This is a genomic window from Streptomyces sp. BBFR2, assembly GCF_044497305.1.
Taxonomy (GTDB): Bacteria; Actinomycetota; Actinomycetes; order Streptomycetales; family Streptomycetaceae; genus Streptomyces.
The window spans coordinates 858591-1781336 of the sequence record NZ_CP172415.1; the positions used below are offsets into that span (position 1 = coordinate 858591).

Sequence of the window (922746 nt, forward strand, 5' to 3'; positions counted from 1 at the left end):
GGTCGAGCGGTGTCAGGTCCGGCCGCTCGAAGCCGAACGCATGGGCGTACAGGGCGAGTTCGGACTCCAGGGCGCGGATCATGGTGTCGGCGCGGCGGAAGCCGTGGCCCTCCCCCTCGAAGGCGAGGTAGGCGTGCGGGACGCCGCGCCCGGCGACCTCGGCGAGGAAGCGGTCGCACTGCGCGGGCGGGCAGATGACGTCGTCCAACCCCTGGAGCAGCAGGAACGGTGCCCGGACGCGGTCGGCGTGGTGCAGCGGCGAGCGCTCGCGGTAGCGGTCGGGGACCTCGGCGAGCGGGCCGACGAGGGATTCCAGGTACCGCGATTCGAAGTCGTGGGTCTCGCCGGTGGCCCAGCCCGCGAGGTCCAGGATCGGGTAGCTGATGGTGCCGCAGGCGTACAGGTCCGTCGAGGTGAGGGAGGCGGCGGTGGTCCAGCCGCCGGCGCTGCCGCCGCGGATGGCGAGCCGGGCGCGGTCGGCGGTGCCTTCGTCGGCCAGCGCCCGGGCGACGGCGGCGCAGTCCTCGACGTCGACCACGCCCCACTGCCCGCGCAGCCGCTCCCGGTATTCGCGGCCGTAGCCGGTGGAGCCGCCGTAGTTGACCTCGGCGACGCCGATGCCGCGGGAGGTGAAGTAGGCGATCTCCAGGTCGAGGACGAGCGGGGCGTGGCCGGTGGGACCGCCGTGGGCCCAGACGACGTACGGCGGGAGTTCCCCGTCGGGCGCGGTGTGGTCCGGGTTGTGCGGCGGATAGAGGTGGGCGTGGACGTCGCGCCCGCCGGGCCCGGTGAAGGTACGGGCCTCGGGCCGCGGGTAGTGGGCCGGGTCGACGGCGTCGGTGTGGCGGTGGGCCAGGACGCGGGCGCGGCCGGTGCAGGTGTCCAGTTCGACGATCTCGTAGCCGGTGCGGTGTCCGGCGGCGACGCCGATGACGCGGCTGCCGTGGACGGCGAGGGCGGGCGCCCACTCCGTCCAGGGTCCTGCGGTGTCGACGAGGTCGCCGCTGACCGGGTCGAGGATGCCGAGGGCGGTGGTGCCGTGGCCGTGGAGGGTGGCGACGGTGCCGCTCTCCAGGGGCAGGAACCACCGTGAGCCGATGTTCCACAGCGGCCCGCCGAACTCCTCCTGCCGGGCGCCGCACAGCCGCCGGGGCTCCTTGGCCCGGTCGCCGTCGATCTCGGTGCGGTACAGCTCCCACCAGCCCTCGCGGTCGGAGGCGAAGAGCAGCGCGCCGTCCGGGGCCCATTCGATCTGCGCGACGGACTCCCCGCGCCTGCCGGGCGCGGGCACGTCGGGGCCGAGGTCGCCGAGGAGCGGGCGGACGGCGGTGAACTCCCCGTCCGTGACGTCCGCGAGCATCACGAGGGTGCCGTCCCACGGCATCCGGGGGTGGTCCCAGGCGAGCCAGGCGGCGTGGCGGCCGTCGGGCGACAAGCGGGGGCCGGTCACGAAGCGGTGCCGGTCGTCGCTCAGCTCCCGGACGGCCGCGCGGTCGTCGGCGGCGGAGCCGTCGAGGGGGACGGCGGCGACGAGGCGGCGGACGTCGGTGGGGCCGCCGCCGGTGAACTCCTCCAGGACGCACCACACCTCGTCACCGACGAGCACCGGATCGGCCCAGCGCAGTCCGTCGCCGACGGGTGAGAGCGGGGTGAGGGGCCGGGGCGCCGTGTCGTGGTCGGGGGCGTAGGCGTAGAGGCGCTGATCGGCGAAGTCGCTGAAGACGACGAGCGGCCCGTGGTCGGTGACGGTCCCGGCCCAGGGCTGACCGCCGTACTCGTGGACGCGGCTGCGGACGTTCCAGGGCGCGGGGAGGACGGATTCCTCCGTACCGTCGGCGCGGTGGCGGACGAGCGCCCGGCGGCCGCCCTCGGCGGGGCGCGGCGCGGTCCACCAGATCTCGTCGCCGATCACGCCGATGAAGGCGGGGCGTCCGTCGTGGGCGGCGACGGCCTCGGCGTCCACGGGGGACGTCCAGGTTCCGTAGGGGGCCGTGGTCACCATGCGGGGTCTTCCTCCTTGTGCACCGGCGGGGCCGGATCGTGGGGTGCGCGGACGACGGGGCGTGGCGGGGGCGCGGCCGGCCCCGGGCGGGTGCCGGCCGCGCGGGCGGTCAGGCGCGGAGCAGGAAGCGGTCCAGGACGCGGACGCCGAAGTGCAGGGCGTCGACGGGGACGCGTTCGTCCACGCCGTGGAAGAGCGCCTGGTAGTCGAAGCCCGGCGGGAGCTTGAGCGGCGAGAAGCCGTAGCCGGTGATGCCGAGCCGGGAGAACTGCTTGGCGTCGGTCCCGCCGGACATGCAGTACGGGACGACGTGGGCGTCCGGGTCGAAGTGCTCCAGGGCGGCGCGCATCCCGGCGAAGGCGGGCGAGTCGACGGGTGCCTGGAGGGCGACCTCGCCGTGGTCGACCGTCCAGTCGACGCCGGGTCCGGTGAGCCGGTCCAAGGTGGCGCGGAACTCGTCCTCGCCGCCGGGCACGATCCGGCCGTCCACCTGGGCGGCGGCGCTGCCGGGGATGACGTTCACCTTGTAACCGGCGTCCAGCATCGTCGGGTTGGCGCTGTTGCGGACGGTCGGCTCGACCAGCTCGGCGGCGGTGCCGAGGCGGGCGAGGAGGGCGTCGACGTCGAAGTCCGGTGCGTCCGGGTCGGCGTCGATGCCCTGCAGGGCGGCGAGTTCGCGGAGCGCGGCGCGGACGGTGGGGGTGAGCCGGACCGGCCAGCGGTGCTCGCCGATGCGGGTGACGGCGGCGGCGAGGCGGGTGACGGCGTTGTCGCGGTTGACCTTCGAGCCGTGTCCGGCGCGGCCGTGGGCGGTCAGCTTCAGCCAGGCGGTGCCGCGCTCCCCCGCGGCGACGGGGTAGAGGTGCAGCCCGGTGTCGGTGTGGAAGGAAAAGGCGCCGGATTCGCTGATGCCCTCGGTGCAGCCCTCGAAGAGCGCGGCGTGCCGGTCGGCGAGGAAGCCGGAGCCGTCGTCGGCGCTGGCCTCCTCGTCGGCGGTGAAGGCGAGGACGATGTCGCGGCGCGGCCGGACGCCGTCGCGGGCCCAGCGGCGGACGGTGGCGAGCACCATCGCGTCCATGTTCTTCATGTCGATGGCGCCGCGCCCCCAGACGACGCCGTCGCGGACCTCGCCGGAGAAGGGGTGCACGCTCCAGTCGGCGGGCTCGGCGGGGACGACGTCGAGGTGGCCGTGGACGAGGAGGGCGTCGGCCGACGGGTCGGTGCCCTCGATCCGGGCGACGACGTTGGTACGGCCCTCGGTCCGCTCCAGCAGCGCCGGTTCGAGCCCGGTCTCCGCGAGGGCTTCGGCGACGTACTCGGCGGCCGGGCGCTCCCGGCAGGCGCCGTCGCCGTGGTTGGTGGTGTCGATGCGGATCAGGTCGGAGGTGAAGCGGACGACCTCGTCGAGGGCCTTGTCGTCGACGGCTCCGAAGTGCTGCTCAGCCATACTGTTCCTCCACGGCGGACGAGGCGAGAGTGGTGACCGCCTTGAAGCAGCGGATCCCTTCGTACATGTCGTCGCTGGTGTAGGCGACGCGGCGCTCCCCGCAGCGTTCGACGCCGGGGACGCAGGAGGCGGCGCCGACGAGGTGCTCGGCGTCGAACTCCATCTCCACCCGGAACGGTCCGCCGCGCGCGGGCTCGTGGCGGACCGCCAGCGCGGTGGCCTCGCGGGCCGCCTCGCGGATGTCGGCGGCGGTACGGGCCGGGGGCCGGCAGACGGCGGCGTAGCGGGAGACGTAGTCCTTGACGGCGACGGTGCGGGCGCCGGGGGCGTAGCCGCGGGCGTCGGCGCAGGTGCGGTCGTCGCCGGTGACGAGGACGACGGGGACGCCGTACTCGGCGACGACGAGGGCGTTGAGGTAGCCCTCGCTGGCGCGGGTGCCGTTGACCCAGACGCCGGTGAGGGAGTTGGCGAGGTAGGTGTGGGCGAGGACGCCTTCGGTGCCGGCGCCGGTGTGGTAGCCGACGAAGGCGATGCCGTCGACGTCGCCGTGCTGGACGCCCTCGACCATGCTCAGGGACTTGTGGCGGCCGGTGAGCATCTGGACGCGTTCGTCGAGCTGTTCCAGCAGGAGGTTCCGCATCGTCCAGTGCGCCTCGTTGATCAGCACCTCGTCGGCGCCGCCGGCGAAGAACCCGGCGGCCGCGGCGTTGACGTCGGAGGTGAACATATGGCGGCAGCGCTCCCATTGGGGCGTGCCCGGCAGCACGTCGGCGGGCCAGGTGACGCCGGTGGCGCCCTCCATGTCCGCGCTGATGAGGATCTTCACAGGTCGCGCCCTCTCACCGGTCAGAAGCTGTCCGTACCGTCGTGACCACGGGCTCCGGCGGCCGTTCCCCCTGCGGGGGCGCGCCAGCTCCCGTGTTCGACCGGCCCATCCAAGCATCCTCCGCCCGGGCCGCGCCGCCCCTCCCCCGGTCGGCGGCGGGCGGGCGTGCCGCCGGTCCGGGCGGGCGCGGGGGCGACGGCGGTCCCGGTGGGCGCCGGTCCTCCGCGGGCGCCGGTCCGCCTCGCGTCCGGCCTCTTCCCCCGCGGCGCGTCCCCTCGCGCCCGAACACCTCGGTGCGGCGCGGGACTTGACCGGATCGCCGCGGGCCTCCCGGCGCCACCACCCGCCGACGCCACCCCGGCGCACCCCCGCACACCCCCACGCAAGCAAGGTTAGCCTTACCTAATAATCCAGGAGGCGTGTGTGCGCATCTTCAGCTCCCCCGGGGGACGGCCGACCAGCGCCGAACAGGTCCGTACGATCCTGGCCTCGGCGCAGTCGATGTCCCTGCTGACCGGCGGAGACCGCACGGAGATCTCCCGTACGGGCGCCGACGGGACGGCGAGCCCGCTCCACCTCCATCCGGCACCCGACGGTCACACCGGGACGGAGCGGGAACTTTCCACCACCACTCTCGAATTCACCGATATCGCCCCGCTCCCGGCCCGGAGCCGGGTACGCGCCCGTCTCACCCTGACCGGCCGGCCGCTGCCCCCGAACGGGCCGGGGACGGAGACCGGCCGGTGCCTGGAGTTCGGCCGCGCCGTCCTCACCACGCCCACCGGCCGCACCTCCGTCCCCCTGGACGAACTGCTGGCCGCCGCGCCGGACCCGCTCGCCACCCGCGAGGCGGGCCTGCTCACCCACCTCGCCGACGGGCACGAACACCTCGTCCCCCTGCTGCTGCGCCTGGTCGAGCCGCGCCTGCGCCGCCATGTCCGGCGGGCGCTCCCGCTGGCCCTCGACCGGTACGGCCTCACCCTGCGCCTGGAGTACCCGCTCGGCCACCACGACGTCCGCCTCCCCTTCCACCGGCGACTCCACCACGCCGACCAGTTCGGCCCCCAGCTCCAGGCGCTCCTCGCCACCGCCCGCCGCGCCTCCCACCGCAGCCGCCTCTTCCACGGCTCCTGACGGCGCGACGTATCGGCACGTCGGACACCCGGTGGACCGGCATCCGGAGCCGAGGGGCGATTGTCGGCCACGGGCGTGACGGGTCCGGTGGGCACGGGTGTGACGGGCGGGGCGGTGAACTTCATATGAACACGGCGCAGTTCCACCGACGGCGTCGCAGGCCGAAGGCGCGTCAGCGCGCCCGCGACGCTCCGCGACGGCCGGATCGGCACGGATCATGGCTGCACACTTCACGTATTCTGTGAGAAGTTCAGAGGGTCCCTTGAGGTTGCCGGGCCGGACTTTGCGTCAAGCTCGCGAAGTATCCGGCGCGCTCCCGGGATGACCACCCGGGGCGGGAGCGGCGCACCCCCGACCAGGATCGGGGAGCCCCACGGACTCCATCACCCCCCGCGCCCCGCGCCGAGAAAACGCCACGTACCGGCTGGCACGAGAGAGCCTTTCCCGGTTCGTGCCCTGTCCGAGGAGGAGTGCCCGTTTTGCACACGGCCCACCCGTCGACACCTCGTGCAGACGGCAGCCGCTCCGGCGGGATACGCCCGCCCGCCTCCGCGGACGCGCTGCTGCGCGGCGCGATGGAGCGGCACCGTCCCGCGCTGCTGCGCTATGCCGCCCGGCTGACCTCCGGCGACCCCTACCGCGCCGAGGACATCGTGCAGGAGACCTTCCTGCGCGCCTGGCTCGCCGCCGACCGCCTCGACCTCGCCGAGGAGGACCTCCACGAACTCCGCGCCACCGAACCCCCCTACGGGTCCGGCGCGCTCCGGGAGGCCGCGGAGGAGGACGGATACGACGGAGGGGAGGAAGAGCGGGAAAGCTGCCCGGCCAGGGGGAAATCACCGCAAGGCACCCCTGGACCGCCGAACGGCCAGGAATGTCAGAAGGCCGATGAATCCCGGACGTTGCGGGAAGACGGGATGCCCCGGGCGGATGAGACCGCGTCCGTGCCGCCCCCGGGCCCCCGGGCCACCGGTTCCTGTACGGGGCCTGAGGACGGTCACCGCCGGCGGAACGTGGGCAGGGGCGAAGGGCCGGGGCGCGCGGACACCGGGCGGGGCACTCCCCGGCTCGGATCCTGGCTGTTCACCGTGGCGCACAACCTCGCCGTGGACGCGCACCGCCGCGAACGGGCCGTCCCGGTGGGCCCGACGCCCGCCGAGGCCCTGACCCGTCCCGCCGGGGCGGACATGGCCGACGCCGTCGTGGACCGCTGCGTGATCACCCAGGCGCTGTGCCGGCTGAGCCCCGAACACCGTGACGCCCTCGTCCACATCCATCTGATGGACCGCACGGGAGCCGATGCCGCCCAGGCCATGGGCATACCGCGTGGCACCGTCAAGTCCCGTACGCACTACGCTCTGCTCGCAATGCGGCGTGAACTCGCCGCCCCTTCCCGGCCCACCGTCCCGCGCCCCCGGCTGCGGAACACGACCACGAGGACCGCCACGAACGCGACGCCCCCGCACCCCGCCGACCGTACGACCGCGACGCCCCCTCCCTCCCCCGCCGAAAGCGCCGCCGCATGAGCCGTTCCGGCGATCCGTTCGCCTTCATCAGCGCCCACCAGAACCTCATCTTCACCATCCTCGGCGTGCTCGGGATGGTCCTGCTGCTCTTCCTGCTGCTGCGGATCCCCGTGAAGCGGGCGGGCGGCTGGAAGGCGTCCAAGGACGCCGTACGCCGTGAGGCCACCGCCACCGCCTACGCCTTCGGCGCACCGCTGCGCGCCCTGCGCGCACACCGCAAGGCGCTGCGGCTGCTGGTGCGCCATCTGAAGTCCCCGCACACCTGGCGCGACGCCGAGCGCGCCGTGACCGCCGCCCGGCAGGCGGCCGCACCCGGCTCCGCCGCCGACCGTGCCCCGCGCCCGTACGCGGCGCTGGCCGACGGCGCCACCGTCACCGTGCTGTTCGCCGGCACCCCCGCCGACGCGCCCGGCGCCCCCTGGTCGGAGGACCCGGACGATCCGCGCCGCTGGACGGTGCGGCGTGAGGACCTGCCCGCCGTCGCGCCGTCCGCGGAGGACGGCCCGCCGCTGCTCGTCGCCATCGGTGTCGGGGAGGGCCGCTGCGCCTTCCTCGACCTGGCGTCGGGGCCCGCCCTCACGGCGGTGGAGGGCGATGCCCGCACCGCCCCCGCCATGGTCCGGGCGCTCGCCGCGCAGCTCGACGCGCGGCTCCCGGAGGGGCTGGTGACCGTCGCCGAGGGCGTCCACCCGCGGCACCCGGGCGCACCGGTCCGCGAGGCGTACCGCGCCGCCCGGGAGACGGAGCCGAAGCACGGCATCGCGCCGGTGCTCGCCGCCGCCGAGCTGCCCGATCCGCTCCCCGACGACTTCGGGCGCAGCCCCGGCGGCCCGCCCCGGCTGCGGATCGTGGTGCCCGGTCGGCCCCGCGGCCACGCCCGGCGGCTGCTGACGGACCGCCACGGCCAGCTCCTGTTCGCCGGAACCCCGCTGCTGACCTCGGCGAACGCGCTGGGCCGGGCCCTTTCCCGGGTGCTGACCGACCTGCCGCCGGTGCTGCCGCCGCCGCCCGCCGCGGGCATGGCCGACGGCCACCCGGACGCGCTGTTCGACGAGGACGCCGCGGTGGAGACGGCGACCGCCGGCGGCCGTGCCCCGGCGCCCGCCGAGCGCCGCCCGGTGTCCACCGCGAAGAGCGCCGCCGCGACGGCCGAGCCGCCCGCTCCGGGTGCCTCCGCCCGGAGCGGCGCCGCCGGTGCGCCCGGCGTCTCGGCGCGCGCGGGCTCGGCTCAGACCGCGCAGGACGCCGCCGACGGGTTCCCCGGCCAGGCCGCACCCGCCGACCAGGAGCAGGAGACGCCCGGCGCCGCCGCCCGGCCCGCCGCGCGTTCCTGACCCGACCCGCCGCACCGCGAGCGGCCGCCGCCCGGCGGCCGCTCGCCCCGTACCGCCCCTTTGACGGCACCGATCAGTGGGACCCCCGTGAAACTGACGCTCACCACCTCCGACGCCGGACGCCTGACGGACCATCTGCTCGATGTGCCCGAGCAGGCGACCGTCGCCGACCTCGCCGCCTCCCTGGCCCCGCCGCCGCCGGACACCGGCGAGCCCTCCGCCACGCCCCCGCCGCCCCCGCAGGTCTACCTCGGTGACCGCGCGCTGGACGGCGCGCTGCCGCTGCGCGGCTCCGGTATCCGGGACGGCGCCGTCCTCGGTCTGGGCGCGCCGTGCGCCACGGACCACCCGTCGCGGGCGTGGTCCCCGGCGCCGGGCGACCCCGTCCTCATCGAGGTGCGGCACGTCGGCGGGCCCGGCGCGGGCCGGGTCTGGCGGCTCGGCGCGGGCAGCCACGAGATCGGCACCGCCCGCGGCTGCGCGCTGCGGCTGTCCGGCGGCGGCGCCCCCGACCACGGTGTCTGGCTCACCGTCGGCCCGGACGGCGAGGTGACCTACCTGCTGCCGGAGGACGCCGACGAGGAGAGCTGCGGGCTGCGCAGTCTGACGCCCCCGCCGCCGGTGGACCCGGAGACCGGCACCCCGCTGACGGCGGAGGAGCCCGCCGGGGTCCGCGACGGCGGCACCGGCGGACACTCCGTGGCGCCCGGTCCCGACGGGCTGCCGCCGGCCGAGCCGGAGCGGCCGCCGGGCCACCGGCCGCCGCCGGACGACGGCTCCGCCGAGTGGCCGGCCTTCGCCGACCTCTCCCTGGGCGAGCATCTGCTGCGGCTGACGGCGCCGTTCCAGCCGGACGCGGCGGTGAACCCGTCGTCGGACGGCATGGCGGTGGAGTACAACCGTCCGCCGCGGATCGCGCCGCACCTGGACGCCGAGACGATGCGGATGCAGGGCCCGCCGTCGCGTCCCGGGCCGCGGGCGTTCCCGCTGCTGTTCGTGCTGGCGCCGCTGATGATGGGCCTGATCATGATGGGCCTCTTCCGGTCCTTCTACTTCATGATCTTCATCTTCTTCAGCCCGATGATGGCGGTCAGCAACTGGATCATCGGCCGCCGCACCGGCCGCAAGCAGTACGAGGAGTCGCTGCGCGTCTACCGGCTGCGCCGCGCCTCCCTCGAACTGGAGCTGCGCGAGGCGGCCGTCGAGGAGCGGGAGCTGCGCAACACCACGTTTCCCGACCCGGCGTCGGTGCTGCTGACCGCCACCGGCCCGTCCGGTGCCCTCTGGGCGCGGCGCCGCCGCGACCCGGACCGGCTCACGGTGCGGCTGGGCACGCTGACCCGCCCGTCGCTGCGGCGGATCGAGGACCAGGCCCGCGACGCCAACCACCGCTCGGTGCACTGGCGGCTCGCCGACGTGCCGTACGGCCTGGAGATGGCCGACCTCGGCGTCGTCGGTCTGGTCGGGCCCGGCGCGACCACCCGGTCCGTCGCCGCCTGGACGGTCGCGCAGAGCGCGGTGCTGCACAGCCCGCGGGATCTGCGGATCGTGGTGCTCACCAGCGACGAGAACGCCGAGGCGTGGTCGTGGGTGCGGTGGCTGCCGCATCTGGACACCGGCCGCGGCACCAGCGTCGTGGCACTCGGCAACGACCCCGAGAGCACCGCGCACCGCATCAACGAACTCGTCGCCGACATCCAGGCGCGTACCGCGGCCGCCGGCTCCGCACTCGGCCGGACCCTGCTGGACGAGCCGGACGTCCTGGTCATCGCCGACGGTGCGCGGCGGCTGCGCGACGTACCGGGCATGGTGCAGGTCCTCAAGGCCGGACCGCCGGTGCACATCTACAGCCTCTGCGTGGACGAGCAGGAGCGGCTGCTGCCGGAGGAGTGCACCTCCGTCATCACCGCGACCGGCAACCACCTCGCCGTCCGCGTCACCGGCACGCCCAAGGTCAGCGGGGTGCGCGCGGATCTGGTGGACACCGCCTGGTGCGAGGAGGTCGCGCGGGCGCTCGCCCCGGTCCGTGACGTCACCCTCGACGGCGACTCGGGCCTGCCGGACGGCGTCAAGCTGCTCGGGCTGATCGGCCAGGAGCCCCCGAGTGTCGAGGCGCTGCTGCGGTCGTGGGAGAAGCGCCCCGCCTCCACGACGTTCGTGCTGGGCGCCGGGTACGACGGGCCGCTCCGCCTGGACCTGGTGCGCGACGGGCCGCACGGGCTGGTCGCCGGTACCACCGGCTCCGGCAAGTCCGAGCTGCTCCAGACGTTGATCGCCTCGCTCGCCGCCGCCAACCGGCCCGACGAGCTGGCCTTCGTCCTCATCGACTACAAGGGCGGCAGCGCGTTCCGCGAGTGCGCGGAACTGCCGCACACCCTCGGTATGGTCACCGACCTCGACGGCCACCTCGTGCAGCGGGCGCTGGCCTCGCTCGACGCGGAGCTGCGCCGCCGTGAGCAGTTGCTCGCGGACGTCGAGGCCAAGGACCACGCCGACTACCGTGCCAAGCGGTCCCGCAACCGCGAACTGCCCGCACTGCCGCGGCTGCTGATCGTCATCGACGAGTTCGCGACGCTGGTGCGCGAGGTGCCGGACTTCGTTCCGGGCCTGATCAGCCTGGCGCAGCGCGGCCGTTCGCTCGGTCTGCACCTGATCCTCGCGACCCAGCGGCCCGGTGGTTCGGTCTCCACCGACATCAAGGCCAACACCAACCTCCGGATCGCGCTGCGGGTCACCGACAAGAGCGAGAGCCAGGACATCATCGACTCCGGCGACGCGGTGAGCATCTCCTCCGCGACGCCGGGCCGTGCCCTGGTCCGCCGCGGCGACCACGCGCCGACGCCGTTCCAGACCGCCTGGGTGGGCGCCGCCCGCGCCGGGGCGGAGCCCGGCGAGGACGAGGCACCCGCGCAGCCGGGCTCGGTCACCGCCGCCGCCCGCAACGTCCGCGGGGTGGAGCTGTCCTGGAACCGGCTGGGCCGCCCCGTCGAGCTGTTCGACGACGAGGAGGTGGAGGAGGTCGCCGCCCCGGAGACCGCGACCGACCTGCTGGCGCTCGTCGAGACGATCCGGAAGGCGACCGCGGCGCTGGAGGACCACAGCGAGCAGGCCAGCCCGTGGCTGCCGGCGCTGCCGGACGTCGTCACCCTCGACGACCTGCCCAAGGCCCCGCCGACCCCGCCGGGCCGCCCCGCCGCCGTGCCGTACGCCCTCCTCGACCTGCCGAGCCTCCAGGAACGCCGGGTCTGCTGCCTGGACTTCTCGACGTTCGGCCACCTCTACGTCGTGGGCGCGCCGCGCTCGGGCCGTACGCAGGTGCTGCGGACGCTGGCCGGTTCGGCGGCGCGGACGCTGTCCACCGCCGATCTGCACCTGTACGCGATCGACGCGGCGGGCGGCGGTCTGTCGGCGCTGGAGGCGCTGCCGCACTGCGGTGCGGTGGTCTCCCGGTTCGACACCGAGCGGCTGGCGCGGCTGCTGGGCCGCCTCATCCGCGAGCTGACCATGCGTCAGGAGAAGATGGCGGCGCACGACTGCGCGAGCCTGACCGAGCTGCGCGCCGCCCTGCCGGCCGCCGAGCGCCCGGCCCATCTGATGCTGCTGATCGACGGCTGGGACGGCATCTCGCAGATGCTCGACGAGTACGACGGCGGGCGGCTGTTCGAGGAGGTCACGCGGTTGCTGCGGGAGGGTGCCGCGGCCGGTATCCACCTGGTCGCCTCGTCCGAGCGCGGACTGCTCGGCGGACGGCTCTCCGCGCACAACGACTTCCGGCTGCTGCTGCGCCAGTCGGACAAGGGCGACTACTACCTCGCGGGAATGTCGCCGAACCGGGTGCCGAGCCACATCCCGGCGGGCCGCGGCTGGCACACCCCCGCGTCCGTCGAGACGCAGATCGCGCTGCTGCCGACCACCGGTGACGGCGTGCCGGGCCAGGGCAGCGCCGACCAGGCCGACGCGCTGCGGGAGATCGGGCGCGTCGCCACCGAACGGGACGCCGGGCTCCGCGCCGAGCGCCGGCCGTTCCGGGTGGCGGAGATGCCGAAGTCCATCGGCTTCCAGGAGGCGATGGAGCAGGTTCCCGAGTCGGCGCGCCGCCCGATGTGGGCGCTGCTGGGCATCGGCGGGGACGAGGTGCGGCCGCTGGGCTTCGACTTCCTCTCCGGCGGCGGCAGCTTCGCGGTCGTCGGCCCGCCCGGGTCGGGCCGCTCCACGGCGCTGGCGGCGATGTCCGTCTCGCTGATCACCGGCGGTACGTCGCTGGTGGTGCTCGCCCCGCGCGAGTCGCCGCTGCGCAAGCTCGCCGACCACGGTCTGGCGCAGGTCATCACGGACACCGACCCGTCGGCGAACACCGTCGAGGAGGCGCTGCGCGCCGTCGGCGACAAGCCGGTGGTCGTGGTCGCCGACGACAGCGATCTGCTCTCCAGTTGCGGTGCGGACAAGGTGCTGCGGCGGATCGCCTCGTCGGGCCGGGACCGCAACCAGGGCATCCTGATCGGCGGCCCGTCCGAGGGCATGAGCTCCATGGGCTGGATCGGCATGGTCCGCCGCTCGCGGCGCGGTCTGCTGCTCGGGGCGCGGACGATCGGTGACGGCGACATCATCGGCGCGCGCATCACCGCCGAGCACATCCGCACCCGGATGGTCCCGGGCCGCGCCTGGACGGCGGGCCCGTCCGGCACCGTGGTGCCGGTCCAGGTCCCGCTGACGGTCCTGGAGAGCTGACGCGGACGCCGCCCCCGGGAGCATGTCCCGGGGGCGGGCCAGACGCGAAACGGGCCCGGCACCCACGGTGGGTGCCGGGCCCGTTCGCGCGGGGCGGGTCAGCCCTTGGAGCTGTTGCGGACGCCCGCGGCGATCTGGCTGTCGGAGTCCGTCATGGACTTGACGATGTCGGTGAAGGACTGCGCGAACACCTTGATGTTCGCGGAGGACTCCTTCATCTGCTTGCTGAACGCCTGGTACGCCTCTTCCAGCGCCGGGCTGGACTGCTCGAAGACGAGACCGTCCTTGAGCAGCGTGCTGACCGTGTTCTCCAGATCGCCCAGTTCGTTGGCGATGTCGGTGAACTTGTTCTCCATGGTGTTGGCGACACGCTTGATGTCGTCGTAGTCGAGAAAGACGTCCTGCGCCATGTATGCCTCCGGTGAATGCGGTCGGGTGGTACGGGATGCCGCCGGGCGGCGGGGGCGTCAGCCGCTGGAGCGGATCTTGTTCGCCATCTCGTCGTCCATGTCCCGCATCGACTGCACGATCTTCTCGAACTGCTCCGCGAAGTCCTTGATGCTCTGCGTCGCGTCGGTCAGCGACTGCGTGAGCTTCTCGTAGGACTGCTGGAGGGCGGGGCTGGAGTTGTTGAACTTCAGCGTGGAGTTGAGCATCGTGTCGACCTCGTTCTTGGCCTCCGTCATGCGGGGCACAAGGGTGTTGTCGGCACTGTTCTTGAGGAGGTTCGAGACGCGCTCGATCTCCGCGAAGTCGAGGCTGATGTTGGCGGCCAAGATCTCTCCTTGGTTACGGGTTTCCGACGGGGGTCGAGGGTCCGGGGCGGGCCCCGGGGAGCGGACGGCCGGTGCGCGGGGCGCGGCTCAGTCGTCCTCCTTCTCCTTCCATTCGGCGCCGTCGCCGAACGGGGAGGAGCGGGTGTAGGTGGTGGTCTCGTCGTCCGTGGTGACGGTCATGGTGCCGCTGCCGTCGTCGTTGATGACGTAGCGGCTGGTGGTCTCGGAACCGTCCGGACCGGTCGTCACCGTGGTGTAGTCACGGGCGTCGAAGGTCTTGCCGTCCTTGAGGGTGATGGGCTGCGGTGACGAGTCGTACGTCGTCTTGTTCGTGTACTTCTGCTCGTCGGCGCCGGAGCCGATCGTGACGGTGGACTCCTCGGTCATGACGTTGTTGTCGTCGTCGAGGGTCACCTTGACGTGGGTGCTGCCCGATTCCGTGGTGATCGTCTTCTCGGTGGGCGGGGTGTCGCCGGGCCGCTCGCCCTCGGGGTGGTCACCGGGCTGCGACGGCACGTCCTTGTCGTTGTTGTACCGGTCGCACCAGCCGGGGGCGCCGTCGGCGGAGCACACCTCGTTGATGTCGGCGTCCGGATGCTCCTTGAAGTAGCCGGACGCACCGATCTTGTCCAGGTAGTCGTTCCACGCCTTGGTGTCCTCGTCCCACTGGTCCCAGGCGGCCTTCTTGTGCTTCCAGTCGTCGAGACCGAGGCTGGCGCCCATCACCCCGGCGCTGTCGGCCATGCCCGCGTCGACCTGGAAGTAGTTGTCGGAGACCGACTCGAAGATGTCGGCGAGCTTGTTGAGGCCGTCCTTCGCGTCCTTCGCGCGCTGGCTGGAGCGCTGCGAGAAGCTCCACATCGCGGTGCCGAGGTCGCTGAAGCCCATGACGCTCTTCGCGGCGCTCGTCGATTCCGACAGGTCCTTCAGCGCACCCTTGGCGCCGCCGGAGTCGGCGGTGTCGGCGAGCTGACGCATCCGCGTCTGCACCTGGTTGAGCAGCTCGTAGTCGATGGAGAAGTCGGGCATGGGCACCTCTCGGGCCTGCGGCCGGGCGGCGTGGAAGCAATACCTTGCACCCCTCTCACGCACGGACGCGCCGGATGGTTCACCCGGAAGCGGAATTCGTGCCGGGGAACGGTGAACCTCCTGGCCCCGTGGTGCGTGTTATGCGTACGGGTGCTCCTCCGCACCGGCCGCCGCGCCGCCGGAAGAGCCGCCCGCACCCGCCCGAACTGCCCGTACCCGCCCGCACCGCACCCCACCCGCACCGCCCTGCCGCACCGCCCGTGGCAGCCGATCATGGAAGGCCGGTACCGTCGTTGCCCCGCGAAACGGACTGGAGCGCCCTGGGCCTGGACTCGGACCCCACCCCGGGGGACGCGGCCAAGATCCGGGAGGTCATCGCCTCCCAGCAGGACCTGGTCGACCTCGCCGACAAGATCGACGACGGGCTCACCGAGGTGAAGAACACCACGGACGGCGCGTTCGTCGGGAAGACCGGGGACGCGCTGCGCGAGGTCATCGACGGCAAACTGCGCAACTTCGTCTCGACGTTCCGCGAGGCGCAGGAGGACGTGCAGAGCGCGCTGCGGACGTACAAAGCGGTCATGGAGGAGCAGCAGGGCCGGGCGGACGCCGCGCTCCAGCAGGCCAAGGAGCTGTCCGAGGACGACGAGGACGGCCGCGACTCGCTGAAGTCGACGGCCAAGGACGCCGGGGACATCCAGAAAGAGGCGTCGGCGACGGCGGCGAGCGCGGTGCGGGCGGCCCGCGACAAGATCGCCTCGCCGATCGACGCCTGCGACGAGATCATGAAGGCGCTCAGCTGGCTGGCGATCATCCTGATCATCCCCGCCATCATCTTCGGCGGTCCGGTGGCGCTGTTCGCCGTCGCGCTGAACGTCGCCATCTTCATCAAGACCGCGGTGGACTTCGCCAACGGCGACGCCAGCGCGCTGGACCTGCTGCTGGCCGGGCTCGGCATGATCGCCCCGAGCACCAAGGGCCTCAACGTCATGAAGGCGCTCAAGGGCCTGCGGGGGCTGGGCGCCAAGGGCATCGGCGGCATCAAGACGGCGTTCACCTCGTTCAAGAACGTCTTCACCGGCCGCAACATCCTCAACATGTCGTTCCACCTGTTCTTCGGCACGAAGGACTTCGCGCGGGGCGCGGCGAGTTGGAGCCGGGGCCTGAACGGCCTGTGGACGCACACCCCGTTCAGCAAGATCCCCGGGTTCGGCGGCCGGATCTTCACCGGTATGAACGGCTCGTTCCACATCGTCACGCCGTTCAAGGCGCTGCCGTTCATGCTGCCGGCGGGCATCAACGGCCTGCACATCGCCGGGGCGCTGGCATACGGCGGGATGAAGGGCATCGGCAACGCCGCCAAATGGATCGGCTCCGGGCTGGTCGCCGGCGGGAAGTCCGTCATCAACGGACTGTCAGGCTTCAAGGCGCTGCGGCTGATCCTGCCGGTGGACGCCGCCGAGATCCAGGCGCTGGGCATCGGCAAGGCGCTCCGGATCGGCTTCATCGACCGCGGTGTGTTCGGCAAGTACCGCTTCGGCGCGGTCGGCGCGGGCGGACGGCTGCTGGGCGGCGCCGGGCCGATCAACCACCTGGTGGGCGCGGGCGGCGGCGGTATCCCGTCGGTGCACATCGATCCGATCGGTGACCTCGCGGTGATGCGGACCGGCAACTTCGCCGGGCCCGGGTCGTTCTCGCCGTCGCTGTCGACGCACGGCGTGGTCACCCCGCCGTCGATGCACTTCGACGGGTCGATGGGCGGGCTGAGCACCCCGCATCTGTCCATGCCGTCGCTCCAGGGCATGGGCGAGGGGCTGCACGGCGGCATCTCGATGCCGTCTATCCAGGGCATCGGCGGCGGGCTGCACGGCGGGATCTCGATGCCGTCCGTCCAGGGCATCGGCGGCGGACTGCACGGCGGCATCTCCATGCCGTCGCTCCAGGGCGTCGGCGGGCTGCACGGCGGACTGAACCTGCCGTCCATGCAGGGGCTGGGCGGGATCGATTCCTCGCTCGGCGGACTGTCGAACCTCGGCCACTCCGGGATGCTCGGCGATCTGCCGACCGCGGGCCCCGTCTCGCACCTCTCGCCGCAGGGCGGGCTGTCCGGGGTGACGGCACCGGGCGGCGTGTCCGGGCTGGGCTCGCACGGGCTGGGTTCCGTCGCCGGCGGGCACTTCAACTTCTCCGGCAATCTGGGCGATCTGGGCAACATCAGCTCGGGCGCGCGCATCGCGGACGTCCCCGCGCTCCGCTCCTTCGACCTGCCCGCCCCCTCGACGGCGGCGCCGCACGGCTCGGGCGCGGGCCTGGTCGACCTCGGCCACGTCGAGGCGCCGGGCGTCCCCGCCGCCGGCACCTTCGACCTGCACACCGGCTCCCTCACACCGGGGTCGATGCCCACCGTCGGGCACCTCGACGTCCCGGCGACCGGGGCGCACACGCCGGTCTCGACGCCGTCCGTCGGCCGGATCGACCTGCCCGCGACGGGCACCGCGGCCCCCGGCGTGACCGCGCCGGGCGGGGTGCACCTGCCGGCCACCGGTTCGGTGACGCCGGGGCCGGTGCAGGGGCTGGTCCACACCGATGTGCCCGGTGCCGCCGTCAACGCGGGCGCCGGGAAGATCGCCGACGTCGGCGCGGGCCGTGGCCTCGGCTCCGGCGTGGACGTCTCCGGCATCACCCCGCCGACCGCCGTCACCCACGGGATCACCCCGCCGACGGTCACCACCCACGGCATCACGCCCCCGGCGTCCGCCACCCACGGCATCACCCCGCCCGGCACCGTGACGCACGGCGTCGACGTACCCGCGACCGGGACCACCGGCGTCACGCCGCCCGCCACCCGGGGCATCACCCCGCCGGCCGCCGGGGAGCACGGCATCACCCCGCCGGCCGTCACACCGGGCGCCGCCGCGCACGGCATCACCCCGCCGCCCGCCGCCGCGGCCCACACCGATGTGCCCGTGGTGGGCGGTCCGGTGCGGATGCCGCAGGGCGGGGCCGGTGGCGACCTCGCCGGGCTGGGCGAGCGCGCCGTACCGGCGCCCGCTCCCGGCCGCGGGTTCGACGGACCCGGCGCCGTGCCGGGTCACCCGGTGGAGACCCCGGCGACCGGCGCCGGTGCGCACCCCGCCGTACCGGAGCCGAAGCTGCCGCAGACGCCCGGTGCCGGCGTGCCCGGGCACGGCGTCACCGCGCTGGACGGCGCGCACACCCCGGTGGTCCCGCACGCCGCGGGCGGTATCGACGTACCGGGCGCCGGAGCCGTCCGCCCGGCCACCGGGCACGTGCCCGCGCCGGCCGCCCCGCACGGGCGCCCCGACGGCGTCGACCTCGGCGGCGGTTCCGGGGCCGGCGGCAAGGGCAAGGGCAAGGCGCCCGACCCGTTCGCGGACTGGAAGAACGAATCGCTCGCCAAGGTGGACGTGTTCCGCAAGCCGGGCGACCTCCCCGGCGACCTGGAAGCCCGGCTGGGCGCGTGGAACCGGGTGCAGCAGGCGCGGATCGACCACCAGGCGGCCGGGGCGCACCTGGACGCGGTCGGCGGGCGGATCGACGGCCCGTCGTCCGGTCCGTCCGTCGGTGAGCAGGCGCTGGCCGACTTCCGGGCCACCGAGAAGGCGCTCGGCGACGCCGAGGACGCGTTCCGGGTCCACGGTATGGACCCGCACGATGTGACCCGGAAGCTGGACGCGCTGGACGCCGCGTCGCTGAAGGAGCGGCCGCGGCTGCTGGGCGGTGCGGCGCCGAGCGGTCCGGCCCAGAGGGAACTGCCCGGCATCGAGGGCGCGGTGGTGAGCGCGCCGCGCGGCCAGGCACCGGAGATCCTCGACGCCGGTGCCCTCGGGGACCGGCTGGTGGTCCACGGCGGCGCGGGCGACCGGCAGTTCAGCGTCCAACTGCTGGACGCGCCGGGCGGCAGCCCCGTCCGCACCTGGCACTACCAGCGCGGTCTCGGGCCCCTCCGCATCACCGGCGAGGACTTCGTCCTGCGCGGCGGTGTCTTCGACGGCAACGCGCTCACCACCGTCCTGAAGAAGGCGGGCCCCCTCCAGGTGGACGGGCACTCCTGGCCCGTCAAGATCGACGGGGACGAGATCACCATCGCCTCGCCGACCGGACCGCAGCGCTACGTCAACGGCGTGTTCCAGGAGGGCCCGCCGCTCCCCGCGCCGCACACCGACCCGCCGCCGGCCGCCGCGGGCCTGACCGGCGACGCCGCCGCCAACTGGGGCAAGCTCGTCGACCTGGCCCATGTGCACCTGGGCGAGGCGGTGGGCAACAAGGCGCTCGACTCCATGATGCGCAAGGTCTACGGAGGCGGGTTCACCGGCAAGCGCGGCTACGGCGGTTTCGTCGACCCCGAGGCGCTGGGGCGCGGCGACCTGGTCGGCCAGTCGAAGGACTTCCACAACCTCGCCCAGGACCTGCTGCTCAAGGGCGCCAACGAGCGGATCACCGTCTACCGGGGCGTGACGATGGAACCGGCCGCCCACGCGGACAACACCTTCGTCGAACGGCTGCCGGTCTCCACGTCCAACACCTTCGAGTTCCAGCCCCAGTGGGCGAAGAACGGGGTGGTGAGCAACCGCGTCGTCTTCGAGATCGACGTCCCCGCCGACCACGGCAAGATCGCCATGACGTACCCGCCGCACTACGACCACGCCGGTGCGGGCGCGCCCAAGCCCATCAGCGACCAGTGGGAGATCACCCTCTCCCCGACGACGCTGAAGCGCACCGGGCCCAACCGGATCGACCCGGACAGCGGCCTGACGATCGTGCCGGTACGCGCCGAGGCGATCTCCCCGGACGACTTCGCCAAGGTCATCCAGGAGGAGTGGTCCGGCTTCCCGTCGAGCACCGCCTTCGACGACTTCGGCAAGGCCTTCGACCCCGGCACGATCGGCCGCTGGGAGGGGCTGGAGGGCGCCGCCGCCCGCGCCGAGCTGAGCGGCGACGGTCTGGTGCGGACGGTCACCGTCACCAAGCCCGGCCACTCCGGCGAGCTGACCATCGGCATCACCCACGTACCGGAGAAGGACTCCGTCCGCCTCACCTTCACCGACGGGGACGGCAAGCTTCTCGCCGACCGGACCTTCGACCAGCAGAAGTTCCGCGGTCTCGGCCAGGACCTGCGGGGCGACGTCCTCCACAACAACGAGGTGCTGAAGCCGCTGCCGCTGCCCGAGGGCTGGCACAGCACGGCACCCGATGACGTCCCGCACTCCCCCGGCGCCGGTGCGGGCGCCGACGCCCTGCCGGGCCCGGCCGGCGGCGCCACCGGCAAGCTCCCCGAGGGCACCGGTGCGCTCGATGTGCGCACCGGCGGCCACGGCGCCCCGTCCCGGCCCTCCGGTGCGGAGCTGGACGCGATCTGGGCCCGGGAGTCCGACGCCCGCCTCGACGTCTTCCGCGGCCAGGACGCCTCGGACGACCTGGTGGACGCGCGGGTCGGCGCCTGGCGGGAAATCCAGCGCGCCCAGCGGGAGTTCGACCAGGCGGAGCACACCTTCAACCGCGACGGCATCCGTACGGACGGCAGTTCCGGCGGGCCGGCCGTCGGCGAGCAGGCGCGGATCGATCTGGACGCGGCGGCCAACCGCCTCGGCCACGCCCGTGACAGCTTCCGGCAGCTCGGGATGGACCCGGACACCGTCGCGCACGAACTGCGCGCCCTGGACGACCTCTCGCTCAACGAGCGTCCGCGGCTGCTGGGCGGCGCCTCGGCCCAGAACCGTTTCGAGAAGGACCTCCCGGGACTGGACGGTGTGGTGCTCCAGGCGCCGCGCCGGCAGGTGCCGACGCTCGCGGACGCCGGGGCGTTCGGGGACCGGCTCGTCGTCCACGGCGGCGCCGCCGACGCGCGGATCGACGTCCAGTTGCTGGACGCGCCGGGCGGCAGCCCCGTCCGCACCTGGCACTACCAGCGCGGCTTCGCCGGGCTGACGCTGACCGGTGAGGACATCGCGCTGCGCGGCGGTCCGCTCGACGGCATCACGGTCGCCACGACGTCCAAGCTGGGCGAGTCGACGGCGGCGCCGGTGCTGGACACGGCGGGCGGCCACGCCTGGCCGGTGAAGATCGAGGACGGCCACATCACCGTCGCCTCGGCGTCCGGTCCGCAGCGCTACACCTGGTCCGACGGCGCGTTCCACGACGCCCCGCCGGTCCCGGCGCCGCACACCGGCACGCCGCCCGCCGCGTCGGGGCTCAGCGGCGCGTCCGCGGAGAACTGGAACTCCCTCATCGACGTCGCCCGCCTGCATCTGGGGCGCGCGGACACCGACGGCAAGGTCGCCGCGCTGATGCGGGACGTCATCGGCGGCTCGTTCACCTCCAAGCGCGGCTACGGCGGTTTCGTCATCCCCTCCAAGCTGGAGGACGGGGCGCTGGTCGCGAAGGTGGAGGACTTCCACCGGGTCACGCAGGACCTGCTGTTCGAGGGGCCCAACAAGGAGCTGACGGTCTACCGGGGCGTCTCGATGGAGCCGTCCGCCCAGACGGCGGACGTCTTCACCGAGCGGCTGCCGATCTCGACCTCCAACACCTTCGACTTCCAGCCCGAGTGGGCGAAGAACGGGGTGGTGAGCAACCGCGTCGTCTTCGAGATCCAGGTGCCCGCCGACCACGGCAAGCTGGCGATGGCGTACCCGCCGCACTTCGACCACACCGGGAACCCGGCGCCGCGCAGCCCCGACCAGTGGGAGATCACCCTCTCCCCGACGAAGCTGGTCCGCACCGGCGCGACGCGGACCGATCCGGGCAGTGGCCTGACGATCGTGCCGGTGCGCGCCGAGGCGATCTCCCCGGACGACTTCGCCAAGGTCATCCAGGAGGAGTGGCCGGGTCTGCCGTCGGGCACCGCCTTCGACGACTTCGGCAAGGCCTTCGACCAGTCCTCGATCGTGCGCTGGCGCGGTTTCGAGGACGTCACCGTCCGCCCGTCGGACAGCGCGGACGGGCTGGTCAAGACGTTCACCGTCACCAAGCCCGGCTCGCCCGACCGCCTCACCATCACCGTCACCCACCACCCCGGCGACAACAGCGTCGAGGTGGCCTTCACCGGTCCCGGCGGCGAGAAGCTGCTCGGCAAGAGCTGGAGCGGTACCGGCTTCACCCATATCGCCGCCGATCTGCGCGGCGGGGTGCTGCACAACGCGGAGGAGTTCAGCAGCCTGCCGAAGCCCGGCAGTTGGGACACCCCGCACACCCCGGCGAGCGGCGTGGACGACCTCACCGCGTCCACCGGCGGTCTCCGCGTCGGCGACGCCCCCGCCTCCGGCCTCAGCGCCAAGGCGACGGGCAAGCTGCCCGAGGGCTCCGTCCCCGCGCCCCACGGCTCCCGTCCCACCGGCGCGGAGCTGGAGAGGATCCACGCCCAGGAGAGCGCGGCCCGCCTCGACGTCTTCCGCCGCCCCGGCGACTCCGACGGCGTCGTCAACGCCCGGCTCGACGCCTGGGGAGAGGTCGTACGGGCCCAGCGGCAGGTGGACCACGCACAGGTCCGTCTCGACGCCGAGGGCGGCAGCGGCGCCGGCGGCTCCGACGGCCTCACCGTCGGCGACCACGCCCGGATCAGCCACGCGGAGGCGGTCGCCCGCCTCGACCTCGCCCGGGACGCCTTCCGCGCCCACGGCATGGACCCGGACGTCGTCGGCGCCCGCCTCGACGAGTTGACCGCCGACTCGCTCAAGGAACGCCCCCGCCTGCTCGGCGGCAGCGGCGACGAACTCGGCCCCCACCAGCAGCCGCTGCCCTTCGGTAACGGCACCGTCGTCGAGGCGCCGCGCGGCGGAGCGCCGCAGTTCCGCGGCGGGGACGACGCGGACGGTCTGCTCGTGATGCGCGCCGAGGACTTCGGTCCGCGCAACAAGGTCTTCCACGTCGACATGCTGGACGCACCGGGCGGCGCCACCGTCCGCACCTGGCACTACAAGGTCGGCCTCGGCAACCGGCTCACCCTCTCCGGTGAGGACGTCGTCCTGCGCGGCGGGGCGCTCGACGACGTCACCATCACCACCAGGGCGGACCTGGACAAACGCCACGCGGCACCGATGGCGGACCCGAACGGTGGCCACAGTTGGCCGGTGAAGGTCGAGGACGGCCATATCGTCGTCGCCTCGCCCTCCGGTCCCCAGCGCTATCTGTGGTCCAACGGCGCCTTCCACGACGCGCCGCCGGTCCCGGCGCCCCGTACCGACACGCCGCCCGCCTCCGCGGGGCTCGACGGGAAGGCCGCCGAGAACTGGAACGCCCTCGTCGACGTCGGCCACCGCCACCTCGGGCGCGCGGCGGGCGACAGCAAGATCTCCGCGCTGATGACGGATGTCAGGTCGGGTTCGGCGTTCACGTCCAAGCGCGGCTACGGCGGCTTCCTCAAGCCCGGGGCGGCGGACGACAAGCTCCTGAACAACGTGCGGTACTTCCACCAGGTCACCCAGGACCTGCTGTTCGAGGGGGCCAACAAGGACATCACGGTCTACCGCGGCGTCTCCATGGATCCGGCGAGCCAGTCGGCGAACGACTTCATGGAGCGGCTGCCGATCTCCACCTCCAACAACTTCGAATTCCAGCACGAATGGGCCAAGGGTCTGGAGCTGAGCAACCGCGCCGTCTTCGAGATCCACGTCCCGGCGGGCCACGGCAAGCTCGCGATGGCGTACCCGCCGCACTTCGACCACGTCGCCACCGGCTCCCCGGTGCCGCGCAGCCCCGACCAGTGGGAGATCACCCTCCCCCCGACGAAGCTCGTCCGCACCGGCCCCACGCGCGTCGAGGGCGGGCTGAACGTCGTGCCGGTGCGGGCCGAGGCGATCTCCCCGGACGACTTCGCCAAGGTCATCAAGGAGGAGTGGCCGGGTCTGCCGTCGGGCACCGCCTTCGACGACTTCGGCAAGGCTTTCGACCAGTCCTCCATCGTCCGCTGGAAGGGCTTCGACGACGTCACCGTGCACCCGTCGACCAGTGAGGACGGGCTGGTCAAGACGTTCACCGTCACCAAGCCCGGCTCGCCCGACCACCTGACCATCACCGTCACCCACCAGCCCGGCGACAACCGCGTCGGCATCGCCTTCGCGGACTCGGACGGGTTGCTGGCGACGCCGAAGAGCTGGAGCGGTACGGACTTCCGCAACATCGCCGCGGACCTGCGCGGCGGGGTGCTGCACAACGCGGACGAGTTCACCAACCTGCCGAAGCCCGGCAGTTGGGAGGAGCCGCACACCCCGGCGGGCGGCGCCGTGGACGACCTCACCGTGTCCACCGGCGACCTCCGCGTCGGCGACGCCCCCGCCTCCGGCCTCGGCGCCAAGGCGGCGGGCAAGCTTCCCGAGGGCAGCGTGCCCGCCCCGCACTCCTCCCGCCTCACCGGTGCGGAGCTGGAGAAGATCCACGCCCGGGAGAGCGCGGCCCGCCTCGACGTCTTCCGCCGCCCCGGCGACTCCGACGGCATCGTCAACGCCCGCGCCGAGGCCTGGGGCGAGGTACAGCTCGCGCGGAACGACCTCGCGGACGCGCGGGCCCGTGTGGAGAGCGAGGGCGGCCGCGTCGACGGCCCCTCGCGCGGTCTCGACGTCGGCGAGCGGGCCCGTGCCGAACTGCACCTCGCGCAGACCCGGCTCGACGAGGCGCGGGAGGCGTTCCGGGCGCACGGCATGGACCCGGACGCGGTCGGCGCCCGGATGGACGAGCTGACCGCCGACTCGCTCAAGGAACGCCCCCGGCTGCTCGGCGGCTCCGGACGGCCGGGCCGGGCCTCGGGCGAATGGCACGAGATGCGGGAGCTGGAACTGGAGCTGGCCCACTTCCGGGCCACCCGCGCCAGGCTGGACACACCCCCCGCGGACCTGCCCCCGGCGCACACCCCCGGGGCACGGCCCACCCCGCCGCCGCCCGTCGACGACGTGGCGGCCACCCACGGCGCGCCGCCGCCCGCGGCGGCGGGCACCGGCGGCACCGGCGCGGTGCAGTTGCACTCCCCGGAGGGCCTGTCGCACTTCCGTCAGGTGGTGCACACCCCCGACGGGCCGGTCCTGCGCTTCACCGGAGCGAACGGCGCCCCGGTGCCGGGCGCCCGCGTCGAGGCGTACGGAGAACACCTCCGCGTCTCCACTCCCCAGATGCATCAGGTCTTCGCCACGGACGGCACCCACCTCCACGACCTGGTGGAACTGACCGGCGCGGACGGTCTGACGTACTTCGCCCACCGCCCGCTCACCCGGCACGGCGGCACGACGCCCCTCCCGTCCGGGGAGCTGCACCGGGCGGACGGCGTGCCGGTCGACGGCACCGAGGTCACCGTGCACGGTGAGGGCTTCCGGTCGACGAGCGGCACCACCGTGCACGTCTTCGACTCCTCCGGCACCTTCGAGTTCCGGGCGCTGCGGCTCCCGGACGCCCCCGGCGCCACCGGACAGCTCCTGCGGACGTACGAACACGGCGCCCTGGAGGTCCTCGGCGACGGCACCCGGGCCGAAGGGTTCACCGCCCACACCCGGCCCGGCGGCGGTTTCCGTATCGAGGACGGCGACGGCGGCTTCCGGCTCGTCGGCGAGGACGGCACCGCCACCCACGTCGTCACCGTCGAGGGCAGCACGTTCCACGTCGCGGACGGCGCCGGGAGCCACCTCTACGACGCCGTGCGGCTGGCCGACGCGCCCGACGGCCGGTTCCTGCGGACCGGCTCCGACGAACTGCTCGACGCCAACCTGGAGGGCACCGGCGTCCGCGTCACCCGGGAGGACGGCGGCGGCTTCCGCACCGACGGCACCGGGCCGCTGCGCCAGGGCGAGTTCACCCGCTACCGGGCCGACGGCAGCCTGGAGAAGATGCGGATCAACGTCATCCACCACGGGACGCCGCGGCCCGGCCACCACTTCGAGGTGGACTTCCCCGCGAAACCCGCCGACGGCACCGACGCCGCGAAGGCCACCTGGAAGCGGGTCACGCCCGGCGCCACGGAGCGGCCGGACGCCACCGCGAAGTGGTTCGACTCCGGCACCGTCGGTGAGAAGGGGATCGCGGGCGGCCGGGTGCAGTTGCTCAGCCACAGCGGCGCCGAGGTCTTCGAGCGGCGCCCGCTGCCCGGCGGCGGCTTCCTGGACGCCCAGCGGCCCACCGCCTCCACCGGCTTCGCCCGCTTCGGCCACCAGCGCAGCGACTGGCAGGAGATCGCGGCCGACGGCTCCGCCGGACGCCACGGCAAGCGCCACTTCGGCACCAGCGGCCGCAGCTGGTACGACATGGACGGCGCCACCCGCGTACGGCACTGGCGGGAGAACCCCGACGGCGGCCACGTCCTCGCCCAACTGGACCGTGACCCGCTCACCCAGGGCCTGACCAACCGCCCCACCACCTGGCACCGCTACGACGAGGAGTACACGCACCTCGCCCAGGGCGAGCGGACATGGAGCCCGGGGCGCGGCTGGACCGACACCATGACCGATACGCGGACGGGGCTGACCGAGACCGTCCACGAGCGGTTCGGGCGACTGCACGCCGACGACAACCGCCGGTACTTCCAGCGGGAGATGGAGGCGGACGGCTCCCTCAAGAAGGACTGGATCTCGCACTCCGCGCACGGCAAGGAGAACGCCGCGGGCAAGACCCTCAAGGACGGCGGGTTCCTTCAGACGCACCGCGTCATGGAGCAGCGGCCCCCGTCGTGGGTCCGCAACCTGCTGTCCTCCGTCGAGCACCGCACCTTCGCCGGTAAGCCGTGGCTCACCGCCGACAACGGCTTCCAGGTGCACACCTGGAAGTACACCCCCGCCGGCGCCGAGGCGCCCGCGACGACCGGGGTGCGGCTGGTGGGCCGGGACAGCTCGACGCTCGACATCGCCTCCGACGGCACCGTCGTCCGCGCCACCACCACGCTCTCCGACGGCTCCAAGCTGACCGTCGGCGATGTGGAGATGCCGGCCGGCGCCACCCGCCAGGACGGTTATCTGCCCTGGTCGGCGGGGGACGACGGGCTCAAGGGCCACCGCACCTTCCACCCCGACGACTTCACCGGCGGCGGCGACCGCGGCCACGGCGATCTCGTCTGGCAGGACCGCCACCGTCCCGGCGCCGGGGAGGGCGACTGGTTCACGCCGGGCGACGGCGAGTGGCGCGTGGCCCGGGAGGGCTTCGCCGACGGCACCGTGGTGGAGTACCGCACCCCGCCGCGCGCCGCCGGCGGTGACACCGTGCACGCCGGACCGGGCGACGACTGGGTCCGTACCAACCAGCACGGTGAGGTCGTGGCGCGCCGCGACACCTGGCCGGGCGGCGACGGCGGCGCGGGCATCGAGGTCACCGCGACCGGCCGCCCCGGCGCCGCCAGGGTCACCTGGGAGGCGGGCGGTGAGTCCGGCGTCCGGGTGCAGTCGGCGGGCGGCGGCACCGGACGGTACTGGGACAACGCCTCCTACCAGGACTTCGACAGCGCGGGCCGGCTGGTCCGCGACCACCGGGTGCTCGACGACGGCACGACCGTCGACGCCTGGCGGGTCGCCGGCGGCGAGGGCGAACCGCCGGTCTGGCACTGGAACAAGACCGACAAGGAAGGCCACATCCTGGAGTTCGGCGACGGCGCCGGGCGGGTCCGCACCTGGACCGACGCCCGGGGCAACGCGCTGGACGACTGGCGCGAGGGCGCGCTGTGGCGCGACCACTCCGGCGGCGACCTGGTCCAGGAGATCCCGCCGGTGCCGCGCTCCGGCTCGCTCTTCCAGGACCACTTCAGCGACCCGTCGCTCCGGGTCCGCGAGCACCGCGCCACCCCGGACGCCGAGTACAAGCCCGGCGAGTGGCGGGAGTTCGACAACGGCGCGGTGGTGCGCACGCGGACCGCGCTGGACGACGGGACGTTCCTGGAGTCCGACGAGTGGAACAAGCAGTGGCGGCGCTACGGCGGCGCGGACGGCACCACGCTGCTGTCCGAGCGGACGATGGCCGGGTACGTCTGGGAGAAGGACAGCTTCGGCCGGATGACGCTGGTCGGCCGGGAGAACGACTTCCGGGGCTGGGCCGCCGAGTTCCGCGGCGGCAGCCGGATGATGCGCGAGCCGAACCGCTTCGAGTGGTCGAAGAACGTGAACGGCGAATCGCTGTACACGCCGTTCGTGCAGAAGGCCGCCAACCAGGCGCTGGTGGAGTTCATCCAGGAGTTCACGCTGGACTTCACCGTCGGCCTGATCGTCAACGCCATCGCGGCGGAGATCTCCGGCCGGGAGTTCAGCTGGACGGACGTGGCGAAGGCGGCGTTCGGCGCGGCGGTCGGCTCGACCGTGAAGATCGGCGTGAGCGGACTGCACAACGCGGCGGGCCGCGGCGGCACCGTCAAGACCGGGATGAGCAACGTCGATTCCGGCAAGCCGTACGCCCGGCCCCCGGCCTCCGACGACACCTGGTCGACGGAGTGGGCGGGCAACGAGAAGGTCACCCGCTGGCGCGCCGGTACGTACGACTTCAGCGTCGGCATCTCCTCCGGTCTGGTGTCCGGCTTCATCACCGGTGCCGCCAGCTCGGCGATCTTCGGGGTGTACGACTCCAACGGCAACGTCGTCCACCTCTCGGGCACCGACGCACTGCGCGAGGGCGCCCTCGGCATGGCCTCGGGCCTGGCCGGCGGCCTCAGCTTCGGGGCGGCCAAGACGGTGCTGCAGCAGACCGCGGCGGGCAGGTTCTACCATCGGCAGGGTCTGGTGGACCTGTTCCTGGTGGGTGGCATCAGCAAGTTCGCCGACAAGATGTTCGGCGGGCTGATCCTCACCCCCGAGCTGCGTAAGGCCGATCCGCCGTGGTGGCAGCAGCAGCCCGCACCGGAGCCGTCCGAGGACGACCCGCACGACCCGCAGGAGAGCACGTCATGACCAACCCCGTGTACCGCGTCGCCGCCCGGGGGCGCGGTGCCCACCGGACGATCTCCGACGCGGTGGCGGCCGTCCCCGCGGGCGCGGTGGTCGCCGTCGCGCCGGGCGTCTACCCGGAGAACGTCCGGCTGGAACGCCGGGTGGTGCTCGTCCCCGAACAGGGCCCCGGCACCGTCGAGATCCGTCCGGCGCGCGGCCCGGCGCTGAGCGTCGCCGCCCCGGACTGCGCGGTGCGGCAGTTGACGCTCCAGGGCACCGATCCGGCGGAGGCGCTGGTACGGGTCGAGGACGCGGCCGGTCTGGTGCTGGAGGAGTGCGCGCTCAGCCACGGCCGGATCGAGGTGCTGGGGCGGCCCGACGCGCCGGACGCCCCGCAGAACGGCGAACCGCCCGAGGAGGGCGCCCGGTTGGCGGCGCTGCACGGCGCGCTCGCCGCGGATCTGGTGGAGGAGCTGCAGGATCCGACGACGGGCGGGGTGCTGCTGCTGCGCCACACCCGGCTGCACGGTGCCCGCCATGCCGCGCTGCACGTCAGCGGCGACGGCCGGGCGCGGATCGAGGACACCGTGATCACCTCGGTCGACGGCATCGGCGTGGTGCTGTCGGGCACCGCGCGGGTGGTCGCCGACGGGCTGCGGATCACCGGGAGTTCGGGCTCCGCGCTGCGGGCCCGGGGCGCGACCCGGCTGGCGGTGCGCGCCGCCCGGCTGACAGGGCCGGGCCGCCACGGGCTGCTGGCGCAGGACACCGCGCAGGTACTCCTGGACGACTGTCTGGTGGAGGGCGCCGCGGGCTCCGGTGTCCAGGCCGAGCACGAGGCGCGGGTCGATCTGACCGGCTGCCGGATCGTGTCGCCGGGCGGCAGCGGTCTGGTCACCGGTGGCGCCGCCCGTCTGGGCGCGCGGGATTGCCGGGTGGTGACGCCGGTGGCCAACGGTGCGCTGGCGCTGGGCGACAGCGCGCTGGAGCTGACGGACTGCGCGGTCTCCGGCAGCGGTTTCAGCTCCCTGCACCTGGGCGAGCGGGCCCGCGGTGAGCTGACCGGCTGCCGGGTGACGGACAGTGAGGAGCACGCGCTGGTCGTGACGGACGAGGCCCGGGTGCGCGCCCAGGACACCGCGCTGCGGGACGCCGCGATGTGCGGGGTGCAGGTGGCGATGGCCGGTGCGGTGGCGCTGGCCGGGTGCCGGGTCACCGGCGGCGAGAGCGGTGTACGGCTGCTGTCGGACGAGGAGTCGGTGCTGCTGGAGACGGTGGTCGCCGGGCAGCGCAAGGCCGGTGTGGAGCTGGGTCCGGGCGCGCGGGCGCAGTTGACCGGCACCCGGATCGCGGACGTGGGGAGCGCGGGCGTGACGGTGGCGGGCGGTGCCCGGCTGCGGATGGACGGCGGCGGGGTGTTCCGGGCCGGCGGCACGGCACTGGTGCTGTGGAAGGACACCGACTGCGCGGTGAGCGGCGTCCGGATCGACACCACGGGCAAGAACGGCATCCTCGTCGGCGACGACGCGTCCGGCACCTTCGAGTTCTGCGACATCCGGGCCACCGCCTTCCCCGCGCTGCACGTCGGGGAGCGGGCCGAGCCGCGGTTCGTCCGCTGCCGGATCTTCGACTGCGCGCAGGACCTGGGCACCGCCGAGGGCGCGTCTCCGGTGTTCGAGGACTGCACGGCACACGGTGTGGAGCAGTCGGTGCTGCCGGCCACGACGGCGACGGGGCCGGGCCCGGCGGCGCCCGCCCGGCCCGGCGCGTCCGGTCAGCCGTCCGGCCCGTCGTCCGCCGCCGGGACCTCCGAGGAGGAGGGCCAGGACGCGGAGCTGGCCGACGAGGGCGCGCCCGAGGCGGAGCCGGAGTCGCTGGAGGACCTGCTGACCGAGCTGGGCGAACTGGTCGGCCTGGAGCGGGTCAAGAGCGATGTCGGCGGCATGGTCAAGCTGATGCAGACGGTGCGGCGCCGCCGCGAGGCCGGGCTGCCCGCGCCGCCCCTCAGCCGCCATCTGGTCTTCGCGGGCAACCCCGGCACCGGCAAGACGACGGTGGCGCGGCTCTACGGCCGGCTGCTGAAGGCGCTGGGCCTGCTGGCCGTCGGGCACCTGGTGGAGGTGGACCGCTCCGCGCTGGTCGGCGAGTACGTCGGCCACACCGGTCCGAAGACCACCGAGGCGTTCAACCGGGCGCGCGGCGGGGTGCTCTTCATCGACGAGGCGTACTCGCTGGCCCCGGCCATCGCCGGGAACGACTTCGGTACGGAGGCCATCGCCACGCTGGTGAAGCTGATGGAGGACCAGCGTGACGAGGTCGTCGTCATCGCGGCGGGCTACCCGGACGACATGGACCGCTTCATCGGCTCCAACCCCGGTCTGTCGTCGCGTTTCTCCCGCACCCTGCTGTTCGAGGACTACAGCTCCGACGAGCTGGTGCACATCGTGGAGCACCACGCCGAGCGGCACGCGTACAAGCTGACCGCCGAGGCGCGCGAGGCGCTGTCCGGCCACTTCGCGGCGATCCCGCGGACCGTCCGCTTCGGCAACGGCCGTACCGCGCGCCAGGTGTTCCAGGAGATGACCGAGCGGCAGGCGATGCGCGTCTCCGAGCTGGAGGCGCCGGACGCCGACGCGCTGATGCAGCTGTCACCGCTCGACCTGCCGGAGAACGCCCTCACCCTCTGACCTTCTTTCCTCCCCATCCGTTCCGACTCGGAGGTCCCCGTGCCACCGGACAATTCCCGTTCCCCCGACTCCCCGCCGAAGGACCCCGCCGGCGGTTTCTCCCGTACGTTCGCCCGTGATCCGGGCCGGCCGCGGATCGGGCTGCTGCCCGAGCGCCGGGTGTGGATCGCGCTCGGCTCGACCGTCGCGCTGGTCACCGGTGCCGTGGTGCTCGGGCCGCTGGCCCAGCGTGGGCTGCGGATGAGCGCCGACGACACCCGGGTGGCCGCCGCCTCGGTGGCCAGCCCGTCGCCGGAGGCGTCGAAGAAGGCCGACCCGTCGCCGAGCCCGACGAAGAAGGCCGAGCCCACCGAGACGCCCGGCAAGAAGAAGGCCGACGACGCGCCGCCGGCCGGCAAGCCCGCGCGCGACGTGCCCCCGCCGCGCACCCAGGACTCGCCGCCGTCGCAAGGCGTGAACGGCGGTGCGGTGGCGGACAACCCGCCCAGCACCGGCACCACGCAGCACAAGCCGGCGAAGCCGAAGGTCACCGGCCCGACCGGCACCATCACCGGCATGAACGGCATCTGCCTGGACGTCGCCAACGGCAAACGCGCCAACGGCACGCCCATCCAGGTCCACGACTGCAACGGTATGCCCGCGCAGCGCTGGACGATGGCGTCGGACGGCACGGTGCGCGCGTACGGCAAGTGCATGGATGTCGCGAACAACGCCACGTCGGACGGTTCGCTGATCCACCTGTGGGACTGCAACGGCCGCGCCTCGCAGCAGTGGGTCTTCGCCGGTGCCCCGCACGACCTGGTGAACCTCCCGGCCAACAAGTGCCTGGACATCCGCGCCGCCAACGCCTCGAACGGCACCCGCGTGCAGATCGCCAACTGCTCCGGCAACCCGGCGCAGAAGTGGAGCGTGCCGACCTGATCCGGCCACCGGACGGCGACACCTGAACCGCGACGGGCGCGGGGGGTTTCCCCCGCGCCCGTCGCCGTACCCGGTGTCCGTGCGCCTGCCTCAGCCGCCGTCCGGCCAGGGCTCCACGAAGGCACCGGCGCCCGCGGCGAGGGCCGCGGTCCTGGCCGCGCGGGCGGGCAGCAGCGGATCGGCGGGGGCGCGCAGGAGCAGGAGCTGGTGGTAGAGGGGCGCGGTGGCGGCCAGGAGCAGTTGCCGGGCATCGGTGTGCGGCGGGAGTTCACCGCGGCGCGCGGCCCGTTCGACGACGATCCCGCAGCGGGTGTACCGGTCCTCCCAGAGCCGCAGTTGGGCGTCGGCGGCCTTCTCGGAGCGGAACGAGGCGGCGATCAGCGCGGCCACGACCGGCGGCTCGGCACTCAGCGCGTCCTGGATCTCCTGGTTCAGCGCGGTCAGGTCGCCTTGCAGCGAGCCGGTGTCCGGCGGCTGCCAGTCGTCGTCACCCGCCGCGTCGAGGACGTCGCCGAGCAGCCCGCCGACGTCTCCCCAGCGCCGGTAGACCGTGGTGCGGTGCACGCCCGCGCGGGCGGCGACGGCGTCGGTGGTGAGCCCGTCGTAGCCGTGTTCGCCCAGCTCGGCGAGGACCGCGTCGAGGACCTGCCGGCGGATGCGGGCGGTGCGGCCCCCGGGGCGGCGGCGGGGTGGTGACGGCGCGGTGCCGTCCGGTCGCGGCACCGGCTCCGGTGCGGGCTCTGCGGAAGGCGGCACAGGGAATCCGATTGATCGGGGGACGGTGGTGTGTCACCATCTTAAAGCATCAGTTGTCGCACTAGTGGAGTGATCGATGGTTCACCGGAGCGTTCGCCCGGCCACGCGGCCCACGAGGACCGCCCCCTTCCCGAATGCCCTGGAGACCCCGTATGCCCACACAGATCACCGCCCTCGACGTCAGCAAGTCCTTCCACGGCAGGCCCGTCCTCACCTCCGTGAGCTGCTCGCTCGCCGCGGGTGAACGCACCGGCATCATCGGGGAGAACGGCTCCGGCAAGAGCACCCTGCTGCGGCTGCTCGCCGGCTGCGAACGGCCCGACCAGGGCGAGATCGTCGTCCAGGCCACCGGCGGCGTCGGCTATCTGGCCCAGGACGAGCGGATGGCGCCGCGGGCGACCGTCCAGCAGATCATCGACCGGGCCCTGGGCGAGCTGCGCGCCGTCGAGCGGCGGATGCGCCGTCTGGAGGCCGCGATGGCCACCGGCGACGAATCCGGTATGGCCGAGTACGGCGAGCTGCTGACCGTCTTCGAACTCCGCGGCGGCTACGACGCCGACGCCCGGGTGGAGCGCGCCCTGCACGGTCTCGGTCTGGGCCTGGTGGGCCGCGACCGCACCGTCGGCAGCCTGTCCGGCGGGGAGCGGGTCAGGCTCCGGCTGGCGGCCGTCCTGGCGTCCGCGCCGGAGGTACTGCTGCTGGACGAGCCGACCAACCACCTCGACGACACCGCCCTGACCTGGCTGGAGGACCATCTGCGCGCCCGCCGCGGCACCACGGTGGCCGTCTCCCACGACCGGGTCTTCCTCGACCGCGTCGCCACCACCCTGCTGGAGGTGGACGGCGACCGGCACCACGTCGTCCGGTACGGCAACGGCTACCCCGGCTACCTCGCCGGGAAGGCCGCCGCCCGGCAGCGCTGGACCCAGGCGTACGAGGAGTGGCGGGCCGACATCGGCCGGCTCCGCGAGTCCGCGGCGACCACCGCCCGCCAGGTGGCCCCGGGCCGCCCGATGAAGGACGGCAACAAGATGGCCTACGACCGGGCGGGCGGCCGGGTGCAGCAGTCGCTGGCCGCCCGGGTGCGCAACGCCGAGGAGAGGCTGCGCCGCCTCCTCGCCGACCCGGTCCCGGCCCCGCCGGAGCCGCTGCGCTTCACGCCCGTCCTGCGGGCCGGGCGGCTGGAGGGCGCCGTCCTCGACGCCGCCGGCGTCGCCGTCACGGACCGGCTCGGCCGCACCGACCTCACCGTCACGGCGGGCGAACGGCTGCTGATCACGGGCCCGAACGGCGCGGGCAAGAGCACCCTCCTGCGCGTCCTGGCCGGCGAGATCACCCCCGACCACGGGAGCGTCACCCGCCGCGGCAGGATCGGCCACCTGCCCCAGGACCCGCGCCCCGGTGAGCCGCACGAGACCATATTGGCTGCCTTCGCCCGGGGACGGACGGGGGAGCCGGACGACCACGCCGAACGGCTGCTCTCCCTCGGCCTGTTCGACCGCGAACGGCTCACGGTGCCGGTCGGCCGCCTCTCCACCGGTCAGCTCCAGCGCCTCGCCCTGGCGCGGCTGCTCGACGCACCGTCGGACGTCCTGCTCCTCGACGAGCCCACCAACCACCTCTCCCCCGCCCTCGTCGAGGAGTTGGAGACCGCGCTGGCCGGGTACGGCGGCACCCTCGTCATCGTCAGCCACGACCGCCGGCTGCGGCGGCGCTGGCAGGGCGCCCGGCTGGACCTCGCGGGCGCCGCGCTGTCCACCGCCCGCGCCTGAGACCACGGCCACCCCCGATCGTCCCGCACAGTGAGGAAACCCTCCGCCATGCCGCCCGCTCCCCCCGACCCGACCGTGCTGCACCCGATGCCCGGCCAGCCGCGGGTGGTGCTGCTCAAACCGCTGGTCACCTCCCCGCTGATCGAGGTCGGGGAGTTCTCCTACTACGACGACCCCGACGACCCGACCGCCTTCGAGAGCCGCAACGTGCTGTACCACTACGGGCCGGAGAGGCTGGTCATCGGGAAGTTCTGCGCCCTGGGCGCGGGCGTGCGGTTCCTGATGAACGGCGCCAACCACCGTATGGACGGCCCCTCGACGTTCCCCTTCCCCATCATGGGCGGCGCCTGGGCCGAGCACACCGACCTCATCACCGGGCTGGCCGGGCGGGGGGACACCGTGGTGGGCCATGACGTGTGGTTCGGCCACCGGGCCACGGTGATGCCCGGCGTCCGCATCGGCCACGGAGCGATCATCGCCGCCGGTTCCGTCGTCGTCGACGACGTCCCCGACTACGGCATCGTCGGCGGCAACCCCGCTCGCCTCATCCGCCGCCGCCACAGCGACGCCGACATCGACCGCCTCCTGGCCCTGGCCTGGTGGGACTGGCCGCTCCCGTACCTCACGGAGCATCTGCGCACGGTCATGTCCGGCGGCGTCGACGCACTGGAGCGGGCCGCGGCCGGACTCCCCCGGCCACCCGCCGCACGGTGACCGTCCCGCGCCCGGCCGGCCGGGCGCCGGTACGTCTCCCGCGTACGGGCGCCCGGCGCGGCACACGCCCCGGGCCGCGACTCCCGGGACGGTCCGCACCGAACGGCCCCAACTCCCGTATCTTTACGCCCTCTTGGCCGGACGATGGTGGCCTTCTGGCCGGAGGACGGGTCTTGCGGCGGTTCGTAGGGTGAGGGCGTGCCCAGACGCAGCGAACAGTCACGGCCGGCGCGCGGCGGCCGCGCGGCGGGTCCCGCACCCGATGTCTTCGTCCCGCGCGGCGGGGTCAACGACGGCCCCCGCAACGACGATCCGGTGCCCCTGCACCGCCTCGACGTGCCCACGCCGCATCTGCTCCCCTTCGCGATCGGCTCGTTCGACACGATCGGCCCGCTCTCCCGGGCGAACTTCCCGCACCGCCACTCGTTCCACGAGATCGTCTACGTCACCGCGGGCCACGGCGCCCACGTCGTGGACCAGGCCCGGCGCCCGCTGCGGCCGCCGCAGCTCAGCGTGATCGTGCCGGGCCAGGTCCACCACTGGGAGCAGGCCACGCAGTTGCACGGCTGGGTCATCCTCTTCACCGACGACTTCCTGCTGGCGCACCCCGGCGACCGGGACGCGCTGGCGGCGCTCGGCGGCTGCCCGGGGCGGCGGGTGACGCCCGCGGCGGCGCCGCGGTTCACGTCGCTGGTGGCGGAGATGGTCCGGGAGTACGGCGAACGGGCCGAGGGGTTCACCTCGGTGCTCCAGGCCCAGTTGCACATCCTGATCGCCCAGGCGCTGCGGCTGCCCGGCACGCCCGGACCGGCGCCCGCCACCGGCCGGATGCCGCCGCTGGCCCGCGAGTTCACCGCACTGCTGGCCCGCCCCGGCGCCGCGGGCCGCACCGTCCGCTCGTACGCCGACGAGCTGGGCGTCTCGGTCGGGCACCTGGCCGAGGTGGTCAAGCGGAGCACCGGCCGGACCCCGGGCGGTCTGATCCGGCACGCGCAGACCGTGGAGGCGAAACGCCTGCTGTCCGGCAGCCCCTTGAGCATCGCCCGGATCGCCGCTCGCCTGGGCTTCGCCGACCCCGCGTACTTCTCCCGCTTCTTCCGCCGCGAGACGGGCGTGAGCCCCGGCGACTTCCGCCGGTCGGCGAACGGGACGGGCGCGACGGACGGAACGGCCGGCACCGCCGGGCCGCGGACCACCGGGGAGACAGCGGCGCGGGAGGGCGCGGGGGCGTAGGGGTGGAGCGGGACCGAACCGAGCGCCGGTCCCGGGCCCTGACAGCGGGAGGCCACAACCCCCGGGCGGTGCGGCCCTCACGCCCGACGGGCCTCGGCCCAGCGCCCCGGGCTTCAGCGCGTCCGGCCCGCCAAAGCCGCGCCCGGCCCGCCAAAGCCCCACCGGCAGGCGGCTGGGCGGCCACGCGGGAGGTCGCGGGAGCACGGCGGACGGGACGGGAGGCGGCGGGACGGCGGCGAGCGGCGAGTCCCGGGCCGCCCCGGCCACCCGAGCCGCGGAATTCACCATGACCCCCGCGTCCAGTCCCTCGAACGGCCCGCGCCGCCTGCCCTACCGTCTGTCGTCATCGGCCCGCACCACATGGTCCGGACCATGTGGCGGGGCGGCGGGGACGCCCGCCGCCCGGGTGAGCCGTTCCCGTACGGGTTCCCCGAAGGGGGTGCCTTCCCGCTCGGAAAGCACCCTCCGCCCGTCACCCCCCGCCCCGAACTCCCCTCTCTCCCCACAGGAGCGCGCGATGGAAGACGACCGCAGCCCGGATCTGACGCCGCACGCGGCGCCGGACGGCCCGGCCGCCCGGCCCCCGCGGCTGATCAGCCGGAAGAACGTGCTCAGGGCCGCCGCCGCGGCCGTACCGGCGACGATGCTGCTCGGCGGCGTCGCCCTGGCCCGTGACCGCAAGCCGTCCGACGGGCCCCTGACCCCGACGCCCTACTGCGACGACGGGGACGACCCGACGCCCCCGCAGATCGAGGGCCCGTACTTCAAGCCCAACTCCCCGCTGCGGGACTCGCTCGTCGAGCCCGGCACCCAGGGCACGCCGCTGACGGTGAGCGGTTTCGTCTTCGGGCTGAGCTGCACCCCGCTCTCCCAGGTCCTGCTGGACTGGTGGCAGGCGGACGACGACGGCGCGTACGACAACACCGGATTCCGTTTCCGCGGCCACCAGTTCACCGACGAGCGCGGCGCGTTCAAGCTGACGACGATCGTGCCGGGGCTCTACCCGGGACGCACCCGGCACCTCCATGTGAAGGTCCAGGCGCCCGGCGGCCCGATCCTCACCACGCAGCTCTACTTCCCGGGCGAGCCGCGCAACAACACCGACCCGATCTTCGACCCGGCGCTGCTGATGAACGTGCGGGACGCGGGCGGCGGCAAGGAGGCGACGTTCGACTTCGCGCTCCAGGTGTCCGGGGCCACGCCCCGACGGCGCGGCTGACCCCGCGGGCGTCCGGACGGCCGGACGCCGGAAAACCCCGGACAGCCCCGGACAGCCCCGGACAGCCCCGGAAGACAAGACCGGAAGACAAGACCGGAAGACAAGACCGGCGGTGGGCTCCCGCGCCCTGCACGAGGCGCGGGAGCCCACCGCCGGAGTGGTGTGTCCGGACGGGCCCGTGCGGTCCCGCCGGATCAGCGGCAGCGTACGCCGCCGGACGCCGTACGGCTCACTTCTCCGTCTCGGCGGCGAGATTGGCGAGAATCGCGTCGTAGATCCGGCCGAGGCCCTTGGGTGCGAAGGTCCGCTCGAAGAAGCCGCCGATACCGCCGGCGCCCTGCCAGGTGGTGGTGACGACGACCTTGGCGCGCTTCTCGCCCGCCGGGGTGACCACCCAGGTGGTGACCATGGAGGAGTTGCGGTCCTTCTCGACGAGCTGTCCGTCGGTCGGCTCGTCCACCTCCAGCAGGCAGTCGCGGACCCGCTTGCTGGTCGCCTGGAGCTTCCAGTGCACCAGCGTGCCCTTGCCGTCGCCGCCCTCGCGGACCTCGTACTCGCTGAACTGCTCGGGCAGCAGCTTGCCGCGGGTGCCGGTGTAATCGGCGAGCGCGTCGAACACGTCCTCCGGGTCCGCAGCGATCTCCCGTTCGGTGACGGCCTCGACCTGACCCATGTGTGCTGTCCTCCAGTTTTCGGCGCGGTCCAACTCAGCGCGGTCCTGCGATGCGCGCCAAGCCAACCATCCCGGCACCGCCCGCCCAAAATCCGATGCGGCCCCTTTGAACGAACAGATGTTCTATTCTGGTGTGCGGGGGAACGGAAGGACAGGCAAGGAGGCACGATGCGCTGGGACCATCTGGGCGACGGCCCGTCGGCACTGTTCGGCACGGAGGTCGTCAGCCGGACGTTCGACACCCCGGAATTCCGGGGGATCACCTTTCACGAGGTCCGCGCCCGCTCGCTCGTCAACCGCGTCCCCGGCGGCTCCCGGATGCCGTTCGCCTGGACGGTGAACCCGTACCGCGGCTGCAGTCACGCCTGCGTCTACTGCTTCGCCCGCAAGACCCACAGCTATCTGGACCTCGACACCGGCCACGGCTTCGACTCGCAGATCGTGGTGAAGGTCAACGCCCCCGAACTCCTCCGCCGCGAGCTGGCCCGCCCCGCCTGGCGGGGCGAGCACATCGCGATGGGCACCAACGTCGACTGCTACCAGCGGGCGGAGGGCCGGTACGCGCTGATGCCCGGCATCCTGACCGCGCTGCGCGACCGCGCCAACCCGTTCTCGGTGCTCACCAAGGGCACGCTGATCCTCCGCGATCTGGAGCTGCTGCGGCAGGCGGCCGAGGTCACCGACGTCGGCGTCTCGGTCTCCGTCGGCTTCCTCGACCGCGAGCTGTGGCGCACCGTCGAGCCCGGCACCCCCGCCCCGGAGCGCCGGCTGGACGTGGTGCGCACCCTGCGCGCGCACGGCATCGGCTGCGGCGTGCTGATGGCCCCGGTGATCCCGTTCCTCGGCGACGCCCCCGAGCAGCTACGCGCCACGGTCCGCGCCCTCGCCGAGGCGGGCGCCGAATCCGTCACCCCGCTCGCCCTCCATCTGCGGCCCGGCGCCCGCGAATGGTTCCTCTCCTGGCTCGCCCACCACCACCCCCACCTGGTCCCGCGCTACGAGCGGATGTACGCGGACGGCGCCTACGCCCCCACCTGGTACCAACGCCGCATCACCCGCCAGGTCCACGAGTTCGCCACCGAGTTCGGCATCGGCCCGGCCCGCTCCGGCGAGGCCCGCCGCATACGCCCGAAACGCCCGGGGACCACACCCGACGGCCCTCCCGAGCGCCCCGCGGAGCCGACGCAACTGACGCTGATGTGAGCCGGGCGCCCCCGGAAAATCACATGCCCGCCACGGCCGGCGCCCCCTACCGTCCCCGCATGACAAGAACGGACAGGCCGCCGGTACGCATCCGGGAGATGGCCGAGGACGACGCCGAGGCGGTGGCCGCGGTGCGGGTGCGCGGCTGGCGGGCGGCGTACCACGGGCTGATGCCGAGGGCGTATCTGAACGCGCTGAACGTACCGGAACAGACGGCGGCGCAGCGGGCCCGACTACGGCGACGGCCGCCCGAGGTCCGCGATCTGGTGGCGGAGCGGTCGGGCACGGTCGTCGGCTGGGCGTGCGTGGGCCCCGCGCCGGACACCGCAGCCGGCCCCACACCGGGCACCCCGGACGACCCCACGAACACCGCGCCCGCACCGGGTGCCACACCGGGCCCCGCCCGCCCGGCACCGGACACCGCCGGTCACTCGGCACCCGCCCCGGCACCGGCCGCCCCGGCGCCCGCCCTCGTAGCCGAACTGTTCGCCCTGTACGTCACCCCGGAGCTGAGCGGCACGGGAATCGGCCGCGCCCTCATGGCCGCCGCGCTGGAGCACGCCCGGCAGGCCGGCTTCGGCGAACTGTGCCTGTGGGTGGTACGCGGCAACACCCGCGCCCGGGGGTTCTACGCCCGCGCGGGTTTCGCCCCGGACGGCACGGAACAGACGGACGAGGTGGACGGCGTCCCCGTCCCCGAGCTGCGGTACCGGCGGGCGGTGGGGTGAGGGCGGGGGCGCGGCTCCGGCACCCGTCCCGTACGGGGCCGCCCCGCACGGACACCCGCCCCCAGATGCGGCACCGACTGCCGCATCTAGCGACCCGGCTCCCCCGGCGCCCCCAGCCGCGCCAGCGCCGCCGCCGCGGCGGCCGCCAGCCTCGGGTGGCCGGAGGCGGCGGTCAGGGCGGGGACGGCGCGGCGGTCGCCGAGGGCGCCGAGGCCCTCCACGCAGGCCAGGGCGACGCGCCAGTACGGGGTGTGGAGGGCGGTCAGCCGTTCCAGGGTGGTGATCAGGGCCGGTACGGACTGCGGGGCCCGTAGTTCGGCCAGGAGCCGGACGGGGTGCAGGGCGTAGGCGGTGCGCAGCGGGTTGGTGGCGAGGGCGGCGGCGGCGCGGGCGGTGCGCGGGTCGCCGAGCCGGGCCAGGGCGTGTGCGGCCGTGGCGCAGCGCACGGGGTCGCGGTAGTTGAGCAGCAGGACCAGCGTCTCGAAGGCGCGGGTGTCGCCCGCGCAGCCGAGGGCGAAGGCGGCGATCTCCCGGGCCCAGAGGGGACGTTCCACCGCGACCAGTACGGCGGCCAGTTCGTCGCGTCCGGCGGGGCTGCCGCGGCGGGCGAGGCCGAGGAGCCGCTCGTAGGCCGCCAGATCGTCCGCGGTGCGCAGTTCGGCGCGCACCCGGTCCGTCAAATCGTGGAATTCTTCTTCCATTTGCCGCCTTCTCTCCCGCCGACCGGCCCATCACCTGCCGGGCCCGCCCACTGTGGCCCGCGCCATGTCTCAAGCCCCGCCCTACCCCTGGACCCGGCGTTACCCACCGGTTAACCTCGGGGAACGAGCAGCACCCCTGCTCCGGCGGCCTGGTGACGCAGCCGCCCGCAGTACGTCGGTCCGGTGAGCCCGGCCCGGTCCGGTCCGCACGTCCGGCCCGGTATTCCACGCGACACCGTTAGGAAGAGCACGGCACGGCCCCGGGACAGGGCCCGCCGCCCGCCTCTTCGCGCACCCGCACCTTCCGCACCGCCCGCGGCGTTCGGCCTTCCCCGGCGCACGCCTGCCGCGACGGCCGCCGCACGGCGGTGCGCCCCACCCTCAGTCGTCACCTCTCCCCTGCGCGTAGGGGAACACTCCCTGGAGCCCTCGATGGACCGTCAGTCCACCCCAGATCTCTCCTCCGACCCCGCCGGCACCGCACCGGCCCTGTCGACCGTGGCCGTGATCGGCCTCGGCACGATGGGCACCCAGATCGCCGGGCTCCTCGCCCGTGCCGGGCGGGAGGTCATCGGCGTCGACACCGATGACGCCGCCGCCCGTACCGCCGTGGACACCCTCGCCGCCGCCACCGCCCGCTCCGTCGCGCGCGGCCGGCTCACCGAACGGGAGCGGCAGTCGGTGCTGGCGCGGTTTCGGACCTTCCCGGACGTGCGGGCCGCCGCCGACGCCGATCTCGTCATCGAGGTGGTGCCCGAGGACCCCGCGCTCAAGCGGGAGGTGCTGGCCGCGCTGGACGCGGTGGTGCGGCCGGAGGCGATCATCGCGACCGGCACCAATGCGCTGTCGGTGACACGGCTCGCCGCCGACTCCCGGCGCCCCGAGCGGGTGCTCGGGCTGCACTTCTTCAACCCGGCGCCGGCGATGAAGCTGGTCGAGGTGGTCTCCTCGGTGCTGACCGCGCCGACCGCCGTCGCCGCCGTCACCCAGCTCGCCCGGGAGCTGGGCAAGGACCCGATCGCGGTGGGCGACCGGCCCGGTTTCGTCGCCGACGGCCTGCTGTTCGGCTACCTCAACCAGGCGGCCGCGATGTACGAGTCGCGGTACGCCGGGCGGGAGGACATCGACGCCGCGATGCGGCTGGGCTGCGGTCTGCCGATGGGCCCGCTGGCGCTGCTCGACCTGATCGGCGTGGACACCGCCCGTACCGTCCTGGAGGCGATGTACGCCGCCTCCGGCGACCGGCTGCACGCGCCCGCGCCGATTCTCGGCCAGCTCGCCGAGGCGGGACTGACCGGCCGGAAGGCGGGCCGCGGCTTCTACACGTACCAGGAGCCGGGCTCGGCCACCGTCGTGCCGGACGCGCAGACCCCGGCGGACGGCGGCGGACGCGGCGCCGGGCGTCCGGTGCGCGCCGTCGGTGTCGCCGGGTCGGGGACGATGGCGTCCGGGATCGCCGAGGTCTTCGCGAAGGCGGGCTTCGACGTGGTGCTGGCCGCCCGCACCCTTGAGAAGGCGGAGCGGGCGGTGGCGCGGATCGCGAAGTCGCTGGACCGCTCGGTGGCGAAGGGCCGGCTGACCGCCGGGGAGCGGGACGCCGCGCTGGCCGCGATCACCCCGGCGGGCTCCCTGGACGCGCTGGCCGGGGTGGATCTCGCGGTCGAGGCGGTGGCCGAGGACCTGGCCGTCAAGCAGGAGCTGTTCGCGGCGCTGGACGCGGTCTGCAAGCCGGGCGCGGTCCTGGCGACCACCACCTCGTCGCTGCCGGTCATCGCGTGCGCCCGGGCCACCTCCCGGCCGCAGGACGTCATCGGGATGCACTTCTTCAACCCGGCACCGGCGATGAAGCTGGTCGAGGTGGTGCGGACGGTGCTGACCGCGGACGAGGCGCACGCCACCGTCCGCGAGGTGTGCGGGCGGGCCCGCAAGCACGCGGTGGACTGCGGCGACCGCGCCGGTTTCATCGTGAACGCGCTGCTGTTCCCGTACCTGAACAACGCGGTGAAGATGGTCCAGGAGCACTACGCGACGCCGGACGACATCGATACGGCGATGAAGCTGGGCGGCGGCTACCCGATGGGCCCGTTCGAGCTGCTGGACGTCGTCGGGCTCGATGTCTCGCTGGCGATCGAGAAGGTGCTGCACGAGGCGTTCCGCGATCCGGGGCTGGCCCCGGCGCCGCTGCTGGAGCATCTCGTCGCCGCGGGCTGCCTGGGCCGCAAGACCGGCCGCGGCTTCCGTGAGTACGCCCGGCGCTGACCGGGGCCGGTGGGGCGGGCTGCTGGCGCCTTCGGGCGGTCCGCCCCAGGTCAGCGGGGCGCGGGTGGCACCGCATGCCACGGGCCGCGGGAATATGAAGTACCGTCCCCACATGTCCCAGCCCGCTCGTTCCCCGTCCCCCGACACCCCGGACACCGCCACTCCCGGCGCCCGCCGCGCGGCGGCCCAGCGCCTCAAGATGCGCCGCGAACTCTCGGCCGCGGCCATGGAGTTGTTCGCGACCAAGGGCTACGAGGCGACCACGGTCGACGAGATCGCTGCGGCCGCCGGTGTCGCCCGGCGGACGTTCTTCCGCCACTTCCGCTCCAAGGAAGAGGCGATCTTCCCCGACCATGACGACACCCTGGTCCGCGCCGAGGCGGTCCTCGACGCGGCGCCGGCGCACGAGAACCCGCTCGACACGGTCTGCCGCGGCATCAAGGAAGTCATGCGGATGTACGCGGCGTCCCCCGCGGTGTCCGTGGCCCGCTACCGCCTGACCCGTGAGGTACCCACCCTCCGGGAGGCCGAGATCGCGTCGGTGGCCCGCTACGAGCGGCTGTTCACCCGCTATCTCCTGGGCCACTTCGACGAGGGCGCGCACCGCGAGGGCGACGACGATCCGCTGCTCGCCGAGGTCGCCGCCTCCGCGGTGGTCACCGCGCACAACCACGTCCTGCGGCGGTGGCTGCGGGCGGACGCCCAGGGTGATGTGGAGAGCCAGTTGGACCGCGCCTTCGAGATCGTCCGGGAGACCTTCGGCAAGGGCATCGGCGCGGGCCACGGCACCGCCGGGGAGCCGGCGCCCGCGGCGGTCTCCCGCGAGGGCGAGGTGCTGGTCGCGGTGGCGCGGACGGACGCTCCGCTGGACGAGGTCATGAAGACGATCGAGCGGGCGCTGAAGAAGCGCTGACACCCCGGGCCACCGCCCGTCACTCCTCCGCCCGCACCACGGGCTCGTACCCCTCGGCCCCCGGCAGCCCGGCGCACCGCGCGTCCGGCCTCCGGGGGCCGTGGCATGTCCGGATCCCGGTGCCGCCGGCCCCGGATCGCGGCCCCTGTTCCGCGCGATGATCGTTCATTCGCGGGCCTTTGAACGATCATCGTTCGCCCAGCGCACCCCTTTGAACGATCATCGCTCAGATGTGAAGACTTTCTTTCATCTGAGAGAAATTCATGGCACTCAGTGTCTTGTTCACTGGCACGCGGTGTCATACGTTGAGGGGGTCCGAGCGGCCGGCACGCGCCCCTCAGCGCCTGCCGGATGTCCCAACGGCCGTACCCCGTCCGTCCGTTCGGCGCCTGCGTCACAGGCACACCGCGCTCACCGGCGCCGCCCGCGGATCCCTCATCCGCACCCCGCACCACCCCCGACGTTCCCTCAAGCCGTTCCCGAACGAGCTTCGCCGGAGGCACACCGTGAACGAAATCCTGGACGCGATCCTCGCGCCCGACACCACCCGCGACGACTTCGCCGCCCTGCCGCTGCCCGAGTCCTACCGCGCGGTCACCGTCCACAAGGACGAGACCGAGATGTTCGCCGGACTCGCCACCCACGAGAAGGACCCGCGCAAGTCCCTGCACGTCGAGGACGTCCCGCTGCCCGAACTGGGCCCCGGCGAGGCGCTGGTCGCCGTGATGGCGTCCTCCGTGAACTACAACAGCGTCTGGACCTCGATCTTCGAGCCGCTGTCGACCTTCGGCTTCCTGGAGCGCTACGGCAAGCTCTCCCCGCTCGCCAAGCGCCACGACCTGCCGTACCACGTCATCGGCTCCGACCTGGCGGGCGTGGTGCTGCGCACCGGCCCCGGCGTCAACTCCTGGCACCCCGGCGACGAGGTCGTCGCGCACTGCCTCTCCGTGGAGCTGGAGTCCTCCGACGGGCACAACGACACGATGCTCGACCCCGAGCAGCGCATCTGGGGCTTCGAGACCAACTTCGGCGGGCTCGCCGAGATCGCGCTCGTCAAGTCCAACCAGCTCATGCCGAAGCCGGACCACCTGAGCTGGGAGGAGGCCGCCGCCCCCGGTCTGGTGAACTCCACCGCCTACCGCCAGTTGGTCTCCCGCAACGGCGCCGGGATGAAGCAGGGCGACAACGTCCTGATCTGGGGCGCCAGCGGCGGGCTCGGCAGCTACGCGACCCAGTTCGCGCTGGCCGGCGGCGCCAACCCGATCTGCGTGGTGAGCAGCGAGGACAAGGCCGAGATCTGCCGGAGGATGGGCGCCGAGGCGATCATCGACCGCAAGGCCGAGGGCTACAAGTTCTGGAAGGACGAGCACGAGCAGGACCCGCGCGAGTGGAAGCGGTTCGGCAAGCGGATCCGCGAGCTGACCGGCGGCGAGGACGTCGACATCGTCTTCGAGCACCCGGGCCGCGAGACCTTCGGCGCCTCCGTCTACGTCACCCGCAAGGGCGGCACCATCGTCACCTGCGCGTCGACGTCCGGCTACCACCACGAGTACGACAACCGCTATCTGTGGATGTCGCTCAAGCGGATCGTCGGCTCGCACTTCGCGAACTACCGCGAGGCGTGGGAGGCCAACCGCCTCATCGCCAAGGGCAAGATCCACCCGACGCTCTCCAAGGTGTACGCCCTCGACGACACCGGCCAGGCCGCGTACGACGTCCACCGCAACCTCCACCAGGGCAAGGTCGGCGTCCTCGCGCTCGCCCCCGAGGAAGGGCTCGGCGTCCGCGACACGGAGATGCGCGCGAAGCACCTCGACGCGATCAACCTCTTCCGCGACGCATGACCGCACGCGACCGGCGGGCCCCGCGGCCGCGGGGCCTCCGGGCCACCCCGTCGCAACGTCCGAACCGATAGGCGGCTGCAAAACTATGACTGAGCGTCAGAAGGATCGTCCGTGGCTGATGCGGACCTACGCCGGGCACTCCACGGCCGAGGCGTCCAACGAGCTGTACCGGCGCAACCTCGCCAAGGGCCAGACCGGACTGTCGGTCGCGTTCGACCTCCCGACGCAGACCGGGTACGACCCCGACCACGTCCTCGCCCGCGGTGAGGTCGGCCGGGTCGGGGTCCCCGTCTCCCACCTCGGCGACATGCGGCGGCTGTTCCAGGACATCCCGCTGGAGCGGATGAACACCTCGATGACCATCAACGCCACCGCTATGTGGCTGCTGGCGCTCTACCAGGTGGTCGCCGAGGAACAGGGTGCGGACATCGCGAAGCTCCAGGGGACGACGCAGAACGACATCGTCAAGGAGTACCTCTCGCGCGGCACCCACGTCTTCCCGCCGGGCCCGTCCCTCCGGCTGACCACCGACATGATCACGTACACGGTCAACCACATCCCCAAGTGGAACCCGATCAACATCTGCAGCTACCACCTCCAGGAGGCGGGCGCCACGCCCGTCCAGGAGATCGCGTACGCGCTGTCCACCGCCATCGCCGTCCTGGACGCGGTGTTCGCCTCCGGGCAGGTGCCCGAGGAGCGCAAGGGCGATGTCGTCGCGCGGATCTCCTTCTTCGTGAACGCGGGCGTCCGCTTCGTCGAGGAGATGTGCAAGATGCGGGCGTTCGGCCGCCTGTGGGATGCGATCACCCGCGAGCGGTACGGCATCGAGAACCCCAAGCAGCGCCGCTTCCGCTACGGCGTGCAGGTCAACTCGCTGGGTCTGACCGAGGCGCAGCCGGAGAACAACGTCCAGCGGATCGTCCTGGAGATGCTGGCGGTCACCCTGTCGAAGGACGCCCGCGCGCGGGCCGTCCAGCTCCCGGCGTGGAACGAGGCACTGGGCCTGCCCCGCCCCTGGGACCAGCAGTGGTCCCTGCGCATCCAGCAGGTCCTCGCCCACGAGAGCGATCTGCTGGAGTACGAGGACCTCTTCGCCGGCTCGCACGTCGTCGAGGCCAAGGTGGACGCGCTCGTCTCGGAGTGCCGGGCGGAGATCGACCGCATCCAGGAGATGGGCGGCGCGATGGCCGCCGTCGAGTCCGGCTACCTCAAGGCGCAGCTCGTCGCCTCGCACGCCGAGCGGCGCGGGCGGATCGAGTCCGGCGAGGAGAAGATCATCGGCGTCAACTGCTACGAGTCCACCGAACCGAACCCGCTCACCGCCGACCTCGACACCGCGATCATGACGGTCGACCCGGCCAACGAGGCACGCGTGGTGAACGCCCTGCACTCCTGGCGGGACGAGCGGGACGAGACGCGGGCCCAGGACGCGCTGGCCGCCCTGAAGAAGACCGCGGCGGGCGACGCCAACCTCTTCCCCGCCACCTTGGAGTGCGCCCGCGCCGGGGTGACGACCGGCGAATGGGCTTGGGCGCTGCGCGACGTCTTCGGGGAGTTCCGGGCGCCGACCGGGGTGTCGGGCGCGCCGCTCGCGGTCGCCGCCGAGGCCGGTACGCCGCTCGCCGCCGTCCGCGAGAAGGTCGCGCGGACCGCCGCGGAGCTGGGCACCGGCAAACTGCGGCTGCTGGTCGGCAAGCCCGGTCTGGACGGGCACAGCAACGGCGCCGAGCAGATCGCGGTGCGCGCCCGGGACGCCGGTTTCGAGGTGGTCTACCAGGGCATCCGGCTGACGCCCGAGCAGATCGTCGCGGCGGCGGTCGCCGAGGACGTGCACTGTGTGGGCCTGTCGATCCTGTCCGGTTCGCACGCCGAGCTGGTTCCGGACGTGCTGGCCCGGCTGGAACGCGCCGGGGCCGAGGAGCTGCCGGTGATCGTCGGCGGGATCATCCCGTCCGCCGACGCGGCGGCGCTGCGTGCGGCCGGGGTGGCCGCGGTGTTCACGCCGAAGGACTTCGGTATCACCGAGATCATCGGCCGTATCGTCGACGAGATCCGCACGGCGCACCGGCTCGCCCCTCTGGAGGTCCCCGCATGACCCCGGCGCCGGTCCGCGCGCCCCGTACGTCCCCGTCCGAAGCCCCCGAGGAGTGACCACGATGCAGTTCGGCCGTACCTATGAAGAGTTCACCGTCGGCGATGTCTACAAGCACTGGCCGGGCAAGACGGTCACCGAATACGACGACCACCTCTTCTGCCTGCTGACGATGAACCACCACCCGCTGCACCTGGACGCCCACTACGCCGGGGAGACCACCGACTTCGGCCGGAACGTCGTCGTCGGCAATTACGTCTACTCCCTGCTGCTGGGCATGTCGGTGCCGGACGTCTCCGGGAAGGCGCTCGCCAACCTGGAGGTGGAATCGCTGCGGCACGTGGCGCCGACGTTCCACGGCGACACGCTCTACGGCGAGACGACGGTGCTCGACAAGACGCCGTCGCGCTCGAAGTCGGACCGGGGCATCGTCCAGGTCGAGACGAAGGGCTACAACCAGGACGGCACCCTGGTCTGCGTCTTCCGGCGCAAGGTCATGGTGCCGACCGCCCAGTACATCGCGGAGCGCGGCGGCGAACAGCCCGGCCGCCCCGAGCTGAAGGCCCCGGCGGCCCGGAAGGAGAAGTAGACATGTCCCGTCTCGCGCAGACCGAGGGCCTGACCGACATCCAGCGGGAGATCCTCGCCACCGTCCGCGACTTCGTGGACAAGGAGATCATCCCCGTCGCCACGGAGCTGGAGCACCGCGACGAGTACCCGACGCGGATCGTCGAGGGCCTCAAGGAGCTGGGCGTCTTCGGGCTGATGATCCCCGAGGAGTACGGCGGTCTCGGCGAGTCCCTGCTGACGTACGCGCTGACCGTGGAGGAGATCGCCCGCGGCTGGATGAGCGTGTCGGGCATCATCAACACCCACTTCATCGTCGCGTACATGCTCAAGCAGCACGGCACGCGGGAACAGAAGGAGTACTTCCTGCCCAAGATGGCGGCGGGCGAGATCCGCGCCGCCTTCTCGATGTCGGAGCCGGCGCTCGGCTCGGACGTCGCCGCGATCTCCTCCAAGGGGGTGCGCGACGGCGACGACTATCTGCTCACCGGCCAGAAGATGTGGCTGACCAACGGCGGCTCGTCGACGCTGGTCGCGGTGCTCTGCCGGACCGACGAGGGGCACCCCGAGGGCACCGCCCCGCACAAGTCGATGACGACCTTCCTCGTGGAGAAGGAGGCCGGTTTCGGTGAGGTGCGTCCCGGTCTGACCATTCCCGGCAAGATCGAGAAGATGGGGTACAAGGGGGTCGACACCACCGAGCTGATCATGGACGGTCTGCGCGTCCCGGCCGACCGGGTGCTCGGCGGAGAGACCGGACGTGGCTTCTCTCACATGATGGACGGCGTCGAGGTCGGCCGGGTCAATGTCGCCGCGCGCGGCTGCGGCGTCGCGCGGCGCGCCTTCGAGCTGGGCATCGACTACGCCCAGCAGCGTCACACCTTCGGCAAGCCGATCGCACAGCACCAGGCGATCCAGTTCAAATTGGCCGAAATGGCAACAAAGGTCGAAGCCGCCCATGCAATGATGGTGAATGCCGCACGCAAAAAGGACTCAGGGCAACGAAACGACCTTGAGGCGGGCATGGCGAAGTACCTGGCCTCCGAATACTGCAAGGAGGTGGTGGAGGACGCGTTCCGCATCCACGGTGGCTACGGCTTCTCGAAGGAGTACGAGATCGAGCGCCTCTACCGCGAGGCCCCGATGCTGCTGATCGGTGAAGGTACCGCCGAGATCCAGAAAATGATCATCGGCCGGCGGCTACTGGAGGAGTACCGAATCCAGGGGTGAAATTCCCCTTTGCCCGGATTTCACCTAGACGAAGATCACACCGCGTCATCCTTGTTCGGCCACGGATTGGCTCTGGCTCTTGGCCAGTTGCCGCTCGTAACCGATAGCATCCCCGGAAAGCCGCCGTCCCCCGTAACCGCTACGCGGCATCCTCCGCTACGAAGGTCATCCATGCCCCACAGCCAATCCTCTGCACCACGCGGTCGCGTCCGCCTCGCGCGCGGAGCGTCGCCGTGGCTCCTCCCGACCGTGGCAACGGCAGCGGTCAGCCTGGCCCGTTCCCGTCGCTCGGGACGCTGGGCCGCCGTCGCCGTGCCCACCACCGCTCTCGCGGCGGGCATGCTGTGGTTCTTCCGCGACCCCGAGCGCGAGATCGCGCCGGGCCGCGTGATCAGCCCGGCCGACGGTGTGGTGCAGAGCATCATGCCGTGGAAGGACGGACGCACCCGCGTCGCGATCTTCATGAGCCCGCTGAACGTCCACGTCAACCGTGCGCCGCTGGCCGGCACGGTGACGTCCGTGGAGCACATCCCCGGCGGGTTCGTCCCGGCGTTCAACAAGGAGAGCGAGAACAACGAACGCGTCGTCTGGCATTTCGACACCGAGATCGGTGACGTCGAGATGGTCCAGATCGCCGGTGCGGTGGCCCGCCGCATCGTCCCTTACGTGCCGCAGGGCACCAAGGTGGAGCAGGGCGAACGCATCGGTCTGATCCGCTTCGGCTCCCGCGTCGACGTCTACCTCCCGGAAGGCGTCGAAGCGGCGGTCGAGGTCGGACAGGCCACCACCGCGGGGGTGACTCGTCTTGACCGTGATTGATCCCGAAACCCAGGCCGGCTGGGCTCCCGAGAACGAGGAGGAGGGGGACGTCGACATGCCGCTGTCCACGCGGCTGTCGATAGCGGACACCCTCACCCTCGGCAATGCCATCTGCGGCTTCATGGCCGTCTACTTCACCACCACCGGCGTCCTCATCCCGCACCTGACGGGCATGGACGACGGCGGTATGGCGCGGCACAGCGCGGCGATGGCCGTGATCTTGATGCTGCTCGCGTCGGTCTTCGACCTCTTCGACGGACTCGTGGCGCGCAAGCTGCGGGCCTCCGCGATGGGCGCCGAACTCGACAACCTCTCCGACCTGATCAGCTTCGGTCTCGCCCCCGCCTACTTCGTCGTCACCTGGGGCATGGTCGCCCAGGACGCGAACCAGCAGGTGTCGGTGGTGGCCGCGGTCGTGGTCCTGCTCGCCGTGGTGCTGCGGCTCGCGCGTTTCTCCTGCGTACCGATGCGGGACGGGATCTTCCAGGGGATGCCCGGACCGTTCGGCGCGCTGACCGTCGTCGCCATCGTCCTGCTGGAGCTGCCGTTCCTGCCGACGCTGCTGGCGATCATCGGGGTGGCCTGGCTGATGGTGAGCCGGGTCGAGTACCCGAAGCCGCGCGGCCGCCTCGCCGTGGCGATGCTCGGCTGGATCGTGCTCAGCATGGGCATGCTCGCCGCCTGGGCGCTGGACGCCCCCGCCGGCCAGCGGCTGCTGCAGACCGGCTGCGCCCTGCAGATCGTCCTCGGTGCGATGATCCCGCTCTTCGCGACGGCCCGGCGGGTGAACACCTTCCGCGACAACCGCCGCGAGGCCCGCGCCGCGCAACTGCCGTAACGGCACGTACGAACTCCTCCGAGAGCCCCGAGCGAATCAATCGCTCGGGGCTCTCGACGTGTGTGGGGCCGGGGCTCCCTGGCAGGGCGGGCCGGGAGCCGGTGGCCCGGCGCCCCCGGGCACTCGCCGGGTGGCCAGGGACTCCTCGGGGCGGGTGCGGTCGAGGGGGACGGGCCGGGCCGGGGCCTGGTCCGAGGCTCGCCGGTGGCCGGGGGTTCCCCGGTAGCGCTGGTCCCGCGCCGGTGGCCAGGCGGCCCGTACGGGGGGCTCATGGTGTACCCGGCCCGTACGGGTGGTCCGCCGTGTGCTGTCCCGGCCGCCCGGGGCTCAGCTCAGCAGGTCGCGGGCGAGCTGTTCCGCGGCGCGTTCCAGGAGGGGGCCCGCCTGGGCCATACAGCGCTCCGGGTCGCTCTCCAGGGCCGTCAGCGGGTACGCGCGGCGGATACCGGCGGCGGCGAGCGCCTCGGGGGTCAGGCGCAGCCGTCCGCAGACCGCGGCGACCTCCAGGCCGGCGGCGCGGGCCGCCGCGGCGACGCCGGCGGGCGCCTTGCCGTGCAGCGTCTGCTCGTCGAGGGAGCCCTCGCCGGTGATCACGAAGGTCGCCCCGGCCAGCGCGGGCGCGAAGCCCAGCACCTCCAGCATCACGTCGATACCGGGCCGGAACGTGGCGCCCAGGCCGACCAGCGCGCCGTAGCCGATACCGCCCGCCGCGCCCGCGCCGGGCGCCTGGGCGCACTCCGCGGCCCAGGAGCCGAGTGTCCGCTCCAGGACGGTGGCGTAGTGCGCGAGCGCCGCGTCCAGCTCCGCGACGTCCGCCTCGCTCGCGCCCTTCTGCGGGCCGTAGACCGCGGGCGCGCCCTTGGGGCCGGTGAGCGGGTTGTCGACGTCGCTGGCGAGGACGAGGTCCGTGGTGGCCAGCCGCGGGTCGAGGCCGGTCAGGTCGGCCGTGGCCAGCGCGTGCAGGGCGCCGCCGCCGGGGCCCACCGGCGCGCCGTCCGCGTCGAGGAGGCGGGCGCCGAGTGCGGCCAGCATGCCCGCGCCGCCGTCGGTGGTGGCGCTGCCGCCGACCCCGAAGACGATCGAGACGGCCCCGGCGTCCAGCGCCGCCCGCAGCAGCTCGCCGGTGCCGTACGTGGTCGCCGTCAGCGGGGCGAAGACGCCGGACGGCAGGTGCTGGAGGCCGGACGCCTCGGCCATCTCGACGACCGCGGTGCCGTCGTCGCGCAGCGCGAAGGTCGCGGTGACCGGGGCGCCGGTGGGGCCGGTGACCCGTGCCTCGTGCCGGGTGAAACCGGCCGCGAGCGCGGCGGCGACGGTGCCGTCACCGCCGTCCGCGACCGGCACGGCCGTCACGCCGAGGTCCGGGACGGCGCGGCGCAGGCCCGCCGTGACGTGCGCGGCGACCTCGACGGCCGTGAGGGAGCCCTTGAACTTGTCCGCGGCGATCAGCACATGTGCCGCGCGTGTCCTTGCTGCGTCCGCCATCGTGTTTCCCCTTGCTTTCGAACTGGCAGTCGCGCCGCTGCGACCCTATCCGGCGAAAGCCACCGCGAACAGGGCTTCCCCGGGCGATGGCGGGCCGCGCGGGGCCCCGGCTCTCCTATGCTCGCCGCCATGACGACCATGGATGAGGCGACCTACATCGCGAGCCTGCCGCGGGTGCTCTCCGGCGCCGGAACCGTCCTGCGGGACGCGGCGGGCCGGATCCTGCTGGTGGAGCCGGACTACCGGGACTGCTGGCTGCTGCCCGGCGGCACCGTCGAATCGGACACCGGGGAATCCCCCCGCGAGGCCGCGCGCCGCGAGACGGCGGAGGAGATCGGCCTGGACCTCCCGCTCGGCCCGCTGCTCGCCGTCGACTGGGTCCGCAGCCCCGGCTGGCCCCCCGTCGTCTCGTACCTCTTCGACGGCGGCGTCCTGGACGAAGCCGCACTCGCCTCGATCCGCCTCCAGGAGGACGAACTGCTCTCCTGGCGCATGGCCCCCTGGGAGGAGGCCGCCCGCCTGCTGGACCCCCAACTGGCGCTACGGGTGCGGGCCGCGCTCGACGCGCTGGAGAGGGGGACGGGGACTGTGGAGCTGGAGGATGGGCGGGTGCCGGGGAGCTGGGCGGAGGGCTGAAGCCGGGACCGGGCCGAAGTGGTCGGAAACGGTGGGGCGGTCGGGTGTATGGGCAGGTCGGGGAGGGGGAGCCCCGCGAATGCGGGGGTGGTCCGCCGAACGGGAAATCCTCACCACCGGCTCGATCGTGAGCCCCGCGGGTGCGGGGGTGGTCCCGGAAAGTTCGACTCGCTGATGAACACCTTCAAGTGAGCCCCGCGGGTGCGGGGTGGCCCCGGGACGAACAACGGTCCGGACGGCAAGCCGTTGTAGGCCCCGCAGATGCGGGGACCCCCGGCCCCACTCCGCGGCAACTGCTCTCCGACGAGTGAATCCGGGCGCCAGGAAATCCCGTTGAGCACCCCCGCCCCCGCCCGTACCGTGCCCCGCATGGTGCGATCTCCCCGGCTGGTGCCGGTCACCCACGAGAACGTCGAGGCCGCCTGTGAGCTGCGGGTGCGGGCCGAGCAGGAAGGGTTCGTGCGGCCGGTGGCGGTGTCGTTGGCGGAGGCTTATGTGCGGCCGGAGCGGGCCTGGCCTCGGGTGATCGTGGATGAGGGGCGGGCCGTCGGGTTCGTGATGGCGTTCTTGGATGTGCGGTTCCGGCCGGACGAGCCCGGGGACCGGCCGCGTAGCGGGTTGTGGCGGCTGAACATCGCGGCGGGTGAGCAGGGCAAGGGGTACGGGACGTTCGCCGTGCGGGCCGTCGGGGGGATGTTGCGGGAGCGTGGGGCGGAGACGATGACGGTGACCTGGGGCGTCGGGGAAGGCGGGCCCGAGCCGTTCTATCTGAAGCTCGGGTTCCGGCCCACCGGGGAGCTGAGTGGGGATCAGATCGTCGCGGAGCGCCCACTGGGCGGGGATCAGAGCGGCGCACAGGGGCCGCTGCGCGCCGACGGCTGACGTCCGGCCTGCCCTTCCCCCGTACCCGTGAGCGAGGAGCTGCTGTGGAAGAGACGGAAAAGATGGAAGAGATCGCCGTACGTCTGGCCGGGGTGCCGGGGGTGGTCGGGGTGATGCTCGGCGGGAGCCGGGCGCGGGGGACGGAGCGGGCGGACTCCGACTGGGATCTGGGGGTGTATTACCGGGGCGAGGTGGATGTACCGGCGCTGGAGGCGCTGGCCGCCGAGGTCGCCGGCGGGCCCGTCGAGGTGTTTCCGCCGGGGGCGTGGGGGGCGTGGGTCAACGGCGGGGCGTGGCTGACGCCGGCCGGTGGCGGGGCGTCGGTGGACTGGATTCTGCGGGACGTGGACCGGGTGCGGCGGGTGTGGCAGGAGTGCCGGGAGGGGCGGTACGAGATCGGGGAGCAGCTCGGGCATCCGCTCGGGTTCTGGTCCCCCGCGTATCCGGGTGAGGTCGCGCTGGGGCGCGTACTGGCCGATCCCGGCGGGGAGTTGACGGAGCTGCGGCGCGCGGCGCGGGTGTATCCGGAGGCGCTGCGGACGGCGCTGTGCGGGCGGGCCGTGTGGGACGCGGAGTTCTCGGTGGCGATGGCCGCGAAGGCGCCCGGGCGCGGGGACGTGCTGCATGCGTCGCTCTGTCTGTCGCGGGCGGTCGGCGCCCTCGTCCAGGCGCTGCACGCGCACCACCGGGTCTGGTGCGTCAACGAGAAGGGCGCGCTCGCGGCGGTCGCGGCGCTGCCCGGCACGCCGCCGGAGTTCGCCCGCGACGCCGCCGCGCTGCTCGGCGGCCTCGGCACGGAGGAGGAGCCGCTGCGCCGGTCGCTGGAGCGGGCGCGGCGGTTGGTGGCGGCGGTGCGGGAGGTCGTGGACGGGTAGCGGCTGCCCCGTACGGCGACGGGTGGGGCGGGGGGCCCGCCGGGCGAACGCGGCCTCGCACTGACCGGACGCGGCCTCGCGCAGGCGGGGCACGGCCTCGCGCTGGCGGGGCACGGCCTCGCGCGGACCGGGCCGCCGGGCCGGGCCCGCCCGGAGATCCGGGCCGCCGCGCAGGCCCGTCGCCATACAGCCGTACGGGCCCGCTCGCCCTACGGACCCGGTCGCCCTACGGACCCGCTCACCGTACAGACCTGGCCGCCGTACATCCGGTCGCCGTAAAGATCCGCCCCCTGCGCAAGGATGGTCGCCCGCAGCGGGTCCGGACGGGCCTTGGCGGATGCGGCTCGCGGTGGACCCGCCTCCGGTGGGGCGCGCCGGCCCGCGCCTGACGGCCCGCCCTCGGGTGGGAACGGCCCCGGCCCCGGCGGCGGGCACCGGTCTCCTGCGGGTCGTTCACCCCACCTCCGCCGCCGGGAACAGTGTTCCGTCGCCGTCCTTCCCCGCCGTTTCCAGGGCGAGGAGGCGGCGCTTGTTGGCGAGGCCGCCGCCGTAGCCGGTGAGGCTGCCGCTCGCGCCGATGACGCGGTGGCAGGGGACGATGATGCTGACCGGGTTGCGGCCGTTGGCGAGGCCGACGGCGCGGGCGGCGGAGGGGGTGCCGAGGCGGTCGGCGAGTTGCCCGTAGGTGAGGGTCGTGCCGTACGGGATGGTGAGCAGTGCGGCCCAGACGCGGCGTTGGAACGGGGTGCCGCCGAGGTCCAGCGGGAGGTCGAAGACGGTCAGGTCGCCGCGGAAGTAGGCGGCCAGTTGCGCAGCGGTGGCGGCGAAGGGCGCTTCGCCGGGGTCGGTGCGGCGGCCGAAGGTCTCCAGCGGCGGGCGGTGACGGTGGTCGGTCATGTAGACACCGCAGAGGGCGGGCCCGGCGGCGACGAGGGTGAGCGGGCCGACGGGGGTGGGCCCGAGGACGGTGTGCGTGCGGTCGGCGGGCGGCTCGGGTGCGGTACCCGAGGGCGGGGGCGTGGTCATGGTGTGCCGTCTCGGTCGGAGGGGTGGGGCGTACGGGGTACGGGGCGGGCGGTCGGCAGGGTGGTGCGGGGCGGTGGCCGAGGCCGTGGGGTGCGGGGGCGGGTCGGGGTCAGCCGGACGGGAGGACGTTGATCGGGTGGTCCTCCGTCGCCCAGAGGTACTGGACGGCGTAGGCGCGCCAGGGGCTCCAGGCGGTGGCGTGGCGGATGAGGGCGGCGGGGGTGCCGGGGAGGCCGAGGGCGGTGGCGGCGCGGCGCAGCCCGAGGTCGGTGGGGGTGAAGGCGTCCGGGTCGCCCAGGGCGCGCATGGCGACGCATTCGACGGTCCACGGGCCGATGCCGGGCAGACCGGCGAGGCGGGCGCGGGCCTCGGCGCGGTCGCTGCCGGGGCCGAGGCGGAGGGTGCCGTCGGCGAGGGCGGCGATCAGCCCGGTGAGGGTGGTGCGGCGGGTGCGGGGCATCGCCAGTTTCTCCGGGTCGAGTCCGGCGAGCGCCCGCGGGGTCGGGAAGAGGTGGGTGAGGCCGCCCTCGGGGTCGTCGATCGCGTCGCCGTGGGCGAGGACGAGCCGTCCGGCGTGGGTGCGGGCGGCGGCGGTGGAGACCTGCTGGCCGAGGACGGCGCGGACGGCGAACTCGTCGGCGTCGGCGGTGCGCGGGACGCGCCGTCCGGGCGCCGCGTCGACCAGCGGGGCCAGCACCGGATCGCGGCGCAACTGGCCGTCGACGGCCTCCGGGTCGGCGTCCAGGTCGAGCATCCGGCGGCAGCGGGCGATGGCGCCGGTCAGGTCCCGCAGGTCGGTGAGGGAGAGGCGGCAGTCGATGTGGCCGGGGCGCGGGGTCAGCGCGGCGATGCCGTGGCCGTACGGGAGGCGGAGGGTGCGGCGGTAGGCGCCGTCGCGCCACTCCTCGACGCCGGGGACGGCGGTGGCCGCGAGGTGGCCGAAGAGGTTGTCGGGGCAGAGCGGGCGGCGGAACGGCAGCCGGAGGGTGAGAGTGCCGGGCAGTGCGGGGCGCGGGCCGGGGGCGGCGCGTTGCCGCAGTTCGCCGGGGGCGAGCGCGAAGACCTCCCGGACCGTCTCGTTGAACGTGCGGATGCTGGCGAACCCGGCGGCGAACGCCACCTCGGCCATCGGCAGCGCGGTCGTCTCGATCAGCAGCCGGGCGGTCTGGGCGCGCTGGGCGCGGGCCAGGGCGAGCGGTCCGGCGCCCAGTTCGGCGCGGAGCTGCCGCTCGATCTGGCGGGTGCTGTAGCCGAGGTGCGCGGCGAGTCCGGGGACGCCCTCGCGGTCGACGACGCCGTCCGCGATCAGCCGCATCGCGCGGGCGGTGAGGTCGGCGCGTTCGTCCCACTGCGGGGAGCCCGGCGCGGCGTCGGGGCGGCACCGTTTGCAGGCGCGGAAACCGGCCTGCTGGGCCGCGGCGGCGCTCGGGTAGAAGCGCATGTTCCGCGGTTTGGGCGGCACCGCGGGGCAGCTGGGACGGCAGTAGATCCGGGTGGTGAGCACGGCGGTGAAGAACCGGCCGTCGAAGCGGGCGTCCCGGGACCGTACGGCGCGCAGACAGCTCTGGGTGTCGGTGTGCATGGTTCAAGGATTGTCCGCCGGGCCGCACGGCGCTGGCGGAAATCCGACATGGGGGTGGGCGGCCCCGGAGCCGGACGTCCGCGGCCACCGCCCGGCCCCGTTCACCCCCGGTCGCCGGCCCCCGCGAAGCGGTCCAGCGCGCCGAGAACCGCGTCGCGGGTGGCCAGGCTGCCCTTGTGGCCGGCGTCGTCGATGATCGTCAGCTCCGCGCCGGGCCAGGCGCGGGCCAGTTCCCAGGCGGTCTCCAGGGGCGTGCTGAGGTCGAGCCGTCCGTGGATGAGGACGCCGGGGATGCCCGCGAGGCGGCCCGCGTCGCGCAGCAGGGCGCCTTCCGCCAGCCAGGCGCCGTGCGAGAAGTAGTGGGCGCAGATCCGTACCAGCGCCCGCCGGGCGGCGGAGGGGCGGCCGCCGTACACGTCGGGCGCGCCGTGCGGTTCCAGGGAGAGGACCGTGTCCTCCCAGGCGCACCAGTCGGCCGCGGCCCGCTCCCGTACCTCCGCATCGGGGTGGGACATCAGCGCGGCGTACGCGGTGAGGAGGTTTCCGTCGCGGTCGGCGGCGGGGACTCCGGCGCGGAACCGCTGCCACTGCTCGGGGAAGAAGCGGCCGGCGCCGCCGTAGAGCCAGTCGATCTCGCGGCGGCGGGTGGTGGTGACGCTCGGGATGACGATCTCCGAGACGCGGTCGGGGTGCTGCTCGGCGTAGGCGAGGATCAGCGTGGAGCCCCAGGAGCCGCCGAAGAGGAGCCAGCGGTCGATGGCGAGGTGGGCGCGGAGGCGTTCCATGTCGGCGACGAGGTGCGCGGTGGTGTTGTGGCGCATGTCGGTCGCCGGGTCGGCGGCGTGCGGGGTGGAGCGGCCGCAGCCGCGCTGGTCGAAGAGGACGACGCGGTAGCGGGCCGGGTCGAAGTTCCGGCGGGCGCGTTCCGTGCAGCCGGAGCCCGGTCCGCCGTGCACGACGAGGGCGGGCTTGCCGTGCGGGTTGCCGCAGACCTCCCAGTACACGAGGTTGCCGTCGCCGACGTCCAGCATGCCGTGGTCGTACGGTTCGATCGGCGGGTACGGCTCGGCCATGGGGTCCCTCTCGTCGTCCGGTCGGTGCCCGGGTGGGCGGGTCAGGCGTCGGCGGCGCCGGGGCCCTTGTACGCGGTGTAGGCGGTGCCCAGTTCGGTGACGTCCACCGAGGCGTGGACCACCGTGCCGGGCGGCACCGCGGCGGTGTGGCGGCGCAGGACGTCCAGGGCGGCCGAGCCCAGCGTCCGCTTGGCGACCTCCGTACGGCCCGGCAGGATCGCGAACTCCAGGTGGACCAGCGCCTGTCCGGGCTCGTCATCGCCGATGACGGTCTCCTCGACGCGCTGGAAACGGGTCCGGCAGCCGCCCACGGTGATGCCCTCGTCGGTCGCCGCCGCCACCGCGTGCAGTTCCCGGGCGAAGGCCCTGCGGTCGAGGACACCGTCCAGGGACGCGTCGTAGGAGACGAGGATCTGCGGCATGAGGACACTCCTGATCGCGGTACGGGCCGGGTGGACGGCCAGGTAGACACTGCCATACGAGGGTGGCGGGGCGGTATCGCGGAGGTGGGTGGGCGGCCCGGCCGGGCGGGGCGGCGGGGCCCCGGGTGATGCGGCGTCACCTCGTCCGGGGGCGGCTCCTCGGCGTGCGCGACGCGGGGGGGGGGCGGGGCGCTCGGAGCGGAGGCGGCGGGGCCCGGCCACTCGGGGCGGGAGGCAGGACGGGCCGCTCGGCGGAGGGGCAGGGGCCGACCGCTCGGCGTCGGCGTTCCGTGTGGAAGGCGGGCATCGCCCCGGGAGGCGTGGTGTCACCCCGGCCGGAGCAGTCCCGGGGCGCGGCCGGGCGGGGCGGCGGGGCCCGGCCGAGCTCCCGGCCGGCCAGCTCCGGCGCGCGGCCGGGCCCGGGGGCGGGCTCCCGGTGCGGGCCCCCGGACAGGCGGAGCCAGGTGTACGGGCGAGGCTTCCGGCCGCCGTATGGCCGGGGCGTCCGGACCGGCCGGGTTCCGGAGTGGGGCCCGGTCCGGCTTTCCCCGGCAGGGAGCTGAGGGCGCGCGCGGTCCGGCCGCCCGGGGCGTCAGGTCAGCGCTGCGGCGAACGCCTCGTACGCCTGGTCGTCGAAGAGGACGAAGGTGATCTCCTCGACCGCCGTCCGTGTGGCCCGTACCGTCTCGACCGCGATCCGTGCGGCGTCCGCCATCGGCCAGCCGTAGATCCCGGCGGACACCGCGGGGAACGCGACCGTCCGCGCGCCCAGTTCATCGGCGACGCGCAGCGACTCCCGGTAGCAGGAGGCGAGCAGCGCGGACCGGTCCTCGTCCCGCGCGTAGCGGGGGCCGACCGTGTGGATCACCCAGCGCGCGGGCAGCCGGCCCGCCGTGGTCGCGACCGCCCGGCCCGTCGGCAGCCCCCGCCCGTACCGCGAGGCCCGCAGGTCACGGCAGGCGGCCAGCACCTCGGGACCGCCCCGCCGGTGGATCGCGCCGTCCACTCCCCCGCCGCCCAGCAACGAGGAGTTGGCGGCGTTCACCACCGCGTCCACGCGTTGCTCGGTGATGTCCCCCCGTACGAGCGCGAGCCGGGGGCCGGAGGCGGAGGGGGCCTGGGAGTCATCGGGTGCGGCGTTCATGAACGGGAGCCTAGGGGGTGTCCCGTAACCCCTGATGGATCAGCGTGCGGCGTCGGATTCGGATGCGGTGCACCGCGAGGCGGAGGGGCGTCCGGATACCGGGCGTATCCGGATGTTCCGGCGGCGCGGCGAGGTGCCGTGGCTGCCGTCGCACGTTACGGGGCGGGGCGGCCACCGGGCCGCTGACGCGGTAGGGCGGCCCGGGCCGACGCGGGACCCCGGGTGGCGGCGAGACGCGGCCGCACCGGGGCGCCGGCGCCCGGCTCACGCCGCGGCCAGCAGGCGCGCCTCCTCCTGCGGGGACAGGCCGTGATCCAGCGGTGGTTCACCGCGCCCGCGGTCCCAGGCGAGAACGTCGGCGAGGGTCGTCGCCAGCGGGGTCGCGGGCATCCCGGCGGCCCGCGCCCGCGCCGGGTCGCGCTGCTGGGTGGGCTACTGCGGTCCGGGCCGGACGAGCGGCAGCGGCGCCGCCGGGTCGGCGGGCGCCGGGACGAGGTCGACGGCGCTGCCCGCGACCCGCGCGCAGGTGTGGATCAGCCCGGCCAGGGTGGTCGGCTCGGCGGGGCCGACCGCGTGGAACGCGCCGGGGCGGCCGTCCGTCAGCAGGCGCACCATCAGCCGGGCGAGATCCCGCGCGTCGATCACCTGGACCGGCTGTTCCGGGCGGCCCGGCAGCGCCACCCGCCCGCCGCGCGCGGCCCGGCGCAGCCAGTAGGTGACCGCGTCCTGCGCGTCGTGCGGCCCCACGACCTTCCCCGGCCGCACCACGGTCGCCCGCGCGCCGTACCGGGCGAACACGTCGTCCTCGCACGCCACTTCGAGAGGCCCGTACGTCTCCTCCGTCAGCTCCTCGGTGTCCCGGACGGGCGGTCGGCGCGGGGTGTCCTCGTCCGCCCCGGCGGCCACCCCCGTCCGGACGTACACGGCCTGGCTGGAGACGAAGAGGTACCGGCCGACGCGGTCGCCGAGCGCGTCCATGGCCTGGCCGACATGGCGCGGCACATAGCCGCTGACATCGGCGACCGCGTCCCACCTGCCCTTCCGCAGGGCCGTGTAGTCGCCGGTGTCGCGGTCGCCGATCCGCCGGGGCACCCCCGGGAACAGTTCGGGCCCCGTCCGGCCCCGGCCGAACAGCGTCACCTCGGCGCCCGCCCGGAGGGCGTCCGCCACGAGGGCACGGCCGACGAATGAGGTACCGCCGAGAACGAGAAGGCGCATGGCGCCCGACGGTAGCGGCACCCGGGCGCCGCCACCACGGCCCCGGGCGGGCCCGGCCGGTCAGCGGCGGGCGCCGCCCGGGGCGGCGATCCGCTCAGCGCCGCCCGCCGCGCAGATGGCGCCAGACGTAGCGGGCGGCGTGGTGGCCGGACATGCCGTGGACCCCCGGGCCCGGCGGGGTGGCCTGGGAGCAGAGGAAGACGGCGGGGTGCGCGGTGGCGTACGGGACGCGGGCGAGCTTGGGGCGGATCAGCAGGCGCAGACCGGCGGCGGAGCCGGTGGCGGTGTCGCCGCCGACGTAGTTGGCGTTGCGGGCGGCGAGTTGGGGCGGTCCGGCGACGGCGCGGGCCAGCACCAGATCGCGGAAGCCGGGGGCGAACCGCTCGATCTGCCGCTCGACGGCCTCGGTCGCGTCGCCCTCCCAGCCGTTGGGGACATGGCCGTACGCCCAGAAGGTGTGCTTGCCCTCGGGGGCGCGGGTGGGGTCGACGATGCTGGGCTGGGTGGTGATGAGGAACGGGACGGTGGGGCCCTCGCCCCGGGACGCGGCGTGAAGGGCCGCGGCGATCTCGCCGCTGGTCGGGCCGATGTGGACGGTGCCGGCCCGGCGGGCCTCCTCGGCGGTCCAGGGCACCGGCCCGGAGAGCGCGTAGTCGATCTTGAAGACGCCGGCTCCGTACTTCACGTCACGGTAGGCGTTGCCGAGTCCGGCGATCCGGGCGAGCGCGGTGGGTGAGGTGTCGAAGACGTACGCGCGGGCCGGCGGCAGGTCATCCAGCCGCTTGACCTCGAAATCGGTGTGGACGGTGCCGCCGTGGTCGCCCAGCAGTCCGGCGAGCGCGTCGGAGATCGCCTGGGAGCCGCCGCGCGCCACCGGCCAGCCGCGCTCATGCCCGGCGAGGGCGAACATCAGGGCCAGACCGCTGGTGCCGAAGCCGCCGAGCGGGGCCATGGCGTGCGCGGCGAGACCGGCGAGCAGACCACGGGCCTTCTCCCCGCGGAAGCGGCGCTCCAGCAGGGTGACCGGCTGCATCGCGGTCAGCCCGAAGCGGGCGTACGTCACCGGATCGCGCGGCAGGCCCAGCCACTGGGTGCGCAGGAAGTCCTGCGCCATCGTGTCCCACCTGCCGAGGAACGGGGCGACGAGCCTGCGGTACGTACCGGCGTCGCGGGCGCCGAAGGAGCGGGCGGTCTCGGCGGCGGAGCGGGCGAGCACCGCGGCCGTACCGTCCGGGAAGGGGTGTGCCATCGGCAGGTCGGCGTGGAGCCACTCCAGGCCGTACCGGGCGAGCGGCATCGCGCCGAACGCCGGGGATCCGATGCCGAAGGGGTGCGCCGCCGAGCAGGGGTCGTGGTGGAAGCCGGGGAGGGTCAGCTCCTCGGTACGGGCTCCACCGCCGACGGTGTCGCGGGCCTCGAACACCTCCACGGCGAGCCCGCGGCGGGCCAGTTCGACCGCCGCCGTCAGGCCGTTGGGCCCCGCCCCGATCACCACGGCGTCCAGCATTCTCGGCACCTGCGCCACTCCCTCGTGTGCGGCCCCCGCCGCCGCGGGGGGTCAGTTGGCGGCTGCCAGCAGTCCGAGGATACGCCGGGCCACCTCGCCGTCCCGGGCCGCGGTGAAGGGCAGGGCGTTGCCCCCGGCCAGGGCGAACGGCGCTCCGGCGACGGTGGCGGAAGCGCCGCCCGTCTCCTGGACGAGCAGCAGCCCGGCGGCGTGGTCCCAGGCGTTCTCCCAACTGAAGGCCGTCGCCGCTATCTCGCCGCGGGCGATGCGCAGATACTCCAGACCGGCCGAGCCGCAGGGGCGCGGGGCGACGCCTTCGGCGTCGAGGGCGCCGAGCACCCGCTTCTGGTCGTCGGTGGTGAAGTCGTAGTGGGAGATGGCGACTTCGAGGGCGGCGCCGGGCACCGCGGGATGCGGGACGAGCGGGGCGCCGTTGAGCGTGGCGCCGTGGCCGCGGCGGGCGACCGCCATCAGGCCGAGGGCGGGCGCGTACGTCCAGGACGCCAGGAGTTCGCCGTGGTGGGCGAGGGCGACGAGGGTGGCGAAGCCGGGGTCGCCATGGACGAACTGGCGGGTGCCGTCGACCGGGTCGACGATCCAGACGGGGGCGTCGCCGCGCAGCGCGTCGAGTACGGACGGGTCGGCGTGGACGGCCTCCTCGCCGACCACCACGGAGCCGGGCAGCAGGGCGGTGAGGGCGGCGGTGAGCTGCTCCTCGGCGCGGCGGTCGGCGACGGTGACGAGGTCGTGCGGGCCGTTCTTCTCCACGACGTCCTCGGCGGCGAGCTGCCGGAAGCGCGGCAGGATCTCCTCGGCCGCGGCGCGGCGGATCGCCTCCTCGACGGCGGCGGCCTCCTCGGGCGTCGGGACGGCGGCCAAGGGCCGGGTGGCCGCGGCGGTGCGGTGTGCGTTTTCTCCCGGATGGCGGTTATCGACTGCTTCGATCATGTGTCCATCGAACCACGCCCCACTGACACGGCAGCCGGACCACAGGTGAATTCCGGGCGCCCGGCAGACCACGGGCGGGTGCCGCGGCCCGCCCGGCACCCGCCGCTGACCTGCGGAAAGATCAACGTCCGACGGCGTAGCCCTGCATACCGCGCGGGTTCGCGGCGGCCGAGAGGACGCCGGTCTCCGGGTCGCGGGCCACCGCGCAGAGCCGGCCCTCGGACCAGGGGCCGCCGACGGTGACGTGGTGGCCTCGGCGGCGCAGTCCGGCGATGACGTCCGGGCCGATGCGGGATTCGACGGTGACGGCGCCGGGACGCATGGTGCGCGGGTGGAAGGAGCCGGGGAAGGAGTCGTTGTGCCAGTTCGGGGCGTCGATGGCGCCCTGGAGGTCGAGACCGGCGCGGACCTGTGCGCGCAGCGCCACGGCGAGGAAGAAGTGGACCTGCCACTGGTCCTGCTGATCGCCGCCCGGGGTGCCGAACGCCATGACGGGCACGCCGTCGCGGAGCGCCATCGACGGGGTGAGCGTGGTCCGGGGGCGGCGCCCCGGGGTGAGGCTGCCCGGCAGGCCCTCCTCCAGCCACGTCATCTGGAGGCGGGTACCGAGCGGGAAGCCCAGGCCGGGGACGACCGGGTTGGACTGGAGCCAGCCTCCGGAGGGGGTGGCGGAGACGAGGTTGCCCCAGCGGTCGGCGATGTCGAGGTGGCAGGTGTCCCCCCGGGTGGCGCCGTCGGGGCCGGTCACCGGGTCGGCGGGCCCGGGGAGGCCGGTGCCGGGGAGACGCGCGGCGGGGAGGCCGGTGCCGACGGTCGGTTCGCCGGCGCCCGGGGACCAGGCCGCCCCGGTGGCGCCGGCGGCGGCCGCGAGGGCGTGCCGGGCGAGCCGCGGGGCGCGGCCGTCGGGGCTGCCGGGGCGCAGCTCATGGCTGGCGGTGTCGGTGATCAGGGTGCGGCGGGCGGTGTTGTAGGCGTCGCCCAGCAGCGTGGCGACGGGGACGTCGGCGGCGTCGCCGTACCACGCCTCACGGTCGGCCATGGCGAGTTTGCAGCCCTCGATGAGGGTGTGGACGTACTCGGCGCTCCCGTAGGGCGGCAGGGTGCCGGGCAGCAGGGCGAGCTGCTGGAGGAAGGCGGGCCCCTGCGACCAGGGGCCCGCCTTGGCGACGGTCCAGCCGTTCCAGCCGTGGGTGACCGGGTCCTCGTAACCGGCGGCGTAGGCGGCGAGGTCGTCGCCGGTGAGGGTGCCGGCGTGGCGCTCCCCGGAGGTGTCCATGGCCGGGCGGGCGGCGAAGCCGGCGAGGGCGTCGGCGATGAAGCCCTCGCGCCAGACGCGGCGGGCTGCCTCGATCTGCGTCTCGCGGCCGGGCCCGGCGGCCTCCGCCTCGGCGATGAGGCGCTGCCAGGTCGCGGCGAGCGGGCGGTTGCGCAGCAGCCCGCCCGGGGCGACGGGGCGGCCGCCGGGCAGGTAGAGCGCGGCGGAGGTGGTCCACTCGGTGGTGAACAGCTCCTGGACTGCGGCGATGGTCTCGCCGATCCGCTCGACGGCGGGGTGGCCGTGCTCGGCGTACCCGATGGCGTACCGCAGGACGTCGGCGAGGCGTTTGGTGCCGTGGTCGCGCAGGAGCAGCATCCAGGCGTCGAAGGCGCCGGGCACGGCGGCGGCGAGAGGTCCGGTGCCGGGCACCAGATCGAGGCCGAGGCCGGTGTAGTGGGCGATGCTCGCCCCGGCGGGCGCGGGGCCCTGGCCGCACAGGACGCGCACGGGGCCGCCCGCCGGGGCGAGGAGGATCGGCACCTCACCGGCCGGTCCGTTGAGGTGCGGTTCGACGACGTGCAGCACGAAACCGGCGGCGACGGCCGCGTCGAAGGCGTTACCGCCGTCCTCCAGCACCGCCATCGCGGACTGCGACGCCAGCCAGTGCGTGGTGGCGGCCATCCCGAAGGTGCCTTGGAGAGTGGGGCGGGTGGTGAACACGGGCGGGCTCCTCGGGACGCGGGCGGCCGCCGCCCGGGGCGCACCCCGGGCCCGGCGGGACGGTCGACGGAGCCAGCAGAACGCACGGGGCGCGCCGGGCGCAATGAGGGGGCGCGGCTCGGGCGGTGGTGCGCCCCGGGGCGGGGCCGCCGCGGGCCCCGGGGCCAGGCTGCGTCCGGGCCCGGAGCGGCCGTAGCCCCGGGCCTGGACGTGGCCCCCGCGCAGGCCCGGGGCGTGGAAGTCAGGCCCCGGGCCGGGGCCGCACGGGAGCCTCTGTCCTACCCGGTCGTCCCGGTGCGGCGCTCTCCCCTCGGGGAGGCTTCCCGGGCCACGGCCATCGAGGGCCCGTGCTGTGCCTGCCGGGGCCGGCAGGCACAGCGCGATGGCGTCTCCTTCCCTTGCTCAGCCCCTCCCTCCACTCAGGTCGTCACCTCCGCGGCTGCCTGTGTCTGCTGGAGGTAGGTGAGGACGTCGTGGAGGGTGGGGTACCGCCACAGCAGGGTGGCGGGGAGTTTGATGTCGAGGGTTTTCTCCAGGTGGACGCGGAGGGAGAGCGTCATGCGGGAGTCGAGGCCCATGTCGAGGAGGGGGCGCCTGCGGTCGATCTCGTCGGGCGCCATCTGGAGTTCCCGGGCGAGGTGCTGGGCGACCGCGTGGTCCAGGTAGGCACGCTGCTCCGCACCCGGCAGCGTCTTCCAGTCGGTGGCCTCGTGCTCCTCCTCCCGGGGAGCAGGGACGGACGCGCGGAGTGCGGTCAGGTCGCGGAGGAGGGCCAGGGGCGTACCCGTCGGCTCGGCGGTGAGGGGCAGGACCGCCGCGTACGGCACCCCGGACCGCTCGGCGTGTTCCCAGCACCGGAACGCGGTGACGGCCGAGATGTCGCCGGTGCCCGACGCGGCCATCTCCTGGCTGAAGACGCCGGTCGCCGTGGCGTAGAGGCCGAGCCCCTGCCAGCCCGGCCAGGCCAGGGTGAGTGTGCCGGAGCAGCCCTGGGCGCGGCGGTAGCGGGCGAAGCCGTCGAGGAAGGCGTTGGCCGCGGCGTACCCGGCCTGTCCGGTGTTGCGGATGAGCTGGCCGGTGGAGGAGAACAGGACGAGGAAATCCAGGCTGCCGGGGGGAAACAGCTCGTGGAGCACGAGCGTGCCGTCGGTCTTGGGAGCCAGGACACGGTGCAGGGCGGGCGCGTCGAACCGGGCGATCAGCCGGTTCTCGCTGAGGCCGGCGGCGTGGACGACACCGCGGACGGGAGGCAGGTGCTCCATGGCGTCGGCCAGTGCGCGGCGGGTCGCCTCGCGGTCGGCGACGTCGGCCACCGCGGTGTGCACGGTGACCCCGCGCTCCTCCAGCCGGCGGATGGCGTCGATACGGTCCCGCACCACCGCGGGGTGCTCGTCCCCCCAGGTGGCACGGGGCGGGAGCGGGGTGCGGCCCAGGAGCAGGAGGCGGCGGGCGCCGCGGTGGGCGAGCCGGCGGGCGGTTTCGAGGCCGAGCGCTCCCAGCCCGCCCGTGATGAGGTAGGTGCCGTCCGGCCGGCACGGCGCCGGAAGCCGGGGCGCCGTCTCGGGCAGCGGGGCGAGGCGGGCGACGCCCACGCCGTCGCCGTGGATCAGATAGATGTCCTCGTCGGCCGTATCGCCCAGTACGGACAGCAAGGTGGCGTCGTCCAGGCCGGCGGGGTCGGCGACATCGATGTGCCCGCCCCACAGTTCCGGGTGTTCGCCGGCGACGGCGCGGCCGGCACCGAGCAGCGCGGCCTGCGCCAGGCCGTCGAGGGTGTGCGCGGTGGCCGCGTCCTCGGTCAGGCACCACAGGCGCGGCCGGTGGCCGGGGGGAAGATCGGCGAGACACTGCGCGGTGCGCAGGAGGGACCAGGTGCGTTCCTCGGCCGCCCGGCCGACCTGGCGTGCGTCCGGCGTGGCGGCGGCGACCACGACGGCGGCGCGGCCACCCACGGCGGGTATCAGGGCCGTGAGGGCGTCGGGGCTGTCGGCGAGCGTATACGGAAGGGGGGCCGCGGTCAGGATCTTGTCGAGCCACGGGGGCACCGCGCCGTCGGGGGCGACGACGATCAGATGCGAAGGGTCCTCCCTCGTCCCGGAGGGTGTCCAGGGGCGCCGTACGACGTGGTGGGTGATGCGGCGGGGATCGGGGAGCCTGCCGGTGCCGTCGCCGTCGAGCGCCCGGAAGGAGAGGCCGCCGACGACGGCGACCGGCGTACCGTCGACGCCGGTGACCTGGATGTCGATGCCGCCGCCGTCCGGAGTCCTCCGCGCATGGACCACGAACTCGGCCGGGGGGCTTCCCTGGACGCCTACGTGGCGTACGTGGGCGGGCATACGGGGCCCGTCCTCGTCCAGGAGCAGCACGGTGGTGATCGTCATCGCGGCGTCGAGGAGCGGTGCCCAGTCGGTCTCGGGGTTCACGAGGGGGGCGGGCGTCCGGAAACGGGCCTGGATGTCGTGCGTACCCCGCCGCACGTCGCCGACCTCCCAGTCGAAGCCGAATCCCGCCACTCCGAGCGGGGCGAGCGTCTCCAGCAGCCGGGCGGGATCCAGCGGGATGTCACAGGGCGACCGGAGACGCGGGGCCGCGTGGTGCTGCTCCCCGCCGCTCGTGTCCAGGCACGCCGTGGTGTGGGTGAGCCAGCTCTCCGGGGTCGCGGTGCCGCTGGGGCAGGAGTGCAGGGCGAGCATGCCTTCGCCCAGCGTGACCTGCACGTTTCGGGCCGGGTCGACCGCTATCGGGGTACGCAGCGCGATATCGCGCAGGGCCAGGGGGTGACCGGCGTGATGGGCGGCGTTCAGGAACGTGTTGATCAGTACGGCGGCGGGGACGATGTCGACGCCGTGCACCGTGTGCTCGTTGGGGTAGGGGCGCCGATGGCGGTCCACCAGCGTCTCCCACAGGTACTGGGTGGCCTGCCCCGCGAGCGCGGTGACGGAGCCCAGCAGGGTGTGTGCCTCCGGGTCGTGTCCCCCGCGGCGGAGCGAGGTGTCGCACCAGTAGCGGGTGTGCTGCCAGACCATGCCCGGGAGGTCGGTCAGCTCGCCGTCGTACCGGGGGACGGACCGGTCCACGCGCATACCGGCGCAGTGCAGCTCCGCCAGGTTCGCGACCACGGCTTCGGGTCCCGTGCCGCGGCGCAGGGAGTGGGCGACGGTGAACTCGTCGAGGTCCCAGCCGTCGGCCACCGTCTCGGTGAGGGAGTGGGTGACGATGGGGTGGCTGGAGATCTCCAGGAACACCCGGTGCCCGTCCTGAGCCGCCGCTTCGACGGCCTGACGGAACCTGACCGCGTTGCGCAGGTTCGCCTGCCAGTAGCGGCCGTCCCTCGGGGCGTCCGACCGGGGGTCGTCGAGGGCGGTGCTGTACAGGGGCACCGACGGCTCATGGACCGTGAGGTCGCGTACGGCGTCGGCGATGCCGGAGAGCATCGGGTCCATGTGCGCGCTGTGGGAGGCGATATCGCTCTTGACCCGCCGGACGAAGACGTCCTCGGCCTCCCACCGCCGGCACCACCGGTCGACGGCGGAGGTGTCACCGCTGATGACCGCGGAGACCGGGGAGGAGTACACGGCGAGCGAGACCGCCGGGTCGTCCGCCAGTTGTGCGGCGATCCGGTCCGGCGCCAGTCCCACCAGGGCCATGGCCCCCTTGCCCTGGGCGGCGCGCATCAACCGCGCCCGTCGGCAGGCCAGTCGGGCACCGTCCTCTCGGGACAGCACCCCGGCGGCGACAGCCGCGGCGATTTCCCCCAGGGAGTGCCCCACCACGGCGGCGGGCCTGGCGCCATGTGACGTCCACAGCGCGGCCAGGGCGGTGTGCATCAGGAAGGTGAGCGCCTGGACATGGGCGACATCTTCGAGCGGGCCGCCGGTCAGGGCCGACCTGGGGTCGATGCCCAGCTCCTCCTGGAACACGGGTGCCAGTGCGTCCACGACCTCGGCGAACACCGGTTCCGTGGCCAGGAGTTGCTCGCCCATGGCCGGCCAGTGCGCGCCCTGTCCGGAGAACACCCAGACGGCGTCGGCGTCCTCGTGCCGCACGCGGCGCAGCGCGACGCCCTCCGCCTGGCCGCCCTCGGCCGCCCGCGCCAGGCGGTCGGCCAGTTGCGCGTGATCGGCGGCGACGACGGCCCCGCGCCACGGCAGCGCGGACCGGCGCCTGGTGAGCGTGTGGGCGACCGAGGGCAGCGGCGCTTCCGGGTGGCCGTCGAGCCATTCCTTGAGGGCGGACGCATTGGCGGCCACCCCTTCGCGGGACATGGAGGAGAACGGGAACAGGCGCGGCGTCCGCCGCTGCGTACCGTCGGCCCCTGCCGGGGAGAGCGGATAGAGCGCGTTCGCGTGCCGCGCCGCACGCTCGGGTGCGGCCGGTTCCGGGGCCTGTTCCAGGATGAGATGGCCGATGGTGCCGCCGGCTCCGAAGCTGGAGATGCCCGCTCGCCGCGGATGACCGCGGTCCGGCCACGCCATGGGCTCCCGCACCACGCTCAGCCCCGAAGCCGCCCAGTCCACCGCCGGGTTGAGCGCTCCCGAGAACCCGGGGGTCGCCGGAATGGTTCCGGCCCGTATCGCCAGCACCGTCTTGATGACACCGGCCACCCCGGAAGCGGATTCCAGATGCCCGATGTGGGGCTTGACCGAACCGATCAGGCAGGGATCGTCCAGGGTCCGGCCGCGGCCGAAGACCTCTCCGAGGGCCGCGGCCTCCAGCGGGTCACCGACCGCGGTGCCGGTGCCGTGCGCCTCCACGTAATCGACCGCCGACGGCGTGATCCCCGCCCGTTCGTACAGCGTCCGCAACATGTGGGCCTGGGCCGTATCGCTGGGTGCCATGAATCCGGGTGTCCAGCCGTCCTGGTTGACGGCGCTGCCCGCGATCACCGCCAGCACCCGGTCACCCGCGTGCCGGGCGTCCGCCAGCCGCTTCAGGACGAGCATGCCCACGCCCTCGCCGCGCCCGTATCCGTCGGCGGCGGCGTCGAAGGGCTTGCTCACCCCGTCCGGGGACGTCGTGCCCGCGTCGGTGAGTCCCAGCAGCGGAGCCGGGCCGATCATCAGGTGGGAGCCGCCGGCCAGCGCCAGCGGAATCTCACCGGACTGCAGGCTCCGCACCGCGAGATGTATCGCCGCCATGCTGGACGAGCAGGCCGTGTCCACCGAGATGCTGGGGCCGAGAAGGTCGTAGAGGTGGGAGATCCGGTTGGGTACGCCGTAGTGCATCCCGCCCGAGATCCGCAGGGCGTCGACACCGGGGATGTCGCTCAGGAGGCGCCGGCCGTAGTCGCTGTCCGCCACCCCCATGAACACGCCGGTGTCGCTGCCCGCGAGGGCGCGGGGCGGGATCCCCGCATGCTCCAGGGCCCGCCAGCAGACCTCCAGAGCGATCCTCTGCTGCGGGTCCATCACGTGGGCCTCGCGCGGGGGGATGCCGAAGAAATTCGCGTCGAACCCCGCGATGTCGTCCAGGAACGACCCGTACTGCACCGTCCGCCGCAGCAGCCCGGCGACCTCCGGGCTGTCCGACAGATACGGCTCCCACCGCTCCCGGGGGACCGGGCCCGCCGTCCGCTCTCCCGACGTCAGCAGATGCCACAGCGCTTCGGGGGAATCGGCGGCTGACGGGAACCGCAGCGCCATCCCCACCACCGCGATCGGCTCAAGATCCCCGCTACCAGACTTTGTCGCCATTTAACCGCCCACTTTCGCTTAAGTCCACCCACGGCCATTCGGCTCATTTCCGCCTGATGATGCGGAACGCCCGTATGACAGGAACTCCCCGAACAGGGACACCCGCCATGCCCCACCCGACTCCGACCTGCGGTTATGCTCGCCGACCTCGCGAACCGATAACCATATGAAGCAGAAGATCGGCAGAGCGTGATGATCATGTCGACCAATATCGCGCCCGCGCCACAAAGAATCAGCCAAATAATTCTCCCGGCCCGGGCAGGGTCAGGAAGCCGCACGAGCCCGGCGGCAGACGCCACCGCGGCACCGCGCCGGAACGGCGGGGAAGCGGCACGGCAAGGCCGGAGAAGCCACCCGCGCGCAGAACGTCGGGCGGGCAGCACGGCAAGGCCGGAGCGGCGGGCAGGCAGCACGGCGAGGCCGGAGAAGCCGCGCGCAGAACGACGGGCGGGCACGACGAAGCGGGGGGCGCCGGTCCGACGCCCCCTCACTTTTCCTTTCCGCTCCTTTTCCGCTCCTGAGGTCGCGGAACGCCGGGGCCCGGACCGCCATCGGCGCCCGGACCCCGCCCCCTCACAACTCCGCGTCGAGCGGCAGCCGGTGGACGCCCGGCAGATATTCGTCCAGTTCGCCGGGGGTGAAGCGGGCCATGCCGACGACGTGCCAGAACTCGCCGGTGACCTCGCCCTCGTACTTGTAGCCGCCCTCGGGGGTCAGCGCCGCCCAGCCGCCGGAGACGCCGATGAGCGTGGCGTGCGGGGTGGGCGGGCAGTCCGGCGCGGGGATGTTCCACAGGCGGACGGTGCCGTCCTCACCCGCGCTGGCCAGGCGGGTGCCGTCGGGGCTGAAGGCGAGGGAGAAGATCCGTCCGGTGTGGCCGGTGAGGCGGGCGGTGCGGGTGCCGGTGCGGGCGTCCCAGAGGCAGATGACGCGGTCGTCGCCGGCGGTGGCGAGCAGCGGCAGCCGGGGGTGGGCGACCGCCGCCCAGAGCCTGCCGTGGTGGCCGGTCAGGACGTGGCGGGGCGCGCCGTCCCGCCAGATCAGGGCGGTACCGTCCCAGGAGGCGCTGGCCAGCCAGTCGCTGTCGGCGCCGAAGGCGACGGCGTAGACGCGGTCGGCGTGGCCGTCGAGTTCGGCGGTCATCCGGCCGCTCTCCTGGTCCCAGAGGCGGACCCGGCCGTCGTCGCAGCCGGTGGCCAGCGCCGCGCCGTCGCCGCGGAAGGCGATGGACCGCACCCGCCCGCGGTGGTCGGCGAGGGTGGCGACATGGGCGCCGGTGGCGCGCCACCACAGGCGGACGGAGTCGTCGTCGTTGGCGGTGGCGAGCAGGGTGCCGTCAGAGCTGAACGCCTCCGCCCAGGTGTGGTCGGTCTCCACGTCGATCTCGCGCAGGTACTCGCCGGTGACGGCGTTCCAGAGATAGACGTCGCCGTCGTTGCTGGCGGTGCCCAGTATCGGGCCCGCGGGGCTGAAGACCGCGGAGATCAACCGGTCGCCGCGGCCGGTGAGTTCGGCGGTACGGCGGCCGGTGCGAGCGTCCCAGAGGCGGACGACGCCGTCGTTGCCGCTGGTGGCGAGGCGGGCGCCGTCGGCGCTGAACGCGACGGTGTTGACCCGGCGGCCGTGCCCGCGCAGGATCCGCTGGCCCTGGCCGGTGTCGGCGTCCCAGATCTGCGCGCCGCCGTCGTTGCCGACGGTCACCAACTGGCTGCCCTGCGGGCGGAACCGGCAGGCCCAGGCGGAGCCGCGGTGCTCGACGGGCTGCTGCCGCAGCAGGCTGATGGCGCGGTGCCCGCCGCTCAGCGCGACCCGCCACAGCCGGACGGTGCCGTCGCTGTCGCAGGCGGCGAGGAGCCGTCCGCCGTTGCCGAACATCACCTGGTAGACCGCGCCGGTGCACCGCTCCAGGGCGCCCGCGGGCGCCCCGACGACCGGGTCCCACAGCCGTACCTGGCCGTCAGTGTCGCCGCTGACGAGGAGGTTGCCGTCGGGGTGGAAGTCGAGGGTGTAGACGCGGCCGGTGTGACCGGTGAAGGTGTGCAGCAACCGGCGTTCGGCCAGGTCCCAGACGCGGACCGTGCCGTGGCCGTCGGCGCCGTGGTCGCCGGTGGCCAGCAGCGTCCCGTCGGGGCTGAACCGGGCGCGGAACACGGCGTGTTCATGGCCGTCGAGGGTGCCGGTGCACTCTCCCGTACGGGTGTCCCAGATACGGAGGTTCGCGGCGGCGTCGCCGGTGACGAGGGTGTGGCCGTCGGCGCTGAAGACCGCGGTGTAGACGGGAGCGGCGTGGCCGGGCAGTTGCTGGAGCGGCTCGCCGGTGGCGGTGTCCCAGAGGGTGACCAGGCCGTCCGCGTCGCCGGTGGCCAGCAGCGTGCCGGCGTCGTCGAGGGAGACCGGCCAGACGCCGCCCGGATGGATGTCCAGGCGGTGCAGTTGCCGTCCGGAGACCGGGTCCCACAGCCGGACGGTGCCGTCGGCGCCGCCGGTCGCCAGGACCCGGGAGCGGAACTTCACCGCGTACACGCGGCCCTCGTGCCCGTGCAGGGTGCGCAGCGCGCGGCCGGTGTCGGCGGCGCAGACCAGCACCCCGCCGTCCTCGCTGCCCACCGCGAGGAGTTCCCCCTCGGGGCTGTACGAGAGCGGCTCGGGCAGCCGGCTGGTGCGCATGTCGAAGCCGTACGGGACGCCGACGGCGGCCGGGCGGAAGCCGACCTCGACGGGCATGCCGGGGGCGACGGCGGCGGTGCGCAGTTCCGGCGCGGCGCGCACCTGCGGGTCGAGGAGCGGGTCGATGAGGGCGGCGCGGTGCCAGCGGCTGCGGGTCAGGACGGCGCCGCGCAGATCGGCGCGGGTCAGGCGGGCGCCGCGCAGGTCGGCGCCGGTGACATCGGCGCCGGAGAGGTCGGCGTGGTCGAGGCGGGCACCGTTGAGGCGGGCGTCGCGCAGTACGGCGCCGGAGAGGTTGGCGCCGATCAGGCGGGTGTCGGTGAGGTCGGCGCCGGTGAGGTCGACGCCGGAGAAGTCGCGTCCGGAGAGGTCCTCGCCGGAGAGGCGGGCGGCGCGCAGGTCGGCGCCGGCGGGGACGCGGAGCCGGTCGATGACGCGGACGGCGTTGGCGCGGGCGGCGTCGCTGACGCCGGGACCGGGGGCGTTGAGGACGGTGCGCACCCAGGCGGTGGACAGGTCGTGGTCGGCGAGGTCGCAGAAGAACTCGACGGCCAGGGCGCTCAGCGGGCGGGCGGCGAGCAGGGCGCTGTCGCCGTCGGCGAGGCGGTCGGCGGCGTCGCGGGCGACGAGCCATTCGACGACGGAGCCGTGGATGAACTGGAACAGCCCGTCGTCGGTGCGGATCAGCAGCGATCCGGCACCGACCGCCTGGGCGCTCTCCTGGGTGGTGAGGGTCGTCCCGGCGAGCCCGGCGAGGGCGGTGGCGACGGTGTCGGTCAGCTCGTCGAGGTGGAGGGCGCTGCGGCCGGTCTCCCACAGGCGGCGGGCGAGGGCGGTGACGGCGGCCCAGAGGTGGTCGAGGGTGAGGCCGGGGGCGGCGCCGGGGCCGCCCTGACCGCGGCGTTCCTCGTGGGCGAGCCAGGCGGTGAAGACGTCCTCGTAGAGCCGGGCGGGGCTCAGGGCGCGGCCGGCGCCGGCGACGGCGCGCAGTTGGTCGGGGTCGAGGTCGGCGACGAAGCTCAGCAGCCGGGGGTTGGCACACAGGGCGAGCAGGTCGGGGATGGCGGCGAGCAGTTCGAAGCGGCGGGCGGCGGTCTCCTCGTCGCCGTAGCGGCCGACGAGGTAGGCGCGGATCTGCTCGGGGACGAAGCCCTCGACGGCGAGGATGCGGCGCTGGGAGAGGAGTCCGACGCGTTCGCCGAGCGCGGTGAGGACCTGGTCCTGCGACTTGAAGTGCTGGGTGCGGCTGCTGACGACGATCTTGGCGTTGTCGACGGCGGCGTTGAGGAGGACCTGGAGGTGGTCGGCGGCGCGGTCGTAGCTGACGCGGTTGACGAGTTCGTCGAAGCCGTCGAAGAGCAGGACGACGCGGCCCTGGCCGAGCATGTAGCGCAGGGCGCGCAGGTCGATGGTGTCGACGTCGTGGCCGGCGAGGTGGGCGGCGACGAGCCCTTCGAGGCTGTGGGCGCGGTCGAGGGTGTGCAGCGGGATGAGGATCGGGGTGAGGTGCGGGAGGCGTTCGGGGATGCGGCGGGCCAGCTCGCGCAGGGCGAAGGTCTTGCCGTGGCCGAAGTCGCCGAGGAGCAGCAGGAAGCGGCCGTGGTCGGTCTCCAGGAGCTGGAGCATCTCCTCGACGAGGTGGTCGCGTACGTCGGCGTCGGGGCGTTCGGCGTCGCGGAAGCGCTGCGGGAGGTAGAGGTCGGGGGCGTAGCGGTCGTCGTTGCTGAGCCGGGCGGTCTGGGCGGTGACGTAGGTGCGCAGGTCCAGCAGGCCCTGGAATTCGAGGAAGCTGCGGACGCGGATGCCGCGGCGCCCGGCGCGCTCGCGCAGCGCCTGCTCGGGCGGCGGGCCGTCGTGGACCAGCTCGGCCTCGGAGGTGGTGTCGGTGGCGTGGACCTGGGCGAGGAAGCGGTCGAGTTCGGCATCGGTGGGGGTGCCGGGGTGGACGGCGACGCGCTGCTGGCGGATGACGCCCTCGTCGCTCCAGGTGACCATGATCTGGGTGAGGTCGTCGGGGCCGGTGCGGGGCACGTCGCGCAGGCGGACGCCTTCCTGGCGGGCGCGGCAGACCTCCTTGACGCGTTCGGCGAGGGAGTCGGCGGGCTCGGCGACGGCGCGGTGGTCGGCGGGCGGGGCGGCGGCCTCGACGCCCGGTGCGGCGGGCTCGCCGGGCGGGGCGAAGAGACGGCCGGCGCCCTGCCAGCTCACCGGGAAGACGGCCGGTTCGGTGCCGCCCTCGCCCGTCCAGCGGGTGACGCCGTCGGCGGTGACGTGCAGCAGCTCGAACCCGGCGGGAGCGGCCGAACCGTACAGCGGCAACGCGCCGTTCTGGAGCGGGAGGTGGTCGTGGGAGGGCTCGCCACCGGCGGTGCGGGGGCCGCCGCTGGGGCCGTGCAGGACGAAGTGGAGGCGGGGCGCGGCGAGCCGGGTGAAGGTGTCGACGTCGCGGAGGATGCCGGGGCCGCCGGGGGCGTCCTGGGGGCGGCGGCGGCCGGTGAGCGGGTGGCGGAGCGCGCCGATGCGCAGCCAGCCCTCCTCCTCGTAGCCGCGCAGCGCCTCGGCGAACCAGGTGGCCTGGTCCCGGCCGAGGAAGCCGTACTGGTCGTCGGGGCGGTGGCTGGAGGCGATGGAGGAGTTGAACCCGGCGACGACGGTGTGGAGTTCGGGGACCGGGAAGAGGGTCCAGGGCTGGTCGCTGTCGAAGACGGTGTCCAGGCCCTCGTAGAGGCCGCGGAAGAGGCGGGTGTAGTGGCGCCACTTGGGCCAGTACGGGGGCTGCGGCGGGATCTCGTCGGCCTCGCAGGTGTGGAAGTAGCCGCGGCAGGCGGCCTGGCTGACGTCCTGGTTACCGGGGACGACGATGACGCGCTGCGGCGGCAGGTCGAGCTGGGAGCGCAGACCGGTGAGGAAGCTGAGGGCCTGGTCGCACTCGCGGGGGCTGCCGGAGGCGGTGAGATCGCCGGTGACGACGAGGAGGTCGGGCGAGGGCGCCCCGGCGTCCTTCAGCTCGACGAGGTCGCCGCGGATCTCCCGGCGCAGCGCGTCCGGTTCGCGGCCGCGGCCGAAGTCGGGCCCGGCGAGGTGGAGCACCGTCAGCGCACCCTGGTCGCGGGCGGGCCCGGGGGCCTGCGGGTACTGCGGGGCGCGGGCGGGGCGGCGGCGGCCGGACCAGCCGGTGCGGCCGAGCGGGCGCTGCCGGTCGTCGGGGGCGGGGGCGGGCGCGGGCAGCCGGAAGGAGCCGGTGGCGGTGAGGGAGCCGGGGTAGCCGGGGCTGTGGCCGGGCCGGGCGTGGCCCTCGACGGCCTGGCCGACGCGGGTGAGGAGCATGCCCCGGGCGGTCGCGGGGTCGGTGACGCCGACGAGGTCGACGTAGGTGATGGTGGCGAGCAGGCCCTCGATCGGGATGTCCTCGACGCGGACGGTCAGCAGCTTGCGTTCGGGCTGCTCCGGTTCGGCGCGGAGGGCGGCCTGCCACTCCATGCGGCCGTAGGTGGAGCGGCCGTAGTGGCCGGAGAGGACGGCGATGACGGCGACGGATTCGCTGACGCCGCGGTCCATGAAGTCGATGAAATTGGTCCCGGCGACGAAGTCCCACGCCTGGATGACGGTGCGGTACCCGGCCTCCTCCAGGGTCCACGCGATCCAGGACGCCCATTGTTCGTCGGCGGGCGAATAGCTGATGAAGAAGTCCAAGTCACGCGTCCGGCCGAGCAGTTCCCCGTCAGTCACCATGCGCCCATCGTAGGAGGTCGCGGTGGGCGGGGCAGGCGGTTGAGGGGATCATGTGTACGGGCTCGTTCCGGGGCCGGGCGCGGGCGGCGGGCCGTCCGGGCGGCGCCGGGCTCCGGCGCGTGGAGGCGGGCGGCGGGCGCCGGAGCCTTCCGCCGGCGCCCTTGATCCGCACCTCTCCCCCGCCCGGTCCGGGCGTGTGTGCGACGCTGTCGGGCGTGCGCTTCCTCAAACGTCTGCATCCTCTGGACTGGCTCGCCGCCGGGCTGCTCGGCTGCGGTCTGCTGTGTGTGGTCACGGGGCTGCTGCCGACCGCGCCCGCCGGGGAGGCGATGGCGCGCATCGGGCCGCTGCTGGCGTTCCTCGCCACGGTGATCGTGATGGCCGAACTGACCGGCCGGGCCGAGGTGTTCGACGCGGTGGCGTCCTGGGTGGCGCGGACCGGCCGGGGCAGCTATCCGCGGCTGTTCGGGCTGTGTGTGCTCTTCGCCTCCGTCACCACCATCGCGCTGAACCTCGACACCACGGCGGTGCTGCTGACGCCGGTGATGCTGGCGCTGGCCGGGCGGGTCGGTATCGCGCCGGTGCCGCTGGCGATGACGACGGTCTGGCTGGCGAACACCGCGAGCCTGCTGCTGCCGGTGTCGAACCTGACGAACCTGCTGGCGTCGGACCGGGTCGGCCTCTCCCCCACGCAGATGGCGGCGACGATGGGCCTGCCCCAACTGGCCGCCATCGCCGTGACGACGGTGTGCCTGTGGGGCTTCCACTGGCGGCGCGGGCGGCGGGGCGCGGATACGTACGTGCCTCCGGAGCGGACGGCGCCGGCCGATCCGGTGCTGTTCCGGGTGTGCGCGCTGGCGTGTGCCGGGTTCCTGGTGGCGATCCTCGTGGCGGACGTACCGCTGTGGTCGGCGTCGCTGACGACGATGCTGGTCGTGGTGGTGGCGTTCGTGGTGCGGCGCCCCGCCGAGCTGCGCTGGTCGCTGGTGCCGTGGCGGCTGCTGGTGCTGGTGCCGGGGATGTTCCTGGTCGTCGAGACGGTGAACGCGCACGGGCTGCACGCGCTGCTGACGGCCGCGGTCGGGCCGGACGGCGGGCTGCTGGGCATGTTCCGCTCGGCGGGCGTCGGCGCGGGTCTGTCCAACGTCCTCAACAATCTGCCGGTCTACATGGCGGGCGAGGCGGCGGTCCCGGTCGGCAACCACGACCAGTTGCTGGCGCTGCTGATCGGCACCAACGTCGGCCCGCTGGTCACGCCGTGGGCGTCGCTGGCGACGCTGCTGTGGTTCGAGCGGTGCCGCGGCCAGGGCACCGTCATCCCGCTGCGGCGCTTCGTGGGCACCGGTCTCGTCCTGGCCGTGACGGCGACACTGGCGGCGACGGCGGCGCTGGCGGTGGGGTGAGCGGGACGCCCCGGAGCGGCCGGTGACGGACGACGGCCCCGCCGGGAGCGGGCCGCCTGCCGGAGCGGGCCGCCCGGTGACCGCCCGGCCCGCCCGGTGGCCTCCCCCATCGTCCGTACCTCTTCGGTCCGTACCTCTTCAGGCCGCCCGCGCCCCGGCGACCACGTCGAGCAGGTAGGTCAGGGTGTCCGCGCGGGCGGCGACGAAACTGCGGTCAGTGTCCGGGCCGGCCGAGCCCACCGTGAAGGGGCCACCGCTCAGGGTGCGGAACTCCACGCCCGTCTCGGCGGCCAGCAGCGCGCCCGCGGGGAAGTCGATGCCCTCCGCGCGGTAGCCGACGAAACCGTCGATCGCGCCGCGCGCCAGCATCGACCAGCCCAGCAGCGGCGCCCAGAGCTGGAGCACCCGCCGGGCCCGGCGCTCCAGTTGACCACGGAGCCCCGCGGCGACCGGGTCGGCCCGGCCCACCGCGTGTCCCTGCGTCCAGGCCACCACCGGGCCGCTGCGCGGCACCGCCCCGGACGGTCCGGGCAGCCGGTCCGGGCCGCGGGTGGCGCCCTGCCCGCGGACCGCCTGCCAGGTGCAGCCGGTGACCGGTTCGTGCACCACGCCGACGACCGGCGCGCCGTCCACGCACAACCCGATGCCGACGGCGTACGCGGTCAGGCCGATCGCGACGTTGTTGCTGCCGTCGAGCGGGTCCACCAGCCAGGTGCGGGCGCCGGCGGCGTCGAGCAGGCCCGCCTCCTCGGAGAGGATCCGGTCGTGCGGGAAGTGGGTCCGGAGGCGGGCGAGGATGATCTTCTCGGCGGCGAGGTCGAGATCGGTGACGACATCGCCCTCGGCGTCCTTCACCCCCACCGCCCGTGCCGCGCCGAACCGGCCGCGCAGCAGCGCCCCGGCCTCCTCGGCGGCGGCGACGGCCACCCGCGTCTCGTGCGCGTACGGTGCGGCGTCCCGGTCATGCGCGCTGCTCGGCATGGATCCTCCTCAGTGCTGTGCGGACGGTCCGTTCGGTGTGTTCCGCGCCGCACAGCCGGCGCACCGTACGGTGGCCGCGGCCGTGCAGGGGCCCCAGGGAGAGGTCGGTGTGGCCGGGCAGCGACCGGCCGAGCACCAGCGTGGCGGCGGGCTCGTCGCGCGTGACGACGGTGGCGTGGAACTCACCGGCCGGCAGGCGGTACGTCTCCCCGCTGCCACTGGCGGCGGCGGGGCCCGGCTCGCAGCGCACCAGGCGGGAGGTGGGCCGCAGCTCGTCGACGCCGGAGGGGGCGCTCGCGACCTCGAAGACGCGGTGGGTGGGGGCGTGCGCGGCATCCGTCACGGTCACCGGGAGGTTGCCGACCCGGCCGTAGAGGACGTAGCTGTGCAGCTCCCAACTGTGGGCGTGCATGGGGGCGGCGGTGGGGTCGGGCCGGGCGCCGGTGCCGAAGAGGTGGACGCAGACGCCGCGGGCGCCGTCGCGGTCCAGCGGCAGGCACAGGAAGCCCAGCGGATGGTGGACGGCGCGGATCTCCCGCCGGCCGTGGGCGATGTCCTCCAGGACACCGGTGACCCCGGCGCGGGGCGCCTCCCGTGGTGTGCCGGGCCGGAGCAGTCGTTCGAGCGTGTCGTAGTCCATGAGCCGCGCCCGAGGCGTCTCACCTCCGGTAGGGGTCCTCAGCGTGCAGGGCTTTGTCGATGATCTCCGCGACGTCGGTGTCGCCGAACACCGAGGGCAGCGGCAGCGCGACGTCGTCGAAGACCGCGCGGACCTCGTCGACGGTGGGCTCGTCGCCGAGCGGGGCGATACCGCGCAGGTCGAGGCGGACGGCCTGCTCGCGGCTCTGGTGCAGCTCGGTGACGTAGTAGTCGTAGAGCGGCCGGCCGCGGGGGACGAGGAGGTTGACGCGGTTGGGGTCGTCCTGGGTGATGATCAGGCAGGACTCGGAGAGGTCGAAGCGGAGGGTGGGGACGCCCGAGGAGAGGTGGACGCTGATCTCCAGGGTGTCGAGCCGCTGGCGGTACCAGCAGGCGGCCAGGACCGTGGCGTACGCCTCCTTGCGGGTGCGGTCGGCGGTCCAGGCGTACGCCGCGTCGTCGTTGCGGCGGCGGGCGAAGGTCTGGCGGAAGCGGGCGTAGGCGGCGCAGGTCCGTTCGTCCGCCGGGTTGATGATGTCGATCTTGACGCTGAGCTGGGCACGCTGGCGGGTGGCGCTCGCCACGCAGCGCGGCAGGGTGACGGCGCGCAGATAGGTGCCGGTGCCGCCCTTGAAGTACCAGCGGTTGGTCTGGGCGCGGGCCTCCTCCAGGGCGTCGCCGACCTCGTCGCCCGACAGGGAGCGGACCATCGCGAGGTCCTCCAGGGCGCGGCGGGTGTCCGCGGACGCCTCCTCGATGTCGGACTTGCGGCGCAGCCGCTCCGTCATCGAGCCGACCGCGAGGGTGCCGAGCACCAGCAACGTCGCGCCGGACGACACGTCGTCGCTGATGACGTCGCCGAAGACGTCCATCATGCCGATGGTCAGGCCGAGCCCGACCGCGATGACCACGTCCAGGTTTCTGATCACCCAGGCGACGCCGGACTCCACCCGTCCCACTCGCTGCACCACGTCGAGCCCCCTCCCCGTTCCCCCGCATCGTAGGAGTTCGGGGAGGGCTCTGGCCAGGGCCGCCAAGATCCCTGACGGGCCGGGGAGTTGCCGCGGCGCGCCCCTGACGTGGTGCGGAGCGGCGCTCCCGGGGCGCGTGCGCGGGCGGGGCCGGGCTGTCGGTGGCCTCGGTTACGGTGGGACGAATCAGGACGGATCTCGGCCGGCGCGGCCGACGGCGGGCGTGGAGGCGGCACGGTGCACGGCGAGTACAAGGTTCCCGGCGGCAAGCTCGTCGTGGTCGATCTGGACGTGGTCGGCGGCGTGCTGCGGCACGTCCGGGTGGCCGGGGACTTCTTCCTGGAGCCGGACGAGGCGATCGGCGCGATCGACAACGCGCTGGAGGGCGCCCCCGCCACCACCGACGCGGCGGGGCTCGCCGCCCGGATCACGGCGGCGCTGCCGGCGGGCACGGTGATGTTCGGGCTGACGGCGGAGGGCGTCGCGATCGCGGTGCGGCGGGCGCTGGCGCAGGCCACCGAGTGGGGCGACTACGACTGGCAGCTCATCCACGACCAACCGCAGCCGCCCGCCCTGCACATGGCGCTCGACGAGGTCATCACGGCCGAGGTGGCGGCGGGCCGCCGTCCGCCGACGCTGCGGGTCTGGGAGTGGGACGCCCCCGCAGTGATCATCGGCAGCTTCCAGTCGCTGCGCAACGAGGTCGACGCCGAGGGCACCGCCCGGCACGGCGTCACGGTCGTCCGGCGGATCTCCGGCGGCGGCGCGATGTTCGCCGAGCCGCGGAGCACCATCACCTACTCCCTGGCCGTCCCCGAGGCGCTGGTCTCCGGTCTGTCGTTCGCGGACAGCTACGCCTATCTGGACGACTGGGTCCTCGGCGCCCTCGGCGACATGGGCATCAAGGCGTGGTACCAGCCGCTCAACGACATCGCCACCGAGATCGGCAAGGTCGCCGGCGCCGCGCAGAAGCGGATGGTCGGCCCGGACGGCGGGCCCGGCGCCGTGCTGCACCACGTCACCATGTCGTACGACATCGACGCCGCGAAGATGCTCGACGTGCTGCGCATCGGCAAGGAGAAGCTGTCGGACAAGGGCACGAAGAGCGCCAAGAAGCGCGTCGATCCGCTGCGGCGGCAGACGGGGCTGCCGCGCGAGGAGGTCATCACGCGGATGATCGGCTCGTTCCGCGACCGGTACGGCCTGACGCGCGGCGCGGTCACCGACGCGGAGCTGGCGCGCGCCGAGGAGCTGGTGCGGACGAAGTTCGCGAACGAGGAGTGGACGGCGCGGGTGCCGTAACCGCCGGGCGGGGCCCGGCCCTTCGGTTACGGGCCGCCCCGGCGGATTTCCGGCGGGAGCGGGCGCGGGGTCCGGCTGGGCGGCGGGTCCCGGCCGGGCGGGCGCGGGCCCGTCCGGCGGGCCGCGTCCGGTATCTGACGGGCCGTTTTGTTCTGGCGGTGAATCCTCCATACGATCCGTCGATGATCATAAGAAAGCGGCTGGCGGCCGGGGTGTGCGGCCTGCTCGCCACGGTGGCCGTCGGCCTGCTCCCCACACCCGCCGCGGCCGGTGAGCCGGACGCGAAGCCCGTCCCGAAGGTCGAGCTGGTCCTCGACGTCAGCGGCTCCATGCGCGCCCGCGACCTCGACGGACAGAGCCGGATGGCTGCGGCGAAGACCGCGTTCAACGAGGTCCTGGACGCGGTGCCGGCCGATGTCGAGCTGGGTATCCGCACCCTCGGCGCCACCTACCCGGGCGAGGACCGCAAGGTCGGCTGCAAGGACACCAAGCTGCTCTACCCGGTCGGGCCGCTCGACCGGAACGACGCGAAGACGGCGGTCGCCACGCTGGCCCCCACGGGCTGGACGCCGATCGGCCCGTCGCTGCTGGCCGCCGCCGACGACCTCAAGGGCGGTGACTCGGCCCGGATCGTCCTGATCACCGACGGCGAGGACACCTGCCAGCCGCTCGACCCCTGCGAGGTGGCGCGCGACATCGCCGCCCGGGGCATCCACCTCACCGTCGACACCCTCGGCCTGCTGCCGGACGCGAAGACCCGTAAGCAGTTGAGCTGCATCGCGGAGGCCACCGGCGGTACGTACACCTCCATCCACCACACCGAGCAGCTCGGCAAGCGGGTGCACCAGTTGGTGGACCGGGCGGCCGATCCGGTGGTGACGCCGGTGGCGACCGAGGGCGCCGCGCAGTGCGCGAAGGCGCCCGAGCTGAAGCCCGGTCTCTACAGCGACCGGGAGCGCTTCGCCGAGCACCGCTGGTACCGCGTCGCGGTCCGGCCCGGCCAGGAGCTGCGGGCGTCGGTCAGCGTCGCCGCGGACCGGGCCGTCGACAACGACTACGGCGTGCTGCTGCGGGCGGTGACCGTCCACGGCCGGGAGATCGTCCGCGGTTCCGAGGCCGGAGACGGGCGCACCGACGTCCTCTCCACCGGGCTGCGCTACCCCAAGCCGGACGAGGACGCGCCGGACGGCAGCGACACCCCGCCCGCCGAGAAGGTCTGCCTCCAGGTCAGCAACTCCTTCTCCGCACCGGCGTCGGTCAAGCGGGAGCCGGGGCTGCCCGTCGAGCTGGCCGTCGATCTGGTGGACGCGCCGCGTACCGCCGCCGATCCGGCCGCCTTCGGGCTGGGCCGGGGCTGGTGGCTGCTGGTCACCCTCGCCCTGGCCGGTCTGGTGGGCGGCCTCGTGTGGGGCTGGATCTCCCGCTGGCGCATCTCCGTCTGGAGGACCAACTGATGCGGATCCCGCGCACCGTGACGGCGGCGCTGCTCGCCGCCGCGGCCCTGCTCACCGCGGCCGCCCCGGCGCTCGCGGACGACTCGGCGCCCACGGCTTCCGGCGGCTCCCCGAGCCCCGGTTCCGACGGCGAGGCGCCCGCGCCGACCGAGGCGGGCACCTCGTTCCGTACGGCCGCCCTGATGCTGCCCGGCCAGCGGGCCACCGCCGACGCCTCCACGGGCGACTACCTGTACTGGGCGGTCCCCCTCGACGGGGGTCAGGACGCGACGGTACGGGCGAAGGTGAAGCTGCCTGATTCGGCCCGGCACGCCGCGGCCACCTGGCGTCTGGACGTGTACGACGGGCTGCGGCGCCGTCAGGCGTGCCGCTACGGCATGCAGGCGCGGACGGCGACCGCCGACGCCGCGTCGGTGGAGCTGGCCTGCACCCTGCGGACCGTCCGCGCCTGGGCCGAGCCGTGGTCCGACGACCCGCTGCCGGGCCGCTACTACCTGCGGCTGACCACCACCGAACTGTCCCAGGAGGACCTGGGCCTGCCGGTGCGCGCCGAGGTGACCGCCGACGTCAAGGACGCGGGCGGCGCCCACGCCGTGGACGGGGCGCTGGCCGCGCCGCTCGTCCCGGGGGCGACCGGTTCCGACACGCAGGACCGGCCCGGTGACGAGGGGACGGACGGCGCCTCGGCGAGCCCGTCGGCCTCCGCGGCGCCCGCGGCCACGGCGGCCGAACCGGACGGCGGCTGGGCCTCCGGCTGGTGGTCCGACCGCTGGATCTGGACCGCGGCGGGCGGCGTCGCCGCGGCCCTGACCGGCATCGCCGGCTACCGCCTCACCGCCGGCCGCGGCCGCCCGTCCCGGGTGCCGCCCGGGGTCTGACGGGAGACCGACGGAGCGGACGTTCCGCGTACGTGCCACGGGCCCGGCCGCCATGGCCGGGCCCGTGGTGTGTCCGGGGGGGGCGGGGCGGACCTCTTGGGGTACGGCGGTGGCGCGGGGCCCGGGGTGCGGAACGGGTGCCGTGGGCGTGGGGCGGGTGTGGGCCGGGAGCCCGCAGACGTGGCGGACGGGCGCGGGCCGGGGTCCGGCCCGTGCGCTTCCGGCCCGTGCGCTTCCGGCCCGTGCGGGACGGTGCGCGGGGCACCGGAACGGGCACTTCGAGCGGGCCCGTGGCACGGACGGGCGCGGGCCGGACCGTGTGGCGCGTTTCCGGCCCGGGCGGGGCGGGCGCCCGGGGCGCCTCGGGCGGCGCGCGCTCCCGGGCCGCGCGCCCCGTCCCGGTACCCCGGCCCCGGGCGGCCCGTTCAGCCGTTCAGCGCCGGGATGACCCGTTCCCCGTACGCGTCGATGACGGCTTCCTTCGCGTCGTGCATGGCGTACAGCGCGAACTGGTCGACGCCCAGGTCCCGCAGGTGCCGCAGCTTCTCGATGTGGGCCTCGGCCGGGCCGAGGAGGCAGAAGCGGTCGACGACGGCGTCCGGCACGAAGGCGGTGTCGGGGTTGCCGGTCCGGCCGTGGTGGGCGTAGTCGTATCCGGCGCGCTTGTCGATGTACGCCGTCAGCTCCTCCGGGACGGCCCCGGAGTGCGCGCCGTACCGGGCGACGAGGTCGGCGACGTGGTTGCCGACCATTCCGCCGAACCAGCGGCACTGCTCCCGGGCGTGTGCGAGATCGTCACCGAGGTAGGCGGGCGCGGCCACGCAGACCGTCACCTCGGCCGGGTCGCGCCCCGCGTCCGCCGCCGCGTCACGGACCGCCTTGACCATCCGTTCGGTGAGGAACGGGTCGGCGAGCTGGAGGATGAAGCCGTCGGCCAGCCGCCCGGCCATGGCCAGCGCCTTCGGGCCGTACGCGCCCATCCAGACGGGCAGCCGGCCGTCGCGCACCCAGGGGATGCGCAGCCGGTGGCCGCCGATATCGGCCTCGCGGCCCTCGGCGAGGTCACGGATGACGCCGATCGCCTCGCCCAGCCGGGCCAGGGTGTTGGGCGGCCGTCCCGCGACCCGCATCGCGGAGTCACCGCGGCCGATGCCGCAGACGGTGCGGTTGCCGTACATGTCGTTGAGGGTGGCGAAGGTGGAGGCGGTGACCTCCGGGGTGCGGGTCGAGGGGTTGGTGACCATGGGGCCCACGATGAGCCGTTCGGTGTGCTCCAGGATGCGGCTGTGGATGACGAACGGCTCCTGCCACAGGACGGCGGAGTCGAAGGTCCAGCCGTAGCGGAACCCCCTCCGCTCGGCCCGGCGCATCAGCTCCACCACGGACGAGGCGGGCGGATCGGTCTGCAGAACGACTCCGAAGTCCACGCTGCACTCCTTCTGTTCGGCGTACGGGCGGCCTGTTCGGCGTGCGGGCGGCTCCGGGAGCACCGGCCGGGCGGGGCCGGCGGCCGTGCCTCGGCACCGGCCGGAGCGGTCCGCCGGGCCGCCCGACGCCGACGGTGCCGGAATCCTTCCACAACGGGGCGTACCGAACCTCGTACGACGCCACCCGTCGCACCTGGCCTCGGACCTGCGAAGACGTCCCCACGGACCCGCCGAATCCCGCCCCGCGCAAGGACGTTGGACCTCCTGCGGGGGTTGTCCACAGGGCTTGCGGCGGCCGGTGCGGGCGTGGGGTAGTGGGCTCATGAACGGGAACACCGACGCCCCGGCCCAGCGGCCCTTCCCGCCGCTCGGCACCCCGCTGCGCAGGCAGCGCAGGCTGTGGGGCCTGCTGCTGCGCCTGACCGGCTCGGCGCTGAACGTCGTCGCCGTCCTCGGCTTCATCGCCGCCGTCACCCAGATGGGCCGGGCGCGTTTCCCCGAGGATCTGCTCGGCACGCCGGGGTGGCAGCGGCTGCTCATCGCCGCCGTGGCGTTCCTCGCGAGCACCGGCGCCACGGTGGCCGGGCCCTGGCTGCGGCGCCACGGCCGGCGCCACTGCGCCCGGGTGCTGCGGACGGTCGATGAGGCCCGCGCCATGCCGTACGTGCTGTATCTGCGGCCGTTCGCGGCGGACCGGCCCGCGGCGTCCCTGCCCTCCCCGGGCGCCTGGCCGCAGTTCGTCAACCGCAGCGGGGAGCAGTTGACGACGGAGGAGAATCTGACGCGGATGTTCCGGGCATTCGGCCGGGTCATAGCCGTAGGACAGCCGGACGAGCGGCTGCCGCAGCCCGGGGCCGACCGCCTCTACCTCCCCTGGGACGACTGGCAGCCGGTGGTCGCGGCGCTCATCGACGACGCGCGGGTCGTGGTGCTGGGCACCGGCGTCGCCGAAGGCACCCTCTGGGAGCTGGAACAGCTCATCCGCCGTCGCGCCCCGCACCACGTCCTGCTGCTGGTCTACTCGGACGAGGAGGAGTACGCGGCCTTCCGGACCCGGGGCGACGCGATCCTCGCCCGGACCGCGGGCGGTACGGACGGGGCGCGCCCTGGCGCGGGGACGGATGCGGTGGGTGCTGTGAGTGCCACGGACAACGCGGGCAGTGCGGGGACCACGGACGCCGCGGACCCCGCGAGCGTCGCAGGTACCGCCGGCGCCGTGGACGCCACCGGCGCCGTGGACGCTGCGGGCACCGGCACCGCGGGCACCACCGGCGTCGGCGGCGGCGCAGATCCCGGCCCGCCGCCCGTCTTCCCGGACCATCCGCCGCTGCGCCGTCCGGAGCGGGCCGGGGAGCCGCCGCTGGTGCGGGGCGTCATCCACTTCGGTCCCGGCTGGGTCCCGCACTTCACCCGCATCGACCTGACCGCCTTCGAGGGCCGGCGCAAGCAGCGGGTCAAGCAGGCGGTCGCGGCGCAGTGGCTGCCCGCCTACCGCCACGTCCTCGACGGCGTCAGCGCCGAGGAGGACGCCGCCGACCGCCGGGACGCGACCGGCTGCCCGACCCTCGCCGCCCTGGAGGAACTGCTGCGGACCGCGGCAGGGCAGGGCGCGACGGAGACCGCGGCCGCCCCGGGCCCGGCCACCGCGCCGGAGGGCCCCGGTGCGGGAGCGGAAGGGACGCTGTTCCGGGTGGAGTTCACGCCCGGGGGCCGCATCCGCTCCGTCGCCCCCGCCGGTCCCAACGCACCGGCCCTCGACCCGCGCGGCCGGCTGGTCTCCCTCGCCGGGGCGGCCCGCGTCCCCGGCGAGGAACGGCCCGAGGGCCCCGAGGCCGCGGACGACGGCCCCTTGGCGCTCGACATCCCGTACGAATGGCTCCGCGCGCGACTCCGTGCGGTGCGCCGCCGGGGCGCGGCCGATACGGACACCGTCCGCCTCGACCTCGGACCGACGGGCCGGCTGCACGGCCTGGCCGCCGCACCGGCGCCGAAGCCCCCGCCGCCACCCGGCCCGGAGATACGCCCCGAGCCCTGACCACCACCCGGCTGTCCCACCACCGGCCCGTCCGCCCGCCCCTGGCGCACACGCCTTCGCGTCCCTCCGCGCGCCCGCCCGACCTCCCGACCGTGCGGAACTCTCCCTTCCATGGCTGGAGTTCGGCCACCATGAGCGCATGACCGGTATCGACGAAAGCCTCTGGAACGCGGACATCGGACCGTCGCACTACTCCGGCAGCGAGCAGACCTATCAGGGGGCGGTACTGGAGCAGTACAAGCTGTGTGTCGAGATGGCCGACCGGGTCAGTTCGCGGCGCAACCTCACCAACACCTTCTTCCTGACGCTCAACACCGCGGTCGTCGCCGCCGCGGCGGCGGGCGGCGGTGTGACGGGCGGTCACTTCTCGGTGTGGGTGCGGCTGGCCGGGCTGGTGATCCTGTTGACGCAGTGCCTGGCGTGGTTCGTGACCATGCGCTCCTACCGCCAGCTCAACGCGGCGAAGTTCGCGGTGATCGGCGCGCTGGAGCGGAAGCTCCCGGCCCTGGCCTACTCCGACGCGGAGTGGGGCGCCCTGGGCGAGGGCCGCGACTGGCGGCGGTACCTGCCGCTGACCTATGTGGAGCAGTGGGTGCCGTCGATCTTCGCCGTGGCCTACGTAGTAGGGTTCCTCGCCACCGTGGCGTGAGGCGCCCGGGACCGACACACGGGCCGAGGGGCGAGGTGGGAATGCGGACGATCGCCGTGACCGGCCACATGGATCTGGCCGAGGGGACGGAGAAGCTGCTGCGGGACGCGCTGCCCGCGCTGCTGCGTGAACTGTCCGCCGGAGCCGGGGAATTGACGGGCGTTTCCTGCCTGGCCCCCGGCGCCGACTCGGTCTTCGCCGAGGCGGTGCTCGACGCCGGGGGCGCCCTGGCGGTGGTCCTGCCCTTCCACGACTACCGGCGCTCCCTCACCGACCCGGCCGTACGGGAGAGGTTCGACCGGCTGGTGGCGGCGGCGTCCGAGGTGACGGTGCTGCCCTACCCCGAGGCGAGCCTGGCCGCGTTCGAGGCCGCCAACTCCGCGTTGCTGAGGCGGGCGGACGCCCTGGTCGCCGTGTGGGACGGGCAGCCGCCCGCGAAGGGCGGCGGTACGGCCACCACCGTCGCCGAGGCGCGCGAGGCGGGGCTGCCAGTCCGGGTGCTCTGGCCCGAGGGCGCCCACCGCGGCGCCGCACGGTAGCCGGGGCCGCGGGTCCCCCGTACCGCCCGTCGCCGGATCGCGTGCGGTGAGCTGGACGGCGACGGGCCGCAGGGCACGGCCGAGGGCGCCCACGGGGCCGGTCCGCCAGGGGCGGCGGCCACCGCAGCGGCACGGACCGCGGCCGGCCGTCGGGGCGGGACGGACGATGCCCCGCACCCGGGAAGTGACCCGGCCGCGCACGGAGCGCGGCCGGGTGACGAGCCCCCGCCCGGCGGCGAGCGTCCGGAACCCCGACGCGTACGCCGGTCCCCGGACCGCGGCCAGCACGGCCGCCGCGGCCACCACGGCCGGACGCCGGGCCCTCCGAGGTGTCAGCTCAGCCGGGCGTCGGCGTACGCCTCCATCGCGGCGCGCTGGTAGGCGGCCAGGCCCTCCGCGATCCGGTCGAAGTTGGCGCGGAAGCGGGGGTCGTCGGTGTAGGTCGCCGCCAGGCCCCGGTACGCCTGCGCGTTCGGGGTCCAGAAGCGGCAGACGCCGCGGTAGTGGATGTCGGTCTCTGCCAGGACCTCGGGGTCGGTGACGGGTGTTCCGGCCACCATGAACTCCGCCACGCGGATCATCTGGGCCGTCACCTCCCGCTGCCACCGCTCGCTCTCCTCACCCGTCATCGCCTCGGTGGCGCGCCGGGACTCCTCCCACGCCGCCGGCCAGCGCTCGCGTACCTCGGCCTCCATCTCCGGGTCGTGCTCGAAGCCGTCGAAGAGGTTCTCGGGGCGGTTGATGCCGTTCATGTCGGGGTGTTCCCTGCCTTCCTCCAGTGCGGCGAGGGTGCGGCCGACCGTCCGGGCCAGCGTCGTCAGCCGGTCCCGCTCCGCCAGCAGCCGGGTGTGGTGCTCGCGGAGTACGGCGATCCGGTCGGCGCGGCGCTCCAGCACCTCGTGGATCTCCCGCAGGGAGAGGCCCAGCTCCCGCATGAGCAGGATCTGCTGGAGCCGCAGGAGTTCCGGCTCGCCGTAGCGGCGGTGACCGTTGCCCCCGATGCCGGCCGGTGGCAGCAGACCGATTGCGTCGTAGTGCCGCAGCGTCCGGGCCGTCACCCCGCTCATCCGGGCGACCTCGGCGATCGACCAGGTCATCGCGGTGTCCTTCCTCGCCGGGCCGGTCTCTCCGGCCCTGTTGGAGACCGTAGAAGTTGACGTAACGGCAACCGCAAGCGGCGGTCAGCCCGCGTAGTGGCCCAGGCCCCGGGGGACGTAGACGCCGTGTCCGGCGCGGCCGGTGTGGCGGCGGTTCTCGATCACCGGTACGCCGCGGGAGAGGACCGTCTCGACGCGGCCGGTGATCCGGCGGCCCTCGTAGGCGGAGTAGTCGACGTTCATGTGGTGGGTGGCGGCCGACAGGGTCTGCTCGGCGTGCGGGTCGTAGATGACGATGTCGGCGTCGGAGCCGGGGGCGAGGGTGCCCTTCTTGGGGTGGAGGCCGAACATCCGGGCCGGGGCGGTGCAGGCGATCTCGATCCAGCGGCGGCGGCCGAGGTGCCCGTCGACGACGGCCTGGTGGAGCAGGTCCATGCGGTTCTCGACGCCGGGCATCCCGTTGGGGATCTTCGAGAAGTCGCCGCGGCCCAGCTCCTTCTGGCCCGTGAAGCAGAACGGGCAGTGGTCGGTGGAGACCACCTGGAGGTCGTTGGTCCGCAGGGCGCGCCAGAGGGTTTCCTGGTGCTCGGCCGGGCGCAGCGGGGTGGAGCAGACGTACTTGGCGCCCTCGAAGTCCGGTTCGGCGAGGTTGTCCGTCGACAGGAAGAGGTACTGCGGGCAGGTCTCGCCGAAGACCGGCAGCCCCTCGTCGCGGGCGCGGACGATCTCCGCGACGGCTTCGCGCGCGGAGACGTGCACGACGTAGACGGGGGCGCCCGCCACCTGCGCGAGCTTGATGACGCGGTGGGTCGCCTCGGCCTCCAGGAGCGCCTTGCGGACCTCGCCGTGGTACCGCGGGTCGCGTTCGCCGCGGGCCAGGGCCTGTTCGACGAGGACGTCGATGGCGAGGCCGTTCTCCGCGTGGGTCATCACCAGCGCGCCGTTGTCCGCGGCGCGCTGCATGGCGCGGAGGATCTGTCCGTCGTCGGAGAGGAAGACCCCGGGGTAGGCGGTGAAGAGTTTGACGGAGCTGACGCCGGATTCGACGAGGCGGTCCATCTCCTTCAGGGAGGAGGCGTTCACATCGGACATGATCATGTGGAAGGCGTAGTCGACCGCGCAGACGCCGTCCGCCTTGGCGTGCCAGGTGTCGAGCCCCTCCTGGAGGGAGCCGCCCCTGGGCTGGATGGCGAAGTCGACGATCGTGGTGGTGCCGCCCCACGCGGCGGCGAGGGTGCCGGTTTCGAAGGTGTCGGACGCCTGGGTGCCGCCGAAGGGCATCTCCATGTGGGTATGGGCGTCGACGCCGCCGGGGATGACGTACTTCTGCGCGGCGTCGATGACGCGCTCGGCCTGCCAGTCGTGGCTGCCGGGGGTGGCGAGGGCCGCCACCCGGCCGCCCTCGACGAGGACGTCGGCGTGGAGTTCGTCGGCAGCGGTGATCACCAGGCCACCGGTGATGAGAGTGCGTGTCACGTCCGGTCTCCCTCACTGCGCCACGGGTGCGTGCCGTGCGGCGGGCGGCCCGGCGCGGACGGCCGCCCGTGCCGCGGGCGGTGACCTGCGCGAGGCCGCCGTCCGCTTCCTTCCGTACGGGTGCCCGCGCGCGGCGGGCGGGCCCGTGCGGCGCCGGTTCCCGGGCGGGAAGGAGACCGTAGAAGCATGGCAGCCGCGGGGGCAATACCGTGTCCGCCGCCCGCGCGGGGCGGCCGTGTGGCGGCGCCGGTCATCCGGCCGGTTGAACGGGGCGGCGTGCGGTGCGCCCGGGGCGGTACGGGCCGGAAGGGGTGCGGGGTACGCGGATTGGGCAGGTAACCGACGCCGCCGGGGAGCGCCCCTCACCGTCCGCGGGACGGGAGCCGGGCCGGGCGACGCCGGGACGCGGCGCGGGCGGCGGGAGCGGGACCGACACCGGGCAGAGAGGCGACACGTCATGCAGCGGAGCACGCCGTGGGAGTTCTCCGACGACCGCGGGCGACTGGCGGTGGCCGGCGAACGGCCGTCGCGGATCATCGCGTACATACAGGCCGGGGCGACGCTGTGGGATCACGGCGTCCGCCCCGTGGGGCTCTTCGGGTCGCAGCACGACGGGGCGGTTCCGGACCGGACGAAGAGCGGGGAGCTGCCCCGGGAGGGCATCCCGTATCTCGGCGCGGGGGCGGCGCTGCACCCGGACACCGTGCTGGGGGCGGCGCCGGATCTGGTGGTGGCCGTCACCTACGACGGCGAGGCGGTGTACGGCCTGACGGCGAAGACGGCGCGGGAGCTGGAGGCGCACGTCCCGGTGGTGGCGCTGGGCGTGGGGCCGGGCCGGGGGCTGGCCGTGGTGCGGGAGCGGTTCGCGGCGCTCGCCGGGTCGCTCGGCGCGGGCGAGCCGGCGAGCGCCGCGGTGGCGCTGGACGACGCGGAGGACGCGTTGCGGACGGCGGCGGGCGACGGCCGCCGCCCCCGGGTGCTGGCGCTCTCCGCGGCCGGTCCCGAGCAGGCGTATCTGGCACGGCCCGGCGCCTGGCCCGATCTGCGGACGCTGCGGGAGCACGGCGTGGAGCTGCTGGAGCCGGCCGCCGGCCCGGGGGCGAACTGGGCGACCGCCACCTGGGCCGATGTCGCGGCGCTCGCCCCCGACATCGTGCTGAGCGACGTACGGGCCAACGCCGCGCCGCCGCAGGCGCTGCGCGGCGGCGCGCACTGGCGGGCGGTGGCGGCCTCGGCGCGGCTGGTCGGCTGGAATCCGGAGGCGCCGTGCAGCCGCCGGGCGCACGCGCGGTTCTTCCACGAGGTGGCGGCGGCGGTCCGCGGCGCGGCCGGGCGGTGACCGGGCGCGGGCCGCGGCCGCCGGGTCACTCCGGCGGGGTCGGGGTGTCGTGGCTGCGGTACATCGCCTGGACGTCCAGCTCCAGCTTGACGGTGGGGCCGACGACGGCGATGCCGCGGGCGAGCATGGTGCGCCAGTTCAGCGTGTAGTCCTCGCGGTGCAGTTCGGCCTTGGCCAGGGCCGCGCAGCGCAGCTCCTGGCCGTAGCCGCCGTTGACGACGCCGAGGTAGGAGGTGTCGAGGGCGACGGAGCGGCTGACGCCGTGCATGCTCAGCGAGCCCTGGAGCTGCCACTGCGAGCCGCCGCGGTGCACGAAGCGGTTGCTGGAGAAGTGGATGTACGGGTAGTTCTCGACGTCCAGGAAGTCCGCGGAGCGCAGGTGATTGTCGCGGGTCTTGTTGCCGGTGGTGATGCTCGACGCGTCGATCCGCACCTCGACGTGGGAGTGGGCCATGTCGGCGCCGACGCGGATACCGCCCTCGAAGCGGGTGAACCGGCCGTGCACGTTGGCCATGCCGACATGGCGGGCGATGAAGCGGATCGCGGTGTGCGGCGGGTCGAAGAGCCAGGTCCCGGCGGTGGGCAGCTCCAGCCGCCGGGCCTCGGACAGCCGTACCGGCCCGGGCTCCGCGCCGTGCCCGGCCGTGACCTCGACCGTCTCCTGATGGGGCTGGAGGGACTCGGCGGACACCATCACGCTGTAGCGGCCGGGCGGCAGCGCCACGGCGAACAGCCCGAACGGGTCGGTGGCGCCCTTGAAGATCACCTTGCGGCTGGTGACGGCGGTGACCGTGACGTCCGCGCCGTCGACCGGCTGCCCGTAGGGGTCGGTGACCGTACGGGCGAGACCGCCGGCGCCGACCGGCAGGGTCAGCCGGATGCCCGCTCCGCCGCGGGCGGACCGGCCACGCTGGAGGAAAGCGAGAGCCATCGTGTGTGCAACCTTTCATCGGCGTGCGGTGCGTGGCGCCGGACGGCGCGGCCGCGGGCCCCGTGCGGCGGCGGGACGCGCCGCGCCGGGCCGGTACCGCCACCCATGATCTTGGAACGTCCGGCGGGCGTCCGGGTGTCTCGAAATGAGACACCCGGACCCCGAGCGGGCCGTGTCCCGGGGCGCCGTGCGATGCCACCTCCCGGCCGCCGCCGTGCGCCGCCCCGGTACGGTGAGGCGGTCGTGAGCAGCACAGATTCCTTCCGCCCGGCGCCGGAGCAGGCGCTGATCCGCCAGGCGCGGGACCGGTTCCTCGCCGGGCTCCCGCTGCCGGACGGCGTCCCCGAGCCACTGGTGTCCGCCTGGCGCCGGGCCGCGTTCTTCGGCGTCCCCAGCGATCTGCCCGCCGCCGGTACGCCCCGGCCGGCGGGCGACGGCGCGCTGGCCGGGGCCGCCCGGCCGGTGCTGGAGCGGCTGGCCGGGGCGCTGGACGACGCAGAGCGCCGGGTGATCGTCGCCGACGGGCGGTGCCGGGTGGTGTGCCGGGGCGGTACGCCGTCGCCGGGCACGCTCCGTGACGATCTGTCGGAGGAGGTCGTCGGCCACAACAGCGCCGCGCTGGCGCTGCGGTACGGGCAGCGGTCCGAGTCGCACGGGCCCGAGCACGTCCTCGATCTGTGGCAGGAGGTTTCGGCGGTCAGTGTGCCGGTGCGGCGGCCGGGCGGGGTGCGGGCCCTGGGCACCGTCACCCTCGCGCGCGGGCTGTGCGCGCCGGGCGGCGGGCATCCGGACGCGGCGCTGGCGGAGGCGGTGGCCGCCGCGGTCGAGGCGGAGCTGGCGGCGCGGGGGCCGCGGGAGCCGGAGCGGCGGTTGCTGGACGCGTTCGCGCGGGAGCGGGCGGCCGGACGCGCGGTGCTCGCCTTCGACGGCCGCAGCCGGCTGGTGAGCGAGGCGGCGGCCGGACTGCTGTCGCCGGAGGCGGTGGCCGGGCTGGAGCGGCAGGCGGTGGCGCTGCTGGGCGCGGACGGGACGGCGGGCCGCTGGGACGGTGAGCCGGTGGTGCGGTGGGGCGGCGCGGTCGCCGCGCGGCTGCTGCCGGTGCGGGAGGCGGGGGCGGTGACCGGGGCGCTCGCGGTGGTCGAGGAGGATCCGGCCGGTACGGGGCCGGAGCCCGGTGCCGGGGCGGGCGCCGCGTCCTGTCTGCCGCCGGGGAGTTCGGCGGCCTGGCGGCGTGCCGTGGAGCGCGCGGTGGAGCTGTTCTCCTGTCCGCGGCCGCTGCTGCTGGCCGGGGAGCGTGGTACGGGCAAGACCACGCTGGGCCGGGCGCTGCTGCGCGGCCCGGACGGCGCGACGGAGCCGCTGACCGTCGACGCGGCGTCCGCGCCGGAGGGTGAACTGGCGGCGCTGCGGCCGTATCTGACGGCGGACGGCGGTGCCGGTCCGGCGCCGGTGGCGCGGCCGGTGCTGCTGCGCCACGCCGAACGGCTGGGCCAGCGGGACGTGGCGGCGCTGGTGGCACTGCTCGACGAACGGCCGCGGCTGCCGCTGATCGTCACGCACACCCCGGGCACCGAGGTCGGGCCGTGTCTGGCGCGGCTGCTGGACACCCTCGGGGCGCGGTCGGTGACGCTGCCGCCGCTGCGGGAGCGGCCGGAGGACCTGCACATCCTGCTGGCCCGGCTGTCCCCACCGCCGCCGCCCGGCCGTCCGCCGCTGACCTGGACCCTGGAGGCGGTACGGGCGCTGGAGGCGCAGCCCTGGCCGGGCAATGTCACCGAACTCGCCGCGCTGGTACGGGAGGTGGCGCGGGGGCGGCGGTCCGGCGGGCCGGTGCGCCGCGACGAGCTGCCGCGGTCGGTACGGCAGCGGGCCGCGCCGCCCCGTCCGGGCACCATCGAGCGGGCCGAGCGGGAGACGATCCTGGCGGCCCTGCGCAGCCACGGCGGCAACAAGGCACGTACCGCCGCGTCCCTGGGCATCGCCCGCGCGACGCTGTACCGGAAGCTGCGCGGGTACGAGTGACGGACGCGGCGGGCCGGGTGGGGCCGCCCGCGCCCGCCGCCGTGCGGGGCGCGCCGCCCGGCCCCGGCGCCGGTCCCCGCAGGTGCGTGCCCGGGGCGCCGTGCCCGCCGCCGGTGCCGCGAGTCCGAGCCGTCCGGCCGCGGCGCCGGTGGCGTCGGCACGAACTGTCCGCCCGTACCGCCGCCGGGCCACGTCGCGGGCGCGGGTCCGTCCCGCCCCGGGGCTCCGGAACAGGCCGCCCGCTGCCGCCGGTGCGGTGCGCGCCGCCCGGACGCGGCGCCGGTACCCCCAGGTGCGAGCCCGATGCGGCCGGGCCGGCGCCCGCTCCGGCCGCACGGCGCGCCCGTCGCACTCCGCCGCGCGTTTCCCGCGCGCCCTTGCCGCGCCTCTTGACGATTACTGGCAACAAACCTAACTTTCACGCGTCCCTCCCACCCCCCACATTCGGGAGATCCCATGAGAAGCACCTCAACTCGGCCTGCACGGTGGTTAGTTGCTCCGCTGGCCGGGCTGGCGCTGGTCGGCTTCTGGGCCGTCGCGAACGCCGAGGGCGGCACCCCCGCGCACACCCCCCGGCCCGCGGCCGACGGCGCCGCCCCGCCGCCCGCCCACCGCGCCACGCCCCTCTGGCGGGCCGATCCGGCCACCGGCACCAAGGCGTTCGAGGGCGTGGAGACCAAGCCGGGACAGGTCACCGTCGTCGACGACCCGGCCGGGCGGTACGGGAAGACGTACGCGCTGCACACCTCCGGGCACAAGGTCGACGACGCCACGCGGGTGCGGGTCGAGACGCGCGGGCACCGCGCCTCGGGCGGTCCGCTGCGGTTCTCGAAGGAGGGGGACGTCTTCTACATCGGCTGGCGGTCGATGTGGGGGCCGTTGCCCACCAAGAAGGGCGACTGGGTGACGCTGTGGCAGCTCAAGGACTACGGCTCCGGCGCCGCCACCCCGCCGCTGTCGCTGCGCGCCCGCGGTGACGGCACCGTCGATCTGGAGTACTCCGACCCGGAGATGAAGACCACCTACCTGTGGCGCTCCGGTCTGAAGCTCAACTCCTGGCACTCGTTCGTCGTCGGTCTGAAGATCTCCAAGGACCCGGCGAAGGGGTGGGTGAAGCTGTGGCACGACGGCGCCGCCCAGAAGCTGGCGGGCGGCGCCACGCAGTACCGGGCGGCCACACTGCGGGCCGACTGGGTCACCGACAAGTGGGGCGTCTACCGCTCCGACGGTGTCACCGGCGCGGCCACCGCGTACCTCAACGGTGCCGCGGTGGGCCGCGCCTACGGCGACGTCGCGCCCTGACGTTGCGTCAGGTGAGGTGGGCGCGCGCGTCGGCCAGCGCTCCGGCCAGCAGCTCCGCGCCCTCCTCCGCCTCGGCGACGTTCAGCGTCATCGGCGGGGCGATGCGCAGACACGCACCGCCCCGTCCGCCCTTGCCGACGAGCAGTCCGCGCTCCCGGGCCGCCTCCACGACCAGGGAGGCGGCCTCGGCGGACGGCTCGTCGGTGCCGGGCGTGACGAGTTCGACGCCGATCATCAGGCCCCGCCCGCGCACCTCGCGGACCAGGTCGCTCCCGGCGGTGACGGCCCGCAGCCGTTCGATGAGCAGTCCGCCGACGCGCCGGGCGTTGCCCTGGAGGTCGTGGTCGATGAGGTAGGTGAGGTTGGCGAGACCGGCGGCGGTGGTGACGGGGCTGCCGCCGAACGTCGAGATGGAGTGGGCGTCCAGCGCGTCCATCACCTCGGCGCGGGCGACGACACCGCCCAGGGACATGCCGTTGCCGATGCCCTTGGCGAAGGTCAGCAGGTCGGGCGGGCCGTTCCGGGCGTGCGCCTGCCAGCCCCAGAAGTGGTCCCCGGTACGGCCCCAGCCGGTCTGCACCTCGTCGCTGATCCAGAGGATGCCGCGGGCGGCGAGCACCTCGCGGAACGCGGCGTAGAGCCCGTCCGGCGGGGAGGTGAAACCGCCGACGCCCTGGACCGGTTCGGCGATCAGCGCGGCGACGCCCCCGGCGGTCTGGCCGAGGACGTCCTCCAGGTCGGCGACGCACGCCGCGATGAAGTCGGCGTCATCGAGCGAGGCGTACGGTCCGCGGGTGCGCACGCCGCCGTGGACGTAGAACGTCTGGAACGGGGAGAGGCTCGTCGGGGACCAGCTCGCGTTGCCGGTGACGGCGACGGTGGAGAAGGAGCGGCCGTGGTAGCTGTTGCGCATCGCCAGGATCTGGTGGGAGCGGCGGTAGGCGGTGGCGAACAGCAGCGCCGCGTCGTTGGCCTCGGTGCCCGAGGTGGTGAAGAAGACCCGGGCGTCGGGGATGCCGGAGAGCGCGGCGATGCGCTCGGCCAGCTCCACCATGGGGCGGGAGAGGTAGAGCGTCGAGGTGTGCAGGATCCGCCCGGCCTGTTCGGTGACGGCGGCGGTGACCTCCGGCAGGGCGTGCGCCGTCATGGTGGTGAGGATGCCGCCGAAGAAGTCGAGGTAGCGGTTGCCCTCGGCGTCCCATACGTGGCGTCCGGCGCCGTGGGTGAGTTCGAGCGGCCGCTCGTAGTAGAGGTCGAGCCAGGAGGGCAGCACCGCGCGGTGGCGGGCGAGCAGCGCCCCGGGGGCGCCGTCGGCCGTCACGGGCGCACCAGCCCCTCGTAGGCGTCGGGCCGCCGGTCGCGGTAGAACGCCCACTGCTGCCGGACCTCGTCGATCAGTCCGAAGTCGAGGTCGCGGACGAGGAGTTCCTCCGTGCCGTCGGCGGCGGTATCGCCGACGAACTGCCCGCGGGGGTCGACGAAGTAGCTGGTGCCGTAGAAGTCGTTGTCGCCGTACTCCTCGGTGCCGACGCGGTTGATGGCGGCGACGAAGTATTCGTTGGCGACGGCGGCTGCGGGCTGTTCCAGCCGCCAGAGGTAGGCGGAGAGGCCGCGGGAGGTGGCGGACGGGTTGTAGACGAGCTGGGCGCCGCCGAGCCCGAGCTGCCGCCAGCCCTCGGGGAAGTGCCGGTCGTAGCAGATGTAGACGCCGACCTTGCCGACGGCGGTGTCGAAGACCGGCCATCCGGCGTTGCCCGGCTTGAAGTAGTACTTCTCCCAGAAGCCTTTGACCTGCGGGATGTGGTGCTTGCGGTAGCTGCCGAGCACGGTGCCGTCGGCGTCGATGACGGCGGCGGTGTTGTAGTACACACCGGACTGCTCGACCTCGAAGACGGGGGCGACGACGACCATGCCGGTCTCGCGGGCGAGGGCCCGCATCCGGGTGATCGTCGGACCGTCGGGGACCGGCTCGGCCCAGCGGTAGTGCTCCGGCTCCTGCACCTGGCAGAAGTACGGGGCGTTGAAGACCTCCTGGAAGCCGATGATCCTCGCCCCCTGCCCGGCCGCCTCCCGGGCGTGGGCCTCATGCTTCGCGATCATCGATTCGGTGTCGCCCGTCCAGGTCGCCTGGACCAGTGCGGCTCGCACAACATCGGCCATGAACAGCTCCTTCGCCGTCGCGTCAGGCTGCGGGCCCACGCGGTCTCGGGCGGGCCCTGCGCGCGTGGAGGCGACCGTAGGCCCCGCCGCGCACCGGGGCAAGCCCCTCTCCGGTGCGTCGCCGGGCGCGCCCGGCACGGACGCGGCCGCACCGTGCCGCCCACCGGATATCGACAGGGAAACTTGCAAGTTTCCCTGTCGTCCTTCTACGGTGGCGGCATGGACGACGCGCAGAGCCCGGAGCCCGGACGGCTCGCCTCCGATCTCGCGGCGACGGTGGGCCTGCTGATGCGCCGCCTGCGGGCCGCCTCACCGCTCGGCGGGGTCACCCCGACCCAGCGCGCGGTCCTCGCCCGCCTGGAGCGGGACGGCCCGGCGACCACCGCGGAGCTGGCCCGCGCCGAGCTGGTCCGCCCGCAGTCGATGCGGCTGACCCTCGCGGCGCTGGAGGACCACGGCGTCGTGGCGCGCAGCCCGCATCCGACCGACGGCCGGCAGGTCGTCCTCTCCCTCACCGACGAGGGCCGGCGGCTGATCGGCGAGGCGCGCCGGGCCAAGCGGGACTGGCTGACCGAGGCGCTCGCCGAGCACCTGACCGCCGAGGAGCGGCAGACCCTCGCCGAGGCGACGGCACTCCTGCGGCGCGTCGCCGGACCGTGAGCCCGGCCGACCCCAACTCCCTTATCGCATACGCCTGTTGATGCCACCGTCCCTGGAGACCCCGTGTCCGTGACCACGCTCGACCCCGCCTGCGCCCTCGTCGTGATCGACCTTCAGAAGGGCATCACCGGGCTGCCCACCGCCCACCCGTCGGACGAGGTCGTCGCCCGCTCCGCGCGGCTGGCCGCCGCGTTCCGCGCGCGGGAGCTGCCCGTGGTGCTGGTCAACGTCACCGGTGGCGCGCCGGGCCGCACCGAGACCTCCCGCGCGGGTGGCACACCGCCCGCCGACCGGGCGGAGCTGGTGCCCGAGCTGGACCGGCGCCCCGGCGACATCCTCGTCACCAAGCAGCGGTGGGGCGCCTTCCACGGCACCGCCCTCGATCCGGAGCTGCGCCGCCGGGGCGTGACGCAGGTGGTGCTGGCCGGCATCGCCACCAGCATCGGTGTGGAGTCCACCGCGCGCGCCGCGCACGAGCACGGCTACCACGTCACGGTCGCCACCGACGCGGTGACCGACCTGGACGAGGCGGCGCACCGCAACAGCGTCGAGAAGATCTTCCCGCGGCTCGGTGAGACCGGCACCACGGACGAGATCATCGCCCTGCTGGGCTGACCTCCCCCGGCCCCGCGCCGCCCGCCGCCTCCGTGGCCGGGCGGCGCTCGTGCCAGCGCAGCGCGGACTGGAGCTGCGCGGTCAGCGACAGCAGCCGGGCGTCGCCGTCGGCGGGCCCGAGCAACTGCGCGCCGAGCGGCAGTCCGCCGCCGGTGAACCCGGCGGGGACGTTCACCGCCGGCCACCCCAGGACGTTCCACGGCCAGGCGTACGGGCAGGCGGCGGTCATGGCCTGGTCCGTACGGCGGCCGCCGAGCCCGGCGAGGGCGCCGATCCGCAGCGGCGGGGTGGCGGTGGTCGGCGTCAGCAGCACGTCGTAGCGGCCGAACAGGGCGCCGATCCGGCGGTGTTGGCGGGGTTCGGCGGCGCGCGCCCGGCGCAGCACGGGGCCGCCCAGCAGCCGCCCCAGACGGACCGCGCCGCGGGTGCGCCGGTCCAGCAGCGCCGGGTCGGGCACCCGCGCCGCCCACTCCCGCACGCCGTTGGTGGCGCGCGGCACGAACGCCAGGCCGATCAGCCCGTAGTCCGGGTCGGCCTCCTCGACGAAGTGGCCGAGCCCGGCGAGGGTGCGCGCCACCGCCGTCACCGCGCGCCGGACCTCCGGGTCGAGCGGGGCGGCGGTGAGGGTGAACGGCGGCGTGAAGGACAGCGCGATCCGCAGCCGGCCGGGGTCGCGGCGGACCGCCTCGGAGGCGGCGAGCGGTGGCGGGCGGTGCAGGTCGCCGGGGTGGCTGCCGCTCGCCGCGTCCAGCAGCAGCGCCGCGTCCTCGACGGTGCGGGCGAGCGGTCCGATGCCCGTGATGCCCTGGAACGATTCGGCGTCCGGCCAGGTGGAGAGGGTGCCGCGGCGCGGTTTGACGCCGACCAGATGCGTCCAGGCGGCGGGGATACGGACCGAGCCGGCGCCGTCGGTGCCGAGCGCGGCGGGCACCAGACCCGCGGCGACGGCGGCGGCGCTGCCGCCGGAGGAGCCGCCCGGGGTGTGGCCGAGGTGCCAGGGGTTGCGGGTGTCGCCGAAGGCGGGGCCCTCGGTGAACGGCCACTGGCCCAGTTCGCAGGCGTTGGTCTTGCCGACGACGATCGCCCCGGCGGCGCGCAGCCGCCGCACCACCTCGGCGTCGCGCGCCTTGGCGGGGAACTCCCCGGCGCAGCCGAACGCGGTGGGCTCGCCCGCCACATCGATGTCGTCCTTGACCGCCACCGGCACACCGAGCAGCGGCAGCCGCTCCCCCGCCGCGAGCCGGCGGTCGGCGTCCGCCGCCTCCGCCTCGGCGGCCTCGGCCCGTACCCGGCGGAAGGCGTTGACGGTGGTGGCGCGGGCGGCGATGCGCTCCAGACAGCGGCGGACGAGGGCGGCGGAGGTGGTCTCGCCGCGGGCCAGAGCGGCGGCCTGCTCGGCGAGTCCTTCCGGTGGTCCCTGGGTGCCGGGCGGGGACGGGCGGCGCTCGCGGCTCTCGTCGATGCTCACGGCGTGCGCCTCCCGGAGTGCGGTTGCGGACCGGCGGTCCCCGGGAGGCTATGCGGCAGGCGCCCGCCCGGCAACGACGCGCCGTGGCGGGGCGCGTCGTCGCCGGACGGGCGCGGGCGGGCCGGGCGGACGGGCCCGGTCCGGTGGAGGGTTACTTCTCGCTGACGACCATCGCCGAGCCGCCGCCGCGCCGTACCTTCTCGGCCGCGGCCAGCCAGCGGCCACCGGGCAGCGGCTGCACACCGGTGGCCGCGCCGATCTCCTCGACCTGCGTGAACCGGTGCCCGATGCCTTCCAGCCGCGCGCGGAGCGGGCTGTTCCACAGCGCCGGCTCCAGCTCCGTCTTCGCCGCGTTGCGCTGGCTGGCGCGGGGTGCGGCGATGGCGTCGACCAGCGGCATGCCCCGGTCGAGGTGGTTGACGAGGGACTGCAGGACGGTGGTGATGATGGTCGCGCCGCCGGGCGAGCCGAGCGCCACGACGGGCCGGCCGTGCTTCAGCACGATCGTCGGCGAGATGGACGACCGCGGCCGCTTACCGGGGCCGGGCAGGTTCGGGTCGTGGACGCCCGGGGTGATGGGCGCGAACGAGAAGTCGGTCAGCTCGTTGTTGAGCAGGAAGCCGCGCCCGGGGACGACGATGCCGCTGCCGCCGGTCTGCTCGATGGTGAGGGTGTAGGCGACGATGTTGCCCCACTTGTCGGCGACGGTGAGGTGGGTGGTGTTCTCCCCCTCGTACGTCGTCGGGGACGCCTTGCCGTAGGTGCGGCAGGGCTTCGGGTGGCGCGGGTCACCGGGCGCGAGGGGGCTGGTGAGGACCGCGTCGTCCTTGATGAGGCAGCCGCGCGCGTCGGCGAAGCGCTGCGAGGTCAGGCCGCGGACCGGCACGTTCTCGAACTTCGGGTCGCCGACCCAGCGGCCCCGGTCGGCGAAGGCGACCCGGCTGGCCTCGATGTAGCGGTGCAGGTACCGCGCCTCGCTGAGGTGCTTGACGTCGCTGCGCTCCAGGATGTTCAGCGCCTCGCCGACGGTGGTGCCGCCGCCGGACGAGGGGCCCATGCCGTAGACGTCGAGCCCGCGGTAGCGGGTACGGGTCGGGGCCTCGCCGAGCGCCTTGTAGTCCTTCAGGTCGCGCAGGGTGAGGTCACCGGGGCGGACCTTGCGGTCGGCGCCGGGGCGCACCGGGGGCTTGCGGACGGTGTTGACGACATCGCGGCCCAGGTCACCGCGGTAGAGCGCGTCGACACCGCGGCGGCTCAACTCGTCGTAGGTGCGGGCGAGATCGGGGTTCTTCATCGTCGAGCCGACGACCGGCAGTTTGCCACCGGGCAGGAAGAGATCGGCGGTGGCGGGGAAGTCCCGGAACCGCGCCTCGTTCTGGGCGGTCTGCTTGCGGAACGTCTCGTCCACGGTGAAGCCGCGTGCCGCGAGGTCGCGGGCGGGCCGCAGCACCTGACCCAGCGACCGGCTGCCCCACTTGCGCAGGGCGGTGTCCCAGGTGGCGGGCGTGCCGGGGGTGCCGACGCTCAGGCCGCTGGTGACGACGTCGTCGAACGGCAGCGGCTTGCCGTTCTCCTGGAAGAGGTCTTCCCCGGCGGTGCGCGGGGCGGTCTCGCGGCCGTCCAGGGTGCGCACGGTGCGGGACTTGGCGTCGTAGTAGACGAAGTAGCCGCCACCGCCGACGCCGGCGGAGTACGGCTCGGTGACGCCGAGGGCGGCGGCGGTGGCGACGGCGGCGTCCACCGCGTTGCCGCCCCGCTTGAGCACCGCGATACCGGCGGCCGAGGCGTTCTGGTCGACGCTGGAGACGGCGCCGCCGGAGCCGACGGCGACGGGCGTCTTGACCGGTTCGGGCGCGGGGTGCGGGGCGGCGGGGCCCGCCGGTGCGGGCTGGGCGACGGCCGGAACCGCCACCAGTGAACCGGCCAGGGCGGCCACGGCCCCCAGGACGGTGAGACGTCGGGCACGGGACATGAGGGGACTTCCTCCAGGCGCAGGGGAAACGCAGGTGGCGGGAGCCTACTCGTGGTGCTCATGCCGTGACAGCGGGGTCCAGCAGGCGGTCTCCCCGCGTCACCGCGATGCCTCATCCGCCCGTAATGACCGGGATGTTGAGGCGATGTCATGGAGCGCGTCCGGCCGTATTACGTCCGTAATCCGAGGTTTCCGGGCGGAGTGCTCGCGAGGAGGGTCGGCGGCGCGGCGGAGTGGTGGCGCGCGCCTGTCGCGGGGCGTCTCCCGACCGTTTCCCCAGCGCCCGGCCACCGCCTCCAAACAGGTGACGATACGTCAGGTACGCGCCGCACGGGCCTCCCCGGCCCGCTCCCGGAGGAGTGACAGCGCGTCGGGCTCGCCCCGCGTCTCGCCCGCACCTCGCCCTGGCACACGGCGGCGGCGTCGCTTCCCGGCCAACCGCGGCGCACGAACCGGGACGAGCCCCGACATCCGCCCCCGTCCGCTCGAACACACACCCGGACAGCGGTTACGCTCCCCCGCCATGAACGACACCCTGTTCGTCCTGATCGCCGCCGCCGTGGCGCTCGTCGTGGGGGCGGCGGCCGGCTGGGCCGCCTTCTCCGCGGCCGCACGCCGGAAGCTGACCCGCACGCAGCGCTTCTTCGGCTTGCCGGAGGGCTCGGAGTGCGTCCTGGTCACCCACCGGGACAGCGCCTCGGCCCACGGCAGCATCCCGCGCCATGACGCGCTGGCGCTGCTCGGCCTCGCCGCGGTCGTCGAGAACTGCCGGGCCCACCCGGAGGTCGCCCCGCACGACACCGGGCTCCAGGGTTTCGGCGCCCGGACGGAGTTCTGCGTCGGCGACCCGACGGCCCACCGCCGCCTGGCCGCGCACCTCGCGACGCTGCTGCCGGGCGTCGCCGTGCACCCGGGCGACGCGACCGGCGCCGACCGCGGGACGTTCACCATCGGCTCGACCGCGTACCGCATGGAGCCGGGCACCGTCGAGTACGTCCCGCTGGCCCGGCTGACGGCCGGGGAGGGCGGCCGCCCGGTGTTCCTCGCGGCCGGCCAGCGCCCGGTCACCCACCGGGCGGCCGTCCGCCATCTGGTCCGCAACCATTCCCGGCTGGCCCGCACGTACGGCACCGACGGCCAGTTCTGCGTCCTGCTGAAGGTGGTCAACTCCCAGGCGTACGGGCCGGACGTGATCGAACTCGTCGCGGACGTGACCCGCGCGGCCACCGCACCGGCCGAGCCCCGGGGGCACCGGGCGACGGCCTGAGCCCGCTGCGGACCGGGCGGCGGGGGGGGGCGGTACGGCCGACCGCCGGAGGGGGCGGGCGGGGCTCGCGCCCGAAGCGGAGCGGGCCGGTGCGTACCTGGTGCGGCGGGCTCCCGGCCGAAGCCGCCCGGCCCGAACGGTCCGCCCCGGCGTGCTCACGAGGGCGTACCCCGCGCCCCCGCACGGCGGTCCCTCAGGGCGGGCCCGCCACCCGGCGGGCGGTCGTCGGCGCGCGGGTCCGGGCGGGATCTGCCAGGCTCGTCAGCATGATCGCCCGGCTCCGTTCGACCGCCCAGCACTGGACCCGGGCGGTGCCCGTTCTCGGCGTCGTCCTGCTGATCCTGGTCTGGGGGAGGTCGCTGCCGGGCGCGCTCGTCGCCGTGGTGACGCTCTTCCTGGCGGGGTCGGTACTGGCCGCCGTGCACCACGCGGAGGTGATCGCCCACCGGGTCGGGGAACCGTTCGGCTCCCTGGTGCTCGCGGTCGCGGTGACCATCATCGAGGTGGCGCTGATCGTCACCCTGATGGCCGACGGCGGCGACAAGAGCGCCGCGCTGGCCCGGGACACCGTCTTCGCCGCCGTCATGATCACCTGCAACGGCATCGTCGGACTCTGTCTGCTGGTCGGCGCGTTGCGGCGGCGCGTCGCGATCTTCAACCCGGAGGGCACCGGCGCGGCGCTGGCCACCGTCTCGACACTGGCCGGGCTGAGCCTCGTCCTGCCCAGCTTCACCACCAGCGGCACCGGCGCACAGTTCTCCACCCCGCAACTGATCTTCGCCGCGCTGGCCTCCCTGGTGCTGTACGGCCTGTTCGTGACGACACAGACGGTGCGGCACCGCGACTACTTCCTCGCCCCGGTGACCCCGGCGGGCGATGTGCTCGACGACGACCACGCCGATCCGCCGTCGAAGCGGACGGCGATGATCAGCCTGGCCCATCTGGGACTGGCCCTGATCGCGGTGGTGGGACTCGCGAAGGCGGTGTCGCCGGCGATCGAGTCGGGGGTGGCCGCGGCGGGGCTGCCGTCGTCCGTCGTCGGGGTGGTGATCGCGCTGCTGGTGCTGTTGCCGGAGACCATCGCGGCGGTCCGCGCGGCCCGCCGCGGCCGGATCCAGACCAGCCTCAACCTCGGCCTCGGCTCGGCGATGGCCAGCATCGGCCTGACCATCCCCGCGGTCGCCGCCGCCTCCGTCTGGCTGGCGGGCCCCCTGGAACTGGGCCTCGGCCCGACCCATATGGTGCTGCTCGCCCTGACCGTCGCCGCGGGCACCCTCACCGTCATCCCGGGCCGCGCCACACCGCTCCAGGGCGGTCTCCATCTGACCCTTTTCGCGGGGTACATCGTGCTGGCGATCAGTCCGTGAGGGGGCGGAGAGCGGGCGCGGGGCGACGGTGAACCGTGGCCGACGGCGCCCTCGGAGCCATGCGATGCCTTGCGGCGCCTTGCGGTGCCTTGACCGGCGCGTCCGCGCCCCCGGCCGAGTACCGGTGGCCGGGCCCTCGCCGCCCCCTGACCGGTACCCCATGAAGCGCACCTCAACGACCGGCGCCCGATAGCCGTTGATCAGCGCATTCCCACCCCGACCCGCGCCCCGGCGCCGGCCCCCGCCCTCCCCGCCGATGCCCGGCGTCACTTCGACCGGCTCGCCCACCCCGGCACCGACGGCCCTCCGCCCCGCCCGGACGGCCCGAAGGTCCCGGCGCGCGCACGCCCCGGGCCTTCCGCCCCGGCCACTCGCCCCGCCGCCGCCATGACCTATGCCCCGAGTTCACCCCTCTTTTCCCTGCTCGCCCCTTTCACCCCGCGTCTCCGCCCTACGCTGTGAAACGTCGCCCCGCGGACACCCGGGGCTCCGCGCACCGAGGCACGGAAGGAGTCCTCATGACCGCCACCCCCGTGACCACCGCTCCCGTGACCGCCGCGGGCGAGGCCGTCGTCGCCCTCGACGGTGAGCTGGACGTCCTCACCGCACCCGGCGCAGCCGTACGGCTCGCCGCGGCCGCCGCGCACCACGACCGGCTCCATGTCGATCTGCGCCGGGTGACCTTCATGGACACCACCGGCCTCGCCCCGCTGACCCGCACCGCCCGTACGCTGCGCGGCCGAGGCGGCGGCGTCACGCTCACGCTCGCCGCCCCGTGCCTCCTCCGGCTGCTCCGGCTGACCGGCGCCGCGCCCCTCTTCGACCGGATCGACGCACCGGCCGCGCCCTGAGACGCACCGGCCCCGGGCTCCGGGCCGCACCGTGACACGTGCCACGGTCCGCGAAGCCCTCTTCGGACGGATACACCCACCCCAGTGGTTTATCGTTCAATTGGAAGCGGGTGTCGCAGTGCCGCCCGGGCCGCCGTCCCCCCGGCCGCCCGGAAGCTCCGGCCGACGACCCCGTGAGCCGGGCGCCACGCGTAACCGGCCGCCCCGGCCGGATTCCCCCGTCCGGCCGGGGCTTCCCCTCCCCCGCGAAGCCCGCCGCAGGCCACGCCCGGCGGCTCACCCCCGGCGCCGGAAGCGCGCCTCACCGCAGATACGACGCCCCGTTCACGTCCAGCACCGTGCCCGAACTCCAGACGGCCTCCGGCGAGGCGAGATGGAGGACCGCCGCGGCGATCTCCGCGGGCTCGGCGACCCGCCCGAAGGGGCTCTGGTTCCGTACGTCCTCGGTGAGCCGGTCGGCGACCCGTTCGGTGGCGACGAAGCCCGGCGCGACCGAGGCGACCGCGATGCCGTACGGCGCCAGATGGACGGCGAGCGACTGCCCGAGGGCGTGCAGTGCGGCCTTGGAGGCGCCGTACGCCGGGTGATCGGGCTCACCCCGGTAGGCGCCGCGGGAGCCGATGTTGACGATGCGGCCGGACACCGCCCGGTCGATCATGTTCCGCGCGGCGCAGTGGCTGACGTGCGCGGCGCCGAGCAGATTCACGTCCACGATCTCCCGCCAGGCATCCCGCCACTCGTCGAACGGGGTGGTGGCCGCCGGGTGCGGGCGGTTCACCGCCGCGTTGTTGACCAGGACGTCCACGCCGCCGAGCCCGTCGACGGCGGCGGCGACCACCGCCGCGGCGCCCTCCGGCGTGGCGAGGTCGCCCCGGACCAGCACATGTCCGCTGCCGTGCAGCGCGCCGAGCGCCTCCCGGGCCGCCGCCTCCCGCGAGGCGTAGTGCAGCGCGACCCGGTCACCCTGGGCGGCGAACCGCTCGGCGACCGCCCGCCCGATACCACGCGAGGCACCGGTCACCAGCACCGCGCGGCTCACCGGACACCCCCCGCGACCGCGCCGCGACGGGACGACAGCCGGGCAAGGCCCCCGTACCGCCACCGGGAAAGCTGACCGGACCGCTGCATGGACACGCTCCACCTCGCCGTTTCCCCCGCCGGACGCACGGGGGTTGACCGTCAGCGATCGTAAAGGATCACTTCCGCCCCGAGGTGAACGCACGGAGGTGCCGACGAGGAGGAACGGCAAGGGCACGGCCGCTCCGGCACACGCCCCGACCTGCCCCTTCGCCCCTCCGGAGAGAGCGGGGAAGCCCCCATGGGGGAGGGCAACCGGTAGGGCCACCGCCGGACCCGCGCACGGCAACGGGCCCGGCGGCACGCTCCGTTCAGCGCGGCTGCTGCACCAGCTTCTCCAGGTCCGCGGCTGCCTGGCCGACCTCCGGCAGGGCGAGTGCCGCGCGCTGCGCCCGGCGGACCCGGGTGGCGACGTCGCGGTCCGCCAGCAGCTCGCGGCAGGCGGCGGCGACGGCGTCCGGCGTGACCTCGGTGACGTGCCGGCCCAGGCCCAGTTCGGCGACGCGTTCGGCGTTCTGCGTCTGGTCGCCGAAGTTCGGCAGCACCGCCATCGGCGTCCCCGTACGCACCGCCTCGCGAACGCTGTTGTAGCCGCCGTGGGTGATGAAGAGGTCGGCACACTCCAGCAGCAGCGGCTGGGCGAGACGGTCGACGAGCCGGACGTGCGGGGCGGGCTCGACGCCGTCGAGCGGAACGCCGCCGGTCGCCACGATCGCCGAACACTCCAGTTGCGACAGCGCCTCGACGGTCGCCCGCAGCATCTCCGCCGGGTGCGTCATCCCGACCGGCAGCGGAATGCCGCTCTCCATCATCGTGAGGATCATGGGCAGCGCGGTGCCGCACGCCGCGAACACCAGCGGCCGGTCCGCGGGGAGTCCGGCGACCCACTCCGGCAGCCCGTCCGTACGGTCCACCAGCGTGGTCTGCCGGTAGGCCCGCACCTGCGCGGGGAACCGGCCGAACGTGTACTCCTGCGGCAGGTAGTCGAACCTGCCGTACGGGTAGAGCGACCCGGCGTCCTCCCGCTCGGGCAGGCCCAGCTCCCGGCGCATCGCATTGAGGTTGGGCAGCAGCTCCGCCGGATCGACCATGTTGACCAGCCCGGACGGGATCGGGAGCTGCGGGATGCCGAGCTTCTCGGCGAGCAGCACACCGGCCATGTCCATCCCGTCCCGGAGGATCACATCGGGGCGGATCGCGGCCGCCCGCTCCGCCAGCACCTCGTACATCGCGCGGGCGTGGGCGCCGGTCAACTGGTCGAGCATCCGCGCCAGGTGGTCGCGGGCCGCGGTCTCCGCATCGGCCTCGGCCCCGTCGGCGGGCGGCGGGGGCGGGGTCATCCGCGGCAGGCAGGGGTCCAGGGTGACCGCGTCGGCGCGGAAGACGGGCGCCGTCTCGGGGGTGGCGGTCACGGTGACCGCGTGCCCGGCCCCGGCCAGCGCGCGGGCCAGCGGAAGCATGGCCCGGCCGTGGGACGGCGAGCCTATCGAGGTGCACAGAACACGCATGGGGTCCTCATTCTCTTGACGGTGGCCGTGACAACCGCCGGTCGCCGTGGCTCGCCGTCGCGTCGGGCAGCACCGTGAACCGCGTCACGCGCATCCCCCCGCCGCGGTCCGCACCCCACCGACCGACTCATGATCGACGGTAAGGAGGCCCTGTTCAGCGCGTCAAAGCAGCGCCGCACGGCCCGCCGGGATCGAGCCATACCTTCCGTCGCGGCCACACTTCTCGAAATTGGTATCGGAGATGCCATTTATGTACGGTGAGGCCGTGCGCCTCACCAAAAGCACCGACATCGCCCTGCGGATCGCCATGCGACTGGCGGTCATCGAGGACGGCGGCGACGCCCCGACCACCCGCGAGGTGGCCGCCGCGGTCGACGTCCCCTACACCCACGCGGCCAAGGTGGTCAGCAAACTCCAGCGCCTCGGCGCGGTCGAGGCGCGACGCGGCCGGGGCGGCGGCCTGACGCTGACCGACGCGGGACGCACGGCCTCCCTCGGACACCTGGTCCGGGAGCTGGAGGGCGTCCATGACGTCGTCGGCTGCGAGGACGGTACGGGCTGCCCACTGCGCGCCGGCTGCCGGCTGCGCGCCGCCCTGCGCACCGCCCAGGAAGCGTTCTACGCCTCCCTCGACCCCCTCTCGGTCAACGACCTGATCGAGGCCCCGACCGGCCCCCTGCTCCTCGGCCTCTCCCCCCGGCCACCCGGCTGACCTCGCACGACCGGCCGCGAGGGACCGGAACCACCGGAGCGGGCCGACCGGCCGCCCCGGCCCCGGAGCCACCACCCGGCCCCCCGCACACACCCCGCCCCTCCACCGCCACGGCGCGCCCCCACCCCTCCCGTCGCCCAAAAATACGCATCTCACATGCCTATTTGACGGTGCCGAGGTACCCCATCCCCCTCCCTCCCCTCCCGAACCGCAGGAGTCCGCCATGTTGTCGCCGAAATCGGCCGAGACCGTACGTACCACCCTGCCCGCCGTGGCCGCTTCCCTCGGCGAGGTCACCCCGCTCTTCTACGAGAAGCTGTTCGCCGCCCACCCGGAGCTGCAGCGCGATCTGTTCAACCGCGCCCACCAGGCCGACGGCGCGCAGCGCGAGGCACTCGCCGGATCCATCGCGGCGTTCGCCACGTATCTCTTGGACCATCCCGGCGAGCGGCCGGACGCCCTCCTCGGCCGGATCGCGCACAAGCACGCCTCCCTCGGCGTCCGCGAGGACCAGTACCCGATCGTCCGCACCCACCTCTTCGCCGTCCTGGCGGAGGTGTTGGGCGACGTGGTCACCGATGAGGTCGCCGCCGCATGGGACGAGGTGTACTGGCTGATGGCGAACGGCCTGATCGCCGCCGAACGGCGCCTGTACGCGGCGTCCGGCGCGCCGGACGGCGACACCTGGCGCACCTACCGGGTCGCCGGGCGGGTGGCGGAGACCAACGACGTCGCGACGTTCTCCGTCCGGCCCGCCGACGGCCGGCCCGTACCGCCGTCCCGCCCCGGGCAGTACGTCTCCGTCCAGGTCGAACTGGCCGACGGCGCCCGCCAGATACGCCAGTACAGCCTCTCCGGACAGCAGGACGGCGCGCTCCAGTTCTCCGTGAAACGGGTACCCGCCGGAACGGACGCCGCCGCGCACCCCGCGGGCGAAGTCTCCGGCCATCTGCACGACCACCTCCACGAAGGCGACACGCTGCGGCTGAGCGCGCCCTTCGGCGAGGTGACCCTCGACGAGAGCGACGCCCCACTGCTCTTCGCGACCGCCGGCATCGGCTGCACCCCCGCCATCGGCATGCTCTCCCACCTGGCCGCCACCGCCTCCTCCCGCCGCGTCATCGCCGCCCACGCCGACCGCACCCCCACCACCCACGCCTTCCGCGACGACCTCCGCCACCTCATCGGCAAACTCCCGAACGCCACGGCGGAGGTCTGGTACGAGCACCCGGAGGCCGCCGCCGGGGCGGACACCACGGCGGACGCCGGGGCCGGCGCCACCGGGCCGGTCAGCGCCGGGCCGGTCAGCGCCGGGGCGGCCGACGCCGATGCGGGCGGCCCCGAGCCGCTCGACTCGGACACCACAGGGTTCGGCGGGGCGGCCCCCTCCGGCGCCCGGCAGGAGCCGACCGTCCGACAGGGACTGATGGACCTCGGCGTACTGGAGATCCCGCCCGGCACGATCGCCTACCTGTGCGGCCCGGTGCCGTTCATGAAGGCGGCCCGCGCACAACTGCTGGCCGCGGGGGTACGCCCGGCAGACCTGCACTACGAGGTCTTCGGACCGGACGTGGGGCTGTGAACGGACGGGGTTGACCCCGGAGGGGAGAACTTGCTCCGAAACAGGCCGACTTGGAGCGTTGCCCGGGGCGGCGGCCCTGAGTCGGGGGCCGTCCCGACCAGGGGGCAGCCTGGGCCAGGGCCGTCCCGACCCAGGGCGGCCCTGACCTGAGACCGTGCACCTCTCCCCCTCGGCCCGGGGCGCCCCTGAGCCGGGGCTGTCCCAACTCGGGGGCGACCCCGACCTGAGACCGTGCGGCTGCCCCTCCCCCGACCCGGGGGCGACCCCGACCTGAGACCGTGCGCCTCCCTCCCCCGACCCGGGGCACCCGCGACCGCCCCTCGCCCGAGCCACGCGCAGCCCCGCCGGCCACCTCGCCCTCGTCACCGCCCCCATTCCCACTCCCGCTTGCCCTCCCGGCAACCCCCGAAGGGGCCCGGCATGTTGGCTGTCGGACCCGGCGAACAGCGCCGCCCTCGCTCGCATCCCCTCCGGGCGTTACCCACACGTAACCTACTCACGGGTTACCACCGGTAATTCCCGCGTCGTACCCTCCTGACCACCTCGTACGTCGGGTGCCGCGTCTTTCGGCGGGCGCCCGGGGCCGCCCGCTCCTCCGCTTCGGAGGTGGCCGGGCCCCGCCGGGCGGGGCACGTCCGGCGGCACCTCATGGTCTGGAGCAGAAGATGACGTCCTCCCGCACGGCCCTGCGCGCCGCGACCGCCGCCGTCTGCGCCGCGGCGCTCGCCACCACGACGCTCACCGCGGCACCGGCGGCGGGGGCGGTCACCACCGGACAGAGCCGCGCCGCGGCGCCCGCCGTGCGGTTCACCGACATCACCGGCGACGGCGGCGTCACACTGAAGGCCAACGTCGCCCTGCCCGCGGACGCGGACGGCTCCCGGCGGTATCCGCTCGTGGTGCTGCCGACGAGCTGGGCGATGCCGCAGGTCGAGTATCTGGCGCAGGCGCAAAAACTGGCCGCGTCGGGCTATGTCGTCATCGGCTACAACGTGCGCGGATTCTGGCAGTCGGGCGGGGAGATCGAGACGGCGGGGCCGCGCGACATCGCGGACGCCTCCAAGGTGATCGACTGGGCGCTCGCGCACACCCCCGCCGACCCGGCGAAGGTCGGGATGGGCGGGGTCTCCTACGGCGCGGGCATCAGCCTGCTGACCGCGGCGCACGACAAGCGGGTCCGCGCGGTCACGGCGCTCAGCGGCTGGGGCGACCTCATCGACTCCATCTACAGCGGTCGCACCCAGCACCTCCAGGCGGCGGCGATGCTCGGCGCCAGCGGCGCGCTGACCGGACGGCCCGGGCCGGAACTCCGTACCGTCCTCGCGGACTTCCTCGGCTCGAACCTCGCCAAGGAGAAGGACATGATCGCCTGGGGGAAGAAGCGCTCCCCCGCGACCTACCTCGACCGGATCAACGCCAACGGCGCCGCGATCATGCTCGGTAACGCCTGGGGCGACTCGCTCTTCCCGCCGAATCAGTACGCCGACTTCTTCGAGAAGCTGAAGGGGCCCAAGCGACTGGAGTTCCGCCCCGGCGACCACGCCACGGCCGAGGGGCTCGGACTCTTCGGGCTGCCCAACGACACCTGGTCGCACGCCCGGTCGTGGTTCGACCACTACCTCAAGGACGCGGACAACGGCGTCGACCGCGCGGCACCGGTGCAGCTCAAGTCCCGCTCGACGGGCTCCTACGAGGGCTACCGCAGTTGGCGGGAGGTGTCCTCGGGGCAGCGGCGGATCGCGCTCGACGGCACCCGCACGCTCCGTACCGGCATCGACTCCGGCGCCGACGGCGGGCTGATCTTCCTCTCCAGCATGCTGGATCAGTTCCTCCGCCTGCCGCCCACCGCCTCGATCCCGCTGCTGCCCCGCTCGCTCGCCGCCGTCTGGCAGTCCGCGCCCTACCGCACCACCCAGCACATCCGCGGCACCGCGACCCTGCACACCACACTGACCGGCACCGCGGAGAGCGGCACCGCCGTCGCCTACCTCTACGACGTCGACGCGCTCGGCATCGGCCGGCTCGTCACGCACGCGCCGTACACCTTCCACGGCAAGGCGCCCGGCGTCTCCTTCGGCGTGGATCTGGACCTCGTCTCCACCGCGTACGACGTGCCCGCCGGGCACCGGCTCGCGGTGGTCGTGGACACCGCCGATCCGCTCTACATCGCGCACAATCCGCGCGGTGCGAAGCTCACCCTCTCCTCGCCGGACTCCGACCCGTCGTCCCTCTCGGTACCCGTCCGCGACTGATCCGCCCATCGCTCCGCTCCCCCCGCAGCGCCCGACCACGCCCCGGCGGCGCGTCACTACAGAACGTTACAAGCGCCCACTGACAACGCCCTCGCGCGTCCAACAAGTCAGGCATGGCCGGAAGTTGACTGTCCGGACGGAGAAGGCCGCCGTACTTTTGACGCCGTGACCAGAATGGAAATCTGGTCACGGCTCGGGACGGAGGCAGTGATGGAACAGTCGGGGCGCGGGGAGCGGATCCTCCGGGCGGCGGGGGAACTCCTGGTGGCCTGGGGCTACCGGCGGGTGACAACCGACGAGATCGCCCGCCGCGCCGGCGTCGGCAAAGGCACCGTCTACCTGCACTGGAAGACCAAGGACGCACTGCTGCTCGCGGTCCTCCTGGACAGCAAGAACGCCGCGCTCCAGCGGCAGTTGGAGCGGCAGCGGGAGTGCCCGCTGGAGGTGCTGCCGAGCCGGATGGCGCGCGGCTACTTCCGCGACTTCCTGACCAGCCCGGTCCTGCGCGCCCTGCACACCGACGACACCAATGTCCTGGGCCGTCTCAACGACATCGCCGCCACCGAACTCGCCGAGCTGACCGCCCACACCAACCGGGCCCTCCTCGATCATCTGGAGATCCTGCGCACCCACGGTCTGGTCCGCGACGATCTCGCCACCACCGACCAGCTCCACACGTTCACGGCGGTCCTCAGCGGTTTCTTCACCACCGAGGTGCTGCTCGACGGGCGCGTCCCGGAGACCACCGGGAGCCGCGCCGACCTGCTCGCCCGCACCCTGCGAGCCGCACTGGAGACCCCCGCCGGCTCCGCCGCCGACCCGGGCGACCTGCCCGGCGTCCGGTCGGCCGCCGCCCTGGCCGCACCCGCGGTCACCGCGCTGTACGAACGCATCGCCCAGCTCAGCGCCGAGGAAATGCGCCGCCGGCTGCGCGACTGACTCCGACCGGAGGAGACCACGATGTCAGCGAAGACGTCCACTGACCGGCTCACGGCGCCCGCAGCGCTCACCGCCCACGTCGGCAAGCACCCGGGCGAGCCCAACGTCATGGAACCCGCCCTGCTGTACGACCCGTTCGGCGGCTACGGCGCACTGCGCGAGAAGGGGCCGGTGCTCCCCGGCCGGTTCCTCGACGACTCACCGATCTGGTTCGTCCTCCGCTTCGACGAGGTCCGCGAGGTGCTGCGGGACCCGCGGTTCGCCAACAACCGCGCGCACGCCCGGGGCAGCGCCGAGGACGACGACCCGATGGCGAGGACGATGGACACCTTCGGCGTCCCGCCGGAGCTGAACCGGTACTTCGCCGACTCCATCCTCAACAAGGACGCGCCGGACCACTCCCGGCTGCGCCGCCTGGTCTCCCGCGCCTTCACCGCGCGCCGGATCAACGCGCTGCGGCCCCGGGTGGAGGAGATCGCGGACGATCTGCTGCGGCGGCTGCCCGAGCACGCCGAGGACGGCGTCGTCGACCTCGTCGAGCACTTCGCCTACCCGCTCCCGATCACCGTGATCTGCGAACTCGTCGGCATCCCGGAGGAGGACCGGCCGCAGTGGCGCTCCTGGGGCACCGACCTGGCGTCGCTGGAGCCGGGGCGGCTGGGCCGCTCGATGCCGCAGATGATCGAGCACATCCACGATCTGATCCGGCGGCGCCGCGAGGCGCTCACCGACGATCTGCTCAGCGATCTGATCCGGGCGCACGACGAGGACGGCGACCGGCTCAGCGACGTCGAGATGGTCACCATGGTGCTCACGCTGGTCCTGGCCGGCCACGAGACCACCGCCCACCTCATCACCAACGGCACCGCCGCCCTGCTCACCCACCCCGACCAGTTGCGGCTGCTGCGCGAGGACCCGGATCTGGCGCCCCGCGCGGTGCATGAGCTGATGCGCTGGTGCGGCCCCGTCCAGGGCACCCAACTGCGGTACGCCACCGAGGACGTGGAGCTGGGCGGGGTGCGGATCGCCAAGGGGGACGCGGTCCAGTTGATGCTGGTCTCCGCCAACTTCGATCCGCGCCACTACGACGACCCCGACCGGCTGGACCTGACCCGCCACCCGGCGGGCCAGGCCGAGAACCACGTCGGTTTCGGCCACGGTATGCACTACTGCCTCGGCGCGGCGCTGGCCCGCCAGGAGGGCGAGGTGGCGTTCGCCAAGCTGCTGGCGCACTATCCGGACGTGGCGCTGGCCGTCGCGCCCGAGGAGTTGCGGCGCATCCCGCTGCCTTCGAGCTGGCGGCTGACGGCGCTCCCGCTCCGGCTGCGCTGACCTGCGGTTTCCCGGCGCCGTCGCGGTCACTCCCGCGGCGGCGCCGGGTGCTGTCCGGCGCCGGGCAGCAGCGTGCCCGGCTCCGTCGGCCCGACCTCGGCCGCCTCCACCTTGGGGTTGCGGCGCTGCCGCCGGGAGACCCAGGTGGCGAGCGCGGAGAGCAGCATGCACAGGCCGATGTAGATCGGCGAGATGATCATGACGACGGGGATGAACGGCAGGTCGTAGTCGAGGTTGGACGCGATCAGCTTGCCCGCGTGCAGGAACTCCTCGTACGTGATGAGGAAGCCCAGCGAGGTGTCCTTCAGCGCGACCACGAGCTGGCTGATGATCGTCGGCAGCATCGCCCGGACCGCCTGCGGGACCAGGACGTGCGTCATGACCTGCGTCTTGCGCATCCCGAGCGCGTGCGCCGCCTCGCCCTGGCCGCGTTCGACGGCGTTCACCCCCGTACGGAAGACCTCGGCGAGCACCGAACCGTTGTAGAGGGTCAGGCCCGTGACCAGCGCGACCAGCGGTTCGGCCTTCAGCGCCACGTACACGAAGAAGATCATGACGAGGACCGGCATGGCGCGGAAGAACTCCACCAGGAGGGTGGACACCCAGCGCACCGCGCGGTGGTCGGAGAGCCGCCCGGACGCCAGCACCGCGCCGAGGACCAGCGACAACGCCGCCGCGTAGACGAACGCCTTGAGGGTGTTGCCCAAGCCCTTGAGCAGCAGTTCCTGGATTCCCTTGTAGACGAAGGGCGTCCACTTCGCGGCGGTGAACTGGCCGGTGTCGAAGAGGAGATACAGGATCCAGCCGACCAGGGCGAGCAGGACGGCGGTGGCGGCGATGCCGTAGGTGCGGTGGCGGCGCCGGGTGCGCGGCCCGGGGACGTCGTAGAGGGCGGTGGTCATCGGGCGACTCCCCAGCGCTTCTCCAGCACGTTGAAGAGCGCGCTGATGGTCAGGGTCACGAGCAGGTAGCCGACGGCGATCCAGACGAACGACCAGACGATGCTGTAGCCCAGCTCGTTGAGGGTCTTGTAGGTGCCGAGCAGTTCGACGACGCTGAACGACCCGGCGATGGCGGAGTTCTTGGCGAGCGCGATGAGCGTCGAGCCGATCGGCGGGATCACCGAGCGGAACGCCTGCGGCAACACCACGTCCCCGAGGGTCTGCGGGAAGGTCATGCCCAGGCTGCGGGCCGCCTCGCCCTGCCCCCTGGGCACGGTGTTGATGCCGGCGCGCACCGCCTCGCAGATGAACGCCGAGGTGTAGCAGCCCAGGGCGAGGACGGCGAAGAGCTGGAACGGCAGCACCAGCCCGAACCGCGGCAGCCCCAGCACCACCGCGAAGAACAGCAAGGTCAGCGGGGTGTTGCGCAGCACCGTGACCCACACCGTGCCGAAGACGCGGAGCGAGGCGACCGGCGCGACCCGGAACCCGGCCATGACGATGCCGAGGACGAGCGCCAGCAACGAGGCGTAGACGGTGAGTTCGACGGTGCCGAGGAGGCCCTTGCCGTAGAGCGAGAAGTTGTCGAGGAGAACGTTCATCGGTCGGTTCCTTCTCAGCCCGGGTAGCGGTCGATCGGCGGCGGCTTCGGCGCCGGCGCGCCGGACAGGCCCAAGGTCGCCTCGAACGCCTTCTTCCAGTCGCCGTTCCGCTCCCGGGCGGCGAGCGCGTCGTTCAGGGCCATCCGCAGCGCGGTGTCCCGGCGCGGGACGCCGATGCCGTACGGCTCCTTCGAGAAGGGTCGGCCGACGACCTTCAGCTCGTCGGGCGCCTTCGCCGCGTAGCCCAGCAGGATCGCGTCGTCCGTGGTGACCGCGTCGACCTGGAAGGTGAGGAGGTTGTCGACGCAGATGGAGTAGGTGTCGTACGCGACGAGGACCGCCCGGGGGTACTCGGACTGGATGCGCTGGTAGGGCGTGGAGCCGGCGGCCGAGCAGACGCGCCGGCCGGCCAGGTCGTCGGGGCCGTGGATGTCCTTCTCGTCGGCGCGGACCAGCAGTCCCTGCCCGGCCATGTAGTACGGCCCGGCGAAGCCGACCTGCTTCTTGCGCATCGCGTTGATGGTGTACGTGCCGACGTAGAGGTCGATCTGGCCGTTCTGGAGCGCGGTCTCGCGGTTGGCGGAGGAGATGGTGCGGAAGGCGATGGTGGCCGGGTCGAAGCCCAGGGAGGCGGACATCATCCGGGCGATCTCGATGTCGAAGCCGGAGTAGCGGCCGCTGGAGGGGTCGCGTTCGCCCAGGTAGGGCTGGTCCTCCTTGACGCCGATGACGAGGTGGCCGCGGCGTTCGGCCCGTCGCCAGGTGGGTGATGCGGGCAGCCGGAAGCCGGTGGCGACGGCGTAGTGCGGCAGTTGTCCGGCGCTCGGGCCCTTGGCGGGCGGGCTGCCCTCCCGGCCGCAGGCGGCGACGGTGAGGGCGAGTACGGCGAGCAGCAGGGCGACGGCGGTGCGGTGCGGGCGCCGCCGGTGGGAAAGCTCCATCTTCGCGCCCCCGTTCAGTGCTTGAGGATCTTGGAGAGGAAGTCGCGGGCGCGTTCGCTGCGCGGCGCGGTGAAGAAGTCCTCGGGTGCGCGGTCCTCGACGATGCGGCCGTCGGCCATGAAGACCACGCGGTTGGCGGCGGAGCGGGCGAAGCCCATCTCGTGGGTGACCACGACCATCGTCATGCCGTCCCGGGCGAGCTGCTGCATGACCTCCAGGACCTCGTTGATCATCTCCGGGTCCAGCGCCGACGTCGGCTCGTCGAACAGCATCACCTTGGGGTCCATCGCCAGGGCGCGGGCGATGGCCACACGCTGCTGCTGACCGCCGGAGAGCTGGGCGGGGTATTTGTCGGCGTGCGCGGCGAGGCCGACGCGGTCGAGGAGTTCGCGGGCGCGCCGGGCGGCCTCGTCCTTCTTCTGCTTGCGGACCTTGATCGGTGCCAGCGTGATGTTGTCGAGGACGGTCTTGTGCGCGAAGAGGTTGAAGGACTGGAAGACCATGCCGACTTCGGCGCGGAGTCCGGCGAGCGCCCGGCCCTCCTCGGGCAGCGGGGTGCCGTCCAGGGTGATGGTGCCCGATTCGATGGTCTCCAGGCGGTTGAGGGTCCGGCAGAGCGTGGATTTGCCGGAACCCGAGGGGCCGATGACGACCACCACCTCGCCGCGGCCGACGGTGAGGTCGATGTCCTGGAGGACATGGAGTTTTCCGTAGTGCTTGTTGACCCCGCGCAGTTCGATCAGCGCCTCACCGGCCATGCAGTCTGCTCACTCTCATCATCCGTACAGCGGAGAGTGTGCAACTTACCGGGACATATCCGGCAGTTTTCCGCTGACACGCACGGTGGCGGTGAGGAGAGTGGAATCGGCGGGACGGTGCCGGACCGGGCCCGGGTGCCACGGCCCGGGGGCGCGACGGGGCCGTGGCGGAAGGCGCGGCGGGGCCGTGTCCGGGGCCCGTCCGCCGTCGGGGCGCGGTCGCTCCGGGAGCGTCCGTCCGCGGTCAGCGCTCCGCGACCTCCGCGTAGAGCTGCGAGAGTTCCGGCGCCCCGTCGTCGGCCCATTCGTGTCCGGCGGCCACCACATCGATCTCCCGGCCGGATGCCAGGGCCACCACCGGCTGCCCGTCCGGCCGGATCCGCCACCGTGTGCCGGGCACCGTACGCACCAGGACCGTGCCGAGGTAGAGGCCCGCGTCGTTGCCGAGCCAGGGCAGCACCTCCGGGTCGTCCCGCCACACCGGCTGGAGTTGGTCGAGGGCGGCCAACGACGCGGCGGAGTCGTCGAGTTCGACGCCCGCCCGGCCGGCCTCGGCACGCAGCAGCTCGCATTCGGACAGCAGCTCGGCGACGGCGCCGGGCTCCTCGCGCACCGCCTCCGCGAGCGGGGCCGCCGTACGCCGCTCGCCCGAGCCCTTGCGCCACTTGTCCAGAAAATGCAGGTTCATGGGGTGCAGGGTCCCACCCGCCCGCCGGGCCCGGCCACAGGCGCGCGGCGAACCGCCGGCCACCGCCCGCCCTCCCGGCGCCCTCTCCTTCTCCCCTCTTTCACGGCGCTCCGGTCCGGGCTGCGGATCCCCCGGCCCTCGTCTCACGCCGGAACGACCGCTTCAGCAGGGGGAGTCCGGGGCGGTCCGGTGCCGTGGCAGACCGCGCGGGCATCTCTCGTATCCACGCTTCACGGGGAGGGCAGCAGCCGATGCGCGTACGGCATCCGCGTACCGGCCGGGCGCCGCTCACCAGCACGGCGACGCCGCCCACGGCCACGGCGAGCGCCGCCCCGGCCCGCCGCACCCGGCCCGCACCGGCCCCGTATCCGCCGGTCAACGGGGCCCGCGCGCCCGGCCGTTGAACGCCGCCACGGCACCAGCGCGGTGGGCGGCGGCTCTCTCTCAGAGGTCCAGATCGACCACGACCGGCGCGTGGTCGGACGCGCCCTTGCCCTTGCGCTCCTCGCGGTCGACGTAGGAGTCCGACACCGCTGCGGCGAACGCGGCGTTGCCGTAGACGAGGTCGATGCGCATACCGCGGTTCTTCGGGAAGCCGAGGGCGCGGTAGTCCCAGAAGGTGAAGGGGCGGTCGTACTTGAGGGCACGGGGCAGCACATCGCTCAGGCCCGTGGAGCGCAGGGCGGCCAGCGCCTCGCGCTCAGCGGGGGTGATGTGCGTCTGGCCGACGAACGCCGCCGGGTCCCAGAGGTCGTCATCGGTCGGGGCGACGTTGAAATCGCCGAGGACGGCGAACGGGCGGCCGCCCGCCGCGTCCTCGGCGACCGCCGTCCGCAGCGCCGCCAGCCACTGGAGCTTGTAGGCGTAGTGCGCGTGGTCGACCTCGCGGCCGTTGGGCACGTAGACCGACCAGACACGGACCGGACCGCAGGTGGCGGAGACGGCGCGGGGCTCCTCGGTGCCGTCGTACGCCGGGCCGCCCGGCAGACCGGAGACGACGTCTTCCAGGCCCACCCGGGAGACCAGGGCCACGCCGTTCCACCGGCCGGTGGCGGTGACCGCGGACTCGTACCCCAGCTCCCGCAACTGATCGGCGGGGAACTGCTCCGGGGAGCACTTGGTCTCCTGGACGCACAGCACGTCCGTGCCGGTGCTCTCCAGCCAGGCCAGCAGCCTCGGGAGGCGGGCGGTGATCGAGTTGACGTTCCAGGTCGCGATGCGCATGTCCGCAAACCTACCGCGCACCACCGACAACCGGCCGGGCCGTCAGCCGACGGTGGTGCTCGCCCCCGGGGTGAGGCGGGCGTGTCCGGCACCGCCGAGGTTCTCGATCATGCCGTCGTAGACCGGGCGCGCGTGATCCTGGAGCAGACTGTCGTGGATGTCGAGGGAGCGGGCCGGGGCGACCGCGCGGACGTAGTCGATGACCTCGGAGACCTTGTTCCACGGCGCGTGGACGGGCAGCAGCAGCGTCTCCACGGTGCGGCCCTCGGGGACGGTGAGCGCGTCACCCGGGTGGAAGACCGCGCCGCCGTCGATGAGGAACCCGACATTGGTGATACGGGGGATGTCGGGGTGGATGACGGCGTGCAACTGGCCGTGGACCTCGATGTCGAATCCGGCGGCCGTGAAGGTGTCGCCCTCGCCGACGGTGTGCACCCGGCCCGGGAACGCCGCCGACAACTGCTCGGCGACGGCGGCCAGGGTCCAGATCTCAGCGGCCGGATTGGCCTCCATCCCGGCGCGCAGGCGGCCCTCGTCGAAGTGGTCCATGTGCTCATGGGTCACCAGGAGGGCGTCGGCGCCGACGGCGGCGTCCGCCTCGCTGAACAGTCCGGGGTCGATGACGAGCGTGCGGCCGTCCTTCTCCAGGCGGACACAGGCATGGGTCTTCTTCGTCAGTTCCATACCTGCCATCCTGCCGTCCCCGCGCCGGGTACGCGCCGTCACCCCGGGCCCGCGCGCGGCTCAGTCCTCCGGGGTGGTCTCCTCGCGGATCACCCGCTGGGCGACGGTGAACGCGGCGTTCGCCGCGGGGATGCCGCAGTAGACGGCGGTGTGCAGCAGGATGTCCTTGATCTCGGTGGGCGTCAGGCCGTTGCGGAGCGCGGCGCGGGTGTGCGCGGCGAGGTCGCCGTGGTGGCCCCCGGCGACCAGCGCGGTCAGCGTGATGATGCTGCGGGTGCGCCGGTCCAGGCCCGGCCGGGTCCAGCTCTCGCCCCACTCGTAGCGGGTCACCAGGTCCTGGAACTCGCCGGAGAACGCGTCGGTGGCCTCCTCGACCGCGTCGACGTGGGCGTCCCCCAGCACCTCGCGGCGGATCTTGGCCCCGCGCTCGTAGGCGCTGCCGCGGACCGCCTCCGGCTGGGCGAGCCCCGCCTCGATGGCGGCGGGCGCCGCCTGCGCGGCGGCGGCGAGCTGCGGTTTGGGCGTCGCCGCGCCGATCGCGGCCTGCCCGCCCGCGGACGGCTTGTCGTGCCAGGCGGTGGTGAAGTGCCGGATGAGGAGTTCGGTGACGGCCGCGGGCTGCTCGACGGGGGCGAGGTGGGAGGTGCCGGGCACCAGCGCCAGGCTCGCGTCGGGGATCCCGGCGACCAGGCTGCGGGCGTCGGTGGTCGGGGTGGCCTGGTCCTCGGAACCGGCGACGACGAGGGTCGGCACACCCACTCTGCCCAGCGACGATCTGACGTCGTACGAGGCCAGCGCCTCACAGGCGGCGATGTAGCAGCCCGGGTCGGTGGTCCGCACCATCTGCACGGCCCATTCGACGATGGCGGGCTGGGCGGCGGCGAACCCCGGGGTGAACCAGCGCTCGGGCGCGGTCCGGGCGATCGGGTCGAGGCCGTTGGTCCGGATGACCACACCGCGCTGCCGCCAGGAGTCGGCGGTGCCGTAGCGCGGCGAGGAGGAGACCAGCGCGAGCGAGGTGACGCGCTGCGGGCGGGTGAGCGCGAGCTGGGTGCCGATGGCGCCGCCCAGGGCGCAGCCGCCGTAGCCGAAGCGGTCCACGCCGAGCGCGTCGAGGGTGGCGGCGACCCGGTCGGCCAGTTCGGCGACCGAGGAGGCGGGGTAGGCGGGCGAGCCGCCGTGGCCGGGCAGGTCGAAGCGGATGACCCGCCAGTGGCGGGTCAGCTCGGGGATCTGCCGATCCCACATGTGCCACGTCGTCCCGAGCGAGGCGCCCAGGACGAGGACAGGGGCGTCGGCGGGGCCGTCGATGCGGTGCTGCAGGGTCTTCTCGCTCACCCGCGCCACGCTACCCAGCCCTGACGCGGTCCTGACACCCGGGTCAGGAACTCTGTGACGGAACCGGTGCACTCGGGCCGGGGACCGTGGACCGGTGCGTACGGACCGGTCCACGGCGCGACGCGGCCCGTCCTGCCGCCCCCGGATGTGCGAACGGAAACGCGACCGGCCCACGGCCCCCGGCGCCGGCGTCCGGGACGCGTCGCGCGGGCGGACGGCGCGGGCGGACGCCGGGTGAGGGGTACGGCGGACGTGCCCGTCCGGCCGGAGCGTCGGCGGGCTCTCCGGCCGGGGTGCTGTCCGGATCGCCCGCACGTCGGCATGGCGGGCGGGGGCCGAACTGTCATCGCACCGGGGCGCGGGTGGCCCCGCCGGGCGGCCGGGCCGTGTGGTGGGGCCACCCGCGTCCCGGGCGGTCAGTTCCGTTCGAGCAGTGCGGAACGGGCACGGCCCTGGCCCGGGGTGGCCAGCGGCGCCATTCCGCCCGCGCCGACCCGCGGGTGCGGATCGCGCAGCAGGCCCAGCTCGATGGCGGTACGGGTGAGGTCGGCCTTGTTGCCGACGTTGAGCTTGGCCCGGACGCGCTTGATGTACGTACTGACCGTGGCCTCGGACAGGCCCATCCGGCGCCCTATCTGACCGTGCGTCAGCCCTTGGGCGAGCAGCCGGAGCGCCTCCAGTTCGCGGCGGGCGAGCGAGCGCGGCTCGATGCCGCCGGGCTGCTCCAGCTCACTGCGCAGCCGCGGCACGAGCGTGGCGGAGAGGTGGAAGCCGCCGGTGACGACGGTGTCGACGGCGCGCAGCAGCTCCTCGTCGTCCACCTCGTCGGTGACGCAGCCCAGCACCCCGGCGCGGACGGCGCCCAGCAGGCGGTAGGGCTGGATGAAGCCCGACACCAGGAGCACCGGGGCGCAGGCGACGAGGCGGTCCAGGATCTGCGCCGGGGACTCCGCCCCCATGCCGTGGTCGTACGCGGGCGGGCTGTAGAGGATGGCGTCGGGGGCGCCGTCGCCCGGGGCGAACGGGAAGTCCTGCACGCGCTCCACCGTGGCCATCACCTCGACCCACGGAGCCCGGGAAAGCGCCCTTTCCAGACCGTACCGGACGAGATTCTGGCGCTCGACAATGACAATGCGCGCACAAGTGGACATGCGTATTCCTGTCGTCAGATCAACGCGTCGTTCCCCGATCCCCCGGACGGAAGACTAGCGGAGGACCGATGCGGTGAGACCCAACGTACCGCACCGATCGATCGTTTCCGAAAATCACGGTGAGACGAAACGGAACACAAGAACTCAGGCCGGCACGGAAAGTCCCGAACAGACGTTCCGCATAGCGAACGCGACGGGGGACATCGGCGCCCCGCGAGCCTCCGTCCCACGGTCGCACAATGGTCCGCCGAGCCCCGCACAATCGCCCTCACTCACCCCGGGACGGCAAACCCGCTCAGGGCGATTCGATTTCCTCCGGGGGACTTTTCCGATTGCCGGTGAGCGGTATTCTGCCGCTGTCCCTTACGGCAAGACAATTGGAGAGTACGTACGTGGCTGACCAGGAAAAGTCCCCGCAGCCCGCTGCCGGGGCGTCGGGGCGCCTGCCGGAGGAGGACCGGCACGGCTTCGTCTCCGCGTTCGTGGGCGGTGTCCGCCCCGAAGGCGAGCAGGGCAAGCCCGGCAAGCGGCTGCTGGCGATCGGCATCGCGGTCGTCGCGGCACTGGGGCTGGGTGCCCTCGCCATCGGCGCGCTCAGCAGCTCGGGCGAGAAGAAGGCCCAGGCCGGCAAGGTCGCGCCCGCCGGCGCCACCGCCAAGGCCGACCACCATCAGGACGGCAAGGAGTCCCGCACCGGGAGCACCGGCGGCACCGGGAGCACCGGCAGTACCGGCGGCGGCTTCGGCGGCACCGGAAATCTCGGCGGCACCGGCGGCGCGGGCAACCAGGACTTCCCCCTCGACGGGCGGCAGAACATACCCGGAGCGCCCATCACGGGCTCCTCGCACACGCCGCCGAGCCCGAGGGCGTCCGCCTCCGCCAAGGGCGGTCAGGGCACGTTCGGCACCCGGAGCGCCACACCGGCGTTCACCGCGCTGACCGGCTACGGCTGCCCGTCCACCCCCACCGCGGGGGTCTGGCTGAAGGACGCCAACTTCAACAAGAAGCGGGAGGGCTGGGTCAAGTCCGGCACCGGTGGCTACACCGGCTCCGGCTGCAACGGCCGCTACGTCTCCGTGCCGATGTCCGGCTCGGCGACGCAGTACGACCCGGCGCAGTACGTGCTGTGGAAGTTCAACTACACGGCCAAGATCAAGGGCGCCGCCGTCTGCCGGCTCTCCGTCTACATCCCCAACAACCCCAAGACCCTCTACGTCGGCGGCCACCCGGCCCACTACGCGATCTACGACTCCGACCGCAGCGGTGGCAAGGTGACCGCCTCGTTCGGCATCGACCAGATCAACAACCGCGGCAGGTGGCTGTCCCCCGGGACGTTCAAGGCCACCAGTGGCCATGTGACGCTGCGGATGTTCAACACGGGCGTCGACTACACGGCGGCGACCAAGTACGCGCACGACGTCGCCGGGCCGGTCCAGATCAACTGCGTACCGGCGTGACCTGGCACTCCGTCGCCGGGCCGCGGTGACGGCGGGGGGCGGGACGGGCGCCGTACGGTGCGCCCGTCCCGCCCCCGGGCAGGGCGTCCGGCCGTTCCCGGGGCGGGACGCCGACGGGCCGGGTCCCGGCCGTTCCGTGGGGGAACGGCCGGGACCCGGCCCGTTGTGGCCGGTGGACCGGGGATCAGTCCGTGATCGACTTACCGGTCGGCTCGGGGAAGGCGGACTGATGGTCGGCGTGGGCGTAGTAGCTGCCGGTGCGGTCCATCAGGACCATGTACCGGCCGACCAGTTCGATGGCGTTGGCGCACTCCATCAGCACGTTCTTCATGCCGGGGTACATCATCGGGCCGAATTTCTCCGCCGCTCCCCGTACGCCGTCGTCCGGCTTGATGAGGGGCTCCGGGTCGGGCTGGGCGAAGGTGGCTTCGTGCGGGTTGCGCTTGTCGATGTTCTGGTTCGGGCGCGGCCTGGGGATGGTGTCCTTGTAGGTCGCCTGCTCACCGAAGACCGTGTGGGCGGCGTCGGCCTGGAGGACGAGCGTCTTGAGCGCCTCGTACTGCGTCACCATGTCGGCGGAGGAGGTCCGCAGGAAGTCCATGCTGTCGGCGAGACCGCCGACGTTGACGACGAAGGCCGGGTGGGTGGGTGCCTTCTCGGTCTTCTTGTCCCCGCCGCCGTTGCCGCCGGACGCCGGCAGCTCGGTGGTGATGATCGGAGTCTCTCCCCAGAGCATGGAGAGGGTGGGCGGCGCCGCCGCGGTGGGCGGCGGTGTCTCATCGGTGCTCGACGCCTGCGTCGTGTCGTCGTTCATCGGGATGGGCACCCGGTGGGGACCGTATCGGGAGTCTTTCGGTTCCACTGCCACAGTTGCCCTTCCGCCATGATCATCCCGGGTGGAAACCGGTTCTGCCCATCTCATCGAATGCGGACCCTCCCGGGACAGGTCCCCGTTCGGTGACACCGTGACGCCCCGGAACAGTGACATGACCGGCATCGGAAGAGGGACCTGCATCGGGGTCACGCGTGCACTTAAAGTCACCGCGTGGCCTCTCGTACCCTCACCCTCACCGAGTTCCGGATCGAGCTGCACCGGCTCCACGACACCATCGGCACGGTGGCCGGATGCATCACCGCCATCGAGGCGGACACCAACGCCGTGAAGGAAGCCTTCCGCCGCGCGGAGAGCGTCTGGACCTCCCCCTCCAGCGCGACCTTCACCGGCCTCCAGACCGAGTTCAGCACCCACATGACGACGCTGGTCACGCTCCTGTACGAGATGAAGCGGCGGCTGAAGGCGGCGTACGACATGTACCACGAGGTCGAGGAGAAGAACACCAGGAACTTCAGCAAGAAGCACTGAGGGCGGCGCCCCGGTCCCGGCAGGGACCGGACGGCGCCCCCGCGTATCCCAGGTGTCCGCCGTGCCCCGGTCGCGCGGCGGACGTCGGCGTCCCGCCACCCCTCGAAAAGCCCGCCCCTGCGGCGGGCTTCCCCATACCGCCCAGGAGCAACGGTGAGCCCCAGCAAGGAAGAGCCCAAGTCCGACCCGCCCGTCACCTACGGCCAGGTCGGCGGCGCGCACCTGTCGATCAGCGTCGACGGTGAGGCGCTGCGGACCTACGGGGAGCAGATCGGCGGACCCGACGGCGGCGGTGGCCTCGTCGAAGACCTCGGTGACCAGGTGTCGACGATCTTCAAGGCGCTCGACGACCTCCAGCTCGGCTGGGCGGGCAAGACCCAGCAGGAGGCCGGGGTCTTCTTCGAGCGTCTGGACGCCTGCCTGACCCACCTCTTCGGGAAGGGCGGCGACACCGAGAGCCAGGCGAACAGCGTGCTGGCGCGGGTCGCCTTCTCACTGACGCTGGCGGGCAACAATTACCTGTCCGCGGAGGAGGCCTCGTTTCAGGAGTTCGGCGACTTCGCCTCGCAGCTCCTCTCGTGGTCGTGGGGGCAGAGCGGTGGCGGAAGTCCGGAGAACGTCACCGACAGCACGAAGTCCGCCATCGGCGAGATATTCTGACCCGTGAATTCGCATCATCCCGCTTTTCCCCGCTGACGCTCCGCTTGCGTTTTTCTTGCGTTTCGCTGACGTCTCGCTGATATTCCCAGCTCGGGCCTTGTCCGGGCGCACCTCTCCCCTTTTCCATTCCGCTCCTCCCCCTCAGGTGATGTCGCCATGTATGAGCCCGACCCGACCATTGCCGACGAGATCTACGTCCTCGGCAACGCATGGATCGATTTCGGCGACATGATGTGGGAGAAGATGCTCGCCATGGACTCCTCGGTCCAAGGCGTGCAGTGGACCGGCGACGCCCACGAGATAGCCGTCACCTGGGCCTGGGGCGCACTGCGGGAGGCCAAGTTCAAGCCCGCCGCCCAGCACGCCTGGGACGTCGGCAACGCGATCAACGCGTACGGCGACTTCATCAAGAACGTGCAGGCCAAGGAGTTGCACGCGGCGAAGATGCAGGCGATCAAGATGCTCTTGATCACCCTGCTCTCGGTCCTCGCCGTCGTGGCACTGGCAGTGCTGCTGCCGCTGAGCACGATCCTGGCCGCGCTCACCTCCGTACTGGAGGCCATGGGCGTCGTCATGGAGGGCATCGCGCTCGCCGCCACCTACGCCGGCGCCGTCGCGCTCGACGTCATCTTGAACATCGTGGTGCAGATCGGCGCCGACATGGCCGCCGAGGCCTTCGCCTCCGCCGTCACCCACACCGACATGCCGGACTTCGGCAGCAAGGAGTGGTGGAAGCACGAGGCCCTGAACATCGGTCTCGCGGGCGGGGGCGCTCTCCTCGGCCCCCTGGCGAAGGGCCTCGGCGCACTGCGGCGGGGAGTGGGCGATATGGCGCACGCTCCGAATCTGGCGCCGCCGAAGTTCGACCCGAAGATGGAGACGCCGCCGCTCGGGGGCGGCAGGGGGGCCTCCGGGTTCGACGCGCCGAAGGGCTCGTTCGCCCCGCCGTCGGGTATCGGCAACTTCGACCGCAACCTCGTCAACAAGCTGCCGGACGGACCGGGCGGCCTGCCGAACCGCAACATCAACCCCCCGAAGACGGACCCGTTCCGCCCCGGCGGGGAGGTGCCCCTGGCCAAGGGCCCGCTGAACCCCGACCCGCACGCGCCGGTGAACCCGACGCGCGAGGCCGGCGGGAACGTCGCGCCCCACAACGAGCTCGCGCCGCCGACCGGTGGCCGGCAGCAGGGCGCTCCGCCGCTCCAGGCGCGGCCCGACCTCGACGGCGCCGCCGCGCCGCACGCGAACCCGGTGGAGGGCGGCGGCGCGCACGTCCCGACGGGCAAGGGCACCACGTCCCCGGCGGGAGCGCCCCTCACCCACGAGCGGCCCGGCGGTACGGGGGCGCACCCCGAGCACCAGACCGGGCCGGGGAAGACGCCGCCGAAGGAGGAGACGCCCACCTCGTCGCGGAACAGGGACGAGGACGTCGAGGCGCCTCCCGTGACGAAGGTGTCCGAGCACGGCGCGGGGAACAACGTCGGCGCGCCGGGGAGCAGGACCGGCCAGAACGTGGGGCACGAAGGCCCGCGGAACAGCACGAAGCTGAACCTGGAACCCACACCGTCCGGCAACCCCGGCGGCGCACCGCACCCGTCGGCGGGCGACGCACCGCACCCGTCGGCCCGCGACACCCGCACCGGCGACCTCTCAGCGAACGCCAAGCCACAGGAGCTGAACGGCAACGCGGGCGCCAAGCCGCAGGATGCCGGCGGCAACCCGGGCACGAAGACCGCGGACCTCGGCGGCAACGCCAAGGCCCACGAGCCCAACGGCAACGTCAAGCCGCAGGACAGCAGCACATCCGGGACGAAGGACGCCAAGCTCGGCGCGGAGCCCGGAAAGCCGCAGCCCAACGAGGCGAAGGCCCCGGGGGACAAGACCCCGTCGACGCCGCACAACGAGCAGAAGACGCCGGGCGGGGAGAAGCCGGCCGGTGACCGCACCACCGGCAACCCGTCGAAGGAACTGCCGACCAAAAGCGAGCCCAACGCCACCACCAGGAACAACGCCCGCGCCGAGGGCGGGAACACACCGACCAAGGCGTCGGCGGAGCACCCGGAGAACACCTCGGTGTCCTCCAGCGACAAGAACCAGGCCCACGACGCCGCGGCCGACAGCACCCAATCCGGCGAGCACACCTCCGTCACGCGCTCCGCGGACGACGCCCTCCACCCCGCCCCCATCGAGGGCGCCGGTCCGCCCCACACGGGCAACGGCCACACCGCAGGAACCGCGAGCGGGTCCGGTCACACCGGTGCCGCCGCGCTGAAGGAGGCGGAAGCCGCCAAGGCAAAGGCGTGGGCCGCCGAGAGCGACAACCTGAAGAAGAACACCGCCGAGAAGCTGGACACCGCCGAGCGGGTCCAGAAGCTCACCTCGGACGCGCACTTCGCCGAGGGCGGCCGCAAGCTCCAGGACACGTTCACGGAGACCACCGGGAAGTCCAAGGCGCTCCGGTCGCTGGACGACGTCGAGCGGCAGAAGGTCTTCGACGACCTGGTGGGCGACGCCCGCACGAAGTTCGACGACCTCTTCGGACCGTTCCGGGAAGGGCGCGACGTCCGTCCTGAGGCCCTCGCCAAGGCCGAGCAGCAGTGGCAGAAGGAGCTGGACAAGCTCGGCGACACCATCCGCGGCCGGGCCCAGCTCCACAAGCTCCAGGTGAAGCTGGACGCCCGGATCGAGACGAAGGTCTCCGAGGCCACCAAGCAGTGGCGCGCCGCGGGTCACGAGGCAGGCGTCATCGAGCGGTCCGCCGCGGAGTACGAGAAGAGCCTCGGCCACGCCGTGGACGCCACCTACGGCGAGCTGAAGTCGAAGCCGCACTGGCAGGTCAGCGAGAAGGGCCGGCGGTTCGACCAGATGGCCGACCACCTGCGCAAGGGGCTGCCCGAACGGGTGGGCCGGGACATCGAGTTCAGCGGCAGGCTCGACAAGAGCCTGGACGTCTGGCAGGAATTCGGCTCCGGGCTGAGCGCGCAGGAGCGTGCCGCGCTGCACGACCGCTACGCGCACGGCGCCCAGCAGGCGTTCGACGACCTGGTGGACAAGGAGGCCGCCAAGCTGCTCGCCGCCAAGCAGCGTCTGCGGCCGTTCGCCCAGCTCTCCCGGTCGGAACAGCAGCTCGCCCACGACCTCGCGGTGAAGAAGTGGCCCCAGCGGGAGCAGGAGCTGATCCGGCGGCTGGACGCCGAACTCCAGGCGGGCCAGGACTTCCGCCGCTTCCTCGACGACCTGCCCTCCCGTCTGGACAAGGACCTGACGGACGGGCTCCGCGGCACCGGCAGCAGGGTGGAGCTGTCCGACAGCGTCCACGCCTCGCTGAAGCGCGACGCCGAGACGTTCCTGGACGACCTGCGGAACAAGCCGGTCGACGCCGGCGCCCGGGACATCGAGAAGTTCACCCAGGACGGGCTGGTGAAGCTCAACCGCAGCCTGGACGAGCGGTTCCGCTTCGAGAGCGGCATCCAGGAGCGGTGGAACAGCCACCAGCGCCCCGGCGGCGACCTCGGCCCGCACGGCGAGCAGGTGCGCGCCTGGCAGAACGACCTGCGCCACCACGCTCTCACCGACATCCGTAAGGATCTGGGCACCGACTACTCCCCCACCCACGTCGACGACGCGCTGACGAAGCTCGACAAGTCCTTCGCCGACATCGACAAGGCGGCACCTGACCTGCGGGCGGGCGCCGAGCGGCTGCCGGAGGCGACCGCCGGCGCGAAGGCCGCGTGGGACGAGCTGACCGCCGGACGCCCGGGGCTGCACGCGCCCGTCGCGGACCGTATGTGGTCGGAGTTCCACCACGACTGGATGTCCGGGCACGGCAAGATCTGGTCGGACAGCCGGATGGACGGTATCCACTGGCACGCCCCCGAGCGGGCCCCCGACGTCCCCTACGACGCCGCCCGCGCCGCGGAGCACCAGCAGGCCAAGAACCATCTCCTGGACCACTACGAGACCCTCGTCGACCTGGCCGGGACGCAGGAGCGGCAGCTGTCGCAGCTCGCCGACGACGTGGAGCACGCGGCCCGGGAGTGGCAGCCGCCGCACGAGCGGTTCGCCGGCGCGGCCCAGACCGCGGACCAGGCCGCCAAGACCGCCGGGGACGCGGCCACGGCGGCGCGGACCGCGGCCGCCGAGGCGAAGAACGCCGCCGAGGCTCTGGAACGGCTCGCCGGGAAGGGCGGCCGGGGCGACGCGCTGCCCCCGAAGTCCCTCACCGCCGAGGAGCGGGCCGCCGCGTCCCGCAGGGACACCCTCCCCGCCGCGGACGAGTTCGGCGAGACGCTGCACGGCGATGTCGCCAAGGTCAAGGAGACGCAGACCGCGACCCGCGGCGCCGAGGACGCCGCGACCGCGGCGCGGGACGCGGCCGCGCGTGCCAAGAGCGCCAAGGAGATGGCGCAGAAGGCCACGGAGCGGCTGCAGCAGAGCGGCAAGAACGCCGCGCCGTCGGCGGAGGCGCTGACCGCCGCGCGGGACGCCGCCGCGGAGGCGCGCGAGGCCGCCGCGGCGGCGGAGAAGGCCGCCACGCAGGCCGCGGACGCGGCCAGGGACGCGGGCTCGGCCGCCGCGAACGCCCGGCGCGCCGCCGCGGGCGCGGAGAACTCGGGAGCCCACCACCTGCGCGACCTGATCGGCCGCGACCGGGCGTACCGGCCGAGCGCCGACGACATCAAGGCGGTGGTGGACGACGTCGCCGCCGACCTCCGGCGCGAGTTCGACAAGCTCACCGAGCTGCCCGAGCCGGGCCTGGTGAAGAACGCCGACCGCGACGCGCTGCACAGCTCCTGGTCCCGGTACCACCAGAAGGTCATCGACGAACTGCCCGTCCGCTTCGACCAGCGCTACGCCGACGACCGGTACCCGGCCGCCGACAAGGCCGTCGACGAGGTACTGGCGACCCCGGAATTCCGCCGGGACCCGCTCCCCGACGACCTCGTCCGCTCGGTCAAGCACCGCTACGCCCAGGACCTGACCTCGGCCCGGAAGGCCGGGCCGGACGGCGACGCGGTCGGCTCCGCCCGTGAGCGGCTCGACTTCGCCCGGCGGGCGGAGCAGCAGGTCGACGACCTGATGAAGCGGTACGACATCGGCGGCGACACCGACCTCGCCGGCCGCGACGTCACCCGCGACGAGTGGCGGCGCACCACCCGCGAGGAGCTGCTGAACTCCTACCGCGACATGCGGGAGCTGCGCGCGACGGGCATGGACGCCGGTAAGGCGTCCGACCTCGCGCTGCACGGCGCCTCCCGAAGGCTCGGGGAGCACCTGCGGATCGAGAAGCTGCTGCCCGATCTGAAGAACGAACTGCGAGAAGCGGGTCTGCGGCACGACTCCGACTTCGCGGCCACCGACGCGGCCGTGACGAGCCTGGAGAAGGACCTCAAGGCCGCGGTGGACGACGCGTTCGACACCCTCCACGCCGGCGCCAAGACCGACCCGCACAGTGCCGAACTCGCGGCGACCCACGCCCGCAAGACCATGGCGACGCTGACGGGTGAGCGCGGGCTCGCCGGCCGGCTGCGCTACCACGAGGAGCTCGACGCCCAGCTACGGGACCTGCGCTCGCAGGCCGACCGCAAGGAACTGCTCCTCGACCCGGTGACCGTCGAGCGGGTCCACGACAAGCTCGCCGCGGAGCTGGAGAAGATCGCCGACACCCACCTGGGTGGCATGCGCACCGGCCGCGACCCGCTGACGGGCGGCGAGCGGGACCCGCGCTTCCAGCAGTGGCGCAAGGATTCCCGGACAGCCCTGGACCGTTTCGACGCCGAGGCGAAGCTGGACGAGAACCGGCAGTCCGCCACCCGGGAGGCCGGCGAGGTCTTCGAGGCGAAGTTCGGCGACGGTCTGATCCACCACGTCCCGGCGAACGGCAAGTGGTCCGGCGGCGACGGTGTGGCCTCCTCCTTCCGGCGCGACTGGGTCGCCCTGGACGATCACTTCCGCAACCCCGGCGCGAGCGACCTCCAGAAGTGGCTGGACGTCGAGAAGAACGGCGTCGACGACTTCCAGAAGGGCCTCGATCGGGCGCGGGCACAGCGGGAGCAGCCGCGCCCGGCGCCGGACCCGAAGGGGCAGCAGCCGAAGGAGAACGCGCCCGCCGGCACCCGCGACTCCGCGGACCTCACCACCGGCGAGGACGCCCCGCACGGCCCCGGCCGGGACCTGACCGGGGAGCGCGAGACCCCGGAGCCCGTCTCCCGGGACGACGCCCGTACGCAGGACGGTGCCGGAGCACAGCAGCAGGTCACCGAGGTCGAGCCGCAGGAGCGGCACACCGACAAGCCCACCCGCGAGCAGGACGTCCAGGAGCAGGCCGGCCAGGAGAGGTCCGCGCAGGGCCCCGGCCGCATCCGCGAGCAGCAGGTACCGGCGAACGCCCACGAGGCGGCGCAGCCCCGCACGGCCGGGGCGCAGGGCTCCGGGCACGCCCAGCAGCAGACGTTCGTCCCGGAGCACACCCGGCAGCCGGCGCCGGACCGGGCGGAGGAACTGCGCAAGCAGTCCTGGAACTACCTCGACTCCCACCTCGGCACCGACGGCCCGCACCGCGGGTTCGACGCCACCCGGCAGGCCGATCGCCTCCGTGAGGAGTTCAGCGGCCACTTCGCCCGCGGCGTCGAGGACGGACTGTCCGAGTCCGCCGCCGCCGACGCCGCCGCGCGCAAGGTCGGCCCCGCCTACCGGCAGGCCCGCGCCGAGTGGACGGAGCGGGCCGAGCTGCGGCAGGAGTTCCGCGCGGCACTCCGGCAGGGCCCCCTCACAGCCCGCACCGGCCTGGTCGACGGCCTGATGGTGGAGAACGACCTCAACCGTCACCAGCCGCACTGGGACGAGAAGGTCTGGACCTGGTACGACACCCAGCTCGCGCGGCTGGAGAACGAGTACATCGAGGCGCGCACCGCGCAGCCCGTGGACGGTCAGGCGCCGCGGACGGTGCAGGAGTGGGACCGCACGGTCCGCGCCGCCGCACAGCGGCTGACCACCGTCGCCGCCCCCATGGCCCACTTCGTCGCCCGCTTCACCGCGTACAGCAACTCCTACGACTTCGCGCCGCACTCCGAGTGGAGCGCGGAGACCGACCGCTGGTTCCGGGCCGAGCAGGATCTCTACCGCACGCAGGCGATCGAGGCCCTGGAGCGTGATCCGGGGACGCTGGCCGACGTCCAGAAGAAGTACGCGGAGCGGGTGGCGGTGCTGCGGCGCGGCGCCGAACTCCGCGAGCACCCGGAACTCCTCGACGGGGCGCCCGCCGCGTCCGTGCCGGTGCCCGCGCACGTCGAGTCCGGTGACTGGCGGACGGCCGTCATGCACGAGGCCGAGCACAAGCTCCGTACCGCGTACGAGAAGCTGCTCGCCCAGGAGAGCGCGGAAGCCGCACACCGGCAGCAGCTGCGCGAGAGCGTCGAGGAGTGGGCGCAGGACGGCGGCCACCCGCTGACGCCGCAGCAGGCGGAGGAGCTGGCCGACGAGGCGTCCCGTCTCCGTGAGGACGGCGCGAGCGCCGAGGAACTGCGGCAGTCCGCCCAGGACCGGATCGCCCTGGACACCGCGCGCACGGCCGCCCGTACGCGAGGCCGTGCCGCCTTCGACCGCGCCGTGCGGGCCTGGAGCCAGGCGCTGCGCGCCCCCGGTACCGTGCCCGCCGCGCACACCCTCGACCAGGAGCTGACCGCGCGGGTCGCGGCGGCGGAGTGGGAGCTGTTCGAGAAGCGGCTCGACGCCCACATCCGGGCGACGTTCGCCTCGCCCGCGGACGCTCAGGGCACCCGTCTGTCCATCAACGTACGGGCCGGCGTCCGGCAGTTGCGCGACCTCCTCGCCGACCTCCCCGACGCGCTGGACCTGCGGGCCCTGCGGGTGTCGGAACTCGCCCGCGCAGGGCGGGAGTTCGACGCGGCCGTTCTGTCGTTCACCGAGAACCCGACCGAGGAGCAGCAGGAGCTGCTCGCCTCGTTCGGGGCGCAGGGCACCGCTCTGTCGCAAGCCGGGCTCGACGCCCTGCGTGAGCGCCACCTTTCCGAGCTGGACTCGGCGTTCTCCCGGAACCTGCGGCCGGAGACCGTCGCGGCGGCACGCGGCGAGGACCCCGAGGCGCTGGCGCGCTGGCAGCAGGTGTACGAGGAGACGACGGCGGGGCTGCCTCAGCAACTGGCGCGGCAGGCGGCCCGGGAGGCCGTCCTGGCGCGGGTGCTCACGGACGTCACGGACACCGCTACGGCGCTGGGCGAGGAGTCGGAGGCCGCGCAGGCGTTCCTCCGTCACTTCCCCGCGCTGACGCCGCAGCGGGCGCTCGCCGCCGCCGTGGCGACGGTGCAGCACGCCACCGCCACCGCCGTCGACGCGGCGTTCGAGAAGGCCGTCACCGGCGGCGCGGACGCCCTCGCCAACTGGGAGAAGACGTATACCGAGCTGACCGGCGCAAAGGCGGTGCAGCCGCGGCTCGTGGCGGTCGCCGCCAAGGTGTCGGCGCTCGCCGGGGCCCGGACGGCGTTCGCGCAGGCGCTCACGGAGTGGCAGGCCCAGAACCCCGGGCGCGCTCTGTCGGACGAGGCGGCCGTACGTGCCGCGGACGGCTTCCGCGAGCGCGCGGCGGCCGACTTCGACGCGTCCTTCGCCGGGGCCCACTCCGGTCTCACGGAGCTGACCGGCGGTCTCGTGGACTGGCGGCTGCGGTTCGCGCAGCTGGAGGAGAGCCTTCCGGACCACCTCCGCTTCGAGGCGGAGGTGCCTGCCGCGGTGCGCGCCGCCGACGCGGCGTTCGACACCCTCGCCGACCGTCACCCGCTCGACGGGGACACCCCTGCCCTCCTCAAGGAGCGGTTCACCGATGCCCTGATGACCGCCTACCGCCAGGTGTGGGCGCCGCACGACCTCGCGTCGTCCTGGCAGCGCGACGACGCCGTTCAGACGGAGAGCGTGCAGGCCGACGTCCCCGTCGTGGACGGTTTCACGATGGACTCCTCGGCGTTCGGCAAGGACCTGAGCGCCGAGGAGTTGGACACCGCGTCCGACATGGCGCAGGAGACGGCTCTCCCGCACGCGGTGGCACCGGTGTCCGGCCTGGCACGGCCGCTGACCCGGTCCCAGGCCGCCCAGGAGGAGCTGGCGGCGGCCGTGGCCGCGGTGCGGCAGGCCCGGACGGAGCACGAAAACTCCGTTTCCCCCGAGGAGTTGGCGCAGGCGAAGCGGCGCTTCACCACGGCGCGGGCGGAGTGGCGGGCGGCGCTGACCGCCGAGGCGCTCACCGTGCTGCCGGCGCTCCGGAAGACGGCCGAGGAAGCCGCGGCGGAGCTGCGGCAGGCGGCCACGGCGCACGACGCGGCGCAGAGCGCCCTCGGGGCGGCCGACCGGGCACACGATCAGGCGCGGATCCTGCTGCGACGCGCATTCGGCGCCTACGTGACGCTGCTGGTCGCCGTGGAGAACGCGCGGACGGCGGACGGGGCCGCCGGTAGGCGGCAGCCGAAGCCGACCGCCACGGAGCTGGCGAAGGCGAAGGCACACCTGACGCAGGCGTGGACGGCCGAGCAGAAGACCGCGGCAGCGCTGTCGGAGGCCGAGCAGGAGGCGCAGCGAACCCACCAGGTGAAGGCCACGGCCGAGAAGAGGTCGACGGCGGCCCAGAAGCGGCTGGACACCGCGATGCGGCGCGCCGGACTGTCCCCGGCGCAGACGGACGCCCCGGCCACGGAGCTGGTGGACGCCTCGGCCGCTGTGGGCGTGTGGCTGCTCGAAACGCCGGTGGCGCAGTGGTCGGCTCTCCCGAAGACCGCCCAGGTGCCGCCCGCCGTGGTGGAAGGCGCGCTGGAGAACGCGGCGGACCATCTCGACGCCGAGCTCGGCACGGACGAGGCGTACGCGCAGGCACAGTTGGACCTGGAGGCGCGGCTTCGGGAATACGACGCGGTCACCAAGTCCGACGCGGCGGCCCGCAGTGGTGCGCGCCCCGTCGACCAGGACACCCTGAACGGCCTCGACAAGGCCCTCACCGAAGCACAGGCCCGGCTCGAGGCGGCCAGGGCCGTCCTGCGGGACGCCTGGATGCGCCGGGACCAGGCGGAGCGGGCGGCGTTCGCCCAGCTCACGCCCGCGAAGGAAATGCTGACGGTCAGCGGCATAACACCACAGGCCAAGGAACCGCGGACCACCAAACGGCCCACCACGGACTCCTTCATCAACTCCCTCAACACACTCCTGAACCGGCCGCGGAACAACGGGAGCAACCGAGCACAGAGCCTGCGCAATCTGATGGAGCGCTATCCCCGCCCCACTGACAGCCTCGCCCGCGGCCCCCTCGACCGCGAGTTCTACTACGAGACCGGCTCCACGATCCCCGCCGCCCTCGCCACCGCCGTGGAGAACGGCCTCACCCCGGCAGACGCCCTCATCGTTCTCGGCCACCTCTACGGACCGGCGGAACCGGGCGGGCGGTGGGACATCGACCTGAACCAGGTCATCTGGGGAACCCTGCCCTCGGGACAGCCTCAGGTCGCCGCGTTCGCCCTACGCCTCCGCTACCTCAGGCGCACCCCCCAGGCCCAGGACATGCTCCAGGGCCTGGACGGGGACCAGGCCAAGATCAAGGCCGTCGAGGACGCCTACAAGACGCTGACCGGACGCGACCTGCAGGACCACCTCGACACAGCCGACGTCGACATGGCCGCCCGCGACACAGCCGAGCAGAGTTTCATCAGCGACCTCAAAAAGCTCCTGGACGGGCCGGCGCTCGGCCAAGGACAGAACCTGAGCAATCTGGCGAAGCGCTATGCCCGCTCCGCTGACAGCCTCGACCGCGACGCCCTCGACCTCGCGTTCTACAACAAGTTCGGCTCCACGATCCCCACCGCCCTCGCCACTGCCGCCCCGGCAGGCGCCCTCGCCGTTCTCAACAGCCTCTACGGACCGGCAGAACCGGACGGCCGGTGGGACATCGACCTGAACCATGCCGTCGAGGGAATCCCACACGAGAATCAGCCGCAGACTCAGGTCTCCGCGTTCGCCCTGCGGCTCGATTTCCTCATGAACAATCCCCTCGTCCAGGACAACCCCCAGGCCCTGGACATGCTCTGGGGGCTGGGCGGGGACCAGGCCAAGATCCAGGCCGCCGAGAACGCCTACGAGAAGCTGACCGGACGCGACCTGCAGGACGACCTCGACATGGCCGCCCGCGACACAGCCGAGCAGAGTTTCATCAGCGACCTCAAAAAGCGCCTGGACGGGCCGGCGCACGGCCAAGGACAGAACCTGAGCAATCTGGCGAAGCGCTATGCCCGCTCCGCTGACAGCCTCGACCGCGACGCCCTCGACCTCGCGTTCTACAACAAGTTCGGCTCCACGATCCCCACCGCCCTCGCCACTGCCGCCCCGGCAGGCGCCCTCGCCGTTCTCAACAGCCTCTACGGACCGGCAGAACCGGACGGCCGGTGGGACATCGACCTGAACCATGCCGTCGAGGGAATCCCACACGAGAATCAGCCGCAGACTCAGGTCTCCGCGTTCGCCCTACGCCTCCGCTACCTCAGGCGCACCCCCCAGGCCCAGGACATGCTCCAGGGCCTGGACGGGGACCAGGCCAAGATCAAGGCCGTCGAGGACGCCTACAAGACGCTGACCGGACGCGACCTGCAGGACGCCCTCGACACAGCCGACGTCGACATGGCCGCCCGCGACACAGCCGAGCAGAGTTTCATCAGCGACCTCAAAAAGCTCCTGGACGGGCCGGCGCTCAACCGAGTACAGAACCTGAGCAATCTGGCGAAGCGCTATGCCCGCTCCGCTGGCAGCCTCGACCGCGACGCCCTCGACCTCGCGTTCTACAACAAGTTCGGCTCCACGATCCCCACCGCCCTCGCCACTGCCGCCCCGGCAGGCGCCCTCGCCGTTCTCAACAGCCTCTACGGACCGGCAGAACCGGGCGGCCGGTGGGACATCGACCTGAACCATGCCGTCGAGGGAATCCCGCTCCTGGAGCAGCCGCAGGTTGCCGCGTTCGCCCTACGCCTCCACCTCCACCTCCTCAAGCGCAAGGGCACCACCCTCGAGGACAGGGCAGTGGCCCAGGGCATGCTCCAGGGCCTGGACGGGGACCAGGACAAGATCAAGGCCGTCGAGGACGCCTACAAGACGCTGACCGGACGCGACCTGCAGGACGACCTCAACACGGACGGCGTCCCCCTCACCGTCGAGCAGCAGTTCATCAGCGACCTCAAAAAGTTCCTGGACAGGCCGTCGCGCGGCCAAGGAGTGAACCTGAGCAATCTGGCGAAGCGCTATGCCCGCTCCGCTGGCAGCCTCGACCGCGACGCCCTCGACCTCGCGTTCTACAACAAGTTCGGCTCCACGATCCCCACCGCCCTCGCCACTGCCGCCCCGGCAGGCGCCCTCGCCGTTCTCAACAGCCTCTACGGACCGGCAGAACCGGGCGGCCGGTGGGACATCGACCTGAACCATGCCGTCGAGGGAATCCCGCTCCTGGAGCAGCCGCAGGTTGCCGCGTTCGCCCTACGCCTCCACCTCCACCTCCTCAAGCGCAAGGGCACCACCCTCGAGGACAGGGCAGTGGCCCAGGGCATGCTCCAGGGCCTGGACGGGGACCAGGACAAGATCAAGGCCGTCGAGGACGCCTACAAGACGCTGACCGGACGCGACCTGCAGGACGACCTCAACACGGACGGCGTCCCCCTCACCGTCGAGCAGCAGTTCATCAGCGACCTCAAAAAGCTCCTGGACGGGCCGGCGCTCAACCGAGGACAGAACCTGAGCGTTCTGGCGAAGCGCTATGCCCGCTCCGCTGACAGCCTCGACCGCGACGCCCTCGACCTCGCGTTCTACAACAAGTTCGGCTCCACGATCCCCACCGCCCTCGCCACTGCCGCCCCGGCAGGCATCCTCGCCGTTCTCAACAGCCTCTACGGACCGGCAGAACCGGACGGCCGGTGGGACATCGACCTGAACCATGCCGTCGAGGGAATCCCACACGAGAATCAGCCGCAGACTCAAGTCGCCGCGTTCGCCCTACGCCTCCGCTACCTCAGGCGCACCCCCCAGGCCCAGGACATGCTCCAGGGCCTGGACGGGGACCAGGCCAAGATCAAGGCCGTCGAGGACGCCTACAAGACGCTGACCGGACGCGACCTGCAGGACGACCTCGACACAGCCGACGTCGACACAGCCGACGTCGACATGGCCGCCCGCGACACAGCCGAGCAGAGTTTCATCAGCGACCTCAAAAAGCGCCTGGACGGGCCGGCGCGCGGCCAAGGAAAGTACCTGAGCGCTCTGGCGAAGCGCTATGCCCGCTCCGCTGACAGCCTCGACCGCGACGCCCTCGACCTCGCGTTCTACAACAAGTTCGGCTCCACGATCCCCACCGCCCTCGCCACTGCCGCCCCGGCAGGCGCCCTCGCCGTTCTCAACAGCCTCTACGGACCGGCAGAACCGGACGGCCGGTGGGACATCGACCTGAACCATGCCGTCGAGGGAATCCCACACGAGAATCAGCCGCAGACTCAAGTCGCCGCGTTCGCCCTACGCCTCCGCTACCTCAGGCGCACCCCCCAGGCCCAGGACATGCTCCAGGGCCTGGACGGGGACCAGGCCAAGATCAAGGCCGTCGAGGACGCCTACAAGACGCTGACCGGACGCGACCTGCAGGACGCCCTCGACACAGCCGAGCAGAGTTTCATCAGCGACCTCAAAAAGCTCCTGGACGGGCCGGCGCGCAGCCAAGGACGGAACCTGAGCGCTCTGGCGAAGCGCTATGCCCGCTCCGCTGACAGCCTCGACCGCGACGCCCTCGACCTCGCGTTCTACAACAAGTTCGGCTCCACGATCCCCACCGCCCTCGCCACTGCCGCCCCGGCAGGCGCCCTCGCCGTTCTCGACAGCCTCTACGGACCGGCAGAACCGGGCGGCCGGTGGGACATCGACCTGCACCATGTCGTCGAGGGAATCCCGCTCCTGGAGCAGCCGCAGACTCAGGTCGCCGCGTTCGCCCTACGCCTCCGCTACCTCAGGCGCACCCCCCAGGCCCAGGACATGCTCCAGGGCCTGGACGGGGACCAGGACAAGATCAAGGCCGTCAAGGACGCCTACAAGACGCTGACCGGACACGACCTGCAGGACGCCCTCGACACAGCCGACGTCGACATGGCCGCCCTCGACGTGGTCGGCGCTGATACCCACATGGCGTCCGCCTCCCTCGCAGACGAGGAGTTCATCAGCAGCTTCACCCGTCTGCTGGACGCAGAGGACGTCGACGCGCAGGCTCTGCTCTCGCTGGCGGTCGGCTACCCCCGCCCCGCTGACAGCCTCGATCGCGATGCCCTGGACATGGCGTTCCATGCCCGGACCGGTTCCACGGTCTCCGCTGCTCTCGCCGCCGTTGTGCAGAGCCGCAAGCTCACCCCGGAAAACGCTCTCAGCGTTCTCGCAGACCTCTACGGACCAGCGGCACCGGACCACATGGCCGGTGTGCGCCCCTCCGAGGCTGTGCATCTTCAGCAGCAGATCACCGAGACGCTCAGCGACGGCACCCACGTGGTTGACGTCGCCACCGAGGCGTTCGTCGACAGCTTCGCCGGTTACTTGAACGCGCGGTACATAGAGGCAGAGGCGCTGCTCTCGCTGGTGGCCGGCCACCCCCGTCCCGCCGATAGTTTTGCCCGCGACGCCCTCGACCGCGCGTTCCACGGCAAGACCAGCGGCTCCACGATCCCTGCTGCTCTCGCCGCCGTTGTGCAGAGCCTCAAGCTTCCCTTCGCGGATGCCGTGAAGATCCTTGAGCACCTCTACGGACCGGCGGCGTCGGGCGGTCGGTGGGACATCGATCCGGACCATGTCACCGCGGGAATCCCGGAGCAGCCGCAGGTCGCCGCGTTCGCCCTGTGCCTCCATCTCCTCATCGCCAACCAGCGTCTCCTCCCGGCCCTGAACATGCTCCGGGGGCTGCGCGGGGACCAGGCCAAGATCCAGGCCGTCAAGGACGCCTACCAGAAGCTGACCAAGCGCGACCTGCAGAACGCCCTCGCCACGGCCGGCGGGCGCCACCCCGAGGCCGTGCACCTCCGGCCGCAGATCACCGAGGTGCTCAGCGCCGGCACCCACACGGCTGGCGTCGCCACCGAGGAGTTCGTCAGCAGCTTCGCCCGCCTCCTGCGAACAGGAAAAACCACTGAACGGCAGCTGAATGGGCTGATGGACGGCTATGGCCGCCCCGCCGACAGCCTCGCCCTCGACGCCCTCGACCGCGCGTTCCACGGCGAGACCAGCGGTTCCACGATCTCCGCTGCGCTCGCCACCGCGGTGAAGAACGACAACCTCACCCCGGCACACGCCCTCAAAGCCCTCGAGCGCTTCTACGGGCCGGCGGTGTCGGGTGGTCTGTGGGACATCGATCCGGACCATGTCGTCGAGGGAATCGAGCTCGAGGAGCAGCCACAGCCGCAGCCGCGGGTCGCCGCGTTCGCCCTGCGGCTCGATTTCCTCATGAACAATCCCCTCGTCCAGGACATCCCCCAGGCCCTGGACATGCTCTGGGGGCTGGGCGGGGACCAGGCCAAGATCCGGGCCGCCGAGAACGCCTACGAGAAGCTGACCGGACGCGGCCTGCAGGACGACCTCGACATGGCCGGCGTGCGCCATCCCGAGGCCGTGGGCCTCCGGTGGCAGGTCATCGAGGCAGTCAGCGCCGACACCCACATGGCGTCCCTCTCCACCGAACAAACACCGGCCTTCCCTCCGGAGCCCCCTGCCCCCCTCACTGACGACCAGTTCATCTCCGCCTTCAAAAATCATCTGCTCGCCGTACCCATCGACGCGCACGCTCTGCTCTCGCTGGTGACCGGCCGGCCCCGCCCCTCCGACAGCTTCGTCCGCGACGCCTTCGACCGCGAGTTCCACCGTCAGACCGGCTCCACGATCCCCGCCGGCCTCAGCTTCATCGTGCAGCAAGGTGCCCTCCACCGGGCGGACGCCCTGGTGATCCTTCAGCACCTGTACGGACCGGCGGTACCCGACGGTCTGTGGGACATCGATCTGCGCCATGTCGCCGAGGGGGTGAGGCTCCCGCGCCTGCCGCAGGTCGAGGCGTTCGCGCTGCTGCTCGACCTCCTCCTGACCGACCGCCTCTTCTTCCAGGCCCTGGCCATGATCCGGGGCCTGGACCGGAACCTGCGGAAGATCTGGTCCGTCGAGGACGCCTACGAGACGCTGATCCAGAGGGCTCTACGGGGCGACCTCAACGCCGCCGTGGACGCCGCCGCGGACACCGACACTCAGCACGTTCAGCTCCGGCAGGAGATCGCCACGGCGCTCGGCGACGTCACCCGCACGGCGCCCGTCTCCGAGGAGCAGGCGCGGCAGTGGTACGAGCAGTTGGCGACGCTGCAGTACCAGCATCCGGATCAGGGGCAAGGACTGCTCCCCGTGCCGCACCGGCACGTGGAGGACGGGTGCCACATCCGCGCCCACATGATCACGATGCGGCTCCAGCAGTGGAACACCCGCGTCCGCAAGGTCATCGCCGCCCGCTCCGACCCGAAGCTGGGGGTCCAGTCCGTGCACGCCGAGGGCGCCGCCGTACGGCTCGAAGCCCGGCCTGTGGAGTGGGGATACCACATCGCCGCGGCGGTCCCCGTCCAGGAGGCGAACGGCACGGAGACGCTGAGGGTGCTGGACCCCGCCCTGGAACTCGGACCGCTGACCGTCGACGCGTGGCTGAGGGCGATCGGGATCGACACACAGAACCCGCAGACCCCGCTGGAGCGGTTCAGCGGACCGCTCATCAATGTGTGCGCTGCGATCGGCGAGCACATCGACGAGCACAAGCACCGGTGGATCTGGCCCGACGACGGCAGCAACGAGGCGCGCCCGGCCGCCCGCCGCACCATCGTGGTGGAAACCGAGGCACACGCCTACCACTACGGGTCCATCCTGCAGGGCTACACGACGCAGTCCACGCTGCGGCAGGCGGACGAGTTCCACCGACAGGACGGTGTGGGCGAGCTCGAAGGCCACACGGCCCAGCACATCGAGCGCACCCGCCTGCACGAGGCCCGGCAGGGCGTGCAGCGCACCGGTAACAACGCGCCGTCAGCGGAGTGGGCCGAGAGGATCTACATCGACCTGACGGGGGACAAGCTGCTGCCCCGGATGAGCCCTCTGGCACGAAAGCTCCGCGAGATGCTCCCGCCCGAGCACCCCCTCGTCCGAAGTGACGGGTTGAGCGCCCTCTCCGGCGACGTCACCGAAGACGAATTCTCGGACACCGAGTCCATGGCCGACGCCGAGGTCTCCCACGTCCAGCCCGCTCCCGTCGCGGTCCCCCATTTCCAGCCCGCCCCCGGTGCCGAGGTCACCGACACCGACGACTCCGACACCGAGTCCTCCGACACCGAGTCCACCTCCGATTTCGACATGGAGGACTATGTCGACTTCGAACCGGACCAGTCGGCACCCCCTCAGAACCAGCAGCCCCCGCTCGCCCTGGCCCCCCACGCCTTCGATGCCGACATGAACGGCCTCGACCTCGACCTCGACTTCATCGACCCGATCCTCTCGGCGCCACTGAACCCCCCGACCGGCACCAGGTCCTCCAACTCCACCCCCAATGCCGACGTGATGAACGCCCTCGGCCTCGACCCCAACTTCTTCGACCTCACCCCGAGCCCCTCAGCTCCCCTGAACCAGCAATCCTCGCTCCCCCCGGCCGGCACCGGGTCCTCCGGCGCCAACCTCGATGCCGACATGAACGGCCTCGACCTCGACCTCGACTTCATCGACCCGATCCTCTCGGCGCCCCTCAACCCCCTGACCGGCACCGAGCCCTCCAACTCCACCCCCAATGCCGACGTGATGAACGCCCTCGGCCTCGACCCCAACTTCTTCGACCTCACCCCGAGCCCCTCAGCGTCCGGTGTCACCTGGCCCTGGGACCTCCCTTCCCCCCACCCCCAGCACGCGATCGCCCCGCCCCGCACGATCGGTGGCTGGCTGCGGAACGCCGGTGCGGGTGCGCGGGAGGCGGAACTGACCCGCCGGTTCGGCACTCTCATCGGTGCCGGAACGAAGGACGGCTACCACTTCGGGCACACGATGCTGGACCGGATCGAGCAGGTCCTCGGCTCCCTGCCGCGCCGCGATGTCGAGGAGAACCCGCAGCTCACGGCGGTCACCGGCAACGCGACCGGCACGATGGGCAGCGGCTACCGGTCCGACGACCGGACCCTCCGTCTCGGCCACCCGTTCACCATGCCGTCGTGGCTGGGCGTCGGGTCCGGCAAGGACGACACCGCGCTGCGCTGGGTGCGGGACCTCCTCACGGCCGGTGACCACCAGGAGCTGACCGGCACCGGTCTGCTCGCTCCCGCCGGGTCGCCGCGCGGCAACCTCGTCGAGTGGGTGCTGCGGCACGAGGTGGGCCGCTCCGTCGACGCCCGGACCGGGTGGTCCCAGGAGCACTCCCACAAGCCGGAGTTCGGCGGCTGGCGGACGTACACCGGTGAGGGGATCACCGAGGTCGCCACGGCCTTCCTCGCCCTCGCGGGCCTCACCGCCGCCACCTTCGCCCCGGTCGCCCCCGGTGCCCGGACCTTCGACGACCTCGTCGCGGAGGTGACGTCCCGGATCACGCCGGTGTCCCAGACCAAGGGCCCGGACGCGCGGCGGATCGCGCGGATCCCCGGGGAGCTGGCCGACGGCGACGCCGAGCGGTTCGCGCGGCTGACGGCCATGGTCACGCTGCTGCGGGACGCCATGGCGCAGCCGTGGACGCGGGACGGTGGCGGTGCGGACCTGCTGGAGCACGACGGGCGCGTCTTCCAGACGCACCCGGAGACCGGCGCGTGGATCAGTTACCTCGCGGCCGCCCGCGCGCACGCGGTCTCGCCCTACCAGTTCGCCGCGCCCGGCGCGTGGTTCGCGGAGGCGTACGCGGCGTACCACGCCCCGCAGGCGGCAGGCACGCTGCGGGAGCGGCTGCACCCGGATGCCCGGGAGTGGTTCCGTGGCGAGGCGGAGCTGCCGGAGCTGGAACTCGACAAGGGCGCTGAGGAGAGCGCCGCGGAGTCGGAGCTGGAGCTGACGACGTCGGACGGCGTCCAGGTCAAGGCGTCCGACATCGACAATCTCCTCATCGTCGCCCCCGGCTCCCTGCGGCCCGTCGGCCGGTCCTTCCACACCCCCGAGGACACCCGGGAGCGGCTGCTCAGCCACACCGATCTCGACCTGAACAAGCGGCACTTCGCGCACTTCGATCCGGAGCGGCAGGTCCACGCCGAGGACGGCACCGGGAAGCGGATCACCCGGCACACGGTGTCCGGGAGCGACCTCGACACCGTGCCGTGGCAGGCGGGCGACGAGCTGTACCTGGCGCTGCTGCACGGTGAGAAGGGCTGGCTGACCGTTCCGGTGAACGGCCACCCCGTCCGGATGTCGGGCGCGGAGTTCGGCCCGCAGCTGCGGCGGCGCGGCAGCGTCATCGCGCTGAAGGAGCGCGCCGGGAACAAGGCGTGGATTCTGCTGGCCGCTTGCGAGGCGGCCGCCACCGACGAGGCGGGCAACTCCGTCGCGCAGCAGATCGCGGACACCACCGGGATGAACGTCGTGGCGCCGACCACGAAGGTGGCCGCCACCCCGCACGTCAAGGAATTCAGCTTCCTCCTCTACCACGACGCCGAAGGCAACCGCGGCGAGTGGCGGACGTTCACCCCGCGGAACGCGGCGGCCGGGGCCCTCGTGCCGCCCGCCGTCATCGACGCGCCTCGGCCGGCACCGCTGTCCGAGCAGGCGCTGCCGCAGGACACCGACGAGAACACCGTGCCGTCCGACGCGTCCGTGCTCCCCGCGGAGCACGACGGAGCTGCCCCGGTGGCCGAGAACCTCACGGCCACCGCGCCCCGGCAGCCGCACTACGCCTGGCTGGGCGACCGGATGACGCGCAGCGCCCTGGCGCCGCTGCGCGACGCCGAGCTGACGGAGCTGTACGACTCGCTCCACCCTGCGGAACGGTTCGGCCCCGGCCGTTCCGTCTCCCGGCTCATCGCCCTGCGCAAGCTGGTCGAACTGGCCGCGCAGGAGTCCGGGCACACTCCGGAGCGCCTGACGCCCGAGGTGCTCGACGACCTCGTCCGGCAGGTCTTCCCCGGCACCACGGCTGACGAGGCGAGCCGGCTGCTGCTCGTCACCACGGCCCAGGGCGTCAAGCGGCAGTCCTTCACCGTGCCGGGCCTGCGGCAAGCCGGTACCCGGCACCGGGCGGCCCGCCTCATCGACATCGGCACACCGCAGGCACAGTCGCCGGCCGCACCGGGCCAGGAGTCGAGCACCTCGACGACCCGCCCGGTGCAGCCGTCGGACCTCCTCGGCCAGTGGCACACGGAGCGGTACGAGCAGGCCGCCATGCGGCGCGGCAGTGTGCCCTCGGCCGCCGTCTCGGCCATCACCACGCAACTGCGGGAAGCCGGCCCCGGCGCCGCCTCGCTGCTGCGCTTCAGCACCGCACGTACCCCGCTGCGTGCCGTCAACGTCGACGGCCGGGTGCTGTGGTCCGAAGCCGGCAGCTCGCTGTGGTCCGACACTCCCGCCATGCTGCCCGCCGTCGGTTCGGTCACCATCGACTCCATCGACGTCGACGGCCGCGGCCGGCTGCTGGTGCCACTGCCCGAACCGCTCGCCGAGGGCGCGGACCTCTTCCCCGAGCTGCTGACCGACCTCTCCGCGCTCCGCACCCTCAGCCCCGCGGCCATCTCATCGAACGGCGTCCTCCAGGACGCCCGCGACCTCCTGCCCGCGGCGAACGAGGCGGAGGAGGACGACGAGAGCGGCATCTTCGAGGACAGCTTCGAGTTCTCCGTGCCCGTCCCCGACTCCCTCCCGGTCAGGAAGATGTTCGAGATCACCTTCCCGGTGGTCGAGGAGGTCCTGCCCTACGAAGAGCTGCACGTGACCTTCCCGGAGGCCCTTGTGCCGCCGGTCGGGTTCGGCGTGGAGCGGGCCGCCGGGCAGCCGGCGCAGTTCCCGCTCGGTCTGTTCGGCTCCGTCGTCGCCTTCGGCGACATCCGGTTCGACGGCACCGTCCTGCCCGGCGGCGCGGTCTCCGGCGTCCTCGGTGACCTGGTCGCCTCGCTGCTGCCGGCCGCGGACGTGATCGGCCCGGAGCTGCACGGCCGTCTGACGTCCTCGGTCCGCGCCCAACTCGGCGCGCATTTGGACCGGTTGGGTGCGAACAACCTCTCCCGCCGTCTCGTCGACGGCGGACTGAAGCTCACCGTGTCCGGCGGTTCCCCCCGCGCCGAACACACCGTCCGCGTCCGGCTGACCGGTATCCAGCGCAACCGCGCCACCCACACGCCCTCGCCCTACGCGCCGTACGGCGAGAAGCTGATCGGCCCGCAGGAGGCGACCACCAACCGCTCGACGGGCAGTTCGGAGAGCGCCGGTTCCTCCATCGGCCTGAGCGCCGCCGTCAAGGTGCCGCTGGCGCCGGGCAACGTCCCCTTCACCCCCAAGGTGAGCGTCGGCCTGTCGTCGTCCCGCTCGTACGACCAGAGCCGGAGCACCAACGCGTACACCAACCCGTCGCTGGGCTACAGCGGCGAGCTGGCGCACTTCACCTTCGACGGGGTCCGGCTGGAGGTCAGCACGTCGGGTCCTGGGGTGCCGGTGCTGGAGCAGGTGCCCGCGGCGGAGGGCGAGCTCCTCGTCGCCTTCCCCGTCGAGCTGGTGGAGCCGGCCACGCAGGGCACCGTCACGCCGTGGCACGCCACCCTGCCCGTCGGCGCGCCCGACGCGCTGCGCCGCCGTTTCACTCAGGAGATGCTGCGGTTCTTCTCCGTCGGGCAGCACATCGGCGGCCTCGAGCGTCTGCGCGATCAGCTCATCGACGCCTACCCGACCGACGCCCGGCCCGGCAGCCCGCTCCACGAGTACCTGCACAACCGGCTCGGCGAGCTGAGCATCCTCAACGACCTCCCCCGCATCCTGGACGGCGGGATGACCCTGCCGCCGGTGCCGCTCAGCGACGGTAAGACGCTGCAGGGCGAGCTCTCGGGGCAGGTGACCGGCGTCGAGCGGATCGGCGACGCGAGCGCCCTGCCGACCGTCCTCAACCTGCGCTGGCTGGAGCTGCAGGGCGCCTCCGCCACCACCGGCGGCGGCTTCTCCTTCACCCTCGGCGGGACCACCGGTCCGGACAGCTCCCCGCTCACCTTCCAGTTCCCGGTGACGCTCGACGCCGGCACCTCCACGTCGTTCAGCTCCGCGGGCGACACCGGTGGCGGGCGCTGGCACAGTGCCCGCTTCAACGGCAGGAGTGTGCCGTTCCTGCTGACCGTCCGGCTGGAGGCCGGGGTGCGGTCGCTCGGTGACGCCTTCGGCCGGGAGTTCGGCGAATCCGTCGCGGTCGCCGTCCGGGTGCCAGAGGAGCTGGCCGACGCCTTCCAGGACGCGCTGCACCGCATCGTGGCGGACGAGAGCCAGGGCCTCCTGCCCTCCGTCCCGCAACCTCTCGCCCACACCCCGCAGCAGGACGCCCCGGAGGCGGCGATCCCGCACGAGCTGACGCAGCCGACGGGCAGTTCGGGCCTGTACGGCCCGGTCGGGCTGTCCAACCTGTGGCGCGGTTCCGGCAACGGGACCGGGCATCACACGGACGTCCGGAACGAACTGCGCGAGCAGCTCATGCACGCGCGGAAGTCCCTCGGCGCACCGGAGTGGACGCCGGCGGAACTGCTCGCCCTGAACACGTTCCTGGACACCCACTTCCACACGCAGTCGCTGAGTGCCCGCTTCACCGAGCTGTTCGGCGACCGGGACGCGACGGTTGCCCCCGACGATCAGGGGCTGCGCCGTACCTTCGTCCGGCCGCTGGCCGACGGGGAGACCGAGACGGTCCACTTCCAGGTACGTGCCGTGCGGGTGCCTGTCGCCCCCGGGCAGGGCATCGCACCGCTGTCCGCCGTCCATCTGCCGAACGCCGGGTTCGACCTGTGGCCCAGTGCCATGCGGGACTTCGCCAACTCCCAGTCGCACAGCTCCAAGCTGGCCCTGGGCGTGGGCGTGGCGAGCGGCTGGGGCACCCACGCCGGCCACGGCAGCGACCTCACGCTCTTCTCGCGCGGCCTCACCTCCAAGCAGGGCCTGACGTCCTACGCGTATCTGCTCTCGGGACTCAACTACGCGGGTCCCGCACACCAGTTGACGTACAAGGTGCGGCTGGTCACGTCCGTGACGGTGGAGAAGGTCCCGGCATCCGGTCTGACCGGCGCGGTGAACCGTCTGGTGCGCGCGGTGCGCCCGGCGGGATCCCGTGGCACGGCGCAGCCCCGCCATGCCACCGCCCGGCCGCGGGTGATCGAGGCCGAGGCGCGCTGGCTGGTCCCGGTGGCCACACCTGCACCGCAGGTGCCCACCGTCCAGGCTCCGGCGACCGAGGGCCCCGTCACCCTCACCCAGCACGACCGGGTGCTCGGCGTCTCCGGCACCGCCCGGCTGCGCGAGCGCGCCCTGGAGCTGCTGACCGCGCACGGCGTCCCGCTCCACCAGGCGCGGGCCCATCTGGAGACGGCCCTCACCCACGACCAGTTGGTCGCGGCGCTGCACACCGGCGCCGGTTCGGCGACCACCCAGGTGATCCTGGGCGGAGCCCTCACCGATCGCCGGGTCCGGCTGCTCCTCCGCGCGGAGATCACCGACGTGGTGGACGCCGAGGAGACGGTCACGCTGTCGACGATGGACCTCGCGGAGTACTCCGCGGGCTTCTCCGACGTCCGCAGCGTCACCACCAACCACCTCAACCACGCCCACTCCGCCACCTTCACCGGTGGTACGGGCACCAGCACGGGCGGGCTCGGGTTCGGGCGGTCCTCCTCGCCGGGCAAGGGCCACAGCCTCGCGGAGGTCACCAACGTCTGCCCGGGCAGCTTCGTGGCCCGCGGCGCGCTGCCGCACCGCTCCCGCACGGGGCGTGTGGTGTGGCATCTGACGGTCCAGACCAAGAACACCAACGTGATCGGCGACTGGTCGCCGACCCAGACGCCGGACACGGTGGACATCGCCCAGGGCATCACCTTCCTCACCCCGCAGTGGCCGGCCACCGACCCCGCCGAGGAGCGGACGGTACCGGAGACCCTGCCGGTCACCGCGCTGCCGCCGGCGTCGGTCAGCGAACGTTTCCTGCCTGCCGCCTCCGAGGACAACCTGACGGTGGCCGAGGAGAACGGGGATGACCTGGAGAGCCCCGCCACCCTCACCGAGTCGGTCATGGCGGAGGTCGGGACGCTCCTGACCACCCACGCCAAGGCCGCCCTGGACTCCCAGTGGACGCCGCAGACACCGGGCACGGCGCTGCCCGGCACCCTGGACACCGTCCTCACCCCGCGTACCCTGCACGCGATGGCCGACGCCATGGCGGGAGCCGGGATGGTGCTGCACACCACCGTCCCCGGAGCCGGCCACACCACCCATCTCCAGCTGGTGTTCCGCCTCCACCGCGACCCCGCCGGACGGGGCGCCCACTTCACCCACCGCCTCACACCCGGCACCGTCAGCCGCTACACCCAGTGGAACACCCGCCAGGAACTCGGCAGGAGCCGCGGCACAGGGACGGGATACTCACTCACCCCGATGTTCTCTGGCGGCTCGGCATCGCTGAGCCACTCGGCGGGCACCTCGCAGAGCCTCAGCACGAGCGTGCTGACCCGCCGCCACGACGGGTACACCGTCTCCGGCACGCTGGCCACCTTCCGGCTGGACGGTGTGCTGGAGATCAGCCTCCGCCGGTCGGTGGTACCGGCCCGAGGCGTCAACACCCTCAGCCTCGACCTGGCCCGCCAGAGCGCCCGCCTCCTCCAGGCGATGAGCCGGGGGCCCGTCCCCGCCAGGCGGGTCCAGCTGCGCGAGGAGATCACCGTCCCGGTGAACCAGTTGCCGGACAGCGTTCCGGCCGCGCGGGCGCTGCCCACCGTCACCCGGCTGATCGCCCCGAATCCCGACACCGCGCTGGCGCGCGCCGGCCGGTATGCCATCAGCGCGAACGAGCTGTCCCGCAAGTCCGTGAGCGTGGTCTTCAACCCGACCGCGGTACGGCAGCTGTTCGACCAGGTGACGGCGGCGCTGCGGAGCTACGGCGCGGAGCTGGGCGAGCTGGTCCGCGCCGGGCAGTTCTCGCAGGACGGCCTGCACCGCTACTTCGACCCGCACGTCCTGGCCCGCCATGTGCTGCTCCACGGTCTCACCGGCACCCCGGCGACCGTCGGCCCGGCGCTGCGCAGCCTGGGCGGTCCCCTGACCGACACCACCGGTGTGCTCGGCATCGCGGTGCTCCCCGCCGCGCAGGGCCGCTCCCTCGGCTGGCGTCCGGGGACCTCCGAGCGCAGCGACTACGGCTCCCAGAACAACGGGATGTCCATCGGCACCAGCCAGGGGCAGAGCCTCTCGGCCGGCTGGGGCCAGGGCGTCCCGCTGGGCGAGAACGAAGAGGCGCCGGTCGCCACGGTGAGCGGCGCGCTGACGTTCGGCCGCTCCGTCGGCCGCTCCGTCAACAGCTCCGGCTGGGCGATGAGCCGCGTCGACGGCACGGCGCAGACCACGCTCTGGCACACCCATGACTTCGCGGACGCCTACGTCAAGGTGACGGTGCGCGGCGCCAACGAGCGCGGCGCGCTCCGCTACGGCGGCGAAAGCCTCAGCGTCGTCTTCCAGGTCCGGGACCTGCTGGCCCTGCGGTACTCGCCGGAGGCCACCCTGCTGGGCCTCGGCGACATGGAGCGCACCGCGATCCACACCCCGTCCGGCCGTTTCGTCCCGCCGCGCACCGCGGCGGACCGCCAGGACCCCCTCCTCGTCGACCTGGTCAGGGCCCAGCAGATCCCGGCCTCCCCGGGCGTTCTGCTGTGGCGTGTCCAGGCGGCCGGTGACACGACCGTCCTCGCGTACGGCGAGACCCGGACGCGTGAGCAGTTCGAAGCGGAGTACATCCGCGCCGAGTTGGCCGCGGACCCGGTGACGGCGAACTACACCGTGACGTGGGGCGAGCGTGATGCGGACGGTTACCTCCACGCCATCGTGCAGGTGCTCCCGGCCGACGCGGGAGAGAACGCCGACGACGAGGACCTGAGCGCGCCGGCGCAGGCCGAGTCCCCGCAGGTGAACGTCGCGTTGCCGGTGAGCAACCTCGCCGGCGCCCTGGCCCTGCCGGACAGCGCGCTGCCGGACCTCGTGGCGCTCACCGAGCGACTGGGCGAGGTGCCGAACACTCTGCTGAACCTGGGCGTCACCGGCTGGTCGGCGGCCGAACTGGTGCGACTGGCGAACGAGTTGGGAACCATCCCGCCGGCACTGTCCGAGGTCGCGGCGGCCTACCACGTCACCCCGCAGGAACTGCTGGCGTCCCGCGCACAGGTCACCGGGCTCGTGTCCGGGATTCTGCGATGGCCCCCGATCATCGGCACCCACTCCGAGGCCGATCGCCGCCGGGCGGCCCGGGACCACGCGATGAAGCGCGTGACGAGGACGCTGTTCCTGGGGGGACGCACAGCGGCACACGCGGTGGCGGCAGCCATCTCCGCGGCACAGCGCGCGGAAGACCTCGCCGCCCTCCCCCAGCAGGTGCGGGACCAGCTCACCGGCGAGCAGCGCGCCGCGTTCCTCGCGGGCGAAACGGTGACGCTCACCCGCGATCAGCTCGCCCTCCTGCCGCGCAGCACGCCGCGCACCGTCGCGTCCTGGATCGGCACGGAAACCCGGCGTATGCAGCGCGTGGTGGGCGGAGCGCCCGCAGACCGGCGCGACCTTCACACCCCGTCCTCTCAGCAGGCCGGCGGCTCCAGCTCCGGCTCCGGCTCCGGCTCCGGCTCCGGCTCCGGCTCCGGCTCCGGCTCCGGCTCCGGCTCCGGCTCCGGCAGCCACAACGCCTCCGCACCGCACCACGGCCTCACCCCGGGGGAGAGCTCTACCTCCGCCCAGGTACCGCAGGAGAACTCCGCCCACGAACTGGGACTCACCCGGGAACGGTTCGACGAGCTCAACGACGCGGCCCGCCACCCCTGGTTCCGCCCCCAGGAACTGGTGCGCCTCGCCCATGACCTCAACCTGCCCCAGGCATCGCGGCCCCATCTGGTGGACCTCGCCGAACAGCTCGGCGCCGTGCCCCACGACCTGCTCGCCCTCCGCCTGACCGGCTGGGCGGCAGCGCACCTCGTGACCATGGCCCAGGAACTGGGCGCAGTGCCCCGGGCGCTGCTCCAGGTCGCGGAGATGCACCGCATCGCTCCGCAGAGGTTGGTGGCGGCGGGCACGCAGGGGCACATCTGGCTGGCGTTCCGGTCTCTGATGTGGCCCTCGGGCCACGGTGCCACCACCGGCCACCGCCGGGCGGCGCTGGGCCACGCGGTCGACCAGGTGGTCAGGGCACTCCTCCTGGAAGGCCCCGAGGCCGCAGAGGCAGTGGCGGAAGCCGCTTCCCGCCACCAGCGCGAGGAAGACCTCGCCGCCCTCCCCCAGCAGGTACAGGACCAGCTCACCGGCGAGCAGCGCGATGCGTTCCTCGCCGGCATACCCGTGACCCTCACCATCCAGGGCACACCGCACACCATCGCGTCCTGGATCGGCACGGAAACCCAGCGCCAACAGCGCCACAACGGCGACGTCAACGCACTCGCCGAAGAGCTGCGCGTCACGCCGGAGCTGGCGTACAGCCTGCTGCACGCCGCCGATCTGCTCGGCCTGCAAGGCGAACAGCGCGCCCTCCTCCACGTGTTCGGGGGCCACTTCCGGAATCTCCCGAGGCAGGACAGCGCCTTCCTCCACTGGAGGGACCGGGACCTCGGCGTGCTGCTGGCGCAGCACGGCATCAACCTCTCCGCCCTGCTCACGGACGGCGGAACCGAAGCGTCCCGTGTCCTCTCGCTGCTGACCACGCTCCGCACCTGGTACGCCGGCATCGAGGAACTTCCGGCGCTCATCGAGGAACTCCCGACGCTCGGCGACGACGTGGTGGCCCAGGACGCACAGGCACCCGTGCCGCAGGTGGACAGCTACACGGAGGCAACACCCGAGCAGCGCCGCGCGCTGTGGCAGTACGCCGTCGCCCACCGCGACGCCCTCACCCCGGCCGTCGCCGCCTGGCAACTGGGACTGACCCAGGAACGGTTCAACCCGCTCAACGACACCGCCCGCCACCCCTGGTTCCGCCCCCAGGAACTGGTGTACCTCGCCCGCGCTCTCCACCTGCCCCCGGAGGCGCGGCCCCACCTGGTCGACCTCGCCGAACAACTCCGCGCCGTACCGCACGACCTGCTCGCCTTCCACCTCACCGGCCAGGCGGCAGCACACCTCGTGACCCTGGCCCAGACAGTGGGCGGAATTCCCTGGGGACTGCCCCGGGTCGTCGCGAGCCACGTCATCACCACGCAGGAGCTGCTGGCCTCCGGCGAGCAGGGGCGGTTCTGGGTGGTGTCCCAGTACCTGCGGTGGCCCTCGGTCCTCGGCCCCTACAACAACGTCGAAACCATCCGCCGCCGGGAGGCGCTGGGCCACGCGGTCCGCCAGGTGGAGAGGGCGCTGTTCCTCAACGGTCCGGCAGCAGCACGCGTGGCAGCCGAAGCCGCGTCGCGGGCCCAGCGTGAGCAGGACTTCGCCGCCCTCCCCCAGCAGGTACGGAACCGGTTCACCGAAGAGCAGCACGCCGCCTTCCTGGCGGGCGACGAGGTGACGCTCACCGACGAGCAGCACACCGCCTTGCTCGCCGCCGAACCCGTAAGGCTCGCCGGCGAACAGAGCGCCGCGCTCCTCGCCCGCCAACTCGTCACACTCACCGACGAGCAGCGCACCGCGTTCCTCGCCGGCGCACCCGTCGCCTTCACCCCCGTCCAACTCCGCGTGCTCCTCGCCGGCGGGCCCCTGCCCCTCACCTCCGGACAGCGCATCGCGCTGTCCCGCGGCGAATCCGTCACCTTCACCGAGGAACAGCGCACCGCCTTCCTCGACGCCGAACCCACCGTGCTCACCCCCGAGCAGCGCACCGCCTTCAGCACCGGCCGGCCCACCACCCTCACCGACCAGCAGCTCACCGCCTTCCTCCACAACGGACTCATCACCCTCACCGAAGACCAGCGCACCGCGTTCTTCGACGGCGAGCCCCTACGACTCATCGACGCACGACGCGCCGGCCCGACCCGGGACACGACGCACACCATCGCCTCCTGGGTCGACACCGAAGAGCGGCGCACCGAGCGCCCCATGGACTTCCGCTGGGCCCTCAGCCAGATCGACCGGGAAGGACAGCAGTTCTCCCGGGCGGCGGGAGCCGAAACCGGCACCCTCCCGCCGGTCTACGACGTCGTCTCCGGACTGCCCGGCTACACCCACGTCTCCGAACCGCCCGCATACGGCCGCCGGTCGCCCCAGGCCATCGCGGACGCCCTGACCGGGGAACACGGTGACCTCCTCACGGGCTTCACCACCGAGCAGATCGTGCGCCTGGACACCCTGCGCCGCATACTCGATGTCTCGATGGCCGAACTCGTCGCCCTCGTCCGGGCGACAGGTGACATCCCGTCTCCCGAAGCCCTCCAGGAATCCCTCGACTCCCTCGGGCTGCGCCACAACCCCCGCGCCTACTACCAGGTACTCCGGCGCTTCCCCCTCCGGCTCGACATCCTCCACTCCCTCGGCAGGCCGGAAGTCCTTCAGGACCTGTTCGTTCCCCTGCGCGACCCGCAGGTCCGGGCGTCCGGCCAGATGGTCGAGTTGGTCACCGATGCACTCGAAGAACTCGCCGAGGCCCCGGCTCAACAGGGAGCGCTCGTCGGCGTCCACTGGTCGCTGCAGCCAGGGCTCCTGGACGATGAGCAGGCCGCCCTCGAGCACTTCTGCAACGTCTTCGGCATCGGGGACTCCGAGGACTACTGGCAAATCCTCCGGGACGCCACCGCCCTCGCGGGAGCCCACACCCCGCAGGACCGCGCCTGGCTGCTCCGGGCCCTGTCCGACCCCGCGTTCACCGGCCCCGGCGATGCCTTCCAGTGGCAGCGGGCCGAACGGTGGTTCTCGCCACAGCACGTGCTCTTCCTCATGGCCGAGCGCCCGTTCGACCAGATGCGCCGCGAGGGCTTCGGCCGGATGCGTGACGAGGGCTTCATCAGCTTCGTGGAGCGGGTCGACGACACCGCGGCCATCCGGGCGCTCCACATCGGGGAAGGCATCACACGCGAATTCGTGATCGCCGGCGACGGGCACGGGCTCATGACGGTGATGAAGGATCAGGTCGCCCGCCGGGCAGGCCGTATCGGCAACACCGGGGGCAACCGGAACGCCGATGAGCACGCGAGTGTTTCCGACAACGGCATCACGTTCGTGGACATCGCCGAATACGTCCATGAAGCCGGCGCGCACACCGACCTGATGCACGCCCTCTACGAGTACAGCGCGACCGCCGAACGGCCCGTGGTGGACGAGGTCCGCGCACTCGCCGAAAGGATGCGCGTCACCCCGGTCCTGGCGTTCAACTTCCTGCGCGTCTCCGACGCGCTCGGCCTACAGGAAGAAAATCACCACCTGCTCCACGCGTTCACCAACTACCTCCAGGACCGCGCGGAGCAGGGCGACACCCTCCTCGACTGGGCGGCTGAGGACTTCGAACCGCTACTGGAGGAATACGGCGTCGCCGTCCAGAACCTCAGGGGGGACGGCGGCATCGAAACCGGCTACCTCATCTCCCTGCTCACCGCGCTCCGGGCCTGGGACGCCGGCATCGAGGAGCTGCCGGAATTCGCAGAGTTCCTGACGCGCCTCCATCCGCAGACCACCCCCGGGCTGAACGGTAGCTACGACAACACGGCGTTCCCGCAGCGCCGCGCACTCTGGCAGCTCGCCATCGCCCACCCCGACGGTCTGCTCCCGGACGTCGCCGCCTGGCGCGCCCAGGGACTGGGACTGGCCCCGGAACACTTCCACGCACTCAACGACGCGGCCCGCCACCCCTGGTTCCACGCCCGGGGACTGGTGACCCTCGCCCGCAATCTCGAACTGCCCCCCGCCGCGCGGCCCCACCTGGTGGGCCTCGCCGAGCAGCTCCGCACCGTGCCCCGCTCCCTGCTCACCCAGGGCCTGACCGGCCAGGCGGCGGCGCACCTCGTGACCCTGGCCCGGGAAGTGGGCGGCATTCCGCTGGCATTGACCAAGGTCGCCACGGCCAACCGCCTGACTCCGCGGGAGCTGCTGGCGTCCGGCCCGGAGGGGTGGGCCGGGCTCGTGTCCGGGGTCCTGAAGTGGCCCCCGATCATCGGCACCGACGCCGAGGCCGAGCGCCGCCGGTCGGGCCTGCACCGGGCGACCCAGCGCGTGATGCAGGCACTGTTCCTGGAAGGACCCGCAGCGGCACAGGAGGCGGCGGAAGCCGCCTCCCTGACACAGCGCGAGGCGGACCTCGACGCCCTCCCCCATCGGGTGCGGAGCCTGCTCACCCTCGAGCAGCGCACCGCGTTCCTCGCCGGTGAGACGGTGACGCTGGCCCCCGGCCAGCTCAGCCGCCTGCCCCACGGCACGCCGGACACCGTCACGTCCTGGCTCGGCACGGAACACCGGCGCAAGCGGCGCCGCGTGGGCGGCGCGCCCACCAGCTGGCACGGCCTCTCCACCCCGGAGGAGTCAGCCGACCAGGCCGGCAGCTCCAGCTCCAGCTCCAGCTCCAGCTCCAGCTCCAGCTCCAGCTCCAGCTCCAGCTCCAGCTCCAGCAGCCACAACGCCTCCGCACCGCACCACGACATCACCCCGGGGGAGAGCTCTGCCTCCGTCCAGATGCCGCAGGAGAACTCCGCCCAAGAACTGGACCTGACCCAGGAACTGGACCTGACCCAGGAACTGGGCCTGACCCAGGAACGGTTCGACGAACTCGGCGACCCGGCCCGCCACCCCTGGTTCCACGCCCAGGAACTGGTGGACCTCGCCCATGACCTCGCCCTGCCCCCGGAGGCCCGGCCCGATCTGATCAACCTCGCCGAACGTCTCCAGGCCGTGCCGCACATCCTGCGCGACCTGGGCCTGACCGGCCAGCCGGCAGCCGACCTGGTGAAGTCGGCCCTCGTACCCGGCACACAGGAGCGGACCCAGCTGGTGTCCGCGATCCTGCGGTGGCCCTCGGTCCTCGGCCCCTACAACCACCCGGAGACCGTCCGCCGCCGGCAGGACCTGGACCACGCGCTCGGCCAGGTGGAGCAGGAACTGTTCCTCAACGGCCTGACAGCGGCGCGCGCGGCGGCGGAAACCGTCTCACGGGCACAGCGTGCGGCGGACCTCGACGCCCTGCTCCAGCAGGTGCGGCCCTACCTCACCGAAGCGCAGCGCGCCACGTTCTTCACCGACCAGCAACGCACCACCTACCTCAACGGCGATCCGGTACTCCTGACCGCCCCGCAGCACGACAGGCTCCTCGACAGCGGACGTCCCGAGGGCACACCGGGCACCGTGGCGTCCTGGATCGGCACGGAGGCCCGCCGCGATCAGCGCCGTATGGACCGCTCCGCGGCCAACGGCCTGATCAGCTCCGAGGACTTGGTGATCAGCACGGCATCGGCAGCCGGCACCGGAGCCCGTCCCCCGGCCTACGCCGACGCCACCGGCCTGCCCGAATACAGCGAAGGTCCGGCAAGCGGAGGTCCGGCACACGAAGACCTCGCACCGCTGCTGGACCGCGACATGGCCGCGGCCACGCTGCTCGAAGAACACGGCGACATCCTCACGGACTTCACCACCGAGGAGATCCTGCGCCTGGGCGCCCTGCACCGCGGGCTGCGCATCTCGATGGACGAACTCATCGCCCTGGTCTGGGCGACGGGCGAGGTCCCGGACCCCGAAACCCTCCAGGACTCGCTCGACGCCCTCGGCCTGAGCGACAACCCCCGCGCCCTCTACCACGTCCTCACCCGCCGCCCCCTGCGGCTGGACACGCTCCACTCGGCCGCGGAACCGCAGGTGCTGCAGGACCTGTTCGCGCCACTGGCCCACCGGGAGACCGAGCAGTTCGACCCGGAGGTGCACCGGATCGTCGCCGTACTCGACGAACTGGCCGAAGCCCCGGCACGCCAGGGGCTCCTCCCCGGCACCCACTGGTCGCTCCGGCCCGGACTGCTGGACGACGAACAGGGCGCCATCGAGCACTTCCGCCGTGTCTTCGGCTTCCCGGACACCGAGCAGACCAGGGCTCTGCTCCAGGATTTCGCCACCGTCGTGGGAGCCCGCGGACCCCAGGACCGTGCCTGGCTGCTCCGTACCCTGTCCGACCCCGCGCTCACCGGCCCCGGCGGCACCGCCCCGCGGGTCTGGACCGGACGATGGCTCTCGCCGATGCATGTGGTCTTCCTGATGTCCAGGATCGACTGCACGTTCGACGAGATGCGCAATGAGGACTTCGTCAGCTTCCTGGAGCGGATCGACGACTCCGCGGCCCGCTATGCGGCCATCACGGAGAGCGACGTCGTCTACGAGATCGTGCTGCGCTCCGACCAGAACTCCGGCCGCGACCCGCTCCTGGAGGCCATGGAGAAGAAGGTCGCCGAGGAGGCAGGCCGTACCAAGGTCGCGGGCGCGGCAGGAGGTACCGACATCACCGGGGGCGGGCGGAGCGCCGAGGAGTACCGGCGGCTGGCCGGGAACGGCGTCACGCTCGCGGCCGTGGCCGACCACCTCCGCGAGACCGGCTTGCCCGACGACCTGCTGCACACGCTCTACGAGTACAGCGCGAAGACCGAACGGCCCCTGGTGGACACCGCCCGCACACTCGCCTCGACGCTGCACGTCGATGCGGAGCTGGCGCTCAACCTCGCGTACCTCGCTCACGTCATCGGCCTGCGGGACACGCAGTACGACCTGCTCCACGTGTTCACGGGCTACCTCCGGGGCCGCGCGGGCCAGGGCGACGCCCTCCTCCACTGGCGGAGGCCGTACCTCGCCGGGCTGCTGGTGGAGCACGGCGTCGACATGCCGGCGGATTCCGGGCTCGGCGAAGCCGAAGCCGCCTACGCCGTCTCGCTGCTCACCACGCTCCGCACGGCGGGCGTCGGGATCGAGGATCTGCCGGCACTCGCCGAGTTCCTGACGGAGCACGACCAGGAGGCACCCGGGCTGAGGTTGGGCAGCTACGACGACTCCTCGGACTGGCAGCGCCGCAATCTGTGGGAGTACGCCGCCGAGCACCACGACACCCTCGCCCCGGCCATCGCCACCTGGCGCGCCCAGGAACTGGGGCTCACCCAGGAACGGTTCGACGAGCTCAACGACCCGGCCCGCCACCCCTGGTTCCACGCCCGGGAACTGGTGAACCTCGCCCGTGACCTCGAACTCCCCGACGGCCTGGTACACCACCTGGTCGACCTCGCCGTACAGCTCCGTGAGGTGCCGCGTACCCTGCCCGGCCTGGGCCTGACCGGCCAGTCGGCGGCACACCTCGTGGCCATGGCCCAGGCGGTGGGCGGCGTGCCCGCCATGCTGCCCCAGGTCGCGGTGAGGTACGAAACGACGCCGGAGGCGTTGGCGGCGGCCGGCCCGCAGGGGCGGATCTGGCTGGCGTTCCAGTTCCTGAAGTGGCCCCCGATCTTCGGCGCCGACGCCGAGGCCGACCGCCGCCGGGTGGGCCTGGCCCACGCGGTCGACCAGGTGGTCAAGGCACTTCTCCTGGAAGGCCCCGAGGCGGCACACACAGCGGCGGAGGCCGCGTCCCAGGCTCAGCGCGAGGAGGACTTCAACGCCCTTCCGCCGAGCGTGCGGGAGCGGCTCACCGCAGTACAGCGCGACGCGTTCCGCAGGGGCGAACCGGTGGCCCTGACCGGTCCGCACCGCGCCGGACTGCCCGAGAACACCCCCTACACCCTCAGCTCCTGGGTCGGCACAGAGGCCCAGCGCCGGGCGAGCGACGTTCGCGACAGCGACATCGACGACACCATGCTCGTCACCGTGCCGACGGCCGCTTCCGGCGCTCTCCCGCCGTCCTACGCCGACACCTTCGAAGTGCCCGCATACAGCGCCCACCCCCCTGCGGACGGGGGAGACCTCAACCTGGACACCCTGCAGCACATGCTGGGCGTCGCGAAGGACGATCTCGCCATCCTGGTCTGGAAAATGGGCCAGGTACCGCGTGCGGAGGCGCTCCAGGCATCGCTCGACGCCCTCGGGCTCAGCGACCACGGCCACTCCTTCTACCGGGTGCTCAGCCTCCGCCCCCGGCTGCTGGACATGCTCCACTCGCTCGCCGGACCGCAGGCGCTACGGGACCTGTTCGCGCCGCTGGCGCAGCAGGAGACGGCTCCCGACGCGGCGGTGGAGCAGGTCGTCGAAGTCCTCGACGGGCTCGCCCAGCTCCCCTCCCGGCAAGGAACGTTCTCCGGCGTCCACTGGTCGCTGCAGCCCGGCCTGCTCGACGACGAGCAGGCCGCCCTCGACCACTTCCTCCGCGTCTTCGGCTTCCCGGACACCGCGGCGTCCCTCACGCGGTACGGACAGCTCCTGCGGGACACCGCCGCCCTGGCGGGAGCCCACACCCCGCAGGACCGGGCCTGGCTGTTCCGGACCCTGTCCGACCCCGCGTTCACCGGCCCCGGCGGCGCGGCCGGACGCGAGTGGACCGGGCAGTGGCTCTCGCCGCTGCATGTCATCAACCTGATGGCTGATCATCCGTTCGACGAGATGCGCCACGAAGACTTCCTCCGCTTCCTGACGCGGATCGACGCGGCAGTTCGGGAGCGCGACACAGGGGCCGACATCCGGGAGGGGGCCGCAGTGGAGCCCGGCGGCGCCGGGGTCATGACGGCGCTGGAGCTGTGGGTCGCCCGCCGGGCAGGCGTCCATGCCGGCGGCGGCCGGGAACTGGAGGCCGAGGACTACCGGTTCCTGGCCGGCGAGGGCGTCACTTTCGCGGAAGGCGCCACATACGTCCACGAGACCGGCGCGCACCCGGACCTGGCGCACGCCCTCTACGAGCAGAGCGCGCTCGCCCGCCAGTCCGTGGTGAGCCGTGTCCGCGCCCTCGCCGAGCAGCTGGACATCGCCCCGGCTCTGGCGTTCAACCTCCGGTACGTCGCCGATGTCCTTTACCTGGAAAGCAACCAGCTCGACCTGCTCAAGGCGTTCACAGGCCACCTCCAGGACATGGCGGAGCAGGGCGACCTCCTGATCGGCTGGAGGGACGAGGGCCTCGAACCGCTGCTGCAGCAGCACGGCCTCAACGGCAGCGTCGCGGACCTGCTCGACCTCCCCGGGACCGAAACCGACTACGTCGTCTCGCTGCTCACCACCCTCCACACATGGGGCGTGGGCATCGAGGAACTGCCTCAACTCGCGAAGTTCCTGGCGGCCCACGACGCGCAGACGCCCGAACTGCCGGGGAACAGCTACGACGAAGCGACGCCTGAGCAGCGCCGTGCACTGTGGGAGTACGCCGCCGCGCACCGCGACGCCCTCGCACCGGCCATCGACGTCTGGCGCGCCCGGCAACTGGGGCTGACCCAGGAGCGGTTCGACGCACTCGCCATCGCGGGCCACTCCTGGTTCGACGCCCGGCAACTGGTGGGCCTCGCCCAGCACCTGGAACTGCCCCACGAGTCGGTACCCCACCTGGTCGACCTCGCCGACCAGCTCGGCGCCGTGCCGCACTCCCTGCGCGCCCTGGACGTGAGGGGCCAGGCGGCGGCAGACCTCGTGGTCCTGACCCAGGACCTGCTGGCGTCCGGCGCGGAACAGCGGATCGGGCAGGCTTCCCGGATTCTGCGGTGGCCCCCGGTCATCGGCACCGATGAGGAGTCCGAGCGCCGCCGGACCGCGCTGAACGACGCGGTCAAGCAGGTGGCGGGGGCGCTGTTCCTCAACGGCCCGGCAGCGGCTCCCGCGACGGCGGCAGCTCACGCGGCGGCGGCAGCCCTCTCACGGGCCCAGCGCGCGGCGGACCTCGCCGCCCTCCCCCAGCAGGTACAGGACCAGCTCACCGCCGACCAGCGCACCGCGTTCCTCGCGGGCGAAACGGTGACACTCACCGACTCCCAGGGCACACCGCACACCGTCGGCTCCTGGATCGGCACGGAAACCCGGCGCACGCAGCGCGTGCCGGGCGGCGCACCCACCAGCCAGGACGACTTCTCCACCCCGGAGGAGTCGACCGACCAGGCCGGCAGCTCCAGCTCCAGCAACCGCTATGCCTTGGTACCGCGCCACGGGGAGAGCTCTGCCTCCACCCAGATGCCGGAGGAGAGCTCCGCCTTCCAGGACCCGGAAGAGAACTCCGCCTTCCAGGATTTCGTCACCGTCCTCGGTCTGCCGAACACCGCGCAGACGGCACGGCTCCTCCGGGACGTCGCCGCCGTGGCCGGTGCCCACGGTCCGCAGGACCGTGCCTGGCTCCTGCGGACCCTGGTTGCACCCGCGTTCATCGGCCACGGCAGCGCCACCAGGCGGGTATGGGCCGGGTGGCACCTGTCACCGCTGCACGTGATCGCGCTGATGGACGGACACCCGTTCGACGAGATGCGCCACGAGAGCTTCGTCAGCTTCATTACGCGGATCAAGAGCTCCGCGGCGGCCCGGGACGGTGACATCCGGCACGAGATCGAGGTGGCTCCCGGTGGCCTCGCGCTCAAGAGGGCGCTGGAGGAGTGGCTCGCCCGCCGGGCGGGCCGGCACGGCGGCGCCGGGCACGACCGGAGCGTCGAGGAGTACCAGCGGCTGGCCGGTCTCGGCATCACGCTGGGAGCGATGGCCGACTACGTCCACGAGACCGGCGCGGACAGCAGCCTGATGTACGCGCTCTACGAGCACAGCGCGGCCAACGAGGCATCCGTGCTGGGCGACACCCGCACGATGAGCGAGGACCTGAACATCGACGTGGTGTCGGCGTTCAGCCTCGTCCACGCCGCCGGCCTGATCGGCCTCCGGAAAGAGCAGTGGGGCCTGCTCCGCGTGCTCCGCGACGACCTGCTGACCCACACGGAGAAGAGCAAGACTCTCCTCATCTGGAAAGACACACGCTTCGAACAGCTGCTGGAGCGGCACGGCGTCGACGTCCGGGAACTGACCGGGCAGGGCGGGGCCGAAACCGCCTACACCATCTCGCTGCTCACCACGCTCCAGGCATGGAACGCCGGGGTCCGGGAACTCACGGCGCTCGCGGAACACGTGACCGCACAGGACACACAGGCGGCCAGGCTGCTGCCGGGGGACGGCTACAACGCGGCAACGCCCGAGCAGCGCCGTGCGCTGTGGGAGTACGCCGCCGCGCACCACGACGCCCTCATCCCGACCTTCGCCACCTGGCGCGCCCGCCAACTGGGGCTGGACCAGGAACGGTTCGACAGGCTCAACGACGCGGCCGAGCACCCCTGGTTCCACCTCCAGGAACTGGCGGACCTCGCCCACGCTCTCGACCTGCCCCATGGGTCGTGGCCCCACCTGATGGACCTCGCCGAACAGCTCGGCGCCGTACCCCACGATCTGCTCGCCCTCGGCCTGACCCGCCGACCGGCAGCACACCTCGTGACCATGGCCCGGAATCTGGGCGGAGTGCCCCGCACCCTGATCGACATCGCCGCGGCCTACGGCTTCACCCCGCAGGAGCTGGTGGAACCGGAAAGCCAGGCACGGCTCCGGCTGGTGTCCCAGTTCCTGCGGTGGCCCATGGTCTTCCGCCGCCCCTACGACGATGTCGAGATCGGGCGTCGCCAGGCCGGGCTGAACCACGCGGTCCGGCTGGTGGAGAGGGCACTGTTCCTCAACCCGGCGGAGCAGGCGGAAGCAGCAGCGGTCGCGGCGGCGGCAGAGGCTTCGCACCGCCAGCGTGCGGCAGACCTCGCCGCCCTGCCTCCGCAGGTGCGGGACCTGTTCACCGCCGGCCAGCGCGACGCGTTCCTCACCGGCGAGGAGGTGGAACTGACGGAGGAACAGCACGCCGCGCTCCTCAACAGCCAGCCCCCCGTCCTCACCTACGCCCAGCGCACCGCGCTCTTCTCCAACGACCCCATCGCGCTCACCGGCGCCCAACACGCGGCGCTCGTGACCGGCGAAACCTTCACACTCACCGCCGAACAGCGCACCGCATTCCTCACCAGCACCCCCCCGACGCTCACCGACGTCCAGCGCGCCGTGTTCCTCGCCAACGAGACCGTGCAGCTGCGGACCGGCTCGGCTCAGGACGTGCCGAACACCGTCGCGTCCTGGATCGGCACGGAAATCCAGCGCAGGGATCGGGAAACGGACTACTCCGGGCCCCTCGGCGAGGTCGACACCGAGGGCCTGGAAATCCCCGAGCTGCCGTCGGCCGACACCTGGCGCCCGCCGGCCTACGACATCGCCGATCTGCCCGCCTACGAGGCCCCGCCTGCGGTGCAGGAAGACGGTGTGCAGGAAAACGGCGTGCAGTTGCCGGTCGCCCCCATGGTCGCCGCCCTGCGCCGCGAACACGGCCGCCTGCTCTCGGGCTTCACCCCCGAACAGGTCCTGAGCCTGGACGCCCTGCGCCGCCTGCTCGACGTCTCGATGGACGAACTCGTCCCCCTCACCCGGGCGACCGGCGAGATCCCGGACCCCGAAACCCTCCAGGACTCGCTCGACGCCCTCGGCCTGAGCGACAACCCCCGCGCCCTCTACCACGTCCTCACCCACCGCCCCCTGCGGCTGGACACGCTCCACTCCCTCGCCGAACCGGACGTCCTGCGCCAGATGTTCGAGCCGCTGGAAGACCTCGAGGAGGATGACCTCGACTCGGACCACTTCCTGGAGCTCATCGAAAAGCTCGACATCGAAAAGGCCGCCGCCGAGCACTTCCTCAACGCCCTCGGCCTGCCGGTCACCGAGGGGCACCTCAAGCTGATCCAGGACTTCGCCACCTTGGCGGAGGCCTACACCCCGCAGGACCGTGCCTGGCTGTTCCGCACCCTGTCCCACCCCGCGTTGATCGGCCCCGGCAGCGCCATCGACCGGGACTGGACCGGACGATGGCTCTCGCCGCTGCACGTGTTCCATCTGATGGGCTGGCACCGGTTCGACCGGATGCGGAACGAGGACTTCCTCGACTTCCTCGACCGGATCGACAGCACGGTCATCCACCGGGCGCACATGATGGACGAGTTCGATATCCGGCAGGAGCTGCCGCTGGAACCCGGCGGACACAAGCTCATGGCGGCTGTGGAGCGCCACGTCGCCGAGCACGCAGGCCGTATCGGCAACGTCGGAGGCATGCGGAGCGCCGAGGAGCACCGGCAGCTGGCCGCGATCGGCGTCACGCTCATGAGCACCGTCGACTACGTCCGTCAGACCGGCGCGCCGAACGACCTGATGCACGCGCTCTACGAGTTCAGCGCGAACGTCGAACGGCCCGTGGTGGACGAGGTCCGCCGCCTCACCGATGAGCTGCGCATCGATCCGATGACGGCGCTCAGCCTTGTGCAGATCTCCACATTCCTCAGTCTGGAGGACGGACATCACCACACGGTCCTCCAGGTGTTCGGGGACTACCTCCACCACCTCGCGGAGCAGGGCAATGCCTTCTTCCGCTGGGGCCACCGGGACCTCTTCAGGCTGCTGACGCACCACGGCGTCGACATCACGGCCCTGAGCGACCCCGACCACAACCCCGACCGCGACGAGGCCTCCTACCTCGACTCCCTCCTCCGCGCGCTCCAGACATGGGACGTCGGTATCGAGGAACTGCCGGCGCTCGCGGACTTCCTGACGGCTCGCGGCCCGCAGGAACTCAGGCTGAACGGCAGGTACAGCGCCACGGAACTCCCGCAGCGCCACGATCTGTGGGAGCAGGCCACCGAGGACCCCGACGCCCTCACCCCGACCGTCAACGCCTGGCGCGCCTGGGAACTGGGACTGTCCGAGGAACGGTTCGACGCACTCACCGACACGAGCCGCCACCCCTGGTTCCACGCCCGACGGCTGGTGAACCTCGCCCGCAGGCTCCACCTGCCCCACGAGTCGGCACCCCGCCTGGTGGCCCTCGCCCAACAGCTCGGTACGGTGCCCCACGCCCTGCGTGCCCTGGGCCTGACCGGCCAGGCGGCAGCGCGCCTCGTGGCCATGTCCCAGGGGCTGGGCGGAATGCCCCACGCCCTGCTCCGGGTCGCGGACATCCACCGCACGACCCCCCAGGAGTTGGTGGCGGCCGGCGAAGGGGGCGGTGTCTGGCTGGCGCTCCAGGTCCTGAAGTGGCCCCGGATCCACGGTGCCGAGACCGGCAGCCGCCGGGCGGCCCGGACCCACGCGATCGAGCAGGTGCTGAAGGCCCTGCTCCTGGAAGGCCCGGAGGCCGCGCGTGCGGCGGCGGAGGCCGCGGCACGGGCACAGCGTGCGGAAGAGCTCGCCGCCCTCCCCCAGCAGGTGCGAAGCCGGCTCACCGGCGGCCAGCGCGACGCGTTCCGCAGGGGCGAGCCCGTCACGCTGACCGACGAGCAGCACGCCGGCCTGCCCCAGGACACGCCCCGCACCCTCACGCCCTGGATCGGCACGGAGGGCCGGCGCGAGCAGCGCCACACGGCCGACGTCCACGCGCTCGCCGAAGAGCTGCACATCGCTCCGGCGGCGGCGCTCAGCCTGCTGCACGTCGCCGACGTCATCGGCCTGCACGACGCCCAGCGCCACCTGCTCCACGTGTTCGCCGGCTGCCCCCAGGCCCGCACGGAGCGCGACGAGACCCTCCTGCGCTGGGGGGACCGGGACTTCGGGGTGCTGCTGGCACAGCACGGCATCAGCGTCCCCGACCTGCTCACGCACGGCGGAACCGAAGCGTCCCGTGTCCTCTCGCTGCTCACCGCGCTCCACACCTGGAACGTCGGCGTCGAGGAGCTGCCGGCGTTCGCCACCTCCATGGCGGTCCACCACCCGCAGGCACCCGAGCTGCCGGAGGCCGGGTACGACGCGGCAACGCCCGAGCAGCGCCGCGCGCTGTGGGAGTACGCCGCCGCGCACCACGACGCCCTCATCCCGACCGTCAACGCCTGGCGCGCCCACCAACTGGGGCTGGACCAGGAACGGTTCGACAGGCTCAACGATGCGGCCGAGCACCCCTGGTTCAACGCCCGGAAACTGGTGGACCTCGCCCGTGACCTCGGCCTTCCCCAGCGGTCGTGGCCGCACCTGGTCGACCTCGCCGTACTGCTCGGTGAAGTGCCGCACTCCCTGCGCACCCTGGGCCTGACCGGCCGGGCGGCGGCACGTCTCGTGACCAAGGCCCAGGAACTGGGCGCGATCCCGCAGGCGCTGGACGAGGTCGCCACGGCCTTCGGCCTCACCCGGCAGGAGATGATGGCGGCCGGCGAGCAGGAGTGGGCCTGGCTGATCTCCCAGTTCCTGCGGTGGCCCACGCTCCTCGGCCCCGATGACGATGCCGAGATCGGCCGTCGCCTGGCCGGGGTGAACCACGCGGTCAGCCAGGTGGAGCGGGCACTGCTCCTCAACGGCCCGGCAGCGGCGCGCACGGCGGCGGTTGCCGTGACGGAGGCCCAGCGTGCGGCGGACCTCGCCGCCCTCCCGCAGGTGCAGGACCTGCTCACCGAGGACCAGCGACTCGCGTTCCTCGCCGGCGAGGAGGTGGAGCTGACCGATTCGCGGCACGCCGGCCCTCCCGTGAGCCTGGGCACCGTCGCGTCCTGGATCGGTACGGAAGCCGAGCGCGGCCAACGCCGTATGGGCTACTCCGGGCTCCTCGGCGAAGAGTCGGCCGCGGGACGGGAAGACCTCGCGGCGTCGCCGGCCAACGGCCTGATCGCGTCCGCCCTGCGGGAGCACGGCAACCTGTTCCCGGGCTTCACCGCCGGTGAGGTCCTGCGGCTGGGCACCCTGCAGTACATGCTGGGCGTCCGGATGAACGATCTCGTCCGCTTCGTCGCCACCACGGGCGAGGTCCCGGCGCCCGAAGCCGTCCAGGAAACGCTCGACGCCCTCGGGCTGAGCGAGGCCCCCCACGCCCTCTTCGAGGTGCTCAGGCGCTTCCCCCTCCGGCTGGACACGCTCCGCTCCCTCGCCGGACCGGACGACCTGCGGGAGCTGTTCGAGCCGCTGGCCCAGCAGGAGACCGACGACCTCGATCCGGAGGACCTCGACCCGGAGGCGGAGCAGGTCGCCGATACGCTCGACGACCTGGCCCGGCGAGGAGCGGTACCGGGTACCCACTGGTCGCTCCGGCCTGAGCTGCTCGGCGACGAGCAGGCCGCCCTCACGCACTTCCGCCAGGTCTTCGACCTCCCGGACAGCGCATCGTTCCTCACGAGGTGCGAATCACTCCTGCGGGACGTCGCAGCCCTGGCCGGGGCCCACACCCCGCAGGACCGGGCCTGGCTGTACCGGGCCCTGTCCGACCCCGCATTCACCGGCCCCGGCGGCGCCATCGGCCGTGAGTGGACCGGACGATGGCTCTCGCCGCTGCACGTGATCCTCCTGATGGCCGGTCAACCGTTCGAGGAGATGCGGGACGAGGACTTCCTCGACTTCCTGGCCCGGATCGACAGCGCCGCGGACGCCAGGGCGGCCCGCACCGGTCTCGACGTCCGGCGCGAGTTCGTGATGGCCCCCGGCGGGGGCCAGGTCATGGAGACGCTGGAGAGGTGGGTCGCCCACCGCCTGCCCGGCCTCACCGACGGCTCCGGGAACCACAGCAACGTCGAGAGGTACCGGCAGCTGGCCGCGCACGGCATCACGTTCGCGGACATCGCCGATTACGTCCACACGGCCGGCGCGCCCCACGCTCTGGCGCACATCCTCTACGACCACAGTGTGAGCACCGAACGCCTCGCGGTGAGCGATGTCCGCACACTCACCGAACAGCTGGACGTCGACCCGGTCCTGGCGTTCAACCTCCTGTACATCGCCGATGTCTTCGGCCTGGAACCCGAACAGCACGGTCTGCTCGCTGTGTTCAAGGGCTACCTCCGAGGCCGCGCGGCACAGCGGAGCAACACCCTCTTCCACTGGCGGAATGAGGACTTCGAGCTGCTGCTGAACCAGCTCGGTATCGATGTCGAGGACCCGCAGCACCCGACCCGGCTCGACGAGGACGAAGCCTTCTTCCTCCTCTCGCTGCTCACCACACTCCACACCTGGAGCGTGGGGATCGAGGAGCTTCCCGCCCTCGCGGAGTCCCTGCCGCAGCCGGGCAGGGAGACGCCCTACCTGCCGCACGGCAGCTACGACCGGATGTCGCTCGAACAGCGCCGTGCGCTGTGGGAGCACGCCACCGCGCACCGCGACGCCCTCACCCCGGCCATCGCCACCTGGCGCGCACGGCAGCTGGGGATGAGCCAGGAGCGGTTCGCGGCGCTCAACGACACGCACCGGCACCCGTGGTTCCACGCCCGGGAGCTGGTGGACCTCGCCCGCAGCCTCAACCTCCTCCCCGGAGAGTGGCGGCTCCGCCTGGTGGAAATGGCCCAGGCCCTGGGCGGTATCCCGCTGGCGTTGCACGAGGTCGCGGCGGCCGTCAGGGTCACTCCGCAGGTTCTGCTGGAGGGCGGCGAAGGAACGCGTGTCCGGTTCGCCTCCAGCATCCTGCGGTGGCCCCCGGTCATCGGCACCGACGCCGAGTCCGACCGCCGCCGCGAGGCGCTGGGCGACGCGGTCGAGCAGGTGGCCAGGGCACTGTTCCTCAAGGGCCGGAAAGCGGCGGACGCGGCGGCGGCAGCCGCGTCGCAGGCCCAGCGCACGGCGGACCTCGCCGCCCTCCCCCCGCAGGTACAGGACCGGCTCACCGACGCCCAACACGACGCGTTCCTCGCCGGCGAAACAGTGACGCTCACCGACGAGCAGCGCACCGGCCTGCCCGAGGACACCCCGCACACCATCAGCTCCTGGATCGGCACGGAAACCCAGCGCAGGCAACGCCGCGTAGGCGGCACACCCAGCAGCCGACACGGCCTCACCACCCCGGAGGAGTCGACCGACCAGGCCGGCGGCTCCAGCTCCAGCAACCGCTATGCCTCCGCACCGCACCCCTTCGACAACTCCGGGGAGAGCTCTGCCTCCGCCCACCTGGCAGGAGACATCCCCTCCTTCGTCGAGGACGAGGAGAGCACCAGGAGCACGGCGAGCGGCAAGGGCAAGGCGGTCGCGAAGGGCGTCGGCAAGGGCGAGCAGAAGGTCTCCGAAGCGCACAAGGAGATCAGCAGCGACGACGAGACCGCCGAGCGGTTGCGCCGGTCCACCCAGGTGCCGCACGGCTTCGCGGAGGGGGGCTCGTTCCCGCTCGGTACGTTCGGCACCGTGGTCTCGTTCCACGACATCCGCTTCGACGGTCTGGAGACGCCGCGGAACGCCGACGGGACGGAGCACGCCCCGGTCGCCCCGGGCACCACCGTCGCCGACGTCATCGTGGGTCTGGTGCCCGCGGGGCTGCGGGACGTCGCCCGCGCCGAGGTCGACCGTACGCTGGCCACGCTGGGTCCGCGGGACTTCGCCCAGCGTCTGCTCGACGGCGGACTGACGCTGCACGAGCCGCACACCCGCCGTACGGTCTCCGCGGCCACCTTCCGGATCACGCTCACCGGCGTCGACCGGAACACGGCGCGGGCGCTCGGCCCGCAGTACCGGCCGCACGGCGAGGTGAACATCGGTCTTCAGGAGGCCGGCTCCAGCCGTAACACGTCGCTGTCCACCTCCCTGTCGGCCTCGCGCGGGCTCAGCGCCTCGGACGCGGCCAAGCTGGTCTCCGCCGCCAACGGCGCGGTCGTTCCCGGCCCCAAGGTCACGGCCGGCGCGAAGGCCACGCGGAGCGAGGGCGGCAGCCGGACCGACCTGGTGTACGCCAACCCGTCGCTGGGCCTCAGCGGCGAGCTGACGCACTTCTCGTTCCCCGGGGTCCAGCTCACCGTCACCACGACGGCGGGCACCGGCCGGCGCACCTCCGCCACCACCAGCGGCGGCCTCGTCGTGGCCTTCTCGGCCGAACTGTCCGCCCTGGCGGCCAACCGTCCGACCCTGCCGTGGCGGATCGACCCGCTGCCCGCCGGCGTGACGGACTCCGCATACGGTCTCCTCACCGAGCAGGCACTGCGCTTCCCCATGGTGCCGCAGCAGGTCGGTGGTCTCGGGCGGCTGCGCAGCCAGCTGTTCGCCAACTATTCGGACACCCGTGCGGGCTCCCCGCTGCACGAATTCGTCCACAGCCGGCTGGGCGAGCTGAACGTGATGACGGACCTCACGCGGATTCTCAGCGGGGAGACGCATCTGCCGCCGGTCCACATGAGCGACGGCGGTCTGCTGCTCATCTCGCTGCTGGGCCGGATCACCGCGGTCGAGCAGGTGGGCGACCCCACCCCGGTCCCCGCCAGCCGGAACACCCGCCGGCTCAGCCTGCACGGCGCCAGTACCGGTGCCGGCAGCAGCCGTTCGCTCAGCGCCGGGGTGTCCCTGGCGCCCGGGTCGGACCTGGGAGCGGTCTCGGCCAGCGCGTCGCCGCTCACCGTGAGCGCGTCCACCTCCAGCGGCACGAGCACCGCGTACGACATCGGTGGCGGCCGGTGGCAGACGCTCCGCTTCGGCGGCGACACCGTGCCGTTCCTGCTGTCCGTCCATCTCAAGGTCGGCGCCCGCCAGCTCGGCCGCCCCTCCGGGAAGCCGCTCGGCACCGACATCTCCGTCATCGTCCGGGTGCCCGCCGCGCTGGCCGACGGATTCCGTACGGCGCTGGACCGGGCGGCCCTCCGTGCTGCCCCCGGGCGCGCACTGCCCGACCCGTTCACGTACCAGCCCGCCGCCCTTCTGGAAGGGGAGACGGACGACCTGCCGGAGCCGCCGGAGGAGCTGTCGGCGGCGACCGGGCCCACCGGCCTGTTCGCGCCCGCCGGGCTGTCCGGCGCCAAGGACGTCCGCAGTGAGCTGATCACCGCGCTGCGGAGGGCGGAACAGAAGACGGGCATCGGTACCTGGAGCGAACTCGAACTGGTCGCCCGGAACGGGTTCCTCGACACCCACTTCCACCCCGAGTCGCTGAACTACCAGATGGCGGAGTTGTTCTCGCCCGACGGCGTCTCGCACACGATGACGCGTCAGCTCCCGGACAACGTCCAGGAAGTGATCGTCTTCTCGGTGCACGCCGAGCGGCTGCCCGTGGACGAGTTCTCCCAGGACGTCGCGCCCGTCTCCCGGCAGTTGCTGCCGCGGACCGGGTTCGACCACTGGCCCGCCGCCATGCGCGACACGGCCAACTCCGACTCCCACAGCACCACGTTCGGGCTGAGCAGCGGCGTCTCGGCCGGTCTGGGCACCGCCCCCGCCGTCGGGTACTCCCCCGGCTTCTCGATGTCGTACACGACCGGCCGGCAGCACTCGAACGCGTACTACACCTACCAACTCCACGGTTACGCACGGCCCGCGTCCCCGGAGAACGCCAATGTGCTGCACACCTACCGGGTGCGGCTGCGGCCGTCGGTCACCGTCCACCGGCTCGCGCCGCGGGGCCTGCTCAGCAAGGCGGAGAAGGCGCTGCTCAGGACCTGGGAGCTGTGGAAGGGCGGGCAGACCCCGGCGACGCAGAAGCAGCACACCGTCACCGGCCGGACGTTGTCCGGTGAGGCGGGGTGGCTGGTGCCCGTCGAGCCGCCGGAGCAGGACACCGCACCGGTGGCGAACCCCACCGGTGCGTTCACCCAGCGGGACCGGGTGATCGACGTGCAGGGGGCCGGCAAGGTCCGCGAGCTGGTGGTCGGCGCGCTCCGGGGTCTGGGTGTGCCGGAGGCGGCGGCCCTCCTCCAGGCGCAGGCGATGGTCCTGCCCGACCAGCTCGTCGCGGCGCTGCACAGTGCGTCCGACGCGGCACCGGGGCAGCTCGTCCTGGACGGGACGTTCACCGACCGCCGGATCCGTCTGGTGCTCCAGGCAGAGGTCGGCGAGGTCCGACAGGTCCGGGGCGCGCTGCCGCTGAACACGATGGACCTCAACGAGTACTCGGCCGGATTCACCGGCACCCGGTCCACCACCACCGGTAACTTCTTCCGCAACCACAGCCACACCCTCGGGCTCGACGGCGAGAAGGGCGGTGCGTCCCTCGGTCACGCCGCGTCGGACAGCCGTGGCCGCAGCGTCTCGCGGATCCTCAACGTCAACTCGGGCAGCTTCAGCATCCTGACCGGTGTGCCGCACTCCCTGCACGCCGCGGACATCACCTGGACGGTCACCGCCGTCGCCGAGGACTTCACGCAGCTGCTCACCGTCAAGACGCAGAAGCCCGAGCCGGTGGCCGTCGAGATCCCGAGCGGTGTCCGCTTCCTGCGGCCGCAGTCCACGGCCCGGACGCCGCAGATCACCCCGCCGGTCGCCGTGCCGCAGCAGTTGCCGGTACGCACGCTGCCGCTCACCACCGTGACCGAGCGGCTGGTCGCCGGCCCCGGCACCGAGGGGACGCTGTCCCGGCAGATCATGCGGGGCGTCAACGAGCTGCTGGGCCACGAAGCGGCGCGCGGCGGCAAGAACGCCCTGTGGCGGCTGGAGACCCCGGGCACCGCCCTGACCGGCACCCTGGACATGCTGCTCGCGCCGGGCTCTCTGGTCGCCATGACCGACGCGCTGCGCGGCGCCGGAGTGGTCCTGCACGCCCTGTCCCCGGACAGGCCCGGCTTCCGCTCGCACACCCAGCTCGTGCTCCGCCTCAACCGGGGCGAGGGCGAGGGCACCCTCCTGGAGGCCACGCACAGCGGCGAGATCGTCGAGGGGACGATCAGCCGGTACGTGCAGTCCAACATCCGTACGGACGAGGGGCGTTCGAAGAGCAAGAGCCTGAGCAGCACGCTCGGCGGCTCCGCCGGCACCTGGTCGTCGTCCTTCAGCCGCTCGCGTTCGCAGGCGCAGTCCGGCTCGAACGGCACGATGACCCGCCGGCACGACGGCTTCACGCTCAGCGGCACACTGGCCGGCTACACCGTGCCGGGCACGCTGGAGATCACCGTCCAGGAGACCGTCCGCGTCTCGCAGGCCGCGACCGCCCTCACCTTCGGGATGGGCCGGCTGCTGGCGCGGGTGCTCCAGCCGGAGCACCACACGCCGAAGTCCGTTCAGGTGCCGCTGGCCGAAGAGGTCCTGATCGCGGTCACGGAGCTGGCGGACACGGCCACTCAGGAGCTGACGGCGGAGAACAAGCAGGCCGAGGCCCAGGCCCTCCCCCCGGCGAAGCGTCTGCTCAAGATGCCGGAGCTCGGCACGCACCACGGCATCGACGCCGCGGAACTGGCCCGGAAGGCGGCGCTGGTCGAGCTGGCCCCGGAGGCCGTCCGCGGACTGTTCGACGCGCTGAAGCGGGATCTGCTGCGGTTCAGCGCCTCGCTGCGCGACCTCGCCGGCCGGGGCCGCCTCGCGCAGGACACGCTGCGCAAGCTGATCGACCCGAACGTCCTGGCCCGGCACGTCATCCAGCACGGCCTGACCGGCTCACTCCATGAGTTGCAGGCAGACCTGCTGACCGTTGATCAGCTGCTGGCGGACACCCAGGGCACGATCCAGCTCGCGATCGTGCCGGTCCGTCCGGGTGCCTTCCGGACCACCCGGCCCGGCACGAGCGAGCGCAGCGACTACGGCTCGCAGAACACCGGCTTCTCCGCCACCACCGGCCGCTCCAACGGCGTCAGCCTGTCCGGCTCGCGCCCGTACCCGCTGAGCGAGAACGGGACCGACACCGGCACGGTCAACGGCGGTACGTCCACCGGCCACTCCCTGAGCCTGTCGCACGGCACCGCCGGCTGGGCCATGAACCGCGTCGAGGGCGCGGCGACGGACACGTTCTGGGGTGTCTACGACTCCACGGACGCCTACGTCCGGGTCACGATCCGCACGCACAGTTCCCTGGGCCTGGTGAGCTGGAAGAGTGACGTCTTCGACGCCACCTTCCTCGTCCCCGGTCTGCTGTCCATGCGGCTGTCCCCGGAGGGGACGCTGCTCGGCCTCGGCAACACCGGTGCGCGGGCGATCCGTACCCCGTCCGGCTGGTACGTGCCGCCGCGCACCGCGCAGGACCGGCGTGATCCGCTCCTGCTCGACCTGCTGCGCGCACAGCAGGTTCCGGCGCCGGAGAACGGGCTGCTCTGGCAGGTCGAGGCGGGTCCCGAGGGCCATGTCACGGCGCTCGGCGAGTACCTGACGCACGAGGAGTTCGAGGACCGGTTCATCCGGCCGGAGCTGGACCGCACGCCGCTCACCCGCGGCCACCGGGTCACCTGGGAGCCGCCCGTCGACGGCGTCGTACGGATCACGGCAGCCCCGCCGGTGACGACGGAGAAGCGCGAGGGGGCGGAGGAACGGAACAACACCGCCGTAACACAGCGCGCCGTCGCGCCGCGGCGGGAAGCCGCCGGACACAGGAAGCGGGAAGACGCTCAGCGGCAGAAGCAGCGGCAGGACGCCCTCGCGCGGCGGGAACAGGAGCGGCAGGCCCGGCGCCGGGCGTGGGAAGCGCTCCGGGTGGACCAGCAGCAGACGGCTGTCCTGGAGGCGTCGGATCTGGAGCCCCGGTCCGTCGAAGCCAACGGCGACTGCTTCTTCCACGCCGTCCTGCACTCGCTCCGCGCCCAGGGACAGAACCCGGCCTCCTTCGGTCTGGCCGAGGACATCGCGGCGCTGCGTGCCCCGCTCGTCATCGCCTTCCAGGAGCTGGTCGCCGACAGCGACCCGGTGTTCTGGGACCAGCTCGTCGCGGCACTGGCCGAGGCGTTCCGGGGCCGGGACGACCTCGACCGGTACGCCGACCGCGCCGCCCACGTAAGGCGGATCCAGGAATATCTCGCGGCTCCGCAACTGGCGAACCGGCAGGACCTGACGGAGCGGCTGGACGAACCGGCCCTCGACATCGACGCCTGGCGCACGGTGCTCGAAGCCACCGGCATCCTCCAGGAGATCGTCACCGACATCGCGACCCCGGGCCATTACAACGGCATCGGCGGCGATCTGGTCCCGCTGCTGTTCACCCGGGTCCACCCCGCGCTCCGGTTGTCGGTGCTGAACAGGGGCGGCACCAGGTGGAACGCCCTCACCGACGGCGGCCACCCCGTCCATGTGGTCCGCACCCTGACCGACAGCAATCAGGAGCACTACCTCTCCACCGCGCCCGCCCCGGCCGGCACGACGAACGTCCTGAGCCCGGCGGGTACCGTCCCCCGCCCCAAGGCGGCGTCCGCCACCCGCCGGCAGTCCGCCGCCCCGGGCCAGGAGCAGGGCAGGCACGGGGACCAGGAGAAGGCCAAGGACGAGAAGAAGGCCGGGGAGGAGAAGGCCGGAGAGGAGAAGACGTCCGACGCGCCGCTGCCGGCGCCGCCCGTGCGGCTGGCGCAGGGGCAGCTCGGCGCCGGAGATCACGTCTCCGTTCTCGGGGACCGTCCGGAGGAGCTGGTCGATGCGTTGCTGCCGGTGCTGCGCAGGACGCTCGGCAGCGAGGCGGCCGAGGCGGCACAGCGCCAGCTCCTGGACCACCTCGGCACGGAGCAGATCAAGCCGTGGCTGTCCGGGCTGAGCCGGGGCGGCAAGCGCTGGGTGCCCATCGAGGTGCCGGGCTGGTCCGGTGAGATCGAGATCGGGGGATCGCTGCGGGACGCGGTGACCGCCGAGGTCCTGCCCAAGGTCGAGTTCGAGACCGGCACGGACACCAGCTCGGGCACCGGCCACACCGTGGAAGGGGGACACAACGTCGTCTACGGCGGCGCAGCGCGCGGTTCGGTCACCAAGGTGCGCGCCGACCTCTCGGTGACCGGGCAGCACCACACCGCCGGCGGCGGTGGCAGCGAGCAGGTGGACCGGGTCACCGCCCGGGCCAAGACCTCGTCCAAGGCTCTGCGTGTACGGGCCGTCGCCGATCTGACCCTCGACTTCTCCGGCATCCGCGCCACCGACGGGAGCGGCAAACCGCTGTCCCTGGAGGACCCGCGCCCGGACGGCCTGCCCGCCGGCTCGCAGCGGATCACCGTCACCCTGCCCACGGAGGTGCTGGTCCCCGAGTGGGAATCGGCGGACCACACCGGCGGACCGGCCGTCCACCGGCTGCCCGCCCCCCGGGTGCGGGAACTGCTGGCCATCGGCTTCACCGACATCGTGCAGGACGTCTACGCCTGTGACCTCGACGGCAACCGGCTCGCCGGCGTGGCGGAGCTGCTCGCGCAGCGGGTCGCCGGCGGCCCGTCGGTCGACGATGTCGGACAGGCGGAGTTCGGTGACGCCTGGCCGCAGGTGCGGGGACAGTTGCTCGCCCGCATCGACTTCGGGCTGCTGCACGAGCAGTTCACCGCGACGATGAACGGTGAGCCGCTGGAGATCGTGCTGCCGGACGGTCTCGGCTCGGTGCTCTTCTCCACCGAGGTCGCCTCGATCGGCCATGTGCACGACACCAAGCTGACGGAGTTCACCGTCGGCAGCGAGGTGTCCCGTACGGTCAGCGAGATCTCGTCGGACGGCTTCCATGCCTCCGTCACCGCCGGCGGGCAAGCCGCCTCGGTCGGCGGGGCGCCGTTCAAGGGGGCCGCCCAGCGCCGCGAGCAGGACGGCAGCGACCGCGTCACCCTCGCGTCGCGCTCCGCCCGCACCGGCACGGCCGTCAAGAACAAGACGCCCGGTTCGGTCTTCGACGGTGTGGCCCTGGTCCGGGTCCAGTTCATCCACCCGGACAGCGGCCCGAAGCCGCTTCCGGCGGCGTGCACCACGATCGGGTTCCGCACTCTGTCCGAGACCGCGGAGACCGAACGGGCCGACGCGGCCACGGTCTTCACCGCTGCCTGGTTGCAGGAGCTGCGGACGGCCGGCGGGGACCGGCAGGTCCTGCCGCCGCCGCGGCGGCAGGTGCGGCAGCTGGCGCCGCGGACGTTCTCCGGTACGGAGACCGTGCACCGGCCACCGTTCTCGGTGTGGAACGGTGGGCTGCCGGACTCGTCCGTCATCTTCGACCTGTTCCCCGGCGGCGGCTTCGAGCTGTTCCCCGAACACCCCGCCCCGGGCCGGGAGTCCGGTGCGTGGCAGGTGTGGATCCGGCAGCGGATCGACACCATCGGCCGGTCGGTCTTCACCAAGGAGGAGTGGGAGCGCCTCGGCGCGTACTACCGCAGCAGCTTCCGCCGGGAGCACTTCGCGGCGGAGATCAGCGGTCTCACCCGCGGCAACCGGCTGGCCAGCGCACCTCTGGCCGGCGCCGCCGGCAGGAAACTCACCATCTCGGCGGGCGCCGGCCTGCGAGCCCTGCGGTACCTGCGGACGATCGACAGCGCCGACCTCAACGTCCTCAGCGAGACCGGCAGCGGCCACGCGTTGCGCCACCTGGTCTGGCACGAGGGCGGCTGGCAGCTGCTCGGCGGCACCGACCACGCCCTGCCGAAGGAGGGCTACCTCCAGCCGACGGGCGGCGTGGGCCGCACCACCCGGGCCCGTACCGGCACCCGCGCCGCGGAGCAGGCCAAGAGCATGGCCAACGCCCGGTTCGCGGAGCCGATGGTGGTGTTCGCCGCGGAGGCGACCGTCGATTTCGACGTCACCGACGACAATGGGCAGCGCATCCCGACACCGGCCGCCGAGCAGGGTGCCGTCCTGCCGTTCATCGTGGCCATCCCGAAGTCCCTGTGCACACCGAGCTCCGACGGCGTACACGTCTTCACCCGCGACCAGGAGCTGACGGCCGCCGCGCACCACAAGCGCACGGCCGCCCAGCACCCGCCGCAGGCCACAACGGTGCAGCCACCGCTGCGGGTCACCCAGGGGCGCCGGCTCGCCCTCACCGACCACGTACTGAGCATCAGCGACCGCCGGGGCCCGCTGGCGGCCCTCCGCGAGGCGCTGCAGCCGGTGTTCGGTCCGCACTGGCCGCAGGCCGAGACCCAGCTCGCGGCCGTCCTCGACCCGCGGGCGCTGCGACCGCGCATCCCCCAGCTCAGCCGGCAGCCCGGCACCTTCGGAACGCTCACGGTGCGGGCCGGCAACATCACCGCCGAGGTGTCGCTGGCCGGGCTGACCGCCCACACGATGCGCCACCGCCGCACCGTGCCCGCCTTCGAGTCGGAGACCGGCACCGAACGGACCGCCACCACCGGTGTGATGCGGGACCGGCGTGAGCGGACCCAGGTCATCGGGGACGCGGTCGCCAAGATCCCGTCCGTGGTCACCGCGCAGTACACCCGTACCAGCAACACCGACACCACCACGGGCCACGCCCTGGACACCGGTGGCGTCTCGGTGGCCAAGGGCAAGACCGTCGAGCCGTACGAACTGTTCGACGGGACGCTCTCGTTCGCCTTCACCGTCGTGGTCGAGCGGCCCGCGACACCGGATCCGGCGCAGCTGCGGGAGAAGCTCCTGGTGGACGGCGCCGCGGCGCTCGCACCGCAGCAGGAGCGGAAGATCCTTACGGCCGCGAGCCATCTCTCGGCACTTTTCGCCTTCCCCTCCCGTGAGGCCATCGGCAGCGGCCACGAGCAGACCCCGGACATCCCGGCGCCCGAGCGGATCACCCGTACCGGCCGCCTCGGAGACAGCGACATCGTCCAGCACGTCACGCTGCCGGACTCCGTCGCGGACCTCGTCACGCTGCTCGGCGCGCTGGATGAGCGGGGGCGGCGGGTCTTCGGCTCGGCACGGCGCTGGCAGCGGGTCAAGGAGGACCTCGCGGACGCACTGTCCGCCGAAGAGCTCACGCAGAAGCTGCGCAGCATGTCGGCGGACCAGCCGCTGTTCATCGATGTGCGCGGGGGCGTCGTCTCCGTCACCGCCTCGGTGACGGACATCGGGAAGGGGGTACGGGCCGGCGTCACCGAGTTCACCGTCGGCGCCGAGCGGACGTTCGGCGAAGGCGGCACGGACGGGGTGACCGCACTGGCCGGCGGGGCGTCCACGAGCCACAGCCTGTCGGTCACGGCCGCCGCCCCGATCGCACCCGGCGTCAAGCTCGTGGGCGGCGTCAACGTCTCCACGGTGACCGGCAGCGACACCGTCTCGATCGCCGGTACGACGGGCAAGACCGCCCGGACCACCAAGAGCAAGGTCGACTCGGCGCTCCACCACGGCCGGATCCTGCTCCACTTCGCGATGGAGGCGCGGGGCGACGGCATACCGCGCGCTGTGCGCCGCGCGGTGGCCCGCCAGGGCGCCCGCGCGGTGCAGGCGGCCCTGGGCACCCTGCACACGAAGAGCGAACAGTTGGCGGCACGACCGGTGCCCCCGGTCGCCATCGTGCCCTCGGGCGCCGCACGCCTCGCAGCGGCCACGGGCTTCCACGGTGTGGCGCGCGTCCTGCGGCACGGGCGGACGCTGAAGACGTTGACGCTGCTGCGCGCCGCCGACCGGCTGCGCCACCGGCTGACGCCCCTCTCGGCGTCACTGACCCGCAGCGGCGCCGGCCGGGCGGTCGGCACCGTGCCCGCCGGCTTCGCCGTCCTGGTGGAGAACGCGGCGCCGGGCACGGCTTCGCCGGCCGCCGTGGTGCCCGACAGCTCATGGGTCATCCGCAGCCTCGACTCCGTCGGCGGCCTCCACCAGATGTTGTCGGTGGGCGCCACCCGGCATCTCGGCTCCGGCCGGTGGGACGCCCTGCCCGTCAGCAGCCGCCGGACCTGGCGTCAGCAGGCGGAGTACGCCTTCAGCCGCGAAACGCTCAAGGCGTGGCTGGTGCACATGGCGACCGTGCAGGTGCCGGTGGACGGCTATCTGCCGCCCAGTGCCTCGCTCGGCTTCGACCTGTGGCAGGAGGCCGGCGAGCAGGTCCGCGTCACGGCCACCGTCGACCTGCCGGAGGAGCTGGAGCTGGTCCGGACCGACACGGCCGCCGAGGCGGTGCAGGCCGTCCAGGCCGGGCACCGTTACGGCGTGGCCCAGCACGACTCGACACAGCGCTCGGCCCGGCTACAGCTCGGCGCCGAGGGCGACGTGGGCGCGTCCACACTGCGGGGCACCGTCTCCGTCGGCGGCGGCAGCCAGTCGCGGGACGGCGGCACGCTGATCGAGAGCGGCAGCGTACTCACCGGTACCAAGACGCCCCAGCCGCACGAGATCCGCACCGGCCAGGTGAGGGTGACGTTCCGCTACTACCGCGGCGGTGAGTTCCTGGGCAAGGTCTCGGGTCTGACGCCGGTGACGGTCGGCATCCCGGTGAAGCCGGACGCCCCGGTGACGAAGCCGACGACGGAGCAGCAGGACGCTTCCGCCTCGCAGGGCATGCCGGTGCAGGACGGCACCGAGACACGGCAGATGCCCGCGCCGCGGACGGGACCGGCGGCGCGACACCTCGCGGGAGGTAGGAAGCTTCCGGCCATCGCCGAAGAGACGGATGAAGAGAAGGAGGCCGGGGAAGAGGAGGCTTCCGAGGATCTCGGGTACTTCGGGGACAGGGAGGACACCGACACCTCGGACGACGAGAGCTCCGTGCACGAGGGCACGGTCGTCGTGCCGGAGCCGACGCCGATCGGGATGCCGCCGGTGCTGCGAGAATTCTCCCGCGTCCTGCCGCACAATGGCGGCGTGCCAGTGTTGAAGGCGGCCGCACCGCAGGCCCTGGCACCGCAGGCCCAGAAGCCCATGGCGGAGCAGACGCCGAAGGCCCCGGCGCCGCTGCCCTTCGCCAACCTGGATGCCTCCCCGGCACGCACCCCCGACACCCCCCAGGTCACCGCCGCCCCGGCTCTCCCCGCTCCCCCGGTGCCGCTCGTCACCGACCAGGAGCTGGTCCAGGGACGGCTCCAGGCCATCGTGTGGGACGCCACCACACAGGCACGTACCGGTACGGCGGTCGGCCAGGTCCGCTACCGGATGGGCGCGGTGGACACCACGGCGCTGACGGCCAAGGCACCTCTGACGCCCCTGCTCGCGACGGGCGGCCGGGGCGGGGCGCAGCCACCGCGCATCCTGCACCTGAACGGGGCGATGTTCGGGGAGGGCCCCGAAGACCCGCGGGAGGTCGTCAAGGCGCTGCTGCGACGGGCCGTGGATCTCTCCCGGGGCGGCGACTTCACCCCCGGTGCCGACCTGGTACTCGTCGAGACCAACGGGGTGCTGACCCCCGAAATGCTCGCGGAGTACGCGTTCGAACGCCTCGGTGACAGCACGCTGTGGCACCTCACCCGCGCCGAACTGATCGCCGGGCTGAAGGAGCACGGCGCGCCGAAGGGGCTGGTGGTCGACAACTGCGAGTGACCGACCACCCGGCCGGGGCGTTCCGCGGAGGACGCCCCGGCCACGCTCTCCGCCGCTGTACCAGGGCGAAGACCCCCAGAACAGGGACATGGGCAGGGCCCGGCCCGGCCCGCAGGATGGCCATGGACCGCTGCCGTTCCCGCACCTGGCCGCCGGGCGGCCCGGTCCGCGCCCGTCCCGTACCCCCGAGGAGCACCGCCCATGGCCGACAGTTCGTCCTTCGACATCGCCGCGATCACGGAGCGGATGCGCGCTCTCCAGGGGAACCTGGCCGGGCTCGGTGGGCTGAAGGACAGTCAGATGACCGGGCACGCGCGTGGCGGTCTGGTCACCGCGAAGGTGGACTCGGACGGGACGCTGACCTCGCTGCGGGTGGACCCGTCGGTCATCGACCCGGACGATCCGCAGTCGCTGGAGGATGCCGTCGTCACCGCGGTCGCGGCCGCGCAGGCGGCACTGCGGGACATGCGGTCGAAGCAGATCGGCGAGTTCACCGAAGGCATGCTGGGGCTGGCCAACGGCCTGCGCGCCGAGAACCGGCAGTACAGCGACGGCTCCCCGCACGTCGATCCGTCCGCCGCCCAAGCCGTCGCCCAGGCCGCTCCGCCGGCCCCCAAGGACGGCCCCGGACCCCGCTGAGGGACGAGCCGGGCCGACTTGCCGTGCGGGGCCCGCTCCCGGCCCTGCACGGCGCCCCGGCCGTCCCCTTGTCGGGCGCCCACGCCCGCCCGGCTCAGGAACCACCGATCCCTACCCACGCCCGTCTCCGCCCCGCGGGACCGCCGTCCCCGGCCCACACACGCCGTCTCCGGCCCAAGGTACGCCCAGAACCCGGCAGGCACCGGTCCGTCGCTCCGGCACCCGCGCCCCCGCCGACCCGCCCCGGCGCCATAACCCGGCCCCGCACAACGTCGGCGCCGTACCCCGGCCCCGTCGCCGGCCTCCACGCCCGTACGCCACCTCACCGTACGAGGCGCCGGACCGCATGGCCGGCAAGGCGCCACGGCCTCGCGGAAGCGGCCGCCCCTCAGAACTCCACCGTCGACACCGTATGCACCACCGGATGCCCCGGCTCGTCGAAGCTCACCGTGATCTGCTGCGAGGGCTGCGGTTTCGCGCGGTGTTCGCGCAGGCCGGCGAACTGGCCGTCGCCGGTGAAGTCCCAGCCGACCTGTGCCGACTGCCGGGGCGTGATGGTGACCTCGCCCTTCTTGAGGGCGTCGGTGCTGGTGCCGATCGCCTTCAGGTAGCGGGCCAGGCCCACCTCGTTCGTGCGGAACTGGACGAAGAGCGAGCTGGTGTCCCAGGAGTTCGTCTCGTAGTAGTAGACCGGCGTCGAACCGATCGGCACCGGCACGTTGTAGATCCGCTGCTGCACCTTGGTGGGGAAGGCGTTGGTCAGGCCCGTCGCGGCGGCCTCGGCGTCCTTCGTGCCGCCGCTGTCGCGGCTCTGCTCCGCGGAGATGACGATGTAGCCGGCGGGGATGGTGACCAGCAGGAAGACGATCACAGCCATCAGCCAGCGGGGCGTCTCCCGGCGCGGCGCGGCGGCGGGCGGCGGGGCGGCGGCGCCCGTGAGGTCCTGGGTGGTCATCGGCGCCCGGTCCGTTCGTAGCGTTCGTAGCGCTCCACCCGGCGGCGGTTGGCGCGCCGGAAGCGGCGGGCGACCAGCCGGGCGAGGTCCGCGGCGCCGACCATCCCGGCCTCGGGGCCGAGCTGTGCCTTGGCGATCCGTGCCTCGGGACGGTAGCCGCGGCCGGTCAGGGTGCGGCGGAAGGCGTCGGTGGCGGGGCCGATCAGCAGGTCGTCGGCGGCGCTGACGCCGCCGCCGATGACGAAGCAGGACGGGTCGAGGGCGGCGGCGAGGTTGGCGATGCCGACGCCGAGCCACTGGCCGATCTCGGCGAGCAGCTCGACGCACATCGCGTCGCCCTCCCGCGCCAGCTCGGTGATGAGCGGCCCGGTGATGTCGGGGACGTTGCCGCCGACCCGCTCGATGATGTTGTACGCGACCGGGGAGTCGGCGGCGGCCAGCTCCCGGGCCTCGCGGACCAGCGCGTTGCCGGAGCTGTACTGCTCCCAGCAGCCGCGGTTGCCGCACGGGCAGCGGTGTCCGCCGGGCACCACCTGCATATGGCCGAACTCGCCGGCCACCCCGTACTTACCGCGTTTGACCTGGCCGTCCTCCAGGATGGCGCCGCCGATACCGGTGCCCAGCGTGATCATGACGAGGTGGTCCTCGCCGCGTCCGGCGCCGAAGCGCCACTCCGCCCAGGCGGCGGTGTTGGCGTCGTTGTCGACCATGACGGGGACGGCGAGGCGGCCCGCGAGGCGGTCGCGGAGCGGTTCGTTGCGCCAGTTCAGATGGGGGGCGAAGAGGACGTTGGAGCGGTCCGCGTCGACCCAGCCGGCGGCGCCGATGCCGACCGCGTGCACATCGTGCCGGTCGGAGAGGTCGAGGACCAGCTCGGTGATGGTGTCCTCGACGACCTTCGGGCTCTTGGACTTGTCCGGCGTCTCGGTCCGCACCTGCTCCAGGATCGCGCCGTCGGCGTCGACGACGCCCGCCATGACCTTGGTGCCGCCGATGTCGATGCCGACGGTCGGCACGCGCGGCGCCGTCAGGTGGGAGCGGCGCTCGCGGGTCCCGGCGGTGCGCAGCACGGTGGCCCGGGCGGGCCCCTTCGGGACGCGTTCACGGTACGTACTCATCGGCCCGCCTCGCCGTGGCTGCGGCGGTGGCCCGGTCGGCTGTGTGCGCGCAAGAGTCGTCTCGTCCCTGCGGGTCGGGAGGCCGGTGGGGCCTCGGTGTGCGGGCGGGGGTTCCGCCGGGGCTGCGGTGCGCGGGCCGTCCGGTCGTCGGGAGCCCGGGTGCACGGGTTTGGTGCGATTGTGCATCACCGGCCAGGTCCGGCGCACCGCGGCGTGGGGGCGCGGGCGCGAGCGCCCCCCGCGCCCCCGGGCGGCGTCAGCTCGGGCGGTGGCCGCCGGGGAATTCCCCGGGGGCCGCGCGGGCCAGCTCGTGGCTGAGCTGTTCCAGCTCGCTGCCGCCCGCCATTTGGCGGGTCAGCTCCTCCAGCGAGATCTCCGACCGGGCGTGGCTGCCCGCCATCGCCCCGCGCTTGAGGAGGACGAAGCGGTCGCCGACGAGGTAGGCGTGGTGCGGGTTGTGGGTGATCAACACCACGCCGAGCCCGGCGTCCCGGGCGGCGGCGACGTACTTCAGGACGACGCCGGACTGTTTGACGCCGAGCGCCGCCGTCGGCTCGTCGAGGACGAGGACCTTGGCGCCGAAGTAGACGGCGCGGGCGATGGCGACGCACTGCCGCTCACCGCCGGAGAGGGTGCCGATGGGCTGGTCCACGTCGCGCAGGTCGATGCCCATCCGCAGCAGCTCACTGCGGGTGGTCTCGCGCATGGTGCGCACGTCGAGGCGGCGGAACGGGCCGCGGCCCAGGGTCGGCTCGGAGCCGAGGAAGAAGTTGCGCCACACCGGCATCAGCGGGACGACGGCGAGGTCCTGGTAGACCGTGGCGATACCCCGGTCGAGGGCGTCGCGCGGGTTGACCAGGCGGGTGGTCTCCCCGTCGATGGTGAAGGTGCCCGCGTCGTGCTGGTGCAGCCCCGCGATGATCTTGATGAGGGTGGATTTCCCGGCGCCGTTGTCGCCGAGTACGCAGGTGATCTCCCCGGCGTGCACCTCCAGCGAGACACCCTCCAACGCCTTGACGTTGCCGTAGAACTTGCTGACGTCGGCCAGCTCGACCAGGGCCGTCATGCCTTCTCCTCCGCCCGTTTGCGCACCCACGCGTTCAGCAGTGTGGCGAGCAGCAGCATCGCCCCGAGGAAGAACTTGAACCAGTCCGGGTTCCACTGCGCGTAGACGATGCCCTTGCTGGTCATGCCGAAGATGAACGCGCCGACCGCGGAGCCGATCGCCGAGCCGTAGCCGCCGGTCATCAGACAGCCGCCGACGACCGCCGCGATGATGTAGAGGAACTCGTTGCCGACGCCGTCGCCGGACTGGATCGCGTCGTACGAGAACAGCAGGTGCTGGCCGGAGATCCAGGCGGCGAGGGCGACGCCCATGTACAGCCCGATCTTGGTCTTGACGACCGGGACGCCGACGGCGCGGGCCGCGTCGTCGCCGCCGCCCACCGCGAAGATCCAGTTGCCGACGCGGGTGCGCAGCAGGATCCAGGTGGCGACGGCGACCAGGACCAGCCACCACACGATGGTGATCTGGATGTCGACGCCGCCGAGCGTCAGATGCGAGGCGAAGAGCGCGCGGGCCGAGTCGAAGCCCTCCATGTCGGCGATGGTCTTCGTGGAGACGGTGCCGCTGATCAGCTTGGTGAAGCCGAGGTTGAGGCCGGTCAGCATGAAGAACGTGCCGAGCGTGATGATGAAGCTGGGCAGCTTCGTCCGGGTCAGCAGGAAGCCGTTGAAGAACCCGATGGCCAGGGTGACCAGCAAGGACACCCCGACACCGACCCAGGTGTCGGCGGTCATCTGATAGCTGAACATCGACGAGATCAGCGCCGAGCTGACCACCATCACCCCGGCCGACAGATCGAACTCCCCGCCGATCATCAGCAGCGCGACGGGGACCGCCATGATCCCGATCGTCGACGAGGCGTACAGGACGGTGGAGAGGCTGGACGCGCGCAGGAAGGGTTCGGCGACACAGGCGAAGAAGAGGAAGACGGCGACGGCGCCGACGACGGAGCCCAGCTCGGGGCGGCCCATCAGACGGTGCACCGGCGAGCGGCGCAGCAGCCGTTCGTCGCCGGACGCCGTCTTCGCGAGCGGTGGGGCGTCCTTTCCGGCCGGGCTCATCGGGTGCCCCGCTTGGTGTACTCCTGGAGCGCCGCGGCGTCCTTCTTGGTGATCACCTGCGGTCCGGTGAGGACGGGCTTGCCGCCGCCGAGCATGTCGGAGTTGTACTTGTACAGCCACAGCAGGTCGATCGCCTCGTACCCCTGGAGGTAGGGCTGCTGGTCGACGGCGAAGCCGAGGGAGCCGTCCTTCAGGCCGTCGGCGACCTGCGCGTTGAGGTCGAAGGTGTCGATCTCGGCCTTGCTGCCGGCCTGCTCCTTGGCCTTGACGGCGGTGGGCGCGAACGGCGCGCCGAGGGTGACGACCGCGTCGATGGACGGGTCCGCCTGGAGCTTGGACTCGATGGACGACTGGACGTCGGGCATGTTGGTGCCCTCGACGTACAGCTTCTCCAGCTCGCCCTTGAACGCCTTCTCGGTACCGTCGCAGCGCTGCTCGTGGCCGACGTTGCCCTGTTCGTGCAGGACGCAGAGGGCCTTCTTGCGGCCGCGGTGGTTCAGCTCCTCGCCGACCGCCTCACCGGCGACCGTCTCGTCCTGCCCGATGTGGCTGAGCGCGCCGAACCTCTTCGACTCCTCGGCGCCGGAGTTCACCGTGATCACCGGGATGCCGGCCTTCTCGGCCTTGGCCACGACGTCCTTCATGGCGTCGGGCTTGGCGAGGGTGACGATCAGCCCGTCGACCTTCTGGTCGATGTAGGACTGCACCAACTGGCTCTGCCGCTGGGCCTCCTTGTCGTGGCCGTAGACGAACTTGATGTTGTCCTTGGCCGCGGCCTGCTGGGCGCCGTTCTGGACGATGTCCCAGAAGGTGTCGCCGTCCCCGGAGTGGGTGACCATCGCAAAGGTCCACCTGGGGGTGTTCACCGCCGCCCTGCCGCCGGCGGCCTGTGCCGCCCGCGCGTCCTCGGCACGTTTGCCTCCGGTACTGCTGCACCCCGCGAGGGAGGCGCCGAGCACCGCCGCCAGCACGGCGCCCATGACGCGTACGCCTCTTCGAACCCTTGCCACGAGGTCTTGCCCTTCCGCCGATTGTCACGCTCTGTCGGGTGCCCGCCGCGCACCGTTCCCGGAACGCCGGCCCCAACCGACCAAGTATCCGATACCTGCGATCTGTACCGGTTCGTGGGGTCTGCCACCGGGCCGACGGCGGTGGCTCCGGCCCGGGAGCGTAGCCCAGGGGCGGGCGGGCGGCGGGAGAACGCGGGAAGAAGGAGGGACATACCCTCACTCTCCGTACACCCTCCTCACCGCTCCCCTCCCCCGTCACTTCATCCAGGCGTCCTCGTACGCCCGGTACGTCCCGTCGTGCGTCGCCAGGTGGACCCACTGGTCGACGTACGCGGTGAACTCGGCGTCGCCGCGGGGCAGGGCGTACGCCTTCTCGGAGAAGGTGAACGGCTTGTCCGGGTGGAGCGCGCACAGCTCGGGGTGGATCTTCGCCTGGTAGAGCGTCTCCCCCGCGTCGGTCATCATCACATCGGCGCGACCGGCGATGATCTCGTCGAAGATCGTGGTGTTGTCCGGGTGCACGGTGATCTCCGCCCGCTTCAGCCGCGCCCGCGCGAACTCCTCGTTCGTCCCGCCGGGATTGACGACCACCCGCGTCCCCGGCCGGTCGATCCGCTCCAGCGTCCCGTACTTCTCCTTGTCCGCGCACCGCACGATCGGTGTCTTGCCGTCCTCGCGGGTCGGCTCACTGAACGCCACCTTCCGGGCCCGCGGCAACGTGATCGAGACCCCGCCCATGGCGACGTCGCACCGCCCCGCGGTGAGATCTCCGACCAGCGACGCCCACGTACTCGCGACGTACCGGGGCTTCGCGTCCAGGCTCTTCGCCAGATCCTTCGCCATGTCGATGTCGATCCCGGAGTACGCACCGGTCTTCGGGTCGCGGTAGGTGTACGGCCGGTAGTCCCCGGTGGTGCAGACCCGCAGCGTGCCGCGGCGGGGGACGGTGTCGAGCAGGGAGCTGCCCGGGTGCGGCCGGTGCTTCCCCGCCGCGACCGGCGCCGCACCGGGAGCCGGGGCGGGCGTGGCCCCGGCGGGCGCGGCGGCGGTGGCGGCGAGGAGAACGGCCAGGGCGGAGAGGGCGAGGCGCTTCATCGGCGGGCTCCGGACGAGATCGACGGGGCGGGGGGGGGCGGTGCACAGCGTGGCAGAGGGGGTGCGGGGGGTGAAGGGGGTGGTCGGTGGGTGGGACGGGGACGGCTGGCTCCGGTGGCGGAGCCGGACCGCGCCTCCGCTCCGCCTTCCCGGGTGTCCGGCGCCTGCCGGTGGAAAGCTGGTCTACTCCCCCGGCTCTCCGGGGTCGGGCTCCATCGGTTCAGAGCCGTGCGCGGCCGCCCTGAGCAGCTCCGGATACCGCGCCAGGTAGTGGTAGAAAACCTGCGCGCCGGAGCGCTTGCGGCTCTGCTGACTCCCCGCCAGCGGCCCGGCGGTGGCCGACGACGTCGGTTCCTGGAGATGCAGGTCGAAGCCGCGGTCCGTCTCAGGGCTGTGTACGGCCGACAGCGGGTCCAATCCTGCCCGCCGTGCGTAGGCGATCCAGGTGAACAGCCCGTCCGCCAGGTTCAACCGGACCCCGGGCAGCAGGGTCCGCCCGGTCCGCCTGCCTACGGGCAGCAGGATCCGCCCGGTCCCGCTGGCCTCGGGCAGCTGCTTCGACCCGAGGAGATACTCCTCGACCACTTCCGCAAGGCGGGCGTCCGATTTCCGGAGCTTACCGAGCCGGGTGGCCAACTCGCCGGTGGGAGTGGCGCGGGTCCCGATGGTGATCTCCTGGTGGGCGTCTTCCCCCGCTGCGGCATGGCCGTCCAGCAGCGATGCGGCGAACAACGAGGACTCGCCGGCGCGCCCGAGACTCCTGTAGAAGCTCCGCACCGCCAAGGTCCACCGCTGCGCACGCTGCTCCCCTCGTACGCCGCGCTGCGCCTCCTCCGTCACCTTGGGCCGGAAGGACGCGAATGCCTCGGCCGAGGGGGAGAGCAGCTCATCGCTGTCTCCCGTGCCCCGCGTGCAGACGTGGCGCCACCAGAACAACAGGCTCTGGGCCTGCTCCTCCCGCCTCTCGCCGTCGCGGTAAGCAGCCAGCCAGTCGTACACCGCGCGGGCGGCCGGGTTCCCCAGTCTGTGCGGGGGCTGCAGGTCATGGAGCAGCTGCCGCCCCGCCATCCATCCGTAACGGAGCGGCGCTTCGATGCGCGCCTCCGGGCGCCCGGTGTCCGCGAGGTACAGGGCGGTGGCACCTGCCGGGCCTGCGGCGTACGAGGCGGCGACGGACGGCTCGCCGAGCAAGGCGAAGGGGTCGTTGTGCGTGACGGGCGGCGGCTGAGGTGCGTCGTCGATCCAGGTCTCCCCGGCGTTCCGGGCCCACTGCGACAGCGCTCGGGCCGCCGCCAGCGCGGCGTCCCGGCCATCGGAGAGCAGGAGGGCGCTGACGGTGTCCACCGCGTCGCCTGCCAGCTGCCAGCGCCGCAGGGACTCGTCGTCGCCACCCCATTGCGGTGGCCAGCCCAGCAGGTCCGACGCCTCGGAGTAGGCCTGGAGCAGACCGTCCGGAACGCTGTCCGGGGTGAGCTGCCGGCCCCCGGCACCGGCCAGCAGGTCACCATCCGGTTCACCCAGCAGGTCAGCGTCCGGTTCACCCAGCAGGTCCTCCGCGACGAGCACCAGTCGCCTGGTCCCGTCCGCTTCGGTCTGCTCCGTCAGCACCTCGAACCGGGTACCGGCGGGGATCGTCACCACAGCGGAGTTCCCCGAGGAATCCGACGAGCCGGCGTAGAGCCACAGGTGCGTCCCGTGGCCGTGCGGGGGCAGCTCCCGGTGTGCCGTGAACGCTCCGTCCCACACGACGCTGCTCCCCACGCCGTACTGGGCGGCCGCCGCGTCGTCCAGCCACAGATGGGCCTGTGCCGCATGCGGATGAGACGCAGTCAGGGCTGTGAGGAGGGTGTCCGTCGGCATCAGCCCCCCGGACGCCTCCGGGGACAGGCCGTGGAGAGCGCCCCTGACCGCTTCGGTCGGCACCTCGCTCAGCACGTCGTCCGCCCCCATACCGTGCGGTTGCGCTGCCGTCGCCATCAGCGTCTCCGTGCTGCGGAGCAGCTCCGGGTGTTCGGCGAGGTAGACGTAGAGGGCCGCCGCTCCGGCCTTGAGCCGGCCCGGCTTCACGGCATAGACACCGCTTTCACGCTGGTAGCCGCCGAGGACCCGGGCGAACTCGTCGTCCTCCTCTGGGGCATAGAAGCCTTCCAGCGGATCCATATCCCTTCGCGCGAGGTAGTCGAGCCAGAGCTTGATCCCCTGCATCTTGCGCCAGACCGGCCCGGTCACCGGATCGTTGAAGCATCCGGTAACCGCTCTGGCGAGGTTCTCCTTTCCGAGGACTTCGAGGGCGAGGACCATGTCATGGCCGGTGACGGGCCACGCGTCGGGCTGCGTCCTGGGGACCTGCGGCACCGGGGCAGAGGTACGGGAAAAGGTCGAGAAGCTCTGCTCCACCGGGGCGGGGGGCCGGGTGTCACGCGACTCCGGCACGTCCAGCTGGAAGGTCCGTGTCATGGACGCCGCGTTCCTCCGCCACGCCTGTCCGGATGTGCGGGTGGCCCGTGCGGGCTGCGCACTCCTCGGCCGGCTCCCTGGAGGCCTCTCGGTGAGCCTGCTGAGACCACCTGCCGCCGCTTCCCGTCGGACGGAGCCGGGTGCCGGCGTCTGGCTGCGGGACCGGTCGGCCCGCTCACGGTCAGAGCCGATCCAGGTCGCCCCCGCCTCATGCGCCTGCACCGACACTTGCCGCGCCCGGTCCGCGGCAGCTTCAGGCCCCCCGGCGCCATACGCCTGATTCACCTGCTGCAACGCCTCGTTGAACAACTCCGTACGATGCAGCATTTCACCGTCCGGAAGCTGCTCCTCACCCTCATTCCGCATACCGGCCGGCCAACCAAGCAGATCCGCGACGAAAAGGTAATGCTGCACACTGTCCGCGACAGAAGCAGGAGTGGCCTCCCTCCTCGGCAATGGAGACTCCGGCTCACCATGAACGTCCACGTCCATGAGAAAAGCCTCAAGGGTATCGGGGTCACCATCCCAAAGCCTGCCGGAATCGAATTGCTGCGGGAGAGGGCCGTCATACGCGAAGTCCATGACGTCCGTGAACTGCGGGAACTCCTGAGAGAACTCCTGCGTGAGCGGCCCCTCGATCCCGGCCCGCTCCGGCAGCAGCCACACCCGCCTCCCGCCGTCCGGCACCAGATCCACCTGGGCGATCTTGAACGTGACCGCCTCGGGCAGCGACAACGCTCCCCCGGGGAACTGCTGGTGGTACTCGGGCCAGTCGTCCGGGAGCAGCCGCCCGCCCGCCCCCTCGACGCACAGCTCGATGGTCTGCCCCGAAAGCGGCGGCAGCGGCTGCCGCGACAGCACCGTCAACGCACTGAGCGACAACACCTCACCGGCCACGAGTTCGAGCCCACCGATATCGACCGGAAATATCCACAGGAACGCCGTCCCCCGGTACTCCGGCAAACCCCTGGCCGCCGCCGTGACCACGCCCTGCAGCGCGAGGGCGTCCGGATGCCCCGCCTGGAGCAGGACCTGCGCCCGCATCCGGAGGACGGGGTCGGCCAGCAGCCGGGTCACCGTCAGGCCCTCACCGGCCGCCACCAACTGACGCACTTCCGGCGGCAACTGCGTGTCCCCGCCGGCGAAGGACATGGCCTGCCCCCGCTCCTCGGCGACCGGCGGCGTTTCTTCGGCGCCGTCGGCACCGAAGGGCTCCGCACCGTGCTCGTCCCGGATCCGCGAACCGGCCGAGGAGAACCCGTCCGTCTCCCCGAATTCCACGTCCTGCGGCTCGACGTCCTCCTGGAGCACGGTCATCGCGGAGTCGTCGTACGGCTCGTGCTGGGCCATGAGGTCCGGGGCCGCGGCATCCCTCGCGTTCGCGGGGGCCGGCTCGCGCGAACCGGTCCGCGTCCGGCCGGAATTTGCCAGGTAGGCGATCAGCTCACGCACATGGACAGGAGTGGCTGTGCGCACTTCCTCGGAGAGGGGTTCCCCTTCCGTCCGGACAGACGCGAGATGGTCGCCGAACGACACGAAGTGCTGATGGAACGCCGGGCTCTGATGGCGCTCCCGCGGATCGTACGTGGCCACCACGTCATGGACGCTCCGCTCGTGGAGGGCGAGATACTCCCCCCACCGGGCGAGCGCCAACTCCGCCTGCACGCGCATCTCGGGGCCGGGATACCTCTCCTTCAGCCACGCCTCCGCGCGGCTCGGCAGTTCATCTCCCTCATACCGCGAGACCATGGCCGCCCAGGAGGCTCGCACCGGCCCGAGGGACGTGGCCGGTCCAGGTACCTCCTGCCCCGATACCGTCGCCGGCCCGAGGGTCACGCTCCTAGGCGCCTCTCCCGCCGAATGATGTATCTCCGGCGGTAGCTGCGCTGTGGCACGCCTTCCGCCGGCACGCCTCGGCGCCGATCCCCCCACCTGGCCCGCAAGAAAAGAACGCACATATGCGCGGGTAATTGTGCGCACCTTGTCCGAAAGGAACCTGCCCCCTCCCCCCTCTATCCCGGCGAGGTACCGATCAAAACCCTTGTACTCATAAGGAACCTGGTACCGGCGGCAGTGGTCCACCACGGACTGGACGGTCTGTTCGCTCCGCGCGAGATGAGCAACCCAGCGTTTGAACGCCAGCTCCACCTTCTCGCGTGTTCCACGGTTCGGATAATTATTCCGCGCCCAATTCCGCAGGAGATCGGGCAGGGTATCGTCACTCCGCCGCTCTTCCGTCGCCCCCTCCGGCTGGTTCACCTCCCTCCGCTCGGACCTCCCCATCAGGAAATCGACCAGTGACTTCGCATATTTATGAGCCGCTTTCCGCGACGCGACAGAGGGAACTCCCTCACCCCGGATCCGAAGAGACGTGATGTATTCATCGAAACCGCTGGGTACGCTGCTTTGCTCCCAGATGTTCAGGCCCTCCCCGTCGAGGTATGCCTCCCACCGCAGAAACGTCAGCCATGCTTTGCGCTTTTCACTGTCCGGGTAGGTCGCCAGCCATTCCTTGGCACAGGCGGACAATCCGTCCCAACCGTGCCGCTCCGCCATCACCGGCTCCATGTGCTTCGCGGTCTGCTGCGGCTGCCGCGCCGCCTTTTTCAACAGCTTGTTCAAACGCCGGGTCAGGTCAACCCGCATCTCCTCCGGCACATAAACCCCCACACCCTCCAACCACAAATCCCGACGGAACCGCCGCGCGAACGGCACGCCCAACGACGGCACACCACCAGTCCCCGCATGCACCTCCATCGACGCGACAAAAGCCACCACCTTCCCCAACCAAACAGCCCAGCCCGACGCGCCAACCCCACCGCCCGGCAACGAACTCCCCGACAACCCCTTACCGGCAGAAGGCTCCAGCTCCGTCAACAACCTCCGCACCAGCTCCTCGCGCGCGCCCTCACCGGACTCCACCAGAACATCCCACCCCCCCTCCAACCGCCTCATCGCCTCGCCCTGCCCCCCGGCACGCTCCGCAAGCGCCCCCTGCCGAGATGTGGACGGCTCCTGCCCACCACCCGCACGTGGCTGACCACGGCGCACCGGGGCACCTCCAGGCAGGCCACCTCGCTCGTCCTCGGCGCGGAGCCGCGCCCCGATGGCGCGCGGCAGTCCCGTCGTCAGCGACTCCATCTGCTCCCGTGTCAGTACCGATGCCTGATGGGGCATCAACTGCACTCGGCGTCCTTCCAGGTACTGCTCCCGCTGCTTCTGCGACAGCTGGTTCCGCAGCTCCTCCGGGAGCCCGTCGAACTCGGTCTTCCGCTCCTGCCGGGACAGCTCCGCCACCAGGCGGCGTGCCTCGTCCGGCCCCCCGAGGAACAGTTCCTTCTCCACCGCTTCCTGCGCGGCCTCCCGGACCTTCCGGCGCCGTACCGACTCGGCGTGATCCGCCTCCACCGGCGGCATCGGCCACCGCAGGTACCGCGACGCCAGCCCGGCAGACCACTCCCCACCGGGGGACAACAACTGCTCAGCGGTAAAAACGTCACCGTGCCGCTCCAGGACGGCGGGGAGCCCCGACGGAACGCCGCCCAACTTCTCCGCGAGAGCGATGAGCCGCTCCGCGGTCAGGCCCGTCATCCCCATGTCACGCAGCCCGTCCGGCACCTCTTGCAGCTGCTCGGCCAGGCGCACCAACCGTGCGGTCGCCCCGGCCGGCAGCTCCAGGTCCGCGGCGAGGGCGGCGAGCCTCGGTCCGTCGAACCACGGGTGCCGCTCCGTGTCGCTCAGCTCCTCGAACCGCTCCCGCTCCAGCCCCAGCACCCGGGACATGTCATCGACGCCGGTGGCCCCGGCCCCGTTCCCCCGCACCGGTCCGCCGGGCTGTTGCGCCCCACCGCCCGGCCCCGCTTCGGCACCCACATCCTCCACACCGGCGTCAGGCAGACCGGAGTCCAGGGCGTCCTGGTACCCTCCCGCCGCCGGACTGTCGCTCCCGGGCCCGGCGGGCTCCAGGTACAACCGCAGGTGGCCCGCCACCTGCTCCTGGCGGACGACCTGGAAGAGGGACGGGAAGGGGACCAGCACCGACCCTTCGGGGAACTGCTCCCACGCGCGCGCGGCCCGCCAACCGCCCGCACCGACGAGGTGCAGTTCGACGTCGCCCGCCGTCCGCGAAGGCGACGGCCGACGCGTCAACACCGTCAACGGCTCCAGGAGAACCTCAGAGCCGATGGTGTGGTGTGCCGCGGTGTTCCCGTCCATCCATGAGAACGCCGGTTCCTGGTGCGGCTGCCACGCCGCGGACGCGGCGAGCACCTCGGTGACGCTCCGGCACAGTTCGAGGGCCTGGGGGTCCCTGGCCGCGGCCAGTTGCCGTATCCGGGAGCGGGCTTCGGGATTGTCCAGCAGCCACACCACCGTCTCGTCGTCGGGCGCTGCCCCGCCCGGCCCCGGGGACGGTGCGCCCCCGTCGCCTTCGGGCTCCGTCAGCGGGTGGCCGCCGGACAGGGCGGTGTAGACCTCCTCCTCGGCGCTGAGCACGGTGGGCGGCCCGGTGTGGTCGGTGGCCGCCTCCCCGCCGTCGAGCCTCCGGGCGGTGGTGGAGGGGATGCCGTCACGATCGCCGTTCACGAAGTCCGCGAAGTCCACGTCCTCGTCGTCGTCCGGGAACGTCCCGTCGCCCGCGCGGTCTCCGCCGGGTGTGTCCTGCGACGGTCCGGTGGGGCCGGTGGGCGCCCCGGGACCGCGACTCTCCGCTACCTGGCTCAGCCAGTAATCACGGACGATGCCGCCTGAGTCGGTTTTGACGTGCAACTCCAGGTCGGGGTGGCCCGGCAGTGGTCCGGTGTGGCGGGTCCTGCTCTCGTCGCCGGCCAGGCTCTGCCGGGCCGTGCGGAAGGCGAGCAGGCGCAGTTGCTCCTCCGTCATCTCCAGCGGGCGGTGCGGCGTTTGCTCCCGCTCCCATGCCTGGTCCGAGAAGCCCGGCCGGACCCGGGCGAGCAGTTCCTCGACGGTGCCCCGCACAGTGGCGTGGGGCGCCGTGCGCTTCGCGTCATAGGCGCGGAGCAGGTGCTGCGCCCCCTGGTCCCGGAGGAAGCCGAGCGGGGTGCGGGCCTCCAGCAGTTCCGTGACGACCGGGTTGGCCTCCTCGGGGAGCCACTGCCCGGGCTCGGGCAGCGGCATGGCTTGAAGCATCCCGGAGAGAAGGTCACCGAGGTCACTTTCGGTGGGCTTGAGCCCCAGCCACATCTCCGCCAGTTCCCGGTCCTCGGATTCCTCGATGTTCCGGAAGAACATGTCGGCCGACGTCACGCTCGGATCGCCGGGCTCCGGCTGCCGGAATTCCAGGTCGAAGCGGACCAGGGGATCGCCGTCGAAGCGCTTGAGGGAGTTGTACGTCTCATCGATGAATCCCTGGATTTCCTGCCGGAGCGACTCAAGGTCCTCCGCCTCATCGGGCGACAGGGGTGACGGTGCCTTGACCTTCCGCACCAGGCGCAGGCCCAGGTCACCGTCGGTGAGGACGAAATACGACACCTCGTAGAGCTTCTTCCCGCCGCTGGGCATGGAGACGTTCCACTCGTCTCCGCCGGCCACCGCGAGAAGCTCCTCCACCTTCCAGTGGCGCCACGCGGGCCTGGGCTGCACCTTGGCGGGGAAGGCGCACACATGCCGTCCTTCCAGAACGTATCCGTGGATCCGGACGCCCTCGTGTTCACCGGTCCAGAGGTAGCCGGCCCGGAGCTGACCGTGGTCGCCCGCGCCGGGCCAGATGATGCGGCCACTCCTCAGGGCCTCGTCATGGGCGCCGTTGATGGCGTCCCACAGGGCGTCCCCGTCCCAGCCCTCCGGGAAGATCAGGTGGCGGCCGAGAGCGTCGCTGTCGAGGGCGGGAGACCAGTCACTGTCGGCCTTGTCCTTCGCGAGCGGTGACACCGTGACGTTCAGCAACTTCACCTCTGCCGACCGGACCCCGTTCGGCAGGGTCGAATCCGGGACCACGTGGTACTTGATGCCCCAGTTCTCCTGATTCTGCGACTTCAAGCTGTGAAAGCCGCCGACACGGTCGCCCAGGTTGCCGTAGAGCGTCACTCGTACCGTCTCCTGAGTGACCCGCGGAGGAGCACCGGCGGTGAGGACCGGAAGTTCGTTACGGAACAGAGGGGCCTGGAGCAGCGCGCCGGTCTCGGGGTGGATCTGCTCCTCGTGCGGGACGAAGTCGAGGATGGTGCCGGTGGCGTCGATCTCGCCACGGATGCGCAGGCCCTGGTGGACGCCGTCGAACTCGGTCCGGCCGGTGGCCGTGTCCAGGGTGCCGCCCCGCTCACGCCAGTCGAGGAAGGCGTGGCGGGCCGCTTGGACGACCTCGTCCTCGGTCATGTTGTCGGGGAACATCATTACCGGCTGGTCCGGTGCAACCGGAGGAACCGCGAGGTCACCGGCCATGTCCCGGTGGCGGATGCCGTCCCCGCCGGGCGTCGGCCTGCTCGGGAACCTCGCCAGGTACGTCTGGTTGGGCAGCATCGGACCGATGACTCGCTGCGGAGTTTCACGGAGCGTCGAGTGGTTACGGGGTGCCATCCGGCCCGGCCGTCCGGTGCCGGGGTCGCCCCACAGGGCCTTGCGTCGCACCTCCAGAGGGACGGTGACCCGGTCGTCCACCGAGGGCAGCGGGTTCGATACCTCCGGTGTCGCGGCCCACACCTGGTTGTTTCCCTTCTCCGTAGAGAGCAGCAGTTGGTCCATCGACACCCTCCCCTCGGCCGTCACAGCGTCCTTCAGGGAGTCCGTCCAGCCCTGCGTGGAGCTTCCTTCCCCGGCGGCGAGCAGTGCCCGCTCGATGGAGGACAGGAGCATCGCCAGGTCGTGGGGCAGCCACCGCTGGTTGGGAACCTCGGAGGTGACTGACACCCGCAGATCGGAGTCGAGGGGGAGAAGGCCCCGCTTGTCGACGTACTGCACGGCCATCACGGAACCGTCTTCGTCCAAGGGGCGCGGAGCGCGCTCCCGGTACCAGTCCACTCCTCCGAAAAGGTGGCTCACCTCGTGGAGCAGGACGAGCACGAGTGTCGTGACGTACCACTTGGAGGCATTCGCTCGGCCATGCCCCGGCAGCAGATCGACGTCGTGATGGCAGTTGTCCGGATCGTCGGTGAACTCCACCTCGAACTGCACAAGGTCGCCGTTGGAGAAGCGGTGTCCCAGGTTGTGGTACTCACGTACGACCTTGACGGCCGCCTCCTTGATCGCGGCTATCTCCTCGTGCTTCACCCCCTCCTGGGGACGCAGGTGGACGGCCGTGACCAGCCGGGCCAGTACCGTTCCGTCACCGAGCCGGTGGCGCCGGACCTCGAATGCCTGGATCAGCACCGGGCCGAGCGAGTTGATCCAGCGCCCGAACTCCACGGTCGGCGGGCGCACCTGGATCGTCCGCCCGATCTGCGGCCCCATCTCGACGACCTGCACGCGGTAGCCGGGGCCATCCTTCGTGCTCAGTTCCGGTGCGCTCTCGACGGCGGTGACGACGCCCCGGGTGCCGGGCGGGAAGATCACCGGGGCCGGCGGGGCCTCCGGATTCTTCGGGTCCTTCGGGAAGAGCGGTGTGGTCGTGACGGACGTCAGTGTCTTGTAGACGATCTCGACGTTGCCCTCACTGGTCGGCGTGTCGCCCGGCGTACCGACGGTGAAGCCGAGGTCGATCTCGTGCCCGACGGTGTACGGAAGGCCGGTGGAGGCCGTGCGCTGCCGCACCGTGCCGGTGTACGGCTCCAGCCGCTTCAGACCGGCGGCGGTGACGGCGGCGGTGACCATCGCGGGCAGGGTGCGGTCGGCGAGCCCCTGCGTGAAGCCGGGCAGGGGCTTCCCGTCGGCCAGCGTGTACACCGCGAACAGCTCGCGGGCCGCTTCGGTGACCTGCTGGACGAGCGGGGTGGCGCCCTTCGCCGGGACGGGCGGGGTGGCGCCCTTCGCCGGGACGGGCGGGGTCTCGCCCGCGACCTGGTGCAGGAGGTCCCAGACCTCGCCGCTCTCCTTGAACACGTCGCGGTGCTGTGCCCGGAGCATGTCGAAGTAGTCGTGGTCCATCTCCGCGAGGTGATGGTTCGGCCGGCTGAGGTCGTGCAGCGGGTCGTCGGCGAGCAGCCATCCGTCGCGCCAGTAGATCTCGTTCCGCAGCCGGGTCAGGGTCCGGGTGTGCTCCGCGGCGAGGCGCTCGGGCGTCGCGAACAGCTCGGCGAGGCGGACCAGCCGGTCGTGGTACGCGCCCTCGTACCGGAGCCCTGACGGGGAGCCGCTCATCCGGGCCAGCGTCTGATGGGTGCCCCTCTCGGTGCGGAAGGCGAAGAGCGGGCCCTGCGGATGTGTCGTCTCCCCCGTACGTCCCTCACCCGCCAGGTAGGGGACCGAGTCCTCGGCCTGGAGGAGCGGGAGGATCTCGCCGAACAGCTTCTGGACCGTGCCGTCCGTCAGCTCGTCGGGATCGGTGAGCCGGCTCGCCGCATCCACCAGGGCGCCGAACGCCTCCTCCACCGTCAGGTCCCCGGCGAGGTACTCACGGACACGGTCACGTGCCTCGCTGACCTCGATGGCCTTCATCAGCTCGTCGTCCCCGTCGAACAGACCGTGGTGACGCTCGAACACCTCGGCGTCGAAGTACGCCATCGGCCCGAGGCCCCCGGAGATCGGCAGACCGCCCAGCAGCAGCATCTTGACCATGGTCGCCACCGGTACGAACCGGCCGGAGCCGGATTCGGGCTCCCAGGCCAGCCGCAGGTACTGCCGCACCTTGCGTTCGGCGTGCGTCCGGAACGCATCCGTGCGGCCGGAGGCGTCGTCCGCGCCGGGCAGCAGCGTCTGCTCCAGGCCGGGCCACGGTCCGGTCAGCCGGCGCAGGGTCCCGGTGTTCCAGGAGCCTCCGTGGCGCAGCTCGCGTATCAGGTCGGACACCGCGGCGCGGGCGTCCGCGATCTCCGCGGTGTCCTGCTGGAGCGGCGGCGCGGAGCCGGTGGCCGCGGCCCCCTCGGCCTGATCGGTGAGGCTCTTGGTCCACGACCACACCGTCTCCTCCATGAAGCGGGCCACCGCTGTCGCGTGGTCGGGCTCCCCCATCCTGCCGATCTGCCACCCGTGCTCGTCGAGGAACCTGTCCAGCCACTGCTTGCGCAGGTGGTACGGCTGCTCCGGCCCGCTGCCGAGCAGCGTCAGTGGCGTCCGCGCGCTCGGCCACTGACGCGACTGCTGCCACGTCATGAGGTGCGAGCGCAGCAACCGCAGCGCCCCGCGCGACCGGCTCAGGTCCCCGGCGGCCCACTCCTCCGGCGTGGGCCGGGGGTCGAGTGCGGGGTCCAGCGGAAAGCCGGAGACGGGCGAGGCGCCGGGCAGGGGCGGGGGGCCGGTCGGCCCGGTGGGCGTGGCCTGCGTCGGCTGTGCCTCGCCGGTGGTGTTGCCGGTGCCGTCGGAAGCCGCCGCGTGGGGCGGTTCCCCTCCGGTGGCGGGCCCCGCGGCAGCCCGCCGCACCGGCCCGCCCGGGGAGGAGAGCGGCCCGTTCCGGGGCGAGGACGGCCCGTCCCGCAACGAGGACTCCGCCTCCGCCAGGAACTTCTGGAAGTCGTCCGTGCTGAACGGCATCCGCCGGTTCCGGGGAACGGCACCTGGTCCGGCGGATCCGGCCCCGCCCTGACCTCCCATGAGCTGCCCCGACGCCCCGACCTGCGGGAAGCCCGTTCCCTCGCCGGAGGGCCCGAAGTCCTGCCGGTGCGGGAAGGAGTGCGTGTCCGGAGTGTCGCCGCCCCCTCCGGCGGGCCACAGGTACAGCTTCGGATAGCCCTCGTCCGTCATTCCCATCGGAATGACCAGGAAGTCGGGAGAGGACGGCAACAGCACCGCGCCTTCGGGGAATTCCGCCGAGAACGACGGGAGGTCCGTCCGCTTCGGCAGCGGGTATCCGCCTGCCCCGTCGACGATGAGCTGAACGCTCTTCCCTTCCGGCCGGGGCAGCTCTTCCTGCGACAGCATCGTCAGCGGTCCCAGGTTCATCTGCGTGCCCCGCAGATGCTGGTGAAGGAATGCCTCATCCACCCACAGGAACATGCGGCGGGTATGCGGCGTGGACATCGCCAGGGTCGTGTGGAGCAGGTTCAGCAGTTCCAGACCCTCCGGGTGCCGGACGTCGATCGCCCCGCGCACGACGTCGCGAAGGTTCGTGGCGGTGAGTTCCCACGCCACCGCCGGGCCGTTGCCGCTGTCCCCGCCGCGCCGCCCTTCGCTGACAGCGGTCGGCTGCGAGGGTCCGGCCTGGGACGTCGCGGACGGTGCCTGCTCCGGGAGCGAAGCCTGTGAGGGGCCCGCCACCGTCCCGTCGTTGCCGGTGTTCACCGCTTCCGCGGCGAGCATGTACTGCTGGTAGATGTCGTTGGCGACCGAACGGATGCGGTCCACCGCGTCTTCGTCCGTCGCCCCGGGCAGGTCCTCCGGCCTCAGCCCCTGAAGGACATCAGGCCCGAGCCCCTCCAGATGCCTCGTGAACTCCCCGTACAACCCGGGCGACATCGGCGGAATGTTCCCGTCGAACACGGCCAGGAAGGCAGTGGTCGCATGAGCGTGCCACTCCGCTTGTTGCCCCCCTTGTTGCCCCCCGGTCCGGTGCCACAAGCGCGATGCCACCTCGGCGAACAGCTCCAGGTCAACCGGCCCGCCACCAGCCCGCGACGAGGACTGCCCGCCACGCCTCGGACCGATCGGGTCCGCCGCGTCCCTGCCTGCGTTCCGCCGTTCGGGACGCTGTTTCGGCATGCCCCCGGGCAGCCCTTGCGGCTGCGCCGGAATCTTCGACACCAGCGTCGCCGGTTCGAACCCGGACGTGAGGGCCTTCGCCTCCTCCGACAGCGCCCGGTACGCCTCGCCCCGGAACTCGACCGGACGGCCTGCCAGGAACGCCTCGCGCTGCCGTCCCGCCGTAAGCGCCACCCGCAGCTCCTGCGGCAGCGCGTCGAACTCCCGCTCCCGCTCCTCCCGGTTCAGCCGTTCCGCCAGCTCACGTGCGGCCTGCGTGCCCTCCAGGAACAGCGTCCGCTGCACGGCGTCCTCGGCCGACCGCGCGCGCTGGGCCGCTTCGCCCTCCCTGATCGACACCGGCCGGCGCAGGTACGACCAGGCCACCTTCGTGCGCCTGCCCGGTTCCGTCACCAGTTCCTGAAGCGGGATGTCGTGCTGCGTGGCGATCTCGTCCAGCGCGTACGCGTCCGGCACCGCGCCCCACTGCTGCGCCATGGCCACCAGGTGCGCCGCCGCGTCGCCCGTCAGGCCCGGCGCACGCAACGCGTACGGTACGGCGCCGAGTTGCTCGGCGAGGTCCACCAGGTGCGATGCCTGACCGGCCGTCAGGCCGAGGTCGCGGGCGAGCCCCACCAGGCCCTGGGCGTCGAACCACGGATGGCGGTCCTGGTCGTTCAGCTCGCGGAACCGCTTCCGGTCCAGCCCCAGCGCGTCCGCGCGCCATGCCGAGACGTGCGGCCTCAGGTCGTCGCGGTGCCCGGCGGCGTACTCCCACAGCTCACGGCGCTGTGCGGGCGTCGCGTCGTCATACCCTCCGGGGATCAGGTCGGCCACCTGCGGGTCCCGGAGCAGGTACGCGACGAGACCAGGGAGTTCCTCGATTCCGGCGCCCCAGGCGTGGAGCGTGGTGAGCAGCGAGATCACGTGGTCGGCCTCGGGTTCGCCGGCCGCGGGGCGGCGGGGGGCGACGACGCCGTTGCGCTCCAGCAGCTCATCGAAGCGCTGCTCCCTCCAGTCGAGGATGTCCACGCCCTGGTACACCCGGTCCAGCAGGTCGCGCCGGAGCGGGAGGAGCAGGTTCCGCCGCTCCGGGGCCAGGCCGATGGCGTCGGCGACGTACAGCAGGTTGAGGGACGACTCCGGGTCGACGTCCAGCTCCTCGCCCAGCGCGCGGACGTCGTCCACCATGGGCCATCCCCTGACCGCGCTGTACTCGTAGAGCGCGTGCATCAGGTCGTCGGACCCGCCGACGGCGTGGACGTAGTCGGCCATGGCGGCGAGGGTGACGCCGCGGGCGGCGAGGCGTGCGTACTGCGTGACGTCGCGGTTGCCCCCGATGTGCTCGCGCCGGCCCGCCTGGAAGGCGACCTGGTCCTCCAGGGCCGCCATTACTCCGTCACCGCCCGGGGCGACGTGGACCTCGTGCTGGACCGCGCCTCCGCGGGCGGCCGCGGTGCTGTCGACCGTGGCCAGGAAGTGTGCGAAGGGCATGTTCCGCAGCTCGCCGAACGAGTGCCTGCTCATCAGCAGGATCACGTGCAGCGGTGACAGCCACACACCGCCCCACTCCTGGTCGGCGCCACCTTGCGGGCCCGTGAACGCCGGATCGGACAAGGCCCGGTACAGCCAGGCGCGGTCCTGCACGTTGCGGGCGCCGGCCAGGGCGGCGAGGTCCCTGAGGATGCGGGCGTTCTCCGCGGTGTCCGGGAGGCCGAACACGCCGCGGAAGTGCGCGAGGGCCGCTTGTTCGTCATTCAGCAGACCGGGCTGGACGGACCAGTGGGTGCCCGGCAGTTCACCTTGCTGGAAGGGAATCTCGCCCAGTGCCGTGAGCTCGTCGGCGACCCGCTGGACCGCCGCCTCTTCGTATCCCTCGGTCAGTTCCCCGGCACCCAGGCTGAACAGCTCCCGCAACTCCTCCGGGTGCGCGAGCGAGTGGAGCGTGTCCAGCCGCATGCCCGCGCGCCTGAGCACCCGGTGGAGGAAGTGCGGGGAATCGTTGAGCCCGAGTGTGTCCAGGGATGCCCGTAGGGTCTCCGGGACCGGCACCTCGCCCGTTTCCCGAACCAGGGCTACGAGGTCCTCCATGGGGACGTTCAGCATTTCGCGCAGCGTGCCCAGCCGCCGGACCTGCTCCGGCGTGAAGCCCGCGAGGAGCTCCCCGTGTTCCTCGGCCAGCGCGGACGCGTCCCGGTCCGGAACGGGCCGGGGGACGGCGCCCTCCCATGTCCCAGGGGGGCTGTACTCGGGCAGTTCGAAGAGCTCGTCGTAGGGGATCGGGGGCGCGCCGGTACCGGCCTCCGTGAGCGGGACGCTCTCGGCGGCGTCACCGGTGTTCTCGGTTCCGGGGTCCTCGGGCGGCCGGGTGAGCACTTCTTCCCGGGCCCAGTCCAGCCAGTCGGCCTGCTCCGAAGCCGGGCCCCCCACCTCCTGCGGGGTGGCCGGCTCCCGCTCGCCGCCCTCCGAGGTTCCCCGGACATCCCGCTCCTCCTGCGAGGAGGGCGGGCCGGAGTCCACCGATGCGTCATCCTGCGGAAGTTCTTCCGTCAGGGGAGCTTCGCGGACCATCCGCCAGATGCCGAGCTGCCGGCCGACCTCCGCGGCTCCGGCACCGCGCAGAGCCGCCACGGACGTGCCCCGGGAGGCCAGATGGTCCCGGAACGCGGCGAGGCGGGCGACGTCGAAGTACTGGTTCTGGCTCACGAGGAGAGCCAGATCCCGCGGCTCGAAACCGGCCTGTGCCAGGTTGCTCCGCACGGCGGCGGCGAGCGTCTCCACCGTCGTGTCCGGCGTGCGGGCGGGCAACAGGCCCTGCGGGTCGAGGTCCTCCAGATGCTCCGGCCGCACGCCGAGCTGCCGCACCAGCCCGGCCATCTCCGGGACGCTCAGCTCCCAGCGTCCCGCCAGCCTCTGGACGTCGCTGTCGTGGAGGAGGACGTCCTCGTCCCGCGGTTGCGGAGTGCCGTCGTGCGGTGCGCCGTCCAGCGCCTCGGAGCCGTACGGGGCGTACCCGTCGTCCGACGGATCATCCTCGTACCACGACTCCTCGTCCTGGTGGTCACGCGCGCGGTGGGCGGACAGCCCGAAAACGTCGTCCCACACGGCGTCGTGGCGTCCGGAGTTGCCACGCACCCCGAAGTCGCCCTGCGCCCCGAAGTCGTCGTCCGAGAAGGAGTCGTCCTCGCTGTCGCTCCGGAGGTGATCGTCGAAGTAGCCGCCGCCGAACTCCTCGGTCGGGGTGAGTGCGCCTCCCAGGCCCTGGATCGGCGTGGCTGCAGGGGAGGACATGGCTCCACCCGAGGTGCTCGGACCGTTCGGGCCGGGGCTCAGCCGGCCGCCCGGGTAGGACGAGGAACCGGCCCGCAGGCCGGATTCGGGGACATCGATCCCCCGCTCCCGCAGCTTCTTCCTGGCCTCCTTCGCGGCCTCCTCATTCGAGGCGAACTCGCCACGCATCGCGGCGATCTCCGCGGCCACCTGCCGCACCGCCGGGCCCTGCGGGTTCTCCGTCCCGCCGGTCTCGGAGATGTAGGTGTGGAGCGGCAGCAGGCCCAGTGCCCACCGCATGTCCTCCGGGACGGCCGCGTGGTCGTCGCCCGCACCGCCGGAACTCTCCGCGTCGTCGGCGCTCGTGGCCTTCGCGGAGACCGGCTCCTTCCCCTTGTCGGGGGACGGCCGGGAGCCGGGAGCCGTGGCATCGCCGGTTCCGGAGCCGCTCGCGTTGGTCAGTAGCTTGAAGATGTCGTCGGAGACCGTGGGGGCGGTGGGAGAGCGCGGTTCGGTGTCGGAATCCGGCAGGGCGTCCTCGTGAACGGGCTCCACCGGGCCGTCGTCCAGGAATCCCTCCGCATAAGCCTCCGCGTCCCCGATACCGCGCGACTCCGTATCGGAATCCGACCAGGCGGCTTCCTCATCACCGGAATTCTCCGGTTCCTCGGAGTTCCCGCCGAAGAACCTCTGCGCGTGATACTCCGCGTCCTCGATGTCGCTCGGACCGCCGTGGCTGCCGTCCTCGTCCGCGTTCACTTCGCCGGCCGTCCACGGCGGCACGGGGGAGGAATCCGACGCGCTGAAGCTGAAGGCGTCGTCGTCTTCCGAATCGGAGGCGTCAGGCAGGGTATCGGCGTCCTCTTCCTGGTACAGCGCGCCGAAATCGTCATCGGAGTCATCGAAAACGGAGGACCCGTCGGAATCGGTCGCGTCGGGTTCGGTGTCGGAAGTGCCCAACGCACCGTCCGGGAACGCGTGACCGGACGCCGGAAGGTACGGCGCGCCGTGGCCCTCACCCGGCAAGCCGCCGAGGGACTCGTCATCCGTGTCGGTTTCCTCGGCGTCGGAGTCGTCGCGGAACCACTCGTCCTCGGTCTCCGGGCCGGTCAGCCGTTCTTCGTTCCCGGCGGCCTCGCGGCCCGGCCGGAGGGCGGGCCCATCCAGCCCGGCGGTCCGGGCCTGCTGCCCGGACGCCTCATGGGAGAAGACTGAATCGGAATCGGAATCGGAATCGGAATCGATTCTCTCCTCATCGGTGGTGTTGTCATAGAGCCGGGCCACCGGGCCACCGGGCTCTTCGTCTCCGCCGGTCTGCCGGCCCGGGTAGACGTATTGGTTGAGCAGGGCCTGGAGGTCGTCGCCGTCGCCGTCGGAGATGAGGGAATCGGCCTCGTCTCCGGAATCGGTGAATTCTCCGCCGTCGTCACCGATCGGATCGTGGACAGAAGCGCCGTCCCGGTCCGCCACCCAGTACCGCAGCGCTTCCACGGCCTCGAGGCCGCCGGTCATCACCGGGAACCGCTCGTGTACGAGGATGAGGTTTCCGTCCCGGCCCTGATAGTTGTTGCTCAGGGTCTCCAGTGCCTCCAGCAGGTCGAGGATGGGCAGACTGCCCAGCTTCCGGTACGTGTTGCGGCCCCTGTGGTGCGTCATGAGTTCGAGCAGATGCACAGGGGACAGGAACGGGGCCTTCCAGACACGGCTCGCCGCACCGCCGAAGCCCGTCAGCGCGGGGTCGGACATGACGCGGTACAGCCAGGCGCGGCTCGCCGGCTCGTCGGCGCCGACGAGTGCCGCCGCCCTGCGCAGCAGCGGCTCGATGTTCTCGCTCTCCGGGAGGCCGAAGACGGTACGGAAGTGCGCGACGGCGGCGCCTTCGTCCAGCTCGCTCCGCGGCACGTCGGACCAGTGCACACCGAAGACGTCTTCCCGCCGGATGCCGGACCCGGCCAGAACGGCGAGACGGTTGGCGACCTGCCGCACCCTCTCCCGGTGCGGTCGGTCGTCCTGCCCGGCCAGCGGCCGGAACACGTCGGTCAGCTCGGACGGCGGGGCGAGGACGTGGAGCACGTCCAACCGCAGGGGGAACCGCCGAAGCACGTGGTAGAGATCCACCGGGTTGCCGGAGAGCCCCAGGGCCCGCGCCGACTCCAGGAACGCGGTGCGCGTCGGCACCTCGCCGGTCTCCTGGACCAGCCGCACCAGATCCGGCAGCGGTTGCCCGTCGAGTTCCCCGTGCAGGTCGTCCAGCCGCAGGATGTCCTGCTCCGTGAAGTCGTCGAGCAGGTCGCCGTAGGCCGTCAGCAACTCGGCCACACGCGAGCTCCGCGCCTCCGCGGTGTCCCCGGTCAGGTGCCCGGACGCCGAGGGTGCGGAGACGCCCCCCTGCGAGCCGGAGCTGATGAGGGGTGTCGTACCGGCTTCGTCGTAGGAGGGCCGCAGCAGATTCGCGCGGGCGGCCGACGATTCGGCGGTGGGGTTCAGCGCCGGGACCTGTGTCTCTGTACTCTCACGGGCCGCGTCCGCGTCGGCGAGAAGGGGCCGGGCGATCTCCAGGGTCAGCCACGTCTCGACCGCTTCCCGCACGCCCTTCCCGGTGTACCCGCCCTCCGGAGCCTTGGCGTTGAGCCAGCCGCCGAGGTGGGCGAGTGCCGGGGCGTAGGTCAGCAGCGCGGGCCGGGCCCGCTCCAACTCCTCGAAGAGGGCGTTGTAGTACTCGATGCGGTACCTGACGGTCTCGGGAGACATACCGGCCAGTGCCAGGATCGACGGTGTGCCGAGGGCCCGCAGGAAGGGTGTGGCCCGCAGGTACTGCTTCGTGCCGCGTTCCTCGGGCGGGAGGTTCCCCTCCGCCGGGGCGCCCCACTCCTTCCGGGTCACGGGCACGAGCTGCGCACTCACCTCGGCGAACGCCTGCCAGTCCGCGTCCCTGCTCAGACCGAGGGTCTTCAGGTTTGCTTTCAGGAACTTGACCCAGAGCGGTCCTGGCCGCCAAGCGCTCCCCGTGACCGGGCCGGTGAGGCGGTTGCCGTGCAGCTCGGCGATGTCCTGAGACATCACCCGGGCGAGAGACAGGGCGTCGACGTCCAGTTCCCGGGCAGCGGCCACCACGGTGTCACGGCGGAGATCGTCCCGCACCGCCTGTTCCAGCTCCTGGGGGGCGGTGGTGGCCTGTTGCCTCCGTTCAGCCAGCCACTCGGTGACGTGTTCGCCGACCGTGCCGGCCCCGGCGTCCCGCAGCGCGAGGAGAGTCGTCCCCCGGACCTCCAGGTGGTTGCGGAAGGACTGGAGGGCGGCGAAATCGAGACCGCGGACACGGCCGGTGAACCAGGCGAGGTCCGAAGGGCTGAAGTCCGCGGCCGCCAGCCATCGGCGCAGCACCGTGGCGGGCTGGGCGGGCCGTTCGGTGACGTCGTTCTCCGCCACCCGCCACTCCTCCGGCGGCGCGAGCACGGACAGGTCTTCCACGGTGATGCTCATCTGGTTCGCCAGCTTGAGCACGTCCGCGGTCTCCAGGCCCCACGCCTCGGCCAGTTCGCGTGTCTCCTCACCCGGTAGCCGCTGCCAGTTCGCGGCGTAGGCGAAGGCGGCGGACAGTGCGTCCCCGCGCAGGTCCCAGTCCTTCGCCAACTGCGCGAGGGCCACCACGGTCTTGGCGTGGCCCTGGGGATCCCGCTCCCTCAACTGCTCGGCGCGGCGCAGCAGTTCCTCCGTAACGGAACGGTCGGCCCGCTCCGCCCACACCAGCTCCAGCAGGGCGATGCGGGCCGCCCTCTGGAGCTGGGACGCGGCGTGGACGAGCGCGACGGCTTCCAGGTCGCCGGTCGGGGCGGCGCTGTGGCCGGTGCCGGGCCGGCCGTCGGTCGCGGCGGCGTTCTCGCCGGTCAGCGGAGGGTTCTCGGCGTTCGCGGCGCCGTTCGCGTCGTGGACGGGCGCGTCGTCGCGGACGTTGACGGATGCCTCGTCCCAGCCCTGGACGGACTCCTGCTGTCCGTCGTGAACAGCGGTCTCGTCGCCATCGCCGTCGGATGCCTCGGATGCCTCGGACGACGATGTGTCGCCGTCCTGCGCCCCGTCGACGCTCTCACCGCTGCTGTCGTACTGCTGCGTCCCTCCGCCAGCCCCGTTCTGCGATGAAACCGGCGACACCGCACCGCCGCCGGTTTCATCGGCGCCGCGAAGACTCTCGTCGGCGCCACCGGACGTGGTGGAGTCGCTGTCAGCACCGGCGGGGTCGTCTGCCGCCGGCTGCGCGGTGTCCGTGGCGGGGGCGGTCGCCGCCTCACGGAGCGCCTCGTTGAGGTGCTGCGTCAGGTCGGCGCGCTCCTGGAGCGGCGCACCGGATTCCGGACGCCACAGCTCCTTGCGGAGGTACCGTGCCGCCGCCGGCGCCCGGAAAGTCTCCCCGTCCCGCAGCAGGGTGCCGAGGGCCACAACGGTGTTCCTCCACGCCCGCGCCGTCCTCGAAACCGGTAGAAACGCCGAGTTCCGAACATCCTCGGCCCCCTCCTCCGTGTGCGGCAGAAGCTCCTCCAGCAGCAAGTTCCGCTGCTGCTCCGCCGAGTCGCGGACCTCCCGGCCCGTCGCCTCGTCGCGCGTCAGCCGTTCCAGCCCGGCGACGAGATGCCAGCCGTCCTCCGGGTTCGGGACGGGAGTGTTCCTGGGCCGCTTCTCCCAGCGGCGCAACAGGGACTTCGCCTCCTTGACGGGGTCCGCGGGAGTGTCGTGGACGAGTTCGGCGGGGGCCTCGTGGAGGGCCGGTGCCGTCCGGGAGGGAGCCGGGGCCCGGGGGCCGGGGGCTGCCTGGAGCGACGAGGGCTGCGCCGAACCGGAGGTCGAGGCGTCCGTCGCGGAGGCTTCAGTCCCGGAGTCGACCGGGCGAGCGCCGCCGCTCAGGCCTGGCTTGAGCCACGACTCGACGACCGCCCCGTGGCCCGGAGGGAGGCTCATCAACTGCGCGGCCTTCAACACCGTCCGTCCGGTCGCGACGAACTGCTCCTTCTGGCCATGGTCGAGGGGGAACCCGAGCCGCGCGGACACCTCCTCCGCCAGTTCCCTGGCCCGCTCCTTCCGGACCGCCTCCTTCGCCACCTCTTGTGCCTTGTTCCGCCTGGTCGCGGGCGGCAGACCGGGTTCATCGAGGGCCCGCACCACCCTCTCCTGCGCCTCTTCACGCCGCGCCCGATCCAGCGGGTGCTCGGGCAACCGGCGGAACGGCCAGTTCAGGATCCCGGACGCTTCCACGTAGAGATCGAGCAATGTCCCGTCACCGATGTCCCGCCCGGTGCCGGAGCCGGACTGCTGGGGGCTGCCAGCGACATCGTCGACCTCCATGACGTCGCCCTGCGTACCGGCGTCGTCCTGCGGCGTCGTGACCGGCTCCTGGGCGGAGCGGCTTTCGGGCACCTGGCCGGGCTGGGGCGCCGGCGCCGTCGGAGCCTGCCGCTGCGGCTGCGCCCTCAGCAGCGCCGCCAGTTCCTTCTTCAGGTCCGCCGCCTCGAAGCCGGTCTCGACGAAGCCCAGGCCGAACCCGTCGGTCCGGCTCGCGATCACATCGAGCCGGTCCATCAGTTCCCGGTACTGCTGCTGCATCGCGTCCGACAGAGGCCGGTGTGCGTACCCCAGGTACTCGCGCGCCATGGCGATGACACCGTCATCGCTCATCCCGCTGAGCGGATGCGAGTCGGTTCCGCCCCCATCCTCCGTCTCCGAGGTGTGCGGCCCCGCGGTTCCGTCCTCCGGCGGGCCGCTCTCCTCGCCGGACTGCGGAGAGGGCGACGGAACGTCCGGGCTCATCGCCTGATGGGGCGTGCCCGTGGTCGGCGTCCCGCTCCTGACATGGTCGAGGAACTCCTGCGCGAAGCCGGTCCGGAGAGTCCGGTAGTCCAGCTCAAGAGGGCTGTCGGGGTGAGGTTGCCCGGTGAGTACCTGGAGGAAATGCTGTCGCAACGCGTCGTCGTGCGCCGCCGCCAGCGGATCCGCGCCCATGTGCAACGCGTAGTCCACCCACGCCAACGCGGCCTCGGCCTTGCTCATCCTGGTCACAGCGGCCGGCTCACCGCCGTCGAGGAACGCGGTGATCGCGTCGGCCAGATCGTCACGCCCCACCCGCCGGAGTTCGGCGATCCGGCCCGGAAGCCAGCTCGGGCCGCCGTCCTGGGAGGTGTTCCGGGGCCCCGGCTGTCCGCCACCCTGGTCGGCCGCGGGGAACGTACGGACGGTGACGCCCGTCTCTCCCACCGCGCTCGACAGCAAGGTCGACTCGAACAGCGCCAGTTGGCTGCTTCCGTCCTCCGTGGTGTAGTCCAGCACCTCGAAGCGGGTACCGGCGGGGAACGTGACCAGGGCGGGCACGATACCCGTGGTCGGCACCTCGGACGAGCCGGCGAAGAACACCGGCAGCTGCACGCCCTGTGTGGGCGCCGTCTGCCCGGTGGGGAACGCGGTCAGCGGCCTGTCCAGTCCGAAGACGCTGCCCGGCCCGGACCGCTCCGCGGTCTCGCTGTCGAGCCACAGGTACGCCTGCTCGACCTGGTGTCCCGAATTGACGAGCGCCTGGCGGATGTCGGCCTGCGGCGTCTCGTCCCAGTTGCCACGGGAAAGGGACCCGTACGCCTCCTCCACAAGGTCCATCGGCACCTCGGACGGCGCAGCCTCGTTCCCGTTCCCGTTGCCGTTCCCGGGGAGGGGCGGTGCGTGTGTCTCCTCCGTGAGGTCCGTCAACGTTTCGGTGGCTGTGTGGCTCTCCTGTTCCCGGGCGCCGCTCCGAGGCTCGTGCATGACCTCGTCGTCGTGGTCGAGGTCGAAGTCGATGAGGATCTCGTCGTCGTGTGCGGGTTCGACGGGCGCTTCCTGATCGCTCCCGGACTCGTACAGGGAGGACCGGGACCACTCGGAGAGCGAAGGCGTCCGCTCCGGCACCGGCGCGCCGACGGCCTGGCCGCCGCGCGCGCCCGGCCCTTGCCGCACGGTGGCCGACGGCGCGTTCTCCGCAGCCGTGGCCGGGCCCGTGGTGCTGAAACGCACCGGGCGTCCCCGGTCCTCCATGAACAGGTGGAGACGGTCGAGGTGGCCCTTACCGATCGGCCTCCGTGTCACGAAGTCCTCGTACAACGCCCGGGGCGGGGAGAACAACGAGGCACCCTGCCGCTGCAGCGCCTCCCACCACCAGCGCAGAATGCGGACGCTCCCCGAGCCCCGGTCGCCCTCCACCTGGTCGAGCCAGGCAGCGAGCATCACCGCCTCTTCGTTTCCCGGCTGGTCCCCCTCGGCCATCCGTACCAGCGCCCGGGCGCCCTCCTCCCACGATTCCGGCACGACGATCCGCCCGTCCACGTCCAGAGGCACCCGGATCGCGGGTCCCGGAGAGAACTCCCGGTCCCCGATCCCGGAACCGCCGGCCTCAGGTGCCTGGACCTGCTGCGGCGCGAAGCCGGACGCGTCGTCCTGCCCTGCCTCGGCCATCGCCTCGTCGTCCCCGGAACCGCCAAGGCTCTCCTGGTAACCGGCGGACGGGGGCTGCCCGCTCCCCTCGGACAGCGAAGAGTTCTCACGGGAAGCTGGCGTGTGGAGGGACTCGTCGGCCCCCTCCGTCGACGCCCGCGACTCCAGCATCCGGAGCGCTTCCGGGTGTTCGTCGAGGAAGGTGTAAAGGGACTGCGCCGTCTTCTGCAGATGCTCTACCTGGGTGGGGTTGGGCGGTTCACCGGTGCTGCTCACATAGTTGTCGACAAGGAACTCGCCGAAGTGGCCATTGCCCAGCGGCCGGCTGGCCGTGTCCAACGCGGCAACCCCGTCTCGCCGTGTGTACCGCAGCCACAGGTCGATACCCGCAACCATGTACCGGGGGATCCTCGTCAGGCGCCGGACCGCGTCGTTGAGGCAACCTGTGACCCAACGTGCGTGGTGCGGTTCACCCAGGGTGTTGTCCAGAACCTGCACCAAGTTCCGCGCCGTGAGCGTCCATCCGTCCAGGGGTGTTTCCAGCATCGCCTCGGAAACCAGGAAGGTGGAATCCGCTCCCGGACGCGTCACCGCCCCGCTCTGGGCTCCCCCACCGGACGGATCGGAGTCCGCCCCGGAGGGGGCATCTATCTGGAAGGTGAACTCCCGTCCTGCGGGCGGAGCCTGGCCACTGCGAGAACCGGCTCCGCCCGTCGCCCCCTGCCACACGAACAGTCCGGAAGCCACGCCGGATCCCCGGCCTCGCCGAGGCGCACCGCCCCGGGCCTTCCCCCGCCGCTCGTCATCCGTACCGATCGACGACTTGACGCTGTCCTTCCCGAACAGGCGGGCCTGTTCGTCGGTCAGCCTGACCCGCTCGCCCCTCAGGAAGACGTCCCGCTGAAGCTCCTGGGCACCCGGCTGGAGCTGCTCGAACTCCTCCCGCAACTGCTGCGGAAGAGCGTCGTACTCGGCCTGCCGCTGCTGGACGTACGCCCGCGCCACCGCGCGTTCCGCCGCCTCGAACCCCTTCCGGAACAGCACCCCTTCCACCTGCGTGAAGGCCCGCTCCCGAGCGGCCCTGCTCCGTACGGACGCCTCGTCGTTCCCGATCACCGGCGGCCAGGTCAGGATGCGGGAGACCGCCTTGACGCGCTGCTCCTTGTCGGCCACCAGATGGGACGCGGAGATCCCCGTCTTCTTCGCCACCTCGTGCAACGCGGCCGGCACACCGCCCAGCTCCTCGGTCAGCCGCACCAGGTCGGCCGCATCCTGTCCCGTCAGACCCAGCATCTCGGCCCGGTACACCGGGGGTGCCTGGTCGTCGTACGGAGCCGGCCGGGTGAAGGTGTCCCGCCACTCGGCCAGCCGGCTCGCCAGGTGATCCCCCTGGCCCCGGACCAGGTACAGCGTCTCCAGCTCCTCGGCACCACCGATGAACCGGAGGAAGCCCTGGAGGGACTGCGGCCACTGATCCGACGGCCCGGTCTCCCAGAACTGCCCTTCCCGCACGGCAAGCTCGAACAGCCAGTTGTAGTGCTGGGGGCGCAAGGCGCCGAGGGCGGACAGTTCCTGCTTCACCTCGTGTACCAAACGCTGGTGGGGACGCGGCGACGACAGCAGCCCCGTTCCCTGACGCAGCGAGCTCAGCCGACCGGGGAACAGGTGCACGAGGTACCGGGGGTCCGCGCCCAGATCGCGCGCCACCCGGTAGAGGTCCTTGGCGTTCGGCATGCCGAGGCGGAACGCGAGTGAGGGAATGTCGGTCGGCACCCGGCCGATGGCCCGGCTGAGCCGGATCAGGTTACGGATCTCGTGGACGCCCAGCGCGGCCCGCAGGCTCTCCAGACGCTGCGGGTCGAACCATGAGGTCCGGGCCAGCCCGCGGACATACCCCTGCTCCACACTCCAATGCCGGGCCCAGTCGGAGATTTCCCAGTCCGACAGCACGAGCCGTTCGCGGGCACCGTCGGTACCCGCAGGAACGGCGACGGATTCGTCGTACGAGGGGAGCCCCCGCCGGTTGTACTCGCCCGAGTCCCGGTACTGGGTGAGCAGCAGATACAGGTCCTCCGGATGCTCGGCCTTCAGAGCGCCCGTCACCTGCTGCAGCGCCAGTTCCTGCACCAGCTTCCGCTCCGCCGCCGAAGCGTGCTGCCGCGGAAGCTTCCCTGCCCGTACCTGCGCCTGAACCTGAGCGTGTGCCTGTGCCTGAACCTGCGCCTGAGGCACGAGCTTCTTCTGGGCGTAGTCGAGGAAGTGCTGCATCGTGCCGTGGACGATCCTGCGGTCACCGCGCTCGATCGCCGTGTCCCCGTCCGGCCAGGGCAGCTGCTCGCGGTGGGCCAGCTCCAGCAGCCAGCGCACGGCGTCGAGGTCGGCCTCGGCCCGGCCGCGCGGGACGACGGGCGCGCCGAAGCGTGCCAACTGGCGGTCCAGCATGAGCCGGAAGTGCTGCGCCGTCCGGGTCGGCACGTCCTCGTTCACCCGACGCAGCGAGTGGGGGAAGGCGTGCGCCAGGTGCCGCGGGTCGATGCCCAGGTCACGCGCCACCCGGTAGAGGTCCTTGGCCGATGCCATGCCCAGTTCCCCGGCGAGCGCCGGGATGTCGGACGGCACCCGCCCGATGGACCGGCTCAGCTCCGCCAGGGGCGCCATGTTCCGCACACCCAGAGCGCGACCGAGCTGCGTCAGCTGCTCGGGATCGAACCATGCATACGGGCTGTACTTCTCGAAATCGGCTACGGAGAGGCCGATTTCCCGGGCCAGTTGGCGGCTCTCCTGCGGGGAGTAGGTGGGGTGCTGGTAACCGGGCAGCTGCTCGTCGGACTCCTCGTTCCGGCCGAGGACGGGCTCCTCCTCCCGGCTGTCGGTGGGCGCTCCGGTCTCGGCCCCCTCGACGGGCGGGGCCGGCAGGGGCGGGGAATCCGCGCCCCCGGACAGCTCCTCGGACGGCAGCATCGCCAGCAGGTCGTCCCGTCGGGCTTGTGCGGTCTCCCGCAGGTCCTCGTCGGCCGCCTCGCTCCGCACCAACCGGTCCAGCTCGGCCAGAAGCCGCCGGCCTTCCTCGTGCCACTCCTGCGGCTCGCCGGTCACCTGCTTCTTGCCCCATCGGCGGATCAGGGTGTGGGCGTCATCCAGGAATTGACCGTGGGCGGGCGGGTTCTCGGCGGCGGATGCCGCAGTCGCCTGCGAGGACTGTTCCATCACCGTTCGCCGCTCGTGGGCGGGGTCGGTGGACTGCTGTCCGGTTGACCTTCCGGTGTCATCGCCCTTGAGGCCGAGGCGCTCCCACTCATCGACCTGTGCGTCGATCAGGCGGATCAGCCGGGACATCTGCTGCTGGACGTGTGCCGGCGTCGGCGTCAGCCCCATGAGGTCGCCCGGCATCTCACTGAGCAGGTGCTGCAGCTCGCTGACCTCATCGCGGGCCCACAGAGCGAGGTTCCGCGTGCGCGCCACACCCATCGGGTCGAGTTCCTCGGAGGGGTCCGCGATGAGCGAACGTGGCCGGTTGCCCTTGAGTGCCGCGTAATTCGGGTCCCTGAGCTGCACCTCCACCGACTGCCCCAGCTCCGCCCAACGGGATACGAAGTCAGTCCAGGTGGGCCTGCTCGCTTCCCCGGAAAATCCGACGACGACAGCGTCGCGAAGCTTCCTCACAAGCTCTTTTTGCACGCTGTACGCGGGGTGCGCATTCTTCTGCGTCAGTTCACTGCTGTCGGCGGCGCTCTGCTGTGCGGCACCGAGCTGGACATGCCCCTGCTGGGCCACCACGGTCACCAGCGACGGGTGGAACAGGTCCTTGGCGGGGGCGTTGTCCGTTGCGGTAGCGACCTCGTCGTCGGCGAAGAACCACTTCCAGACTCCCGGGTCTCCGTTCTTGTCCGGGCGCAGCCCGAGGGTGAACCGCTCATCGAAGTCGTTGGGCTGAGCGAGAACTTCAGCGTTGGCCGCGAGGACGTCGATGCCGGTCTCGTCCGCGAAGCCCTGAGCGACCACGTGGCCGTTCCGGGATGCTCCGCCGTAGCACATGAGGAGGAGAAGCTGCGGGCGCTTCCCCGCCCTCTTCGCCTCTTCCACCAACGCCTCTTTGCTCGGGCGTCGAGCGATGACCTTACCGGCTGTTTTGCCCTCTACATGATGCTTGATCGCCTCTTCACCCTTTGTCGTGAACAAGAGCGCGCGACCGGGTTTCCCATGCATCACGACGACGTATGTCGGCCGACTGGGGTCCCACTGCGTCTCCTGCAGCCCGATGAGCCTCGGAACGCCGTGGACGTCCGTGTCCTCATCCGCGTAGTGGGCGAAGTACGGCTTCGTGAGGTCGAGGTTCTGGAAGGAGGCGAATACGTCTGCTTCGTTGCTGCCCGTGAAGATCCGGCCGATCTTCTTCCCGTCGGTGCTCAGAGCCGGCGCATGGTCGATGTCACCGAGACGGAGCGGGTCCCCGTGCGAGTTCTTCCCGGGGACGAGCGTCTCCAGCATCACGTCCTCGTCGATGAACTGGCTGCTTCGCTCCTCACCCTTCGGCTGATGCGTGGACACGATGTCCCGCCTGGGAGGCGCGGGCTGGACGGTAGCTGCCCTCAGCTGCTGCCCTCGGGGCGGCACGATGACGATGTCGGCGCGGCGGCGCTCCTGCGCCGTCCCGCGAGTGAGCTCCTCGCTTCCCGGCACCTCCTCCTCGAACTCGAACTGCTCGGCGGTCAGCCCACCGTGGTCGTCCTTGAGCCGCTCACGGAGCTCCTGCCGCAACGCGTCCGTGACGTGGCGGCTTCGCTCCTTGCCGGTGCTCCGCGCCTGTCCTTCCGAGTCGCGCCACGGCATACGTGTCCCGTTGCCGTAACCCGTCACCCGGACCGTGGGAAGTCCCTTGCCCTCCCGCGCGAGCGCGATGAGGCGGCGGACCACGTCGTGGAGCACCTTTTGATGGTGGGGGCTGACCTGCTTCTCCCCTTCCCCGAACGGAACCGTGTACCGCTCTTCGGCACCCGCGCCGCGTCCCGGGCCCTCATCGGAGAGGCCCACCCACTGACTGCCGCTCGTGGCGTTCCCGCCCTCCTCCGCGGGGGTCGCCGGTTCCTGGGAGAGCTGAGCCTGCTCGGTGTCCTGGCCCCCGTCGTGCTCCTGCGTCGGCTCCGGTCCGAGTTCTCGCGACATCCGGGCCAGTCGGTCCTTCAGCGCGTCCAGCGGGGACAGCTCCGGCAGAGCCTTCCCGGTCATCTCGTCGCGGGAACCGGACCCGGTCAGCTTCTCCACGGCACCGGCCAGGTCGCCGGTGGTCAACTGCTCCGCCAATGCCTCCAGCGGCGACTTCGCGGGCAGGCCCGTCAAGGGATCCTTGCCACGGGACAGCGCCTGTGCCGCGTCGGTCAGGTCGTCGCCGGGAGCCATGCGGCCCACCGGAGCATCCAGCTGCGAGGTCCTCCCCAGGGCTTCCTGCCCATCCCGCTCCGACGTCAGGCTCTCGGTGGCTTCGCCACCGTCGTCCCCCTGCCTCTGGGCAGTTTCCTCCCCTGCCACCTGGTGGGGGGCGGGCTTCTCCCCCGTCAACGGGCTCTGAGCGGGGCCGTCCCCCGTCACCTGGTTCCCGGGGGTCTTTGCGGAGTCCTGTCCCTGGGCTTCCTCGGACGCCAGCTTGTCGTGGAGCCGAACGGCCCGCTCCAGGAGCTGGTCCGTCGTCAGCTCCGCGTCCGGGTCGTGCCGCTTCCCCGACAGGACGGAGTACATGTCGTCTCCGAGTTGGGCGTCGCCCTGCGCCTGGGGAGCCCGCGCCCCCGTGGCCTGCGTTGTCTCCTCATCGGTCACCGTGACCGGTGCCGGACGCCTCGGCCGGAGGAACTTGACGGTGTCGTCCTCCACCAGGATCGTGATCTTGGGCCGGGTGGGTGCCTCCGGGTCGGGCGGGCCGAACGGGCTGTTGCTGTGGAACTCCTCGACCGGCACCTCGGGGCGTACCACGTGGACGTCGACCCCGTAGAGGCTCTGGAACAGGAGCGGGACCGGGTAGGAGTCGGTCGCCTCGCGCGTCTCGTGGCCGGCACGGCGGTCCTCGCTGTGCGCCGGGAACCGCAGTTGACGGGAGATCAGCGTCACCCGGGCCGCGTGCGGCACCTCGACGTTGGTGTGGAGGACGCCTTCCTGGTCGAATTCGAGCTGATGCTCCGGCCGGAGCGACAGTCCGGCCGCTTCGAGGTCGTCCTTGGTGAAGACGTCGCGACGCGGGTCCCACTGGAGCAGGGTGTTGGCGGTGTCGTTGCTGTAGTTGATCCAGGACCCGGGGTCGTCGGCATCCCTGACCAGCTTGTCGGCCAGCTCCTTGCGCATACCGTGCGCGACGGCGGAGAGATTCCCCGTCTCGCCGTCGGCGAGCAGCTTCGCCATCGGCTCGCCGGTCGGCGTCATTCCGCCGTCGGCGAGGTCCTTGACGCCCTGGTAGAGCGCGAGGAACAGCCCCTCGCCCTTGGTGGCATCGGGGGCCGCCGGATCGTGAGGGTCGACGACGTCGTAGACGGTGCCGTCGGGTCCGGTGTACGTGAGCGAGGCATGGGGGTCGGTCTGTTCGTCCTTCGTGAACAGCCGGGGCTTGTCCTGTTCCGCCAGATGGTCGACGGCGCGCCGGACGGCGTCGCCGTGTGTTCCGGTGAACTCCTTGACCAACGGCGGTTCCGGGAAGGACGAGGGCTGCTGCTCCTTGGCGAAGGCGTGGACGGCCGGTTCCACCGCGGCGACGTGCTGCAGATGCTTGATGGTCGCCAGGTGCCGCTTGTGCTCCGCCAGCGCCGCCTGCCGGGCATCGGCGGTGGTGGACGTCTCCAGGGCCTTCCGGGCCGTGTCCAGCGCGGCGCGGGCATCGGCCAGCCGGCCGGGTACGTCGTCGGTGAGGAAGACCGGTGCGCCGCTGAGCAGGTGCGTGGCCTGCTGCTCGATGAGGTCCTGGCTCTCGCCCTCGCCGGGCTGCCGGTGGGCGAACTCCTGGAGCGCCTGGGTGAGGCGTTCGGCGGCCTCGGCGGCGCGCTGCCGGGCCTGCGCCAGGTAGGCCAGCTCGGCGCGGCGCAGCTCCACCAGGTCCTGAGCGGTCTTCTTCTCCTCCTCGGAGGCGGTGGCCGCGTCCTTCGCCACGGCCTCCTCCGCCTCGTCGAGGGCGGTGACCTTGTCCCGCAGCGCCTCGTCGAGGGCGTGGGCCTTGAGCTGTTCGCGCAGGGCGAGGTGGGCTGGCGGGACGGCGCCGCCGGGCCAGAGCCCGCCCTGGGAGCGGGCGGCGGCGACGAGCCGGGTGGCCCGCTCGTCGGTGAGGAGTGAGGTGGGCCGCGACGCGGCGGGGCCGGGGGTCTCGCCGGTCGGCTGTGCCAGCGGGCGGCGGGTGGCCTGCTCCTCCTTGTCCCAGGTGTAGGGCTCCGGCGCACTGCCCTGCCGGTCCTTCGCGTCCTTCTGGTACCAGGAGCACTGCTGCGCCGCGCTCAGTTCGGCCTTGCGCAGTTCACGGCGGAGCCGGTCGACCTCGGCGCCCAGGGAGGTGCGCTCGATCTCCTGGTCCACCAGGCGCAGTTGGGTCGAGCGGTAGCTCTTCTCCAGCTCCTCCAGGGTGTGGTGGCCTTCTCCGGCGGTGCCCTCCCGCATCTCGTGGGCCTCGCGGAGGATGCCGTACAGCTCCTCGTAGCGCCGCTCGACGCGGATGACCGCTTCCTCGTACTGCCCGATCGTCTCCTCGGTCTTCTCCCGGATGTCCTTGACGTGGTCGTACGCCTCGCCGAGGGCGACGGGGAAGTTGTCGTCATCGAGCAGGCCCAGCTCGCGCAGGACCCGTTCGGGCACGAGGAGCGTGACGCTCTCGCCGGTGGACAGGACGGTGGTGGCCGAGTTCTCGGACGTGGTGAAGGCGTTGTCCAGCAGGTCGCGGGCGGCCGCCTCGGGGTCGTCGCTGCGCTTCATGGCCGTCTTGACCGTGTGGGCCAGCTCGGTGAGTGCCTTGCCCGTGGCGTCGGCGCCCTTCTTGAGCGTCTGCTTGGTGACCTGCGCCTCGACGAGGAAGTCCAGTGACGTGGTGACCTTGACGTACCGCTCCGCCTTCGGCGACAGCGTGGCGTTGAAGGCGTTGGCGGTGCCCTGCTGGGTGCTGGTCGTATCGCCCTGCGTGGGAAGCGAGCTGGCGGCACGGGAGTTGAGCGGGACAGTCTGGGTGTATGTCGGCGCGGCCGCCGGGACGATGCTGGCGCTGACGGTGGAGCCCGCACTGTGCTGTTCGGTGTCGGTGACGCGACGGTCGGAGGCGACGGTGATGCCGTCGACGACCCCGGCGATCTGCGGCCGGGCCCGTCCGGCGCGCCCGTGGACGGTGACCGCGCCCTTGGCGGTGCCCAGGAACGTGCCGCTGATGACGGGCGGTTGCTGCCAGCCACCGGAGACGAAGAGCTGCGGGAAGACCGCGCGCAGCGCCGCCGAGGAGTTCTGCTCGGCGACCTGCCGCGCCGCCGCGGTGCCCGGCCGGGTGAGGCTGCTGCTGCCCAGGACGGACGGCTGGTGCGGTGTGCCGGAGCCGGTGTCCTGCGACCGGGTGAGCCCGGTCTTCTCGCCATGGGCGAGGTCCAGGGCGACGATGACATGCTCCTGGAGGCGCCCGGCGCCGAGGGTGCCGTCGAGGACGATGACGTCCTTGTGCGCGAGGGCCTGGGTGAGCTTGGTGTGCTCGGCCTGCCACTGCTGCGGGGAGACATGGCCGGTGAGCTGCGGCACGGTGGGCACAGAGCCCTCGGTGGTGACCGTGCCGTCCGTCGCGGCGGGGGTGGTGTCCGGCTCGGTGCTCGGCCCGGCCATGTCCTGCCCGGTGGTAGCGCTCTCCTTCGCGGGGGTCAGCAGCAGCTCGGGATGGAGGTGCGTCAGACTGCCGACGGGCTCCAGGACGGTGATCTGCTTGCCGTCGGTGTCGGTGTGGGTGAGTTCGAGGTGATAGTCGGTCAGGAAGGCGGCGAAGGTACCGCTCACCGACAGCGAGGTCGTGACATCGGTCGTCTGGGAGCGGGTCTGCCCGCGGCTCGCCGTGGCGGCGGCCATGCCGGTGACGGCGCCGCCCATGCCTGCCGTCTGCTTCGGAGCGGTGCCGCTCACCGGGTCGTTCTGCTCGGTGAGGGCCGCGTCCGTGGTGGTGAGGGCGACACTCTGGGTGACAGAGGTGGAGATGCCGCTGGCCTGCGTGTAGGAGAGGCTGCGGTCCTCGTCCAGCGTGACACCGCTGCGCAGTCCCTGGAAGGCGGGCTTACCAGGTACCAGACGGATGAGCAGGTCACCCCGGGAGGTGGTGATCCGCATGCCCTCGCGGACCAGCTGGTAGTGGAGGCCGCCGTTGACCGCGTCCGACGTGAGCAGGGTCCGGACCTGGAGGCGCGTCTCGCCCTCCCGGGTCAGCGCGTCGTCCGTCAGGACCTTGCCGCCGAGCTTCCCGGCGAGGATGTCCAGTGCCCGCTCCGGGTCGAGCGTGCCCCGGATCGAGACGAACGAGGAGGTAACCGACGGCGGCTGCCACAGCTCCGGCTCCGGCAGCCCGGGCAGGCCGTTGGTGATCAGGCCGAGTCGTTCGGTGTCGGCGAGGTCGGCGAAGGTCTCCGCGCCACCGCGCACCACCGCGCCGCCGTGTGCCGTTTTGGCCGCGGCGGACGCCAGCCTGCGGGCCGGGTCGAGCGATTTGACGCCGGCGGTCATGTCGAAGCCGACCGCGTCGAAGCCGAGGCGGGCCTTACGGCCCGTACGGGTCTCGCTGAGTCCGGAGCTGAGGGCGAGGGTCTGGGAGACGCTCCGGGTGGTACCGCGGTTGAACAGCGTCAGAAGCGCGACCACTCCCTGGTTCACCTGGAACGCGCCGGGCTGGCCCACGTGGTAGGCGGTCGCGCCGACGATCTGGCCCTGGATGTTGATGGTCGTGGTGGAGGAGGAGCCGTGGCCGATGGTGAGGCTGCTGGGCACACCGTGCTTGAGGTCCAGCCCGGTGTCCACGACGTCGATGACGTACGGGCCGCGGACGCCGGTGCGCACCGCGAGCTGTAGCTGGTCACCGAAGACACCGTTGTGCGGCAGGGCGAGGACGACGATGCCGGTGGCAGGTGAGAGGTTCTCCAGCTGCCGGGTGAGCAGTTGGTGGGTGTGGGTGCCGGAGGTGGCCAGCCCCTTCCTCAGGGAGCCGCTCATCGGGGTGAGGATGTTCCGCGCGACCTCGACGAGGTCACCGGTATGCAGCAGCGGGCGCAGCGGCACCTGGAAGGTGGCCGCCAGTTGCTGTTGCTGCTGCCGGACGTGATCGATCCACTGCTGAGCGGTTTCGGACGGCAGCGTCCTGATCTCGCGTGCGGCCTGCTGGAAGGCGGGGCCCTCCTCCTGCCCCGGGGGCCTCTGGTCGAGCGGGGGCAGCTGCTCGGTGGACGGCTGGTGGACGGGCCGCAGGTTGGCTGGCATCAGGCTGTCCGGGTGGTGGACGTCCGCCTGTACGTCGATGACGAGAGCGCCGTCCTCGCGGCTGCTCAACTTCACCTGGGACGGCGGGATGTTGAGCAGCGCACCGGCGAACGGCCGCAACCACCGTCGGGGGACACCGAAGTACTCGGCACCGAACGTCAGCGTGCCCCGGTAGCGGTAGATGTGGGTGCGCTTCTCCGGGGAGGCACCGTATTCGGTCCCGGTGCCCCAGCCGGTCTCCGACCTGCCGGTGTGGGTCCTGCCGTAGGAGCCGACCACGCCGAGGGAGAGGACGTTGTACTTCTCGAGGATCTTGGCGCCGCCGTCGACGGTGGCGCCCAGCTGCCAGCCCTGCTGGGTCTCGGTGCTCGCGGAGATGTCCCGGGAGGTGGACACGGAGCCGCTGGTGCCGGAGCCGGTCACCAGCCCCAGGTACTCGCTCTGTGCCATCTCCAGCTTCACCGTCAACGGCAGCGTGTCGTCACGCAGCCGGCTCTTTCGGCGGAGGCTGAAGATGAGCGTCTCGGCGGAGAGAACCCACTTGCCGTCGACGAAGCGGGGGCCGCTCTCCAGGAGTTCGGGGATGCGGGTGTCCATCGCGTCCCCGTACAGGTGCAGCCGCTGCTGGTTCTCCTTGGCCTGGAGCAGCGTCTTGCCGGGGGTGGGGAACCGCGCGTCCTTGACCGGCAGTCCGAACGCCCGCCCCACGGGAGGCACCAGGCGGCGGAGTCCGTAGCCCACCCGCTGGTGCAGGGTGCGCTCGGCGACGACCATCTTCCGCACCCGGGACGACGCGTTCGTGACCAGCGCGTTCTCCACGTTCCGCGCGACCTGCTCCGGCAGGCGGACCCGTGGTACGGAGTCCCGGATCTGCGCGTCCCGGTCCGGGAGCGGCAGCGGCAGCACCCCGCCGCCCGTCAGGGCGTGGACGCCGGGGGATTCCGCGAGGGAGTCGGCGGGCGTGCTCGGCGGGGTGTGCGCCGGCGAGGGGTGGCGGTGCTGGGACAGGTCCGGCAGGGAGTGCGTCGAGGCGACGGAGGGGCTGGAGGGCGGCAGGAACTGCGTGGCGGTCCGCCGGAGCGCTGCACGGCGTCCCACTCCGCGCAGTGCGCGCGTGCGCAGCAGTTTGCGCCCGGGCCGCGCAGGCGCCTCGGTGAGGGGGGTGCTTCCCGTGATGCTGACGAAGTTCGGCATGGACAGGGACAGTTGTCCCGGCGCCAGCTCCTTCGGCCGCTGCGGTTCGGACGTCTCACCCGTGAGCTTCGGGTGCGGGGTGCGCAGCGCGGAGGGATCGGACGGCTTGATCCGCAGGTTGTTGTCCCAGCCGGTCAACGTGCGGGTGTCGTGCTCGGACAGGCGCAGCAGCGCATGGGCGGTCACCGTGTGCTCCAGCGGCGTCCCGTGCCCGCCGGAGCCGTCGCCGGTCCGCGCGGCGGCGCCGTGGAACACCTCGGAACTTCGGAAGCCGGCCTTCACGTAGCCGGGCTCGAAGGTGGCCTTCACCTTCAGCTGCACGTCGTACAGACCATGCAGCGCCTTGTTGCTCACCCCGAACTGGTTCTGCACCTTGTCGGACACAGCCACCGTCTTGGTCCGCCCGGTGGTGAGAACCCCGGTGCCAACGGCCCGGACCTGGTAGCCCGCCTGGTTGATCGACGGGCCCAGGGCCACATTGCCCGTGAGCTGGGTGGTCACCGCGCGGGTGTTGCCGACACCGATCGCGGTGTTCCGCTGGACCTTGCTCTCGCCCTCGACCTGCCGGACGAGCGTGACCGGCTTGCCGGGATCGATCTCGACGGAGTACGAGAGGCTGCCGACGACCCGGTTGTGGTCATCGTGGAGCTGGACGGTCTGCCGCCCTCCCTTGAGCGCCGGCATGAGCGTCTCGTGGACATTGGCCGCGGCGGTGTGCTCATGGAGCGAGTCCATGCCCGGCATCTTCGGCTTCAACTGTCCGTGGAAGCCCGCGACTTCACGGGCCCACTCGGTCAGCTCCGAGGTGAGGGCGAGGTGGTCGGCCACGGCCAGGTCGAGGTGGTGGCCCGGACTCGGGGTGAAGGACCGGGGAAAGGCCAGCGGTTTGTCGGACTGCTTCTCCGTCAGAGAGTCCGGCACCCGCCACCGGAAGCCGCCCTCGACGGTGAGGCGCACCGGTGCCCCGGCAGGGACCAGCCGCCCGCTCTCGCCGTAGGTGTACGGCTGCGCCTCGAAGTCCACGTTGTTGACGTAGGTGTGCGAGCCGCCGCTCGCGCCGACGGCGCGCTTGTCGGTGACCTTGGTCTGGAGCGTGGTGCTGTGGTTGGACTGGTTGATGGCCGCCGTGGCACCGGCGGTGATCAGGCTCCCGAACGGCGAGCCCGTCGTGATCCCGAAGGTGGCCCCGACCTGCACCGAAGCCGGCGTGTTGTAGACGCTGCCGACCGTGTCACTGCTGTTGGTGCCGGTCGTGACCTTGACTTCCTGCGGGTCCGCGTAGCGGCTGTGCTCGCCGAAGGTGTCGGCGGCGATGGCCAGCCCCATCGGTGTCCCGTCGAGGGCGGGGTACGTCAGCAGCACACCGTCGCCGAGCGAAGTACGAGCGGGCCTGGTCGCCCCCGTGCCGCTCCCCGTCTCCTGCCCACCGAGGTTCAGGAGGGTGTGCGGACGGCCCTCCATGACGCTGATGAGTTCTTTTTTCAGCCCGGCACGGGTTTCGGGAGAGATGTTCGTGAGACCGTCGATCAGCCGGTCCGCGATCTTCCTGGCCTCACGCAGGACGATTGTTGTACTGCCGACGAAAGCGACCTTCTGCTCCAGGCTGCTGCCGTCCTCGAAGACGTCGGTGCCGCCCTTGCGTCCGGCCGGCCGGACGCCGTCCGGCAGTTGGTGAATGATGACCGGCCGGTCCGCGTCGAGGTGTTCGACCGGCAGAGGCTTCACCTCGTTGTCGGCCACCGACTTCGGCGGGGCGCCGCCGTCCTCACGCGGGGCGAACACCACATGGCGCTGGAGCGCGCGCAGGTACTCCAGGCGCCGGGCGGCGACCTGCCGGGACCACTCCTCCTTGTTCAGGTACGGCTCCTGGTTCCCCAGGGCCCTCCACACCGCGATGTCCTCGCCGTACCTCTGCGCGGAGGTCTCCTCCGCCAGCCACTGATGGATCTCGTCGTGGGTGAGCGTGCGCGGCGGCTCGCCCGTGGTGACCGCGCCGGTCGTGGGCACGGTGTGCCTGACGGGCAGCCCCCCGGCACCGAGGCCCGGGGTCCAGACCAGGTCATCGACCTTCCGGGCAGGGAGGTCGTGGGCCGCGGCGAGCTGGTCGTACGCGTCCTCCAGCGCTGCGACCGTGCGCTGGATGTGACGGATGGCGGAGAGCGCCGCGCCCTGGAAGGCGCCGTTCACGTGCCGGATGACCACCTGGGGCCCGGCGCTGCCCAGGGTCGTGTGCGTGCCGTGCTCGTCGACGAGCGTCAGACGCAGTTTCAGCTCCTTGGCGACGGCCTCGACCGCCACCGCCACCGGTACGGCGCTCCAGTCGTCGCTCTGCACCAGGTGCTTGACCAGCACGCTGTAGTGATCTGGGGAGAGTCCGGACGGCTTACGGTCCTTCTTCAGAAAGGCTTCGTGGAACTGTTCGTCCAGGACGATCCCGGCGGCGTCCAACATCTCGTCGCTGACAAGCCTCTCCTCCAGCTTCACCTCGTGGGCGAGGGCACCCGAGACCGTCGCGGTGATCAGCTCGGACAGCGTGGTCGTCCCCTGCCCGCCGTCCGGGGAGCGGTACTGGTACGGCGACACCGTCCTCAGCACATGCGCGAGCGCCCTGACGAAGCCCGTACCGCCCGGCCGAGCCGTGTTGAGGAGGTAGGTCTCCCCGTCGGGGCCCTGGAGCTGCCTGCCGTCGCGTGTCACCTCGTAGGACGTGGCGTTCACGGAGGCGGGGGAGGTTTCCGCGGCGGTACCGGGCGTAGGGGCCGGCTGCTGCGTGACGGTGCCGGAGGGGCCCGTCTCCTGTGTCACCGCGCCGTTCCCCCGGTCGTCCTCCGAGGCGAAGGACACCTTCTTCGACCCCTGCCCGAGGCCGGTGGACGACGTGCCCGGGCTGTGCAGGATGGAGGTGGTGAGCGGGATCACAGACGGGTGCGGCAACAGGTGCGTGAAGTTGTCCGCACCCCTGCCGCCGGGCATGTCGAGCAGTTGCTGCACGCCGATGGTGGGGCGCACCATCCGCCCGTCGGGCCGCAGATCGATCGAGCTGTAGCGGGCCTCGCCGGTGGTCGGGACGGCCCCGGAAGCGGTCCCAGTCCCGGTACCGGGCAGCCGGCCGCCCATCCTGGGCTCGGCGATCTCGTTCCCCGCGGAGTCGTACCAGGTCACCTTGTTGTTCTGGTTGACGGCGTAGAGCTTCTGCACCGTCCCGCCCTGCTCGCCGAGGACGTACGACACCGCGCCCGGCCCCGCTTGGAGGAGGGTGTCCCTGACATCCGGCACGAAGGTGTCGGCGGTCTTCTTCGGCCCCTGCGCCAGCTTGTGACGGCGAGCCTGCCACTCGGCGTCGTCCGCGCGGACCTTCAGTCCATCGGACGGGTCCTGGGACATCGGGCCCGGGGAATCCTGATCCGACAGTTGGAACGACGTGGCCGCGCCCGGCTTCCGTACCGTACCGCCCCCGCCGAGGACGGAGTTCTCCCCCACCTGGTTGAGCAACCCCGGGTGGTTCTCCTCCACGAACTGCGTCAGCCCGGCGTCCGTTTCCTCGGAAGGTGTACGCACAGGCTGACCAGCAGTGGTGGGGCCGCGTAGCGTGAGTGCCGGCCCATTTTCCGGCAGCGGTGCGGTGGTACCGGAGAACGTGGCGGTCCGAGAGGCCGACGAGATGGAGTCCTCGTCCACCGGAAAAGAATCGAGCTGCGTGGAGCTCTGAGTTTCGGTGAGCGAATCACCCAGTTGCTTGTTCCACTCGGGAATCAGATCCGCATCGATCCGCCGGGCCAATGTGGTCATTTCCTGCTGGATGATGTCCCGCTCGGACGCCGACCCCACAGACTCAGCCGATAGGTTGCGCACCAAATCACCCAGCTCGGCGATTTCTTCACCGACCCACACCGCCAGCTCACGGGTGCGCCGCAAGGCGGGCTTTGTGGTCTCATATTTAACTTTTTCGAGCTGCCCGTCCTGCGGGATCTTCGCATGTTCCAAAGGCGCATCGAAGAGCTGCTTCTCGAGTTGCTTCTTCAGCCCCTCCCACTGGCTGGCCACCATTTCCCAGCGGGTTGGCGCATCCAGCCCCTGAAGGCTGGCACCGCTTTCGGGGCCACTGCCCAGCATTTCCTTCAGCAGGGCGAAACGCTGATTATTCTCGTCGTACCCAGGGTGCGCCGTTTTCTTCCACGAAGACGGCCGGAAAACCTTGAACTCACCGCGCCGCCCGGTCTCTTTGTCCGCCTCCAGGCCGAGCGCAGCGCCCTGGAACCCCTCCATTCCCTCAGGGATCTGCACGACATTCGTGGTACCTGCCCAGAACTCGTACCCCGCCCGGTCCGCGGTCTGCTGCGCCAATGTGACACCGGGCAGCACCTCGGCTCCCGCTCGGCACGTGATCAGGAGGCCCTGCGGTAGCTCCGATCCGGCCTGTGTAGCTGCCTCCCGGAGGTCATCGAAACTCTTGCGGCCACTCACCACGTCGCCGAGAGCCTGCCCCGAACCAACGTATTCGATGGTGACACCGTTCTGCGTCACCGCCATATGCGCCTTACCCGGCTCTCCATGCGTGACAACCAGGTAGAGGTAACGAGTCGCCTTCCACGGCACGGAACCCCATCGAAGAATCTTCAGAGGTTCATCAGCGACACTGTTCCCGGATTCACTGTCCGAACCTTCCTCGAACGGCTCCAGGTGCGCAAAACGTCGACTCGTCAGATCGAGCCCGGTATGGTTCCAGGCGGTGCTGCTGGCCTCGGGCGAAGCGTCGAGAACTCGCCCCTTGTACCGTCCGCCACCAGATTTGACCAGAACCGCCCTCTGGTCGAGAAGGCCGAGCTTCACAGGAATCGGCCGGCTCTCCCCGCGAGGAGTCAACCACACCTCATGTTCCGGGTTGATAAATTCATCGTTCTTACGGAATGCCCGCAAGGAAATCTCCGCACGGAAATGCCCGTCCGACGATGATGTCTTTACCTTGATCCGAAAATCCTTCTCGGTCAGCGAGGAGTTCCCTCCTCCCCCTGCCTTCTTGAGCTCGCCCTCCAGCGCCCTTCGTAGGATCTTAGAGACCTGGTCCCCCAGAGTTTTCCGGGTGTGCATCTTGCCGTCGGCAGCACCCGACGCCAAAGGCCCCTTTCCGGTGACCCGGATCTCGACTTCAGGCATGCGCAGGCCCTGCTGCTCGGCCTCCCTCGCCAAGTACGCCAGACGCAGGGCGGCCATCCGGAGATTCCCTCCGGCCTGCCGCATACCGCCCTCGGTGGGGAAGCTCGCAATGAACAACTCCGGCTTCGCTTCCGAAGACGCATCGCGACCGGTGCGGTCGTTGACGAAGATCTGGCGGAGGCGCTGCGCCAGGAAGCCGGAACCCTTACGATCCGTCCCCGACTTGACGTCCACGGCACGGGAGACCTCTGAGGGCCCCCGAAGGAACATCGTGGCTGCCGATTTCGAAAGCGTCGTCAGCAGGCTCTTGTTCTCTGCCTCCGATGGCTTCGGTGCTTCCTGGGCCACTCCACGGAGGGCGGGCCGCTCACTCGCGTGCTCCGGAACCGACATAGCGGTATCAGGGAGCTTGGTCTGTGTATCGGGCCATTGGCCGATGTGCTCGTCCGGCTGTGAGCTTGCCGGGGGGCCAGGTGTGCCTTCCGTGTTGTGGTCGCCCTGGTTCGGAGCACCGTCTTCTCCCCCTTCCTTCCCCTGCGGAGCGGAAGCGGGAGAAGTGGCCTCGCTTCGCTGCCGCTCCGGGACGGATTGGCCGCCCTTGTTCCCGGCGGGCTCCACGAACTGCGTCAGCCCGGTGTCCGCCTCCCCCGAGAGTTCATGGAGGACGGACTGCTCACCGAGGTGCTGCGCCCCCGGCTCACCGGTGGCGGGCAGCTTGGCCTGCATGTCCTGGAGCTGACCGATGAGCAGGTCCAGCGGCGACGCCGTGGGGAGGTTGGACGTGCCACCCGCGCCGTTGCCCAGGTGGTGCGTACCGGCTTCGTCCCCGTCCTTCGCCTTCGGAGCGGAGCCCTCCGCAGTGACCTGGTGCTCCTCCGGACCAAAGGAGACGTCCTCATCCCCCCGCGGCCCGTCCGAGCGCTTCGCCGGTGCCTCATGCCCAGCCCGCACGGGGGACGTTCCCGATCCGGTCTCGGAACCGGCTTCGGTGGATGTCCCCGTGTGCCGCGGTTGCGTGGTGGCGTCGGCGGTGAGGTGTCCGGAGGGCATCGGCTCATCCGGGTGCGCACCCTGCTGGACGAGCGCTCCCTCGCCGCGCCCGGCGGGCGCGTCGGCGTCCGGTTCCGGGGCGTGCTTCGTACCGTTCTCTCGCTGGTGGCGGACCCAGTTGTCGGCGTCGAGGTCCTCGGGGCCCCACAGCCCCTTGTAGGTCTCGAACCACTCCTCGCGGCCTTCGAGCCGTTCCAGTTCCGCCCGGTCGATGCCCCGGCCGGCGGCTGCTTCGTACAGGTTCTTCAGCCAGCCGTCCATCCCTGCGGTGGCACCCAGCTCGAAACCGAAGCGGTACGGAAGGTCGTTCCGCATGCTGTCCAGGCCGTCCCGCCAGGCGGGGAGCTGGTCGGCGTGGGCGGAGGGGGCGGGGTCCTCGTCGATGGCGTTCCCGGAGGGCTCGTCCGATCCGTTGTCCTGGGCTTCCCCGGGCTCACCGTCCTGCGGTTGCCGCTCCTGGTTCGTGCCGTCCGGGCGGTCGGCCCCGCCGGTCGGCTCCGCCCCGGCCTCCTGCGCCTCCTGTCCGCCCTCGGCGGGCTGTTCGGAGTGTGGGTCGGGCTGTGTCTGCGTGCCGGTCCCGGCGGGGGCCGCCGTCCCGCCGGGTTCGGCGCCCGACGCCCCCACGGGCTTGAACATCGCGTCGAACTGCGCCGTCACGCGCTCGACGTGGTCGCTGACGAACCGGTCCACGGCGTCGCGCGGCGCGGCCGGCATCTGGTCCTTGGCGAGGCTTTCCGCCTCGTAGCGGGCGGTCTCCGCCGCGACGTTCCGGGCGAGGGAGAGCGCCATCCGCTCATGGACGACCTCGGGGCGGGTCAGCTCGGCGATGAGGCTGTCGGCTCCGGCGGGGTCCCGGTCCGGGGTGTGGGCCCAGCTGTCCAGACGCTGGCGCAGCTCGCCTGCGAGGGAGAAGACGGCGGTGCGCTGCGCCGCCGCGTCGAGGCCGCGGATACCGAGCTGGAACTCTTCCTTGAATTCCGGGCTGAACTTGCCCAGGGCCTGCTTCCAGGCCCCCGCCGCGGCCTCCTGAACGGCCGCGATGATGTCCTTCGCTCCCGTCTCCTTGGCGATCTGGAGTTTGATCAGGTCGGTCAGGCCGTTCTCGTGGCCGGCGCGCGTCCTCTCCCAGATCTTCTCGCGCTGCGACAGCTCGGTGTCGCGCTGCTGCCGCCACTCCTGCTTGGCCGTCTCCAGACCGGCCTTGCTCTCCTCCTCCCATGCGGTGACCAGCGGCTCTCGCTTGGCGTCGCGTGCCGCCCGCCACTCACGGACCAGCTGCGCGGTGCGCTCGGAGTCGCGGGGCGGCCCCTCCCTGCGGAGCTTGTCCAGCTCCGCCTCGCCACGGTTCCGCTGTGCCTCCGCCAGCTGCGCCAGCTCGGGGGAGCCCTTGTGCTGCGCGGTCAGGTCCGCAAGCTCCTCCGCGTTCTTCGCCCTCTGCTCACCGAGCAGTTTCGTCAGCTCACCGCGCCACCCCTTCACCAGCTTCTTCGCGGTCCCGGCTTCGCCCTGCTCCTTCCACACCTGGAACTGGTCCCTCAGCCCCTTGGCCGAGCCGGACAGCCACGCACTCCGCAGCTCCGCCAGCCTGGCGGCGTCCTGCTCCCGCTGTTCCGCACGCCACTGCCGGATCTTCTCGGCGTCGCGCGCCTCCCACTTCTCCGCCAGACGCGCCAACTCGTCGTCGTGGAAGCGGCGCCGGGCGCTGTCGGGCTCGCCGAAGAGCCCCTTGCGGTCGCGCTCGTATGCCTCCATCCACTGCTGCCGCAACCGTTCACGGCCGCCCTCGGAGAGCGACGATTCGAGGTGCGCCGGCGCGGAGACCTCGTTACCCGACGCGTCACGCTCGCCCGAGGTGACACTGCCCTCCGTCTTCGTGAAGTGGGCCTCGGCCTCATCGTGCAGCGTGACGTCGGCTTCGGCGTCCTTGAACAGTGCGCGCAGGTCGGAGCTGATACTGGCGGACGTGACGAGTCGGTCGAGCGCGGCCCGGGCCCGGCGGTCGGCGGCGTCGGACGGAAGCGCGCCTTCGTCCCGGGCCTGCTGGAACACCTCGTCCAGACCCAGCAGCTTGGCATCCGTGGCCAGGGCGAAGGCGTCGACGAGCCGCTGCGGCGCCGCCTTCAGCAGACCGCTGCCCAGCTCCTGTTCGATCAGGGCACGCGCCCGGTCCTCGTAGGCCAGCCACGCCTGCTCGCGGGCCCGTTCACCGCGGGTGCGGAGCAGGGGCGGCTCGTCGCCGCCCTTGGGTCGCGACGGCGAGGTTTCGAGCGTGTCCAGCTCCCGCTGCCGCTCCGGGGAGAGGCTGCCGCGCCAGGTGTCGAAGAGGCTGTCGAACAAGCGGTGCAGCTGTTCCAGGTGGTGTTCGGTCACCCACTGCCGGTCGAGGTGGGCACGCAGGGCCTCCGGGGTGTCGAAGTGGTCGGGACCGCCGCCGTCGTCGGCGCCGTGGCGCAGTCGGTCCTGTTCCCTTTGCCGGAGGCGGGAGTAGACGTCACCGTCGAGGTTCTTGGCCTCGACCATCCAGTGCTCGGCCAGCGCCCCGAGCTTGTCCACGGTCACCTGGTCGGCGGTCCGCGGTCGTTCCGTGTACCAGTCGATGAGCGAACGGACCCGCTGCTCACCGGGGGTCGGGCCGTTCTCCGCACCGTGCGGGAAGGCGCCGCTGTCGCCGTACAGTTCCTCGGTCCACGCCTCGAAGACATCCTCGAAGCGCTGCTTGCGGGCGGCTTCCCGCTCCTTCTCCCGGAGTCCGGCCTCGCGTTCGGCCGCCATGAGGTTCTGCTTCTTCTGCCATGCGGTGCGGTGCGCGTCGGGGTCCTGCGGCACCGTCCAGGCGGGCGGCGTGGTGGCGGTGTGCTCGCCGTCCTGCGCCGTGGTGCTGGCCTCACCGGCCGTCCCATGGGCCCATGAGGGTGCCGGGGCGAATGCGGCGGCCGCGTCGGACGAGACGTGGAACTGCCCGGCGAGGGCGTCGTGCAGCTCCGTCAGGTACGCCTCGGCCTCCCCCCGCACCGTGCCCGCGTCGATGCCACCGGCGGGCTGCGGCTGCGTCTTGCCGGCCTCCAGCACCTGGAGTTCGGCCCACTCCTGACGTTCGCTCCGCGTCATCGGACGGAGCGGACCGTCCCCCTCCATGCCGCCGGGGTGGTTACGGGCCCGCTCCAAAAGGTCGACCAGTTCGGAGACCGAACGCTGCGGCGTGGCGTCGGGAGAGCCGGTAGCCGTGGGCACGGTGGCGTGGCCGGTCATCTCCGGCGAGGCGGTGTCGTGGGGGGCGGGCTCCGTGACGGGCGGGGTGGACGCCGGGTTCCCGGACTGCTCGGTGGCGGTGTGCGGTGCGTCCTGCTCTCCGCTCTCCGTTCGCACGGTGTCCGGCTGCGCGCCGGGGGATTTCTCCGAGGTGGCGGTGTGCGGCTGCTGCGTGGTGTCGTCCGCGGAGGGCTCCGTGGACGTCGTGGGACGGGATTCCGGCGCACCGGTGGAGGTCGTGTGTGGTGTGCCCTCCGGCTCCGTGGTTCCGGGGGCCTTCGGTTCGGTGGACGTGGGATGCGCCGATTCGGTGGAAACCGCGCCGGGCGACTCGGCCGAGGTCGTCTCCGGGCGGGAGGCGGCGGGCTCCTTGGCGCTCGTCTGCTGGGCACTGGACTGCTGAGCCCCGGTCTCGCGCGTACCGAACGTGGGCTGCCCTCCTGTCTGCGGTGCGGAGTGCTGCGGGCCGGCCGAGCCCTGTCCGTGCACGAGCGGCGTCGGCGGAATGACCTGCGGGTTCACCACACCGCTCGGCTGTCCGGCCCCCTCGTTCCCGCTCCCGTTCCCCTGCCCGGCGTCCGTCAGGTCCACCAGGTCCGCGCTCTCGGTCCTGAAGCCACCGGACGTGGCGCCGCCGCCCTGCCCCTGCGAGGCATCCGCTCCGGTGCCGAAGGAGCCGTCGTTGGTGCCTGTGGTGTCGGTGCTGCTGACAACGGAGATCTGGTCCGAGGCCAGCAGGGGCCGCGTCTCCTCCGAGCCCCAGTTGCCTCCCGAGGTGTCGTTGACGCCCCCGGTCGCGTCGATTCCCGGCGCCTTCCCGAAGACATCCCCGAGCTTGTCCCACCCGGCGCCGAGGGCCTGGCCGATGGGCGGCATGACGTACTCGCCCAGTCCGCGGCCGGCGGCGCCGAGGACCGCGCCGCCGGCGAACGCCTCGGGCCGCAGCTTCCACTCACCTTCCAGGGCGTACGAGGTGACGCCGTCGGCGAGCATGTTGTTGACGCCGTCCAGGGCCACGCCGGTACCGAAACCGGCGGCCTTGTAGAGGAAGTTGCCGTGCAGGTGGTCCTTCATCGCCTGGTTCAGCGTGTCGGGAACCTGCTGGGAGAAGAAGTGTCCGCCGCTCTCGCCCAGGGCGCCCTTGTACTCCTGCTTCGCGACGATCTGGGACAGTTCGTGCTTGAGGAGAGCCTGGTCGCCGCCCGGCGTCCGGTAGTGCTTGACGACCGCTTCGCCCCACTCCTTGCCCAGCTCCTTGTTGCCCAGGTGCTTGCCGAAGAGGTTCTCGGTCTTCGAGGTGAACGCCTCGGCGATGCTGCCGCTGCCGGTCTTCTTGAAGCCCTGGTCGAACTGGGCCTGGGTATTGCTGAGGAGGTTGGCGAGGTCCTTGGCGAAGGTGCCCCGCGCGGCCGGATCCTTGATCACGTCGGAGAGCGGAACTGCCAGCGCCTTCTCCTCGGCGGCGCCCACCTTTCCGGCTGCCTCGACGCCCTCCCCGATCGCGGGCGCCACCTTGGAGCCCGCCCCGAAGACGCCCTTGCCGAACTTGTTGGTGATCTCGCCACCGACCAGGTGGTTCAGCTCCTGAGTGAGGGCGCCCTTCGTGCCCTTCCCGATGGCGTTGCCGATCGCCTTGCCGATGCCGACACCGATGAGGTCGAACGGGGCGGCGATGGCGCCGCCGATGGCACCGCCGACCGTGCTCTGGATGAGCAGCTTCTCGTCGTGGCCCTTGCGGTGGTGCTGGTCGATCTGACGCTGCTGGATAGCCCAGTCGGTGAGGGCGCCGATGCCGGCGCCGAGGGCCGTCTGCAGCAGGACGGACTTCGCCAGCCCCGTCAGCACCTGGACGATGAACTCCCGGACCATCGCGTATTCCATGCTCATACCGAGCATCACGGCGGGGCCGAGCGCGAACGACAGGGCGGCCATGAACGCCATCTGCGCGATCATGCCGAAGATCTGGCCGATGACCGACCACTTGGCGTACTCGACCTGGGTGGCCGTCTCGTCGGCGTTCTCCGCGAGCTGTTCGGCCTGCTTACCGACCATGGCGAGGTACGGATTGTCCCCGGCGCACATCTGGTTGACCAGGTTCAGGAACGAATCCGCGGTGTCGCCGCTGAAGCCCTCGCTGATGTCGCGGGAGACCTGGCTGAACAGTTCCTGGATACCGCCGAAGTCCCCGCCCACCCGGCGGTAGTAGTCCGCGGCCTCCCGGAGCTGGTCCTCGTTGGCCTCGGGCCACTGCATGCCCAACGCGTTGAGAACGTTGATGACGTCCTGGCTGGGCATCAGGGCCATGGCGGGATCCTTTCCTGACCACGGGCCGTGTGCCTCGCCGAAGGCTCATGCGCCCGGGGTGTGACGCTGTGGGGGAAGGGCGCGGGCCGCGCGGACCGCACGCCGGGTGTTCGGTGGCCACCCGCGGACGGGGGCCGGGGTGCGCCGGGGAGGACGCCGGTCGGCTATGGCTCGGCGGCCGTCCTCTTCCGAGGCCGGCCGCCGCACCGTGGGTGCCGTGGATACGGAGGAGCTGGGGCGGGGCGGCTACCCCTTGTGGTCCCCCTTGTGCTCCCCCTTCTGTGCCTTCTTGGCCTCATCGACCATCTTGTCCCAGGAGGTGGCGAAGTGTTCCGCGTCCGCCTTCGCCGCGTCGAAGATCTTCATGGCGTCCTGGCCGCCCTCGCCGGTGGAGGCGGTCATGTCCCGGAGCGTCTTCGCGAGGTCGGTGAGCACCTGGGTGCCCACCCCGGCGACCTTCTTGTACGCCTTGGCGGTGTCGTCGTTCTGGCCGCCGGCCGTCAGGTTCAACTGGTTGATGTGGTCGATCTCGTGGGAGACCTTGTCGACGAGGTCCGCGATCCCGTGGTAGTTGCCGAAGAGACGCTTGAGGTCCTCGGCGGTCTTGATTTCCTCAGCCATCGGTCTCGTCCTCGTCGTCGCGGTAGGTACGCGGACCGTCCGGCATACCGTCCTTCAGTCCCATCTTCTGCCGGACCTCGCGCATCATCCGTAGCTGGTCGGTGCCGCCGAGCATGGATTCGCGGACCTCCTCGCTGAAGCCCATCATCGGCGACACGGCCCGGGTCACCGTCTCGTGCACCTCCAGGCGGGCCTTCTCCAGGAGCTGCACCAGGGTCCGGCCCAGTTCGGCGGGGGCCATCGAGCGGTACGCCTCGCCCTGGAACTTGATCTCCCGGACGTCGGACTGCGTGCCCATGATCACGGTGATGGAGCGGTCCTTGGAGGTGACCTTCACCGTCTGCTGGGCCAGTCGCTCCTGTGTCTCCTGGAGCTTGCTGCGGTGATCGGCGAGCCGCCCCATGATGTCGTTGAGCTGTTCCTGATAACCGCTGCTCATCGTCCGACCTCGTTCCCGTACGTCACTGCTGTTGTTTCCGCGCTGCCCTGCGGCACCGCCGTCATCCGCCGATCACGCCGGGTGTGGTGCCCTCATCGGTGCCCCACACCTCCTCGTCCTCGTCGATCAAGATGTTGCTGTGCTGCTCCTGCTGCCCAGGGGCCCCGCCGCCACCGCCGCCGCCCATGGGCGGCACCATCGGGGAGCCCGACGAGGTGCTCCGCCCGCCCGCGGTGGCCTCGCCCAGGACACGCCCGCCGCCGGGGCTCCTGGTACCGGGCGGAATTTCCTCGCCGGGCGGGACGGAACCGCCGTTGCGCAGCGAGGTGTTGCTCATACCGGTGTTGGTGCGCAGGAGATCGCCGCCGCTGCCGACCCGGGCGAGGTTCTTGCCGAACGCGCCTTCGCCGACGCCACCGCCCAGGCCACCGCCGCCACCCAGACCGCCGCCACCGCCCAGACCGGGGCTGAAGGTCTTGAGGCTGCTCGGCGGGGGCGGGGGGCCGTTGGAGCCCGGCGGCTTCTGGAGGTACTCGGCGAGCTTCTTGTTGGGGTTGAACTCGTGGTTGCCCACGGTGTTGCCGGTCCCGTAGCCGTTGCCGTTGCCCATTCCGGCGGGCGAGGTGAGCTTGGCGCCGGACGGCACACCCGAGATCTTGTGGCCGGTGCTGTCGGTGGCGAACTTGCCGTCGGGCCGGGTGACGGTCCCATTCGAGTTGATCTTGGAACCGTACGGAACGCTGAGCGCCTTGCCGTTCTTGTCCTTGAGCGGCTTGCCGTCGGGGCCGACGAGCTGGGAGTGGGGAAGCCCCGAACCGGGACCGCCGGGCCCGTCCTTGCCGCCGTTCTTGTCGGAGATGCCGGACGAGAAGCTGCCGACCTTCGGCATGGGCGGAGGCACCATGCCACCGGGCGGCTGGTTGCCGTGCTGGTCGACGCCCTTTCCGTCGAGGCCACCGGTGCCGCCGCCGTTCTGCTGGGCGAACTGCTTCTTCACATCGTCGATCGACGGCGGGTTGGCGCTGCCCCCGGTGCCGCCGGTGCCGCCGACGCCCTCGCCGCCCCCGCCTTCGGTCCCGCCGCCGGTCTTGGCGTTGAACTGCTTGTTGAGGTCCTGCAGCGCGTTGCCGCCGCCGCTCTTGTTCTGGTTCAGCAGCGACGCCAGGTCCTGGTTGGTGCCCCCGCCCGTCTTGTTGTTCCCCAGGGGGTTCGGCGAGTGCGGCATCCTCAGCCGCAACGGGCTGAGCGCCTCGGGAATGGCCGAGGTCGCCGTGTTGTAGCTGCTCTCCAGCGACTGCATATGTGTCTTCGCCGGCTCATCGAGCTTGGTGCGGACGTTGGTCAGCCACATCTCCTTGGCGCGCGACTGCACCTTGTCCCAGAACGCCTGGGTCGCCGGGTCGCCGAACTTCGAACCGGTGACTTTGGGGGTCTGGCCATCGAACTCGATGTGCACCCCCTGCATCGCTTCCTGGAGCGCGTCGTGGGTCGCGTTGACCGGCGCGGCCAGCCGGTCGTTGTACCAGTTGCGGAACGCTTCCTGGAGTCCGACCAGGGTGTTGTGGAGCTGGACGCGTGCCTGGTCGATGTCCCCGGTGAAGTCCCGGGGGTTGATCATCTCCATGCGCAGCCGTTCGAGCTCTTTGGCGTGGCCCTCCAGCACCGCCCGGAAGACCCCGGCGGAGCTGCCCTGCCAGTTGGAGTCCTCGTCGTCGATGGTCTTGGCCCAGCTCTCGATGAGCTCACTGGCCTTCTGGATACGCCCCTCCAGCCACCGGGCGGTGTTGGAGGCGGTGTCGAAACTGCCGAGGCTGACGAATTCGTTGCCCTTGAGGGTGCCCGACAGCGGCGACAGGATTTCGTCGGCCTGGTGGAAGAAGCGGTACAGCGGGCCGTCGGAGCTGTTCAGCATGGCCCAGTCCATGTTGACGCCGAGGACATAGGCACGGTTCGAGCCGCCGAGAGCCTCGTTCCGCGCGTTCGGCAACGTGTAGTTGAACGACCACCAGACGTCGTAGTGCGGATCGAAGCTCTGGCTCGCGTCCGACGACACCCCGCCGTCGCTCATACTCGCGACGAACCACGACGGCCCGCCGTCCGTACCGATCTCCGAACTGTCCGTCACCTTCTTCCCGGTGCCGGCGAAGGCTTTGAGGGCTTGCCCCCACGTCCAGTCCGTGCCCATGCCTCGGTATCTCCTGTCAGCCTGTCGTACTCAGGACGCGCTCGGCGGCGACGTGTAGCTGCCGCCGCCACCGCCCAGACCGCCCAGGATGTCCTGGAGGTTCTCCATCATCTGGGCGGCCGTCAGCTCGGTTTCCTTCTCGCCGTCGTCGAGAACCTGATTGACGGTCATCAGGTCGGTCGACAGATTTCCCATCGTCTTGGCGAAGGCGTCGAGCTGCTGCTTGAGGCTCTTGCAGAACATCTCGTACCGCACCTGAAGAGCCTGCCCGGCCGGGAAATCCTTGCTTCCGGAGAGGAGTTTGGCGTAACCGCCGGGGCCCATCGAACCGCCGGCGAACGCACCCAGATTCCGGTAGTCGTCGTTGTTCCGGAAGTCGTCGAGGAATTCGTTGATCTTCTGCTTGGCGAATTCCTCCAGGTACCCCTCGGTGATCTTGACGTTACCGGTACCGGAACCGCCCTCGTGTTCAGTCACGGGGTGGACACCTTTCTCTCGACGCGGGCCGTCAGAAGATGTTGCTGCCCTTGTTGTCGGCGTCGATGATCGCCTGGATCATGTTCTCCAGTGCCGTCGTGCCCTGCTGGTGGGCGGTGTGCATTTCCGCCTCGGCGGCCTGGACGGCGTTCTGGACCTCCTGCCAGGCGGTGGAGGTGGCGCCCTCGAAGCTCTGCTTGATGGGGTTGAGCTGGTTGATCATGTCGTCCAGCGCCGCCTTCATCTCGGTGTTCGCCTGGGTCAGCTCCATGGCGTCCTGACGCGCCCGGTCGACCAGGAGATGAGTGTCAGCCATGTCGGCTCCTTGAGTGAGAAGAAGAATGTGGGAGGGAATTTTGACGCCCCGCGGTCGGCAAGGGCGCCCATCGCGGGGAATTCCCGTGAATCAGCCCTTGCCGCCGAGGACGCCCTGGATGTTGTCCAGGTCGCCGCCCCAGCCGGCCGCGTGCTGCTGCGCCTCGTCCGCACCGGAGTCCAGCACCTGGTTGGCCTGCTGAAGGTTGGCGTGGAGGTTGTTCACCTTCTGCGAGACCTGGTTGTAGGCCTCGATCCACTCCTGCATCTTCTGCTGGAACTGCGTGCTGGCCACCGACTGGAAGTTGGCCGCCACACCGGTGGTGACGATGTCGTTCACCTTCTGCCCGGAGGTGCGCATCTTCTCCATCTGACCTTCCAGAATCACCATCGCGTTCTGGAGATCCTGATCCTTCTTTGAAATGGCACCGGACATGGTGCGCCGTCCTTTCGAGAGGGTTTTCAGCTACTGGTCACGGGCGGATGCGGCCGGGGCCGCGTCCGTCGCGCGCGCGTACGGGGAGCGGGGCGGGCGTCATACACGCCGGGCGGCGACGAGGCCATGTCGTCCCGGCGCGGTGCGTGCGGTGCCCGATACGGCACCTCCTCCGTCGTGGATGACGGCGCCGAAGGCGCGACCGCGACCAGGGTAGGCGCGGGCACCGGACACGTAGTCATACCAATGGTTGACGTTCCACGCTTTTCCGGCACGCCTCCCGGGCTTTCCGGCACGCCTCCCGGGCCGGGCGCCGGACGCGCGGCGCGCGCGACCGCCCGTACGCCACGGGCAGACGGCACCGCGGCGACGGGGCGCACCGCCCACCGCACCGGCGCCACGCACCGCGCCACCGGCGACGCCGGGGCGTCGGACGGCAGCGGGCCGGCGGGGGCCGACGAGGTGTCCTTCACTGCGGTTCGCTCTCCTTGTCCGGGAAATACGTCCGGGTCGACGTGGAATGCGGGGAACACTATCGTGACCGCCCATCAGCATTTCGGTACGGAGCGTACTCCCGACAGTTGAGGATGTATGCACAGCAGCGTTTGAACCCGGCTCCTCACCTCTGCACCCCCACTCGTCTTTGCTGCCCCGCTTCTGCAAATAACTCTCGCCCCTCCCCCTGGCCCCTCCGGGTGCGTCCGCGCTCCGGGGCCGGTGCAGCAGGGTCCGGCCGCCCGAAGGAAGGTCCGTCTTGAGCACCGTCACATTCCGCCGACCACCACGCCGTCCCGGGCCACAGCTACCCGACGGGGAGCTGAGCCTCCAGGAGCCGCCGACGCTGCCGGAGGCGCAGGGCGGGCTCTCGGGCGTGATCACGTATCTGCCCATGGCGCTCAGCTCGATGGGCATGATGCTGATCTTCCTGCGGCCGGGGTCCGGCGGGGCGCTCAGCTATGTCGCGATGGGCATGATGGCGCTGTCCGCGATCGGCATGCTGGCCACCCAGTTCATGCGCAGCTCCCAGGACCGCAAGCGGAAGCTGCGCGGGGAGCGCCGCGACTACCTGCGGTACCTGGCGACCAGCCGGCGCCGGGTGCGGAAGGTCATCAACCAGCAGCGGCAGGCGCTGGCCTGGCAGCACCCCGAGCCGCCCGCCCTGTGGTCGCTGGCCCGCACCAGCCGGCTGTGGGAGCGCCGGCTGACCCACGAGGACTTCGGCGAGGTGCGGATCGCCCGCGGCTCCCGCCAGCTCGCGACGAAGCTGTCGCCGCTGTCCACCAAGCCGGTCGAGGACCTGGAACCGCTCTGCGCCCATGCGCTGCGGCGGTTCATCCGCGCGTACGGCACGGTGGCCGACCAGCCCGTGGCCGTCCGGCTGCGGACGTACTCCCGGATCGTCTTCGACGGTGACGAGGAGATCGCGCGGGGCACGGTGCGGGGGATGCTGGCCCAGCTCGCGGTCTTCCACGCCCCGCGTGACCTGGACATCGTCGTCGTCGCGGACGGTGAGTCGCGGACGGCGTGGGAGTGGGTGAAGTGGCTGCCGCACGCGCAGCACTCGGTGGAGAGCGACGGCGCGGGCGCCGCCCGGCTGGTGACCGACACCGTCTCCGAGCTGGAGGGGCTGCTGGGTGAGGAGTTCGCGCAGCGGCCGAAGTTCGCCCCGGACAACGAGCCCAGCCGGGACGAGCCGTACACCGTGATCGTGCTGGACAGCTCGAACGTGCCGCAGGGCGCCCGGGTCGCCGGCCCCGGCTACAGCAACGCGGTGGTCCTGGACGTCCGCGGGGCGCTGGGGCAGAAGCCGTCCCGGCACGCGCTGCGGCTGCGGATCGTCGACGGTGAGCTGCGGATGCTGGGCACCGACCGCAACGGCAAGGAGACCGAGTCGGCGGTGGGGCGCCCGGAGACGATGGGCTCCGCCGCCGTCCGCGCGCTGGCCGCCACCGTCGCGTCGTACCGGCCGGGCGTCGCCGCGCAGTCGGACGCGCCGCTGGAGCAGGACATGGACCTGGCGGGGCTGCTGGGCATCGCCGATCTGCACAAGGCGCCGCTGGACCGGCTGATGACGCGGTCGCGCGCGGAGCGGCTGCGGGTGCCGATCGGCCTGTCGGCGGACGGATCGCCGGTGGAGCTGGACATCAAGGAGTCGGCGCAGGGCGGTATGGGCCCGCACGGCATGCTGATCGGTGCGACCGGTTCCGGTAAGTCGGAGCTGCTGCGCACGCTGGTGCTGGCGCTGGCGCTGACCCACTCCTCCGAGACGCTCAACTTCGTCCTGGTGGACTTCAAGGGCGGCGCGACCTTCCTCGGCCTGGACCAGCTACCGCACACCTCCGCCGTGATCACCAACCTGGCGGACGAGACGGCGCTGGTCGAGCGCATGAAGGACGCCCTGCACGGCGAGATGATCCGCCGCCAGGAGCTGCTGCGGAAGGCCGGCAACTACTCGTCGGCGCTGGAGTACGAGCGGGCCCGGGAGGGCGGCGCGGCGCTCGAACCGCTGCCGACGCTGTTCGTGGTGGTCGACGAGTTCAGCGAACTGCTCGCCGCGCACCGCGACTTCATGGAGCTGTTCGTGATGATCGGGCGGCTCGGGCGCAGCCTCGGCGTGCATCTGCTGCTCGCCTCGCAGCGCCTCGACGAGGGCCGGATGCACCAGTTGGAGTCGCATCTGTCGTACCGGATCGGTCTGCGGACGTTCTCCGCGATGGAGAGCCGGGGCGTGCTGGGCGTACCGGACGCGTACAACCTGCCGTCGCAGCCGGGCAGCGGTCTGCTGAAGAACGACGTGGGCACGCTCACCCGCTTCAAGGCGGCGTACGTCTCGGGCCCCTACCGGGCCGCGCGGCGCGCCGTGCAGCAGGCGGTGATCGCCGGTCAGGTGGTGCCGTTCGGTACGACATGGGTGGCGCAGCGGCAGTTGCCCCAGGCGGCGCCCGAGCCGCTGCCGGAGGAGCTGGACGAGAACGCGCCGAGCCTGCTGGACATCGCCGCCGACCGGCTGCGGGAGCACCCCTCACGCCCGGCGCACCAGGTGTGGCTGCCGCCGCTTCAGGCGCCGCCCACGCTGGATCTGCTGCTGCCGCCGCTGGCGGCGGTCCCGGGCCGCGGTCTGGCACCCGTCGAGCAGTCCGGTCCGCGGCTCTCGGTGCCGGTCGGCGTGGTGGACCGGCCGTTCGACCAGCGGCGCGATCCGCTGCTGGCGGACCTGTCGGGCTCCGGTGGCCACGTCGGCATCGCCGGTGGTCCGCAGAGCGGCAAGAGCAACCTGGTCCGTACGCTGATCACCTCGCTGGCGCTCACCCACACCCCGCGTGAGGTGCAGTTCTACTGCCTGGACTTCGGTGGCGGTTCGCTGTCGGGCCTCTCCCGGCTGCCGCACGTCGGCGGGGTGACGGGCCGGCTCGACCCCGAGCGCGTGGTGCGCACGATGGCCGAGGTCACCGGCGTGATCGCGCGCCGTGAGCGGCAGTTCGCGGAGCTGGGCATCGAGTCGATGGAGGACTTCCGGCGCCGCCGGGCGGCCGGGGAGCTGGCCGACGAGAAGTTCGGCGACGTGTTCCTGGTCGTGGACGGCTGGAGCACGATCCGGCAGGACTTCATGGACCTGGTGCCGACGTTCAACCTCATCTCCTCGCGCGGGCTGAGCTTCGGCGTGCACCTGATCATCGCGTCGACCCGCTGGGGCGAGATCAGCAGCGGGCTGCGCGACCAGCTCGGCACCCGTTTCGAGCTGCGGCTCGGCGATCCGGTCGACTCGGTGATCAACATGCGGGCGGCGGACACCGTCCCGAAGATCCCCGGCCGCGGTATGACGCAGGAGCGGCTGCACTTCCTGACCGCGCTGCCCCGCCTGGACGGCGAGGCGCAGGCGGCGACCGTCAGCGAGGGCGTGTCCGCGCTGGTCGACAGCGTGCGCGAGGCGTGGGACGGGCCGTCGGCGCCGGCCGTGCGGATGCTGCCGCTGGAGCTTGACGCGGCGACGCTGCCGGAGCCCGAGGGCGATCTGCGGGTGCCGCTGGGCCTGGAGGACCAGCGGCTGGAGCCGCTGTGGCACGACTTCGAGGCCCATCCGCACCTCATCGTCATCGGCGACGCGGAGACCGGCAAGACCAACCTGCTCAAGCTGATCTGCAAGGCCGTCGCCGAGCGGTACACGCCCGACCAGGGCCGGATGATGCTGGTGGACTTCCGCCGCACGCTGGCCTCCGGGGTGCCGGAGTCGCACCGGCTGGGCTACGCGGTGGCCACCGACAAGCTGCGGCAGATGGTCGAGGGCGTGGCCCGCGCGATGCGTGAGCGGGTGCCGGGGCCGGACATCGCCCCGGAGCGGCTGAGCAAGCGGGACTGGTGGACCGGCCCGCAGCTCTTCGTCGTCGTCGACGACTTCGAGATGGTCGGCGGCGGGGGCATGGGGCCGAGCCCCTTCGCGCCGCTGCTGGAGTTCCTGCCGCAGGGCAACGAGCTGGGCCTGCACCTGATCGTCGCCCGCAGCGCCAACGGCGCCTCCCGCGGCATCTCCGATCAGTTGCTGCGCCAGCTCCTGGAGTGCAACACCCCGGCGCTGATGCTGTCCTGCCCGCCGTCGGAGGGCATGTTCCTGCCGGGCGTGAAGCCGCGCCAGATGACCACCGGCCGCGGTCTGTACGTCACCCGCCGGGGCACCACACAGGTCCAGACGGGCATGTTGGGGGCGACCGGGGCGTAGCCCCGCACCCGGCTCGTCCGGGGGTCCCGATGACTCCCGGACGAGCCGCCCCCATCACTTGCTTCTGCAAATTCAATACGGTTCCCGCGAAAAGGAACACCGCTGACCGCTTTTCCCTGAGTAGGAAATTCGGACGGTGCACCACCCCCACTTGGAGGGTTTTCCGAGGGAAAAGAGAAATCCCCGTGTCCGGCCGCCGGCCGCACGGGGATTCCTTTTTCCGCAATATCGGCACCGAGGAGGCGCAAAATGAGCGCTCACGGCCGGGCGGGAGGCGGACGGCAGGCGGGGCAGGGCCGGGGACCGTACGGCGGACGAAGGCCGGCCCCGGGCAGAACGGGGCCCGTCCCGCACTCCGGCAACGCACACGACGCGCCCGGCCCGGATCGGCCACACCGGGCCGCACCTGCCGGACGGTCACACACAGAGGAACACAGAGGGAAGGGGACGCGGTGCGCGGAGAGGGAGAGCGCGGCGATGCGGCGCCGGAGCCGGTGGACGTGGTGCTGACGAAGGCCGGACGGGTCAAGATCCGCTACCCGGCCCGGCTGCCGGCCGACGACGGCACCCGCCTCTCCGTCCTGGCCGCATGGGCCGCGCCCGGCGTCCACGACTTCGGCTTCGTCCGCTTCGAGCCCGGCGACGCCTTCACCGAGCACTACTGGCGCGACCGCTGGTACGCCGTCAAGGAGGTACGCGACGGCCACGGCACGCTCAAGGGCTGGTACTGCGACATCACCCGCCCCGCCGCCGTCCACGCGGGGACCACGGGCCCGGCGGAGCTGACGGTGGAGGATCTGGACCTCGACCTGTGGGTGTCCGCGGACAGCTCCCTGGTGCTGCGCCTGGACGAGGACGAGTTCGCCGCGAGCGGTCTCGCCGACCGCGACCCGGACGCCGCCCGGCGGGCCCTCGCCGCCCTCGACGAGCTGGAGCGGATCGCGAAGGAGGGCGGACTGCCGGGCCTGGTGGCCGCCTGAGCACCGGTCACCCGGCGGACGAACCGGCGGGAGCGCCCCGGGCAAACCGCATGGAACTCCCCCGCCCGCCCGCGCGGGAGAGGCCGGGCCCGCGGTGGAACGCCGTCGGCTCCGCGCACCCTCCGCCGACGGCGCTGGAGCGGAAGGGGTGCGCCGTCCGGACGTGACGCGCCCGCCAGGGGGCCGCGGCACCCGGGGCGCCCGCCGGACCAGGACCGCCCGGCGGGCGCCCCGCCACGCCGCTCAGTACTCGTAGAACTCCATCGCGCTCTCCGGGACCGGAGCGCCCGAGGCGGCTTCCGCGAGCCGGGGCAGCAGGGCGGCGGCGCGCTTGGTGACGGTGTCGCGGTCGCCCTCCGAGAGGGCGGGGCCGAGACCGACGGCGACCGCGCCCGCCGCGATCCACTCGGGGGCGCTCTCGACGCTCACCCCGCCCGCCGGGAGCAGCGGTGCCTGCGGCAGGGCGGCGCGGATCTCGCCGAGCCAGGACGGCCGGCGCTCCGCCACGGGGAACACCTTGAGCGCGTCGGCGCCCAGCTCCAGGGCGTGGACCATCTCGGTCGGGGTCGCGACGCCGGGGAAGACGGGGACGCCGTAGCGGTGGCCCGTACGGATCACCTCGGCGTCCAGGCTCGGCGAGGACAGGAACCGGGCGCCGGCGTCGACCGCCATCCGGGCCGAGACCGCGTCGAGGACCGTACCGGCGCCGATGACCGCGTCCTCCCCCAGCTCACGGGTGAGCGTGGTGACGGCCTCCAGCGCGAACGGTGTGGTCAGGGATATCTCCAGGGTGGTGACACCCGCCGACAGGAGGGTGTCGGCGGTGGCGCTCGCCTCGTCGTACGTGGCGCTGCGAACGATGGCGAAGACCCGCTGCGCCAGCGCGGCCCGGGTGATCTCCCAGCGATACACGGCAGTTCGCCGTCCTTCCTCGTCTGTGCATGACCGCGACCGTCCGGCAGTGGCCGGTACGGCGGTCTCCGCGCGCGGGCAGGCCGCGACAGGTCGGAGCATTACCGTCGATGCCCGGTCATTTCTCGATTCGACCGGAACGGTACCGGCAGCCACTGACAATTCTCCCGCGGGGGACCACCGTACGTCCCCGAAGGGGCGACATCCCAGGGATCTTTCAGGGTTACCCGCGCGGCAACTCACCGCGACCGACCCGGCCTTCGGGCCCCGGACAACGCGACGGCGGCCGGGATGCCCGCGGGCGTCCCGGCCGCCGTCCGCGCCCGGTGGGTCCGGGCGCCCGTTCAGCAGCCGAAGTCGACGAGGTCGAAGGAGGCGTAGTGGTCGGAGGTGTAGTAGTCCTCCTGCTGCTTCTCACCGGTCACGATGCGGCGCGCGCCGCGGTCCGGGGAGCCGGGGGTGACGACGGTGTACTCGTGGTAGTAGCCGGAGCTCTGCTTCGGCAGGATCCCCTCGCGGTTCGAGAAGACCGTGCCGTCCTTCGGGTAGGGGTAGGGCCCGCCCTTGTCGATCAGGTCGAGGGTGTCGTGGGCCTCGGCGGGCAGCTTGGACTGACAGATCGAGCCGACGCTCGCCACCCGCGCCTGCTGCGCGGAGACCGCCGGACGCGCCGTCGCGGCGCTCGGAGTGGCCGCGACGGCGGTGCCGCCGAGCAGAAGGGCCGATGCGAGGGCGCCCGCGGCGCCGATCCTGGTGATCCGTGGGGGGATTCTCATGACCCAAGAATGACGCGCGTAGACATGGCCCTGTCAATCCCAAGGAGCGGAAGTTTCCCGGCCGTTCACAAGAATCCCCCGGACGGCGCAACGCACCCGCACCCGCGCCCCCTGACGGCCCGCCACGCCCCCGACGCGCCGTCACCGCACCTCAACCCCGTTCCACCGGGCCGCGTCCGGCCCGCGCCACCCCGTACGGATCGCCGATCGGCCGCCGCGCCCCGGCTGCCCCCGGCGGCTCGGCGTCCCGTACGGAATCGCCCGTACGGAACGGCCTCGGGAAGCGGAGGAAACCCGCAAGGGAGAGAAGGAGCCGGGCGGGCCCGGACGTACGGAACCGGGCGGCCCCGGAGCGGCTTTTGCCTCTCTGGCAAAACTTTTGCCTGGGAGGTCAGCGCTGGCTATACCAGGTACATGACCGAGACCCCGCAGGACGCCCCCGCCGAAGCGGCGGATCTGCCCACCGTCGCGCCCCGCCTGCGTGACCTGCGGCGCCGCAGCGGGCTGACGCTGGAGACGGCCGCCCGGCGGGTCGGGCTGTCGCCCGCGCACCTGTCCCGGCTGGAGACCAACCGCCGCCAGCCGTCGCTGCCGATGCTGCTGGCGCTGGCCCGTACGTACGGAACCACGGTATCGGACCTGCTCGGCGAGACCGCGCCGGAGCGGGATCCGATCATGCGGGCCGGGCGGACCGAGCCGTCGGAGGCCGGTGGCTGGACGTACTGGACGGTCGGCGGCCCCGGGCGGGCCATGCAGGCGCTGCGGGTGCACGTCCCGCAGCGCGCCCAGGGCGATCTGGTGCGGGTGCACCCGGGCGAGGAGTGGTTGTACGTCCTCACCGGGCAGCTACGGCTGACGCTCGGCGAGGCGGCGCATCTGCTCGGGCCGGGGGACGCGGCGCACTTCGACTCGCTGACCCCGCACCGTATCGCCGCGACCACCCGGGCCGGTGCGGAGCTGCTGTTCGTCCACACCCTGCTGCAGAGCGGCGCCGCCGAGCTGTGCCTGGGGGACGACACCCCGCGACGCGGTCTGTGAGGCCGCCCGCCGCCATCGGTGCCGCGGAGCCGCCGCGCACCGCACCGCTTCGTGAGGGAAGGACGAACGCCGTGCCCGACCACGCCACCCCCGCCGCCCCCGGGTCGCCCACCGGCCCCGACGCCGTCACACCGCCGGGGGCGCCCGACCGGAAGTACGTCGAGAACAAGCCGCCGCGCGGGCTGTACGTGCGGGTGTTCATCTACGTCGTGGCGACGCATGTGCTGCTGGCGTTCATGAGCCTGCTGGTGATCATCGCCAAGACGCGCTGACCCCGCCGGGCCACCCGGGAGCGCGCCGGACCGCCGGGCGGGCCCGTGCGGGCGGTGCCGCCCCCGGCTCCCCGGCGCGTCGGCGGGGCGCCCGGTGGCGGGCCCGCACCCTGGGGGCACACCCCTCGGCGCCCCGTACGGTGCGGCGCCGCGGGCGACCGCCCGTACCGGAGGAGATGCCGCCATGGTCCGACCCGCCGACGCCGCGCCCCGGCCGACCGCGGACGCCGTTCTCGACGCCGCCGTCCGCGCCCTCGCCCTGGATTCCGGTGCGCACCGGACGGTCGCGCGGATCGCCGCCGGGCGGGCGCCACGCGCGGTGCTCACGACGTTCGCGCTGGAGCAGCACCGGGTGATCGCCTCCGACCTGCTCAGCTTCCGGCATCTGACGCACCGGGCGGACGCCGATCCGCCGGTCGCCGCCTTCTTCGAACTCCTCGCGGACGGCGAACGCGTCGCCCTGGAACGGCTGGCCGCGCTGAACGGCGCGCTGGGGATCGCCCCGGCCGCCCTCGACGGATATCAGCCGCGGCCCGGCTGCCAGGCGTACCCCTCGTACGCGGCGCGGCTGGCGCTCGGGGCGGAGCCGGTGGACGTGGTGATCGCGCTGACCGCGAACTTCGCGGTCTGGGGCGCGTACTGCGCGACGGTGGGCCGGGCGCTGCGCGAGCACTACGGTCTGCCGGACGCGGCCTGCGGGTTCTTCGACCTCTTCGCCACGCCCTCACCGGAGCTGGACCGGCGGGCGCTGGCGGCGGTCGCGCACGGGTTGGAGACCGGCCAGGCCCGGCCGCTGGAGGCGCACCGGCACGGGCGGCTCCTCCAGGCGTACGAGGTGATGTTCTGGGACGCGCTGGAGGATTGAGCGGCGCCGCGGGGCCGTACGCCGCCCGTCCGGCCACCGTGTGCGGGTGGCCGGGCGGGCGGTGTGCGGGGCGGGGTGTCAGCCGCGTTCGGGGCGGAGGAGGAGTTCCCCGGTGGGTGCGGCGAGGGTGGCCCCGTCGTTGATCTTGTTGCCGCGCAGCCAGGTGGAGCGGACGACGCCGTACAGGGTCTTGCCGGCGTACGCGGTGATCTTGTTGCGGTGCTGGAGGGCGGCCGGGTCGACGGTGAAGGTCTCGTCCGGGGCGAGGACCGCGAAGTCGGCGTCGCGGCCCGGCTCGATGGCGCCCTTCCGCCCGAGGCCGACCAGGTCCGCGGGGGCGGTGGCCATCCAGCGGACGACGTCCTCCAGGGAGTGGCCGCGCGCGCGGGCCGCCGTCCAGATGGCGGGCAGACCGAGCTGGAGGGAGGAGATACCGCCCCAGGCGGCGCCGAAGTCGGCGGTCTTGAGGTCGGCGGTGGACGGCGAGTGGTCGGAGACGACGCAGTCGATGGTGCCGTCGGCCAGGCCCTGCCACAGCGCGTCCTGGTTGGCGCCCTCCCGGATCGGCGGGCAGCACTTGAACTCCGTGGCGCCGTCGGGGATCTCCTCGGCGGTCAGGGTCAGGAAGTGCGGGCAGGACTCGACGGTGATCCGTACGCCCTCGGCCTTGGCGGCGGCGATCAGCGGCAGCGCGTCGGAGGAGGAGAGGTGCAGGACGTGCACCCGCGCGTCCAGGCGCCGGGCGAGGGCGATGAGGGCGGCGATGGCGTCGTCCTCGCAGACGCGGGGGCGCGAGGCGAGGAAGTCGGCGTACTTCGGGCCGCTCGGCACGGGCGCCGCGTCCAGGTGGCGGGGGTCCTCGGCGTGCACGATCAGCAGACCGCCGAAGCCGGCGATCTCCCCGAGGGCGAGGGCGAGTTGTTCCTGGTCCAGCTCGGGGAACTCGTCCACGCCGGAGGGCGACAGGAAGCACTTGAAGCCGAAGACCCCGGCGTCGTGGAGGGGGCGCAGGTCCTTGACGTTGCCGGGTATCGCGCCGCCCCAGAAGCCGACGTCGATATGGGCCTTGGCGGCGGCGACCTCACGCTTGGTGTCGAGGTGAGCGACGGTGGTGGTGGGCGGGAGGCTGTTGAGGGGCATGTCCACGAGCGTGGTGATACCGCCCGCGGCGGCCGCGCGGGTGGCGGTCCAGAAGCCCTCCCACTCGGTGCGCCCGGGGTCGTTGACGTGTACGTGGGTGTCCACCAGACCGGGCAGCAGGACGTCGTCGCCGAAGTCCTCGGCCCGCGCGCCCTCGGGCACCGAGGCGTCGTACGGCAGGACCGCCGTGATCGTCCCGCCGCTGACGGCGACGGACGCGGCGCGCATCCCCTCCGGGGTGATGACGCGCGTACTGCGCAGCACCAGCTCTACTTCGGACACCCGGTCCCCTCCTCGTCTCTCGTGCTCCCGCGACCTCGTCACCGCCGTACGGGGACGGGTCCGCGGCGGTCCCGCACCGCGGGCGACCGGGCCACGCGGGGCGTTTCACCAGGCCTTCAACAGACTGTTGAATGAGTTTCACGACCCGGACCTGACCCGTCAAGACCCTTCCGGTGGCCGCACCTGGGGCCACCGGGTCCGCCATCGGCGCACGGGCGGGCCGGACGCCGGGCATCGGCACGAGGCGCGGCACAGCGGGGTCGGCGCCTGCGGCGCAGCGGCCGGAAAGCTCCACCCGCGAGCCTGGATGATTCCACGAAATGGATAATAAGTTTCGCGTAGCAGAACGTAGCTATGGCCACTGGTCAGGTCAAGAGAGCCCGGATACCGAGATCACCGATCGGGCCGGAGATCGGCGACCGAGGCACTGACCGGCGCGAACGACTGTGCGATACGCCGTGTGTCCGGAAAACGGGACCGGTAGGCTGCTCCGGTCGGGCCCGGCGCCCGTACCAGCCGAGACCGACCCCTCCGCCCCGAAAGGAAAGCGACGTGCCGCCGTCCAGCGCCAGCACTTCCGCCGCCGATGCCAAGCCCGCGGGCGCGAGCGGCGGTGTCCAGTCCCTAGAGCGCGCCTTCGATCTGCTGGAGCGGATGGCCGACGCCGGGGGCGAGGTCGGCCTCAGCGAGCTGTCCGCCAGCAGCGGACTCCCGCTGCCCACCATCCACCGCCTGATGCGCACCCTCGTGGCCTGCGGTTACGTCCGTCAGCAGCCCAACCGCCGGTATGCGCTGGGCCCCCGCCTGATCCGGCTGGGCGAGAGCGCCTCGCGGCTGCTGGGCACCTGGGCCCGGCCGTTCCTGGCCCGGCTGGTCGAGGAGACCGGCGAGACCGCCAACATGGCGCTGCTCGACGGCGACGAGATCGTCTACGTCGCGCAGGTCCCCTCGCGGCACGCCGTGCGGATGTTCACCGAGGTCGGGCGGCGGGTGCTGCCGCACTCCACCGGTGTCGGCAAGGCGCTGCTCGCCGGCCACCCGCCGGAGGAGGTCCGCGCGCTGCTCGGACGGACGGGCATGCCCGCGGCGACGGAGAAGACGATCACCGACCCGGACGTCTTCCTCGACGCGCTCGCCGAGGTCCGGCGTCTGGGCTACGCGGTCGACGACAACGAGCAGGAGATCGGCGTCCGTTGCTTCGCCGTACCGGTCCCCGACTCCCCCACCTCGGCGGCGATCTCCATCTCCGGGCCGACCGGCCGGGTCACCGAGGCGTCGACGGAGAAGATCGTGCCCGTCCTCCAGGACGTCGCCGCCCAACTGTCGGTGGCACTGGCCAACCAGACACCGGCCTGACATCTCCGCGTCCGCCGCGAGTCCCGGTGCGCCGGGGCGCTTCGCGGCGGGGACGCGGACCGGCCCCGGGGTGGATGCCCCGGGGCCGGTCGTCCTTCCTGGGCCGCGCGGATCGCGTCACCGGGTGCGCGGGCCGGTGACTCAGCCGCGCCCCGGCGGCCCGCCGAACCGTTCGACGCCCGCGCGGACGTCGGCCAGCGCGGGCGACAGGGCACTGACCGATCCCACGGCGCCGGTGATCAGCAGCAGCGAGCGGCGCAGCCGGGGCACTTCGGGGAGCCCTTCGCGGACCATCGCCGCCAGGGCGGCCAGTTCGTCGTCGGCCACCGCGCGATCCGGTAATTCGTAGGACAGCAGGGCCAGTTCGCGGCGGAGCCGGACCACCGCGGTGTGCAGTTCACGCCTTCGCGGATCGGCCCCGGTCACGCCCGGACCTCCGCGTCCCCCTTGCCCGTGCTCCACGACGACGGCGTCCTCCAAGGAAGTTGAGCCTTCGACAATGGCGGACAGTTAACGCCACGGTGCGGTGAACGCGCCATACGCGGGACACGATCCGCCGCCTCCCGCCGGGCGTGCTTCCGGGCCGGGTGCGGAGCGGACCGCACCCGTCCGGCGGGCGTGACAGGCGCTCGATCCTCCCGCCGCGCACCGTCGCGCACGGCGCGCGGCCCGCGCGGTGCGCCCCGGAGAGCCGATCAGGGTTCCCCGCAGGGGTCCGGGCCACTCCCCGTACATCTGCTCCCCCGCACCGCCTTCCGCGTGAGCGTCCGCCGGGACAGGCGTACGGGGCCCCGGGGCGGAGCAGTCTCCCTTCCGGGCATATCCGGTATATCCAGAATCGGAGAACGCGATGGACTCTCAACGCGACCCGTACGGCGACCCCGATCCGGAGCAGGTCCGGGGCGCGGCCCCCGACCGGCGCCACACCAGCGTGATCCAGTTGATCTGCCGCGCCTACGGGCTCGCGGACGCCTCGGAGATCACCATCGAGCACATGCACCGCTACGTCACCGAGCGCCGGCTCGCCGAGCAGCGTACGCACGGTGTCCGCGGCGCGCTGCGGCCGTGGATCCCCCGGCAGCGTACGGCGGGCGACGCGGGCTGACGCGCAGGAGGACCGGCGCGCCACCGGGGCGACGCGGCACCGGCCCGCACCGGCCCCCTGTGCCACCGGCCCGGCGGCGCACCCGGCCACGGGCCGGTGTCATGGGGTATGCACTCCCCATGACACCGACACCGCGTCCGCCCGTGCCCGTGCCGCCCCCGGGGCGTCCGCCCCGCCCCGGGCAGGTGGCGGGGCTGCTGCTGGCCGCCGGGGGCGGGCGGCGGCTGGGCGGGCGGCCCAAGGCGCTGCTGGAGTTCCGCGGCCGGCCACTGGTGGAGCATGCGGTGCGGGTGCTGCGGGAGGGCGGCTGCGGCCCCGTCCACCTCGTCCTGGGCGCGGCGGCGTGCGAGGTGCGCGCCCGCGCCGACCTCGCCGACTGCACCGTGCACACCAATCCGGACTGGGCCTCGGGGATGGGCTCCTCGCTGCGGACGGGGCTGGCCGCGCTCACCGGTTCGGGGTGCGGCGCGGCGCTGGTCGCGCTGGTGGATCAGCCGGGCATCGGACCGGAGGCGGTGGCGCGGGTGGCGGCGGCGTACGACGGTCCGGGGACGCTGGCGGCGGCCGCGTACGGGGGACGGCGGGGGCATCCGGTGCTCTTCGGCGCGGAGAGGTGGGCGCGGATCGCGGCGCGCGCCGAGGGGGACCGCGGCGCCCGGGACTATCTGCGGGACCACGGACATGAGCTGACTCTCGTCGAGTGCGGGGACGTCGCCGCGCCGTACGACATCGACACCCCGGAGGATCTGCGCCTTCTCGGGTGAACGACGGCCGTGGAGAAGGGAGTTGGGCCGGTGCGCCGCGCCTCCCCGGGAGCGGGCCGTTCCGTCGCTCTCCCCACGCCCCGTGCGCGCGGTGGCACCGGGAGCCACCGCGGGGCCGCTTCTGTCGACCCGGAGAATCTCGATATCAACAAACGATTGAACTTCCGCGATAAGGAAACTAGTCTCCACTGGTCAGAAGCGCCCTGATCCCGAACGGCGCCCGCGACCGTACGTCCGACCCTGCGGCACCCCGTGCCGTGTGTCCCCCCGGCGGCCGCTCGGCACCGCCGCTGAATGGAGTGACAGCTCATGTCCGCACCAGCGCCGTCCCCGCTGGCCCTCGCCGACGTCGACCCCGCCCACGCCCCCGCGCGTCAGGACGAGGTCCTCACCGACGCCGCGCTCGCCTTCCTGGCCGAGCTGCACCACCGGTTCACCCCGCGCCGTGACGAGCTGCTCGCCCGGCGCGCCGAGCGCCGCGCCGAGATCGCCCGGACCTCCGCCCTGGACTTCCTGCCCGAGACCGCGCACATCCGCGCCGACGACACCTGGCGGGTCGCCCCGGCGCCCGCCGCGCTCACCGACCGCCGGGTGGAGATCACCGGCCCGGCCGACCGCAAGATGACCATCAACGCGCTGAACTCCGGCGCCAAGGTCTGGCTCGCCGACTTCGAGGACGCCTCCGCTCCCACCTGGGAGAACGTCATCGGCGGCCAGCTCAACCTCACCGACGCCTACGAGCGCCGCATCGACTTCACCGACCCGCGCTCGGGCAAGTCGTACGCCCTCAAGGACGCCGCGGAGCTGGCGACCGTCGTCATGCGGCCGCGCGGCTGGCACCTCGACGAGCGGCACCTGACGGTCGACGGCACGCCCGTCCCCGGTGCGCTGGTCGACTTCGGCCTGTACTTCTTCCGCAACGCCCAGCGCCTCCTGGACCTCGGCAAGGGCCCGTACTTCTACCTGCCCAAGACCGAGTCGCACCTGGAGGCCCGCCTCTGGAACGACGTCTTCGTCTTCGCGCAGGACTACGTCGGCATCCCCCAGGGCACCGTCCGCGCCACCGTCCTCATCGAGACGATCACCGCCGCGTACGAGATGGAGGAGATCCTCTACGAGCTGCGCGACCACGCCTCGGGGCTGAACGCCGGCCGCTGGGACTACCTCTTCTCCATCGTCAAGAACTTCCGCGACGGCGGCGCCGAGTTCGTGCTGCCGGACCGCAACGCGGTGACGATGACCGCGCCGTTCATGCGCGCGTACACCGAACTCCTCGTCCGCACCTGCCACAAGCGCGGTGCGCACGCGATCGGCGGGATGGCCGCGTTCATCCCCGACCGCCGCGACCCGGAGGCCAACGAGAAGGCGCTGGCGAAGGTCGCGAACGACAAGGACCGGGAGGCCGGGGACGGTTTCGACGGTTCCTGGGTCGCCCACCCCGACCTGGTGCCGATCGCCCGCGCCTCCTTCGACGCGGTCCTCGGCGACAGGCCGCACCAGAAGGAGCGGCTGCGCGAGGACGTCGACGTCAAGGCCGCCGACCTGATCGCGATCGACTCGCTGGAGGCGAAGCCGACGTACCAGGGGCTGGTCGACGCCGTGCAGGTCGGCATCCGCTACATCGAGGCGTGGCTGCGGGGTCTGGGCGCCGTCGCCATCTTCGGTCTGATGGAGGACGCCGCCACCGCCGAGATCTCCCGGTCGCAGATCTGGCAGTGGGTCGACGCGGGCGTCGTCTTCGAGGAGGACGGCCACGCGGGCGAGAAGGTCACCGCGGAACTGGTGCGCTCCATCGCCGCCGACGCGCTGGCCGGTATCCGTGCCGAGGCCGGTGAGGAGGCGTTCGCCGCCGGCCGCTGGCAGCAGGCCCACGACCTGCTGCTCCAGGTCTCCCTGGACGCCGACTACGCCGACTTCCTGACCCTTCCGGCGTACGCCCTGCTGGAGGGCTGAGCCGAACGCCGCGGCGGGCCCGGCCACCGGGGCCGCACCGCGCCGCCGCCCCCGTACGCCCTGGCCGGGCGGCGTGGGCGGCGGTCCGGGCGGGCGCCGAGTACGCTCTTCGGCATGCCGCCGTCCCCGCCCGAGCCCGTCCGCCACGGCGGCGCGCCCCGGGCGGCGGGCGGCTTATCCGCGGGGCGGTGCACGGCGGACACCACACGGACCGTGCTCTTCGCGGCGCGCTCGGCGGTGGCGCTGCACCGCCTCCTCGACACCCTCCCGGTCTTCGCCGGTGACCACCGCATCACCCGCGTCTTCTCCCTCGTCCCCGGCTCCGACTTCTCCACGGACGCGCTCGCGGCGCTGGAGGCCGCCGGGGCGCGCACCGTCCCCTGGAGCGAGGCCCTCGCCACGCCCTACGATCTGACGCTCGCCGCCAGCCCCAAGGGCGATCTGCACCGGCTGCGCGGACCGCTCGCGCTGCTGCCGCACGGCGCCGGGTTCAACAAGGCGCTGCCCGCCGACGGTTCGGCCCGCACGGCGTCCGGGCTCGACGCCGCCTATCTGGTGCGCGGCGGCACCCCGCTGGCCGCGCTGCACGCCCTCGCCCACCCGGGGCAGATCGACCGGCTCGCCGCCGGGAGCCCCGAGGCCGCCGCCCGCGCCACGGTCGTCGGCGACCCCACCCTGGACCGGCTGCTGGCCTCCCGGGGCCTGCGCGACCGCTACCGCGCCGCGCTCGGCGCCGGCGGCCGCCGGCTGATCGCCCTCACCTCGACGTGGGGCCCGCGCTCCCTGCTCGCCCGCCATCCCGGGCTCCCCGCCCGCCTCGCCCGCGAACTGCCGCTGGACGAGTACCGGTTGGCGCTGCTGCTCCACCCCAACGCGCACAGCAGCACGGGCCGCCACGAACTCACCGAACGCCTCGCCCCCGCCCTCGCCGCCGGTCTGACGGTGGCCGCGCCGTACGAGGAGTGGGCCTCGGTCCTGGTGGCGGCCGACGCCGTGCTGTGCGACCACGGGTCGGCGGCGCTGTACGCGGCGGCGCTGGGGCACCCGCTGCTGTCGGTGTGCGACGGCGGCGACGAGCTGATCCCCGGCACCCCGATGGACCGGCTCCTCGCGGCGGTGCCCGCCTTCAAGGAGTCCGGCGACATCGCCGACGCCATCCGCGGACACCGCGCCGAGCGGGTCACCGCACCGGCCGCCGCCGCCTTCGCCGAACAGGGCAACGCCCTGACCCACCTGCGCACCCGGCTCTACGCCTGCCTCGGCCTGCCCCCGCCCGCCACCCCTCTCGCGCCCCGGCTGCTGCCCGTACCGCGCGCCGCCGCGCCGCTCCCGGCGGCCTGCGCGGTACGCACCCGGGTGCGCGGCACGGCGGTCTCGGTGGTCCGTCATCCGGCGGCCGGTGACCCCGAGGACCACCCCGGCGACGACGGCCCCGACGCCCCCGCCGGGCACCTCGCCGTGGAGGAGGACGCCGCCGGGGTACCGCTGGCCCAGGGCGCGGCGCTGCTGTTCCGCCGGGCCCGGGGCGGCTCCGGCGACGCGGCGTGGACCGCGGCCGGCTGGATCGACGACGCGCTCGCCGGCTACCCCGGGCGGCGCACCGTGGCCGCCGTCCTCACCCCGGCCCTGTCGCTCCTGCGCCGCCGCGGCGGTCCGCTGCTGGCGGCGCGGACGGAGCCGTACGACGAGGCGGGCCGTGTCGTCCGCCCCGACCAGGCGGCGGTCCTGTCCGCCCTGCACGCCTGGCTCACCGCCACCCCGGACGCCGCCGCGCCCGCGACGCTCGCCTGCACGGTCGGGGAACGCACCTACCGCGTCCGGCTGACCGAGGCCACGGAGGAGCAGGCGCGGCGCGAGCTGTGAGCGGGGCGGGGCCGCGCACCGCGTTCGTCCGCGGCCCTCCCGCCGGTGCCGGACCGCGGCGGGAGACCGGCGGGTCAGCGCCGCGTCGGCCGGTGCGGCCGCTCTCCGGGGCCGTCGGCGGAGCGCGGTGCCGCCGTGTCCCCCTCGGTGAGGTGGGCGTTCATGGTGGAGTTCAGGCCGGTCAGGAACGCCTCGAACTGTTCCAGGAGGTCCGGCGGGTAGTGCGACATCGCGGTGTCGAGGCGGCGGGCGAGCGGGCCGAAGAACTCGTCGGCCCGTTCCTGGATGTGCGCGCCGCTGCGCAGGGTGATGAGGCGCCGGTCGGAGTGTTCGCGGGTGCGGGTGATGTGCCCCGCCGCTTCGAGGCGGTTGAGGAGCGCGGTGGTCGCGCCCGTGGACAGGGAGATGCGCTCGCTCAGCCGCGCCGGTGACAGCGGCGCGCCGCGCTCTTCGGCGGCGGCGATCTCCAGTACCGCCGTCGCGTCGGTGGAGTGCAGGCCCAGCCAGGCGGCGAAGCGCCGGCTCAGCTCGGCGTAGTGGCCGCCGTAGATCCGCAGTCCCTCCATCAGCCGCTCACGCCGCGCCGCGACGCCGTCGCGCATCGCTTCCTCCACGGGGCCCGCCACCTTTCTCTCCTGTCACGCGAGCCTCACCGGCGGCCCGCTTTGACAACCTACCGGCACCAATTTACCTTCACCATGGAATTACTTCACGATGGAGGTATCAAGCGTGCGTGACCCGTCCCCCCTCACCGACGCGACCACCGGGCCCTACCGATGGCGGTGGCTGATCCTGGTGGTGATGATCGTCGCGGAGATCATGGATCTCCTGGACGCCTCGATCGTCAACGTCGCGGGACCGGCGCTGGAGAAGTCCCTCGGCGCCGGCTCCGTCGGCCTGCAGTGGGTGATCGGCGGTTACGCCCTGACCCTGGGAGCCGGACTCGTGCTCGGCGGCCGGCTCGGCGACCGCTACGGGCGGCGCCGCATGTTCCTGCTCGGCCTGACCGCCTTCACCGCCGCCTCGCTGCTGTGCGCGCTCGCACCGGACATCGGGACGCTGATCGCGTTCCGCCTGCTCCAGGGCACCGCCGGGGCGATGCTCCTGCCCCAGGGCCTGGGCCTGCTGCGGGAGAACTTCTCCGGGCCCGAACTCACCAAGGTCTTCGCGGTCTTCGGCCCCGTCCTCGGCCTGGGCGGCATCATCGGCCCGGTCCTCGGCGGCTTCCTCATCGAGGGCGATTTCTTCGGCCTGGGCTGGCGGTCGGTGTTCCTGGTCAACCTGCCCATCGGCCTCGCGGCGCTGATCATCGCCGCGGTGTTCGTCCCCCGGAAGCCGGGCGACCGCACGGTGCGGGTCGACATGACCGGCGCGGCCTTGATCGTGGCGTCCTGCGCCCTGCTGGTACTGCCGCTGAACCAGGGTCAGGAGGACGGCTGGCCGCTGTGGACCTGGCTGTGCATGGCCGCCTCGGCGATCGGCTTCGCCCTGTTCGCCGTACAGCAGCGCCGTACGGCCGCGGCGGGCCGTGAACCGCTGGTGACCCCGGCCCTGCTGCGCAAGCCCGCCTTCACCGTCGGGCTCGGCGGCATCGCCCTGTTCTTCGGCGGACTGATCGGCACACAGCTCGCATTGACCCTGTTCCTCCAGATCGGCCAGCACTTCACCGCCGGAGACGCGGGCCTGGGCAATCTGCCGCTCGCGGTGGGCACCGCGATCGGCGGCGCCCTCAGCGGCGCGTTCCTCGCCGACCGGATCGGCCGCAAGGTGCTGCAGCTCGGCCCGCTCGTCCAACTCGCCGGCGCGGCCGTGCTCTGGTACGAGCTGGACGGCCTCACCCCTGGCTCGTTCTCGATCGGGGACATCGTTCCGGGCGTGACGGTGGCGGGCGTCGGAGCGGGCATGGTGATCGCCGCCCTGTTCAGCTTCATCCTCGCCGCGGTCGACGACGGAGAGATCGGTTCCGCCTCCGGTGTCCTGTCGGCCGTCCAGGCCGTCGGCGGCTCCCTCGGCGTGGCGGTCTTCGGCTCGGTGTTCTTCGCGCGGGCCGAGACCGGTGACTTCACGGGCGGCTTCCACCGCGCCCTGCTCGTCCAGGCGTGCCTGCTGGTGGCGTTCTTGGCGATCACCTTCCTGCTGCCCGCGAAGGGACGCCCCGAGGAGGAGCAGCACGGCATCGCCGCCGAGACCACCGCCGGCCCACGGAAAAAGGTCCCCTCCCCGTAAGGGGAAGGGACCTCGTCCAGAGCGCCCGGCAGGCCTCGCACCCGCATCTCCCACCGGCAGGTGGGCATCTTTCCTTGGACCACAGACGCACGTTCCGCCCGCCGTTCCCGGGGGCGAACCTGCTTCATGATCATATCGGATCTCCGCAGCTCATCGCGCCATCGGGGCGGGAGCGGTCCGGTCAGCCGGCCGGCCCCGTCGGCCGGTCCGCCGGTCCGGTCGGTCCGGTTCGTTGTCGGTCCGGGGCTTCCCTTACGGGATGACGGGGCCGGCGGTGCAGGAGGCCCTGGGGCCCGCGACCGGCGGAGCCATCGTTCTGTTCATCCGGACAGCTCGGCCCAGGGGTTCCGCTCCGGCGTGAACGACGCCATCGGCCCGGGGCCTTCCTCCTGGGCCGTTCCGGTCACGGCGCCCTGCCACCCCATGCCGTCCTGCCACACCTCGGGGCCCTCCAGCCCGGTGGGCCCGTCATGGCGCTCCCCCGGGCCGGTACTCCCGTCACCGTGGAGGGAAGCCGGGTCACTCGACGAGCCATCGGCCTTGGGGGGCTGAGCGGGCCAGGACGAGGGCTCCGGCGGCGAGGAGGACCCGGAGGACGGGGACGACGACGGCGTCCCGGAGGACGAGGTCGAACCGGAGGACGGGGACGGCGGCGGTTGGGACCGCCCGGATGAGGAGGTCGGCTCGGACGACGAAGACAGCGAGGACGAAGACGAAGACAGTGAGGACGAAGAGGAAGAGGAAGACACTGACGAGGACGAGGACGACGTACCGGGCGATGAAGAACCTGGTGATGAAGAGCCGGGCAGCGAGGCGGAGGAAAGTCCCCCGGAAGGGGCCGCCCCCACCACCGGAAACGTCACCCCTGACGGCAAACCCGGCGACAGTCCCGACCCATCGGCCGACGACGGCTCCCCCACACCGGCCTCACCTCCGCCCCCGCTCCCGCCCACCGGCCGCCGCAGCAGTCCGTCGAGCGCGCCCTCCAGGTGGTCCGCCGGGGAGAGGGAGCCGAGGTTCTTCGGGTTCATCGCGGTGTGCCGGGCGCCCCAGGCTCCGTTGAACGCGCCGTTGGCCGCGCCGGAGATCCAGTCGCCGGACAGACCGAACACGGTGTCCTGCGCGGCGCCTTCCGCCATACCGGCCACCGCGCCGTACCCGCCCTGCCAGACCAGGCCGGCGGCGCCGCGCGCGGCGGTCCCCCACCCGGCCGTGCGGAGACCTTTGCCCAGGTGGTGGCCGAGGGCGCCGCCGGCCAGGCCCGCGCCGAAGCCCACGGCGCCGCCGACCGCGCCGTTGACCGCGGCGGTCGCCAACTGCTGTCCGTCCAGCGTGGCGCGGTGGCCCTGCGCCACCTCGACGACCTGCGCCAGCAGCGCGAACCCCTCCTGTGCCAGCACCGATTCGGCGACCCGGGTCAGGACCCGTACGGCCGCCTCGCGCAGGAAGGCCAGGCAGAGCACCCGGACGGCGGCGATCTCGACGGCGGCCGCTTCGGCGCCGCCGAAGAGGAAGAGGGCCGCGTCCACCATCAACTGGACGGCGAGCACGATCAGGGCGCCGAGGATCTCGATGCGCAGCGTCTCGATCTCGTTCGCCAGGGCGTCCAGCGCGTCGGCCACGCCGTCGCAGCAGCGGATCGTCCTCGGGAGCACCGCGTCGTCCTCGGCCCCCGGCCGTCCGACCAGCGTGGCCAGGAACGCGTCGATGCCCGCGCGGCTCGCACCCTCCAGCCCGGCGTCCACCGCCCGCCACGCCTGATTCACGTCGCGGGCGCACTCGTCGAGCACCCCGGCCACCTCACGCCAGGCGGCGGCCTCGGCGCGGAGGGCCGTCTCGTCCCCGGTGGGCCATTTGTTGCCGACGACGATGAGGAGGAGGTTCTGGAGTTCCGGCGGTACGTGGTGCGCGTCGATCACGAGACCGGGCCGCTCAGGTCGGCCAGCCGGCGCCCCAGGAGTGCGACGGACTCCAGCGCGGTGTCTTCGGCACGGCCGAAGGTGGCGCGCGTGGCGGCCAGGTCGTCCGCCAAGTTCCGTAGGACCACGGGGAGTTGACGGAGTGTCCGGATGAGGTCGTCGCGGGGCGCGGCGAAGGCGGCGCCGAAGGTCTGGCCCAGTGCGGGGTCGTCGCCCCAGGGTGCGGGTCCGGAGCGGGCCGTGGCGTCGTCCGCCCGTGCCGCGGCCAGTTGCGCCTGTCCGGCGGCGGATCCGGCGGCCTCGACCGCGGCGAGCAGCGCGGTGAAGTCGACCGCCAGCAGCCCCGAACCGTCCGGCGGATCGACCGGACCGGGCGGCGTCAGATCCGGGGACGGGGCCGAGACCGGGGCGTTCCGGTAGCCGCCGGCGGGCCCCGGTACGGCGGGCTGAGACTCTTTTCCGTGCTCCGGCGGCATGCGTGTGTCCTTCGTGCGGGCGTCGGCCGCCGCCGTCGGATCCCGGCACCGGCCCTGTCACCCGCAGTCCACCACCGGGCGCGCCGGACGCCGGAGCCCCTTGACAGCCTCCGTACGCGGACCGGCCGCCCCTTGGCGCACCGTTGACGCCCGCCCCGCCCGGGGAGCGGCGGCGCGCCCGGCCCACTCTGTCCCGAACCGGCACCGCGCCCCTGACCTCGCCCTACGGCGCCGGGGCCGTGCCGCCCTCCTGTGCGCGGATCGCCGCGGCACGCTCCCGGTGCCCGGCCGCCGCCTCCGCCCGTCCGGCCTCCTCCTCCAGTCCGGCGAGGGCGTCGAGGACCCGCGCCTCCTCGAAGGTGGAGCCGCGCCGCCGGGCGGCGCCGAGCGCCGCGGCGAAGCGGCCACGCGCGGCGTCGAGACGGCCGAGACGCCGCTCGACCCGGCCCAGGGCGAAGGCGGTACGGGCGGTCATCCGGTCCCGCCCCCGCGCCGCGGCGTACGCCTCGCTCAACTCTCCTTCCGCTACGGAGAGTTCACCGAGCGCTTCGTGGGCCAGGCCCAGTTGGTAGGTGAGCAGCATCGCGCCGTAGTCGTTGCCGATCTCGCGGTGGATGGTGCGGGAGCGCAGGTAGTCGGGGACCGCCTCGGCCCACCGGCCGCTCTCCGCCCCGAGGCGGCCGCGGAACTCCAGCACGGAGGCGTACAGCTTGCGGTCGCCCGGCTCCTCCCCCAGCAGTTCGGCGCCGTGCGCCGCCGCGGCCAGCTCGCGTCCGGCCTCGGCGAACCGCCGCTGCTCCCACAGCGGACGGGCCAACTGGCAGCGCATCCGGATCGTGGCCCGCAGGTTCTCGGCCCGCTGGGCGGCGTCCCGGCCCAGCGCGAAGGTCACCGCGGACTCGGCGCTGTGCGGATGGTCGAGCATGTGCGTCCAGAGCGGTTCGCACAGCGCCCAGGCCAGGTCGTACCGGCCGGCGTCGTGGGCGAGGCGGACGCAGGTGTGCAGGGCGCGCCGCTCCGCCGTCAGCCAGCGGTGGGCGACGGCCTTCCGCTCCGGCTCCGGCGCGGTGAGGTCGGCGTCGTCCGCGCCGGGCACCGGCGGGGCGGGCGGCGCGAGGGTCATCCGCTCACCGGCGGCCTGTACGTCGGCGCGCTGGGCCTGGCGCAGGTACCAGCCGACGACACGGCGCAGCCCGTCGGCGGTCTCCTGCCCACTGCCCTCGTCACGGGCGCGGCGCAGGGCGTGGGCCCGGACCAGCGGGTGCATCCGCGGGCGCCGGACCGGCGGCCCGGCGGCGCCCTCCTCGGCGGGGTCGGCCACGACGTCGACCAGCCCGGTGTCGGCCAGCTCCGCCAGCGCGTCCTCGGCGCTCTCCCGCCCGGTGCCCAGCAGCGCCGCCACGGCCGGCTCGGAGATCACCTCGCCCGCCTCCGCGGCCAGCAGCCGGTACAGCCGCCGGGCCTGCGGGCCGAGGTCACGGTAGGCCGCGTCCCATACGGGCTCGATGTCGGGCACGCCCTTCTCCCGCAGTTCGGTGGTGAGTCCGGCGAGCAGCCGCGGCCAGCCGCGGTGCCGGTGCCTGCGCACCCAGCGCCCGGCGACCCGGAGCGCCGCGGGCGATCCCGCGCACAGCCGGGCCAGTTCGGCGGCGGTCCCCGGCGCGGCGGTCAGCTCGGGGTCGTCGACGATCCGCAGCAGCAGCCGGACCGCGTCGGCCTCCCGCAGGGGTTCGAGGGACAGCTCCACCGCGGCGGCGTGCTCCAGGTCGTCCAGGCGCCGCGATCCGGCGAGGATCACCACGCTGCCCGCCGACGCCGGGAGCAGCGGTTCGGCCTCCGAGGCGTAGCGGACGTTGTCGATGACGACGACCAGCCTGCGGTGCTGGGTGCGGTCCCAGTACTGGGCGGCGCGTCCGGCGAACGTCGGCTCCACCCACTCGGGCGTCACGCCCAGGTCGCGCAGCAGCCGGGCGAGCACATCGCTGAGGCAGACGCCGCCGTCGTGCCGCATACCGTCGAGGTCGACGTAGAGGACGCCGTCCGGGTACCCCTCGCGCAGGGTGCGGGCGAGCCGGAAGCCGAGGGTGGTCTTGCCGACGCCGCGCAGTCCGCGGAGGGTGACGATCAGCGGGCGCTGGTCCTCGGGGCGGTCGCGTTCCCAGTCGCGTACGGTGCGCAGGACGAGGGCCTGTTCGCTCTCGCGGTCGGTGAAGTGGGGCACTTCCGGCGGTAACTGGCAAGGCGGCCGGTGCTCGTGCGCGGGGTGCACGTGGATCTCCTGGACCGAACCGGCCTGAACCAGGCTGTTGATATGGGCCTGACCGCCCACGCTGTTCCGCGTCTCCTCGGCCATACGTCAACTGTATGTGGTGCGGCATCGCGGCGTGGGGCACTTCGGCGGGGCGGGCGCGGGCGCGGGGCCGCCCCGGGGCCGGGCGGGCGCCGTCCCCCTGGTGGGCGGGGCGCACGGGCCGCCCGACCGCTCCCGCCCCACGGCGCTTACCCCTTAACTCCCCTTACACGCAAGGGAATCGGCGCCCGAACGGGTATGCGCGACGGGTATACGCCACCCCTCAACTCTGGTAGGAAAGCTTCCTAACGATTGGGGAACCCCCCACAGCCCACTCCGGAATCGGAGGATCGTATGCGCTCCCGGTCGATAGGGTCACGTGTGACCAAAATATCCACCCGCGTCATCCTCGGCGTGGCACTGCTCGCCGTTCCCGCGACCGCAGTCGCGGCGACGGCCATCCCGGGCGGCAGGTCGGCTTCCGCCCCGCACTCCGCGCACCCCTCGCGCGCGGCGTCGGGCCTCGACGACCCGGCGAAGAAGGAGATCGCGATGAAGCTGGTCTCCAGTGCGGAGAACTCCTCGCTGGACTGGAAGGACCAGTACAAGTACATCGAGGACATCGGTGACGGCCGTGGCTACACCGCGGGCATCATCGGCTTCTGCTCCGGCACCCACGACATGCTCGAACTCGTCGAGCTGTACGCCAAGCGCAAGCCGGACAACATCCTGGCGAAGTACCTGCCGGCGCTGCGCAAGGTCGACGGTTCCGACTCCCACGAGGGGCTCGGCAACGCGTACGTCAAGGACTGGAAGAAGGCGGCGCAGGACCCCGACTTCCAGAAGGCGCAGAACGACGAGCGGGACCGGGTGTACTTCAACCCGGCGGTCAAGCAGGGCAAGGCCGACAAGATCGGCGTGCTCGGGCAGTTCGCGTACTACGACGCGATCGTCATGCACGGCGACGGCGACGAGGACACCAGCTTCTCCAGCATCCGCAAGCGGGCGCTGAAGAAGGCGAAGCCGCCGTCGCAGGGCGGTGACGAGAAGAAGTACCTCAACGCGTTCCTCGACGCCCGGGTGTGGGCGATGGAGCAGGAGGAGGCGCACAGCGACACCAGCCGCGTCGACACCGCGCAGCGGGTCTTCCTCAAGGACGGCAATCTCGATCTGCACACGCCGTTGAAGTGGAAGGTCTACGGCGAGGACTTCCACATCGGCTGAGCCGGTGCGGGAGGGGGAAACCCCGAGGGGAAGCGGGTGGCGGCCCGCGGCGGATCCGGTCCCGGCCGGGTCCGGCGCGGGCCGCCGGTGCGTGCGGTGGCGGGATCAGCGGTGGTGGTCCGGCCGCCGGGGCGGGCCGTCGGGTGCGCGGCGGACCGTCTGCGGCGGGACTGCCGGGGCGTCGGTCACCGGGCGTGGCGGGGCGTCGGCGGCCGGGGCGCCGGTGGTTCCGGCCGGGGCCGGGGCGTCCGCCGCGGGATCCGCCGGAGCGGGCGGTGGGGCTTCGGTGCCGTCGCCGGTGCCGTCCTCCGTGGCCCCGGCGGGCGCGGGCCGCTTCCCGAGGTGGTTGAAGGCCAGGTTGAGGACGAGGGCGATCAGGGCGCCGGTGCTGATGCCGGAGTCCAGGACGACGAGGAGGTCCTTGGGGAAGGCGTGGTAGAAGTCCGGCGCGGCGATGGGGATCAGGCCGATGCCGACGGCGGCGGCGACGATCAGCGCGTTCTCGCCCTTCTCCAGCGCCGCCGTGGCGAGCGTCTGGATGCCGCCGGCGGCGACCGAGCCGAAGAGCACGATGCCCGCGCCGCCCAGCACCGGCAGCGGCACCAGCGAGATCACCGAGGCGGCCACCGGGCTCAGCCCGAGGACCAGCAGGATCACCCCGCTGACCGCCACCACGAAGCGGCTGCGGACCTTCGTCATCGCCACCAGCCCGATGTTCTGGGCGAAGGCGCTGGTGGCGAAGCCGTTGAAGAGCGGGCTGAGGGCGGTGCCGAGGGTGTCGGCGCGCAGTCCGCCCTCGATGGTCCGCTCGTCGGCGGGGCGGCCGACGATCCGGCCGAGGGCGAGCATGTCGGCCGTCGACTCGGTCATGCAGACCAGCATCACGACGCACATCGAGACGACGGCGGCGGTGTCGAACCGCGGGGCGCCGAAGTGGAACGGTGCCGGGAAGCCGACCGGCGCGGAGGCGGTGAGCACCGAGAAGTCGGTGAGCCCGGCGGGGATCGCCAGCAGCGTGCCGGCGATGAGGCCGAGCAGGATGGAGATCTGCCGCAGGAAGCCGCGCAGCACCCGCCGCAGCACCAGCACGATCACGAACGTCACCGCCGCCATCGCGATATGGGGAAGCGAACCGTGGTCCGGGGACGACGCGTCGCCGCCCTGCGCCCAGTTGAAGGCGACCGGCAGCAGGGAGATCCCGATGAGGGTGATGACGGTGCCGGTGACCACCGGCGGGAAGAAGCGGACCAGCTTGGAGAAGTAGGGGGCGAGGAGGAAACCCAGCACCCCGGCGACGATGACCGCGCCGAAGATGACCGGCAGCGCGTGCTCGGGCCCCTGCGCCTTGCCGATGGCGACCATCGGGGTGACCCCGGCGAACGACACCCCGTTGACGAAGGGCAGCCGGGCACCGACCTTCCAGAAGCCGAGGGTCTGCAGGAGCGTGGCGATGCCCGCGGTGAAGAGACTCGCCCCGACCAGGAACGCCGTCTCGGTGGGGCCCAGCCCGCAGGCCGGGCCGACGATCATCGGCGGGGCGACCACCCCCGCGTACATGGCGGCCACGTGCTGCAGGCCGCTGGTGAACATCTTGACGGGCGGGAGGAGTTCGTCGACCGGATGGGTTCTCCGGTCCTCCGGCATCCGCTCGGGGACTGCGGCCACTGCGGGCCTCCTGTCGATTTCCGCGCGGCCCCTACGGGGAGGGAGCCGCGCTTTGCTGTCACGGAGGGAGTGGTGCGGTGGTGTGCGCGTCGGGGTACGGGCGCGGTGCGCGTCGGGATACGGGCGCGGTAGGGGTGTGCACAGCGACCGCGCGGAGAGGCGGCGTAGGCACGGGACGCCGGTGGGCGGAGTTCGGGAGGCGGGGCGGCGGTGCGGTGCTGGTGGCGGCACGGCCGCCGCGGTGGCGGTGATCCGGTGGCCCGGGGACGCGGGGTGCGCCCCGCGTCCCCGGGGTCCGGCGCTCACGGAAGCCGCGAGGGTTCCGCGAGCCCGGCCGGGAGCCGTCCCTCCCGGCCGGGTCGGTGGGCGGCGCCGCGGATGACCGGCGGCGCCGCGGTCGCGGGGCCCGGTTCAGTCCCCGGCGGCGATCCGGGCCAGCCGCCGCGCCTCGTCGCGGGCGGCGCGGGCGACGGTGTCCTCGTCGACGCGGGTGAGGCGACCGTCCTCGACGACGGGGCGGCCGCCCACGAGGGAGAGGGTCACCGGTGCCGCCGCGCCGAAGACCAGCGCGGTGACCGGGTCGGCGATGGAGGAGTGGGCGAGCCCGTCGAGCTTCCAGAGCACCAGGTCGGCGAGTTTGCCGGGCTCCAGCGAGCCGAGTTCGGCGGCGCGGCCCAGCACCCGGGCGCCGCCGTGGGTGCCCAGCCGCAGCGCCTTGCGGGCGGTGAGCGCGGCTTCCTTGTGGGCGCCGAGCCGGTTGATGAGCAGGGCGTTGCGCAGTTCGGTGTGGAGTTCGCCGGACTCGTTGGAGGCGGTGCCGTCCACGCCGAGACCGACGGGGACACCGGCGGCGAGCATGTCGGGGACGCGGGCGATACCGGCGGCGAGGCGGGCGTTGGACGACGGGCAGTGGGCGACGCCGGTGCCGGTGCGGGCGAAGGCGTCGATGTCGTCGTCGTTCATGTGGACGCAGTGGGCCATCCACACGTCGTCGCCGAGCCAGCCGGTGGTCTCGAAGTAGGCCGTGGGCCCCATGCCGAACAGTTCGTGGCAGAACTTCTCCTCCTCCACCGTCTCCGAGCCGTGGGTGTGCAGCCGTACGCCCTTATGGCGCGCCAACTCGGCGCTCTGCCGCAGGAGTTCGGTGGAGACGGAGAAGGGGGAGCAGGGGGCGGCGGCGATGTGGACCATGGCGCCGAAGGAGGCGTCGTGGTGGGTGTCGATCGCCTCCTCGGTGGCGGTCAGGGCGCCTTCGGTGGTCTCGACGGCGAAGTCCGGCGGCAGTCCGCCGTCCTTCTCGCCGCGGTCCATCGAGCCGCGGGCCAGGGTGAGGCGGGCGCCGATCGCGGCTGCCGCCTCCAGCTCCGCGGCGACGAGGTCGCCGGCGCCGCGGGGGAAGACGTAGTGGTGGTCGCAGGCGGTGGTGACGCCGCCGCGGACCATCATGCCGAGGGAGCCCTGGGTGGCGGCGGCCAGCATCGGCGCGTCGATCCGGGCCCACGTCGGGTAGAGCGCGACCAGCCAGTCGAAGAGGTTGTGGTCGGTGGCCAGACCGCGGGTGATCCACTGGTAGAAGTGGTGGTGGGTGTTGACCAGCCCGGGGGTGACCAGGTGGCCGGTGCCGTCGATACGGCGGGTGACGTGCGCGAGGCCGTCGGGCGCCGGGCCCGCGCCCACCGCCTCGATGGTGGAGCCGGCGATCACGACGTGTCCGGTGGGGTGGACGGTGTCGTGGGCGTCGACGGTCGCGACGGCGCAGTTCTCGATGACGACCCGCTCGGTCACGCTGTCAGGGGTTGCCGGTGCTGCCGGTGCTGTCATGGGACTTCCTGCTTTCGCTACGGCGGTCGGGCACGGCAGGGCCCTACGGGATTTGAGTGCCGGAGCCGGACGGGGCGGCTGACAGTACCGCTGTCCGTGAGGTGCTCCGGGTGCCGAGATGGTGGAAGAACAGGTTGAGCAGGACGGCGACCAGGGCGCCGGCGCTGATGCCGGAGCCGAGGACGGTCTGTGCCCAGGCGGGGAAGCCGGCGTAGAAGGTCGGCGCGGCGAGCGGGATGATGCCGGCGCCGAGCGAGACGGCCACCAGGATGATGTTGGAGCTGTCGTCGAGCCCGGCTTCGGCGAGGGTGCGGATACCGCTGACGGCGATCGAGCCGAAGAGGACGATGCCCGCGCCGCCGAGGACCGGCATCGGGACGAGCGAGACGACCGCGCCGAGGACGGGGAACGCGCCGAGGACGAGGAGGGTGCCGCCGGCGGCGGCGACCACGTAGCGGCTGCGGACCCGGGTCAGGGAGACGACGCCGACGTTCTGGGCGAAGGCGCTGGTGGCGAAGCCGCCGAAGACCGGCCCCAGGAGGGTGGCGAGGCCGTCGGTGCGCAGGCCGCGGGTGAGGGTGTCACCGTCGCAGCGGCGGTCGCAGATCTCGCCGAGCGCGAGCATCCCGGCGGCGGACTCCGTCATCAGCACGAGCATGACGATGCAGAGCGAGAGGATCGCGGCGGGCTGGAACTCCGGCGGGCCGAACGCGAAGGGCGTGGGCAGTGCGGCGATGGGTGCCGAGCGCAGTCCGTCGAAGCTCGCCATGCCGAAGGGGATCGCGGCGAGGGTGCCGATGACCAGGCCGAGCAGGAGGGCGACCTGTTTGCCGAAGCCCTTGGCGAAGCGCTGGATGAGCAGGATCACCAGGAGGGTGAAGGCGGCGAGGGCGAGGTTCTTCATGTCGCCGAACCCGGCGGCACTCTTGTCGCCGCCCTGGGCCCAGCCGACCGGTACCGGCATCAGGGTGACGCCGATGAGGGTGATGACCACGCCGGTGACCAGCGGCGGGAAGAAGCGGAGCAGTCTGCCGAAGAACGGTCCGACGGCCAGGCAGAAGACTCCGGCGACCATCACCGCCCCGTAGATGGCGGGGAGTTGGTGGCCTTTGGCGGTGGTCTCCGCGATGGCGAGCATCGGGGTGATGCCGGCGGAGCTGGCGGCGTTGACGAAGGGCAGGCGGTTGCCGACGGCCTTACGGATGCCGAGGGTCTGCAGGAGCGTGGCGCAGCCGGCGATGAGCAGTCCGGCGGCGATGAGGCGGGTGCGGCCGGCGGCGTCCAGCCCGGCGGCCTGGCCGATGATGAGCGGGGGCGTGACGACGCCCGCGTACATCGCGGCGATGTGCTGGAGGGCGGCGGGAATCAACCGCTTGGGGCCCGGCTTCTCGTCCACCGGGTGGACCTGCGGCGCGGGGTGGAGCCGATCGTACGGGAGCTGTGCCATGGGTGGGTCCCCTCAAGGATTCGCGGCCCCTCCCCCCTGGGCGCGGGGAGGGGCGCCGGGGCGTGTCCGTGACCTTCCGTCGTCCGCCCGGACAGGGTGCGGGCGGGGTCTCACGGACACGTCCCTGGGCACGGCGCTGCGTCCAAGCCGTCAGAGGTTCGTCAGATCCTGGGGGATCAGGGCTTCGACACCGTCGCGCAGAACAGTGGCTTCGATCAGGCCGTACGGGCGGTCCGCCGCGTAGTAGACGGCGCCGTCGGCGGCTTCGTTCTTGAGACCGAACGGCTCCAGGTCCACCTTGAAGTGGTGCTTGTTCGGGAGCGAGAAGCGGATCTCGTCGATCTCGGAACGGTTGTTGATGATGCGGGACCCCATCTGGAACAGGGTCTGCTGGAGGGAGAGGCTGTAGGTCTCCGCGAACGCCTCCAGCATGTGCTTCCTGACCTGGGCGTAGGAGCGCTCCCAGTGCGGCATCCGCTGGTCGTCGCCGGTCCAGTTGAACCGCCAGCGGCTGGCGACCTCGGTGGCGAGGATGCGGTCGTAGTCCTCCTTGAGGGTCGTGTACTTGTCCTTGATGTAGCCCCAGAACTCCGAGTGGGTGGAGTTCATGACGACGAGGTCCTTGAGGCCGGAGATGACGCTCCAGCTCTCCCCGTCGTAGGTGATCTCCGTCAGGCGGGTCTCCTGGCCCTTGCGGACGAAGGAGTGCTTGACGTCGTCGGCGCCGATGAAGCGGGAGTTGCCGTCGGAGGTGGCGATCCGCTCCCAGGCGTACTCCTCGATGCGGATGCGGGCCCGCTTGATCGGTTCCTGGCTGGTGACGAAGTGGCGGGCGAGGTGGATGCCGAACTGCTCCGCCGACTCGATGCCGTGTTCCTTGGCGAAGGCGTACACCGTGTTCTTGGTGGTGTCGGTGGGCAGGCAGTTGGCGTTGGAGCCGGAGAGGTGGACCTCTTCGAGGTCGCCGGAGAGGGCGACGGAGACGTTCAGGTCCTTGATGTGGTGGGTGTCGCCGTCCCGGGTGATCTTGACGACGCGGTTCTCCGCTTTGCCGTACTGGTTCTGGCCGAGCATCACAGGGCGGGCGGGGCGGTGCGGATGGGCGGTCATGTCGGTGCTAGCTCCCTCGGTATACGGAGTAGCCGAACGGGTTGAGCAGCAGCGGTACGTGGTAGTGCTCGCCCGGCTTCACGGCGAAGGTGATCGCCACTTCCGGGAAGAACGCACCGCTGTCCCTTACGCGGGGGGCGTCCTGCTGTTCCTCGGCTTGCTGACGGGTGCGGGACTCGAAGTACCCCTCGACCGCGAAGTCGAGTCGTACGTGGGTGGTGCCTTCGGGCAGTGCCGGGAGGTCCTTGCAGCGTCCGTCGGCGTCGGTCGCGGAGGCACCGTGGGCGTGCCAGTCGCCGCCGCGCCCGGAGCGTACGGCGAGCGTGAGGGCGACGCCCTCGGCGGGGCGGCCCACGCTGGTGTCCAGGATGTGCGTGGACACCGACGTCGGTGCGGCCGTCTCGCTGCTCATGCGCTGTCTCCTTCGGCGGTCTCCGTCATGCGGTGCAGACGGATGCGGTTGATCTTTCCCAGCTCTTCCCGGACGATCTCGCGTTCCTTCTCCGGCGGGTTGCCGAGGCGGTCGCGGACGGCGTCCCGCATCTGCTCCCCGGTGCGCCCGGAGGCGCAGATCAGGAAGGTGTGCCCGAACTTCTCCTGGTAGGCGAGGTTGAGTTCGAGCATCTCCGCCCGGAGCGCGGCGGAGGCGGAGGCCATGCCGCGCTGTTCGCGGGAGGAGGTGGGGTCGCCGGGCTTCGGCCGGCCGATGGGCGGGTGCCCCGCCACCGCCTCCGCCAGGTCGTCCGCGGTCAGCTCCGCCATGGCGGCGTCGCTGGCTGCGTACAGGGCGTCGGGGGTGGTGTAGGGGCGGCGGGCGGCGAGTGCGCTCCCCCATGCCCTGCTGGCGCAGACCTCGTGCAGTGCGGCGAGGGCCGTACCGTCGTCGGCAGCGTTGAACCGGGCGAGGCCCGGGGTCGTACTCGAAGACACGGGAAGCCTCCGTGGCCTGATGCTGATGGCTGCTTGGCTGGGGAACAGCTAAGACCTCCGGCAACATCACGTCAACACTTTGTTGAAAAGTCGGCAACGGAAAAGCCGCCGCCCGGTTCTTGGGACGACGGCTCACCACCGATCGGCCGCCCTGGCGCGGCCGTTGGGGGATCACTCCTCCTGTTTCGCGGCGTTCTCCCTGTTCAGGTAGTTGTAGACGGTGAAGCGGCTGACGCCCAGTGCGCCGGCGACGGTCTCCACGCCGTGCCGGACGGAGAAAGCCCCGCGGGCCTCCAGGATGCGGACGACGGACTGCTTGGTCTTGCGGTCGAGATCGGCCAGCGGCACACCGTGACGGCGCTCCAGCTCGGCCAGCAGATGATCGAGGGATTCCGCCAGATGCGGCAGCCGTACGGCGATCCGGTCCTCCCCCTCCCAGGTGAGCACGACGTCGTCCCCCTGGGCGAGACCGGGGGCGACCATCTGCCCGCCCATCGCGTCCACCAACGGCTTGACCGCCCGGACGAAGGGGTGGTCCGCGGGGTCCGTCACCTGGCGCCCTCCTCGGACCCGGCGCCGCCGACCACGTTGACCTGGAGGGAGACGCGGGTGGCGCCCGCCTCCAGGGTGTCGCGCAGCAGGGCGGCCACCGCGTCGAGGACCCGCCCGGCATCGCCCTCGGCGGTGTTGCCGAACGGGCCGACGTCGACGGCGTCCAGCCCGGCACCCGTGACGATCTCCCGCGCCACCACCGCGTGGGCGGGCGCCTCGTCGAGATCGAACGGTTCGGTCGTGAACTCCACTCTCAATCGCACGCCGCTCAACCTACGCGGGCACCGCCGCCACCACCAGAAAATGCCCCGGCCCCCTCTTGACAGCCGCCGCGACCCCCAGGCACTGTTCCGTTAAGCAGAAACAATATTCCACCATCCGGAATCAATTCGGATGTGCCGATACTCAGCCGGAAGGAGCGCCGGGCCTCATGGGATTCACGGACACACGCTTCAACGTCAACCTGTCGATCCTGTTCACCGAACTCCCGCTGCTGGAGCGCCCGGCGGCCGCGCGGGCCGCGGGGTTCACGGCGGTGGAGCTGTGGTGGCCGTGGACCGGCGCCCCGGTCCCCGCGCAGTCCGAACTGGACGCCCTGCGCCACGCCCTGGAGGACGCCGGCACCGCCCTGACCGGCCTGAACTTCTACGCGGGGCAGTTGCCGGGACCGGACCGCGGCGCCCTGTCGGTCCCCGGTGAGGAGTCCGAACGGTTCCGGGCGAACGTCCCGGTGGCGGTGGAGTTCGGCCGCTCGCTCGGCTGCACCGCCTTCAACGCGCTCTACGGCAACCGCGTCGAGGGCGTCGACCCGGCCGCGCAGGACGCGCTGGCGCTGGAGAACCTCACCCTCGCGGCGCGGGCGGTCGGACCCGAAGGCACCCTGCTGATCGAGGCGCTGAACGCCCCCGAGTCGCCGCACTGCCCGATCGTCTCCGCGCCGAGGGCGGTGGAGGTCGTCGAGGCGGTGAACGCCGCGACCGGTCTGGACAACGCCCGCTTCCTGATGGACCTCTACCACCTGTCCATGAACGGTGAGGACCTCGACGAGGTCATCGACCGGTACACCGGCGTGACCGCGCACGTGCAGATCGCCGACAACCCCGGCCGCGGCGCCCCCGGCACCGGCGACCTGGACCTCGCCGGACTCCTCGCCCGGCTGCGGAAGAACGGCTACGGCGGCTACGTCGGCCTGGAGTACAAGCCGGGTGACGGCCCCTCCGCGGGCGCGTTCGGCTGGCTGCCCGCGCCGCTGCGCGCCGCGCACTGACCCCGCCCGCCGCCGCACCCCAGCCCCGCCGACTGCGAAAGAGGCTTCACGATGAGCAACCTTCCCAAGATCGCGTGGATCGGCCTCGGCATCATGGGCTCACCCATGGCCGAGAACCTGATCAAGGCCGGTTACGAGGTCACCGGCTACACCCTGGAGGCCGACAAGCTCGACCGGCTGGCCGCGGCCGGCGGCACCGCCGCGGCGTCGGTCGCCGACGCGGTCCGCGCGGCCGATGTGGTGATCACGATGGTCCCGGCCTCCCCGCAGGTCGAGGCCGTCGCGTACGGCCCGGACGGCATTCTGGAGAACGCCCGGCACGGCGCGCTGCTGATCGACATGTCCTCGATCACCCCGCAGACCAGCGTCGATCTGGCCGCGAACGCCGCCGCCAAGGGCATCCGGGTGCTGGACGCCCCGGTCTCCGGCGGTGAGGCGGGCGCGATCGAGGCCGTTCTTTCGATCATGGTCGGCGGTCAGCAGGCCGACTTCGACGCGGCCAGGCCGCTCTTCGAGGCGCTGGGCAAAACCATCGTGCTGTGCGGCCCGCACGGCTCGGGGCAGACCGTCAAGGCCGCCAACCAACTGATCGTCGCCGTCAACATCCAGGCGTGCGCGGAGGCCGTGGTCTTCCTGGAGAAGTCCGGCGTCGACCTCGGCGCGGCGCTCGACGTCCTCGGCGGCGGACTGGCCGGCTCCACGGTCCTGGCGCGGAAGAAGGAGAACTTCCTGCGCCGCGACTTCGCGCCCGGCTTCCGTATCGATCTGCACCACAAGGACATGGGCATCGTCACCGACGCGGCCCGCAACGTCGGGGCGGCGCTGCCGGTCGGCTCGGTCGTCGCGGGTCTCGTGGCCTCGCTGCGTGCCCAGGGTGACGGCGGGCTCGACCACTCCGCCCTGCTGCGCGGCGTGGAGCGGCTCTCCGGGCACCCCGCCGGCGCCTGATGGGCGGCGCGCCCCGGCGCGTCGCCGCCGTGCGCGCGGCGGTCCGCGCCCTGCGCCACGCGGGCTGCGACACCGTCTTCGGCTGCCCCGGCGCCGCGCTCGGTCCGCTCTACGCGGCGCTGGACGGGGAGGGCATCGCCCGGGTCGCGGTGCGGCACGCGGAGAGCGCGCCGCACATGGCGATCGGCTGGTCCCTCATCCGGGGCCGGGCGGCGCTCGCGGCGGTACCGGGCGACACCGGTGCCGCCCGGGTGCTCCCGGCGCTGGGCGCCGCCCTGGCCGACGGGGTGCCGCTGGTCTGTGTCGTCGGCACCGGCGAGGCGGCCGGTCCGGGCGGCGCGCCGGATCTGGTGCGGCCGGCCCGGCCGTTGGTCAAGTGGGCGGTCCGGGTCGAGCAGCCCGCCCGGCTGGCCTGGGCCTTCCGGGAGGCGCTGTGGACCGCGCGGGAGGGGAGCGCGGGCCCGGTGCTGATCGAGCTGCCGGCGGCGGTGGCCGCGGCCACCGTCCCCGCCGACGGCCCCGGCGACCGGCCCCCCGCGCCCCCCGGCCCGGCGCGGCCACCCGCACCGCCCGCACCGCCGCCGCCCCCGGCGCACCCGGAGATCGCCAACTGGCTGGCGGACGGGGCGGACACCTTTCTCGTGGGGGCGCCGGCCGCGGCGTACGCGGCGGCCGGGGGCGGACGGCTGCGCGCGGTGGCCACCACCGGCGGCCCGCCGGGCTGGGAGATCCCCACCGCGATCGGCGTCCGTACGGCGCTGGACGCGGCGGAGCCGCCCGGTGCGGACGGGGTGGACGTGGTGGTGCTCCTCGACGATCCGCACGGCTTCCCGGCGCTCGCCGGTGAGCTGGCCCTCGCGGCCCACCGCGGTGTCCCGCTGGTGCTGCTGACCCTGCCGGGGCACGGGCCGGACGGGGCGGCGTCGGATGTGTCCCACACCGACCAGGTGAAGCTCGTCGCGGCCTACGGCTGCGCGGGCCGCACCGCCGGCGGGCCCGGGGAGCTGCGTTCCGCGCTCACCTGGGCCCGTAAGGAAGCGGTCTCCACCCGGCGGCCGGTTCTGGTCCGGGCCGGGTACGCCGCGGTGTCCGGCCCCGGCGGGCCGCTCCGTACCACCCCGGGCTGACGGCCCGGGTACCGAGACTTCCGGACGGCGTCCGCGCCGACACCTGTCCTGTCGCGCCCAGGCGCGGCCGCCGTCCGGAACACCCCTTTCTCCACCCGCGGTTCTTTACCCGCGCTTGTTTCAACAAACTGTTGACGTTTGGTCGGGGCGGTTCCTACGCTCCCGACATGCGGAAGCCAACTTCCGCGCTCTCGTACGGAAGGTCATCATGACGAAGCCCACGCCGACCGCGCGCGTTCTCACCACGGAGTCCGGCGCCCCCGTCGCCGACAACCAGAACTCCTCCACCGCCGGCGTCGGCGGCCCGATCGTCCTCCAGGACCAGCATCTGCTGGAGAAGCTCGCGCGGTTCAACCGCGAGCGCATCCCGGAGCGCGTCGTGCACGCCCGGGGCTCCGGCGCCTACGGCCACTTCGAGGTGACCGACGACGTCACCGGCTTCACCAGCGCCGACTTCCTGAGCGCCGTCGGGAAGCGCACCGAGCTGTTCATCCGCTTCTCGACCGTCGCCGACAACCTCGGCGGCCCGGACGCGGCCCGCGACCCCCGCGGCTTCGCCGTGAAGTTCTACACCGAGGAGGGCAACTACGACCTCGTCGGCAACAACACCCCGGTCTTCTTCATCAAGGACCCGCTGAAGTTCCCGGACTTCATCCACTCGCAAAAGCGCGACCCGTTCACCGGCAAGCAGGAGCCGGACAACGTCTGGGACTTCTGGGCCCACGCCCCCGAGGCGACCCACCAGGTCACCTGGCTGATGGGCGACCGCGGCATCCCCGCGTCGTACCGCCACATGAACGGCTACGGCTCGCACACCTACCAGTGGACGAACGCCGAGGGCGAGTCCTTCTTCGTCAAGTACCACTTCAAGACGAACCAGGGCATCCGCTGCCTCAGCGCCGAACAGGGCGCCGAACTGTCCGGCACCGACCCGAACAGCCACCAGACCGACCTGCTCCAGTCCATCGAGCGCGGCGTGTACCCGTCGTGGACGCTGTACGTGCAGGTGATGCCGGTCGCCGAGGCGGCGGACCACCGCTTCAACCCGTTCGACCTCACCAAGGTGTGGCCGCACAAGGACCACCCGCTCCAGCGGGTCGGCCGCATGGTGCTGGACCGCAACCCCGACAACGTCTTCGCCGAGGTCGAGCAGTCCGCGTTCTCCCCGAACAACTTCGTGCCCGGCATCGGCCCGTCACCCGACAAGATGCTCCAGGGCCGCCTGTTCGCCTACGCCGACGCGCACCGCTACCGCCTGGGCGTCAACCACACCCAGCTCCCGGTGAACGCCCCGAAGGCGACCGTCGCGAACAACTACGGCCGCGACGGCCTGATGGCGACCAACGCCTACGACCGCCACGCGAAGAACTACGAGCCCAACTCGTACGGCGGCCCCGTGCAGAGCGACCGGCCGCTCGCCGCGCCGCTCGCCGTGGCCGGCCACGTCGCCACCCACGCGGCGCCGGCCCACTCCAAGGACGACGACTTCTTCCAGGCGGGTGAGCTGTACCGCCTGATGTCCGAGGACGAGAAGCGGCGTCTGATCGCCAACATCGCGGGCGGCCTCGCGCAGGTCAGCCGCGAGGACGTGATCGAGAAGAACCTCGCCCACTTCCACGCCGCCGACCCCGAGTACGGCAAGCGCGTCGAGGCGAAGGTCCGCGAACTGCGCGAGGACTGACGGGAGGTCGGTCCCCCGCGCATCCGTACCGGCCGGTCCGCTGAGGGGTGGCCGGCCGGTACGGAGGGGAAGTGCGGCGCTCCGCGGCCTTTGGGGAGCCCGGTGCGGCGGGCGTGCGCACCCGGCAGGTGCGCCCTCCCCACCGCGGAGCCCGCCTCTCCCGCCCTGCTCTTCCCGCCGCACCCCTCCCCCGAACTCCGTCCGGCGCCGCGCTGTCCTGTCGCGCCCGAAACGCGCGTCGCCGGACGGGAACCACCCGCGTACGGCCCGGATCCGCACGGTCACGGATCCGGGCCGTACGCATGCCCGGCCTCCCGCGGCGTACGCGGCCGGGGGCGGCGCACCGCACGCGCCCGCGTACGCGCCCCCTGCGCCCGGGTCACGGCCCAGCGGCCACCGCACGCTCCCCCGATGTCCCGGCCGACCGGCGGTGATCGGCGCGATTTGGCCCCCGCGCGGCCCGTTCGAGGGCACGATGGCAGAAAACAGCAGGCGGACGGCGCCGGGAGACCGCCGTCCGCCGACAGACCGCCAGGAGCGACCATGGCCGACAGCGTGCCGGTGCGGTGCCCCACGTGCCGCCGCGAGAACGCCTTCACCCCGCCGACCTTCCCCTGCGCGTGCGGAGCGCCGCTGACGGTGCCGGTGCTGCGCGGCGGTGCCCCCGTCGAGATCGTGCACCGCACCTGGCAGGGATCCTGGGTGGCGGTGCGCTGCGAGGTCTGCGGACGCCAGGACGAGTGGCCGGCGCCGGAGTCCGGCTGCGTCTGCGGCACCGTCGTCCGCGTCCCCGTGGTGCCCGTCCCGCCCGCACCGCCGCGCGGCACCGGCCCCGCCGGCCGCGGTACCGCGCCGGCCGCCCCGCCCCAGGTGCTGCGCCCGGCGTTCCGCCCGGTCACCATCCGCACCGCCCGGGACTGCGTCACGGCCGCCGCGCAGTACCTGAAGTGGCTGGGCTTCACCGACGTCCGCCGCACGCAGGAGCGGACGGCGTCCGGGGTGGATCTGCGCGGCACCGGCGTGGTCGCACAGGTCGACCCGACGACACGGTCCACGGCGCTGCGCGAGATCGAGTGCGTCTGGCTCAACGGCCTCCAGGACTCGGCGATCGCCGTCTTCTTCTCCCTCGCCGGATACGCCCACGACGCCCGCTGCCGCGCCGACGACCTGCACATCCCGCTCTTCGTCATGGATCTGACGGGCACTCCGCAGCCGGTCAACGACGCGGCGGACGAGCTGATCCGCACCGGGGCGCGGGGCACCGGTGAGCCCGACGGGCCCCGGGCGCCGGGCCGTTGACCCACCGGGCGGGCGCGGCGGGGCATGCGCGGCGGGCCGGCGGCGGGGCGTGCACGGCCGGGCATGAGCGACGCCCCGCCGCCTGTGCCGCCCCGCACCGGGTGACGACCGCCCCGGGCCCGTCCCGCCCCGGCCGTTGAGCGGCGGCCTCGGAATCCGGTTGCGTCCGCGGGGCGGGGCCGCACAGACTCCCCGGATGATCATCCGTCTGGCCCGGGACGCCGAACTGCCCGCCCTGCGCACCCTCGAAAGCGCCGCGGGCGCGCCCTTCCGCGAGGTGGGGATGGCCGCCGTGGCGGACGACGAACCGCCCACGACGGAAACGCTGTCGGCCGCCCTGCGTGCCGGCCGGCTGCTCGTGGCGGACGCCGGGGACGGCGCTCCCGACGGCCTCGCCGGATACCTGATGTGGGAGCCGGTCGACGGCGCCACCCACATCGAGCAGGTGTCGGTGGCCCCCGCGTACGCCCACCGCCGTATCGGACAGGCGCTCATCGACCGGGCCGCACACGACGGCGGGGACCGCCCGCTGACCCTGACGACCTTCCGCGACGTGCCGTGGAACGCGCCCTACTACACCCGCCTCGGCTTCCGCCCCCTCCCCGACGCCGAGCTGACCCCCGGCCTGCGCGCCCTCCGCGCCCACGAGGCGGAGCTGGGACTCGACCGCTGGCCCCGGCTGTGCATGCGGCGGGAGGCGACATCCGGTTGACGGGGGCGGGCCGAGGCGCGGCGGCCCAGCGAAGGGCCGAAGTGCGGCGGCCGGGCGGCCGCGGCCCCGAGGTGAGCGCGGCACCGGGCGGGTGCGGCCCCGGGAGGCCCCGCCGCTTCGCCGGTGGCCGCCCGGCATAATGCCGCCATGATCGACGCCGAGGCGCTGCGCGCCGTCTGCCTGGAACAGAACGGCGCGGGCGAGGAGTTCCCCTTCCCGCGCAGTCCGGACCTCTCCGTCTTCAAGGTCGGCGGCAAAATCTTCGCGCTGACGAACCTGACGGCCGAGCCGCTCTCCGTCAGCCTCAAGTGCGACCCCGAACTGGCCCCGCAACTCCGCGCCGCCCACCCGGAGATCGTCCCCGGCCACCACCTCAACAAGCGGCACTGGAACACCGTCGACCTGACCGGCGCGCTCCCCGACCGGCTGGTGCGGGAGATGATCGAGGACTCCTACGACCTGGTCGTCGCGGGCCTGCCGCGCGCCCAGCGGCTCCGCCTCGACCGGGACAAGCCCCGCCGGAGCTGACGGCCCGCCCCGCACGGTACGGAGGGCGCGCCCCGGCTCCCCCCACAGGCGCCACCGGAGCTGACGGCCCGGCTCCGCCCGCGGCTCAGGCCGTACGGCGCAGCCGCCACACCAGGTCCACCCGCGTGCCCGGCGCGCCCTCGGGCGACGGCGCGGGGCGCTCCACCGCCTCCCGGGTCTCCACCTGCCAGGTGTCCGGCAGCGCGAGCTGCTCCAGGACGCCGTCGAGCGTCGGGAAGACCGCGTCGAAGGGGTGGTCGTGCTCGCCCTGCCACGAGGGCCAGCCACCGTGCAGCACCAGCAGCAGCGTCCCGCCGGGGGCGACCGCCCGGGCGGCCGGCGCCAGCACCCGGCCTTGGTCCAGCGCCACCGGCGACTGCAGGAACTGGGCGCTGACCAGGTCGTACGTCCCTTCCGGGAAAGTGACGCCCAGTTCGTGGCGCTGCCAGTCGGTGCGCTCGGTGACGCCCGCGTCCGCGGCGTGGGCGGCCGCGCGCTCCAGCGCCGTCGCGGAGATGTCGACGCCGGTGACGTGCCAGCCGCGCCCGGCGAGCCACACGGCGTCGGCGCCCTCCCCGCAGCCCAGTTCCAGGGCGGTGCCGGGCGTCAGCGCGGTGACCTCGCGGACCAGCAGCGGGTTGGGGTCGCCGCTCCAGACCCGCTCGCTGTCGCGGTAGCGGGCCTCCCAGAAGCGGGCCGGGTCGGTGGTGGGCGGCGTGGCGGACATGGCGCTCCTCGCGTGATCGGCGATCCGGCGCGCCGGGCGGGCGCGCCGGCGGCCAGGATCACGCCCGTGGCCGCCCCCGCCAAGGGAGGTTGCCGGAACGGCAACGCGACCGGTCCGGGCCGAGCGGGGCCGCCCCGCGTCCGGACCGGCGGGCCGTCCGAGCCGGAATCCCGGCCACGGGCCCAACTGATCGTTTCGGAATGAGCCGAGCCGTGGTCCCGCGCGCGGCGATCTTGACGGGCAGGGGTCTGCGGGGCGCCTGCTGATCTTGTTCCTGACGACGGAGGGACGACCGGCCCGGATCATGTGTGGGGCCGGAGCCGGTCATCGAGTGCGGCACCGACGTCGGGGCAGTTCTTCCGGATGGTGTCGAGGAAGGCGCGCAGCACCGGGGAGTGATCGCGGGCCGCGAAGGACAGGACGAGATCGGGCAGGGGCGTGCGCGGGGTCACCTCACAGAACCGCACTCCCGGACGCGGGACCGCCCTCATACGGGACGGCCCCAGGCCGACGCCCACGCCCGAGGCGGCGAGGCCGATGATCGTGTGCACGTCCCTCGCGACGGTCGCGCCGCCGAGAGCCGGTGCGTCCGCGCCCAGCAGGGTGCGCACTCCGGCGACCACGGCGGGCTCGTCCTCGCCGGCCGACACGATCAGCGGCTGGCGCCGCAACTGGTCGGCGCTCACCGAGCGTTGACCCGCGTACGGGTGCGCCGTACTCACCACGGCGATCACGTGGTCGCGTCCTACGGGGACGGACACCAGACGCTCGGCTCCGGCACCCCGTGGCGGGCCGAGGGTGAGGGCCACGTCCAGCTCCCCGGCGACCAGAGCCGAGCTGCTGCGGCTGGTCGCCATCTCGTGCAGTTCCAGTCGCACGTCGGGCCGTTCACGGCCGAACCGGCCGAGGACGCCCGGCAGCGGGTCGAGCAGCGCCGAGGCGATGAAGCCGAGGCGCAGACGTCCCGTCTCGCCGCGCGCGGCCCGGCCCGCGTCGACCGTGGCCGCCGCGATCTCGTCGAGCGCCCGGCGCGCCCGCGCGAGGAACGCCTCACCGGCGGCGGTCGGGAACACCCCCTGCCGTGTGCGGTCGAACAGCCGGGCCCCGACCTCGCGCTCCAGGTCGGCGATCTGCTTGGACAGCGGCGGCTGCGCGATGCCCAGCTCACCGGCCGCCCGGCCGAAGTGTTGGTGCTCGGCGAGAGCGACCGCGTACCGCAGGTGTCGCGCTTCCACGGCCCGCCCTCCGTCCCCTCGATCTCCTCGGCTGCCGACGAGACCTCAAAGATATCGCCATGCCGCTTACCAGATCTTTGAATGGATGACGCTGTGGTTCCCGTCTGGAATGGAGCCATGAAGAACGTCTCTCCGACCGGCACCGTCTTCGTTCTCGTACACGGCGCCTGGCACGGCTCCGGACAGTGGGCGGCGACGCAGCGCGCACTGGCCGGAGCGGGCGCCGCGAGCGTCGCCGTCGACCTGCCCGGGCACGGCTTCGACGCGCCCCTGCCCACCGGATACCTGCTGCCCGGCCAGCCGGGCCTGCTGACCGAGAAGTCGCGGCTCGCCACCGTGACGATGGACGACTGCGCCGAGGCGGTACTGAGCGTCCTGCGCCAGGTGCGTCACCATCGCACCGTGGTGCTCGTCGCGCACAGCGCGGGCGGTGGTCCCGCGTCCCTGGCCGCGGAGCGGGCGCCCGGGCTGGTGGACCGGATCGTCTACCTGTCCGCGTTCGTCCCGGGCGGACGGCCGCGGTTCTCCGACTACCTGGGCTCACCCGAGAACGCCACCGCGCTGGGCCGGAACCTCAACCTCGGCGACCCCGGGGCCCTGGGCGCCGTACGGATCAATCCGCTCTCACCGGACCCCGCCTACCTCGACGAACTGCGGGAGACCCACTACCACGACACCCCGCCGGACCGCTTCGACCGGTGGCGGTCCGCGCTGAGCCCGGATCTGCCGCTGGCGATCCCGACGGCTCCGGTCCCCCTGACCGCGGCACGGTGGGGACGGATTCCGCGGACGTTCCTGCGCTGCGCCGAGGACCGGGCGCTGGCACCGGCCGCGCAGGACCTGATGATCGCGGAGACCGACCGGGCCTTTTCCGGTAACCCGTTCACCGTGCGCACCCTGCCCGGCAGCCACAGCCCGTTCGCGGCCCGGCCGCGCGAACTCGCCGCGGCCCTCGCCTCGTGAGCCGGCACCGGCCCGGGAAGGGTTCTCCGCACCCGGCCGGGGTCGGCTCGCGGCCGGGTGGCGGCGGGCGGCTCGTCCTGCCGTTCGTGCCGAGCACGGCATTCGCGCAGTCGCTCGACGTCACCGTCGCGCGGATCGCCGCCCCGGCGCCGGGCCGGTCCGCGGCCTCGTCCGCCTCCGCCGTCCGCGCGCCTCATCCCGGAAGGATCAGCGAGTCCCCTCCCCCGCCAGCCTCTCGCGCAGTTCCACCTTGCGGACCTTGCCGCTGACCGTCATGGGGAAGTCCTCGACCAGCTCCAGCCGTTGCGGGATCTTGAAGTGGGCGAGGCGGGTGCGGCAGTACGCGGTCAGTTCATCGAGGGTGAGCGGGTCGGCGCCGTCGCGGAGGATCACGCAGGCGGCGACACTCTCGCCGTACTTCGCGTCGGGGACGCCGACCACCTGCACATCGGAGATCTTCGGGTGGCCGTGCAGGAACTCCTCGATCTCGCGCGGATAGACGTTCTCGCCACCCCGGATGATCATGTCCTTGATGCGGCCGACGATCCGGACGTAGCCGTCGTCGTTCATCACCGCCAGATCGCCGGTGTGCATCCAGCGTTCCGCGTCGATGACCTCCGCGGTGCGCTCGGGATCCGCCCAGTAGCCGAGCATCACGCTGTAGCCGCGGGTGCACAGTTCGCCGGTCGCGCCGCGCGGTACGGTCGCGCCGGTCGCCGGGTCGACGATCTTGACCTCGATGTGCGGCAACACCCGGCCCGCCGTCGCCGTCCGGTGCGCCAGATCGTCGTCGCGGCGGGTCTGGGTGGAGACCGGCGAGGTCTCCGTCATGCCGTAGCAGATGGAGACCTCCGCCATGTGCATCTCGGCGACCACCCGCTTCATGATCTCCTCCGGGCACGGCGAGCCCGCCATGATCCCGGTACGGAGCGACGAGAGGTCGTACGTGGCGAAGCCGGGGTGTTCCAGTTCGGCGATGAACATCGTCGGGACGCCGTAGAGCGAGGTGCAGCGCTCGTCCTGGACGGCGCGGAGTGTGGCCTCCGCCTCGAAGGACGGGGCGGGGATGACGACGCAGGCGCCGTGCGAGGTGGCGGCGAGATTGCCCATCACCATGCCGAAGCAGTGGTAGAAGGGCACCGGCAGACAGATCCGGTCGTGCTCGGTGTAGCCGACGGTCTCGCCCACCCAGTAGCCGTTGTTGAGGATGTTGCGGTGGGAGAGGGTCGCGCCCTTGGGGAAGCCGGTGGTGCCGGAGGTGTACTGGATGTTGACCGGGTCCCCGGCGGCCACCTCGGCGACGCGGGCGTCCAGCCGCTCCCGGGACACGGCGGCGCCGGACGCCAGCAGTTCGCCCCAGCCCGGGTCGCCGATGTGCACCACCGTCTCCAGCGCGGGGCAGTCGCCGCGCACCTCGGCCGCCATCGCCCGGTAGTCGCTGCTCCTGTGCCCGGTCGCGGCGACCAGCAGGCGGGTGCCCGACTGCCGCAGGACGTAGCCGAGTTCGTGGGTGCGGTAGGCCGGGTTGACGTTGACGAGGACGGCGCCGACGCGGGCGGTGGCGTACTGCAAAAGCACCCACTCGGGGCAGTTGGGCGACCAGATGCCGACCCGGTCGCCGTTGCCGATGCCGTGGGCGAGCAGGCCGAGCGCCACCTCGTCGACGGCGTACTCCAGCTCGGTGTAGGTCCAGCGCCGCCCGGACGCGACGTCGACCAGCGCCTCCCGGTCGCCGTGGCGGGCGACGGTACGGGTGAGGTCGGCGCCGATGGTGCGGTCGATCAGCGGCCGCGCGGTGTCGCCGCGGTCGTGGGCGGGGGCCGCGCCGCCCGGCGACAGGGCGGTGGCGGTCTCCGTGGCGGGTGGGGTCATCGGTGGTTCTCCTCCCGGTATTCGGCGCCGCCGTCCCCCTGCGCGGTGCGTTCGCGCAGCTCGATACGGCGGATCTTGCCGGAGACGGTCTTGGGCAACTCGGCGAACTCCAGCCGCCGGATGCGCTTGTACGGGGCGAGCACCTCGCGGGAGTGCGCGAACAGCTCCTTCGCGGTCTCCGGACCCGGCTCCCACCCCTCGGCCAGCACGATGTACGCCTTGGGGACGGCGAGCCGCAGCGGATCGGGCGCCGGGACGACGGCCGCCTCGGCGACCGCCTCGTGCTCCAGCAGCGCGCTCTCCAGCTCGAACGGGGAGATCTTGTAGTCGGACGCCTTGAACACGTCGTCGGCGCGCCCGACGTAGGTGATCCGGCCACCGGCGTCGCGGGAGCCGATGTCGCCGGTTCGGTAGTAGCCGCCGGCCATCGCCTCGGCGGTGCGCTCGGGGTCGCCGTGGTAGCAGGCCATCAGGCCGACCGGCGCCGGGGCCAGTGCGAGCGCGATCTCGCCCTCGTCGGCGGGGGCGCCGGTGACCGGGTCGAGCAGCACCACGTCGTACCCGGGCAGCGGGCGGCCCATCGACCCCGGTGCGACCTCCTGGCCCGGGGTGTTGGCGACCTGGACGGCGGTCTCGGTCTGCCCGAAGCCGTCGCGGATGGTCACGCCCCAGGCGGCGCGGACCTGCTCGATGATCTCCGGGTTGAGCGGTTCCCCGGCCGCGACGATCTCCCGGGGCGGGTTCCGCAGCACCGACAGGTCGGCCTGGATGAGCATCCGCCACACCGTCGGCGGCGCGCAGAAGCTGGTCACCCCGGCGCGGTCCATCTCCGCCATCAGCCGGCCCGCGTCGAAGCGGGAGTAGTTGTGGATGAAGACCGTCGCCTCGGCGTTCCACGGCGCGAAGAGATTGGACCAGGCGTGCTTCGCCCAGCCGGGTGACGAGATGTTCAGATGCACATCGCCGGGGCGCAGCCCGATCCAGTACATCGTCGCCAGATGCCCGACCGGGTACGAGGTGTGGGTGTGCTCGACGAGCTTGGGGCGGGCGGTGGTGCCGGAGGTGAAGTACAGCATCAGCGAGTCGTCGGCGCGGGTCGGCCCGGTCGGCCGGAAGGTGTCCGGGGCGCCGGCGGCGTCCTCGTACGCCAGCCAGCCCGCGGGGGCGCCGCCGACCGCGATACGGGTGTAGGAGCCGGGCACCCGGTCGAACTTGGCGGTGTCCTCGGCGCGCGCGACGACGAAGCGGGCCCGGCCGCGGGTGATGCGGTCGGTGAGGTCGGCGGGGCCGAGCAGCGGCGTCGCGGGGATCACCACGGCGCGCAGCTTCATCGCGGCGAGCGCGATCTCCCACAGTTCGGTCTGGTTGCCGAGCATCACCACGATGCGGTCGCCGGGGCGCACCCCGCGGCCCGCGAGCCAGCAGGCCGTGCGGTCGGAGCGGCGGCGCATCTCCTCGAAGCTGACGCGGTCCTCGGTGCCGTCCTCCTCGACGATGTGCAAGGCGGTGCGGTCGTTGCCGCGGGCGATGACGTCGAACCAGTCGAGTGCCCAGTTGAAGTACGCGGGCCGGGGCCAGCGGAAGTGCGCGCGGGCGCCCTCGTAGTCGTCACCGAAGCGCACCAGCAGGTCCCGGGCGGCCCGGAACTCCTCGGTCGCGTCCGGCGAGCGGCCCTCCTGCGTACTGTCCGACATATGTCCTCCTCATTGCCCCGCACCTGGTTGACATCGTGTAATCAGTGACGCATGTCTCACCACCCCCGTACGGGGGGAAGCGGAGGTTACGGGTGTACGGCGAGCCGGGGGCGGACACGACCGCGGATCTGGGGGCGGCTCTCGCGCGGCTGCGGCGCTACAGCGGACTGCCGGTGGCCTTCGGCGGGCTACAGGCCGGTCAGGGGCGCTACCGGCTCAACTCCCTGGCCGGTACGGCCACCGCCGCGCTGCGCGGCCTCGACATCCACCACGGCAACGGCGTGGGCGGCAAGGCGGTCGCGCTGCGCCGCCCGTTCACGGTGACCGACTACCACGCCTCCGCGGTGATCAGCCACGAGTACGACGCGGTGGTCGCCACCGAGGGGCTGCGGTCGGTGGTGGCGGCGCCGGTGGTGGTGCGGCGCCGGGTACGGGGGGTCCTGTACGGCGCGCTGCGCACCCCGGTGCGGCTGGGGGACGGCCCGCTGTCGGCGGTGATGGACGCGGCACGGGAGCTGGAGGAGGCGCTGCTGCTCCAGGACGAGGCGGCGCGGCTGCTGGCGGCGGCGCGGCAGCCGGCCGCGGGCCCCGCGCGCTGGGAGGAGGTCCGCGAGGCCCACGGCGATCTGCGGGCGCTGGCCCAGCGGGTCACCGATCCGCTGCTGCGCCAGGAACTGCTGACGGCCTGCGGACGGCTCGCCGCCGCCTCACCGGACCGCGCCGCCCCGGCGGACCGCGCCCTCACACCGGGCGGGGAGCCCGCGCCGCCCGCGGCGGGCGAGCCGCCGTCGCTGTCGCCGCGTGAGGTGGACGTCCTGGTGTGCGTCGCGGCGGGCGCCGCCAACGCCGAGGCCGCGGAACGCCTGGGCCTGCGCCCGGAGACCGTCAAGAGCTATCTGCGCTCGGCCATGCGGAAGCTGGGGGCGCACTCCCGGATGCAGGCGGTCATCGCGGCGCGGCGGTCGGGGCTGCTGCCGTAGGGGCGGACGGCCACGGACCCGCCCTACCAGGGAGGACACCGCCCCCCCCGCCGGGGAAATGCCGTTGCCGGACCCGGGCGGCGCCGCCATCATCCCCGCATGATCGATACCTCCGCCCTGGACGAGAAGCCCGCCCTGACCGGCGACCGGATCCGGCTCGTACCGCTGGACGTCCGGCACGCCGCCGCCTACCTGGACGCGACGCGGGACCCGGAGATCCGCCGGCTGACGGGCAGCCACCGCGACTTCACCCGCGAGGAGATCGAGGCGTGGTGCGCCGGGGCCGCCGCCCGGAGCGGGCGGCTCGACCTCGCCGTCGAGGACCGGGAGAGCGGCCGTTTCCTCGGGGACGTCGCGCTGATGGACGTCGATCCGCACAATGCCCACGCGACGCTGCGGATCCTCCTGGTCGACGGGGCGACCGACCGCGGGCTGGGCAGTGAGGCGATCCGGCTGCTGCTGGGCCACGCCTTCGACCGGGTCCGGCTGCGCCGCGTCCAGTTGGAGGTCTTCGCCCACAACCACCGTGCCCGGCGGGCTTACGAGCGCTGCGGCTTCACGGTGGAGGGGCGGATGCGGCAGGCCCTGCGGTGGGACGGCGCCTGGCATGACGTCCTGGTGATGGCTGTATTGCGCACCGAATGGGCCCGGTGACGGCGGCCGGGACGACGGACCTCCGCCCCGATTCTCCGCCCGAAATGCGGTTTCCCATAAGGCTTATGACGTTTTACCGAGGGCCGCCGACACGCGCGGAAGGGAATTCCGAGAAGGAATAAGACAGATAGTAGTCATGTCATTACAGCGTGTTAGAGTGACGGCCTTCCGTCGCCCCACCGAGACGAGAGGACTCTCGCCCGTATGTTGTTGGGTCTGCTTCTCGTCGCGGCCGTGAACGGCGCGCTCCCCGCTGCCGCGTGGCACGGCGGAGTGCTTGCCGGACCTCACGGGAGCCGCCCGCTCCGGCGGCGGCACACCCGACCGTGCCGTACGGCCGCCAGGCCGGCCGCACCGCCGGTGACAACCGCCCCAGACACCCGTATCCCCCCGAACTCCCGCGTACGCGGCGGCCGGAGGCCGTCCGGCGCGGCGCGGTGGCCGGCGCACCCCGCCACACCCCCGCGGTGCCCGGCGCGACATACCGGCCGGCTCCACCCGTCCTCCCGCTGACCGGGCCTCCCCGGCGTCCTCCCCGGCGCCGGGCCCGCCCGGCCCTCCCCGTCCTCCGCGTGCCGCCGCCCCCACGGCGGTGAGGTCGCCCCCTCCCCACCGACCCCTCCGCGCATCTCCGACTCCTGCCCGCACGCGGCAGGAGACTTCCCCCAAGGACGCTCCCCCGTGCTGACCGTACTGACCGGAGCCACCGGATTTTTCGGCTCCCACCTGCTCATACGACTCCTCCGGTATCCCGGCGAGGTGATAGCCCTCGTGCGCCAGGACGGCGCGGCGGGCCGGCGCCGCCTGGAGGACGCCCTGCGCGCCACCGGCGAACCCCTCCCCGACGATCTGCACAGCCGGGTCCGGCTGATACGTGCCGACGTCACCGAGCCGCTTCTCGGGCTCAGCCCCGAAACCCACCGCGACCTGGCCTCCCGGACCGGCACGATCTGGCACAACGCCGCCGTCATCGACCTCGCGGCGCCTTTGGAACAGGTCACCCGGGTCAACACCGAAGGCACCCGCCGCGTCCTCGAACTGGCCTCGGCCGCCGCCCCCGGCCCGCTCCCCCGCATCCTCTACACCAGCACCTCCTACGTGGCCGGCGGGCGTCTGGAGGGGACGGTCCTGGAGGACGACCTCGACGACAGCCACGGCTTCCTCACCCCCTACGAGCAGTCCAAGCACAGCACCGAACAGTCGCTCCGCGACTGGGCCCACGCCCACAGCCACCCGGTGACCGTGCTGCGGCCCAGCGTCCTGACCACCGACCGGGCGCTGCCCCGCAAGGCGCCGCTGCACCCCTTCGCCGAAGTGGGCGCCCGGCTGGCGCTGCTCGCCCGGCTCGGCCCCTCCCGGCTGGTCCCCGGCGCCAGCGCCGACAACCCGATGGTCGTCGAGGTCCCCGGCCGCACGGACGCCAGGATGAACCTCCTCCAGGTCGAGTACGCCGCCGAAGCCTCCGTACAGATCGCCCTGCGGCCCGCGAAGCGGCTCGTCGAGACCTTCCATGTGACGCACCCGCGGGAGACGCCGGTGGCCGTCTGCCTGGACGCGATGCGCGACCTCTGCCCCTGGCTGGACGTACGACTGCGTCCCGACGCCCCCGCGCCCGTCACCGAAGAGGGGGTACAGCAGCTCACCCACCTCCTGGGCGGCATCCACCCGTACACCCAACTGCACCGGTCCTACGACCGGACCGCGCTGCTCGACGCCCTGGACCACGCCCTCCCCGAACCCCCCGAGCCGGACCGCGCCTACCTCTCCGCGGTATTGCGCAGCGCCCCGTCCGCCGCTCTCGCCCCCACCCCCTGAAGGAGCCCGCCATGTCCACCACTTACGAGAAGCTCGCCGACATGCTCGTCGAGGAACTGGGTCAGGACCGGGACGAGCTGTCCCCCACCGTGACCTTCTCCGAGATCGGTCTCGACTCGCTCACCCTCGCCGAACTCCAGGTCATCGTCCTGGAGCAGACCGGCATCGAACTGGAGGGCCTGACCGCCGACGCCACCCTCGCCCAGGCCGCCGGACTGCTCGACGCGGAGCGGTCCACCGCGGGCGCGGCGGACACCGAGGCCGCGGCATGAGCCGCGACGCGATCGCCGTCACCGGCACGGGTCTTATCACCCCGGCCGGCGTCGGCACCGAAGCGACCTGGCAGGGGCTCCTGGACGGCCGGCCGACCGCCGCCACCGATTCCCGGCTGGAGAAGCTGAACATCAACTTCACCTGCCGGGTGCCCGGCTTCGAGCCGGGCAAGGTCCTCGGCCGGGCGCTCGCCTGGCGGCTGGACAGCCACGCGCACCTCGCGCTCGTCGCCGCGCGGGAGGCGGTCGCGGACGCCGGGCTGAACACCGAGGAGTGGGACGCGACCCGCGTCGGCGTCGTCCTCGGCGTCGGCTGCAACAGCCTCCAGCAGTACCACCGGGAGTTCGGCCGCCTCAACGACGACCGTGCCGAGCGGATATCCCCGCTCGCCGTCGTCCGCAGCGTGCCCAACATGGTGCCCGCCGAGGTCGCCCTCGACCTCGGCATACGCGGCCCGAGCCTGGCGGTCTCCACCGCCTGCGCCTCCGGGACGACGGCCTTGAGCATCGCGCGGGACCTGCTGCGCAGCGGCACCTGCGACATCGTGCTGGCCGGCGGCTCCGAATCGGGCACCGCCCCGATCACGGTCGCCTGCTTCCAGCAGATGCGCACGCTGTCCGGGCGCAACCACGACCCGGCGGGCGCGTCCCGGCCGTTCGACCGGGACCGGGACGGCTTCGTCCTCGGGGAGGGCGCCGGGATCCTGGTGCTGGAGCGCGCCGAGCACGCGGCGGCCCGCCGGGCGAAGGTCCACGCCCGGCTGGCGGGCTGCGGGATGTCCACCGACGCGCACAACGTCACGGCGCCGCACCCGGAGGGCCGGGGCGCCGCCCAGGCGATCCGGCAGGCGCTGGACGACGCGGGTCTCGGCCCCGCCGACATCGACCACGTCAACGCGCACGGCACCTCGACGGAGCTGAACGACCGTGCCGAACACCTCGCCCTGCGCTCCGTGTTCGGCACGCCGCCGCCCGTCACCGCCGTCAAGAGCGTGCTGGGGCACTCCCTCGGCGGCTCCGGCGGCGTGGAGGCGGCGGCGACGGTCCTCACGCTCCGGCACCAGACCATCCCACCCACCGCCAACCTCGACACCCTCGACCCGGAGATCGACCTGGACGTCGTGCACAAGGCGCCCCGCCCCACACGGATGCGGGCCGCCCTCAGCAACTCGTTCGGGTTCGGCGGTCAGAACGCGGTGGCCGCGTTCACCACCGCCTGAGACTCCCCGACGGCCGTCGCCCCGCCCTGTCCGGCGGGGCGACGGCCGTTCCGGACGCGTCCGGTCAGGCGACCGAACCCATCCGCTGCGGCGGGTCCCGGTGGATGGGGGTGTGCGCGCCGGTGAGGGGGACGCCGCTGCCGCCGCGGCGGTCGGCGACGATCTCGGCGGCGATGGAGAGCGCGGTCTCCTCCGGGGTACGGGCGCCGAGGTCGAGGCCGATCGGCGAGCGCAGCCGGTGGAGTTCCCGCTCCGTCAGCCCGGCGTCGCGCAGCCGCGCCAGCCGGTCGAGATGGGTACGGCGCGAGCCCATCGCGCCGACGTACGCCACCGGCAGCCGCAGCGCGCGCTCCAGCAGCGGGACGTCGAACTTGGCGTCGTGGGTGAGGACGCAGAGCACCGCGCGGGCGTCCAGCTCCTGGGAGTCGAGGTAGCGGTGCGGCCAGTCGACGACGATCTCGTCGGCGTCGGGGAAGCGGCCCGCGGTGGCGAAGACCGGGCGGGCGTCGCAGACCGTGACGTGATAGCCGAGGAACTTGCCGACCTTGACCAGCGCGGCGGCGAAGTCGATCGCGCCGAAGACCAGCATCCGCGGCGCCGGCACCGCGCTCTCCACCAGCAGCGTCACCGGCTCCCCGCAGCGCGAGCCGTCCGCGCCGATCTCGACGGTGGCGGTGCGCCCCGCCTCCAGCAGCGCGCGTGCCTCGGCGGCGGCGGTGCGGTCCAGCGCGCGGTGGCCGCCGAGGGTGCCGGTGACGGTGCCGTCGGGGCGTACCAGCAGGGCGCGGCCCAGGAGGGCGGGCGGGCCCTGCACCACGCGGGTGAGGGCCGCCGCCTGTCCGCGGGCGGCGGCGGCCAGCGCCCCGGCGAGCGCGGCGGCGTCCGCCGGCCCGGCACCGTGCGGGGCACCGGCACCGTCCGGGGCGCGGGCGGCCTCCCGGTCGGCCGCACGGACCGGTGTGATGAGGATGTCGATCGTTCCGCCGCAGGTCAGGCCCACGGCGAAGGCGTCCTCGTCGCTGTAGCCGAAGGTTTCGCGGACCGTCTCGCCGCTCGCCAGCGCCTCCTGGCACAGCTCGTAGACCGCGCCCTCCACACATCCGCCGGAGACCGAGCCGAGGGCCGTGCCGTCGGCGTCGACCGCGAGGGCGGCTCCGGGGCGGCGCGGGGCGCTGCCGTGGGTGGCCACGACGGTGGCCACCGCGAAGTCGCGCCGCTGCTCGACCCACCGGTGCAGGTCGTCGGCGATGTCCAGCATCTCGTTCTCCTCAAGGGACGGGTGGCGGGCGGAGGCTACCTGACGCCGAGCCAGTTCTCGATCGGATGGAGGGCGAAGTAGACGACGAAGACCACCGTCAACGCCCACATGAAGCCCCCGATCTCACGCCCTCTGCCCTGTGCCGCGCGGATGGCGGTGTAGGACAGGACGCCGGCGCCGACGCCCGCGGTGATCTGGTAGGTGAACGGCATCAGGGCGACGGTGAGGAACACCGGGACGGCCGTCGCCCGGTCGCTCCAGTCGACGTGGGCGGCGGCGCTCATCATCATCGAGCCGATCACGACGAGGGCGGCCGACGCGACCTGCGCCGGGACCAGTTGGGTGAGCGGGGTGAAGAAGAGGCAGGCGGCGAAGAGCAGGCCGGTGACCACCGCCGACAGGCCCGTCCGGGCGCCCTCGCCGACGCCGCCCGCCGACTCGATGAAGACGGTCTGACCCGAGCCGCCGGTCACCCCGCCGATCGCGCCGCCGGCGCCGTCCACGAACAGCGCGCGGGACAGGCCCGGCATCCGCCCCTGGTCGTCGGCGAGGCGTGCCTCGGTGCCGACGCCGATGATGGTGGCCATCGCGTCGAAGAACCCGGCGAGCACCAGCGTGAAGACGATCATGCCGACGCCGAGGCCGCCCAGGGACTGCCAGCCGCCGAACTCGACGTGGCCGAAGAGCCCGAAGTCGGGGGCGGCTACGGCGCTGCCGTGCAGGGCGGGCGCGGTGCCCTGCCAGTCCTTGTCGGTCAGCCCTGCGGCCTTGGTGACGGCGACGGAGACGACGCTGCCGGTGACGATGCCGATGAGGATGGCGCCGGGCACCTTGCGGGCCTGGAGCATGAAGATCAGCAGCAGGGTGAGGCAGAAGAAGAGCACCGGCCAGCCGGAGAGGTTGCCGGTCAGCCCGAGGGTGAGCGGGCCGCCGCCCTCGCCCTTGCCGACGAATCCGGCCTTCACCAGCCCCAGGAGGGCGACGAACATGCCGATGCCCATGGTGATGGCGTGCTTGAGGGCCTGCGGAATCGCGTTCATGATCATTTCGCGGAGGCCGGTGACCACAAGGAGCATGATCACCACGCCGTAGAGCACACACATGCCCATCGCCTGCGGCCACGTCAGATGCGGGACGACCTGCGTGGTCAGCGCCGCCGAGACGTTCAGCCCGGCGGCGAGGGCGAGCGGCACCTTGCCGACGAACCCCATCAGCAGGGTGCACAGCGCGGCGCCCAGCGCCGTCGCGGTGACCACCGCGGCGTGCGGCGGCGCGTGGCCCGCGACGTCGGGCGTGCCGAGGATCAGCGGGTTGAGCAGCAGGATGTAACACATCGCCATGAACGTCGTCAGGCCGCCGCGTATTTCGCGGGCGGGCGTCGACCCCCGGTCGGAGATGTGGAAGTACCGGTCGAGCCACGCGCGTGCGGCGGGCCGGCGCGAGCCGCGGCCCGCGTCGTCCGCCGTCGTCGGTGGCCGGGTGGACTGCTGGGTCATGGTGCCTGGCTCCCAGGGTGCTGAAGGGAGCCCGCGCCGGGCGGGCTCCGGGACGGAACATCGGCTGCACGACCCGGGGGACGGCCCGAGACGGACGGGTGCCGTCCGGCACTGCGCGGGCGGCGACCGGGCCGGGGTGCGGTGCGGCGCACGCCGGCCCGGTGGCTGGGCTGCCGTCCCACCTGCCGTCGCCCAGGGCCGGGCGGGAGGCGGGACGGCAGAGCCTCAGGTACCGGTGAGGTGTTCGGGCCGCACCGGTGTCTTGTTCAGCTCCAGGCCCGTCGCGTCCCGGATGGCCGCGAGGACGGCCGGGGTGGACGAGAGGGTCGGGGCCTCGCCGACGCCGCGCAGCCCGTACGGCGCGGCGTCGTCGGCGAGTTCGAGGACGTCGACCGGGATGGTCGGGGTGTCCAGGATGGTGGGGATGAGGTAGTCGGTGAAGGAGGGGTTGCGGACCTTCGCGGTCACCGGATCGACGAGGATCTCCTCCATCACGGCGACGCCCAGGCCCTGCGTGGTGCCGCCCTGGATCTGGCCGACCACCGACAGCGGGTTGAGCGCCTTGCCGACGTCCTGCGCACAGGCCAGTTCGACGACCTTGACCAGGCCGAGGGCGGTGTCCACCTCGACGACGGCGCGGTGCGCGGCGAACGAGTACTGGACGTGGCCGCGGCCCTGGCCGGTGCGCAGGTCGAACGGTTCGGTGGGCCGGTGCCGGAACTCCAGCTCCTCGTCGATGACCTCCTCGCCCAGGACGTCCGCGAGGTCCGCGAGCACCTCGCCGCCGTCGGTGGTGACCTTGCCGCCCTCCAGCAGGAGTTCGGCACTCGCCCACGCCGGGTGGTACGTCCCGAACCGCTCCCGGCCCAGCCGGAGCACCTTCTCCCGCACCGCCTCGCAGGTGTGCTTCACCGCGCCGCCGGTCATGTACGTCTGCCGGGACGCGGAGGTCGAACCGGCCGAGCCGACCTGGGTGTCGGCGGGGTGGATCGTCACCTGCCGGACGCCGAGTTCGGTGCGGGCGATCTGCGCGTGGACGGTGACGCCGCCCTGGCCGACCTCCGCCATCGCGGTGTGCACGGTGACGACCGGCTCACCGCCGGCCACCTCCAGCCGCACCCGGGCCGTCGAGTAGTCGTCGAACCCCTCGGAGAAGCCGACGTTCTTGATGCCGACGGCGTAGCCGACGCCGCGCACCACGTCCTCGCCGTGGGTGGTGTTGGACAGGCCGCCGGGCAGCGCCCGGATGTCGGCGCCCTCGGTGGTCTCCCACTGCCGCTCCGGTGGCAGCGGCATCGCCTTGACGCGGCGCAGCAGTTCGGCGACGGGCGCCGGGGAGTCGACGGGTTGCCCGGTCGGCATGAGCGTGCCCTGCTCCATGGCGTTGCGCCGCCGGAACTCCACCGGGTCCATGCCGAGCGCCGCCGCCACCTTGTCCATCTGCGCCTCGTACGCGAAGCACGCCTGGACGGCGCCGAAGCCGCGCATCGCGCCGCAGGGCGGGTTGTTGGAGTAGAGGGCGAGCGCCTCGATCGCCACGTCGTCGACGGCGTACGGGCCGACGGCGAGGGAGGCGGCGTTGCCGACGACCGCCGGGGAGGAGGAGGCGTAGGCGCCGCCGTCGAGGACGATGCGGCATCTGACGTGGGTGAGCTTGCCGTCCTCGGTGGCGCCGTGCTCGTAGTGGAGCTTGGCGGGGTGGCGGTGGACGTGGCCGAAGAAGGACTCGAAGCGGTTGTAGACGATCTTGACGGGTTTGCCGGTGCGCAGCGCCAGCAGACAGCCGTGGATCTGCATCGACAGGTCCTCGCGGCCGCCGAAGGCGCCGCCGACGCCGGAGAGCGTCATCCGGACCTTCTCCTCGGGCAGTCCGAGGACGGGGGCGATCTGCCGCAGGTCGGCGTGGAGCCACTGGGTGGCGACGTAGAGGTCCACGCCGCCGTCCTCGGCGGGCACCGCGAGCCCGGACTCCGGGCCGAGGAACGCCTGGTCCTGCATACCGAATGCGTAGTCGCTGGTGATGACGACATCGGCCCGCGAGGCCGCGGCGTCCGCGTCGCCGCGGATGACCGGCTGGCGGTGGACGATGTTCGGGTGCGGGACGTGGGGGGCGTGGTGGTCGGTGCGGTGTTCGTGGACGAGCGGGGCGCCCTCGGCGGTCGCGGACGCCTCGTCGGTGACGACCGGCAGCTCCGCGTACTCGACCTTGATCTTGGCGGCGGCGCGGCGGGCGGTCTCCGGGTGGTCGGCGGCGATCAGCGCGACCGGCTCGCCGTGGTGGCGGACCTTGCCGTCCGCGAGGACCGGGGTGTCCTGGACCTCCAGCCCGTAGTGCCGGACCTCGGTGGGCAGGTCGTCGTAGGTGAGGACCGCGTACACGCCGGGGGTGGCCAGCGCCTCGGAGGTGTCGAGGGAGACGATCTCGGCGTGCGCGACGGTGGAGCGCAGGGTGTGGCCCCAGAGCATGTCCTCGTGCCACATGTCGGAGGCGTACGCGAACTCGCCGGTGACCTTCAATGTGCCGTCCGGGCGGAGCGTGGAGGCGCCGATGCCCGCCGGGGCGGTGGAGCCCTGGGTGAGTCCGGTGGGGGTGCGGGTGACTTGGGCCATGTCAGACCTCCTTTCCGCTGGTCGGGGCGGCGGCGCGGGCGGCCGCGAGGCGGACCGCGTCGAGGATCTTCTCGTAGCCGGTGCAGCGGCAGAGGTTGCCCGACAGCGCCTCGCGGATGTCGGCGTCGGAGGGCTCGGCGGTGCGTTCCAGCAGTTCGTCGGCGGCGACCAGCAGCCCCGGGGTGCAGAAACCGCACTGGACGGCCCCGGCGTCGATGAACGCCTGCTGGACGGGGGCGAGCCGGGCGGCGTCACCGGGCGCGGGCTTCGCCTGCCAGCGGCGCGCGGCGTCCGGGTCGGTGCCGCGGGCGGTGCGGGAACCGGGGGCCCCGCAGGCGCCGCCGTGCCCGGCGCGCTCCTCGGCGAAGTCCGCCAGCCCCTCGACGGTGACGACCTCGCGGCCCTCGGCCTGACCCGCGGCGACCAGGCAGGAACAGACCGGCACGCCGTCGAGGCGGACCGTGCAGGAACCGCATTCGCCCTGCTCACAGGCGTTCTTGGAGCCGGGCAGGCCCAGCCGCTCGCGCAGCACGTACAGCAGGCTCTCGCCCTCCCAGACGTCGTCGGCCTGCTGCGGGCGGCCGTTGACGGTGATGTTCACGCGCATCGGGTGCTCCTTTCCTGTCCGCGGTAGGTCTCCCAGGTCCAGCCGAGGGTGCGGCGGGCCATGACGCCCACGGCGTGGCGGCGGTAGGCGGCGCTGCCGCGGACGTCGTCGATGGGGTTGCAGGCACCGGCCGCGAGCTGCCCGAACTCCCGGACCAGGGACGGCGGGAGCGGACCGCCCGACTCCCACAGCCCGGCCTCCTCCAGCGCCGCGGCGAGGAACTCCTCGGCCGCCCTGGCACGTACGGGGGTGGGCGCGGCGGAGCCGATGCCGGTGCGTACGGTGCGGGCGTCCGGGTGCAGCGCCAGGCCGAACGCGCAGACCGCGATGACCATGGCGTTACGGGTGCCGACCTTGGAGAACTGCTGGGGGCCGGTGGCCTTGGGGATGTGGACGGCGCGGATCAGTTCGTCCGGCTCCAGGGCGTTGCGTTTGACGCCGCGGTAGAAGGCGTCGATCGGGATCATCCGGCGTCCGCGTACCGACTCCGCCTCGACCTCGGCGCCGGAGGCCAGCAGCGCGGGGTGGGCGTCGCCCGCCGGGGAGGCGGTGCCGAGGTTGCCGCCGACGCCGCCGCGGTTGCGGATCTGCGGGGAGGCCACGGTATGCGCGGCGAGCGCCAGCCCGGGCAGCTCGGCGCGGAGGTTCTCCATGATCTTCGTGTACGGGACGGATGCCCCCAGGCGTACGGTCCGCTCACCGGTCTCCCACTCCGCCAGGTCGGCGACGCGTCCGAGGTCGAGCAGGTACGCGGGGCGGCGGTGGTCGAAGTTGATCTCGACCATCACGTCCGTGCCGCCCGCGAGGGGGACCGCCGAGGGGTGCGCGGCCTTTGCGGCGAGCGCCTCCTCCCAGGTGGCGGGGCGAAGGAAGTCCATCACGGCTCTCTTCCAGGATTAGGGCGATGCAGGAATAGGGCGAAGTAGGGCAAAGTACGGGAATCTCACAGAAGACTCTCGCTCGCCACCCACAGTGGGATCACCACCGGTCGCGCCGCCGGCGAGCTGTTCATGTCCTGTTCATGCCGTCAGTTGCCAGTCAACGCGGCACCGCCCCGGGGGTGCAGTCACCGAAACCATGAAGCGGTTGGCTGGCCGCACGGCATGTCTTGTAGATTCGAACGAAAGGCGGGGTCGCCACACCTCGCGGTATGTCACGGCAACCCCACACAGCACAGATCGGCGGGCGAGGTCATGCGGCTCCGCGCACTCCTGGACACGGCATCCCTGGGCCTGAGCCTGCTCGGCGGCGAGGACGAGCTGGAGCGTACGGTCCGCGCCGTCATGACCACCGACCTGCGCGACCCCAGCCGCTACCTCTCCGGCGGCGAGCTGGTCCTGACCGGCCTGGCCTGGCGCCGCGAGCCGGGCGACGCCGAGAACTTCGTCCGCATCCTGGCCGCCGAAGGCGTCGCCGGACTGGCCGCGGGCACGGCGGAGCTGGGCCCCGTCCCCGAGGACCTGATCGCGGCCTGCGCCCGCCACCGGCTGCCGCTCTTCGCCGTCGCCGAGGCCGTCTCCTTCGCCTCCATCACCGAGTACGTCGTCCGGCAGGTCTCCGCCGAACGCGCCGGGGACCTCGCCGCGGTCGTCGACCGCCACCGCCGCCTGATGACCTCCGGCCCGGCCGGCGGCGGCCCGGACGTCGTCCTCGACCTCCTCGGCTCCGACCTCGACCTGCGCGCCTGGGTGCTCTCCCCCACCGGCCGGCAGATCGCCGGATCGACCCTGACCGGGCAGGGGCCCGCGCTGGCCGAGGGGGTCGGCGCGCGGCTGGCCGGCGCCCATCTCGCCGCCTGCCGCGAGGGCCGCCGCGGCCCGTACCGCGTCACCCTCGACGACACCGCGTACGCGCTCTTCCCCGTACGGCCGGAGGGCCCCGGGGCGGGCGGGACGCCGCTGTCGGACTGGCTGCTGGCCGTCGAGGCGGACATCGCGGACTGGCCCGCCGAACGGCTCGACCTGCTCCAGGGCGTCACCCAACTGATCGCCGTGGAGCGCGAGCGGCGGGACACCGCGCGCACCGTGCGGCGGCGGCTGGCCCAGGAGGTGCTGGAGCTGATCCAGACCGGCGCCGCGCCCACCGAGATCGCGGCCCGGCTGCGGCTCGCGGCCCCGGTGCTGCTGCCCGGCCCGGGCGCCGCGCCGCACTGGCAGATCGTGGTGGCCCGCGTCGAACGGGACGTCGACGGAGAGCCGGGCGGCCCGGTGGCGCAGGCCCTGCTGGAGGAGGTGCTGGCGGCCCCCGGCACGTCCGGTACGGAGCCGTCCGACCGGATCGCCGTGGCGCACACCGGCGACGAGGCGGTGGCGCTGGTCCCGCTGCCCGCCACCGCCGACGACGGCGGGAGCGAGGGGCTGCGCGCCGCCGCGCTGCTGGCCGCCGTCGAGGAACCGCTCGGCCACGGGCTGGGCGACGACGGCCGGCTCACGATCGGCGTCAGCGCGCCCGTGCACTCCGCCGAGGGTCTGCGCGGCGCCCTGGAGGAGGCCCGGCACGCCCGCCGGGTGGCCGCCGCCCGCCCCGGCCGGGTCTGCACCGCCGGCCACGAGGAGCTGGCCTCGCACGTCCTGCTGCTGCCGTTCGTCCCCGATGATGTCCGCCGCGCCTTCACCGCCCGCCTGCTGGACCCGCTGCGCGACTACGACCGCCGCCACCGCGCCGAACTGATCCCCACCCTGGAGGCGTTCCTGGACTGCGACGGCTCCTGGACCCGCTGCGCCGCCCGCCTCCACCTGCACGTCAACACCCTGCGCTACCGCGTCGGCCGCATCGAGCAACTGACCGGCCGCGACCTCTCCCGCCTGGAGGACAAGCTCGACTTCTTCCTGGCACTGCGGATGAGCTGACGCGGAGCGGACGGAGCCTCCGGGGCCGGGGGCGCGCCTCGGGGTGGCCTGGTGCCGGTGCGCGCCGGACCGGACCGCGTCGGCCTGCCCTGCGCCGACCGGGCCGGGACGCCGCCGCCCTCTCACGCGAGAAAGGGCCGGAGCAGTCCGAGGAGCGCCGCCGGGCGGTGCAGCGGCACGATGTGGCCGCAGTCCTCGATGAGATGCCCGGTCAACTCATCGGCGTACGGCCGCAGTTGGTGCTCCAGGGCGCGGCCCACCGGGCGGGCGCCGACGGTCATGGCGGGCACGGTGAGGCGCCGCCCCTCGTCGAGCGCGGCCTGGATCTGCCGGGCGCTCGTGGGGAGTTCGCGGTAGTACGAGAAGGCGCGGCGCAGGGCGTCCTCGCCCGTGTACGCGGCCACGAAGGCGTCGCGGACGGGCTGCGGGACGCCCTCGCCGAGGGTGCCGGTTTCGAGGAACCAGTCGACGTACCGCCCCTCGTGGCCCGTCAGGACCGATTCGGCGAGGCCGGGGACCGCGTGGAAGCCGAACCACCACGGCGGGCCCCCGGCGAGGAAGTCCTCCGCCCCCGGCAGCGCGCCGAGCAGCGATTCCATCAGCACCACCCGGCGCACCAGGTCCGGGCGGCGCAGCGCGAGCAGAAAGGCGGGGGGCACGCCCGCGTCGAGCGCGACCACGGCGGCGGAGCGCTCGCCGAGAGCCGCGAGAAGCGCCTCCGCGTCGGCCGCCAGGGTGGCCGCGTCGTAGCCCCCGGCCGCCCGCGTGCCGGCGCCGAAGCCGCGCAGATCGGGGGCGATCACCCGGTGCCGCCCGGCGAGCGGAGCCAGCACCCGGCTCCACACCTGCCAGGTGTGCGGGAAGCCGTGGAGCAGCAGGACGGCCGGGCCCGCGCCGGCGAGTGCGACGTTCAGTTCGACGCCGTTGGCCGGTACGGAGCGGAGCACGAGGTCAGGGGCGAGGTCTGAGGTGAGGGGCACGGAATCTCCTGGCCGGATGCGGTAACCAATGGCGACAACCGCACGCTAGGTGACTACGGTGACCACCGTAAGACGGCACTTCTCCGACAGGTGGTGACCCCGAGGTGCCCCCCTCCTCCTCCCCCGCACGCGGCGATCTGTTCTCGCCGGAGTGCCCCACCCGCCGCCTGCTCGACAGGATCGGCACCAAGTGGACATCGATGGCCGTGAAGGTGCTGGCCGAGGCCGCGCGGAGCGAGCGGCCGGAGCGGACGCCCGACGGGACACCGGGCGGGACACCGGGCGAGATCCGCTTCGCGGAGCTGCGCCGCCGGATGCCGGGCGTCTCGCAGAAGATGCTCTCCGCCACCCTGCGGAGCATGGCGCGCGACGGGCTCGTCGCCCGCCGCGTCGAGCCCACGGTCCCGCCCCGCGTCCACTACCGGCTCACGCCGCTCGGGCTCTCCCTGGAACAACCCCTGGCGCTGGTACGGGCCTGGGCCGAGGAGCACATGGCGGACATCGACCGCGCCAACCGCCGCTACGACGCGGAAGGCGAGCCCGCCGCCCCGGACGCCGCCTCCGACTGAGAACCCGGCACCGGCTGCCCCTCGATCCGCGGCGGGGCAGGTCCGCGCGCGAACCGCCCTCCGTACGGACGGCCGCCCTCGCCGCCGGCCGTCCTCGGCGCCGACGGCCGGACCGAAGCCCCGAGGCCGCGCCCACCAGCCCGGCCCCGCGCCGCGAACCGGCCCGACGCCACTGCCCGGCCCCGCCCGGCCGCCCCGCCACGCCCCCGCGCCTCCCGTCCAGGCCGACCCCACCACCTCCGCGCCCCACCCCGTACCGCCACGGAATCCGTACCGCCACGAGGGGCGCACGCCGGGGCGACGCGCTGAACCCTCGGAGGCGTCAACCGGGAACCAGCCCACGCGAAGGCGGTGAACGCCGCGCCCGGGGCGGCCGTGTCCGGGCCGTTCCCGGGCGTGCGGGCCGCCGTTCGGGGTACCACGATCGGGCGATGCCGGGGTGGTGTGCGCCGGGTGCGCCGTACGTGCGCCGGGGCCGGTGGCCCGGTGATCACGGGGTGTTTCCCGGCACCGGAGCGGTTCCGGGCGTTTGTGAAAACATTCACCCGGACCCTTGGCCCGGCCGCGGCATCCGTGCTGAGATGCGCCCACGGCTTCCATTTACCGCTCAATTTCCAGCTCAATGGCGCGCTCGGGAGGGCAAGGTGGCGGATCCCGCTATGCCGAAATCCGCGAAACCCGAGGGATCCCCGGACGCTCCGGCGCCCAGCGCATCCCCGCGATCCACGACTTCGGCAGCGGCCCGCCGGGCCCCCGCCCCACCCCCGGTCCCCGCGGCGCGGGCGCCCGGCGACACCCCCCTCGACCACGCCGTGTGGCGGCTGCGCTCCCGCGGCTGCTGGGACGACGCGGCGGCGCTGCTCACCCCGTACGCCGCCACCCACGCACCGTCCGCCCTGCACCGCGCCGCCCTCCTGGTGGAGCGCTGCATGTACACCGCCGCGGGCTGGGCGGCCGCGGAGGACGCGCTGCGCGCCGCCGAGGCGCTCGCCGACGGCGACGACGAGCGCGCCGCCGCCGCCTGCGAGCGCGGCCATCTCGCCTACGCCGCGACCGTCCTGGGCGTCCGCGACCGCGCCGACGAGGCCAGCTCCGCGCTGGGCCGGGCCGCGGCGCTCCTCGCGCCCGGTGCGCCCGGACGGCCGCTGCTGGACTTCCGGCGCGGGCTGCTCTCCGAACACGTCGCGGACAGCCCGCAGTCCGCCCGCGCCGCCTACCTCCGGGCCCACGCCGGCGCGACCGCCGCCGGGGACGCCTTACTCCTCTCCGCCACCTGGCGCCATCTCGCCGGACTCGCCCTGCGCAACGGCGAGGTCGCCGAGGCGCGGCACGGATTCTCCGAATCGCTGCGGATCCGCGAGGAGTTGGGCTTCCTGGTCGGCACGGCGCCCGCGCTGGTCGCCCTGGCGGACGCGGCGCCGGAGGCCGACGCCGCCCGGCTGCTCACCGAGGCCGCCCGCCTCTTCCGCCTCATGGGCGGCCTCCCCACCTGGCTCACCGGCCGCTTCCCGCGCGCCCTCCTGGACGAGGACGGAGGAGGGGACGCGGCGGGACGCGGGGAGCCGGGAGAGGAGCGGGCGTAGCACGCCCGTGCGGCCCGTCCCGGGGCCCGGGGCGGGCCGCACGGGGCAGCGCGGGCGCCCCGTCAAGCGCCTGACACCGGCCATGCCCGCCCGTACCGTCATCGGCCGAAAACCTGCGGTGGCGGGGCCGGAACGGCCGCCGCGGCCGACCGCCGCACCCGCACTGCCAGGGCACCTCGCCCCCGCCGGAACGGCCGCCGGAGGCCGCCCGTGCTCCGGCCGTAACGCCGAAAATGGCCGCAAGTGACGGTGCCGGGCCGGATCGGGGACTGGATGCTGGTGCGGATCCCCGCCCACCGGCAGAGCTTTCAGGAGGCATCCGTGGCAACTGAAGCGACCCGCCCCACCACCTCGTCCGACTGGGGCAAGGCTGATTTCGAGGCGATTTACAACTGCCCTGATCCACGCCGCTACTTCACCACCCTCCAGCCGCTCGACTACCAGATCCCGCACCACGGCCAGGCGATGTTCCGCGCCGCCACCGACGCCCTGCGCCGCCGCCGCGCCGACCGGCCGCCGCTGCGCGTCGTCGACCTGTGCTGCTCGTACGGCATCAACGCCGCCCTGCTCAACCACCACCTGACCCTCACCGACCTCTACGCCCGCTACACCGCCCCCGGCCCGGACGGTGCGGAGCGGATCACGGCCGACCGGGCGTACTTCGCCGCCCGGCGCCGGGCGGACGCGGTCCACCTCACCGGGATCGACGCGGCGGACCGGGCCGTCCGCTACGGCCGCGAGGCCGGTCTGCTGGACGCCGGCTTCGCGGAGAACCTGGAGACCGCGCGGCCCACCGCCGCACTGCGCGCCGCGCTGGCCGGTACCGACCTGATCACCGTCACCGGCGGCGTCGGCTACATCACGGCCCGCACGTTCGGGCACCTCCTCGACGCGGTGACCGCGCCGCCGTGGATCGCCGCGTTCGTCCTGCGGACCGTCTCGTACCGCCCGGTGACCGAACTGCTGGCACGCGCCGGGCTGGTGACGGAGAAGCTGCCTGCCCGAACGTTTCGCCAGCGGCGGTTCGCGGACGGTGACGAGCGGCGGGCGGCCTTCGCGGCGCTGGCGGAACGGGCCTTGCCGACCACCGGCAAGGAGGCCGACGGCTACTACCACGCCGATCTGTACCTCTCCCGTCCGGCCGCGGACGCCGCCGCGCTGCCGCTGGAGAAGCTGGTGACGGACTGACCGCACGCCGCGCGGGCGCCCGGCGCCGCCCGCCCGCGCGGCGGCTCAGTACCGCCGGCCGCCGGGCGCGAGGTGCTCCCGGGCGAGGCGTTCGGCCCGCTCCGGCTCGCCGGCACAGAGCGCGTCCAGCAGCGCGACGTGCTGTGCGGCGTCCACCTGGAGCTCCAGCGGGCGCGGGCGGGGACCGCCGGCCGGGCGCCGGGCGCGGCGCAGCAGATCGTCGACGACCGCGACCAGCCGGCGGTTGCCGGTGAGGGACATCAGGGCGTGGTGGAAGGCGCGGTCCGCCTCGGCATACCCGGCGCGGTCACCGCGCGCCGCGGCCGCGACCCCGGCGGCGGCGAGCGGCCGCAGCCCGTCCCACCGCTCCGGGCACGGCACCCCGCCCGCCAGCCGGACCACCGCCGGGACCTCCAGCATCGCCCGGACCTCCGCCACCTCGGCGAGGTCACGGACGCTGTGCTCGGCGACCCGGAAGCCGCGGTTGGGCACCACTTCGACGGCGCCCTCCCCCGCGAGCTGCTGCATCGCCTCCCGGACCGGGGTCGCCGAAACGCCGTACCGGGCGGCGAGCGCGGGCGCGGAGTAGACCTCTCCCGGCGTCAGCTCCCCGTCGAGGAGCGCCTGCCGCAGCGCCGCGAGGATCTGCCCGCGGACGGAGTGCCGCCGCGGCCGGACCACCGGCGGTGCGGCGGCTCCCCCGGGGGCGGTGCGCTCGGGTGCGGCGGGCCCGGTCCGGTCCGCGGCAGAACCGGCCTGGGCGGGCACCCAGGGACGGGCCGCCGGGCCGTGGTCCGCTCTGCCCTGTTCCATGGGGGTGCCTCCTGACATCCCCAGAACTTTAGGCGTCAACGGCGAAGGTTCCCAGTTCGCACCCCGCGGGTACGCTTCCGCTAAGGTAAGCCTTACCTGCTAACGATCGCGATTCGGTGGTCCCCGCATGCCTTCTGCTGCCCTCGCCACGTCCGCCCCCACGTCTCCGTTCTCCGGTGCCTACGCCCAGCTCACCGAGGTTCTCCCGTCGCTGCGGGTCACCGAGACGGCCACCGCCCTGCCGGACGGCGGGGGCTGGGTGGGCGCCGCGGCCCTGGCCGCGGGCGGCGAGGCCCTGGACACCTTCCTGAGCTGGGACGACGCACAGGTCCAGCGGGACTACGGCACCCGGGCCCGGCCCGACGTCGTGGCCACCTTCGCCCTGCACCGCTACGCCTGGCCCGCCTGCCTGCTGATCACCGTGCCCTGGTTCCTGCACCGCCGGGTGCCGTCGCTGCCCGCCGCCGACGTCGCCTTCCACCGCGACGAGGGCCGGATGGCGGTACGCGTCCGCTCGTTCGCGTGTCTTCCCCAGGACCCGGCGGCACAGCTGCCCGGAGCCCGGGTGGTCCCCGACGAGGAGGCGCTGCGCGCGGCGGTACGGGAGGCGGTGGCCGCGCATCTGGGCCCGGTGCTGGACGGCTTCCGCAGCCGCACGCGGCGCGGCCCGCGCGCCCTGTGGGGCATGGCGTCCGACGAGATCGTCGAGGGCCTGTGGTACCTCGGGCATCTGCTCGGCGAGGAGCGGCGCGCCGTCGCCGAGCTGGAGCGGCTGCTGCCCGGCGCCACCGCCCCGTACGTCGGCTCCGCCGCCTTCCGCGAGCTGACCGGGCCGAACGGCGAGGCGCTGCCGACCCGGGACCGCGCCAGTTGCTGCATGTTCTACACGCTGCGCCCCGAGGACACCTGCGTCACCTGCCCCCGCACCTGCGACAGCGACCGCGTCGCCCGGCTGACCGCCACCGCCTGAGCCCGCCTCAGCCGGCCGTACGGGCCCGTGCCACGCGACGGGCCGCGCCGTACAGCAGCGCCACCACGCCCAGCAGGACGGCGCCGCGCACGGTGTGGAGCACGGACGGCGGGACGTTCTCGGGGTTCACCACGAACGCGAGGCCCGCGTAGAGGAGCAGGGCGGCGCCGGCGACGGCCAGCCGGTGGCCGCGGCCCCACCCCGGGCGGCGCGACCAGTACGCGAGGAGCGCCCCGAGCAGCGTCAGCGCGGCCACCGCGACGGCCACACCGCGCCACGCCCACTGGTCGTTGAGCGTGACGAACGCCCCGAGCAGCACCAGCGCGACGCCGCCCGCGCACCACGGCGGCGGGGCGGAGCCGGACGTCCGCGCGGCCCGCCGCGGCAGTGCGAACGCCGCGCCGACGGCCGCCGCCACCGCCACCCCGACGGCCGCCAGTTGTCCGGGCCGTGCGTGGAAGCCCGGCAGGACCACGAGCTGGTAGGTGAAGAAGACCGTCCCGGCCAGGTAGACCGCGGCGAGCACCGCCGTCCCCCACCGGCCCAGCCAGGGGCGTCCGGCGCGGTCCGGTACGCAGGACTCGACCACGGCGACGGGCGCGCCGAAGCTCCAGACCACATGGCCGACGACGAAGGTCAGCAACTGGCCGGCGTCGGCGTCGAGCCAGGGCAGAAGGGTGGGCAGCGGCCCGTCGGCGAAGTCCCGGTGGTTGAAGAGCGACTGATCCACCCAGCCCGCCTGGATCAGCCCCGCCGCCGTGGCGAGCAGCAGCAGCGTGGGCCAGCCGCGGCCGGCGCGGCGGGTGAGGTCGCGGATCAAGACCGCGGGCGCGCCGTAGATCGGCAGCACGAACACCACGGCGACCAGCAGTTCCACGGGGTTGGTGAGCACGCCCTGGTAGCCGACGAGGTACTCGGCGCAGAACGGCGACAGCAGGAGCAGACCGGCGACCGGCGCGGCACGGCGCCACCACGGGCGCCGCGCGGGCGGGGCGGGAACTACGGAGTCTGAGGACACGCGGGCACATTAACAGAGCAGTCACTCTATTAATGAGGGGTGCGCCATCATGCAGGGGTGCGCACCGTGAATCCCGAAGTCCATGCCCGCCGCCGCGCCGCGATCGTCGAGGCGGCCGCCGCCGAGTTCGCCGCCCACGGCGTCGACGGCACCAGCACCGCGGCGATCTGCCGCCGGGCCGGCATCGGCTCCGGCACCCTCTTCCACTACTTCGCCACCAAACGCGAGCTGTTCCACGCGGTCTTCGCCGACGATCTGCCCCGCACCGCCCGGCGCTGCGCCGAGGCGCTGGCCGCCTCCGACCCGGACACCGGTCTCGACCTCCTCACCGGCCATCTGATCGGCGAACTCACCGATCCGCTGGCCCCCGGCCTCGCCTCCGCCGCCGCCCTCCAGGCCAACCGTGACCCGGAGTTCGCCCGGCTGCTCACCTCACTGGACAGCCGGCTCCAGGAGGCGTTGACCACCCTGCTGGCACGGCTGGCGGACCTCCCCGGGCGCGCCCTGCCGCTGCCCGCGCCGTCCGCCGCCCGGTGGATCCGCAACCTGATCGACGCCGCCCATCTCGCCGACGAGACCGCGGACCGTACGGCCACCGTCGCCGAACTCCGGGTGATTCTCGGGTGGTTGACCGGACGGAAGCAATAGCCGGGAAATTATCCGTGAATCCGCCGCGCCTCTCCCCCAACTCCCCGCGGCGGCATTGATTTTCCCCTCCGCCCGGCCTTTCACCGTCCCTTCTCCGTCCGCTCCGGGAAGGGGCGGTGACTGAGCCGATCGGGTCACCCCTGCCGCCGAGGGCGTGTGGCGAATGCGTGGCACCCGTTCAGTGATTAGATGCGGCCGTGGGATGCGAAGGGGAGCCGGGCCGCCCGCGCCATTCGGGTGAATTCGGGGGCCGCACCCGCATTCCGCAGCGGCGTACCGGGACTTCGCCGCCCATCCGTTCCGGAGCGGCACACGGCCCGCTCCGGTACGGAAATCCGTCCGTCCCGATGCGAGGAGAGCAAGGTGACCACCCTTCAGCTTTCGGTCGTGGTGCCGTGCTTCAACGAGGCAGCGGTCATCGAGAAATTCCACGCGGCGCTCGTCACCACCCTCGACCGGACCGGGGAATCCTTCGAGGTCTGTTACGTGGACGACGGGAGCGCCGACCGCACCGGCGCGCTGCTGCGTTCCCTCGCCGCGTCCGATCCCCGGGTGCGTTACACCTTCTTCAGCCGGAACTTCGGCAAGGAAGCCGCCATGCTCGCCGGGCTGCGGATGGCGCGCGGCGCCGCGGTGGTGCTGATGGACGCCGACCTCCAGCATCCGCCGGAGCTGATCCCGCGGATGGTCGCCCTCCAGCGGCACGGCTACGACCAGGTCGTACCGCGTCGCGACCGCGCCGGTGACGGACTGGTGCGCACCGCGCTCAGCCGTACCTACTACGCGCTGGTGCGCCGTTTCATGGAGGTGGAACTGGTGGACGGCGCCGGGGATTTCCGGCTGCTGTCACGGCGTGCGGTGGACAGCGTCCTCACCCTCCCGGAGAGCAACCGCTTCTCGAAAGGCATTTTCTCCTGGATCGGATTCGATACGGTCACCTTCCGGTACCGCAACGCCGAACGCGCCGCGGGCTCGTCGAAATGGGGCAGCAGAAGGCTCCTGAATTACGGCATCGACGGCCTCCTCTCGTTCAACAACCGCCCGCTGCGCCTCGCCATCTACGCCGGACTCTGGGTATTCCTCTCGGCACTCGCCTACGCCCTGTGGGTCGTCACGAATGTCGCCCTGAACGGCGCGAACGTACCGGGTTACGCGACGCTGCTGACCGCCGTCGTCGCACTGAGCGGAATCCAGCTCGTCACCCTCGGAGTCATCGGCGAATACGTGGGCCGCATTTACCACGAGGCGAAACGGCGGCCGCCCTACGTCGTCCGGGAGACCGACGCCTTTCCGGCGGCCGATCCGCTGCCCGTGCCCGTACCGGCGGTGGCCGGGGCGGAGCCCGCGCGAAGCCGACCACCCCTCCGAGCGCCCCGGCAGTTCGCGGCGTTCGCGCTGATCGGCTGCGTCAACACCGGCGTGTACCTCGCCGTGTACGCCTCGCTCAACCGCGTCATCCCCTATCTCGCCGCACACGTACTGGGCTACGCGGTCAGCACGCTCGGCTCGTTCCTGCTCAACTCGCGGGTCACCTGCCGGACCCGGCCCACCTGGCGCGGTCTCGTCCGCTATCCGCTCTCCAGCCTCTTCAACCTGGTGGCCTCCGGCGTGCTGCTCTACGTCGCCGTCAGCCGGTTCGGTGTGGAGCGCAACCTCGCCGCGCTCGCCGCCGGAGTCCTCGTCACCCCCGTCTCCTTCCTGCTCGCCCGGTGGGCCATCACCTCGGGCGACGCGGCGTCCGCCCCCCGGCACCGGCCGGTCGCTCCGCTCCGGCGCCCGGCCGACCGGCCCGAAGCGGGCTGATCACCTCACGGACCGGCCGCCCCGGGCGGCGATGTCGAAAGGCAGTACCGCCATGGCCGACCGCGCCACCGGCACCACCGTCCCCCGCGAACCGGGCCCGCCGCCGCGGCAGGCGCACCGGCCCGCGGCTCCCCGGGCCACGCCCCGGCCCGGCGGCCGCTGGGTGGCGCTCCTCGCCCTCGCCCCGCTGACACTGCTGGCCGCCGCGTCGTGGGCGGGCCGCTGGGTGCGGCCGAGCGGCGACGAGTGGTGCTTCCTTCCGGTGGTCCGCGACGGCGGGATCGCCGCGCTGGTCGACACCTTCTACGCCAAGGACAACGGGCGCGTCGTCAACGCCCTGCTGGTCGGTGCGTACGCCAGGTTCGGCGTGCCGGGCCACCAGTGGTTCCCGCTGCTCAGCGGCGTTGTGATGCTGGGGATCCTGTGGGCGGTGACCGCGGCGGTGCTGCGCCGGGCCGCCCTCGTGGCGCCCGCGGGGACCGCGCCGCTCGTCGCCGGTGTCGTGACGGCGCTGTTCCTCTTCGCCTCCCGGAACACGTACAAGACGTTCTTCTGGCCCGCCGCGTCGGTGTCGCACACCCTGCCGCCGGTGCTCGCCTGCGCGGCGGCGTTGCCGCTGCTGCGGGCCGGGAGCCCGGCCGGGCGGCGGGCGGCGCTCGTCACCGTCCTCGTCGCGGGCGTCCTCATGGCGACGCTCTCGGAGGAGACCACCGTCATCGCCGTCCTCGTCCTGGCCACCGCCTGGCCGCTGGCCGGGCGGATCGCCGGGGAGGGCGCCCGGCCCTTCCTGCGGCGGTGGTGCGCGGCGGGGCTCGCGGGCGCGCTGGCCGGCGGGGTGCTGCTGTACACCTCCCCGGGGCTGCGGATCCGCCGCGAGCGGCACGGCGCGGGCGCCTCCGAGATGTTCGCCGCCGACTCGCTGCTCGGCGCGCTGGAGGGGTTCGCCCGCATCCTCGGCATGCTGCTGACGAACTGGCCGTACCTCGCCGCCGTCGCCGCCGGCACGCTGCTCGCCCTGCTCGCCCGGCCCGCCGCCGGCGCACCGCCGCGCCCGCCGCGCCCCGTCGCACCGCTCGCCACCGCCGCCGCCGTGGTCTTCCTGCTCTCCGGCTACCTCTGCACGCTGCTGGCCTATCCCGTCTTCGGCGGTCATGTGACGTCCTCGACCCGTATCTGGAACGACTTCGTCCTGCCCTATCTGCTGCTGCTCACCGGCGCGGGCACGCTCCTGGGACGGGCCGTGCGGCGGCGCCGCGGGCGGACCGGGCCGCCGCTCGCCGCCGCCGCGGCGGTGTGCGCCGTGGTCTGCGCGGCGCTGCTGATCCCCGTGGCCCACCTCGACGCCGCCATGCGGACGCGGGCGCACGCCTGGGAGCGGCAGGACCGGTCGCTGCGCGCCGAGGCGGCCGCGGGCGCCCGGACCGCGCCGTACACCCCGCTGGTCATCTCCGACATGACGGAGCCGTTCGACGCGCACGGCGAACCGCGCTGGTCGGCGGCGTGCGCCGCGCGCTACTACCACCTCGACCGCCTCACCCTCGGGACCCGGCAGCCCTGACGGCCCGGCCGCATGGGTGAACGCCACGGCGCGCCGGTTTCCGCCGTACCCGGCGGCGGGACCCTCCCACCGGCGGCCCACCCGCACGGACGGCGGCCACCCCTGCGGTGAGGTCTTGCCCAGGCACACCGGGAGGGCGCATGGCTGACGGACCCCGCACCGGCCGGCGGCGCCCGCGCCCCGGCCCCCTCGCGGTGACGGCGGCGCTGCTGCTCCTGGCCCTGACGCTGACCGCGCTGCTGACATCCGGCGGCCCCGCCGCCACCGGCGAGCAGGCGCGGGACGGCGACCGGGCCGCGCCCTGCCGCCGGACGCTGGTGGGCGTCGCGCACGAGGACGACGACCTGCTCTTCCTCACCCCGCGGATCCAGCGGCTGCTGACCTCCCGTTGCCCGGTGCACACCGTCTACCTGACCACCGGCGACGCGGGCCGTACGGGACACAGGGGCGCCTACGTCCTCGACCGTGAGCACGGCGTCCGCGCCGCCTACGCGGAGCTGGCCGGAACCCGGGACGCCTGGCGCCACGACGATCTCGCGGTGCGCGGAACGCTGATCCCGTCGTTCACGCTCGCCGGGCGCCCCGAGGTCCGCCTGACCTTCTTCGGCCTGCCCGACGGCTTCCCGCACGGCGAGGGCAGCGCCGCCCACCACCGCCAGAGCCTGCGGAAACTGTTCCGGGGCGAGCGCCGCGTCCTGTACTCCACCGACGGCGCCCGCGCCTACACCGACGCCTCCCTCGTCGACGCGCTGGCCGCGCTGGCCGGCCGGACCGGGGCGGACAGTTTCCGGACGCTGGACTTCGACGCCACCCGCTTCGGCGGCCCAGCCTCCCACCTCGCCGACCACAGCGACCACGCCATCGCCGCCCGCTACTTCCGGCGGGCCGCCTTCGCCGCCCGCGACCGCCCCGACGTCCGCGGCTACCTCGGCTACCCGCTGACCACCCTGCCCGCCAACCTGACGCCGCGGCAGCAGGCCCGGAAGACGGCGGCGTTCGACGCGTATCTGCGCGGGGTCACCTGCGTCCCGTTCCGCTGCCCCCGCCCGCAGCCGACGGGCCTGTACCGCGGCTGGCTGCGGCGGGAGTACCCGCGGACGCACCGGCAGCCGCGGGACGGCGAGATCCTGTCCGGCATCGGCGGCGCGGACGGGCCGCGCCCCGCGGAACGCTGCCTGGACGCGGGCGGCGCCCCGGCCGCCCGGACCCGGCCGTGCGACGGCTCCCCGGGCCAGTCCTGGACGTACGGTCCCGGCGGACGGCTGCGCACGGCGGCCGGGCGGCTCTGTCTGGCGGCCGCCGCCGCGCCGGGCCTCGCCCCGTGCGACGGTTCGCCCGGCCAGCGGTGGTGGACCGACGGCCGGGGCCGGATCGGCTCCGGCGACCGCTGCCTGTACCAGGACGACCTGGCCCGGCCCGCCCCCGCCCTGCGCCTGGCGCCCTGCACGCCGTACCGCCCGGAACTCCTCTGGCGCCGCTGAGCCCGCACCGCCCGCCGTCGAACACAACTCGGCACACAGGCACGAAAGTTCGACGGACACGCCGACGGGAGCGGACCTCCTTGCACCCCTTGGCGTTCAGTTGTCCCGAATCCCGGGGCACGGGCGGCGACTTCGGTCAAGGTGGCGCGCGAAAACGCGTACCACTACCCGAAGGATCCCCGAATGAGAATGACCGACACGGCGCTGGACTGGCTGGTTCCGGGGGCGCTGCTGCTCGCCGGGGTGCTGACCGCCGGGGGTGTTCTGCTGTTCAGGCGGACGGCGAACCGGCCGCCGTCCGGCGAGGACTCCTGGGAGCGCAGCGAGGAGCGCCGCCGCCGCAAGGAAGCCGTCTACGCCATGGCCTCCTACCTGCTGCTGTTCTGCTGCGCGGCGGTGGCCGCGGCGCTGTCCTTCCACGGCCTGGTCGGCTTCGGCAAGCAGAACCTCAACCTCTCCGGCGGCTGGGAGTACCTCGTCCCCTTCGGGCTCGACGGCGCGGCGATGTTCTGCTCCGTACTCGCCGTGCGCGAGGCCAGCCACGGGGACGCGGCGCTCGGCTCGCGGATGCTGGTGTGGACGTTCGCCGGGGCGGCCGCGTGGTTCAACTGGGTGCACGCGCCGCGCGGCCTGGACCACGCGGGCGCGCCGCAGTTCTTCGCCGGGATGTCCCTGTCGGCGGCCGTCCTCTTCGACCGGGCGCTGAAGCAGACCCGCCGCGCGGCGCTGCGGGAGCAGGGTCTGGTGCCGCGTCCGCTGCCGCAGATCCGCGTGGTGCGGTGGCTGCGGGCGCCCCGGGAGACGTTCGCCGCCTGGTCGCTGATGCTGCTGGAGGGCGTGCGGTCGCTGGACGAGGCGGTGGAGGAGGTCCGGGAGGACCGCCGGGAGAAGACCCAGCGCCGGCTGCGCCGCCGCGACCAGGGGCGGATCGACCGGGCCCGGATCCGGGCGCTCAACCGGCAGCACCGGAGCCGGGGCCTGCGCCGGGCGGCCCGCCAGGTGCCGGCGGAGCCGTCCGCGGCCCCGGCCGGTGCGCTGCCGGAGCCCGGCGCCGTACCGGACGGCGCGCCGCAGCCGCAGCCCGTCGGCGAGGCGCGGCAGGCGCCCGCCGGTGCGCTGCCGTCCGCCGCCCGCCCGGCGCTGAAGGCCGTCAACGGCGCGGAGGACGACGGGCGTTCCACCGGGGCCCGTCCGCAGACCGTCGATCTGACGGCGGAGGACGACACCCAGACGCTGCCGCGGCTGGACTCCCTGGAGGAGAAACTCGCCGCGATCGAGCGGCAGTTCGGCTGAGTGCGGCGGACCGCGCCGCCTCAGGCCGGTCCGCTCCCCAGCTCGAACCAGACGCTCTTGCCGAACGCGTGCGGCAGCACTCCCCAGGCGTCGGCCAGGGAGCGGACGAGTATCAGCCCCCGGCCCGAGGTGCCGTCGCCCGTCGGCGGACGGGGCTCGGGCCGGGCGGAGGCGCAGTCCCGCACCTCGACCCGCAGCCGGTCGGTGACGGTCGCGGTGAGCTGCGCGCCGCCCGCGGTGTGCACCAGGGCGTTGGTGACCAGCTCACTGACGAGCAGCGCCGCCGTGTCGAAGAGCCCGGCGGGCGCCGGTCCGTCCCAGCGCCGGAGTAACTCCCCTAACGCGCGCCGCACTTCCGCCACCGCGCCGAGATCGGCGGGGCGGATCCTCCGCTCCAGTACGCCCGGTTCGCGGGCGGCCACCGCGGTGGCCCGGCCCCCCTCGGCCGCCGCGTCGTATCGTTCGCCGTCCTCGCGCCGCACAGGCTGACGCATCCTCTCCCCCGCCCCGAATAACGTCTCACCGGCTCTTCTCGAACAGCCTCACGGAGATGCATGCCCACGGGGCAAGGCGGCATGCTTCGACTTTCACAGGTCCACCCCACCGGGTGGCGGGCCGGACGCGGAACGCCGTGATCCGGCCATCCGGCATTCACCTCTTGCATGATGGGACGTCACATACGGGGAATGTTGCGCAGGTTGGACCGCGCCATCTGAAGCATCCGGCCGACGCCGCCGTCCAGCACGATCTTCCCGGCGGACAGCGCGAAGCCGGACACCATCTCGGCGCTGACCTTCGGCGGGATGGACAGCGCGTTGGGGTCGGTGACGACATCGACCAGCGCGGGCCCCTTGTGCGCGAACGCCTCGCGCAGCGCGCCCCGGAGCTGTTTGGGCTTCTCCACCCGGATGCCGTGCGCGCCCGCCGCCCGGGCGACGGCGGCGAAATCCGGGTTGCGGTTGGTGGTCCCGTACGACGGCAGGCCCGCGACCAGCATCTCCAGCTCGACCATGCCGAGGGAGGAGTTGTTGAACAGCACCACTTTGACCGGCAGGCCGTACTGGACGAGCGTGAGGAAGTCGCCCATCAGCATCGTGAAACCGCCGTCGCCGGACATCGAGACGACCTGCCGCCCGGGGTCGATGAACTGCGCGCCGATCGCCTGCGGCAGCGCGTTCGCCATGGAGCCGTGGGTGAACGAACCGATCACCCGGCGGCGGCCGTTGGGCGTCAGGTAGCGGGCGGCCCAGACGTTGCACATGCCGGTGTCGACGGTGAACACCGCGTCGTCGTCGGCCTCCTCGTCGAGGACGGAGGCGACGTACTCCGGGTGGATCGGGACGTGCTTCTCGACCTTGCGGGTGTAGGCGCTGACCACGCCCTCCAGTGCGTCGGCGTGCTTCTTGAGCATCCGGTCGAGGAAGGCGCGCTGCGATTTGATCTGCACCTTCGGCGTCAGACAGCGCAGCGTCTCGCGGACGTCGCCCCAGACGCCGAGGGCGAGCTGCGAGCGGCGGCCGAGGTGTTCGGGCCGGACGTCGATCTGGACGATCTTCACGTCGTCGGGGAGGAACGCGTTGTACGGGAAGTCGGTGCCGAGCAGGATCAGCAGATCGCACTCGTGGGTCGCCTCGTACGCGGCGCCGTAGCCGAGCAGTCCGCTCATGCCGACGTCGTACGGGTTGTCGTACTGGATCCATTCCTTGCCGCGCAGGGCGTGGCCGACGGGGGCCTTGACGCGTTCGGCGAACTCCATCACCTCGGCGTGGGCGCCCGCGGTGCCGCTGCCGCAGAACAGGGTGATCTTGCCTGCCGCGTCGACGAGTTCGGCGAGCCGGTCGATCTCGGCGTCACCGGGGCGGACCGACGGCCGGGCGGTGACCAGGGCGTGTTCGATGGCGCGGTCGGGCGCCGCCTCGGCCGCGATGTCGCCGGGCAGCGAGACGACGGAGACGCCGCTGCGGCCGACGGCGTGCTGGATGGCGGTCTGCAGGACCCGCGGCATCTGCTGCCGGCTGGAGATCAGCTCGCTGTAGTGGCTGCACTCGGCGAACAGCCGGTCGGGGTGGGTCTCCTGGAAGTAGCCGGTGCCGATCTCGCCGGCCGGGATCTGCGAGGCGAGCGCGAGGACCGGCGCCATCGAGCGGTGGGCGTCGAAGAGCCCGTTGATGAGGTGGAGGTTGCCCGGTCCGCAGGATCCGGCGCAGGCGGTCAGCTTGCCGGTGATCTGCGCCTCGGCGCCCGCGGCGAACGCGGCGGTCTCCTCGTGCCGGACCTGGATCCAGTCGATCGCCCGTGAGCGCCGGATCGCGTCGACGACGGGGTTGAGGCTGTCACCGACGACGCCGTACAGCCGCTGCACCCCGGCCCGTACCAGGATGTCCACGAATTGCTCGGCCACGGTCTGCTTCGCCATGTCCCGCTCGCTCCTTCGCCGCCGTCGGTGGACCGGTTTCGCCCCTCCATGAACCCACGGGGCGGCGCGACGCGCCCCCGGTACCACCCGGGCGGGTGGCGGGGAGCACTCGGGTGGACAGGGCGCGGGGGCTGCGGGGCGGCGCGCCGGGGGCGGTGGGGATGGGATGCCGTCGGCCCCCGCGAGGTGGACGGACGGCCGGGCGGACGGGTGGCCTGTGCCTGCGTTCAGGGGACGGCCGGGCGGTCCGTGGGCGTACGGTCACGCCGCCGTCGTCAGCCGTGCGGGTGGGGTGGAGGGCGTACGGCCCGGTGGCGCGCCCTGTCCGGCCTGGTCGCCGGTGTTTCGCGGGGGGGGGCGTCGCCGCGTCCGGGCGGGCCGTCGCGGCGGGGGGCGTGCGGCCGGATGCGGTGCGCCCCGGCTGCACGGGGTCCTGTGCCCCCCGGACGTACGGGGCGCTGCGTGCCCGGCGGGCCCTCCGCGTCGTACGGGATGCCCGGACCGCCGGAGCGTCCGTACGGGCCGTCCGCCCTCCCGTCCGGGGGCTACGGCTACGTGTCCCACACCCCGACGGCCGTGCGGTCGCGGGCGTGGCCCTTGACCCGGATCTGGGCGGAGGCGAGGAAGGAGGTCAGGCCGGGGGGTTCGGGCGCGGAGAAGTCGGTGGCCAGGCGGGCGGCGAGGGCCGGTTCGTCGGCGAGCGGTTCGGCGAGTCCGGCGCTGCACAGCAACAGGGCGTCACCGCGCCGCCCGGTGACGGTCGTGAAGAGGAACGGCGCGGAGCGGGGCGCGCCACCCCGAGCGGCCTGGTCACGGGCCGGGGCGGAGGCGGAACCTGGTACGAAAACGTCCGAGGCGGAGGCGGAGCCCGGCACGAAGGCTTCCGATGTGAGGGGTGAGTCCGGCGTGGGGATCTCCGGTCCGGCGGAGGGTTCCGGCAGGGGCGGTTCCTGGCCGGGCGCGGATGCCGCGCGTGGGGACGGCTCCCGGCCCGGGGCGGCCGGTTCGAGGTCTTCCCAGAGGCCGTCGCGCAACCGCAGGAAGCCGCCCTCGCCGACGCCGAAGAAGACCCGCGTACGGCACGCCGGGTCGGCGGGCAGCAGCAGACAGCGCACGGCCGCCGGGGGCTCCGGTGCTCCGCCGGTCACCGCGCTGCGCGCCCGCAGCTTCCCGTAGCCACGGTCGGCGAGCCGCTGGAGGCCCGACCGCAGGGCGCTGCGGTGGCCCGCCCGCAGGTCCTCCGCCAGCCGGGCGCAGCTACGGGCCACGGCCCCGCCGATCCAGGCGCAGGCGTCGTGCGCCGCACGCGGATCACCGCCGGCCGGCCCGGACGCGACGGCCGCCAGGAGCAAGGTGTGCGCACCGGTGCCGAACCGCGCCAGCAGCAGGGCGTCCCGCCGGGGCGCGCCCCGGTAACGCGCCGAATCTCCGCGCTGCGAGACGGCACGGAGCGTCAGCGAGCCGTACTGCGCCCCGTCCAGCACGGTGTCGGGCACCAACTCCCCGAGCCCCGCCGGTTCGACAACCGGCAACGCCACCGGCTCGGCCGCGTACGTGGGCGGCCGGTCCCCGATGAACCCGGGGGCGGCGGTCCGCACGGGGGCGGTGGGGAGTTCCGGTGTGGGGGCGGTCTCCGGGGTGGGCGGAGCTTGCGTCAGGGGCGGGAGGGCAGCGGTGGGGCGGGGCTGGGCGGCAGGTTCGGGGGTGGGTTCCAGGGTGGGGTCGGGGGTCGCTCCGTACGGTTCCGCCCCGGTGGGCGGTGCGGCTGGGGCAGCGGGGTGCGCCTCGGGCGGCGGAGCTGGAGTGTCGGGGGCGATGTCGAGGGGCGTGGCCGCCTCGGCGGTCGGTACGGCTGGGGTGGCCGCTGGGGTGGCCGGAACGGCCACAGGCGTCGGTTCTGCTTCCGGGGGCGGGGCGTGGTCGGAGGGCGAGGCGGGTTCGGCATCGGGCTCGGGCTCCGGGCCCGGCTCCGGCTCCGGCTCCGGCTCCGGCTCCGGCTCCGGCTCCGGCTCAAACTCTGGCTCCGGCTCCGGCTCCGGCTCCGGCTCCGGCTCGGGAGCAAACTCGGGCTCTGGCTCGGGAGCAAACCCGGGCCCGGGCCCGGTCTCTGGTTCTGGTTCTGGTTCTGGTTCTGGAGCAGGCTCCGGCTCGCGAGCAGGTACGGGCTCAGGAGCAGGCTCCGGCTCGGTCACGGTGAGCCGTACACGTTCCGGCTCCGCCCCGGAGGACGGTCCGGTCTCCGGCGCGGTCGCCTCCGAAGGGGCCGAGTCGGTGGGAGGCGGCCCGGCGGGCGACGGCCCGTCCGCTGCGGCGGGCCGTTCCTCCTTGGGCCGGTCCGCCGGAAGCGGCTGCGGTGCGGGCGGTGTGCGGGGGCCCGCGACGGGGCGGTTGGTCGGGAGCTCCTCCGGTGGCAGCAGTCCGGGCGGGAGGGTCCCGGGCCGGAACGACCGGGGCGGCGCATCGGCGGCCGGCCCGGTCGGCAGTTCGTCCGGCGGCAGCAACCCGGGCGGGAGCAGCCCCACGGCCGGGAGCGGGGCCGGGCCCGGCGCGTCGTCCGTCGGCACCGGGGCGCCCGGGAGGGGCGGGGCCGCCTCAGCGGGCGGGGCCCCCGGCCTGCCCCCGCAGCCGCGAGCCGGGGGCGGCACGGGCCCGTCCCCGGAAGGCGGAGGCCCGGACCGGTCCCCGGCACCCGGAAGCCGGTCTCCGGGGGCCGAAGGTTCAGACGGTACGTCGGCGGAGGGACGCCCTGGCTCCGGCCGGCCCCCCGCGCGGGGTCCGCTCCGTACTCCGGCGGACGGCGGTCGCGGGAGGTACCCGGAAGCAGGGTGCTCCGGGTCCGCTCCGGCAGACGGCGCATCAGGGTGTACGGCGGCAGACAGCGGCTCGGGCCCGTCGTCCGACGCCTGCCCGACCGGGCCCGCGGAGGGCGGCGGCTGGACGGAGAACGGAGCGGCGGGCGGCACCGTAGGAGCCGTCGGGCCCGTAACCGGCCTCGTCTCAGGGACGGCCGGCCCCGGGACCGGAGGCACCACCGGAGCGGTGGGCGTCCGGCCGGGAGGCGCCACGGGAACAGCCTCGTCCGGGGACGCCGGAGCCGCCGGGCCCGGAACGGACGGCACCACCGGAGCGACCGCCCCAGGAACGGACGGCACCACCGGAGCGACCGCCCCGGCAACAGGCGGCACCACCGGAGCCGTATGCAACGCGCGCAGGGCCGAGGCGACGCGTTCGTCGAGGGTGTCGGTGGCCTCGGAGGGGCCGGTGTCGGTCGGGGCCGTGGTGCCGGGGCCGGTGCGGCCCGGGCGGTCGCGGTCGGGACGGATGTCGCCGTAAAGCTGCCGCCACCAGTCGTCGTCCGGCCTGCGGCGTGGTGCGCCCTGCTGGTTCATGCGCCGTATTGTCCACGCGCCGGAGGCGGGGAAACAGTGCGCGAAGATGTGTTCGGACGGGCGCTCCGCCGGACGGTCCGGCCGGCTGCCGGTACGTCCCGGCCCGGCGGCGACCGGCGCATCCGGTGGACCGGGGGGCGCGTACCACGCGGGCGGGCGCCCGGCGTCCCGGTGGGACCGGTCCGGGGAGCGCGTTCGGGGTGCGTCCGGCAGGCTTGGGCCATGAGCGTGCACAGCCTGCCGGGACGGGGGGTCGCCGCGCCGGGACGCGGCCGGGCGGGGGTGGCCGCCGGGCCCGCCGGGAGCGCCGGATGAGCGGGTGGCAGCTACTCGGCGTCGGGCTGGTGCTGCTGCTCGGGCTGTTCGGGGTGCTGGTTCCCGGCGTTCCGGGGACGCCCATCGTCTGGGCGGGGGTGCTGTGGTGGGCGATGACGGAGCAGACGTCGGTGGCGTGGGCGGTGCTGATCGCCGCCACCGCGCTGCTCCTGCTCCAGCAGGCGGTGAAGTTCCTGCTGCCGACGCGCAATCTGCGGGCCGTGGGGACGCCGTACCGCGTGCTGTTCCTGGCCGGTACCGCCGGGATCGTCGGGTTCTTCGTGATCCCGGTGATCGGCGGCCCGCTCTGTGCCCTCGGCGCGCACTACCTGCTGGAACGGGCCCGGCTCGGCAGCCACGGCGACGCCTGGGCCGCCACCCGTACGGCGCTGCGGGCCGTCGGGCTGAGTGTGCTGGTGGAGCTGTTCGCCTGTCTGCTGGTGGTGGGCGCGTGGGCGGGCGCGGTGCTCGCGGGGTGAGACGGCGCGCCGGGCGCGGCCGGACGCGGCTTCGCGGACGCGCCCCGGCGGTCACCCGGCGGCGAGCGCGGGCAGGGCGAACGTGCCGGACGGGACCAGGCCCGCGTGCCACAGGTGGTGCAGGGCGTAGGCGCGCCACGGCCGCCAGGCGTCGGGGGCGCCGTCCGGGCCCGCGTCCGGGTCGCCCAGGGCCCGCATCCGGAGAGGGCCCGCGGTCCGCGCGCCGACGCCGGGCAGCGTGCGCAGCACCCGTTCGGCGGCGGTGCGGTCGGCGCCCGCCCCGAGGTCGAGGGTGCCGTCGGCGAGCGCGGCGCACAGGGCCCGGACCGGTGCACCGGCCTGGGCGGTGCGGAGGTCGCCGGGGGCCGGGAACACGTGGGTGAGCCCGCCGTCGGCGGCGTCCAGGGGCGTGCCGTACGCGGCGACCAGCTCCGCCGCGCGCTCCGGGGGCCCGCCGAGCACGGCTTTGACGGCCAGTTCCTCGGGGTCGGCGGCGCCCGGTGAGCGCAGCCCCGGGCGGGCGGCGACGAGGGGGGCCAGCAGCGGATCGCCGCCCAGCCGCTCGGCGACGGCGTACGGGTCGGCGTCCAGGTCGAAGAGGCGCCGCAGCCGCTGGACGGCGGTGGCCAGGTCACGCGGGTCGGTCAGCCGCAGCCGGCACTCCAGCCAGCCGCCGTCCGCGGCCCGCTCCGCGCCGCCCTCCGCCGCGCGCGGCCGCCGCCGGGCCGCGCCGCCGGTGGCCTCGTCGACCTCGGCGATGGCGGTGCCGTAGCTGAGCCGCAGGGTGCGCCGGTACGTGCGGTGGCCGCGCGGGCCGGTCGTCTCCTCGACGCCGGGGACGGCTTCGGCGGTGAGGAAGTCGAAGAGTTCGGCGGCGGCGTACGGGCCGCGGTACGCCAGGCGCAGCGGTATGCCGTGGGGCGCGGGGCCGTCCGCCGGGCGCCGGGCGGGGCCGCGCGGCGCGGCGGCGCGCAGTTCGCGCGGGGTACCGGCGTAGATCTCCCGCATCGTGTCGTTGAACTGGCGGATGCTGGCGAATCCGGCGGCGAACGCGAGCTGGGTGACGGGCAGCTCGGTGGTCTGGAGCAGCACCCGCGCGGTGTGCGCGCGGCGCGCGCGGGCCAGTGCCACCGGGCCCGCGCCCAGTTCGGCGGTGAGTTGCCGCTGGACCTGACGGGTGCTGTAGCCGAGGCGGCGGGCGAGCCCGGCGACGCCCTCCCGGTCGACGACGCCGTCGCCGATGAACCGCATGGCCCGGCCGACGAGGTCGGCCCGGACGTTCCATTCGGCGGAGCCCGGTACGGCGTCCGGGCGGCAGCGGCGGCAGGCCCGGAAGCCGCCCGCCTGCGCGGCGGCGGCCGACGGGAAGAACCGCACGTTGGCGCGTTTCGGGGTGAGGGCGGGACAGCTCGGGCGGCAGTAGACCCCGGTGGTCGTCACGGCAAAGAAGAACTCCCCGTCGAACCGCGCGTCCCGGCTGGACACCGCCTCGTACCTGGTCTCGTCGTCCCTGATGCCGTCGTGCCTGGTCCCGTCGTGCCTGGTGCCGTCGTCCCTGATGCCGTCGTCCCTGATGCCGTCGTCCCTGATGCCGTCGTGCCTGGTGCCGTCGTCCCTCTTGTCTCCCAGTGTGCGCCGCGGCCGCGTACCGGACCGGCGGGAATCGGACGTGGGCGTGGGAGGCGGACGGCCGGGCCGCGGGGGGAGGCGGACGGCGCGGGGCGGGAGCCCGGCCGGGGCGGGACGGGCCGGGAGCCGTCCGGGCCGCCGGGCGGCCGGTGGTGCCCGGCCCCGCCGCGACGGGTGCGGAAGCACCGGTGGCTCCCGCCGCCTCGTCCGTGCGGCGGGCCGGTACCCGGTCAGGGCCGGGCGACCGCGTCGTCCCGTACGGGCGACCACGCCGTCGCGTACAGGCGGGGAAGTGGTCCGGTGCGGCACACAGGCGTGATTTCCCGCCATTGATATCCGCTGATATCCGCCGGGCCGGAGGCCGTGGAAGCCGTGAAGTCCCTTTTCCCGTAAGGGAAGTCCCCGGTATGACCCCGGGATTCCCTCAACGGCCGGGCGTGCGGGCCGTGATCACGGTTACGGTGTGGGCTCTCGCTGCTTTTGGGCTCCACCGCATTCCGGGCACCACCGTCCCCCGATGAGGCGCCGTTCATGACCGAGCAACTGCTTCCGCAGAACCCCAGGTCCACGCGGTACAGGAACTACGTCGTGGCCATATGTACGGCCGCGTATCTGCTGTCCTTCGTCGACCGCCAGGCGCTGGCCTTGATGATCGAGCCCGTGAAACGCGATCTCAGCCTGACGGACACCCAGTTCAGCCTGCTCAGCGGACTCGCCTTCTCCCTTCTGTACGCGGTGATGGGGCTGCCCATCGCCGCGCTGGCGGACCGCCGCTCCCGGCCCGTGATCATCTCCGTCGGCATCGCGCTGTGGAGTCTGGCCACCGCGCTCTCCGGCCTCAGCAAGGGCTTTGCGCACATGTTCCTCGCCCGGATAGGCGTGGGGGTCGGGGAGGCGGCGCTGACGCCGTCGGCGTACTCGATGTTCAGCGACATGTTCCCCAAGGACAAGCTGGGCCGCGCCCTCGGTGTCTACTCGCTCGGCTCGATCCTCGGGGGCAGCGCCGCCTTCTTCATCGGCGGGTACGTCATCGGCCTGGTCAAGGACGTCGACGCGCTGTCCCTGCCGCTGGTCGGTGACGTCCACGCCTGGCAACTGACCTTCTTCGTCATCGGTCTGCCCGGTCTGCTGCTCGCGGCGCTGTTCTTCCTGACGGTCCGCGACCCGGAACGGCGCGGGCTGGCCCGGGACGCCTCGGGCGCCGTGCGGAAGGTGGCGATGCGCGAGGTGTTCACCTTCCTCCGCGGCCACGCGAGGACGGTCTTCCACCACCACGCGGGCTTCGCCCTCTCCGCGGTGGTGCTCCTCGGTCTCATGGCGTGGGCACCGGCCTTCTACCTCCGCACGTTCGGGATGACCCCGACCCAGGTGGGATACGCGCTGGGCGTCGTCGTGCTCGTGGCCAACGGCTCCGGTGTGCTCTTCGGCGGCCGGCTCGTCGACCGGTTCACCCACCGCGGCCACCCGGACGGGGCGATGCGCGCCGGGGTCGTCGGCGCCGTCGGTATGGCGGTGCCGGTCATCCTCTTCCCGCACGTCAGGCCGGTGTGGCTGTCGCTGGCACTGCTCGCGGTCACCATGTTCTTCTCCTCGTTCGCGATGCCCGCGTCGAGCGCCGCCGTGCAGTTGCTCAGCCCGAACCAGATACGTGCCCAGGTGTCGGCGCTGTTCCTGCTGGTGCTGAGCCTGAGCGCGGTGGGCGTCGGCACCACACTGGTCGCCCTGGTCACGGACGAACTCCTCGGCTCCGAGGCCCGTATCGGTACGTCCCTGTCGCTGGTGTACGGGATCTCCGCCGTCCTCAGCATCGGCCTGCTGTGGCTGGGCCGGGCGCCCTTCCGCCGCAGCATGGCCCGTCAGGAGCGGGCGTCCGCCCAGGAACCACGGGACGCGGTCGCGGACGGCACGGCCGGCTGAGACCGGGCCCGTCCGGCCGAAGGGATCCCCCCGACCGAAGGGAACAGCTCTCCCCATGGACCTCACCGTTCTCGGCGGCGGGCACGGCGCCTTCGCCGCGGCGGCCGCGCTCGCGGAGCGCGGCCACACCGTGCGCTGGTGGCGCCGCGACGCCCCGGCCCTGACGGCCCTGCGGCAGCGGGGCACCCTCGGCCTCCGCGACCACCGGGGGCTGCGGCAGGTTCCGGTGGGCGCCGCGGCCCGCGCCGGTGCGATCCGCGCCGTGCCGGACCTCGCCGAGGCGGTACGCGGCGCGCGGCTCGTGGTCGTCCCGCTGCCGGCGACCGCGCACGAGGAGCTGGCGAGCCGGGTGGCGCCGCTGCTCGGCGACGGTCAGGTGGTCCTCCTGCCGCCCGGCACCTTCGGCACGGTGGTGTTCGCGAAGGCCATGGCCGCCGCGGGCAACCGCGCCGACGCCGCCTTCGCCGAGAGCGGCACACTGCCCTATCTGGCCCGTACCCGCGGCCCGGACGAGGTGGCGGTCAGCGCGTACGCCACCCGGCTGCCCACCGGCGTCCTCCCCGCCCGCTCGGCCGGTGCCGCCTTCCGGGTGCTGCGGCAGGCGTATCCGGCCGTCGAACCGGTCGGGGACTGCCTCAGCGGGGCACTCATGAACGCGGGCCCGGTGATCCACCCGCCGCTGCTCCTCATGAACGCCGGGCCCCTGGAGCACGGCACCTCCTGGGACCTCCACGACGAAGGCACCCAGCCGTCGGTGCGGCGGGTGACCGACACCCTCGACGCCGAACGGATCGCGGTACGCGAGGCGTTGGGGTACGGCGCCCCGCACTTCCCGCTCGCCGACCACTACGCGACGGCGGGCGAGGAGTGGATGTACGGGCGCGCCGCGCACGGGAAGCTCACCGGCAGCGGCGACTGGCGGGAGCCGATCGACCTGCTCGGCCACCGCTACATGCGGGAGGACACCTGCCTCGGCCTGTCGTTCCTGGTGTCCGTCGGGCGGTGGGCGGGGTGCCCCACACCGGTCGCGCGGGGCCTGCTGAGCCTGGCCTCCGCCGTCACCGGCACCGATCTGTACGCCCGGGGCCGCACGCTGGAGTCGCTGGCACTCGCCGGTCTGACCCGCCCCGCACTCAAGAAGCTGCTGGACGAAGGGTTCCCGGTATGACGGATCAGGCACACCCCTGTGTGGTGGTGGTCGGCGCGGGCCGTATGGGGCAGGGCATCGCCCTCGCCTTCCTGTCCGCGGGGATGGACGTGACGCTGGCGGACGTCAAGGAGACGGACGAGGACCGGGCGCCCTACCGGCGGGCGGCCGAACGGGAGGTCCTGGACCGCCTGGCCGCGCGGCCCTCCCCCGTGTCCGGGCGGGCGCCGCGGCTCACCGTGTGCGGCCGCGCGGCTGCCGGGGAGCGGCTCGCCGGGGCGGACGTGGTGTTCGAGGCGGTCCCCGAGGTGCTGGAGGTCAAGCGGTCCGTCCTGTCCTGGGTCGGCGCCGTCGCCTCCGGCTCGGCGGTCATCGCGTCCACCACCTCGACGTTCCTCGTCACGGAACTCGCCGCGCCGGTCGGCGACGGGAGCCGCGTCGTGAACGCCCACTGGCTCAACCCCGCCGACCTCATGCCGCTGGTCGAGGTCAGCCGCGGTGAGCGGACCGACCCCGGGGCGGTGAGCCGGCTGACCGGACTGCTGCGGCGGATCGGCAAGGTCCCCGTCGTCTGCGGACCGGCGCCCGGCTACATCGTCCCCCGGCTCCAGGTCCTCGTGATGAACGAGGCCGCGCGGATGGTCGAGGAAGGCGTCGCGAGCGCCGCCGACATCGACCGGGCCGTCCGCGCCGGATTCGGCCCGCGCTTCTCCGTGCTGGGCCCGCTCGAATTCATCGACTGGGGCGGCGGCGACACCCTGTACTACGCGTCGCGCTACCTCGCCGCCGCCCTGGGCGAGCGGTTCCGCGCACCGGCCGTCATCGAGGAGAACATGCGGTCCCGGCGCCGGGGCCCGCAGGACGGCACGGGCTTCTACGACTACACACCCGAGGACCTCCCCGCGTACCGGGCGTCCCGGATGCGGGAGTTCGAGGAGTTGCTGCACCTCAGAGCGGACGGACTCCGCGCCGACGCGCCCTTCCCGGAACGGCCCGCCGCGCCGCCGGAACACGGCTGAGCCGCGCGGGGGCGACCGGACCGGAGAGACCCGCACCGGGAATCCGTCCCCGTCCTCGGGCGCTGCCGCTCCCGGCGTGCCCGCAGCGGCAGCGCCGCCGGGGCGCGGACACCGCGGGTCAGCCGGCCCGGCCCAGCGCCTTGCCGTAGCAGATCTCGACGTACGGACCGGTCCGGTACGCAGGGATCTCGCGGTAGCCGTGGCGGACGTACAGCGAGCGGGCCTCGATCAGGTCGAGGCGGGTGTTGAGGACCATTCGGGCGGCGCCCAGCAGCCGTGCCTCGCTCTCCAGCAGCTCCAGCAGGAGGCCGGCGCCCTTCTTGCCCCGGAAGGCGGGACGCAGGTACACGCGAGTCAGTTCGGCACGTCCGGGATCCAGCATCAGCAGCCCGCCGCAGGCGGCGGCCTCGCCGTCGAACCGCCCCACGACGAACTGACCCGTGGGCGGGGTGAGCAGGTCCGCGCCGTCGTCGGCCAGACCCTGGTCGATCTCCGCGCGGGTCGCCGGTCGCTTCCAGTAGCGGCTGGCGACCTCGTCGTAGTAGGCGCGGCGCAGGGCGGTCGCGTCCGTGGAGTCGAAGGCTTCGGGGGTCAGATGCCAGGTCATGCACGTTCTGTAGCCGGGGTACGTGGCCCGCGGCAAGCTGATTTGGCGGCCGGGACCCGTAGGGCGGTCGCCGCCGGGCCCCGCGATCAAGGCGGCCGGGCTCGCCGGAGGCCCCGTCGCCGGGATCCGTGGCCCGGACCTCGGCGACGGGGCTCCGCCCGGCGGGCCCTACCCCCGCCGCCCGGTCCCCCTCTTCCGTGCCGACCGCTCGCGTCCCTCCGCCTGCTTCAGCCGCCACTCGCGGCGCATCTCGGCCCGGAGGCGGACATCGGTCTTCGCCACGATGCGGCGGTTCTCCCGTTGCAGCTTGCGGTAGCTGTCCAGGCGGCGGGCGGCCAGGCTGCCGTCCTCGACCGCGTCCCGGACCGCGCAGTCCGGCTCCGCGCCGTGCGCGCAGTCGGGGAAGCGGCACCGCGCGGCCAGCTCCTCGACATCCGCGAACGTACGGCTGAGCCCGCCCTCGGCGTCGTACATGCCGACGCCCCGCAGCCCCGGGGTGTCGATCAGGACGCCACCGCCGGGCAGCGGCAGCAGATCGCGGGTCGTGGTGGTGTGCCGGCCCTTGCCGTCGCGGTCGCGGATGGCCCGCACCCGCTGCGCCTCCCGGCCGGCGAGGACGTTGGCGAGCGTCGACTTCCCGGCGCCGGACCGGCCCAGCAACGCCGCGGTCCCGCCGGTGAGCGCGGCGGCCAGCGCCTCGGTGCCCTCCCCCGACTCGGCGCTGACGGCCAGCACCCGCACCCCCGGCGCCGCGCCTTCGACGTCCGCGACGAGCTGCGCCGCGCACGCCCCGTCCGTCACGAGATCCGCCTTGGTCAGCGCCAGCAGCGGCTGCGCGCCGCTCTCCCAGGCGAGGGAGACGAACCGTTCGACACGGTCCAGGTCGAGCGGTTCGGCGAGCGAGACCGCGATCACCGCGTGATCGACGTTGGCCGCGAGGATCTGCCCGTCCGACCGTTTCGACGACGCCGACCGCACGAACGCGGTGCGGCGCGGCAGCAACGCCCGTACGAGCCCGTCGAGTTGCGGGCCGACCCGGCCGTTCTCCAGGTCGATGACGGCCCAGTCGCCGGTGCACGGCACCCGCAGCGGATCGCCCGTCGCCACCGGCGCGGTGTCCACGAGCACGGTCCGCACACCGGCGCCGTCCGGCACCACGGCGTCCACCCGGCCACGGTCGACACGGATGATCCGGCCGGGGACGAAACCACGGTCGGCGTACGGCGCGAAGCCGTCCGCGAAGCCGTCGTCCCAGCCGTACGCGGCGAGCGCCGGCGCGGCATCGCGAGTGTGCGCCCCGGGGACGGCGGGGCGGGGTGAGGAGGTGTCCGCGGCAGCCGCGGACGGGGAAATGGAGGGAGAGGAAGCGGACAGGGAAGAAGGCAGGGAAGACAAGGCAGGCCCTTCGCACGGGCCCCGGCCGCACGCCCCGGCCCGGGGTACGGGCGGGCGCGAGGGGACGGCGTCTGCCGTCGTGGATCAGCCGGTGACCACGGAGGTGGACGGAATGAACTTCTGGAGCGGGGCGATGCCCCTCGCAACGGCAGCCATCAGCCGCACCTCCTCTTCACCTGCGACGAAACCCCGTCGGCGTCGTCCGCGACGCTCCGACGGTAGCCCGCGGGCGCCCGCCCGCACCACCGGTTTTCCCCGCGGCCGTACGCGGCGGGCGGTCCGCCGCGTACGGCGCCCTCACGGCAGCTCCCCCCGCCCCTCCGCGCCGCTCTCGCGCAGGGCTTCCAGGGCCAGGGCGCGTTGTTCGGGGTGGGCGTCGGCGCCGGGGAGGGTGAGGACGGTACGGAACTGTTCGCGGGCCTCCAGGACGCGGCCGGCGGCGGAGTAGGTGCGGCCCAGGCGGTAGCGGATGTCCATCTCCAGGCGGTCGCGGTGGGGCTCGGAGAGCGGGGAGAGCATGCCGTGGCGGGCGAGGGCCTGGTGGTGGAGGGCGGTGGCGGCGGGGAGGTTGCCGGCGCCGTGTTCGGCGGAGCCCATACGGGTCAGGGTGATCGCGTGCAGCAGGACGTCGCCGGAGCGCTGTGCCAGGTCGGCGGCGTGCCGGTAGAGCGCGCGGGCTTCGCCGAAGTGGCCGAGGTCGAGGTGGACGTCGGCGGTGGCGGCGAGGGTCTTGGCGATCATGCGGGGGCGGCCGTTGGCCTCGGCGTGGGTGAGGGCGGCGGTGTAGCAGGCCAGCGCCTGTTCATGGCGGCGCCGGGTGTGGTGGAGAGCGCCGAGGATGCACAGGCCCATCGCGTTGAGCCAGTTGTCGCCGAGGCGGCGGGCGACGGCCAGCGCGGCGGTGAGGTGGACGAGGGCGTGCTCGGGGCGGCCCGCCTGGAGTTCGGCGGCGCCGAGCCCGCCGAGGGCCCGGGCCTGTTCGCGCAGGTCGACGCGGGCGCCGTCGAGTTGCAGCACCTCGGTGAACCAGGCGCGGCCCTGCTCGTGGCGGCCCTGGTAGATGTCGGTGATGCCCATGCAGTTGCGCAGGGCGCCGGGCATCCGCGGGTCGCCGGACGCGTCGGCGCGGGCGAGCGCGGTGCGCAGCGCGCCGCGGCACTCGTGGTAGCGGCCCCGGCGGGCGAAGTAGTCGCTGAGGGCCTCGGCGATCCAGCATGCCTGGTCGGTCTCGCCGAGGGCGGCGGCGTGCGCGACGACGTCGGCGAGTTCGCCGCCCGCCGCGTCCAGCCAGCCGTCGGCGTCCTGCCAGTCGGTGAACGCGTCGGTGGGCCGCGGGCCGGTGGGGAAGCCGTCGGGGCCCCAGTCGCTGGTGATGCGGCCCGCGTCGAGGTAGAGCCGCAGCCCGGCGGTGCGCGCGGCCGCGGTCTCGTCGGGGTTCTCGGCCGCGAGCCGCCGGGCGTGCGCCCGTACCAGGTCGTGCAGGCGGTAGCGGCCGGGTCCTGGCTGGTGCAGCAGGCTGGCGTCGACCAGGCTCTCCAGGAGACGTTCGGCCTCGTGGGGCGGGCGGTGGAGCATCGCCGCCGAGGTGCGGACGTCGAACTCGACGGTGGGGGCGAGGCCGAGCGCCCGGAAGCCGCGCCGCTGCTCGGGCGCGAGGTGGTCGTACGACAGCCGGAAGGCGGCCTCCACGCTGCGGTCCCCGGCGCGCAGTTCGCCCAGCCGGTGTTCGTCGCCCGTCATCCGCTCGACCAGGGAGGTGAGGGTCCAGGAGGGGCGGGTCTGGAGGCGGGCACCGGCGATGCGCAGGGCGAGCGGGAGGCCGTCGCAGAGGCGGACCAGTTGCCGGGTGGCGGCCGGTTCGCGGTCGGCGCGGGCGGCGCCGACCAGGTCGCGGAGGAGGGCCAGACCGGCGTCGCCGCCGAGGGGGTCGAGGGTGACACGGCGGTCGGCGTCGAGTCCGGGCAGCCGGCGGCGGCCCGCGACCAGGACGGTGCTGCCGGGGCCGGCGGGCAGCAGCGGCCGTATCTGTTCGGCGTCGCGTACGTCGTCGAGGACGAGGAGGAGGCGCCGGGCGCTGGTGGCGGCGCGCCAGGCGGCGGTCAGGTCGTCGAGGTCCTCGGGGACCTCGCTGCCGGGCGCGCCGACCGCGCGCAGCAGGCGGCGCAGCACCCGCCGCGGGTCGAGGGGGCGGCGGTCGGCGCTGTGGGTGCGCAGGTCGGTGAAGAGGCAGCCGTCGGGGTGGCGGGCGCGCAGGGTGCGGGCGGTGTGCAGGACGAAGGCGCTCTTGCCGACGCCCGCGACGCCGTCGACGGCGAGGACGGTGACGCCGTCTGAGGTCAACTCCTCGGTGAGGTGGGCGAGTTCACGTTCCCGTCCGATGAGGCGGGTGGGTCCGGCGGGGAGGTCGTCGACGGCGGGGCGGGGCGGTGTGGCGCCGGGCGGGCGGGTCTGCGGGGCGTGCAGCCGTTCGTCGTCGCTGCGCAGGACCGCCTGGTGGGTGCGGCGCAGTTCCTCGCCCGGGTCGACGCCGAGTTCGTCGCGCAGCCGGGTGCGCATCTCCTGGTGGACCTCCAGCGCCGCGGCCTGCCGTCCGCTGTCGTGGAGGGCGCGCATCCGCAGCGCCGCCAGCGCCTCGTCGTACGGGTCGGCGGCGCAGAGTGCGGCGAGGCCGTCGAGGGTTTCGGCGGCGCGTCCGAGGTCCACGAGGCAGGCCAGCCGGTCCCGTTGGAGCGCGGGGCGGCGGCAGGCCAGGCGCTGCCGTTCGGTGTGGGCGAAGGGGCCCGGCAGGCCGCTCAGCGGCTCGTCGCCGAGGAGGGCGAGGGCCGCGGCGAGGCGGTCGGCGGCGGTGGCCGGGTCGCCGGCGGTGCGGGCGCGGTGGGCGGCGTCGGTGTGCGCGGCCAGCTCCGCGGTGTCGAGGAGGACGCCGTCGGTGCGGAAGAGGTAGCCGCCGCGGTCGCTGCGGATCACCGACCGGGCGGGCGGGGTGCCCGGCGGGTCGAGGGCCTTGCGCAGCGGATAGACGTAACTGGGCAGTACCCGGCGGCCGGTGGGCGGCGGGTGGGCGCCCCATACGTCGTCGAGCAGTTGCTCATGGCTGACGCGGGTGTCCGGCCGCAGCACCAGGGCGGCCAGGACCGCCCGCCGCCGGGCCGGTCCCAGCGCCAGCGGCGCACCGTCCCGCCAGGCCCGCACCGGCCCCAGTACGGCGATCCGCCACCGGCCGCCGTCACCTGCTCCGAAGTCTCCGCTCACGCCCGTCCCCCTGTCGGCATCAACGGAATTTCATCGGCATTTCAGCACCGGCCGCAAGGGTGTGCGCGTCACCACCGGCCGCCACCGGGGGACACGGGGGAACACGGGGGACGGCGATGGCAGGCAGCGGGCGTGGCGTGTGGGGCGTGCGCCCCTGCCGTGCTTCCGGTGCCCGGGCCATGTGCGCCCGGGAACCGGGCCCGCACCGCCCTGCGCGCCCTTTCCCGGCCCGGCCTGCCTCCGCCTCCGCGCCCGCCGCCCGGCGGGCCCCGGTGACGTACCCGGGCTTCTCGCGGCACGCGCACCGGCCGTGCCGCCTTCTCGACCTGGAGGTCATGTGAGCGAGCACCGCACCAGCCGACGGAATGTGCTGAAGGCCGTCGGCGGGGTCTCCGCCGCGCTGGCGCTCGGCGGGGCGGGGGTCCTGTCGGCCGCCGGTCCGGCCAGTGCGGCGCCGGGCGACGGATCCGGGCTGCGTATCGTCCAGCGCGACGAGCACGACTCCCGGATGTGGTTCTACAAGTTCGCGACCGACGCGATCGGCTGGCAGCCCGCCGTCAACGTCCTTCTGCCCGACGACTACCACACCGGCGAGCGCACCTACCCCGTCCTCTACCTCTTCCACGGCGGCGGCACCGACCAGGACTTCATGTCCTGGGACCGGCTGCCGGAGGGCGGTATCCGCGCCTGGACCGCCGGGAAGCCGCTGATCGTCGTCATGCCCGACGGCGGCCACGCCGGGTGGTACTCGGACCCGGTCAACTCCAACTCCGGCCCGCGGAACTGGGAGACGTTCCACATGGCCCAGTTGATGCCGTGGGTCGAGGCGAACTTCCGGACGTACGCGGAGTACGACGGCCGGGCCGTGGCCGGGTTCTCCATGGGCGGCTTCGGCGCGCTCAAGTACGCGGCGAAGTACCCCGACCGTTTCGCGTCGGTCAGCGCGCACTCCGGACCGCCGAGCCTCCGCCGCGATCTGGGCGCCGTCGCCAACTGGGCGAACGTCTCCGCCGCCGCCCTCGACCTGGCGGGCGGCACCATCTACGGCGCGCCGCTGTGGGACGAGGCGAAGGTCAGCGCCGACAACCCGATGGAGCACCTGGACAGCTACCGCGACAAGCGGGTCTTCCTGGTCGCCGGGACGAGCCCCAACCCGGTCGACCCGTTCGACCTGCTCAACGAGACGGAGGTGCTGCGCGGACAGCAGGAGTTCAGGGCCGCACTGGACGGCGCCGGGATCCGGTACGAGGCGTACGAGGAGCCGGGCGGGCACTTCGTCCGGCCGGAGCGGGCGCGGAACGACATCGACGGGATCGTCGCCCGGCTCAAGAAGGCGTGACGCGCCGGGGCGGCCGGGTCCGGCGGGCCCGGCCGCCCCGCGTCACTCCGTGCCGCCCCCGGTGAGCACCTGGTGGCGCAGGAGGACCACGCCGTTGCCGAAGGGGTGGGTCTCCACCAGGCGGAGCGGGACGCGGGCCCCGGCGCGCGGCAGCAGCGGGGTGCCCGCGCCGAGGAGGACGGGGTGGACGTAGAGGCGCAGTTCGTCGACGAGGCCCTGGCGGAAGAAGGTCGCGGCGAGGTCGCCGCCGCCGAGGCAGAGGTCGCCGCCGGGGCGGGACTTCAGGGCCCGGATCAGGTCGGGGTCGACCTCGCGCAGCAGGGTGGTGCCGGGCGCCACGTGTTCCAGGGTCCGGGAGAAGACGTATTTCGGTGCGGCGCGCCAGATGGCCGCGAACTCCGCGACCGGCGCGGGGGCGTCCGGGTCGGCGGCGGCGGCGGACCAGTGGGCGGCCATCAGCTCGTGGGTGACGCGGCCGTCGAGGAAGCCGCCCGCCGTGGCGAGGTAGGCGTTGCAGTGGCGGCGGAGTTCGTCGTCGACGCAGTGCCAGCCGAGGTCGCGCCCGGGTCCCTCGAAGTACCCGTCGAGCGATACCGACATCATCAACACGATCTTCCGCATGTCCGCCTCCGCACGCCGGTCCCCGTGGGCGTGACGATACGGACTACCGGGGCGCGCGGTCGGGCGGCGCGGCGGTGAAGTAACCGCTGGGGGTGGTGCCGAGGGTGCGGCGGAACATCGCGGTGAAGGCGCTGGGGGTGGCGTAGCCGAGGGCGCCGGCGACGGCGGTGACGGGGGTCCCGGCGGCCAGCAGGGTGACGGCGTGGAGCAGCCGGGCCTGCTGGACCCAGCGGGCGGGAGTCATGCCCGTCGCGGCGGTGAAGCGGCGGTGCAGGCCGCGGGGGCTGAGGTGGGCGCGGGCGGCGAGGTCGGCGGTGGACCAGCGGGCGCCCGGGTCGCGGCGGATCGCCGCGCAGAGCCGGGCCAGGTCGGCGTCGCCGGGCGCCGGGAGGTGGAGTGCGGGCAGCGGTTCGGGGGCGAGCTGGAGGAGGAGCAGCCGCATCAGCGCGCCGTCGCGGCCGTCGGGGTCGTAGGCGACGGGGATGCGGGTGGCCTCGTCGATGAGTTCGCGCAGCAGCGGGGTGACGGGGACGACGGCGGGGTCGGCCGGGAGGTGTCCGGCGGCGGCCGGGTCGATGTAGAGGGTGCGCATCGCGACCGCTCCGGCGCAGGTCATCGCATGGGTGAGGCCGGCCGGGAGCCAGGCGGCGCGGGTGGCGGGGACGATCCAGGTGCCGTGTGCGGTGGTGACGGTGAGGGCGCCGGTGGTGCCGTAGAGGAGTTGGTGGCGGCGGTGGCGGTGCGGCGGGATGTGGTGGCCGTCGGGGAGATCGCGGGCCATCGCGGCCAGCGGCCTGGGGACGTGCTGGTAGTCGTCCCGGTCCTCGCTCTTGCCGTACACCGCGTCCGCTCCTTCCGGCCGGCGGGTGGTGCGCCCGCCGCTCCCGGCAGTTTCTCGACAGGGGACGGCCGGGGCTCGAAAGTATGCCGCGCGGTGGCGCCCTAGCGTCGGTTGCTGTGACTCACTCCACTTCTTCTGCCCAGGTCAGCGGCGGTGTGCGGGGCTTCGGGCCGGGGCCGGCGGGCCGGTCGCCGGTGCCGCTGCTGGCCCTCGCCGCCGCCGTCACGGCCGCCAATGTCTACCTCAACCAGCCGCTGCTGGACGCCGTCGCCCGGTCGCTGGGCGCGGACGCCGGAACGCTCGGGGCGCTGCCCACCGTCACCCAGGCGGGGTACGCGGTGGGCATCGCGCTGCTGGTGCCGGTGGGCGACAGTCACGACCGGCGGCGGCTGATCCTCACGCTCGGGTGGGGGTCGGCGGCGGCGCTCGCGGTGTGCGCGGCGGCGCCGTCGGTGTGGTGGCTGCTGGTGGCGGGGTTCGCGCTCGGGGTGCTGTCGCCGGTGCCGCAGTTGCTGACCCCGCTCGCGGTGGCGCTGGCGGACGCGGCGGACGGCCCGGCGGCGGGCCGGGGCCGGATCGTCGGCACGGTGCAGGGCGGACTGCTCGTCGGGGTGCTGGCCTCGCGCGCGTACGCCGGGGCGCTGGCGGATCTGGCGGGCTGGCGGGCGGTGTACGGCGTGTCGTGTCTGCTGACGCTGGGGCTGATGGCGGTGTTGCGGCGGACACTGCCGCGGCTGCCGGTGCCGCCCGCGACGGGCTCGGGCTACCGCGCCACCCTCGCCTCGCTCCCCCGGCTGTGGTGGCGGCCGGTGGTGCGGGTGGTGACGCTGTCGGGCGCGCTGGTGGGGGTGGCGTTCGGGGCGTTCTGGACGGCGCTGACGTTCCTGCTGGCGCAGGGGCACGGGCTCGATCCGGCGCGGATCGGGCTGTTCGGGCTGGTGGCGGCGGCGAGCGCGGCGGCGTCGCCGTACGCGGGGCGGCTGGCGGAGCGGTGGGGGCGGCGCGGGGCCCTGGCGGCGCTGACCTCGCTGGTGGTCGCGGGGTGGCTGGTGCTGCTGCCGGGGACCGGTTCGCTGTGGTGGGTGATCGCGGGCGTGATCGTGCTGGACGTGGGGGTGTGGGGCGGTCAGGCGGCGATGCAGACGGTGCTGTTCCGCCTGGACGGGGCGGAGCACAACCGCCTCAACACCCTCTATTTCACACTGCGGTTCCTGGGGATCGCGACCGGTTCGCTGTGCGGGTCGCTGGCCTGGACGGCGGGCGGCTGGCCCGCGGTGGTGGCCGCCGGGTGCGCCGCGGCGGTCGCCGGTCTCCTCGTCGGACTGCTGCCGGTGCGGGGCACGGAGCGGTGACGGTGCCGCCGGGGCCCGTACGCGGACGGGCCCCGGCGGCGGTCGGGCGTCACGCCGTCGCGCGCGGCGCCTTCGGGTAGAACTCGCGCGGGCGGCCCCGGCCGTCCTTGAGGCGGCCGAGGAGGCCCGCCGGGTACTCCAGCAGCCAGTAGCTGAGCCAGGCGAAGGGCAGCGCCACCGCGAGGACGATCAGCACGGCGAGCGGGAAGCCCGCCTGGGTGGCCGGGAGCAGTCCGGCGCGGTGCAGTTGGAGCATGACCGGCTCGTGCCAGAGGAAGAGGCTGTAGCTGACCAGCCCGACCGCGGTGAGCCAACGGGCCGTCAGGAAGCGGTTCCAGACGGTGCGGCGGCGCACCCGCAAGGTGGCGAAGAGCAGTACCGCCCAGAGCCCGGAGGCCAGCGGGTGGTAGTAGGTGAAGGCCGCGTTCTCCGGGGCGGAGAGCAGCGACAGGCCGTACAGCGCGGCGAGCACCGCGGCGGTCAGCGGCAGGGCGACGGCGCGGCGCGGACGGCCCCGTTCGCCCAGCGCGGTGGCGAGCACCGCGAGCCCCATCCCGGCGGCGAACCCGCCGCACCGCGCCGCCGGGCCGAAGTACACCACCCAGTCGGTGTGCGGAACGCCCAACACCTGGTGGGCGACGGTGATCCAGATCCACGGGAGCGCGTACAGCGCCGCGCAGCCCGCCGCGCAGACGGCGATGCGGGCGCCGCGCCGCCGCAGCGGGCGGCAGAGGCGCACCGCGAGCGGCCCGAGGACGACGAGGGCGAGGTAGAAGCAGACCTCCAGCGACAGCGACCAGCTCGGGCCGAGCGTGTAGAAGATCCGCCGCTGGTCGAAGAGGTGCGTGAAGGTGAGGTGTTCGGCCAGGTCCCGCCAGTCGCCGGGCAGGTCCGGGTTGCGCAGCGCCCAGACGGTGCAGACGGCGAGGACGTACAGCGGCAGGATGCGCACGGCGCGGCGGAAGAGGAAGACGCGGGCCGTGCGGACGGCGCCGCCGTCGATGGCGGCGCGCGCGTACGAGAGGGTCAGCAGGTACGCGGACATCACGAAGAACAGGTCGATGACCTCGAACGACAGGGCCGCGCCGATGAGTGGCTGGCCGATCGGCGGATGGCTGCCGGACGCGTCGTAGCGGTGGTACTGCTGCCAGACGTGGAAGAGGACGGTGCTCAGCGCCGCGAGTCCGCGCAGTCCGTCGAGGTCGGAGGCGCGGGCGCGGCCGGTGGCCGGTGCGGGCGCGGTGGCGGGCGCGGCGGGCGGTGCGGTGGCGGTGGTCATCGGCGGGCCACCGCCTGCGCGGCGGCGCGCGGGGTGACCCGCCACTGGCGGTCGCCGAGCGCCTCCTTGAGGTGCGACTGCCGGGCCACGATGTTCTTGAAGTGGCTGTAGAGGACGGTCGAGACGGCGAAGTAGAACCAGAACCACGGCGTACGGCGGCGGATCTCCGGCACCGCGAGCCGCCGGGCGAAGAGCGCCTGCACCGGCCCCGCGGAGAGCGTCAGCAAGGTCGCGAGGACGCCGACCGGCACCGCCCAGTCCAGGTGGGTGGGGCCGCCCGCGCGCCAGCAGGCGTACAGCAGCACCGGCAGGATCTGGAGGGTGAGCCAGGGCTGCACCTCGCGCCAGCCGAGCAGCACGAACAGACCGAGCTTCTGCCGGACGGTGAAGACCGGTGACCGCAGCGCCCGCCACAGGTGGGCGAGGGTGACCTGGAGCCAGCCCTGCGCCCAGCGGGTGCGCTGGTTCCACAGGGCGGTGGGGGTGGTCGGCGCCAGCTCGCGGGAGATCAGGGTGCGGTCGACGGCGAAGCGGGCGCCCTCACCGAGCGCGCGGAGCGTCGAGTCGATGTCCTCGGTGAGCATCGAGCCGTGCATCCGGGTGCGGGCCAGCAGATCGGTGCGCCAGAAGCCGTTGGAGCCGCCGAAGAGCCCGAAGCCGTAGAGGCGGGTGCGCCCCGGGTGGCTGACCGCGTAGATCGCCTCGAACTCGACGGCGATGAGCCGGGCGATCCGCGAGCTGTCGCCGTTGCGGATCACGCAGTGGCCCTGCACCACGTCGTAGCCGTTCGACAGCCAGTGCCAGGCGTCGCGGAAGGCGGTGGGCGCCGGGTGGTGGTCGGCGTCGAAGATGCCGACGAACTCGCCGCGCACCCGCGTCACCGCCGCGTTGACGTTCTGCGCCTTGGAGGTGGACCCGGCGACGGGCAGCAGCACCAGCCGCGGGTCGCGCCGGGCGATCTCCCGCAGGGTGTCCTCGACGGGCAGCGGATGCGGGGTGTTGTACGCGAGGACGATCTCCAGCTCCCCCGGGTACTCCAGGCGCAGGAACGACTCGACGGTCTCCACCAGCGTCGCCGCCTCGTTCGGCAGATACGCGGCGATGACGGCGCTGGCCGGCGGATAGGGCGCGCCGGGCTTCTCCGGCCGCTCGTCGGCGTCGAGCGAGAAGAGGCATTCGACGACGATGAGCAGCGCGGACAGCACCAGACCGGCGACGACCACCCAGTACATCGCGGAGCCCAGCTCCCAGCCGAGCGCGTGCGTCTGCCGGTAGAGGACGTACGGCACGCCGACGCCGAGGAGGAGGGAGAGCGCCGGGGAGAGGGCGGACAGCGGCGGGCGGAGCAGCGAGCCCAGGGTGCGGCGGGGGCGGCGGTGTTCGGCGCCGCGCATCCAGGCGGCGTGCCGGACGGGCCGCAGATCGCGGTGGCGCAGCCCCTCGGTGGCGGCGTCGGCGGCGAGGCGCGGACCGCGGTCGGCGTCGGGGCAGGCGGCGAGCGGCAGCCAGCCGATGGCCGGGGTGAGGCGGACGTGCTCGTCGGCGACGACGAAGCGGGTCCCGGCGACGGTGGTGGCGAAGCGTTCCAGGGCGCGGCGGGCGGCGTCCTCGCCGACACCGGGCAGCAGCATCAGCAGTTGCCCGTCCTCGTCCCAGCCGAAGCGGTCGCAGGCGCCGCCGAGCCGTTCGGCGACCCCGGCGAGCCGCTCGGCGACCTCGCGGCGCACCCGCGGGCCGAGCCGCGCCTCCAGGGCGGCCATCTCGGCGACGGCGACGACGGCGAGCGCCCCGCCGCCGCGACCGCCCTCGGGACGCCGCAGTTCGCGGTCGAGTTCGGCGCGGAAGTGGCGGTGCGAGTAGAGCCCGGTCCGCGGGTCGAGGAGGAGGTTCTCGACGGGCACCGGGACGCGGCGCAGCTTGGCCTCGATACGGGCGGCGAGTTCGGCGGGCGCCGAGGCTTCCGGGACGCAGTCGTCGGCGCCGTGCCGCAGGACGGCGGCGACGTCCGCGGCGCCGACGACGATCAGCGGCAGCGCCCGGCCCGCCGGGACGGTGCGTATCTCGCGGACGACGTCGAGCGCGGGGCACGCGTCCGGCGGTGCGGCGGGGTCGTCCGGTCCGGCGCCGTCCGGGGCGGGGCCGAGGGCGACGACGGCGTCCGGCGGCGCCTGGCCGACGTGGTCGGCGACGTCACCGGGCGCGGCGTGGCGGACGGTGTGGCCGGTGGTGGTCAAGGTGGCGGTGAGCCGGTCACGGCGGGGCCCGGGGGCGCCGACGAGGAGGAGGTGCCCGGTGGTGCGGTGGGTGGGCCCGTGCGGGGGCACGGCCGGTTCGGGCGGGTGCGGGGCGGTGGGTGCGGGGTGCGAGGTGAGCACCGGTGAGGGTCCTTTCTTGCCACGGTCGAGGCCGGGCCGCGGGCCGGCCGGGCCGCGCCGTCCTGGTGCGGCACCCCGGTCACGGGGCCGCACCGACGGCGCGCCCGCGGTCCGGCGGCGGCCCGGTCCGGGTCAACTGCCGTGTCGCTGGCGCGCGTTCACGGAAGGCACGGGGCCGTACGCGGACGGGTCCGCGGGGCGCCGGCCGGTGGGAACGGGGCTATTGGCGCGCTCTCGTCCGCGCGCGCGGCGCGACAGGGCGGACGGCCGGGTGTCGCACCGCACCCGGGCCTGCTTGCTGAATACATGACAATCCCGTGGACGTGATGACGCCACGGGGCGCGGCACGGCGGGGCAAGGGGCACCCGCGCACCGCGGCACACCGCGCGCGGGCGCGGCTCGGCGGAGTTCGCATATCGAGGTCCCATCCTGATCGGATCGTGGGGGGAGGACCGGATGTCACAACACACCGGGCGGCCCTGCGGCCGCCTCGGCAACGCCAGCCTCACGGACCTCTGTGAAGCCGCACCGTCATCCACGTAACGCTCTTGTGACGCCGGGGTGTTGGCCCCGCACCGGAGGGAGCGGGGCGGCCGGTGGACCGGCCCCGGCGGGTGTGATCGACTGACGGCGTGGAATCCGTCATCGCCAGCGCCGTGGCCGTCCTGGGAACCCTCCTCGGCTCCGTGCTCACCCTGGTGTTCCAGCGGCACACCGGCGACCGGGAGCGCCACTTCGCCCGGCGCGAGAGGCTCCGGCAGGAGCGGCTCGACGCCTGCTCCGCCTACGCGGGCGCCCTGCTGAACTACCGGCGCTGCCTGGTGCACCTCTGGTTCTGCGAACACGAACAGCCGCCGCCCGAGGACCCCGGCGCGGTACGCCTTCGCTCCTACGACCTGCGCAACCAGGCCCAGGAGGCGCTGTTCCGGGTGCAGATGCTCACGGATGACGAGTTGGGCCGGAAGGCACAGGAGGTGCTCTCCGGCCTCACCGCGATCCCCCGGGCGCGCAGCCGGCAGGAGTGCGAGGCACACCGGGTCCGGACCCGCGACGGCATCGACGAACTGATCGCGGCCGTCCGGCAGCACCTCTGAGACGGCCCAGGCCCCAACTCCCGCTCTCCGTCGTCGAGTTCACCGCTCCGCCCCCGGAAGCCGCGGGCTCACCCCTGGCGCGCCTCCCCGTCCAGCAACTCCGCGACGAGACCGCGGACGTACGCCTCGTCCGTACCGGGGAGCGAGAAGACGACGCGGAAGTAGAGCGGGGCGACGATCCGGTCCAGGATCCGCTCCAGGGACGGGGGGTTCTCGCCGCGTTCGCGCGCCGTGTCGAGGACGGGGCGGAAGCGGTCGCTGACCCGGTGCAGACAGTCCCGCAGTCCGGCGTGGCGCTCGTCGATGCCGGGCGCGACCTCGGCACGGAAGAACGCGATGCCGCCGGGCCGGGACAGCTCGGTCAGCGTCCAGAGCGCCTGACGCTCCAGGTCGGCGCGGAGTTCGCCGACGAGCGGGGGCGTACCGGCGTCGTCGCGCCCCTCGGCGACATCGGCGAGCAGGGCGGCGACGGTGCCCCAACGCCGGTAGAGGGTGCTGGAGTTGACGCCCGCGCGGCGGGCCACGGCGGGGAGGGTGACCCGGTCGGCGCCGCACTCGGCCACCAGCGCGACCGCGGCGTCGTGCACGGCGGCACGGACGCGGCTGCTGCGGCCACCGGGGCGTTTCGTCGAGGCGTCTGCGTTCACCCCGCCATCTTAAAGCAGAGACTTGTGCCTTAGTCGGCGGTGTGGCTACAGTCGCATTAACGCAGAGATCTCTGCGTTAACAGCCCCGCGAAAGGCATCACCATGTCCACCGACACCACCGCACTCGCCCTCGGGCACCGCTTCCACCAGGCCCTCGTCGCCCGCGACTGGGACGGGATCCGGGCCCTGCTGCACCCCGACGCCACCTGGACCCTGCCCGGCGACAACACCGTCTCCGGCACCGCCGAAGGCGCCGGTGCCGTGGTGGACCGCGCCCGGCTGATCGCCTCGTACGGCCTCGACTTCGCGCTGCTGCACGTCCTGGTCAGCCGGGAGAACGTGGCGCTCTCCCTGCACAACACCGCGCGCCGCGAGGACGCGGTGCTGGACGAGTACCTGGCCACGGTCTGCACGCTCCGCGACGGGCGGATCGCGCGGATCGAGACCTACCTCTCCGACGTCCCCGGGATGAACGCGTTCTTCGTCTGACGCCGGACGCGCCCTCTCCGTCCGGCTTGCGGCCCTCGGCGGCACCGGGCAGACAATGGTCCGGGGACGGAACGGGACGAAGCCGGACGCCCCCGCACACCGTCCCGCCGCACCGTCCGCCCGCCGGACGCCGGACGATCGGAGAGGGCCGTGACCACGACGCCACCCCCGCCCGGACAGGGCCCCCCGGAACCGTCCGGCGCCGACGGCCCCGGCGAGCCGCCCGGCGCCGGGCGGACACCGGCCGGGCATCCGCCCGAGGGGTATCCGGCCGCGCCGGGGCGCCCGGTCCGCCCGGCCCGGCGCACCCCCTGGTGGCACCGGACCGCCCGGCTCGCCCTGCCCGCCGGGATCCTGGCGGCCGGTCTGCTGCTGACCGGCTTCCTCACCCGGCCGTACCAGGGCGCGCCCGCCGCCGCCGGGGCCCGCGCCGGACTGCTGCCGCTGCCGCTCCAGGAGCCCGGGCCCGACCCGTTCACCGGGTCGGTGGCGCACCGGACCGGCCCGCCCGCACCGCCCGCCGCCCCGAGCCGCCCGCACTCCGTCCGCGACCTGCCCGGCTCCCTGCCCGGCCTCCACGGCGGCAGGCGCGGCACGGCCTCCTGCGACACCGAGACGCTCATCCGGTATCTGGCGGCCGACCCCGCGCGCAACGCCGCGTTCGCCGACACCGAGGGCATCGAGGACACCTCCGTACCGCAGGCGCTGCGCGCCCTCACCCCCGTCGAGCTGCGGTACGACACCCGGATCACCGCCCACGGCTTCCGCGACGGCGAGGCCACCGGCCATCAGGCGGTGATGCAGGCGGGGACCGCCGTGCTCGTCGACGGGCACGGGGTGCCGCGGGTGCGCTGCGCGGGCGGCACCCCGCTGACCCCGCCCATCGAGCTGAAGACCGCACCGTCCGCCGGGGGCCGGGCGTGGCCGGGGTACGACCCGGGCCGCACCGTCGCGGTGCGGCAGACCTCGGCGGAGGTGACGGACTTCGTCCTGGTCGATCCCGCCACCGGGCGCCGGTTCACGCGCCCGGCCGGGACCACCGGGGGCGCCGACCGTACGGCGCCGTGAGCGCCGCCCGCCGCCCGGATCCGACGCCGTGCGGACCCGGGGCGGCGGCAGCATGATGGAGGGACCCGAAGTGAGCGGCGGCCGGGGCGGGCGGTGAGCAGCCGTCCGGGCGGGCCGGAAGAGGAGGAATCCGTGAGCGCTGACGACGAGGGAACAACTGCCGAGCGGCCGAAGCACCTGTTCACGGGCGCTGAGCGGCCGTTCGACGCCGAGGATCTGGTGCGGGCGTCGGGGCGGGAGCCGAGCCCCGAGAGCCTGGAGTGGGCACAGCGCATGATCGAGGAGAGAGGGGCCGCCGCCCTCGAACGCTATCTGCCGTGAGCGGCGGCGCCACGGACGTGCTCCGCGGCTCCCGGGCCACTGCGCCCCCGGGAGCCGCGGAGCACCTTTACGCGCGGGGCGGCCGGACCCCGGCGCGACACGCGGGCACGGCGGACACGATCAGCGCTTCCGCCGCGATTCAACGCGGCATGGAGACTCTTGGGCGTAATGTCCCCTTCGCGGCAATGGGCGTCATTGCACGTCGAGAACAGGAGACCTCCATGTCCATGAGCGGCACCCTCGCACGCGGCAAGAAGTTCGTCACCACAGCGGGCGCGCTGACCGCGGCCGCCGCCCTGTCCACCACGCTGCTCGGCGCGGCGCCGGCCCAGGCGGCGATCCCGGTGCCGTACGGCACGGTCGTGGCGTCCACCGGGATCCACGAGCGCCAGTACCCGAGCACGGACTCCGCCGGCCGCGGATTCCTGCGCCGCGGCGCGCAGATCGGGCTGAGCTGCAAGGTCCGCGCGCAGGACATCGGCGGGAACGACGTGTGGTACCTGCTGCGTGACCGCCCGACCTGGGTCGCCGCCAAGTACGTCGTCAACACCGGCCCCGTGCGGTTCTGCAAGGACGTACAGCGGTTCCGGACCGGTACCGGCGCCCCCGTGGACGCCCGGGGCTGACCGCTCCCGCACGGTCACCCCGGCGCGGGTCCGCGGGCGCCGCCCGTCCGCCCCTCACGGCGCGGCGCCCGCACGGACCCGCCCCGGTGCGTCCGCCCCCCCCACGGACGCACCCGCGGCCCGGCACCTCCGCGGTGCCGGGCCTCTTCCGTGTCCGGGGTGGCGCCCGGAGGCCGGTTCCGGGCGCCACCCGGCTCCGGGACCGTCCTCCCCAGGAACGGCCCCGGTACGGACACCGGACCCTCCCCCCGCCGGGCCCCGCGTCCGTACCCCCGGCGCGTCCGCCCCCCCACGGCCGCCCGGGATCTGGCCGGGCCCTCTCCCCCGTGGCACATCGGCGAGGGCCCGTACGGAGAGAGTGGGCGGGGCGGATTGCCGTTCGCTGAACGTTGCCTCAACGCCCTTGCCGGAAGGGGGCGTTCACACCGGGGTGCCGCCGACCCGCAGGGTCAGTTCGCGGGCGGTGCGGGCGACCTCCTCGGCCAGCCGGGCGCGCTGGGCGGCGTCCACCCCGGCCGCCGGGAAGGTCGTCGCCACCCCGGCGATGGGGTGCGCCCCGTGGTCGAGGACCGGCGCGGCCACCGACGAGAACCCGGCCGTGACCTCGCCCTCCTCCGTGGCGTAACCGCGCCGCCGCACCTCGACCAGCAGTTGGTGCAGCGCGGACAGCGACCGCGGGCCGGTGCCGGTGCGCTCCACGAACGCCGACGGGTCGGGGAACAGCGCCCTGACCTGCGCCCGCGCCAGCCGGGCCAGCATCGCCCGGCCGCTGGCCGTCAGATGCGCCGGGAGCCGCACCCCCACCTCGGTCACCAGCGGCGGGCGCCCCAGGGCCCGTTCCTCGATGACGTAGAGGACCTCGCGGCCGTGCAGCACCGCGAGGTGGGCGCTGTGGCCCGTGCGGTCCACCAGACCGGCGAGCGGCACCCGGGCGAGGCGGGCCAGCGGTGCCTGGCGGCTGTAGCCGGAGCCCAGCTCGAAGGCGCTGACGCCGAGGCCGTAGCGGCGCTCGTCCGCCAGATGCACCACAAAACCGTCGTGCACGAGGGTGTCGAGGAGGTGGTACGTCGTGGAGCGGGGCAGCCCCACGTCGCGGCTGATGGCGGCGGCCTGGACCGGTCCCGCCTGCCGGGCGAGATAGCGCAGTACGGCCAGGACCTGGGCCGCCGCGGGCACGATGGACATGCGGTGACGCTACCGCCGTCCCGCCGGCGGGACGCCCCGCGGCGCCCACGAATGTCTTGGATCCCAGACATAAGACTCTTGACGGACGTGGCGGAACCCCGGCCCCGGGGTGCTTCATGGAGACATGAACCACGTTCTCGTTGATGTCGGCCCGCTCAGCGCCGACGATGTCGTTTCCGTCGCCCGCCACGGTGCCCGCGTGGAGCTTTCGGCGGCGGCCCGCCAGGAGATCGGCCAGAGCCGGAAGGTCGTCGAGGCGCTGGCCGACGACGTCACCCCGCACTACGGCGTCTCCACCGGCTTCGGCGCCCTCGCCACCCGCCACATCCCCACCGAGCTGCGTGCCCAGCTCCAGCGCAGCCTGGTCCGCTCGCACGCCGCGGGCTCCGGCCCCGAGGTCGAGCGCGAGGTGATCCGGGCGCTGATGCTGCTGCGCCTGTCCACCCTGGCCACCGGCCGCACCGGCGTCCGCGCGGAGACGGCGCAGGCGTACGCGTCGCTGCTGAACGCGGGCATCACCCCCGTCGTGCGGGAGTACGGCTCGCTCGGCTGCTCCGGTGACCTGGCGCCGCTCGCGCACTGCGCACTGGCCGTCATGGGCGAGGGCGAGGTCCGCGACGCCGAGGGCACGCTGCGCCCGGCGGGCGAGGCGCTGGCCGCCGCCGGGATCACCCCGGTCGTGCTCCAGGAGAAGGAGGGCCTGGCCCTCATCAACGGCACCGACGGCATGCTGGGCCAGCTCGTGCTCGCCCTGCACGACCTGCGGACGCTGCTGGCCACCGCCGACATCAGCGCGGCGATGAGCGTCGAGGGGCAGCTCGGTACGGACGCGGTCTTCGCCGCCGACCTCCAGGCGCTGCGCCCGCACCCGGGCCAGGCCGACAGCGCCGCCAACCTCCGCGCGGTGCTCGCCGACTCCGCGATCGTGGCGAGCCACCGCGGACCGGAGTGCACCCGGGTGCAGGACGCGTACTCGCTGCGCTGTTCGCCGCAGGTGCACGGCGCCGCGCGGGACACCGCCGCGCACGCCGCGCTGGTCGCCTCGCGGGAGCTGGCGAGCGCCGTCGACAACCCCGTGGTGACGCCCGACGGGCGGGTGGCGAGCAACGGCAACTTCCACGGCGCGCCGGTCGCCGCCGTCCTCGACTTCCTCGCCATCTCGGTCGCCGACGTCGCCTCGGTCTCCGAGCGCCGCACCGACCGCTTCCTGGACGTGGCCCGCAACCACGGGCTGAACGCCTTCCTCGCCGACGACCCGGGCGTGGACTCCGGCCACATGATCGCGCAGTACACCCAGGCGGCCATCGTCTCGGAGCTGAAGCGGCTCGCCGCGCCCGCGTCGGTCGACTCGATCCCCTCCAGCGCCATGCAGGAGGACCACGTCTCGATGGGCTGGTCCGCCGCCCGCAAGCTGCGCAGGGGCATCGACGGCCTCACCCGCGTCATCGCCGTGGAGCTGCTGACCGCCGCCCGCGCCCTGGACCTGCGCGCCCCGCTGACGCCGTCGCCGGCCACCGGCGCGGTCGTCGCCGGGCTCCGCCGCGACGTCGAGGGCCCGGGCACCGACCGCTACCTCGCCCCCGAGATCGAGGCCGCGGTCCGCTACGTCGCCTCCGGCGAAGCGCTGCGCGCCGCGGAGTCCGTCACCGGCCCGCTGCGCTGACCGCTCCTCCCCCGCTCTCCCCACTCACCGATCCCTCCTCACGGAAATGGACTCACCATGCACGGTGCACGACCGGTACGGGCCACCCGTGGCACGCAGTTGAGCACGCTGGGCTGGCAGCAGGAAGGCGCCCTGCGCATGCTGCAGAACAACCTGGACCCCGAGGTGGCGGAGCACCCGGACAACCTCGTCGTCTACGGCGGCACCGGTAAGGCGGCCCGCGACTGGCGTTCGTTCGACGCGATGGTCCGCACGCTGAAGACCCTCAAGCAGGACGAGACGATGCTCGTCCAGTCGGGCCGCCCGGTCGGCGTCATGCAGACCCACGAGTGGGCGCCGCGGGTGCTGCTCGCCAACTCCAACCTGGTCGGCGACTGGGCGAACTGGGAGGAGTTCCGCCGCCTGGAGCAGCTCGGCCTGACCATGTACGGCCAGATGACCGCCGGTTCGTGGATCTACATCGGCACCCAGGGCATCCTCCAGGGCACGTACGAGACGTTCGCCGCGGTCGCCGCGAAGAAGTTCCAGGGCACGCTGGCCGGGACGATCACCCTCACCGCCGGCCTCGGCGGCATGGGCGGCGCCCAGCCGCTGGCCGTCACGATGAACGACGGCGTCGCGATCTGTATCGACTGCGACCCGCGCGCCATCGAGCGCCGTATCGAGCACCGCTACCTCGATGTGAAGGCCGACAACCTCGCCCACGCGCTCCAGCTCGCCACCGAGGCCCGTGACCGGCGCGAGCCGCTCTCCATCGGCCTGCTCGGCAACGCCGCGGAGCTGCTGCCGCGGATGCTCGCCGAGGGCGCGCCGATCGACATCGTGACGGACCAGACCTCCGCCCACGACCCGCTGTCCTACCTCCCCGTCGGCATCGCCTTCGAGGACATGAAGGACGCCGCCGCCAAGGACCCGGCGGGCTTCACCACCCGCTCGCGCGAGTCGATGGCCAAGCACGTCGAGGCGATGGTCGGCTTCATGGACGCCGGCGCCGAGGTCTTCGACTACGGCAACTCCATCCGCGGCGAGGCGCAACTTGCCGGTTACGACCGGGCGTTCGCCTTCCCCGGCTTCGTCCCGGCGTACATCCGGCCGCTGTTCTGCGAGGGCAAGGGCCCGTTCCGCTGGGCGGCGCTGTCCGGTGAGGCGTCGGACATCCACAAGACGGACAAGGCGATCCTCGACCTCTTCCCGGAGAACGAGTCGCTGCACCGCTGGATCAAGATGGCCGGTGAGCGGGTCCACTTCCAGGGTCTGCCCGCCCGGATCTGCTGGCTCGGCTACGGCGAGCGCGACAAGGCCGGTGAGCGCTTCAACGACATGGTCGCCTCCGGCGAACTCCAGGCCCCGCTGGCCATCGGCCGTGACCACCTGGACTGCGGTTCGGTCGCCTCCCCGTACCGCGAGACCGAGGCGATGCTCGACGGTTCGGACGCCATCGCGGACTGGCCGCTGCTCAACGCCATGGTCAACGTCGCCTCCGGCGCGTCCTGGGTCTCCCTGCACCACGGCGGCGGCGTCGGCATGGGCCGCTCGCTCCACGCGGGCCAGGTCTGCGTCGCGGACGGCACGCCGCTGGCCGGTGAGAAGGTCCGCCGGGTGCTGACCAACGACCCGGGCATGGGCGTGATCCGCCACGTCGACGCCGGCTACGACATCGCCGAGAACGTCGCCGCCGAGCGCGGCGTCCGCGTCCCCATGCGGGAGGACGCCGCCCAGGCGTGACCCCGCGGCCGAACGCCGGACGCCCGCACGCCGCGGCTTTCCTGCGGGGTGCGGGCGTCCGGCGTTCGGGGCCGTACTCGGCGAGCGCTTCACGGGTGAGGGACCGGAGGGCGGCACGTCCCGGCGAGGCTCGGCACCGCGCGCCGGGCCCCGGCGGCCGCACCGGTCCGGGCGGTGAACCGGGCGAGCGGGACGTGGGTACGGCGCACCGGAGTCGGCTTCACGCCGCCACGACGGGTACCGGCCGGCCCGCACGTTCCTCTGCGAGCGTCGGGTAGTCGGTGTATCCCTCCGCCCCGTGCGTGTAGAGGTGTTCCTTCCTGATCGGGGTGGCGAGCGGATCGTTGACGGCTATGCGCGCGGGCAGATCGGGGTGGGTGAGGAAAGCGCGCCCGTAGGAGATCAGGTCCGCGCCGCCTGCGGAGAGCACCCGTTCCCCCTGGCTCTGTGTGGTGGGCGGGTGGTTCTCGCCGACATTGGCGATGAGCGTGCCGTGCCACCGCGGGCGCAGGTCGGCGAGGGCCGGATAGGTGTCGTTGTCGGTGAGGTGGAGGTAGGCCAGCCCGAGCGGGTCCAGGGATGCGAGAAGCGCCCGGTAGATGCGCGCGGGGGCGTGCTCGACCATGCCGAACTGCGGGTTGCCCGGGGAGAGGCGGAGCCCGGTCCGGTGCGCCCCGACGGCTTCGGCGACAGCGGTGACCAGTTCGACGGCGAACCGTGCCTTGTCGTGTCCGTAGGCGTCGTCGCGGAGGTTGGTGTTGTCCGCCAGGAACTGGTGGATGAGGTAGCTGTTGGCGCCGTGGAGTTCCACCCCGTCGAATCCGGCCCGCAGGGCGTTGCGGGCGGCGGCGACGTGATCGGCGATGGCCGTACGGATGTCCTCCGCCGTCATCACGCGAGGTACGGGCGGGTCGGCCTTGCCGTCCTTGACGTGCACGGGGCCGGGCACCGGTACGGCGGACGGTCCGGCCGGGACGTCCCCGAGCAGCCGGGAGCGCGGGTGCCCCTGACGTCCGCCGTGCATGAGCTGCGCGAAGATCCGCCCGCCGTGCGCGTGCACCGCGTCGGTGACGGTCCGCCAGCCTGCGACATGGGCCTCGGTCTCCAGACCCGGGAGGCGCCAGCCGCTCTGCCCCCGGCGGTGCGGCCATATGCCCTCGGTGATGAGGAGCCCGGCCGCCGCGCGCTGCGCGTAATGGTCCGCGACCACCGGAAGCGGGGTCCCGTCCTCGTGTGCGCGGAACCGGGTCATGGGGGCCATGACGAGACGGTTGGGAAGCGAGAGGCTGCCGGAGAAGTAGGGGGCGAGGAGGGGAGATGCGCCTGTGTTCGTCATGCGGGAACCGTAGAATGTGACATCAGTGTCAGGTTCAACCCGAGTCGAGCAGCAGGCTGGATACCAGATGAAGATCGGTGAGTTGTCCCGGCGTACCGGCGTGAGCGTACGCTCCCTGCGCTACTACGAGCAGAAGCACATGCTCGCCTCCCGGCGCACGCCCGGAGGGCACCGGGAGTACCCGGAGGCGGCTGTCGACCGTGTGGTCCTCATCCAGCAGCTGCTCGCGGCCGGCCTGTGCGGCGAGAAGATCGCGGACATCCTTCCCTGTATGCGTGACCACGACGGCGGCCCCGCGGCGACTGCCACCCCGTGGCTGGTGGACCAGCTCCGGATGGAGCGCACCCGCATCGATCGTTCCATCCAGGACCTGTACTACACGCGCGACGTCCTGGACGAGGTCATCGCCACCGCGGCGGACACGCCCCGGCGCACGCCCGCGGGAGCATCCGCGTCAACGCCGACGACCGGCTCGGCCGACCACCCCGGTCAGCGCTGACGCAACCGTGGCTGCGCGGAGCCCGAGCCGGCGGTGGGGCGGCTCGTGCGGCCGGTACGGGACGAGGGGCGGCGCACCCGTACGGGGGGGGGACGTACCGGCTGGACCACGCGCCGGTTCGGGCCGCGGGCCGGTTCGGGCCGTGCGCCGGTGAGGGCCGCGGGCCCGGCGCGGGCAGGCCCCGGTTCCGCCGGAGCCCGGCGGCCGCCACGCGCCCCGGCCCGCCTCCTCGGCCACCGGCAGGCACCGCCCCACGCCACGGCAGAAGGCCCCGCCTCACGCCTGGCGCGTGGAGCGGGGCCTTCGGAGAGCCCAGGGTGCGTCGAGTGCGGCTACTCGGCGGCGGTGGGCGTGGCGGAGGCGCGGGGCTCCGCCTCCTCGCCATCCTGGGGCCCGGCGGTCACGGGGCCGGTGGCCGCCGACGCCGCGCGGGCGGCCTCGCGGGGGCGGAGCCAGAGGCGGTGGACGACGGCCAGCAGGGCGAGCCAGACGGCGCCGACGATCAGCGCGACGCGGGTGCTCGCGGAGAAGGCCAGCAACACCGTCACGCCGGTCATGAAGACGACCGCGATGATCTGCCCGTAGGGCCAGAACGGCGCCGGGTAGTCGAGCGCCGCCTGCTCCTCGGCGCTCATCGCGCGGCGGGCCTTCATCTGGGTCAGCAGGATCATCAGCCAGACCCAGACGGTCGCGAACGTCGCGATCGAGGAGATGATGAGGAAGATCTTGTCGGGGATCAGGTAATTGAGCAGGACGCCCAGCAGCAGCGCACCGATCATGATGGTGACGGTCATGACCGGCACACCGCTGCGGGAAAGCTTCCGCATGACCTTCGGCGCCTGGCCGCGCTCGGCCATTCCGTACATGATGCGGCCCGCCGCGAAAATGTCGCTGTTGATGGCGGAGAGCGCCGCGACGACCACCACGATATTCAGGACGGTCGCGGCGGATGTGATGCCGAGGCCGACGAAGATCTGTACGAACGGGCTGCCGTTGGAGCCGACGTTCTCCCAGGAATTCAGCGACATGATGACCGCGAGGGTCAATACGTAGAAGAGCACGATGCGCACGGGAATGGAGTTGACCGCGCCGGGGAGCGTCTTTTTCGGGTCCTCCGCCTCGCCCGCGGTGACGCCGATGATCTCGGTGCCGCCGAAGGCGAACATCACCACGGCGAAGGAAATGATGAATCCGTGGGCACCCTGCGCGAAGAAGCCGCCGTGCGACCAGAGGTTGGATATTCCGGTGTGTTCCCCGCCGCCGCCCTTGAATCCGATGACCAGCACCACCACACCGGCGATGATCATGGCGATGATGGCGACGACCTTCACGAGCGAGAGCCAGAACTCTATCTCGCCGAAGACCTTGACGTGGAAGAGGTTCAGCACACCGATGACGAGAATCGCCGCCAGCAGCCAGATCCAGCGCGGCACATCGGGGAACCAGAAGCCCATGTAGACGCCGAGCGCGGTGATGTCGGCGATACAGACGATGACCATTTCGAAGGCGTAGGTCCAGCCGGTGGTGAATCCGGCGAGCGATCCCAGATGGCGGGTCGCGTACTCGCCGAAAGAGCCGGCGCACGGATTGTGCACGGCCATCTCGCCGAGCGAACGCAGCACCAGGAATACCGCGGCACCGCCGATGAGATAGGCGAGCAGAACGGCCGGGCCGCCCGCCTGGATCGCCTCCGACGATCCGTAGAAAAGGCCGGTTCCGATGGCGGAACCCAGCGCGATGAAACGAATGTGGCGCGACCGCAGGCCCCTGCGCAGCGTCGCTGTTCCGGTGGTCAAAGGATGCCCCTCCTCGGGGAATGGCACGTCCGTCCCTGACATACGGCGCGCGGCCCGGGCCAACTGCCCGCCGGCGCCCCTCGCAAGACCGCAAGAGCGCCTGTATATTCCTGTATAGACAGGCACGTCAAGAGGTGGTCCGGTGCAGGAACATGAGCGTGGGTCGAGCGCCTCGCCCGCCGTGGGGCGGGCGTTGGACATCCTCGGCCACCTCGCCGCCCGTCCCGGGCCGGTGCGCGCCGCGGCGCTCGCCCGTGAGCTGGGAATTCCGTCATCCTCCGCCTACCACATCCTGGCGATCCTGATCGATCGCGGTTTTGTCGTCCATCTCCCCGAGGAGCGGGCGTACGGCCTGGGCGCCGCCGCCCTGGAGCTCGGGGCGGCACACCGCCGCCACGAACCCCTGGAACGTCTCGCCCGCCCCGTCGCGGGTGCTCTCGCCCGGCGGCTGGGCCACCCCGTACACCTGGGCGTGCTGCACGGCGCCGAGACGGTCTACCTGCTCAAGGAGCAGCCGCCGCCCCACCGCCACGAGGTGGCCCGACCGCTCGTCACCGAGGTCGGCGTCCGGCTGCCGGCCCATCTGACCGCCACCGGCCGGGCGCTGCTCGCGCACTGCGCCGAGGCCCAGCTCCGCGCCGCTTTCCCGCGCCCGGGCGACCTCGTCACCCGGACCGGCAAGGGCCCCCGGTCGCTGACCGAGCTGCGCGCGGAGCTGGACCGGGAGCGGGCCCGTGGCTGGTCGGAGGAGACCGAGCTGGTCGCGCCCGGACTCCGGTCGATCGGCGTGGCCGCCTTCGACCACCTCGGGCACCCGGTCGCGGCGCTCTCCGCCACCTGGTGCCGCCACCACCGGCCGCACGACGCGGAACGGGTCCGCGACGAACTGCTGCGCGGCGCCGCCCGGCTGACCGCCGCCGTCTCCGGCCGCGCGCCGGAGCGCGCGCCTTGACGGTACCCGCGCCCCGGACCAGGAGCGGAAGGGGCCCGTCCGGTCAGCGGGAGTCGAAGGTGCCCACCAGGCGGTAGCGCGAGCCGGGATGGAGCAGCCGCGCGACGCTCACCAGCGCCTCGCCCGACCACGTACGGCGCTGGATCAGCAGGCACGGCTCGGACGCCGCCACCCGCAGGATCCGGCACTCGTCCGCCGACGGCAGCACCGCCTCCACGACGTGCTCGCCCTTGCCCAGCGGCGCCACCTCGGACAGGAAGGTGAACGGGGTGCGCCGGGTGAAGTCCTGCTCCAGGTAGCCGGGGGCGAAGTCCGGGTGGACGTAGCGGTCCTCCAACTGGATGGCGACGTCGTCCTCGAAGTGCACCACCTGGGAGTGGAAGACCGGTGTGCCCTCGCCGATACCGAAGCGGGCGCCGATCTCCTGGCCCGCCGCCTCCTCGCGGACGAAGCGCACCTCGGCGCGGTGGCGGTGCCCGCGCGCGCCCACCTCGTCGGCGATGTTGTGCACCTCGACCAGCGCCGAGCTGCCCTTGTGCAGGGCGACGAAGCTGCCGACACCCATGACGCGGCGGATCAGCCCCTGGGCGGCCAGTTCCCGCAGCGCGCGGTTGACCGTCATCCGGGACAGGCCCAGCGCCTCGACGAAGCGGCTCTCCGACGGCAGGGCGTCGCCCTCACGCCACCGGCCGCTCATGATCTCCTCGGTCACCAGGTCCTTGACCCGCTGGTACGCGGGCGTCGCCCCGGACGCGGTCGCCGCGTACCGCCGCGCGAGCTCCGCCGTCTCCGCCGCCACGCCGTTTCCCGCCCTCGTCGTCGTCACTCGTACCGCTCTGCCCGTTTCGCCCGCGGCGCGGGTCCGTGCCGCGCCAGGAAGATTCTAGGGCGTACCCGAACACCGTCTCGGATCCGAGGAGAACCGGGCCGTGCGCTGGCCCGCCCGGCGCGGCGGCGCTGTCATGGGACGGCCGGGCCGGGTGGCCGCGGCGGGAGAGGCGGAAAGGGCGGACGATGACCGTGGACGTGGCGGCGGTGCCGTGGACCGGGCGGAGCGACGGGGACGGTGACGACGTACTGCGCTGGCACCACGTGACCACGCCGGACACCGGTGCGGACGCGCCCCGGGACGCCGCGTTCGTCGGCTTCCGCAGCGATGAGGGCGTCCGCCGCAACCAGGGACGGCCGGGTGCGGCCGCCGGTCCCGGGGCGCTGCGGTCCGCGCTCGCCTCCATGGCGCTGCCCGCGCCGCTGCGCGCGGTGGACGCCGGGGACGTCGTGGTCGGCGACGGTGAGCTGGAGGACGGCCACCGGCGGCTGGGCGCGGCGGTCACCGCGCTGCTCGACGCGGGCGGCCCGGTGGCGGTCCTCGGCGGCGGCCACGAGGTGGCGTACGGCACGTACCTGGGGCTGGCCGGGAGCCGCGCGATGCGCGGCGGGGCGCGGCTCGGGGTGCTCAACCTCGACGCCCACTTCGATCTGCGCGACGCGCCCCGGCCCAGCTCCGGCACGCCGTTCCTCCAGATGGCGCGGGACGAGGAGCGCCAAGGGCGGCGCCTGGACTACCGGGTGCTGGGCATCAGCCGCCCGAGCAACACCGAGCGGCTGTTCCGCACCGCGGACCGGCTGGGCGTGCGCTACCTGGAGGACACCGACTGCGGACTGCTCTCACCGGACCGCGTGGAGGCGTTCACCGGCGCGTTCCTCGACTCCTGCGACCTCGTCCACCTCAGCGTCGACCTGGACGTGCTGCCCGCGGCGGCGGCGCCGGGCGTCAGCGCGCCCGCCGCGTACGGGGTGCCGATGGAGATCGTGGAGCGCGTCGTCACGGCGGTGGCGGCGAGCGGGAAGCTGGCCGTCGTCGACATCGCGGAGCTGAACCCGGACCTCGACATCGACGCCCGTACCGCCCGCGCCGGTGCCCGGCTGGTGCACCGCGCGCTGACCGGCACGCCGCGGGCGCGGGAGCGGCGGGGCTGACGAGCGGGCCGTCCGCCGCGCGGTGGCCCGCCGCGCGGAGGACGGCCGTGGCGTACGGGCGGACTCACACCGCCGCGGGCGCCCCGGGTGCCGGGAGTCCGGGGCCGGTGTCCGGGCGGTGCGCGGCGCCGGGAACGGAGCGGACCGGCACCGGCGCCGTCAGCGGGGTCCCGCGGGCGGCGGTGACCCGGCGGGTGAACCAGACGACCTTGCCGTCGGCGGTGGGGCAGGTGCCCCAACTGTCGCTGAGTCCGGCGACGACGGCGAGCGGGCCGCCCCGCGCGCTGTCCAGCCGCGGCAACCGCGGCCCGCGGTCGGCGACCGAGACGGTCAGATGGCGGCCGCTCCAACGGAGTTCGACCACGCACACCGTGTCCGGTCCGGCCTGCCGCAGAACGCCTGCCAGCAATTCGGTCAGTCCGCGGCAGGCGGCCGGTATCTCCGCCGCCAGCCGCCAGTGGCGCAGATGCGCGGCCGCGATGCGCCGGATCCGCGGCACCCGCTCCGCGGTGACGCGCAGCTCGGCCGCGTAATGGCGGTGGGCGGTGACAGTCATGGGGGTGGCTCCTTAACGCGCACGGCTCACCCGCCTCCCCCGGGCGTCAGCACGGAGGGTGAGATCACAGAAACGGTGAGTGAGGACCATGGTCACCCGGTCGCCGGGCGGCCGCAACGCGGGAGGGCGGGCGGCGGGCCGCCGGCGCCGGACCGGCCCGGGCGTCCGGCACCCCGGCCACGCCCCGCCGGCCGTGCCACGGGCCTCGGCGCGCACGGGCGCATCCCGCCCCCGCCCCCGCCCGCGCCCGCCGCTCCGGAGCACGCCACTCGGGAGCGGCGCGCCTCACGGCAGATGCGGCAGCACCGCGTCCGGTGTCAGCGGAAGGGTGCGCAGGCGGACGCCGAGGGCGTGGTGGACGGCGTTGCCGACCGCCGCGGCGGCGCCGACGATGCCGATCTCCCCGATGCCCTTGCTGCCCATCGGGTTGAGGTGCGGATCGTCCTCGTCGATCCAGTGCGCCTCGATCGTGTGGATGTCGGCGCAGACCGGGACGTGGTACGAGGCGAGGTCGCGGGCGGTGAAGCTGCCGAAGGCCGGGTCCAGGGCGCTGTGTTCGGTCAGCGCCATGCCGATGCCCATCGTCATCCCGCCGATGAACTGCGAGCGCGCGGTACGGGGGTTGAGGATCCGGCCGGCCGCGAACATGCCGAGCATCCGGCGTACCCGCACCTCCCCGGTGACGGTGTCGACCTGCACCTCGGCGAAGTGGGCGCCGAACGCGTGCCGGGCGTAGGGCGATCCGGCGGACACCTCCTTCCGGGTGTCCGCCGTGACGGTCAGCCCCTCGGCGGGCAGCGGCTCCTGATGTGCGTCCATCCGCTCCCGCAGGGCGCGGCACGCCTTGTGGACGGCCCAGCCCCAGGAGCCGGTGCCGGAGGAGCCGCCGGCCAGCGAGGCGTCCGGCAGATCGCTGCGGCCGATCTCCACGCGGACCCGCTCTTCGGGGACGCCGAGCGCCTCCGCGGCGACCTGTCCGAGGACGGTGCGGGCGCCGGTGCCGAGGTCGGTGGCGTTGATCCGGACGCGGAAGCCGCCGTCGGGTCCGGCGTGCGCCTCGGCGGACGACGGGGCGATCAGCACCGGGTAGGTGGCCGCGGCGACGCCGGTGCCCAGCAGCAGATCGCCCTCGCGCCGGACGCCGGGGCGGGGGTCGCGGGGGCGCCAGCCGAAGCGTTCCGCGCCCTCCCGCAGCGCCGGGGCCAGGCCCCGGCTGCTGAACGGGCGGCCGGAGTCCGGTTCGGTCTCCGGCTCGTTGCGCAGCCGCAGTTCGACCGGGTCGAGGTCGAGGAGGACGGCGAGTTCGTCCAGCGCCGACTCCAGGGCGTACATCCCGGGCGCCTCGCCCGGGGCGCGCATCCACGACGGACTCGGCACGTCCAGCGCCACCACGCGGTGCACGGTGCGGCTGTGCGGCGAGGTGTACATCATCCGGGCGGGGACGGCCGCCTGCTCGACGAACTCCTTGACCGTCGAGGTGTGGGTGACCACCTCGTGCGCGAGGGCGGTGAGCCGCCCGTCGGCCCCGGCGCCCAGCCGTACCCGCTGGATGGTGGGCGCCCGGTGCCCCACCACGGCGGGCATCTCGCGGCGCGGCAGGGCGAGCGTGACGGGGCAGGCGGTGACGCGGGCGGCCATCGCGGCGAGGACCGCCTGCGGGCGGAGGGTGCCCTTGGAGCCGAAGCCGCCGCCGATGTGTTCGGCGACGACCGTGACGTCCCGCCGCTCCAGCCCGAACAGCGCCGCCAGATCGTCCCGCCCCTTTGTCGCCCCTTGGGTGGAGTCGTGGACGGTGAGCCGCCCGCCGTCCCACCACGCGGTGGAGGCGTGCGGCTCCATGGGGTGGTTGTGCAGCGCGCTCACCGTGTACGTGGCGTCGACGGTGACCAGCGCACCGGCGTACGCCGCGTCGAAGTCGCCGCGCTCGCGCGCCCCCGGGTAGCCGCCGTTGGCCTCCTTCGGCACGTACAGCCCCGGGTGGTCGACGGTGAGGGTGACGTCGTGTTCCTCGGCGTCGTAGCGGACGCGGACGGCTTCGGCGGCGGCGCGGGCCGTCTCCGGGGTGTCGGCGACGGCGAGCGCGACGTACCAGCCGCGGTGCGGGACGGCCGGTCCCTGGAGGACGGCGACGGCCGGGTCCTCGGGTGGTTCCAGGCGCGGGGCGTTCTCGTGGGTGAGGACGGCGCGCACCCCGGGCAGGGCGAGGGCGGCGGCGGTGTCGACGGCGGTGATCCGGCCGCGGGCGACGGTCGCGGGCACCGGCCAGGCGTGCAGGAGCCCCGGCGGTGCGGGCTCGGCGGCGTACTGGGCGGCGCCGGTGACCTTGGCGTGTCCCTCGCGGCGGGCGACGGGCGCCCCGAGCGGACGGCGGGGCGCCCCCGGGGCGGCGGCGGGCTGCGGATCGTGGCTCATGGGGCGCGTCCTCACAGGGTCCGGGCGGCGGGGCGGTACGCGGGTCAGCGGTGGCGGGCGGCGAGCCCGCCCAGGACGGAGACGGTCAGCCGGCGGGCCAGTGGCACCTTGAAGCCGTTGTCGCGCAGCGGGCGGGCGGCGGCCAGTTCGGCGTCGGCGGCGCGGCCGAAGGTGTCGGCGGTGGCCGGGGCGCCGCGCAGCACCTCCTCCGCCGCGGTGGCGCGCCAGGGCCGGTGCGCCAGCCCGCCGTAGGCGAGCGCCGCGCGGTGCACCGTCCCGTCGCGGACCTCCAGCAGCGCGGCGACGGAGACCAGCGCGAAGGCGTACGAGGCGCGGTCGCGGACCTTGCGGTAACGCCCGTGGGCCAGGGGCGGCGGCGGGGGCAGCCGCACCGCGGTGATCAGCTCGCCCGGCTCCAGGACGGTGTCGCGCTCCGGGTGGTCCTCCGGCAGCCGGTGGAAGGCGGTGACCGGGATGGCGCGGGCGCCGTCCGGGCCGGTCACCTCGACGGCGGCGTCCAGTGCGGCGAGGGCCACGGCCAGGTCGGAGGGGTGGGTGGCGACGCAGTGCGCGGAGTGCCCGAGGACGGCGAGATCGCGGTGGACGCCCTCGACGGCGGGGCAGCCGCTGCCCGGCTCCCGCTTGTTGCACGGGGTGGAGACGTCCTGGAAGTAGCCGCAGCGGGTGCGCTGGAGGAGGTTGCCGCCGGTGGTCGCGGCGTTGCGCAACTGCCCCGAGGCGCCGGCCAGCAGCGCCTGGGAGAGCACCGGGTAGCGCTCCCGGACGACGGGCGCGGCGGCGAGATCGCTGTTGCGGACGGTGGCGCCGATCCGCAGCCCGCCGTCGGACAGCTCCTCGATCCGGTCCAGCGGCAGCCGCCCGACGTCGATGAGCGGGTCCGGGGCACAGGCGCCGAGTTTCATCAGATCGACGAGGTTGGTGCCGCCGCCGAGGAACGCGGCCCCCGGGTGCGCGGCCCGGGCCCGTACGGCCTCGTCGACGGTGGCGGGACGCAGATAGCCGAAGGGTTTCACGACCCCTCCCGGGCCTCGTGGACGGAGACGGCGCCGAGGCCGTGGACGGTGGGCGAGGCGGGTGGTCCGGCCCGGTGCGCGGTGGCGTCGCCGATCGCCTCGACGATGCGCGGGTAGGCGCCGCAGCGGCACAGGTTGCCGCTCATCCGCTCCCGGATCTCCTCCGCGGTCAGCTCCACCGGGGCGCCCGGCGGCGCGGTGTCCGGGGTGACGTGGGAGGGGTGCCCGTCGGCGGCCTCCCGGAGCGCCCCGGCCGCCGAGCAGAGCTGGCCGGGCGTGCAGTAGCCGCACTGGAACGCGTCCCGCTCCAGGAAGGCGCGCTGGAGCGGGTGGAGGTCCCCGCCGTCGGTGAGCCCCTCGACGGTGGTGAGGGGTACGCCGTCGAGCGTGACGGCGAGCAGCAGACAACTGTTGACGCGCCGCCCGTCGGCGAGGACGGTGCAGGCGCCGCACTGCCCGTGGTCGCAGCCCTTCTTCGTACCGGTCAGCCGGAGGTGGACACGGAGCGCGTCCAGGGCGGTGGTGCGGTGGTCGAGGGTCAGCCGGTGCGGTACGCCGTTGACGTGCAGGGTGACCGTGGAGCCGGTGGCTCCGGGCGGCGCCCCGCCGGCGTCGGGAGGGGGTGCGGTGGGCTCCACGCGCTCGCCTTTCGGGCTGGGCCGCGCACCGCCGGCGGCGGGCACACGCGGCGGGAGGTGCGGCTGCGGGACGGTTCGGGGACGGCGCTCCGGCGGACGGCCCGGCCGGAGGTGACGGGCCGGGCCGCCCGGGCGCGGACGCCGGGCCGGACCGCGTCCGCCGGGGGCGGTCCCCTCTGCCTATCAGGCGCGACGGCCGCCCGCGCGACGGCGCGGCCGCCGCGGCACGCGCCTCGCCCGGCCGGTCCGGTGCCGTCCAGGTGACGGTCAGCGGTTCTCCAGCCGGAGCTGGACCTCCTGTTCCTGATCGCCGGCGACGGTGCCGGTGACCTGGACGGCGAAGGCCGGGCGGAGGCTGTCCCGCAGCCGGGCCACCGCCCAGTAGCCGCCCTGGAGGCTGATGGAGACGGGTGCGGTCAGCCGGGCGGGTGCGGGCTCCGCCCTCAGCTCGGTCACGTCGAACGTCGAGGTCCACACGGTGGGGTGCGGACCGGCGACGACGCGCGGCACGTCCTCCGGCGCCCGGTCGCACGCGAAGGAGGTACGCAGCGCGCTGAAGACGGCCTGCGCGTCCTGTGTCGCACAGTCGGTGACCTCGACGACGACCTCGGCGTCCGGGTGGTACGCCGACGACGGCTCCGGAGGAGCTTCCCTGCCCTGCACCGGGCCCGGCTGCCCCGGCTGGTTCGCCTGCTGCGCGCTGTTCACGGTGGGCCTTCCTCTCGGTGGGGCGACACCTCCAGGCTGGCCCGCCCGCCGGACACCTGCGACCGGAGACACCCGGCCCGGTGCCAGACCGTGGCGTACGGGTTGATTCCGGGGCGCGCCGGGGCCCCTGGTACGGACGGGGCGGCCCGCCGCGGCGAGGCGCCCGCACGCGCCGGAGGCGGTCGCCCGCGCGGGCGACCGCCTCCGGGCACGGCGGCTCCTGCGTCGCACCGCCCGGAGAACGGTCTCGCCCCCGCGCACGGGGAGCCCGCCACGGGGCGGCACCGCGGGGACGGTCCGTTGATGTGCGGGGTCGGTCGCGGCGGGGCCGGGCGGGTCCGTCCTCCGGGTGCGGGCCACGGCAGGAATTCCGGCGGAAAACATGACGTTTCCGCAGTGGCGGCCAGGTGCGCGCACCCGGCCGGTCGCCGGCGCGTCGCGGTCGGCGAGACCGTCGCAGAAACGGAGGACACCCATGCTCACGGCAATCGCAGATGTTCTCAGGTCCATCGGCAGCGCCGTCGCCACCGTCGTCACCCTGCCCTTCAAGGCCGTCGCCCGCCTGTTCGGCGGTGTCGCCGACAGCGCGCACGGCCGCCACTGAGGCGCTCGGGCCGTCCCCGGAGCTCTCAGGGCCCGCCGCGTCCGGTCCGGGCACCCCGCGGCGGAGACCCGGCCGGGTGCGGGCCAGGCACACGGCTCCCGCCTTCACCCCCTTTCCCCACCCGCGCAATAATGGACGAATAAGACACGAACTGCCCGGTATGCCACCGATGAGGTCCCGCCGTCCGGGCCGTGGGGCCGCGGAAGGATGTGGGTGGACATGGACCGCGAGGCCGAGACCGTTCACGAGGCGTACTCCTTCGTCTGTCTGCACTGCGGGCACGGCTGGGAGGAGAGTTACGAGATCCGGCACACCACCGACCTCACCGGCCGGCGTCGTGTCCTGTACTACTCCGGAGAGGTCCGCGTCCCCTCGCCGCTGTCCCGCACCGAGTGCCCCGCGTGCAATCTCGGCCCCCTCCGCATCCTGCGCCCCGGCCGGGTGGAGTCGGTGCGGACGGCCCTTCCCTGACCCGGCCCCGGCCGGGTACGGCCACTGCGATTCGGTAACGGGGCGCATTCGCGGTAATTCGCCCAGCGACCTGTGCTTATGCTCAGCTCCGGCGGGGCGGGCCGGGCCGGACACCGCGCCGCCCGCCCTTTTCCTCGAACCGCCGGAGCACCCCTTGGCCGTGGACCCCTCGCAGCAGCCCCTGAGCGCCCGCGTGCTGGCCGTGCTCCCCTACGGCGTCATGGCCGTGGTCACCGCGGTGGACGTCAGCGCCGGGCCCGGGGTCGGGTTCCTGCCCCTCGTCTCGCTGGGGCCCGCCTTCGCCGGTCTGGTCGGCGGCTGGCGCCGCACCGCCGTGGTCGGCTCGGCCGCTTTCCTGCTCTGCCTGGGGCTGGGCATCTACGACGGGCTGTTCGAGGGGCGGCGCGGGCTGCCCGCGCTGCTGTCGGTGGCGGGGGTGACGGTCGCCGGTGTGGTGGCCGCGGTGATGCGCCAGCGGCGCGAGGCGGAGCTGGCGAACGTCCGCTCCATCGCGGAGGTCGCCCAGCGGGTCCTGCTGCGGCCGGTGCCCCGCGGCGCGGGCCCGCTGCGGATCGCGGTCTCGTACACCTCCGCGGTGGCCGAGGCGCGCATCGGCGGCGACCTGTACGAGGTGGTCCCCTCGCCCGGTGGCGGCGTACGGATCATCGTCGGCGACGTCCAGGGCAAGGGGCTGGAGGCGGTGGAGAGCGCGGCGGTGGTGCTGGGCGCGTTCCGGGAGGCGGCGCAGGACGAGGCGGAGCTGACGGCGGTCGGCGCGCGGGTGGAGCGGGCGCTCGGCCGCCATCTGGGCGGTGAGCGGTTCGTGACGGCGGTGCTCGCGGAGATCGGCGACGGGCCGTCCGCGACGCTGCTGAACTTCGGGCACCCGGCGCCGCTGGTGGTCCGCGCGGGCGGCACCGTGGACTTCGCCGCCCCGCCTGAGCGCGCCCTGCCGCTCGGCCTCGCGGCGTACGGCGGCGACGGCGGGCCACGGCCGCACACGGTGCCGTTCGCCCCCGGGGACCAGTTGCTCTTCTACACCGACGGGGTCACCGAGGCGCGCGACGGCACGGGGCGGTTCTACCCGCTCGACGAGCGCGCGGTGCTGCTGAAGGACGACGACCCCGAGGCCGCCCTGTGCGCGGTCCGCGAGGACGTCGTCGCCCACGCCGAGGGCCCGCTCCACGACGACGCGGCGATGCTGCTGGTGCGGTACCGGAAGGCGCCCTGGACGGCCGAGGCCGAGGGGCCGGTGCTCGCGGGCGGTCGGTGAGCGCCGGACGGGCCGCCGCGCGGGGCGGGGCACCGGACGGGCGCCGCCGGACGCGGTCGGCGGCGCCCGGCGGCCCCGCGCGCGGCCGGTCCGGCGGCCCCGCTCACCGGTGGCGGGCCGGCTGGCGCTCCTGGGCCGCGGGCCGTCGTACCTCGAAGTGGAAGCATCCGTACTCCAGCGCCCGGACGTGCACGAGCACCACATCCGGGTCGGCGAACGCCTCGTCGAAGGCCGCGTCGAAACCGGCCGTGGCGTCGGACGGGATCTCCAGCATGCGGCCACCGGCGATATGGCCCCGGGCGTCGTAGCGGCGCACGGTCCGCAGGGCGCCCGGCCGGGCGAAGGGGTACCCCCCGCCGGGGAGGGGCCCGCCGCAATCGTCGGCGTGGATGAAGACGGGCCCCTGCTCGTCGTACGCGCCCGGGCCCGCACCGCTCGCGGCGGCCCAGCGGCGCAGCGGGGCGTACGAGACGAGGGCGATCCGCTCGCCGAGCGCGAGGGGGCGCAGACAGCAGCGCAGCGGGGATCCCTCGTCGTCGGGGGTCGCGAGATACGGGGCGCAGGGGCGGCCCGCGTCGTCGGTGATCCGGAGTTCTTCGAGGGCGGCGGCGTCGACGGGGAGCGCGGTGTAGGTGGTCATGGGTCCATGCTGGAGCGCCGCGCGCGGGCGCACCGGCGGGAAACGGACGTCGCGTTGGGGTGCGCTCCCGCGGGGGCTGCCGGGCGCCGACGGCACCCGGCGGCGGTCGTCCGGCCGTGCCCCGTGCGTCGGCCGCCGGCGGCGCGGCCTTCCCGTCCCGGGGGGGCCGGCCCGCGTCAGCGGTGTGCGTCACCCCGCGGGCGTTCCAGGGTGACGCCGTCGACCGGGGTCAGCTCGCCGTGGGGGCCGTCGAACGTGTAGTACGTGACCCGCATGCGGGTGCGGCCCTCGCGCGCGTCGCCGGGGTCGACGTCGAACGCGGCGAAGCCGTGGGTGTGTTCGCGGTCCTGGAACGCGCGCCAGGGGGCGTCCTCGGTGAACCACACCGGTTTGCGGTGCCGGCCCTCCTGCTCCGTCGTCAGGTCCACCACCACCCGGCCCTTGGCCTCCTGGAACAGGTCGTCCTGGGTGGTGGCGAAGTTCCCGCCGCCCCCGATGGTCAGGTGCACCGTGCCGCGGCCCGTGTCGGCGACATCGGTGCGGGTCTGCGCCGGCACGGGCGTACGGGCGTCGTTGGGCAGGGTGCCGCGTACGGGGAGCGAGCGTTCGTAGTAGTGCTCGTGGCCGCCGAGCACCAGATCGACACCGTAGGTGTCGAAGAGCGGGCCCCAGGCGGCGCGGACCCCGAGGTCGCTGCCGGAGCCACTGCGGCTGCTGGAGATCATCGGGTGGTGCATGCAGACCACGATCCAGTCGATCTCCCGGCTGTGCCGCGCCGCCCGCAACTCGCGCTCCAGCCAGCGCCGTTGGGCGCCCGCGGAGTAGCCGCGGACGTAGGTGTCGCCGGTGTCCTGGATCGCCACGTCGTCGTTGGCGAGCGAGAGGAAGCGGACCGCGCCCACGGTGAACGCGTACCAGAGCCCGCGGGTCTCCGGATCCGATGACGCGTCCGACGCGGGCAGCGCGTAGTACGCCTGGTATCCGGCGGTGCCGAGGGGGCCGTTGCCCGCCTCGTTCTCGGCGTTGCCCACGCAGGGCATCCACGGGCGCAGCCGGGTCGAGCGGCTGTTGCCGATGAACCAGTCGGCCCAGGTGGCGACGCGGTTCTCGTGGAAGACCCCGGCGGCCGACGCGTAGCAGAGGTCGCCGTTGATCAGGTTGAACAGCGGGCCGACGCGCTCGATGGCGGCCACGATGTCGGCGGAGGCGGCGGTGCCCGCCTGGCTGCTGGTGTACAGCGGGAAGCGGCCCGACGGTGACGGGGTGCCGCTGCCCTCGGGCCAGTGGACGTCGCGGCGCAGGTTGGGGGCGCCCTGATCGCCGAAGCTGGTGAAGGTGAAGGCGGTGCGCCCGCGCGGGGCGGTGGTGAAGGATCCGGTGTCGGGGACGGTCCCGGCGTGCCCGGCCGAGTAGAGGTAGACCGTGTCGGGGCGCAGACCGGTGAGCCGGGCGTGGTGGACGTACACCTCCTCCTTCGACAGCGCGTCGCGGTAGGTCACGGTCTCCGCGTCGACGACCGTGCCCGTACCGCCGTCGGGTGAGCCGTACCGGACCTGCGGCCTGCGGACGGACTGCGGGCTGATCCAGGACACGGTCATCTGCGTGGCGGGGTCCGTGCCGAACTGCAGATGGACGCCGCTGACCGCCGGGGTGCCGAGCCGGTGCGGCTGCCGCTGGAGCAGGGGCGCGGCCGGGCGTCCGTGCGGGCCGGCCTCGCCGGTGGGCGCCGCCGTCGCCGGTGCCGGTGCCGCGGCGCCCGCCACGGCGCCGGCGGTGGCCGCCGACCCCCGGAGTACGGATCTGCGCGCGAGTGTCATGTCTGCCTCCTGCCGGAAAGCCCCCCTGCGAGGCGGAGGTCAGCGTAGGCAGCCGGTGGCCCGCCCGTACCCGGAACGGCGGGCTCCGGTGGGCGCGGGGAGGCGGCCGCGGGGACGGCCGCCGCGCGGCGTGGTCGCGGCGCAGGTTGGGGGCGCTCAGCGGCGGCGCGGGCGCCGGTGGCGGCGCGGCAGCCGGCCGCGGATCTCCTCGGGCGGCAGGAAGCGGGCCCACCGCTCCGGGTACTCGGCGGGCGGCGGCGGTTCGTCCGCGCCGTCGTCCCCGTCGTCCCCGTCCGCGTCGTCCTCATCGTCCTCGTCGCCGGGGTCGCCGGGGTCCTCCGGGGCGGCGTCCCGCTCCGCCTCCTCGCGCCGGGCGGCCGCCTCCGCCGCCCGGCGTTCCTTCTCCGCGCGGGCGGCGGCCGTCGCGACGGAGGGCCAGACGCGGTCCGTCGCGGCGTTCGTGGCGGCGCCGACGAGGACCGCGAACGCCGAGACGCCGATCCACAGCAGCACCGCGACCGGCGCCGCCAGCGAGCCGTAGATCGTCGGGCCCTCGACCGTCGCGGTGAGGTAGATGCGCAGCAGGAAGCTGCCCAGGACCCACATCGCCAGGGCCACCACCGCGCCGGGGATGTCCTCCCGCCAGGGCGAGCGGACCGGTACCGACACGTGGTAGAGCGTGGTGAGGAAGGCCACCGACAGCAGCAGGACGACCGGCCAGTACAGCACCCGGATGACGTCCGCGCTCGCCGGCAGCCAGTGCACCAGGGTGTCCGGGCCGACCACCATCAGCGGCAGCGCGACGGCGCCGACGACCAGCGCGCCGAGGTAGAGCACGAACGCCAGCAGCCGGGTCCGGACGATGCCGCGGCGGCCGTCCAGCCCGTACATGATCGTGATGGTGTCGACGAAGACGTTGAGGGCGCGCGAGCCGGACCACAGGGCGAGGGCGAAGCCGAGGGAGACGACGTCGGGGCGGCGGCCGGTGAAGACGTCGTTCAGCAGCGGGCGGGCGATCTCGCTCACGCCCTGCGCGGAGAGGACCGCGGACGAGGCGTGGAGGATCTGCTCCCGGACGCCGTCGATGGTGGCCTGTCCGATCCACGGCTCCAGGTAGCCGAGCAGACCGATGAGCCCGAGGAGCAGCGGCGGCAGCGACAGCAGGCAGAAGAACGCGGCCTCGGCGGCGAGTCCGGTGACCCGGTACGTCATGCAGCTCTGGACGACGTCCTTGAGGAGCAGCCAGCCGAGCCGCCGCTTGGAGACGTTGCGGTACAGGACCCTGGCCCTGGTCAGGCGCCCTTCGGGCCGCTCGGTCGGTTCGTTCTCCGGCTGCACCCGCCCACCGTATCCGGGCGGTGCGCGGGCGGCGGGGCGATGGCCCAAGCCCAGCGGCGCCCGCTCTCAGCGCGGGCCGCCGCGGCGCTCGCGCAGCGCCGCCTCGACGGCGACGTACAGCTCCTCGTCCGGGACGTCGGGACGGAAGCCGACGAGAACGCCGCGGGCCTCGTAGTAGCGGATCGCGCGGTGGGCGTCGCCGGTGCCGCCGGCGACCGTCCGCAGATACACCATCAGATCGGCGAAGGCGAGCGCCGGGGGCGGACCGCTCCGCCCGGCGAAGCGGGCGAGCAGACCGGGCGAGGCGTCGACGACGTACCCGGCGGACGGCGGGCACGTCGCCGCCGGGATGGAGTCGGCGGTGCGGCGCGGGACGCGGTAGTGCGCGGCCAGCCGGTCGGCGCGCGCGGCGCGCAGCGGTGCGTGGGCGCCGAGCACCACGACACGCGGGGCCGCGGCGTCCCTGGCGGCGTTCATGGTGTCTCCCCTCCCCGCCGGAGCGGCCTTCCGCCGCTTCCGTGCGGCGGCACACCGGGCGAACGGCCTCCCGCCACGAGGGGTTCCCGTACGGCAACGCCTTTCCGCCCGCCCGGCATCCGGGGTGGCGTGACGTTTCAGCACCTGTCACGCGTCCGGGCCGCCGGTCGGTTCCCCCCGTCCGCCGCCGGGCCCGCCGTTCGGTACGGGAGAGGCGGCGCGGGGGCGGCCGGCCGGGACCGCGGGGGACGGTGCCCCGCCGGCCGCCCGGACCACGGTCCCCGGGAACATCGGAGGTCACAACGGTTGCGTTCCGTTGCACCGGCTCGGTGCAATGGGCTCTCCCGTAACGCGACGGCACACGGCCCGGACGGGAGGGGCCCGGCACAAACGGAGAGCTGTGTGAGCGAGAGACCGACCGACGGCGGCGTCACGGCGGCGGCCCATGACGTCCGCGCCACCGCCCGCCGCCTCGCCGCGCTCCGGGAGGCGAGGCTCTCCGGCGACGGCGGGCCGGAGCCGCGCGACATCATCGGCGACTCCTGGCGCCGGGTCCGCGGCTGCGGTGTGGATCCCGACCGCGACCGGCGCGAACGCCCGCTGACCGCCGCCGAGTTGGAGCACCGCAAGGCCGCCTCGCCGCTGGCCGCCGTGCTGCCGGTGCTGCACGACGCGCTGCTGCCCGCCGCCGACGCGGCCCAGCAGATCATGGTCGTCACCGACGCCGACGGGCTGGTCCTGTGGCTGGAAGGGGCCGCGCCGATCCGGCGGATGGCCGACCGGCACGGCTTCGGCAAGGGCGCCGACTGGACGGAGCCGGTCGTCGGCACCAACGCCATCGGCACCGCGCTGGTGGCCCGCCGCCCGGTCCTGGTGCACAGCGCCGAGCACTTCGTCCGCTCGCACCACCAGTGGACGTGCGCCGCGGCCCCGCTGCACGATCCGCGCGACGGGCGGCTGCTGGGCACCCTCGACGTCAGCGGGCCCGCGCACGGGTTCCACCCGGCGACGCTGGCACTGGTCTCGGCGGTCGCGAAGCTGGCCGAGGGGGAGCTGCGGGAGCGTCACCACGCGTCGGTGGAGCGGCTGCGGTCCACGGCGGCGCCGGTGCTCGCGCGGCTCGGCGGGCAGGCGCTCGCCGTCGACCGGGACGGCTGGGTCGCGGGCGCGGTGGGGATGGCGCCGCCGGACCGGGTGGCGCTGCCGAAGTCGCCCGTGCCCGGGCCGCTGTGGCTGCCGCGGCACGGCCGGTGCGTGCTGGAGCCGCTGCCGGGCGGCTGGCTGATCCGCGTCGGCGGCGAGCCGGCGCCGCGGCCGCACCGGGCGCTGCTCGACCTCTCCGCGCCGGACCGCCCCGCGCTCACCGTCAGCGGCCCGGCGGGCACCTGGACGCACGAGCCGAGCCCCCGCCACGCCGAGCTGCTGTTCCTGCTCGCCACCCATCCCGAGGGGCGGACCGCCGCGGAGCTGGCCCGGGACCTGTTCGGCGACGGCGGCCGTACGGTCACCGTCCGCGCGGAGCTCTCCCGCCTCCGCCGCCACCTCGCCGGTCTCCTGGCCCACCGCCCGTACCGCTTCGCCGACGGCATCGCCCCCGAACTCCGCCTCCCCGCGGACCCGGCCCACCTGCTGCCGCACTCGGTGGCCCCGGGGGTACGGGCGGCCCGGGGCGGCGGGGACGGGGCAGGAGCGCCGCCCGCGGCGGGGGCGGACGGGGCGTGAGCGCGTACGGCGGGTGGCACTGTCCCGAAGCCCGGTGGGCGGCGCTCCGGACGGCGGCTCCGGCCGCGACGTGACGCCCGGCCGCGCCGCGGGCCGGAACGGCAGGCCACCGCGGACGGTCCCGCCCCGCCCCGAGCCGCGCCCCCACCGGCGTCGCGGCCCTCCCCCGATCGCCGCTCCCCCGATCGCCGCGCCCCGATCGCCCGGTGCGGGTGGCGTGCCTACGGTGCCGGGAGCGGAGCGCGTGGCGGGCGGCGTAGGGAGTGCGATGAGCCTGAGGGCCGGGTGGCCGGAGTGGCGGCCGGAGCCGGAGGAGCGGCGGCGGACGCCGTGGGGCGCGCTCGCGCTGGCCGCGCTGACCGGGATCTTCCTGATCCGTACGGGGCTGCCGGACCGGCCCGGCGGCCCGCCGCGGCCCGGCCCCGCGCACGCCGCGCCCGCCGACCGCGAAGCCGCCGCACCGCCGTTGCCGCGTTCCGTCCCCGACCGGGTGGAGATCCCGGCGCTCAAGGTGTCCGCCCCCGTGATCTCCCGCGGGCTGGACGCACACGGCGCGATCGAGGCACCGCCGTCCGGCGACACCCGCGTCACCGGCTGGTACCGGGGCGCCCCGACACCCGGCGAACGCGGTACCGCCGTCCTCGTCGGACACGTCGACAGCTACACCGGCCCGGCGGTCTTCTACGGTCTCGGCGGGCTGAGGCGGGGCGCCACCGTCGCGGTGCGCCGCGCGGACGGCCGCCGCGCGGTCTTCGCCGTCTACGCCGTGCGGACCTTCGCCAAGGACCGCTTCCCCGCCGAGCAGGTCTACGGCTCCACCGGCCGCCCCGAGCTACGGCTGCTGACCTGCGGCGGCACCTACCACGCGGGCTCCGGGTACACCGGGAACACCGTCGTCTTCGCCCGGCTCGTCGCCCCCGGGGGCGGGCACCCGGCGGCCGGAACACCGTGATTGGCTGCCCGCCATGAGCAGCCTCACCGTCACCACCTGGTACCTCGAACAGACCGCGCCCGACGCCCTGACGCCCGCCGCCGCGCCGCCCGCCGCGCAGGACGTCCGCATCGTGCGGGCACGGCGCCCGCTGCCCGAGTTCAGCCGGTTCCTCTACTCCGCCGTCGGCGGCGACATCCACTGGACCGACCGGCTGGGATGGCCGTACGCGCGGTGGGCGGAGTATCTGTCGCGGCCCGGCGTGGAGACCTGGGTGGCGTACGCGCACGGCACCCCGGCGGGCTTCATCGAGCTGGACGGCGCGTCCGAGGGCACTGTCGAGATCGCCTACTTCGGGCTGATCCCGGCCTTCCGCGGCCAGGGCATCGGCGGCCATCTGCTGTCGTACGGCACCGCCCGGGCGTGGGATCTCGGCGACCGGTACGAGGGCCGGCCGCCGACGCGGCGGGTGTGGGTGCACACCTGCAGCAAGGACGGCCCCCACGCGCTCCGCAACTACGAGCGGCGGGGGTTCACGCGGTACGACACCACGGTGGAGCAGGAGACCGTGACCGGGACGCCGGGCCCGTGGCCGGGCGCCGGGGACACGGCCCTGCCCACCTGGGAGGACGCCCCTCGTACGGTCTGACGGCGACCGGCCGGGCCCGGGTGCGCGGCGGGGCCCGGCCGCTCCCGCGCACCTCGGCCGGCCCGTCCGCGGTGGCGTCCGGAGTACCCGGAGGCCACGTGAGCAAGACCACAGCATCTCACCCTCCGAGAAATTGTTGTCCAGATTTCGGACGATGGTGGACTGCCGCAAGAAACGCGTGCCACGCTGCGGTCATGTCTCGAACAGGAATTGCGTTGGTGAGCCGACTCCACGTCGACCTCGGCCGCCTGTCCAGCGCGGTCTGTCCGGCGCGCTGACGCCACCTCGGCCCGGGGCGCAGCGCCCCCACGGCACCGCCCCATCACGCGTTTCCCCTCCGCCGCCCCCGTCACGGCGGACCTCCCGAGACCCACCCCAGCTCTTTCGCGACGCGCCGCCGCGCGCCGCTCTGCCGCGTGTCCACGCAGGTCACCGCGGGTTTTCCCGCGCCCTCCCGCCTCCCTTGAGCCGCCCCAGAAGGACGTACACCCATGGCCGCCACCCCGGAACGACCCGCAGCCGCCACGACCCGCCGCAAGGCCGGACGCCACCGCGGCGAGGGCCAGTGGGCCGCCGGCCACTTCACCCCGCTCAACGGCAACGAGCAGTTCAAGAAGGACGACGACGGTCTCAATGTGCGGACACGCATTGAGACGATCTACGCCCAGCGCGGTTTCGACTCCATCGACCCCAACGACCTGCGCGGGCGCATGCGGTGGTGGGGCCTCTACACCCAGCGTCGCCCCGGTATCGACGGCGGCAAGACCGCGGTGCTGGAGCCGGAGGAGCTGGACGACGAGTTCTTCATGCTCCGGGTGCGCATCGACGGCGGGCGGCTGACCACCGACCAGTTGCGGGTCATCGGCGAGATCTCCCAGGAGTTCGCGCGCGGCACCGCCGACATCACCGACCGGCAGAACGTCCAGTTCCACTGGATCCGCATCGAGGACGTCCCGGAGATCTGGCGGCGCCTGGAGGGCGTGGGCCTGTCCACCACCGAGGCGTGCGGTGACACCCCGCGCGCCATCCTCGGCTCGCCGGTCGCCGGGATCGCCGAGGACGAGATCATCGACGGCACGCCGGTGATCGAGGAGATCCACCGCCGGATCGTCGGCAATCCCGCCTTCTCCAACCTCCCCCGCAAGTTCAAGACCGCGGTCTCCGGCTCCCCGCTGCTGGACGTCGCCCACGAGATCAACGACATCTCGCTGGTCGGCGTCGTCCACCCGGAACTGGGCCCCGGCTTCGACGTCTGGGTCGGCGGCGGCCTGTCCACCAACCCCAAGCTCGGCGTGCGGCTCGGCGCCTGGGTCTCCGCCGAGGAGGCGGCCGAGGTCCACGAGGGCGTCATCTCGATCTTCCGCGACTACGGCTACCGCCGGCTGCGCACCCGCGCCCGGCTGAAGTTCCTCGTCGCCGACTGGGGCCCGGAGAAGTTCCGCCAGGTCCTGGAGGACGAGTACCTGGGCCGCAAGCTGCACGACGGACCGGCGCCCGCCGAGCCCGCGCAGCGCTGGCGCGACCACGTCGGTGTGCACCGCCAGCGCGACGGCCGGTTCTACGTCGGCTTCGCCCCGCGCGTGGGCCGGGTGGACGGCGCCACCCTCACCAAGATCGCCGAGGCGGCCGCCGCGCACGGCTCGGGCCGGGTGCGGACCACCGCCGAGCAGAAGATGCTCGTCCTCGACATCACCGAGGACCGCGTCGACTCGCTCGTCGCCGCCCTGGAGGCGCTGGACCTGCGGGTCACCCCGTCGCCGTTCCGCCGCGGCACGATGGCCTGCACCGGCATCGAGTTCTGCAAGCTCGCCATCGTCGAGACCAAGGGCCGCGGCGCGTCGCTCATCGACGAACTGGAGCGCCGCCTGCCGGACTTCGACGAGCCGGTCACCATCAACCTCAACGGCTGCCCCAACGCCTGCGCCCGTATCCAGGTCGCGGACATCGGTCTCAAGGGCCAACTGATGCTGGACGGCAACGGCGAGCAGGTCGAGGGCTACCAGGTGCACCTGGGCGGCGCGCTCGGTCTGGAGGCGGGCTTCGGCCGCAAGGTGCGCGGGCTGAAGGTCACCGCCGCCGAACTCCCCGACTACATCGAGCGGGTGCTGACCGCCTTCACCGAGCAGCGCACCGAGGGCGAGCGGTTCGCCCAGTGGGTGGGCCGGGCGGAAGAAGGTGCGCTGAAGTGAGCGAACGCGCCGCGCCGTTCCACTGCCCGTACTGCGGTGACGAGGACCTGCGCCCCGGTGAGGCCCCCTCGGAGCGGGGCACCGGCGCCGCCTGGGAGTGCCGCGCCTGCAACCGCGCCTTCCGGCTGAAGTTCCTCGGCCTGCTGGCGCAGGGCCTCACCGCCCCGTCCCCGTCCGACGGCTCCGCCGGAGGTGCCCCGTGACCACCGCGTCCGAACTGCCCCAGCTCGCCGAGCGCGCCGGCCGTGACCTGGAGGAGGCCGACCCGCTCGCCATCCTGCGGTGGGCCGCCGAGACCTTCGGGCCGCGCTTCTGCGTCACCTCCTCCATGGAGGACGCGGTCGTCGCCCACCTCGCCTCCCGCGTCGCACCCGGCGTGGACGTCGTCTTCCTCGACACCGGCTACCACTTCCCCGAAACCCTCGGCACCCGCGACGCCGTCGCCGCGGTGATGGACGTCAACGTCCTCACCCTCACCCCCCGGCAGTCGGTGGCCGAGCAGGACGCGGAGTACGGCCCGAAGCTGCACGACCGCGACCCGGACCTGTGCTGCGCGCTGCGGAAGGTCAAGCCGCTGGAAGAGGGGCTGGCCGGATACGACGCCTGGGCGACCGGGCTGCGCCGCGACGAGTCGCCGACCCGCGCCCGCACCCCCGTCGTCGGCTGGGACGCCCGGCGCGGCAAGGTCAAGGTCTCGCCGATCGCCCGCTGGACGCAGGCGGACGTCGACGCGTACGTCACCGAGCACGGCGTCCTCACCAATCCGCTGCTCCAGGACGGCTACGCCTCCGTCGGCTGCGCCCCGTGCACCCGCCGGGTGCTCGCGGGCGAGGACGCGCGGGCCGGGCGCTGGGCCGGCAGCAACAAGACCGAGTGCGGACTGCACGGATGACGGAACGGACAACTGCGCCCGCCGCAGCGGAAGTTGAGGAGATACCCATGACCGGCGCCACCGTGTGGCTGACGGGCCTGCCGAGCGCCGGCAAGACCACCCTCGCCCGCGCCCTCGCCGACCGGCTGCGCGCCGAGGGCCACCGCGTCGAGGTCCTCGACGGCGACGAGATCCGCACCTTCCTCTCCGCCGGTCTCGGCTTCAGCCGCGCCGACCGCGACACCAACGTCCAGCGCATCGGCTTCGTCGCCGAACTCCTCGCCCGCAACGGCGTCACCACGCTGGTCCCGGTCATCGCCCCGTACGCCGCCTCCCGCGCGGCGGTCCGCGAACGCCACCGTGCCGAGGGCACCCCGTATCTGGAGGTGCACATCGCCACGCCCGTCGAGGTCTGCTCCGAGCGGGACGTCAAGGGGCTCTACGCCAAGCAGGCGGCGGGCGAGATCTCCGGCCTGACCGGCGTCGACGACCCGTACGAGCAGCCCGAGGCGCCCGATCTGCGGATCGCCTCGCACACCCAGACCGTGGCGGAGTCCGCGGCGGCGCTGCACGGTCTGCTCACCGAGCGGGGCCTGGCGTGAGCGCCCCCGGGCACGCCGTGGCCCCGGCGCCCCGGGCCCAGACACCCGGTGAAGGACAGCCCGACGAAAGGGGCAGCATGACCACGACCACCAGCGCCGCCGCCGGGAGCGCCGACTCCACCGGACCGTACGCGCTGTCGCACCTGGACGCCCTGGAGTCCGAGGCGGTCCACATCTTCCGCGAGGTGGCGGGCGAGTTCGAGCGGCCGGTGATCCTCTTCTCCGGCGGCAAGGACTCCATCGTCATGCTGCATCTGGCGCTGAAGGCGTTCGCCCCCGCGCCGGTGCCGTTCGCCCTGCTGCACGTCGACACCGGGCACAACTTCCCCGAGGTCATCGACTACCGCGACCGGGTGGTCGCCGAGCACCGGCTGCGGCTGCACGTCGCCGCCGTACAGGACTACATCGACCGCGGTGAGCTGCGCGAACGCCCCGACGGGCTGCGCAACCCGCTCCAGACCGTGCCGCTGCTCGACGGCATCGCCAACGGGCGCTTCGACGCGGTCTTCGGCGGTGGCCGCCGCGACGAGGAGAAGGCCCGCGCCAAGGAGCGCGTCTTCTCGCTGCGCGACGAGTTCGGCGGCTGGGACCCGCGCCGCCAGCGCCCCGAGCTGTGGCAGCTCTACAACGGCCGCCACTCCCCCGGCGAGCACGTCCGCGTCTTCCCGCTGTCCAACTGGACCGAACTGGACGTCTGGCAGTACATCGGCCGCGAGAAGATCGAACTGCCCGCCATCTACTACGCGCACGAGCGTGAGGTCTTCTCCCGCGACGGCATGTGGCTGTCGCCCGGCGAGTGGGGCGGCCTCAAGGACGGCGAACGCCTCCAGACCCGTACGGTGCGCTACCGCACCGTCGGCGACATGTCCTGCACCGGCGCCGTCGACTCCGACGCCGCCACCATCGAGGCGGTCATCGCCGAGATCGCCGTCTCCCGCCTCACCGAGCGGGGCGCGACGCGGGCCGACGACAAGATGTCCGAGGCCGCCATGGAGGACCGCAAGCGCGAGGGGTACTTCTAGCCATGAGCACTGTTGTTGAGCACGGAGTCGTCGGGCACGAAGCGGCCTCGCTGCTGCGGTTCGCCACCGCCGGCAGCGTCGACGACGGTAAGTCGACGCTGGTCGGACGGCTGCTGCACGACTCCAAGTCGGTCCTCGCCGATCAGCTCGAAGCCGTCGAGCGGGCGTCGCTGGGCCGCGGTCAGGAGGCGCCCGACCTGGCGCTGCTGACCGACGGGCTGCGCGCGGAGCGCGAGCAGGGCATCACCATCGACGTCGCCTACCGCTACTTCGCCACCCCGCGGCGCCGGTTCATCCTGGCGGACACCCCCGGGCATGTGCAGTACACCCGCAACATGGTCACCGGCGCCTCCACCGCCGAACTGGCCGTGGTCCTCGTCGACGCCCGCAACGGCGTGGTCGAGCAGACCCGCCGGCACGCCGCCGTCGCCGCCCTGCTGCGCGTCCCGCACGTCGTCCTCGCCGTCAACAAGATGGACCTGGTCGACTACGCCGAGCCGGTCTTCGCCGCCATCGCCGGGGAGTTCACCGCCTACGCGGCGTCGCTGGGCGTCCCGGAGGTCACCGCCATCCCGATCTCGGCGCTCGCCGGTGACAACGTGGTGTCCCCCTCGGCGCACATGGACTGGTACGGCGGCCCGACCGTCCTGGAGCACCTGGAGACGGTGCCCGTCGACACCGACCCGGCGCGCGACCCCGCCCGCTTCCCGGTGCAGTACGTCATCCGGCCGCAGACCGCCGACCACCCCGACTACCGCGGCTACGCGGGCCAGATCGCCTCCGGTGTGCTGCGCGTCGGTGACGAGGTGAGCGTGCTGCCGTCCGGCCGTACCTCCACCGTGACCGGTCTCGACGCGCTCGGCCGGGCCGTCGGCGCCGCGTGGGCGCCGCAGTCGGTCACCGTCACCCTCGCCGACGATCTCGACATCTCCCGCGGCGACCTGCTCGCCCCCGCGGCGGGCGCACCGGCCGTGACCCAGGACGTCGAGGCGACGGTCTGCCATGTCGCCGACCGTCCGCTCACCGCCGGGCAGCGGGTGCTGCTCAAGCACACCACCCGGACCGTCAAGGCGATCGTCAAGGAGATCCCGTCGCGGCTGACGCTGGACGACCTCTCCCAGCACCCGGCCCCCGGCGAACTGGCGGCGAACGACATCGGCCGGGTCCGTATCCGTACCGCCGAACCGCTGGCCCTGGACGCCTACGCCGACTCCCGCCGCACCGGCTCCTTCCTGCTGATCGACCCGTCGGACGGGACGACGCTGACCGCGGGCATGGCGGGCACCGCCTTCGCGGCGCGGGCGGCCGAGGACGCCGTGGCCGACGACGAGGGCTGGGACTTCTGACCGTGCACCAGGACGTGTTCTCGACCTTCGCGAAGGAGGGCGGCCGTATCGGCAGCGGCGCCCTCGGCAGCGGGCAGGGCGGAGTCGGCCGATGTGTGAGCTGACGACGCACCACTTCGCCCGCCCGTCCCCGCCCGTACGAAGAACCATCGCACCGCCGGGCGCGCCCTAGAGGGGCGCGTACTGCCCCGGCCCTACGAGAGGAACGCCTCCCGTGCCTGCCGTCCGACCCCGCCATCCGGCGGCCGCCGCCCTCGCCCTGCTGCTGCTCGGGGCGGTCAGCGCCTGCGGCTACGGCTCCGAGGCCAAGAAGGACCCGGCGGCCGAGACCGTCGCCAAGGGCCCGAAGACCGACGGGCTGGACACCGTCAAGATCGGCTTCTTCGGCAACGTCACCCACGCCACCCCGCTGATCGGCCTGGAGAAGGGGCTGTTCCAGAAGGAGCTGGGCGGTACGGCGGTGAAGTCCTCGGTCTTCAACGCGGGCCCCGCCGAGATCGAGGCGCTCAACTCCGGTGCCATCGACATCGGCTGGATCGGCCCCTCCCCCGCCATCAACGGCTACGCCAAGTCCCACGGCAAGAGCCTGAAGATCATCGGCGGCTCGGCCTCCGGCGGGGTCTCGCTCGTGGTCAACCCCAAGAAGATCAAGAGCCTCGACGACCTCAAGGGCAAGAAGATCGCCACCCCGCAGCTCGGCAACACCCAGGACGTGGCGCTCCTGAACTACCTGGCGGAGAAGGGCTACCGGGTCGACGCCACCACCGGCAAGGGCGACGTCACCGTGCAGCGCACCGAGAACAAGGTGACGCCGACCGCCTTCCAGCAGGGCGCCATCGACGCGGCGTGGGTGCCCGAGCCGACCGCCGCCAAGCTCGTCAGCATCGGCGGCAAGACGCTGCTGAACGAGAAGGACCTGTGGAAGGACGGCAAGTTCGTCATCACGAACATGATCGTCTCGCAGAAGTTCCTGGCCCAGCACCCCAAGGCCGTCGAGGCGGTGCTGCGCGCCTCGGTGCGGACCAACGCCTGGATCCGCTCGCACCCCGCCGAGGCGGTGAAGGCGCTCAACGACAAGCTCGCCGACCCGCAGATCTCCGGCAAGGCGCTGCCCGCCGACATCATCGGCCCGGCCTTCAAGAACACCGATGTCACCGACGACCCGCTGGCCGCCACGCTCCAGCAGGAGGCGGACCACGCCGTCAAGGCCGGTCTGCTGCAGAAGCCCGACCTCAAGGGCATCTACGACCTGCGGCTGCTGAACAAGGTCCTCAAGGCCGAGGGCGACAAGCCCGTCGACGCCGCCGGTCTCGGCAACGACTGACGCCCGCACCGCACTCCAGGAGGTGACACCGATGACGACCACCACCCTCACCAAGCGGCCCGCCGGTACGGCGGACGCGGGCCCGGCGGCCCCGTACGCCGCGCGCATCGACCATGTCTCGAAGTCCTTCGGCCGCCCCGGCGCCCGCCAGCACGTGCTCGACGACATCAGCATCGACGTCGCGCCCGGCGAATTCGTCTGCCTGCTCGGCGCCTCGGGCTGCGGCAAGTCCACGCTGCTGAACCTGGTGGCCGGGCTCGACGCGCCGACGTCCGGCACCATCGAGACGCCCGGCGGCCGGCCGGCCCTGATGTTCCAGGAACACGCGCTGTTCCCGTGGCTGACCGCGGGCCGCAACGTGGAACTGGCGCTGCGGCTGCGCGGGGTGCCGCGCGCGGAGCGCCGCGAGGAGGCCGAGCGGCTCCTCGAACTCGTCCGCCTCAAGGGCGCGTACGGCAAGCGCGTCCACGAACTCTCCGGCGGTATGCGCCAGCGCGTCGCGATGGCGCGCGCCCTCGCCCAGGACAGCCGGCTGCTGCTGATGGACGAGCCGTTCGCCGCGCTGGACGCGATCACCCGCGATGTGCTGCACGACGAACTGACCCGCATCTGGCACGCGTCGAACGACGGCGCCCCCGGCTCCGGCGGGCTGTCGGTGCTCTTCGTCACCCACAACGTCCGTGAGGCGGTACGGCTCGCCGAGCGCGTCGTCCTGCTCTCCTCGCGCCCCGGCCGGGTGGCCCGGGAGTGGCAGGTCTCCATCGCCCAGCCGCGCCGTATCGAGGACGCCGCGGTCGCCGACCTTTCCGTCGAGATCACCGAAAAGCTGCGTGGGGAGATCCGCCGCCATGGCCAGCACTGAGACCACCACCGGGCCCGCGGGCGACGCGCCCGGCGAGGACGCCCCGGCGAGCGCCGCCGCTCCGCCCGCGCCGACCGGCACGGCCGGAGCCGGGACGTCCGGAGCAGCCGGCCGCCCGGCGGCGCCGGGCAACGGCGAACCGGACTCCCTGGCGGGTCTGGAGGCCGGGCTCGACGCCCTGGAATCCACCGTCGCCGCCCGCCAGCCCTGGCTGCGTACGCTCGCGTCGAAGGCGCTCCCGCCGGCCATCGCCGTCGTCATCGTGCTGGTGCTGTGGCAGCTCGCCTACCACTTCGAGGTCAAGCCGCACTATCTGCTGCCCAGCCCCGTCGACGTGGCCCGCTCCCTCCAGGAGAAGTGGCTGGAGGGCACGCTGCTGGGCTATGTGTGGACCAGCCTCTCCCGGGGCGCGCTCGGCTTCCTCGCCTCGGTGGTGCTCGGCACCGTGCTCGGGCTGATCGTGGCCCGCGTCAAGGCGGTGCGGGCCGCGATCGGTCCGATCCTCAGCGGTCTGCAGTCGCTGCCGTCCGTGGCGTGGGTCCCCGCGGCGATCATCTGGTTCGGTCTGAGCGACGCCACCATCTACGCGGTAGTGCTGCTCGGCGCCGTCCCGTCGATCGCCAACGGCCTGGTGGCCGGGGTCGACCAGATCTCCCCGCTCTATCTGCGGGCGGGGAGGACCATCGGCGCGACCGGTGCGGCCGGGGTGCGGCACGTCCTGCTGCCGGCCGCGCTGCCCGGCTACATCGCCGGACTCAAGCAGGGCTGGGCGTTCTCCTGGCGTTCGCTGATGGCCGCCGAACTCATCGTCAACGCGCCCGATCTGGGTACCGGCCTGGGCCAGCTCCTGGAGCAGGGCCGGGAGTTCCAGGACATGCCCTGGGTGCTCTCCGCGATTTTGCTGATCCTCATCGTCGGTATCGGTATCGAGCTGCTGGTCTTCGCGCCGCTCGAACGCCGGGTGCTGCGCAGCCGCGGACTTCTGGTGAAGAGCTGACCCATGGACGTCTCACCCACCCTCCTCGTCGTCGCCCACGGCAGCCGTGACCCGCGGCACGCGGCGACCGTCTCCGCGCTCTGCGCGCGGGTGCGGGCGCTGCGGCCGGGGCTGCGCGTGGAGGTCGGGTACCTCGACTTCAACGCGCCGTCCGTCCCCCGTGTGCTGGAACGGCTGGCCGCCGAGGGGGCGCGGGAGGTGGTGGCGCTGCCGCTGCTGCTCACCCGCGCCTTCCACGCGAAGTCGGACATCCCGGCGGCACTGGCGGAGGCCACCGCGCGCCTGCCGCGGCTCACCGTCCGCCAGGCCGCTGTTCTCGGCCCTTCCTCCCTGCTCACCGCCGCGTTGGAGCGGCGGCTGGGCGAAGCCGGGCTGCGGCCCGGTGACCGCCGCTCGACCGGGATCGTCCTGGCCGCGGCGGGCTCCAGTGACCCGGAGGCGATCGCAGTGATCGCTGAAACCGCGCGGGAGTGGCGGCGCACCGCTGGTTGGTGTGCCGTGCGACCTGCGTTCGCCTCCGCATCTCTGCCCCGTACGGCCGACGCCGTACGGGCCCTGCGGGACGAGGGCGTCGCGCGCGTCGCCGTCGCCCCGTACGTCATCGCGCCCGGCTTCCTGCCGGACCGCATCGCCCGGGGCGCCCGTGAGGCCCGCGCCGACGTCCTGGCTCCGGTCCTCGGCGCCGCCCCGGAACTGGGTCGGCTGCTGCTGCGGCGGTACGACGCCGCGGTCACCGCCCGGTGCGAAGGGCTGCCCCGACCCGCACTGATCGCCTGACCTGGGCGATTCGGCCCGCCGCGTGGGCGCCACCGGCGTATCGGCCCGACCCTTCTCGTAGACCGTCAGCCCCTTCGACAGGCCGAGGGGCACCAGGAGCAGTTCGACGACGAGGGCCTTCCAGGCGTAGACGAGGTTGACGGCCTTGGTGGCGTAGACGCAGGGCAGGTCGCGCAGGACGGTGAGGGGCCGTAGTTCGCGGCGGTGGGCGGCGTAGAGGAGGGGTGGCGTCGTCAGGAGGAGGTCCGTCCCGGCCCACCAGCCGAAGGTGACGGGCAGCGGCCGGTCGGTGAGGGCCGCCATCGCGAACGGGGTCGCCCACCACAGCGGGGCGGTGAGGATCTCGAAGACGGCGAGCGCCACCCACAGGGCGAGCAACGGTTTGTGCCGGAGCAGGGCGCCGAGGTGGAGCCGGACGTTCTGACAGAACCCGGCCATCCAACGCCAGACCTGTTTACGCAGGTAGGTGAGGTCTTCCGGATCGGCGGCAAGAGCCACGGCGTCGGAGACGTAGACCGCTTTGCGTCCGGCGATCTGCTGACTCCAGGTGTAATCCATGTCCTCCACGATGGTGCGCTCGGGGAAGCCGCCGAAGGCCGTCAGGTCCGCGCGGCGGAAGACGGAGCAGCAACCGGAGCAGACCATGGGGCTGTTGGCGCGCGCCTGGATGGGCCTGTGCCAGTGGAAGCCGAAGAGATATTCCGTGGAGCGGCCGCGCTCCCAGATCGTGCGGGTGTGGCGGGTGCGTACGGTGCCGGCGGCGACGGTGACGGCCGGGTCGTCGAAGACCGGCAGGACCGTCTCGATGTAGTCGGGCGCGAGGACGGTGTCCGCGTCGACGGCGAGGACGAGGTCGGTGGTGCAGTGCGGTAACGCGTGGTTCTGCGCGCGGGCCTTGCTGCCGAGGTTTCGGGGCGGGCGCAGCACGGTCGCGCCGTGTGCGGCGGCCACCTCGCCGGTGCGGTCGGTGGAGGCGTCGTCGACGACGAGGACGCGGTCAGGTGGCACCGTCTGCCGTGCCAGCGACTCCAGCGTCGCGGGAAGCCCCTCCTCCTCGTTGTGTGCGGGAACGATGACGGTGATGGTGTGCATGCCGAACTCCCCCTGCGGTGCGAAGTGCTCCGGCCACGAGCGTGAGCAGCCCGATCAGGCCGTAGACGAGTGTGCTGATGCCGATGAACGGCAGTCCTCCGTGCATGTGACCGAGAGTAGGGAGAGAACGCACACCGCGGTTCCGGAGGCGCCCTCCTGTGGATAACTCCGCGGTTCCGTACGGCACTTCGACGTGACGACGCCGGCCGCCGCGCCCCGTGGGGGCGAGCGCGACGGCCGGCGTGCGGTGCTGAGGGGGAAGTCGGTTACTCGACGACCTTCAGCAGCTTGTTGGGCGTGCCCTCGCTCGGGTTCGAGATCTTGTCCGGCGTGGCGCCGTCCGTGAGGGCCTTGGCGACCTCGTCCGGCTTGGCGTCCGGGTGGGAGCCGAGGTAGACCGCGGCCGCGCCCACGACGTGCGGGGTGGCCATGGAGGTGCCGGAGATGGTGTTGGTGGCGTTGTCGTCGGTGTTCCAGTCCGAGGTGATGTCGGAGCCGGGGGCGTAGATGTCGACGATGCTGCCGTAGTTGGAGAAGTCCGACTGCTCGTCCTGGTTGGTGCTGGAGGCGACCGTGAGGGCCTCCTTCACCCGCGCCGGGGAGCTCTGCGAGGCGTCGGAGGACTCGTTGCCCGCCGCGACGGCGAAGGTCACGCCGGAGGCGATGGCCTTCTGGACGGCCGCGTCGAGCGCCTCGTCCGCGCCGCCACCGAGCGACATGTTGGCGACCGAGGGGCCCTTGTGGTTCTTGGTCACCCAGTCGATACCGGCGACGACCTGCTCGGTGGTGCCGGAGCCCTGGTCGTCCAGCACGCGGACGGCGACGATCTTGGCCTTCTTGGCGACGCCGTGCTCGGTGCCGGCGATGGTGCCCGCGACGTGGGTGCCGTGGCCGTTGCCGTCGTCGGCGTCGTTGTCGTTGTCGACGGCGTCGAAGCCGTAGGAGGCACGGCCGCCGAAGTCCTTGTGCGAGATGCGCACGCCGGTGTCGATGACGTAGGCGGTGGCGCCCTCACCCGCGGCGTCGGGGTAGGTGTACTTCTTGTCGCCCTCGGTGTCCGCCTGGTCGATGCGGTCCAGGCCCCACGACGGCGGGTTGTCCTGGGTGGCGTCGATGTGGAACTTCTTGTTCTGCACGACCTTGTCGACGGCCGGGTCGGCGGCCAGGCGCTTGGCCTCGTCGGCGCTGAGGCCGGTGGCGGAGAAGCCGTTGAGGGCGGCGGTGTAGTTCCGCTTGACCTTGCCGCCGTACTTCGAGGCGAGGTCGTTGTGGGCGGTGGCGGAGACCGAGGCGCTGCCGACCGACTTCTTGAGCATGACGATGTAGCTGCCGTTGACGGCGCCCTTCGCCTCGGCACCGTAAATCTTGCCTTCGGCGGGGGCGGCACCAGCGGTGACCGCGGTGACGGCGGCGATACCAGTGGCGGCTACGGCGGCGGTGATTGCCGTGACGAGCCGCTTCTTGCTGGAACGCTTGTGAGCCATAGCGAGGGTTCTCCTCGTTCGTGGTGTGGGGGGAAAGCGTTGCGCAACAGCCCGAATCGACAGGAAGTCCTGCACCCGGGCTGGTTCGAAACCCTGTCGGATTGACGAGTTCAATTCAAGGCCAGCCGCACCGTGTGAGATAAACAACAACCCTGCATAAAGTCAAAATCGGTCCCAAGTGGAGCAAAAGAATCGAGTAGTTGAACATTCGAGCCTCAACAACGTTTACATTTCGGCAATCTGCGGTTACAGACGGTGGATTACCCGCTACCGAAAGCCCGTTGAGGTAGGGGCGCGGTGGGCTTGGGGAGCTGACGCCCCGGAGGACGGAGTGACCGTCAGGAGCCGGCGCGTCAGCCCGGTGGCCGCCGGGGGCGGTTCGTCCAGGGGGCGTGAGCGCGGGTGCCGTCGGCTGGCGCCCGCCCGGGTGGTCGGTCGGCCTCCTTCCCCTCGCGCCCCTTCGCGCGCGTGGCCCGGGTAAGTGCCTGCTCGCGCGCGCGTGACTCACCGCGTCCCTTCGCGCGCGTGGCCCGGGTGAAGCCCCTCGGTGAAGCTCCTCAAGGGGTGGGAGGTGCTGCTTCGGCCGGCCCCTCGTCGGCGAGGCCCGGGACGAGCCCAGGGGGCACGCCGTGACGGGCCTGGTGGGCCGCCCCCGCACGGAGGGCCCGCATTCCTCGGGTCCCGCCACCGGTCCCGCTCCGTCTCCGTCGGCGCCCCGCCCGCCTCGGCACCGGCCCCGTACCCCGGGGCCACGCTCCCCTGTCAGATCCCCCCACCCGATCCGCCCGCCGGCCGCGGGCCGGGCACCTGCGAAACTGGGCGGGTCACGCCCGGCAGGAGGAATCACCATGAATGAACCGCGCCCCGGCGCCTTCACCGAGGCCCGCGCCCGCGCCGCGCTGGCGGCCGCCGGGCGGCCGGACGCCGCGGCCGACGCCCGGCTGCTCTCGCTCGGCGAGAACGCCGTCTTCGCGCTCGGCGAGCGCGGGCCGGTCATCCGCGTCGGCCGCAGCGCCGAACTCCTGGAACGCGCCGAACGGGAACTGGCCGTGGCCCGCTGGCTCGCCGAGGCGGGCGTCCCCGCCGTACGCGCCGCCGAGCCGGAGGCGCACCTCGCCGACGGTCACCCCGTGACGTACTGGGAGCGGCTGCCGGAGTCCGTCCGCCCCGCCGCGCCCGGCGACCTCGCCGCGCTGCTGCGGCTGGTGCACGCCCTGCCGGAGCCGCCGTTCACCCTGCCGCGGCGCGATCTGCTCGGCGGCGTCGAGCGGTGGCTGCGGCTGGCCGGGGACGCCGTCTCACCGCGGGACGCGGAGTATCTGCGCGGCCGCCGGGACGCCTTCGCCCTCGCCGCGACGGCGCTGGAGCCGCATCTGCCGCGCGGCCCCATCCACGGGGACGCCCTGCTCCGCAACGTCCATGTCGGGCCCGACGGACCGGTCCTGGTCGACCTGGAGACCTTCTCCTCCGATCTGCGCGAGCACGACCTGGTCGTCCTCGCCCTCAGCCGTGACCGCTACGGACTGCCCGCCGAGGCGTACGACACCTTCGTCTCCGGCTACGGCTGGGACGTACGGGAGTGGGAGGGGTGCGCGGTGCTGCGCGGCTCCCGGGAGACCGCGAGCTGCGCCTGGGTCTCCCAGCACGCGCCCGGTAACCCCGCGGCCCGTACCGAATTCGCCCGGCGCATCGCCTCGCTGCGCGAGAAGGACGCGACCGTGCGGTGGTATCCGTTCTGACGGCGGGCGGGGGCGGCCGTCGGATCAGTCGTGCGACGCCTGGTGCGGGATGAGCGGCCAGGCACCCTCGACGTACGCCTCCGGCTTGCCCGAACGCCGCAGATACGCCTGGAAGTCGGCGGCCTGCTCCGCCGCCGCGTCCTCCTGGAGGGTGTGCAGCGCCTCCGGGGACGGCAGGGCGACGTCCGGGTACCGCTCGCCTATCCGCCGGGCGACACCGGCGGCCGCGACGGCGTCGGCGCCCGCCTCATGGGCGCCGACGAGCGGCACGCCGTAGTGGCCGCAGAGCGCCTGGAGGGCGCGCTTGCCCTTGCGGTAGCGGTCGACGTGGCGGTCCAGGACCAGCGGGTCGATGACCGGGGAAGGGGCGTGGCCCAGGCGCTCGGTCAGCGGCCGTATGCCGTGGCGGCGGCACTCCCGGTCCAGCAGGGAGAGGTCGTACCGGGCGTTCATCACCACCAGAGGTATCCCGGCGCCCAGGGTCGCGGCCAGGGATTCGGTGATCTCCTCCACGGCGGTCTCGGGCGGGGCGCCGTGCTCGCGGACGTAGGCGGTGGACATGCCGTGGATCGCGGCGGCCTCCTCGGGCACCGGAACGCCCGGGTCGATCAGCCACGTCTGCCGGACCGCGGTCGTGCCGTCGCCGTCCAGGCGGATCAGCGCGGCGGTCACGATGCGGTCCCGCTCGATGTCGGTGCCCGTGGTCTCCAGGTCGAAACCGGCCAACAGGTCCTGATGCCAGCTCATGGCGGGGCCTCCTTCGGTGGTGCGTCCCCCGTTGCTCCGCCACTCTCGCACGCGCCACTGACAACGCGACCGGCGGCGAAGAACAGAGCGGGACAAAGCAGACAGTAGGGTCCCGGACTCCGAACGGTCGTGACGCGGCGGGCCGGACGCGGACGGAGCGTGCCCCGGCCGCGTCCGGCCCGCCCCTTCCCAGGTCAGGACACCGGCCGGGAGTCCGCCCATTCGCTCTCGAACTCCTCGCGGTACGCCTCGAAGAGCCCGGCCTCACCCTCCCGGCCCGCGCCGCCCTGACGGACCACGTCCCGGCCACCGCCGCGCAGCACCAGCACCGGGGACTCCATACCGCGGCTGCGGCGCAGATAACTCTGGACGACGGCCAGCCCGTCGGGCCCGTCGCCGTCGACGAGGTAGGCGGTGAACCGCGGGGTCTCGTCGAAGACCTGGATCTCGAACGCCCCCGGGTCGCGCAGCCGGGCCCGGACCCGCCGCATGTGCAGGATGTTCATCTCGATGGACCGGCTCATCTCCCCCTTCTTCAGCCCGATCTCGCGCTCCCGGCGGCGCACCGCGCTGCTCGCGGGGTTGAGGAAGAGCAGCCGGATCCGGCACCCCGACTCGGCGAGGTGGACCAGGCGGCGCCCGGAGTAGTTCTGCACGAGGAGGTTGAGCCCGATACCGACCGCGTCGAGACGCCGGGCGCCGCCGAAGAGGTCCTCGGCGGGTAGCTGGCGCTGGAGCCGCACCCGGTCGGCGTGGACCCCGACGACATCGGCGTAGCGGTCGCCCACCAGGTCCTCGACGGCGTCGATGGGCAGCCGGCCGGAGGTACGGGTCCCGCTCCCGGAGCCCAGCAGGTCCAGCAGGCGGGCGGAGGCGCGCTCCGCCTGGGCGAGGACGGTCTCCGACAGGGCGCGGTTGCGGGAGACGATGTTGCGGGCCACCTCCAGCTCGTCGAGGCCCAGCTCGACGTCGCGGCGGTCGTCGAAGTACGGGGCGAAGCAGGGCCAGTGCTGGACCATCAGCTCCCGTAGCTGCGGGAGGGTCAGGAAGCTGACGATGTTGTCATCGGCGGGGTCGAGGAGGTAGCCCTTGCGGCGGCTGACCTCACGGACGGCCACCGCGCGCTGGACCCATTCCTGTCCGGCCGGTCCGGCGGCGGCGATCACCCACTCGTCGCCGTGCACGGGCTCGTAGACGGGGCGCAGCACCGCGGAGACCACGGCACGGAGCCGCTGCTCGACGAGATTCAGCCAGATATAGGCGCGACCGGCCCGGCGGGCGCGGGTGCGCACCTCGCTCCAGGCGTCGGCGCCCCAGTCGAGTTCCGCACCGATCTCCAGTGGCCGCGCCAGGGACACCGCACCGGGCGGCGCGTCGACGGAGCCGCCCTCATGGCCCTCGTGACCCTCGTCACCAGGGGGCAACTCCAGCCCGCCGCTCACCTGCCACCGCCTCCCGAAACCCCGCGCCAACGATCAAGGCAGACTACTGCGGAGCGGGGAACGGTGCAGCAGGATGGGTCGACCGGTCCGTCAACTCCCCAAGTCACACGTAGCCGTTGCGTCCCGGATCCCGGTGCGGACGTGAGCGGTTTCATAGCCGCGACGGGATCGGACGGCCTTCGGTGCGGCTCCGGGGCACGGGCCGGGCGCCATACCGGAGCCGCCGTCCGGGGACCGTCCCGCACCCCCGTCCGCCGCAGGTCCGCGCCCGGGGCGGACCTCCGGACCGGGCGGCACGGGGGCGCACGGTGGCGCGCGACCCCGCCCCGGGTATGCCGCCGACGGCCACCGGAGCGCCGGGCGATTGGCCGACGCACTACTGGTGGGCTCCGGCTGGATGAGCTAGCCGCTACCGCATCTGACGTACGGGAGATGGTCACCGGTCGCGGGCTCCGGCGACACGACGGGAAAGCCCCACTAGGCTCGAAAATGCCCGCTTTCCGGCGAATATCGGGGAATGGTCCAGGTGTGCGGGCCGGGTCGGGGAAGGATCCGGGCGGTCCGCGGCCGTGCGCCGTGGGGCCGCCGCAGCCCCCGACGAAAAGGTGGAAGCCGCCGCATGCAGGTCTGGCCGGGACAGCCGTATCCACTGGGCGCCACCTACGACGGCGCCGGAACCAACTTCGCGGTCTTCTCCCGAGCCGCCCGCCGCATCGACCTGTGCCTGCTGCACGACGACGGGAGCGAGAGCGCCGTCGAACTCCGGGAGGCCGACGCGTTCGTCCGCCACGCCTACCTGCCCGGGGTGGTGCCCGGCCAGCGCTACGGCTTCCGCGTGCACGGCCCCCACGACCCGGCCCGCGGCCACCGCTGCAACCCCGCCAAGCTGCTCCTCGACCCCTACGCACGCGCCCTGAGCGGCCGGATCGACTGGAACGAGGCGGTCTACGGCCACCACTTCGGCCGCCCGGACTCCCGCAACGACCTGGACTCGGCGCCGCACACCATGGCGTCGGTGGTGGTCAACCCGTACTTCGACTGGGGCGACGACCGGCCGCCGCGCACCGCGTACCACGAGACGGTGCTCTACGAGGCGCACGTCAAGGGCCTCACCATGCGCCACCCGGACCTGCCCGAGGAGCTGCGCGGCACCTACGCGGCGCTGGCGCACCCGGCGGTCATCGGGCATCTGACGCGGCTTGGGGTGACCGCGCTGGAGCTGATGCCGGTGCACCAGTTCGTCCAGGACCACCGGCTGGCGGACGCCGGACTCACCAACTACTGGGGCTACAACACCATCGGGTTCTTCGCCCCGCACCACGCCTACGCGTCCTGGGGTGACCGGGGGCAGCAGGTGCTGGAGTTCAAGACGGCGGTGCGGGCGCTGCACCGCGCGGGCATCGAGGTGATCCTCGACGTCGTCTACAACCACACCGCCGAGGGCAACCACCTCGGCCCCACGCTCTCCTTCCGGGGGCTGGACAACGCCTCGTACTACCGGCTCGCGGAGGACCGGCGGTACTACACGGACACCACCGGTACCGGGAACTCCCTGTTGATGCGCAGCCCGCAGGTGCTGCAACTGATCATGGATTCGCTGCGGTACTGGGTGCGGGAGATGCACGTCGACGGGTTCCGGTTCGACCTCGCGGCGACGCTGGCGCGGCAGTTCCACGAGGTGGACCGGCTGTCGTCCTTCTTCGATCTGGTGCAGCAGGACCCGGTGGTCAGCCAGGTCAAGCTGATCGCGGAGCCCTGGGATCTCGGCGAGGGCGGCTACCAGGTGGGCAACTTCCCGCCGCTGTGGACGGAGTGGAACGGCAAGTACCGCGACACGGTGCGCGACCTGTGGCGCGGCGAGCCGCGCACCCTCGCCGAGTTCGCCTCCCGGCTGACCGGCTCCTCGGACCTCTACCAGGGCGACGGCCGCCGTCCGATCGCCTCGGTGAACTTCGTGACCTGCCACGACGGCTTCACCCTGCACGATCTGGTGGCGTACGACGAGAAGCACAACGAGGCCAACGGCGAGGACAACCGCGACGGGGAGCACGTCAACCGCTCATGGAACTGCGGCACCGAGGGGCCGACCGACGACCCCGGCATCCGGGCGCTGCGGGCACGCCAGATGCGGAACCTCCTCGCCACCCTGATGCTGTCCCAGGGCGTACCGATGCTCTCCCACGGCGACGAGTTCGGCCGCACCCAGCACGGCAACAACAACGCGTACTGCCAGGACAGCGAGGTCTCCTGGGTGCGCTGGCCGGAACCGGAGGACACCGAGGAGCACGAGCTGCTGGCGTTCGTCCGGCAGCTCGTACGGCTGCGGCGAGCGCACCCGGTGTTCCGCCGCCGGCGGTTCCTCCGGGGACGGCCGGTCCCCGGGTCCGAGGACGGCCTGACGGACATCGCGTGGTTCACCGCCGACGGGACGGAGATGGGACCGGACGACTGGGAGTGCGCGCAGGCCAGCTCCCTGACCGTGTTCCTCAACGGCGCGGCGATCTCCGAACCGGGCCCCCGGGGCGAGCCGATCACGGACGACTCGTTCCTGCTGATGTTCCACGCCCACCCGGAGGAGCGGGAGTTCACGGTGCCGCCGGGGCATGGGCGGCGGTGGCGGGTTGTGGTGGATACGGGGCGGGTCCACGTGGGGGCCGGGGGGAGCAGTACGGACGGGGCGAGTGATGCCGGTGCCGAGGCCGCTGGCGCTGTGGTGAAGGCCGGGGGCCGTTTGATGTTGGCCGGGCGGAGTTTGGTGGTGCTGGAACGGCCTGCGGAGGGGTGACGGGGCGTTCCCGCGCACGCGGGAAGCACAGGTGGTGCAGCGCAACCGCCCGGTCCTGGATGGGGCCATCCCCGCCCACGCGGGAAGCACGCGGCGCCGCCGATCGGTCTCACGCTCGCCCGTGGGCCATCCCCGCCCACGCGGGAAGCACACTGCCTGACCTGCGACTCTCCCCGGGAAGGGCTCACCCCTCAAGCACTCTTCACCGAGTCAGGCATACCGGTCATCGCGCCGATTGTCCGCGGCATCACGCCATCACCGCTCCGTCAACACATAATCCATGTTCCCGAAGCTGATGTGATCGCCGGGCCCCACCGGGACCTCGCCGACGACCCGGAGGCCGTTGACGCAGGTGCCGTTGGTGGAGCCGAGGTCGCGGAGCATCCAGCCGCTGCCCTCGCTGCGGAGTTCGGCGTGGATGCGGGAGACCGTCTCGTGGTTGAGGCGCAGACCGGCGCCGGGGGCCCGGCCGATGCTCAGCGGGATCGGGCCGGGCACCGGGAGCATCAGCTTCGGCAGCCGCTCCGTGCGCCAGGCGCGGCGGATCCGCAGGTGGAACGCCGAGATGCGGCCCACCGCCCGCAGCAGCACGCCCTGGACCCGGCCGCGGCTCTCCAGGTCGGCGGTGGCCAGGGAGAGTTCGGAGTGCTGCTGCGCGGTGAGAACCAGCTCCAGCCGGCGCAGAAAGGTGTCCTGCGACAGCCGTCCCTCCGCGGCGCCCTCGCGCAGCAGATGCAGCGCACGTTCCCGGTCCGCGTCCGACGGGCGCGTCGGTCGGGCGGGGAAATCGAGCGAAGTCATGCGGTGAATTCTGCGGGGCGGGTGACCCGCTGTCCAGGCGAGGTGGCCGTTCCGGCCGCTCCGGGCCCGTCCATGACGTCGTACCAGGTCCGCCCGCCCGGCAGCGGTGCGCGCGGCCTCGCCGGGCTCGCCCCGGTACACCCCGGTACGGGGGGCGCGCCCGCGATCCGCCCGGCCCGGGGCGCCGCATCCGGGGCCGGAGGAGAACGGCGCCCCGCCACCGGCCGCGAAGAGACGCGGTTCCTGGCCCGGTGAACGGCATCGGGGCACGGGCCCCGCCACCGGGCGCGAAGGGGCGCGGCCCCACACCGCGACGGCGCGTACGGACGCTCGCGCGCCCCCGCCCGCACCGGTGACGGAGACTGTTCCCATGCCCCTGCGTATCGCCGATCTGCTGGCCCGGACGGACCTCGCGCTCTCCCCCGGCTACGACGTGCCGCCGCCGCTGCGGGAGCGTGCCATCGAGGCGGCGACCGTCTCCGACCTGCTGCGGCCCGGTAAATGGCTCCAGGGCGGCGAACTGCTGATGACCATCGGGCTGCTGCTGCCCGGCGACGCGGCCGGCTGCCGGGAGTACGTGCGGGACGTCGCCGGGGGCGGCGCCGCGTGTCTGGCACTCGGTCTCGGGCAGGGGCTGCCGTACCAGGAGGCGCCCCGACCGCTGATCGACGCCGCACGGGAGGCGGGGCTGCCGCTGCTGACCGTCCCGGACGGGGTGCCGTTCATCGCCGTCACCAAGGCGGTCTTCGCGGCGCGGGCCGAGGAGCGGCGCGCGGCGCTGCAGCGGTCCTTCGCCACCCAGCGGCGGCTGACCGCCGCGGCGGTCGGCGGCGGACTGCCGTCCGTCCTGCGGGAGTGGACCGCCGCCACCGGGGTGGGCGCCGCCGTCCTCGACCCGTTGGGCCGCCCCCTGGCGACCGGCGCGTCCCCCGGGGACGACGTACCGCCCCCGGACGCGGCCCGCGAACTGCTCGACCGGGTCGCGGCCCAGGGGCTGCGCACCAGCGCCACCAGCACGGCGGACGGGCACCATCTGGAGGTGCAGCCGCTCGGCGCGCGGCGGCTGCGCGGCCTGCTGCTGCTCACCGGGCGCCCGGACGGCGCCGCCCGCGCCGTCGTCCCCGGTCTCGTCTCCCTGCTCTCCCTGGAGCTGGAGCGGCGCCATCTGCGGGACGAGCCGGAGCGCCGCCGCCGCTCGGCGCTGCTGTCCGAACTCCTCGCCGACGACGGGCCGACCGCCGAACGCGCCGGTGAGCTGCTCGTTTCGGCGGGCCTGGCGGCCGGGCGGGTGCGGGGCGTCGCCGTCGAGGCGCCGGGCGGGCCGGACGAGGCGGCGCGGGCGGCGGCCGCCCAGGACCTCGCCGCCGATCTGGCGCTGGCGCTGCCCGGGGGCCTAGTCCGGGTCCGCGGCGGGGTGGTCGAGGCGGTGACCGGGGAGGGGTGCGAGGTGCGCGAGGTGCTGGGGCGGTTCGCGGCGGGCCGCCCGGCCGGGATCGGGCCGGCCACCGCCCCCGCGTCCGTGCGGGTGTCGCTGCGGCAGGCCACCGGGCTGCTCGGCGTCAGCCGGGCCACCGGCGAACCGGCCGAGGCCCGCGCCTCCGGCACCAGCCGCCTGCTGCTGGACCTCGGTGACCGGCCGACGCTGCTCGGCTACGCCGACACCGTGCTGGGCCCGCTCGACCTCGACGACCACGGCGCGGAGCTGGTGGCGACCCTCACGGCGTGGCTGGAGACCGGCGGCGCCTGGGACGCCACCAGCCGCCGCCTCGGCGTCCACCGGCACACCGTCCGCAACCGCCTCGACAAGGCCATGACCCTCACCGGACGGCACCTCGACGACCCGGACGACCGCTTCGACCTCTGGCTCGCCACCCGCATCCGCCGCGGCACCGCCCCGTAGCGCCCGGCCACACGCCCGCGGCGACCGGCCCGCCCCGGGGCGTACGGAAACCCGCTCCCCCGGAGGGCGGCCGTACGGGCGCGGCCACAGTGGCACCCGTACGGACACGGCCACCGGCGGCAGCCGTACGTCTCCCCCGGCGGCAGCCGGAACACACCGGCCCGCCCCGGGGCAGCCGTACACCTCCTCCCGGGTACGGCCGTGCGCCCCGGCCCGCCGAAGGACAGCCCACGCCCAGGAGCAGCCGTGGACACATGGGCGGGAGCCCGGGGGTGACAGCCGCACGCACCCGGGCCCGCCGGTACACCCCGCCCCGCCCAGTGACAGCCGCACGCCCCGGAATTCCCCCCGACCGGCCCCGGGACCGCTCCGCCGGTCCGGGGCGACGCGCCCCGGCCGCACCGGGAGGCCCTTCCCTCCCCCGTGCCCCACGGTCTTTACTGCGCAGGTGACTTACGAGATCCGCGCCACGGGCCCGCTGCCCCACGCCCCCGACCGTCCCCGGCCCGCCGACGGCCCCGGCACCCCGGGCGGCCGACCCGGCAAGCTCGTCGCCGTCAGTGACCTGCACGTCCGGTACGACGAGAACCGCGAGATCGTCGAACAGCTACGGCCGGAGTCGGACGCGGACTGGCTGCTGGTCGCCGGCGACATCGGCGAACAGGTCGCCGACATCCGCTGGGCCCTCGCCCTGCTCCGCGACCGCTTCGCCCAAGTGGTGTGGGTCCCCGGCAACCACGAACTGTGGACCCCGTCCGACGACCCGGTGCGACTGCGCGGCCAGGCCCGCTACGACCACCTGGTCGGCATCTGCCGGGAGCTGGGCGTCCTGACCCCCGAGGACCCGTACCCGCTCTGGGAGGGCGACGGCGGCCCCGCCGTCATCGCCCCGCTCTTCCTCCTCTACGACTACACGTTCCGGCCGCCCGGCACCCACGACAAGGACTCCGCCCTCGCCGCCGCCCACGAGGCCGGCGTGGTCTGCACCGACGAGTACCTGCTGCACCCCGACCCGTATCCGACGCGCGACGCCTGGTGCCGGGAGCGGCTCGCCGTCACCGAGGCACGGCTGAGGGAGATCCCCGAGGACCTGCCCACCGTCCTCGTCAACCACTTCCCGCTGATCCGTGAGCCGCTGCTGCCGCTGCGCTACCCGGAGTTCTCCCTGTGGTGCGGCAGCGAGGCCACCGCCGACTGGCCGCGCCGCTTCCGCGCCCGGACCGTCGTCTACGGCCATCTGCACATCCCGCGCCTGCTGACCTGCGACGGCATCCCGCACCAGGAGGTGTCGCTGGGCTATCCGCGCGAATGGCGGCCACGGGCGAAGCAGCCGGGCCGCCCGGTGCAGATCCTGCCGCCGGTGACCGCCGGGGTCCCGGCATGATCGAGAAGCTGCTGCCGCCGCCGATCGCGACCGCCGAGGCGTTCGCGGACCGGCCGCTGGACGAGATGTTCCCCGAGGAGCGGGCGGCCGTGGCCCGCGCCGTCCCCTCCCGCCAACTGGAATTCGGCACCGTACGGGCCTGTGCCCGCGCGGCGCTGGCGACGTTCGGCATCCCCCCGGCGCCGCTGCTGCCCGGGGCCGACCGGGCGCCGCGCTGGCCGGAGGGGCTGGTCGGCGCGATGACACACTGCACCGGCTACCGCGCGGCGGCCGTCGCCCGCGGCACCGACGTCCGCTCCGTCGGCGTGGACGCGGAGCCCAACGAGCCCGTCCGCGACCCCGGCGTCCTCGGCCTGATCACCCTGCCCGAGGAACGCGCCGCGCTGCCCGCGCTCCAGGCGGCCCAGCCGGAGATCCACTGGGACCGGCTGATCTTCAGCGCCAAGGAGAGCGTCTACAAGGCGTGGTACCCGCTCACCGGCCGCTGGCTGGGCTTCGAGGACGCCGCCCTCACCCTCGACCCCACCGACGCGTCGTTCACCGCCCGGCTGCTGGTCGACGGCCCCGAGATCGACGGACGGCGGCTGACCGCCTTCCACGGCGGCTGGCTCGTCGCCGACGGCTTCATCGTGACGGCGGTGACGGTGGAGCGCTGATACCGGCGGGCCGGGCACGCTCCACCGGAGCCCCGGCCCGCCCCGGCGTCAGTCCCCGTCCGGCGTCAGCCGCAGCGATATGGAGTTGATGCAGTACCGCTGGTCCGTGGGGGTGGGGTAGCCCTCGCCCTCGAAGACGTGGCCGAGGTGGGAGCCGCAGCGGGCGCAGCGGACCTCGGTGCGGACCATGCCGTGCGAGCGGTCCTCGATCAGCTCGACCGCCTCGGAGTCCTTCGGGTCGTAGAAGGACGGCCAGCCGCAGTGGCTGGCGAACTTGGTGGCGGAGCGGAACAGCTCGGCGCCGCAGCCGCGGCAGGAGTAGACGCCCTCGGTGGTGGTGTCGGTGTACTCACCGACGAAGGCGGGCTCGGTGCCCGCCTGCCGCAGCACCTGGTACTCGGCGGGGGTCAGTTCGGCGCGCCACTGCTCGTCGGGTTTGTCGATCTCGTACGGCATCGGGTCTCCTCAGCTCAGCCGGCCAGGCGGGACAGGATCGCGGGGCCGAGGTCGGTGACGTCCCCCGCTCCCATGGTGAGAACGAGATCGCCGGGCTTCGCCATTCCTGCGACGGTGTCCGGGACGGTGGCGCGGTCGGCGACGGCGGTGACCTCGGCGCCGGCGGCGCGTGCCGCGTCGGTGATCAGGGCGCTGGTGACGCCGGGGATCGGGTCCTCGCGGGCCGGATAGATGTCGAGGACGACGGAGGCGTCGGCGAGGGCGAGCGCCTGGCCCATCTCCTTGCCCAGCTCCTGTGTGCGGGAGAAGAGGTGCGGCTGGAAGACGACGAGGACGCGGGCGCCCTCGGCGGCGCCGCGGATGGCCTCCAGATCGGCGGTCATCTCGGTGGGGTGGTGCGCGTAGGAGTCGATGACCTGCACCCCGGCCGCCTCGCCCTTGAGCTGGAGGCGGCGCTTGACGCCCGTGTACGTGCCGAGCGCGGAGGCGAGGTTGTGCGGCGGCAGGCCCATGGCGATACCGGCGGCGAGGGCGGCGACGGCGTTGTGGGCGTAGTGGCTGCCGGGGACGGAGACGGTGAAGGTCAGGATCCGGCCGGTGGCCAGGGAGACGCTGACGTCGCTGGTCAGACCGCGCGGGTTGATCTTGAGGATGCGGACGTCGGCGTCCTTGGACTCGCCGTAGGTGACGACCTGGATGTCGGACTTCCCGGCGATCCTCGCGGTCAGCTCACGGGCGCCGGGGTGGTCCGAGGAGATCACGAGCGTGCCGCCGGGGCGGATGCGGCCGGCGAACGTCTCGAAGGACTCGTAGATCTCGTCCATCGAGGCGTAGTTGGCGTGGTGGTCCAGCTCGACGTTGAGGACGATGGCGACCTCGGGGGCGTACTTGTGGAAGCTGCGGTCGCTCTCGTCGGCCTCGGCGACGAAGATCTCGCCGGAGCCGTGCTCGGCGTTGGAGCCGGGGGCGTCGAGGTCGCCGCCGATGGCGTACGACGGCTTCAGGCCGAGCGAGGTCAGGGAGACGGCGAGCATGGAGGTGGTCGTCGTCTTGCCGTGGGTGCCGGCGACGGCGATCGGGCGGACGCCGTCCATCAGGGCGGCCAGCGCGTCGGAGCGGTGCACCACCGGAATGCCGCGCTCGCGGGCGGCGGCCAGCTCCGGGTTGTCGTCGCGGATCGCGGAGGAGACGACGACGGCGGTGGCGTCCGCGGCGAGGTGGTCCACGGCGTGGCCGATGTGGACGGTGGCGCCCAGCTCGCGGAGGGCGGCGGCGGTCGCGGACTCCTTGGCGTCGCTGCCCGCGACACGGGCGCCGCGCTGCGCGAGGATCTTGGCGATGCCCGACATACCGGCTCCGCCGATGCCGATGAAGTGCGGTCGGTCCATCGAGGCTGGGATGGCGGCTGCCATGGGTGACTCCCTGATCGTCGCGGCTGACGTGCCCGTCGATTCTCGCACCCGCCGGTGACAACGCGTGTCCGGCCGCTCCGCGCCGCGGCCGACGGGCGGCGGATCCGTCCGGCTCAGCGGCGGATCAGACCGCGCGCCGTGGCGGCGGCGACCGCGGCGGTACGGGAGTCGACGGCGAGCTTGGCGTAGATGTGCACCAGGTGGGACTTGACGGTGGCCTGGCTGAGGAAGAGGCGCTTGCTGACCTCGGCGTTGGACAGGCCGTCCGCGACGAGCTGGAGGACCTCCGTCTCGCGGCGCGACAGGGCGGCGGCGCCGTCGCGCACGCGGTCCATCAGGCGCAGCGCGACGGTCGGCGCGAGGGCCGATCTGCCGGCCGCCGCGGTGCGGACGGCGGCGGCCAGTTCCTCGGGCGGGGCGTCCTTGAGGAGGTAGCCGGTGGCGCCCGCCTCGATGGCCGCGAGGATGTCCGCGTCGGTGTCGTAGGTGGTCAGCACGAGGACGCGGGGTGCGCCGGGGCGGGCGGTGATGGCGGCGGTCGCCTGGGAGCCGCGCATCTCGCCGCCGAAGCGGAGGTCCATGAGGACGACGTCGACACCGGGCCGCGCGGCGAGGGTGACGGCCTCCTCGGCGGTGGGGACGTCGGCGACGACCGCGAAGTCCGGTTCGGTCTCCAGGACGGCGCGCAGTCCGGCCCGTACGACGGGGTGGTCGTCGGCGAGCAGCAGCCGGATCGGGGCGGGGGCGGTCACGGGGCGGGCTCCTCGCTGCGGGCCGCGGTGTCCGCGGGGGCGGGCGGCAGGGGCAGGGTGACGGCGACGGCGGTGCCCTCGCCGGGGGCGGATTCGACGGCGAGGGCACCGTGCAGGGCGCGGGCGCGGGCCCGCATGGCGGCGAGGCCGAAGCCGGTGCCGCCGGCCGTGGCCGTTCCGGCGGGCGGCAGGGCCGCGGGGTCGAAGCCGGCGCCGTCGTCGACGACGTCCAGGGCGACCTCGGTGTCCATGTAGCTCAAGGTCAGCTCGGCGCGGCGGGCCCCGGCGTGCCGGACGGTGTTGGCGAGCGCCGACTGCGCGATGCGCAGCAGGGCGGCCTCGTGCGGGACGGGGAGTTCGGCGGGGGTGCCGGAGACCTGGCAGTGCACGGCGAGGCCGGCGCGGGCGGTGGTGGCGCAGAGCCGCTCCAGCGCGGCGGGCAGGGAGCCGGTCTCCAGGTCGGGCGGGGTCAGTTCGCGGACGAACCGGCGGGCCTCGGCGAGGTTGTCGACGGCGGTGGCACGGGCGTGGACGACATGTCCCAGCGCGGACTCCGGGCGCGCGGGCAGGGCCCGCTCGGCGGCCCGCAGCAGCAGTTGGATGCTGGACAGGCCCTGCGCCAGCGTGTCGTGGATCTCCCTGGCCAGGCGTTCGCGTTCGGCCAGCACCCCGGCGGCGTGTTCGGCGGCGGCCAGTTCGCCGCGGGTGGCGGTCAGCTCCTCGACGATCCGGCGGCGCTGTTCGCTCTCCCGGTAGAGGGCCTGGTAGCCGAGGACGACGGCGACCGCGACGGCGGCGCCCAGCACCGGTCCGATGACCGTACCGACGCCCAGCGCCCCGGTGTGGAGCGCGAATCCGGCGACGGCGGCGAGCGTGGTGACGGCGACGGCGGGCAGTCCCCAGCGCGGCGGCAGCAGGTGGAGCTGGACGAAGAAGAGCGGGAAGGCGAGCCAGACGCCGTCCTGGGTGAGCGCCAGCAGCACCAGCCAGACGGCCGCGACGAGCGTCAGCCACAGGGCCGCGGCGCCGCTGTGCGGGCGGACCCGGGGCAGCAGCGGGCCGGTGACGTACGCGCCGAGCAGGACGGCGGAGACGGCGACGACGGCGGCGGGGTGCGGGCCGCCGCCGACGACGGCGCGGGCGGCGGCGAGCGCCAGCAGCGCCGCCACCATCAGGTGCAGGCAGCTACGGAGCACCCGTACGACGGGGGTGAGGGAGGGGTCGGTCACGATTTCTCCAGGTTAAGCACGGCGCCGGGCAGCGGCATCAATCGAAAGGTTGAGCGGGGGAAGCACCTTTCGATCCGGGGGAACCGCTCCGGGGCGCGATGCCGCGGGGCGCCCCCGGGCGGGACGGTGGAGCCACCCGCCGGGCAGTGGGCCCGGCCGCCGGAGATGCAGAGGGATGGGGCCGTGTTCGTCGCCTTGAGGGACCTGAGATTCGCGCGGGGCCGGTTCGCCCTGATGGGCACGGTCATCGTGCTCATCACGGTGCTGGTCGGCCTGTTGTCGGGGCTGACGGCGGGGCTGGGCCGGGAGAACACCTCGGCGATCACCGCGCTCCCCGCCGACCACCTGGTGTTCTCGGAGCCCGCCGACGGCGGCGCGGTCTCGTTCACCGACTCGCGGCTGTCGCCGGGCACCGTGGCCGGCTGGTCCGCGGTGCCGGGTGTGGCGCGCGCCGAGCCGCTGGGGATCTCCACCACGAAGGCCGAGGCGGGGCGGCGCACCGCCGCCGTGTCGGTCTTCGGCGTCCGGCCGGGCTCGGCGCTCCTCCCCGGCGGCGCGAAGGTGTCCGGGGGCGGCGCCGTGCTGTCACGGAAGGCCGCCGAGGAACTGGACCTGGCACGCGGCGACACGGTGACCCTCGGCGGCCGCCGGATGCCGGTCGCCGCCGTGACGGGCGCCGCGATGTACAGCCACACGCCGGTTATCTGGACGACGCTGGACGCCTGGCGGGCGCTGCCCGGCGGCGGGGACGGCGCGACGGTGGTGGCGCTGACCGCCTCCGGGGCCGATCTGGCCGCCGCCGACGCGCGGCTGGGCACCACCACGGTGACGTCCGCCGCGGCGCTGGAGGGCATCGGCTCGTACACCGCCGAGAACGGTTCGCTGCGGCTGATGCGCGGGTTCCTGTTCGCCATCTCGGCGCTGGTCATCGGCGCGTTCTTCACCGTCTGGACGATTCAGCGCAGCGGGGACGTGGCGGTGCTCAAGGCGCTCGGCGCGTCCACCGGGAAGCTGCTGAAGGACGCGCTCGGCCAGGCCCTCGTCCTGCTGGTGCTGGGGACGGGCGTGGGCGCCGCGCTCGTCGCGGGGCTGGGCGCGGTGGTCGGGCGGGCGGTGCCGTTCGTCCTCGATCCGTCGACGGTGCTGGTCCCCGCGCTGATCATGATCGCGCTGGGTGCCGCCGGCGCCGCCCTCTCCATCCGCCGCATCACGTCCGTGGACCCGCTGACCGCCCTGGGAAGTGCCCGATGAGCCTCGAACTGACCGATGTCACGCTGACCTACCCGGACGGCGACGCCCGGCTGACCGCGCTGGACCGGGTCTCGCTGACCGTGCCCGCCGGGACCCTGACCGCGGTGATCGGGCCGTCCGGCTCGGGCAAGTCCTCTCTGCTGGCGGTGGCCGCGACGCTGATCACGCCGGACAGCGGCCGGGTCGCGCTCGCCGGACGGGACACCACCGGGCTGGGCCGCGCCGCGCTGACGACGCTGCGCCGTACCACCGTCGGCACCGTCTTCCAGCAGCCGAATCTGCTGCCGTCGCTGACCGCCGCCGAACAGCTCCAGGTGATGGCGCACCTCGACGGGCGCCCGCCCCGCGCCGCGCGGCAGCGGGCCCGGGAGCTGCTGGCGGCCGTCGGTCTGGAGGGCCAGGCGGACAAGCGGCCGCATCAGCTCTCCGGCGGTCAGCGCCAGCGCGTCAACATCGCGCGGGCGCTGATGAACGACCCGGCCGTCCTGCTGGTGGACGAGCCGACCAGCGCCCTCGACCACGCGCGCGGTGCGGCGGTGCTGGAGCTGCTGACCACGCTCACCCACCGGCGCGGTACGGCGACGGTGCTGGTCACGCACGACCGGTCGCATCTGGCGGCGGTCGACGCGGTCGTCGAGGTGGCGGACGGGCGGCTCAGTCCTGCGCCTGGGAGTCGTCTTCCGGGGCGTGCGAGAACAGTTTGAGGACCGGCACGCCGACCTTGTGGCGGGCGCGGGAGGCCCAGTCGCGGTGGAAGAACTCCTCCACGAAGTGGGGGGTGGTCAGCACGATCACCTCGTCCGCGTCCGTCTCGTCGACGATGTCGCGCAGCCGGTCCAGCGGGTGCCGTTCGGCGACCTGCCCGGTCGCCTCGGCGCCGGTGGCGCGCAGCGCGGCGAGGGTGTGCGCCAGCGCGCGTTCGGCGGGGGCGTCCGCCGCGTCGCCCTCCGGTTCCTCGCCCTCGCGGACGGCGTCGTCGAACTCGCCCAGGGCGACGTCGTCGATGGCCCGCAGCAGCAGGTCCTGCGCGCCGCGCGGCTGCATGAGGACGACGAAGGAGACCGGGTCGTCGCCGTGCAGCGTCGTGACGAACTCGACGTCGGCGGGCGTCAGAGGCTTCTCGATCATCAATACGCTCGTGAACACGACGGACGCCCTTCTTCATCTTCTTCCGGGACACCGCATGCCGCGGCACCCCACAGAACCATCCTGCCCCCGCCGTCACACGGGGCCTGCTGGCTCTAAGTGTGCCCAACGGAAGCTAAGCGGAACGGGTAATTCCGCATGATTGTCAGCTCCGACGGTATCGGGTGAACAGGAACCCGGCCTCCTCCAGTACGGACGTCAGGGCGAATCGCTCCGGGACGGCCACCGCCGGGCCGCCCATGATCCGCGGCGCGTCCCCCACCGCGACGACCGGCGCCAGCGACAGACACATCTCGTCCAGCACCCCGGCCGCGGCGAACTGCCCCAGCAGCGACGGCCCGCCCTCGGTCAGCAGCCGGCGGTGCCCCCGCGCGGCCAGCACCCGCGGGACCCGCGCCGGATCGACGCCCTGCCCCTCCCCCGCGAACAGCACCTGGGCCCCGGCCGCCCGCGCCGCGGCCACCCGCTCCGCCGGGGCCCCGGCGCCGGTGACGACGAGCGTGGGCACCAGCGGCCCGGTGAACAGCGGCAGGGTGAAGTCCAGACCGAGACCGGCGGTCACCACGGCGACGGCGGGGGCGGGCCCCTGCCCTGCGGCGGCCCGGCGCGCGGCGAACGCCTCGCGCGCGCGAGCCGGCCGGTACCCCTCCTGCCGAACCGTTTCCGCCCCGACCACGACCGCGTCGGCCAGCGCCCGCAGCACACCGAAGATCCGCATGTCGGCGGCGCCGGAGAGCGGCTGGGAGCGGCCCTCGTGGTGAGCGGCGCCGTCCAGCGACGTGACCATGTTGGCGCGCAGCCAGGCCGCTCGCCCGGCGCGCAGCGGATCGCTCTCGTCCGGGTAGGCGTAGGCGTCCGCCAGCTCGTCGAGCGTCCACTCCCGGTCGGCGGAGACGTCCGGGCCCGCGGGCGCTGCGGACGTGTCCGGGAGGGCGGGGGCAGGGGCGGGGAGGGGGTACAGGCGTCGCATGGGCGGCAGTGTGACATGGCTCGCCCGGCGGCCCGGGACCCCCCGCGGAGCGACTAGGCTGGAGCGCTGTGTCGCCTTCCCAGCCCTCGTCCTCCCCGTCCGCGCCGATAGCCGAAGCGGCCGACGGCGCCGACGCCGCGCCCGCCGCGCTGACCTCCCGCGCCCCGCACGTCCCCGCCGACCGGCTGGTCGCCGAGATGGTGCCGCCGCCGCGCTTCCAGGGCGCCCGTTTCGACACCTACATCCCGGACGCGAAGCAGCCCAGCCAGGCCGAGGCCGTGACCGTGCTCAGCGCCTTCGCGGCGGGCATCGGCGGCGCCTCGGCCGACGGCGGCAAGCGCCGCTGGTTCGCCAGGAAGCCCGCCGCGTCCAAGGGCCCGCGCGGCGTCTACCTGGACGGCGGCTACGGCGTCGGCAAGACCCACCTGCTGGCCTCCCTGTGGCACGCCACCGACGCGGCACCCGAGCGCAAGGCGTTCGGCACCTTCGTCGAGCTGACCAACCTGGTCGGCGCGCTCGGCTTCCAGCAGACCGTCCGCACCCTCGGCGACCACCGCCTGCTGTGCATCGACGAGTTCGAGCTGGACGACCCCGGCGACACGGTGCTGGTCTCCAGCCTCCTCGCCCGGCTGGTGGAGTCCGGTGTGGCGCTGGCCGCGACCTCCAACACGCTGCCCGGCAAGCTCGGCGAGGGCCGCTTCGCCGCCGCCGACTTCCTCCGCGAGATCCAGGGCCTGAGCGCCCACTTCCGGCCGCTGCGCATCGACGGCGAGGACTACCGCCACCGCGGTCTGCCCGAGGCACCCGCCCCGTACGACGACGAGACCGTCACCCGCGCCGCGTACCGCACGCCGGGTGCCTCGCTCGACGACTTCCCCTCCCTCCTGGACCATCTGTCGAAGGTCCACCCCAGCCGTTACGGCGCGATGTGCGACGGCATCCGGGCCGTCTGCCTCACCGATGTGCAGGCCGTACCGGACCAGTCCACCGCACTGCGTCTGGTGGTCCTCGCCGACCGGCTCTACGACCGCGAGGTGCCGGTGATCACCTCCGGCAAGGCGTTCGACGAGCTGTTCAGCGAGGAGATGCTGCGCGGCGGCTACCGCAAGAAGTACTTCCGCGCGATCTCCCGCCTCACCGCCCTGGCCCGCGACGCGGGACCGCTGGTCACCGGGGCGTAGCCCCCGGGCCCGGTTCCCACGGGGGCCAGGTGTCCGCGGCGAGGTGCGCCGTCGACCGCGGCGCCGGAGCGAGGCCCGCACCAGGCGCCGCGCTCCGTCGCCGGGCGGACGTCAGCCCCGGCGGGCGGCGAGGCGGCAGACGGCCGCCACCGCCGCGGCGGATATCGGTATCGCGGCGGCGAGCGGGAGCCACGGCATCTCCGCCGTGCCGGTCGCCGATCCCATGACCAGCCCCCGGACCACCGCACCGGCGGGCGAGAAGGCCGGGACGACCAGCAGGACGCAGCCCAGCAGCCCGGCGCAGACCGGCCACGCCGTGCCGCGCAGCACCGGCCGGTTGCACACCGCCCCGGCGGCGGTGCCCAGCAGGAGGCAGACCACGGCGGCCGCCAGCCCGCAGGCCGTCGCCGGAAGCAGGTCCACGGTGACCTGGTGGTCGTTGGAGCGGGGGTCGGAGAAGAGCGCGACGAACGCCGTCCCGGCGAGCGCGGGCGGCAGCGCGGCGAGGGCGGCCGTCAGCACCGCCGCGAGATGCGCCCGGCCCGGCCCCACCGCCGCCGCGAGGCAACTGCGGGCGGCGGGCGGCTCGTTGGTCATACAGACCCGGGTCAGCCAGATCGTCAGTGGCAGCAGCGCCGCCGCCGCGAACCCGAAGGCGTCGAGAACGGGGCTGCCCGTCCCGATCCCGACCACGAGGAACCCGGCGTACAGGATCACCGGCGGCAGCCAGCGGTGCGAGCCGAGCAGCAGAGCCGCCTGGTAGCGGAGCAGGGCGATCACCGGTGGTCTCCTTCCGGCCGGTCATCGCCGGTGGTGACCAGGGCGACGGGGCGCGCCGGGGCGGAGCGGTCCGTGGCCCCCGGAGCGACCGCGTGGTGCGTCGCGCCGTCCCCTTCCCCCGCCCCGTGGACGGCCCCGCCACCGGGCGGCCCCTCCGGTGGCGGCTCCGCCGGGGCGGTCACCGTACGGATGTGCCACGGGGGACGGGCCGTCAGCAGGGCCCGCAGCAGCGCGTCGGAGCAGGCGGCGGGGACCGTCAACCGGACCGCGCCGTCCGGCTCCCGCACCCGGGCGGGCCGTCCCGGCAGCTTCTCCGGCAGCTCCGTTCCGGCCCCCGGCGGCTCGGCGTGGACCGTCACCCGGGGGCCGGTCACCGAGGCGGCTTCCGCCGGGTCCGGGGGCGGCGCGGGGCGCAGCCGTCCGTCGGCGATGCGGTGGCAGGCGTCGGCCGCGCCGGCCAGCCGCCGGGGGTCGTGGTCGACGAAGAGGACCGTCCCGCCGTCGGCGACCCGTTCGGTCACCGCGCGGTCCAGCTCGGCGCGGGCCGCGGCGTCCAGGCCCGTCCACGCCTCGTCCAGGACCAGCAACTCCGGTGCGGCGAGCAGCGCCTGGGCGACCGCCACCTTCTGGCTGGTGCCCTTCGACAGCGCGGACAGCGGCGTCCCGGCGTGCCCGGCGGCACCGAACCGCTCCAGCCACACCCCGGCCGCCCGCGCCGCCGCCGGGCCGCGCAGTCCGTGCACCCGCCCCAGATGGGTGAGGTAGCCGAGGGCCGTGAACGGCAGGGCGGGCGGGAACCGTTCGGGGACGTACGCGGTGCGTGGGCGGCCGCGGATCCGGCCGGTGGTGGGCCGGTCGATACCGGCGCACAGCCGCAACAGGGTGGACTTCCCGCTGCCGTTGGCCCCCTCGATCCGTACCAGCGTGTGCTGCGGCAGATCGAGGTCCACCCCGCGCACCACCCACGGCCCGCGCGGTCCGTATCGCCTGCCGACATCGTCCAGTCGCATGTCCTGCCCCCTCGCCGCGGCGCGCTCCCCGCGCGCTTCCACCGTGCCAACGGCGACGGCCGCGGTACCGTTCCCCGGACCTGCGCACCCGGTGGCGGGCCGCCGAAGGCGTTCCGTCCGGCGCGCGGAAGCCGCCGGACGGGCTGGCACACTGGGCGGATGACCAGCACCGAAGCCCACGGCGCCCCGGAGCCGACCGCCGTCGGGGCGCACGTGAGGAGCGCCGCCGACCGGGACGCCGCACCGCAGTTCGTCCTGCCGCTCGTGGTCCGCATCGAGCGGGCCGATCCCCCGGCCCGCACCGACGCCCTGGAGACGGCCGCCCGCGCCGTGCTGGCGCTGCTCTCCGACGAGCGCGCGGACGGCGACGGCGAGTGGGCCGCGGCGGTACGGGACTGGCAGGACGCCCGGATCCGCAAGGTGGTGCGCCGGGCGCGCGGCGCCGAGTGGCGGCGGGCCGGGGCGCTGCCGGGCATCACGGTCACCGGGGAGCGTGCCGAGGTACGGGTCCATCCCCCGGTGCCGCTCGACGGCTGGCCCAAGGACCTGGCCCGTCTCCAGGTCTCCGGCACCGAACTGGACGACCCCGGGCCGCCGCCCGCACCGCCCGCCGGCGATCCGGTGCTGTGGCTCAACCCCGGCCTGACGATGTCCGCCGGCAAGTCCATGGCCCAGGCCGGACACGCCGCCCAACTGGCCTGGTGGGAGCTGTCCGCGCCGGAGCGCGCCGCCTGGCGGGACGCCGGTTTCCCGCTCTCCGTACGGACCGCCCCGGAGGACGCCTGGGACACGCTGACCCGCAGCGGCCTCCCGGTGGTGCACGACGCGGGCTTCACCGAGATCGCCCCCGGGCCGACGGTGGTGGCGGAGGGGGGCACGCGGTACTGTCCGCTGCCCGGATCACGGCGCCCGTAGGCGAGGGGCTTCCCCTACGCCGTCACCGCAGGCCCGCCCGGCCCGGATGCGCACCCGCCCGGGGCCGGGGCGCGGCCGGTCGGCCGCTGCCGCCATCTGCGGCCCTCGTGACGCGGCCCTCGCCGCCTCCCCGAGATGCATCCCTTGCGCGGGTCCCGTCGTGACCTCGTGGCTCGCATCGCTGACGGGGCCGGTGGCCGTGGGCACGTAAGCCCCGCGAGAAGGCCGCGCACGCCGCCCGGCCGTCGGATCCGGCCGCACCCGGCGGCCCGGCCGTACCGGGTCGCGGGGCAGGGCACCGGCCGTACCAGGTCGCGGGGCCCGACCGCACCGGGGCGCAGGGGCCGAGGCCGATACGTCGCCGCCCCGGGTCGCACAGGTACTTTCCGGCCATCGCGGGGCCGCCTCACCGAACGGGCCGTACCGGGGTGTGCCGAGGCCCGGCCCCCCTGAACCCGCCGCGCCTCCGCCCCGTACCGTTATGGCGTGTTCACGTCTCTTCTGGGTTTCACCGCCGTTGCCGCGTTGCTGACCATTTCGCCGGGGCCCGATTTCGCCGTCGTGCTGCGGACCGCGCTCGGTTCGGGGCGGCGCGCGGCGTTGTGCGGTGCGCTCGGGATCGCGGCGGGGTGCTTCGTCTGGGGGCTGGCCGGGGCGGTGGGGCTGACGGCGATGCTGTCCGCGTCCCAGGCGGCGTACGGCGTGCTCCGGGTGGCCGGGGCGCTGTATCTGATGTGGCTGGGGGCACAGGCGCTGCGGGCCGCGCGGCGCGGCCGGACCGCCCCGGGGGCGACGGCCCCGGACGTCGCCCGGGAGACGGTGGACGGTGCGGGCACGACGGGTCTCACGCCGCTGCGGGCGTTCCGGACGGGGCTGCTGACGAACGTGCTCAACCCCAAGGTCGGCGTGGTCTACCTGTCGCTGCTGCCGCAGTTCATCCCGCACGGCGCGCCGGTGGTGGCCACCACCATGCTGCTGGTGACGGTGCATGCCGCACTGGGCGTCCTGTGGCTGGGCACCCTCGCCTGCGCCGTCCACCGGGCGCGCGCCTTCTTCCACCGCCCCCGGGTACGGCGGCTGCTGGATCAGGCCACCGGCGGTGTACTGCTCGCCCTGGGCGCGGCCACCGGGTTCGAGGCCGCCCGCTGAGCGCGGGCACCGGCGCGTACGGCCGGTCCCGGCGGGGGACGCCACCGCGCGGAGAAGCTCAAATCCAGCTCTGAAAGCGGTGCGCACAGGGTTCGGCGGACATCACCGGGGCGAGGTACCGGTGCGTACGCGGTGCAAGGGGGAACGCATGGAACGCCTGGGAACGGGCATCGGCTGGCGGCCGGAAATCGCCACGGAGATCGCGGGGTTCGAGGGGCTGGACTGGGTCGAGGTGGTGGCCGAGAACCTCTGTCCCGGTCATCTGCCGCCGGAGCTCGACGCACTGCGCGCCCGGGGCCTGACGGTGGTCCCGCACGGGGTGTCGCTGGGGCTCGGCGGCGCCGAGCGGCCCGACGAGGGGCGGCTCGCGGCGCTCGCCGAACGCGCGGTGGCCCTGGACGCGCCGCTGGTCACCGAGCACATCGCGTTCGTCCGCGCCGGGGGCCCGGCGACCGGTGCGCCCCGGCTGGAGGCGGGGCATCTGCTGCCGGTGCCGCGCACCCACGACGCGCTCGACGTGCTGTGCGCGAACGTACGGATCGCGCAGGACGCGCTGCCGGTGCCGCTGGCCCTGGAGAACATCGCGGCGCTCATCGCCTGGCCCGGGGAGGAGATGACCGAGGGGCAGTTCCTGACCGAGCTGGTCGAACGGACCGGGGTGGGGCTGCTCATCGACGTCGCCAACCTGCACACCAACCACGTCAACCGGGGCGAGGACCCGGCCGCCGTCCTGGACGCGCTGCCGCTGGAGGCGCTCGCCTATGTGCACGTCGCGGGCGGGGTGGAGCGCGACGGCGTCTGGCACGACAGCCACGCCCATCCGGTGACCCGTCCGGTGCTGGACGTCCTCGGGGCACTCTGCGCGCGGACGGTGCCGCCCGGGGTGCTGCTGGAGCGCGACGAGGACTTCCCCGAGGCGGGCGAGCTGGCCGGGGAACTGACCGCGATCCGCGCGGTGCTGGAGGGGGCCCGGCATGACGCGGCGGCCTGACGGAGCCACGGACCGGGGGCGGCCACCGGCGGCCACCGAGGGCGCCCCCGGCCCGGCGCGCGCCCCTCTGACCGCCGCACCCGCTACCGGAGGGGAGACCGCCACCGGGGGCGGGCCCGGCTCCGGCGGCCGGTCCGGCTCCATACCCGTCTCCGGGACCACACCCCCTGCCGCCGCCCCCGCGAACGCCCCCGTCCCCCCGGACGCGGACGCCGCCGAGGCGGCACGTGAGCGGCTGGCGCGGGCCCAGGAAGAGCTGCTGGCGGCGCTGGTCGCCGGGGCGCCGCCGCCGGCGGGCTTCGATCCCGTACGGCTGGAGGTGCAGCGGCGGGCGCTGGCCGCCAAGCGGGCCGCGGTGATCGCGAAGGTCGCGCCCGAGCTGCCGGAGATCCTGGGCGCGCAGTACCGCCCGGCGTTCCTCGGCTACGCGCGGGGGCGCCCGCTGACCGGCGGGTACCGGCGCGACGCCCTGGACTTCGCCGCCCATCTGCTGGCGCGGGGGCTGCCGGACGACCCCGGGGCGCGGGGCCGGCTCTCCCGGTGGTGGCAGGACCGCGCCGGCCCCCGCCCGCCCGGTACCGGCCCGCTGTCCCGGCTCTTCCGCACCCCCCTGCTCTCCCGACTCCTGCGGGCCGCCCGGCCCGCCGCACACCGGAGGTGACCGCCGTGTCCTTCGTTCTCTGGGCCTACCTGGTGCCGGCCCTGTCCTCGGTGGGCCTCATCGTGGCCACCGTCCGCGGGCGGCGTCCCCGGAACAAGATCCGGCTGGTGGACGCGCCCACCCACGACGTGTGGGAGATCGCGTTCCTCGGCGGCGGCCCCGCGCGTCTGGTGGACGCCGCCCTCGCCGCGCTGCACGAGGACGGCCGGGTGGCCGTCGGCGAGCCCGGGGTGGTGACCGTACTCCGCGACGCGCCGCGCGACGCCGTCGAGGCGGCCGTGCTGAAGGCCGCGGCGGCGACGCCCGGCGGTGCGCTGGTCGCGGTGCGGCGCGGGCGATGGCCGACCCCGCGGTCCAGGAGGTCGGCGACCGGCTCGCGGAGCGCGGACTGATGCGGCACCCCAGGAGCGGGCGGACCGCCCGGGTGTGGGCGAACCTCCAGATGGCGGGCGTCGTGCTGCTGCTCATGGGCGCCCTGCTGGCCACCGCGACCGGGCACCTCGACACAGGCGCGGCCGAGGTGCCCACCGTGGTGGTGCTCGTGCCCGGCGTGGTCCTGGCGCTGGTCGTCGCCGGGATCTGCAAGCAGGGCGGACGGGCCCGGCTGACCGAGGCGGGCCGGCTCGCGCTGCGCGCCGCCCGGGCCGTCAACCATCCGCCCGCCGCCACCGGCATGGTGCTTCCCGCGGCGCTCCTGGTGGCGATCGGCAGCGCCGCGCTCCTCACGGACGAGGTGCTGCGGGAGCAGCTCGCCCAGGCCCAGACCGCGATGGCCACGAGCGGTACGTCCTCGTCCGGCGGCGGGAGCACCTGGGTCGACCAGTCCGCGCAGCCCGCCTGGTGCGGCGGGTCCGACGGCGGATCGAGCTGCGGCGGCTCCCACCACCACGGCGGCGGCTCCTCGTGCGGCGGCGGTTCGCACCACGGCGGCTCCTCCTGCGGCTCCTCGCACCACGGGTCCTCCTGCGGCTCCTCGTGCAGCAGCGGTTCCTCCTCCTGCGGCTCCTCGTGCGGCGGCGGCTGAGCGCGGACACGGACCACGAGGGCGGGCGGCGGCCGGGGCTTCCGGCCGCCGCCCGCCCGGTTTCCATGCACGGCCGCGCCGTGCCGGACGGGCCGGCGGGCGCGGAGAGCGTCCGGCCACAGGGCTGCTCCGCCCCACCGCCGCCGTGCGGGCCCGCGCCGCCCCCAGGCACCGGCATCCGGCGCCACGCCCGGCCCTCCACTCGTCCGGGGTATAGCGGGCAACACCGCGGCCCGGTGCTTTACTTCACCGGTCACCGCCCCAACCATCCCTTTTGTATGCACGTATGCGGCACGCGCGCGGCCGCCCGCGTGCCGGGCACGACGAAGGGACGGTCCGTGAGGGCACTCGCGTTGTACGGAACCATCGGGTCGCTCCTGCTGGGCGCCCTCGCCACCGCTCCGGCGGACGGCGCCACCGGCGCGTCCCCCGCGCCACCCGCGCCCCTCGCACGCCCCCTGACCTTCGGACGCTGCGCCCCGGTCGAGCACCTGCCGTCGGATGTCCAGTGCGCCGCCCTCACGGTGCCCCTCGACTACACCCGTCCCCAGGGCAAGCAGATCAAGCTGACCGTCAGCCGGATCCGGGCCACCGCGCCCAAGGAGCGGCAGGGCGCCCTGGTCTTCAACCCGGGCGGGCCCGGCGGCTCCGCGATGTCCTTCCCGCTCTACGGGAAGCTGCCCGAGTGGCGCCGGACCGCCCGCGCCTACGACTTCGTCGGCTACGCGCCGCGCGGCGTCGGCCGGTCGGCGCCGCTGTCCTGCCAGGACCCGAAGGCGTTCGCCAAGGCCCCTACGGACAGCCAGACCTACCCCACCGAAGCCTTCAAGCGGCAGAAGACCGCGCAGGCGGCGGCGTACGCGCGCGGCTGCGCCCGGCGGGCCGGCGCCGACCTGCCCTTCTACAACTCCGTCAACAACGCCCGCGACCTCGACATGCTGCGGGCCGCGCTCGGCGAGCGGAAGCTGACGTTCATGGGCGCGTCCTACGGGACCTACTTCGGCGCCCTGTACGCCACGTTCTACCCCGGGCACGTCCGCCGGATGGTCTTCGACAGCGTCGTCGACCCCGACCCGCGGCAGATCTGGTACCGCGACAACCTCGCCCAGAACGTCGCGTTCCAGGGCCGCTGGCGCGACTGGCTGCGCTGGGTCGCCCGCCACCACACCGCCTACCACCTGGGCACCACGGAGCAGGCGGTGCAACGCGCGTACGACACGGCGCGCGAGAGGCTGCGACGCCACCCGGCGGGCGGCACGGTGGGCCCGGCGCAGCTCCAGTCGGCGTACCTGACCACCGGCTACAACGACGCCTACTGGCCGCGCCGGGCCCAGGCCCTGTCGGCGTACCTGCGCGGCGACGACGGGCCGCTGCGCGACCAGGCGGCGCCCGACCCCGAGGACGCGGTCGCCGAGGAGAACAGCAACGCGGTCTACACCGCCGTCGAGTGCAACGACGCGGTCTGGCCGCGCGATCTGCGCGTCTGGGACCGCGACAACACCGAGGGCGCGCGGGTGGCACCGTTCCAGACCTGGGACAACGCCTGGATGAACCTGCCGTGCGCGTTCTGGCCGGACGCCGCGCGGTCGGCGCGGGCCGGGCTGACCGCCGCGACCGACCACACCGCGGCCCGCGCCGCGGCGGGCGCCCCCGGGACGGACGGCCGGATCGCCGAGGCCGCCCGGTACGAGGCGGCCGTCCGCGCGGCGCAGGCGCTGCCCGGAGGGCACGGCCCGGTGGACGTCCGTACGGCGCCCGGCGCGCTGCCGCCGGTGCTGCTGCTGGCCGCCGAACGCGACGGCGCCACGCCCTACCCGGGTGCCCTCGCCCTCCAGGGGCGCCTGGCCGGCTCGTCCCTGGTCACCGAGCGGGGCGCCGGGACCCACGGCATCGCGTACGGCCCCAACACCTGCGTGAACGCGCATGTGGAGGCGTATCTGCTGCACGGCACCGTCCCCGGCCACCGGGTGTACTGCGCGCCGCGCGCCGAGCCGAAGCCGGGCGACCGGGCGCGGACCAGGAAGCGCGCCGCCGCGCCCGGGGGCACGGCAGCCCGCCCGTAGGCGCACCGGACACGACGACGGCGGGCCGCCCCGGGTGGGGCGGCCCGCCGTCGTCGTGCGGGGCGGCCGGATCAGGCCAGACCGGCGACCAGTTCCGCGACCGGCTTGCGGCGGCCGGTGTAGAACGGCACCTCCTCGCGGACGTGCAGCCGCGCCTCGGAGGCGCGCAGGTGCCGCATGAGGTCGACGATGCGGTACAGGTCGTCCGCCTCGAACGCCAGGATCCACTCGTAGTCGCCGAGCGAGAACGACGGCACGGTGTTGGCGCGGACGTCCGGGAAGCCGCGGGCCATCTTGCCGTGGTCGGCGAGCATCTTGCGGCGCTCGTCGTCGGGGAGCAGGTACCACTCGTAGGAGCGGACGAACGGGTAGACGCTGACGTAGTCGCGGGGGCGCTCGTCGGCGAGGAACGCCGGGATGTGCGACTTGTTGAACTCGGCGGGGCGGTGCAGCGCCATGTTGGACCACACCGGGGTGAGGGCACGGCCCAGGCGGGTGCGGCGGAAGAGGTTGAACGCCTCCTGGAGGGCGTCCGAACTCTCCGAGTGCCACCAGATCATCACGTCGGCGTCGGCGCGCAGCCCGGAGACGTCGTACGTACCGCGGACCACGACGTCCTTGGCGGCGAGCTGCTCGAACAGCTCCTCGACCTCGTCGGCGTACCCGCCGCGGTCCTCGGGGAGGACGTCCCGCAGCCGGAAGACCGACCACAGGGTGTAGCGGATGGTGTCGTTGAGGTCCTTCGCCTTCTTGCCGGCGTTCTGTGCCCGGTCGGCGGCGGGGGTGGAAGCGTCTGTCATACCGACCATTCTCACTCGGCTGCGGAGAAGTCCGGCGTCCGGGTCTCCAGGCCCGCGAGGATCTCGTCGGCGGCCCGCCGCGCCGAGGAGATACACGCCGGAATACCGACGCCGTCGTAGGCAGCGCCGCAGACCCGCAGCGCCCCGGGGAGCGCCGCGCGGACGCGGGCGACGCGGTCCGGGTGGCCGACGAAGTACTGCGGCAGGCCACCCTCCCAGCGGGTGACGGCGGAGGCCACGGGGCGGGCGGCGAGGCCGGTGGCCGCACCGAGGTCGGCGAGGGAGAGCTCCACCAGCTCGGCGTCGTCGCGGCCCAGCAGAGCGTCGTCGCCGTAGCGGCCGACGGAGGTGCGCAGGACGAACAGCTCCGGGTCGGCGTCGGCGATCCAGCCCCACTTGCGGCCGGCGAACGTCGCCGCCTTGATGCGGCGCCCGTCCACCGGCGGGACGAGGAAGCCGCTGCCCTCCGGCATGCCCGCCGCGTCGGCGCGGCGGAAGGCCATCGTGATCAGCGCCATCGAGGCGGATTCGACGGCGGCCAGCTCGGTGGCGGCCGCCGGGCAGTCGTCCCGCAGCAGCCGCGCCGCGGGCCCGGCGGGCGCCGCCAGGACCACCGCGTCCGCCGCGAGCGTGCGCTCGCCCGTCACGACGTGCCAGCCGTCGGCACCGCGGCGGCGCAGCGCGCGGACCGGGGTGTGCAGCGCGATCTCGCCGCCGGCGGCGCGCACCGCGTCGGCGACGGCGCCGGGCAGGGTGCCGATGCCGCCGTCGATGCCCATGAAGACCGGCCGGTCGGCGGGAAGGTCCCGGGCCGCCTCGGCGGCGCGCTCCTGGAGGGCGCGGACCCCGGCGGTCAGCGACCGTGTCGAGCGGGCCGCCTCGAAGAGCTGCGGTACGGCGGCGCGCATCGAGATGCGGTAGGCGTCGCCCGCGTAGACGCCGCCGAGCAGCGGTTCCACGAGCCGGTCGACGACCTCGCGGCCGAGCCGTTCGGCGACGTACGCGCCGACCGCGACGTCCTCGCCGACGGCGGTGCGCTCCAGGGTCGTGTCGGCGGCGATGCGGTCGAGGCCCTCGGGCGAGAGCACGCCGGAGGCGGCGAGGGGGGTGAGGTCCCCGGGGACGCCCATGATGTGGCCCTTGGGCATGGGGCGCAGCGCCCCGCGCGTCCAGAGGGTGGCGGAGGCGGTGGCGGGCGGCTGGAGGCGGTCGCCGAGACCGACGGCGCGGGCGAGGTCCACGCCCTCGGGCCGCCGCGCCAGCATCGACTCGGCGCCCAGATCGACCGGTACGCCCGCGATCTCCCCGGCCCGCAGCTTGCCGCCGAGCCGCCCGGACGCCTCCAGGACGGTCACCTCGGCGCCGCCCTCGAGGAGGCGGTGCGCCGCGGCGAGGCCGGCGATCCCGCCGCCGATGACGACCACATGGCGGCCGGCGGTCCGGCCCGTACTGGTGTGCGCTGCGCTCATGCCCCCACTCTCTCAGAGCGCTCCGGGACGTTGGCCGAGGACCACGTTGACAGGGCCCGGGGCCCGGCAAAGACTCGGCGGGCGGCGGCCCGGCGCCCGCCCGCGCCGCAGCCGCCCCGCTCAGCTCGCGCGCGCGGACGGCCCGGTCCCCGGCTCCCCCGGCCACCCCACACAGCGAGGAAGCCCTGATGAGCGAGCACCGCGCACGGGACGTCTACGTCGTCGACGCCGTACGGACCCCGGTCGGCAAATACGGCGGCGCGCTGGCGGGCGTCCGCCCCGACGATCTCGCCGCGCACGTCCTGGGGGCGCTGGTGGCGCGCAGCCCCGAGCTGGATCCGGCGCTCATCGACGACGTCGTCCTGGGCGACGCGAACGGCGCCGGGGAGGACAACCGCAACGTCGCGCGGATGGCGGTGCTGCTGGCCGGGCTGCCCGACTCGGTGCCCGGGGTGACGGTCAACCGGCTGTGCGGTTCCGGTCTTGAGGCCGTCATCCAGGCGGCGCGGGCCATCGCGCACGGCGACGCGCACGTGGCGGTGGCGGGCGGGGTGGAGTCGATGAGCCGGGCGCCGTACGTCCTGGCCAAACCGGACCGCGGCTTCCCGACGGGCCATCAGGAGCTGTACTCCACGACGCTGGGCTGGCGGATGGTCAACCCGCGGATGCGGCCGGAGTGGACGCTCTCGCTGGGCGAGGGCGCCGAGAAGATCGCCGAGCTGCACGGCATCACCCGGGAGCAACAGGACGTGTTCGCGCTGGCCAGCCATCAGAAGGCGAGCCGCGCCTGGCGCGAGGGGCAGTACGCCGCGGAGGTGGCACCGCTGCCCGGGGTGGAGCTGGAGCGCGACGAGACGATCCGGGAGGCGTCCTCCCTGGAGGCGCTGTCCCGGCTGAAGCCGGTGTTCCGCCGCACCGGCGGGACGGTCACCGCGGGGAACTCCTCACCGCTCAGCGACGGCGCGGCGGCGCTGCTCCTCGCCGACGAGGAGGGCCTGCGGGCCACCGGACGCGAACCGCTGGCCCGGATCGGCGCGAGCGCGGTGACGGGCGTGGAGCCACGGCTCTACGGGCTGGGCCCGGTCGCCGCGGTACGGCGGGCCCTGGAGCGCGCCGGGCGCGGCTTCGGCGACCTGACGGTCTTCGAGCTGAACGAGGCGTTCGCCGCGCAGGCCCTGGGCTGCATCGGCCGCTGGCCGGAGCTGGACCCCACCGTCGTCAACCCGCGCGGCGGCGCCCTCGCGATCGGCCACCCCCTGGGTGCCTCGGGCGCGCGGCTGGCCGGCGCGGTCGCCCACCAACTCGCCGCCCGCGGCTCCGGAACGGGGCTGGCGGCGCTCTGCATCGGGGTGGGGCAGGGGCTGGCGCTCGTCCTGGAGCGGTGAGTCCCCGGGCGGGCCCGGGGACGGTGGTGCGGGCCCGCGCCGCCGGGCCGACGCGGCGGGCGGGCCGGGCGCCGTGCCGGGCGGGCCCGGCCGGAGCGACCCCCGGGACGCACGGCCGTCGTGAGCGGGCCGGGCCGTCCGGCCCCGCGGACAGTTCGGGTCCGGCCCCCGACGGGCAAGCCCCCGCACACCCTCCCGGCCCTGGCACCGTGGCGGCCCGGCCGCCCCCGCCGCCCCCGCCGCCCCGCGCTGCCCGCCGTTGTCGGTGCCGCGCCGTAGCCTGCTGAAGTGGGCTCGTGCGGGCGTTCCGCGACGGGCAGGGCGGACGGCGTGAGGGGCTCGGGATGACGGAACGGCTCGTGGTCATCGGCGGCGACGCGGCGGGCATGGCCGCCGCCTCGCAGGCCCGGCGGCTGAAGGGACCCGGTGAGCTGGCGATCACCGCGTTCGAGCGCGGTCACTTCACGTCGTACTCGGCGTGCGGCATCCCGTACTGGATCGGCGGCGAGGTCGGCGGTCCGGCGGCGCTGATCGCCCGGACGCCCGAGGAGCACCGGGCGCGCGCCATCGACCTGCGGATGCGCACCGAGGTGACCGAGCTGGACCTGGCGCGGGGCCGGGTGCGCTCCCGGGCGCTGGACGACGGCGGGCGGGAGAGCTGGACGGAGTTCGACAAGCTGGTGCTGGCCACCGGCGCCCGGCCGCTGCGCCCGCCGCTGCCCGGGATCGAGGCGCGCGGGGTGCACGGCGTGCAGACCCTCGACGACGGCCGCGCGCTGATCGACGCCCTCGGCGCGTCCCCGGGCCGCCGCGCCGTGGTGATCGGCGCCGGATACATCGGCGTGGAGATGGCCGAGGCGCTGGTCCGCCGCGACTACGCGGTGACGGTGCTGGACAGGGGCGAGCAGCCGATGTCCACGCTCGATCCGGACATGGGCGCGCGGGTGCACGAGGCGATGTGCGGTCTGGGCATCGAGACGGTGCGCGGCGCGGCCGTCACCGCCGTCCTGACCGACGCCGGGGGACGCGCCCGCGCGGTGGCCACGGAGGACGCGGAGTACCCGGCGGACGTGGTGGTGCTGGGGATGGGCGTCCGCCCGGAGACGGCGCTCGCCGAGGCGGCGGGGCTGCCGCTCGGGGAGTCCGGCGGGCTGCTGACGGACCTGTCGATGCGGGTGCGCGGCCAGGAGAACGTCTGGGCGGGCGGCGACTGCGTCGAGGTCCTCGACCTGGTGGCGGGCCACACCCGCCATCTCCCGCTCGGCACCCACGCCAACAAACACGGCCAGGTCATCGGCGCCAACGTCGCGGGCGGGTACGCCACCTTCCCCGGGGTGGTGGGCACCGCCGTCAGCAAGGTCTGCGATCTGGAGATCGCCCGCACCGGCCTCCTGGAGCGCCAGGCCCGCGCGGTGGGGCTGGAGTTCGTGACGGTGACCATCGAGTCGACCAACCACGCCGGGTACTACCCCGGGGCCCGGCCGATGCACGTGAAGATGCTCGCCGAGCGGCGTACGGGGCGGCTGCTGGGCGTGCAGATCGTCGGCCGGGAGGGGGCCGGGAAGCGGGTGGACATCGCGGCGGTCGCGCTGACCGCCGGGATGACGGTGGAGCAGATGACCATGCTCGATCTGGGCTACGCGCCGCCGTTCTCCCCGGTCTGGGATCCGGTGCTGGTCGCGGCCCGCAAGGCGACGGCGGCGGTCCGGGCCGCCGGGGTGTGACGCCCCGGCGGCCGGCCGCGGCGGCTCAGCGCGCGGTCCGCGTGTGGACGTACTCGACGAGGCGGGTCAGCGCGTCCGGGTCGGTGGCGGGCAGCACGCCGTGGCCGAGGTTGAAGATGTGGCCCTCAAGACCGGCGGCGGCGTCCAGCACCTCGCGGGCCTTGGTCTCCACCGCCTCGCGCGGGGCGAAGAGCACGGCCGGGTCGATGTTGCCCTGGAGCGCCTTGCCGGGGCCGACCCGCCGGGCCGCCTCGTCCAGCGGCACCCGCCAGTCGACGCCGACGACGTCCGCGCCGGCCTCGCCGATCAGGCCCAGCAGCTCACCGGTGCCGACGCCGAAGTGGATCCGCGGCACGCCGTGGTGCGCGACCGCCTCGAAGACCTTCGCGGAGGCGGGCATCACCGAGCGGCGGTAGTCGGCGGGCGACAGCGCGCCGACCCAGGAGTCGAAGAGCTGCACGGCGCTCGCCCCGGCCTCGATCTGCACGTCGAGGAAGGCGGAGGTGATCACGGCGAGGCGGTCCAGCAGGTCGGCCCAGAGCTGCGGGTCGCCGTACATCAGCGCCTTGGTGTGCTCGTGGTTGCGGGACGGCCCGCCCTCGACGAGGTAGCTGGCGAGCGTGAACGGCGCACCGGCGAAGCCGATGAGCGGCGTGGACCCCAGCTCCTTGACGAGCATCCGCACCGCCTCGGTGACGTACGCGACGTCGCCGGGCTCCAGCGGACGCAGCCGCTCCAGGTCGGCGCGGGTGCGGATCGGGTTCTCGACGACGGGGCCGACGCCCGGCTTGATGTCGAGGTCGATGCCGATGGCCTTGAGCGGCACGACGATGTCGCTGAAGTAGATGGCGGCGTCGACGCCGTGGCGGCGCACCGGCTGGAGGGTGATCTCCGTGACCAGTTCGGGCCGCATGCAGGAGTCGAGCATCGCGATGCCCTTGCGGACCTTGTGGTACTCGGGCAGCGACCGCCCCGCCTGCCGCATGAACCACACCGGGGTGTGCGGCACGGGCTCGCGCCGGCAGGCCCTGAGAAAGGCCGAGTCGTACGTTCCGGTCTGCTGCTGGCCCGTCGGGCGGTCGTTGGCGCTCACGGACGGAATCTTCGCATGCGCCGCCGACACCTCCGAACGGGCGACGCGCGCACCGGGTGTCCTCCCCCTCCGCGGCGCGACTTCCGCCTACTCTTCCGGGCATGGCTGCGGCGTACGAACATCTCTCGGACAGCGCGGACGAGACCCCGATCCCCTTCCGTCGCGCGATCGAGTCGCTCCGCGCGGCCCGGCTGCGTCCCGAGATCGTCCTCGATGCGGTTCCCGCGCCGAAACGGCTCGCGCCGTACGCCGGCGCGCTGGAGGCCACGGTGGTCGAGCGGGGCGCGGGCCCGGACGGTGAGGACGCGGATCTGGCGGACGGGCGGCTGGTGCTGCTGCACCACCCCGCCGGGCACGAGGCGTGGCAGGGCACGTTCCGCATCGTGACGCTGGCGCGGGCGGAGCTGGAGCCGGAGATGGGCACCGATCCGCTGCTGCCCGAGGTGTCCTGGTCGTGGCTGACCGGCGCGCTGGATGCCCGCGGGGTGCGCTACGGCGAGGCGAGCGGGACGGTGACACTGGCCGAGTCGCACCACTTCGGCGGTCTGGCGGTGCGTGAGCCCGCCACCCAGATCGAGATCCGCGCGTCGTGGACCCCGGCCGAGGGCCCCGGCGGCGTGCCCGACGCGGGCGCGCACCTCGCGGCCTGGTGCGATCTGCTGTGTCAGGTCGCCGGGCTGCCCCCGGCGCCGCAGGAGGCCGGTCCGCGCGGCGGTGTGGTGCCGCTGCCGCAGCGCCGGGGGGCCCAGCCGCGCTGAGCCCGCCGGACCGGAACCGCCGTCCCTGGCGCGAGGGCGCCGCACCGTACGGGTGCGGCGCCCTCGGCATGTCCGTGTCCGGTGCCGCCCCGGCGCTCCCGGATGCGGGAACACGTGCGCCGTTGATCACCCCGGTGTTCACGTATGATCGCTCACGCATCCGATTTGCCCGAATTGACACCAACTAAATCGTGATCAATGTCTAAAGTCCCCTCGGATTGCTGCCGAAGAGGTCAGTGACCCTTCAGATACGGAACGTCCCGGCTCGCCCCTTGCGGCCCGGTCGCAACCGTCCCGCCACTCCCCCAGGAGGCCCGGTGTCTGTTCTCCTCGAGCAACCTTCGAGCCTGGTCGCCTACCGCCCGAACAAGCCGACGGCCATGGTCGTCGTGGCCGACCCTCGCGTCCGCTCCACCGTCACCCGCCATCTGTGGGCCCTCGGAGTACGGGACGTGATCGAGGCGTCGTCGATCGCGGAGGCCCGCCCCCGCGTCGGCAACCCACGCGACATCTGCGTTGCCGACGTCCACCTGCCCGACGGCTCCGGCCTGACCCTGCTGTCCGAGACCCGCGCCGCGGGCTGGCCCAACGGCCTGGCGCTCTCCGCGGCCGATGACATCGGCGCGGTACGCAACGCCCTCGCCGGCGGCGTCAAGGGCTATGTCGTCACCGGCACCCGTACCAACCTCGGCCTGCCGGGCCGTCCGGGAGCCGCGCCCATCGGCGCCCACGCCGCCCGTATGCAACGCCGCCCGCCGGGCGCCCCGGGCCACCCGGGCGGCTACCGCGAACTGTCCGGCCGGGAGGTCGAGGTGCTGCGGCTGGTGGCGGAGGGCCAGTCCAACAAGGCGATCGGCGTGTCGATGGGGCTGTCCGCCCTGACCGTCAAGAGCCACCTCGCCCGCATCGCCCGCAAGCTCGGCACCGGTGACCGGGCCGGAATGGTGGCCGTGGCGCTGCGCACCGGCATCATCCACTGACCCGCGCCCCGACACATCGCCCGCCGAGGGAACGTTCCCCTCGACGGGCGATGCGCATACACAGATACCCTTGACCGGTGACCGACGCCCAAAAGACCGCAGCAGACACGACACTGCGAGCATCCGGAGACTCGCCTCCGGATGACCGACCGGCGCCGGAACCCTTGCTGGAGCCCCGCGAGGGCATCCCCCCGGTGACCGCGACCGACGACGCCCTCGCCGAGGTCGTCGCCGCCCTCGCGGCGGGCACCGGCCCCCTGGCCGTCGACGCCGAGCGCGCCTCCGGCTACCGCTACGGCCAGCGCGCCTACCTCGTCCAGCTACGCCGGCAGGGCGCCGGCAGCGTGCTGATCGACCCGGTCGGCTGCCCGGACCTCAGCACGCTCGGCGCCGCCGTCGCCGACGCCGAGTGGGTGCTGCACGCCGCCACCCAGGACCTGCCGTGCCTGCGCGACATAGGGATGGTGCCGGCCCGGCTGTTCGACACGGAGCTGGCGGGCCGGCTCGCCGGGTTCGCGCGGGTGGGGCTGGGCGCGATGGTCGAGAACGTCCTCGGCTTCGCGCTGGAGAAGGGCCACTCCGCCGTCGACTGGTCGACCCGCCCGCTCCCCGACCCCTGGCTGCGCTACGCCGCGCTCGACGTCGAGCTGCTGGTGGATCTGCGGGACGCGCTGGAGGAGGAGCTGGAGCGGCAGGGGAAGCTGGAGTGGGCCCGGCAGGAGTTCGCCGCCATCGCCGCCGCTCCCCCGGCCCCGCCGCGCAAGGACCCCTGGCGCCGCACCTCCGGCATGCACAAGGTGCGCCGCCGCCGTCAGATGGCCGTCGTCCGCGAGCTGTGGACGGCCCGCGACCGCATCGCGCAGAAGCGGGACGTCTCCCCCGGCAAGGTCCTCGGTGACGCGGCGATCGTCGAGGCGGCGCTGAACCTCCCGCCGAACGCCCACGCGCTCGCCGCGCTGCCGGGCTTCGGGCACCGTATGGGCCGCCGTCAGCTGGAGCAGTGGCAGGCGGCCGTGGACCGGGCGCGGGCGCTGCCGGACAGCGAGCTGCCGCAGCCCGGCGCGCCGCTCAACGGCCCGCCGCCGCCCCGCGCCTGGGCCGACAAGGACCCGGTCGCCGCGGCGCGGCTCTCGGCGGCGCGTACCGCGGTGACCGCGCTGGCGGAGGAGCTGAACCTCCCGCAGGAGAACCTCATCACGCCCGACACGGTGCGCCGGGTGTGCTGGGAGCCGCCCGCCGAGCCGACCGGGGAGGCGGTGTCCGCCGCCCTGGCCGGGCACGGCGCGCGCCCCTGGCAGGTCGAGCTGGTCGCCCCGCTGCTCACCGAGGCGCTGGCCGCACACCAGGACTGACGGCACGGCGCACCCCGGCGGCCTCTCGGGCCCGCCGGGGTGCGGTGCGTACGGTCCGGCCGGTGCCCGCCGGCCGGGGCTCAGTCCTGGTCGGTGTGTTCCTTCAGGATCTTGTTGTCCTTGGCGTCGACGTCGAAGGTGGTCTTCTTCCAGTCGGCGGTCGAGACGACGTCCACCTTCCAGACGCCCTTGCCCTGGTCGGTGTCCTCCAGCTCCAGGGTCGCGACCTCGCCCTTCTTCTTCGCCAGCGCGGTCTTGGCGGCCATCGGCGCGGTGACGGTGGCGTCCCGCAGCCGCTTCGCGAGCGCCTTGCGGTCCTCGGACTTCTGCTGCTCGGCGACGGGTTTGCCCGCCTTCCCGGTGACCGCGTCGACGCGGACGGTGTGCGCGGTGCCGTCGTCCGCCGCCACCACCGTCTCCCACACGGGTTTGCCGCCGTCGCCGTCCTTCAGCTCGGTGGAGACGGGCTTGGTGTGCGGCACGGCGCCCGCCGCGGCGGTCAGGACGTGCTCGTAGTCGGTCTTGTTCTTGGCGAACAGGTCCTTGCGTTCGCGCTGGTCCTCGGTGAGGTTCCCGCTCGGCGAGGAGGACGGGGAGGTCGGGGTCGCCGGGGAGGTGACCTCCGCCGGGGAGCCCACCCCGGGACCGTCCGGCGCGCCGCTCGCGCTCTTGTCCGTGCCGCCGCCGCAGCCCGCGAGGAGCGCACCGGCGGCGGCGACGGCGCACACCGCTCCGAGCGTGCGGGGTCCGAGAGGACGCCGCCGGCCGCGGACCACCAGATCCTTACGCTTTGTGTCCATAAGGGCACTTTATGTGGGCCTCGCATTGATCACATCTCCGGAAAGACAACACTTCACGGTGTGACCTTCGCCGCTCCGGGCGCGGGGGGTGTGCAGCATGGTTACCCGTAAGTAGCATGTCGGGTGTGATGCGTCCCCCGGGGCGCCCCGCAGCAGTGCCATACCGCACCTGGAGGAGAGCCAACGTGCCTCGTACCGCTAGGGATGTCGTCTTCGTCGACGGCGTCCGCACCCCGTTCGGCAAGGCGGGCCCGAAGGGCATCTACCACGAGACCCGCGCCGACGACCTGGTCGTCAAGTGCATCCGGGAGCTGCTGCGCCGCAACCCGGACCTGGACCCCGCGAAGATCGACGAGGTCGCGCTCGCGGCGACCACGCAGATCGGTGACCAGGGCCTGACCCTGGGCCGCACCGCCGGCATCCTGGCCGGTCTGCCGCAGTCGGTGCCCGGCTTCTCCATCGACCGTATGTGCGCCGGTGCGATGACCGCCGTCACCAGCATCGCCGGTGGCGTCTCCTTCGGTGCGTACGACATCGCCGTGGCCGGTGGCGTCGAGCACATGGGGCGGCACCCCATGGGTGAGGGCGTCGACCCCAACCCGCGGTTCGTCAGCGAGAAGCTGGTCGACCAGTCGGCGCTGTTCATGGGCATGACGGCGGAGAACCTCCACGACCGGCTGCCGCACCTGACCAAGGAGCGCGCCGACGCGTACGCCGTCCGCAGCCAGGAGAAGGCCGCGAAGGCGTACGCCAACGGCCAGATCCAGGCCGACCTGGTGCCGGTCTCGGTGCGCCGTACCAACGCCGAGGCGGGCGAGACCGGTTGGGGCCTGGCCACCACCGACGAGCCGATGCGGCCGGGCACCACGCTGGAGAACCTCGCCGGGCTGAAGACGCCGTTCCGTCCGCACGGCCGGGTGACCGCGGGCAACGCCGCCGGTCTCAACGACGGCGCGACCGCCTCGCTGATCGCCGCCGAGGACGTGGCGCGCGAGCTGGGCCTGCCCGTCAAGATGCGTCTGGTCGACTTCGCCTTCGCGGGCGTGGAGCCGGAGGTCATGGGCATCGGCCCGGTCCCGGCGACGGAGAAGGCGCTGGCCAAGGCCGGTCTGACCATCGACGACATCGGCCTGTTCGAGATCAACGAGGCGTTCGCCGTCCAGGTGCTCTCGCTGCTCGACCACTACGGCATCGCCGACGACGACCCGCGGGTCAACCAGTACGGCGGCGCCATCGCGTTCGGCCACCCGCTGGCCTCCTCCGGTGTCCGGCTGATGACGCAGCTCGCCCGGCAGTTCGAGGAGCAGCCGCACGTCCGCTACGGCATCACCACCATGTGCGTCGGCTTCGGCATGGGCGGCACCGTGATCTGGGAGAACCCGCACTTCGAGGGGGCAGGCAAGTGACCACCACCGCTGAGCTGTTGAAGGGCGCGGCCGAGCTGTTCCCCGACGAGGTCGTCACCCAGGCGCACGTACGCCACCTCGACCTCCCGAAGGGCGCGGGCCGCTTCGCGCTCATCACGCTGGACAACGGCCTGGACCACACCAAGCCGACGACCTTCGGCCCGCAGTCGCTGGCCAACCTCAACACCGCGATCGACCAGGTGGAGAAGGAGGCGGCGGACGGTTCTGTCGTCGGCGTCGGTATCACCGGCAAGCCGTTCATCTTCGCCGTCGGCGCCGACCTCAAGGGCGTCGAGCTGCTGAAGCGCCATGAGGACGCGCTGGCCATCGGCAAGGGCGGCCACGACGTCTTCAAGCGGCTGTCGGGCCTGGCCGTGCCGACGTTCGCGTACTACAACGGCGCGGCGATGGGCGGCGGCGTCGAGGTCGGGCTGCACTGCTCGTACCGCACCGTCTCGAAGGCGCTGCCGGCCTTCTCGCTGCCCGAGGTCTTCCTCGGTCTCGTACCGGGCTGGGGCGGCTGTGTGCTGCTGCCCAACCTGATCGGCGCGGACCGCGCGGTGAGCGTGATCATCGAGAACTCGCTCAACCAGAACAAGCAGCTCAAGGGCCAGCAGGTCTTCGACCTCGGCATCGCGGACGCGCTGTTCGAGGGCGCGGACTTCCTGGAGCAGTCGCTGATCTGGACCGCTTCGGTGCTGACCGGCGAGACCGAGGTGGTCCGCCCCGAGCTGGACCGCGGCGCCGCCTGGGACGAGGCCGTCGCCCGCGGCAGGGCCATCGCCGACGGCAAGGTGCACGGCGCCGCCCCGGCCGCCTACCGCGCGCTCGACATCATCGCCGCCGCCAAGAACGGCGACCGGCAGCAGGGCTTCGACGCCGAAGACCAGGCGCTCGCCGACCTGATCATGGGCGGTGAACTGCGCTCCGGGCTCTACGCGTTCAACCTCGTGCAGAAGCGCGCCAAGCGGCCCGCCGGCGCGCCGGACAAGAAGCTGGCCCGTCCGGTCACCAAGGTCGGTGTCGTCGGCGCCGGTCTGATGGCCTCGCAGCTCGCGCTGCTCTTCGCGCGCCGCCTGGAGGTCCCGGTCGTCCTCACCGACATCGACCAGGCACGGATCGACAAGGGCGTGGAGTACGTCCACGGCGAGATCGACAAGCTGCTGCTCAAGGGCCGCGTCAACCAGGACAAGGCCAACCGCCTCAAGGGCCTGGTGACCGGTCACCTCGACAAGGCCGCCGCCTTCGGCGACGCGGACTTCGTCATCGAGGCCGTCTTCGAGGAGATGGGCGTCAAGCAGCAGGTGTTCGCCGAGGTCGAGGCGGTCGTCCCGGCGCACGCGATCCTGGCGACCAACACCTCCTCGCTGTCGGTCACCGAGATGGCGTCGAAGCTGAAGAACCCCGAGCGGGTCGTGGGCTTCCACTTCTTCAACCCGGTCGCGATCCTGCCGCTGCTGGAGATCGTCCGCGCCGAGCAGACCGACGACGCGTCGCTGGCCACCGCCTTCGCCGTCGCCAAGTCGCTGAAGAAGACCGCGGTGCTGGTGAAGGACGCCCCGGCGTTCGTCGTCAACCGCATCCTGACCCGCTTCATGGGCGAGATCCAGAACGTCATCGACGAAGGCACCCCGGTCGAGGTCGCCGAGAAGGCCGTCGAGCCGCTGGGGCTGCCGATGTCGCCGCTGGTCCTGCTGGAGCTGGTCGGCCCGGCGATCGGCCTGCACGTCTCCGAGACGCTGCACGGCGCGTTCCCCGAGCGGTTCACCGTCTCGCCGAACCTCAAGGCCGTCGTCGAGGCGGGCAAGCGCGGCTTCTACGTCTACTCCGCCGAGAACGGCTTCAAGCCGGAGCTGGACCCGGAGGTCGCCGCGCTGCTCAAGCAGGGCGACACGGTGCTGACCGAGGAGCAGGTCCGTGACCGCGTGCTGGACGCCGTGGCGCAGGAGATCGGTCTGATGCTGGACGAGGGCGTCGTCGCCGAGGCGCAGGACATCGACCTGTGCCTGATCACCGGCGCGGGCTGGCCCTTCCACCTGGGCGGCATCACGCCGTACCTGGACCGCGCGGGCGTCTCCGAGCGGGTGACGGGCAAGAAGTTCCTGGCCCCGGGCCTGGCGAGCGTGCCCGCGTAAGGCAGGTACCTCCGCACACGACGGCGCGGGTCGGCTCGGCGGAGCCGGCCCGCGCCGTCGTGCTGCCGTCGCGTGACAGGGTGGGGCCATGGATTCCTTGGTCATCGTCGATGGGGCGAACGTCGTCGGCTCGGTACCGGACGGCTGGTGGCGCGACCGGCGCGGCGCCGCGGAGCGGCTGCGCGACGGACTGGCCGCCTGCGCGACCGCGGGCCTGCCCGGGTACGCCGAACCGCCGGTGGAGCTGGTCCTGGTGGTCGAGGGCGCGGCCCGCGCGGTGGCGTCCGTCGACGGGGTGCGGGTGGTCTCCGCGCCCGGCAGCGGCGATGACCGGATGGTGGAGCTGGTGGCGGCCGAGGGCGCCGGGCGGGACTGCCTGGTGGTGACCGCCGACCGCGGGCTGCGGGCCCGCGTCGAGGCGCTGGGCGCGCGGGTGGCGGGCCCGCGCGCGGTCCGCGGCGCCCGGGGCGGCGGCCGTCCGGGAGCGGCGGAAGACTGAGGCCGTCCCTCAACACCGCCGGTAGGCAGGGCGGTTGAGCCTCAGCCGCCGCCGACCGCGCCCTTCTCGGCCGCCCGGCGGCCTTCCAGACGGCTGTGCGTCCGGCCGTACAGGGCGTAGACGACGATGCCGATCACCATCCAGGCGGCGAAGCGGAGCCAGGTCTCGGCGGGCAGGTTGAGCATCAGCCAGAGCGAGGCGAGCACCGACAGGACGGGGACCAGCGGGACCAGCGGGGTGCGGAAGCCCCGGGGCAGGTCGGGGCGGGAGCGGCGGAGCAGGATGACGCCGAGGGCGACGACGACGAAGGCGAAGAGCGTGCCGATGTTGACGAGTTCGGCGAGTTCGTTGATCGAGGTGAACCCGGCGACGACGGCGACGACCGTGCCCAGCAGCAGCGTGGAGCGGTAGGGCGTGCCGAACGTGGGGTGCACCCGGGAGAAGAACCGCGGCAGCAGCCCGTCACGGCTCATCGCGAAGAACACCCGGCTCTGCCCCAGCAGCAGGATCATGCAGACGGAGGTGAGGCCGACCGCCGCGCCGAAGCTGATGATCCCGGCGTAGACGGAGTGGCCGACCGCCTTGAACGCGTCGGCGAGCGGCGCGTCGGTCGACAGGTCGGTGTACTTCTCCATGCCGGTGACCACGACCGACACCGCGACGTAGAGGAAGGTGCAGATGGCGAGGGAGCCGAGGATGCCGCGGGGGACGTCGCGCTGCGGGTTGCGGGTCTCCTCGGCGGCGGTGGCGACGATGTCGAAGCCGATGAAGGCGAAGAAGACGACGGCGGCGGCGGCGAAGATGCCCATGACGCCGAAGTTGGACGGGGTGAAGCCGAAGAGGAGCTGCGAGAGCGGGGCGGCCCAGCCGCTCTCCCCCTCGTGCGGCCGGCTGGGCGGCAGGAACGGCCGGTAGTTGGCACCGCTGATGAAGAACGCCCCGGCGATGACGACGAGCAGCACCACCGTCACCTTGACGGCAACGATCACGTTCGTCACCCGGGACGACAGCTTCATACCGAGCACCAGGACGCCGGTCAGCACCAGGACCAGCAGGCAGGCCAGAAGGTCGAAGCCGAACGTGCCGCCCTGGGTGCCGGAGAGCGCGGCGGGCAGATGCCAGCCCGCGGAGTCCAGCAGCGAGCGGATGTACCCGGACCAGCCGACGGCGACCACCGCGCAGCCCAGTGCCAGCTCCAGGACCAGGTCCCAGCCGATGATCCAGGCGGGGAACTCGCCGAGCGAGGCGTAGGAGAAGGTGTACGCGGACCCGGCGACGGGGACGGTGGCGGCGAACTCCGCATAACACAGCGCGGCGAGGGCGCAGACGACACCGGCGAGGACGAAGGAGAGGGCGACGGCCGGGCCCGCCTGCTCCTTCGCGATCTTGCCGGTGAGCACGAAGATGCCGGTGCCGATGACGACACCGACCCCGAAGACCGTCAGGTCCAGCGCCGACAGGGACTTCTTGAGGGCGTGCTCGGGCTCCTCGGTGTCCTGGATGGACTGCTCGACGCTCTTGGTCCGGAAAATCCCGCGGTCGCGGCGTGACCGCGCGCCCGGGCCCTGCTGTGTGCTCATGGGCGAACCTCCGCCTGACGACCCTGACCGGACTGGCAGATTCTCTGCAATACAGACAAATCGTCAGGGGCGGCGGGCCCCGGGCGGCGGCGATTCACCCTATGGAGCGCGGTGGCGGCCGAACGGATGGGCCGGTCGGCGCACCCCGAGGTGTCCGACCGGCCCGTTCCGTACGAGGGGCGTCAGTCGCCCGCGACCTCCGCCGGGCGGGGCGAGCCCGCGGCGGTGGCGGACGCGCCCTCGAAGCGGCCGTCGAGCTTGGCCACCAGGCCGGTGACCTGCCGGGCGATGTCCGGTGCGGTCAGCCCGATCTCGGCCATGACCTCCTTGCGGGAGGCGTGGTCGAGGAAGCGCTCGGGGATACCGAAGTCGCGCAGCGGGATGTCCACCCCCGCGTCCCGCAGCGCCTGCGCGACGGCCGCGCCGACGCCGCCGGTGCGGATGTTGTCCTCGACGGTGACGACGACGCGGTGCTCGGCGGCGAGACCGGGCAGCGCCGGGTCGACCGGCTTGACCCAGCGCGGGTCGACGACGGTGGAGGAGATGCCCTGCTTGTCGAGGAGGGCGGCGATCTCCAGGCACATCGGGGCGAGCGCGCCGACCGAGACCAGCAGCACATCGGGGCGCCCGGCGACCGCCACCGGGGCGCGCAGCACATCCATACCGCCGACCGTGCCGACCGCCTCGACGGCCGGGCCGACCGCGCCCTTGGAGTAGCGCACCACCGTCGGCGCGTCGTCCACCTCGACGGCCTCCCGGAGCTGCGCGCGGACCTGGTCGGCGTCGCGCGGCGCGGCGATCCGCAGCCCGGGGACGACCTGGAGCAGCGACATGTCCCACATGCCGTTGTGGGAGGCGCCGTCGGTGCCGGTGACGCCGGAGCGGTCGAGGACGAAGGTCACCCCGCACTTGTGCAGCGCGACGTCCATCAGCACCTGGTCGAAGGCGCGGTTGAGGAACGTGGCGTACAGCGCGAAGACCGGGTGCAGACCGCCGGTGGCCAGGCCCGCGGCGGAGACCGCGCCGTGCTGCTCGGCGATGCCGACGTCGTAGATCCGGTCGGGGAAGGCGGCGGCGAACTTCTTCAGGCCGACGGGCTGGAGCATCGCGGCGGTGATCGCGACGATGTCCGGGCGCTCGTGGCCGAGCTTGACCATCTCCTCGCCGAAGACGGAGGTCCAGTCGGCGCCGGACGCGGCGACCGGCAGCCCGGTGTCCGGGTGGATGACGCCGATGCCGTGGAAGCGGTCCGCCTCGTCCTGCTCGGCGGGCTTGTAGCCGCGGCCCTTCTCCGTCAGGCAGTGGACGATGACGGGGCCGCCGAAGCGCTTGGCGCGCGTCAGCGCCGACTCCAGCGCCTCGATGTCGTGGCCGTCGATCGGGCCGACGTACTTCAGACCCAGGTCCTCGAACATGCCCTGCGGGGCGATGAAGTCCTTGAGGCCCTTCTTGGCGCCGTGCAGCGTCTCGTAGAGCGGCTTGCCGACGACCGGGGTGCGCTCCAGCAGGTCCTTGCCGCGGGCGAGGAACTTCTCGTAGCCGTCGGTGGTGCGCAGCGTGGCGAGGTGGTCGGCGAGGCCGCCGATGGTCGGCGCGTAGGAGCGCTCGTTGTCGTTGACGACGATGACCAGCGGGCGGTCCTTGGCGACCGCGATGTTGTTGAGCGCCTCCCAGGCCATGCCGCCGGTCAGCGCGCCGTCGCCGATCACCGCGACGACGTGGTCGTCCTTGCCGCGGACCTGGTTGGCCTTGGCCAGGCCGTCGGCCCAGCCCAGGACCGTCGAGGCGTGGCTGTTCTCGATGACGTCGTGCTCGGACTCGGCGCGCGAGGGGTAACCGGACAGGCCGCCCTTGGCGCGCAGCCGGCCGAAGTCCTGGCGGCCGGTGAGCAGCTTGTGGACGTAGGACTGGTGGCCGGTGTCGAAGAGGACACGGTCCTTCGGGGAGTCGAAGACCCGGTGCAGCGCGATGGTCAGCTCGACCACACCGAGGTTGGGGCCGAGGTGGCCACCGGTCCGGGCGACCGCGTCGACGAGGAAGGTACGGATCTCCCCGGCGAGTTGTCCGAGCTGTTGCGGGGTGAGCCGGTCCAGGTCGCGTGGTCCTTCGATACGGGTCAGCAACTCCCGTCCGTCTCCGGCCACCGCCCCGGCCTGGCGCGCTTCGCGCGGCACCTTCTGCACTGTGCCTCCCTGCTTGTCGTGCTTCGAAACTGGTCGAGGTTGCTGATCAGCCGAGTCTAATGTTCCGGCGCCCGCCGCGGCCTCCGGGCCCGGCGATGTATGTCACTCGGGTGACCCGCCGGATCCGGCCGCCCACGCACGCGCGGCGGCCCCCACCGGAAGATGCCTGGTGGGGGCCGCCGCGGGCGGTACGGGCCGGGGCTCAGGTGCGTCCGGCGGTCTTCTGGGTGCGGCGGGAGAGCGAGTCGATGACGACCGCCGCGAGCAGCACCGCGCCGGTGATCATGTACTGGATCTCACTCGCCATGCCGAGGAGGTTCAGTCCCTGCTGAATCGACTGGATCACGAGCATGCCCAGCAGCGCGGACCAGATCTTGCCGCGGCCGCCGAAGAGGCTGGTGCCGCCGATGACCGCCGCGGCGATCACGTTCATCAGGGTGTTGCCGGCGCCGAGGTTCTTGGTGGCGCCGCCGGAGAGGCTGGCGATGAAGAGGCCGCCGAAGGCCGCCAGCATGCCGGAGACGGCGAAGACCGTGATCCGGACGCGGCCCACGTTGATACCGGCGCGGCGGGCCGCCTCCGCGTTGCCGCCGACCGCGAAGATCTGCCGCCCGTAGGACGTACGGCGCACCACGAAGTCGGCGAGGACGAGAACGGCGAGGAAGAGCACCAGGGCCAGCGGCAGACCGCGGGCGCCGGCCGGTTCGTTCAGGACGTAGGCGACGGCGAAGGCGAGGAGCGCGACGACGGCGGTGCGCAGCACGATCTCGCTCACCGGGCGGGACGGCAGCGCCGCGGCCCGGCGGCGGCGGGCCTCCCACAGCAGCGATCCGGCGTACGCGAGGACGGCGACGAGGGCGAGTCCGTAGGCGGCGGCCTTGTCCTCGAAGTAGTAGCCGGTGAGGTTCTCCACCACGCTGCCCGAGGGCGTGTTGATGGAGCCCTCCTTGCCCATCAGCCAGATCTGCAGTCCGCTCCAGCCGAGGAACCCGGCGAGGGTGACGACGAACGCCGGGACGCCGACCTTGGCGAAGAAGAAGCCGTGCAGCGTGCCGATGGCGGCGCCCGCCACGACGGCGAGGAGCACGGCGAGCCAGTCGCTGACGCCGTGGGTGACGCTGAGCACCGCCCAGACCGCGGCGCCGACGCCCGCGACCGAGCCGACCGAGAGGTCGATCTCGCCGAGCAGCAGCACGAAGACGATGCCGACGGCCATGATGCCGAGGCCGGAGGTGTAGACGCCGATGTTGGCGAGGCTGTCGGCGGAGAGGAAGGCGCTGTTCTGGAGCTGGAAGACGACGGCGATGACGATCAGCCCGACGACGACCGGCAGCGAGCCCAGCTCACCGCCGCGCACCCGGCGCCGGAACTCCCCGAGATATCCGGCGAAGCCCTGCTCGCGGACGACGAGGCGGGGGTCGACGGCGGCCGGTGCGGCGCCGTCCGGCGCGGCGGGCTCCGCGGCCTTCTTGGTGAGGTCACTCATCGCGCCTCCTCCTTCCTGCCCTGCTCGGTGCGGGCCCTGCGGCGGGTGACGGCGTTGTCCGAGGCGCCGGTGATGGCCGCGATGATCTCTTCGTGGGAGGTGGTCGCGACGTCGAAGACGCCGTTGTTGCGGCCGAGGCGGAGCACCGCGACCCGGTCGGCGACGGCCTGCACGTCGGCCATGTTGTGGCTGATGAGGATGGTGCCGAGGTTCCGCTCCCGCAGCCGCTCCACGAGGTCGAGGACCTGCGCGGTCTGCTCGACACCGAGTGCGGCCGTCGGCTCGTCGAGGATGACGACCTTCGGCTCGCCGATCAGGGCGCGGGCGATGGCGACGACCTGCCGCTGCCCGCCGGAGAGCGCCGCGACCGGGATGCGGACGCTGGGGATGCGGATGGACAGGGTGTCCAGCAGCTCCTTGGCCCGCTTCTCCATCGCGATCTCGTCGAGGACGCCCGCGCCGCCCAGCTCGTTGCCGAGGTAGAGGTTGGCGACGACGTCGAGGTTGTCGCAGAGCGCGAGGTCCTGGTAGACGGTGGCGACGCCCAGCTCCTGGGCGTCGTGCGGCTTGGTGATACGGACCGGCGCGCCCTCCCACTCGATGGCGCCGTCGTCGACCGGGTGCACGCCCGAGATCGTCTTGACGAGGGTGGACTTGCCGGCGCCGTTGTCGCCGACCAGGGCGACCACCTCACCGGGGTGGATCTCCAGCGTGACGTCGGTGAGCGCCTGGACGGCGCCGAACCGCTTGGAGACCTTGCGCAACGCCAGCACGGGCGGAGCGGACACGGACATCATCTCCTTCGCCGCCTTCACAGGGGGCGGGACGGTGGTGCGGGGCACCGGGTTCTGCGAGGGGGGTGGGGGGCGCCGGGCACCGGCCGGACCGGCGTCCGCGCCGCGGGAGGGGCGGGGACGTGTACGGCGCTACGGGGCGGGCGCGGGGCCGGGATACGGGCCGGGGGCCGGCATGCGGCGCGGGACCGGCGCGGCGGCCCGGCCGGCCGGAAGCCCGCCCGGGGCACGGGTACGGCGGCCGATGCCGCCTCCCGCGCCCCGGGCGGAGCCGGGCGGGGCTACTTGATACCGGCCTTCTCGCACGCCGCCTTCACATCGGCGGTGCAGAGCTGGCTCGCCTTGTAGACCTTGTCCTTGATGATCGTGTCCTTGACGTTGTCCTTGGTCACGACCTGCGCGTCGTAGAGCTTCGCCGGGATGCCCTTGACGTCGCCGCTGAGGCTGTCGACCTTGGTGGGCGCCAGGGCGTCGATCTTCTCGCCCTTGAGGAGCTTGACCGCGATCTCGGCGGTGGCGTCCGCCTGCGGCTTGATCTGCTTGTAGATGGTGAACGCCTGGTCGCCCTTGAGGACGCGCTGGAGACCGGCCAGCTCGGAGTCCTGACCGCCGACCGGGACCGTGACGCCCTGCTGCTTGAGGGCGGTGATCACGCCGCCCGCCTCGCCGTCGTTGGCGGCGTAGACGCCCTGGAAGCCGTCCTTGCCGAGCGAGTCGATGGCCGCGCTCATCTTCTTGTTGGCCTCGTCCGAGGACCAGTCGGGGATGTCCTGCTCGTAGACGATCTTCTTGACCTGCTTGTCGAGGACGGTGTGCGCGCCCTTCTTGAAGAACGGCGCGTTGGGGTCGGTCGGCGAGCCGTTGATCATCACGACGTTGCTGTTCTTCGCGTCCGAGCCGAGCGCCTTGACCAGCGCCTCGCCCTGGAGCCGGCCGATCTTCTCGTTGTCGTAGGAGACGTACGCGGAGATCTCGCCCTCGGCCAGCCGGTCGTACGCGACGACCTTGACGCCCTTCTTGGCCGCCTGGTTGACCCAGGACTTGGTGGCCTTGTAGTCGACCGGGTCCAGGATGATCACCTTCACGCCCTGGGTGATCAGCGCGTCGAACTGCTTCTTCTGGGTCTCGGTCTCCTGCGCCGCGTTGTTGTACTTGACCTCGCAGTCGGCGCAGAGCGCCTTGATCTTCGCCTCCATCAGCGGGCGGTCGAAGGTCTCGTAGCGGGTGGTCTTGTTCTCCGGCAGCAGCAGGCCGATGGTCTTGCCGTCCCCGCCCGCGGCCTTGTCGCCGTCGCCCGCCTTGCCGCAGGCGGCGACCGAGAGGGCCATCGAAACGGCGGCCGTGGCTATGACGGCGCGACGCGTCCAGACATTCATGTGAGCTTGCCTCCCTGACGAGGCCGCGTCCTTGCGGCCGAGGTGGCTGGAAGTCAACTCGGCCGTCAGCGGGCCGTCAAGGAGTAAATTCTTAACGAGATGACAACGGTGCCATGCGTTAGGTGCCTGAAGTCAGTAACCGGTCAACTGCCGCGTCCGCACCGGCCGGATACCGGCCGGCGTTCACCCGGACACGGCACCGTGCGCGACCGGCGCACCGTCGAGCAGGGTGGCGTCGCCCATCTCGCTGAGCACCAGCGCGAGCGCCCCGAGCACCTCGGCGCGCCCGCCCAGCGTGCCGGGCACCACGCCCAACTGCCGTGCCGCGCTGGGAATCGCGTACCGCGACACCGACTCACGGATCGGCCCGAGCACCAGCTCCCCCGCCTCCGCGAGGTCGCCGCCGAGCACCACCCGGCTGGGGTTGAGCAGATTGCAGAGGTTGGCGACGCCGCTGCCGACGTGGCGGCCCACGTCCGCGATGACCCGGCGGCACCCGGGGTCGCCGTCGCGGGCCAGCTCCACCACGCGCGCCATCGTCAGGTCCGGGCCGTGGCTCGGCCGGAGCAGCGGCAGGACGTAGCGGGCGGCGGTGAACGTCTCCAGACAGCCGCGGTTGCCGCAGCGGCAGACCGGCCCGGACTCGTCCAGCGTGATGTGGCCGATCTCGCCCGCCGTACCGCCCGGCCCGCGGTAGATCCGCCCGCCGATCACCAGCCCGGCGCCGACACCGCTGGCCACCTTGATGTACGCGAGGTCGGCGGCGCCACGGCCCGCGCCCCACACCAGCTCGCCCAGGGCGCCGAGGTTGGCGTCGTTGTCGACGTGGACGGGGACGCCGAGGCGCCCGGACAGCTCCGCGCCCGGGTTGGTGCCGCTCCAGCCCGGCAGGATCGCGGTGGAGCCGAGGGTGCCCGATTCGACGTCGATGGGGCCCGGCACGCCGAGCCCGACGCCGATGATCTTGCCGGGGGCGATACCGGTCGCCGCGACGAGCCGGGCGATCAGCCGCTCGGCGCGGTCCAGCCCCTCGTCGGCGGAGGCGTCCACGTCGATCGGCTCGGCGTCCTCGGCGAGCACCTGGTGGGCGAGGTTGCCGACGGCGACCCGCAGATGGGAGTGGCCGAAATCGACGCCGACGACGATGCCGGCGTCACCGGAGAGGGACACGCTCCGGGCCCGGCGCCCCCCGGCGGAGGTGGGCGTCACCTCGACGGTGCCGCCGTCCTTCAACTCACGAACGATGTTCGAGACGGTGGCCGCGGAGAGCCCCGTGCTCCGGGCGATCTCCGCCTGGGTGAGCGAGCCCGCCATGCGCACCGCCCGCACGACCCGCTCCAGATTGGCCCGGTGCAGCGAGGACTGCGACCCCGGAGTCTCCATCGGCTCATCCACTCCCGCCTGAGGCGCGCGGCACGACGACCGCCCGCCGGGCCGGACCACACCAGCGGGGCCCGGCTTGTCTCCAACATGTGAATCTAAGCTGAGCCGGACGGGTCACCTCCCGTCAAGTCCTCGACCGGAGCCGGGAGAGGCGGGGCGGGAGCGCCGGAGCGGTCGGCGCCGCGCGGCGTACGGGCGCCCGCGCCGGAGCGGGCCGGCCCACCGGAACATCCGGACGACGCCCGCGGGCCGGGCGCGGAGCGTCCCGGACGGACGGAGGCCCCGCGCCGCCGTTCCGGGCGCGGGGCCTCCGGGCCGCTCCGGCGGCTACTTCAGCGCGCCGGCGGTGAGACCGGCGACCACCTGCCGCTGGAAGAGGATGTACGCCGCCAGCACCGGCAGCATCGCGATGGTCAGCCCGGCGAAGAGCCCGGACCAGTCGCCCTTGTACCCCTGGCTGACCGCGAGCGCCACCAGTCCCTGGGTGAGCATCTTCTTGTGCGGGTCGCCGACGTTGAGCACCGTCGGCAGCAGGTACTGGTTCCACTGCCCGAGGAAGTTGAAGATGCCGACGCTGATCAGGCCCGGCTTCGCCATCGGCAGCATGACCTGGAAGAACGTACGGGTGTGGGAGGCGCCGTCGATGAGCGCCGCCTCCGCCACCGAGGTCGGCAGCGTCTTGAAGAACCCGCTGAGGAAGAAGACCGTGAACGGCAGCGAGTACGCGATGTAGACGCCGATGAGCCCGTGGTAGGTGTCCAGCAGCGCCATGTTCTTCATGACGAAGAAGAGCGGTACCAGCGCCAGGATCACCGGGAAGCCCATACCGCCGACGAAGAGGAAGTAGACGAAGCGGTTGCCGGGGAAGTCGAAGCGCGCCAGCACATAGGCGGCCATCGAGCCGAGCACCATCGTGCCGATCAGTGAACCGCCCACGACGATCAGCGAGTTGAGGAAGTACTCCCCCATGTTCGCCTTCTCCCAGGCGCGCACCCAGTTGTCGGGGTGCAGCACGGACGGCAGGCTCCAGGGGGAGCCGAAGATCTCCGCGTCGTCCTTGAAGGAGGAGATCACCGCCCACAGCAGCGGCATGGTGACCAGCAGGCCCCAGATCACCAGGACGCCGTGGGAGAAGACGTTCAGTACGCCGCCCTCGCCGCCGCGGCGCCCCGGTTCACCCTTCGGCGCGGCGCGGCGGGCGGCGGGATCGGTCTGCGTACGCATCAGAACTCCAGTCGCTCGCGCCGTCCCAGCCGCATCACGACGGCCGAGAAGACGAGGGTCACGATCAGCAGGGAGACGCCGATGGCGGTCGCGTATCCGGCCTGACCGTCGCGGAAGGTCCGCTGGTAGACGTAGAGCGGCAGGACCTCGGTGGAGTAGTCGGGGCCGCCCGGACCGACGCTCATGATCTGCACGAACGCGAAGGCGGAGACGTCCAGGGCGAGAATTCCCATGTAGATCCAGCCGGTCTGCACGGTGTCCCACAGCAGCGGCAGAGTGATCCGGAAGAACGTGTTCACACGGTTCGCGCCGTCCAGCAACGCGGCCTCGTAGAAGTCCTTCGGAATCGAACTCATCCCGGCCGAGAACAGCACGACGTAGAAGCCGACATTGGCCCACACCATCGCGCCCATGACGCACCACAGGGCGAGTTGCGGATCGCCCAGCCAGTCCGGCTGCACCCCGTCGAGTCCGATGGCGCCCAGAAAGGCGTTCAGGGAGCCGCTTTCCGGGTTGTACGCGAACTGGAAGAGCAGCGCGACGATCGGGACGGACAGGACCTGCGGGAAGAAGTAGATGATCTTGTAGACGCCGGATCCCCGCACCCCGCCGATGACCGCCTTCTTCCGGCGGCGGCCACCGACGTTGAGCATGAACGCGAAGAACAGCCCGAGGCTGAGCGTCACCACCGGGAGCAGCAGCAACAGCGTCACACTGTTTCCCACCGCCGCCCAGAAGACGGAGTCCTTCAGAAGGCGTGCGTAGTTGTCGAGGCCGACCATCCGCAGATCCGGACTGAGGCCGGTCCAGTCGGTGAGGGAGTAGTAGATGGCCTGCACGAAGGGCGAGATCACGAAAACCGCGTAGATCACCAGCGGAACGATCAGGAATCCCGCGATGAAACGGTATTTACCGTGCTGCATGACTGCCGGTCCCGTTCTTGCGCTGCGGATGGTGCCGGTGGCTCGTTCCCCTCATGGGTCAGCGCTTGTACTTGGTGACGCTGGAGTCGGCGCGGGTGTCGTCCGCGTACTTCTGGATTTTCTTGATCGCCTCGTCGGGCGTCATCCGGCCGGCCATCATCTCGCCGATGGCGCCAACCCCGATCTTTTCCTTCTGGAGGGCGACGTACCAGTCCTGGAGCCGGGGGTTGAGAATGTTCTTCCCGGCCTTTTCCAGCACGCTCTGCGCGGAGGCGAGCCCCGGCGGGAGGTCGACGCCGTCGGTACCGCCGTCGAGCGAGGTCAGCGAGGAGACCTGCTCGATGAAATTCCGCGCCGCCTTCTTGCCGAGCATGACGCGCAGCATTTCCATACCGCCCTCGGCGTTGTGCGCCTGCTTCGGGACGATGAACGGCTCGCCGCCGGACGCCCAGAGGGTGCCGAACGGCATCTTGTCCGCGGCGGAGAGGCTGGACGGGGCGCCGACCGCGAGCTGGAAGTGCGGGTCCCGGGCGATCTGCTTGGCGGATTCGTTCTCGACCCAGGAGCCGTTGGGGATGAACAGCGCCTTCCCCTCCGCCCAGGCGTTCTGCGACTGGAGGTGGTCGAGACCGGGCGAGCCCTTGAGGACGTAACCCTTGCGGTACAGCTCGTAGTACGCCTCGAACGCCGCTTTGACCGCCGGGTCCAGCCAGGCGTTCGGCTCCAGGTTGTCGATCCGCCGCAGGACCTCCGGGCCACCGATCTTCCCGATGAAGGGATAGAGGGAGAACGGGAGGTAGTACGGATACTTACCCGGGTAGGTCCAGCCGGCTATCCCCTTCTTCTTGGCCTTCTCGCAGAGCGCGAGCATCTCGTCCCAGGTCTCCGGATATTCCGCGTCGAGTTTCGCCAGATTCCCTCTCGAATACCACACGCCGTAGACGGTGTACGCGTAGTAGAGAATCCAGGTCTCCTCGCCGCCGAACTTCCCCATCTCGACGACTCCGGGGCGCAGGGTGTCGCGTACCTTCTTGCCCGGATCGTCGATGGAGGGGGCGTCGAGAAGGGCGTTGAGGTCGGTGAGCTGGTCCTTGCTGACGAGGGTGCCGAAATCCATCTGCTCGGCGCCGGAGTTGTCGACGAGGTCCGGGGGGTTGCCGCCGTTGAAACGCGGCTGGAGCGTCGACTGTATCTTCTGCGTGGAGGTGACCTTGGCTTTCCCTTCGGTCTTCGGGAATGCCTTGGTGTAGTCCTTCAGTGCGCTCTTGGCATAGGCGTCGCCGAAGCCGCCGTCGAAGATGACGACGTCCAGTCCGGCGCTCTCGTTGACGGCGAGCGGATTCTTCGCCGACTTGGTGCCTTTCGTCGCCTTGTCGCCGCCGCCACCGCCGGAGCTGGCGCAGGCGGAAAGGAAACTCATGGCGGGCAGCGCGACGATTCCCATGGCCGCTGCCCGCTTGACCAGATCGCGCCGGTTGAATTCCGAGATGGATCCCATGCTCAAGTCCTCGCCTTCTTCAGGACTCAGGCGGTGCCCGAAAATTCCCCGGCACCGCAGGTCGTCAGATGGAGCTGAGTGGTACGGGATGTACGCCGGGCGTGCCAGGGATCCGCGGACGCATTCGGCCTCCGCATTTCCCCCCGGATCCACGGCCGTTGACGGGCCGTTCGGACGCCGACAGGTATAGTCCACTTTCGGGGGAGGGGGCAAGATCGAATGCCGTTTTCCTCACTCTCTTTCCCGAGTTGATACCTGGTCGGAACACGGGGGCGCGCCCCGGGCGCGACCCGTCCGCCACCACGGCGTACACCCCGGCCCACGCGCCTTCTCCGCGCCCTTGACACCCACCGGGGAGCCCTCCTTACTTATCTCTGCACACCACAACTGACAACGATGTCAACCCAGTTGAGAGGGCTCGCGTGCGGATCGGACACCGGCACACCCCGCTACGGATGCTCACCCGCCCCACCGCGCTGGCGGCGGCCGCACTCCTCACCATCGCCGCCTTCGGCCCGGCGGCGCAGGCCACCTCGCGCCAACAGCCTTCATCAGCAGGGGGGTTCAGCTCCTCCTTCGAGCCGGGGCAGCCCGCGCCCGACTGGAACGGCACCGCCGAGCAGGGCCCCGACGGCCGCCCCAAGGCGGGCGGTGTCACCCCGCCCGCCGGCCCCGCCGCCCCGGGCATGGCCACCCGCACCGGCACCGGGCCCGACGCCACCCCGACGTCCAAGGACGGCGCCGGTTTCTCCGGCCGCCACGCCCTGGAGTACGCCGGCACCCACACCGCGTCCGGCCGCGGCTACGCGTACAACAAGGTCTTCGACGTCAACGCGCCCGTCACCGCCGACACCACACTGTCGTACAAGGTCTTCCCGCAGATGGGCACGGCCGATCCGGAGTACCCGGCCACCCATGTCGCGGTGGACCTCGCCTTCACCGACGGGACGTACCTCAGCGAACTGGGCGCCACCGACCAGTACGGCGCGCCGCTGACGCCGCGCGGCCAGGCCGACGCCCGGATGCTCTACGTCAACCAGTGGAACGCGCGCACCGCCCGCGTCGGCGCGGTGGCCGCCGGGAAGACCGTCGACCGGATCCTCGTCGCGTACGACGCGCCTCGCGCGCCGCGCGAGGCGCCGGCGTTCCGCGGCTGGATCGACGACCTCACACTCGGCCGGCCGGCGCCCGAGAAGCCGCGCGCCCACCCTTCCGACCACGTCCGAACCACCCGCGGCACGCTCTCCAGCGGCAGCTTCTCGCGCGGCAACACCTTCCCGGCGACCGCCGTCCCCAACGGCTTCACCTTCTGGACGCCGGTGACCGACGCGGGCTCGACCGACTGGCTCTACGAGTACGCCCGCAAGAACAACGCCGACAATCTCCCCACCCTCCAGGCGTTCGCCGCCAGCCACGAGCCCAGCCCCTGGATGGGTGACCGGCAGACCTTCCAGGTCATGCCGTCCACCGCGGCGGGCGTCCCGGACGCCTCCCGCACCGCCCGCGCACTGCCGTTCCACCACGAGAGGGAGACCGCCCTGCCGCACCACTACGGTGTGACCTTCGACAACGGTCTCAAGGCGGAGATCACCCCGACCGACCACGCCGCCCAGATGCGCTTCACCTTCCCCGGCGACGACGCGAACCTGATCTTCGACAACGTCAACAACAAGGGCGGCCTCACCCTCGACACCGAACACGGCACCGTCAGCGGCTACTCCGACGTGAAAAGCGGCCTGTCCACCGGCGCCACCCGCCTCTTCGTCCACGGCACCTTCGACGCGCCGGTCACCAAGGGCGGGCGGCTCGGCGGGGGCGGCGGCAAGGACGTCACCGGCTATCTGCGCTTCGCCCCCGGCAAGGACCGCACGGTGACGCTGCGGCTCGCCACCTCGCTGATCGGCACCGCCCAGGCGAAGGCCAACCTCGACCGGGAGATACCCGCCGGGACGCCGTTCGCCACCACCGAGCGGCGCGCGCGGGCGCAGTGGGACGAGTTGCTCGGCCGCGTCGAGGTCAAGGGCGCGAGCGGCGATCAGCTCACCACCCTCTACTCCAACCTCTACCGGCTCTACCTCTACCCCAACTCCGGCTCCGAGCGGGTCGGCTCCCGCACCCGCTACGCCAGCCCGTTCTCCCCGCCGGCCGGGGAGGACACCCCGACCCACACCGGCGCGAAGATCGTCGACGGCGCGGTCCAGGTCAACAACGGTTTCTGGGACACCTACCGCACCGCCTGGCCGGCCTACGCGCTGCTCACCCCCGGCCGGGCCGGCAAGCTGGCCGACGGCTTCGTCCAGCAGTACAAGGACGGCGGCTGGACCTCCCGCTGGTCCTCGCCCGGCTACGCGGACCTGATGACGGGGACCAGCTCGGACGTGGCGTTCGCCGACGCGTACGTCAAGGGCGTGCGCTTCGACGCCGAGGCCGCGTACGAGGCGGCGGTGAAGAACGCCACCGTGGCGCCGCCGCGGTCCGGGGTGGGCCGCAAGGGCATGACCACCTCACCGTTCCTCGGCTACACCGCGACCGACACCCGCGAGGGCCTGTCCTGGGCGCTGGAGGGCTACCTCAACGACTTCGGCATCGCCCGCATGGGACAGGCGCTGTACGCCAAGACCCACAAGGCCCGCTACCAGGAGGAGTCCGCGTACTTCCTCGGCCGGGCGCGGAACTACGTCCATCTCTTCGACGAACGGGCCGGTTTCTTCCAGGGCCGCGACGCCAAGGGCGCCTGGCGGCTGCCGCCGGAGAAGTTCGACCCGCGCGTCTGGGGCCACGACTACACCGAGACCAACGCCTGGACGTACGCCTTCCCCGCCCCGCAGGACACCCGCGGTCTGGCCAACCTCTACGGCGGCCGCCCCGGCCTCGCGAAGAAGCTCGACACCTACTTCGCGACGCCGGAGACGGGGACCAAGGAGTTCGCCGGTTCGTACGGCGACGTCATCCACGAGATGACCGAGGCTCGCGACACCCGGATGGGCATGTACGGCCACAGCAACCAGCCCTCGCACCACATCGCCTACCTCTACGACGCCGCCGGACAGCCCTGGAAGACGCAGGCGAAGGTCCGTGAGGTGCTGTCCCGGCTCTACGTCGGCAGCGACATCGGCCAGGGCTACCCGGGCGACGAGGACAACGGCGAGATGTCCGCGTGGTACGTCTTCAGCGCCCTCGGCTTCTACCCGCTGGTGATGGGTCAGGGCGAGTACGCGGTCGGCTCCCCGCTCTTCACCAAGGCCACCGTGCACCTGGAGAACGGCCGTGACCTGGTCATCAACGCCCCGCGCAACAGCGCCCGGAACGTCTACGTCCAGGGCCTGAAGGTCAACGGCAAGCCGTGGACGTCCACCGCGCTGCCGCACGCCCTGCTCGCCCGCGGCGCCACCTTGGACTTCTCGATGGGCGACCGCCCGTCCGCCTGGGGCACGGGGAAGAACGCCGCCCCCACCTCCCTCACCCACGACGGCAAGGTGCCCGCCCCGCCCGCGGACGTCACCGACCCGTCCGCCGGCCCGCTCTTCGACAACACCTCCGCCACCTCGGCACCGCTCACCACCGCCCGCGCCGACCTGGCCGGGCCCGCCCGGATCACCGCCTACACCCTCACCTCGGCCGACCGCGCCACCGCCCCGAACGGCTGGACCCTGGAGGGCTCCACGGACGGCACCCACTGGCACCGCCTCGACCACCGCACCGCCGAGCCCTTCCGCTGGGACCACCAGACCCGGGCGTTCACCGTCCCCTCCCCCGCCGCGTACCGGCACTACCGGCTGGTGCCGGCGGGCGGCGGGACGGTGGCGGAGGTGGAGTTGCTGGGGTAGCTCCAAACCGGGTGGCTCCGGGCCGGGTGGCTCCGGAAAAACCCGAAGGGCCGCACCCCCTCTCCGAGCGGGGTGCGGCCCTCGTGGCGTTCCGGCCGTCAGGCGGCCGGGGTGTCCCGGGTCAGCTGTTGATCAGCGAGCGCAGGACGTACTGCAGGATGCCGCCGTTGCGGTAGTAGTCCGCCTCGCCGGGGGTGTCGATGCGGACGACCGCGTCGAACTCCACACCGGAGTCGGTGGTGACCTTGACGGTGCGGGGGGTGGTGCCGTCGTTCAGCTCGGTGACGCCGGTGACGGAGAAGGTCTCCTCGCCGGTCAGGCCCAGCGACTCGGCCGACGCGCCCTCGGGGAACTGGAGCGGCAGGACGCCCATGCCGATGAGGTTCGAGCGGTGGATGCGCTCGTACGACTCGGCGATGACGGCCTTGACGCCGAGGAGCGCGGTGCCCTTGGCGGCCCAGTCACGGGAGGAGCCGGAGCCGTACTCCTTGCCGGCCAGGATGACCAGCGGGGTACCGGCGGCCTGGTAGTTCTGCGACGCGTCGTAGATGAACGAGACCGGCGCGCCCTCCTGCGTGAAGTCGCGGGTGAAGCCGCCCTCGGTGCCCGGCGCGATCTGGTTGCGCAGGCGGATGTTGGCGAAGGTGCCACGGATCATGATCTCGTGGTTACCGCGGCGCGAGCCGTAGCTGTTGAAGTCGCGGCGCTCCACACCGTGCTCGGTGAGGTACTTGCCGGCCGGGGTGTCGGCCTTGATGGCACCGGCCGGGGAGATGTGGTCGGTGGTGACCGAGTCGCCCAGCTTGGCCAGGACGCGGGCGCCCGCGATGTCGGAGACCGGCGACGGCTCCATGGCCATGCCCTCGAAGTACGGGGGCTTGCGGACGTAGGTGGACTCGCCGTCCCACTCGAAGGTGTTGCCGGTGGGGATCGGCAGGGCCTGCCACTGGGCGTCGCCCGCGAAGACGTCCTCGTAGGACTTGTTGAACATGTCCTCGCCGATGGCGTTGGCCACGACGTCGTTGACCTCGGCCTCGGTCGGCCAGATGTCCGCCAGGTAGACCGGCTTGCCGTCCTGGTCGGTGCCGAGCGCCTCCTCGGTGATGTTGATCTTCATCGAACCGGCGAGGGCGTAGGCGACGACCAGCGGCGGGGACGCCAGGTAGTTCATCTTGACGTCGGGGTTGATCCGGCCCTCGAAGTTCCGGTTGCCGGAGAGGACCGAGGTGACCGCGAGGTCGTGGTCGTTGACGGCCTTGGAGACCTCCTCCGGCAGCGGGCCGGAGTTGCCGATGCAGGTGGTGCAGCCGTAGCCGACGAGGTTGAAGCCGACCTTGTCCAGGTACGGCGTCAGACCGGCCTTGTCGAAGTAGTCGGTGACGACCTTCGAGCCCGGGGCGAGGGTGGTCTTGACCCACGGCTTGCGGGTCAGGCCCTTCTCCACGGCCTTCTTCGCGACGAGCGCGGCGGCGACCATCACGTACGGGTTCGAGGTGTTGGTGCAGGAGGTGATCGCGGCGACGGTGACGGCGCCGTGGTCGATCTCGTAGGTCGAGCCGTCGGGGGCGGTCACGGTGACCGGGTTCGACGGGACGCCGTTCGGGGAGACGGCCGGGGCGTCGGACGCCGGGAAGGACTCCTTGCCGGCCTCCTCGTCCACGGAGACGTAGTTGCGCACGTCGACGGCGAACTGCTGCGCGGCGTTGGCCAGGACGATGCGGTCCTGCGGGCGCTTCGGGCCGGCGATGGAGGGGACGACCGTGGAGAGGTCGAGCTCCAGCTTCTCGGAGAAGTCGGGCTCGGCGGCCGGGTCCAGCCAGAGGCCCTGCTCCTTGGCGTACGCCTCGACGAGCGCGACCTGCTGGGCGTCACGGCCGGTCAGGCGCAGGTAGTTCAGGGTCTCGTCGTCGATCGGGAAGATCGCGGCGGTGGAGCCGAACTCCGGCGACATGTTGCCGATGGTGGCGCGGTTGGCGAGCGAGGTGGCGGCGACGCCCTCACCGTAGAACTCGACGAACTTGCCGACGACGCCGTGCTTGCGCAGCATCTCGGTGATGGTGAGCACGAGGTCGGTGGCGGTGGTGCCGGCCGGCAGCTCACCGGTCAGCTTGAAGCCGACGACGCGCGGGATGAGCATCGAGACCGGCTGACCCAGCATCGCGGCCTCGGCCTCGATACCGCCGACGCCCCAGCCCAGGACGCCCAGGCCGTTGACCATCGTGGTGTGCGAGTCGGTGCCGACCAGGGTGTCGGGGTACGCCTGGCCGCCCCGCACCATGACGGTACGGGCCAGCTTCTCGATGTTGACCTGGTGGACGATGCCGGTGCCCGGGGGGACGACCTTGAACTCGTCGAAGGCGGTCTGGCCCCAGCGCAGGAACTGGTAGCGCTCGCGGTTGCGGCCGTACTCCAGCTCGACGTTCTGGGCGAAGGCGTCGTTGGTGCCGAACTTGTCGGCGATGACGGAGTGGTCGATGACCAGCTCGGCCGGGGCCAGCGGGTTGATCTTCGCCGGGTCACCGCCCAGCTCCTTGACGGCCTCACGCATGGTGGCGAGGTCGACGACGCAGGGGACGCCGGTGAAGTCCTGCATGATCACGCGGGCCGGCGTGAACTGGATCTCCTGGCTGGGCTGGGCCTGGGAGTCCCATCCGCCCAGCGCACGGATGTGGTCGGCGGTGATGTTCGCGCCGTCCTCGGTGCGGAGCAGGTTCTCCAGCAGCACCTTCAGGCTGTAGGGCAGACGGGCGGAGCCCTCCACCTTGTCCAGCCGGAAGATCTCGTACGACTCGTCGCCCACCTGCAGCGTGCTGCGGGCGTCGAAGCTGTTCGCCGACACGACAGTCTCCTTCATGCATGAATTCGCGCGTACCACCGCATCCTGCCGTCGCAGGTCCGCGCCGATCCGGTAAGGTGAGCCTTAGTTAGGCACGCCTTACTGGCGCGGCGGCGGTGCGCCTTGGGGCAGATATCTCGATGTCGAGATAACTCTAGTACATCGCCGCGGCTTGGTCATGCCCCGGCAGGCCCGATGACCTCGCGCGAGGCGTACCGGGCCCTCCCAGTGAACTTCGCGCGCGGGGAATCCGCAGGCCGGAGCCGGCGCCGCCACGGCCGCCGAACGGCCGCCCGCGGACTTCCGCCGGAGGCGCCGGCGGTTCGGTACCTGCCACGTCCGCACGACCGGCCATCTCCCCGTCACCTTCCGGACACCTGAAGACACTCGGCTCTCCACCCGTCATCGTGAGCATGTCAGGCGTCACCCCCACCTCAGAAGGAGACCGTTCGTGCCTGTGCCCAGAAGTGGACGCCCCGCCCTTGTCGCCGCGGCCGCGGCCGTGGCCCTGACCGCGGGGATCATGGTCGCCCCCGCGGCCGGAGCGGCCGACGGGACGCTCCCGGGGGTCACGCCCCGCGCCGAGACCCCCGCGATGTTCGACGACGACGAGGGCGGCAACTCCAACGCCGACGACCCGGCGATCTGGCGCAACACCGCCGACCCGGACGCCAGCCTCGTCGTCGCCACGGCCAAGAAGGGCGGCCTGCGCGTCTACAACCTCGACGCCGAGCAGGTCCAGTCCCTCCCCGCGCCCCCGGCGCCCGGCCCCGACGACGCGCCCGGCCGCTTCAACAACGTCGACCTCGTGCACGGGATGAAGCTCGGCCCCGGCCCCGCCGACCTCGCCGTCACCAGCGACCGCGGCAGCGACAAGCTCCGCATCTACCGCATCGACGGCGACAAGCACGACGCCCCGCTCACCGACGTCACCGCCCCCACCGCACCCTGGATCTTCTCCTCCTCCCAGGACGAGGTGAACCACAAGAGCACCGCCTACGGGCTGACCACCTACACCGACCCGCACACGGGCAAGGCGTACGCCCTCGTCAGCCAGGCCGCGACCACCCGCATCGCGCTGCTGGAGCTGAAGGCGACCGGGGACGGCAAGGTCTCCTACGAGCAGGTCCGCACCGTGGACCTGCCGGACACCTTCACGATGCCCGACGGCACCAAGTGGTCCCCCTGCGGCGACCCCGGTGACGGGCCGCAGGTCGAGGGCATGGTCGTCGACCCGGAGACCGGCACCCTCTTCGCCGGCCAGGAGGACGTCGGCATCTGGCGGCTGCCCGCCGGCCTCGACGGCAAGCCCGTCCTCCAGGACAAGGTCCGCGAGTACGGCATCCCCGCCACGTACGACAAGCCGTCCGACAAGTGCGTCGCCGGCAAGGACCCCGGCTTCGGCGGTGAGCGGGTGTCGGCCGACGTCGAGGGCCTGACCCTGGTCCGGCAGGACGGCGGCGACGGCTATCTGCTCGCCTCCAGCCAGGGTGACAACACCTTCGTCGCCTACGACCGCGAGAAGGCCGACGGCTACGAGTACGAAGGCGGCTTCCGGGTGGCCCCCGGCAAGGAGGTGGACGGCTCCGAGGAGTGCGACGGCGCCGACGCCCTGGCCGAGCCGCTCGGCAGCAAGTACCCCCACGGGCTGCTCGTGGTCCAGGACGGCCACGCCAACCCCGAGGACGGCGACCGGGCGGCGACCGGCTTCAAATTCGTCGACCTCGGCGACGTCCTGACCGCCCTGGACGACTGACCGGCGGTCAGGCCCGGCACCGGCCCGCTCCCGCGCCCCGGCCCGGAGCGCACCGCGCCCCCGCCCCGCGACCGGCGGGACGGGGGCGCGGCAGGGACGGTAGGTTCGGACCGCTGCCCGGCCGCGCGCCGCGCCCGCGGTGCGCCGGGGACCGGGCCGGGACGGGGGCACCCACCATGACCGTCGAACGGATCGGCCCGCCGCGCACCGGCGGCGAACGCGAGACGCTCCGCGCGTACCTGGACTTCCACCGCGCCACACTCGCCCTGAAGTGCGAGGGCCTGACGGACGAACAGCTACGCCGGGCGGCCGGCCCGCCCTCGGCGCTCTCCCTGCTCGGCCTGGTACGCCATCTGGCCGAGGTGGAACGGGCGTGGTTCCGGCGGGTGGTCGGCGGCGAGGACATCCCTCTGGTCTGGTCGCCGGAGGGCGACTTCCAGGCCGCGTACGACGCGCGGGGCTGCACCCGCGAGGAGGCGTTCGGCGCCTGGGAGGCGGAGGTGGCCCACGCCCGCCGGATCGAGGCGGCGGCCCCCTCCCTCGACACCGCCTACCACGCGGCCCGGTGGGGCGAGGAGGTGTCCCTGCGCACGGTGATGCTGCACCTCACCCACGAGTACGCACGGCACAACGGGCACGCCGACTTCCTGCGCGAAGCCGTGGACGGGACGACGGGGGTCTGAACCGGGGGCCGCCGCCGTACGGGACGGTGCGTCACCGGGCCCCGGCCGGACGCGCCGCCCCTCACTCACGGCGCCGTGACAGCGAGGACGAGCTTGCCGGTGGTGGTGCCCGACTCGATACGGCGGTGGGCCTCGGCGGCCCGCGCCAGCGGCAGGGTTTCGCTGCGCACCCGCAGGTCCCCGGCGGCCGCGGCCGCCACCGCGCGGCGCAGCGCCCGGCCGGTCTCCGCCGGGAACGCCGCGGCGAAGGCGGCCAGGTTGAAGCCGGAGACGGTCTTGTTGGTGAACCACAGTTCGTTGGCCGGAATGCCGACATCGGCGGCGCCGGAGGCGTTTCCCATCACCACCAGCCGCCCCATCGGAGCGAGCCGGTCCAGGCTGCCGCGGCGAGCCGGGCCCCCGACCATGTCCACCACGATGTCGAACTCACCGGCGTCGGCCACTTCGTCGCGCAGCACCACCTCGTCGTAGCCGAAGCTCCGGGCCGTCCCGATCTTGGCTTCGCTGCCCACGGTGCCGACCACACGGCCCGCGCCCAGCAGGCGGGCGGCCTGGCCGAGCTGACTGCCCACCCCGCCGGCCGCCGCGTGGACCAGGACGCTCTCCCCGGGCTCGATGCGGGCCACCCGGTCCAGCACCAGGAACGCGGTGGTGCTGTTGGACGGCAGCGCCGCGGCGGCGTCCAGCCCGATGCCGAGGCCGTCCAGGGGCGCGACCAGGTCGGCGGGGACGACCGCCACCTCGGCGTAGCCGCCGCTGCCGACGATCGTGAGCGCGGCCACCGGCTGCCCGGCGGACAGGCCCTCGACCCCCTCGCCCACCGCACGGATCCGGCCCGCCACCTCGATGCCGGGCACGAAGGGCAGCGGTACGTCGACCACGCCGCGCCGGTAGAGGATCTCGGCGAAGTTGGCGCCCGCGAAGGCCACATCGACGGTCACCTCGCCCGGCCCGGGCTCGGGCGCCGCCATGGTCACGGTGCGGAGCACCCCGGCCTCGCCGAACTCGGGGATGGTCACTGCCGTCATCTGCGTGGTGTCACTGTTCATGGCAGCGATCCTGCGGGCCCGGCGGCGTCGCGGACAGTGTCCGCTCATCCTGGGTGTGGCACCACCAGGCCGGTCCGCATCAGGGCCGCCACACGCTCCTGCGTGCCGGTGCCGGGGCGCGGGTTGTGCAGGATCAGATGGTGTCCGGGGTGTTCGGGCAGCGGCAGCAGGGTGGCGTCGAAGACCAGCGTCCCGGCCTCGGGGTGGTCGACCGCCTTCACCGCGCGGGTGTGCTCGGCCGCGTCGTGGCGCGCCCACAGCCCGGCGAATTCGGGGCTGACCGCCGCCAGATCGGCGGCGATGCGGCCGAACTCCGGGTCGTCCGGGTAGCGGGCGGCATCCGCCCGGAAGGCGGCGGCCACCTCCGGGGCGGCCTCGTCCCAGTTCCGGTGCAGCACCCGGTAGCGGGCGTTGGTGAAGAAGGAGACCAGGCAGTTGTGGTCGTTCTCGCGGTAGCCGAACACCTCGCGCGCCGCGTCGTTGACGGCGGTGAAGTTCCAGTGACGGTCGCGTACGTAGCCCGGCCGCGGTGACCAGGCGTCCAGCAGCCGCCGCACCTCCGGCGAGGGCGGCACCGAGGGCCGGGAGGGCGGCTGAGGCGGGGTCAGTCCGGCCAGCCGGTACAGATGCGCGTGTTCGGCGGCGTCCAGCAGCAGCGCCCCCGCCACCGCGTCCAGGACCTGCTCGGACACCTTGATGTCGCGCCCCTGCTCCAACCACGTGTACCAGGAGACCCCGACCCCGGCGAGCACGGCGACCTCCTCACGCCGCAGTCCCGGCGTACGCCGCCGGCCGCCGTCCGGCATACCGACGTCGGCGGGCGAGACCCGGCCGCGGCGGCTGCGGAGGAACTCCCGCAGCTCCGCGCGGCGGCCGTCACGGGCGGATTCGGTGTGGACCATGGGCTCACCCTAGACAGCGCCCGGGTGCGGCCCGTACGTGGTCCCGGTCCGCCGTCGGCGGTGAGCGGGGCGGGCGCCCGCGCCCGCACGGGGCCCGGAGCCGTTGCGCCGTCCGGGTGGCCGGGCCGCGCGCCGGACCGGCCGGGCCGCGGCGGTACGCCCGCGCCCGCCGCGCTCACCGCACCGCCAGCCCCCGGCGCACCACGCCGACGATCTCCTCGTCGGTCAGGCCGAGCCGCCGGGCCTCGGCGATGAGGCGGTCGGCGGCCTCGCCGAGGCGGGCGCGGGCCGGGGAGGCGGCGCCGGTGACCACCGCGCCCCGGCCGCGCCGCAGTTCGATCAGGCCCTCCTCCTTGAGCCGCTGGTAGCCGCGGAGGACGGTGTGGACGTTGACGCCGAGCGAGGCGGCCAGCTCCCGGCCGGCGGGCAGGCGCTCACCGGCGCGGACCGAACCGTCGGCGATGGCGCCGCGGACCGCGGCGGCGATCTGGTCACCGAGCGGCACGGCCGAACTGGGGTCGACCCGGAACAGCACTCAGTCTCCTCGGGCGGGACGGGCGCGGTCGAGCAGGGTGTTCAGCAGCGCGGCGGCGGTCGCCGCGTCGTCGACCGTCACCACGAATTCGCGACCGCCACGCAGCCGCAGGGCGATCCCCTCACCCGATCGGAGCACCAGACCGCTGCCGTGTGCGCGGAAGCGGTAGCCCCAGCCGCCGAACTCGGCGAACGGGTCGATGTCCCTGCTGGTGGCCTCGGTGACCCGGTCGAGCGGGATGCGGCGGAAAGCGTACGGCAGCAACGCGGGCGCGAGCGCCAGACCGCGCCGGTCGACGGTGACCCGTACCGAGGCGAGCGCCCCGGTCAACGCGCCCGCGGCGCCCAGCGCGAGCCCGGCGAACGGCCCGGCCACGAAGGCGAGGTACAGGCCCGCGCAGCAGGTGAGAAGGCCGACGACGGCGAGCAGCGGGGAGCCGGTCGTCCGGGTCCATCCGGCGCTCTCCTCCGCCCCGAGCGCCAGGCGTGGCGCGCCCTGCGGGCCCGGTGGCCGCGGGCGCGCCCGCGGAATCGGCCCGCCGAGCCACAGTCCGACAGCGGCCGCGAGCAGCCCGGCGGCCACCACCAGCAGCACCTCCCACAGCGGCACCCGGACCGCATCGGCCCGCCCCGCCTCGGCGTTGGCCAGCAGCGTCATACAGGCCGGTACGGCGAGGAGGGCGGCGAGGGACCAGCCCAGGGCGAGCACCCAGGGCACGGCCTGGGCCAGGCGCCGTACGCGGGTGAGGACGGCGCAGCCGGCGCCCAGGACGAGCAGCGTGAGGACGGTGCCGAGGAGGAATCCGCGGGCCGGGGTGAAGCCGTCGGCGGCGCCGGAGGCACCGAAATGGGTGGCGAGCGGATCCGGCAACCGGTCGGCAGTCTGGTGGTGGACGCCGACGACGACGGCGACCGCGACCAGAAAGGGAAACGCGGCGATCGCGACCCGCAGGGAGTCGGCAGGGGGACGGGTGAAGGGAGTGGCAGGTTTCATGGCAGCCTCCAGTTATTCGCATAGTAGTAGAACAACTGGCGAAACTGAACACATCTCATATCTGAGATATGGTCACGCCATGGCAGACGACTACCTCGAACGCATCGGCAGGCTGATCCGCGACGCCCGGCAGCACCGTGGATGGACACAGACGCAGCTCGCCGACGCTCTCGGCACCAGCCAGAGCGCGGTCAACCGCATCGAACGCGGTAACCAGAACATCAGCCTTGAGATGATCGCCCGGATCGGCGAGGCCCTGGACAGCGAAATCGTCTCGCTCGGCTACCCCGGCCCGATGCATCTGCGGGTGGTCGGCGGCCGTCGGCTCTCCGGCTCCATCGCCGTCAAGACCAGCAAGAACGCCTGCGTCGCGCTGCTTTGCGCCTCACTCCTCAACGCGGGCCGCACCACTCTGCGCCGGGTCGCCCGGATCGAGGAGGTCTACCGCATCCTCGAAGTCCTGAACAGCATCGGCGTCCGCACCCGCTGGATCAACGACGGCAGCGACCTGGAGATCGTGCCGCCCGCCGAGTTGGACCTCGCCTCGATGGACACCGAGGCAGCCCGCCGCACCCGCAGCGTCATCATGTTCCTCGGCCCGCTGCTGCACCGCATGGACCACTTCCGGCTGCCGTACGCGGGCGGTTGCGATCTCGGCACCCGTACGGTCACCCCGCACATGACGGCGCTGCGCCACTTCGGGCTGGAGATCACCGCGACCGACGGCGTCTACCTCGCCGAGGTCGACCGCACCGTCACCCCGCGCCGCGCCATCGTCCTGACCGAACGCGGCGACACCGTCACCGAGAACGCGCTGCTGGCCGCCGCCCGCCACGACGGCACCACCGTCATCCGCAACGCCTCCTCCAACTACATGGTCCAGGACCTCTGCTTCTTCCTGGAGGAACTGGGCGTACGGGTCGAGGGCGTCGGCACCACCACCCTCACCGTGCACGGCGTCGCGACCATCGACCGCAACGTCGACTACGCGCCCTCCGAGGACCCGGTCGAGGCGATGAGCCTGCTGGCCGCCGCCGTGGTCACCGAGTCCGAACTCACCATCCGGCGCGTACCGGTGGAGTTCCTGGAGATCGAGCTGGCCGTCCTGGAGGAGATGGGCCTCGACCACGAGCGCAGCGCGGAGTACCCCGCCGACAACGGCCGCACCCGGCTGATCGATCTGACGGTCCGCCCCTCCAAGCTCCAGGCGCCGCTGGACAAGATCCACCCGATGCCGTTCCCCGGCCTCAACATCGACAACGTGCCCTTCTTCGCGGCCATCGCCGCCGCCGCCCAGGGCCAGACCCTCATCCACGACTGGGTCTACGACAACCGCGCCATCTACCTCACCGACCTCAACCGCCTCGGCGCACAGGTGAAGTTGCTCGACCCGCACCGCGTCCTGGTCGACGGCTCCACCCGCTGGCGCTCCGCCGAGATGATGTGCCCCCCGGCCCTGCGCCCCGCCGTCGTCGTCCTCCTCGCGATGATGGCCGCCGAAGGCACCTCGGTCCTGCGCAACGTCTACGTCATCAACCGCGGCTACGAGGACCTGGCCGAACGCCTCAACTCGATCGGGGCGCAGATCGAGACGTTCCGGGATATCTGATGTGTGAGCGCCGCCGCACCCCGCCCGACCTGCCACTCAGCGGGGCGGGGAGGGGTGCGGCGGCGCCTTTGGGACGTCAGCGCCGTCGGTGCCGCCCTCGTCCGGCGGGGCGATCACTCCCGTCGCGCCCGGAGCGGCTTCCCCACGCAGGAGTTGATACGGAGAGCTGTTGAGCGGCTTGCGGGCCGAGCGGGAACGGGAAGCGGCGCACCCGTGTTCGCCGACCCGGACATCAAGCGCTTCGAGCCGGTACATGACGCGACCGCGGGTGCCATGCGGAAACCCGGGTGCCTGCCGGCGGCACGCATTTCAATACGGTACGGTTCGTATTGCATATAGGGGGTGTGCTCGCCGGTCCGTACGGGAAGTGGAGGCCCTGCCGCCACCCCGTCCGCCGTACCGTTCACCGATGGGAGCCAGTCAGCGCCATGTCCGATACCTATTACGACCTCGGCGCGTACCGCCGCGCCGTCACCACCTCCTCGCCGCAGGCCCAACTGTGGTTCGACCGTGGTCTGCTGTGGGCGTACTGCTTCAACTTCGACGAGGCCGTCCGCTGCTTCGAGAGGGCCATCGCCGAGGATCCCGAATGCGCGATGGCCCACTGGGGGGTCGCCTTCGCCAAGGGCCCCAACTACAACAAGGCATGGCGCTTCTTCGACGCCGACGACCTGAAGGCGTCGGTCGAGTACGCCCGCATCTCGCTCGTACGGGCGCGCGCCGCCTCCGCCTCGTGCACGCCCTTCGAGCGGGGGCTCATCACGGCCCTGGCCGCCCGCTTCCCCGACCAGGGCGTCCCGGAGGGGCCGGAGGAGTTCGACGCCCTCAACCGTGCGTACGCGGAAGCCATGCGCGAGGTCCACCGAGCGCACCCCGATGACCTGGACGCGGCCGCGATCTTCGCCGACGCGCTGCTGTGTGTCAGCCCGCGGGCACTGTGGGACCTGGACAGCGGCGAGCCGGTCGGCTACGGCACCGTGGAGGCCCGCGAGGTCATCGAGGCCGCCTTCCCGCTGCCCGGCGGTGACCAGCACCCGGCCCTCAACCACCTCTACATCCATCTGATGGAGATGTCCCCCTTCCCCGAGGTGGCCCTGCCGGCGGCCGACCGACTGCGCGGCCTCGCCCCCGACGGCGGACACATGGCGCACATGTCCACGCACATCGATGCCGCGTGCGGCGACTGGCGCCACGTGGTGGAGTCCAACACCGTCGCGGTCGCCGCCGACAACCGGTACTTCGCGCGGGAGGGGCAGCAGCACTGGTATTCGCTGTATCGCGCCCACAACCTCTGCGTCCTGGCGTACGGCGCCATGATGTCCGGCCGGTCCCGCGAGGCCCTGGACGCGGCCCGTGACATCGACGCGTTCATCACCCCCGGGCTGCTGCGGATCACCAGCCCGCCCATGGCCGACCTCCTCGAGAGCTACCGCGCCACGTTGCCGCACGTTCTGATCCGCTTCGGCCGCTGGGAAGAGATCCTCGAACTCGGACTCCCGGAAGACCAGGAGCTGTTCTGCTCGACCACCACAATGGTCCACTACGCGCGCGGCGTCGCCTTCTCCGCGCTCGGCCGCATCACCGAGGCCGAGGCGGCCCGCGACGCGTTCGCCGCCGCCCGCGCCACCGTGCCCGCGTCCCGGTGGAACGCCGTGCCGGCAAAGGAGGTGGACGTCCTCAAGGTCGCCGCCGGCATGCTGGAGGGCGAACTCGAGTACCGCAAGGGAAACTTCGGCAAGGCTTTCGCCGCCCTGGAGCATGCCATCGCGATGGAGGACGCGCTCCCGTACACCGACCCGCCGGCCTGGCTCCAGCCCGTTCGCCACGCCTACGCCGCCCTCTCGATGGAGCAGGGGCGGATCGAGGAGGCCGCCGCGGTGTACCAGGCCGACCTCCACCTCGACCGCAGTCTCGCCCGCCGCCGCACGCACCCCAACAACGTCTGGAGTCTGCACGGACTCCACGAGTGCCTCACCCTCCTGGGACGGCACGAAGAGGCCGGACGGATCGCCCTCGCCCGCGACATCGCCCTTGCCACCGCCGACATCCCCGTCGCGGCCTCCTGCTTCTGCCGGCTGAGCGCCTTCGAGCACGACGGCGAGGTGCCCAGTTGTCGCGCTGAACCGCAGCCCGGCACCGCGGCCGAGCCCGCCTGCGCCTGCCGCTCCGAGCAGTGAGCCGGATCCGTACGCACCGTTCACGGGTGTCCCGCTCGGCGGGGCGCCCGCGAACCCGTTGAAACAGGGAGCGATGCGGCCCTGAAGTAAGGTGCACCCCGTGCAAGGAAGACCTCGCGACCCCGCCCTCGACGCGGCGATTCATCAGGCGGCCCTCGACCTCGTCACCGAACGGGGCTACGGACGAATGACGATGGAAGGGGTAGCGGCCCGCAGCGGAGTCTCCAAGCAGGCCCTCTACCGCCGCTACTCCTCGAAGGGCGACCTGCTGCTCGCCGCCCTCGACTCCGCGGGGCGTGAGAAATTCCCCGTCCCGGACACCGGCAGTCTCCGGGAGGACCTTCTGCACATGGTGCGGGCGGCCTTCGCCCTGCACCGCGACAGCAACAGCGCCTTCAGTCAGGCCGTCGCCGCCGAGGCCGCGCAGGGCTCGGACTTCGCCCGGAAAGCGGTCGAGTCCGTCATCGAACCGCGCCGGGAGCTCTTCCGTGAGGTCATCGTCCGCGCCCGCGAACGCGGAGAGGTCACCTTCGCCGACGACGACGTACTGATCGACCTGATCTACGGGCCGATGTGGTACGCCCTGCTCTTCGATTTCGACCGGCTCACCGAGAGCTACGCGGCCTCCCTCACCGACGCCGTGGTCGCGGTGGCCCGCCCCGCCTGAACGACGCGCACCTGCTGGGTGCCACACGCAGCCCCGCGCCCGCGCGACCCCGCGGACGGCCCGCCCTCCGCGGGGGGGGGCGGGCACCGTGCGCCGCACGCGCCGCGTCCGTGGCTTGATCCCGTCGAAACCTCCCCGAACGGGTCAATCACGCCCTCAACTTCCTTGTCCTGTACCGGATGACGGTTAACTGATCACGCAAGTGTGAAAGTGCCGGAGCTCGGGGGAAGCCGGTCGCGGTGAGGGAGATTTTTCGGTGAGCAGAAAACTGCGGGACCTGCGGGGCCGGTTGCGGTACTGGTTCGACGGGACGATGGACCGGGGCACCCCCGCCCTGATCGGCTGGCTGGGGCTGGCGTCGGTACTGCTGATCGCCTTGGTGACCGCGCTGGTGGTGACCTTCACCGACGAGGACACGGAGAAGAACGGCGGCTGGCTCGGCGTGGTCTGGATGAGCGTGCTGCGCACCCTCGATCCCGGCACGATGGGCGGCGACACCGGCGGTCCGGTCTTCCTCGGCCTGATGCTGATCGTGACGATCGGCGGCATCTTCATCGTCAGCGCCCTGATCGGTGTGCTGACCACCGGTCTCGAAGCCCGGATCGAGGAGCTGCGGCGCGGCAGGTCACGACTGGTCGAGCGCGGCCACACCGTGGTGCTGGGCTGGTCGGAGCAGGTCTTCACGGTCCTCGCCGAACTGGTCGAGGCCAACCAGAGCGAACGGCGCTCCTGCGTGGTGATCCTCGCCGACCGGGACAAGGTCACGATGGAGGAGGAGATCCGCCGCCGGATCCCCGACACCGGCCGCACCCGGGTGATCTGCCGCTCCGGCAGCCCGCTCCAGCGGCCGGACCTGGAACTGGTGAGCCTGGACGCGGCCAAGTCCGTGATGGTGCTGCCGCCCGTCGGGGACGACTCCGACACCGAGGTCATCAAGGTGCTGCTGCTCCTCAACAGCCGTACCTGGCAAGGCACCCGGCCCAACATCGTGGCGGCGGTGCAGAGCTCCCCCAACCTGGCGGCGGCCCGCCTCGCCGCGGGCGAGTCCACGCTCGTCATCGACGCCGACGACATCGCCGTCCGGCTGATCGTCCAGTCCCACCGCCAGTCCGGCCTGTCCACCGTCTTCAACGAACTGCTCAGCTTCGTCGGCAACGAGATCTACCCCTATCCGGCGGGCCCCCTGGCGGGCAGCACCTACGGGGAGACGCTCAACGGGTTCGAGCTAGGCGTCCCCGTCGGGCTGCGCCGGGAGAACGGGGAGGTGCAGGTCAACCCGCCCATGGACGCGGTGGTTTCGGCCGGGGACGAGATCCTGGTGCTCGCGGAGGACGATCTGCTCATCCGGCGGGCGCAGCAGCGGCCGGACGTCGTCGAGACGGCGATGACCGCGGGGAGCGGCGGGGAGCCCGCGCCCGACCACACTCTCGTCATCGGCTGGAACTCCCGCGCGGCGAAGATCATCTCGCTGCTGGACCGGCTGGTGGAGCCCGGTTCGCTGGTCGATGTCGCCGCTCCCCGGGAGCCCGCGGCCCTGCCCCGGGAGGGGCTGGAGAACCTGACCACCGGCTTCCGGCGCTGCGAGCCGACCCACCGGCCGTCCCTGGAGGCGCTGGGCCTGGACCGCTACCGCCACATCATCGTGCTGACCGACGACGACATCGGCTCCGACCGGGCCGACGACCGCACGCTGGTGACGCTGCTGCACCTGCGGGACATCGCCACCCGCACCGGCACCCCGTACTCGATCGTCACGGAGATGCACAGCGACGCCAACCGGGAGATCGCGCAGGTCACCAAGGCGGACGACTTCATCGTCAGCACCAAGATCATCAGCCTGCTGCTGACCCAACTCGTCGAGGACCGCCATCTGTACGCCGTCTTCACCGACCTCTTCGACCCCGAGGGGTCGGAGATCTACCTGAAGCCGGCCGGCGGCTACCTCCTCCCGGACACCCCGGCCACCTTCGCGACGGTCATCGAGGCGGCCCGGCGGCGCGGCGAGACCGCGATCGGCTACCGCCGCGCGAGCGAGAGCGACACCCCGCCCGGCTACGGCGTCGTCCTCAACCCGCCCAAGACCGCACCGCTGTCGCTGCGCGCGGACGACGCCGTCGTGGTGCTCGCCGAGAACGGCCGGATCACCGCACAGGTACCCGCGGCCCGCACGGAACCGGACCGGGACGGCGCCGGGGCGAAGGCGTCCCGGAGCTGAACACGCCACGCCCGGGCCCGCCGTCCACCCTTCACCGGGCGGCGGGCCCACCACGTCCGGAGGAGGGCGGCCCCGCGCGGCGTCCGGACGCGGCGGGGCGTGGCGAGCGCCCCCGGGAAACCTCGCCCTCTCCCCGCTCCTGACCGGCCATCAGGCCGGACGGATCTACCGGACCGGCCCTCGGCCGGCATCGCCCCTCGGCCCGCGTCAGCTCTCCTCGGCCGGTGTCAGCGCCACGAACTCCGCGCCCGCCGGATCCGTACAGACCGCGAGGCGGCCGACGCCCTCGGCGTCCTCCGGCCCCATCCGGACGGCGCCGCCCCGCGCGGTGATCGCGGCGATCGTGGCGTCGCAGTCGGCGGAGCCGAACACCGGGTGCCAGTACGCCGCGCCGCCGGTCTCCGCCAGCGCCGAAGCGGGCAGTTGCATGATGCCGCCCTGCATCCGCTCCGGACCGGCGCCGCGCGGCGTCACCAGCGTGTAGGTGCCCGTGTCGCCGCCGGGCAGCGGTATGTCCTGGGTGGTCCAGCCGAAGACCGTGCCGTAGAAGCGCTGCGCGGCCGCCGTATCGGTGGTGAACAGCTCCGTCCATCCCAGGCTGCCGGGCCCGTCCGCCACCTCCAGGCCCGGATACGTACCGGGCTGCCAGACCGCGAACCGGCCGCCCTGCGGATCGGTGAGCTGGGCGTGCCATCCGTTGTCCCCGCCGACCGGCGACGGCGGGACCCGCACCTCGCCGCCGGCCTCCCGCACCGCCCGGGCCGTCGCCTCGGCGTCCGGCGTGTGGAAGTAGACGGTCCAGGCCGCGCGGGCGCCCTCCTCCGGCGACGGGCCGATCGCCGCGGCCACCTTCCCGTCCCGGCGGCAGAGCGTGTACCCGCCGGACTCCTGGCCGCCGAACGGCTCGGTGGTCCAGTCGAAGACCTCGCCGTAGAAGGCCGTGGCCTTCCGGAGGTCCGGGGTGCCGAGGTCGAGCCAGCAGGGTGAGCCGGGCAGAAACTCAGTGGTGATCATGGTCATTCCCTCCACGGACCGCATGCCGCGAATGCGCTGCGCGTTCCAGCGTGACACCCACCACTGACAGTCGCCCCCCGGCGCCGCTCCCCCTGGGTGACCGGCACCGCCCCGGCCCGGCGACGGCGCCCGTACGGCGCGGCCCACACGGCGCGCCCTCGCTCGTCCGGGTGGTCCCGGCGGACGGCACCACGGGAGCGTTTCCGACGCGTACTTCCCGCCGACCGGCGGCCCGGCGCCCGGCGGTCCGGTCACCGCCGCCGGCGAAGGGCCCGGAAGCGGATAGCCGTCGCCCGGTCCGGCACCCGGCGGTCCGGCCACGGCACGTTCTTCTCCGCCCGGCGGGTCCCGGTCTGCCCTCTCCCCTCCTGACGGAGGGCCGACCGGGGACCCGCACGGCGGTCTCCGCCCCTCACCGGTGCAGCGGCGACAGGCGGGCGGAGCGTCCGGTCCGGCCCACGGCGCGGTGGCCCGTCCGCGCGGTTCCGCGGCAGGCCGCGGTCCGCCGCGGAATCCGGTTCCTCCCGGAACACCCCTCCTGCTACCCGCCCCCCGGCGGGCATCACTGCGGGCGTCCGCCCCACGGACGGACGCCCCCATGGGCCCCGCCCTCCGGCGGCAGCCCCTTCCCCCCTCGGTGACGGCGCCCGACGGCACCGGCACCGGACAGCGGCGCCCCCCGGCGCCGCTGTCCCGTCAGGGCCGAAGCCCCTCAGGTTCTCCCTGCCGCGGACGCGCCCGGCGCCCGCGACGGTGTCACCGGCGGCGCCGCTGCGCCGCCAGCGCCGGTGCCGGCATCCGCCGCGGCCGGGCCGCCGCGATCACCGACACCACATCCTTGAACGAGCTGCACATCCGGGTACCGGCGACCGCCGCCAGCTCCCCGAACGTCCCGGCGCCGTACGTCACGGCGACGGCCTCCATCCGCGCGGTCACCGCCATCCGCATGTCGCCGACGGTGTCCCCGACGTACGCGCTCTCCCACGCGGCGACGCCGAGCCGCCCGGCGGCCCGCAGCACCATCTCCGGGTGCGGCTTGCCGCGGCGGACCATGTCCTGGCCGATGACCGGGCCGACCAGTTCGCGGATGCCCATGACGTCCAGCAGCGCCTCGGCACCCCGGGTGGACTTGGACGTCGCGACGGCCAGCTCCACCCCGTGGGCGCGCAGCGCGGAGAGCCCGGCCGTTACACCCGGGAACAGCAACTGCGGCCCCAGGCACATGACGTCGACGGCGAACTGCTCGCGGTAGCGGTTGATCGCGGCGAGCACCTGGGCGTCGTCCTCGGGCTTGCCCAGCAGACGGCCGAACGCCTGGCCCGGAGGCTTGCCGACGGCGGCCGCGGCCTGCCGCGGGGTCACCGTACGGCCCTGCTCCGCCGCCACCTTGACGAGGAGTTTGGCGATCGCCGGGCGCGTATTGGCGAGGGTGCCGTCCAGATCGAAGACGGCAGCCTTGATCGTCTCGCTTCCGGCGCCCCGTACGCCTCTCACAGGACGTTCGCCGACTACCGCTGATACGCGCATGGCTGGAGACCTTTCCGGATTCCGATGGGTGCACTGGCTGGAGAGCGTGGCCGGCCGGCTGATCCCGGTGGCCCGCGGTCGACGACGGGCGACGGCTGGGGAGGTTCTCCGTGGCGCACCGCTGTCCCGACGCGACGCGCGACCGTCGTGGCGGACACCACGGAAGAGGAGGATCCCGTTTACCGCCTTCGCAGATTTAAAAACCGTCTGCGCTGTTTGTCAATGCACCCCCGTCCCAGAAGCGGACTCCCCATGGGATCCCTGACCTCGCACGGAAATCGTGGGGTCTTCAACCATCTCCGTAAGCCCAGGCCACCGATCGGTATGCGACGCAGGACACCCCATACCGGCCATTCCGGAACCCTATACAGAACCGCATGGTTGGTTTTCTCAGTAGACTGTCCTGCCAGCTCGCAGCCGTACTAGAGACGGGACGGACACCGTGCCCACGCAGCATCGCGCCATCCAGAGCCGCCAGGCGCTCATCCGCTCGGCCGCCGAGACCTTCCTGGAGAAAGGGGTACCGGCGGCCGGGATGGTCGAGATCAGCCGGCGGGCCCGGCTGAGCAAAGGCGCCCTCTACTTCCACTTCACGTCCAAGGACGATCTGACCCTCGCGGTACGCGACACGGCGCTGAGCACCCTGCAGCGGATCGAGGAGGGGCTGATCCGCTCGCCGCAGCCGATCGGCACCGCCGTACAGGACTTCGCCGCGGAGCTGTTCGCGCGGGTGGAGAACGACCCGGTGCTGCGCGCGGGGCTGCGCCTGCGCCCCGAGACCGCGCCGGGGCTGGAGATCACCTCCCTGGAGCGGCGCTGGTACGCGCTCTTCCTCGACAAGGCGATGACCGGCGGAGCGGGCGGCGCTTCGCGTTCGGAAACCGAACCGCGCCGCACCGCGCAACTGCTGACGTCGGTCGTGGTGGGCCTGTTGCACCTCGGCTACGAGGACCCCGCCTGGTGGGCGGAGACCGCGCTGGCCGACGTCTGGACACTGCTCCCGGCCGCCCCCGTCGCCGTCCCGGCGCCCGCCGGAAGCTGAGCGGCGCACCGCCCCGGGAGAGCGACGCGGCAGGCCGGGCGGACCGCCCCGGTCACGGCGGTGCACCGGCGGCGGTTGATTCCCGCCAACCCCCGGGGTGTTGGACAAATTTGCCCGGCGCCGACCGGCCGGGCCGACCGGCGGCCGCTCCACCTGCGGCCGTGCCTCCCCCCATCTCGCCCGCACCGAACGGCAGCGCCGGCAGCCGGCCACCGGCCATCCGGTGCCGCGGCGCCGCGCCGGCGCCCATCACCCGCGTGTGCAAGGGCACTTACCCAGGTCCGGGGTGGGCACGGGCGCCCCTGCGAGGGCTGCGCACCGCGCCGAACAGGCCGTTGACAGGTTCCGGCGAGCCGGATTCCGCATGGGAGAGCGAGGGCCGGGGAAGCGGACACCGGGGCTCTCCCGCGGCGGTGATCGCGTTCCGTGAGCCGCGGACCGGCCCCGATTTCCGGACCGTACCGCCCGGTTGGTTCCTTATGATGCGGGACGAGACCCCGGCCATGTGCGACGGGCGCGCTCGGGCACAACAACTCCACGAGAGCATACGGAGGGCGATCGGTGGTCAAGCAGGAACGCGCAGTGCGCACGCGGCGAGCGGTCCTTGAGGCGGCGGCGCAGGTGATGGGCGTGCGCGGATACGAAGCCGCGACGATGGCGGAGATCATCCAGCGGGCCGGTGTCACCAAGGGCGCGCTCTACTTCCACTTCTCCTCCAAGCACGCGCTGGCCCGCGCGGTGATCATGGAGCAGACCCAGCCCTTCGAGCAGAAGGTCACCGCCTCCCGGCTCCAGGACGCGATCGACTTCACGCACCAGGTGGCGGTGGCGCTGCGGGACGACCCGCTGCTCCAGGCCGGCACCCGTATCGCGCTGGAGACGACGTTCAGCGGCGATCCGCTGGTGCCGTACCAGGCGTGGATCGACATCATCGTGAACATGTTCGCCGACGCCCAGCGGAACGGCGAGCTGCTGCCCGGTGTCTCCCCCGAGGGCGCGGCGGAGTTCTTCGTCGCCTCGTACTTCGGTGTGCAGCTCTTCTCGCTGGCGGCGACCGACCGCACCGACCTGCCGGACCGGGTCACGGCGCTGTGGAAGCACACCCTGCCGGGGCTCGCGACGGCGGGCGCGCTGAGCCACCTGGAGCCGCGCGGCAGCGACGCGCGCACCGCGGCCTGAGCCCGGTGCCGCAGGGGCCCGGCACCGTCCGGAGCCCCGGGCTCACGGCTCAGCTCAGGGGCGCGGGCTCCGAGCGGTGCGCCTCCTCGGTGCGCGGCGCGCCCTCCGTGTCCGGCTCCGGTGCGGTCCGCAGGCGGGAGTGGCGGCGTCCGTAGCACGCGTAGACGACGGCGCCGATGACGAGGAACGCGGCGAACTGCAGCCAGGTCGCGGGGCCCGTGCCGTAGATCAGGTAGAGGCTGAACGCGATGCCCAGGAGCGGGCTGAGCGGGAAGAGCGGGACCCGGAAGCGGCGGGCGAGTGCGGGGCGGGTGCGGCGCAGCACCATCACGCTGACGTTGACCACCGCCATGATCGCCAGGGTGCCGATGGTGGTCAGGTTCATCACCACGTCCAGCGGGACGACGGCGGCGGGGACGGCGAAGACGACCGCGACGATCCAGGTGTTGGCGACGGGCGTGGCCCTCCGGGGCGAGATCCGGGCGAAGACCCTCGGGATCAAGCCATCACGCGACATCGACATCAGGATGCGGGTCTGGCCGTACATGACCGCCAGGACGACCGAGGCGATGGCGACGACCGCGCCGAAGGCGATCACCCCGCCGCCGAGCGCGGAGTGCGTGACGTGGTTGACGATCAGCGAGAGCGCGGCGGGCTTGTCGGCGACGTCCCCGGCGGAGAGCGCACCGATGGCGCTCAGGGCGACCAGGCAGTACAGCACGGTGACGACGCCGATGCAGATCATGATCGCGAGCGGGATGTTCCGGCGCGGATTCTTGACCTCCTCACCGGCGGTGGTGATCGCGTCGAAGCCGATGTACGAGAAGAACGCGACGGAGGCGCCCGAGGTGATCCCGGCGACGCCCTCGGGTGCGAACGGCGTGAGGTTGCCGTCGCGGAAGGCGGAGAGCGCGATGGCGCAGAACAGCAGCAGCACCGCGATCTTCAGCACGGCCATGGCGGCGGTGGCGCGGGCGCTCTCACGGATGCCCCGCACCAGGAGCGTCGCGGCGAGCAGCAGCACGACGACCGCCGGGATGTTGACGATGCCGCCGTCACCGGGCGGGCTCGCCAGCGCGGCGGGCAGTTGCCATCCGATGAGGCTGCCGAGCAGTTCGTTGAGGTACTGGCCCCAGCCGACCGCGACCGCCGACACCGAGACGCCGTACTCCAGCAGCAGACACCAGCCGACGAGGAACGCGGTCCGCTCGCCGAGGGTGGCGTACGCGTAGGAGTACGAGCTGCCGGACACCGGGATCGCGCCGCCCAGCTCGGCGAAGGAGAAGGCGGTGAAGACGCAGGTCAGGGCGGCGAGGACGAAGGAGATGAGGACCGCGGGGCCGGCGTGGGCGACGGTGTCGGAGAGCCCGACGAAGATGCCGGTGCCGACGATGGCGCCGATGCCGAAGCAGACGACCTGGAAGAGTCCCATGCTGCGGGTGAGGCCGTTGCCGTCGAGGTCCGTGCCCGATTCGGCGAGGAGCGCGTCGGGGGACTTGATGCGCAGCCCGGGGCGGGCGGCGAGCGGTGCGCGCCGCGCCTGGGACGGGCGGCGGGCTGCGGACGGGCGCATGGGGTGGTTCTCATCTCTGGTGGTGCGGGTGCGCGCGGCGGGGTGGGCGGCGCGCGGAACGGGGCGCGGCCGGTGGGCCGGACCCCGTGAGCGGTCGATGGTAACCGCTATGACTGCATGATCGCCCATTTGTACGTATGGGTATGCAGTGCGGGGTGTGCCGGGCACACCCCGCGACCGGCGGGCGTCAGCGGCCGAGGGTGGCGACGAGGACGGCCTTGATGGTGTGCATGCGGTTCTCCGCCTCGTCGAAGACGACGGAGTGCGGCGACTCGAAGACCTCGTCGGTGACCTCCAGCGAGGTCAGACCGTGGCGGGCGTGGATCTCCCGGCCGATCGCCGTACCCAGGTCGTGGAAGGCGGGCAGGCAGTGCAGGAACTTCACGTCCGGCTTGCCGGTGGCCCGCAGCACGTCCATGGTCACCGCGTACGGGGCGAGCAGCGCGATCCGCTCGTCCCAGACCTCCTTGGGCTCCCCCATGGAGACCCAGACGTCGGTGGTCACGAAACCGGCGCCGCGCACGCCCTCGGCGACGTCCTCGGTGAGCGTGACCCGGGCGCCGCTCGCCGCGGCGAGCGTCTGGGCCTGGGCCACGACCTCGTCGGACGGCCAGAGCGGGCGCGGCGCCACGATCCGGACGTCCATGCCGAGCAGCGCGCCGGTGACGAGGTAGGAGTTGCCCATGTTGTAGCGGGCGTCGCCGAGGTAGGCGAAGGCGGTGCCGGCCAGCGGACGGCCGCCGTTGTGCTCGACGACGGTGAGGAGGTCGGCGAGCATCTGGGTCGGGTGCCAGTCGTCGGTCAGACCGTTGAACACCGGGACGCCGGCGTACGCGGCCAGCTCCTCGACATCCGTCTGCGCACTGCCCCGGAACTCGATGCCGTCGAACATCCGGCCGAGGACGCGCGCGGTGTCGCGGACGGACTCCTTGTGGCCCATCTGCGACGCGGCCGGGTCGAGGTACGTGGTCGAGGCGCCCTGGTCGGCGGCGGCGACCTCGAAGGCGCAGCGGGTGCGGGTCGAGGTCTTCTGGAAGATGAGAGCGATGTTGCGGCCGCGCAGCCGCTGGACCTCGGTACCGGCACGCTTGGCGGCCTTCAGCTCGGCCGCCAGGTCGACCAGCCCGCGGAATTCCTCGGCGGTGAAGTCCAGCTCCTTGAGGAAGTGGCGGCCGGTGAGATCTATCGCCATGGTGACTCCTGGTTCACGGCATCGGGCACGAGCGGATGTTTTCGGACACGGACCCTGGAATTGTATACGAGTCGCCGCATCAATATTCAGAGTGCGTCCGCCGACCGGCGGGCCGCCGCCCCGTCGCGGTCGTCCGGCGCCCGCCGGCCCGCCCCTCAGGCCGTGCCCGGTATCGCGTCACGCTCCACCGGGCAGCTCATACAGCGCGGCCCGCCCCGGCCCCGGCCCAGTTCGCTGCCCGGGATGGTGATGACCTCGATGCCGCGCTTGCGCAGGAAGGTGTTGGTCGTGACGTTCCTCTCGTAGGCGACCACCACGCCCGGCTCCACCGCGAGGACGTTGCAGCCGTCGTCCCACTGCTCCCGCTCCGCGGCGTGCACGTCCTGGGTGGCGGTGAGCACCCGGATGTCGCTGAGCCCGAGCGCCGCCGCCATCGCGCGGTGCATGTGCTCGGGGGGATGGTCGGTGACCTTGAGATCGCCCTCGCCGCCCGGTTCGATGGTGTACGAGCGGAGCATGCCGAGCCCCGCGTACTGCGTGAAGGTATCGCCGTCGATCATGGTCATGACCGTGTCGAGGTGCATGAAGGCGCGGCGCTTGGGCATGTCCAGCGCCACGATGGTGCGGGCCGATCCGGCGGCGAACAGCCCCCTGGCCAGCATCTCGACGGCCTGCGGCGTGGTCCGCTCGCTCATCCCGATCAGCACCGCGCCGTTGCCCAGCACCAGCACGTCACCGCCCTCGATGGTGGAGGGGTAGTCCGCCTGTCCCCTCGACCAGACGTGGAACTCCGCGTCGCGGAAGAGCGGGTGGTGGGCGTAGATCGCTTCGTAGTGCACCGTCTCGCGCTGCCGGGCCGGCCAGCGCATGGCGTTGACCGACACCCCGTCGTAGACCCAGGCGGAGGTGTCGCGGGTGAAGAGGTGGTTGGGCAGCGGGCCCAGCAGGAAGTCGTCCAGCTCCATGACGTGGAAACGGACCGATGCCGGCTCCGGGTGCCGCTCCAGGAATTCCCGCTTCGTCATCCCGCCGACCAGCGCCTCGACCAGCTCCGCGACCGGCAGCGCGTCGAAGGCGGCCCGCAGATGGTCGGTGGCGAGCGGACCGTACTCCTTCTCGTCGAAGACGCGGTCCAGGACCAGCTCGCGCGCGGCGGGCAGGGCGAGCGTCTCGGCCAGCAGATCGCCGAAGAGATGCACCGCCACCCCGCGGTCGCGCAGCACGTCGGCGAAACCGTCGTGCTCCGCCCGCGCCCGGCGCACCCACAGCACGTCATCGAAGAGGAGCGCGTCCTTGTTGGTCGGCGTCAGCCGCTTCAGCTCCAGATCAGGACGGTGCAGGATGACGCGGCGCAGCCGCCCGGCCTCGGAATCGACATGGAATCCCATCTCTCCATCTTGGCCGCTTCCGTCCCACCGTGAACGCCACCAGCGGGATTCGGGGGAGAAGTGAGGGTCTGTCTCAGGGGTACGTGGGGGGATTCCCTGGGAGGGGGGTGAGGGCCGGGGTGAGGAGGTGTGGGGTCGGGTTCGACTGGGGCGGCGCCGGGTGTGTCCGTGCCCCCTCCGCTGTACCCGGCACAGCCGGTGCGGCTGATACGCCCGCCGAGTCCGGGGCAGCCCGCCGTGGCCCGGGCAGTTCGCCCTGTGCGGGCCTCCCCAGGCGTGGAAGGCCGACGCGGGTCGGCCAGCGGGCTCGGACGAGTGGATGGTCCGGCTGGGGGCGCACCACGGGTCTCGTGCGCTGGGGGTGTGCGTCTCGCGCCGCTCCGGGCGCCGCGCACCGCGCGAAGGTCCGGCGGCGCTACGGCCGTGCGCCCTGTGCTGCCGCCCGGTGCGGGGTCCTTGCTCCGGCGTCCGCAGCCGTCCGGTCGGCGTGTCGGCGGAGTGGCGCGGGAGCCGGACTCTTTTCACCGGTGATGGAGCGAATGCCGCTCGGGCACCACCGGGGCAGGGGCTCGGCAGCGGCTCGCGCGGCGGCCGCACGCGCGCGGTTCGGCGCGTTTCCCGGGCGCCGGAGGATCGTCCTTGTGTCATCCTCGCGGGTCGGCAGCGGACTCGCCCATGGCCGGTTCCAGCCGTCCCCGCCTCCGCGCCCGGCCCCCTTCCGTACGAGGTCGGGTGCCTCCCCGCGGGCTCCGTGCGGACCGTCCGACGGGATTCCGCTTCGGTGGTCGATTCCTCCCGTGGGCCGCCGCGGCACGCCGAGCCGCTGTCAACATGGCGCCAGCAGTGCCCGGAGCATCTCCCGGAAGAGGCGCCAAGTTGACGGCAATTACGGCAAAGCCCCATTTCCACGGCCCTGCCGAACCGCCCGTGCGGGGCCGCTCCCGGCCTCGCTCCCCGCCCGCGTGGGGGACAGCCGCCCATCGGGCACAAACTGCCGGGCGGCCGGGCCCGGCCGGGCATCGATCGGAGCACCGGCCGGGGCGCCCGGAACAGACCGGAACAGAGCTGAGGCCGTAGTCCCAGGCAGCCGCTCACCCGGCACGAACGAGGGGCGGCATGCCAGGTAACCGCTCCCCCGGAGTCGTACGGGAGCCGAGGCTGCGAGTGACCGCACCCCCGGAACAGCGCGAGGGCCGTCGTCCCGGGCGGGTACTACCTGCCCGGGACGACGGCCCTCGGTGCGGTACGGGTCCGCCGGGCCCCGGGGCGCGGCCCGGCCCGGTGGCCCCGTGCGGCGGTCCCCTGCGGCTCAGCCGAGCTGCGACTGCACCTGGGCGGAGATCAGCTCCAGGTGGTCCAGATCGTCCAGGTCCAGGATCTGGAGGTAGACGCGGGAGGCGCCGATCTCGGCGTACCGCCCGATCTTGTCGGCGACCTCGGCGGGCGAGCCGGCCAGGCCGTTGGCCTTCAGTTCGTCCACCTCGCGCCCGATGGCCGCCGCGCGGCGCGCCACCTCGGCGTCGTTCTTGCCGACGCAGGCGACGAGGGCGTTGGAGTACACCAGGTCATCGCCCTTGCGTCCGGCCGCCTCCGCCGCCGCCCGCACCCGGCCGAACTGGCGCTCGCTGTCCTGGAGCGAGGCGAACGGGATGTTGAACTCGTCGGCGTACTGCGCGGCGAGCCGCGGCGTGCGGGTCGCGCCGTGGCCACCGATCAGCACCGGGACCTTGTGCTGGGCGGGCTTGGGCAGCGCGGGCGACTTCGTCAACTGGTAGTGGTCGCCGTCGAAGGAGAACTCCTTGCCCTCCTCCGTGGCCCACAGGCCGGTGACGATCGCGAGCTGCTCCTCCAGCCTGGCGAACTTCTCCTTGGGGAAGGGGATGCCGTACGCCTTGTGTTCCTCCTCGAACCAGCCCGCGCCCAGGCCCAGTTCAACGCGGCCGCCGGACATCTGGTCGACCTGGGCGACCTGGATCGCCAGCACACCGGGGAGGCGGAAGGTACCGGCGGTCATCAGGGTGCCGAGGCGGATGCGCCGCGTCTCGCGGGCGAGACCGGCCAGGGTGATCCAGGCGTCCGTCGGGCCGGGCAGGCCGTCGGAGTTGCCCATCGCGAGGTAATGGTCGGAGCGGAAGAAGGCGTCGAAGCCGAGGTCTTCGGTGGCCTTGGCGACGGTGAGAAGGGTGTCGTAGGAAGCCCCCTGCTGAGGCTCCGTGAAAATACGCAGATCCATACCTCCATCCTGCATGCTCAGCGCCCGCGGAACCGTCGCCGCGTACCGCGTGCCCCGGATCGAAGCACCCGGCGAACAGAAGGAGCCACCGGCCGGACGGGACAGAGCCCGCCGCGAGCGCGACCGCCGGGAAACGGGGGCCGACCCGGGGAGCGCGGCCTGTCGGGGCTCGGGGCCGGAGCAGGGGGACGGGGCTGGGCCGGAGCAGGAAGACGAGACCGGATCGGGCGCACGCCCAGCCGAGATGCGGGCCCTACCGGGACACGGGCCCGGCACCGACCGGGAGCGGACATCGAGGCCGGCCATCGAGACCGGGCCGGCAGAAGGCACTCCGACGAAATCCGGAGGGGCCACGGAAATGGGCGGCGAACGGAACTGACGACCGGCGTCGCCCCGGGCGAGAGGGACACCCCCCGGCGGAAGGCGGATCGCCGGCAGGAGCCGGGAGCCGGCCGGAGAGATGGAGCGCCGTCGTCACGTGCCTCGCCGACCGCGGCGCCGGGCACCACGGCGGGGGGCGTGGCCGGCGTGCGTGCCGCGCCTCAGGCGAGGTCGTGGTCGCGTATCTCCAGTTTTTCGAGTATTCCGGCGATACGGTCGCGCGATTCATCGGCGGAATCCATCACCTCGACGCAGGTCCAGTACATCCCCTCCTCGTCCGCCGCGCACACGATGCCCACGAGTACCTCGCAGACCTCCCGCAGCAGTCCGCGCAGGCCCGTCAACGCGGCCCTGACGTCCTTCACTTCGGTGAGCTGGGCCGCCCGCAGGCCGCCCGCCGTCGCCACCGGGCACAGCAGTCCCCCGCTGAACCGCCCGCCCGCATCGCCCAACCCGCGCGCCCGGGACCGCACTTCGTACGGCCCGAATATCGCGAGATGGCTTCCGACCGCCTCGGCCAGGGCTTGCGCCTGCCACGCCTCGACGACCACTTCCCGCACCGTGCTCGCCTCTGCCAGACCGCGCCGACCGGCCGCGATGATCCGCACCGCGTCCATGCGCGTTTCTCCCTCCGCCGTCATCTGCCTCACCTCACACTGTTCCACTACCCAGAGTGAGGGTGAACACCCAAAAACACCAGGGGAATTCGCAAATCTGTGGACAACCACGGCGATGTGGAGAGATCCATGACTCCGGAGAGTGACATACGGCGCGCCCGAGTCGCTCTGCCCGCTTCCGTCGCGGCTCTCCCTCCACCACCTGACGCACCGTCGGGTCATGGGCATCCCACCGGCCCCGGGCGTACCGGCGACCCGTTACGTCACGACAGGTGGCGCGCCGCTCAGGAGAGACGCCGGTCCGACGACGGCGGAACGCCCTGAAGCGCCCCGCGCACGCGCCCGATCCGGCCACACCCGGGGCCGCCCGCCGACCCCGTACCGGGGCCTCCCCCGGCGCTTCTGCCCCGCCGAGGGGCGGTGCCGGGGAACGGCGGGCGGCCGCCGGACGAAGCTCAGGAGGCGGAATCCGCCCCGCCGGGGGCGTCCGGCGCCCCGTCCCCCGGGCGGGCAGCCCCTGACCCGCCCCGCGACCCGCTCCCCGCGCCGTCTCCGTCCGCCCCGTCCGCCGTGCGGTCGCGGTCCGGGCGGGCGTCGCGTACCGCGGGGAAGCGGGCCTCGTTGCGTTCGATCTTCGCGGCCAGGGCCTTCAGGGCGTCGATGCCCAGGGCCTCGCAGAACTGCAGCAGATAGGCGAGGACGTCCGCGACCTCGTCCTCGACCCGGTGTGCCGAGGCCGGTTCGGACATGACCGCGGCCGACTGCTCAGGGGTCAGCCACTGGAAGATCTCGACGAGTTCGGAGGCTTCGACGCTGAGCGCCGCCGCCAGGTTCTTGGGGTTGTGGTACTGCTGCCAGTCGCGTGCGGCGGCGAAGGCGGCCAGCCGCCGCTGGAGGGTGCGGAGATCTTCACTCATGCCCCAGGTGTAGCACCCGCACCCCGGGCAGTCCGTCGGCGACCGCCGGATCCCGCACCGTCCCCAGGAGCCGCACCCGGCCACGGTCCGCCATCCGTACGGCCAGCGCCATCAGTCCGGCCGCCTGCCGGGCGTCCATGCAGCGGTCCGCGCCGTCCGCGACGACCGTCAACTGCTGGAGCGCCTCCGGGATCTCCGCCACCGGGTCCATCTCCAACTCGCCCGGCCCGGTGAGCAGCACCACCGCGAGTCCCAGGTAGCGCAACTCGCCGTCGCCGAGCCGGTCCAGGGGCATCGCCCCCAGGTGCCCTCGGTCGAGTACGGCCCGCAGCCCCGGTGTCCCGGCGGGTCCGCCCCGGGGCGGCGTCGGTCCCGGGGCCCGCCCGGCGGTCACCGCCGCAGCGCTCCGTACCCGTCCGTCGGGCTGCCGGGGCACGGCGCACAGCTCCTCGGCCGGCCCCGCGCAGGCGGCCCGTACCGCCGCCAGCAGGCCGGTGCGGCGCCGGGTGCGTTCCTCGGTGAGCCGTTCCAGTACCGCCGCCAGGTTGTCGCAGGACGGCCGCAGCCGCTCCGCCCCGGCCGCCCCGTCGCCCGCCGCGTCCGGGGCGCCGCGGTCCCCCGTCCGTGGGCCGCGTGCCGGACCGCACCGCCCGTGGGCCGCGCGGTCGCCCGTGGTGTCCCCGGGCCCGCCGAGGTCCGCGCCGTGCCCGGGGGCGGGCCGTTCGCCGCGGATCGCCTCCGGGCGCGGATCGCACCGGAACACCGACCTGAGCGCCACCACGACCTGTTCCGCGGCGGCCAGCACCAGCCGCTGACCGGCCGTCTTGCCCGCGACGCGGAGCGGCAGCAGTGAAGTGCCGAGGCGGTCGTCGGGCAGCGGGGCGCGGGTGACGGGCGCCGCGCCCGCCGTGTGCCAGGCGGCCTGTACGGCGGGGCGGCCCGGGTCCGTCAGGGCGGTGGTGAGGAGGGTTTCGCCGCCGCCGGTCAGCCGTTCCCCGGCGATCCGCAGACGGGGCTCGGTCTGGACGGCGAGATCGAGGCGGACCGGACCGGCCGGTCCGTCGACGGTGCAGCCGATCCGGAAGCCCCGGCGGCCCTGCTCGTCGGGGCGCGCGTCGGCCGGGACGCACGCCGGGGCGCCACCGGGTACGGACGCCAGCGCGTCCGCGAGCCGTTCCCCGGCGCCGAGCCGGGCGAGGATGCCGTACGCCTGGAGGGCGCCGGTCTTGCCGCTGCCGCTCGGGCCGGTCAGCAGCGTGACGGGGCCGAGCGGGAGGCTGACGCCCCGGTGGTTGCGGAAGGCGGAGAGGCGTAACTCGGTGAGCGCGGGACGCGCGCTGGCGCTATGCATAGCTCGAAGCTATGCAGCGTCCCGCGGGGCGCCCGTCGGAGAACCGTTACATCGTAGGTTCTTCCTACGAACGGGGGACGCCTCCGGTGGTCGGTTCCGCGACCTCCGTGCCCTGGGGGGCGAGCAGGAAGACATTGGTGTCGACGCGGTGCATTCCGCTGGCCAGACCGAAGACGACGCCGCTGGAGAAATCGAGGATGCGCTTGGCGACATCGGCGTCGGCGCTGCTGAGATCCAGCAGCACGGGGATCTGGGCCATGAGGTACTCGGCGACCTCGCGGGCGTCGGCGAAGGTCTGCACCCGGATCACGACGAACCGGCGGCTCTCCTCGGCCGGTTCGTCGTCGGGCAGCGCGCGGTGGTCCGGCCAGGAGGGCCATTCACTGCCGCTACGCAGCGGTACGACCTCGGCCAGCCCTTCCCACTGCTCATCGGTGGCATCGGGGCCGTTCACCGCTTCACCTCATTCGTGGGGGGCACTGCCTGACGCGGTATCCACATCGATCATTTCCAGGGATAAACATACAAACACCGCCGGGCGCGGCACACATCGCACCACGTCCGCGGCCCATCCTGCACCATCCACCGGCGCCGGAACCGACAGCCGGGGCGGTTTCCCGCGTCGGGATTGTGTGTGCCCGTTCATACCCGCACACCTCGCCCGTGACGGTGGCAACCGGGCGCCGCGGGCGCGCCGTCATTCCGGGCCCGCGACACCCCGCCCGCGCCGGAACCGCCCGCGGCCGGGGGGCTCCGGCGGACGCGGAACGAAGGGATAGTCGTCCCGGGTCTCGTTCGTCCGGCTCCAGGCGCGGCTGGTGGCCGGCGGGACGAAGGTCAGCTCCGTACGCGGTGCGCGGGCATGTGCGAACTCCGTCGGGTCCTGGCCCGCCACCGCCATCAGATCCAGCAACATCCGCTCCGCGAGATCCGGCTCCAACTGGACGCCGACCCCCTCGGAGCCCCACCGCAGCACGAGTTCCGCGGCCCTCGTCAACCCCTCGTCGGTGGCGGTGGGAAACGCCAGCGCCAAAGCACAGCGGCGTTGCCGCCCGCACCACTGCCGAGCCCACGAATCCGATCAGCCTACAACCCCCTGGGCCGGGGAGAGTTGGCACGTCGGGCCCGGGGCGGAAGGGGCCGCCTGACGCACCGGTGCGCCGGGCCCGTGGCGCGGCAGGCAGCGGCCACCGGGCGGGCGCGCGCACCCCGGCCCCCGTGCGACCGGGCCACACCGTCACCCGCCACCGCACCACTCGCGGCAGGGAACAGTCACGGTTTTACTGCACATTGGTTGCAAGTAAAACCGACCCGCAGGAATGTGGTGGGGTAAGCGCCAACCGGAGAGAAGAAGAAAGCGGTATCCATGTCCCTGCCCCCGTCCACGCCCGCGGCCGGTACCGCGCTCTCCCGCCGTCAGCGCATCGCGCGCTCGATGACCCGCGCCGAATGGGGCCGGATGGCAGGCATGGCCTCGTTCATCGTCGCGCTGCACGTCATCGGCTGGTTCACGCTGGTCGCCATCGTGGCGCCGGAGCACTACAGCCTGGGTACCAAGACCTTCGGCATCGGCATCGGCGTCACCGCCTACACGCTGGGCATGCGGCACGCCTTCGACGCCGACCACATCGCCGCCATCGACAACACCACCCGCAAGCTGATGGGTGAGGGGCAGCGCCCGCTGTCGGTCGGTTTCTGGTTCTCGCTGGGCCACTCCAGCGTCGTCTTCGGGCTCGCCTTCCTGCTCTCCCTGGGGGTCAAGGCCCTCGCCGGGCCGGTGCGGGACGACAGCTCCCGGCTGCACGACATCACGGGCCTGATCGGCACCACCGTCTCCGGCGTCTTCCTCTACCTCATCGCCGCGGTCAACCTCGTCATCCTGGCCGGCATCTGGCAGGTCTTCCGCAAGATGCGGGCCGGGTCGTTCGACGAGGCGGCGCTGGAGGAGCAGCTCAACAACCGCGGGTTCATGAACCGGCTGCTCGGCCGCGTCATGAAGTCGATCACCAAGCCGTGGCAGATGTACCCGCTGGGGCTGCTCTTCGGGCTCGGCTTCGACACCGCGACCGAGGTCGCGCTGCTGGTGCTGGCCGGGTCCGGCGCCGCCTCCGGTCTGCCCTGGTACGCCATCCTCTGCCTGCCGGTGCTGTTCGCGGCCGGGATGTCACTGCTGGACACCATCGACGGTTCGTTCATGAACTTCGCCTACGGCTGGGCGTTCTCCAAACCGGTCCGCAAGGTCTACTACAACCTCACCATCACCGGGCTCTCGGTCGCCGTGGCCCTGCTCATCGGGACCGTCGAACTCCTCGGGCTGCTCGCCGACAAGCTCGCTCTGCACGGCTTCTTCTGGGACTGGATCGCCGGGCTCGATCTGAACATCGTCGGCTTCGTCATCGTGGGGCTCTTCTTCGCCACCTGGGCCGTGGCGTTCGCGGTCTGGAAGTTCGGCCGGATCGAGGAGAAGTGGTCCGCCGGGCTGCGGTCCGGCGCCGGGCAGGAGGGCGCGCTCAGCTCCCCGGAGTAGCGCTCACCGCCGCTTGCGGTGGAGCCGCCACCGCTCCCGTACCGCGGCGGCCGTCCCGCCCCGTGCGCCGGGCACGGGGCGGGACGGCCGGGCCGCGGCGGTCACTTCTGCCAGCCGACCGTCTCCGGCAGCGGGCTGTGGAAAATCGTCGCGCCGACGTTGGCGAGGCCCTTCTTCACGCCGTACGTGGACGGGCCGCTGAACAGCGGCAGGAAGGCGTACTGGCCCAGCGCCTCGCGTTCGACCTTGTTGACGGCCACCGCCTGCTTGCCGAGGTCGGCGATGTCGGAGGTGGCGCGGATCTTCTTGTCGAGGGCGGAGTTGCCGGCGCCCGTGAGGTTGGAGTCGCGGTCCGCGCAGTAGAAGTCGCAGAGGTAGCGGGCGCCGAACGGGTCCATGGAGCGGTTGCCGGAGAGGATCAGGTCGAAGCGGCGCTCGTTGAGGATCTTCGCGAAGTCCGCGTCGTCGCCCTTCTTGACGACGAGGTGGATACCGGCGGGCTTCAGCATGGCGGCCAGCGCACCCGCGGTGGCCTTGCCCAGCGGGTCGTCCCCGAGGAGGGTGTAGCCGATCTCCAGCTTCTTGCCGTCCTTGACGCGGATGCCGTCCGGGCCGGGCTTCCAGCCCGCGGCGTCGAGGGTCTTGGGGGCGTCGCCGGGCGCGTACTTCACCGCGGTGGCGACGTTGTCCTCGTAGCCCTTCTGGAAGCTGTAGAGGACGGCGGAGCCGGGGAGCGGTTCCTTGTAGTCGAGGCCCTGGAACTGGATGCGGGCGATCTGCGGGCGGTCGACGCTTTCGAGGAGCGCCTTGCGGACGGCCTTGTCGGCGAGGAGCGGGGAGCGGGTGTTGACGTTCAGCGAGTACTCGAAGGGGCTGCCGCCGCTGCGGATCTCGGTGCCGTTGAGGCCCTTGATCTGCTTGAGGCTCTCCGCGTCGACGGCGGAGACGTAGTCGAGCTGGCCGTTCTTGAAGGCGTTGACCGCCGCCGTCGACTCCAGGTTGACGTAGACGCGCTTGTCGAGCTTGCCCTTCTTCCCCCACCACTTGGGGTTGCGGACGAAGGTGATGTTGCCGGAGTGGGTGTCCCAGCTACCGACGGTGTACGGGCCGGCGCCCCACTCGGGGTGGGCCTTCTTCACGTACGCCTTGTTGAAGTTGGCGACGGTGGCGGCCTTCGGGTGCAGGAAGGTGCTGAAGAGGGCGGGCCAGGCGGGGTTGACGCCCTTGAAGCGGATGACGGCCTGCTTGTCGTCCTTGCCGCGCTCGACCGAGGTGATCCGGTCGTAGCCGTCGGTGGAGGCGGCGGCGTACTCCTTGTCGGAGCCGTTGTCGGCCTTCCAGGTGGCCTCGATGGCCCGCCAGTCGATGGGGGTGCCGTCGTTGAACGTGGCCTTCGGGTTGAGGGTGAGGACGACCTTCTGGTCGCCGCCCTCGACGGTGACCTTGACGTCGCTGTAGTAGTCGGGGTTGTACCGGACCTCGCCCGCGGGTGAGTAGGTGATCGCGTCGGCGTTGTACCAGCTCCAGACGCGGGCCGCGGTCAGTGTGGCGTTGACGTTGAACGGGTTGCCCTGGTCGTCGAAGGTGCCGGCGGTGGTGTAGGTGCCGCCGTCCTTGATCTTGTCGTAGGGCTGCGGGTTGTAGTCGACGGCGGCCGACGCGGTCCTGGGGCCGTCGGCGGTGTCCTTCGCGGCGGGCGCCTGGCAGGCGGTGGCGGCGACGGAGACGGCGGCGACGAGAGCTAGGGGCAGGACCAGTCTTGCGCGCATGGCGGCGGGGTTCCTTCGTGTTCCGGGGAGTGGGAGGGGGTTGCGGGTCAGGCGGCGTGGCAGGCGTAGCGGTGGCCGGGGGCGCCGGCCACCTCCGCCGGGGCCGGGCGTTCGGTGCGGCAGCGGCGGCGCAGCTCCTCACCGGCGTCGCGGTACAGCGGGCAGCGGTCGACAAAGACGCAGCCCGCGGGGAGCCGGGTGGCGCTCGGCTGCTCGCCCTCCAGGACCAGGCGCTCGCGGGTGCGTTCGCGCTCCGGGTCGGGCACCGGGATCGCCGAGAGCAGCGCCCGGGTGTACGGGTGCCGGGGGTCGGCGAAGAGCGTCTCGGTGGGGCCGGTCTCGACGAGGTGACCGAGGTACATCACGGCGATGCGGTCGGAGAGGTAGCGGACGACGGCCAGGTCGTGGGCGACGACGAGGGTGGCGAGGGAGAGTTCCCGGCGCAGCCGTGCCAGCAGGTTGATCACTCCGGCCTGGACGGACACGTCGAGGGCGGAGAGCGGTTCGTCGAGGACGAGGAGTTTCGGTTCGGTGGCCAGCGCGCGGGCGATGCCGACGCGCTGGCGCTGGCCGCCGGAGAGCGCGGCCGGGAAGCGGTCGCTCACCGCCTCGTCCAGGCCGACCAGGCGGAGCAGTTCGGGGACGCGGGCGTCGATCGTGGCGCGGTCGGCACCCATGGCCTGGAGCGGTTCGGCCAGCAGATGGTGGACCGGCAGGCGCGGGTCGAGGGAGCCCATCGGGTCCTGGAGGACGATCTGGACGTCCCGCCGCAGCTCCCGGGCGCGCGGCCCGGCGGCCGCGATGTCGGTGCCGGCGATCTCGATGCGTCCGCCCTCGGGCCGCTTCAGCCGCAGGATCTCCAGCAGGGTCGTCGTCTTGCCGCTGCCGGACTCGCCGACCAGGCCCAGGGTCTCCCCGGCGCGCAGTTCGAAGCTGACGCGGTTGACGGCGTGCAGCGTGCCGACGCGGCGTTTGAGGACGGCGCCCCGGGTGACGGGGAACGTCTTGACGAGGTCCTCGACGCGGAGGACCACTTCCCCGGCGGCCGGCTCCGCACCGCCGGGCTCCGGCGCGCCGTCCGGGGCGGCCCCGGCCGGATCGAGCGTGCCGGCGGCCACCTCGGCGGCGCGCAGGCAGGCGGCCTGTCCGTGCCCGGGGACGTCGCGCAGCTCCGGGTCGGTGGTGCGGCAGGCGTCGACGGCGACCCGGCAGCGGCTCGCGAAGGCGCAGCCGGGCGGCGGGCCGACGAGGACGGGCGGCTCCCCGCCGATGGGGACCAGCGGGCGGCGGACCCCGCTGTCCACGGTGGGTACGGCGGCGAGCAGCCCGGCGGTGTACGGCATGACCGGCCGGTCGAACAGCTCCCGGGCGCCCGCCCGTTCCACGATGCGGCCCGCGTACATCACGGCGATGTCGTCGGCGTGTCCGGCGACGACGCCGAGGTCGTGGGTGATGAGGACGAGTCCGGCGCCGGTCTCCCGCTGGGCGACCCGCAGGACGTCGAGGATCTGTGCCTGGACGGTGACGTCGAGGGCGGTGGTGGGCTCGTCCGCGATGAGGACGGACGGCTGGTTGGCGATGGCGAGGGCGATGACGACGCGCTGGCGCATACCGCCGGAGAACTCGTGCGGGAAGGAGCGGGCGCGCTCGCGCGGGTCGGGGATGCCGACGAGGTCGAGGAGTTCGACGGCCCGCTCCCAGGCGGCGCGTTTCGTCAGGTCCTGGTGGACGCGGAGGGCGTCGGAGAGCTGGCGGCCCACGGAGAAGATCGGGGTGAGCGCGGACAGCGGGTCCTGGAAGACCATGCCGAGGTCGTTGCCGCGGACCGAGGAGAGCGCCTTGTCGTCGAGTCCGGCCAGGTCACGGCCGTGCAGCAGGACCTGTCCGGAGAGGTCGGCGGTGGGCGGCAGCAGGCCCATGACGCCCATCGCGGTGGCCGATTTGCCGGAGCCGGACTCGCCGACGATGCCGAGGGTGCGGCCGGGCAGCAGATCGAAACTGATGCCGCGGACCGCCTCGACCGGGCCGGATTCGGAGGGGAAGGAGATCCGCAGGTCCCGTACGGAGAGCACGGGGGTGGTGGCGGCGGACCGCGGCGCCGGGTGGGGCAGGGTCGTCGTACGGGTCACTGTCGGCCTCCAGCCGCGCCGGTCACGGATGTGGGGTCGAGAGCGTCGCGCAGTCCGTCGCCGATGAAGGTCATCGAGACGGTGAGCAGGACGACCAGGCCCGCGGGGAAGGCGAAGAGCCAGGGGGCGCTGGTGACGGTCGTCGCGCCGTCGGCGAGCATCGTGCCGAGGGAGACGTCCGGGGTCTGGACGCCGAACCCGAGGAAGGACAGGGCGGTCTCGCTCAGGACGGTCGCGACGACGCCGAGCGTCAGGTTGACGATCAGCAGCGAGCCGAGGTTGGGGATGAGGTGACGCCGGATGATGCGGGGCGCGCTCACCCCCATGAACTCCGCCGCCCGTACGTAGTCCCGCTCGCGCAGCGAGGTGGAGACCGACCAGATGACGCGGGCGGTGGACATCCAGCCGAAGACCGTCAGCACGACGATGAGGACCCGCCAGTCACCGGCGAGGCGGTGGGAGACCAGCGCGAGGATCAGGAACGAGGGCACGACCAGCAGGAAGTGGATGACGGCGAGCGTGGCCCGCTCGATCCGGCCGCCGAAGTACGCGGCGCCGGAGCCGATGACCGCGGCGACGGTGACGGTCAGCACGGAGACGCTGACCGCGATCACCAGGGACCGCTGGAGGCCGTGCACGGCGGAGGCGTAGACGTCGTTGCCGCCCTGGTTGGTACCGAACCAGTGGGCGGCGCCCGGCGGTTGGGTGAGCGCCGCGAAGTCGGTGTCGGCGTAGGTGTACGGGGTGAGCAGACCGCCGAAGGCGCTGAACAGCACCAGCAGGACGAAGATCGCGACGCCGGTGACGGCGAGCCGGTTACGGAGGAATCGCCGCAGGTAGAGACGGCCGAGGCGGTGGGAGCGGGGCCGGGCGGCGGGCGGCGCGGCGGCGGGCCGGTCCGCACGGGGCGGGGCACCGGCGGTGGTGGTGCCGGCGGTCGTGTCAGTCGTTGTGTCGGCGGTCGTGTCGGTGGTGTCGGCGGACATCTCAGCTCACCCGCACTCTCGGGTCGAGGAAGACGGTGGCGATGTCCGCGAGGATCGCGCCGACGGCGGTCAGGGCGGCGGCGAAGGCGGCGGTGGCGACGGTGCCGTGCACATCGTTCTTGGCGATGGTCTGGAGGAAGTAGCGGCCCATACCGTTCCAGCCGAAGATCGTCTCGGTGATGACGGCGCCGGTGAAGAGCGCCGGGATGCTGAACGCCACGGAGGTCGCCGTGGGGATGAGCGCGGTCCGCAGCGCGTGCCGGCGGATCGCCTGGGCGCGGGTGAGCCCGGTGGCGCGGGCGGTGCGGACGTAGTCGGCGTGGAGCGTGTCGAGCAGCAGCGACCGCTGCGTCAGGTGGTAGCCGACGTATCCCATCAAGGTGAGCGTCAGGGTCGGCAGGATCAGATGGAGGAGCCGGTCGCCGAGGGTGGGGAGCAGCCCTTCGACGTTCGGGGAGTTCTCCCCGGCGACGTAGAGGAAGTGCAGTCCGGCGTGCTGGTTGAGCCAGATGGCGACGAAGACCACGGCGAGCGCGGCGACGGAGGTCGGGATGTTCAGGACCAGGATGGAGAGCGCCTGGGAGACGCGGTCGGCCCAGCCGTACTGGCGGGACGCGGTGTAGACGCCCAGCGCGACACCGAGCACGACGGACAGGACGGTGGCGAGGACGACGAGTTCGGCGCTGACGAGGGCGCGGTAGCCGATCTCGCCGTTGACGGCGACGCCCGTGGGGGACTTCCCCCAGTCGAAGTGGAGGACGACGGAGGTCAGCCACTCCCACCACCGGTGCACCAGCGGCTCTCCCGGGTCCAGGTTGTAGGGCGCGAGGGCCCGGTCGATCTGCGCCTCGGTACGGACCGGCCGCAGGTCCCGGAAGTTGGCGCGCGGATCGAGGAACCAACTCGCCAGGAAATAGGTGGCGTTGGTGGCGACCGCGATCATCAGGAGCCAGCCCGCCGCCTTGCGCGTCACATGGCGCAGCATGTGCCCCACCTCCTGGGGCGGGCCGCGGGGGCGCCGGATCTGCGGGGTTTCTGCATTGCCGTGGAGCTTTCCGGGAGAACGGGACATGAGCACAGATGTGCGAACGCCAGTCTTGCCCGCTCCCCGGCGGCGGCACCAGGCTTTACGCATTTCCGCCATGAGGCTGACATACCGCTGTAGCAATGCGCGGTTTCCCGGCTTTCCGGATACCGCGTCCGTCCCGGTTCTCCGTCTTTCCGGAGAAGTGCCGCACCTCCCGGGAATCCCCATTCCCCCCGCGGTCCGCCCGAAGAGCAACTCCGGCTTTTCTCAAGGGAATTGACCGGCCTCGGCGGGGCGGCCCCCGATGCGTTCGGACCCGGCGTCCCGCACCCGGCGGTGACCGACGGTACACCCCTTCCGCACCATCGGTCACCAGGGGGAACGTCAGTCCGCGACGAGCCCCGCGAGCAGTGCGGCGGCGGGCTCCGGGTGAACGAGCCAGTGCAGATGACTGCCCGGGAGAGTGCGGACGTCGAAGGGGTTGCCGGGGGTGAGCGCGTCACCTTCGCGGATCATCCGGTCCTGCATGGCGAGCGGAATGGCGATGTCCTCGGCCAGCCGTACGTACGTCCTGGGAACGCGGCCCCACGTGGCTTCCCCGGCGCGGTCGTCAAGGGTTCCGGCGTCGAGATTGTCGTCGGGCTGAAAGGTGTTCAGGAAGGTGCGGAATTCATCGTCGGTGAGGTCGGCGCCCATGGTGGCGCGCAATGCGGCGAGCGCCTCCGGGTCGGCGGTACGGAAATTGTTGCGGAGCAGGCCGAGTTCGGCGGGATTCCCGACGAGCGCCGTCGCCAGGGCGCGTTGGTCGGTGGCCGCCATCTCCGGCCCGGCGTAATAGCCCGCGACGTCGAGGTCGACCGGACACCAGGCGGAGACGTAGACGAGGCGGTCGATGAGGTCGGGCCGGGCGTTGGCGACGGCGGTGAGGGTGATGCCGCCCCGGCTGTGGCCGACGAGCACGGTCGGGCCGTGCCGCTTGGCCCGCTCCAGTACGCCGATGACGCGGGCGACGGCGTCGGCGAGGGTGACCTCTCTGATGCCGCCCGGTGCGGCGGCGAGCGCGTCGAGGTCCTGCGGCGCCTGGTACGCGGCGGGGAAGGTCGCCTCGAAGCCGTGTCCGGGCAGGTCGATCGCGGCGGACCGGTGCCCCAGGAGGGCGAGTTCGGCCTGGAGCGGCGCGAAGGAGAAGGAGTTGGCGAAGGCCCCGTGGACGAGGACGAAGGTCGGAAGAGTGCGCATGCCTCAGCGTCCAACGGAAACGATCTTCGCGACAAGGGCCAGGGCCGGACGGATCGGTCACGCCGGGCACCCTGCCGCAGGTGCCCCGGGCCCGGTGCCGGTCTCGGCACCGGGCCGGCGCCGACGGGCCGGGCGGCCCACCGCGAATGCCCATCCCGGAGCGAACGGCCCGGCCGGACCGTCGGGCGCGGCGCCCCGCGAGGCTCCCCGGCGCGCCGCGCCCGCGCGCGTCAGTCGTCGAAGTCCTCGCCGAGGGCGCGGAGGACGGCGATCTGCTTGCGGTCGCGTTCGGCGGCGAGTTCGTCGATGGTGCCGCCGAAGTCCTCGGTCTGTTCGGTCAGGAGCCGTTTGGTGGGCTCGTCGAACGCGACCTGCTCCTGGGCCATGGCGGCCCAGGCGCGTTCCATGCCGATGCCGAGGTGGTCCATGAAGTGCGGGAGTCCGCCTTCGCCGCCGCCGAGGTGGAAGGAGCGGAAGGGGCCGTCGACGGCCCAGCGCGGGCCGAGGGAGGAGGTGACGACGGAGTCCAGTTCCGCCATGGTGACGACGCCTTCGCTCACCAGGTGGACGCATTCGCGGAAGATCGCGGACTGGAGCCGGTTGGCGACGAAGCCGGGCACTTCCTTGCGCAGGACCTGCGGCCGCTTGCCGAGCGCCGCGTAGAAGGCGCGGGCCCGTTCGACCGTCTCCTGCGAGGTCTTCTCCCCGGGGACGACCTCGACCAGCGGGACGAGGTGCGGCGGGTTGAACGGGTGACCGACGACCAGCCGCCCCGGCTCCTTGAGGACGGTGGCGATCTCGGTGGCGGGAATACCGGAGGTCGAGGTCGCGAGCAGCGCACCGGCGGGGGCGTTGTCCTCGATGGTCCGCCACATCTCGTGCTTGACGTCGAGCCGTTCCGGGCCGTTCTCCTGCACCAGGTCCGTCCCGCGGACCGCGGTGGCCAGGTCCGGCTCGAAGGTGAGCCGGGCGGTGAGGCGGGAGGTGTCGAGGCCGAGCGCCTTCAGGGCGGGCGCGGCCCCCGCGATGTGCCCGCGGACGGCCTCCTCCACACCGGGCTGCGGATCACTGACGGTCACCGCCAGGCCGCGGGCCAGGAAGAGCGCCGCCCACGAAGCACCGATCACACCACCCCCGACCACGGCGACCTCACGGATTCCGGCGAGAGCGCCGTTACCGGTCTCGGGCATGTGCTGCACCTTTCTCCGTACGGGGTGCCCGGCGCGCACCGGGCGGGCCGGACGCCGCGCGGACGGCGGTGCGCCACCCGCACGGGCGCGTGGCGGCCCGGCCACCGGACGGCCTCTCGCCGTACGCACCCCAGGACGTGTCGCGTTGCATTGCGCAACTCAACTTCCGCGCTCACTGTACGCCGCCGGGGCGCCACTCCCAAGTGCCCCGGCGGACCCGCATCGCGGCCGCGCGTCCGGGCGGACATGTGATCATGCGGGGCGGGCCCGGCGACCGGCCGGGCCGACGCGGGAAGGGCGAGGCGGGCGCGATGGACCATCACGACGGAGACGGTGAACTCCCGGGACTGGAACGCCAGTTGGTGATCCTCGCGCGGCGCTTCCGGGCCAACGCCGAACGGTTCCACCCCGAGCTGACCCTCGTCGGCTACTCCCTCCTGACCGAGATGGCCGAACGCGACGGCGTCCGCGCGGGCGACCTCACCGGTCTGTACGGCCTCAACAAGTCCACCATCAGCCGCCAGGTCGCCGATCTGCACCGCGCCGGTCTGGTGGTACGCGACCGCGACCCGGCCAACTCCCGGGTCCAGCTCCTGCGGATCAGCGACCGCGGGCGGGAACTCCTCGCCCTCGCGGCCACCCGGCTGCACCGCGAGGTCGCCGCTCGCACCCACGGCTGGACCCCCGAGGAGGTCGCCACCCTGCACCGCCTCCTCGGCCGCTACAACGCCTCGCCCGCCGCCCCCGACGACGACGCCTGACGACTCCGGTACGAGGACGGGCCGACCGGGCCGACGCCCGCGTCCGATGGTCCACGCGGGCATCCGCCTGCGCTTCGGGGGCCCGGACGCGACCTGCCCTGCGAAGGCGAGGCGGGCGGACGGCGGCGCGGAGTTGCGCCGGGGTCGGGGCGGTGTGCGACAGTGGTCCTCCGGCCGGCCGGGCGCGCGTCCGCGCTGCCGCCGCCGGACCCCCACTTCCCGAAAACGGCCCGTCACCGGTCGCGCCCGCGCGCGCCCGGCCCGTCGGCCTCCCCACGCCCCGAGAGAACGTTATGCAGGCAACGACACTCGCTCCCCGCACCACCGACCCGCTCGGTCAGGGTCTGGAGTCGCGGGCCGGTACCGCTCTGCTGCGCTACGGAGTCGCGCGGCGCCGCCCGGCCGACCGGATCAGCTGGAGCGGCACCCGCGCCGCCGCCTGGCTCGATCGCGGCCAGGTGCTGAGCGTCGGGGACCCGGACGCCGCCGCCGGGCTCGTCCTGCGCGCCGCCCACGGACTCCCGGACCGGGTGCGGGAGTTCACCGTGCCGCGCGGCTGCGATGTCCTCGTCGGGCGGCACCTCCCGGTGACCGACGCCGTCGACTGGGTCTTCCGCTGGACGGAACAGGAACCGCCCGTCCACCCCGCGGAGCAGCGGGTACAGGCGCTGGACACCGCCCACCACGACGAGCTGCGCACCTTCCTCGCCGAGCACAGCCCCGCCCACTCCACGGGCCCCGGCTCCCCCGACGTCACCCTGTGGGCCGGGATCCGCGACGCGTCCGGGCGGCTGGTGGCGTGCGGGGCGCTGAGCCGTCTGCGGGACAGCGGCGCACCGCTGATGGTCTCCGTCGCCACCGACGCGGCCCGGCGCGGCGAAGGACTCGGCGCCGCGCTCACCTCCTGGCTGACCCGGCACGCCGTCCGCACCGACGGCGTGTGCACCCTGTGGCAGCTCGGCGGCAACGCCCCCGCCGAACGGCTCTACGACCGCCTCGGCTACCGCACCGGCGACCCCTGCGTCACCGCGCGGATCGCACCCGCGGCCGCCTGACCGCACGCCACGGTGGGGGCCGCGGGACCCGCCGCCCCCACCTGCCGGAGATGCCCTAGAATCACCGAATGATCTTTATTGTTGTGAAGTTTCCGGTGAAGCCCGAATACGCCGAGGAGTGGCCGCAGCACGTCGCCGCGTTCACCGAGGCGACGCGGGCCGAGCCCGGCAACCTCTGGTTCGAGTGGTCCCGCGGTGTCGAGGACCCGCTGTCCTACACCCTCGTCGAAGCGTTCCAGGACGACGCCGCCGAGGCCCACGTCACCTCCGACCACTTCCGGGCCGGGCTGGAGACCATGCGCCCGCTGCTGCGGCACACCCCCGAGATCGTGAGCACCACCATCGAGGGCGCCACCGGCTGGAGCGCCATGGGCGAGCTGGTCATCGACTGACCCACCCGTACACATCACGGCCGCCGTACGGGGGACCCCGCGGGGCGGGCCGCAATCCGTACGGCGTCCGGGTCAGAAGGGTTTCAGTGCGCGGGCCAGGAGCGGTACGCCGATCTCCTGGTGCCCGCCGCTGGCCAGCATCCGGACCTCACCGCGGTCGCTGATCTCGGCGCGGACGATGCCCGTCTCGTCCTCGTAGATGGGAAATCCGCCCGCGCCGGCGGCCGCGGTGCGCCGGACGACCACCACGTCGTCGGCGACGGCGGACGACTGGAACACCAGCTCAAAGGCTTCCGGATACTCCATGGCTGCCTCTTCGGCGATGCGCGTGACGTCTGGGACCTCCATCGTCCCGCACCCCGGGCCACCGCGCCCGGCGGGACGGCCACCGGCCCCCGGACCGCTCCCCCGCCCTCGGTATCGTGACGCCGCATGGGGGACAACGGCACGCTGTGGACCTTGGCCATCGCCGCGGTGACGGGCGGCACCGCGGTGCTCGCGAGCTGGGTGACCGGCCGCGGCAGCGCCCGCGCCGCCACCATCCAGGCGGAGACCGCCGCCCGCACCCAACGCGCCGAACGGCTGCGGGAGAGCCGCCGCACCGCCTACCTCGACCTCATCGAGCAGGCCCACCGCATGGGCGAGCTGTACTGGGAGACCTCCGCACTCCTGCGCCGCCCCGACTCCCCCGAACGCCTCGCCACCCTCCGCGAACTCCACGACCGCGAGATCACGGAGTACGCCCGCATCCGCCGCTGCGCCCGCGTCGTCGAACTGGAGGGCCCGCCCGCGGCCGCCACCGCGGCCCTCTCCCTCCAGAAGGCCACCGGCCCCTTCTTCACCGGCATCACCACCGAACTCGCCGGCGACCCCACCGGCCGCGACCACCTCGACGCCGCCTACCACCCGTTCTGGCAGGCCCTGGAACACTTCGTGGACGCGGCGCGGGCTGCGCATCAGCGGGAGTGATGCGGGGAGGCGCACGGCGCACCCGCCGGGTGCAGCCGGGCGAACTCGTCGGCCAGCAGACCCATCACGACGAGATCCTGATGCCGCCCGGTGAGGAAGACGTGGTCGCGCAGACGCCCCTCCTCGACGAAGCCCAGGCGCCGGTGGAGCGCCAGGGAGGCCGTGTTGTGCGCGAAGATCCGCACCTCACACTTGTGGTAGCGCCGCTCGGCGAAGAGGAAACGCAACAGGAGCACCGCCGCCTCCGTCGCATACCCCTTACGCCGGTGGCCGGACTCCAGCGTGATGCCGTACTCGAACCGTCCGGCGTGCGGATCGGCGTACGACGTGCCGACGGCACCGACCGCCCCGCCCGTGTCCAGGGCCTCGATCACCAGCCGGAAGCAGTCCCCCTCGGCGGCGGCCCGCTCCCGCGCCCACGCGCGGAAGCTCTCGGTGGAACGCGGGGGACGCGGCACGTCACCGAGCCCTCCTCATCTGCGGCGAAGCGCTGGAACGCGGCCCAGTCGCCGGGCTCGATCGCACGCAGCCGTACCCGCTGCCCGGTCCAGGAAGAAGTCATCCCGTATGTGATCACGCCGGGCGCGCAAGGCCCAGCCCTTCACCGGCCCCGCCGCCCTCGGTCGGGCGGTCGCTCGGAAGGAGCGCCGGGCCGGGCGGACCCGGCCGGACGCGGTCGCCTCCTCCAGGGTGCCCTCCTCCCGAGCGGACCGCCCCTGCCTGCGCAGATGCGGGCGGGGCAGTCTTCCGGGACCACCGTCCACCCCACGGCCGACGGCCCCCGGCAAGCGGCCGGGTGCCGTCGGCCGCCCGCCCTCAGGCCCGTGCACCGACCGACGGGCCGAGGTGCCGGGCGAGGAAGCGGGCCGCGCTGTCGGCCTCGGTGAACCTGGGGAAATCGGCGTGGGCGCCCGCGTTGGCGTGCAGTGTCTTCTCCTTCGAGGCGAAGGCGTCGAAGAGCGTGAGGGCGGCCTCGCGCGGGATGCGCTCGTCGTCCCACTGCAGGGTGAACTCGACCGGGACGGTGATCCGCCTCGCCGCCCCGATCAGGGCATCGGGCCACATCATGCCGAGGACGGCGGCCTTGATCCTGGGCTCCGCCGCCACCAGCGGCACCCCGATCGCGGTGCCCAGGGCGATACCGGCGTAGCCCACCGGGCCCCCGGCGCCGATCTCCGGGAGTGTCTGAAGAGCGTCCAGGGTCGCCTGCCACTCGGGCACGGCCCGCTCCGCCAGGCGGGCGTTGTAGGGGACGACGACCGGGCCTTCCGGCGCGCCCGCCGCCTGTGCCGCGCGCAGGGCGGCGATGTCCCGCTCGTCCTGTGCGGTACGCGGCCGGTCGCCGTGGCCGGGGGCGTCGATGACGGCGACGTGGAAGCCGTGGCCGGTCACCAGGGGCCGGGCCCGGCCCAGCATCGCCGGATGCTTCTTGTGGGCGCCGCCGCCGTGGCCCATCAGGACCAGGGGCGCCCGGTCGGCGCCGGAGGACGGCGACCAGAGGACTCCGGGGACGTCGCCGACGGTGAAGTCGCGTTCGCGGATGCCGTTCGCCGACGAGTCGGCGGTGAAGTGCGGAGAGTGCACGGTGATGCCTTTCGGGAGTGCCTTGTGATCGAGGCGCTCCCGGCGACCGCTACGTCAGTCGCCGGCCGTGACGGGAAGGGGGAGCACCCACGTCGATACAGCGGTCATGGGTCTCTCACCTCCTCGGGCGGCGTCACGGTCAGGCGCAAGCTACAAGCCCCGGCCATATGCCGTCCAACCTTTTTCCCCGCCGGGTGATCACGGATCCGGGCCGCTCCGCCGGCCGTCCGGCTTCCGGTGGGCCGGCAGCGCCCTGGCCTCACGGGTCCGTGGATGCCAGGGGCCGTACGCGCGCTCGCACGCCTCGACCGCCTCCTTCGCCAGGCGGCGGGCGTCGGCGGGGGTGGGTCGCGGCGGGCGGCTGACAGTGGCATCGAGGAAGCGGACGACGGGGGCGGGGAACACGCCCACGGCGCGGGTGCGGCCCGGGCCGTCCTCGGCCAGGCCGCGGACCGCCTCGCCGGCCACCTCGGCATGGGTGAGGCGGATGAGCGCGGCCGCGCGGGGATGGTCGCGCTCCAGGGCCGCCGCGTCCCGGAAGGACAGGGCGTCGTGAAGCAGGGACAGCGCCTCGCCCCACAGGCGCTGGCGGCCCCGGACGCGGGCGCGGTGGAGCTGGGTGAGGATCCGCGCCGGATGGGCGGCGCCCAGGACACGCCAGTACAGCCCGTTGGCGGAGAGCAGCAGTTGCTCCCCCTCCACGTACCGGCGCCGCCCGCACACCGCACCGGCCAGCACCGTCAGCACATCGGCGGCCCGGACCAGCACCTCGCCGTCGACGGAGGAGAGCTTGCCGGTGAAGGGCCCCTCGGCGTTCTCCCGCAGCAGCTCGCCCAGGGACGGGCCGGTCCGCCCGGCCAGGGTCAGCCCGCGGGCGGTCACCGCCTCGTCCGCCCGGGCCAGCGCCGGCCGCAACGCCGCCTCCGCCTCGGCGTACTCCCCGCAGCGCACCCGCAGGCGGCCGAGGGCCAGGGCGTCGGCGAGGCCCTCGCCCTCCGGGCAGGCCACGATCAGCTCGGCGAACGGCAGCGCCGCCCCGTAGGCGCCGCACCGCTCGAAGCCGTCCCGGAGGCGGCGGCCCGCCGCGACCGGCTCGGGCCGCGTCCCGCCGGAGCGCCGCAGGAGGGCGCGGACGTGCGGGGCGAACAGCGGGAGTGCGGCGTCGTCGGTGCGCCGGGGCAGGGCGCGCTCCAGCAGCGCGGCGGCCCAGGCGTCGAGCGCCGGCCGCGCGGGGCCGCCGGGAGGGGCGGCGGGCGGGCGCAGACAGCGGATGCGGACCGGGGCCGTGCCCTCCGGCGCCGTGGGCGGGAGCGCGGGCACGGCCGCACCGGCGAGCGTGCCGACCGCCGCGGCCAGCGCCTCGGGCGCGGGGCCGGGGTCCGGCGGCGGCACGGCGGCCAGCGCCGCCGCGTCGAGCACCTGGGCGGGCAGCGGCGCGTCCGCGAAGCGCGCCAGCAGCTCCTCGGGGCCGGGCGGGGCCTCGGCGTCCGGCCCCGCCGCCCCGGGGGCGGGCCCGCCGTAGGTGATGATGTGCAGGTCCCGGCCCGCCTGGTGGACGCGCCCGCCCTCGCCCGCCTCGGCCCGGAAAGAATCCGTGTCGCCCATCCCCGCCCCCGAACTCCGTGAACCTGCTTCCAGGTTAGGGGGTGCCGGTGACAGCGCGCGGTCCGAACGGCGCCCCGGTGGCGGTGGGCATCAGGGCGCCTCCGGCTCCGGCGGCGCGGCCCCGTCCGGGGGCGGCACCCCGTCCAGGAGGCGCCAGAGGAGGCCGAGGACCAGTTCGCAGACGTCGTCCGGGTCGGCGCTGGCGAGGGGTTCGCGGCCGACGACGACCCGCATCATGCCGATGCCCAGCAGCCAGGCCATGGCGAGATCCGCGCGCAGCGCCGCGTCCTTCGCCCCGGAGAGCGTCGCGAGCACCTCCACGTACTCCTCCCCCAGCGCCTTCACCGTCTCCGTGGCGTCATCGGCCCCGCCCAGGGAGCGCAGATACACCGCGAGGGAACGGTCGTGGGGCTCCTTGCCGTGGTGGGTGAGCATGCCGCGCAGCGTCGTCTCGAACAGTTTCTCCGGGGGTGTGGAGCGCAGTTGCTCCTGTCCGCTGTGCGCCATCACCTCCGTCAGCAGCGCGCTCTTCGACCCGAAGTAGCGGAACAGCAGCGCCTGGTTGGCACCGGCCCGGTCCGCGATGTCCCGCACGGTGGCGGCGTCGTAACCGCGCTCGGCGAAGAGGTCAGCGGCGGCCTCCAGCAGTCTGCGGCGGGTGGCCCGGGCGTCTCTCCTACGGGGTGAACCGGCCGGTACGCCGGCGGGGTTCGCCATGGTGCTCCTCTCCGGACGGTCCGTCAGGATAACGGCCGTAACCGGTCGTTGACCGTCCGCGGACCGGCGCCCTAACGTTTGTAAGCAGGTGCTTACACAAGGGAGGTCACCGTGACCACAGCTGACACAGCACCCCTCTCCTATCCCTTCAACACCGCCGACAACCTGTCGCTGTCCGAGGTGTACGACGAAGCCCGCAACAGCCCCGGACTGCTGCGGGTCCGTATGGCCTACGGGGAGCCCGCCTGGCTGGTGACGCGGTACGCCGAAGCCCGCTTCGTCCTCGGTGACCAGCGCTTCAGCCGCGCCCTGGGGCTCGAACACGATGAGCCGCGGCAGTCCGAGGGCAGCCGCGACAGCGGCATCCTCAGCATGGACCCGCCCGAGCACACCCGGCTGCGTTCCCTGGTGGCGAAGGCGTTCACCGTCCGCCAGGTGGAGAAACTCCGGCCCCAGGTCAAGGAGTTGACCGGCCAGTTGCTGGACGAGCTGGAGGACGCCGGTCCGCCCGCCGATCTCGTGGACCGCTACGCGCTGCCGATCCCGGTCGCGGTCATCTGCCGGATGCTGGGGGTGCCCGTCGAGGACCGGCCGAAATTCCGGGCCTGGAGCGACGCGGCACTGTCGACCAGCTCACTGACGGCGGAGGAATTCAACGCCAACCGCGAGGAACTCCGCTCCTACATGCGGAAGTTGATCGAGGAGCACCGCAGCCGTCCGCAGGACGACCTGATGACGGCGCTCATCGACGCGCGGGACGCCGGGGACCGCCTCTCCGAGCTGGAGCTGGTCGATCTGTGCGTGGGCATCCTCGTCGCCGGACACGAGACGACCGCGACGCAGATCCCCAACTTCGTCCTCACCCTGCTCGATCACCCCGAGGAGCTGGCCCGGCTGCGGGAGCGGCCGGAGCTGATGGCCGGGGCGGTGGAGGAGCTGCTGCGGTTCGTACCGCTGGGCAGCGGCGCGGGCCAGCCGCGCTACGCCACCGAGGACATCGAGGTCGGCGGCACGCTGGTGGAGGCCGGGACGCCGGTGCTGGTCGCGGTGGGCGCCGCCAACCGCGACGCGCTCCGCTTCTCGTCCCCCGGCACCCTGGACTTCACCCGGACCGGCAACCAGCACCTCGGTTTCGGCCACGGCGTCCACCACTGCCTGGGCGCGCCGCTGGCCCGGCTGGAACTCCAGGAGGCGCTGGGCGCGTTGATCACCCGCTTCCCGGGGCTGCACGTCGCGGGCGATGTGCAGTGGAAGACCGAGATGCTGGTACGCGGTCCGCGCGTGCTGCCGGTGGGGTGGTGAGCCCATGAGCCGGCAGGTGGAGGTGGATCCGCTGCGCTGTATCGGCTCCGGCATCTGCGCCGGAACCGCGCCCGGACTGTTCGTCCTGGACGGCCCCCGCTCCCGGCCGGTGCGCGAGGAGATCGACGGGGATGACGAACTGGCCCTGGACGCCGCGGACCTGTGCCCGGCGATGGCGATCACCGTGCGGGAGGACGGCCGCGAGATCGCGCCCCGGGACTGACCGCCGGGAACCCCGGGGAGCCACGGCCCCCGGGGCGCCCGGACGTCCGGGGCTCCCGGCTCCCCCGGCCGGGGCGGCTGTCAGAAGCCCGTGCGGCCGTCGATGCGTTCGCGGATGAGGTCGGCGTGGCCGCAGTGGCGGGCGTACTCGGCGATCATGTGGGTGTATATCCAGCGGAGGGTGACGCGGGCCTCCCCCAGCACTCCGGTGCCGTCCAGGGAGCGGTCGGCGCAGTTGCGGCGGGCGTGCTCGACCTCGGCGTGCCACAGGGCCAGGGCCTCCTCGCCCGATATCTCCCCGGCGCCGCCGAAGCCGCCGCTCATGCCGTCGGCACCGGGGTCCTGGGGGAACAGATCGGGGATGTCCTCCCCGGTGAGGACCTGGCGGAACCAGTGCCGCTCGACCTCCGCGAGATGCCGGACGAGGCCGGTGAGGGTGAGCGGCGAGGGCGGCGCGGAAGCCGTGCGCAACTGCTCCTCCGTCAGCCCCTCGCACTTGCCCGCGAGGGTGGCGCGGTAGAAATCGAGCCAACTGGTCAGGGAAGTCCGCTCGTCGGCGTCCATCGGCGGCATGACACGTTCGGGAATGCTCATGCCCGCATCGTGGCACGGGGGTCTGACAGCGGCCCCCTGGCCCGGCGCACGGCCGAGAGAGCGGGCCGGGCGACGCGCGGCGCCGGGCCGGTCAGGGCGGCGGGGACGCGGCGCCTGACCGGGCGGGGTGGCGGGCCGGACGGTGGCGGACCGGGGCCTCGGGCGGACAGCCGGGGAACGCCGGAAGGTCCCGGGAGCCCCCAGGGCGCGGAGTTACGGGAGGCCCCGGGCGCGGGCGGAGGGCAGGCACGGAAGACTGCCGGAACCCCGGGAAGCCCCCGGAAAACCCCGGCGAACCGGCCCCGAGGCACCGTCCCCCACCTCGCCGGCCTGCCTGCCAACCGACCTGCCCCACCACCGACCGCCCCGCCCCGGCTCACCGCCGCTCGCCCCGACCCCGTGCCCCCGCCCCGCTCCTCCTCCCCCCGAAGAAATTCCCGATGCGTCCCGCTCCCGCCTGAGGTACGGTTTCCGGGTCCTGTTGTCTCCGATAGAGGTGGACGTTGCGCATCTGAGGTCCGCGACCATCGCGCGGTACGGCCCCGCCGTACGCCTGTCACGCCGTGCCGGCACTCTGCCGCCCGTGACCTCGCGCGGATGCGACCTCGGTGCATGAGCCGTCCTCCCTTGCCAGGACCGCACCTCCCCCTCCCCGGCCGGTCGCCGCGTGGTGCTCGCCTACGACGCCCCCGTTCCTGCGTGCAGACTGCGAGAAGAACCATGTCCCGACCCCCCGTTCCGCAAGCCTCGGTGACCTGTTCCGGCGTGACGTTCCGGTGGCCCGACGGCAGTACCGTCCTCGACCGGCTCTCCCTCGTCATCGGCCGGGGCCGCACCGGTCTCGTCGGCGACAACGGCACCGGAAAATCCACGCTGCTGCGGCTCATCGCCGGTCAGCTGCGGCCCGCCGAGGGCACGGTGAGCGTCACCGGCACCCTCGGGTACCTGCCGCAGAACCTCACCCTCGACACCGGTCTGCGGGTCGAGGACGCCCTCGGTGTCACGGAGCGGCGCGCCGCGCTGCGCGCCATCGAGTCCGGCGACACCGACGAGGCGCACTTCACCGCGCTCGGCGACGACTGGGACATCGAGGAGCGCGCCCTGGCGATGCTGGGCTCCCTCGGGCTCGGCTCCCTCGGGCTCGACCGGACCGTCGGCGAGATGTCCGGCGGCGAGACCGTCCTGCTGCGGCTGGCCGCGCTGCTCCTCGACCGCCCCGATGTCCTGCTGCTGGACGAGCCGACCAACAACCTCGACGTGTTCGCGCGGCGGCGGCTGTACGAGGCCGTCGCGTCCTGGCGCTCCGGCGCGCTGATCGTGGTCAGTCACGACCGGGAGTTGCTGGAGCGCATGGACCGTACCGCCGAGCTCCGCTCCACCGGCGTGACCTGGTACGGCGGCGGCTGGTCCGCGTACCGGGAGGCCGTCGCCGCCCAGCAGGACGCGGCCGCGCGGACGCTGCGTACCGCCGAGGCGGACGTCCGCAGGCAGCAGCGGGAGCTGGAGGAGAGCCGCGTCAAGGCGGCCCGGCGCCGCCGGCAGAGCGCGAAGCTGGACGCGCAGCGGCGGGCGCCGCGCATCGTCGCCGGGGAGCGCAAGCGCTCCGCCCAGGAGTCCGCCGACCGGGTCCGCGGCATCCACGAGGACCGCCTCCAGGAGGCCAGGGAGCGGCGCGAGGAGGCCGCGGACGCGATCCGGGACGACGCCGAGATCCGGGTGGACCTGCCGCACACGGCGGTCCCCGCGGGCCGCACCGTACTGCGGCTGACGGCGCTGCGCCCGCGCCACGGGCTGCTGCGGGAGGGCGATCTGGAGGTGCGCGGCCCGGAGCGTGTCGCGCTGATCGGCCGGAACGGTGCCGGGAAGACGACGCTGCTGCGCACCCTGGCCGGGCAGGTGGAGCCGGTGTCGGGTGAGGCGCGGACGTTCGTCCCGCTGCGCTTCCTGCCGCAGCGGCTGGACATCCTGGACGACGGTCTGAGCGTGGCGCGGAACGCGGCCCGTACGGCGCCCGGCGTCACCGACAACGCGCTGCGGGCGCAGCTCGCGCGGTTCCTGTTCAAGGGGGCCCGCGCGGAGGCGCTGGTGGGCACGTTGTCCGGTGGTGAGCGGTTCCGCGCCGCGCTCGCCGCGACGATGCTCGCCGCGCCCGCCCCGCAACTGCTCATGCTGGACGAGCCGACCAACAACCTGGACCTGTCCGGGGTGCGGCAGCTCACGGCGGCGCTGGCGTCCTACCAGGGTGCGCTGGTGATCGCCGGGCACGATCTGCCGTTCCTGGAGTCCGTCGGCATCACCCGCTGGCTCTTCGTCGGCGAGACGCTGGAGGAGACCACCGCCGAGGAGGTACGGGCGCTGCTGGAGGTGCCGGAGACCGTGTGACGGCCCCGGGGTGGGCGGGTACGGCCCCGGGGCGGCGCGGGCGGCGGAGGCACCGCCCGTAGGCGCACGCGGTGGGCGGCTCGCCCCGGGGCCGCCCTCTCACCAGGTGACCGGCAGCTCGTACACCCCGTACACCGAACCGTCGTGCTTGAAGGAGAGGTCGGCGCGGTCGGCGGCCAGGCGCAGGGTGGGGATGCGGCGGTGGAGGGTGCTGTGGACGACCTGCAGCTCGATGCGGGCCAGGGTCTGCCCCAGGCACTGGTGGACGCCGAAGCCGAAGGCGAGGTGGCGGCGGGAGTCGCGGGCGAGGTCGAGGCGGTCCGGTTCGGGGAAGACGTCCGGGTCGCGGTTGGCGAGGTCGTTGGCGAGGATGACGCCCTCGCCCGCGCGGAGGGTCTGCCCGGCGATCTCGATGTCCTCCAGGACGGCGCGGCGGCGTCCGCTGTGGGTGATGGTGAGGTAGCGCAGCAGCTCCTCCACCGCCGACGCGACGACCTTCGGGTCGTCGGTGTCGCGTACCAGGGCGAGCTGGTCGGGGTTCTCCAGCAGCGCGAGGGTGCCCAGCGCGATCATGTTGGCGGTGGTCTCGTGCCCGGCGAGCAGCAACAGCACGCCCGTCTCGGCGGCCTGTTCCCGGGTCAGTTCGCCCGCGTCGACCCGTCCGGCCAGCCCGGACAGCAGATCGGCGGGGCCCGCGGTCTTCCGGGCGAGCAGTCCGTCGAGGTAGCCGGTGAGGTTGGCGTGGGCGGCGGTCCGCTGCTCCGGTGTGACGGTACGGCTGATGAGGACCCGGCTGTTCTCCTGGAAGAAGTCGTGGTCGGCGTAGGGCACACCGAGCAGTTCGCAGATGACCAGCGACGGTACCGGCAGCGCGAAGCGGGCGACGAGGTCGGCGGGGGCGGGCCCGGCGAGGAGGTCGTCGAGGAAGCCGTCCACGATCCGCTGGACGGCGGGCCGCATCGCCTCCATCCGGCGGACCGTGAACGGTGCGGTCACCATCCGCCGCAGCCGGTTGTGCTCGGGGTCGTCCATCAGGATGAAGCTCATCCGCGCGCTGCCGGTGACGGGCGCGGAGGCCGGGTACCCGGGCCGCGTGATGTCGGAGCTGATCCGGGGGTCGGCCAGCAGGGCGCGCTGGTCGGCGTGGCGGGTCACCAGCCAGGGCGTGCTGCCGTCCCACAGCCGGACCCGGGTGAGCGGCCCGCGCCGCCGCGCCTCGCTCAGCCCCGGCGGCGGGTCGAAGGGGCAGCCGGCCGCCCGGTCCATCGGGAACGCCGGTATCCCGTCCGGGTCCGTGCGCTCCGGGACCGTGCCGTGCGGGACTGCGGTGCCGGTCATGTGTCGCTCCTCGTCTGCCCGCCCGGACGGGCCGGGGGCCGGGTCCGGTGCGGTGCGGTACGTATCGGCGGTGCGTGGTGGGTCGGGTGATACGGGGCCGGGCGGACCGGCCGGCCCGGGGTGGGCGCCGAGCCGGGTCGTGCCCCGGGGTGCGGCGGACCGGGCGTCCCCGGGTGCCCGGCGAGCCGTCCCTCCCCGGGTGGCCTCGGCGACCGGCCGCCCCGGGGAGGCACCGCCGGCGGGCGTCCCCGGTGGCCGTCAGCCGGTCGGTGTCACCGGTGCGGTCCACAGACCGGTGAGGGCGTCGATCAGCCCGGTGGCCGTGGTGTGCCAACTGCTGCGCACGGTGGCGGTGCGGTCGGCGAGGGCGCGTTCCCGTTCGGCGCAGGTGTGCACGATCAGTTGCCGTGCCATCGCGCCCCGTTCGGCGTGGACCTCGGGCGGCAGGTCGGGCAGGCAGCGGTTGAGCCCCTCCAGGGTCCGTACCAGCGCAGGTGACCCTAGGGACTCCTCGGCGAAGACGTCCTGGAGCGCCGGATCGGTCATCACCTGGGCGCAGCACCGCGCGAACCACGTGGGACTGCCCAGGGACGCCAGATGCTCGGTGGTGGGCCGCACCAGGCAGCCGACCCACGCGGCGATGTCCGCGGTGGCGTCCAGCGCGTCCACCCGGCGCGCCCGGTCCTGCTCGATCCGGCCCAGGTGCTCGCGGGCGATGGCCCGCACCAGGTCGGTCTTGGTGCCGAAGTGGTAGCCGACCGCGGCGTTGTTGCCCTGGCCGGCGGCCTCGCTGACCTGCCGGTTGGAGACCGCGTAGACGCCGCGCTCGGCGAACAGCCGCTCCGCCGCGCGCAGGATCCGCGTCCGCGTCACCTCCGCCTGACCGGCCCGCACCGTCCCGCGCATCCCGTCTCCTCCCGACCGCGCCCGCCCCGTGCCCGGTCAGGCAACCCGATCCCCCGCACTCAAGTCAAGCAACTGACTTAAATATGCGGCCCGTTGATCCGGAGGACCGGGCCTCGGCGGAGGGGCGCCGCGCCTCACCCCCGCCACCACGGCTCCCTCACGTACAGGCTCTCCACCCGGGTGCAGCCCTGGCCGTTGGAGATCTGCTCGGAGTCCAGGTTCCAGCCGACGATGCCGCTGCCCTTGCGGCCCAGTTCGATCAGCCGGTCGCTGACGGTCACGGTGCCGTTCGTGACCTGGCACCGCACGATCGGCGTCCACGCCTGACCGTCCAGCGCGGAGACGAACGCCAGCACCGGCAGGACCAGCACGGTCAGGGCGAGCGCCACCCACTGCTCGACGGCCGCCGCCCGGCGCAGCCAGGAGGCCGGCCGGTACGCCGGAGCGCCGCCGCCCCTCCCCCCTCTCAGGCGGCGCCGCCCGGTCAGGTACTCCACCACCACGCCCTCGCGCAGCAGACACGCGACGGCGCAGGTGCCGAGCCCCCACCGGAAGCCGAAGAGGCAGGTGATGATCGTGCCGACCGCCACCGGGTTGACGACGGTCAGCGCCACCCGCCGCGCGGCACCCGCCACACCGCCGCCCGCCGGGACCGCGCCGCGCGCCGCGAACAGCGCGAACACCACCCGGGAGACGACGACGCCGAGCACCGAGGCGAGCAGCGGATCGGTGAGCACCATCCCGATCAGGACGTCCGGCCAGTTGGCGGGCTCCATCCCGACGAGCACCTCACGGACCGCGTCACCGCCCCCGACCGTGTACGCGACCTTGACGACCGGCACGGCGAAGGCCAGCGCCATCAGAACGGTGTGCCCCGGCCCGCCCTTGCGGTCGAGCGTGCCCGCCTGCTCGGCGTCGGGATCCGCGCCGCCCCGGCTCCCCGTGGTCCCTGCCTTGGCCATGGCTCACTGAAGCACGCGCCGCCGGGGGACGGCAGGCGCGACACGGGCTGCCGGGGGCAGGACGCGGCGGTACGGGGCGGGGCACCGGAGCCGGGCGGGGCGGTACGGGGCGGGGCACCGGAGCCGGGCGGGGCGGTCCGCCGGTGTCCCGTCCGCGGGCCGCCGGGACAGGCGCACCCGCGAACGTCCGGCTCACTCCCCCGATTCGGAGTCCGCGACCCAGGTGCCGAGGGAGATCTCGGCCGTGATGCCGGGACCGAATCCGGCCATCAGGCCGCGGTCCCCGTCGAGGGCGGACGCCTCGTCGAACAGCCGGGCCATGGCGTCCAGCACCACGGCGCTGGCGATGTTGCCGTACTCGGTGAGCGTGGCCCGGCTGAAACGGAACGCCTCCGGCGGCACGTCGAGGAAGAAGCTGAGGTCGTCCAGGATCCTCGGGCCGCCCGCGTGGATGATGTAGAAGTCCATCTTCCCGGCGTTCCAGTCGTGGTCCTCCGCGGCGGAGGAGAGCGCCGGAGCGAGCGGTTCCATCGTGCCCGGCACCCGTTTGTCGAGCTGGAAGTGGAAGCCGGTGGACCGGACCGCGTAGGAGATCCACGCCTCGGTGTCCGGTATCAGGTACGAGCTGCTGCGCTCCAGCCGGATGCCGGTCCCGCCGTCGCCCCGCAGGACGGCCGCGGCGATCCCGTCGCCGAACAGGCCGTTGGACAACAGCGATCCGACCCCCAGGTCGGTGGGCTGGTAGCACAGCGAGCAGAACTCGCAGGCGACGATCAGCACATTGGCGTCCGGGTACGCCGTACAGAAGTCGTGGGCCCGGTTGACGGCCGCGCCGCCCGCCGCGCAGCCGAGTTGGGCGATCGGAAGCTGCCGCGTCTCCGGCCGGAACCCCATGGCGTTGATCAGCCAGGAGGTGGCCGGCGGCATCATGAAGCCGGTGCAGGAGACGTAGATGATCAAGTCGATCTGCTGCGGCTCCAGTTGGGCCTGGTCGAGCGCGCGCCGCACCACGGCGGGCACCCGTTCCTTGGTCTGCTCCTCGTAGACGATGCTGCGGGCGTCCAGCCCCGGGTGCCGCAGCGTCTCCTCGATCGGCTGGATCAGATGACGCTTGCGGACGCCGGTGTGCTCGATCAGCCGGAGGACCAGGCCGAGTTGCGGATGGTCACCGTGCAACCGCTCCGCGAGTTCGAGTGTTTCCTCGTTGGTGATGACGTGCTCGGGTACCGCGATGGCCGGTTTGCAGAGAACCGCCATGGATCTCCTCCTAGCGGACGGTGCTCCACACGGCTGAGCCCTATGGGGGGACGCGACGTGGTCGCCGGACGATGGCCGGCGTTGCGGCAGCGTGTGCGCGCGATGGCGCGGGGCGGGCCGTTGGCGTTGCGCGGCGCCGCGCGTCCCCGGAATGGGCGCTGACGGGCCGACCGCCGAATGATCGCGTTCTCGCCGTATGGGCAGATGGTGGTGCGCCGCACCCTGGTTGGCCCTCGGCATTACGTTACGGCAGCCAGGTGACGCCCGCATGTCGGCTCAGGGCCCCGCGCCGCACGGGCCCACACCGCCCCCGGTTGCCGCGCCGCGCGGGCCCGCACCGCCCCGGTTGCCGCGCCCCGGTTGCCGCGCCCCGGCGCCCGGCGCACGCTCCGAGAGGGGCCGGGACAGCGCCGGCGGACCACCACGTTCCACGGCCCCGCCGGACGGGCGGGATCCGCCGGTCCGGCGGGACGCCGTCACCCCGTGCTCACCAGGTGACGGGCAGGGCGAGCGGGTAGCGCCAGATGGAATTCTTGTTCCACTCGATCGCCTCGGCGGGCACCGCCATCTTCAGCGCCGGGAAGCGCTTCATCAGCGTGGTGAGCGCCACCTCCAGCTCGGTGGCGGCCAGCGGGGCACCCAGGCAGTGGTGACCGCCCCAACCGAAGGTCATATGGGACGGACCGCTGCGCTCCAGGTCCAGTTCGTCCGGCCGGTCGAACTTCCGGCCGTCCCGATTGGCCGTCAGATAGGAGACGTGCACGATGTCGCCCTTACGGATCCGCACCCCGCTCAGCTCCACGTCCTCGGTGGCGACGCGGGGAATGCCGACGCCCTTGCGGAAGGGGATGAAGCGCAGCAGCTCCTCCAGCGCCTGCGGGAACTTCTCCGGGTTGTCCCGGAGCATCGCCATCTCGTCGGGCCGGGTCAGCAGGGCGTACGAGATGTTCCCGAGCTGGTAGGTGGTGGTGTCCTGGCCGGTGATGAGCAGGACCATCGCCATCACGGTCAGTTCGTCGTCGTTGAGCAGCTCGTCCCCGTCGCGGGCGGTGGCCAGCACGCTGATCAGGTCGTCGCCCGGGTCCGCCCGCCGCCGCGCGGTCAGCTCCGCGAAGTAGGCCCGCAGATCGGCCTTGGAGCGGATGGCCGCGTCCTTGTTCCCGGCGGTGGTGTTCATCATGGTCCGGGCGTGCTTGCGCAACTGCGCGCGGTCGCCCTCGGGGATGTCGAGGACCTCGCAGATGGTGGTCAGCGGCAGCGGCGCCGCGAGGTGCTCGAAGAGATCCGCGGGCGCGCCGTGCTCCTCCATCCGGTCCAGCAGCTCGTCCACCACATGCTGGGTGCGGACCCGCATCCGCTCCATGTGGCGCGGCGCGAACCCCTTCGAGATGAGGCTGCGCAGCCGGCTGCTGCCCGGCGGGTCCATCACGTTGATGGCCTCGGCCTGGACGATGGGCTCGGGCGTCATCCGCGGGAAGTCCCGGCCCACCACCTCTCTGCGGCTGAAACGCCGGTCGGTGGTGACGGTGCGGACGTCGTCGTAGCCGGTGACCAGCCACGCCTCCCCCTCGCCGTAGGGCAGCCGGATCCGGGAGACGGGCCCCTCGTTCTGCAGCGCTCGTAGCTGCGGGTCGAATTCGAGGGCCTCGGCGTAGTCGAAGGGGCAGTTCCGGGTGGCGGGCACGGGGTCCATACGAAGCTCCAGGTACGGGATCGGACGGATGGGGCGGGGCCGGAGGGGAGGGAGGCGCCCCTCGGGGGACCACCGGCGTGGCGCCGTCCGTTCCGCCGGGTGGTTTCACGAGGTCCGGCCCGCGGCCACGGGGCCCGGTCGGGGGACGGCGTGCCGACGGCGGCGGCGCGGGGGCGCTCCGGACCTCGTGTACCGGACTCCGTGGACCGGTCCCGGCGTGGACGACACGACCTAGGTACCCGATCGCCTCCCGGCACACGCGCCGCATCCGGGCGATTGATCCCCTTTGACCCATCCGCCACGCCCCACCCGGGCGACGGCCCGCGCGCCTTCCACAGCGGCGCACGGCACCTCCTGGGCCCACGGGGCCCGCTCCGCGGGCCCGGGACGGAAGCACCCCCTCACCCGGCCGGCACCTCCCCCACCGGGGCCTCGATGTTCGTGGCGTCCACCGCGCGGCGCAGGACCCGGGCGAGCGCGACGGCGTCCGCCACGGCCCAGAAGTGGGTGAAGAACAGCCGGGGCGACTCGTCCAGGTGATGGTTGTGCAGTTCGACGAGGCGGATCCCGCCGCGCCGCAGCACCCGCAGGACGTCGGGGACCTCGTCCGCCGTCATGGCGAAGTCCCCGGCGAGCGCCGCCCGGCCACCGCCGACCGGCTGGAAGATGAAGGCGGAGGTCGACCCGAGCCCGGGGGGCAGCACCAGCGGACCGCCGGTCACCTCCTCCCGGCGGACGAAGAGGCATTTGAAGACCCCGTCCTCGGTGGTCCCCCGGGTGCCCAGCGCCGCCTCGATCCCCGCGGTGTCGAGATCGAGGGGCAGCGACGGCTCCGGTGGCCCCGGCGGCGGGGTGCCGGTCCGGTCGAACCCGGCGCGCAGACCGCGGGCGATCGCCTCCGCGTCCCGCCCGTGCGCGTGCACATGGGCCCACCAGACGTCCGGGTACTGGGCGAGCAGGTGCTTGTGGAGCGCGGTCAGCTCGATCCCGTGCGCCTGCCACGCGTCGACCACCCGCTGCGTCTCGTCCTCGGTGACGACCACATCGCCCATCGCCATCACACCGCCGTCGGCGTACCGGACGAACGACACATGCGCCCCGAGCGCGAGCCCCGGCCGCACGAGCACCCCATCGGAGACCACACTCAGATCCCCCCGCGGAAACCCCGTGTGATAGATCGCCCCCCGCAACATGTTCCCGCCCCGCCCGAGCGCCCGCGCCACCCCGGCCCAGTCCGCCTCGGTGGTCGGCACCGGCACGATCCCCCGGCGCCCCGGACTCTCCCTCGCCCCCGCGGCCCCCTCGGCCGCAGCGGCACCCCCGCTCCCCACCCCGGCCAGCACCGGCGCCGCCGCCACCGCGGCCAGCAACCGCCGCCGGGAGGGGGACGCCTGCGGGGAGACGGGGCGCGGGCGGTCTCCGGTCATCGTTCCATCGCTTTCCATGGCGGGATGAAATCATGATGGAGGGTACGAAATGGCGCATTTACTCGCCGGGTATCCAAGGGGACCGGGCGGCTTGCTGTGGGGGGGCGAGTCCGGAGGGATCGGAGTGGACGGCAAGCGCCATTCCGGGACTGGCCATAGCCGCTCCACCACCGAACCGTTGCCTCATACGACTCCGACGCAAAGGGATTTACCGCACCTGAAACCCAGCGGCACAAGACTTCCCTCACGAGGCGGCGACAGAAATATGACAGATGACCTGGCCGGCGCCGTGCATGAGTCACCTCCCAGCCCGCACCCGGCACCTGACCCGTGCTGTTCTAGAATTGACGCCACCATCTCAGCGGCCCGACGGGCTTCCGCTCCGCACTCGCGGAACAGAAGGACATGCCCCCACCCGCACGAGCCACTTCGTGCTGCCTGGGGGCAAACTCTTGCTGTTCCGTGAGTCCGTGGCGTCGCTGGCCCGTCGTACCCACGTCGAAGGACGGCTTGCGGAACTCCTGGCCGAGAACTTCGTACACCGGCACGGCCATCGGCCCCGGTCCTCGGAGATCCGCTCCTGGAACCGCAGCATCCCAGTGCTCATCAACTCTCTGATCGAAGCCGGCCTCGACGAAGTGGAAATGTTGCTGGAGTACGGCCTGCCCCTGACCAGCAAACGCGCGGACGTCATACTGGCCGGTGTGCACCCGGTCACGGGCGGCCCTTCCTACGTGGTCGTGGAACTCAAGCAGTGGAGCGAGGCGTACCCAGAGGGCAGCGACCCTCTGCAATGCCGCATCGACGCATATCCGGATCCCATCCTCAATCCGATCGAACAGGTCCGGAGCTACTGCGACTATCTGGTGTCGTTCAACGGCGCCCTGGAGCAGAGTCCGGAATCGATCTCTGGGGTGGCGTTCCTGCACAATGCCACCGAATTCGGAGTGGCGGGGCTGCGCCAGGTCGCAGAGGACAATCGAGGGCGGCTGTTCACCGGTGAACAGCGTGGCGCCTTCCTGGACTTCTTGCACTCGAAGTTGGCACCCAGACCCGGCGCCGCTGCAGCCGATGAACTACTGCAGGGCAAGGTACGGCCGTCCCGGCAATTGCTGGAGGTCGCCGCCGAAGAAGTCCGCAACCGTGAGCAGTTCGTGCTGTTGGACGAACAGCGGTTGGCCTACGAGACCGTGATGACGGCAGTCGGAGCGGCCCGGCGGTCCAACCACAAACAGGTGGTCGTGGTGGCCGGCGGTCCGGGCTCCGGAAAGAGTGTGATCGCGCTTTCCCTGCTCGGTGAGCTGTACCGGCGAGGAATTCCAGCTCTGCACGCCACTGGTTCGCAGTCGTTCACCACGACGATGCGCAAGGTGGCAGGCTCCCGGAAAACCGAAGTCCAGCGCCTCTTCCGCTATTTCAACAGTTTCATGGAAGCCGAGCCGAACGACCTCGACGTGCTGCTCTGCGACGAGGCACATCGACTCCGTAAGACTTCCGCCAACCGTTACACCAAGGCGGAATTGCGTACCGGACGCCCGCAAGTCGCCGAGTTGATCGACGCCGCCCGTGTCCCGGTGTTCCTCCTGGACCAACACCAGGTGGTACGTCCGGGCGAGATGGGAACGGTGGACCAGATCCGTCATGCAGCGGCCGCGCAGGGGTTGCACTGCACAGTGGTGGAGTTGGACGGCCAGTTCCGATGCGGCGGCAGCGACACATATCTGCGGTGGGTGACCAGCCTGCTGGGGCTTGAGGGCGACAGGCCGATCGATTGGGAGCCGGACGGCAAAGTACAACTCCTGGCCGCGAACAGCCCACAGGAACTCGAGGACTTCTTGGATGCCCAGCGGCATCAGGGCTACAGCGCACGGATTTCAGCGGGCTACTGCTGGAGATGGTCGAAGAAGATCACTACGCGCATGTCCGCCCTGCCCGCCGATGTCGTCATCGGCGACTGGGCGAGGCCGTGGAACCTGTTCGGGAACCGTTCACTGCTGGGTGCACCGCCGGCGTCGCTCTGGGCCACCGATCCTGCGGGCTTCGGCCAGGTCGGGTGTGTGTATACAGCACAGGGCTTCGAGTACGACTGGTCGGGCGTGATCATGGGCCCCGACCTCGTCTGGCGCACCGACCGCTGGGTGATCGACCGGTCCGCCTCCAAAGATCCTGTGTTCACCAAAGCAACCCCGGACGCAGACGTCGATCGCCTCGTCCGCAACACCTACAAGGTTCTGTTGACCCGGGGGATGGTCGGAACGGTCGTCTACTCCACCGATCAGGAAACCCGTGAAAAGCTCCGGTCCTTGATCCCAGCGTCCGGCGACGCGTAGCGAAACCGCCTCCCGACTTCACGGCGGACGCTCACCGCGCCGAGCTACTTCGTCGGCCTCCTGATCACGCTCAACGAAGCCGATCACACTCAACGGGTCCATGTACTAGTGTTGTTCGCGCTGCGCACCTTCCCGGAGGGTACGTCGGCGGTGTTCACCACCGGTCCCCGAATGTGACTGAGAAGTGGTTTCCCCGCGTGTTCTGCACGTGGGTGAGTGCGGATGCCCGGAAGGGCAAATCCCTGCTGCTTCCCAGTTCCTACCGAGGAGTGGTGACGCATGAACCCCGTTGAGTACAAGCCTGCACGTCGTAACTGGCTTCGCGAGATTCTGGTCGACGTCGCCGTAGGTGTCATTGCCAATGCGGTGATGACGGGCCTGACTGCGGCAGCACACCTGTTCTTCTGAGCAGGCAGGTGGCGGGCCCGGGGAGCCCGCCACTCCGCTTTTTCGTGACGTGTATCAGAACAGTCGGAGGTCCGGCTCCTGCGTCTTCGTCTGGCTCCGGTTCCTGCGGCGCTTTCCTCTCGTCCGCTTGGGGCGGGGAGCATGTGGCACACGTGCTTCCAGCGGAAGGTTCTTCCAAGTGGGACGCAGCCCGTGGATCTGCAGCTCACCGACGAGTTCCTTCAGATAGGACCGTGTTTCCTCATCCGTGGAATACAGCACCGTCGCACGGCTGGCCCGGGTCATCAGCACGTGGTAGGCATGGCGGACCAGTCGGGCGAATTCCTGGTCGTCCACACTGCCGACCTTCACCTTCGGGTCGAATGAGCCGGGCACCGCGACACGCTTGACACCCGCCTCTGGGTCCTTGCGGTCCTTGCCCCTTCGGAACACCCACTGGTCGCCACGGCGCACCATGTCCTCCCCCATGATCACGCCACACCAATCCCATTCGAGGCCCTGCGCCGTGTAGACGCATCCGATCTGGTCGAGACCGTTCTCGTGCACGGACCAGATCTTCGACGGCGGCGCGTCGTCCGCGCAGAAGGTCTCGCTGTCCGCATTCCACGCTCGGTGCCAGTCGCCGATGCGGACATCGGCTTCCAGCCGCTTCTCCTTGCCGAGCGGCTTGGTCCACGGCCAGCAGTAGCCCGCGACCATGCGTGCGGACGCGCCGGCCAGAGCTTCGGTGCGGATAACGCTTTCCAGTTCCTCCGGAGTGTCCGCCACCTCGATGTGCATCAGCCCGTCCGGCGTCCACTTCCCAGGCTGCTCGGCCGTCACACCGAGGAGGGCACGTACCCAGCGGATGTAAGCGTCACTGCCGCCGCACCGGAACTGCTCCTGCAGGTCGTACCGTACGAGCCGGGCACCGAAACGCTCGGCCGCATCCTCGATCAGGTCGGTGGTGCCCACCTCGTTCGGCCGTACGGACTGGCCCTCGTCCAGGAAGAACACGGTCAACCGGGAGGCCTGGAGAAGTTCGTCCACCTGTGGCCGTGTGCCCTGCTGTTCGGGCTTCCAGAATCGGTTGGTCGAGCGGTCCCGCAAACGGTGTGCTTCGTCGCAGATCAGCACATCCAGAGGCGGATCCGGTGGGGTGACGAAGCTGCTGAAGTAGGTGAAACTGTCCCGGAATTCGCGGTCCCCGTAGCCGACGTGCTCCTGGAGTGCGCCGTTGAACGCCCGGCTCCCGCTGGCATACTTGACCGTCCGGCCCTCGGATTCCAGCTCCGCCTTGATCTGGAGACCGATGGCGCTCTTACCGGTGCCCGCGCCGCCTCGCACCAGGAAGACCACGCGCTGTTCGTCCGGCACGAGGGCGGGGTACCGGTGGTCGGGAAGGACTTTTGCAGCCGCCTCCAGAATCTGTTCGGCAACCTTCTTCTGGCGCCCGCGCAGGGTGAAGACCGTGTCGTCCCCACGAGACCAAATCATGGCGTCGAGCAGTGGCGTGTTGCGCAGCCCCATGCTCCGGAGCAGGATCTCGGCTGCGGAAGCCCCGCCCTCATTCGCAAAGGTCCGCCGGAAATCGGAGAGCAGTTCTTCGCGCTGATCTCCTGTGTAGACACGGGCGTAAACACCGGTGGGTGCGTCCACCTCGACCAGGGCCCGAACGGATTCCTGAGTGGCATTGTGCAGATAGGCGAAACCGCCGCACTCGAAGTCGAGCCCGTGGAGCGGACCGCTTATGCCGGTGAACGCCTCGTAGTATTCGCGCAATTGAAGAGCGGGGTGTTTCTTCGCCTCCTTTATGCCCGGCACATACACCTGCGCCATCTCCGCGGCGACGCGTTCCACCCTCGTCACCATCGACCAGCGCTTCAGCTCGACGAGTTGAACGGAGAGTCTGTGCTCCCGCGGATGGTGGCCGACAAGCACGACGTCGATGAGTCGGGGGTCCCCCGGCCGGTCGGACTCATCAAGCGTGGCGGCACACTCGACGATCATCTCCACGTTTCCACGGCCGGCGGCCACCAGGTCGTTTGCGAGACTCACCAGGCTTTCCGCCCAAGCAGAACGTTCACTGTCCGAGGCATCACCCCCTCGGAAGTACCGCCATCGGGCGGCCAGATGCGGCACCATGCGATGTCTGGCGTTCAGCTCGAGGAGATCTTGAGCCGCCAACTTCAGTAGGAGCATGGACACGAGGTGGTTCCCCCTGGGCACGAGTGACTCGTGCGGGTGGGGGCATGTCCTCGTGGGAAGCCCGTCGGGCCGCAACCGGTACCGGTGAGTTTAGAAGCTCATCCGACATGATCTTCGCCGGGGTACTCCAGGTTCGCAGCAGCGGCTCAGAACGTTGCCTCCTGCCTCTCGCGCCGCCCCCTACCGGTCGTCCTCCTTCCCCAGCCCAAACCCCGGCCGCTCCGACCATCACAGTACGGCGACCGTGCAGTGCCGCAAGGCTTGAACGCCCAGGTGGAGAGCTGGATAACTTCAGTGCCGAAAAATGCGAGGGCAGACCGCTCAAGGACGTTCCCGAGCCCCACCGCAGCGGCCAGGACCTGGATCGGCATGCTTCGTTCCCGGTGGCGGCCGGCATCGACGCGCACCGACCGAGCGAGGCACCACGACTGACACGAACGGGACTCTCGATCCCGGCGCAACGATCAGGGCGGCGCAACAGCGACAAAGGCAGTCGGGCGTTCGGCACTCGTCGCGAGCCGAAACTGTCACCCCTTCGGCCCAGCGGCGAACTGCCCCGGAAATGCAGAAAGCCCCGCATCATAAGATGCGGGGCTTCCCCAAAAATTGTTCGGCGGCGTCCTACTCTCCCACAGAGTCCCCTCTGCAGTACCATCGGCGCTGAAAGGCTTAGCTTCCGGGTTCGGAATGTAACCGGGCGTTTCCCTAACGCAATGACCACCGAAACACTATGAAGTTAACCAACCCGGCACAACACAGGTCGTTACTTCAGAACCTACACAGTGGACGCGAGCAACTGAGGACAAGCCCTCGGCCTATTAGTACCAGTCAACTCCAACCGTTACCGGTCTTCCATATCTGGCCTATCAACCCAGTCGTCTACTGGGAGCCTTACCCCATCAAGTGGGAGGGAGCCCTCATCTCGAAGCAGGCTTCCCGCTTAGATGCTTTCAGCGGTTATCCTTTCCGAACGTAGCCAACCAGCCATGCCCTTGGCAGAACAACTGGCACACCAGAGGTTCGTCCGTCCCGGTCCTCTCGTACTAGGGACAGCCCTTCTCAAGACTCCTACGCGCACAGCGGATAGGGACCGAACTGTCTCACGACGTTCTAAACCCAGCTCGCGTACCGCTTTAATGGGCGAACAGCCCAACCCTTGGGACCGACTCCAGCCCCAGGATGCGACGAGCCGACATCGAGGTGCCAAACCATCCCGTCGATATGGACTCTTGGGGAAGATCAGCCTGTTATCCCCGGGGTACCTTTTATCCGTTGAGCGACGGCGCTTCCACAAGCCACCGCCGGATCACTAGTCCCTACTTTCGTACCTGCTCGACCCGTCAGTCTCACAGTCAAGCTCCCTTGTGCACTTACACTCAACACCTGATTGCCAACCAGGCTGAGGGAACCTTTGGGCGCCTCCGTTACCCTTTAGGAGGCAACCGCCCCAGTTAAACTACCCACCAGACACTGTCCCTGATCCGGATCACGGACCCAGGTTAGACATCCAGCACGACCAGAGTGGTATTTCAACAACGACTCCACAACCACTGGCGTGGCCGCTTCACAGTCTCCCACCTATCCTACACAAGCCGAACCGAACACCAATATCAAGCTATAGTAAAGGTCCCGGGGTCTTTCCGTCCTGCTGCGCGAAACGAGCATCTTTACTCGTAGTGCAATTTCACCGGGCCTATGGTTGAGACAGTCGAGAAGTCGTTACGCCATTCGTGCAGGTCGGAACTTACCCGACAAGGAATTTCGCTACCTTAGGATGGTTATAGTTACCACCGCCGTTTACTGGCGCTTAAGTTCTCAGCTTCGCCATGACGAATCATGACTAACCGGTCCCCTTAACGTTCCAGCACCGGGCAGGCGTCAGTCCGTATACATCGCCTTACGGCTTCGCACGGACCTGTGTTTTTAGTAAACAGTCGCTTCTCGCTGGTCTCTGCGGCCACCACCAGCTCACGGAGAAAATCCGATCACCAGCAATGGCCCCCCTTCTCCCGAAGTTACGGGGGCATTTTGCCGAGTTCCTTAACCATAGTTCACCCGAACGCCTCGGTATTCTCTACCTGACCACCTGAGTCGGTTTAGGGTACGGGCCGCCATGAAACTCGCTAGAGGCTTTTCTCGACAGCATAGGATCATCCACTTCACCACAATCGGCTCGGCATCAGGTCTCACCCTCAAATGTCATCCGGATTTGCCTAGATGACGGGCTACACCCTTACCCCGGGACAACCACCGCCCGGGCTGGACTACCTTCCTGCGTCACCCCATCACTCACCTACTACAAGTCTGGTCCGTCGGCTCCACCACTCCCCTTCACCCGAAGGATCCAGGGCGGCTTCACGGACTTAGCATCGCCTGATTCGATGTTTGACGCTTCACAACGGGTACCGGAATATCAACCGGTTGTCCATCGACTACGCCTGTCGGCCTCGCCTTAGGTCCCGACTTACCCTGGGCAGATCAGCTTGACCCAGGAACCCTTAGTCAATCGGCGCACACGTTTCCCACGTGTGTATCGCTACTCATGCCTGCATTCTCACTCGTGAACCGTCCACAACTCGTTTCCACGGCTGCTTCACCCGGCACACGACGCTCCCCTACCCATCACCACACCCGTTAGGGCTCATATGGCAATGACACGACTTCGGCGGTGTGCTTGAGCCCCGCTACATTGTCGGCGCAGAATCACTTGACCAGTGAGCTATTACGCACTCTTTCAAGGATGGCTGCTTCTAAGCCAACCTCCTGGTTGTCTCTGCGACTCCACATCCTTTCCCACTTAGCACACGCTTAGGGGCCTTAGTCGATGCTCTGGGCTGTTTCCCTCTCGACCATGGAGCTTATCCCCCACAGTCTCACTGCCGCGCTCTCACTTACCGGCATTCGGAGTTTGGCTAAGGTCAGTAACCCGGTAGGGCCCATCGCCTATCCAGTGCTCTACCTCCGGCAAGAAACACACGACGCTGCACCTAAATGCATTTCGGGGAGAACCAGCTATCACGGAGTTTGATTGGCCTTTCACCCCTAACCACAGGTCATCCCCCAGGTTTTCAACCCTGGTGGGTTCGGTCCTCCACGAAGTCTTACCTCCGCTTCAACCTGCCCATGGCTAGATCACTCCGCTTCGGGTCTTGAGCATGCTACTAAAACGCCCTATTCGGACTCGCTTTCGCTACGGCTCCCCCACACGGGTTAACCTCGCAACATACCGCAAACTCGCAGGCTCATTCTTCAAAAGGCACGCAGTCACGACATGCAAGCAAGCTTGCATGCGACGCTCCCACGGCTTGTAGGCACACGGTTTCAGGTACTATTTCACTCCGCTCCCGCGGTACTTTTCACCATTCCCTCACGGTACTATCCGCTATCGGTCACCAGGGAATATTTAGGCTTAACGGGTGGTCCCGCCAGATTCACACGGGATTTCTCGGGCCCCGTGCTACTTGGGTGTCTCTCAAGCAAGCCGTCAATGTTTCAGCTACGGGGGTCTTACCCTCTACGCCGGACCTTTCGCATGTCCTTCGCCTACACCAACGGTTTCTGACTCGCCTCACAGCCGGCAGACTGTGAAAGAGAGATCCCACAACCCCAACCACGCAACCCCTGCCGGGTATCACACGTGACTGGTTTGGCCTCATCCAGTTTCGCTCGCCACTACTCCCGGAATCACGGTTGTTTTCTCTTCCTGCGGGTACTGAGATGTTTCACTTCCCCGCGTTCCCTCCACACTGCCTATGTGTTCAGCAGCGGGTGACAGCCCATGACGACTGCCGGGTTTCCCCATTCGGACACCCCCGGATCAAAGCTCGGTTGACAGCTCCCCGGGGCCTATCGCGGCCTCCCACGTCCTTCATCGGTTCCTGGTGCCAAGGCATCCACCGTGCGCCCTTAAAAACTTGGCCACAGATGCTCGCGTCCACTGTGCAGTTCTCAAGCAACGACCAGCCACCCGTCACAATCCGCCGAAGCGAATCTTTACCGGGGCCGGCATCGCGAAGGTTCAGACTCGAAAGTCCGTACCCTCAGATACCCAACAGCGTGCCCGACACAATCAGATGACCCTCACGTTCCACGCCGAAGCAGTACTAATGACAATCAACCGAGTGTGCCGAGTAGTCAACGTTCCACCCATGAGCAACCAGTGCAAGACATTCGCTCACAAACTGGCCTCTGAACCAGCCCCGAAGGACCAGCCTAGAAGTGCTCCTTAGAAAGGAGGTGATCCAGCCGCACCTTCCGGTACGGCTACCTTGTTACGACTTCGTCCCAATCGCCAGTCCCACCTTCGACGATTCCCTCCCACAAGGGGTTGGGCCACCGGCTTCGGGTGTTACCGACTTTCGTGACGTGACGGGCGGTGTGTACAAGGCCCGGGAACGTATTCACCGCAGCAATGCTGATCTGCGATTACTAGCGACTCCGACTTCATGGGGTCGAGTTGCAGACCCCAATCCGAACTGAGACCGGCTTTTTGAGATTCGCTCCACCTCGCGGTATCGCAGCTCATTGTACCGGCCATTGTAGCACGTGTGCAGCCCAAGACATAAGGGGCATGATGACTTGACGTCGTCCCCACCTTCCTCCGAGTTGACCCCGGCAGTCTCCTGTGAGTCCCCATCACCCCGAAAGGCATGCTGGCAACACAGAACAAGGGTTGCGCTCGTTGCGGGACTTAACCCAACATCTCACGACACGAGCTGACGACAGCCATGCACCACCTGTACACCGACCACAAGGGGGCGACCATCTCTGGCCGTTTCCGGTGTATGTCAAGCCTTGGTAAGGTTCTTCGCGTTGCGTCGAATTAAGCCACATGCTCCGCCGCTTGTGCGGGCCCCCGTCAATTCCTTTGAGTTTTAGCCTTGCGGCCGTACTCCCCAGGCGGGGAACTTAATGCGTTAGCTGCGGCACGGACGACGTGGAATGTCGCCCACACCTAGTTCCCAACGTTTACGGCGTGGACTACCAGGGTATCTAATCCTGTTCGCTCCCCACGCTTTCGCTCCTCAGCGTCAGTATCGGCCCAGAGATCCGCCTTCGCCACCGGTGTTCCTCCTGATATCTGCGCATTTCACCGCTACACCAGGAATTCCGATCTCCCCTACCGAACTCTAGCCTGCCCGTATCGAATGCAGACCCGGGGTTAAGCCCCGGGCTTTCACATCCGACGTGACAAGCCGCCTACGAGCTCTTTACGCCCAATAATTCCGGACAACGCTTGCGCCCTACGTATTACCGCGGCTGCTGGCACGTAGTTAGCCGGCGCTTCTTCTGCAGGTACCGTCACTCTCGCTTCTTCCCTGCTGAAAGAGGTTTACAACCCGAAGGCCGTCATCCCTCACGCGGCGTCGCTGCATCAGGCTTTCGCCCATTGTGCAATATTCCCCACTGCTGCCTCCCGTAGGAGTCTGGGCCGTGTCTCAGTCCCAGTGTGGCCGGTCGCCCTCTCAGGCCGGCTACCCGTCGTCGCCTTGGTAGGCCATTACCCCACCAACAAGCTGATAGGCCGCGGGCTCATCCTTCACCGCCGGAGCTTTCCACCACCAGACCATGCGGTCGGTGGTCGTATCCGGTATTAGACCCCGTTTCCAGGGCTTGTCCCAGAGTGAAGGGCAGATTGCCCACGTGTTACTCACCCGTTCGCCACTAATCCACCACCGAAGCGGCTTCATCGTTCGACTTGCATGTGTTAAGCACGCCGCCAGCGTTCGTCCTGAGCCAGGATCAAACTCTCCGTGAATGTTTCCCGGTAATCCGGGTGAACACACACGGGAGCGGAACCATCGGAGGAATAGTCCGATGGTTCATAGCGTCCTCGCTGTGTGTGCCACCGTCACCCTGTGGGCTTTGGTGGGCTTTCAAAGGAACCTCGTTCCGGCCTGATGGCCGGTAACGGGGTATCAACATATCTGGCGTTGACTTTTGGCACGCTGTTGAGTTCTCAAGGAACGGACGCTTCCTTTGTGCCTGTTTCACCAGGCTCTCCGGGCGCTTCCCTTCGATCTTGCGTTTCCGACTCTATCAGATCCTTTCGGTTCTGATTTCCGCCGGTGCGGTCGGGCCTTTCGGCTTTTCCGCGTTTCCAACCTTACCAGATCCGCTGGGCGTTTCCGGCCCCCTGTTGGAGCGGGGTGGCCTTCGGCTTTCGCTTTCCGGCCTTTCCGACTCTAGCAGATCCGATTCTCACCGTTTCCGGCCCGAATTCGTTTCCGATTACCCGTCGGAGGGGTTTTGCTTCGGCCTGCGCACTTTCGTTTGCGGGCCTTGGCGGGTCACTACTTTAGCGGAATTCCCCGGTGACGCATAATCACGTCACGGTGTGAAATTCGGGCATGCCGAAATTCGTCCCGGTGAGGAGTCGTGCGGTAGTGGTGTGCCGCGATGCGGCGGATGGCTGTCAGGGGACCTGTCGGCTCCTTGGCAACCCGTACAACTTACATGACGCGCGGGTGGGGCACGAAGCGGGGGTGCGTCCCGGTGGTGATGCGGGCCGGCTGGGCCGGAATGGAGTCCTGACGGCCGTGTGCGGAGGTACGTCCACGGGAGCCCTGCCGTCCTTGTCGGACGGTGGGGCTCCCGTATGTACCCGTAGTAAAGGTGCTGTACCCGTAGTAAAGGTGCCGGGCGTCAGATCCGGGTGGCGAGGGGGACGGAGATCTGCTTCAGCCAGGTGCCGGTGGCGAAGTCGCGGGCCTTGATGATGACGCGGTCGCGGTGGACGTCCACCTGGAGGCCCTGGTTGAAGCGGCCGGGGACGGTGACCTCGCCGCCCTGGCCGTTGTCGGCGAAACCGGTCTGCACGGCGCCGGTGTTGATCACCGAGAAGCCGTCGAGGTTGGCGGTGCCGAGCACGGTGCGGCGTACGTACCAGTCGGACAGGGTCAGGTCCCAGTGGGTGTGGCCGGTGAAGAGGAAGACGTCGCGGTGGCGTCCGAGGAGGCCGAGGAGGCGGTCGGGCTGGAGGTAGTCGCTCATGTAGAGCTTGTTGCGGGTGCCGGAAACGGTGTCGGGCAGCGGGTGGTGGCTGATCACCATGACCGGCTTGCGCCGCCGTGACCAGTACCGCAGGCGCTCCTCCAGCCACTGGAACTGTGCCTCGCTCAGCCACACCTCGTCCCACAGGGAGTGGTCGTGGTACTTCATGTACCGCTCGGTGCCGAGGGTGAGGACGGGGATACCGCCGAACGTCGTCTCCGCGTAGGTCCTGGACCGCCCGGCGAAGCGGTAGAAGCTGCGGAAGAGGGAGTCCTCGGTGGTGCCGTTGGGCCAGGTGTCCTGGGCCAGGGTGTCCGGGTCGGCCCACTTCGGGACGTAGAACTCGTGGTTGCCGATGGCCCAGGCGATCTCCCGTGGCTTCGGGCCCTGGTCGAGTGCTTTGCGCACCTCGGCGTACTCGAAGTCGTAGCCGCGCGGGGTGATGTCCCCGGCGACGGCCAGGCCCGCGGAGTGCGGGTTGACGGTCTTGATGTCCTTGAGCGCCTGGGTGAGGTCGGCGAGGTCGCCCTGGATGTCGCTGATGACGTTGAACGTGGTGACCGGCCGGCCGCCACCGCCGCCGCGGGCCGGGGCTGCCACGGCGGGCGCCTGGGTGAGACCTCCCAGGGCCAGGGCTCCGGCAGTCGCACTCAGCAGGGATCTGCGTTCCACGGGTCGTTCCTTCCAGAGGGCGCGCGAGGGACGGGGCCGTACCTGACGCACGTCGGACCAGACCCGTTACCAGTAAGCGATCAAGGGGGCGGACGGGTGAACGTGTCCCGACATCGAGGCTCCGCGTTCCCCTCGCCGGGACTCTGGGTAGTGCAGCCCCAGCCGAGGTGACGGTCCGCCGGTGAGCAGGGCGGGGCGGCTGTGCGGTGGTGTCGTGGAGTGCGGGGGCGGGTCGGTGTTCGGCAGGGAGGGGCGGGGCGGGATGCTGCGTCGGGCGAGTGAGGTGGGTCTGGAGGTTCCGCTGCGGGACGGGGCGGTCCTGCGGGGGCTGCGTTGGGCCGCGGAGGGCGGGAGCGGCGGTCCGGGGCAGCCGGTCGCGGCGCCGGTCGTGCTGCTGCTCACTCCGTACGGTGCCGAGTGCTACGGGGCCGACGGGGGCACGTTCGCCGGGGGCGGGTTGCACTTCGTCGCTCTGGATGTGCGGGGGCGGGGCGCCTCGGACGGGGATTTCCGGCCGTTCGTGCACGACGGCGACGACGGGCACGACGCGGTGCGGTGGCTGACCGAGCAGGAGTGGTGCAGCGGTGAGGTGGTGCTGTACGGCGGTTCGTACAGCGGCTTCACGCAGTGGGCGACGGCGGCGACGCGGCCGCCGGGGCTGCGGGCGATCGCGCCGGTCGCCTCGGTGTACCCGGGCATCGACTTCCCGATGGCCCACAACATCTCGAAGGCGTTCTCCGCCCGGTGGCGGGCGCTGCGGCGCGCGCCCCACGACGGTCCGCCGCGGGAGGACGCGGGCAGCGGTCTGATCAGCGCCGGGCGGCCGTACCGGGACCTGGACGTGGCCGCGGTCGGCCGGCGGCTGCCCGCGTTCCAGGAGTGGCTGGACCACCCGGCGCTCGACGCGTACTGGGCGGGCCTCGCCCCCACCCGGAGCCAGTACGAGCGGATCACCGTGCCGGTGCTGACGATCACCGGTCAGTACGACGACGACCAGCTCGGTGCGCTGACCTATTACGAACGGCATGTGCGGGCGGCGCCGCCCGGGACCGTCGCCCGGCACCTGATGGTGATCGGGCCGTGGGATCACGCCGCGACCCGGTCGGCCGCCCGCAGCTTCGGCGGGCTGACCTTCGCCGAGAGCAGTGCGATCGATCTGCAGGCGCTGCAACTGGCCTGGTACCGCTGGGTGCTGGGCCGCGGGGAGCGCCCTGCCTTCCTGGGCGACCGGGTGACGTACTTCCATGTCGGCGAGGACCGCTGGCGCAGTGCTCCGAAGCTGCCGGGCGGCGAGGACTTCCTGCGGCTGTATCCGGTGGCCGAGGCGGAAGCCGGCCCCCGGGGCGTGCCCGCGTACGGGCTCGGCACGGCGCCGGGCGCGGCGGAGCAGGTGGTGCCGCTCCTGCTCGATCCCGGTACCGCCGGGAGTCCGGAGCGCGCCGAGCCGTCCGCCGACCGCACGTTCACGGACGACCGGCCGTTCACCGCCGGGGGTGGCGGCGGAGCGGTGCGGGACGCGGCCGTCCACATCAGCGCCCCGTTCAGCGGGCCGGTGGACGTGTCCGGACGGCCCAGCGCCACCCTGGTGCTCTCCAGCGAACTGCCCGACTTCGACCTGCTGGTGGGTGTCTATCTGCTGCCCCGGGACACCGGCGCCCCGCTCCGTCTGCTGTCCGAGGCCGCCTGGCGCGCCCGCTACCGCGCGAGCCTGCACCGCGCCGATCCCTGGCCCGCCGGCCGCACGGTGGAGGTCGTGATGCGTGACTTCTCGTTCACCTCCCTGCGGATCGACGAGGGTGACCGCGTCGCGCTCGTGCTGCGCGCGCCGCACCGGCGTTGGCAGCCGAACCAGCAGGCGGGCGGGGTCACGGCGGACGAGACGGCGAAGGACGCGGTCGCCGGGGTGGTCCGCCTCCACCAGGGGCCCTCCCGGCCCTCGTTCCTGAGCCTGCCGGTCAGCGGGTCCGCGGAGGGGCGGCCGGACCGGTGAGCGTGGCTCAGAGCCGGCGCGGGGCGTGGAAGTCGCGGCGGTACCAGACCAGGGGTGCCGCCTGGCCGCCGGTGCGGACGCCGCTCAGTTCGCCGAGGACGAGGTCGTGGTCGCCGGCGGACAGCACCTCCGTGCGGGTGCAGCGGATGGCGGCGTTCGCGCCGGGCAGGTAGGGGGTGCCCGAGCCGGGCCAGGACTCGAAGCCGCCGGCCGCGGCGAAGCGGTCGGTGCCGCGGGCCGCGAACGCCCGTGAGACGTCCCGCTGTTCCTCACCGAGAAGGTTGACGACGAACTCGTCGGCGGTGGTCAGCGCCGCGTGGCAGCTCGACTCCCGGCCGATGCCGACGAGCAGCAGCGGGGGTTCCATGGACACGGAGGTCACCGCGCTCGCGGTGAAGCCCCAGCGGCGGCCCGTGGCGTCCATGGTGGTGATCACCGTGACCGGTGCGGCCAGCAGGGCCATGGTGTCGCGGAAGCTCGTGGCGCTGATCGGTTCGGGGGCGGTCCTGGTGGGCGTGGTCACTTCGCGCTCCTCGCGGGGTCGGGTCGTAAGAGGGGAAGCCGGCTCAGCACAGCAGGTCGCGGGCGGCGAGCCGCCGCGTTCCTTCGGCGAACTCGAACTCGTAGCCGAGGACCGAGAGCGCCTTGTCGACGAGCGCGCCCATCGCGGCGTGGTCGGGGGCGACGCCCCACAGCAGGTCCATCGGCTGGGTCATGACGCCGCCGTCGAGACGGTCGCCGATCCGGCGGTAGGTGCGGTATCCGGCGATTCCGGGGAGTTCGCGGACCTCGTGGTCGCCGTGGACGGCGGTCAGGGTGGCGGGCTCGACGGGTGCCAGGCCGTAGCGGAGGAAGTGGACCTGCTCGGGCCGCAGGCGCGGCGGCCGGACGCGCCTGCCCAGGGCGAGGAGCGCGGCCATCCGGACCAGGTCCACCCCGCAGGCGAACTGGGCGAGGTGGTTGACGTGTCCGCCGATCCGGCCGTTGACCTCGATGATCCGCGGTCCGTCCGGGGTCAGCTTGATCTCCGTGTGGGCCAGGCCGCTGGTCACGCCGAGGGCGGCCAGGGCGCGTCCGGCGAGGTCCTCGACGGCGGACTCCTCGTCCGCTCCCAGGGCGGACGGCCAGTACACCCCGGCCTCGCGGAAGGGGGGTACCAGGGCGTACTTCCCGGAGACCGCGAGGTGGGTGACGCCGTGGGGCGAGCAGAGGCTCTCGACGGCCACGTAGTCGCCGAAGGGCAGGTCCCGGCGGCCCTGGAGGAATTCCTCGGCGACGAAGACGGGGCCGGGGCCCGCCGCGGGAACGGCGGCGAACGCCTCCGCCACCACGCGGGCCGCCTCCTCCTCGGTGTGCACCACGTAGGTGGCGCGGCTGCCTTCGCCGCGTACCGGTTTGATGATGGCGGGCAGGCCGGTGACGGCGAAGGCGCGCGGTCCGTCCTCGGCGGTGTGGAGCGGGTGGCTGCGGACGTCGTCGACGCCGGCCTCGCGCAGCCGGGCCCGTTGGCGGGTCTTGTCGGTGAGGAGCTGCGCGGTGTCCGGGTCGTGTCCGGGGAGGCCGAGCGCGCCGGTCAGGGCCGCGGTCGTGCGCAGCATGGATTCGCTGAACGTCAGCACGGCCGCCGGGGCGAGGTCGCGGACCGCCTCGGTGTCCGCGGCGAGGTCGCCGGTCAGGGGGAGGACGGTGCCGAGCCCCTCCAGTACGTGCAGCATCCGGCGGGTGTGCGGGGAGTCGGGGGTGAGGAAGACCGGGGTGCCGAGGCCGGTCAGGCCGGCGGCGATCTCACCGGCCGCGACGGCGCCCCGGTCGTAGACGACGGCGATCTTCGCAGGGGTGGTCATGAGGCCGCTGCCTCCTGGTATTCGAGGGCGGTGATCCCGAAGGTGAAGCCCATGCCGCTGGAGGCGACCAGGATCAGGTCGTGGTGGCGCAGCGTGCGGCGCTGTGCCAGTTCGGTCAGGCAGATCACCGTGTCGGCGCTGGCCATGTGGCCCAGCCGGCCGTAGGTGAAGACGCTGTTCTCCTCGGGCACGTCCAACGCGTCGAGCAGCCGCTTTTGGATGTTGCGGTCGCCCTGGTTGATGACGAGGTGGCCGATGTCGCCGCGTTTGCGGCCGAGGGTGCCGAGGACCTCGTCGGCCAGGGCGACGAAGTTGTCGAGGTAGACCTGGCCGAGTCCCTCCCGGGTGCCCGCGCGGCGGAAGGACGGGCCGTCGGGGCCGTCCTCGCCCGCCCAGAAGTCCGCCCAGCTCGCGTCGGTGCGCATGGCGGACGTCAGATGCCGGTAGCGGATGTCGCCGGGGCCCACCAGGAGGGCGGCGCCGGCGTCCCCCGCGTTGAACAGCGGGCGGGTCGCGGCGTCCCGGTAGTCGACGAGCCGGCCCAGCCGGTCGCCGAGCAGCAGCAGGACGTGGCCGCCGTACAGCGCGCTCTTCTCGGCGGCTATCTGCAGGGCCGCCATACCGGCGTTGCAGAAGTTGCCGAGTTCGAAGCAGTGGGCGCGGTCGATGCCCAGCTCGTGGGCGATCTTCGCGGCCGGGGACCACGCGGGGCGGTCCCAGACGCCGGAGCCGGCGTAGATGACGTGGGTGATCCGCGAGCGGGGGACGCCGCTGCGGGCCAGGACCGCCTCCGCGGCGTCCCGGGTGATCTCCCACGCGGTCTCGTCGGGGCCCAGTACGGGGATGGTCTCGGTGCCGGAGGTGATGTTCAGGATGTCGGGCAGCGGGAGGCCGGACGCCTCGTGCATCTGCTGCACCGTGATCCGGCCTTCGGGGAAGCGGACGTCGAGGTCGAGGACGCCGACCGGGCCGGCGGGGGGCTGGTGGGTCATCGGGCACCCGCCCGCTGGGCTGCGGGGACGCCGGAACGTGTGGTCACGGAGTTCTCCATCGGGTCGCTCGCGCGGGCGGCGGCCAGGGCACCGGCCACCGCGGCGGCCTGGGGTGCGGGCCAGCCGCGCAGGTGGAAGTGGTCTCCGGGGAAGACCTCGAGGTGGGTCCCCCCGGTGGTGTGGCCGGCCCACGCGGCGGCGTCGTCGACGCTGGTCGTGGGGTCGTTGTCGCTGATCAGGACCGTGATCGGGACGGGCACCACGGCGGCCGGATCGGGCCGGTGGTCCCGTACCGCGGCGACGTCGGCGCGGAACGCCGGCAGGCTCAGCCGCAGCAGGTCCTCGTGGGCGAGGACCCGCGGATCGGTGCCGGACATCCGGCGCATCGCGTCGAGGAGTTCGGCGTCGGAGCCCGGCCACCGCTCCTCGCGCGGCCGGGACGGTGCCCGGCGGCCGGACAGGATCAGCCGCGCCGGGGCGAGCCTGCGGCAGAGTTCGAAGGCGAGGATCGCCCCCATGCTGTGGCCGAGCAGGACGAGCGGCCGTTCGGTGTGTCCGGGCACCTCCGCGTCGAGGGCCGCGGCGATCGCGTCCACCAGGCCGTCGACCGTGTCGATCGCCGGTTCCCGGTGGCGGTCCTGACGGCCCGGGTACGCGACCGTCAGGACGTCCGCCGTGCCGTCCAGGTACCTGGCCAGGTCCCGGAAGAACGTGGCGGTGCCGCCGGCGTGCGGGAGGCAGAGCAGCCGGGGCGTGCGGTCCGCGGGATCCGCCGTGAACCGCCTGATCCAGCGCCCGGTCATGAGTGGACGATCGCCTGGAGCTGTTCCAGGACGGCTTCGGCGAGTTGGCGGCCGGCCTCCGGGGAGACCCGGGCGGGGTCGACCGTGACGTCGGCCTTCCACTGGTCGCTGCCGGTCAGGCGGCCGATCTCGACCGACACCGGGAAGCTGTTGCGGTCGCTCAGCCACCATGGGCCCGTCCGCAGGTGGTCGAGGCCGGCCAGGGTGTCGGCGACCGTGAAGCTGGTGAAGTTGAACAGCGCGGTGAAGGGCGCGGCGCCGACCTCGCGCTGGATGCGGGCGAGGGGGAAGCGGCGGTGCGCGAGCATCTCCTGTTCGGCGGCGAACACGGCCCTGATGAGTTCGGGCCACGGCCGTCCGGCGAGGTCGAGCCGTACGGGGACGGTGTTGAGGAAGAGGCCCAGCGCCGTCTCGGCCCCGGCCACCTCCGGGCGGCCGTTGACCACCATGCCGGTGACGAGGTCCTTGTCACCGGTGAGGTGGCCGAGCGCCGCGAGGTGGGCCGTCAGGTAGACGCTCTTGGCCGGGGTGCCCAGGCGTGCCGCGAGGCTCTCCACCTGCTCCACCAGCGGGCCCGGGATGAGGACGCGGGTCTCGGGGCCGGGTCCGGCGGCCGGGTCCGGGCCGTCGGGTTCCGGCGCCGGGAGCCGGGTGGGGGTCGCGCCCTCCAACTGGGCGGCGAAGAACTCTCGGGCCCGGTCGGAGTCCGCCTCGGCGCGCTCCAGTGCGACGAAGTCGCGGTAGCGGAAGGTGTGCTCACCGGGCGGCAGCGCGGGCAGTCCGGACAGCTCGCGGTCGTACCCGGTCAGCAGGTCCGTCATGAGCTGGGCGAAGCTCCAGCCGTCCAGGACGGAGTGGTGGGCGGAGACGGCGAGGTGGAAGTCCTCCTCGGCGTGCTGGATCACATGGCAGCGCACCAGCGGTGCCCGGGTCACGTCGAAACCGTTGCGGACCTGCCCTTGCCACCAGGAGCGCACCGCCTCGTCCGGGTCGCAGCCGGCGGGCGCGGGCACCAGGGTCGCGGTCAGCTCGGCCTCCTGGTGGACCTGCTGGACCACCTGGCGGTGTGTGCCCAGGTCGAAGGAGGTGCGCAGGATCTCGTGGCGCGCGACGAGGGCGGCGAGCGCGCTGTCCAGGGCCGGCAGGTCGAGCGGGCCGGTGACCCGGACCGACTCCAGGTCGTGGTACAGCGTCGGATCGCCGCTGACCTTCGTGTGGAAGATGATGCCCTGCTGGAGGGCGGAGGCCGGGTAGACGGCCTCGACCCCTTCGGGTGCGGGGAACTCCTCGCCGGAGCCGCCGGCGCCGGGGCCGTCGCCCGCCTCCTCGGTCCGCGTACGGCACCAGGCCGCCAGTTGGGCGACGGTCGGGTTGCCGTAGAGGGCGACGACGGTGAGCGGGAGGCCGGCTTCCCTGGCGCGGGCGACCAGGGGGATGGCGCGGATGGAGTCGCCGCCGAGGGCGAAGAAGTTCTCCTGCCGGCCGATGTCCGCCACGCCGAGCTGCTCGGCCCAGATCTCGGCGAGCACCTTCTCGACGTGGTCGGCGGGGGCGGCGCGTTCCCCGTCCGCGGCGCGCGCGGGGCCCGCGGGCGCGGGGAGCGCGTCGCGGTCGAGCTTGCCGTTGACCGTCATCGGCAGGGCGGGCAGCGGTACGAAGTCGCCGGGCACCATGTGGGCGGGGAGCGCGGCGGTGAGCGCGGTGCGCAGGGCGGCGGCGGTGCCGGCGCTGTCGTCGCCCACCCAGTAGGCGACGAGCCGCTGTTCCCCGGGCCGGTCCTCGCGGACCAGTACGACGCTCTCGCGGACGGCGGGCTCGCGCAGCAGCGCCGCCTCGATCTCGCCCAGCTCGATGCGGAAGCCGCGGAGCTGCACCTGGCCGTCGGAGCGGCCGTGGAAGTAGACCTCCCCGGCGCCGTCGTGTTCGGCGAGGTCGCCGGTCCGGTAGAGCAGGGTGCCGTCGTCCGCGAAGGGGTCGGGCAGGAACCTCTCCCGGGTCAGCTCGGGGCGGTTGAGGTAGCCCTGGGTGACGCCGGCGCCGCCGACGTACAGCTCTCCGGTCCGTCCGGCGGGGACGGGGCGCATCTCCTCGTCGAGGACGTGCAGGGTGAGATCGGCCAGGGGGCGGCCGATGGGGCTGCGGCGGTCGTCGAGGTCGGCGCGCCGGACGCGGCGGAGGGTGACGTGGACGGTCGTCTCGGTGATGCCGTACATGTTCACCAGCTCCGGTGCCCGGTCGCCGTAGTGGCCGATCCAGGGGCGCAGCGTGGCGAGTTCCAGCTTCTCCCCGCCGAAGACGACGGCGCGCAGCGAGGTGTCGGGGAAGCCCGCGTCCTCGGCCGTACGGGAGAGCTGCCGGAAGGCCGAGGGGGTCTGGCTGAGCATGGTGACGCCGCGGTCGACGAGCAGCCGCAGGAATGCCTCGGGGTCCCGGCTGACGTCGTAGGGGACGACGACCACCTGGCCGCCGTGGAGCAGGGCGCCCCACAGTTCCCAGACGGAGAAGTCGAAGGCGATGGAGTGGAACATCGTCCAGACGTCGTCCGGGCCGAAGCCGAACTCCGGCCGGGTGGCGGTGAAGAGGCGGACGACGTTGTGGTGGCTGACCACCACGCCCTTGGGGCGGCCGGTCGAGCCGGAGGTGTAGATGACGTAGGCGGTGTCGTCCGGCCCGGCGCCGGTGTCCGGCGCCGTCTTTGGTCCGTCCGCCGCGTGCGGACCGGCGGGGTCGATCGTCTCCAGGTCGAGTCCGGCGACCGGTGTGCCGACCAGGAGGCGGGCGCCGGCGTCCGCGACGGTGTCGCGCAGCCTGGCCAGCGGGTAGCGGGGGTCGAGCGGGAGGTAGCCGGCGCCGGCCTTGAGGATGCCGAGGACGCCGACGACGAGGTCGGTGTCGCGCTCGGCGCAGAGCGCCACGAGCTGTCCGGGGCGGACGCCGGACCGTACGAGGGTGTGGGCCAGGCGGTTGGCGGCGCGGTCGAGTTCGGCGTAGGTGAGGGCGCGGGTGCCGTCCGAGACCGCGGTGCGGCCGGGGTGGCGGGCGGCGGTCTCCGCGAAGAGCTGATGGAGCGTGGTCACGAGTTCTCCCCGTCGTGCTGGCTGAGGCGGCGGAGCCGGTCGAGGTGGGTGAGGCCGGCCAGGACCTGGTCGGTCGGCACGCCGAAGTCGATGAGGCAGGCGACCTCGTCCACTCCGATGTCCTTGAGCCGGCGGACGACGCGCAGCGCCTTGTCCACGTCGCCCAGGAGGCCGCCGTCGTCGTAGTAGCGGTCGAAGGCCCTGGCCACCAGGAAGTCGATGTCCCTCTCGCGCAGTTGGGACGGATCGACCTTGCGGGCGCTGCCCAGGCCGGAGCCGAGCAGCAGCCCGAGCGAACTGCGCAGGTACGCCGAGAGCGGCCGGCGGACGGTCTCCCTGATCGCGTCGTCGTCCTCGCCGAGGAACGCGTGGACCATCACCGCCACGTGTCCCGGCCGGCCGTCGGCGTCGGGGCGGTCGGCCACCGCCTTGCGGTAGGCCGTGATCTTCGCCGCGAGCTGGTCGAGGTCCTGGCCCAGCAGATGGGTCAGCAGGCCGTGGCCGCGCCGGCCGGTCTCCTCGACGGTGCGCGGGTCGCCGCCGCTGGTGATCCACACGGGCAGCTCGGGCTGGACGGGCCGCGGGTAGGAACGGACCGTGGCCGGGCCGCCGGTCCCGTCCGTCACCTGCAACTCCTCGCCGCGCCAGAGCCGCCGGACGGTGTCGGCCTGGTCGAAGAGGCCGGTCTTGCGGCTCTCGTAGGCCGAGGGGTTGAAGCAGAAGTCGGCGGCGTGCCAGCCGGAGGCGAGCGAGATGCCCGCCCGGCCGCCGGAGATGTTGTCCACGACCGCCCACTCCTCGGCGATCCGCAGCGGGTGGTGCAGTCCGGCGACGACGCTGCCCGCGCGGATGCCGATCCGTTCGGTGACGGCGGCGATCGCGGCCCCGGTGACCGAGGGGTTCGGGTAGGTGCCGCCGAAGGGGTGGAAGTGGCGTTCGGGGGTCCAGACCGCGGTGAAGTCGTTTTGGTCGGCGAACTTGGCTCCTTCCAGGAGCAGTTCGTACCCGGATCCGTCGGTTCCGCTGTCGTTGGCGAAGTAGAAGAGGCTGAAGTCCATGATCATCCCGTCGTGGCCGGGCGGCGGTCCGCCAGCATCTGCTTGATGGCAACGCGATCCGTCTTGCCGCTGGCGTTGAGCGGCAGCGCCGCCAGGCGCTCGCAGCGCTGCGGCACCATGTGGAGCGGGAGCCGCTCACGCAGCCAGCGCTGGAGTTCCTTGCGGTCGAGGTCGGCGTCGGCGGTGTAGAAGCCCGCCAGGCCGACGCTGCCGCCGTGCGCCTCCGGGACGACGACCGCCTCGGCGATACCGGGGTGGCGGCGCAGCACCGTCTCGATCTCGCCCAGCTCCACCCGGTAGCCGCGGATCTTGACCTGGTTGTCGAGGCGCCCCAGGTGGACCCAGGTGCCCTCCTCCAGCCGGACGCGGTCGCCGGTGCGGTAGTAGTGCTCCTCGGTGAGCGGCTGTGTCCCGTCGTACGGCTCCGACCGGCCGTCGCGCATCGCCAGGAAGCGGCCCGCGTTGTCCTCGGGGTCGTGGTAGCCGGCGAAGCGCTGGGCGCCGCGGACCACCAGTTCCCCGTCGGTCGCGGGGCGGCCGTCGTCGTCGAGGACGAGCCACTCCAGGAAGTCGTAGACCTCACCGATCGGCACGGAGTCGTTGGAGGTGCTCGGCCAGCGCTCCTCGTCCGCGGGCAGCTCGTACCCGGCGCAGGCCACGGTGAGTTCGGTGGGTCCGTAGACGTTGCCCAGGAGCGCCTGGGGCGCGATGCGGCGCCACGCCCTGGCCTGTTCGAGGGTGAGCTGCTCGCCGATGAAGAGGCTGTAGCGGAGCGTTCCGGCGTGGCCGGTCAGCTTGCCCAGGCTCTGGCTCACCGAGACGACCGAGGGCACGGAGAACCAGTGCGTGATCCGGCGCTCGGTCAGATACGTCACCGGCGTCAGCAGTTCGGTGCGCTGCGGGACGACAAGGGTGGCGCCGGCGGCCCAGGTGACGAAGAGGTCGAAGACCGACGGGTCGAAGGTGAGGTCGAAGGTGTGCGACACCCGGTCGCCGGGCCGGACCTGGTAGCGCTCCAGGGAGTGCGCGATGTAGGCGGCGGCGTTCCGGTGGCTGATCGGCACGCCCTTGGGCCGGCCGGTGGAGCCGGAGGTGAAGAGGAGGTAGGCCACCTCCTCGGGGTCGGTCCGGTACTCCGGCAGCTCACCGGGCTCGGGCAGCCGGTCCAGTTCCGGGCCGTCCAGGGTGAGCACCCGCAGCCCGTCCCACTGCGCGGGGTCGGCCGTCTGCGGGGCGCCGTTCTCGTCCGCCAGCAGCAGGTCGATCCCGGCCAGTTGGCAGGTCGTCCGGTTGCGGGTGGCCGGGAAGCGGGGGTTGAGGGGGACGACGGAGGCGCCCAGCCGCAGGGCCGCGAGGTAGCCGACGAACGCCACCTGGCTGCGCAGGGCCAGCAGGGCGACCCGGCGGGGCGCCTCGCCCCGCTCGCGCAGGATGCGGCCGGCCAGCGCCTCGGCCCGGCGGTCGAGTTCGCGGTAGGTCAAGGCGGCGTCGCCCACTTCCAGGGCGACTCGGTCGGGATGGTCCGCCACCGACGCGGCGAACCACTGGTACAGCGTGCGAGCGCGCACGGACAACTCCTACGGATCGGGGGAACAGCGGATGATCGCGGGATACCGGCGGTTCAGTCCGCGAGGGCGGGAACGGGACCGAGCGCCCAGTAGCGCTCGCGCCGGAAGGGGTAGGTGGGAAGGGCGACGCGGCGGCCGCGGTCCGGGGAGAGGGCGGGCCAGTCCACCGCGACACCGTGCAGCCACGCGGTGTGGACCGCGTCGTCGATCAGGTCGCCGGCGTCCGCCGCCTCCGGGAGCCGTACCGGGATCGCGCCGGCGGGTACTTCGGCGTCGCCCGGCACCACCGTCAGCCGGCCCTTGAACGCGGCGCGGAGCCGGGCCCGCACTTCCGGGGCGACCGGCCGCCCCGGCGGGACGACCAGGGCGGCCTCACGCGGCATGGTGACCCGCGCGGTGCGTACGGCGGGCCCCTCGGGTGTGCGCAGGGCCGCGGCGAGGTCCTCGGCGGGTGCGGTGACCACGCGGCGCTCGGCGAAGGCGGTGCGCCCCACCCGCAGGGTGTACGCGAGATCGCCGACCGGGGCCGCGTGGGACTCCACCGCGTCCGCCAGCCGCAGCGCGAGGGCGTCCAGCTCCTCCCGCGTCCGCGCCGACAGCGGCAGCCGGACCAGGGCGGGCGTGGCGGCCGGCGGGCGGACCGGGGCGGGCGGCGGCGCCAGCACGGCGGCGGCGTTCATTCCGCCGAAGCCCATCGCGTTGACGAGGACGAACGGGGCGCCGCCGGTGCGCCGCCCGCTCGTGGTGACGGTGAAGGGGCTGCGCGCGAAGGACTTGGGCTCGCGCGGCGACGAGAAGAGGGGGTGCGGCGGAACCGCACCGGTGCGGACGACGTTCACGGCGTTCAGCAGGGCGGCGATGCCCGAAGCGGCCCCGGCGTGGCCGATGTTGGCCTTCACCGAACCGAGGGCGATACGGCCGGGCTCCGGGGCCGGGTCGCCGCCGAGCCCCGCGGTGAGGCCGCGGATCTCGATCCGGTCGCCGATCGGCGTGGCGATGCCGTGCCCCTCGACGTAGCCGAGCCGGTCGGCGGTGACCGCCGCCGCGCGCAGGGCGTCCCCCACGACGGCCGCGACTCCGGCGGCGCTGGGCGCGGTGAAGCCGGGGCGCTGGTCCCCGTGGTTGCCGACGGCGGTACCCCGGATCACCGCGAGGACGGGGTCCCCGTCGGCCAGGGCGTCCGGCAGGCGGCGCAGCACCACGGCGCCGACGCCCGAGGAGTAGGCGGTGCCGGTCGAGGCGGCGTCGTAGGAGCGGGTCAGCCCGTCGGCGGAGAGGGAGCCGTCGGGGCGCCTGCGGTAGCCGATGACGGGTTCCAGGACCGTCGCCCCGCCCGCCAGCGCCATCTCGCAGTCGCCGGCCAGCAGGGCCCGTACCGCGTGGTGCACCGCGTACAGCGCCGAGGCGCACGCGGCCTGGACGCCGGTCGCGGGGCCGCGCAGCCCCAGCTTGTAGCTGACCCGGGCCGCCGTGAAGTCGCCCACCCCGCCGAGGTGGTGGTGGAGGTCGCCGAGCGCGGCGGGCCAGCCGTCCCGGTCCGCCTTGGCCGCGAGCAGCCGGGCCGAGTAGGGGCCGGCGTGGCTGCCCGCGAAGACGCCGGTCCGCGGGGCGGGGGTGCGGGGCGGGTGCCCCGCCGACTCCAGGGCCTCCCAGCACACCTCCAGGAAGAGCCGCTGCTGCGGATCGATGGTCTCCGCCTCGTCCCGGGAGTACCCGAAGAAGCCGGCCGCGAAGTCGGCCGCACCCCGGACGCGGGCGGCCCGCGGGACGAAGTCCGCCGCGGTGAACTGCTCGGACGTGAGACCCGCCGCGTACAGCTCCGTCTCGGGGATGTCCCGTACGGAGACCAGGCCGCCCTCGATGTTGCGCCAGAACTCCTCCGGCCCGCCGGCGTCCGGGAACCGGCAGCCCGCGCCGATCACCGCGATATCGGTGTCCCGCGTCATGGTCCGCCCCCCGTCAGTTCGCGGCGGGGACGGCGCCGGCCGGCGCCGTCGGCTCGCCCGAGGCGGCCAGGTACTCGGCCTGCGCCTGCACGGTCGCGTAGTCGAAGAGTTCGGCCGCCTCCAGTTCGCTGCCGGCCAGCCTGTTGAGGCGCTCCAGCAGCACGATGAAGAGCAGCGAATCGCCGCCCGCCTCGAAGAAGTTGACGTCGACCGGCACCTCCTCCTGGTCCTGGTCGAGGACCTCGGCCCAGATCTGTCGCACCTGCTGGAGTAGAGCGAAATCGCTCATCGTCGGTCACCTTTCGGGCAGGCCGGACCACGCCGTGGACCACGGCGGCGCACGGCTGCCGGGCACGACGGGACAGGCGGGATATCGGCCGGGGAACTCCCTCGCGGCCTGATCAACTGACCTCGAACTGAGGTGACTTCATCGTCCCGGCGGCCCTGACGAGCGTCAAGCGATCAAGTGCGGGGGGCGGGAGTTCGGCGATACGCCGTCGCGGCCGAACGGTGCGGGCCGCTCCGGCGGGGGCGCGCCACGCCGTCGCGGCCGCCCCGGGAACGCCGGAGGCCGGCCCGCCCTTCGGCGGACCGGCCCGGTGGTACGGCTCCGGAGACCTGCGCGCGGCCCGGCGGGCCGGCCGGTGTACGCGGCTGCCCGGCACACCCGTTGCCGCGAACGGCACCCGCCCCGTGGCGGGCCCGGCACGGCGGGGAGGTCACCGGCGGACTCGCGGCACGGCGCCCCTCCCCCGCCCTCGCGTCACGACAGGGCGCTCCCCCGTCCTCACGTCGCGACGCCCCGCGCGGTGGGGCCGCACACGCCGGCGGGCCGGACGCCGGAACACCTCGGCACCCGGCCCGCCGCCGCGCTCTCCCGTCAGGCGGTACGCGCCGACTCGGCGGACCGCTCGGCCGCCGGGGGCGCGTCGACGGCCCCCGGCCCCGGCTCGGCGGCCCGCGGCTCCGGCTCGGCGGGCTGCTCCGCGCGGAGGTTGCGTACGCCGGGCACCAGGGCCGTACCGGCGCACACCGCCGCGACGAGCACCGCGGACGCGGCGAAGGGCAGCTTCTCCCCCCACAGGTGCAGGGCGACCGGTGCGACGATCACGCCGAGCGGCTGGGCGGCGAGGGAGACCAGCCAGTCGTAGGAACTGACCCGCGCGAGCACGTCCTTGGGGATGGCCGACTGGATCGTGGTCTGCCAGGTGGGGTTCAGGAAGCCGAGGCCGGCCATGGCGATGCCGTACCCGCCCACCAGTACGGGCAGCGGAGCGCCCACGGCGAAGAAGACCAGCGGCACCGCGTAGCTCGCCAGCACGAGGTTGCCGGCCAGGATGGGGCGCCGCGGACGGGCCCGCCCGGCCACCAGCGATCCGGCCAGCAGACCGATACCTCCCGCCTGGGTGATGGCCACCCAGGCGTCCTGACCGCCCAGCCGCGTGACGGCGATGAGCGGACCGAGCGTCAGCAGCACATTGGCGACGAAGTTCCAGGTGGCGTGGGCGATCAGGCTGGTCCAGTACCAGTCCCTGGCCCGTACCTCGACCCATCCCTCGACGAGCCCGGCGCGGATGGCGCGGCGGGCGCTGGCGGGCTTCACCTCCCGGTCCAGACGGATGATCAGCATCAGGAACGCGCTGACCCCGAAGGCGGCCGAGTCGACCGCGAACACCCAGTTGATCCCCACGGCCCAGATCAGCAGACCGGCGAGGGCGGGACCGGCCAGCAGCGAGATGCTCTTCGCCACGCCCATCAGGGAGTTGGCCTGCTGACGCTGGCGGCCGGGCCGCGTCACGACCCGGGTCACGAGCGGCGTGAGGTTGGAGAGGCTGACGGCCGACGCCGCACCCGCCACGACCTGGGCGACGCATATCGCCGCGATCGACGGATGACCGAAGCCGAGTTCCACGGCCACGGCCGCCTGGGTCACGACGCGGGTGGCGTCGGCACCGAAGGCGACCCAGCGGGTGTTGTACCGGTCGGCGACCACACCCGCCACGGGGAGCAGGAGCAGCCGGGTGCCGAGCGCACAACCGAGCACCAGCGCCAGGGCGGCCGCCGATCCGGTGATCTGGACGACGGCGAGGCTCAGGGCGGTGGGGACGAGCGAGTCGCTGAGGGTGGACATGGTGCGACTGACGAAGAGCAGCCGAAAAGTGGGGAGTCGCAGAGGATGTGTCACACCGTCATGCTATTTTGATGTCGCAATATTCGACAGCGCATTGTGCGATGGTGGAGTAACTTCAACCTCATGACAGCCCGCGACTCCGTCGACGACCATCTCGACCGCTGGATGAAGATCCTCCCCTCCCTGGATCCTCTGGTCGAGGGAGGAGTGAAGCGCATGTGGGTCCTGGTCAAGCACCTCGGCTCGGTCAAGGAAGGGACCCTCGCCGACCACGGTCTGCAGACCCTCGAATACCTCACCCTGCACGCCCTCGCGGGGCGGAACGGGACCGCCTCCCCCTCGCAGTTGGCCGCCGACCTGAAGCTGTCCCCTTCCGCGATGACCAGCCGGCTCGACCACCTGGAGCAGCGGGGCTTCCTCCGCCGCCAGCCCAGCAGCACCGACCGGCGCCGGCTGGACGCCGTCCTGACCAGCGAGGGGCAGGCGGCCTGGCAAGGCGCGCTGGAGAGCCAGGGGGCGGAGGAGCGCCGCATCATGAGTACGTTGAGCCCGCAGGAGCGGCAGCAACTGACGGATCTGCTCCGCCGGGTCCTGATCGAAGCCGAGGAGCGAGGGGCGCACGCGTGAGCCGGCGCGGCTCAGAGTTCGGGGCGCTCCCCGGCGGAGAGCCGTTCGGCCAGCCGGGACCACTCCTTCGCGTAGCGGACCGCGAGATCGGCGACGGCCGGCACACAGTGCGGAGGCACCGCCGCGGCCAGTTGGCTTCCCGTCCGCGCGTCCACGGCGCGCGTCGTCAGCCAGCGCAGCAGATCCCGGCCGGACTCGCTGAAGCGCAGCGAGGGATCGCGCATGAGGGTCCGCAGGATGGCCCGGGCGTCACGGTCGTCGACGCGGGACCGCGTCTCCCGCGGCGCCCGGTCCGGTGTGGACGCCGCGGGCGCCACGGGTCCCACAGGCGCCGCGGGCTCCGCGTCGGCCCGCAGCCGTCGCCGGATCTGATGAGCCGTACTGGTCGCGATGCCGGCGGCGCGGGCGACCTCCCGCAGCGAGGCGTCCGGCCGCTGGGCCAGGAAGGCCAGCGCAGCGCGCCGCCCCTCCGCGCCGTCCACCGGCCTGCGCCGCCCGTCACGTCCCACCCGTGTGTTCGACTGCGGCACTTCCTCAGTCGAATCCCGGCGTAGGCGGGCGACGGTCTTCGGGGAGATCCCGGTGATCTGGGTGATCCGGCGGTCGGACCAGGAGGGGTGCTCACGGAGCAGCCTCAGCGCGGCGGCCCGCCGGTCGGCCGTGGTGAGCGGCAGGCCGTGTTTGACGTTGACCTCGACCGCGTGCGCGAACAGCTCCGACTCGGGCCCGTCCCAGAAGCGCACCGCTATGTCGCGGTCCCCGCGCAGGCGCGCGGCGAGCAGGCGGTGCCTGCCGTCCACCAATAAGCCGGTTCCCCTGTGCACCAGGACGGGTTCGAAGTCCTCCCCGCTGCGCGCGAGAGCCTCCACATGGCCGAGATCCTCGCCCGCCAGCCGCGGCGAACCGGCCACGCCGATCTCGTCGACCGCCATCCGGGGACGGTGTACGGGCGTTGCCACTGTCGCAGTCACAGTTACCCCCTGTTGCTCACTGGACGGGCGCCATCCTCATGAGGGTTGCCAACTTTGTCAATCGACTGCGGACAGTTGTCAATTCAGCCGGGCTCTGGCTACTTTCACCCCGCCACGACAGAAGCTCGACAGTTCCACCACATCCGGGAAGCACGCCGTTCCCCCTGAACCGAGAAGGAAGTTCCGTGCGCAAGCCCCGCCATGTCTCCGCTCTCGCCCTTCTGCCCGCCACCCCGGCAGCCGGAATCAGCCAGGTGACATCCGCCGGTGACGAGGGGGCCCGTTCGACTGCCGCGCCGGCGTCCACCGGGACCCGGGGCATCGAGTGGCCGTGAGCCGCCACCACCGACAGTGAAGAACTGCTGACAGTTCGACACTAAATTTCGGAGTGAGTTGACAATCACATACCACTCGATGGGAGTGTTGCGGTCATGACCGGTACGTCTGCCCGTGGCCGCAACATCCTGGCCCAACCACAGTTCGGCCTGCGGCTCAAGGCGGTGCGCCAGTCACGCGGAATATCCCAGGCCCAGTTGGCCGGTCACGGGATGTCCACGACCTATCTCTCCCGTCTGGAGTCGGGCGACCGCCCCGCGACGCCCCGCGCCGTCAACTACCTGTGCGACAAGCTCGATCTCCCGCAGTCGTTCTTCCACTCCGGTCTGGTGGACAGCACCACGGAGGCCCTCGCCCTGGTGCTGTCCCAGACCGAGCAGGAGGGCGGCACCCAACTGATCCTCGACGCCATGCGGGCCGAAGCCGCCGCCCATCCGCTGATCCGCTGGCAGTCGCTGTGGGTCCTCTCGCAGCAGCAGCACAAGTCCGGTGCGCGTCCGGCGCAGTTGGCGACCCTCACCGAACTCACCGCGCTGAGCGACGAGATCGACCATCCCCTGCTGCGCGTCCGGGCCCGCGTCCAACTGGCACGATGTCAAAGGTCATCCGGCGAACCCGAAGGCACCTACCGCACCTGCAACGAAGCGCTCGCCCTGGTGGACGAGCACGACCTTCCCCCCTCCGACCGCACCCGCGTCCTGCTGGCCCTCATCTCCGCCGAGGCGGAGACCGGCAGACTCGCCGAAGCCGTCGCCCACACCGGCCAGGCGCTCGAACTCCTCGACAGCCTCCCCCGCTCCCTGCGCTGCGAGACCCTGTGGACGGCCAGCAGCATCCGCGGCCGCCAGGGACAGCACACCGCCGCGGCGGAGCTGCTGGAAGAGGCGATGGCCCTGCTCCCCAGCGGCGAGGACCTGCCGCTGTGGCTGCGGCTGCGGCTGGCGGCCTCGGCCCTGTACCTGCGGATGGACCCGCCCCGCACGGACGAGGCCGAACGCCATCTGGACACGGCCGCCCCCGCCGTGGCACTGCTCAACGTCCCGGTCCACCAGCAGGAGTTCCAGTGCCTCCGCGCCCGGCTGGCCTTCCACCGCCAGGAGTACGCCACCGCCTGGGAGCTGTGCGAGGGACTCGGTGAGAACCCGGAACACCTCACGTACCAGGACCGCATCCGCCACCGCACGCTCGTCGCCCAGCTACGCATCCTCAAGGGCGAGCAGGCCGCCGCGGTCGCCGACCTCCAGCGGCTGGCGCGGCAGGCCCAGGAAGCGGCCAACATCGACCTGTCCGCCGAGGTCTGGCGCGCGCTGGCGGAGTCCTTGACCTACGAGATCAGCCCTTCCGACTGACACCGCGCGGGACACCGGTGCGCCGGTGCGCGCCCCTGCCCGACGGGACCGGCCGCCGGGCCGCCGGCCCTCGGCCGGTGGAACAGCTAGACCCCCTCGAGGCCGCCCCCAAGGGCGAAGAGCCGGCCGAGCAGGTTGTTCCGGAAAACGCCTTCCGGGTCGCGGGCCCTCAGGAGCTGTTCGAAGGTGCCGTAGTGCGGATAGAGAGCACGCAGCGCGTCCGGTCCGAGGGTGAACAGTTTTCCCCAGTGGGGGCGGGCGGCGAAGGGAGCCAGCGCGTTCTCGATGTGCCGCAGGGCCGCGGTGACGGCGCTCCGGTCGGGGAGCCAGGTGAAGTGGAAGGCGACGGAGTCCCGGTTGTGGGCGGGGCTGAGCCAGAGGTCGTCGGCGGCGACCGTGCGGATTTCGCTGATCCGGAGGTATGGGACGAAGTGTCTCCGGACGGCGTGGAGGGCGTCGAAGGCGGCTACAGCGTCCTCACGGGCGACGAAGTACTCGGACTGGAGCTCGTCGCCGCGGCTGCTGGGGGTCGCGTCCAGGCGGAAGTGAGGAAGTCTGCGGTGGGAGGGGCCGCTGATGCCGAGCTGGAGGCTGCAGGCGTCCGCGGCCATGCCGGGGACGGGGTGGCGCTGTGCGTCGGCTCTCGTCGCTCCGTACCAGCGTGCGGGGCCGGGGGCCGGTCCGTCATCGTCCACCTTGCGCTTGAGCCAGACCTGGTCGAGGGACTCGCCGCGCCACCGGGTGAACACGCTGACGCTGTAGCCGGCGGACATCACCTCGGGAAACCGGGCCCGCAGGGTCTCGGCGGGGAGACCTTCGTACACCCACTGCTGGACGTCGAAGGCGGGCACCACGTCGAGGGTGAGGTGGGTGACGATGCCGAGGGCGCCGAGCGCCACGACCGAGCCGGCGAACTCGGCGGAGCCGCGGTCGAGCGTCACCCACTCGCCCGCGGCATCGACGTAGCGAAGGGCGCGGACGGCCGAGGAGAGGTTGCCGTTGGTGTCGCCCGATCCGTGCGTTCCGGTGGCGCAGGCTCCGGCGATGGAGATGTGCGGCAGCGAGCCGAGGTTGTGGAGGGCGTACCCGGCGTCGTGGAGGGCGGAGGCGAGGGTGCCGAACCGGGTGCCGCCGCTGACGGTGACGGTGCGGGCGGCGGGGTCGATGTCGATCGTCTGCGGGAGGCGGGCGGTGGAGACGAGGTCGCCTGTCGTGTCGGCGAGGGTGTTGAACGAGTGTCCGGTGCCCAGGGCACGTACGGCGTCGGACCGGGCCACGATCTGCCGGAGTTCCGTGACAGAGGTGGGGGCGTGGAAGCGCCGCATGCCGAAGGTGACGTTCCCGGCCCAGTTCGTCAGGGGGCTGGTCATGGCAGCTCCTTCGCTCGTGACGGAAACGGCTCCGGCCGGCCTGGAAGCCGGCCGGAGCCATGGGGTCAGTGGGAGGTGTGCGGGACGGTCCGGAAACGGGCGTGCAGGTGCCGGTGGTGGTCGACGTGGCGCACGGGGCCGGTGAGGGTGACGCGGGCGGTGAGTCCGGGGGCGGTGCTGGAGGTGGCGAACCGGAGTTCCAGCTCTCCCGGTTCGACCGCGCGCCTGCCGTCGCGGCCGGTGAAGGAGGCGAGGTCGGCGGGGACGTCCGCGGCGACGCGCTTCTTCTCGCCCGCGGCGAGGTCGAGCCGCACGTAGCCGATGAGCCGTTGCACGGGCTGGACGACGGAGGCGACCGGGTCGTGGAGGTAGAGCTGGACGAGTTCGGTCCCGCTGCGGTCTCCGGTGTTCTCGACGGTGAAGGCGAGATGGAACGCGCCGTCCGTCGGCGTCTGGGTCGCCTCGACGGTGAGGCCGGACCAGGCGAAGGTGGTGTAGGTGAGGCCGTGGCCGAAGCCGAACGCGGGGGCGGGGTCGATGCTGGAGACCTCGCTGGCATGGCCGAGGCGGGCGGCGAGGTAGGTGGAGGGCTGGGCGCCGGGGTGCCGGGGGACGCTGACGGGCAGACGGCCGCTGGGGTTGGTGCGGCCGCTGAGGACGGAGGCGATGGCGGCCGTTCCGGATTCGCCGGGGAAGAAGGACTGGACGATGGCGGCCGCCTCGTCGGTGGCGCGGCCCAGCGCGTAGGGGCGTCCGGCCAGCAGTGTGCTGATCACGGGGGTGCCGGTGTCGAGGAGGGCGTCGAGGAGCTGCTGCTGGGCCCCGGGGAGGCTGAGGGATTCGGCGTCGCAGCCTTCGCCGCTGGTGCCGCGGCCGAAGAGGCCGGCGCGGTCACCGAGCGCGGCGATGACGAGGTCGGCGCCGCGGGCGAGGGCGACGGCCGCGGGGATGCCTTCGGTCGCTCCGTCGTCGATGCCCGTGCCCTGCGCGACGACGATGTCGGCGGCGGGGAACTCCGCCCGGAGCGCGTCGTGGAGGGTGGGCAGGTCGATGCCGAGGGGGGCGTCCGGGTGCTGCCCGCCGACGTGGACGGGGAAGGAGTAGCAGCCGAGGACGGCGGTGGCGGCTTCGGCGGTGGGGCCGATCAACGCGATGCGCGGCGGTACGGCGGGGGCCAGCGGCAGGGTGCCGTCGTTGCGGAGGAGGACGACGGCCCGTTCGGCGATCCGGCGCGCGAGGTCGCGGTTGGAGGCGGGATCGAGGTCGATGGTGCCGCGCAGAAGCTCGGGGTCGGTGGTGTCGGCGTTCTCCAGGGCCGGCGGGACGGGGCTCCATTCGGGGTCGAGGAGGCCGAGGCGGACCTTCTGGAGGAGGACTCGGCGCAGGGCGCGGTCGACGAGGCTCTCGGGGACCTTGCCGCGTGCGACGGCTACGAGGAGAGGGCCTCCGAAGGTCTTGACGGTGGGCAGTTCGACATCGACTCCGGCGGCGAGGGCGGCTCCGGCGGCCTCGCCGAAGGTTCCGGCGACGCCGTGCAGGGTCTTGAGGAAGGCGATGCCGAAGTAGTCGGCGACGACGGTGCCGGTGAAGCCCCAGGTGTCGCGGAGCAGACCGGTGAGGAGCGCTTCGTCGGCGGCGGAGGGGATGCCGTCGGTGTCGGTGTAGGCGTGCATGACCGACCGGACACCGCTCTCGCGTATCGCCATCTCGAACGGGGGCAGGATCACGTCGGCCAGCTCGCGGCGGCCCATGCCGACGGGGGCGAGGTTGCGGCCCGCGCGGGAGGCCGAGTAGCCGGCGAAGTGCTTGAGGGTGGCGACGATGCCCGCGGACTCCAGGCCCTGGACGTAGGCGGTGGCGATCGTGCCGACGAGGTACGGGTCCTCTCCGATGGTCTCCTCGACGCGTCCCCAGCGGGCGTCGCGCACGACGTCGAGGACGGGGGCCAGCCCTTGGTGGACGCCGACCGAGCGCATGTCGCGGCCGATGGCTCCTGCCATCTCCCGTATGAGGTCCGGGTCGAAGGTCGCGCCCCAGGACAGCGGGACGGGGTAGGCGGTGGCACCCCAGGCGGCGAAGCCGGCGAGGCACTCCTCGTGGGCGACGGCGGGGATGCCGAAGCGGTTGCCGGCGACGATCCTCGCCTGTGTCCGCATCAGGGACAGGGCGCCGAGCGCCGGGTCGACGGGGGCCGTGCCGAAGGGGCGGGTGAGCTGGCCGAGTCCGTCGGGGATCAGGTCGTCGAGGTCGACCGGCTCCTCCATGTCGTGCTGGTGCGGCGCGACCTCGGCGCCCTCGTCGGAGGCGCCGACCCAGACGCCGAAGAGCTGGCCGGCCTTCTCCTCGAGCGTCATCGCGCGGATCAGCGCGTCGACGCGGGTCTCGGGGTCCAGCGCGGGGTCCCGCCAGGGAGCGGGTGCGGTGTGAGGCGGCGTGTCCATGTGGGCGGTCACTTTCCTCCGACTCCCATCAGGCCCTGGACCAGGGCACGACGGGCGAACAGATAGACGAGCAGGATGGGGAGCATGGACAGGACGACGGCGGCGAGCAGGCCGGGGATGTCGACGCCGTGCTCGGTCTGGAAGTCGTACAGACCCATGGTGATGACCTTGTTCTCCGAGGACTGGGTGAGCACGAGGGGGAACAGGAAGCCGTTCCATGCCTGGAGGGCGGAGAAGACGACGACGGTCGACAGGCCGCCCTTGGACAGCGGCAGTACCAACTGGCGGTAGATCCGCCAGGAGGAGGCGCCGTCGACGGTCATCGCCTCGTACAGCTCGGAGGTGATGTCGCGCATGACGCCGGTGAGGATCAGGGCGCAGACGGGCATGGCGAAGGCAGTTGTCGGAAGGATGACGCCGATGAGGTTGTCGTAGAGGCCGGCCTCTTTGATGAGGTAGAACATCGGCACGATCACGGCCTGGGACGGGATGGCCAGGCCGAGCAGGAAGAGCCGGAAGACCCTGCCGGTGGCTTTTCCGTCGCTGCGGACGATCGCGTACGCCAGCGGCGGTACGAGCAGCAGGACGAGGCCCACCACGCACACGGTGACGACGACCGTGTTGAGGAAGTACTGGGCGAAGCCGTCGCTGAGGTCGTTGAGGTAGTTGTCGAGCGTGAAGTGCGTCGGGAATCCGAGAGGGCCGTTCGCCGCGTAGTCCGCCCGGGTCTGGAAGGTGGCGATCAGCATGACGTACAGCGGCAGGCCGACGACGAACAGCCACACCAGCGATCCGAAGCCCGCGAGGTAGTTGGGGCGTTTCCTCATCACACGCCCTCCATGGTGCTGCGCATCTTGTCGTAGCCGCTGAGGCGGACCATGACCAGGGAGACGATGCTGGCGACCAGGACGAGCAGCAGGGCGATGGCGGAGGCCATGCCGAAATCGAAGCTCTTGAAGGCCTTCTCGTACATGTAGTAGGCGCTGTTCGTGGTGTCGGTTCCGGGGCCGCCCTGGGTGAGGATCAAGACGGTGTCGAAGGTGGTCAGGCCGCCGACGACCATGAGGATCGTCGAGGTCACGACGGTGTTGCGGAGCTGCGGCAGGGTGAGGTGGAAGAACTGCCGCACCCGCCCGGCGCCGTCGATCTGGGCGGCTTGGTAGAGCACCTGGGGGATGGCCCGGGCGGCTCCCTGGTAGAGCAGCGTGTGCAGGGGCGTGAACTGCCAGGTGCTCACGAAGACGAGGACGCCGAGGGCACCGGTCTGCCCGCCGAAGAGATTGCCGTCGCCGAACAGCCACTTCGCCTGGGAGGGGATGCCGAAGTTCGGGTCGAGGACGGCCCGCCACAGGACGGAGACGGCGGTGATGGAGAGCAGGAGCGGGACGAAGTAGATCGCCGAGAGGATGGCCCGGTTGCGCTGGTGGCCGGCGGCCCAGACGCCGAGCAGGATGCTGATGGGGGTCTGGACGGCGACGCCGAGGACGGTGAGGACGAGGCTCAGCCAGAGGCTCTTGACCATGACGGGGTCGTCGAAGAGCTTGTTCCAGTTCTCCAGGCCGGCGAACCCGGGCGAGCCGAGGCCGTTCCAGCGGGTGAAGGAGAGCACGACGACCAGGAGGAGCGGTACGAGGGCGAACAGGCCGAAGAAGACGGCGGCGGGCGCCGCCCAGGCGAAGCCCGGGCGGCCCACCCCGGTGGCGGGGCGGCGGGGCCGCCTCCGGTTCCGGGTCTTCTTCCCGCTGTCCGCGACGGAAGCTGCGAAAGTGGTCATGTCAGGCGTTCCGGAGGTCAGGCCGCGGGCAGGCTCTGCATGGCGGCGATGAAGGCGTCGGTGTCCATCCGTCCGTTGAAGAACTGCTGGACCGCCTGGTAGAGCGTGGTGGTGGCGGCCGGCGGAAAGGCCTGGTCCCAGGAGAGCTGGAAGGCGGGGGCCTTCTTCACCAGGTCGTACTGGTACTTCGAGTACTCCGGGTTGTCGGACCGGTCGAGGAATTTCGGGGTGTTGGTGGTGGTCGGCAGGTTCCCGACGGCGAGGTGGGCCTTGACGAACTCGTCGGAGTACATGAGCTTCAAGAACTCCGCGACGGCCTCAGGGTGCTTGGTGGTCTTGAGGACGGAGTAGAAGTTGTTGGGGTTGCCGGTGATGTCGCCGGGAGCGCCCTTGCCGCCCTCCACGGTCGGGAAGGCGCCGTATCCGAGGTCGTTCTTCACGAAGTCGGGGTAGGCGTCCTGGAGGGTGGAGTACTCCCAGGAGCCCATGAGTTCGAAGGCGGCCTTGCCGTTGGCGAGCAGGGCGGGGGAGCCGCCGTCGGTGAACTTGACCGAGTCGTAGTTGGTGCCGAAGGCCCCGGCGTCGATCAGCTCCTTGAGCATGCCGAGCGCCTTCTTGCTGTCGGCGCTCGCCCAGACGTCCTTGTCGCCCTTGGCGGCCTTCTCGAAGAGCCCGGGGCCGGCGACCCGGTCGTAGACGTACTGGAACCACATCTGGGTGGGCCACTTGTCGCCGCCGCCCAGGGCGATCGGGGTGACGCCCTCGGCCTTCAGGGCCTTGACCGCGGCCAGGAGCTGCTCCCAGGTGCGCGGCGCGGTGACGCCCGCGTCCTTGAGCACCTTCCGGTTGCTGAAGAGCAGGACGGGCTGGGTGCCCCGCATGGGGACGCCGTAGGGCTTGCCGTCGACGACCGCGGTGTTGAAGACCGACGGCAGGAAGCCGGACTTGAGCCTGGGGTTCTTCGCGATGAAGCCGTCGAGCGGCATCAGCATCCCGGCGTCGGCGTACGGCTTGATGCTGCCGCCGCCCCAGTTGAAGAACACGTCGGGGGCCTGATCGCCGCTGATGATCGTCTGCAGCTTGGACTGGTAGTCGGCGCCCGGGACGGTGTCGAGGATCGCCTTGATCTTCGAGGTCTTGTTGAAGGTGTCGACGAGGCGCTTCTCCGCCTTGTTCGTCGCGTCGCCGTAGACCAGGACGTGGATCGTGCCCGGGTCGCCGCCGGCGGAGTCGCCGGAGCCGCAGGCGGCGAGGGACAGGGTCATCGCCAGCGACGCTCCACCGACGACAGCGGTTCTCAGGAGCTGTGCGTGTCGCTTCATCACGCTCACCTTTCGAAAGAGTTTCGGCCCTGTTTCCGAAACTTCATGTGCGGGACGCTAAGCCGGGGCGTCGAACAGGTCAACCCCTTGCGACCGCGTTACGGAAACGTGACGCCAAGGGCGCCCAGAGGTGTGCTTTATGCTGCTCAAATGCGCGATGACGAGGAGAACAGGCGGATCACCCTGGCTGAGGTGGCTCAGAAGGCCGGGGTGTCACTTTCGACAGTTTCGAAAGTTCTCAACGGACGGCAGGACGTCTCGCCCCGCACCCGGAGCAAGGTGGAGTCGCTGCTGGAGGCGCACTCGTACCGCAGGACCACCCGCGCGGCCGGCGAAGCGCCCCTGATCGAGCTCGTCTTCCACGAACTCGACAGCGTCTGGTCCATGGAGCTGATCCGGGGCGTGGAGAACCTCGCCAAGGCCCACCACGCCAGCGTGGTCCTCACGGAGAGCGGCACCCGGCACGCCCCGGCGGCCGACTGGATCGAGGGCGTGCTGCAGCGCCGCCCGATCGGCGTCGTGCTCGTCTTCTCCTCGCTCCCCGACGAGGTCAAGCAGCAGTTGGGGTCCCGCTCCATCCCGTTCGTCATCGTCGATCCGGCGGGTGACCCGGAACCCGACGTGCCCTCCGTGGGCTCGGCGAACTGGTCCGGTGGCGTCGCCGCCACCCGCCACCTCGTCGACCTCGGACACCGCCGCATCGGCATCATCACGGGCCCGGAAGACGTCCTGTGCTCCCTCGCGCGCCTCGACGGCTACCGCTCGGCCCTCGGCATGGCCGGGGTCCCCGTCGATCCGGCCCTGATCCGCTTCGGCGACTTCCACGTCGAGGGCGGCTACGCACGCGCTCTGGAACTGCTGCGCCTGCCGGACCGGCCCACGGCGGTCTTCGCCGGAAGCGACCTCCAGGCGCTCGGCGTCCTGGAGGCCGCCCGGGTCTGCGGACTACGCGTCCCCGAGGACCTGTCCGTGGTCGGGTACGACGACGTCGTGATCGCCCGCTGGTCGAGCCCGGCCCTCACCACCGTCCACCAGCCGCTCCGTCAGATGGGCGAGGAGGCCGCGCAGATGCTGCTGCGCCTGCGCGCCGGGGAGCACTCGGTGACCCGCCTGGAGCTCGCGACCAGCCTCGTCGTCAGGAACAGCACGGCCCCGCCGCCCGAGAAGCCGGCGCCGGCCTCGTCCCCGCCCTCCGCCCGCGACGCGGTCTGACGATCCGGCCCGGCCGGTGCGCCCGGCCCCTCCGCGCCGTGGAGATCGCGACGTCTTGCGGCGCGCCGTTCCCGACCGCGGCCGTGACGGCGTGGGGCACGGCGGCCTGGTGGTGACACCCGGATACGGACCCCGACCTCGCGCAGGCGGGCGCGGGCCGCACATCACCGGGCCACACGGGTGGGGTCGGCGAACACCTCCTTCACGATGACGCCGGCGGCGCCGCGCACGGCGGCGGTGAAGCCGAGCGCCGATCCGGTGACGCGGCACAGCGCCGCGTCACCGGCCACGACCCGGCTCCTCATCTCCCGCATGGCCGCGGGCAGGAGATAGGGCGCGACCGCGGCGAAGTAGCCGCCGAGAACGACGACCTCCGGGTTGAGGAGATTCACCGGGATGGACAGCCCCGTCCCGAGCCACCGCCCGATCTCGTCCAGGCCCGCCAGGGTCCGGAAGTCACCCGCGGCTGCCCGGCGGGCCAGCTCCGCGGTCTGCTCCTGCGGCCCCCAGGCCGGGTCGGCGGTGCCGGCCGCGGGCCGGGCGAGGTCCGGCGCGGCCAGGTCCAGGGCCGCGGGCAGCGCGACCTTCGTCTCCATGCATCCCGTGCGCCCGCAGGCACAGCGGACTCCTGCCGGGTCGATCTGCACATGGCCCAGCTCACCGCTGAAGCCGGACCTGCCCCGCAGCAACTGCCCACCCGCGACGATGCCCGCCCCCATACCGGCCTCACCTGTCACGTACATGAGGTCGCTGACGCCGGGATGCGCCTGCTCCCACTCGGCGAGGGCGGCGAGGTTCGCCTCGTTGTCGACCACGACGCTCATGCCGTCGGCCAGTCCCGCCTCGGCGCGCAGCAGGTCGGCGACGGGCACGTCGTTCCAGCGCAGATTGGGGGCGGCGTGCACCCGCCCGGTGGCGACTTCCACCGGGCCCGGTACGGCGACGCCCGCGCCGACCACACGGATCCCGGAGTGTTCGGCATGCTCGATGAGCTGGGCCGTGAGCGAAGCGACGGCGCGGATCGTGTCGTCGGCGCTCTCCCCGGCGCCGTCGTGGACGAGCCGCCTTTCCTGGATCGTGCGCCCTGCCAGATCGACGCTGCAGGCCGCCAGGTACCGGGAGTTGATCTCCAGGCCCAGAGCCGCGACCGTGCTGCCGTCGAGTTCGAGCTTCCGTCCGGGCCGGCCCACCGAACCGTCCTGCTGAAGGTCCGTCTCCCGCACCAGGCCGAGTTCGAGCAGTGCGTTCACGAGGCTGGAGACCGTGGGGCGGGTCAGACCGGTGCGCCGGGCCACGGCGGCGCGGGAGGCGGTGTCGGACGACCGGACCTCCGCCAGTACCAGAGCGAGGTTGGCGCGCCGCACCGCCAGTTGGTCCATCGGGCTGCCCGGGGAATGGGCCGTCTTGCCGACGCTTGAGGACACTGTGGACTCCCGGGGAGGCGGCTGAACGGGGAACGCCGAGGCCGGCTCCGCTTCAGGGCCTGCCTCGGCTTCGATTGTCCCGGCTGGTCAGCGCGTACCGAGCAGGTGGTCCAGGGCCAGTTGGTCGAGGCGCTCGAAGGCCATGGACCGCGCCGCTGCCGCGTCCACGTCGAAGGTCTCGTACGCGGTCGGGTCGGCCAGCAGGGCGGCGAGTCCGTCGGCCGCGGTGGGCTGTGCCAGCTCGTCGAGGCGGGAGGCGGCGAGAGCGGCGACGACCTCGGGGTCGGCGCGGAAGGCGGCGGCCTTCTCCTTGAGGATCAGGTAGTTCCGCATGCAGTTCTTCGCCGACTCCCAGACGCCGTCGAAGCCGTCGGTGCGCACCGGCTTGAAGTCGAAGTGGCGCGAGCCGGTGTAGCCGGCCGACTCCAACAGGTCGACCAGCCAGAACGCCTGGCGCAGGTCACCCGCCCCGAACCGGAAGTCCTGGTCGTACTTGATGCCGGACTGCCCGTTGAGGTCGAGGTGGAAGAGCTTGCCCGCCCACAGCGCCTGCGCGATGCCGTGCGGGAAGTTCAGCCCGGCCATCTGCTCGTGCCCCGTCTCCGGGTTCACGCCCACCAGTTCGGGCCGCTCCAGGCGCTCGATGAAGGCGAGGGCGTGGCCGATGGTGGGCAGCAGGATGTCGCCGCGGGGCTCGTTCGGCTTGGGCTCGATGGCGAAGCGCAGATCGTAGCCCTGGTCGGTGACGTACTGACCGAGCAGGTCGAAGGCCTCCTTCATCCGGTCCAGCGCGACCCGCACGTCCTTGGCGGCGCCGGACTCGGCGCCCTCGCGGCCGCCCCAGGCGACGTAGGTGGTGGCGCCGAGCTCGACGGCGAGGTCGATGTTCCTGATCGTCTTGCGCAGCGCGTAGCGGCGGACGTCACGGTCGTTGGCGGTGAAGCCGCCGTCCTTGAAGACCGGGTGGGTGAAGAGGTTGGTGGTGGCCATGGGCACCTTCAGACCGGTGCGGTCCAGGGCGGAGCGGAACCGCTTGACGAGGGCATCGCGCTCCGTTTCCGGGGCGCCGAAGGGGATCAGGTCGTCGTCGTGGAAGGTGACGCCGTAGGCCCCGAGTTCGGCGAGCCGCTCGACCGACTCGACCGGGTCGAGGGCGGGCCGGGTCGCGTCGCCGAAGGGGTCGCGACCCTGCCAGCCGACGGTCCAGAGGCCGAAGGTGAACCGGTCGTCGGGGGTGGGCGTGAAGAGCTTCGACATGGAGTGCTCCCGTGACGTGTTGCCGTGGCGCAGATTTGTTGTGCCACAAAACTAATATCCGACCTCGGAGGGGGAGGCAAGCCTCCATCGCCTCCGTCGGAGCCTCGAACGACTCCAGGAAAGCCTTGACGTGCGGCGATGAGAGGCCCTTAATTTAATTTGTTGTGTCATCTTCCAAACACTCTTCCCGTGCGAGGTACCCCGTGCCGACCTCTGCTGCAGTCCTCGGTGTGGACAGCTCGACGCAGTCCACGAAGACCGCGATCGTCGAGGCCCACAGCGGCCGGATCCTGGCCGTCGGCCGCGCCCCGCACGCCGTGCACGGCGAAGCCGGCATCCGCGAGTCGGATCCCGAGAGCTGGTGGGAGGCGCTGCGCGCGTCCGCGGGCGCGGCCCTGGCCGAGTCGGGAGTCGCCCCGTCCACGGTGGTCGGCATCGCGGTGGCCGGACAGCAGCACGGCCTGGTGGTCCTGGATGCCGCCGGCCGGCCCTTGAGGCCGGCGATGCTGTGGAACGACACGCGCTCCGCACCGCAGGCGATCGCGCTGACCGAGGCCCTGGGCGGCCCGGCCGCGTGGCTGGAGCGGACCGGGTCCGTTCCCGTCGCCTCCATGACGGCGACCAAGTGGCAGTGGCTCCGTGAGCACGAGCCCGAGACAGCCGGCCGCACGGCGGCCGTCCGGCTCCCGCACGACTTCCTCACCGAGCGCCTCTCGGGCACCGCGGCCACCGACCCGGGCGACGCGTCGGGCACCTGCTGGTACTCCACGCGGACCCGCGCCTACGACCCCGACCTGCTGGAGCTGATCGGCCTGGATGCCGCGCTGCTGCCCGTGGTCGCCGCGGGCGGGGCCACGCGGGTCGGCTCGCTGACCGTGCGGGCAGCCGAGTTCCTGGGGCTGCGGCCCGGCATCGCGGTGGCCGCGGGGACCGGGGACAACATGGCGGCGGCCGTGGGGCTGGGGCTGGGAGCCGAGGGCCTGCTCGACCACCCGGTCATCAGCCTCGGGACGTCGGGCACCGTCTTCGCCGCGACCCGGACCCGGCCGGCCACAGCCGGGCTCGCCGGCTTCGCCGGAGCCGACAGTACGTACCTCCCGCTCGGCTGCACGCTCAACTGCACGCTGGCGGTCGACAAGGTCGCCGGCCTCTTCGGGCTCGACCGCGAGGACACCGAGCCCGGCGGGCAGACCGTCATGCTGCCCTACCTGGACGGTGAGCGCTCCCCCGACCTCCCCCACGCCTCCGGCGTCCTCACGGGGCTCCGCCACCACACCACGCCGCAGCAGATCCTCGGCGCCGCGTACGAGGGGGCGGCGTTCAGCCTCTTGCGCGCCCTGGACGACCTCCACGCCGTGGCGGGCCTCGATCCGGCGGGCCCGGCGGTACGCGAGCGGCCCCTGCGGCTGATCGGCGGCGGGACGAAGGGGCGCGCGTGGGTCGGGACGATCCGCAGGCTGTCGGGGCGGCCGCTGGTCCTTCCGGCGGCCGGCGAACTGGTCGCCTCGGGCGCCGCCGCGCTGGCCGCGGGAGCCGCGTGGGGAGACGATCCGGTGCGGGTGGCCACCGCGTGGGGAGCCGGTCGCGGAGAGGAACTGCCCGCGACCGAGCGTGACGAGGCCGCCTGGCACCGCATCGAAGGCGTGCTCGCCGACGCGTCCGGTACGCCCCGCGCACCCGGTCTGCTGCGCGACGCCCGCTGAAAGCGGGGTCGTCACATCCGAGATGGGCACAGCCCCCCGGGGATCGAAAGTTTTCTGTTCCGCCCGTGCCATGGTTTCGGCACGGAGGCGTCCTCCACCGTCCGGCGGTTCACCGACGAGTACGCGTGGGTGCCGGACACGTTCGACGGGCAGGGCGCGGTGAACCTGATGGGCGAGTGGTACGCCGCCGGGCCGGCGTCCGGGGCGGTCCGCGAGGCGCTCGCCGAGGGCCGCCGCCGGTGACCGTCCGCACCGCGGGACGCGGGGAGGCGCCCGGCCGGGAACCCCGGGCCGGGCGCCTCGCCGCCCCGGTGGGCGGTTTCCTCACGTCACGGCGAAGAAGTGCACGGTGGACGACCGGTACGTCTCGCCCGGGCGCAGCACCGTGCTGGGGAACGCGGTCCGATTGGCGGCGTCGGGGAAGTGCTGGGTCTCCAGGCACAGCCCGTCGCGGCGCCGGTACGCCCGCCCGCCGCTGCCCACGGGCGAGCCGTCGAGGGAGTTGCCGGAGTAGAACTGGATCCCGGGTTCGGTGGTCGAGATCCGCATGACACGCCCCGACCCGGGGTCCCGCAGCGTGGCCGCGGGCCCGGGCACGGCCGTGACGCCCTTGTCCAGCACCCAGTTGTGGTCGTAGCCGCCCGCGTGCCGGAGCTGCGGCGAGTCGGCGTCGATCCTCGATCCGACGGGTGTGGGCTCGCGGAAGTCGAAGGGCGTGCCGGCCACGGGCGCCAGCCGCCCGGTCGGGATGAGGCCGGTGCCGACGGGGGTCATCCGCGACGCGGTGAGCGACAGCTCGTGGTCGAGGACCGGCCCGGAGGATTCTCCGGCAAGGTTCCAGTACACATGGCTGGTGAGGTTCACGACGGTGGGCCTGTCCGTGACGGCCTCGTAGTCGACGCGCCAGGCACCGGTCGGGGTGAGCGTGTACAGCACCCGCACCCGCAGGGTTCCGGGGAACCCCATCTCCCCGTCGGGGCTGGTCAGCGTGAGGACGAGGCCGACGTCGCCGTCCCTGGTGAATCCGTGGACCGTCCACACCCGTCGGTCGAAGCCGTTCGCGCCGCCGTGGAGGGTGTGCTCGCCCCTGGCGACGGACAGGAAGTGGCGGGTGCCGTCGAGCGTGAACCGGCCGTTCGCGATGCGGTTGCCGTAGCGGCCGATGAGCGCGCCGAGGAAGCCGTCGGAGGCGAGGTAGCCGTCGAGGCTGTCGAACCCGAGGGACACGTTCTCGTACCGGCCGTGCCGGTCGGGTGTCTCCAGGGACTGCACGATGCCCCCGTAGGTGAGTACGGAGAGCCTCGTCCCGCCGTTCTCCAGGAACCAGCGGCGGACCTCGGTGCCGTCCGGCAGCCGGCCGAAGGGTTTTGAGACGGGCGGGTGGGTGCGGTGAGGGTGATCGGTCGTCATGTTCGCGTTTCCGGGCGAGTGGGCGGCGCCCGGACGCGGTGGGCGCCCGGACGATGGGAAGCCCCCGGGGAAGGAGCCTTCCCCGGGGGCATGGTGCGAGGCGGTGTGCAGGAGGCGCCGTGGCCTCGTTCGTCCGGGCCGGCGCGCGATCCGTCCCGCTCCGACGGTGGCGGTGAGACCGGAGGGCGTCAGGGGCGGTGGTGGCGAACGGACCCGTGGGGCGCCGGCGTGTGGGTGGTGTCGCCGCCGGGGCCGTATATCTGGAAGTTGCCGCTGGCGTGCAGCAGGGCCATGAAGCTGAGCAGGCCGTCGTAGTAGCGGTACTTGCCCGTGGGCGGCTGGAGATTCCACAGCCCCTCGACGAAGCCCCAGGCCCGCGAGTGGGTGGCGGCGAGCGAGGCGGCGCCGTTGGAGGCGATCAGGCCCGGGGAGCGGTCGGCGGACAGCGGGCTGCCGGCCAGGGAGTACTGGCTCACGTAGGCGTCGGCGCCCTTGGAGACGAAAAAGCTCTGCAGGCGGTCGGTGCGGGCCGTCGCGGCGGGGTCGGCAGCCCACCACGCGTGGTCGACGGCCCAGTTGACCGAGGTCCGCCAGGCGTCGAAGCGGAAGTCGCCGTGGTTGCCGGTGTTGTTCGGCGCGCCGCTGAACTCGGCGTAGTCGGGGTTCAGGCCGGTTTCGGGGTGGGTCGCCTTCGTGAAGTAGGCGCGGCTGGCCCGGGCGGCGTCCTTCCAGAACTGCCGGTCCTCGGCCTGCCGGCCCTGGTAGCCGTCGGCCCACCGGGCCCACAGCTCGTAGAAGGCGGGCAGGTGGTAGGACGGGTCGGAGAACTGCGCGGCGGTGCTGTAGGGCACGAAGACCGGCATCTTGCGGGTGCGGTTGAACATGTTGGTGACGCCGTCGACGACGCCGCCGTTCATGTCCTCCTTGTGGAGCATCACGTCGAGGATGCGGTTGGCCTCACCCGTGTAGTCGTAGATGCCCTTGCCGTCGCCCCACCGGTGGCCGGCGAAGAAGAGCGCGGTGGCGAGGTACTCCTCGCCGTCGGTCGCCGGGTTGTCGTCCTTGCAGGAGCCGGTGTACGAGGCCTGCCAGCAGAAGTAGCCGGTACGGGCACCGCTCTTGTGCTGCATGTGCGTCTTCGCCCAGTTCCACATCGCGTCGAACTCGGGCTTCTTGTTGAGCTGGACGGCGATCATCATGCCGTAGCTCATGCCCTCGGAGCGGACGTCGTCGTTGCCGGTGTCCTTGATGTAGGCCAGGGGCCCGTTGCCGTTGGAGCCGGCGGCGTAGTAGAGCCTGCGGTTGTCGTCCGTGTTTCCGAAGAAGGCGTCCCAGTACGCGTTGACCTTGGCGTTGACCTTGGCGTCGGTCAGGGCGGGGTCCCACTCCTTGAACAGGTTGCGGTACTTCCCGCTGGCGTACGCGCCCGTGGCCGGGGGCGTCGGCGCCTGTGACGTCGGCAGGAGCGTCGCACCCTGGGCGGAAGACGTCGTCATGAGGGCCGGCGACAGCAGGCCCGCGCCCAGGGCCAGCAGGGCCAGTGGTGCGACGACGCGAATCCGATGTGAGCGCGCGCCACGACGCGAGTGGGTGGAGAGCATCGTTCTCCTCCTTGAGGGGTCGGCAAGGCCGTCCAGACTCCAGATCCCGGCAGCCGCGAGCGATTCTGAAGCCTGCGCGTAACCCAGGTCAATCCCTATATTCGATTTAGTTTACGAAAGTTTCGACCCTCCTCAACTGAAAGATTCCCAGCTCAAACGGCATGTAGCCGGCCAGGCCCCCTCGACCAGCAGCGATGTGCGCCCGCACTGCCGCCCCACCGATCGAAACAGTGCCGGTAACATCGCCGCAACTCCCCCGCCACATCGGTCGCGACACCGCGGCAACGAGACCGGCCCGACACCCTCCAGGCGGAGCACCGGGGCACGCCCCTCGGGCGGATCACCCAGAAGGCCCGACCGCTCCGCTTTCACCATGCGGGTCGCCCTGCCGCCGCGCCCCCTTCAGGGCAAGGGGGCGACCGGGAGCCTCCCTACAGATACCGATGGCGACCTGCGGGACGCCGGGCCGGGCCGGCCGATCCCCGCCCCTTCACGGCGCCCACCGCCACACGTCTGAGGGTCCGCCCGGCAGTCGCCAATCAGGCATGACGCCCCATCGGAAATCGCCCTCTCCGTGCGTCACGCATGCGTCACGTGCGGCGGACACAGGTCAGGACATCGCGCCCGGCGCAGGTGACACCCTTGGTGCGCACTCAGAGAAACAGCAGGTCAGGCCCCCTTGCCCGCCTTCTCCAAGATCGCCACGCACTCCAGGTGATGCGTCATCGGGAACAGGTCGAACGCCTGGAGGCGGCGGGGTACGTAGCCGGCGTCGCGGAAGTAGGCCAGGTCGCGGGCGAGGGCTGCGGGGTCGCAGGCGACGTAGGCGAGGCGGCGGGGGGCGAGGGAGGCGAGGTGGGTGACGGTTTTGCGGCCGGCGCCGGCGCGGGGCGGGTCAAGGACGATGAGGTCGGCGGAGGTGATGCCGGTGCGGGGCAGGACCTGCTCGACCTTGCCGTGTTCGATGCGGACGCGGTCGAGGTCGGCGAGGTTGTGGCGGGCGTCCTCGGCGGCGCGCTTGCCGGATTCGATGCCGAGGACGGCGCCCTTGTCACCGACGCGTTCGGCGAGCGCGCCGGCGAAGAGACCGACGCCGCAGTAGAGGTCGAGGGCGGTGTCGCCCTTCTTCGGCATCAGGCCCCGCATCACGGCCTCGACGAGGACGTCGGCGGCCATGGGGTGGACCTGCCAGAAGCCGCCGTTGCCGACGCGCCAGGTGCGGTCGGCGGCGCGTTCGCGGACGAAGGGGCGGCCGTGGACGCGGTGGACGCCGCCGTCCTTCTCGTTGATCCGCAGAACCGAGACCGGCTTGTCCAGCTCGACGATGGGCAGCCGGCCGCCGGGGCGCGGGGTGAGGACGACCTGCCGGTCGCTGGAGCCGGTGGCGGCGATCGCCTCGACGGTGGCGATCTGCGGCCAGTCGCGCTTCTCGATGCCGAGTTCGGTGACGCCGGGGGCGGCGATCAGGCAGCGGTCGACCGGCTGCACGTCGTGGGAGCGGTGCTTGCGCAGACCGGCGTGGCCGTCGGCGTCGATGGCGTACTGGACGCGGGTGCGCCAGGCCGGGACCTCGCCCTTGGCGACCTTGTCACCGGGGGCGGGGGCGACGGTGCCGTCCCAGCGGGCCTCCTCGGGGGTGAGGCCGGCGAGCCGGGCGAGCTGTTCGGTGAGGACGGCGCCCTTGAGGCGGCGCTGGGCGCCGGGCGCGGCGTGCTGCCAGTCGCAGCCGCCGCACTTGCCGGGGCCGGAGAACGGGCACGGCGCCTCGACGCGGTCCTTGGACGGGGTGTGGATCTCCACGGCGTCGGCGCGCAGGAAGCGGGCGCCCTCGGCGCCCTCCGTGACGCGGGCGGTGACGCGCTCGCCGGGCAGGGCGTGGCGGACGAAGAGGACCTGGCCCTCGTCGGTGCGGGCGATGCAGTGGCCGCCGTGGGCGACGGGACCGACCTCGACCTCGTACTCCTCGCCGACCAGCGACTTCTCGGGTTCTGTCTGCATGGCGGGCGAAGCTCCAAAGGGTGGGACCGGCGCGGCGGGGCCGCGGCCGGGTACGGCGGACGACAGCCTTCGAGTCTACGTGCCGCCGTGCCGTGCCCCGTGCCGGGCGCCTCGCGCGCGCCCGGCACGGCCTCGCTCATTTGCGGGGTGCGGCCTTGTCCTTCTTCGGCGGGCTGACCGGACCGCGGCGGACGGCGCCCGGCGCGTTCCACTCGGCGCGGCGGCGGGCCCGCTTCTTGGCCGCCTCGGAGGAGTCGAGCTGCCAGGGGACGGAGGTGACCATCACGCCGGGGGTGAACAGCAGCCGCCCCTTGAGGCGCAGCGCGGACTGATTGTGGAGCAGGTGCTCGTACCAGTGGCCGACGACGTACTCCGGGATGTAGATCGAGACGACGTCGCGCGGGGATTCGTTGCGGAGCGTCTTGACGTAGTCGACGACGGGGCGGGTGATCTCGCGGTAGGGCGAGGCGAGGACCTTGAGGGGGACCTCGATGCCGCGGCGCTCCCATTCGGCGCGCAGCGCCTTGGTGTCCGCCTGGTCGACGTCGACGCTGACCGCCTCCAGGGTGTCGGAGCGCATCAGCTTGGCGTAGTTCAGGGCCCGCAGGGTCGGCTTGTGGACCTTGGAGACGAGGACGAGGGAGTGCACCCGGGAGGGGCGGACCACGTCGTCGTCGGGAGCGTCCGCGGCGGCGATCTCCTCGGAGACCCGGTCGTAGTGGCGGCGGATCGCGGTCATCGTGACGAAGAAGATGACCATGCCGAGGAGGGCCACCCACGCGCCGTGGGTGAACTTCGTCAGCAGCACGACGACGAGGACCAGACCGGTCAGCGTGGCGCCGAAGGCGTTGATCGCGCGGGAGCGGTGCATGCGGTTGCGGGCCGCCGGGGACTTCTCGGTGCGCAGATGGCGGTTCCAGTGCCGGACCATGCCGATCTGGCTGAGCGTGAAGGAGACGAAGACGCCGACGATGTAGAGCTGGATCAGCCGGGTGGAGTCCGCGCCGTAGATATAGACGAGGACGGCGGCGGCGCCGGCGAGCAGCACGATGCCGTTGGAGAACGCGAGGCGGTCACCGCGGGTGTGCAGTTGGCGGGGGAGGTAGCGGTCCTGGGCGAGGATCGAGCCGAGGAGCGGGAAGCCGTTGTAGGCGGTGTTCGCGGCGAGGAAGAGGACCAGCGCGGTCGCCGCCGCGAGGATCACGAAGAGGAACGAGCCCTTGCCGAAGACCGCTTCGGCGACCTGCGAGATGACCGGGTTCTGGGTGTATCCGGAACCGACCGGGTGACCGTGGTCGAGCAGGTCGGTGGCGGGCTTCTCCGCCATCTTCACGCCGGTGGTCATGGCCAGCGCGATGATGCCGCAGAACATGGTGACGGCCAGACCGCCCATGAGGGCGAGGGTGGCGGCGGCGTTCTTCGACTTGGGCTTGCGGAACGCCGGGACGCCGTTGGAGATCGCCTCGACGCCGGTGAGCGCCGCACAGCCGGAGGAGAAGGCGCGCAGCAGCAGGAAGATCAGCGCGAAGCCGGCCAGTCCGCCGTTCTCGGCGTGGATGGTGTAGTCGGCGGTGGGCGCCTTCATGCCGTGGCCCAGGATCACCCCGCGGAAGACGCCCCAGAGGATCATGAGGAAGACGCCGGCGACGAAGACGTACGTCGGGATGGCGAAGAGCTTGCCCGACTCCTTGACGCCGCGCAGGTTCATCAGCGTCAGCAGCACGATGACGGCGATCGCGCAGAGCGTCTTGTGCTCCACGACGAAGGGGATCGCCGAGCCGAGGTTCTCGATGCCGGAGGAGATGGAGACGGCGACGGTCAGGACGTAGTCGACCAGCAACGCGCTGGCGACGGTCAGCCCCGCCTTGGGTCCGAGGTTGGTGGTGGCGACCTCGTAGTCACCGCCGCCGCTCGGGTAGGCGTGCACGTTCTGCCGGTACGACGCGACGACGGTGAACATCAGCACCACGACGGCGACCGCGATCCACGGGCTGAAGTGGTACGCCGACACGCCCGCCACGGAGAGCACCAGCAGCACCTCGCCCGGGGCGTAGGCCACGGACGAGAGCGGGTCGGAGGCGAAGACGGGAAGGGCGATGCGCTTGGGGAGAAGGGTCTCGCCGAGCTTGTCGCTGCGCAGTGCGCGCCCGATGAGAATGCGTTTGGGCACGTCGGTCAGTTTGGACACGGAGAGGATGCTAAGCCTTCGCCGCGGGCGCGGCCCACCCGCCACCCGCCTCGCGGAAGCGGCGGGTGGCGGGTGGCACAGCGCCGTCCCAGGGTGTTCACCGGACGCGCACATCTCCCCCACGGGGGCCCGTACGGGGTCAGCCGGTGCGCCACGTCCGCTTGATCTCGGCCCAGCGGCGGGCCTGCCCGGGGGTGAGGCGGCCGCGCAGCTCGGCGAGTTTGAGGAGGTTGGCCTCGGCGCCGCCGGTGAGCGTCCGGGCCTCGGCGCGGTAGTGGTCGTCGAGCAGCGCCTCGGTCTCCGTGTCATTCATCACGGGCACCAGCCGGGCGGCGAGCTTGTTGGTGTTGCGGTACGAGCCCTGGAGGAGGAACGGCGGCTCGGTGCGGGTGGCGTCGGACCGCGCGGCGGAGTCGATGTACTCACGGTTGACGGCGAGGACGGTCTCCGTCACGCGCAGCAGGGTGCGCAGTACGGCGAGGAGCTGCTCCAGTTCGGCGGGGGCGTAGGGGCGGACGAGGCGGTCGGCGTGGGCGGTGGGGTCGCGGCGGGCGAGGCGGACGAGCAGGTCGGTGTCGGCGCGGTCGCGGGTGGCGAGCGGGGCGAGGTGCGGGTTGGCGGTCAGCGCGTTCTCGATGTGGGAGAGGGCGAACAGCTCCTCCTTGCCCGCGAGGACGTCGCCGAGGTCGTGGACGTCCGCGCGGTTGGCGAGCATGTCGGGCAGCCGGAAGCGGCGGCCGGACCCGGTGTAGGGGTTGCCGGCCATGCAGACGGCGAACCGCTTGCCGCGCAGGTCGTAGCCGCGGGCCTCGCCGTTCCGGACGCCTTCCATCCGGCGCTGGGCGTCGCAGAGCGGGATGAACTTCTGGAGGAGTTCGGGCGAGGTGTGCTGGATGTCGTCGAGGTGGAGGAGGACGTTGCTGCCCATCTCCAGGGCGAAGGAGATCTTCTCGACCTCGCGGCGGGCGGCGGCGTCGGGGGCGGCGGCCGGGTCGAGGGAGGTGGTGTGCTGCCCGAGGGCGGGCCCGTCGACCTTGACGAGGACGAGGCCGAGGCGGGCGGCGACGTACTCCAGCAGGGTCGTCTTGCCGTAGCCGGGCGGGGAGAGCAGGAGCAGCAGGCCCTGGCTGTCGGTGCGGCGGCCGGCGCCCGCGGTGCCGAGTTGGGTGGCGAGGTTGTCGCCGATGAGCGGCAGGTAGACCTCGTCGATCAGGCGGTTGCGGACGAAGGCGGGCATGACCTGCGGGCGGTAGGAGTCCAGGCGCAGGCGGTGGCGTTCGGCGTCGAGGAGCGCGGCGCGGTGGCGGGTGTAGGCGCGGTGCGCGGGGACACGGTGGGCGCGGAAGGCGCGGGTGCGGTCGAGAAGTTCGTCGAGGCGGAGCGGGAGGGTGCCGTCGGTGAGGGCCGGGTGGCTGCCGAGGAGGCCGTCGACGGCGCAGGTCACGGGGGCGTCGACGGGGCGGCGGGGCAGGTCGGGGCCGCAGAGTTCGATGGCGGCGGCTTCGGGGAGGTCGGGGTGCGCGGCACCGGCGTAGCCGCCGAGCCAGGCGGTGACGAGCTGGTGGCGGGCGGCGAGGTCACCGCCGAGGGCGGTCAGGTCGTCGGCGTACTCCTCGACGGCGGCGGAGCCGGGGCCGCCGAGGGCCTGGTGGAAGCCGGTCAGCAGGGTGCGGGCGGCGGCGCCCGTGGCGAAGCGGGGGCTGCCCTCGGCCAGCTCCTCGACGAGGTACGTGCCGAGGGGGGCGGGATCCGACGCGGCGGCACCGTCCGGGGCGCCGCCGGGCCCGGGGGACGCCGGGCCGGGCAGGCCGGTGGCGGTCAGGAAGGCGGTGGCGGCGCCGGTCAGCTCGGCGGCGAGGGCGTCGGTGCCGTCGGCGCGGCCGAAGCGGGCGCGGGCGCGGGCCAGCGAGCGGGCGCGGGTGGCCCAGGCGGCGCGGGCCGCGGGACCGGCGCCGTGCTGCCAGAAGAGCTGGGCGGCGGCGCGGACGCGCGGGGTGAAGCGGAGCGGTCCGGCGTCGGCGCGCAGCCGCAGCAGGGCGTCGAGGACGGCGGTGGCGTCCCGGTCGTGGACGCCGCGGTCGTACCCCTCGTCGTACCGGGCCTGGGCGGCGGCGCGGACCAGGTCGGGCAGGGTGCCGTCGGCGCGCGCCGCGTACAGGGCGTCCAGGGTCTGGCCGTCGTGGCCGCGTTCGGCGTGGTCGAGGAGGAGGGCGGCGAGGTGTTCGGCGCGGTAGACGGACGGGGACTCGGAGGCGAGGGGCTCGTCGCGGAACTCCCGGAAGGCACGGTCGCCGGCCAGGCGGGGGTCGTCGACCGGGGCGCGGTAGTCGGTGCCGGTGACGGCGAAGGCGAGGCCGTCACCGTGCGGGACGAGGGTGAGGTCGAGGGGCTGGGTGTTGACGGCGAAGCGGTGGCGGCCCAACCGCAGGGTGCCCTCGGTGTCGTAGAGGTCGGCGCGGTCGCGGAGGGCGCGGACGGCTTCCTGGCGGGCGGCGGCGAGGCGGCCCTCCAGCTCGCCGGCGCGTACCGGGTCGGCGAGGGTGCGCAGTTCGGCGGCGGTGGCGCGGACCTTCGCGACGAGCGGGTCGGCGGCGAAGTAGGCGTGGATGTCGTCGGCGGCGGTCAGCGCGCGGGCGCGGCGGGTGACGGTGGAAAGGACGCGGTCGGCGGATTCGGCGAGCCGGTCGGTGTGGCGGGCGCGGGCGTCGAGCTGGGCCTGTTTGCGGGCGGCGAACGCCTCGTGGATCTCGTCGCGCCGCTCCGCGATCCGGGCGAGGCGGGCGTCCGTCACATCGTCGGCGCCGCCGTCGGGCCCGCCGAAGCGCGCTTCGAGGTCCTCCACCTGGAGGAGCAGCGCGGCGAGTCGCGTATCGCACTCCTCGGGCGTGGCGGCGTCGGCGAAGGCGCCGGAGACCGACTGGCCGAGGAGGGCGAGACGGGCGGCGAACTCCTCCCTGCCTTCGGCCTCGGCGAGGGTGCGGCGGCGGGCGTCGAGGGCGGCGCGGGCGCGGTTGACGGCGCCGAGGGCGTCGCCGACGCGGCCGAGGACGGCGGTGCGGACGGTGGTGTCGTCGAGGTCGAGGGTGGCGACGGTGTCGGTGACGGTGCGCAGGCCCTCGGCGACCTCGTCGATCCGGGCGGTCAGGGCCGCGGCGTCGGCGGTGGTGGCGAGGGCGGACGCCTCGTCGGTGAGCGCGGCGACGGTGCGGTGCGTGGTGGCGAAGGCGTCGTCGGCGGCGAGGAAGGTGACGGCGCGGCGGGCGGTGGCGGCGAGGTCGTCGGTGAGACCGGCGGCGAGCGCGTCCAGTGCGGTGAGGTCGGTGTAGCGGACCTCGCGCAGCGACTCCAGGCGGCCCTGGGCGCGGCGCAGTGCGGTGAGGTGCCCGGCCCAGGCTGCGGTGTCCTCGGGCTGTTCGCCGCGGATCCGGCGGACCAGGGCGGTGGTCTCGGCGGTGGCGCGCGCCAGTTGCTCGGCGGCGCTCTCGCGGAGTGCGGTGACCCGGGCGTACTCCTCGACGACCCGGGTGGCGGTCTCGCGGACGTCGGCGAGGGGTCCGGCGGGCGCGCCGAGATCGGGGTCGGCCAGCCAGTGGTGGGTGTCGGCGGCGCGGGTGGCGGCCGCGGCGAGGGCGTCGTAGACGGCGGCGGACGGCTCCCTCTCGGCGGCCATCCGGGCCACACCGAGCAGATCGGCGATGCCGGAGACCAGTCCGGCGTTGCCGACGCGGGCGAGCGGGCCGTCGCCCTGCGGGCGGGCGGCGGCGTACGCGTCGGAGGTGAAGGGGGTCTGCCAGACCTGGAGCGGGTGGACGCGGGCCGCCTCGGTGCCGGTGGCCCGGAGCACGGCGAGGGTGCCGTCGGCGAAGAGGGCGTGGCCGCGGCCGGTGAGCGGGGCGGCGGCCTCCTCGCGGATGACGTTGTACGGCAGCAGCAGGGTGTGGCCGTCGGCGGGGCGGCGGAAGACGTAGAGGACGTCCTCGCCGTTGGGTGAGCGGACCGCGCGGGCGAACTCCAGGCCGTCGGCGGCGGTGCCGAAGAGCTTGGTGGCGCCGGTGGCGAGGTGGTAGCCGCCGGGGAAGACGAGGCCCTGCCCGTCGGGGAGGGCGCGGCAGGCCCGGCCCACGGCGTCGATGCGCCGCGCGGTACGGGTGCGGGTGTGGTACACGAGGCAGCGGACGGTCTCCTCGTTGTACGGGCGGACGCGCAGCAGGATCAGCGGGCCGGTGCGGGCGTGCTCCACCTCGGCGTCGGCGAGCGACTGGAGCGGTTCGTCGACGGGCTCGGAGTGGATGCCGTCGGGCGTGGTGGTGTCGTTCTCCGCCTTGAGGGTGAGACGGCCGCCGGAGACGGAGACGTACACGGCGCCCTGGACGGCGAGGTGCGGATGGCGTCCGGTGACGTGGTCCTCGCGGGTGGCGGCGGTCCAGACGACGTCGTGGGCCGGCGGGTCGGTGAGGTCGCGTTCGCCCTTGTCGTCGAGGTAGGCGGGGGTGCCGTCGGCGGCGATCCGCCAGCGCAGCGCCCGCAGGTCGCCGGGGCGCCGGCCGGTGCGGAAGACGGCGAGCAGCAGGGAATCGGTGCGGCGCAGTTCGCACAGCCGGGCCTGACGGTAGTAGCGGTGCAGTCCGGCGAGGTCGCGGCGGAAGCGCGGGTCGTCGAGGAGGCCGGGCAGCGCGCCGGGGGCGGCCGGGGCGAGGGCGTCGCCGTCGCGGCGGTACAGCGCGAAGACGTCATCGGGTCCTGGCTCGGCGGTGGTGGCCGGCGGGTGGTGGCCGAACAGCAGATGGCCGCCGACCTCGACGACGTCGCCGGGCAGGCAGGGCGCGGCGCTCTCCAGTTGCCCGGTGGCGCGCAGTTCCAGGCCCGCGCCGCCGAACTCCTCGGTGCGGCGGGCGTTGAGGGCGCGGGCCCGTTCGGCCAGCTCCCCCGCGGCGGCCAGCAGCCGGTCGCGCAGCACCTCGTACGTGCCGTCGCCGGGCGAGACGTCCGGCCCGCGGTCCGCCGGGACGCCCGGCGCGGTGTCCGGTGTGTGCTGCGCGCTGTCGGTGTTCACTCTCGGCTCTCCCCGGTTCTCTCCCGGTGGCCCGGCACCGCTGCCGGGCCACCGGGCTGCTGACGTCGTAGGGGCGGACGGGGCCGGCCCCGTGCGCGCGCCCCGTCCGCCTGCCCCGTGCGGGCTACGCGACCGGTGCCGCGGAGCCGTTCACGGCGGTGGGGCCGTCGGGTGCGGCGGCCGGTGCGGCGAGGCCGCCGAGGTCGCCGAGGCGCAGACCGTCCAGTCCGTTGGCGCGGACCGCGTCCAGCAGGCCCTGGAGCGGTGCGGCCTGCGGGCCGCCGCCGGCGATCAGCCGGCCGAGCGCCGCGGCGAGGGTGAGGTCGCGCAGTCCGGCGGCGCCGAGTCCGCCGAGCATCGCGCCGAGGTCCCCGGTGAACGTCGAGTGCTCCTTGTCGAGCCAGGGCGCCGCGACGGTACGGACCGTCTCGGAGCGGTCGACGAGGGCGTCGAGGCCCTTGGCGGTGCCGATGGAGCCCACGACCTTGTCGAAGAAGGCGCTCTCGCCGCCGACGATGTCGATCCGGGCGTTCTCCAGTCCGGTGGCGAGCACCGTCGCCTGTGCCTCGGCGACCTGCCGCCGCACCTCGATGTCGGCGAGCCGGATGTCCTTCTCGGCGGCGAGCCGCAGCCGGTACTCCTCGTGCTCCCGGCTCGCGGCGTCCAGCGCGGCCATCGCCCGGGCCTTCTCGGTGAGCCCGGCGGCCTCCGCCTTCAGCTTCTCGCCGATGGCGACGGCGTCGGCGTGCGCCTGCGCGGTCGTCCCCTCGGCCTCGGCGAGCGCCTTGGCGCGGGCGCCGTCCGCCTCGGCCCGCAGCAGCGCCGCGGCGGCCTCGGCCTCGGCGCGCCCGGACCGCTCGATGACCTCGGCGTTCCGCTCGCGGACCTGCACCTCGGCGAGGCCGGCGGCCGCCGCCTCGGCCTGCGCGCCCTCGGCCAGCCGGATCTTGGCCCGGGCGTCCAGTTCGGCGGTCTTGTGGCGGGTCTCGGCGAGGGTGATCTCCTCGGCGGCGCGGTGGGTGGCCGCCGCCTCCGCCGCCTCGGCCGCCTTGATGTCCTTGACCAGCCGCTCCTGCGCCTCGGCCTCGGCGCGGATGATCAGCGACTGCCGCTCGCGCTCCGCCTCCTCGACGGTGCGCAGCTTCTTGATCTCCTCCTCCTGCGCGGCGACGGTCTTCTCGACGGCGATGCGCTCGCGGATGACGTCGGCGATCTCCCGCTTCTCCGCCTCGACCTCCTTGTCCGCGGCGATCCGGGTCAGTTGCGTCTCCCGCTCCCGGGCGATGACCTCCAGCAGCCGGTCCTTCTCGATGCGCTCGTTCTCGATGGCGACGATCCGCTCCCGGTTCTTGACCGCCACCACGATCTCCCGCTCGCGGTTCTCGTTCTGGACGCCGAGCGCCTCCTCCGTCTTGAGGTGCGCGGACTGGGCCCGCAGCCGCTCCTCGGCCTGCACCCGCGCCGTCTCGGCCTCCTCCTTCGCCCGGACGATCTCGATCTCCCGCTGCTGCTTGATCTCCGCGTCGGCCTGGCGCCGCTGGAGTTCGAGGACGGCCTCGCGGGCGTCGACGTTCTGCCGGGTGATCTCCTTCTCCTCGTTGCGCTGGAACTCGTTGGTGCGGACGTGCTCGATCGCGGTGAGTTCGGTGATCTTGCGGATGCCCTGCGCGTCGAGGATGTTGGCCGAGTCGAGCTGCGACAGCGGCGTCTGCTCCAGATAGTCGATCGCCGCGTCCTCCAGGCTGTAGCCGTTGAGGTCGGTACCGATGACCGCGATGATCCGGTCCCGGAACTCGTCCCGCATCGTGTACAGGTCCTGGAAGTCCAGTTGCTTGCCGACGGTCTTGAGCGCCTCGGAGAACTTCGCGGCGAACAGCGCCTGGAGGGTGGTGTCGTGGCTGGCCCGCTCGGTGCCGATGGCCTGCGCGACCTTGACGACGTCCTCCTTCGTCTTGTTGACGCGGACGAAGAAGGCGATGCGGATGTCGGCGCGGATGTTGTCCTTGCAGATCAGGCCCTCGTGCCCGGTGCGGCCGATCTCGATGGTCTTCACCGAGATGTCCATCACCTCGGCCTTGTGCAGCACCGGCAGCACCACCGCACCGGTGAACGTCACCTCCACCTTGCGGTACTTGGAGACGATCAGCGCCTGGCCCTGGTGGACCTTGCGGTAGAGGCGGGTGACGGCGAAGACCGCGACCAGCACGAGGAGGACGGCTACGGCGACAGCTACGCCGATTCCTATGGTGAGGGCATCCATCGATAAATCCCTGTGTCGATTCGGGAGGGTGACGACGTGACGGGACCCGGCGCGCGGCATGCGGCGGCGCACCTGAGGGCGGGTGACTGCCGCGGGTGTGCGGCAGTCACTCAGACGACGGGTTCGTGCGGGTCCAGCGCACCGTCGAAGGGCGTGACCCGGAAGAACTCGCCGTCGGCGTCGTAGGCGTAGATGAGGGCGCTGCTGCCCGCGGTCAGCCCGCTGTCGTCGGTGCGGACCTGGACGACGGCGGTGGAGCCGTCGTCGGCGCGGACCTCCGCCTGACCGAAGTCGGCGGCGACGCGGCCGGTCCGTACGGTGCAGACGCGGCCGATGAAGTCGTCGCGGGAGGCGACCTTCTCGGGCGGCAGCACGCGGCGGGCGAGGCGTCCGGCGAGGCGCACCCCGGCCCAGGCCACCACGAGGGCGACGGGCAGGGTGGCGGCGCGCGGCGGCCCCGCGGGCAGCAGCGCCGCACCGGCCAGACAGACCAGCCAGGCCGACAGCAGGCCGAGCGACAGCGAGACCGTCACCGGAAGTCCGGCGCCGGCTGCGTCATCGGTGCCGGCGTGGCCACCCTCACCCCCGTCGAGGATGTGCACGCCGGCGCCGCCGACCAGCACCAGCAGCCAGTACACGGCGACGACGACCAGGGCGAAGCTGAAGAGCGCCGCCGGAAAGGCCAGCGCGGCTCGCAGAAATTCGGCCATGATCGTTCCCCCGTTGTGCCGCCGGTGGCGGTACCGCTGTCGATGCACGCATCCTGGCAGCGGGGCGGGGGAGAACACATTGCCGGTTCCCGGCAATCTTTATGCGTTCTTGATGGCCTGTTATCGCCAACCGACATCCCTGGCGGCCCGGGGCGCCGGGACGGGCCGGGCGACGGCGCCCCGTCCGGCCCCTCAGGTCACAGCGGGGTGCCCGGCCAGCCCAGCGCGCGGGCTCCGAGCGCCGCCGTCTCCAGGGTGAAGCGCTGCAATCCGTCGGCGGGGTCGTAGCCGGTGAGGAGCTTGATGCGCTCCAGCCGGTAGGAGAGGGTGCGCACGCTCACCGACAGGCGGCGGGCCGCCTCGGCGTTGACGTATCCGGCGGCGGCGCACGCCGACAGCGTCTCCAGCAGCGGTCCGGCGCCGCCGCGCGCCTCGGTCAGCGGGCCCAGGACGCTGCGGACGAGGTCGGCCATGGCGGCACGGTCGCGCAGCAGCACCGGGAAGACCAGCAGGTCAGCGGCGCGCAGCACCGGTCCGGACAGCTCCAGTTGCTCGCCCAGCTCCAGGGTGCCGAGCGCCTCCTCGTAGGAGCGGACCACTCCCTGGGGGCCGGTGTGCGGGCGGCCGATGGCGACCCGCCGGGCGCCTTCCCGGCCGCCCACCGCGGCGCGGGCGCTGGTCGCGAAGGTTTCCAGGAGGGCCGGTTCGGCGCTGGCCGCGATGCAGACCAGCCGCCCGCCCTTGGTGGTGATGAGCGCGTCCCGGTCGCCGAACCGGCCGATCAGCTCGCGCTCCACGCGCCCGGCGACGGGGTGGACGTCGTCGTACGGGCCGCTGCCCTCGGCGACCGCGACGGCGTGCGCGCGGGCCAGCCGCAGTCCGAACCGCTCCGCGCGCTCGGCGAGCCGCCCCAGATCGCTGCGACCGTAGAGCAGATCGTCGACGAACTCCCGGCGGGCGGCCTCCTCCTCACGCAGCGCCAGCCGCGTCGCCCGCTCATGGCCCTCGCCGAGCGCGGCGACAGCCGCCTCCACCGCGCCGAGCAGCGCGTCACCGGTGCGGGCGCACTCGGTGACCCCGGCGGCACGGGCGACGCCGGGCAGGGTGCCCCAGACCCGGCGGGTCTCACCGAGGTAGAGGCCGACCAGCTCCCGCAGGCCGTGGCCCGCCTCGGCGGCCCGCTCCCCCAGGTCGCGCAGGGCCTCCCGCTCGGGGCGGCCGAGCGTCCGGCCGGTGGCCGAGACCTCGCCGAGCAGCGTGGCGTACCCGTCGAGGAAGGTGTCGGATATCGCGGCGGGCATGCGGCGGTTCACCGGGCGCCGCCGCACCGCGCGCCGGTGGCGCCGCCCCGTCCGAACCGGCCCGCGGACCGCTCTCCCCCGTACCGCTCCACCACGTCACGCACTCCCCGCACCTTCCTTGCCGGATCCCGGACATCTCGATGCCTCAATCCTGCCGGATCCCGGAAGCGGCCGGACGCCGGCCCAGCAGATCACCGAGCCCTTCGCGGGTGACGGCCAGCAACACCCGGTCCTGCGGGCGCAGTACGTAGTCGTCGCCGAGTTCGTGGACGAGGCGGGCGGGCTCCCGTTCCACCCCGTCCGGTTCGGCGGGCGGGGTGTCCGCTCCGGCGCCGTCGGGCGCGGAGGTGTCCACCGCCAGCACCCGCAGCAGACCGGGACGGAGCACCTCGGCGACGGTGCGGCCGGCCAGTTCCGGATGGGCGCGCGCCTCGACCCGGGCCACCAGCAGGACACGGCGCTCCACCGGGATCGCGCCGATGATCTGACGGCCCATGAGCGCACCGGCGAAGGCGGGCGCCGCGAGGAAGGTGACGCTGCGGCTGCGGGTCAGGGCCCGCGGATGCGCGGCGCGCAGCGTGCGGTAGACCGCCGTGGCGAACCGGTCGTCGAACAGCCGCAGCGTCACCCGCAACCGCGGAGTGAGCGACCTGGCGTAGAGCGCCGCCTCCAGATTGGTGGAATCCACGCTGGTCAGGGCGAGCAGCGTACGGGCCCTCCCTATCTTGGCGGCCTCCAGGACGCCCTCGTCGGTGACGTCACCCAGCACGACGGGCACCCGCAGGCGGCGGGCGACCGGGATGCCCCGCGCCTCCGGGTCGGCCTCGACGCACACCACGGGGATGCCCATCTCGTGCAGACGGGTCAGCACCCGGGTACCGACCTTGCCCAGGCCCAGCAGGACGACATGGCCGGACAGTCCACGCGGCGGACGGCGCAGCGTGGCGGCGCTGCGGAACGTCCCCAGCGCCTCCAGCACCGCGGCGATCAGCACCGGCAGCAGCAGCAACCCGGTCAGTCCGGACAGCAGTTGGAGGACCTTGCGGGCGGGGGGTTCATCGACGGCCGGGTCGTTGATGGCGAACAGGTCGAGCAGCGAGAGATACGCGGCGCGCAGCGGTGACTCGCCGGTGGTGAGCGTGGCGGCGATGGCCAGCGCCAGCACCGCGCCGACGATTCCGGCGATCGACCAGCGCAACCGGCGGGAGAACAGCGAGCCGAGCGGCGCACCACGCCCGCGCAGCGCACGGGGCCGCGACTGCCACCCTCCGTAGGTGACGTTCTCCAGGACGACGGCGTTGCCGCCCGCCTCCCGCGCCGCGGCGGTGGCCTCCGCGCCGGGCAGCATCACCGGCCCGTCGTCGTCGGCGCCGCGCGACGCGCCCCGGTGGCGGCCCGCCCGGTGGCCCTCCCCCGGGTCGTCGGCGGCGGGGGACAGCAGCGCGAGGGTGCACAGCGGGGTGCCGGTCCCCCGGGGCGCCGTGCCGGGGCCGCGCTCCACGGCGCGCAGCAGCAGCCCGTCCGCCTCGATGACCTTGCTGGTGCCGGCGACGGCGGTGGCCGCGAGGGCGGGCGCGACGGTGTCCGCGTCGGAGAGCACGGTCGTCGACGCGTCGATCCGTTCGGGGTCCGCCGGACCGGTGTCCGCCGCCGCCACCGCCGCCGCCTGGTCGAGCAGCGCCTCCACGTGCTGGCCGAGCTTGCGGTTGTAGAGGCGGATGACCAGCCGCAGCCGGGGGTTGAGGCGGCGGGCGCGCAGCGCGGCGTGGATGTTGGTCTCGTCGTCGTCGTAGACGAGCGCCAGGGCCTCGGCCCCGGGCACGCCCGCCTCGATCAGCGTCGCGTCGTCCGCCTCGGCCGACTCCAGGATGCGGACGCTCTCCTCGGGCGGCACGCCGTCATCCGCGCCCGGCCCGTCGGACGGCAGCAGGGAGGTACGGGCCACCGCCGCGGTGACCCGCCCGATCAGCGCGGAGGCCCGCCCCAGGCCGCGCAGCGACGGCGGGATACGGGGCCGGTGCGGCTCCCGGGCGGACGGCAGGACGAGGGTGACGCGTTCGCGGTAGACGTCGCGGAGTTCGGCCGCGATGCGGTGGGCGAGGGCGTCGTCCCCGCAGACCACCATCGAGGGCGATGACAGCGGCGGCGGGGCGAACGGACTCTGGTGAGGCAGGGACACCCGCGTAGCGTGCCTCATGATCACCGAACGCCGCACCCGGCCCCACGGGCTCCGCACCAGCCACGGCACGGGGCGCACGGGGCGGAGCGCGGCCCGTACGGGGCGGCCGGACGCGAGGCCCGTACCGGGCGGGCCGCACGGGGCGACCGGGCCGATGCGAGGTCGCACGGGGCGGGGACGGGGCCGCGACGGGCGGGGCGCGCGGCCGTCCCCGGCGGACCGTCGCCCGCTCGTGCCCATCCGCCAGGTATCCGGAATCCCATTTCCCACTTCGCTCGGTGGCCGTCGCCTCACCGACCGCGCACACCACCCTTCCGGGGCGCCCCCGAGCCCCCCGCGGATGCGTACGGCACGGGGGTTGCCGCTTAAGCTCGTCCCCGGGCGGCGCCGTACCGGCGCGGCCCGTCGTTGCCCGGTCGGTGGAGAGAGAAGAGTGAGCAGGGTGTTCGTGCGGGTCGGCGGAGTGACCAGGACTGCGGGGTAGGTGGACGTGCACATCGTCATCATGGGATGCGGGCGGGTCGGCTCCGCGCTCGCCCAGACCCTGGAGAGCCAGGGCCACACCATCGCCGTCGTCGACCAGGACCCGACCGCGTTCCGCCGCCTCGGCTCGTCGTTCGGCGGCCGCCGGGTGACCGGCGTCGGCTTCGACCAGGACACGCTGCGCGAGGCCGGCATCGAGGAGGCGGGCGCGTTCGCCGCGGTCTCCAGCGGCGACAACTCCAACATCATCGCCGCCCGCGTGGCCCGCGAGATGTTCGGCGTCGAGAACGTCGCGGCCCGGATCTACGACCCGCGCCGCGCCGAGGTCTACCAGCGGCTGGGCATCCCCACCGTCGCCACGGTCCGCTGGACCGCCGACCAGATGCTGCGGCGGCTGCTGCCGTCCGGCGCCGAGCCGCTGTGGCGCGATCCGAGCGGCGGTGTCCAGCTCGCCGAGGTGCACACCGCCCCGTCCTGGGTCGGCCACAAGATCAGCAAACTTCAGGAGGAGACCGGCGTCCGCGTCGCCTTCCTCACCCGGCTGGGCGAGGCGATGCTGCCGACCTCCCAGACCGTGCTGCAGGAAGGCGACCTGGTACACGTCATGATGCGCACCGACGACGTCGAAACCGTCGAGGCGGCATTCGCCGAAGGTCCCGAGGAGGCCCACGCATGAGGGTCGCGATTGCCGGAGCCGGCGCGGTGGGCCGTTCCATCGCGGGCGAGCTGCTGGAGAACGGTCACGAGATCCTGCTCATCGACAAGGCGCCGACCGCCATCTCCGTCGAGCGGGTACCGCTCGCCGAATGGCTGCTGGCCGACGCCTGCGAGATCACCTCGCTCGACGAGGCGGCACTGCAACGCTGCAACGTCGTCATCGCGGCGACCGGCGACGACAAGGTCAACCTCGTCGTGTCGCTGCTCGCCAAGACGGAGTACGGCGTGCCGCGGGTCGTCGCCCGGGTCAACAATCCGAAGAACGAGTGGCTGTTCAACGAGGCATGGGGCGTGGACGTCGCCGTCTCCACCCCGCGGCTGATGTCCGCCCTCGTCGAGGAGGCGGTGAGCGTCGGCGACCTCGTACGGCTGCTGCGCTTCAGCCACGGCGACGCCAACCTCGTCGAGCTGACACTGCCCCCGGAGGCGGCGCTGGCCGGCACCCGGGTCGGCGACGTCGACTGGCCCGAGGACACCTCGCTGGTCACCATCATCCGCGGCACCCGCGTCCTGACGCCCAACAAGGAGGACGCGCTGGAGGCGGGCGACGAGCTGCTGTTCGTCGCGGCGCAGTCGCGCGAGGAGCAGTTGGAGGACCTGCTGTCGGTCCGCCGTAAGGACGCCTGAGCGGCACGCGCACGGCGAAGGGCCCGGGAACCGTGATGGTTCCCGGGCCCTTCGGGCGTCCGGAAAGCGGTACGCCGCGCCGGTCAGCGGCGGTGGCGCGGACCGTCCGACGGCACCGGCCGCCCGGCGGCCGCCGCCTGCTCGGCCCGCTGCGCCTTCTCGGCCTTCTCCGCTTCCTCGGCCGCCTCCATCTCCGCGAACACATCGATGGGCGGCGGCGCCTTCGCCAGGAAGACCCAGGTCAGATAGACCGCCAGCAGGAACGGCGGGATCTTCAGCGCGATCAGCACCCAGCCGAGCTGTGTGGTGTCCGCCCACCAGTACAGCGGGAAGAGGATCGCGCACTTGGCGAAGAGGATCAGCCCCCACGCCCAGCTGGCCTTGGCGTACGCGGCCTTCCGGCCGGGGTTACGGGTGCGCCAGGAGAGGTTCTCCTTGAACACCGGGCCCAGGATCAGCCCGATCAGCGGCACCCCCGCCACCGTCGTCACCATGTACGCCAGCGCCAGGCCGAGGGTGTAGAGCATGCCCGGCAGGTAGAAGTCCTTGGCGTTGCCGGTCATCATCGCGAAGACGACGCCGAACGCGACGCCGAAGACGCCGCTGAGCGCGTGCTTGAGGGTGCCCTTCCGGACCAGCCGCACCGCGGCCAGCACCAGCGACACCGCCAGCGCCGCGATCGCCGAGGACTTCAGGTCCTTGTTGACCGTGAAGACCGTGACGAACAGCAGGCCCGGCAGCACGGTCTCCACCATGCCCCGCACCCCGCCGAACGCCTCGAACAGCGCCGCCTCGGTGACGGCCCTGCCGTCCCCGTCCGGGCCCTCGCCCCCGGGGCCGGACGCCGCGGCGGGCGGCGGCTGCGGGGATGCGTCAGTGGTCGGTCGGTCGGTCGACGTCACCGGTCACTCCTGTCCGAGCGGTCGGAGTTCGTACTTCGGATTGAAGAGCACCCGGCGTCCATGACTCATCGAGACACGGCCCGAGGCGATGAGCTTGCGGCCCGGCTCGATGCCGACGATGGAACGGCGGCCGAGCCAGACCACGTCGAGGGCGGCCGAGCCGTCGAACAGCTCCGCCTCCAGCGCGGGCACCCCGGCGCGCGGCCGCAGCGTCACATGGCGCAACGTACCGGTGACCTTCACGATCTGCCGGTCGTCGCAGTCGGATATCCGGGTGCAGCCCGTCGCCTGCGTATCCTCCCGCAACTCGGCGGACTGCAGCTCCTCCTCGGAGGACGACAGCCTGTCGAGCATCCGGCGGAAACGGCCGGCCGGCTTCTCGGATCGGGTCCCAGCACTCATGAACCCAGCGTACCGGTGCCCACCGACACCACCCACGGCGTGCGCGCACCGGGGGCGGGCGCACGGGGCGACGCCACGGGGCGCACACCCGCGGCTACGGCTCGAAGCGGTACCCCATGCCCGGCTCCGTCACGAAGTGCCGCGGATGCGACGGGTCCGCCTCCAGCTTGCGGCGCAACTGCGCCATGTAGACCCGCAGATAGTTGGTCTCCTTGCCGTACGACGGCCCCCAGACCTCCTGGAGCAGTTGCTTCTGGCTGACCAGTCGGCCGGAGTTGCGCACCAGCACCTCCAGCAGATGCCACTCCGTGGGTGTCAGCCGGATGTCCCGGCCCCCGCGGTTGACCTTCTTCGCCGCGAGATCGACGGTGAAGCCCGGCGTCTCCACGACCACGTCCGCCTCCGCGGGCCCGGTCGGCTCCGCCCGCCGCACCGCGGCCCGCAGCCGCGCCAGCAGCTCGTCCATCCCGAACGGCTTGGTGACGTAGTCGTCGGCGCCCGCGTCCAGCGCCTCGACCTTCTCGTCCGATGTCTGCCGCGCGGACAGCACCAGGATCGGCACCCGCGTCCACCCCCGCAGCCCCTTGATCACCTCGACGCCGTCCATGTCCGGCAGGCCCAGGTCCAGCACCACGACATCGGGATGGCGGGCGGCGGCCAGCTTGAGGGCCGTGGCCCCGTCGGGGGCCGCGTCGACCTCGTACTTGCGCGCCTTCAGGTTGATCACGAGGGCCCGCACGATCTGCGGCTCGTCATCGACCACGAGCACCCGGTTCACTGACGTTCTCCTCGCGAAGTCGGGACCCCGGGCACCTGGCCCGGGGAACGGAAAGGGGGACGGCCGGCGACCGCGCCGACCGGACCGTACGGGGTGGGGACACCCCCGGACACCGCGCCAGCGCCGCGGTCCGCGGGCCCGGCGCCCGGCCCGCTCATGTGAAGGCCCCGGCGGCGGACGACCGCGGCCCGGCGGAGGGCGGCCGGTCCTCCGCCGCCCGCAGGGTGAGCACCATCGTCATCCCGCCGCCCGGGGTGTCCTCCGCGGCGAGCGTGCCGCCCATCGCCTCGGTGAAACCGCGCGCCACGGCCAGCCCCAGGCCCACGCCCGCACCACGCGGCGCGTCCCCGTACCGCTGGAACGGCTCGAAGATCCGGCCCTTCGCCTCGTCCGGCACGCCCGGCCCCCGGTCCACGATGCGCAGCTCGACCCGGTCACCCAGCGCACTCGCCGCCACCAGCGCCTGCGCGCCCTCCGGGCTGTACTTCACGGCGTTCTCCACCAGATTGGCGACCGCCCGCTCCAGCAGCCCCGGATCGACCGCGACGATCGGCACCGCCTCCGGGATGTCCAGCGTCACGCTGCCGTCCGGCACCCCGCCCAGCGCCATCGGCACCACCTCGTCCAGATCGATGCCCCGGATCAGCGGGGTGACGGTGCCGGTCTGCAGCCGCGACATGTCCAGCAGATTGCCCACCAGGTGATCCAGCCGGTCCGCGCCCGCCTCGATCCCCGCCAGCAGCTCCGCCTCGTCCTCCGGGGACCACGCCACGTCGTCGGAGCGCAGCGAGGTCACCGACGCCTTGATCCCGGCCAGCGGGGTCCGCAGATCGTGACTGACCGCCGCCAGCAGCGCCGTACGGATGCGGTTGCCCTCCGCCAGCTCCTGGGCCCGCGCCGCCTCCCCCATCAGCCGCTGCCGGTCCAGGACGACGGCCGCCTGCGCGGCGAACGCCGCCAGCACCCGGCGGTCCTCGGCCGGCAGCACCCGGCCGCTCAGCGCCAGCGCCATGTGGTCACCGACCGGCATGTCGACATCCGCGTCCTCCGGGCGGCGCAGCGGCACGCCCTTCGCCGGTTCGCCCACCCGCCCCGCGCACGTCCACGGGTCGACGTCGCTGTCCCGCTCCAGCAGCGCCACCGCGTCCATCGCGAACGTCTCCCGCACCCGCTCCAGCAACGCGTCCAGGCTGGTCTCCCCGCGCAGCACGCTGCCCGCGAGGAACGACAGGATCTCCGACTCGGCCCGCAGCCGCGCCGCCTGCTGGGTACGGCGCGCCGCCAGGTCCACCACCGACGCCACCGACACGGCCACCGCGAAGAAGATCACGATGGCGACGAGGTTCTGCGGATCGCTGACCGTCAGGGTGTGCGTCGGTGGCGTGAAGTAGAAGTTCAGCAGCAGCGACCCGACCGCCGCCGACGCCAGCGCCGGCAACAGCCCGCCCAGCAGCGCCGCCAGCACCGTCAGGAAGAGGAACAGCAGCACGTCGTTGGCGAGCCCCGGCCCGTCGTCGATCCGGTACAGCAGCAGCGACAGCAACACCGGCGCCACCACGCCGACCAGCCACCCGGCCACGATCCGCGCCCGCCCCAACCGCGCCCCGCGCGCCACCGGCAGCCCGCGGCCCTTCGCCACCTCGTCGTGCGTGACGATGTGGACGTCGAGGTCCGGCCCCGACTCCCGGGCGACCGTCGCCCCCACCCCCGGCCCGAACACGTACTGCCAGCTCTTGCGGCGGCTGGAGCCCAGCACGATCTGCGTGGCGTTCACCCCTCGCGCGAACTCCAGCAGCGCCGCCGGGATGTCGTCGCCGATGACGTGGTGGAACGTCCCGCCGAGGTCCTCCACCAGCGTGCGCTGCACGGCCAGTTCCTTCGGGGACGCGGACGTCAGCCCGTCACTGCGCGCGATGTAGACGGCGAGCACCTCGCTGCCCGACCCCTTGGCGGCCATCCGCGCGGCGCGGCGGATCAGCGTACGGCCCTCGGGTCCGCCGGTGAGGCCGACGACGATGCGCTCCCGCGCCTGCCACGTACTGCGGATGGAGTGCTCGGCGCGGTACTGCTGCAGATACTCGTCCACCCGGTCGGCGACCCACAGCAGCGCCAGTTCGCGCAGCGCCGTCAGGTTGCCGGGGCGGAAGTAGTTCGACAGTGCGGCATCGACCTTGTCCGGCTGGTAGATGTTGCCGTGCGCCATGCGGCGACGCAGCGCCTGTGGCGACATGTCGACAAGCTCCAGTTGTCCGGCGCGCCGCACCACCTCGTCCGGGACGGTCTCCTGCTGCCGGACGCCGGTTATCGACTCGACGACATCACCGAGCGACTCCAGATGCTGGATGTTGACGGTCGAGATCACCTCGATGCCCGCCTCCAGCAGCTCCTCGATGTCCTGCCAGCGCTTCTCGTTGCGTGAACCGGGCACGTTGGTGTGAGCCATCTCGTCCACCAGCGCCACCGCCGGGCGCCGCGCCAGCACCGCGTCGACGTCCATCTCGGTGAACGTGGCGCCGCGGTACTCCATCTCGCGCCGCGGCACCTGCTCCAGTCCGTGCAGCATCACCTCGGTACGCGGCCGCCCGTGCGCCTCGACGAACGCCACGACGACATCCGTACCTCGCTCCACACGCCGGTGCGCCTCGGACAACATCGCGTAGGTCTTGCCGACGCCCGGCGCCGCACCGAGATAGATCCGTAGCTTGCCGCGTGCCATGGCCCCATTGTCTTACGTGAAGGCCGCCCCCACCGGGCTGAGCCTGCTCCCGACAGTACCCACCGCCCCCTCCCGACGGCCCCCGGGAACGGACCGGAGCACCGGTTTTGACACGACCCTGATGGGTGGGACAGGCGTGTCGGGTGTGACACCACCCGAGGCGGGCCATGGGTGGCGGGGCGGCCCCGGGGCAAGGTACAGCCCTGGGCGGGAAGAGTCCGGAACCCGGCCGCGGCCGGAAAGCGGGCTCGGTCCGGAGCCGGGGCGGGGCCAGGCGCACGGTCCACGCCGCCGCGCGCATGCACCGCGGCAAACCCGCAAACGGCGGGGCCGCGACACCTCGACGTCCGGAAGGCCGGGCGGGAGCCGAGCGACGGGGTCCCGGTATCCGGAGTGCCGCGCGCCCCGCTCCACCCGGCAGCGGCGCGAAGCTCAGTCCTTCCAGTGCCCGGGGCGCCTCAACGCCGGCGGGATCCTGGTCGCCGCATCCCCCTCAGCCGCATCGAGCTGTGCCTGCGTGAGGAACAGGCAACCGGTGAGGTCCGCGCCACCGAGATCGGCGCCCCGGAAGTCCGCCCCGATGACATCCGCCGTCCGTAGATCAGCGCCCGAGAGATCAGCGGCGATGAGATACGCCCCTCTGAGACTGGCACCCCGCAGCCGTGCCCCACGCAACCGCGCACCGATCAGATCGGCACCGCGGTGATTCTTCTTCCGCCCGGGCACCTCGGCACGCACCAGCTCGCTCGCCCGCAGCAGCAGGCCGTTGACCTGCTGCCGGATCACCGCCACATCGGCCCCGGCGATCTCCTCCGCACTGCCACGGGTGAGCCCGTCGAGATCGTTGAACGCCCGGCGCAACTCCCCCCGCACCGTCCGGACCTGCGGCCACGCCAACGCCTCGGCCAGATAACGCAGCAATTCATGGAGTTGCCGCATGACGGGGAACACCTCGAACATCCCGCGAGCCGTCCCAGGGCTCTCCCGCCAGCTCCGCCCCGCGAACGTGACCTGCGAAACCTTCTGCCCCGCGCCGAAGCAGTCGAAGGACGTACACCCGGAAAAGCCACGCTCCCGAAGCTGTGGATGGATCCCGCAGCGAAAATCGCCCCGCAGATTGCCGCACGGGGTGCCCGCCGCCTTGTCGACCGCGAAGTCGGACGAGGTCTCGAACGGCAGGGCCACGCAGCACAATCCGAAACACCTCGCGCAGTCCGACCGCAGGTCGGCGGCGTCCGAGCCCAGCACCGGCAGTTCACGCTCCACGGACACCGTCCGCCATCTCCCACCATGCGAAGGCGCCGCCGATCGCCACGCCGAGGAAGGGGCCATTGTTGCCGGGGAGGTGTGTTTCACGCTTCTCCATTTCCTGGGGCCCTCCCCCTCCCCCACCGCCACCGCCTCAAGCACAGGGTCGCGTAAACAGCACAACGGGAAACCGCAGCCGCTCACAACACGCAACCCGCGCGGGGCAGGAGTTGATAACGATCGGCCGCCCGCACAACCCCAGACCACACGTGCCCCAGTCCACGCCCGCCGTAAGGCACCGCTCTATCCGACGGCCTCCGGCCCCGACCAGCACCTCAGCCCCCGGAGGCGGCACTCCGCACCCCGCGCCCTCTCTCCCCCGTGACCGGACGCCGCCTCCTCCTCCCTCCTCAGCCCTCCTCGATCACCCCATCGCTCAGCTCAAGCACCCGATCCGCCAGCCCGACGAGGTGCGGGTCATGGGTGGCGACCAGCGCCGTGACGCCCTCGCTGCGCACCACGGCGCGCAGCAGTTCCATGACCTCTCGCCCGGTTTCGGCATCCAGTTGTCCGGTGGGTTCGTCCGCGATGAGGAGAGACGGCCGGTTGGCGAGCGCCCGGGCGATGGCGACGCGCTGCTGCTGCCCGCCGGAGAGTTCGCCGGGGCGCTGCCGCATGTGATCGGCGAGCCCGACGAGCGACAGCAGCAACTCCACCCGCTCCTCCCGCTCCCGCGACGGCATACGGCGCAGGCGCAGCGGAACCCCGACGTTCTCTGCCGCGCTGAGGATCGGTATCAGCCCGAACGTCTGGAAGACGAAACCGATCCGATCACGCCGCATCTCCAGCAGCCCGCTCTCATCCAGGTCGGCCAAGGCCGTCCCGTCCACGGTGACCTGCCCCGAGTCCGGGGTATCGAGCCCGCCGACGAGATTGAGGAGCGTCGTCTTCCCCGAGCCTGACCGGCCGCGCAGCGCGACGAGTTCACCCCGCGGCACTTCGCAGGACACCCCGCGCAGCGCATGCACCGCTCCCGCGCCCCGCCCGTAGCTTCGGTGCAGATCCCGCACGACGACCATGGGCCGCTCCGACGTCCCGACCGCAGTTCTCGCTCCGCCGGCCGTCACCGCCCCGCGAACTCGCCCCGTACCGCCACGTCGTCGTACGACCCCCTTGCGGAACTCCCCTCCGCCGCCTTGCTCCCCGCCACCGCGCCCGACCACCATGCCCACTCCCCCGTCCCCGCCACGCACTTCCCACTCGTACGCACTCAGCCCTGCACCGACCCGGCCTTCTCACCGGCCCTCCGGCGTCCGCCCACCCAACCCGGCGGCCGACCGCGGCTCACGCCGCGCGATGGCACCCACCGACGGCGTCAGTATGCGTAGGGCCCGATCGGCCGGGCAACGCCTGTGGACAACTCACGTAACAACCCGGACCAGGCGCCGGACAGCCCGGCCGGAGCAGCACACCCGCCATCCCAGGCCCGGAACGGCCCCCGCCGCCCTGCGCCCGCGCCCTCCTACCCTTGACCCTGACACCGTGTGAGGCCGTGCACTGAGGGGCGTCATGTTCACCATCGGAGACTTCGCCCGGCACGGCCGTGTGTCCGTCCGCATGCTGCGCCATTACGACGCGCTCGGACTGTTGCGCCCCGCCCGTATCGACCCCGTCAACGGCTACCGCCTCTACGAGGCAGCCCAACTCGCCCGGCTCAACCGCGTTCTCGCCCTGAAGGACCTCGGCTTCACGCTCCAGCAGGTCCAGAAGATCCTCGATGAGGCCGTGGGAACCGAGCAGTTGCGCGGAATGCTCCGGCTACGACAGGCAGAGCTGGAAGCGGCCCAGGCGGCGGCAACGGCGCGACTGGAACGCGTCGGCGCGAGGCTCCGTTGGATCGAGAACGAAGGACAGATGAGCACCGACGAGGTAGTGGTCAAGCGCATTCCACCGGTACGTGTCGCCGAACTCAGCGCCACGGCCGACAATTTCGCGCCGGAAGTCATCGGCCCGGTAGTGGGCCCACTCTTCGACGAACTGTGCCACCGCCTCGACCGTGCGGGCGTTGCACCGGCCGGCCCGTCGATCGCGTACTACGAAGCGGCCCCCGGGGCCGGAGAGGCGGTGCTGGTACACGCCGCGATCCTCGTCACTGCCGCACCCGATGCCCCGCACGGGCTGACCATCGTGGATCTGCCCGCGGTCGAGAGCGCCGCCACCATCGTGCACCGCGGCTCCATGGACACCGTCCTCCCCACCGCCCAGACCCTGGCCCGCTGGATCGACGCCAACGGCTACCACTCCGCCGGATACGCCCGCGAGCTCTACCTCTCCTGCCCCGACGACCCCGACCAGTGGGTGACCGAACTACAAGAACCCCTCACCCTGCGCTAACAGCGAACGCCCCCTGGCCACCAACCAACATCAGGTCACCACCCACCGAACCCGGCACGGCACAGTCACCACGGCACAGTCACGCAGTCACGTCGCGCAGTCACATCACACAGCGACAGTGACGCAGTCGCAGTCGCAGTCGCAGTCGCAGTCGCAGTCGCAGTGACAACGACGCAGTAGCGCCAAACCCACATATCGACTCTCCGCCTCTCCCCCACCACCACCGCCCTCCCACCCCGCACACACAAATGCCCGTGGCCGCACCCCCAGGTACAGCCACGGGCATCCATCTCTCAGCGCTGGCCCCGGCCGACCGTCCTCCGGGAACTCCCGCCCCCACACGATCCGGTCAGCACACACCAGCCCCGCAGGTCAACGAATCTCAGTGATCTCCGGTCCGCGCTCCAGGCGCTCCACGCCGCCGCCGAAGCGGGAGCCTTCCGCGGGCTCCTGCTGTACGCCGTCGGGCACCATCTGGGCGTCGTCCGGCAGCTTCAGGACGATCGGGTCACGGGGCGCCATGGGGGCGTCACCGCGGATGACGACGGTGTCCTGGAAGATGTGCTCCAGCACGCTGGCGGCCTCCGGCTGCACCGCGCCCTGACCGGAGATGACACCGCGCAGGAACCACCGCGGGCCGTCGACGCCGACGAACCGCACGACCTGCACACCATTGGTGCCGTCGGGAAGCTGCACGGGGACCTGGGCACGGAGTTCCCAGCCGAGGGGGCCCTCGACCTCGTCGATGACACCGCCCTGCTGAGTGATGCCGGAGGCGATCTCCTCGCGGACCTCGCCCCAGATGCCCTCGTTCTTCGGTGCGGCGAACGCCTGCACCTGCACGGCGCTGTCCTGGAGGACGACGGTCGCGGCGACGATCGCGTCACCCGCGACCTCCACCCGCAGCTCCATGCCGTCGACACCGGGGACGAAGAGCCCGCCCAGGTCGACGCGGCCCTCACCGGGGTCCTTGACCTCCGATACGTCCCAGGGTCCGTCGGGACGGGGCGCGGGCGGAAGGGCGACCTTCTCCTCCGCCGCGTCCGCGTCGGTTTCGCTCACCGCGGTCTCGTCGGCGAGTTCCGTGTCCTCCGCCGGCTCGTGCGCGCTCTCGTTCTTCTTGCGACGTCCGAACACGTCACTGTCCTTCCCGGTCGGCACCGACCGATGCGTATTCATTCCCGCCCGTGGAGCCGCCCACCGCCGCGTGACCGCCGGTGGACCCGAATCCCCCCTCGGCCCGCGCCGAGCCGGGAAGTTCCGCCACCTCGTGGAAGCGCACCTTCTCGACCTGCTGGACGACCAATTGGGCGATCCGGTCGAACCTCTCGAACCGCACGCTCTCGCGCGGATCCAGATTGACCACGATCACCTTGATCTCTCCACGGTACCCGGCATCGACCGTCCCAGGGGCATTCACCAGCGCCAGCCCGCACCGGGCGGCGAGGCCGGACCGGGGATGCACGAAGGCGGCGTACCCGTCGGGCAGCGCGAGGGAGATACCGGTGGGCAGGACGGCCCGCTCCCCCGGGGCGAGATCGGCCGCCTCGGTGGTCACCAGGTCAAGGCCCGCGTCACCAGGGTGCCCGTACGAAGGGACGGGGACCTCCGGGTCGAGACGGCGCAGCAGCACATCCACCGGGTTGCGTCGGTCACTCACGGGTTCACCTCGAAGGCGCGGGCGCGCCTGATCTGGTCCGGGTCCTCCATGACGGCCCGGATCTCGTCACTGCGGCCGTTGTCGATGAAGTGGTCGACCTTGACCTCGATGAAAACGGCGTCGGCCCGTACGGCGACGGGCCCGTCGGGGCCGCCTATCCGGCCGACGGCGGTGGAGTAGATCTTGCGGCCGTGTACGGCGGTGACGCGGGCGTCCAGGTGCAGGACGGTGCCCAGGGGGACGGGGCGCAGGAAGTCGGTCTCCAGGCGGCCGGTCACCGCGATCACGCGCAGCAGCCAGTTCAGCGAGCCCAGGGTCTCGTCGAGCGCGGTGGCCAGTACGCCGCCGTGGGCCAGGCCGGGGGCGCCCTGGTGGGCGTCCTTGACGGTGAATTCGGCGCGGACGCTCACGTCGTCACCGGCGCGGGCCGCCAGGTGGAGGCCGTGCTGCTGCGCTTCGCCGCAGCCGAAACACTGGCCGTAATGGGCGCCTAGGAGTTCGCCGGGGGCCGGCGCGTCGGGGTGCCGGACCGGGGCGACGGCGCCCTCGGGGGGCGTCAGTCGCGTCCTGGGTTCGTCAGTTCCACTCACGAGTGCAGACCCTACCCGCGCGCGCCGAGGGCCTGCGCCGCCGTGCCAAGCTTGTGCCATGCAGTCGTACGAAGAACGTCTCACGGCGCCCCGTTCCTGGTGGCTCATCGCCGTGCTGGTCGGTGTGGCCTGTGGCCTGATGCTGCTCCCCGTGGGGACGCTGCCGATGCTCGGCGGGCTGATCGGCGGGGCCGCGCTGTCGGCCGTGGTCGTGAGCGCCTACGGGTCGGTGCGGATCCGGGTGGTCGGGGACGCATTGATCGCCGGGGACGCGAAGATCCCGGTGGCGGCGCTGGGTGAGGCGCAGGTACTGGACGCCGAGGAGGCGCTGGCCTGGCGGATGCACAAGGCCGATGCCCGGGCGTTCATGCTGCTGCGCAGCTACATCCGGACCGCGGTGCGGGTGGAGATCACCGATCCCGAGGATCCGACGCCGTACGCGTATCTGTCGACGCGGGATCCGGAGCGTCTGGTGGCGGCGTTGGCGGCCGCGCGCGTCTGAGCCGGTGACGGTGGCCGGGCCCGGGAGCTACGCGGTTTCCTGCGGCCCGGGGACCACGGGTCCGGCGAGCGCCTCCCAGGGCACCTGGCGGGCGCGCAGGTCCTTGCGGAGGGTGTCGGCGAGCCTGCCCGTCTCGCGGCGGTTGAGGAACGCGCCGACGGCGGCGCCGATCATGAACGGCGCGAGGTTGGGCAGATTGCGCAGGGTGCGCTTCATGATCTGCTGGCGCAGTTCGCGTTTCATCTGCCCGCCGAGCGCGAGGTTGAGCGTGGCGGGCCGGGCGACGTCGATGCCGCGCTCCTCGGTCCAGGAGGTCAGGTACGCGAAGGCGCGCTGCCTGGCGGTGCCCTGGGGGCGCAGGCCGTAGACCTCGTGGAGTTCGGCGATGAGCTTGATCTCGATCGAGGCCACCCCGACGACTTCGGCGGCCAGCTCGGTCGGCATGGCCGGCGGTACGGGCAGCATGGCGGCCGCCCCGACACCGGCGCCGACGGCCGCGGTGGCCCTGGTGGCACCCGCGACGAGTTTGTCGGCGAGCTCCTCGGGGGTCAGGCCGGGGAACTGGGTGCGCAGGGCCGCGAGGTCACGGACCGGGATCCGCGGGGCGACGGCGATGAGCCGGTCGGCGAGGGCCGCGAGCTGGGTTCGCACACTGCCGCCGCCGCGTACGGCGCCTTTGCCGAGCGTGGCGGCGAGCGAGGCCACGCGGCCCCGCTCCTGGGATGAGCCGGGTGTCCGCTCCGTGGGGAGGGCGGTGGGGTCGGCGGGCACGGGCGCGTGTTCTCCGCGTGATCGTGCGCCGGCCGCCGGTCCTTTCCCGCCCTTCGGGCCCTTACGGAACGGATTCACGCCTGTCACGGCGCGACCGGTCTCAGGCCGCGCAGTCGCGGCAGATCGGGTTGCCGTTCTTGTCCTCCGCCGCGAGCTGGCTGCGGTGGTGGACAAGGAAGCAGCTCATGCACGTGAACTCGTCCTGCTGCTTGGGCAGGACCCGTACGGCGAGCTCCTCGTTGGACAGGTCGGCGCCGGGAAGTTCCAGGCCCTCGGCCTGCTCGAACTCGTCGACGTCGACGGCCGAGGCGGACTTGTCGTTCCGCCGCGACTTCAGTTCCTCGATGCTGTCCTCGTTGAGGTCGTCATCGGTCTTGCGTGGGGTGTCGTAATCCGTAGCCATGTCGCTCTCCCCCTCTGGGTGTCTGCGGTGTCTCAGCGCTCGTAACGCGTGAGAGGCCGGACTTGTGCCCGACCTGAGGCGGAGATTTTGCCTCACATCAAGGTCTGTTACTCAATCGACACCCAACCGCACCCGGAAGGGGTGATCGGTTTGGATGGCGAACTGGACCGTACACGGTCCGAATGTCGCATCGCGCAGATGCCAACCCGTGTACTTCCCGTGATCAGGGCTCCGGGAAACCCGGATTTTCCCGGCTTTTCGCCAGGCATTTCGATCACGGAGGGTGGAGGGACGGAATGCGACCGCTGTGAGCGATCACACACGGAAAGGGCGGCGGGCGACCTGTCCGAATTCCGCGCAAAGCGAACTCGGCGAAGGATGACCGTCCGGCCCCCGTTCCGTCAAACCACACGTCCCCCTCATGGCGCTGTACGGCCGCTCAGGGGGCGTTCGTACACCTATACGTCCGATGGCGTACGAAACTCTCCGTCCGCGCCGCAGCGGGCCGTACAACGCCGCCTCGCCGCCCCTCCGCTCCGCCGGGGCGGCGACCGCTTCACAGCGGGAGGACCACGCGCATCGTGAGGCCGCCGCCCTCGCGCGGCTCCGCGGTGATGGTGCCGTCATGGGCGCGGGCCACCGAGCGCACGATGGACAGCCCCAGACCGACGCCCTTGTCACTGCCGGTCCGCTCCGTGCGCAGCCGCCGGAACGGCTCGAAGAGGTTCTCCACCTCGTAGGCGGGGACCACCGGGCCCGTATTGGAGACGACCAGCACCGCACAGCCCGGCTGCGGTTCGGTGGTGACCTCCACCCAGCCGCCCTCGGGAACGTTGTAGCGCACGGCGTTCTGCACAAGGTTGAGCGCGATCCGCTCCAGAAGAACGCCATTGCCCTGGACGAACACCTGCCGGCGCACACCGCGGAACTCGACGCCCCTCTCCTGCGCCTCACCGCGGGCCTGATCGACGGCCTGGGAGGCGACCTCGGCGAGGTCGACGGGCTTCTTGTCGACAATCTTGTTCTCACTGCGGGCGAGCAGCAGCAGTCCTTCGACGAGCTGCTCACTGCGTTCGTTGGTGGCCAGCAGCGTCTTGCCCAACTGGGTCAGCTCCGGTGACGCGTCCGGGTCGGCGAGCTGCACCTCCAGAAGGGTGCGGTTGATCGCCAGAGGGGTGCGCAGCTCATGCGAGGCATTGGCGACAAAGCGCCTTTGCGACTCGAAGGCCCGGTCGAGACGGTCCAGCATCTCGTCGAAGGTGTCCGACAGCTCCTTCAGCTCGTCGTCGGGGCCGCCCAGCTCGATCCGGCGGTGCAGGTCCGAGCCGGCCACCCGCTGCGCGGTGCGGGTGATCCGCCCCAGGGGCGACAGCACCCGCCCCGCCATCGCGTACCCGAAGGCGAACGCGACGACCGTCAGGCCCAGCAACGCCAGCAGTGAACGGTTGAGGAGCGTGTTGAGGGCGAAGGCGCGCTGGTGCTGGATGCACTCGCCCACCGCACGGTTGAGCTGATCGACGTCGGCGACGGACGACAGACCGCTGCAGGTGCTGCTGGAGATCCGCAGGCTCTGCGCATCGATGATCTTGAACGGCGGTTGGTTGCCCGCGCCCAGGGCGTCGGCCGCGAGAATGTAGATGATCGTCAGCAGCACGATCCCGGCCATCAGGAACATGCCGCCGTACAGCAGCGTGAGCCGTATCCGGATGGTCGGGCGCAGCCACGGGAAGGGCCGGACGTTGACCGGTTTCGGGTCCCAGGTCGGCTTGGGCGGGGCGGGGGGCGGCGTGGGTGTCGCCTTGGAGAAGGGAGGCATCTTCAGATCCGGTATCCCGAACCGGGGACCGTGACGATCACCGCGGGCTCACCCAGCTTGCGGCGCAGCGTCATGACCGTGACACGGACGACGTTGGTGAACGGATCGGTGTTCTCGTCCCACGCCTTCTCCAGCAGCTGCTCGGCCGAGACCACCGTCCCCTCGCTGCGCATCAGCACCTCCAGGACCGCGAACTCCTTGGGCGCGAGCTGCACCTCCCGGCCGTCCCGGAAGACCTCCCGGCGGTTGGGGTCCAGTTTGATGCCGGCCCGCTCCAGGACGGGCGGCAGCGCGACAGTCGTACGGCGCCCCAGGGCGCGCACCCGCGCGGTCAGCTCGGTGAAGGCGAACGGCTTCGGAAGGTAGTCGTCCGCGCCGATCTCCAGCCCTTCCACCCGGTCGCTGACGTCCCCGGAGGCGGTGAGCATCAGGACACGGGTGGCGATGCCCAGCTCCACGACGCGGCGGCAGACGTCGTCACCGTGCACGAGCGGCAGGTCACGGTCGAGGACCACGACGTCGTAGTCGTTCAGCTCGATCCGCTCCAGGGCTGCCGCGCCGTCGTAGACCACGTCGACGGCCATGGCCTCCCGGCGCAGTCCGGTGGCCACCGCATCGGCGAGCAGTTGCTCGTCCTCGACGACGAGAACACGCACGTCGCAAATCCTTCCGCAAAGCCCCGGGCAGGGCACATCAGTGTCACAGAGCCCTTCCATCCTGCCCCGAAGAGCCATAAACCGGCGGTAAGGGGGTTCGCGGGGCGCGCGGGCCTCGATTCGCCGGATTCGCGGGCGGGTTGAGGTTTCCCTGAGATTGCGTGCGGGGAGGACGACTGCACACCCTCGATCACGCCCCGCCGGGCGTCTCTTGACGACCCTCCGCAGGGATCTTGTCGTGATCGACCCACCCGTCGGCACATCAGTGCCAACCCGGACCCACGACGAGGGGGCGCACCATGGACGCGTTCACCGCAGGCATTCTGCAGCGCATACGGAACACCGAAGCCGTTCTGGACCGGGCTCGCGCGTCGGGCGACGACTACCTCGTCGACGTCGAGCAGGCAGAGCTCGAGGACCTGCAGCGCCTGGCCAGCGAGTACGGGGTGGAGGTCGGCGCGGTCCGCGCCTGACGTCCGCCGCACACCGCCGCGCCCCGGTCACCGCACAGGTGCCGGGGCGCAGTCGTGTCCGCCGTCAGTCGTGCCAGGCGCCCAGTTCCTCCAGCAGCGGCTGCAGCGTGCCGAAGATCTCGGGGGACGCGGCGACGGTCAGCTCGTGGGAGGCGGGTTCGCCGGGGCGGCCGCCGGTGAGCGCCCCGGCCTCGCGGGCGATGAGCGCCCCGGCGGCCAGGTCCCAGGGGTTCAGGCCACGCTCGTAGTAGGCGTCGAGGCGGCCGCACGCCACATCGCACAGGTCGATGGCGGCCGAACCGCCGCGCCGGATGTCCCGGACCTGCGGCACCAGTACACGCACCACCTCGGCCTGCGCGGCGCGGCGCTCGGCGAGGTAACCGAAGCCGGTGCCGACGAGCGCCTGGGAGAACGGGGGCGCGGGCCGGTGGCGCACGCGCTCCCCGTTGAGGAACGCGCCACCCCCCAGGACCGCATGGCAGGTCTCCCCGCGCATCGGGGCGGCCACCACGCCGACGACGGCCTCGCCGTCCTTCTCCGCGGCGATGGACACGGCCCAGGAGGGCAGTCCGTAGAGGTAGTTGACGGTCCCGTCCACGGGGTCGATGACCCAGCGCACCCCGCTGGTACCGGTGACGCTGGCGCCCTCCTCGCCGAGGAACCCGTCGTGCGGCCGGTGCTCGGCGAGGAAGCCGGTGATCAGCTTCTCGGAGGCGATGTCCATCTCGGTGACGACATCGATGGGGCTGGTCTTCGTGGCGGCCACCCCAAGATCGGCGGGGCGGCCGTCGCGGAGCAGCCGGCCGGCCCGGTCGGCGGCCTCCAGGGCCAGCTGGAGAAGTTCGTCGTACAGCGGGTCGGACACGGGGCTCCTTGCTCGGTCGAGCGGTGGGCAGAAGGACGGGTGGCGGCGCCGGCGCGCTTGTGGGGCGGGCCGGAGCGCTCGTGGTGTGCGGTTTCTAGGCCGGGCCGGTCCAGTCGGCGCCGGCGGCGGCCGGGCGGGGTGCGCGGGCGGGGCAGCAGCCGACGGGGCACAGGTCGTGGGAGGCGCCCAGCGCCCCCAGGGCGCAGCGCCGGGGGTCGCGGCCGCGTTCGGTGGCGGCGCGCTCCAGGAGGAGGTCGCGGACGGCTGCGGCGAAGCGCGGGTCGGCCCCGACGGTCGCCGACCGGGTGACGGGCAGGCCCAGCTCCGCGGCCTTGGCCGTGGCCTCGGTGTCGAGGTCGTACTTGACCTCCATGTGGTCGGAGACGAAGCCGATGGGGGCCATCACGACGGCCGGAACACCCTGCCGGTGCTGTTCCTCCAGGTGATCGCAGATGTCCGGTTCCAGCCACGGGATGTGGGGGGCGCCGCTGCGCGACTGGTAGACGAGGCGCCACGGGTGGTCGACACCGGTCTCCTCGCGCACCGCGTCGGCGATCACCCGGGCCACGTCCAGGTGCTGGGCGACGTACGCACCGCCCGCCCCGTCGGTGGTGTGGTCGGCCGGAGTGCCCGAGGTGTCGGCGGCGGCGGTGGGGATGGAGTGGGTGGTGAACGCCAGGTGCGCGCCGTCGCGGACCTCCTCGGGAAGCTCCGCGAGGGAGGCGAGCACACCGTCGACCATCGGGCGGACGAACCCGGGGTGGTTGAAGTAGTGCCGGAGCTTGTCGACCTGCGGGACGGCCAGCCCTTCGTCCTTCAGGGTGGCCAGCGCGTCGGCGAGGTTCTCGCGGTACTGACGGCAGCCCGAGTACGAGGCGTACGCGCTGGTGGCGAGGACGGCGATCCGGCGGTGACCGTCGCGCACCATGGCGCGCAGGGTGTCCGTCAGATAGGGCGCCCAGTTGCGGTTGCCCCAGTAGACGGGCAGGTCCAGGCCCTGGTCGGCGAAGTCCTTGCGCAGTGCGTCCAGCAGGTGCCGGTTCTGGGCGTTGATGGGGCTGACGCCGCCGAACAGGAAGTAGTGCTGCCCGACCTCCTTGAGGCGCTCGCGGGGGATGCCGCGGCCGCGGGTGACGTTCTCCAGGAACGGGACGACGTCATCGGGGCCTTCGGGCCCGCCGAAGGAGAGCAGCAGCAGGGCGTCGTAAGGACGGGGATCGCACTGTTCGGGCATGTCTCGATCCTCCCACTCCTCACCGTTGCGTGACGGGCAGCCCCCGGCGACCCGTGTGCGGCACGGGGCGCCGCTCTCCATAGGGCCACGGGGCGCGGTCTCTCCTGGGAGGGGCCGTCATAGGGCGGCCTGGGGTGGTGCGCGATGACAGTCACTTGCCCTGGGCGCGCGGGAAACGGGCGCACGGGGCGGGCGAAAGGGCCGAAATGCGGAGGCGAGCTCCCCTGGGGCCCCGTAAGCTGTATCGGCCACAGACATCCCTTACCGATCTTCGGTCCTCACCCGGCGGAGCACCCTCGTTGCCCAGTCCCTACCGCGCCATCTTCGGCCCGCCCGGCACCAAATCCTTCTCCGCCGCCGGACTCCTGGGGCGGATGCCGCTGTCGATGCTGGGCATCGGCGTGGTGACCATGGTGTCCCAGCTGACCGGCCGCTACGGCCTCGCCGGGGCGCTGTCGGCGACGCTCGCGCTGTCCGCGGCGCTGCTGGGGCCGCAGATCTCCCGGCTGGTGGACCGTTATGGGCAACGCCGGGTGCTGCGTCCGGCGACGCTGGTGTCGGTGGCCGCAGTAGCCGGTCTGCTGCTGAGCGCGCAGCAGCGCTGGGCGGACTGGACGCTGTTCGCGTTCGCGGCATGCGCGGCGTGTGTGCCGAGCGTCGGCTCGATGGTGCGGGCACGGTGGGCGGCGCTCTACCGCGGTTCACCGCGCCAACTGCACACCGCGTACTCGTGGGAGTCGATCGTCGACGAGTGCTGCTTCATCTTCGGCCCGATCCTGTCGATCGGGCTGTGCACAGCGTGGTTCCCGGAGTCAGGGCCCCTGCTGGCGGCCGTTTTCCTGGTGGCCGGCGTGTTCTGGCTGACGGCACAGCGCGCCACGGAGCCGGTGCCACACCCGCGTATCGAGCACACGTCAGGGTCAGCCCTGAAGTCGCCGGGCCTGCAGGTCCTGGTGGTGACGTTCGTATCGACGGGCGCGATCTTCGGCGCGATCGACGTGGTGACCGTCGCCTTCGCCGAGGCGGACGGCCACAAGGGCGCGGCCAGCCTCGTACTGGCCGTCTACGCGCTGGGCTCCTGCCTGGCGGGCGCCGTGTTCGGACTGCTGCACCTGAAGGGACACCCGTCCCGCCGGTGGGTGGTGGGTGTGTGCGTCATGGCGGTGAGCATGGTGCCGCTGCAACTGGCGGGAACACTGCCGCTGCTGGCCGTCGCCCTGTTCGTCGCCGGACTCTCGGTCGCGCCCACGATGGTGACGACGATGGCACTGGTCGAGGAGCACGTGCCCCGGGAGAAACTGACCGAGGGCATGACGTGGACGAGCACCGGCCTCGCAGTCGGTGTCGCACTCGGCTCATCCGCCGCCGGCTGGGTGGTGGACGCCGCAGGCGCGGGCCGCGGCTACCTCGTACCGTGCGCCGCCGGTCTGCTCGGGACAGTGGTGGCCCTGCTCGGATATCGCCGACTTCGCCCTGCGGCTCCGGTAGCCGGACCTGCTCATGTCGTGCGGCAGGGCGGGGCGACGGACAGTGAGGAGCGGTCCGGTGAGGAGCGAGTGTTGTAGTCGGCGGCGGGGCGGGCGGCGACTGTCGCCTTCATGCGAGGTGACAGTCACCCTCACGTAAGTCGCTTTGTCGATAGCACCGCGCGGCGACCTGCGAGAGACGCGGCATCTATGCAGCGACGAGCCGGCGCTGGGCACCGACGGCCCGCCGATACCAGAGCGGCGCGCCACGTACCTATCGGGCACACAGGTAACCGTCGCGCACCTGCTGGCGAACAGACAGAACGGCCACCCCTCTGGACCATCCCCTACCACCTCCCGAGCCGACAGAGACAGCGACAGCGACAGCGACAGCGACAGCGACAGCAGGCAACGCCCCTCGGCGAGCATTGTCGACATTCCCCTGGGGAACAGTCAGCGGCAATGACGCACCCCGGGAAGTCACTCACAGCGGCACCACCCGGAGTAGACCAGCCGGAGGCTGACGCACTTCCCCAGCCCCCTCCTCCCCGCACAGACCGACGCGCCACGTCGAGTGAAGCGAAGCGCGATGCGAGATCTCCAGGAGGGGGAAATCCACCCCTTTCCATCCCGTGTGATTCTCATCACCTCACCTGAACCGGCCAGTAACGACTGGCATCATGCGCTCAACTTCAGACCGACGGTAGTCCCGTCAGGGGCTGCCCGCGCAGGGAGGGGACGTCACCATGGCAGTCAGCGACGCCGTCGGCGGTTCAGGAGGGCGCGGCAGCGGAGGGGCGTGGCGGAACTGGGCGGGGAACGTCTCCACTCGGCCTGCTCGTAGCGTGGCCCCGGCAAGTACCCAAGAGCTGTCGGCCGCGGTCCGGTCCGCCGCCGAGGACGGACTGACCGTCAAAGCGGTCGGCACCGGTCACTCCTTCACCTCGGTCGCCGCCACCGACGGACTGTTGATACGTCCAGAACGCCTCTGCGGGGTGCGCGGTATCGACCGGGAGGCCGGAACGGTCACGGTGGCGGCCGGCACGCCTCTGCATCAGTTGAACCGCACGCTGGCCGCGCACGGACTGTCGCTGACCAACATGGGCGACATCATGGAGCAGACCGCCTCCGGCGCGACCTCGACCGGTACGCACGGCACCGGTCGGGACTCCGCCTCCCTCGCCGCGCAGGTCACCGCCCTGGAGCTGGTCACCGCCGACGGATCGGTGCTTCGTTGCTCGGCCGGGCAGCATCCGGACGTCTTCGCTGCGGCCCGGCTCGGCCTGGGGGCACTCGGCGTCATCACCGAGTTGACGTTCGCGGTGGAACCGGAGTTCCTGCTGACCGCCCGCGAGGAACCCATGCCGTTCGACGAGGTGACCGACCGGTTCGAGGAGTTGGCCACCGAGAACGAGCACTTCGAGTTCTACTGGTTCCCACACACCGGGAACTGCAGTACGAAGCGCAATAACCGCAGCCCAGGGCCGGTCGCCCCCCTCGGGAAGATCAGCGGCTGGGTCGAGGACGAGTTGCTGTCGAACAGCGTCTTCCAAGCAGCCTGCTCTCTGGGCCGGGCCGTCCCGGCTACCGTCCCGGCCGTCGCCAAACTCGCCAGCCGCGCCCTGTCGGCGCGGACGTACACCGATATCCCGTACAAGGTGTTCACCTCACCGCGCCGGGTGCGGTTCGTGGAGATGGAGTACGCGCTGCCCCGTGCGGCCGCCATGAGTGCGCTGAGTGAGCTGAAAGCGCTCGTGGTCCGGTCGGGCTTCAAGGTGTCCTTCCCTGTGGAGGTGAGGTGTGCGCCGGCTGATGACATCGCTTTGTCGACAGCCTCGGGGCGCGACACCGTCTATCTGGCAGTGCACATGTACCGGGGCACCCCGTACGGCGCGTACTTCTCGGCCGCCGAGCGCATCATGACGGCGCACGGCGGCCGTCCGCACTGGGGCAAGCTGCACACCCGGGACGCGGCGTATCTGTCCGGCGTCTATCCGCGGTTCGGTGAGTTCACCGCGGTACGGGATCGGCTCGACCCGGAGCGGCTGTTCGGCAACGCCTATCTACGGCGGGTGCTGGGCGAATGACAGCACGGCCGTGGCCGGCACCCGGGAGGGGCACCGGCCACGGCCGTGGTGAGTGGATGCTGTCAGGAGGAGTTCGGGTCAGGCTCCTGGGCGGCGCTCTTTCCGCCGGTGTCCTGGTCACCGGTGCCGGTGTCGCCGGTCCCGTTCTTGTCCCCCGACGGTCCCGTCGGCTCGGACGTGGTCGGCTCGGACGACGGGGTGGCGCCGTCGGAGGGCGTAGGCGCGGGGGTGGTAGCGGACGATCCTCCGTCCGCGCCGCCGCCCGCACCTGGTGTGCTCCCGCTGTCAGGCCCCGTGGTGGTGTCCGGAGCGCCCGTGGGGGCGTTGTGGTCCCGCCCCGTGCCGTGGGAGTGATCCGGGGTGGGTGATGCCGGGGCATTGTCGGGAGCGGTGTCGCGGTGGCTGCCGCCGGTGTGGGCGAGGCGGCCGAGGGTGGTGCCGGAGCCGCCACTCGCCGTTTCCCCCATGAGCACCTCGACACCGGTGACCGCCCCCATGGCGAGGACGAAGATGCCGACCGCCCCGAGGGCCGGACGGCGCCAGCCGCGTAGCCGGGTTCCGTACGTGGCGGTGACGGTCTCATCACCGGGGAACGGCGCCGTCTCGGCACCACCGTCGGACTTGTCCTGCGCGGCCGCCGCCCCCAGGGCGACGGTGTGCGCGTCGAGGCGCGGCACCAACTGTGTACGGTCCGTGGCGCCGGGCGGAGGCCCCGTGCGCAAGGCGCGGGTCGCGCCGTCGAGCGGCACACCCGCTCCGGGGCGGCGCAGCAGGCGGGTCGCCGCGTCGTCGCCCCCGGTGGACGTGACGTCCGCCCGGGGCAGCAGCTGAGTGCGGGTGGCGTCCACCGGTGCGGTGGGTTCCCCGGCGAACGCGGTGGCCTCGTGCGGCGCCCCGTCGCGGCCGAGGGACGGCAGCACCGTGGTGGCCGCGGCGTGCGGGCCACTGGTCCGGGTGGCGCCGTGGGGCCGCGGGCGGGTGGCGGCTGTCGCTTCCTTGATCTGCTCGCCGGTGCGCCGGAACAGATGCTGGAAGACCGAGCCACCGGTGGTGGCCACGATGCTGACCACGCCGGCGCCGATGATCGTTCCGTAGACGCCGAGCTGGCCCGCGAGGAAAGCGGCGCAGGCCGCCGCGAGGGCGCTGCCGGCGACCTGGGGCACGCTCAGGTCGATCCGCTTCTCCTTACCCTTCCGGTCGGTTTTGCTTTCTTCGTCCATCTCCAGCCCTTGATCGGCATTTCGATCCGTCTTGCACACCAAAGATACTTTTGTGCGAAGTGAATGGTTCCGGATCTGGCGATTCTGTGAACCTCGCCACCTGTGGGTGTGGTAGAGAGGTCGACAAGGCGACTCAACTCCGTTGTCGCACCGCAACTTCGGCGGCGCGGCGGTGCACTTCAGTGGCCCGAATGGAGTACTGTGGCGAGCCCTGGCCCCGGGATCCCGTCCGGCTGCCCGGACTCACGGGGAGGGGCCCTACAGGTGGCACCCGCCCTGGAGCGCCGCTGCTCGACACGGGTGATCGGTCCCAGGGCAGGCGATTCGGACACCGGCGTTGCGAACAGGTAACCGTCTCGCTTCGGCGTTTACGGGCTCCGGCCCGATCCGCCGGGCAACTCGACAATGTTGTGGCAGGCTGCACCCCGGGCAGGCCACACTCGACCAGCGGAAGCAGCGACGCACGTGACGTCGGCAGGCACCACCCGGGAGGTCCCCATGCCCGAACTGCGTGTCGTGGCCGTCTCCAACGACGGCACACGGCTGGTGCTCAAAGCTGCGGACAGCACCGAGTACACACTGCCGATCGACGAGCGGCTGCGGGCCGCCGTCCGTAACGACCGCGCGCGCCTGGGCCAGATCGAGATCGAGGTCGAGAGCCACCTGCGGCCGCGTGACATCCAGGCGCGGATAAGAGCGGGAGCCTCCGCCGAGGAGGTCGCCCAGCTCGCCGGGATCCCCGTCGAACGTGTCCGCCGCTTCGAGGGACCGGTGCTCGCCGAGCGGGCCTTCATGGCCGAGCGGGCCCGGAAGACGCCGGTGCGGCGCCCCGGGGAGAACGCCGGGCCGCAACTGGGGGAGGCGGTGGCAGAGCGGCTGCTGCTGCGCGGCGCCGACAAGGACAGTGTGCAGTGGGACTCCTGGCGCCGCGACGACGGCACCTGGGAGGTGCTGCTGGTCTACCGCGTCGCCGGTGAGCCGTTCTCCGCCGCCTGGACGTACGACCCGCCCCGGCGACTCGTCCAGGCCGTCGGTGAGGAGGCGCGGGCGCTGATCGGCGAGGCCGACGACACGCCCGAGCCCAGCTTCCCGTTCGTGCCCCGGATCGCGCGGCTGCCGCGCGACCGGCCGCTGGACCGCGCCCTGGACCGGCAGACGCCCGAGCGTGCGGAGCGCGTCGCCCCCGTCGAGGAGGAGACGGCGCCGCAGACCGCCGAGGAGGCCGGCGCCGAGCGGGAGCGGGATTCGCTGACCAGTCTGCTGGAGGCGGTGCCGAGTTTCCGGGGCGACATGGTCGTGCCGGACAGTGTCACGGCGACGCCGGTGGACGAGCCGATGGATGACGAGATCGAGGAGCCGGCCGCGCCGGCGGCGAGTGCGGGGGCCGGGTCCGCGTACGCCGATGTGCTGATGCCGCGGGCGGTCGCCGGGCACCGGGACCGGCTGACCGGAACCACCGACCGGCAGGCGGAGGCCGACGGGGTCCGCCCCGGGCGCCGGGCCGCCGTGCCGAGCTGGGACGAGATCGTCTTCGGTACCCGGCGCAAGAAGCAGGAGTAGCACCGTCGTACCCCACGAGCAGCCCGTCCCGTACCGCGCGGGGCGGGCTGCTCGTCGTGTGGTGGCTCAGCCGGGCTGGGCGCCGGTGGCGACGGGGCGGGAGGAGTCGGCGGTCCAGCCGCTCCACGAGCCGACGTACAGCGCGGCCGGGATGCCCGCGAGGGAGAGGGCCAGCACCTCCTGGGCGCCGGAGACGCCCGAACCGCAGTAGACGCCGACCTCGGCGCCGGGCTCGGCACCCAGTGCCGCGAACCGTTCGGCCAGCGCGGTGGCGGGGCGGAAGGTGTGGTCGTCGGTGACGTTCTCCGTGGTCGGGGCGGAGACGGCGCCGGGGATGTGGCCGCCGACGCGGTCGACGGCCGCGGCCTCGCCCCGGTACCGCTCGGCGGACCGGGCGTCCAGCAGGACGCCGCGGCGGGCCAGGGCCGCCGCCTCGTCCGCCGTCAACTGCGGCAGTCCGCCGGGCTCGGGCGTGAAGTCGCTCTCCTGCGGCCGTGGGATCTCCGTCGTCACCGCGCCGCCGGACGCCGTCCAGGCCGCGAGGCCGCCGTCGAGCACGCGGACGTCGCGGTGTCCGGCCCAGCGCAGCAGCCACCAGGCGCGTGCCGCGGCCCAGCCCTGGCCCGCGTCGTACGTGACGACGGGGCGGTCGGACCGTACGCCGGCGCGGCGCAGGGCGGCGGTGAGGACGGCGAGGTCGGGGAGGGGATGGCGGCCCTCGTCGCCGGGCGGGCCGGCGAGGTCGGCGTCGAGGTCGATGAAGACGGCGCCGGGCAGGTGTCCCGCCTCGTAGTCGGCGCGGCCGTGCGGTCCCTGGAGCTGCCAGCGGACGTCCAGGAGGACGGGCGGGTTGGCACCGGCCGACGCGCTCGCGAGTTCGGTAGCGGTGATGATGTCACTCATGGCACTCATCCTTGCGTAGGGGCGGCTACGTACGGAAGGCGGGCGCGTACCCTCCGTATGGCGGAGGCCGTGCCGCCCGCTCCAGTCACGGTATCGGGGTATCACCGCCGAAAACGGGCGTTCTCCAGGAGGAGGACTCCGGGGGCGGCGCGGCCGGGGGGTGTCACGGGGTGCCTGGTGCGAGCATCTCTGCCCCGGGCCTGGTGCCCGTCCCACGGTGCCCGGCGAGGGTGCGAGGAGTGAGTGACGATGACGACCGAGGCAGTGACCCGGCGGATGACCGGTGCGCCCTGCTGGGTGAGCCTGCTGACGCACCGCCTGGCGGTGGCGCAGGAGTTCTACAGTGCGCTGTTCGGCTGGGAGTTCCGGCCGGGGCCGCAGCATCTGGGGCCGTACTGCCGTGCCGTTCTGGACGGGCGGGAGGTGGCCGGGCTCGGGGAGCCCGTGGCCGACCGGCGGCTGCCTGTCGCCTGGACCACCTATCTGGCCAGCGACGACGCGGACGCGACGGCGGAGCGGATCCGGTACTGCGGCGGAACGGTGGGCGTGGGGCCGCTGGACGCCGACGACGCCGGGCGGATGGCGCTCGCCTGCGATCCGCAGGGCGCGGTCTTCGGCGTGTGGCAGGGCCGCGCGATGACCGGGACCGCGGCGGCCGGGGAGCCGGGCACCCCGGTGTGGAACGAGTTGGTCACCCGCGAGACCCACTCCGCCGGGCCGTTCTACACACAGGTCTTCGGCTACGAGCCGCGGGCGGTGGTCTCGGCGGACTTCGACTATCTGACGCTGTGCCTGAAGGGGCGCCCGGTGGCCGGGCTGCACGGGGTGGGCAACGCGCTGCCGCGTGCGGCGGGCCCGCGGTGGCTGACGTACTTCGCGGTGCCGGACACCGATGCCGCGGCCCGGCGGGTCGAGAGGCTCGGCGGCCAGGTGGTGCGGCCGCCGCGCGACTCGCCCCATGGGCGGCTCGCGACGGTGGCCGACCCCGGGGGCGCTGTTTTCACCGTTGTCCGGCCGGTGTCGGGTGAAGCGGGGGCGAGGGCGTAGGGCGGGTGATCCGGGGCGGTGGGGGCACGGTCTCGGAGCGTCCAGGCCCATGTGCGTGCGGGGGGGGGTGGCCAGGCGGGGCAGGGTCGGACAGCCCCGGCCCGTTGTACGCGGGACGCCGACGCGGGGCGGCCTCGGAGTGCCCAGGCCCCTTGCGTACGCGGGGCGGCGCGGGCTCGGACAGCCCCTTGGTCAGGCGGATTCCCGCAGGCTGCGCGGTCGCGTATCGATCCGGTGCTCCTAGGGATGGGCGAGCGCGGCATCCCGGCAGATCCTCGCCGAGGGCCACCTGCCGGACCTGCGGGCGCTGCGTGGAGGCTGGTCACGAGCGCCGGCCTTCGTCGTTCGGCGGTCCGAGGAAGGCAGCGTCAGCGTGAGGAGGATGACGTCAGCGTGAGGAGGGTGACGTCCTGGTCATCGCAGGGGGCGGCGCCTCGTGCTCCGGTATCCGGGGCGTCAGCGGAACGGGCACATCGCCCGGCTCCTCGCCCTCCGGTGGCTGCTGACACGGCGTTGACTTCCCGTCATCGGGGCGGTTTCCGGCAGCGCGCCGCGCGGGCGCGTCGGACCGCTGTCAGTGGGCGTCGTTAGACTGGATCCGGTTCGTTGTGGTGAGGGAAAGCGCTGGTCGGGGAGGCAGGATGAGCTGGACACAGTGTGCTGAGCCGCGGCCGTTCGCGGCGCGGCGGGTGATCTGCTTCCCGCATGCCGGAGGGTCGCCCTTCTTCTTCCGGAGCTGGAGCAAGGCGCTCTCCGACACCGAGGTGCACGTGGTCTGCTACCCGGGGCGCGCCGAGCGGATCGTGGAGGAGCCCGCCACCGATCTGGCGGCGATGGCCCGCCAGATAGCCGGTGAGCTGGGCGAGTTGCTGCGCGACGGACGGCCCACGGTGCTCTTCGGCCACAGCATGGGGGCGATGGTCGCCTACGAGGTGGCCGTGGCGCTGGAGGAGGCGGGCCGCCCGCCCCGGCGTCTCTTCGCCTCCGGCGCCCGTGCGCCGCAGTTGGTCCGGGCCGATCCCGCCGCAGCAGCCGCCTGGGACGACGCGGCGGTCACCGCGACCCTGGCCGAGCTGGGCGGCACCGACGCCGAACTGCTCGGCAACCCCGCCTTCCTGGAGCTGGTGGTGCCGTACGTCAAGGCGGACTTCCGGATGCTCTCCTTGTACGGTCCGCCGCCCCGGGGGCCGCTGTCGTGCCCGGTGACCGCGCTCGTCGGGGACACGGACCCCCGGGTGACGACCGGAGAGGCCGCCGCCTGGCGGGAGGCGACACGGGGCGCGTTCACGCTGCGGACGCTGTCCGGTGACCACTTCTACCTGGCGCAGTACCCGCCCGCGGAGCTGCTCACGGAGCCGGCGGACGGCTGACCGCTCCGGTGCGCTCGCGGTCCATCCCGGCCAGGGAGAACGCCAGACCAGACGTCCGAAATCGTCCACCGGCTCTGAACAGGCCCACCGATACAGCATGACCTCGCCTCTCCGGAATGATCACCGGCACCGTTCCCGCACTCCCCCGCCGAGGCTCGCGTAGAGCGGTGAAGGGGGCTCCGGAACGACTGGGAACCGGAGCGGAGGTCAGGCGGGATCGACCGGCAGGACGTCCGGGGAAAGGACATCCGCGCGTGCGGTGGCACTGGTCACCCGGCGCAGGTGGTGGCGGCGGCACAGGACCTCGTAGCCGATGTCGCCCTCGTGCTGGTTCACGTCGCCGACGACGACCTGCTCGCCCTCGACGACCATCTCGCCGCCCACGGTGCGGGCGTTGTGGGTGGCGCGCGCCCCGCACCAGCACATCGCCTCGACCTGGAGCGCCTCGATCCGGTCCGCCAGTTCGATCAGCCGCTGGGAGCCGGGGAAGAGACGGGTGCGGAAGTCGGTGGTGATGCCGAACGCGAAGACGTCCAGCCCCAGATCGTCGACGACGCGGGCGAGTTGGTCGATCTGCTCGGGGTGGAGGAACTGCGCCTCGTCCACGATCACGTAGTCGACCTTGCCGCCCTTCGACATCTCCCCGACGAGATGGGCGTAGAGGTCCATGTCCGGCGCCGCCTCGACGGCGTCCGTCACCAGGCCGAGCCGTGAGGAGAGCTTGCCCGCGCCGGCCCGGTCGTCACGGGTGAAGATCACGCCCTGGAGGCCGCGCGCCGAGCGGTTGTGGCCCATCTGGAGCGCCAGGGTGCTCTTCCCGCAATCCATGGTGCCGGAGAAGAAGACCAGTTCGGACATCAGGAGAGGGTGACCTTTCGGACGGGCGGGATGCGGGGGACGCCGCGCGGCCCGGAGCACCGTCCGGCGCCCCGGGGCGGGCGGCCGGTCCGGGGCATGACGGATCGCGGGCCTTTCGGGCTCATGGCGGCAGGACGGGAACGGCGGGGCGGGGCGGCGCGGCGTCAGGCACGGGGCCGGGCACGGACGCGCGGATCAGGTACGGACCTCCAGCAGCGGAACGAGCTGCTCCACCGGGGTCATCGACCCGTGCATGCCGACCATCTTCGACTCACCGGGCTCACGCTCGCTCGCGATGATCACCATGTCGGCGTGGGCCGCGGCGACGACATCGCCGATCCGGCCGCGCACCCGGTCGTCGACGTGCGGCCCGAACCAGCCCGCCGCGATGGCCTCCTCACGGCTCGCCACCCACATCTGCTCACCGACGACCTCCCGCCACACGGCGAGCACATCGTCCGCCGCGCCCGGGTGGGCGTAGACATGGCGGGCGCGGCCCTCGCCGCCCAGCAGACGGACACCGGCGCGCAGTTCCCAGTCCTCGTCGAAGTCGATCCGCGACTCCGGGTCGAAGGGGATGTCGATCATGCCGTGGTCGGCGGTGACGTACAGGGCGCTGCGCGGCGGGAGTTGTTCGGCCAGGCGCTGCGCGAGCCGGTCGACGTACATCAGCTGACCGCGCCAGGCATCGGAGTCCACGCCGTAGCGGTGGCCGTTGCCGTCGACCTCGGCGTAGTACGTGTAGACCAGCGAGCGGTCGCCGGCGGCGAGTTGGGCGGCGGCGAGGTCCATCCGCTCCTCGCCGCTGAGGCGGCCGTGGAAGGTGCCGCCGCTGAGCGCGATCTTGGTCAGCGGGGTCTGCGCGAAGTGCGGCGCGGAGACCTGGCAGGTGTGCACACCTGCCGCGTCGGCGAGCTGGAACACCGTCGGGTACGGCTGCCAGGCGTACGGATCGGTCCACGGCTGCCAGCGGAGCTGGTTCATCAGCGCACCGGAGGACGGGTCCTCGCAGGTGTAGCCGGGCAGACCGTGCGCGCCCGGGGGCAGGCCGGTGCCGACGGAGGCGAGGGAGGTGGCGGTGGTGGAGGGGAAACCGGCGGTGAGCGGGCGGCCGGTGCCGTTGCACGAGGTGTCCAGGAGGGACGTCAGGAACGGCGCCTCGTCCGGGTGGGCGCGCAGCAGCTCCCAGCCGAGGCCGTCGATGAGGAAGACGCAGGCCCGGTCGGCGGGCGCCAGCTCCATCGCCGTCGGCGGGCCGGACACGCCCTGACCTGCGACGACGGCAGGGAGCAGATCGGCGAGCGAGCCGGTGCCGTAACGGGGCAGCGGGGCGGTCAGCGGGTCGAGCGGCTCGGGCTCCGGCCAGGCGGGGGCGGTGTACCCCATCAGCGGGCGCTCGTGGTGGCCGCGGTGGCCTCGGAGAGCGCCTGCGCGAAGGTGAGCGTCTCGCGGACGGAGTCCGGGCCGTCGCCGGCCTCGCTGACCCGCAGCGAGAGATCGTCGGCGGTGGAGGATCCGGTGTAGCCGTGATCCGCCTCGCAGTTGGGGTCGCCGCAGGTGGCGGGCTCCAGGTCGAGACGGGCGACGGCGCCCCAGCCGATGGTGAGCACGACCTCGCGGGGAAGCTGGCCCGGGGTGTACGACTCCGGGTTGGCCACCACCCGGCTGAGCACCACCGAGGAGATCCGGCCCAGCTTCACGGACTCCGTCGAGGTCGTGGCGTACGGGGACGGGGAGGTGGCGTCGGCGGCCTGCTCATCGGTGTGGCTGACGATGAAGCGGGTGCCGGTGAGGACGAGGACGGTCACATGGCGGCGGACCTCGTTGGCGTCGAAGGTCGTCTCCTGGTGCACCAGGTACGCCGCGACCGGCTCACCGCCGACGGCGGCCTGCACCGCCTCGGCCACGAGGGCCGGGTAGTAGCCGCTGCGCTCGATCGCCGCGCGCAGCCCCTGGGTCGTCGTACCGGTCTTAGCCATGTCCTCCATCTTACGGGCCCGCACGGGGGCGGCAGGACGCCCGGGACGGGCCGGTCCGCCCGGTCCCGCGCGGGCGCGCCCGCGCGGGGCGGCCGGTGGGCGAGGGCGGTGCGGCCCGTCCCGGGGCGGACGCGGGGCCGGTCCGCGGGCCGGGCGGGCGGTCAGTAGACGGGCAGGCGGCGGGGGCCGAGGTCGGTGGTGGCGGGTGGGCGGGCCAGGCGGACCGTCGCCCCGAGGACGGACAGGCCGCGCGGGGCGACGACGACCGGCTCCAGGTCGACGCCCACCACCTCGGGGTGGTCGTCGACGAGGCGGGAGACCCGCAGCAGCACCTCGGCCAGCGCCGCGGTGTCGACGGGCTGCGAACCGCGCCAGCCGAAGAGGAGAGGGGCGGCGCGGATCGAGCGGATCTGGGCGTCCACGTCACGGTCGGTGGCGGGGATGAGGCGGTGCGCGATGTCGCCCAGCAGTTGCGAGGGAGCGCCCGCCAGACCGAACGAGAGGACGGCGCCGGCCGCCGGGTCGATGGCGGCGCGGACCACCGTGTCGACACCGCGCGGCACCATCTTCTGGACGACCGGCGCCAGCTCCTCCGGGGTGCCGAGGGCGGCGGTCAGCTCGCCGTAGGTGCGGCGCAGGTCCTCCTCGTCGGCGATGTCCAGGCGGATACCGCCCAGGTCGCTGCGGTGGCGCAGGTGGGGGGCGGTGGTCTTGAGGGCGACGGGGTAGCCGAGGCGGGCGGCGGCGCGGACGGCGGCGTCCGGGCCGGGGGCGGGCAGCGACGGCTGGGTGGCGATGCCGTAGCGGGCCAGCAGGGCGGCGGCGTCCTCGGCGGGCAGCGGGACGGAGCGGCCGGGCGGCGGATCGAGGCGGTCCAGCAGCCGCGCGATGTCGGCACCGGCCGCGGCCTCCTCTATGTCGTCGTACGCGGGGACCCGGCCCGGCTCTCCGGCCTCCCGGCGCCAGGCGGCGTACCGCACAGCCTCGGCCAGGGCCCGGACGGCGCGCTCGGCGGCGGGGTAGGCGGGGAGCGGGGTGCGGGCGGGTGGATACGCGGGGGACGCGGGATCCGCGGCGGGGGCGGGCGCCGGGGACGCGGGGGCGGGGCCGGGGGCGGCGGGCGCTTCCGGCTCGGGCACGGCCCCGGTGTCCCGCGTGGTGGGGGCGGCGGTGGGCTCCGTGGGGCGGTTGAGCGAGGTGGTGGCACCGGTGGCCGGTGCGGCGGTCAGCCCCGGAGCATCGCCCCCGAGGTCCCCAGCGCCCCCGGGGACCTCGTCCGGCGCACCCGTTACGCCCGGGGCGGCGAGCGCCGTCGCGAGGGTGTCCATGGCGAGGTGGACGACGGCCACCGGTTTGGCGGGGCCGGCGGCGGCCGCCGAGCGGAGCGCCGCGGCCAGTTCCCCGGCCTCCCCGGGGGTGGCCGCGTCGCCCTCGCCCACCCAGGGGATCGCGGTGACCACGACGGCGTCGCAGCCCTCGCCCGCCAGCTCCTCGGTGAGGGCGGCGTGGAAGTCGTACGGGGTCGCGGCGGAGGGCAGCACCCGGGGGCGCCGCGGGCGCAGGCCCTCGGTCAGGCACGCGTCGTAGGCGAGAAGGGAGAGCGCCTCGGAGTTGCCGAGGACGGCGACGCGGGCTCCCGCCGGGAGCGGCTGGGAGGCGAGCAGCAGCCCGGCGTCGAGGAGTTCGGTGACGGTGTCGACGCGGATCACCCCGGCCTGCCGCATCAGGGCGGCGACGGTGCTGTCCGGGATGCGGACGGTGGGGACCGCGTGCCCCAGGGGCGCGGTGCCGTGGTGGCGGGCGCCCTTGGCGACGACGACCGGTTTGACGGCGGCGGTACGGCGGGCGAGGCGGGTGAACTTGCGGGGGTTGCCGATGGATTCGAGGTAGAGGATCGCGACGTCGGTTGCCGGGTCGTCGTACCAGTACTGGAGCAGGTCGTTCCCGGAGGCGTCGGCGCGGTTGCCCGCGGAGACGAAGGTGGAGACGCCGGCGGGCGAGCCGTCCCCGGGGCCGCGCTCGTGCAACCCGCTGAGCAGGGCGATGCCGATCGCGCCGGACTGGGTGAACAGTCCGATGCGCCCGGTGGCGGGCATCACCGGCGCGAACGAGGCGTTCAGCCGGACGCCGGGTGCGGTGTTGATCAGGCCGAAGGCGTTCGGGCCGATCAGGCGCATGCCGTAGGAGCGGGTACGGCGCAGCAGGGCGCGCTGGCGCTCGCGCCCCTCGGGCCCGGCCTCGGCGTACCCGGAGGAGAGGACCAGGACGCCCTGGACGCCGTGCTCCCCGCAGTCGTCGATCACCTCGGGGACGCGGTCGGCGGGGACGGCGATGACCGCGAGGTCGACGGGGCCGTCGATCTCCCGCAGGGAGCGGACGGCGGGGACGCCCTCGGGGTCGAGGCGGCCGGTCCCCTCGGGGAAGGCGTGGTTGACGGCGTGGACGCGGCCGGTGAAGCCGGAGTCGAGGAGGTGGCGCAGGGCGGTGCGGCCGACGCCGCCGGGCGCGCGGCCGGTGCCGATGACGGCGACCGACCCGGGGGCGAGGAGCCGCTGCATGGAGCGGGCCTCGGCGCGCTGCTCGCGGCCGCGCATCACGGCCATGGACTGCTCGGTCGGTTCGAGGTCGAATTCCAGCCGGACGACGCCGTCCTCGAAGGTGCGCTGCTGGACGTATCCGGCGTCCGTGAACACCTTGATCATCTTGGTGTTGGCGGGGAGCACCTCGGCGGCGAACCGGCGGATGCCGCGCTCCCGGGCGACCGCGGCGATGTGCTCCAGCAGCGCGGAGGCGACGCCGCGGCCCTGGTGGGCGTCCTGTACCAGGAAGGCGACCTCCGCCTGGTCGTCCTCCGGGGCCTTGGCCGGCCGGCCCCGGTCGTCGATCCGGTCGTAGCGGACGGTGGCGATGAACTCGCCGCCCACGGTGGCGGCGAGGCCGACCCGGTCGACGTAGTCGTGGTGGGTGAAGCGGTGCACGTCGCGGTCGGAGAGGCGGGGGTAGGGCGCGAAGAAACGGTAGTACTTCGACTCGTCCGAGACCTGCTCGTAGAAGGAGACCAGACGTGCGGCGTCGTCCGGGGTGATCGGGCGGATCCGGGCGGTGCCGCCGTCACGCAGCACCACATCGGCTTCCCAGTGGCTCGGGTACGCGTGATCCGGCGGCTGCTGCATGCGGACAGCGTACGGCCGGGCACCGACAACCGGCTCGGTGCGCGCGGGGCCGGTCGGGCGGTCCCCGGGCGGGGTGGGCGGGCCGGTGCGGACGTGGTGGGGAACACCGGGGGCGGGGCTTCTACGGCACCGGGGCCGACATGAGAGAGTGGTCTAGACAACCGTAACGACTTGAAGGGCAACACCATGGCTGAGCGCCGCGTCACTGTCGGTTGGGCCGAGGGGCTGCACGCCCGTCCCGCCTCGATCTTCGTCCGTGCGGCCACCGCCGCCGGAGTCCCCGTGACGATCGCCAAGACCGACGGCACCCCCGTGAACGCGGCCTCGATGCTCGCGGTGCTGGGCCTGGGCGCCCAGGGCGGCGAGGAGATCGTGCTCGCCTCGGACGCCGAAGGGGCGGAAGCCGCGCTGGAGCGCCTGGCGAAGCTGGTCGCCGAGGGGCTCGACGAGCTGCCGGAGACCGTCTGAACCGGGACGCCCCCACCGCCCCGCGACCGGGGCACGGCCCCGCCGCCACGACCGGACATGGTCACCGCGGCGGGGCCTTCCCTTTCCCGGACGCTCCCGCCGAGCGGCCCCCGCACGGACCACCGGGCTCGCGCCGCAGGGGCCGGATCCCACCCCGGCCCACGCGTTCCTTCACCACACGGGCGGCCGGCACACAGAAATGCACAATTCCACGGCGCGGGAATTCCCCGAGCCGGTCCGCTTTCCCCGCACGGCCGTTTCCGTAATTCCCCGCACGGTACCGAAAAGATCCCGCCACCGGCCCACCGCCCCGAATACCGGGCCTAGGCGGAACGCACCCGCCCGCTGCCGACGGAACGCGGCGGACGGCGTACCGCGGTCGCCGGGCGGCGGCGCGGACGGTACGCCGGGAGCGACCGCGCGATGTGCGACGCCATCAGGGCGCGCGCCGCCTCCGCGTCGCCCCGGGCCACCGCGTCCAGCACCGCGCCGTGGTCGTCCCACGTCTCCGCGTCCCGTGCCGGACGCTCGACGACGTACATCCAGTCGATCTTCCGGCGCACCTGGATCAGCAGCGCCGTCAGCCCCGGATTGCCCGCCGCCCGCGCCAGCGTCTCGTGGAACCAGCCGTCCAACCGGGGCAGATCGCCCGGGCAGCCGCGGTGAACCCGCTCCCTGCCGAGCCGCACCACGCCCCGTAACACCTTCAGATGCGCGTCGGTGCGGCGGGCGGCGGCGCGGGCGGCGCCCATCGGCTCCAGGAGCGCCCGCAGGTCCAGCAGGTCGGCCGCTTCCTGCGCGGTGGGCGCCGCGACACACGCCCCCGCATGGCGCCGCGCGGTGACGAACCCCTCGGACTGCAGGGTGCGCAGCGCCTCACGGACCGGCACCCGGGAGACGCCGTAACGGGCGGCCAGAAGCTCCTCGACGAGCCGGCTGCCCGGAAGCAGCGCGCCGGAGACGATGTCGTCGCGGATCGCCGTGGAGATGCGCTGCACGGAAATCTGGCCTCGCGTCATCGTGGGCGCCTCCACCGTCCTTCCCGGAAAACGCCGCCCCGCGGCGCCTTTTCGGCGACTCTATTCGACGGTGAAGGCTGCTTTACCGCCTTCACTTATTCATGGTGATCTTTTGGTGAGCACCTTTCCCGGCCCCGGGAAATCCGGCCACCCGCCACCGGACGCGACGGAGCCCCGGACGCCCTGTGGGGCGAGCCGGGGCTCCGGGGACCGCGTGGGGCGGACGTCAGACGTTGACGCCGTGCGCGCGCAGGTAGGCGATCGGGTCGATGTCCGAGCCGTAGTCCGGGCCGGTACGGGCCTCGAAGTGCAGGTGGGCACCGGTGACGTTGCCGGTCGCGCCGGACAGACCGATCTGCTGACCGGGCATCACCCGCTGGCCGACCGAGACGCCGAGCTGCGACATGTGGCCGTACTGGGTGTAGGTGCCGTCGTTCATCTTGATGACGATGTTGTTGCCGTACGCCCCGCCCCAGCCCGCCTCGACGACGGTGCCCGCGCCGACGGCGTGCACGCTCGTGCCGGTGGCGGCGTGGAAGTCGATGCCGGTGTGCGAACCGGAGGACCACAGTCCGCTGGACGCCTGGTAGGCGGTGGAGACGTACGAGCCGGAGATCGGCGCGACGAAGGCGTTGAGGCGCTTGCGCTCCTCCTCGCGGGCCGCGCGGACCTTCGCCTCGTGCCGCTTGTCGGCCGCCGCCTTGGCGGCCTTGGCCTGCTTCTCCGCCTCGGCCTCGGCCTTCGCCTTGGCCTCGGCCGTCTCGGCGACGGCCTGCTGCGCGTCGGCCTGGGCCTCGACCCGCTCGGCGAGTTCGTCACCGATGACGACGGCGCGGTGCAGACCGGTGTCGTGCGCGGCACCGGACGTGGCGGCCATCGCGGGCGAGGCGACGGAGGCGACGACGCCGGTGGCGGCGAGACCCGCGACGGAGGCGATGTTGCGGGTCGTCCGGGCACTGCGGCTCGGACGGCGGTGTTTCCCGGTGGCACGGGTGAACGCCATGTGCTGGCTGATCCTTTCCTTCCTTCTCGCCTACCGGGTTAGCTGACGGGTTCGGAGCAGGAAGGTCTCCTACGGGCTCCTCCGGAAGAGGCGCCCGATTCACCCCAGGGGACATGTGGGTCCCCGGCTCCCCTGGCTCGCGCCGTACGGGGACTCGGCGATGACTGCCCGGTGCCGCGGTTGCGGCGTGCTACTGACGGACAGCGCGCATGACGCTAATCGTGGCAACTTTCAATCGGCAAACAGAAACGCCATATTGTGCGTTACACCACACCGTGACAGCGGAACCAAAACCGGACATACGAACGATCCCGGGGGTGGATGACCACCCCCGGGATCCCGTTCCGTCCCACTCTGCCGAGCCTCCGTACCGGAAGCCGGCGCCGCGGTGACCCGGTCGGGCCACCGCTCCACCGGGCCGTCAGCCGCTGACGACCTTCACCTCGCCGATGCCCAGTGCCCGCACCGGCTCGGCGATCTGCGCCGCGTCACCGACCAGCACCGTCACCAGCCGGTCGGCCGGGAAGGCGCTGACCACGGCGGCGGTCGCCTCGACCGTGCCGGTCTCGGCCAGCCGCGCGTAGAGCTGCGCCTGGTAGTCGTCCGGCAGGTGCTGCTCCACCTGGTCGGCGAGGGTCCCCGCGACCGCCGCCGCCGTCTCGTACTTCAGCGGCGCGACACCGACGAGGTTCTGCACCGCGACGTCCCGCTCGGCGTCCGTCAGGCCCTCCGCCGCGAGGGTGCGCAGCACCTTCCACAGGTCGTCCAGGGCCGGCCCGGTGGACTCCGTGTCGACCGAGCCGCTGATCGCCAGCAGCGAGGCACCGACCGGGCCGCCGGGCGCGTCCGGCGCCGACGACCGCAGCACCTGCCCGAAGGAGCGCACCCCGTAGGTGTAGCCCTTCTCCTCCCGCAGCACCCGGTCCAGACGCGACGTCAGCGTGCCGCCCAGGCAGTACGTGCCGAGGACCTGCGCGGGCCACTGGCGGTCGTGGCGGTCGGCGCCGATCCGGCCGATGAGCAACTGCGTCTGCACCGCGCCGGGGCGGTCGACGATCACCACACGGCCGGTGTCGTCCGCGGTGATCGGCGTGACGGTGACCGGCTCGGCGGCGGCACCCTGCCACACGCCCAGCGTGTCGGCGAGCGCCGCGTCCACGTCGATGCCGGTGAAGTCACCGACGATCACCGCGGTGGCCGCCGCGGGCCGCACGTGCGCGGCGTAGAACGCCCGGACAGCCGCCGCGTCGATGCGTCCGACGGTCTCCTCGGTGCCCTGCCGGGGGCGCGACATCCGGGACGACGCGGGGAACAGCTCCTTGGACAGCGCCATCGCGGCGCGGCGCCCCGGGTTGGCCAGCTCGTGCGGGATCTCGTCGAGGCGGTTGCGCACCAGGCGCTCCACCTCGCTCTCGGGGAAGGCGGGGGCGCGCAGCGCGTCGGCGAGCAACCCCAGGGCGCGCGGCAGCCGGGAGGCCGGGACCTCCAGGGAGACACGGACACCGGAGTGGTCGGCGTGCGCGTCCAACGTGGCGCCGCACCGCTCCAGTTCGGCGGCGAACTCCTCGGCGTCGTGCCGGTCGGTGCCCTCCGACAGCGCCCGCGCCATGATCGTCGCGACGCCGTCCAGCCCCGCCGGCTCGGTCTCCAGCGGCGCGACGATGTCGACCTCGACGGCGACGACCTGCTGGCCGGGGCGGTGGCTGCGCAGCACCGTCAGGCCGTTGGGCAGCGCACCGCGCTCGGGCGCCGGGAAGGCCCACGGCCTGGGCGCCCCGCCCTTGGGCTGCGGGTGGAAGGTCATCTCGCTCATGGCCAGGTCCTCGCGGGTGGTGGCGTCGCTCACCGGTCCGCCTCCTCGTCGTTGTCGGCGCTGTCGTCGGCGGCGGTCGGCTCGTACACGAGCACCGCGCGGTTGTCGGGGCGCAGCCGGGCCTGGGCGACGGCCTGCACCTCCTCGGGCGTGATGTCCAGGACACGCCCCACGGCGGTCAGCGCGAGCTGCGGGTCGCCGAACAGGACGGCGTAGCGGCACAGTTCGTCGGCGCGGCCGCTGACCGTCGCGAGGCGGTCGAGCCACTCGCGCTCCAGTTGGGCCTGCGCCCGCTCCATCTCCTCCGGGGTGGGCCCCTCGGCGGCGAACCGGGCCAGTTCCTCGTCGACGGCGCTCTCGATGTCCGCGACCTCCACACCGCCGGACGTCTTCACGTCCAGCCAGCCCAGGGACGGCGCACCGGCCAGCCGCAGCAGACCGAACCCGGCGGCGACGGCGGAGCGGTCGCGGCGCACCAGGCGGTTGTACAGGCGCGAGGACTCGCCGCCGCCCAGCACGGTCAGCGCGAGATCGGCGGCGTCCGCCTCACGGGTGCCGTCGTGCGGCAGGCGGTAGGCCGCCATCAGGGCGCGGGCGGGTACCTCCTCCTCGACGACCTCCCGTAGCTGGCCGCCGATGATCTCCGGCAGCTCACCGCTGCGCGGCGGCTGCTTGCCGTCGTGCGAGGGGATCGACCCGAAGTACTTCTCGATCCAGGCGAGCGTCTGCTCGGGGTCGATGTCACCGACCACCGACAGGACCGCGTTGTTGGGCGCGTAATAGGTGCGGAAGAACGCCCGCGCGTCCTCCAGGGACGCCGCGTCCAGATCGGCCATCGACCCGATGGGCGTGTGGTGGTACGGGTGCCCCTCCGGGTACGCCATCGCCGTCAGCTTCTCGAACGCCGTGCCGTAGGGGACGTTGTCGTACCGCTGGCGGCGTTCGTTCTTGACGACGTCGCGCTGGTTCTCCAGGGACTCCTCGTCGAGCGCCGTCAGGAGGGAGCCCATGCGGTCCGCCTCCAGCCAGAGCGCCAGCTCCAGCTCATGGGCGGGCATGGTCTCGAAGTAGTTGGTGCGCTCGAAGCTCGTGGTGCCGTTCAGCGAGCCGCCGGCGCCCTGCACCAGCTCGAAGTGGCCGTTCCCCTTGACCTGCGCGGACCCCTGGAACATCAGGTGCTCGAAGAGGTGGGCCAGGCCCGTGCGGCCCTTGACCTCGTGGCGGGAGCCGACGTCGTACCAGAGGCAGACCGCCGCCACCGGTGTCAGAGGATCCACCGAGAGCACCACGCGCAGGCCGTTGGCCAGCCGGTGCTCGGTCGCTGTCAGGCCGCCGGAGCCGGCTTTTTCTGTGGCCGTGTGACCCATGGGCATGTACGTCCCTTCGATCCGCTTGCGAAGAAGTCCTGTCACTGTATGCAACCGCGCCGACATCTGGCGAAGTTCCCGCCCGACCGCCCCCGTACGAGCGGCGGCGGGCGCGCCACGGCCCGTGGAGGGGAGTCGCGTCCGGCGTTGTCGGTGGGGCGGTCCACAATGGTCCGCGTCAAAGTCAGCAGACTCACCGGTCGATCCCCCGCCGGTCGGAACGGCAGCTTTTCACCAACGGCCGGCCGACCCACCACATCGACATGTAGACGCAGCAGAAGGAGCCGCAGCCGCGATGGCCCGCCGCAGCACGAAGACCCCGCCGCCGGACGACTTCGAGGAGAGGATCCTCGACATCGACGTCGTCGACGAGATGCAGGGTTCCTTCCTCGAGTACGCGTATTCGGTCATCTACTCCCGCGCCCTGCCGGACGCCCGGGACGGCATGAAGCCCGTGCAGCGCCGCATCCTCTACCAGATGAACGAGATGGGCCTGCGCCCCGACCGCGGCTACGTCAAGTGCGCCCGCGTTGTCGGCGAGGTCATGGGCAAGCTGCACCCCCACGGCGACGCCTCCATCTACGACGCCCTGGTGCGCATGGCGCAGCCGTTCTCGATGCGGCTGCCCCTGGTGGACGGCCACGGCAACTTCGGCTCGCTCGGTAACGACGACCCGCCCGCCGCGATGCGGTACACCGAGTGCCGGATGGCGTCCCCGTCGTCCCTGATGACGGAGTCGATCGACGAAGACACCGTCGACTTCACGCCGAACTACGACGGCCAGGAGCAGGAGCCGGTCACGCTCCCCGCCGCGTACCCGAACCTCCTGGTCAACGGCGCGTCCGGGATCGCTGTCGGTATGGCGACAAATATGCCGCCGCACAACCTCGGCGAGGTCATCGCCGCCGCCCGCCACCTCATCAAGCACCCCAACGCCGACCTCGAAACGCTGATGCGGTTCGTGCCGGGCCCCGACCTGCCCACCGGTGGCCGGATCGTGGGGCTGGGCGGCGTACGTGACGCGTACGAGAAGGGCCGCGGCACCTTCAAGATCCGCGCCACGGTCGCCGTCGAGAACGTCACCGCGCGCCGCAAGGGCATCGTCGTCACCGAACTGCCCTTCAGCGTCGGCCCCGAGAAGGTCATCTCGAAGATCAAGGACCTGGTCGGCTCGAAGAAGCTGCAGGGCATCGCCGACGTCAAGGACCTCACCGACCGCGAACACGGTCTGCGCCTGGTCATCGAGATCAAGAACGGCTTCAACCCCGAGGCCGTCCTGGAGCAGCTCTACAAGCTGACGCCGATGGAGGAGTCCTTCGGCATCAACAACGTCGCCCTCGTCGACGGCCAGCCGCTGACCCTGGGGCTGAAGGAGCTGCTGGAGGTCTACGTCGACCACCGCTTCGAGGTCGTCCGGCGGCGCAGCGAGTTCCGCCGCGGCAAGCGCCGCGACCGGCTCCACCTGGTGGAGGGCCTGCTCACCGCCCTTGTCGACATCGACGAGGTCATCCGCCTCATCCGCTCCAGCGAGAACAGCGCCCAGGCCAAGGAGCGGCTGATCGAGCGCTTCTCCCTGAGCGACGTCCAGACGCAGTACATCCTGGACACGCCGCTGCGCCGGCTCACCAAGTTCGACCGCATCGAGCTGGAGTCGGAGCGCGACACGCTGCGCTCCGAGATCGAACAGCTGACCCGCATCCTGGAGTCGGACGCCGAGCTGCGCAAGCTGGTCTCCGGCGAACTCGCCGCCGTCGCCAAGAAGTACGGCACCGAGCGCCGCACCGTCCTGCTGGAGTCCGCCGGCACCTCGGTCGCCGCGGTGCCCCTGGAGGTCTCCGACGACCCGTGCCGGGTGCTGCTGTCGTCGACGGGGCTGCTGGCCCGCACCGCGGGCGTGGACACCCCGTTCGACGCCGACGCCAAGCGGGTCAAGCACGACGTCATCGTCTCCGCCGTGCCCGCGACCGCCCGCGGTGAGGTCGGCGCCGTGACCTCGGCGGGACGGCTGCTGCGCCTGCCGGTGATCGACCTGCCGCAGCTTCCCGAGACGGCGGCCGCGCCCAGCCTCGCCGGCGGCGCGCAGCTGTCGGAATTCCTGACGCTGCAGGACGGCGAGAGCCTGATCTGCCTGACCACGCTCGACGAGTCCTCACCGGGTCTCGCGCTCGGTACGGAACAGGGCATCGTCAAACGCGTGGTGCCCGACTACCCGGCGCACAGGGACGAGTTGGAGGTCATCACCCTCAAGGACGGCGACCGTATCGTCGGCGCTGCCGAACTGCGCACCGGCGAGGAGGACCTGGTCTTCATCACCGACGAGGCACAACTGCTGCGGTACCCGGCGGCGCAGGTCCGGCCGCAGGGCCGCCCGGCAGGCGGTATGGCGGGCGTCAAGCTCGGCGCGGGCGCCAAGGTGCTCTCGTTCAGCGCCGTCGATCCGGCGGCCGACGCGATGGTCTTCACCGTCGCCGGCTCCCACGGCACGCTCGACGACTCGGTGGCGACCGCCAAGATCACGCCGTTCGACCAGTACCCGCGCAAGGGCCGCGCCACCGGCGGCGTCCGCTGCCAACGCTTCCTGAAGGGCGAGGACTGCCTCACCCTCGCCTGGGCGGGCACCGCCCCCGCCCGCGCCGCCGACGCCAAGGGCGCCCCGGTCCCCCTCCCGGAACCGGACCCGCGCCGCGACGGCTCCGGCGTCCCGCTCACCAAGCCGGTGGCGGCGCTGGCGGGCCCGGCGTAGTGGCATGAGTTGTCCGGCGTAGCGGCATGACGGGGCGGCTGTCGGCCGCTGGTGTCTGTAGCAGTGGCCGACAGTGGTGGCCAGGTGCTGGTGGGGGCGTTCCTGTACCGCGTGAGGTGGTGGAGGGGCGCCCCCTTCGGCGTGCGCGGGGCGGTGACAACGCGTGGAGGTGTGCGTGCGGGCAGGCTGCTGTCACTGCTGCCTGGCGGGGCGGAAGCGGGGGGCGAGGCGCGGGGTGCTGCTGCCCTTCTGCGTCTGCCCCTCGCGCTCTTCGATTCTCCTGCTATCCCTCTTGGCCGTCCTGGTCATCGCGGTCGGCGACGTAACGCAGGACGCCCCACATGGCGCGCTCCAGCAGGCTGTCGTCGGGGGAGGGCGGGGCGCCGTCGTGCGGTGAGGTGGAGTGGGGTGGAGTGGTGTCTCGGGGCGGCGTTGCGTTCTGGGGCGGCCGGTTGTGCGTAAGTGCGTCATCGGGGGGCGGGGCGGCGGTGACAGTCACCGCTTCCGGCATCCTGCAGGCGCTCAGCTGCTCGCCCAACGACTCCGCATCAATACCGCTGCCGATGAGAACGAGCTGCGTACAGCGCTCTTCACCGCGCTCCCAGGACGTCGGGTAGAAGCGGAGAAAGTCACCCACCGCGTGAACCCCGAACTTCTGCCGGCTTCCCGGAACATCGAAGTGCACGAACCCCTTGATGCGGTACAAACCTGCTGGACGACTGTCGAGGAAATCCATCAGCCGACGCGGGTGCAGGGCGATACGCGAGGTGAACTCCACGCTCTGGTACCCGCTGTGCAGGTGTCGGCCGTGACAGTCGCCCGGGCAAGGCTCACCGTCGGCGTGGCTATGCCCCCCGTGCAACGGTGACTGTCGCTTCCCCTCCCGCGACGGGTCATGCGCCTGCGCGGCGCCGCCTCCCGCATCGCTCAGGTCGTTGGGTGATTGAGTTTGCTGACTGTCATGGAACGCGGTACCCGACTCACAGTCACTCTCCGAGCCGAGCCGCGGCACCGCCTCCTCGTCACGGTGATAGGCGGCACGGTAGTCGGCCGTTTCCCGCAAGAGGTCCTCGAACGACAGCTGCTTCACCGCCGGCTCGCAGTCATCTCCCGGCCCGCGATCGAAGAACATCTCCGGGGCGATACGTCCGTAAGCCGCGCAGATCACGGGCCGCCCGGGCGCTAGCTCACTCAAAGTGTTGGTGAGCCGTTCGCGCTGCTCGTCCCCGATGCGGTCAGCCTTGTTGAGCACGACCAAGTCGGCGATCCCCACATGCCGATCAAGTTCGGGATGGCGCTCCCGGGTCGCATCGAATTCGGCGGCATCAACCACTTCGACCAGCCCACCGTAAACAATCCGCTTGTTTTCGCTGGCGAGGATCATACGGATGAGTTCCTGAGGTTCGGCCAAGCCACTGGCCTCGACGACGATGACGTCGATACGGGCCGCGGGCCGTGCAAGTCGTTCCAGGTACTCGTCCAACTCGCTGGTGTCGACCGCGCAGCACAGGCATCCGTTGCCGAGCGAAACCATCGAGTCGACCTGACCAGCGACTGTCATCGCATCGATCTCGATGCTCCCGAAGTCGTTGACGATGGCACCGATGCGCGTGCCGTCGCCCGCTGCCAGGAGGTGGTTGAGCAACGTGGTCTTGCCCGATCCCAGAAAGCCGGCGAGGACGACGACCGGGATCTGCTGCGTGGCCAAGGGGGCGCCTCCATGGTTCGGAGGCCGGACCGCGGCACAATGACGGACCGAGCGGACCGGCGGAAAACGGGCTGCCGATCGTAACGGACCCCTGAGCTACACCCAGGTGATGCAGCCCGCCCAATGAGATAGGCAACCGCGCCCACGACAGCCAATCCGGCCGTCCAGACGCTCCACGCCGTGGCTCGCGCCCCCACGGACCGGCCTGCGACCTCACGGCAGCACCCGAACCGTCAGACCAACGCGGGCCACAGCTTCTGCGGCCGTGGCCCCGACACCCTGAACTGCGGTGCCTCATCCCGAGGTACAGGCATAGGCAGGAGAGGAGCTGCCCCCTCCGCCCATGCCCTGCGCTGTCGAGGTCGCAGATCACTCTGGTCGCTGAGCAACCTGGGGCACACCTACCCCCGCCTTGGTCGCCGAGACCGCCCGGTACCACGCCGACCAGGCCCGCCGGCGGGCCGCGCCACCCCACGTGGCCCCCTCGTAGCAGCAGACTTCCTACGCCGCCTGCGGTCATCGCCCGTCACTACATGAAGATGGTGGTCATTTCGGCGCCCATCGCGGGGCTCTTCGCCTTCGATCTCTCCGAGCCCGTCCGCCGACTGTTCCCCGGTCGGCGGACCGCCTCCCTCCGCCCCCACCCCAGGCAGGTTAGGCTTACCTTCGTGAGCACCTGCACCCTGGCTTCCCGCGAAGGCGCCGAGCCCCTCGCCGGAACGGCTGCCACTGCCCGAACCTGGCTGCTCGTCGAGCAACCAGGCCCGTGGGGAGCTCAGGCACTGACGAACAGCCGCCTCGATCCGGAGCTCGGCCGAGCCCTGACGGCGGCCACCGACGGAACAGGTGTCCGAGTCGCATTGATTCGGCGCCCCGGCCCGTCCAGCAGGAGAAACACTGTGCTCCGGCGCCGGGTGTTCCTCGCACACACCGCTCCGGGCCACTCCTGGATCCGCACCACCACCCTCGCCGATCCGAAGGTCCTGCCCCGGCTGGACTTCACCGCTGCGGCGGCCGGCCATCACGGAGGCATCTGGGACGCCTACTCCGGCCCCCCTCTTGTCCTCGTCTGCACGAACGGCAAGCGGGACAAGTGCTGCGCCCTCCTGGGCCGCCCGCTTGCCGCCGACCTCGCGAACACCGGGACCGAAACCTGGGAAGTCACCCACATCGGTGGCCACCGCTTCGCGCCGACTCTTGTCGTCCTGCCCTTCGGATACGCCTACGGTCGCGCCTCGGCCGAACTGGTCAGGAACGCCGTCGCCGCGGCGGACAACGGACAGATCGTGCTCGACCACTGCCGAGGACGCTCCACCTGGGACCGGCCGGCGCAGGCGGCCGACCTCGCCGTCCGGGACATGCTGAGGGAGTACCGCGCGGACGCACTCGACGTCGTACGGACCGAACCGGTGCGGCCCGAAACGGGGTACGCCGAGCGTCCGACCTCCCCTCTCCCCTCGTTGTCCGTGACCGTCGCCCATTCCGATGGCCGTATGTGGCAGGTGCTGGTCGAACAACGGACCGACGGCGCTCCTGCGCCCGCGAGCTGTGGCTCGCTGCTCGGCCCACCTGCGCGTATGGCCGTTACGGCGATCACCCGCCTCAGCAGCAGTTCGCTCGCGGGCCTGGGCAGTGGTCGTCTCGTCCCAGCGTCCTGACGTACTTACGGCAGCATGCCGACGAGCCTGCCTGGAAGCCGTTGCCTCCACCTCACGGGCCGGTACAGCCACCCGCTGCCCCCTCTTCCCAGCCCTCTTCGATCGGAAGGCCAAAACAACCGCGGCGGCGATGCCGACTCCGAGCACCGACCACACAAGGTGCACATCTCGCCGACCACGCGCTTGCGGCAGCACCTCCCGTACTGCACCGCTCCGTGTTGTTGCTGTCATCCCTGCATCTCCCCCGCTCACTGCATCGCGCGCGGTGACATCGAACATTCACAGTCGTCTCCGTCCGAGCCCGGAAGTTCCGGCGTCCCCGCTCTCTCTTCGCGAGGTTAGAACTTCACAATCTGCAGCCGAAAGCCCTGTGGATAACTCTGCTGTCGCTTACTCTGGGCACTCGACAATCCCTTCCGTTACCGAACGAATACCAGCAGTACAGAGGCCGCGACCCGCACTGTGAGCGATTACCGAGGGGCCGCCGACCACCCTTACGCTTCGTCCACATGGGTGAGCCGGAAAGACCACAGCCTCCGAGCCCGAGCACGGAAAAGCCGTCGGGCCTCACCAGCCTGCCCGCGCCACCAGGCGGCGAAGACCGAGGCACCCCACCCTCCATGCCCGGCACGCCCCGCCGACCGCCGGCGTGCCGGAGAAGACGAACGGCCACTACCGACCATCGGGTCGCTCCACGCTGGTCGGTGCGACCACGCCTCCACTGGCCGCGTCGCGTCTTCGCGCAGGTCCTGATGGTGCAGTTGGCCATAGCCACCGGTGTGACAGCGCTCGCCACCGGTCTCTTCCTGGCCCCGCTCAGCGCGGAACTCGACAACCAGGCGATGCACCGCGCCCTCGCGATCGCCCAGACCACCGCTGCCGAGCCCCGGCTGGACAACGCACTGGAGAGCTCACCCCCCACACGAAACGGCCCCGTCCAACGGGCAGCCGAACGAATCCGCAATGCCACCGGCGCCGAATACGTCGTGGTCATGAACCGGCAGGGAGTGCGCTGGTCCCACACCGACCCGCACGAAATCGGACGGCATGTCTCCACCGATCCGAGCTTGGCTCTCACCGGCCGCGAGGTCATGGAGATCGATGACGGCACCCTCGGTCGGTCCGCCCGCGGCAAGGTACCGCTGCGCAACGACAGAAAGGAGATCATCGGTGCCGTCTCTGTAGGCATCGCCTACGAAAGTGTGCATGAACGGCTTCTGTCGACCGTCCCTCGGCTGCTCGCCTACGCGGGCGGCGCCCTGGCCGTAGGCGCACTCGCCGCATACCTGGTCGCTCGCCGCTTGCAGCGCCGTACGCACGACCTGGCGTTCTCCGACATCTCCGCACTGCTCAGCGAGCGGGAGGCGATGCTGCACGGCATCCGCGAGGGGTTTCTCGCCCTCGACCGCAACAGACACATCCGCTTGATGAACGACGAGGCTCAGCGACTCCTGGACCTGCCCCCTGAAGCCATCGGAACGGTCGTGGACACCGCCCTCCCCCCTGGCCGAACAGCGGATGTGCTGGCCGGCCGGGTGTCAGGGGCGGACCTGTTGGCCGTCAGCGGCCAACGTGTTCTCGTGGTCAACCGGATGCCCACCGACGACGGTGGCGCAGTGGTCACGCTGCGGGACCGTACCGAATTGGAACGGCTGGGACGCGAACTGGACGGCACCCGAGGACTCATCGACGCGCTACGCGCCCAGGACCACGAACACGCCAACCGGCTCCACACACTCCTCGGTCTGCTGGAACTAGGACTCCATGACGAGGCCAGCTCCTTCATCACCCAGGCGGTCGGTGCCCACCGAGCAACCGCCGAACAGGTCACGGAGCGCGTTCACGACCCCCTGGTGGCGTCTCTCCTTGTCGGCAAAGCGACTGTGGCAACCGAACGTGGTGCCTCACTCACCCTCGCCTCCGACACTCACCTTCCCGACCGACTCATAGACCCGCACAGTGTGGTCACTGTTCTCGGCAATCTGGTGGACAACGCCCTCGATGCCACAGCGACAGTTCCCGACGCACAGTTGGAGGTGCGGGTCCACACAAACCGGCGGACGGCGATCGTCTGCGTCAGTGACAACGGTCCCGGGGTCCCGGCAGGCCATCGTGCTTCGGTTTTCACCGAGGGGTGGACGACGAAAGAGCCGCCGCCCCATGGGCAGCGTGGCATCGGTTTGGCGCTTGTACAAAGGCTCGCCGAGCGCTACGGCGGCACCACGACGATCGGTGATCGTCCCGGAGGAGGAGCGGTCTTCACAGTCACTCTCCCCGATGCGCTGTCCGACGAGTTGTCCGAGAAGCGCCCGGCTCCCCTAAGGCAGATCGCCAAGACAAGCTCTCCGCGGAACGACGGCCCCACCGCATCCGTGTTCCCCGATGAAGTGACAGGAACCCACCAGTGATCAACGTCGCGGTCGTGGATGACGACGTTCAGGTGGCGAAAATCAATGCTGCCTATGTCGACAAAGTGGCGGGCTTCCAGGTCAGTTGTCTCGCCCATACCGCATCCCAGGCTCACGAAGCGCTGCGCACCCATGCAGTCGACCTGATCCTCCTGGACCACTACCTTCCCGATGGCACGGGCCTGCAACTGGTGAGCAACCTACGAAGTCGCGGCATCCCCACGGACGTAATCATGGTGACCGCGGCACGCGACGTCACGACGGTTCAGGCAGCAATGCGGTTCGGTGCGCTGCAGTACCTCGTCAAGCCCTTCACGTTCGCCGGCATGCGCTCCAAATTGGAGGCGTACGCCGCCTTGCGCCGCACCTTCGAGAGCGGCGGGCAGACCGAGCAGTCAGAAGTCGACAGGATCTTCGGAGCTCTGGGGACAGCCGGTGCGGAGGCGGCAGAACTTCCCAAAGGCCACTCTGCCGCGACCGCCGACCGCGTGCGCTCCGTTCTCCGTACCGCTGACGCGCCCATGTCCGCTCAGGACGTCGCCGTACGGGCCGGGCTCAGTCGTCAGACAGCGCAGCGCTACCTGAAACTGCTGGAACGGACGGGACGCGTCCGGCTCACTCTCAGGTACGGCGAGACCGGACGCCCCGAGCATCGCTATGCATGGGTATGAGCATATGGAGCTAGGCCGCGCCGGCACCGGTCAGGGACCGCACTTCGGTCTCCGCATGACGGGCTTCGTCTGCAGGTTCATCAGAAGTGACCGTGCCGAACCATCCCGCCAGAAACCCCAGAGGGATCGACACGACACCGGGGTTCTCCAGGGGGAAAAGGTGGAAATCGACTCCCGGGAAAATCGCGTCGGGGCTGCCCGAGACTACCGGGGAGACAAGCACCAGGACCACGGCCGGGATCAGGCCGCCGTAGACAGACCACACGGCTCCGCGGGTGGTGAACTGCCGCCAGAAGAGTGTGTAGAGCAGTACCGGCAGGTTGGCCGAAGCGGCTACGGCGAATGCCAGGCCGACGAGAAAAGCGACGTTCATTTCCTGTGCGAGGAGCGAGAGCGCGATGGCGAGGGCTCCTACAACGACGGCTGCCACCCGCGCGACGGTTACATCACTTTGTCGACTCTGCGCCGTGCTGCGTTTTCGGTTGCGCCGCAGTGAGGCGTAGAGGTCGTGCGCGACAGAGGCCGATGAAGCGAGGGTGATCCCGGCCACCACCGCAAGGATGGTGGCGAACGCGACGGCAGCGACCACGGCGAACAGCACCGCCCCGCCGGTAGACCCAGCGCCGCCACCAAGCTGGAGGGCGAGGAGTGGCACCGCAGTGTTGCCCGCGGTGTCGGCGGCTCGCACGGTGCCGCTGCCGAGCACCGCAGCCGCACCGAAGCCGAGCACGATGGTCATCAGGTAGAAGCTTCCGATGAGACCGATCGACCACACGACGGAGCGGCGGGCGGCACGAGCCGTGGGAACGGTGTAGAAGCGCGACAGAATGTGCGGCAGTCCAGCAGTCCCGAGAACGAGTGCCAGGCCGAGGCTGATGAAGTCCAACCGGGATGTCCAGTCACCGCCGTACCGGAGACCCGGGGCCAGGAAATCTGCACCGTGACCGCTTCGTTCGGCGGCGGCGGCGAGGAGAGCACCGAGGTCACCGTGGAAGCGGGCCAGCACCAGAACAGTCAGGGCCAAGGTTCCGCCTATGAGGAGCACGGCCTTGATGATCTGGATCCAGGTCGTGGCCCGCATGCCCCCGAGCGTCACGTAGAACACCATCAGGGTGCCGACCCCGACAACCGTCCACGTGCGGGCCGCTATGTCGACATTGCCGAGCAGCAGGGTGACAAGGCTCCCGGCACCGACCATCTGGGCCACCAGGTAGAGCACGGAGACAGTCACCGAAGCTGTCCCAGAGGCGATGCGTACGGGACGCGCTCGCATTCTGGAGACAACGACGTCGGCGAGGGTGAACCGGCCGCAGTTCCGGACGAGTTCGGCCACGAGGAACAGAACGACGAGCCAGGCGACGAAGAACCCCACGGAATAGAGCAAGCCGTCGTAGCCGAAGAGAGCGATCAGTCCGGAGATGCCGAGGAACGAGGCGGCGGACATGTAGTCGCCGGCGATGGCGAATCCATTCTCCAGGGGAGAGAAGAGACGGCCGCCCGCGTAGAACTCCTCCGCGGACCCGGGCCTCCGGCGCCCCGCCCAGGCGGTGATCGCGAGTGTGACCGCGACGAAGGTGCTGAAGAGGACGAGGGCAAGTGTCTGGTGGTCGCCGGTCATCGCGCGTTGCCTCCCGTCAGTTCCTGGGTTTCCCAGCGGATTTCCAGCGCGGCGGCATCACGGCGAAGACGCGCGTGACGGGCGTACGCCCAGGTCAGGAGGAAGGTCGTCAGGAACTGGCCCAGCCCCGCCAGCAGCGCGACGTTGAACATGCCGACGACGGGACGTGCCATGAGGTGCGGTGCAGCGGTCGCGGTGATGACGTAAGCGAGGTACCAGCCGAGAAAGAGAACGGTGGCGGGGAAGACAAAGCCGCGGTAGCGGCGGCGCACCTCTTGGAAAGCCGCGCTGTGCTGGACCGCGCGGTACACCTCGTCATGGGCAGCAGCTTGCGGGCGCGGCAGGCCGGTACCCGGAGCCCCCTGTTGCACTGTCGCATCCCCGGTGGTCCAGAGAAGCGCGGCGTCGTGAGGGTTTCCTCCGGACGCTGTCATTTCGCCCGCACCGTTCTGCCTGGGGGCGGTTGTACTGCTCCAGGCTGTGGTTACGGAGCCACTTCCACGTGGTGCGGCCGTGCCGCTGCGCTGCTTGTCCACCGAACACTCCTTGTTGCACCGACCTGTTGGCCGGTTTCGTCAAGGATGGGCGGGGAGGGTGATGCCCGGTTCCACCTTCTGTTCCGTTCACTCCATCAGGTGAGGTTCTCGCCGGGTGGCTGCGCCAGGCCGTGTCGGTACGCGTAGTGGATCGCCTGCACCCGATCGCGCAGCCCGGCCTTCCCGAAGAGATTGTTGATATGTGTCTTTACCGTCGCGGTGGAGACATGGAGCGTGCGCGCGATCTCCGGATTGGACAGCCCTTCGGCAACCAGCCGCAGCACCTCGATCTCGCGGGCGGTCAACCCGTCCGGTGGCCCAGCGAAGGGCCTGCGTGGCGGCGGTGCGGGCTCGGCGACGCGTTCCAGCAGTCGCCGCTGGATCCTGGGGGACAGTCCGGCTTCCCCGGAGAGGACGTCATCGATGGCGCGGACGATCTCGTCGCCGTCCGCGTCCTTGGTCAGGTAGCCGCGCGCACCGGCCTGAAGGGCAGGGAAGAGCGAGTCGTCATCGGCGTAGGTGGTGAGGACCACGACTTGCGTTCCCGGGTGGTCCGTCCTGATGCGCCGCGTCGCCTCGACGCCGTCGCAACGAGGCATGCGCAGGTCCATCAGGACGATGTCCGGGGCGAGTTCGGCGACGAGGCGGACGGCTTCCTCACCGTCTGGCGCGGAGCCGACGACTTCGATGCCGGGCAGAAGCCCCAGCAGCATCACGATGCCCTCACGCACCACGGTCTGATCGTCGGCGACCACCACGCGCCGTGCCGGTCCGCCCGTCATGCCGGCACCCGCAACCGCACCACGAAACTCTCCCCCTCCGGGCCTGATTCCAGTGTGCCGCCGAGGAGTTCGGCGCGTTCGCGCATGCCCACCAGACCGTATCCGGAGCCGCTGGACGCGAGATCGCCGGGCTCGGCGTGGCGCACCGTGTTGCACACCTCCAGGCCGATCGTGTCCTCCGCGTAGGCGAGGGTGATGTCGGTACGGGCTCCGGGCGCGTGTTTGCGGACGTTGGTCAGCGCTTCCTGCGCGGCGCGGCGTACCGCCAGCGCCGCTTCGGGAAGAAGCACACGGCGTTCCCCCGTGATCTCCAAGCGGGCGCCTTCGGCGGCTGTCAGCTCCCGCAGATATTCCTCTACGGGACGCATCTCGCCGCGGAGTGCCGACAGCGCCTCGCGGGTGCCGTCGAGCCCCTCGCGTGCCATGGCGCGGCAGGCAGTCACCCGGTCGAGGAGTGGCGCGCGGTCGGCTTCGAGGTCGGTGCTGCGCTGGATGAGCAGCCGGGCCGCCTCCAGGTGAACCAGTTGAGCGCTCAAGCTGTGGGCGAGGATGTCGTGGATCTCCCGGGCGATGCGGCCCCGTTCCGCCAGCGCGGCGGTCTCCGCCTCGGCGTTGCGCGCGGCACGTTCCTGGGCGAGCAGCCGTTGGGTGTTGCCGCGGGCCTCCGCGTCGAGGCGCATCACGTAACCGGCGAGGGCGAGTCCGCCCGTGGTCGTCGCCGTCGTCACCCAGTTGTCGTCGCTCACGAGGGCGTAGGCGGTGAGTGCGGCGGTCGAGCAGAGCAGTGCGGCGGCGAGCGGCAGGCGTTCCATGGCGACGACGGCGCAGCCGCACCAGAGCACGACCGCGGGCAGCGAGGCGCCGACGGCGTGGAAGGCGAACGCACCACCTTCCATGGCGAGAAACAGTCCGAGGGACGGCCACAGTCGCTGGTGCAGTGTGGTCCGGAAGAAGCGGTGAAAGGCCGCTACCGTGAGGACTACCGCGACGGCTCCGACCGCTTTCCACCAGCCGTCGAACGGCGACCGGGTGAGTGTGGCCCACAGCAACAGCCCGATGAGGACGGTGCGGACGACTCTGCCGATCCACCGGCGGGCCTCGTTCATGCCCTCATGGGCGAGCGCTTCCCTCAGGGGCCAGCGTGTCCAGACGTTCTGCGGCACTCGGTGTCCTTCCCGGGCGACAGTGTTTCTCAGCCACCCACCGGGACACGGTACGCGGGCTGTACGGAGCGGGCCCGCAGGAGAGTGACACCGCTGCGCGACAGCAGCATCGCGGCGACGGAGAGCGTCATGGCGCCCGTCCCCTGGTGGACGCCCCATGCGGCGGCCGCTCCGCCGAGTCCGAGGCGTACGGCCATGCAGCACAGCCAGACCGCCGCGGTCCGCAGACCGCCCTTGGTCCAGACGGCACCGTCGGCGTCCGTCCACATCCTGGTGGTCCAGGCCCATCCAGCACCGCTCATGAGTCCGAGCAGGACGCCGGCGACCAGCAGTACGGCTGACGCGGTCGGGTGGTCGGGGTCCAACAGGTGCGGTTCCCGGAACGCCATTACGCCAAGAATCGCGGGAATCAGCCACACCTTGCGGCCGCTCGACGGCAGTCGCTGCGCACTGAACTGGCGGATGAACACGTACGCGACCACCGCGATGATCACGACGGTGTTGAGCAGGCCGCTCATGGACCCTGGCCTCCGAAGGACGGGAACGCTGACGTCTTCGACGCTACGGAGCGCACCTCGCCGGCGGATCGGCCCGCGGGTGGGAGCCGGGTGGAAAAGCGAGGGGGTGTTCCTCCACCCCTGGGTGGAGGAACACCCCCTCGGCGTGCCCGGCGACGCTCAGGTGTCGATGCGCGACCGGTCCAGTGTCGAGGCGGAGTTGGTGATGAACTCCTTGCGCGGGGCGACCTCGTTGCCCATGAGGAGGTCGAAGGCGCGCTCCGCCGCCTCGAGATCGCTGATGTTGATCCGGCGCAGGGTGCGGTGGCGCGGGTCCATGGTGGTCTCTGCGAGCTGGTCGGCGTCCATCTCACCGAGGCCCTTGTAGCGCTGGATGCTGTCCTTGTAGCGGATCTTCTTCCGCTCCAGTTCGAGCAAGGTCTGCCGCAGCTCGTTGTCGGAGTAGGTGTAGAGGTACTTCTCCTGCCCCTTCTTGGGGTTGGTCAGCTCGATACGGTGCAGCGGCGGTACGGCGGAGAAGACCCGGCCCTGCTCGACCATGGGCCGCATGTAGCGCTGGAACAGCGTCAGCAGCAGACACCGGATGTGCGCGCCGTCGACATCGGCGTCGGCGAGGAAGATGACCTTGCCGTACCGGGCGGTGTCGATGTCGAAGGTGCGGCCGGATCCCGCTCCTATGACCTGGATGATCGCGCCGCATTCGGCGTTCTTGAGCATGTCCGAGACGGACGACTTCTGGACGTTGAGGATCTTGCCGCGGATCGGCAGCAGCGCCTGGAACTCGGAGTTGCGGGCGAGTTTGGCGGTGCCGAGCGCCGAGTCGCCCTCGACGATGAAGAGTTCGCTCCGCTCGACGTCGTCGCTGCGGCAGTCGGCGAGCTTGGCGGGCAGCGAGGAGGACTCCAGGGCCGTCTTCCGGCGCTGCGCCTCCTTGTGCTGACGTGCGGCGATACGGGTACGAGCGGCGGCGACGACCTTTTCCAGAACGGCCCGGGCCTGCTGCTTCGCATCGCGCTTGGTGGACGTCAGGAACGCCTTGAGTTCCCTGCCGACCACCTGCGCGACGATGCGGGAGGCTGCGGAGGTGCCGAGCACTTCCTTGGTCTGGCCCTCGAACTGGGGCTCCGCGAGCCGCACGGTGACGACGGCGGTGAGCCCCTCCATGGCGTCGTCCTTGACGACGTCGTCCTCGGCGACGCGGAGGAGCTTGCTCGACCGCAGCACCTCGTTGACGGTCTTGGCGACCGACCGCTCGAACCCGGAGACGTGGGTGCCGCCCTTGGGGGTCGCGATGATGTTGACGAAGGACCTGATCGTCGAGTCGTACCCGGTGCCCCAGCGGAGGGCGATGTCGACGCCCAGCTCGCGGGTGACCTCGGTGGGGGTCATGTGGCCGCGGTCGTCCAGGACGGGGACGGTTTCCTTGAAGGTGCCCTGCCCGCTCAGCCGCAGGACGTCGCAGACCGCCTTGTCCTGGGCGAGGTACTCACAGAATTCACTGATGCCGCCGTCGTAATGGAAGGTCTCTTCCGTGACGGGGGCACCGTCGGTGGCGCGTTCGTCACGGACGATGAGAGTGAGCCCGGGCACCAGGAAGGCGGTCTGGCGGGCGCGGGCGTACAGCGTCTCCAGGGAGAGCCGGGCGTCCTTGAGGAAGATCTGGCGGTCGGCCCAGTAGCGCACCCGGGTGCCGGTCTTCGTCTTGGCGACGCGCTTGCCCTTGGCGAGGCCGTTACCGGGGTCGAAGGGGGCGTCCGGGCCGGATCCGGTGAAGGTGCCGGGGACGCCGCGGCGGAAGCTGATCGCGTGCGTCTTGCTGTTGCGGTCGACCTCGACGTCGAGGCGGGCGGAGAGAGCGTTGACGACGGAGGCGCCGACACCGTGCAGGCCACCGGAGGCGGCGTAGGAACCACCGCCGAACTTACCGCCGGCGTGCAGCTTGGTCATGACGACCTCGACGCCGCTGAGGCCGGTCTTGGGCTCGACGTCGACGGGAATGCCGCGGCCGTTGTCGCGGACCTCCACGGATCCGTCCTCGTGGAGGATCACCTCGATGCGGTCGCAGTAGCCGCCGAGCGCCTCGTCGACGGAGTTGTCGATGATCTCCCACAGGCAGTGCATCAGGCCGCGGCTGTCCGTGGAGCCGATGTACATGCCCGGGCGTTTGCGGACGGCCTCCAGACCCTCCAGGACGAGCAGATGCCGCGCGGTGTAGTTGGAACCGTCCCGGTCTGCCCCGGTCAGCACTGCGGTGGACGGCACGGACATCTCGGCGGTCACGCGGTTCGCTCCTCGCTGAATTTCTGGCAGTCCGCATTCCGCGGACTCGGTTGTGGCGGTATCGCCGGTCAGAGCGTACCGAGGCCAGGTAGAGCCGATGTGACGCCACCCGTCAGCACGCTCATGGTAGTAGAATTTCGATCGTTCGTTCGATCCCTCGAAAGGGTGAGGGCCACGTGACGCGAACATCACGTTCCCTTCGAGGCATGAACCATTTAGGCTCCGGGCACGTCCTCATCAACGACCGGCAACCCAGCCGGGAGGACCCATCCGGCAACCACGTGAATCGAACCACCCGGCAATACGGCTCATTCGCCGCCACCCGGCAGCACCCGGCCAGGCTCTCGAAGATTTTTTTCGAGGAAAAGGCACGAGCGGGAACGTTTTCGGCCTGGTTGGATGTTGACCCTGGTACGACAGCTCGTCGAGCTAGAGAAGAGGCGACGTGACTACTGTTCTGACACCCGCGAGCCCGCTGACGGCCGCTGACCGCTGCGACCGCTGCGGCGCCCAGGCTTACCTGCGCGTCGTCCTGATGTCCGGCGGAGAACTGCTCTTCTGCGCCCACCACGGTCGCAAGTTCGAGCCAGAACTCAAGAAGATCGCCGCGGAAATACAGGACGAGACGGAGCGGCTGACCGCCCCTCCGGCGTCTGCGCCCGATGAGGAACGCTGACACATCGCATCCACGACGACGAGCGAGTAGCGGCCCAGGCCGTGCGGCGGGCGGTCACCCCGGTCATCACCGGAGAGACCGCCCGCACTCGTGAGTTCACCCGCAATCCGGCGGGCGGCGCTCAGCCCGCGCCGTGCGCCGCGACGGCCGGGAGCAGCGCGGACGCCCGCGTGTAGACCCCTGGGCTCCCGGGCTCACCGCAGCCCGCCCCCCACGACACCAGCCCCACCAGGCGCCCCGCGACGACCAGCGGCCCGCCGGAGTCCCCCTGGCAGGCGTCCCGTCCCCCTTGCGGCTCCCCCGCGCAGAGCATGGAAGCGGACTGGAACGCCCCGTCGGCACTGCCCGGATAGGCACGGGCGCACGTGGCGTCGGACAGAACGTTTACCTCCGCGGACCGCAGACGCGTGGCGTAGCTGCCGCGCCCCGTCGTGTCACCCCAGCCGTACACCATGGCGGAGGTCCCTTCGTTGTAGGCGTCCGAGCCCTCGGGCGCGATCGGAAGAGACCGGTCGGTGACGGGTGCCGGCAGGGTGATGACGGCCATGTCCCCCGCGTTCGTCCGGCTGTCGTAGCGCGGGTTGACCCATACCCGCGCGGGCTTCAGCGCCTGGCCTCCGGTGCCGGCGAGATCCTCGCGTCCCACGAGCACCCGGAGGTCGCGGACCTGCCTCCAGGGCATCCCCAGGACCTCGGCGCTCAGGCAGTGCGCGGCGGTCACCACCGTTGAGCGGCCCACCAGGACGCCGCCGCAGAACTGACCGGACCGTTGTCTTCCGAAGCGGTTCTGGGAGGCGAGAGCCACCACCCAGGGACTCTCCACGGCCTGTACGGGCCGGCCCCCGACCACCGATGCGTCGGCCACGGCCAGCGATGGTATGGCGAGGACCATGGCGAGTGCTCCGGGTACGGCGCGGAAGATCGGGCGCATACGGACTCCTGACTGCGAGGCAGTGAACGCCCACCCAGAGTGACCCAAACGGATGGCTCGCGCACCCGGACGGCTGCGGGCCCGGCCCCCGAAGGGTGCCGGGCCCACAGCGCCGGTATTTCCGTATCGGCTAGTCGAGGTAGTCGCGCAGCACCTGGGAGCGCGACGGGTGACGCAGCTTCGACATGGTCTTGGACTCGATCTGGCGGATCCGCTCACGCGTGACGCCGTAGACCTTGCCGATCTCGTCCAGCGTCTTCGGCTGGCCGTCGGTGAGGCCGAAGCGCATCGAGACGACACCGGCCTCGCGCTCGGAGAGGGTGTCCAGAACCGAGTGCAGCTGCTCCTGCAGAAGCGTGAAGCTGACCGCGTCGGCGGGGACGACCGCCTCGGAGTCCTCGATCAGGTCACCGAACTCGCTGTCGCCGTCCTCGCCCAGCGGGGTGTGCAGCGAGATCGGCTCGCGGCCGTACTTCTGGACCTCGATGACCTTCTCGGGGGTCATGTCGAGTTCCTTGGCCAGCTCCTCCGGAGTGGGCTCGCGGCCCAGGTCCTGGAGCATCTGGCGCTGGACGCGCGCGAGCTTGTTGATGACCTCGACCATGTGGACGGGGATACGGATCGTCCGGGCCTGGTCGGCCATGGCGCGGGTGATGGCCTGGCGGATCCACCACGTCGCGTAGGTCGAGAACTTGTAGCCCTTGGTGTAGTCGAACTTCTCGACCGCGCGGATCAAACCGAGGTTGCCCTCCTGGATGAGGTCCAGGAAGAGCATGCCGCGGCCGGTGTACCGCTTGGCCAGGGAGACGACCAGACGGAGGTTGGCCTCCAGGAGGTGGTTCTTGGCGCGGCGGCCGTCCTGGGCGATGATCTCCAGCTCACGCTTGAGCTTGGGGGCGATCTTCTCCTCGGTGGCCAGCTTGTCCTCGGCGAAGAGGCCGGCCTCGATGCGCTTGGCGAGCTCGACCTCCTGCTCGGCGTTGAGGAGCGGGACCTTACCGATCTGCTTGAGGTAGTCCTTGACCGGGTCGGCGGTGGCGCCGGCCGCGGCGACCTGCTGCGCGGGCGCGTCGTCCTCGTCGTCGTCGGACAGGACGAAGCCGGCGGCCTCGGCGCCTTCGGTGGCCTCGGGCGCGTCGCCCTTGCCGGGCGCCGGGGTCTCCTCGGTCACCTCGTCGTCGAGCAGTTCGTCGACGTCCTTCTTGGCCGCCGTCTTCTTGGCGGTCGCCTTCTTCGCCGTGGTCTTCTTGGCGGCCGTCTTCTTGGCCGTGGTCTTCTTGGCCGCGGCCTTCTTGGCAGGCGCGGGCTCCGCTTCGGCGGACGGCGCGGCACCCAGGGAGGTGGGGGCCGTGGTGGTCTTCTTCACCGCTGCGGTCTTGGCCGCGGTGGCCTTGGTGGCGGTGCGCTTCGCCGGACTCTTCGCTGCGACGCTCTTGCGGGTGCGCTTGGGCGCCTCTGCGGCACTGACCATCAGCGTCACACCCTCCTCGTCGAGGATCTGGTTGAGGCTGCGCAGAACGTTCTTCCACTGGGTTGGCGGAATCTGGTCAGCCTCGAAGGCCCGACGCACGTCATCGCCGGCGATCTGCCCATCAGCCTTTCCCCGCTCGATGAGCGCCATCACAGACTCGGACTCGGCGATCTCCGGCGGGAGCGTACGGGATGTGCTGGCCGACACGAACAACCTCTCGGAACGATGGAAACGGCTTCCGACCCCGTCCAGTGTGGATCGGAGCCGACGACCGCCGGAGGGGATGGCCGGCGGCGCAGGGGTAACCGGGGAGTGGAACAGCGCCTTCGGCGCCGCTCGTATTCCCTCCTCGGCTATCACCTCTTAAGTCATCGCGCTCCCCCGGAGAGCGTTACGCCCAATCCGCGTGGCCCGAGTCACACCTCATAACGAGACATTCCCCCTCATATGCCATGCAACCATGCCGAAGCCCGCCGCCGGATCCGGATGACGCCCGGATCCGGCGGGCTGCGGTCGCGCTGTGGTGCGGCGCCCGGCCTTCCGGGTACGCACCGGCGGACCGACCGCCTCGGGGCCTGCGGCGGGTATGCGGGAGTCGGCCGCCGTCAGTGCTCGCGAGGGGCCGGTACAACGTGGTCCGCGGGCGCCCCGGCGACCTGACCGCCGCCCTCGCTGTGGGCGGTGAGGAGCTGACGCATGGCGCTCTCGGCGGCCGCGGCGTCCCCGGCGACGATGGCGTCGACGATCCGCATGTGCTGCCCGACGGACGTCTCGGCCGGCCGCTCACACCCGCCCGAGGTCCCGCCGGAGACGTGCAGGGCGGACGAGACGATGCCGGAGAGGTGGTCGAGCATGCGGTTCCCGGCGAGCTGGAGCAGCAGGGCGTGGAATTCGGTGTCGGCACGGGCGAAGTTCATGGTGTCGCCCTGGGCCGCGGCGTGCCCCATGACGTCGACCATGTCGGCGAGCCGTTGCTGGATGTCCTCGCGCCCCTGTCCGGCGGCGAGGCGGGCGGCGAGCGGCTCGATCGTCCAGCGCAGCTCGCACAGCTCGCGGCGCTGTGCGTCGCGCTGCGGCCCGTAGGCACGCCACTCGATGATGTCGGGGTCGAGGAGGTTCCAGTCGCTCACGGGGCGCACCCGCGTGCCCACGTTGGGTCGCGCGCTGACGAGGCCCTTGGCCTCCAGCACCCGCAGCGATTCGCGGACGACGGTGCGGGAGACCTCGAATCGCTGGCCGATCTCTTCGGGGACGAGTGGCCGGTCGGCACCGAGATCACCGGAGACGATCATCTGGCCGAGCTGCTGGACGAGTTGGCCGTGCAGGCCGCGGCCGCGGCTGCTGGCGGTGCGCCGGCCGGCGCGGGCGATGTCGGCCTCGGCGCCGTCCCACGCCGGTGCGACGCGGTCCGCGGCGCTGTTGACGGCGGTGCCGTAGGGGTAGCGGTCGAGCTCGCCCGGGCCTGCGTGGCCGGCGTCAGCGGGGCGAGCCGCGGTCATCATGGTGTGCGCAAGGGTACTCACGCATCATTTGTCGGCGGCGTCCCGAACACCCTTGAGGTCTTTGGTGAAAAGCACACGAAAGGGTGATCGCCCGACACCTCACAATTGACGCTTTATCGGAAAGAAATGCGCTCCCCAGGGCGAGTTGCGGACAGCGAACGCCCTGGAGACGCACTCCTCCCCCGTACCCGACGGTCAGCGCACCCGCCCTCGGAGCATCGTCAGGCCATAAGCGCAGACCAGCGCGGTGACGGACAACGCCAGTGCACCACCGACGGGTTGGGTCACCCAGCGCACGACAGCAGAGGCTCCGTGATCGATTCCGGAAGGCCACCGAACGGGACCCGACGCCCGCAGCCTCGCGGTGAGCCCCGCCAGGGAACGCCCCGCCTGCTCGGCCAGCACGTATCGCAAAGCCGGTACGACGAGGACCGGGACGGCGAGCACCGCCGCCAACCCCATTGCCGTGGAACGGAACAGACCGGCGGCCAGTACCCCCGCCCAGGCGCAGCCGACCAGCAGGCCCGCCCAACCGACCATGAACACCGGGGTATCGGGGATGTCGCCGAGGACGTCGGCCCCGAACGCCAACCGGACGACGGCCTCGTCGGCGAGGAGGATCACCGCACCGAGAATCAGCGCGCAGGCTCCGCCGACCGCCAGTTTCGCGACCAGCAGTCCCAGTCGGCGAGGGACGGCGCCGCGTTCATGGGCCAGCGCGGGGAAGCGGAACTCCTGCCCGAACGCCAACGATCCGACCAGGCCGGCTCCGAGTGCGGCGGGCGGGAAGGGTAGTTGGCGCGGCCATCCGCTCAGGACGCGCGACATGGGGGCGGCTCCGTGTCGCGCCAGCAGCAGCGCTGCCACCAACGACGCCAGGAGTGAAACAGCGGCGACGAGGGCGACGGTTCGGTCGCTCAAGGTGCGGCGCACTTCGTAACGCAACGGCCACGCGGGGCCGGGGGCCGGGAGTCGGGGGATGCGCAGATGCTCTGCCGGTGCTGTCCGAGGGGCGCGGGGGGTGGGTGTGGGGGCGGTGATGACTGGCAGGGTGAGGGTGTCGGTGAGTTCGGTGGTGGGCGTGCTGCGACAGTCGCCGTCAGGATGTGTCGCCGTATCGGTACCACGGGATGTCGGCATGTCGATATTGACGCTCGGGGCTGCGGGCGTGGTGTCCGTGACAGTGGCGCGGTCAGGAGCGTCGGTTGCGTCGGAAGGCGCGGTGACTGTGTGCCTTTGTCGACCGTCCGCCCGGTGGAGCGGCTCGATGAGGCCGCTGTCGCCTTCCTCGTCAGCGAGTTGGTGCACCAGGACCCGGTGCCGGAAAGCGGTTTCGCCGACCGCGGCGCAGTTGCTGCCGTACACCGCGATGCGACTGCCGCTCTCGCGCACGACTTCGATGCTGTGACCGATGACAGGGGCCGACGTGTGGTGGGCGCGTTGTGATTCATCGATGAGCAGCGCCGCGAGGCGGTCGGCGTGCGGGGAGTGGACGACGACGCGGGGGCGCATGCGGGTGCGTGCGAAGGCCGCTGCGTCCTGGTCGGCGGCGAGATGGCCGTCGTCAAGGGTGATCACGCGGTCGGCGATGCGGGTGGCTTCGCGGGAGTGGCGTGAGGTGGTGAGGACTGTGCCGCCTTGTGCGGCGTAGCCGCGCAGCAGCCCGTGGAGCCAGGCGGTGTCGCGTGGCTGTAGTCCTTCGGTGGGTTCGTCGAGGATGAGGGTGTGGGGGTCACCGACGAGTGCGGCGGCCAGGGCGAGGCGTCGGTCCATGCCTCGGGAGAGCTCACCCAGCCGTTTGTCGGCGAGGCCGGTGAGGCCGACGAGCTCCAGGACGTCGTCGGCGTGGCCGATGGGGACGCCGGCTGCCGCGCTGAGCAGGCGCAAGTGGCCGATGGTGGTGCGGGAGGGGTCGCCGGGGACATCGCCCAGGACAACGCCGATTTCACGTGGGGGGTTGGGCACGCGGTGCAGGGGGCGGCCGCGGAAGAGGGCGACACCGCGGCCGGATTGGAGCTGGAGCATCAGGCGCAGCGCGGTGGTCTTCCCTGATGCGGCAGGGCCGAGCAGTACGGTGACGTGCCCCGGCCGGGCGTCGAAGGTGAGGTCGTCGACGGCGGGCGGGCGTTCGCCGCGGGGTTCGCCGGTCAGTCCGATGGCCTGGATCATCGCGTCCCTCGCAGGGCGTGAGACCGGCCGGACGGGGTCGGGGGCACGAGAGGACTCACCCCGCCAAGGTAGCCTTATATGTCTTATTCACCCGTAATTACTGGGTGAGGTGACGTGCCGTGTCACGGTGGGGCCGTGGCTACGCCCGCCGGAGGCGTCGGAAGCTCACGCCTCGGGACGCAGCATCGGCGGGTTGAGCAGGGTGGCACCGCCCGCGCGGAACAGTTGGGCCGGGCGGCCGCCCTGACGGGTCGTCGTGCCGCCGGTGGGGACGAGGAAGCCCGGGGTTCCGGTGACCTTGCGGTGGAAGTTGCGGGGGTCCAGGGCGACGCCCCAGACCGCTTCGTAGACGCGGCGCAGCTCACCGACCGTGAACTCCTGGGGGCAGAAGGCGGTGGCGAGTGAGGAGTATTCGATCTTGGAGCGGGCGCGTTCCACTCCGTCTTCGAGGATCCGGGCGTGGTCGAAGGCGAGTGGTGCCGGGGTGTCCTCGTCGGATCCGTCCGCGGGGTCCTGGTCGAGGAAGGTTTCGACCGGTGCCCAGCGGGCGCTGTGGGCGTCGCCGCCGGCCCGCGGGGCGGGCAGGTCGGGGGCGAGCACGAGGTGGGCGACGCTCACCACCCGCATCCGGGGGTCGCGCTTCGGGTCGCCGTAGGTGGCGAGCTGTTCGAGGTGCGCGCCGTAGGGGGCGGTGGGGTCGGCCGGGTCGTGGGTGTGCAGGCCCGTCTCCTCGGCGAGCTCCCGGGCCGCGGCGCCCGCCAGGTCCTCGTCGGCGCGGACGAAGCCGCCGGGCAGCGCCCATCGCCCCTGGAACGGCGGCTCGCCGCGGCGTACGGCCAGGGCGCAGAGGGAGTGGCGGCGCACGGTGAGCACGACCAGATCGACGGTGACGGCGAAGGGCGGGAAGGCCGACGGGTCGTAGGGAGGCATGTCATGATCATAGTCGTCCGCCTGACGATAAACAGGCCCTCGCGCCGGATCAGGGCTTCAGTCGCAAGCCGTCGGCAACCTCCTCCACCATGCCCATGCCGAGGCGGCTTATCCGTACGGCGAGGGGGCGTCCGGCGGCGCGGAGGCCGGTGAACTGGAGCGCACCGAGCGGGGCGCCGGCGACGGGCCGGAGCGTGAGGGTGCCGCCGGGGACGTCGGGGCGCAGGCCGGCGAGGGTCAGCAGGAGGTGGACGGCTCCGGCCGCGGCGACGGAGGCGGGGCGGCAGGCCGCGGGGTGGGGCACGGGAGTGGCTCCCGTGGTGCGCTGCTCCCCCGCGTACATCTCGGGGAGGCGGTGGCCGAAGCTCTCCGATGCGTCGAGGACGCCTTTGAGCAGGGAGTTCGCTGCGGGTTCGTGGCCTGCGGCGGCGAGTCCGGCGGCGGCGACGGCGCTTTCGTGGGGGCGCACCGCTCCGCTGCGGTGGCCGAACGGATTGTGGCCCTGTTCCTTGGCGCTCAGGCTTCGCAGGCCCCAGCCGGTGTCCATGGCGGGGCCGGCCAGGAGTGTGGCGAGCTGCGCCGTGCGGACGGGATCGAGGAGGCCCGGGGCGTGCCGGCCGCCGCCGAGCAGGCCGGTGTCGAGGAGGTGTGCGGTGGTGGAGCCGAGGTGCGTCGAGGGGTGGCCCTGCGGGGTGATCAGGGCGGTGGGGCGGCCGCCGTAGCGGTCCTCGTACCAGAAGTCGGTGCGGAAGTGGGTGCGGAGGCGGGCCGCCCATTCCCGCAGGTCGTCGGCGCGGGGCTGCCCGTACGCGTCGAGGAGGTCGGCGCCGAGGAGGGCGGCTCGGTGGGCGTGTGCCTGGGTTTCGCAGCGGTACGGGCCGGTCGGGGCGGGGTCGGGGATGTAGGGCGGGCGGCCGGTGGCGGAGGTGCGGAGCAGCCAGTCCAGGCAGCGTTCGGCGGTGGGCAGGAGGTGCTCGGTCTCGTGGTCGGGCAGGCCCCAGCGGCGTGCCTCGGCCAGGACGGTGGGGAAGAGCAGGGTGGCTTCGGTGCCGGTGCAACTGGGCGGGGCGTGCGGTCCGGCGTCGCGGAGCGGGCCGGGGAGGCGGCCGTGATCGGGTCCCGGGGCGGTGTGTTGGGTGCGGGCGAGGAGGCGGAGGGTGCCTGCCGCGAGGTGGGTGCCGAGCGGGAGGAGCATGCGGGCGGACCACAGGGCTTCGGCCGGTGAGAGGCCGGGGCGCCAGGGGATGCCCCCGGCGGTGTAGAGGTCGGTGGGGGTGTGAGGGTCGCGGGTCAGGAGGCCGTGGAGATCGTCGAGGGAAGCGGCGAAGAGGGCGTCGGCGCGGGGGTCGTCGGATTCCAGGCGCGCCGTCCACAGGCGTTGCGGCCGTGCGGTGCGAGGGCGCGGGGCAGCGGGGCGAAGTGCTGGGTACGGGCCGGTGTGCGGGGTTTCGGGTGGAGTGAGTTCCAGGGTGAGGCGGAGGTCGATGGTGCGGGTGCCGCCGGGTGGGAGTTCGAGTTCCCAGCGCAGGAGGCCGGCGGAGGCGAGGGCGTCGTCGGGGGCGGGGGTCGCGGTGATCGCGGCGTGCGCCCCGGGGCCGGACCAGCGCAGGCCGGCCCCGTGGACGGCGGGGCGCAGGTCGGGGCCGGGTCGGCCGGTGGCGGCGGCGCCGAGTTCGGCGAGGTCGGTGCCGAGCCGGAGGTCGACGGGGAGGCGGATGGGGCGGGAGGCGCTGCTGCGGAAGGTGAGGCGCTCGCTGCCGTCGGCGCGGCGCAGTCGTTCCAGACGGATGTCGGGGTCGGGGCTGCGGTCACCGGTCAGGCGCACGGTGCCGACGAATCGGGTGTGATCCGCTGCGGTCTGGCTGCTCTGGAGGATGACGGGTTCGCCCGCTCCGGCACGCAGTTCGCAGCGGGAGAGTATGCGGCGGCCGTCGTGGTAGCAGCCGTCGGCGTTCTCGCCTCTGAGCTGGCCGTCGGGCGGGGAGATGGTGAGGTGGGGCAGTGCCACGGAGATCAGTGCGGTGTGGAGAGGCTGGGGCCGCGGGGCCCGTGACGGGGCGGAGCGGGGTGCTCCGGGTGTGTGGGGGATCGGTGGGGTGAGGTGGTCGGTGCCTGGCACGGGCGGTGTACTCCCTGGTGGTTCCGGTGCTGGTGGCGGTTGACGCCATCCACCTGAACGGTGCGGCCGGCGTGCAGGTCACGCCGGCCGCACCGCGTTTCTGGGTCACCTGCGGCTCCGGTCCCCGCCGCGTGGGGTGCGGCGGGGGGCGGCACGGTTGCCGGGCGGGCCGGAGGCGCCCCGTGGCGCTGTGGGGCGGCCGGTCTTCGCGCGGTGGGAGCGGGGCGGCCGTACGGGAGCGGGAACGGTGCCGGGGTCGGGGTCGGGTGCGGTGTACGTGGCGGCGGCTGCGTCGCGGGTGCCGCTCGTCTCCCGGGCCGTCTGTGCTTCGCGTTCCTCGCGTTCGCTCCGCAGGCAGCGGCGTAGCGGTTCGGGGTCGAGTCCCTTGTTGATGCCGTGGTGCAGGAGTTGGGCGAAGAGGTAGTCGGGGTCGATGCCCAGGGCGCGGCTGAGGGCGACGCGGGCGGAGGGTTGATCGTCGGTGGACCAGGCGACCCATCCGGCGAGGGTCAGCGGGGCGACGGAGTGTTCGAGGTAGGCGCCCGCGCAGCGGCGGGCGAGGGCGCGCCAGAGGCGGAGGGCGGCTGCGGCGGAGGGGCCTTCCATCCATTCGGCGGCCCGGTCGCGGGTGCGGCGGTCCTGGAGTCCGAGGATGAGTTCGGCGGCTTCGGTGTCGGTGAGGAGGGCATCGTCGCAGGCGTCGCGGGCCCGGTTGCTTCCGGTGGGGGTGTCCTGCCGGAAGCGGTGGATCATGGCGGTGATCCGGCCCAGGGTGTCCTCGCGGACGGTGCGGGCGCCGTTCGCGTGGAGCATCCGGGGCAGGAACCGGCCGAGTGCGGTGTCCAGCGCTTCGACCTGGTCGGCGGCGCGGGGGCCGGTGCGTGGGGCGAGACGTGCCTCCATCTCCTTGAGGGAGCCGCGTACCTGCAGGCCCGCGTACGCGGCAGCGGCCGCCATGACCGAGGTGCCGGGCATGACCATGGGTGTGCCGTCGGCCGGGCAGCAGCGGTAGCCGGGGCAGCAGTACGACCAGTAGCGGTTGTTGGAGAGACAGAGCGCTTCGAGGACGGGGACGTCGAGAGCGCCGCAGGCGGTGCGCAGACGCTGGGCGAGGGGCCGCAGCCGCTGTGTGACGTCCTGGCCGCGCTCACCGTCCGCCGGCTCCTGGCAGAGGAAGACGAGCATGCCAGCGGGGTGGTCGCCCCGGTCCTCGGCCGCGGAGATGAGGACCGAGGCGAGTTGGTCGGCGACGTCGGGCCACTGCTCCGGGTCGGTGGGGATGCCGATCCTGACCCGGGCTCCGAAACGTCCGTGAGGGCCGTGGAGTGCCACCAGAACGATGCTGTCGTCAGGGTAGAAACCCATGAGGTACGGCAGGGCGTCGGCGAGACCGGCGGCGTCGCTCAGGGTGACCTGTTGCTGTTGCTCGGTTTGCTGTTGCTCAGTGCCGGGTTCGGGGTGGGTGGTGTGGTTCCCGTCGGATGGTGCAGCGCCGGGTGAGGTGGCGGGTACCGGGTCGAGGTCGTCCAGGGCGGGGCCGGTCGGGAGGAAGAGGTTCGCGGTCAGGGAGAGGCCGGTCGGCTCGCCGGGGAGGAACGTGCCGGGGTACTGGGCGGTGGGGTGTCGTGGACCTGGGGTGCGGGCGGTACCGGCGTCGGGGCGGGAGGCCCACGGGGCCGCCGTGGATTCCGAGTGCCGGGCGGACAGGGGCGAGCGGGGCGCGGGGATCGAAGGGGCCGGTGGCTGTGCGGGAGGCGGGGCGGAAGCCGTGGGCGGGCCTTCCGTGTCGCCGGAGGCGGCGGACGTGCCGGGGCGCGAGCGCGGTCGGCGGATGGAACTCGGGTCTTCGTGAGGTGGTTCGCTGTGCTGGTTCATGGCTCGAAGATCCCGCGGGGGTCCGCTGCGCCGCGACCCCTGTGGATAACGCCCGGGTGATGGAGATTTCCACAGGGGCGGAGGGGCGGCTCGGCGTCGGGAGTCGGCATGTGGCAGGGGTCCCTGGACGTCGGCCGGGATTTCTGAGGGCCGCGCTCCCTGGCCTGGCCGGGACGGGGCGGGTCCGGCTGGGCCGTCACGGTGCACGGGCTTGAGGTACGCCGCTCCAGGCCAGGTGGCAAAACTCCCCAGGCACTGCTTGGGCCGACGCTGCCCGAGGGCCGGTCGGTCTCGTCGGAGTACAGCCCTCGGATTTCGCCATACCGGGCCGCACCGCCCTCACGCTTCTGGCGACAGGGCCGACCGCGCATAGGGGCGGCAGGCCGCAGGCGGCAGGCGGCAGGCGGCAGGCGGCAGGCGGCAGGCGGCAGGCGGCAGGCGGCAGGCGGCAGGCGGCAGGCGGCAGGCGGCAGGCGGCAGGCGGTCCATGATCGTCACTCGGCGTTCGTACGAGTGACGAGTGCGCCGACGGTCCGACAGGGCCGGGCCGGAGACAGGACCGGAGCCTGAGCGGGACCGGAGCCGGGGCCAGGGCCGAGCCGGGTCCGGAGCCGGAGCGGGACCGGAGCTCGGTACAGGGGCAATCCCCTCATAAAGGCAGGTCTCCAGCACGGCGTCCACGAGCACGTCGCCCCGGCCCGTAGTAACCGGTTAGGTGCGTCAACGCCAGAGCACCGGCCGAAGGCAGCCCGCGGAGGTAGGCCCTATCCCGCGCACCGCCGAGCAAGCCACGCAACGCAACGCACCCAGCAGACGCCGGCCCCGCAGACCACCGGAGCCGGCAGGCAGGCAGGCAGCAGACACCATGCAGGAGCCGCACCGAGACAGCGACTCCCGGAATGCGAGCCACCAGTTTCCCCGCCTCCGGGTCCGGCCAGCACCACCGGCCCCGCCATCACCCGGAGCCGAAGGCCCCAGACCGAGCACCGTGGCCGAGCCCCCCGGCCGACCATCGCTCCCGGCCACAACGGCACCACGCGTCCCTCGGCCCCGGGCCCTGAGTCCAGGGCCCAGGCCCCAGCCTTCAGGCCCCGGCCATCCCTCAGCTCGACCCGACGTACCCGCCTGCTCAGCCCGCCGCCGCGAGGACCAGTGGCAGGACCCGGGACGTGCCCGCGCGTTGCAGGAGGCGGGCGGCGACGGCGAGGGTCCAGCCGGAGTCGGTGTAGTCGTCCACCAGCAGGACCGGGCCCGGGGTACGGGCGAGGCCCTCGGCCAGTTCTCCGGGGACCGTGAAGGCGGCGGAGAGCGTCTGGAGGCGCTGTGCGGAGTTGCTGCGGTGGGCGCGGTGGACGGCGCTCTGCTCGGTGTGGGCGAGGGCGCCGAGGAAGGGGAGGCGGCCGATCCGCGCGATGCCTTCGGCGAGGGAGTGGACGAGTTGGGGGCGGCTCAGGGACGGGACGGCGACGACGCCCACCGGGCGGGCGGTGGCGTCCGGGTCCTTCGACGCCCAGCCGTCCGGGGAGCGCGCCCAGTCGCCGAGGACCGCCACCGCGGCGTCGAGGACGTCGTCCGGGACGGGGCCGTCGGGGGCCTGCTCGGCCAGCAGCGGGCGCAGGCGGTTGCCCCAGCCGATGTCCGAGAGCCGGCCCAGGGCACGTCCGGGGGCGCACTGTTCCTGCGCCGGGATGCGGCCCTTGAGGTCGATGCCCAGAGCGGCCATGCCCGTCGGCCACATGCGGCGGGGCTCGACCGCCACACCCGGGCGGTCCAGTTCGCCCGTGGCGCCCGCCAGCGCCGCCGGGGAGACCTCGGCGGCGGCCCACTCGCCCGCGCAGTTGTCGCAGCGGCCGCACGGGGCCGCTCCCTCGTCGTCGAGCTGGCGGCGGAGGAACTCCATCCGGCACCGGGTGGTGCTGACGTAGTCGCGCATGGCCTGCTGTTCGGCGGAGCGCTGCCGTGCCACCCAGGCGTAGCGCTCGGCGTCGTAGATCCAGTCGGCGCCGGTGGCCGTCCAGCCGCCCTTCACCCGGCGGACCGCGCCGTCCACGTCCAGCACCTTCAGCATCATCTCCAGCCTGTTGCGCCGCAGGTCGACCTGGGCCTCAAGGGCCGGTACGGACAGGGGGCGTCCGGCGTCGGTGAGGGCGGCGAGGGTCTGGCGGACCTGGGATTCGGGCGGGAAGGCGACCTCGGCGAAGTAGCGCCAGATGGCCTCGTCCTCCTTGCCGGGCAGCAGCAGGACATCGGCGTGGGCGACGCCGCGGCCCGCGCGGCCCACCTGCTGGTAGTAGGAGATCGGCGAGGACGGTGAGCCGAGGTGGATCACGAATCCGAGGTCGGGTTTGTCGAACCCCATGCCGAGCGCGGAGGTCGCGACGAGCGCCTTGACGCGGTTGTCGATCAGGTCGGTCTCGGCCTGCTGGCGGTCGGCGTTCTCGGTGCGGCCGGTGTAGGAGGCGACACGGAAGCCGCGGCCCTGGAGGTAGGCGGTGACCTCCTCGGCGGCGGAGACGGTGAGGGTGTAGATGATGCCGGAGCCCGGCAGGTCGTCGAGGTGGTCGGCGAGCCAGGCGAGGCGGTGCGCGGCGTCCGGCAGCCGGACCACGCCGAGCCGCAGGCTCTCGCGCTCCAGGGTGCCGCGCAGCACGAGCGCCTCCCCCGCGCCCGTGCCGAGCTGGTCGGCGACGTCGGCCGTGACCCGGGCGTTGGCGGTGGCGGTGGTGGCGAGGACGGGGACGCCCGGGGAGAGTTCCGCGAGCATCGTGCGCAGCCGGCGGTAATCGGGGCGGAAGTCGTGGCCCCAGTCGGAGATGCAGTGTGCCTCGTCCACCACGAGCAGGCCGGTGGTGGCCGCGAGCTTCGGCAGCATCCGTTCGCGGAAGTCGACGGAGTTGAGGCGCTCCGGGCTGACCAGGAGGACGTCGACGTCGCCGCGCTCGACCTCCTCGTGGATGGCGTCCCACTCCTCCGGGTTGGCGGAGTTGATCGTGCGGGCCCGGATTCCGGCGCGGGCGGCGGACTCGACCTGGTTGCGCATCAGTGCCAGCAGCGGCGAGATGATCACTGTCGGGCCGGAGCCGCGGCGGCGCAGCAGCGCGGTGGCGACGAAGTACACCGCGGACTTGCCCCAGCCGGTGCGCTGCACGACCAGCGCGCGGCGACGCTCGACCACCAGGGCGGCCACCGCCTGCCACTGGTCCTCCCGAAGCGTCGCCGAGCCTCCCGGGTCGCCGACCAGCTCGGCGAGGATGGCGTCGGCTTCGGCACGCAGCTCCTGTTCGTTCATGCCCTCCATGCAACCGCACGGCACTGACAAACAGCCACCCGCCCATCGCCGGGGCGGCCCCGCGCCCGCCCCCCGAACGGCGTCGGCGGCCACGCCGGCGGCCACGTCCGAACCCTTCGCACGAGGATGTTCCCGCAGGTCAGAGCCGTGGTGTGCGGAGTTTCACCGAGCGGGCCACGGTCGTGGTGCGGGGCCCGGAACGCGGACGGAATTGGGGGTCCGCACCCGTAGGAGGCCCGGTTCGCCGCACCCGCGGCGCGGTTCACGGCCACCGCGGGCCGGCGGCGCCGTCGGGCACAGGCCGGACCGCGGACCGGCCCCTGCCCGCGGTACCGCTTCCGGGCGAGCGTCATCCACGACCGCGCGGGGCGCCCCGTCCGCCCCGGAAAAGGGCCGCACGGATCCGATGCCGAGGGAGCGGCGGGGCGTCGGGCGGGGCGGCGGCGGGAAGGATGGAAGCAGCGCCATCGGTGAGGCGGGAGTGCGCGCGTGTGGGGGTACGGCCGCGGGCCCGTGCGGACACGGAGACCGATCGGCGCCACCCGCTCAGGAGGCCGGTCACACCCGGTCGCCGGGGCACCGCACACCCCGCGCCGCCCGCCGGAGGGATGCGCGTCCGAAGGGAGGAATGTGGACTTCGCCGACGCCCCGCTCACGCCCGCGTCCCGGTCCGCGCCCGCCGCCCCGGCCGCCCGGCCCGGCCGCCTGCTGGAGCCCGCCGAATGGGCCACGGCCGGGATCCCCTTGCTCCGCAATCCCCGTGAGCTGATCAACGGGGTGCACGAGAGGCACGCCCCGGTGCCGTCCACCGCGGTGGTGGCGGTGCTCGATGCGGATCAGCGGGTGCGGGCGAGCGCGTCGTTCACGCTCCCCGCCGCCGAGCCCGACGGCTGGCGGTTCCGCCATGCCCTGCTGGTGCATCTGCGGCGGATCGTGCCGCACGACCTGCGGTTGCGGATCCCGGTACGTACGGCGGTGCTCGTGTACTGCCGCACGGGCGAGCTGCGGTGGACGGAGACGGACGGCGCCTGGATGTGGGGGCTGCGGGACGCGTGCACGCTGCACGGGCTGCGGTGCGGGGCGTACCTCATGATGAACGGCGACCGCTGGCAGGTGCTGGGCGAGGAGCGTGGCGGGCGGCGGCCGGGCGGACGGGCGAAGCCGGGCGGGCGGGCCGTGGTCGCGGCCGGTGGTGAGCGGCCCCGTGCCGAGGCGGTGCGGCGGCCGGGCGGGGCGCGGCGGCTGCCCGATGGCGCGGAGCGGCCCCGGCGGCTGCCGGAATCCGAGGGCCCTGCGGGCTCTCGGGGGCCCAGGAGCGTTGCCGCGCGCGGCAGTTGAGACGACGGGCCCAGGATGGCAGGCCGCGACGGAAGTGGGGCCGACGCCTCCGGGCGGGCGCGCGGCCTACGGACCGGCCGCGTACGGAGCGCCTCCACGACGCCCGCGCCCGTGACGGCGGCCCCGAGGCTTCCGGGGCGAACAGCCGCCCCGGGGCACGCGTGCGGGCCCGACCGGCCTGGTGGCCGGCGGGCCGCTGCGTACGGGAAGGGTCAGGCGGACGTACCGAGCACGGCGTTGATCCGCTGCGGGTCGCCGCAGACGATCAGCAGCGCTCCGGCGCGCGCCAGGGCGGCGGGCAGGGCCTGCGCCGTGGTCTCGTCGGTACCGCCGTTGACCGCGACGACCACGACGGGCCGCCCGGCGGGCCGGGTGGCGCGGGCGTCCGCGTAGAACACGTCGTCCGCGGCGTCGTACTGCGCCCAGTAGGACGCCTCGCCGAAGGACAGTTCGTGCGCGGCCCAGGGGTGCGGGTCACCGGTCGTGAGCACCAGGATGTCGCTCGGTGCACGTCCGGAGTCCAGCAGCAGATCGACGGCCTCGTCGGCGGCGTCCAGGGCGCCGTCGGCCGGGGCCGGGATCAGCTGGAGCTGCGCGTCGGTGGCCGCCGCGGGGCGGGGGCCGGTGCGCTGTGCGGGCGGGGCCGTGACGGGCCCCCGCGGCGGGGCGGGCGGGCCGGGCTTGCCCGGACGGACTCCCGCCGCGTGGGGTCCGCGCCCGGGTGCGGGGCGGGGGCCGGGGCCAGGAACGGGTCGAGGGGTCGGCGCGGTGCGGCCGGCGGCCGGAGTTGCGCGGGGACCCGGGACACTCTCGTGAATCTGAGGCTCCTCGGGGATGAGAGGCATGAAGGGTTGTCTATCAAACGTGGGTGCGGGACGCGTCGGCGGGTCCGCCTCGGCGCCCGCACCGCTCAGAAGTCGAAGCCGAGTTGGCCACCGGCCTTCAGAGCGGCTGCTTCGGGGGTGACGCGCACCTTCTTCAGATGCCGCCACCGGGGCAACGCGTCCATGTAGGACCACGACACCCGGTGGTACGGCGTGGGACCGTGCTCCTCCAGGGCGGTGCGATGGGTCGGAGAGGGGTAACCGGCGTTGCCCGCGAAGTCGAACGCGGCGTGTTCCGCGCCCAGTTCGGCCATCATCGCGTCGCGTCGCACTTTGGCGATCACGGATGCGGCGGCGACCGCGATGCAGGACTGGTCGCCCTTGATGACCGTGCGGACCCGCCATGGCGCGCCCAGGTAGTCGTGCTTGCCGTCGAGGATGACCGCGTCCGGGCGGACCGGCAGCGCCTCCAGGGCACGGACGGCCGCGAGCCGGAGCGCCGCGGTCATCCCCAGGGCGTCGATCTCCTCCGGGGAGGAGTGCCCCAGGGCGTAGGCGGTGACCCAGTCGTCGAGGACCTCGGCGAGGTCGGTGCGGCGCTTGGGGGTCAGCAGCTTGGAATCGGTGAGTCCGGCGGGCGGGCGGCGCAGGCCGGTGACGGCCGCGCAGACACTCACGGGACCGGCCCAGGCTCCTCGCCCGACCTCGTCGACACCGGCGACGATCTTGGCGCCCGTCGTGGCGCGCAGTGATCGCTCGACGGTATGGGTGGGAGGCTCGTACGGCATGGCGCCAGCAAGCGTACGCCTATTCGGGACGTGCGTCGCCACCGGATCCGGATGAGGGTGCGACCGCCGCCGCGGGAGCCGGTCACGGGGGCGTACGGGGCGGGTGGCACGGGGTGCCGGAGGGCACTCCCCCGGGGCGAAGTCGCCGGCCCGGGGCGGCCATTGGCACTCCCCCGGGGCGGGCGGGGTGGCGCCCCCGGGCGGGGCGGGCGCCGTGCGGTGGATCAGGCGGGTGCCCAGCCGGGGAGGGGTTCCGTGGCGGCGAGCCAGTCGGACGGCGGGGCGCCGGCGGGGGCGGCGGCGACGATGCCGCCGACGATGGCGCAGGTGGTGTCCACGTCGCCGCCCGCGCGGGCGGTGGTCCAGAACGCGCCAGGGTAGTCGCCGAGGTGCCGGGCGGCGGCCCAGAGGGTGAAGGGCACGGTGTCGTGGGCGCTGGTGCGGCGGCCGCAGCCGAGGACGGCGGCGACGGTGCCGGGGTCGCCGTAGTCGAGCATGTCCCGGGCGCGGCGGAGTCCGGCCTGGACGGCGCTGCGCGGGATCAGCGCGAGGACGTCGTCGATCAACTGGGCGGGGCCGGTGGTCCGCTCCGGGTCGGCGACGAGGGCGGCGGCAGCGGCGACCGCCATGGCGCCCACCACGGCCTCGCGGTGCTGGTGGGTGGGGTAGGCGGAGATCTCGGCCTGGTGGGTGGCCTGCTCGGCGTCGCCGGCATACCAGGCGCCCAGGGGGGCGATGCGCATCGCGGCGCCGTTGCCCCAGGAGCCGTGGCCGTTGAAGAGGGCGGCGGAGAGGTCGTGCCAGTCGGCGCCGTCGCGGATCTGCCGCAGCAGGCGGTCGACGGCCGGTCCGTAGTCGCGGTCGGGGTGGTGGTGATCGGCGAAGGACCGGGCGAGGGCATCCTGGTCGACGCGGCCGTGGGCGTCGAGGACGGCCAGGACGGAGCAGGCCATCTCGGTGTCGTCGGTCCACCGCCAGGGGCCGGGGGGCAGGGCGCGGCGCCGGAGGGCGGGGAGGTGTGCGGGGGTGGCGAAGCGGGCGCCGAGGGCGTCGCCCACGGCGAGTCCGCGCAGGCTGGCGAGGGCCCGCGCGCGGCGGTCTGCGTCACGGTCGTCGGCGGTCATCGCTGGCACTCTAACCGGAGATGCCGTACGGCTCCGGCTCCCGCCAGCGCTCGAACGGCCGGTCCAGGGTGTAGCGGCCGTCGTCGCCGAGGAGGAGGGTGCGCCGCTCGGCGTTTCCGGGGTTGGCGAGCGATTCGAACTCCGCGACCGACCAGTGGAACCACCGCATGCAGAACAGCCGCATGGTCAGGCCGTGCGTGACGATCAGGACGTTCGGCGGGTGGTCGGGGGCCTCGAAGCTGCGCCACAGGCTCTCCAGGAACGCGCCGACCCGGTCGTAGACGTCGGCACCGGACTCGCCCTGGGCGAAGCGGTAGAAGAAGTGCCCGTAGGCGTCGCGGTACGCCTTCTGGAGGCGTACGTCGTCGCGGTCCTGCCAGTTGCCCCAGTCCTGCTCGCGCAGCCGGGGCTCCTCGCGGACGCGGACGCGGTCCAGGTCGAGGCCGAGTGCGCGGAAGGTCTGGTGGGTGCGGCGGTACGGGGAGACGTAGGCGGAGATCCGCTCGTCGCCGAAGATGTCCCGGAGCGGGCCGCCGGCCTCGCGGGCCTGGTGGAGGCCCTTCTCCGTCAGGCTGAGCGCGTGGTCCGGCTCGCGTTCGTAGACGGTGTCGTCGGCATTGCCCTCCGACTCCCCGTGGCGGATGAGGACGATGCGTCGCGGCCGTGCCATGCGGCCACCCTAGAACGCCTGCGGCGCGGGCCGCGACCGCCGGCACGGGGCGCGGCCCGGGGTCCGTGTCCGGTGGCCGCGGCTCCGCACCGTGCGGGTACGGGGTGCGTGCCCCGGGCGGGCCACTCGGGGCGCGGTGGGCCGGCCCCGTGCGGCGTCCCGGGCCCTTCGCGGTCCGGAGCCGTCCGGCGCGCGCGGGGTCGTACGGGGGCGTGCGGTCAGACCGTCCACGCCGGTTCGAGCTGGACGACGTCGCCCGTAAGGGCCTCCACATCGGCCGCTATCTGGGCGCGCAGGGCCAGCCGCTCGACCCGTTCCGGCCGGTACTTGCCGCGCTCGGCGGCCGACTGCCACATCGACAGCACCAGGAACTCCTCGCCGGGGGCGCGTCCGAGCATCCCGCGCACCATGCCGGGCGAGCCGGCCATCGCCGGGTTCCAGACCTTCTCCTGCACCAGCGTGAAGTGGTCCACGCGGTCCGCACGGACCTGGGAGTGCGCCAGCCGCAGGACGTCGACATCGGTGAAGACCGGCTCGAAGCCCACCTTCACGTCGAATTCGTGCTCGAAGAGGCGGACTTGGCTGTCCTTGAAGGTGCCCACCTGCGCGGCGGCGAGCCGGTCGTGGGAGCGCGCCATGAACGAGTCGTAGAACGCCCGGCTCTCCCAGAAGGCCACGAGGTGCGCGACCCCGGGGCGGCTTCTGCTCCAGCCACCCCCCTGCCCGCGGAATCCCGGCTCCCCCAGCAGTCCCGCCCATTTCCGCTGCCCCCGCTCGAACCCTCGACGGTCCACGACGGTGAGGCGAATCCACTTGACAAGCACCGCGCCATCGTACGGCCCGGAACCGGCCGTATCACCGTCGTCACCCGGGGAACATCCCCGGGGAGGCGCACCGGCGGGCGCCGCCGCCCCGGGGACCGTCGTGGGCGAACCGCCTTACGGGCAGGGGTCGATGGGCACCGGGGCGGCCAGCCGCCGCTCCACCTCCTCGGCGGCGTCCAGGCACAGGTCCTCCCGGAAGGGGCGGCCGATGAGCTGGACGCCCCGGGGCAGCCCCGCGTCGATCCCCGCGGGCACCGCGACGGCGGGCAGCCCCGCGAAGCTGGTGGCGGTGCACAGCCGCATGGCGCGCTGCAGGCGGGCCGAGCTCTGCGGATCGCGCAGTTCCTCCCCGGGGGCGAACGGCGGCAGGGTGAACACCGGCCCCAGGACCAGCGGGTACTCCTGGAGGAACGCGGCCCAGTCGCGGCGGATGCCCAGGCGTACGCCGGTCAGCCGCAGGTACTCGGCGAGGTCGGCGGGGCGGCTCCGCGCCATGCCCCATTCGATGTAGCGGTGCCCGCCCTCCCCCAGGAGCGGCTTGATGCGCGGCCACCCGGCGGCGAACTCGGTGAGCGTCATCCGGGTGTACGCCTCCAGCGTGTCGTCCAGGCGCGGGACGTCGGCGACCTCGCACACCTCGTAACCGGCGTCGCTCAGGGCGTCCGCCGCGGCGTCGACGGCCGCGCGGACCGAGGGATGCACCCCTTCTCCCCCGGGGTCGGCCACCTTCGCCACCTTGAGGGGCCCCGGGAGCGGCGTGCCGAAGGCCGGTACGGGCACGGCCCTCGGGTCGCACGGGGCGGCCCCGGCCAGCACCCCGTGGACCAGCCGCAGGTCCGCGACGGTGCGGGCGAGCGGCCCGTCGACCACCAACTCCTGGGCGGCCAGGGCGGGATCGTCGGCGCCGACACGGTGGTCGGCGGGGTACCGGCCCATGGTGGGCTTCAGCCCCGCGACGCCGCAGAAGGCGGCGGGGATGCGGACCGATCCCCCGGCGTCGTTGCCGAGGCCGAGGGGCACCATGCCGCTCGCCACGGCCGCCCCGTCACCGCCACTGGAGCCGCCGGGGGTGACCGCGCCGCTCCAGGGGTTGGCGGTGTCGCCGAACAGCTCGCTCCGGGTGTGCATCCCGGCGAGGACGAGGGTGGGCATGTTGGTGTGCCCCACGGGGACGGCACCGGCGGCGCGCAGCCGCGCCACCGGGGGCGCGTCGGCGCGCGCCGTGGCGTGCCGGAAGGCGGCCGCGCCGAAGGTCGTCGGAACGCCCTCGACGGCGGTGGTCTCCTTGACCGTGAACGGCACCCCGGCCAGCGGGCCCAGCTCCTCACCGGCCGCCCGGCGGCGGTCGAGGGCGTCCGCGTCCGCGCGCGCCCGGTCGGCGATGAGCTGGGTCACCGCGTTGACCGCCGGGTTGACCTCGGCGATCCGGGCCAGATGCGCCTCCAGCAGTTCGGTCGCCGTCACCGTTCCCTCCCGTACGGCCGCCGCCTGCGCCCCCGCCGTCCACCGCCACGCTCCGTCGTGCATCTCCGGCTCCCTCCATCGCCCCGCCCTCGGGGCTCCCGCGGCCGGTGCTGTCGCATTCCGGCCCCCACCAGTCGTACTGATGCAGTCGCATCGAAAAAACACCGTACCCTGATCAGCGATACGTACGCATCGAATAAGCGGGGTGCCATGCCGAAACTGGTGGACCACGAGGGCCGACGCCGGCAGATCGCCGACGCCGTCTGCCGGCTCGCCGAGGAACGTGGTCTGGAAGGGGTCACCCTCCGGGACGTCGCGGCCCGCGCGGACGTCTCCATGGGGGCGGTCCAGCGCTGCTTCCGCACCAAGGACGAGATGCTCACCTTCGCCCTGACCTACATCGGCGAACGGATCGCCACCCGGGTCTCCGCCCGCATCTCCGCCTCCCCCGCCCAGTCGGCCCGCACCACCCTGGGGCACGCGGCGACGGAGCTCTCCCTGCTGCGCCAGGAACACCGGGCCGAGGCCCGCGTCTGGCTGGCGTTCCTCGCCCAGGCCACCGTCAGCCGCCCGCTGGCGGAGATCCTTCGCGCCAACTACACCGCGCTGCACGAGGCGTTCACCGCCCTGCTCACCCAGGCGGCGCCCGAGGCGGACGCCTCGCTGGAGGCGCGCACCCTCCTCTCCCTGGTCGACGGCCTCACCACCCATGTGCTGATCGACCACATCTCCCCCGCCGCCGCACTCGACGCCCTCGACCACCACCTGTGCCGCCTGTGGGGCGAGCCGCAGGAGTGAGCCCCTCCGGGGCCGCCGCCTCCACACCCTCACGGGGCAACGGATCCGGCCAGATTCCCGGCCAACGCAGTTATCCACAGGCAGAGTTCGCCCCGCCGCGCCGGGACGCCGCCATGGCACCATGGACACCCAACGGGGTGTTACGGCGCACTGCCCGCACGACCACGGGCCGGCCGCCCGGCGCTCCTCGGCCGCCCGCCACCGGTCCTGCGCCTCATCCCCGGGCCGGGAAGGGCGGCCGACCGCGCGCGGAGCCGTTCCGCGCGTCCGGTGAGACGGAAAGCGACGGAAGGAAGAGCCCGGTGAGCACGCTCAACAAAGGCATCGAAAAGGTCGAGGTCACGCTCAAGTGGGACCCCAGCCCCGCCGGCGAGCCGGACAACGACCTCGACCTCATCGCCGCCACCTACGAGGCCGGCACCCCCGTGGGCGAGCCGGTCTACCTCGTCCACTTCGACAGCCGCTCCCCCGACGGCACCATCACCCTCAACCGCGACAGCCGCACGGGCCAGGGCTTCGGCTCCGACGAGGTCATGACGCTGGAGCTGGAGCGCCTGTCGGAGCGCTACACCCGGGTCGTGGTGGGCGTCGTCATCCAGCAGGGCGGCGGCCGCAAGACCTTCGGCGAGGTGCCCAACACCGAGATCCAGATCCGCGAGGGCTACACCGATCTCGTCCGGGACGACTTCGCCTCGGTCGCCCCGTCGACAGCGGCCAACGTCGCCGTCTTCGCCCGCGACGCCGACGGCGAATGGCGGCTGCAGAAGGGCCTGCGCGGCTTCGACGCCGACCCGAACGCCTACACCGCCCTGATGGGGACCTGACCGGAGCCCGCACGGGCAGCCCCACCGCTGGACCGCCCCCGGGCCGGCCGGTGCGACGCGGCCGGGGAGGAGCCGCACCGCACCGGGACACCACCAGCGAAGAGGGAGCCGACACGGCATCGGCTCCCTCTCCCCCGCGGATCACGCGACGGGCCATCGCGGCCGGCGAGCAGGCCGAGCGGCCTCCCCGGCAGCGCCGCACCGAAAGCGACAGCCGTACCGGCGAAACGCGCAGGTGGGGCGCCGACGTCACCGTCGACACCCCACCTGAACAGCTACTTCACGCCCGCCGAGGGCTCAGCGGTCAGCTGCAACCGCTGGTCGAGCCGCAGCCCTCGCAGAGGTAGCAGCTACCCGCACGCTGCATCTTCGTCCCGCAGGAGAAGCAGAGCGGAGCGTCGGCGTTGATGCCGAGCTGCATCTCGACCAGTTCGGCGTTGGTGTGCGCCTGCTTCTGCGGGGCCGGGGCCTCGATCTCCGCGGCGGGAGCCGCCGGCGCGGGCGCGCCGGTCTGGAGCGGCGCGGACTGCGCCAGACCCTCGACGTCGACGTCCTCGGACGGCTCGTAGGAGCCGGTGTCCAGGTGACGCTGGCGCTCCTCGACGGAGTGGATGCCGAGCGCGGAGCGGGTCTCGAAGGGCAGGAAGTCCAGCGCCAGACGGCGGAAGATGTAGTCGACGATCGACTGCGCCATCCGCACATCCGGGTCGTCCGTCATACCGGCCGGCTCGAAGCGCATGTTGGTGAACTTCGAGACGTAGGTCTCCAGCGGCACGCCGTACTGGAGGCCCACCGAGACGGCGATGGAGAAGGCGTCCATCATGCCCGCGAGGGTCGAGCCCTGCTTGGACATCTTCAGGAAGACCTCGCCCAGACCGTCGTCCGGGTAGGAGTTGGCGGTCATGTAGCCCTCGGCGCCGCCCACCGTGAAGGAGGTGGTGATGCCGGGACGGCCCTTGGGGAGGCGCTTGCGGACGGGGCGGTACTCGACGACCTTCTCCGCGACCGGCTCGGCCTTCTTCTCCTCTTCCTTCTTCTTGGCGGAGAGCGGCTGGCCGACCTTGCAGTTGTCGCGGTAGATCGCGAGCGCCTTCAGGCCGAGCTTCCAGCCCTCGTAGTAGACCTCCTCGACCTCCTCGACGGTGGCCGTCTCGGGCAGGTTGACGGTCTTGGAGATCGCACCCGACAGGAAGGGCTGCGCCGCGGCCATCATGCGGACGTGACCCATGGCCGAGATCGAGCGGGCACCCATGGCGCAGTCGAAGACCTCGTAGTGCTCCTGCTTGAGGCCGGGGGCGTCGATGACATTGCCGTGGTCGGCGATGTGGGCGACGATCGCCTCGATCTGCTCGGGCTGGTAGCCGAGCCGCTTGAGCGCCTTGGGGACCGTGTTGTTCACGATCTGCATGGAGCCGCCGCCGACCAGCTTCTTGAACTTGACCAGGGCGAGGTCCGGCTCGACGCCCGTGGTGTCGCAGTCCATCATCAGGCCGATGGTGCCGGTCGGCGCGAGGACGGACGCCTGCGCGTTGCGGAAACCGTTCTTCGCGCCCAGCCGCAGCACGTCCTGCCACGCCTCGGTCGCCGCGGCCCACACCGGGGTGTCCAGGTCGTCCATGCGCGTGGCGGCGCCGTTGGCGTCGGAGTGCTGCTTCATGACGCGCTTGTGGGCGTCGGCGTTGCGGGCGTAGCCGTCGTACGGGCCGACGACCGCGGCCAGCTCGGCGGAGCGCTTGTACGACGTACCGGTCATCAGCGAGGTGATGGCGCCGGCGAGCGCGCGGCCGCCGTCGGAGTCGTAGGCGTGGCCGGTGGCCATCAGCAGGGCGCCGAGGTTGGCGTAGCCGATGCCCAGCTGGCGGAAGGCGCGGGTGGTCTCACCGATCTTCTCGGTCGGGAAGTCGGCGAAGCAGATGGAGATGTCCATCGCCGTGATGACCAGCTCGACGACCTTGGCGAAGCGCGCGGCGTCGAACGACTGGTTGCCCTGGTCGTCGTCGCGCAGGAACTTCATGAGGTTGAGCGAGGCGAGGTTGCACGAGGAGTTGTCCAGGTGCATGTACTCGCTGCACGGGTTCGAGGCGGTGATCCGGCCCGACTCCGGCGAGGTGTGCCAGTGGTTGATGGTGTCGTCGTACTGGATGCCGGGGTCGGCGCAGGCCCAGGCGGCCTCGGCCATCTTGCGGAAGAGGCCCTTGGCGTCGACCTCCTCGATGACCTCGCCGGTCATCCGGCCGCGCAGCCCGAACTTCGAGCCGGACTCGACCGCCTTCATGAACTCGTCGTTGACCCGGACGGAGTTGTTGGCGTTCTGGTACTGGACGGACGTGATGTCGTCGCCGCCCAGGTCCATGTCGAAGCCGGCGTCGCGCAGCGCGCGGACCTTCTCCTCCTCCTTGACCTTGGTCTCGATGAACGCCTCGACGTCGGGGTGATCGACGTCGAGCACGACCATCTTGGCGGCGCGGCGGGTGGCACCGCCCGACTTGATCGTTCCGGCGGACGCGTCGGCGCCGCGCATGAAGGAGACCGGACCGGAGGCGTTGCCGCCGGAGGAGAGCAGCTCCTTGGAGGAGCGGATGCGGGAGAGGTTCAGGCCCGCGCCGGAACCGCCCTTGAAGATCATCCCCTCTTCCTTGTACCAGTCGAGGATCGACTCCATGGAGTCGTCGACGGAGAGGATGAAGCAGGCGCTGACCTGCTGCGGCTGCTGGGTGCCGACGTTGAACCACACCGGCGAGTTGAAACTGAAGATCTGGTGGAGCAGGGCGTACGCCAGCTCGTGCTCGAAGATCTCGGCGTCCGCCGGGGAGGCGAAGTAGCCGTTCTCCTCACCGGACTTGCGGTACGTCGTGACCACGCGGTCGATCAGTTGCCGCAGGCTCGACTCGCGGGTCGGCGAGCCCACCGCACCACGGAAGTACTTGCTGGTGACGATGTTGACCGCGTTCACCGACCAGAAGTCGGGGAACTCGACGCCACGCTGCTCGAAGTTGACCGAGCCGTCGCGCCAGTTGGTCATGACGACGTCACGGCGCGCCCACTCCACCTCGTCGTACGGGTGCACGCCGGGGGTGGTGTGGATGCGCTCGATGCGCAGACCCTTGCTCGCCTTGCTGCCGCCCTTGGCGCGGGAGCCGCGTGCCGGGCCGCTCGTCGTCTCTGTCATTCCGCCTCCCTGTACGGGCAAAAACGCCCATATGTGCGCACTTCTTCCCGTGGCACGGTGTCTGTCGTTCTGCAACCGGAGCGCCTGCACGCGCCCCGGTCAGGTGTGATCGCGCCGCGCTCAGTCGGCGGCGGTGGCGGGCTCGGGAACGGACGCGGCGTCGCCGCACGTCCCGCACTCCCGCTCGGGCGGACCCTGCTCGCGCTGCTCACGCAGCTCGGCGATGGCCGCCTCGAAGTCTTCCAGCGAGTCGAAGGCCCGGTACACGGACGCGAAACGCAGGTACGCGACGAGGTCGAGTTCCCGCAGCGGTCCCAGTATGGCGAGCCCGACATCATGGGTGGACAGCTCGGCGCTGCCGGTGGCGCGCACCGCCTCCTCGACCCGCTGGCCGAGCTTGGCGAGGGCGTCCTCGGTGACCGGCCGTCCCTGGCATGCCTTGCGCACGCCCGCGATGACCTTGGTACGGCTGAAGGGCTCGGTGACCCCGCTCCGCTTGATCACCGTCAGGGACGCCGTCTCGATGGTGGTGAAACGGCGGGAGCAGTCGGGGCACTGACGACGGCGGCGGATCGATGTGCCGTCGTCGGTGGTGCGGCTGTCGACGACCCTGCTGTCCGAGTGCCTGCAGAAGGGGCAGTACATGGCTCCACCCTCCTCATCTCGGAACTGCGCGGACGTACGCCACCGGAATCCGCGTACGGCTGATCGGCCCCACGGGGGCCCTTCCGGACCCTCGGAGCAGTCACCAGCATAGGCGATCCGCGAGGGCCTGCCGGACCAGGCACCACAACTTGTAGGCGGCGAACGCCATCCAAGCACTAGATGTGGTGTCGGGCCGCACATAACCGCCTACCGCGTGTCGCGGTGGAGGCAGGCCGTCGGGGTCACCCACGAGCGTACGGGAAGCCTCCCGCACGGCGGGCCGCAGGGGCCGGGATGACGGAATCCGCGCACCGCGGCGAAGGGGGACGAACCCGCCCCGGAGGACGCGCGCCGCCCCTTTCGGGCCCGCCGTGGATACCGGGCGGCCGAAGGGGATAATACGGAGCGAAGCGGCCTTCGAAAGTCCGCTCCGGGGTCGTCGGTCACTCCGTCTCTTCGCGGCTTTCCCGTCGTCCCGATTTCCGGGTGCGACGAGTCGCGCGAGGCGGGAGGCGGGCCTCGCGGCAGGCCCGAATCGCCGTTCGGAGCCGCAGCCCATACACCAGACATGCGAGCGAGTCAGCAGATTCGCAGATTTTCACTCGAACGTGTGTTTGGCGCAACCTTTCGAAAGCAACTACCGTTGGCTAGCTAGGGAGCACATTCCGAGAGGGGCCGACGTGACCACCACCGCAGACAGCGCGACCATCACCGCACAGAGCCACTCCCAGAGCCGGTTCGAACACCCTCAAGTGGCACGGAGCACACCGATGGATGACGCCGCGCCGGACTCTGCGGAGCAGAAGCCCACCCGCGCCCTGCCCGGGAGGCCACCGGGCATCCGGGCCGACAGCTCGGGGCTGACCGACCGCCAGCGCCGGGTGATCGAGGTCATCCGGGACTCCGTCCAGCGCCGCGGCTACCCGCCGTCGATGCGGGAGATCGGCCAGGCCGTCGGGCTCTCCAGCACCTCGTCCGTCGCCCACCAGCTCATGGCCCTGGAGCGCAAGGGCTTCCTCCGGCGCGACCCGCACCGCCCCCGGGCGTACGAGGTCCGCGGCTCCGACCAGGCCAGCAGCGCGGCCACGGAGACGGCGGGCAAGCCCGCGGCGTCCTACGTCCCGCTCGTCGGGCGGATCGCCGCCGGTGGCCCGATCCTCGCCGAGGAGTCCGTCGAGGACGTCTTCCCGCTCCCCCGGCAGTTGGTCGGCGACGGTGAGCTGTTCGTCCTCAAGGTCGTCGGTGACTCCATGATCGAGGCGGCGATCTGCGACGGTGACTGGGTCACCGTCCGCCGCCAGCCCGTCGCGGAGAACGGCGACATCGTCGCCGCGATGCTGGACGGCGAAGCCACCGTCAAGCGCTTCAAGCGCGAGGACGGCCATGTGTGGCTACTGCCGCACAACGCCGCCTACCAGCCGATCCCCGGTGACGAGGCCACCATCCTCGGCAAGGTGGTGGCGGTCCTGCGGCGGGTCTGACCTCGCCCCCACGAGCGAGCCCCGGGACCACTGCGCCGGTTCCGGGGCTCTGCGCTGCCCGGCGGGATCCCCGCCGGGCAGCGTCACGCGCCGCTCTCCGCCTCCCGGGCCGCCGCGTCGATCGCCGCGAGCGACCGGCGCACCTGATTGCGGTCGGTGGTGTACCAGAAGTCCGGCATCGACTTCCGCAGGAACGAGCCGTACCGGGCCCGCTCCAGCCGGGGGTCGAGGACGGCGACGACCCCGCGGTCCCCCGTCGCCCGGACCAGCCGCCCGGCGCCCTGAGCCATCAGCAGCGCGGCGTGCGTCGCCGCCACCGCCATGAAGCCGTTGCCGCCGGCCTCCTCCACCGCCTTCTGGCGGGCGCTCATCAGCGGATCGTCCGGACGCGGGAACGGCACCCGGTCCATCACCACGAGCTGGCAGCTCGGGCCCGGCACATCCACCCCCTGCCACAGCGACAACGTGCCGAACAGGCAGGTCCGGGCATCCGCCGCGAACGTACGGATCAGCTCGCCCAAGGTCTCCTCGCCCTGGAGGAGCACCGGCATGTCGAGCCGGCCGCGCATCGCCTCGGCCGCCGCCTGAGCCCCGCGCATCGACGAGAACAGGCCCAGCGTCCGCCCGCCGGCCGCCTCGATCAGCTCCGCCAGCTCGTCGAGCATGTCGTCCCGGCTGCCCTCCCGGCCCGGCGGGGCGAGGTGCCTGGCGACGTAGAGGATGCCCTGCTTGCCGTAGTCGAAGGGGGAGCCGACGTCCAGGCCCTTCCAGACCGGGGCGTCGTCCTCCCGTACGCCCTCCGGGGCCAGGCCCAGGGAGGCGCCGACGCCGTTGAAGTCGCCGCCGAGCTTCAGGGTGGCGGACGTCAGCACCACCGAACGGTCCGCGAACAGCTTCTCGCGCAGCAGCCCGGAGACCGACAGCGGCGCCACTCGCAGCGAGGCGCCGAAGCGGTCGTGCCGCTCGTACCAGACCACGTCGTACTCGGAGCCGTTCGCGATGCGCTCGGCGACGGCGTGGACGTTCTCCACCGCGGCGAGGGCCTGCTTGCGGACCGCGTCCTCGTCCTGGACGTTCTTGTCGCGGGTCGAGCCGAGCGCGGAGATGACCGTACGGGCGGCGTCCCGCAGCGCCATCAGGCAGTAGCCGAGATCCTCCGGGATCTCCTCCAGGCGGCCGGGCAGAGCCAGCTCCATCAGCCGCTCGAACGTCTCGGCCGCGGTCTGGAGCTGGTCGGCGGCCTTCTCGTTGACGAGCTTGGCGGCCCGGCGGACCGCGCGGTTGACCTGCCCCGGGGTCAGCTCGCCGGTGGCGACGCCGGTGACCCGGGAGACCAGCTCGTGGGCCTCGTCGATGATCAGGACGTCGTGCTCCGGGAGGACCGGCGCGCCCTCGATCGCGTCGATCGCCAGCAGGGCGTGGTTGGTGATCACGACATCGGCGGTCTTGGCGCGCTCCCGGGCGGCCTCGGCGAAGCACTCCGCGCCGTACGCGCACTTCGAGGCACCCAGACACTCCCGGGAGGCGACCGAGACCTGGCCCCAGGCGCGGTCGGAGACGCCGGGGGTCAGATCGTCACGATCGCCGGTCTCCGTCTCGTCCGCCCAGTCGCGCAGCCGCAGCAGGTCCTTGCCGAGCTTGCTGGTGGGCGTCGCCGCCTCGAACGGGTCGAAGAGCCCCTCCTCCTCTTCCTGCGGCACTCCCTCGTGGAGGCGGTGCAGGCAGAGGTAGTTGGAGCGGCCCTTGAGCATGGCGAAGTCGGGGCGGCGGCGCAGCTGCGGATGGAGCGCGTCGACGGTGCGTGGCAGGTCCCGCTCGACGAGCTGCCGCTGGAGGGCGAGGGTGGCGGTGGCAACGACCACACGGTCACCGTGGGCCAGCGCCGGCACCAGATAGCCGAGGGACTTTCCGGTGCCGGTGCCGGCCTGGACCAGCAGATGTGACTGGTCGTGCACGGCCTCGGCGACGGCCTCGGCCATCGCCACCTGGCCGGGCCGCTCGGTGCCGCCCACGGCGGCGACGGCGGCGTGCAGCAGATCGTTGAGGGAGGGCTTCGTCATAGCGTGGCAAGCCTACGCGGGACCACTGACAGCCCGCCCCGTCACGGCGCGTGCAACGGGTTGGGGACGGTGCCGTGGACCGTGGCGTGCGGGCGTTCGGCGCGGTCGCGGTAGCCGTCGGTGTGCAGCCGGTTGCGGTTCAGGCACAGCCGCTCGATCCGCGGGGTGAGCAGGTCGAAGAGGGCGTGCCGCTCCTTGAGGGCGGGGAAACGTTCGTGGTGGCGCAGGATCTCCGCCCGGACGAGGGACCAGAATTCCCGTTCGGGAACGCCGAGCTGTTCCTCGCAGAGCGGCGCGAGGTACCGGAAGACGCCGACGAACAGCCCGGAGTGGATGAACTGCGTGAGGAACGCCGGAGGCTCGGTCAGCAGCACCGCGCGGACCTCGTCCGGCATCGCCGCGTGCTCGGGCAACGGGGTCGCGCTGATGTTGACGTCGTCGACGAAGTCCTTGACGGCGAGCCGGACGGGCACGTCGGCGTCGTCGAAGACCACGATGGCGTTCTCGCCGTGCGGGGAGAAGACCGTGCCGTAGCGGTAGAGGAAGTGCAGCAGCGGCGGCAGCAGCGCGGCGAAGAGGCGGCGCAGCCAGACCCGGGGCGGCAGACCGGAGCGGTGGACCAGTTCGGCGGTCAGGGCGCGGCCGTGCGGGTCGGTATGGAGCAGTGCGGCGAGGGTGCGGGCGCGTTCCCCGGGGTCGAGGTGGCGGGTGAGCGGCTCGCGCCAGATGCAGCCGAGCAGCTCCTTGTACTGGTAGGGGACGCCGGGCAGCCGGTCGTAGAGCGGGTGGCGGACGGTGACGGAGGCGGTTTCGCCGAGGAGGATCACCCGTGTCTCGTCGCGCAGATACGGGTCGTTGTCGCGCAGCCCCTGGACCCAGCCGGTGACGGCGGGGGCGGCGGCGGTGCGTTCGGTGGGCAGTCCGCGCCAGACGAGGGTGTTGAGGATCGACAGCGGGAGCTTGACGGTGCGGGCGCGCGGACGGCTGAGGTTGAGGAAGGTACGGATCGACTGCTGCGGCAGGCGGAGGTCGTTGTCAGTGGGCAGCGCGATGATGGATCTGTCGGCGAGTTGCGGGCCGAAGAGCGGTGCGACGGTCTCGTCCCACTGCCAGGGGTGGACGGGGAGGTAGAGGTAGTCGGCGGGGTCGCGGCCCTCGGCGGCGACGGCGGCGGCGAAGCGGTCGCGGACGGCGGGGGTCAGCTCCTCGCCGTAGAGAAGATCGGGGGTGGCCAGTGCGGGGACGGCGCGGTAGCGGGCGAGGTCGCGGTGGGCGGCGAGCCACGGCAGGCGGTGCGGGGTGCGGGATTCGGGGGCCCACTCCGCGGCATCCCGGGCGGAGAAGCCGAGCCGGCCCTTGTTGGCGACGAGCCAGGGGTGGCCGCTCTGGTGGCCTTCCAGGGAGGCGTAGTCCAGGTCGGCGAGGGCTCCGGCGTCGAGAGCGGTGGCGTCCAGCCGGACGTCGGCGGCGAGGGTGGCGGTCAGCTCCCGGAGCAGATGCCCGGTGGTGTCGCCGGGCAGGTCCAGGACGGTGTCGTGGGCGCGGGCGAGGAAGCGCAGCGGATCGGCGTCCGGGGTGAGCGAGTCGGGGTCGACACGCCAGTGCCCGTACGCGCCGCGGCGGGCGGTGAACCGGTAGACGAGATCGTCGGTCACGGGCAGCCGGTAGCGGGCGGGGGCGTCGCCGGGCGCGGGCACGGCGGGGGCAGCACCGCCGGTGGCCGGTGTGGCGCTTTCCGTGGTCGGGGCCGCACCGTCGGTGGCCGGTGTGGCGCCGTCGGCCGTGGTGCCGGTGGCGGGCACGGTCGCGGGCTCCGGATCGGGTTCCGGGCGGATGATCTCCTCGTAGGCGAACTCCGCCAGGGTCTTGGCGAGCAGGCGGCGCGCGGCGCGCTGCCAGAGGTGCGGGGCGGGCCCGGCCCCGTCGGTGGTACGGGGTGCGGCGGGCCGGTGTTCAACGGTCACGGCGGGACTCCTCGTTGTGGGACCGCACCGGCACGGCGGGGACAGCCGGCGGTCACCGGATGAAAGGGGGTCGGTCAGGGGCGGCGCTTTTCCTTCGGAGGGACGGTGGCGAGGTCGGGCGCCGGGCCGCGGGACGGCCGGGCGGTCGGAGGGACGGGCGGGCCGGAGGGACGGTGGATCGGTCGGCGCGGGGCTACGGAGGGCCGGGCGGTCGGAGGGAGGGGCGGGCAGTTACGGGAACGGCGGGTGGTCCGGGCAGCGGTGCGGGGCCGTCGGAGGACGGCCCCGGGTCAGTGCGGGTCGCGGTCGCGGATCATCAACGCGGCGCGTTTGCCGGGGAGTTCGATCTCGCCGTCGTAGCGGAATCCGGCGGCGCGGAACGCGGCGACGGAGCGGGTGTTGCGGACGTCCGGTTCGGCGACGACGCGGGTGCAGCGCGGGCGGTGGGCGAGGACGAGAGCGGCGACGGCCCGCAGCAGGACCGAACCGAGGCCGCGCCCCCGGTGGTCCGCGCCGAGGAGGAGGTGCACGCCGGTGTCGTGCGGGCGGGCCGGGTAGTGGCGGGCGAGCGGGTCGAGGTCGGCGCGGTAGATCTCCCAGTAGCTCATCGGGACACCCGCCAGGACACCGAGGCAGGGGACGCTGCGGCCGTCGCCGGTGAGTTGGGACCGCAGATGTGCCGCGGTGGTCCCGGGCGGGCCCGCGAGTTCCCAGAAGGCCGCGACCGCCGGATCGTTCATCCACGCCGTGAGGCGGGCGAGATCGGCGACGGGATCGACGGGCACGAGGGCGAACGGGCCGGCGGCGGTGCCGGCCGGCGGCCAGTGGGCCGGACCGTCGAGGAGCGGACCGGCGGCGGGGGCCGGGCGCTCCGGGGAACGCGCGCCGGACGGCGGCTGCGGCTCGCCGGGCAGCGCGCGGACGCCCGTGGTGCCGGGGCCGGGTTCGGTGGGTGGCACGGCGGCGCTCTCCTCTCGTGGCCCCGGGGACGCGGATCGGCGCGTGCCCGGGGCGGTCCCGGGGCGGCCGGCGGGTACGCCGTGCCCCGGGGTGCGCAGGTGCTTGCGGTGGACGGGCCGGGCGGGGTCCGCGGCGTCGCGGGCCCGGCTCAGGGAAGCAGCGGGTTGGGCAGGGCGACGTAGACGGACTGGGTGTCGACGGGCCCGACGAGCTCGTCGAGACCGTGCAGCCGGGTGGCGAGGTTGGCCTTGCAGCGCAGGGTGCGGGTGGTCAGCAGCAGCTCCGGCAGGCGGGAGCGGTGGGCGGCCGGCGCGGTGGCGGCGTCGGTGAGGAAGCGGCGGAAGGCGGCGAGCAGGATCTCCTCACGGACGAGGTGTTCGGCGCCGAACGCCCCGATGAGGCCGAGGACGTTGTTGATGGCGAGGTAGTAGGCGAAGCGTTCGTCGGTGACGTCATCGGGGACGAAGGTGTCGCTGGCCTCACCGAGACCGGGCAGGCGGGCGGTGAGTTCGTCCCGCCGCGAGGTGCGGAAGTAGTAGCCCTGGTTGTCGCGGTAGCGGCCGCCCACGGGCCAGCCGTCGGCGTCGAGGAGGACCAGGGTGTTCTGCTGGTGGGCCTCCAGGGCGACGCCCGCGGTGCCGTCGAGCCACAGCACGGGCCGGACGACGGCTTCGAGGTAGCGCAGGAACCATTCGGTGGCGACGGCGCCGGGGGTGCGGCCGGTCCGCGCGCCGAGGGCGGTGACGAGAACGGCGAGACGCGAGCGCATCGCGGGACGGCCGGGCCACGGGCGGGGCGAGGTGAGCCCGGCCAGGCACACCGCGTCGTCGCCAGGGCGGAAGGGCTGGTGGCGGATGACGGCGTCCAGGCCCTGTACAGGGGCGCCGTCCGGTCCGTCGACGGCGAGGTAGGCGGGGTCGCGGATGATGTCGAACCCGGGGTGGGCGGCCTGCCAGTCGGCGGCGAGTCCGGTGCGCAGCAGCCGGTGCATCTCGACGCCGCGGAGCAGTTCCTTGCGGAGGTTCTCCCGGCGGGAGTTGGTGATCCGCAGCCCGAGGGAGAGTTTGAGCATCGCGTCGGAGCCGGGGCGGCAGACGGTACGGACCGATGAGGTCGGGTACCAGAGCGGCCCGCCCGGCCCGAGGTCGGTGAGCGCCCCGGAGCCGAGGAGGGCGGCGACCTCGGGCCGGGCGGCGAGGTCGCGGGCCTGCCAGGGGTGGAGCGGCAGCGGGACGGTGCCGTCGGGCGGGGTGGGGGCGCCGGCGGCGAGGGCGTGGGCGAGCCGGTCGGCGGGGACGGTCCGGCCGCGTTCGGTCCAGGCGGAGTCGGCGGCGAGGACCGAGGGGCGGACGGCCATCCAGTGCAGGGGGAAGCCGCCGCGCAACTCGGGTGCGTAGGCGTGGTGTTCGGCGTCGGTGAGGCCCTCGCGGCTCTTGGGGGTGGGGTGCAGCGGGTGGCCAAGGAGGAGGGACTGCTCGCCGTCGAGGAAGCGGGAGTGCCCGGCGTCGGCGGGGCGGGCGCGGCGGTCGGCGAGGAAGAGCGCGGTGGTGCGGACGGAGGAGGCGACCCGGCCGACGAGGTCGGCGCCGTCGCCGCAGACGGTGTCCGCGCCGGCCCGGGCCGCGCCGTGGGCGGCCTCCCGGCGCAGCAGTGCGGCGAGGGTGACCGCGTCGAGCGGGGCGGCGCCGTCCGGGGCGCCCTCCAGGGCGGGGGCGCCCAGGCGGTGCAGGCCGGTGGGTGACCAGTAGCGGACGGGGATGTGCAGGGCGGTGGCGCTGGCGGGCAGCGGGATGCGCAGCCGGCCGCCCGCCGGGCGGTGGCCGCCGCTCTCCCGGAGCCAGCAGCGCAGCAGGTTCTCGACGGCGGCGGCGTCGGCGGCGCGGGCCGGGTCGGGATGGTCGAGAGGGTCGGGCTCCGTCGGGAGGGGGCACGGCGCGGGCTCCGGCAGCGGCACGAGGCCGGCGACGTGCCGCTGGGACTGGCGCGGCACGCCGGGGCCGGGGGTGTCCGGGCCGGGGCGCTCGGGGGCCTGCGTCCCGTCGGTTGCGGTGCGTTCGTTCATGGGGAGGGGCCTCACAGGGTGGTGGGGGTCGGGCCGGCGGTGGGGCGGGCCGCCGCGGCGAGGGCGTCGGCGAGGCGGTCGAGGATCGCTTCGGCCTGTTCGTCGGTGAGGGTCAGGGGCGGCAGCAGCCGGATGACGGAGCGGTGGCGGCCGCCCAGTTCGACGATGAGGCCGCGGTCCAGGCAGGCGCGCTGGACGGCGGTGGCGAGGCCGGGGGCCGCGGGCAGGTCGCCGGCGGGGCCCGCCTCGCCCTCCGGGTCGATGAGTTCCACGCCGAGCATCAGACCGCGGCCGCGGACGTCGCCGATGCAGGGGTGGGCGGCGGCGAGCGCCTGGAGCCTGGCGAGCATCCGGGCGCCGAGGGCGGCGGCGTGCCGGTGGAGTCCGGTCTCGCGGACGTGGGCGAGGGTGGCGCGCCCGGCGGCCATCGCGAGCTGGTTGCCGCGGAAGGTCCCGGCGTGCGCGCCGGGCGGCCAGGTGTCCAGCTCCTTCCGGTAGACGATCACGGCGAGCGGCAGGCTGCCGCCGATCGCCTTCGACAGGACGAGGACGTCGGGGACGATGCCGCTGTGCTCGATGGCCCAGAAGGCGCCGGTGCGGCCGACGCCGGTCTGGATCTCGTCGACGATCAGGGGCAGCCCGCGGGCCGCGGTGATCTCCCGGATCCGCCGCAGCCAGGCGTCCGGGGCGGGGATCACGCCGCCCTCGCCCTGGACCGCCTCGACGATCAGGCCCGCCGGTTCGGGCACCCCGCTCCCGGGGTCGTCGAGGAGGGACCGGGTCCAGCGGGCGGCGAGTTCGGCGCCGCGCGCGCCGCCGGTGCCGAACGGGCAGCGGTAGTCGTACGGGTACGGCAGCCGGGTCACGGTGGTGTGCCGGGCGCCGCCGGACGCGGCGAGCGCTCCGGTGGTCATGCCGTGGTAGGCGCCGGAGAAGGCCATCAGCCCGTCCCTGCCGGTGGCCGTGCGGACGAGGGTGAGGGCGGCCTCGACGGCGTCCGTCCCGGCCGGCCCGCAGAACTGGATACGCGCGTTTTCGGCCAACTCGGCGGGCAAGGTGGCGAACAGCTCCGTGACGAAGGCGTCCTTGACGGGCGTGGCGAGATCGAGGACGTGCAGCGGGGCGCCGGAGTCGAGGACGGTGCGGACGGCTTCGAGGACGACGGGGTGGTTGTGCCCGAGGGCGAGGGCCCCGGCGCCCGAGAGGCAGTCGAGATAGCGGCGGCCGTCGGCCCCTTCGATGGTGAGTCCGCGGGCGCGTACCGGCACGATCGGCAGGGAGCGCGCATAGGTGCGGGCCGCGGATTCCCGCTGGGCCTGCCGTCTCAGGATCCCCTCGTGTCCCGGCGGCGGGGCCGTCGGTACGGATTCGGTCAACGCCACGTCGGTCGTGTCCTCCGGATGAAGAGCTGCGGCGCGCGGGCCCGGCGGGCGGCCCGGCGTTCCCCCGTACGTACCAACGACGGTCCCGGCGCGGGATCACGGTCGGGGGAGAGATCCTTACCAGCCGGAACCGGGGGCCCGGCTAACGCCGTCCCTGTCGGCACCGGCATAGTGGGGGCTTGCGTCCGGCGACTTGGGGTTCATGACAAGAACCGCGGCGGACGTGCCGTACCAGCTCAGATCGATGTCTCAGGGGGAGTTCACCCATGCGTTCCATACGTCCGCCGGCCCGTCGCGCCGTCTCGCGCGCGCGCCGTTCCCCGGCCCTGGCCGCCGCGCTGACCGCCGTCGTGGCACTGACCGCGACCGCCTGCGGGCCCGGTGGCGACGCCGATGCCAAGGCCAGCGCCTCCGCGGAGCAGGACGCCCCCGGCGGCACCGAGATCAAGATTCCGCAGGACATCCGGGAGAAGCTGAAGGAACGCGGTATCGACCTGGACCGGTGGAAGGACGGCGAGTGGAAGAACTGGGACCGCGACAAGTGGCTCCGTGAGGCCGGGGAGTTCATCAACCCGATCATCAAGGACTTCTGGGACCCGGACAAGATCGAGAAGGTCAAGCCGCCGCAGGACCCGAGCAAGCCCGAGGACATCTCCGAGGACCAGGGCAAGACCGACCCGGAGCCCGACGCCGTCCCGGCGCAGCCGGTGCGGACGCCGTACACCTCCACCGCGCCCGGTGTGGGTCTGCTGCTCTTCAGCACGCCCGAGGGCGAGTCGCGCTGCTCGGCCACCGTCGTCAAGGACCCGGCGCACCCCGGCAAGTCCAACCTGGTGTGGACGGCCGCGCACTGTGTGCACGCCGGTAAGAACGGCGGTTGGTACCGCAACATGATGTTCGTGCCGAACTTCAACCGGAACGGCGTGTCCGCCGCCGGTATGAAGTCCGCGCCGTTCGAGGACCGTGTCCCGGCCGGTAAGTGGTGGGCCGACGACATGGCCACCTCCAGCGAGTGGATCAAGGCCGGCGGCGCGGTGCCCGGTGTGCCGATGGCGCCGTACGACTTCGCGCTGATGCACGTCAAGCCGGAGGAGGGCACCGGCGGCAAGTCGCTGGAGGAGATGGCCGGCGGCGCGTACAAGGTCAACTTCAACGCGCCCGCGATGAGCAAGATCCCGAGCCTGACGGCGCAGGGTTACCCGGCCGAGGCGCCGTTCGACGGTGCGCTCCAGGAGCAGTGCACCGACAAGCCGACCCGGCTGTCGATGGACGCGGTCAAGCCCACCATGTACCGCATCGGCTGCACCATGACCGGCGGTTCCTCCGGTGGCCCCTGGTTCACGAAGGGCGCCGACGGCAAGCCGGAGCTGATCTCCAACATGTCGATGGGTCCGCGTCCGGCCCGCTGGTCGGCCGGCCCGCACCTGGGCCCCGAGGCCCGGAACATGTTCAACGCGATGAGCAAGCGCTGGGCGGCCAAGGGCTGATCCGCCCCTGACGCCTGAGAAGGGCCGCTCCCCCGAGGGGGAGCGGCCCTTCCTGTGTCGTGTCCGCTGGAGGCCGTGTCCGCGCCGGTCAGGCGGCGGGGACGAACGGCTGGAGCTCGGCGGCGAGTTCCTGGTGGACGCGGGCCCTGAGGACCGTGCCGTCCGCGGTGTGCTCCTCGGAGAGGACCTCGCCCTCCGCGTGTGCGCGCGAGACCAGCTTCCCCTGGGTGTAGGGGACGAGCGCCTCGATCTCGACCTCGGGGCGCGGCAGTTCCTCGTCGAGCAGCTCCAGCAGCTCGGCCATGCCCTGGCCGGTCCGGGCGGAGACCACGAGGGCGTGCTTCTCCTGACGCAGCAGCCGCTGGAGGACCAGCGGGTCGGCGGCGTCCGCCTTGTTGACGACGACGATCTCGGGGACGTCGCCCGCGCCGACGTCGCGGAACACCTCGCGGACGGCGGCGAGCTGCTCCTCGGGCGCCGGGTGCGAGCCGTCGACGACGTGCAGGATCAGGTCGGAGTCGCCGACCTCCTCCATCGTGGAGCGGAACGCCTCGACGAGGTGGTGCGGCAGGTGCCGGACGAAGCCGACGGTGTCGGCGAGGGTGTAGAGCCGCCCGCTGGGCGTCTCCGCGCGGCGGACGGTCGGGTCCAGGGTGGCGAACAGGGCGTTCTCCACCAGGACACCGGCGCCGGTGAGGCGGTTGAGCAGCGAGGACTTACCGGCGTTGGTGTAACCGGCGATGGCGACCGAGGGGATCTTGTTGCGCCGGCGTTCCTGGCGCTTGATGTCCCGGCCGGTCTTCATCTCCGCGAGCTCCCGGCGCATCTTCGCCATCTTCTCGCGGATCCGGCGCCGGTCCGTCTCGATCTTGGTCTCACCGGGGCCACGGGTGGCCATACCGCCGCCCGCGGAGCCGGAGCCACCGCCACCCATCTGCCGGGACAGCGACTGACCCCAACCGCGCAGCCGCGGCAGCATGTACTGCATCTGCGCCAGCGAGACCTGCGCCTTGCCCTCCCGGGACTTGGCGTGCTGGGCGAAGATGTCGAGGATCAGCGCGGTGCGGTCGACGACCTTGACCTTGACGACGTCTTCCAGGTGGATGAGCTGGCCCGGGGAGAGCTCACCGTCGCAGACCACCGTGTCGGCGCCGGATTCGAGGACGATGTCGCGCAGCTCCAGGGCCTTGCCGGAGCCGATGTAGGTGGCCGGGTCGGGCTTGTCGCGGCGCTGGATGACGCCGTCGAGCACCAGGGCACCGGCCGTCTCGGCGAGTGCGGCCAGCTCGGCGAGGGAGTTCTCCGCGTCGCTCGCGGTGCCGGAGGTCCAGACACCGACGAGCACCACGCGCTCCAGACGGAGCTGGCGGTACTCGACCTCGGTGACGTCTTCGAGCTCGGTGGAGAGTCCGGCGACGCGGCGCAGGGCGGCACGCTCCGACCTGTCGTACTGCTCGCCGTCACGGGCCTCGTCGATCGTGTGACTCCAGGCGACGTCCTCTTCCATCAGGGCGTCGGCCCGAAGGCTCTCGGGGAGGCGCTGGCGGTCCGCGGGAAGGGAAGAAGAGGAGGTCATTTGATCCTTTGTGTCGATGGGAGGTCCTACGGGAGGCCGGTCGGCCGCGCTGGGACCGTCGGTGGTGACAACGTCCGGGCGGCGCCGGAGATTCCCGGCCGCCGGAGTCGACCCGTCGATGGTCGCACGGGCAGTGGGGGCCGTCACGCGAGTTTCCCGGTGTTTCCACCGATTCCGGCGGACGGGCGCGCCCGTGGCACGAGGGCGCGGCCGGACCGGACGGGCGCGGTGCGGGGGCGCGGCGGGCGTACGGTGCGGGCACCGGGCACGGCGCGGGGCACCGGGCACGGCGCGGGGCACCGGGCACGGCGCGGGGCACCGGGCACGGCGCGGGGCACCGGGCCGCCCCGTGCGCGGCGCGCAGGGCGGCCCGCGCGCTCACTTCGGGCGACGGGAGGTCCACCCCGGGTGGCCGGGCATCGGCGGGGTCTTCGCGTCGTACAGCCAGGCGTGCAGGAAGGCGGAGAGATCGCGGCCGGAGACGGCGGAGGCGAGGGCGGTGAAGTCGGCGGTGGAGGCGTTGCCGTCGCGGTAGCGGGTGACCCAGGCGCGCTCCAGGCGGTCGAAGGCGGCCGGGCCGATCTTCTGGCGCAGCGCGTACAGGACGAGGGCGCTGCCGTCGTAGACGACGGGGCGGAAGATGCTGATCTTCTGTCCGGGGACGGGCCGCTTCGGTGCGGCGGGCGGTCCGCCGTCGGTCCGCCAGGTGTCCGACTCGGTGTAGGCGTGACGCATCCGCTCCTCCAGGGAGGCGCGCCTCGTCCCGCCCTTCTCCTGGGCGTAGAGCGCCTCGTACCAGGTGGCGTGGGCCTCGTTGAGCCAGAGGTCGGACCAGCGGCGGGGGCTGACGCTGTCGCCGAACCACTGGTGGGCCAGTTCGTGCACCATCACCGACTCGACGTACCAGGAGGGCAGGCGGTCCTCGGTGAAGAGGTTCTTCTCGAAGAGGGAGAGGGTCTGGGTCTCCAGCTCGAAGCCGGTGCGGGTGTCGGCGATGAGCAGCCCGTAGAGCGGGAAGGGGAAGCGGCCGACCCGGCGCTCCATCCAGGCGATCTGGCCCGGGGTGCGGTTGAGCCAGGGTTCCATGGCGGTGCGGGCGGCGGCGGGCACCACGTCGCGCACCGGCAGACCGTGCGGCCCGGGGCGGGTGAGGACGGCGGACTTCCCGAAGGAGACCTGGGCCAGTTCGGTGGCCACCGGGTGGGCGGAGCGGAAGGTGCGGGTGGGGCGGGGCCCGTCGTCGCCGCCGGGCACGGGCACCCCGCCGGCGACCGCCGTGACGCCCCGGGGCGCGGTGAGGCGGAAGGTGACGTACGCCTTGTCTGAGGGGTGGTCGTTGCAGGGGAACACCCGGTGGGCGGCGTCGGCCTGGTTGGCCATGGCGAGGCCGTCGGGGGTGCGGATCCAGCCGCCGTCGTCACCGCCCCGGGGATCGCTGGTGTGGCGGACGACGATCCGCAGCGGCGCCCCGGCGGGCACCGGGACGGCCGGGGTGATCACGACGTCCTCGCCCCGGCGGACGAAACGGGCCGGCAGCCCGCCGACGGTGACGGAGGCGACGGTGCCGCGGGCGAAGTCGAGGTTGAGGTGGTCGAGTGCCGTGGTGGCACGGGCGGTGATCGTGGTGACGGCGGCCAGCGGCCGGTCGTTGTGGCCGCTGTAGTCGAGGGCGATGTCGTACCCGAGGACGTCGTAGCCGGGGTTGCCGAGCTGGGGGAAGAGCCGGTCGCCGATGCCCACCGGGCCGGGCGCGGACGGGGCGGCGGCGCCCAGGACGGCGACGGCCGCCAGGGCGAGGGCGGTGGCGCGGCGGGCGGCGCGGGAGGGCCGGCGGCCCCGGGGCGCGGGGCGCCCGTCCTCCGGGGCGGCGGGGCGCGGCACGGCGCCCCGGGGGCGCGGGTGCGGCCCGGAACGCGCGGGGTACGGAAGGCGCCGGAGATACGGGGGAAGCAGCATGGGTTACGGCTACCAGCGCCGCCCGCCGCTCCGGTGACGGCTCTCCACCACGGCACCCGAACGGGCGGCGCGCGGCGGGCCGTGGCCCGTATACGCGGGCGCGGGGCGGGGGTGTGTTCGGTGGGCGGCGCGCCCCGGTCACCGGCTCGGGCAGGGGGCGCGTCCGGTGGCGTGCACGCCCCGCCGCGGCGGCACCGCGCGACCCGGTGCGGCGACGGGCCCGGGGCGTCAGGGGCGCGGCGCCCGGGCCCGGCGGGGCTTGACCGCCCGGGTGACGTCGTAGACGCCCGGCACCTGGCGCATGGCGCGCAGCAGGGCGGGCAGCGCGGCGGCGTCGGACAGCCGGAGCGTGTAGGTGTGGCGGACGCGCTGCTCGTAGGGGGGCTCGACGGCCGCGGAGATGACGGCGGCGCCCTGGACGGCGATGGCCTCGGTGAGGTCGGCGAGGAGGTGGGGGCGGCTGAACGCCTCGGCGCGGAGCGTGACCCGGCAGCCGTGCCCGGCCGGGCCGGTGCCGTGCCAGCGCACCCCGACCGGCTCCCGCCCGGTGGCGGCCATCCGGGCCACCACGGGGCACAGGGCGCGGTGCACGGTGACGTTGCCGCCCCGTACGGCGAATCCGGTGACGGCGTCGGGCGGTACCGGCGTACAGCACCCGGCGAGGCGGACGGCGGCGTCGGGCAGGCCGTCGACGGCGAGGGCCTCGGGCACCGGGCCGGGGCCCTCGTCCTCGGGGGAGCCGGGCCCGGACGCCTCGCCCGGGGCGGCGGGGCCGGTGGTCCCGGCCGGGGTGCGCGGGGCGGCCGGCCCGGTGGCCGGGCGGTCCGGGGACCCGTCGGCGGGGCGGTCTTCGGGGGCGCCCGACGCGGCGTCGCGCGCCCCGTCACCGTGCGCCCCCGGGGCGACCGGGGACGGTGCGTCCGCGGCGGGAACCGTGCCGCCCGTGGCCGCTCCGTCCGGGGGCGCGGAAGCAGCCGGGGCGCCCGCCCCGTCGCCCGCTGTCCGTGCCGTCTCCGGGTGCGCGCCGCGCTCGGCCAGCCAGCGGCCGATGGCGAGGCGGGCGGCGGGGGTGCGGGTGTGGTCGAGCCATTCCGGGGACGGTCCGGCGGCGGCGTCGGGCGCCATCAGCAGGTGGAGGCCGTCGCCGTCGCGCAGCACGGTGGAGAGGGGCACCAGGCGGCCGTTGACCCGGGCGCCGATGCAGCGGTGCGCGTCCTCGCCGTGCAGGGCGTACGCGCCGTCCACACAGCTCGATCCGGCGGGCAGCCCGACGGGCCGGGCGCCCGCGGCGCGGCCCGCCGGCGCGGGGTCCCCGGCGCAGAAGACGGTGATCTCACGGTCCTGGGCGAGATCGTCGCGGAGCGAGGACCAGAAGGTGTCCGAATCGGGGGTGGCGCTCTGCCACTCCAGGAGGCGGGAGAGCCACCCGGGGCGCGTCGGGTCGGCCCGCTCGCCGTCCTGCGCGTCCGCACCGGCCGCCGGGGCGTACGGATTGCCCAGGGCGATCACCCCGGCCTCCGCGACGCGGTGCATCTGGTGGGTGCGGATCAACGTTTCGGCGATCTCCCCCGCCTCGCCCGCGACGGCGGTGTGCAGCGACTGGTACAGGTTGAACTTGGGGGCCGCGATGAAGTCCTTGAACTCCGAGACGACGGGCGTGAAGCAGGTGTGCAACTCCCCCAGGACGGCGTAGCAGTCGGCGTCCTCGGGGACGAGCACCAGGATCCGCCCGAGGTCGGCGCCGGTCAGCTCACCGCGGGCGCGCCGCACCCGGTGCACGGAGACGAGGTGGCGGGGCCGCAGCCGGACCTCCGCGTCGATACCGGCGTCGGTCAGGACCGTACGCATCCGGCCGGCGAGCGCGGCGAGCGGGTCGGGGCGCCCGGCGTGCGCGCGCAGCAGGCGGCGGGTGGCGGCGTACTCCTCCGGGTGCAGGATCGCGAAGACCAGGTCCTCCAGCTCGCTCTTGAGGGCCTGGACGCCGAGGCGTTCGGCGAGCGGGATGAGGACGTCGCGGGTGACCTTGGCGATCCGGACCTGTTTCTCGGGGCGCATCACGCCGAGGGTGCGCATGTTGTGCAGCCGGTCGGCGAGTTTGATCGACATCACGCGGACGTCGTGGCCGGTGGCGACGAGCATCTTGCGGAACGTCTCCGGTTCGGCGGCGGCGCCGTAGTCGACCTTCTCCAGCTTGGTGACGCCGTCGACGAGATAGCGGACCTCGGCGCCGAACTCCGCCCGCACCTGGTCGAGCGTCACCTCGGTGTCCTCGACGGTGTCGTGGAGCAGCGAGGCGGTCAACGTCGTGGTCTCCGCGCCGAGTTCGGCGAGAATGAGGGTCACCGCGAGCGGGTGGGTGATGTATGGTTCGCCGCTTTTCCGCATCTGGCCGCGGTGCGAGGACTCGGCGAGCGTGTACGCCTTGGCGAGGATGGCGAGGTCGGCGTCCGGATGGTGGCCGCGGTGGACCTTGGCGACGTGTTCCAGCGCGTCGGGCAGACCGCCGCGCGGCGCCGGGCCGAGCAGCGCGGCCCGGCCGATGCGGCGCAGTCCGCGCAGCGCGGGGCGGGGCAGGCCACGGCGGCTCCGGGCCGTGTCCGGGTTTCCAGGGTTCGTGGCCTCTGCGCTCATGGGCACCTCCGGCAGCGAGTCGACCGGCGGTCTGGCGCCGTCGGTTGAGCGGCCGGGCCGGTGGTTGATGCTACCGAGCCCACCACGCGCCGTTGCCCGCCCCCTCCCCCCTACGAAACGGATCACCCGTTCGAGCGAACTTCCCGGCGGCGGCCGTGTCTTGGGAGGGCGGCGGTGCGACGGCGTACGGTCAGGCCGCTTCCCCGGCGAGCCACGCGGGGTCGAGGGTCCCCTCGGCGACGATCACGGCGGGCCCGGTCATCTCCACCGTCCCGTCGGGCAGTTCGGTGATCTCCAGGGTGCCGCCGAGGACGTCGACGGTGTACGTGACGGGGGTGCCGGTCAGCGCCGGGTCGATGCCGTCGCGGCGGGCGGTGGCGACGGCCACGGCGCACGCGCCGGTACCGCAGGAGCGGGTCTCGCCGGAGCCGCGCTCGTGCACCCGCATCGCGACGTGGCGCGGTCCGCGGTCGGCGACGAACTCGACGTTGACGCCCTCCGGGTAGACCGTGGCGGGCGCGACACCGGGGGCGTCGAGGAGGTTGCCGGCGTGGGCCAGGTCCTCGACGAACGCGACGGCGTGCGGGTTGCCCATGCTGACGTTCCGGGACGGCCAGGTGCGCTCGCCCACGGTGATGTCGGCCCCGCCCTCGGACAGCTCGGCGCGCCCCATGCCGACGGTGACGTCACCGGTCTTGGCGAGGTGCACCCGGCGGACCCCCGCACGGGTGGCGACGGTGAGATCCCCGGCCTCGGCCAGTCCGGCGTGGAGGAGGTAGCGGGCGAAGACCCGGACGCCGTTGCCGCACATCTCGGCGACCGATCCGTCACCGTTGCGGTAGTCCATGAACCACTCGGCCTCACCGGCCATCGCCCGCGCCTCGGGGTGGGCGGCGGACCGCACGACGCGCAGCACGCCGTCCGCGCCGATCCCGGCCCGCCGGTCGCAGATCCGGGCGACCTCGGCGGCGGTCAGGTCGAGCCGGCCGTCCGGGTCCGGAACGATCACGAAGTCGTTCTCGGTGCCGTGGCCCTTGAGGAAGTCGATACGCGCTGCGGTGCTCACCCCTGAATCGTACGGGCCGCAGGGACGATCCGGCACGCGGGGCGCCACGGCGGCACGGGGCCGGGCGGGGGCGTGGGCACGTACGGCGGAGCGGGCCGCACGGGGCGGTACGAGGGCGTGGGGCGGGCGCGTGGGGCGTCGCGCACACACGCGGCGCACGGGGCGCGGCACGCACCGGCAGGAGGGCACGAGGCGCGTACGGCTGGTGCGGTACGGGACGGCCCGGCGCGCGGCTCACACCCCGGTGGAGGCGTGGGGCGCGTACGGCGGACCGGTACGGGGCGGCGTGCGAGGCTCGGCGTACGGGGCAGCTCCCGCCCCGTGGCCCGGCGGGCTGCCGGAGCCGGGCCCCGTGGGCTCAGCGGAGGCGGGTGACGCGCCAGATGGCGAGGGCGGCGGGGACGACCACCACGGCGGTGTAGGCGAGGATCACCCGCCAGCTCGCGCGGCGGCCGGAGCCGCGGGTGGGAAGTCCGGGCCAGGTGTGGCCGACGCGGCGGGCGGCCATCATGCCCCAGCCCGCGGCGCAGCAGCACAGCAGCAGACCGAGCATCGCGATGGGGGCGCCGCCGTCGCCGCCGAACTCGAAGGCGAGGGGGAAGGCGAACATCAGCGAGCCCACGGCGGCGAGGGCCACGACCGGTGCCAGTTGCCACAGCCGCAGCCGCCGCGGCGGGCGCAGCTCGCGGAACGACTCGCCGCCCTCGGCGGCCGGCTCCTCGGCATCGGGCCCGTCGGAGCCGTCCAGCGCGGGACTCCGCGGGGCCTGGAGGGCGGTGCCGTCCGGCTCCGGAAGATCATCGGCGGGGCCGCCGGGAACGGCATACGGAGCGGCGTCCCCGGGGTGCGGCGCCGGGGCTTTGGGATCGCGCGGCGCCGTGCCGGTGCCGTTCCGGTCCGGTTGCTGCGCTCCGTCACGAGGGCCGGCCTCCATTGCCACGCGCCCTCCCCACTGCAGACTGCACGCTCGATCGACGGTTGATGATGACACGCGCTCCGGGGCCCCGATGACGGGCGGAGCGTCCCGATGCCATGACGTGATCAGGCTGTGACCGGTCGTTCGACGAGGGAAAGCGCGTGCCGCCGCAGTTCCGCGCGGTCGGCCTCGGCGCCGCTGAGCCAGTGGACCCGGGGGTCGCGGCGGAACCACGCGTCCTGCCGCCGGGCGAACCGTTTCGTGGCCCGTACGGTCTCCTGACGCGCTTCCGCTTCGGTGCACTCCCCGGCCAGGTGGGCGAGGACCTGCTGGTAGCCGAGGGCGCGGGAGGCGGTGCGGCCCTCGCGCAGTCCGACGGCCTCCAGAGCGCGTACCTCGTCGACGAGTCCGTCCTCCCACATGCGGTCGACACGGCGGGCGATGCGGTCGTTCAGCTCCGGCCGCTCGACGCCGACGCCGATCTGGAGGGTGTCGTAGACGCCCTCGTGACCGGGGAGGTTGGCGGTGAAGGGGCGGCCGGTGATCTCGATGACCTCCAGGGCGCGCACGATGCGGCGGCCGTTGCCGGGCAGGATCGCGCGGGCGGCCTCCGGGTCGGCGGCGGCGAGCCGGGCGTGCAGGGCGCCGCTGCCCAGCTCGGCCAGCTCGGCCTCCAGGCGGGCGCGGACCTCCGGGTCGGTGCCGGGGAACTCCAGGGCGTCGAGGGCACCGCGTACGTAGAGCCCGGAGCCGCCGACGAGGACGGGGGTGCGGCCCTCGGCGAGCAGCCGGTCGATCTCGGCGCGGGCCAGGCGCTGGTACTCGGCGACGTTGGCGGCGCGGGTGACGTCCCAGATGTCGAGGAGGTGGTGCGGGACGCCCCGCCGCTCCGCCTCGGTGAGCTTGGCGGTGCCGATGTCCATCCCGCGGTAGAGCTGCATGGAATCGGCGTTGATCACCTCGCCGCCCAGGTGCGCGGCGAGCGCGACCCCCAGATCGGACTTCCCGGCCGCGGTGGGCCCGACGACGGCGATGACCCGCGGAGCGGGGACTGCGGTGTTCACGGAGCCAGTCTCCCAAACCTCACCGGTGGCCGGGGCCCGGGGCCGGTCCGCACGGGGCGGACCACAGGCGGCGCCCGCCGGGACGCGGGGGCGCCCCGCCTATCCCCAACTGGCGACGAAGTACCCCACCCCGTACGGCGCCTCGTCGTAGCGCAGCGTTCCGCGGAGGGGGGTGCCCGCGCGGGCGGCGCCGGTGAGGAGTTGCCAGGGGGCGCGGCCGGTCACCTGGAGGGAGGCGGCCTCCTCGGGGTCGAGGGCGGCGAGGGCTTCGGTGTCGGCGGCGCCCAGGGCGCGGGCGAGGGCGGCGTCGTGGTCCGCGGCGCGGGGGTCGAAGTAGCCGGGGGCCTTGACCGTGCGGCAGGCGCTGCCGTCGCCCATGACCAGGAGCGCCACCCGGGGGGCGGACGCGGCCAGTTCGCGGCCCGCCTCCAGGCAGTCCTCGGGGGCGAGCGCCGTGTCCACGCCCAGGCCGGTGACGGGGGCGTCGACGGGGGCCGCGTGGGCGAGCAGCCAGGCGCCGACGGCGAGCGAGGGCGGCAGCGGGCGCTCGGGCGGGTGCGGCGCGGCGCCGAGGGCGACGTCGAGGTCCACGCCGAAGCCGCGGAACGAGCCGGTGGCGCCCTGCGGGTACGGGCCCTGTCCGGCCCGGTCGGCGGGGCCGACGACGACCAGCCGGTCGGGGCGGGCGGCGGCGAGGGCGCCGACGGCCTCCCGGCAGGCGGCGCGGAGCGGGTCCAGCTCACCGGCGGCGCCGGCGGCGACCTCGGGGACGAGCAGGGGCGGGCACGGGCACAGGGCGGCGGCTACGAGCATGGCAGGCAGCGTAGCCCGCACGGGGGACGGCACCCAGCCGGGCCGCCACCCACGGTTCCTCCCGCCACGGGCCGCGTATCCGCACGGGGCGGGGGCCGCTGTGGGCCGCGTACCCGGAGGGGGACGAGCCGGGGCCCGCGAACCCGGAGGGGGACGAGCCGGGGGGCTCGTACCCGGCCGAAGGTGAGCCGTGGGCCGCGCGGGCGCCCGGGCGAAAGCATCCGTCCCCGTCCCACGGGGCAGGAGGTCCGCCCCGTGGGACGGGGACAAGTCGGGGCCGCGCCTCCGCCCGGGGCACACCGTGAGCCGCACGGGGCGGGAAGCCGGCCGTGGCCGCGTATCCGGACGGGGCGGGCCGTGGGCACGCGGCTGCCCGGGACAAAATCCGCGGCCCCGCCGAGCGGGAAGCCCGCCGTGGGCGCGTGGCGCGGCGGGACGGGGCGTCGTCCCAGGGGATACGGCGGCCGCCTCGTGGCGCACACAGCGGGACGGGCCGCCCAGCAAGGCGGCCCGTCCCGGCACACGGAGTCCGCCCCGCGCGGCGCACAGTGGTGCGGCCGCGCCGGGGCACGTCCCTCAGTCGCAGCCGCAGCCGCCGGTCGGGGCGGGGGCGGCGGCCGGGGCGCCGATGGTGGGCAGGCCCAGCATGACGCCGGCGGGCTTGGCGGCGGGGGCGGCGTTGCGGCGTTCCCAGGCGTCGCCCGCGGCGGTGCGGCGGACCGCGGAGACGGGGCCCTCGGCCAGCAGGTGGTGCGGGGCGGCGTAGGTGATGTCGACGGTCACCATGTCGCCGGGGCGGACCGGCTCCTCGGGGCGCGTGAAGTGGACGAGGCGGTTGTCGGGGGCGCGGCCGGAGAGGCGGCGGGTGGCGTCGTCCTTGCGGCCCTCGCCCTCGGCGACCATGACCTCCAGGGTGCGGCCGACCTGCTTCTTGTTCTCCTCCCAGGAGATCTCCTCCTGGAGGGCGACGAGGCGCTCGTACCGCGCCTGGACGACCTCCTTGGGGATCTGGCCGTCCATCTCGGCGGCGGGGGTGCCGGGGCGCTTGGAGTACTGGAAGGTGAACGCCTGGGCGAAGCGGGACTCGCGGACCGTGTGGAGGGTCTGCTCGAAGTCCTCCTCGGTCTCGCCGGGGAAGCCGACGATGATGTCGGTGGAGAGCGCGGCGTCCGGCATCGCGGCGCGGACCTTCTCGATGATGCCGAGGAAGCGCTCCTGGCGGTACGAGCGGCGCATCGCCTTCAGGACGCGGTCGGAGCCGGACTGGAGGGGCATGTGCAGTTGCGGCATGACGTTCGGCGTCTCGGCCATGGCGGCGATGACGTCGTCGGTGAAGTCGCGCGGGTGCGGGGAGGTGAAGCGGACCCGCTCCAGGCCCTCGATCCTCCCGCAGGCACGCAGCAGCTTGGAGAACGCCTCGCGGTCGCCGATGTCGGAGCCGTAGGCATTGACGTTCTGGCCGAGGAGGGTGATCTCGGAGACGCCTTCGGAGACCAGCGCCTCGATCTCGGCGAGGATGTCGCCGGGCCGGCGGTCCTTCTCCTTGCCGCGCAGCGCCGGGACGATGCAGAACGTGCAGGTGTTGTTGCAGCCGACGGAGATGGAGACCCACGCGGCGTACGCGCTCTCGCGGCGGGTGGGCAGCGTCGAGGGGAACGCCTCCAGGGACTCGGCGATCTCGACCTGCGCCTCCTCCTGGACGCGGGCGCGCTCCAGCAGGACCGGCAGCTTGCCGATGTTGTGCGTGCCGAAGACCACGTCGACCCAGGGGGCCTTCTTGACGATGGTGTCGCGGTCCTTCTGGGCGAGGCAGCCGCCGACGGCGATCTGCATGCCGGGGCGGGCGGCCTTCTTGGGGGCGAGCTGGCCGAGGTTGCCGTAGAGGCGGTTGTCGGCGTTCTCGCGGACCGCGCAGGTGTTGAAGACGACGATGTCGGCGCCGTCGGCGTCCTTGGGGGCGCGGACGTAGCCGGCGTCCTCCAGGAGGCCCGAGAGCCGTTCGGAGTCGTGGACGTTCATCTGGCACCCGTAGGTGCGGATCTCGTAGCTTCGCTCAACGCCCACGTCACAACTCCGGTCCCTGCTGCTGGTCACCTCACAAGGGTAAGGGGGTGCGGGGAGCGGGTGTCCCCCGGCGACGGGGCGGGGCCCGTACGGGACCGGACGCCGCCGGTCAGCGGCGGCCCCGGCGCGGCGGCAGGCCCGGCAGACCGCGCGGGGCGAGCGGCGGGGCGGGGAGGTCGAGCGGGGCGGCGCCGGGGGCGAAGGCGGTGTCCCGGCACTGTTCGGGGGCGACGCCGGCGAAGCGCATCAGATCGGTGGCGGCCGCACGGGCGGCGGCGCCCGTCACCGACCGCTCGGGGTACGGGGCGCCGGCCTCGTCGCGGGTGAGATCGCGGACGGCGGCCCGCGCCTCCTCCGCCGCGCCCCTGCGGGTGGCGTGGTCGCCGGGGGCGGCGGCGAGGGTGGCCACCGCGTCGGCGAAGGCGGCGACGGCGCGGATCACGGGCCCCCGGCGGGCGGCGGGGGTGTCCGCCGCCACCCGGATCAGCGCCAGGCAACTGTGGGTGAGGGGCGCCAGCTCCCCCGCGTACGCCACCTCGCGCGCGATGTCGTCCGTGCGCCCCCACCATCGGACCGTGCGCCGTGCGGCGTGGTGGCCGGCCTCGCGCATCCGGGCGACCTCGGCCAGCGGCTCGTGCGCGTCCGTCAGCAGGCGGGCCGCCCGACGTGCGGAGCGGGTGTCGCCGCGGGTGAGGGCGTCGGCGGTGTGGCGCAACGCGTCCGCGAGGGTGTGCAGCACGGCCGTCTCGGCGCGGCGCAGCAGGGCGATCGGTTCGGCGGGGAAGAGGACCTGGCTGACCAGGAGGGCGACGCCGGCGCCGATGAGGGCGTCGGTGAGCCGGTTGATCCCCGAGCCGCGGACCCCGGTGGCCACCGTGAGGATGGCGCTCGCCGCGGCCTGGGCGAGCACGATCCGTTCGTCGCTGAGCGCCAGGGCCGCCACCAGCGCGACGCAGGTGGCGACGGTGAGCGCGGCGGCGCCGTGCCCGAGGAGGAGCAGCGCCGCCTCACCGGCGAGGATGCCGACGACGACGCCGACGAGCAGCCGTACCGCGTTGGAGCCGCGCTCACCGCGGGAGGCGTTCAGCGCCACGACGGTGGCGATGGGGGCGAAGAACGGCTGGTGGTGCGAGATGAGGTGGGTGGCCACCACCCAGGAGGCGGTCACCGCGGCGGTCTGCTGGAGCACCGGCCAGGCCGCCGCCTCGATCCGGTCGCGGGCGCCGGTGCGGCGGGCCCCCGGATGCGCCCCGGAGGGCGGGGGCCCGGGGCGGCCCGCGCTCACCGCGCGGGGGCCGGGGTGTGCGGATGGAAGCGGGACCGGAGCGCGGCGTCGACCTCCTCGAAGGTGCGGCCCTTGGTCTCGGGGACGAAGCGGGCCACGAAGAGCAGCGCGCCGGCACAGACCGCGGCGAAGATCCAGAAGGTCGGGCCCTGGCCGATCGCCTGGACCACGGGCAGGAACGCCTGCCCGACGACGAAGTTGGACGCCCAGTTCGTGGTGGTCGAGACGCTGGAGCCGCGGGAGCGGACGGCGGGCGGGAACAGCTCGCCGACCAGCACCCAGAAGACCGGTCCGAGCCCGCCGCTGTACGCGATGATGTAGAGCAGCATGAAGACCAGCGGCATCCCCGAGCCCCAGCCGGCGACGAAGGACAGCCCGAGCAGGACGAGCGTGACGCCCATGCCGGTCAGGGAGATCAGCATCAGGCGGCGGCGTCCCCAGCGGTCGATCAGATGGATCGCGACGAGGGTCATGGCGAGGTTCACCACGCCGATGAAGACCGAGTAGAAGATCGAGTTGGAGGCGGTCAGACCGGTCTGCTCGATGATCGTCGGGGCGTAGTAGATGATCGTGTTGATACCGCCGAACTGCTGCACCGCGGCGAGGGTGAGGCCGACGATCAGCGCGGGCCGCACCGCGGGGGCCAGCAGGGCACGCCGTCCGGTGCCCTTGGCGGTGCCGGACTCCTCGCCGGCGTGGCGGGCGCGGCGCTGCCGGGCGCGTTCCAGCAGCCGGTCGGCGGTGGCGTCGTTGGTGACCGACGCGATGATCTTCCGGGCCCGGTCGGGCCGGTCGTGCAGGATCAGCCACTGCGGCGACTCCGGGAGCAGCAACATGGCGCCGGCCACCACCAGCACGGCGGGGACGGCGCCGACCGCGAACATCGCGCGCCAGTTCCCGCTGCCGGCGAAGGCCAGGTTGATCAGGTAGGCGACGAGGATGCCCACGGTGATCATGAGCTGGTTGGCGCTGAGGACCCGGCCGCGGATGTCGGGCGGGGAGATCTCCGACAGGTAGACGGGGACGGTCGCGGAGGCGGCGCCGACCGCGAGTCCGAGCACCACCCGGGCGACGAGCAGCACGGCGAAGCCGGGGGCGAGGACGGCGAGCGCGGTGCCGATGAGGAAGACGGTGCCCTCCAGGGCGAGGGCCTTGCGGCGGCCGAGGCGTTCCGCGAGGCGTCCGGCGCCCAGCGCGCCGGCCATCGCGCCGATGAGCAGGACGCTGACGACGGCGCCCTGTTCGGCGGCGTCGAGCCCGAAGTCCCTCTTGATGAACAGCAGCGCGCCGGAGACGACTCCGGTGTCGAAGCCGAAGAGGAAGCCGCCGAGCGCGATCACCGACGCCCAGCGCCGGATCTTGCGCAGCCCGGCGGGCGGCACCTCGTCGAGCGGTCCTTCGGTGCCCGGTTCCCGGGAGAAGCCCTGTACCACGCTCTGCCTCCACGCCACGGTCGTCGCCGCGCACGGTGCCGCGCGCTCAGCAGAGGTTCCTGATCCGCCCGGCGCCCAAACCTGTCCGTACGGGGCCGGGCGGCTGCGATTGCGGGGCGGTGCGGGCCACGGCAGGCTGTTACGGACCGGCTGGTTCCGGATCGACGCGTGGCGCGGTGCCCGAGCATCCGCGCCACGGGAAGGCGGCAGCATGCGGGCCATCACGGTGGTGCCAGGATCCCCCGCTCAGGTGCGGGTGTCCGAGGTGCCGGAACCCGATCCCGCGCCGGACACCCTCCTGGTGCGCGGGGACCTGCTGGGCATCTGCGGGACGGACGCCGACATCGTCGAGCAGGGATACGGGGCGCCACCACCGGGGCAGGACCGGCTGGTCGTGGGGCACGAGTCGCTGGGCACGGTCCTGACGGCGCCGGAGGGCTCGGGTTTCGCCCCGGGGGACCGCGTCGCGGGCATCGTGCGGCGGCCGGACCCGGAGCCGTGCGCCGCGTGCGCCGACGGCCAGTGGGACTTCTGCCGCAACGACCGCTACACCGAGCGCGGCATCAAGGAGCTGCACGGCTACGGCGCCGAACTCTGGTCCCTGCCACCGGAGTTCGCGGTCCGCCTCGATCCGGCCCTGGAGGACTGCGGGGTGCTGCTGGAGCCGGTGTCGGTGCTGGCCAAGGCGTGGGAGCAGACCGAACGCATCCTCACCCGGACGGCGGGCCGCCCCGAGGTGGCGCTCGTGACCGGCGCGGGTCCTGTCGGCCTGTTCGCGGCGCTGCTGGGGGTGCAGCGGGGTCTGGAGGTCCATGTGCTGGACCTCAACGGCGAGGGGCCGAAGCCGCGGCTGGTGGCGGATCTGGGGGCGACGTTCCACACCGGTACGCCCGACGCCCTCGGTGTACGCCCGGACGTCGTCATCGAGTGCACCGGCCACGGCCCGCTGATCGGTCCGCTCACCCGGATCGTCACCCCGGGCGCCGTCATCTGCCTGACCGGGCTCTCCTCGGCGACGGCGACGGTACCCGTCGGCGCGGATCTGCTGAACAAGGAGATCGTGCTGAAGAACGCGGTGCTCTTCGGTTCCGTGAACGCCGCGCGCCGCAACTACGAGCAGGCGGCCGACGCGCTGGCGCGGGCCGACCGTGCCTGGCTGGAGCGGCTGCTGACCCGCCGCGTCCCGATGAGCGGTTTCGCCGACGCGCTGCGCAAGGGCCCAAAGGACGTGAAGGTCGTCGTGGACCTGCGGGCGGACTGACGGGACCCGTACGGGGCGGCCGGACGGCGGGCGGCACCGCGGCACCCGGAGGCGCCCGCCGCACACCCCGCGCCGTGCGCCCGCCCCGGTACGCCACACGCCCCCTCGGGGCGCCGCACCGCTCCCCGGGCACGCCACCGGCCCCCGCCGGCGTGCGGACGGGGGCCGGTGGGCGCGGGGTCAGCTCTCGTCGAGGCCCCAGTAGGGGGACGGGGTCGAGCCGTTGACGGTGTCGCCGAAGAGGGCGGGACGCGCCGGGGCGCCGACGTCGGCGGGGGCGAAGGACGTCACGCCGCCGCGGGCCGGGTCACCGGAGGGGACGGACCAGACGGCGCCGTGGCCGCCGTTCTCACCGGACGCGGAGACCGTCAGATCGGCGTGGCCGTCACCGTCGGTGTCCAGCAGCCGCACGGCGGCACCGAACAGGTCGCCCGCCTCGGCGACGCCGGGCACGCCGGGGGTGTCCTGGCTGTAGGCGAGCGAACCGGTGCCGGTCAGCCCCTTGGCCGAGCCCTTCAGCAGCACCACCGAACCGGCCTTGGCCTTGGCGCCGATGGCCTCGCCGGGGGCGCCGACGGCCAGTTCGTCGTAGCCGTCGCCGTCGGTGTCACCGGCGGAGAGCGACGCGCCGAACACGTCGCCCTCCTCGTTCGCCCCGGGTACGCCGGGCGTGGCCTGGGTGAACGTGTCGGTGCGGCTGCCGAGGCCGGAGGCGGCGCCGTAGCGGACCTTGACGGTGCCGGAGTCGGTCCAGGGGCCCTCGACGATGCCGTCGGGCGCCTCACGCCAGGCGAGGTCCGCGCGGCCGTCACCGTTGAAGTCGCCCGCGGTGGCGGGGAGCGCCTGCGGGCCCTTGTCGGTCTGCTTGGTCAGCCCCTTCGGGCCGCCGAGGAAGAGGGCGCCGGGCCGGGCCGACTCCTCCATGGCGCGGGCCACGTACACGTCGTCGGCGCCGTCGCCGTTGAAGTCGCCCGCGGCCAGGGACAGCGTCTCGGAGTCGCCGTCGGCCACCGACACGGTCTGCTTCCGCGCGGGCCCGCCGTCCCGGGTGAACGGTCCCTGGAGCAGTTCGGCGCGCTTCTCCTGCCCGTACGCGGTGGTGAAGAGGTCCTGGTGGCCGTCGCCGTCGAAGTCGCCGCCCACGGCCTTGTCCGCGTGGCCGAGCACGACGGCGCCCTCACCGCTGATCCCCTTGCCCTTGGTGCCCCACAGGGCGAGCAGGGTGTCCTCCTGCCCGGCCACGAGGACGGCGAGGTCGGTGACGCCGTCGCCGTCGAGGTCACGGGCGACGAGCGTGTCCCCGAACCGGCCCTCGACGGACGGGATACCGGGCGTCCTCGCGTCGATGACGGTGCGGGTCTTCGGGTCCGGCCCGTGCGCGGAGCCGTGGACGACGGTGAGGTACCCGGCGTTGCCCTCCGTCCCGGGGGCGCCGACGGCCAGGTCGTCGTAGCCGTCGCCGTTGAAGTCCTCCTTCAGCACGGTCTTCTCGGCGGCTGCCCGGGGGGTGCTGCCGGGATCGGTACCACCGGACGTGACGGCGCCCGCGGTGACGGCGAGCGCCCCCGCGACGACGGCTCCCACGCCCGTGGCTATCGCTCCCCTGGTGCGCTTACGCACTCGGCCTCCTGGAGATCGGTGATCGGTCTGTCGCTGCGTTCGTACGGCGCCCGGTCCACCGGGCACCGCCCCCGTCCCCCGCCGCGGGGGTGCGATCCGGCGCTCCACGGGCCGTGTCGCACCCCGGGGAGCGGCAGGTCACCCCCGTAGGACACCCGGAAGCCGCCTTCCGGTTGCGTCCCCGTTGCCTTGTGATGGCTCCGTGATTGCCCGGTGATCACCTTCGCCCGCACCGGCGTTGGGGGACGGAGCGCCCGCGCCGCCCGGTGGACGGGCGCGCGCCGCGCGACCGCGCGGCCCGCACCCCTCCCCCTTCCGGACACGCCCTGGCAGGATTCCGGTCATGTTCCCGGCGTCCTCGTCGCTCTCCGCACTCCCCCGGCGCCTCGCCGGGGCCGTGCGCCGCCCCCTGCCCGCCGTGGCCTGCGCCGCGGTGGCGCTCGCGCTGCTCGCGTGGTGGCTGCTGCCCCTGGGCGGCGCCCCGTCCCCCCGGGGCACCGTGACCCTGGCGACGGGCGTCCCCACCGGGGTGTACGCCCGCTACGGCGAGCTGCTGCGGCAGGACCTCGCCCGGGACATGCCGCATCTGGACGTCCGGCTGGCACGCAGCGAGGGCTCCATCGACAACCTGCGCCAACTGACGTCCGGACGGGCGGGGTTCACCATCGCGACGGCCGACGCGGTCGCGGCGTACCGGGAGCGCGGCGAGCCCGGCGCCCGCTCGCTGCGCGCCTGCGCCCGGCTCTACGACGACTACATGCAGTTGGTCGTGCCGGAGGGATCGCGGGTGCGGTCCGCGAAGGATCTGCGCGGCCTGCGGGTGGGCGTGGGCTCCGACGGCTCGGGCGTCCAACTGATCACCCGGCGGCTGATGGCGGCGGCGAACCTCGACTTCGACCGGGACATCCGCCCGGTGCGTGCCGGTATCGACACCATGCCCGCGCTGCTGCGCCACGGGAAGCTGGACGCGTTCTTCTGGTCCGGCGGACTGCCGACCACCGCGGTGCAGCACCTGGAGGCCCGTTTCCCCGTCCGGCTGGTGCAACTCGGCGACCTGGCCGCCGCGTTGCACCGTCAGGGCGGGCAATCGCGCTACTACCGGGAGGCCGTGATGCCGGCCGACGCCTACCCGCGGGCGCAGCACGGGCAGGGCGTGAAGACGATCGCGGTGGCGAATCTGCTGGTCACCACCGACCGCCAGGACGCGGCGCTGACCGAGGCGATGACCCGGACGGTGATACGGAGCCGGGACGCGATCGGCGAGGAGGTGCACGCCGCGCAGAAGGTGGACCTGCGGACCGCGGTCTTCACCGATCCGCTGGCGCTGCACCGGGGCGCGCGGCGGTACTACGTGTCCGAGAAGCCCTGAACCGAAGCGGCCCGGCCCCGGTTGTGTGTCAACCGGGGCCGGGCCGTGCCGTCCGGGGCGCGCGCCGCTCAGGAGCCCGTACCGCTCAGGAGCCGTACCGCTCAGGAGCCGCGCCGCCCGGAGGCGTCCGATCAGGCGGCGGGCGTTCCGCCGGGGCGGCGGCCCGAGCGGCTGCGGCGCGGCCGGCGGCGGCCGCCTGCCGCGCCACCGCCCGCTCCGCCGCCACCCGCGGGGCTGCGCCGTCCGCCGCCCGCGGGGCGCCGCCGGGCGGGCTGCTGCGGGGCGGGCGCGGCGAGCTGGACCGGCTCGCCCGAGGGCGTACGGGCCCCGGTGATCCGTATCAGCTCGGTGTCGCCGGGGCGGACCGCGGCGGTGTCCGGGGTGATCTTCGCCTGGCGCATCAGCCGGGTCATGTCGCGGCGCTGCCCGGGGGTGACGAGCGTGACGACGGTGCCGGACTCCCCGGCCCGCGCGGTGCGGCCGCCGCGGTGCAGGTAGTCCTTGGCCTCGGTGGGCGGGTCGACGTTGACGACGAGGTCGAGGCCGTCGATGTGGATACCGCGGGCGGCGACGTTGGTGGCGATCAGCGCCGAGGCGTGGCCGGTGCGGAACTGCTCCAGGGTGCGGTTGCGCTGCGGCTGCGACTTGCCGCCGTGCAGCGCGGCGGCGCGCACGCCCTGGGCGAGCAGGTGCTTGGTGAGCCGGTCGGCGCCGCGCTTGGTGTCCACGAACATGATCACGCGGCCCTCACGGGCGGCGATCTCGGTGGCGGTGGCGCGCTTGTCGGTGTCGTCGACGTAGAGGACGTGGTGGTCCATGGTCGTGACGGTGGCGGCCGACGGGTCCACGGAGTGGGTGACCGGGTCGCTGAGGAAGCGGCGGACCAACTTGTCGACATTGCGGTCGAGCGTGGCGGAGAACAGCATCCGCTGACCGTTCGGGTCGACCTTCTCCATCAGCCGGGTGACCTGCGGCAGGAAGCCCATGTCGGTCATCTGGTCGGCCTCGTCGAGGACGGTGACGGTGACCTGGTCGAGGGCGCAGGCGCCGCGGTCGAGGAGGTCGGCGAGCCGTCCGGGCGTCGCGACCAGCACCTCCGCGCCACGGCGCAGCGCGTCGGTCTGCCGGTTGATCGACGTCCCGCCGACGACGGTGGTGGTCCGCAGCCCGACCGCCTTGGCGTACGGGGCGAGCGCGTCGGCGACCTGGCCGGCGAGTTCGCGGGTGGGAACGAGCACCAGCGCCAGCGGCCGCTTGCTCTCCGCGCGGCGGCCCGCGGTGCGGCCGAGCAGCGCGAGGCCGAAGGCGAGGGTCTTGCCCGAGCCGGTGCGGCCCCGGCCGAGGACGTCGCGCCCGGCGAGCGTCGCGGGGAGGGTCGCCGCCTGGATGGGGAACGGCTCGGTGACGCCCTGCGCGCCGAGCGCGGTCAGCAGCTCCGGGGCCAGCGGCAGCTCCTCGAAGGAGGCCACGGGGGCGGGGGCGGGCGTGCGAGGGGACGGCGTACGGGGTGCGGCGCTGCGTCGCGGAGCGGTCGCTCGTGTCACTGAAGACCCTTCGGGTGAGGTGAGGCGTGGTCGTGTCGACCGCGCACTCCCCCGTGGGACGGCACTCGGGACACGAGGCGTACGGGTGCGCGGTGGGGCGGGGCCGGACGGTCGCGGTGCGCGTACCGTCCGCCGGCGGGCGGCGGTGCGCCCGGTGCCCCGCGGGGACGGGACGGGGCCCGCACCGGCTGGCCGGTGCGGGCCCCGTCCGCGAGACGCGTGGGCGTCAGGCGGGGATGATGTTCTCCGCCTGCGGGCCCTTCGGGCCCTGGGTCACGTCGAAGGTGACCTTCTGGCCCTCGAGGAGCTCGCGGAAGCCCTGGGACTGGATGTTCGAGTAGTGGGCGAAGACGTCGGGGCCGCCGCCGTCCTGCTCGATGAAGCCGAAGCCCTTTTCCGAGTTGAACCACTTCACGGTGCCGGAAGCCATAATTTTCTCCTTCATGGGGCACGGAGCCCGCACTGCGCGGACTCCCTGTCGCCGAGATGAGTGCCCGACACCGGAGGATTCCGGTAAAAACACGGAACGCCCGGGGCTACCAGCCTCCGGGCGCACACGACGTTCATGGGTACCACAACTGCAACGCCATTCACACTAGCACACTCCGCGGGCGCCCCGGCCGCCGGACGGGCCCGCCCCCCCCGGCCCCGCGCTCACCCGCCGTCCGGGGCGTCCCGCGGCACCGTCACCCGTACCTGGAGACCGTGCGGGACGTTCGGGGCGAAGCGGAGCGTGGCGCCGCCCGCGGTGAGCAGCGCGCGGCTGATGGACAGGCCCAGCCCCGAGCCGGAGACGTTCTGGTGGCGGCCGCTGCGCCAGAACCGGTCGCCGATCCGGGCGAGTTCGTCGTCGGTGAGGCCGGGCCCGCCGTCGGCGACGGTGATCCGTACGCCATCGCCGCGCGGGGAGACGGTGACGGAGACGGGGCCGCCGGGCGGGGTGAACTTCAGGGCGTTGTCGACGATCGCGTCCAGGGCACTGGAGAGGGCGACCGGGTCGGCCCAGCCGGTGACCGCCGCGTGCCCCTCGTACGTCAGGCGCACCCCCTTCCCGTCGGCGAGCGGGCGCCAGGAGCCGACCCGCTCGGCGGCGAGGGCGGCGACGTCGGTGAGCTGGAGATCGGCCGCGGCGTGCTCGGCGAGCGCGAGGTCGAGGAGGTCGTCGAGGACGCGGGCGAGCCGCTTGCCCTCGGTGCGGACGGAGGCGATCTCCGCGTTGCCCTCGGGGAGTTCGAGGGCGAGCAGCTCGATACGGAGCAGCAGCGCGGAGAGCGGGTTGCGCAGTTGGTGGGAGGCGTCCGCGACGAAGGCGCGCTGCTGCTCCAGGACGTCCTCGACGTGGTCGGCCATCTCGTTGAACGAGCGCGCCAGACGCCGCAGTTCGGGCGGCCCGGCGGTGGGGGCGACCCGGGACTTCATCCGGCCGGTGGCGATGTCGTGGCTGGCCGCGTCGAGGACCCTCACCGGCCGCAGCACCCAGCCGGTGAGGCGGAACGCGGCGGCGACGGCGACGAGCATCGCCGCGCACTCCCCGGCGGCGATCAGCAGCCAGCCGCGCAGGATGCGGTGGCGCAGCCGCCCGGTGGGCGAGTCGGTGACGACGACCGCGACGACGTCGCCGTCCCGGATGACGGGCGAGGCGACCGGGATGCGGCCGGCGTCATCCCAGGGCCAGATCTGGTCGGGGTCGTGGCTGCGGTGCCCGGCCAGCGCCTCCTTGAATGCCTGCGCGCCCTTGCCGTCGCGCGCCACGGGCCAGCCGCGCGGGGCGGCGGCCATCGGGGTGCGGTCGCGGTGGAAGACCCCGGCGCGGATGCCGTAGAGATCGTGGTAGCGGTCGAGTTCCCCGGCGAGGGTGGCGCGGCGTTCGTCCTCGTCGCCGGGTGCCTCGGCGGCGGCGCCGGAGCGGTCGGTGACGAACTGCGCGAGGGAGGCGAACCGCGCCGCGTCGTCGATCCGGTCGATGACCACCTTCTGCTGTTCGGCGCCGGCGGTGATCACCGCGAGCGGGACGCCGAGGGCGAGCAGCACCCCGGCGAGCAGGACGATGAGGAGCGGGAGGAGTCGGGTACGCACGGACCTGCCGGGCCTCAGCCGGCCGGGGCGGCGGGCGGCCGCACCGGTGTGGCGGGGGCGACGAGGCGGTATCCGACGCCGCGGACCGTCTCGATGAGCGCGGGCATCCGCAGCTTGGCGCGGAGCGAGGCGATGTGCACCTCCAGGGTCCGGCCGGTCCCCTCCCAACTGGTGCGCCACACCTCGCTGATGATCTGCTCCCGCCGGAAGACCACCCCGGGGCGCTGGGCGAGGAGGGCGAGGAGGTCGAACTCCTTGCGGGTCAGCGGGACGGCGGTGCCGTCCACCGAGACCTGGCGGGTGGGCAGTTCGACGGTGACGGCGCCCAGCCGCAGCGCGTCGTCCGGGCCGCTCTCCTCGGCGCGCGGCTCGGCGGACCCGGACACCCCGCGGCGGCTGACGGCGTGGATACGGGCGAGGAGTTCACCGGTGTCGTACGGCTTGACCACGTAGTCGTCGGCGCCGAGGTTGAGGCCGTGGATGCGGGAGCGGACGTCGGCGCGCGCGGTGACCATGATGACCGGCACCGCGCGGATCCGGCGGATGCGGCCGCAGACCTCGAATCCGTCCTGGTCGGGCAGGCCGAGGTCGAGCAGGACCACCGCGAACGGTTCGTCGTGGTCGGGCAGGAGGGCCTGGAGCGCCTCCTCGCCGCTGCGGGCGTGCACGACGGTGAAGCCGTGCCGCGCGAGCACCGCGGACAGGGCCGCGGCGACATGGTCGTCGTCCTCGACGAGCAGCAGTCTCATCGGCCCGGCCTCCTCCTCGGTGACGTTCTGCGGGTGATGCGTGCGGGAACCACAGGGCATCTACGGCGATGAACGGCGTGCCCGTCAAGGGGCGGCCGCGCCCCGGGCGCCATCCGTTACGCAGCCGGTACGCCCGGCGGCGCCGGAGTGCGGAAGGGGCGCCCGGCGCACCGGCGCACCGGGCGGGCGCGGTGGCGCGGAGGAGCCCCCGAACCGGGGCGGTGAGTTCCGGCCGTCGCGGCCGGATCGTGATGCTCAAGTTCCCCTCAGATGTAATGACGCAGGTCGCGGGCCGTCCTAATGTCCTGGCAACCGAGGAGGACGGAGCTACACGCCGATGAGCGAAGTATCGGGGACCGGGAGCACCGAGGCCCCCGCACCGGCCGGGGACCAGTTGGTCGTGCTGGACAACGTCAACAAGCACTTCGGCGCGTTGCACGTGCTCCAGGACATCGACCTGACGATCCACCGCGGTGAGGTCGTCGTGGTGATCGGGCCGTCCGGGTCCGGCAAGTCGACACTGTGCCGCACCATCAACCGTCTGGAGACGATCGACAGCGGGGCCATCAGCATCGATGGCAAGCCGCTGCCGCAGGAGGGCCGGGAACTGGCCAGGCTCCGTGCCGATGTCGGCATGGTCTTCCAGTCCTTCAACCTCTTCGCGCACAAGACGGTGCTGGAGAACGTGGTCCTGGGCCAGACCAAGGTCCGCCGCACCGACAAGGCGGCCGCCGAGAAGAAGGCGCGCGCCCTGCTCGACCGGGTGGGCGTCGGCACGCAGGCGGACAAGTACCCGGCGCAGTTGTCGGGCGGTCAGCAGCAGCGTGTGGCCATCGCCCGCGCCCTGGCGATGGACCCCAAGGTGATGCTGTTCGACGAGCCGACGTCGGCGCTGGACCCGGAGATGATCAACGAGGTCCTGGAGGTCATGCAGCAGCTCGCCCGGGACGGCATGACGATGGTCGTGGTCACCCACGAGATGGGCTTCGCCCGCTCCGCCGCCAACCGCGTGGTCTTCATGGCGGACGGCCGCATCGTCGAGGAGGCGGAGCCGAACCAGTTCTTCAACAACCCGCGCAGCGACCGCGCGAAGGACTTCCTCTCGAAGATCCTGCACCACTGAGCCCGCGGCCGGGCCACGATGACCGTCAACACCCGTTGCAGACAAAGGACTTTCACCATGAGGATGCGTAAGACGGCCACCGCGTGCGCCGCGGTGCTCGCGCTGGCGGCGACGGCGACCGCGTGCGGCGGCGAGTCGGGCCCGGCGGGCGACAAGCCGGCCGGCGGCGATGTCTACAGCGGCACCTACAAGCCGGCGTCCGGCGTCAAGGTCGACTCCGCGGTGCTGCAGAAGGCCCAGAAGGCGCACCGGATCACCATCGGCGTCAAGGCCGACCAGCCCTTCCTCGGCTTCAAGGACACCTCCGGCACGTACTCCGGCTTCGACATCGAGATCGCCAAGATGGTCGCCGCCGACCTCGGGTTCTCCGACAAGGAGATCACCTTCAAGACGATCGACTCCAACGTCCGTGAGACCACCATCTCCAAGGGACAGGTCGACTTCTACGTCGGTACGTACACCATCAACGAGGAGCGCAAGAAGCAGGTCGACTTCGCGGGGCCGTACTACACCGCGGGCGCCGACCTGCTGGTGGCCCGGGACGACAAGTCGATCACCGGCCCGTCGTCGCTGCGCGGCAAGAAGGTCTGCTCCATCGTCGGCTCCACGCCGCTGGAGGAGATCAAGAAGCCGAAGTACGGCGCCGAGACCATCGAGCTGTCGAAGTACTCGGACTGCGTGAAGTCGCTGCTCGACGGCCAGGTCGCCGCCGTCACCACCGACGACGCGATCCTCAAGGGCTACGCCGCGCAGCGCAAGGACAAGCTGCGGGTCGTCGAGAAGCCCTTCACCAAGGAGCCCTACGGCGTCGGCCTGAAGAAGGGCGACAAGGCGCTGCGCGACGCGATCACCGACGCGCTGGAGAAGCACATCAAGAACGGCGACTACAAGAAGGCGTACGAGGGCACGCTGGGCAAGTCCGGTTCGGCGTTCACCGGCGACACCGCCCCTGAGCTGCCGCTTCCGCGAGGCTGACGCCCTCGCGCCCCGCTTCGGCGGCGGCCGCGCCCGTGTCCCTCCGGGGCGGACCAACGCGCCCGCCGCCGCATTCCCAGGGCTGCGCCCCGTACGCCCGCCGCGCCGGGTGTGCGGGGCGCGCTGCCGTCCGCCGCGCGGGCCCCGCCCCCTTCCCGCCGCCGACCCGACCGCAACCGCGGAGACCCCATGAACGTACTCCTCGATCATCTTCCCGAGTTCCGTGACGGCTTCCTCGGGACCCTGGCGATCACCGCGGCCAGCGCGCTGCTGGCACTGGTGCTCGGCCTCCTCATAGCCGGCTTCCGGGTCTCCCCGATCCCGCCGCTGCGCGCGTTCGGGACGGCCTGGGTCACGGTGTTGCGGAACACCCCGCTCACCCTGCTCTTCCTCGTCGCCTTCTTCGTCGTGCCGCAGATCCTCTTCCCCGGCACCAGCCCGTTCGTGCTGGCCACGCTGGCGCTGGGCTTCTACACCTCGTCGTTCGTGTGCGAGGCGGTGCGCTCGGGCATCTCGACGGTGCCGATCGGGCAGGCGGAGGCGGCCCGGTCACTGGGCATGACGTTCTCCCAGACGCTGCGCATGATCGTGCTGCCGCAGGCCACCCGCACGGTGCTGCCGCCGCTCAGCTCCATCTTCATCGCGCTGACGAAGAACTCCGCCATCGCGGGCGCCTTCAGCGTCACCGAACTCTTCAACGTCTCGAAGCTGCTGAGCGACCGGGGCTTCGCCATCGGCTGGATCTTCCTGTGGATCGCCCTGGCCTACCTCGTCATCACCTTCTCGATCAGCGGTCTCTTCCGGCTGCTGGAGCGGCGGATGGGGGTGGCCCGGTGAGCGGGGCCGGACGGCGGATCAGTACGACGTGGGTGCCGCGCGCAGGCGGGGCGGATCGAAGCGAGGTATCGGCATGAGCGGCGCCAGCGTTCTCTACGACGCACCGGGCCCGAGGACGAAGGCGCGTAACCGCCTCTACAGCATCGTCGGTTCGGTGGCGGTGGTGGCCCTGATCGGCTTCGTCATCGCGCGGCTGGCCGCCAAGGGCCAGTTCAAGCCCGAGATGTGGAACATCTTCAACTACGCCGATGTGCGGACCAGTCTGCGCGACGGTGTGCTGACCACCCTGGGCGTCTTCGCGGTCGCCGCGGTCCTCTCGCTGGCCCTGGGCGTGCTGCTGGCGGTGGCGCGGCTCTCCGACCACAAGCCGGTGCGCGCTCTGGCGACCGGTTTCGTCGAACTGTTCCGCGCGATCCCGCTGCTGATCACCATCTACGTGCTGTGGGTGATCCTCCTCGCCAACCGCGACGCGCTCGGCCTGTCCGGCAACGGACCGCAGTTCTGGGCGCTGGTGGTGGGCCTGACCGCGTACAACGGCTCGGTCCAGGCCGAGGTGCTGCGGGCCGGCATCGTGGCGGTGCCGCGCGGCCAGAGCGAGGCGGCGTACGCGCTGGGCATGCGCAAGACGCAGGTCATGACGACGGTGCTGATCCCGCAGGCGGTGCGGGCGATGCTGCCGACGATCATCAGCCAGCTCGTGGTGACGCTGAAGGACACCTCCCTCGGCTACATCATCACGTTCGAGGAACTCCTCTACACCGCCCGCCAGATGAGCACCAACATCATCGTGGGCGGCTCGGACACCTATGTCCCGGTCATCATCGTCACCGGCGTCATCTACGTCGCGATGTGCCTGGCGCTGTCCGCCCTGGCCACCTGGATCGAGCGGCGCGGCCGCCGGACGAAGCGTGGTGTGGCACCGGCCACCGCCGCGCCCGCGGGCGACCCGGCCGACGCCGCCGGGAAGGACACCGCCGCGACGCCGTGACCGGCCGGCGGACGGCGGCGCGGACAAGACGTGCGGGGGCGGCGCCGGGCCCGGCGCCGCCCCCGTCACTTGACGCGGACGGTCGCAGTGGGTTGCATACGCTGTGTGATCACGCACCCGGCGCCAACTGCCCGTTCCCGTACCGCCGCTTCGCCCCTCCGGGGCCGGGGAGCCACCTCGTGGACCCGGTGATCGTCGTGGGGGCGGGCCCGGTCGGCCTCGCCCTCTCCCTCTCCCTCGCCCGTCTCGGCGTCCCCTCCGTCGTCCTCGACGACACCACAGGACCGGAGCCCGCCCGCCCGGCCCGTACCGCCGTCCTGCGCGACGACACCGCGGGGTACGTGGCCCGGCTGGGCGGCGCCGGCGCCCTGGCCTCGGCCGGCACCCGCTGGACGGCGTGGCGCACGGTGCGCCGGCGGCGGCTGATGGAACGGGTGGAATTCGCCCCCGGCGGCCCCTGGACACCCGGGGACGGTGACGCGCCCGCCTCACCCGTCCACCTCCCCCAGCACGCGCTGACCGGTGCGCTCCGCGCCGCGCTGGAGGGCGAGGAGCTGGCCCGGATCGTCAGCGGCAGCCGCCTGGTCGAGATCGAGCAGGACACCGGCGGCGTCAGCGCCCACACCCGCGGCCCCGGCGGCACCTGGTGGCGCGGGAGCTTCCTGATCGGCTGCGACGGTCCGCGCTCCACCGTCCGCAAACTGCTGGAGATCCGCTTCCCCGGCCGCACCTCCGTCGAACGGCACGCGGTGGCCGCGATCCGTGCGGAACTGCCCTGGCCCGGCGAGGCGCTGCTGCACCGCGCCCCCGGGCGGCACGGCGGCGCGGAGGTCTGCGCCCGGCCGCTGCCGGACGGGGTGTGGCGGCTGGACTGGCTGCTGCCGCCGGGCCGCGACCTGGTCACCCCGGACGCGCTGGTGGCCAAGGTCCGCGACTCGCTGGCCGGCTGGGCCGCCGAACCCGCCCTGGCCGCCGGTGACGCCGCGGCCCCGGAGCCTGGCCGCGGCCGCGGCCAGGAGCGCCCGGTGCCGCCGTACGAACTGCTCGACACCGGTGTGCACACCGTCCACCACCGGCTGGCGCGGCGCTGGCGGCACGGGCGGGCCTTCCTCGCCGGGGACGCGGCCCATCTGCTGGGCGCGCTCGGGACGCAGGGCCTCGACGAGGGGCTGCGGGACGCCGAGAACCTCGCCTGGAAACTGGCACTCGCCTGGCACCACGGGGCGTCCGAGACGCTGCTGGACAGCTACCAGGCCGAGCGGCGCGGGGCGGTGGCCGCCCGGTTGCGCGCCGCCGACCAGGCACTTCCGCTGCTGCGGGACGGCGGTGCGGGACGGCTGCGGCGCGCGCTGCCGGGCGCGGCACGGGGTGGCTCCGCGCTGCTGACCGACGGTCACCTGGGCCGCGGGCCGCTGGGCGCGCCGCCGGTCCACGCCCGGTCGCCGCTCGCCCCGGCCCCGGAGCACGCCGCGGCGGCGCCGGTCGGCACCCTGCCGGGCGCGCCGGTCGCCGACGTCCCGGTGACGACCGCCGACGGTGCGGTGGTACGGCTGCGGGAACGGCTGGGCCAGGGGCTGCTGCTGGTGCTCGTCGCGCCCGGCACGGGGGTATGGGACCCGCGGCACTGGCGGTCCGCCGGGCTGATGCCCCGGCTGACCGGCGCCGCCGAGGGACTGCCGCTCGCCGCCGAGGTGCTGGTCGCCGAGGAGTATCCGGGGGCGGCCGCGCACACCGTGCTGCTGGTGCGCCCGGACGGCCATCTGGTCACCGCGATGTCCGGCGTCCGCCCGGCCGAGCTGTACGCCTGCGCGGACGCGGTACGCGGCGGGGCCTCCGGCGGGACGGCGCACCGGCCGCCGGACGAGGCCGACACCACGGCCTCCGGCGGTGCGGCGGGTGGCCCCGCGGGCGCGGAATCCGCGGTTGACCCTGCGGGAACGCCCGTGTTTCACTCCGAAGGTGACTGAGCACGGCGCGCGTTTTTGGCGGAGGGTCCATCTCGACCTGCTCCGCTACGCGGGCTGCACCTGTCGTCCGTCCTGCTGATCCGCAGTTCTTCCCGCGCGCTCCCGGCCGTCCGGCCGCGATGAGCGCGTCTCTTCGCGATCTTCCAGGACGGTGTCCCGTGCCCGCTCTCCCCACCCCGCTCCGCCCTCGGACCGCCCCGCCCACGGGCGGTCCGAGCGCCGCGGAGCTGCTCACCTTCGTCCGCCGCACCGCCGCGGACGCCGCGCTCGTCGCCTCCCTCCCCCTCGATCCCGAGGGCCGCACCTGGCTCCGGCTGGACGGCCCGGACGGCAGCGAGGCATGGCTGATCGGCTGGCCCCCGGGCACCGGCACCGGCTGGCACGACCACGGCGGCTCGCGCGGCGCCTTCGCCGCGGCCGCCGGTGCGCTGACGGAGGATTCCCTCACCGTGCAACTGCCCACCGAGGGCTGGCGGACCCTGGAACTGGCCGACGGCGTCGACCGCACCCGCGTCCTGACCGGCGGCCGGGGCCGGGCGTTCGGGGCGCACCACGTCCACCAGGTGCGCAACGCCTCCCGGGGCACCCACGCGGTCTCGGTGCACGCCTACTATCCGCCGCTCCCCCTGATGCGCCGCTACAGCCGCACCGGGCCGCTGCTCCGCCTCGAAGAGGTCGAGCGCCCGGAGGACTGGGCATGAGCACCGGGCCGGCCGCGGCGCCGGACACCACCGCGGACGCCCCGCACCACCCACGGAAGACAGCCGACGGAGAGACGGAGGCGGGCAGTTGAGCGCCATCGACACACTGCTGGAACAGACCCGGGCCCAACTGGACCGGCTGGAGCCGGCGCAGGCCGCGGCGGTGCAGCGGGCGGGCGGTCTGCTCGTCGACATCCGCTACGCGGCGCTGCGCGACCGCGACGGCACCATCCCCGGCGCGCTGATCGTGGAACGCAACGAGCTGGAGTGGCGCCTCGACCCGACCGGCGCCCACCGCGCTCCCGAGGCGACCGGCCACGATCTGCACACCGTCATCATCTGCAACGAGGGGTACGCGTCGAGCCTCGCCGCCGTCTCCCTCCATCAACTGGGACTGCACCGGGCCACCGACCTGACCGGCGGCTTCCAGGCCTGGCGCGCGGCGGGCCTCCCCGTCATCCCCGGCACGGGCCCCGCCTCTGTCTGACCGGTACGGCCACCGCCTCCGGCCGATCGGTACGGGGGCGGTCGGGGGCTTGCGTGTGCCTGGGCACGCCTCGGTCCGCGCCGAGGCACACGCCCCTGCTTGTGGCGGGCCGGGGGGGGGAGGTGGCGTCGGCACGCTCGGCGCTCCCCGGTCCGTCCCCCTTTCCGCACCGGCGGAGGGCGGGACGTGACGAGCCGTGACGGGGCGCCGGGCGTCACGGCGGGCCGGGCGCGCCGGGGCCCGGAGCGCTACTCCTGCTCCCAGCGCTCCAGCAGTTCGGGGTCCTCGCCTTCCTCCTCCAGTGCCCGGCGGACCACCCGCAGGGCCAGGCCCTCGGAGTAGCCCTTGCGGGCCAGCATCCCGGCGAGGCGCCGCAGCCGTTTGTCGCGCTCCAGCCCTCTGGTGGAGCGGAGCTTGCGCTCCACCAGCTCCCGGGCGGTGGCCTCCTCCTGCTCGGGGTCGAGGCGGCCGACCGCCTGGTCGATGACGTCGGACTCGACGCCCTTGGTCCGCAGTTCCCGGGCGAGCGCCCGCCTGGCCAGGCCCCGCCCGTGGTGCCGGGACTCCACCCACGCGTCGGCGAACGCCGTGTCGTCGATGAGCCCGACCTCCACGAAGCGGGAGAGCACCTCCTCGGCCGCCTCCTCCGGGATGCCCCGCTTGCGCAGGGCCTCCGCGAGCTGGCTGCGGGTGCGCGGTGACCCGGTGAGCAGGCGCAGGCATATCGCCCGCGCCTGCTCCTCGGGCGTACGCGGAGACCCCTGCCCGGCCCTCGACGAGGAGGGGCCCCCGCTGTCGTCACGGCCGCCGTGGCCCTCACGGTGTCCGGCGCCGCCCATGGCGTGGCCGCCCTCGGGCCATTCCGTTCGCCGCGTCATGACGGACTAGCTCTTGGCCGCGGTGGCCTTGGCACCCTTGGTGCTCTTGGCCGCGGGGGCCGGGACCGACTTGGCGGGCTCGGCCGGGCCCGCGGCGTCCGGACCGGGCTCCGCCGCCGGGTCCTGCGGCTTGACGCCGATGCCCAGCTTCTCCTTGATCTTCTTCTCGACCTCGTTGGCGAGGTCGGGGTTGTCCTTGAGGAAGTTGCGGGCGTTCTCCTTGCCCTGGCCGAGCTGATCGCCCTCGTACGTGTACCAGGCGCCCGACTTGCGGATGAAGCCGTGCTCCACGCCCATGTCGATCAGGCCGCCCTCGCGGCTGATGCCCTGGCCGTAGAGGATGTCGAACTCGGCCTGCTTGAAGGGCGGGGCGACCTTGTTCTTGACCACCTTGCAGCGGGTGCGGTTGCCGACCGCCTCCGTGCCGTCCTTGAGGGTCTCGATACGGCGGATGTCGATACGCACCGAGGCGTAGAACTTCAGGGCGCGGCCACCGGTCGTGGTCTCCGGCGAGCCGAACATCACGCCGATCTTCTCGCGGAGCTGGTTGATGAAGATCGCGGTGGTCTTGGACTGGTTGAGCGCGCTGGTGATCTTGCGCAGCGCCTGGCTCATCAGCCGGGCCTGGAGGCCGACGTGGGAGTCGCCCATCTCACCCTCGATCTCCGCCTTCGGCACCAGGGCCGCGACGGAGTCGATGACGATGAGGTCGAGGGCGCCGGAGCGGACCAGCATGTCCGTGATCTCCAGGGCCTGCTCACCGTTGTCCGGCTGGGAGAGGATCAGGGCGTCCGTGTCCACGCCGAGCTTCTTGGCGTACTCGGGGTCGAGCGCGTGCTCGGCGTCGATGAACGCCACGGAGCCGCCAGCCTTCTGGGCGTTGGCCACCGCGTGCAGGGTCAGGGTCGTCTTACCGGAGGACTCCGGTCCGTAGACCTCCACGACGCGGCCGCGGGGGATACCGCCGACACCCAGCGCCACGTCGAGCGCGGTCGACCCGGTGGGGATGACCTCGATGGGTTCGTTCGGCCGCTCCCCCATGCGCATCACGGCGCCCTTGCCGAATTGCCGTTCAATCTGTGCGAGCGCGGCGTCGAGCGCCTTCTCGCGGTCAGTGCCTGCCATGGGTTCCACCCGATTTGCTTGAGTCGATCGCTTCACGTCCACGACGCTAACGCCTGCCACTGACAATGCGCCCGGACCCGGCTCCGGCCTGTGGACAACTCGGCGGTGAAGCCCCGGAACCCCCGCTCCGGCGTACAGGTCGGACCCTCATAAGAATGGATGTTCGATTTTACTGTCAAGCGGATCACGCGGCAGGTCCGCCGCCTCGCGGCGAGGCCCGAGCGGATGCGGCACCCGGCCACCGGAGCGCGGCCGGCGACCGGCGGGTTTTCCGTACACCCCCGCTCCGGCCCGGTCCGGCCCGACGACCACGTATCGATCGCGGGCGACTTCCCTCGCGCGGAGCTGGAAACCTACGTCCGCGGCTCCTTCGAGTCGCTGAAGCGGGAGCAGGCCGGGCTGCTCGCCCGGACACAGCGCGTGCGCCGGCCGACCGCCGTCCCGGCCGCCCCGCCCCCGCTCACCCGCTGTGCGCCGTGAGCCGGTACCCCTCCGGGCCCTCGAACGAGAACATCGGGCCGAAAGGGCTCTCCGCCAGCGGCGTGAGGATCTCGATCCCGTCGGCGACGAGCCGGTCGTGGAGTTGCCGGGCGTCCGGGGTCCGGAACCAGAGCACCACCCCGAGGCCGGGCCGCGCGGCGTCGGCGAGGTCGGTGTCCGGGAACAGCTCGCGGACGGCGAACGGGATCGGCGCGGTGTCGAAGACCACCGCATGGGGCGGCGAGACCGCGGCCCGGCGCATCCCCAGGTGCCGCTCGCAGAAGGCCGCGGCGGCCTCCACGTCACGGACCTGGAGGGCAGCGAAGACGGGACCATCAACGGCGACAGGCATGGGACTCCCTCACTTTGACACAGGACTTCGATGTCAGGACTTTGACATGGGGGAGGCTAGGGGCCGAAGGGGAGGCATGTCAAAATGCTGACATGAAGGAGAGTGTGCCGCCGGAACCGCCCCCGCCCGCCGACGATGTCACCCATCACCTGGGCTACCTGCTCAAACGCGCCCAGGCGGCGCTGCGTGGCGCCATGGACAGGGCGCTGCGCGAACACGGGCTGACCGTGCCGCAGTACGCCACGCTCGAACTGCTGGCGCTCCACCCCGGGATGTCCAACGCCGACCTCGCCCGCGCGACCTTCGTCACCCGGCAGTCCGGGAACGTCGTCCTGCGGGGGCTCCAGGAGTCCGGGCTGATCACCCGCCCCGCCGCCGCCGATCACGGGCGTGCCCGGCCCGCCCGCCTCACCGAGGAGGGCCGGGCACGGCTGGCCGAGGTCCAGACCGCCGTCCGCGCCGTCGAGCGGCGTATGGCCGACGCCGTCCCGCCGCGGCGCGCCGCGGCGCTCCTGACCGACCTCGACCGCATCGCGGCGGCGCTGGAGGAGTGACCGTCAGCGCCGCGGAGCGTCCCCGGGCGGCTCCGTCCCCTCCGGGGGGCCGTCCCCCGGCGCCTCCGTCCCCCCGGGTGCGTCGCGGTGCAGCCCCTGGCGGACCCGGGCCAGTGCCCGCGCGGTACGGCGGGAGCGGTGGCCGCCGTGGACCCTCGGGTCGGTCACCTCGTACCGCTTGACGTACGCGCTCAGGAACGCCTGGAGGGTCGCCGTCGCGGGGATCGCGATCAGCGCGCCGACGGCGCCGAGCAGCGCCGTGCCCGCGATGACGGAGCCGAAGGCGACGGCGGGGTGGATGTCCACCGTGCGCGCGGTGATCCGGGGCTGCAGCAGATAGTTCTCGAACTGCTGGTAGACCACGACGAACGCGAAGACCCACAGCGCGTACCAGGGGTCCACGGTGAAGGCGATCAGGACGGGCAGGGCGCCCGCGAGATAGGTGCCGATGGTCGGGATGAACTGCGAGACCAGGCCGACCCAGACGCCCAGCGCCGGCGCGTAGGGCACCCCGAGGATCTCCAGCAGGACGTAGTGGGCGAACCCGGAGATCAGCGCCATCAGGCCCCGTGAGTAGAGGTAGCCGCCCGTCTTGGCGACCGCGATCTCCCAGGCGCGCAACACCTCCGCCTGGCGGTGCGGCGGCAGCACGGAGCACAGCGCGCGGCGCAGCCGGGGCCCGTCGGCCGCGAAGTAGAACGAGAACAGCGCCACCGTCAGGAGGTTGAACAGGCTGCCCAGCACCGTCGCGGAGACGGCGAGGACGTTGTTGGCGCTGTCCTGGACGTACTTCTGCAGCCAGTCGGAGTTGAGGAGGTTGTTCTGCACCTCCAGCCGGGACAGGTGGGTGTGGAAGGTGCTGTTCGACCAGCTGATGACGGAGTCCAGGTACTGCGGGAACTCCTCGACCATGGTCGCGATCTGGCCCGCGACCATCGACCCGAGGAGGGCGAAGAAGCCCGCCGCGGCGACGAGGATGCCGATGAAGACCGCGCCGGTGGCCAGCCCGCGCCGGACGCCGCGGGCCGCCATCCAGTCCACCGCGGGCTCGACGGCCAGCGCGAGGAAGAAGGCGATCAGGATGTTCAGCAGCAGGCTGATCAACTGGTGGAATCCCCAGCTCGCGAGCTGGAAACAGGCCACCAGCGCGAGGGCCAGCACCATGGCGCGCGGCAGCCAGCGCGGCATCCGCGCGTCCGGCGGCTGGGGAGGTCGTCGGTCGTCGGTGAGCGGGTCTTCATTCGCGGGCACCGGCCCAGTGTCGCGCACCCGTACGACAATCCGGGCCGTCGCCCGGAGTTCGGCGGCGGGCCACCCGCCCCGGGGCGGGTGGCCCGGCCACGCCCCGTGCCCGGGCCCTGGGTGCTCCGGTCAGCGCCGTTCCTGCGGTACGTCCATCGTGGCGCAGACCACCCGCCACACCTCCTTGGCGCTCCATCCGGCGTCCAGCGCCTCATGGACGGTGCGGCCCCCGAGGCCGGACATCACGTGGTCGCGGGCGAACGAGTCGGCGTACGCCGGTCCGAAGTGGTCCGCCATCCGCTGCCAGAAATCCGTCAGCCTCATGAATCCCGTCTCCTCCTGGCCCGGCCCGGCCCGCCCGTCCGCCGGTCCGCGGCCGGCAGCGCACCGTGGCTCTCCGCAGCGTATGCCCTTCCCGCCGGGGCCCGCCGCCGTCAATGCGGCGCCCCGGAGGTCCCGCCCTGGGAGGGCACGGGCCCCGGGGCGGTGCGCCGGGGCGCGATCCGGCCCTACGGTGCGGGGCATGGCCGAGAACACCACCCCGTCGCCGTCCCCGCTGGCCCGTGCCGAGCGCTTCGTGTGGTTCACCGCCCGGGTGCTGGAACAGCGGCTCTTCGCGTACCACTTCCGCGACGGCGGTGACGGCCCGGTGGAGACGGCGCTCGCCGCGTACCGCAACGACGACGGCGGCTACGGCCACGCGCTGGCGCCGGAGCTGCGCGGTCCGGCCAGCCAGCCGCTGCACACCGCGTACGCCCTGGGGGTGCTGGACGGCATCGGGCGGTGCGGCAGCCGCCACATCGAGCACGTCTGCCGCTATCTGACGCGGATCTCGACCCGGGACGGGGCGTTGCCCGCGCTGCACCCGGTGGCGCACGGGTACCCGGCCGTCCCGTGGCTGCCGGTCGCCGGTGAGCCGTCCAGTTCCCTGCTGGCCACCGGGCCCGTGGTGGGTGTGCTGCACCGCAACGACGCCTGGCACGCGTGGCTGTTCCGGGCCACGGAGTACTGCTGGGCCGCCGTGGAGTCCCTGACCGACACCCACCCCTACGAGGTCCGGGCGGCGCTCGCCTTCCTGGACGGCGTCCCGGACCGCCGCCGCGCCGCGGCCGCCGCGCACCGGCTGGGCACCCTGGTACGGGACCGGGGCCTGGTCGTCCTCGATCCGGCGCGGGCCCCGGCGACGCCGGTCGCCCCGGGGTACGCCCCCGGGGAGCACCACTTCGCGTACGACTACGCGGCCACGCCCGGCTCGCTGGCCCGCGGCTGGTTCACCGACGCGGAGCTGGCGCGGTCGCTGGACCACCTCGCCGCGCTCCAGCGCGCGGACGGCGGCTGGCCCGCCGGCGGGCACGTCCGGGCACCGGGCACGGCGGCGGAGAGCCGCCCGGTCGCCACCCTGCGGGCCCTGCTGACGCTGCGGGCGTACGGGCGGTCGCCCGCCTGAGCGGGGGCGGGCGCGGAGGCCGTGGCGGGGGCGCGGAGGCCGTGGCCGGGCGGCGGGGCGGCGCACGGCGCGCTCGGCAAGGCCGCGGCCGACCCACCGCACCCCTGCCGCACCCGCGTCGACCTGCGCCGATGCCGTGTTCCGGCGGCGTTGTCAGTGGTCCGGTGCACGATGGGGGGCATGGACGGGACAGCGCTCGACTCCTTCTCCGCCGCGACCCGCGGCTGGTTCACCGGCGCCTTCCACGCGCCGACGGCGGCGCAGGAGGGCGCCTGGAGCGCGCTGCGCGAGGGGGCGGACGTCCTGGTGGTGGCGCCGACGGGCTCCGGCAAGACGCTGGCCGCCTTCCTCGCCTCGCTGGACGCGCTGGCCAGTACCCCGCCCCCGGCCCAGCCGAAGAAGCGCTGCCGGGTGCTGTACGTCTCGCCGCTGAAGGCCCTCGCCGTCGACGTCGAACGGAATCTGCGCAGCCCGCTGACCGGCATCCGGCAGGAGTCCGTCCGGCTCGGGCTGCCCGAGCCGGACCTCACCGTCGGCATCCGCTCCGGCGACACCCCGGCGGCCGAGCGCCGCGCACTCGCCACCCGCCCGCCCGACATCCTGATCACCACCCCCGAGTCCCTGTTCCTCATGCTCACGTCGTCGGCGCGGGAGGCGCTGGAGGGCGTCGAGACGGTGATCCTCGATGAGGTGCACGCCGTCGCCGGGACGAAGCGCGGCGCGCACCTGGCGCTCTCCCTGGAGCGGCTGGACGCGCTGCTGCCGCGCCCGGCCCGCCGCATCGGGCTGTCGGCGACGGTCCGCCCGGTGGAGGAGGTGGCCCGCTATCTGTCGCCGCGGCGCCGGGTGGAGATCGTGCAGCCGCCGTCCGGGAAGCGGTTCGACCTGTCGGTGGTCGTCCCGGTGGAGGACATGGGCGAGCTGGGCGGCGCGCCCGTACGGGAGGGCGAGAGCGGCGAGAAGCCGTCGATCTGGCCGCAGGTCGAGGAGCGGATCGCCGACCTGGTGCAGGCCCACCGCTCCACCATCGTCTTCGCCAACTCCCGCCGGCTGGCGGAGCGGCTCTGCAACCGCCTCAACGAGATCGCCCACGAGCGGGCCACCGGCGAACCGCTGCCGGAGGACCACTCCCCGGCCGAGCTGATGGCCGAGTCCGGCGCCGCCCGGGGCGCGCCACCGGTCATGGCCCGCGCCCACCACGGCTCGGTCTCCAAGGAGCAGCGGGCCCAGGTGGAGGAGGACCTCAAGGCGGGCCGGCTGCCGGCCGTCGTCGCCACCTCCAGCCTGGAGCTGGGCATCGACATGGGCGCGGTCGACCTGGTGATCCAGGTGGAGTCGCCGCCGTCGGTGGCGTCCGGGCTCCAGCGGGTGGGCCGCGCCGGGCACCAGGTGGGTGCGGTGTCCAAGGGCATCGTCTTCCCGAAGTACCGCGGTGACCTGGTGCAGGCGGCGGTGGTCACCGAGCGGATGCGGACAGGCGCCATCGAGGCGCTGCGGGTGCCCGCCAACCCCCTCGACGTCCTGGCGCAGCAGCTTGTGGCGATGGTGGCGCTGGACACCTGGGACGTCGGGGAGCTGCTGACCCTGGTACGCCGGGCGGCGCCGTTCGCCTCCCTCCCGGAGTCGGCGTTCACCTCCGTCCTGGACATGCTCGCCGGGCGCTACCCGTCCGACGCCTTCGCCGAGCTGCGGCCGCGCCTGGTGTGGGACCGCGTCGCGCAGACGGTCTCCGGCCGCCCCGGTGCCCAGCGGCTCGCCGTCACCTCCGGTGGCACCATCCCCGACCGCGGGCTGTTCGGTGTCTTCCTGGCCGGCGGTGACGGCAAGGGCGGCGGCCGCCGGGTCGGCGAGCTGGACGAGGAGATGGTCTACGAATCCCGCGTCGGCGACGTCTTCACCCTCGGCACGACCTCCTGGCGCATCGAGGACATCACCCGCGACCGGGTCCTGGTCACCCCCGCCCCCGGGGTGCCGGGCCGGCTGCCCTTCTGGAAGGGCGATCAACTGGGCCGCCCCCTGGAGCTGGGCCGGGCACTCGGCGCGTTCCTCCGCGAGATCGGGGCGCTGGCGCCCGAGGACGCGCGGGCCCGGCTCGCCGCCGCCGGGCTCGACGACTGGGCCTGCGACAACGTCCTGGGCTACCTCGCCGAACAGCGCCAGGCGTGCGGCCATGTGCCGGACGACCGCACCGTCGTCGTGGAGCGGTTCCGCGACGAGCTGGGCGACTGGCGCATCGTGGTGCACTCCCCCTTCGGCGCGCAGGTGCACGCCCCGTGGGCGCTCGCCCTCGGCGCGCGGCTCGCCGAGCGCCACGGTCTGGACGCCCAGGTGATGCACGCCGACGACGGCATCGTGTTGCGGCTGCCCGACGCGGACCTGCTGGGCCTGGACCTCCTCGACGGGCCGGACGGCGGCGCGGGCCCCGCGGCGGGCGCGGAGTGGGACCCGGAGCAGTCGCCGGTCGGCGCCGCCGATGTCGTCCTCGACCCCGGTGACGTCGATCAGCTTGTCACCGATCAGGTGGGCGGCTCGGCGCTGTTCGCCTCCCGCTTCCGGGAGTGCGCCGCGCGCGCCCTGCTGCTGCCGCGGCGCAGCCCCGGCCGGCGCACCCCGCTGTGGCAGCAGCGCCAGCGCGCGGCGCAACTCCTCCAGGTGGCGAGCGAGTTCGGATCGTTCCCGATCGTCCTGGAGGCGGTCCGCGAATGCCTCCAGGACGTGTTCGACGTCCCCGGGCTGACGGAGCTGATGGGCGACATCGAGGCCCGCCGGGTCCGCCTGGTCGAGGTCACCACCCCCGAGCCGTCCCCGTTCGCCCGTTCCCTCCTCTTCGGCTACGTCGCGCAGTTCCTCTACGAGGGCGACTCCCCGCTCGCCGAGCGCCGCGCCGCCGCGCTGTCGCTGGACTCCCGGCTCCTGGCGGAGCTGCTGGGCCGCGCGGAGCTGCGGGAGCTGCTCGACCCGGAGGTGCTGGCGGAGCTGGAGCGGGAGTTGCAGTGGCGCACCGACGACCGCCGGGTCAAGGACGCCGAGGGCGTCGCCGACCTGCTGCGGGTACTGGGCCCGCTGACCGACGCGGAGCTGGCCGAGCGGGGCGCCGATCCGGCGTGGGCCGCGGAGCTGGCCGCGGCCCGGCGCGCCATCCCGGTACGGCTGGCGGGCGCTGCGCACTGGGCCGCGATCGAGGACGCCGGGCGGCTCCGCGACGCCCTGGGCACGGCGCTGCCGGTCGGCGTCCCGGAGGCGTTCACCGAGCCGGTGGCCGATCCGCTGGGCGATCTGCTGTCCCGGTACGCCCGCACCCACGGTCCGTTCACCTCCGAGCGGGCCGCGGCCCGCTTCGGTCTGGGCCCGGCCGTCACCGACGGCGCGCTGGAGCGTCTCGCGGCGTCCGGCCGGCTGGTGCAGGGCGAGTTCCATCCGGCGGGCATCGGCCAGGAGTGGTGCGACGCGCAGGTGCTGCGGCGGCTGCGGCGCCGTTCGCTGGCGGCGCTGCGCGAGGAGCTGGAGCCGGTGCCGCCCGCCGCGCTGGCCGCGTTCCTGCCCCGGTGGCAGCAGGTCGGCGCGGTCCGCACCCCGGGCGCCGCGCGTCCGGCGCAGGGCGCCGCCCCCGGGCTGCGCGGGATCGACGGACTGGTGCGCGCGGTCGAGCAGTTGCAGGGCGCGCCGGTGCCCGCCTCCGCGCTGGAGAAGCTCGTCCTGCCGTCCCGTGTCGCGGACTACTCCCCCGCGCTGCTGGACGAACTCACCGCCACCGGCGAGGTGGTGTGGGCGGGCGCGGGCGCGCTGCCCGGCAAGGACGGCTGGCTCACCCTCCATCTCGCCGACACCGCACCGCTGTCGCTGGCGCCGCCACTGCCCCTGGAGGTGACAGCGCTGCACGCCTCCGTCCTGGACGCCCTCGCGCCCGGGTACGGCCTGTTCTTCCGTCAGCTCGCCGACCGGGTCCGCGCCACCACCCACCCCGAGGTCACCGACCCGCAACTCACCGACGCCCTCTGGGAGCTGACGTGGTCGGGCCGGCTCACCAACGACACCCTGGCGCCGCTGCGCGCCCTCCTGGGCTCGGGCCGCACGGCCGGTTCCACCGCGCACCGCGCCCGCCGTTCGGTGCCCCGTGGCCGGTACGGCGCCGCGACGATGCGCACCGGCCGCCCGCCCGCGTCGCGCTCCGGCCCGCCGACCGCGGGGGGCCGCTGGTCGCTGCTGCCCGCCCCGGAGTCCGATCCGACGCACCGCGCGCACGCCCTGGCCCGTACCCTCCTGGACCGCCACGGCATCGTCACCCGTGGCGCGGTCGCGGCGGAGGGCGTGGAGGGCGGCTTCTCGGCGGCGTACCGCGTGCTGTCCGCCTTCGAGGAGAGCGGGCAGGCACGCCGGGGCTACGTCGTCGAGGGGCTGGGCGCGGCGCAGTTCGCGATGGACGGCGCGGTCGACCGGCTCCGCGCGGTGCACAACCGCCGCGAGCGCGAGAGCGCGGACGACTTCGCCCCGGACCGTCCGGGCGGGGCCGGGCGGGGCGAGGACGCGCAGCGGACGGTGGTCCTCGCGGCGGCCGATCCGGCGAACGCCTACGGCGCGGCGCTGCCGTGGCCCGAGCCGCCCGAGGGCTGCACCCACAAGCCGGGCCGGAAGGCCGGTTCCCTGGTCGTCCTGGTCGACGGCGAGCTGACCCTCTACATGGAGCGCGGCGGCAAGACCCTGCTGCTCTGGCCGCTCGGCACGGACACGCCCCGGCCCGACGCCCGGCTGCGGCAGGCGGTCGAGGCGCTGGCCGCCCTCGCCCGCGCGGGCGCCCTGGGCACGATCACCACCGAGCGCATCAACGGCATATCCGCCCTGACCTCCCCGTTCGCCCCCCTCCTGGAGGAGGCGGGCTTCCACCCCACCCCCCGGGGACTACGACTGCGGGCGTGAGCGGGACGGAGCGGGGCCGGGGCGGGGCGCGGGCCTACGTGCCCCGCCCCGGTGTCCGGGGGAGCTGGGCGGCCCCCCGGGTCCGTCGCGTGGGCCCGGGACGGCGCCGAGCGACAGCACCGGACGACGGCACCGGGCACACTCTCTCAGGCTCTACCCGTACGCCCCGAGGCCCGCCCGCACCCGACCGTCCACGCGTGCCCGCCCGACGCCGTACATCCCCACGCCCACCCCGGGCCTGACCCACCACGCAAGCCCGCCCCGGGCCATACACCTTCGCGCTCGCCCCGGGCCCGCCCACACCCAGCCCACCTCACGTGCCCGTCCCACGCCGTACGTCCTCGCGCTCACCCCGGGCCTGACCCACCACGCCCAGCCGAAGCCCGACCCGCCACGCGTGCCCGCCCCACGCCGTACGTCCCCACGCCCACCCCGGACCTCACCACCAAGCCCAAGCCGACGCACGCCCGCGCCCGACCCACCACGCCTACCCGCCCCACGCCATACGCCTTCGCGCGCCAAGGTCCGTCCCCTGCGCCGCCAAGGACGCCACCAGGTAAAGCCACCCACTCCCCCGACCCCACCGACCGGCCCCCGCGCACCGCATCCGCCCCGCTTGGCCGCCCGCACCGCTCCCGAGGCGCCCCGCCCCGGCATCATGGCCGTATGCCCGAAGGCGACACGATCTGGCGGGTCGCCCGGCAGCTCCACGGAGCGCTGGCCGGGGACGTACTGATCCGGTGCGATCTGCGGGTACCGCGGCTCGCGACGGTCGATCTGTCCGGCCGGGCGGTCCTGGAGGTGGTGCCGCGCGGCAAGCACCTGCTCACCCGCGTCGAGGGCGGGCTGACCCTCCACTCCCATCTGCGGATGGACGGTGCCTGGCGGATCTACGCGCCCGGGGAACGGTGGCGCGGCGGTCCCGCGCACCAGATCCGGGCGGTGCTCGGCACGGCGCGGCGCATCGCTGTCGGGTTCCGGCTGCCCGTGCTGGAGCTGGTGCGGACCGCCGACGAAGAACGGGTCGTGGGCCATCTGGGTCCCGATCCGCTGGGGCCCGGCTGGGACCCGGAGGAGGCGCTGCGCCGTCTGCTCGCCGCCCCGGAACGCCCGCTCGGCGACGCCCTGCTCGACCAGCGCAATCTCGCCGGTATCGGCAACGTCTACCGGTGCGAAATGTGCTTCCTCCTCGGCGCCTCCCCTTGGCTACCGATCGGACGGCTCCCCGACCCCGCCCGCGTACCGGCCCTCGCCCGGAAGCTGCTGGAAGCCAACAAGGACCGCCCCGACCGGCGCACCGTCCCCGGCGCCCGCCCCGAACGCCGCCTGTGGGTCTACAACCGCGCCGACCGCCCCTGCCACCGCTGCGGCACCCCCGTACGCCACACACCGCACGGCCCGACACCCGACGCCCGGACGACCTACTGGTGCCCCACCTGCCAACCGGCCCCCACCCCGGACGCCTGACCTGGCCCCCGCCCCGCCCCGCCCCCGGCGAACATCCCGCAGCTCCCGGCCCTGACGAACGCCCCACCCGGCACCCCTCGGCCCCGCCCGGCGAACGCCTCGCCCCGGCACGCTTCGGCCCTCCCCGGCACCCGCTCGCCCGCCTACCGCACCCGCACCATGCCTCGACGCTCCCCGTCCCGGCGCGCCGTCCCTTCAGCTCAGCGCGCCGCCCCCTCAGCACACCCGTACCTCGACGCGCCCCATTCCCGGCGCCGCCCCGTCCCTCGTACCGAGTCCGAGACCTCGCCCGTCCCCGCCCTGCTCACCCCACCAGGCAAAACGCCCCCGCGACGGACCTGCTCCCAGCCCGAGCCCGCCCTCACCCCTCACTCACACCGGCCCCGGCCCGCTCACCCGACCGGCGCACCCACCCGAAGCCACCAAACCTCCCAAACCCCATCCCCCACCGCAAGCCCCGCCCCGGGCCTCTCCGCCGATCCACCCACCGCTGCCCCCGCACGGCCGCACCCACACCTCACCCCCGCTCCCCCGGCCCACCCGATATCCGCTCCCCCCGGGCCCACCGCAGCACTCCCCGCGCCGCCTCCCCGCCCACCCCGCGGAGACCACCGGGCGGCAGCGCGCCCAGGCCCCTCCCGCCGCCCTGCCGGGGTGCCGCGCGCCGCCCCGCCCACGGCACGCAGTGCACCGGCAGCAGGCTCAGCCCCCAGCCCCCCGCGGCCACCGCCGATTCGACCGGCCCCGTGGCGGCGGGCCACCACACCAGCCGGGCCACCGCCCACCACCACACCGCTCCGGCCACCACCGCGAGGACGATCCGCCCCCCGGCACCGCCCCGCAGGCCCCCCGGACGACCGCCGGCCCTCCTCCCGGTCGATGCGCGCCGACCCGCTCCGTGTCCGCTCATCGCCGCCTCCTCCGGCCGGCCGCCGTCCGGGCTCCGCCCCCTGCCCCGCACGACGCTAGTGGCGCCCCGAGACGGTGTGACAGGGCGCATCGGCGCTCCCCCGGCGCGCGTCCCCGCCGTACCCGCCCACCGGCCGGGACCCCGCGCACAGCCCGTACGCCGTCCGGGACCGGCCCCCTCCGACCCGGCCCGCCCGGCGGCCGCCCGCCCGTCAGTGGGCCTCCGCCTGGAACATCCAGTGGTGTTTCTCCAGGTCACCGGTGAGGCCGATGAGCAGGTCCTGGGTGACGGGATCGGGCGTCCCGGTCGCATCGATCCGTTGCCGCATCCGCCCGATGACCGTGCCGAGCGCGGTGACCAGCGCCGTGACCGCGGCCTCGTCCGCGACCCAGCCCTCCGGCATCTCCGCGATACCGGTGCTCCTCGCGACCGTCGCCGCCCGGCCGTCCGGCGGCACCCCCACCGCGGACGCCCGCTCCGCGACCGTGTCCGCGTGCGTCCGCGCCACGGCGACCACCTCGTCGAGTTGGAGATGGACGGAACGGAACCGCGGGCCGACGACGTTCCAGTGCAGTTGCTTGGCGACGAGGGAGAGGTCCACCAGGTCGACCAGGGCTCCCTGGAGCGCCTCCCCCACGACGGCGCGGTCGGCGTCGGACAGCGTGCTCGTGACCACAGACATCCAGCTCTCCTCCTGAGGACGGGCGCCTCGACACCGGAGGTCCGAAACGCCCGGGAATGTACGGGTCAGGTCATCGTATAAACGATCGGCCGATGGTGAGCGGTCGAGCCGCCGCACCGGGCTCCGTCCCCGCCGCCCCACGGTTCCGTGCGGATGCCACCGGTCGCTCCCGGGCCCGGACGCGACGGAGCCCCGCCCGGCTGGTGCCGGGCGGGGCTCCGCAGATGGTCTGCGTGGTGCGTCAGGCGGCGACGCCGGCCACGACATCGGCCGGTGGCTTGATCGTCACGCGGTCCTCCGCCACACCCGTCAGAGAAGCGACGGACATGGCGTTGAACGTGGGCCGTACCGGTGCGGGCACCGGGTCGGGCGCGGCCGCGGACTGCGCCAGTTCGGCGAGCGCCAGCTCGTCGCTGACCTCACGCATCAGCTCGGACATGCGCACATCCAGCGCGTCACAGATCGACGAGAGCAGTTCGGACGACGCTTCCTTCTGTCCTCGTTCGACCTCGGACAAATAGCCGAGCGACACCCGGGCGGAGGAAGAGACCTCGCGCAGGGTGCGGCCTTGGCGCTGACGCTGTCGGCGCAGCACGTCACCCAGCAGGCGACGAAGCAGAATCATCGCTGGCTCCCTCCTCGGACCTCGGATCCGGATCCTTCTCGCCCCACCGTACCGCCTCCTGCCGTGGCCGTGCCGGGCGCGAGTACGTGTTCACTCAGGGCTGCAAACATCCCTTCCCCCCGTGTTGTTCCGTATCCTGTGCCCCCGTATTTTCTGTCAGTTCGCCGAACAGCAGCCCGATCACGGCCTCGACGCTGTCCCGGCGGATCGCCTCACGGTCCCCCTCCAGGGCCAGCCGCCGCACCGCGACCGCCTCCCCGGGCCCGCAGACCGCGACGAAAACGGTGCCCACCGGCTGCCCGTCCTGCGGATCCGGACCGGCCACCCCGGTGGTCGCGACACCCCAATCGGCGCCCAGCAGCCGCCGCACCCCGCAGGCCATCTGCCGCGCCACCTCGCCGTCCACCGCACCCCGCGCGGTGAGCAGCTCCCCGTCGACGCCCAGGACGGAACGCTTGACATCGGTGGCGTACGCGGTCACCGCGCCCCGCACCACGCGTGAGGCGCCGGGCACGGCGGTCAGCCCGGCGGCGACCAGACCTCCGGTGAGCGACTCGGCCGCCGCGAGGGTCTCCCCCCGCCCGGCGAGCAGCTCCAGCACCCGCGCCGCCCGGCCGGTCACCGTACGGCGTCCCGCTCGGCGCGCTCGCGGGCCAGCCCCGCCCGGCGCAGCACGACGGCCTGGCGCACGTAATCGAGGCCGGTCACGACGGTCAGCACCACGGCGAGCGCCATCACCCACCAGCGGAACGTGGCCAGCGGGCCGGTGAGCACCAGGACGTACATCCCGGCCGCGGTGCCCTGCGCCAATGTCTTGATCTTGCCGCCACGACTGGCCGGAATGACGCCGTGCTTGATCACCCAGAACCGCAGGAGCGTGATGCCCAGCTCCCGGAAGAGGATCACGCCCGTCACCCACCACGGCAGATCGCCCAGGAGGGACAGGCAGATCAGCGCCGCGCCCATGATCGCCTTGTCGGCGATCGGGTCGGCGATCTTCCCGAAGTCGGTGACGAGGTTGTACGACCGGGCCAGATGTCCGTCGAAGACGTCGGTGATCATCGCGACGGCGAACGCGGCCCAGGCGAACGAGCGCCACATCGGGTCCCGCCCGTCCCCGTGCATCAGCAGCAGCACGAAGGCCGGCACCAGGACCAGCCGCAGCATCGTCAGGACGTTGGCGATGTTCCACAGCCCGGCCTGCCGGACCTGAGCCGGGCGCGGCCCGCCGGTGGCGGAAGCCGGCAGCGGCGTCATCTGCCCGCCCCTTCGGTGCCCTCGGCCGAGCACACCTCGGCGACCAGGTCCACACCCTCGCTCGCGACGACCTTCGCCTCGGCCATCCGGCCGGGCGTCAGGCCCTCCGCACCGCGCAGCAGTGTGACCCCGTCGGTCTCGGGCGCCTGGTGGGCGCCCCGGCCCACCACGCCGTCCTCGTCGTCGATCCGGTCGACCAGCACCCGGACCGTGTCGCCGATCCGTTCCTCGGCGCGCTGCGCGGTCAGCTCCTCGGCCAGCCGCGACACCCGCGCCAGCCGCTCGGCGACCACGTCCGGGTCGGTCTTGTCCGCGTACGAGGCGGCTTCGGTGCCGTCCTCGTCGGAGTAGCCGAAGACGCCGATCGCGTCCAGCCGGGCGCCGGTCAGGAAGCGCTCCAGCTCGGCGACGTCCTCCTCGCTCTCGCCGGGGAAGCCGACGATGAAGTTGGAGCGGGCACCGGCCCCGGGCGCCTTGGCGCGGATCTGCTCCAGCAGTTCCCAGAAGCGGTCGGTGTCACCGAAGCGCCGCATCCGGCGCAGCACCCCGGGCGCCGCGTGCTGGAAGGACAGGTCGAAGTAGGGCGCCACCTTGTCGGTGGAGGTCAGCACGTCGATCAGCCCGGGACGCATCTCGGCGGGCTGGAGGTAGCTGACCCGGATCCGCTCGATGCCGTCGACGGCGGCCAGCTCCGGCAGCAGCGTCTCCAGCAGCCGGATGTCGCCGAGGTCCTTGCCGTAGGAGGTGTTGTTCTCGGAGACCAGCATGATCTCCTTCACGCCCTGCTCGGCCAGCCAGCGGGTCTCACCGAGGACGTCGGAGGGGCGCCGCGAGATGAACGAACCGCGGAACGAGGGGATGGCGCAGAACGAGCAGCGCCGGTCGCACCCGGAGGCGAGCTTCACCGACGCCACCGGGCTGCTGCCGAGTCTGCGGCGCAGCGGCGCCCGCGGCCCGGAGGCCGGTGCGACGCCCTCGGGGAGGTCGGCGGGCGGGGTGTCCTGCGCGTGGCCGGGCAGCGCCACGGCGCCGGCGCCCTGCCGCTCGGCGGGGCTGATCGGCAGCAGCGTGCGGCGGTCGCGCGGCGCGTGCGCCTCGACGTTGCCGCCGCTGAGGATGGTCTGCAGGCGGCCGGAGATGTCGGTGTAGTCGTCGAAGCCGAGCACCCCGTCGGCCTCGGGCAGCGCCTCGGCCAGCTCCTTGCCGTAGCGCTCGGCCATGCAGCCGACGGCGACGACGGCCTGGGTGCGGCCGTGATCCTTCAGATCGTTGGCCTCCAGCAGGGCGTCGACGGAGTCCTTCTTGGCGGCTTCGACGAAACCGCAGGTGTTGACGACGGCGACATCGGCATCGGCGGCGTCCTCGACGAGGTCCCAGCCGTCCGCTGCCAGGCGGCCTGCGAGCTCCTCCGAGTCCACCTCGTTACGGGCGCAGCCAAGAGTGACAAGGGCGACGGTACGGCGTTCGGGCATGGGGCTCAGCCTACTTCGTCCCGGGCGCACCCCTCGCGCGCAGGTCCGCCGCCGTGCGCTTGCCGGTGTCCGGGAAGCGCACGGCGGCGGAGGGGGGCCGTCCTGTTCAGCCGGCCTGCGGGTCGCCCGGGGTGTAGCTGAGCCGCTCCACGGAGCCCTTGTCGCCGACCTCCTTGACCTCTTTGCCGTTGACGTAGAGCTGCACGGCTCCGGCGTTGCCGAGGACGAGGTCGATGCGTTCCTTGTCGGTGAAGGTCTTGGACTCGCCCTGCCGCAGCAGGCCGTCCTCCAGGAGCTTGCCGTTGGCGTCCTTCGCGGAGATCCAGCTCTGTCCGTCGCGGCCGATGACCTTGATCGTCACCTTGTCCTTGGGCAGCCCGGCGATGGCGCTGTCGGAGGGCTCCGGGTCCGGGCGGTGCTCGGCGGGGGTGGTGCGGGGGTGCGGGGAGGGCTTGTCGGGGTTGGTGTCGCCCCCGGCGACGGAGATGCCGCCGCCCTGGCCGCCGCCGCTGAACAGCGTGAAGCCGACGAAGCCGACCACCGCGACGATCGCGGCGACCATCGCGGCCGTCCAGTTGGGGCGGCGCCGCTCGGGCCGGATCCGCTCCGCCTCGAAGAGCGGCGCGGCGGGCGTCGGCTCGGGCCGGCCACCGTGCTCGGCGTCGAACTGCTCGATCAGCGGACCGGGGTCGAGGTGAACGGCGCGGGCGAGCGTACGCAGATGGCCCCGGGCGTAGACGTCGCCGCCGCAGCGTGAGAAGTCGTCCTGCTCGATCGCGTGGACAAGGGGGATACGCACCCGTGTCGACGCGCTGACCTCTTCGACGGTCAGCCGCGCCGCGATACGGGCCTGCTGGATGGCTCGACCGACGGAAGGCCGGTCGTCAGTTGGGGAGTTGCCGATGGACACGGGGGCGCCTTTCGAGCGTGTAGCCACCTGCTGGACGTTCAGTCTAGGGGTGGACCGAAAGGGACGGGCAAGCGGGCGGACGGAGTCCGTACGCCATCGGTACGCCGGTGGCGACGCCGCCGGCTCCGCTGGTGAAGCATCGTTCCCTCACCTCCCTCAACTTGACGTATCGGCAGGAGAAACGGTTGCTTTGGCGCCCGCACGCATGACTCGTACGGGTGAATCCCTCGGGTTTTCTACCCGGAAGCCTCCCCGCGGATCACTCCGAGCACTCCGTCCAGCTCGTCCGGCTTCACCAGGACGTCACGGGCCTTGGATCCCTCGCTCGGCCCGACGATGTTGCGGGATTCCATCAGGTCCATCAGCCGGCCCGCCTTGGCGAAGCCGACCCGCAGCTTGCGCTGGAGCATGGAGGTGGAGCCGAACTGCGTCGAGACCACCAGCTCCGCGGCCTGGCACAGCAGATCGAGATCGTCGCCGATGTCCTCGTCGATCTCCTTCTTCTGCTTGCCGCCGACCGTCACGTCGTCGCGGAAGACCGGCGCCATCTGATCCTTGCAGTGCTGCACCACCGCGGCCACCTCGGCCTCGGTGACGAACGCGCCCTGCATCCGGACCGGCTTGTTGGCACCCATCGGCAGGAAGAGACCGTCGCCCTTGCCGATCAGCTTCTCGGCGCCCGGCTGGTCGAGGATGACCCGGCTGTCGGCGAGCGAGGACGTCGCGAAGGCCAGCCGGGAGGGGACGTTCGCCTTGATCAGACCGGTGACGACATCGACGGACGGCCGCTGCGTGGCGAGCACCAGGTGGATACCGGCCGCCCGCGCAAGCTGCGTGATCCGCACGATCGCGTCCTCGACGTCCCGCGGCGCGACCATCATCAGATCCGCCAGCTCATCCACGATGACCAGCAGATACGGGTACGGCGCCAGCTCCCGCTCACTGCCCTCGGGCGGTTTGACCTTGCCCGCGCGGACCGCCTCGTTGAAGTCGTCGATGTGGCGGTAGCCGTACGCCGCGAGGTCGTCGTAGCGCAGATCCATCTCGCGCACGACCCACTGGAGCGCCTCGGCGGCCCGCTTCGGGTTGGTGATGATCGGCGTGATCAGGTGCGGAATGCCCTCGTACGCGGTCAGCTCCACGCGCTTGGGGTCGACCAGCACCATCCGCACGTCCTCCGGGGTGGCCCGGACCATCACCGAGGTGATCAGGCAGTTGATGCACGAGGACTTACCGGAACCGGTGGCACCGGCGACGAGGATGTGCGGCATCTTCGCCATGTTGGCCATGACGTAGCCGCCCTCGACGTCCTTGCCGAGCGCCACCAGCATCGGATGCTCGTCGCCCGCCGCGTCGGCCAGCCGCAGCACATCGCCGAGGTTGACCATCTCGCGGTCGGTGTTGGGGATCTCGATACCCACCGCGGACTTGCCGGGGATCGGGCTGATGATCCGTACGTCCGGGCTGGCCACCGCGTACGCGATGTTCTTCGCCAGCGCGGTGATCTTCTCGACCTTGACGGCCGGACCCAGCTCGACCTCGTAGCGGGTGACCGTCGGACCTCGGGTGAAGCCGGTGACCGCCGCGTCGACCTTGAATTCCTGGAAGACGTTGGTCAGCGCGGCCACTATCGCGTCGTTGGCGGCGCTGCGGGTCTTGCCGGGGCCGCCCCGGGAGAGCAGGTCCAGCGAGGGCAGCGCGTACGTGATGTCGCCCGCCAGCTGAAGCTGCTCGGCGCGGGCCGGAAGCCCGCCCTCCGGCTCCTGCGGCGTCTTGGTGAAGTCCGGCACCGACGGCGGACCGGCCGCCTCCGGCTGCGCCGCGCGCGCCGGGGGGACCGCGCCGGACGGGGTGGTCCCCTCGCCCCGGTCCCGGCGCTCACCGGAGATGCTGCTGCTGAGCCCGGCGACGAGCGGCGAGGGCTGGACGCCGTGCAGCACCGCGCCGTCCAGCGCCGCCGCGGCCTCCGCCGCGACGTCCACCGCGTCCTTCGGCCGCGCCACGGCGGGCGGCGCGGGCTCCTTACGGGGACGCCGCCGCTCGGCCAGCGCCTCCGCCTCCAGCGCGTCCGGATCGCCGGCCTCCGCGGCGACGGCCCGGCGCGGGCGGCGCGCCGGACGCTCCTCCCACTCCTCCTCGTCGTCGTCCGCCCAGTCCGTCCACTCCGCCTCCGGCCCGGTGTCCACCACACCGAGCCGGGCGCCGAGCGCGCGCAGCCGCTGCGGGATGGCGTTGACCGGGGTGGCGGTGACGACCAGCAGACCGAAGACCGTCAGCAGCACCAGCAGCGCCACCGCCAGCGCCGGTCCGAGGGTGAAGATCAACGGCTTGGAGACGGCCCAGCCGGCATAGCCTCCGGCGTCCCGGACCCCCGCGGCGTCGTCCCGGCCCGGCGACCCGCAGGCGATCGCGACCTGCCCGAGGACACCGAGGACCAGCGCGGAGAGCCCGATCACGATCCGGCCGTTGGCCTCGGGCCGCTCCGGGTGGCGGATGAGCCGCCAGGCGATACCGCCCAGCAGGACCGGCACCACCAGATCGAGACGGCCGAACGCGCCGGTCACCAGCAGCTCGACGAAGTAGCCGACCGGACCGCTGAGGTTGGACCAGGTACCGGCCGCGACGACCAGCGCCAGGCCCAGCAGCAGGAACCCGAGGCCGTCCTTGCGGTGCGCCGGGTCGAGGTTCTTCGCACCGCGGCCCATCCCGCGGAACACCACCGCGCACGCCCGGCCGCAGCCCCGGACGAGGCGGACGACGCCGCCGGTCGGGGACGGCGCCGGCTTCGGCGGCGCCTTCTTCGCCGGGGCCCTCTTGGCGGGCGCCTTCCGGGGCGGCGCCTTCTTCGCGGCGGCGGTCTTCTTCGCCGGCGGCTTACGGGCGGGCGCCTTCGCCGCGGTCTTCCTGGCTGCGCCCCCGGACGCTCCGGCGCGTTGCTTCGAGGGGCCCGCCGTGCGCTGGGTTCCCTTGCCGGACGTACGTGAGGCCATGGCGACGAGATTACAGGCGCGGCCGGAGCTGACACGAGCGCGCGGCGTTTCACCCGAACGTGTCGTACCGGAATGTCAGGTCCGGCGGTCCGCGGCGCGGGTGAGGAGCCGTCAGCCGCCGGGCGGCCCGGCCGTCACCCCGCGGTGCCGCCCGCGCCGGGCTCCAGCGCGTCCAGCGCCCGCCGCAGTCCGGTCAGCTTCCGCTCCAGATGGGCGGCGGTCGCCACGGCCGCCGCGTCCGCCGACTCGTCGAGCTGCTTGGAGAGCGCCTCCGCCTGCTCCTCGACCGCCGCGAGCCGCGCCGACAGCTCCGCGAGCAGTCCGGCCGACTCCTTCGTCTCGTCGACCCGGCCGCCCTCCAACTGGAGCCGCAGCAGCGACGCCTGCTCCCGCAGTTGGCAGTTCTTCATGTACAGCTCGACGAAGACCGAGACCTTCGCGCGCAGCACCCAGGGGTCGAACGGTTTGGAGATGTAGTCCACCGCGCCCGCGGCGTACCCCCGGAACGTGTGGTGCGGGCCGTGGTTGATCGCGGTCAGGAAGATGATCGGGATGTCACGGGTGCGCTCACGGCGCTTGATGTGCGCCGCGGTCTCGAAACCGTCCATCCCCGGCATCTGCACATCGAGCAGGATCACCGCGAAATCATCCGTGAGCAGCGCCTTGAGCGCTTCCTCCCCGGACGATGCCCGCACCAGCGTCTGATCGAGCGCGGAGAGGATCGCCTCCAGCGCCAGCAGATTCTCCGGCCGGTCATCGACCAGGAGGATCTTGGCCTTCTGCACCATGGCCCGACCTCCTCGCCCCGGCATGGGGCCTCCCCTGTCCGAAGGACTTGGGGAAGAACCGGACGCCGCCCCAAGGGGCGACTCCGTCATGCCGCCCGTCCTTGTGCCGGTCATCGTAGCTGCACCCCGCTCGTCGCCACACCCTGTCACCGCGATGTCACCGTGTACGTAGCGGCAAACGCGGGAGGGGGCCGGAAGGTTCCCCCGCCACGCGTCGCGCCACGTCCGCGGCCACCGTGCTCAGCACCCGGTGATCCTCTTCCGCTTCCATACTGGACGCACCGTCACCTGGTGCGCATCCACTGCTCCATGACCGACAACAGATGATCGGTGTCCACCGGCTTGGTGACGTAGTCCGAGGCACCGGACTCGATGCTCTTCTCCCGGTCACCCTTCATCGCCTTGGCGGTCAGCGCGATGATCGGCAACCCCGCGAACTGCGGCATCCTGCGGATCGCCGCCGTCGTGGCGTAGCCGTCCATCTCCGGCATCATGATGTCCATCAGCACCAGGACGACGTCGTCGTGCTGCTCCAGCACCTCGATGCCCTCCCGGCCGTTCTCCGCGTACAGCACCGACAGGCCGTGCTGCTCCAGGACGCTGGTCAGCGCGAAGACGTTCCGGATGTCGTCGTCGACGATCAGTACCTTCTCGCCGTGGAAACCGCCGCTCGCGGCCGTCTCCACCAGATCCTGGCCGTTGCCGAGCCAGGGCTCCGCCGCCTGCCGCGGCGGCGCCGGGCGCTCGGGCGCCGCGCCCTCGGACCGCGGCGGAGCGGGCAGCTCCGCCCGGCGCGCGCCACCGGTCAGCCCGCGCCGCCGGCGGCGGGCGAGCGCGGAGGCCGACGCCTGCTCCTCGGCCTCCCGCGCCGCCTCCTCGGCCGCCTGCCGCCCGACCTCGGTCTCGCGCGCCTCGGCGTCCATCGCCAGGCCCCCGGCCACCAGCGCCGGGTAGCCCTGCGGCGGGAGGCCGCCCGGGTTCTGCGGCAGGTACAGCGTGAAGGTCGAGCCGCGGCCCGGTTCGCTCGCGGCGTGGATCTCGCCGCCCAGCAGCCGCGCGATCTCCCGGCTGATCGACAGGCCCAGGCCCGTACCGCCGTACTTCCGGCTGGTCGTGCCGTCCGCCTGCTTGAACGCCTCGAAGATCACCCGCATCTTGCTGGACGCGATGCCGATACCGGTGTCGGTGACCGAGAAGGCGATCATCTCGGCGTCCGGGTCCCGCAGCGAACCGTGCTCCAGGAGCTGTTCGCGGATGGCCACCGGGACGTCCGCCCCGGCCGGCCGGATGACCAGCTCGACGTTGCCGCTGTCGGTGAACTTCACCGCGTTCGACAGGAGGTTGCGCAGCACCTGCAGCAGCCGCTGCTCGTCGGTGTGGAGGGTGGACGGCAGATCCGGCGAGACCCGGACGGCGAACTCCAGGCCCTTCTCCGCGGTCAGCGGCCGGAACGTCGCCTCGACGTAGTCGACGAGCTGGACCAGCGCGATCCGTGTCGGCGAGACGTCCATCTTGCCCGCCTCGACCTTCGACAGATCGAGGATGTCGTTGATCAACTGGAGCAGATCGCTGCCCGCCCCGTGGATCGTCTCGGCGAACTCCACCTGCTTCGGGGAGAGATTCCCCTCGGCGTTGTCGGCCAGCAACTTGGCGAGGATCAGCAGGGAGTTGAGCGGCGTCCGCAGCTCGTGCGACATGTTCGCCAGGAACTCCGACTTGTAGCGCATCGAGACCGCGAGCTGCTCGGCGCGCTCCTCCAGGACCTGCCGTGCCTCCTCGATCTCGGTGTTCTTCACCTCGATGTCACGGTTCTGCGCCCGCAGTTGCTCGGCCTTCTCCTCCAGCTCGGAGTTGGACAGCTCCAGCGCCTTCTGCCGGCTCTCCAGCTCGGCGGAACGCTCCTTCAACTGCTCGGTCAGCTCCTGCGACTGCTTCAGCAGCACCTCGGTCTTGGTGTTGACCGAAATGGTGTTGACGCTCGTCGCGATCATTTCGGCGATCTGGCTGAGGAAGTCCTTCTGGATCTGGGTGAACGGCTGGAACGACGCCAGCTCGATCACGCCGAGCACCTTGTCCTCGAAGAGCACCGGCAGCACGATCACATTGGCCGGCGGCGCCTCCCCCAGCCCCGACGCGATCTTCAGATAGCCGGAGGGCACGTTCTCCACCAGGATCGTGCGGCCCTCCTCGGCGGCCGTCCCGATCAGCGTCTCGCCCGGCTTGAACGTCGTCGGCATCCCGCCCATCGCGTAGCCGTACGACCCCATCAGCCGCAGCTCGTACGCGCCGGCCTCGCCGCCGTCCGCGCCCAGCTCCCGCTCGTCGGGCCGGGCGGCGAGGAAGAACGCGCCGTGCTGGGCGGAGACCGCGGGCGACAGCTCGCTCATGATCAGCGTGGCGACGTCCTTCAGATCCCGCCGGCCCTGCATGAGGCCGGAGATCCGGGCGAGGTTGCCCTTGAGCCAGTCCTGCTCCTCGTTGGCGAGCGTCGTCTCGCGGAGCGTGGAGATCATGGTGTTGACGTTGTCCTGGAGCTCCAGGATCTCCCCGGCCGCGTCGACGTCGATCCGGACGTTGTGGTCGCCGAGGGTGACCGCCGCGGCGACCGCGGCGATGGCCCGCACCTGACGGGTGAGGTTGCCCGCCATCTCGTTCACCGACTCGGTCAGGTCCTTCCAGGTGCCGGCCACGCCCCGCACCTGCGCCTGACCGCCGAGCTGGCCCTCCGTACCCACCTCGCGGGCCACCCTGGTGACCTGCTCGGCGAAGGACGACAACTGGTCGACCATGGTGTTGATGGTGGTCTTCAGCGCCAGGATCTCGCCCCGCGCGTCCACGTCGATCTTCTTCGTCAGATCGCCCTTGGCGACCGCGGTGGTGACCATCGCGATGTTGCGGACCTGGCCGGTGAGGTTGTTGGCCATGGAGTTCACCGACTCCGTGAGGTCCTTCCACGTCCCCGCGACACCGGGTACGCGCGCCTGGCCGCCCAGGATGCCGTCGGTGCCCACCTCGCGCGCCACCCGCGTCACCTCGTCGGCGAACGACGAGAGCGTGGTGACCATGGTGTTCACGGTGTCGGCGAGCTGCGCGACCTCGCCGCGCGCCTCGACGGTGACCTTCTTCGTCAGGTCACCGTTGGCGACCGCCGCCGAGACCTGCGAGATGTTCCGCACCTGGATCGTCAGGTTGTTGGCCATCAGGTTGACGTTGTCGGTGAGGTCGAGCCAGATGCCGGTGGCGCCCGGCACCCGCGCCTGACCGCCGAGCTGCCCCTCGGTGCCGACCTCACGGGCGACCCGCGTGACCTGCTCCGCGAAGGACGAGAGCTGATCGACCATCGTGTTGACGGTGGTGACCAGTTCGAGGATCTCGCCCTTGGCGTCGACGGTGATCTTCTTCGACAGATCGCCGTCGGCCACCGCCGTCGTCACCTCGGCGATGTTGCGCACCTGCGAGGTGAGGTTGTTCGCCATGCCGTTGACGGACTGGGTGAGGTCCTTCCACGTACCGCTGACGCCCTGCACCTCGGCCTGGCCGCCGAGGATGCCCTCGGTACCGACCTCCCGGGCCACCCGGGTCACCTGCTCCGCGAACGACGAGAGCTGGTCCACCATCGTGTTCAGCGTGTTCTTCAGCTCCAGGATCTCGCCCCGGGCATCCGCGTCGATCTTCTGCGACAGATCACCGCGGGCCACCGCCGTCGCGACCTGCGCGATGTTGCGGACCTGCGCGGTGAGGTTCCCGGCCATGCCGTTCACCGAGTCCGTCAGGTCCCGCCACACACCGGCGACGCCCGGCACCTGCGCCTGGCCGCCCAGCCGCCCGTCGGTGCCGACCTCACGGGCGACGCGGGTGACCTGCTCGGCGAAGGCGGAGAGCTGATCGACCATCGTGTTGATGGTGTTCTTCAGCTCCAGGATCTCGCCGCGCGCGTCCACATCGATCTTCTGCGACAGGTCGCCGCGCGCCACCGCCGTCGTCACCTGCGCGATCTGCCGCACCTGCGAGGTGAGGTTCCCCGCCATGAAGTTGACGGAGTCGGTCAGCTCCTTCCAGGTGCCGCTGACGCCGTCCACCCGCGCCTGACCGCCCAGCCGGCCCTCCGTACCGACGTCCCGGGCCATCCGCGTGACCTGGTCGGCGAAGGACGACAACTGATCCACCATGGTGTTCACGGTGTTCTTCAACTGGAGCATCTCGCCGGAGACGTCGACGGTCACCTTCTGCGAGAGATCACCGTTGGCGACCGCGGTCGTCACCTGCGCGATGTTGCGGACCTGGCCGGTGAGGTTACGGAAGGCCGTGTTCACCGAATCGGTGAGGTCCTTCCACGTCCCCGCCGCACCCGGCACCGCCGCCTGGCCGCCCAGCTCACCCTCGACGCCGATCTCCCGCGCCACCCGCGTGACTTCCGCGCCGAACGCGGAGAGCTGGCCCACCATCGTGTTGACGGTGTTCTTCAACTCCAGCATCTCACCGGCGACATCGACCGTGACGGTCTGCGACAGATCACCGTTGGCCACCGCCGTGGTCACCTGCGCGATGTCCCGCACCTGCGCGGTGAGGTTACGGAACGCGGTGTTCACCGAGTCCGTCAGGTCCTTCCAGGTGCCCGCCGCGCCCGGCACCTGCGCCTGACCGCCGAGCTGCCCCTCGGCCCCGACCTCGTTCGCCACCCGCGTCACTTCGTCCGCGAAGGTCCGCAGCGTCTCGGTCATGGTGTTCATCGTGTCGGCGAGCTGCGCCACCTCGCCGCGGGCGCTGACCGTCACCCGCTGCGACAGATCGCCGTTCGCGACGGCGGTGGTGACCTGCGCGATCCCGCGCACCTGCGCCGTGAGGTTGCCCGCCATCAGGTTGACGGAGTCGGTGAGGTCCTTCCACACCCCGGCGACACCGGGCACCCGCGCCTGACCGCCCAGCTCGCCCTCGGTGCCGACCTCCCGGGCCACCCGCGTCACCTCGGACGCGAACGACGAGAGCTGGTCCACCATCGTGTTGACGGTGTTCTTCAGCTCCAGCATCTCGCCCTCGACGTGGACGGTGACCTTCCGTGAGAGGTCACCCTTGGCCACCGCCGTGGTGACGAGAGCGATGTCCCGCACCTGCGCGGTCAGCCGCGCCGCCATCGTGTTGACGGACTCCGTGAGGTCCTTCCACGAACCCGACATACCGCGCACCCGCGCCTGGCCGCCGAGCTTGCCCTCCGTACCGACCTCACTGGCCACCCGCGTGACCTCGTCGGTGAACGCCGAGAGCTGGTCGACCAGACCGTTGACCGTCCGCCCGACCTTCAAGAACTCCCCGCGCAGCGGATGCTCCGAGGAACTGTCGGAACTGCGCGACCGCAGATCCATCCGCTGTTCCAGATCGCCCTCGGACACCGCCGACAGCACCCGCCCCACCTCGGAGACGGGCCGTACGAGATCGTCGACGAGCGCGTTGGACGCGTCGATCGCCGCCGCCCAGGAGCCCTCGCAGGCCCCGACCTCCAGGCGCTCCGTGAGCTTTCCCTCACGTCCGACGACCCGGCGCACCCGCGCCAGCTCGCCGGTCAGATGCAGATTGCGGTCCGCGGCCTCGTTGAAGACCGCCGCGATCTCCGCCATGATCCCGTCGCCGGAGACCGTGAGCCGCTTGCGGAAGTTGCCGTCCCGCATCGCGACCAGCGCGACCAGCAGCCTGTTCAGAGCCGCCGTGTCCACCTCGGTCGTCCCGCCGTTCCGGGCTCGTCCGCCTTTCGCGCGCGTGCTTGCGCCCCGCGCCGCTGCGCCAGACTCCACCGTGTCCCTCCCGCAAGGGTCGACCGTTCCCGGGCTTTCTCCTGATGCCTGCCCAGTGTTTCACCATGGCCCAACCAGGCCATAACAGTTCGGCAGCATCGCATACCGTCCCTGGGCACGATCGGGGCGGAATCACCCGTGACCGGCATCCGCAGCCGCGGCGAAGGTAAGTAACCTGGCACAGGGCTGTCCACCCGCACGGCTTCCCGCCCGAGACGGTGGTACACGCACGACAGGTAATCGGAGGGGCGCCGCAGGTATGGGGGACCAGATCACCGAAACACGCATGAGGAGACCAGTGATCACCGCGCGGGCCGCCGCCACCTTCGAGCCGGTCGGGCGCTCCGTCGCCCAGGCCCGTGCGTTCGTCCGCGACACCCTCCAGGGCTGGGGCTACGGCGACATCGTCGACGACGCCGTCGTCCTTACCAGTGAACTGGTCACCAACGCCGTCGTGCACGCCGGAACCGCCGCCGACGTCCTGTGCCTGCGGGAGGACAGCGGCGTCCGCATCTCCGTCGCCGACCGCTACCCGGAGCGCGAGATCCCGCTCCAGAACACCGGCCGTGTCCTGGTCCACCCCGACCGCGAGGGCGGCCGCGGCCTGCTGCTGTGCGGCGCGCTCGCCGCCCGCTGGGGCGTCGAGTACTCCCCCGACCGCAAGTACGTCTGGTTCCGCCTCGACCTGCCCGAGCGTCCGGCGGGCACCCGCTCCGCCGGCCCCGCCCTCCCCGTCGACGCCCTGCCGGTCGCCGACCACCGTGTCCGCGTCGCCGTCATCCAGATCGACCGCGGCGGCTGCGTCAGCGCCTGGAACGACGACGCCCGCGGCCTCTTCGGCTACGACGCCGACCAGGTCGTCGGCAAACCCCTCACCGACATCGCCGCCTGGCCGCACACCCCCGGCACCGGCACCGGCATCGCCGAGGCCCTGCGCCTCTCCCGCTGGGAGGGCTCCTACGGCGTCCGCGGCGCCGACGGCCGGGTCCTGCCCGTCTACGCCTCCCACCTGCGGGTCCGCGACGCCGACGGCGAGGCGTCCACGGTCTGCCTCCTCGTCCGCGACCACGAACGCGCCGTCCTCCAGAGCCCGACGCGCACCCCCGCCCCGGACGCCGCCTCGCAGACCTCCCGCGCCGACGGCCGCCCGTCCGACCCGTTCGAGGTCTTCATCGGCTCCCCCGCCCCCGACGACCTCGACGGACTGCTCCAGCGCACCGTCGAGCGGGCCCGCGACATGCTCGACGGCGACGCCGCCTATCTGCTGCTCGCCACCGACGACGAGACGGAGCTGGAGGTCCGCGCCTCCACCGGCCTGCCCTCCGCCCGCCAGCGCTTCGCCCGCGTCCCCGTCGAGACCGGCTCGGGCCGCTACGGCTCCGCCCGGATGCCGTCCGTCCACGAGGACCTCACCGCCGTCCCCGGCGCCGTCCCCCTCCTCAACGGCACGGGCATGCGCTCCGTCGTCACCGTCCCGCTGAAGGTCGAGGGCCGCCTGACCGGCTCGCTCGGCGTCGCCGCGGAGAGCGCCGGCCGCTACACCAACGAAGAGGCGCTGCGCCTGCAGTTCGCCGCCGACCGCATCGCCCTCGCCGTCGAACGGGCCCGCCTGACCGAGCTGGAAAAGCTCCGCCGCGGCTCCCTCTCCTTCCTCGTCGAGGCGTCCGACCTGCTCGCCGGCACCCTCGACCGGGATCAGACACTGGCGTTGATGGCCCAGATGACGGTCCCCACCCTCGCCACCTGGTGCGCCGTCTACACCGTCGCCGACCAGGCGTCCGAGCCCGAGCTGTCGTACGTCCTGCACGAGGACGAGGACCGCATCGACGGCCTCAAGACCCTGCTGAGGAAGGTCGCTCCGCCGGAGCCGGTGCCCACCCCGGGCGCCCGGGTGTGGACCGCCCCCACCGACGCCGCCCACGACGCCGCGCTGCGCACCTCCCTGCGCAGCCTGGGCCTCGGCGACTCCGCGCGGCCCTCCACCGGCCCCGGCGCCTCCCTCGCCACGGCCTCGGCGGTCGGCGGCGAGACCGTCGTCCTGCCGCTGGTGGCCCGCAACCGCGTCATCGGCATGCTCACCCTGGGCAAGCCCACCGAGGAACACTTCCGCCAGGAGATCCTGGAGCTGGCCGAGGACCTCTCCCGCCGCGCGGCCCTCGCCCTCGACAACGCCCGCCTGTACTCCGAGCGCACCGCCATCAGCCAGTCCCTCCAGCGCAGCCTCCTCCCGCCGGAGCTGCCGGACGTCCCCGGCGTCGAGGTGGAGGTCATCTACCGCGCGGCCGGCGAGGGCAACGAGGTCGGCGGCGACTTCTACGACCTCTTCCCCATCCGCGACGGCGCGTACGGCTTCGCCATCGGCGATGTCTGCGGCACCGGCCCGGAGGCCGCCGCCGTCACGGGCCTGGCCCGGCACGCCCTGCGCCTCCTCGCCCGCGAGGGCTTCGGCGGCCCCGCCGTCCTGGAACGCCTCAACGCCGCGATTCTCGACGAGGGCGCCCGCAGCCGCTTCCTCACCCTCCTCTACGGCGAGCTGTGGCCGCAGGAGGACGGCAGCGCCCTGCTGAAGGTGGTCTGCGCCGGCCACCCCCTCCCGCTCCGCCTCCGCCAGGACGGCACCGTCGAACCGGCCGCCGAACCTCAGCCCCTCCTCGGCGTCATGGACGACCTCGAACTGTACGAACAGACCGTCACCCTCGACCCGGGCGATGTCCTGCTCTGCGTCACCGACGGCGTCACGGAGCGCCGCGAGGGCACCCGCATGCTCGGCGACGACGGCCTCACCGACGTCCTGACGACGTGTACGGGCCTGACCGCGGGCGCCGTCGCCGCCCGGGTGCTGCGCGCCGTGGAGCGCTTCGCGGCGGAGCCCGCCTCGGACGACATGGCGATCCTCGCGATGCGCGTCCCCGGAATTCCCCCCGCACAGCCGTAGCAGGCCGGTGTCTTTCCCGCCCGATCCCGGGCGGGAAAGACACCGGCCCTCACCACATGCAAAAAGGCCCCCGCCGATATGGCGGGGGCCTTTTCTTCTGAGCCCCAATACGGAATCGAACCGTAGACCTTCTCCTTACCATGGAGACGCTCTGCCGACTGAGCTATTGGGGCGAGCCAGCGGAATAGATCATACATGACCTGCGCCGAAGCTCCGAATCGCACACGGCCACTCCGGTACACATCCGGCGACCCGTCACAACGCGGGCTGCAGCAATCCCCCGAGCGCATTGCAGGCCCCCACCATCCGGTGCAGTTCCCGCCGCCCCATTCCCGCCCGCAGCGGCAATGCCAGCGTCTCGTCCACGGCCCGCTCGGTCTGCGGCAGGAACACCTCCCGCCGCAGCCCCGGCATGCGGTACACGGGCGCCTGTACGGGAATCCGGCAGGCGACGCCTTTGGCCCGCAGCGCCCGCGCGAAGGCGTCCCGGTCAGGGCGGCCGTTACCGGGCACCCGCACCACATACTGCTCGTAGGTGTGGCCCACGGCGGGCGCCGGCGTCTCCACACCCTTCAGCCGCCCGTCGAGGTACGCCGCGTACGACCGCCGCCGCTCAACGCCCTCCGACGCCGCCCCCGGCTCATCCACGACCAGCACCAACAGCCCGTGCCGTCGCCCGAGTTCCCGGATCCAGCCGTCATCGGCCCGCCGCCCGAAGCGGTGTATGGCGACGACGGCGGAGGTACGGGACGTCACCACGTCGGCCACGGCGGCGGGATCGAGGCAGTAACTCTCACCGTCGACATCGGCGAAGACGGGCAGCGCGCCCAACTCCACCACCGCCTCGGCCACTTCGGCGTTGCCGTACGCCGGCACCACGACCTCGTCACCAGCGCGCACCCCGGCCGACTTGAGCGTCTCCACTGTCCCCATGCCGCGGATCCTGGCGACGCAAAGTGAACGAGGCGTTACGCGCACACGGCCATTTGTGGCTGAACGCAAAAATGCTCCGGTCCCCGCAACCTGTACTGGTTGCGGGGACCGGAGCTAAAAATTGTTCGGCGGCGTCCTACTCTCCCACAGAGTCCCCTCTGCAGTACCATCGGCGCTGAAAGGCTTAGCTTCCGGGTTCGGAATGTAACCGGGCGTTTCCCTAACGCAATGACCACCGAAACACTATGAAGTTAACCAACCCGGCACAACACAGGTCGTTACTTCAGAACCTACACAGTGGACGCGAGCAACTGAGGACAAGCCCTCGGCCTATTAGTACCAGTCAACTCCAACCGTTACCGGTCTTCCATATCTGGCCTATCAACCCAGTCGTCTACTGGGAGCCTTACCCCATCAAGTGGGAGGGAGCCCTCATCTCGAAGCAGGCTTCCCGCTTAGATGCTTTCAGCGGTTATCCTTTCCGAACGTAGCCAACCAGCCATGCCCTTGGCAGAACAACTGGCACACCAGAGGTTCGTCCGTCCCGGTCCTCTCGTACTAGGGACAGCCCTTCTCAAGACTCCTACGCGCACAGCGGATAGGGACCGAACTGTCTCACGACGTTCTAAACCCAGCTCGCGTACCGCTTTAATGGGCGAACAGCCCAACCCTTGGGACCGACTCCAGCCCCAGGATGCGACGAGCCGACATCGAGGTGCCAAACCATCCCGTCGATATGGACTCTTGGGGAAGATCAGCCTGTTATCCCCGGGGTACCTTTTATCCGTTGAGCGACGGCGCTTCCACAAGCCACCGCCGGATCACTAGTCCCTACTTTCGTACCTGCTCGACCCGTCAGTCTCACAGTCAAGCTCCCTTGTGCACTTACACTCAACACCTGATTGCCAACCAGGCTGAGGGAACCTTTGGGCGCCTCCGTTACCCTTTAGGAGGCAACCGCCCCAGTTAAACTACCCACCAGACACTGTCCCTGATCCGGATCACGGACCCAGGTTAGACATCCAGCACGACCAGAGTGGTATTTCAACAACGACTCCACAACCACTGGCGTGGCCGCTTCACAGTCTCCCACCTATCCTACACAAGCCGAACCGAACACCAATATCAAGCTATAGTAAAGGTCCCGGGGTCTTTCCGTCCTGCTGCGCGAAACGAGCATCTTTACTCGTAGTGCAATTTCACCGGGCCTATGGTTGAGACAGTCGAGAAGTCGTTACGCCATTCGTGCAGGTCGGAACTTACCCGACAAGGAATTTCGCTACCTTAGGATGGTTATAGTTACCACCGCCGTTTACTGGCGCTTAAGTTCTCAGCTTCGCCATGACGAATCATGACTAACCGGTCCCCTTAACGTTCCAGCACCGGGCAGGCGTCAGTCCGTATACATCGCCTTACGGCTTCGCACGGACCTGTGTTTTTAGTAAACAGTCGCTTCTCGCTGGTCTCTGCGGCCACCACCAGCTCACGGAGAAAATCCGATCACCAGCAATGGCCCCCCTTCTCCCGAAGTTACGGGGGCATTTTGCCGAGTTCCTTAACCATAGTTCACCCGAACGCCTCGGTATTCTCTACCTGACCACCTGAGTCGGTTTAGGGTACGGGCCGCCATGAAACTCGCTAGAGGCTTTTCTCGACAGCATAGGATCATCCACTTCACCACAATCGGCTCGGCATCAGGTCTCACCCTCAAATGTCATCCGGATTTGCCTAGATGACGGGCTACACCCTTACCCCGGGACAACCACCGCCCGGGCTGGACTACCTTCCTGCGTCACCCCATCACTCACCTACTACAAGTCTGGTCCGTCGGCTCCACCACTCCCCTTCACCCGAAGGATCCAGGGCGGCTTCACGGACTTAGCATCGCCTGATTCGATGTTTGACGCTTCACAACGGGTACCGGAATATCAACCGGTTGTCCATCGACTACGCCTGTCGGCCTCGCCTTAGGTCCCGACTTACCCTGGGCAGATCAGCTTGACCCAGGAACCCTTAGTCAATCGGCGCACACGTTTCCCACGTGTGTATCGCTACTCATGCCTGCATTCTCACTCGTGAACCGTCCACAACTCGTTTCCACGGCTGCTTCACCCGGCACACGACGCTCCCCTACCCATCACCACACCCGTTAGGGCTCATATGGCAATGACACGACTTCGGCGGTGTGCTTGAGCCCCGCTACATTGTCGGCGCAGAATCACTTGACCAGTGAGCTATTACGCACTCTTTCAAGGATGGCTGCTTCTAAGCCAACCTCCTGGTTGTCTCTGCGACTCCACATCCTTTCCCACTTAGCACACGCTTAGGGGCCTTAGTCGATGCTCTGGGCTGTTTCCCTCTCGACCATGGAGCTTATCCCCCACAGTCTCACTGCCGCGCTCTCACTTACCGGCATTCGGAGTTTGGCTAAGGTCAGTAACCCGGTAGGGCCCATCGCCTATCCAGTGCTCTACCTCCGGCAAGAAACACACGACGCTGCACCTAAATGCATTTCGGGGAGAACCAGCTATCACGGAGTTTGATTGGCCTTTCACCCCTAACCACAGGTCATCCCCCAGGTTTTCAACCCTGGTGGGTTCGGTCCTCCACGAAGTCTTACCTCCGCTTCAACCTGCCCATGGCTAGATCACTCCGCTTCGGGTCTTGAGCATGCTACTAAAACGCCCTATTCGGACTCGCTTTCGCTACGGCTCCCCCACACGGGTTAACCTCGCAACATACCGCAAACTCGCAGGCTCATTCTTCAAAAGGCACGCAGTCACGACATGCAAGCAAGCTTGCATGCGACGCTCCCACGGCTTGTAGGCACACGGTTTCAGGTACTATTTCACTCCGCTCCCGCGGTACTTTTCACCATTCCCTCACGGTACTATCCGCTATCGGTCACCAGGGAATATTTAGGCTTAACGGGTGGTCCCGCCAGATTCACACGGGATTTCTCGGGCCCCGTGCTACTTGGGTGTCTCTCAAGCAAGCCGTCAATGTTTCAGCTACGGGGGTCTTACCCTCTACGCCGGACCTTTCGCATGTCCTTCGCCTACACCAACGGTTTCTGACTCGCCTCACAGCCGGCAGACTGTGAAAGAGAGATCCCACAACCCCAACCACGCAACCCCTGCCGGGTATCACACGTGACTGGTTTGGCCTCATCCAGTTTCGCTCGCCACTACTCCCGGAATCACGGTTGTTTTCTCTTCCTGCGGGTACTGAGATGTTTCACTTCCCCGCGTTCCCTCCACACTGCCTATGTGTTCAGCAGCGGGTGACAGCCCATGACGACTGCCGGGTTTCCCCATTCGGACACCCCCGGATCAAAGCTCGGTTGACAGCTCCCCGGGGCCTATCGCGGCCTCCCACGTCCTTCATCGGTTCCTGGTGCCAAGGCATCCACCGTGCGCCCTTAAAAACTTGGCCACAGATGCTCGCGTCCACTGTGCAGTTCTCAAGCAACGACCAGCCACCCGTCACAATCCGCCGAAGCGAATCTTTACCGGGGCCGGCATCGCGAAGGTTCAGACTCGAAAGTCCGTACCCTCAGATACCCAACAGCGTGCCCGACACAATCAGATGACCCTCACGTTCCACGCCGAAGCAGTACTAATGACAATCAACCGAGTGTGCCGAGTAGTCAACGTTCCACCCATGAGCAACCAGTGCAAGACATTCGCTCACAAACTGGCCTCTGAACCAGCCCCGAAGGACCAGCCTAGAAGTGCTCCTTAGAAAGGAGGTGATCCAGCCGCACCTTCCGGTACGGCTACCTTGTTACGACTTCGTCCCAATCGCCAGTCCCACCTTCGACGATTCCCTCCCACAAGGGGTTGGGCCACCGGCTTCGGGTGTTACCGACTTTCGTGACGTGACGGGCGGTGTGTACAAGGCCCGGGAACGTATTCACCGCAGCAATGCTGATCTGCGATTACTAGCGACTCCGACTTCATGGGGTCGAGTTGCAGACCCCAATCCGAACTGAGACCGGCTTTTTGAGATTCGCTCCACCTCGCGGTATCGCAGCTCATTGTACCGGCCATTGTAGCACGTGTGCAGCCCAAGACATAAGGGGCATGATGACTTGACGTCGTCCCCACCTTCCTCCGAGTTGACCCCGGCAGTCTCCTGTGAGTCCCCATCACCCCGAAAGGCATGCTGGCAACACAGAACAAGGGTTGCGCTCGTTGCGGGACTTAACCCAACATCTCACGACACGAGCTGACGACAGCCATGCACCACCTGTACACCGACCACAAGGGGGCGACCATCTCTGGCCGTTTCCGGTGTATGTCAAGCCTTGGTAAGGTTCTTCGCGTTGCGTCGAATTAAGCCACATGCTCCGCCGCTTGTGCGGGCCCCCGTCAATTCCTTTGAGTTTTAGCCTTGCGGCCGTACTCCCCAGGCGGGGAACTTAATGCGTTAGCTGCGGCACGGACGACGTGGAATGTCGCCCACACCTAGTTCCCAACGTTTACGGCGTGGACTACCAGGGTATCTAATCCTGTTCGCTCCCCACGCTTTCGCTCCTCAGCGTCAGTATCGGCCCAGAGATCCGCCTTCGCCACCGGTGTTCCTCCTGATATCTGCGCATTTCACCGCTACACCAGGAATTCCGATCTCCCCTACCGAACTCTAGCCTGCCCGTATCGAATGCAGACCCGGGGTTAAGCCCCGGGCTTTCACATCCGACGTGACAAGCCGCCTACGAGCTCTTTACGCCCAATAATTCCGGACAACGCTTGCGCCCTACGTATTACCGCGGCTGCTGGCACGTAGTTAGCCGGCGCTTCTTCTGCAGGTACCGTCACTCTCGCTTCTTCCCTGCTGAAAGAGGTTTACAACCCGAAGGCCGTCATCCCTCACGCGGCGTCGCTGCATCAGGCTTTCGCCCATTGTGCAATATTCCCCACTGCTGCCTCCCGTAGGAGTCTGGGCCGTGTCTCAGTCCCAGTGTGGCCGGTCGCCCTCTCAGGCCGGCTACCCGTCGTCGCCTTGGTAGGCCATTACCCCACCAACAAGCTGATAGGCCGCGGGCTCATCCTTCACCGCCGGAGCTTTCCACCACCAGACCATGCGGTCGGTGGTCGTATCCGGTATTAGACCCCGTTTCCAGGGCTTGTCCCAGAGTGAAGGGCAGATTGCCCACGTGTTACTCACCCGTTCGCCACTAATCCACCACCGAAGCGGCTTCATCGTTCGACTTGCATGTGTTAAGCACGCCGCCAGCGTTCGTCCTGAGCCAGGATCAAACTCTCCGTGAATGTTTCCCGGTAATCCGGGTGAACACACACGGGAGCGGAACCATCGGAGGAATAGTCCGATGGTTCACAGCGTCCTCGCTGTGTGTGCCACCGTCACCCTGTGGGTTTTGGTGGGCTTTCAAAGGAACCTCGTTCCGGCCTGCTGGCCGGTAACGGGGTATCAACATATCTGGCGTTGACTTTTGGCACGCTGTTGAGTTCTCAAGGAACGGACGCTTCCTTTGTGCCTGTTTCACCAGGCTCTCCGGGCGCTTCCCTTCGGTCTTGCGTTTCCGACTCTATCAGATCCTTTCGGTTCTGATTTCCGCCGGTGCGGTCGGGCCTTTCGGCTTTTCCGCGTTTCCAACCTTACCAGATCCGCTGGGCGTTTCCGGCCCCCTGTTGGAGCGGGGTGGCCTTCGGCTTTCGCTTTCCGGCCTTTCCGACTCTAGCAGATCCGATTCTCACCGTTTCCGGCCCGAATTCGTTTCCGATTACCCGTCGGAGGGGTTTTGCCTTTCGGCTGATCCGACTTTATCAGATTTCTCCGGGTCGGAATTCCCGCCGTTTCGGGAGGGTGCTCCGTACGCGCGCGGCGTGCGGGGCTTCCCGTTCAGGCGGAGCCGCAAACCTACTGGAGCGGGGCGCCCGGATGCAAATCCGGGCGCCCCGCTCCACGGGCGTGCCTGTCGGCGGCCGTACCTGTCAGACCTCGACGACCACGGGAAGGATCATCGGGCGGCGACGGTAGTTGTCCGACACCCACTTGCCGATCGTGCGGCGGATGAGCTGCTGGAGCTGGTGCGGCTCGACGACGCCGTCCTGGGCCGACCTGGCCAGGGACTCGTCGATCTTCGGGATGACGGCGGAGAACGCCGAGTCGTCGATACCGGAGCCGCGGGCCTGGATGTGCGGGCCTCCGACGATCTTGCCGGTGGTGCTGTCCACCACCACGAAGACCGAGATGATGCCCTCGTCGCCGAGGATGCGGCGGTCCTTGAGGTGGGTCTCGGTGACATCGCCGACCGAGAGCCCGTCGACGTACACGTATCCCGCCTGCACCTTGCCGACGATCTTCGCGACGCCGTTGACCAGGTCGACCACGACGCCGTCCTCGGCGATCACGATCCGGTCCTTCGGGACGCCGGTCAATGCGCCCAGCTCGGCGTTGGCGCGCAGGTGGCGCCATTCGCCGTGCACCGGCATGAGGTTCTTCGGCTTGCAGATGTTGTAGAAGTACAGCAGCTCGCCGGCCGAGGCGTGGCCCGAGACATGGACCTTGGCGTTGCCCTTGTGGACGACGTCGGCGCCCCAGCGGGTCAGGCCGTTGATCACGCGGTAGACCGCGTTCTCGTTGCCCGGGATCAGGGACGACGCGAGGATCACCGTGTCGCCGGGGACGATCCGGATCTGGTGGTCGCGGTTGGCCATCCGGGACAGCGCCGCCATCGGCTCGCCCTGGGAGCCGGTGCAGACCAGCACGACCTCGTCGTCCGGCAGGTCGTCGAGGGTCTTGACGTCCACGACCAGGCCCGCGGGGACCTTGAGGTAGCCCAGCTCACGGGCGATGCCCATGTTGCGGACCATCGAGCGGCCGACGAAGGCGACCCGGCGGCCGTACTCGTGGGCGGCGTCGAGGATCTGCTGGATGCGGTGGACGTGGCTGGCGAAGCTCGCCACGATGATGCGCTTCTGCGCGTTGGCGAAGACCGTGCGCAGGACGTTGGAGATGTCCCGCTCCGGCGGGACGAAACCGGGGACCTCGGCATTGGTCGAGTCGGTGAGGAGCAGGTCGATGCCCTCCTCGCCGAGCCGGGCGAAGGCCGGCAGGTCGGTCAGCCGGCGGTCCAGCGGGAGCTGGTCCATCTTGAAGTCGCCGGTGTGCACCGCCATGCCCGCGGGGGTGCGGATGGCGACCGCGAGGGCGTCCGGGATGGAGTGGTTGACGGCGATGAACTCGCAGTCGAAGGCGCCGATCCGCTCCCGGTGGCCTTCCTTGACCTCCAGGGTGTACGGGCGGATGCGGTGCTCCTGGAGCTTCGCCTCGATCAGCGCGAGGGTCAGCTTGGAGCCGATCAGCGGGATGTCCGGCTTCTCCCTCAGGAGGTAGGGGACGCCGCCGATGTGGTCCTCGTGGCCGTGCGTGAGCACGATGCCGTCGATGTCGTCGAGCCGGTCCCTGATGGACGTGAAGTCCGGCAGGATCAGGTCGATTCCGGGCTGCTCCTCCTCGGGGAAGAGCACTCCGCAGTCGACGATCAGCAGCCGGCCTCCGTACTCGAAGACCGTCATGTTGCGGCCGATCTCCCCCAGACCGCCGAGAGGCGTGACCCGCAGGCCGCCCTTGGGGAGCTTCGGGGGACGGCCGAGTTCGGGATGCGGATGACTCAAAAGACTCTCCTCACCACGCGCGCCACGCTGCCGTCGGGGCACGTGGCGCGCATGACATTCGTGCACTTGCTGTGGGGCGGTTAAGGGCCGTTTTCAGTTATGAAGTCTGTGCTCAGAGCTGTACCCCGCCGGCGGCGAGGTCCCGCGTCAACTGCTCCGTCTCCTCGGGGGCCAGCTCGACCAGCGGCAGGCGCAACGGTCCGGCGGGCAGCCCCTGGAGGCCGAGGGCCGCCTTGGCGGTGATGACGCCCTGGGTGCGGAACATGCCGGTGAAGACCGGCAGCAGCTTCTGGTGGATCTCCGTCGCCTTGGTGACGTCACCGGCGAGGTGGGCGTCGAGGAGTGCGCGCAGCTCGGGGGTGACGACGTGGCTGACGACCGAGACGAAGCCGACGGCGCCGACGGAGAGCAGCGGGAGGTTGAGCATGTCGTCACCGCTGTACCAGGCGAGGCCGGAGCGGGCGATGGCCCAGCTCGCGCGGCCGAGGTCGCCCTTGGCGTCCTTGTTGGCGACGATCCGGGGGTGCTCCGCCAGCCGGACGATCGTCTCGGTGTTGATCGGGACACCGCTGCGGCCCGGGATGTCGTAGAGCATCACCGGCAGGTCGGTGGTGTCGGCGATGGCCGTGAAGTGCCGCAGGAGCCCTTCCTGGGGCGGCTTGCTGTAGTACGGCGTGACCGCGAGAAGACCGTGGGCACCGGCGTCCTGCGCGGCGCGGGCCAGCTCGACGCTGTGCCGGGTGTCGTTGGTGCCGGCTCCGGCGACCACGAAGGCACGGTCACCGACGGCGTCGACCACGGCGCGGACCAGTTGGGCTTTCTCCGCGTCGCTGGTGGTCGGGGACTCTCCGGTGGTGCCGTTGACGACGAGGCCGTCGTTGCCTGCGTCCACCAGGTGGGCGGCGAGCCGCTGCGCGCCGTCGAGGTCGAGTGCGCCATCCTCCGTGAACGGCGTGACCATCGCGGTCAGCACGCGCCCGAACGGGGTCTGCGGTGTGGAAGTCGGAGCCATGGGTCCCACGCTACTCGTAGCTCACCGCTGGTCGCGCCTCCGGGGAGTCAAGGATGTGGACTCCGGCACTGCCTGCTCGGGGGTTCAAGCAGTGCCGGGTCCGTTTCTTCAGCGTAGATGAAGTTCTCAAAATGCTGCAATACGGACACCTCCGGGGTGGGCCGCCGGAGGGTCCGCGCCGCAGGTCGGCGCCTTACGGGGCGATGCGGCCGTTGGCGTTGAACGCGCCGTACGTGAGCGGCATCAGGCGCGCCCAATGGGCCTCCATCCGCTCGCCGACCATCTCGATCTCGCGCTGCGGGAAGGACGGGACCTTCGCCTGCTCGTGCTGGGTGCGCAGCCCGAGGAAGTGCATCAGGGAGCGGGCGTTGCAGGTGGCGTACATCGAGGAGTAGAGGCCGACGGGCAGGACCGCGCGGGCGACCTCGCGGGCGACACCGGCGGCCAGCATCTCCTGGTAGGCGGCGTACGCCTGGCGGTAGGCGTCCTCCATGGCGCGGCCGGTCAGCTCGTGCTGCTCGGTGGTGCCCTCGACGAACTCGTACTTGCCGGGGCGGCCCTGCTGGACGAGCTTGCGGTCGGCGCCGGGGACGTAGAAGACCGGGTCCAGGCGGCGGTAGCGGCCGGACTCCTCGTTGTACGACCAGCCGACGCGGTGGCGCATGAACTCGCGGAAGACGAAGATCGGGGCGCTGATGAAGAAGGTCATGCTGTTGTGCTCGAACGGGCTGCCGTGCCGGTCGCGCATCAGGTAGTTGATCAGGCCCTTGGAGCGCTCCGGGTCCTTCTGCAGCTCGTCGAGGGACTGCTCGCCGGCCGTGGAGACGCGGGCCGCCCACAGCACGTCGCTGTCCGCGGCGCTGTGCTTGACCAGCTCGACCGTCACCTCGCTCCGGAAGCGGGCGGGCTCGCTGTCGGAGCTGTCAGGGCCCTGGGGGCTCTGCGTGCTCGCGGCGGGGGTCTGGGACACCGGCGGTTCCTTCCGTTCGTTCCGTGCGCGTCCAGCCTACGGCCCGCCACTGACAGCGCGGGAAATCCCGCCTGATGCGGCGTTAGCAGGCAAAAGGGACCCCGGTGTCCGGAGGGGGCGGAGCCGTTGATATTTTTCACAGAAGTTACTGGAAACGGGCACCAAACGGACGCCACAGACGTCTGACTCTGTGAAAGTGCCCACTTCGAGGTTCCTAGGAGAGCCCCAGATGTTCCGCCGGCGTGAGCCCGTCCCGTTCGCCTTCGTCGCCGAGGCAGACCGGTTCCGCAGCAATGTCACTCCCCCGCCCCGCGAACGCGCCTCACGCTCCCAGCTCGCGGGCCGCACGTTGATGACCCTGACGCTGATGGGCGGCCTGGCCGGCTCCCTGCTGCTCGGACTTCCCGCGCTCCAGCAGGAGAGCCCCGGCGCCGCCACCACGCATCAGTCCGAGGCCGCGCACCGCTGAGCCGCGGGGCCGGCAGCCGTTGACCACGGGGCCGGGGCCGCCCGTGCCCGAGGGCACCGGTGGCCCCGGCCCCGTCCGGCAGATAGCCTCACCGGATCACCGCTTTCGTCAGTGCCCTGAGTGAGGATCAGCCGTGCCCCTGCCCTTCCTGACGGCCGACCGCGACCTCGACGCCGGCAACCGTCCGGCGGCTCCGCCGTTGCCGCATGAGGCGCCCGAGGTCTGGCGGCGGCCCTACCGCCCCGGCCCCTGGCGGGTCGGTATCTCGGCGGTGGCCCTGCTGCTCGCGTCGTTCGTCCTGCTCTCCGCGATGATCATCGGCTTCGCCGGTTCGCCGGCGGGTGCCGTCACCTGCGTGGCCGTGGCGCTCGTCGTCATCGGTCTGGCGCTGCGGCTGCTGCGGGTGGGCGTGTGGGTCAGCTCGCACGGGCTGCGGCGGGTCGGTCTGTTCGGCACGGTGACCGAGGCGTGGAGCGTCACCGGGGCGCTGCGGACGGTCCAGCAGCCGGTGCGCTGGCTGGGACTGCCGCGCACGGTGCAGGGGCAGGCGCTGGTCGACCGGCGGATCTCCGGTACGTCGCGGGTGCTGCTCACCGATCACGACGCCGACTTCCTCGGCCGCCCGGAGGCGTTCGAGCGGGCCGCCGACGTCCTGGAGGCGTGGGCCGCGGAATACCGCAGGTAGCGGAGTACGGACGACGGCGGCGCCCGGCCGGGGAGTGTTCCCGGCCGGGCGCCGCCGTCGTGTGTGCCGTGAGCGGGCGGGCCCGCGGCCGTACGGCGTGATCGCGAGCCATCGGACCCGGTCAGGTACGGGCCGGGGTCCCGTCGTGGAGGGCGATGGCGCGCTGCATGGCCTTGCGGGCGCGCGGGGTGTCGCGGGCGTCGTGGTAGGCGACGGCGAGGCGGAACCAGGCCCGCCAGTCGTCGGGCGCCGCCTCCGTCTCGGCCTGCCGCCGGGCGAAGACCGCGTCGGCGGCGTCCCGGTCGATGCGGCCGCCCGGGGTGCGGGCGAGCGCCTCGTCCTCGGCGCCGTCGCCCTCCTCGGCCGCCAGCTCCCGGCCCAGACGGTGGGCGTCGCGGGCGAAGCGGGTGTTGTGCCAGAGGAACCACGCGCCGATGACCGGCAGGACGAAAGCTATGGCGCCCATGCCCATCGCGGCCGGCTCCCCGGTCAGCAGGAGCAGGACGCCTTCCATCGCGACCACGCCGAAGACCAGCACCAGCACGGTCGCGAGGAAGAAGTAGGTGATCTTTCCGCCCATGACGTCAGCCCAGGTCGAGGAAGTGTTCCAGGCCCAGCGTCAGGCCCGGGGTGGACACCACACGGCGCGCGCCGAGCAGGATGCCCGGCATGAAGCTGCTGTGGTGCAGCGAGTCGTGGCGGATGGTGAGGGTCTCCCCCACGCCGCCGAACAGCACTTCCTGGTGGGCGAGGAGCCCGCGCAGCCGTACCGAGTGGACGGGCACACCGTCGACGTCCGCGCCGCGGGCGCCGTCCAGCGCGGTGCTGGTGGCGTCCGGCTGCGGTGCGCAGCCGGCTTCCTCCCGGGCCGCGGCGACGAGCTGCGCGGTACGGGTGGCCGTACCGGACGGGGCGTCCGCCTTGTTCGGGTGGTGCAGCTCGATGATCTCGGCCGACTCGAAGAACTTGGCGGCCTGCCGGGCGAAGGTCATGGTCAGCACGGCGCCGATGGAGAAGTTCGGCGCGATGAGCACGCCGGTTTCCGGGGAGGCGGCCAGCGCGGTGCGCAACTGCGCGAGGCGGTCCTCGGTCCAGCCGGTCGTCCCGACCACGCCGTGGATGCCGTGGCGGACGCAGAAGTCGAGGTTGCCCATGACGGCGTCCGGGTTCGTCAGCTCGACGGCGACCTGGGCGCCGGCGTCGGTCAGCGCCTCCAGGGAGTCGCCGCGGCCCAGCGCGGCGACCAGCTCCATGTCCTCGGCGCCCTCGACGGCCTTGACGGCTTCCGAGCCGATCCGGCCCTTGGCGCCGATGACGGCCACGCGCAGCTTGCTCATCGTGTCAGCTCTCTCTCGGTGGTACGGCGGACGGGTCAGGCGACGGCTTCGTGCAGCCGGTCGGCCTGCCGGTCCTTCAACGGGCCGATGACGGACAGCGAGGGCCGCGCGCCCAGCACCTCGCGGGCCACCTCGCGGACCTCGTCGGGCGTGACGGCGGCTATCCGCTCCAGCATCTCGTCGACGGAGAGCTGGGCGCCCCAGCACAGCTCGCTCTTGCCGATGCGGTGCATCAGGGCGCCGGAGTCCTCCAGCCCGAGGACGGTGGAGCCGCGCAGTTGCCCGATGGCGCGGCGGATCTCGTCGTCGGTCAGCCCCTCGGCGGCGACCTGGTCGAGCTGGTCGCGGCAGATCGCGAGGACGTCGCGCACCTGGTTGGGGCGGCAGCCCGCGTAGACGCCGAAGAGGCCGCAGTCGGCGTAGCCGGAGGTGTACGAGTACACGCTGTAGGCCAGGCCGCGCTTCTCGCGGACCTCCTGGAAGAGGCGGGAGCTCATCCCGCCGCCGAGCGCGGTGTTGAGGACGCCCAGGGCCCAGCGGCGCTCGTCGGAGCGGGCCAGTCCCGGGGTGCCGAGGATGACGTGGGCCTGCTCGGACTTGCGGTTCAGGTGCTCGACGCGGCCGCCGGCGCGCAGCGTGCGGGAGCCGGAGCGCGGGGCGATCGGGGTGGCGTCGGTGCCGTCGAGGGCGCCGGCCCGTTCGAAGGCGCGGCGGACCAGGCGGACGACCTTTGCGTGGTCGACGTTGCCGGCGGCGGTGACGACGAGGTGCGTGGGGTCGTAGTGCTTCTTGTAGAAGCGGCGGATGCGCGCGGGGGTAAGGGCGTTGACGGTGTCGGGGGTGCCGAGGACCGGGCGGCCCAGGGGGGTGTCGCCGAGCATCGTGTGCGCGAAGAGGTCGTGGACGCCGTCGCCCGGGTCGTCCTCGGTCATCGCGATCTCTTCGAGGATCACGCCGCGCTCCGCCTCGACGTCCTCGGGCTCGATGAGCGAGCCGGTGAGCATGTCGCAGACGACGTCGATGGCGAGCGGCAGGTCGGTGTCGAGGACCCGCGCGTAGTAGCAGGTGTATTCCTTCGCGGTGAAGGCGTTCATCTCGCCGCCGACGGCGTCGACCGCCGCGGAGATGTCCAGGGCGCTGCGCCGCTCGGTGCCCTTGAAGAGCAGGTGCTCCAGGTAGTGGGTGGCGCCGTTGAGCGACGGGGTCTCGTCGCGGGAGCCGACATGGGCCCAGATGCCGAAGCTGACCGAGCGGACGGTGGGCAGGGTCTCGGTGACCACCCGCAGACCGCCGGGGAGGACGGTCCGGCGGACGGTGCCCGCGCCGCCCTCGCCCTTGAGGAGTGTTTGGGTACGGGCGACGGCCCGCCCCTCCGAGGAGGTGCGGGCCGTCGTCCGGTGAGTGCGGGACGTCACTTGGCGGCGTCGTCCTTCTTGTCGTCGCCGTCCTCGCCCTCGATCACGGGGATCAGGGAGAGCTTGCCGCGCTGGTCGATCTCGGCGATCTCGACCTGGACCTTCGCGCCGACGCCGAGCACGTCCTCGACGTTCTCCACGCGCTTGCCACCTGCGAGCTTGCGGATCTGCGAGATGTGCAGCAGGCCGTCCTTGCCCGGGAGCAGGGAGACGAACGCGCCGAAGGTCGTCGTCTTCACGACGGTGCCCAGGTAGCGCTCGCCGACCTCCGGCATGGTCGGGTTGGCGATGCCGTTGATCGTGGCGCGGGCGGCCTCGGCGGCCGGGCCGTCGGCGGCACCGATGTAGATGGTGCCGTCGTCCTCGATCGTGATGTCGGCGCCGGTGTCCTCCTGGATCTGGTTGATCATCTTGCCCTTGGGGCCGATGACCTCACCGATCTTGTCCACGGGGATCTTGACGGTGATGATCCGCGGGGCGTTGGGGGACATCTCGTCCGGGACGTCGATGGCCTCGTTCATCACATCGAGGATGTGGAGGCGGGCGTCGCGGGCCTGCTTCAGCGCGGCGGCCAGGACCGAGGCGGGGATGCCGTCGAGCTTGGTGTCGAGCTGCAGCGCGGTGACGAACTGCTTGGTGCCGGCGACCTTGAAGTCCATGTCGCCGTAGGCGTCCTCCGCACCGAGGATGTCGGTGAGGGCGACGTAGTGGGTCTTGCCGTCGATCTCCTGGGAGATCAGGCCCATGGCGATACCGGCGACCGGGGCCTTGAGGGGCACACCGGCGTTCAGCAGCGACATGGTGGAGGCGCAGACCGAGCCCATGGACGTCGAGCCGTTGGAGCCCAGCGCCTCGGAGACCTGGCGGATCGCGTAGGGGAACTCCTCGCGGGTCGGCAGGACCGGCACGATGGCGCGCTCGGCGAGCGCGCCGTGGCCGATCTCGCGGCGCTTGGGCGAGCCCACGCGGCCGGTCTCACCGACGGAGTACGGCGGGAAGTTGTAGTTGTGCATGTAGCGCTTGCGGGTCACCGGGGAGAGGGTGTCCAGCTGCTGCTCCATGCGGAGCATGTTGAGGGTGGTGACGCCCAGGATCTGGGTCTCGCCACGCTCGAACAGCGCCGAGCCGTGCACGCGCGGGATGGCCTCGACCTCGGCGGCGAGCGTACGGATGTCCGTGACGCCGCGGCCGTCGATGCGGACCTTGTCCTTGATGACGCGCTCGCGGACCAGCTTCTTGGTCAGCGCGCGGTAGGCACCGGAGATCTCCTTCTCGCGGCCCTCGAACTGCGGGAGCAGCTTCTCGGCGGCGATCTCCTTGATGCGGTCGAGCTCGTTCTCCCGCTCCTGCTTGCCGGCGATGGTCAGCGCCTGGGCCAGCTCGTCCTTGACCGCGGCGGTGAGCGCCTCCAGGACGTCGTCCTGGTAGTCGAGGAAGACGGGGAACTCGCCGGTCGGCTTGGCGGCCTTGGCGGCGAGGTCGGCCTGGGCCTTGCAGAGCACCTTGATGAAGGGCTTGGCGGCCTCCAGACCGGCGGCGACGACCTCTTCGGTCGGGGCCTCGGCGCCGTCCTTGACGAGCTGGACGGTCTTCTCGGTGGCCTCGGCCTCGACCATCATGATCGCGACGTCACCGTCGGGCAGCACACGGCCGGCGACGACCATGTCGAAGACGGCGTTCTCCAGCTCGGTGTGGGTCGGGAAGGCGACCCACTGGCCGTTGATCAGCGCGACACGGGTGCCGCCGATCGGGCCGGAGAAGGGCAGGCCGGCCAGTTGCGTGGAGCAGGAGGCGGCGTTGATGGCGACCACGTCGTAGAGGTGGTCGGGGTTGAGCGCCATGATCGTCTCGACGATCTGGATCTCGTTGCGCAGGCCCTTCTTGAAGGAGGGGCGCAGCGGCCGGTCGATCAGGCGGCAGGTGAGGATCGCGTCCTCGGAGGGCCGGCCCTCGCGGCGGAAGAAGGAGCCGGGGATCTTGCCGGCCGCGTACATCCGCTCCTCGACGTCGACCGTCAGGGGGAAGAAGTCGAGCTGGTCCTTGGGCTTCTTCGACGCGGACGTGGCCGACAGCACCATGGTGTCGTCGTCCAGGTACGCGACGGCGGAGCCGGCGGCCTGCTTGGCCAGGCGGCCCGTCTCGAAGCGGATGGTGCGGGTGCCGAAGGTGCCGTTGTCGATGACGGCTTCGGCGTAGTGGGTCTCGTTCTCCACCAAGAAAATCTCCTCGTCAGCGTCCGCCGCCCGTGTGGCGGCGGACCTTCGTCGGGGAGCGCCGGTACGGGCCGGTCTTCGATCGAAGCTCCCGGGGCGCGCCGCGCGGAACGTCTCGCGCGGGGTACATCCGGGGGCCACTACCGAGGACCGGCGGCCAGGGGGCGCTCCCCCTCGTTCGGTTGTGCTCGTGACACCAGACTACAAAGCTTCCGGCCGCCTCGCGGCGACGCCGGTGTCCGGTGCGTACGGCAAAGGGAGCGGCCCCCGGCGGGAACCGCTCCCTTCACGGCGTCTTACTTGGCGCCCGCCGCGCCGCGGCGGATGCCCAGGCGCTCGACCAGCGCGCGGAAGCGCGTGATGTCCTTCTTCGCCAGGTACTGCAGCAGGCGGCGGCGCTGGCCGACGAGCAGCAGCAGACCACGGCGGGAGTGGTGGTCGTGCTTGTGGGTCTTGAGGTGCTCGGTGAGGTCCGAGATACGGCGGGAGAGCAGGGCCACCTGGACCTCGGGGGAGCCGGTGTCGCCTTCCTTCGTGGCGAACTCGGTCATGATCTGCTTCTTCGTGGCGGCGTCGAGCGACACGCGATACTCCTCTGGGTGATCGGTCCGGGAGCGTCCCTGGATTTGCTTCACAGGGAATCTTGATGACTCACGGCGGACCGTCACACAGCGTACCAGCCGACGGCGACGGCCCCCCGGGCGGACCTGGGGGGCCGTCGTGGAGCGCGGGCGCCGGTCAGTTACCGGTCAGGCCGCGCACCTTGGCGTAGACGTCCAGCACCGCGAGGCAGAGCGGCACCAGCGAGAGCAGGACCAGGCCGTCGAAGATGTCGAAGATCCGGCCCCAGAAGGGGGTGACACCCTTGCGGGGGACGATCAGTCCGACGCCGACGAGCAGGGCGGCGCCGCCGGCGATGCTGGCGGAGAACCAGACGGTGCGGATGTTGAGCGGGCCGGAGTCGCCGAAGCGGGCCAGCTCGACGAGGGCGTCGACCGGCGGGTGGAGCGTGATGCCCAGGATGAGCAGCACGATCGTGAGGATGCCGGCGACGGTCATGCAGGCGATCTGCGCGGTGTAGTCGAAGAGCCGGGCGCGGAGCATGATCGTGATGCCCGCGGCCAGCGCCATCAGCTGGGCCCACATGTTGTCGGAGAAGCCGAGGACGACACCGGCGGAGCCGACGACCAGGGCGGAGCAGCCGGCGACGAGGCCGAGCAGCAGCTCGTGGCCGCGGCGGGCCTGGTTGCCGATCTTGATGAAGTCGACGGCCTCGGAGTCGCCGTCGGCGTCGTAGCCCTTGGCGATCTGGTCGGGCGACTTGTAGCCGATGGGCAGGCGGGCGAAGCGGGCCGAGAGGCCGGGCAGCCAGGCGACGAGCGCGATGGAGACGGCGGCGGTGACCGCGGCGACCTCGATGGGGGCGGCGTCGGTGAGGATCGCCGCGAAGACCGCGAGGGTGCCGATCGCCGAGAGGAAGGCGGCGGCGACGAACGGTGCGTCGCCCTGCGGCAGCAGGACCACCAGAAGGACGGAGGCGATCAGGACGACCACGCAGCCGACGAGGAGGTGGAGGCGCCCGGGGCCTTCGCCCGCGTCGACGGGGAAGATGCCGGAGCCGGCGATCAGCAGGTGCGGCAGTGCGGAGAGGCCCAGCGCGATGGAGGAGCCGTGGTCGTCGTAGACGCGGGCGCGGACGCCGGAGACGGTGACGAGCACGACGCCGACGACGCCCGCGATGATGCCGGGCAGCCGGTGCATGTCGCGGTCGACCGGGTTCGAGAACCAGAGGGCGAACGCCATCATCGTCAGCAGCAGGACGCCGGCGGTGAGGCCGACGTAGTGCATGAGGTCGTCGCTCCAGCGGGTGCGGTTCTGCTTGACCGCGGAGGCGACGGCGTCCGAGACGTCGTCGAAGACCGGGAGCGGCAGCGATTCGGCGAACGGCTTGAGCAGGAGGAGGTCGCCGTCGAGGATCTGCTGCTGCGCGAGCGACCGGCCGGCGTCCAGCACCGTGCCGTCGCGGCGCACGAGGTGGTAACCGGTGGGGGCGCCCTCCGCCTGGGACTGCCCGGACAGGCGCAGGATCTCCGGGTAGATGTCGACGAGTGCGACGTCCTCCGGCAGTGCCACATCGATCCGTGCGTCCGGCGCGGCGACTGTGACCCGGCAGAAGCCGGTTCCTGTGGTCGTGCTCACCTGGCGGTTCCCCCTATCCGTTGGGCGGTTTGTCGCGTGCGTGGCGTATATATGGAGTCATATACGGATCCCTCAGGGAGCCCTCGGGAAGCCTTATTCACGCCGTCGCGGCACGCTCGCGGGGCGTCAGCGTACCGTCCGATTCGGCGCTTGCCCCACTCCCCCCGAGACTTGACTCCAAACAGTAGGATCAACGCCTGCGTCGGGCCAAGGACTTGGCTCGGGGGACCGTCGAATCCAACGGGGGCGGTCCGAGACTGCGAGATGCATGAAGGACTGATGCCTCGGTGAGCGTTGTCATCGTCAAGCGCCCGCCCCGCGCGCTACCACCTGAAGTTCCCGGTGAGGAGGTGACGCTGGAGGCGCCTCCGGAACTTCCCCGGGAAGGGGAACAGGAGAACGTCCTGATGATGTTCATGCCCATGATGGGTATGGGCTCATCGGCGGCTTTCCTTTTCATGGGTGGCCAGCCGTTCATGAAAATCATGGGCGGCGTGATGGTGGTTTCCACTCTGGCAATGGCGATCGTGCAGATCGTCAAAGCGCGTCAAGGCCCTTCCGGGCAAATGGTTCAAGAGCGCCAGGATTACCTCAAGTACCTTTCGCAGAAGCGGAAAGAGGTCCGGCGCACCGCGCGTAAACAGCGCGACGCGCAGCTTTTCACCCACCCCGACCCCGGCCAGTTGTGGTCGGTCGTCGCGGAGGGCAAGCGGGTCTGGGAACGCCGGGCGGGCGACCCGGACTTCGCGCAGGTGCGGCTGGGCCTGGGCCCGCAGCAACTGGCGACCCCGCTGAAGGCTCCGGAGACCGCGCCGGTCGACGAGCTGGAGCCGCTGACCGCGCACGCGATGAAGGAATTCCTCGACAAGCACGGGCACTTGGAGAACCTCCCGCTCGCGGTGTCGCTGCGCGCCTTCTACCACCTGACGGTCTCCGGCGACCCGGACACCGTCTACGGCGCCGCGCGCGCGATGGTGTCGCAGCTGTGCACGCTGCACTCGCCCGAGGACCTGAAGGTGGCGGTCGTCGCCTCGCCCGGCGCGCAGGCGGACTGGGAGTGGACGAAGTGGCTGCCGCACGTCCAGGACAGAACGACGGACGGTGCGGGTACCCGCCGTCTGGTCGTCGGTGATCTCGGCGAGGTCGAGGAGCTGCTCGCCGACGAGCTGGAGGGCCGCGGCCGCTTCAACCCGCAGGGCCCCCCGGTGACGGACACCCCGCACCTGGTGATCGTGCTGGACGCGGGCGAGGTGCCGATCGACTCGGTGATCGCCGGCGCGGAGGGTCTCCAGGGCGTCACGATCATCGAGATCGTCCCCGGTGACCTCGACGAGATCCGCGGCGGTCTGGCCGTCCAGGTCTGGCCGGGCAAGCTGGTGCTGGAGTCGGCCAACGGCGCGGTGTACGAGGGCGTCTGCGACACCCTGTCGATCCCGGAGGCGGAGGCGCTGGCGCGTCAGTTGGCGCCGCTGCGGGCCGGCTCGGGTGCGGACGGCGAGGAACCGCTGCTGTCCAACCTGGACTTCACGGACCTGATGGACATCGGCGACGCCGGTTCCGTCGACGTCCAGCGCACCTGGCGGCCGCGGACGCTGCACGAGCGGCTGCGGGTGCCGATCGGTGTCGACCGGGACGGTCAGCCCGTCATGCTCGACATCAAGGAAGCCTCGCAGGAGGGCATGGGCCCGCACGGTCTGTGTGTCGGTGCGACCGGTTCCGGTAAGTCCGAGGTGCTGCGCACCCTGGTGCTGGCGCTGGCGGTCACCCACTCGTCCGAGACGCTGAACTTCATCCTCGCGGACTTCAAGGGCGGCGCGACCTTCACCGGTATGTCGGAGATGCCGCACGTCGCGGCGGTCATCACCAACCTCGGTGAGGACGTCTCGCTGATCGACCGCATGCGTGACTCGATCACCGGTGAGCTCCAGCGCCGTCAGGAGCTGCTGCGCTCGGCGGGCAACTACGCGAACATCACCGACTACGAGAAGGCGCGTGCCGCGGGTGCCCCGCTGGATCCGCTGCCGTCGCTGGTGATGATCATCGACGAGTTCTCCGAGCTGCTGGCCGCCAAGCCGGACTTCATCGAGATGTTCATCCAGATCGGCCGTATCGGCCGTTCGATGGGTGTGCACATGCTGCTCGCCTCGCAGCGTCTGGAGGAGGGCAAGCTCCGCGGTCTGGACACCTTCCTGTCGTACCGGCTGGGTCTGCGGACGTTCTCCGCGGCCGAGTCGCGGACCGCGATCGGTGTGCCGGACGCCTACCACCTGCCGAACGTCCCCGGCTCCGGCATCCTGAAGTACGACACCGAGACGATGGTGCAGTTCAAGGCCGCGTACGTGTCGGGGCCCTACCGCGGTCCCGGTGCGGGCGGCGGGGGCGGCGGCGGCCGGGCCAACCGGCTGCCGGTGCCGTTCACCGCGGCGCCGGTCGCCGAGCAGATCATCGAGGACCCGACGCCGGTCGAGCCGGAGGCGCCGCAGCAGGACGACGCGCTGGCCGACACCGTGCTGGACGTCATCGTCCACCGCATGCAGGGCCAGGGCCCGCCCGCCCACCAGGTGTGGCTGCCGCCGCTGGAGGAGGCGCCGACCGTCAACCAACTGCTGCCGGCGCTGGCCGTCACCCCCGAGCGGGGCGTGCACGCGCCGGAGTACAGCGCGCTCGGCAAGCTCGTGGTGCCGGTCGCGCTGGTGGACAAGCCGTTCGAGCAGCGGCGCGACGTGATGTACCTGGACTTCTCGGCCGGTGCCGGTCACGGTCTGGTCGTCGGTGGTCCGCAGTCCGGCAAGTCGACGCTGATCCGTTCGGCGATCGCGTCGTTCGCGCTCACCCACACCCCGGCCGAGGTGCAGTTCTACTGCCTGGACTTCGGTGGCGGCGGCATGCTCGCCATGGAGGGGCTGCCGCACATCGGCGGGGTCGCCTCGCGTCTGGACGCCGAGAAGGTCCGCCGTACGGTCGCCGAGGTCGTCGGCATCCTCAACGAGCGTGAGGAGTTCTTCCGGCAGCACAACATCGACTCCATCAACACCTACCGCCAGCGGCGTGCCTCGGGGGCGTTCCCCGACCAGAAGTGGGGCGACGTCTTCCTCGTCATCGACGGCTGGTCGACGTTCAAGACCGACTACGAGCAGCTCGACCCGGTCATCCTGGACATCGCCGGGCGGGGTCTGGGCTTCGGTATCCACCTGATCGTCGCCGGTTCCCGCTACACGGAGATCCGTCCGGCCCTGCGCGATCAGCTCCTCAACCGTGTCGAGCTGCGGCTCGGTGACGCGATGGAGTCGGAGTTCGACCGCAAGCGCGCGGAGAACGTGCCGATGGGCAAGCCAGGCCGTGGTCTGTCGCCGGAGAAGCTGGACTTCCTCGCCGCGCTGCCGCGGCTGGACGGGATCAGCGATCCGGAGTCGCTCAGCGACGGTATGGCGAACCTGGTGCAGACGGTCCGGGAGCACTGGCAGGGCGAGCCCGCCCCGCAGGTGCGGATGCTGCCGACGATGCTGTACGCCCGGGATCTGCCCAAGGGCAGCGACTACCCGGAGCACGGCATCGCGATCGGTGTCGACGAGACGACGCTGTCGCCCGCCTTCGTCGACTTCGAGACCGACCCGCTGCTGGTCATCTACGGCGAGAGCGAGTCGGGCAAGTCGTCGCTGCTGCGCCTGCTGACCAAGCAGATCGCCGAGCGGTACCCGTCCGAGAAGGCGCTGATGGTGGTCTCCGACTACCGCCGCGCGCTGCTCGGCGAGGTCCCGGAGAGCCATCTGTACAAGTACTGCGCCGCGGGGCCGCAGCTTGAGGAGGTCATCTCCGGTCTCGCCGGTTCGCTGGGCCGCCGCATGCCGGGCCCGGACGTCACCCCGGAGCAACTGCGCAACCGCAGTTGGTACGACCTGCCGGACGCGTTCGTGATCGTGGACGACTACGACCTGGTGGCGACGAGCAGCGGCAACCCGCTGCAGCCGCTCCTGGAGTACCTGCCGTTCGCCCGTGACCTGGGTCTGCGCCTGATCCTGGCGCGTACGTCCTCGGGTGCCGGACGTTCCTCGTTCGAGCCGGTGATGCAGCGGACGAAGGAGCTGGGCGCACAGGGCCTGATCCTCTCGGCCGACCCGAGCGAGGGCCCCCTGATGGGCAACATCAAGGGTCAGAACCTGACGCCCGGCCGGGCCACGTTCGTCACGCGCAAGCGCGGCGCACAACTGGTCCAGACCGGCTGGCTGCCGGCGAACAGCCGCTGACCGGCACACCCGTACAGCACAACGGCGGTGGGGCGCCCCTCTTCGGAGGGGCGCCCCACCGCCGTTCCACGTACGGGGCGCATGGGGCCCGACGCATGGGGCCCGACGCATGGGGCCCGGCGCATGGGGCCCGGCGCATGGGGCCCGGCGCATGGGGCCCGGCGCATGGGGCCCGGCGCATGGGGCCCGGCGCATGGGGCCCGGCGCATGGGGCCCGGCCCCGTGCCCTGGCGGGCGCGGTTGGCCGGGCCCGGTGGGTGGGTCAGCCGAAGGCGCCGTGTCTGCCGACGTCGGGGCGGGGGGCGCCGGTGGTGTCGGTGGTGCCATCGGGCTTGCCGGGGGTTTCGGCGGCCGGGGCGTCGGCGTCGGCGGTGGGCGCCGGGCGGGTCGCGGGCGGGCCGTCGGGGCTCTTGCCCGCCGGGGCGGCGTCCTTCGGGCCGTCCGTACCGGACGGGGTGGGCGGGCCGTCGGGGGTGCGGGCCCCCTTGGCGACGCCGGCGCCGCCCCGGACGGGGCCGCCGGGGCCGAACGGGTCGGGGCCCGCGGGCGCGTCGGAGACCGCCCATTCGCCCCGCAGCGGCGGCCGGTTGCCCTGGCCCCCGCCCGCGCCGCCCTTGCCCCGCGCGAAGCCGCCGAGCGCGTTGCCCAACTGCCCGAGGGCCATGACGCCGTACATCAGATCGCGGCTGCCGCCCTGGGAGTTGTCCGCGGGCGCGGCGGGCGCCGGGGCGTCCTTCGCCCCGTCGTGCTCCGGCTCCGCGGGCCGGGAGGCGGCGGAGTCCAGATCGGCGGCGGCCAGTTCGAAGACCGGCAGCGACTCGTCCACCGACCGCTTGAGGCGGTGCCAGTCGGCGGCGAACGCCTCGCCCGCCGGGCCCTGCCAGTCGGCGGCCGCCGCCCGGCCCACGTGCTTGTCCAGCTCACGCACCATGCCGTCGAGGTGACCGCCCATGGCCCGCCAGCCGGCCGCGGCCTCCCGCAGCGCCTCAGGGTTGCCCTGCCCCGTCATCCGACACTCCTGATCATCGTGGCCAGCTCGTCGTCGACGGCCTGCGTCGCGTCGGCGGTCCGCCGGATGTCGCCGCCGACCTCGGCGAGCCGCTGCCGCAACTGCCCGAGGGCGCGTTCGGCCTGTTCGTAGAGTTCCACATGCGAACGGGCCGCTTCCTCGCCGCCGAATCCGTCGTGCAGCGCGGTGGCGTCCGCCCGGCGCCGGAATGCGGTCAACTGCCGTGCCAGATCGTCCGCGTGTTTTTCGAAGACCGCGCCGAGCTTGTGCAACTGCTCGGTATCGGTCCGGACTTCATCGGACATCTTTTCTCCCCGAATTGAATGACAGTGACCTGCCGGACATCCTCCCAGGTGTAGCACACCGGTAAAGGGCCTACGCCCCGCCGTTCGGCGGCCGGACAGCCGCATCCGGAATGCGCGGTACGCGATATCCGGCAATAGCGACAACCCGCCTTGGCGCTCTCTTCGTCCTCGTCATTACACTCATCACGCCGGTGCAGCACATGTGGTGGCTGCGCCACACTCAAGGGGGCACAGCATGAGCAACGAACGGCAGATCCAGGACGAGGACCTGATGGATGTCGCCCAGGATCCGGAGCAGGCGCACCGGCTGCGCAAGGCGCTGAAGACCCTGGCGGACAACCCCAGCGTCGGCGGACCGCTCCAGGAGATGGCCAAGGAGGTCCTGGCCGGGCGGATCGGCATGAAGGAAGCGATCCAGACGCCGATGTACATGGACGCGATCGGTGACCGTATCGGGGAGATGCGGCGTGCGGCGGAGAACCAGACGATGGCGGAGCGCGAGGAGTCGCGCGAGAAGTTCGCCGCCTGGCGGAAGCAGCAGGACGAGCAGGAGGACAAGGAGCGCGCGGAGCGCGACGGGCCTTCCGCCGGTCTCGTCACCGGTCCGCGCCGTGGCCGCGGCGGCTCCTCCCACCGCTGAGACCCCGCGGAAAAGGGGCGGGGCGGGCCCGCGGCAGGGCCCGCCCCGCCCCTTTCCCCGTCTCTCCCGCGCAATTCCCGCCGCCCCCGCCCCTTTTCTTCTCCCCTTCCCCTTTCTTTCTTCACACGGCGCGGTCCAACCGCCCCTTCACGGGCGTACAGAAGGCCCGCCGGGGGGCGTCCGGCGGAGAGCACACCACCGCTCTCCCGGGAAAGGCGTACAGAAATTGGGGGTACGGGGCTTTTCGCCCCGAAAGCCCGCTGCCGGACGGCGGCCCGGACGCCCGGCATCCGGACCGCGGCCGCCGGAACGCGCCCGTGTACCGGTTCCGGAACAGCCTGCCCCGTCGGCGCCGGGGCCCCGGCGCGGATCATAAGATCGCCGGTGGAGCCGGAAAAGCATGACGGTGGAGGGCGGGAATCATGGGGGACGGGAAAGTCATCGGCGCCGCGCGGACGGACGGCGCCACGGCGCCCGGTTACGCGCCGCACCCGTACATCGGCGGCCGTACCGCGGTGCTCCGCGCCCTCTCCGCCTGGCGGATGAGCTGGCCCGGCGCACCCCGCGTCATCGCGCTGACGGGCGCCCCGGGCAGCGGGCGCGGCCGGCTGCTCACCGGTTTCCTGATGCTGTGCGACCCGGAGTTCCGCACCCGGCTGCCGCTGGACGACCTGGACCCGGCGACCGTACCGCCGGACCTTCCCGCGCCCGCCGTGCCCCGCCCCGACGGGCTCACCGCGGCGCAGCTCCTGTGGGCCGTCGCCGACCACTTCGGTCTCGCCGCCACCCGCGCCGCCGACATCTTCACCGAGCTGGGCGCACGGGAGGAGCCGGTGACGGTGGTGGTCCCGGACATCACGGCGGCGGGCCCCGTGCGCGCCGCCGGGGAACCGGCCCGCCTGGTGCGCGAGGTCCTCGCCCCGCTCGCCGCCGTCCCCACCGTGCAGCTCCTGGCCGTCGTCCCGCGCGAGGCGGCCGCCGAGCTGACGGCGGGCCTGCCCCAGGGCCAGGCGCAGATCATCGACCTCGACGCACCGGAGTGGGCCGACCCCGAGGGTCTGGTACGGCACGCCGCGGCGGCGCTCGACCCGGCACGGGGCGCGGCCACCCTGCCGTTCACCACCGACGCGCGGCGGCGCGAAGCGCTCGCCGGGGCGCTGGCGTCCCGCGCCGACGGAAGCCATCTGACGGTGGAACTGGCTGTCCGGTCCGCGCTGCTGGCACCCGACGGGTTCGACCCGGACGACCCCGAGCGGCTGCCCGCCACCGTGGGGCAGGCGGTCGACCTGCACGCCCGGCGGCTGGGCGAGGACCCGCAGACGCTACGGCAGTTGCTGGCACCGCTCGCGCTCGCCGAGGGCGACGGGCTGCCGCTCCCGCTGTGGGGCCCGCTGGCGGACGCCGTGGCGGAGCGCGGCGCGGGCCGGGCGCCGGCCGAGGACGCGCCGCTGACCGCACCGTTCGTGACGCGGGTGGACGCCCCGTCCGCCGCCGGGGACGGCCGCGCCGACGGCCGGCCGCTGGTCCGCCTCGTCCACCCGGCGCTCGCCGCGGAGATCCGGGGACAGCTACCCGACCTCCGGGGCACGCAGACCCGGATCGCCATGAAACTGCTGGAGGCGGTGCCGGGCCAGGACTGGTCCCGGGCCGACCCTTACGTCCGCGACCACCTCGCCGGGCACACCCTGGACGCCGGGCTGCTGCCCCAACTCCTCACCGACCCGGGCCTGTTCACCCATGCCGACCCGGTGGTGCTCCGCGCCGCCGTCGAGGCCGTACCGCTCCAGGAGCTGGGCGCCCCGGCCCGTACGTATCTGCGGACGGCGCCGCTGCTGACGCGTTCGGGGGCGACGCCCGCCCTCCGCGCGGCGTTCCTGGAGACCGCGTTCGTCGAGGACGGGCTGCTGCCGTACGCGCAGGCGCTGCACGGCCTGGGGCTCGCGCTGCCGTGGCACACCCTGTGGAGCCTGCCGGCCGCCGGAGTGACCACCGTCGCCGCCGGGGTGCTGCCGGGCGGCCCGATGCCCGTGCCGGTGATGGTCGGCCGCGTGCCCGACGGGACGCCGGGCGCCCGGTCGCTGCCCGGCGGCGAGGGTGTGTACACCGTCCACGCCCTGGCGGACGGCACACCGGTCGACGCGGCGCCCGAGCAGGTGGTGCACCCGTCCGAGGAGGAGCGCGCCGCCGCCCCGTTCAGCGTCGGTCACGGCGACGGGTACGTGCGGATCAGGGACCGGCGAACCCAGGAGGTGGTGGTCTCGGTGCTCACCGACGCCCCCGTCCTCGGCGCCGATCTGTCGGCGGACGGGGTCCTGCTGATCGCCACCGAGCGCGGTGTCACCGCCCGGCGGCTCACCGCGGCGGCGCCCGCCGTACCGGCCGACGGGGCCGTCTCCGGCGACCGTTCGTAACGCCGGACGTCGAGACGGCGCGCCCCGTACGGGGTGCGCCCGCCCCGTACGGCCGCCCCATGCGGCCCGGCCCGTCGCCACCGGCGGGCTGCTGCGGTCACCTCGCGGGGAACGGCTTCGTCCGGTTCACGGAAGCAGCAGCCAGTCCGCGGCGAGGGCGGCTGCCAGTCCGACTCCGAGCAGCCAACTCCCCAGCCGGGTACGGCCGTGACGGCTGAGTTCGATCACCACGCCGCAGAGCACCAGCGCCGCCCCGTACACGCCGACCACCAGCACCGACGTCCGGCTGGCCAGCCGCACCACCAGCACCACGGCCATCGCGCCCATCATCACCGAGGCCAGCGCGATCCGTATCCGCCGCGCCTGACGGGGCGTCGGCGCCGCCCGCTCCCCCGAAAGAGGCTCCTCGCCCCTGCCTTCTTCCATGATCCGAGATGCTACGGGACCGCCGTCCCCGGCCCCTCCCGTGAGCCGCTTCCCTCCCCGTTCCATACGCCCATTGAGGCTCCACAATTCCCACAGATTCTGCACATTCCCGTTTGACAGTGCGCCATACGGATCACATAAAGTGAGAGCGTTGGATGTGAAAATTGCCATGCGGAAAGCGGCATGCAACGGGGGCGATGATGGCAGATAAGGCTTTTGACGTAGATCCGGACGTCCTGAAGGCACAGGGCACCGCGTTCACCCACATCGGCAGCGACTTCTCCAAGGCGTCGAAGAAGCTTCAGGACGACCTGAAGGGCATCGGCGATCCCTTGCAGGACTGCGACTTCGGGGAAATCTTCAAAACAATCTACGAGCCGATCCGGGACGGCATGTTCAAGTCGATGGACTCGCTCGGAGAACGCCTCGAAGGAATCGGCGAGAAGCTCGAAGAGATGTCCCGGACCTACAATGCCTCCGAAGAGCAGGGCATCCACACCATCAGCGCCGTCGGCCGCCCCGTGATCTGACGGGGTCACCACCCGCCCCGGCACACTCCGGCGCCATCCTCCCGGAATTCCCGGACCACCCCGGCACCACCTGCCACATCGCGGCCCGGCCGAACGGCCGCCGCCACGTCACACTTCTCTGCCACACCGTACGGGGGACAACACCGTGTCACTGACGCTTCCAGGAGAAGTCACCTGGGTCCTGAATCTCCTCGGATACGACTGGCCCGAGGCCGATGAGGACGCGCTCTTCGAATGCGCGGCGGCATGGCGCACCTTCGCCGAGCAGGTCAACGCAACCCTCTCCCAGGGCTCGTCGGCGGCGAACGAGGTCACCTCCGCCAACTCCGGTGAAGCCATCGAGGGTTTCACCAACGAGTGGGGCGCGTTCGCGGGCGGCGGGAACAGCGGCGACAACTACCTCCGTGACGCCGCGGCGGCCGCCGAGGTCATCGCGCTCGCCTTCGACGCCGCCGCGCTCGCCGTCATCGAAGGAAAAGTCGCGGTCATCGCCCAACTGGTGCTGCTGGCCGTGGAACTCATCTCCGCACAGGCCGCCGCGCCCTTCACCCTGGGCCTCTCCGAATTGGGCGCCGCCGGTGCGACACAGGCGACGCGCCTGATCGTCCGGCAGATTCTCGACAAGATCAAGCGGGAAGTGATCCAGGCGGCCACGAAGGCCATGGAGCACGCCACCGTGGACGCCATCAAGAACATGGCCAAGAAGGCGGTCTCCAAGGAATCCCGCAAACTGGCGGCCGACTACATCAAGAAGACCGTCAAGGACGAGGTCAAGGACAAGGTCGTGACCGCGGCCAAGGACCAGGCCAAGGGATTCGTCCAGGAAACCGTCATCGACGGCGCCAAGGAAAAGGCGAAAGAAGCCGGCACCAAGATGGCGCAGAACGTCGTCGAGCAGGGCATCGAGTCCCACTTCGACGAACGCGACGGCATCCGCTGGAACGAAACCGCCGACATCGGCAAGGAACACGCCAAGGAATACGTCGACGACGTCCAGAAGGACGCGGAGAAAAGGATCGGCGAGTACAAGGACGGCGTCACCAGCCTCACCGATCCCACCACCTACGTCGACCGCGCCCGGACCGACCTCACCGACCGCGGTCTCGACCACGCCCAACGCCAGGTCGACAACCGCACCGGCGGCGCCGCCACCCGCCATCAGGAGCACACGGACAGCGTCAAGGAAAGCGTGCGGTCCGTCTTCGGTTAGCCCTCACCTACCGGACCCGATACCACCCTTCAGCCTTCCAGGAATTCCCGGTCCGGCCCGCCACACACGAAAGAGCGGGGCCTGCGGCAACGTCCCTACGTCGCCACAGGCCCCGCTCTTCGTTCTGCCGCCCCGGTCCGGCGCCCCGGTGAAAGGCCCGCGGAACGCCTCACCGCATGCCGGGAACTCGTCCGCTCCCAGACATGCGGTGAGACAGGGGCCGCGTCCGCTACACGCTACTGACCGGGCGGCGGCGGGTACTGACCAGGCGGCGCGGAGTACTGCCCGGGGGCACCACCCTGCTGGTACGGCAGTTGCTGTCCGCCGAATCCGGAGGCGCCGGGCCCACCCGGCGGCGGGCCGTTCCGCCGGCCCTTCCGCCGCGCCAGCAGCACGATCGCCACCACGATCCCGATGACGACAAGACCCGCGACCGCGATGATCGCGATGAAGAGCGGGCTCACCCCCGCCTTGTCCGCCGCCTGCGCCGAATCCCCGGAACCGTCGCTCCCCTGCGAAACCGCCGAATCCCCCCCGGCCGGAGAGGACGTGGCCGTCGGCATCTTCAACGGCCCGTTCTTCGGCCCCGCCGGAATATCCCGCTTGAGCGCGGCAAGCGGCTGGATGAATCCGAAACCGTACTTCTGATCGGGAAGCTGAATCCCCTTCGCGGAGGCGGGGAGACCGGCGCTCTTGGTGAGGCGGTTGACGATCTGCCCAGCAGTGAGATCGGGGAACTTCGCCCGGAGAAGCGCCGCCGCTCCTGAGACGAAAGCGGTGGCATCGGACGTGCCCGTTCCCTTTTGGTACAGCGATTTACCGCTGCTCCCCGCCGAGACGATACCGACCGAGGGAGCAGTCAACAGGATCTGCGGCCCATAGTTCGAACCGGACCAGATCTCACCGCTCTTGCTCACACCACCAACTGCTACCACACCCGGATACCGGGCCGGGTACCGAATGGCATCGGGCCCACCCTGACCCAGGTTTCCTGAACCCGCGATGACCAGGACGTCATGCTTCAAGGCATAGGAAATCGCTTCACTTTCCCCGTCGGAGGAAGGACCGGTCAGCGACATGTTGATGACGGACGCCCCGTGATCAACCGCGTACCTGATGGATGAAGCGAATCCGTTCTCTCCCCGCCCAAGGTCGCGGATAGGAAGAATCTTGGCGTCAGGGGCCATTCCCTTGACCCCCTCCCTCCCCCCCGCACCATGCCCGTGACCGGCGATCGTTGCAGCCATCTGCGTACCGTGGGTATCCCCGTCCTCGGGCTCCGCCGACCCACCGTCGATGAAGTCTTTCCCACTCAGGACGTTGCCCTGCAGGTCCGGATGGTGCGAATTGACGCCGCCATCAATGACCGCGACGGTTACACCTTTCCCCGTTGACAGGTTCCAGATCTTCTCGGCATCGAAAGCCTTCAGAGCCCATTGGGCATCTCTGATCTGGTCCGCCGACGCAACCGGTGCGGTGCCGAAGAGCAGCGCACCGGCCACCACCGCGCCACCCACCACACGCAGCTTCCGTGTGAAGCTCATGCCATTACACCTCTCCAACAGGAAGGGGCCCCGGCACGGAGAGCCGGGGCCCCACCTTGTTACCACCGATCGACAGCCGACAGGTTCTTACTCGATGACCTTCGGCGCAACGTTACGCTCCGACGCCCAGGTCTCCTCGTCCTCGACGAGGTAGTCGGGACGCTCACCGTTGTTCTGCCCCTTCTCCTTGCCCTTGGAGCCGTGCACGCCGGGTGCGCCTGCCATCCCTGCGGGACGACGGCCGCCGGCACCGGCACCGGCGCCGGCCTGTGCTCCGCCACGGCTGCGGTGCAGCCCCGAGCCGCCCTGGCCGGCGGCGCCGGCCTTGCCCTTGCCGGCACCGATGACGCCGCCCTTCTGACGGGCGAGAGCGCCACCGCGCCCGGCACCGCCCGCGCCCTTGGCCCCGGCGCCCCGGCCGGCGCCCGCAGCGCCACCCATTCCGGGCATGCCGGTACGGCCAGCACCGCGCCCGGCTCCGCCGGCACCCGCTCCGCCCCCGACGACGCCCATGCCACCACCGATACCGCCGGCACCGGTGCCACCACCGACACCGCCACCGGCACCGCCGCTCAGGCCACCGCCGGCGCCGCCGAGACCGCCGCCACCGATGCCGCCGGAAAGACCGCCGCCGCCGGCGCCCTTCGGTGGCTGGAAGCTGTCGAGGCCGGTGCTGACGTCAGGGGTGTAAGAGCCCTTGCCAGGCTGGGTTCCGATACCACCGCTGATTCCGGAGGTCTTGGGAGAATCCAGCCCTTCGGAGGAGAAGCCCGGGCCCTTGCCCAACGGCTTCAAAGACGGCGCGCCCCCGTTGCCCGGGCTCATGCTGCCCCCGGTAGGCATCGGCATCGGCACCGGGGCCGGAGGCTCGCCTCCCGGCGGGCCCGGGTAATCCTCCGTCTTGTCGATCTGCTTGGTCTTCCACGTACCCATGGCCTTCGCCTGGGAGACGTAGGCCGCGCCGAGCTGCTCCATCTTGACGGCCATACGGAGCTGTTGCTCCTTGCCCGACGAGAGGTTACCCGTGTTGTTGTCCAGCGCCTGCTGCGTGGTCATTCCCGGGTTGGCGAGGTCACGCTTCAGACCCGAGTCGTCGCGGCTGCCGCCGTCCTGAAACCAGTTGACGGCACTGTCCATCGTGCCGGGCTTCTCCATCGACTCGACCTCGGGCTTGAGTTGCTCAAGGACGCTCGCCGCGTTCTTCATCGCACGGGATGTGTAGTCGGCGTAGAGGGAGCAGTCCGAGATCTTCTTGCTGATCTTGTTGGCCTGTTCCCGGAACTTGTCGGCCGAGGTTCCCTCCCAGTGCTGAAGGACCTCCTTGACGGCTGCGTCGAAGGCGCCCTTGATGCCTCCGCCGCTGCCACCCACGAGCTGGTCGTACACGTCTTTCCAGCCCTTGGAGACGTTGTGCACCTCACCCGGGTTGGACGCCTTCACCATGGCCTGCATGGTGTCCATGTCCATCTCGGCGAAGTTCGTCTCGTGCTCCGCGGCGTAGCAGATCGTTGCCGGGATGTACTCGGATTCAGTACCACTCATGCCCTTTTCCCCCTTTGCTTCTCCACGCCCGTTACGGACCCTCCACACGTGAGCGTCCGAAAGCCCACATCACTCACCGGACATGCTCCCGGCCGTCTGTGATTCCTGGTCCTGGTAATTCCCGTGCGCCTTGCGCGTATTGGTGCCGAACTTGTCCATGACGTCGTTGAGATGCTGCACAACCTCCTCGATGTGCGTCTTCATCTCCGTATGGGCATTCGTCAGCTTGCGCGCCTCCAGGAAGCTGGCACCAGGGGCGTCCGCGCCCAAGGCGTTCGGCGACAGCGATGTCTTGTAACGCGTGTCCGCATGCGCGTTACCGAGGTCCTTGATGATGCCGTTGAGCTTCCTGACCGTGTCCTCGAGCGCGCCGAGGTCAACGCGGTATTGATCACCCATGATGTGTCTCCCCGTGTGATGCGATTCCCGTCTTGCGGCGCCAGTCGCGCAGTGCGATGGACGCCCCGACAACCCCGGCGACCGCCAGAAGTCCTCCGCCCACAATGTAAAGGGAAATCCGCGCCCGTCGGTCCTCGGGGCTCTCTCCGATGGTGAGAGCCGCCGGTTCGATCTTGGTGTTGTTCTGGCTGGCGGGCTTGTCCGGAGTGGGCCGGCCGGTGGGCCGGGTGGTGTCGTTGAGGGCGGCCACCGGGTCGATGACGCCCCAACCGATGTTGTGGTCCGGGCCGCGGCTGACGCGTTCGGCGGTCTGTTCCAGGTGCCAGATCAGCTCCTGCGGCTTCCAGTCCTTGTGCAGGGCCTTGAGGAGCGCCGCGGCGCCGGCCGCGTACGGGGCGGCGAAACTGGTGCCCTGGTCCACGCAGTTGCCGCCGTCGGGCACGGTGGAGACCATGTCGACGCCCGGCGCCGCGATGTCGACGTAGTCGCCGGGCTGGGAGAAGGCCGCGCGTTCGTTGTTGCGGTCGGAGGCGGCGACGGCCAGGACGTTGTCGTACTCCTGGAACGCCGCCGGGTACATGCGCTTCTCCTTGCCGGAAGCGCCGTCGTTGCCCGCCGAGGCGACGATGAGGACGTTCTTGCTCGCGGCGTTGGCGACCGCGGCCTTCAGGGTGGGGAGCAGTTCCTCGCTCGCGTCCGTGCCCTGGGAGATGTTGATGATGTCGACGTGCTCGTCGACGGCCGCGTTGATGGCTTTGGCCAGGCTGTCGGCGGTGCCGGGCTTCTCCTGGTCGGTCTGCTGGAACGGGATGACCTTGGCCTCGGGCGCGAGACCGTAGAAGCCCGAGGTGGGCCGTGTCTGGGCGGCGATGATGCCGGCGACCTTGGTGCCGTGGCCCACTCGGTCCTCGGTGGCCTTACCGCCCTTGACGAAGGTCTTGCCGCCGGCCCCGATGGCCGGTTTGATCTGGTCGTTCCCGGCGTCGATGCCCGTGTCGATGACGGCGACGCGGACGCCTGCGCCCTTGGTGTTCGCCCACAGTTGCTGCGTCATGAGGCGCTGCAGGGACCACGGGGTCTCTTTGATGTCGGTGGTGTTGAACTTGCACTCACCGCTGTTCAGCGGAACGTTCTCGTCCGCGGCCGCCGGGAGGGCGGTGACGCCGGAAAGAGCGATGGTGCAGGCCGTTGTCACCCATACGCCCGCCGCGCGGCGGTGATGCCCTGCTCGGTGACCGTTGGCGCGAGATCCCACGGGTTGTCTGCTCTCCATGCGTGGTGGACGGGACGAGACGAAGAAGCGGTACGGAGGTGCCGTCGGCTGAGGAGCGGCGAGCGGTGCGGAGGTGGACGCCAGAAGGGCGGGCGCACTGGTGCAGCGCGCCCGCCCTCTTCTGCCACTGTGCGAGCCTCGGGGCTGCTCAGCCGGTGTGGTTCCCGCCCCGAGGCGGGAGCCTCTTGGTGCTGTTACCAGATCTTGGCGTTCCGGTCCTCGGTCTGCCGGTAGTTGTCAGCCGCGGTGTCGAGCGCCTTGGCGATGGCCTCCAGCGTGTGGTGGAGGGAGCTGGCGCGCTTGTCCCACTCCTGCTGGCGCGCGTGGTAGCCCTCCTTCGCCGAACCGCTCCAGCTCTCGGCGATCCGCTTGACGCCCGCCTCCAGGTCGTCGAGCTGGTGACGGACCTGGTTCGCGGTGCGGCGCACCTCGGAGGCCGCGTGCTGGATCTGCTCGGGGCTTACGGCAATCTGACCGTGCGACATTCTGTCTCCTCGGAATGGTGTGGATCGATTCACCTGGCCGCGGGGAGGCCCGTCCGACAGCGGGCCGCCGTCCCCACGGCACCTGACTCACCGGGCGCCGCCGGAGCGGCGCCGGGGCTCACCCGAAGGGGGAGGCGTCGATGTGGGAAATCGATGCCGCCTGGTCTTCTTCCGAGGACGTGTAGTTCCCCGTCGTCTGGTCGATCGCTTCCTTGATTTCCTTCAGAAGCTGATTGATACGCGTCGCGTCCTCGTTGACCTGCGTCTGGAGCTGGTGGTACCTGGTGGCCGCCTGGCCCTTCCACGCGGAGGACACGTTCTCGACGGTCCCTCCCAGTCGGCGGATCTCACCGTCGATCGCCTGAGCGACAGAGTCGATCTTGCCGCTGAACGCGACCATCTCTTCTGCCGTTACTTGGAAATTTCCGCCACTCATTGCAACGTCCCCCATGAGACTCGCGCGTCACCCGCGCCGCACCGGTGAAGGCGCCGCGCGGTCGGCGCCACCTGCCGACGCCGACGACCACTTTAACCACTTCATACGGCCACTCCCAACAGAGGGAGCGGTGTTGTGACGGGATCACCACAACACGCCAACTGGCCGCCCCGTGCGCCCAGTTCACCGAAATCATCACGCGAAGTGGGCACGCGGCATTCTATCGGCCCGCGAAGAAAGGCATCAAGGTTTTCCGGGGCCTTCCCGGGGAGCACCGGAAACCACGGAGCAAATCCGGAAAAAGCTGGGTGGGCCACCCGGTTCAGGTGGCCCATCCAGGAAGTCCGGTGCGGTATCGGGGCGGGCCGGAGAGACCCGCCCCCCTTGTCAGGACGTGCCGGTCTTACGGGCGGCCGCGACGCTGAGCGCCGGCCCCTCCGACAGCAGATCCGCCCACGTCATCAGCACGGGGTCCGCGTGGACGTCCTTGTACCCCAGGCGCAGGGCCGCCTGGTTGACCTCCTGGTTGGCGTTGCCCGCCTTGTCGGAGCTGTCGTTGTTGACCGGCACCCGGTACCGCAGCCCGGTGTCGGTGACGAGGTAGAGCGACCCGTCCTTCTCCTGGGGGGTGCGGACCCGCTGGAAGAGCATCCCGCTGCCCGGGGTGACGTAGGAGGAGGCGCCGCTCGCGATGTTCGCCGGGTAGTCCTTGCCGATCCAGGTGCCCATGTTCGGCAGGCCGTTGGGGTAGCCGAGGGCCTTGTCGGCGCCGCCGGGGAGCTTGGTGGTGGTGCCGTCGTAGACGCTGCAGGAGACGCCGTTGTCGGTCGGGGTCGTCAGGCCGCCGGTCTGGGAGCCCTGGGCGAAGTTGTTGGCCATGTCGACGACCTCGGTCGGCCAGGGCATGTCCACATCGGTGCTCGGCACCTTGCCCAGGTACGAGATGAACCGTCCCTTGTCGTCCCGCATCGGGTCGATGCTGGAGGTGGAGACCTGCTCGGGCCTCATGGCCGAGCCGTCGGGGTGCACCATGCGGGCGTTCGGGCCCTCCAGCAGGAGCTGGGCGACGAAGTCCGACACCTGCTGTACGCCGTCCGCGAGAACGACGTACTTCTTGCCCGCCTTCTCGCCGTCCGCCGCGCTCTGGTCCGCGCTGCCGGGGATTTCGAGGACGGTGCCGATGGTGCGGTGCTGCGCGGGGACGCCGGCGGCGTGCGAGGGCTTGCCCGCGCCGGCGATGATCGGCATGTAGATGGGCACCGGGCTCTTGACGAGGGTGTCCATCCACGCCTGCGTCACGTCCTGCGGCTCGGCCTCCTGGAAGAGCACGCGGCGCAGGACCGTGTCCGGGTCCGGGTTGTTCTTGGTCGCCTCGCCCGCGGGCTGGGGGATGCGGCCGTGCAGGGTGGCGTCGAGCGCGAACTTGAAGCCGTTGTGGTCGACCAGCCAGAGCTTGTTCTGCGGATCACGTACGAAGAGCACCTGACGCATGTCGAGGCGGCCCTTGCCCTGGACGAGTTCCTTGTCCTTGCCCCCGAGCACGAACACGGCCTGCTGGGGCTTGCTGTTGGTACCGCTGCCCGGACGGTCGCAGACGGCCCAGGTCTTCGCCTTGCCCGCGTCGTCCTTGTTGGGAAGACGGTCGGGGGCGAACGGAATTCCGACGGCGGGGCCGTGCGCGATCTTTCCGTCCAGTTCGGATTCCTTCACATTCACGACTTTGTACTTGTCGGGATCGAGAAGGAGTTTCGCGGAGGCGAGGTTCAGAACGGGGTGAAGGAGTTTTTCCTTCTTGCCCTGACCGTTGTCGCTCTTGAGTACGACGTAACGAGTGGTCGAATCGGAGCCGACGATGACGTTTTCCCCGACCGCGTCCCACCCCTGGGGCGCCACCGGGCTCAGGATGCCGCAGGCACCGAAGCCGACCAGGATCACGACGCCCATCAGAACGCTCGGCAGCACGGCCTTCAGAGGGCGCGGCGCACTCTCGATCGAGCCGCTCGGCAGCGGCTTCAGAAATGCGGCATTCGTACGCTTCCTCGCGAATGAATACGCATTGAGCTCGTCCCGACGTGATGCCATTGTTGCTTTCTCTCCCCGCGTGTCGGATCCACATCGACCGCCCCCGGCACTCACGCCGTAGCGCCCTCTACTATGCCGTGTGTCGATCGACCCGTACGGTACGGGTGCCACCTTCCAACGCACCAGTCTCGACGGCGATTGATACGCCGTGAGGCCACACCACCAGTAGAGGAGCAGGCCGGGGGATGTCCAGCGCCACCAGGGCTCGACGCCGCAATGGGCGGCAACAGCAGCAACCGCCTTCCGCTGCACCGCGCGACGCGGGACACGGCGGCCGGGACGGATCGGATCCGGCCAACGGCGGCCGGGGCGGGCAGAGTTCGCCGGACGGGCCGGTGGCCCCCCGGCTGCGGCCGCAGATCGGCAGCATCGGCCCGGTCCGCGTACAGCAGCTGGCCATCATCGAGATCGCCGCCGCACTGGTCCTGGTCGGCGCGTCCGTGAACGTGATCGCGCTGACCGTCGCGGTCGTGCTCGCCGCCGTCCTCGTCATCTTCGCGCTCGGCAGGCGCCGGCGGATCCCGCTCCCCGAGTGGATCACGACCGTGCGCGCGATGAAGCGCCGCGGCAAGGCCGCGAGCGCCCCGGTGGCGCCGGGCGTCGAGCCGGCCTTCGCCCCGGTCGTCGAGTGCGACCCGGCGCTGCGCACCTACGAGTACACCGACGCCGAGCAGCGGGCCGTCGGCTTCGTCGGGGACGGCACCTTCCTGACCGCGCTGGTGCAGGTCGAGCCCCGGGACGAGCCGCTGCGGCCCGCCCGCGGCAGCCACATGCTGCCGCTCGACGTGCTGCACACCGCGCTCGACATCGAGGACATCCACCTGGAGTCCGTGCAGTACGTGCAGTACACACAGCCCGCCCCGGCGCCGCACCTGCCCGAGCAGGCCGTCGCCGCCCGGTCGTACGCACCGCTGGCGGCGCAGTCGCAGACCCCCGCGGTGCAGTTGACGTGGATCGCGCTCAAGCTCGATCCGGAGCTGTGCGCGGAGGCGATCGAGGCCCGCGGCGGCGGCATGGAGGGCGCCAAGCGTTCACTGCTGCGCGCCGCCGACCAGTTGGTGAGCCGGCTGACCTCGCACGGCGTCCGGGCGCGCGTCCTGGCCGAGCGGGAGGTCGTGGCGGCGGTCGGCACGGCGGTGTGCGTGAGCCCGCGGGCCGCCAACGGCGCGATGGGGCGGGAGGGCCGCTCCGGGCGCCGTACCCAGGAGACGACGCGGGCGTGGCGCTGCGACGACCGCTGGCACACCACGTACTGGATCGGCCGCTGGCCCCAGCTCGGTCCCGGCGGTGCGCCGCTGGCGGCCGTCACCCAGTTGCTGACCAGCACCCCGGCGATGGCCAGTACCTTCGCGCTGACCGCGACGCACGGCAGCGGGCGGGCGCCCGCGATCTCGGGTTACGTCCGGCTGTCGACCCGCAGCGAGAACGAACTCGACGCCGCGCAGCGGGAGTTGGAGCGGCGTTCCGGCTCGGCGAAGGTCGGTCTCGTCCGGCTCGACCGGGAACAGCTTCCCGGTCTGCTCGCCACGCTCCCCCTCGGAGGTACCCGCTGATGGCCTCTCCCACGTATCAGCCGCGTGTGAACAACTCCGGGACGGGCTGGCGCAATCCGCCGATCGGCGCGCCCGACACCGGTCAGGGGCGCCGTCCCTCGCACCAGCCGCGCGCGGACGAGCAGCGGTCGGCGCGCTCGGGCCCGGTGCCGCAGCCGGGCTTCGGGCTGCGCGGTCCGCGCCGTGCCCCGCACGTGCTGACGGCCGAGTCGCTGGCCTCGCTGACCCTGCCGGTCGGCGACGACGGCGTCATCATCGGCATCGATCCGCAGAACCAGCCCGCGGTGCTGAGCCTGCTGCGGCCCGCGCCGCTGGAGATCGCGCTGGTCGGCAGCATGTGGATGGCGCAGGTGCTGGCGCTGCGTACGGTCGCCACCGGTGCGCGGGTGGCGGTGGAGACGGCGCGGCCGCCGGCCTGGGGGCAGATGGCGCAGGCCGCCGGCGGCGGTCAGCAGTGCGTGTCGGTGCACGAGGTGCGGCAGATCGCGCCCCAGGGGCCGTCGGTCTCCAGCCCCGTTCTGGTGGTGCGGGACATGGGCGCGCGCCCCCCGCGCAACCAACTCGCGCCGAGCCCCTGGCAGTCGGTGCTCACGGTGCTGCCGTTCCTCGGGCCGCGGTCGCCGCAGATGCTGGGCCGGGCGGACCTGGTCGGGCTCCAGCGGCTGTCGCCGGAGGAGGCGGAGGTCGTGACGCGCGTGATGCGGCTGCCGCAGCAGGTGGGCGCGGTGCTGCCGACGCTGAGCGACAACGCGATGCTCTGGTGCACCCGCGACAACCACCAGTTCGTGATGACGCAGCCCACCGAGGCGGAGACCAATCTGCTCGGCGGTCCGCGCCGGATGGACTGACGGCGCCGTACGGACGTGCGGTGCCGCGTGCCGTGCGGCCCGTCCGCGAAGGGCATTTCCTACGGGCGCATCCTCGGATGCGCCCGTAGGCGTGCCGCAGGGTCAGAAGACGACATGACGTCGGCTGCCGTTCGGGCCCGACTCTTGATTAGGCTGTATGAAGCCGCAGGAGCACACCGGACGGCAGCCGGTACGGGGATGGAGAAAGCAGTGTTGGCGCAGTCCCGGGCGGTGTGTTCCGAATTCCGTGACATCCGATCGATCCGCCTGTATCCGGTCCTGCCGTTCAGGTGCGTTGCAGTACACCAGGAGGCACAGTGAACGAGCGGGAGGCTTTCCGCCCGGACGGGAACGACCCTGACGACGAACAGTCCGAGTTCGACCTGACGGGGGAATTCAAGATCGATTTTGCGGCTCCGGCCTGGTACGCGAGCAACGACACCAGCGGCGGCGCGGGCACCCCCATGGCGCCCGCCCCGTCCCCCGCCCCCACGCCGCCGCCCACCGGGCAGCCGCTGCCCGGCCAGGGCGTCGCGGGCCCGCCGGTGACCGGCGGGCCGCAGGGCGCCCCCGGCCCCGTCGGCGCCCCGGCCCCGGTGCCGCCGCCCGCCGACACCGCGCCGCCCGGTTTCCCGATGCTGCGGCCGCAGGAGCCCGCGGAGGCCGCCGCGCCCCAGGACGCGCCGCCCGCGGAGGCCCCGGCGCCCGCCGCTCCGGTGGCGGCCAGTGGCAACGTCCGTTCCGGTACGGGCGCCGACCCGTCGGCCTCCCTGTGGGACGACGACGAGCCGGACGAGCCCGAGCCGGCCCCCGCCGAGGAGCAGGCACCGACCGCGCCGCGGACCGATGAAGCGGCCGCCCCGCGGGTGGCCGACGCGCCCGTGGCCGACGCGCCGCGGCCCGAAGCCGTGCGGGTCCCCGAGGAGGCCGCGCCCGCCCCGCAGGCGCCGGAGCAGCCGGCCCCGGAGGCACCGCAGGCCGCCGCGCAGCCGGTGCCGCCGCAGGCCCCGCAGACCGCACCGCCCGGGCAGCAGCCCGCGCCGGTGCCGGAGCAGGCGGTCGCGCCCCAGCAGCCCCCGCAGGGTGGTGCCCCGCAGGCCGTTCCGCCGCAGGGCGGGGCGCAGCCGGGTGTGCCGCCGCAGGGCGCTCCGTGGCCCGCGCAGCCGGACGCCGCCGCGCAGGCCGTACCCGGTCAGGGCGGGCTGCCGCCGCTGCCGCCGGAGTACCAGCCCGCCGATCCGCGGACGGCTCAGGCCCAGCAGGCCCAGGCCCAGCCGCCGCAGGCCCAGCAGCCGCAGCCGGGGCAGGAGTTGCCCCCGCAGCAGCAGCCGCAGGTCCAGCCCCAGGCCGCGCCGCAGGCCGGTTTCCCGCAGCAGGCCGCCCCGCAGGGCCACCCCCAGCAGGGCGGGTACCCGCAGCAGCAGCCCCAGCAGCAGCCGGGCGCGTACGGCTATCCGCAGCCCGCGTACGGCTACCCGCAGCAGCCCCAGCAGCAGGCGCCCGCGCAGCAGTCGGCGTACGGCTACCCGCAGCCCGCCCCGCAGGGGTACCCGCAGCAGCAGCCGCAGCCGCAGGCCGCCCCGCAGCAGGGCTACGACCCGCAGGCCCAACAGGCCGCCCAGCAGGCCCAGCAGCAGCACCAGGCCGGGTACCCGCAGCAGGGGCAGCCCACCGGGTACGACCCGCAGGCGCAGGCGGCCCAGCAGGCCCAGGCGGCACAGCAGGGACAGGCGGCACAGCAGGCGCAGCAGGGGCAGGTGCCGCATCAGCCGCTGCCGGGGCAGCAGGCCGGTGGCGGTGCGGCGAACTACGCGTCGTACTCCCAGCCGGGGCAGCAGCAGCCGCAGCAGCAGCGGGCCACTCCCGGTGCGCCGCTGGGCTACAGCGCCGCGGTCGAGCTGACCTCCGACCGGCTGCTGCGCAACCAGCCCAAGCGGCGCAAGCCGGGTGCCAACGCGCAGCCGTCCAAGTTCAAGCTGGGCGCGAAGAAGGAGGAGGCGGAGCGTCAGCGCAAGCTGGAGCTGATCCGTACGCCGGTGACGTCCTGCTACCGGATCGCGGTGATCAGCCTCAAGGGCGGTGTTGGCAAGACGACGACCACCACCGCGCTCGGCGCCACGCTCGCCTCCGAGCGGCAGGACAAGATCCTGGCCATCGACGCGAACCCGGACGCCGGTACCCTCGGCCGCCGCGTCCGCCGCGAGACCGGCGCGACCATCCGTGACCTGGTGCACGCCATCCCGCACCTGCACAGCTACATGGACATCCGCCGGTTCACCTCGCAGGCGCCGTCCGGTCTGGAGATCCTCGCCAACGACGTCGACCCGGCGGTCTCCACGACGTTCAACGACGACGACTACCGGCGCGCGATCGACGTCCTGGGGCGCCAGTACCCGGTCATCCTCACCGACTCCGGTACGGGTCTGCTCTACAGCGCCATGCGCGGCGTCCTGGACCTCGCCGACCAGTTGATCATCATCTCCACGCCGTCCGTCGACGGTGCGAGCAGCGCCAGCACCACGCTGGACTGGCTCTCCGCGCACGGCTACGCCGACCTGGTGCAGCGCGGTATCACGGTGATCTCCGGGGTCCGCGAGACCGGCAAGATGATCAAGATCGACGACATCGTGTCGCACTTCGAGACGCGCTGCCGCGGTGTGGTCGTCGTCCCCTTCGACGAGCATCTCGCCGCCGGTGCCGAGGTCGATCTCGACATGATGCGGCCCAAGACCCGCGAGGCGTACTTCAACCTGTCCGCCCTGGTCGCCGAGGACTTCTCCCGCGCCCAGCAGGCCCAGGGGATGTACCCGCAGCAGGGACAGCAGATGGGCCAGGACCCGTACGCCGCCCAGGACCCGTACGCGCAGCAGCAATACCCGCAGCAGGGTCAGCCGCAGCAGCAGCCCCAGGCGCAGCCGCCGGCCGGTTACCCGCCGCAGCAGGGCGGCTGGACCCAGCAGCCGCAACAGCCGCCCGCCCACTGGCAGCAGCAGCCCGCCCCGGACTCTCCCCAGCCCGACCAGCAGGGGTGGCAGCAGCAACCTCCGCAGTGACGCGGTGGTCGCCACACCACGCGGGCGGGGCCCGGCACTTCACGGTGCCGGGCCCCGCCCGCGTGGTGCGCCCGGCAGTGGCGCGCATGGTGCGGCCGGGCGCCCCTGTGCGGTGGGTACGCCATGCCCGCATGGGGCCGACGGCCGCCCGCACGGCAGCACGCGCATGGGGCGTACGGCGGGGTTTCCGCGGTACGCACGACCACGGACGCATGGGGCGGGCCGGCTTACGTCTTGCTCGCCCCGCTCCAGTTCACCACCGCACGGGGCGAACGAGTTGGCGTGACGCGTACGCCCACGGCCTCACGGGGCCGTACGACCGCACCTGCGTGGGGCGCGCGGCGGTGCTTCCGCGCTACGCACGGCCATGGCCCACGAGGCAGACGCCCGCGCCCCGCACGGGGCCCGCGACGCATGGCGCGGCTGTCACGGCGAAGGGCGCCCGGGTCTCTCCCCGGGCGCCCCGTCGTGCGGCGCGAGCCCGCCCCTTCGGCCGGTTCAGTCCGCCGCGGCGATCAGTTCGCGGGCCTGCTTCACATCGATCGCCATCCGCTCCAACAGCGCGTCGAGCGTGGCGAATTTCTCCTGGCCCCGGATGTACGCGAGGAAGTCCACCGCGACGTGCAGGCCGTACAGGTCGAGCCCCACCCGGTCGATCGCGTACGCCTCGACCGTGCGGCTCTTCCCGTCGAACTGCGGGTTGGTACCAACCGATACGGCCGCGGGCATCGCCTCGCCCTCGACGTGCAGCAGACCCGCGTACACCCCGTCGGCCGGGATCGCGGTGTGCGGCAGCGTCTCCACATTGGCGGTGGGGAAGCCCATTTCACGGCCCCGCTGCGCCCCGCGGACGACGATGCCCTCGACACGGTGCGGCCGCCCCAGGACCTCCGCCGCGCCCGCGACGTCGCCCTCGGCGACCAGCCGACGGGTCAGCGTGGACGAGAACGGCACCCCGCCGCCCGCCGAACCCCGCTCCACGAGGTCGACGACCTCGACGGTGAAGCCGTGGGCGACACCCAATTCGGCGAGGGTCTCGACGGTGCCCTTCGCCTTGTGCCCGAAGCGGAAGTTGGGGCCCTCGACGACGATCCGCGCGTGCAACTTGTCGGCCAGCACCTTCGCCACGAAGTCGGCGGGCGCAAGCTGCGAGAACTCCCGGGTGAACGGCAGCACCAGAACGGCGTCGACGCCCAGCTCCCCCATCAGCTCCGCACGCCGGTGGTGCGGGGCGAGCAGCGGCGGATGGGTGCCGGGGCGGACGACCTCGCTGGGGTGCGGGTCGAAAGTGACGACCACCGCGGGGATGCCCAGTTCCCGGGCGCGCGCGACGGTCTCACCGATGATCAATTGGTGGCCGCGGTGCACTCCGTCGTACGAGCCGATGGTGACGACGCTGCGCCCCCAGCCCTCGGGGATGTCCTCCAAGCCACGCCAGCGCTGCACTGTGCCCGCTCCTCGCCCGAACTCTTGTCCGTCCACTGCGTCAATTCGGCATGACGCAGGTCTAAGACTGCCATGCCGGGCCCCCCGCCACCCGAGAAGGGTGGCCTCACCTCCCCGAAGGCCCCGCCCGCTTCGTCCCCGCCCCCCTGAGACGGACGCATGGGGCGCCACGCACCAGCCCCGCACGGGGCAGCGCCGCACGGGGCAGCGCCGCACGGGGCGCGGACGGCTCTGCCCCGCCCCCGCACCAGGCGGAACGGACCCGCCGTATGAAGCGCACCGCATGGGGCCACCCGCTCGCCCTCTCGGAGAGCACGAGTGCGGGGCACCACGCGGCCCCCGCACCAGGCCACCCGCCCCGTGCGCACCGGGCGTTCCGCTCGGGGCGTGCCGTGCGCACGGCACGGGGCCGCCCCGCACCCCGCACCGTCCACGCGGCCAGCCCCGAACTCCGCCCCGCACACAGCCCCACTCCGCCCCATGCGGGCCCCACACCGCCCGCCCCATGCACCAGGCAGGCCGGCCCCACGCGACCGCCGCTCCACACGGAGCACGGGCCACGAAGGTCGGGGCACGGAGCGCCCACCTCGTGCCCCACGCCCCACGCACAACCCCGCCCCGCCCCGCCCCAAGCAAAGAGGTCGGCCCGGAGCCTCATGGGCTCCGGGCCGACCTCTCCCCCGTCCCGGCATCTCTGCCGCCCGCCGACCGCACAGCACCACCGCACCACGCGGCCCGACACCACGCGGCCCGGCACTCTCCGCGCCGTACGGCTCCGCCCTTCCTAGGCGAACACCGCCAGGCTCTTGGCCCGGCCCCCCTGGTTCTCCACCAGAGCGAGGAAGGTGCCGTCCGGGTCGAACGCCGCGACCGGTCCGTCGGTCTCGAACAGCGGCATCGGGACCCGCGCGCCGTTCACCAGCAGCCGGGACTGCGCCGCGGTGACATCCCAGCGGGTGAAGGCGGCAGCCGCGGCCTCACCGATCGGCATCACCGGCAGCCCGGCGCCCTCGGCGTCGTCCACCGCGCCCTGCAACTGCTCCAGGGTCCGCGCCCGGTCGAGCTTGTACGGCCCGACCCGGGTGCGCCGCAGCGCCGTCAGATGCCCGCCGACGCCCAGCCCCGCGCCCAGGTCCCGGGCGAGCGCGCGGATGTACGTCCCCGAGGAGCAGGTGACCGAGACCAGCAGGTCGGTCACCGGGGTGCCGTCCTCCGCCTCGGCCTCGTGCACGGAGTGGACGACGAACGACGAGACGGTGACCGGCCGGGCCGGGATCTCGACGTCCTCGCCGTCCCGCACCCGCGAGTACGACCGCTTCCCGTCGATCTTGATGGCGCTGACCTTCGACGGCACCTGCATGATCGCGCCGGACAGCTCCGCGACGCCCGCGTCGATGTCCACCCGCGCCAGACCGTGCGCCGCCTTCGACGCGGTGATCTCGCCCTCCGCGTCATCGGTGACGGTGGTCTGCCCGAGCCGCACCGTGCCGACGTACTCCTTCTCCGTCAGCGCGAGGTGGCCGAGCAGTTTGGTGGCCCGCTCGATGCCGAGGACGAGGACGCCCGTCGCCATCGGGTCGAGGGTCCCGGCGTGGCCGACCCGGCGCGTCCGCGCCATGCCCCGCATCTTCGCCACGACGTCGTGCGACGTGAAGCCGGACGGCTTGTCGACGATGACAAGGCCGTCCGGCCCGGTGTTCTTACGCTTCATTCTGCGGCTGCGCCCTCATCGTCCTCGTTGTCGCCCGGCTTGCGGTACGGGTCGGCGTCACCGGCGTACTGCGCGCCCGACGACACCTCCCGCACCTTGGCGTCCGAGGCCCGCGCCTTGTCGAGCAGGTTCTCGATCGTCTTGGCGTTCTCCGGCAGGGCGTCCGCGACGAACGTCAGCGTCGGCGTGAACTTCGTACCGGCCGCGGCGCCGACCGCCGAGCGCAGGATGCCCTTGGCGCTCTCCAGGCCCGCGGCGGCACTGGCACGGTCCTCGTCGTCGCCGTACACCGTGTAGAAGACCGTCGCCTCCCGCAGGTCGCCGGTGACGCGGGTGTCCGTGATGGTCACGTGCGTGCCGAGCCGCGGGTCCTTGATGCCGCGCTGCAGCTTCTGGGCGACCACCTCCCGGATGAGGTCCGCCAGCTTCTTCGCCCGCGCATTGTCGGCCACTGGTCCGTCTCCTTCGTATCTTCCACAATTGTGCTTCCACCGGCGTCCGTCCGCCCGGCCGTCATGACCAGTCGTCGTCGCCGTGCAGCCGCCGGCGAACCGACAGCAGCTCCACTTCGGGCCGTGCGGCGACCAGGCGCTCGCAGCGGTCCATCACCTCGGTGACATGCCCCGCGTCCCCGGAGACCACCGCGAGGCCGATGACGGCCCGGCGGTGCAGATCCTGGTCCCCGACCTCCGCGACGCTCACCGCGTACTTGCGGTGCAGCTCGGCGACGATCGGGCGGACGACGGAGCGCTTCTCCTTCAGCGACCGTACGTCGCCGAGAAGCAGATCGAAGGACAGTGTCCCTACGTACATGTACGACGGGTAGAGCCACCCGTGGGGCCTCGGAATCGCGAGTCCTTCGCACCGTACACGCAACGGCCGGGGCCGATCGACGGAAATTACGCTCCGCCGACCGGCCCCGGGTCCGCCCGCCGCCCGGCCGCCCCGAAGGGGGCCGGGCTCCGCGCGGACAGTGCGCTACATGATCAGCCGCGCGGCTTCTCGCGCATCTCGTACGTCGCGATGACGTCGTCGATCTTGATGTCGTTGTAGTTGCCGAGGTTGATACCGCCCTCGAAACCTTCGCGAATCTCGGTGACGTCGTCCTTGAAGCGGCGCAGGCCCTGAATGGTGAGGTCCTCCGCGACCACCTTGCCGTCGCGGATGAGGCGCGCCTTGGTGTTGCGCTTGACCTCGCCGGAGCGGATGAGGACACCCGCGATGTTGCCGAGCTTGGACGAGCGGAAGATCTCGCGGATCTCCGCGGTACCGAGCTCGACCTCCTCGTACTCCGGCTTGAGCATGCCCTTGAGGGCCGCCTCGATCTCCTCGATCGCCTGGTAGATGACCGAGTAGTACCGGACGTCGACGCCCTCGCGGTCAGCCATCTGCGTGGCACGGCCTTCGGCGCGCACGTTGAAGCCGATGACGATCGCGTCGGAGCCGGACGCCAGGTTGATGTCGGACTCCGTGACCGCACCGACGCCGCGGTGCAGCACCCGGATGTCGACCTCTTCGCCGACGTCGAGCTGGAGCAGCGAGGACTCCAGGGCCTCGACCGAACCGGACGCGTCGCCCTTGATGATGAGGTTGAGCTGCTGCACCTCGCCGGCCTTGAGCACCTTGTCGAGGTCCTCGAGGGACACCCGGCGGGTGCGCTTGGCGAAGGCGGCGTTGCGCTCACGCGCCGCGCGCTTCTCGGCGATCTGGCGGGCCGTACGGTCCTCGTCGACGACGAGGAAGTTGTCGCCGGCGCCCGGGACGTTGGTGAGACCCAGGACCAGGACGGGGGTCGACGGACCCGCTTCCTCGACGTTGTTGCCCTTGTCGTCGAGCATCGCGCGGACGCGGCCGTAGGCGTCACCGACGACCATGGTCTCGCCGACGCGGAGGGTACCGCGCTGGACCAGGACGGTCGCGACGGCGCCGCGACCGCGGTCGAGGTGGGCCTCGATCGCGATGCCCTGGGCGTCCTGCTCCGCGTTGGCGCGCAGGTCCAGCGAGGCGTCCGCGGTCAGGACCACGGCCTCCAGCAGCTGCTCGATGTTGGTGCCCTGGCGGGCGGAGATGTCGACGAACATGGTGTCGCCGCCGTACTCCTCGGCCACCAGACCGAACTCGGTGAGCTGACCGCGCACCTTGGTCGGGTCGGCGCCCTCGACGTCGATCTTGTTGACCGCGACCACGATCGGCACGTCGGCCGCCTTGGCGTGGTTCAGCGCCTCGATCGTCTGCGGCATGACACCGTCGTTGGCCGCCACCACGAGGATCGCGATGTCGGTCGACTTGGCACCACGGGCACGCATGGCGGTGAACGCCTCGTGACCGGGGGTGTCGATGAAGGTGATGCGGCGCTCTTCGTCGTTGACCTCGGTGGAGACCTGGTACGCACCGATGTGCTGCGTGATGCCGCCGGCCTCGCCCGCGATGACGTTCGTCTTGCGGATCGCGTCCAGCAGGCGGGTCTTACCGTGGTCGACGTGACCCATGACGGTCACGACCGGCGGACGCGCGACGAGCATCTCCTCGCCGCCCTCGTCCTCGCCGAACTCGATGTCGAAGGACTCGAGCAGCTCGCGGTCCTCCTCCTCCGGGCTGACGATCTCGACGACGTAGTTCATCTCGCCGGCGAGCAGCTCCAGCGTCTCGTCGGAGACGGACTGGGTCGCGGTCACCATCTCGCCGAGGTTCAGCATGACCTGGACCAGCGACGCCGGGTTCGCGTTGATCTTCTCCGCGAAGTCGGTCAGCGAGGCACCGCGCGAGAGGCGGACCTTCGCGCCGTTGCCGCGCGGCAGCATGATGCCGCCCACCGACGGGGCCTGCATGGCCTCGTACTCCTGGCGCCTCTGCCGCTTCGACTTACGGCCGCGACGCGCGGGACCGCCGGGACGGCCGAACGCACCCTGTGTGCCACCGCGGCCACCGGGACCGCCGGGACGGCCACCGAAACCGGGACGGCCACCGAAGCCACCGCCGGGGCCACCGCCACCGGGACGACCGGCGAAACCGCCGCCGCCACCCGGGCGACCGCCGCCGCCACCACCGGGACGACCGGCGAAACCGCCGCCGCCACCACCGGGACGACCGCCGCCGCCACCGGGACGACCGGCACCGCCGGGACCACGGCCGCCGCCGGGGCCCGGACGCGGGCCGGCAGCCGGACGCTGCGGCATCATGCCCGGGTTCGGACGGTTACCGCCGCCGGGACGCGGGGCGCCACCGGGGGCCGCACCCTGCGGACGGGGCATACCACCGGGGGTCGGACGGGCGCCGCCCTGACCCTGGGGACGGGGACCACCCTGGCCGCCGCCCTGGGGACGGGGGCCGCCGGGACCACCCTGGCCACCGGGGCGCGGCGCACCACCGGGACGGGGGGCCTGCGGACGGGCCATGCCCGTGGAGCCACCCGAGGTGAAGGGGTTGTTGCCCGGACGCGGGCCGGACGGACGGCCGCCGCCGGGACGCGGGGCGCGCTCCCCACCGGGACGCGGGGCGTTGCCGCGACCCTGGCCGCCCTGACCACCCTGGCCGCCCTGCGGCGCGGGGCGCGCCGGACGAGGGCCGGGGGTGGCGCCGGGGCGCGGGCCGGGCTGTGCGGCGGGCGCGGACGGCGGGGCCTGGAACTCGGGCTGCGCGGGGGCGGCCGGAGCGGGCTTGGGGGCAGCCGGACGGGCCGGCGCCGGCCGCGGGCCCGGGGCGAGCGCGCTGCTCTTGGGGGGCTCCGGCGCGGCCGGAGCCGCGGGGCCCGGCTTGGGCGCGCCGGGCTTGGGGGCGCCCGGCTTCGGGGCAGCCGGACGGGCCGCCTGCGCCGGAGAGGGCGCGGACGGCTTTGCGGGCGCGGCCTTGCGCGGCGCCGCGGGCTTACCGGCGGCGCGGCCGCTGCCGCCACCCGCCTGGAAAGCGTCGGTCAACTTGCGAACAACCGGCGCCTCGATCGTCGAGGATGCCGATCGGACGAATTCGCCAAGTTCTTGGAGCTTGGCCATGACGACCTTGCTCTCCACTCCGAACTCCTTGGCGAGTTCGTATACCCGGACCTTAGCCACTTCGCTCCTTCTAGGTCCGGGTTGTCCACCGGACCGTCGCTACTTCATGGGCGTACTCATCGCGTACTCATCGAGTGCTCATCGCAATCTCGACCTACTTCCGACTCGCGAGGTACCTGACCGCACGGGGTTTTCCGTGCGCTGTGCATTCGTGCTGTGCGTTATTTCCCGGGCCGCCGGCCGGTGCCTTCGATGTACTCCCGCAAGGCCCCTGCGTCGAACGGCCCCGGGCCCCGGAAGGCCCGGTTGAACGCCCGGCGGCGGACCGCCAGGTCGAGACAGACCCGTGTCGGGTGCACATGAGCACCCCGGCCGGGCAGCGTACCGCGAGGATCGGGGGTGCACTCACCCTCGATCGCCACGATGCGCAGCAAATCGCCCTTGGCCGCTCGCTCCCGGCATCCCACACAGGTTCGCTCAGGGCATGCGCGGGCATGCGTCCGGCCAGACACTGCTTAAGTCTACCTCCCCGCACCGGCCTCACCCCGATGGGGTAAAGGCGGGACGACTGCTCAGAATTCCCGGTCGCCCCCGGCGGCACCACTCATGTTCCGCGAGCGGTGCCGCGGGGGCGTGCCGTGCGGCTCAGTCCCGGGGGGCCTGCTGCTCGGTGTCCGGGCGGATGTCGATACGCCAGCCGGTCAGCCGGGCGGCGAGGCGGGCGTTCTGCCCCTCCTTGCCGATGGCCAACGACAGCTGGTAATCGGGGACGGTGACCCGCGCGGAGCGCGCGGCGAGGTCGACGACCTCCACCTTGCTGACCCGCGCCGGGGACAGCGCGTGCGCCACCAGCTCGGCCGGGTCGTCCGACCAGTCCACGATGTCGATCTTCTCGCCGTGCAGCTCGGCCATGACCGCGCGCACCCGGCCGCCCATGGGGCCGATGCAGGCGCCCTTGGCGTTGAGCCCGGAGCGCGTGGAGCGCACCGCGATCTTCGTACGGTGTCCGGCCTCACGCGCGATGGCGGCGATCTCGACGGAACCGTCGGCGATCTCCGGCACCTCCATGGCGAAGAGCTTCTTCACCAGGTTGGGGTGGGTGCGCGACAGCGTCACGGACGGGCCGCGGACGCCCTTGGCGACCCGCACGACGTACGACCGCAGCCGGGTGCCGTGCGCGTAGTCCTCGCCGGGGACCTGCTCCTGTACGGGGAGCATGGCCTCCATGGGGCCGACGTCCACGAGGACGTTCTTCGGGTCCTTGCCCTGCTGGACGACGCCGGTGATGACGTCGCCCTCACGCCCGGCGAACTCGCCGAAGGTGATCTCTTCCTCGGCGTCCCGCAGCCGCTGCAGGATGACCTGCTTGGCGGTGGTCGCCGCGATCCGGCCGAAGCCGGACGGGGTGTCGTCGAACTCGCGGGGCTCTTCGCCCGGCTCCAGGTCCGCCGCGTCTTCCTTCGCCCACACCGTCACATGGCCGCTGCTGCGGTCCAGCTCCACCCGCGCCTGACGGCGGCTGCCGTCGGTGCGGTGGTAGGCGATGAGGAGGGCCGACTCGATCGCCTCGACCAGCAGGTCGAACGAGATCTCCTTCTCCCGCACCAAACCCCGCAGGGCACTCATGTCGATATCCACGGCTACGCCTCCTCCTGGCTCTCGTCGATCTTCTCTTCGTCCTGCTCGGCGTGCCGATCGGACGGCTCACTCTTACGGTTGAACTCCAGCTCGACCCGCGCCTTGGCGATCGCGTCGAAGGCGACCCGCCGCTCGGTCGGCTTGCGGCCCTTGACGCCCGGCACCTCGAGGTCGAGGCCGTCCTCGTCCACCGCCTGGATACGGGCCACCAGCTCGCCGCCCTCGCGCAACTGCGCCTTGATCAGCCGGCCGACGGCGCGGCGGTAGTGCCGCAGCTCGGTCAGCGGCCGGTCGGCGCCGGGCGAGGTGACCTCGAGGGTGTACGGGGCGCCGCCCATCACGTCGGAGTCGTCCAGCGCCTGCGAGACCTCACGGCTCAGCTCGGCACACTCGTCCAGTTGGACGCCCGCGTCGGAATCCACCACGACCCGCAGCACCCGCCGTTTGCCCGCGGGGGTCACGTCGATCTCTTCCAGATCCAGCTCTCGTGCGGCGACGAGCGGTTCAAGCAGCCCGCGCAGCCTCTCGCTCTGGGTGGTGCTCATCCGGGTGACTCCTCGGCCGCGTGTGCTGTTGTGGGTGGGTCGCGTGTCGGGTCAAAGCCTATCTGTTCCGGCGGGGTACTGACGATTCGGTGGCCGGTCGCGGCTACGCTCGCCAGCGGTGATCACTACGGAAGACCCGGGATGTGGATGGTGCCGAACGTGGCGCTCACGCGTAGAACGACCCTGCTGGCCGGCGCCGCGCTGGGCGCCGCCCCGCTGCTGACCGGCTGCTCCGACGATTCCGGGCCGCCCCGTGCGGGGCGGGCGACGGCCACGGCGCGGCTGCGTGCCGCGGCGGCGGACGACAGTACCCGTCTGCTGGCCCGCTACGACGCGACCCTCGCCGCCCACCCCGCCCTGGGGGCCCGCCTGGGGCCGCTCCGCGCCGAAGTGGCGCGCCATGCGGAGGCGTTCGGCGCCCGGCCCGCCTCCTCCCCCACCGGTGGGTCTGCGGGTTCACCGGGTCCGTCGGCGCCCGGGGGGACGGGGGGGCCGAGCGCGCCGGAGAAGTCCGCTCCACCGCCGGAGGCCGATGCCCCGGAGAAGACCGCCGCGTCGGAGAAGGCCGGTGCGGGGCCCGAGGTGGCCGCGCCAGGCGTCCCCGGTGACGAGAAGGCGGCGCGCGGCGCGCTGGCCGATGCCGAGCGCCGGCTGGCCGACACCCGCGCCCGTACGCTGCGCACCGCGCCGCCGGATCTGGCCCGGCTGCTGGCCTCGGTGGCCGCGGCCGGCGCCGCCCACGCGTATCTGCTGACCGCCGTCGACTGACCCCACCGGTACGCCGTGCCCGGTACGGGCGCCCGTACCGGCGTCCGCGGGCACCGCCCCGGCGCGCATGGGGCGCCCGCACCATGCGGACCGCACCGTGCCCCGTACCGGCATGCCCCGCCATCCACCGAAGGAACAGGCCCGCCCCGTGACGCCCACCCCGCGCACCGCCGACGCCCGCCCCACGCAGTTGTCCGCCGCGCAGAGCGCCCTCGCCGCCGAGCACGCCGCCGTCTACGGCTACGGCGTGGTCGGCGGGCGCGTCGGCGACGACCGCCGCAGAGAGGCCCGCGACGCCTACGACGCGCACCGTGCGCGTCGCGACGCGCTGCGCCGTACGGTGCGTGATCTCGGCGGGACGCCCGCGGCGGCGGCAGCCGCGTACGAGTTGCCCTTCCCGGTGCCGGACGCCGCCGCCGCGGTCCGGCTCGCCGCCGAGTTGGAGGACCGGCTCGCCGCCGTCTACGCGGGCCTGGTGCGTGCGGGGGACGAGGCGCACCGCGCGGAGGCGGCCGCCGCGCTCCGTGAGGCGGCGGTGCGTGCGGTGCGCTGGCGCGGCAGCGGCGTAGCCTTCCCAGGGCTCGCGGAACGGGCGGCGAGCGGCGCCCCGTCCCCGTCCACGAGCGCCTCGGCGAACGCGCTCTGAACGACCGGCCGCGGGCCCTCACGGGCCGGGCGGCCCCTGCTCCTGGAAAGGCACGGCACGGCATGGCAACGGCACCCGTCGAACCACCGCGGCGGTTGGTGAACTCCCTCGGCAGCGACCCGGCCGCCCCCGTGCGCGCCTGGCTGGCCGCGCTGCCGTCGGCGGTCCACGAGCGGCTCGACGCCTGGGAGCTGACGCTGGAGCGGGTGGACACCCCCGGGGGCCGCAGCAGCCTGGTCGCGCTCGTCCGGCAGCAGGACGGGACCCCCGCGGCGCTCAAGTTCCCCGTACCGGACCGCTCGCACGCGGGAGAGGCGGCGGCGCTGCGCCTGTGGGACGGCTGGGGCGCCGTCCGGCTGCTGCGGGCGGACGAGGCGAGCGGCGCGCTGCTGCTGGAGCGGCTCCAGGGCGCGGTGTCGCTGCGGTCGCTGCCGGAGGCACGGGCGCTGCTGGAGGCTGCAGGAACGGTACGGCGCCTGTGGGTGGAGCCCGGTGCGGACCACGGCTTCGCGACGTTGTCGGGCCGTACCGAGGAAGCGGTGGCGGAGCTGCGCGCGGCGGGTGCCCGGGCGCCGGCGGCCGCCCCGTTGGTGGAGCAGGCGGCGGAGCTGCGCCGTGCGCTGCCGTCCTCCACGGACGAGGAGTACGTCCTGCACGGTGCGTTCCGCCAGGGGAAGGTTCTGGCCGGGGAGCGGACGCCCTGGCTGGCGGTGGGCCCGGCCCCGGTGGTGGGCGAGCGGGCCTATGATCTCGCCGCTTTGGTCACGGACCGCTTCGAGGATCTGGCGGCCGCCTCGGGCGCCGCCGCCGCGGTCCGCCGCCGGGTGGCGAAGCTCGCCGAGTCCCTGGAGCTCGACCGGGACCGGCTGCGCGACTGGACGCTGTACCGCGCGGTGGCCGCCGGGGTCCGCGAGATCGCCTCGGGCGACCGCCGCCACGGCGAACTCCTCCTGGAATTCGCCACCTGGCTCTGAGGGGCCCTCGCTCTGGACGACCTGCGGCCTCGCGTGCCCTGCCCTGGCTCCGTGCCCCGGGGTTCACGCCCCCTGGTCCCATGGGGCGCCGACTCCCTCCTCGTAGCGGGCGCATGGGGCGGGCGCATGGGGCGGACGCATGGGGCGGACGCATGGGGCGGACGCATGGGGCGGACGCATGGGGCGGCTCCGTGGCTGGAACAGGTCGCTGCTCCATGCGGAAGGGGACGCCGCCCCGCCTCACGGGGCCGTGCGCGGGGCCCCGTACTGCCGCCCGTGTAGCCGCGTAACGCCTCAAAGCTCAGGGCAGCCGCGAGCACGCGGAAGGGCCGGCCGGGGAGTCATCGCCCCGGCCGGCCCCGTCGTTCGCGTTACGCGCTGAGTCGCGCGACCGCGTCCTCGACAGAGAGCTCCTCGCGCTCGCCCGTACGGCGGTCCTTGACCTCGACGACGCCTTCGCCCGCGCGGCGGCCCGCGACCACGATGGTCGGGACGCCGATCAGCTCCGCGTCGGTGAACTTCACGCCCGGCGAGACACCGGCGCGGTCGTCGACCAGCACCCGCAGTCCGGCGGCGCCGAGCTTCTCACCGATCTCCAGGGCGAGTTCGGTCTGCTTGGCCTTGCCGGCGGCGACGACGTGCACATCGGCCGGGGCGACCTCGCGGGGCCAGCACAGGCCGGACTCGTCGTGGCTCTGCTCGGCGAGGGCCGCCACGGCGCGGGAGACGCCGATGCCGTACGAGCCCATGGTGACGCGGGCGGGCTTGCCGTTCTGGCCGAGCACGTCCAGCTCGAAGGCGTCCGCGTACTTGCGGCCGAGCTGGAAGATGTGGCCGATCTCGATGGCGCGGTCGATGCGCAGACCGGCGCCGCACTGCGGGCAGGGGTCGCCGGGCTCGACGACGACCACGTCGAGGTACTCGTCGACCTCGAAGTCCCGGCCGGCGACGACGTTCTTCGCGTGCATGCCCTGCTTGTTGGCGCCGGTGATCCAGGCGGTGCCGGCGGCGATCCGCGGGTCGGCGAGGTAGCGGAACGCGGTCCCGGCCAGGCCCTGCGGGCCGACGTAGCCGCGGACCAGGTCGGGGCGGTCGACGAAGTCCTCGGCGGTGACCAGCTCGACGGTGGCGGGGGCGAGGTGCTCACCGAGCTTGCCGAGGTCGACCTCGCGGTCACCGGGGACGCCGACCGCGACGATCTCGCCGTCGACCTTCACCAGAAGGTTCTTCAGCGTCGCCGACGCCGGGACGTCCAGGTGCGCGGCGAGCGCCTCGATCGTCGGGGTGTCGGGGGTGTCCAGCTCCTCGACGGGGCCGTGGTCGGCGCCCTCGACCGGGGCGACCTTGACCGTGACGGCCTCGGTGTTCGCGGCGTAGTCGCAGGAGGGGCAGTCCACGAAGGTGTCCTCACCGGCCGCGGCGGGGGCGAGGAACTCCTCGGAGGCGGAGCCGCCCATGGCGCCGGAGACGGCGGAGACGATGCGGTAGTCCAGGCCGAGCCGCGCGAAGATCTTGGTGTACGCCTCGCGGTGCAGGGCGTAGGAGGTCGCCAGGCCCTCGTCGGTGGTGTCGAAGCTGTACGAGTCCTTCATCTGGAACTCGCGGCCCCGGAGCACGCCGGAGCGGGGACGGGCCTCGTCGCGGTACTTGGTCTGGATCTGGTAGAGGATCACCGGCAGGTCCTTGTAGGACGTGCACTGGTCCTTGACCGTGAGGGTGAAGATCTCCTCATGGGTGGGGCCGAGGAGGTAGTCGGAACCCTTGCGGTCCTTGAGGCGGAAGAGGAGGTCGCCGTACTCCTCCCAGCGGCCGCTCGCCTCGTACGGCTCCTTGGGGAGCAGGGCGGGGAGCAGGACTTCCTGGCCGCCGATGGCGTCCATCTCCTCGCGGACGATGCGGGAGACGTTCTCCAGCACCTTCTTGCCCAGCGGGAGCCAGGTCCAGATGCCCGCGGACGTACGGCGGACGTACCCGGCGCGTACCAGCAGCTTGTGGCTGGCGGTCTCGGCGTCGGCCGGGTCGTCGCGCAGCGTCTTGATCATCAATCGGGACATGCGCTGGACCTGAGCGGCGTGGGCCATGGGAATTTCTCCTGCGTAAGAAAGGTGACTCCCTGGAGGTTAGCCGCCGCGGCATGGCGCACGGAAATGGGTTGCCCGCGCCGCACGGGGCGCGGGGCACCGCGCGGACGCCCCGCGCCCCGCGCATGGGGCGCCGCGGACGGGGCCCGGAGAGCGGGCGAGGGGGCTCTGTACTGGGCGCGGTGTACGGAGGGGTGGGCGCAGTGCGTGGGGCGGGCCCGCACGGGGTACGGCGGCTTGACGCGTGGGGCCCGGCCCGGCGCGTACCGCGTGAAGCACCCGCACGGGGCATGGCCGCATGGGGCGCGGGCCCTGGCGCCTACGGTGCGGGGCGCCCGATCGAAGGGCGGCTCGTGGGGGTCGAGGCGCCCGCATGGGGCGGGGGCGGCGTGTCGACGTAAGGCACTCGTACGGGGCGCGACGCATGGGGCGGGCGCGGGACGCGGGGCGTGGAGCGCGCCGTAGGCGGCCGCGGGGCGCGGCATGGAGCGCGGCGCATGAGACGGGCGCAGGACGGAATGGAGCGCGGCGCATGGGGCGGGTACGGGACGGCATGGAGCGCCGCGCATGGGGCGGCAAGGCACATGGGGCGCGGGTACGGGACGGCATGGAGCGCCGCGCATGGACCGGCGAGGCGCACCGGGCCGCGGGGCGCTCGGGGCCGTCACAGGGCGGCGTGCACGGCTCCGGCGGCCCCGGTCGGGCAACTCCGGGTACGGCGCCGTCCGGCCCCCCATGGCCTGGGCCCCGCGCCGCCCCATGCGGAGCGCCCCGTGCCCGCCCCATGCGCGCGTCCCGTCCGGCCGCCCCCTCCGCGGCGGGCCCACGCCCCGCGCCCGCTGCGGGCGCGCCGGGTCAGTGGCGGTGCAGCGGCAGTGGGGCGCCCATGACGGCGTAAGGGGTGGGGGCGCTGGGGAAGAGGACGCGGCGGGCCAGGTCCTGGTAGCCGAGGGAGTGGTAGAGCGCGCGGGCGGGGCTCTCGGTGTCGAGGGCCGAGAGGATGCTGCGGGGGCACGTGGTGGCGTCGGTCAGCTCCGTGATCAGCCGACGGCCGATGCCGCGGTGCTGGTACGCGGGGTGGACGTGGAGTTCGGTGATGACGAAGGAGTCGTCGAGCCAGTGGTCGAGCTGCTGGGCCCGCAGGTAGGGCTCGACGACGCCGGACCACCAGTGGGCGCGGTCGTTGGGCATGCCGTAGATGAAGCCGACGAGGCGGCCGGCGGGCGTGGTGGCGCCCAGCGCGCGGGCCCCGGGGCACTGCAGATGCCGGAGGATGATGGGGCGGCGGATGCCCATCTCGCCGTCGGTGAGGCCGAAGGCGAGGGCCTGGACCGCCAGCGCGTCATCCACACGGGCGGCGAGATCGAGGGGGCCGACCGCGATGTCATCCATGGTCGGGAGCGTACAAGGCGGACGGCGGGAACAGCACGGTCACAGCCGTACGGCCACGGCGGTGCGGCCGGGTAGGGCCGGCTGACGGGAGGCCGCCGCACGGCGGACAGCCGTGGTACGGCCACATGGCGCGGACAGCACGGGGCGACGTCGCGGCGCTCAGCCCCATGCGCGGGCGCAGCGGTACCGCACGGCGCGGACGGCACGTACGGCGCCGAGCACGAACGACGGCCGCGCCTCGGCACGCACCCCGCCCGCACCCCGAAGCGCCCCACGCCGCTCCACGCTTCACGCACCGCGCCCCGCCCCATCCCCTCAGAACAGCACGCTCATGAACGCCCCGACCTCTTCGAACCCCACTCGCCGGTATGCCGCGCGGGCGGCGGTGTTGTAGTCGTTGACGTAGAGGCTGACGACGGGGGCGACGTCGGCGAGGGCGTAGCGCAGGACGGCGGCCATGCCGGTTTCGGAGAGGCCCTTGCCGCGGTGTTCGGGGTCGACCCAGACGCCCTGGATCTGGCAGGCGCGGGGGGTGGCGGCGCCGATCTCGGCCTTGAAGAGGACCTTGCCGTTCTCGACCCGGGCGAAGGAACGGCCGGAGCCGACGAGTTCGGCGACGCGTGCCTGGTAGAGGAGTCCGCCGTCGCCGGCCATCGGGGAGATGCCGACCTCCTCGGTGAACATGGCCACGCAGGCGGGCATGATCAGTTCCATCTCGTTCTTGCGGATGCGCCGGACGTACGGGTCGGGCGCGATCTCCGCGGACGGGGTGCTGGTGACCATGAGCGGCTGGTGGGCGCGGACCTCGCGGGCGGGGCCCCATGCGGGCTCCAGGAGGGACCACAGGGCGGCGGTGGCCTCGGCCGGTCCGACGAGGGAGGAGCAGCGGCGGCCCTGGCGGCGGGCGCGTTCGGCGAAGCCGCGGATGGCTTCGGGGGTGGCGCAGATGGGGACGAGATTGGCCCCGGCGTAGCAGAGGGATTCCAGGCGGCCGCCGGTGTACCAGCCCCACATCTCGCCGCCGAGCCGCCAGGGGTCGAGCCCGGCCACCTGGACGCGGGCGGCGACGAAGGCGTTGGCGACCGGGTCGCGGTCCAGGACCTCCAGGGCGGCGTCGAGCTCCCCCGGCTCCAGAACCTTGAGGGTGGTGGTCGTCAGCACGTGTCGGAAAGCCTCACCGGTGCGGGCCTGGGAGGCCAGGCAGGAGCAGGTTCTCGCACTGTACCTCCCGCTGTCGGACACCACCTATGGCGCTGCGTGTGAGCCCCGCCGCCCCTGGGTACGGGGCGGCGGGGCTCGGCCGCGGCGGGCGCGGTGCGGCGGGTGACGCGGAGGTCAGCCGGCGGTGGTGACGACGGGCTCGCCGGAGGCGACGCCGTCCTTCTCCATCTGCTCGGCGATCTTCATGGCCTCTTCGATGAGCGTCTCGACGATCTTCGACTCGGGGACGGTCTTGATGACCTCGCCCTTGACGAAGATCTGGCCCTTGCCGTTGCCGGAGGCGACACCGAGGTCGGCCTCGCGGGCCTCGCCGGGGCCGTTGACGACGCAGCCCATGACGGCGACGCGCAGCGGCACCTCCATGCCCTCCAGACCGGCGGTGACCTGGTCGGCGAGCTTGTACACGTCGACCTGAGCACGGCCGCAGGACGGGCAGGAGACGATCTCCAGGCGGCGGGGCTTGAGGTTGAGGGACTCCAGGATCTGGAGGCCGACCTTGACCTCCTCGGCGGGCGGCGCGGAGAGCGAGACGCGGATGGTGTCGCCGATGCCCTCGGAGAGCAGCGCGCCGAACGCGACCGCGGACTTGATGGTGCCCTGGAAGGCGGGGCCCGCCTCGGTGACGCCGAGGTGCAGCGGGTAGTCGCACTGCGCGGCGAGCTGGCGGTAGGCGTTGACCATCACGACCGGGTCGTTGTGCTTGACCGAGATCTTGATGTCGCGGAAGCCGTGCTCCTCGAAGAGGGACGCCTCCCACAGCGCGGACTCCACGAGCGCCTCGGGGGTGGCCTTGCCGTACTTGGCGAGCAGGCGGGCGTCGAGCGAACCGGCGTTGACGCCGATGCGGATGGGGGTGCCCGCGTCCCCGGCCGCCTTGGCGATCTCCTTGACCTGGTCGTCGAACTTCTTGATGTTGCCGGGGTTGACGCGGACCGCGGCGCAGCCGGCGTCGATGGCGGCGAAGACGTACTTGGGCTGGAAGTGGATGTCCGCGATCACCGGGATCTGGGACTTCTTCGCGATGACGGGCAGCGCGTCGGCGTCGTCCTGGGTCGGGCAGGCGACGCGGACGATCTGGCAGCCGGAGGCGGTCAGCTCGGCGATCTGCTGGAGCGTGGCGCCGATGTCGGAGGTGCGGGTGGTCGTCATCGACTGCACCGACACCGGTGCGTCTCCGCCTACGGGTACCGTCCCGACGTGGATCTTGCGGCTGACCCTGCGGTCGGCGAGCTTGGTCGGTACGTCCGGCATTCCCAGCGAAATGGCAGTCATCTGGCGAGCAACCCCAAGGTGTGGATCTAGGTCCCGAAGTCGGCGGGCTCCGGCCTCCGAGATTACGGCACCGGGGTTCCCCGAAGCACATCGTGGCCGCGCTGCCACGCCGTACGCCGACGGCCGGACGCCCGCGGCGCTCCGCGGGACGTCCGGCCGTCCACGTGTATGACCTGCGGCTTCGCGCTATCCGGTGAGGGTGACCGGGTTGACGACGTCGGCGACGAGGACGAGCAGGGTGAAGCAGATGAACACACCTGCGACGACATACGCGACCGGCATCAGCTTGGCGACGTCGAACGGGCCCGGGTCGGGGCGGCGGACGACCTTCGCGAAGGCGCGGCGGAGCGACTCCCACAGGGCGCCGGCGATGTGGCCGCCGTCCAGCGGGAGCAGCGGCAGCATGTTGAACAGGAAGAGGGAGAGGTTGAAGCCCGCCACCAGCAGGAGCATCGTCGCGACGCGCTGCTCCGGGGGGATGTGGAGGGAGAAGACCTCGCCGCCGACGCGGGCGGCGCCGACCACGCCCATCGGGGAGTCCGGCTTGCGTTCCGCGCCGTTGAAGGCGGCGTTCCACAGGTCGGGGACCTTGCCGGGGAGCTGGATCAGGGAGGTGACGCCCTGCTGGACCATGTTGCCCATGCGGTCGACGGACTGGCCGAAGGACTGCTGGACGACGCCGCTGGCCGGGGTGAAGCCCAGGAATCCGGCGGTGACGTACTGGCCGTCGACGTAGCCGCCGTGGCCGTCGGTCTTGGCGACCTTGTTCTCGATGAGGTCGGCGTGCAGGGTCCGGCGGGCGCCGTCGCGGTCGACGACGAGCGTGGCGGGCCCGGTGGTGTCGCGGATCTGTCCCTGGAGCGTGTCCCAGTCGGGGATGGCCCGGCCGTTGAAGCTGACGATCTTGTCCCCGGCGCGCAGCCCCGCGGCCTTGGCCGGGGAGTCCTTGGCGCCGGTGGGGCACTTGTCGGTCTTGGCGGACGCGGCGATGACGCAGTCGGAGACCGAGCCGACGCGGGTGGTCTGGGTGTTGATGCCGAAGCCCATCAGGACGCCCATGAAGATCGCGACCGCGAGGATCAGGTTCATGAACGGCCCGGCGAACATCACGATGACGCGCTTCCACGGCTTGCGCGTGTAGAAGAGCCGCTTCTCGTCCCCCTCCTGGAGCTCCTCGAAGGCGGCAGAGCGGGCGTCCTCGATCATGCCGCGCCACGGTGAGGTGGAGCGGGCCTGGAGCTTCCCGTCGTCACCGGGCGGGAACATCCCGATCATGCGGATGTAGCCGCCGAGCGGGACGGCCTTGATGCCGTACTCGGTGTCGCCCTTCTTACGGGAGAAGAGTGTCGGCCCGAAGCCCACCATGTACTGCGGCACGCGGATGCCGAACATCTTGGCCGTCGAGAGATGGCCGAGCTCGTGCCAGGCGATGGAGAACAGCAGGCCGACGACGAAGACGACTATGCCGAGGATGGTCATCCAGGTCGTCATGCGCGAGCCTCCGAAGGTGTACGTGCCGCACGGGCGGCCAGTTCGCGGGCGCGGGCGCGCGCCCAGGTCTCCGCCTCCAGTACGTCCGCGACGGTGAGGGAAGTTCCCCGTCCGGGCACGGAGTGTTCGGCGACCACTTCGGCGACCGTATCCACAATCCCTGTGAAAGGCAGCCCGCCGTGGAGGAACGCGTCGACGCATTCCTCGTTCGCGGCGTTGAAGACGGCGGGCGCGGTGCCCCCGAGGTCACCGACGTGGCAGGCGAGCGGTACGGAGGGGAACGCCTTCTCGTCCAGGGGGAAGAACTCCCAGGTCCGGGCCGTCGTCCAGTCGATGCCGGGCGCGGCGTCGGGGACGCGGTCGGGCCAGCTCATGCCGAGCGCGATGGGCATCCGCATGTCGGGCGGGCTGGCCTGGGCGAGGGTGGAGCCGTCGGTGAATTCCACCATCGAGTGGATGTAGGACTGCGGATGGACGACGACCTCGATCTGCGTGAAGGGGACGTCGAACAGCAGATGCGCCTCGATGACTTCGAGGCCCTTGTTGACGAGGGTCGCGGAGTTGATGGTGACGACGGGCCCCATGGACCAGGTGGGGTGGGCCAGCGCCTGCTCGGGGGTGACCCCGGCCAGCTCCGCGCGGCTGCGGCCGCGGAACGGGCCGCCGGACGCGGTGACGACGAGCTTGCGGACCTCTCGGCGGGCGCCGCCGGTCAGCGCCTGGAACAGCGCGGAGTGCTCGGAGTCGACGGGGACGATCTGCCCGGGTGCGGCGGCTTCCTCGACCAGCGGGCCGCCGGCGATCAGCGACTCCTTGTTGGCGAGGGCGAGCACCCGGCCGGCCCGCAGGGCGGCGAGCGTCGGCGCGAGGCCGATGGAGCCGGTGATGCCGTTGAGGACGGTGTGGCAGGGGGAGGCGGCGAGGTCGGTGGCCGCGTCGGGTCCGGCGAGGATCTCCGGCAGCGGCTCCCCCGCGCCGTACCGCGCGCGCAGCGCCTCACGCAGCGCCGGGGCGGCCTCCTCGCGGGCCACGGCGACGGTGCGGACCCGCAACTGGTGCGCCTGCTCGGCGAGCAGGTCCACCCGGCCGCCGGCGGCGGAGAGCGCGGTCACCCGGAAGCGGTCGGGGTTGCGCCGCACGATGTCGATCGCCTGGGTGCCGATGGAACCGGTCGATCCGAGGATCACGATGTCGCGGGGACCGTGCTGCGCCTCCGGGCCCGTGGGAGCCGGGGTGAAACGCAGGTGCGGGTGGGCGAGGGAGTCGGTCATGGGGTCCATTGTGGCCGGTCGCCGGGACGGCACGTCCCTCGCGTCGGCGTCCGGGCGCATACAGCGCGGCGGAAAGGGGCGAACGGGGCGGGGCGTGGGGCGGAGCCGTCGCCCCGTGCGCGGGGGACGGGGCGAGGGGGCATGGGGCGGCGGCCCCGTGCGTGGGAACGGGGCCCGTTCGGGTGGTGAGTGCTGCCCGCGTGGGGCGTGGGTGTGTGGCACAGGGGCGGGAGGGCGCATCGGGGGGGGGCGGTGGTGCATGAGGCGCGGACCTCGTGTGCGGGGCATGGGGCGGGGGGCGTCGTGGTGGGGCTTGTCGCATGGGGCGCTTGCATTGGAGGGTGCGGGGCGGGGTGCCGTCCCAGTCCCGGGGTAGGGCATGGGGCCCGGCGCGCGGGGCGGGCGCCTCGTGAGGACGGTCCCGTGCGGACGCCTTGTCCGTGGCCTCATGCGGGCGCCTCGCCCGTGGCTCCTCACAGGCGCCCCGTCCGTGGCCCCATGCGGACGCCTCGCCCGTGGCCCCTCGCAGGCGCCCCGTCCGTGGCTCCATGCAGGCGCCTCGCCCGTGGCCCCATGCGGACGCCCCATGCGGGCGGACCGTGACTCCCCGCCCCTTCCCCCGCCGCATCGCGCCGCCCCGGTCCCGGCCCCACGGCGCCCCGGTCCCGCTCCTACGGCGCCCCGGTGCCGGGGCGGCGGATGGGGCGGTGGACGTTTTCGTGGGTGCTGGGTCCGGGGGTGGCGTCGGCGATCCAGGGGCCCTCGCCGCTGGGATCGACGACGCCTTCCTCCAGCCAGCGGTACGCGCCGTCGAGAACGCCGGAGACGATCTTGCGGTCGAGGGTGTCGGTGTTGGTCCACAGCCGGGCGAAGAGTTCGTCGGCGCGGAGACGGGACTGCCGGCAGAACGCGTCGGCCAGTTGGTACGCCGCCCGCCCGTGGTCGCCGGTCAGCCGCAGGTGCTCGGCCCGTACGCAGGCGGCGCTCATCGCGAACAGTTCGGCGCCGATGTCGACGATCCGTCCGAGGAAGCCCTGCTTGGTCTCCATCCGCCCCTGCCAGCGCGACATCGCGTAGAAGGTGGCGCGGGCCAGTTTGCGGCAGGACCGTTCGACGTACCGCAGATGCCCCGCGAGCGGTCCGAACTCCTCGTACGCGGTGGGGAGCTGCCCGCTGCCGGCGACGAGCCGGGGCAGCCAGCGGGCATAGAAGCGGCCGGCGTCGACGGCGGCCCTGCCCTTGTCGCCGAGGCTTTTCTCCGGGTCGATGAGGTCGCCCGCGACGGACAGGTGGGCGTCGACGGCCTCGCGGGCGATCAGCAGGTGCATGATCTCCGTCGAGCCCTCGAAGATGCGGTTGATGCGCATGTCGCGCAGCAGTTGTTCGGCGGGCACGGCGCGTTCGCCCCGTGCGGCGAGCGAGTCGGCGGTCTCGAAGCCGCGTCCGCCGCGGATCTGGACCAGTTCATCGGCGATCCGCCACCCCATCTCGGAGCCGTAGAGCTTGGCGAGGGCGGCTTCGATCCGGATGTCGTTGCGGTTCTCGTCGGCCATCTGGGAGGAGAGGTCGACGACCGCCTCCAGGGCGAAGGTCGTCGCGGCGATGAAGGAGATCTTGGCGCCGACGGCCTCGTGCGCGGCGATCGGCCTGCCCCACTGCTCGCGGACGGCCGACCACTCCCGGGCGATCTTCAGGGCCCACTTCCCGGAGCCCACGCACATCGCGGGCAGCGACAGCCGCCCCGTGTTGAGGGTGGTCAACGCGATCTTCAGGCCGGCACCCTCGGGGCCGATCCGGTGCGCGGCAGGCACCCGGACCCGGTGGAAGCGGGTGACGCCGTTCTCCAGCCCGCGCAGGCCCATGAACGCGTTGCGGTGCTCGACGGTGATCCCGGGCGCCGTGGTCTCGACGACGAAGGCGGTGATGCCGCCCCGGTGCCCTGCCACGGCGGGGACCCGCGCCATCACCACCAGCAGATCGGCGATGACGCCGTTGGTGGTCCACAGCTTCACCCCGTCGAGAACGTAGTCGTCGCCGTCGGGGACGGCGGTGGTCGCCAGGCGGGCCGGGTCCGAGCCGACGTCCGGTTCGGTGAGCAGGAACGCGGAGAGGTCGGTACGGGCGCAACGGGGCAGGAAGGTGTCCTTCTGCTCCTGGCTGCCGAAGAGCTTCACGGGCTGCGGAACGCCGATCGACTGGTGCGCGGAGAGCAGGGCGCCGACGGCGGGGCTGGCGGAGCCGACGAGGGCGAGCGCCTTGTTGTAGTAGACCTGCGTGAGGCCGAGTCCGCCGTACTTCGTGTCGATCTTCATGCCGAGCGCGCCGAGTTCCTTGAGCCCGTTGACGGTCTCGTCGGGGATGCGTCCCTCGCGTTCGATGCGGGCACCGTCGATCCGGGTCTCGCAGAACGTGCGCAGTGCGGCCAGGAACGCCTCACCGCGCCGGACGTCCTCCGCCGCCGGGCTGGGGTGCGGGTGGATCAGATCGAGCCGGAAGCGTCCCAGGAACAGTTCCTTGGCAAAGCTGGGCTTGCGCCAGTCCTGTTCCCGGGCCGCCTCGGCGACCTGCCGTGCCTCGCGCTCGGAGACGTTGCGGGTGGTCGGAGCGGACATGTCGGGCTCACCTCGCCGCGTACGGATGGACGTGCCGACGAACCGGGGCCGGCGGGACGGCGCCCCTGGGCACTCGTGGACTACTTGCGAGGATTACCCGGTATACGTCTTATGCACCAATGCTGCGCGGTCGCCGGGCCTTCCCGGAAGGGGACGTCAGCCGTTGGTTGCGGGCTCCCCGGCCCGTGCGGGCGGGTTGGGCCGGTGAGGCGGTGCGTCTGCTCCGCACGGGCGGGCGGGGGACGAGCTTCACGGGCGCGGAGGCCGAGCGGAGCGGGGTGAGCAGGTGCGGCTCCGGCGCGGCGGAGGGGCGGTGCGCGGGCGCACGGGGCGGACGCATGGGGCGACCGCACGGGGCGGGTACACGGGGCAGGCGCGTGGGGCGGCGAGGCGTGGGCCGGCCCCTCGGCGCTGAGCGGGAGCTGCCGCGTGGGGCCGCCAGGCCATGCGTGGGGCGGCGCGTACGGGGCGTGCCGCCGCCCCATGCATAGGGCCGACGCGTAGGGGTTCGGCGCCGCTCCGTGCGTGGGGCCGACGCGTACGGGGCGCGCCGCCGCCCCGTGCGTGGGGCCAGCACGTAGGGATGCGGTGCCGCTCCGTGCGTAGGGCGGCCGCTGCCCCATGCGCAGCGCACGGGGCACGGAGCGCCGGAGCGGCAGCGGACCAGGCGCAAGGCCCGGAAAAGACGGAAACGGCCCGCTGCGGGGCCGTTTCCGTGAAGATCTGCGCGCCCCGGAGCCGGGGCGAGGGGGCGCGGCGCGCTCCGGGACAGGGGGGCCGGAGCGCGCCGCGGCCGGGGCCGGCCCACGGGAGGAGGGACCGGCGCCTGGCCTGGACTCATGTGGCGGTCTCAGGGGTGACCGCGCTGTCCACCGGTCCAGGCCGGGTCGGGCGAACGGGGCGTGCCGCGGCCGACGGGCCGGGCGCCGTCCCTCAGAGGGCGAGGCCGGTCAGGACCAGGACCCGCTCGTAGGTGTAGTCGTCCATGGCGTAGCGGACGCCCTCGCGGCCGACGCCGGAGAGCTTGGCACCGCCGTACGGCATCTGGTCGGCGCGGTACGACGGCACATCACCGATGATCACACCGCCGACCTCCAGCGCACGGTGCGCGCGGAACGCCGTCTGCACGTCGTGGGTGAACACCCCGGCCTGGAGCCCGTACTTGGAGTCGTTGACCGCGGCGAACGCGGCGGCCTCACCGTCGACCCGGGTCACCGAGAGCACCGGTCCGAAGACCTCCTCGCGGGCGAGGGTGGTGTCGGCGGGGAGGTCGGCGAGCACCGTCGGGGCGTACGCGGCGCCTTCCCGCTTGCCGCCCGTGAGCAGCTTGGCGCCGGCCGCGACGGCCTCGTCCACCCACGCCTCGACGCGTTCGGCCGCGGCCTGGCTGACCAGCGGGCCGACCTCGGTCGCGTCGTCGGACGGGTCACCGGTGACCTGCGCCTCGACCGCGGCGACGATCTTGGGGACCAGGCGGTCGTAGACCTGCGCGTCGGCGATCACCCGCTGCACCGAGATGCAGGACTGGCCGCCCTGGTAGTTGGAGAACGTGGCGATCCGCTGGGCGGCCCAGTCCAGGTCCGCGTCGGAGGCGTAGTCGGCGAGGACGACCGCCGCGCCGTTGCCGCCCAGCTCCAGGGTGCAGTGCTTGCGGGGCACCGAGTCGAGGATGTCGTAGCCGACCTTCTCGGAGCCGGTGAACGAGATGACGGGCAGCCGCTCGTCCTGGACCAGCGCCGTCATGCGGTCGTTGGGGACCGGAAGGATCGACCAGGAACCGGCCGGGAGGTCCGTCTCGGCGAGCAGCTCACCGAGGATCAGGCCGGAGAGCGGCGTGGCGGGGGCCGGCTTGAGGAAGATCGGCACGCCTGCCGCGATGGCGGGGGCGATCTTGTGGGCGCAGAGGTTGAGCGGGAAGTTGAACGGGGCGATGCCCAGCACCGTGCCGCGCGGGAAACGGCGGGTCAGCGCGAGGCGCCCGGCGCCGCCACCGTCGGTGTCGAGGCGCTGCGCCTCGCCGCCGTTGAAACGGCGGGCCTCCTCGGCCGCGAAACGGAAGACGGACACGGCGCGGCCGACCTCGCCACGCGCCCACTTGATGGGCTTGCCGTTCTCCGCGGAGATCAGCCGCGCGATCTCCTCCGTACGCTCGACCAGGCGGCGCTCGACGTGGCTGAGGGCCGCGGCGCGTACGTGGGCGGGGGTGGCGGCGAACTCGTCCTGGACGGCGAGAGCGGCGGTGATGGCCTCCTCGACCTGCTCCTCGGTCGGGACGCTCACCGTGCCGACGAGCCGCCCGTCCCAGGGGGAGGTGACGTCGAAGGTGGTGTCACCGGTGGCCTCGCGGCCGGCGACCCAAAAGGCGGTGGGGGCTGCAGCATGGTTCGGCACGTGGATCCCGGCCCTTCCGAAGTGGTGGGTGGTGCGCACGGACCGGCGAGCAGATCCGCGCTGTCGACTCTGCCCCCACCGTAGGGGTGCGACGCCCCCATGGCGTTTGTCCGAAGCGGCGCAATCCGTCCGTGTGTCTCTCCGCGGTGGACGAGGCAAGGGCGTCGCGGGGAGGGGGGAGCGTGGGGCGGTGGGTGGTTAGCGCTGGGGTGTGTTGGGCGCCCCGTGGGGCCGGGTGAGGCGGGGCCTCGGGCGGGACCTGGCCTCGCCGGTCATCGGGCTGTGGGTGTGCTGGGGCCCCGTGGCGCGGCGCGTGGGGCGGTGTCGTGCGCCTTGCGTGGGGCGAGCGTCGCACGGCTCGCATGGGGCACTCACGGATCGTCGGGGGCCGCCGGGGGCATCGGCACACGCGCTTTTGCGGTGCCCCGCGCCTGTGGGGGCCCTGGGCTATCGGGCGCGTCTGCACGATGCGCCGGACTTGCGCCCCGCTCCCGCGCGGGGAGGAGCGGCCCCGCCCCCCGCCCCGTGCCCCATGCCCCATGCCCCATGCCCCATGCCCCATGCCCCTGCGGAGCGTACGGCCGGGGGTTGGGCTCACTCCCCCGGCGTGCCGGGTGTGCTGTGGGGGCTCTCGGTGCCCGAGGTGGCCTTGAGGGCGAGCCACAACTCCATCCGGACGTCCGCGTCGTCCAAGGAGCGGCCCAGGATCTCCTCGACGCGGCGCATGCGGTACCGCAGGGTGTGGCGGTGCACCCCGAGGTCGGCGGCGGCGGCGTCCCACTGCCCGTGCCGCGAGAGCCAGGCGCGGAGCGAGGCCACCAGATCCCCGCGGCCGGTCGCGTCGTGCTGCCGCAGGGCGCGCAGCAGGCCGTCGGCGAAGGCCCGGACGGCGTCGTCGGCGAGCAACGGAAGGACGGACCCGGCGGCGACGTCCTCGTGCTCGACGAGTACGCGGCCCCGGCGGCGGGCGACGGAGAGCGCCTGTTCGGCCTGACGGTGCGCGGTCGGTGCGACGGCGGGTCCGGTCGGCGCGGAGAGTCCCGCCGTCAGCCCCGCGCCCCCGTACGGGGCCTCGGCACGGGGCGCGCCGCCACGCGACGGGGACGGTGCGTCCGGGCGCTCCTCGGCATCCGCCGCGAAGCGGACACACGCGTCGGCCGCGGCCCCGCCGTCGGCGACCAGCGCCGTCAGCCGCCCTTTCTCGGGGACGACGAGCACCGCCTCCCCCGTACGGGCGGCCGCGGATTCCAGGACGTCCGCAAGGACGTCGAGCGCGTCCGGCCCCACGCCGTCGGCGGCGCCGGCCACCGATTCGGCGACCAGCACCCGGAACGGGGCCTCCAGCAAGCCCCCGTAGAGCCGTCCCGCCACGGACCGGGCATGGTCCGGCTCGCCGACCAGCAACATCTTCAGCACGGCGGAGGCGAGCCGGGTCTCGGCGTCCTGGAGGGCGCGGGAGCGCTCCGTGGCGAGCGTCAGGAGGGCCACGGCGGAGTGGACGGCGTAGCGTTCCGCCGTTCCCAGGGCCGCCCCCGTGCCGACCGCGAGGACGCCCCGTGCGCGCCGCCCCGTGCCCAGCGACTGGAGCTCGACGCGGTCGTCGCCCTCCGCCGCGCTGATCACCGCGCTGGCGGGCGCGGGGCGCTCCCGCAGCCGGGCGACGTCGGCGGTGAGCCGGGCGGCGCGGCGGGCCGCCCATTCGGGTGCGGCGGCCAGCACGGCGCCGGACGCGTCGTACAGGGCGGCCCAACCGTCGAGGTGCGCGGCGAGCCGGGCCAGCAGTTCGGCCGGCCCCTCGGCGCTCAGTGCGGCGCGGGTCAGTTCCCGCTGGGCCTCGAACCCGGCGGTCACGGCGCGGTACTGGTCGGCGGCGACGGCGGCGGACACGGCCTTGCTGATGGCGATGAACGGAGTTCTGCGGGGCACGCCGAACAGCGGCAGCCCTTCGGCGCGCGCCGCCGAGACGAGCGCCTCGGGCACCTCGCCGTAATTGACGCCGATCGCGAAGCCGAGCCCGATGACGCCGGCACGGGCCACCCGGCGTACGTAGGCGCGCGCGGCCTCCTCGTCCTCGGCGTCCAGTTTCAGCGCGGTGATCAGCAGCAGTTCGCCGCCCTCCATGTAGGGCACCGGGTCGATCAGCTCGCTGGCGTGCGCCCAGCGGACGGGGACGTCGAGGCGGTCCTCGCCCGCGAGCACGGTCAATTTGAGCGCGGTGTGGTTGACCAGGGAGGCGAGGGTGTGCGGCATGAAACCTTCGACGGCTACGGGGCCGGCGGCCACCGCCGGTGGGCGGGGGCGGCACCGCCCGGGGGTTGGGCCGTCCCGTATGAACGGTCACCATCGATTCTGCCTCAGCGGCGGCGAGAGCAGCCGGGCGGTACACGCCGCCGACCAGGGCGCATCCGCGCCGTTCCGCCCCATGCGGCGCGGCGTACCTACGGGAACGGACGGTACGGGGGGGGCAGGCGCAGGGGCGCTGTCGTGGAGCCGAGGGGCCCGCAGCGCGCCGTGCGTGGGGCGGGCGCATGGGGCGGCGCCGCACCCCGGAGTCGCTGCGCGGCACCATGCACGTTGCCTGACAGCTCAGGCCGTAGGGCCACACGGGGGGCGCCGCCACCGGATCTGGCCCTCCCCTGCGGCCCCATGCGTGGCGCGCAAGGGACACGGGGCCGCGCATGGGGCCGCAGGAGAGCCGTGGCGAGCTTCCCGGTGCCCCGCGCACGGGGCACCGGGAAGCTCGCTACCTCTGGAGATCGACCAGAACCGGCGGCGCGTGTTCGCCGCGTACCGAGGTGACCGAGAGCACCGCGTGGCCGGCCGGGACGGCGTTGGCGAGGTCGGAGGCGGACCAGCGTTCCCGTTCGACGGTGCGGACGGTGATCGCCTTGGCCGTGGCCGCCTTGCCCGTGGCCATGCGGCGGAACGCGTGGAACGCCTTGCCCGCGGCGCTGTACGCGATGATCTGCCGGTCGGTGACGTCGCGGGTCTCCACCCACTCCTTGCCCCACACCTCGGCGAACCGCGCCCCGTCCCAAGGCGTGATACCGGCGAACGCCATCCGGCACCCGACCGCACCGAGCAGCGTGCTGCGCAGCGCCTCGGGCACATCGTCCAGCCCGCGCAGCGACAGCACCACGCCCGCGTTGGCCGCCCGCAGCCGTTGCAGACCCCGCAGCGCCTCGGCGGTGATGGTGTGCGCCGCGTCGTCGAGGACCAGGCAGGCGAAGAGGGAGCGGTCGGCGCGGGCCACGGCGGACTCGGTGAACTGGGCCAGCATCAGGCGGGCGAGGATCCGCGACGCCTCGGCGTGGCCCCGTTCGGGGAGCTCGACGCGGACCCGCAGGGGTTGGTCGAGGGAGCGCAGCGACACCTGGCGGGTGCGCCCCGTGGTGTCGAAGAACCCGGCGAAGGCGGGGCGGTCCAGCAGCGCGATGCGGTCGGCGAGCCGGGCTCCGGCGTCGTCCGGACGCTCGGCCTGCCGGGCGCGGGCGTCCAGTTCCCGTAGCTGTGCGGTGGCGCCCGCGGCGCGCAGGGCCGTACGCAGTTCCGCCACCGGCTCCGGCGCACCGTCGAGGAGTTCGCGCAGCTCCGGCACGGACGGGAAGCGGCCGTGGACGGCCCGGAACGGGCCGAGGAGCTGCCCCAGCGCGGTCGCCGCGCGCCGGCCGTCCGCACCGGGCTGGCCGGCCGCCAGATCGCCGACCAGGGCCTCGGCGAGGATGCCGGCCGCCTCGTCGGGGTCGGTCGCGCCGCCGTAGAGATCGAGGTCGGTGTCCTGGTCGGGGCGCCCGACGCGGACCACCACGTCGAAGGCGTCATCGGGACCGAGGTCCGCGCCCACGGGGCCGACGGCGACGACGGCGCACCGCCGGGCGAGCGCCTGGAGGCACATCGACTCGACGACCGGCTTGAGCACCCGGCCGGTCTTACCGCTGCCCGGCGGGCCGACGGCGAGCAGCGAGGTCCCCAACAGGCCCGGGTCCAGGGCGAGTCCGGCGCCGCGGTGCTGGTACGGGTTGCGTTCGTGGTCGGCGGCGACTCCGATGCGTACCTGGTGCGCCAGAAGATCGTGATGGGCCGTCCTGCGGGGCAGATCCCGCGCTCCGGAGGGATGCACCCCGGCGGCGGCGCCGTGCCGCAGGACGGTGTCGGTGAAGGACGCGAGGCCGCCCGCGCCGCGCCGTGCGGCGCGCCATGCGGCGCGCCATGCGTGGTCGATGCGGACGACATCGACGTCGTTCATCCGCCCCGTGCGGGCCTCGGCGGTGAGCTTGTCGGCGGCGTCGGCGGCGCCCGCGGCACGCAGTTCGGGCCATTGCGCGCGGTCCACGGCCGGTTCCGGCTTGGCCGACGGGGTGCGCTCCCGCGTCCGCCGCAGCAGCGGCCCGGCCAGCCGGCGGAGCAGCTCGGGCCAGCGGCCGAGCCGCCCGAAGATCACGGTGATACCCGCGATCCAGAGTCCGTAGTAGAGGTTGACGACCCAGATGGTGAAGGTGCCGCTGGTGCGCCAGGAGTCCGGCGTGAGGGCGTAGAGCGGCCACACCCAGTAGGTGCCGAGGTACCCGTTCCACAACAACGACCACAGCAGCCACCCGCACAGTGCCGAGATGACCGCCCCACTGATCAGCTGCCGCAACGGGGCGCGGTCGGGGTCGGCGGCGGGGCGGGGGCGGTGGCCGTAGGTCCAGATGCCCGGCGCGGCGGCGGGGCGGGGGGTACGGAGCCAGCGCAGGACCGGGGGTTCGGGCGCCGCCCCGTGCGGGGCGGACGGCGGGGCCGCGGGGGGCGGCGGAGCGGCCTGTGACGGGGCGGCGGGCGGAGCCGCCGGGCGCGGGACGGTGGGTTCGGGTCGGGGTGCTCCGTGTGGTGGCGGCGGAACGGTGTGCGGTGCGTCGTGCGTGCCCTCGGTGTCCATCCGGTGCCCCTCGTCCCCCTTGGACTGTGCCTGCGTCATTCGTGGGCCGTGCCCGCGTGGCGGCGGCGCGGGTGCGCCGTCGTGCGGTACGCCACCGCTCAATCTACTGGCCCCGTGCCGTCGCTATGTCCGGCGCGGACAACGCAACACGCGCACTTCTCCCGAACGGAACATGCCAGACCCCCGCCACCGCCCCTAGCCTGCGGGAAAAGACCTTTCGTACGTCCCCTTCCACCCCCAGGAGACTGCCATGACCGAACTGTCCGGAGGCCCCGCCCTCCCCCAGGAGCGTCGCGTCGTCACCGCGATCCCCGGCCCCAAGTCGCAGGCGCTGTGGGAGCGTAAGCAGGCCACCGTGGCGGGTGGCGTCGGTGCGGTGCTGCCCGTCTTCATCCAGCGCGCCGGCGGCGGTGTTCTGCAGGACGTCGACGGCAACTCCTTCATCGACTTCGGCTCCGGCATCGCCGTGACGTCGGTCGGCAACAGCGCCGAGGCCGTGGTGCGCCGCGCCACGGCGCAGCTCGCCGACTTCACCCACACCTGTGCGATGGTCACGCCGTACGAGCCGTACGTCGAGGTCTGTGAGCAGCTCGCGGAGCTGACGCCGGGCGACCACGCGAAGAAGTCCGCGCTGTTCAACTCGGGTGCGGAGGCGGTGGAGAACGCCGTGAAGATCGCCCGCGCCTACACCAAGCGCCAGGCGGTCGTCGTGTTCGACCACGGCTACCACGGCCGGACGAACCTCACGATGGCGCTGACCGCGAAGAACATGCCGTACAAGCAGGGTTTCGGCCCGTTCGCGCCCGAGGTCTACCGGGTGCCGCTGGCCTACCCGTACCGCTGGCTGACCGGCCCGGACAACTGTGCGCAGGAGGCCGCCGAGCAGGCCATCTCGCAGATCACCAAGCAGATCGGCGCGGAGAACGTCGCGGCGATCATCATCGAGCCGGTACTCGGTGAGGGCGGCTTCATCGAGCCGGCGAAGGGCTTCCTGCCCGCCATCGCGAACTTCGCGAAGGAGAACGGCATCGTCTTCGTCGCCGACGAGATCCAGTCCGGTTTCTGCCGCACGGGGCAGTGGTTCGCGTGCGAGGACGAGAACATCGTCCCGGACCTGATCACCACCGCCAAGGGCATCGCCGGCGGTCTGCCGCTGGCCGCGGTCACCGGCCGCGCCGAGATGATGGACGCGGCGCACGCGGGCGGCCTCGGCGGCACGTACGGCGGTAACCCGGTGGCGTGCGCGGCGGCGCTGGGCTCCATCGAGACCATGCGTGAGCTGGACCTGAACGCCAAGGCCCGCCGGATCGGCGAGATCATGAAGGCGCGTCTGGGCGCGATGGCGGAGAAGTTCGACATCATCGGCGAGGTCCGCGGCCGTGGCGCGATGATCGCGATCGAGCTGGTCAAGTCCGGTTCGAAGGAGCCGAACGCCGAGGCCACCGCCGCACTCGCGAAGGCGTGCCACCAGGAGGGCCTGCTGGTCCTGACCACCGGCACGTACAGCAACGTGGTGCGTTTCCTGCCGCCGCTGGTCATCGGCGAGGACCTGCTCAACGAGGGTCTGGACATCCTGGAGACGGCGCTCGCGGCGCTCTGACCCGGACGTCGGCCGACGGGACGGGGCGCGGACCGGGCCAGTACGGGGCGTCGGCCGCTCCGGTCGGCGGCCACGCTCCGTCGCCTCGGGTCGCCGACCCGGTTCCCCGTCCGGTGGCGGCGGTTCTCCGACCCGATGGATGCGGCACTTCGGCCCGGGGCGCGGCACGGACCGCACCCCGGGCCGGAGTGCGTACGGGCCCCGTGCGTGAGCGTGCTCGGGGCCCCGTGCGCGGCCCCATGCGCGGGGCCGGAGCCCCCTGCACGGGGCGGGCCCCACGTATGACGCGGTGTGTGCAGGTGAAAAGGGTGGGTGGCAGCGTGAAGAAGATGTGCGGGGGCAATGGCGGCCGGGTGATCCGGCTGTCGGGCGCGATCCGGGTGCCGTACGGTTTCTGCAGATGAGAGATACACCCCGCTCGCAGGAGACTGCGGGCGACGCCCGGCCGGTGCTTCACCCGCTCCGACCAGGCCGTGCCCTCGCGTACGAATCCGGGGCCTCCGGCTCCGGGAATCCTCACCGATCGGACGGCCGCCCGCCCCATACCCCCCGGGGCGTGCGGTATCCCGGTCCGCGTGGCCGCCTCGGAAACATCCCCCCTGTTCCGAGGCGGCCGATTTTTCTGCCCGGAACCGGCCGTCCCTCCGCACGGCGCCCCGGGTACCGGTACACCGTCCAGACCGTGCTCTGCCTCCTGCTGTTCGCACTGCTCACCTGGCAGGTGGCCGCGCACGGTGCGCTGCGGACGCTGGACGAACGGTGGGGCCTCGCTCTGAGCGCCAGTGCCGTCCCGGCGCCCGTAGCCCAGTTCTTCGCCGATCTCGGAAACGCCACCGTCGCGCTGCCGGTTCTTCTGGCTGCGGTCGCGTGGACACTCCGGCCTGCGGTACGGGCCGCACGGCGGGGACGGAGCCCCGGACGGGGCACGGCGGCCGGCCCGCATGGGGCGCAGGGCACGGCGGAGGTCGCCGGGCGCGGCGGCTCCGCACGGGGCGTCTTGGGACGGTCCGGCGGCGGGCGGGTGCGGTGGTGGGTGCCGGGGCTCGCCGCGGTCTGCACGATGCTCCTCGTACCGGCCGTGGTCGTGCCCGTGAAGGTGTGGATCGGGCGTCCCGGGCCGCCGCGCATGGCGGGGGCACCCCATGACGGTTTCTTTCCCTCCGGGCACGCCGCCACCGCCGCGGTCGCGTACGGCCTCGTGGCACTGCTGCTCCTGCACGCCCGGCGGCGGCCCGGCCTCGTCCGGCGTGCGCGTGGACCGGTGATTCTCGCCGCATGCGTCGCTCTGGTGAACGTCGGTGTCGGCTTGGGCCTGGTGCGGCAGGGGTACCACTGGCCGCTGGACGTGGCGGCGAGCTGGTGCCTGTCCGGGGTGTTGCTGACACTCTGGTCGGCGGGCCGCGCCCGCTGGTACGAGACCGGGGGCACGGGGCGGTCCTGATCCGGAGTGGTCCGTGGTCCTGACCCGGGGCGGTCCTGCCGCTGTGGGGCCTGGCCCTGAGTGCCCCTGACTGGCATCGCGCGCCATGCGCCGGCCCGGTGCGCGACGCCGCGCACCGGGTGCCCCGCCCCAGGCGCCGCGCGCGGGGCGCCGCCCTTCGCTCCGTGTGTCCCGCACATCGGCGCCATGCCTTGTGTCTCAGGCGCCGTGCCGCACCCCATGCGCGGCCCCGGGCCACGGCATCGCGCCCTGCGCCCCGTGCCCGGAGGTCGGTCTCCACCTTGCACGGCGCGCGCAGGGTGCGGCGCGCGCCGTGCCCCACCACGGTCCTGGAGCACCGTGCCCGCCCGCGGTCGTTCCCGTCAGGTGTCGCGGGCGATGACCGCGGCCGCTTCGTGGAGGGCGAGTTCGAGGAGTCCGGGGTCGGTGAGCGTGCCACGGCCATCAGGAGGAACGATCCAGCGGACGCCTCCGGTGGCTCGGCCCGGGTACGGGACGACGATCCAGGTGCCCTTGCCCGCGCCCCGAATGCCGGTGCCCAGCCAGCGGGTGGCGGTGCCCGGCGGGACGAAGAAGCCCATGCGGGAGTCTCCGAAGTCGGCCAGGACGGGGCCGGGACGGGGCGTCACCCACGTCAGGACGTCGAGGGTGGGGTGGCCGAGCTTGCCGTCGACGATCAGGACGTCCCAACGCCTGCCGGCCGGAAGGAGAACCACCCCCAGCGGGCTGCGTTCCCATTCCCACCGGCAGGCATCGGGATCGGGTGCCGCCGATACCAGCCAGTCCACTGCGCGCTTCGCCCCCGCGGCGTTCATGTTTTCCTCGCTCTCCCGGCCCGTTCGGGCAGGTCCACGGGGAGAGGGGGCGGGGGCGGCATCCTTACACGGTTCCGTGGAGCAATTTTCCGCCGGTGTGCGCGGTCGGAAAGACGGGGCGCGGGGCGGCACCGCATACGGGCGCGACGGGGCACCGTCCGGAGGGCGCCGGGCCCGTTCCTACGGCGGACGCAGGCGTACAAGGCTCGACGGCGCACCATGCGACCACCGCCCCCCGGTTCGCGCCCTCCGCATGGGGCACGGGCCCCATGCGACGAGCCCCGCGCACCAGCCCCGGCGCCAGGCCCCCGGACAGCCGCCACGCCCACGCCCCATGCGGGGTGCCCCACGCGGTGTCCCCCATACGGCAGGTCTGCGCGGCGCCCGCGCCCCAGGCGCCGCGACGCAAGCTCCGCATCCCAGGGCCCCGGGCCCCATGCGCAGCCCCACGGCGGCAGTGCCCGCACAAGTACGGCCCCACGCACCGCCCCACGCCCAGGCCCGCGCCCCCGCCCGTGTCTCTCCCACCCCGCCCTCAGCTCGCCCCGCCCTCAGCTGTCGAAGCCGAGACCTGCCTTGTCCATCGCCCGGAGCCACAGGTTGCGGCGGCCCTCGTGGGTGTCGGCGCGGGTCATGGACCACTGGGTGATCCCGATTCCGGCCCAGCGGAGCGGTTCCGGCGGGAACGGCAGGGGCTTGCTGCGGACCATCTCCAGCTCGGTGCGTTCGGTCCGTTCTCCGGAGAGGAGGTCGAGCATCACGTCGGCGCCGAAGCGGGTGGCGCCGACGCCGAGCCCGGTGTAGCCGGCGGCGTACGCGACGCGGCCCTTGTGCGCGGTGCCGAAGAAGGCGGAGAAGCGGGCGCAGGTGTCGATGGCGCCGCCCCATGCGTGGCTGAAGCGGAGCCCTTCCAACTGCGGGAAGCACCGGAAGAAGTGCTGGGCGAGCTTGGCGTAGGTAGCGGGGTGGTGGTCGTACTCGGCGCGTACGCCGCCGCCGTAGCGGTAGACGATGTCGTAGCCGCCCCACAGGATGCGGTGGTCGGCGGTGAGGCGGAAGTAGTGGAAGTGGTTGTTGCTGTCGGAGAGGCCCTGGCGGCCGCGCCAGCCGAGGGCCGCGCGCTGTTCCTCCGTCAGCGGTTCGGTCATCAGCGCGTGGTCGTAGACCGGCACGATGTACGGGCGGACGCGCCGCAGCAGGGACGGGAAGGCGTTGGTGCCGAGGGCGACCTGGCGCGCGAAGACGCGGCCGTAAGGGGTGCGGACGGCCATACCTCCGCGGTACGGGCCGAGGGCCGTGGCGGGGGTGTGTTCGTGGAAGCGGACGCCGAGGTCGCGGCAGGCGCGTTTGAGGCCCCATGCCAGGCGCGCCGGGTTCAGCATGGCGACGCCCTCGCGGTCCCACAGACCGGCGAGGAAGGTCGGCGAGTCGACCTCGGCGCGTACGGCGTCCCGGTCGAGGAAGGTGTACCGGTCGCCGTGGCCGAGGCGGGCGGCGTCGTCGGCCGCCTCCTGGAGTTCGGCGATCTGGTGGGGCCGGGTGGCGAGGTCGATCTCACCGGTGCGTTCGAAGGCGCAGTCGATGTGGTGGCGGGTGACGGTGTCCTCGATGGCGTCGAGGTTGCGCAGGCCGAGTTCTTCGAGGCGGGCGAGTTCGCCGGGCCAGCGGGCGAGGCCGTTGCCGACGCCGTGGGTGAGGGAGGCGGCGCAGAACCCGCCGTTGCGTCCTGAGGCGGCCCAGCCGGTTTCGGCGCCCTCGACGAGCAGGACATCGCGGTGCGGGTCGCGTTCCTTGGCGCGCAGCGCGGTCCACAGTCCCGAGTAGCCGCCGCCGACGACGAGCAGGTCGCAGTGGGTGTCGCCGGTGAGGGCGGGCAGGGCGGCAGGGCGGTCGGGGTCGTCGAGCCAGAACGGGGCGGGGGTGGCGTCCGCGAGGGCGTGGACGGGGGACGGGGCGTTCATGGCAGCTCGTGCCATGGATCTCAGCTCCTCTTTCTGCGGGTGCCGGCCAGCTGGCCGGCGACGACGCACACGACGGCGACGAGGAACATCGCCGTACCGATGACATTGATCTGAACGGGCGTGCCCCGCTGCGCCGATCCCCAGACGAACATGGGGAAGGTCACGGTGGAGCCCGCGTTGAAGTTGGTGATGATGAAGTCGTCGAAGGAGAGCGCGAAGGAGAGCAGCGCGCCCGCCGCGATGCCGGGGGCGGCGATCGGCAGCGTCACCCGCAGGAAGGTCTGTACGGGGGTGGCGTAGAGGTCCTGGGCGGCCTGTTCCAGGCGCGGGTCCATGCTCATCACGCGGGCCTTGACGGCGGTGACGACGAAGCTCAGGCAGAACATGATGTGGGCGATGAGGATCGTCCAGAAGCCGAACTGGATGCCCATGTTGAGGAAGAGGGTGGCCAGCGAGGCGGCCATGACGACCTCGGGCATCGCCATCGGCAGGAAGATCAGCGTGTTGACGGTGGAGCGGGCGCGGAAGCGGTAGCGGGCCAGCGCGAACGCGATCATGGTGCCGAGGGCGGTGGCGCCGAGCGTGGCCCAGAGGGCTATCCGCAGGCTGAGTCCCAGGGAGCCGCAGAGTCCGGCGACGCCGCACGGGTCGGTCCAGGCATCGGTCGAGAAGCGCTGCCACTGGTAGTTGAACCGGCCGTTGGGCTTGTTGAACGAGAAGATCAGAACGATGACGTTGGGCAGGACGAGGTAGGCCAGCGTGGCCAGTCCGGCGAACGTGACGAGGTGGCGGCGGAGCCGGCCGGGGCGCCGCACGGGGCGGGCGCACGGGGCGGCACCGGTGGTCTCGTGGACGGTCATCAGACCAGTTCCTCCGTCCCGGACTTGCGGATGTAGAAGGTGACCATGGCGAGGATCGCCGCCATGAGGAGGAACGAGAGCGCGGCGGCGGTGGGGTAGTCCAGGACGCGCAGGAACTGCGACTGGATGACGTTACCGATCATCTTCTGGTCGGCGGAGCCGAGAAGTTCGGCGTTGATGTAGTCGCCGGTGGCGGGGATGAAGGTCAGCAGGGTGCCGGCGACGACGCCGGGCATGGACAGCGGGAACGTCACGCGCCGGAAGGTGGTCGCGGGGCGGGCGTAGAGGTCGCCGGCGGCCTCGTGCAGCCGCGGGTCGATGCGCTCCAGCGAGGTGTAGAGCGGCAGGACCATGAACGGCAGGAAGTTGTACGTCAGTCCGCAGACGACGGCGAGCGGGGTGGCGAGGACCCGGTGGCCGTCGGTGAGGCCGAGCCAACTGGTGACGTCCAGGATGTGGAGCGCGTTCAGGGCGCCCACCACGGGGCCGCCGTCGGCGAGGATCGTCTTCCAGGCGAGGGTGCGGATGAGGAAGCTGGTGAAGAACGGGGCGATGACGAGGATCATCACGAGGTTGCGCCAGCGTCCGGCCTTGAAGGCGATGAGGTAGGCGAGCGGGTAGCCGAGCAGCAGGCACAGCGCCGTCGCGGTGGCGGCGTAGAGCACGGAGCGGACGAACTGCGGCCAGTACTGGACGAGCGCGTCCCCGTAGGTGGCGATGTGCCAGGTGACGCGGAAGCCCTCCTCCAGCGAGCCGGTCTGCAACGACGTCGACGCCTGGTAGACGAGCGGGGCGGCGAAGAAGACGACGAGCCAGGCGATGCCGGGCAGCAGCAGCCAGTACGGGACGAGCCGTTTGCGCAGCGGCGCCGTGCGGACCTCGTCGGGCGGCGCGGCGTCGGGGGCGGGCGCGGGGGCCTCGGTGGCGGTGCTCACGCGGCCTCCTCGTCGGTGTCGGCGCCGGCGCTGATGTCCTGGGCGGCGTCGAGGCCGAAGGTGTGCGCGGCGCTCCAGTGCGCGAGGACGTCCGCGCCGGGCACGAGGCGGCCGTCGCGGGCGATGTTCTGTTCGTAGACGGCGACTTCGCCGACGCCGGGGACATCGAGGAGGTACTGCGTGGAGACGCCGATGAACGCGGCGTCCTTGATGCGGCCGGAGAGCCGGTTGTGGGCGTCGGGGACGGTCGCGGCGTCGTCGGGGTGGGCCAGGGCCATCTTCTCGGGGCGGACACCGGCGAGCAGTCCGCGCCCCGTGCGGGCCCCCGTGGGGCAGCGGCGGGCCGGGACGCGGAGTGCGCTGCCGGCGGCGCGCAGCAGCAGGTCGTCGCCGTCGGCGCCGGTGACCTCGGCCTCGATGAGGTTGGAGGTGCCGAGGAAGTTGGCGACGAAGGTGGTGGCGGGGTTCTCGTAGAGGTCGGCGGGGGCGCCGAGCTGTTCGACGCGGCCGCCGTTCATCACGGCGACGGTGTCGGCCATCGTCATGGCCTCTTCCTGGTCGTGCGTGACGTGCACGAACGTGATGCCGACCTCGGTCTGGATGCGTTTGAGTTCGAGCTGCATCTGGCGGCGGAGTTTGAGGTCGAGGGCGCCGAGCGGTTCGTCGAGGAGCAGTACCTGGGGGTGGTTGATCAGGGCGCGGGCGACCGCGACGCGCTGTTGCTGGCCACCGGAGAGCTGCTGCGGTTTACGGCGCGCCAGGGGGCCGAGCTGGACGAGGTCGAGCATCTCTTCGACCTGCTTCTTCACCGATTTGATGCCGCGGCGGCGCAGTCCGAACGCGACGTTCTCGTAGATGTCGAGGTGGGGGAAGAGCGCGTAGTTCTGGAAGACGGTGTTGACGTGGCGTTTGTAGGGCGGCAGGGCGGTGACGTCCTCGCCGGAGAGCGCGACGGTGCCGGTGGTGGGGTCCTCCAGGCCGGCGATCATCCGCAGGGTGGTGGTCTTGCCGCAGCCGGACGCGCCCAGGAGCGCGAAGAAGGAGCCCGCGGGGACGGTGAGGTCGAGGGGGTGGACGGCGGTGAAGGAGCCGTACGTCTTGCTGATCCGGCGCAGGCGGACATCGCCGCCGCTGCCGCGCTGGGGGCTTGCGGTCTTCGTCATGTCGGTCGTCCCGTGTCTCGGAGGTCGGCGCATGGGGCAGGGGCATGGGGCGGTGGGGCAGGGGGCGGGGCGGCGCACGGGGCGCGGCGCACGGGGCCCGGTGGGGCGTCCGGTTCAGGCACCGGTGAGGTCGGCGAACTTCCGCGCGTACTCCCTGCTCTCCTCGGCGTCGAGCGCGCGGAAGGCGTGGGAGCGTGCGGCCATGTCCGGGCCGGGGAGGATCAGCGGGTTGTCCGCCAACCGCTTGTCGATCCTGGCGAGTTCGTCGCGAACGCCGTCGACGGGGCAGGTGTAGTTGATGTACGCGGCGAGCCGGGCCGCGGCCCGGGGCTCGTAGTAGTAGTCGATGAGGCGTTCCGCGTTCCGCTTGTGGCGCGCTCCGTTCGGGACCATCAGGTTGTCGGACGAGATCATGTAGCCGGCCTTGGGGACGGCGTAGGCGATGTCCGGGTTGTCCTGCTGGAGCTGGACGATGTCACCAGCCCAGGCGAGGCAGGCGGCGAGGTCGCCCTTGTCGAGGTCGTTGGTGTAGTCGTTGCCGGTGAAGCGGCGGATCTGGCCCGCCTCGACGCCCTTGCGGATCCGGGCCAGGGCCGCGTCATACTCGTCCGCGGTGACGCTCTCGGGGCGTTTGCCCATGTCGAGGAGGGTGAGCCCGACGCTGTCGCGCATCTCGGAGAGGAAGCCGACGCGGCCCTTGAGGCGCGGGTCGTCCAGGAGTTGACCGACGGAGTCGACGGTGCGGCCGCCGGTGGCCTTCTTGTTGTAGGCGATGAGGGCGGGGATGCCCTGCCAGGGGTAGGAGTGGGCGCGGTCGGGGTCCCAGGCGGGGCGGCGGAACTGCTCGGCGAGGTGGGCCGCGGCGTGCGGGAGATGGGCGGGGTCGAGCCGCTGGACCCAGCCGAGGGAGATCATCCGGGCGCACAGCCAGTCGGTGAGCACGATCAGGTCGCGCCCGGTGTCCTGGCCCGCCGCGAGCTGCGCCTGGATTTTGCCGAAGAACTCGTCGTTGTCGTTGATGTCCTCGGTGTACGTGACGGCGATGCCGGTACGGCGGGTGAACGCCTCCAGGGTGGGCCGGTGCTTGCCGTCGTCGCTGACGTCCATGTACTCGGTCCAGTTGGAGAAGGCGAGACGTTTCTCCCTGGCCGAGTGATCGGGGGTGCCCGCCGCGTCGGTGCGGCCGGCTGGCGGGATGCCGCAGGCGGACAGGGCGAACGAGCCGCCGAGAGCGGTGGCGGCCAGGGCGCTCGCACGCAGCAGGGAGCGGCGGGTCATGGCGAGCCGGCCGTCGCGCATGCTGCGGCGCAGCGCGGCGGCCTCATGCGGGGAGAACGGGGCGGGCGGTTGCTCGTGGTGCTCCATGCGCGGAGGCCCTTTCCGGGTGGACCGGCACGGTGCCGGTACGGACGTTGCCGCACGACGCTGACCGTCGCGGGGCGAGGGTGGAGCTGGGTGCAGCAGGAGCCGCGCGTGGCGGCGGGCGGTACGCGGAGCCTTCTTCGTGCGGGGGTGCGGGGGTGCAGGGTGATGCGGTGGCCACGGGGCGGCCGGGGCGGTGCCCCGTGGGCGGAGTGCGGGCGATGGCTGGAGGTACGGTGCCGGGCACGTCGGGGGGGGAGGGTGGCGGGGCTGAGGCACGGGCGTGGGGGTGGGGCATGGTCGGCATGGGGCCGCAGCGGGGGCGGGGCCCCATGCCGGAGGCTCCGCGTCGCCCCGTCTCCGCCCCATGCAGGGAGCACGGGGCGGCGCGCATGGGGCGGGCGCCGGGAGCGTGTGGCTCGGAGCGCATGGGGCGGCGGCGCGAGGTTCCATCCGCATGGGGCGCCGGGCCGCCGCGCCGGATGCCGCGACCGCGCCGTGCCAGGGGCGGCAGGGCCCGCACGGGGCGGTGCTCGACGGCCGCGCGACCGCCCGCACGGGTCTGCCCGGGGAGCCCCGCCATGCCTGTACGAGCCGGGTCCGGCCCGGCACCGCGCCACCCGACGTGTGCCGCCGCGCTGTCCGGCCCCGTACGGGCCCCATGTGCCAAGGCACCGCGTCCGTCGCGAACGGCGCAGGACCGGTACGGAGCACTCGGTCCAGCTCTCGACGAGAGGCATCGACAAACCCCGCGTACGGGCCCCACGGGCAACCGCATGGCGCGCCCGCACACGCAGTGCCCGCACCGCGCCCGGAACACCAGGCAGCCGAAGCCACGAGGAACACCGCATGGCCACCCGCACGGGGCGCCGTATGGAGCACCCGCCCCGCGCGGCGGCGCGCCACGCGACGGTGTGCACCGCGCGAGGCGCCCCATGCCGGCACACCTCGTCCCGCTCCCCCATCCCGCACGCTCCACGGTGCACGTCCCGTACCGCACGTCCCGCGGCGGGTTACGCCCGGTCCCCGAAGACGGTCCGGTGCCAGTCCTTCCTCGCCGTCCCGGTGATGTCGTACATGACGTGCTTGACCTGCGTGTACTCCTCGAAGGAGTAGGCGGACATGTCCTTGCCGTAGCCGGACGCCTTGGCACCGCCGTGCGGCATCTCGCTGATGATCGGGATGTGGTCGTTGACCCACACGCAGCCGGCCTTGATCTCGCGGGTGGCGCGCCCCGTGCGGTAGACGTCCCGGCTCCATGCGGAGGCGGCGAGGCCGTAGGGGGTGTCGTTGGCGAGCGCGATGCCCTCATCGTCGCTGTCGAAGGGCAGCACGACCAGCACCGGGCCGAAGATCTCCGCCTGCACGATCTCGCTGTCCTGGGGCGCACCGGTGATCAGGGTGGGCCGGTAGTACGCGCCCTTCGCGAGGGCGCCCTGGGGCGCCTCGCCGCCGGTGACGACGGTGGCGTAGGCGCGGGCCCGGTCGACGAAGGCGGCGACGCGGTCGCGCTGGGCGTGCGAGATGAGCGGGCCGAGGTCGGTGGAGCGGTCGAAGGGGTCGCCGAGCCGCACGGTCGCCATGAGGTCGGCGACCCCGGCCACGAACGCGTCGTACAGGGGCCGTTGGACGTACGCGCGGGTCGCCGCGGTGCAGTCCTGACCGGAGTTGATCAGCGCGCCGGCGACCGCCCCGTGCACGGCCGCCTCCAGGTCCGCGTCATCGAAGACCACGAACGGGGCCTTGCCGCCCAGTTCGAGGTGGAGGCGTTTGACGGTGGCCGTGGCGATCTCGGCGACGCGCTTGCCGACGGCGGTCGAGCCGGTGAAGGACGTCATCGCCACGTCGGGGTGGCCGACGAGGTGTTCACCGGCGTCCCGCCCCGCGCCGGAGACGATGTTCAAGGCCCCGTCCGGCAGCCCCGCGCGGGTGGCGGCCTGCGCGAACATCAGGGAGGTCAGCGGGGTGATCTCGGCGGGCTTGAGCACGAGGGTGTTCCCGGCGGCGAGCGCGGGCAGCACCTTCCACGCCGCCATCTGGAGCGGGTAGTTCCACGGGGCGATGGAGCCGACGACGCCGACGGCCTCGCGCCGCACGGCGGAGGTGTGGTCCGCGCTGTACTCGCCCGCGGCCTTGCCCTCCAGGTGGCGAGCGGCCCCGGCGAAGAACGCCGCGTTGTCGACGGAGCCCGGTACGTCGAACTCCTCGCTGAGCTTGAGGGGTTTTCCGCAGTTCAGCGACTCGGCGAAGGCGAGGTCGGCGGAGTCCTCGGCGAGCGCCGCGGCGAAGCGGTGCAGGGTGTCGGAGCGCTCCCCCGGGGTGGCGCCGCTCCATGCGGGGAAGGCGCGGCGCGCGGCGTCGACCGCGGCGTCCACGTCGCCGGGACCGGCCAGCTCGTAGGTGTGGATCTGCTCACCGGTCGCGGGGTCCACCACGGTCTGGGTGCGGCCCGATGTGCCGCCCCGGAGCCGTCCGTCGATGAATTGCGCACCCTCGGCAAACCGCTCGGACACATCGAATCGCTGATCCATGGTGCTCTCCCGAACCGGGCCAGAGCCGCGTTCCACGGCATGACCAGGCGTAGCTCATTGCGGAAATGATGGCTGATCCTGACAGAGGGCCTGGTGGCCAACAAGGGATTCCGTAGTTTCCTTTTGGTTAAGCGACGGATTCTGCGGATTCCGCGGAGAGACGCCCGACACGTTGTCGGTGCCCACTGACAGAATCCCGGCATGATGCACGACGCGACGGGGGCGGCACGAGCCGACACCACCGGACTGCCTCTCTCCCTGCCCGCGCTGCGCGACGCGGTGGCCGCCGGGCGACGCTTCCGGTACGTCCATTTCTGGGGCCATGTCCCGCGCCGGGACGGCGCGCTCGGGCCGAGCTGCCTCAGTCAATGGTGGCCGGCCCCGTTCACCGTCGACGGCGTCAGCTACGCGACCGCGGAGCACTGGATGATGGCGGGCAAGGCGCGGCTGTTCGGCGACTTTGAGGCGGAGCGGCGGGCCGTCGAGGCGCGTCACCCCGGGGAGGCGAAGGCAGCGGGACGCACCGTGCGCGGTTTCGACGACGCGCGGTGGCAGGAACACCGCTTCGAGCTGGTCGTCGAGGGCAGCATGCACAAGTTCGGCAGCGACCCCGCCCTGGAGGAGTACCTGCGGGGCACCCGTCGGCGCGTCCTCGTGGAGGCCAGCCCGGTGGACCGTGTGTGGGGCATCGGGCTGGCGGCGAACGACGAGCGGGCCGATGCCCCGGCCCGCTGGCGGGGCCTCAACCTCCTCGGTTTCGCGCTCATGGAGGCCCGCCGGAGGCTTGACGGGGCAACAGCGGAGTAGCGCACGGCTTCGCGGTACGCGGCCCTTCCGCACGGCGAGGCCACGGGCCTGCGGCCCCGGACTCAGGCGCGCGACCGGGCACCGGACGGGGCGCGGCGAGGGCTCCGAAGGGGGCGGGGGCCCGCCCCGTGCCGAGCGGCGTCACGCGTCGCCGACGTGTGCCGCCACGGGCGTCCTGGGGGCGCGGGGCGCGACCTCGAAGACATCGGTGGTGCCGGACTGCTGCCGGTGTTCGCCGCCGCCCCCTCCGCCTCCGCCCGGGGCGGGCCCTCCCGAGGCGAGGACCGCCGCGGTCAGGGCGCTGAGCAGCAGGGCGGCGCAGCCCAGCAGGGCACCGGCCAGCGCGGTTCTGCCGTTCGTCGCCTCCCCCCGGGCGCTGCGGGCCCTGCCGAGCGCCCCCAGGAGGATGGCGAGGGTGCCGAAGAGGACGCCGAACACGAGCGTGACACCGAGCAGCACCCCGAGGGCGCCGGTGATCAGCGCGGCGGTGCCGTAGCCGTTGCGCGGCCGGGACCATCCGCCGCCGTGGCCCGGTGCGCGGGCGGGCATCCGCACCCAGCGGTACGGCTCCGGCGACAGCGACACCGTCGGCGGCGGCGCGCACGAGGCGGGCGGAGCGGCGACGAAGCGCCGGGGCGTCCCCGGGCGCGGACCGGAAAGGGGATCCACGGGGCCCGGCTCCGGCGCCGTGCGGGGCCCGAGAGGCGGGGGCGAGCCTGGTGACTGCGGCGGGCCCCCGGCAAGCGCCGGCTCGGATTTCTGTCGCTTTTCAGCCACGGCACTCCCCCTTTCCAGAGGTTCTGTCATGGTAAGACCGGCCCTCGAACGGCGCTTCGGTGCCGCATACGATGACGGGCGTCTCCGCACACCGCTGCGCCATTGACCAGGAGGAACGTTGTCCGATCTCGATGCCTTCATCGCGGGCCTGCCCAAGGCGGAGCTGCACGTCCACCACGTCGGATCGGCTTCTCCCCGGATCGTCGCGGAACTCGCCGCCCGGCATCCGGACTCCCCGGTCCCGACCGACCCCGAGGCACTGGCCGATTTCTTCACCTTCCGCGACTTCGCACACTTCATCCAGGTCTACCTGTCCGTGGTGGACCTCATCCGCGACGCGACGGACGTCCGGCTGCTGACGTACGAGGTCGCCCGCGACATGGCGCGGCAGAACATCCGGTACGCGGAACTGACCGTCACCCCGTTCAGCTCGACCAGCCGCGGCATCCCGGACGCCGCGTTCGTCGAGGCGATCGAGGATGCCCGTAAGGCCGCGGAGGCGGAGCTGGGCGTGGTGCTGCGCTGGTGCTTCGACATTCCCGGCGAGGCGGGCCTGGCCGCGGCCGAGGAGACGACGCGGATCGCCTGTGAGCTGCAGCCCGAGGGGTTGGTGTCTTTCGGGCTCGGGGGGCCCGAGATCGGCGTGCCGCGGCCGCAGTTCAAGCCGTACTTCGACCGCGCCATCGCGGCGGGGCTGCGCTCCGTCCCGCATGCCGGGGAGACCACGGGGCCGCAGACCATCTGGGACGCGCTGCACGACCTGCGCGCCGAGCGCATCGGGCACGGCACCAGCGCCGTGCAGGACCCGAAGTTGCTGGCCCATCTCGCCGAGCACGCCATCCCGTTGGAGGTCTGCCCCACCTCCAACATCGCGACCCGCGCGGTGCGCACGCTGGACGAGCACCCGATCAAGGAGATGGCCGACGCGGGCCTGCTGCTCACCGTCAACAGCGACGACCCGCCCATGTTCGGCACCGACCTCAACACCGAATACGGCGTGGCCGCACGCCTGTTGGGCCTCGACACGGACGGCGTCGCGGCGCTGGCGAAGAACGCGGTGACGGCCTCCTTCATGGACGCCCCCGCCAAGGCCCGCCTGACCGCCGAGATCGACGCGTACGCGGCGGCCCGGCGCGCATGACGCGGGCGGGCTCCTCCCCGCACGGGGCGAGGCCCGGCCCGCAGATGAATGGGGGCGCCGCCATACCGCATGGGGCAGGAGGTGTCGCGCTGCATGGGGCGCGGGTCAAGCGCCGCATGGGGCAAGAAGGGCCGCGCAGTATGGGGCGAGGGCCAGCGCCGCATGGGGCGCGGACGGGGCGCCGTCCGCGTCCGCGTGCACGGGACTCCGCCGCCGCATGGGGCGAGGGCGCTGCGCCGCCGCCCCGTGCCTGTGGCTGCGTCGCCCCATGCGCGCGCACGAGGCGCCGCATCGCTCTCTCCGCGTGGCGCGGGGCGGTGCCCGTCCCCGTTCAGCGTTCAGTGGCGGCCCCGGGGCGGCGCGCGCCGTTGGCGTGCCGCCGCCCCGTGCGGTCGCCCGTCGCCCCGTTCACAGTCCCACCATCGCGTTCCACACCCCCGCGAGGGCGGGGCGTTCCGCCGGTGTGATGTCGCGGGCGGTGGCGAGGCGCTTGCGCATGGCGGTGTCGGGGAAGATCAGCGGGTCCTCGGCGAGGGCGGCGCGCTCCTTGTCCCGGGAGGCGGCCAGGACGTCGCGGGCGGCGGGTACGGGGCAGACGTAGTTGACCCAGGCGGCCAGGTCGGCGGCGACGTCGGGCCGGTAGTAGTGGTCGACGAGCTGCTCGGCGTTGCGCTTGTGGGCCGCGAGGTTGGGGATCATCATGCTCTCCGCCCAGAGTTCGCCGCCCTCCTCGGGCACCACGAAGGCGATGTCCGGGTTGTCGGCCTTCAGTTGGATGACGTCACCGGAGTACGCCTGGGCGGCTATCACGTCCCCCGAGTCGAGGTCCTTGATGTAGTCGTTGCCGGTGAACCGGCGGATGTGGCCCCGTGCGACGCGTCGGCGCAGCCGGTCGGTCATCCGGTGGAAGTCATCGGTCCGCCAGCGGGTGATGTCGACGCCCTCGCCCTGGAGCAGCAGCGCGAACGCCTCGTCGATCCCGGCGAAGAGGGAGACCCGGCCCCGCAGGTCCTCGTGCCAGAGGTCGGAGACGCTCCGGATCTCGCGGCCGAGCCGACGGCGGTTGTAGGCGATGCCGGTGATGCCCGACTGCCAGGGCACGCTGTATCTGCGGGCGGAGTCGAACGACGGGGACGCGAGCTGCGGGTCGAGGTTGCGGGCGACATGCGGCTGCGCCGCACGGTCCATCTCCTGGACCCAGCCGAGGCGAACGTAGCGGGCGCACATCCAGTCGCTGATGACGATCAGGTCGCGCCCCGTGGGCTGGTGGTTCATCAGCGCGGGACTGATCTTGCCGAAGAATTCGTCGTTGTCGTTGATCTCCTCGGTGTACGTCACGGAGATCCCGGTGCGCCGCCGGAACGCGTCGAGGGTGGGCCGGCGCTGTGTGTCGTGGTCGTCGACGTCGATGTACAGCGGCCAGTTGGCGAAGACGAGGCGGTGGTCGGCCGCCGAGCGGTCGGAGGCCGCGCGATCGGCGGCCCGTACGTAGGCGGGCGGCACACCGCATCCGGCGACCCCGGCCAGCGCCGCCGCCGTACCGATTCCGAAAGTGCCCCGGAGCAGCGAACGCCGCGTGAGTTCCGACATGGCGTGCACTCTCATCCCTCACCGACGGAGGCGGCAAGCCGACAGAACGTCAACCCCCGGCCCGCCACCCGCGACGGTATGCCGGGCGAGGCCCGCATGGCGCCGGGCGCATGGGGCGGACCGCATGGGGCAGCGCACACCGGGGCCCGCATGGCACGGAGGACGCCGCCCCCGCGCATGGGGCGGAGCTCCGCCCCCGCATGAGGCAGCGCATGTCGCCCCCGCATGAGGCCGGAGGCACGAGGCGGAGCAAGCCAGCAGTCAGGGCCCGCACGGTCCAAACACACCGCCCTCCGCCCGGGGCCAGCCGCACCGGCCCCACCCCCAAGCACCGCCAGGAGCCCCCCCCCCCCGGAGCCGCCCCGTACCAACGCACAGGGCCCCACACACCGCGCATGGGGCACAGCGCATGGGGCCCACCAACGTACGGAGTCGGTTCACACAGAGCACGCGGCGCCCCACGCATGGGGCGCCGCACTCGATCCGCAGTCCGCCTCGCCCCGTACAAGGCGCGGCCGCTCCGCCCCGGAACACGGCCTCCGCCACCCCACCCCACCGGACACGCATGGCGCGCGGCACGGCCCGGCGCATGGCGCGCGGGACGCATGGGGCACAGCGCACGAGGCACGGGTCCGCCGTGCATGGGGCACGGGGCACGGGCCACCACGCATGGGCCCCAGGCCAGCGCACGGGGCACGGGCGCCGCACATGGAGCACACCGCGCACGAACCACAGCCCACGAACCGCCCCGCACGACACACACCCCCGCGCCACGACGCCCCGCCCCCGTCACCTCACAGCCGTCAGCCCCCGGGCTTAGGGCCCCGGCCCCCGGGCCTGGGACCCCGGACCTCAGACTTCAGCCCCAGGCTTCAGACCTCAGCCCCCGGAGCCGTCGCCTGTTCACCCGTCCGGTTGTCACCCGTCCAGCGACGTCATCACGTGCTTGATGCGGGTGTAGTCGTCGAAGCCGTACGCGGAGAGGTCCTTGCCGTAGCCGGACTTCTTGAAGCCGCCGTGGGGCATCTCGGCGACGAGCGGGATGTGGGTGTTGATCCACACGCAGCCGAAGTCGAGGCTCTTGGACATCCGCATGGCGCGGGCGTGGTCCTTGGTCCACACCGAGGAGGCGAGGGCGTACTCGACGCCGTTGGCCCACTCCACGGCCTGTGCCTCGTCGCGGAACGACTGGACGGTGATGACCGGGCCGAAGACCTCGTGCTGGACGATCTCGTCGTCCTGCTTCAGGCCGGAGACGACGGTCGGGGCGAAGAAGTAGCCCTTCTCGCCGACCTGTTCACCGCCCGCCTCGATCTTGGCGTGGGCGGGCAGCCGCTCGATGAAGCCCTTGACCTGCTTGAGCTGGTTGGCGTTGTTGAGCGGGCCGTAGAGCACGTCCTCGTCGTCGACGGCGCCGGTCTTCGTCTCCGAGGCGGCCTTGGCGAGCGCGGCGACGAACTCGTCGTGGATCGATTCGTGGACGAGCACGCGGGTCGCGGCCGTACAGTCCTGGCCGGCGTTGAAGTAGCCGGCGACGGAGATGTCCTCGACGGCCTTGGGGATGTCGGTGTCCTCGAAGACCACGACCGGGGCCTTGCCGCCCAGCTCCAGGTGGACGCGCTTGAGGTCCTTGGACGCGGACTCGGCGACCTGCATGCCGGCGCGCACGGAGCCGGTGATGGAGGCCATCGCGGGCACGGGGTGCTCGACCATCAGGCGGCCGGTCTCGCGGTCACCGCAGACGACGTTGAACACACCGCGGGACTGGCCCAGTTCGTCCAGCACGGAGCCGATGATCTCGCCGATCAGGACGGTCGAGGCGGGGGTGGTGTCGGAGGGCTTGATGACGACGGTGTTGCCCGCGGCGAGCGCCGGGGCGAACTTCCACACCGCCATCATCATCGGGTAGTTCCACGGCGCGACCTGGGCGCAGACGCCGATCGGCTCGCGGCGGACGATGGAGGTGAAGCCGTCCATGTACTCGCCGGCCGAGCGGCCCTCCAGCATCCGTGCGGCGCCCGCGAAGAAGCGGATCTGGTCCACCATCGGCGGGATTTCCTCGGAGCGTACGAGGGCGAGGGGCTTGCCGCAGTTCTCGGACTCGGCGGCGATCAGCTCCTCGGCGCGCTCCTCGAAGCGGTCGGCGATCTTGAGGAGCACCTTCTGGCGCTCGGCGGGGATCAGGTCGCGCCAGGCGGGGAAGGCGGCCTCGGCCGCGGCCATCGCCGCGTCCACGTCGGCGGCCGCGGAGAGCGGCGCGGTGGCGTACGGCTCGCCCGTGGCCGGGTTGATCACCTCCGTGGTCCGCCCGTCGGCGGCGTCCCGGAACTCCCCGTCGATGTAATTGCGCAGACGACGCAGTGCGGTGGTCACTGATGCGGCCCCTTCGATCAGACGTCCGATGGTGAAAGCAACACCCTAGCTCCGGTGCTGACGTTTTCAACACCCACGACACTCCACAGCAACGGAATCAGTGTAAAACTGATCGCTAGGCAACTGATTTCATCGCTGAAGGGTTGCGAGACCGACGAGGCTCGTGCACAGTGAGGGACGTGGCCCCCCGCAACAGTCACGAGCGACGTGACAGAACCGGCACCCCGTCGTCGATCGACTCCGTCTCCCTGGCGATCATCGAGCAGCTCCAGGAGGACGGGCGCCGTCCGTACGCCGCGATCGGCAAGGCCGTCGGCCTGTCCGAGGCAGCCGTACGCCAGCGCGTACAGAAACTGCTCGACCAGGGCGTGATGCAGATCGTCGCCGTCACCGACCCCCTCACGGTCGGCTTCCGGCGGCAGGCGATGGTCGGCATCAACGTCGAGGGCGACCTCGATCCCGTGGCCGATGCCCTCACCGCCATGGAGGAGGTCGAGTACGTCGTCATGACGGCGGGCTCCTTCGATCTCCTGATCGAGATCGTCTGCGAGGACGACGACCACCTGCTGGAAATGATCAACAAGCGGATCCGCACGCTGCCCGGCGTCCGGACGACCGAGAGCTTCGTGTACCTGAAGCTCCGGAAGCAGACCTACACATGGGGAACGAGATAGCAATGAGCGCCGACCTCTCCAAGACGGCGTACGACCACCTGTGGATGCACTTCACCCGCATGTCGTCGTACGAGAACGCTCCCGTGCCGACGATCGTGCGCGGCGAGGGAACCAACATCTACGACGACAAGGGCAAGCGCTACATCGACGGCCTCGCCGGCCTCTTCGTGGTCAACGCCGGTCACGGGCGGGTGGAGCTGGCCGAGACCGCCGCCAAGCAGGCGCAGGAGCTGGCCTTCTTCCCGGTGTGGTCCTACGCCCACCCCAAGGCCGTCGAGCTGGCCGAGCGGCTGGCCGACTACGCCCCCGGCGACCTCAACAAGGTCTTCTTCACCACGGGCGGCGGTGAGGCGGTCGAGACCGCCTGGAAGCTCGCCAAGCAGTACTTCAAGCTCACCGGCAAGCCGATGAAGCACAAGGTGATCTCCCGCGCGGTGGCCTACCACGGCACCCCGCAGGGCGCCCTGTCGATCACCGGCCTCCCGGGCCTGAAGGCGCCCTTCGAGCCGCTGGTCCCCGGCGCGCACAAGGTCCCCAACACCAACATCTACCGCGCCCCGATCCACGGCGACGACCCCGAGGCGTTCGGCCGCTGGGCCGCCGACCAGATCGAGCAGCAGATCCTCTTCGAGGGCCCGGAGACCGTCGCCGCGGTCTTCCTGGAGCCGGTGCAGAACGCCGGCGGCTGCTTCCCGCCGCCCCCCGGCTACTTCCAGCGGGTGCGCGAGATCTGCGACCAGTACGACGTGCTGCTCGTCTCCGACGAGGTCATCTGCGCGTTCGGCCGCCTCGGCACGATGTTCGCGTGCGACAAGTTCGGCTACGTCCCGGACATGATCACCTGCGCCAAGGGCATGACCTCGGGCTACTCCCCGATCGGCGCCTGCATCATCTCCGACCGCCTGGCCGAGCCGTTCTACAAGGGAGACAACACCTTCCTGCACGGCTACACCTTCGGCGGCCACCCGGTCTCGTCCGCCGTGGCGCTCTCCAACTTCGACATCTTCGAGCGCGAGGGCCTCAACAAGCACGTCCTGGAGAACGAGGGCAACTTCCTGTCCACCCTCCAGAAGCTCCACGACCTGCCGATCGTCGGCGACGTCCGCGGCAACGGCTTCTTCTACGGCATCGAGCTGGTCAAGGACAAGGTCACCAAGGAGTCCTTCAACGAGGAGGAGACCGAGCGCGTCCTGTACGGCTTCCTCTCCAAGGCGCTGTACGACAACGGTCTGTACTGCCGCGCCGACGACCGCGGTGACCCGGTCATCCAGCTCGCGCCGCCGCTCATCGCCGATCAGTCGGTCTTCGACGAGATCGAGCAGATCCTGCGCACCGTCCTCACGGAGGCGTGGACCAAGCTCTGATCCTCCGCGCCGTTCCGGTCCGCTCCGGTCCGGCGCCGAGCAGGAGCTTGCACAATCGAAGATCGCACGGCCCGAATTCGCTCAAGAGAAGCCATAGGAGTGAATTCGGGCCGTTGTGCATGCCGAGCGCCGAATCATCAGGGCCCGCAGTCCTTACCGTGCCAGTGACCGATACCCTCCATGGTCGTTCACCCGGTCGGGGGAACGAACGGATGCGAACGCAAGAGGTGCGCAGATGGTGGCCCCGCCTGACAACGACATTCTCTGGGCCCGCGGCCTGCACCACAGTTACGGCGCCGGTGTCGCACTGGCCGGAGTCTCCCTCGGCGTCCGCGAGGGAGAGATCCTCGCCGTCACCGGCCCGCGCGGCAGCGGCAAGACGACCTTGCTGCGCTGCCTGTCCGCCCAACTCGCCCCGTCCGAGGGCGAGGTGTGGTTCAACAGTTCACCGGTGCACACCCTCGCCGCCCGTCACCGTGAGCGGCTGCGCCTGGACCGCTTCGGCTGGATCGACACCCAGCCGCACCTCGTCACCGAGCTGACCGCCTGGGAGAACGCCGCCCTGCCGCTGCTGCTGCGCGGCGAGGGCGGCCGCACCGCGCGGAACACCGCGGCCGAATGGCTCGACCGGCTCGACGTCGGCGACTGCGCGCGCCGCCGCCCCGCGCAGCTCGACCAGTCGCAGCGTCAGCGCGTCGCCATCGCCCGCGCGCTGGCCACCACACCGCAGGTCCTCTTCGCCGACGAACCGACCGCGCCGCTGCACCGTGCGGACGCCACCCAGGTCCTGCGCACCCTCACCACGGCGGCCCGCTCGCACCAGATCACCGTGGTCCTCGCCACCCACGACCCGGAGGCGGCGGCCCTCGCCGACCGCACCCTCGCCCTCCTCGACGGCCGCCGGGCCTCCGGCGGCGCCGTCTTTGCCCCCGACGCGGAAAGCAGGGCAGCGTGCTCGCTCTCCGTCTAGCCCGCGGCACGCGCCCCCTGGTGCTGGTGCGGCGCGCCGCCGTCGCCGCGGCGGCGGGGGGCACCGGATTCCTGCTGCTGGCCACCCTCGGCCACGCCACCGCGCACCCCACGGACTCCGGTCAGGCCGCGGCGCGGCTGCTGTGGTGCCTGGCGCCGCTCGCCGCGACGGCGCAGCTCGCGGTCGCGGTGGCGCGTACGGATCCCGCCGCGCGGCTCCAACGGGGCATGGCGGCCGCGGGGTTGGGGCCGTTCCGGCTGACGCTGCTCGCCGCCGTCTCCACCGGGCTCTCCGGCGCGTTGGGCGTCCTCGTGGCGCTGTTGGTGTTCCTCCGGCTCCGCGGTGGTCTCGGCGCCGCGCCCCGGCCGGAACTCGCGACGGAACTGCTCGGCGCGGGGCACCCGCTGCCGGTCGCGGGCACCACGCTGCTGCTGGCGCTGGTGCCGCTGGTCATGGCGGGGGCGACCGCCCTGGCGCTGCGTCCGCGCGAGGCCGCCCCGGTCCCGCCGCCCGCGCCCACGGAGCCCGGTGACGGCGCGGACGGGGCGCCCCGCACGGCGCCCGCCGCCCCGTCCGGCCTGCCGTGGGGCATCGCCCTGACGGCGGTCGGACTGACCGTCGAGACGTACGCGGGCCGCGGTACGGCCACGGGTTCCGGCCTGCTGCCGCTGCCGGGCCGCCTGGTGGGGAGCCCCCCGGGCGTCCTGGCGGGCTGGGCGCTGTCCGCCGTCGGGCTGGTGCTGGCGGGCCCCGGTCTGGTGCACCTGTGCGGGCGGCTGCTGTGCGCGGGGCGTCCCGGCGCGCTCCGGCTGCTGGCGGGGCGGGTGCTCCAGGAGGAGGCGCGGCGGATCGGCCGCCCCGTCGGGGTGCTGTGCGCGGTGGCGTCCGGCGGCTACGCCGCGGTGAAGGTGTTCCGCGCCGCCCCGCTGGAGACGTTCGGGCCGCTCACCGCGGTCGGCGCGGCCGTCGTCCTGGGCTGCGTCCTGGCGAGCGCCCTGGCCGCCGGCCTGGAGTCCCGCACCGCGCGGGCGGACGCCACCGCCGCTCTGCGCAGGCTCGGCGCCCCGGCCGCCCTCCTCCGCCGCGCCGCCACCCTCCGCGCCACCACCCTCCTCCTCGTACTGGCCCCCTTGACCTGGGGCGTCGCCGAACTCGCCACATTGCCTCTGGTCCGCTGAGGGGTGCGGGGCGGCGTGCGGAGGGGCACGGTGTGGCTCCGGCGTGGGTGCCGAGGTGGAGTGTCAAGGTGGCGTGCGCGGGGGCGGGGTTTGAGTGGTTGGGCGAGGGCGGGCGGGGCGCCAGCAGGGGGACGGCCCGCGCTGAGTGATGGGTGATTGGCCAGGCCAGGCTGTACGGGGCGTGGGGTAGGAGACGGCCCGCATGAGGCGACGGGGCGAGCCACGCGCCATGCGCCGAGCGTCATGCGCCGTGCGCCATGCGTCATGCGTCATGCGTCATGCGTCATGCGTCATGCGTCATGCGTCATGCGTCATGCGTCATGCGGGCAGCATCCCGGTGCGCAGGTGGCATGTCGTCGTGCGGTGCCCGCGCCCTTGTGGCGCCTCGTGGCGCCGTCGGCACCATGCAGGAGGTCTTCGACTATGCCTCGCGGAACCACGACGGCTCCCGGGGCGAGGCCCGCCGATGATGCCGGTCGACCGGGCTCACCGAATGGAGCGGCTACCTGCCTGGCCGCCGCTGCGGGCGCTCGCCGATGGCCGTCCGATGACGGCGCGGACCGCGCCGGTCGGCTCCGCGGACGGCTCCCGGAGGGGCGCCCCCGTCACTCCGCCGAACGGAAGTCCTGGTCCGGGGGCATCCGGCCGGTCCGCCGAGGCAACCCCGGTCCCGGGAAACACGTCTGCATGGCCGGGTAACGCAGTGGTGAGATGCACGCCCGCGGTACCGGGCGACGCACGGGGCTGCGGACGGGGCGCGAACGGAGCACGTGGTGATCATCGGTCTTGTGACCGCCGTGGCGGCCTCCGCCTGTTACGGCGCAGGGTCCGTACTTCAGGCGGTGGGCTCCCGCAGGTCCGCCCGGCAGGAAGCGGCCATCGCCCCTTCCTCCGGTACGACGCAGCACGGCGGCCCCAGCCTCTCGTCAACCGCGAAGGCCGCGGTGACCTGGGAATTCCTCGTCGGTACCGGCCTGGACTTCCTGGGTTTCGCCCTGGGCGCGCTGGCCGCGCGGCTGCTGCCGCTGTTCCTCTCCCAGACGGTGATCAGCGCCAACCTGGTGATCACGGCACTGCTGAGCATCAAGATGCTGGGCATCCGCCTGAACCGGCCCGAGTGGGCGTCGATCGCCGTGGTGTGTTCGGCGCTGGTGCTGCTGGCCACCGCCGCGGGGCATGAGGGCAGCGGCACCACGCCGCTCGCCTCCCACTGGTGGCTGCTGGCCGCGTCCGTGCTGCTGATCGGTGCCGGCACCCTCGTCGTCCGGCTCCTGGGCGCCCGCGCGGCCATTCCCGCCGGTCTGCTCTCCGGGCTGGGCTTCGGCGCGCTGGGGATCGGCGTACGCGTCCTGAACGGCGTCGCCCCGTTCGATCTGCCGGCGCTGCTGGGCGACCCCGCCCTCTACGCGATTCTCGTGGCGGGGATCGGCGGCATGTACCTGCACACCGTGGCGTTGCAGATCGGCTCGGTGAACGGTGCGACGGCGGCGCTGGTGGTGGGCGAGACGGTGGTGCCCGGCATCCTCGGCGTGCTGTGGCTCGGTGACGCCTCCCGGCCGGGCTTCGCCTGGGTGGCCGTCCTCGGCTTCGTCATCGCGGTCGCCGGAGCCGTGGCCGTCGCCTGGTTCGGCTCCCCCGAGACGGACCCCACCGCGCTTCCTGCGGACGGCGCGGACGACGTCCCCGACGCGGCGGATACGAGGCTGAGCCGGCCCGAGGGCGTGGCGGGACGCTGACGTGACGGGGCGCCCGCCCCGTCACGTCAGCGATGGCCCCGCAGGAGCCGCATGGGGCGCGCCGGACCACCGGCCGCATGGTACGGAACCCTCACGGGGCACCATGCGCACGCGGCGGCCCCGGCCCCATGCACACGCTGCCCGGCCCCGGCCCGATGACCGGACCACGCGCACACGGCCCCGCCCCACACGTGGGCCCCACGCACACGCGACCCTGGCGGCCCCATGCGCACCCGACCCCACGCCCCGCACGGACCCGGCTCACAGCATCCCGTTACCCGGACTGCCTGCCCGCGGCCCCGCGGCCCGGGACCGCGGATGACGGGGCCCGTCATCCGGGCTCCCTTCGTCCTCCGCCCCCAGCAGCACCACGTCCTCGGGGACGAACCGCGCCCCCACCCGCTGCCCGGGCTCCGGTGCGTCGCCCAGCGCGCACGCCGCCTCCAGTTGCGGGCCGTGCTCCGGCTGGAGCAGGAGAGCCACGTGGGTCCCGCGGAAGGTTCTGGAGGTGACGGTGCACGGCAGCCCCTCCTCGGGCGGCGTGAGGCGGACACCGGCCGGGCGCACCAGCAGGCGGCACGCACCGTCCTCCGCCCCGTGCGGCAACGGCACCTTGCCCCAGGGCGTCTCGGCGGCCCCGCCCCGTACCGTCGCCCCGACCACGTTGTCGAAACCGAGGAACCGGGCGACGAACTCGGTGGCGGGGCGCTGCCAGACCTCCAGGGGGGTGCCGGTCTGTGCGATGCCGCCGTTCTGCATGACGACGACGCGGTCGGCCAGCGCGAACGCCTCCCCCTGGTCGTGGGTGACGGCCAGGACCGTCGTGCCCAGGGTGCGGAAGAGGGTGCGCAACTCGACGACGAGGCGTTCGCGCAGCCCGCGATCGAGCTGCCCGAGCGGCTCGTCGAGCATCAGCAGCCGAGGGCGCGGGGCGAGGGCGCGGGCGAGCGCGACCCGTTGCTGTTCGCCGCCGGAGAGCGAACCGACAGCGCGCCGTGCGGCGCCCGGCAAGCCCACCAGATCGAGGAGTTCGGCGACGGTGCGGTCCTGCTCCGTGCGGCGCGCCCCACGCATCCGCAGGCCGAAGGCGACGTTGCCGGCGACATCGCGCTGCGGGAACAACTGGTGGTCCTGGAACATCAGGCCGACGCCGCGCCGGTGCGTGGGGACCCGTGCCTGGTCACGCCCTTCGAGAAGCACCCGTCCCGAGTCGGCCGGCTGCAACCCGGCCACCACCCGCAGGAGGGTCGATTTGCCGCTGCCGCTCGGCCCGAGAACACACACGATCTCCTGGGGGGCGATGCCCAGGTCCACAGCGTCGAGCGCGGCGGGCGCCCCGTGCCCGCCGAAGCGGACGGTGACCCCGTCCAGCCGTAGCAGGTCCCGGGGCCCGGTGGCCCGGTCCGTGGTGGTGGCGGTCATCTAGAACTCCCCGGTGTGGTCGGTACGGAGGCGTTCCAGGGCGAGCAGGGCCCCGGCGCACACCACCATCAACAGCGTGGACAGAGCCATCGCCTGGCCGTAGTTCAGCTCCCCGGCGCGGCCCAGCAGCCGGGCCACCGCCACCGGCAGGGTGGGGTGGTCGGGGCGGGCGATGAACACCGTCGCGCCGAACTCGCCGAGGGAGACGGCGAAGGCGAAGCCCGCGGCGATCAGCAGGGCGCGGCGCACCATGGGCAGGTCGACCTCCCGCCACACGCGCCACGGGGAGGCGCCCAGCACCGCGGCGGCCTCCCGGAGCCGGCCGTCGACGGCGCGCAGCACCGGCAGCATGGTGCGGACCACGAACGGCACGCCGACGAGGGCCTGCGCGAGCGGCACCAGCCACCAGGAGGAGCGCAGGTCCAGCGGCGGCTTGTCGAGGGTGATCAGAAAGCCGAAGCCGACGGTCACCGCGGACACCCCGAGCGGCAGCATCAGCAGCGCGTCGAGGCCGCGTACGAGGCGACCGCCCCGTCGGGTGAGCGCGGCGGCGGCGAGTCCGCCGATCACCAGGGCGATGGCGGTGGCGGCGGCGCCGTAGGCCAGGGAGTTCCACAGCGCGTCGAGCGGCGCGACCGCGAAGGTGCTGTCGGCGGACGCGGCGGAGCCCAGCGTGGCGTAGAAGACCGTCCCGTAGCCGTCGGGTCCGGCGAAGGACCGCGCGACGAGGATGACGAGCGGGGCCACGAGAAGCAGCGTGATGACGGCGACGGTGCCCCACAGCAGCGCCCACTGCCCGCCGCCCCGTGGGCGGAGCGTGGTGCGGGCGGCGTCGACGAGGCGGAGGGTGGTCTCGCGACGGCGTACCGTCCAGGCGTGCAGGGCCAGCAGCCCGAGCACCGCGACGAACTGGATCAAGGTCAGGACGGCGGCGGTGGGCAGATCGAGGAAGTCGGCGGTCTGCCGGTAGATCTCCACTTCCAGGGTGGAGAAGGTGGGGCCGCCGAGGATCTGCACCACGCCGAACGACGTGAAGGTGAACAGGAAGACCATCAACGCGGCCGCGGCCACAGCGGGGCCGAGCGCGGGCAGCGTCACCCGGCGCCATGCGGCGAACCGCCCCGCGCCGAGCACCCGCGCGGCCTCCTCCTGCCGCGGGTCGAGCTGGCCCCACAGGCCGCCCACGGTGCGGACGACCACCGCGTAGTTGAAGAAGACGTGTGCCAGCAGGATCGCCCACACCGTGGTGTCCAGCCGCAGCCCCCACAGGTCGTCGAGGAGCCCGCCGCGGCCGACCAGCGCGAGGAAGGCGGAGCCCACGACGACGGTGGGCAGGACGAACGGGACGGTGACGACGGCGCGCAGCAGTTGCTTGCCGGGGAAGTCGAAGCGGGCGAAGACATACGCCCCGGGGAGGGCGACGAGCAGCGTCAGGGCGGTGGAGGCGGCGGCCTGCCAGAGCGTGAACCACAGGACGTGCAGGATGTCCGGGTCGCCGAGGACGGCGGTGAGCCGGCCGAACTGCCACCGGCCTCCATCGGTGAGTCCGCGGCCGACGATCGCCGCGACGGGGTAGGCGAAGAACAGCGCGAAGAAGACGAGCGGCAGGACCAGCAGCCCCATGCGCACCACCGTGGCGCGCATGGGGCGGCGGCCCCGTGCGGTTACTTCAGAACGAGCGAGGACCACTGCTTGATCCACTGCTCGCGGTGCGCGGTGATCGTCTCCGGCGCGACCGTCGCCGGCTTGTCGATCGTCGCGCCGTACTTGGTGAACAGCGCGGGCACGGCGGCGTCCTCGCGTACCGGGTTGACGAACATCTGGAGCGGCATGTCCTCCTGGAACTTCCGGCTCAGCAGGAAGTCCAGCAGCGCCTTGCCGCCCTTCTCGTTCTTCGCGCCCTGGAGCAGACCGCCGAACTCGATCTGGCGGAAGCAGGTGCCGGTCGCCACACCGGTCGGCGCCTGCTTCGGTTCCGGCTTCTTGCCGAGCACCTCGACGGGCGGGCTGGAGGCGTACGAGACGACCAGCGGCTTGTCGCCCTTGCCCTTGCCCGCGGCGGAGCCGGAGAACCGCTCGTTGTACGCCTGCTCCCAGCCGTCGACGATTTCCACGCCGTTGGCCTTGAGCTTCTTCCAGTAGCCCTGCCAGCCGCCCTGGCCGTACGCGGCGACGGTGCCGAGCTGGAAGGCGAGCCCCGGTGAGGAGGTCGCGGAGTTCTCGGTGACCAGCAGGTTCTTGTACTCCGGCTTGATCAGGTCGTCGAAGGTCTTCGGCGGCGCGAGGTGGTGCGCGGTGAAGTAGGCGCGGTCGTAGTTGACGCAGGTGTCGCCGTAGTCGAGCGGCGTGACACGGTGCCCGGCCTTGTCGAGCTGGAGCGCGTCCGGCACCGCGCCGAGGCCCTTCGCCCGGTACGGGGCGAAGATGCCGGCCTTGAGACCGCGGGAGAGCAGCGTGTTGTCGATGCCGAAGAAGACATCGCCCTGCGGATTGTCCTTGGACAGGATCGCCTGGTTGACGGCCTTCCCGGCATCGCCGCCCTTGAGGACGCGGACCTTGTAGCCGCTCTGCTTCTCGAAGTCGGCGAGCACCGATTTCGAGGCGTTGAACGAGTCGTGGCTGACGAGCGTGACGGTCTTGGCGTCCGCCGCGTCATCACCGGAGCCGCCGCAGGCGGCGAGTCCGCCCATGGCGACGGCGGTGACCACGACGGCCGCGGTGGCTCTGCGGCGGGTGGTGAGGCTGGTGTGACCCACTGGTGTCCTCCTGGCTGGCCAGGAAGAGACGCGGCCCCGTGCGGTGCCGCATGGGGCGCGTCGGGACGCGTGCCATGCGGCACCGCACGGGGCGCAACAGCATGAGTGATGACCGAACTTCCTACCCGGAATGACCCGGGCGAGGTTCAAGGGTCTGCGGGTCCCCGTATCGCTACGGTCTCTCCGCACTCTCAGCGCTGTGGCGCTCCCCTGTCGGAATGTGCATTTGTTCGATCACACGGTACCAGCGCGCGGGTCAGCGCTCAGAGGCGGCGAGCTGGCCGCAGGCCCCGTCGATCTCCTGGCCGCGGGTGTCGCGCACCGTCACCGGCACGCCGTGCGCCTCGATGGCCCGGACGAACGCCCGCTCGTCCTCGGGCCGCGAGGCGGTCCACTTCGATCCGGGCGTCGGGTTCAGCGGGATGAGGTTCACATGGACGCGCCGCCCCTTGAGCAGCCGTCCGAGGAGGTCACCGCGCCATGCCTGGTCGTTGATGTCACGGATGAGGGCGTACTCGATGGAGATCCGGCGGCCGGACTTCTCCGCGTACTCCCAGGCGGCGTCGAGCACCTCGCGGACCTTCCAGCGGGTGTTGACCGGCACCAGCGTGTCGCGCAGCTCGTCGTCGGGGGCGTGGAGCGAGACCGCCAGGCGGCATTTGAAGCCCTCGTCGGCGAACCGCAGCATCGCCGGAACCAGCCCGACCGTCGACACGGTGATACCGCGCTGCGACAGTCCCAGGCCGTCGGGCTCGGGGTCGGTGAGCCGGCGGATGGCGCCGACGACCCGCTTGTAGTTGGCGAGCGGCTCCCCCATGCCCATGAACACGATGTTGGACAGCCGCGCGGGGCCGCCGGGCACCTCTCCGTCGCGGAGCGCCCGCATGCCGTCGACGATCTGGTGGACGATCTCCGCCGTCGAGAGGTTACGGTCCAGGCCGGCCTGCCCCGTGGCGCAGAACGGGCAGTTCATACCGCATCCGGCCTGCGAGGAGATGCACATGGTGACGCGGTCGGGGTACCGCATCAGCACCGACTCGACGAGGGTGCCGTCGTGCAGCTTCCAGAGGGTCTTGCGGGTGGTGTCGTCATCGCAGGAGATGTGCCGCACCACGCTCATCAGCTCGGGCAGCAGCTCCGTCGCCAGCTTCTCCCGCGCGGCGGCCGGGATGTCCGTCCACTGCGCCGGGTCGTGCGCGTACCGCGCGAAGTAGTGCTGCGACAGTTGCTTGGCACGAAACGGCTTCTCCCCGATCGCGGCCACCGCTTCGCGGCGCTCCACGGGGCTGAGATCGGCGAGGTGCCGCGGGGGCTTCTTGGCCCCACGCGGCGCGACAAAGGTGAGTTCTCCGGGCTTCGGCATGGTGCATCCAGTGTCGCAGACCCCCGGGGCGGGGCGGGCCGTCCCAAGGGTGGGGGCGGTCACCCCCGCACGCCCGGGGCGCGGGCGGAGCGCCCCGGGCAGGGCACCGGGCCCACGGAGGGGTACGCACCCACGGGGCGAGGGCCCCGTAGCGGTTCACCCGAGCCCGCCCCATGCTTCCCCACCACCGCGCCGCATGGGGCGCGCCGCAACGAGGCACCCGCCGAACGGGCGCTGCGGCATGGGGCGCCGCCGCATGGGGCGCCCGCCCCACGCCACCACCGCCCCATGCGCACAGCACAGCGCAGCACCGGCGACTCCGCCCCATGCCCGCCCCGGCCCAGAACCAGCCAACCTGCTTCATAAGCAACGCAGAAGCCCCTCACCAGCGGCTTCTCACCGATGAGGGGCTTCCGTCATGCGAGGACACGCGCGGTGTCAGGCATGGGGCGCGAAGGTCACCCCGTACCGGTGCCCACGAAGATCACGAAGAGCAGCCAGACCACCGGCGCGGTGGGCAGCAGGGAGTCGAGCCGGTCCATGATCCCGCCGTGCCCGGGGAGCAGGGTGCCCATGTCCTTGATGCCGAGGTCCCGCTTGATCATGGATTCGCCGAGGTCGCCGAGGGTGGCGCTGGCGGCGACGGCGAGGCCCAGCAGCAGACCCTGCCACCACGCACCGCCCTCGATCAGGAACTCCATGCACAGCGCGCCGGCGACCATCGCGAACAGCACGGCGCCGACCAGGCCCTCCCGCGTCTTGCCGGGGCTGATCCGGGGCGCCAGCTTGTGCTTCCCGAACCGCCATCCCACGGCGTACGCCCCGGTGTCGCTGACGACGGTCAGCAGCAGGAATGTCAGCACCCGCTGCGGCCCGTCCGCGTCGGCGGCGAGCATCAGGGCGACGAAGGTGGCGAGGAAAGGGACGTAGAACGCGGTGAACACGCCCGCGGTGACGTCCCGGAGGTAGTTCTCGGGTTTGCCCGTCATCCGCCACACCAGGACGGCGAGAGCGGTGAGTGCCATCGCCGTCCACGCACCGCCGGCCCCGCGGACGTAACCGGCGACCACCATGGCGACGCCGCCGACGGCGAGGGGGATCAGCGGTACCTGGATGTCCTTGCGTTCCGCGAGGCGCGCGGTGAGCTCCCACAGGCCCACGACGACGGCGACCGCTATCACGCCGATGAAGACGGGCTTGTAGACGAAGAGGGAGGCGAGGATGACCACGCCGAGGCCGACGCCCACCCCTATCGCGGCGCGCAGGTTGCGCCCCGCGCTCTTCTTCTCGGGCTTCTCCGGCTCCGTCGGGTGAGGCTTCTGCGGGTCCGTCGAGCCATCGGGCCCGGGGGAACCGGGGAAAGGCGTGGCCATGGGCTCCTGCGGCTTTTCGTCGCGGAACAGGGGGCCGCTCAGGCGAGTGGCCCCCCGGTCGTCCCGGTGGTTCGGGTCATCCCGGGGGCCCCGGTGGTCCCGGTCGTCGTCCTGGTATCGGCCGGTGTCGGGCACGACGGGCAGAGGGCGGGTCCGGGCGGCCGCTCCCCCGTCAGGTGGGTGTCCCGCCGCGGCGGGGAACGCCGCCCCATGCGGCGCGGGGGCCGCCCCGTGGTCCGGCGCCGGCCCCCATGGACCGGCGCCGGGCGAGGCCCCCCAGGATGACTCGTTCATCAGACCTCGAGGAGCTCGGATTCCTTGTGCTTGAGCAGCTCGTCCACCTGCGCGACGTACTTCGCGGTGGTGTCGTCGAGCTCCTTCTCCGCGCGGCGGACCTCGTCCTCGCCGGTCTCCTTGTCCTTGACCAGCTTGTCCAGGCTCTCCTTGGCCTTGCGGCGGACGCTGCGGATCGAGATCTTCGCGTCCTCGCCCTTGGTCTTGGCGACCTTGATGTAGTCCTTGCGGCGTTCCTCGGTCAGCTCCGGGAACGTCACGCGGATGATGTTGCCGTCGTTGCTCGGGTTGACGCCGAGGTCCGAGTCACGGATCGCCTGCTCGATGTTGCGCAGGGCGCTCTTGTCGAACGGCGTCACGACGGCCATCCGCGGTTCCGGGACCGAGAACGACGCCAGCTGGTTGATCGGCGTCATCGCACCGTAGTAGTCCGCCACGATCTTGTTGAACATCGCCGGGTGCGCACGCCCCGTGCGGATCGCGGCGAAGTCCTCCTTGGCGACCACAACGGCCTTCTCCATCTTTTCCTCGGCTTCGAGGAGGATCTCTTCGATCACCACTTGCTCCTGGTCTTATTCGTAAGAAGCAGAGCCTCGCCCCTGCCGCGCGTCCACTCCTGCACGGTGTCCGACCGGCAGGCGGTTGTCCATCCCCGTGCCGGTCTCGTCCCCGTGCACGGGCGCCGTGGGGCGCGGGGCGACGCCCCGTGCCCGCACGGCAGTTGGGGCCGTCAGGCCCGGGTGTCCTGATCGCTGACGAGCGTGCCGATCTTCTCACCCTTCACCGCACGCGCGATGTTGCCCTCGGCGAGCAGTTCGAAGACGAGGATCGGAAGCTTGTTGTCGCGGCACAGCGTGATGGCGGTGGCATCGGCGACCTTCAGGTCGCGGGTGATGACCTCGCCGTATTCGAGAGCGTCGAACTTGACCGCGTCGGGGTTCTTCTTCGGGTCGGCGTCGTACACGCCGTCCACGCCGTTCTTGCCCATCAGCATGGCCTGGGCGTCGATCTCCAGGGCGCGCTGGGCAGCCGTGGTGTCGGTGGAGAAGTACGGCATGCCCATGCCGGCGCCGAAGATGACGACCCGGCCCTTCTCCAGGTGCCGCACCGCGCGCAGCGGGATGTACGGCTCCGCGACCTGCCCCATGGTGATGGCGGTCTGGACGCGGGAGTCGATGCCTTCCTTCTCCAGGAAGTCCTGGAGGGCGAGGCAGTTCATGACCGTGCCGAGCATGCCCATGTAGTCGGAGCGGGCCCGGTCCATGCCGCGCTGCTGGAGTTCGGCGCCACGGAAGAAGTTGCCGCCGCCGATCACGATGGCGATCTCGTAGCCGTCGCGGACCACGGCGGCGATCTCGCGTGCGATGGCGTGGACGACGTCGGGGTCGACGCCCAGGCCGCCACCGCCGGCGAACGCCTCGCCGGACAGCTTCAGCAGGAAGCGTCCCTTCCCGCCACTGTCGGGATTGCCGGTTTTATCCGAGCCGTCGGCACCGTGGTTCATGTGAAGCTCTCCTCGTACACATACGAAGGAGGCCATTGCCGTGGGTCTGGTCCAGATCCCTGTGCGGCAATGGCCTCCTCGTCACATCTGCGGCCGGCCGGGGTGCGGCCGACTGCGTACGACCCTAATGGGGCCGCGGGTCATTCGCTGCCCTGCGCCGGGCGGACGGCCGTGGCGGCCGGGTCACGGTGGCGCGGGGCGTTCCGGCTCGCTCAGATGCCGACCTTGATGCGCGAGAAGCGCTTCAGGGTGACACCGGCCTCCTGGAGGACCTTCTCGACCGACTTCTTGTTGTCGAGCGCGTACGGCTGGCCGAGCAGCGTCGCGTCCTTGAAGAAGCCGTTGAGGCGACCCTCGACGATCTTCGGGAGGGCGGCCTCGGGCTTGCCCTCGACGCGGGTGGTCTCCTCGGCGACGCGGCGCTCGGCCTCGACGACCTCGGCCGGGACGTCGTCCTTGGCGAGGTACTTCGGCGCGAAGGCGGCGATGTGCTGGGCGACGCCCTTGGCGACCTCGGCGTTCTCCTTGTCGAGCTCGACGAGGACACCGATCTGCGGGGGCAGGTCGGGCATGGTGCGGTGCATGTAGGCCGCGACGTAGCCGCCGGAGAACTGCGCGAAGCGGTCCAGGACGATCTTCTCGCCGAGGTTGGCGTTGGCCTCGTCGACGAACGCCTGGACGGTCTTGCCGGCCTCGATCTCGGAGGCGAGCAGCGCCTCGATGTCGGCCGGGGAGGTCTTGGCGACGTGCACGGCGATCGCGTTGGCGACGGCCTGGAACTTCTCGCCCTTGGCGACGAAGTCCGTCTCGCACTTCAGCTCGACGAGGACGCCGGAGGTCTTGTCGTCGGCGATCAGGGAGACCACGGCGCCGTTCTCGGCGGAGCGGCCCTCGCGCTTGGCGACGCCCTTCTGGCCCTTGATCCGCAGCGCCTCGACGGCCTTGTCGACGTTGCCCTCGGCCTCGTCCAGGGCCTTCTTGCAGTCCATCATGCCGGCGCCGGTGAGCTCGCGGAGCTTCTTGACGTCAGCGGCGGTGTAGTTCGCCATGATCTGTGAATCTCTTCTCGAAAGTCGAAAGATCTACGGGTGGACGGCGGGGGCGGCGCTTGTGGCACCGTCCCCCGCCGTCGTCAACCGGTCTGAGGTCAGGCCTGCTCGGCGTCGGCCGCCGGCTTCTCCTCGGCCGCGGCCTCGGCGGGCTTCTCCTCGGCCTTGGCCTCGTCGGCCTTGGGGGCCTCGTCGGCCTTCTTGTCGCCCTCGAGCAGGTCGCGCTCCCACTCGGCGAGCGGCTCACCGGCCGCCTTCTCGCCCTTGGCCTCGGCGCCACCGGAACGGGCGATGAGGCCCTCGGCGACGGCGTCGGCGATCACGCGGGTGAGCAGGGTGACGGAGCGGATCGCGTCGTCGTTGCCCGGGATCTTGTAGTCGACCTCGTCGGGGTCGCAGTTGGTGTCGAGGATCGCGACGACCGGAATGTTGAGCTTCCGGGCCTCACCAACGGCGATGTGCTCCTTCTTGGTGTCCACGATCCAGACGGCGCTGGGCACCTTCTGCATCTCGCGGATACCGCCGAGGGTCTTCTCCAGCTTGGCCTTCTCGCGGGAGAGGACGAGCAGCTCCTTCTTGGTGAGGCCGGACGCGGCCACATCCTCGAAGTCGATCTGCTCGAGCTCCTTCAGGCGCTGCAGGCGCTTGTAGACGGTCGAGAAGTTGGTCAGCATGCCGCCGAGCCAGCGCTGGTTCACGTAGGGCATGCCCACGCGGGTCGCCTGCTCGGCAATGGCCTCCTGGGCCTGCTTCTTGGTGCCGACGAACATGACCGAGCCGCCGTGGGCGACGGTCTCCTTGACGAACTCGTAGGCGCGGTCGATGTACGACAGCGACTGGAGCAGGTCGATGATGTAGATGCCGTTGCGCTCCGTGAAGATGAAACGCTTCATCTTCGGGTTCCAGCGGCGGGTCTGGTGCCCGAAGTGGACGCCGCTCTCCAGCAGCTCCCGCATCGTGACGACGGCCATGGCCGTACTCCTTGTGTTTCTCGGTTCCACTGCGGCCGGTCGGCCGCGGTGCCTGACGCCCCGACGCGCCTGCCGGGGAGGGAACCTTGCGGAACCGTCCGAGGACCGAGGGGCGCGGCCACCGTGCGGCCCGATGGGGACTGAAGCACTGGCGGCGGGGCGTGCGAAGTCGACCCGGTGACCCGGATCGCCACCAGAAGTGTACGGGACGGCCGACGCGCTCAGCGACACACGCCTGCCGCACGGCGCCGCCCCATGCCGCCCCACCTGCACCGGCTCTCCCGGCCGACCCCGGTTGCCCCGGGCTCGGGCCCCGACGGGGCGCGCCATGGGGCGGCGACGGGGCGCCGACCGAGGCCCCGTCGGGCGTGGCGGTTCTCCCCCCGGCGAGCCTCGGCCGGCATCGCGCATGGGGCGTGTGTGTCACTGCGGCGCGACTGTCGCGGGGTGGCCAGGTCCCGCGCGGTTGCGCGGGCATGAGGCGTGCTGCGCGACGCTGGTCGTGACGCTCTTGGCGAGGCACTCAGGTGTATGGACGTGGGGCGTGCTCGACGAGTCCGCGCGGAGGCGTGTCGCCGGGAGACAGGGGGTCCGGACTGCGGGCCAGGGCTGTCATCGACGGGGTCGAGGGGCTCGGGAGTTCCGACGGCTCGGACGCGCATGTCATGCAGGGGTGGGCGCTCACCGGATCGGGTGAGGGGGTTGTCCACAGGTCCGGAGTTACCCACAGTTCTGGTCCAAGATCCCCGCGCTCGCGCGGACTGCGTCACCGTCGGTCCATGCGACTTCTCCCCTCTCTCCCCTACCTCGGCTCTCTCCTGGGCCGTCTCCGTCACTCGTCCTCTTCCTCGTCCGACGTGCCGGAGCTTCCTGCGTTCTCGCCCGGCAGTCATCGGCCGCCGTGTGTTCACCGCCCCGGTCCGCGGGGTGCACGGCAGTGCCGCGTCCGGTCGCTGTGGTCGGCCAGGTCCCAGCTACGCCTTCGGGCCCCGCGCCCTTTTGGAGAGGCAGCGGCTGCCCGAGCCTGCGTGGTCGCTCGGGCGGCACAACGGGACGGCCCGCGTGGTGCGACGGCGCGCGGTGGCCGGTCGCATGCGCCGGACACATCCGGCTTCGAGGGGTCCGTACGCGCCACGCAACGGAAACGCCGCTTGACGCCGGCACACGGTCTTTCCGTACAAACGTCGGTGCCTGGGGTCGTGCGCCGGCGCGGCCTGCCGTCCTCGCCGACCGGTGGTGCGGCTCAGCAGGTCACGGCCGTTTCGACGAAGGGGGCGCTCACCGCTCTGGCGGCTTTCGCGGCCTTCGTGGGGCTCGCCGCCCTCACGGGTGTGGCCGCTGCTCGGGCGGGAGCGAGCGGGGCGCTGGATGAGCCTGTGGCGGTTCCGCAGGCCGCGGAGTCCTCGGCCGTTGCTTCCGGTGACCGTGCCTGGCCGGTAGGTGACCCGGCCGGGCCCCGGCCCACAGTGCTGCGCGGCTGGGAACCGCCGCCCGCTCCTTGGGCTCCGGGGCACCGCGGTGTCGATCTGGCGGCGGCACCCGGCGCGACCGTCCGGGCCGCCGCACCCGGCGAGGTCGCGTTTGCCGGAGTCGTCGCAGGCCGAGGCGTTGTGTCCATCCAGCTATCCGGGAGCGGGGAGCCGCCGCTGCGGACCACGTACGAGCCGGTGCGCGCTTCGGTGCGCAAAGGTGACCGGGTGAGTGCCGGTCAGCCGGTGGGTGTCCTCCAGCAGGGGCCGTTCCACTGTCATGAACCGTGCCTGCACTGGGGCCTGCTGCGGGGGAAGACCTACCTCGACCCGCTCACCCTGTTCCCCCCGCGCATGTGGCAGGGCGGGCCCTCGCGGTTGCTCCCTCTGACCGGGGTGCCGATTCCGTCGGACATGGCCTTGGCCGGTGACGGCCCGTCCGGGCGGGGCGGACGGGAGTCGGTGAGCCGTCAAGTACGGACGGCGGGTGGTCGGCAACCTTCGCCCGACGGCGCCTCGTATCGCCGGACGAGCGGCGCGGGCCAGGGCGGCGCAATGGGCCCGGCCGATGGGACGACGGGACCGACAGCGCTGGAGGGCGCCAGCCGACGGGGCGGTGTGCCCTGAGAGTGGGGCCGGTGCCCCGAGAGTCAGGCGACGAGGTGATGGGGCGGCTGAGGCCGTCGGGCCGAAGCTGGCGGTGGTGGAGGCGGTGGGTGGGGCGGGAGGGGGGAGGGGGAAGCCCCCCAGACCGAGGTAACCAAGCCCCACCCCGCCCCCCTCAGCCCCGCACCCCCCGCAGCGCCATGGAGACTGCCGCTTCGGTGATTTCCGCGGGGTCTTCCGCGGCGCCGAGTTCGATGCGGCGGACGGCGGCGTCGACGACGCCTTGGAGGAGCATGGCGGCCAGGCGGGGCTGCTCGTGGCCGAGGCCGGCGAGCGCTTCCACGATCATGGCGATGAGCCCGCCGTGGGCCGCCCGGATCTTCTCCCGCGCCCCGGCGTCCAGCTCTCCCGCCGAGATGGCGACGACCGCGCGGTGGCGGCGGTCGCCGACCAGGGCGAGCTGGCGCCGTACGTATGCCTCGATCTTCGCTTCGTCGGTGTCGGCGCGCTCCATGGCCGCCTCGACCTCCGCCGCCCACACCGGGAAGTCCACGGCGCACAGCTCTTCGACGACGGCGGCGCGGGAGCGGAAGTATTCGTACACGGACGACCGCGCGAGGCCGGTGCGCTCGGCGAGTGCGGGGAAGGTCAGGGCTTCCGTTCCGCCTTCGGACAGCAGGGTGCGGGCGGCGTCCAAGAGGGCGCCGCGCTGCATCGTTCGGTGCTCGGCCACTGAGGCCGCTCGAATCCTGGGCACCCGACCACTCTACGGATGGGCGGCGCCGAGCGGCACTCCGCATCGGATCCATGGCGGGCCGCACCACTACGGGACGGGCTCGCCCACGCCTCCCGGCGGCCGATCCGCCACCGACGATCCGGCCTACAGAACCGGACGGACCGGCTGACCGGATGGTTTGGCTGACGGGACACCCCGGACCACGGGGAGGCCGGCCCGGCGGCGGACAGCGAAACCGCCCCGCCCGCACACAGCGCGGGCAGCGGGGAGAGCACTCCGGCCGCAGACAGCGGCACCATCCGGACCGTGGACAGCCTGGCGACGAGATCGCCCGGCCCGGGCGAAGGAGCCCACCAGCCCCTCCCCCGGTGTTCTCCCGGTGCGCGATTCCCGGATCCCCGGATCGCGCCCCGAGCCGCACCGCCGAAGCACCCTCGCGTCCCCGAGCGAGGGGGCCGCCCTGCTCACCGTCCCGCGTCGGCCAGTTTGGCCCGTAGCTGGAGGACGGACTTGGTGTGGATCTGGCTGACCCGGCTTTCGGTGACGCCGAGGACGTTGCCGATCTCGGCGAGGGTGAGGCCCTCGTAGTAGTAGAGCGTGACGACCGTCTTCTCGCGGTCGGGCAGGGTGTTGATGGCGCGGGCGAGCAGCCGTCGCAGTTCGCGGTCCTCGGCGATCTCGACGGGGTTGTCGGCGGCGGTGTCCTCGAGGGTGTCCATCAGGCTCAGGCGTTCGCCGCCGTCGCCCCCGGCGTGCAGCAACTCTTCAAGGGCGACGACGTTGGCCAGGGAGAGCTGGCTGAAGACGCCGTGGAGGTCTTCCAGGGAGATGCCCATTTCGCGGGCGACCTCGGGCTCCGAGGGGGTGCGGCGCAGTTGGGCTTCGAGGGTCGCGTAGGCGCGTTCGACGGCGCGGGCCTTCTGCCGTACGGAGCGGGGGATCCAGTCGAGTGCGCGGAGTTCGTCGATCATCGCGCCGCGGATGCGGGTGATGGCGTAGGTCTCGAACTTGATGGAGCGTTCGGGCTCGAACTTCTCGATGGCATCGATGAGTCCGAAGACGCCTGAGGAGACGAAGTCGGCCTGTTCGACATTGGAGGGCAGGCCGACGCTGACGCGGCCGGCGACGTATTTGACGAGTGGTGAGTAGTGCAGGATCAGCTGTTCCCGCAGGCGTTCGTCGCCGGTTCGCTTGTAGGAGCGCCACAGATCGTCGAGCGCGCTGGGGGCGGCGGGGCGCACGCCGGCGCGCGCGGCAGGTGGTACTGCCGCGCGATCAGAACCGGAGGTGTGCTGGGGCATTCGTCGCCTTGAGCCGTTCTGCCGGGACACGGGTGGATGGGTGGGCGGGCTGGTCGGGTGTGAGCGTAGCGTGACTGAAGCGTCGCTGTGTGCGAGGGAGCGTGGTTCGGGGGTGCGCAGATACGTTCCGCTGCCCGCACCCCAGGGTTACCGCACGGGGCACACCGTGGCGTGGCCCCGGCGTTGCGCGCGGCGCGTCGGGGAGGTGGGCCACGGGCCGGGGAGGCGTGGCTTACGGGATCTCTGGTGTCCCGTGTGCCACATCCGCCTCTCCTTGCCGTTCGGTTTGGCCCGTTGAAGCATGCCAAATCTGGATTCGGCATGCTTGTCCTCACCTTTTCACCCGTTCGCGGCAGGTCAAGTACCGCCTCGCCGGGGGTCGGTGGGGCTGTCGGCGCGTTGTGCGACGCTCCAGCGCGTACCGGATCTCTGGACGAATCCGAGCGCGCACAGTTCGTGGAGTTTGCCGTGGGTGAGGTCCTGGGTGAGGCCGGATTCGCGGGCGAGGTCGGCGAGGGTGGCGGTGCCGCGCGAGGGCAGGGCCTCCAGGACGCGGGCCGCGGCCGGTTCGAGGAGGTCGCGGGCGAGCACCGGGCCACGCGGTTCGGGCGCCAGCTCCCCGATGGCACCGGCGTGCTCGACGACTTCGTCGGCGCAGGTGACGACCGTGGCTTCGCCGCGTAGGAGTTGGTGCACCCCCGCGGAGAGTGCGCTGGTGACGGGCCCCGGTACGCCCATGGTGAGTCGCCCCAGCGACTGTGCGCGTCGGGCGGTGACGAGGGAGCCGCTGCGCAGTGCGGCTTCGATGACGACGGTGCCGCGGGTGAGGGCGGCGATCACGCGGTTGCGTTGGATGAAGCGGCTGCGGGTCGGGTGCGCTCCGGGTGGTAACTCGGCGACGGTCAGGCCCTGTTGGACGATGCGGTCGATCAGTTCGGTGTGGCCCGAGGGGTAGGCGCGGTCGATGCCGCAGGCGAGGACGGCGACGGTGGCGCCGCCGGCGGCGAGGGCGCCGCGGTGGGCCGCTCCGTCGATGCCGTACGCGGCCCCGGAGACGACGGTCCAGCCGCGGTCGGCGAGAGCTGTGCCCAGGGTGGCGGCGAGGTGGGCGCCGTATTCGGTGCATGCCCGGGCGCCGACGAGGGCGACGGAGCGCAGGGCCCACAGGCGGAGGTTGGCGCTGCCGCGTACCCAGAGGCCGATGGGCCGGGTGTCGCCGAGGTCGTCGAGCTGGCCGGGCCATTCGTCATCCCCGGGGCAGAGGAACCGGGCCCCGAGGGCGGCGGCCGTGGCGAGGTCGGCCGCGGGGTCGGCGTGGGCGGCACGGCGGCGCAGGCCGTCGAATGTGGTGCGGCTCGCACCGGTGGGTGGTGGTCCGTCGCCGGTGAGGGCGTGCCACAGGGCGACGGGGCCCCGTTCGCGCAGCCAGCGGCCGGCGCGCGGGTCGCCCGGTTCGATGACGCGGGTGAGGGCGGCGCGGGCGGCGCGTTCCGGGTCGTGGTGGTCCGGGGGCTCCGGTGCGGTGTCGGGGGCGGGTGGTCCGGTGGGGTGGTGGGGCCAGGGTCGGCCGGTGTCCGGAGGCCGGGGCTCGTGGGGCGGGTGGGGTGTGGTGGTCATGGCGTCACCTGGGCGGGGTCGGGGGCGGGCTGCCGGAGGTGTTTCCCGTCCGGGCGGGGGCGTCGGCGGGCGGTGGCTGCGGGTACGCCGCGCTGGACGCCGGTGCGGAGTTCGAGGGCGGTGTCGACGTCTTCGGCCGTGGGGCGGTCGCGTCCGGCGAGGTCGGCGACGGTCCAGGCGACGCGGAGGACGCGGTCGAGGCCGCGGGCGGTGAGCAGGCCGCATTCCAGGTCGTTCTCGGCCCGGGCGAGCGCGCCGGGGCGGGCGTGCCAGCGGGTGCGGAGTTCGTGTCCTGGTACCTCGCTGTTGGTGATCCAGGGGGTTCCGGCGTAGCGGGCGGCGGCGCGGGCGCGGGCCTCACGTACCCGTGCGGCGACGGTGGCGGTGGATTCGGCGCCGTCGCCGAGGGCGGCGAGGGCGGAGCGGGCGACCGGTTCGACAGTGACGCGCAGGTCGACGCGGTCCATGAGGGGGCCGGAGAGGCGGGCGCGGTAGCTGCGGACGGAGGAGGGGCGGCATTCGCAGCCGCCTCGGGGGGTGCCGTGGCGGCCGCAGGGGCAGGGGTTGGCGGCGAGGGCGAGGAGGAAGCGGGCGGGCATCCGCAGCATGGCGGCGGCGCGGGCGACCACGACGTGACCGGCTTCGAGGGGCTGTCGCAGCGCGTCCAGCACCCGGGCGCTGCACTCGGCCGCCTCGTCCAGGAAGAGCACTCCGCGGTGGGCGAGCGAGACGGCTCCTGGGCGAGGCAGTCCGGTGCCGCCGCCCACGAGGGACGCCATCGTCGCGGAGTGGTGGGGCGCGCAGTACGGCGGCCGTTCGACGAGCGGCTGGCCGGGCGGGAGGGTGCCGGCGACGGAGTGGACGGCGGTGACTTCGAGGGATTCCTTGGGCGTCAGCGGTGGCAGCAGGCCCGGGAGGCGTTCGGCGAGCATGGTTTTGCCCGCCCCGGGCGGGCCTTTGAGGAAGATGTGGTGGCGCCCGGCCGCGGCGACCTCCAGGGCCCGGCGAGCGCCGTGCTGACCTGCGACGTCGGCGAGGTCGGGGGTGTGATCGCCGGTGGGCAGTCCGGCGGCGATGCCGGTGCCGGGGACGGCGAGCCCGGCCAGCAGCGGGTCGGGGTGTCCTTCCCGAGGGACCTCCTCCTCGTCGGGGACCGGTTCGTCGGCGAGTACGGCGATGAGTTGGCGCAGGCTGCGGATGCCGAGGACGGTGATGCCGGGGACGAGGGAGGCTTCGGCCGCGGTGCATTCGGGGACCACGACGGTGCGGTATCCGGCTTCGGCGGCGGCGAGGACCGCGGGCAGCACGCCGCGGACAGGGCGGACCCGGCCGTCGAGCCCGAGTTCGCCGATCATCATCAGGTCGGTCAGCTCCCGGGGGTCGAGGCGCTCGGCGGCGCCCAGGACGGCGCAGGCGACGGCGAGGTCGAATCCGCTGCCGCTCTTGGGGACCGATGCGGGGCTGAGGCCGACGGTGAGTTTCTTCTGCGGCCACTCGGCTCCCGAATTCACGACGGCGGCACGGACCCGGTCCTTGGCCTCGACGAGGCTCTTGTCGGGGAGTCCGACGAGGGTGAAGGCGGCGACGCCCGGTTCGAGGTCGGCCTGGACCTCGACGACGACGCCTTCGACGCCGACGAGGGCGACGGAGCAGGTGCGGGCGAATCCCATCTCACGCCACCCCCCGGACGTGCTCGACGACCGGGGCGCCCCGGGCCGGGAGGAGGATGCCGACGACGTCGATCCGGACGCCGCCCGGCGGTGGCCCGCCGTGGCGTTCCATCCAGCGTTCCGCCAGGAGCCGCAGTCGGCGGGTCTTGTCGGGGCGTACGGCGGCCATCGGGTGTTCGTAGGCGGTGGCGCGGCGGGTCTTAACCTCGCAGATGACGAGGGCGTCGGCGTCGGTGGCGACGATGTCGATCTCGCCTTCGCGGCAGCGCCAGTTGCGGTCGAGGATGCACATGCCGCTCGCGGTGAGGCGGCGTACCGCCAGGTCCTCGCCGTACCGGCCCAGGGCGCGGCGCGGTGTGGTGGCCGGCGTGGCAGGGGTACGGCGCGCCGCTTTCCGGCCGTCCCGGGCCGCGGCGTCGGGGGCGCGGCGGCCCGGTGCGCGGGTATCGCCGCGCGGTTTCCGGGGGCGCGTGCGCCCGGTCCGCGCGCCGTCGTCGCCCGGGTGGGTGGCGGAGGCGCGTCCCGTGGCCCGCGGCGGCTTCGGGTCGTCCCCGGAGCGGGTGGCCGGGGTCGGCTCCGGTGTGCCGTCGGGTGGGGGAACCCGGCTGCCTCCGCCCGGGTGGTGCGGGGTGGCGCGTGCCACCGGTCCGGGTGGCGCACCCGAGGCGGTGCGGGCGTCACGCCCCGGGCCGGGCCGGACGGCATCCGCCTCCCCAGACCGCGCCTCATCCACCGGGCCGGGCCACCCATCAGGCACCGGACCGGTCCCGGCCATCCGCCCATCGCCCGCGGAGCCCGCCGGCCCCGCCCCCCTCGGCCCCGCCGCTCCAGCGGGTGCGGAACGCACCGGCCCCACAGAAACCTGATGGGCCGGCCCGACCGGCGAGGGGCCCATCGGCCCGGCCGGCACGGAACTCGTAGGCCCGGCCGGCACGGGCTCCCGGGGGCCGGCCGCCCCGGAGCCCGCCCTTCCGGGCCGTCCCCCGCTCGCCGGCACCGTTCCCGGAGTGTTCTTCGCGCCGTGCTGCATGACGTTCATGCGGTACCACCTCCGGCACCGACTGTGCGGGCTCGCGCCGGAAGTATTGGATCTTGGTGGATAACCCCTCGACTGTGGATAACTCGGCCACCCGGACGAGGGGACGCGACACCCGCGTCACCCCGGCCCGGCAACCCCGACCGCGTCTCCGCACCGCCGCCGACCGCACGACCGGCGAACCGCGCGCCCCGGCCGCTCAGTCACCGCGCACCCGGGCACGGCAACGTACCCGCAGGTCACACGTGTGCGGCGGGCCCGGCCACACCGCCCCCGCCGCACACACACGCCTCTCCACGCTCCCCGGCGTACCGGCCCCGTCCGGACCGACCGGCCCTCACCGGGCCGGCCGCCTCAGCTCCCCGGCAGGTCCAGGTCGCTCTTGTTCAGCTCTTCGATGTTCACGTCCTTGAAGGTCAGGACGCGGACCTGCTTGACGAAGCGGGCCGGGCGGTACATGTCCCACACCCAGGCGTCGGCCATCGAGACCTCGAAGAAGACCTCACCCTGGACCGAGTGCACCTGCATCTCGTAGTCGTTGGTGAGGTAGAAACGCCGCTCGGTCTCGATCACGTATTTGAACAGCCCGACGACGTCGCGGTACTCCCGGTAGAGCTTCAGCTCCATCTCGGTCTCGTACTTTTCGAGGTCCTCGGCGCTCATGGCAGATCCCCTTCAGCCGTGCGTGCCCCCATTGTGCGTCAGGCCCGCTCGGTCTCCAGGGCCAGCGGCGCACTCGGGGGCCCTTCGTCGAGCAGCGTGCGCAGCAGCCCGGCAAGTCTGGTCGGGTACACCGTCTCATGGGTGGCCGAGAGTTCCGCCACGGTCCACCACCTCAGCCCCGATACGCTGCGCCGCTCCAGGTCGGTCTGGCCCCGGGTGTCGGTCGCGGTGCGCTCCGTGCGGGCCAGGAAATACCGCTCGTCCTGCTCCCAGTGGCGGCCGTCGAACGGGAAGGAACAGCGGCGCCACCAGAGCACCGGACCGAGGACCGCACCGGTGATACCGGTCTCCTCGGCCAGCTCCCGCAGGGCCGCCTCCTCGTGCGTCTCGGTGCCCTCCAGACCGCCGCCGGGCGTGAACCACCAGGTCACCTCCGGGCGCGCCGGTTCGAAACCGTGCAGCAGAAGGATCCGGTCGTCGGGGTCGAGGAGGATGACGCGGGACACCTGGCGCAGCTCCGCGGGCGCGCCGCCCGCCGTCCCGTCAGTCACGGGCCCGTTCCGCTCCGGCCTCGGGTGCCGTCTGAGCTGCGCGTTTCCTGCGGGCGGCGAGGGGTCCGTACGCGGCGCCGCCCAGGATGAGGACGGCGCCGACGACGACGGCGGCGGTCAGCGGGCGCAGCGGGCCCGGCTCGGAGGTGCCGCCGGGCAGCGCGGCGAAGCCGTCGGCGCGGTCGAGCATGCCGACGCCGCTCAGGGGCCAGGCCAGGGCGTCGACGCGGCCCAGGACGGCGCCGCGCGGCACGGCGCCGTCGTCACCGTCGGTGGCGTGGGAGCGGGAGTCGAGGGAGTCGCCGCGGTGGTCACCCAGGAGGAAGAGGCGGCCGTCGGGGACCTTGGCGGTGAAGCCGGTGGGCGAGGCGAGCCGCGGGTTCTGGAGGTATGGCTCGTCGACGGGGGTGCCGTTGACCGTCAGCTTCCCCTTGGTGCAGCAGGCGACGGTGTCACCGCCGACGCCGGCCACCCGCTTGACCATGGGGAGGTCGCCCCAGACGTTGTCCCGGAAGACGACGACGTCGCCGCGGCGTACCTGCGAGCCGTCGACGTTCTCGGCCAGCACCCGGGCGCCGGGCGCGATCGTCGGGGCCATCGAGTCGGTCGGCACCGTGTAGGGGCGGTACAGCAGTGCCGCCCAGACGAAGCCGCCGAGGAAGAGGACACAGCCGACGGCCACGGCCAGACCGGACAGCGTGCTGCCCGTGGTCCGGCCGTGGCCGTCGGTGCGTTCGGTGCTGCGGACCATCCCAGCTCCCACCCCGCGGGCGCGGGCCCGCGTAGAAGATCTGGGACGGCACCCTACCTGGGAGTACGTTCCCTGGTCAGCCTCTTGCGACGCCAGAGGACGAGCGGGACGGCGCCGGCCAGCCCGAGTGCCGCGGGCGCGGCGGCCATGGCCTTGTCGATGCCCTGCTGCTTGAAGGTGTCCGGCACCGGCAGCGTCGACCAGCGGTTGATCGGCCAGGCGATGGTGAACGCGCGGCCGACGACCTCGTCCACCGAGACCGTGCCGTCGCCCTTGAGGTTCTGGTGGTAGCGGGAGTCGAGGGAGTCGTCGCGGTGGTCGCCCATGACCCAGATGCGGTCCTTGGGGACGTGGATCGGGCCGAAGGCGCGGTCACCGCACGGCGTGTTGCCGGGGAAGATGAACGACTCCTCCTTGAGCGCCTTGCCGTTGACCTTGACCGGGCCGGTGCCGTGGCACTCGACGGTGTCGCCGCCGACCGCGATGACCCGCTTGATCAGGTCCTTCTCCTCGGCGGACGGCATCAGGCCGATGAAGCTGAGGACCTTCTGGACGGGGTTGGGCTCGGGCGTGGGCGTCTCGTTGAGCCAGCCGCCCGGGTCGTGGAAGACGACGACCTCGCCGCGCTCCGGCTTCGAGCCGAACCACGGGGTGAGCTTGTCCACCAGCACCCGGTCCCCGCGCTGCAGGGTGTCCTGCATCGAGTCGGAGGGGATGGAGAACGCCTGCACCAGGAACGTCTTGATCAACAGGGCGAGGATCAGCGCGATACCGACGAGGATCGGCAGTTCCTTCCAGAAGGCACGCTGCTTCTTCGCCTTCGTCACGCCGTCCTTCTCCTCGTCCGCGGCGGGCCGCCGGGCCTCCGGTGGTGCCTGGCCTTCGTATGGTGGCTGTTCCTGCGGCTTCGCCAGATGGACGGACCCCGCCGCCGGCGGGCCCTCACCGCGCCCCGCCGGTTCCTCGGGCTCTCCGGTTCCGGACCGCGCGCCGACCGCCAAGTCCCCCACATCCACTCCTCACTCCACGCTCTCGCCCGCCCGTCAACCGGGGCAGGCCCATCACTCCCATAACGAGCGGGAGTTCCGCAGGGGTCGGGAGCTGGGTCAAAGACTCGGGCAACACCCTATGCGGGCCCGCGCGGGCCGCCGCCTTCGCGCCCGGCGCGTCGTGGACGTTCGCGAAGGTGTCGGGCTCCTGAAGCCGCCGCCAGTGGGCGAACGGCCAGGCGATGACCACGGCCCGCCCGACGACGTTGTCCACGGAAACCGTGCCACGGTACGCCTCGTCGAGATGGAAGCGCGAATCCGCCGAGTTGGAGCGGTGGTCACCCATGACGAAGATCCGGCCGGTGGGCACGTTCACCGTGAACGACGTCTCGGACGGCGGGTTGCCGGGGTGGACGTACGGTTCGGTCAGCGGGGTGCCGTTGACGGTGACGCGGTGCTGCGCGTCACAGCATTTGACGGTGTCGCCACCGACCGCGACGACCCGCTTGATCAGGTCCTGTTCATCGGCGGACGGCAGCAGCCCGATGAAGGTCATGACCTCCTTGAACTGCTTCACCCCCGCCGGGTCCGGCGCCTTCTTCGCCTGTTCGCCCTTGAGCCAGCCCCCGGGGTCCTTGAAGACGACGACGTCACCGCGCTCGGGCTGCCAGCCGAACCACGGGGTGAGCTTGTCGACCAGCACCCGGTCCCCGATCCGGATCGTCTGCTCCATGGAGCCGGAGGGAATCACGAACGCCTGGACCAGGAAGGTCTTCAGGACCAGCGCGATGGCCAGCGCCACCGCGATCAGGATGGGTATCTCCTTGAGGTACGAGCGGCGTCTGCGGCGTTTGATACGGCGAGCCTGACGCCGCCGCTCGGCCCGGCCACCGGTCTCCGGGCGCTCGTCCGCCCCGGCCGTGCCGCCGCCTTGCGGCTTGCCGTGCCGCGGGCGCCCCCGGTTACCCACGGGAGCCTGCCGGGGCGGGCACCCGGGAGAACACCGGCGGCCGGTCCAGCCCCGTCCAGCGGCTCACCGGCCAACTGATCCAGTCCGCCCGGCCGATCACCTTGTCGACGGGGACGGTGCCGCCGCCCTCCTCACCGAGATGGTCGCGGGAGTCCCGGGAGCGCGAACGGTGGTCCCCCATCACCCACAGCTTCCCCTGCGGCACCTCGATGTCGAAGGGCACCGACGACGCGGCGTCCCCCGGATACACATAGCCCTCGGTCACGGGCTCACCGTTCACCTTGATCCGCCCCCGTTTGTCGCAGCAGGTCACCCTGTCCCCTCCGATCCCGATCACGCGCTTGACGTAGTCGGTGTCGGCCGGACGGGCCAGGCCCACCGCCGCGCCGGCTCCGCGCAGCAGGCCCGTCACGGGATTCTCCTCCGTCTCCCTGTGAACGAAAGACCCGGTGCCGTCGAAGACGACGACATCACCGCGGCGGGGCTCACCGCCGAAGCGGTACGCGAGCTTGTTCACCAGCACCCGGTCGCCGACCTGGAGGGTGTCCTCCATCGAGGTGCTCGGGATGAGGAACGGCTGGACGACGAAGGCGCTCAGCAGCAGCACGAACGCCACGCAACAGACCAGCAGCGTCAGTGGCCGGAAACCGCGCCGGTGGGGGGCGCCGGGAAAACGCGCGGAGCGCGACCGCTCCTCCCGTCCCTGGTCGGGGGCGGGGGTGCGGTCGCGCTCCGGGAGCTGTGCGTCGGTGTCCATCGGAACGTGAGCCTATCCGGCCGGTTCCGGGCACCGCAGGTGAGCCGGGTGCCGGGGCCTCGCGTACGAGGACGGCCCGGCGTGCGGACTCAGTTGTCGCGCTTCTCCTTGATCTTCGCGGCCTTGCCGCGCAGCTCACGGAGGTAGTACAGCTTGGCGCGACGGACGTCACCGCGGGTCACCAGCTCGATCTTCTCGACGATCGGGGTGTGCACGGGGAAGGTGCGCTCGACGCCGACGGAGAAGCTGACCTTGCGGACCGTGAAGGTCTCGCGCACGCCGCTACCCTGGCGGCGGATGACAACGCCCTTGAACTGCTGCACACGGGAGCGGTTGCCCTCGATGACGCGGACGTGGACGTTGACGGTGTCACCCGGGCGGAAGGCCGGGATGTCGCTGCGCAGCGACGCGGAGTCGACGGAGTCGAGAAGGTGCATGACCTACTGCTTTCTTCGCTGATGCCACAGGTCATCAACGGGAATTCGGAGATGATGTTCGGATGCCGTTCCGTCGGACGGGCGTCGTTCCCCCTGTGGCAGGGGCGCGCGCCGGACGCACACAGCAGCGGCCTATTCTTCCACGGCCTGGTCGGTCCGCCCAAATCGGCCGTCCTCGCCCGGTGCCCACCCCAGGATGGACAGCAGCTCGCGGTCCTTCTTGTCGAACGCGGCGGGGTCGGCCCGCTCGATCAGGTCCGGACGGTTGCGGACGGTACGCCGGAACGCCTCGTCCCGGCGCCAGCGGGCGATCTTCCCGTGGTGACCGCTGAGCAGCACCTCGGGGATGCCCCGGCCGCGCCACTCCGGAGGCTTGGTGTAGACCGGCCCCTCCAGGAGGTCGGCCATCGCACCGGGCGCGAAGGAGTCGTCCTGGTGGGAGGCGGCGTTGCCCAGCACACCGGGCAGCAGCCGGGCGATGGCCTCGACCATCACCAGGACCGGTGCCTCGCCGCCGGCCAGGACGTAGTCGCCGATGGAGACCTCGCGGACGTCGAGCCGGTCGCCGTACTCCTCGATGACGCGGCGGTCGATGCCTTCGTAGCGGGCCGGGGTGAAGATCAGCCAGGGCTTGGCGGAGAGCTCGACGGCGAGTTGCTGGGTGAACGGCTCCCCGCTGGGCGTCGGGACGACGATCACGGGCTCGTCCGCACCGGACGCGAGGACGGCGTCCAGCGCCTCCCCCCACGGCTCCGGCTTCATGACCATGCCCGGCCCGCCGCCGTACGGGGTGTCGTCGACGGTGTTGTGCTTGTCGTGCGCCCAGTCCCGCAGGTCGTGGATGCGTACGTCGAGCTGACCACGGGCGCGGGCCTTGCCGACGAGGGAGACGTTCAGCGGTTCGAGGTACTCGGGGAAGATCGTGACGACGTCGAGGCGCATCAGCTCTCCTCGCGGCTGCCGGCGATCTCGGCCTGCGCGTCGTCGAGGAGACCGGGCGGCGGGTCGATGACCGCGCGCTGCTCCTCCAGGTCGATCTCCGGGACGATCTCGCTGACGAACGGGATCAGCACCTCGCCGCCTCCGGGCCGTCCGACGACGAGAAGGTCCTGGTAGGGCAGGTGGGAGACCTCGGTGATCCGGCCGACGACGGTGCCGTCACGGGTGACGACGTCGAGGTCGATCAGTTGGTGGTCGTAGAACTCCTCGGGGTCCTCGGGGACCTCCTCGGGGTCGACCTCCGCGATCAGCAGGGTGTTGCGCAGCGCCTCGGCGGCGGTCCGGTCGGCCACTTTGGCGAACCGCAGCAGCAGCCGGCCGCTGTGGACCCGGCCGGTCTCGATGGTGAGCGGTCCGGCCGCGGCCGGATCGGTGGCCAGGACGGCTCCGGGCGCGAGCCGCAGTTCGGGCTCGTCGGTACGCACCTCCACGGTGACCTCGCCCTTGATGCCGTGGGCGCGGCCGATCCGCGCGACTACCAGCTGCACGGTGTTGCCTCTCTGCGGCCGATCCGCCGCCGCTTGCGCACGGCCGCTGCCGGGCCGCGCGTGATGTTGCCGATTCCGGTGGCGCCGGGCGTCCATGGCGTACGGGCGCGCGGCACCGACGACAAAGGCCGGGGACGGCCCGAGAGCCGTCCCCGGCCCGAGCCGGTGTTCAACTGTTCAGTGGACCTGGTCCACGTCGACGAGGTCGACGCGGATGCCCCGTCCACCGAGAGCGCCCACAACGGTCCGCAGGGCGCGGGCGGTACGGCCGTTGCGGCCGATCACCTTGCCGAGATCGTCGGGGTGGACCCGGACCTCCAGCACACGCCCGCGACGCAGGGTGCGCGAGGCTACCTGGACGTCATCGGGGTTGTCGACGATGCCCTTGACGAGGTGCTCAAGGGCCTCTTCGAGCACGCTCAGGCCTCGGTGGACTCGGAGGTGGACTCGGCCGCAGCCTCGTCCGCCTTCTTGTCAGCCTTCTTCGCCTTCGGGGTGATGGCCTCACCCTTCGGCTCGTCGCCGGACGCCTTGGCGGCGGCCTCGAAGAGGGCGCGCTTGTCGGCCTTGGGCTCGGCGACCTTCATCGGGGCCGGGGCGGGCAGACCCTTGAACTTCTGCCAGTCGCCGGTGACCTTGAGGATGGCCATGACGGGCTCGGTCGGCTGCGCGCCGACACCCAGCCAGTACTGGACACGCTCGGAGTCGACCTCGATGCGGGAGGGGTTCTGCACCGGGTGGTACAGACCGATCTCCTCGATGGCCCGGCCGTCACGGCGGGTACGCGAGTCGGCGATGATGATGCGGTAGTGAGGCGCGCGGATCTTGCCCAGACGCTTCAGCTTGATCTTGACTGCCACGGGAGTGGTGTCTCCTGGTCTTGACGTGGTGGGGCACAACGGGATGCCACGTGGGGTTGCGGTACTCGGTATGCCCGATGGACGCGTCAGCCGGAGGAGAGAGGGGTCCTGTGCGACTGTCGAGTACAGCGGTCCATTGTGCCACACGCCCCGCGGTCAGCCGACCGCGGCCACCTCGGGGATCCGGAACGGCTTGCCGCAGCCGCCGCAGACGATCGGGGCCTGGGCCAGCACGGACGGGACGACCCGGACGTTGCGTCCGCAGTCGCAGACGGCCTTGACGCGGACGCCGCCGCCGGACGAACCGTGGCGGGCGGCCGGACCGCGGAAGCTGCGGGCACTGTCGGTGGCGGTCGCGGCGGTGTGCGCCTTGAGGGCTCTGGCGAGCCGCTCGATGGTGGGGCGGTAGCGGCGTCTGGCCTCGGGACTGAGCGTGACCAGGGAGAAGCCGCTGCTGGGGTGCGGCTCGTCGACGTGATCCAGGCCCAGCTCCTCGGCGATGGCGAGGAACCGGCGGTTGTGGTAGCGGCCCGCACGGGAGGTGTCGCGGACGCCGCGGGAGGCGGCGATGCCGTGGACTGCCTCGTGGAGCAGCCGTTCGAAGGAGAGTTCGGCGCCACAGGCGGACGATGACTCTCCGATCAGGGACTCGGGCGCGGCCAGATCCGGCAGCTCGGGGTGGTGCCGTTGAATATCGGCCCAGGCGAGCGCCAGTTCGGCGGCGAGAACAGGCGGTGTCGTGCTCACGTAATGACAACGAGCCGGAGGTGCCCGGTGTTCCGATTCCGGGCCATCCCAAATAATTTGCACGTACCGGTCAGTTTCGTGTCATGAGCCGCACCCGGACGGGTGCTCCGTTCCGCGCCCGGGGCGTGACGAGGCCCGCGGGCCGGGTGCGTGACCCCGCGCGATCGGTACGGCGTACGCCGTCGCACCGTACCGGGCGCGCGGCGGGGTGCGGCGGCGGGTACGCGCGGGCCCCCGCCGCGTGGGTGCGGCGGGGGCCCGGGTGATCAGGAGCCGGGGTCAGCCCATGAACTTCTTGAATTCCTCGGGGAGTTCGAAGTTCTGGGGGTCGGTGCCACCGGGGGGCAGGCCGAGCGGGTTGCCGTTCTGGGCGGCCTCGCGGCGGGCGGCGGCCGCCGCCTCCTCGGCCTTGCGCTTCATCGGGTTACCGCTCTTGCGCTTGCCCTTGGCCTGCTTGACCTGCTTCTTCTTCTTGGCGCCGCCCCCCGCGCCGGGCATGCCGGGCATGCCCGGCATCCCGGGGATGCCGCCGCCCTGAGCCATCTTCGACATCATCTTGCGCGCCTCGAAGAACCGCTCGATGAGGTTCTTGACCGCGCTGACCTCGACGCCGGAACCCCGGGCGATACGGGCGCGGCGCGAGCCGTTGATGATCGTCGGCTCGTGGCGCTCGGCCGGGGTCATCGACTTGATGATCGCGGCGGTGCGGTCGACCTCGCGCTCGTCGAGGTTGTTGATCTGCTCCTTCATCTGCCCCATGCCGGGCAGCATGCCGAGCAGCTTGGAGAGGGAGCCCATCTTGCGGACCTGCTCCATCTGGGCCAGGAAGTCGTCGAGCGTGAACTCCTTGGGGCCCTTCTGGAGCTTGGCCGCCATCTTCTCGGCCTCGGCCTGGCTGAAGGTCTGCTCGGCCTTCTCGATCAGGCTGAGCATGTCGCCCATGCCGAGGATGCGGGACGCCATGCGGTCCGGGTGGAACGCGTCGAAGTCGTCCAGCTTCTCGCCGTTGGAGGCGAACATGATCTGCTTGCCGGTGACGTGCGCGATGGAGAGCGCGGCACCGCCGCGGGCGTCGCCGTCGAGCTTGGAGAGGACCACGCCGTCGAAGCCGACGCCGTCGCGGAACGCCTCGGCGGTGTTGACCGCGTCCTGGCCGATCATCGCGTCGACGACGAAGAGGACCTCGTCGGGCTTGACGGCGTCGCGGATGTCCGCGGCCTGCTGCATCAGCTCCTGGTCGATGCCGAGGCGGCCGGCGGTGTCGACGATGACGACGTCGTGCTGCTTGGCGCGGGCGAACTCGATGGAGTCCTGTGCGACCTTGACCGGGTCGCCGACGCCGTTGCCGGGCTCGGGGGCGTAGACCGCCACCTCGGCGCGCTCGGCGACGACGGAGAGCTGGTTGACGGCGTTGGGGCGCTGGAGGTCGCAGGCGACGAGCAGCGGGGTGTGGCCCTGGGCCTTGAGCCAGCGGCCGAGCTTGCCGGCGAGGGTGGTCTTACCGGCACCCTGGAGACCGGCGAGCATGATGACGGTCGGCCCGGTCTTGGCGAACCGCAGGCGGCGGGTCTCGCCGCCGAGGATGCCGATCAGCTCCTCGTTGACGATCTTGATGACCTGCTGGGCCGGGTTCAGCGCCTGGGAGACCTCGGAGCCGGCGGCGCGCTCCTTGACCTGCTTGATGAAGGCGCGGACGACGGGCAGTGCGACGTCGGCCTCAAGAAGGGCGATACGGATCTCGCGCGCCGTGGCGTCGATGTCGGCCTCGGAGAGGCGGCCCTTGCCCCGGAGGTTTTTGAAGGTACTCGCCAGGCGGTCGGAAAGCGTATCGAACACGGCGGTCGTCGTTCCTCGGGGTCGGGGGCGTAAGGCAGTCGACTCCTAGAGTATCCGGCCCGGCAAGCGGGCCACTCCGGGCCGCGGGGCACCGGCGCCGGGCGCGCCGTTCCCGGGCGGGCGAGGGCCCGGGACCGGCTGGGGCGGGTGTGGGGCGTGGGGCCCGCATGGGGCGCGGGCACGGGGCCCGCGCCCGTACCGCACGGAGTGCGGCATGGGGCCCGCGCGGGGGCGGGCCCCATGCCGCACGGGGCGCGGGCGCGTGCGACGGCGGGGCGGCCCCGCACGAGGCCGCCCCGCCGGTGGGGGTCACAGTGCGTCCGTGCCCCGTTCCCCCGTGCGGACGCGGATCGCGTCGTCGACGGGGAGGGTCCAGACCTTGCCGTCGCCGATCTCGCCGGTGCGGGCGGCGGTGACGACGGCGTCGGTGAGGGCGGGGGTGTCCGCGTCGTCGGCGAGTACCTCGATGCGGACCTTGGGGAGGAGGTCGACGGTGTACTCGGCGCCCCGGTAGACCTCGGTGTGGCCGCGCTGCCGGCCGTAGCCGCTGGCCTCGGTGACGGTCAGACCGTGCACGCCGAACGCTCCGAGCGCCTCCTTCACCGCGTCGAGGCGGTGCGGCTTGATGACTGCCGTGACGAGTTTCATGCGTCCACCCGCTCCGCGTCCCGTGCCGTGTCGTGTGCGGGGAGCGGGCCGCCGCCGAGGGGCGCCGGTGCACGGTGGGCGGTGCCGCCCGCGCCGGTGAAGTCGTAGGCGGTCTCGGCGTGGGCGGCCCGGTCGACGCCGGTGATCTCCTCGTCCGCCGGCACCCGGAAGCCCACCAGCCGGTCGACGCCCTTGGCGAGGAGGTGGCTGACGACGAAGGAGTAGAGCAGGACGGCGACCACGCCGAGGGTCTGGATGCCGAACTGGCCCAGGCCGCCGCCGTAGAAGAGGCCGCGGGCGGTGGACTGCACGCCGCCGGTGGCGAAGAGGCCGACGAGGAGGGAGCCGACGATGCCGCCGACGAGGTGGACGCCGATCACGTCGAGGGAGTCGTCGTAGCCGAACCGGTACTTGAGGCCGACGGCCAGGGCGCACAGGACGCCCGCGATGGCGCCGACGGCGAGAGCGCCGAGCGGGCTGACGGCGCCGCACGCCGGGGTGATGGCGACGAGTCCGGCGACCGCCCCGGAGGCGGCGCCCAGCGTGGTGAACGCGCCGTGGCGCAGCTTCTCGTACGCGAGCCAGCCGAGCATCGCGGCGGCGGTGGCGACCTGGGTGTTGACGAAGGCGACGGCGGCGACGCCGTCACCGTTGCCGAGCCACGAGCCGGAGTTGAAGCCGAACCAGCCGAACCACAGCAGTCCGGCGCCGAGCATCACCAGGGGCAGGTTGTGCGGGCGCATCGGGTCCTTGCGGAAGCCGATGCGCCGTCCGACGACGAGGAGGACGCCGAGGGCGGCGGCGCCGGCGTTGATGTGGACGGCGGTGCCGCCGGCGAAGTCGATGACGCCGAGCCGGTAGAGCCAGCCGTCCTCGCCCCACACCCAGTGCGCGACGGGGAAGTAGACGACGGTGACCCACAGGGCGGTGAAGAGGGCCCAGGCGGTGAACTTGACGCGGTCGGCGAGGGCGCCGCTGATCAGCGCGGGCGTCAGGACGGCGAACATCAGTTGGAAGACGGCGAAGACGTACACCGGGACGCCGCTGGTGCCCCACAGTTCGGTCAGTCCGATGCCGTCGAGTCCGGCGAAGTCGGCGCTCCAGCCGATGAGCCCGCCGTGGTCGGTGCCGAAGGCGAGCCCGAAGCCGTAGAGGACCCACAGGACGGTGACGATGCCGAGGCTGATGAAGCTCATCATCAGCATGTTGAGGACGCTCTTGACGCGCACCATGCCGCCGTAGAAGAACGCCAGGCCCGGCGTCATGACCATGACGAGGGCGGAGCAGATGAGCAGGAAGCCGGTGTCGGCGGGGCTCAGGGCCTTGGCCGCGAGTGTCTGGATGCCTGGGGGCATCGGCGTCTCCCGTCGTCGATGCGGCCCGTGCGGGTGTCGTGGAGAGGGTGGGCCGTCGTTCCTGACGAGGCTGGCGCAGCCGGGTTTCGGCCACGGCCCGCGGATGTTTCACCGCCGTGACGAAGGCGTCGCCGGCGTTACGCGCCGGTGAACGGGGGCCGGGCACACGGCGGCGGACGCGGGCCGGCCGCGCCGCCGCCCGCGGACCTGGCGTGGGGAAGCCGGGTCGGGTGGGTACGGGGCGGCGCCGCGGCCGGTGTCGTGCGGCCTCGGCGTCCTCTAGACGGCCTCGGCCTCGGGGAGACGGCGGGCCAGCTCCTCACCGAGGTGGATCACCTCGGCGACGGTGCCGAAGTCGCGCGCGGCGGTGTCGACGGTCTTCCGCAGCCGGGTGTTGACCCGCTCGGAGCGGACCTGCTGGGCGAACGGTATGGCCTGCCGGGCCACCACCGCGCACCGCTCCGGCTCCCGCTGCAGCAGGTGGACGGTGGCCATCCCGATGAGGTTGAGGGCGTACGAACGCTGGTGCTCGGCGTCCTTGGCGAAGAGTTCGACGGCGCGCTCCATGATCGGCGCGGCGAGGGCCGCGTAGGTGGGGCTGCGCCCGGCGACGTAGGCGAGGTCGCGGTAGGAATGGGCGTTCTCGCTGTTCAGTTCGGCCTCGGAGAAGAAGCGGATCCAGTCGGGCTCGGGCTCGCCGGGCACGGTGTCCTCGAAGGTCTCCTCCGCCATCCGGACCGCGCGCTTGACCCTGCTGGGGCGCCCCATCCCGGCGTAGGCGCGGGCCTCCATGGCGTACAGCATCGCCTGGGTGCGGGCGGTCGCCGTCTCGCGGCTGCCGTACTGCGCGAGATGGATCAGCTCCAGCGCGTCGTCGGGCCGGCCGAGGTGGATCATCTGGCGGCTCATGCTGGAGAGGATGAACGCGCCCAGGGGCCGGTCACCGGCCTCCTTGGCGGCGTGCAGCGCGAGGACGAAGTACTTCTGGGCGGTGGGCTGGAGGCCGATGTCGTAGCTCATCCAGCCGGCGAGCTGGGCGAGCTCGGCGGCGACCTTGAACAGGCGGGTGGCGACGGCGGCGGGCTGCGGTTCCTGGAGGAGTTCGGTGACCTCGTGGAGCTGCCCGACGACGGCCTTGCGGCGCAGGCCCCCGCCGCACTGGGCGTCCCACTGCCGGAACATGGCGGTGGTCGCCTCCAGCAGGTCGAGTTCGGGAGCGGAGAGACGGACGCCGCGGGCGCGGTCGCGGGCGGACCCGGACTCCGGGGCGGCCGGGGCACCCGGGGCCGGGGGGACCGGAACCAGCCAGCGCTGCATCGGCTCGATCAGGGACGGCCCTGCGGCGAGGGCGAGGGAGGTGCCCAGGAAGCCGCGGCGCGCCAGCATGAGGTCGCTGCGGGAGAACTCGCTGAGCAGGGCGGTGGTCTGCGGGGCGGCCCAGGGCAGGTCGACGCCGGAGGCGGACGGGGAGCGGTGCGCGGCGCGCAGTCCCAGCTCCTCGACTCCGACGACGCAGCCGAAGCGTTCGGAGAAGAGTTCGGACAGGATGCGCGGGATGGGCTCGCGCGGCTGTTCGCCGTCGAGCCAGCGGCGGACGCGGGAGGTGTCGGTGCTGATGTGGTGCGCGCCCATCTGACGGGCTCTGCGGTTGACCTGCCGGGCCAGTTCGCCCTTGGACCAGCCGCTGCGCACGAACCACGATCCCAACTGTGTGTTGGGACGCTTCTCGGCAGTTCCGCTGCCGTTGCCGCCCACTGGTAACGCCCCCAACCGTGTGTCGTCCGACGCGAATCCCGTGCAGGATCCGGCTTGTTGAGGCATCCTGCCCGGCCGGCCCCGGCAGGTCGCGCATTCCGGCCACCGCCCCGGCCCGCCCGGCCGCCGGGAGGCCGCCCGAACGGCGCTCCCCCGGAGCCGGGCACCGAAAGTAATCGTACGATCACGCCCCTCGCGAGGCCGCTCACAGAAACGCCACCATTCGCCACCCCTTCGAATGAACTGCCGCTCCGCTCCGCACGATTGACTTGACACAGGTCGGGCGCGACCCGACGGAGCGATGCGCATGACGGCGCGCGCGCCACGGCACACGCCGCGTGGCGCGCCCCCGCTCCGAGGGCGCGCCGCGGGGTGTCCACGCCCCGTCGGCGGTGCGTCACGGCGGCGCTCCGGCGCCCCGTACCACGGGCGCCCGCGGTCGGCTCCGGGGTCCGGGGCGGCTCGTAACCACAGCGACACACCACCCGTTGGAGGGGGCATGGGTTTCACGATCGGCGGCATCCGGGACATCGGCGCCAGGCGCCGTGTGCGCGCGCCCGAGAGCACCACGGTGGCCGAGTACACCGGGCTGTGGGGGTGGGACGTCGTCCCCGGCGCCCGGGCGGCGCGCACCGGGGGCGGGCCCCCGGAGTGCTCGTGCGGGGAGTCCGCGTGCCCCGCCCCGGGGGCGCATCCGCTCTCCTTCGGTACGGAGATCCCGGCGGGCGCCTCGCTGGAGACGGTCGCGGCCGCCTGGTCGCGGACGCCGGGGGCGGCGGTGCTGCTGCCGGTGGGCCGGTCGTTCGACGTGCTGGACGTGCCGGAGGCGGCGGGCCGGTGCGGGCTGGCGCGGCTGGAGCGGATGGGGGTGCCGCTCGGTCCGGTGACGCTGACCCCTACGGGGCGCGCACAGTTCTTCGTCGCGCCGGGGGCCGCCGCCGGGCTGCCGGGGCTGCTCTACCGGACGGGCTGGGACGACGCGGCGCTCGATCTGCGCCCCCTGGGGCAGGGCGATCACCTCACCGCTCCCCCGTCGGACCTCGGTGCGGCGGGCCCCGTGCGCTGGCTCCGTCCGCCGTCCCTGGAGACGGCGGCCCGTCCGCCGCAGGCCCGGCTGCTGCTGGGGACGCTCGCGTACGTCTGTCACCGCTCGGGCCGCCGGTCGGCCGGGTAGCGCCCCGCCCTTGACGCGACGGCCCCCGGTGCCGCGCTCCGTGACGGAGCGGGCGCCGGGGGCCGTGTGCTGCCGGTGACGCCGGTGGTCAGTCGCCGATCAGCGCGTCGACGAACGCCTCGGGCTCGAACGGCGCGAGGTCGTCGGCGCCCTCGCCGAGGCCGACCAGCTTGACCGGGACGCCCAGCTCCCGCTGGACGGCGACGATGATGCCGCCCTTGGCGGTGCCGTCGAGCTTGGTGAGGACCACGCCGGTGATGTCCACGACCTCGGCGAAGACCCGCGCCTGGACCAGGCCGTTCTGGCCGGTGGTGGCGTCGAGGACGAGCAGTACCTCGCCGACCGGGCCGTGCTTCTCGACGACCCGCTTGACCTTGCCCAGCTCGTCCATGAGGCCGGTCTTGGTGTGCAGCCGGCCGGCGGTGTCGATGAGGACGACGTCGGCGGATTCGGCGATGCCCTCCTTGACGGCGTCGAAGGCGATGGAGGCGGGGTCGCCGCCCTCGGGGCCGCGCACGGTGCGGGCGCCGACCCGTTCGCCCCAGGTCTGGAGCTGGTCGGCGGCGGCGGCGCGGAAGGTGTCGGCGGCGCCGAGGACGACGGACTTGCCGTCGGCGACCAGCACCCGGGCGAGCTTGCCGGTGGTGGTGGTCTTCCCGGTGCCGTTGACGCCGACGACCATGACGACGCCGGGGATCTCGTCGCCGCCGTTGCCGATGCCGTTGGCGGTGTGCACGGAGCGGTCGGTGTCGGTGCCGATGAGGGCGAGCAGCTCCTCACGCAGCAGGGCGCGCAGGTCCTCGGGGGTGCGGGTGCCGAGGACCTTGACCCGCTCCCGCAGCCGCTCGACCAGTTCCTGGGTGGGGGCGACGCCGACGTCGGCGGTGAGCAGGGTCTCCTCGATCTCCTCCCAGGTGTCCTCGTCGAGGTGTTCGCGGGACAGGAGGGTCAGCAGGCCCTTGCCGAGGGAGTTCTGCGACCGGGAGAGCCGGGCGCGCAGCCGCACCAGGCGGCCGGCGGTCGGCTCCGGGACCTCGATCTCCGGGGCGGGCGGGGCCTCCGGCTCGGCGGCCGGCGCCTCGGCCTCGGGGGCCTCGGCGACGGGCAGCGGGGTGTCTTCGATGGTGCGACGGGGTTCGTCGCTCGGGGCCTCGGCTTCCTCACCGACCTGCGGTTCTGCGGGCGGCGCGGTGACGGAGGGCGTGACGGGGGCGGCCGGCGGGGACGGCGGCAGCTGCTTCTTCTTGCGGCCGCTGACGACGAGCCCGCTGATCGCGCCGAGCACGACCACGGCGATGACTACAGCAAGGATGACGATTTCCATAACCCTCCCAGTATCAGCCACGTCCCCCTTCCGGGGGCCGCACGCGCCGATCCCGCGGGCGCTGCGCGCCCCGTGCGCCCCCGCTCCGTGCCCCCGTGCGCGGGGTGGTTGCCCTGCGGACCGAGGCTGGCCGGAAATCGCTGGTCAGCAGGGCACCAGGGATGCATTGGAGCCTTCCTCCGACGGCGTGGAGCTGCAGTTTCATGGAGGGGTCCAACGGGACGTACGGCACGAACTTGGATCAAAGTACGATGGTGGACGGCTGCGCAACGCGCGTAGAGTCCTGGCGACCGAACCTGGCCGGGCACCAAAGCCGCTGCCTCGCGCCGTCCCATCCCCCGGGAGGCGCTCCAGAACCGCGCACGGAGACACCTGCACCATGGGCACCACGTCCACCCCCGAAGCCGACGGCGCCGTCGAGACCCGAGGCATCGAGCCCGTACCCGACGGCGAACGCCACGGGCGCGTCCGCGAGCTGTTCCCCACCTGGGTCGCCGCCAACATCAGCGTGCTCCTGCTGACCATGGGCGCCGCGCTGGTGGTCAACAACGGACTGAACTTCTGGCAGGTCCTGCTGGTCGCCGTCATCGCCGCGACGGTGGCGTTCGGCATGGTCGGGGTGGTGTCGGTGTCGGGGAAGTGGGGCGGCGCGCCGGGCGCGATGCTCTCCCGGGCGGCGTTCGGCGTGCGCGGCAACTACTTCCCGGGCGCGATCTTGTGGGTGGCCCGCTTCGGCTGGGAGACGATCAACGCCGTCACCGGCGCGTACGCGGTGCTGACGGTCCTGCGGCTGCTGTTCGGCGTCCGCGCCGACAACCTCCTGATCGTCATCACGCTGCTGGCGTTCGTCGCCTGCACGTACCTGGTGAGCGGCATGGGGCGGAAGGCGCTCAACATCTGCAACCGGTACTCGACGTACCTCTTCGGCGCGTTCACCGTGATGGTGCTGGTGTATCTGATCGCCACCATGGACTGGCACGCGGTCTTCGCGAAGAAGGCGGGCACCACCGCGATGGTGATCGCGGGCATCGGCACCATCGCCGCGGGCGGCATCAGTTGGGTGCCGACCGGCCCGGACTTCGCGCGGTACCTCCCGCACTCCGCGTCCGGCCGCCGGATCGTCGGCGCCACGGTCTCCGGCGCCGCGCTGGTGCTGGTGCCGATGGTGCTGATGGGTGGCGTGATGGCGGTGTCCAACCCGAAGCTGGCCGGGCAGAACACCGACCCGATGTCGTTCCTCGGCACGATCCTGCCGACCTGGCTGGCGGTGCCGTACCTGATCACCGCGCTGGTCGGGATGGTGCTGATCAACAGCCTGTCGATGTACTCCGCCGGGTTCACGGCGCAGACCATGGGCGTCAAGCTGCCGCGGGCGCTGGCGGTGAGCATCAACGCCGTCATCAGCCTGGTGGGCGGGCTGTTCATGATGCTGGTGGCCAAGGACTTCATCGGGCAGTTCATCACCTTCCTCACCCTGCTCGCGGTCTCGTTCTCCGCCTGGATCGGTGTCTACGCCGTGGACATGGCCCGGCGCCGCGGCTACGCCGTCCGGTACGACGCCGACAGCCTGCTGACCATCGGGCGCGCCAGCCGCTACTGGTACAAGGGCGGTTTCTGCTGGCAGGCCATGACCTCCTGGGCGGTGGCACTGGCCGCGGGGCTGTGCTTCACGAAGGTGCAGTGGTTCACCGGCCCTCTGGCCACCACCTGGATCGGCCGGAACGGTCTGGGCTGGGCGGCCACGATCCTTCTCGCGGCGGTGCTCTTCGCGGTGCTGCCCCGCCCGCGGGAGACCGTCCCGGTCACGGGCGAACCGGCCGGGGACCGGACACCGCTCAAGGCGGGCTGAACGGGGCGGGACGGAGCCGACCCGCACGGCGCGGGGCGGGCCGGGCCCCTCGCGTGAGGCCCGGTCCGCCCCGCGCGCGGGCCCCATGCCCCGGCTCCGTACGGCCCCGTTCTCCTGCGTACGGCCTCACCGCCATCGGTACGGCGTCACGGGGCCGCTCCCGGGGGCGGTCCGGCTCCGCGGGGGGCGCCCCGGGCACCGGGTCCGGCTCCACCCTGGAAATCTGACATCCCGTCAGCTAGCGTCCTCTTCGCCATCCACCCGGCGAAGGGGACGCCGCCATGCCGCCCGTCACCGTTCTGCGCCTCAACCTCGTCGATCCCGACCCCTCCCCCGCCACGCTCGCGGCCCGTTACCGCGCGGCGCTGGAGATGGCCGCGTTCGCCGACTCACGGGGCCTGACCACCGTGCAGACCGAGGAACACCACACCACCGGGGACGGCTGGATGCCCGCCCCGCTGGCCTTCGCCGGCGCGCTGCTCGGCGCCACCCGCCGCCTCGCGGTCACGGTCTCCGCGCTGCTCACGCCGTTGCACGACCCGCTCCGGCTGGCCGAGGACATCGCCGTGCTCGACCTGCTCGGCGGCGGACGGCTGATCACCGTCGCCGGGCTCGGCTACCGGCCCGAGGAGTACGCGGCGCACGGCAAGGACTGGGCGGGGCGCGGCGCCCTCCAGGACGAGGTGCTCCGGACGCTGCTGACCGCATGGCGCGGCGAGCCGTTCCGGTACCGGGGCCGCACCGTGCACATCACCCCGCGCCCGTACTCCCGGCCGCATCCGCCGCTGCTGGTCGGCGGCAGCTCCCGCGCCGCGGCCCGGCGCGCCGCCCGGCTGGGCCTGCCGCTGTTCCCCTCCGCGCACCTGCCGGAGCTGGTGGCGTACTACCACGAACGGTGCGCCGCGTACGGCACCGAGGGCTGGGTGCAGCAGCCCGATCCCCGCACCCACCTGCTGCATGTGTCCGAGAACCCGGAGCGGGCCTGGGAACGCTACGGTCACCATCTGCTGTACGAGGCCCGGACCTACGCGTCCTGGCAGCCGGCGGGTGTCCACTCGGCGGTGCGCTCGGCCGCCCGCGACGTGGCGGAGCTGCGCGCGGAGGGCGTGTACCGCATCGTCACCCCCCAGGAGTGCCGGCGGCTCGCCCAGGAACCGGACGCACCGGGCTCACTGGTCCTCCACCCGCTCTGCGGCGGCATGCCGGTCGACGAGGGCTGGCGCTCCCTCCAGCTCTTCACGGACGAGGTCCTGCCGGGGCTGGAGTGACCGGGGCGAGAGGAACGGGGCCGGCGCGTGGGGCGGGCGCCTCATGCGGGGCCGGACGTCACACGAGGCGGCCGTGAAGCCCGATACGGGGCGGGGCCCGGTCCGTACCGACCGGACGAAAAGCCGGGACGGGGCCGGGGCCGGGCACCGCACGGAGAGGCGCCGCGCGGAGCGGGGCGGAGAACACCGCACGGGGAGGCGCCGCACGGAGCGGGTCGTGAACGCGGTACGGGGCCGGGCCGTACGCCAGGCGCCGGTCCGGCCCCGTCCCACCCGGGGAGGGTCAGCCCTCCGGGTAGAAGACGAAGAGGGTGCAGCCAGCCGCGGACTGCGGGACGTGCCAGGAGCCGGCGGGGGCGTGGAGGAACGTCCCGGCGGGGTGGTCACGGTCGCCGTCGTGGAAGGTGCCGGAGACCACGTAGACCTCCTCGGGGCCCGGCTCGTGGACGTCGATCCCGTCCCAGCAACTGCCCGGGGCGAACTCCACCACCATCGCCTTGGCGCCGTTCTCCCCGGTCCACAGCAGCCGGGCGGTGATGCCGGGGGCCGGCTCCATGACCTCGGCGTCGGCCGCCGTACGGAAGAGGTAGCCGGGCGTCCCGCCCACGCCCCCGGGGTGCGCCCCCGGTACCGCCCCGGTGCTCGTGCCCTCGGGCGTCGCGTCGTGCTCGTCGTTGACCTGCGTGTTCACGTTCATGAGGACAGCTTGTCGGGCCCGCGGGGGGCTTCCCAGTGCCAGAAGTGACCCCGCCGGGTACTTTCCTGCCATGATCGACTCGCCGTCCCCCACCGCGATACCGCAGGCCGGGAAGGGGCCGCGTCACCAAGTCGTCGCACTGGTGCACGCACCGCAGCCGACATTCGAACTGGGGTGTGCCGCGGAGCTTTTCGGCACCCGGCATCCCGGCCTCCCCGCGTACTACGACTTCCGGATCTGCGCGCTGCGGCCCGGGCCCGTGGCGACGACGGCCGGGTACACCCTGCACGCCGCGGCGGGCCTGTCCGCGCTGGACGGCGCCGACACCGTCGTCGTCCCCGGCTGGGCGCCCGACGCGCCGCTGCCCGAGGAGATTCGCGAGGCGCTGCGCGGCGCCCACGCCCGCGGCGCCCGCCTGGTGGGGCTCTGCTCGGGCGCGTACGCGCTGGCCGCCACCGGGCTGCTCGACGGGCGGCGGGCGACGACCCACTGGAAGCGCGCGGCGCACTTCGCGGCCCGCTTCCCGCGCGTGCGGATGGACGCCACGGTGCTGTACATCGACCACGGCGACGTGGCCACGAGCGCCGGGGCGGCGGCCGGGATCGATCTCTGCCTGCATCTGCTCCGCGCCGACCACGGCGCCGGGTACGCGGCGCGCGTCGGCCGGTACCTGGGGGTGCCGCCGCACCGCGAGGGCGGCCAGACGCAGTTCACCGCGGAGGCGCCGCTCCGGGGGGCGGAGCCCTCGCTCGCGCCGCTGCTGGACTGGGTGTCCGGGCGACTGGGGACGCGGGTGTCGGTGGCGGAGATGGCGGCGCGGCTGCGGGTCTCGCCGCGGACGCTGGCGCGCCGCTTCGCCGAGCAGGTGGGCACCACCCCCGGGCAGTGGCTGCTGGCCCGGCGGATCTCCGCGGCGCGGACGCTGCTGGAGGAGACCGATCTGCCGGTCGAGGCGGTGGCCGTACGCGTCGGCCTGTCGTCCGCGACCAACCTGCGGCGCCGGTTCCACGACGCCCTGGGCACCACGCCCGCCGCCTACCGCCGCGCCTTCCGCCACCGCCGCCCCGCGCCCGCGCCGGTGGCGGGCGACGCTTCCTGACTCCCGGCCGGGCACCTCTCGCGCCGTACGCCCTCCACGCCGTGGGCACGTCCGCGACGCCGCCCCGCACGCAGGGGGCGGGCGCATGAGGCGCGCGCACGGCGCCCCGTACACGGCACTGCCCCGGCTCTCCGTATGAGCCGGGGCAGTGCCGTTTTCCGAGGAGGCGGACTGGCGGGGGTGGTTAGCCCATCTCCTCCAACGCCTTGCCCTTGGTCTCCTTCACGAACTTCAGCACGAAGGGGATCGAGAGCAGGGCGAAGACCATGTAGATCACGTACGTACCGGAGAGGTTCCAGTCGGACAGGCTCGGGAAGCTCGCCGTGATGGCCCAGTTGGCGATCCACTGGGCGGAGGCGGCGACGCCGAGCGCCGCGGCGCGGATGCGGTTGGGGAACATCTCGCCGAGGAAGACCCAGACCACCACGCCCCAGGAGAGGGCGAAGAAGAGCACGAAGCAGTGGGCCGCGATGAGGGCGACGGTGCCCTGCGTCGTCGGCAGCGTCCCGGCCGCCGTCTTGGCGGAGAAGGCCCACGCCTCCAGGGCGAGCGCGACGGCCATACCGGCGGAGCCGATGAGGGCCAGCGGACGGCGGCCGATCCGGTCGACGAAGAGCATCGCGATGACGGTGCCGATGATGTTGATGATCGACGTGGTGAAGCTGTAGAAGAACGAGCCCTCGGGGTTGATGCCCACGGACTGCCACAGCGTCGACGAGTAGTAGAACGCGACGTTGATGCCGACGAGCTGCTGGAAGACCGACAGCCCGATACCGACCCACACGATCGGCAGGAAGCCGCCCCGGCCGCCCAGCAGGTCCTTGAACGTCGACTTGTGCTCCCGGCGCATCGCCTCCTGGATCTCCTCGACCCGGGTGTCGAGGTCGACGGCGTGCCCCTCGACCTCGGACAGCACCTGCTTGGCCTTGTCGGTCTTGCCGACGGAGATCAGGAAGCGCGGCGACTCCGGGATGGCGAACGACAGCAGGCCGTACAGCAGCGCCGGGACCACCATCACGCCGAGCATCCACTGCCACGCCTCCAGGCCGGCGAGCGTGCCGCGCTGGTTGCCGTCGGCGAGGTTGAGGATGCCCCAGTTGACGAGCTGGGAGACGGCGATGCCGACGACGATCGCGGCCTGCTGGAACGAGCCGAGCCGGCCCCGGTACGCGGGCGGCGAGACCTCGGCGATGTACGCCGGGCCGATGACCGACGCCATACCGATCGCGATACCGCCGAGCACCCGCCACATGGCGAGGTCCCAGAGCGCGAACGGCAGCGCGGACCCGACGGCGCTGATGGTGAAGAGCGCCGCGGAGATCTGCATCACGCGGATGCGGCCGATCCGGTCGGCGATCCGGCCCGCCGTGGCGGCGCCGATCGCGCAGCCGATCAACGCGATGGCGATGACCTGGGCGAGAACGGCCGAACCGACTTCGTACCGCCCGCGGATCGCCTCGACGGCGCCGTTGATGACGGAGCTGTCGTAGCCGAAGAGGAAGCCGCCCATCGCGGCAGCCGCGGTGATGAAGATGACATGGCCGAGATGGTCCGGCTGGGCCTTACGGCCTTCCGGTACCGCCGGCTGCGCGGTGCTGGTCAACGTGTACTCCAGTGGCCCGGCTGCGCTGCCGGGCGTAGGGGGCTGGCACCTCCAGTGGCGCATACGTCGAAGGCAGCCACCACGTGAAGGTAAGAGCGACGTTGCAGAGACTATGCGTTCAAGTTTCTAAGTCAATAGACCAAGATGAAAATACTTACCCGCCCCGTTCGGCGGCGTGAATTCAAGTTCTAAACAGAGGCTCCGATGCGTCCCCGGACCGTCCCGCAGCCGCGGAGGGGAGCGGGCCGGGGCGGACACCCGCCTCGCCGCCGCGCCGGGCGGCGCCCCGTGCGCCCGGCACCACGCACGGGCACCACGCGCGGCGGCGCGGGATCAGCGCAGCCGCTGGCTGATGACCTTCGAGACGCCGTCGCCCTGCATCGAGACGCCGTAGAGGGCGTCGGCGACCTCCATCGTCCGCTTCTGGTGCGTGATCACGATCAACTGGCTGCTCTCCTGCAGCTCCTCCATGATCCCGATCAGCCGCTGGAGATTGGTGTCGTCCAGCGCCGCCTCGACCTCGTCCATCACGTAGAACGGGCTGGGGCGCGCCTTGAAGATCGAGACCAGCAGGGCCACCGCGGTCAGCGACCGTTCGCCGCCGGACAGCAGCGAGAGCCGCTTGACCTTCTTGCCCGGCGGGCGGGCCTCCACGTCCACCCCGGTGGTGAGCATGTGGTCCGGATCGGTCAGCACCAACCGGCCCTCGCCCCCCGGGAAGAGCCGCCCGAAAACGCCCTCGAACTCCCTCGCCGTGTCGTGGTACGCCTCGGTGAAGACCTGCTCCACACGCTTGTCGACGTCCTTGACGACCTGCAGCAGATCGGCCCGGGTCTTCTTCAAGTCTTCAAGCTGTTCGCTCAGGAACTGGTGCCGTTCCTCCAGTGCGGCGAACTCCTCCAGGGCGAGCGGGTTCACCTTCCCGAGCTGCTGATACGCCCGCTCGGCCGCCTTGAGCCGCTTCTCCTGCGCACCGCGGTCGTACGCCACCGGACGGTTCCTCGGGTGCTCCGGATCGTCGGGCAGCTCCTCCCCCTCGGCCGCGGGCGACGGCGGTACGGGCTGATCCGGCCCGTACTCCGCAACCAGCGCGGCCGGCTCCACGCCCAGCTCCTCCAGGGAACGCGACTCCAACTGCTCGATCCGCAGGCGCTTCTCGGCCCCCAGGACCTCGCCCCGGTGCACCGAGTCGGTCAGCTTGTCCAGCTCCGACGCGAGCGCGCGCCCCTGCTCCCGCGCGGCGGCCAGGGCCTCCTCGCTCCCGGCGGTGGCCCGCTGCGCCACCGCCCGCTCCTCCTCGGCCCGGACGAGGGAGACCTCGACGTGGGCCAGCAACTGCCGGGCGCCCGAGACGACCGCCGAGGCCACCGCCGCCTCGTGCCGCAGCCGGGCGCGCCGCCGCTCGGCGCGCACCCGTGCCTCGCGCTCCGCGCGCGCCCCCCGGTCCAGCGCGTCGGCCCGCCCCGCGAGCGCCTTGACCCGCTCCTCGTGCGTACGCGTCTGGAGCCGGGCCTCCATCTCGGTCTGCCGGGCGTTGGCGCCGTCGGCGGCCAACCGGTCACGTACCGAGGTGTCGGGCTCCTCCTCGCCCGGCTCCTCCTCGGCGACCGCGAGCCGTTCGGCCAGCTCCTCGGCCTCCTCGGTGGCGCGCGCCAGGGCCTCCTCGGCCTTCGCCGTCGCGGCGGCGGCCCGTTCGGCCTCCCCCGCGGCGGCCCGTGCCTGCCCGGCGAGGCGCCCGAGATCCCCGGCGACCCGCGACTGTTCGCGCTCCGCGGTACGCCGCCGGGCGTCCAGCTCCGCGACGTGCGCGGCGGCCGCGGCACGCCGTTCGGCCGCCCCGTGCCGCTCCTCGGCGAGCGCCGCGCAGCGGGCGTCCAGCGCGGCGAGTTCGGCGGCCGCCTCGTCGACGGCGGCGTGCACCTCCAGCAGACTCGGCGCCCCGGCCGATCCTCCGTGCGCGAAGTGCCCGCCGAGGACGTCGCCCTCGCCCGTGACGGCCGTCAGCCCGGGCCGCGCCGCGATCAGGTCCTCGGCGTCCTCCAGCGTCGCGACGACGACCACGTCCCGCAGCAGCCGCCGGACGGCGGCGGTCAACTCCGGTGGCCCGCTGATGAGTTCGGCGGCGCGCAGGAACTGCTCCCGGGGCCCGGGCAGCAGCGGCGCGGCCTCCGGGGCACCCGCCCCGTCCGGCTCCGTACCGGCCTCCCGGGCGGGTGACGGAAGCCGTACGCCGCCCGGGGCGGGGCCGTCGCCCGGGGCCCCGTGCGCGGGCGGCGCCCCCGGGGCGGCCGCCGCGGACACCGTCTCCTGGGGCGCGGCCAGCAGCATCGCCGCCCGCCCCGCGTCCTGCTTGCGCAGCAGCCGGATGGCGTCGGCGGCGGCCGCCGGACCGCTGACCGCGAGGGCGTCGGCGGCGGCCCCGAGCGCGGCGGCGACGGCCACCTCGTGGCCGGGCGCGACGGTGAGCAGCTCGGCGGCCGGTCCCAGCAGGCCGGTCAGCTCCCCGGCCGCGGCCAGGAGCGCGCCGCTGCCGTCCTTGCGCCGCAGTCCCTGGGCGAGCGCGTCGCGCCGGGCCGAGGTGGCGGCGCGGCCGCGCTCCGCGACGGTCAGCGCCTCCCGCGCGGCCTCCAGCGCGGCGTCCGCGGCGGCCAGTTCCCGCCGGGCGGCCGCGTCCCGTTCGCCCTCCTCGGCGCGCGCCGTCTCCAGGGCGCCGGCCTGGGCCGCGCGCCGTTCGTACTCCTCCTGGGCCTCCCGGGCACGCTGCCGGGCGTCGTCCCGGGAGGCGGCCAGGCGGCCGATCTCGGCCTGCGCGGAGGCGGCCCGGCCACGGGCGGCACTGACCTGCCCGCTGAGCCGCGCCAGGCCCTCCCGCCGGTCGGCGAGGGCCCGCGCCACATCGCGCAGCCGCCGCTCCTCGTCGGCCAACTGCCGCTCCAGCGCGGCCCGGTGCTCGACGGTGTCCTCCAGCGCCCGGCTCGCCGCCTCCACCGCGGCGGTCAGCTCCGCCTCCTGCTCACGGATACGGGCGGCCTCGCGCTCCATGTCCTCCGGGTCGCGGCCGCGCCGCTCCTCCGGCGGTGCCTGCCGCGCGCTGCGGACCCGCGCCTCGGCGAGCGAGACGGTGCCGCGCACCCGCTCGGCGAACCGCGACAGCTCGTACCAGTTCTGCTGGGCCCGCTGCACCCGCGGCGTCAGCGTCCGCAGCCGCTCCTCCAGCTCCGCCTCCTGCCGCCGGGCGTCCCGCAGCCGCTGCTCGGCGGCCTCCTTACGCTGCTTGAGCGCCGCCTCGTCGGCGATCTCGGCGTGCAGCGCACGGCGCAACGTGACGAGGTCGTCGGCGAGCAGCCGCAGCCGGGCATCGCGCAGATCGGCCTGGATGACGGCGGCGCGCCGGGCGACCGCCGCCTGCCGGCCGAGCGGTTTGAGCTGGCGGCGCAGCTCATCGGTCAGATCCTGGACGCGGGCGAGGTTCGCCTGCATCGCGTCCAGCTTCCGGACCGCCTTCTCCTTGCGCTTGCGGTGCTTGAGAACACCGGCGGCCTCCTCGATGAAGGCCCGGCGGCCCATCGGATCGGCGTGCAGCACCCCGTCGAGCTGCCCCTGCCCGACGATGACGTGCATCTCCCGGCCGATACCGGAGTCGCTGAGGAGTTCTTGGATATCGAGCAGCCGGCAGGTGTCACCGTTGATCTGGTACTCGCTGCCACCGTTACGGAACATCGTCCGGGTGAGGGTGACCTCGGCGTACTCGATGGGCAGCGCCCCGTCGGAGTTGTCGATGGTCAGCGACACCTCGGCCCGGCCGAGCGGGGGCCGCCCGGTCGTCCCGGCGAAGATGACGTCCTCCATCTTGCCGCCGCGCAGCGACTTGGCACCCTGCTCACCCATCACCCAGGACAGCGCGTCCACGACGTTGGACTTGCCGGAGCCGTTGGGCCCGACGACGCAGGTGATGCCCGGTTCGAAGCGGAGCGTCGTGGCGGAGGCGAAGGACTTGAAGCCTCGCAGGGTCAGACTCTTGAGGTGCACGCCGTGCGACTTTACCGGCCCATTCCGGGCGCCCCGGCCGACATCCCGGGGCCCGGCGGGCCCCGCCGCGCCCCCTCGCGTCCACTTTCGGTTTCGCTCCGTGTGGCGCAGGGCACATCATGCGGTAAGCGCCGAAAGGATCCGGCGCTCGGGGCGCGAGGAAGGCGGACATGACGAAGGGACGCCGAAGCGTCCCTTTTGCAGATCTCGCGTGACGCGGATCGTGCTGATAGCAGTTCCTCAAGCAGGTGGCATACGCTGCACCGGCCCTTGAGGCGGGGGTCAGGTGAGCGCGGGCTCCGCCTGGGGTACGTCGAGCATCGAACCGTCGTGACGTGCGGCAGCGGACAGCATGTCGTTTTCGGCCTGCATCCGGATCAGTTCGGATTCCAGGTCCTGTACGCGCTGCTGAAGCCGTCGCATCTCGGAGAGGACTCGGGGGTCGGAGCCGCCGACGTAACCGAGAAGCGCCTTTGCCATGATGGATGGTCCTCCACAATGAGTGACCGACCGAAGCGGTGTGGGTCGTGAGGGATTCGCACCCGCGGTGCTTGTCATTTGCGGGGTTCTCAATGCCAAACAGCTAAGGTGCGCGGGGATTCCAGAGTCTCACCAATTGTTTTGACGGTCAACACGATCACACCCCGTATCGCTGGGCACCTGAGACGGCGCGGCCGTGCGGGCCGGGCGCCGGTTCTCCAGAAAGGTCCCGCGGGGCGTGGAGATCATCCGTACAGCGGCAGCCTTGCACGGGACGGCCGAGTTGGCAACCACCAGGCGAAATCTCCCGACGGCGGACCTCCCGGACCCGGTCCGAAGATCATCCTCGGGGCCGCTCGGGGGCGGCTTTCCGTCGTCCGTCAGCGCGTCGCGAAGCCGTCGTAACCCCCGCGCGGGGTGTCCCATATCTCAGTCACACCGTCGACGCGTCCGGGCGTGTCCCCGGCGCGCAGCCACTCCAGCAATTCCTCGCAGCGGTCCTTCGGGCCTTCGGCGACGACCTGGACGCGTCCGTCGTCCAGATTGAGCGCGAAGCCGACCAGATCGCCGATGCGGAGGGCGTTGGCGCGGGTGAACCAGCGGAATCCGACGCCCTGGACCCGGCCGCGCACCCATGCCGTCAGGCGCACTTCTTCGTTCATGGCGTGCACGGTATCCGGCCGATCGGCCGTCGAGCACATCGGTCCGATGGGGCATGGCGTACAGTCACCCGGCAATCCAGCTCACTCGTTCGAGTGAATTTGACGATGCTGAGGACGGAAGGACGCCAGCGGATGGGCCGCCACAGACGCTCTGCTCCCCCTGCCACCGGACCGGCAAGCGCCCCGCCCGCCGACGCCGACGCCGGTGAGCGCGGCCGACGGGGCCACCGGGCCCGGCGCACGGTGCCGGTGCGGACAGGGCTGATCGGCGCGTCCGCCGCGGTGGCGATGGGGACCGTCGCGGTCGCCTCGGGGCTGATCCCGGGCGGCGACCGGTACGTGGTGGGAGAGGACGGCGGGCCGCCGGTCCGGGCCGGAACGCTGCCGGACGCCTCGCCGCAGGGCGGTGAATCGGCCGTACCGACGGGCCGGGCGACGGGCGCGGTCGGCCGCGGTGGTGGCCGCACCACGGCCCCCAATGCCGGCCGGCCCACCTCCGCGGCGTCCCCGTCCGCCTCGCCGTCCCCGGCGAAGCACCATCGGCCGGCGTCGCCCACGGCCGGCGCCGGGCACGGTGGCGGCGCCACCTCCGGTACGCCCACCACGGCGCCGACCGTCTCCGCGCCCCCGCCGCGTCCGGCGGGCTCCGGGGCCGAGGCCCAGGTGCTGTCGCTGGTCAACGAGGAGCGCGCCAAGGCCGGGTGCGCGCCGGTGAAGGCCGACGGGGAACTCGCCTCGCTGGCCCGGGACTTCAGTGACGACATGGCCGCGCGCGGCTTCTTCGACCACACCGACCCGGATGGTGCGGGGCCCTGGGAGCGTGCCCGTAAGGCCGGCGTCCCCGGTCTCGGCGGTGAGAACATCGCCCGCGGCCAGGCCGACGCCGCGGCCGTCATGGCTTCCTGGATGAACAGCCCGGGGCACCGCGCCAACATCCTCAACTGCGAGTACCGCACGCTCGGCGTCGGTGTCCACCGCGGGCCGGGCGGCCCCTGGTGGACGCAGGACTTCGGTTTCTGATCCCGGACGCCGCCGTCCTCGTCCCGCCGGTGGGGCGAGGAGTGTGCCCGCGGCGCCCACGACGGCGGCGATCATGCCGGCGATGACGGTGCCCGTCCCGGCGCCTGCCCGGTCCGCTCCGCCGTGGCCCCGGCGCTTCCTTCCGTTCGTCGTTTCCTGATCTTCGGCCGCGCGCCGCAGGAGATACGTATGCGGCGCCGCGGTGGCGGGACGCCTGGTGCGAGGTGACGCGGCGGCGGGCCGGCTCGGCGCGGAGGCGGTCGGGGTCGCCGGTCGTCCGGAGTTCGTCCAGGACGGCGGCGATGGCGGCGAGGGGTGGCCGCCGCGCCGCAGCAGTGCGGTGAAGCGCACGAGGCGCGGTTCGGCGGCGGGGTGGCCGCGGTATCCGGTGGCCGGTTCGCGGTCCGGACGGAGCAGACCGTGGTGTTCCCAGAGCCACAGGGCGGGCGGCCGGACGCCCACGGCGCGGGCCGCGAGGGCGGGCGGTGCGGCGTCCGGCACCGTGGCGAGGGCGTCGTGGACCGCGGTCAGCTCGCCGCGTTCCCCGTCCAGCCTGGCGTGGCCGGCGTCGAGCGCGGTCTCCTCGTCACCGTCATGGAGGGCACGCAACCGGCCCGCCACGCCGCCCTCCCCCGCTGCCCCGTTCCGTCCGGCGCGCGCAGCCTACGGGCCGGACCGTCCCCCGTGGCAGGTCTCGTCCCCGGTGGGGATTTTCCCGCCCATTCCCGCGCCGACCTGCGCAGATACCGTCGCAATCTCTGGGCGCTCCGGCAGGGAAGACTGATAGACCCGGTGGGACGACATCCCTGACGAGAGGAAGGCCGCGTATGAAGTTCGTGCTCGAAATCGAGGTGGACGAGGGGAAGGTCGCGCAGGACCCGGCGGGTGAGCTGGGCCGCATCCTGCGCTACTGGGGCGGCAACCTCCACCACTACGCGATGGCGCCCGGCGACGGCGCGGCGGTGTACGACTCGGAGTACCGCGAGGTCGGCCGCTGGCACGTCACCGGGACGCCCGGTGGCTGACCGGCCGGCGCCTCAGGGCCGCGGCGGCCGCTGGCAGCGCGGGCAGAAGTAGCTGGAGCGGTTCATCCACGGACGGCGGCGGATCGGGGTGCCGCACCGGCGGCACGGCTCGTCCTCCCGTCCGTACGCATCGAGGGAGCGCTCGAAGTACCCGGACTCGCCGTTGACGTTGACGTAGAGGCTGTCGAAGCTGGTGCCGCCGACGGCGAGGGCGGCGGACATCACCTCCCGTACGTGGCCGAGGAGTTCGGCGGTGCGGGGGCGGGTGAGGGTGGCGGTGGGGCGCTCGTAGTGCAGGCGGGCGCGCCACAGCGCCTCGTCGGCGTAGATGTTGCCGACGCCGCTGATCAGGGACTGGTCGAGCAGGGCGCGCTTGAGCGTGGTGCGGCGGCGGCGCAGCGCGTCGTGGAAGGCGGCGTCGTCGAAGGCCGGATCGAGCGGGTCGCGGGCGATGTGCGCGATGGCGTCCGGGAGCTGGTCGGCGTCGCCGGGCACGGTGTCGTGCAGCGAGAGGCCGCCGAAGGTGCGCTGGTCGACGAAGCGGAGTTCGGTGCCGGCGGCGTCGGCGGGCGGCGGGCTCACCGTGTCGTCGAAGCGGATCCGGATGCGCAGGTGCTTCTCGTCCGGCGCGTCCTGCGGCTGCACCAGTAGCTGCCCGCTCATCCCGAGGTGGGCGAGGACCGCGAGGCCATGGGTGACATCGGTGGTGACCTGCGGCGCGAGGCCCTCGGCGGCACTCTGCGCGGCGGGACCGCCGCCGGACACCGGCAGCCAGAGGTACTTGCCGCGGCGCCGTGCCGCGTCGATGCGCAGTCCGGTCAGCCGGGCGGCGAAGTCGGCGGCGCCCGCGGTGTGGCGGCGGATCGACCGCGGGTGCAGCACCTCGACCGTGTCGATGGTCCGGCCGCTGACCCAGCGCTCCAGTCCTCGGCGGACGACCTCGACCTCGGGCAGTTCGGGCACCGCGGCTCTCCTCACGGGTTTTCGGCAGGGCTCGGAAAAGACTTCTGACCCCGTCGGGCGGTGTCGCCCGGCGGGGTCAGAAGGGGTGGTTCAGCGGGCCGGCGTCGAGGAGTCGCCGGAAGCCGTGGCGGGGTCGGCGGCGGTGCCGTCCGTCCCGGCCTTGGCGCGCTCGTCCGCCGCGGCGCGGATGGCGCGCCACGCGGATTCCGCCGCCTGCTGTTCGGCTTCCTTCTTGCTGCGGCCGGTGCCGGTGCCGTACGAGACACCACCGACGCGGGCGGCAGCCGTGAACGTCTTCTCGTGGTCCGGTCCGGCCTCGGTGACCAGGTATTCCGGGACGCCGAGACCTTCGGTCGCGGTGAGTTCCTGGAGGCTCGTCTTCCAGTCCAGGCCGGCGCCGAGGCTGGAGGACTTCTCGATGAGCGGGTCGAAGAGCCGGTGTACCAGCTCGCCGGCCGCGTCGAGGCCCTGGTCGAGATAGACCGCGCCGATCACCGCTTCGAGGGTGTCGGCGAGGATGGACGCCTTGTCCCGGCCGCCCGTGCCTTCTTCGCCCCGTCCGAGGCGGATGAAGGCGCCGAGGTCGAGGCCGCGGCCCACCTCGGCGAGCGCGCGCGAGTTGACCACCGCGGCCCGGAGCTTGGCCAACTGGCCTTCCGGGAGGTCGGGGTGGATGCGGTACAGCGTGTCCGTGACCACCAGGCCGAGCACGGAGTCCCCGAGGAACTCCAGCCGCTCGTTGGTGGGCAGACCGCCGTTCTCGTACGCGTAGGAACGGTGCGTCAGCGCACGTACCAGAAGGGCGGACTCAAGGTGGTACCCGAGCCGCCCTTCCAGAATCGTGTGGGACGAGGCCGTGTCCGCCGGTGCCTGCTCCTCGCCGCGGGTGCGGGCCGAGGGGCGGGCGTCTTGCGCCTTCTTGGGGCTAGACACAGTGCCTGTCACCAGCCGCTCAGACCTCGAGGACCTGGCGCTTGTTGTAGGTGCCGCAGCTCTGGCACGCGATGTGCTGCTGCTTCGGCTCGTGGCAGCGCTCGCACGCCACCAGGGTGGGGACCGCAGCCTTCCACTGCGACCGGCGGTGGCGCGTGTTGCTGCGCGACATCTTCCGCTTCGGAACAGCCACGGCTACTTCTCCTGCTTCTCGTCGACGTGCGCTGATCGAGGCGCGTCGCCGCTCAACTTGTCCTTCTCGTCGTCCTGGTCGGTCCCGACGAGTCCCTGCAGTGCCGCCCAACGGATGTCGACGGCGTCGTGGTGGTGGTCCGGGTCGTCCGCGAGCCGCGCTCCGCAATCGGAACACAGACCCGGGCAGTCTTCCCGGCACACCGGCTGCAGCGGCAGTGCGAGCACCACCGCGTCCCGCAGCACGGGTTCGAGGTCGAACAGGTCGTCCTCGACGAAGAGTGTGTCCTCCTCGTCCTCGGCGTCGTCGCCGGATTCCGCGGGGCGGGTCCGGGCGTCGGCGTCGGGGTAGGCGAACAGCTCCTGGAAGTCCGCTGTGAGCTCACGCTCCAGCGGCTCCAGACACCTTACGCACTCCCCCTTCACGGTTGCACGGGCGGTGCCTGTGACAAGCACCCCGTCCATGACCGATTCCAGGCGGAGGTCGAGCGCGATCGGGGCGCCCTCGGGCACGCCGATCACCTCGTTGCCGAGGTCCCGGGGGGCCTCGACGGTGCGGGAGAGCCGCTGGAGCGCGCCGGGACGACGGCCCAGCTCGCGCGTGTCGAACACGAGCGGGGAACGGTGGTCGAGGCGGGCGTTGATGGCTTTCCTGCTTTCTGTACCGGGGGTCCGGCGCTCGGACTTTCCGGCCACCGGACCCGGAATGCGGGCGGGGGCGGAAACGGGCAGCCGGGATCGCGGACGTACACGCGACCGAACAGCCAGGATACTGGACCGGCCCGGATAGGCCCAATCCGGGCCGGTCCGGGCCAAGGGCGCCTAGGGGCGGCCCTCCTCGTACTGCCGGAGCTGGTCGAGGTTGATCATGCTGGTGTCGAAGAGGCTGGTCTCGTCCAGGGCGCCGGGCTGCGCGGGCGGCTGCTGGGGCGTCTGCTGCGGGGCCGCGTAGCCCGCCTGCGGGGCGTAGCCCTGCTGCGGGACCTGCCCGGCGGCCTGCTGCTGCCAGCCGTAGCCGTACGGGTCCTGCTGCTGGGCGTACTGCTGCTGCCCGTAGGCGTAGCCGTCCTGGCCCGCGGGGTAGCCCTGGTCCGGGTAGTAGCCGGGCTGGGCGTACTGCGGGGCCTCGGCGGCGGGCTGGAGCGGCTGCGGGGCGGGCGCGGCCGGGGCGGCGGGCTGCTGCGGGGCGACGTCGGCGAGGCCGGCGAGGTACTCCGCGTCGGCCTGGTGACCGCCGGCCCGCTCGTCGCCCTGGGCGGCGAGGTGGGCGCCCAGCTCGTCGACGGCGCGGGCGCCCTGGAGCTTGTCGCGGCCGCGGCCGACCGCTTCGAGGGTCTTGGTCAGCACCGCCTGGAAGGCGCCGAACTTGGCGTCGACGTAGGCGTCGGCGCGTTCGGTGAGGGTCGCCGGGTCGCTGCTGCGCTCGGGGGCCTCCGTGTCGGCGTAGCCCTGGTCGTCGAGGCCGGGGCCGCGGCCGAGCAGTTTCTCCCGGCCGCGGTCGACGGAGCCGATGGTCTTGGTGAGGACGACCTCGAAGTTGGCGAGTTTGCTGTCGACGTAGTCGTCGGCCTCGGCGCGGATCTCCTCGGCCTCGCGGCGGGCCTCGGCGAGGATGCGGTCCGCCTCGTCCTGCGACTGGCGGGCGACCTCGGTGTCGGAGATCAGCGAACCGCGGTGGGCGTGGGCGGACTCGATGATCCGCTCCGCCTCGGCGCGGGCCTCCTCGACCATCCGCTCGCGGCCGCCGAGCAGCTCCTGGGCCTGGGCCAGCGAGCCGGGCAGCGCCGCGCGCACCTCCTCCAGCATGGCGAGCAGTTCGGCCCGGTTGACCACGCAGGACGCCGACATGGGCACGGAACGGGCGCTGCCGATGTTGTCGACGATCTCGTCGAGCTTCTTCTGCACGTCCACGTTGGACTCGCCACTCTCTGAAGGGATGGAACGAGGGAACGCCCCGACTGTACGGCCACCCGGCCCCGCTCCGACACCTGCTGACGGCGCGTCAGCAGGTGGTGACGCCCGGCCGGTACGCCGGGGTGCCGCTCAGCGCTGCCGCAGCCGCTCGGTGAGCGCTTCCAGGACGAACGGCGGGACGAGATGGCCCACGTCGCCGCCCCACGCCGCGACCTCCTTGACCAGGCTGGAGGAGAGGAAGCTGTAGGTGGGGTTGGTGGGGACGAAGAGCGTCTCCACGCCGGACAGCCCGTTGTTCATCTGGGCCATCTGGAGTTCGTAGTCGAAGTCGCTGACGGCGCGCAGTCCCTTGACGATCGCGGGGATGTCGCGCTGCTTGCAGAAGTCGACGAGCAGCCCGTGGAACGCCTCGACCTCGACGTTGCCGTACTCGGCGGTGGCCCGGCGGATCAGGTCGATGCGTTCGTCGACCGTGAAGAGCCCCTGCTTCGACTGGTTGATCATCACGGCGACGTGGACGACGTCGTACAGCTTGGAGGCACGGGCGATGATGTCCAGATGCCCATTGGTGATGGGGTCGAAGGACCCCGGACAGACGGCGCGGCGCAACTCTGGTTCCTCGCTCTCCGATGCGTTCATGACACGCGTTCCGACGTCTCGTCGGGGGACGTCGAAGCGGCGCGACCGTACCAAAGCGTCCCCTCGCCGTAGCGGCGGGCCTTGATCGCCGCGAAACCGTCGGGCCAGGAGAACGCGCCGCCTCGGGTACTCCGCTCCACCGTGACGAGTGCGTCCGGCGCGCACCAGCCCGCACCGCGGAGTGTGAGGAGGATCTCCCGCAGTTCGTCGTCGGTGACGGCGTACGGCGGGTCGAGGAAGAGGACGTCGTACGGGGCGCCGGGCGGGGCGCCGGCGGCGGTCTGTTCGGCGCGGCCGGTGCGGACCTCGGCGCCGGGCAGGCCGACGGCCTTGACGTTCTCACGGACGGTGCGGGCGGCGCGGGCGTCGGCCTCGACGAGCAGGACATGGGCGGCGCCCCGGGAGAGCGCCTCCAGGCCGACCGCGCCGGAGCCGGCGTAGAGGTCGAGGACCCGGGCGCCGGTCAGCGGGCCGTCCAGCGACTCCCAGGTGGAGAAGAGGCCCTCGCGCGCGCGGTCGGAGGTCGGGCGGGTGCCGTTGCCGGGGGGTACGGCCAGTCGGCGGCCGCCGGCCGTACCGGCGATCACGCGGGTCATGGGCCCGTCCTTACGTGGTGCGGGTTCGGTGGGGAGACGGCGGCCGGGGTGCGGCGCCGTGGCCTCCACGATATTCCGGCCGGGCGGGAGGCGGCGTGCGGCGGGTCGCGGGGCGCCGGGGGAGGGTGAGGCTTCTCACGTGGGGGCGGCGTGGGGCGGGGCCCGAGGCGTGGGCCCCGGGGAAATGGAAGATCGTCTTCGCGTGGCCGGAGGACTTCACCTTCCGGTGCCGCGCCGGGATCGGCGTCTTCGGCGGGCCGAACGGCGAGTTCGCCGGTGCGTGACGCCCGGATTCTCGGCGGGGCGGGCCCGGGCGTCGCTCGGCGGGCCGGGCCGGTCACCCAGGCTCGCCGATGGGCCGGTCGCGCAGCCCCGGGTGGCGGCCCGGGACCGCCGTCTTCGGCAGGCGGACGGTGCGTTCGCCGACCGTGACGCCCGGATCCTCGGCGGGGCGTGGGGCCGGGCCCCGCTCGGCGGGCGGGGCCGGTCGTGCGGGCTCGTACCGTCAGCCGGGCCCGCCCCGCGGGCCGGGCGCCCCCGCCCGTCACCCCTTGTCGAGGTACTCCTCGCGTTCCTCGTCCAGCAGGGCGGCGAGGGCGGTGCGCAGTTCGGGGTAGGCGCCGAGGGAGGGGTCGGCGGTGACGACGGCGGTGGCTTCCTCGCGGGCGGCGGCGATGACCTCCTCGTCCTCGATGACGGCGAGCATCCGCAGCGAGGAGCGGACGCCGGACTGGGCCTGGCCGAGGACGTCGCCCTCGCGGCGCTGTTCGAGGTCGATACGGGAGAGTTCGAAACCGTCGAGGGTGGCGGCGACGGCGGCGAGGCGGGCGCGCGCGGGGCTGGCCTCCGGCATCTCGCTGACCAGCAGACAGAGCCCGGGGGCGGAGCCCCGGCCGACGCGGCCGCGGAGCTGGTGGAGCTGGGAGACGCCGAAGCGGTCGGCGTCCATGATCACCATGGCGGTGGCGTTGGGGACGTTGACGCCGACCTCGATGACGGTGGTGGCGACCAGGACGTCCAGCTCGCCGGCGGCGAAACGGCGCATGACGGCGTCCTTGTCCTCGGGCGCCATGCGGCCGTGCAGGGCGGCCACCCGCAGCCCGGCCAGCGGTCCGGCGGTGAGCTGCCGGACGAGGTCGAGCACGGCGAGCGGCGGCCGCTTCTCCTCGGCGTCCTCGGGCGGCTCCCCGTCCTCCGCGCCGCCCTTGCGGCCCTTGCCCGCCGCGGGGGCGCCCTCCTCGTCGCCGATGCGGGGGCAGACGACGTAGCCCTGGTGGCCCGCGGCGACCTCCTCGCGGACCCGCTCCCAGGCACGGGCGAGGAAGTGCGGCTTGTCCTTGGCGGGAACGACGTGGGTGGCGATGGGTGAACGCCCGGCGGGGAGCTGGTCGAGGACGGAGGTCTCCAGGTCGCCGAAGACGGTCATGGCGACGGTGCGCGGAATGGGGGTGGCGGTCATCACCAACAGGTGCGGGGTCCGCTTCTCGCCCCGGGAGTGGCCCTTGCCGCGCAGGGCGTCGCGCTGCTCGACGCCGAAACGGTGCTGTTCGTCGACGACGACCAGCCCGAGGTCGTGGAACTGGACCTTGTCCTCGATCAGGGCGTGGGTGCCGATGACGATGCCCGCCTCGCCCGTGACGAGATCGAGGAGCGCCTGACGGCGGGCGGCTGCGCCCATGGAGCCGGTGAGCAGTACGACCTTGGTGCCGTGCTCGGCGCCGCCGAGCATGCCGCCCTGGGCCAGCTCCCCCATCATCTCCGTGATGGAGCGGTGGTGCTGCTGGGCGAGGACCTCGGTGGGGGCGAGCATCGCCGCCTGTCCCCCGCTGTCGACGACGGCGAGCATCGCGCGCAGCGCCACCATCGTCTTGCCGGAGCCGACCTCGCCCTGGAGGAGGCGGTGCATGGGGTGGGCGGTGGCGAGGTCGGTGAAGATCTCCTCGCTGACCTTCCGCTGGCCCTCGGTGAGGGTGAACGGCAGCCCGGCGTCGAACGCGTCGAGAATCCCGGACTCGGTCAATGGGCGGGGTACGGCGGGGAGTTGGGTCTCGGCGAAGCGGCGGCGGGCCAGCGCGACCTGGAGGACGAACGCCTCGTCCCACTTCAGCCGGGCGCGGGCGTCGGCGATGTCGGCCTTGGTGCGCGGGCGGTGGATCTTCTCCAGCGCGTCGGGCAGCTCCACCAGCCCGCGGCCCTCCCGCAGCGCCTCCGGCAACGGGTCGACGGCATCCCGGGCGTGGGGCAGCACGGCGTCGACGGCCTTGGCCAGCTTCCAGGACGCCATCTGCTGGCAGGCCGGGTAGATCGGCATCAGCGCACCGGCGAAGGCGTCGACCGCCTCGCTGCCGGTCTCCTGGTCGAGGAGGGCGTATTCGGGGTGGGCGAGCTGGAGCTTGCGGTTGAAGACGGAGACCTTGCCGGCGAACATCGCGCGGCGGCCCGGCACCAGGTCCTTGTGCGGCTTGTGGATGCCCTTGCCGAAGAAGACCAACTGGAGGCGGCCGCCGCCGTCGGTGAGCGTGACCTCCAGACGCTGGCCGCGGCCGCCGTTGAACCGCAGGACGCGGGCGTCGGCGACCTGGGCGACGACGGTGACGTGCTCGTCGAGCGGGAGATCGGCGAGGCGGGTCAGCTCACCGCGCTCGGCGTACCGGCGCGGGTAGTGGTGCAGCAGATCGCCGACCGTGTGCAGGCCGAGGTGGTCGGCGAGCACCTTCGCGGTGGTGCCACCGAGGGTCTTCTTCAGAGGTTCGTCGAGCGCGGCCACGAACCCATTGCACACCATGCCACTGACAACGCGGCCGTCCGGCGGGCGGAGAGGCCGGCCGGGGCGGGGTACGCGGGGCGGTCCGGGAGACGGAGCGGCTGTCCCGCGCGGGGCGTGGGCCCCGAGGCGGGCGGGGCGCCGCACGCGCGGCCCCGTGCGCCCGGCGCCATGCGGTTCCGGCCCCGTACGGACCGCCCCGTACGGACACGCCCCGCACGCGCAGGCCCGCACGCGCAGGAGCGGTCCCCTTCACGCCGGCCCCGTGCGGGAGCATCCGTGCCTGAGCCCGGTCCCGCACCCGGCCCCGTACTCCGCCCCATGCGCGCGGCGCCTGCCGCGTCCCGTGCCCGGCGCCCCGCGTGCCCGGCGGCGCCCCATGCGCCCCGCCCCGTTACTCGACCCCGATCAGCAACGGCGCCGCGTGGTGGCCTCCCTCGTACACGACGGTGTCGACGGCGAGGAAGCGTTCGCGGACGTGGGACTCCAGGCGTTCGGCGAGGCCGTCGGGGGCGCAGGCGCCGCGGACCAGGGTGACGAGTTCGCCGCCGGCCGAGAGCATCCGGTCGAGGACGGTGAGGGCGGTGTCCGTCAGGTCGGCGCCGATGACCGCGACGTCGCCGTCGATCAGCCCGAGGACGTCGCCCTGCTGGCAGACGCCGGCCATCGTCCACGCCTGGCGTTCGGCGACGGTCAGTTCCGCGTAGCGGGTGGCGCCCGCGGCCGAGGTCATGGCGACGGCGTCCTCGTCGAAGCTGCGGTCGGGCTCGTGCACGGCGAGCGCCGCGAGGCCCTGTACGGCGGCGCGGGTGGGGATGAGCGCGACCCGGATGCCCTCGGTGCGGGCCGCCTCGGCCGCCGCGGCGGCGGTGTGGCGCAGCTCGGGGTCGTTCGGCAGCAGCAGCACCTCGCGTGCGCGGGCCTGCCGGATCGCCTGGACCAGCTCCCCGGAGGCGGGCGGCTCCCCGGGGCGCACGCGCACCGCGGTCGCGCCGGCCTCCTCGCACAGCGCGGCCAGGCCCTCTCCGGGGACGACGGCGACGACGCCCCGCGCGGCCGGTTCCGGCACGGGGCGCGCGGTGTGCGCGGCGCCGTCGAAGTGCGTGATGCGGATGCGGTACGGGCGGCCCGCCTCGATGCCCGCCTCGACGGCGGCGCCCGCGTCGTCGACGTGGACATGGACGTGGAACAGGCCGTCGCCGCCGACCACGACGAGGGAGTCGCCGAGCGCGTCGAGGCGGGCGCGCAGCCGCACCACGGCGGCGTCGGTGGCCTCCAGAAGGTAGATCACCTCGAAGGCGGGGCCCGTCGCCTCCCCGGGCGGGCAGGTCTCCGGGGCGGCCCCGGTGACGGCGGCGGGCCCCGCGGCCTCCGGGAGCGGGGCGTCGGCCCGTACGGCGACGGGAGCGGCGGTGACCTCGCCGGACAGGGCGTCCGCGAGCGCCCCCAGCAGGGCGACCAGGCCGCAGCCGCCGGCGTCCACGACCCCGGCCCGGCCCAGGGCGGCGAGCTGCCCGGGAGTGGCGCGGAGGGCGGTGCGGGCGGCGTCGTGGGCGGCGCGCGCCACCGCCGCGGTGTGCGGTGCGGTGGGGGCGGCGGCCACCGCGGCGTCGGCGGCACCGGCGGCGACCGTCAGCACGGTGCCCTCCACCGGGTGCGCCACGGCCTCCCGGGCGGCGGCCGCGGCGCGGTGCAGCGCCCGTCCCAGGGCGGCGGGCGGGCAGCCGTCGGGCCGCTCGTCGCCGTCGGGCCGCTCGTCGCCGGCGGGGCGCCCGGCGCCGGGGGCGGCGGTGTCCGGCCCCGTGCCGGGCGCCGGTGGTGCGGCGAGGACCTCGGTCATCCCGCGCAGCAACTGGGCGAGGATGGTGCCGGAGTTGCCGCGCGCCCCGATGAGGGCGCCGTGGGCCATGGCTCCGGCGGCGTCGGCGAGGCAGGGCGCGGTGCCCGCGGCGGCGTGGCCGTCGAAGGCCGCCTCGACGGCGCGGGCGGCGGATTCGAGGGTGAGATAGAGGTTGGTGCCGGTGTCGCCGTCGGCCACGGGATAGACGTTGATCGCGTCGATCCGGGCGCGTTCCCGGCCCAGCGCCTCCAGCGCCAGCCCGCACCAGGTGCGGATCGCGGCGGCGTCGAGCGGGTGCGGCACAGCGTCCTCCTGGATGCGCGGGATGACCGCACAGTAGCCGCGGTCACACCGGGAGCCCGGGGCGGGGGCCGGAGCGCGCATGGTAGTTTCGTTCTACGGACGCGGCCGTTGTATGCTGCTCCGGTTGCCCGGTGCGAATCGGGCCATTCCTCTCCTGGCGACGCCGGTCGGTCAATGCACTCGGCCCGTCAGGATTCACCGTAAGTGCATCTGAAGTCTTTGGAGTGACCCGTGGCTGCCAACTGCGACGTCTGCGGCAAGGGGCCGGGCTTCGGCAAGAGTGTCTCTCACTCGCACCGCCGTACCAACCGTCGTTGGAACCCCAACATCCAGACGGTTCGTGCCGTGGTCGAGCGTACGCCGAAGCGGCTCAACGTCTGCACCTCGTGCATCAAGGCCGGCAAGGTCTCGCGCTGACGTCTTCGCCGTAGCGCAGCCGAGCCGGTTGCTTGACGAGAAGCCGGTCCACCGTAAGGTGGGCCGGCTTCTTGCCGTTGCCGTACGGGGGTGTGGCTGGGTGGACGGCGCACCGTGCGGACCGCCCCGTACGGGCGGGTGCGCGGGGCCGGTCGCCGGCTCCGCGCACGGTGCGCACTGTTGCCGCGTCATGGGTGCCGTATTGCCGTCCATTACGGGCGGGCGCGGTGCGTTGCGCGGTCGTTGCGGTTCCGTGGCCGGGTGGCGGTACCGCTTCCGGGGCGTTCCTCGCCGCCCCTAGTGTCCGGGTCCCGGACACGGCACTCCCCTGCCGGGTCCGTCCGTCACCCACCGTGCGAGGACCGTTTCATGAGCCAGCCCGTCGACTCCGTCACCGCAGGACACCCCACCGACGACCGTGCCGCGGCCGAGGATCCGTCCGCCGCGTGGTCCTTCGAGACCCGGCAGATCCACGCGGGCGCGGCGCCCGATCCCACCACCGGGGCCCGCGCGGTGCCGATCTACCAGACGACGTCCTTCGCCTTCCGGGACACCCGGCACGCCGCTGATCTCTTCTCGCTCGCCGAGCCCGGCAACATCTACACCCGCATCCACAACCCCACCCAGGACGCCCTGGAGCAGCGGGTCGCCGCGCTGGAGGGTGGCGTCGCGGCCGTCGCGCTCGCCTCCGGGCAGGCGGCGGAGACGCTGGCGCTGCTGACGCTGGCGGGCGCCGGTGATCACATCGTGGCCTCGTCCTCGCTGTACGGCGGGACGTACAACCTGTTCCGGCACACGCTGCCGCGGCTGGGTGTGGAGGTGTCGTTCGTCGACGATCCGGACTCCGTCGCCGCCTGGGAGGCGGCCGTACGCCCCACGACGAAGGCGTTCTTCGCGGAGACGCTGGGCAATCCGCGGGGCAACGTCCTCGACGTCCGGGCGGTCGCGGACGCGGCGCACGGGGCGGGCGTACCGCTGATCGTCGACAACACGGTGCCGACGCCGTATCTGCTGCGGCCCATCGAGCACGGTGCGGACGTGGTGGTGCACTCGGCGACGAAGTTCCTCGGCGGGCACGGCACCACGCTGGGCGGTGTGGTGGTCGACGCGGGCACCTTCGACTTCGGGGCGCACGCCGAGCGGTTCGCGTCCTTCCACACCCCCGACCCGAGCTACCACGGGCTGCGCTACTGGCCGGATCTGGGCCCCGGCGCGTTCGCCGTGAAGCTGCGGGTGCAGTTGCTGCGCGACATCGGTCCGGCCATCGCGCCGCACTCCGCGTTCCTGCTGCTCCAGGGCATCGAGACGCTCAGCCTCCGCCTGGAGCGGCACACCGCGAACGCGCAGGCGCTCGCCGAGTGGCTGGAGGGGCGCGACGAGGTGGCGGCGGTGCACTACCCGGGGCTGGCGTCCAACCGCTGGTACGAGGCGGGGCGGACGTATCTGCCGCGCGGGGCGGGCGCGGTGCTCTCGTTCGAGCTGCGCGACGGTGTCGAGGCGGGCAAGAAGTTCGTCGACGCGGTGCGGCTCTTCAGCCACCTCGCGAACATCGGTGACGTACGGAGCCTGATCATCCATCCGGCGTCCACCACCCACAGCCAGCTCGACGAGGAGCAGTTGGCGGCGGCGGGCGCGGCGCCCGGCCTGGTGCGGCTCTCCGTGGGGCTGGAGAGCCTGGAGGATCTGCGGGCCGATCTGGAGGCGGGGTTCCGGGCCGCGAAGGCGGCGTCCTGAGCGTCGGTGCGCCAGGCCGTGCCCTCCCGCCCGCCTCCGGGGCGTGGCGGGAGGGCGACCCGCCGGGCCGCCGCCGGTGGGTGACGCTGTCCGGCGCGCTGCCGCTGGAGTCCGGCGGCGCGCTGCCGGGCGTACGGCTCGCGTACGAGACGTGGGGCACGCTCGCCCCGGACGCCTCGAACGCGGTGCTGGTGCTGCACGCGCTGACCGGCGACAGCCATGTGGCGGGCCCGGCGGGGCCCGGCCATCCCACCGCGGGCTGGTGGGACGCGCTGGTCGGGCCGGGCGCCGCGCTGGACACCCGGCGGTGGTACGTGGTGGCGCCCAATGTGCTGGGCGGCTGTCAGGGCAGTACGGGTCCGGCGTCGCCCCGTCCGGGCGGCACGGGGCGGTGGGGGCCGGACTTCCCGCCGCTCACACCGCGCGACCAGGTCGCGGCCGAGGCGCGGCTGGCCGACGCGCTGGGCATCGCGCGGTGGGCGGCGGTGATCGGCGGCTCCATGGGCGGCATGCGGGCCCTGGAGTGGGCGGCGGGGCTGCCGGAGCGGACCGGGGCGCTGCTGGTGCTGGCGTGCGGGGCGGCGGCGTCGGCGGAGCAGATCGCGTGGGGCGCGGTGCAGACGGCCGCGGTGCGCGCCGATCCGGGCTGGCGCGGCGGGCGGTACCACGACGCCCCGCACGGTGCGGGCCCGCACCGCGGGCTGGGCATCGCCCGGCGGATCGCCCATCTCACGTACCGCAGCGAACCGGAGCTGGCGGACCGCTTCGGGCGGCGCGCGCAGCCCGGCGAGGACCCGTGGCGCGGCGGGCGGTACGCGGTCGAGTCGTACCTCGACCACCACGCGGACAAGCTGGTGCGGCGGTTCGACGCGGGGAGCTACGTCACGCTCGTCGAGGCGATGAACGCGCACGACGTGGGGCGCGGACGGGGCGGCGTGGCGGCGGCCCTGGCGCGGGCGCGGATGCCCGCGCAGGTCGCCGGAGTCGCCTCCGACCGGCTCTACCCGCCCGCGCAGCAGGCCGAGTTGGCGTCCCTCCTCCCCGGCGCGGGCCCGCCCCGCATCCTCGACTCCCCCGCCGGCCACGACGGTTTCCTCACCGAGACGGAACAGGTGGGTGCGGTGGTACGGGAGGTGCTGGAGCGGGGGTGAGACGCGCCCCGCTCCGCCCCGTGCCGCCGCACGGGGCACGCACAAGGCCCGGACACGGGCAGGCGCGAACCCTCCCCCCCGGCCCGAGGCCCCCCGCACGACGAAGCCCGGCACGAGGCGAGAACGGAACCGAGAGCATCGATCGGCCCGTACGGACCAACGCATGAGGCGGGGCGGAGACCTCCGCACGGGGCGGGACGAGGCGGGGCGCGGAGCGGAGCGGACGCGAGAACACCGCACGGGGCGGAGAGCGTCGGCCCGTACGAACCAACGCACGGGACAAGACGGAAACTCCGCACGGGGCGGAACCAGACGGGGCACGGAGCGGAGCGGACACGAGAACACCGCACGGGGCGGACGCCGGCTCACCCCACGGGGCGGACACGAGAACACCGCTCAGGGCCGACGCCGGCTCACCGCACGGGGCGGAACCAGACGGGGCACGGAGCGGAGCGGACACGAGAACACCGCACGGGGCGGACGCCGGCTTACCGCACGAGGCGGACACGGGCTCACCGCTCAGGGCGGACGCCATCTCACCGAACGGGGCGCAACCGGACGGGGCACGGAGCGGAGCGGACGCGAGCTCACCGCTCAGGGCGGACGCCGGCTCACCGCACGGCGCAGTTGCCCGGCCCCGTACCGCACTCCCCGTACCGCACTCCCCGCACCAGGCAGGAGCCCGGCGCGAGGCCGTATCCCGCCCCCTCACGCTCGCCCGCGCCACCGCCAGCCGTGGTCCACCGGGCCGATGCCGCCGCCCAGGCGGAAGCCTGCGGCGAGCGCCCCCGTGACGTACTCCTTCGCGGCGGTGACGGCCTGCGGGACGGTGTCGCCGTGGGCGAGGCGGGCGGCGACGGCGGAGGCGAGGGTGCAACCGGTGCCGTGGGTGTGGCGGTTGTCGTGGCGCGGGGCGCGCAGCCAGTGTTCCTCGGCGCCGTCGGTGAGCAGGTCGACGGCGTCGGCGGTGCCGGGCAGATGGCCGCCCTTGATGAGCGCCCAGCGCGGGCCGAAGGCGAGGACGGCGTCGGCGGCGCGGCGCATCCCGCTCTCGTCGGCGGTGCGGAGTCCGGTGAGCTGCGCCACCTCGTCGAGGTTGGGTGTGGCGACGGTGGCGGTCGGCAGCAGCTTGGTGCGGACCGCGTCCAGGGCGGTCGCGGCGAGCAGCGCGTCGCCGTGCTTGGAGACACCCACGGGGTCGACGACGACGGGCACGGTCAGCTCCGCGAGGAGGGCGGCGACGGTCTCCACCAGCTCCGGCGAGGCGAGCATCCCGGTCTTCACCGCCTGGACGCCGATGTCGTCGACGACGCTGCGGAACTGTGCCCGCACCGCCTCGGCGGGCAGCTCCCAGGCGCCCTGGACGCCGCGGGAGTTCTGCGCGGTGACGGCGGTGAGCACGCTCATGCCGTGGGTGCCCAGCGCCAGCATCGTCTTCAGATCGGCCTGAATCCCCGCGCCGCCGCCGGAGTCGGAGCCGGCGACGGTCAGGACGCGTGGTGGGGTCTGCACGGCGCCGAATCTACCGGCCGCCGCCGGGCGCCGCGGAGCCGCCCCGGGGCGGGGACCCGGCGTCGCCGTTGTCCCCGAAGTGGTCCCAGCCGGCCCGCGCCCAGGGCGCGCCGTCCACCGTCACCTGCGGCAGCGCGGCGGGGTGCAGGACCTCGCCGATGACCTTCCAGCGGGCGGGCAGCTTCACGTCGGGCGGGAACGTCGCGACGATCGCGTGGTCCTCCCCGCCGTTGAGCACCCACTGCATGGGGTCGACGCCGACGGCGGTGCCGATGTCGGACATCTGCGTCGGGATGTCGATCTTGGTGGAGGCGAGGTCGATACGGACCTTGCTGGCCTCGGCGATGTGCCCGAGGTCGGCGACGAGGCCGTCGCTGACGTCCGTCATGGCGGTGGCGCCCAGCCGGGCGGCCGCCGGGCCCGCGTGGTACGGCGGTTCGGGCCGCCGGTGCGCCTCGACGAAGGCGCGCGGCGAGCGGAACCCGCGGGTCAGCACCGCGTACCCGGCCGCCGACCAGCCCAGCCAGCCGGTCACCGCGACGACATCGCCGGGCTGCGCGCCGCCGCGGGTCACCGGCTCGGCGTTGCGCAGATCGCCGAGGGCGGTGATGGCGACGGTGATGGTGTCCCCGCGGACGACGTCACCGCCGACCACCGCGGCACCGGCGACCTGGCACTCGTCGTGCAACCCGTCCATCAGCTCGGTCGGCCAGGTGGCGGGGAGCTGCGCGGGAACGACCAGGCCCAGCAGGATGGCGGTGGGGACGGCGCCCATGGCGGCGATGTCGGCGAGGTTCTGCGCCGCGGCCTTCCGCCCGACGTCGTACGCGGTGGACCAGTCGCGGCGGAAGTGCCGGCCCTCCAGGAGGATGTCGGTGCTGGCGACGACCCTCCGGTCCGGCGCGGTGACCACCGCGGCGTCGTCACCCGGACCGATGCGTACCGCCGGGGTGGGGGTGATGCGGGAGGTCAGCTCCCGGATCAGCCCGAATTCCCCCAGCTCGCCCACGGTGCCCTTCATGCTGTCGCCCTTCTCCTGCGTACGGCCGGTCCGTACTCCGCTGGCCTGGGCGCCGCACCGGCCGTCACCGCGCGGATCTCCCCGCTCCGCTCGGTGACGCGGTACCGTGGCGTCCCTTCTTCCCCCATGATCCTCGAAGCCGCCCTGGAGGCCCCGTGGTACAGGCGTACATCCTGATCCAGACCGAGGTCGGCCGGGCCTCGGCGGTGGCGGAGGTGATCGCGCAGATCCCCGGTGTGCTGACGGCCGAGGACGTGACCGGTCCCTACGACGTCGTCGTCCGCGCGCAGGCGGACACGGTCGACGAGCTGGGCCGGATGGTCGTCGCCAACGTGCAGCGGGTGGAGGGGATCACCCGCACCCTGACCTGTCCGGTCGTCCATATCTAGCTCCCCGTATGCTCGGCCGGGTGATCTCGTCTCGCCGCTGGTTGCCGGTCCTGCCGTCGCTCGCCGTGCTCTGCGCGGCGGGCTGTTCGTCCGCGGCCGAGGTCACCCCGCCCGCGCCCGAGGGAGCGGCGGCCGGGTACTGCCGGGCCCTCCACAAGGAGTTGCCGGGCACCGTCGACGGGCTGGCGCGCAGGAGCACCGGGCCCGCGTCGGAGTACACCGCCGCCTGGGGCGACCCCGCCGTACAGCTTCGGTGCGGGGTACCCAAGCCGGGCACGTTGACGTCCGGGAGTGAACATTACAACCCCACCGCCGACGCGGCGGACGTCAACGGCGTCTCGTGGTTCCTGGAGAAGCGCGACGACGGTTACCGCTTCACGACGGTGCTGCGCAAGGCGTATGTCGAGGTGACGGTGCCGGGGAAGTACGCCCCCGAGGTCAACGCCCTCACCGATCTCGCCGCCGCGGTGAGGAAGACCGTGCCCGAAGGCGTCTGAGCCGGGCCCGCGGCGGGCGGGCCCGGAAGCGGTCAGCGCAGGCCGGTCGAGCGGGTCAGCGCCGCCTGCAGGAGCCGGTCGATCAGCTCCGGGTAGCTCACACCGCTCTCCTGCCACATCCGCGGGTACATCGAGATGGGCGTGAAGCCGGGGAGCGTGTTGATCTCGTTGATCACGAACTCGCCGTTCTCCTGGAGGAAGAAGTCCGCGCGGACCAGCCCCTCGCAGGACGCCGCCTCGAACGCCGCGACGGCCAGCTCCTGGACGCGGGCGGTCTCCTCATCGGTGAGCGGCGCGGGCACCAGACCCGCCGCCGAGTCGATGTACTTCGCCTCGAAGTCGTAGAAGTCGTGGGCGGTGACCGGCGGGATCTCCGCCGGGACGCTGGCGCGCGGACCGTCGGCGAACTCCAGCACCCCGCACTCGATCTCGCGGCCGCGCAGCAGCGACTCGACGATGACCTTCGGGTCGTGGCGCCGCGCCTCCTCGAGCGCCGCGTCCAGCCCGTCGACACCGTCGACCTTGGTGATGCCCATGGACGAACCGGCGCGGGCGGGCTTCACGAAGAGCGGCCAGCCGTGCTCGGCGGCGAAGTCCACGATCTTCTTACGGGCGGCCTCGGGGCCGCGCTCCCACTCCCGCGGCCGGATGACCTCGTACGGGCCGACCGGCAGCCCGAAGGAGGTGAACACCCGCTTCATGTAGTCCTTGTCCTGGCCGACGGCGGAGGCGAGGACACCGCAGCCGACGTAGGGGACGCCGGAGAGTTCCAGCAGGCCCTGGAGGGTGCCGTCCTCGCCGTAGGGGCCGTGCAGCACGGGGAAGACGACGTCGACCTCGCCCAGCGCCTTGGGGACGGAGCCCGGTTCGCTGTAGACCAGCTCGCGGTGGGTCGGATCGACGGGCAGGACGACGGCGCCCTCGTCGGACTCGGCCAGCTCGGCGACGTTCGGCAGCCGGCGGTCCGCGATGGCCATCCGCTCCGGGTCGTCGGAGGTCAGCGCCCAGCGGCCGTCGGTGGTGATACCGATCGGCAGCACGTCGTACTTCTCACGGTCGATGGCGCGCAGGACGGCTCCCGCGGTGACCACGGAGATGGCGTGCTCGGAGCTGCGGCCACCGAACACGACGGCGACGCGGGGCTTGTGGGGAGGGGTCTGGCTGCTCATATCGGCTTGAGGGTACCTGCTGGTCGATACGGAGTCGGCGCGGCGGCGGCCGTGCGCGGCGCCGTGTCCGGGTGCCGCGCACGGGGCGGGGCGGGACGGGCGCCGCGCGCGGGCCGTCAGTGCCGTTCGGACTTGGCGCTGCGTCCCATCAGCTCCTTGAGGGCGACCATCGGCGGTTTGCCCTCGTGGACGATGTCGAAGACCGTCTCGGTGATCGGCATGTCGACGCCGTGGCGGCGGGCCAGATCCCGTACGGATTCGCAGGACTTGACGCCCTCGGCGGTCTGCTTGGTCACCGCGATGGTCTCGGCCAGGCTCATCCCGCGGCCGAGGTTGGTGCCGAAGGTGTTGTTGCGCGACAGCGGCGAGGAGCAGGTGGCGACGAGGTCGCCCATCCCGGCCAGGCCCGCGAAGGTGTGCGCGTCGGCGCCCATGGCGAGGCCGAGGCGGGTGGTCTCGGCGAGACCGCGGGTGATCAGCGACGCCTTGGCGTTGTCGCCCAGCCCCATGCCGCCCGCGATGCCGACGGCGAGCGCGATGACGTTCTTCACGGCACCGCCCAGCTCGCAGCCGACGACGTCGGTGTTGGTGTACGGGCGGAAGTACGGGGTGTGGCAGGCGGTCTGGAGCCGCCGGGCGACCGCCTCGTCGGCGCAGGCGACGACCGCGGCGGCGGGCTGCCGGGCCGCGATCTCCTTGGCGAGGTTGGGGCCGGTGAGGACCGCGACGCGCTCGGCGGGGACCTTGGCGACCTCCTCGATGACCTCGCTCATCCGCTTGGCGGTGCCCAGTTCGACGCCCTTCATCAGCGAGACCAGGACGGTGTCGGCGGGCAGCAGCGGCGCCCAGGCGGCGAGGTTGTCGCGCAGCGTCTGCGAGGGCACGGCGAGGACGGTGAAGTCGGCGCCCGCGGCGGCCTCGGCGGGGTCGGTGGTGGCCCGCACGGACGCGGGCAGTTCGACCCCCGGCAGGTAGTCGGGGTTGGTCCGGTCCGTGTTGATCGCGTCGGCGACGGCGGCGCGGCGGCCCCAGAGGGTCACCTCGCAGCCCGCGTCACCGAGGATCATCGCGAATGCGGTGCCCCAGGACCCCGTGCCGTAGACGGCGCAGCGCGTCACTTGCCTTCATCCTCCTGTGCCTGCTGGGTGCTTCGGGCCGGCTCGGCGGCGGTCGCCGCCCGGGCCGCTTCACGGGCGGCGCGCCGTTCGCGCGCGAGCGCGCGGCGCGGGTCGAACAGTTCGGCGGGCGGGTTCTCGCCCCGAACCTCCGCGAGCTGCGCGGTGATCGCCGCCATGATCGTCTCGGTGACCTCGCGGAGCACCTCGGCGGTGGGCTCCTTGTCGTGGTACGCGCTGAGGTCGACCGGCGGTCCCGCCTGCACCCGCAGCGTCTTGCGCGGCAGGAAGTGGACCTTCTTCTCCTTGGCGTACGGCGGCATGACCTCGTTGGCGCCCCACTGCGCGACGGGAATGACCGGCGCCTTCGTGAGCAGCGCCACGCGCGCCGCGCCGGTCTTGCCCCGCATCGGCCACTGCGCCGGATCGCGGGTGAGCGTGCCCTCGGGATAGAAGGCGACGCATTCGCCCTTCTCGATGGCGTTGACGGCGGCGCGGAAGGCATTGGCGGCGTCGGTGGTTTCCCGGTACACGGGGATCTGTCCGGTGCCGCGCATCATCAGCCCGACAAAGCCGCTGCGAAAGAGTCCGGACTTGGCGAGAAAACGGGGAACGCGCCCGGTGTTGTACTGATAGTGCGCGTACGACAGCGGGTCGAGATACGAGTTGTGGTTGACGGCGGCGATAAATCCACCGTCGGCCGGAATGTTCTCCATTCCTCGCCAGTCCCGCTTGAACAGAACCAGGAGCGGCGGTTTGCAGATGACCGCGGCCAGGCGGTACCAGAAGCCGATTCTGCGGCGGGACACGTGGACACCCTCCTTGTGGGGACCTGCTGAGCTGCTGCGAGCCGGCAGCCGCACAAGTGTCGCCCCAGGTACCCGCTATGTCGAGAACACCGTAACCCCGCGGTCCTCGGCGAGCTGCGGCAGCAGGGAAAATCGAAGCCTGTGCGAGGAGACGGAGTGGATGTGGGCTGGAGTCTGGTCGTACCGCTGAAGCCGCTGGTGCGGGCCAAAAGCAGGCTTTCCCCCGCGGTCGGTGAGGAGTTCCGGCCCCGGCTGGCGCTCGCTTTCGCCCTGGATACCGTCGGCACCGCGCTGGCCTGCGCCGACGTCACGGATGTGGCGGTTGTCACGGACGATCCACGGGCCGCCGCCCCGCTCGCGGCGCTCGGCGCGCGGATCGTGCCCGACACCCCCGCCCGCGGCCTCAACGCGGCGCTGGCCCACGGTGCGGCCACGGTCCGGGCGCGGCGTCCGGGCGCGGCCCTCGCCGCCCTCAACGCCGATCTGCCGGCGCTGCGCGCCACCGAACTGGAAGACGTACTGCAAAGGGCCGCGCTATTTCCGCGGGCTTTTCTCGCCGATGCGGCGGAAATAGGAACGACGCTTCTCACCGCGCGTTCCGGTACGGAATTGGCACCCGCATTCGGCGGCCGTTCGCGGGAGAGGCATCTGGCGTCGGGGGCGCGGGAGATCACCGGGCGGGCCGGGTCGGTGCGCCGGGACGTGGACACCGGCGACGACCTGCGCGAGGCGCTGGCGCTCGGGGTGGGCGCGCACACGGCGCGGGTGGCGGCGGCGCTGGCCGGGGCGGCGGGCGCCGCGGGGCCGTCCGCCGCGGCGCCTTCAGAAGGTCTGGAGCGTCAGGAGTGTGATCCGGCGGGCGTCGCCCTCGCCGGTGGTTTCGATCCGCACCCGCTGGCCGGGGCGCAGCAGGCGCAGGCCCCCGGCGTCGAAGGCGGCGGCGTCGAAGGGCACGGGGGTGCCGTCGTCGAGCAGCACGCTGCCGGAACGGGAGTCTGCGTCGTAGGTGTACGCGGTGGCCTGCATGGCCTTGAGCCTAAGGGAGACCACCGGGCCCGGTGAACCGGCGCCGGTGCCACGCGCCGCGGGCCGGGCTCCCCGGAGGGAGACCGGCCCGGCGCGAGGCGTCATCGCTCGGGGGATTACCGCTTGCGGGCGGTGGTCTTCTTCGCGGCGGTCTTGCGTGCCGTGGTCTTCTTCGCGGGGGCCTTCTTCGCGGTGGTCTTCTTCGCGGGCGCCGTCTTCTTCGCCGTGGTCTTCTTGGCGGCGGTGGCGGTCTTCTTCGCCGGGGCGGCCTTCTTCGCGGTGGTCTTCTTCGCCGCCGTGGTCTTCTTGGCGGCGGCGGTGGTCTTCTTCGCCGGGGTCGCCTTCTTGGCGGTGGTGGTCTTCTTCGCGGCGGTGGTCTTCTTCGCCGCGGCGGTCGTCTTCTTCGCCGTGGTCTTCTTGGCGGTGGTGGCCTTCTTGGCGGCCGCCTTCTTCACCGTCGTCCGCGTGGAAGCGCCGCCCGAGAGGCTGCCCTTGGGTGCCTTCTTGACGGCCACATCGTTCTTGGGGAGCTTCTTGGAACCGCTCACCAGGTCCTTGAATCCCTGGCCCGCGCGGAAACGCGGCACCGAGGTCTTCTTGACCCGCACGCGCTCGCCGGTCTGCGGGTTGCGGGCGTAACGGGCCGGGCGGTCGACCTTCTCGAACGACCCGAATCCGGTGACCGAAACGCGGTCGCCGGCGACAACTGCACGGACGATTGCGTCCAGTACGGCGTCCACCGCGTCCGCGGCGTTCTGACGGCCACCGAGCTTGTCGGCAATGGCTTCTACGAGCTGCGCCTTGTTCACGTCTTCCCCTTCGGAGACATTGCTGGAACGATAGATTCCAAGCTTTTTCGCACGTTAGGCAGATATATACCGCAAATCAAACACGAAACGGGCTAATCACCCTTGTGCCGCAACGCACTCGACCTCACGCACTTCCGTCGGTGTGCACGTCCTGGGGATAACGACCTTCGTCGAGGTCGGTCATGAACCGCTCCAGACGCCTTGCCGCGTTCGCAAGATCGTGTTGTGCCGCGGCCGTGATGACGAGCAGCTTCCGGGTCAGCGCCATCCGTACGCCCTCCGGGACTTGCAGTGTCCGCACTCTTGCGTGTGCGTCCTTGAGCTGGTCGGCGACGTAACCGTAGAGCTGGAGTTGGCCGTCGCGTTCCATGCGCTAATTGTGCCATCTGCGGCGAGTTGTCGCTTCACGGGGCCTCAACAGACGCCTGAACACGCCGATGCGCCCCCTGCCAACTGCACAGGGGGCGCATCGTACGCAATATGTCTTTGAGCCAAAAGCCCGAGGTCAGGCCGCCTGGGTCCGCGGCTTGAATGCGGGCCTGTTCGCCTCGTACGCGGCGATGGCCGGCTCCTCCCGGAGGGTGAGGCTGATGTCGTCCAGCCCCTCCAGCAGACGCCACCGCGCGTTCTCGTCCAGCGCGAAGTCGGCCTCCACACCCGGGGCGAGCACCTTGCGCGCGACCAGGTCGACGGTCACCTCGGCGGTGGGGTCCTCCTCGGCCAGGTGCTGCAGCCGCTCGACGGTCTCCTGCGGCAGGACCACCGTCAGCAGGCCGTTCTTGAGGGAGTTGCCGCGGAAGATGTCCGCGAACCGCGAGGAGATGACGGCCTTGAAGCCGTAGTTCTGGAGCGCCCAGACGGCGTGCTCACGCGAGGAGCCGGTGCCGAAGTCCGGGCCCGCGACGAGCACCGTGGCGCCCTTGTACGCCTCCTGGTTGAGGACGAACTGCGGGTCCTTGCGCCACGCCTCGAAGAGCCCGTCCTCGAAGCCGTCGCGGGTGACCTTCTTCAGCCAGTGGGCCGGGATGATCTGGTCGGTGTCGACGTTGCTGCGGCGCAGCGGCACGGCCCGGCCGGTGTGGGTGGTGAAAGCTTCCATGGTTCCTCAGACTCCCGCGGGCGTACGAACGTCGGTGTCGGCCAGGTCGGCGGGCGAGGCCAGGTGCCCGAGCACCGCGGTGGCGGCGGCGACCTGCGGCGAGACCAGGTGGGTGCGGCCGCCCTTGCCCTGCCGCCCCTCGAAGTTGCGGTTGGAGGTGGACGCGGAGCGCTCACCCGGCGCCAACTGGTCGGGGTTCATGCCCAGGCACATCGAGCAACCGGCGTGCCGCCATTCGGCCCCCGCCGCGGTGAAGACCTTGTCCAGCCCCTCCTCGACCGCCTGGAGCGCGACGCGCACCGAGCCGGGCACGACGAGCATCCGCACCCCGTCGGCGACCGAACGGCCTTCCAGGACCGAGGCCGCGGAGCGCAGATCCTCGATCCGGCCGTTGGTGCAGGAACCTACGAAGACCGTGTCCACACCGATCTCGCGCAGCGGCTGACCCGCCGTCAACCCCATGTATTCCAGGGCCTTTTCGGCCGCCATCCGCTCCGAGGCGTCCTCGTACGAAGCGGGGTCGGGGACGCTCGCGCTCAGCGGTGCGCCCTGGCCCGGGTTGGTGCCCCAGGTGACGAACGGCGCCAGCTCGGCGGCGTCGATGACGACCTCGGCGTCGAAGACCGCGTCGTCGTCGGTGCGCAGCGTGCGCCAGTACGCGACGGCGTCGTCCCAGTCGGCGCCCTCGGGAGCGTGGTCCCGTCCGCGCAGGTAGGCGAAGGTGGTGTCGTCCGGGGCGATCATGCCGGCCCGGGCGCCCGCCTCGATCGACATGTTGCAGATGGTCATCCGGGCTTCCATCGACAGCTTCTCGATGGCGGAGCCGCGGTACTCCAGGACGTAGCCCTGACCGCCGCCGGTGCCGATCTTCGCGATGATCGCCAGGATCAGGTCCTTGGCGGTGACGCCGTCGGGCAGCTCGCCCTCGACGGTGATCGCCATGGTCTTGAAGGGCGCCAGCGGCAGCGTCTGGGTGGCGAGGACGTGCTCGACCTGGCTGGTGCCGATGCCGAACGCCAGCGCGCCGAACGCGCCGTGCGTGGAGGTGTGGCTGTCACCGCAGACCACGGTGGTGCCCGGCTGCGTCAGTCCCAACTGCGGTCCCACCACGTGGACAACGCCCTGCTCGACGTCGCCCAGCGGGTGCAGCCGCACGCCGAACTCTGCGCAGTTCTTGCGCAGCGTCTCCAACTGGGTGCGCGAGACCGGGTCGGCGATCGGCTTGTCGATGTCGAGGGTCGGGGTGTTGTGGTCCTCGGTGGCGATGGTGAGGTCCGTACGGCGCACCTGGCGTCCGGCCTTGCGGAGCCCGTCGAACGCCTGCGGGCTGGTGACCTCGTGCAGCAGGTGCAGATCGATGAAGAGGAGGTCGGGCTCGCCTTCCGCGCGCCGGACGACGTGGTCGTCCCAGACCTTCTCCGCGAGTGTCCGTCCCATCGCTTTCCCTCCGGCCGGCCGCATCGCCGGCCCAACTCGTCCTGTGCGCACGGTCCCCGCACCCCCGTGTCGGGCCCCGCACCGGGCCCTGGTCGAGGGCCGTGGCTACAGAGTGACGACTTCCACGGAAAATTGAACTTGCGTTTCACACTGTGAGACGCAAGTATCGTTGCATGGACAACTCTAGCGGCGTCGGCGTTCTCGACAAGGCGGCTCTCGTATTGAGCGCTCTGGAGTCCGGTCCGGCCACCCTCGCCGGGCTGGTCGCGGCGACCGGGCTCGCACGACCCACGGCCCATCGGCTGGCCGTGGCTCTGGAACACCACCGGATGGTGGCGAGGGATATGCAGGGCCGGTTCATACTCGGCCCCCGGCTGTCCGAACTGGCCGCGGCGGCCGGTGAGGACCGCCTGCTGGCGACGGCCGGACCGGTGCTCACACATCTGCGCGACGTGACGGGCGAGAGCGCCCAGCTCTACCGTCGCCAGGGCGACATGCGGATCTGCGTGGCGGCGGCGGAACGGCTGTCCGGCCTGCGGGACACCGTCCCCGTAGGCTCCACCCTCCCCATGAAGGCCGGCTCCGCGGCGCAGATCCTCATGGCGTGGGAGGAGCCCGAGCGGCTCCACCGCGGCCTCCAGGGCGCCCGCTTCACCGCCACCGCGCTCTCCGGTGTACGCCGCCGCGGCTGGGCCCAGTCCATCGGCGAGCGGGAGCCGGGCGTGGCCTCCGTCTCGGCGCCGGTCCGCGGCCCCTCGAACCGCGTCGTCGCCGCCGTCTCCGTCTCCGGCCCGATCGAGCGCCTGACCCGCCACCCGGGCCGGATGCACGCCCAGGCCGTGATCGACGCCGCCGCCCGCCTCTCCGAGGGCCTGCGCCGCACCGGCTGAGAGCCCCCCGCTCCCCCTACGGGCCGTGGCCCGGGGAACCCCCGCCGAAGGCGGCTCCCCGGGCCACGGCCCGCCTCATGCGCGCGCCGGGACCGTCAGGCACCCAGCCGCTCCGGGGCCTGCACCCCGTCCCGCAGCGACCGCACCCCGTACGCCGCGCCGAGCCCGTACGCGGTCATGTCCCCGTAGATCGTCTCGTAGCTCCCCGCCGGCACCACATAGGTCTCGTGCCAGATGCCGACGTGCCCCTCGCCCTGCCGCGCGCGGCGGTTGAACCGGGCCCACGCCGGGCGGTGCCGCCGCTCCGGCGCCACCGCGTACGCCAGCAGCTTCTCCTTGGACTCCCAGTACTGCACGACCTCGTACGACCGGGGCGGTGCGCCCACCAGCCGGTGGTGGAGCAGTCCGGCCGACCGGTCGCGGCCCAGCTCCTTCAGCATCCGCGGCATCGCGAGGAAGACCGGCAGCCACCGGTGGACCGCCCAGAAATGGTGTATCCGCATACCGATGAGAAAGATGACGACCTCCCCGTCGGTGTCCGCCGTGACCCGACCGGGATGAATTCCGCCGCTCATACTGCCCCCTTGTTGGATAGCGCCACTGCCCAATGATTGGATAGTGCCACTGTCCAGGAAGGGCCACAAGGGATGCGACTCTCCGAACTCAGCGAGCACAGCGGGGTATCCACCGCCACGATCAAGTACTACCTGCGCGAGCGCCTCCTGCCGCAGGGCAGGCGGATCACCGCGACGCGCTCCGAGTACGACGCCTCCCACCTGCGGCGCCTGCGCCTGATCCGGGCACTGATCCAGGTGGGCAAAGTGCCGGTGGCGACGGTCCGCGAGGTACTGGCCGCGGTCGACGACGACAGCCTGGGCCGCACCACCCGGCTGGGAGCGGCCCTGTGGGCCCTGCCCGGCGCCCCGGAGGCCGATCCGCACGCCCCCACGACACGCGAGGCCCAGGCGCTGGTGGAGAGCCTGCTGACGGAACTGGGCTGGGATTTCGCCCGCGCGATCGGTTCCCTCTCCCCCGCCTACCGCGCCCTGGTGACCCCGCTGGCCCGCCTCCTGGAACTGGGCTACCCGGTGACCGTGGCCGAACTCACGCCGTACGCACGGCAGATGGCGTCCGTCGCCGGCCATGACTTCGACGCCCTGGAGGCGCTGCCGGACGACGCGGAGCGGGCGGAGACGGCCGTGGCCGCCGCGATCCTCCGGGAGCCGGTACTGCTCGCCCTGCACCGGGTGGCGCAGGAAGAGGAATCGGCCCGCCGCTACGGATTGTGAGACGGAACACCGCGCGAAAGGCGCGCGGATTCCCTCCGGAATTCCGCAGACGAAAAAGGCCCCTGCCGAAGCAGGGGCCTTTTTCTCTATGCGTACCCCCGACCGGATTCGAACCGGCGCTACCGCCTTGAGAGGGCGGCGTGCTAGGCCGCTACACAACGGGGGCTTGCTTTTGCAGTTGAGCCACATCATGTGACTGTGCTGCGCTGGGCTACCAGGACTCGAACCTAGACTAAATGAACCAGAATCACTCGTGCTGCCAATTACACCATAGCCCATGGTGATTTAGACCAGTACCCCCGACCGGATTCGAACCGGCGCTACCGCCTTGAGAGGGCGGCGTGCTAGGCCGCTACACAACGGGGGCCCTAGCGATCCTCACATCGGCACATCCGGGAGCGACCCGAAGGTGACGGAAAGAAAGGATCTGTACCCCCGACCGGATTCGAACCGGCGCTACCGCCTTGAGAGGGCGGCGTGCTAGGCCGCTACACAACGGGGGCCTGATACTGCACTCAAGAGACCGCGAATTCCTCGATGAGGAAGATCTCTTGCTGGGCTACCAGGACTCGAACCTAGACTAACTGAACCAGAATCAGTCGTGCTGCCAATTACACCATAGCCCACCAGAACGCAACCCCCGGTGGGGATTTTGTTCGGCTTGCGCTTTCCGGCCGGGCCTCTCGGCCCTCCCGGGCGGCGCAGAAAGAACATTACCCGAAGGTGGACGGGGCTCCAAAACCGATAAGCCCGCGGAGCTGCGCGGGGGCTCCGTGCGGGGCCACGGGACGGCCCAGGGCGGCCCGGAGCGTCCCGGGCGACTCCAGGCGCCGACCGGGACGGCCGGGGCGCCCGGCGGGCCCGTCCCGGCCCTGTGCGGCCCGCTGTCCGGCGCCGGGGAACCGGACGACCCGATTCCCCCTGCGCGCGGAGTTCGCCCGCGTACGCCCGTCCCGTACGGAAAACGCCCCGGGGCCCGGAAGCGGACGGCTTCCGGGCCCCGGGGCGGGGCGGGTGCGGGTCAGGCCGCCGCGAGCTTGGCCAGGGCCGCGTCGATGCGGGCGAGGGTGCGCTCCTTGCCCAGGATCTCCAGGGACTCGAAGAGCGGCAGGCCGACGGTGCGGCCGGTGACCGCGACGCGGACCGGCGCCTGGGCCTTTCCGAGCTTGAGGCCGTGCTCCTCACCGGCGGCGAGGACGGCGTTCTTCAGCGCCTCGGGGCTGGTCCAGTCGGCGTCCAGCAGCTTGGCGCGGGCGGTGGTGAGCAGCGCCACCGGGTCGCCCTTCATCGCCTTCGTCCAGGACGCCTCGTCCTCGACCGGCTCCTTGCGGAACAGGAAGTCGACGTTGGCGGTGATGTCCGACAGGACCGTCAGCCGGGTCTGGGCGTGCGGGGCGATGGCCTCCCAGGCGGCCCGGTCGAAGTCCTCGGGCGCCCAGTTGGCGTGCGGGGCCGTCAGCCAGGGCTCACAGGCGGCGATGAAGGACGGGAGGTCCAGCCGCCGGATGTGGTCGGCGTTGATCGCCTCGGCCTTCTTGAGGTCGAAGCGGGCCGGGTTGGCGTTGACGTCCGCGATGTCGAACTTCTCGACCAGCTCGGCCACGGAGAAGATGTCCTGGTCGGCGGAGAACGACCAGCCCAGCAGCGCGAGGTAGTTGAGCAGGCCCTCGGGGAGGAAGCCGCGCTCGCGGTAGAGGTTGAGGGACGCCTGCGGGTCACGCTTGGAGAGCTTCTTGTTGCCCTCGCCCATGACGTACGGCAGGTGGCCGAAGGCGGGGATGTCCTTGGCGTAGCCCAGCTCGATGAGCGCCTTGTAGAGGGCGATCTGGCGGGGCGTGGAGGAGAGCAGGTCCTCGCCGCGCAGGACGTGGGTGATGTCCATCAGCGCGTCGTCGACGGGGTTGACGAGCGTGTAGAGCGGGGCGCCGTTGGCCCGGACGATGCCGTAGTCCGGGACGTTCTCCGGGGTGAAGGTCAGCTCACCGCGGACCAGGTCGGTGAAGGTGATCGGCTCGTCGGGCATCCGGAAGCGGATGATCGAGGCGCGGCCCTCGGCCTCGTAGGCGGCCTTCTGCTCCTCGCTCAGGGAGCGGCAGGTGCCGTCGTAGCCGGAGGGCTTGCCGGCCTTGCGGGCGGCCTCGCGGCGGGCGTCCAGCTCCTCGGTGGTGCAGTAGCAGGGGTAGGCGTAGCCGCCGGCGAGCAGCTTGCCGGCGACCTCCTTGTAGAGGTCCATGCGCTGCGACTGGCGGTAGGGCGCGTGCGGGCCGCCGATCTCGGGGCCCTCGTCCCAGTCGAAACCCAGCCACTTCATGGAGTCCAGAAGCTGCTGGTAGGACTCCTCGGAGTCGCGGGCCGCGTCGGTGTCCTCGATGCGGAAGACCAGGGTGCCCTGGTGGTGGCGCGCGAACGCCCAGTTGAACAGGGCGGTGCGGACCAGTCCCACGTGGGGGTTGCCGGTCGGGGAGGGACAGAAACGGACGCGGACGGGGGTCGCGTTAGCCACGCTTGATCACCTTGTTGGTGAGAGTGCCGATGCCTTCGATGGTGACGGCGACCTCGTCGCCGACGGTGAGCGGGCCGACCCCGGCCGGGGTGCCCGTGAGGACGACGTCGCCGGGGAGCAGCGTCATCGCCTCGGTGATGTGGACGATCAGGTCCTCGACGGAGCGGACCATCTCACTCGTCCGGCCCAACTGACGCTGTTCGCCGTTGACGGTGCACTGGATGGTCAGGTCGGACGGGTCCAGCTCGGTCTCGACCCAGGGGCCGAGCGGGCAGGAGGTGTCGAAGCCCTTGGCGCGCGCCCACTGCTTCTCGCGGCGCTGGACGTCACGCGCGGTGACGTCGTTGGCGCAGGTGTAGCCGAGGATGACGTCCTTGACGCGCTCGCGGGGCACCTCGCGGCACATCCGGCCGATGACGACGGCCAGCTCCGCTTCGTGGTGCACCTCCTCGGAGAAGGAGGGGTACGCGATGGGGTCACCGGGGCCGACCACGGAGGTGGAGGGCTTGAAGAAGGTGAACGGGGCGTCGGGGACGTCGTTGCCCAGCTCGGCGGCGTGGGCGGCGTAGTTGCGGCCGACCGCGACGACCTTGTTGGGCAGCACCGGCGGCAGCAGACGGACCTTGTCGAGGGGGACCTTCCGGCCGGAGCGCTCGAACTCCGCGAAGGGGTGTCCCTTGATGACGTCGATCTCGTCGTTCTCTAGGACGCCGAAGCCGACGTTGCCGTCGATGGAGAATCTGGCGATGCGCACGGGTGCCGCTGCCCCTCATTGATCACTGGCCGGAGTGGACACTCCAGGCTAACGCGGGGGCGCGGCCCGCCCGCTGCCGGATTACGCCGTGGTGTCCTGGCCGGGGGCGGTCATCAGGACGGTACGGCGGGGGTTGGCGGTCTGCGTGGGCAGCTCCGCGACGTGCTCCGGGGCCGGGGTGGCGGCGGTCAGCTCGTCGGCGTCCTTGAGGTGCGCCAGCGTGGTGCGCCGCGGGTTGGCTATGTTGCGGAACATCATCGTGGTCTTCACTGCTTCACGCCTCGCGTAGATCGGATGCATCGGACGGGGTGGCCGGTGCGGACCGCTGCCGATCGCTTTCCGCGGATGCACGGAATCACGGGAACGGGCAGGTCACGCGAGGTGCCCTGGACGCGCCGACCGTCTGTGTAAAGCATCAGACTAAGCGGGCCATTCCCTGCGATGCGGGGGGAAAGTCGCCGATCTCCTTGTGAGTTTCCTCACTGAGGGTGTGACAAATGCCGCAATTCCCATGATCAACATCAAGGGAGAAAAGGGGCATAGCCCTTCAGTGGGCTTCATTTCGCCGCTGATCACCGCACCTGGGACAGCGGAGCGATCGAAGCGGTTCGAGGTTAAAAGTCCGTTATCGACCATGGATCCCTCTACGTGTCGTGACGTGGCCCGCACCGTGTGTCACCCATGTCCCGGCGGGCGGTTCCGCTCTTGTTGGAGATCCGGCACTGTGCTGGAATTCCACGGACCGCCGCATGTATCAACCGGCGCGCAGAGCGCGATGTGGCGCAGCGCGGTGGAGCTGCTCTCTCGGCCAGAGGGGGAAGTCCGCCGGTCAATTCACGACCGCACGGGGGACTTGCGGTCCCCCACGACTCGACACCGTCCCGCCGCTCGCGCGGGGGGACGCCTGGTCCAGAGGTTGCGACGCTAGTGCAGGGACGTTTCAAGAGGGATGGCACGGAGCCTTCCCAGGCCCGCCAGGGCCGGGAAGCTGCGGCGGAGCCGGAGCCGCGCGGCGGGACCGACCGCGCCTCCTCTCCCCAGCGTGCCCAGGGAGGCGGTCCGGCGGGCGCCCCGGTGCCGTCCGACCGGAACGGCGGCGACGCCGACCGGGGAACGGCCAAGGAGCAGTCGGGCCCCGGTGGTCCCGGCTCCCGGGTCTCGTTGCGCAACTGGCGCATCAGCACCCGGTTGATCTCCCTGCTCGCACTGCCCGTGGTCGCCGCGACCTCGCTGGGCGCCATCCGTATCCAGGACTCGATGGAGAACATCGAGCAACTGGACAAGATGAAGATGCTCACCGACATGACGCGGCAGGCCACCGAGCTGGCCGACGCGCTCCAGGTCGAGCGGGACAAGTCGGCGGGCCCGCTGGCCGGTTCGGGCAACGTCAAGGACGACGCCAACGTCGTCGCGCCGCGGGAGGCCACCGACCGCGCGCGGATCGCGTTCGACCAGGACAGCGGCAACATCCAGGGCGTCGACGCCAACATGACCGGTGTGCGGGCGACGGTCCTGGAGATCGGCCGCCAGCTCAACACCCTCAACGAGATCCGCAGCAGCGCCTACAAGGACGACGGCAACGCGGCGCGCACCATCAGCAACTACAACCAGTTGATCGAGTCGCTGCTCTCCCTCTCCCAGGACATGGCGCAGGCGACAAGCAACCCGGAGATGATCCGGTCGACCCGTGCGCTGGCCGCGTTCTCCTCGGCCAAGGAGTACGCGTCGATGCAGCGTGCTCTGGTCAGCGCCGGCCTCGCGCACAAGGGCGGCCCCCAGCTCTCCGCCAACGACCGGCTCGCCGGCCGTACCGCCGAGGACGACGAGAAGGCGGCCCGTGACCGCTTCTCGCAGATCTACGCGGGCAACTCCGGCACCCTCACCCGCGGGCTGGACGGCAACAACGACGAGATCAAGGCGGCGGTCGCCTTCGCGCACCGCGCCTTCGCCAGCGGCAGCGGCATCCGGAGCCAGGAGTACAAGTACCTGGACTGGTACGACTCCGACACCGTCAAGATCGAAGAGATGTCCCGGATCGAGACATCGCTGCTGACCGAGATGGAGCAGAAGTCCCGCGAGCTGCGCAACGCGGCGACGCAGGAAGCGATCATCAACGGTGCGCTGATCTTCCTCGTCCTCGGTGTCTCGCTGGTCGGCGCGTTCGTCGTGGCGCGGTCCATGGTCCGCTCGCTGCGCCGGCTCCAGGACACCGCGCAGAAGGTGGCCCAGGAGCGGCTTCCGGAGCTGGTCAAGCAGCTCTCCGACACCGACCCGCAGGACGTCGACACCTCCGTCGAGTCGGTCGGTGTGCACAGCCGGGACGAGATCGGCCGGGTGGCCGCGGCCTTCGACGACGTGCACCGCGAGGCGGTCCGGCTGGCGTCCGAGCAGGCGCTGCTGCGGGGCAACGTCAACGCGATGTTCACCAACCTCTCGCGCCGCTCCCAGGGTCTGATTCAGCGTCAGCTCTCGCTCATCTCCGAGCTGGAGTCCCGCGAGGCCGACCCGGACCAGCTCTCCTCCCTCTTCAAGCTCGACCACCTCGCCACGCGTATGCGGCGTAACGGCGAGAACCTCCTCGTTCTCGCCGGTGAGGAGCCGGGCCGCCGCTGGACGCGTCCGGTGCCGCTGGTCGACGTGCTCCGCGCCGCCGCCTCCGAGGTGGAGCAGTACGAGCGCATCGAGCTGAGCTCCGTACCGCAGACCGAGGTCGCCGGGCGCGTCGTCAACGACCTCGTCCACCTGCTCGCGGAGCTGCTGGAGAACGCGACGTCGTTCTCCTCCCCGCAGACCAAGGTGAAGGTGACCGGTCACGCACTGCCCGACGGGCGGGTGCTGGTCGAGATCCACGACACCGGTATCGGTCTCTCCCCCGAGGACCTGTCGTCCATCAACGAGCGGCTGGCCAGCCCGCCGACCGTGGACGTCTCGGTCTCCCGCCGGATGGGTCTGTTCGTGGTCGGCCGCCTGTCGCTGCGCCACGGCATCCGGATCCAGCTTCGGCCCTCCGACTCCGGCGGTACGACCGCGCTGGTCATGCTGCCCGTCGACGTCGCGCAGGGCGGCAAGAAGCCCGCGCCGTCCACCGCGAAGGGCCAGGCGCCCGAGGGCGGTACGGGCTCCGGCCCCGGTACGGGTTCCGGCGGCGGCTCCGGCTCCGGCGGTACGAGCCGTCTCGCGGGGCTCCAGCCGCGCGGGCAGGTCGGTTCGGGTCCCGGCGGCACCGGGCGGCCCGCGCTGCCGGGTCGCGGCGGTCCCGGGCGCACCGCGCCCGGTGGCCTCGGCGGACCGGGCGGCTTCGGCGGGCCGGTGCCCTCCGGCGGCCCCGCTCCGCAGCCGCCCGCGGCTCCCGACGCCTCACGCTCCGGCGCACGGGCGGCGAACGCCCCCTCCGACGGCGGCCGTCCCGCACTGCCCACCCGTAACGTCAACCGCGGTGAGGCACCCGCCGCCGATGCGACGCCGACGGTGGCGCCGCCCACCGGCGCCCCGGAGCGTGCCGCGCGTCCGCAACTGCCGGCCCGCGGCCCGGCCGCGGAGCTGGGCGCCTCCCCCGCCGAGCCGTCCGCCCCGGCCGCCGACTCCCCGCAGCCGGGCACCAGTTGGGGCGTGCGCCGGGACCGCGGCGCGACCGACGACTGGCCGCTGGCGCCCCGCCCGAACCAGGACGCCCCGCGCGGCCACGAGGAGCCGGAGACCACCGGTACCTTCGAGCGCCCGGCGGCGCCGGAGACCACGGGCACGTTCGAGCGCCCCGCCGCGCCGGAGACGACGGGCACCTTCCCGCATCCGGCGGCGCCCGAGACGACGGGCACGTTCGAGCGGCCGGTTTCCCCCGAGACCTCGGGTGCCTTCCCGCGTCCGACGGCCCCGGAGACCACGGGCACGTTCGAGCGGCCGGCCTCTCCCGAGACCACCGGCGCGTTCGAGCGGCCGGTGCCGGAGGCGACCGGCGGGCCCGGTGACACCACGGCCTTCACCCGTCCCGACTTCAACGGTCCGCCGCCCGGGGGCGACGCCCCCGCGCCCGGCGACACCGGTCAGTTCCCGCTGTCCGGCGGCCCCGCCGCTCCGGAGCGGTTCGGGCAGACCCCGTCGGGTCTTCCGGTGCGGGACGCCGGTGCGGGACGGTCCGAGGCCGCCGCGCCGCGGGAGACCGGTGCCCCGTCGCAGGCGGGCAGCCTCTTCGGCTCCGCCCCGGAGGCGCCGCACACCACCGGCCAGGTCCCGGCGCAGCCGGAGCCCGCGCCCCGGGCCGCGCCGTCGGAGGACTGGCTGGGCGACGCGTCGCCCGCCGGTTCCGGTGACGGACGGACGCCGATCTTCGACACCATCGAGTCGGACTGGTTCCAGACCCCGGCGGCGGCCGCCGCCGGAGTGCCGCCGCAGGCCCCCGCCGAGGCGCCGCATCCGCAGCGGGCTCCCGAGCCCGCGGACGCCCTGGGCGACACCCCGGCCGGCGGCTTCGACACCACCGGCTGGCGCAATTCGCCGAACGACGAGACGTGGCGGCAGGCGGAGCAGATCCGTCAGCCCGCGGCCGGCGGGGTGACCACGTCGGGGCTGCCCCGCCGGGTGCCGCGCGCCAACCTCGTCGCCGGTACCGCACAGCAGCAGCCCGCCCAGAGCGGTCCGCAGGTCTCGCGCGCCCCCAGCGACGTGCGCGGCCGGCTGACCAGTCTTCGCCGGGGTATCCAGCAGGGCCGGCAGGCCGGTGGCGACACCGGGCAGCACGGCACCGTGGACCCCACTCACCAGCAGGAGCGTTAGTTGAGTCCGATGAGCCAGGCGGCGCAGAACCTGAACTGGTTGATCACCAACTTCGTGGACAACACCCCCGGTGTCTCCCACACGGTCGTGGTCTCCGCGGACGGTCTCCTCCTCGCCATGTCCGAAGGCTTCCCACGGGACCGAGCCGACCAACTGGCAGCAGTGGCCTCCGGCCTCACCTCGCTGACCTCCGGCGCCTCCCGCATCTTCGAAGGCGGCAACGTCAACCAAACCGTCGTGGAGATGGAACGCGGCTTCCTCTTCATCATGTCCGTCTCCGACGGATCCTCCCTCGCCGTCCTCGCCCACCCCGAATGCGACATCGGCCTCGTCGGCTACGAAATGGCCCTCCTGGTCGACCGCGCAGGCAACGTCCTCACCCCCGACCTACGCGCCGAACTCCAAGGCAGCCTGTTGCACTGAACCGCCGTAGTACCTGTCCCGTACACCGCCGAGCAGCCACCGGCCCAACCCGACGGCTGTCCCGCACAAGACAGCCGTTTCGCCCGGAGGACCCATGACCCCGCCACCCACGTCGGACCCCTACGATTCCTACAGTCAGGCGTCGTACGGCGGCGAAGGCGACCAGCCCCTGGTGCGTCCCTACGCCATGACGGGCGGCCGCACCCGGCCGCGCTACCAGCTCGCCATCGAGGCGCTGGTCAGCACCACGGCCGATCCGTCCCAGGTACCCGGCCTGCTGCCGGAGCACCAGCGGATCTGCCACCTGTGCCGTGAGGTCAAGTCGGTCGCCGAGGTCTCCGCGCTGCTGCACATACCGCTGGGGGTGGCGCGCATTCTCGTCGCCGACCTGGCGGAGGCCGGGATGGTGGCGATCCATCAGCCGGGTGGCAGCGGTGAGGCCGGCGGTACGCCGGACGTGACGCTGCTGGAGAGGGTGCTCAGTGGACTTCGCAAGCTCTGACGCCGCGTTCGGGGAAGGCGCCCCGGCCCGTTCGACCACCTCGGCGAAGATCGTGGTGGCGGGCGGTTTCGGCGTGGGCAAGACGACCTTCGTCGGGGCCGTCTCGGAGATCAACCCGCTGCGTACGGAGGCCGTGATGACCTCCGCGTCGGCGGGGATCGACGACCTCAGCCACGTCCAGGACAAGACGACGACGACCGTGGCGATGGACTTCGGCCGCATCACCCTGGACCAGGACCTGATCCTCTACCTCTTCGGTACGCCGGGTCAGGACCGCTTCTGGTTCATGTGGGACGACCTCGTACGCGGCGCCATCGGCGCCGTCGTCCTCGTCGACACCCGCCGCCTCGCCGACTGCTTCCCCGCCGTCGACTACTTCGAGAACTCCGGCCTCCCCTTCGTCATCGCCCTCAACGGATTCGAGGGGCAGCAGCCCCATACGCCCGAAGAGGTCCGGGAGGCGCTGCAGATCGGGCCGGGTACGCCGATCATCACGACCGACGCGCGGCAGCGCGGCGAGGCGAAGAGCGCGCTGATCACGCTCGTCGAGCACGCGCTCATGGCGCGCCTGCGCTGACGCCGGGTCCGTCCGGAGACTCTCCGGACGGGCCCGCCCGCGCGGCGTGGTGCCCAGGTGTGCCGGCGGTTGCGTCATGAGTTGTGGCATTGAACACGCCGTCGATTGTGTTCATAACGTTTCGGCAGGCAATTGTCTCGCCACAAACACACCATGCGCACATCTGGCTCCACTGCGCACACAGTTCCCCCGCATTTTGCCGGAGCTCGCCCTTAACGCCCCTTTTATCTGAGGTCCCTCCGTACTCCCTCAAGCTTTGCTCAGTGTTTGGAAGGCACCCGTCCGACGTGCTGAAATTCGCTGAACTCCGAAGGAGAGACGCCCAGAAGAAACGGCACAGCACGACGTGCCGCGCCGAGAGGTTGTTGGTCGAGTGAGGCGAAGCAAGGCGAGCCCCGAGCCGAGGGAGGCCCGGCGGGGCAACTTCACCCCGCCGTCGCGCGGTACCGGCCCGGCTCCCGGGGCGCCCGAGACCACGCCCGCGCCACCCGTTTCCGGTGGGAAGCCGTACTCCCCGCGCAACTGGCGGGTGGCGACCCGCCTCAACGCCATTCTGCTGATCCCCGTCCTCCTCGCGCTGGTCTTCGGCGGGCTGCGGGTCAACACCTCCTTCGCCACCTGGCAGGAGGCGCAGGACGCCGAGAGCACCGCGAAGCTCGTCCGCGCCGCCCTCACCTACGGCAACGCGCTCATCGACGAGCGGGACCGCACCGCCGAACCCCTGCTGAACGGCAAGAAGGACGATCCGGCCGTCGACGAGGCGCGCGCCGCCACCGACCGGGCCGGCGCCGACTTCCGCGCCGCCGCGGCGTCCATGCCGGACAAACCGGGCCTCAAGCGCCGCCTTGCCGCGTTCACCACCGCCGAGAAGGGCCTCGGCGCCCTGCGCGGCTCCGCGTACACCTCGGCGCTGCCCGGCGTACGCACCGAAGAGGGGTACGTCGCCATCCAGCACCCGCTGATGGAGTTCGCCAACGAGCTGGGCCTGGGCACCGGCAACATCACCTCCTACGGCCGCACCGTCTACGCCCTCTCGCTCGCCAAGGCCGCCGCGTCGCTGGAGCGCTCGATCGGCGTCCACCTTCTCGTCGACCCGGCCACCGGCGCCGCGTACAAGCGGCAGCTCACCGCCTTCGCGTCGTACCGCTACCTGGAGACCATCGCCATCGGCGAGTACACCTCCGGCGGCACCCCCGAGGACGTCGAGCGGCTGAGGACGGACACCGCCGCGCTCAAGAAGTCCGTCAAGGAGAAGAGCGCGAAGGCCCGGCGGGAGGCCGCGGCGGCCGGACGGCCGTTCCGTGCTTCCCCCTCTCCGGACGCCATGGCCACCGCGATCGGTTCCGGTGCCTCGCCGCAGGAACTGGCGGGCCGGGGTGTCACGCCCGACGCCTGGTTCACGGCGGCGACCGGCGGCTTCGACATGTACCGGTCCATCGAGAAGGACCTCGCGGACAAGGCGGTCGCCGAGGCCGCGCAGATCTCCGCCGACGCCAGGCGCACCACGATCACGGACGCCGCCGTCGTGCTGGCCGCCCTGATCGCCGCCTTCCTGGTGGCCGGTCTGATGGCGCGCCGGATGAGCCGCGACATGCGGGCGCTGCGGACCGCGGCGTTCTCCATCGCCGAGCAGAAGCTGCCGATGCTCGTCGATCAGCTCTCGCGCGCCGAGCCGGGCCGGGTCGACACCCGGGTGCAGCCGATCCCGATCGCGACGACGGACGAGATCGGCGAGGTCGCCCGCGCCTTCGACCAGGTGCACCGCGAGGCGGTGCGGCTCGCGTCCGAGCAGGCGATGCTGCGCGGCAACGTCAACGCGATCTTCACCAACCTCTCGCGCCGCAACCAGGGCCTCATCGAGCGCCAACTGACGCTCATCACCGAGCTGGAGAACAACGAGGCGGACCCGGACCAACTGGAGAGCCTCTTCCGGATGGACCACCTCGCCACCCGCATGCGGCGCAACGGCGAGAACCTCCTCATCCTCGCGGGCGAGGAGCCGGGCCGCCGCTGGAACCAGCCGGTCCCCCTCGTCGACGTGCTGCGCGCGGCCACCTCCGAGGTCGAGTCGTACGAGCGCATCGAGCTGGCCGGGGTCGCGGAGAGCGAGATCCACGGTCAGGCCGTGACCGACCTCGTCCATCTGCTGTCGGAGCTGCTGGAGAACGCGACGACGTTCTCCTCGCCGCAGACCAAGGTGCGGGTCTCGGCGACCCGGATGTCCGACGGCCGCGTCATGGTCGAGATCCACGACAAGGGCATCGGGCTGACCGCCGAGGATTTCGCGGACATCAACCACAAGCTGGCGAACCCGCCGAGCGTGGATGCCGCGGTCTCCCAGCGCATGGGCCTGTTCGTGGTCGGCCGCCTCGCGGACCGGCACGGTATCCGCGTCCAGCTCCGCCCCTCGGGCGAGCAGGCGGGCACCACCTCGCTGGTGATGCTCCCCGACGCGATCACCCACGGCGGTGGCGGCAGCGGACAGTTCGAGGAGGACTTCACCGTCCCCCGGACCGCGCCCGGACAGCCGCCCGCGCCGCGACCCGCCACCCCGACCACCGGCGACACCGCGATCCCCACCCCCCACGCGGTGGAAGCCGGTCCGGACGGCGCGAGCCGTTCACTGCTGCGCGAGGAGCGCCGCGCGACCCTGGAGGAGACGCACGGCGTCCAACAGGCGGGCACGGACCCCCTGTTGGGCGGTGCGGCGCCGGACCTCTCCGGATACGCGGCGCAGTCCGGGCAGCAGGCATATGCGGAAGCCGATCAACCGCGGTACGACGACGGCGGGCCCGCCACCGCAGCATTCCGGCCGGTACCCGACCCGCACCCCGCGGACCAGCATCCGTACGCCGCTCCCGAAGCGCCTGTGAGCGGCGGCGGGTTCGAACCCGCCGCGTACGATGGGCACTTCGGGGTCGAAGCGGAATCTGACCGGAATACACCCGCCGCTCCCGCCCAGGCGTCCGAGCGCGTACCATTCGACCGTCCGGGCCCGGCCCCGAGCGACTCCCACTCGCTGACCGATGCCGGCCTTCCGCGCCGCGGAGGCCACACCGAGCAGGCGCAGCCTGTCCAGCAGGAGTGGGCCCAGCCCGGGGAATCGGCGGTGCCCCCGCAGCGGTGGGAGGCGTCGGATCAGGTCCTGGACGGCTCCGAATGGCGCAGCTCCAACGACGAACGGTGGGAGCGGGCGGAGCGGCTGCGTGAGCCCAAGGCTGGCGGGGTCACCTCGTCCGGCCTGCCGCGACGGGTGCCCAAGGCCAATTTGGTCGAGGGTTCGGCGGAGCAGAGCCCGCAGGGTGGCCCCCAGGTCTCCCGGGCCCCGGAGGACATCCGCGGCAGGCTGAGCAATCTGCGCCGCGGTGTCCAGCAGGGCCGCAGCGCGGGGGCGGACCGCTCGGATCACCCCCACAATGACCAACAGGGCTTCGGCCCCGGCAGCACCTACGATCAGGAGCGTTAGTGTGAGCCCGATGAGCCAGGCGGCGCAGAACCTGAACTGGTTGATCACCAACTTCGTGGACAACACCCCCGGTGTCTCCCACACGGTCGTGGTCTCCGCGGACGGTCTCCTCCTCGCCATGTCCGAAGGCTTCCCACGGGACCGAGCCGACCAACTGGCAGCAGTGGCCTCCGGCCTCACCTCGCTGACCTCCGGCGCCTCCCGCATCTTCGAAGGCGGCAACGTCAACCAAACCGTCGTGGAGATGGAACGCGGCTTCCTCTTCATCATGTCCGTCTCCGACGGATCCTCCCTCGCCGTCCTCGCCCACCCCGAATGCGACATCGGCCTCGTCGGCTACGAAATGGCCCTCCTGGTCGACCGCGCAGGCAACGTCCTCACCCCCGACCTACGCGCCGAACTCCAAGGCAGCCTGCTCAACTGACAGACAGGCAGTGCGTTTCCCGCCACCGGCCCATTAGGGTTCGAGGGCGCGACCGGCGTTCAGACAGGCAAGTTGGAGGAGGAGACGTGGCAACGCCCCCCGGTGGGTACCCGTACGGTCCCGGACAGCACTCCGGAGCCCAGGGCGAGACCCCGCAGAACCGCTTCAACTTCCCGTCCACGCCGAGCCGCCGGCCGCAGCGGTCCCAGCCGCCGCGGCAGCAGCAGCCCCAGCAGTCCCCGCCCCGCCCGTACGACTCCCAGCCGTACGAGCCGTCGGTGTACGAACCGCCGCAGACGCCGGGTATCCGGCCGGTGCGGCCGCAGGCGCCGGCGCCCGAGGCGCCCGCGGGCGGTGCGCACAATCCGTTGGTGCGCCCGTACGCCATGACCGGGGGCCGGACCAGGCCGCGCTACCAGCTCGCCATCGAGGCGCTGATCAGCACCACGGCCGATCCGTCCCAGCTACAGGGCCAGTTGCCGGAGCACCAGCGCATCTGCCACCTCTGCCGCGAGATCAAATCAGTTGCCGAGATCTCCGCGCTTCTCTCCATCCCCCTCGGCGTCGCCCGGATCCTCGTCGCCGACCTGGCGGAGGCCGGACTCGTCGCCATCCATCAGCCCGGCGGGGACGAGACCGCCGGCGGACAGCCAGATGTGACACTGCTCGAAAGGGTGCTCAGTGGACTTCGCAAGCTCTAGCGGTGCAGCCCGCTCCACCACCTCCGCGAAAATCGTGGTGGCGGGCGGCTTCGGCGTGGGTAAGACCACGTTCGTCGGGGCCGTTTCAGAGATCAACCCGCTGCGCACCGAAGCCGTCATGACCTCAGCGTCCGCGGGGATCGACGATCTCACGCACGCGCCGGACAAGACGACGACGACCGTGGCGATGGACTTCGGCCGCATCACCCTGGACCAGGACCTGATCCTCTACCTCTTCGGCACCCCCGGACAGGACCGCTTCTGGTTCATGTGGGACGACCTCGTACGCGGCGCCATCGGCGCCGTCGTCCTCGTCGACACCCGCCGCCTCGCCGACTGCTTCCCCGCCGTCGACTACTTCGAGAACAGCGGCCTCCCCTTCGTCATCGCCCTCAACGGATTCGACGGCCACCAGCCGTACACCCCGGACGAGGTCCGCGAGGCGCTCCAGATCGGCCCGGACGCCCCGATCATCACCACCGACGCCCGCCACCGCAGCGAGGCGAAGAGCGCGCTCATCACCCTCGTGGAGCACGCGCTCATGGCCCGGCTGCGGTAGCGCCTGGCGGCGCGGTTCTTCCGACGTACGGAAAGGCCCCCGGTCACCTGAGTACCAGGTGACCGGGGGCCTTCGCCGTGTCGGCGGCCGTCTCAGTCCTCGACGAAGTGGTCGAACTCGCCCGCCTTCACGCCGAGGATGAACGCCTTGAGGTTGGCGGGGGTGGTGGTGACGACCACCCCCGGGTCGTCGCTCTCACACAGCTTGATGGTGTCGCTGTCGGGGGCGGCGACATGGAGACAGTTGGCGCCCTGCCCGCTGAACGATGATTTCTGCCAGTCGTACGTGGACATGGTGTTCCTCCCAGAGGTTCTTTGCCATCAGAACACATCGTTGAGCCACGCAGGCCAGCAATCTCAGCCCTCGACGAAGTGGTCGAACTCGCCCGCCTTCACGCCGAGGATGAACGCCTTCAGGTTGGCGGGGGTGGTGGTGACGACCACCTCCGGGTCGTCGCTCTCGCACAGCTTGATCGTCTGACTGTCAGGAGCCGCCACATGGAGGCAGTTCGATCCCTGCGCACTGTACGAAGACTTCTGCCAGTTGTCCGGGGTCATGTTCTTTCCTTCAGTCCTTGCGCAATACGGCGGATCGAGCGACGAGACGATTCCGGCCCGAGAGCCCCGGATGCCATGCGGTCCCAAATGGCTCGGTAGGTCGCCAACTTGGCTTCCGCGTCAATGATCTCAGAGCCGTGGTCGGTGTCGAGCAGCACTGTATCCAGTTGCGTCACAGCTCCTTCGAGGTAGTCGAAGGGCTGCCCGGAGTTCGGCAGCGCTCCCGCGCCGAACGGGGTGAGCAAGAGAGTGACGTCCCCGCGTTCGCTCATCTCGATCAAGTACTCAAGCTGCTCATACATGACGGCAGGGCCACCGACCTCCATGTGCAGTGCAGCCTCGTGAAGGATTGCGGTGAGGGGCGTCGGCTTCTCCCCGTAGAGGACTGCCTGCCTCTTCAGTCGGTGCGAAACCCGGTGTTCCACCTCGTGTGGCGGGAAGCTGGGCACGTATGCGGCGAAGACCGCACGCGCGTATTGCGCAGTCTGGAGCAGCCCCGGTACGTAGAAGTTCGCAGCGATCCGAAACCCGGCCGCGTGATATTCCAGCTCAGCGATGTCCAGCATCTGATGAGGCAGGACCTCGCGGTACTCCTCCCACCAACCGCGTGTCCTGCCTCCGGTCATCCCGGCGAGAGCTTCGATCAGCCCCTGGTCCGTACAGCGGTAATGGTGTGCGAGCGTGCGCACCCGATCGGCACTGACCGCATAACGCCCGGTCTCGATATTGCTCATACGCCCTTGCGAGGCGCCGAGGAACGCGCCCGCTTCTGTCGCCGTCATGTCCGTCTGCTCGCGCAGCCTGCGCAGCTCGCGACCGAGCCGACGCTGCCGGGCCGTCGGCGGAACGGTCTTCGGTGCCATGAGAGCTCCCTCTGCTCTTTCTGTCTCGTGGTGCAGCGTCCCCCACACGGGCGGAACTGGAGTCCAATCCATCGAATCGATGGAGTGCACTCCATAGGCGCGCTACTTTATCCGTAAGGCCACTCTCCATCAGGGCTCCCAAACCCCTTCCCGGAGGAATCCATGACCACCGTATCGCCACAAAACAGCACCCCTGAGCCGCCCGTCGGCTCCCTCCACCCCGAACTCGCCGCCATGGCCAACGAGTTGGCGCCGCGTCTGTTCGCCGTTGTGCAGCAGTACCCCGTCGGGGGTGGGGAGTTCGACGGACGTATCGCCGCGTGGGGGTTGGCGTACGAGGACGGGGAGGCGGATGTGGTCAGTGCTGCCGGGCGGACGTATTTCAGTCTGCGGTCGCCGGAGAGTGCGGTGCGGTGGTTCGGGCGGCCCGCGCAGACGCAGGCGTGGCTGATCTGGCCGGGGGCGGAGGACGCTGCCGGGAAGCTGTCCGCCTGACGGTGGCGGGCGGGTCGTACCGCGCATGGCGAAGGACCTGGGGAGGAGCGTTCTCCCCAGGTCCTTCGTGGTGGGTGGTCAGCCGTGGGCGGTCAGTCGTGCAGGGTCTCGCCGACGGCGGTGAGGAGCAGGGCGAGGGAGGTGGCGCCGGCGTCGGGGTGGCCGTGGCCGAGGTCGCCCATGCGGGCGGCGCGGCCGCGGGCGGGGACGAGGTCGGCGGTCGCGGCGGCGGCGCGGGTGGCGGCCTCGGCGGCGGCGCGCCAGGACTTGGCGGGGCCGTCGGCGGTGTGGTCGCGCAGGTGGCGGCGGAACGGGTCGAGGGCGTCGAGGAGGGTCTTCTCGCCGACGCGGGCGCCGCCGAGTTCGGTGACGGCGCGTTGGGCGGCGTCGGCGGCGTCGGCGAACAGCGCGGTGGTGCAGGTGTTCTCGGGTGCCCGGGTCAGGACGGCGCCGGTCTCGGCGAGGAGGGCGCCGTAGAGCGCGCCGGAGGCGCCGCCGGACGCGTCGGCGAGGGCGAGTCCGGCGCTGAGCAGGGCGGCGCCGGCGGTACGCGGTGAGGCCGGGCCGGTCTCGGTGGCGCGGGCGGCGGCGACGGCGGCGCGCAGTCCGCGGACGATGCCGATGCCGTGGTCGCCGTCCCCGGCGACGGCGTCGAGGCGGCCCAACTCGTCCTCCTGGGCGGCGACGGCGTCGAGAGCGGCCTGGAGGGCGGCGGTGGCGGGGAGGTCGGGGGCGTCGGGCGCGGGGACGGGCAGATCGGCCGCGTACGGTGCGTCCCCGGTGGCCGGGCCGGACGCGGTCCGGGCGGCCGGGACCCGCGCGGTGTCCGTCGCCGCCGTACCGTCCGTCCGGTCGTCGTCGGCGGGGGCGTGCTCGCCCGGCAGGCTGCGGAAGGCGGGGGTGTCGCAGGGGGCGTCGTAGAGGGCGGTGAGTTCGTCGTCGAGGACCATCAGGGAGAGGGAGACGCCGGCCATGTCGAAGGAGGTGACGAACTCGCCCACCTCGGGGCGGTACGGCTGGAGTCCGGCGGCCCGCAGGCGGCGGTTGACCTGGCGGTAGACGACGAACATCTCCTCGTACTTGGTGCTGCCGAGGCCGTTGAGGAGGACGGCGACGCGGCCGGTGGCTCCGGCGGGCCGGGGCAGGTCGGCGAGGAGATTGTCGACGAGGGCGTCGGCGAGTTCGGGGGCGCTCAGGCCGTGGGTGGTGCGCAGTCCCGGCTCGCCGTGGATGCCCATGCCGAGTTCGGTGGTGCCGGGGGCGACGGTGAAGAGGGGTTCCGCGGCGCCGGGCAGGGTGCAGCCGGCGAAGGCGGCGCCGAAGGTGCGGGTCATCGCGTTGGCGCGGGCGGCGAGGCGGGCGACGGTGTCGAGGTCGTCGCCGCGGTCGGCGGAGGCCCCGGCGATCTTGAAGACGAAGAAGTCGCCGGCGACGCCGCGGCGGTCGCGGGACGGGTCGATCTCCTGGCCCTCGACGGGCGGCGGGCCGCTGGCGACGTCGTCGGTGACGAGGACGGTGCGGACGTCGGTGCCCTCGGCCGCGAGGCGGCGGGCGGCGAGGCCGAAGTGCATGACGTCGCCCGCGTAGTTGCCGTAGGTCATCAGGACGCCGGCGCCGCCGTCGGCCGCGCGGGCGGTGCGGTAGACCTGTTCGGCGCTGGGGCTGGCGAAGACGTCGCCGATGGCGGCGGCGTCGGCGAGTCCGGGGCCGACGAGTCCGGCGAAGGCCGGGTAGTGGCCGGAGCCGCCTCCGATGACGACGGCCACCTTGCCGGGGCGGGGTGCGTGCCGTCCGACGACGCCGAAGGCGCCCGGTACCCGGCGGACGGTGCGGGCGTAGGCGTCGGCGAGACCCTCCAGCCAGTCCTCGCGGAAGGTCTCGGCGTGGTGGCCCGGGCCGGCGGGGGTGGTGGTCATCAGGGGCACACTCCTTTGTTTCGTCCCTGTTTGATTTAACACCTACATCACAGACTCGTCATCCCTCACCCCGGAAATCACCAGGTGCGCTGTGAGAATGACCGCCCAAAATCCCTTGCATCACATCTTGCATGTGAAGTTCTCAGGATTGATGATGCTCGCATCGTGCGCGCCGCCCGGCGGCGCCCCGGCCGGATGAAGCGACCCGGCCCCTTGCCCCGAACCCGGCCGCCGCGCGGCGGCAACCGCCCCACGGAGGCGTGACATGGCACCACCCACCCTTTTCGACCGGATCGGCATCCCGAAGCCGCTGGTCTTCGGCTACCTCGGCGTTCTGCTGTTCATGGTGGGCGACGGCGTCGAGTCCGGCTTCATCGCGCCGTTCATGGCGGACCACGGCGCCGGGACCGAGGTGCACGCCTCCTACGTGATCACCGCGTACGGCGTGACCGTCATGCTCGCCTCCTGGCTCTCCGGTGCGCTGTCGGACCTGTGGGGACCGCGGCGCGTGATGCAACTGGGCCTCGCGGTGTGGGTCGTCTTCGACGTCCTCTTCCTCACGCTCGCGATCGGCCCGCAGAACTACCCGCTGATGCTCGTCTTCTACGGTCTGCGGGGCTTCGGCTACCCGCTCTTCGCCTTCGGATTCCTGGTCTGGATCACCGCGACCGCCCCGAAGGCGCGGATGGGCACCGCCGTGGGCTGGTTCTACGTCGCCTTCACCGGCGGGCTGCCGACGCTCGGTTCGCTCGTCGCGGGCGTGACCAATCCGCTCTTCGGCCACCTGGGCACGCTGTGGGTGGCGCTGGCGATCATCGCGGTCGGCGGGGCGTTCTGTCTGCTGGGGGTGCGCGAGCGCACCGGTTTCGCGCGGCTGGCGCCGCCGGAGGTGCGGCCGGTGCAGTCGCTGCTCTCCAGCCTCTCCATCGCCTGGACGCACCCGAAGGTGGCCGTCGGCTGTGTGGTGCGCGTCATCAACACCGCGCCGGAGTTCGGCTTCCTGGTCTTCCTGCCGACGTTCTTCGCCAAGGAGCTGCACTTCGGCGAGGGCCGCTGGCTGACGCTGCTCGCCGTCATCTACGGCACCAACGTCTTCTGCAACCTGCTCTTCGGGGTGATCGGCGACAAGATCGGCTGGCGGAAGACGATCGCGTCGTTCGGCGGTATCGGCTGTGCGATCACCACGCTGGCGCTGTACTTCGTCCCGAAGGCGGTCGGCAGCAACTACACCGTCGCGCTCGT

634 protein-coding genes, 6 tRNA genes, 6 rRNA genes, 7 pseudogenes and 2 riboswitches (2 of these 655 running past the window's edge) are annotated in these 922746 nt (G+C 72.7%); of the genes and pseudogenes, 247 read left to right on the forward strand and 406 right to left on the reverse strand.

What is annotated here, in order from left to right; all coding sequences use genetic code 11:
- From ACGH2B_RS03105 to ACGH2B_RS03115, 3 genes are all read right to left on the reverse strand, one after another.
- A protein-coding gene (locus ACGH2B_RS03105; RefSeq protein ID WP_399083664.1) for a prolyl oligopeptidase family serine peptidase crosses the window boundary here: on the reverse strand, positions 1–2002 show its 5' portion. The gene continues 11 nt to the left of window position 1, outside the view; 2002 of the gene's 2013 nt are visible here — the first part of the coding sequence; its start codon is at positions 2000–2002; its stop codon lies beyond the left edge, outside the window.
- Positions 2003–2111: 109 nt separating this feature from the next.
- Complete coding sequence (locus ACGH2B_RS03110; protein ID WP_399083667.1) at positions 2112–3449, reverse strand: M20/M25/M40 family metallo-hydrolase; 1338 nt, start codon at positions 3447–3449, stop codon at positions 2112–2114.
- Entirely contained in the window at positions 3442–4275 is an 834-nt protein-coding gene (locus tag ACGH2B_RS03115; protein WP_399083670.1) for a M55 family metallopeptidase, read from the reverse strand. The genes ACGH2B_RS03110 and ACGH2B_RS03115 overlap by 8 nt, the downstream gene beginning before the upstream one ends.
- A 423-nt stretch (positions 4276–4698) precedes the next feature.
- Between ACGH2B_RS03115 and ACGH2B_RS03120 the strand changes: the two genes are divergently transcribed.
- The 4 genes from ACGH2B_RS03120 (at position 4699) to ACGH2B_RS03135 (ending at position 12997) form a co-directional block, all read left to right on the forward strand.
- The gene (locus tag ACGH2B_RS03120) at positions 4699–5409 is read left to right on the forward strand and encodes a DUF2470 domain-containing protein (RefSeq protein WP_399083673.1); all 711 of its coding nucleotides are present in this window, start codon (positions 4699–4701) and stop codon (positions 5407–5409) included.
- 470 nt (positions 5410–5879) lie between these two features.
- Entirely contained in the window at positions 5880–6935 is a 1056-nt protein-coding gene (locus ACGH2B_RS03125; protein ID WP_399083676.1) for a sigma factor, read from the forward strand.
- The gene (locus tag ACGH2B_RS03130; protein WP_399083679.1) at positions 6932–8269 is read left to right on the forward strand and encodes a hypothetical protein; all 1338 of its coding nucleotides are present in this window, start codon (positions 6932–6934) and stop codon (positions 8267–8269) included. Before ACGH2B_RS03125 ends, ACGH2B_RS03130 begins: the two co-directional genes overlap by 4 nt.
- 87 nt (positions 8270–8356) lie before the next feature.
- Positions 8357–12997, forward strand: a complete 4641-nt coding sequence (locus ACGH2B_RS03135; RefSeq protein ID WP_399083682.1) for an FtsK/SpoIIIE domain-containing protein — start codon at positions 8357–8359, stop codon at positions 12995–12997.
- Positions 12998–13095: 98 nt separating this feature from the next.
- Here the strand turns inward: ACGH2B_RS03135 and ACGH2B_RS03140 are convergent, their stop codons facing one another.
- The 3 genes from ACGH2B_RS03140 to ACGH2B_RS03150 form a co-directional block, all read right to left on the reverse strand.
- Positions 13096–13407 (reverse strand): hypothetical protein, encoded by a 312-nt coding sequence (locus ACGH2B_RS03140; RefSeq protein ID WP_399083685.1) that lies wholly within the window; start codon positions 13405–13407, stop codon positions 13096–13098.
- A 57-nt stretch (positions 13408–13464) separates the two neighbouring features.
- Positions 13465–13773: a M3 family metallopeptidase gene (locus ACGH2B_RS03145; RefSeq protein WP_143940075.1), complete on the reverse strand. Its 309-nt coding sequence runs from the start codon at positions 13771–13773 to the stop codon at positions 13465–13467.
- A gap of 87 nt (positions 13774–13860) precedes the next feature.
- The gene (locus tag ACGH2B_RS03150) at positions 13861–14802 is read right to left on the reverse strand and encodes a serine/arginine repetitive matrix protein 2 (RefSeq protein WP_399083688.1); all 942 of its coding nucleotides are present in this window, start codon (positions 14800–14802) and stop codon (positions 13861–13863) included.
- Between the two features lie 293 nt (positions 14803–15095).
- On the opposite strand from ACGH2B_RS03150, the gene ACGH2B_RS03155 reads away from it, so the two are divergent.
- The 3 genes from ACGH2B_RS03155 to ACGH2B_RS03165 are packed head-to-tail and all read left to right on the forward strand — an operon-like array spanning position 15096 to position 32248.
- Positions 15096–28661, forward strand: a complete 13566-nt coding sequence (locus tag ACGH2B_RS03155) for a hypothetical protein (protein WP_399083691.1) — start codon at positions 15096–15098, stop codon at positions 28659–28661.
- On the forward strand, positions 28658–31327 hold the full coding sequence (locus ACGH2B_RS03160; protein ID WP_399083694.1) for a right-handed parallel beta-helix repeat-containing protein: 2670 nt from the start codon (positions 28658–28660) through the stop codon (positions 31325–31327). The genes ACGH2B_RS03155 and ACGH2B_RS03160 overlap by 4 nt, the downstream gene beginning before the upstream one ends.
- A gap of 39 nt (positions 31328–31366) precedes the next feature.
- Positions 31367–32248, forward strand: coding sequence for a ricin-type beta-trefoil lectin domain protein (locus ACGH2B_RS03165; RefSeq protein WP_399083697.1), 882 nt, complete (start codon positions 31367–31369; stop codon positions 32246–32248).
- Positions 32249–32338: 90 nt separating this feature from the next.
- Here ACGH2B_RS03165 and ACGH2B_RS03170 read toward each other — a convergent pair whose 3' ends face one another.
- Positions 32339–32971, reverse strand: coding sequence for a TetR/AcrR family transcriptional regulator (locus ACGH2B_RS03170; protein WP_399096654.1), 633 nt, complete (start codon positions 32969–32971; stop codon positions 32339–32341).
- 185 nt (positions 32972–33156) lie between these two features.
- Here ACGH2B_RS03170 and abc-f point away from each other — a divergent pair, with 185 nt between their 5' ends.
- From abc-f to ACGH2B_RS03190, 4 genes and pseudogenes are all read left to right on the forward strand, one after another.
- Positions 33157–34776 (forward strand): ribosomal protection-like ABC-F family protein, encoded by a 1620-nt coding sequence (gene abc-f, locus ACGH2B_RS03175; protein WP_399083700.1) that lies wholly within the window; start codon positions 33157–33159, stop codon positions 34774–34776.
- Positions 34777–34824: 48 nt separating this feature from the next.
- On the forward strand, positions 34825–35490 hold the full coding sequence (locus tag ACGH2B_RS03180) for a CatB-related O-acetyltransferase (RefSeq protein ID WP_399083703.1): 666 nt from the start codon (positions 34825–34827) through the stop codon (positions 35488–35490).
- A 198-nt stretch (positions 35491–35688) separates the two neighbouring features.
- Positions 35689–36723, forward strand: a complete 1035-nt coding sequence (locus ACGH2B_RS03185) for a helix-turn-helix domain-containing protein (protein ID WP_399083706.1) — start codon at positions 35689–35691, stop codon at positions 36721–36723.
- Positions 36724–37240: 517 nt separating this feature from the next.
- Positions 37241–37924 (forward strand): annotated as a pseudogene (locus ACGH2B_RS03190) (dioxygenase); the annotation flags it as partial.
- 247 nt (positions 37925–38171) lie between these two features.
- Here the strand turns inward: ACGH2B_RS03190 and ACGH2B_RS03195 are convergent.
- Positions 38172–38615, reverse strand: a complete 444-nt coding sequence (locus ACGH2B_RS03195; protein WP_399083709.1) for an SRPBCC family protein — start codon at positions 38613–38615, stop codon at positions 38172–38174.
- A 168-nt stretch (positions 38616–38783) separates the two neighbouring features.
- On the opposite strand from ACGH2B_RS03195, the gene ACGH2B_RS03200 reads away from it, so the two are divergent.
- Together ACGH2B_RS03200 and ACGH2B_RS03205 are read left to right on the forward strand one after the other, a co-directional pair.
- On the forward strand, positions 38784–39818 hold the full coding sequence (locus ACGH2B_RS03200) for an Rv2578c family radical SAM protein (protein WP_399083712.1): 1035 nt from the start codon (positions 38784–38786) through the stop codon (positions 39816–39818).
- A 59-nt stretch (positions 39819–39877) separates the two neighbouring features.
- The gene (locus tag ACGH2B_RS03205) at positions 39878–40546 is read left to right on the forward strand and encodes a GNAT family N-acetyltransferase (RefSeq protein WP_399083715.1); all 669 of its coding nucleotides are present in this window, start codon (positions 39878–39880) and stop codon (positions 40544–40546) included.
- An 86-nt stretch (positions 40547–40632) separates the two neighbouring features.
- On the opposite strand, the gene ACGH2B_RS03210 is transcribed toward ACGH2B_RS03205, so the two are convergent.
- The gene (locus ACGH2B_RS03210) at positions 40633–41247 is read right to left on the reverse strand and encodes a HEAT repeat domain-containing protein (protein WP_399083718.1); all 615 of its coding nucleotides are present in this window, start codon (positions 41245–41247) and stop codon (positions 40633–40635) included.
- Between the two features lie 432 nt (positions 41248–41679).
- Between ACGH2B_RS03210 and ACGH2B_RS03215 the strand changes: the two genes are divergently transcribed.
- The 8 genes from ACGH2B_RS03215 (at position 41680) to pssA (ending at position 51812) form a co-directional block, all read left to right on the forward strand.
- A complete protein-coding gene (locus tag ACGH2B_RS03215; RefSeq protein WP_399083721.1) occupies positions 41680–43506 on the forward strand; it encodes a 3-hydroxyacyl-CoA dehydrogenase family protein in 1827 nt (608 codons plus the stop codon).
- Between the two features lie 112 nt (positions 43507–43618).
- Complete coding sequence (locus tag ACGH2B_RS03220; protein WP_399083724.1) at positions 43619–44419, forward strand: TetR family transcriptional regulator; 801 nt, start codon at positions 43619–43621, stop codon at positions 44417–44419.
- 506 nt (positions 44420–44925) lie between these two features.
- Positions 44926–46263, forward strand: coding sequence for a crotonyl-CoA carboxylase/reductase (ccrA, locus tag ACGH2B_RS03225; protein ID WP_399083727.1), 1338 nt, complete (start codon positions 44926–44928; stop codon positions 46261–46263).
- 85 nt (positions 46264–46348) lie between these two features.
- Positions 46349–48361, forward strand: a complete 2013-nt coding sequence (locus tag ACGH2B_RS03230; protein WP_399083730.1) for a protein meaA — start codon at positions 46349–46351, stop codon at positions 48359–48361.
- Positions 48362–48422: 61 nt separating this feature from the next.
- Positions 48423–48947 carry a MaoC family dehydratase gene (locus tag ACGH2B_RS03235; RefSeq protein ID WP_399083733.1) on the forward strand — a complete coding sequence of 175 codons (525 nt, stop codon included), beginning with the start codon at positions 48423–48425 and terminating at the stop codon, positions 48945–48947.
- Positions 48948–48949: 2 nt separating this feature from the next.
- Positions 48950–50155 (forward strand): acyl-CoA dehydrogenase family protein, encoded by a 1206-nt coding sequence (locus tag ACGH2B_RS03240; RefSeq protein ID WP_399083736.1) that lies wholly within the window; start codon positions 48950–48952, stop codon positions 50153–50155.
- A 171-nt stretch (positions 50156–50326) separates the two neighbouring features.
- Positions 50327–50974, forward strand: coding sequence for a phosphatidylserine decarboxylase (locus ACGH2B_RS03245; protein WP_399083738.1), 648 nt, complete (start codon positions 50327–50329; stop codon positions 50972–50974).
- On the forward strand, positions 50961–51812 hold the full coding sequence (pssA, locus tag ACGH2B_RS03250) for a CDP-diacylglycerol--serine O-phosphatidyltransferase (RefSeq protein WP_399083741.1): 852 nt from the start codon (positions 50961–50963) through the stop codon (positions 51810–51812). Before ACGH2B_RS03245 ends, pssA begins: the two co-directional genes overlap by 14 nt.
- A 327-nt stretch (positions 51813–52139) precedes the next feature.
- Here pssA and ACGH2B_RS03255 read toward each other — a convergent pair whose 3' ends face one another.
- The gene (locus tag ACGH2B_RS03255) at positions 52140–53297 is read right to left on the reverse strand and encodes a glycerate kinase (protein WP_399083744.1); all 1158 of its coding nucleotides are present in this window, start codon (positions 53295–53297) and stop codon (positions 52140–52142) included.
- Positions 53298–53426: 129 nt separating this feature from the next.
- Between ACGH2B_RS03255 and ACGH2B_RS03260 the strand changes: the two genes are divergently transcribed.
- The 3 genes from ACGH2B_RS03260 to ACGH2B_RS03270 all read left to right on the forward strand — a co-directional run bounded on the left by ACGH2B_RS03260 (position 53427) and on the right by ACGH2B_RS03270 (position 55690).
- On the forward strand, positions 53427–53933 hold the full coding sequence (locus ACGH2B_RS03260) for an NUDIX domain-containing protein (protein WP_399083746.1): 507 nt from the start codon (positions 53427–53429) through the stop codon (positions 53931–53933).
- Between the two features lie 369 nt (positions 53934–54302).
- Positions 54303–54815 carry a GNAT family N-acetyltransferase gene (locus ACGH2B_RS03265; protein ID WP_399083749.1) on the forward strand — a complete coding sequence of 171 codons (513 nt, stop codon included), beginning with the start codon at positions 54303–54305 and terminating at the stop codon, positions 54813–54815.
- 62 nt (positions 54816–54877) lie between these two features.
- On the forward strand, positions 54878–55690 hold the full coding sequence (locus ACGH2B_RS03270) for a DUF4037 domain-containing protein (protein ID WP_399096657.1): 813 nt from the start codon (positions 54878–54880) through the stop codon (positions 55688–55690).
- Positions 55691–56143: 453 nt separating this feature from the next.
- Here the strand turns inward: ACGH2B_RS03270 and ACGH2B_RS03275 are convergent, their stop codons facing one another.
- From ACGH2B_RS03275 to ACGH2B_RS03330, 12 genes are all read right to left on the reverse strand, one after another.
- Positions 56144–56716 carry a methylated-DNA--[protein]-cysteine S-methyltransferase gene (locus ACGH2B_RS03275; RefSeq protein WP_399083752.1) on the reverse strand — a complete coding sequence of 191 codons (573 nt, stop codon included), beginning with the start codon at positions 56714–56716 and terminating at the stop codon, positions 56144–56146.
- Positions 56717–56825: 109 nt separating this feature from the next.
- Positions 56826–58298, reverse strand: a complete 1473-nt coding sequence (locus tag ACGH2B_RS03280; RefSeq protein WP_399083755.1) for an AlkA N-terminal domain-containing protein — start codon at positions 58296–58298, stop codon at positions 56826–56828.
- A gap of 101 nt (positions 58299–58399) precedes the next feature.
- The gene (pip, locus tag ACGH2B_RS03285; protein ID WP_399083758.1) at positions 58400–59371 is read right to left on the reverse strand and encodes a prolyl aminopeptidase; all 972 of its coding nucleotides are present in this window, start codon (positions 59369–59371) and stop codon (positions 58400–58402) included.
- A 41-nt stretch (positions 59372–59412) separates the two neighbouring features.
- Positions 59413–59793: a 5-carboxymethyl-2-hydroxymuconate Delta-isomerase gene (locus ACGH2B_RS03290; protein ID WP_399083761.1), complete on the reverse strand. Its 381-nt coding sequence runs from the start codon at positions 59791–59793 to the stop codon at positions 59413–59415.
- Between the two features lie 592 nt (positions 59794–60385).
- Positions 60386–60937, reverse strand: coding sequence for an O-acetyl-ADP-ribose deacetylase (locus ACGH2B_RS03295; RefSeq protein ID WP_399083764.1), 552 nt, complete (start codon positions 60935–60937; stop codon positions 60386–60388).
- Positions 60938–61201: 264 nt separating this feature from the next.
- Positions 61202–61327 carry a hypothetical protein gene (locus ACGH2B_RS03300; protein WP_399083767.1) on the reverse strand — a complete coding sequence of 42 codons (126 nt, stop codon included), beginning with the start codon at positions 61325–61327 and terminating at the stop codon, positions 61202–61204.
- Between the two features lie 42 nt (positions 61328–61369).
- The gene (locus ACGH2B_RS03305; protein ID WP_399083770.1) at positions 61370–62155 is read right to left on the reverse strand and encodes an NAD-dependent epimerase/dehydratase family protein; all 786 of its coding nucleotides are present in this window, start codon (positions 62153–62155) and stop codon (positions 61370–61372) included.
- 94 nt (positions 62156–62249) lie between these two features.
- Positions 62250–63671, reverse strand: coding sequence for a phytoene desaturase family protein (locus ACGH2B_RS03310; protein ID WP_399083773.1), 1422 nt, complete (start codon positions 63669–63671; stop codon positions 62250–62252).
- A gap of 42 nt (positions 63672–63713) precedes the next feature.
- Positions 63714–64610 (reverse strand): inositol monophosphatase family protein, encoded by an 897-nt coding sequence (locus ACGH2B_RS03315; RefSeq protein WP_399083776.1) that lies wholly within the window; start codon positions 64608–64610, stop codon positions 63714–63716.
- A gap of 121 nt (positions 64611–64731) precedes the next feature.
- On the reverse strand, positions 64732–66588 hold the full coding sequence (locus ACGH2B_RS03320) for a gamma-glutamyltransferase family protein (protein WP_399083779.1): 1857 nt from the start codon (positions 66586–66588) through the stop codon (positions 64732–64734).
- 419 nt (positions 66589–67007) lie between these two features.
- Positions 67008–72281, reverse strand: a complete 5274-nt coding sequence (locus ACGH2B_RS03325) for a type I polyketide synthase (RefSeq protein ID WP_399083782.1) — start codon at positions 72279–72281, stop codon at positions 67008–67010.
- 573 nt (positions 72282–72854) lie between these two features.
- Positions 72855–78680, reverse strand: a complete 5826-nt coding sequence (locus ACGH2B_RS03330; RefSeq protein ID WP_399083785.1) for a TIR domain-containing protein — start codon at positions 78678–78680, stop codon at positions 72855–72857.
- A 215-nt stretch (positions 78681–78895) separates the two neighbouring features.
- On the opposite strand from ACGH2B_RS03330, the gene ACGH2B_RS03335 reads away from it, so the two are divergent.
- Positions 78896–80083, forward strand: a complete 1188-nt coding sequence (locus ACGH2B_RS03335; protein ID WP_399083788.1) for an SLC13 family permease — start codon at positions 78896–78898, stop codon at positions 80081–80083.
- A 138-nt stretch (positions 80084–80221) separates the two neighbouring features.
- Here the strand turns inward: ACGH2B_RS03335 and ACGH2B_RS03340 are convergent, their stop codons facing one another.
- The 3 genes from ACGH2B_RS03340 to ACGH2B_RS03350 are packed head-to-tail and all read right to left on the reverse strand — an operon-like array spanning position 80222 to position 82674.
- A complete protein-coding gene (locus ACGH2B_RS03340; RefSeq protein ID WP_399083791.1) occupies positions 80222–81064 on the reverse strand; it encodes an inositol monophosphatase family protein in 843 nt (280 codons plus the stop codon).
- The gene (locus ACGH2B_RS03345) at positions 81045–81704 is read right to left on the reverse strand and encodes a hypothetical protein (RefSeq protein WP_399083794.1); all 660 of its coding nucleotides are present in this window, start codon (positions 81702–81704) and stop codon (positions 81045–81047) included. Before ACGH2B_RS03345 ends, ACGH2B_RS03340 begins: the two co-directional genes overlap by 20 nt.
- Before the next feature lie 19 nt (positions 81705–81723).
- Positions 81724–82674 carry a hypothetical protein gene (locus tag ACGH2B_RS03350; RefSeq protein WP_399083797.1) on the reverse strand — a complete coding sequence of 317 codons (951 nt, stop codon included), beginning with the start codon at positions 82672–82674 and terminating at the stop codon, positions 81724–81726.
- A 237-nt stretch (positions 82675–82911) separates the two neighbouring features.
- On the opposite strand from ACGH2B_RS03350, the gene ACGH2B_RS03355 reads away from it, so the two are divergent.
- The 3 genes from ACGH2B_RS03355 to ACGH2B_RS03365 all read left to right on the forward strand — a co-directional run bounded on the left by ACGH2B_RS03355 (position 82912) and on the right by ACGH2B_RS03365 (position 86308).
- Positions 82912–83976 (forward strand): biotin/lipoate A/B protein ligase family protein, encoded by a 1065-nt coding sequence (locus tag ACGH2B_RS03355; protein WP_399083800.1) that lies wholly within the window; start codon positions 82912–82914, stop codon positions 83974–83976.
- Between the two features lie 182 nt (positions 83977–84158).
- Positions 84159–85430: a VWA domain-containing protein gene (locus ACGH2B_RS03360; protein WP_399083803.1), complete on the forward strand. Its 1272-nt coding sequence runs from the start codon at positions 84159–84161 to the stop codon at positions 85428–85430.
- A complete protein-coding gene (locus ACGH2B_RS03365) occupies positions 85430–86308 on the forward strand; it encodes a hypothetical protein (RefSeq protein ID WP_399096660.1) in 879 nt (292 codons plus the stop codon). The genes ACGH2B_RS03360 and ACGH2B_RS03365 overlap by 1 nt, the downstream gene beginning before the upstream one ends.
- A gap of 425 nt (positions 86309–86733) precedes the next feature.
- Here ACGH2B_RS03365 and ACGH2B_RS03370 read toward each other — a convergent pair whose 3' ends face one another.
- The gene (locus ACGH2B_RS03370) at positions 86734–87735 is read right to left on the reverse strand and encodes a TIGR03842 family LLM class F420-dependent oxidoreductase (protein ID WP_399083806.1); all 1002 of its coding nucleotides are present in this window, start codon (positions 87733–87735) and stop codon (positions 86734–86736) included.
- Between the two features lie 322 nt (positions 87736–88057).
- Between ACGH2B_RS03370 and ACGH2B_RS03375 the strand changes: the two genes are divergently transcribed.
- The 3 genes from ACGH2B_RS03375 (at position 88058) to ACGH2B_RS03385 (ending at position 90958) form a co-directional block, all read left to right on the forward strand.
- The gene (locus ACGH2B_RS03375) at positions 88058–89770 is read left to right on the forward strand and encodes a hypothetical protein (protein ID WP_399083809.1); all 1713 of its coding nucleotides are present in this window, start codon (positions 88058–88060) and stop codon (positions 89768–89770) included.
- A 139-nt stretch (positions 89771–89909) separates the two neighbouring features.
- On the forward strand, positions 89910–90419 hold the full coding sequence (locus ACGH2B_RS03380; RefSeq protein WP_399083812.1) for a hypothetical protein: 510 nt from the start codon (positions 89910–89912) through the stop codon (positions 90417–90419).
- A gap of 41 nt (positions 90420–90460) precedes the next feature.
- Positions 90461–90958, forward strand: coding sequence for a hypothetical protein (locus ACGH2B_RS03385; RefSeq protein ID WP_399083815.1), 498 nt, complete (start codon positions 90461–90463; stop codon positions 90956–90958).
- 332 nt (positions 90959–91290) lie between these two features.
- Here ACGH2B_RS03385 and ACGH2B_RS03390 read toward each other — a convergent pair whose 3' ends face one another.
- Together ACGH2B_RS03390 and hydA are read right to left on the reverse strand one after the other, a co-directional pair.
- Positions 91291–92055, reverse strand: a complete 765-nt coding sequence (locus tag ACGH2B_RS03390; protein WP_399083818.1) for a MerR family transcriptional regulator — start codon at positions 92053–92055, stop codon at positions 91291–91293.
- Positions 92056–92139: 84 nt separating this feature from the next.
- A complete protein-coding gene (gene hydA / locus ACGH2B_RS03395; protein ID WP_399083821.1) occupies positions 92140–93531 on the reverse strand; it encodes a dihydropyrimidinase in 1392 nt (463 codons plus the stop codon).
- A 457-nt stretch (positions 93532–93988) separates the two neighbouring features.
- Between hydA and ACGH2B_RS03400 the strand changes: the two genes are divergently transcribed.
- Positions 93989–94870 carry an ABC transporter substrate-binding protein gene (locus ACGH2B_RS03400; protein ID WP_399083824.1) on the forward strand — a complete coding sequence of 294 codons (882 nt, stop codon included), beginning with the start codon at positions 93989–93991 and terminating at the stop codon, positions 94868–94870.
- A gap of 25 nt (positions 94871–94895) precedes the next feature.
- Here ACGH2B_RS03400 and ACGH2B_RS03405 read toward each other — a convergent pair whose 3' ends face one another.
- Complete coding sequence (locus ACGH2B_RS03405; RefSeq protein WP_399083827.1) at positions 94896–95801, reverse strand: YceI family protein; 906 nt, start codon at positions 95799–95801, stop codon at positions 94896–94898.
- Between the two features lie 243 nt (positions 95802–96044).
- Between ACGH2B_RS03405 and ACGH2B_RS03410 the strand changes: the two genes are divergently transcribed.
- Positions 96045–97823 carry a helix-turn-helix domain-containing protein gene (locus tag ACGH2B_RS03410; protein ID WP_399083830.1) on the forward strand — a complete coding sequence of 593 codons (1779 nt, stop codon included), beginning with the start codon at positions 96045–96047 and terminating at the stop codon, positions 97821–97823.
- Positions 97824–98279: 456 nt separating this feature from the next.
- Positions 98280–99125: a heparin lyase I family protein gene (locus ACGH2B_RS03415; protein WP_399083833.1), complete on the forward strand. Its 846-nt coding sequence runs from the start codon at positions 98280–98282 to the stop codon at positions 99123–99125.
- 7 nt (positions 99126–99132) lie between these two features.
- Here ACGH2B_RS03415 and ACGH2B_RS03420 read toward each other — a convergent pair whose 3' ends face one another.
- Positions 99133–100446 (reverse strand): aspartate aminotransferase family protein, encoded by a 1314-nt coding sequence (locus ACGH2B_RS03420; RefSeq protein WP_399083836.1) that lies wholly within the window; start codon positions 100444–100446, stop codon positions 99133–99135.
- Complete coding sequence (locus ACGH2B_RS03425; protein ID WP_399083839.1) at positions 100443–101285, reverse strand: nitrilase-related carbon-nitrogen hydrolase; 843 nt, start codon at positions 101283–101285, stop codon at positions 100443–100445. Before ACGH2B_RS03425 ends, ACGH2B_RS03420 begins: the two co-directional genes overlap by 4 nt.
- Positions 101286–101504: 219 nt before the next feature.
- On the opposite strand from ACGH2B_RS03425, the gene ACGH2B_RS03430 reads away from it, so the two are divergent.
- Positions 101505–101945 (forward strand): MarR family winged helix-turn-helix transcriptional regulator, encoded by a 441-nt coding sequence (locus ACGH2B_RS03430; RefSeq protein ID WP_399083842.1) that lies wholly within the window; start codon positions 101505–101507, stop codon positions 101943–101945.
- 63 nt (positions 101946–102008) lie between these two features.
- Complete coding sequence (locus ACGH2B_RS03435; RefSeq protein ID WP_399083845.1) at positions 102009–102560, forward strand: isochorismatase family protein; 552 nt, start codon at positions 102009–102011, stop codon at positions 102558–102560.
- On the opposite strand, the gene ACGH2B_RS03440 is transcribed toward ACGH2B_RS03435, so the two are convergent.
- Together ACGH2B_RS03440 and ggt are read right to left on the reverse strand one after the other, a co-directional pair.
- Positions 102541–104028, reverse strand: coding sequence for an amidase (locus ACGH2B_RS03440; RefSeq protein WP_399083848.1), 1488 nt, complete (start codon positions 104026–104028; stop codon positions 102541–102543). The genes ACGH2B_RS03435 and ACGH2B_RS03440 overlap by 20 nt on opposite strands.
- A 151-nt stretch (positions 104029–104179) precedes the next feature.
- Complete coding sequence (gene ggt, locus ACGH2B_RS03445; protein WP_399083850.1) at positions 104180–106000, reverse strand: gamma-glutamyltransferase; 1821 nt, start codon at positions 105998–106000, stop codon at positions 104180–104182.
- Positions 106001–106523: 523 nt separating this feature from the next.
- Here ggt and ACGH2B_RS03450 point away from each other — a divergent pair.
- From ACGH2B_RS03450 to ACGH2B_RS03460, 3 genes are all read left to right on the forward strand, one after another.
- Positions 106524–107267, forward strand: coding sequence for a hypothetical protein (locus ACGH2B_RS03450; protein WP_399083853.1), 744 nt, complete (start codon positions 106524–106526; stop codon positions 107265–107267).
- Between the two features lie 266 nt (positions 107268–107533).
- Complete coding sequence (locus ACGH2B_RS03455) at positions 107534–108634, forward strand: calcium:proton antiporter (RefSeq protein WP_399083856.1); 1101 nt, start codon at positions 107534–107536, stop codon at positions 108632–108634.
- A gap of 518 nt (positions 108635–109152) precedes the next feature.
- Positions 109153–109485 (forward strand): STAS domain-containing protein, encoded by a 333-nt coding sequence (locus tag ACGH2B_RS03460; protein WP_399083859.1) that lies wholly within the window; start codon positions 109153–109155, stop codon positions 109483–109485.
- Between the two features lie 301 nt (positions 109486–109786).
- Here the strand turns inward: ACGH2B_RS03460 and ACGH2B_RS03465 are convergent, their stop codons facing one another.
- Positions 109787–110524, reverse strand: coding sequence for an SDR family NAD(P)-dependent oxidoreductase (locus ACGH2B_RS03465; protein ID WP_399083862.1), 738 nt, complete (start codon positions 110522–110524; stop codon positions 109787–109789).
- Positions 110525–110873: 349 nt separating this feature from the next.
- Complete coding sequence (locus ACGH2B_RS03470; protein WP_399083865.1) at positions 110874–112070, reverse strand: glycosyltransferase; 1197 nt, start codon at positions 112068–112070, stop codon at positions 110874–110876.
- A gap of 265 nt (positions 112071–112335) precedes the next feature.
- On the opposite strand from ACGH2B_RS03470, the gene ACGH2B_RS03475 reads away from it, so the two are divergent.
- The 5 genes from ACGH2B_RS03475 to ACGH2B_RS03495 all read left to right on the forward strand — a co-directional run bounded on the left by ACGH2B_RS03475 (position 112336) and on the right by ACGH2B_RS03495 (position 118887).
- Complete coding sequence (locus ACGH2B_RS03475) at positions 112336–112782, forward strand: RrF2 family transcriptional regulator (protein WP_399083868.1); 447 nt, start codon at positions 112336–112338, stop codon at positions 112780–112782.
- A 223-nt stretch (positions 112783–113005) separates the two neighbouring features.
- Positions 113006–114364, forward strand: a complete 1359-nt coding sequence (locus tag ACGH2B_RS03480) for a globin domain-containing protein (protein ID WP_399083871.1) — start codon at positions 113006–113008, stop codon at positions 114362–114364.
- Positions 114365–115029: 665 nt separating this feature from the next.
- The gene (locus ACGH2B_RS03485) at positions 115030–116616 is read left to right on the forward strand and encodes an alpha/beta fold hydrolase (RefSeq protein ID WP_399083874.1); all 1587 of its coding nucleotides are present in this window, start codon (positions 115030–115032) and stop codon (positions 116614–116616) included.
- 174 nt (positions 116617–116790) lie between these two features.
- Complete coding sequence (locus tag ACGH2B_RS03490) at positions 116791–117555, forward strand: TetR/AcrR family transcriptional regulator (RefSeq protein ID WP_399096663.1); 765 nt, start codon at positions 116791–116793, stop codon at positions 117553–117555.
- A 21-nt stretch (positions 117556–117576) separates the two neighbouring features.
- Entirely contained in the window at positions 117577–118887 is a 1311-nt protein-coding gene (locus ACGH2B_RS03495) for a cytochrome P450 (protein WP_399083878.1), read from the forward strand.
- Between the two features lie 26 nt (positions 118888–118913).
- On the opposite strand, the gene ACGH2B_RS03500 is transcribed toward ACGH2B_RS03495, so the two are convergent.
- The 9 genes from ACGH2B_RS03500 to ACGH2B_RS03540 form a co-directional block, all read right to left on the reverse strand.
- Complete coding sequence (locus tag ACGH2B_RS03500; protein ID WP_399083881.1) at positions 118914–119789, reverse strand: amino acid ABC transporter permease; 876 nt, start codon at positions 119787–119789, stop codon at positions 118914–118916.
- Positions 119786–120430, reverse strand: a complete 645-nt coding sequence (locus ACGH2B_RS03505) for an amino acid ABC transporter permease (protein WP_399083884.1) — start codon at positions 120428–120430, stop codon at positions 119786–119788. Before ACGH2B_RS03505 ends, ACGH2B_RS03500 begins: the two co-directional genes overlap by 4 nt.
- 14 nt (positions 120431–120444) lie before the next feature.
- Positions 120445–121371: a glutamate ABC transporter substrate-binding protein gene (locus ACGH2B_RS03510; protein ID WP_399083886.1), complete on the reverse strand. Its 927-nt coding sequence runs from the start codon at positions 121369–121371 to the stop codon at positions 120445–120447.
- Between the two features lie 14 nt (positions 121372–121385).
- A complete protein-coding gene (locus ACGH2B_RS03515) occupies positions 121386–122129 on the reverse strand; it encodes an amino acid ABC transporter ATP-binding protein (protein ID WP_399083889.1) in 744 nt (247 codons plus the stop codon).
- A 244-nt stretch (positions 122130–122373) separates the two neighbouring features.
- Complete coding sequence (locus ACGH2B_RS03520) at positions 122374–122817, reverse strand: DUF6278 family protein (protein WP_399083892.1); 444 nt, start codon at positions 122815–122817, stop codon at positions 122374–122376.
- A 444-nt stretch (positions 122818–123261) separates the two neighbouring features.
- A complete protein-coding gene (locus ACGH2B_RS03525) occupies positions 123262–124041 on the reverse strand; it encodes an exodeoxyribonuclease III (RefSeq protein WP_399083895.1) in 780 nt (259 codons plus the stop codon).
- 42 nt (positions 124042–124083) lie between these two features.
- Complete coding sequence (locus tag ACGH2B_RS03530; RefSeq protein ID WP_399083898.1) at positions 124084–124725, reverse strand: MBL fold metallo-hydrolase; 642 nt, start codon at positions 124723–124725, stop codon at positions 124084–124086.
- A 60-nt stretch (positions 124726–124785) separates the two neighbouring features.
- Positions 124786–126063: a 3-oxoadipate enol-lactonase gene (gene pcaD, locus ACGH2B_RS03535; RefSeq protein WP_399083901.1), complete on the reverse strand. Its 1278-nt coding sequence runs from the start codon at positions 126061–126063 to the stop codon at positions 124786–124788.
- A 416-nt stretch (positions 126064–126479) separates the two neighbouring features.
- Positions 126480–127118, reverse strand: coding sequence for a LuxR C-terminal-related transcriptional regulator (locus ACGH2B_RS03540; protein ID WP_399083904.1), 639 nt, complete (start codon positions 127116–127118; stop codon positions 126480–126482).
- A 488-nt stretch (positions 127119–127606) separates the two neighbouring features.
- On the opposite strand from ACGH2B_RS03540, the gene ACGH2B_RS03545 reads away from it, so the two are divergent.
- On the forward strand, positions 127607–128671 hold the full coding sequence (locus ACGH2B_RS03545; protein ID WP_399083907.1) for a hypothetical protein: 1065 nt from the start codon (positions 127607–127609) through the stop codon (positions 128669–128671).
- 184 nt (positions 128672–128855) lie between these two features.
- Here ACGH2B_RS03545 and ACGH2B_RS03550 read toward each other — a convergent pair whose 3' ends face one another.
- On the reverse strand, positions 128856–129497 hold the full coding sequence (locus ACGH2B_RS03550) for a hypothetical protein (protein ID WP_399083910.1): 642 nt from the start codon (positions 129495–129497) through the stop codon (positions 128856–128858).
- Positions 129498–129716: 219 nt separating this feature from the next.
- Between ACGH2B_RS03550 and ACGH2B_RS03555 the strand changes: the two genes are divergently transcribed.
- The 4 genes from ACGH2B_RS03555 (at position 129717) to ACGH2B_RS03570 (ending at position 188447) form a co-directional block, all read left to right on the forward strand.
- Complete coding sequence (locus ACGH2B_RS03555; protein ID WP_399083913.1) at positions 129717–130034, forward strand: WXG100 family type VII secretion target; 318 nt, start codon at positions 129717–129719, stop codon at positions 130032–130034.
- Positions 130035–130187: 153 nt separating this feature from the next.
- Positions 130188–130694, forward strand: a complete 507-nt coding sequence (locus ACGH2B_RS03560) for a hypothetical protein (protein WP_399083916.1) — start codon at positions 130188–130190, stop codon at positions 130692–130694.
- Positions 130695–130850: 156 nt separating this feature from the next.
- On the forward strand, positions 130851–187808 hold the full coding sequence (locus ACGH2B_RS03565) for a protein-glutamine glutaminase family protein (RefSeq protein WP_399083919.1): 56958 nt from the start codon (positions 130851–130853) through the stop codon (positions 187806–187808).
- A 201-nt stretch (positions 187809–188009) separates the two neighbouring features.
- Positions 188010–188447: a YbaB/EbfC family nucleoid-associated protein gene (locus ACGH2B_RS03570; protein WP_399083923.1), complete on the forward strand. Its 438-nt coding sequence runs from the start codon at positions 188010–188012 to the stop codon at positions 188445–188447.
- A gap of 388 nt (positions 188448–188835) precedes the next feature.
- On the opposite strand, the gene ACGH2B_RS03575 is transcribed toward ACGH2B_RS03570, so the two are convergent.
- The 13 genes from ACGH2B_RS03575 to ACGH2B_RS03635 form a co-directional block, all read right to left on the reverse strand.
- The gene (locus tag ACGH2B_RS03575; RefSeq protein WP_399083927.1) at positions 188836–189402 is read right to left on the reverse strand and encodes a hypothetical protein; all 567 of its coding nucleotides are present in this window, start codon (positions 189400–189402) and stop codon (positions 188836–188838) included.
- Entirely contained in the window at positions 189399–190520 is a 1122-nt protein-coding gene (locus tag ACGH2B_RS03580) for an ROK family glucokinase (RefSeq protein WP_399083930.1), read from the reverse strand. The genes ACGH2B_RS03575 and ACGH2B_RS03580 overlap by 4 nt, the downstream gene beginning before the upstream one ends.
- 256 nt (positions 190521–190776) lie before the next feature.
- Positions 190777–191586, reverse strand: coding sequence for an ATP-binding cassette domain-containing protein (locus ACGH2B_RS03585; RefSeq protein WP_399083933.1), 810 nt, complete (start codon positions 191584–191586; stop codon positions 190777–190779).
- Positions 191583–192647: an ABC transporter permease gene (locus ACGH2B_RS03590; protein ID WP_399083936.1), complete on the reverse strand. Its 1065-nt coding sequence runs from the start codon at positions 192645–192647 to the stop codon at positions 191583–191585. Before ACGH2B_RS03590 ends, ACGH2B_RS03585 begins: the two co-directional genes overlap by 4 nt.
- Positions 192644–193627: a sugar ABC transporter substrate-binding protein gene (locus ACGH2B_RS03595; RefSeq protein WP_399083939.1), complete on the reverse strand. Its 984-nt coding sequence runs from the start codon at positions 193625–193627 to the stop codon at positions 192644–192646. Before ACGH2B_RS03595 ends, ACGH2B_RS03590 begins: the two co-directional genes overlap by 4 nt.
- 285 nt (positions 193628–193912) lie before the next feature.
- Positions 193913–194752, reverse strand: a complete 840-nt coding sequence (locus ACGH2B_RS03600) for a transporter substrate-binding domain-containing protein (RefSeq protein WP_399083942.1) — start codon at positions 194750–194752, stop codon at positions 193913–193915.
- A gap of 183 nt (positions 194753–194935) precedes the next feature.
- The gene (locus tag ACGH2B_RS03605; RefSeq protein ID WP_399083945.1) at positions 194936–242044 is read right to left on the reverse strand and encodes an EndoU domain-containing protein; all 47109 of its coding nucleotides are present in this window, start codon (positions 242042–242044) and stop codon (positions 194936–194938) included.
- 246 nt (positions 242045–242290) lie between these two features.
- Positions 242291–242665: a hypothetical protein gene (locus tag ACGH2B_RS03610; RefSeq protein WP_399083948.1), complete on the reverse strand. Its 375-nt coding sequence runs from the start codon at positions 242663–242665 to the stop codon at positions 242291–242293.
- Positions 242658–243104: a YbaB/EbfC family nucleoid-associated protein gene (locus tag ACGH2B_RS03615; protein WP_399083951.1), complete on the reverse strand. Its 447-nt coding sequence runs from the start codon at positions 243102–243104 to the stop codon at positions 242658–242660. The genes ACGH2B_RS03610 and ACGH2B_RS03615 overlap by 8 nt, the downstream gene beginning before the upstream one ends.
- A gap of 61 nt (positions 243105–243165) precedes the next feature.
- Complete coding sequence (locus ACGH2B_RS03620; RefSeq protein ID WP_399083954.1) at positions 243166–245289, reverse strand: hypothetical protein; 2124 nt, start codon at positions 245287–245289, stop codon at positions 243166–243168.
- Between the two features lie 30 nt (positions 245290–245319).
- Positions 245320–245766 (reverse strand): hypothetical protein, encoded by a 447-nt coding sequence (locus ACGH2B_RS03625; RefSeq protein ID WP_399083957.1) that lies wholly within the window; start codon positions 245764–245766, stop codon positions 245320–245322.
- Between the two features lie 31 nt (positions 245767–245797).
- Positions 245798–246082 carry a hypothetical protein gene (locus tag ACGH2B_RS03630; protein ID WP_399083960.1) on the reverse strand — a complete coding sequence of 95 codons (285 nt, stop codon included), beginning with the start codon at positions 246080–246082 and terminating at the stop codon, positions 245798–245800.
- A 90-nt stretch (positions 246083–246172) separates the two neighbouring features.
- Entirely contained in the window at positions 246173–246517 is a 345-nt protein-coding gene (locus ACGH2B_RS03635) for a hypothetical protein (RefSeq protein ID WP_399083963.1), read from the reverse strand.
- A gap of 754 nt (positions 246518–247271) precedes the next feature.
- On the opposite strand from ACGH2B_RS03635, the gene eccCa (ACGH2B_RS03640) reads away from it, so the two are divergent.
- Positions 247272–251231 carry a type VII secretion protein EccCa gene (gene eccCa / locus ACGH2B_RS03640; RefSeq protein WP_399083966.1) on the forward strand — a complete coding sequence of 1320 codons (3960 nt, stop codon included), beginning with the start codon at positions 247272–247274 and terminating at the stop codon, positions 251229–251231.
- Positions 251232–251683: 452 nt separating this feature from the next.
- Positions 251684–252211 carry a DUF402 domain-containing protein gene (locus ACGH2B_RS03645; protein ID WP_399083969.1) on the forward strand — a complete coding sequence of 176 codons (528 nt, stop codon included), beginning with the start codon at positions 251684–251686 and terminating at the stop codon, positions 252209–252211.
- A gap of 243 nt (positions 252212–252454) precedes the next feature.
- On the opposite strand, the gene ACGH2B_RS03650 is transcribed toward ACGH2B_RS03645, so the two are convergent.
- Positions 252455–253123, reverse strand: a complete 669-nt coding sequence (locus tag ACGH2B_RS03650) for a bifunctional 4-hydroxy-2-oxoglutarate aldolase/2-dehydro-3-deoxy-phosphogluconate aldolase (protein WP_399083972.1) — start codon at positions 253121–253123, stop codon at positions 252455–252457.
- A 344-nt stretch (positions 253124–253467) separates the two neighbouring features.
- On the reverse strand, positions 253468–253899 hold the full coding sequence (locus ACGH2B_RS03655; protein WP_399083975.1) for a ribonuclease domain-containing protein: 432 nt from the start codon (positions 253897–253899) through the stop codon (positions 253468–253470).
- A gap of 414 nt (positions 253900–254313) precedes the next feature.
- Between ACGH2B_RS03655 and ACGH2B_RS03660 the strand changes: the two genes are divergently transcribed.
- From ACGH2B_RS03660 to ACGH2B_RS03670, 3 genes are all read left to right on the forward strand, one after another.
- The gene (locus ACGH2B_RS03660; RefSeq protein WP_399083977.1) at positions 254314–254937 is read left to right on the forward strand and encodes a helix-turn-helix domain-containing protein; all 624 of its coding nucleotides are present in this window, start codon (positions 254314–254316) and stop codon (positions 254935–254937) included.
- 71 nt (positions 254938–255008) lie between these two features.
- The gene (locus ACGH2B_RS03665; protein WP_399083979.1) at positions 255009–255209 is read left to right on the forward strand and encodes a DUF6126 family protein; all 201 of its coding nucleotides are present in this window, start codon (positions 255009–255011) and stop codon (positions 255207–255209) included.
- 184 nt (positions 255210–255393) lie between these two features.
- Positions 255394–256074 carry a transcriptional regulator gene (locus ACGH2B_RS03670; protein WP_399083982.1) on the forward strand — a complete coding sequence of 227 codons (681 nt, stop codon included), beginning with the start codon at positions 255394–255396 and terminating at the stop codon, positions 256072–256074.
- Positions 256075–256152: 78 nt separating this feature from the next.
- On the opposite strand, the gene allB is transcribed toward ACGH2B_RS03670, so the two are convergent.
- Positions 256153–257496, reverse strand: a complete 1344-nt coding sequence (allB, locus tag ACGH2B_RS03675; protein WP_399083985.1) for an allantoinase AllB — start codon at positions 257494–257496, stop codon at positions 256153–256155.
- A gap of 552 nt (positions 257497–258048) precedes the next feature.
- Between allB and ACGH2B_RS03680 the strand changes: the two genes are divergently transcribed.
- Complete coding sequence (locus tag ACGH2B_RS03680) at positions 258049–258852, forward strand: IclR family transcriptional regulator (protein WP_399083988.1); 804 nt, start codon at positions 258049–258051, stop codon at positions 258850–258852.
- Positions 258853–258993: 141 nt separating this feature from the next.
- Here ACGH2B_RS03680 and ACGH2B_RS03685 read toward each other — a convergent pair whose 3' ends face one another.
- A complete protein-coding gene (locus ACGH2B_RS03685; RefSeq protein WP_399083991.1) occupies positions 258994–259278 on the reverse strand; it encodes a DUF5955 family protein in 285 nt (94 codons plus the stop codon).
- A gap of 424 nt (positions 259279–259702) precedes the next feature.
- Here ACGH2B_RS03685 and ACGH2B_RS03690 point away from each other — a divergent pair, with 424 nt between their 5' ends.
- The 4 genes from ACGH2B_RS03690 (at position 259703) to ACGH2B_RS03705 (ending at position 264537) form a co-directional block, all read left to right on the forward strand.
- Positions 259703–259957: a hypothetical protein gene (locus ACGH2B_RS03690; protein ID WP_399083994.1), complete on the forward strand. Its 255-nt coding sequence runs from the start codon at positions 259703–259705 to the stop codon at positions 259955–259957.
- A gap of 185 nt (positions 259958–260142) precedes the next feature.
- Complete coding sequence (locus ACGH2B_RS03695) at positions 260143–260721, forward strand: NTP transferase domain-containing protein (RefSeq protein WP_399096666.1); 579 nt, start codon at positions 260143–260145, stop codon at positions 260719–260721.
- Between the two features lie 309 nt (positions 260722–261030).
- Entirely contained in the window at positions 261031–262674 is a 1644-nt protein-coding gene (aceB, locus tag ACGH2B_RS03700) for a malate synthase A (protein WP_399083997.1), read from the forward strand.
- 114 nt (positions 262675–262788) lie between these two features.
- Positions 262789–264537 (forward strand): translation initiation factor 2, encoded by a 1749-nt coding sequence (locus ACGH2B_RS03705; RefSeq protein ID WP_399084000.1) that lies wholly within the window; start codon positions 262789–262791, stop codon positions 264535–264537.
- Between the two features lie 74 nt (positions 264538–264611).
- Here ACGH2B_RS03705 and ACGH2B_RS03710 read toward each other — a convergent pair whose 3' ends face one another.
- Positions 264612–265139, reverse strand: a complete 528-nt coding sequence (locus tag ACGH2B_RS03710) for a MarR family winged helix-turn-helix transcriptional regulator (protein ID WP_399096669.1) — start codon at positions 265137–265139, stop codon at positions 264612–264614.
- Between the two features lie 127 nt (positions 265140–265266).
- Between ACGH2B_RS03710 and ACGH2B_RS03715 the strand changes: the two genes are divergently transcribed.
- Entirely contained in the window at positions 265267–266763 is a 1497-nt protein-coding gene (locus ACGH2B_RS03715; protein ID WP_399084003.1) for an MFS transporter, read from the forward strand.
- Between the two features lie 320 nt (positions 266764–267083).
- On the opposite strand, the gene ACGH2B_RS03720 is transcribed toward ACGH2B_RS03715, so the two are convergent.
- The 3 genes from ACGH2B_RS03720 to ACGH2B_RS03730 all read right to left on the reverse strand — a co-directional run bounded on the left by ACGH2B_RS03720 (position 267084) and on the right by ACGH2B_RS03730 (position 271511).
- Positions 267084–268682 carry a hypothetical protein gene (locus tag ACGH2B_RS03720; protein ID WP_399084006.1) on the reverse strand — a complete coding sequence of 533 codons (1599 nt, stop codon included), beginning with the start codon at positions 268680–268682 and terminating at the stop codon, positions 267084–267086.
- The gene (locus tag ACGH2B_RS03725) at positions 268679–269158 is read right to left on the reverse strand and encodes a hypothetical protein (RefSeq protein WP_399084009.1); all 480 of its coding nucleotides are present in this window, start codon (positions 269156–269158) and stop codon (positions 268679–268681) included. Before ACGH2B_RS03725 ends, ACGH2B_RS03720 begins: the two co-directional genes overlap by 4 nt.
- Before the next feature lie 223 nt (positions 269159–269381).
- The gene (locus ACGH2B_RS03730; RefSeq protein WP_399084012.1) at positions 269382–271511 is read right to left on the reverse strand and encodes an NB-ARC domain-containing protein; all 2130 of its coding nucleotides are present in this window, start codon (positions 271509–271511) and stop codon (positions 269382–269384) included.
- Positions 271512–271802: 291 nt separating this feature from the next.
- On the opposite strand from ACGH2B_RS03730, the gene ACGH2B_RS03735 reads away from it, so the two are divergent.
- Complete coding sequence (locus ACGH2B_RS03735; RefSeq protein ID WP_399084015.1) at positions 271803–272672, forward strand: chitosanase; 870 nt, start codon at positions 271803–271805, stop codon at positions 272670–272672.
- A gap of 105 nt (positions 272673–272777) precedes the next feature.
- Here the strand turns inward: ACGH2B_RS03735 and ACGH2B_RS03740 are convergent, their stop codons facing one another.
- The 8 genes from ACGH2B_RS03740 to ACGH2B_RS03775 form a co-directional block, all read right to left on the reverse strand.
- Complete coding sequence (locus ACGH2B_RS03740) at positions 272778–274316, reverse strand: nucleobase:cation symporter-2 family protein (RefSeq protein ID WP_399096672.1); 1539 nt, start codon at positions 274314–274316, stop codon at positions 272778–272780.
- A 432-nt stretch (positions 274317–274748) separates the two neighbouring features.
- A complete protein-coding gene (locus tag ACGH2B_RS03745; RefSeq protein ID WP_399084018.1) occupies positions 274749–276158 on the reverse strand; it encodes an 8-oxoguanine deaminase in 1410 nt (469 codons plus the stop codon).
- A gap of 43 nt (positions 276159–276201) precedes the next feature.
- Positions 276202–277605, reverse strand: coding sequence for a nucleobase:cation symporter-2 family protein (locus tag ACGH2B_RS03750; RefSeq protein WP_399084021.1), 1404 nt, complete (start codon positions 277603–277605; stop codon positions 276202–276204).
- Positions 277606–277755: 150 nt separating this feature from the next.
- Positions 277756–278715 (reverse strand): factor-independent urate hydroxylase, encoded by a 960-nt coding sequence (gene pucL / locus ACGH2B_RS03755; RefSeq protein WP_399084024.1) that lies wholly within the window; start codon positions 278713–278715, stop codon positions 277756–277758.
- A gap of 7 nt (positions 278716–278722) precedes the next feature.
- Positions 278723–279127 carry a hydroxyisourate hydrolase gene (gene uraH, locus ACGH2B_RS03760; protein WP_399084027.1) on the reverse strand — a complete coding sequence of 135 codons (405 nt, stop codon included), beginning with the start codon at positions 279125–279127 and terminating at the stop codon, positions 278723–278725.
- Positions 279124–279645 (reverse strand): 2-oxo-4-hydroxy-4-carboxy-5-ureidoimidazoline decarboxylase, encoded by a 522-nt coding sequence (gene uraD / locus ACGH2B_RS03765; RefSeq protein WP_399084030.1) that lies wholly within the window; start codon positions 279643–279645, stop codon positions 279124–279126. Before uraD ends, uraH begins: the two co-directional genes overlap by 4 nt.
- 171 nt (positions 279646–279816) lie before the next feature.
- Positions 279817–280197: a helix-turn-helix domain-containing protein gene (locus tag ACGH2B_RS03770; protein WP_399084033.1), complete on the reverse strand. Its 381-nt coding sequence runs from the start codon at positions 280195–280197 to the stop codon at positions 279817–279819.
- Positions 280194–280460, reverse strand: a complete 267-nt coding sequence (locus ACGH2B_RS03775; protein ID WP_399084036.1) for a hypothetical protein — start codon at positions 280458–280460, stop codon at positions 280194–280196. The genes ACGH2B_RS03770 and ACGH2B_RS03775 overlap by 4 nt, the downstream gene beginning before the upstream one ends.
- Before the next feature lie 167 nt (positions 280461–280627).
- On the opposite strand from ACGH2B_RS03775, the gene ACGH2B_RS03780 reads away from it, so the two are divergent.
- The 7 genes from ACGH2B_RS03780 (at position 280628) to ACGH2B_RS03810 (ending at position 287759) form a co-directional block, all read left to right on the forward strand.
- The gene (locus ACGH2B_RS03780; RefSeq protein WP_399084039.1) at positions 280628–281464 is read left to right on the forward strand and encodes a TIM barrel protein; all 837 of its coding nucleotides are present in this window, start codon (positions 280628–280630) and stop codon (positions 281462–281464) included.
- Between the two features lie 51 nt (positions 281465–281515).
- Positions 281516–282412, forward strand: a complete 897-nt coding sequence (locus ACGH2B_RS03785) for a 2-hydroxy-3-oxopropionate reductase (RefSeq protein ID WP_399084042.1) — start codon at positions 281516–281518, stop codon at positions 282410–282412.
- On the forward strand, positions 282412–283539 hold the full coding sequence (locus ACGH2B_RS03790) for a thiamine pyrophosphate-binding protein (RefSeq protein WP_399084044.1): 1128 nt from the start codon (positions 282412–282414) through the stop codon (positions 283537–283539). The genes ACGH2B_RS03785 and ACGH2B_RS03790 overlap by 1 nt, the downstream gene beginning before the upstream one ends.
- A 208-nt stretch (positions 283540–283747) precedes the next feature.
- Entirely contained in the window at positions 283748–285220 is a 1473-nt protein-coding gene (locus tag ACGH2B_RS03795; protein WP_399084047.1) for a catalase, read from the forward strand.
- A gap of 543 nt (positions 285221–285763) precedes the next feature.
- Positions 285764–286519 (forward strand): hypothetical protein, encoded by a 756-nt coding sequence (locus ACGH2B_RS03800; RefSeq protein WP_399084050.1) that lies wholly within the window; start codon positions 285764–285766, stop codon positions 286517–286519.
- 196 nt (positions 286520–286715) lie between these two features.
- On the forward strand, positions 286716–287231 hold the full coding sequence (locus ACGH2B_RS03805; RefSeq protein ID WP_399084053.1) for a GNAT family N-acetyltransferase: 516 nt from the start codon (positions 286716–286718) through the stop codon (positions 287229–287231).
- 147 nt (positions 287232–287378) lie between these two features.
- Entirely contained in the window at positions 287379–287759 is a 381-nt protein-coding gene (locus tag ACGH2B_RS03810; RefSeq protein WP_399084056.1) for an MmcQ/YjbR family DNA-binding protein, read from the forward strand.
- 85 nt (positions 287760–287844) lie between these two features.
- On the opposite strand, the gene ACGH2B_RS03815 is transcribed toward ACGH2B_RS03810, so the two are convergent.
- Both ACGH2B_RS03815 and ACGH2B_RS03820 read right to left on the reverse strand, forming a co-directional pair.
- Entirely contained in the window at positions 287845–288486 is a 642-nt protein-coding gene (locus ACGH2B_RS03815) for a class I SAM-dependent methyltransferase (RefSeq protein ID WP_399084058.1), read from the reverse strand.
- A 302-nt stretch (positions 288487–288788) separates the two neighbouring features.
- Positions 288789–289721: a LysR family transcriptional regulator gene (locus ACGH2B_RS03820; protein WP_399084061.1), complete on the reverse strand. Its 933-nt coding sequence runs from the start codon at positions 289719–289721 to the stop codon at positions 288789–288791.
- Between the two features lie 117 nt (positions 289722–289838).
- On the opposite strand from ACGH2B_RS03820, the gene ACGH2B_RS03825 reads away from it, so the two are divergent.
- The gene (locus tag ACGH2B_RS03825) at positions 289839–290684 is read left to right on the forward strand and encodes an alpha/beta fold hydrolase (RefSeq protein ID WP_399084064.1); all 846 of its coding nucleotides are present in this window, start codon (positions 289839–289841) and stop codon (positions 290682–290684) included.
- Between the two features lie 207 nt (positions 290685–290891).
- On the opposite strand, the gene ACGH2B_RS03830 is transcribed toward ACGH2B_RS03825, so the two are convergent.
- Entirely contained in the window at positions 290892–292556 is a 1665-nt protein-coding gene (locus ACGH2B_RS03830; RefSeq protein ID WP_399084067.1) for an AMP-binding protein, read from the reverse strand.
- On the reverse strand, positions 292553–294250 hold the full coding sequence (locus ACGH2B_RS03835; protein ID WP_399084070.1) for an AMP-binding protein: 1698 nt from the start codon (positions 294248–294250) through the stop codon (positions 292553–292555). Before ACGH2B_RS03835 ends, ACGH2B_RS03830 begins: the two co-directional genes overlap by 4 nt.
- Positions 294251–294378: 128 nt before the next feature.
- On the opposite strand from ACGH2B_RS03835, the gene ACGH2B_RS03840 reads away from it, so the two are divergent.
- The 5 genes from ACGH2B_RS03840 (at position 294379) to ACGH2B_RS03860 (ending at position 299191) form a co-directional block, all read left to right on the forward strand.
- Positions 294379–295230 (forward strand): response regulator transcription factor, encoded by an 852-nt coding sequence (locus tag ACGH2B_RS03840; RefSeq protein ID WP_399096675.1) that lies wholly within the window; start codon positions 294379–294381, stop codon positions 295228–295230.
- Positions 295231–295329: 99 nt separating this feature from the next.
- Positions 295330–295884, forward strand: coding sequence for a GNAT family N-acetyltransferase (locus tag ACGH2B_RS03845; protein ID WP_399084073.1), 555 nt, complete (start codon positions 295330–295332; stop codon positions 295882–295884).
- Positions 295885–296565: 681 nt separating this feature from the next.
- Entirely contained in the window at positions 296566–297699 is a 1134-nt protein-coding gene (locus ACGH2B_RS03850; RefSeq protein WP_399084076.1) for an SDR family oxidoreductase, read from the forward strand.
- An 11-nt stretch (positions 297700–297710) separates the two neighbouring features.
- Positions 297711–297971: an acyl carrier protein gene (locus tag ACGH2B_RS03855; RefSeq protein ID WP_399084079.1), complete on the forward strand. Its 261-nt coding sequence runs from the start codon at positions 297711–297713 to the stop codon at positions 297969–297971.
- Positions 297968–299191, forward strand: a complete 1224-nt coding sequence (locus ACGH2B_RS03860) for a beta-ketoacyl-[acyl-carrier-protein] synthase family protein (protein WP_399084082.1) — start codon at positions 297968–297970, stop codon at positions 299189–299191. The genes ACGH2B_RS03855 and ACGH2B_RS03860 overlap by 4 nt, the downstream gene beginning before the upstream one ends.
- 64 nt (positions 299192–299255) lie before the next feature.
- On the opposite strand, the gene ACGH2B_RS03865 is transcribed toward ACGH2B_RS03860, so the two are convergent.
- From ACGH2B_RS03865 to ACGH2B_RS03885, 5 genes are all read right to left on the reverse strand, one after another.
- Positions 299256–300449, reverse strand: coding sequence for an XdhC family protein (locus ACGH2B_RS03865; protein ID WP_399084085.1), 1194 nt, complete (start codon positions 300447–300449; stop codon positions 299256–299258).
- A gap of 35 nt (positions 300450–300484) precedes the next feature.
- Complete coding sequence (locus ACGH2B_RS03870; RefSeq protein ID WP_399084088.1) at positions 300485–301945, reverse strand: NCS2 family permease; 1461 nt, start codon at positions 301943–301945, stop codon at positions 300485–300487.
- 225 nt (positions 301946–302170) lie between these two features.
- Positions 302171–304555 carry a xanthine dehydrogenase subunit D gene (gene pucD, locus ACGH2B_RS03875; RefSeq protein WP_399084091.1) on the reverse strand — a complete coding sequence of 795 codons (2385 nt, stop codon included), beginning with the start codon at positions 304553–304555 and terminating at the stop codon, positions 302171–302173.
- 1 nt (position 304556) lies between these two features.
- A complete protein-coding gene (locus ACGH2B_RS03880) occupies positions 304557–305162 on the reverse strand; it encodes a (2Fe-2S)-binding protein (RefSeq protein ID WP_399084094.1) in 606 nt (201 codons plus the stop codon).
- Positions 305153–306040: an FAD binding domain-containing protein gene (locus ACGH2B_RS03885; RefSeq protein ID WP_399084097.1), complete on the reverse strand. Its 888-nt coding sequence runs from the start codon at positions 306038–306040 to the stop codon at positions 305153–305155. Before ACGH2B_RS03885 ends, ACGH2B_RS03880 begins: the two co-directional genes overlap by 10 nt.
- A gap of 315 nt (positions 306041–306355) precedes the next feature.
- Between ACGH2B_RS03885 and ACGH2B_RS03890 the strand changes: the two genes are divergently transcribed.
- Positions 306356–308011 (forward strand): PucR family transcriptional regulator, encoded by a 1656-nt coding sequence (locus ACGH2B_RS03890; RefSeq protein ID WP_399084100.1) that lies wholly within the window; start codon positions 306356–306358, stop codon positions 308009–308011.
- A 122-nt stretch (positions 308012–308133) separates the two neighbouring features.
- On the opposite strand, the gene ACGH2B_RS03895 is transcribed toward ACGH2B_RS03890, so the two are convergent.
- On the reverse strand, positions 308134–308991 hold the full coding sequence (locus ACGH2B_RS03895; protein ID WP_399084103.1) for an alpha/beta fold hydrolase: 858 nt from the start codon (positions 308989–308991) through the stop codon (positions 308134–308136).
- Positions 308992–309095: 104 nt separating this feature from the next.
- Between ACGH2B_RS03895 and ACGH2B_RS03900 the strand changes: the two genes are divergently transcribed.
- From ACGH2B_RS03900 to ACGH2B_RS03910, 3 genes are all read left to right on the forward strand, one after another.
- Positions 309096–309560 (forward strand): winged helix-turn-helix transcriptional regulator, encoded by a 465-nt coding sequence (locus ACGH2B_RS03900; protein ID WP_399084106.1) that lies wholly within the window; start codon positions 309096–309098, stop codon positions 309558–309560.
- Between the two features lie 659 nt (positions 309561–310219).
- Complete coding sequence (locus ACGH2B_RS03905; protein WP_399084109.1) at positions 310220–311143, forward strand: hypothetical protein; 924 nt, start codon at positions 310220–310222, stop codon at positions 311141–311143.
- Positions 311144–311464: 321 nt separating this feature from the next.
- Positions 311465–312331 (forward strand): hypothetical protein, encoded by an 867-nt coding sequence (locus ACGH2B_RS03910; RefSeq protein WP_399084112.1) that lies wholly within the window; start codon positions 311465–311467, stop codon positions 312329–312331.
- A gap of 45 nt (positions 312332–312376) precedes the next feature.
- Here the strand turns inward: ACGH2B_RS03910 and ACGH2B_RS03915 are convergent, their stop codons facing one another.
- Positions 312377–313144, reverse strand: a complete 768-nt coding sequence (locus tag ACGH2B_RS03915) for a GntR family transcriptional regulator (RefSeq protein ID WP_399084115.1) — start codon at positions 313142–313144, stop codon at positions 312377–312379.
- Positions 313145–313271: 127 nt separating this feature from the next.
- On the opposite strand from ACGH2B_RS03915, the gene ACGH2B_RS03920 reads away from it, so the two are divergent.
- Positions 313272–314114: a (2Fe-2S)-binding protein gene (locus ACGH2B_RS03920; protein ID WP_399084118.1), complete on the forward strand. Its 843-nt coding sequence runs from the start codon at positions 313272–313274 to the stop codon at positions 314112–314114.
- Between the two features lie 7 nt (positions 314115–314121).
- Here ACGH2B_RS03920 and ACGH2B_RS03925 read toward each other — a convergent pair whose 3' ends face one another.
- Positions 314122–315132 carry a hypothetical protein gene (locus ACGH2B_RS03925; RefSeq protein WP_399084121.1) on the reverse strand — a complete coding sequence of 337 codons (1011 nt, stop codon included), beginning with the start codon at positions 315130–315132 and terminating at the stop codon, positions 314122–314124.
- A gap of 57 nt (positions 315133–315189) precedes the next feature.
- Here ACGH2B_RS03925 and ACGH2B_RS03930 point away from each other — a divergent pair, with 57 nt between their 5' ends.
- From ACGH2B_RS03930 to ACGH2B_RS03950, 5 genes are all read left to right on the forward strand, one after another.
- Positions 315190–315780, forward strand: a complete 591-nt coding sequence (locus ACGH2B_RS03930; RefSeq protein WP_399084124.1) for a TetR/AcrR family transcriptional regulator — start codon at positions 315190–315192, stop codon at positions 315778–315780.
- 363 nt (positions 315781–316143) lie between these two features.
- On the forward strand, positions 316144–317583 hold the full coding sequence (locus tag ACGH2B_RS03935) for a glycosyltransferase (RefSeq protein ID WP_399084127.1): 1440 nt from the start codon (positions 316144–316146) through the stop codon (positions 317581–317583).
- A 52-nt stretch (positions 317584–317635) separates the two neighbouring features.
- Complete coding sequence (locus ACGH2B_RS03940) at positions 317636–319141, forward strand: DUF6056 family protein (protein WP_399084130.1); 1506 nt, start codon at positions 317636–317638, stop codon at positions 319139–319141.
- Between the two features lie 140 nt (positions 319142–319281).
- Complete coding sequence (locus ACGH2B_RS03945; protein WP_399084133.1) at positions 319282–320622, forward strand: ricin-type beta-trefoil lectin domain protein; 1341 nt, start codon at positions 319282–319284, stop codon at positions 320620–320622.
- A gap of 183 nt (positions 320623–320805) precedes the next feature.
- Positions 320806–321915 carry a DUF2637 domain-containing protein gene (locus ACGH2B_RS03950; RefSeq protein ID WP_399084136.1) on the forward strand — a complete coding sequence of 370 codons (1110 nt, stop codon included), beginning with the start codon at positions 320806–320808 and terminating at the stop codon, positions 321913–321915.
- Positions 321916–321935: 20 nt separating this feature from the next.
- On the opposite strand, the gene ACGH2B_RS03955 is transcribed toward ACGH2B_RS03950, so the two are convergent.
- The 3 genes from ACGH2B_RS03955 to ACGH2B_RS03965 all read right to left on the reverse strand — a co-directional run bounded on the left by ACGH2B_RS03955 (position 321936) and on the right by ACGH2B_RS03965 (position 326217).
- A complete protein-coding gene (locus ACGH2B_RS03955; protein WP_399084138.1) occupies positions 321936–322409 on the reverse strand; it encodes an ATP-binding protein in 474 nt (157 codons plus the stop codon).
- Between the two features lie 179 nt (positions 322410–322588).
- Entirely contained in the window at positions 322589–324331 is a 1743-nt protein-coding gene (locus ACGH2B_RS03960; protein ID WP_399084142.1) for a pyruvate dehydrogenase, read from the reverse strand.
- Between the two features lie 551 nt (positions 324332–324882).
- Entirely contained in the window at positions 324883–326217 is a 1335-nt protein-coding gene (locus ACGH2B_RS03965) for a protein phosphatase 2C domain-containing protein (protein ID WP_399084145.1), read from the reverse strand.
- A 1814-nt stretch (positions 326218–328031) separates the two neighbouring features.
- Between ACGH2B_RS03965 and ACGH2B_RS03970 the strand changes: the two genes are divergently transcribed.
- Positions 328032–328514 (forward strand): DUF456 domain-containing protein, encoded by a 483-nt coding sequence (locus ACGH2B_RS03970; RefSeq protein ID WP_399084148.1) that lies wholly within the window; start codon positions 328032–328034, stop codon positions 328512–328514.
- A gap of 51 nt (positions 328515–328565) precedes the next feature.
- Here ACGH2B_RS03970 and ACGH2B_RS03975 read toward each other — a convergent pair whose 3' ends face one another.
- Positions 328566–330029: a DNA-3-methyladenine glycosylase 2 family protein gene (locus tag ACGH2B_RS03975; RefSeq protein ID WP_399096678.1), complete on the reverse strand. Its 1464-nt coding sequence runs from the start codon at positions 330027–330029 to the stop codon at positions 328566–328568.
- Between the two features lie 645 nt (positions 330030–330674).
- Between ACGH2B_RS03975 and ACGH2B_RS03980 the strand changes: the two genes are divergently transcribed.
- The 3 genes from ACGH2B_RS03980 to ACGH2B_RS03990 are packed head-to-tail and all read left to right on the forward strand — an operon-like array spanning position 330675 to position 334226.
- Positions 330675–332060, forward strand: a complete 1386-nt coding sequence (locus tag ACGH2B_RS03980; protein ID WP_399084151.1) for an MFS transporter — start codon at positions 330675–330677, stop codon at positions 332058–332060.
- Between the two features lie 55 nt (positions 332061–332115).
- Positions 332116–333228, forward strand: coding sequence for an NAD/NADP octopine/nopaline dehydrogenase family protein (locus ACGH2B_RS03985; protein WP_399084154.1), 1113 nt, complete (start codon positions 332116–332118; stop codon positions 333226–333228).
- Positions 333225–334226 (forward strand): 3-hydroxyacyl-CoA dehydrogenase NAD-binding domain-containing protein, encoded by a 1002-nt coding sequence (locus ACGH2B_RS03990; RefSeq protein ID WP_399084157.1) that lies wholly within the window; start codon positions 333225–333227, stop codon positions 334224–334226. Before ACGH2B_RS03985 ends, ACGH2B_RS03990 begins: the two co-directional genes overlap by 4 nt.
- Before the next feature lie 118 nt (positions 334227–334344).
- On the opposite strand, the gene ACGH2B_RS03995 is transcribed toward ACGH2B_RS03990, so the two are convergent.
- The 3 genes from ACGH2B_RS03995 to ACGH2B_RS04005 all read right to left on the reverse strand — a co-directional run bounded on the left by ACGH2B_RS03995 (position 334345) and on the right by ACGH2B_RS04005 (position 339480).
- Positions 334345–334833 carry a GNAT family N-acetyltransferase gene (locus ACGH2B_RS03995; protein WP_399084160.1) on the reverse strand — a complete coding sequence of 163 codons (489 nt, stop codon included), beginning with the start codon at positions 334831–334833 and terminating at the stop codon, positions 334345–334347.
- Positions 334834–335001: 168 nt separating this feature from the next.
- Positions 335002–336186, reverse strand: coding sequence for a ribosome small subunit-dependent GTPase A (rsgA, locus tag ACGH2B_RS04000; RefSeq protein WP_399096681.1), 1185 nt, complete (start codon positions 336184–336186; stop codon positions 335002–335004).
- A gap of 339 nt (positions 336187–336525) precedes the next feature.
- Entirely contained in the window at positions 336526–339480 is a 2955-nt protein-coding gene (locus ACGH2B_RS04005) for an AfsR/SARP family transcriptional regulator (RefSeq protein ID WP_399084163.1), read from the reverse strand.
- A 337-nt stretch (positions 339481–339817) separates the two neighbouring features.
- On the opposite strand from ACGH2B_RS04005, the gene ACGH2B_RS04010 reads away from it, so the two are divergent.
- Positions 339818–340819: an alpha/beta hydrolase gene (locus tag ACGH2B_RS04010; RefSeq protein ID WP_399084165.1), complete on the forward strand. Its 1002-nt coding sequence runs from the start codon at positions 339818–339820 to the stop codon at positions 340817–340819.
- Between the two features lie 42 nt (positions 340820–340861).
- On the opposite strand, the gene ACGH2B_RS04015 is transcribed toward ACGH2B_RS04010, so the two are convergent.
- The gene (locus ACGH2B_RS04015) at positions 340862–341440 is read right to left on the reverse strand and encodes a dihydrofolate reductase family protein (protein ID WP_399084168.1); all 579 of its coding nucleotides are present in this window, start codon (positions 341438–341440) and stop codon (positions 340862–340864) included.
- Positions 341441–341483: 43 nt separating this feature from the next.
- Complete coding sequence (locus ACGH2B_RS04020) at positions 341484–342281, reverse strand: helix-turn-helix domain-containing protein (RefSeq protein ID WP_399084171.1); 798 nt, start codon at positions 342279–342281, stop codon at positions 341484–341486.
- Between the two features lie 116 nt (positions 342282–342397).
- On the opposite strand from ACGH2B_RS04020, the gene ACGH2B_RS04025 reads away from it, so the two are divergent.
- Positions 342398–343633 (forward strand): MFS transporter, encoded by a 1236-nt coding sequence (locus ACGH2B_RS04025; RefSeq protein WP_399084174.1) that lies wholly within the window; start codon positions 342398–342400, stop codon positions 343631–343633.
- A gap of 49 nt (positions 343634–343682) precedes the next feature.
- Here the strand turns inward: ACGH2B_RS04025 and ACGH2B_RS04030 are convergent, their stop codons facing one another.
- Both ACGH2B_RS04030 and ACGH2B_RS04035 read right to left on the reverse strand, forming a co-directional pair.
- A complete protein-coding gene (locus ACGH2B_RS04030) occupies positions 343683–344912 on the reverse strand; it encodes an acyltransferase family protein (RefSeq protein ID WP_399084177.1) in 1230 nt (409 codons plus the stop codon).
- Entirely contained in the window at positions 344909–347287 is a 2379-nt protein-coding gene (locus ACGH2B_RS04035) for a glycosyltransferase (protein WP_399084180.1), read from the reverse strand. Before ACGH2B_RS04035 ends, ACGH2B_RS04030 begins: the two co-directional genes overlap by 4 nt.
- Before the next feature lie 632 nt (positions 347288–347919).
- Here ACGH2B_RS04035 and ACGH2B_RS04040 point away from each other — a divergent pair.
- The gene (locus ACGH2B_RS04040) at positions 347920–348381 is read left to right on the forward strand and encodes a hypothetical protein (protein ID WP_399084183.1); all 462 of its coding nucleotides are present in this window, start codon (positions 347920–347922) and stop codon (positions 348379–348381) included.
- 68 nt (positions 348382–348449) lie between these two features.
- On the opposite strand, the gene ACGH2B_RS04045 is transcribed toward ACGH2B_RS04040, so the two are convergent.
- Complete coding sequence (locus ACGH2B_RS04045; protein ID WP_399084185.1) at positions 348450–349028, reverse strand: TetR/AcrR family transcriptional regulator; 579 nt, start codon at positions 349026–349028, stop codon at positions 348450–348452.
- A gap of 102 nt (positions 349029–349130) precedes the next feature.
- Between ACGH2B_RS04045 and ACGH2B_RS04050 the strand changes: the two genes are divergently transcribed.
- The 4 genes from ACGH2B_RS04050 (at position 349131) to ACGH2B_RS04065 (ending at position 351532) form a co-directional block, all read left to right on the forward strand.
- Positions 349131–349517, forward strand: a complete 387-nt coding sequence (locus ACGH2B_RS04050) for a nuclear transport factor 2 family protein (RefSeq protein ID WP_399084188.1) — start codon at positions 349131–349133, stop codon at positions 349515–349517.
- A gap of 150 nt (positions 349518–349667) precedes the next feature.
- Complete coding sequence (locus tag ACGH2B_RS04055) at positions 349668–350585, forward strand: DUF6777 domain-containing protein (RefSeq protein ID WP_399084191.1); 918 nt, start codon at positions 349668–349670, stop codon at positions 350583–350585.
- Between the two features lie 132 nt (positions 350586–350717).
- Positions 350718–350906 (forward strand): hypothetical protein, encoded by a 189-nt coding sequence (locus tag ACGH2B_RS04060; protein WP_399084193.1) that lies wholly within the window; start codon positions 350718–350720, stop codon positions 350904–350906.
- A 221-nt stretch (positions 350907–351127) separates the two neighbouring features.
- Complete coding sequence (locus ACGH2B_RS04065; RefSeq protein WP_399084196.1) at positions 351128–351532, forward strand: SH3 domain-containing protein; 405 nt, start codon at positions 351128–351130, stop codon at positions 351530–351532.
- Between the two features lie 420 nt (positions 351533–351952).
- Here ACGH2B_RS04065 and ACGH2B_RS04070 read toward each other — a convergent pair whose 3' ends face one another.
- The gene (locus ACGH2B_RS04070; protein ID WP_399084199.1) at positions 351953–352717 is read right to left on the reverse strand and encodes an IclR family transcriptional regulator; all 765 of its coding nucleotides are present in this window, start codon (positions 352715–352717) and stop codon (positions 351953–351955) included.
- 124 nt (positions 352718–352841) lie between these two features.
- Between ACGH2B_RS04070 and hutH the strand changes: the two genes are divergently transcribed.
- On the forward strand, positions 352842–354380 hold the full coding sequence (gene hutH, locus ACGH2B_RS04075; protein WP_399084202.1) for a histidine ammonia-lyase: 1539 nt from the start codon (positions 352842–352844) through the stop codon (positions 354378–354380).
- A gap of 57 nt (positions 354381–354437) precedes the next feature.
- On the forward strand, positions 354438–356105 hold the full coding sequence (hutU, locus tag ACGH2B_RS04080) for a urocanate hydratase (protein ID WP_399084204.1): 1668 nt from the start codon (positions 354438–354440) through the stop codon (positions 356103–356105).
- A 220-nt stretch (positions 356106–356325) separates the two neighbouring features.
- Here the strand turns inward: hutU and ACGH2B_RS04085 are convergent, their stop codons facing one another.
- Entirely contained in the window at positions 356326–357441 is a 1116-nt protein-coding gene (locus ACGH2B_RS04085) for an alkene reductase (protein WP_399084207.1), read from the reverse strand.
- 67 nt (positions 357442–357508) lie between these two features.
- Between ACGH2B_RS04085 and ACGH2B_RS04090 the strand changes: the two genes are divergently transcribed.
- Positions 357509–357940 carry a MerR family transcriptional regulator gene (locus tag ACGH2B_RS04090; protein WP_399096684.1) on the forward strand — a complete coding sequence of 144 codons (432 nt, stop codon included), beginning with the start codon at positions 357509–357511 and terminating at the stop codon, positions 357938–357940.
- A gap of 332 nt (positions 357941–358272) precedes the next feature.
- On the opposite strand, the gene ACGH2B_RS04095 is transcribed toward ACGH2B_RS04090, so the two are convergent.
- Positions 358273–359736: an amino acid permease gene (locus ACGH2B_RS04095; protein ID WP_399084210.1), complete on the reverse strand. Its 1464-nt coding sequence runs from the start codon at positions 359734–359736 to the stop codon at positions 358273–358275.
- A 142-nt stretch (positions 359737–359878) separates the two neighbouring features.
- Here ACGH2B_RS04095 and ACGH2B_RS04100 point away from each other — a divergent pair, with 142 nt between their 5' ends.
- Entirely contained in the window at positions 359879–360688 is an 810-nt protein-coding gene (locus tag ACGH2B_RS04100; RefSeq protein WP_399084213.1) for an IclR family transcriptional regulator, read from the forward strand.
- A gap of 43 nt (positions 360689–360731) precedes the next feature.
- On the opposite strand, the gene hutC is transcribed toward ACGH2B_RS04100, so the two are convergent.
- Positions 360732–361487, reverse strand: coding sequence for a histidine utilization repressor (gene hutC / locus ACGH2B_RS04105; protein ID WP_399084216.1), 756 nt, complete (start codon positions 361485–361487; stop codon positions 360732–360734).
- 215 nt (positions 361488–361702) lie between these two features.
- Between hutC and hutG the strand changes: the two genes are divergently transcribed.
- A complete protein-coding gene (hutG, locus tag ACGH2B_RS04110) occupies positions 361703–362668 on the forward strand; it encodes a formimidoylglutamase (protein WP_399084220.1) in 966 nt (321 codons plus the stop codon).
- A 64-nt stretch (positions 362669–362732) separates the two neighbouring features.
- Here the strand turns inward: hutG and ACGH2B_RS04115 are convergent, their stop codons facing one another.
- The 5 genes from ACGH2B_RS04115 to ACGH2B_RS04135 form a co-directional block, all read right to left on the reverse strand.
- Positions 362733–363224, reverse strand: a complete 492-nt coding sequence (locus ACGH2B_RS04115; RefSeq protein ID WP_399084223.1) for an ATP-binding protein — start codon at positions 363222–363224, stop codon at positions 362733–362735.
- Positions 363225–363509: 285 nt separating this feature from the next.
- The gene (locus ACGH2B_RS04120; protein WP_399084226.1) at positions 363510–365636 is read right to left on the reverse strand and encodes a xanthine dehydrogenase family protein molybdopterin-binding subunit; all 2127 of its coding nucleotides are present in this window, start codon (positions 365634–365636) and stop codon (positions 363510–363512) included.
- Between the two features lie 44 nt (positions 365637–365680).
- On the reverse strand, positions 365681–366670 hold the full coding sequence (locus ACGH2B_RS04125) for an FAD binding domain-containing protein (protein ID WP_399084229.1): 990 nt from the start codon (positions 366668–366670) through the stop codon (positions 365681–365683).
- A complete protein-coding gene (locus tag ACGH2B_RS04130) occupies positions 366667–367308 on the reverse strand; it encodes a 2Fe-2S iron-sulfur cluster-binding protein (protein WP_399084232.1) in 642 nt (213 codons plus the stop codon). Before ACGH2B_RS04130 ends, ACGH2B_RS04125 begins: the two co-directional genes overlap by 4 nt.
- 267 nt (positions 367309–367575) lie before the next feature.
- The gene (locus ACGH2B_RS04135; RefSeq protein ID WP_399096687.1) at positions 367576–367971 is read right to left on the reverse strand and encodes a hypothetical protein; all 396 of its coding nucleotides are present in this window, start codon (positions 367969–367971) and stop codon (positions 367576–367578) included.
- Positions 367972–368491: 520 nt separating this feature from the next.
- On the opposite strand from ACGH2B_RS04135, the gene ACGH2B_RS04140 reads away from it, so the two are divergent.
- The 3 genes from ACGH2B_RS04140 to ACGH2B_RS04150 all read left to right on the forward strand — a co-directional run bounded on the left by ACGH2B_RS04140 (position 368492) and on the right by ACGH2B_RS04150 (position 370364).
- The gene (locus tag ACGH2B_RS04140) at positions 368492–368620 is read left to right on the forward strand and encodes an LPFR motif small protein (RefSeq protein WP_399084235.1); all 129 of its coding nucleotides are present in this window, start codon (positions 368492–368494) and stop codon (positions 368618–368620) included.
- A gap of 219 nt (positions 368621–368839) precedes the next feature.
- Positions 368840–369091 (forward strand): hypothetical protein, encoded by a 252-nt coding sequence (locus tag ACGH2B_RS04145; protein ID WP_399084238.1) that lies wholly within the window; start codon positions 368840–368842, stop codon positions 369089–369091.
- 220 nt (positions 369092–369311) lie between these two features.
- On the forward strand, positions 369312–370364 hold the full coding sequence (locus tag ACGH2B_RS04150; protein ID WP_399096690.1) for a PP2C family protein-serine/threonine phosphatase: 1053 nt from the start codon (positions 369312–369314) through the stop codon (positions 370362–370364).
- Between the two features lie 103 nt (positions 370365–370467).
- On the opposite strand, the gene ACGH2B_RS04155 is transcribed toward ACGH2B_RS04150, so the two are convergent.
- The 4 genes from ACGH2B_RS04155 to ACGH2B_RS04170 all read right to left on the reverse strand — a co-directional run bounded on the left by ACGH2B_RS04155 (position 370468) and on the right by ACGH2B_RS04170 (position 374636).
- On the reverse strand, positions 370468–371004 hold the full coding sequence (locus tag ACGH2B_RS04155; protein WP_399084241.1) for a DUF1203 domain-containing protein: 537 nt from the start codon (positions 371002–371004) through the stop codon (positions 370468–370470).
- A 176-nt stretch (positions 371005–371180) separates the two neighbouring features.
- A complete protein-coding gene (locus ACGH2B_RS04160) occupies positions 371181–372821 on the reverse strand; it encodes a purple acid phosphatase family protein (RefSeq protein ID WP_399084244.1) in 1641 nt (546 codons plus the stop codon).
- Between the two features lie 156 nt (positions 372822–372977).
- Positions 372978–374159 carry a YihY/virulence factor BrkB family protein gene (locus ACGH2B_RS04165; RefSeq protein ID WP_399084247.1) on the reverse strand — a complete coding sequence of 394 codons (1182 nt, stop codon included), beginning with the start codon at positions 374157–374159 and terminating at the stop codon, positions 372978–372980.
- Between the two features lie 66 nt (positions 374160–374225).
- On the reverse strand, positions 374226–374636 hold the full coding sequence (locus ACGH2B_RS04170) for a hypothetical protein (protein WP_399084250.1): 411 nt from the start codon (positions 374634–374636) through the stop codon (positions 374226–374228).
- Positions 374637–375038: 402 nt separating this feature from the next.
- Between ACGH2B_RS04170 and ACGH2B_RS04175 the strand changes: the two genes are divergently transcribed.
- From ACGH2B_RS04175 to ACGH2B_RS04235, 13 genes are all read left to right on the forward strand, one after another.
- Positions 375039–376358, forward strand: a complete 1320-nt coding sequence (locus ACGH2B_RS04175) for a GAF domain-containing protein (protein ID WP_399084253.1) — start codon at positions 375039–375041, stop codon at positions 376356–376358.
- 268 nt (positions 376359–376626) lie between these two features.
- Positions 376627–377310 (forward strand): class F sortase, encoded by a 684-nt coding sequence (locus ACGH2B_RS04180; protein ID WP_399084256.1) that lies wholly within the window; start codon positions 376627–376629, stop codon positions 377308–377310.
- A gap of 13 nt (positions 377311–377323) precedes the next feature.
- The gene (locus ACGH2B_RS04185; protein ID WP_399084259.1) at positions 377324–377938 is read left to right on the forward strand and encodes a GNAT family N-acetyltransferase; all 615 of its coding nucleotides are present in this window, start codon (positions 377324–377326) and stop codon (positions 377936–377938) included.
- A gap of 491 nt (positions 377939–378429) precedes the next feature.
- Entirely contained in the window at positions 378430–380127 is a 1698-nt protein-coding gene (locus ACGH2B_RS04190) for a nitrite/sulfite reductase (RefSeq protein ID WP_399084262.1), read from the forward strand.
- The gene (locus tag ACGH2B_RS04195) at positions 380124–380330 is read left to right on the forward strand and encodes a hypothetical protein (RefSeq protein WP_399084265.1); all 207 of its coding nucleotides are present in this window, start codon (positions 380124–380126) and stop codon (positions 380328–380330) included. The genes ACGH2B_RS04190 and ACGH2B_RS04195 overlap by 4 nt, the downstream gene beginning before the upstream one ends.
- On the forward strand, positions 380327–381019 hold the full coding sequence (locus ACGH2B_RS04200; RefSeq protein WP_399084268.1) for a phosphoadenylyl-sulfate reductase: 693 nt from the start codon (positions 380327–380329) through the stop codon (positions 381017–381019). The genes ACGH2B_RS04195 and ACGH2B_RS04200 overlap by 4 nt, the downstream gene beginning before the upstream one ends.
- Positions 381020–381066: 47 nt before the next feature.
- Entirely contained in the window at positions 381067–381600 is a 534-nt protein-coding gene (cysC, locus tag ACGH2B_RS04205; protein ID WP_399084270.1) for an adenylyl-sulfate kinase, read from the forward strand.
- Between the two features lie 77 nt (positions 381601–381677).
- Positions 381678–382622: a sulfate adenylyltransferase subunit CysD gene (gene cysD, locus ACGH2B_RS04210; protein WP_399084273.1), complete on the forward strand. Its 945-nt coding sequence runs from the start codon at positions 381678–381680 to the stop codon at positions 382620–382622.
- Positions 382623–382624: 2 nt separating this feature from the next.
- The gene (locus ACGH2B_RS04215; RefSeq protein ID WP_399084276.1) at positions 382625–383968 is read left to right on the forward strand and encodes a sulfate adenylyltransferase subunit 1; all 1344 of its coding nucleotides are present in this window, start codon (positions 382625–382627) and stop codon (positions 383966–383968) included.
- A 214-nt stretch (positions 383969–384182) separates the two neighbouring features.
- Positions 384183–385292: an aliphatic sulfonate ABC transporter substrate-binding protein gene (locus ACGH2B_RS04220; RefSeq protein ID WP_399084279.1), complete on the forward strand. Its 1110-nt coding sequence runs from the start codon at positions 384183–384185 to the stop codon at positions 385290–385292.
- A gap of 31 nt (positions 385293–385323) precedes the next feature.
- Positions 385324–386154, forward strand: coding sequence for an ABC transporter ATP-binding protein (locus tag ACGH2B_RS04225; RefSeq protein WP_399084282.1), 831 nt, complete (start codon positions 385324–385326; stop codon positions 386152–386154).
- Positions 386141–387151, forward strand: coding sequence for an ABC transporter permease (locus ACGH2B_RS04230; protein WP_399084285.1), 1011 nt, complete (start codon positions 386141–386143; stop codon positions 387149–387151). Before ACGH2B_RS04225 ends, ACGH2B_RS04230 begins: the two co-directional genes overlap by 14 nt.
- 3 nt (positions 387152–387154) lie before the next feature.
- Complete coding sequence (locus ACGH2B_RS04235) at positions 387155–387928, forward strand: sirohydrochlorin chelatase (protein ID WP_399096693.1); 774 nt, start codon at positions 387155–387157, stop codon at positions 387926–387928.
- Positions 387929–388234: 306 nt separating this feature from the next.
- On the opposite strand, the pseudogene ACGH2B_RS04240 reads toward ACGH2B_RS04235, so the two are convergent.
- Positions 388235–389020, reverse strand: a pseudogene (locus ACGH2B_RS04240) (glycosyltransferase family 2 protein); the annotation flags it as partial.
- A gap of 266 nt (positions 389021–389286) precedes the next feature.
- A complete protein-coding gene (locus ACGH2B_RS04245) occupies positions 389287–390504 on the reverse strand; it encodes a S8 family peptidase (RefSeq protein ID WP_399084288.1) in 1218 nt (405 codons plus the stop codon).
- 848 nt (positions 390505–391352) lie between these two features.
- Here ACGH2B_RS04245 and ACGH2B_RS04250 point away from each other — a divergent pair.
- Positions 391353–392243: a phosphotransferase enzyme family protein gene (locus ACGH2B_RS04250; RefSeq protein ID WP_399084291.1), complete on the forward strand. Its 891-nt coding sequence runs from the start codon at positions 391353–391355 to the stop codon at positions 392241–392243.
- A 24-nt stretch (positions 392244–392267) separates the two neighbouring features.
- On the opposite strand, the gene ACGH2B_RS04255 is transcribed toward ACGH2B_RS04250, so the two are convergent.
- Positions 392268–392990: an exonuclease domain-containing protein gene (locus tag ACGH2B_RS04255; RefSeq protein ID WP_399084294.1), complete on the reverse strand. Its 723-nt coding sequence runs from the start codon at positions 392988–392990 to the stop codon at positions 392268–392270.
- A 194-nt stretch (positions 392991–393184) separates the two neighbouring features.
- Positions 393185–394432: an SAV2148 family HEPN domain-containing protein gene (locus tag ACGH2B_RS04260; RefSeq protein ID WP_399084297.1), complete on the reverse strand. Its 1248-nt coding sequence runs from the start codon at positions 394430–394432 to the stop codon at positions 393185–393187.
- Positions 394433–395051: 619 nt separating this feature from the next.
- Here ACGH2B_RS04260 and glgX point away from each other — a divergent pair.
- On the forward strand, positions 395052–397217 hold the full coding sequence (gene glgX / locus ACGH2B_RS04265; RefSeq protein ID WP_399084300.1) for a glycogen debranching protein GlgX: 2166 nt from the start codon (positions 395052–395054) through the stop codon (positions 397215–397217).
- A 255-nt stretch (positions 397218–397472) separates the two neighbouring features.
- Here glgX and ACGH2B_RS04270 read toward each other — a convergent pair whose 3' ends face one another.
- Positions 397473–398018: an FHA domain-containing protein gene (locus tag ACGH2B_RS04270; RefSeq protein WP_399084302.1), complete on the reverse strand. Its 546-nt coding sequence runs from the start codon at positions 398016–398018 to the stop codon at positions 397473–397475.
- 370 nt (positions 398019–398388) lie between these two features.
- Here ACGH2B_RS04270 and ACGH2B_RS04275 point away from each other — a divergent pair, with 370 nt between their 5' ends.
- The 3 genes from ACGH2B_RS04275 (at position 398389) to ACGH2B_RS04285 (ending at position 401958) form a co-directional block, all read left to right on the forward strand.
- Complete coding sequence (locus tag ACGH2B_RS04275; protein ID WP_399084305.1) at positions 398389–399918, forward strand: PucR family transcriptional regulator; 1530 nt, start codon at positions 398389–398391, stop codon at positions 399916–399918.
- A gap of 448 nt (positions 399919–400366) precedes the next feature.
- A complete protein-coding gene (locus ACGH2B_RS04280; RefSeq protein WP_399084307.1) occupies positions 400367–401302 on the forward strand; it encodes a metallophosphoesterase family protein in 936 nt (311 codons plus the stop codon).
- On the forward strand, positions 401299–401958 hold the full coding sequence (locus tag ACGH2B_RS04285; protein WP_399084310.1) for a 4'-phosphopantetheinyl transferase: 660 nt from the start codon (positions 401299–401301) through the stop codon (positions 401956–401958). The genes ACGH2B_RS04280 and ACGH2B_RS04285 overlap by 4 nt, the downstream gene beginning before the upstream one ends.
- A 48-nt stretch (positions 401959–402006) precedes the next feature.
- On the opposite strand, the gene msrB is transcribed toward ACGH2B_RS04285, so the two are convergent.
- The 4 genes from msrB to ACGH2B_RS04305 form a co-directional block, all read right to left on the reverse strand.
- The gene (gene msrB / locus ACGH2B_RS04290) at positions 402007–402414 is read right to left on the reverse strand and encodes a peptide-methionine (R)-S-oxide reductase MsrB (RefSeq protein WP_399084312.1); all 408 of its coding nucleotides are present in this window, start codon (positions 402412–402414) and stop codon (positions 402007–402009) included.
- 14 nt (positions 402415–402428) lie between these two features.
- Positions 402429–403826 (reverse strand): UDP-N-acetylmuramate--L-alanine ligase, encoded by a 1398-nt coding sequence (gene murC, locus ACGH2B_RS04295; RefSeq protein WP_399084315.1) that lies wholly within the window; start codon positions 403824–403826, stop codon positions 402429–402431.
- Positions 403827–403939: 113 nt separating this feature from the next.
- Positions 403940–404578, reverse strand: coding sequence for a response regulator (locus tag ACGH2B_RS04300; RefSeq protein ID WP_399084318.1), 639 nt, complete (start codon positions 404576–404578; stop codon positions 403940–403942).
- Positions 404575–405750: a sensor histidine kinase gene (locus ACGH2B_RS04305; RefSeq protein ID WP_399096696.1), complete on the reverse strand. Its 1176-nt coding sequence runs from the start codon at positions 405748–405750 to the stop codon at positions 404575–404577. The genes ACGH2B_RS04300 and ACGH2B_RS04305 overlap by 4 nt, the downstream gene beginning before the upstream one ends.
- 240 nt (positions 405751–405990) lie before the next feature.
- Here ACGH2B_RS04305 and ACGH2B_RS04310 point away from each other — a divergent pair, with 240 nt between their 5' ends.
- Both ACGH2B_RS04310 and ACGH2B_RS04315 read left to right on the forward strand, forming a co-directional pair.
- Positions 405991–407058 carry an ABC transporter permease gene (locus ACGH2B_RS04310; protein WP_399084321.1) on the forward strand — a complete coding sequence of 356 codons (1068 nt, stop codon included), beginning with the start codon at positions 405991–405993 and terminating at the stop codon, positions 407056–407058.
- A complete protein-coding gene (locus tag ACGH2B_RS04315; RefSeq protein ID WP_399084324.1) occupies positions 407055–407762 on the forward strand; it encodes an ABC transporter ATP-binding protein in 708 nt (235 codons plus the stop codon). The genes ACGH2B_RS04310 and ACGH2B_RS04315 overlap by 4 nt, the downstream gene beginning before the upstream one ends.
- On the opposite strand, the gene ACGH2B_RS04320 is transcribed toward ACGH2B_RS04315, so the two are convergent.
- Both ACGH2B_RS04320 and ACGH2B_RS04325 read right to left on the reverse strand, forming a co-directional pair.
- Entirely contained in the window at positions 407713–408186 is a 474-nt protein-coding gene (locus ACGH2B_RS04320; RefSeq protein ID WP_399084326.1) for an indole-3-glycerol phosphate synthase, read from the reverse strand. The genes ACGH2B_RS04315 and ACGH2B_RS04320 overlap by 50 nt on opposite strands.
- Before the next feature lie 163 nt (positions 408187–408349).
- Entirely contained in the window at positions 408350–409174 is an 825-nt protein-coding gene (locus ACGH2B_RS04325) for a pyrimidine reductase family protein (protein WP_399084329.1), read from the reverse strand.
- Positions 409175–409242: 68 nt separating this feature from the next.
- Between ACGH2B_RS04325 and zapE the strand changes: the two genes are divergently transcribed.
- Positions 409243–410355, forward strand: a complete 1113-nt coding sequence (zapE, locus tag ACGH2B_RS04330; protein WP_399084332.1) for a cell division protein ZapE — start codon at positions 409243–409245, stop codon at positions 410353–410355.
- 111 nt (positions 410356–410466) lie between these two features.
- Here zapE and ACGH2B_RS04335 read toward each other — a convergent pair whose 3' ends face one another.
- Positions 410467–411135, reverse strand: a complete 669-nt coding sequence (locus ACGH2B_RS04335) for an ABC transporter (protein WP_399084335.1) — start codon at positions 411133–411135, stop codon at positions 410467–410469.
- A complete protein-coding gene (locus ACGH2B_RS04340; protein WP_399084338.1) occupies positions 411132–412145 on the reverse strand; it encodes an ATP-binding cassette domain-containing protein in 1014 nt (337 codons plus the stop codon). The genes ACGH2B_RS04335 and ACGH2B_RS04340 overlap by 4 nt, the downstream gene beginning before the upstream one ends.
- Before the next feature lie 159 nt (positions 412146–412304).
- On the opposite strand from ACGH2B_RS04340, the gene ACGH2B_RS04345 reads away from it, so the two are divergent.
- From ACGH2B_RS04345 to ACGH2B_RS04370, 6 genes and pseudogenes are all read left to right on the forward strand, one after another.
- Positions 412305–413060: a peptidyl-tRNA hydrolase gene (locus ACGH2B_RS04345; protein WP_399084341.1), complete on the forward strand. Its 756-nt coding sequence runs from the start codon at positions 412305–412307 to the stop codon at positions 413058–413060.
- Between the two features lie 486 nt (positions 413061–413546).
- Positions 413547–414209, forward strand: a complete 663-nt coding sequence (locus ACGH2B_RS04350) for a LysE family translocator (protein ID WP_399084344.1) — start codon at positions 413547–413549, stop codon at positions 414207–414209.
- Positions 414210–414357: 148 nt separating this feature from the next.
- Positions 414358–415861 (forward strand): annotated as a pseudogene (locus tag ACGH2B_RS04355) (DUF692 domain-containing protein).
- A gap of 5 nt (positions 415862–415866) precedes the next feature.
- Positions 415867–416253 (forward strand): TIGR04222 domain-containing membrane protein, encoded by a 387-nt coding sequence (locus tag ACGH2B_RS04360; protein WP_399084347.1) that lies wholly within the window; start codon positions 415867–415869, stop codon positions 416251–416253.
- Positions 416199–416885, forward strand: coding sequence for a hypothetical protein (locus ACGH2B_RS04365; protein WP_399084350.1), 687 nt, complete (start codon positions 416199–416201; stop codon positions 416883–416885). Before ACGH2B_RS04360 ends, ACGH2B_RS04365 begins: the two co-directional genes overlap by 55 nt.
- A 338-nt stretch (positions 416886–417223) precedes the next feature.
- The gene (locus tag ACGH2B_RS04370) at positions 417224–418948 is read left to right on the forward strand and encodes an alpha/beta hydrolase (RefSeq protein ID WP_399084353.1); all 1725 of its coding nucleotides are present in this window, start codon (positions 417224–417226) and stop codon (positions 418946–418948) included.
- A gap of 71 nt (positions 418949–419019) precedes the next feature.
- Here the strand turns inward: ACGH2B_RS04370 and hemQ are convergent, their stop codons facing one another.
- Together hemQ and hemG are read right to left on the reverse strand one after the other, a co-directional pair.
- Positions 419020–419748, reverse strand: a complete 729-nt coding sequence (gene hemQ, locus ACGH2B_RS04375; protein WP_399084356.1) for a hydrogen peroxide-dependent heme synthase — start codon at positions 419746–419748, stop codon at positions 419020–419022.
- 11 nt (positions 419749–419759) lie between these two features.
- Positions 419760–421217: a protoporphyrinogen oxidase gene (gene hemG / locus ACGH2B_RS04380; protein WP_399084359.1), complete on the reverse strand. Its 1458-nt coding sequence runs from the start codon at positions 421215–421217 to the stop codon at positions 419760–419762.
- 188 nt (positions 421218–421405) lie between these two features.
- Here hemG and ACGH2B_RS04385 point away from each other — a divergent pair, with 188 nt between their 5' ends.
- Positions 421406–422602 carry a thiolase family protein gene (locus ACGH2B_RS04385; protein ID WP_399084362.1) on the forward strand — a complete coding sequence of 399 codons (1197 nt, stop codon included), beginning with the start codon at positions 421406–421408 and terminating at the stop codon, positions 422600–422602.
- Between the two features lie 344 nt (positions 422603–422946).
- Positions 422947–424326, forward strand: a complete 1380-nt coding sequence (locus tag ACGH2B_RS04390) for an FAD-dependent oxidoreductase (RefSeq protein ID WP_399084365.1) — start codon at positions 422947–422949, stop codon at positions 424324–424326.
- A 25-nt stretch (positions 424327–424351) separates the two neighbouring features.
- Here ACGH2B_RS04390 and hemE read toward each other — a convergent pair whose 3' ends face one another.
- Positions 424352–425419, reverse strand: coding sequence for a uroporphyrinogen decarboxylase (gene hemE / locus ACGH2B_RS04395; protein ID WP_399084368.1), 1068 nt, complete (start codon positions 425417–425419; stop codon positions 424352–424354).
- Positions 425420–425520: 101 nt separating this feature from the next.
- Between hemE and ACGH2B_RS04400 the strand changes: the two genes are divergently transcribed.
- The 3 genes from ACGH2B_RS04400 to ACGH2B_RS04410 all read left to right on the forward strand — a co-directional run bounded on the left by ACGH2B_RS04400 (position 425521) and on the right by ACGH2B_RS04410 (position 428509).
- Complete coding sequence (locus ACGH2B_RS04400; protein WP_399084371.1) at positions 425521–426177, forward strand: DUF3000 domain-containing protein; 657 nt, start codon at positions 425521–425523, stop codon at positions 426175–426177.
- A 317-nt stretch (positions 426178–426494) separates the two neighbouring features.
- Positions 426495–427157, forward strand: a complete 663-nt coding sequence (locus ACGH2B_RS04405; RefSeq protein ID WP_030279967.1) for a response regulator transcription factor — start codon at positions 426495–426497, stop codon at positions 427155–427157.
- 77 nt (positions 427158–427234) lie between these two features.
- The gene (locus ACGH2B_RS04410; RefSeq protein WP_399084374.1) at positions 427235–428509 is read left to right on the forward strand and encodes a ribonuclease D; all 1275 of its coding nucleotides are present in this window, start codon (positions 427235–427237) and stop codon (positions 428507–428509) included.
- Between the two features lie 80 nt (positions 428510–428589).
- Here ACGH2B_RS04410 and ACGH2B_RS04415 read toward each other — a convergent pair whose 3' ends face one another.
- Complete coding sequence (locus ACGH2B_RS04415) at positions 428590–429309, reverse strand: PepSY domain-containing protein (RefSeq protein ID WP_399084377.1); 720 nt, start codon at positions 429307–429309, stop codon at positions 428590–428592.
- Positions 429310–429494: 185 nt separating this feature from the next.
- Here ACGH2B_RS04415 and ACGH2B_RS04420 point away from each other — a divergent pair, with 185 nt between their 5' ends.
- The 3 genes from ACGH2B_RS04420 (at position 429495) to ACGH2B_RS04430 (ending at position 433349) form a co-directional block, all read left to right on the forward strand.
- Positions 429495–430715, forward strand: coding sequence for a thiolase family protein (locus ACGH2B_RS04420; protein WP_399084380.1), 1221 nt, complete (start codon positions 429495–429497; stop codon positions 430713–430715).
- Positions 430712–432850, forward strand: coding sequence for a 3-hydroxyacyl-CoA dehydrogenase NAD-binding domain-containing protein (locus tag ACGH2B_RS04425; RefSeq protein ID WP_399084383.1), 2139 nt, complete (start codon positions 430712–430714; stop codon positions 432848–432850). Before ACGH2B_RS04420 ends, ACGH2B_RS04425 begins: the two co-directional genes overlap by 4 nt.
- 88 nt (positions 432851–432938) lie before the next feature.
- Positions 432939–433349 carry an NTP pyrophosphohydrolase gene (locus ACGH2B_RS04430; protein WP_399084386.1) on the forward strand — a complete coding sequence of 137 codons (411 nt, stop codon included), beginning with the start codon at positions 432939–432941 and terminating at the stop codon, positions 433347–433349.
- Positions 433350–433390: 41 nt separating this feature from the next.
- On the opposite strand, the gene ACGH2B_RS04435 is transcribed toward ACGH2B_RS04430, so the two are convergent.
- From ACGH2B_RS04435 to ngcE, 9 genes are all read right to left on the reverse strand, one after another.
- The gene (locus tag ACGH2B_RS04435) at positions 433391–434929 is read right to left on the reverse strand and encodes an amino acid permease (protein WP_399084389.1); all 1539 of its coding nucleotides are present in this window, start codon (positions 434927–434929) and stop codon (positions 433391–433393) included.
- 182 nt (positions 434930–435111) lie between these two features.
- Entirely contained in the window at positions 435112–437112 is a 2001-nt protein-coding gene (gene dxs / locus ACGH2B_RS04440; protein WP_399084392.1) for a 1-deoxy-D-xylulose-5-phosphate synthase, read from the reverse strand.
- A 202-nt stretch (positions 437113–437314) separates the two neighbouring features.
- Positions 437315–438598: a sugar ABC transporter permease gene (locus ACGH2B_RS04445; protein ID WP_399084395.1), complete on the reverse strand. Its 1284-nt coding sequence runs from the start codon at positions 438596–438598 to the stop codon at positions 437315–437317.
- Complete coding sequence (locus ACGH2B_RS04450) at positions 438595–439395, reverse strand: ATP-binding cassette domain-containing protein (RefSeq protein WP_399084398.1); 801 nt, start codon at positions 439393–439395, stop codon at positions 438595–438597. Before ACGH2B_RS04450 ends, ACGH2B_RS04445 begins: the two co-directional genes overlap by 4 nt.
- Positions 439396–439673: 278 nt before the next feature.
- Positions 439674–440768 carry a sugar ABC transporter substrate-binding protein gene (locus ACGH2B_RS04455; protein WP_399084401.1) on the reverse strand — a complete coding sequence of 365 codons (1095 nt, stop codon included), beginning with the start codon at positions 440766–440768 and terminating at the stop codon, positions 439674–439676.
- 183 nt (positions 440769–440951) lie between these two features.
- Positions 440952–442151 carry an ROK family protein gene (locus tag ACGH2B_RS04460; RefSeq protein WP_399084404.1) on the reverse strand — a complete coding sequence of 400 codons (1200 nt, stop codon included), beginning with the start codon at positions 442149–442151 and terminating at the stop codon, positions 440952–440954.
- 327 nt (positions 442152–442478) lie between these two features.
- Positions 442479–443375 carry a carbohydrate ABC transporter permease gene (locus ACGH2B_RS04465; protein WP_399084407.1) on the reverse strand — a complete coding sequence of 299 codons (897 nt, stop codon included), beginning with the start codon at positions 443373–443375 and terminating at the stop codon, positions 442479–442481.
- On the reverse strand, positions 443375–444298 hold the full coding sequence (locus ACGH2B_RS04470) for a carbohydrate ABC transporter permease (RefSeq protein WP_399084410.1): 924 nt from the start codon (positions 444296–444298) through the stop codon (positions 443375–443377). The genes ACGH2B_RS04465 and ACGH2B_RS04470 overlap by 1 nt, the downstream gene beginning before the upstream one ends.
- A gap of 58 nt (positions 444299–444356) precedes the next feature.
- Positions 444357–445796: an N-acetylglucosamine/diacetylchitobiose ABC transporter substrate-binding protein gene (gene ngcE, locus ACGH2B_RS04475; protein ID WP_399084412.1), complete on the reverse strand. Its 1440-nt coding sequence runs from the start codon at positions 445794–445796 to the stop codon at positions 444357–444359.
- 422 nt (positions 445797–446218) lie between these two features.
- On the opposite strand from ngcE, the gene ACGH2B_RS04480 reads away from it, so the two are divergent.
- Positions 446219–449623: a GH92 family glycosyl hydrolase gene (locus ACGH2B_RS04480; RefSeq protein WP_399084415.1), complete on the forward strand. Its 3405-nt coding sequence runs from the start codon at positions 446219–446221 to the stop codon at positions 449621–449623.
- Positions 449624–449744: 121 nt separating this feature from the next.
- Here ACGH2B_RS04480 and acnA read toward each other — a convergent pair whose 3' ends face one another.
- Complete coding sequence (gene acnA / locus ACGH2B_RS04485) at positions 449745–452462, reverse strand: aconitate hydratase AcnA (RefSeq protein ID WP_399084418.1); 2718 nt, start codon at positions 452460–452462, stop codon at positions 449745–449747.
- Between the two features lie 448 nt (positions 452463–452910).
- On the opposite strand from acnA, the gene ACGH2B_RS04490 reads away from it, so the two are divergent.
- Both ACGH2B_RS04490 and ACGH2B_RS04495 read left to right on the forward strand, forming a co-directional pair.
- On the forward strand, positions 452911–454215 hold the full coding sequence (locus tag ACGH2B_RS04490; protein WP_399084421.1) for a phytase: 1305 nt from the start codon (positions 452911–452913) through the stop codon (positions 454213–454215).
- Positions 454216–454391: 176 nt separating this feature from the next.
- The gene (locus ACGH2B_RS04495; RefSeq protein ID WP_399084424.1) at positions 454392–454898 is read left to right on the forward strand and encodes a DinB family protein; all 507 of its coding nucleotides are present in this window, start codon (positions 454392–454394) and stop codon (positions 454896–454898) included.
- A gap of 65 nt (positions 454899–454963) precedes the next feature.
- On the opposite strand, the gene ACGH2B_RS04500 is transcribed toward ACGH2B_RS04495, so the two are convergent.
- The 4 genes from ACGH2B_RS04500 to ACGH2B_RS04515 form a co-directional block, all read right to left on the reverse strand.
- On the reverse strand, positions 454964–455947 hold the full coding sequence (locus tag ACGH2B_RS04500; RefSeq protein WP_399084427.1) for a zinc-binding alcohol dehydrogenase family protein: 984 nt from the start codon (positions 455945–455947) through the stop codon (positions 454964–454966).
- Between the two features lie 44 nt (positions 455948–455991).
- Positions 455992–456849 carry a helix-turn-helix transcriptional regulator gene (locus tag ACGH2B_RS04505; protein WP_399084430.1) on the reverse strand — a complete coding sequence of 286 codons (858 nt, stop codon included), beginning with the start codon at positions 456847–456849 and terminating at the stop codon, positions 455992–455994.
- 175 nt (positions 456850–457024) lie between these two features.
- Positions 457025–457384, reverse strand: coding sequence for a GntR family transcriptional regulator (locus tag ACGH2B_RS04510; RefSeq protein ID WP_399084433.1), 360 nt, complete (start codon positions 457382–457384; stop codon positions 457025–457027).
- Positions 457385–458377, reverse strand: coding sequence for a DUF1648 domain-containing protein (locus ACGH2B_RS04515; RefSeq protein ID WP_399084436.1), 993 nt, complete (start codon positions 458375–458377; stop codon positions 457385–457387). It lies immediately after the preceding gene.
- Positions 458378–458456: 79 nt separating this feature from the next.
- On the opposite strand from ACGH2B_RS04515, the gene ACGH2B_RS04520 reads away from it, so the two are divergent.
- The 4 genes from ACGH2B_RS04520 to ACGH2B_RS04535 all read left to right on the forward strand — a co-directional run bounded on the left by ACGH2B_RS04520 (position 458457) and on the right by ACGH2B_RS04535 (position 465045).
- On the forward strand, positions 458457–459986 hold the full coding sequence (locus ACGH2B_RS04520) for a helix-turn-helix domain-containing protein (RefSeq protein ID WP_399084439.1): 1530 nt from the start codon (positions 458457–458459) through the stop codon (positions 459984–459986).
- 428 nt (positions 459987–460414) lie between these two features.
- On the forward strand, positions 460415–462163 hold the full coding sequence (locus ACGH2B_RS04525; RefSeq protein WP_399084442.1) for a tetratricopeptide repeat protein: 1749 nt from the start codon (positions 460415–460417) through the stop codon (positions 462161–462163).
- Between the two features lie 100 nt (positions 462164–462263).
- The gene (locus ACGH2B_RS04530) at positions 462264–462830 is read left to right on the forward strand and encodes a TetR/AcrR family transcriptional regulator (protein WP_399084445.1); all 567 of its coding nucleotides are present in this window, start codon (positions 462264–462266) and stop codon (positions 462828–462830) included.
- 256 nt (positions 462831–463086) lie between these two features.
- Complete coding sequence (locus tag ACGH2B_RS04535; protein ID WP_399084447.1) at positions 463087–465045, forward strand: potassium transporter TrkA; 1959 nt, start codon at positions 463087–463089, stop codon at positions 465043–465045.
- 207 nt (positions 465046–465252) lie between these two features.
- On the opposite strand, the gene ACGH2B_RS04540 is transcribed toward ACGH2B_RS04535, so the two are convergent.
- Together ACGH2B_RS04540 and ACGH2B_RS04545 are read right to left on the reverse strand one after the other, a co-directional pair.
- Positions 465253–466059 (reverse strand): VOC family protein, encoded by an 807-nt coding sequence (locus tag ACGH2B_RS04540; protein WP_399084450.1) that lies wholly within the window; start codon positions 466057–466059, stop codon positions 465253–465255.
- Between the two features lie 756 nt (positions 466060–466815).
- On the reverse strand, positions 466816–467553 hold the full coding sequence (locus ACGH2B_RS04545) for an HAD family hydrolase (protein ID WP_245654883.1): 738 nt from the start codon (positions 467551–467553) through the stop codon (positions 466816–466818).
- A 475-nt stretch (positions 467554–468028) separates the two neighbouring features.
- Between ACGH2B_RS04545 and ACGH2B_RS04550 the strand changes: the two genes are divergently transcribed.
- Positions 468029–468628: a TetR family transcriptional regulator gene (locus ACGH2B_RS04550; RefSeq protein ID WP_399084453.1), complete on the forward strand. Its 600-nt coding sequence runs from the start codon at positions 468029–468031 to the stop codon at positions 468626–468628.
- A 582-nt stretch (positions 468629–469210) separates the two neighbouring features.
- Positions 469211–469807 (forward strand): ScbR family autoregulator-binding transcription factor, encoded by a 597-nt coding sequence (locus ACGH2B_RS04555; protein ID WP_399084456.1) that lies wholly within the window; start codon positions 469211–469213, stop codon positions 469805–469807.
- A 49-nt stretch (positions 469808–469856) separates the two neighbouring features.
- Here ACGH2B_RS04555 and ACGH2B_RS04560 read toward each other — a convergent pair whose 3' ends face one another.
- From ACGH2B_RS04560 to ACGH2B_RS04600, 9 genes are all read right to left on the reverse strand, one after another.
- Complete coding sequence (locus ACGH2B_RS04560; RefSeq protein ID WP_399084459.1) at positions 469857–471380, reverse strand: amino acid permease; 1524 nt, start codon at positions 471378–471380, stop codon at positions 469857–469859.
- A 187-nt stretch (positions 471381–471567) separates the two neighbouring features.
- Positions 471568–472572: an ornithine carbamoyltransferase gene (argF, locus tag ACGH2B_RS04565; RefSeq protein WP_399084462.1), complete on the reverse strand. Its 1005-nt coding sequence runs from the start codon at positions 472570–472572 to the stop codon at positions 471568–471570.
- 155 nt (positions 472573–472727) lie between these two features.
- Positions 472728–473960 (reverse strand): arginine deiminase, encoded by a 1233-nt coding sequence (locus ACGH2B_RS04570; protein WP_399084465.1) that lies wholly within the window; start codon positions 473958–473960, stop codon positions 472728–472730.
- 1309 nt (positions 473961–475269) lie between these two features.
- Positions 475270–476193 (reverse strand): LLM class F420-dependent oxidoreductase, encoded by a 924-nt coding sequence (locus ACGH2B_RS04575; RefSeq protein WP_399084468.1) that lies wholly within the window; start codon positions 476191–476193, stop codon positions 475270–475272.
- Between the two features lie 542 nt (positions 476194–476735).
- Positions 476736–477191, reverse strand: a complete 456-nt coding sequence (locus ACGH2B_RS04580; protein WP_399096699.1) for a DUF6099 family protein — start codon at positions 477189–477191, stop codon at positions 476736–476738.
- A 455-nt stretch (positions 477192–477646) separates the two neighbouring features.
- Positions 477647–478108 (reverse strand): nucleotide pyrophosphohydrolase, encoded by a 462-nt coding sequence (locus ACGH2B_RS04585; RefSeq protein ID WP_399084471.1) that lies wholly within the window; start codon positions 478106–478108, stop codon positions 477647–477649.
- On the reverse strand, positions 478101–479459 hold the full coding sequence (locus ACGH2B_RS04590; protein ID WP_399084475.1) for a biotin transporter BioY: 1359 nt from the start codon (positions 479457–479459) through the stop codon (positions 478101–478103). The genes ACGH2B_RS04585 and ACGH2B_RS04590 overlap by 8 nt, the downstream gene beginning before the upstream one ends.
- Before the next feature lie 64 nt (positions 479460–479523).
- Positions 479524–479913 (reverse strand): cell division protein SepF, encoded by a 390-nt coding sequence (locus ACGH2B_RS04595; RefSeq protein ID WP_399084477.1) that lies wholly within the window; start codon positions 479911–479913, stop codon positions 479524–479526.
- Positions 479914–480156: 243 nt separating this feature from the next.
- Positions 480157–480456: a hypothetical protein gene (locus tag ACGH2B_RS04600; protein ID WP_399084480.1), complete on the reverse strand. Its 300-nt coding sequence runs from the start codon at positions 480454–480456 to the stop codon at positions 480157–480159.
- Positions 480457–480894: 438 nt separating this feature from the next.
- On the opposite strand from ACGH2B_RS04600, the gene ACGH2B_RS04605 reads away from it, so the two are divergent.
- The gene (locus ACGH2B_RS04605) at positions 480895–481986 is read left to right on the forward strand and encodes a HoxN/HupN/NixA family nickel/cobalt transporter (RefSeq protein WP_399096702.1); all 1092 of its coding nucleotides are present in this window, start codon (positions 480895–480897) and stop codon (positions 481984–481986) included.
- Positions 481987–482087: 101 nt separating this feature from the next.
- Here ACGH2B_RS04605 and ACGH2B_RS04610 read toward each other — a convergent pair whose 3' ends face one another.
- The 6 genes from ACGH2B_RS04610 to ACGH2B_RS04635 all read right to left on the reverse strand — a co-directional run bounded on the left by ACGH2B_RS04610 (position 482088) and on the right by ACGH2B_RS04635 (position 490326).
- Positions 482088–483755, reverse strand: coding sequence for an ABC transporter family substrate-binding protein (locus ACGH2B_RS04610; protein ID WP_399084483.1), 1668 nt, complete (start codon positions 483753–483755; stop codon positions 482088–482090).
- A gap of 47 nt (positions 483756–483802) precedes the next feature.
- Positions 483803–485884 (reverse strand): dipeptide ABC transporter ATP-binding protein, encoded by a 2082-nt coding sequence (locus ACGH2B_RS04615; RefSeq protein ID WP_399084486.1) that lies wholly within the window; start codon positions 485882–485884, stop codon positions 483803–483805.
- Positions 485881–486870 carry an ABC transporter permease gene (locus ACGH2B_RS04620; RefSeq protein WP_399084489.1) on the reverse strand — a complete coding sequence of 330 codons (990 nt, stop codon included), beginning with the start codon at positions 486868–486870 and terminating at the stop codon, positions 485881–485883. The genes ACGH2B_RS04615 and ACGH2B_RS04620 overlap by 4 nt, the downstream gene beginning before the upstream one ends.
- A gap of 1 nt (position 486871) precedes the next feature.
- Positions 486872–487855, reverse strand: coding sequence for an ABC transporter permease (locus ACGH2B_RS04625; protein WP_399096705.1), 984 nt, complete (start codon positions 487853–487855; stop codon positions 486872–486874).
- Positions 487856–488281: 426 nt separating this feature from the next.
- Positions 488282–489136, reverse strand: a complete 855-nt coding sequence (locus tag ACGH2B_RS04630) for an alpha/beta fold hydrolase (protein WP_399084492.1) — start codon at positions 489134–489136, stop codon at positions 488282–488284.
- 230 nt (positions 489137–489366) lie between these two features.
- Positions 489367–490326: a 3-hydroxyacyl-CoA dehydrogenase NAD-binding domain-containing protein gene (locus tag ACGH2B_RS04635; protein ID WP_399084495.1), complete on the reverse strand. Its 960-nt coding sequence runs from the start codon at positions 490324–490326 to the stop codon at positions 489367–489369.
- A gap of 311 nt (positions 490327–490637) precedes the next feature.
- On the opposite strand from ACGH2B_RS04635, the gene ACGH2B_RS04640 reads away from it, so the two are divergent.
- From ACGH2B_RS04640 to ACGH2B_RS04650, 3 genes are all read left to right on the forward strand, one after another.
- Positions 490638–491087 (forward strand): MarR family winged helix-turn-helix transcriptional regulator, encoded by a 450-nt coding sequence (locus tag ACGH2B_RS04640; protein WP_399084498.1) that lies wholly within the window; start codon positions 490638–490640, stop codon positions 491085–491087.
- 293 nt (positions 491088–491380) lie between these two features.
- Entirely contained in the window at positions 491381–492142 is a 762-nt protein-coding gene (locus tag ACGH2B_RS04645) for a GNAT family N-acetyltransferase (RefSeq protein WP_399084501.1), read from the forward strand.
- A gap of 68 nt (positions 492143–492210) precedes the next feature.
- On the forward strand, positions 492211–492534 hold the full coding sequence (locus ACGH2B_RS04650) for a putative quinol monooxygenase (protein WP_399084504.1): 324 nt from the start codon (positions 492211–492213) through the stop codon (positions 492532–492534).
- 72 nt (positions 492535–492606) lie between these two features.
- Here ACGH2B_RS04650 and ACGH2B_RS04655 read toward each other — a convergent pair whose 3' ends face one another.
- Positions 492607–492840 (reverse strand): DUF6296 family protein, encoded by a 234-nt coding sequence (locus ACGH2B_RS04655; protein WP_399084507.1) that lies wholly within the window; start codon positions 492838–492840, stop codon positions 492607–492609.
- A 126-nt stretch (positions 492841–492966) separates the two neighbouring features.
- Between ACGH2B_RS04655 and ACGH2B_RS04660 the strand changes: the two genes are divergently transcribed.
- Positions 492967–493503 carry a hypothetical protein gene (locus ACGH2B_RS04660; protein ID WP_399084510.1) on the forward strand — a complete coding sequence of 179 codons (537 nt, stop codon included), beginning with the start codon at positions 492967–492969 and terminating at the stop codon, positions 493501–493503.
- Here the strand turns inward: ACGH2B_RS04660 and ACGH2B_RS04665 are convergent.
- From ACGH2B_RS04665 to ACGH2B_RS04680, 4 genes and pseudogenes are all read right to left on the reverse strand, one after another.
- Positions 493491–494065: pseudogene (locus ACGH2B_RS04665) on the reverse strand (GNAT family N-acetyltransferase). The gene ACGH2B_RS04660 and the pseudogene ACGH2B_RS04665 overlap by 13 nt on opposite strands.
- Before the next feature lie 254 nt (positions 494066–494319).
- Entirely contained in the window at positions 494320–495087 is a 768-nt protein-coding gene (locus ACGH2B_RS04670; protein WP_399084513.1) for an alpha/beta hydrolase, read from the reverse strand.
- A gap of 198 nt (positions 495088–495285) precedes the next feature.
- Complete coding sequence (locus tag ACGH2B_RS04675) at positions 495286–496692, reverse strand: hypothetical protein (protein WP_399084515.1); 1407 nt, start codon at positions 496690–496692, stop codon at positions 495286–495288.
- 90 nt (positions 496693–496782) lie between these two features.
- A complete protein-coding gene (locus ACGH2B_RS04680; protein ID WP_399084518.1) occupies positions 496783–497409 on the reverse strand; it encodes a TetR/AcrR family transcriptional regulator in 627 nt (208 codons plus the stop codon).
- A 111-nt stretch (positions 497410–497520) separates the two neighbouring features.
- On the opposite strand from ACGH2B_RS04680, the gene ACGH2B_RS04685 reads away from it, so the two are divergent.
- The gene (locus ACGH2B_RS04685; protein WP_399084521.1) at positions 497521–498711 is read left to right on the forward strand and encodes a cytochrome P450; all 1191 of its coding nucleotides are present in this window, start codon (positions 497521–497523) and stop codon (positions 498709–498711) included.
- A gap of 4 nt (positions 498712–498715) precedes the next feature.
- On the forward strand, positions 498716–498934 hold the full coding sequence (locus ACGH2B_RS04690; protein WP_399084524.1) for a ferredoxin: 219 nt from the start codon (positions 498716–498718) through the stop codon (positions 498932–498934).
- Positions 498935–499014: 80 nt separating this feature from the next.
- Here the strand turns inward: ACGH2B_RS04690 and ACGH2B_RS04695 are convergent, their stop codons facing one another.
- Positions 499015–499527 carry a DinB family protein gene (locus ACGH2B_RS04695; RefSeq protein ID WP_399084527.1) on the reverse strand — a complete coding sequence of 171 codons (513 nt, stop codon included), beginning with the start codon at positions 499525–499527 and terminating at the stop codon, positions 499015–499017.
- Between the two features lie 720 nt (positions 499528–500247).
- Here ACGH2B_RS04695 and ACGH2B_RS04700 point away from each other — a divergent pair.
- Entirely contained in the window at positions 500248–501909 is a 1662-nt protein-coding gene (locus ACGH2B_RS04700) for an ATP-binding cassette domain-containing protein (RefSeq protein ID WP_399084530.1), read from the forward strand.
- 99 nt (positions 501910–502008) lie between these two features.
- Here the strand turns inward: ACGH2B_RS04700 and ACGH2B_RS04705 are convergent, their stop codons facing one another.
- From ACGH2B_RS04705 to ACGH2B_RS04730, 6 genes are all read right to left on the reverse strand, one after another.
- The gene (locus tag ACGH2B_RS04705; RefSeq protein WP_399084533.1) at positions 502009–503247 is read right to left on the reverse strand and encodes a cytochrome P450; all 1239 of its coding nucleotides are present in this window, start codon (positions 503245–503247) and stop codon (positions 502009–502011) included.
- Positions 503248–503505: 258 nt separating this feature from the next.
- Complete coding sequence (locus tag ACGH2B_RS04710) at positions 503506–504153, reverse strand: TetR/AcrR family transcriptional regulator (RefSeq protein WP_399084536.1); 648 nt, start codon at positions 504151–504153, stop codon at positions 503506–503508.
- A 134-nt stretch (positions 504154–504287) separates the two neighbouring features.
- The gene (locus ACGH2B_RS04715; protein ID WP_399084539.1) at positions 504288–505115 is read right to left on the reverse strand and encodes a hypothetical protein; all 828 of its coding nucleotides are present in this window, start codon (positions 505113–505115) and stop codon (positions 504288–504290) included.
- A 192-nt stretch (positions 505116–505307) separates the two neighbouring features.
- Entirely contained in the window at positions 505308–506372 is a 1065-nt protein-coding gene (locus tag ACGH2B_RS04720; protein WP_399084542.1) for a type III polyketide synthase, read from the reverse strand.
- A 487-nt stretch (positions 506373–506859) separates the two neighbouring features.
- Positions 506860–508065, reverse strand: a complete 1206-nt coding sequence (locus ACGH2B_RS04725) for a cytochrome P450 (RefSeq protein WP_399084545.1) — start codon at positions 508063–508065, stop codon at positions 506860–506862.
- 401 nt (positions 508066–508466) lie between these two features.
- The gene (locus tag ACGH2B_RS04730) at positions 508467–509510 is read right to left on the reverse strand and encodes a DUF1259 domain-containing protein (RefSeq protein ID WP_399084548.1); all 1044 of its coding nucleotides are present in this window, start codon (positions 509508–509510) and stop codon (positions 508467–508469) included.
- Positions 509511–509944: 434 nt separating this feature from the next.
- Between ACGH2B_RS04730 and ACGH2B_RS04735 the strand changes: the two genes are divergently transcribed.
- Both ACGH2B_RS04735 and ACGH2B_RS04740 read left to right on the forward strand, forming a co-directional pair.
- Positions 509945–511822 (forward strand): DNA/RNA helicase domain-containing protein, encoded by a 1878-nt coding sequence (locus ACGH2B_RS04735; protein ID WP_399084551.1) that lies wholly within the window; start codon positions 509945–509947, stop codon positions 511820–511822.
- Positions 511823–512101: 279 nt separating this feature from the next.
- Entirely contained in the window at positions 512102–512230 is a 129-nt protein-coding gene (locus ACGH2B_RS04740) for a DUF6408 family protein (RefSeq protein ID WP_399084554.1), read from the forward strand.
- Positions 512231–512284: 54 nt separating this feature from the next.
- Here the strand turns inward: ACGH2B_RS04740 and ACGH2B_RS04745 are convergent, their stop codons facing one another.
- The 5 genes from ACGH2B_RS04745 to ACGH2B_RS04765 form a co-directional block, all read right to left on the reverse strand.
- The gene (locus ACGH2B_RS04745; RefSeq protein ID WP_399096708.1) at positions 512285–514411 is read right to left on the reverse strand and encodes a DUF2075 domain-containing protein; all 2127 of its coding nucleotides are present in this window, start codon (positions 514409–514411) and stop codon (positions 512285–512287) included.
- A 614-nt stretch (positions 514412–515025) separates the two neighbouring features.
- Positions 515026–515142: ribosomal RNA gene (gene rrf / locus ACGH2B_RS04750) — 5S ribosomal RNA — on the reverse strand.
- 73 nt (positions 515143–515215) lie between these two features.
- Positions 515216–518337 (reverse strand): 23S ribosomal RNA (locus ACGH2B_RS04755).
- Between the two features lie 309 nt (positions 518338–518646).
- Positions 518647–520175, reverse strand: a 16S ribosomal RNA gene (locus ACGH2B_RS04760).
- The 16S, 23S and 5S rRNA genes sit together here, the layout of an rRNA operon.
- 887 nt (positions 520176–521062) lie before the next feature.
- Positions 521063–522082, reverse strand: coding sequence for a metallophosphoesterase family protein (locus ACGH2B_RS04765; protein WP_399084556.1), 1020 nt, complete (start codon positions 522080–522082; stop codon positions 521063–521065).
- A 181-nt stretch (positions 522083–522263) separates the two neighbouring features.
- Between ACGH2B_RS04765 and ACGH2B_RS04770 the strand changes: the two genes are divergently transcribed.
- Positions 522264–524072 (forward strand): CocE/NonD family hydrolase, encoded by a 1809-nt coding sequence (locus ACGH2B_RS04770; RefSeq protein WP_399084558.1) that lies wholly within the window; start codon positions 522264–522266, stop codon positions 524070–524072.
- A gap of 7 nt (positions 524073–524079) precedes the next feature.
- Here the strand turns inward: ACGH2B_RS04770 and ACGH2B_RS04775 are convergent, their stop codons facing one another.
- The 10 genes from ACGH2B_RS04775 to ACGH2B_RS04820 form a co-directional block, all read right to left on the reverse strand.
- Positions 524080–524595 (reverse strand): flavin reductase family protein, encoded by a 516-nt coding sequence (locus ACGH2B_RS04775; protein WP_399084561.1) that lies wholly within the window; start codon positions 524593–524595, stop codon positions 524080–524082.
- Positions 524596–524638: 43 nt separating this feature from the next.
- A complete protein-coding gene (locus ACGH2B_RS04780; protein ID WP_399084564.1) occupies positions 524639–525916 on the reverse strand; it encodes an acetyl-CoA carboxylase biotin carboxylase subunit family protein in 1278 nt (425 codons plus the stop codon).
- Positions 525913–526908: a 3-oxoacyl-ACP synthase III family protein gene (locus ACGH2B_RS04785; protein WP_399084567.1), complete on the reverse strand. Its 996-nt coding sequence runs from the start codon at positions 526906–526908 to the stop codon at positions 525913–525915. The genes ACGH2B_RS04780 and ACGH2B_RS04785 overlap by 4 nt, the downstream gene beginning before the upstream one ends.
- On the reverse strand, positions 526905–527711 hold the full coding sequence (locus ACGH2B_RS04790; protein ID WP_399084570.1) for a thioesterase II family protein: 807 nt from the start codon (positions 527709–527711) through the stop codon (positions 526905–526907). The genes ACGH2B_RS04785 and ACGH2B_RS04790 overlap by 4 nt, the downstream gene beginning before the upstream one ends.
- The gene (locus ACGH2B_RS04795) at positions 527708–530788 is read right to left on the reverse strand and encodes an amino acid adenylation domain-containing protein (protein WP_399084573.1); all 3081 of its coding nucleotides are present in this window, start codon (positions 530786–530788) and stop codon (positions 527708–527710) included. Before ACGH2B_RS04795 ends, ACGH2B_RS04790 begins: the two co-directional genes overlap by 4 nt.
- A complete protein-coding gene (locus tag ACGH2B_RS04800) occupies positions 530785–531846 on the reverse strand; it encodes a MupA/Atu3671 family FMN-dependent luciferase-like monooxygenase (protein ID WP_399084575.1) in 1062 nt (353 codons plus the stop codon). The genes ACGH2B_RS04795 and ACGH2B_RS04800 overlap by 4 nt, the downstream gene beginning before the upstream one ends.
- A gap of 2 nt (positions 531847–531848) precedes the next feature.
- Positions 531849–533414 (reverse strand): amino acid adenylation domain-containing protein, encoded by a 1566-nt coding sequence (locus ACGH2B_RS04805; RefSeq protein WP_399084578.1) that lies wholly within the window; start codon positions 533412–533414, stop codon positions 531849–531851.
- A gap of 53 nt (positions 533415–533467) precedes the next feature.
- Positions 533468–535360 (reverse strand): beta-ketoacyl synthase N-terminal-like domain-containing protein, encoded by a 1893-nt coding sequence (locus tag ACGH2B_RS04810; RefSeq protein ID WP_399084581.1) that lies wholly within the window; start codon positions 535358–535360, stop codon positions 533468–533470.
- Positions 535361–535373: 13 nt separating this feature from the next.
- The gene (locus ACGH2B_RS04815; protein WP_399084584.1) at positions 535374–535649 is read right to left on the reverse strand and encodes an acyl carrier protein; all 276 of its coding nucleotides are present in this window, start codon (positions 535647–535649) and stop codon (positions 535374–535376) included.
- Between the two features lie 591 nt (positions 535650–536240).
- A complete protein-coding gene (locus ACGH2B_RS04820; RefSeq protein ID WP_399084587.1) occupies positions 536241–537545 on the reverse strand; it encodes an MFS transporter in 1305 nt (434 codons plus the stop codon).
- Positions 537546–537614: 69 nt separating this feature from the next.
- Between ACGH2B_RS04820 and ACGH2B_RS04825 the strand changes: the two genes are divergently transcribed.
- A complete protein-coding gene (locus ACGH2B_RS04825) occupies positions 537615–538118 on the forward strand; it encodes a MarR family winged helix-turn-helix transcriptional regulator (RefSeq protein ID WP_399084590.1) in 504 nt (167 codons plus the stop codon).
- An 11-nt stretch (positions 538119–538129) separates the two neighbouring features.
- On the opposite strand, the gene ACGH2B_RS04830 is transcribed toward ACGH2B_RS04825, so the two are convergent.
- A complete protein-coding gene (locus tag ACGH2B_RS04830) occupies positions 538130–539050 on the reverse strand; it encodes a helix-turn-helix domain-containing protein (RefSeq protein WP_399084593.1) in 921 nt (306 codons plus the stop codon).
- Positions 539051–539274: 224 nt separating this feature from the next.
- Between ACGH2B_RS04830 and ACGH2B_RS04835 the strand changes: the two genes are divergently transcribed.
- The gene (locus tag ACGH2B_RS04835; RefSeq protein WP_399084596.1) at positions 539275–539424 is read left to right on the forward strand and encodes a hypothetical protein; all 150 of its coding nucleotides are present in this window, start codon (positions 539275–539277) and stop codon (positions 539422–539424) included.
- A gap of 96 nt (positions 539425–539520) precedes the next feature.
- Entirely contained in the window at positions 539521–540774 is a 1254-nt protein-coding gene (locus tag ACGH2B_RS04840; protein WP_399084598.1) for a helix-turn-helix domain-containing protein, read from the forward strand.
- Between the two features lie 86 nt (positions 540775–540860).
- Here the strand turns inward: ACGH2B_RS04840 and ACGH2B_RS04845 are convergent, their stop codons facing one another.
- From ACGH2B_RS04845 to ACGH2B_RS04865, 5 genes are all read right to left on the reverse strand, one after another.
- Positions 540861–542144 (reverse strand): FAD-binding protein, encoded by a 1284-nt coding sequence (locus ACGH2B_RS04845; RefSeq protein WP_399084602.1) that lies wholly within the window; start codon positions 542142–542144, stop codon positions 540861–540863.
- Between the two features lie 65 nt (positions 542145–542209).
- On the reverse strand, positions 542210–544585 hold the full coding sequence (locus tag ACGH2B_RS04850; protein ID WP_399084604.1) for a beta-glucosidase: 2376 nt from the start codon (positions 544583–544585) through the stop codon (positions 542210–542212).
- A gap of 8 nt (positions 544586–544593) precedes the next feature.
- Positions 544594–545412, reverse strand: a complete 819-nt coding sequence (locus ACGH2B_RS04855) for a carbohydrate ABC transporter permease (protein ID WP_399084607.1) — start codon at positions 545410–545412, stop codon at positions 544594–544596.
- On the reverse strand, positions 545412–546359 hold the full coding sequence (locus tag ACGH2B_RS04860; protein WP_399084610.1) for a carbohydrate ABC transporter permease: 948 nt from the start codon (positions 546357–546359) through the stop codon (positions 545412–545414). The genes ACGH2B_RS04855 and ACGH2B_RS04860 overlap by 1 nt, the downstream gene beginning before the upstream one ends.
- Positions 546360–546376: 17 nt before the next feature.
- A complete protein-coding gene (locus ACGH2B_RS04865) occupies positions 546377–547681 on the reverse strand; it encodes an ABC transporter substrate-binding protein (protein WP_399084613.1) in 1305 nt (434 codons plus the stop codon).
- Positions 547682–547831: 150 nt separating this feature from the next.
- Here ACGH2B_RS04865 and ACGH2B_RS04870 point away from each other — a divergent pair, with 150 nt between their 5' ends.
- Positions 547832–548893, forward strand: coding sequence for a LacI family DNA-binding transcriptional regulator (locus tag ACGH2B_RS04870; RefSeq protein ID WP_399084616.1), 1062 nt, complete (start codon positions 547832–547834; stop codon positions 548891–548893).
- Positions 548894–549057: 164 nt separating this feature from the next.
- Here the strand turns inward: ACGH2B_RS04870 and ACGH2B_RS04875 are convergent, their stop codons facing one another.
- Both ACGH2B_RS04875 and xylA read right to left on the reverse strand, forming a co-directional pair.
- Positions 549058–550317, reverse strand: a complete 1260-nt coding sequence (locus ACGH2B_RS04875) for an ROK family protein (RefSeq protein WP_399084619.1) — start codon at positions 550315–550317, stop codon at positions 549058–549060.
- Between the two features lie 87 nt (positions 550318–550404).
- Positions 550405–551574 carry a xylose isomerase gene (xylA, locus tag ACGH2B_RS04880; RefSeq protein WP_399084622.1) on the reverse strand — a complete coding sequence of 390 codons (1170 nt, stop codon included), beginning with the start codon at positions 551572–551574 and terminating at the stop codon, positions 550405–550407.
- Between the two features lie 203 nt (positions 551575–551777).
- Here xylA and xylB point away from each other — a divergent pair, with 203 nt between their 5' ends.
- Positions 551778–553277 (forward strand): xylulokinase, encoded by a 1500-nt coding sequence (gene xylB / locus ACGH2B_RS04885; protein WP_399084625.1) that lies wholly within the window; start codon positions 551778–551780, stop codon positions 553275–553277.
- 324 nt (positions 553278–553601) lie between these two features.
- Here xylB and ACGH2B_RS04890 read toward each other — a convergent pair whose 3' ends face one another.
- The 9 genes from ACGH2B_RS04890 to ACGH2B_RS04930 all read right to left on the reverse strand — a co-directional run bounded on the left by ACGH2B_RS04890 (position 553602) and on the right by ACGH2B_RS04930 (position 571923).
- Positions 553602–554687: an aldose epimerase family protein gene (locus ACGH2B_RS04890; RefSeq protein WP_399084628.1), complete on the reverse strand. Its 1086-nt coding sequence runs from the start codon at positions 554685–554687 to the stop codon at positions 553602–553604.
- A gap of 188 nt (positions 554688–554875) precedes the next feature.
- A complete protein-coding gene (locus ACGH2B_RS04895; protein ID WP_399084631.1) occupies positions 554876–556288 on the reverse strand; it encodes a glycosyl hydrolase family 8 in 1413 nt (470 codons plus the stop codon).
- Positions 556289–556957: 669 nt separating this feature from the next.
- A complete protein-coding gene (locus ACGH2B_RS04900) occupies positions 556958–558286 on the reverse strand; it encodes a class I SAM-dependent RNA methyltransferase (RefSeq protein ID WP_399084634.1) in 1329 nt (442 codons plus the stop codon).
- Between the two features lie 136 nt (positions 558287–558422).
- On the reverse strand, positions 558423–560474 hold the full coding sequence (locus tag ACGH2B_RS04905; RefSeq protein WP_399084637.1) for an APC family permease: 2052 nt from the start codon (positions 560472–560474) through the stop codon (positions 558423–558425).
- A 139-nt stretch (positions 560475–560613) separates the two neighbouring features.
- Positions 560614–565527: a DNA repair ATPase gene (locus tag ACGH2B_RS04910; protein WP_399084640.1), complete on the reverse strand. Its 4914-nt coding sequence runs from the start codon at positions 565525–565527 to the stop codon at positions 560614–560616.
- Between the two features lie 124 nt (positions 565528–565651).
- A complete protein-coding gene (locus ACGH2B_RS04915; RefSeq protein WP_399084643.1) occupies positions 565652–567787 on the reverse strand; it encodes a flotillin family protein in 2136 nt (711 codons plus the stop codon).
- 110 nt (positions 567788–567897) lie between these two features.
- Positions 567898–568497 carry a hypothetical protein gene (locus ACGH2B_RS04920; protein WP_399084646.1) on the reverse strand — a complete coding sequence of 200 codons (600 nt, stop codon included), beginning with the start codon at positions 568495–568497 and terminating at the stop codon, positions 567898–567900.
- Between the two features lie 197 nt (positions 568498–568694).
- On the reverse strand, positions 568695–569798 hold the full coding sequence (locus ACGH2B_RS04925) for a PucR family transcriptional regulator (RefSeq protein WP_399084649.1): 1104 nt from the start codon (positions 569796–569798) through the stop codon (positions 568695–568697).
- Positions 569799–569943: 145 nt separating this feature from the next.
- A complete protein-coding gene (locus tag ACGH2B_RS04930; protein ID WP_399096711.1) occupies positions 569944–571923 on the reverse strand; it encodes an NAD-binding protein in 1980 nt (659 codons plus the stop codon).
- A gap of 544 nt (positions 571924–572467) precedes the next feature.
- Between ACGH2B_RS04930 and ACGH2B_RS04935 the strand changes: the two genes are divergently transcribed.
- Together ACGH2B_RS04935 and ACGH2B_RS04940 are read left to right on the forward strand one after the other, a co-directional pair.
- On the forward strand, positions 572468–573136 hold the full coding sequence (locus ACGH2B_RS04935) for a potassium channel family protein (RefSeq protein ID WP_399096714.1): 669 nt from the start codon (positions 572468–572470) through the stop codon (positions 573134–573136).
- On the forward strand, positions 573133–573804 hold the full coding sequence (locus ACGH2B_RS04940) for a TrkA family potassium uptake protein (protein WP_030285300.1): 672 nt from the start codon (positions 573133–573135) through the stop codon (positions 573802–573804). Before ACGH2B_RS04935 ends, ACGH2B_RS04940 begins: the two co-directional genes overlap by 4 nt.
- 83 nt (positions 573805–573887) lie before the next feature.
- On the opposite strand, the gene ACGH2B_RS04945 is transcribed toward ACGH2B_RS04940, so the two are convergent.
- The 6 genes from ACGH2B_RS04945 to ACGH2B_RS04970 all read right to left on the reverse strand — a co-directional run bounded on the left by ACGH2B_RS04945 (position 573888) and on the right by ACGH2B_RS04970 (position 580929).
- Positions 573888–574706, reverse strand: a complete 819-nt coding sequence (locus tag ACGH2B_RS04945) for a DUF3159 domain-containing protein (protein ID WP_399084653.1) — start codon at positions 574704–574706, stop codon at positions 573888–573890.
- 3 nt (positions 574707–574709) lie between these two features.
- Positions 574710–575108 carry an OB-fold nucleic acid binding domain-containing protein gene (locus ACGH2B_RS04950; protein ID WP_078654088.1) on the reverse strand — a complete coding sequence of 133 codons (399 nt, stop codon included), beginning with the start codon at positions 575106–575108 and terminating at the stop codon, positions 574710–574712.
- A 94-nt stretch (positions 575109–575202) separates the two neighbouring features.
- A complete protein-coding gene (locus ACGH2B_RS04955) occupies positions 575203–575886 on the reverse strand; it encodes a response regulator (RefSeq protein WP_399084656.1) in 684 nt (227 codons plus the stop codon).
- A 154-nt stretch (positions 575887–576040) separates the two neighbouring features.
- The gene (locus tag ACGH2B_RS04960) at positions 576041–578602 is read right to left on the reverse strand and encodes a DUF4118 domain-containing protein (protein WP_399084659.1); all 2562 of its coding nucleotides are present in this window, start codon (positions 578600–578602) and stop codon (positions 576041–576043) included.
- Between the two features lie 432 nt (positions 578603–579034).
- Positions 579035–579874 (reverse strand): pentapeptide repeat-containing protein, encoded by an 840-nt coding sequence (locus ACGH2B_RS04965; RefSeq protein ID WP_399084662.1) that lies wholly within the window; start codon positions 579872–579874, stop codon positions 579035–579037.
- Between the two features lie 386 nt (positions 579875–580260).
- Positions 580261–580929 carry an ABC transporter ATP-binding protein gene (locus tag ACGH2B_RS04970; protein WP_399084665.1) on the reverse strand — a complete coding sequence of 223 codons (669 nt, stop codon included), beginning with the start codon at positions 580927–580929 and terminating at the stop codon, positions 580261–580263.
- 490 nt (positions 580930–581419) lie between these two features.
- Between ACGH2B_RS04970 and ACGH2B_RS04975 the strand changes: the two genes are divergently transcribed.
- On the forward strand, positions 581420–582244 hold the full coding sequence (locus ACGH2B_RS04975; RefSeq protein ID WP_399084668.1) for a MerR family transcriptional regulator: 825 nt from the start codon (positions 581420–581422) through the stop codon (positions 582242–582244).
- Between the two features lie 372 nt (positions 582245–582616).
- Here the strand turns inward: ACGH2B_RS04975 and ACGH2B_RS04980 are convergent, their stop codons facing one another.
- The 3 genes from ACGH2B_RS04980 to ACGH2B_RS04990 are packed head-to-tail and all read right to left on the reverse strand — an operon-like array spanning position 582617 to position 584494.
- Positions 582617–583381, reverse strand: a complete 765-nt coding sequence (locus ACGH2B_RS04980) for a DUF3710 domain-containing protein (protein WP_399084671.1) — start codon at positions 583379–583381, stop codon at positions 582617–582619.
- 1 nt (position 583382) lies between these two features.
- Positions 583383–583904 (reverse strand): dUTP diphosphatase, encoded by a 522-nt coding sequence (gene dut, locus ACGH2B_RS04985; protein WP_399084674.1) that lies wholly within the window; start codon positions 583902–583904, stop codon positions 583383–583385.
- Positions 583901–584494, reverse strand: coding sequence for a PaaI family thioesterase (locus tag ACGH2B_RS04990; protein WP_399084677.1), 594 nt, complete (start codon positions 584492–584494; stop codon positions 583901–583903). Before ACGH2B_RS04990 ends, dut begins: the two co-directional genes overlap by 4 nt.
- Before the next feature lie 58 nt (positions 584495–584552).
- Here ACGH2B_RS04990 and ACGH2B_RS04995 point away from each other — a divergent pair, with 58 nt between their 5' ends.
- Entirely contained in the window at positions 584553–584996 is a 444-nt protein-coding gene (locus ACGH2B_RS04995; RefSeq protein WP_399084680.1) for a DUF3093 domain-containing protein, read from the forward strand.
- Positions 584997–585023: 27 nt separating this feature from the next.
- Here ACGH2B_RS04995 and ACGH2B_RS05000 read toward each other — a convergent pair whose 3' ends face one another.
- The 4 genes from ACGH2B_RS05000 to ACGH2B_RS05015 form a co-directional block, all read right to left on the reverse strand.
- Complete coding sequence (locus ACGH2B_RS05000; protein WP_399084683.1) at positions 585024–585854, reverse strand: hypothetical protein; 831 nt, start codon at positions 585852–585854, stop codon at positions 585024–585026.
- A 13-nt stretch (positions 585855–585867) separates the two neighbouring features.
- Complete coding sequence (locus ACGH2B_RS05005) at positions 585868–586170, reverse strand: DUF4193 domain-containing protein (protein ID WP_016575747.1); 303 nt, start codon at positions 586168–586170, stop codon at positions 585868–585870.
- A 556-nt stretch (positions 586171–586726) separates the two neighbouring features.
- Positions 586727–587986, reverse strand: a complete 1260-nt coding sequence (locus ACGH2B_RS05010; RefSeq protein WP_399084686.1) for a sensor histidine kinase — start codon at positions 587984–587986, stop codon at positions 586727–586729.
- A gap of 2 nt (positions 587987–587988) precedes the next feature.
- The gene (locus tag ACGH2B_RS05015) at positions 587989–588642 is read right to left on the reverse strand and encodes a response regulator transcription factor (protein WP_030285276.1); all 654 of its coding nucleotides are present in this window, start codon (positions 588640–588642) and stop codon (positions 587989–587991) included.
- Positions 588643–588941: 299 nt separating this feature from the next.
- On the opposite strand from ACGH2B_RS05015, the gene ACGH2B_RS05020 reads away from it, so the two are divergent.
- Entirely contained in the window at positions 588942–589115 is a 174-nt protein-coding gene (locus tag ACGH2B_RS05020) for a hypothetical protein (protein WP_169750012.1), read from the forward strand.
- A gap of 64 nt (positions 589116–589179) precedes the next feature.
- Here ACGH2B_RS05020 and ACGH2B_RS05025 read toward each other — a convergent pair whose 3' ends face one another.
- On the reverse strand, positions 589180–589980 hold the full coding sequence (locus ACGH2B_RS05025) for an inositol monophosphatase family protein (protein WP_399084691.1): 801 nt from the start codon (positions 589978–589980) through the stop codon (positions 589180–589182).
- A gap of 94 nt (positions 589981–590074) precedes the next feature.
- Positions 590075–591214, reverse strand: a complete 1140-nt coding sequence (locus ACGH2B_RS05030; RefSeq protein ID WP_399084694.1) for a ferrochelatase — start codon at positions 591212–591214, stop codon at positions 590075–590077.
- A 299-nt stretch (positions 591215–591513) separates the two neighbouring features.
- Between ACGH2B_RS05030 and ACGH2B_RS05035 the strand changes: the two genes are divergently transcribed.
- Together ACGH2B_RS05035 and ACGH2B_RS05040 are read left to right on the forward strand one after the other, a co-directional pair.
- Positions 591514–592779, forward strand: a complete 1266-nt coding sequence (locus tag ACGH2B_RS05035; RefSeq protein ID WP_399084697.1) for an MFS transporter — start codon at positions 591514–591516, stop codon at positions 592777–592779.
- Between the two features lie 647 nt (positions 592780–593426).
- Entirely contained in the window at positions 593427–594767 is a 1341-nt protein-coding gene (locus ACGH2B_RS05040; protein ID WP_399084700.1) for a D-arabinono-1,4-lactone oxidase, read from the forward strand.
- A 62-nt stretch (positions 594768–594829) separates the two neighbouring features.
- Here the strand turns inward: ACGH2B_RS05040 and ACGH2B_RS05045 are convergent, their stop codons facing one another.
- Positions 594830–595987: a hypothetical protein gene (locus ACGH2B_RS05045; RefSeq protein ID WP_399084703.1), complete on the reverse strand. Its 1158-nt coding sequence runs from the start codon at positions 595985–595987 to the stop codon at positions 594830–594832.
- A 465-nt stretch (positions 595988–596452) separates the two neighbouring features.
- Between ACGH2B_RS05045 and sepH the strand changes: the two genes are divergently transcribed.
- A complete protein-coding gene (sepH, locus tag ACGH2B_RS05050; RefSeq protein ID WP_399084706.1) occupies positions 596453–597547 on the forward strand; it encodes a septation protein SepH in 1095 nt (364 codons plus the stop codon).
- A 66-nt stretch (positions 597548–597613) separates the two neighbouring features.
- Here sepH and ACGH2B_RS05055 read toward each other — a convergent pair whose 3' ends face one another.
- On the reverse strand, positions 597614–598450 hold the full coding sequence (locus tag ACGH2B_RS05055) for a sulfurtransferase (protein ID WP_399084709.1): 837 nt from the start codon (positions 598448–598450) through the stop codon (positions 597614–597616).
- A gap of 249 nt (positions 598451–598699) precedes the next feature.
- On the opposite strand from ACGH2B_RS05055, the gene ACGH2B_RS05060 reads away from it, so the two are divergent.
- Together ACGH2B_RS05060 and ACGH2B_RS05065 are read left to right on the forward strand one after the other, a co-directional pair.
- Positions 598700–599497, forward strand: a complete 798-nt coding sequence (locus tag ACGH2B_RS05060; RefSeq protein WP_399084712.1) for a VOC family protein — start codon at positions 598700–598702, stop codon at positions 599495–599497.
- Between the two features lie 641 nt (positions 599498–600138).
- Entirely contained in the window at positions 600139–600867 is a 729-nt protein-coding gene (locus ACGH2B_RS05065; protein ID WP_399084716.1) for a thioesterase II family protein, read from the forward strand.
- Between the two features lie 207 nt (positions 600868–601074).
- On the opposite strand, the gene ACGH2B_RS05070 is transcribed toward ACGH2B_RS05065, so the two are convergent.
- The 4 genes from ACGH2B_RS05070 to ACGH2B_RS05085 all read right to left on the reverse strand — a co-directional run bounded on the left by ACGH2B_RS05070 (position 601075) and on the right by ACGH2B_RS05085 (position 606877).
- Positions 601075–601725: a thymidine kinase gene (locus ACGH2B_RS05070; protein ID WP_399084719.1), complete on the reverse strand. Its 651-nt coding sequence runs from the start codon at positions 601723–601725 to the stop codon at positions 601075–601077.
- Between the two features lie 195 nt (positions 601726–601920).
- Entirely contained in the window at positions 601921–603111 is a 1191-nt protein-coding gene (locus ACGH2B_RS05075) for an alkaline phosphatase family protein (RefSeq protein WP_399084722.1), read from the reverse strand.
- A complete protein-coding gene (locus ACGH2B_RS05080; RefSeq protein ID WP_399084725.1) occupies positions 603111–603704 on the reverse strand; it encodes a DUF5998 family protein in 594 nt (197 codons plus the stop codon). The genes ACGH2B_RS05075 and ACGH2B_RS05080 overlap by 1 nt, the downstream gene beginning before the upstream one ends.
- Positions 603705–603865: 161 nt before the next feature.
- Complete coding sequence (locus ACGH2B_RS05085) at positions 603866–606877, reverse strand: GNAT family N-acetyltransferase (protein WP_399084728.1); 3012 nt, start codon at positions 606875–606877, stop codon at positions 603866–603868.
- Positions 606878–607063: 186 nt separating this feature from the next.
- On the opposite strand from ACGH2B_RS05085, the gene ACGH2B_RS05090 reads away from it, so the two are divergent.
- Positions 607064–607345: an HPr family phosphocarrier protein gene (locus ACGH2B_RS05090; RefSeq protein ID WP_399084731.1), complete on the forward strand. Its 282-nt coding sequence runs from the start codon at positions 607064–607066 to the stop codon at positions 607343–607345.
- A 323-nt stretch (positions 607346–607668) separates the two neighbouring features.
- Here ACGH2B_RS05090 and ACGH2B_RS05095 read toward each other — a convergent pair whose 3' ends face one another.
- From ACGH2B_RS05095 to ACGH2B_RS05110, 4 genes are all read right to left on the reverse strand, one after another.
- Positions 607669–608364 (reverse strand): GntR family transcriptional regulator, encoded by a 696-nt coding sequence (locus ACGH2B_RS05095; protein ID WP_399084734.1) that lies wholly within the window; start codon positions 608362–608364, stop codon positions 607669–607671.
- A 226-nt stretch (positions 608365–608590) separates the two neighbouring features.
- A complete protein-coding gene (locus tag ACGH2B_RS05100; RefSeq protein WP_399084737.1) occupies positions 608591–609367 on the reverse strand; it encodes a M23 family metallopeptidase in 777 nt (258 codons plus the stop codon).
- 12 nt (positions 609368–609379) lie between these two features.
- Positions 609380–609537: riboswitch (cyclic di-AMP (ydaO/yuaA leader) on the reverse strand.
- A 251-nt stretch (positions 609538–609788) separates the two neighbouring features.
- Positions 609789–611171, reverse strand: coding sequence for a M16 family metallopeptidase (locus ACGH2B_RS05105; RefSeq protein ID WP_399096717.1), 1383 nt, complete (start codon positions 611169–611171; stop codon positions 609789–609791).
- 38 nt (positions 611172–611209) lie between these two features.
- Positions 611210–612547 carry a M16 family metallopeptidase gene (locus ACGH2B_RS05110; protein ID WP_399096720.1) on the reverse strand — a complete coding sequence of 446 codons (1338 nt, stop codon included), beginning with the start codon at positions 612545–612547 and terminating at the stop codon, positions 611210–611212.
- A 295-nt stretch (positions 612548–612842) separates the two neighbouring features.
- Here ACGH2B_RS05110 and ACGH2B_RS05115 point away from each other — a divergent pair, with 295 nt between their 5' ends.
- Positions 612843–615290 carry a DNA topoisomerase (ATP-hydrolyzing) subunit A gene (locus ACGH2B_RS05115; RefSeq protein WP_399084740.1) on the forward strand — a complete coding sequence of 816 codons (2448 nt, stop codon included), beginning with the start codon at positions 612843–612845 and terminating at the stop codon, positions 615288–615290.
- Between the two features lie 283 nt (positions 615291–615573).
- Here ACGH2B_RS05115 and ACGH2B_RS05120 read toward each other — a convergent pair whose 3' ends face one another.
- The gene (locus ACGH2B_RS05120; protein WP_399084743.1) at positions 615574–616998 is read right to left on the reverse strand and encodes a CobW family GTP-binding protein; all 1425 of its coding nucleotides are present in this window, start codon (positions 616996–616998) and stop codon (positions 615574–615576) included.
- 668 nt (positions 616999–617666) lie between these two features.
- On the opposite strand from ACGH2B_RS05120, the gene ACGH2B_RS05125 reads away from it, so the two are divergent.
- From ACGH2B_RS05125 to ACGH2B_RS05135, 3 genes are all read left to right on the forward strand, one after another.
- Entirely contained in the window at positions 617667–618656 is a 990-nt protein-coding gene (locus tag ACGH2B_RS05125; protein ID WP_399084746.1) for a sucrase ferredoxin, read from the forward strand.
- Positions 618657–619408: 752 nt separating this feature from the next.
- Entirely contained in the window at positions 619409–621064 is a 1656-nt protein-coding gene (locus ACGH2B_RS05130; protein WP_399084749.1) for an ATP-binding protein, read from the forward strand.
- Positions 621061–621735, forward strand: a complete 675-nt coding sequence (locus ACGH2B_RS05135; protein ID WP_399084752.1) for a response regulator — start codon at positions 621061–621063, stop codon at positions 621733–621735. The genes ACGH2B_RS05130 and ACGH2B_RS05135 overlap by 4 nt, the downstream gene beginning before the upstream one ends.
- A gap of 10 nt (positions 621736–621745) precedes the next feature.
- On the opposite strand, the gene ACGH2B_RS05140 is transcribed toward ACGH2B_RS05135, so the two are convergent.
- The 6 genes from ACGH2B_RS05140 to ACGH2B_RS05165 form a co-directional block, all read right to left on the reverse strand.
- The gene (locus ACGH2B_RS05140; RefSeq protein ID WP_399084755.1) at positions 621746–623353 is read right to left on the reverse strand and encodes a cation acetate symporter; all 1608 of its coding nucleotides are present in this window, start codon (positions 623351–623353) and stop codon (positions 621746–621748) included.
- Positions 623350–623889 (reverse strand): DUF485 domain-containing protein, encoded by a 540-nt coding sequence (locus ACGH2B_RS05145; RefSeq protein ID WP_399084758.1) that lies wholly within the window; start codon positions 623887–623889, stop codon positions 623350–623352. Before ACGH2B_RS05145 ends, ACGH2B_RS05140 begins: the two co-directional genes overlap by 4 nt.
- 95 nt (positions 623890–623984) lie before the next feature.
- Complete coding sequence (locus tag ACGH2B_RS05150) at positions 623985–624671, reverse strand: response regulator (protein WP_399084761.1); 687 nt, start codon at positions 624669–624671, stop codon at positions 623985–623987.
- Positions 624668–625834, reverse strand: a complete 1167-nt coding sequence (locus tag ACGH2B_RS05155; protein WP_399084764.1) for a sensor histidine kinase — start codon at positions 625832–625834, stop codon at positions 624668–624670. Before ACGH2B_RS05155 ends, ACGH2B_RS05150 begins: the two co-directional genes overlap by 4 nt.
- A 29-nt stretch (positions 625835–625863) precedes the next feature.
- On the reverse strand, positions 625864–626352 hold the full coding sequence (locus ACGH2B_RS05160) for a DUF1453 domain-containing protein (protein ID WP_399084767.1): 489 nt from the start codon (positions 626350–626352) through the stop codon (positions 625864–625866).
- A 159-nt stretch (positions 626353–626511) separates the two neighbouring features.
- Positions 626512–628632 (reverse strand): type IIA DNA topoisomerase subunit B, encoded by a 2121-nt coding sequence (locus ACGH2B_RS05165; RefSeq protein ID WP_399084770.1) that lies wholly within the window; start codon positions 628630–628632, stop codon positions 626512–626514.
- Positions 628633–629077: 445 nt separating this feature from the next.
- Here ACGH2B_RS05165 and ACGH2B_RS05170 point away from each other — a divergent pair, with 445 nt between their 5' ends.
- Positions 629078–629308 carry a hypothetical protein gene (locus ACGH2B_RS05170; RefSeq protein ID WP_391641079.1) on the forward strand — a complete coding sequence of 77 codons (231 nt, stop codon included), beginning with the start codon at positions 629078–629080 and terminating at the stop codon, positions 629306–629308.
- A 121-nt stretch (positions 629309–629429) separates the two neighbouring features.
- On the opposite strand, the gene ACGH2B_RS05175 is transcribed toward ACGH2B_RS05170, so the two are convergent.
- From ACGH2B_RS05175 to ACGH2B_RS05210, 8 genes are all read right to left on the reverse strand, one after another.
- Positions 629430–630239, reverse strand: a complete 810-nt coding sequence (locus ACGH2B_RS05175) for a serine protease (RefSeq protein WP_399084773.1) — start codon at positions 630237–630239, stop codon at positions 629430–629432.
- A gap of 130 nt (positions 630240–630369) precedes the next feature.
- Entirely contained in the window at positions 630370–631923 is a 1554-nt protein-coding gene (locus tag ACGH2B_RS05180) for an RNA polymerase sigma factor (RefSeq protein WP_399084776.1), read from the reverse strand.
- A gap of 392 nt (positions 631924–632315) precedes the next feature.
- Complete coding sequence (locus ACGH2B_RS05185; RefSeq protein ID WP_399084779.1) at positions 632316–633233, reverse strand: FadR/GntR family transcriptional regulator; 918 nt, start codon at positions 633231–633233, stop codon at positions 632316–632318.
- Between the two features lie 174 nt (positions 633234–633407).
- Positions 633408–635381 (reverse strand): ATP-binding cassette domain-containing protein, encoded by a 1974-nt coding sequence (locus tag ACGH2B_RS05190; protein ID WP_399084782.1) that lies wholly within the window; start codon positions 635379–635381, stop codon positions 633408–633410.
- A gap of 165 nt (positions 635382–635546) precedes the next feature.
- Entirely contained in the window at positions 635547–636311 is a 765-nt protein-coding gene (locus ACGH2B_RS05195) for an NUDIX domain-containing protein (protein WP_399084785.1), read from the reverse strand.
- Between the two features lie 49 nt (positions 636312–636360).
- Complete coding sequence (locus ACGH2B_RS05200) at positions 636361–638319, reverse strand: glycogen debranching N-terminal domain-containing protein (protein WP_399084788.1); 1959 nt, start codon at positions 638317–638319, stop codon at positions 636361–636363.
- Between the two features lie 216 nt (positions 638320–638535).
- Positions 638536–640305, reverse strand: a complete 1770-nt coding sequence (locus ACGH2B_RS05205; RefSeq protein ID WP_399084791.1) for a DUF4192 domain-containing protein — start codon at positions 640303–640305, stop codon at positions 638536–638538.
- A 1129-nt stretch (positions 640306–641434) separates the two neighbouring features.
- Entirely contained in the window at positions 641435–643594 is a 2160-nt protein-coding gene (locus tag ACGH2B_RS05210; protein ID WP_399084794.1) for a RecQ family ATP-dependent DNA helicase, read from the reverse strand.
- Positions 643595–644224: 630 nt separating this feature from the next.
- Here ACGH2B_RS05210 and ACGH2B_RS05215 point away from each other — a divergent pair.
- Complete coding sequence (locus ACGH2B_RS05215) at positions 644225–644932, forward strand: hypothetical protein (protein ID WP_399084797.1); 708 nt, start codon at positions 644225–644227, stop codon at positions 644930–644932.
- Between the two features lie 212 nt (positions 644933–645144).
- Here ACGH2B_RS05215 and ACGH2B_RS05220 read toward each other — a convergent pair whose 3' ends face one another.
- The 6 genes from ACGH2B_RS05220 to ACGH2B_RS05245 all read right to left on the reverse strand — a co-directional run bounded on the left by ACGH2B_RS05220 (position 645145) and on the right by ACGH2B_RS05245 (position 650689).
- Entirely contained in the window at positions 645145–645777 is a 633-nt protein-coding gene (locus tag ACGH2B_RS05220; RefSeq protein WP_399084801.1) for a hypothetical protein, read from the reverse strand.
- A 65-nt stretch (positions 645778–645842) separates the two neighbouring features.
- Entirely contained in the window at positions 645843–646544 is a 702-nt protein-coding gene (locus ACGH2B_RS05225) for a ribonuclease HII (RefSeq protein ID WP_399084803.1), read from the reverse strand.
- A 224-nt stretch (positions 646545–646768) separates the two neighbouring features.
- Positions 646769–647668: an ADP-ribosylglycohydrolase family protein gene (locus ACGH2B_RS05230; RefSeq protein WP_399084806.1), complete on the reverse strand. Its 900-nt coding sequence runs from the start codon at positions 647666–647668 to the stop codon at positions 646769–646771.
- A 10-nt stretch (positions 647669–647678) separates the two neighbouring features.
- The gene (locus tag ACGH2B_RS05235) at positions 647679–648338 is read right to left on the reverse strand and encodes a histidine phosphatase family protein (RefSeq protein ID WP_399084809.1); all 660 of its coding nucleotides are present in this window, start codon (positions 648336–648338) and stop codon (positions 647679–647681) included.
- Between the two features lie 218 nt (positions 648339–648556).
- The gene (locus tag ACGH2B_RS05240) at positions 648557–649162 is read right to left on the reverse strand and encodes a YdbC family protein (RefSeq protein ID WP_399084812.1); all 606 of its coding nucleotides are present in this window, start codon (positions 649160–649162) and stop codon (positions 648557–648559) included.
- 114 nt (positions 649163–649276) lie between these two features.
- Entirely contained in the window at positions 649277–650689 is a 1413-nt protein-coding gene (locus ACGH2B_RS05245; RefSeq protein ID WP_399084815.1) for an amidase, read from the reverse strand.
- A gap of 147 nt (positions 650690–650836) precedes the next feature.
- On the opposite strand from ACGH2B_RS05245, the gene ACGH2B_RS05250 reads away from it, so the two are divergent.
- The gene (locus ACGH2B_RS05250) at positions 650837–651424 is read left to right on the forward strand and encodes a TetR/AcrR family transcriptional regulator (RefSeq protein ID WP_399084818.1); all 588 of its coding nucleotides are present in this window, start codon (positions 650837–650839) and stop codon (positions 651422–651424) included.
- A gap of 269 nt (positions 651425–651693) precedes the next feature.
- Positions 651694–652248 (forward strand): annotated as a pseudogene (locus ACGH2B_RS05255) (TerD family protein); the annotation flags it as partial.
- Positions 652249–652552: 304 nt separating this feature from the next.
- Here the strand turns inward: ACGH2B_RS05255 and ACGH2B_RS05260 are convergent.
- Positions 652553–655417, reverse strand: a complete 2865-nt coding sequence (locus tag ACGH2B_RS05260; protein WP_399084821.1) for a vitamin B12-dependent ribonucleotide reductase — start codon at positions 655415–655417, stop codon at positions 652553–652555.
- 120 nt (positions 655418–655537) lie between these two features.
- Positions 655538–656062, reverse strand: coding sequence for a transcriptional regulator NrdR (gene nrdR / locus ACGH2B_RS05265; protein WP_399084824.1), 525 nt, complete (start codon positions 656060–656062; stop codon positions 655538–655540).
- Between the two features lie 680 nt (positions 656063–656742).
- Between nrdR and lexA the strand changes: the two genes are divergently transcribed.
- A complete protein-coding gene (lexA, locus tag ACGH2B_RS05270) occupies positions 656743–657543 on the forward strand; it encodes a transcriptional repressor LexA (RefSeq protein WP_399084827.1) in 801 nt (266 codons plus the stop codon).
- 83 nt (positions 657544–657626) lie between these two features.
- Here the strand turns inward: lexA and ACGH2B_RS05275 are convergent, their stop codons facing one another.
- The 5 genes from ACGH2B_RS05275 to ACGH2B_RS05295 all read right to left on the reverse strand — a co-directional run bounded on the left by ACGH2B_RS05275 (position 657627) and on the right by ACGH2B_RS05295 (position 665971).
- Complete coding sequence (locus ACGH2B_RS05275) at positions 657627–659603, reverse strand: ATP-dependent DNA helicase (protein WP_399084830.1); 1977 nt, start codon at positions 659601–659603, stop codon at positions 657627–657629.
- A 41-nt stretch (positions 659604–659644) separates the two neighbouring features.
- The gene (locus tag ACGH2B_RS05280; protein ID WP_399084833.1) at positions 659645–661567 is read right to left on the reverse strand and encodes an IucA/IucC family protein; all 1923 of its coding nucleotides are present in this window, start codon (positions 661565–661567) and stop codon (positions 659645–659647) included.
- Between the two features lie 290 nt (positions 661568–661857).
- Positions 661858–662481, reverse strand: coding sequence for a GNAT family N-acetyltransferase (locus ACGH2B_RS05285; RefSeq protein ID WP_399096722.1), 624 nt, complete (start codon positions 662479–662481; stop codon positions 661858–661860).
- A 194-nt stretch (positions 662482–662675) separates the two neighbouring features.
- Positions 662676–664589 (reverse strand): IucA/IucC family protein, encoded by a 1914-nt coding sequence (locus tag ACGH2B_RS05290; RefSeq protein ID WP_399084836.1) that lies wholly within the window; start codon positions 664587–664589, stop codon positions 662676–662678.
- A gap of 11 nt (positions 664590–664600) precedes the next feature.
- Entirely contained in the window at positions 664601–665971 is a 1371-nt protein-coding gene (locus ACGH2B_RS05295; protein ID WP_399084839.1) for a diaminobutyrate--2-oxoglutarate transaminase family protein, read from the reverse strand.
- Positions 665972–666237: 266 nt separating this feature from the next.
- Between ACGH2B_RS05295 and ACGH2B_RS05300 the strand changes: the two genes are divergently transcribed.
- A complete protein-coding gene (locus ACGH2B_RS05300) occupies positions 666238–667458 on the forward strand; it encodes a trypsin-like serine peptidase (RefSeq protein WP_399084842.1) in 1221 nt (406 codons plus the stop codon).
- A gap of 88 nt (positions 667459–667546) precedes the next feature.
- Here the strand turns inward: ACGH2B_RS05300 and hflX are convergent, their stop codons facing one another.
- The 10 genes from hflX to ACGH2B_RS05350 form a co-directional block, all read right to left on the reverse strand.
- Positions 667547–669034 carry a GTPase HflX gene (gene hflX, locus ACGH2B_RS05305; RefSeq protein WP_399084845.1) on the reverse strand — a complete coding sequence of 496 codons (1488 nt, stop codon included), beginning with the start codon at positions 669032–669034 and terminating at the stop codon, positions 667547–667549.
- Between the two features lie 378 nt (positions 669035–669412).
- Positions 669413–670990: a M1 family metallopeptidase gene (locus ACGH2B_RS05310; RefSeq protein ID WP_399084848.1), complete on the reverse strand. Its 1578-nt coding sequence runs from the start codon at positions 670988–670990 to the stop codon at positions 669413–669415.
- Positions 670991–671218: 228 nt separating this feature from the next.
- Positions 671219–673621, reverse strand: coding sequence for a RelA/SpoT family protein (locus tag ACGH2B_RS05315; protein WP_399084851.1), 2403 nt, complete (start codon positions 673619–673621; stop codon positions 671219–671221).
- Positions 673622–673811: 190 nt separating this feature from the next.
- Positions 673812–674687: a diaminopimelate epimerase gene (dapF, locus tag ACGH2B_RS05320; protein ID WP_399084854.1), complete on the reverse strand. Its 876-nt coding sequence runs from the start codon at positions 674685–674687 to the stop codon at positions 673812–673814.
- A gap of 358 nt (positions 674688–675045) precedes the next feature.
- Positions 675046–675621 carry a hypothetical protein gene (locus tag ACGH2B_RS05325; protein ID WP_399096725.1) on the reverse strand — a complete coding sequence of 192 codons (576 nt, stop codon included), beginning with the start codon at positions 675619–675621 and terminating at the stop codon, positions 675046–675048.
- 107 nt (positions 675622–675728) lie between these two features.
- A complete protein-coding gene (gene miaA, locus ACGH2B_RS05330; RefSeq protein WP_399084857.1) occupies positions 675729–676667 on the reverse strand; it encodes a tRNA (adenosine(37)-N6)-dimethylallyltransferase MiaA in 939 nt (312 codons plus the stop codon).
- 99 nt (positions 676668–676766) lie between these two features.
- The gene (locus ACGH2B_RS05335; protein ID WP_399084860.1) at positions 676767–677480 is read right to left on the reverse strand and encodes a class III extradiol dioxygenase subunit B-like domain-containing protein; all 714 of its coding nucleotides are present in this window, start codon (positions 677478–677480) and stop codon (positions 676767–676769) included.
- Positions 677481–678056: 576 nt separating this feature from the next.
- Positions 678057–679544: a tRNA (N6-isopentenyl adenosine(37)-C2)-methylthiotransferase MiaB gene (gene miaB, locus ACGH2B_RS05340; RefSeq protein WP_399096728.1), complete on the reverse strand. Its 1488-nt coding sequence runs from the start codon at positions 679542–679544 to the stop codon at positions 678057–678059.
- Positions 679545–679653: 109 nt separating this feature from the next.
- Positions 679654–680829 carry an aromatic acid exporter family protein gene (locus ACGH2B_RS05345; RefSeq protein ID WP_399084863.1) on the reverse strand — a complete coding sequence of 392 codons (1176 nt, stop codon included), beginning with the start codon at positions 680827–680829 and terminating at the stop codon, positions 679654–679656.
- On the reverse strand, positions 680826–682262 hold the full coding sequence (locus ACGH2B_RS05350) for a sugar porter family MFS transporter (RefSeq protein WP_399084866.1): 1437 nt from the start codon (positions 682260–682262) through the stop codon (positions 680826–680828). Before ACGH2B_RS05350 ends, ACGH2B_RS05345 begins: the two co-directional genes overlap by 4 nt.
- A 211-nt stretch (positions 682263–682473) precedes the next feature.
- Here ACGH2B_RS05350 and ACGH2B_RS05355 point away from each other — a divergent pair, with 211 nt between their 5' ends.
- Positions 682474–683523: a glucose 1-dehydrogenase gene (locus ACGH2B_RS05355; RefSeq protein ID WP_399084869.1), complete on the forward strand. Its 1050-nt coding sequence runs from the start codon at positions 682474–682476 to the stop codon at positions 683521–683523.
- Between the two features lie 180 nt (positions 683524–683703).
- Here the strand turns inward: ACGH2B_RS05355 and ACGH2B_RS05360 are convergent, their stop codons facing one another.
- Positions 683704–685143 carry an FG-GAP-like repeat-containing protein gene (locus ACGH2B_RS05360; RefSeq protein ID WP_399084872.1) on the reverse strand — a complete coding sequence of 480 codons (1440 nt, stop codon included), beginning with the start codon at positions 685141–685143 and terminating at the stop codon, positions 683704–683706.
- Between the two features lie 343 nt (positions 685144–685486).
- Here ACGH2B_RS05360 and ACGH2B_RS05365 point away from each other — a divergent pair, with 343 nt between their 5' ends.
- Positions 685487–686512, forward strand: a complete 1026-nt coding sequence (locus ACGH2B_RS05365) for a TAXI family TRAP transporter solute-binding subunit (protein ID WP_399084875.1) — start codon at positions 685487–685489, stop codon at positions 686510–686512.
- A 131-nt stretch (positions 686513–686643) separates the two neighbouring features.
- Here ACGH2B_RS05365 and ACGH2B_RS05370 read toward each other — a convergent pair whose 3' ends face one another.
- From ACGH2B_RS05370 to ACGH2B_RS05385, 4 genes are all read right to left on the reverse strand, one after another.
- Positions 686644–687981, reverse strand: a complete 1338-nt coding sequence (locus ACGH2B_RS05370; RefSeq protein ID WP_399084878.1) for a DEAD/DEAH box helicase — start codon at positions 687979–687981, stop codon at positions 686644–686646.
- Between the two features lie 301 nt (positions 687982–688282).
- A complete protein-coding gene (locus ACGH2B_RS05375; protein WP_384434400.1) occupies positions 688283–688486 on the reverse strand; it encodes a cold-shock protein in 204 nt (67 codons plus the stop codon).
- A 224-nt stretch (positions 688487–688710) separates the two neighbouring features.
- Positions 688711–690132, reverse strand: coding sequence for a sensor histidine kinase (locus ACGH2B_RS05380; protein ID WP_399084881.1), 1422 nt, complete (start codon positions 690130–690132; stop codon positions 688711–688713).
- A 14-nt stretch (positions 690133–690146) separates the two neighbouring features.
- Positions 690147–690881, reverse strand: coding sequence for a response regulator transcription factor (locus tag ACGH2B_RS05385; protein WP_399084884.1), 735 nt, complete (start codon positions 690879–690881; stop codon positions 690147–690149).
- 337 nt (positions 690882–691218) lie between these two features.
- Here ACGH2B_RS05385 and ACGH2B_RS05390 point away from each other — a divergent pair, with 337 nt between their 5' ends.
- From ACGH2B_RS05390 to ACGH2B_RS05420, 7 genes are all read left to right on the forward strand, one after another.
- A complete protein-coding gene (locus ACGH2B_RS05390) occupies positions 691219–692004 on the forward strand; it encodes an amino acid ABC transporter ATP-binding protein (protein WP_143944387.1) in 786 nt (261 codons plus the stop codon).
- 57 nt (positions 692005–692061) lie between these two features.
- Complete coding sequence (locus ACGH2B_RS05395; protein WP_399084888.1) at positions 692062–692979, forward strand: glutamate ABC transporter substrate-binding protein; 918 nt, start codon at positions 692062–692064, stop codon at positions 692977–692979.
- Between the two features lie 189 nt (positions 692980–693168).
- Complete coding sequence (locus tag ACGH2B_RS05400) at positions 693169–693816, forward strand: amino acid ABC transporter permease (RefSeq protein WP_399084891.1); 648 nt, start codon at positions 693169–693171, stop codon at positions 693814–693816.
- Positions 693817–693889: 73 nt separating this feature from the next.
- A complete protein-coding gene (locus ACGH2B_RS05405; RefSeq protein WP_399084894.1) occupies positions 693890–694804 on the forward strand; it encodes an amino acid ABC transporter permease in 915 nt (304 codons plus the stop codon).
- Positions 694805–694983: 179 nt separating this feature from the next.
- Entirely contained in the window at positions 694984–696771 is a 1788-nt protein-coding gene (locus tag ACGH2B_RS05410; protein ID WP_399084897.1) for an FAD-dependent monooxygenase, read from the forward strand.
- Positions 696772–696890: 119 nt separating this feature from the next.
- Complete coding sequence (locus ACGH2B_RS05415; protein ID WP_399084900.1) at positions 696891–697472, forward strand: cysteine dioxygenase; 582 nt, start codon at positions 696891–696893, stop codon at positions 697470–697472.
- 88 nt (positions 697473–697560) lie between these two features.
- A complete protein-coding gene (locus tag ACGH2B_RS05420) occupies positions 697561–697959 on the forward strand; it encodes a rhodanese-like domain-containing protein (protein ID WP_399084903.1) in 399 nt (132 codons plus the stop codon).
- 248 nt (positions 697960–698207) lie between these two features.
- Here ACGH2B_RS05420 and recX read toward each other — a convergent pair whose 3' ends face one another.
- Together recX and recA are read right to left on the reverse strand one after the other, a co-directional pair.
- Positions 698208–698837: a recombination regulator RecX gene (gene recX / locus ACGH2B_RS05425; protein ID WP_399084906.1), complete on the reverse strand. Its 630-nt coding sequence runs from the start codon at positions 698835–698837 to the stop codon at positions 698208–698210.
- A 6-nt stretch (positions 698838–698843) separates the two neighbouring features.
- The gene (gene recA / locus ACGH2B_RS05430; RefSeq protein ID WP_399084909.1) at positions 698844–699971 is read right to left on the reverse strand and encodes a recombinase RecA; all 1128 of its coding nucleotides are present in this window, start codon (positions 699969–699971) and stop codon (positions 698844–698846) included.
- Positions 699972–700121: 150 nt separating this feature from the next.
- Here recA and ACGH2B_RS05435 point away from each other — a divergent pair, with 150 nt between their 5' ends.
- Positions 700122–700442 carry a hypothetical protein gene (locus ACGH2B_RS05435; protein WP_399084912.1) on the forward strand — a complete coding sequence of 107 codons (321 nt, stop codon included), beginning with the start codon at positions 700122–700124 and terminating at the stop codon, positions 700440–700442.
- On the opposite strand, the gene ACGH2B_RS05440 is transcribed toward ACGH2B_RS05435, so the two are convergent.
- Positions 700423–700794 (reverse strand): VOC family protein, encoded by a 372-nt coding sequence (locus ACGH2B_RS05440; protein ID WP_399084915.1) that lies wholly within the window; start codon positions 700792–700794, stop codon positions 700423–700425. The genes ACGH2B_RS05435 and ACGH2B_RS05440 overlap by 20 nt on opposite strands.
- A 92-nt stretch (positions 700795–700886) precedes the next feature.
- Between ACGH2B_RS05440 and ACGH2B_RS05445 the strand changes: the two genes are divergently transcribed.
- Positions 700887–701348 carry a MarR family winged helix-turn-helix transcriptional regulator gene (locus ACGH2B_RS05445; protein WP_399084918.1) on the forward strand — a complete coding sequence of 154 codons (462 nt, stop codon included), beginning with the start codon at positions 700887–700889 and terminating at the stop codon, positions 701346–701348.
- A 3-nt stretch (positions 701349–701351) separates the two neighbouring features.
- Here ACGH2B_RS05445 and ACGH2B_RS05450 read toward each other — a convergent pair whose 3' ends face one another.
- Both ACGH2B_RS05450 and ACGH2B_RS05455 read right to left on the reverse strand, forming a co-directional pair.
- Positions 701352–702599, reverse strand: a complete 1248-nt coding sequence (locus ACGH2B_RS05450) for an AI-2E family transporter (protein ID WP_399084922.1) — start codon at positions 702597–702599, stop codon at positions 701352–701354.
- Between the two features lie 120 nt (positions 702600–702719).
- Positions 702720–702914: a DUF3046 domain-containing protein gene (locus tag ACGH2B_RS05455; protein WP_399084925.1), complete on the reverse strand. Its 195-nt coding sequence runs from the start codon at positions 702912–702914 to the stop codon at positions 702720–702722.
- Between the two features lie 199 nt (positions 702915–703113).
- Here ACGH2B_RS05455 and ACGH2B_RS05460 point away from each other — a divergent pair, with 199 nt between their 5' ends.
- From ACGH2B_RS05460 to ACGH2B_RS05470, 3 genes are all read left to right on the forward strand, one after another.
- Complete coding sequence (locus ACGH2B_RS05460; protein ID WP_399084928.1) at positions 703114–704037, forward strand: hypothetical protein; 924 nt, start codon at positions 703114–703116, stop codon at positions 704035–704037.
- Positions 704038–704217: 180 nt separating this feature from the next.
- Complete coding sequence (locus ACGH2B_RS05465; RefSeq protein WP_399084931.1) at positions 704218–708951, forward strand: DEAD/DEAH box helicase; 4734 nt, start codon at positions 704218–704220, stop codon at positions 708949–708951.
- 666 nt (positions 708952–709617) lie between these two features.
- A complete protein-coding gene (locus ACGH2B_RS05470; protein ID WP_399084934.1) occupies positions 709618–710418 on the forward strand; it encodes an Fpg/Nei family DNA glycosylase in 801 nt (266 codons plus the stop codon).
- Between the two features lie 517 nt (positions 710419–710935).
- Here ACGH2B_RS05470 and ACGH2B_RS05475 read toward each other — a convergent pair.
- The 10 genes from ACGH2B_RS05475 to ACGH2B_RS05520 all read right to left on the reverse strand — a co-directional run bounded on the left by ACGH2B_RS05475 (position 710936) and on the right by ACGH2B_RS05520 (position 725838).
- The gene (locus tag ACGH2B_RS05475) at positions 710936–711226 is read right to left on the reverse strand and encodes a hypothetical protein (protein ID WP_399084937.1); all 291 of its coding nucleotides are present in this window, start codon (positions 711224–711226) and stop codon (positions 710936–710938) included.
- A 313-nt stretch (positions 711227–711539) separates the two neighbouring features.
- Entirely contained in the window at positions 711540–712010 is a 471-nt protein-coding gene (locus ACGH2B_RS05480) for a Dps family protein (RefSeq protein ID WP_399084940.1), read from the reverse strand.
- A 241-nt stretch (positions 712011–712251) separates the two neighbouring features.
- Positions 712252–712635, reverse strand: a complete 384-nt coding sequence (locus tag ACGH2B_RS05485) for a helix-turn-helix domain-containing protein (RefSeq protein ID WP_399084943.1) — start codon at positions 712633–712635, stop codon at positions 712252–712254.
- Positions 712636–712729: 94 nt separating this feature from the next.
- Positions 712730–713257: a CinA family protein gene (locus ACGH2B_RS05490; protein ID WP_399084946.1), complete on the reverse strand. Its 528-nt coding sequence runs from the start codon at positions 713255–713257 to the stop codon at positions 712730–712732.
- Positions 713254–713892, reverse strand: coding sequence for a CDP-diacylglycerol--glycerol-3-phosphate 3-phosphatidyltransferase (gene pgsA / locus ACGH2B_RS05495; RefSeq protein ID WP_399084949.1), 639 nt, complete (start codon positions 713890–713892; stop codon positions 713254–713256). The genes ACGH2B_RS05490 and pgsA overlap by 4 nt, the downstream gene beginning before the upstream one ends.
- On the reverse strand, positions 713889–715364 hold the full coding sequence (gene rimO, locus ACGH2B_RS05500) for a 30S ribosomal protein S12 methylthiotransferase RimO (protein WP_399084952.1): 1476 nt from the start codon (positions 715362–715364) through the stop codon (positions 713889–713891). The genes pgsA and rimO overlap by 4 nt, the downstream gene beginning before the upstream one ends.
- A 106-nt stretch (positions 715365–715470) precedes the next feature.
- The gene (locus tag ACGH2B_RS05505; protein ID WP_399084955.1) at positions 715471–716274 is read right to left on the reverse strand and encodes a helix-turn-helix domain-containing protein; all 804 of its coding nucleotides are present in this window, start codon (positions 716272–716274) and stop codon (positions 715471–715473) included.
- Between the two features lie 236 nt (positions 716275–716510).
- Complete coding sequence (locus tag ACGH2B_RS05510) at positions 716511–719264, reverse strand: DNA translocase FtsK (protein ID WP_399084958.1); 2754 nt, start codon at positions 719262–719264, stop codon at positions 716511–716513.
- Positions 719265–719398: 134 nt separating this feature from the next.
- Positions 719399–720052, reverse strand: coding sequence for a two-component system response regulator (locus ACGH2B_RS05515; protein ID WP_399084961.1), 654 nt, complete (start codon positions 720050–720052; stop codon positions 719399–719401).
- A 284-nt stretch (positions 720053–720336) separates the two neighbouring features.
- Positions 720337–725838, reverse strand: coding sequence for a HAMP domain-containing protein (locus ACGH2B_RS05520; protein ID WP_399084964.1), 5502 nt, complete (start codon positions 725836–725838; stop codon positions 720337–720339).
- Positions 725839–726097: 259 nt separating this feature from the next.
- Here ACGH2B_RS05520 and ACGH2B_RS05525 point away from each other — a divergent pair, with 259 nt between their 5' ends.
- Positions 726098–728773, forward strand: coding sequence for a SpoIIE family protein phosphatase (locus tag ACGH2B_RS05525; RefSeq protein WP_399084967.1), 2676 nt, complete (start codon positions 726098–726100; stop codon positions 728771–728773).
- Between the two features lie 100 nt (positions 728774–728873).
- Here the strand turns inward: ACGH2B_RS05525 and ACGH2B_RS05530 are convergent.
- The 8 genes from ACGH2B_RS05530 to thyX form a co-directional block, all read right to left on the reverse strand.
- A tRNA-Thr gene (locus ACGH2B_RS05530) sits at positions 728874–728946 on the reverse strand.
- An 82-nt stretch (positions 728947–729028) separates the two neighbouring features.
- Positions 729029–729706, reverse strand: coding sequence for a DegT/DnrJ/EryC1/StrS family aminotransferase (locus tag ACGH2B_RS05535; RefSeq protein WP_399084970.1), 678 nt, complete (start codon positions 729704–729706; stop codon positions 729029–729031).
- Between the two features lie 123 nt (positions 729707–729829).
- Positions 729830–729946: ribosomal RNA gene (gene rrf, locus ACGH2B_RS05540) — 5S ribosomal RNA — on the reverse strand.
- 73 nt (positions 729947–730019) lie between these two features.
- A 23S ribosomal RNA gene (locus ACGH2B_RS05545) occupies positions 730020–733141 on the reverse strand.
- Positions 733142–733450: 309 nt separating this feature from the next.
- Positions 733451–734979 (reverse strand): 16S ribosomal RNA (locus ACGH2B_RS05550).
- Between the two features lie 684 nt (positions 734980–735663).
- The gene (locus ACGH2B_RS05555) at positions 735664–737349 is read right to left on the reverse strand and encodes a ribonuclease J (protein WP_399084973.1); all 1686 of its coding nucleotides are present in this window, start codon (positions 737347–737349) and stop codon (positions 735664–735666) included.
- 112 nt (positions 737350–737461) lie between these two features.
- Entirely contained in the window at positions 737462–738361 is a 900-nt protein-coding gene (gene dapA, locus ACGH2B_RS05560; RefSeq protein ID WP_399084976.1) for a 4-hydroxy-tetrahydrodipicolinate synthase, read from the reverse strand.
- Positions 738362–738554: 193 nt separating this feature from the next.
- A complete protein-coding gene (gene thyX / locus ACGH2B_RS05565; RefSeq protein ID WP_399084979.1) occupies positions 738555–739331 on the reverse strand; it encodes an FAD-dependent thymidylate synthase in 777 nt (258 codons plus the stop codon).
- Positions 739332–739560: 229 nt separating this feature from the next.
- Between thyX and ACGH2B_RS05570 the strand changes: the two genes are divergently transcribed.
- Both ACGH2B_RS05570 and ACGH2B_RS05575 read left to right on the forward strand, forming a co-directional pair.
- Entirely contained in the window at positions 739561–739800 is a 240-nt protein-coding gene (locus tag ACGH2B_RS05570; protein WP_399084982.1) for a hypothetical protein, read from the forward strand.
- 133 nt (positions 739801–739933) lie between these two features.
- Positions 739934–740485 carry a hypothetical protein gene (locus ACGH2B_RS05575; protein ID WP_399084985.1) on the forward strand — a complete coding sequence of 184 codons (552 nt, stop codon included), beginning with the start codon at positions 739934–739936 and terminating at the stop codon, positions 740483–740485.
- 121 nt (positions 740486–740606) lie between these two features.
- Here ACGH2B_RS05575 and ACGH2B_RS05580 read toward each other — a convergent pair whose 3' ends face one another.
- The 6 genes from ACGH2B_RS05580 to eccD form a co-directional block, all read right to left on the reverse strand.
- Positions 740607–741065 carry a hypothetical protein gene (locus ACGH2B_RS05580; protein ID WP_399084988.1) on the reverse strand — a complete coding sequence of 153 codons (459 nt, stop codon included), beginning with the start codon at positions 741063–741065 and terminating at the stop codon, positions 740607–740609.
- A gap of 4 nt (positions 741066–741069) precedes the next feature.
- Complete coding sequence (gene dapB, locus ACGH2B_RS05585; protein WP_399084991.1) at positions 741070–741822, reverse strand: 4-hydroxy-tetrahydrodipicolinate reductase; 753 nt, start codon at positions 741820–741822, stop codon at positions 741070–741072.
- Between the two features lie 35 nt (positions 741823–741857).
- A complete protein-coding gene (locus ACGH2B_RS05590; RefSeq protein ID WP_399084993.1) occupies positions 741858–743237 on the reverse strand; it encodes a M16 family metallopeptidase in 1380 nt (459 codons plus the stop codon).
- Positions 743234–745450 carry a polyribonucleotide nucleotidyltransferase gene (locus ACGH2B_RS05595; protein ID WP_399096731.1) on the reverse strand — a complete coding sequence of 739 codons (2217 nt, stop codon included), beginning with the start codon at positions 745448–745450 and terminating at the stop codon, positions 743234–743236. The genes ACGH2B_RS05590 and ACGH2B_RS05595 overlap by 4 nt, the downstream gene beginning before the upstream one ends.
- A gap of 296 nt (positions 745451–745746) precedes the next feature.
- Positions 745747–746034: a 30S ribosomal protein S15 gene (gene rpsO / locus ACGH2B_RS05600; RefSeq protein ID WP_009714645.1), complete on the reverse strand. Its 288-nt coding sequence runs from the start codon at positions 746032–746034 to the stop codon at positions 745747–745749.
- Between the two features lie 154 nt (positions 746035–746188).
- Positions 746189–747649, reverse strand: a complete 1461-nt coding sequence (eccD, locus tag ACGH2B_RS05605; RefSeq protein ID WP_399084996.1) for a type VII secretion integral membrane protein EccD — start codon at positions 747647–747649, stop codon at positions 746189–746191.
- 287 nt (positions 747650–747936) lie between these two features.
- On the opposite strand from eccD, the gene eccCa (ACGH2B_RS05610) reads away from it, so the two are divergent.
- Positions 747937–751893, forward strand: a complete 3957-nt coding sequence (gene eccCa, locus ACGH2B_RS05610) for a type VII secretion protein EccCa (protein ID WP_399085000.1) — start codon at positions 747937–747939, stop codon at positions 751891–751893.
- 262 nt (positions 751894–752155) lie between these two features.
- Here the strand turns inward: eccCa (ACGH2B_RS05610) and ACGH2B_RS05615 are convergent, their stop codons facing one another.
- Positions 752156–752902, reverse strand: coding sequence for a WXG100 family type VII secretion target (locus ACGH2B_RS05615; RefSeq protein WP_399085003.1), 747 nt, complete (start codon positions 752900–752902; stop codon positions 752156–752158).
- Positions 752899–753207: a WXG100 family type VII secretion target gene (locus tag ACGH2B_RS05620; protein ID WP_399085005.1), complete on the reverse strand. Its 309-nt coding sequence runs from the start codon at positions 753205–753207 to the stop codon at positions 752899–752901. Before ACGH2B_RS05620 ends, ACGH2B_RS05615 begins: the two co-directional genes overlap by 4 nt.
- Before the next feature lie 235 nt (positions 753208–753442).
- Between ACGH2B_RS05620 and ACGH2B_RS05625 the strand changes: the two genes are divergently transcribed.
- Together ACGH2B_RS05625 and ACGH2B_RS05630 are read left to right on the forward strand one after the other, a co-directional pair.
- Positions 753443–753847, forward strand: coding sequence for a hypothetical protein (locus ACGH2B_RS05625; protein ID WP_399085008.1), 405 nt, complete (start codon positions 753443–753445; stop codon positions 753845–753847).
- Between the two features lie 422 nt (positions 753848–754269).
- Positions 754270–756258: an ATP-binding protein gene (locus ACGH2B_RS05630; protein ID WP_399085011.1), complete on the forward strand. Its 1989-nt coding sequence runs from the start codon at positions 754270–754272 to the stop codon at positions 756256–756258.
- A 126-nt stretch (positions 756259–756384) separates the two neighbouring features.
- Here the strand turns inward: ACGH2B_RS05630 and ACGH2B_RS05635 are convergent, their stop codons facing one another.
- Positions 756385–756684 carry a hypothetical protein gene (locus ACGH2B_RS05635; RefSeq protein WP_399085014.1) on the reverse strand — a complete coding sequence of 100 codons (300 nt, stop codon included), beginning with the start codon at positions 756682–756684 and terminating at the stop codon, positions 756385–756387.
- Positions 756685–756881: 197 nt separating this feature from the next.
- Here ACGH2B_RS05635 and ACGH2B_RS05640 point away from each other — a divergent pair, with 197 nt between their 5' ends.
- Both ACGH2B_RS05640 and ACGH2B_RS05645 read left to right on the forward strand, forming a co-directional pair.
- Positions 756882–757214: a hypothetical protein gene (locus ACGH2B_RS05640; RefSeq protein ID WP_399085017.1), complete on the forward strand. Its 333-nt coding sequence runs from the start codon at positions 756882–756884 to the stop codon at positions 757212–757214.
- Positions 757215–757359: 145 nt separating this feature from the next.
- A complete protein-coding gene (locus ACGH2B_RS05645; protein ID WP_399085020.1) occupies positions 757360–758424 on the forward strand; it encodes a PE-PGRS family protein in 1065 nt (354 codons plus the stop codon).
- A gap of 236 nt (positions 758425–758660) precedes the next feature.
- Here the strand turns inward: ACGH2B_RS05645 and mycP (ACGH2B_RS05650) are convergent, their stop codons facing one another.
- The 7 genes from mycP (ACGH2B_RS05650) to eccB all read right to left on the reverse strand — a co-directional run bounded on the left by mycP (ACGH2B_RS05650) (position 758661) and on the right by eccB (position 766185).
- Positions 758661–759968: a type VII secretion-associated serine protease mycosin gene (mycP, locus tag ACGH2B_RS05650; protein WP_399085023.1), complete on the reverse strand. Its 1308-nt coding sequence runs from the start codon at positions 759966–759968 to the stop codon at positions 758661–758663.
- An 87-nt stretch (positions 759969–760055) separates the two neighbouring features.
- Positions 760056–761510 carry a hypothetical protein gene (locus tag ACGH2B_RS05655; RefSeq protein WP_399085026.1) on the reverse strand — a complete coding sequence of 485 codons (1455 nt, stop codon included), beginning with the start codon at positions 761508–761510 and terminating at the stop codon, positions 760056–760058.
- Between the two features lie 69 nt (positions 761511–761579).
- The gene (locus ACGH2B_RS05660) at positions 761580–761909 is read right to left on the reverse strand and encodes a hypothetical protein (protein WP_399085029.1); all 330 of its coding nucleotides are present in this window, start codon (positions 761907–761909) and stop codon (positions 761580–761582) included.
- Positions 761902–763182: a type VII secretion-associated serine protease mycosin gene (gene mycP, locus ACGH2B_RS05665; RefSeq protein WP_399085032.1), complete on the reverse strand. Its 1281-nt coding sequence runs from the start codon at positions 763180–763182 to the stop codon at positions 761902–761904. The genes ACGH2B_RS05660 and mycP (ACGH2B_RS05665) overlap by 8 nt, the downstream gene beginning before the upstream one ends.
- Positions 763183–763376: 194 nt before the next feature.
- Positions 763377–763667 (reverse strand): WXG100 family type VII secretion target, encoded by a 291-nt coding sequence (locus ACGH2B_RS05670; protein WP_399085035.1) that lies wholly within the window; start codon positions 763665–763667, stop codon positions 763377–763379.
- A gap of 118 nt (positions 763668–763785) precedes the next feature.
- On the reverse strand, positions 763786–764103 hold the full coding sequence (locus tag ACGH2B_RS05675) for a WXG100 family type VII secretion target (protein ID WP_399085038.1): 318 nt from the start codon (positions 764101–764103) through the stop codon (positions 763786–763788).
- 387 nt (positions 764104–764490) lie between these two features.
- Positions 764491–766185 carry a type VII secretion protein EccB gene (gene eccB, locus ACGH2B_RS05680; RefSeq protein ID WP_399085041.1) on the reverse strand — a complete coding sequence of 565 codons (1695 nt, stop codon included), beginning with the start codon at positions 766183–766185 and terminating at the stop codon, positions 764491–764493.
- 185 nt (positions 766186–766370) lie between these two features.
- Between eccB and eccE the strand changes: the two genes are divergently transcribed.
- The 3 genes from eccE (at position 766371) to ACGH2B_RS05695 (ending at position 771639) form a co-directional block, all read left to right on the forward strand.
- Positions 766371–767738, forward strand: a complete 1368-nt coding sequence (gene eccE, locus ACGH2B_RS05685) for a type VII secretion protein EccE (protein WP_399085044.1) — start codon at positions 766371–766373, stop codon at positions 767736–767738.
- Positions 767738–768586 carry a hypothetical protein gene (locus ACGH2B_RS05690; protein ID WP_399085047.1) on the forward strand — a complete coding sequence of 283 codons (849 nt, stop codon included), beginning with the start codon at positions 767738–767740 and terminating at the stop codon, positions 768584–768586. Before eccE ends, ACGH2B_RS05690 begins: the two co-directional genes overlap by 1 nt.
- Before the next feature lie 317 nt (positions 768587–768903).
- Positions 768904–771639, forward strand: coding sequence for an SCO5717 family growth-regulating ATPase (locus ACGH2B_RS05695; protein WP_399085049.1), 2736 nt, complete (start codon positions 768904–768906; stop codon positions 771637–771639).
- Between the two features lie 498 nt (positions 771640–772137).
- On the opposite strand, the gene ACGH2B_RS05700 is transcribed toward ACGH2B_RS05695, so the two are convergent.
- The 8 genes from ACGH2B_RS05700 to rimP all read right to left on the reverse strand — a co-directional run bounded on the left by ACGH2B_RS05700 (position 772138) and on the right by rimP (position 780968).
- The gene (locus ACGH2B_RS05700) at positions 772138–773085 is read right to left on the reverse strand and encodes a bifunctional riboflavin kinase/FAD synthetase (RefSeq protein WP_399085052.1); all 948 of its coding nucleotides are present in this window, start codon (positions 773083–773085) and stop codon (positions 772138–772140) included.
- A gap of 784 nt (positions 773086–773869) precedes the next feature.
- Positions 773870–774796 carry a tRNA pseudouridine(55) synthase TruB gene (gene truB / locus ACGH2B_RS05705; protein ID WP_399085055.1) on the reverse strand — a complete coding sequence of 309 codons (927 nt, stop codon included), beginning with the start codon at positions 774794–774796 and terminating at the stop codon, positions 773870–773872.
- Positions 774793–775248 carry a 30S ribosome-binding factor RbfA gene (rbfA, locus tag ACGH2B_RS05710; protein WP_399085058.1) on the reverse strand — a complete coding sequence of 152 codons (456 nt, stop codon included), beginning with the start codon at positions 775246–775248 and terminating at the stop codon, positions 774793–774795. Before rbfA ends, truB begins: the two co-directional genes overlap by 4 nt.
- A 61-nt stretch (positions 775249–775309) precedes the next feature.
- Positions 775310–775609 carry a DUF503 domain-containing protein gene (locus ACGH2B_RS05715; RefSeq protein ID WP_399085061.1) on the reverse strand — a complete coding sequence of 100 codons (300 nt, stop codon included), beginning with the start codon at positions 775607–775609 and terminating at the stop codon, positions 775310–775312.
- A 173-nt stretch (positions 775610–775782) separates the two neighbouring features.
- Positions 775783–778845: a translation initiation factor IF-2 gene (gene infB / locus ACGH2B_RS05720; protein ID WP_399085064.1), complete on the reverse strand. Its 3063-nt coding sequence runs from the start codon at positions 778843–778845 to the stop codon at positions 775783–775785.
- Between the two features lie 161 nt (positions 778846–779006).
- The gene (locus tag ACGH2B_RS05725) at positions 779007–779297 is read right to left on the reverse strand and encodes a YlxR family protein (RefSeq protein ID WP_399085067.1); all 291 of its coding nucleotides are present in this window, start codon (positions 779295–779297) and stop codon (positions 779007–779009) included.
- Positions 779298–779430: 133 nt separating this feature from the next.
- A complete protein-coding gene (gene nusA, locus ACGH2B_RS05730) occupies positions 779431–780423 on the reverse strand; it encodes a transcription termination factor NusA (protein WP_399085070.1) in 993 nt (330 codons plus the stop codon).
- 2 nt (positions 780424–780425) lie between these two features.
- Positions 780426–780968 (reverse strand): ribosome maturation factor RimP, encoded by a 543-nt coding sequence (gene rimP / locus ACGH2B_RS05735; RefSeq protein WP_399085072.1) that lies wholly within the window; start codon positions 780966–780968, stop codon positions 780426–780428.
- A gap of 159 nt (positions 780969–781127) precedes the next feature.
- On the opposite strand from rimP, the gene ACGH2B_RS05740 reads away from it, so the two are divergent.
- The 3 genes from ACGH2B_RS05740 to ACGH2B_RS05750 all read left to right on the forward strand — a co-directional run bounded on the left by ACGH2B_RS05740 (position 781128) and on the right by ACGH2B_RS05750 (position 783356).
- Positions 781128–781736 carry a hypothetical protein gene (locus ACGH2B_RS05740; RefSeq protein WP_399085075.1) on the forward strand — a complete coding sequence of 203 codons (609 nt, stop codon included), beginning with the start codon at positions 781128–781130 and terminating at the stop codon, positions 781734–781736.
- Between the two features lie 112 nt (positions 781737–781848).
- Entirely contained in the window at positions 781849–782382 is a 534-nt protein-coding gene (locus ACGH2B_RS05745) for a DUF4439 domain-containing protein (RefSeq protein ID WP_399085078.1), read from the forward strand.
- Between the two features lie 62 nt (positions 782383–782444).
- The gene (locus tag ACGH2B_RS05750) at positions 782445–783356 is read left to right on the forward strand and encodes an aminoglycoside phosphotransferase family protein (RefSeq protein ID WP_399085081.1); all 912 of its coding nucleotides are present in this window, start codon (positions 782445–782447) and stop codon (positions 783354–783356) included.
- Between the two features lie 371 nt (positions 783357–783727).
- Here ACGH2B_RS05750 and ACGH2B_RS05755 read toward each other — a convergent pair whose 3' ends face one another.
- The 10 genes from ACGH2B_RS05755 to ACGH2B_RS05800 all read right to left on the reverse strand — a co-directional run bounded on the left by ACGH2B_RS05755 (position 783728) and on the right by ACGH2B_RS05800 (position 802005).
- Positions 783728–785437 carry a proline--tRNA ligase gene (locus ACGH2B_RS05755; RefSeq protein ID WP_399085084.1) on the reverse strand — a complete coding sequence of 570 codons (1710 nt, stop codon included), beginning with the start codon at positions 785435–785437 and terminating at the stop codon, positions 783728–783730.
- A gap of 855 nt (positions 785438–786292) precedes the next feature.
- A complete protein-coding gene (locus tag ACGH2B_RS05760) occupies positions 786293–786829 on the reverse strand; it encodes a GNAT family N-acetyltransferase (RefSeq protein WP_399085087.1) in 537 nt (178 codons plus the stop codon).
- A gap of 315 nt (positions 786830–787144) precedes the next feature.
- On the reverse strand, positions 787145–787990 hold the full coding sequence (locus tag ACGH2B_RS05765) for a GNAT family N-acetyltransferase (RefSeq protein WP_399085090.1): 846 nt from the start codon (positions 787988–787990) through the stop codon (positions 787145–787147).
- 174 nt (positions 787991–788164) lie between these two features.
- Positions 788165–789322, reverse strand: coding sequence for a flavodoxin-dependent (E)-4-hydroxy-3-methylbut-2-enyl-diphosphate synthase (gene ispG / locus ACGH2B_RS05770; RefSeq protein WP_399085093.1), 1158 nt, complete (start codon positions 789320–789322; stop codon positions 788165–788167).
- A 186-nt stretch (positions 789323–789508) separates the two neighbouring features.
- On the reverse strand, positions 789509–790813 hold the full coding sequence (locus tag ACGH2B_RS05775) for a M50 family metallopeptidase (protein ID WP_399085096.1): 1305 nt from the start codon (positions 790811–790813) through the stop codon (positions 789509–789511).
- Positions 790810–792084: a 1-deoxy-D-xylulose-5-phosphate reductoisomerase gene (gene dxr / locus ACGH2B_RS05780; RefSeq protein ID WP_399085099.1), complete on the reverse strand. Its 1275-nt coding sequence runs from the start codon at positions 792082–792084 to the stop codon at positions 790810–790812. The genes ACGH2B_RS05775 and dxr overlap by 4 nt, the downstream gene beginning before the upstream one ends.
- 671 nt (positions 792085–792755) lie before the next feature.
- Positions 792756–794696 carry an acyl-CoA dehydrogenase family protein gene (locus tag ACGH2B_RS05785; RefSeq protein ID WP_399085103.1) on the reverse strand — a complete coding sequence of 647 codons (1941 nt, stop codon included), beginning with the start codon at positions 794694–794696 and terminating at the stop codon, positions 792756–792758.
- Positions 794697–795629: 933 nt separating this feature from the next.
- A complete protein-coding gene (locus ACGH2B_RS05790; protein WP_399085106.1) occupies positions 795630–797087 on the reverse strand; it encodes an aldehyde dehydrogenase family protein in 1458 nt (485 codons plus the stop codon).
- A 594-nt stretch (positions 797088–797681) separates the two neighbouring features.
- On the reverse strand, positions 797682–799337 hold the full coding sequence (locus ACGH2B_RS05795) for a PucR family transcriptional regulator (RefSeq protein ID WP_399085108.1): 1656 nt from the start codon (positions 799335–799337) through the stop codon (positions 797682–797684).
- Between the two features lie 493 nt (positions 799338–799830).
- Positions 799831–802005, reverse strand: a complete 2175-nt coding sequence (locus tag ACGH2B_RS05800; RefSeq protein ID WP_399096734.1) for an ATP-binding protein — start codon at positions 802003–802005, stop codon at positions 799831–799833.
- 250 nt (positions 802006–802255) lie between these two features.
- Here ACGH2B_RS05800 and gabT point away from each other — a divergent pair, with 250 nt between their 5' ends.
- The gene (gene gabT, locus ACGH2B_RS05805; RefSeq protein ID WP_399085115.1) at positions 802256–803605 is read left to right on the forward strand and encodes a 4-aminobutyrate--2-oxoglutarate transaminase; all 1350 of its coding nucleotides are present in this window, start codon (positions 802256–802258) and stop codon (positions 803603–803605) included.
- 682 nt (positions 803606–804287) lie between these two features.
- A complete protein-coding gene (locus tag ACGH2B_RS05810; protein ID WP_399085117.1) occupies positions 804288–805046 on the forward strand; it encodes a phosphatase PAP2 family protein in 759 nt (252 codons plus the stop codon).
- Positions 805047–805408: 362 nt separating this feature from the next.
- Here ACGH2B_RS05810 and ACGH2B_RS05815 read toward each other — a convergent pair whose 3' ends face one another.
- From ACGH2B_RS05815 to ACGH2B_RS05845, 7 genes are all read right to left on the reverse strand, one after another.
- Positions 805409–805861, reverse strand: a complete 453-nt coding sequence (locus tag ACGH2B_RS05815; RefSeq protein ID WP_399085120.1) for a hypothetical protein — start codon at positions 805859–805861, stop codon at positions 805409–805411.
- Between the two features lie 551 nt (positions 805862–806412).
- Complete coding sequence (locus ACGH2B_RS05820; RefSeq protein ID WP_399085123.1) at positions 806413–807837, reverse strand: NAD(P)/FAD-dependent oxidoreductase; 1425 nt, start codon at positions 807835–807837, stop codon at positions 806413–806415.
- A gap of 5 nt (positions 807838–807842) precedes the next feature.
- Complete coding sequence (locus ACGH2B_RS05825; RefSeq protein ID WP_399085126.1) at positions 807843–808682, reverse strand: ABC transporter permease; 840 nt, start codon at positions 808680–808682, stop codon at positions 807843–807845.
- Positions 808682–809617, reverse strand: coding sequence for an ABC transporter permease (locus ACGH2B_RS05830; RefSeq protein WP_399085129.1), 936 nt, complete (start codon positions 809615–809617; stop codon positions 808682–808684). The genes ACGH2B_RS05825 and ACGH2B_RS05830 overlap by 1 nt, the downstream gene beginning before the upstream one ends.
- Positions 809614–810780, reverse strand: coding sequence for an ABC transporter ATP-binding protein (locus ACGH2B_RS05835; protein ID WP_399085132.1), 1167 nt, complete (start codon positions 810778–810780; stop codon positions 809614–809616). The genes ACGH2B_RS05830 and ACGH2B_RS05835 overlap by 4 nt, the downstream gene beginning before the upstream one ends.
- A 114-nt stretch (positions 810781–810894) precedes the next feature.
- A complete protein-coding gene (locus tag ACGH2B_RS05840) occupies positions 810895–812145 on the reverse strand; it encodes a spermidine/putrescine ABC transporter substrate-binding protein (protein WP_399085135.1) in 1251 nt (416 codons plus the stop codon).
- Positions 812146–813155: 1010 nt separating this feature from the next.
- Positions 813156–814673, reverse strand: coding sequence for a gamma-aminobutyraldehyde dehydrogenase (locus ACGH2B_RS05845; protein WP_399085138.1), 1518 nt, complete (start codon positions 814671–814673; stop codon positions 813156–813158).
- Positions 814674–814874: 201 nt separating this feature from the next.
- Here ACGH2B_RS05845 and ACGH2B_RS05850 point away from each other — a divergent pair, with 201 nt between their 5' ends.
- Positions 814875–815480 carry an NADAR family protein gene (locus ACGH2B_RS05850; protein WP_399085140.1) on the forward strand — a complete coding sequence of 202 codons (606 nt, stop codon included), beginning with the start codon at positions 814875–814877 and terminating at the stop codon, positions 815478–815480.
- 141 nt (positions 815481–815621) lie between these two features.
- Here the strand turns inward: ACGH2B_RS05850 and ACGH2B_RS05855 are convergent, their stop codons facing one another.
- Positions 815622–816149, reverse strand: coding sequence for a hypothetical protein (locus tag ACGH2B_RS05855; protein ID WP_399085143.1), 528 nt, complete (start codon positions 816147–816149; stop codon positions 815622–815624).
- 226 nt (positions 816150–816375) lie between these two features.
- On the opposite strand from ACGH2B_RS05855, the gene ACGH2B_RS05860 reads away from it, so the two are divergent.
- Positions 816376–817398, forward strand: coding sequence for an adenosine deaminase (locus tag ACGH2B_RS05860; RefSeq protein ID WP_399085146.1), 1023 nt, complete (start codon positions 816376–816378; stop codon positions 817396–817398).
- Between the two features lie 408 nt (positions 817399–817806).
- Here the strand turns inward: ACGH2B_RS05860 and ACGH2B_RS05865 are convergent, their stop codons facing one another.
- Positions 817807–818988 (reverse strand): spermidine/putrescine ABC transporter substrate-binding protein, encoded by a 1182-nt coding sequence (locus tag ACGH2B_RS05865; RefSeq protein ID WP_399085148.1) that lies wholly within the window; start codon positions 818986–818988, stop codon positions 817807–817809.
- Between the two features lie 918 nt (positions 818989–819906).
- Entirely contained in the window at positions 819907–821361 is a 1455-nt protein-coding gene (locus tag ACGH2B_RS05870) for a gamma-aminobutyraldehyde dehydrogenase (protein WP_399085151.1), read from the reverse strand.
- A gap of 179 nt (positions 821362–821540) precedes the next feature.
- Between ACGH2B_RS05870 and ACGH2B_RS05875 the strand changes: the two genes are divergently transcribed.
- From ACGH2B_RS05875 to ACGH2B_RS05895, 5 genes are all read left to right on the forward strand, one after another.
- The gene (locus ACGH2B_RS05875; RefSeq protein WP_345080140.1) at positions 821541–822035 is read left to right on the forward strand and encodes an Lrp/AsnC family transcriptional regulator; all 495 of its coding nucleotides are present in this window, start codon (positions 821541–821543) and stop codon (positions 822033–822035) included.
- Positions 822020–823399, forward strand: coding sequence for an aspartate aminotransferase family protein (locus ACGH2B_RS05880; protein WP_399085156.1), 1380 nt, complete (start codon positions 822020–822022; stop codon positions 823397–823399). Before ACGH2B_RS05875 ends, ACGH2B_RS05880 begins: the two co-directional genes overlap by 16 nt.
- A gap of 235 nt (positions 823400–823634) precedes the next feature.
- The gene (locus ACGH2B_RS05885) at positions 823635–824369 is read left to right on the forward strand and encodes an ABC transporter ATP-binding protein (protein ID WP_399085159.1); all 735 of its coding nucleotides are present in this window, start codon (positions 823635–823637) and stop codon (positions 824367–824369) included.
- A complete protein-coding gene (locus tag ACGH2B_RS05890; RefSeq protein WP_399085162.1) occupies positions 824351–825547 on the forward strand; it encodes a hypothetical protein in 1197 nt (398 codons plus the stop codon). Before ACGH2B_RS05885 ends, ACGH2B_RS05890 begins: the two co-directional genes overlap by 19 nt.
- A 773-nt stretch (positions 825548–826320) precedes the next feature.
- A complete protein-coding gene (locus ACGH2B_RS05895; RefSeq protein ID WP_399085165.1) occupies positions 826321–827283 on the forward strand; it encodes a hypothetical protein in 963 nt (320 codons plus the stop codon).
- A gap of 261 nt (positions 827284–827544) precedes the next feature.
- Here ACGH2B_RS05895 and ACGH2B_RS05900 read toward each other — a convergent pair whose 3' ends face one another.
- The 9 genes from ACGH2B_RS05900 to rpsB form a co-directional block, all read right to left on the reverse strand.
- Positions 827545–828705 (reverse strand): ABC transporter ATP-binding protein, encoded by a 1161-nt coding sequence (locus ACGH2B_RS05900; RefSeq protein WP_399085168.1) that lies wholly within the window; start codon positions 828703–828705, stop codon positions 827545–827547.
- Complete coding sequence (locus ACGH2B_RS05905; protein ID WP_399085171.1) at positions 828706–830349, reverse strand: ABC transporter permease; 1644 nt, start codon at positions 830347–830349, stop codon at positions 828706–828708.
- A 20-nt stretch (positions 830350–830369) separates the two neighbouring features.
- Positions 830370–831395 (reverse strand): thiamine ABC transporter substrate binding subunit, encoded by a 1026-nt coding sequence (locus tag ACGH2B_RS05910; protein WP_399096737.1) that lies wholly within the window; start codon positions 831393–831395, stop codon positions 830370–830372.
- A 166-nt stretch (positions 831396–831561) separates the two neighbouring features.
- Positions 831562–831683: riboswitch (TPP riboswitch) on the reverse strand.
- 34 nt (positions 831684–831717) lie between these two features.
- A complete protein-coding gene (rlmN, locus tag ACGH2B_RS05915; protein ID WP_399085174.1) occupies positions 831718–832824 on the reverse strand; it encodes a 23S rRNA (adenine(2503)-C(2))-methyltransferase RlmN in 1107 nt (368 codons plus the stop codon).
- Positions 832825–833282: 458 nt separating this feature from the next.
- Positions 833283–834491 (reverse strand): phosphatidate cytidylyltransferase, encoded by a 1209-nt coding sequence (locus tag ACGH2B_RS05920; RefSeq protein ID WP_399085177.1) that lies wholly within the window; start codon positions 834489–834491, stop codon positions 833283–833285.
- Positions 834491–835048 (reverse strand): ribosome recycling factor, encoded by a 558-nt coding sequence (gene frr, locus ACGH2B_RS05925; protein ID WP_030289224.1) that lies wholly within the window; start codon positions 835046–835048, stop codon positions 834491–834493. The genes ACGH2B_RS05920 and frr overlap by 1 nt, the downstream gene beginning before the upstream one ends.
- Before the next feature lie 173 nt (positions 835049–835221).
- Complete coding sequence (gene pyrH / locus ACGH2B_RS05930; RefSeq protein WP_399085181.1) at positions 835222–835995, reverse strand: UMP kinase; 774 nt, start codon at positions 835993–835995, stop codon at positions 835222–835224.
- Positions 835996–836207: 212 nt separating this feature from the next.
- Positions 836208–837044 (reverse strand): translation elongation factor Ts, encoded by an 837-nt coding sequence (tsf, locus tag ACGH2B_RS05935; RefSeq protein WP_399085184.1) that lies wholly within the window; start codon positions 837042–837044, stop codon positions 836208–836210.
- 98 nt (positions 837045–837142) lie between these two features.
- The gene (gene rpsB, locus ACGH2B_RS05940) at positions 837143–838015 is read right to left on the reverse strand and encodes a 30S ribosomal protein S2 (RefSeq protein WP_399085187.1); all 873 of its coding nucleotides are present in this window, start codon (positions 838013–838015) and stop codon (positions 837143–837145) included.
- 779 nt (positions 838016–838794) lie between these two features.
- Here rpsB and ACGH2B_RS05945 point away from each other — a divergent pair.
- Positions 838795–840111, forward strand: a complete 1317-nt coding sequence (locus ACGH2B_RS05945; protein ID WP_399085190.1) for a murein hydrolase activator EnvC family protein — start codon at positions 838795–838797, stop codon at positions 840109–840111.
- Positions 840112–840265: 154 nt separating this feature from the next.
- Here the strand turns inward: ACGH2B_RS05945 and ACGH2B_RS05950 are convergent, their stop codons facing one another.
- From ACGH2B_RS05950 to ACGH2B_RS06050, 21 genes are all read right to left on the reverse strand, one after another.
- Positions 840266–840805 carry a TetR/AcrR family transcriptional regulator gene (locus tag ACGH2B_RS05950; protein WP_399096740.1) on the reverse strand — a complete coding sequence of 180 codons (540 nt, stop codon included), beginning with the start codon at positions 840803–840805 and terminating at the stop codon, positions 840266–840268.
- A 485-nt stretch (positions 840806–841290) separates the two neighbouring features.
- Positions 841291–842127, reverse strand: coding sequence for an RNA polymerase sigma factor WhiG (gene whiG / locus ACGH2B_RS05955; protein WP_399085192.1), 837 nt, complete (start codon positions 842125–842127; stop codon positions 841291–841293).
- 357 nt (positions 842128–842484) lie between these two features.
- Positions 842485–843744, reverse strand: coding sequence for a DNA-processing protein DprA (gene dprA / locus ACGH2B_RS05960; RefSeq protein ID WP_399085195.1), 1260 nt, complete (start codon positions 843742–843744; stop codon positions 842485–842487).
- Positions 843741–845414: a YifB family Mg chelatase-like AAA ATPase gene (locus ACGH2B_RS05965; RefSeq protein WP_399085199.1), complete on the reverse strand. Its 1674-nt coding sequence runs from the start codon at positions 845412–845414 to the stop codon at positions 843741–843743. The genes dprA and ACGH2B_RS05965 overlap by 4 nt, the downstream gene beginning before the upstream one ends.
- Position 845415: 1 nt before the next feature.
- Positions 845416–845757 carry a YraN family protein gene (locus tag ACGH2B_RS05970; RefSeq protein ID WP_399096743.1) on the reverse strand — a complete coding sequence of 114 codons (342 nt, stop codon included), beginning with the start codon at positions 845755–845757 and terminating at the stop codon, positions 845416–845418.
- A gap of 1047 nt (positions 845758–846804) precedes the next feature.
- Positions 846805–847113, reverse strand: coding sequence for a DUF2469 domain-containing protein (locus ACGH2B_RS05975; protein WP_003980220.1), 309 nt, complete (start codon positions 847111–847113; stop codon positions 846805–846807).
- A gap of 38 nt (positions 847114–847151) precedes the next feature.
- Positions 847152–847664, reverse strand: coding sequence for an NUDIX hydrolase (locus ACGH2B_RS05980; protein ID WP_399085202.1), 513 nt, complete (start codon positions 847662–847664; stop codon positions 847152–847154).
- Complete coding sequence (lepB, locus tag ACGH2B_RS05985; RefSeq protein WP_399085204.1) at positions 847657–848415, reverse strand: signal peptidase I; 759 nt, start codon at positions 848413–848415, stop codon at positions 847657–847659. The genes ACGH2B_RS05980 and lepB (ACGH2B_RS05985) overlap by 8 nt, the downstream gene beginning before the upstream one ends.
- Positions 848416–848468: 53 nt before the next feature.
- Positions 848469–849416 carry a signal peptidase I gene (gene lepB / locus ACGH2B_RS05990; protein WP_399096746.1) on the reverse strand — a complete coding sequence of 316 codons (948 nt, stop codon included), beginning with the start codon at positions 849414–849416 and terminating at the stop codon, positions 848469–848471.
- Positions 849358–850374: a signal peptidase I gene (lepB, locus tag ACGH2B_RS05995; protein WP_399085207.1), complete on the reverse strand. Its 1017-nt coding sequence runs from the start codon at positions 850372–850374 to the stop codon at positions 849358–849360. The genes lepB (ACGH2B_RS05990) and lepB (ACGH2B_RS05995) overlap by 59 nt, the downstream gene beginning before the upstream one ends.
- On the reverse strand, positions 850367–851131 hold the full coding sequence (gene lepB / locus ACGH2B_RS06000) for a signal peptidase I (protein WP_399085210.1): 765 nt from the start codon (positions 851129–851131) through the stop codon (positions 850367–850369). The genes lepB (ACGH2B_RS05995) and lepB (ACGH2B_RS06000) overlap by 8 nt, the downstream gene beginning before the upstream one ends.
- An 89-nt stretch (positions 851132–851220) precedes the next feature.
- Positions 851221–851568, reverse strand: coding sequence for a 50S ribosomal protein L19 (rplS, locus tag ACGH2B_RS06005; RefSeq protein WP_030287403.1), 348 nt, complete (start codon positions 851566–851568; stop codon positions 851221–851223).
- A gap of 132 nt (positions 851569–851700) precedes the next feature.
- Complete coding sequence (gene trmD, locus ACGH2B_RS06010) at positions 851701–852510, reverse strand: tRNA (guanosine(37)-N1)-methyltransferase TrmD (RefSeq protein WP_399085214.1); 810 nt, start codon at positions 852508–852510, stop codon at positions 851701–851703.
- Positions 852510–853055, reverse strand: coding sequence for a ribosome maturation factor RimM (rimM, locus tag ACGH2B_RS06015; protein WP_399085217.1), 546 nt, complete (start codon positions 853053–853055; stop codon positions 852510–852512). Before rimM ends, trmD begins: the two co-directional genes overlap by 1 nt.
- A gap of 177 nt (positions 853056–853232) precedes the next feature.
- Positions 853233–853472: an RNA-binding protein gene (locus ACGH2B_RS06020; protein ID WP_030287397.1), complete on the reverse strand. Its 240-nt coding sequence runs from the start codon at positions 853470–853472 to the stop codon at positions 853233–853235.
- Between the two features lie 2 nt (positions 853473–853474).
- A complete protein-coding gene (gene rpsP / locus ACGH2B_RS06025) occupies positions 853475–853915 on the reverse strand; it encodes a 30S ribosomal protein S16 (protein ID WP_391646157.1) in 441 nt (146 codons plus the stop codon).
- A 156-nt stretch (positions 853916–854071) separates the two neighbouring features.
- Positions 854072–854662, reverse strand: coding sequence for a hypothetical protein (locus ACGH2B_RS06030; protein WP_399085220.1), 591 nt, complete (start codon positions 854660–854662; stop codon positions 854072–854074).
- 279 nt (positions 854663–854941) lie between these two features.
- Positions 854942–856498, reverse strand: coding sequence for a signal recognition particle protein (gene ffh, locus ACGH2B_RS06035; protein ID WP_399085223.1), 1557 nt, complete (start codon positions 856496–856498; stop codon positions 854942–854944).
- A gap of 309 nt (positions 856499–856807) precedes the next feature.
- Complete coding sequence (locus ACGH2B_RS06040) at positions 856808–857146, reverse strand: P-II family nitrogen regulator (protein ID WP_399085226.1); 339 nt, start codon at positions 857144–857146, stop codon at positions 856808–856810.
- A complete protein-coding gene (locus ACGH2B_RS06045) occupies positions 857143–858501 on the reverse strand; it encodes an ammonium transporter (RefSeq protein WP_399085229.1) in 1359 nt (452 codons plus the stop codon). The genes ACGH2B_RS06040 and ACGH2B_RS06045 overlap by 4 nt, the downstream gene beginning before the upstream one ends.
- A gap of 279 nt (positions 858502–858780) precedes the next feature.
- On the reverse strand, positions 858781–860256 hold the full coding sequence (locus ACGH2B_RS06050; protein ID WP_399096749.1) for a hypothetical protein: 1476 nt from the start codon (positions 860254–860256) through the stop codon (positions 858781–858783).
- Between the two features lie 499 nt (positions 860257–860755).
- Here ACGH2B_RS06050 and ACGH2B_RS06055 point away from each other — a divergent pair, with 499 nt between their 5' ends.
- Positions 860756–861430, forward strand: coding sequence for a bifunctional DNA primase/polymerase (locus tag ACGH2B_RS06055; protein WP_399085232.1), 675 nt, complete (start codon positions 860756–860758; stop codon positions 861428–861430).
- A gap of 88 nt (positions 861431–861518) precedes the next feature.
- Here ACGH2B_RS06055 and ftsY read toward each other — a convergent pair whose 3' ends face one another.
- Entirely contained in the window at positions 861519–862754 is a 1236-nt protein-coding gene (ftsY, locus tag ACGH2B_RS06060) for a signal recognition particle-docking protein FtsY (protein ID WP_399085235.1), read from the reverse strand.
- Positions 862755–863133: 379 nt separating this feature from the next.
- On the opposite strand from ftsY, the gene ACGH2B_RS06065 reads away from it, so the two are divergent.
- Together ACGH2B_RS06065 and ACGH2B_RS06070 are read left to right on the forward strand one after the other, a co-directional pair.
- Positions 863134–864603, forward strand: a complete 1470-nt coding sequence (locus ACGH2B_RS06065) for a purine-cytosine permease family protein (protein WP_399085238.1) — start codon at positions 863134–863136, stop codon at positions 864601–864603.
- Between the two features lie 281 nt (positions 864604–864884).
- Complete coding sequence (locus ACGH2B_RS06070; RefSeq protein ID WP_399085241.1) at positions 864885–865871, forward strand: LLM class flavin-dependent oxidoreductase; 987 nt, start codon at positions 864885–864887, stop codon at positions 865869–865871.
- A gap of 283 nt (positions 865872–866154) precedes the next feature.
- Here the strand turns inward: ACGH2B_RS06070 and ACGH2B_RS06075 are convergent, their stop codons facing one another.
- Positions 866155–866568 (reverse strand): cupin domain-containing protein, encoded by a 414-nt coding sequence (locus tag ACGH2B_RS06075; RefSeq protein WP_399085244.1) that lies wholly within the window; start codon positions 866566–866568, stop codon positions 866155–866157.
- A 70-nt stretch (positions 866569–866638) separates the two neighbouring features.
- Here ACGH2B_RS06075 and ACGH2B_RS06080 point away from each other — a divergent pair, with 70 nt between their 5' ends.
- On the forward strand, positions 866639–867667 hold the full coding sequence (locus tag ACGH2B_RS06080; RefSeq protein WP_399085247.1) for a GlxA family transcriptional regulator: 1029 nt from the start codon (positions 866639–866641) through the stop codon (positions 867665–867667).
- Positions 867668–867851: 184 nt separating this feature from the next.
- Here the strand turns inward: ACGH2B_RS06080 and ACGH2B_RS06085 are convergent, their stop codons facing one another.
- The 4 genes from ACGH2B_RS06085 to ACGH2B_RS06100 form a co-directional block, all read right to left on the reverse strand.
- Positions 867852–869270 (reverse strand): sugar porter family MFS transporter, encoded by a 1419-nt coding sequence (locus ACGH2B_RS06085; RefSeq protein ID WP_399085250.1) that lies wholly within the window; start codon positions 869268–869270, stop codon positions 867852–867854.
- A 333-nt stretch (positions 869271–869603) separates the two neighbouring features.
- Complete coding sequence (locus ACGH2B_RS06090; RefSeq protein WP_399085253.1) at positions 869604–873299, reverse strand: chromosome segregation SMC family protein; 3696 nt, start codon at positions 873297–873299, stop codon at positions 869604–869606.
- A gap of 282 nt (positions 873300–873581) precedes the next feature.
- Positions 873582–873779, reverse strand: a complete 198-nt coding sequence (locus ACGH2B_RS06095; protein ID WP_030287366.1) for a hypothetical protein — start codon at positions 873777–873779, stop codon at positions 873582–873584.
- Positions 873780–874159: 380 nt separating this feature from the next.
- Entirely contained in the window at positions 874160–874441 is a 282-nt protein-coding gene (locus tag ACGH2B_RS06100) for an acylphosphatase (protein WP_399085258.1), read from the reverse strand.
- Positions 874442–874573: 132 nt separating this feature from the next.
- On the opposite strand from ACGH2B_RS06100, the gene ACGH2B_RS06105 reads away from it, so the two are divergent.
- Together ACGH2B_RS06105 and ACGH2B_RS06110 are read left to right on the forward strand one after the other, a co-directional pair.
- Positions 874574–875461, forward strand: a complete 888-nt coding sequence (locus ACGH2B_RS06105; protein WP_399085261.1) for a CAP domain-containing protein — start codon at positions 874574–874576, stop codon at positions 875459–875461.
- Between the two features lie 827 nt (positions 875462–876288).
- Entirely contained in the window at positions 876289–876486 is a 198-nt protein-coding gene (locus tag ACGH2B_RS06110; protein ID WP_399085264.1) for a hypothetical protein, read from the forward strand.
- A gap of 12 nt (positions 876487–876498) precedes the next feature.
- Here the strand turns inward: ACGH2B_RS06110 and mutM are convergent, their stop codons facing one another.
- The 7 genes from mutM to rsmD all read right to left on the reverse strand — a co-directional run bounded on the left by mutM (position 876499) and on the right by rsmD (position 881723).
- The gene (gene mutM / locus ACGH2B_RS06115; protein WP_399085267.1) at positions 876499–877449 is read right to left on the reverse strand and encodes a bifunctional DNA-formamidopyrimidine glycosylase/DNA-(apurinic or apyrimidinic site) lyase; all 951 of its coding nucleotides are present in this window, start codon (positions 877447–877449) and stop codon (positions 876499–876501) included.
- A 90-nt stretch (positions 877450–877539) separates the two neighbouring features.
- The gene (rnc, locus tag ACGH2B_RS06120; RefSeq protein ID WP_399085270.1) at positions 877540–878394 is read right to left on the reverse strand and encodes a ribonuclease III; all 855 of its coding nucleotides are present in this window, start codon (positions 878392–878394) and stop codon (positions 877540–877542) included.
- 7 nt (positions 878395–878401) lie between these two features.
- Positions 878402–878575, reverse strand: a complete 174-nt coding sequence (gene rpmF, locus ACGH2B_RS06125; RefSeq protein WP_030287342.1) for a 50S ribosomal protein L32 — start codon at positions 878573–878575, stop codon at positions 878402–878404.
- 2 nt (positions 878576–878577) lie between these two features.
- Entirely contained in the window at positions 878578–879219 is a 642-nt protein-coding gene (locus ACGH2B_RS06130) for a YceD family protein (protein ID WP_399096752.1), read from the reverse strand.
- Between the two features lie 177 nt (positions 879220–879396).
- A complete protein-coding gene (locus ACGH2B_RS06135; protein ID WP_399085273.1) occupies positions 879397–880485 on the reverse strand; it encodes an ATP synthase F0 subunit B in 1089 nt (362 codons plus the stop codon).
- Positions 880486–880617: 132 nt separating this feature from the next.
- Positions 880618–881097 (reverse strand): pantetheine-phosphate adenylyltransferase, encoded by a 480-nt coding sequence (coaD, locus tag ACGH2B_RS06140; RefSeq protein ID WP_285229398.1) that lies wholly within the window; start codon positions 881095–881097, stop codon positions 880618–880620.
- 26 nt (positions 881098–881123) lie between these two features.
- Positions 881124–881723, reverse strand: coding sequence for a 16S rRNA (guanine(966)-N(2))-methyltransferase RsmD (gene rsmD, locus ACGH2B_RS06145; protein WP_399085276.1), 600 nt, complete (start codon positions 881721–881723; stop codon positions 881124–881126).
- A gap of 179 nt (positions 881724–881902) precedes the next feature.
- Between rsmD and ACGH2B_RS06150 the strand changes: the two are divergent.
- A pseudogene (locus ACGH2B_RS06150) lies at positions 881903–882032 on the forward strand (peroxiredoxin); the annotation flags it as partial.
- 235 nt (positions 882033–882267) lie between these two features.
- Here the strand turns inward: ACGH2B_RS06150 and recG are convergent.
- A complete protein-coding gene (gene recG / locus ACGH2B_RS06155; protein ID WP_399085279.1) occupies positions 882268–884490 on the reverse strand; it encodes an ATP-dependent DNA helicase RecG in 2223 nt (740 codons plus the stop codon).
- Between the two features lie 391 nt (positions 884491–884881).
- A complete protein-coding gene (locus ACGH2B_RS06160) occupies positions 884882–886630 on the reverse strand; it encodes a DAK2 domain-containing protein (protein ID WP_399085282.1) in 1749 nt (582 codons plus the stop codon).
- Positions 886631–886861: 231 nt separating this feature from the next.
- Here ACGH2B_RS06160 and rpmB point away from each other — a divergent pair, with 231 nt between their 5' ends.
- The 3 genes from rpmB to ACGH2B_RS06175 all read left to right on the forward strand — a co-directional run bounded on the left by rpmB (position 886862) and on the right by ACGH2B_RS06175 (position 889932).
- Positions 886862–887047, forward strand: coding sequence for a 50S ribosomal protein L28 (gene rpmB / locus ACGH2B_RS06165; protein ID WP_030287328.1), 186 nt, complete (start codon positions 886862–886864; stop codon positions 887045–887047).
- 369 nt (positions 887048–887416) lie between these two features.
- Positions 887417–888781 carry a bifunctional o-acetylhomoserine/o-acetylserine sulfhydrylase gene (locus ACGH2B_RS06170; RefSeq protein WP_399085286.1) on the forward strand — a complete coding sequence of 455 codons (1365 nt, stop codon included), beginning with the start codon at positions 887417–887419 and terminating at the stop codon, positions 888779–888781.
- Positions 888778–889932: a homoserine O-acetyltransferase gene (locus ACGH2B_RS06175; RefSeq protein WP_399096757.1), complete on the forward strand. Its 1155-nt coding sequence runs from the start codon at positions 888778–888780 to the stop codon at positions 889930–889932. Before ACGH2B_RS06170 ends, ACGH2B_RS06175 begins: the two co-directional genes overlap by 4 nt.
- A gap of 708 nt (positions 889933–890640) precedes the next feature.
- On the opposite strand, the gene thiD is transcribed toward ACGH2B_RS06175, so the two are convergent.
- Together thiD and ACGH2B_RS06185 are read right to left on the reverse strand one after the other, a co-directional pair.
- Positions 890641–891444 (reverse strand): bifunctional hydroxymethylpyrimidine kinase/phosphomethylpyrimidine kinase, encoded by an 804-nt coding sequence (thiD, locus tag ACGH2B_RS06180; RefSeq protein WP_399085289.1) that lies wholly within the window; start codon positions 891442–891444, stop codon positions 890641–890643.
- A gap of 10 nt (positions 891445–891454) precedes the next feature.
- Positions 891455–892465 carry a thiamine-phosphate kinase gene (locus ACGH2B_RS06185; protein ID WP_399085292.1) on the reverse strand — a complete coding sequence of 337 codons (1011 nt, stop codon included), beginning with the start codon at positions 892463–892465 and terminating at the stop codon, positions 891455–891457.
- Between the two features lie 155 nt (positions 892466–892620).
- On the opposite strand from ACGH2B_RS06185, the gene ACGH2B_RS06190 reads away from it, so the two are divergent.
- Both ACGH2B_RS06190 and ACGH2B_RS06195 read left to right on the forward strand, forming a co-directional pair.
- Positions 892621–892854, forward strand: coding sequence for an Lrp/AsnC ligand binding domain-containing protein (locus ACGH2B_RS06190; protein WP_399085295.1), 234 nt, complete (start codon positions 892621–892623; stop codon positions 892852–892854).
- Between the two features lie 8 nt (positions 892855–892862).
- Entirely contained in the window at positions 892863–893351 is a 489-nt protein-coding gene (locus ACGH2B_RS06195) for a DUF3515 domain-containing protein (RefSeq protein ID WP_399085298.1), read from the forward strand.
- Between the two features lie 32 nt (positions 893352–893383).
- Here the strand turns inward: ACGH2B_RS06195 and ACGH2B_RS06200 are convergent, their stop codons facing one another.
- From ACGH2B_RS06200 to ACGH2B_RS06210, 3 genes are all read right to left on the reverse strand, one after another.
- Positions 893384–894520: a D-alanine--D-alanine ligase family protein gene (locus ACGH2B_RS06200; RefSeq protein WP_399085301.1), complete on the reverse strand. Its 1137-nt coding sequence runs from the start codon at positions 894518–894520 to the stop codon at positions 893384–893386.
- Positions 894521–894636: 116 nt separating this feature from the next.
- On the reverse strand, positions 894637–895638 hold the full coding sequence (locus tag ACGH2B_RS06205) for an NAD(P)H-dependent glycerol-3-phosphate dehydrogenase (RefSeq protein WP_399085304.1): 1002 nt from the start codon (positions 895636–895638) through the stop codon (positions 894637–894639).
- Entirely contained in the window at positions 895635–896444 is an 810-nt protein-coding gene (locus ACGH2B_RS06210; protein ID WP_399085307.1) for a lysophospholipid acyltransferase family protein, read from the reverse strand. The genes ACGH2B_RS06205 and ACGH2B_RS06210 overlap by 4 nt, the downstream gene beginning before the upstream one ends.
- Positions 896445–896606: 162 nt before the next feature.
- Between ACGH2B_RS06210 and cofC the strand changes: the two are divergent.
- Positions 896607–897227 (forward strand): annotated as a pseudogene (gene cofC / locus ACGH2B_RS06215) (2-phospho-L-lactate guanylyltransferase); the annotation flags it as partial.
- Positions 897228–897266: 39 nt separating this feature from the next.
- Here cofC and ACGH2B_RS06220 read toward each other — a convergent pair.
- The 5 genes from ACGH2B_RS06220 to leuC form a co-directional block, all read right to left on the reverse strand.
- Complete coding sequence (locus tag ACGH2B_RS06220) at positions 897267–897470, reverse strand: hypothetical protein (protein ID WP_399096760.1); 204 nt, start codon at positions 897468–897470, stop codon at positions 897267–897269.
- Between the two features lie 116 nt (positions 897471–897586).
- Positions 897587–898279 (reverse strand): HU family DNA-binding protein, encoded by a 693-nt coding sequence (locus tag ACGH2B_RS06225; RefSeq protein ID WP_399085310.1) that lies wholly within the window; start codon positions 898277–898279, stop codon positions 897587–897589.
- Positions 898280–898403: 124 nt separating this feature from the next.
- A complete protein-coding gene (locus tag ACGH2B_RS06230; RefSeq protein WP_399085313.1) occupies positions 898404–898649 on the reverse strand; it encodes a hypothetical protein in 246 nt (81 codons plus the stop codon).
- A gap of 135 nt (positions 898650–898784) precedes the next feature.
- Positions 898785–899378 (reverse strand): 3-isopropylmalate dehydratase small subunit, encoded by a 594-nt coding sequence (gene leuD, locus ACGH2B_RS06235; RefSeq protein WP_399085316.1) that lies wholly within the window; start codon positions 899376–899378, stop codon positions 898785–898787.
- Between the two features lie 6 nt (positions 899379–899384).
- A complete protein-coding gene (leuC, locus tag ACGH2B_RS06240; protein WP_399085318.1) occupies positions 899385–900815 on the reverse strand; it encodes a 3-isopropylmalate dehydratase large subunit in 1431 nt (476 codons plus the stop codon).
- 173 nt (positions 900816–900988) lie between these two features.
- Here leuC and ndgR point away from each other — a divergent pair, with 173 nt between their 5' ends.
- On the forward strand, positions 900989–901705 hold the full coding sequence (gene ndgR, locus ACGH2B_RS06245) for an IclR family transcriptional regulator NdgR (protein ID WP_026169203.1): 717 nt from the start codon (positions 900989–900991) through the stop codon (positions 901703–901705).
- Between the two features lie 95 nt (positions 901706–901800).
- On the opposite strand, the gene ACGH2B_RS06250 is transcribed toward ndgR, so the two are convergent.
- Positions 901801–902280 (reverse strand): DUF4188 domain-containing protein, encoded by a 480-nt coding sequence (locus ACGH2B_RS06250; protein ID WP_399085321.1) that lies wholly within the window; start codon positions 902278–902280, stop codon positions 901801–901803.
- A gap of 72 nt (positions 902281–902352) precedes the next feature.
- On the opposite strand from ACGH2B_RS06250, the gene ACGH2B_RS06255 reads away from it, so the two are divergent.
- The gene (locus ACGH2B_RS06255) at positions 902353–902994 is read left to right on the forward strand and encodes a MerR family transcriptional regulator (protein ID WP_399085324.1); all 642 of its coding nucleotides are present in this window, start codon (positions 902353–902355) and stop codon (positions 902992–902994) included.
- A gap of 93 nt (positions 902995–903087) precedes the next feature.
- Here the strand turns inward: ACGH2B_RS06255 and ACGH2B_RS06260 are convergent.
- The 8 genes from ACGH2B_RS06260 to ACGH2B_RS06295 all read right to left on the reverse strand — a co-directional run bounded on the left by ACGH2B_RS06260 (position 903088) and on the right by ACGH2B_RS06295 (position 906521).
- Positions 903088–903160: transfer RNA gene (locus ACGH2B_RS06260), tRNA-Glu, on the reverse strand.
- Positions 903161–903200: 40 nt separating this feature from the next.
- Positions 903201–903272 (reverse strand) — tRNA-Gln (locus ACGH2B_RS06265).
- A gap of 16 nt (positions 903273–903288) precedes the next feature.
- Positions 903289–903361 (reverse strand) — tRNA-Glu (locus ACGH2B_RS06270).
- Positions 903362–903424: 63 nt separating this feature from the next.
- Positions 903425–903497, reverse strand: a tRNA-Glu gene (locus ACGH2B_RS06275).
- Between the two features lie 51 nt (positions 903498–903548).
- Positions 903549–903620 (reverse strand) — tRNA-Gln (locus tag ACGH2B_RS06280).
- Between the two features lie 395 nt (positions 903621–904015).
- A complete protein-coding gene (gene gltX, locus ACGH2B_RS06285) occupies positions 904016–905497 on the reverse strand; it encodes a glutamate--tRNA ligase (RefSeq protein ID WP_399085327.1) in 1482 nt (493 codons plus the stop codon).
- Positions 905490–906251 carry a fumarylacetoacetate hydrolase family protein gene (locus ACGH2B_RS06290; RefSeq protein WP_399085330.1) on the reverse strand — a complete coding sequence of 254 codons (762 nt, stop codon included), beginning with the start codon at positions 906249–906251 and terminating at the stop codon, positions 905490–905492. The genes gltX and ACGH2B_RS06290 overlap by 8 nt, the downstream gene beginning before the upstream one ends.
- An 81-nt stretch (positions 906252–906332) precedes the next feature.
- Entirely contained in the window at positions 906333–906521 is a 189-nt protein-coding gene (locus ACGH2B_RS06295; protein ID WP_399085333.1) for a hypothetical protein, read from the reverse strand.
- A 657-nt stretch (positions 906522–907178) separates the two neighbouring features.
- On the opposite strand from ACGH2B_RS06295, the gene ACGH2B_RS06300 reads away from it, so the two are divergent.
- The 8 genes from ACGH2B_RS06300 (at position 907179) to ACGH2B_RS06335 (ending at position 917673) form a co-directional block, all read left to right on the forward strand.
- Positions 907179–911021 (forward strand): nitrate- and nitrite sensing domain-containing protein, encoded by a 3843-nt coding sequence (locus tag ACGH2B_RS06300; protein WP_399085336.1) that lies wholly within the window; start codon positions 907179–907181, stop codon positions 911019–911021.
- A gap of 9 nt (positions 911022–911030) precedes the next feature.
- Positions 911031–911444, forward strand: coding sequence for a roadblock/LC7 domain-containing protein (locus ACGH2B_RS06305; RefSeq protein WP_359040928.1), 414 nt, complete (start codon positions 911031–911033; stop codon positions 911442–911444).
- Positions 911445–911538: 94 nt separating this feature from the next.
- On the forward strand, positions 911539–911946 hold the full coding sequence (locus tag ACGH2B_RS06310) for a DUF742 domain-containing protein (protein WP_399085339.1): 408 nt from the start codon (positions 911539–911541) through the stop codon (positions 911944–911946).
- On the forward strand, positions 911927–912523 hold the full coding sequence (locus tag ACGH2B_RS06315) for a GTP-binding protein (protein WP_399085342.1): 597 nt from the start codon (positions 911927–911929) through the stop codon (positions 912521–912523). Before ACGH2B_RS06310 ends, ACGH2B_RS06315 begins: the two co-directional genes overlap by 20 nt.
- Positions 912524–912896: 373 nt before the next feature.
- Positions 912897–915989, forward strand: a complete 3093-nt coding sequence (locus ACGH2B_RS06320) for a nitrate- and nitrite sensing domain-containing protein (RefSeq protein WP_399085345.1) — start codon at positions 912897–912899, stop codon at positions 915987–915989.
- Positions 915990–915999: 10 nt separating this feature from the next.
- On the forward strand, positions 916000–916413 hold the full coding sequence (locus ACGH2B_RS06325; protein WP_359040930.1) for a roadblock/LC7 domain-containing protein: 414 nt from the start codon (positions 916000–916002) through the stop codon (positions 916411–916413).
- A gap of 86 nt (positions 916414–916499) precedes the next feature.
- Positions 916500–917114: a DUF742 domain-containing protein gene (locus tag ACGH2B_RS06330; protein ID WP_399085348.1), complete on the forward strand. Its 615-nt coding sequence runs from the start codon at positions 916500–916502 to the stop codon at positions 917112–917114.
- Positions 917095–917673, forward strand: a complete 579-nt coding sequence (locus ACGH2B_RS06335) for an ATP/GTP-binding protein (protein WP_073447656.1) — start codon at positions 917095–917097, stop codon at positions 917671–917673. The genes ACGH2B_RS06330 and ACGH2B_RS06335 overlap by 20 nt, the downstream gene beginning before the upstream one ends.
- A gap of 92 nt (positions 917674–917765) precedes the next feature.
- Here ACGH2B_RS06335 and ACGH2B_RS06340 read toward each other — a convergent pair whose 3' ends face one another.
- The 3 genes from ACGH2B_RS06340 to ACGH2B_RS06350 form a co-directional block, all read right to left on the reverse strand.
- Positions 917766–917966, reverse strand: coding sequence for a DUF397 domain-containing protein (locus ACGH2B_RS06340; protein ID WP_399085351.1), 201 nt, complete (start codon positions 917964–917966; stop codon positions 917766–917768).
- Positions 917967–918029: 63 nt separating this feature from the next.
- Complete coding sequence (locus tag ACGH2B_RS06345) at positions 918030–918230, reverse strand: DUF397 domain-containing protein (protein ID WP_399085353.1); 201 nt, start codon at positions 918228–918230, stop codon at positions 918030–918032.
- Positions 918227–919093, reverse strand: a complete 867-nt coding sequence (locus ACGH2B_RS06350) for a helix-turn-helix domain-containing protein (protein ID WP_399085355.1) — start codon at positions 919091–919093, stop codon at positions 918227–918229. Before ACGH2B_RS06350 ends, ACGH2B_RS06345 begins: the two co-directional genes overlap by 4 nt.
- A 162-nt stretch (positions 919094–919255) precedes the next feature.
- Between ACGH2B_RS06350 and ACGH2B_RS06355 the strand changes: the two genes are divergently transcribed.
- Complete coding sequence (locus ACGH2B_RS06355; RefSeq protein ID WP_399085358.1) at positions 919256–919588, forward strand: hypothetical protein; 333 nt, start codon at positions 919256–919258, stop codon at positions 919586–919588.
- A 92-nt stretch (positions 919589–919680) separates the two neighbouring features.
- On the opposite strand, the gene ACGH2B_RS06360 is transcribed toward ACGH2B_RS06355, so the two are convergent.
- Complete coding sequence (locus ACGH2B_RS06360) at positions 919681–921504, reverse strand: dihydroxyacetone kinase family protein (RefSeq protein ID WP_399085361.1); 1824 nt, start codon at positions 921502–921504, stop codon at positions 919681–919683.
- Between the two features lie 265 nt (positions 921505–921769).
- Between ACGH2B_RS06360 and ACGH2B_RS06365 the strand changes: the two genes are divergently transcribed.
- Positions 921770–922746, forward strand: the 5' portion of a protein-coding gene (locus ACGH2B_RS06365; RefSeq protein ID WP_399085363.1) for an MFS transporter. Its footprint extends 316 nt past the window's final position; the window shows 977 of its 1293 coding nt (coding positions 1–977); the start codon lies at positions 921770–921772; its stop codon lies off the right edge, out of view.

What these genes read in the sequence shown, in the direction of transcription:
- ACGH2B_RS03785 (WP_399084042.1), top strand. Translation starts at nt 281,516, where the DNA reads ATGAGCAACCTTCCCAAGATCGCGTGGATCGGCCTCGGCATCATGGGC.
- ACGH2B_RS06355 (WP_399085358.1), top strand. Translation starts at nt 919,256, where the DNA reads ATGACCACCGTATCGCCACAAAACAGCACCCCTGAGCCGCCCGTCGGC.
- ACGH2B_RS04870 (WP_399084616.1), top strand. Translation starts at nt 547,832, where the DNA reads ATGCGCGATGACGAGGAGAACAGGCGGATCACCCTGGCTGAGGTGGCT.
- ACGH2B_RS04850 (WP_399084604.1), bottom strand. Translation starts at nt 544,585, where the DNA reads ATGGACACGCCGCCTCACACCGCACCCGCTCCCTGGCGGGACCCCGCG.
- trmD (WP_399085214.1), bottom strand. Translation starts at nt 852,510, where the DNA reads ATGCGCCTCGACGTCGTCACGATCTTCCCCGAGTACCTCGAACCGCTG.
- ACGH2B_RS04855 (WP_399084607.1), bottom strand. Translation starts at nt 545,412, where the DNA reads ATGAGGAAACGCCCCAACTACCTCGCGGGCTTCGGATCGCTGGTGTGG.
- ACGH2B_RS05230 (WP_399084806.1), bottom strand. Translation starts at nt 647,668, where the DNA reads ATGACCGCCGACGACCGTGACGCAGACCGCCGCGCGCGGGCCCTCGCC.
- cysC (WP_399084270.1), top strand. Translation starts at nt 381,067, where the DNA reads ATGACCGGCGCCACCGTGTGGCTGACGGGCCTGCCGAGCGCCGGCAAG.
- ACGH2B_RS05640 (WP_399085017.1), top strand. Translation starts at nt 756,882, where the DNA reads ATGATGGCAGATAAGGCTTTTGACGTAGATCCGGACGTCCTGAAGGCA.
- ACGH2B_RS05110 (WP_399096720.1), bottom strand. Translation starts at nt 612,547, where the DNA reads ATGGGTCACACGGCCACAGAAAAAGCCGGCTCCGGCGGCCTGACAGCG.
- ACGH2B_RS04975 (WP_399084668.1), top strand. Translation starts at nt 581,420, where the DNA reads ATGTTCACCATCGGAGACTTCGCCCGGCACGGCCGTGTGTCCGTCCGC.
- ACGH2B_RS04675 (WP_399084515.1), bottom strand. Translation starts at nt 496,692, where the DNA reads ATGGGCGACACGGATTCTTTCCGGGCCGAGGCGGGCGAGGGCGGGCGC.
- ACGH2B_RS06250 (WP_399085321.1), bottom strand. Translation starts at nt 902,280, where the DNA reads ATGAGCGGCGGAATTCATCCCGGTCGGGTCACGGCGGACACCGACGGG.
- ACGH2B_RS03255 (WP_399083744.1), bottom strand. Translation starts at nt 53,297, where the DNA reads ATGGCGGACGCAGCAAGGACACGCGCGGCACATGTGCTGATCGCCGCG.
- ACGH2B_RS05325 (WP_399096725.1), bottom strand. Translation starts at nt 675,621, where the DNA reads ATGGAGGCCGGCCCTCGTGACGGAGCGCAGCAACCGGACCGGAACGGC.
- ACGH2B_RS03300 (WP_399083767.1), bottom strand. Translation starts at nt 61,327, where the DNA reads ATGCCCGCGACCCCGCTGGCGACGACCCTCGCCGACGTTCTCGCCTGG.
- ACGH2B_RS05435 (WP_399084912.1), top strand. Translation starts at nt 700,122, where the DNA reads ATGTTCGATTTTACTGTCAAGCGGATCACGCGGCAGGTCCGCCGCCTC.
- cysD (WP_399084273.1), top strand. Translation starts at nt 381,678, where the DNA reads ATGACCACGACCACCAGCGCCGCCGCCGGGAGCGCCGACTCCACCGGA.
- ACGH2B_RS04325 (WP_399084329.1), bottom strand. Translation starts at nt 409,174, where the DNA reads ATGCGACGCCTGTACCCCCTCCCCGCCCCTGCCCCCGCCCTCCCGGAC.
- ACGH2B_RS04925 (WP_399084649.1), bottom strand. Translation starts at nt 569,798, where the DNA reads ATGCCCGCCGCGATATCCGACACCTTCCTCGACGGGTACGCCACGCTG.
- ACGH2B_RS05045 (WP_399084703.1), bottom strand. Translation starts at nt 595,987, where the DNA reads ATGGACGAAGAAAGCAAAACCGACCGGAAGGGTAAGGAGAAGCGGATC.
- ACGH2B_RS04430 (WP_399084386.1), top strand. Translation starts at nt 432,939, where the DNA reads ATGGATTCCTTGGTCATCGTCGATGGGGCGAACGTCGTCGGCTCGGTA.
- ACGH2B_RS05795 (WP_399085108.1), bottom strand. Translation starts at nt 799,337, where the DNA reads ATGCCGCACACCCTCGCCTCCCTGGTCAACCACACCGCGCTCAAATTG.
- ACGH2B_RS04450 (WP_399084398.1), bottom strand. Translation starts at nt 439,395, where the DNA reads ATGATGTCCGTGTCCGCTCCGCCCGTGCTGGCGTTGCGCAAGGTCTCC.
- ACGH2B_RS03240 (WP_399083736.1), top strand. Translation starts at nt 48,950, where the DNA reads ATGTCCCGTCTCGCGCAGACCGAGGGCCTGACCGACATCCAGCGGGAG.
- ACGH2B_RS05625 (WP_399085008.1), top strand. Translation starts at nt 753,443, where the DNA reads ATGAGCAACGAACGGCAGATCCAGGACGAGGACCTGATGGATGTCGCC.
- rimP (WP_399085072.1), bottom strand. Translation starts at nt 780,968, where the DNA reads ATGAGCACCACCCAGAGCGAGAGGCTGCGCGGGCTGCTTGAACCGCTC.
- ACGH2B_RS04495 (WP_399084424.1), top strand. Translation starts at nt 454,392, where the DNA reads ATGACCGTCGAACGGATCGGCCCGCCGCGCACCGGCGGCGAACGCGAG.
- ACGH2B_RS03215 (WP_399083721.1), top strand. Translation starts at nt 41,680, where the DNA reads ATGGACCGTCAGTCCACCCCAGATCTCTCCTCCGACCCCGCCGGCACC.
- ACGH2B_RS03450 (WP_399083853.1), top strand. Translation starts at nt 106,524, where the DNA reads ATGAACGACACCCTGTTCGTCCTGATCGCCGCCGCCGTGGCGCTCGTC.
- ACGH2B_RS04570 (WP_399084465.1), bottom strand. Translation starts at nt 473,960, where the DNA reads ATGGGATTCCATGTCGATTCCGAGGCCGGGCGGCTGCGCCGCGTCATC.
- pucL (WP_399084024.1), bottom strand. Translation starts at nt 278,715, where the DNA reads ATGACCGCCCATCCGCACCGCCCCGCCCGCCCTGTGATGCTCGGCCAG.
- ACGH2B_RS04815 (WP_399084584.1), bottom strand. Translation starts at nt 535,649, where the DNA reads ATGAGCGATTTCGCTCTACTCCAGCAGGTGCGACAGATCTGGGCCGAG.
- ACGH2B_RS04245 (WP_399084288.1), bottom strand. Translation starts at nt 390,504, where the DNA reads ATGGCTCACAAGCGTTCCAGCAAGAAGCGGCTCGTCACGGCAATCACC.
- ACGH2B_RS03510 (WP_399083886.1), bottom strand. Translation starts at nt 121,371, where the DNA reads ATGGAGCTTTCCCACCGGCGGCGCCCGCACCGCACCGCCGTCGCCCTG.
- ACGH2B_RS03205 (WP_399083715.1), top strand. Translation starts at nt 39,878, where the DNA reads ATGACAAGAACGGACAGGCCGCCGGTACGCATCCGGGAGATGGCCGAG.
- ACGH2B_RS05175 (WP_399084773.1), bottom strand. Translation starts at nt 630,239, where the DNA reads ATGCGCCCGATCTTCCGCGCCGTACCCGGAGCACTCGCCATGGTCCTC.
- ACGH2B_RS05245 (WP_399084815.1), bottom strand. Translation starts at nt 650,689, where the DNA reads ATGCACGACGGAGCGTGGCGGTGGACGGCGGGGGCGCAGGCGGCGGCC.
- ACGH2B_RS05030 (WP_399084694.1), bottom strand. Translation starts at nt 591,214, where the DNA reads ATGCCCGAACAGTGCGATCCCCGTCCTTACGACGCCCTGCTGCTGCTC.
- ACGH2B_RS03340 (WP_399083791.1), bottom strand. Translation starts at nt 81,064, where the DNA reads ATGCCGAGCAGCGCGCATGACCGGGACGCCGCACCGTACGCGCACGAG.
- ACGH2B_RS03220 (WP_399083724.1), top strand. Translation starts at nt 43,619, where the DNA reads ATGTCCCAGCCCGCTCGTTCCCCGTCCCCCGACACCCCGGACACCGCC.
- ACGH2B_RS04505 (WP_399084430.1), bottom strand. Translation starts at nt 456,849, where the DNA reads ATGGTCCACACCGAATCCGCCCGTGACGGCCGCCGCGCGGAGCTGCGG.
- ACGH2B_RS05840 (WP_399085135.1), bottom strand. Translation starts at nt 812,145, where the DNA reads ATGGAGCACCACGAGCAACCGCCCGCCCCGTTCTCCCCGCATGAGGCC.
- ACGH2B_RS04255 (WP_399084294.1), bottom strand. Translation starts at nt 392,990, where the DNA reads ATGAGCTGGCATCAGGACCTGTTGGCCGGTTTCGACCTGGAGACCACG.
- ACGH2B_RS04445 (WP_399084395.1), bottom strand. Translation starts at nt 438,598, where the DNA reads ATGAGTGACCTCACCAAGAAGGCCGCGGAGCCCGCCGCGCCGGACGGC.
- ACGH2B_RS06230 (WP_399085313.1), bottom strand. Translation starts at nt 898,649, where the DNA reads ATGGAACGCGACGGCCAACTCCAGCTCTACGGTTACGTCGCCGACCAG.
- ACGH2B_RS03200 (WP_399083712.1), top strand. Translation starts at nt 38,784, where the DNA reads ATGCGCTGGGACCATCTGGGCGACGGCCCGTCGGCACTGTTCGGCACG.
- ACGH2B_RS06255 (WP_399085324.1), top strand. Translation starts at nt 902,353, where the DNA reads ATGCGACTCTCCGAACTCAGCGAGCACAGCGGGGTATCCACCGCCACG.
- ACGH2B_RS05570 (WP_399084982.1), top strand. Translation starts at nt 739,561, where the DNA reads ATGTTCCGCCGGCGTGAGCCCGTCCCGTTCGCCTTCGTCGCCGAGGCA.
- ACGH2B_RS05090 (WP_399084731.1), top strand. Translation starts at nt 607,064, where the DNA reads ATGGCTGAGCGCCGCGTCACTGTCGGTTGGGCCGAGGGGCTGCACGCC.
- ACGH2B_RS04970 (WP_399084665.1), bottom strand. Translation starts at nt 580,929, where the DNA reads ATGGTCGTCGTGCGGGATCTGCACCGAAGCTACGGGCGGGGCGCGGGA.
- ACGH2B_RS04500 (WP_399084427.1), bottom strand. Translation starts at nt 455,947, where the DNA reads ATGAACAGTGACACCACGCAGATGACGGCAGTGACCATCCCCGAGTTC.
- xylA (WP_399084622.1), bottom strand. Translation starts at nt 551,574, where the DNA reads ATGTCGAAGCTCTTCACGCCCACCCCCGACGACCGGTTCACCTTCGGC.
- gabT (WP_399085115.1), top strand. Translation starts at nt 802,256, where the DNA reads ATGACCGAACTGTCCGGAGGCCCCGCCCTCCCCCAGGAGCGTCGCGTC.
- ACGH2B_RS04860 (WP_399084610.1), bottom strand. Translation starts at nt 546,359, where the DNA reads ATGACCACTTTCGCAGCTTCCGTCGCGGACAGCGGGAAGAAGACCCGG.
- ACGH2B_RS03860 (WP_399084082.1), top strand. Translation starts at nt 297,968, where the DNA reads ATGAGCCGCGACGCGATCGCCGTCACCGGCACGGGTCTTATCACCCCG.
- ACGH2B_RS04140 (WP_399084235.1), top strand. Translation starts at nt 368,492, where the DNA reads ATGCTCACGGCAATCGCAGATGTTCTCAGGTCCATCGGCAGCGCCGTC.
- ACGH2B_RS03400 (WP_399083824.1), top strand. Translation starts at nt 93,989, where the DNA reads ATGCAGCGGAGCACGCCGTGGGAGTTCTCCGACGACCGCGGGCGACTG.
- ACGH2B_RS04235 (WP_399096693.1), top strand. Translation starts at nt 387,155, where the DNA reads ATGGACGTCTCACCCACCCTCCTCGTCGTCGCCCACGGCAGCCGTGAC.
- ACGH2B_RS05395 (WP_399084888.1), top strand. Translation starts at nt 692,062, where the DNA reads ATGAGGATGCGTAAGACGGCCACCGCGTGCGCCGCGGTGCTCGCGCTG.
- ACGH2B_RS03485 (WP_399083874.1), top strand. Translation starts at nt 115,030, where the DNA reads ATGACGTCCTCCCGCACGGCCCTGCGCGCCGCGACCGCCGCCGTCTGC.
- ACGH2B_RS04540 (WP_399084450.1), bottom strand. Translation starts at nt 466,059, where the DNA reads ATGATCACCACTGAGTTTCTGCCCGGCTCACCCTGCTGGCTCGACCTC.
- ACGH2B_RS05100 (WP_399084737.1), bottom strand. Translation starts at nt 609,367, where the DNA reads ATGGCGTTCACCCGTGCCACCGGGAAACACCGCCGTCCGAGCCGCAGT.
- truB (WP_399085055.1), bottom strand. Translation starts at nt 774,796, where the DNA reads ATGAAGCGTAAGAACACCGGGCCGGACGGCCTTGTCATCGTCGACAAG.
- ACGH2B_RS05515 (WP_399084961.1), bottom strand. Translation starts at nt 720,052, where the DNA reads ATGGTGCAGAAGGCCAAGATCCTCCTGGTCGATGACCGGCCGGAGAAT.
- ACGH2B_RS04050 (WP_399084188.1), top strand. Translation starts at nt 349,131, where the DNA reads ATGTCCACCGACACCACCGCACTCGCCCTCGGGCACCGCTTCCACCAG.
- ACGH2B_RS05965 (WP_399085199.1), bottom strand. Translation starts at nt 845,414, where the DNA reads ATGGGATTCGCCCGCACCTGCTCCGTCGCCCTCGTCGGCGTCGAAGGC.
- ACGH2B_RS04520 (WP_399084439.1), top strand. Translation starts at nt 458,457, where the DNA reads ATGGCAGACGACTACCTCGAACGCATCGGCAGGCTGATCCGCGACGCC.
- ACGH2B_RS03415 (WP_399083833.1), top strand. Translation starts at nt 98,280, where the DNA reads ATGAGAAGCACCTCAACTCGGCCTGCACGGTGGTTAGTTGCTCCGCTG.
- ACGH2B_RS04695 (WP_399084527.1), bottom strand. Translation starts at nt 499,527, where the DNA reads ATGAGCATTCCCGAACGTGTCATGCCGCCGATGGACGCCGACGAGCGG.
- hutG (WP_399084220.1), top strand. Translation starts at nt 361,703, where the DNA reads ATGACCGTGGACGTGGCGGCGGTGCCGTGGACCGGGCGGAGCGACGGG.
- ACGH2B_RS03490 (WP_399096663.1), top strand. Translation starts at nt 116,791, where the DNA reads ATGGAAATCTGGTCACGGCTCGGGACGGAGGCAGTGATGGAACAGTCG.
- ACGH2B_RS04790 (WP_399084570.1), bottom strand. Translation starts at nt 527,711, where the DNA reads ATGACCGGGCGCTGGATCAGGCGGTTCACGGCGGATCCCGCGGACCGC.
- ACGH2B_RS06360 (WP_399085361.1), bottom strand. Translation starts at nt 921,504, where the DNA reads ATGACCACCACCCCCGCCGGCCCGGGCCACCACGCCGAGACCTTCCGC.
- ACGH2B_RS03670 (WP_399083982.1), top strand. Translation starts at nt 255,394, where the DNA reads ATGGTCCGACCCGCCGACGCCGCGCCCCGGCCGACCGCGGACGCCGTT.
- ACGH2B_RS05445 (WP_399084918.1), top strand. Translation starts at nt 700,887, where the DNA reads ATGAAGGAGAGTGTGCCGCCGGAACCGCCCCCGCCCGCCGACGATGTC.
- ACGH2B_RS06080 (WP_399085247.1), top strand. Translation starts at nt 866,639, where the DNA reads ATGATCGACTCGCCGTCCCCCACCGCGATACCGCAGGCCGGGAAGGGG.
- ACGH2B_RS03500 (WP_399083881.1), bottom strand. Translation starts at nt 119,789, where the DNA reads ATGACCACCGCCCTCTACGACGTCCCCGGGCCGCGCACCCGGCGCCGC.
- ACGH2B_RS05900 (WP_399085168.1), bottom strand. Translation starts at nt 828,705, where the DNA reads ATGACCGCCACCACCACGGACCGGGCCACCGGGCCCCGGGACCTGCTA.
- ACGH2B_RS05910 (WP_399096737.1), bottom strand. Translation starts at nt 831,395, where the DNA reads ATGGGCGGACTCGCCGCCTGCGGCGGCTCCGGTGATGACGCGGCGGAC.
- ACGH2B_RS04230 (WP_399084285.1), top strand. Translation starts at nt 386,141, where the DNA reads ATGGCCAGCACTGAGACCACCACCGGGCCCGCGGGCGACGCGCCCGGC.
- ACGH2B_RS05675 (WP_399085038.1), bottom strand. Translation starts at nt 764,103, where the DNA reads ATGAGTGGCGGAAATTTCCAAGTAACGGCAGAAGAGATGGTCGCGTTC.
- ACGH2B_RS05620 (WP_399085005.1), bottom strand. Translation starts at nt 753,207, where the DNA reads ATGTCCGATGAAGTCCGGACCGATACCGAGCAGTTGCACAAGCTCGGC.
- ACGH2B_RS04660 (WP_399084510.1), top strand. Translation starts at nt 492,967, where the DNA reads ATGGGGGACAACGGCACGCTGTGGACCTTGGCCATCGCCGCGGTGACG.
- ACGH2B_RS05660 (WP_399085029.1), bottom strand. Translation starts at nt 761,909, where the DNA reads ATGGGTGATCAATACCGCGTTGACCTCGGCGCGCTCGAGGACACGGTC.
- ACGH2B_RS04610 (WP_399084483.1), bottom strand. Translation starts at nt 483,755, where the DNA reads ATGCGCGCAAGACTGGTCCTGCCCCTAGCTCTCGTCGCCGCCGTCTCC.
- ACGH2B_RS04630 (WP_399084492.1), bottom strand. Translation starts at nt 489,136, where the DNA reads ATGCGCACTCTTCCGACCTTCGTCCTCGTCCACGGGGCCTTCGCCAAC.
- ACGH2B_RS03540 (WP_399083904.1), bottom strand. Translation starts at nt 127,118, where the DNA reads ATGGCCACGGTGGAGCGCGTGCAGGACTTCCCGTTCGCCCCGGGCGAC.
- lepB (WP_399085204.1), bottom strand. Translation starts at nt 848,415, where the DNA reads ATGGTCCGCAGCACCGAACGCACCGACGGCCACGGCCGGACCACGGGC.
- ACGH2B_RS05690 (WP_399085047.1), top strand. Translation starts at nt 767,738, where the DNA reads ATGGCCTCTCCCACGTATCAGCCGCGTGTGAACAACTCCGGGACGGGC.
- ACGH2B_RS04085 (WP_399084207.1), bottom strand. Translation starts at nt 357,441, where the DNA reads ATGACGAACACAGGCGCATCTCCCCTCCTCGCCCCCTACTTCTCCGGC.
- hemG (WP_399084359.1), bottom strand. Translation starts at nt 421,217, where the DNA reads ATGAGCGCAGCGCACACCAGTACGGGCCGGACCGCCGGCCGCCATGTG.
- pucD (WP_399084091.1), bottom strand. Translation starts at nt 304,555, where the DNA reads ATGGCCCAAGTCACCCGCACCCCCACCGGACTCACCCAGGGCTCCACC.
- ACGH2B_RS04800 (WP_399084575.1), bottom strand. Translation starts at nt 531,846, where the DNA reads ATGGACTTCAGCCTCTTCTACTTCGCCAACGACAGCGGAACCGACGGA.
- ACGH2B_RS04865 (WP_399084613.1), bottom strand. Translation starts at nt 547,681, where the DNA reads ATGAAGCGACACGCACAGCTCCTGAGAACCGCTGTCGTCGGTGGAGCG.
- ACGH2B_RS03630 (WP_399083960.1), bottom strand. Translation starts at nt 246,082, where the DNA reads ATGGCTGACACTCATCTCCTGGTCGACCGGGCGCGTCAGGACGCCATG.
- ACGH2B_RS03230 (WP_399083730.1), top strand. Translation starts at nt 46,349, where the DNA reads ATGACTGAGCGTCAGAAGGATCGTCCGTGGCTGATGCGGACCTACGCC.
- ACGH2B_RS05060 (WP_399084712.1), top strand. Translation starts at nt 598,700, where the DNA reads ATGACGACCGAGGCAGTGACCCGGCGGATGACCGGTGCGCCCTGCTGG.
- ACGH2B_RS03955 (WP_399084138.1), bottom strand. Translation starts at nt 322,409, where the DNA reads ATGCGTCAGCCTGTGCGGCGCGAGGACGGCGAACGATACGACGCGGCG.
- argF (WP_399084462.1), bottom strand. Translation starts at nt 472,572, where the DNA reads ATGGCGATAGATCTCACCGGCCGCCACTTCCTCAAGGAGCTGGACTTC.
- ACGH2B_RS05095 (WP_399084734.1), bottom strand. Translation starts at nt 608,364, where the DNA reads ATGACGCGAGGCCAGATTTCCGTGCAGCGCATCTCCACGGCGATCCGC.
- ACGH2B_RS03565 (WP_399083919.1), top strand. Translation starts at nt 130,851, where the DNA reads ATGTATGAGCCCGACCCGACCATTGCCGACGAGATCTACGTCCTCGGC.
- ACGH2B_RS03590 (WP_399083936.1), bottom strand. Translation starts at nt 192,647, where the DNA reads ATGAGCCCGGCCGGAAAGGACGCCCCACCGCTCGCGAAGACGGCGTCC.
- ACGH2B_RS05460 (WP_399084928.1), top strand. Translation starts at nt 703,114, where the DNA reads ATGGCCGAGAACACCACCCCGTCGCCGTCCCCGCTGGCCCGTGCCGAG.
- ACGH2B_RS04470 (WP_399084410.1), bottom strand. Translation starts at nt 444,298, where the DNA reads ATGCAGCACGGTAAATACCGTTTCATCGCGGGATTCCTGATCGTTCCG.
- ACGH2B_RS04345 (WP_399084341.1), top strand. Translation starts at nt 412,305, where the DNA reads ATGACCAGCACCGAAGCCCACGGCGCCCCGGAGCCGACCGCCGTCGGG.
- ACGH2B_RS04575 (WP_399084468.1), bottom strand. Translation starts at nt 476,193, where the DNA reads ATGGATCTGCGTATTTTCACGGAGCCTCAGCAGGGGGCTTCCTACGAC.
- ACGH2B_RS03375 (WP_399083809.1), top strand. Translation starts at nt 88,058, where the DNA reads ATGAACGGGAACACCGACGCCCCGGCCCAGCGGCCCTTCCCGCCGCTC.
- ACGH2B_RS05750 (WP_399085081.1), top strand. Translation starts at nt 782,445, where the DNA reads ATGGCAACGGCACCCGTCGAACCACCGCGGCGGTTGGTGAACTCCCTC.
- ACGH2B_RS04390 (WP_399084365.1), top strand. Translation starts at nt 422,947, where the DNA reads ATGACGGAACGGCTCGTGGTCATCGGCGGCGACGCGGCGGGCATGGCC.
- ACGH2B_RS04785 (WP_399084567.1), bottom strand. Translation starts at nt 526,908, where the DNA reads ATGACCCACCAGCCCCCCGCCGGCCCGGTCGGCGTCCTCGACCTCGAC.
- ACGH2B_RS05820 (WP_399085123.1), bottom strand. Translation starts at nt 807,837, where the DNA reads ATGGCACGAGCTGCCATGAACGCCCCGTCCCCCGTCCACGCCCTCGCG.
- ACGH2B_RS04650 (WP_399084504.1), top strand. Translation starts at nt 492,211, where the DNA reads ATGATCTTTATTGTTGTGAAGTTTCCGGTGAAGCCCGAATACGCCGAG.
- ACGH2B_RS04285 (WP_399084310.1), top strand. Translation starts at nt 401,299, where the DNA reads ATGATCGAGAAGCTGCTGCCGCCGCCGATCGCGACCGCCGAGGCGTTC.
- ACGH2B_RS03430 (WP_399083842.1), top strand. Translation starts at nt 101,505, where the DNA reads ATGGACGACGCGCAGAGCCCGGAGCCCGGACGGCTCGCCTCCGATCTC.
- ACGH2B_RS05310 (WP_399084848.1), bottom strand. Translation starts at nt 670,990, where the DNA reads ATGCTGCTTCCCCCGTATCTCCGGCGCCTTCCGTACCCCGCGCGTTCC.
- dapA (WP_399084976.1), bottom strand. Translation starts at nt 738,361, where the DNA reads ATGGCTCCGACTTCCACACCGCAGACCCCGTTCGGGCGCGTGCTGACC.
- ACGH2B_RS04225 (WP_399084282.1), top strand. Translation starts at nt 385,324, where the DNA reads ATGACGACCACCACCCTCACCAAGCGGCCCGCCGGTACGGCGGACGCG.
- ACGH2B_RS03940 (WP_399084130.1), top strand. Translation starts at nt 317,636, where the DNA reads ATGGCCGACCGCGCCACCGGCACCACCGTCCCCCGCGAACCGGGCCCG.
- ACGH2B_RS06345 (WP_399085353.1), bottom strand. Translation starts at nt 918,230, where the DNA reads ATGACCCCGGACAACTGGCAGAAGTCTTCGTACAGTGCGCAGGGATCG.
- ACGH2B_RS03790 (WP_399084044.1), top strand. Translation starts at nt 282,412, where the DNA reads ATGGGCGGCGCGCCCCGGCGCGTCGCCGCCGTGCGCGCGGCGGTCCGC.
- hflX (WP_399084845.1), bottom strand. Translation starts at nt 669,034, where the DNA reads ATGACCTCCTCTTCTTCCCTTCCCGCGGACCGCCAGCGCCTCCCCGAG.
- ACGH2B_RS03330 (WP_399083785.1), bottom strand. Translation starts at nt 78,680, where the DNA reads ATGGTGACTGACGGGGAACTGCTCGGCCGGACGCGTGACTTGGACTTC.
- ACGH2B_RS03825 (WP_399084064.1), top strand. Translation starts at nt 289,839, where the DNA reads ATGAAGAACGTCTCTCCGACCGGCACCGTCTTCGTTCTCGTACACGGC.
- ACGH2B_RS05775 (WP_399085096.1), bottom strand. Translation starts at nt 790,813, where the DNA reads ATGACGACCTGGATGACCATCCTCGGCATAGTCGTCTTCGTCGTCGGC.
- ACGH2B_RS05615 (WP_399085003.1), bottom strand. Translation starts at nt 752,902, where the DNA reads ATGACGGGGCAGGGCAACCCTGAGGCGCTGCGGGAGGCCGCGGCCGGC.
- ACGH2B_RS04365 (WP_399084350.1), top strand. Translation starts at nt 416,199, where the DNA reads ATGGCCGACCCCGCGGTCCAGGAGGTCGGCGACCGGCTCGCGGAGCGC.
- ACGH2B_RS05130 (WP_399084749.1), top strand. Translation starts at nt 619,409, where the DNA reads ATGGTGCAGTTGGCCATAGCCACCGGTGTGACAGCGCTCGCCACCGGT.
- ACGH2B_RS03815 (WP_399084058.1), bottom strand. Translation starts at nt 288,486, where the DNA reads ATGTCCGCCACGCCGCCCACCACCGACCCGGCCCGCTTCTGGGAGGCC.
- ACGH2B_RS04250 (WP_399084291.1), top strand. Translation starts at nt 391,353, where the DNA reads ATGAATGAACCGCGCCCCGGCGCCTTCACCGAGGCCCGCGCCCGCGCC.
- ACGH2B_RS04625 (WP_399096705.1), bottom strand. Translation starts at nt 487,855, where the DNA reads ATGCTGCGCCATGTGACGCGCAAGGCGGCGGGCTGGCTCCTGATGATC.
- ACGH2B_RS03480 (WP_399083871.1), top strand. Translation starts at nt 113,006, where the DNA reads ATGTTGTCGCCGAAATCGGCCGAGACCGTACGTACCACCCTGCCCGCC.
- ACGH2B_RS04680 (WP_399084518.1), bottom strand. Translation starts at nt 497,409, where the DNA reads ATGGCGAACCCCGCCGGCGTACCGGCCGGTTCACCCCGTAGGAGAGAC.
- ACGH2B_RS06105 (WP_399085261.1), top strand. Translation starts at nt 874,574, where the DNA reads ATGGGCCGCCACAGACGCTCTGCTCCCCCTGCCACCGGACCGGCAAGC.
- ACGH2B_RS03995 (WP_399084160.1), bottom strand. Translation starts at nt 334,833, where the DNA reads ATGACCTGGCATCTGACCCCCGAAGCCTTCGACTCCACGGACGCGACC.
- ACGH2B_RS04780 (WP_399084564.1), bottom strand. Translation starts at nt 525,916, where the DNA reads ATGACCACCCCTGCGAAGATCGCCGTCGTCTACGACCGGGGCGCCGTC.
- ACGH2B_RS03810 (WP_399084056.1), top strand. Translation starts at nt 287,379, where the DNA reads ATGATCGACGCCGAGGCGCTGCGCGCCGTCTGCCTGGAACAGAACGGC.
- ACGH2B_RS06100 (WP_399085258.1), bottom strand. Translation starts at nt 874,441, where the DNA reads ATGAACGAAGAAGTGCGCCTGACGGCATGGGTGCGCGGCCGGGTCCAG.
- lepB (WP_399085210.1), bottom strand. Translation starts at nt 851,131, where the DNA reads ATGGACACCGACGCACAGCTCCCGGAGCGCGACCGCACCCCCGCCCCC.
- ACGH2B_RS05005 (WP_016575747.1), bottom strand. Translation starts at nt 586,170, where the DNA reads ATGGCTACGGATTACGACACCCCACGCAAGACCGATGACGACCTCAAC.
- ACGH2B_RS06065 (WP_399085238.1), top strand. Translation starts at nt 863,134, where the DNA reads ATGGGCACCACGTCCACCCCCGAAGCCGACGGCGCCGTCGAGACCCGA.
- ACGH2B_RS03950 (WP_399084136.1), top strand. Translation starts at nt 320,806, where the DNA reads ATGAGAATGACCGACACGGCGCTGGACTGGCTGGTTCCGGGGGCGCTG.
- ACGH2B_RS05755 (WP_399085084.1), bottom strand. Translation starts at nt 785,437, where the DNA reads ATGGCCCACGCCGCTCAGGTCCAGCGCATGTCCCGATTGATGATCAAG.
- ACGH2B_RS04620 (WP_399084489.1), bottom strand. Translation starts at nt 486,870, where the DNA reads ATGTCCGCCGACACCACCGACACGACCGCCGACACAACGACTGACACG.
- ACGH2B_RS03945 (WP_399084133.1), top strand. Translation starts at nt 319,282, where the DNA reads ATGGCTGACGGACCCCGCACCGGCCGGCGGCGCCCGCGCCCCGGCCCC.
- ACGH2B_RS04460 (WP_399084404.1), bottom strand. Translation starts at nt 442,151, where the DNA reads ATGGAGACTCCGGGGTCGCAGTCCTCGCTGCACCGGGCCAATCTGGAG.
- ACGH2B_RS03585 (WP_399083933.1), bottom strand. Translation starts at nt 191,586, where the DNA reads ATGACGGCCCTGGTCGAGCTGGCCGACGTCAGCAAGTTCTACGGCAAC.
- ACGH2B_RS03745 (WP_399084018.1), bottom strand. Translation starts at nt 276,158, where the DNA reads ATGACAGCACCGGCAGCACCGGCAACCCCTGACAGCGTGACCGAGCGG.
- ACGH2B_RS03620 (WP_399083954.1), bottom strand. Translation starts at nt 245,289, where the DNA reads ATGGGCACGGACTGGACGTGGGGGCAAGCCCTCAAAGCCTTCGCCGGC.
- ACGH2B_RS04180 (WP_399084256.1), top strand. Translation starts at nt 376,627, where the DNA reads ATGAGCCTGAGGGCCGGGTGGCCGGAGTGGCGGCCGGAGCCGGAGGAG.
- ACGH2B_RS03270 (WP_399096657.1), top strand. Translation starts at nt 54,878, where the DNA reads ATGGAAGAGATCGCCGTACGTCTGGCCGGGGTGCCGGGGGTGGTCGGG.
- dapB (WP_399084991.1), bottom strand. Translation starts at nt 741,822, where the DNA reads ATGAGCAAGCTGCGCGTGGCCGTCATCGGCGCCAAGGGCCGGATCGGC.
- ACGH2B_RS05850 (WP_399085140.1), top strand. Translation starts at nt 814,875, where the DNA reads ATGATGCACGACGCGACGGGGGCGGCACGAGCCGACACCACCGGACTG.
- ACGH2B_RS03570 (WP_399083923.1), top strand. Translation starts at nt 188,010, where the DNA reads ATGGCCGACAGTTCGTCCTTCGACATCGCCGCGATCACGGAGCGGATG.
- ACGH2B_RS03275 (WP_399083752.1), bottom strand. Translation starts at nt 56,716, where the DNA reads ATGACCACGCCCCCGCCCTCGGGTACCGCACCCGAGCCGCCCGCCGAC.
- ACGH2B_RS05220 (WP_399084801.1), bottom strand. Translation starts at nt 645,777, where the DNA reads ATGCCTCTCATCCCCGAGGAGCCTCAGATTCACGAGAGTGTCCCGGGT.
- ACGH2B_RS04190 (WP_399084262.1), top strand. Translation starts at nt 378,430, where the DNA reads ATGGCCGCCACCCCGGAACGACCCGCAGCCGCCACGACCCGCCGCAAG.
- ACGH2B_RS03505 (WP_399083884.1), bottom strand. Translation starts at nt 120,430, where the DNA reads ATGAACGTTCTCCTCGACAACTTCTCGCTCTACGGCAAGGGCCTCCTC.
- ACGH2B_RS03740 (WP_399096672.1), bottom strand. Translation starts at nt 274,316, where the DNA reads ATGCCGGAGGACCGGAGAACCCATCCGGTCGACGAACTCCTCCCGCCC.
- ACGH2B_RS03495 (WP_399083878.1), top strand. Translation starts at nt 117,577, where the DNA reads ATGTCAGCGAAGACGTCCACTGACCGGCTCACGGCGCCCGCAGCGCTC.
- ACGH2B_RS05405 (WP_399084894.1), top strand. Translation starts at nt 693,890, where the DNA reads ATGAGCGGCGCCAGCGTTCTCTACGACGCACCGGGCCCGAGGACGAAG.
- ACGH2B_RS05335 (WP_399084860.1), bottom strand. Translation starts at nt 677,480, where the DNA reads ATGCTCGTAGCCGCCGCCCTGTGCCCGTGCCCGCCCCTGCTCGTCCCC.
- ACGH2B_RS03780 (WP_399084039.1), top strand. Translation starts at nt 280,628, where the DNA reads ATGGGATTCACGGACACACGCTTCAACGTCAACCTGTCGATCCTGTTC.
- ACGH2B_RS05865 (WP_399085148.1), bottom strand. Translation starts at nt 818,988, where the DNA reads ATGTCGGAACTCACGCGGCGTTCGCTGCTCCGGGGCACTTTCGGAATC.
- ACGH2B_RS06200 (WP_399085301.1), bottom strand. Translation starts at nt 894,520, where the DNA reads ATGAGCAGCCAGACCCCTCCCCACAAGCCCCGCGTCGCCGTCGTGTTC.
- ACGH2B_RS05290 (WP_399084836.1), bottom strand. Translation starts at nt 664,589, where the DNA reads ATGAACGAACGCACCGCAACCGACGGGACGCAGGCCCCCGAGCGCCCC.
- ACGH2B_RS04995 (WP_399084680.1), top strand. Translation starts at nt 584,553, where the DNA reads ATGCAGTCGTACGAAGAACGTCTCACGGCGCCCCGTTCCTGGTGGCTC.
- ACGH2B_RS03710 (WP_399096669.1), bottom strand. Translation starts at nt 265,139, where the DNA reads ATGCGCGACGGCGTCGCGGCGCGGCGTGAGCGGCTGATGGAGGGACTG.
- ACGH2B_RS05210 (WP_399084794.1), bottom strand. Translation starts at nt 643,594, where the DNA reads ATGAACGAACAGGAGCTGCGTGCCGAAGCCGACGCCATCCTCGCCGAG.
- ACGH2B_RS04065 (WP_399084196.1), top strand. Translation starts at nt 351,128, where the DNA reads ATGTCCATGAGCGGCACCCTCGCACGCGGCAAGAAGTTCGTCACCACA.
- ACGH2B_RS03660 (WP_399083977.1), top strand. Translation starts at nt 254,314, where the DNA reads ATGACCGAGACCCCGCAGGACGCCCCCGCCGAAGCGGCGGATCTGCCC.
- ACGH2B_RS05375 (WP_384434400.1), bottom strand. Translation starts at nt 688,486, where the DNA reads ATGGCTTCCGGCACCGTGAAGTGGTTCAACTCGGAAAAGGGCTTCGGC.
- ACGH2B_RS04920 (WP_399084646.1), bottom strand. Translation starts at nt 568,497, where the DNA reads ATGGCCGAATTTCTGCGAGCCGCGCTGGCCTTTCCGGCGGCGCTCTTC.
- ACGH2B_RS05670 (WP_399085035.1), bottom strand. Translation starts at nt 763,667, where the DNA reads ATGTCGCACGGTCAGATTGCCGTAAGCCCCGAGCAGATCCAGCACGCG.
- ACGH2B_RS04120 (WP_399084226.1), bottom strand. Translation starts at nt 365,636, where the DNA reads ATGAGCCACGATCCGCAGCCCGCCGCCGCCCCGGGGGCGCCCCGCCGT.
- ACGH2B_RS04340 (WP_399084338.1), bottom strand. Translation starts at nt 412,145, where the DNA reads ATGCGACTGGACGATGTCGGCAGGCGATACGGACCGCGCGGGCCGTGG.
- ggt (WP_399083850.1), bottom strand. Translation starts at nt 106,000, where the DNA reads ATGTCCCGTGCCCGACGTCTCACCGTCCTGGGGGCCGTGGCCGCCCTG.
- ACGH2B_RS05885 (WP_399085159.1), top strand. Translation starts at nt 823,635, where the DNA reads ATGGTGGCCCCGCCTGACAACGACATTCTCTGGGCCCGCGGCCTGCAC.
- ACGH2B_RS04030 (WP_399084177.1), bottom strand. Translation starts at nt 344,912, where the DNA reads ATGACCACCGCCACCGCACCGCCCGCCGCGCCCGCCACCGCGCCCGCA.
- ACGH2B_RS03525 (WP_399083895.1), bottom strand. Translation starts at nt 124,041, where the DNA reads ATGCGCATCGCGACCTGGAACGTCAACTCGATCACCGCCCGCCTCCCG.
- ACGH2B_RS03160 (WP_399083694.1), top strand. Translation starts at nt 28,658, where the DNA reads ATGACCAACCCCGTGTACCGCGTCGCCGCCCGGGGGCGCGGTGCCCAC.
- ACGH2B_RS05630 (WP_399085011.1), top strand. Translation starts at nt 754,270, where the DNA reads ATGGGGGACGGGAAAGTCATCGGCGCCGCGCGGACGGACGGCGCCACG.
- ACGH2B_RS04145 (WP_399084238.1), top strand. Translation starts at nt 368,840, where the DNA reads ATGGACCGCGAGGCCGAGACCGTTCACGAGGCGTACTCCTTCGTCTGT.
- rlmN (WP_399085174.1), bottom strand. Translation starts at nt 832,824, where the DNA reads ATGCCGAAGCCCGGAGAACTCACCTTTGTCGCGCCGCGTGGGGCCAAG.
- ACGH2B_RS04465 (WP_399084407.1), bottom strand. Translation starts at nt 443,375, where the DNA reads ATGCGTACGCAGACCGATCCCGCCGCCCGCCGCGCCGCGCCGAAGGGT.
- ACGH2B_RS04940 (WP_030285300.1), top strand. Translation starts at nt 573,133, where the DNA reads ATGAGGGTCGCGATTGCCGGAGCCGGCGCGGTGGGCCGTTCCATCGCG.
- ACGH2B_RS06350 (WP_399085355.1), bottom strand. Translation starts at nt 919,093, where the DNA reads ATGGCACCGAAGACCGTTCCGCCGACGGCCCGGCAGCGTCGGCTCGGT.
- ACGH2B_RS06095 (WP_030287366.1), bottom strand. Translation starts at nt 873,779, where the DNA reads ATGGCAAAGGCGCTTCTCGGTTACGTCGGCGGCTCCGACCCCCGAGTC.
- ACGH2B_RS06075 (WP_399085244.1), bottom strand. Translation starts at nt 866,568, where the DNA reads ATGAACGTGAACACGCAGGTCAACGACGAGCACGACGCGACGCCCGAG.
- ACGH2B_RS05975 (WP_003980220.1), bottom strand. Translation starts at nt 847,113, where the DNA reads ATGAGCGCCGAGGACCTCGAAAAGTACGAGACCGAGATGGAGCTGAAG.
- hemQ (WP_399084356.1), bottom strand. Translation starts at nt 419,748, where the DNA reads ATGACAGACGCTTCCACCCCCGCCGCCGACCGGGCACAGAACGCCGGC.
- ACGH2B_RS03455 (WP_399083856.1), top strand. Translation starts at nt 107,534, where the DNA reads ATGATCGCCCGGCTCCGTTCGACCGCCCAGCACTGGACCCGGGCGGTG.
- ACGH2B_RS04640 (WP_399084498.1), top strand. Translation starts at nt 490,638, where the DNA reads ATGGACCATCACGACGGAGACGGTGAACTCCCGGGACTGGAACGCCAG.
- ACGH2B_RS03345 (WP_399083794.1), bottom strand. Translation starts at nt 81,704, where the DNA reads ATGGACTACGACACGCTCGAACGACTGCTCCGGCCCGGCACACCACGG.
- ACGH2B_RS05815 (WP_399085120.1), bottom strand. Translation starts at nt 805,861, where the DNA reads ATGAACGCCGCGGGGGCGAAGCGCGCAGTGGACTGGCTGGTATCGGCG.
- ACGH2B_RS03575 (WP_399083927.1), bottom strand. Translation starts at nt 189,402, where the DNA reads ATGACCACCCAGGACCTCACGGGCGCCGCCGCCCCGCCGCCCGCCGCC.
- ACGH2B_RS05205 (WP_399084791.1), bottom strand. Translation starts at nt 640,305, where the DNA reads ATGAACCAGCACAGCGAACCACCTCACGAAGACCCGAGTTCCATCCGC.
- ACGH2B_RS03360 (WP_399083803.1), top strand. Translation starts at nt 84,159, where the DNA reads ATGATCATAAGAAAGCGGCTGGCGGCCGGGGTGTGCGGCCTGCTCGCC.
- ACGH2B_RS05535 (WP_399084970.1), bottom strand. Translation starts at nt 729,706, where the DNA reads ATGGGGACAGTGGAGACGCTCAAGTCGGCCGGGGTGCGCGCTGGTGAC.
- ACGH2B_RS03425 (WP_399083839.1), bottom strand. Translation starts at nt 101,285, where the DNA reads ATGGCCGATGTTGTGCGAGCCGCACTGGTCCAGGCGACCTGGACGGGC.
- ACGH2B_RS06055 (WP_399085232.1), top strand. Translation starts at nt 860,756, where the DNA reads ATGGGTTTCACGATCGGCGGCATCCGGGACATCGGCGCCAGGCGCCGT.
- ACGH2B_RS03530 (WP_399083898.1), bottom strand. Translation starts at nt 124,725, where the DNA reads ATGGAACTGACGAAGAAGACCCATGCCTGTGTCCGCCTGGAGAAGGAC.
- ACGH2B_RS05365 (WP_399084875.1), top strand. Translation starts at nt 685,487, where the DNA reads ATGTTCCCGGCGTCCTCGTCGCTCTCCGCACTCCCCCGGCGCCTCGCC.
- nrdR (WP_399084824.1), bottom strand. Translation starts at nt 656,062, where the DNA reads ATGTACTGCCCCTTCTGCAGGCACTCGGACAGCAGGGTCGTCGACAGC.
- ACGH2B_RS04455 (WP_399084401.1), bottom strand. Translation starts at nt 440,768, where the DNA reads ATGAATGTCTGGACGCGTCGCGCCGTCATAGCCACGGCCGCCGTTTCG.
- pyrH (WP_399085181.1), bottom strand. Translation starts at nt 835,995, where the DNA reads ATGAACCACGGTGCCGACGGCTCGGATAAAACCGGCAATCCCGACAGT.
- ACGH2B_RS05785 (WP_399085103.1), bottom strand. Translation starts at nt 794,696, where the DNA reads ATGTCCGCTCCGACCACCCGCAACGTCTCCGAGCGCGAGGCACGGCAG.
- ACGH2B_RS04385 (WP_399084362.1), top strand. Translation starts at nt 421,406, where the DNA reads ATGAGCGAGCACCGCGCACGGGACGTCTACGTCGTCGACGCCGTACGG.
- recX (WP_399084906.1), bottom strand. Translation starts at nt 698,837, where the DNA reads ATGACGCGGCGAACGGAATGGCCCGAGGGCGGCCACGCCATGGGCGGC.
- ACGH2B_RS04730 (WP_399084548.1), bottom strand. Translation starts at nt 509,510, where the DNA reads ATGGAAAGCGATGGAACGATGACCGGAGACCGCCCGCGCCCCGTCTCC.
- ACGH2B_RS03380 (WP_399083812.1), top strand. Translation starts at nt 89,910, where the DNA reads ATGACCGGTATCGACGAAAGCCTCTGGAACGCGGACATCGGACCGTCG.
- ACGH2B_RS03405 (WP_399083827.1), bottom strand. Translation starts at nt 95,801, where the DNA reads ATGGCTCTCGCTTTCCTCCAGCGTGGCCGGTCCGCCCGCGGCGGAGCG.
- ACGH2B_RS04415 (WP_399084377.1), bottom strand. Translation starts at nt 429,309, where the DNA reads ATGGACACAAAGCGTAAGGATCTGGTGGTCCGCGGCCGGCGGCGTCCT.
- ACGH2B_RS05385 (WP_399084884.1), bottom strand. Translation starts at nt 690,881, where the DNA reads ATGAGACTGCTGCTCGTCGAGGACGACGACCATGTCGCCGCGGCCCTG.
- ACGH2B_RS06195 (WP_399085298.1), top strand. Translation starts at nt 892,863, where the DNA reads ATGCTCGGCCGGGTGATCTCGTCTCGCCGCTGGTTGCCGGTCCTGCCG.
- ACGH2B_RS05195 (WP_399084785.1), bottom strand. Translation starts at nt 636,311, where the DNA reads ATGCCTCCCTACGACCCGTCGGCCTTCCCGCCCTTCGCCGTCACCGTC.
- ACGH2B_RS03885 (WP_399084097.1), bottom strand. Translation starts at nt 306,040, where the DNA reads ATGGACTTCCTTCGCCCCGCCACCTGGGAGGAGGCGCTCGCCGCAAAG.
- ACGH2B_RS04690 (WP_399084524.1), top strand. Translation starts at nt 498,716, where the DNA reads ATGAGCCGGCAGGTGGAGGTGGATCCGCTGCGCTGTATCGGCTCCGGC.
- ACGH2B_RS05745 (WP_399085078.1), top strand. Translation starts at nt 781,849, where the DNA reads ATGCCCCGCCATCCACCGAAGGAACAGGCCCGCCCCGTGACGCCCACC.
- ACGH2B_RS05945 (WP_399085190.1), top strand. Translation starts at nt 838,795, where the DNA reads ATGCGACTTCTCCCCTCTCTCCCCTACCTCGGCTCTCTCCTGGGCCGT.
- ACGH2B_RS04515 (WP_399084436.1), bottom strand. Translation starts at nt 458,377, where the DNA reads ATGAAACCTGCCACTCCCTTCACCCGTCCCCCTGCCGACTCCCTGCGG.
- ACGH2B_RS04015 (WP_399084168.1), bottom strand. Translation starts at nt 341,440, where the DNA reads ATGCGGAAGATCGTGTTGATGATGTCGGTATCGCTCGACGGGTACTTC.
- ACGH2B_RS03920 (WP_399084118.1), top strand. Translation starts at nt 313,272, where the DNA reads ATGCCTTCTGCTGCCCTCGCCACGTCCGCCCCCACGTCTCCGTTCTCC.
- ACGH2B_RS04305 (WP_399096696.1), bottom strand. Translation starts at nt 405,750, where the DNA reads ATGGTGGCGGCGCTGCTGGCGCTCGCCGCCGCCCGCGCCGTCGTCGGC.
- ACGH2B_RS05160 (WP_399084767.1), bottom strand. Translation starts at nt 626,352, where the DNA reads ATGAGCGGCCTGCTCAACACCGTCGTGATCATCGCGGTGGTCGCGTAC.
- rsmD (WP_399085276.1), bottom strand. Translation starts at nt 881,723, where the DNA reads ATGACCCGCGTGATCGCCGGTACGGCCGGCGGCCGCCGACTGGCCGTA.
- ACGH2B_RS03805 (WP_399084053.1), top strand. Translation starts at nt 286,716, where the DNA reads ATGATCATCCGTCTGGCCCGGGACGCCGAACTGCCCGCCCTGCGCACC.
- ACGH2B_RS04825 (WP_399084590.1), top strand. Translation starts at nt 537,615, where the DNA reads ATGACAGCCCGCGACTCCGTCGACGACCATCTCGACCGCTGGATGAAG.
- ACGH2B_RS05190 (WP_399084782.1), bottom strand. Translation starts at nt 635,381, where the DNA reads ATGATCCAGGCCATCGGACTGACCGGCGAACCCCGCGGCGAACGCCCG.
- ACGH2B_RS03365 (WP_399096660.1), top strand. Translation starts at nt 85,430, where the DNA reads ATGCGGATCCCGCGCACCGTGACGGCGGCGCTGCTCGCCGCCGCGGCC.
- ACGH2B_RS05115 (WP_399084740.1), top strand. Translation starts at nt 612,843, where the DNA reads ATGGCCCGCCGCAGCACGAAGACCCCGCCGCCGGACGACTTCGAGGAG.
- ACGH2B_RS05150 (WP_399084761.1), bottom strand. Translation starts at nt 624,671, where the DNA reads ATGACGGGCGGACCGGCACGGCGCGTGGTGGTCGCCGACGATCAGACC.
- ACGH2B_RS05920 (WP_399085177.1), bottom strand. Translation starts at nt 834,491, where the DNA reads ATGAACGAGTCATCCTGGGGGGCCTCGCCCGGCGCCGGTCCATGGGGG.
- ACGH2B_RS05070 (WP_399084719.1), bottom strand. Translation starts at nt 601,725, where the DNA reads ATGTCCGAACTGGTCTTCTTCTCCGGCACCATGGATTGCGGGAAGAGC.
- ACGH2B_RS06310 (WP_399085339.1), top strand. Translation starts at nt 911,539, where the DNA reads ATGACCCCGCCACCCACGTCGGACCCCTACGATTCCTACAGTCAGGCG.
- ACGH2B_RS03870 (WP_399084088.1), bottom strand. Translation starts at nt 301,945, where the DNA reads ATGACCCAGCAGTCCACCCGGCCACCGACGACGGCGGACGACGCGGGC.
- ACGH2B_RS05065 (WP_399084716.1), top strand. Translation starts at nt 600,139, where the DNA reads ATGAGCTGGACACAGTGTGCTGAGCCGCGGCCGTTCGCGGCGCGGCGG.
- ACGH2B_RS06045 (WP_399085229.1), bottom strand. Translation starts at nt 858,501, where the DNA reads ATGCCCCCAGGCATCCAGACACTCGCGGCCAAGGCCCTGAGCCCCGCC.
- ACGH2B_RS04710 (WP_399084536.1), bottom strand. Translation starts at nt 504,153, where the DNA reads ATGCGCGGGACGGTGCGGGCCGGTCAGGCGGAGGTGACGCGGACGCGG.
- ACGH2B_RS05905 (WP_399085171.1), bottom strand. Translation starts at nt 830,349, where the DNA reads ATGCGCGCCACGGTGGTGCGCATGGGGCTGCTGGTCCTGCCGCTCGTC.
- ACGH2B_RS04215 (WP_399084276.1), top strand. Translation starts at nt 382,625, where the DNA reads ATGAGCACTGTTGTTGAGCACGGAGTCGTCGGGCACGAAGCGGCCTCG.
- ACGH2B_RS05715 (WP_399085061.1), bottom strand. Translation starts at nt 775,609, where the DNA reads ATGTACGTAGGGACACTGTCCTTCGATCTGCTTCTCGGCGACGTACGG.
- ACGH2B_RS06110 (WP_399085264.1), top strand. Translation starts at nt 876,289, where the DNA reads ATGAAGTTCGTGCTCGAAATCGAGGTGGACGAGGGGAAGGTCGCGCAG.
- ACGH2B_RS04580 (WP_399096699.1), bottom strand. Translation starts at nt 477,191, where the DNA reads ATGGACGCGGTGCGGATCATCGCGGCCGGTCGGCGCGGTCTGGCAGAG.
- ACGH2B_RS05275 (WP_399084830.1), bottom strand. Translation starts at nt 659,603, where the DNA reads ATGACGAAGCCCTCCCTCAACGATCTGCTGCACGCCGCCGTCGCCGCC.
- ACGH2B_RS03180 (WP_399083703.1), top strand. Translation starts at nt 34,825, where the DNA reads ATGCCGCCCGCTCCCCCCGACCCGACCGTGCTGCACCCGATGCCCGGC.
- ACGH2B_RS03150 (WP_399083688.1), bottom strand. Translation starts at nt 14,802, where the DNA reads ATGCCCGACTTCTCCATCGACTACGAGCTGCTCAACCAGGTGCAGACG.
- ACGH2B_RS03750 (WP_399084021.1), bottom strand. Translation starts at nt 277,605, where the DNA reads ATGGCACAGCTCCCGTACGATCGGCTCCACCCCGCGCCGCAGGTCCAC.
- ACGH2B_RS03245 (WP_399083738.1), top strand. Translation starts at nt 50,327, where the DNA reads ATGCCCCACAGCCAATCCTCTGCACCACGCGGTCGCGTCCGCCTCGCG.
- whiG (WP_399085192.1), bottom strand. Translation starts at nt 842,127, where the DNA reads ATGCCCCAGCACACCTCCGGTTCTGATCGCGCGGCAGTACCACCTGCC.
- ACGH2B_RS05040 (WP_399084700.1), top strand. Translation starts at nt 593,427, where the DNA reads ATGGCAGTCAGCGACGCCGTCGGCGGTTCAGGAGGGCGCGGCAGCGGA.
- ACGH2B_RS06170 (WP_399085286.1), top strand. Translation starts at nt 887,417, where the DNA reads ATGAGCCAGCCCGTCGACTCCGTCACCGCAGGACACCCCACCGACGAC.
- ACGH2B_RS05085 (WP_399084728.1), bottom strand. Translation starts at nt 606,877, where the DNA reads ATGCAGCAGCCGCCGGATCACGCGTACCCGAGCCACTGGGAAGCCGAT.
- ACGH2B_RS04270 (WP_399084302.1), bottom strand. Translation starts at nt 398,018, where the DNA reads ATGACTTCGCTCGATTTCCCCGCCCGACCGACGCGCCCGTCGGACGCG.
- ACGH2B_RS04700 (WP_399084530.1), top strand. Translation starts at nt 500,248, where the DNA reads ATGTCCCGACCCCCCGTTCCGCAAGCCTCGGTGACCTGTTCCGGCGTG.
- ACGH2B_RS03615 (WP_399083951.1), bottom strand. Translation starts at nt 243,104, where the DNA reads ATGAGCAGCGGTTATCAGGAACAGCTCAACGACATCATGGGGCGGCTC.
- ACGH2B_RS05470 (WP_399084934.1), top strand. Translation starts at nt 709,618, where the DNA reads ATGCCCGAAGGCGACACGATCTGGCGGGTCGCCCGGCAGCTCCACGGA.
- ACGH2B_RS03600 (WP_399083942.1), bottom strand. Translation starts at nt 194,752, where the DNA reads ATGAAGCGCCTCGCCCTCTCCGCCCTGGCCGTTCTCCTCGCCGCCACC.
- ACGH2B_RS04315 (WP_399084324.1), top strand. Translation starts at nt 407,055, where the DNA reads ATGAGCCTCGAACTGACCGATGTCACGCTGACCTACCCGGACGGCGAC.
- murC (WP_399084315.1), bottom strand. Translation starts at nt 403,826, where the DNA reads ATGGCAGCCGCCATCCCAGCCTCGATGGACCGACCGCACTTCATCGGC.
- ACGH2B_RS03690 (WP_399083994.1), top strand. Translation starts at nt 259,703, where the DNA reads ATGGACTCTCAACGCGACCCGTACGGCGACCCCGATCCGGAGCAGGTC.
- ACGH2B_RS03835 (WP_399084070.1), bottom strand. Translation starts at nt 294,250, where the DNA reads ATGTCGGACAGTACGCAGGAGGGCCGCTCGCCGGACGCGACCGAGGAG.
- ACGH2B_RS06325 (WP_359040930.1), top strand. Translation starts at nt 916,000, where the DNA reads ATGAGCCAGGCGGCGCAGAACCTGAACTGGTTGATCACCAACTTCGTG.
- ACGH2B_RS03130 (WP_399083679.1), top strand. Translation starts at nt 6,932, where the DNA reads ATGAGCCGTTCCGGCGATCCGTTCGCCTTCATCAGCGCCCACCAGAAC.
- ACGH2B_RS05260 (WP_399084821.1), bottom strand. Translation starts at nt 655,417, where the DNA reads ATGACAGAGACGACGAGCGGCCCGGCACGCGGCTCCCGCGCCAAGGGC.
- ACGH2B_RS05225 (WP_399084803.1), bottom strand. Translation starts at nt 646,544, where the DNA reads ATGCCGTACGAGCCTCCCACCCATACCGTCGAGCGATCACTGCGCGCC.
- hutU (WP_399084204.1), top strand. Translation starts at nt 354,438, where the DNA reads ATGCACGGTGCACGACCGGTACGGGCCACCCGTGGCACGCAGTTGAGC.
- ACGH2B_RS04830 (WP_399084593.1), bottom strand. Translation starts at nt 539,050, where the DNA reads ATGGCGGTCGACGAGATCGGCGTGGCCGGTTCGCCGCGGCTGGCGGGC.
- ACGH2B_RS05580 (WP_399084988.1), bottom strand. Translation starts at nt 741,065, where the DNA reads ATGGGCGGAAAGATCACCTACTTCTTCCTCGCGACCGTGCTGGTGCTG.
- ACGH2B_RS05055 (WP_399084709.1), bottom strand. Translation starts at nt 598,450, where the DNA reads ATGAGTGACATCATCACCGCTACCGAACTCGCGAGCGCGTCGGCCGGT.
- ACGH2B_RS03890 (WP_399084100.1), top strand. Translation starts at nt 306,356, where the DNA reads ATGCGGCTCCGCGCACTCCTGGACACGGCATCCCTGGGCCTGAGCCTG.
- rimO (WP_399084952.1), bottom strand. Translation starts at nt 715,364, where the DNA reads ATGCCCGAACGCCGTACCGTCGCCCTTGTCACTCTTGGCTGCGCCCGT.
- ACGH2B_RS03610 (WP_399083948.1), bottom strand. Translation starts at nt 242,665, where the DNA reads ATGGCTGAGGAAATCAAGACCGCCGAGGACCTCAAGCGTCTCTTCGGC.
- ACGH2B_RS03305 (WP_399083770.1), bottom strand. Translation starts at nt 62,155, where the DNA reads ATGCGCCTTCTCGTTCTCGGCGGTACCTCATTCGTCGGCCGTGCCCTC.
- ACGH2B_RS04400 (WP_399084371.1), top strand. Translation starts at nt 425,521, where the DNA reads ATGGCTGCGGCGTACGAACATCTCTCGGACAGCGCGGACGAGACCCCG.
- ACGH2B_RS03385 (WP_399083815.1), top strand. Translation starts at nt 90,461, where the DNA reads ATGCGGACGATCGCCGTGACCGGCCACATGGATCTGGCCGAGGGGACG.
- ACGH2B_RS05635 (WP_399085014.1), bottom strand. Translation starts at nt 756,684, where the DNA reads ATGGAAGAAGGCAGGGGCGAGGAGCCTCTTTCGGGGGAGCGGGCGGCG.
- ACGH2B_RS03985 (WP_399084154.1), top strand. Translation starts at nt 332,116, where the DNA reads ATGGACCTCACCGTTCTCGGCGGCGGGCACGGCGCCTTCGCCGCGGCG.
- ACGH2B_RS04070 (WP_399084199.1), bottom strand. Translation starts at nt 352,717, where the DNA reads ATGTCCATCGTGCCCGCGGCGGCCCAGGTCCTGGCCGTACTGCGCTAT.
- ACGH2B_RS03260 (WP_399083746.1), top strand. Translation starts at nt 53,427, where the DNA reads ATGACGACCATGGATGAGGCGACCTACATCGCGAGCCTGCCGCGGGTG.
- ACGH2B_RS05455 (WP_399084925.1), bottom strand. Translation starts at nt 702,914, where the DNA reads ATGAGGCTGACGGATTTCTGGCAGCGGATGGCGGACCACTTCGGACCG.
- ACGH2B_RS05020 (WP_169750012.1), top strand. Translation starts at nt 588,942, where the DNA reads ATGGACGCGTTCACCGCAGGCATTCTGCAGCGCATACGGAACACCGAA.
- ACGH2B_RS04150 (WP_399096690.1), top strand. Translation starts at nt 369,312, where the DNA reads ATGGCCGTGGTCACCGCGGTGGACGTCAGCGCCGGGCCCGGGGTCGGG.
- ACGH2B_RS04810 (WP_399084581.1), bottom strand. Translation starts at nt 535,360, where the DNA reads ATGACGCGGGACACCGATATCGCGGTGATCGGCGCGGGCTGCCGGTTC.
- msrB (WP_399084312.1), bottom strand. Translation starts at nt 402,414, where the DNA reads ATGCCGTACGAGATCGACAAACCCGACGAGCAGTGGCGCGCCGAACTG.
- uraH (WP_399084027.1), bottom strand. Translation starts at nt 279,127, where the DNA reads ATGAGCAGCGAGACGGCCGCACCGACGTCGGTGTCCACGCACATCCTG.
- ACGH2B_RS03800 (WP_399084050.1), top strand. Translation starts at nt 285,764, where the DNA reads ATGGCCGACAGCGTGCCGGTGCGGTGCCCCACGTGCCGCCGCGAGAAC.
- ACGH2B_RS05485 (WP_399084943.1), bottom strand. Translation starts at nt 712,635, where the DNA reads ATGATTCTGCTTCGTCGCCTGCTGGGTGACGTGCTGCGCCGACAGCGT.
- pip (WP_399083758.1), bottom strand. Translation starts at nt 59,371, where the DNA reads ATGGCCGAGCCGTACCCGCCGATCGAACCGTACGACCACGGCATGCTG.
- ACGH2B_RS03605 (WP_399083945.1), bottom strand. Translation starts at nt 242,044, where the DNA reads ATGGCCCTGATGCCCAGCCAGGACGTCATCAACGTTCTCAACGCGTTG.
- ACGH2B_RS03280 (WP_399083755.1), bottom strand. Translation starts at nt 58,298, where the DNA reads ATGCACACCGACACCCAGAGCTGTCTGCGCGCCGTACGGTCCCGGGAC.
- ndgR (WP_026169203.1), top strand. Translation starts at nt 900,989, where the DNA reads ATGGACAACTCTAGCGGCGTCGGCGTTCTCGACAAGGCGGCTCTCGTA.
- ACGH2B_RS05950 (WP_399096740.1), bottom strand. Translation starts at nt 840,805, where the DNA reads ATGCAGCGCGGCGCCCTCTTGGACGCCGCCCGCACCCTGCTGTCCGAA.
- ACGH2B_RS03635 (WP_399083963.1), bottom strand. Translation starts at nt 246,517, where the DNA reads ATGTCCGGTGCCATTTCAAAGAAGGATCAGGATCTCCAGAACGCGATG.
- ACGH2B_RS04725 (WP_399084545.1), bottom strand. Translation starts at nt 508,065, where the DNA reads ATGGACCCCGTGCCCGCCACCCGGAACTGCCCCTTCGACTACGCCGAG.
- ACGH2B_RS05440 (WP_399084915.1), bottom strand. Translation starts at nt 700,794, where the DNA reads ATGCCTGTCGCCGTTGATGGTCCCGTCTTCGCTGCCCTCCAGGTCCGT.
- ACGH2B_RS04720 (WP_399084542.1), bottom strand. Translation starts at nt 506,372, where the DNA reads ATGGCGGTTCTCTGCAAACCGGCCATCGCGGTACCCGAGCACGTCATC.
- ACGH2B_RS06070 (WP_399085241.1), top strand. Translation starts at nt 864,885, where the DNA reads ATGCCGCCCGTCACCGTTCTGCGCCTCAACCTCGTCGATCCCGACCCC.
- leuC (WP_399085318.1), bottom strand. Translation starts at nt 900,815, where the DNA reads ATGGGACGGACACTCGCGGAGAAGGTCTGGGACGACCACGTCGTCCGG.
- ACGH2B_RS03970 (WP_399084148.1), top strand. Translation starts at nt 328,032, where the DNA reads ATGAGCGGGTGGCAGCTACTCGGCGTCGGGCTGGTGCTGCTGCTCGGG.
- ACGH2B_RS05355 (WP_399084869.1), top strand. Translation starts at nt 682,474, where the DNA reads ATGCGGGCCATCACGGTGGTGCCAGGATCCCCCGCTCAGGTGCGGGTG.
- mycP (WP_399085023.1), bottom strand. Translation starts at nt 759,968, where the DNA reads ATGAGCTTCACACGGAAGCTGCGTGTGGTGGGTGGCGCGGTGGTGGCC.
- ACGH2B_RS03915 (WP_399084115.1), bottom strand. Translation starts at nt 313,144, where the DNA reads ATGGAACAGGGCAGAGCGGACCACGGCCCGGCGGCCCGTCCCTGGGTG.
- ACGH2B_RS03110 (WP_399083667.1), bottom strand. Translation starts at nt 3,449, where the DNA reads ATGGCTGAGCAGCACTTCGGAGCCGTCGACGACAAGGCCCTCGACGAG.
- ACGH2B_RS04715 (WP_399084539.1), bottom strand. Translation starts at nt 505,115, where the DNA reads ATGGCCAAGGCAGGGACCACGGGGAGCCGGGGCGGCGCGGATCCCGAC.
- ACGH2B_RS04890 (WP_399084628.1), bottom strand. Translation starts at nt 554,687, where the DNA reads ATGACGACCGATCACCCTCACCGCACCCACCCGCCCGTCTCAAAACCC.
- eccE (WP_399085044.1), top strand. Translation starts at nt 766,371, where the DNA reads ATGTCCAGCGCCACCAGGGCTCGACGCCGCAATGGGCGGCAACAGCAG.
- ACGH2B_RS04160 (WP_399084244.1), bottom strand. Translation starts at nt 372,821, where the DNA reads ATGACACTCGCGCGCAGATCCGTACTCCGGGGGTCGGCGGCCACCGCC.
- ACGH2B_RS05080 (WP_399084725.1), bottom strand. Translation starts at nt 603,704, where the DNA reads ATGGCTAAGACCGGTACGACGACCCAGGGGCTGCGCGCGGCGATCGAG.
- ACGH2B_RS04840 (WP_399084598.1), top strand. Translation starts at nt 539,521, where the DNA reads ATGACCGGTACGTCTGCCCGTGGCCGCAACATCCTGGCCCAACCACAG.
- ACGH2B_RS03595 (WP_399083939.1), bottom strand. Translation starts at nt 193,627, where the DNA reads ATGGGCGCCGTGCTGGCGGCGGTGCTCGGCGCCTCCCTCGCGGGGTGC.
- ACGH2B_RS05105 (WP_399096717.1), bottom strand. Translation starts at nt 611,171, where the DNA reads ATGACCTTCCACCCGCAGCCCAAGGGCGGGGCGCCCAGGCCGTGGGCC.
- ACGH2B_RS03515 (WP_399083889.1), bottom strand. Translation starts at nt 122,129, where the DNA reads ATGGCCGGTGAGGCGCTGATCGAACTGCGCGGGGTCAACAAGCACTAC.
- ACGH2B_RS03880 (WP_399084094.1), bottom strand. Translation starts at nt 305,162, where the DNA reads ATGCGCGTGAACATCACCGTCAACGGCCGCCCGCAGCAGGCCGACGAC.
- ACGH2B_RS03960 (WP_399084142.1), bottom strand. Translation starts at nt 324,331, where the DNA reads ATGGCGAAGCAGACCGTGGCCGAGCAATTCGTGGACATCCTGGTACGG.
- ACGH2B_RS05140 (WP_399084755.1), bottom strand. Translation starts at nt 623,353, where the DNA reads ATGACCGGCGACCACCAGACACTTGCCCTCGTCCTCTTCAGCACCTTC.
- ACGH2B_RS04745 (WP_399096708.1), bottom strand. Translation starts at nt 514,411, where the DNA reads ATGCTCCTACTGAAGTTGGCGGCTCAAGATCTCCTCGAGCTGAACGCC.
- dprA (WP_399085195.1), bottom strand. Translation starts at nt 843,744, where the DNA reads ATGACCACCACACCCCACCCGCCCCACGAGCCCCGGCCTCCGGACACC.
- abc-f (WP_399083700.1), top strand. Translation starts at nt 33,157, where the DNA reads ATGCCCACACAGATCACCGCCCTCGACGTCAGCAAGTCCTTCCACGGC.
- ACGH2B_RS03265 (WP_399083749.1), top strand. Translation starts at nt 54,303, where the DNA reads ATGGTGCGATCTCCCCGGCTGGTGCCGGTCACCCACGAGAACGTCGAG.
- ACGH2B_RS05300 (WP_399084842.1), top strand. Translation starts at nt 666,238, where the DNA reads ATGCGTTCCATACGTCCGCCGGCCCGTCGCGCCGTCTCGCGCGCGCGC.
- ACGH2B_RS04895 (WP_399084631.1), bottom strand. Translation starts at nt 556,288, where the DNA reads ATGCTCTCCACCCACTCGCGTCGTGGCGCGCGCTCACATCGGATTCGC.
- ACGH2B_RS04605 (WP_399096702.1), top strand. Translation starts at nt 480,895, where the DNA reads ATGACCCGCGCCGAATGGGGCCGGATGGCAGGCATGGCCTCGTTCATC.
- ACGH2B_RS04090 (WP_399096684.1), top strand. Translation starts at nt 357,509, where the DNA reads ATGAAGATCGGTGAGTTGTCCCGGCGTACCGGCGTGAGCGTACGCTCC.
- ACGH2B_RS03195 (WP_399083709.1), bottom strand. Translation starts at nt 38,615, where the DNA reads ATGGGTCAGGTCGAGGCCGTCACCGAACGGGAGATCGCTGCGGACCCG.
- ACGH2B_RS03520 (WP_399083892.1), bottom strand. Translation starts at nt 122,817, where the DNA reads ATGAACCTGCATTTTCTGGACAAGTGGCGCAAGGGCTCGGGCGAGCGG.
- ACGH2B_RS03655 (WP_399083975.1), bottom strand. Translation starts at nt 253,899, where the DNA reads ATGAGAATCCCCCCACGGATCACCAGGATCGGCGCCGCGGGCGCCCTC.
- ACGH2B_RS06185 (WP_399085292.1), bottom strand. Translation starts at nt 892,465, where the DNA reads ATGAAGGGCACCGTGGGCGAGCTGGGGGAATTCGGGCTGATCCGGGAG.
- ACGH2B_RS05075 (WP_399084722.1), bottom strand. Translation starts at nt 603,111, where the DNA reads ATGGGGTACACCGCCCCCGCCTGGCCGGAGCCCGAGCCGCTCGACCCG.
- mycP (WP_399085032.1), bottom strand. Translation starts at nt 763,182, where the DNA reads ATGGAGAGCAGACAACCCGTGGGATCTCGCGCCAACGGTCACCGAGCA.
- aceB (WP_399083997.1), top strand. Translation starts at nt 261,031, where the DNA reads ATGTCCGCACCAGCGCCGTCCCCGCTGGCCCTCGCCGACGTCGACCCC.
- ACGH2B_RS04320 (WP_399084326.1), bottom strand. Translation starts at nt 408,186, where the DNA reads ATGATCGAGAAGCCTCTGACGCCCGCCGACGTCGAGTTCGTCACGACG.
- ACGH2B_RS04645 (WP_399084501.1), top strand. Translation starts at nt 491,381, where the DNA reads ATGCAGGCAACGACACTCGCTCCCCGCACCACCGACCCGCTCGGTCAG.
- ACGH2B_RS04185 (WP_399084259.1), top strand. Translation starts at nt 377,324, where the DNA reads ATGAGCAGCCTCACCGTCACCACCTGGTACCTCGAACAGACCGCGCCC.
- ACGH2B_RS03390 (WP_399083818.1), bottom strand. Translation starts at nt 92,055, where the DNA reads ATGACCTGGTCGATCGCCGAGGTCGCCCGGATGAGCGGGGTGACGGCC.
- ACGH2B_RS03725 (WP_399084009.1), bottom strand. Translation starts at nt 269,158, where the DNA reads ATGCCGCCGGAGCACGGAAAAGAGTCTCAGCCCGCCGTACCGGGGCCC.
- ACGH2B_RS04635 (WP_399084495.1), bottom strand. Translation starts at nt 490,326, where the DNA reads ATGCCCGAGACCGGTAACGGCGCTCTCGCCGGAATCCGTGAGGTCGCC.
- ACGH2B_RS05800 (WP_399096734.1), bottom strand. Translation starts at nt 802,005, where the DNA reads ATGGACACCGAGGGCACGCACGACGCACCGCACACCGTTCCGCCGCCA.
- ACGH2B_RS03325 (WP_399083782.1), bottom strand. Translation starts at nt 72,281, where the DNA reads ATGGCGACAAAGTCTGGTAGCGGGGATCTTGAGCCGATCGCGGTGGTG.
- ACGH2B_RS04655 (WP_399084507.1), bottom strand. Translation starts at nt 492,840, where the DNA reads ATGGAGTATCCGGAAGCCTTTGAGCTGGTGTTCCAGTCGTCCGCCGTC.
- ACGH2B_RS04560 (WP_399084459.1), bottom strand. Translation starts at nt 471,380, where the DNA reads ATGCGCCCGTCCGCAGCCCGCCGCCCGTCCCAGGCGCGGCGCGCACCG.
- glgX (WP_399084300.1), top strand. Translation starts at nt 395,052, where the DNA reads ATGCAGGTCTGGCCGGGACAGCCGTATCCACTGGGCGCCACCTACGAC.
- hutH (WP_399084202.1), top strand. Translation starts at nt 352,842, where the DNA reads ATGAACCACGTTCTCGTTGATGTCGGCCCGCTCAGCGCCGACGATGTC.
- ACGH2B_RS04590 (WP_399084475.1), bottom strand. Translation starts at nt 479,459, where the DNA reads ATGCATAGCGCCAGCGCGCGTCCCGCGCTCACCGAGTTACGCCTCTCC.
- ACGH2B_RS05525 (WP_399084967.1), top strand. Translation starts at nt 726,098, where the DNA reads ATGGGGGACCAGATCACCGAAACACGCATGAGGAGACCAGTGATCACC.
- ACGH2B_RS04960 (WP_399084659.1), bottom strand. Translation starts at nt 578,602, where the DNA reads ATGGCACGCGGCAAGCTACGGATCTATCTCGGTGCGGCGCCGGGCGTC.
- ACGH2B_RS03730 (WP_399084012.1), bottom strand. Translation starts at nt 271,511, where the DNA reads ATGGCCGAGGAGACGCGGAACAGCGTGGGCGGTCAGGCCCATATCAAC.
- pgsA (WP_399084949.1), bottom strand. Translation starts at nt 713,892, where the DNA reads ATGACGCCGCTGCCGGCTTCCGCCACCGGCGGGCCGCGCCCGGCTCAG.
- ACGH2B_RS03980 (WP_399084151.1), top strand. Translation starts at nt 330,675, where the DNA reads ATGACCGAGCAACTGCTTCCGCAGAACCCCAGGTCCACGCGGTACAGG.
- ACGH2B_RS03905 (WP_399084109.1), top strand. Translation starts at nt 310,220, where the DNA reads ATGCCGAAATCCGCGAAACCCGAGGGATCCCCGGACGCTCCGGCGCCC.
- ACGH2B_RS05465 (WP_399084931.1), top strand. Translation starts at nt 704,218, where the DNA reads ATGGACGGGACAGCGCTCGACTCCTTCTCCGCCGCGACCCGCGGCTGG.
- ACGH2B_RS03990 (WP_399084157.1), top strand. Translation starts at nt 333,225, where the DNA reads ATGACGGATCAGGCACACCCCTGTGTGGTGGTGGTCGGCGCGGGCCGT.
- ACGH2B_RS05415 (WP_399084900.1), top strand. Translation starts at nt 696,891, where the DNA reads ATGAGCGCGTCTCTTCGCGATCTTCCAGGACGGTGTCCCGTGCCCGCT.
- ACGH2B_RS03470 (WP_399083865.1), bottom strand. Translation starts at nt 112,070, where the DNA reads ATGCGTGTTCTGTGCACCTCGATAGGCTCGCCGTCCCACGGCCGGGCC.
- ispG (WP_399085093.1), bottom strand. Translation starts at nt 789,322, where the DNA reads ATGACTGCCATTTCGCTGGGAATGCCGGACGTACCGACCAAGCTCGCC.
- ACGH2B_RS03210 (WP_399083718.1), bottom strand. Translation starts at nt 41,247, where the DNA reads ATGGAAGAAGAATTCCACGATTTGACGGACCGGGTGCGCGCCGAACTG.
- tsf (WP_399085184.1), bottom strand. Translation starts at nt 837,044, where the DNA reads ATGGCGAACTACACCGCCGCTGACGTCAAGAAGCTCCGCGAGCTCACC.
- ACGH2B_RS03460 (WP_399083859.1), top strand. Translation starts at nt 109,153, where the DNA reads ATGACCGCCACCCCCGTGACCACCGCTCCCGTGACCGCCGCGGGCGAG.
- ACGH2B_RS03705 (WP_399084000.1), top strand. Translation starts at nt 262,789, where the DNA reads ATGCCGCCGTCCCCGCCCGAGCCCGTCCGCCACGGCGGCGCGCCCCGG.
- ACGH2B_RS05390 (WP_143944387.1), top strand. Translation starts at nt 691,219, where the DNA reads ATGAGCGAAGTATCGGGGACCGGGAGCACCGAGGCCCCCGCACCGGCC.
- ACGH2B_RS04845 (WP_399084602.1), bottom strand. Translation starts at nt 542,144, where the DNA reads ATGACCAGCCCCCTGACGAACTGGGCCGGGAACGTCACCTTCGGCATG.
- ACGH2B_RS03865 (WP_399084085.1), bottom strand. Translation starts at nt 300,449, where the DNA reads ATGCTGGACATCGCCGACGACCTGCACCGGTGGGTCGAGCAGCGGCGC.
- ACGH2B_RS03290 (WP_399083761.1), bottom strand. Translation starts at nt 59,793, where the DNA reads ATGCCGCAGATCCTCGTCTCCTACGACGCGTCCCTGGACGGTGTCCTC.
- ACGH2B_RS03295 (WP_399083764.1), bottom strand. Translation starts at nt 60,937, where the DNA reads ATGAACGCCGCACCCGATGACTCCCAGGCCCCCTCCGCCTCCGGCCCC.
- ACGH2B_RS05880 (WP_399085156.1), top strand. Translation starts at nt 822,020, where the DNA reads ATGGGGAACGAGATAGCAATGAGCGCCGACCTCTCCAAGACGGCGTAC.
- ACGH2B_RS04275 (WP_399084305.1), top strand. Translation starts at nt 398,389, where the DNA reads ATGCCCCTGCGTATCGCCGATCTGCTGGCCCGGACGGACCTCGCGCTC.
- ACGH2B_RS03830 (WP_399084067.1), bottom strand. Translation starts at nt 292,556, where the DNA reads ATGACCCCACCCGCCACGGAGACCGCCACCGCCCTGTCGCCGGGCGGC.
- ACGH2B_RS04900 (WP_399084634.1), bottom strand. Translation starts at nt 558,286, where the DNA reads ATGCAGACAGAACCCGAGAAGTCGCTGGTCGGCGAGGAGTACGAGGTC.
- ACGH2B_RS05825 (WP_399085126.1), bottom strand. Translation starts at nt 808,682, where the DNA reads ATGACCGTCCACGAGACCACCGGTGCCGCCCCGTGCGCCCGCCCCGTG.
- ACGH2B_RS06040 (WP_399085226.1), bottom strand. Translation starts at nt 857,146, where the DNA reads ATGAAACTCGTCACGGCAGTCATCAAGCCGCACCGCCTCGACGCGGTG.
- ACGH2B_RS04115 (WP_399084223.1), bottom strand. Translation starts at nt 363,224, where the DNA reads ATGACTGTCACCGCCCACCGCCATTACGCGGCCGAGCTGCGCGTCACC.
- ACGH2B_RS05235 (WP_399084809.1), bottom strand. Translation starts at nt 648,338, where the DNA reads ATGGCACGGCCGCGACGCATCGTCCTCATCCGCCACGGGGAGTCGGAG.
- ACGH2B_RS05010 (WP_399084686.1), bottom strand. Translation starts at nt 587,986, where the DNA reads ATGCCTCCCTTCTCCAAGGCGACACCCACGCCGCCCCCCGCCCCGCCC.
- ACGH2B_RS04705 (WP_399084533.1), bottom strand. Translation starts at nt 503,247, where the DNA reads ATGACCGGCACCGCAGTCCCGCACGGCACGGTCCCGGAGCGCACGGAC.
- ACGH2B_RS04585 (WP_399084471.1), bottom strand. Translation starts at nt 478,108, where the DNA reads ATGAGTGAAGATCTCCGCACCCTCCAGCGGCGGCTGGCCGCCTTCGCC.
- rplS (WP_030287403.1), bottom strand. Translation starts at nt 851,568, where the DNA reads ATGCACCTTCTCGACTCCGTCGACTCCGCGTCGCTGCGCAGCGACATC.
- ACGH2B_RS03735 (WP_399084015.1), top strand. Translation starts at nt 271,803, where the DNA reads ATGCGCTCCCGGTCGATAGGGTCACGTGTGACCAAAATATCCACCCGC.
- leuD (WP_399085316.1), bottom strand. Translation starts at nt 899,378, where the DNA reads ATGGAAGCTTTCACCACCCACACCGGCCGGGCCGTGCCGCTGCGCCGC.
- ACGH2B_RS06305 (WP_359040928.1), top strand. Translation starts at nt 911,031, where the DNA reads ATGAGCCAGGCGGCGCAGAACCTGAACTGGTTGATCACCAACTTCGTG.
- ACGH2B_RS05250 (WP_399084818.1), top strand. Translation starts at nt 650,837, where the DNA reads ATGCCGAAACTGGTGGACCACGAGGGCCGACGCCGGCAGATCGCCGAC.
- ACGH2B_RS05835 (WP_399085132.1), bottom strand. Translation starts at nt 810,780, where the DNA reads ATGACGAAGACCGCAAGCCCCCAGCGCGGCAGCGGCGGCGATGTCCGC.
- ACGH2B_RS04740 (WP_399084554.1), top strand. Translation starts at nt 512,102, where the DNA reads ATGAACCCCGTTGAGTACAAGCCTGCACGTCGTAACTGGCTTCGCGAG.
- ACGH2B_RS03315 (WP_399083776.1), bottom strand. Translation starts at nt 64,610, where the DNA reads ATGATCGAAGCAGTCGATAACCGCCATCCGGGAGAAAACGCACACCGC.
- ACGH2B_RS04435 (WP_399084389.1), bottom strand. Translation starts at nt 434,929, where the DNA reads ATGAGCACACAGCAGGGCCCGGGCGCGCGGTCACGCCGCGACCGCGGG.
- dxr (WP_399085099.1), bottom strand. Translation starts at nt 792,084, where the DNA reads ATGACCGACTCCCTCGCCCACCCGCACCTGCGTTTCACCCCGGCTCCC.
- ngcE (WP_399084412.1), bottom strand. Translation starts at nt 445,796, where the DNA reads ATGGGATCCATCTCGGAATTCAACCGGCGCGATCTGGTCAAGCGGGCA.
- ACGH2B_RS05655 (WP_399085026.1), bottom strand. Translation starts at nt 761,510, where the DNA reads ATGAGTGGTACTGAATCCGAGTACATCCCGGCAACGATCTGCTACGCC.
- ACGH2B_RS03855 (WP_399084079.1), top strand. Translation starts at nt 297,711, where the DNA reads ATGTCCACCACTTACGAGAAGCTCGCCGACATGCTCGTCGAGGAACTG.
- ACGH2B_RS03235 (WP_399083733.1), top strand. Translation starts at nt 48,423, where the DNA reads ATGCAGTTCGGCCGTACCTATGAAGAGTTCACCGTCGGCGATGTCTAC.
- ACGH2B_RS04930 (WP_399096711.1), bottom strand. Translation starts at nt 571,923, where the DNA reads ATGGTGGTCTGCGGGGACGACGCCCTCGCCCACCGCATCGCGGCCGAA.
- ACGH2B_RS05315 (WP_399084851.1), bottom strand. Translation starts at nt 673,621, where the DNA reads ATGAGCGCAGAGGCCACGAACCCTGGAAACCCGGACACGGCCCGGAGC.
- ACGH2B_RS05510 (WP_399084958.1), bottom strand. Translation starts at nt 719,264, where the DNA reads ATGGCCTCACGTACGTCCGGCAAGGGAACCCAGCGCACGGCGGGCCCC.
- rpsB (WP_399085187.1), bottom strand. Translation starts at nt 838,015, where the DNA reads ATGGCCGTCGTCACGATGCGGGAGCTGCTGGAGAGCGGCGTCCACTTC.
- ACGH2B_RS05760 (WP_399085087.1), bottom strand. Translation starts at nt 786,829, where the DNA reads ATGGATGACATCGCGGTCGGCCCCCTCGATCTCGCCGCCCGTGTGGAT.
- eccB (WP_399085041.1), bottom strand. Translation starts at nt 766,185, where the DNA reads ATGGCATCACGTCGGGACGAGCTCAATGCGTATTCATTCGCGAGGAAG.
- ACGH2B_RS05480 (WP_399084940.1), bottom strand. Translation starts at nt 712,010, where the DNA reads ATGTCTGTGGTCACGAGCACGCTGTCCGACGCCGACCGCGCCGTCGTG.
- ACGH2B_RS04915 (WP_399084643.1), bottom strand. Translation starts at nt 567,787, where the DNA reads ATGGATGCCCTCACCATAGGAATCGGCGTAGCTGTCGCCGTAGCCGTC.
- ACGH2B_RS03580 (WP_399083930.1), bottom strand. Translation starts at nt 190,520, where the DNA reads ATGAGTACGTACCGTGAACGCGTCCCGAAGGGGCCCGCCCGGGCCACC.
- ACGH2B_RS05400 (WP_399084891.1), top strand. Translation starts at nt 693,169, where the DNA reads ATGAACGTACTCCTCGATCATCTTCCCGAGTTCCGTGACGGCTTCCTC.
- ACGH2B_RS04170 (WP_399084250.1), bottom strand. Translation starts at nt 374,636, where the DNA reads ATGAACGCCGCCAGGGACGCCGCGGCCCCGCGTGTCGTGGTGCTCGGC.
- ACGH2B_RS03795 (WP_399084047.1), top strand. Translation starts at nt 283,748, where the DNA reads ATGACGAAGCCCACGCCGACCGCGCGCGTTCTCACCACGGAGTCCGGC.
- ACGH2B_RS03140 (WP_399083685.1), bottom strand. Translation starts at nt 13,407, where the DNA reads ATGGCGCAGGACGTCTTTCTCGACTACGACGACATCAAGCGTGTCGCC.
- ACGH2B_RS06340 (WP_399085351.1), bottom strand. Translation starts at nt 917,966, where the DNA reads ATGTCCACGTACGACTGGCAGAAATCATCGTTCAGCGGGCAGGGCGCC.
- ACGH2B_RS04950 (WP_078654088.1), bottom strand. Translation starts at nt 575,108, where the DNA reads ATGAGTGCTGGGACCCGATCCGAGAAGCCGGCCGGCCGTTTCCGCCGG.
- ACGH2B_RS06220 (WP_399096760.1), bottom strand. Translation starts at nt 897,470, where the DNA reads ATGCAGGCCACCGCGTACACCTACGACGCAGACTCCCGTTCCGGCAGC.
- ACGH2B_RS03845 (WP_399084073.1), top strand. Translation starts at nt 295,330, where the DNA reads ATGATCGATACCTCCGCCCTGGACGAGAAGCCCGCCCTGACCGGCGAC.
- ACGH2B_RS04155 (WP_399084241.1), bottom strand. Translation starts at nt 371,004, where the DNA reads ATGACCACCTACACCGCGCTCCCCGTCGACGCCGCCGCCCTCGAAGAA.
- ftsY (WP_399085235.1), bottom strand. Translation starts at nt 862,754, where the DNA reads ATGGAAATCGTCATCCTTGCTGTAGTCATCGCCGTGGTCGTGCTCGGC.
- ACGH2B_RS05845 (WP_399085138.1), bottom strand. Translation starts at nt 814,673, where the DNA reads ATGGATCAGCGATTCGATGTGTCCGAGCGGTTTGCCGAGGGTGCGCAA.
- ACGH2B_RS04525 (WP_399084442.1), top strand. Translation starts at nt 460,415, where the DNA reads ATGTCCGATACCTATTACGACCTCGGCGCGTACCGCCGCGCCGTCACC.